The sequence below is a fragment of the Levilactobacillus brevis genome (assembly GCA_021383565.1).
GTDB classification, from domain to species: domain Bacteria; phylum Bacillota; class Bacilli; order Lactobacillales; family Lactobacillaceae; genus Levilactobacillus; species Levilactobacillus brevis_B.
Map to the genome: position 1 here is coordinate 57,672 of CP079699.1, position 922,746 is coordinate 980,417.

Annotated in this window: 814 protein-coding genes, 30 tRNA genes, 6 rRNA genes, 3 other RNA genes, 15 pseudogenes, 1 CRISPR repeat array, 1 riboswitch and 5 other annotated features (1 of these 875 cut by a window edge); of the genes and pseudogenes, 583 read left to right on the forward strand and 285 right to left on the reverse strand. The window is 51.4% G+C overall.

What is annotated here, in order from left to right; translation table 11 throughout:
• The 18 genes from trpS to KB236_00400 form a co-directional block, all read left to right on the forward strand.
• Positions 1–390 carry the 3' end of a tryptophan--tRNA ligase gene (gene trpS, locus KB236_00315; protein ID UIF29252.1) on the forward strand. Its footprint begins 630 nt before the window's first position, so only the last 390 of its 1,020 coding nucleotides appear in the window; the start codon falls outside the window, past its left edge; its stop codon occupies positions 388–390.
• A 20-nt stretch (positions 391–410) separates the two neighbouring features.
• Positions 411–1,331: a Ppx/GppA family phosphatase gene (locus KB236_00320; protein ID UIF29253.1), complete on the forward strand. Its 921-nt coding sequence runs from the start codon at positions 411–413 to the stop codon at positions 1,329–1,331.
• Positions 1,332–1,343: 12 nt separating this feature from the next.
• Positions 1,344–2,609: a hydroxymethylglutaryl-CoA reductase, degradative gene (locus KB236_00325; GenBank protein ID UIF29254.1), complete on the forward strand. Its 1,266-nt coding sequence runs from the start codon at positions 1,344–1,346 to the stop codon at positions 2,607–2,609.
• A 16-nt stretch (positions 2,610–2,625) separates the two neighbouring features.
• A complete protein-coding gene (locus KB236_00330) occupies positions 2,626–3,591 on the forward strand; it encodes an IpaB/EvcA family protein (protein ID UIF30246.1) in 966 nt (321 codons plus the stop codon).
• A 563-nt stretch (positions 3,592–4,154) separates the two neighbouring features.
• Entirely contained in the window at positions 4,155–4,853 is a 699-nt protein-coding gene (locus KB236_00335; protein ID UIF29255.1) for an NAD-dependent protein deacylase, read from the forward strand.
• A gap of 10 nt (positions 4,854–4,863) precedes the next feature.
• Positions 4,864–5,190, forward strand: a complete 327-nt coding sequence (locus KB236_00340; GenBank protein UIF29256.1) for a hypothetical protein — start codon at positions 4,864–4,866, stop codon at positions 5,188–5,190.
• A gap of 11 nt (positions 5,191–5,201) precedes the next feature.
• Positions 5,202–6,050 (forward strand): DUF72 domain-containing protein, encoded by an 849-nt coding sequence (locus KB236_00345; GenBank protein ID UIF29257.1) that lies wholly within the window; start codon positions 5,202–5,204, stop codon positions 6,048–6,050.
• Positions 6,051–6,200: 150 nt separating this feature from the next.
• A complete protein-coding gene (gene metG / locus KB236_00350; protein UIF29258.1) occupies positions 6,201–8,234 on the forward strand; it encodes a methionine--tRNA ligase in 2,034 nt (677 codons plus the stop codon).
• 739 nt (positions 8,235–8,973) lie between these two features.
• Positions 8,974–9,753, forward strand: a complete 780-nt coding sequence (locus KB236_00355) for a TatD family hydrolase (GenBank protein ID UIF29259.1) — start codon at positions 8,974–8,976, stop codon at positions 9,751–9,753.
• Positions 9,740–10,312 (forward strand): ribonuclease M5, encoded by a 573-nt coding sequence (rnmV, locus tag KB236_00360; protein UIF29260.1) that lies wholly within the window; start codon positions 9,740–9,742, stop codon positions 10,310–10,312. Before KB236_00355 ends, rnmV begins: the two co-directional genes overlap by 14 nt.
• A complete protein-coding gene (rsmA, locus tag KB236_00365; GenBank protein UIF29261.1) occupies positions 10,302–11,192 on the forward strand; it encodes a 16S rRNA (adenine(1518)-N(6)/adenine(1519)-N(6))-dimethyltransferase RsmA in 891 nt (296 codons plus the stop codon). The genes rnmV and rsmA overlap by 11 nt, the downstream gene beginning before the upstream one ends.
• 98 nt (positions 11,193–11,290) lie before the next feature.
• The gene (locus KB236_00370) at positions 11,291–11,527 is read left to right on the forward strand and encodes a Veg family protein (GenBank protein UIF29262.1); all 237 of its coding nucleotides are present in this window, start codon (positions 11,291–11,293) and stop codon (positions 11,525–11,527) included.
• Between the two features lie 212 nt (positions 11,528–11,739).
• A complete protein-coding gene (gene ispE, locus KB236_00375) occupies positions 11,740–12,594 on the forward strand; it encodes a 4-(cytidine 5'-diphospho)-2-C-methyl-D-erythritol kinase (protein ID UIF29263.1) in 855 nt (284 codons plus the stop codon).
• Between the two features lie 125 nt (positions 12,595–12,719).
• Entirely contained in the window at positions 12,720–13,289 is a 570-nt protein-coding gene (locus tag KB236_00380) for an ImmA/IrrE family metallo-endopeptidase (GenBank protein UIF29264.1), read from the forward strand.
• Positions 13,282–14,184 carry an FRG domain-containing protein gene (locus tag KB236_00385; protein ID UIF29265.1) on the forward strand — a complete coding sequence of 301 codons (903 nt, stop codon included), beginning with the start codon at positions 13,282–13,284 and terminating at the stop codon, positions 14,182–14,184. Before KB236_00380 ends, KB236_00385 begins: the two co-directional genes overlap by 8 nt.
• 57 nt (positions 14,185–14,241) lie before the next feature.
• Positions 14,242–14,466 (forward strand): hypothetical protein, encoded by a 225-nt coding sequence (locus KB236_00390; GenBank protein ID UIF29266.1) that lies wholly within the window; start codon positions 14,242–14,244, stop codon positions 14,464–14,466.
• A 13-nt stretch (positions 14,467–14,479) separates the two neighbouring features.
• The gene (locus KB236_00395; protein ID UIF30247.1) at positions 14,480–15,061 is read left to right on the forward strand and encodes a uracil-DNA glycosylase family protein; all 582 of its coding nucleotides are present in this window, start codon (positions 14,480–14,482) and stop codon (positions 15,059–15,061) included.
• Positions 15,062–15,200: 139 nt separating this feature from the next.
• Positions 15,201–15,404, forward strand: a complete 204-nt coding sequence (locus tag KB236_00400; GenBank protein UIF29267.1) for a hypothetical protein — start codon at positions 15,201–15,203, stop codon at positions 15,402–15,404.
• 104 nt (positions 15,405–15,508) lie between these two features.
• Here KB236_00400 and yicI read toward each other — a convergent pair whose 3' ends face one another.
• Positions 15,509–17,797: an alpha-xylosidase gene (yicI, locus tag KB236_00405; protein ID UIF29268.1), complete on the reverse strand. Its 2,289-nt coding sequence runs from the start codon at positions 17,795–17,797 to the stop codon at positions 15,509–15,511.
• A gap of 505 nt (positions 17,798–18,302) precedes the next feature.
• On the opposite strand from yicI, the gene KB236_00410 reads away from it, so the two are divergent.
• From KB236_00410 to KB236_00470, 13 genes are all read left to right on the forward strand, one after another.
• The gene (locus KB236_00410; protein UIF29269.1) at positions 18,303–19,706 is read left to right on the forward strand and encodes a glycoside-pentoside-hexuronide (GPH):cation symporter; all 1,404 of its coding nucleotides are present in this window, start codon (positions 18,303–18,305) and stop codon (positions 19,704–19,706) included.
• Positions 19,707–19,728: 22 nt separating this feature from the next.
• Positions 19,729–20,886, forward strand: coding sequence for an ROK family transcriptional regulator (locus KB236_00415; protein ID UIF29270.1), 1,158 nt, complete (start codon positions 19,729–19,731; stop codon positions 20,884–20,886).
• A 293-nt stretch (positions 20,887–21,179) separates the two neighbouring features.
• Entirely contained in the window at positions 21,180–22,655 is a 1,476-nt protein-coding gene (locus tag KB236_00420) for a 6-phospho-beta-glucosidase (GenBank protein UIF29271.1), read from the forward strand.
• The gene (locus tag KB236_00425) at positions 22,639–23,547 is read left to right on the forward strand and encodes an ROK family protein (GenBank protein UIF29272.1); all 909 of its coding nucleotides are present in this window, start codon (positions 22,639–22,641) and stop codon (positions 23,545–23,547) included. Before KB236_00420 ends, KB236_00425 begins: the two co-directional genes overlap by 17 nt.
• Positions 23,548–23,892: 345 nt before the next feature.
• Positions 23,893–24,828, forward strand: a complete 936-nt coding sequence (locus KB236_00430; GenBank protein UIF30248.1) for an alpha/beta hydrolase — start codon at positions 23,893–23,895, stop codon at positions 24,826–24,828.
• A 91-nt stretch (positions 24,829–24,919) separates the two neighbouring features.
• Positions 24,920–25,855 (forward strand): zinc ABC transporter substrate-binding protein, encoded by a 936-nt coding sequence (locus KB236_00435; protein ID UIF29273.1) that lies wholly within the window; start codon positions 24,920–24,922, stop codon positions 25,853–25,855.
• Complete coding sequence (locus KB236_00440; GenBank protein UIF29274.1) at positions 25,855–26,553, forward strand: ABC transporter ATP-binding protein; 699 nt, start codon at positions 25,855–25,857, stop codon at positions 26,551–26,553. Before KB236_00435 ends, KB236_00440 begins: the two co-directional genes overlap by 1 nt.
• On the forward strand, positions 26,546–27,343 hold the full coding sequence (locus KB236_00445; protein UIF29275.1) for a metal ABC transporter permease: 798 nt from the start codon (positions 26,546–26,548) through the stop codon (positions 27,341–27,343). Before KB236_00440 ends, KB236_00445 begins: the two co-directional genes overlap by 8 nt.
• 402 nt (positions 27,344–27,745) lie before the next feature.
• A complete protein-coding gene (gene purR / locus KB236_00450; GenBank protein ID UIF30249.1) occupies positions 27,746–28,585 on the forward strand; it encodes a pur operon repressor in 840 nt (279 codons plus the stop codon).
• A gap of 11 nt (positions 28,586–28,596) precedes the next feature.
• On the forward strand, positions 28,597–29,976 hold the full coding sequence (gene glmU / locus KB236_00455) for a bifunctional UDP-N-acetylglucosamine diphosphorylase/glucosamine-1-phosphate N-acetyltransferase GlmU (GenBank protein ID UIF29276.1): 1,380 nt from the start codon (positions 28,597–28,599) through the stop codon (positions 29,974–29,976).
• 83 nt (positions 29,977–30,059) lie between these two features.
• Positions 30,060–31,040, forward strand: coding sequence for a ribose-phosphate diphosphokinase (locus tag KB236_00460; protein UIF29277.1), 981 nt, complete (start codon positions 30,060–30,062; stop codon positions 31,038–31,040).
• Positions 31,041–31,212: 172 nt separating this feature from the next.
• Positions 31,213–31,563: a DUF3899 domain-containing protein gene (locus KB236_00465; protein UIF29278.1), complete on the forward strand. Its 351-nt coding sequence runs from the start codon at positions 31,213–31,215 to the stop codon at positions 31,561–31,563.
• 189 nt (positions 31,564–31,752) lie between these two features.
• Positions 31,753–32,010 (forward strand): hypothetical protein, encoded by a 258-nt coding sequence (locus KB236_00470; protein ID UIF29279.1) that lies wholly within the window; start codon positions 31,753–31,755, stop codon positions 32,008–32,010.
• 405 nt (positions 32,011–32,415) lie between these two features.
• Here the strand turns inward: KB236_00470 and yidA (KB236_00475) are convergent, their stop codons facing one another.
• The 4 genes from yidA (KB236_00475) to KB236_00490 form a co-directional block, all read right to left on the reverse strand.
• The gene (gene yidA / locus KB236_00475) at positions 32,416–33,225 is read right to left on the reverse strand and encodes a sugar-phosphatase (protein ID UIF29280.1); all 810 of its coding nucleotides are present in this window, start codon (positions 33,223–33,225) and stop codon (positions 32,416–32,418) included.
• A gap of 19 nt (positions 33,226–33,244) precedes the next feature.
• Complete coding sequence (yidA, locus tag KB236_00480) at positions 33,245–34,060, reverse strand: sugar-phosphatase (protein UIF29281.1); 816 nt, start codon at positions 34,058–34,060, stop codon at positions 33,245–33,247.
• Positions 34,061–35,434 carry an HD domain-containing protein gene (locus tag KB236_00485; GenBank protein UIF30250.1) on the reverse strand — a complete coding sequence of 458 codons (1,374 nt, stop codon included), beginning with the start codon at positions 35,432–35,434 and terminating at the stop codon, positions 34,061–34,063.
• Between the two features lie 82 nt (positions 35,435–35,516).
• Positions 35,517–36,350, reverse strand: a complete 834-nt coding sequence (locus KB236_00490; protein ID UIF29282.1) for a lipoate--protein ligase family protein — start codon at positions 36,348–36,350, stop codon at positions 35,517–35,519.
• Positions 36,351–36,984: 634 nt separating this feature from the next.
• On the opposite strand from KB236_00490, the gene KB236_00495 reads away from it, so the two are divergent.
• The 3 genes from KB236_00495 to KB236_00505 all read left to right on the forward strand — a co-directional run bounded on the left by KB236_00495 (position 36,985) and on the right by KB236_00505 (position 39,894).
• The gene (locus KB236_00495) at positions 36,985–37,425 is read left to right on the forward strand and encodes a DUF1934 domain-containing protein (GenBank protein ID UIF29283.1); all 441 of its coding nucleotides are present in this window, start codon (positions 36,985–36,987) and stop codon (positions 37,423–37,425) included.
• A gap of 44 nt (positions 37,426–37,469) precedes the next feature.
• Positions 37,470–38,126, forward strand: coding sequence for a DNA-directed RNA polymerase subunit delta (gene rpoE / locus KB236_00500; GenBank protein UIF29284.1), 657 nt, complete (start codon positions 37,470–37,472; stop codon positions 38,124–38,126).
• Positions 38,127–38,295: 169 nt separating this feature from the next.
• Complete coding sequence (locus KB236_00505) at positions 38,296–39,894, forward strand: CTP synthase (GenBank protein UIF29285.1); 1,599 nt, start codon at positions 38,296–38,298, stop codon at positions 39,892–39,894.
• Positions 39,895–40,834: 940 nt separating this feature from the next.
• Here KB236_00505 and KB236_00510 read toward each other — a convergent pair.
• Entirely contained in the window at positions 40,835–41,254 is a 420-nt protein-coding gene (locus tag KB236_00510) for a MarR family transcriptional regulator (protein UIF29286.1), read from the reverse strand.
• A 116-nt stretch (positions 41,255–41,370) separates the two neighbouring features.
• On the opposite strand from KB236_00510, the gene alsS reads away from it, so the two are divergent.
• A complete protein-coding gene (gene alsS / locus KB236_00515) occupies positions 41,371–43,047 on the forward strand; it encodes an acetolactate synthase AlsS (protein UIF29287.1) in 1,677 nt (558 codons plus the stop codon).
• Positions 43,048–43,060: 13 nt separating this feature from the next.
• On the forward strand, positions 43,061–43,768 hold the full coding sequence (gene budA / locus KB236_00520) for an acetolactate decarboxylase (GenBank protein ID UIF29288.1): 708 nt from the start codon (positions 43,061–43,063) through the stop codon (positions 43,766–43,768).
• A gap of 264 nt (positions 43,769–44,032) precedes the next feature.
• Here budA and KB236_00525 read toward each other — a convergent pair whose 3' ends face one another.
• Positions 44,033–46,366 (reverse strand): ABC transporter ATP-binding protein/permease, encoded by a 2,334-nt coding sequence (locus tag KB236_00525; GenBank protein ID UIF29289.1) that lies wholly within the window; start codon positions 46,364–46,366, stop codon positions 44,033–44,035.
• A 453-nt stretch (positions 46,367–46,819) separates the two neighbouring features.
• Here KB236_00525 and KB236_00530 point away from each other — a divergent pair, with 453 nt between their 5' ends.
• From KB236_00530 to KB236_00600, 15 genes are all read left to right on the forward strand, one after another.
• Positions 46,820–47,356, forward strand: a complete 537-nt coding sequence (locus tag KB236_00530; protein UIF29290.1) for a TetR/AcrR family transcriptional regulator — start codon at positions 46,820–46,822, stop codon at positions 47,354–47,356.
• Between the two features lie 124 nt (positions 47,357–47,480).
• Positions 47,481–48,770: a UDP-N-acetylglucosamine 1-carboxyvinyltransferase gene (locus KB236_00535; GenBank protein UIF29291.1), complete on the forward strand. Its 1,290-nt coding sequence runs from the start codon at positions 47,481–47,483 to the stop codon at positions 48,768–48,770.
• 100 nt (positions 48,771–48,870) lie between these two features.
• Positions 48,871–49,122: a type B 50S ribosomal protein L31 gene (locus KB236_00540; GenBank protein UIF29292.1), complete on the forward strand. Its 252-nt coding sequence runs from the start codon at positions 48,871–48,873 to the stop codon at positions 49,120–49,122.
• Between the two features lie 135 nt (positions 49,123–49,257).
• Positions 49,258–50,619, forward strand: coding sequence for an FAD-dependent oxidoreductase (locus KB236_00545; GenBank protein ID UIF29293.1), 1,362 nt, complete (start codon positions 49,258–49,260; stop codon positions 50,617–50,619).
• A 362-nt stretch (positions 50,620–50,981) separates the two neighbouring features.
• Entirely contained in the window at positions 50,982–52,370 is a 1,389-nt protein-coding gene (locus tag KB236_00550) for an FAD-dependent oxidoreductase (protein ID UIF29294.1), read from the forward strand.
• A gap of 355 nt (positions 52,371–52,725) precedes the next feature.
• The gene (locus KB236_00555) at positions 52,726–53,439 is read left to right on the forward strand and encodes a class A sortase (GenBank protein UIF29295.1); all 714 of its coding nucleotides are present in this window, start codon (positions 52,726–52,728) and stop codon (positions 53,437–53,439) included.
• A 542-nt stretch (positions 53,440–53,981) separates the two neighbouring features.
• Entirely contained in the window at positions 53,982–54,674 is a 693-nt protein-coding gene (locus KB236_00560) for a WxL domain-containing protein (GenBank protein UIF29296.1), read from the forward strand.
• Between the two features lie 154 nt (positions 54,675–54,828).
• Positions 54,829–55,860 carry a DUF916 and DUF3324 domain-containing protein gene (locus KB236_00565; GenBank protein UIF30251.1) on the forward strand — a complete coding sequence of 344 codons (1,032 nt, stop codon included), beginning with the start codon at positions 54,829–54,831 and terminating at the stop codon, positions 55,858–55,860.
• Between the two features lie 468 nt (positions 55,861–56,328).
• The gene (locus KB236_00570) at positions 56,329–58,710 is read left to right on the forward strand and encodes a hypothetical protein (protein UIF29297.1); all 2,382 of its coding nucleotides are present in this window, start codon (positions 56,329–56,331) and stop codon (positions 58,708–58,710) included.
• A 483-nt stretch (positions 58,711–59,193) separates the two neighbouring features.
• Complete coding sequence (locus KB236_00575; GenBank protein ID UIF29298.1) at positions 59,194–61,650, forward strand: hypothetical protein; 2,457 nt, start codon at positions 59,194–59,196, stop codon at positions 61,648–61,650.
• A 612-nt stretch (positions 61,651–62,262) separates the two neighbouring features.
• Positions 62,263–64,734: a hypothetical protein gene (locus KB236_00580; protein UIF29299.1), complete on the forward strand. Its 2,472-nt coding sequence runs from the start codon at positions 62,263–62,265 to the stop codon at positions 64,732–64,734.
• A 362-nt stretch (positions 64,735–65,096) separates the two neighbouring features.
• On the forward strand, positions 65,097–67,385 hold the full coding sequence (locus KB236_00585) for a hypothetical protein (GenBank protein ID UIF29300.1): 2,289 nt from the start codon (positions 65,097–65,099) through the stop codon (positions 67,383–67,385).
• 329 nt (positions 67,386–67,714) lie between these two features.
• On the forward strand, positions 67,715–70,018 hold the full coding sequence (locus KB236_00590) for a hypothetical protein (protein UIF29301.1): 2,304 nt from the start codon (positions 67,715–67,717) through the stop codon (positions 70,016–70,018).
• Between the two features lie 610 nt (positions 70,019–70,628).
• Positions 70,629–72,863: a hypothetical protein gene (locus KB236_00595; GenBank protein ID UIF29302.1), complete on the forward strand. Its 2,235-nt coding sequence runs from the start codon at positions 70,629–70,631 to the stop codon at positions 72,861–72,863.
• Positions 72,864–73,100: 237 nt separating this feature from the next.
• Positions 73,101–73,568: a hypothetical protein gene (locus KB236_00600; protein ID UIF29303.1), complete on the forward strand. Its 468-nt coding sequence runs from the start codon at positions 73,101–73,103 to the stop codon at positions 73,566–73,568.
• Between the two features lie 89 nt (positions 73,569–73,657).
• Here KB236_00600 and KB236_00605 read toward each other — a convergent pair whose 3' ends face one another.
• Complete coding sequence (locus KB236_00605; protein ID UIF29304.1) at positions 73,658–74,116, reverse strand: low molecular weight phosphotyrosine protein phosphatase; 459 nt, start codon at positions 74,114–74,116, stop codon at positions 73,658–73,660.
• A 103-nt stretch (positions 74,117–74,219) separates the two neighbouring features.
• Here KB236_00605 and KB236_00610 point away from each other — a divergent pair, with 103 nt between their 5' ends.
• The 11 genes from KB236_00610 to KB236_00660 all read left to right on the forward strand — a co-directional run bounded on the left by KB236_00610 (position 74,220) and on the right by KB236_00660 (position 84,583).
• On the forward strand, positions 74,220–74,798 hold the full coding sequence (locus KB236_00610) for a LemA family protein (protein ID UIF29305.1): 579 nt from the start codon (positions 74,220–74,222) through the stop codon (positions 74,796–74,798).
• An 8-nt stretch (positions 74,799–74,806) separates the two neighbouring features.
• Positions 74,807–75,700 (forward strand): zinc metalloprotease HtpX, encoded by an 894-nt coding sequence (gene htpX, locus KB236_00615; protein ID UIF29306.1) that lies wholly within the window; start codon positions 74,807–74,809, stop codon positions 75,698–75,700.
• A gap of 72 nt (positions 75,701–75,772) precedes the next feature.
• Complete coding sequence (locus KB236_00620; protein UIF29307.1) at positions 75,773–76,558, forward strand: hypothetical protein; 786 nt, start codon at positions 75,773–75,775, stop codon at positions 76,556–76,558.
• A 303-nt stretch (positions 76,559–76,861) separates the two neighbouring features.
• Positions 76,862–78,247, forward strand: a complete 1,386-nt coding sequence (locus KB236_00625; protein ID UIF29308.1) for a UDP-N-acetylmuramoyl-tripeptide--D-alanyl-D-alanine ligase — start codon at positions 76,862–76,864, stop codon at positions 78,245–78,247.
• Positions 78,237–78,428 (forward strand): hypothetical protein, encoded by a 192-nt coding sequence (locus KB236_00630; GenBank protein ID UIF29309.1) that lies wholly within the window; start codon positions 78,237–78,239, stop codon positions 78,426–78,428. Before KB236_00625 ends, KB236_00630 begins: the two co-directional genes overlap by 11 nt.
• Positions 78,400–80,004: a DEAD/DEAH box helicase gene (locus KB236_00635; GenBank protein ID UIF29310.1), complete on the forward strand. Its 1,605-nt coding sequence runs from the start codon at positions 78,400–78,402 to the stop codon at positions 80,002–80,004. The genes KB236_00630 and KB236_00635 overlap by 29 nt, the downstream gene beginning before the upstream one ends.
• Positions 80,005–80,470: 466 nt before the next feature.
• Positions 80,471–81,613, forward strand: coding sequence for a hypothetical protein (locus KB236_00640; protein UIF29311.1), 1,143 nt, complete (start codon positions 80,471–80,473; stop codon positions 81,611–81,613).
• Between the two features lie 736 nt (positions 81,614–82,349).
• Positions 82,350–82,712, forward strand: coding sequence for a holo-ACP synthase (acpS, locus tag KB236_00645; GenBank protein UIF29312.1), 363 nt, complete (start codon positions 82,350–82,352; stop codon positions 82,710–82,712).
• Complete coding sequence (gene alr / locus KB236_00650) at positions 82,712–83,836, forward strand: alanine racemase (protein UIF29313.1); 1,125 nt, start codon at positions 82,712–82,714, stop codon at positions 83,834–83,836. The genes acpS and alr overlap by 1 nt, the downstream gene beginning before the upstream one ends.
• 83 nt (positions 83,837–83,919) lie before the next feature.
• A complete protein-coding gene (locus tag KB236_00655; GenBank protein UIF29314.1) occupies positions 83,920–84,150 on the forward strand; it encodes a hypothetical protein in 231 nt (76 codons plus the stop codon).
• Positions 84,151–84,184: 34 nt separating this feature from the next.
• On the forward strand, positions 84,185–84,583 hold the full coding sequence (locus KB236_00660) for a type II toxin-antitoxin system PemK/MazF family toxin (GenBank protein ID UIF29315.1): 399 nt from the start codon (positions 84,185–84,187) through the stop codon (positions 84,581–84,583).
• 253 nt (positions 84,584–84,836) lie between these two features.
• Here the strand turns inward: KB236_00660 and cbpA are convergent, their stop codons facing one another.
• From cbpA to KB236_00675, 3 genes are all read right to left on the reverse strand, one after another.
• Positions 84,837–85,478, reverse strand: coding sequence for a cyclic di-AMP binding protein CbpA (cbpA, locus tag KB236_00665; protein ID UIF29316.1), 642 nt, complete (start codon positions 85,476–85,478; stop codon positions 84,837–84,839).
• A 189-nt stretch (positions 85,479–85,667) separates the two neighbouring features.
• Positions 85,668–87,056 (reverse strand): L,D-transpeptidase/peptidoglycan binding protein, encoded by a 1,389-nt coding sequence (locus KB236_00670; protein ID UIF29317.1) that lies wholly within the window; start codon positions 87,054–87,056, stop codon positions 85,668–85,670.
• 514 nt (positions 87,057–87,570) lie between these two features.
• On the reverse strand, positions 87,571–88,530 hold the full coding sequence (locus tag KB236_00675; GenBank protein UIF29318.1) for an L-lactate dehydrogenase: 960 nt from the start codon (positions 88,528–88,530) through the stop codon (positions 87,571–87,573).
• 477 nt (positions 88,531–89,007) lie between these two features.
• Between KB236_00675 and pth the strand changes: the two genes are divergently transcribed.
• The 28 genes from pth to KB236_00815 all read left to right on the forward strand — a co-directional run bounded on the left by pth (position 89,008) and on the right by KB236_00815 (position 116,842).
• Positions 89,008–89,565, forward strand: coding sequence for an aminoacyl-tRNA hydrolase (pth, locus tag KB236_00680; GenBank protein ID UIF29319.1), 558 nt, complete (start codon positions 89,008–89,010; stop codon positions 89,563–89,565).
• Positions 89,566–89,582: 17 nt separating this feature from the next.
• Entirely contained in the window at positions 89,583–93,116 is a 3,534-nt protein-coding gene (gene mfd, locus KB236_00685; protein ID UIF29320.1) for a transcription-repair coupling factor, read from the forward strand.
• A gap of 564 nt (positions 93,117–93,680) precedes the next feature.
• A complete protein-coding gene (locus tag KB236_00690) occupies positions 93,681–95,261 on the forward strand; it encodes a polysaccharide biosynthesis protein (GenBank protein UIF29321.1) in 1,581 nt (526 codons plus the stop codon).
• Between the two features lies 1 nt (position 95,262).
• Positions 95,263–95,535: an RNA-binding S4 domain-containing protein gene (locus tag KB236_00695; GenBank protein ID UIF29322.1), complete on the forward strand. Its 273-nt coding sequence runs from the start codon at positions 95,263–95,265 to the stop codon at positions 95,533–95,535.
• A gap of 120 nt (positions 95,536–95,655) precedes the next feature.
• A complete protein-coding gene (locus tag KB236_00700) occupies positions 95,656–96,066 on the forward strand; it encodes a septum formation initiator family protein (protein UIF29323.1) in 411 nt (136 codons plus the stop codon).
• 311 nt (positions 96,067–96,377) lie between these two features.
• Positions 96,378–96,917: an RNA-binding protein S1 gene (locus tag KB236_00705; GenBank protein ID UIF29324.1), complete on the forward strand. Its 540-nt coding sequence runs from the start codon at positions 96,378–96,380 to the stop codon at positions 96,915–96,917.
• Positions 96,918–97,017: 100 nt separating this feature from the next.
• Positions 97,018–98,385, forward strand: a complete 1,368-nt coding sequence (gene tilS / locus KB236_00710; GenBank protein UIF29325.1) for a tRNA lysidine(34) synthetase TilS — start codon at positions 97,018–97,020, stop codon at positions 98,383–98,385.
• 16 nt (positions 98,386–98,401) lie between these two features.
• The gene (gene hpt / locus KB236_00715; GenBank protein UIF29326.1) at positions 98,402–98,944 is read left to right on the forward strand and encodes a hypoxanthine phosphoribosyltransferase; all 543 of its coding nucleotides are present in this window, start codon (positions 98,402–98,404) and stop codon (positions 98,942–98,944) included.
• 108 nt (positions 98,945–99,052) lie between these two features.
• Positions 99,053–101,170: an ATP-dependent zinc metalloprotease FtsH gene (ftsH, locus tag KB236_00720; GenBank protein ID UIF29327.1), complete on the forward strand. Its 2,118-nt coding sequence runs from the start codon at positions 99,053–99,055 to the stop codon at positions 101,168–101,170.
• Between the two features lie 168 nt (positions 101,171–101,338).
• Positions 101,339–102,226: an Hsp33 family molecular chaperone HslO gene (gene hslO, locus KB236_00725; protein ID UIF29328.1), complete on the forward strand. Its 888-nt coding sequence runs from the start codon at positions 101,339–101,341 to the stop codon at positions 102,224–102,226.
• A 2-nt stretch (positions 102,227–102,228) separates the two neighbouring features.
• Complete coding sequence (dusB, locus tag KB236_00730) at positions 102,229–103,248, forward strand: tRNA dihydrouridine synthase DusB (protein ID UIF29329.1); 1,020 nt, start codon at positions 102,229–102,231, stop codon at positions 103,246–103,248.
• A gap of 521 nt (positions 103,249–103,769) precedes the next feature.
• A 16S ribosomal RNA gene (locus KB236_00735) occupies positions 103,770–105,334 on the forward strand.
• Between the two features lie 96 nt (positions 105,335–105,430).
• Positions 105,431–105,504: transfer RNA gene (locus KB236_00740), tRNA-Ile, on the forward strand.
• 22 nt (positions 105,505–105,526) lie between these two features.
• Positions 105,527–105,599 (forward strand) — tRNA-Ala (locus KB236_00745).
• A 169-nt stretch (positions 105,600–105,768) separates the two neighbouring features.
• Positions 105,769–108,687 (forward strand): 23S ribosomal RNA (locus KB236_00750).
• Between the two features lie 72 nt (positions 108,688–108,759).
• Positions 108,760–108,876, forward strand: a 5S ribosomal RNA gene (gene rrf, locus KB236_00755).
• Together the 16S, 23S and 5S rRNA genes with 4 tRNA genes alongside form the textbook arrangement of a ribosomal RNA operon.
• 6 nt (positions 108,877–108,882) lie before the next feature.
• Positions 108,883–108,955 (forward strand) — tRNA-Asn (locus tag KB236_00760).
• A 29-nt stretch (positions 108,956–108,984) separates the two neighbouring features.
• Positions 108,985–109,057, forward strand: a tRNA-Thr gene (locus KB236_00765).
• 605 nt (positions 109,058–109,662) lie between these two features.
• Positions 109,663–109,995: a cellobiose PTS IIC subunit gene (locus KB236_00770; GenBank protein ID UIF29330.1), complete on the forward strand. Its 333-nt coding sequence runs from the start codon at positions 109,663–109,665 to the stop codon at positions 109,993–109,995.
• Positions 109,996–110,004: 9 nt separating this feature from the next.
• A complete protein-coding gene (locus KB236_00775) occupies positions 110,005–110,298 on the forward strand; it encodes a PTS lactose/cellobiose transporter subunit IIA (GenBank protein ID UIF29331.1) in 294 nt (97 codons plus the stop codon).
• Positions 110,299–110,653: 355 nt separating this feature from the next.
• A complete protein-coding gene (locus KB236_00780) occupies positions 110,654–112,135 on the forward strand; it encodes a peptide MFS transporter (GenBank protein UIF29332.1) in 1,482 nt (493 codons plus the stop codon).
• A gap of 247 nt (positions 112,136–112,382) precedes the next feature.
• Positions 112,383–113,198, forward strand: a complete 816-nt coding sequence (locus KB236_00785) for a metallophosphoesterase (protein UIF29333.1) — start codon at positions 112,383–112,385, stop codon at positions 113,196–113,198.
• A gap of 83 nt (positions 113,199–113,281) precedes the next feature.
• Positions 113,282–113,364: transfer RNA gene (locus tag KB236_00790), tRNA-Tyr, on the forward strand.
• Between the two features lie 10 nt (positions 113,365–113,374).
• Positions 113,375–113,446, forward strand: a tRNA-Gln gene (locus KB236_00795).
• Positions 113,447–113,723: 277 nt separating this feature from the next.
• Positions 113,724–114,524, forward strand: coding sequence for a pyrroline-5-carboxylate reductase (proC, locus tag KB236_00800; GenBank protein ID UIF29334.1), 801 nt, complete (start codon positions 113,724–113,726; stop codon positions 114,522–114,524).
• Positions 114,525–114,722: 198 nt separating this feature from the next.
• Positions 114,723–115,865, forward strand: a complete 1,143-nt coding sequence (gene nagA / locus KB236_00805; protein ID UIF29335.1) for an N-acetylglucosamine-6-phosphate deacetylase — start codon at positions 114,723–114,725, stop codon at positions 115,863–115,865.
• Between the two features lie 36 nt (positions 115,866–115,901).
• Entirely contained in the window at positions 115,902–116,603 is a 702-nt protein-coding gene (locus KB236_00810) for a GntR family transcriptional regulator (GenBank protein UIF29336.1), read from the forward strand.
• Positions 116,604–116,662: 59 nt separating this feature from the next.
• Positions 116,663–116,842, forward strand: a complete 180-nt coding sequence (locus KB236_00815) for a hypothetical protein (GenBank protein UIF29337.1) — start codon at positions 116,663–116,665, stop codon at positions 116,840–116,842.
• Positions 116,843–117,265: 423 nt separating this feature from the next.
• On the opposite strand, the gene KB236_00820 is transcribed toward KB236_00815, so the two are convergent.
• Entirely contained in the window at positions 117,266–117,997 is a 732-nt protein-coding gene (locus tag KB236_00820; GenBank protein UIF29338.1) for a WecB/TagA/CpsF family glycosyltransferase, read from the reverse strand.
• 154 nt (positions 117,998–118,151) lie between these two features.
• Here KB236_00820 and KB236_00825 point away from each other — a divergent pair, with 154 nt between their 5' ends.
• The 10 genes from KB236_00825 to KB236_00870 all read left to right on the forward strand — a co-directional run bounded on the left by KB236_00825 (position 118,152) and on the right by KB236_00870 (position 128,277).
• Positions 118,152–119,618, forward strand: coding sequence for a nicotinate phosphoribosyltransferase (locus KB236_00825; protein UIF29339.1), 1,467 nt, complete (start codon positions 118,152–118,154; stop codon positions 119,616–119,618).
• Positions 119,619–119,711: 93 nt separating this feature from the next.
• Positions 119,712–120,542, forward strand: coding sequence for an ammonia-dependent NAD(+) synthetase (nadE, locus tag KB236_00830; protein UIF29340.1), 831 nt, complete (start codon positions 119,712–119,714; stop codon positions 120,540–120,542).
• Between the two features lie 10 nt (positions 120,543–120,552).
• Complete coding sequence (locus tag KB236_00835; GenBank protein ID UIF29341.1) at positions 120,553–120,987, forward strand: hypothetical protein; 435 nt, start codon at positions 120,553–120,555, stop codon at positions 120,985–120,987.
• A gap of 144 nt (positions 120,988–121,131) precedes the next feature.
• The gene (locus KB236_00840) at positions 121,132–123,327 is read left to right on the forward strand and encodes an RNA-binding transcriptional accessory protein (protein UIF29342.1); all 2,196 of its coding nucleotides are present in this window, start codon (positions 121,132–121,134) and stop codon (positions 123,325–123,327) included.
• Complete coding sequence (locus KB236_00845) at positions 123,320–123,799, forward strand: SprT family protein (GenBank protein ID UIF29343.1); 480 nt, start codon at positions 123,320–123,322, stop codon at positions 123,797–123,799. Before KB236_00840 ends, KB236_00845 begins: the two co-directional genes overlap by 8 nt.
• A 20-nt stretch (positions 123,800–123,819) precedes the next feature.
• Positions 123,820–124,701, forward strand: coding sequence for a homoserine kinase (thrB, locus tag KB236_00850; GenBank protein UIF29344.1), 882 nt, complete (start codon positions 123,820–123,822; stop codon positions 124,699–124,701).
• An 81-nt stretch (positions 124,702–124,782) separates the two neighbouring features.
• A tRNA-Leu gene (locus tag KB236_00855) sits at positions 124,783–124,867 on the forward strand.
• Positions 124,868–125,630: 763 nt separating this feature from the next.
• The gene (locus KB236_00860; protein UIF29345.1) at positions 125,631–127,067 is read left to right on the forward strand and encodes an MATE family efflux transporter; all 1,437 of its coding nucleotides are present in this window, start codon (positions 125,631–125,633) and stop codon (positions 127,065–127,067) included.
• 96 nt (positions 127,068–127,163) lie between these two features.
• Positions 127,164–127,775 (forward strand): HAD family hydrolase, encoded by a 612-nt coding sequence (locus KB236_00865; GenBank protein UIF29346.1) that lies wholly within the window; start codon positions 127,164–127,166, stop codon positions 127,773–127,775.
• Positions 127,776–127,863: 88 nt separating this feature from the next.
• Positions 127,864–128,277 carry a PTS sugar transporter subunit IIA gene (locus tag KB236_00870; GenBank protein UIF29347.1) on the forward strand — a complete coding sequence of 138 codons (414 nt, stop codon included), beginning with the start codon at positions 127,864–127,866 and terminating at the stop codon, positions 128,275–128,277.
• Between the two features lie 371 nt (positions 128,278–128,648).
• On the opposite strand, the gene KB236_00875 is transcribed toward KB236_00870, so the two are convergent.
• The 5 genes from KB236_00875 to KB236_00895 all read right to left on the reverse strand — a co-directional run bounded on the left by KB236_00875 (position 128,649) and on the right by KB236_00895 (position 134,419).
• Positions 128,649–129,779 (reverse strand): GGDEF domain-containing protein, encoded by a 1,131-nt coding sequence (locus KB236_00875; protein UIF29348.1) that lies wholly within the window; start codon positions 129,777–129,779, stop codon positions 128,649–128,651.
• 247 nt (positions 129,780–130,026) lie between these two features.
• A complete protein-coding gene (locus KB236_00880) occupies positions 130,027–131,157 on the reverse strand; it encodes a GGDEF domain-containing protein (GenBank protein UIF29349.1) in 1,131 nt (376 codons plus the stop codon).
• 149 nt (positions 131,158–131,306) lie between these two features.
• Positions 131,307–131,954 (reverse strand): EAL domain-containing protein, encoded by a 648-nt coding sequence (locus KB236_00885; protein ID UIF29350.1) that lies wholly within the window; start codon positions 131,952–131,954, stop codon positions 131,307–131,309.
• Between the two features lie 148 nt (positions 131,955–132,102).
• A complete protein-coding gene (locus tag KB236_00890; protein UIF29351.1) occupies positions 132,103–133,014 on the reverse strand; it encodes a zinc ABC transporter substrate-binding protein in 912 nt (303 codons plus the stop codon).
• A 238-nt stretch (positions 133,015–133,252) separates the two neighbouring features.
• Positions 133,253–134,419 carry an LCP family protein gene (locus KB236_00895; GenBank protein UIF29352.1) on the reverse strand — a complete coding sequence of 389 codons (1,167 nt, stop codon included), beginning with the start codon at positions 134,417–134,419 and terminating at the stop codon, positions 133,253–133,255.
• Between the two features lie 365 nt (positions 134,420–134,784).
• Here KB236_00895 and KB236_00900 point away from each other — a divergent pair, with 365 nt between their 5' ends.
• The gene (locus tag KB236_00900) at positions 134,785–135,732 is read left to right on the forward strand and encodes an AEC family transporter (GenBank protein UIF29353.1); all 948 of its coding nucleotides are present in this window, start codon (positions 134,785–134,787) and stop codon (positions 135,730–135,732) included.
• A 39-nt stretch (positions 135,733–135,771) separates the two neighbouring features.
• Positions 135,772–136,842: a DMT family transporter gene (locus KB236_00905; protein ID UIF29354.1), complete on the forward strand. Its 1,071-nt coding sequence runs from the start codon at positions 135,772–135,774 to the stop codon at positions 136,840–136,842.
• A 44-nt stretch (positions 136,843–136,886) separates the two neighbouring features.
• Here the strand turns inward: KB236_00905 and KB236_00910 are convergent, their stop codons facing one another.
• On the reverse strand, positions 136,887–137,582 hold the full coding sequence (locus tag KB236_00910; GenBank protein ID UIF29355.1) for a type 1 glutamine amidotransferase domain-containing protein: 696 nt from the start codon (positions 137,580–137,582) through the stop codon (positions 136,887–136,889).
• Complete coding sequence (locus KB236_00915; protein UIF29356.1) at positions 137,564–137,902, reverse strand: metalloregulator ArsR/SmtB family transcription factor; 339 nt, start codon at positions 137,900–137,902, stop codon at positions 137,564–137,566. The genes KB236_00910 and KB236_00915 overlap by 19 nt, the downstream gene beginning before the upstream one ends.
• 175 nt (positions 137,903–138,077) lie before the next feature.
• Here KB236_00915 and KB236_00920 point away from each other — a divergent pair, with 175 nt between their 5' ends.
• The 5 genes from KB236_00920 (at position 138,078) to KB236_00940 (ending at position 144,190) form a co-directional block, all read left to right on the forward strand.
• Complete coding sequence (locus KB236_00920; GenBank protein UIF29357.1) at positions 138,078–139,088, forward strand: NADP-dependent oxidoreductase; 1,011 nt, start codon at positions 138,078–138,080, stop codon at positions 139,086–139,088.
• 150 nt (positions 139,089–139,238) lie between these two features.
• The gene (locus tag KB236_00925) at positions 139,239–139,910 is read left to right on the forward strand and encodes a 2,3-diphosphoglycerate-dependent phosphoglycerate mutase (GenBank protein ID UIF29358.1); all 672 of its coding nucleotides are present in this window, start codon (positions 139,239–139,241) and stop codon (positions 139,908–139,910) included.
• 259 nt (positions 139,911–140,169) lie between these two features.
• Entirely contained in the window at positions 140,170–141,396 is a 1,227-nt protein-coding gene (locus KB236_00930; protein UIF29359.1) for a beta-lactamase family protein, read from the forward strand.
• 332 nt (positions 141,397–141,728) lie between these two features.
• The gene (locus tag KB236_00935) at positions 141,729–143,033 is read left to right on the forward strand and encodes a GntP family permease (protein UIF29360.1); all 1,305 of its coding nucleotides are present in this window, start codon (positions 141,729–141,731) and stop codon (positions 143,031–143,033) included.
• Between the two features lie 26 nt (positions 143,034–143,059).
• The gene (locus KB236_00940) at positions 143,060–144,190 is read left to right on the forward strand and encodes a glycerate kinase (protein ID UIF30252.1); all 1,131 of its coding nucleotides are present in this window, start codon (positions 143,060–143,062) and stop codon (positions 144,188–144,190) included.
• Positions 144,191–144,566: 376 nt separating this feature from the next.
• Here KB236_00940 and KB236_00945 read toward each other — a convergent pair whose 3' ends face one another.
• The 3 genes from KB236_00945 to KB236_00955 form a co-directional block, all read right to left on the reverse strand.
• Positions 144,567–145,901 carry a C1 family peptidase gene (locus KB236_00945; GenBank protein ID UIF29361.1) on the reverse strand — a complete coding sequence of 445 codons (1,335 nt, stop codon included), beginning with the start codon at positions 145,899–145,901 and terminating at the stop codon, positions 144,567–144,569.
• Between the two features lie 253 nt (positions 145,902–146,154).
• The gene (locus tag KB236_00950) at positions 146,155–146,961 is read right to left on the reverse strand and encodes an aldo/keto reductase (GenBank protein UIF29362.1); all 807 of its coding nucleotides are present in this window, start codon (positions 146,959–146,961) and stop codon (positions 146,155–146,157) included.
• An 820-nt stretch (positions 146,962–147,781) separates the two neighbouring features.
• Complete coding sequence (locus KB236_00955) at positions 147,782–148,957, reverse strand: NADH-dependent flavin oxidoreductase (GenBank protein UIF29363.1); 1,176 nt, start codon at positions 148,955–148,957, stop codon at positions 147,782–147,784.
• A gap of 139 nt (positions 148,958–149,096) precedes the next feature.
• Between KB236_00955 and KB236_00960 the strand changes: the two genes are divergently transcribed.
• Positions 149,097–149,651 (forward strand): TetR/AcrR family transcriptional regulator, encoded by a 555-nt coding sequence (locus KB236_00960; GenBank protein ID UIF29364.1) that lies wholly within the window; start codon positions 149,097–149,099, stop codon positions 149,649–149,651.
• A gap of 161 nt (positions 149,652–149,812) precedes the next feature.
• Here KB236_00960 and rpiA read toward each other — a convergent pair whose 3' ends face one another.
• A complete protein-coding gene (gene rpiA / locus KB236_00965; protein UIF29365.1) occupies positions 149,813–150,499 on the reverse strand; it encodes a ribose-5-phosphate isomerase RpiA in 687 nt (228 codons plus the stop codon).
• A 5-nt stretch (positions 150,500–150,504) separates the two neighbouring features.
• Positions 150,505–150,843, reverse strand: a complete 339-nt coding sequence (locus KB236_00970; protein UIF29366.1) for an acetyltransferase — start codon at positions 150,841–150,843, stop codon at positions 150,505–150,507.
• 269 nt (positions 150,844–151,112) lie between these two features.
• Here KB236_00970 and KB236_00975 point away from each other — a divergent pair, with 269 nt between their 5' ends.
• The 22 genes from KB236_00975 to mprF all read left to right on the forward strand — a co-directional run bounded on the left by KB236_00975 (position 151,113) and on the right by mprF (position 171,160).
• Complete coding sequence (locus KB236_00975) at positions 151,113–151,652, forward strand: dUTP diphosphatase (protein ID UIF29367.1); 540 nt, start codon at positions 151,113–151,115, stop codon at positions 151,650–151,652.
• A gap of 93 nt (positions 151,653–151,745) precedes the next feature.
• On the forward strand, positions 151,746–153,122 hold the full coding sequence (gene radA, locus KB236_00980) for a DNA repair protein RadA (protein ID UIF29368.1): 1,377 nt from the start codon (positions 151,746–151,748) through the stop codon (positions 153,120–153,122).
• A 137-nt stretch (positions 153,123–153,259) separates the two neighbouring features.
• Entirely contained in the window at positions 153,260–154,423 is a 1,164-nt protein-coding gene (locus KB236_00985; protein UIF29369.1) for a PIN/TRAM domain-containing protein, read from the forward strand.
• A 150-nt stretch (positions 154,424–154,573) separates the two neighbouring features.
• Positions 154,574–156,064, forward strand: a complete 1,491-nt coding sequence (gene gltX, locus KB236_00990) for a glutamate--tRNA ligase (protein UIF29370.1) — start codon at positions 154,574–154,576, stop codon at positions 156,062–156,064.
• Between the two features lie 295 nt (positions 156,065–156,359).
• Positions 156,360–157,772, forward strand: coding sequence for a cysteine--tRNA ligase (gene cysS / locus KB236_00995; protein UIF29371.1), 1,413 nt, complete (start codon positions 156,360–156,362; stop codon positions 157,770–157,772).
• Positions 157,754–158,191 (forward strand): Mini-ribonuclease 3, encoded by a 438-nt coding sequence (locus tag KB236_01000; GenBank protein ID UIF29372.1) that lies wholly within the window; start codon positions 157,754–157,756, stop codon positions 158,189–158,191. The genes cysS and KB236_01000 overlap by 19 nt, the downstream gene beginning before the upstream one ends.
• Positions 158,188–158,955, forward strand: a complete 768-nt coding sequence (rlmB, locus tag KB236_01005; GenBank protein ID UIF29373.1) for a 23S rRNA (guanosine(2251)-2'-O)-methyltransferase RlmB — start codon at positions 158,188–158,190, stop codon at positions 158,953–158,955. The genes KB236_01000 and rlmB overlap by 4 nt, the downstream gene beginning before the upstream one ends.
• Before the next feature lie 23 nt (positions 158,956–158,978).
• The gene (locus KB236_01010) at positions 158,979–159,533 is read left to right on the forward strand and encodes an NYN domain-containing protein (protein UIF29374.1); all 555 of its coding nucleotides are present in this window, start codon (positions 158,979–158,981) and stop codon (positions 159,531–159,533) included.
• Positions 159,534–159,757: 224 nt separating this feature from the next.
• The gene (locus KB236_01015) at positions 159,758–160,327 is read left to right on the forward strand and encodes a sigma-70 family RNA polymerase sigma factor (protein ID UIF29375.1); all 570 of its coding nucleotides are present in this window, start codon (positions 159,758–159,760) and stop codon (positions 160,325–160,327) included.
• A 74-nt stretch (positions 160,328–160,401) separates the two neighbouring features.
• Positions 160,402–160,551 carry a 50S ribosomal protein L33 gene (rpmG, locus tag KB236_01020; GenBank protein ID UIF29376.1) on the forward strand — a complete coding sequence of 50 codons (150 nt, stop codon included), beginning with the start codon at positions 160,402–160,404 and terminating at the stop codon, positions 160,549–160,551.
• 48 nt (positions 160,552–160,599) lie between these two features.
• Positions 160,600–160,776: a preprotein translocase subunit SecE gene (secE, locus tag KB236_01025; protein ID UIF29377.1), complete on the forward strand. Its 177-nt coding sequence runs from the start codon at positions 160,600–160,602 to the stop codon at positions 160,774–160,776.
• Between the two features lie 121 nt (positions 160,777–160,897).
• Positions 160,898–161,449, forward strand: a complete 552-nt coding sequence (gene nusG, locus KB236_01030; protein UIF29378.1) for a transcription termination/antitermination protein NusG — start codon at positions 160,898–160,900, stop codon at positions 161,447–161,449.
• Between the two features lie 150 nt (positions 161,450–161,599).
• Positions 161,600–162,025, forward strand: coding sequence for a 50S ribosomal protein L11 (rplK, locus tag KB236_01035; GenBank protein UIF29379.1), 426 nt, complete (start codon positions 161,600–161,602; stop codon positions 162,023–162,025).
• A gap of 98 nt (positions 162,026–162,123) precedes the next feature.
• A complete protein-coding gene (gene rplA / locus KB236_01040; protein UIF29380.1) occupies positions 162,124–162,822 on the forward strand; it encodes a 50S ribosomal protein L1 in 699 nt (232 codons plus the stop codon).
• Positions 162,823–162,894: 72 nt separating this feature from the next.
• Positions 162,895–163,019: a sequence feature (ribosomal protein L10 leader region), on the forward strand.
• Positions 163,020–163,043: 24 nt separating this feature from the next.
• Positions 163,044–163,550, forward strand: a complete 507-nt coding sequence (gene rplJ / locus KB236_01045; GenBank protein ID UIF29381.1) for a 50S ribosomal protein L10 — start codon at positions 163,044–163,046, stop codon at positions 163,548–163,550.
• A 57-nt stretch (positions 163,551–163,607) separates the two neighbouring features.
• The gene (gene rplL / locus KB236_01050) at positions 163,608–163,973 is read left to right on the forward strand and encodes a 50S ribosomal protein L7/L12 (protein ID UIF29382.1); all 366 of its coding nucleotides are present in this window, start codon (positions 163,608–163,610) and stop codon (positions 163,971–163,973) included.
• Between the two features lie 372 nt (positions 163,974–164,345).
• Positions 164,346–165,017: a hypothetical protein gene (locus KB236_01055; protein ID UIF29383.1), complete on the forward strand. Its 672-nt coding sequence runs from the start codon at positions 164,346–164,348 to the stop codon at positions 165,015–165,017.
• A gap of 326 nt (positions 165,018–165,343) precedes the next feature.
• Positions 165,344–165,934, forward strand: a complete 591-nt coding sequence (locus KB236_01060) for an NAD(P)H-dependent oxidoreductase (protein UIF29384.1) — start codon at positions 165,344–165,346, stop codon at positions 165,932–165,934.
• Positions 165,935–166,104: 170 nt separating this feature from the next.
• Entirely contained in the window at positions 166,105–166,800 is a 696-nt protein-coding gene (locus KB236_01065) for a response regulator transcription factor (GenBank protein UIF29385.1), read from the forward strand.
• Positions 166,801–166,804: 4 nt separating this feature from the next.
• The gene (locus KB236_01070; protein ID UIF29386.1) at positions 166,805–167,992 is read left to right on the forward strand and encodes a HAMP domain-containing histidine kinase; all 1,188 of its coding nucleotides are present in this window, start codon (positions 166,805–166,807) and stop codon (positions 167,990–167,992) included.
• Entirely contained in the window at positions 167,955–168,182 is a 228-nt protein-coding gene (locus tag KB236_01075; protein UIF29387.1) for a sensor histidine kinase, read from the forward strand. Before KB236_01070 ends, KB236_01075 begins: the two co-directional genes overlap by 38 nt.
• 368 nt (positions 168,183–168,550) lie before the next feature.
• The gene (mprF, locus tag KB236_01080; protein ID UIF29388.1) at positions 168,551–171,160 is read left to right on the forward strand and encodes a bifunctional lysylphosphatidylglycerol flippase/synthetase MprF; all 2,610 of its coding nucleotides are present in this window, start codon (positions 168,551–168,553) and stop codon (positions 171,158–171,160) included.
• Positions 171,161–171,352: 192 nt separating this feature from the next.
• Here mprF and KB236_01085 read toward each other — a convergent pair whose 3' ends face one another.
• The gene (locus KB236_01085) at positions 171,353–171,931 is read right to left on the reverse strand and encodes a TIGR00730 family Rossman fold protein (GenBank protein ID UIF29389.1); all 579 of its coding nucleotides are present in this window, start codon (positions 171,929–171,931) and stop codon (positions 171,353–171,355) included.
• A 247-nt stretch (positions 171,932–172,178) separates the two neighbouring features.
• Between KB236_01085 and KB236_01090 the strand changes: the two genes are divergently transcribed.
• Positions 172,179–173,081 (forward strand): 3-hydroxyacyl-CoA dehydrogenase, encoded by a 903-nt coding sequence (locus tag KB236_01090; GenBank protein ID UIF29390.1) that lies wholly within the window; start codon positions 172,179–172,181, stop codon positions 173,079–173,081.
• Between the two features lie 160 nt (positions 173,082–173,241).
• Positions 173,242–174,183: an aldo/keto reductase gene (locus tag KB236_01095; GenBank protein ID UIF29391.1), complete on the forward strand. Its 942-nt coding sequence runs from the start codon at positions 173,242–173,244 to the stop codon at positions 174,181–174,183.
• A gap of 183 nt (positions 174,184–174,366) precedes the next feature.
• Here the strand turns inward: KB236_01095 and nrdF are convergent, their stop codons facing one another.
• The 3 genes from nrdF to nrdH all read right to left on the reverse strand — a co-directional run bounded on the left by nrdF (position 174,367) and on the right by nrdH (position 178,121).
• On the reverse strand, positions 174,367–175,362 hold the full coding sequence (nrdF, locus tag KB236_01100) for a class 1b ribonucleoside-diphosphate reductase subunit beta (protein ID UIF29392.1): 996 nt from the start codon (positions 175,360–175,362) through the stop codon (positions 174,367–174,369).
• 242 nt (positions 175,363–175,604) lie between these two features.
• A complete protein-coding gene (nrdE, locus tag KB236_01105; GenBank protein UIF29393.1) occupies positions 175,605–177,770 on the reverse strand; it encodes a class 1b ribonucleoside-diphosphate reductase subunit alpha in 2,166 nt (721 codons plus the stop codon).
• Positions 177,771–177,893: 123 nt separating this feature from the next.
• Entirely contained in the window at positions 177,894–178,121 is a 228-nt protein-coding gene (gene nrdH, locus KB236_01110; GenBank protein UIF29394.1) for a glutaredoxin-like protein NrdH, read from the reverse strand.
• A gap of 199 nt (positions 178,122–178,320) precedes the next feature.
• Here nrdH and KB236_01115 point away from each other — a divergent pair.
• The 8 genes and pseudogenes from KB236_01115 (at position 178,321) to KB236_01150 (ending at position 183,490) form a co-directional block, all read left to right on the forward strand.
• Positions 178,321–178,923 (forward strand): annotated as a pseudogene (locus KB236_01115) (class I SAM-dependent methyltransferase).
• Between the two features lie 30 nt (positions 178,924–178,953).
• On the forward strand, positions 178,954–179,475 hold the full coding sequence (tadA, locus tag KB236_01120; protein UIF29395.1) for a tRNA adenosine(34) deaminase TadA: 522 nt from the start codon (positions 178,954–178,956) through the stop codon (positions 179,473–179,475).
• A 53-nt stretch (positions 179,476–179,528) separates the two neighbouring features.
• Positions 179,529–179,615: signal recognition particle sRNA small type (gene ffs, locus KB236_01125), an RNA gene on the forward strand.
• A gap of 119 nt (positions 179,616–179,734) precedes the next feature.
• On the forward strand, positions 179,735–180,013 hold the full coding sequence (locus tag KB236_01130) for a type II toxin-antitoxin system YafQ family toxin (GenBank protein UIF29396.1): 279 nt from the start codon (positions 179,735–179,737) through the stop codon (positions 180,011–180,013).
• A 492-nt stretch (positions 180,014–180,505) separates the two neighbouring features.
• On the forward strand, positions 180,506–182,269 hold the full coding sequence (dnaX, locus tag KB236_01135; protein UIF29397.1) for a DNA polymerase III subunit gamma/tau: 1,764 nt from the start codon (positions 180,506–180,508) through the stop codon (positions 182,267–182,269).
• A 20-nt stretch (positions 182,270–182,289) separates the two neighbouring features.
• Positions 182,290–182,607 (forward strand): YbaB/EbfC family nucleoid-associated protein, encoded by a 318-nt coding sequence (locus tag KB236_01140; protein ID UIF30253.1) that lies wholly within the window; start codon positions 182,290–182,292, stop codon positions 182,605–182,607.
• 20 nt (positions 182,608–182,627) lie between these two features.
• A complete protein-coding gene (gene recR / locus KB236_01145) occupies positions 182,628–183,227 on the forward strand; it encodes a recombination mediator RecR (GenBank protein ID UIF29398.1) in 600 nt (199 codons plus the stop codon).
• An 11-nt stretch (positions 183,228–183,238) separates the two neighbouring features.
• Positions 183,239–183,490, forward strand: coding sequence for a YaaL family protein (locus tag KB236_01150; GenBank protein UIF29399.1), 252 nt, complete (start codon positions 183,239–183,241; stop codon positions 183,488–183,490).
• A gap of 140 nt (positions 183,491–183,630) precedes the next feature.
• Here the strand turns inward: KB236_01150 and KB236_01155 are convergent, their stop codons facing one another.
• The 5 genes from KB236_01155 to KB236_01175 are packed head-to-tail and all read right to left on the reverse strand — an operon-like array spanning position 183,631 to position 191,500.
• Positions 183,631–185,490 (reverse strand): ABC transporter permease, encoded by a 1,860-nt coding sequence (locus tag KB236_01155; protein UIF29400.1) that lies wholly within the window; start codon positions 185,488–185,490, stop codon positions 183,631–183,633.
• A 22-nt stretch (positions 185,491–185,512) separates the two neighbouring features.
• Positions 185,513–187,354, reverse strand: a complete 1,842-nt coding sequence (locus KB236_01160) for an ABC transporter permease (protein UIF29401.1) — start codon at positions 187,352–187,354, stop codon at positions 185,513–185,515.
• A 14-nt stretch (positions 187,355–187,368) separates the two neighbouring features.
• Complete coding sequence (locus KB236_01165) at positions 187,369–189,354, reverse strand: glycosyltransferase (protein ID UIF29402.1); 1,986 nt, start codon at positions 189,352–189,354, stop codon at positions 187,369–187,371.
• A complete protein-coding gene (locus KB236_01170; protein UIF30254.1) occupies positions 189,347–190,375 on the reverse strand; it encodes a bifunctional glycosyltransferase family 2/GtrA family protein in 1,029 nt (342 codons plus the stop codon). Before KB236_01170 ends, KB236_01165 begins: the two co-directional genes overlap by 8 nt.
• A 48-nt stretch (positions 190,376–190,423) precedes the next feature.
• Entirely contained in the window at positions 190,424–191,500 is a 1,077-nt protein-coding gene (locus KB236_01175; GenBank protein UIF29403.1) for an IS30 family transposase, read from the reverse strand.
• 879 nt (positions 191,501–192,379) lie between these two features.
• Here KB236_01175 and tmk point away from each other — a divergent pair.
• The 9 genes from tmk (at position 192,380) to tsaD (ending at position 199,086) form a co-directional block, all read left to right on the forward strand.
• Entirely contained in the window at positions 192,380–193,024 is a 645-nt protein-coding gene (gene tmk, locus KB236_01180; protein ID UIF30255.1) for a dTMP kinase, read from the forward strand.
• A gap of 25 nt (positions 193,025–193,049) precedes the next feature.
• Complete coding sequence (locus KB236_01185) at positions 193,050–193,379, forward strand: cyclic-di-AMP receptor (GenBank protein UIF29404.1); 330 nt, start codon at positions 193,050–193,052, stop codon at positions 193,377–193,379.
• Between the two features lie 9 nt (positions 193,380–193,388).
• The gene (gene holB / locus KB236_01190; protein ID UIF29405.1) at positions 193,389–194,405 is read left to right on the forward strand and encodes a DNA polymerase III subunit delta'; all 1,017 of its coding nucleotides are present in this window, start codon (positions 193,389–193,391) and stop codon (positions 194,403–194,405) included.
• Between the two features lie 26 nt (positions 194,406–194,431).
• Complete coding sequence (locus tag KB236_01195) at positions 194,432–194,770, forward strand: DNA replication initiation control protein YabA (GenBank protein ID UIF29406.1); 339 nt, start codon at positions 194,432–194,434, stop codon at positions 194,768–194,770.
• A gap of 16 nt (positions 194,771–194,786) precedes the next feature.
• Positions 194,787–195,668 (forward strand): 16S rRNA (cytidine(1402)-2'-O)-methyltransferase, encoded by an 882-nt coding sequence (gene rsmI / locus KB236_01200; protein UIF29407.1) that lies wholly within the window; start codon positions 194,787–194,789, stop codon positions 195,666–195,668.
• Between the two features lie 5 nt (positions 195,669–195,673).
• A complete protein-coding gene (locus KB236_01205) occupies positions 195,674–196,417 on the forward strand; it encodes an acyl-ACP thioesterase (protein ID UIF29408.1) in 744 nt (247 codons plus the stop codon).
• A gap of 228 nt (positions 196,418–196,645) precedes the next feature.
• Positions 196,646–197,368, forward strand: coding sequence for a tRNA (adenosine(37)-N6)-threonylcarbamoyltransferase complex dimerization subunit type 1 TsaB (tsaB, locus tag KB236_01210; GenBank protein UIF29409.1), 723 nt, complete (start codon positions 196,646–196,648; stop codon positions 197,366–197,368).
• Positions 197,352–197,972 carry a ribosomal protein S18-alanine N-acetyltransferase gene (gene rimI / locus KB236_01215; protein ID UIF29410.1) on the forward strand — a complete coding sequence of 207 codons (621 nt, stop codon included), beginning with the start codon at positions 197,352–197,354 and terminating at the stop codon, positions 197,970–197,972. Before tsaB ends, rimI begins: the two co-directional genes overlap by 17 nt.
• A 70-nt stretch (positions 197,973–198,042) precedes the next feature.
• A complete protein-coding gene (tsaD, locus tag KB236_01220) occupies positions 198,043–199,086 on the forward strand; it encodes a tRNA (adenosine(37)-N6)-threonylcarbamoyltransferase complex transferase subunit TsaD (GenBank protein UIF29411.1) in 1,044 nt (347 codons plus the stop codon).
• Positions 199,087–199,328: 242 nt separating this feature from the next.
• Here tsaD and KB236_01225 read toward each other — a convergent pair whose 3' ends face one another.
• Positions 199,329–199,625 (reverse strand): Dabb family protein, encoded by a 297-nt coding sequence (locus tag KB236_01225; protein ID UIF29412.1) that lies wholly within the window; start codon positions 199,623–199,625, stop codon positions 199,329–199,331.
• Between the two features lie 160 nt (positions 199,626–199,785).
• On the opposite strand from KB236_01225, the gene KB236_01230 reads away from it, so the two are divergent.
• The 5 genes from KB236_01230 (at position 199,786) to KB236_01250 (ending at position 203,739) form a co-directional block, all read left to right on the forward strand.
• Positions 199,786–200,652 (forward strand): LysR family transcriptional regulator, encoded by an 867-nt coding sequence (locus KB236_01230; GenBank protein ID UIF29413.1) that lies wholly within the window; start codon positions 199,786–199,788, stop codon positions 200,650–200,652.
• 256 nt (positions 200,653–200,908) lie between these two features.
• Positions 200,909–201,262, forward strand: coding sequence for a hypothetical protein (locus KB236_01235; protein UIF29414.1), 354 nt, complete (start codon positions 200,909–200,911; stop codon positions 201,260–201,262).
• Positions 201,263–201,276: 14 nt separating this feature from the next.
• Complete coding sequence (locus KB236_01240; protein UIF29415.1) at positions 201,277–202,134, forward strand: aldo/keto reductase; 858 nt, start codon at positions 201,277–201,279, stop codon at positions 202,132–202,134.
• A 9-nt stretch (positions 202,135–202,143) separates the two neighbouring features.
• On the forward strand, positions 202,144–203,010 hold the full coding sequence (locus KB236_01245; protein ID UIF29416.1) for an aldo/keto reductase: 867 nt from the start codon (positions 202,144–202,146) through the stop codon (positions 203,008–203,010).
• 75 nt (positions 203,011–203,085) lie between these two features.
• Positions 203,086–203,739: a nitroreductase gene (locus tag KB236_01250; protein UIF29417.1), complete on the forward strand. Its 654-nt coding sequence runs from the start codon at positions 203,086–203,088 to the stop codon at positions 203,737–203,739.
• A gap of 668 nt (positions 203,740–204,407) precedes the next feature.
• Here the strand turns inward: KB236_01250 and KB236_01255 are convergent.
• Positions 204,408–206,360, reverse strand: coding sequence for an ABC-F family ATP-binding cassette domain-containing protein (locus KB236_01255; GenBank protein UIF29418.1), 1,953 nt, complete (start codon positions 206,358–206,360; stop codon positions 204,408–204,410).
• Between the two features lie 444 nt (positions 206,361–206,804).
• Between KB236_01255 and KB236_01260 the strand changes: the two genes are divergently transcribed.
• From KB236_01260 to KB236_01275, 4 genes are all read left to right on the forward strand, one after another.
• Positions 206,805–207,443 carry a redox-sensing transcriptional repressor Rex gene (locus KB236_01260; GenBank protein ID UIF29419.1) on the forward strand — a complete coding sequence of 213 codons (639 nt, stop codon included), beginning with the start codon at positions 206,805–206,807 and terminating at the stop codon, positions 207,441–207,443.
• Between the two features lie 271 nt (positions 207,444–207,714).
• Entirely contained in the window at positions 207,715–207,999 is a 285-nt protein-coding gene (gene groES / locus KB236_01265; protein ID UIF29420.1) for a co-chaperone GroES, read from the forward strand.
• 65 nt (positions 208,000–208,064) lie between these two features.
• Positions 208,065–209,690, forward strand: a complete 1,626-nt coding sequence (gene groL / locus KB236_01270; protein ID UIF29421.1) for a chaperonin GroEL — start codon at positions 208,065–208,067, stop codon at positions 209,688–209,690.
• A gap of 523 nt (positions 209,691–210,213) precedes the next feature.
• Positions 210,214–212,049 carry an APC family permease gene (locus KB236_01275; protein ID UIF29422.1) on the forward strand — a complete coding sequence of 612 codons (1,836 nt, stop codon included), beginning with the start codon at positions 210,214–210,216 and terminating at the stop codon, positions 212,047–212,049.
• 223 nt (positions 212,050–212,272) lie between these two features.
• Here the strand turns inward: KB236_01275 and lrgB (KB236_01280) are convergent, their stop codons facing one another.
• From lrgB (KB236_01280) to KB236_01295, 4 genes are all read right to left on the reverse strand, one after another.
• A complete protein-coding gene (lrgB, locus tag KB236_01280; GenBank protein ID UIF29423.1) occupies positions 212,273–213,079 on the reverse strand; it encodes an antiholin-like protein LrgB in 807 nt (268 codons plus the stop codon).
• Between the two features lie 24 nt (positions 213,080–213,103).
• Positions 213,104–213,484 (reverse strand): CidA/LrgA family protein, encoded by a 381-nt coding sequence (locus tag KB236_01285; protein ID UIF30256.1) that lies wholly within the window; start codon positions 213,482–213,484, stop codon positions 213,104–213,106.
• A gap of 397 nt (positions 213,485–213,881) precedes the next feature.
• On the reverse strand, positions 213,882–214,688 hold the full coding sequence (gene lrgB, locus KB236_01290; GenBank protein UIF29424.1) for an antiholin-like protein LrgB: 807 nt from the start codon (positions 214,686–214,688) through the stop codon (positions 213,882–213,884).
• A 47-nt stretch (positions 214,689–214,735) separates the two neighbouring features.
• Positions 214,736–215,176, reverse strand: coding sequence for a CidA/LrgA family protein (locus KB236_01295; GenBank protein UIF29425.1), 441 nt, complete (start codon positions 215,174–215,176; stop codon positions 214,736–214,738).
• Positions 215,177–215,577: 401 nt separating this feature from the next.
• On the opposite strand from KB236_01295, the gene KB236_01300 reads away from it, so the two are divergent.
• Complete coding sequence (locus tag KB236_01300; GenBank protein UIF29426.1) at positions 215,578–216,672, forward strand: undecaprenyl/decaprenyl-phosphate alpha-N-acetylglucosaminyl 1-phosphate transferase; 1,095 nt, start codon at positions 215,578–215,580, stop codon at positions 216,670–216,672.
• A gap of 598 nt (positions 216,673–217,270) precedes the next feature.
• On the opposite strand, the gene KB236_01305 is transcribed toward KB236_01300, so the two are convergent.
• The gene (locus tag KB236_01305; protein ID UIF29427.1) at positions 217,271–218,272 is read right to left on the reverse strand and encodes an alpha/beta hydrolase; all 1,002 of its coding nucleotides are present in this window, start codon (positions 218,270–218,272) and stop codon (positions 217,271–217,273) included.
• Positions 218,269–218,508, reverse strand: coding sequence for a hypothetical protein (locus tag KB236_01310; GenBank protein ID UIF29428.1), 240 nt, complete (start codon positions 218,506–218,508; stop codon positions 218,269–218,271). Before KB236_01310 ends, KB236_01305 begins: the two co-directional genes overlap by 4 nt.
• Before the next feature lie 122 nt (positions 218,509–218,630).
• On the opposite strand from KB236_01310, the gene KB236_01315 reads away from it, so the two are divergent.
• Positions 218,631–219,527 carry a LysR family transcriptional regulator gene (locus KB236_01315; protein UIF29429.1) on the forward strand — a complete coding sequence of 299 codons (897 nt, stop codon included), beginning with the start codon at positions 218,631–218,633 and terminating at the stop codon, positions 219,525–219,527.
• A 77-nt stretch (positions 219,528–219,604) separates the two neighbouring features.
• Here KB236_01315 and KB236_01320 read toward each other — a convergent pair whose 3' ends face one another.
• Complete coding sequence (locus KB236_01320) at positions 219,605–220,267, reverse strand: YigZ family protein (protein UIF29430.1); 663 nt, start codon at positions 220,265–220,267, stop codon at positions 219,605–219,607.
• 76 nt (positions 220,268–220,343) lie between these two features.
• On the opposite strand from KB236_01320, the gene KB236_01325 reads away from it, so the two are divergent.
• From KB236_01325 to KB236_01435, 23 genes are all read left to right on the forward strand, one after another.
• The gene (locus KB236_01325) at positions 220,344–221,666 is read left to right on the forward strand and encodes a DEAD/DEAH box helicase family protein (protein ID UIF29431.1); all 1,323 of its coding nucleotides are present in this window, start codon (positions 220,344–220,346) and stop codon (positions 221,664–221,666) included.
• Positions 221,663–222,340, forward strand: coding sequence for a ComF family protein (locus KB236_01330; GenBank protein UIF29432.1), 678 nt, complete (start codon positions 221,663–221,665; stop codon positions 222,338–222,340). The genes KB236_01325 and KB236_01330 overlap by 4 nt, the downstream gene beginning before the upstream one ends.
• Positions 222,341–222,478: 138 nt before the next feature.
• Positions 222,479–223,033 (forward strand): ribosome-associated translation inhibitor RaiA, encoded by a 555-nt coding sequence (gene raiA / locus KB236_01335; protein ID UIF29433.1) that lies wholly within the window; start codon positions 222,479–222,481, stop codon positions 223,031–223,033.
• Positions 223,034–223,909: 876 nt separating this feature from the next.
• Positions 223,910–226,273 (forward strand): preprotein translocase subunit SecA, encoded by a 2,364-nt coding sequence (gene secA, locus KB236_01340; protein UIF29434.1) that lies wholly within the window; start codon positions 223,910–223,912, stop codon positions 226,271–226,273.
• 604 nt (positions 226,274–226,877) lie between these two features.
• Positions 226,878–227,994 (forward strand): peptide chain release factor 2 gene (prfB, locus tag KB236_01345; protein UIF29435.1). Its coding sequence is split into 2 segments (ribosomal slippage): positions 226,878–226,949 and positions 226,951–227,994, totalling 1,116 coding nucleotides; the frame shifts between segments, so codons are not numbered across the junction.
• Positions 227,995–228,166: 172 nt separating this feature from the next.
• Complete coding sequence (locus KB236_01350) at positions 228,167–229,339, forward strand: serine protease (GenBank protein ID UIF29436.1); 1,173 nt, start codon at positions 228,167–228,169, stop codon at positions 229,337–229,339.
• Positions 229,340–229,342: 3 nt separating this feature from the next.
• Positions 229,343–230,050 carry a response regulator transcription factor gene (locus tag KB236_01355; GenBank protein UIF29437.1) on the forward strand — a complete coding sequence of 236 codons (708 nt, stop codon included), beginning with the start codon at positions 229,343–229,345 and terminating at the stop codon, positions 230,048–230,050.
• A complete protein-coding gene (locus KB236_01360; GenBank protein ID UIF30257.1) occupies positions 230,044–231,396 on the forward strand; it encodes a PAS domain-containing sensor histidine kinase in 1,353 nt (450 codons plus the stop codon). The genes KB236_01355 and KB236_01360 overlap by 7 nt, the downstream gene beginning before the upstream one ends.
• Before the next feature lie 465 nt (positions 231,397–231,861).
• Positions 231,862–232,746, forward strand: coding sequence for a phosphate ABC transporter substrate-binding protein (locus KB236_01365; protein ID UIF29438.1), 885 nt, complete (start codon positions 231,862–231,864; stop codon positions 232,744–232,746).
• Positions 232,746–233,675 (forward strand): phosphate ABC transporter permease subunit PstC, encoded by a 930-nt coding sequence (gene pstC / locus KB236_01370; GenBank protein UIF29439.1) that lies wholly within the window; start codon positions 232,746–232,748, stop codon positions 233,673–233,675. The genes KB236_01365 and pstC overlap by 1 nt, the downstream gene beginning before the upstream one ends.
• Positions 233,676–233,677: 2 nt before the next feature.
• Entirely contained in the window at positions 233,678–234,562 is an 885-nt protein-coding gene (pstA, locus tag KB236_01375) for a phosphate ABC transporter permease PstA (GenBank protein ID UIF29440.1), read from the forward strand.
• 13 nt (positions 234,563–234,575) lie between these two features.
• Positions 234,576–235,400 carry a phosphate ABC transporter ATP-binding protein PstB gene (pstB, locus tag KB236_01380; GenBank protein UIF29441.1) on the forward strand — a complete coding sequence of 275 codons (825 nt, stop codon included), beginning with the start codon at positions 234,576–234,578 and terminating at the stop codon, positions 235,398–235,400.
• A 17-nt stretch (positions 235,401–235,417) separates the two neighbouring features.
• Positions 235,418–236,176 carry a phosphate ABC transporter ATP-binding protein PstB gene (gene pstB / locus KB236_01385; protein ID UIF29442.1) on the forward strand — a complete coding sequence of 253 codons (759 nt, stop codon included), beginning with the start codon at positions 235,418–235,420 and terminating at the stop codon, positions 236,174–236,176.
• An 11-nt stretch (positions 236,177–236,187) separates the two neighbouring features.
• Positions 236,188–236,865, forward strand: a complete 678-nt coding sequence (gene phoU, locus KB236_01390) for a phosphate signaling complex protein PhoU (GenBank protein UIF29443.1) — start codon at positions 236,188–236,190, stop codon at positions 236,863–236,865.
• 154 nt (positions 236,866–237,019) lie between these two features.
• Positions 237,020–237,358, forward strand: coding sequence for a PspC domain-containing protein (locus KB236_01395; protein ID UIF29444.1), 339 nt, complete (start codon positions 237,020–237,022; stop codon positions 237,356–237,358).
• 1 nt (position 237,359) lies between these two features.
• Positions 237,360–237,731, forward strand: coding sequence for a phage holin family protein (locus KB236_01400; protein UIF29445.1), 372 nt, complete (start codon positions 237,360–237,362; stop codon positions 237,729–237,731).
• Between the two features lie 88 nt (positions 237,732–237,819).
• The gene (gene hprK, locus KB236_01405; GenBank protein ID UIF29446.1) at positions 237,820–238,755 is read left to right on the forward strand and encodes an HPr(Ser) kinase/phosphatase; all 936 of its coding nucleotides are present in this window, start codon (positions 237,820–237,822) and stop codon (positions 238,753–238,755) included.
• 5 nt (positions 238,756–238,760) lie between these two features.
• A complete protein-coding gene (lgt, locus tag KB236_01410; GenBank protein UIF29447.1) occupies positions 238,761–239,624 on the forward strand; it encodes a prolipoprotein diacylglyceryl transferase in 864 nt (287 codons plus the stop codon).
• Positions 239,625–239,639: 15 nt separating this feature from the next.
• Positions 239,640–240,653, forward strand: coding sequence for an NAD(P)H-dependent glycerol-3-phosphate dehydrogenase (locus KB236_01415; protein ID UIF29448.1), 1,014 nt, complete (start codon positions 239,640–239,642; stop codon positions 240,651–240,653).
• Between the two features lie 30 nt (positions 240,654–240,683).
• Entirely contained in the window at positions 240,684–241,589 is a 906-nt protein-coding gene (gene galU, locus KB236_01420; GenBank protein ID UIF29449.1) for a UTP--glucose-1-phosphate uridylyltransferase GalU, read from the forward strand.
• A 66-nt stretch (positions 241,590–241,655) separates the two neighbouring features.
• The gene (gene trxB / locus KB236_01425; GenBank protein ID UIF29450.1) at positions 241,656–242,597 is read left to right on the forward strand and encodes a thioredoxin-disulfide reductase; all 942 of its coding nucleotides are present in this window, start codon (positions 241,656–241,658) and stop codon (positions 242,595–242,597) included.
• 339 nt (positions 242,598–242,936) lie between these two features.
• Positions 242,937–243,575: an HD domain-containing protein gene (locus KB236_01430; GenBank protein ID UIF29451.1), complete on the forward strand. Its 639-nt coding sequence runs from the start codon at positions 242,937–242,939 to the stop codon at positions 243,573–243,575.
• 2 nt (positions 243,576–243,577) lie between these two features.
• Positions 243,578–244,099, forward strand: a complete 522-nt coding sequence (locus tag KB236_01435) for an acetyltransferase (protein UIF29452.1) — start codon at positions 243,578–243,580, stop codon at positions 244,097–244,099.
• A 102-nt stretch (positions 244,100–244,201) separates the two neighbouring features.
• On the opposite strand, the gene KB236_01440 is transcribed toward KB236_01435, so the two are convergent.
• Positions 244,202–244,977, reverse strand: a protein-coding gene (locus KB236_01440; GenBank protein ID UIF29453.1) for an IS5-like element ISLpl3 family transposase whose coding sequence is annotated in 2 segments (ribosomal slippage) — positions 244,202–244,653 and positions 244,653–244,977 — 777 coding nt in all. Because the reading frame shifts where the segments join, the coding sequence is not laid out codon by codon here.
• 178 nt (positions 244,978–245,155) lie between these two features.
• Between KB236_01440 and uvrB the strand changes: the two genes are divergently transcribed.
• The 6 genes from uvrB to whiA all read left to right on the forward strand — a co-directional run bounded on the left by uvrB (position 245,156) and on the right by whiA (position 254,245).
• Complete coding sequence (gene uvrB / locus KB236_01445; GenBank protein ID UIF29454.1) at positions 245,156–247,162, forward strand: excinuclease ABC subunit UvrB; 2,007 nt, start codon at positions 245,156–245,158, stop codon at positions 247,160–247,162.
• Positions 247,163–247,182: 20 nt separating this feature from the next.
• On the forward strand, positions 247,183–250,044 hold the full coding sequence (gene uvrA / locus KB236_01450) for an excinuclease ABC subunit UvrA (protein ID UIF29455.1): 2,862 nt from the start codon (positions 247,183–247,185) through the stop codon (positions 250,042–250,044).
• Positions 250,045–250,190: 146 nt separating this feature from the next.
• Entirely contained in the window at positions 250,191–250,733 is a 543-nt protein-coding gene (locus KB236_01455; GenBank protein UIF30258.1) for a DUF308 domain-containing protein, read from the forward strand.
• A 675-nt stretch (positions 250,734–251,408) separates the two neighbouring features.
• Entirely contained in the window at positions 251,409–252,293 is an 885-nt protein-coding gene (gene rapZ, locus KB236_01460) for an RNase adapter RapZ (GenBank protein ID UIF29456.1), read from the forward strand.
• On the forward strand, positions 252,290–253,303 hold the full coding sequence (locus KB236_01465) for a YvcK family protein (protein UIF29457.1): 1,014 nt from the start codon (positions 252,290–252,292) through the stop codon (positions 253,301–253,303). Before rapZ ends, KB236_01465 begins: the two co-directional genes overlap by 4 nt.
• Before the next feature lie 3 nt (positions 253,304–253,306).
• Positions 253,307–254,245 carry a DNA-binding protein WhiA gene (whiA, locus tag KB236_01470; protein ID UIF29458.1) on the forward strand — a complete coding sequence of 313 codons (939 nt, stop codon included), beginning with the start codon at positions 253,307–253,309 and terminating at the stop codon, positions 254,243–254,245.
• Between the two features lie 188 nt (positions 254,246–254,433).
• Here the strand turns inward: whiA and clpP are convergent, their stop codons facing one another.
• Complete coding sequence (gene clpP / locus KB236_01475) at positions 254,434–255,030, reverse strand: ATP-dependent Clp endopeptidase proteolytic subunit ClpP (GenBank protein UIF29459.1); 597 nt, start codon at positions 255,028–255,030, stop codon at positions 254,434–254,436.
• Between the two features lie 276 nt (positions 255,031–255,306).
• Between clpP and KB236_01480 the strand changes: the two genes are divergently transcribed.
• Together KB236_01480 and KB236_01485 are read left to right on the forward strand one after the other, a co-directional pair.
• Positions 255,307–255,756 (forward strand): LytTR family transcriptional regulator, encoded by a 450-nt coding sequence (locus KB236_01480; GenBank protein ID UIF29460.1) that lies wholly within the window; start codon positions 255,307–255,309, stop codon positions 255,754–255,756.
• A gap of 4 nt (positions 255,757–255,760) precedes the next feature.
• Positions 255,761–256,495 (forward strand): hypothetical protein, encoded by a 735-nt coding sequence (locus tag KB236_01485; GenBank protein UIF29461.1) that lies wholly within the window; start codon positions 255,761–255,763, stop codon positions 256,493–256,495.
• 164 nt (positions 256,496–256,659) lie between these two features.
• Here the strand turns inward: KB236_01485 and KB236_01490 are convergent.
• Positions 256,660–256,731 (reverse strand) — tRNA-Arg (locus KB236_01490).
• Between the two features lie 194 nt (positions 256,732–256,925).
• On the opposite strand from KB236_01490, the gene KB236_01495 reads away from it, so the two are divergent.
• Positions 256,926–257,534: an ECF transporter S component gene (locus KB236_01495; GenBank protein UIF29462.1), complete on the forward strand. Its 609-nt coding sequence runs from the start codon at positions 256,926–256,928 to the stop codon at positions 257,532–257,534.
• Between the two features lie 131 nt (positions 257,535–257,665).
• Here the strand turns inward: KB236_01495 and KB236_01500 are convergent.
• Positions 257,666–257,737: transfer RNA gene (locus tag KB236_01500), tRNA-Arg, on the reverse strand.
• 257 nt (positions 257,738–257,994) lie between these two features.
• Between KB236_01500 and KB236_01505 the strand changes: the two genes are divergently transcribed.
• The 13 genes from KB236_01505 to KB236_01565 all read left to right on the forward strand — a co-directional run bounded on the left by KB236_01505 (position 257,995) and on the right by KB236_01565 (position 275,190).
• Positions 257,995–259,023, forward strand: a complete 1,029-nt coding sequence (locus KB236_01505) for a sugar-binding domain-containing protein (GenBank protein ID UIF29463.1) — start codon at positions 257,995–257,997, stop codon at positions 259,021–259,023.
• A gap of 68 nt (positions 259,024–259,091) precedes the next feature.
• The gene (gap, locus tag KB236_01510; protein ID UIF29464.1) at positions 259,092–260,102 is read left to right on the forward strand and encodes a type I glyceraldehyde-3-phosphate dehydrogenase; all 1,011 of its coding nucleotides are present in this window, start codon (positions 259,092–259,094) and stop codon (positions 260,100–260,102) included.
• Between the two features lie 189 nt (positions 260,103–260,291).
• Entirely contained in the window at positions 260,292–261,494 is a 1,203-nt protein-coding gene (locus KB236_01515; protein ID UIF29465.1) for a phosphoglycerate kinase, read from the forward strand.
• A 143-nt stretch (positions 261,495–261,637) separates the two neighbouring features.
• Positions 261,638–262,396: a triose-phosphate isomerase gene (gene tpiA / locus KB236_01520; GenBank protein ID UIF29466.1), complete on the forward strand. Its 759-nt coding sequence runs from the start codon at positions 261,638–261,640 to the stop codon at positions 262,394–262,396.
• A 109-nt stretch (positions 262,397–262,505) separates the two neighbouring features.
• Entirely contained in the window at positions 262,506–263,825 is a 1,320-nt protein-coding gene (gene eno / locus KB236_01525; GenBank protein UIF29467.1) for a phosphopyruvate hydratase, read from the forward strand.
• A 121-nt stretch (positions 263,826–263,946) separates the two neighbouring features.
• The gene (locus KB236_01530; protein UIF29468.1) at positions 263,947–264,999 is read left to right on the forward strand and encodes a hypothetical protein; all 1,053 of its coding nucleotides are present in this window, start codon (positions 263,947–263,949) and stop codon (positions 264,997–264,999) included.
• Between the two features lie 149 nt (positions 265,000–265,148).
• On the forward strand, positions 265,149–266,705 hold the full coding sequence (locus KB236_01535) for a ClC family H(+)/Cl(-) exchange transporter (GenBank protein ID UIF29469.1): 1,557 nt from the start codon (positions 265,149–265,151) through the stop codon (positions 266,703–266,705).
• 96 nt (positions 266,706–266,801) lie between these two features.
• Positions 266,802–267,038: a preprotein translocase subunit SecG gene (gene secG, locus KB236_01540; GenBank protein UIF29470.1), complete on the forward strand. Its 237-nt coding sequence runs from the start codon at positions 266,802–266,804 to the stop codon at positions 267,036–267,038.
• A gap of 149 nt (positions 267,039–267,187) precedes the next feature.
• The gene (locus tag KB236_01545) at positions 267,188–267,931 is read left to right on the forward strand and encodes an alpha/beta fold hydrolase (GenBank protein ID UIF29471.1); all 744 of its coding nucleotides are present in this window, start codon (positions 267,188–267,190) and stop codon (positions 267,929–267,931) included.
• A 19-nt stretch (positions 267,932–267,950) separates the two neighbouring features.
• A complete protein-coding gene (gene rnr / locus KB236_01550; protein UIF29472.1) occupies positions 267,951–270,350 on the forward strand; it encodes a ribonuclease R in 2,400 nt (799 codons plus the stop codon).
• Between the two features lie 15 nt (positions 270,351–270,365).
• Positions 270,366–270,839 (forward strand): SsrA-binding protein SmpB, encoded by a 474-nt coding sequence (gene smpB, locus KB236_01555; GenBank protein ID UIF29473.1) that lies wholly within the window; start codon positions 270,366–270,368, stop codon positions 270,837–270,839.
• Positions 270,840–271,147: 308 nt separating this feature from the next.
• Entirely contained in the window at positions 271,148–272,956 is a 1,809-nt protein-coding gene (locus KB236_01560) for a MucBP domain-containing protein (GenBank protein ID UIF29474.1), read from the forward strand.
• A 494-nt stretch (positions 272,957–273,450) separates the two neighbouring features.
• A complete protein-coding gene (locus tag KB236_01565; GenBank protein ID UIF29475.1) occupies positions 273,451–275,190 on the forward strand; it encodes a BspA family leucine-rich repeat surface protein in 1,740 nt (579 codons plus the stop codon).
• 65 nt (positions 275,191–275,255) lie between these two features.
• Here KB236_01565 and KB236_01570 read toward each other — a convergent pair whose 3' ends face one another.
• Positions 275,256–275,837 (reverse strand): hypothetical protein, encoded by a 582-nt coding sequence (locus KB236_01570; GenBank protein UIF29476.1) that lies wholly within the window; start codon positions 275,835–275,837, stop codon positions 275,256–275,258.
• Positions 275,838–275,961: 124 nt separating this feature from the next.
• Between KB236_01570 and KB236_01575 the strand changes: the two genes are divergently transcribed.
• The 4 genes from KB236_01575 (at position 275,962) to KB236_01590 (ending at position 278,864) form a co-directional block, all read left to right on the forward strand.
• Positions 275,962–276,678, forward strand: coding sequence for a uracil-DNA glycosylase (locus KB236_01575; GenBank protein ID UIF29477.1), 717 nt, complete (start codon positions 275,962–275,964; stop codon positions 276,676–276,678).
• A 49-nt stretch (positions 276,679–276,727) separates the two neighbouring features.
• Positions 276,728–277,705 (forward strand): phosphate acetyltransferase, encoded by a 978-nt coding sequence (pta, locus tag KB236_01580; GenBank protein UIF29478.1) that lies wholly within the window; start codon positions 276,728–276,730, stop codon positions 277,703–277,705.
• A gap of 180 nt (positions 277,706–277,885) precedes the next feature.
• A complete protein-coding gene (tsaE, locus tag KB236_01585; GenBank protein ID UIF29479.1) occupies positions 277,886–278,362 on the forward strand; it encodes a tRNA (adenosine(37)-N6)-threonylcarbamoyltransferase complex ATPase subunit type 1 TsaE in 477 nt (158 codons plus the stop codon).
• Entirely contained in the window at positions 278,355–278,864 is a 510-nt protein-coding gene (locus KB236_01590; protein ID UIF29480.1) for a GNAT family N-acetyltransferase, read from the forward strand. The genes tsaE and KB236_01590 overlap by 8 nt, the downstream gene beginning before the upstream one ends.
• Before the next feature lie 533 nt (positions 278,865–279,397).
• Here KB236_01590 and KB236_01595 read toward each other — a convergent pair.
• From KB236_01595 to xth, 4 genes are all read right to left on the reverse strand, one after another.
• Positions 279,398–280,054 carry an HAD-IA family hydrolase gene (locus KB236_01595; GenBank protein ID UIF29481.1) on the reverse strand — a complete coding sequence of 219 codons (657 nt, stop codon included), beginning with the start codon at positions 280,052–280,054 and terminating at the stop codon, positions 279,398–279,400.
• Positions 280,047–280,826, reverse strand: a complete 780-nt coding sequence (locus KB236_01600; protein ID UIF29482.1) for a DeoR/GlpR family DNA-binding transcription regulator — start codon at positions 280,824–280,826, stop codon at positions 280,047–280,049. The genes KB236_01595 and KB236_01600 overlap by 8 nt, the downstream gene beginning before the upstream one ends.
• A 317-nt stretch (positions 280,827–281,143) precedes the next feature.
• Positions 281,144–281,680 carry a 3'-5' exonuclease gene (locus KB236_01605; protein UIF29483.1) on the reverse strand — a complete coding sequence of 179 codons (537 nt, stop codon included), beginning with the start codon at positions 281,678–281,680 and terminating at the stop codon, positions 281,144–281,146.
• A 26-nt stretch (positions 281,681–281,706) separates the two neighbouring features.
• Positions 281,707–282,471: an exodeoxyribonuclease III gene (gene xth / locus KB236_01610; protein ID UIF29484.1), complete on the reverse strand. Its 765-nt coding sequence runs from the start codon at positions 282,469–282,471 to the stop codon at positions 281,707–281,709.
• A gap of 322 nt (positions 282,472–282,793) precedes the next feature.
• Here xth and murB point away from each other — a divergent pair, with 322 nt between their 5' ends.
• Together murB and KB236_01620 are read left to right on the forward strand one after the other, a co-directional pair.
• Positions 282,794–283,705 carry a UDP-N-acetylmuramate dehydrogenase gene (gene murB / locus KB236_01615; protein UIF30259.1) on the forward strand — a complete coding sequence of 304 codons (912 nt, stop codon included), beginning with the start codon at positions 282,794–282,796 and terminating at the stop codon, positions 283,703–283,705.
• 17 nt (positions 283,706–283,722) lie between these two features.
• Positions 283,723–285,861, forward strand: coding sequence for a sodium:proton antiporter (locus KB236_01620; protein ID UIF29485.1), 2,139 nt, complete (start codon positions 283,723–283,725; stop codon positions 285,859–285,861).
• Between the two features lie 301 nt (positions 285,862–286,162).
• Here the strand turns inward: KB236_01620 and KB236_01625 are convergent, their stop codons facing one another.
• On the reverse strand, positions 286,163–286,828 hold the full coding sequence (locus KB236_01625) for a DUF1361 domain-containing protein (protein ID UIF29486.1): 666 nt from the start codon (positions 286,826–286,828) through the stop codon (positions 286,163–286,165).
• A 250-nt stretch (positions 286,829–287,078) separates the two neighbouring features.
• On the opposite strand from KB236_01625, the gene cdaA reads away from it, so the two are divergent.
• From cdaA to KB236_01705, 16 genes are all read left to right on the forward strand, one after another.
• Positions 287,079–287,921 carry a diadenylate cyclase CdaA gene (cdaA, locus tag KB236_01630; protein UIF30260.1) on the forward strand — a complete coding sequence of 281 codons (843 nt, stop codon included), beginning with the start codon at positions 287,079–287,081 and terminating at the stop codon, positions 287,919–287,921.
• On the forward strand, positions 287,921–288,889 hold the full coding sequence (locus KB236_01635) for a cell surface protein (GenBank protein UIF29487.1): 969 nt from the start codon (positions 287,921–287,923) through the stop codon (positions 288,887–288,889). Before cdaA ends, KB236_01635 begins: the two co-directional genes overlap by 1 nt.
• A gap of 32 nt (positions 288,890–288,921) precedes the next feature.
• Entirely contained in the window at positions 288,922–290,277 is a 1,356-nt protein-coding gene (gene glmM, locus KB236_01640) for a phosphoglucosamine mutase (GenBank protein ID UIF29488.1), read from the forward strand.
• Positions 290,278–290,564: 287 nt separating this feature from the next.
• Complete coding sequence (gene glmS, locus KB236_01645; GenBank protein ID UIF29489.1) at positions 290,565–292,382, forward strand: glutamine--fructose-6-phosphate transaminase (isomerizing); 1,818 nt, start codon at positions 290,565–290,567, stop codon at positions 292,380–292,382.
• Positions 292,383–292,953: 571 nt separating this feature from the next.
• Entirely contained in the window at positions 292,954–293,658 is a 705-nt protein-coding gene (locus KB236_01650; GenBank protein ID UIF30261.1) for a glucosamine-6-phosphate deaminase, read from the forward strand.
• 102 nt (positions 293,659–293,760) lie between these two features.
• Positions 293,761–295,185: a glucosaminidase domain-containing protein gene (locus tag KB236_01655; protein UIF29490.1), complete on the forward strand. Its 1,425-nt coding sequence runs from the start codon at positions 293,761–293,763 to the stop codon at positions 295,183–295,185.
• A gap of 253 nt (positions 295,186–295,438) precedes the next feature.
• Positions 295,439–296,524: an ABC transporter ATP-binding protein gene (locus KB236_01660; protein ID UIF29491.1), complete on the forward strand. Its 1,086-nt coding sequence runs from the start codon at positions 295,439–295,441 to the stop codon at positions 296,522–296,524.
• Positions 296,525–297,197: 673 nt separating this feature from the next.
• Complete coding sequence (locus tag KB236_01665) at positions 297,198–298,361, forward strand: Gfo/Idh/MocA family oxidoreductase (protein ID UIF29492.1); 1,164 nt, start codon at positions 297,198–297,200, stop codon at positions 298,359–298,361.
• On the forward strand, positions 298,351–298,779 hold the full coding sequence (locus KB236_01670; GenBank protein ID UIF29493.1) for a VOC family protein: 429 nt from the start codon (positions 298,351–298,353) through the stop codon (positions 298,777–298,779). Before KB236_01665 ends, KB236_01670 begins: the two co-directional genes overlap by 11 nt.
• Positions 298,780–299,210: 431 nt before the next feature.
• Complete coding sequence (locus KB236_01675) at positions 299,211–299,519, forward strand: hypothetical protein (GenBank protein ID UIF29494.1); 309 nt, start codon at positions 299,211–299,213, stop codon at positions 299,517–299,519.
• A gap of 329 nt (positions 299,520–299,848) precedes the next feature.
• Positions 299,849–300,571 (forward strand): NEAT domain-containing protein, encoded by a 723-nt coding sequence (locus KB236_01680; protein ID UIF29495.1) that lies wholly within the window; start codon positions 299,849–299,851, stop codon positions 300,569–300,571.
• Between the two features lie 220 nt (positions 300,572–300,791).
• Entirely contained in the window at positions 300,792–302,009 is a 1,218-nt protein-coding gene (locus KB236_01685) for an NEAT domain-containing protein (GenBank protein UIF29496.1), read from the forward strand.
• Positions 301,996–302,781, forward strand: coding sequence for an NEAT domain-containing protein (locus tag KB236_01690; protein ID UIF29497.1), 786 nt, complete (start codon positions 301,996–301,998; stop codon positions 302,779–302,781). Before KB236_01685 ends, KB236_01690 begins: the two co-directional genes overlap by 14 nt.
• A 12-nt stretch (positions 302,782–302,793) precedes the next feature.
• Positions 302,794–303,690 (forward strand): heme ABC transporter substrate-binding protein IsdE, encoded by an 897-nt coding sequence (gene isdE, locus KB236_01695; GenBank protein ID UIF29498.1) that lies wholly within the window; start codon positions 302,794–302,796, stop codon positions 303,688–303,690.
• Positions 303,687–304,658, forward strand: a complete 972-nt coding sequence (locus tag KB236_01700; protein UIF29499.1) for an iron ABC transporter permease — start codon at positions 303,687–303,689, stop codon at positions 304,656–304,658. The genes isdE and KB236_01700 overlap by 4 nt, the downstream gene beginning before the upstream one ends.
• A complete protein-coding gene (locus KB236_01705) occupies positions 304,639–305,406 on the forward strand; it encodes an ABC transporter ATP-binding protein (protein ID UIF29500.1) in 768 nt (255 codons plus the stop codon). The genes KB236_01700 and KB236_01705 overlap by 20 nt, the downstream gene beginning before the upstream one ends.
• A 333-nt stretch (positions 305,407–305,739) precedes the next feature.
• Here the strand turns inward: KB236_01705 and KB236_01710 are convergent, their stop codons facing one another.
• From KB236_01710 to KB236_01730, 5 genes are all read right to left on the reverse strand, one after another.
• On the reverse strand, positions 305,740–306,675 hold the full coding sequence (locus KB236_01710; GenBank protein ID UIF29501.1) for a Ppx/GppA family phosphatase: 936 nt from the start codon (positions 306,673–306,675) through the stop codon (positions 305,740–305,742).
• A complete protein-coding gene (locus tag KB236_01715; protein ID UIF29502.1) occupies positions 306,675–308,840 on the reverse strand; it encodes an RNA degradosome polyphosphate kinase in 2,166 nt (721 codons plus the stop codon). The genes KB236_01710 and KB236_01715 overlap by 1 nt, the downstream gene beginning before the upstream one ends.
• A complete protein-coding gene (locus KB236_01720; protein ID UIF29503.1) occupies positions 308,837–310,375 on the reverse strand; it encodes an HD domain-containing protein in 1,539 nt (512 codons plus the stop codon). Before KB236_01720 ends, KB236_01715 begins: the two co-directional genes overlap by 4 nt.
• A gap of 99 nt (positions 310,376–310,474) precedes the next feature.
• Positions 310,475–311,296, reverse strand: coding sequence for a LicD family protein (locus KB236_01725; GenBank protein ID UIF29504.1), 822 nt, complete (start codon positions 311,294–311,296; stop codon positions 310,475–310,477).
• A 99-nt stretch (positions 311,297–311,395) separates the two neighbouring features.
• Entirely contained in the window at positions 311,396–311,965 is a 570-nt protein-coding gene (locus KB236_01730) for a DUF5067 domain-containing protein (GenBank protein ID UIF29505.1), read from the reverse strand.
• A gap of 141 nt (positions 311,966–312,106) precedes the next feature.
• Between KB236_01730 and KB236_01735 the strand changes: the two genes are divergently transcribed.
• Positions 312,107–312,550 carry a MarR family transcriptional regulator gene (locus KB236_01735; GenBank protein ID UIF29506.1) on the forward strand — a complete coding sequence of 148 codons (444 nt, stop codon included), beginning with the start codon at positions 312,107–312,109 and terminating at the stop codon, positions 312,548–312,550.
• Between the two features lie 60 nt (positions 312,551–312,610).
• A complete protein-coding gene (locus KB236_01740) occupies positions 312,611–312,787 on the forward strand; it encodes a hypothetical protein (GenBank protein UIF29507.1) in 177 nt (58 codons plus the stop codon).
• Positions 312,788–312,848: 61 nt separating this feature from the next.
• On the opposite strand, the gene KB236_01745 is transcribed toward KB236_01740, so the two are convergent.
• Positions 312,849–313,292, reverse strand: coding sequence for an OsmC family protein (locus KB236_01745; GenBank protein UIF30262.1), 444 nt, complete (start codon positions 313,290–313,292; stop codon positions 312,849–312,851).
• Between the two features lie 396 nt (positions 313,293–313,688).
• Between KB236_01745 and KB236_01750 the strand changes: the two genes are divergently transcribed.
• Positions 313,689–313,868 (forward strand): hypothetical protein, encoded by a 180-nt coding sequence (locus KB236_01750; GenBank protein ID UIF29508.1) that lies wholly within the window; start codon positions 313,689–313,691, stop codon positions 313,866–313,868.
• 482 nt (positions 313,869–314,350) lie between these two features.
• Here the strand turns inward: KB236_01750 and KB236_01755 are convergent, their stop codons facing one another.
• Positions 314,351–314,722, reverse strand: coding sequence for a DUF1304 domain-containing protein (locus tag KB236_01755; GenBank protein UIF29509.1), 372 nt, complete (start codon positions 314,720–314,722; stop codon positions 314,351–314,353).
• Between the two features lie 215 nt (positions 314,723–314,937).
• Here KB236_01755 and KB236_01760 point away from each other — a divergent pair, with 215 nt between their 5' ends.
• The 3 genes from KB236_01760 (at position 314,938) to KB236_01770 (ending at position 318,740) form a co-directional block, all read left to right on the forward strand.
• Complete coding sequence (locus KB236_01760) at positions 314,938–315,432, forward strand: alcohol dehydrogenase (protein UIF29510.1); 495 nt, start codon at positions 314,938–314,940, stop codon at positions 315,430–315,432.
• A gap of 146 nt (positions 315,433–315,578) precedes the next feature.
• Entirely contained in the window at positions 315,579–316,967 is a 1,389-nt protein-coding gene (locus KB236_01765; GenBank protein ID UIF29511.1) for a class II fumarate hydratase, read from the forward strand.
• Positions 316,968–317,372: 405 nt separating this feature from the next.
• Positions 317,373–318,740 carry a M20/M25/M40 family metallo-hydrolase gene (locus KB236_01770; GenBank protein ID UIF29512.1) on the forward strand — a complete coding sequence of 456 codons (1,368 nt, stop codon included), beginning with the start codon at positions 317,373–317,375 and terminating at the stop codon, positions 318,738–318,740.
• Between the two features lie 82 nt (positions 318,741–318,822).
• Here the strand turns inward: KB236_01770 and KB236_01775 are convergent, their stop codons facing one another.
• Together KB236_01775 and ssrA are read right to left on the reverse strand one after the other, a co-directional pair.
• On the reverse strand, positions 318,823–319,365 hold the full coding sequence (locus KB236_01775; GenBank protein UIF30263.1) for a C40 family peptidase: 543 nt from the start codon (positions 319,363–319,365) through the stop codon (positions 318,823–318,825).
• Between the two features lie 654 nt (positions 319,366–320,019).
• Positions 320,020–320,390, reverse strand: a transfer-messenger RNA (tmRNA) gene (gene ssrA, locus KB236_01780).
• A 269-nt stretch (positions 320,391–320,659) separates the two neighbouring features.
• Between ssrA and KB236_01785 the strand changes: the two genes are divergently transcribed.
• The 6 genes from KB236_01785 (at position 320,660) to KB236_01810 (ending at position 329,929) form a co-directional block, all read left to right on the forward strand.
• Complete coding sequence (locus tag KB236_01785) at positions 320,660–321,394, forward strand: response regulator transcription factor (protein UIF29513.1); 735 nt, start codon at positions 320,660–320,662, stop codon at positions 321,392–321,394.
• Complete coding sequence (locus KB236_01790) at positions 321,391–322,857, forward strand: HAMP domain-containing histidine kinase (protein UIF29514.1); 1,467 nt, start codon at positions 321,391–321,393, stop codon at positions 322,855–322,857. The genes KB236_01785 and KB236_01790 overlap by 4 nt, the downstream gene beginning before the upstream one ends.
• 78 nt (positions 322,858–322,935) lie before the next feature.
• A complete protein-coding gene (locus KB236_01795) occupies positions 322,936–324,084 on the forward strand; it encodes a class I SAM-dependent methyltransferase (protein ID UIF29515.1) in 1,149 nt (382 codons plus the stop codon).
• Between the two features lie 185 nt (positions 324,085–324,269).
• Positions 324,270–325,136 (forward strand): GRP family sugar transporter, encoded by an 867-nt coding sequence (locus KB236_01800; GenBank protein UIF29516.1) that lies wholly within the window; start codon positions 324,270–324,272, stop codon positions 325,134–325,136.
• Between the two features lie 131 nt (positions 325,137–325,267).
• Positions 325,268–326,614, forward strand: a complete 1,347-nt coding sequence (locus KB236_01805) for a glucose-6-phosphate isomerase (GenBank protein UIF29517.1) — start codon at positions 325,268–325,270, stop codon at positions 326,612–326,614.
• 297 nt (positions 326,615–326,911) lie between these two features.
• Positions 326,912–329,929 carry a YfhO family protein gene (locus KB236_01810; protein UIF29518.1) on the forward strand — a complete coding sequence of 1,006 codons (3,018 nt, stop codon included), beginning with the start codon at positions 326,912–326,914 and terminating at the stop codon, positions 329,927–329,929.
• A gap of 413 nt (positions 329,930–330,342) precedes the next feature.
• Here the strand turns inward: KB236_01810 and KB236_01815 are convergent, their stop codons facing one another.
• The 3 genes from KB236_01815 to KB236_01825 form a co-directional block, all read right to left on the reverse strand.
• The gene (locus KB236_01815) at positions 330,343–330,600 is read right to left on the reverse strand and encodes a hypothetical protein (protein ID UIF29519.1); all 258 of its coding nucleotides are present in this window, start codon (positions 330,598–330,600) and stop codon (positions 330,343–330,345) included.
• Between the two features lie 216 nt (positions 330,601–330,816).
• Complete coding sequence (locus KB236_01820) at positions 330,817–331,893, reverse strand: IS30 family transposase (protein UIF29520.1); 1,077 nt, start codon at positions 331,891–331,893, stop codon at positions 330,817–330,819.
• Between the two features lie 320 nt (positions 331,894–332,213).
• Positions 332,214–332,287 (reverse strand) — tRNA-Glu (locus KB236_01825).
• A gap of 180 nt (positions 332,288–332,467) precedes the next feature.
• On the opposite strand from KB236_01825, the gene KB236_01830 reads away from it, so the two are divergent.
• Positions 332,468–332,540, forward strand: a tRNA-Gln gene (locus KB236_01830).
• 282 nt (positions 332,541–332,822) lie between these two features.
• Here KB236_01830 and KB236_01835 read toward each other — a convergent pair.
• Together KB236_01835 and KB236_01840 are read right to left on the reverse strand one after the other, a co-directional pair.
• Positions 332,823–333,980 (reverse strand): site-specific integrase, encoded by a 1,158-nt coding sequence (locus KB236_01835; GenBank protein ID UIF29521.1) that lies wholly within the window; start codon positions 333,978–333,980, stop codon positions 332,823–332,825.
• A gap of 63 nt (positions 333,981–334,043) precedes the next feature.
• On the reverse strand, positions 334,044–334,679 hold the full coding sequence (locus KB236_01840; protein UIF29522.1) for a helix-turn-helix domain-containing protein: 636 nt from the start codon (positions 334,677–334,679) through the stop codon (positions 334,044–334,046).
• A 138-nt stretch (positions 334,680–334,817) separates the two neighbouring features.
• Between KB236_01840 and KB236_01845 the strand changes: the two genes are divergently transcribed.
• The 5 genes from KB236_01845 to KB236_01865 all read left to right on the forward strand — a co-directional run bounded on the left by KB236_01845 (position 334,818) and on the right by KB236_01865 (position 337,306).
• A complete protein-coding gene (locus KB236_01845) occupies positions 334,818–335,000 on the forward strand; it encodes a helix-turn-helix domain-containing protein (protein UIF29523.1) in 183 nt (60 codons plus the stop codon).
• 109 nt (positions 335,001–335,109) lie between these two features.
• A complete protein-coding gene (locus tag KB236_01850) occupies positions 335,110–335,379 on the forward strand; it encodes a helix-turn-helix domain-containing protein (protein ID UIF29524.1) in 270 nt (89 codons plus the stop codon).
• Positions 335,380–335,545: 166 nt separating this feature from the next.
• A complete protein-coding gene (locus KB236_01855) occupies positions 335,546–336,232 on the forward strand; it encodes a Rha family transcriptional regulator (protein ID UIF29525.1) in 687 nt (228 codons plus the stop codon).
• 192 nt (positions 336,233–336,424) lie between these two features.
• On the forward strand, positions 336,425–336,730 hold the full coding sequence (locus KB236_01860) for a hypothetical protein (protein ID UIF29526.1): 306 nt from the start codon (positions 336,425–336,427) through the stop codon (positions 336,728–336,730).
• Positions 336,731–336,883: 153 nt separating this feature from the next.
• The gene (locus KB236_01865) at positions 336,884–337,306 is read left to right on the forward strand and encodes a hypothetical protein (GenBank protein ID UIF29527.1); all 423 of its coding nucleotides are present in this window, start codon (positions 336,884–336,886) and stop codon (positions 337,304–337,306) included.
• 2,269 nt (positions 337,307–339,575) lie between these two features.
• Here KB236_01865 and KB236_01870 read toward each other — a convergent pair.
• Both KB236_01870 and KB236_01875 read right to left on the reverse strand, forming a co-directional pair.
• Positions 339,576–341,378 carry an LPXTG cell wall anchor domain-containing protein gene (locus tag KB236_01870; protein ID UIF29528.1) on the reverse strand — a complete coding sequence of 601 codons (1,803 nt, stop codon included), beginning with the start codon at positions 341,376–341,378 and terminating at the stop codon, positions 339,576–339,578.
• A gap of 458 nt (positions 341,379–341,836) precedes the next feature.
• Positions 341,837–342,514: an EAL domain-containing protein gene (locus KB236_01875; GenBank protein ID UIF29529.1), complete on the reverse strand. Its 678-nt coding sequence runs from the start codon at positions 342,512–342,514 to the stop codon at positions 341,837–341,839.
• 528 nt (positions 342,515–343,042) lie between these two features.
• Here KB236_01875 and KB236_01880 point away from each other — a divergent pair.
• Together KB236_01880 and KB236_01885 are read left to right on the forward strand one after the other, a co-directional pair.
• Positions 343,043–343,915 (forward strand): GGDEF domain-containing protein, encoded by an 873-nt coding sequence (locus KB236_01880; GenBank protein ID UIF30264.1) that lies wholly within the window; start codon positions 343,043–343,045, stop codon positions 343,913–343,915.
• Between the two features lie 101 nt (positions 343,916–344,016).
• The gene (locus KB236_01885) at positions 344,017–344,223 is read left to right on the forward strand and encodes a hypothetical protein (protein UIF29530.1); all 207 of its coding nucleotides are present in this window, start codon (positions 344,017–344,019) and stop codon (positions 344,221–344,223) included.
• An 82-nt stretch (positions 344,224–344,305) separates the two neighbouring features.
• On the opposite strand, the gene KB236_01890 is transcribed toward KB236_01885, so the two are convergent.
• Positions 344,306–344,635 (reverse strand): hypothetical protein, encoded by a 330-nt coding sequence (locus tag KB236_01890; protein UIF29531.1) that lies wholly within the window; start codon positions 344,633–344,635, stop codon positions 344,306–344,308.
• A 190-nt stretch (positions 344,636–344,825) separates the two neighbouring features.
• Between KB236_01890 and KB236_01895 the strand changes: the two are divergent.
• From KB236_01895 to KB236_01905, 3 genes and pseudogenes are all read left to right on the forward strand, one after another.
• Positions 344,826–346,559, forward strand: a pseudogene (locus KB236_01895) (ABC transporter ATP-binding protein/permease).
• Positions 346,552–348,393, forward strand: a pseudogene (locus KB236_01900) (ABC transporter ATP-binding protein/permease). The pseudogenes KB236_01895 and KB236_01900 overlap by 8 nt, the downstream one beginning before the upstream one ends.
• A gap of 559 nt (positions 348,394–348,952) precedes the next feature.
• Positions 348,953–349,963, forward strand: coding sequence for a beta-lactamase family protein (locus KB236_01905; GenBank protein UIF29532.1), 1,011 nt, complete (start codon positions 348,953–348,955; stop codon positions 349,961–349,963).
• 224 nt (positions 349,964–350,187) lie between these two features.
• Here the strand turns inward: KB236_01905 and KB236_01910 are convergent, their stop codons facing one another.
• Both KB236_01910 and KB236_01915 read right to left on the reverse strand, forming a co-directional pair.
• A complete protein-coding gene (locus KB236_01910) occupies positions 350,188–350,892 on the reverse strand; it encodes a glutamine amidotransferase (GenBank protein ID UIF29533.1) in 705 nt (234 codons plus the stop codon).
• Positions 350,889–352,238: a Mur ligase family protein gene (locus tag KB236_01915; GenBank protein ID UIF29534.1), complete on the reverse strand. Its 1,350-nt coding sequence runs from the start codon at positions 352,236–352,238 to the stop codon at positions 350,889–350,891. The genes KB236_01910 and KB236_01915 overlap by 4 nt, the downstream gene beginning before the upstream one ends.
• Positions 352,239–352,442: 204 nt before the next feature.
• On the opposite strand from KB236_01915, the gene KB236_01920 reads away from it, so the two are divergent.
• From KB236_01920 to KB236_02045, 26 genes are all read left to right on the forward strand, one after another.
• Positions 352,443–353,027, forward strand: coding sequence for a thymidine kinase (locus KB236_01920; GenBank protein UIF29535.1), 585 nt, complete (start codon positions 352,443–352,445; stop codon positions 353,025–353,027).
• Between the two features lie 178 nt (positions 353,028–353,205).
• On the forward strand, positions 353,206–354,291 hold the full coding sequence (gene prfA, locus KB236_01925) for a peptide chain release factor 1 (GenBank protein UIF29536.1): 1,086 nt from the start codon (positions 353,206–353,208) through the stop codon (positions 354,289–354,291).
• A complete protein-coding gene (prmC, locus tag KB236_01930) occupies positions 354,284–355,126 on the forward strand; it encodes a peptide chain release factor N(5)-glutamine methyltransferase (protein ID UIF29537.1) in 843 nt (280 codons plus the stop codon). Before prfA ends, prmC begins: the two co-directional genes overlap by 8 nt.
• Before the next feature lie 29 nt (positions 355,127–355,155).
• Complete coding sequence (locus KB236_01935; GenBank protein UIF29538.1) at positions 355,156–356,172, forward strand: threonylcarbamoyl-AMP synthase; 1,017 nt, start codon at positions 355,156–355,158, stop codon at positions 356,170–356,172.
• 171 nt (positions 356,173–356,343) lie between these two features.
• Positions 356,344–357,618, forward strand: a complete 1,275-nt coding sequence (locus KB236_01940) for a serine hydroxymethyltransferase (protein UIF29539.1) — start codon at positions 356,344–356,346, stop codon at positions 357,616–357,618.
• A 93-nt stretch (positions 357,619–357,711) separates the two neighbouring features.
• Positions 357,712–358,347 carry a uracil phosphoribosyltransferase gene (gene upp, locus KB236_01945; GenBank protein ID UIF29540.1) on the forward strand — a complete coding sequence of 212 codons (636 nt, stop codon included), beginning with the start codon at positions 357,712–357,714 and terminating at the stop codon, positions 358,345–358,347.
• A gap of 430 nt (positions 358,348–358,777) precedes the next feature.
• Positions 358,778–359,497, forward strand: coding sequence for a F0F1 ATP synthase subunit A (atpB, locus tag KB236_01950; GenBank protein ID UIF29541.1), 720 nt, complete (start codon positions 358,778–358,780; stop codon positions 359,495–359,497).
• Positions 359,498–359,531: 34 nt separating this feature from the next.
• Positions 359,532–359,744 carry a F0F1 ATP synthase subunit C gene (gene atpE / locus KB236_01955; protein ID UIF29542.1) on the forward strand — a complete coding sequence of 71 codons (213 nt, stop codon included), beginning with the start codon at positions 359,532–359,534 and terminating at the stop codon, positions 359,742–359,744.
• A gap of 50 nt (positions 359,745–359,794) precedes the next feature.
• The gene (gene atpF / locus KB236_01960) at positions 359,795–360,310 is read left to right on the forward strand and encodes a F0F1 ATP synthase subunit B (GenBank protein UIF29543.1); all 516 of its coding nucleotides are present in this window, start codon (positions 359,795–359,797) and stop codon (positions 360,308–360,310) included.
• Positions 360,300–360,842: a F0F1 ATP synthase subunit delta gene (locus KB236_01965; GenBank protein ID UIF29544.1), complete on the forward strand. Its 543-nt coding sequence runs from the start codon at positions 360,300–360,302 to the stop codon at positions 360,840–360,842. The genes atpF and KB236_01965 overlap by 11 nt, the downstream gene beginning before the upstream one ends.
• Positions 360,843–360,872: 30 nt before the next feature.
• Positions 360,873–362,399 (forward strand): F0F1 ATP synthase subunit alpha, encoded by a 1,527-nt coding sequence (gene atpA / locus KB236_01970; GenBank protein UIF29545.1) that lies wholly within the window; start codon positions 360,873–360,875, stop codon positions 362,397–362,399.
• 30 nt (positions 362,400–362,429) lie between these two features.
• Complete coding sequence (locus KB236_01975; GenBank protein ID UIF29546.1) at positions 362,430–363,329, forward strand: F0F1 ATP synthase subunit gamma; 900 nt, start codon at positions 362,430–362,432, stop codon at positions 363,327–363,329.
• A 22-nt stretch (positions 363,330–363,351) separates the two neighbouring features.
• Positions 363,352–364,767, forward strand: a complete 1,416-nt coding sequence (gene atpD, locus KB236_01980; GenBank protein UIF29547.1) for a F0F1 ATP synthase subunit beta — start codon at positions 363,352–363,354, stop codon at positions 364,765–364,767.
• A 13-nt stretch (positions 364,768–364,780) separates the two neighbouring features.
• On the forward strand, positions 364,781–365,200 hold the full coding sequence (locus tag KB236_01985; protein ID UIF29548.1) for a F0F1 ATP synthase subunit epsilon: 420 nt from the start codon (positions 364,781–364,783) through the stop codon (positions 365,198–365,200).
• Positions 365,201–365,598: 398 nt separating this feature from the next.
• The gene (locus KB236_01990; protein UIF29549.1) at positions 365,599–365,826 is read left to right on the forward strand and encodes a DUF1146 family protein; all 228 of its coding nucleotides are present in this window, start codon (positions 365,599–365,601) and stop codon (positions 365,824–365,826) included.
• A gap of 31 nt (positions 365,827–365,857) precedes the next feature.
• On the forward strand, positions 365,858–367,165 hold the full coding sequence (murA, locus tag KB236_01995) for a UDP-N-acetylglucosamine 1-carboxyvinyltransferase (protein UIF29550.1): 1,308 nt from the start codon (positions 365,858–365,860) through the stop codon (positions 367,163–367,165).
• Between the two features lie 179 nt (positions 367,166–367,344).
• Entirely contained in the window at positions 367,345–368,349 is a 1,005-nt protein-coding gene (locus tag KB236_02000) for a rod shape-determining protein (GenBank protein ID UIF29551.1), read from the forward strand.
• Positions 368,350–368,373: 24 nt separating this feature from the next.
• Positions 368,374–368,667: a membrane protein insertion efficiency factor YidD gene (gene yidD, locus KB236_02005; protein ID UIF29552.1), complete on the forward strand. Its 294-nt coding sequence runs from the start codon at positions 368,374–368,376 to the stop codon at positions 368,665–368,667.
• Positions 368,668–368,679: 12 nt separating this feature from the next.
• Entirely contained in the window at positions 368,680–368,904 is a 225-nt protein-coding gene (locus tag KB236_02010; protein UIF29553.1) for a DUF2969 domain-containing protein, read from the forward strand.
• 95 nt (positions 368,905–368,999) lie between these two features.
• The gene (locus KB236_02015; GenBank protein UIF29554.1) at positions 369,000–370,205 is read left to right on the forward strand and encodes an FtsW/RodA/SpoVE family cell cycle protein; all 1,206 of its coding nucleotides are present in this window, start codon (positions 369,000–369,002) and stop codon (positions 370,203–370,205) included.
• A 17-nt stretch (positions 370,206–370,222) separates the two neighbouring features.
• Entirely contained in the window at positions 370,223–370,525 is a 303-nt protein-coding gene (locus KB236_02020; protein ID UIF29555.1) for a glycine cleavage system protein H, read from the forward strand.
• A gap of 143 nt (positions 370,526–370,668) precedes the next feature.
• Positions 370,669–371,520, forward strand: a complete 852-nt coding sequence (locus KB236_02025) for an SPFH domain-containing protein (protein UIF29556.1) — start codon at positions 370,669–370,671, stop codon at positions 371,518–371,520.
• A gap of 56 nt (positions 371,521–371,576) precedes the next feature.
• Positions 371,577–372,548 (forward strand): DUF2785 domain-containing protein, encoded by a 972-nt coding sequence (locus tag KB236_02030; GenBank protein ID UIF29557.1) that lies wholly within the window; start codon positions 371,577–371,579, stop codon positions 372,546–372,548.
• Positions 372,549–372,622: 74 nt separating this feature from the next.
• Positions 372,623–373,762 (forward strand): D-alanine--D-alanine ligase, encoded by a 1,140-nt coding sequence (locus KB236_02035; GenBank protein ID UIF29558.1) that lies wholly within the window; start codon positions 372,623–372,625, stop codon positions 373,760–373,762.
• Positions 373,763–373,852: 90 nt separating this feature from the next.
• Positions 373,853–375,472 carry a glycerophosphodiester phosphodiesterase gene (locus KB236_02040; GenBank protein UIF29559.1) on the forward strand — a complete coding sequence of 540 codons (1,620 nt, stop codon included), beginning with the start codon at positions 373,853–373,855 and terminating at the stop codon, positions 375,470–375,472.
• A gap of 355 nt (positions 375,473–375,827) precedes the next feature.
• Entirely contained in the window at positions 375,828–376,685 is an 858-nt protein-coding gene (locus KB236_02045; protein ID UIF29560.1) for a helix-turn-helix domain-containing protein, read from the forward strand.
• 112 nt (positions 376,686–376,797) lie between these two features.
• Here KB236_02045 and KB236_02050 read toward each other — a convergent pair whose 3' ends face one another.
• From KB236_02050 to KB236_02065, 4 genes are all read right to left on the reverse strand, one after another.
• Complete coding sequence (locus tag KB236_02050) at positions 376,798–377,277, reverse strand: universal stress protein (protein ID UIF29561.1); 480 nt, start codon at positions 377,275–377,277, stop codon at positions 376,798–376,800.
• Positions 377,278–377,373: 96 nt separating this feature from the next.
• Positions 377,374–377,661, reverse strand: a complete 288-nt coding sequence (locus KB236_02055) for a hypothetical protein (protein UIF29562.1) — start codon at positions 377,659–377,661, stop codon at positions 377,374–377,376.
• A gap of 397 nt (positions 377,662–378,058) precedes the next feature.
• Positions 378,059–379,333 carry a replication-associated recombination protein A gene (locus KB236_02060; protein ID UIF29563.1) on the reverse strand — a complete coding sequence of 425 codons (1,275 nt, stop codon included), beginning with the start codon at positions 379,331–379,333 and terminating at the stop codon, positions 378,059–378,061.
• An 18-nt stretch (positions 379,334–379,351) separates the two neighbouring features.
• Positions 379,352–379,807, reverse strand: a complete 456-nt coding sequence (locus KB236_02065) for a YueI family protein (protein UIF29564.1) — start codon at positions 379,805–379,807, stop codon at positions 379,352–379,354.
• Positions 379,808–379,883: 76 nt separating this feature from the next.
• On the opposite strand from KB236_02065, the gene KB236_02070 reads away from it, so the two are divergent.
• Positions 379,884–380,483: a DUF1054 domain-containing protein gene (locus tag KB236_02070; GenBank protein ID UIF29565.1), complete on the forward strand. Its 600-nt coding sequence runs from the start codon at positions 379,884–379,886 to the stop codon at positions 380,481–380,483.
• Positions 380,484–380,529: 46 nt separating this feature from the next.
• Entirely contained in the window at positions 380,530–381,576 is a 1,047-nt protein-coding gene (locus tag KB236_02075; GenBank protein UIF29566.1) for an AI-2E family transporter, read from the forward strand.
• Between the two features lie 57 nt (positions 381,577–381,633).
• Here KB236_02075 and KB236_02080 read toward each other — a convergent pair whose 3' ends face one another.
• The 4 genes from KB236_02080 to KB236_02095 all read right to left on the reverse strand — a co-directional run bounded on the left by KB236_02080 (position 381,634) and on the right by KB236_02095 (position 384,025).
• Positions 381,634–381,834, reverse strand: a complete 201-nt coding sequence (locus KB236_02080) for a hypothetical protein (protein ID UIF29567.1) — start codon at positions 381,832–381,834, stop codon at positions 381,634–381,636.
• A 161-nt stretch (positions 381,835–381,995) separates the two neighbouring features.
• A complete protein-coding gene (locus KB236_02085; protein ID UIF29568.1) occupies positions 381,996–382,589 on the reverse strand; it encodes a DUF3862 domain-containing protein in 594 nt (197 codons plus the stop codon).
• A gap of 161 nt (positions 382,590–382,750) precedes the next feature.
• A complete protein-coding gene (gene rpsD, locus KB236_02090) occupies positions 382,751–383,356 on the reverse strand; it encodes a 30S ribosomal protein S4 (GenBank protein UIF29569.1) in 606 nt (201 codons plus the stop codon).
• A gap of 198 nt (positions 383,357–383,554) precedes the next feature.
• On the reverse strand, positions 383,555–384,025 hold the full coding sequence (locus KB236_02095) for a GAF domain-containing protein (GenBank protein ID UIF29570.1): 471 nt from the start codon (positions 384,023–384,025) through the stop codon (positions 383,555–383,557).
• 187 nt (positions 384,026–384,212) lie between these two features.
• On the opposite strand from KB236_02095, the gene ezrA reads away from it, so the two are divergent.
• From ezrA to KB236_02305, 42 genes are all read left to right on the forward strand, one after another.
• Positions 384,213–385,946, forward strand: coding sequence for a septation ring formation regulator EzrA (gene ezrA, locus KB236_02100; GenBank protein UIF29571.1), 1,734 nt, complete (start codon positions 384,213–384,215; stop codon positions 385,944–385,946).
• Positions 385,947–386,154: 208 nt separating this feature from the next.
• Positions 386,155–387,300 (forward strand): cysteine desulfurase, encoded by a 1,146-nt coding sequence (locus tag KB236_02105; protein ID UIF29572.1) that lies wholly within the window; start codon positions 386,155–386,157, stop codon positions 387,298–387,300.
• Positions 387,301–387,329: 29 nt separating this feature from the next.
• On the forward strand, positions 387,330–388,547 hold the full coding sequence (thiI, locus tag KB236_02110; protein UIF29573.1) for a tRNA 4-thiouridine(8) synthase ThiI: 1,218 nt from the start codon (positions 387,330–387,332) through the stop codon (positions 388,545–388,547).
• Positions 388,548–388,703: 156 nt separating this feature from the next.
• Positions 388,704–389,219: a CRISPR direct-repeat array (repeat unit 28 nt; unit sequence GTATTCCCCACAGGTGTGGGGGTGATCC).
• A 114-nt stretch (positions 389,220–389,333) separates the two neighbouring features.
• Positions 389,334–389,843 (forward strand): peroxiredoxin, encoded by a 510-nt coding sequence (locus KB236_02115; GenBank protein UIF29574.1) that lies wholly within the window; start codon positions 389,334–389,336, stop codon positions 389,841–389,843.
• Between the two features lie 21 nt (positions 389,844–389,864).
• Positions 389,865–390,078: a binding site (T-box leader), on the forward strand.
• 69 nt (positions 390,079–390,147) lie between these two features.
• Positions 390,148–392,814, forward strand: coding sequence for a valine--tRNA ligase (locus tag KB236_02120; GenBank protein UIF29575.1), 2,667 nt, complete (start codon positions 390,148–390,150; stop codon positions 392,812–392,814).
• 353 nt (positions 392,815–393,167) lie between these two features.
• Positions 393,168–394,487 (forward strand): bifunctional folylpolyglutamate synthase/dihydrofolate synthase, encoded by a 1,320-nt coding sequence (locus KB236_02125; GenBank protein ID UIF29576.1) that lies wholly within the window; start codon positions 393,168–393,170, stop codon positions 394,485–394,487.
• A 44-nt stretch (positions 394,488–394,531) separates the two neighbouring features.
• The gene (locus tag KB236_02130) at positions 394,532–395,197 is read left to right on the forward strand and encodes a DNA repair protein (protein UIF29577.1); all 666 of its coding nucleotides are present in this window, start codon (positions 394,532–394,534) and stop codon (positions 395,195–395,197) included.
• A 152-nt stretch (positions 395,198–395,349) separates the two neighbouring features.
• Positions 395,350–396,354 carry a rod shape-determining protein gene (locus tag KB236_02135; protein ID UIF29578.1) on the forward strand — a complete coding sequence of 335 codons (1,005 nt, stop codon included), beginning with the start codon at positions 395,350–395,352 and terminating at the stop codon, positions 396,352–396,354.
• An 84-nt stretch (positions 396,355–396,438) separates the two neighbouring features.
• Positions 396,439–397,290 carry a rod shape-determining protein MreC gene (gene mreC, locus KB236_02140; GenBank protein ID UIF29579.1) on the forward strand — a complete coding sequence of 284 codons (852 nt, stop codon included), beginning with the start codon at positions 396,439–396,441 and terminating at the stop codon, positions 397,288–397,290.
• Positions 397,291–397,302: 12 nt separating this feature from the next.
• On the forward strand, positions 397,303–397,824 hold the full coding sequence (gene mreD, locus KB236_02145) for a rod shape-determining protein MreD (GenBank protein ID UIF29580.1): 522 nt from the start codon (positions 397,303–397,305) through the stop codon (positions 397,822–397,824).
• An 18-nt stretch (positions 397,825–397,842) separates the two neighbouring features.
• Positions 397,843–398,514, forward strand: coding sequence for a cell division inhibitor (locus tag KB236_02150; GenBank protein UIF29581.1), 672 nt, complete (start codon positions 397,843–397,845; stop codon positions 398,512–398,514).
• A 1-nt stretch (position 398,515) separates the two neighbouring features.
• Positions 398,516–399,322, forward strand: a complete 807-nt coding sequence (gene minD / locus KB236_02155; GenBank protein ID UIF29582.1) for a septum site-determining protein MinD — start codon at positions 398,516–398,518, stop codon at positions 399,320–399,322.
• 159 nt (positions 399,323–399,481) lie between these two features.
• Positions 399,482–399,709 (forward strand) — a binding site (T-box leader).
• A gap of 170 nt (positions 399,710–399,879) precedes the next feature.
• On the forward strand, positions 399,880–400,521 hold the full coding sequence (locus tag KB236_02160) for an amino acid ABC transporter permease (GenBank protein UIF29583.1): 642 nt from the start codon (positions 399,880–399,882) through the stop codon (positions 400,519–400,521).
• 18 nt (positions 400,522–400,539) lie between these two features.
• The gene (locus tag KB236_02165) at positions 400,540–401,175 is read left to right on the forward strand and encodes an amino acid ABC transporter ATP-binding protein (protein ID UIF29584.1); all 636 of its coding nucleotides are present in this window, start codon (positions 400,540–400,542) and stop codon (positions 401,173–401,175) included.
• A gap of 14 nt (positions 401,176–401,189) precedes the next feature.
• A complete protein-coding gene (locus KB236_02170; GenBank protein UIF29585.1) occupies positions 401,190–402,044 on the forward strand; it encodes an amino acid ABC transporter substrate-binding protein in 855 nt (284 codons plus the stop codon).
• Between the two features lie 388 nt (positions 402,045–402,432).
• Positions 402,433–403,713 (forward strand): insulinase family protein, encoded by a 1,281-nt coding sequence (locus tag KB236_02175; GenBank protein ID UIF29586.1) that lies wholly within the window; start codon positions 402,433–402,435, stop codon positions 403,711–403,713.
• Positions 403,688–404,992: an insulinase family protein gene (locus KB236_02180; GenBank protein UIF30265.1), complete on the forward strand. Its 1,305-nt coding sequence runs from the start codon at positions 403,688–403,690 to the stop codon at positions 404,990–404,992. The genes KB236_02175 and KB236_02180 overlap by 26 nt, the downstream gene beginning before the upstream one ends.
• Before the next feature lie 112 nt (positions 404,993–405,104).
• The gene (locus KB236_02185) at positions 405,105–406,037 is read left to right on the forward strand and encodes a DUF4115 domain-containing protein (GenBank protein ID UIF29587.1); all 933 of its coding nucleotides are present in this window, start codon (positions 405,105–405,107) and stop codon (positions 406,035–406,037) included.
• A 71-nt stretch (positions 406,038–406,108) separates the two neighbouring features.
• Positions 406,109–406,696, forward strand: a complete 588-nt coding sequence (gene pgsA / locus KB236_02190) for a CDP-diacylglycerol--glycerol-3-phosphate 3-phosphatidyltransferase (GenBank protein ID UIF29588.1) — start codon at positions 406,109–406,111, stop codon at positions 406,694–406,696.
• A 224-nt stretch (positions 406,697–406,920) separates the two neighbouring features.
• Positions 406,921–408,171, forward strand: a complete 1,251-nt coding sequence (locus KB236_02195) for a competence/damage-inducible protein A (protein UIF29589.1) — start codon at positions 406,921–406,923, stop codon at positions 408,169–408,171.
• A gap of 91 nt (positions 408,172–408,262) precedes the next feature.
• Entirely contained in the window at positions 408,263–409,378 is a 1,116-nt protein-coding gene (gene recA, locus KB236_02200) for a recombinase RecA (protein UIF29590.1), read from the forward strand.
• A gap of 254 nt (positions 409,379–409,632) precedes the next feature.
• On the forward strand, positions 409,633–411,192 hold the full coding sequence (gene rny / locus KB236_02205; protein ID UIF29591.1) for a ribonuclease Y: 1,560 nt from the start codon (positions 409,633–409,635) through the stop codon (positions 411,190–411,192).
• Between the two features lie 182 nt (positions 411,193–411,374).
• Complete coding sequence (locus tag KB236_02210; GenBank protein UIF29592.1) at positions 411,375–412,169, forward strand: TIGR00282 family metallophosphoesterase; 795 nt, start codon at positions 411,375–411,377, stop codon at positions 412,167–412,169.
• A gap of 28 nt (positions 412,170–412,197) precedes the next feature.
• Positions 412,198–414,891 (forward strand): DNA mismatch repair protein MutS, encoded by a 2,694-nt coding sequence (gene mutS / locus KB236_02215; GenBank protein UIF30266.1) that lies wholly within the window; start codon positions 412,198–412,200, stop codon positions 414,889–414,891.
• Between the two features lie 396 nt (positions 414,892–415,287).
• The gene (mutL, locus tag KB236_02220; protein ID UIF29593.1) at positions 415,288–417,300 is read left to right on the forward strand and encodes a DNA mismatch repair endonuclease MutL; all 2,013 of its coding nucleotides are present in this window, start codon (positions 415,288–415,290) and stop codon (positions 417,298–417,300) included.
• A 101-nt stretch (positions 417,301–417,401) separates the two neighbouring features.
• On the forward strand, positions 417,402–418,013 hold the full coding sequence (gene ruvA, locus KB236_02225) for a Holliday junction branch migration protein RuvA (protein ID UIF29594.1): 612 nt from the start codon (positions 417,402–417,404) through the stop codon (positions 418,011–418,013).
• A 42-nt stretch (positions 418,014–418,055) separates the two neighbouring features.
• Entirely contained in the window at positions 418,056–419,078 is a 1,023-nt protein-coding gene (gene ruvB / locus KB236_02230) for a Holliday junction branch migration DNA helicase RuvB (GenBank protein ID UIF29595.1), read from the forward strand.
• 15 nt (positions 419,079–419,093) lie between these two features.
• Positions 419,094–420,128, forward strand: a complete 1,035-nt coding sequence (gene queA / locus KB236_02235) for a tRNA preQ1(34) S-adenosylmethionine ribosyltransferase-isomerase QueA (GenBank protein ID UIF29596.1) — start codon at positions 419,094–419,096, stop codon at positions 420,126–420,128.
• Between the two features lie 14 nt (positions 420,129–420,142).
• Positions 420,143–421,285: a tRNA guanosine(34) transglycosylase Tgt gene (gene tgt / locus KB236_02240; GenBank protein ID UIF29597.1), complete on the forward strand. Its 1,143-nt coding sequence runs from the start codon at positions 420,143–420,145 to the stop codon at positions 421,283–421,285.
• A gap of 71 nt (positions 421,286–421,356) precedes the next feature.
• Positions 421,357–421,806, forward strand: a complete 450-nt coding sequence (gene yajC / locus KB236_02245) for a preprotein translocase subunit YajC (protein UIF29598.1) — start codon at positions 421,357–421,359, stop codon at positions 421,804–421,806.
• Between the two features lie 183 nt (positions 421,807–421,989).
• Complete coding sequence (gene dinB / locus KB236_02250; protein ID UIF29599.1) at positions 421,990–423,105, forward strand: DNA polymerase IV; 1,116 nt, start codon at positions 421,990–421,992, stop codon at positions 423,103–423,105.
• A 99-nt stretch (positions 423,106–423,204) separates the two neighbouring features.
• Positions 423,205–424,170, forward strand: a complete 966-nt coding sequence (locus KB236_02255) for a bifunctional oligoribonuclease/PAP phosphatase NrnA (protein UIF29600.1) — start codon at positions 423,205–423,207, stop codon at positions 424,168–424,170.
• Positions 424,167–425,525, forward strand: coding sequence for a DEAD/DEAH box helicase (locus KB236_02260; protein UIF29601.1), 1,359 nt, complete (start codon positions 424,167–424,169; stop codon positions 425,523–425,525). Before KB236_02255 ends, KB236_02260 begins: the two co-directional genes overlap by 4 nt.
• Before the next feature lie 354 nt (positions 425,526–425,879).
• The gene (gene alaS / locus KB236_02265; protein ID UIF29602.1) at positions 425,880–428,519 is read left to right on the forward strand and encodes an alanine--tRNA ligase; all 2,640 of its coding nucleotides are present in this window, start codon (positions 425,880–425,882) and stop codon (positions 428,517–428,519) included.
• Positions 428,520–428,713: 194 nt separating this feature from the next.
• Positions 428,714–428,986, forward strand: a complete 273-nt coding sequence (locus KB236_02270; GenBank protein UIF29603.1) for an IreB family regulatory phosphoprotein — start codon at positions 428,714–428,716, stop codon at positions 428,984–428,986.
• Positions 428,983–429,420 carry a Holliday junction resolvase RuvX gene (ruvX, locus tag KB236_02275; protein UIF29604.1) on the forward strand — a complete coding sequence of 146 codons (438 nt, stop codon included), beginning with the start codon at positions 428,983–428,985 and terminating at the stop codon, positions 429,418–429,420. The genes KB236_02270 and ruvX overlap by 4 nt, the downstream gene beginning before the upstream one ends.
• An 8-nt stretch (positions 429,421–429,428) precedes the next feature.
• Entirely contained in the window at positions 429,429–429,740 is a 312-nt protein-coding gene (locus KB236_02280) for a DUF1292 domain-containing protein (protein UIF29605.1), read from the forward strand.
• A gap of 202 nt (positions 429,741–429,942) precedes the next feature.
• Positions 429,943–430,209, forward strand: a complete 267-nt coding sequence (locus KB236_02285; GenBank protein UIF29606.1) for a cell division protein ZapA — start codon at positions 429,943–429,945, stop codon at positions 430,207–430,209.
• A 1-nt stretch (position 430,210) separates the two neighbouring features.
• Positions 430,211–430,741, forward strand: a complete 531-nt coding sequence (locus KB236_02290; protein ID UIF29607.1) for a CvpA family protein — start codon at positions 430,211–430,213, stop codon at positions 430,739–430,741.
• Between the two features lie 30 nt (positions 430,742–430,771).
• Positions 430,772–433,135, forward strand: a complete 2,364-nt coding sequence (locus KB236_02295; protein ID UIF29608.1) for an endonuclease MutS2 — start codon at positions 430,772–430,774, stop codon at positions 433,133–433,135.
• Between the two features lie 120 nt (positions 433,136–433,255).
• Positions 433,256–433,570, forward strand: coding sequence for a thioredoxin (gene trxA, locus KB236_02300; protein UIF29609.1), 315 nt, complete (start codon positions 433,256–433,258; stop codon positions 433,568–433,570).
• A 422-nt stretch (positions 433,571–433,992) separates the two neighbouring features.
• Positions 433,993–438,984, forward strand: a complete 4,992-nt coding sequence (locus tag KB236_02305) for a phosphodiester glycosidase family protein (GenBank protein ID UIF29610.1) — start codon at positions 433,993–433,995, stop codon at positions 438,982–438,984.
• Between the two features lie 189 nt (positions 438,985–439,173).
• Here the strand turns inward: KB236_02305 and KB236_02310 are convergent, their stop codons facing one another.
• Both KB236_02310 and KB236_02315 read right to left on the reverse strand, forming a co-directional pair.
• The gene (locus KB236_02310; protein ID UIF29611.1) at positions 439,174–439,692 is read right to left on the reverse strand and encodes a YslB family protein; all 519 of its coding nucleotides are present in this window, start codon (positions 439,690–439,692) and stop codon (positions 439,174–439,176) included.
• Between the two features lie 54 nt (positions 439,693–439,746).
• A complete protein-coding gene (locus tag KB236_02315; protein ID UIF29612.1) occupies positions 439,747–440,745 on the reverse strand; it encodes an IS30 family transposase in 999 nt (332 codons plus the stop codon).
• Between the two features lie 253 nt (positions 440,746–440,998).
• Here KB236_02315 and racE point away from each other — a divergent pair, with 253 nt between their 5' ends.
• From racE to KB236_02335, 4 genes are read left to right on the forward strand one after another with little or no spacing between them, the layout of a single operon-like run.
• Positions 440,999–441,832 carry a glutamate racemase gene (gene racE, locus KB236_02320; GenBank protein UIF29613.1) on the forward strand — a complete coding sequence of 278 codons (834 nt, stop codon included), beginning with the start codon at positions 440,999–441,001 and terminating at the stop codon, positions 441,830–441,832.
• A gap of 3 nt (positions 441,833–441,835) precedes the next feature.
• Positions 441,836–442,435 carry an XTP/dITP diphosphatase gene (locus KB236_02325; GenBank protein UIF29614.1) on the forward strand — a complete coding sequence of 200 codons (600 nt, stop codon included), beginning with the start codon at positions 441,836–441,838 and terminating at the stop codon, positions 442,433–442,435.
• 1 nt (position 442,436) lies between these two features.
• A complete protein-coding gene (locus KB236_02330) occupies positions 442,437–442,970 on the forward strand; it encodes a metallophosphoesterase (GenBank protein UIF29615.1) in 534 nt (177 codons plus the stop codon).
• Positions 442,971–442,978: 8 nt separating this feature from the next.
• Entirely contained in the window at positions 442,979–443,467 is a 489-nt protein-coding gene (locus tag KB236_02335) for a CBS domain-containing protein (GenBank protein ID UIF29616.1), read from the forward strand.
• 281 nt (positions 443,468–443,748) lie between these two features.
• Here KB236_02335 and KB236_02340 read toward each other — a convergent pair whose 3' ends face one another.
• Positions 443,749–444,621 carry a mechanosensitive ion channel family protein gene (locus KB236_02340; protein UIF29617.1) on the reverse strand — a complete coding sequence of 291 codons (873 nt, stop codon included), beginning with the start codon at positions 444,619–444,621 and terminating at the stop codon, positions 443,749–443,751.
• Between the two features lie 208 nt (positions 444,622–444,829).
• Here KB236_02340 and KB236_02345 point away from each other — a divergent pair, with 208 nt between their 5' ends.
• Complete coding sequence (locus tag KB236_02345; GenBank protein UIF29618.1) at positions 444,830–445,234, forward strand: DUF948 domain-containing protein; 405 nt, start codon at positions 444,830–444,832, stop codon at positions 445,232–445,234.
• Between the two features lie 22 nt (positions 445,235–445,256).
• On the forward strand, positions 445,257–445,649 hold the full coding sequence (locus tag KB236_02350; protein UIF29619.1) for a hypothetical protein: 393 nt from the start codon (positions 445,257–445,259) through the stop codon (positions 445,647–445,649).
• 149 nt (positions 445,650–445,798) lie between these two features.
• Here KB236_02350 and KB236_02355 read toward each other — a convergent pair whose 3' ends face one another.
• The gene (locus KB236_02355; protein UIF29620.1) at positions 445,799–446,698 is read right to left on the reverse strand and encodes a LysR family transcriptional regulator; all 900 of its coding nucleotides are present in this window, start codon (positions 446,696–446,698) and stop codon (positions 445,799–445,801) included.
• Between the two features lie 430 nt (positions 446,699–447,128).
• Positions 447,129–447,779 (reverse strand): histidine phosphatase family protein, encoded by a 651-nt coding sequence (locus KB236_02360; GenBank protein ID UIF29621.1) that lies wholly within the window; start codon positions 447,777–447,779, stop codon positions 447,129–447,131.
• Between the two features lie 171 nt (positions 447,780–447,950).
• On the opposite strand from KB236_02360, the gene KB236_02365 reads away from it, so the two are divergent.
• The 6 genes from KB236_02365 to ptsP are packed head-to-tail and all read left to right on the forward strand — an operon-like array spanning position 447,951 to position 452,942.
• Entirely contained in the window at positions 447,951–448,721 is a 771-nt protein-coding gene (locus KB236_02365) for a PTS sugar transporter subunit IIC (protein ID UIF29622.1), read from the forward strand.
• Positions 448,722–448,734: 13 nt separating this feature from the next.
• Entirely contained in the window at positions 448,735–449,640 is a 906-nt protein-coding gene (locus tag KB236_02370) for a PTS system mannose/fructose/sorbose family transporter subunit IID (GenBank protein ID UIF29623.1), read from the forward strand.
• An 18-nt stretch (positions 449,641–449,658) separates the two neighbouring features.
• Positions 449,659–450,075, forward strand: coding sequence for a PTS system fructose subfamily transporter subunit IIA (locus KB236_02375; protein UIF29624.1), 417 nt, complete (start codon positions 449,659–449,661; stop codon positions 450,073–450,075).
• 36 nt (positions 450,076–450,111) lie between these two features.
• The gene (locus KB236_02380) at positions 450,112–450,594 is read left to right on the forward strand and encodes a PTS sugar transporter subunit IIB (GenBank protein UIF29625.1); all 483 of its coding nucleotides are present in this window, start codon (positions 450,112–450,114) and stop codon (positions 450,592–450,594) included.
• A gap of 44 nt (positions 450,595–450,638) precedes the next feature.
• Positions 450,639–451,178 (forward strand): hypothetical protein, encoded by a 540-nt coding sequence (locus KB236_02385; protein UIF29626.1) that lies wholly within the window; start codon positions 450,639–450,641, stop codon positions 451,176–451,178.
• A gap of 33 nt (positions 451,179–451,211) precedes the next feature.
• On the forward strand, positions 451,212–452,942 hold the full coding sequence (gene ptsP / locus KB236_02390) for a phosphoenolpyruvate--protein phosphotransferase (GenBank protein ID UIF29627.1): 1,731 nt from the start codon (positions 451,212–451,214) through the stop codon (positions 452,940–452,942).
• A 131-nt stretch (positions 452,943–453,073) separates the two neighbouring features.
• Here ptsP and KB236_02395 read toward each other — a convergent pair whose 3' ends face one another.
• From KB236_02395 to KB236_02405, 3 genes are all read right to left on the reverse strand, one after another.
• Positions 453,074–453,922 carry an SPFH domain-containing protein gene (locus tag KB236_02395; GenBank protein UIF29628.1) on the reverse strand — a complete coding sequence of 283 codons (849 nt, stop codon included), beginning with the start codon at positions 453,920–453,922 and terminating at the stop codon, positions 453,074–453,076.
• Positions 453,923–453,934: 12 nt separating this feature from the next.
• On the reverse strand, positions 453,935–454,264 hold the full coding sequence (locus KB236_02400; GenBank protein ID UIF29629.1) for a toxin-antitoxin system HicB family antitoxin: 330 nt from the start codon (positions 454,262–454,264) through the stop codon (positions 453,935–453,937).
• A gap of 514 nt (positions 454,265–454,778) precedes the next feature.
• Positions 454,779–455,876, reverse strand: coding sequence for a Xaa-Pro peptidase family protein (locus KB236_02405; GenBank protein ID UIF29630.1), 1,098 nt, complete (start codon positions 455,874–455,876; stop codon positions 454,779–454,781).
• Positions 455,877–456,092: 216 nt separating this feature from the next.
• Here KB236_02405 and ccpA point away from each other — a divergent pair, with 216 nt between their 5' ends.
• The 3 genes from ccpA (at position 456,093) to KB236_02420 (ending at position 462,841) form a co-directional block, all read left to right on the forward strand.
• On the forward strand, positions 456,093–457,094 hold the full coding sequence (ccpA, locus tag KB236_02410; GenBank protein UIF29631.1) for a catabolite control protein A: 1,002 nt from the start codon (positions 456,093–456,095) through the stop codon (positions 457,092–457,094).
• Between the two features lie 220 nt (positions 457,095–457,314).
• Positions 457,315–458,151, forward strand: a complete 837-nt coding sequence (locus tag KB236_02415) for a hypothetical protein (protein UIF29632.1) — start codon at positions 457,315–457,317, stop codon at positions 458,149–458,151.
• Positions 458,152–458,560: 409 nt separating this feature from the next.
• Entirely contained in the window at positions 458,561–462,841 is a 4,281-nt protein-coding gene (locus KB236_02420) for a leucine-rich repeat protein (protein ID UIF29633.1), read from the forward strand.
• A gap of 241 nt (positions 462,842–463,082) precedes the next feature.
• On the opposite strand, the gene KB236_02425 is transcribed toward KB236_02420, so the two are convergent.
• Together KB236_02425 and KB236_02430 are read right to left on the reverse strand one after the other, a co-directional pair.
• Positions 463,083–463,811 carry an amino acid ABC transporter ATP-binding protein gene (locus KB236_02425; GenBank protein UIF30267.1) on the reverse strand — a complete coding sequence of 243 codons (729 nt, stop codon included), beginning with the start codon at positions 463,809–463,811 and terminating at the stop codon, positions 463,083–463,085.
• Between the two features lie 4 nt (positions 463,812–463,815).
• On the reverse strand, positions 463,816–465,291 hold the full coding sequence (locus tag KB236_02430) for an ABC transporter substrate-binding protein/permease (GenBank protein UIF29634.1): 1,476 nt from the start codon (positions 465,289–465,291) through the stop codon (positions 463,816–463,818).
• Positions 465,292–465,572: 281 nt separating this feature from the next.
• Between KB236_02430 and KB236_02435 the strand changes: the two genes are divergently transcribed.
• The 17 genes from KB236_02435 (at position 465,573) to KB236_02515 (ending at position 480,348) form a co-directional block, all read left to right on the forward strand.
• Positions 465,573–466,310, forward strand: coding sequence for a YebC/PmpR family DNA-binding transcriptional regulator (locus KB236_02435; GenBank protein UIF29635.1), 738 nt, complete (start codon positions 465,573–465,575; stop codon positions 466,308–466,310).
• Positions 466,311–466,498: 188 nt separating this feature from the next.
• Positions 466,499–467,446, forward strand: coding sequence for a 3-hydroxyacyl-CoA dehydrogenase family protein (locus tag KB236_02440; GenBank protein UIF29636.1), 948 nt, complete (start codon positions 466,499–466,501; stop codon positions 467,444–467,446).
• A gap of 158 nt (positions 467,447–467,604) precedes the next feature.
• Positions 467,605–468,570 (forward strand): Flp pilus assembly complex ATPase component TadA, encoded by a 966-nt coding sequence (gene tadA, locus KB236_02445; GenBank protein ID UIF29637.1) that lies wholly within the window; start codon positions 467,605–467,607, stop codon positions 468,568–468,570.
• Between the two features lie 7 nt (positions 468,571–468,577).
• A complete protein-coding gene (locus KB236_02450; protein UIF29638.1) occupies positions 468,578–469,561 on the forward strand; it encodes a type II secretion system F family protein in 984 nt (327 codons plus the stop codon).
• The gene (locus KB236_02455) at positions 469,558–469,857 is read left to right on the forward strand and encodes a prepilin-type N-terminal cleavage/methylation domain-containing protein (protein ID UIF29639.1); all 300 of its coding nucleotides are present in this window, start codon (positions 469,558–469,560) and stop codon (positions 469,855–469,857) included. Before KB236_02450 ends, KB236_02455 begins: the two co-directional genes overlap by 4 nt.
• A complete protein-coding gene (locus KB236_02460; protein ID UIF29640.1) occupies positions 469,835–470,320 on the forward strand; it encodes a type II secretion system GspH family protein in 486 nt (161 codons plus the stop codon). Before KB236_02455 ends, KB236_02460 begins: the two co-directional genes overlap by 23 nt.
• A complete protein-coding gene (locus KB236_02465) occupies positions 470,271–470,477 on the forward strand; it encodes a hypothetical protein (protein ID UIF29641.1) in 207 nt (68 codons plus the stop codon). The genes KB236_02460 and KB236_02465 overlap by 50 nt, the downstream gene beginning before the upstream one ends.
• Entirely contained in the window at positions 470,474–470,905 is a 432-nt protein-coding gene (locus KB236_02470) for a prepilin-type N-terminal cleavage/methylation domain-containing protein (GenBank protein ID UIF29642.1), read from the forward strand. The genes KB236_02465 and KB236_02470 overlap by 4 nt, the downstream gene beginning before the upstream one ends.
• A 289-nt stretch (positions 470,906–471,194) precedes the next feature.
• Positions 471,195–472,214, forward strand: coding sequence for a class I SAM-dependent methyltransferase (locus KB236_02475; GenBank protein UIF30268.1), 1,020 nt, complete (start codon positions 471,195–471,197; stop codon positions 472,212–472,214).
• 16 nt (positions 472,215–472,230) lie between these two features.
• A complete protein-coding gene (locus tag KB236_02480; GenBank protein ID UIF29643.1) occupies positions 472,231–473,421 on the forward strand; it encodes an acetate kinase in 1,191 nt (396 codons plus the stop codon).
• 203 nt (positions 473,422–473,624) lie between these two features.
• Complete coding sequence (locus tag KB236_02485) at positions 473,625–475,025, forward strand: amino acid permease (protein UIF29644.1); 1,401 nt, start codon at positions 473,625–473,627, stop codon at positions 475,023–475,025.
• Positions 475,026–475,196: 171 nt separating this feature from the next.
• Positions 475,197–476,045 (forward strand): aldo/keto reductase, encoded by an 849-nt coding sequence (locus tag KB236_02490; GenBank protein UIF29645.1) that lies wholly within the window; start codon positions 475,197–475,199, stop codon positions 476,043–476,045.
• 18 nt (positions 476,046–476,063) lie between these two features.
• Complete coding sequence (locus KB236_02495; GenBank protein UIF29646.1) at positions 476,064–476,672, forward strand: metallophosphoesterase family protein; 609 nt, start codon at positions 476,064–476,066, stop codon at positions 476,670–476,672.
• A gap of 130 nt (positions 476,673–476,802) precedes the next feature.
• On the forward strand, positions 476,803–478,191 hold the full coding sequence (locus KB236_02500) for a 5'-nucleotidase C-terminal domain-containing protein (protein ID UIF29647.1): 1,389 nt from the start codon (positions 476,803–476,805) through the stop codon (positions 478,189–478,191).
• A gap of 5 nt (positions 478,192–478,196) precedes the next feature.
• Positions 478,197–478,907, forward strand: coding sequence for a YutD family protein (locus tag KB236_02505; GenBank protein UIF29648.1), 711 nt, complete (start codon positions 478,197–478,199; stop codon positions 478,905–478,907).
• Between the two features lie 12 nt (positions 478,908–478,919).
• Positions 478,920–479,714: a TIGR01457 family HAD-type hydrolase gene (locus KB236_02510; protein ID UIF29649.1), complete on the forward strand. Its 795-nt coding sequence runs from the start codon at positions 478,920–478,922 to the stop codon at positions 479,712–479,714.
• Entirely contained in the window at positions 479,707–480,348 is a 642-nt protein-coding gene (locus tag KB236_02515; GenBank protein ID UIF29650.1) for a TIGR01906 family membrane protein, read from the forward strand. The genes KB236_02510 and KB236_02515 overlap by 8 nt, the downstream gene beginning before the upstream one ends.
• A 122-nt stretch (positions 480,349–480,470) precedes the next feature.
• Here the strand turns inward: KB236_02515 and KB236_02520 are convergent, their stop codons facing one another.
• Positions 480,471–481,142, reverse strand: coding sequence for a VTT domain-containing protein (locus tag KB236_02520; GenBank protein ID UIF29651.1), 672 nt, complete (start codon positions 481,140–481,142; stop codon positions 480,471–480,473).
• 98 nt (positions 481,143–481,240) lie between these two features.
• A complete protein-coding gene (locus KB236_02525) occupies positions 481,241–481,750 on the reverse strand; it encodes a phosphatidylglycerophosphatase A (protein ID UIF29652.1) in 510 nt (169 codons plus the stop codon).
• A gap of 132 nt (positions 481,751–481,882) precedes the next feature.
• Between KB236_02525 and KB236_02530 the strand changes: the two genes are divergently transcribed.
• The 24 genes from KB236_02530 to KB236_02645 all read left to right on the forward strand — a co-directional run bounded on the left by KB236_02530 (position 481,883) and on the right by KB236_02645 (position 491,383).
• Positions 481,883–482,470 (forward strand): peptidylprolyl isomerase, encoded by a 588-nt coding sequence (locus tag KB236_02530; GenBank protein ID UIF29653.1) that lies wholly within the window; start codon positions 481,883–481,885, stop codon positions 482,468–482,470.
• A 37-nt stretch (positions 482,471–482,507) separates the two neighbouring features.
• Complete coding sequence (locus KB236_02535; protein ID UIF29654.1) at positions 482,508–482,897, forward strand: S1 RNA-binding domain-containing protein; 390 nt, start codon at positions 482,508–482,510, stop codon at positions 482,895–482,897.
• Between the two features lie 457 nt (positions 482,898–483,354).
• Positions 483,355–484,920: ribosomal RNA gene (locus tag KB236_02540) — 16S ribosomal RNA — on the forward strand.
• A gap of 217 nt (positions 484,921–485,137) precedes the next feature.
• Positions 485,138–488,054, forward strand: a 23S ribosomal RNA gene (locus KB236_02545).
• A 72-nt stretch (positions 488,055–488,126) separates the two neighbouring features.
• Positions 488,127–488,243: ribosomal RNA gene (gene rrf / locus KB236_02550) — 5S ribosomal RNA — on the forward strand.
• 5 nt (positions 488,244–488,248) lie between these two features.
• Positions 488,249–488,321, forward strand: a tRNA-Val gene (locus KB236_02555).
• 3 nt (positions 488,322–488,324) lie between these two features.
• A tRNA-Lys gene (locus tag KB236_02560) sits at positions 488,325–488,397 on the forward strand.
• Between the two features lie 47 nt (positions 488,398–488,444).
• Positions 488,445–488,517 (forward strand) — tRNA-Thr (locus KB236_02565).
• 9 nt (positions 488,518–488,526) lie between these two features.
• Positions 488,527–488,598: transfer RNA gene (locus KB236_02570), tRNA-Gly, on the forward strand.
• A gap of 42 nt (positions 488,599–488,640) precedes the next feature.
• A tRNA-Arg gene (locus KB236_02575) sits at positions 488,641–488,714 on the forward strand.
• Between the two features lie 5 nt (positions 488,715–488,719).
• Positions 488,720–488,793, forward strand: a tRNA-Pro gene (locus tag KB236_02580).
• 28 nt (positions 488,794–488,821) lie between these two features.
• Positions 488,822–488,895: transfer RNA gene (locus KB236_02585), tRNA-Met, on the forward strand.
• Between the two features lie 14 nt (positions 488,896–488,909).
• Positions 488,910–488,983, forward strand: a tRNA-Ile gene (locus tag KB236_02590).
• A 30-nt stretch (positions 488,984–489,013) separates the two neighbouring features.
• Positions 489,014–489,103 (forward strand) — tRNA-Ser (locus KB236_02595).
• 17 nt (positions 489,104–489,120) lie between these two features.
• Positions 489,121–489,194, forward strand: a tRNA-Met gene (locus KB236_02600).
• Between the two features lie 3 nt (positions 489,195–489,197).
• Positions 489,198–489,272 (forward strand) — tRNA-Asp (locus KB236_02605).
• Between the two features lie 56 nt (positions 489,273–489,328).
• A tRNA-Phe gene (locus KB236_02610) sits at positions 489,329–489,401 on the forward strand.
• Between the two features lie 21 nt (positions 489,402–489,422).
• Positions 489,423–489,493, forward strand: a tRNA-Gly gene (locus tag KB236_02615).
• 6 nt (positions 489,494–489,499) lie between these two features.
• Positions 489,500–489,574 (forward strand) — tRNA-Ile (locus KB236_02620).
• 4 nt (positions 489,575–489,578) lie between these two features.
• Positions 489,579–489,666 (forward strand) — tRNA-Ser (locus tag KB236_02625).
• A 9-nt stretch (positions 489,667–489,675) separates the two neighbouring features.
• Positions 489,676–489,748: transfer RNA gene (locus KB236_02630), tRNA-Glu, on the forward strand.
• A gap of 22 nt (positions 489,749–489,770) precedes the next feature.
• Positions 489,771–489,844, forward strand: a tRNA-Met gene (locus KB236_02635).
• Between the two features lie 5 nt (positions 489,845–489,849).
• Positions 489,850–489,924: transfer RNA gene (locus KB236_02640), tRNA-Asp, on the forward strand.
• Positions 489,925–490,186: 262 nt separating this feature from the next.
• Positions 490,187–491,383 carry an ISL3 family transposase gene (locus KB236_02645; GenBank protein ID UIF29655.1) on the forward strand — a complete coding sequence of 399 codons (1,197 nt, stop codon included), beginning with the start codon at positions 490,187–490,189 and terminating at the stop codon, positions 491,381–491,383.
• Between the two features lie 149 nt (positions 491,384–491,532).
• On the opposite strand, the gene KB236_02650 is transcribed toward KB236_02645, so the two are convergent.
• Together KB236_02650 and KB236_02655 are read right to left on the reverse strand one after the other, a co-directional pair.
• Entirely contained in the window at positions 491,533–492,750 is a 1,218-nt protein-coding gene (locus KB236_02650; GenBank protein UIF29656.1) for a DUF2075 domain-containing protein, read from the reverse strand.
• 91 nt (positions 492,751–492,841) lie between these two features.
• The gene (locus KB236_02655; protein UIF29657.1) at positions 492,842–493,360 is read right to left on the reverse strand and encodes a monooxygenase; all 519 of its coding nucleotides are present in this window, start codon (positions 493,358–493,360) and stop codon (positions 492,842–492,844) included.
• Positions 493,361–493,482: 122 nt separating this feature from the next.
• Here KB236_02655 and KB236_02660 point away from each other — a divergent pair, with 122 nt between their 5' ends.
• From KB236_02660 to KB236_02675, 4 genes and pseudogenes are all read left to right on the forward strand, one after another.
• Positions 493,483–494,223, forward strand: a complete 741-nt coding sequence (locus KB236_02660) for an MBL fold metallo-hydrolase (GenBank protein ID UIF29658.1) — start codon at positions 493,483–493,485, stop codon at positions 494,221–494,223.
• Between the two features lie 202 nt (positions 494,224–494,425).
• Complete coding sequence (gene spxA / locus KB236_02665; GenBank protein UIF29659.1) at positions 494,426–494,833, forward strand: transcriptional regulator SpxA; 408 nt, start codon at positions 494,426–494,428, stop codon at positions 494,831–494,833.
• A gap of 146 nt (positions 494,834–494,979) precedes the next feature.
• A complete protein-coding gene (locus KB236_02670) occupies positions 494,980–495,705 on the forward strand; it encodes an adaptor protein MecA (protein ID UIF29660.1) in 726 nt (241 codons plus the stop codon).
• A 59-nt stretch (positions 495,706–495,764) separates the two neighbouring features.
• Positions 495,765–496,540, forward strand: a pseudogene (locus KB236_02675) (IS5 family transposase).
• 93 nt (positions 496,541–496,633) lie between these two features.
• Here KB236_02675 and KB236_02680 read toward each other — a convergent pair.
• Positions 496,634–497,527, reverse strand: a complete 894-nt coding sequence (locus KB236_02680; GenBank protein UIF30269.1) for an IS3 family transposase — start codon at positions 497,525–497,527, stop codon at positions 496,634–496,636.
• Positions 497,500–497,982, reverse strand: coding sequence for a helix-turn-helix domain-containing protein (locus KB236_02685; protein UIF29661.1), 483 nt, complete (start codon positions 497,980–497,982; stop codon positions 497,500–497,502). Before KB236_02685 ends, KB236_02680 begins: the two co-directional genes overlap by 28 nt.
• A 223-nt stretch (positions 497,983–498,205) precedes the next feature.
• Here KB236_02685 and KB236_02690 point away from each other — a divergent pair, with 223 nt between their 5' ends.
• From KB236_02690 to KB236_02700, 3 genes are read left to right on the forward strand one after another with little or no spacing between them, the layout of a single operon-like run.
• A complete protein-coding gene (locus KB236_02690) occupies positions 498,206–499,018 on the forward strand; it encodes an EAL domain-containing protein (protein UIF29662.1) in 813 nt (270 codons plus the stop codon).
• The gene (locus tag KB236_02695) at positions 499,011–499,514 is read left to right on the forward strand and encodes a hypothetical protein (protein ID UIF29663.1); all 504 of its coding nucleotides are present in this window, start codon (positions 499,011–499,013) and stop codon (positions 499,512–499,514) included. Before KB236_02690 ends, KB236_02695 begins: the two co-directional genes overlap by 8 nt.
• Positions 499,515–499,525: 11 nt before the next feature.
• On the forward strand, positions 499,526–500,848 hold the full coding sequence (locus tag KB236_02700; GenBank protein UIF29664.1) for a glycosyltransferase: 1,323 nt from the start codon (positions 499,526–499,528) through the stop codon (positions 500,846–500,848).
• A 432-nt stretch (positions 500,849–501,280) separates the two neighbouring features.
• Here the strand turns inward: KB236_02700 and KB236_02705 are convergent, their stop codons facing one another.
• Both KB236_02705 and KB236_02710 read right to left on the reverse strand, forming a co-directional pair.
• Positions 501,281–501,847 (reverse strand): methyltransferase domain-containing protein, encoded by a 567-nt coding sequence (locus KB236_02705; GenBank protein UIF29665.1) that lies wholly within the window; start codon positions 501,845–501,847, stop codon positions 501,281–501,283.
• The gene (locus KB236_02710) at positions 501,847–502,485 is read right to left on the reverse strand and encodes a phosphatase PAP2 family protein (GenBank protein UIF29666.1); all 639 of its coding nucleotides are present in this window, start codon (positions 502,483–502,485) and stop codon (positions 501,847–501,849) included. Before KB236_02710 ends, KB236_02705 begins: the two co-directional genes overlap by 1 nt.
• Before the next feature lie 944 nt (positions 502,486–503,429).
• On the opposite strand from KB236_02710, the gene leuS reads away from it, so the two are divergent.
• A complete protein-coding gene (leuS, locus tag KB236_02715; protein UIF29667.1) occupies positions 503,430–505,859 on the forward strand; it encodes a leucine--tRNA ligase in 2,430 nt (809 codons plus the stop codon).
• A gap of 375 nt (positions 505,860–506,234) precedes the next feature.
• Positions 506,235–507,431 (forward strand): ISL3 family transposase, encoded by a 1,197-nt coding sequence (locus tag KB236_02720; GenBank protein ID UIF29668.1) that lies wholly within the window; start codon positions 506,235–506,237, stop codon positions 507,429–507,431.
• A gap of 173 nt (positions 507,432–507,604) precedes the next feature.
• Here KB236_02720 and KB236_02725 read toward each other — a convergent pair whose 3' ends face one another.
• Entirely contained in the window at positions 507,605–508,369 is a 765-nt protein-coding gene (locus KB236_02725) for a flavodoxin family protein (GenBank protein UIF29669.1), read from the reverse strand.
• A 219-nt stretch (positions 508,370–508,588) separates the two neighbouring features.
• Positions 508,589–508,897, reverse strand: coding sequence for a hypothetical protein (locus KB236_02730; protein ID UIF29670.1), 309 nt, complete (start codon positions 508,895–508,897; stop codon positions 508,589–508,591).
• 224 nt (positions 508,898–509,121) lie between these two features.
• On the opposite strand from KB236_02730, the gene KB236_02735 reads away from it, so the two are divergent.
• The gene (locus KB236_02735; protein ID UIF29671.1) at positions 509,122–510,765 is read left to right on the forward strand and encodes a polysaccharide biosynthesis protein; all 1,644 of its coding nucleotides are present in this window, start codon (positions 509,122–509,124) and stop codon (positions 510,763–510,765) included.
• A 12-nt stretch (positions 510,766–510,777) separates the two neighbouring features.
• Complete coding sequence (locus KB236_02740) at positions 510,778–511,476, forward strand: 16S rRNA pseudouridylate synthase (protein ID UIF29672.1); 699 nt, start codon at positions 510,778–510,780, stop codon at positions 511,474–511,476.
• 415 nt (positions 511,477–511,891) lie between these two features.
• On the opposite strand, the gene KB236_02745 is transcribed toward KB236_02740, so the two are convergent.
• On the reverse strand, positions 511,892–512,722 hold the full coding sequence (locus KB236_02745) for an NAD(P)H-hydrate dehydratase (protein UIF29673.1): 831 nt from the start codon (positions 512,720–512,722) through the stop codon (positions 511,892–511,894).
• 149 nt (positions 512,723–512,871) lie between these two features.
• Here KB236_02745 and pepV point away from each other — a divergent pair, with 149 nt between their 5' ends.
• Complete coding sequence (gene pepV, locus KB236_02750; GenBank protein ID UIF29674.1) at positions 512,872–514,272, forward strand: dipeptidase PepV; 1,401 nt, start codon at positions 512,872–512,874, stop codon at positions 514,270–514,272.
• 34 nt (positions 514,273–514,306) lie between these two features.
• Positions 514,307–514,804 (forward strand): universal stress protein, encoded by a 498-nt coding sequence (locus KB236_02755; GenBank protein ID UIF29675.1) that lies wholly within the window; start codon positions 514,307–514,309, stop codon positions 514,802–514,804.
• A 616-nt stretch (positions 514,805–515,420) separates the two neighbouring features.
• Here KB236_02755 and KB236_02760 read toward each other — a convergent pair.
• A complete protein-coding gene (locus KB236_02760; GenBank protein ID UIF29676.1) occupies positions 515,421–515,612 on the reverse strand; it encodes a hypothetical protein in 192 nt (63 codons plus the stop codon).
• Positions 515,613–515,776: 164 nt separating this feature from the next.
• Positions 515,777–516,103 (reverse strand): hypothetical protein, encoded by a 327-nt coding sequence (locus KB236_02765; protein ID UIF29677.1) that lies wholly within the window; start codon positions 516,101–516,103, stop codon positions 515,777–515,779.
• Between the two features lie 358 nt (positions 516,104–516,461).
• Between KB236_02765 and KB236_02770 the strand changes: the two genes are divergently transcribed.
• From KB236_02770 to rplT, 18 genes are all read left to right on the forward strand, one after another.
• Complete coding sequence (locus tag KB236_02770; protein UIF29678.1) at positions 516,462–516,794, forward strand: thioredoxin family protein; 333 nt, start codon at positions 516,462–516,464, stop codon at positions 516,792–516,794.
• Between the two features lie 21 nt (positions 516,795–516,815).
• Entirely contained in the window at positions 516,816–517,454 is a 639-nt protein-coding gene (locus KB236_02775) for a DUF4479 and tRNA-binding domain-containing protein (GenBank protein ID UIF29679.1), read from the forward strand.
• A 344-nt stretch (positions 517,455–517,798) separates the two neighbouring features.
• Positions 517,799–520,762: a DNA translocase FtsK gene (locus tag KB236_02780; protein ID UIF29680.1), complete on the forward strand. Its 2,964-nt coding sequence runs from the start codon at positions 517,799–517,801 to the stop codon at positions 520,760–520,762.
• Positions 520,763–520,902: 140 nt separating this feature from the next.
• Positions 520,903–522,234 (forward strand): UDP-N-acetylmuramate--L-alanine ligase, encoded by a 1,332-nt coding sequence (gene murC, locus KB236_02785; protein UIF29681.1) that lies wholly within the window; start codon positions 520,903–520,905, stop codon positions 522,232–522,234.
• 843 nt (positions 522,235–523,077) lie between these two features.
• Entirely contained in the window at positions 523,078–523,743 is a 666-nt protein-coding gene (locus KB236_02790) for a Crp/Fnr family transcriptional regulator (GenBank protein UIF29682.1), read from the forward strand.
• Positions 523,744–523,745: 2 nt separating this feature from the next.
• Entirely contained in the window at positions 523,746–524,471 is a 726-nt protein-coding gene (locus KB236_02795; GenBank protein ID UIF29683.1) for a nucleoside phosphorylase, read from the forward strand.
• A 30-nt stretch (positions 524,472–524,501) separates the two neighbouring features.
• Positions 524,502–525,227 (forward strand): nicotinamide riboside transporter PnuC, encoded by a 726-nt coding sequence (pnuC, locus tag KB236_02800; GenBank protein UIF29684.1) that lies wholly within the window; start codon positions 524,502–524,504, stop codon positions 525,225–525,227.
• A gap of 199 nt (positions 525,228–525,426) precedes the next feature.
• Entirely contained in the window at positions 525,427–526,131 is a 705-nt protein-coding gene (locus KB236_02805; GenBank protein UIF29685.1) for a Bax inhibitor-1/YccA family protein, read from the forward strand.
• Positions 526,132–526,545: 414 nt separating this feature from the next.
• Positions 526,546–529,209, forward strand: coding sequence for a DNA polymerase I (gene polA, locus KB236_02810; GenBank protein UIF29686.1), 2,664 nt, complete (start codon positions 526,546–526,548; stop codon positions 529,207–529,209).
• A 36-nt stretch (positions 529,210–529,245) separates the two neighbouring features.
• Positions 529,246–530,106, forward strand: coding sequence for a bifunctional DNA-formamidopyrimidine glycosylase/DNA-(apurinic or apyrimidinic site) lyase (mutM, locus tag KB236_02815; GenBank protein UIF29687.1), 861 nt, complete (start codon positions 529,246–529,248; stop codon positions 530,104–530,106).
• Positions 530,099–530,725 (forward strand): dephospho-CoA kinase, encoded by a 627-nt coding sequence (gene coaE, locus KB236_02820; GenBank protein UIF29688.1) that lies wholly within the window; start codon positions 530,099–530,101, stop codon positions 530,723–530,725. The genes mutM and coaE overlap by 8 nt, the downstream gene beginning before the upstream one ends.
• Positions 530,726–530,815: 90 nt before the next feature.
• Positions 530,816–531,316: a transcriptional regulator NrdR gene (nrdR, locus tag KB236_02825; protein ID UIF30270.1), complete on the forward strand. Its 501-nt coding sequence runs from the start codon at positions 530,816–530,818 to the stop codon at positions 531,314–531,316.
• 3 nt (positions 531,317–531,319) lie between these two features.
• A complete protein-coding gene (locus KB236_02830; protein UIF29689.1) occupies positions 531,320–532,672 on the forward strand; it encodes a DnaD domain protein in 1,353 nt (450 codons plus the stop codon).
• A 3-nt stretch (positions 532,673–532,675) separates the two neighbouring features.
• Positions 532,676–533,602: a primosomal protein DnaI gene (dnaI, locus tag KB236_02835; protein ID UIF29690.1), complete on the forward strand. Its 927-nt coding sequence runs from the start codon at positions 532,676–532,678 to the stop codon at positions 533,600–533,602.
• Between the two features lie 366 nt (positions 533,603–533,968).
• Positions 533,969–535,909 (forward strand): threonine--tRNA ligase, encoded by a 1,941-nt coding sequence (gene thrS, locus KB236_02840; GenBank protein ID UIF29691.1) that lies wholly within the window; start codon positions 533,969–533,971, stop codon positions 535,907–535,909.
• Between the two features lie 212 nt (positions 535,910–536,121).
• Positions 536,122–536,262, forward strand: a sequence feature (ribosomal protein L20 leader region).
• Between the two features lie 57 nt (positions 536,263–536,319).
• On the forward strand, positions 536,320–536,820 hold the full coding sequence (infC, locus tag KB236_02845; GenBank protein ID UIF30271.1) for a translation initiation factor IF-3: 501 nt from the start codon (positions 536,320–536,322) through the stop codon (positions 536,818–536,820).
• Between the two features lie 53 nt (positions 536,821–536,873).
• Positions 536,874–537,068 (forward strand): 50S ribosomal protein L35, encoded by a 195-nt coding sequence (gene rpmI, locus KB236_02850; GenBank protein UIF29692.1) that lies wholly within the window; start codon positions 536,874–536,876, stop codon positions 537,066–537,068.
• A 70-nt stretch (positions 537,069–537,138) separates the two neighbouring features.
• Entirely contained in the window at positions 537,139–537,498 is a 360-nt protein-coding gene (gene rplT / locus KB236_02855) for a 50S ribosomal protein L20 (GenBank protein UIF29693.1), read from the forward strand.
• A 263-nt stretch (positions 537,499–537,761) separates the two neighbouring features.
• Here rplT and KB236_02860 read toward each other — a convergent pair whose 3' ends face one another.
• Positions 537,762–538,958, reverse strand: a complete 1,197-nt coding sequence (locus KB236_02860) for an ISL3 family transposase (protein ID UIF29694.1) — start codon at positions 538,956–538,958, stop codon at positions 537,762–537,764.
• Positions 538,959–539,616: 658 nt separating this feature from the next.
• Between KB236_02860 and KB236_02865 the strand changes: the two genes are divergently transcribed.
• From KB236_02865 to KB236_02925, 13 genes are all read left to right on the forward strand, one after another.
• Positions 539,617–540,159, forward strand: a complete 543-nt coding sequence (locus tag KB236_02865; protein UIF29695.1) for a YqeG family HAD IIIA-type phosphatase — start codon at positions 539,617–539,619, stop codon at positions 540,157–540,159.
• Complete coding sequence (gene yqeH, locus KB236_02870) at positions 540,140–541,282, forward strand: ribosome biogenesis GTPase YqeH (protein ID UIF29696.1); 1,143 nt, start codon at positions 540,140–540,142, stop codon at positions 541,280–541,282. The genes KB236_02865 and yqeH overlap by 20 nt, the downstream gene beginning before the upstream one ends.
• A 4-nt stretch (positions 541,283–541,286) precedes the next feature.
• Positions 541,287–541,610 (forward strand): ribosome assembly RNA-binding protein YhbY, encoded by a 324-nt coding sequence (gene yhbY / locus KB236_02875; protein UIF29697.1) that lies wholly within the window; start codon positions 541,287–541,289, stop codon positions 541,608–541,610.
• Positions 541,611–541,669: 59 nt separating this feature from the next.
• Complete coding sequence (locus KB236_02880; GenBank protein ID UIF30272.1) at positions 541,670–542,257, forward strand: nicotinate-nucleotide adenylyltransferase; 588 nt, start codon at positions 541,670–541,672, stop codon at positions 542,255–542,257.
• Positions 542,250–542,855: a bis(5'-nucleosyl)-tetraphosphatase (symmetrical) YqeK gene (gene yqeK, locus KB236_02885; protein ID UIF29698.1), complete on the forward strand. Its 606-nt coding sequence runs from the start codon at positions 542,250–542,252 to the stop codon at positions 542,853–542,855. The genes KB236_02880 and yqeK overlap by 8 nt, the downstream gene beginning before the upstream one ends.
• Before the next feature lie 42 nt (positions 542,856–542,897).
• Positions 542,898–543,260, forward strand: coding sequence for a ribosome silencing factor (gene rsfS / locus KB236_02890; GenBank protein ID UIF29699.1), 363 nt, complete (start codon positions 542,898–542,900; stop codon positions 543,258–543,260).
• Entirely contained in the window at positions 543,257–544,000 is a 744-nt protein-coding gene (locus KB236_02895) for a class I SAM-dependent methyltransferase (protein ID UIF29700.1), read from the forward strand. The genes rsfS and KB236_02895 overlap by 4 nt, the downstream gene beginning before the upstream one ends.
• A gap of 2 nt (positions 544,001–544,002) precedes the next feature.
• Positions 544,003–545,151, forward strand: a complete 1,149-nt coding sequence (locus tag KB236_02900; GenBank protein ID UIF29701.1) for a nucleotidyltransferase — start codon at positions 544,003–544,005, stop codon at positions 545,149–545,151.
• Between the two features lie 73 nt (positions 545,152–545,224).
• Positions 545,225–545,779: a DUF177 domain-containing protein gene (locus tag KB236_02905; protein UIF29702.1), complete on the forward strand. Its 555-nt coding sequence runs from the start codon at positions 545,225–545,227 to the stop codon at positions 545,777–545,779.
• 67 nt (positions 545,780–545,846) lie between these two features.
• Positions 545,847–546,035, forward strand: a complete 189-nt coding sequence (gene rpmF / locus KB236_02910) for a 50S ribosomal protein L32 (protein UIF29703.1) — start codon at positions 545,847–545,849, stop codon at positions 546,033–546,035.
• 139 nt (positions 546,036–546,174) lie between these two features.
• Positions 546,175–546,990: a Cof-type HAD-IIB family hydrolase gene (locus KB236_02915; GenBank protein ID UIF29704.1), complete on the forward strand. Its 816-nt coding sequence runs from the start codon at positions 546,175–546,177 to the stop codon at positions 546,988–546,990.
• Positions 546,991–546,993: 3 nt separating this feature from the next.
• Positions 546,994–547,632 (forward strand): HAD family hydrolase, encoded by a 639-nt coding sequence (locus KB236_02920; GenBank protein ID UIF29705.1) that lies wholly within the window; start codon positions 546,994–546,996, stop codon positions 547,630–547,632.
• Positions 547,633–547,912: 280 nt separating this feature from the next.
• Positions 547,913–548,563, forward strand: a complete 651-nt coding sequence (locus KB236_02925; protein ID UIF29706.1) for a matrixin family metalloprotease — start codon at positions 547,913–547,915, stop codon at positions 548,561–548,563.
• A gap of 88 nt (positions 548,564–548,651) precedes the next feature.
• Here the strand turns inward: KB236_02925 and KB236_02930 are convergent, their stop codons facing one another.
• Positions 548,652–550,007 (reverse strand): FAD-dependent oxidoreductase, encoded by a 1,356-nt coding sequence (locus KB236_02930; GenBank protein UIF29707.1) that lies wholly within the window; start codon positions 550,005–550,007, stop codon positions 548,652–548,654.
• 318 nt (positions 550,008–550,325) lie between these two features.
• On the opposite strand from KB236_02930, the gene KB236_02935 reads away from it, so the two are divergent.
• Entirely contained in the window at positions 550,326–551,456 is a 1,131-nt protein-coding gene (locus tag KB236_02935) for a GGDEF domain-containing protein (protein UIF29708.1), read from the forward strand.
• 67 nt (positions 551,457–551,523) lie between these two features.
• Here KB236_02935 and KB236_02940 read toward each other — a convergent pair whose 3' ends face one another.
• Entirely contained in the window at positions 551,524–551,868 is a 345-nt protein-coding gene (locus KB236_02940; protein UIF29709.1) for a hypothetical protein, read from the reverse strand.
• Between the two features lie 144 nt (positions 551,869–552,012).
• On the opposite strand from KB236_02940, the gene KB236_02945 reads away from it, so the two are divergent.
• On the forward strand, positions 552,013–554,472 hold the full coding sequence (locus KB236_02945; GenBank protein ID UIF29710.1) for a phosphoketolase family protein: 2,460 nt from the start codon (positions 552,013–552,015) through the stop codon (positions 554,470–554,472).
• Between the two features lie 356 nt (positions 554,473–554,828).
• Here the strand turns inward: KB236_02945 and adhP are convergent, their stop codons facing one another.
• Positions 554,829–555,845, reverse strand: coding sequence for an alcohol dehydrogenase AdhP (adhP, locus tag KB236_02950; GenBank protein ID UIF29711.1), 1,017 nt, complete (start codon positions 555,843–555,845; stop codon positions 554,829–554,831).
• Positions 555,846–556,261: 416 nt separating this feature from the next.
• Here adhP and KB236_02955 point away from each other — a divergent pair, with 416 nt between their 5' ends.
• The 3 genes from KB236_02955 (at position 556,262) to KB236_02965 (ending at position 559,167) form a co-directional block, all read left to right on the forward strand.
• Entirely contained in the window at positions 556,262–556,948 is a 687-nt protein-coding gene (locus KB236_02955) for a response regulator transcription factor (protein UIF29712.1), read from the forward strand.
• A complete protein-coding gene (locus KB236_02960; protein ID UIF29713.1) occupies positions 556,945–558,606 on the forward strand; it encodes a HAMP domain-containing histidine kinase in 1,662 nt (553 codons plus the stop codon). The genes KB236_02955 and KB236_02960 overlap by 4 nt, the downstream gene beginning before the upstream one ends.
• A 156-nt stretch (positions 558,607–558,762) precedes the next feature.
• Complete coding sequence (locus KB236_02965; protein ID UIF29714.1) at positions 558,763–559,167, forward strand: YxeA family protein; 405 nt, start codon at positions 558,763–558,765, stop codon at positions 559,165–559,167.
• A gap of 164 nt (positions 559,168–559,331) precedes the next feature.
• Here the strand turns inward: KB236_02965 and yidC are convergent, their stop codons facing one another.
• Positions 559,332–560,246: a membrane protein insertase YidC gene (gene yidC, locus KB236_02970; GenBank protein UIF29715.1), complete on the reverse strand. Its 915-nt coding sequence runs from the start codon at positions 560,244–560,246 to the stop codon at positions 559,332–559,334.
• Positions 560,247–560,357: 111 nt separating this feature from the next.
• Complete coding sequence (locus KB236_02975; protein ID UIF29716.1) at positions 560,358–560,633, reverse strand: acylphosphatase; 276 nt, start codon at positions 560,631–560,633, stop codon at positions 560,358–560,360.
• Between the two features lie 168 nt (positions 560,634–560,801).
• Between KB236_02975 and KB236_02980 the strand changes: the two genes are divergently transcribed.
• The 9 genes from KB236_02980 (at position 560,802) to KB236_03020 (ending at position 569,542) form a co-directional block, all read left to right on the forward strand.
• Positions 560,802–561,602 (forward strand): RNA methyltransferase, encoded by an 801-nt coding sequence (locus tag KB236_02980; GenBank protein UIF29717.1) that lies wholly within the window; start codon positions 560,802–560,804, stop codon positions 561,600–561,602.
• 128 nt (positions 561,603–561,730) lie between these two features.
• Positions 561,731–562,228, forward strand: a complete 498-nt coding sequence (locus tag KB236_02985) for an HD domain-containing protein (GenBank protein UIF29718.1) — start codon at positions 561,731–561,733, stop codon at positions 562,226–562,228.
• 36 nt (positions 562,229–562,264) lie between these two features.
• Positions 562,265–562,630: a helix-turn-helix transcriptional regulator gene (locus KB236_02990; GenBank protein ID UIF29719.1), complete on the forward strand. Its 366-nt coding sequence runs from the start codon at positions 562,265–562,267 to the stop codon at positions 562,628–562,630.
• 363 nt (positions 562,631–562,993) lie between these two features.
• Positions 562,994–564,040, forward strand: a complete 1,047-nt coding sequence (pheS, locus tag KB236_02995) for a phenylalanine--tRNA ligase subunit alpha (GenBank protein UIF29720.1) — start codon at positions 562,994–562,996, stop codon at positions 564,038–564,040.
• 9 nt (positions 564,041–564,049) lie between these two features.
• Positions 564,050–566,458, forward strand: a complete 2,409-nt coding sequence (gene pheT / locus KB236_03000) for a phenylalanine--tRNA ligase subunit beta (protein ID UIF29721.1) — start codon at positions 564,050–564,052, stop codon at positions 566,456–566,458.
• A gap of 208 nt (positions 566,459–566,666) precedes the next feature.
• A complete protein-coding gene (gene mltG, locus KB236_03005; protein ID UIF29722.1) occupies positions 566,667–567,800 on the forward strand; it encodes an endolytic transglycosylase MltG in 1,134 nt (377 codons plus the stop codon).
• Between the two features lie 12 nt (positions 567,801–567,812).
• A complete protein-coding gene (gene udk, locus KB236_03010) occupies positions 567,813–568,487 on the forward strand; it encodes a uridine kinase (protein UIF29723.1) in 675 nt (224 codons plus the stop codon).
• A gap of 106 nt (positions 568,488–568,593) precedes the next feature.
• Positions 568,594–569,070, forward strand: coding sequence for a transcription elongation factor GreA (gene greA / locus KB236_03015; GenBank protein UIF29724.1), 477 nt, complete (start codon positions 568,594–568,596; stop codon positions 569,068–569,070).
• Positions 569,071–569,230: 160 nt separating this feature from the next.
• Entirely contained in the window at positions 569,231–569,542 is a 312-nt protein-coding gene (locus KB236_03020) for an iron-sulfur cluster biosynthesis protein (protein UIF29725.1), read from the forward strand.
• Between the two features lie 676 nt (positions 569,543–570,218).
• On the opposite strand, the gene KB236_03025 is transcribed toward KB236_03020, so the two are convergent.
• Positions 570,219–572,849, reverse strand: a complete 2,631-nt coding sequence (locus tag KB236_03025) for a YfhO family protein (GenBank protein UIF29726.1) — start codon at positions 572,847–572,849, stop codon at positions 570,219–570,221.
• 165 nt (positions 572,850–573,014) lie between these two features.
• On the opposite strand from KB236_03025, the gene KB236_03030 reads away from it, so the two are divergent.
• The 7 genes from KB236_03030 (at position 573,015) to KB236_03060 (ending at position 578,694) form a co-directional block, all read left to right on the forward strand.
• Entirely contained in the window at positions 573,015–575,081 is a 2,067-nt protein-coding gene (locus KB236_03030; protein UIF29727.1) for a penicillin-binding protein 2, read from the forward strand.
• A 463-nt stretch (positions 575,082–575,544) separates the two neighbouring features.
• On the forward strand, positions 575,545–575,694 hold the full coding sequence (gene rpmG / locus KB236_03035) for a 50S ribosomal protein L33 (protein ID UIF29728.1): 150 nt from the start codon (positions 575,545–575,547) through the stop codon (positions 575,692–575,694).
• Between the two features lie 58 nt (positions 575,695–575,752).
• Entirely contained in the window at positions 575,753–576,304 is a 552-nt protein-coding gene (locus KB236_03040) for a 5-formyltetrahydrofolate cyclo-ligase (GenBank protein ID UIF29729.1), read from the forward strand.
• Between the two features lie 15 nt (positions 576,305–576,319).
• Entirely contained in the window at positions 576,320–577,000 is a 681-nt protein-coding gene (locus KB236_03045) for a rhomboid family intramembrane serine protease (GenBank protein ID UIF29730.1), read from the forward strand.
• Positions 577,001–577,042: 42 nt separating this feature from the next.
• Positions 577,043–577,273, forward strand: a complete 231-nt coding sequence (locus tag KB236_03050) for a YqgQ family protein (GenBank protein ID UIF29731.1) — start codon at positions 577,043–577,045, stop codon at positions 577,271–577,273.
• A 3-nt stretch (positions 577,274–577,276) separates the two neighbouring features.
• Entirely contained in the window at positions 577,277–578,248 is a 972-nt protein-coding gene (locus tag KB236_03055) for an ROK family glucokinase (GenBank protein ID UIF29732.1), read from the forward strand.
• 68 nt (positions 578,249–578,316) lie between these two features.
• On the forward strand, positions 578,317–578,694 hold the full coding sequence (locus KB236_03060; protein ID UIF30273.1) for a rhodanese-like domain-containing protein: 378 nt from the start codon (positions 578,317–578,319) through the stop codon (positions 578,692–578,694).
• 265 nt (positions 578,695–578,959) lie between these two features.
• Here the strand turns inward: KB236_03060 and KB236_03065 are convergent, their stop codons facing one another.
• A complete protein-coding gene (locus KB236_03065; protein ID UIF29733.1) occupies positions 578,960–579,136 on the reverse strand; it encodes a DUF3042 family protein in 177 nt (58 codons plus the stop codon).
• Positions 579,137–579,289: 153 nt separating this feature from the next.
• Here KB236_03065 and KB236_03070 point away from each other — a divergent pair, with 153 nt between their 5' ends.
• The 24 genes from KB236_03070 to KB236_03185 all read left to right on the forward strand — a co-directional run bounded on the left by KB236_03070 (position 579,290) and on the right by KB236_03185 (position 600,584).
• Positions 579,290–580,057, forward strand: coding sequence for a glycerophosphodiester phosphodiesterase (locus tag KB236_03070; protein ID UIF29734.1), 768 nt, complete (start codon positions 579,290–579,292; stop codon positions 580,055–580,057).
• On the forward strand, positions 580,042–580,959 hold the full coding sequence (miaA, locus tag KB236_03075; protein ID UIF29735.1) for a tRNA (adenosine(37)-N6)-dimethylallyltransferase MiaA: 918 nt from the start codon (positions 580,042–580,044) through the stop codon (positions 580,957–580,959). Before KB236_03070 ends, miaA begins: the two co-directional genes overlap by 16 nt.
• A 126-nt stretch (positions 580,960–581,085) precedes the next feature.
• The gene (locus KB236_03080) at positions 581,086–581,469 is read left to right on the forward strand and encodes a MerR family transcriptional regulator (GenBank protein ID UIF29736.1); all 384 of its coding nucleotides are present in this window, start codon (positions 581,086–581,088) and stop codon (positions 581,467–581,469) included.
• A gap of 44 nt (positions 581,470–581,513) precedes the next feature.
• Positions 581,514–582,854, forward strand: a complete 1,341-nt coding sequence (gene glnA / locus KB236_03085; protein UIF29737.1) for a type I glutamate--ammonia ligase — start codon at positions 581,514–581,516, stop codon at positions 582,852–582,854.
• Between the two features lie 566 nt (positions 582,855–583,420).
• Positions 583,421–584,299: an exonuclease SbcC gene (locus KB236_03090; protein UIF29738.1), complete on the forward strand. Its 879-nt coding sequence runs from the start codon at positions 583,421–583,423 to the stop codon at positions 584,297–584,299.
• Positions 584,292–585,233, forward strand: a complete 942-nt coding sequence (locus KB236_03095; protein ID UIF29739.1) for a hypothetical protein — start codon at positions 584,292–584,294, stop codon at positions 585,231–585,233. The genes KB236_03090 and KB236_03095 overlap by 8 nt, the downstream gene beginning before the upstream one ends.
• A 12-nt stretch (positions 585,234–585,245) precedes the next feature.
• Positions 585,246–585,788, forward strand: coding sequence for a dUTP diphosphatase (locus KB236_03100; GenBank protein ID UIF29740.1), 543 nt, complete (start codon positions 585,246–585,248; stop codon positions 585,786–585,788).
• A gap of 415 nt (positions 585,789–586,203) precedes the next feature.
• Entirely contained in the window at positions 586,204–586,737 is a 534-nt protein-coding gene (locus tag KB236_03105; GenBank protein ID UIF29741.1) for a TetR/AcrR family transcriptional regulator, read from the forward strand.
• An 85-nt stretch (positions 586,738–586,822) separates the two neighbouring features.
• Positions 586,823–586,902 (forward strand) — a sequence feature (ribosomal protein L21 leader region).
• A 20-nt stretch (positions 586,903–586,922) separates the two neighbouring features.
• Positions 586,923–587,231 carry a 50S ribosomal protein L21 gene (rplU, locus tag KB236_03110; GenBank protein ID UIF29742.1) on the forward strand — a complete coding sequence of 103 codons (309 nt, stop codon included), beginning with the start codon at positions 586,923–586,925 and terminating at the stop codon, positions 587,229–587,231.
• Between the two features lie 26 nt (positions 587,232–587,257).
• A complete protein-coding gene (locus tag KB236_03115; GenBank protein ID UIF29743.1) occupies positions 587,258–587,596 on the forward strand; it encodes a ribosomal-processing cysteine protease Prp in 339 nt (112 codons plus the stop codon).
• Positions 587,597–587,617: 21 nt separating this feature from the next.
• Entirely contained in the window at positions 587,618–587,914 is a 297-nt protein-coding gene (gene rpmA, locus KB236_03120) for a 50S ribosomal protein L27 (protein ID UIF30274.1), read from the forward strand.
• A gap of 277 nt (positions 587,915–588,191) precedes the next feature.
• Entirely contained in the window at positions 588,192–589,256 is a 1,065-nt protein-coding gene (locus tag KB236_03125) for a Xaa-Pro peptidase family protein (protein ID UIF29744.1), read from the forward strand.
• Between the two features lie 77 nt (positions 589,257–589,333).
• Positions 589,334–589,894, forward strand: coding sequence for an elongation factor P (efp, locus tag KB236_03130; protein UIF29745.1), 561 nt, complete (start codon positions 589,334–589,336; stop codon positions 589,892–589,894).
• A gap of 37 nt (positions 589,895–589,931) precedes the next feature.
• Complete coding sequence (locus tag KB236_03135) at positions 589,932–590,372, forward strand: Asp23/Gls24 family envelope stress response protein (GenBank protein UIF29746.1); 441 nt, start codon at positions 589,932–589,934, stop codon at positions 590,370–590,372.
• A complete protein-coding gene (gene nusB / locus KB236_03140) occupies positions 590,372–590,803 on the forward strand; it encodes a transcription antitermination factor NusB (GenBank protein UIF29747.1) in 432 nt (143 codons plus the stop codon). The genes KB236_03135 and nusB overlap by 1 nt, the downstream gene beginning before the upstream one ends.
• A gap of 378 nt (positions 590,804–591,181) precedes the next feature.
• A complete protein-coding gene (locus KB236_03145; GenBank protein ID UIF29748.1) occupies positions 591,182–592,033 on the forward strand; it encodes a bifunctional methylenetetrahydrofolate dehydrogenase/methenyltetrahydrofolate cyclohydrolase in 852 nt (283 codons plus the stop codon).
• A gap of 1 nt (position 592,034) precedes the next feature.
• Complete coding sequence (gene xseA, locus KB236_03150) at positions 592,035–593,387, forward strand: exodeoxyribonuclease VII large subunit (GenBank protein UIF29749.1); 1,353 nt, start codon at positions 592,035–592,037, stop codon at positions 593,385–593,387.
• Positions 593,380–593,628 carry an exodeoxyribonuclease VII small subunit gene (locus KB236_03155; GenBank protein ID UIF29750.1) on the forward strand — a complete coding sequence of 83 codons (249 nt, stop codon included), beginning with the start codon at positions 593,380–593,382 and terminating at the stop codon, positions 593,626–593,628. The genes xseA and KB236_03155 overlap by 8 nt, the downstream gene beginning before the upstream one ends.
• Entirely contained in the window at positions 593,618–594,523 is a 906-nt protein-coding gene (locus KB236_03160) for a polyprenyl synthetase family protein (GenBank protein UIF29751.1), read from the forward strand. The genes KB236_03155 and KB236_03160 overlap by 11 nt, the downstream gene beginning before the upstream one ends.
• A complete protein-coding gene (locus tag KB236_03165) occupies positions 594,520–595,335 on the forward strand; it encodes a TlyA family RNA methyltransferase (protein UIF29752.1) in 816 nt (271 codons plus the stop codon). The genes KB236_03160 and KB236_03165 overlap by 4 nt, the downstream gene beginning before the upstream one ends.
• 95 nt (positions 595,336–595,430) lie before the next feature.
• The gene (locus KB236_03170; protein UIF29753.1) at positions 595,431–595,886 is read left to right on the forward strand and encodes an ArgR family transcriptional regulator; all 456 of its coding nucleotides are present in this window, start codon (positions 595,431–595,433) and stop codon (positions 595,884–595,886) included.
• A 143-nt stretch (positions 595,887–596,029) separates the two neighbouring features.
• A complete protein-coding gene (gene recN, locus KB236_03175) occupies positions 596,030–597,751 on the forward strand; it encodes a DNA repair protein RecN (GenBank protein ID UIF29754.1) in 1,722 nt (573 codons plus the stop codon).
• Positions 597,752–597,896: 145 nt separating this feature from the next.
• Complete coding sequence (locus tag KB236_03180; GenBank protein ID UIF29755.1) at positions 597,897–599,927, forward strand: hypothetical protein; 2,031 nt, start codon at positions 597,897–597,899, stop codon at positions 599,925–599,927.
• A gap of 195 nt (positions 599,928–600,122) precedes the next feature.
• Positions 600,123–600,584, forward strand: a complete 462-nt coding sequence (locus KB236_03185; GenBank protein ID UIF30275.1) for a hypothetical protein — start codon at positions 600,123–600,125, stop codon at positions 600,582–600,584.
• 50 nt (positions 600,585–600,634) lie between these two features.
• On the opposite strand, the gene KB236_03190 is transcribed toward KB236_03185, so the two are convergent.
• Positions 600,635–600,964: a hypothetical protein gene (locus tag KB236_03190; protein ID UIF29756.1), complete on the reverse strand. Its 330-nt coding sequence runs from the start codon at positions 600,962–600,964 to the stop codon at positions 600,635–600,637.
• A 444-nt stretch (positions 600,965–601,408) separates the two neighbouring features.
• Here KB236_03190 and gmk point away from each other — a divergent pair, with 444 nt between their 5' ends.
• The 11 genes from gmk (at position 601,409) to KB236_03245 (ending at position 613,945) form a co-directional block, all read left to right on the forward strand.
• Positions 601,409–602,023, forward strand: coding sequence for a guanylate kinase (gene gmk, locus KB236_03195; protein ID UIF29757.1), 615 nt, complete (start codon positions 601,409–601,411; stop codon positions 602,021–602,023).
• A gap of 3 nt (positions 602,024–602,026) precedes the next feature.
• Positions 602,027–602,242 carry a DNA-directed RNA polymerase subunit omega gene (gene rpoZ / locus KB236_03200; GenBank protein ID UIF29758.1) on the forward strand — a complete coding sequence of 72 codons (216 nt, stop codon included), beginning with the start codon at positions 602,027–602,029 and terminating at the stop codon, positions 602,240–602,242.
• 108 nt (positions 602,243–602,350) lie between these two features.
• Entirely contained in the window at positions 602,351–603,562 is a 1,212-nt protein-coding gene (gene coaBC, locus KB236_03205) for a bifunctional phosphopantothenoylcysteine decarboxylase/phosphopantothenate--cysteine ligase CoaBC (protein UIF29759.1), read from the forward strand.
• A 27-nt stretch (positions 603,563–603,589) separates the two neighbouring features.
• Positions 603,590–606,007, forward strand: coding sequence for a primosomal protein N' (gene priA / locus KB236_03210; GenBank protein ID UIF29760.1), 2,418 nt, complete (start codon positions 603,590–603,592; stop codon positions 606,005–606,007).
• 491 nt (positions 606,008–606,498) lie between these two features.
• Positions 606,499–607,443, forward strand: a complete 945-nt coding sequence (gene fmt / locus KB236_03215; GenBank protein UIF29761.1) for a methionyl-tRNA formyltransferase — start codon at positions 606,499–606,501, stop codon at positions 607,441–607,443.
• Positions 607,443–608,786, forward strand: a complete 1,344-nt coding sequence (gene rsmB / locus KB236_03220) for a 16S rRNA (cytosine(967)-C(5))-methyltransferase RsmB (protein ID UIF29762.1) — start codon at positions 607,443–607,445, stop codon at positions 608,784–608,786. Before fmt ends, rsmB begins: the two co-directional genes overlap by 1 nt.
• A gap of 12 nt (positions 608,787–608,798) precedes the next feature.
• Entirely contained in the window at positions 608,799–609,542 is a 744-nt protein-coding gene (locus KB236_03225; GenBank protein ID UIF29763.1) for a Stp1/IreP family PP2C-type Ser/Thr phosphatase, read from the forward strand.
• The gene (pknB, locus tag KB236_03230; GenBank protein UIF29764.1) at positions 609,542–611,581 is read left to right on the forward strand and encodes a Stk1 family PASTA domain-containing Ser/Thr kinase; all 2,040 of its coding nucleotides are present in this window, start codon (positions 609,542–609,544) and stop codon (positions 611,579–611,581) included. The genes KB236_03225 and pknB overlap by 1 nt, the downstream gene beginning before the upstream one ends.
• Positions 611,582–611,705: 124 nt before the next feature.
• Positions 611,706–612,602 carry a ribosome small subunit-dependent GTPase A gene (gene rsgA, locus KB236_03235; protein UIF29765.1) on the forward strand — a complete coding sequence of 299 codons (897 nt, stop codon included), beginning with the start codon at positions 611,706–611,708 and terminating at the stop codon, positions 612,600–612,602.
• Positions 612,603–612,614: 12 nt separating this feature from the next.
• On the forward strand, positions 612,615–613,268 hold the full coding sequence (rpe, locus tag KB236_03240) for a ribulose-phosphate 3-epimerase (GenBank protein UIF29766.1): 654 nt from the start codon (positions 612,615–612,617) through the stop codon (positions 613,266–613,268).
• Positions 613,268–613,945 (forward strand): thiamine diphosphokinase, encoded by a 678-nt coding sequence (locus KB236_03245; GenBank protein ID UIF29767.1) that lies wholly within the window; start codon positions 613,268–613,270, stop codon positions 613,943–613,945. Before rpe ends, KB236_03245 begins: the two co-directional genes overlap by 1 nt.
• Before the next feature lie 331 nt (positions 613,946–614,276).
• On the opposite strand, the gene rpmB is transcribed toward KB236_03245, so the two are convergent.
• Positions 614,277–614,462 (reverse strand): 50S ribosomal protein L28, encoded by a 186-nt coding sequence (gene rpmB, locus KB236_03250; protein ID UIF29768.1) that lies wholly within the window; start codon positions 614,460–614,462, stop codon positions 614,277–614,279.
• A gap of 239 nt (positions 614,463–614,701) precedes the next feature.
• Here rpmB and KB236_03255 point away from each other — a divergent pair, with 239 nt between their 5' ends.
• The 8 genes from KB236_03255 to ftsY all read left to right on the forward strand — a co-directional run bounded on the left by KB236_03255 (position 614,702) and on the right by ftsY (position 626,428).
• Entirely contained in the window at positions 614,702–615,064 is a 363-nt protein-coding gene (locus KB236_03255) for an Asp23/Gls24 family envelope stress response protein (GenBank protein ID UIF29769.1), read from the forward strand.
• 32 nt (positions 615,065–615,096) lie between these two features.
• Positions 615,097–616,788, forward strand: coding sequence for a DAK2 domain-containing protein (locus KB236_03260; protein ID UIF29770.1), 1,692 nt, complete (start codon positions 615,097–615,099; stop codon positions 616,786–616,788).
• A 241-nt stretch (positions 616,789–617,029) separates the two neighbouring features.
• Positions 617,030–619,099, forward strand: a complete 2,070-nt coding sequence (gene recG / locus KB236_03265; protein UIF29771.1) for an ATP-dependent DNA helicase RecG — start codon at positions 617,030–617,032, stop codon at positions 619,097–619,099.
• A gap of 13 nt (positions 619,100–619,112) precedes the next feature.
• Positions 619,113–620,147, forward strand: a complete 1,035-nt coding sequence (gene plsX / locus KB236_03270; protein UIF29772.1) for a phosphate acyltransferase PlsX — start codon at positions 619,113–619,115, stop codon at positions 620,145–620,147.
• 179 nt (positions 620,148–620,326) lie between these two features.
• Complete coding sequence (gene acpP / locus KB236_03275) at positions 620,327–620,578, forward strand: acyl carrier protein (protein ID UIF29773.1); 252 nt, start codon at positions 620,327–620,329, stop codon at positions 620,576–620,578.
• A 121-nt stretch (positions 620,579–620,699) separates the two neighbouring features.
• Complete coding sequence (gene rnc, locus KB236_03280; GenBank protein UIF29774.1) at positions 620,700–621,395, forward strand: ribonuclease III; 696 nt, start codon at positions 620,700–620,702, stop codon at positions 621,393–621,395.
• A gap of 12 nt (positions 621,396–621,407) precedes the next feature.
• Positions 621,408–624,962 (forward strand): chromosome segregation protein SMC, encoded by a 3,555-nt coding sequence (gene smc / locus KB236_03285; GenBank protein ID UIF29775.1) that lies wholly within the window; start codon positions 621,408–621,410, stop codon positions 624,960–624,962.
• Positions 624,962–626,428, forward strand: coding sequence for a signal recognition particle-docking protein FtsY (ftsY, locus tag KB236_03290; protein UIF29776.1), 1,467 nt, complete (start codon positions 624,962–624,964; stop codon positions 626,426–626,428). The genes smc and ftsY overlap by 1 nt, the downstream gene beginning before the upstream one ends.
• Positions 626,429–626,919: 491 nt before the next feature.
• Here ftsY and KB236_03295 read toward each other — a convergent pair whose 3' ends face one another.
• Positions 626,920–628,116: an ISL3 family transposase gene (locus tag KB236_03295; GenBank protein ID UIF29777.1), complete on the reverse strand. Its 1,197-nt coding sequence runs from the start codon at positions 628,114–628,116 to the stop codon at positions 626,920–626,922.
• Between the two features lie 250 nt (positions 628,117–628,366).
• On the opposite strand from KB236_03295, the gene KB236_03300 reads away from it, so the two are divergent.
• The 13 genes from KB236_03300 to rplS all read left to right on the forward strand — a co-directional run bounded on the left by KB236_03300 (position 628,367) and on the right by rplS (position 641,400).
• Complete coding sequence (locus KB236_03300) at positions 628,367–629,365, forward strand: IS30 family transposase (GenBank protein ID UIF29778.1); 999 nt, start codon at positions 628,367–628,369, stop codon at positions 629,363–629,365.
• Between the two features lie 251 nt (positions 629,366–629,616).
• The gene (locus KB236_03305) at positions 629,617–629,958 is read left to right on the forward strand and encodes a putative DNA-binding protein (protein UIF29779.1); all 342 of its coding nucleotides are present in this window, start codon (positions 629,617–629,619) and stop codon (positions 629,956–629,958) included.
• A 19-nt stretch (positions 629,959–629,977) separates the two neighbouring features.
• The gene (gene ffh / locus KB236_03310; GenBank protein UIF29780.1) at positions 629,978–631,432 is read left to right on the forward strand and encodes a signal recognition particle protein; all 1,455 of its coding nucleotides are present in this window, start codon (positions 629,978–629,980) and stop codon (positions 631,430–631,432) included.
• A gap of 309 nt (positions 631,433–631,741) precedes the next feature.
• Entirely contained in the window at positions 631,742–634,390 is a 2,649-nt protein-coding gene (locus KB236_03315) for a cation-translocating P-type ATPase (GenBank protein UIF29781.1), read from the forward strand.
• 101 nt (positions 634,391–634,491) lie between these two features.
• Positions 634,492–635,673, forward strand: a complete 1,182-nt coding sequence (locus KB236_03320; protein UIF29782.1) for an ATP-binding protein — start codon at positions 634,492–634,494, stop codon at positions 635,671–635,673.
• Positions 635,674–635,676: 3 nt separating this feature from the next.
• Entirely contained in the window at positions 635,677–637,029 is a 1,353-nt protein-coding gene (locus tag KB236_03325) for a hypothetical protein (GenBank protein UIF29783.1), read from the forward strand.
• Positions 637,026–637,322, forward strand: a complete 297-nt coding sequence (locus KB236_03330; GenBank protein ID UIF29784.1) for a hypothetical protein — start codon at positions 637,026–637,028, stop codon at positions 637,320–637,322. Before KB236_03325 ends, KB236_03330 begins: the two co-directional genes overlap by 4 nt.
• 87 nt (positions 637,323–637,409) lie before the next feature.
• Positions 637,410–637,685 carry a 30S ribosomal protein S16 gene (rpsP, locus tag KB236_03335; protein UIF29785.1) on the forward strand — a complete coding sequence of 92 codons (276 nt, stop codon included), beginning with the start codon at positions 637,410–637,412 and terminating at the stop codon, positions 637,683–637,685.
• 9 nt (positions 637,686–637,694) lie between these two features.
• Entirely contained in the window at positions 637,695–637,955 is a 261-nt protein-coding gene (locus KB236_03340) for a KH domain-containing protein (protein ID UIF29786.1), read from the forward strand.
• A 141-nt stretch (positions 637,956–638,096) separates the two neighbouring features.
• The gene (locus tag KB236_03345) at positions 638,097–639,095 is read left to right on the forward strand and encodes an IS30 family transposase (GenBank protein UIF29787.1); all 999 of its coding nucleotides are present in this window, start codon (positions 638,097–638,099) and stop codon (positions 639,093–639,095) included.
• Positions 639,096–639,633: 538 nt separating this feature from the next.
• A complete protein-coding gene (rimM, locus tag KB236_03350) occupies positions 639,634–640,152 on the forward strand; it encodes a ribosome maturation factor RimM (protein UIF29788.1) in 519 nt (172 codons plus the stop codon).
• On the forward strand, positions 640,152–640,931 hold the full coding sequence (trmD, locus tag KB236_03355) for a tRNA (guanosine(37)-N1)-methyltransferase TrmD (GenBank protein UIF29789.1): 780 nt from the start codon (positions 640,152–640,154) through the stop codon (positions 640,929–640,931). Before rimM ends, trmD begins: the two co-directional genes overlap by 1 nt.
• Positions 640,932–641,043: 112 nt before the next feature.
• On the forward strand, positions 641,044–641,400 hold the full coding sequence (gene rplS, locus KB236_03360) for a 50S ribosomal protein L19 (protein UIF29790.1): 357 nt from the start codon (positions 641,044–641,046) through the stop codon (positions 641,398–641,400).
• A gap of 242 nt (positions 641,401–641,642) precedes the next feature.
• On the opposite strand, the gene KB236_03365 is transcribed toward rplS, so the two are convergent.
• The gene (locus KB236_03365) at positions 641,643–644,756 is read right to left on the reverse strand and encodes a YhgE/Pip family protein (protein UIF29791.1); all 3,114 of its coding nucleotides are present in this window, start codon (positions 644,754–644,756) and stop codon (positions 641,643–641,645) included.
• A gap of 450 nt (positions 644,757–645,206) precedes the next feature.
• On the opposite strand from KB236_03365, the gene KB236_03370 reads away from it, so the two are divergent.
• From KB236_03370 to KB236_03380, 3 genes are all read left to right on the forward strand, one after another.
• Positions 645,207–645,440, forward strand: a complete 234-nt coding sequence (locus KB236_03370) for an LPXTG cell wall anchor domain-containing protein (GenBank protein ID UIF29792.1) — start codon at positions 645,207–645,209, stop codon at positions 645,438–645,440.
• A gap of 580 nt (positions 645,441–646,020) precedes the next feature.
• Positions 646,021–646,314, forward strand: coding sequence for an LlsX family protein (locus tag KB236_03375; protein UIF29793.1), 294 nt, complete (start codon positions 646,021–646,023; stop codon positions 646,312–646,314).
• 12 nt (positions 646,315–646,326) lie between these two features.
• Entirely contained in the window at positions 646,327–648,321 is a 1,995-nt protein-coding gene (locus KB236_03380) for a KUP/HAK/KT family potassium transporter (GenBank protein UIF29794.1), read from the forward strand.
• A 169-nt stretch (positions 648,322–648,490) separates the two neighbouring features.
• Here the strand turns inward: KB236_03380 and KB236_03385 are convergent, their stop codons facing one another.
• The 4 genes from KB236_03385 to KB236_03400 all read right to left on the reverse strand — a co-directional run bounded on the left by KB236_03385 (position 648,491) and on the right by KB236_03400 (position 652,897).
• Positions 648,491–649,384 carry an IS3 family transposase gene (locus tag KB236_03385; protein UIF30276.1) on the reverse strand — a complete coding sequence of 298 codons (894 nt, stop codon included), beginning with the start codon at positions 649,382–649,384 and terminating at the stop codon, positions 648,491–648,493.
• The gene (locus KB236_03390) at positions 649,357–649,839 is read right to left on the reverse strand and encodes a helix-turn-helix domain-containing protein (protein ID UIF29795.1); all 483 of its coding nucleotides are present in this window, start codon (positions 649,837–649,839) and stop codon (positions 649,357–649,359) included. Before KB236_03390 ends, KB236_03385 begins: the two co-directional genes overlap by 28 nt.
• 71 nt (positions 649,840–649,910) lie before the next feature.
• A complete protein-coding gene (yjeM, locus tag KB236_03395; protein ID UIF29796.1) occupies positions 649,911–651,425 on the reverse strand; it encodes a glutamate/gamma-aminobutyrate family transporter YjeM in 1,515 nt (504 codons plus the stop codon).
• Between the two features lie 56 nt (positions 651,426–651,481).
• Positions 651,482–652,897: a C69 family dipeptidase gene (locus KB236_03400; protein UIF29797.1), complete on the reverse strand. Its 1,416-nt coding sequence runs from the start codon at positions 652,895–652,897 to the stop codon at positions 651,482–651,484.
• Between the two features lie 281 nt (positions 652,898–653,178).
• Here KB236_03400 and KB236_03405 point away from each other — a divergent pair, with 281 nt between their 5' ends.
• From KB236_03405 to KB236_03440, 8 genes are all read left to right on the forward strand, one after another.
• On the forward strand, positions 653,179–654,069 hold the full coding sequence (locus KB236_03405) for a YitT family protein (GenBank protein UIF30277.1): 891 nt from the start codon (positions 653,179–653,181) through the stop codon (positions 654,067–654,069).
• Between the two features lie 7 nt (positions 654,070–654,076).
• A complete protein-coding gene (locus tag KB236_03410) occupies positions 654,077–654,328 on the forward strand; it encodes a 4-oxalocrotonate tautomerase (protein ID UIF30278.1) in 252 nt (83 codons plus the stop codon).
• A gap of 176 nt (positions 654,329–654,504) precedes the next feature.
• Positions 654,505–656,004 carry a glycerol kinase GlpK gene (gene glpK, locus KB236_03415; GenBank protein ID UIF29798.1) on the forward strand — a complete coding sequence of 500 codons (1,500 nt, stop codon included), beginning with the start codon at positions 654,505–654,507 and terminating at the stop codon, positions 656,002–656,004.
• 71 nt (positions 656,005–656,075) lie between these two features.
• Positions 656,076–656,951, forward strand: coding sequence for an AraC family transcriptional regulator (locus KB236_03420; protein ID UIF29799.1), 876 nt, complete (start codon positions 656,076–656,078; stop codon positions 656,949–656,951).
• Positions 656,952–657,113: 162 nt separating this feature from the next.
• On the forward strand, positions 657,114–658,358 hold the full coding sequence (locus KB236_03425) for an MFS transporter (GenBank protein UIF29800.1): 1,245 nt from the start codon (positions 657,114–657,116) through the stop codon (positions 658,356–658,358).
• A 14-nt stretch (positions 658,359–658,372) separates the two neighbouring features.
• Positions 658,373–659,539 (forward strand): cellulase family glycosylhydrolase, encoded by a 1,167-nt coding sequence (locus KB236_03430; GenBank protein ID UIF29801.1) that lies wholly within the window; start codon positions 658,373–658,375, stop codon positions 659,537–659,539.
• Positions 659,540–659,556: 17 nt separating this feature from the next.
• Entirely contained in the window at positions 659,557–661,191 is a 1,635-nt protein-coding gene (locus tag KB236_03435) for a glycoside hydrolase family 43 protein (GenBank protein UIF29802.1), read from the forward strand.
• 344 nt (positions 661,192–661,535) lie between these two features.
• The gene (locus tag KB236_03440; GenBank protein UIF29803.1) at positions 661,536–662,684 is read left to right on the forward strand and encodes an ArgE/DapE family deacylase; all 1,149 of its coding nucleotides are present in this window, start codon (positions 661,536–661,538) and stop codon (positions 662,682–662,684) included.
• 244 nt (positions 662,685–662,928) lie between these two features.
• Here the strand turns inward: KB236_03440 and KB236_03445 are convergent, their stop codons facing one another.
• A complete protein-coding gene (locus KB236_03445) occupies positions 662,929–663,741 on the reverse strand; it encodes a Cof-type HAD-IIB family hydrolase (GenBank protein ID UIF29804.1) in 813 nt (270 codons plus the stop codon).
• A 198-nt stretch (positions 663,742–663,939) separates the two neighbouring features.
• On the opposite strand from KB236_03445, the gene KB236_03450 reads away from it, so the two are divergent.
• Positions 663,940–665,310, forward strand: coding sequence for an RsmF rRNA methyltransferase first C-terminal domain-containing protein (locus KB236_03450; GenBank protein UIF29805.1), 1,371 nt, complete (start codon positions 663,940–663,942; stop codon positions 665,308–665,310).
• 479 nt (positions 665,311–665,789) lie between these two features.
• Here the strand turns inward: KB236_03450 and fni are convergent, their stop codons facing one another.
• The 4 genes from fni to mvk form a co-directional block, all read right to left on the reverse strand.
• Entirely contained in the window at positions 665,790–666,830 is a 1,041-nt protein-coding gene (gene fni, locus KB236_03455) for a type 2 isopentenyl-diphosphate Delta-isomerase (GenBank protein ID UIF29806.1), read from the reverse strand.
• Positions 666,831–666,841: 11 nt separating this feature from the next.
• Positions 666,842–667,915, reverse strand: coding sequence for a phosphomevalonate kinase (locus KB236_03460; protein UIF29807.1), 1,074 nt, complete (start codon positions 667,913–667,915; stop codon positions 666,842–666,844).
• Positions 667,916–668,010: 95 nt separating this feature from the next.
• Positions 668,011–668,988 (reverse strand): diphosphomevalonate decarboxylase, encoded by a 978-nt coding sequence (gene mvaD, locus KB236_03465; protein UIF29808.1) that lies wholly within the window; start codon positions 668,986–668,988, stop codon positions 668,011–668,013.
• Positions 668,985–669,932: a mevalonate kinase gene (gene mvk / locus KB236_03470; protein ID UIF29809.1), complete on the reverse strand. Its 948-nt coding sequence runs from the start codon at positions 669,930–669,932 to the stop codon at positions 668,985–668,987. The genes mvaD and mvk overlap by 4 nt, the downstream gene beginning before the upstream one ends.
• A gap of 469 nt (positions 669,933–670,401) precedes the next feature.
• Between mvk and KB236_03475 the strand changes: the two genes are divergently transcribed.
• The 4 genes from KB236_03475 to KB236_03490 all read left to right on the forward strand — a co-directional run bounded on the left by KB236_03475 (position 670,402) and on the right by KB236_03490 (position 675,818).
• Positions 670,402–673,245 (forward strand): DEAD/DEAH box helicase, encoded by a 2,844-nt coding sequence (locus tag KB236_03475; GenBank protein UIF29810.1) that lies wholly within the window; start codon positions 670,402–670,404, stop codon positions 673,243–673,245.
• A gap of 49 nt (positions 673,246–673,294) precedes the next feature.
• Positions 673,295–673,798, forward strand: coding sequence for a DUF5590 domain-containing protein (locus KB236_03480; protein ID UIF30279.1), 504 nt, complete (start codon positions 673,295–673,297; stop codon positions 673,796–673,798).
• A gap of 17 nt (positions 673,799–673,815) precedes the next feature.
• The gene (locus KB236_03485; GenBank protein UIF29811.1) at positions 673,816–674,991 is read left to right on the forward strand and encodes a pyridoxal phosphate-dependent aminotransferase; all 1,176 of its coding nucleotides are present in this window, start codon (positions 673,816–673,818) and stop codon (positions 674,989–674,991) included.
• 128 nt (positions 674,992–675,119) lie between these two features.
• Complete coding sequence (locus KB236_03490) at positions 675,120–675,818, forward strand: DnaD domain protein (GenBank protein UIF29812.1); 699 nt, start codon at positions 675,120–675,122, stop codon at positions 675,816–675,818.
• A 144-nt stretch (positions 675,819–675,962) separates the two neighbouring features.
• Here KB236_03490 and KB236_03495 read toward each other — a convergent pair whose 3' ends face one another.
• Positions 675,963–678,293, reverse strand: coding sequence for a penicillin-binding protein (locus KB236_03495; GenBank protein UIF29813.1), 2,331 nt, complete (start codon positions 678,291–678,293; stop codon positions 675,963–675,965).
• 30 nt (positions 678,294–678,323) lie between these two features.
• Positions 678,324–678,932: a Holliday junction resolvase RecU gene (gene recU, locus KB236_03500; GenBank protein ID UIF29814.1), complete on the reverse strand. Its 609-nt coding sequence runs from the start codon at positions 678,930–678,932 to the stop codon at positions 678,324–678,326.
• Between the two features lie 463 nt (positions 678,933–679,395).
• On the opposite strand from recU, the gene KB236_03505 reads away from it, so the two are divergent.
• The 11 genes from KB236_03505 to KB236_03555 all read left to right on the forward strand — a co-directional run bounded on the left by KB236_03505 (position 679,396) and on the right by KB236_03555 (position 688,995).
• On the forward strand, positions 679,396–681,615 hold the full coding sequence (locus KB236_03505; protein ID UIF29815.1) for an alpha-galactosidase: 2,220 nt from the start codon (positions 679,396–679,398) through the stop codon (positions 681,613–681,615).
• Between the two features lie 75 nt (positions 681,616–681,690).
• Entirely contained in the window at positions 681,691–682,260 is a 570-nt protein-coding gene (locus tag KB236_03510; protein UIF29816.1) for a DUF1273 domain-containing protein, read from the forward strand.
• Between the two features lie 54 nt (positions 682,261–682,314).
• Entirely contained in the window at positions 682,315–682,668 is a 354-nt protein-coding gene (gpsB, locus tag KB236_03515; GenBank protein UIF29817.1) for a cell division regulator GpsB, read from the forward strand.
• 19 nt (positions 682,669–682,687) lie between these two features.
• An RNA gene (gene rnpB, locus KB236_03520) (RNase P RNA component class B) lies at positions 682,688–683,067 on the forward strand.
• A gap of 314 nt (positions 683,068–683,381) precedes the next feature.
• Positions 683,382–684,527: a class I SAM-dependent RNA methyltransferase gene (locus KB236_03525; protein ID UIF29818.1), complete on the forward strand. Its 1,146-nt coding sequence runs from the start codon at positions 683,382–683,384 to the stop codon at positions 684,525–684,527.
• Between the two features lie 6 nt (positions 684,528–684,533).
• Positions 684,534–684,914, forward strand: coding sequence for an HIT family protein (locus KB236_03530; protein UIF29819.1), 381 nt, complete (start codon positions 684,534–684,536; stop codon positions 684,912–684,914).
• 360 nt (positions 684,915–685,274) lie between these two features.
• Entirely contained in the window at positions 685,275–686,612 is a 1,338-nt protein-coding gene (locus tag KB236_03535; GenBank protein UIF29820.1) for an ammonium transporter, read from the forward strand.
• Positions 686,613–686,742: 130 nt separating this feature from the next.
• Positions 686,743–686,940 carry a hypothetical protein gene (locus tag KB236_03540; GenBank protein ID UIF29821.1) on the forward strand — a complete coding sequence of 66 codons (198 nt, stop codon included), beginning with the start codon at positions 686,743–686,745 and terminating at the stop codon, positions 686,938–686,940.
• Between the two features lie 98 nt (positions 686,941–687,038).
• On the forward strand, positions 687,039–688,121 hold the full coding sequence (locus KB236_03545) for an acyltransferase (GenBank protein UIF29822.1): 1,083 nt from the start codon (positions 687,039–687,041) through the stop codon (positions 688,119–688,121).
• A complete protein-coding gene (locus KB236_03550; protein ID UIF29823.1) occupies positions 688,118–688,582 on the forward strand; it encodes an NUDIX domain-containing protein in 465 nt (154 codons plus the stop codon). Before KB236_03545 ends, KB236_03550 begins: the two co-directional genes overlap by 4 nt.
• Positions 688,583–688,650: 68 nt before the next feature.
• Positions 688,651–688,995, forward strand: a complete 345-nt coding sequence (locus tag KB236_03555) for a hypothetical protein (GenBank protein UIF30280.1) — start codon at positions 688,651–688,653, stop codon at positions 688,993–688,995.
• Between the two features lie 41 nt (positions 688,996–689,036).
• Here the strand turns inward: KB236_03555 and KB236_03560 are convergent, their stop codons facing one another.
• Entirely contained in the window at positions 689,037–689,702 is a 666-nt protein-coding gene (locus KB236_03560) for a CPBP family intramembrane metalloprotease (protein ID UIF29824.1), read from the reverse strand.
• Between the two features lie 191 nt (positions 689,703–689,893).
• Here KB236_03560 and KB236_03565 point away from each other — a divergent pair, with 191 nt between their 5' ends.
• The 3 genes from KB236_03565 (at position 689,894) to KB236_03575 (ending at position 692,650) form a co-directional block, all read left to right on the forward strand.
• The gene (locus KB236_03565; protein UIF29825.1) at positions 689,894–690,418 is read left to right on the forward strand and encodes a TetR/AcrR family transcriptional regulator; helix-turn-helix transcriptional regulator; all 525 of its coding nucleotides are present in this window, start codon (positions 689,894–689,896) and stop codon (positions 690,416–690,418) included.
• A gap of 258 nt (positions 690,419–690,676) precedes the next feature.
• A complete protein-coding gene (locus KB236_03570) occupies positions 690,677–691,279 on the forward strand; it encodes a nitroreductase family protein (protein ID UIF29826.1) in 603 nt (200 codons plus the stop codon).
• A gap of 246 nt (positions 691,280–691,525) precedes the next feature.
• On the forward strand, positions 691,526–692,650 hold the full coding sequence (locus KB236_03575; GenBank protein ID UIF29827.1) for an FAD-binding oxidoreductase: 1,125 nt from the start codon (positions 691,526–691,528) through the stop codon (positions 692,648–692,650).
• On the opposite strand, the gene KB236_03580 is transcribed toward KB236_03575, so the two are convergent.
• Positions 692,626–693,033 (reverse strand): ribonuclease HI family protein, encoded by a 408-nt coding sequence (locus tag KB236_03580; protein UIF29828.1) that lies wholly within the window; start codon positions 693,031–693,033, stop codon positions 692,626–692,628. The genes KB236_03575 and KB236_03580 overlap by 25 nt on opposite strands.
• 38 nt (positions 693,034–693,071) lie before the next feature.
• Between KB236_03580 and KB236_03585 the strand changes: the two genes are divergently transcribed.
• From KB236_03585 to KB236_03615, 7 genes are all read left to right on the forward strand, one after another.
• Positions 693,072–693,488 carry an EbsA family protein gene (locus tag KB236_03585; protein UIF29829.1) on the forward strand — a complete coding sequence of 139 codons (417 nt, stop codon included), beginning with the start codon at positions 693,072–693,074 and terminating at the stop codon, positions 693,486–693,488.
• On the forward strand, positions 693,485–695,140 hold the full coding sequence (locus KB236_03590) for a formate--tetrahydrofolate ligase (GenBank protein UIF29830.1): 1,656 nt from the start codon (positions 693,485–693,487) through the stop codon (positions 695,138–695,140). The genes KB236_03585 and KB236_03590 overlap by 4 nt, the downstream gene beginning before the upstream one ends.
• A gap of 961 nt (positions 695,141–696,101) precedes the next feature.
• Positions 696,102–696,566: a signal peptidase II gene (lspA, locus tag KB236_03595; protein ID UIF29831.1), complete on the forward strand. Its 465-nt coding sequence runs from the start codon at positions 696,102–696,104 to the stop codon at positions 696,564–696,566.
• The gene (locus KB236_03600) at positions 696,566–697,489 is read left to right on the forward strand and encodes an RluA family pseudouridine synthase (protein UIF29832.1); all 924 of its coding nucleotides are present in this window, start codon (positions 696,566–696,568) and stop codon (positions 697,487–697,489) included. The genes lspA and KB236_03600 overlap by 1 nt, the downstream gene beginning before the upstream one ends.
• A gap of 135 nt (positions 697,490–697,624) precedes the next feature.
• Positions 697,625–698,158, forward strand: a complete 534-nt coding sequence (pyrR, locus tag KB236_03605) for a bifunctional pyr operon transcriptional regulator/uracil phosphoribosyltransferase PyrR (protein UIF29833.1) — start codon at positions 697,625–697,627, stop codon at positions 698,156–698,158.
• 24 nt (positions 698,159–698,182) lie between these two features.
• The gene (locus KB236_03610) at positions 698,183–699,259 is read left to right on the forward strand and encodes a carbamoyl phosphate synthase small subunit (GenBank protein UIF29834.1); all 1,077 of its coding nucleotides are present in this window, start codon (positions 698,183–698,185) and stop codon (positions 699,257–699,259) included.
• 3 nt (positions 699,260–699,262) lie between these two features.
• Positions 699,263–701,836 carry an ATP-grasp domain-containing protein gene (locus KB236_03615; GenBank protein ID UIF29835.1) on the forward strand — a complete coding sequence of 858 codons (2,574 nt, stop codon included), beginning with the start codon at positions 699,263–699,265 and terminating at the stop codon, positions 701,834–701,836.
• A gap of 106 nt (positions 701,837–701,942) precedes the next feature.
• On the opposite strand, the gene KB236_03620 is transcribed toward KB236_03615, so the two are convergent.
• A complete protein-coding gene (locus KB236_03620) occupies positions 701,943–703,652 on the reverse strand; it encodes an NFACT family protein (protein UIF29836.1) in 1,710 nt (569 codons plus the stop codon).
• Positions 703,653–703,929: 277 nt separating this feature from the next.
• Here KB236_03620 and KB236_03625 point away from each other — a divergent pair, with 277 nt between their 5' ends.
• The 6 genes from KB236_03625 to KB236_03650 all read left to right on the forward strand — a co-directional run bounded on the left by KB236_03625 (position 703,930) and on the right by KB236_03650 (position 709,421).
• A complete protein-coding gene (locus KB236_03625) occupies positions 703,930–704,361 on the forward strand; it encodes a MarR family winged helix-turn-helix transcriptional regulator (protein UIF29837.1) in 432 nt (143 codons plus the stop codon).
• A gap of 65 nt (positions 704,362–704,426) precedes the next feature.
• Complete coding sequence (locus tag KB236_03630; GenBank protein UIF29838.1) at positions 704,427–705,695, forward strand: ectonucleotide pyrophosphatase/phosphodiesterase; 1,269 nt, start codon at positions 704,427–704,429, stop codon at positions 705,693–705,695.
• Complete coding sequence (locus KB236_03635) at positions 705,682–706,929, forward strand: MFS transporter (GenBank protein ID UIF30281.1); 1,248 nt, start codon at positions 705,682–705,684, stop codon at positions 706,927–706,929. The genes KB236_03630 and KB236_03635 overlap by 14 nt, the downstream gene beginning before the upstream one ends.
• 189 nt (positions 706,930–707,118) lie before the next feature.
• Complete coding sequence (locus KB236_03640) at positions 707,119–707,985, forward strand: DegV family protein (protein ID UIF29839.1); 867 nt, start codon at positions 707,119–707,121, stop codon at positions 707,983–707,985.
• 173 nt (positions 707,986–708,158) lie between these two features.
• Complete coding sequence (locus KB236_03645; protein ID UIF29840.1) at positions 708,159–708,701, forward strand: folate family ECF transporter S component; 543 nt, start codon at positions 708,159–708,161, stop codon at positions 708,699–708,701.
• A 282-nt stretch (positions 708,702–708,983) separates the two neighbouring features.
• Complete coding sequence (locus tag KB236_03650) at positions 708,984–709,421, forward strand: GtrA family protein (GenBank protein ID UIF29841.1); 438 nt, start codon at positions 708,984–708,986, stop codon at positions 709,419–709,421.
• Between the two features lie 95 nt (positions 709,422–709,516).
• Here the strand turns inward: KB236_03650 and KB236_03655 are convergent.
• Positions 709,517–710,776, reverse strand: a pseudogene (locus KB236_03655) (ISL3 family transposase).
• Positions 710,777–711,138: 362 nt separating this feature from the next.
• Positions 711,139–711,540 (reverse strand): tautomerase family protein, encoded by a 402-nt coding sequence (locus tag KB236_03660; protein UIF29842.1) that lies wholly within the window; start codon positions 711,538–711,540, stop codon positions 711,139–711,141.
• Positions 711,541–711,659: 119 nt separating this feature from the next.
• Between KB236_03660 and KB236_03665 the strand changes: the two genes are divergently transcribed.
• Positions 711,660–712,403, forward strand: coding sequence for a LysR family transcriptional regulator (locus tag KB236_03665; protein ID UIF29843.1), 744 nt, complete (start codon positions 711,660–711,662; stop codon positions 712,401–712,403).
• A gap of 607 nt (positions 712,404–713,010) precedes the next feature.
• Here KB236_03665 and KB236_03670 read toward each other — a convergent pair.
• Positions 713,011–713,535 (reverse strand): acyl-CoA thioesterase, encoded by a 525-nt coding sequence (locus KB236_03670; GenBank protein ID UIF29844.1) that lies wholly within the window; start codon positions 713,533–713,535, stop codon positions 713,011–713,013.
• A gap of 175 nt (positions 713,536–713,710) precedes the next feature.
• On the opposite strand from KB236_03670, the pseudogene KB236_03675 reads away from it, so the two are divergent.
• Positions 713,711–714,803 (forward strand): annotated as a pseudogene (locus tag KB236_03675) (hypothetical protein).
• Between the two features lie 124 nt (positions 714,804–714,927).
• Here KB236_03675 and KB236_03680 read toward each other — a convergent pair.
• Positions 714,928–716,190 (reverse strand): annotated as a pseudogene (locus KB236_03680) (ISL3 family transposase).
• A 905-nt stretch (positions 716,191–717,095) separates the two neighbouring features.
• Positions 717,096–717,611, reverse strand: a complete 516-nt coding sequence (locus tag KB236_03685) for a VanZ family protein (protein ID UIF29845.1) — start codon at positions 717,609–717,611, stop codon at positions 717,096–717,098.
• Positions 717,612–717,986: 375 nt separating this feature from the next.
• Between KB236_03685 and KB236_03690 the strand changes: the two genes are divergently transcribed.
• A complete protein-coding gene (locus KB236_03690) occupies positions 717,987–718,901 on the forward strand; it encodes a prenyltransferase (GenBank protein ID UIF29846.1) in 915 nt (304 codons plus the stop codon).
• A gap of 199 nt (positions 718,902–719,100) precedes the next feature.
• Here KB236_03690 and KB236_03695 read toward each other — a convergent pair whose 3' ends face one another.
• The 6 genes and pseudogenes from KB236_03695 to KB236_03720 form a co-directional block, all read right to left on the reverse strand.
• On the reverse strand, positions 719,101–720,564 hold the full coding sequence (locus KB236_03695; protein ID UIF29847.1) for a WxL domain-containing protein: 1,464 nt from the start codon (positions 720,562–720,564) through the stop codon (positions 719,101–719,103).
• Positions 720,565–720,579: 15 nt separating this feature from the next.
• On the reverse strand, positions 720,580–721,698 hold the full coding sequence (locus KB236_03700) for a DUF916 and DUF3324 domain-containing protein (GenBank protein UIF29848.1): 1,119 nt from the start codon (positions 721,696–721,698) through the stop codon (positions 720,580–720,582).
• 41 nt (positions 721,699–721,739) lie between these two features.
• Positions 721,740–722,462: a WxL domain-containing protein gene (locus tag KB236_03705; GenBank protein UIF29849.1), complete on the reverse strand. Its 723-nt coding sequence runs from the start codon at positions 722,460–722,462 to the stop codon at positions 721,740–721,742.
• Positions 722,463–722,822: 360 nt separating this feature from the next.
• Positions 722,823–722,966: a hypothetical protein gene (locus KB236_03710; protein UIF29850.1), complete on the reverse strand. Its 144-nt coding sequence runs from the start codon at positions 722,964–722,966 to the stop codon at positions 722,823–722,825.
• A 32-nt stretch (positions 722,967–722,998) separates the two neighbouring features.
• Entirely contained in the window at positions 722,999–723,421 is a 423-nt protein-coding gene (locus KB236_03715) for an SRPBCC family protein (GenBank protein ID UIF29851.1), read from the reverse strand.
• 77 nt (positions 723,422–723,498) lie between these two features.
• Positions 723,499–724,276 (reverse strand): annotated as a pseudogene (locus KB236_03720) (XRE family transcriptional regulator).
• 282 nt (positions 724,277–724,558) lie between these two features.
• Between KB236_03720 and KB236_03725 the strand changes: the two are divergent.
• The 4 genes from KB236_03725 to KB236_03740 all read left to right on the forward strand — a co-directional run bounded on the left by KB236_03725 (position 724,559) and on the right by KB236_03740 (position 726,646).
• Entirely contained in the window at positions 724,559–725,209 is a 651-nt protein-coding gene (locus KB236_03725; GenBank protein UIF29852.1) for an endonuclease III, read from the forward strand.
• Between the two features lie 13 nt (positions 725,210–725,222).
• Entirely contained in the window at positions 725,223–726,026 is an 804-nt protein-coding gene (locus tag KB236_03730; GenBank protein ID UIF29853.1) for a metallophosphoesterase, read from the forward strand.
• A 75-nt stretch (positions 726,027–726,101) separates the two neighbouring features.
• Positions 726,102–726,260 carry an antitoxin MazE gene (locus KB236_03735; protein UIF29854.1) on the forward strand — a complete coding sequence of 53 codons (159 nt, stop codon included), beginning with the start codon at positions 726,102–726,104 and terminating at the stop codon, positions 726,258–726,260.
• Between the two features lie 59 nt (positions 726,261–726,319).
• Positions 726,320–726,646: a type II toxin-antitoxin system PemK/MazF family toxin gene (locus KB236_03740; protein UIF29855.1), complete on the forward strand. Its 327-nt coding sequence runs from the start codon at positions 726,320–726,322 to the stop codon at positions 726,644–726,646.
• Between the two features lie 119 nt (positions 726,647–726,765).
• On the opposite strand, the gene xerS is transcribed toward KB236_03740, so the two are convergent.
• The 10 genes and pseudogenes from xerS to parE form a co-directional block, all read right to left on the reverse strand.
• Positions 726,766–727,830: a tyrosine recombinase XerS gene (gene xerS / locus KB236_03745; protein UIF29856.1), complete on the reverse strand. Its 1,065-nt coding sequence runs from the start codon at positions 727,828–727,830 to the stop codon at positions 726,766–726,768.
• Positions 727,831–728,790: 960 nt separating this feature from the next.
• Positions 728,791–729,869, reverse strand: a pseudogene (locus KB236_03750) (IS30 family transposase).
• Positions 729,870–730,028: 159 nt separating this feature from the next.
• Positions 730,029–730,481 (reverse strand): NUDIX domain-containing protein, encoded by a 453-nt coding sequence (locus KB236_03755; protein ID UIF29857.1) that lies wholly within the window; start codon positions 730,479–730,481, stop codon positions 730,029–730,031.
• 47 nt (positions 730,482–730,528) lie between these two features.
• Entirely contained in the window at positions 730,529–731,044 is a 516-nt protein-coding gene (msrA, locus tag KB236_03760; protein ID UIF29858.1) for a peptide-methionine (S)-S-oxide reductase MsrA, read from the reverse strand.
• A 17-nt stretch (positions 731,045–731,061) separates the two neighbouring features.
• The gene (gene msrB / locus KB236_03765; protein UIF29859.1) at positions 731,062–731,508 is read right to left on the reverse strand and encodes a peptide-methionine (R)-S-oxide reductase MsrB; all 447 of its coding nucleotides are present in this window, start codon (positions 731,506–731,508) and stop codon (positions 731,062–731,064) included.
• A gap of 232 nt (positions 731,509–731,740) precedes the next feature.
• Positions 731,741–732,319 carry a matrixin family metalloprotease gene (locus KB236_03770; GenBank protein ID UIF29860.1) on the reverse strand — a complete coding sequence of 193 codons (579 nt, stop codon included), beginning with the start codon at positions 732,317–732,319 and terminating at the stop codon, positions 731,741–731,743.
• Positions 732,320–732,467: 148 nt separating this feature from the next.
• Positions 732,468–733,397: a manganese-dependent inorganic pyrophosphatase gene (locus tag KB236_03775; protein ID UIF29861.1), complete on the reverse strand. Its 930-nt coding sequence runs from the start codon at positions 733,395–733,397 to the stop codon at positions 732,468–732,470.
• A 34-nt stretch (positions 733,398–733,431) separates the two neighbouring features.
• A complete protein-coding gene (locus KB236_03780) occupies positions 733,432–734,391 on the reverse strand; it encodes a LysR family transcriptional regulator (protein UIF29862.1) in 960 nt (319 codons plus the stop codon).
• Positions 734,392–734,540: 149 nt separating this feature from the next.
• Positions 734,541–736,988, reverse strand: coding sequence for a DNA topoisomerase IV subunit A (parC, locus tag KB236_03785; GenBank protein UIF29863.1), 2,448 nt, complete (start codon positions 736,986–736,988; stop codon positions 734,541–734,543).
• A 23-nt stretch (positions 736,989–737,011) separates the two neighbouring features.
• Positions 737,012–738,988, reverse strand: a complete 1,977-nt coding sequence (gene parE, locus KB236_03790) for a DNA topoisomerase IV subunit B (protein UIF29864.1) — start codon at positions 738,986–738,988, stop codon at positions 737,012–737,014.
• Between the two features lie 274 nt (positions 738,989–739,262).
• Between parE and plsY the strand changes: the two genes are divergently transcribed.
• Positions 739,263–739,886: a glycerol-3-phosphate 1-O-acyltransferase PlsY gene (plsY, locus tag KB236_03795; GenBank protein ID UIF29865.1), complete on the forward strand. Its 624-nt coding sequence runs from the start codon at positions 739,263–739,265 to the stop codon at positions 739,884–739,886.
• 65 nt (positions 739,887–739,951) lie between these two features.
• Here plsY and KB236_03800 read toward each other — a convergent pair whose 3' ends face one another.
• The 4 genes from KB236_03800 to xerC all read right to left on the reverse strand — a co-directional run bounded on the left by KB236_03800 (position 739,952) and on the right by xerC (position 743,926).
• Positions 739,952–740,827, reverse strand: coding sequence for an aldose 1-epimerase family protein (locus tag KB236_03800; GenBank protein ID UIF29866.1), 876 nt, complete (start codon positions 740,825–740,827; stop codon positions 739,952–739,954).
• Positions 740,828–741,006: 179 nt separating this feature from the next.
• Positions 741,007–742,419 (reverse strand): ATP-dependent protease ATPase subunit HslU, encoded by a 1,413-nt coding sequence (gene hslU, locus KB236_03805; GenBank protein ID UIF29867.1) that lies wholly within the window; start codon positions 742,417–742,419, stop codon positions 741,007–741,009.
• A gap of 17 nt (positions 742,420–742,436) precedes the next feature.
• Positions 742,437–742,979, reverse strand: a complete 543-nt coding sequence (gene hslV, locus KB236_03810; GenBank protein UIF29868.1) for an HslU--HslV peptidase proteolytic subunit — start codon at positions 742,977–742,979, stop codon at positions 742,437–742,439.
• A gap of 14 nt (positions 742,980–742,993) precedes the next feature.
• Complete coding sequence (gene xerC / locus KB236_03815) at positions 742,994–743,926, reverse strand: tyrosine recombinase XerC (protein ID UIF29869.1); 933 nt, start codon at positions 743,924–743,926, stop codon at positions 742,994–742,996.
• A 392-nt stretch (positions 743,927–744,318) separates the two neighbouring features.
• Between xerC and KB236_03820 the strand changes: the two genes are divergently transcribed.
• Positions 744,319–745,515: an ISL3 family transposase gene (locus KB236_03820; GenBank protein ID UIF29870.1), complete on the forward strand. Its 1,197-nt coding sequence runs from the start codon at positions 744,319–744,321 to the stop codon at positions 745,513–745,515.
• A 133-nt stretch (positions 745,516–745,648) separates the two neighbouring features.
• Here the strand turns inward: KB236_03820 and topA are convergent, their stop codons facing one another.
• The 8 genes from topA to KB236_03860 all read right to left on the reverse strand — a co-directional run bounded on the left by topA (position 745,649) and on the right by KB236_03860 (position 753,496).
• A complete protein-coding gene (topA, locus tag KB236_03825; GenBank protein ID UIF29871.1) occupies positions 745,649–747,760 on the reverse strand; it encodes a type I DNA topoisomerase in 2,112 nt (703 codons plus the stop codon).
• Positions 747,761–747,892: 132 nt separating this feature from the next.
• Entirely contained in the window at positions 747,893–748,786 is an 894-nt protein-coding gene (gene dprA / locus KB236_03830) for a DNA-processing protein DprA (protein ID UIF29872.1), read from the reverse strand.
• A 39-nt stretch (positions 748,787–748,825) separates the two neighbouring features.
• Complete coding sequence (locus tag KB236_03835; protein ID UIF29873.1) at positions 748,826–749,602, reverse strand: ribonuclease HII; 777 nt, start codon at positions 749,600–749,602, stop codon at positions 748,826–748,828.
• A complete protein-coding gene (gene ylqF, locus KB236_03840; GenBank protein ID UIF29874.1) occupies positions 749,592–750,455 on the reverse strand; it encodes a ribosome biogenesis GTPase YlqF in 864 nt (287 codons plus the stop codon). The genes KB236_03835 and ylqF overlap by 11 nt, the downstream gene beginning before the upstream one ends.
• Before the next feature lie 322 nt (positions 750,456–750,777).
• Complete coding sequence (locus KB236_03845) at positions 750,778–750,999, reverse strand: YozE family protein (GenBank protein ID UIF29875.1); 222 nt, start codon at positions 750,997–750,999, stop codon at positions 750,778–750,780.
• A 15-nt stretch (positions 751,000–751,014) separates the two neighbouring features.
• Entirely contained in the window at positions 751,015–751,614 is a 600-nt protein-coding gene (locus KB236_03850; GenBank protein UIF29876.1) for a YpmS family protein, read from the reverse strand.
• A gap of 39 nt (positions 751,615–751,653) precedes the next feature.
• Positions 751,654–752,580 (reverse strand): SGNH/GDSL hydrolase family protein, encoded by a 927-nt coding sequence (locus tag KB236_03855; protein ID UIF29877.1) that lies wholly within the window; start codon positions 752,578–752,580, stop codon positions 751,654–751,656.
• 64 nt (positions 752,581–752,644) lie between these two features.
• A complete protein-coding gene (locus KB236_03860) occupies positions 752,645–753,496 on the reverse strand; it encodes a DegV family protein (protein ID UIF29878.1) in 852 nt (283 codons plus the stop codon).
• A gap of 167 nt (positions 753,497–753,663) precedes the next feature.
• Between KB236_03860 and KB236_03865 the strand changes: the two genes are divergently transcribed.
• The 3 genes from KB236_03865 (at position 753,664) to KB236_03875 (ending at position 756,118) form a co-directional block, all read left to right on the forward strand.
• A complete protein-coding gene (locus tag KB236_03865) occupies positions 753,664–754,305 on the forward strand; it encodes a hemolysin III family protein (protein ID UIF29879.1) in 642 nt (213 codons plus the stop codon).
• 245 nt (positions 754,306–754,550) lie between these two features.
• Positions 754,551–755,228, forward strand: coding sequence for a transposase (locus tag KB236_03870; protein ID UIF29880.1), 678 nt, complete (start codon positions 754,551–754,553; stop codon positions 755,226–755,228).
• Positions 755,225–756,118 (forward strand): IS3 family transposase, encoded by an 894-nt coding sequence (locus KB236_03875; GenBank protein ID UIF29881.1) that lies wholly within the window; start codon positions 755,225–755,227, stop codon positions 756,116–756,118. The genes KB236_03870 and KB236_03875 overlap by 4 nt, the downstream gene beginning before the upstream one ends.
• A 439-nt stretch (positions 756,119–756,557) precedes the next feature.
• Here KB236_03875 and KB236_03880 read toward each other — a convergent pair whose 3' ends face one another.
• From KB236_03880 to KB236_03895, 4 genes are read right to left on the reverse strand one after another with little or no spacing between them, the layout of a single operon-like run.
• A complete protein-coding gene (locus KB236_03880; protein UIF29882.1) occupies positions 756,558–757,049 on the reverse strand; it encodes a dihydrofolate reductase in 492 nt (163 codons plus the stop codon).
• Between the two features lie 19 nt (positions 757,050–757,068).
• Positions 757,069–758,019, reverse strand: a complete 951-nt coding sequence (locus tag KB236_03885; protein UIF29883.1) for a thymidylate synthase — start codon at positions 758,017–758,019, stop codon at positions 757,069–757,071.
• A 12-nt stretch (positions 758,020–758,031) separates the two neighbouring features.
• Positions 758,032–759,921 (reverse strand): ABC-F family ATP-binding cassette domain-containing protein, encoded by a 1,890-nt coding sequence (locus KB236_03890; GenBank protein UIF29884.1) that lies wholly within the window; start codon positions 759,919–759,921, stop codon positions 758,032–758,034.
• A 29-nt stretch (positions 759,922–759,950) separates the two neighbouring features.
• Positions 759,951–761,144 carry a CCA tRNA nucleotidyltransferase gene (locus KB236_03895; protein ID UIF29885.1) on the reverse strand — a complete coding sequence of 398 codons (1,194 nt, stop codon included), beginning with the start codon at positions 761,142–761,144 and terminating at the stop codon, positions 759,951–759,953.
• 198 nt (positions 761,145–761,342) lie between these two features.
• On the opposite strand from KB236_03895, the gene KB236_03900 reads away from it, so the two are divergent.
• Complete coding sequence (locus KB236_03900) at positions 761,343–762,236, forward strand: YitT family protein (protein ID UIF29886.1); 894 nt, start codon at positions 761,343–761,345, stop codon at positions 762,234–762,236.
• 125 nt (positions 762,237–762,361) lie between these two features.
• Here KB236_03900 and KB236_03905 read toward each other — a convergent pair whose 3' ends face one another.
• The 35 genes from KB236_03905 to KB236_04075 all read right to left on the reverse strand — a co-directional run bounded on the left by KB236_03905 (position 762,362) and on the right by KB236_04075 (position 806,159).
• A complete protein-coding gene (locus tag KB236_03905) occupies positions 762,362–763,624 on the reverse strand; it encodes a tetratricopeptide repeat protein (protein UIF29887.1) in 1,263 nt (420 codons plus the stop codon).
• Positions 763,625–763,838: 214 nt separating this feature from the next.
• A complete protein-coding gene (locus KB236_03910) occupies positions 763,839–764,114 on the reverse strand; it encodes an HU family DNA-binding protein (protein ID UIF29888.1) in 276 nt (91 codons plus the stop codon).
• A gap of 240 nt (positions 764,115–764,354) precedes the next feature.
• Positions 764,355–765,662, reverse strand: a complete 1,308-nt coding sequence (der, locus tag KB236_03915) for a ribosome biogenesis GTPase Der (protein ID UIF29889.1) — start codon at positions 765,660–765,662, stop codon at positions 764,355–764,357.
• Positions 765,663–765,890: 228 nt separating this feature from the next.
• Positions 765,891–767,195 (reverse strand): 30S ribosomal protein S1, encoded by a 1,305-nt coding sequence (gene rpsA / locus KB236_03920; GenBank protein ID UIF29890.1) that lies wholly within the window; start codon positions 767,193–767,195, stop codon positions 765,891–765,893.
• Between the two features lie 79 nt (positions 767,196–767,274).
• Positions 767,275–767,955 (reverse strand): (d)CMP kinase, encoded by a 681-nt coding sequence (gene cmk / locus KB236_03925; GenBank protein UIF29891.1) that lies wholly within the window; start codon positions 767,953–767,955, stop codon positions 767,275–767,277.
• Between the two features lie 33 nt (positions 767,956–767,988).
• Positions 767,989–768,621: a LysM peptidoglycan-binding domain-containing protein gene (locus KB236_03930; GenBank protein UIF30282.1), complete on the reverse strand. Its 633-nt coding sequence runs from the start codon at positions 768,619–768,621 to the stop codon at positions 767,989–767,991.
• A 71-nt stretch (positions 768,622–768,692) separates the two neighbouring features.
• Entirely contained in the window at positions 768,693–770,114 is a 1,422-nt protein-coding gene (locus KB236_03935) for a RecQ family ATP-dependent DNA helicase (protein UIF29892.1), read from the reverse strand.
• Positions 770,107–771,150, reverse strand: coding sequence for a helix-turn-helix domain-containing protein (locus tag KB236_03940; protein ID UIF29893.1), 1,044 nt, complete (start codon positions 771,148–771,150; stop codon positions 770,107–770,109). The genes KB236_03935 and KB236_03940 overlap by 8 nt, the downstream gene beginning before the upstream one ends.
• Before the next feature lie 101 nt (positions 771,151–771,251).
• On the reverse strand, positions 771,252–771,833 hold the full coding sequence (locus tag KB236_03945; GenBank protein ID UIF29894.1) for an ECF transporter S component: 582 nt from the start codon (positions 771,831–771,833) through the stop codon (positions 771,252–771,254).
• Between the two features lie 116 nt (positions 771,834–771,949).
• A riboswitch (FMN riboswitch) is annotated at positions 771,950–772,067 on the reverse strand.
• A gap of 60 nt (positions 772,068–772,127) precedes the next feature.
• Positions 772,128–772,850: an rRNA pseudouridine synthase gene (locus tag KB236_03950; GenBank protein UIF29895.1), complete on the reverse strand. Its 723-nt coding sequence runs from the start codon at positions 772,848–772,850 to the stop codon at positions 772,128–772,130.
• Positions 772,851–773,459 (reverse strand): SMC-Scp complex subunit ScpB, encoded by a 609-nt coding sequence (gene scpB / locus KB236_03955; GenBank protein ID UIF29896.1) that lies wholly within the window; start codon positions 773,457–773,459, stop codon positions 772,851–772,853.
• Entirely contained in the window at positions 773,437–774,225 is a 789-nt protein-coding gene (locus KB236_03960) for a segregation/condensation protein A (protein ID UIF29897.1), read from the reverse strand. The genes scpB and KB236_03960 overlap by 23 nt, the downstream gene beginning before the upstream one ends.
• Positions 774,179–774,574 (reverse strand): N-acetyltransferase, encoded by a 396-nt coding sequence (locus KB236_03965; GenBank protein ID UIF29898.1) that lies wholly within the window; start codon positions 774,572–774,574, stop codon positions 774,179–774,181. Before KB236_03965 ends, KB236_03960 begins: the two co-directional genes overlap by 47 nt.
• Before the next feature lie 54 nt (positions 774,575–774,628).
• Positions 774,629–775,525 (reverse strand): site-specific tyrosine recombinase XerD, encoded by an 897-nt coding sequence (gene xerD, locus KB236_03970; GenBank protein ID UIF29899.1) that lies wholly within the window; start codon positions 775,523–775,525, stop codon positions 774,629–774,631.
• Between the two features lie 11 nt (positions 775,526–775,536).
• Positions 775,537–776,418: a DNA-binding protein gene (locus KB236_03975; protein UIF29900.1), complete on the reverse strand. Its 882-nt coding sequence runs from the start codon at positions 776,416–776,418 to the stop codon at positions 775,537–775,539.
• 167 nt (positions 776,419–776,585) lie between these two features.
• Positions 776,586–778,343, reverse strand: a complete 1,758-nt coding sequence (gene pyk / locus KB236_03980; protein ID UIF29901.1) for a pyruvate kinase — start codon at positions 778,341–778,343, stop codon at positions 776,586–776,588.
• Between the two features lie 371 nt (positions 778,344–778,714).
• Complete coding sequence (locus KB236_03985; protein UIF29902.1) at positions 778,715–779,437, reverse strand: transaldolase; 723 nt, start codon at positions 779,435–779,437, stop codon at positions 778,715–778,717.
• A 96-nt stretch (positions 779,438–779,533) separates the two neighbouring features.
• Positions 779,534–782,878, reverse strand: a complete 3,345-nt coding sequence (dnaE, locus tag KB236_03990; protein UIF29903.1) for a DNA polymerase III subunit alpha — start codon at positions 782,876–782,878, stop codon at positions 779,534–779,536.
• Positions 782,879–783,073: 195 nt separating this feature from the next.
• Entirely contained in the window at positions 783,074–783,916 is an 843-nt protein-coding gene (locus tag KB236_03995; GenBank protein ID UIF30283.1) for an alpha/beta hydrolase, read from the reverse strand.
• Positions 783,917–784,294: 378 nt separating this feature from the next.
• Positions 784,295–786,916 (reverse strand): ATP-dependent chaperone ClpB, encoded by a 2,622-nt coding sequence (clpB, locus tag KB236_04000; GenBank protein ID UIF29904.1) that lies wholly within the window; start codon positions 786,914–786,916, stop codon positions 784,295–784,297.
• A gap of 187 nt (positions 786,917–787,103) precedes the next feature.
• Complete coding sequence (gene pepT / locus KB236_04005) at positions 787,104–788,345, reverse strand: peptidase T (protein ID UIF29905.1); 1,242 nt, start codon at positions 788,343–788,345, stop codon at positions 787,104–787,106.
• Positions 788,346–788,401: 56 nt separating this feature from the next.
• Positions 788,402–789,208, reverse strand: coding sequence for a Nif3-like dinuclear metal center hexameric protein (locus tag KB236_04010; protein UIF29906.1), 807 nt, complete (start codon positions 789,206–789,208; stop codon positions 788,402–788,404).
• On the reverse strand, positions 789,195–789,902 hold the full coding sequence (locus KB236_04015; GenBank protein ID UIF29907.1) for a tRNA (adenine(22)-N(1))-methyltransferase TrmK: 708 nt from the start codon (positions 789,900–789,902) through the stop codon (positions 789,195–789,197). The genes KB236_04010 and KB236_04015 overlap by 14 nt, the downstream gene beginning before the upstream one ends.
• Before the next feature lie 367 nt (positions 789,903–790,269).
• Positions 790,270–793,551: an MMPL family transporter gene (locus KB236_04020; GenBank protein UIF29908.1), complete on the reverse strand. Its 3,282-nt coding sequence runs from the start codon at positions 793,549–793,551 to the stop codon at positions 790,270–790,272.
• Positions 793,552–793,633: 82 nt separating this feature from the next.
• Positions 793,634–794,140: an Rrf2 family transcriptional regulator gene (locus tag KB236_04025; GenBank protein ID UIF29909.1), complete on the reverse strand. Its 507-nt coding sequence runs from the start codon at positions 794,138–794,140 to the stop codon at positions 793,634–793,636.
• 416 nt (positions 794,141–794,556) lie between these two features.
• On the reverse strand, positions 794,557–795,681 hold the full coding sequence (gene rpoD / locus KB236_04030; protein ID UIF29910.1) for an RNA polymerase sigma factor RpoD: 1,125 nt from the start codon (positions 795,679–795,681) through the stop codon (positions 794,557–794,559).
• A 16-nt stretch (positions 795,682–795,697) separates the two neighbouring features.
• Positions 795,698–797,545 (reverse strand): DNA primase, encoded by a 1,848-nt coding sequence (gene dnaG, locus KB236_04035; GenBank protein ID UIF29911.1) that lies wholly within the window; start codon positions 797,543–797,545, stop codon positions 795,698–795,700.
• Positions 797,546–797,927: 382 nt separating this feature from the next.
• Complete coding sequence (gene glyS, locus KB236_04040) at positions 797,928–800,003, reverse strand: glycine--tRNA ligase subunit beta (protein ID UIF29912.1); 2,076 nt, start codon at positions 800,001–800,003, stop codon at positions 797,928–797,930.
• Positions 800,003–800,926 (reverse strand): glycine--tRNA ligase subunit alpha, encoded by a 924-nt coding sequence (glyQ, locus tag KB236_04045; GenBank protein ID UIF29913.1) that lies wholly within the window; start codon positions 800,924–800,926, stop codon positions 800,003–800,005. The genes glyS and glyQ overlap by 1 nt, the downstream gene beginning before the upstream one ends.
• An 883-nt stretch (positions 800,927–801,809) precedes the next feature.
• On the reverse strand, positions 801,810–802,619 hold the full coding sequence (gene recO, locus KB236_04050) for a DNA repair protein RecO (GenBank protein UIF29914.1): 810 nt from the start codon (positions 802,617–802,619) through the stop codon (positions 801,810–801,812).
• A gap of 17 nt (positions 802,620–802,636) precedes the next feature.
• A complete protein-coding gene (gene era, locus KB236_04055) occupies positions 802,637–803,542 on the reverse strand; it encodes a GTPase Era (GenBank protein ID UIF29915.1) in 906 nt (301 codons plus the stop codon).
• 12 nt (positions 803,543–803,554) lie between these two features.
• The gene (locus KB236_04060) at positions 803,555–803,953 is read right to left on the reverse strand and encodes a diacylglycerol kinase family protein (GenBank protein ID UIF29916.1); all 399 of its coding nucleotides are present in this window, start codon (positions 803,951–803,953) and stop codon (positions 803,555–803,557) included.
• Entirely contained in the window at positions 803,931–804,419 is a 489-nt protein-coding gene (gene ybeY / locus KB236_04065; protein ID UIF29917.1) for an rRNA maturation RNase YbeY, read from the reverse strand. The genes KB236_04060 and ybeY overlap by 23 nt, the downstream gene beginning before the upstream one ends.
• Positions 804,419–805,405: a PhoH family protein gene (locus KB236_04070; GenBank protein UIF29918.1), complete on the reverse strand. Its 987-nt coding sequence runs from the start codon at positions 805,403–805,405 to the stop codon at positions 804,419–804,421. Before KB236_04070 ends, ybeY begins: the two co-directional genes overlap by 1 nt.
• A 307-nt stretch (positions 805,406–805,712) precedes the next feature.
• On the reverse strand, positions 805,713–806,159 hold the full coding sequence (locus KB236_04075; GenBank protein UIF29919.1) for a GatB/YqeY domain-containing protein: 447 nt from the start codon (positions 806,157–806,159) through the stop codon (positions 805,713–805,715).
• A 209-nt stretch (positions 806,160–806,368) separates the two neighbouring features.
• On the opposite strand from KB236_04075, the gene KB236_04080 reads away from it, so the two are divergent.
• From KB236_04080 to KB236_04090, 3 genes and pseudogenes are all read left to right on the forward strand, one after another.
• Positions 806,369–807,280 carry a zinc-binding alcohol dehydrogenase family protein gene (locus KB236_04080; protein ID UIF30284.1) on the forward strand — a complete coding sequence of 304 codons (912 nt, stop codon included), beginning with the start codon at positions 806,369–806,371 and terminating at the stop codon, positions 807,278–807,280.
• 39 nt (positions 807,281–807,319) lie between these two features.
• Positions 807,320–808,095, forward strand: a pseudogene (locus KB236_04085) (IS5 family transposase).
• Positions 808,068–808,238: pseudogene (locus KB236_04090) on the forward strand (oxidoreductase). The pseudogenes KB236_04085 and KB236_04090 overlap by 28 nt, the downstream one beginning before the upstream one ends.
• A gap of 79 nt (positions 808,239–808,317) precedes the next feature.
• On the opposite strand, the gene rpsU reads toward KB236_04090, so the two are convergent.
• A complete protein-coding gene (gene rpsU, locus KB236_04095) occupies positions 808,318–808,506 on the reverse strand; it encodes a 30S ribosomal protein S21 (protein ID UIF29920.1) in 189 nt (62 codons plus the stop codon).
• Positions 808,507–808,699: 193 nt separating this feature from the next.
• On the opposite strand from rpsU, the gene KB236_04100 reads away from it, so the two are divergent.
• On the forward strand, positions 808,700–809,527 hold the full coding sequence (locus KB236_04100) for a kinase/pyrophosphorylase (protein ID UIF29921.1): 828 nt from the start codon (positions 808,700–808,702) through the stop codon (positions 809,525–809,527).
• A 484-nt stretch (positions 809,528–810,011) separates the two neighbouring features.
• Here the strand turns inward: KB236_04100 and KB236_04105 are convergent, their stop codons facing one another.
• The 8 genes from KB236_04105 to hisS all read right to left on the reverse strand — a co-directional run bounded on the left by KB236_04105 (position 810,012) and on the right by hisS (position 819,325).
• Entirely contained in the window at positions 810,012–810,941 is a 930-nt protein-coding gene (locus tag KB236_04105) for a deoxyribonuclease IV (protein UIF29922.1), read from the reverse strand.
• A gap of 1 nt (position 810,942) precedes the next feature.
• Complete coding sequence (locus KB236_04110) at positions 810,943–812,163, reverse strand: CDP-glycerol glycerophosphotransferase family protein (protein UIF29923.1); 1,221 nt, start codon at positions 812,161–812,163, stop codon at positions 810,943–810,945.
• 19 nt (positions 812,164–812,182) lie between these two features.
• Positions 812,183–812,992 carry an ABC transporter permease gene (locus tag KB236_04115; protein UIF29924.1) on the reverse strand — a complete coding sequence of 270 codons (810 nt, stop codon included), beginning with the start codon at positions 812,990–812,992 and terminating at the stop codon, positions 812,183–812,185.
• 35 nt (positions 812,993–813,027) lie between these two features.
• Entirely contained in the window at positions 813,028–814,143 is a 1,116-nt protein-coding gene (locus KB236_04120; GenBank protein UIF30285.1) for a CDP-glycerol glycerophosphotransferase family protein, read from the reverse strand.
• A gap of 289 nt (positions 814,144–814,432) precedes the next feature.
• Positions 814,433–815,308 (reverse strand): YitT family protein, encoded by an 876-nt coding sequence (locus KB236_04125; protein ID UIF29925.1) that lies wholly within the window; start codon positions 815,306–815,308, stop codon positions 814,433–814,435.
• A 113-nt stretch (positions 815,309–815,421) separates the two neighbouring features.
• Entirely contained in the window at positions 815,422–815,952 is a 531-nt protein-coding gene (gene msrA, locus KB236_04130) for a peptide-methionine (S)-S-oxide reductase MsrA (GenBank protein ID UIF29926.1), read from the reverse strand.
• 262 nt (positions 815,953–816,214) lie between these two features.
• On the reverse strand, positions 816,215–818,005 hold the full coding sequence (aspS, locus tag KB236_04135) for an aspartate--tRNA ligase (GenBank protein UIF30286.1): 1,791 nt from the start codon (positions 818,003–818,005) through the stop codon (positions 816,215–816,217).
• Between the two features lie 24 nt (positions 818,006–818,029).
• Positions 818,030–819,325 carry a histidine--tRNA ligase gene (gene hisS / locus KB236_04140; protein ID UIF29927.1) on the reverse strand — a complete coding sequence of 432 codons (1,296 nt, stop codon included), beginning with the start codon at positions 819,323–819,325 and terminating at the stop codon, positions 818,030–818,032.
• 385 nt (positions 819,326–819,710) lie between these two features.
• On the opposite strand from hisS, the gene KB236_04145 reads away from it, so the two are divergent.
• Positions 819,711–820,562: an N-acetylmuramoyl-L-alanine amidase gene (locus tag KB236_04145; protein UIF29928.1), complete on the forward strand. Its 852-nt coding sequence runs from the start codon at positions 819,711–819,713 to the stop codon at positions 820,560–820,562.
• A gap of 22 nt (positions 820,563–820,584) precedes the next feature.
• Positions 820,585–821,427: a fructosamine kinase family protein gene (locus KB236_04150; GenBank protein ID UIF29929.1), complete on the forward strand. Its 843-nt coding sequence runs from the start codon at positions 820,585–820,587 to the stop codon at positions 821,425–821,427.
• A gap of 293 nt (positions 821,428–821,720) precedes the next feature.
• Here KB236_04150 and KB236_04155 read toward each other — a convergent pair whose 3' ends face one another.
• The 7 genes from KB236_04155 to KB236_04185 all read right to left on the reverse strand — a co-directional run bounded on the left by KB236_04155 (position 821,721) and on the right by KB236_04185 (position 827,723).
• Positions 821,721–822,365: an HAD-IA family hydrolase gene (locus KB236_04155; GenBank protein ID UIF29930.1), complete on the reverse strand. Its 645-nt coding sequence runs from the start codon at positions 822,363–822,365 to the stop codon at positions 821,721–821,723.
• Positions 822,366–822,419: 54 nt separating this feature from the next.
• Positions 822,420–822,866 (reverse strand): D-tyrosyl-tRNA(Tyr) deacylase, encoded by a 447-nt coding sequence (gene dtd / locus KB236_04160; protein ID UIF29931.1) that lies wholly within the window; start codon positions 822,864–822,866, stop codon positions 822,420–822,422.
• A 71-nt stretch (positions 822,867–822,937) separates the two neighbouring features.
• The gene (locus tag KB236_04165; GenBank protein ID UIF29932.1) at positions 822,938–825,172 is read right to left on the reverse strand and encodes a bifunctional (p)ppGpp synthetase/guanosine-3',5'-bis(diphosphate) 3'-pyrophosphohydrolase; all 2,235 of its coding nucleotides are present in this window, start codon (positions 825,170–825,172) and stop codon (positions 822,938–822,940) included.
• A gap of 28 nt (positions 825,173–825,200) precedes the next feature.
• Entirely contained in the window at positions 825,201–825,536 is a 336-nt protein-coding gene (locus tag KB236_04170) for a hypothetical protein (protein ID UIF29933.1), read from the reverse strand.
• 67 nt (positions 825,537–825,603) lie between these two features.
• Entirely contained in the window at positions 825,604–826,356 is a 753-nt protein-coding gene (locus tag KB236_04175; GenBank protein UIF29934.1) for a 16S rRNA (uracil(1498)-N(3))-methyltransferase, read from the reverse strand.
• 2 nt (positions 826,357–826,358) lie between these two features.
• Positions 826,359–827,309, reverse strand: coding sequence for a 50S ribosomal protein L11 methyltransferase (gene prmA, locus KB236_04180; GenBank protein ID UIF29935.1), 951 nt, complete (start codon positions 827,307–827,309; stop codon positions 826,359–826,361).
• 96 nt (positions 827,310–827,405) lie between these two features.
• Positions 827,406–827,723, reverse strand: coding sequence for a hypothetical protein (locus KB236_04185; protein UIF29936.1), 318 nt, complete (start codon positions 827,721–827,723; stop codon positions 827,406–827,408).
• A 351-nt stretch (positions 827,724–828,074) separates the two neighbouring features.
• Here KB236_04185 and mscL point away from each other — a divergent pair, with 351 nt between their 5' ends.
• The 4 genes from mscL (at position 828,075) to KB236_04205 (ending at position 830,667) form a co-directional block, all read left to right on the forward strand.
• A complete protein-coding gene (gene mscL, locus KB236_04190) occupies positions 828,075–828,452 on the forward strand; it encodes a large-conductance mechanosensitive channel protein MscL (GenBank protein UIF29937.1) in 378 nt (125 codons plus the stop codon).
• Positions 828,453–828,684: 232 nt separating this feature from the next.
• A complete protein-coding gene (locus tag KB236_04195) occupies positions 828,685–829,284 on the forward strand; it encodes a cell surface protein (protein UIF29938.1) in 600 nt (199 codons plus the stop codon).
• The gene (locus KB236_04200) at positions 829,284–830,153 is read left to right on the forward strand and encodes a DNA/RNA non-specific endonuclease (GenBank protein UIF29939.1); all 870 of its coding nucleotides are present in this window, start codon (positions 829,284–829,286) and stop codon (positions 830,151–830,153) included. The genes KB236_04195 and KB236_04200 overlap by 1 nt, the downstream gene beginning before the upstream one ends.
• Positions 830,154–830,304: 151 nt before the next feature.
• Positions 830,305–830,667 carry a hypothetical protein gene (locus tag KB236_04205; GenBank protein UIF29940.1) on the forward strand — a complete coding sequence of 121 codons (363 nt, stop codon included), beginning with the start codon at positions 830,305–830,307 and terminating at the stop codon, positions 830,665–830,667.
• Between the two features lie 29 nt (positions 830,668–830,696).
• On the opposite strand, the gene KB236_04210 is transcribed toward KB236_04205, so the two are convergent.
• Positions 830,697–830,963, reverse strand: coding sequence for a hypothetical protein (locus KB236_04210; GenBank protein ID UIF29941.1), 267 nt, complete (start codon positions 830,961–830,963; stop codon positions 830,697–830,699).
• Positions 830,964–831,098: 135 nt separating this feature from the next.
• Between KB236_04210 and KB236_04215 the strand changes: the two genes are divergently transcribed.
• Positions 831,099–831,296 (forward strand): hypothetical protein, encoded by a 198-nt coding sequence (locus KB236_04215; GenBank protein UIF29942.1) that lies wholly within the window; start codon positions 831,099–831,101, stop codon positions 831,294–831,296.
• Between the two features lie 50 nt (positions 831,297–831,346).
• Here the strand turns inward: KB236_04215 and KB236_04220 are convergent, their stop codons facing one another.
• Entirely contained in the window at positions 831,347–831,589 is a 243-nt protein-coding gene (locus KB236_04220) for a hypothetical protein (GenBank protein UIF29943.1), read from the reverse strand.
• A gap of 775 nt (positions 831,590–832,364) precedes the next feature.
• Between KB236_04220 and KB236_04225 the strand changes: the two genes are divergently transcribed.
• Positions 832,365–832,820: an SHOCT domain-containing protein gene (locus KB236_04225; GenBank protein ID UIF30287.1), complete on the forward strand. Its 456-nt coding sequence runs from the start codon at positions 832,365–832,367 to the stop codon at positions 832,818–832,820.
• A gap of 73 nt (positions 832,821–832,893) precedes the next feature.
• Positions 832,894–833,286, forward strand: a complete 393-nt coding sequence (locus tag KB236_04230) for a transporter (GenBank protein UIF29944.1) — start codon at positions 832,894–832,896, stop codon at positions 833,284–833,286.
• 72 nt (positions 833,287–833,358) lie between these two features.
• Here the strand turns inward: KB236_04230 and KB236_04235 are convergent, their stop codons facing one another.
• The 5 genes from KB236_04235 to KB236_04255 all read right to left on the reverse strand — a co-directional run bounded on the left by KB236_04235 (position 833,359) and on the right by KB236_04255 (position 839,419).
• Positions 833,359–835,410, reverse strand: coding sequence for a MucBP domain-containing protein (locus KB236_04235; GenBank protein ID UIF29945.1), 2,052 nt, complete (start codon positions 835,408–835,410; stop codon positions 833,359–833,361).
• A 705-nt stretch (positions 835,411–836,115) separates the two neighbouring features.
• Positions 836,116–836,577: a hypothetical protein gene (locus KB236_04240; protein UIF29946.1), complete on the reverse strand. Its 462-nt coding sequence runs from the start codon at positions 836,575–836,577 to the stop codon at positions 836,116–836,118.
• Positions 836,578–836,621: 44 nt separating this feature from the next.
• Entirely contained in the window at positions 836,622–837,449 is an 828-nt protein-coding gene (locus KB236_04245) for a metallophosphoesterase (GenBank protein ID UIF29947.1), read from the reverse strand.
• Between the two features lie 72 nt (positions 837,450–837,521).
• A complete protein-coding gene (locus KB236_04250) occupies positions 837,522–837,836 on the reverse strand; it encodes a hypothetical protein (protein ID UIF29948.1) in 315 nt (104 codons plus the stop codon).
• 254 nt (positions 837,837–838,090) lie between these two features.
• A complete protein-coding gene (locus KB236_04255; protein UIF29949.1) occupies positions 838,091–839,419 on the reverse strand; it encodes a hypothetical protein in 1,329 nt (442 codons plus the stop codon).
• Between the two features lie 772 nt (positions 839,420–840,191).
• Here KB236_04255 and KB236_04260 point away from each other — a divergent pair.
• The gene (locus KB236_04260) at positions 840,192–840,668 is read left to right on the forward strand and encodes a hypothetical protein (GenBank protein ID UIF29950.1); all 477 of its coding nucleotides are present in this window, start codon (positions 840,192–840,194) and stop codon (positions 840,666–840,668) included.
• An 802-nt stretch (positions 840,669–841,470) separates the two neighbouring features.
• On the opposite strand, the gene lepA is transcribed toward KB236_04260, so the two are convergent.
• From lepA to rpsB, 29 genes are all read right to left on the reverse strand, one after another.
• Complete coding sequence (gene lepA / locus KB236_04265; GenBank protein UIF29951.1) at positions 841,471–843,303, reverse strand: translation elongation factor 4; 1,833 nt, start codon at positions 843,301–843,303, stop codon at positions 841,471–841,473.
• Positions 843,304–843,442: 139 nt separating this feature from the next.
• Positions 843,443–844,732, reverse strand: a complete 1,290-nt coding sequence (gene dltD, locus KB236_04270; protein ID UIF29952.1) for a D-alanyl-lipoteichoic acid biosynthesis protein DltD — start codon at positions 844,730–844,732, stop codon at positions 843,443–843,445.
• A gap of 3 nt (positions 844,733–844,735) precedes the next feature.
• Positions 844,736–844,969: a D-alanine--poly(phosphoribitol) ligase subunit DltC gene (gene dltC, locus KB236_04275; GenBank protein UIF29953.1), complete on the reverse strand. Its 234-nt coding sequence runs from the start codon at positions 844,967–844,969 to the stop codon at positions 844,736–844,738.
• Between the two features lie 40 nt (positions 844,970–845,009).
• Entirely contained in the window at positions 845,010–846,215 is a 1,206-nt protein-coding gene (gene dltB / locus KB236_04280) for a D-alanyl-lipoteichoic acid biosynthesis protein DltB (protein UIF29954.1), read from the reverse strand.
• On the reverse strand, positions 846,215–847,744 hold the full coding sequence (gene dltA, locus KB236_04285) for a D-alanine--poly(phosphoribitol) ligase subunit DltA (protein ID UIF29955.1): 1,530 nt from the start codon (positions 847,742–847,744) through the stop codon (positions 846,215–846,217). Before dltA ends, dltB begins: the two co-directional genes overlap by 1 nt.
• Before the next feature lie 49 nt (positions 847,745–847,793).
• Positions 847,794–847,943, reverse strand: coding sequence for a teichoic acid D-Ala incorporation-associated protein DltX (locus KB236_04290; protein ID UIF29956.1), 150 nt, complete (start codon positions 847,941–847,943; stop codon positions 847,794–847,796).
• A gap of 298 nt (positions 847,944–848,241) precedes the next feature.
• Entirely contained in the window at positions 848,242–849,396 is a 1,155-nt protein-coding gene (gene dnaJ / locus KB236_04295) for a molecular chaperone DnaJ (protein UIF29957.1), read from the reverse strand.
• Positions 849,397–849,520: 124 nt separating this feature from the next.
• A complete protein-coding gene (dnaK, locus tag KB236_04300) occupies positions 849,521–851,401 on the reverse strand; it encodes a molecular chaperone DnaK (protein ID UIF29958.1) in 1,881 nt (626 codons plus the stop codon).
• Between the two features lie 34 nt (positions 851,402–851,435).
• Positions 851,436–852,023, reverse strand: coding sequence for a nucleotide exchange factor GrpE (gene grpE / locus KB236_04305; protein ID UIF29959.1), 588 nt, complete (start codon positions 852,021–852,023; stop codon positions 851,436–851,438).
• A 20-nt stretch (positions 852,024–852,043) separates the two neighbouring features.
• The gene (hrcA, locus tag KB236_04310; protein ID UIF29960.1) at positions 852,044–853,081 is read right to left on the reverse strand and encodes a heat-inducible transcriptional repressor HrcA; all 1,038 of its coding nucleotides are present in this window, start codon (positions 853,079–853,081) and stop codon (positions 852,044–852,046) included.
• Between the two features lie 308 nt (positions 853,082–853,389).
• The gene (gene ribF, locus KB236_04315) at positions 853,390–854,340 is read right to left on the reverse strand and encodes a riboflavin biosynthesis protein RibF (GenBank protein UIF29961.1); all 951 of its coding nucleotides are present in this window, start codon (positions 854,338–854,340) and stop codon (positions 853,390–853,392) included.
• A gap of 24 nt (positions 854,341–854,364) precedes the next feature.
• A complete protein-coding gene (truB, locus tag KB236_04320; protein UIF29962.1) occupies positions 854,365–855,273 on the reverse strand; it encodes a tRNA pseudouridine(55) synthase TruB in 909 nt (302 codons plus the stop codon).
• 382 nt (positions 855,274–855,655) lie between these two features.
• Entirely contained in the window at positions 855,656–856,006 is a 351-nt protein-coding gene (rbfA, locus tag KB236_04325) for a 30S ribosome-binding factor RbfA (GenBank protein ID UIF29963.1), read from the reverse strand.
• Between the two features lie 18 nt (positions 856,007–856,024).
• Positions 856,025–858,466 carry a translation initiation factor IF-2 gene (gene infB / locus KB236_04330; GenBank protein UIF29964.1) on the reverse strand — a complete coding sequence of 814 codons (2,442 nt, stop codon included), beginning with the start codon at positions 858,464–858,466 and terminating at the stop codon, positions 856,025–856,027.
• Between the two features lie 47 nt (positions 858,467–858,513).
• Positions 858,514–858,819: a ribosomal L7Ae/L30e/S12e/Gadd45 family protein gene (locus KB236_04335; protein UIF29965.1), complete on the reverse strand. Its 306-nt coding sequence runs from the start codon at positions 858,817–858,819 to the stop codon at positions 858,514–858,516.
• Entirely contained in the window at positions 858,812–859,108 is a 297-nt protein-coding gene (locus KB236_04340) for a YlxR family protein (protein UIF29966.1), read from the reverse strand. The genes KB236_04335 and KB236_04340 overlap by 8 nt, the downstream gene beginning before the upstream one ends.
• A gap of 26 nt (positions 859,109–859,134) precedes the next feature.
• The gene (gene nusA, locus KB236_04345) at positions 859,135–860,364 is read right to left on the reverse strand and encodes a transcription termination factor NusA (GenBank protein UIF29967.1); all 1,230 of its coding nucleotides are present in this window, start codon (positions 860,362–860,364) and stop codon (positions 859,135–859,137) included.
• Between the two features lie 23 nt (positions 860,365–860,387).
• Positions 860,388–860,861 (reverse strand): ribosome maturation factor RimP, encoded by a 474-nt coding sequence (gene rimP, locus KB236_04350; GenBank protein ID UIF29968.1) that lies wholly within the window; start codon positions 860,859–860,861, stop codon positions 860,388–860,390.
• A gap of 128 nt (positions 860,862–860,989) precedes the next feature.
• A complete protein-coding gene (locus KB236_04355; GenBank protein UIF29969.1) occupies positions 860,990–861,265 on the reverse strand; it encodes a hypothetical protein in 276 nt (91 codons plus the stop codon).
• 696 nt (positions 861,266–861,961) lie between these two features.
• The gene (locus KB236_04360; GenBank protein UIF29970.1) at positions 861,962–866,305 is read right to left on the reverse strand and encodes a PolC-type DNA polymerase III; all 4,344 of its coding nucleotides are present in this window, start codon (positions 866,303–866,305) and stop codon (positions 861,962–861,964) included.
• 196 nt (positions 866,306–866,501) lie between these two features.
• Positions 866,502–868,226, reverse strand: a complete 1,725-nt coding sequence (locus tag KB236_04365) for a proline--tRNA ligase (GenBank protein ID UIF29971.1) — start codon at positions 868,224–868,226, stop codon at positions 866,502–866,504.
• Between the two features lie 36 nt (positions 868,227–868,262).
• Positions 868,263–869,540, reverse strand: coding sequence for an RIP metalloprotease RseP (gene rseP, locus KB236_04370; GenBank protein UIF29972.1), 1,278 nt, complete (start codon positions 869,538–869,540; stop codon positions 868,263–868,265).
• A gap of 96 nt (positions 869,541–869,636) precedes the next feature.
• Positions 869,637–870,425 carry a phosphatidate cytidylyltransferase gene (locus tag KB236_04375; protein UIF29973.1) on the reverse strand — a complete coding sequence of 263 codons (789 nt, stop codon included), beginning with the start codon at positions 870,423–870,425 and terminating at the stop codon, positions 869,637–869,639.
• Positions 870,426–870,446: 21 nt separating this feature from the next.
• Complete coding sequence (locus tag KB236_04380; protein ID UIF29974.1) at positions 870,447–871,238, reverse strand: isoprenyl transferase; 792 nt, start codon at positions 871,236–871,238, stop codon at positions 870,447–870,449.
• A 177-nt stretch (positions 871,239–871,415) separates the two neighbouring features.
• Entirely contained in the window at positions 871,416–871,838 is a 423-nt protein-coding gene (locus KB236_04385) for a hypothetical protein (protein UIF29975.1), read from the reverse strand.
• 26 nt (positions 871,839–871,864) lie between these two features.
• Positions 871,865–872,428, reverse strand: coding sequence for a ribosome recycling factor (gene frr, locus KB236_04390; protein ID UIF30288.1), 564 nt, complete (start codon positions 872,426–872,428; stop codon positions 871,865–871,867).
• The gene (pyrH, locus tag KB236_04395; GenBank protein UIF29976.1) at positions 872,425–873,147 is read right to left on the reverse strand and encodes a UMP kinase; all 723 of its coding nucleotides are present in this window, start codon (positions 873,145–873,147) and stop codon (positions 872,425–872,427) included. Before pyrH ends, frr begins: the two co-directional genes overlap by 4 nt.
• 146 nt (positions 873,148–873,293) lie before the next feature.
• Positions 873,294–874,178 carry a translation elongation factor Ts gene (tsf, locus tag KB236_04400; protein UIF29977.1) on the reverse strand — a complete coding sequence of 295 codons (885 nt, stop codon included), beginning with the start codon at positions 874,176–874,178 and terminating at the stop codon, positions 873,294–873,296.
• A 148-nt stretch (positions 874,179–874,326) separates the two neighbouring features.
• A complete protein-coding gene (gene rpsB / locus KB236_04405; protein ID UIF29978.1) occupies positions 874,327–875,130 on the reverse strand; it encodes a 30S ribosomal protein S2 in 804 nt (267 codons plus the stop codon).
• Positions 875,131–875,519: 389 nt separating this feature from the next.
• Between rpsB and KB236_04410 the strand changes: the two genes are divergently transcribed.
• A complete protein-coding gene (locus KB236_04410) occupies positions 875,520–876,236 on the forward strand; it encodes an HAD family hydrolase (protein UIF29979.1) in 717 nt (238 codons plus the stop codon).
• A gap of 262 nt (positions 876,237–876,498) precedes the next feature.
• Here KB236_04410 and KB236_04415 read toward each other — a convergent pair whose 3' ends face one another.
• The 3 genes from KB236_04415 to KB236_04425 all read right to left on the reverse strand — a co-directional run bounded on the left by KB236_04415 (position 876,499) and on the right by KB236_04425 (position 878,601).
• Complete coding sequence (locus KB236_04415) at positions 876,499–877,494, reverse strand: D-2-hydroxyacid dehydrogenase (GenBank protein UIF29980.1); 996 nt, start codon at positions 877,492–877,494, stop codon at positions 876,499–876,501.
• Between the two features lie 89 nt (positions 877,495–877,583).
• Positions 877,584–877,859, reverse strand: coding sequence for a GIY-YIG nuclease family protein (locus tag KB236_04420; GenBank protein ID UIF29981.1), 276 nt, complete (start codon positions 877,857–877,859; stop codon positions 877,584–877,586).
• Positions 877,846–878,601, reverse strand: a complete 756-nt coding sequence (locus KB236_04425) for a tRNA1(Val) (adenine(37)-N6)-methyltransferase (protein UIF29982.1) — start codon at positions 878,599–878,601, stop codon at positions 877,846–877,848. The genes KB236_04420 and KB236_04425 overlap by 14 nt, the downstream gene beginning before the upstream one ends.
• Before the next feature lie 100 nt (positions 878,602–878,701).
• Between KB236_04425 and KB236_04430 the strand changes: the two genes are divergently transcribed.
• Positions 878,702–879,352, forward strand: coding sequence for a 1-acyl-sn-glycerol-3-phosphate acyltransferase (locus tag KB236_04430; GenBank protein ID UIF29983.1), 651 nt, complete (start codon positions 878,702–878,704; stop codon positions 879,350–879,352).
• A 295-nt stretch (positions 879,353–879,647) separates the two neighbouring features.
• On the opposite strand, the gene KB236_04435 is transcribed toward KB236_04430, so the two are convergent.
• The 4 genes from KB236_04435 to KB236_04450 form a co-directional block, all read right to left on the reverse strand.
• Entirely contained in the window at positions 879,648–881,441 is a 1,794-nt protein-coding gene (locus KB236_04435; protein UIF29984.1) for an ABC transporter ATP-binding protein/permease, read from the reverse strand.
• Complete coding sequence (locus tag KB236_04440) at positions 881,431–883,191, reverse strand: ATP-binding cassette domain-containing protein (protein ID UIF29985.1); 1,761 nt, start codon at positions 883,189–883,191, stop codon at positions 881,431–881,433. Before KB236_04440 ends, KB236_04435 begins: the two co-directional genes overlap by 11 nt.
• Positions 883,192–883,325: 134 nt before the next feature.
• The gene (locus KB236_04445) at positions 883,326–883,553 is read right to left on the reverse strand and encodes a YneF family protein (GenBank protein UIF29986.1); all 228 of its coding nucleotides are present in this window, start codon (positions 883,551–883,553) and stop codon (positions 883,326–883,328) included.
• Between the two features lie 98 nt (positions 883,554–883,651).
• A complete protein-coding gene (locus tag KB236_04450; GenBank protein ID UIF29987.1) occupies positions 883,652–883,903 on the reverse strand; it encodes a DUF896 domain-containing protein in 252 nt (83 codons plus the stop codon).
• A 245-nt stretch (positions 883,904–884,148) separates the two neighbouring features.
• Here KB236_04450 and lexA point away from each other — a divergent pair, with 245 nt between their 5' ends.
• Positions 884,149–884,778 carry a transcriptional repressor LexA gene (lexA, locus tag KB236_04455; protein ID UIF29988.1) on the forward strand — a complete coding sequence of 210 codons (630 nt, stop codon included), beginning with the start codon at positions 884,149–884,151 and terminating at the stop codon, positions 884,776–884,778.
• A gap of 61 nt (positions 884,779–884,839) precedes the next feature.
• On the opposite strand, the gene KB236_04460 is transcribed toward lexA, so the two are convergent.
• Positions 884,840–885,280 (reverse strand): nucleoside 2-deoxyribosyltransferase, encoded by a 441-nt coding sequence (locus KB236_04460; GenBank protein ID UIF29989.1) that lies wholly within the window; start codon positions 885,278–885,280, stop codon positions 884,840–884,842.
• Between the two features lie 224 nt (positions 885,281–885,504).
• Between KB236_04460 and KB236_04465 the strand changes: the two genes are divergently transcribed.
• Positions 885,505–886,092, forward strand: a complete 588-nt coding sequence (locus KB236_04465; GenBank protein ID UIF30289.1) for a hypothetical protein — start codon at positions 885,505–885,507, stop codon at positions 886,090–886,092.
• 76 nt (positions 886,093–886,168) lie between these two features.
• Here KB236_04465 and KB236_04470 read toward each other — a convergent pair whose 3' ends face one another.
• The gene (locus tag KB236_04470; protein UIF29990.1) at positions 886,169–887,338 is read right to left on the reverse strand and encodes a hydroxymethylglutaryl-CoA synthase; all 1,170 of its coding nucleotides are present in this window, start codon (positions 887,336–887,338) and stop codon (positions 886,169–886,171) included.
• Between the two features lie 311 nt (positions 887,339–887,649).
• Positions 887,650–888,531, reverse strand: a complete 882-nt coding sequence (locus tag KB236_04475; GenBank protein ID UIF29991.1) for a polyphosphate kinase 2 family protein — start codon at positions 888,529–888,531, stop codon at positions 887,650–887,652.
• A 164-nt stretch (positions 888,532–888,695) separates the two neighbouring features.
• On the opposite strand from KB236_04475, the gene KB236_04480 reads away from it, so the two are divergent.
• From KB236_04480 to ndk, 3 genes are all read left to right on the forward strand, one after another.
• Positions 888,696–889,358, forward strand: coding sequence for a histidine phosphatase family protein (locus KB236_04480; GenBank protein ID UIF29992.1), 663 nt, complete (start codon positions 888,696–888,698; stop codon positions 889,356–889,358).
• A gap of 20 nt (positions 889,359–889,378) precedes the next feature.
• Positions 889,379–889,564: a PspC domain-containing protein gene (locus tag KB236_04485; GenBank protein ID UIF29993.1), complete on the forward strand. Its 186-nt coding sequence runs from the start codon at positions 889,379–889,381 to the stop codon at positions 889,562–889,564.
• A 182-nt stretch (positions 889,565–889,746) separates the two neighbouring features.
• Entirely contained in the window at positions 889,747–890,223 is a 477-nt protein-coding gene (gene ndk, locus KB236_04490; protein ID UIF29994.1) for a nucleoside-diphosphate kinase, read from the forward strand.
• A gap of 75 nt (positions 890,224–890,298) precedes the next feature.
• On the opposite strand, the gene KB236_04495 is transcribed toward ndk, so the two are convergent.
• A complete protein-coding gene (locus tag KB236_04495; protein ID UIF29995.1) occupies positions 890,299–891,297 on the reverse strand; it encodes an IS30 family transposase in 999 nt (332 codons plus the stop codon).
• Between the two features lie 292 nt (positions 891,298–891,589).
• Between KB236_04495 and istB the strand changes: the two are divergent.
• Positions 891,590–892,347 (forward strand): annotated as a pseudogene (istB, locus tag KB236_04500) (IS21-like element helper ATPase IstB).
• 67 nt (positions 892,348–892,414) lie between these two features.
• Here the strand turns inward: istB and KB236_04505 are convergent.
• Positions 892,415–892,750 (reverse strand): hypothetical protein, encoded by a 336-nt coding sequence (locus tag KB236_04505; protein UIF29996.1) that lies wholly within the window; start codon positions 892,748–892,750, stop codon positions 892,415–892,417.
• A 145-nt stretch (positions 892,751–892,895) separates the two neighbouring features.
• Between KB236_04505 and KB236_04510 the strand changes: the two are divergent.
• Positions 892,896–893,885, forward strand: a pseudogene (locus KB236_04510) (IS30 family transposase).
• Between the two features lie 148 nt (positions 893,886–894,033).
• Here the strand turns inward: KB236_04510 and KB236_04515 are convergent.
• Positions 894,034–894,249 (reverse strand): hypothetical protein, encoded by a 216-nt coding sequence (locus KB236_04515; protein ID UIF29997.1) that lies wholly within the window; start codon positions 894,247–894,249, stop codon positions 894,034–894,036.
• Between the two features lie 228 nt (positions 894,250–894,477).
• Positions 894,478–895,107: a hypothetical protein gene (locus KB236_04520; protein ID UIF29998.1), complete on the reverse strand. Its 630-nt coding sequence runs from the start codon at positions 895,105–895,107 to the stop codon at positions 894,478–894,480.
• Positions 895,108–895,453: 346 nt separating this feature from the next.
• Between KB236_04520 and KB236_04525 the strand changes: the two are divergent.
• A pseudogene (locus KB236_04525) lies at positions 895,454–896,615 on the forward strand (site-specific integrase).
• A gap of 244 nt (positions 896,616–896,859) precedes the next feature.
• Here KB236_04525 and KB236_04530 read toward each other — a convergent pair.
• Together KB236_04530 and KB236_04535 are read right to left on the reverse strand one after the other, a co-directional pair.
• Positions 896,860–896,947, reverse strand: a tRNA-Ser gene (locus KB236_04530).
• A gap of 58 nt (positions 896,948–897,005) precedes the next feature.
• Positions 897,006–897,404: a TIR domain-containing protein gene (locus KB236_04535; GenBank protein UIF29999.1), complete on the reverse strand. Its 399-nt coding sequence runs from the start codon at positions 897,402–897,404 to the stop codon at positions 897,006–897,008.
• A 661-nt stretch (positions 897,405–898,065) separates the two neighbouring features.
• On the opposite strand from KB236_04535, the gene KB236_04540 reads away from it, so the two are divergent.
• Complete coding sequence (locus tag KB236_04540) at positions 898,066–898,515, forward strand: universal stress protein (GenBank protein ID UIF30000.1); 450 nt, start codon at positions 898,066–898,068, stop codon at positions 898,513–898,515.
• A gap of 240 nt (positions 898,516–898,755) precedes the next feature.
• The gene (locus tag KB236_04545; protein ID UIF30290.1) at positions 898,756–899,901 is read left to right on the forward strand and encodes an MFS transporter; all 1,146 of its coding nucleotides are present in this window, start codon (positions 898,756–898,758) and stop codon (positions 899,899–899,901) included.
• A 116-nt stretch (positions 899,902–900,017) separates the two neighbouring features.
• On the opposite strand, the gene KB236_04550 is transcribed toward KB236_04545, so the two are convergent.
• The 4 genes from KB236_04550 to rnz form a co-directional block, all read right to left on the reverse strand.
• Positions 900,018–900,536, reverse strand: coding sequence for an adenine phosphoribosyltransferase (locus tag KB236_04550; GenBank protein UIF30001.1), 519 nt, complete (start codon positions 900,534–900,536; stop codon positions 900,018–900,020).
• Positions 900,537–900,556: 20 nt separating this feature from the next.
• A complete protein-coding gene (recJ, locus tag KB236_04555) occupies positions 900,557–902,872 on the reverse strand; it encodes a single-stranded-DNA-specific exonuclease RecJ (GenBank protein ID UIF30002.1) in 2,316 nt (771 codons plus the stop codon).
• A 76-nt stretch (positions 902,873–902,948) separates the two neighbouring features.
• Entirely contained in the window at positions 902,949–903,347 is a 399-nt protein-coding gene (locus KB236_04560) for a DUF1049 domain-containing protein (protein UIF30003.1), read from the reverse strand.
• Between the two features lie 14 nt (positions 903,348–903,361).
• Positions 903,362–904,297 (reverse strand): ribonuclease Z, encoded by a 936-nt coding sequence (gene rnz / locus KB236_04565; GenBank protein ID UIF30004.1) that lies wholly within the window; start codon positions 904,295–904,297, stop codon positions 903,362–903,364.
• Positions 904,298–904,466: 169 nt separating this feature from the next.
• Here rnz and KB236_04570 point away from each other — a divergent pair, with 169 nt between their 5' ends.
• A complete protein-coding gene (locus KB236_04570) occupies positions 904,467–904,742 on the forward strand; it encodes a hypothetical protein (GenBank protein ID UIF30005.1) in 276 nt (91 codons plus the stop codon).
• 13 nt (positions 904,743–904,755) lie between these two features.
• Positions 904,756–905,508, forward strand: coding sequence for a hypothetical protein (locus KB236_04575; protein ID UIF30006.1), 753 nt, complete (start codon positions 904,756–904,758; stop codon positions 905,506–905,508).
• 161 nt (positions 905,509–905,669) lie between these two features.
• Here the strand turns inward: KB236_04575 and obgE are convergent, their stop codons facing one another.
• Positions 905,670–906,965, reverse strand: a complete 1,296-nt coding sequence (obgE, locus tag KB236_04580) for a GTPase ObgE (GenBank protein ID UIF30007.1) — start codon at positions 906,963–906,965, stop codon at positions 905,670–905,672.
• An 87-nt stretch (positions 906,966–907,052) separates the two neighbouring features.
• Complete coding sequence (uvrC, locus tag KB236_04585; GenBank protein UIF30008.1) at positions 907,053–908,870, reverse strand: excinuclease ABC subunit UvrC; 1,818 nt, start codon at positions 908,868–908,870, stop codon at positions 907,053–907,055.
• A gap of 209 nt (positions 908,871–909,079) precedes the next feature.
• Here uvrC and KB236_04590 point away from each other — a divergent pair, with 209 nt between their 5' ends.
• A complete protein-coding gene (locus tag KB236_04590) occupies positions 909,080–909,268 on the forward strand; it encodes a hypothetical protein (GenBank protein ID UIF30009.1) in 189 nt (62 codons plus the stop codon).
• An 84-nt stretch (positions 909,269–909,352) separates the two neighbouring features.
• Here the strand turns inward: KB236_04590 and KB236_04595 are convergent, their stop codons facing one another.
• The 8 genes from KB236_04595 to rpsO all read right to left on the reverse strand — a co-directional run bounded on the left by KB236_04595 (position 909,353) and on the right by rpsO (position 918,330).
• Positions 909,353–909,652: a nucleoside triphosphate pyrophosphohydrolase family protein gene (locus tag KB236_04595; GenBank protein UIF30010.1), complete on the reverse strand. Its 300-nt coding sequence runs from the start codon at positions 909,650–909,652 to the stop codon at positions 909,353–909,355.
• Between the two features lies 1 nt (position 909,653).
• Positions 909,654–910,247: a ribosome biogenesis GTP-binding protein YihA/YsxC gene (yihA, locus tag KB236_04600; GenBank protein ID UIF30011.1), complete on the reverse strand. Its 594-nt coding sequence runs from the start codon at positions 910,245–910,247 to the stop codon at positions 909,654–909,656.
• A 183-nt stretch (positions 910,248–910,430) separates the two neighbouring features.
• Positions 910,431–911,684, reverse strand: coding sequence for an ATP-dependent Clp protease ATP-binding subunit ClpX (clpX, locus tag KB236_04605; protein ID UIF30012.1), 1,254 nt, complete (start codon positions 911,682–911,684; stop codon positions 910,431–910,433).
• A 219-nt stretch (positions 911,685–911,903) separates the two neighbouring features.
• Complete coding sequence (gene tig / locus KB236_04610) at positions 911,904–913,214, reverse strand: trigger factor (protein ID UIF30013.1); 1,311 nt, start codon at positions 913,212–913,214, stop codon at positions 911,904–911,906.
• Between the two features lie 347 nt (positions 913,215–913,561).
• Complete coding sequence (gene tuf, locus KB236_04615) at positions 913,562–914,752, reverse strand: elongation factor Tu (GenBank protein ID UIF30014.1); 1,191 nt, start codon at positions 914,750–914,752, stop codon at positions 913,562–913,564.
• A gap of 180 nt (positions 914,753–914,932) precedes the next feature.
• On the reverse strand, positions 914,933–915,889 hold the full coding sequence (locus KB236_04620) for a hypothetical protein (GenBank protein ID UIF30015.1): 957 nt from the start codon (positions 915,887–915,889) through the stop codon (positions 914,933–914,935).
• Positions 915,890–915,969: 80 nt separating this feature from the next.
• Entirely contained in the window at positions 915,970–917,853 is a 1,884-nt protein-coding gene (locus KB236_04625) for a ribonuclease J (GenBank protein UIF30016.1), read from the reverse strand.
• Between the two features lie 207 nt (positions 917,854–918,060).
• Positions 918,061–918,330 carry a 30S ribosomal protein S15 gene (gene rpsO, locus KB236_04630; protein ID UIF30017.1) on the reverse strand — a complete coding sequence of 90 codons (270 nt, stop codon included), beginning with the start codon at positions 918,328–918,330 and terminating at the stop codon, positions 918,061–918,063.
• Between the two features lie 277 nt (positions 918,331–918,607).
• Here rpsO and rpsT point away from each other — a divergent pair, with 277 nt between their 5' ends.
• On the forward strand, positions 918,608–918,862 hold the full coding sequence (rpsT, locus tag KB236_04635) for a 30S ribosomal protein S20 (GenBank protein UIF30018.1): 255 nt from the start codon (positions 918,608–918,610) through the stop codon (positions 918,860–918,862).
• Positions 918,863–918,936: 74 nt separating this feature from the next.
• Here the strand turns inward: rpsT and holA are convergent, their stop codons facing one another.
• The 3 genes and pseudogenes from holA to KB236_04650 all read right to left on the reverse strand — a co-directional run bounded on the left by holA (position 918,937) and on the right by KB236_04650 (position 922,707).
• Positions 918,937–919,968, reverse strand: a complete 1,032-nt coding sequence (gene holA, locus KB236_04640) for a DNA polymerase III subunit delta (GenBank protein ID UIF30019.1) — start codon at positions 919,966–919,968, stop codon at positions 918,937–918,939.
• A gap of 3 nt (positions 919,969–919,971) precedes the next feature.
• A pseudogene (locus tag KB236_04645) lies at positions 919,972–922,129 on the reverse strand (DNA internalization-related competence protein ComEC/Rec2).
• A gap of 98 nt (positions 922,130–922,227) precedes the next feature.
• On the reverse strand, positions 922,228–922,707 hold the full coding sequence (locus tag KB236_04650; GenBank protein ID UIF30020.1) for a ComE operon protein 2: 480 nt from the start codon (positions 922,705–922,707) through the stop codon (positions 922,228–922,230).
• Positions 922,708–922,746 lie beyond the last annotated feature (39 nt).

Here is a 922,746-nt window from a genome sequence, read left to right on the forward strand (position 1 = left end):
ATCTACTTGGGCGACAGCGCCGATGCCATTCAGAAGAAAGTCATGTCGATGTACACCGACCCCGAACACATCCACATCGAAGATCCCGGCCACGTTGAAGGCAACACGGTCTTCACTTACTTGGATATCTTTGCGGACGATACGGCAAAAGTTGCCGATTTGAAAGCACAATACCAGCACGGTGGGCTCGGTGATGTTAAAATTAAGCGGTATTTAAACGACGTCCTGCAAGCCAAGCTACAACCAATCCGTGAACGCCGCGAACAATACGCTGCCAACGAAGATGCCGTCTACGATATCTTGAAGCAGGGTAGCGAAAAAGCCAATCAAGTGGCGGCTCAAACGTTACGTGAAGTCCGCCACGCTATCGGTATCGACTACTTCGGTTAGACTGAAACGGGGGAGAATCTATGCAAAACTTAGCCATTGTTGATCTCGGATCGAACTCGGTCCGCATGGCCGTCAACGAACTCCATGACGACGGCACTTACCGCGAAGTCAATCGCGTCAAGGTCGACAGCCGTCTGTCGGAGGGCATGGGTCCCGAGAAGATTCTCCAACCGAAGGCCATGGATCGCACCATCAGCGCGCTCAAGTCATTTCGTCCGTACTATGAGCAACTCCCGAATCTAGTGGTTCGCGGGATTGCCACGGCGGCGGTGCGGCAGGCCCGCAACCGCGACGAATTCTTGAAGCGTGTGGCGACGGCGACCGACATTAACCTGGAAGTCCTTTCCGGCGATCAGGAAGCCTATTACGACTACCTAGGGGCCGTGAATCGGCTGAAGGTCAAGGATTGTCTCCTGCTAGATACCGGTGGGGCGAGCTGTGAACTGGTTCACGTCAAGGATGGCCGCGATGCCAACCTGATTAGCGTGCCGTTTGGCGCCGTGAACCTGTCCGAACAGTTCAGATTGGACGATCGCGTTCGGGCGGTCGACCTCTTCTCCGCGCAGGTCTTCTTGCGCGAGCGGCTCCGCGATATTTGGTGGCTGAATGACGCTAAGCACCTGCCGCTGGTCTTGTTGGGTGGGGCGAACCGGACCCTGGCCCGCATGAATCGCCAGCAACAGAAAATCTTACACGTGGAAAATATCCACGGTTACCGGTTGACCACGGAACAAGTCATGAAGACCTTCGAGCGCCTGTTGCGGGTGCCGTTGGCCGAACGTAAACGAATCTCTGGTCTGGAATTAGACCGTGCCGATATTATTATTGGTGGGATGTTGCCATTGGTGACACTTTTACAGATGTTGGACGCCGATCGGGTGGTTTTCTCCGAGAGTGGCGTTCGTGAAGGCATTATTTCCGAATATCTCAGTCAACGCTAGGAGGAATGTCTAATGGCCCAAACACCATTTTACCGGCTACCTTATGAGGCCCGGCGCGACTTGGTGGCGCAACAGCGTCATCTGACGGTTCAGCAACTGGCCCAGATTGCGGCCAGACGCCGCGCGGGCGACGCCGATCTGATCGAAAATTACCTGACGACTTACGGTCTACCTGAGGGTGTGGCCGTCAATCTCCGGATAAACGGTCAGGCCGTGATGGTGCCCATGGTGACCGAAGAACCGTCCGTGATTGCCGCCGCCAGTAATGGTGGGCGACTGTTGACCAGTCACCAAGGCATCACGACCTCGGTTGAGCGCCGCGAAGTCATGGGACAGATTGTGTTGAGCCACGTGGCCGATCGCACCGGCGTCAAGGCGTGGCTCACGGCGCATCAAGACGAGTTATTGCGGGTGGCCAATGCGGTTCATCCGTCGTTACTGGGTCACGGAGGCGGCGTCCGCTCACTACGGATTCGCTGTATTCCCCCGTACTGGATGTCGTTGGACTTATTTGTCGACGTCGGCGAAGCCATGGGGGCCAATCTGGTCAACACGATTTGTGAGGCGGTCGCCAACTACCTGAAAGAACATCTGACGGTCAATGTCTTGATGAGTATCTTGAGTAACGCCGCGACGCATAGCCTGGCGACCGCGAAAGTCACGGTGCCCGTGGATCAGCTCGCCACAAAGACCATCGATGGTCTGACAGTAGCGCAGCGTGTCTGCGATGCCAGTGATTTTGCCCAACACGACCCCTACCGCGCGGTGACCCACAACAAGGGCATCATGAATGGCGTGGATGCCGTGGTACTGGCCATGGGCAACGATTGGCGGGCCGTAGAGAGCGGCGTCCACGCTTACGCGAGTCGAAATGGAAGCTATCAGAGCCTCAGTCGCTGGTGGCTAACGGATGACACCCTCCTTCATGGGGAGTTAACATTGCCACTAGCCTTGGGCTACGTTGGCGGGGCGACACGGGTCTTTCCGCTCGTCGTGATTAACCAACAGATTGCTCAGATTACCTCCGCGCGGACCCTAATGGGCGTGACCGTCGCCGTGGGCTTGGCCCAGAATCTGGCGGCCTTGCGCGCGCTAGTGACGGACGGTATTCAACACGGCCATATGCAATTACAACTCAAATCACTCGCCCTGTCTGTCGGGGCCACGCCGGGCGAGGTTCCGGCGGTGGTCGGCCGCCTCAGAGGCGAGACGCAACCAACGACGGCCCAGGCCAAAGCGGCTCTGATAGCCGTGCGTGAAGCAAATTTAAAGAAATAGGTGACAAACGAATATGTTGAAAGCAAAAGACGTGCAACTTAACGAGGCGGTCCAGGGACTCCTAAACCAGGTTAACGCCATTTATCCCGGTAAAGTCGAGGTGCAATTCATTGGTGAATTGCAGGCGGGCTACGTGCGGCATGATCAAGCCCAACAGATGCAGATGGGCAAGAACATTGCGATTCAAGTCGCCGATCTGACAGCCCCCAACTATACGGCTTCACATGAACTCTTACACTTACTGATGATTCTATCCGGTTTCCCACAGGTCTTTTTCTCACTGACCACGGGCCAACCCAAATTAGACGAACAACTCATGATTATGGGAACCGAACTCTACGATATCGTCAGCCACTTCGTCGTGGTGAGCGAACAGCAGAAACACGGCCTGATTACGCCGGAAATTAAAGATTTGTACCTCGCCGGGGTCAAGGCAACGATAAAGCCGGAACCGGATCCCGTTGATGATGAGATGACGTTGCGGACACTGACGTTACTGGACGCGCTGGTCTTCTTCGGACTGGACGACGCCAAGGTCATGGCCGACTTTGAACGCGACTATCCGATTAGTCTGGCAGCGGCGAAGAAGCTTTACGCGGTGATTACGGCTAAGCCCGTGGACTCACCGTTTACCTTGCGCCGCAACGTGGTGAAGTTGTTCAAGGCCTTTGACGAGCAGCTGGAAGCCTGGAACTTACCGGGTCTTCACAACACCGAGTTCACCACGTTAACCAGCGTGCTGTCGAAGCGGCAACTGGGCTTGAAGGTCAAGCAGATCTTTGAACTGTACCATTCCGATATGCACGAGAAGACCACGCAACGGCGGGCTTACGTCGGATTTAACCGTTCTGATGAACAGAATGCCTTCGTGTTGCCGTCACCGGCACCTAAGGATGATACGCCGGACTACTTCACCAAGATTTACGATCTCACGGTGAAGGAACTCTTCGACCAACTCAAGATGCCTTACATTCTGCGGTAATCGTAGCCAACGCTGACAATGTTGCTGACAGGCAACATTGTGTAGGAGTCCGCCTTACCGTTCGCAAAATCTAGGCTGGAACGCTGGGGAAGGCCGGTCCGAGCCAAAGAGCGGTCTCGGAACCTTGCTTTGAGCCGGAAAATCACCGTCTCAAAGTCACCCATTTACCAGCCAAGACCGCTGGTAAATGCCCCGGCTGAGCCTAGATTTTGCTTCATTCACGGCTACGGTAAGCGCCAATCGGCAACGATTGGTTTCAGCGTGTGGCGCGGATTATCCGACAGGTGAATGTCGTGTCAATCGGCGCCCTACCGTGAAAGCCACCACTATGCCGGAGATCGCCAGGAGTGGAGCCAGCTGTGTCGATGCAGTTAGCTGGCGTTCTTGGCCAGGTTACTGCATGGGGCGACTTGAGAGACTCACGGGTTTGGTGAGGCTCTCAAGCGAACCGGAAGCCCGCTCTGTGGCTGGAGGTGTCCCCCACAGCAGGCGGAACTTCTGGCAGGCGCAGGCGATGAGGCGGTCAATTTTGTGGTTAGAAGCTTTAAGAAAGGATGATGGGGATGGAAGCGCGCTTACAAGCGACTTTTGATCAAGCGAAACACATTGTATTCTTAACCGGAGCAGGGGTTTCAACGCCCTCCGGTATTCCGGACTATCGGTCGAAGAATGGGCTGTATACGGGCCATCGGAATGCCGAATACTACTTGAGTCACAGCTGTTTAGTTCAGGAACCGGAAGTCTTCTACGACTACGTGAAGCAAAACCTGTACTATCCGGATGCCCAACCCAACGTCATTCACGAGAAGCAGGCCGCGTTGACGCGGGAGGACCGAGCAACGGTCATTACTCAAAATATCGATAATTTGTACAACGTAGCCGACACCCGGCACCTGGTTGAATTTCACGGGAACCTCTACAACGTCTACTGCCAGGTCTGCGGTGCTAAGGCCGACTGGCACGACTATCTTAAATCCCCGTACCACGAAGCCGATGGCGGTTGGTTGCGGCCGGATGTTGTCCTTTACGATGAGGGCCTCAACACCACGAACGTCCAACGCGCGGTCGCGGCGATGAATCAGGCTGATTTAGTCGTGATTGTGGGGACGTCCATGCGGGTCTACCCGTTTGCCGGGCTCCTCGACTATCGTAACCAGCAGGCTAAGGTCGTCGTGGTCAATCAGGAAAAATTAAATCTGGGCTTCGATTATGACATGGTCCAGGCGGATGCCACTGAGTTCTTCACCGCACTGCGGGTCTGAGGGTGAAACGATGAATCATCAAGAAGTCATTGCGCAATTAAGAAAAGTCGTGCGCCGGTTACGTTGGCTGAACGTGCTTCAGCTCCTACCGGACACGCTGTTGGTCTACAGCATCATTCAACTGGCGTTTAGTGGTCAGCTGGTGACACTCTTTAATGCGACCTTTAATCGACGCGAGGCCATCTTGGTGACGGTCATGTTTGCTTTGATTGATATCTGCGTGACAGGGATTCGCTACAACGATCGCGTCGCCGGTAAACGGCTGATCAGTCAGCTGACCGGTCAATTGACGGCACCAGAAGTGAGTTTAATCAAACGGTTTGAGAATTTGAAGTAGGGAGTGACAGCATGATTACGATTGGGCTGACAACCTGGAAGGAGCATCCGGCGTTAATCGGCGGTGAGAACCGGCCGGTGACACTCAACGAGTACGCCGGAAGTCTACCGCTGGTTGAGCTGGATACGCCGTTCTACGGGATTCCGCGGCAGAGTACCGTGGCCAATTGGCAGGCGGCGGTTCCGGAAGGATTCCAGTATATCTTGAAGGCCAATCAGGTGATGACCCAACACGATCAGCGACAGGAACCAGCGACCACTACGGAACGGGTGACGGCCTTTGACCAGTTCAAGGTCGCCGTAGCCCCGCTAGTCGACCACCATCAGCTGCGCACCGTACTGTTTCAATTTCCGCCGTACTTCAATCGGACGACCGCTAACATCCAATACCTGCGGGACGTCCGCGTTCAAATGGGGCAGTTGCCGGTCGCCGTGGAATTTCGCAGTCCCAGCTGGTTCGACGACGCGGGGATGACGGCCGATGTCATGGCCTACCTCAACTCATTGCAGTTGACCAACGTGACGACCGATGAACCACATAACCTCAACAATGGTATTCCGCTGGTCGAGACGGTGACCACGCCGGAGTTGGCGGTGGTCCGGCTACACGGGCGCAATACTGAGGGCTGGTTTAACCAAGGAGCGAATTGGCGAAAGACGCGAACGCTGTATAAATACAGTGAGGACGAACTCCAAGCCATTGCGGCCCTGGTTCGGCGGCTCGCCGCGCAGGCCAAAGATGTGTGCGTCATCTTTAATAACAATTCCGGTAAGGACGCGGCGCCTAATGCGTTGCGGCTTCAGGCCATTTTAGGCTTGCACTGGGACAATCTGGCCCCACAACAACTTGACCTGTTTTAGCGACCGACAAAATTTACAATCGGCTGGCATGAAAATCCCCGGGAACCGCTATGGCTCAACCGGGGTTTATGCTATACTGGATTAGAATTTAAACTGAAAATTAACCTGAAAATAATGGATCAATTTAGAGCGAGGGAAGGCTTTTATTTTATGGCAGACAAACCAACTTTTTACATTACCACGCCGATCTACTACCCATCTGGGCGGTTACATATCGGTAATTCTTACACCACGATTGCGTGTGACGTAGTGGCTCGGTACAAGCGGCGCAACGGATACGACGTCTTTTTCCTAACCGGGACCGATGAACACGGCCTCAAGATTGAGGACAAGGCCAAGTCACAGGGACAATCACCACAAGAATACGTGGATGGCATGGCTGACGGCATCAAGCAACTCTGGAAGACGCTGGAAATCTCCAACGACAAGTTCATCCGGACGACCGACAAGGAACACGTGGCGGCCGTTCAGGAAGTCTTTGAACGCCTGTTAAAGCAGGGTGACATCTACTTGGGTGAATACGAAGGTTGGTACTCCGAAGACGACGAGGAATACTTCACCGAAACGCAGTTGGCCGAAGTCTACCATGACGACAACGGTAAGGTGATCGGGGGGAAGGCCCCATCCGGTCATGAAGTGTCCTTGGTTAAGGAACAGTCATACTTCTTCAAGATGAGTAAGTATGCCGACTGGCTGTTGGACTTCTACCACAGTCACCCGCACTTTATCCAACCAGAGTCTCGGATGACCGAAATGATTAATAACTTCATCAAGCCGGGCTTGGAAGACCTGGCCGTTTCGCGGACCACATTCACGTGGGGCGTGCCGGTCAAGAGCAATCCCAAGCACGTGGTTTACGTGTGGATTGATGCGCTGTTGAACTATATCACGGCTCTGGGCTACACCAGTGACGATGAAAGCTTGTTCAACAAGTTCTGGCCAGCTAACGTTCAAATGGTGGGGAAGGAAATTGTTCGTTTCCACTCCATTTACTGGCCAATCGTGTTACACGCGCTGGGCCTCGAAGCGCCGGATGAATTGTTTGCGCACGGCTGGTTACTGATGAAGGACGGCAAGATGTCCAAGTCCAAGGGGAACGTAATCTATCCCGAAACCTTGGTCGATCGTTACGGCCTCGATGCGCTACGGTACTACCTGATGCGCGCAATGCCTTATGGCAATGACGGGACGTTTACGCCCGAAGACTTCGTCGATCGTCTGAACTATGACCTGGCCAATGACCTAGGGAACCTGTTGAACCGGACCGTGGCCATGATCAACAAGTACGAGGACGGCAAGCTGCCTGAATTCAAGGCGGGCGTGACCGCATTTGACGCGGATCTCGAAGCCACCTCTGAAACGGTGATTGCCAACTACCGTGACTTGATGGATCAGATGCACTTTGCCGATGCCTTAGCTGAAATCTGGAAGTTAGTCTCCCGGACCAACAAGTACATCGACGAGACGGAACCGTGGCAATTGGCGAAGGATGACAGTAAGGCTACCGAGTTAGCTGCCGTCATGGCGCATTTGGCCGCTAGTCTCCGGGTCATTGCGACCTTAATCAGTCCAATCATGACCCACGCCCCAAAGGAAATCTTCGCACAATTGGGCTTGGACCCAGCTACCTTAGACATGGTGGACTTGAAGTTGGCTGATTTACCAGCCGGCGAACAGGTCGTGGCCAAAGGAACGCCAATCTTCCCTCGGATTGATGTGAAGGAAGAAGTCGATTTCATTCAAGGTCAGATGACCAAGTCGGAGAAGACCAAGGGCCGGGCCGCAATGGCTGCCAAGGCGGAAGCCCAACAGGCGGCTGCCCAGGAAGACGCCACCGAACTGACGTTAAACAAGCCAGAGATTCGGTTTGATAAATTTGAAAAGATTGAACTACGGGTTGCCGAAGTCAAGGCCGTCGATCACGTGGAAGGGGCCGACAAGCTCCTGAAGTTCCAGCTCGACGCCGGCGATCAAGGAAACCGGCAGATCCTCTCGGGGATTGCCCAATGGTATCCAGAACCACAAGCCCTCGTGGGTAAAAAGGTCGTCATCGTGGCGAACTTGAAGCCGCGGAAGATGCGTGGTCAGGTCAGCCAAGGGATGTTGCTGTCTGCAGAGCACGATGGCAAGGTCCAATTGATCACGGTTCCGAGTGAACTGGTCAATGGCTCTTCAGTTGAATAAGCGTTAGCGGAAACGTGGGCGGCGGGTCGATGAGACGCCAACCCACGTTTTCTTAACTTCTGACGTTTTGGCTATCGTTTCCACTTTGCCATTCACCCAATTTGACGCACTCACGGCGACATCGGCAAGGTCCAACGATATAAACGTTATCTTGTCCACAATCTGGGCCTATACGCGTGCTGCAACTGCCAGTGTTATCCACTTAAACACTTATCCACCGGTGAGTAAATGCGAGTTGGGTCGCTACGAATAGTGTCTAAGTGCATAAGTCAGTTGATAATTTACCGAATTGTGGATGAAATTGTTCATCAGGTCTGCGATAATGACGGTAGACGGTGGATTTGTTGATAATTAACGGCTAATTTGGGGATAACCGCGACGTTAGCTGTTGATAACGCGAGCACACGAAAGTTATTCACAGGTGGATAACTTTTGAAGCCTAGGTCCAGTCATTTCGTGGAAATGTGGATAACACAAGTTGTTCATTAACTTTTAGACTGGGAGATTGCATCGATGTGAGCCGTGAGGGAAGCAGAAATCGGCTCAGTCGGGGGAATTCTCTAAGTGGCTAAGTCCACTTAGAGAATTGGTGGCCTTAAAACTCGGTCTTTGAGGTTCAAGGGCAAGTCTGGAGACCGTACTTTGGCTCCAGGCGTCTACCCCCAACGTTCCAGCCGATTTCTACTTCCCGGCAAGGCGCCATATGAAAAAAGTTTTACAGAAATAAAGGAGGTTCGTGATGAAAATTTTTGATTCACACACCCATTTAAACAGCGAAGAATTTATTCAAGAGGTCCCGCGCTACCTCAAACAAGCCGCGGACTTAGATGTCGTCAAGATGGTCAACATCGGCTCCAACACACAGTTGAACGCCGACGCCATCAAGCTGGCGCATCAGTATCCTCAGCTCTATGCGGCGGTGGGATGGCATCCAGAAGATTCCAAGAACTACGATGCGGCGGCTGAAAAGCTCTTGGAGGAACAGCTAGCCGATGACCGTGTAGTGGCATTAGGTGAGATTGGTTTGGACTATCACTGGGACAGTTCGCCTCAGGATGTCCAACGCAAGGTGTTTGCCCGTCAGGTTGCGATTGCCAAGGAAGTCGGCAAGCCAGTGGCCATTCACAACCGCGACGCCTTCGAGGATACCTATCGAATTTTAAAAGAAGGCGGCATCGACCAGATTGGTGGCGTTATGCACAGCTTTAATGGCGATCCCGAATGGCTCAAGAAGTTTTTGGATCTTGGCATGCACATCTCTTATTCCGGAGTGGCCAGCTTCAAGAATGCCCACGAGGTCCACGATTCCGTCCGCGCCACGCCGTTGGACGTCATGATGGTTGAGACCGATGCGCCGTATTTGACGCCGGAACCGCACCGTGGCGAACAGAACGAACCGGGCTTTACCCGCTACACGGTCGAGGCCATTGCCAAGGAACGCGACACCACGCCGGAAGAGATTGCGGCGGCAACTTACCACAACACAGAGGAGTTTTATCACATCCATGAAGAAGATTAAAGAAGTCCTCGTGGTGGAGGGCAAAGACGATACCAAATCCATCAACCGGGCGGTCAACGCCGACACAATTGAAACGCGGGGGTCCGCGATCGATGAGGATACCCTCGCGTTGATTGAGAAATTAGCCGATCAGCGCGGCGTGATTATTTTCACCGACCCGGACTTTTCCGGCGAGAAGATTCGGAAGATTGTGGCCGAGGCTGTGCCAAACGCCAAGCACGCCTTTTTGCCTAAGGCGGAGGGACGTCCGGATAAGGCCGGTGGGTCGCTGGGCGTGGAACACGCCAGTCCGGCGGCGATTCGGGCCGCTCTGGATCACGTCTATACGGAAACGACGGCGGCACCAACCCTGATTACCCACGAGGACCTCATGGCGGCGGGGTTGATCGGTGGCGCGGGCGCCAAGGCCCGACGTGAACAGCTCGGCGAGATTCTCCAGATTGGTTACGTGAATGGTAAGCAATTGGAGAAGCGGCTACGAATGTTTAGCATTCAGCCGGCAGATTTTGCAGCGGCCGTCAAACAGATTCGGCAAAAGGAGGATTCCCATGAAGAATAGCGTACCTGAAATTGGATCACCAGCGCGGACCAAGGCCATCTTGACCCGCTACAAGTTAGTGGCGAAGAAGAGCCTGGGCCAGAATTTTCTGTCGGACCTCAATATTCTCAGAAATATTGTGGCCGCGGCCGACGTGACGGCCAACGATAATGTCATCGAGATTGGACCCGGGATTGGGGCCTTGACGGAACAGATTGCCAAGCGCGCACGTAAGGTCGTGGCCTTCGAAATCGACGAAAACCTGTTGCCGGTGTTGGAAGAAACCCTGATGGATTACGACAACGTCAAGGTCATTAATCAGGATATCCTGAAGGCTAATTTGCCGGCCGTCATCAAGGACGAGTTTGACGCGGGCCATCCCGTCAAGATTGTGGCCAACCTGCCGTATTACATCACCACGCCAATCCTGATGGGGGTCCTGCAGAGTGGCGTGAGCTTCGACAAGATTGTGGTCATGATGCAAAATGAAGTGGCCGATCGTTTGGTGGCCGAACCGGGTTCTAAGGCCTACGGATCGTTGTCCGTAGTCATGCAGTACCGGGCGCACGTGGAGGTGGCCTTCGAGGTGCCGCGCACGGCCTTTATTCCGCAACCCAACGTGGACTCCGCCATTATTCGATTGACACCGCGCGAGCCATTGCCGGTTAAACCGTACGAAGACCAAGCCCTCTTCAAGTTCGTTAAGGGTTGCTTCACCCATCGCCGGAAGACGTTGTGGAACAATCTTCAGGGGATGTTTGGGAAGCAGCCGGAAGTCCGTGAACGGATTGAAACGGTCTTAGATGACGTTGAAATCTCGCGACAACTACGCCCAGAGCGCTTAACCCTAATAAATTTTATCGAATTAACCAACGCTTTTCACAATGAAGGGCTTATGTAACCCTTTTCAATTGCGGATTCTTGCGGATTGCGGGTCGTTGTGGTATAATTTGCGTTTTTTGTGAAACCATGGTATCATGTTTCACAGAGGTGAAGTGCATGCCAACAAGTTTAGCGAACATTAAGAATAAACTGGACGATCGCATTGGCGAAAAGTTAATGGTGATCGCACAGGCCGGGCGTAAGAAGACGACAGAGCGGCATGGAATTCTTCGGGAAACCTATCCAGCTGTTTTCGTGGTAGATTTAGACCAGGACGAGAATTCGTTTGAACGGGTTTCATACAGCTATACCGACATTTTAACGAAAAACATCGAAGTTGACTTTGATGAATAAATAATTGGGCCAGTTAGGCCTTTTTATTTTGCCCAAAAATGGGTGAGGGAACTGAAATATAAGTCATTTTAAGGATTCCTGATCGCTGCTAGCATTTGATTTAGCACGTGTTTGGAGAACCCTTTTTATTTTAGCCGCAACCATAGTATAATAGGCTTAATCAGATTCACGAGAACGGTAGGCGGTGGCCTATCTGGAATTAAGGTGAGCTCATGCAACTGATTGAAAAGGCGCCTGCCAAGATAAACCTCGGGCTCGACACGCCGTACCACCACCAGGATGGCGCGGAGGAGTGGAACATGGTCATGACGTCCGTGGACTTGGCGGACTATGTCGAAATTCAAACATTAACCAAGCATAAACGCATTCGGGTAGCCTCGGACAGCGGCTTTTTACCGAACGATCAGCGTAATCTGGCCTATCAGGCGGCCCATTTACTCCAAACGAAATTCAACGTGGGTGAGGGCGTGAACATTCGGATTAAAAAGAATATTCCGGTGGCAGCCGGCCTCGGTGGGGGGTCGTCCGATGCCGCCGCGGTCTTGCGGGGACTGAATCAACTGTGGCAATTGGGCCTGAGCTGGCAAGAGTTGGCCGAGCTGGGCCTCCAGATTGATTCGGACGTCCCATACTGTGTGTATGGCCGGACGGCGCACGTCCGTGGTCGTGGCGAACGTATCACGCCGCTGTCAAAGCTCCCAGCGGCTTGGGTGGTGCTGGCCAAACCCAAGGTCAGCGTTTCCACGCCCAGCATTCTTCAGCAGATTCGCTACGATGACTTGGATCATCCGGATATCGATGCATTGTTGCGGGCCGTCCGCGACCAGGATATTGAAGAAATGTGTACCGTGATGGGGAACGTGCTGGAGCCCTTGACCGCGCACCGTTACCCGGAAATCACGCAGTTAAAACAACAGCTGATGAAGTTTGGCGCCGATGCCGCACAGATGAGTGGAACTGGACCGACCGTGTTCGGCCTGTGTAGCAAACAATCGCGGGCGCAGCGGGTATTTAACGGGATGAAGGGGTTCTGTCGTGAGGTGTATTTGGTGCGGCCACTGCCTTAAAGAATCAGTAGGACAGCAGTTTATTTGATGATTAGATTGCTGTCGTTTTAGTGTGGGGTATTTTATTTAGGCGTTTTCGTTCAGCTATGCTATATTTAAGCTCACAGGAAAGGAGCGACTGGAATATGACGAAATTTAAAGAGATTTATTCATCAGCTTTTATCGCGCAATTTGGTGATTATGCCAGTCAGTTTGGTGAATTGTCACTCCTTTCAGCCACGCCCTATGTTGACTTGGATCAGATTGCCAAAATACTTGGTCTTAAGATTGACTATGCGCAATTTGACGATGAGTTTTCCGGAAATTTTGATGAAGGGACGAATACCATCAAGATTAATCGAAATCATCCGCAGACACGGATTCGCTTTACAATTGCGCATGAGATTGGCCACGATGTCCTAGGCCATCATGGTATTTCGCTTCGTTCAAGTGATTTAGGTGCTTATCAAAGTGTTTTAGAGAAGAGCAATGAGATGGCGGCAAATAACTTTGCTGCTACACTCTTAATGCCCAGAGCGCTATTGATAAGACTGGTTAAGCGAGATATTAACCAGTTGGGTTTAGATGATATGGGCTTGACGCCACAGCAGGTCGCCAAGATCACCAAAGATGTGGCTGATGAATTAGCCGTATCTGAGGAGTCCATGACTTACCGCTTCCAGAATGTCAGATTATTTGTGGAGAAAAATGACTGAAGAAATTTATAGTGAAGTCCAGAAGCGGCTAGCAACGGTGAAATTATTTTCAGAAGCCAAAATTAAAATAGTGGTAAAGCCGCAGCTGAAACAGGAAGATGCGACTCATATTGAGCTATTTAATTTAGCGCAATATGGTGACTTTAGTCATTATCACATTGAGAGACTGGAATTTGAAAATTCAGCATCAGATAAACAATTTTCTCAAGTGAGAACTGTTGTTGCTGAGATCAATGAAATGTTAAGAACTGGAGATATTCAGAATTGGAATATCTTTTATTTGTATAAGGAACTAATTCAGAAGTTAGTAAATGACCGAAGTCAGGGTTATTTTAATTACTTTCGGGGTCAATTTGATGATTGGCCACTGATACCAAGCTTGTTTCGGAACAATACTAAGAAAAGTTTTATTGCGACCTATGATCGCATCTATAGTGATATTGCTAAAGAATATCCGGATGTTTTGAGTTATGTTGCATACAGTAAAGAACAAGCTGAAGCTCGAGCAGAGCAACTTGCCATGCTACAGCATTATGGCATGCGAACGAGTTTGTTAGATATTACCAAAAATCCGTTTATTGCTTTACAGTTCATGGTTTTGGGATATGCGGCTACTGACCATTGGCACGTTAATTCATTTGACATGTACGCCATTGATGAAGAGAAGCATGCTGAGGAAAATGTTTTTGTGGCGGTTGTCAAAAACGATCGTAATAAACGAATTAAAGCGCAAAGGGGCGCCTTCTTTGATTATGATTATTTGAACGATATCAAGGAAACCCAAATTCGATTGATTCCTCGGTTGAAGATTCGAATTGCTTTTGAAATAGCTGACGTGGACAACCTGCTAAAAGCTCAGCAAGAGGAATTTCGACATCTTTTACAGCTCTTGTAGCATCCTGATGAGCAACGAAATAGTCATAATCAGTCGTCTAAGGCGGGCACAGACACCTTGCTCACTAAGCAATTGGCCGGTAATATTAAAGATATTGATGAGCTCCGTGAAAAGAGTCCAGATTTGATGAAGACTAGGCTGAGTTTTCTGTTGAGTCGGGATATCAGTGATAAACTGAAGGAGTACTTTTATCTAGAGAAGAATCTCTTCCCGGATTTTGATAAGTACATTACGTATCTTCAGCAGAAGAACATTGAACCACGAGAAAAATTAAATCGGTAAGAGGCGAACGCAAATTAAAGCAGATGAAATCTTCCAAGCCATTCAAGCCGATCCTCAGAACCAAGACTTCACGCGACAGGGGATTCAGCCCCTATATCACGTGGCGCGGACGGCAGAGATTCTGTTAGTCAGTCAGGCCCCGAGTCGGCGAGCCCAGGCGTCGATGACCTTCTGGGACGATGCGAGCGGAAACCGGCTACGAGATTGGATGGGCGTGACCAAGGAACAGTTCTATCACTCGGGCAAAGTGGCCGTTTTGCCGTTGGACTTTTATTATCCGGGTAAGCACGCACACGGTGGGGATCTCCCGCCACGGCCGGGTTTTGCAGATAAATGGCACGAACCGCTCTTGGCCTTAATGCCGCAGATTAAGCTGACCTTGCTGATCGGCCAGTACGCCCAGAAATACTATCTGCCGCAACGGGAGAAGACGCTGACGGCAACGGTGGCCCACTATCGCGACTACCTGCCGACTTACTTTCCCCTGGTTCATCCGTCACCGCTAAACTATGGCTGGATGAACCGAAATCCATGGTTTGCAGCCGAGGTCGTGCCGGAACTTCAGGCGCGTGTTCAGCCGTTGATTCAATCATGAAAATTAACGCAATTTAACAAGAAAATTATAGCGCGCCAGGTCACGGAAACGTTGATCTGACGCGCTTTCATTTACAAATAAATTTGTAAGACGTTTGGCTGGTATTGTCCCATAAAATCCGGCATGATAGCTAGGTGAGGTGAAGCGTGTGAAGATTGAAAAGGGCCGAGTTAATCCGCAATTGGTTGCAGAGCTGCAGGGGGCACTAGGAACGCCGCTGACGCAGGCCGCGTTGATTCAACTGTTGTATGGGGAGTCGTCAGTTAGCGTGTCGAGCGCGAAAGACTTAGCCACTGAGCCGGGTCTCCAGCGAGAGCAGCACCCAAATGGGGGCTGCGAGTAGTCGAAGCTAGTCAAAAATTACGCAAAAAAATCCTCGCGCTACCAGCGACTCGCAGTTCGCTAGTGACACGAGGATTCTCAAACAAATTTAACTGAAATTCAGGATTACAGGTTGATGGTTACAGTGTCGCCAGATAAGGCAGCCTTCGTAACTTTACCGTTTTCGTGAACTAGGATCGTGTTGGAACCAGTCAAGCCGGTAGCACTAACCTTGAGTTCATTACCGTGGCGTTCAACCGTGACCTTGCCAGCGTCGTGACCCTTTTGGTCAACGACAGTCGTGCTGGTCGTTCCTTCATGCATATCGAAGAGGTGAATGTCCAAGTCTTTGGTGAAATCGTAATCGGCGTGAACGGCCTTTGGATTCCGCAAAAGAATGGTGTTGTCGCGAGCCAAGACTGGCAGGCTTAATTCGTCGTAGTTCAAGCTGAGCCACTTACCGTCTTTGATATCGTAGAATTCATTGTCGTCAATAATGCTGGTCCACTTGCCGGCTGGCAGGTAGAGGTTGACGTGACCTTCATGGTTGAAGACTGGGGCAACCAGTAATTGACTCCCAAACATGTATTGGTTATCCAACGTATGGGTAGACAGGTCGTCTTGGAATTCGAACCACATTGGCCGCATTACGGGGTTCCCGTAGGCCGTATCGTGAGCGGCTTGCGTGTACAGGTAAGGCATTAAGGACAACTTCAAGTTAACGAACTTCCGCGTGTTATCAACGGCTTCGTCATCGAAGTTCCATGGTACCCGGTAAACATTGCTACCATGGTAACGACTGTGGGAAGATAACAGGCCAAATTGCGTCCAGCGCTTGTACAGATCTGGCGTAGGCGTATCGGGACCATCTTCGAACCCACCAATATCGTGGCTCCAGAAGGCAAATCCAGAACTCAGGAAGGACAGCCCACCATGTAAGGTATCGGACATGTTCTTGAAGTTAGATAAGGCGTCACCACCCCAGTGTAATGGGTACTTCTGGGAACCAACCGTTGCGGAACGTGCAAAGACAACCGCTTCATCTTCACCCTTAACTTCTTGGATCGTCTCGAAGACGGCCTTGTTGTATTGCAGGGTGTAGTAGTTGTGTTCGCGCTTAGGATCAGAGCCATCGAAGAAGACAGCATCGTCAACTGGAATCCGTTCACCAAAGTCGGTCTTGAAGCAGTCAACACCCATGTCAAGCAGGGCCTTTAACTTACTCTTGTACCACTTGGTTGCTTCAGGGTTGGTGAAGTCAACGAAGGCGTTGCCGGCTTGCCAGAGGTCCCATTGCCAGATATTGCCATCTTCGCGTTTAACGAAGTAGCCCTTCTTCTTGCCTTCTTCAAACATCTTACCCTTTTGGGCGATGTATGGGTTCAACCAGACACAAACTTTGATGCCCCGGTCATGAATCTTCTTGATTAAGCCTTCTGGATCAGGGAATTCGTCGCGGTCCCATTCCATGTTGGACCATTCGAAGCCCTTTTGCCAGAAGCAGTCAAAGTGGAAGACATCCAATGGAATGTTGTGTTCCTTCATCCCATCGATAAACTTCAAGACAGTCTTTTCACTGTAATCAGTGGTAAAGGATGTCGTCAACCAGAGACCGAATGACCATGCTGGTGGTAATTGCATCTGACCGGTTAATTCAGTGTAACGGTGCAAGATTTCTTGTGGTGTTGGGCCGTAGATCACGTAGTATTGAAGAGATTGACCTTCAGTACTGAATTGAACCCGGTCAACGTTTTCTGAAGTGATTTCAAAGTCAACGGGTTGTGGTTGGTCAACGAAGACCCCGTAGCCAGCATCCGTTAAGTAGAATGGAATGTTCTTGTAAGATTGTTCGGAAGCAGTCCCACCATCTTGGTTATCGATGCGAACTTCTTGGCCGTTCTTAACAAAGTTCCCGAAGCGCTCACCTAAACCGTAAACCTTGTCTTCCACACCAACGGAGAGTTGTTCACGCATGTAGTCAATATTCGTTGACTTGTCGTGAATGACCCCTTGGGCCTTGTCCAGCGATTGAGTTAACAGGTGGTCGCCGTGTAAGAAGTCGAGTTGGAAAGCACTCTTAAATGGAATCCGGGCAGTCAAGTCACCTGACTTGTAGGTTAATTCTTTGTCACCAGTGGTGATGGCAACGTCAGGGTTTTGATTGTTGATTTCGTAGGAAGGGCCCTTAGTGTCCTGATCGAAGTGGGTCAGCTTGACACCGATGACACCTTCAATGGGAGAAGTCAGGTTAATCGTACTCATCCCAAGGTTAAGTTCATCGCCCCGTTCGTTAATGAACTTGAAGGGTGCGTAGAGCGTTAATTCTTTATCCGTCTTCTTATAGTCGAAGACTTCACGTGGTGATTCAATTTGGTATTGTGGTCGGTCTAGCCAGTAGCCATTCGTAAACTTCATGGATAAACACCTCTTGAATTTTTTAGGAAATTGAATTTCTTAATCGACAAACCCAGTGTACGTTGCCAAATCCGAAATGTCAACGCTTACATTACGCTAATTTTGCGTGCCTAACGAGCCACACGGCGCCACGTTGGGGGCGTTATACGGTGAACGGTCTCCAAAAATAATTTTTTAGCTGGCTAGTGTCTCACCGGCGCGTTCACTATCAGAAGTTAGCCGTTAGTTGTGAGTTATCGACAGCTAACTTAATTAAAAGGGCATAATCTTAATAGGTAACGATAAAATTCTCAAATTTAATAATTGACGCTGAAATCTTATCAGATCGGGCTTGCCGGCCAAACACCAGTGGGGTAAATGATTTGGCATAATGAAAATTATATTGACAACTGAAAGCGGTTACAGTATGCTATGCATTGAAAATTGAATTTCTTTGAACGTCGACGGTTTTGCCATTACTTTCAATCTTCATTATTCGATTCATAACTTATAGAGGTGGGTACTTATGAGTGAAAATGCTCCTAAAGTCGCCGTTACCACGAAGAACATGGTGCCATGGAATGAACGAATCGCTTATAGTTTTAGTGATTTCGCCTGCAACCTGTCCTTCCAAATGGTCGGGACGTACTTAATGATTTTCTACACTGATACTTTTGGTCTCAGTGCCGCAGCTGTTGGGACGTTGTTCCTGGTTGCCCGGATCGTGGATGCCTTTGATGGGCCATTCTGGGGAATCATGATTGACCATACACATACTAAGTGGGGGAAGAGTCGGCCGTACTGGTTATGGTTCTCCATTCCATTTGCCGTCTTCTGTGTCCTGGTCTTTACCACGCCAAGCATGAGCTTAACGTGGAAATTAGTTTGGGCGTACATAACCTATATTGGGGTTGATGTCCTTTACTCGGCCGTCAATATTCCGATTACTTCTATCTTGCCATCATTAACTAGCAATCCTCAAGAACGGGTTACGTTGTCTACGATTCGGCAATTCATGGGAACTGCCGGTGCCACCATCATTACTGGGATTACCTTAACGATGGTTGCCTTCTTCGGTCATGGTTCAACGACGAGTGCTCGTGGCTGGTTCATCTGGGCCTTGATTGTTGGGGTTATCGTTGTGATTATCTTCGGCTTTGTCTTCAAGTACACGACTGAACGGGTTCAAACCAAGAGCTCCCGGAAGTCTATTCCAATCAAAGATTCTCTGCGTGCCTTGAAGCGTAACTGGCCATGGGCCATCATCATCTTCATCAACTTTATCTACTGGATGGGGATGCAGACGCGTTCACAAGTTACGGTTTACTTCTTCAAGTACAACATGCACGATGCAACGTTAGCTTCATTTGTTCTGAGTTTACAAATCGTTGCCTTGGTTGCCGTGGTCTTAACACCATGGACCTCCAAGTTAATCGGTAAGCGGAACACCATGTTAGTTGGGATGATTCTTGCCGTTATTGGTCAATTGATGTTGAGCTTTGGTGCGAACAACTTGAGTGTCACGATGATCATTATCGCGACGATCGTTGGGTACTTAGGAACTGGTTACGTTTCTGGTTTGATCGCTGTTATGTTGGCCGATGCCGTTGACTATGGTGAATGGAAGAACGGTGTCCGTGCCGAAGGGATTGTTACCTCATTCTCCAGTTTCAGTGCCAAGTTAGGTATGGGTATTGGTGGTGTGATCACTGGTTGGATTTTATCTGCCACTGGTTACGTTGCCAACCAAACCCAAACTGCAGGCGCCCTGCATGGGATTGAATTGAACTACATTTGGGTGCCACTGTTAGGCTTCGCCCTTTCCGGAATTGCCCTGTTGTTCTACCACGTAGATGGTATTGAAGGCAAGATGCAAAGTGACTTAGCTGAAAAGCATGCCCGTGAAAATGCGGAAGATGATGACGACTAAAAAATCAAAGTGAGTGAACGGCATGATTATCAATAAGGATGTGATGCGCGATCACAATGAGCGTTCGGTACTCCAAGCCATTGTGAACCATGGGCCCATTTCGCGAAACGAAATTTCCAAGTTACTCGGCTTAAATAAGGTGACGGTGTCCGACATTGTTGGGCGGTTCATCGAACGTAAGCTGGTCTCCAGTCAGGGGGAGGCCGCTGCCAAGCCAGGCAGTGGTCGACGCGCAGAATTGGTGGCGTTTAACGCCACGTACGGCTACGTGATTAACTTCAGCATTTCCGGAGATGTTCTCCGCATGGTGGTGACCCAACTGGACGGCCGGGCCTTGGAACACAGCGAAAGTCCCTTGCATTGCCCCAACGTTGATGAGATTATTTCGAAAATGACGGATATGATCGAGCAGCTGCCGACCTTTGAAGTCGACAATGGCCTTCAAGCCATCTCGATCGCCATCTTCGGTAGTGTCTATCAGGGTGAAATCGTCACGTCACCGTTTGTCGATTTTGGCGACTTTGACCTTGTGGGCTACTTTAAGCAGCACTACCACGTGCCAGTCATCCTGGAAAATGAGGCCAACCTCTCTGCCGTCTTCGAGCAAGATTTCAGTAAGCAAGAGCTTCAGAGCATCGTGTCCGTCAGTATCCATGAGGGCATCGGTGCCGGAATTCTGGTGAACAAGCAACTCTACCGTGGCAATTACGGTCGGGCCGGCGAGATCGGTCAGATTGCGATTCAGCGGCCGGGTGAACGACGCCAGCGGTTGGCTAATCTCCCCAGTTTTGACAGTGAGTGGTCCGAGGCGGCCGTGTTGCGCAAGGCAGCCAAGCTTAAGGGTGTCAAGCACTACACGTTATCAGAGCTGGTGACGGCGATGAATCAGGATGATGCGGCTATTGCTGGGTTGTTGGAGGATTTCTGCTACTACCTGGCGATGGTGACCAGCGACTTGATTGCCGCTTACGATCCGCAGATGGTCTTCTTCAACTCACCGTTGATTGAACGATTGCCGGAAATCTTGAAAAACATCCAGATGAAGCTGAGCTATATGCCGCTGGTACCGCCGCTGGTAATGTCCAAGGACGCAAAGGATGCGACCTTACTGGGCGGTGCATCGCTGGCCATTCATCAGGTGTTGGATATGCCAAATACACGTTTGATTTTTCATCATTAGACTTCACGAAGGTACGGGACGTACGGCTACTATGGGCTGGGCGGGCCCGTACCTTTTCATTACCGCTACCTTGGCGTTAGCGGTAGAGACGGGGAAATTGGCCTACGATGACCAGCGGTTTCGCCTGCTGCGGGGATTACCTGCAGCTAAGGAGTAGGCTTCCGGTCCTTGCAAAGACCGCCAGTCTCACGCCCTGCCCACCGCGTTCCAGCTCATAGGCTGCGAACGGAAGGCGGCGGTCAAGGACCATTTAAGATGAAAGCAATAAAGAAAAATTTAAGGAGGACATTAAGTTGACCAAACAAAGTGTACCAGCAGGATTCTTATGGGGCGGCGCCGTCGCTGCCCACCAAGTGGAAGGGGCCTACAATGTAGGGGGCAAGGGCCTCAGTGTCGCCGACGTCATGACGGCGGCCGGCACCCACGATGAACGGAAGATCACGCCCGGCGTGCAGCCCGGTGAATTCTACCCCAATCATGAGGCCGTTGATTTCTATCACCGCTACCCCGAGGACGTGAAGTTATTTGCCGAAATGGGCTTTAAGAGCTTCCGAACCTCGATCGCCTGGTCGCGGATCTTTCCGCAGGGGGATGAACTGGAACCCAACGAAGAGGGGCTCAAATTCTACGACCGATTGTTCGATGAATGCCACAAGTATGGGATCGAACCGGTCGTGACGCTCTCGCACTTTGAGATGCCATATCACCTAGTCACCGAGTATGGAGGCTTCCGTAGCCGCAAGACGATTACTTTCTTTACGCGGTTCGCTCGGGCCGTCTTTACCCGCTACCAAGATAAGGTCAAGTACTGGCTGACCTTTAACGAAATCAACAATCAGACCAACTACGACCGTGAGTTCACGCTCTTCACCAACTCCGGGTTCCAGGTCAAGCCTGGCGAGGATGCCGAGGCCATTATGTACCAGGCCGCGCACTACGAGGTTGTCGCCAGCTCTCTGGCCGTTCAGATTGGACACAGTATCAATCCCGACTTCCAGATTGGCGCCATGGTGGCCTTTTCACCAGTTTACCCGGCAACGGATAAGCCACGAGATGTCTTCAAGGCCCAACGCGCGATGCAGGCCCGTTTCTGGTTCTCCGACGTTCAGGTGGAAGGGGTCTACCCTACCTGGCTGACACACTACTTCCAGGCCAAGCATTTCGACCTAGACATCACACCGGCAGACCTTGCCAACTTGAAGGCGGGCACCGTGGACTATCTAGGCTTCAGCTACTACATGTCCTTTGCCACCCAGGCTAGCGATCACGAGGATGACCAATTCTCCTACAACGAATCGCAAGACCTGGTCACCAACCAATTCGTACCGCAATCCGATTGGGGCTGGCAAGTTGACCCCGAAGGTTTACGGTACGCGCTGAACTGGATGAACGACCGCTACCATCTACCACTCTTCATCGTGGAAAATGGGATTGGCGCCATCGACCAGTTGACCGATGACCACCAGATTCACGACCAGTACCGGATTGGCTACCTGCGCGACCACATTGAACAAATGGAACTGGCCATCAACGAAGACGGCGTGGATGTCATGGGCTACACACCTTGGAGTGCCATCGACATCGTGTCGGCTAGCACCGGGCAACTCTCGAAGCGTTACGGCTTCATTTACGTCGACCGGAACGACGATGGCAGTGGCAGCCTCGCCCGTTACCGCAAGGATTCCTTCTACTGGTACCAACGCGTCATCGCCACGAACGGCGCAGATCTCGGTGAGACAGTGGGTGAAAAAGATGAAAGCAAAGCCTGAACCACTCTTAGTGATTGATATTGGCGGCACGACCGTTAAATACGGTGTCTGGATGCGGCAGCACTTGACGCGTAAGGACCGTTTCGCCACGCCGGATAACTGGCCGGATCTGTTGACGGCCATCGTCCGGGTCAAGACGGCGCTGAAGTTGCCGTTTGTTGGGGTTGCCGTTAGCCTTCCCGGAAGCGTGGATACGGCGGCTGGTAAGATTTCCGGCACCAGCGCCGTGGACTACCTGAATGGGTTCCCTATCGTCGATACGTTGCGCACGGCGTTGAAACTGCCGGTGAGCATCCAAAATGACGCCAACTGTGCCGCGCTGGCCGAGGCCTGGCAGGGTAACGCCAGTACGCTGCGTGACGTCGCACTCCTGGTGATTGGCACGGGGATCGGCGGGGCCGTCGTGATGGACGGCCAACTGGTCACTGGTCGGCAAAATTTTACCGGTGAATTCGGCTATCAGGTCATGAACGAACGCGGTGAGACCCTCAGTGAGCTGGGAAGTCCCGTGCACATGGCTAAACGCTATCAACAGTTGACAAATGGTCCGGCCGTCTCCGCTCGCGATGTCTATCAAGCGGCCGCTAACGGCGATCGCTTAGCTCAGCGGTGTATCGAAGACATGCTGAATTGGTTGAGTCGTGCGGCCTTTAACGTGTTCGTCGGTCTCAATCCCCAACGTCTGTTGATTGGCGGCGGGATCTCGGAGCGGCCGGGATTCGTCACGGATCTTCAGCGTCGAATTCAGCGGCTAATGCACCAGCACGGCGCACCATTGACCGCAGATGTTCAGCCCTGCAAATTTCACAACGATGCCAACCTGATTGGTGCCGTTTATCAATTTTATTTAGACAACCAGACCGTTCAACCGGCTCCCGTCACGATGTCGTGAATTGGGCGTGATTGGGTGGCAATTAAAACGCGTGTCAGGTCACCAAAAAGGCGATTTGGCGCGTTTTTCGGTATAACAAAATTTGTAAGGCGAGTGGCTGGTATTCGGGGATTAAATCCGGCATGATGGTGGGGTACCGAAAAAAGTTCACCGTTTCTAGTGCACCGTGAATTGACCAGAATGCCAGGGGTGTCGTCGAATTGACGGCAAAGGGTGGAAAACGCTCTCAAATTTGGCTAAAGTAGAGGTAAACTCCCGCTACTGTTCCTGTGCGGCGGGACTGGCGACGGCCGCTAATTGGGCGACCGCCGTGACCGAAATCAACTAGAAACGAGGTAATTGATGATGAAAACTTGGCAAAAAATCGTAGCTGGAACGACCGCCGTTGCCGCGGTCAGCGCGGTCAGCGTCTTGGGTGGTGCGGCCGTGGTCTATCAGGCCGCCACCAAATCGTTTAGCCGCAACCGCATCAAGACCAAACGACGAGCTATCGCCGAGAATACGGCGGCGGACAATGCCTGGTATCTACGCCACGATCCCGTGGAGTGGACCCAAACGAGTCTTGACGGGTTAATCCTGCGGGCGAGTCTGGTGCAAGCCGAGCATCCGAGCAAGCGGGTGGCCATCTTGGCCCATGGCCTGGGCCACGCCCGCGAGCAGATGATTCCCTATGCGCGGGTCTTTCATAGCTGGGGCTACCACGTCCTAATGCCGGACGCCCGGGCCCACGGTGAGAGTGAGGGGCACACGATTGGCTATGGGTGGCCCGACCGATTGGATTACACGGGCTGGATTAACCAGGTTATCGCCAAGTATGGGGATGACTGCGAGATCGTCTTGATGGGTATCTCCATGGGGGCCGCGACCGTCATGGCGACGGCCGGCGAGGACTTGCCGCACAACGTGAAAGCCGTGATTGCCGACTCCGGGTACGCCTCCGTCTTGGCCGAGGCGCGCTTCCGGATTCGCCATAAATACCATTTACCTACGTACCCGATTGTCCCCATCGCCGACCAGTATTCGCGCTTGGCCGAGGGCTACCGGCTGGCCGACGGGGACATTGCCGAGCAGTTGCGGCACACGCATTTACCGTTACTGCTGATTCAGGGTGCCAACGACCAGACGGTGCCAGTGGAGAACCTGGACGTGCTCTATCGCGCGGCGGCGGGGCCTAAGGAGAAGTATCGTGACCCGCAAGCGGCCCATATTGCGACCAGAGCAGCGGACCCCGCGAAGTATGATCAGTTAATGGCGGATTTCTTGAAAAAGTATGTGGATTAAGGAAGTCTAAAGGCTGGTTGACAAGTTTTCATTATCTGGTAACATATTAAATGGTAATCATTACTGTTTACATATTTGGCGGAGAAATGGGATGAGTCGATTGAAGCATGAGACACACAATTTTCGCTGGCGCGGGCTATGGGCCGTGCTGGCTATCTTAATGGTGGGAGTTGCCCTGAGTGGCTGTGGGGCGACGTCCACCACTAAGCGTGCCCCCAATCACATCCAGGTGGTCGCAACGCTGGGGTTCTATGGTGAAGCAGCGCAGGCTATTCTAGGCGACCGCGGACAGGTGACCACGGTCATCAATAGTCCCAGCATTGATGCCGAGAGTTATGAGCCGGACGTGAAGACGGCTAAGCTGGTCGCTAAGGCCGATGTCGTGATAGAGAATGGCCTGGGTTACGATAGCTGGATGGACCGTGTTGTCGCGGCTAACGATGACGCTCAGACGAAGAAGCTCACGATTGGCACGCTCATGGGGAAGAAGACGGGGGACAATCCGCATCTCTGGACCGATCCAACGACGATGGTCAAGGTCACGCGGCACCTCGTTACCCAATTCAGCAAGCTGGAACCCAAGCACGCCGCCGAATTTAAGCGACGGGGCGCGGCCTATGAACGCCAGCTCGCGGTCTTACCGCGGTTGGCCCAGAGATTGGCCCGACACAGCAACCACCAGCAGGTTGCGGTGAGCGAACCCGTCTTTGATTTTGCCTTAAAGGCGATGGGCTACCGGATCAGCGATAGCCATTTTGCCCAGTCGATTGAGGAAGATAGCGACCCGACACCGGCCGACATCACCGACTTGCAAGATCAGATTAAGCACCACCGAATCGCCTTTTTCGTGGAAAATACACAAAATACCAGTAAAAATGTGACGGCGATGGTCAATCTGGCGAAACGCCACAACATCCCCATCGTCAAGGTCACGGAGACCATGCCGGTGCATCAGAGCTACCGGACGTGGATGTTGAAGCAGTACCAGCAAGTCCAACGCATTCAAGCTAAGGAGGGACAGTCGTAATGGCCAGTGCACCCATTTTAAAATTAGAACATCTCGGGGTGACCTTTCCCAACCATCCCGTCTTTAGCGACCTCAACCTGACGATTCGCCAAGGTGAGGTCTGGAGTATTATTGGCAAGAACGGTGTGGGGAAGACTACGCTGATGCGGACTATCCTGCACCAGCTACGGCCCACCCACGGTAAGATTACCTACTTACCGAGCCAAAATGAGGTGACGATCGGCTACGTGCCGCAATTTCGAAACATTGACGCCGACTATCCATTAACCATCAAGGACTTCGTCGGGTTGAACCTGACCGGGTGGAAGCTACCCTGGCTGTCGGCCAAGGAGCGGGCCAAGGTGGCTAAAATTCTGGACCAGACGGGTTTACGCCAACTGGCCAAGCGACCGATCGGGCAGGCCTCCGGTGGGGAAAAGCAAAAGGCTTATCTGGCGCAAGCTTTGGTGGAAGCACCCAACCTGTTGATTTTAGATGAATCGACGGCCAGCTTGGACCCCGTGACCAAGACGGAGTTGCTGGACCTCGTTGCCGAGCTAAACCAGCGGCTTCATCTGACCGTGCTCTTTGTCACGCACGATATTCCGATGGCTCAGAAGTATACGCAACACTACTTGATGTTGACGCCTAGTGGCATCGAGCAGGGACCGATTGAGAAGTTGACGACTGAAAAGGTGTGGGAGGGCGAAAATGTTTAGTTATGAATTTATGCGCAACGCCTTCGCGGCTGGGACCATCATCGCCATTATCTGTGGGATCATGGGCGTCTTTGTCATCGCGCGGAACATGTCGTTTCTGACGCACACGTTGTCCGAGATTGGCTTCTCTGGGGCGGCCTTCGGGGTCTTCGCCGGTTGGGCCCCCTTAAACGGGATGTTGCTGTTTACGGTCGTCAGCTCGGTAATTGTCGGGCAGTTGTCGGCACGCTCCGAACGACGCGAGGCGGCCACCAGTGCCATTTCTGCGCTGTTTATTGGACTGGGAATTTTATTTCTGTCATTGGCCAATAAGAATGCCAGCTATGCCACCAGCATTTTATTCGGGAGTGTCATTGGGATTAGCGCCGGTGACGTCCGACAAATGTTGTGGTTGTCGCTGTTCGTCCTGATTGTGATCTTCGTGATCTATCGGTTCTTGAAGTTCGATTCGTTTGATCACACGGGGGCGCGGGTCAAGGGACTGTGGACCAACGTCCTGTCGATTACCTTCTTGGTCCTGCTGGCGCTAAGTGTCAGTGTGGCCGCTCAAATCGTGGGGTCCCTGTTGATTTTTATTCTATTGACCCTACCGGCGGCCACGGCGAAGTACTTCGCCCACACGGTCGGCGGCATGATGGTGCTAGCGATTGCCCTAGCTCTGATCGGGGTGTGGAGCGGCCTGGTCCTGAGCTACGTGACCAACTTCCCCGTGTCCTTCTTCATCGCGGCGATCGAGGCCATCTTCTACTTTATCGCATTGGGCTGGCAACGGCTTCAAACGGCAGAATAGGATGATAATCCCTCGAAATCTGACCGACTATAATGAATTAAATTAAAAGTGATGTGAGCTGTGGTCCAACAACGTTTGACGCTGTTGGGGTGCAGCTCTTTTGTCGGCTAACGGTGGTTATTAGTTGAGTCCGGCCGGTGAAAACTGTAGGCTGAGGATGAGCTGGCAGCTTGACGGTTGCTGGTGGGGTGGCGTTTGACCGCCTCCCGGTCGGTGAAACCTTGATGAAAAGCAGACCGCTTTCAACTGGTTTTCAGAACCAGATAAGCTTACGATTCACTTTCATTTTGGTAAAAACGGCAAAAAATTATTAATTCTAACCGAAATGTAACGAAAAACCCGAACATTTATGCTAAAATTGGGCTTACAATTAACTCTAAAGAAATTGTTGAGGTGAAGAGGTTGAAAGTCAGAAGAAGTGACCGGTTAGTCGATATGACCCGGTATTTATTAGAACGACCGCACCAACTGGTGTCGTTGACATTTTTTGCTGCGCGGTATGAGTCGGCCAAGTCTTCCATCAGTGAAGATTTGACGATTTTGAAACGGACCCTCCAAGCCCGTGGCACTGGCCTGCTGGAGACCGTGCCCGGGGCCGCTGGTGGTGCCCGTTTTATCCCTTACATTTTACGAGAAGAAGCCGAAAAGTTTGTCGATGAGATGATTACGGAATTGTCCGAAGCCGACCGGTATCTCCCCGGTGGCTATGTTTACATGTCCGATATTCTTGGGCGGCCGTCTGCTCTGCGTCAGATTGGGCGGATCTTAGCCACACAGTACCTGAACCAGTCGGTCGATGTCGTGGTGACGGTGGCAACGAAGGGGATTCCATTGGCCCAAAGTGTGGCCAACTACCTGAACGTGCCGTTTGTGATTGTCCGGCATGACTCACAGATTACGGAAGGCTCCACGGTGAGTGTGAACTACGTGTCCGGCTCGACCAAGCGTATCGAACGCATGGCCCTGTCTAAGCGCAGTGTGAAGCCTAATTCGCGGGTTCTGATTGTGGATGACTACATGAAGGGCGGCGGGACCGTGGGTGGTCTGCGTTCCCTCGTGGACGAATTCGATTCACAACTCGCCGGAGTCGCCGTCTTTGCCGAAGGTGATTTTGACGGTCAACGGACCGTTAGCAAGTACACGTCTTTACTGAAGATTCAGACGGCGGACGAACAGATCCGCGTGGCACCAGGCAATTACCTGACCCAGATCTTTGGTGACGACCAGAATTCATTAAATTAGGAGATATCGGAATGAGCACTAGAAATACGATTATCCTCGCAGCCGGTAAGGGTACGCGGATGAAGTCAAAGTTGTACAAGGTTCTGCATCAGGTTTGTGGCAAGGCCATGGTCGACCACGTGTTGACGCAGGTGGAAAAGACCAACATGGATCAAGTCGTAACGATCGTGGGTTACGGCGCCGATGACGTGAAGGCCACGCTGGGTGACCGGACGCAGTACGCCTTACAGGCCAAGCAATTGGGAACTGGGGATGCCGTCTTACAGGCGGAACCGATCTTAAAGGACGAAGACGGGACCACGCTGATTGTCAGTGGGGACACGCCACTATTCCAGGCCGAAACGTTTGAAGACCTATTCGCTTACCATGAAGCTAAGCACGCGGCCGCAACGATCTTAACGTCCGTGGCGCCTGATCCAACGGGTTACGGTCGGATTGTGCGTAATAACATTGGCATCGTGGAAAAGATTGTGGAACAAAAGGATGCCACTTCCGAAGAACAAGAAATTCACGAAATCAACACGGGCGTCTACGTTTTCGACAATAAGAAGCTGTTCGCCGCCCTTCATGAAACGTCTAACGACAATGCGCAGGGCGAATACTATTTGACCGACGTGATTGAAATCTTGAAGCACCAAGGAGACATCGTGGCCGCTTATAAGATGGCGGACTTCGATGAATCCATGGGGGTTAACGACCGAGTGGCCTTGGCCAACGCAACGAAGATTATGCGTCAACGGATTAACGAACAACACATGCGTGACGGGGTAACCTTGATTGACCCCGAGACCACGTACATCGACGCTGGCGTGAAGATTGGGGCCGACACGATCATCGAACCCGGCGTGCTCCTCAAGGGCGACACGGTGATTGGTGAGGACTGCTATATCGGCGCGCACTCCGAATTACGGAATGCCAAGTTGGCCGATCACGTCACGGTCACGTCCTCCTTACTGGAAGACTCCGACATGGCCAGTGGATCTAACATTGGCCCTAACAGCCATTTGCGTCCGGAATCCCACATTGGGCCTAAGGTACACCTGGGGAACTTTGTGGAAGTCAAGAAGGCAACGATTGGCGAAGGCACCAAGGTGGGCCATTTGACTTACGTTGGGAATGCCAAATTGGGCAAGCACATCAACGTGGGGTGTGGTGTGGTCTTTGTCAATTACGACGGCAAGCACAAGCACGAAACCACGGTGGGCGACGATGCCTTCATCGGCTCCAACTCGAACTTGGTTGCCCCATTGACGGTCGCCGATCACAGCTTCATCGCGGCCGGTTCGACGATTACCGATGCCGTCAACAAGTTTGACATGGCGATTGCCCGGCAACGGCAGACCAACAAACCCAATTATTACCAGAAACTCCCGTATCGCGGTGAAGATTAAGCTGAAGGTCTTGTGTTTCGAGACCCGATAGCATAAAATTATTGTAGTAAATTCTGGCAGATTATTTGCTATTGGAGGAAATTATGGCTACGCAATATTTTGACCCTAAACTAAAGATTTTTGCGTTAAACTCCAACAAACCGTTAGCCCAAAAGATTGCTAACGAAGTTGGTGTTGAATTAGGGAAAACTTCGGTGGACCGGTTCAGTGACGGCGAAATTCGCATTAACATCGAACAGAGTGTCCGGGGAAGCCACGTCTACGTGATCCAATCGACGTCGGCACCGGTTAACGACAACTTAATGGAACTGTTGATCATGATTGATGCCTTACGGCGCGCGAGTGCGGCTACCATCAACGTGGTCATTCCGTACTACGGTTACGCCCGGCAAGACCGGAAAGCCCGCTCCAGAGAACCCATTACGGCTAAATTGGTGGCCAACATGCTCCAAACAGCCGGCGTGACGCGGGTCTTGGCTTTGGACTTGCATGCGGCTCAGATTCAAGGGTTCTTCGACGTTCCCGTGGATCACTTGATGGGCGCACCACTTCTGGCCGATTATTTCCTGACAAACCACTTGGACGAAGATGCCGTCGTCGTTTCACCCGATCACGGTGGGGTGACGCGGGCACGGGCTCTGGCCGAATTCTTGAAGGCACCAATTGCCATCATTGATAAGCGGCGTCCCCGGGCTAACGTGGCCGAGATCATGAACATCATTGGTGATGTCAAAGGCAAACGTTGCATCATGATCGATGATATGATCGATACGGCGGGGACCATTACGTTGGGTTCCCAAGCCTTGATGGACGCTGGCGCGAAGGAAGTCTACGCTAGTTGTACGCATCCGGTGCTCTCAGGCCCTGCGATCGAACGGATCAAGAAGTCACCGATCAAGAAGTTGGTGGTGACGGATTCCATCCAATTAACAGCAGACAAGCAGATCGAAAAGATTCAACAAATTTCCGTCGGTCCCCTGATTGGTCAAGCCATCAAGCGGATCAACGAAAACCGGCCGGTCAGCCCATTGTTCAAGAATCGTTTCCGGAGTCACGAACAATAAAACAGACGAAAAACTTGAGCGGCGCTGAGCGTGGGCTCAAGTTTTTTCTATAATTTTTTTGATAAGTCAACCGTTAGAATTAGTCCACTCGACACATTTGGTGGTTGGGTAGCCGACCTCTAACAAAGGGTATCGGCTCTGGGCTGACGGTTGATTGAAGGGAGTTTACGGTATGAGAAGTTGGCAAAGATGGACGACCGGCTGGCTGGGCGGTGGCCTAGTCGTGGCCTTGGCCATGCGAATTCTGGGGCAACCGTTGATGGTGATTGGTAATCTACTGTTCATGGTCGGCCTAGCGCTGGTTATTTTTGGTTTAATTTGCGTCCTAGCGAAGGGGCATCTCTTCACGGGGTGGCGTCATCGGCGTAAGAAGGGACAAGATCCCTTGCCTGGGGAAAAGGTTGGCGTGCGCCACGTGGCCAGTGTAAAAAATTCCCCCATCGTCTTTAACGGTGGCGCCCGGTTTGGCTTAGCAGCGGGGGCTTGCTACATCGTGGTCGGGATTGTTTTGACCTTGTTCTAATGCGTTATGAACCGATTGGCCTGGTATGTCTTAGTTGAGGAGCCTTACGTTGACCATTGGTTTTTAAGTAGTGAAGCATCGCTAAATGGTTTGGCCCCCAAAGTTTACCAAGTCATCAGGTAGCCGCTCAAATGGTTTCTCGAAGCTGACACCGAGACTAAGGTGAAGGGTGAAGGGAAGTCAGGTCTGATGATGACAAAAAATATTGGCGTTTTAATTGGCGCTATGTTAATCGGTGGGGCCGTCTGGGCTGTGAGTGGGCATCACGCGGTAAGGTTAGTTGCGGCGGATAAAACGCCGGTGGCACGGCTCGCACCACGAGAAAGCAAACGCCCCACCGTAGAACCCGTCGGTCGACGCGGCGGGGGCACAACCAACGCGGAACACGAACCCATCGTGCCCAGCCATGACGCGAAGAACACGGCACCCACGGGGCAAGCCGATTGACCGCTTGCTGGTGGGAATCGGCTCTGAACTTTAGTGGCAAGCGTTAACTTTGATGAGTATGAAGACCTTTACTGTCTGATTTCAATTGGACGGCGAAGGCCTTTTTATCGTCCGAAGATGCAGGGATGACTAAGAACGTATAAAAATAGACGGCCGCAAGCGGACCGTCCAAGAAGTAATTAATTTGAATTTTCATGTATCAAAATGTGTCAATAACTGGAAATTACTAACGTGACGCTAACAATAGTGATGAAACCAGCGGCGTTGCAGTTGCAGCCCATGGCGTAACGACTCAAACAAGCCGCTGCGGTACAGGCACTATCTTAGCCGTGAGTGAGTCAAATTTCGCGAACGGTAAGGCGACCAGTCCAGCCCAATCCAATGCCGCCGTAACGGCTCGTTAGGTTAGTCCAAGGCGTACTTGCGAATGGCCGCCGCGACGCCATCTTCGGCGTTCGTCAGCGTCACCGCTTGGGCGGCGTCCTTGATTTCGTCAATGGCGTTCCCCATTGCGACGCCTAGACCAGCATATTGAATCATGGTCAGGTCATTGCCTTGATCGCCCAGGGCCATGACTTCATCGGCCGTGAAGCCCAGCTTCGTTGCCAATTCACCCAACGTATTTCCCTTGCTGGCCTTCTTGTTCATGACTTCGATGAAGAAGGGTGTGCTTTGAACCACATAGTAGCGGTCGCGAATCTCTTGGGGAATTTCACGGTTGACGCGGTTGATGGTGTCCGGATCGTCAACGAACATGGCCTTGGAAATGGTCAGGTCGCGGTCCATCTCGCCAACTTCGCGGTAACGAATTAGCATCCGCACGAGATTACTTTCGAAGATGGTGTAGCCGCTGATGTCCTTGTTGGCCGTGTAGATGTAGTCTGGCGTTTCAATCTGGAAGTGGATCTGTAGCTTCCGGGAAAGGGCTTCGAGGTCGATATAATCGTCGAAGCTCAGGGAGTGATTGGTCATCATCTTGCCGGAGACCGTCTGTGAAACGGAGCCGTTGTAGGTGATGGCGTACTGTTCGTCACCGCTGAGACCGAGTGCGTCGAGGTAGGGCTGCACACCAGTCAGGGGCCGGCCGGTGCAGAGCACCACTTTAATCCCTTTGGCTGAAGCGGCTTGGACCGCCTCAATCGTGGCTGGTGCCAGTTCGTTCTTTTCGTTCAGTAGGGTCCCGTCGATATCAATCGCAATCATCTTAATTGTCATGTTGTTGTCAATTCTCCTTTTATGCTAAGTCTGGGTTCAATGCGTATTTATAAATGGCCGCCGCCACGCCATCCGCTGCGTTGGTTAGGGTTGTCACGTCGGCGGCCGCCTTGACGCGGTCGTTAGCGTTTCCCATGGCAACCCCCAACCCAGCGGTGGTGATCATCGGTAAATCATTGTCTTGGTCGCCCAGCGCCATCACGTTGGCTAAGTTGTAGCCGAGATGTTGGGTGAGGTCACACAGGGCGTTTCCCTTGCTGGTTTGCGGGTTCATCACCTCGATGAAGTGGGGGTCGGTACGCACCACGTAGAAACGTTTAGCCAGCGCCGGGGGTAAAGTGAGCGCGTCAATCTTGGCCACCTCGTCGATGAAGACGGCGGTCGGCATTAACAGCTGCGGGTCCATCGCCGCGGCCTCGCGGAAGCGCAGGGGTAAGTGCACGAGCTGACTCTCCTTAACCGTATACGGGCTGATGTCGCGATCGGCCGTGTAGAGGTGGTGAGGCGTGACTACGTGGAAATGAACTTGAGCCTTACGGGCAAACGCTTCGAGATCGACATAGTCAGCGTAGCTTAGCGCGTGGCTAAGCAACACGCGCCCGGCGACCGTTTGGACCAACGAGCCGTTGTAGGTAATGGCAAATTGGTCATCGCCCTGAAGTCCCAGCGCGTCCAGATACGGTTGGACGCCGGATAGGGGCCGGCCGGTACACAGCACGACCTTGAGACCCGCGACGCTCGCGGCTTGAACGGCGGCAATGGTGGCCGTGGTCAGTTCGTTTTGTGGATTGAGCAGGGTGCCGTCGATGTCCACGGCAATCAGCTTGATGGTCATTTAATCAGATTCTTTCCGGTCAATCAGTTGGTGGTTCTGGATATAACTACCGAATTCATCGAAGACGGGTTGGAAGATTTCCGGCGCGTCGTTCCCCGGGTTCAACATTTCCTTGGGGAAGAAGAACCGCTGGTCGCCGGTAAACTTGCCCCGAATGGCATTGACCAAGTCGGAGACCGTCGAGAGTTCGCGCAGACTGCCATCCGGTTCCTGGAGTTCAATCTGTGTCAGGGGATGGGTGACTTTCGGGTCGTAGGCGTCGTCGTACGGCAGGTCATAGCTATTGTCCGTGGCCGTGTAGTAGTCAGTGTTGAAGCCGACCGATCCAATTAATTCGCGGAGGTGGGGCAACTGGTCCTTGGTCGTCGCGTCAAAGATGGCGCTCTTGAGCGGCTTACGGTCCAAGAAACGGTGATCCAGATCGGACAGAATTTCGTCCGGGGACTGCCGCCAGTGGGTAAAGTAGGTGGTCAGCACGCCATCATCGAGGTTGAGGTAGTCGTCGAGGTCGAATTGATGATTGAAGAAGGGCAGTAGGAGGTGGGGAATGAAGCTCTCATCACTCTTCCCCGCCTGGTACAGTTCGTTGGCTCGACCCAGCAGATGGTCCAAGATAACCTCCATGGCCCGCGATACCGGGTGGAAGTAGACCTGCTGGTACATTTGAAAGCGGCTGACGATGTAGTCTTCGACGGCGTGCATCCCGTTCATGGCAAAGGCGATGCCGTCCTTGTATGGTCGCATGACCCGTAGAATCCGCGTCAGGTCAAAGGTTCCGTACTCGGTTCCCGTGAAGTAGGCGTCGCGGAGCAGGTAATCCATTCGATCGGCATCGATTTGGCTGGAAATCATCTGGACCACTTGTGGATTCGGATAGGTCTTTTGAATGACACTGGCCACTTCTTGCGGAAAAGTTGGACTGACCCGCCGCAGAATTTGGTTGACTTCCGTCTTTGGCGAGGTCAGAATCTCGGCCGTAATGGCTTCGTGGTCGGTGTGGAAGATGTGCTCAAAGGTGTGGGAGTACGGACCGTGGCCGATGTCGTGGAGTAGCGCGGCACACAGTGCGGTCAAGCGCTCACGGTCGTCCCAACCGCCATCGCCCGGTGTTTGGGTGGGATAGTTCCGTTGGAAGTTATCGCAGATTTGCCGGGTCACCTCGTAGACGCCCAGCGAGTGGGTGAAGCGGGAATGTTCTGCCCCGTGAAAGACCAACGAGGCCGTGCCCAATTGCTTGATACGGCGTAAGCGCTGGAATTCTCGGGTGTTGATAAGGTCTAAGATGACTTGATGCTGAACATAGATATAATTGTGCACGGGATCCCGGAGAACTTTCTCACGGGGTAGTCGCGCGGTTGCATAGCTCACAGTGATTCCTCCTGACATCTTGAAATGATGAGGCATGTGATTCTGAACCAATTGATTCCGAGTTAATCAGCTTGAATAAAGTAATCTATTAATCGGTCGTGAGGCGTGGTTGGCGGCGGGTCATTTGGGCAGTGGCCCGTTCCAGACTCGTCGTGAAGCGTGGTTCCGCCATCATGGCGGCCAGTTTGGCTCGGCTGACGTTCAGGCCAACCGTGTCACAGGCCGTTAAAAAACGTTGCTCGGCGTCGGCTACGGTGAGTGGCTGGTCCAGCAAGGCCGCGGTCGTGGTCATGACGGCGGGATCAACGTCTGGAAAATGCCAGGCGTTGGCTTGGCCGTTGAGTCCGGCCCGGTAGAAGCTACGAATCAAATCACCGCGCATCCCTTGATCGCCGGTAACGCTCAGGTACAGCATGGTTACCAGTGCTTGGGTACTTCGGCGCTGGGCAATCCCAGCGATTTTAAGGCCGTTAACGCTTAGATCATAATCGCCCGGGCAGTAGGAACGCGTAATCTCGTAGTGTTCCAGGGCCAATTCGGGCCAGGCGGCGGCCACGAGCTGCGTCATCTGGGCGTAGGCCGTCTCGACGCTCAGTGGCGGGGTGGTCAGTGGGGAGAAGAGAGAAACGTTGAGGACGCCCCCGTCCGCCACCACGGCTAGTCCGCCGGAATTTCGGAGAACGTAGTCGTAGCCATAGCGCTGAACGGCTCTAATGGCCGCTGTCAGCGCGGGGAGCCGTTTATCCTTAAGTCCCATGATCACGGTCGGTTGCATCGTCCAGAAGTGCAGTATCGGCTGTTTAAGGTGTGGTACGAGGTCGAGCAGGGCATTGGTGTAGCCGAACGCGAGATTCTTCTGATCGGCCGGAATAGGTGTGGAGACGACCTGAATCCGGTCAGTGGGTAAGTCTAAGGGGCCCATCACCCCACCACCTTTCGTCAAGTTATTACGATGTCTCCATTATACTAGAAAACGAGGGTGGCGTCATGGTCTGGACCAATCTAACTTGCTCTTGGCTGAGGAAAAGCTAAAAATAAGCTGGATCCACTTACAAGATTAGGTGTTGTCAGCGACCTTGTCTGAACTAGCCGCCTTACCGTTCGCCAAATTTGGTCTGGATCGCGGTGGGGAGGACGGGCCAAGCCAAAGGGCGGTCTTGTCCCTCGCTTTGAGCCGGTAGACCGCGTCTCGAAGACGCCATTTTCCAAGCAACTCACTTGGAAAATCCCACGGCTGAGACCAAATTTGACTCACTCACGGCTATATGAGCTGGGCTCAACTAATATTGATAAGATTGCCGTCCCAGCGATGTAATCGCCCATTGGGTGGCTTCAACAGTTCGTAACCGGAATCTCTGACAGTTGCAGGTGGTCGATGACGATCAATTTAATAGATTTTAGTCTAATTAGCTGGAAATTAGGAGCTGCTTGGAACTTCCAATTTTTAAGTGACCATTTAAGATGATTTTCCCGCCCCACAAGAGCATAAAAAGTAGGCTTTCCGCGGCAAATGAACTATAATTAATCCAGACAATTCACGGAAAGGAAGTGTGCAGATGGATCAATTATCAGCGGGAGTGCCCGTGATGATTCACCTAGAGACCCATATCAAACAAAACGATGATGTTTCTGACTATCAATTGGATGTTGACGGTCAGCTCGTCCAGATGGGGGCTAACCTTTACTTACGGTACCTCGAACCCGACAACGATACCGGGGAGAAGACGCCGGTGACCATGAAGTTCACGCCGCAAGGGGAGGTTCACCTGACCCGTAACGCCGAGGCGGAACTGCGCCTACATTTTATTAGTGGCAAACGCGTGACGGCCCGGTACAACACCCCTTATGGCATCATGCCGATTGAAACCGTGACCCCATATCTGGAAACGAGTTTTAAGGAAAAACCCTTTAGTGGTAACGTTAAGATTGATTACTTACTGTATGCCGGTGAAGAATTGGTCGGGAACTACAAGATTAGATTGCAATTTACGGCATAAGCGAGTATCATATTTCGTAGACTGTGGAAAGGACGTGCACCAGTTTGGAATTAAAAGTCTTTGAGGGCCAGAATAAAAAGGAATTATCAATGATCGAAGTTGCGCACGCGATTTTGTCGCAACACGGCGATGTGATGGCATTTGCTGACTTAGCAAACGCCGTCCAAGCTTATTTAGGCGACAGCGATGCCGAAGTTCGTGACCGGCTGTCCCAATTCTATACGGATTTAAATGTCGATGGTAGTTTCATTTCTCTGGGTGATAACCTTTGGGGACTGCGAACTTGGTATCCGTTTGAATCCATCGATGAAGCAACGGTTCACGCCGAGGAAGATGAAGATCAACCAAAGCGTAAGAAGCGTAAGAAGGTTAACGCCTTCTTGGCCGACACGACCGATGACGATGACGTGATCGATTACGATGACGACGATCCAGAAGATGATGACACGACCGCTTACGCCGCCAATGACGACGATGACGATGACAGTGCCACTGGGTCAGGGCCAGATCTGGGTAAGTTACAGACCGGCTTAGGCATCGATGACGATGATGAAGAAGACGATACAGAAGACATCCCTGATGGTATCGAAGATCAGCTTTCTCAAATGGAAGCCCCAGATGATGATACCGACAATCTCGACTTTTCCGCCGATGACGACGAAGAAGACGATGATGAAGATGACGACAGCGATCAGAAATAAATTTTTAATGTTCGCTTGACCTTCAGCCAAAAAACAGGTACTATATTTTTTGGGCTCCTTGCTACTTGTAGCGAGGACAACTGGACGGTGAAGTAGCTCCCTATTCCGAATGAATAGGGAGCTTTTTTATAGTTTTAAATCCCTAAATAATCTTACAAGGAGTTTGCACATGACCAAATATATTTTTGTGACTGGCGGCGTGGTTTCATCACTAGGTAAGGGGATTGTTGCGGCATCCCTGGGACGGCTGCTTAAGAATCGCGGTCTCAACGTAACCATTCAGAAATTCGATCCGTACATCAACGTGGATCCCGGTACGATGAACCCTTATCAACACGGGGAAGTCTTCGTGACGGATGACGGGACCGAAACGGATTTGGACTTAGGTCATTACGAACGTTTCATCGATAACAATCTGAACAAGTACTCGAACGTGACGACTGGTAAGATTTATTCGGAAGTTTTGGAAAAAGAACGGCGGGGTGACTACCTGGGAGCAACTGTGCAAGTGATCCCACACATCACCGGCATGATTAAAGAAAAAATCATGCGCGCCGGAAAGACGCTGGGCGCCGACTTCGTGATTACCGAAATCGGGGGGACCGTTGGGGACATCGAATCACAACCGTTCCTGGAAGCCATTCGGCAGATGAAGTCCGAAGTGGGCGACGAAAACGTGGTCTACATTCATACGACGTTAGTGCCAACGCTACACGCGGCTCACGAAATGAAGACGAAGCCCACGCAACATTCCGTGCGGGAACTTCGGAGCATTGGGATTCAACCCAACATTTTAGTGGTCCGGACGGAAAATCACATTACCGATGAGATGCGGCAAAAGATTGCGTTGTTCTGTGACGTTCAACCTTCCGCGGTGATTGAATCCATGGATGTGCCAACGATTTACTCGATTCCATTGCGTTTACAAGAACAAGGCTTAGACCAAATCGTGCTGGATCACTTCAAGGTGGACGCACCCAAGGCCGATATGGCTAAGTGGTCGAAGATGGTGGATCACATGCAAAACCTGAAGCGGACCATCAAGATTGCCTTGGTTGGGAAGTACGTCGGCTTACACGACGCCTACATCTCCGTGGCGGAAGCCTTGCAACACGCCGGTTATCCGGTGGATGCCAAGATTGACCTCGACATGATCGACGCCGAGAAGATTACGGCGGACAACGTGGCGGATATGTTGGGTAGCGCCGACGGGATTATCGTGCCCGGGGGCTTCGGTGACCGTGGGATTGAAGGCATGATTACTGCCATCAAGTACGCGCGGGAACAAGACGTGCCGTTCCTCGGGATTTGCCTGGGGATGCAAGTGGCCAGCATCGAATTTGCCCGGGACATTCTGGGCTACAAGGACGCCAACTCAACGGAAATGGACCCAGAGACTAGCCACAAGATTATTGACTTGATGGCCGATCAGACGGACGTTCACGAAATGGGCGGGACCCAACGGCTAGGGTTGTACCCTTGCAAGCTGAAGCCGGGTAGTAAAGCGGCGGCGGCTTACGACAACCAAGAAATGGTGCAAGAACGCCACCGTCACCGTTACGAATTCAATAACCAATACCGCGCTGAAATGGCGGCTAAGGGTCTGGTCTTCTCCGGAACCTCACCAGACGATCACTTGGTAGAAGTGATTGAATTACCAAAGAAGAAGTTCTTCGTGGCATCCCAATACCACCCAGAGTTCCTCTCCCGGCCAAACCGTCCGGAAGGGTTGTTCCGCGACTTTATTAAGGCAGCAAGCGAAGCATAGAGTGTGGAAGCAGGCGATTAGCTAGCGAGCATTAACGTCAATCAGGTGAAAAGCCTGGGCTTGGCTTTTGGCCTGATTGGGGTTAAGCGCAACTGGCTGCCTGCTGGAACACGTTTCGGCTGTGTGAAATTGGTGCGGAAACTTCGAATCAAAGAAGCAGTTATTCCAGAAAAAGCCCGGGCTTGGCTTTTTGCTTAGCGGGGTTAAGCGCAACTGGCTGCCTGCTGGAACACGTTTCGGCTGTGTGGGGTTGGTGCGGAAACTTCGACGCTAACCAACCGGCCAGCTAGACCCCTTAGTGTGACAAGGGTAACGCCCAGTATAATAGTGGTAGTTGCGTGCTGACCGCCTTACCGTTCGCCAAATTTGGTCTGGATCGCGGTGGGAAGGACGGGCCAAGCCAAAGGGCGGTCTTGTCCCTCGCTTTGAGCCGGTAGCCCGCGTCTCAAAGACGCCATTTTCCAAGCGAACCGCTTGGAAAATCCAACGGCTGAGACCAAATTTGACTCACTCACGGCTACATGAGGCGTATCCAATAACTGACCGAACGTTGCCATGCCAGCGATGTCTCCGCACGTTCAGTGGCTTTCAATCATCGTAACCGGAGGCAGACGGAGATGGAGGTAGCCGTGACAGCGGTGTTAGCTGACGTCCCGAGTCAGCTTACAGCGCGGGACGTGTTTGGAGACTGGCGAATTTTGCTAGGCTTCAAACCGAGCCGGAGGACCGCTCCTCAGGCCGCAGGCGGTCCCCACAGCGCCGGAATCTCTGGCTGCCGCAGGTGGTGTTGATGACTCGTCTAATGGCGATGAACCCTGTCAACTGGGGATCGGGGCATGTTCGCAAACTTTCAACCTTCAGTCATACAGATCAAAATGGCACCACATTCCCGTTCATTCGGGAAATGTGGTGCCATTTTTTATCCATTTTTTCGCGTTACCTAAGGTTCAATAATGTTGGCTACGGCCGCCTCAATCGCCGGAATCAGCGGACTGTTGGCGTCAATGCCGGTCTGATCGAAGCGGTCCTGCCACCAGTTGCGGCGAATCGTCTGAACCTGGTTCACGACCGTTTCACCTGCAGGCGTTAACGTCAGGAGTTGTGTCTTGCCAGTGCCGGCCGTTTTGGTCAGGTAGCCGAGGCCCAGAATCTTATTGACCTCGCGGGTAGTCAGTCCCTTGTCAATCACCAAGGTTTTGGCGACTTGATTTTGGCTGACGGCGGGGTGTTCGTGCACGGTAAGCAGGACACAGGCGGCCGTGGGATTTAATCCCAGGGTAGCGAAGGCCTTGCGCGTGTCCTTATAATATTTTCGATGCAAGATGGAAATGTCTTGCGCCAAGTATCCTAGATCTTTCATGGCTCATTCAGTTCCTTTCCCCGAAATGTTCTGTGTTGACAAAACAACTTAAGGCAATTATGATAGATCTAAGTTGACTTGTCAACACAACTAAAAAATAAAAGGCGGGGTTCACGGTGAAAGATACGAAGACTGGTGCACAAGCACTGATTCAAAGCATGATTAATCAAGGCATTAAGTATGTTTTTGGTATTCCAGGAGCCAAGGTCGACCAATTGTTTGAGGGGATTCAGTATAGCAAGGATCCTCGGACGCCCAAGCTAATCATCACGCGTCACGAACAGAATGCGGCGCTGATTGCTTCCGGAATTGGCCGGATCACGGGGAAGCCTGGCGTGGTCGCCACCACGTCCGGCCCCGGTGTGTCCAATCTGACCACGAGTCTGATCACGGCAACAGCCGAAGGGGACCCCGTCGTTGCGTTGGGTGGTCAGGTGCCCCAAGACGATATTGGCCGGTTAACTCACCAGAGTATTCCCAGCAAGGAGCTCTTGAGTTCGGCCACGAAGTCTAGCGTGGAAGTTCAGAACGCCAACAGTCTTTCCGAAGCCTTTGCCAACGCCTATCAGACGGCCGTGGCACCCAAGGCCGGCGCAACCTTTATTTCCCTACCGCAAAACGTGTTAAATGGTACCGTCGACCGGCCGGAAATCAAGGCCGTGCCGAGCGTGGACCAGGGGGTGGCCGACGCCGCTACCGTCGACGCCATCGTGGAAAAGATTCAACACGCCAAGTTACCGGTCATCTTAGCCGGTATGCGGGCTTCCGCCAGCAATGTGACGAGTGCCATTCGTGAATTACTTCAGCACGCGGCGATTCCCGTGGTGGAAACGTTCCAAGGGGCCGGCGTGGTTTCACGCGACCTCGTCTCCAACTACTTCGGTCGGGTGGGCTTGTTCCGTAACCAGGTCGGCGATAACCTATTGAAGCAAAGCGATCTGGTCATCACGGTGGGATACGATCCCGTGGAGTACGAAGCGCGGATCTGGAACGCCGATCGGACGGGCGATGTGATTAGTCTGGATAGCGTGGTTCCCGAGATCACGACGGACTATCAACCCGAGATGGTGGTTCACGCCGATATCGCCAAGACGTTGCGGGCCATTGTGCAAAAACTTCCAGCCGACTGGGCGTTGGCTGAAGACGTGCAGGCCGAGCTCGACAAGTCGGGTAAGACGCTGTCCGACCAAGCCGAGGCACCGGTCGCTGACGATGAACATGGGATTCACCCGCTGGCCATCATCCAAGCTCTACAGAATAAAGTCAATGATGAGACCACTGTGACGGTCGACGTCGGTAGTTTCTACATCTGGATGGCCCGGTACTTCCGGAGCTACCAACCACGGCACTTGCTGTTCAGTAACGGGATGCAGACGTTAGGCGTGGCCTTTCCTTGGGCGATTGCCGCGGCTTTAGAACGGCCCGGTCAACCGATCGTTTCCGTTTCCGGTGATGGGGGCTTCCTCTTCTCCGGTCAGGAATTAGAAACGGCGGTCCGGTTGAAGCTCCCAATCGTACACTTAATCTGGGACGACGGCGCCTACGATATGGTTAAATTCCAAGAAATTGCCAAATATGGGCATGAGGCTGGCGTCAGCTTTGGTCCCGTGGACTACGTGAAGTACGCCGAAAGCTTTGGGGCAACTGGATTACGGGTCGATCACGCGGCTGATTTAGCCAGCACGTTAGACCAGGCCTTCCAGGCTGAAGGACCGGTCATCGTTCAAATTCCGGTTGACTATCGGGACAATTTAAAACTAAAATCATTATTGTTGAAAGATGTCTTAAGCTAAAGGGAGTAATGATATGAACGAATCAACCTTGTATCAACACGGGACCTTAGCGTTACTGGTGCCGGGACTACTGACCGGGACCTTAACCATGAAGGAATTGCTGGCACACGGCGATACCGGGATTGGTACCGGCGAAGGCTTGGACGGCGAGCTGATCATCTTAGACGGCAAGCCTTATCAGGTCAACAGTCGCGGCGAGGTCAATGTGGTTTCCGATGAATTTACGTTGCCATTTGCCAACAGTCACTTTGCGGCTTACCGGCCCTTGATGACCGTGGAAAATGCCACGCAAGAGGAATTACACGACCAAGTGTTGGGCCTGACTCACGATAATAATACGTTCTTCTCCATTTTGGTGAAGGGAACCTTTACGGACGTGAAGACCCGTGCCGTGGCGAAATCAGGACGGCCATTCAAGTCGTTGGCGGAAACGGCCAAGAACCAGAGCGTCTTCGATCGTAAGGAAGTAGCCGGCACACTGCTGGGCTACTACTCGCCACAACTCTTTGATGGCGCCGCAGTGGGGGGCTATCATGACCACTTTCTCGCGGACACCCACGATTTCGGTGGGCACCTGCTGGGATTCGGTACGGTCACGGGGGATGTTTTGGTTCAGACCTTCTCCACGCTGGAGCAGCATTTACCCGTGGACAATGCGGCTTACCGGGAACATGATTTCTCGAAGGACGATATCACGAGCGTCATTCATCAAGCCGAATAAAGCAACTTAGCATTAACTTAAAAGCACCTCGCCAATCAGAAATGAGTGGCGAGGTGCTTTCTTAGTCTGTTGATGATTTAAGCTTAGAGGCTTGACCGTAAATTCGGTAACACTAGGTTGCGTGCTGGCCACTTTACCGTTTGCCAAACTTGGTCTGAATCGCTGTGGGTAGGATCGGTAAAAGCCAAAGGGCGGTCTTGTCTCTCGTTTTGAGCCGTCAGCCCGCGACTTGGGAACCCTGACAGCCGCAGGCAACACGCGTCATTATTCCGAACGCAATGCCGTGGCCGCATCCTTCTTGGCGGCCATCCGGGCGGGGATGTGTCCCCCAATCATGGTCAGCACGGTGCTGATTACAATCAAGACAATCCCGTGGACCGGATTCAAGTGGGCCACGTTACTCAGGTCGGTTACATTCTTCAAGACCACGTTTATAGGGAAGGTCAGTAGCCAGGCGATGACAACCCCCAGGACCCCAGAACCAACGCCGAGGATAAAGGTTTCGGCGTCAAACACGCGGGTAATATCTTTCTTCCGCGCCCCCAAGGCCTTCAGAATTCCAATTTCCTTGGTCCGTTCGAGGACGGACGTGTAGGTGATGATGGCAATCATAATCATACTCGTGACCAGTGAAATCCCAGCGAAGGCCACCAGTACGTAGGTAATCGCGCTCATCAAGCCGCCGGTCAGGTCGGAAACGGTCCCGGCCATGTCGGTGTAGATGACCTTGTCCGCCTTGCTCTTGCCGTGGTTGTATTTGTCCAGGTACTTGAGCACCTTGTCCTTGTTCTTAAAGGTGTTCGGGTAGATGAGGATGCCAGATGGCGTGGTCGAGCCCCCAAGGTAGCTGACCAGACTGGTCTTGGTATCCTTGTTGACGGATTGGCCGGTCATGACGTTACTGTCGGCCTTCTTCTGAGCCTTGACAATGTCGGAATTCTTGTTGGCCTTGATGATGTTCTGGGTCAACTTATCGCTGTAAATAATTCCGGAAGACAATACGTTTTCAGAGGACTTGGACTTGACCCGTAAGATACCAGCAATCCGAATCGTGGTGTTGTTCTTATTGTTGTAGAGGCTGTTGGTCGCCTTGTTTGGCACGTAATTACCAGTCGGTAAGCTCTGGTAGTAGTCGTTGTTGTTGACGACCTTGAGCTTAGTCCCGACAATCTTGTTGTAGTTTAACTTCTGATTATCCTTGACGTCAAAGTTCAGATTCTTCAAGGCGTTGATGTTGGTCGAGTTATCGCGGTCGACCAGCAGAATCACGTCGTTGGCACTCTTCGGATAGCTTCCGGCCAGCACCTTGTAGTGTTTCTTCAGGAAGTTCGTCCCACCATCGCTAGCACTTGGGTAAACGGACCCGCCAACTCCGGTTGAGCTGGCCATGGCCGCGGACATGGCACTGCCACTGTTGGCACTACTGCTGTCCGTGTTGGAGAAGCTAACGGTCTTGGTCTTTCCATCGGTTTGCCGCAGGAGATTCATCCCCGTGGCGTAGGTGTAGGTGATATTCTTGCTTAAGCTATGGTTAATGTTTTTAACATATTTTAAGTAACCCTTGGTAATCTTATTCTGGTGGACGGATTTATCGGCGTCGCTGACCTTGGCCACGACCTTGTTGGACTTGGTGGTCTTCTTGTCATTCTGCGGCCCGGTGGTCGTCGAGTCCTGCGCCGTCTGCGAAATGGTAATCGGGAACTGCGCCAGCGTGTTGGCCTGCGTCTTGTTGATCTGGGTCTGGAACCCGTTGGACAGGGCCAGAACAATGGCGATCCCGATGATCCCGATACTGGAGGCGAAGGCCGTCAGCGCGGTCCGGCCCTTCTTGGTCCGAATGTTGTTAAAGGACAGCTTCAGCGCGGTCCAGAAGGTCATCTTGGTCTTCTTCAACTTGAACTGTGCGGCATCGGTATGGCCGTCGTAGGGGGCGGAGTCGTGTTGAATCTGACCGTCGGCGAACTCGATGATCCGGTCGGCGTATTCGTGGGCCAGGTCGGGGTTATGCGTCACCATGATGACCAGTCGTTCGGCCGACAGCTCCTTGATGAGCTTCATGATCTCTTCGCTGGTGGCGGTGTCGAGCGCCCCGGTTGGTTCATCACACAGGAGAATCTCCGGTTCATTGGCAATCGCCCGTGCGATGGCGACCCGCTGCAGTTGCCCACCGGATAATTGGTTGGGCTTCTTGTTGATGTGGTCGGTCAGGCCCACGCGGTCGAGAGCCTTGAGGGCCTTTTCCTTCTTCTCGGCGTTGGAGACACCACTCAGGGTCATTCCCATTTCCACGTTGTCGAGGATACTCAGGTGGCTGATAATGTTGTAGCTCTGGAAAATGAAGCCGACGGAATTATTCCGGTAGGCATCCCAGTCGGCGGCGGAGTAATCCTTGGTGGAGCGGCCTTCAATGGCCAGGTCACCGGAATCATAAATGTCTAAGCCCCCGATTCCGTTCAGCAGGGTCGTCTTCCCGGAGCCACTGGGCCCCAGGATAGCGACGAATTCTTGGGAACGGAACGCAACGGAAACGTCGTCGAGGGCCTTGGTTACGGAATCCCCCACGTAATAATACTTTTTGATATGTTTGAGTTCCAGCATTTAAAATAATCCTTCCATTTTTTGAATTCAGCTGTTGTTCACGGTGGATTTCTGATAAACTAGACATTAATGCAACACCGTGTCTTACATGATAAAAATAAATCAGTGGTTTGACAAGCGGCAATGTAAGCAGAACTGTTGTCAAAGCGACACTTTTATGAATACTGTTGTGGTCATGGTAAGTCAACCAGTCCCTGAACTGGGACAAGGTTAGTTAAGTCACGGAACTTACCGGCTGCGAGAGTTGTTGCGTGACGGTAGGGCCGGGTCGTTAGAAAATGTGGCTAATCAAACGGCAATGTCGTTTGGCCAAAGAGCGTAGCGGCTGATACTGATGGGTTTAACTTTACAGGAAGTTCAGTCAAAGCGCACGTAAAGTTGCTTATAATTTAATCTGTTAGGCGGGCCGGTGACAGGTGGCCGCTAGGGTTAAGTAGGCTAGGAGTGAAAGTTATGGTTGTTGTGAAAAACAATCGGCGCGCGCGGTACACGCAACGGGTCATTCAGGAGACCGTCCTCTCCCTATTAGAGAGTAAACCGATTAACGCCATTTCGGTAACCGAGGTTTGTGCGCAAGCCGACGTGAACCGAACCACGTTCTACCGGTACTATACGGACGTCTACGATTGCGTCGAAAGCATCGAGAAGGCCTTTGTCCGCTCGCTTCATCCCCTAGAGGGAGCGACGCCGAGTCAGGCGTTGGAGCATCTGCTGACGGCCTTCTATGAGGATAAGAAACTGAGTAATCTGGTCTTCGTGGAAGGCAAGACCCAGCTACTCGATCGCATGCAGACGTTGTTGGCCCGAACCAAACCGCACCGTCCGTTAATTGCGGATTATCAGGGCGTGTACATTGGTGCCGGCCTGCAGAATATTTTGAAAAAGTGGGTGAAGGACGGGATGCCCGAGACCCCGCATCAGTTGACGCAAATCATTATCGACACCATCTTAGCGCGGAACCTTGATGACCTCCGAGACGAGGTCTTGTAGTGGGCTAATATTACATTTTAGCCAGAATCCCGGGAAAGTATTGTCTTTTTGCCCGGCATTATTTATCATGGTATCTGACTGTATGGAATTAAATGGAAGATTATTAAGTGAGGATAGCTTCATAATGAAAAAAATGATAATTCACGGCGGCCGTCGTCTTTCTGGAGAAGTGACGATTGGTGGCGCCAAAAACAGCACAGTGGCTTTAATTCCGGCAGCAATTCTAGCTGATACCCCGGTCCGTTTTGATATGGTCCCGGATATCCTGGACGTGCACAATTTAATGTTAATTCTGAAATCAATGAACGTGCATTCGACGTTTGAAGACGGGGTCTTAACGATTGACCCGACCGAGATCGTGGAAGCACCGCTACCTAGTAAAGCAATCAAGAGTTTGCGGGCATCTTACTATTTTATGGGGTCCTTGTTGGGGCGGTTCCAACGGGCCACGCTGAGTTTCCCGGGTGGCGATAACATTGGTCCCCGGCCGATCGACCAGCACATCAAGGCTTTCGAGGCTTTGGGGGCGGCGGTAGAGGAACACGAGGGGACCGTACGGATTACGACGGGACCCGAGGGCTTACATGGCGCGCGGATCTTCTTAGATATGGTATCCGTGGGGGCCACGATCAACTCCATTCTGGCTGCGGTCAAGGCAGTTGGCACGACGGTGATCGAGAATGCAGCCAAAGAACCAGAAATCATTGATGTGGCCACGTTCCTGAACAACATGGGCGCCCACATCCGGGGAGCCGGGACCGATGTCATTCGGATCGAGGGTGTACCAACGTTGCGGGCGATGAACACCCACACGATTATCCCCGACCGGATTGAAGCCGGCACGTACTTATCCATGGCTGCGGCCGTGGGCGACGGGATTGTCATTAAGAACGTCATCCCGGAACATTTGGAAGCTTTCACGGCAAAGATGATTGAGATGGGTGTGCCGCTAGAGATTAGCGAGGACAGCATCTACGTGCCCCGCACGGAGAATCTCAAGCCGATTCGGATTAAAACGATGCCGTTCCCGGGCTTCGCGACGGACCTGCAGCAGCCATTAACGCCGCTACTGTTCCGCGCCAATGGGAGTAGCGTCGTCATCGACACCATCTACCCCAAGCGCATCATGCACATTGCCGAGTTGCGCAAGATGGGGGCCAACATTCGTTCAGAAGACGATATGATTGTGATCGATCCGAGTGACGATCTGATTGGAAGCCAAGTTCAGGCCGGTGAGATTCGGGCCGGTGCGGCCTTGGTCATCACCGGATTAATGGCGGCGGGCGACACTGAGATTCAGGGCGCCGACAATATCTTACGCGGCTATGACCGCATCGTTGACAAGTTGACGGCGCTTAACGCCGACGTGGAAATTGTGAGTAAGGAAAGTTTGGTAGAAAACGGCCAAGATTAATCATTGCTCACACTGTGTTTTCATGGTATAATTCAACGGTTGACGATTAAATCAATCTCTGGCTCAGTAAATGGACCAGGGCAAAGGAGCGTAATACATTATGAAGCAAGGAATTCATCCAGATTACCGCGAAGTTGTGTTCCAAGATTCAAGTACTGGTTTCCAGTTCTTATCTGGTTCAACGGCAACTTCTGACGAAACGGTTGAATGGGAAGATGGCAACACTTACCCATTAATCCGTGTCGAAATTTCTTCAGATTCACACCCATTCTACACGGGTAAGCAAAAGTTTACTCAAGCCGATGGTGCTGTGGACCGGTTCAACAAGAAATACGGTTTGGCAAACGACTAATTATAATAAATATGATTTGTCGCCGGTGGCAGTTTTTGACTGTTGCCGGTTTTTTTGTAGAGAAATCACGGCGAAATGGTGGACAAATAGCGGAAGCCCACAGCGTGTGGTTTTGAGAAAAGAAAGGAAACTGAGATGAAAGTTGTCATTGTTGGGAGTACACACGCGGGGACCCAGGCTGCGTTGAAGATTCTGCGGGATCATCCGGAGACGGCCGTCACCATTTACGAACGCCAACGCACGGTATCCTTCGTGTCGTCGGGGATTTCGCTCTTTCTGGACGGTCAGGTGAAACGGCTCGAGGACATGTTCTACACCTCGCCGGCTGAGCTGACGCGGTTGGGGGCAACGGTTAAGATGCAGCATAACGTGCTGCGAATTGACGCGGACAAACGGCAGGTGGCCGCCGTGGATATGACCACGGGTCAAGTTGTCATGGACGGGTACGACAAGCTCATCATGGCTACGGGGTCGACCGTTAACGTTCCGCCGATTCGCGGTATCGAGGGTGATCGGGTACTACTTTGCAAGGACTACGAACAGGCAAAGCGGATCTATCAGGTGGCTCAGGACCACCACCGCATCACGATTGTCGGTGGGGGCTATATCGGGACCGAGCTGGCCGAGAGCTATGCGCGGACGGGACACGCTGTTCGCTTAATCCAGTCGCAGGATCAGTTGCTGGATAACTATGTCGACGCGAATCTGTCGGCCGCCGTGGTGAACCTCTTGACCCAACAGGGGGTTGACGTGGTCCTGAATAGCCGGGTCACCGAATTCGAGGAGCAGGCCGAGACGCTGGTGATTAAGACGGCCACGGCCGCCTATCACGCGGATTTTGCCATTGTTTGTACCGGGTTCGTGCCCAATACGCGGCTGTTGCGCGGTCAGGTTGAGATGGACCGGCACGGAGCAATTCTGATTGACAACTATCTTCAGACCTCGGACCCGGATATCTTGGCCTGTGGGGATGCTAGTGTGGTGAACCTCAATCCCATTGGGCGGACGGCCTATGCGCCCTTGGCCAGCAGTGCGGTGCGTCAGGGAATTCTGGCAGGGACCAACGTGTTCGGCCGGATTCAACGGTATCTGGGTACGCAGGCGACCTCAGCCATCGAACTGTTTGGGCACACGCTGGCCTCCACGGGGCTGACCCTACGTCAGGCGCAAACGATCCAGCAGCCGGCCGCCAGTGTTACCTATCATGGGACTTGGCGCCCCACCTATATGGCAAGCACGGACGATCTGACGATCAACCTGGTCTACAGCCAAATCGACCGGCGTATTCTGGGCGCTCAGCTCTTTAGCAGACACGAGGTGGCGCAGTCGGCCAATGCCGTGTCGATCGCGATTCAGAACCGTAATACCATCGATGACCTGGCCTTCGTGGACATGCTCTTTAACCCCAACTTCGATGCGCCCTTTAACTATCTGAATCTGGTGGCGCAGTTGGCGGTGGCGCAGGAGGCCCAAGCTGACCAATCGTACCCCGGTTGACGATCGGCGATTAATCGCGGAATGATGGGAATTGTGGGGACTCTGATACGGTTATTTTTGGACGGTGCCCCGACTAATTTCAGATTTTATCCGCGCCGACTATCTTTTGCTTTGACAATTTCAGTTAATTGGTGGACAATACATTGTCAGAACTAAAACTTACGGCAATCCGTCGCTAAGGTGACAAAGGACGAGCAAACCTTGTGAAATCAGGGTTTGGCGATACAAATTATCCAACCATTGGACAACTTATTCAGCGGACGCGTGACACTGTGGGTTAGACGTGGCATTCGGGGCCGTTTGCGGGCGGCCGTTATCGCTGAAAAAGAGTAGATTCTGAAGACTACAAGGGGGAACCATTGATGAAGGTCATTATCGTCGGCAGTACACATGCGGGAACTAACGCCGCTATCCAAATTTTACGGGATCATCCGGAAACGGACGTGACGATCTATGAACGGCACACGAACGTTTCGTTCCTGTCGACCGGTATCTCACTATTTCTAGACGGCCAGGTGAAGCACCTCGAGGACATGTTCTATTCGTCACCAGAGGAGCTGACGCGCTTGGGCGCCAACGTTTTAACGCGCCATAACGTAATTAAGATTGACGCCGAGGCCAAGACGGTTGACGTGGTCGATATGGACTCGGGCGACCTGACGACGGACCACTACGACAAGTTAATCATGGCGACGGGCTCGACGGTCAACGTTCCCCCGATCTTCGGGATTGATGAGGACATGGTGCTCCTGTGTAAGAATTACGAACAGGCCAAGGCGGTCTACCAGGCGGCCAAGGACCACAACCGTATCGCTATCATCGGTGGGGGCTATATTGGGACGGAACTGGCCGAGAGTTACGCGCGGACCGGACACGATGTCTTGCTGATTCAGTCACAAGACATTCTGCTGGACCATTACGTTGATCAGAACCTGTCGGACAAGGTCGTCGATATCTTGCGCGAGCAGGGGGTGGAAGTGGTCTTGAATAACCGGGTGACGGCCTTTGCCCAGGATGAGCAGGGCTTAGCCATTGAAACGTTGAATGGCGTCTACCGGGCGGATGTCGCGATTGTCAGCACGGGCTTTGTGCCCAACACGTCGTTGTTACGGGGGCAGGTCAAAATGGACCGGCACGGTGCTATCATTATCAATGATTACATTGAATCATCGAATCCGGACATCTTCGCTTGTGGGGATGCCAGCGTGGTGAACTTTAATCCCACGGGGCAGCCGGCGTACACGCCACTGGCGACCAACGCCGTGCGGCAGGGGATGTTGGCCGGGATCAACGTCTTTGGCCACATCCAGCGGTACATGGGGACCCAAGCCACATCGGCTATCAAGATCTTTGGGCGGACGCTGGCCTCATCGGGGTTAACGTTGCGACACGCGCACTCCGCGGGACTGCATGCGGATAGTGTGACCTTCGAGAGCACGTGGCGGCCCACGTACATGCCGACCACGGACAAGCTGTTAATTAATCTGGTCTACGACCGTGACGATCGGCGCGTGTTGGGGGCGCAGCTCTTCAGTAAACACGAGGTGGCGCAGTCAGCCAATGCCGTGTCGCTGGCCATTCAGAACCGCAATACGATTGACGATCTGGCCTTCGTGGACATGCTGTTCAACCCGAACTTCAATGACACCTTTAATTTCTTGAATCTCGCAGCCCAGATGGCGGTGGCCCAAGAAGCCCGGCGCGGTAATAACCAGCCGCGAGTAACGGCTGGGATTACACCAGATAACTAAAGGCTGAAAGCTATAAAATAGCTAGGATCCGTAGTGTGACAAGGATAACACCTATCATAATATGATAGTCGCGTACTGACCGCCTTACCGTTCGCCAAATTTGGTCTGGGACGCTGTGGGCAGGACCGGGAAAAGCCAAAGGGCGGTCTTTTCCCTCGCTTTTAGCCGGATAACTAAATGATGATGGGGTGGTGAGTGGCCTGAAGCTGCTAGCCGCCCTTTTGGTTTACTAATCGGCAGAAATGGTTGGCGTTTAGACGAGAACTGACGGCGTTGGAAGGTCTGGCTTTGTTTTTGCCTGCAATTGGGGTAGAATTTCAATCAGAGAGTGTGTACGGGGGAGTGAACGTAAATTATGGCAGATCAACAATCCAAACAGCCTAAGCATCGTTGGCGGTGGTTTGGCACCACGATTTTCATCATTTTGGTGATTATTTCGCTGGCGCTAATCTTCAACGAGCAGATCAAAAATTGGCTGATTTCTTCCTATCAACCGCAGATCTCCAAAAAGTCCGTGCGGCAAAACGAAAAGAAGAAGGCGTCTTACGACTTCAGTAAGGTGAAGTCGCTGGACTTCTCGACGGTGGCCAACGCCCGCTGGAATACAGCGAATATCCACGTGGTCGGTGAGATTTACATGCCACAGTCGAAGATTCACTTGCCCATCGCTAAGGGGGTCAGCAATGAGGTGCTGGCGCTGACGGCGGGGACCATGCGTCCGGACCAGAAGATGGGGCAGGGAAACTACCCGTTGGCCGGGCATCACATGACCTCGCAGACCATTCTGTTTAGCCCGCTGTATTGGAAGACGCGGGTGGGGCAGAAGATCTACCTAACCAATGCCAAGCAGGTCTTTGTCTACACAGTCAGCGTCCGAAAATTCATTCCGGCAACGGACGTACAGGTGGTCGATCAGACCAAGCAGAAGCTGGTCACGCTGATTACCTGTGACGCGACCGGGGCCAACCGATTGATGATTCGGGGGAAATACGATAAGCAAATGGCCTATAAGGATGCGCCGATTTCGGTTCAAAAGGGCTTCCACAGTGGATTTAACAACAAAAATTAACGACATATCGACATTTTTTGCGAAAAAAGCAAAAAATGTTATTTTTTTTGAATTTTTTTGGTTTGTGAAGTTTTAAAAATTATTTTATGGGGTGAACCCCTAAAAGGGTTGGTAAATAAGGCGCTTTCAAAGTTGGTTTAACGAATTAACTAAAGCCGGGGTGAGCAAACACCCTATAAACGAATGAGCTGAAACCGGAAATTTTGGCCTAAAAATTGGAATGTAAACTAAAATGTCAAGCTGGACGTGAACTAATTTCGGGGCCAAAACACTGATTTAACGGCGTTTATGCTATCAGATAGGAAACCCTATAAACCTAATGGTAGGCTATTAAATGGTTTCTTAAAAAATATTCTCCCCACACATGATTAATTATGGACAAAAGCAAAAAAGCGTGCTATTATAACTTATGTAATCAGATGAGTTCATCAGATGATTCAACGAAGCGCCTCTACTTGGGGCAGAGTTGAAATAGAGACGTGGATTTGGATAAATAGTTTAGAAGAGTAAATGACTAAATAAAGTTGAGGGAGATAAATATCATGACTAAAAAAACTTTACAATTAATTGCGACGCTTGCACTTGCTGCTGGATTTGGTTTTACAACTGTTACTGCTAATGCGGCTGATACTAATGACAGTCAGACGACGAACGCTACTGTTGGTTTGACTGCTGGGACAACCGATCCTGATGGTCCTCATAATGGTGCCGTTCGGTTGGTTGCCGCCCCTGACCTCGTCTTCGGTGATAAGACGAAGGGTACGCCGATTACTGGTGCTACCCAAACTATCAAGGCCACTTCAATCACGACGAATGCTAATTCTTCTAATAATAGTGCTACTGATGCCAATAAGGTTACCATTGACCCTAGCGATGTGGCTGTTGTTGACCCCGGGACTGGCAATGGTTGGTCAGTGAGCGTTAAGGCTGACAACTTTGTTAAGGACGACGCTACTTCAACGAATCTGTTAGGTGCTACGATTAACTTTAAGGGTGCCGTTGCGACTAACAACACTAATGCTAGCGAGAATCCAGCAGTTGCTGCTACGCCTGCTGTCATTGCTGGCGGTGATTCAGCTACGATTCTCTCAGCTGCTAAGGGGAATGGTGTTGGGACTTGGATGAACCGGTTGACTAATGATACTGATTTGACTATCGCCGGTGGTAACGTTGCTGGGAACTACACGTCTAACTTGACTTGGACGATTGGCAACACGCCTGGTGTGACGGCTTAACTCAACCGAATAGAAACTTTAACAAGTAGCGAAATTACCTTAAATATTAAATTCAGAATGCGGTAGCGACAGCTACCGCATTCTTTGTTACAATGAAGAAAACGGTTTACAAAACATGATGGAGGCTGGGTTAATCATGAAACGTTGGTTGAGGATTTTAGTAACGTTAGGGACGTTGCTGGTGGCATTTGGTTGGATGCAACAGACCAAGACGGCAAAAGCTGAAAGCGTCGGTTATTCGGTCAGCACGATTACGCCGAAAAATCAGGATGATAAGAAGGTGACTTATTTCGCTTTGCGCGTGAAGCCAAATCAACAACAAAAGTTGACGATTGTGATTCACAATTCGAGCAAGTCGACAAAGAAATTTCAAGTGGGCGTCAATCAGGCGATGACCAATACGAATGGGGTCATTGATTATAGCCAAGCCAATCCCAAGCTGGATAGTTCCTTGAAAGTGGGGATTAAAGACGTCTTTGGCAAGAATAATACGCAAAAAGTCACGGTTAACGCGAAGAGTGCTAAGAAAGTTTCCCTGAGTTATAAGATGCCAGCTAAGAAAATCGATGGGATGATCTTAGGTGGGATTTACGTTAAGGAGCTTAAAGATAACAAGACGAGCAGTAAGAAGAATGGTGTAACGATCAGTAACGCCTTTGCCTACGTTGTAGGTGTGCGCCTGCGGGAGAGCGGCATTGATGTCGCCCCTGACATGCGGCTTCACACGGTAAAAGCCGGGCAGATTAGCGGTTTGAACCAGATCCAAGCCAACCTTCAAAACCCACGTCCGGGTCTGATGAAGGCCTTAAAGATTGAGTCGAAGGTTACCAAGCAGGGCAGTTCTAAGTCTGTTCTGACCCAGACCAAGGAAAACATGGCGATGGCGCCGAACACTAACTTCAATTACTCCATTCCATGGGGGGATACGCAATTGAAGGCTGGCGATTACACGTTAACCTTGGATGCTTACGCCAAGGGTGGCTATCACTGGCACTTCGTTAAGAACTTTACGATCACGCAAAAGGATATTAATTCCTTGAAGAACCGGATCAACACGCCACAGAAGAATTACTTCTGGTGGTTCGTTGCCGGTGGCGTTATCATTGTTCTGTTGTTAGCGATTATTATTTACCTGTTAATGAAGAACCGTAAAAAAGATGACGACGATACGGATACAACCGACTAAGCATAAATAAAGAGGTTTCGTTGGCGGAACGATTAACGTTCAGTCAATGAAACCTCTTTTTGTGTACATTTATATTTACCCGATCAGTTGGGAAAGTTTCTGACGGGTTATCAGTGAACAAATGCAGTCCAACGTTACATATATAATTATATGTAACGCAAATTGAAAAATGATCCTGATAAATATAATCCGGCAAACAAATCGATTCACCGGTGGTTGATTCAATAATGCTGTGTTATCAGTATCTTAAAGCAATCTTAAAATCGCACCGTCACACCACGATTTATCCAAACAGCTCACCCAGATGATGGTATACTGTATTTACTAGGATGACGAACAAACTAATAAAGCATAGCAGTTTTACTGGGATTAGTGGGATCATCCATGACTGAATGACTGGGTAATGAATAAACCTAAAGTTGAGGGAATGACAGGTTCGGCCGACTACCGAACGAGGGGGTTATGTTAATGACGATCAAACAAGGTGTATTGGGTATCGTGGCGTTGACCGTAGCCGGATTGAGTCTCTGGTCTCCCCGACCGGCCAGCGCAAATTCAACGGTTTTTAGTACCGGGACGGCGGCCTTGACGGGGGCACCACAGGGAGTGGACCTGCAGAGCGGCTTGGATTCAAATTATTTTACGATTGATAAAACGGTGGATACCGCGACCGGCGATAATGCGGCGTCCCTAGTCAAAGCTGGAAGTCCGGCGGGAACCGGGAACTCCGCCATTCAGATTTCTAAGGCGGGGGTGCAGAACAGTTGGGGCGCCATCTGGTCCACCGACCAGACGTTTGATTTAAGCAAGCCCGAGACGGCCTCCATGTGGATTTACGCCAGTGGTGAGGGTACCAGTAACGTGGGTGATGGCATGGCCTTTGTCCTGCAGAACGGGAACACGGACGCTTACTCCGGCCCCGGCCAGTCCATGGGCGTCTGGGGTGTTGCCAACGACCTGTTTTCCAACGTCAATCCGGCCAGTTCGGCTATTCAGAACAGTTGGGCGTTGGAGTTCGACACTTATCCCAACGACGATATCCCGAAGCGTGGGACCTATCTGGGCAGTATTATCGGTTGGACGACCAGCTCCTATGATTTCTTCAACAGTTCACCGTCTTCTTACGATGTCAACGGCCCGGGCGATTCGCCCAGTTCACAAAGTCAGATTACCGATACCCATATTGCGTCAAACTATCCGGGCGCTACCGATAGCTATACTGGGACTTCGGTTTATGGGAATGGTGCGAAGCTGGGTCCGTTTACCGGCCAAAAGATTGCGCATACAGACTTCTTCTACTACTACAACTTACAGCATGAGGGGCTCCTGGACGAGGGTCCTACCGGTGGTACCGGGAATATCTCCGATCATCGGTGGCACCACATCACGGTGTCCTACACGCCGCCAACAACTTCTGGCGGGGATGGGTCGATGACCTACACCTACAACGATAAGGACCCGGATACTGGGTTGCCGCAGAAGTCCACGGACTATGCGACAGTTCCGATTAATTTGAGCAAGTTCAACCTGTCCTCGGGGCAGACCAAGGTCCGTTGGGGCTTCACGGGTTCTACCGGGACTTACTCCGAGAACAATCTGGTGATTTTTGACCAGATTCCCGGTGAGGCTCAGACCACGGCGGCCGCGACCATGCAGACCAAGGACAATGCTGGTGATTACACCAATACGGTCAGCGATGGCGATGCTGTGCCCGGCGATAGTGAAGTCAAATTGACCTACACGCTGGAACGGACTGGCGGGGATGAGGACTGGAAGGCCGTCAATGGTGATCTCACCATCCCCGATGATATCGACATTACCTCGGGGTCAATTGACTATCCGGACAGCGACTATACCGATAGTAATGGCAACAAGGTCGATGTCTCCAAGATTGTGGCGCCAACCACTTCGGGCGCGGGACAGACGCTTGCCGTTCCGTTAGCGGATAGTGGCTTGACCCTGAGTGGCACCCAGAAGGCGACGGTTACGCTGTATGGCAAGGTCAAGGATGTTGGGAGCACCAGCGACGTGAGCGAGGCGGCCCAGACCAGCTACTTTGTCGGGAGTAACGCCACGTCTGCGGCCAAGACGCCGAGCTTTACGATCACCAAGAAAGTCAATCCGGCCCTGTCGATGGCGCTGGATGAAGACAATAGCACGTTAAAGGTCAATGCTGGGAGCACTCAGGATGCCACGGTGATCGGGGCGGCGGTGGCTTCGGATAGTACGGTTGCGAATAAAGATATTACGATTCATCCCACAATCAATGGTGTCGAGCAGGACGCTAAGAATCTGGATGACCTGACGACGGGGGTCAAGTATGGTTTTAAGTATCCCATCAGTAATGCCTTGCTGAAAGCGGGCGACAATACGGTTAGCTTCTACGCCACCGATACGGCGGGGGATAAATCCGCTACGGTGTCAACGACGGTGACGGCGGGCACGGTTGGCTTCGGCCATACCAGCGGTGACCTGGTGTTTGAACCGACGACGTTAACCGGAGGCAGTCAGATTGCGGCCCGGGAGAATAGCTGGAGCTTGGACGTGGATGACAGTCAGGTGAAGGACAGCGACTGGTCCGTGACGGCAAAGACGACGGGAATGACGAAGTCGGATGGGACGGCGTTAGATGGCGCTCTGATCTATACGAATGCAGCAGGCACGACGACGCTGAATAGTCGCGATTCGCCGATCATTGCCAGTGGCACGTCGGACGGCACGACTAGCACCACGAATATTGCCGCAAATTGGACCGATAGCACGGGAATCCGGCTAAAAGTCAATGGCGGAGCGACGGCTGGGTCCTACTCGGGAACCATCGACTGGTCGTTCGTGAATTCAGTTGAATAGAACATTAGGAAGCGCTAATCACTGATGGTTAGCGCTTTTTACTATGAATAACCCAATTGGAGTTGACGAAAAACATGTGAAACAATGCTCTAATACCTCCAATAGGTTTGATGTTACACATACTTTGTTTTGGGAATTTATATCATGTTTGACGAGGTACGCCCTAATTAACTAGTAAAGGACGAATCCTTCTTGTGAAAGAATAGTGTGTCCGGTTTGAAAGGAATTGCATCACCGCTTTTTAACTAGCAAGTGATGGAAAATTTGATTTACCATTCTAACCCGTTGATGGTATACTATATTTATTAGGACGGTTAAATGTTTCTATAAACATTCGTTGGATTCCCTTGCAATTTTAGTATTCACTAAATTTACAAAGGGGTTTGAAAAGATACTGAATTAAAAAGGGTCAAGTGATTTCGTTTTAATAAAGTTGAGGGTTTACACAGGTTCGGGAGAATTCCGAACGAGGGGGAAATTAAAATGTGGATACAGAAAGGATTACTAAAGCTGGCGGTGGTGAGTGCCGTGGCCGGACTAGGACTGTGGGGCAGTGCCGCTAATGCCAGTGCGAACTCAGCCGTGTTTTGGACAGGACAGGATGCGTTAGATGGTGCCCCCCAAGGGGTCGACTTGGGGAGTGGCACGGCTTCTGATTACTTCACGATTGATAATACGGTTGCGACCGCCAGTGGGACCAACTCGGCCAGTCTGGTAAAGGCCGGGAGCCCGGCCGGAACGGGAAACAGTGCCATTCAGATTTCCAAGGCCGGTGATAAACAAACCTGGGGATCGATCTGGTCAAAAAATCAGTCGTTCGATTTAAGTAAAAGTGAAACCGCTTCGATGTGGATTTACGCCAGTGGACAAAAGACAGGCGATGTTGGTGACGGGATGGCCTTTGTCTTGCAAAACGGTGGGACGGACGTGTACTCCGGCCCAGGGCAATCTATGGGAGTTTGGGGCGTGGCAGATTCCATGTTCACCCAAAAGGATCCATCTGCTTCGGCCATTAAAAATAGCTGGGCACTTGAGTTCGATACCTATCCTAATAAGACGATTCCGACGCAACCTACGTATGACTTGTTCGACGTGATACATGCGTTTCCGAAAGTTAGTTATACACTTAGTGGGAATCCAGTTTCATATGACATAAGTGGTAGTAGCGATCCGACCGATCAGACGCCGATTACTGACACTCATATTGCCTCTAATTATCCTGGGGAGAGTAGTACTTATTTCGGAACTAAGGTATTTGCCGATGGTCCCAAGTATATTGCCGGAACTTTGGAAAAAAATTGGCAAGGCAACTTCTATTATTATGGTATGCATCATGAGGGACTCCTAGATGAAGGTGCAACCGGTGGTGGTGGTAATCTGTCTGATCACCGTTGGCACCACATTACGGTGACGTACACGCCGCCAACCACTGCTGGTGGCAAGGGCTCCATGACGTATAAGTATAACGATAAGAACCCCGATACGGGGTTACCGCAAGATTCTACCGATTATGCGACGGTTCCAATTGACCTGAATAAGTTCAACCTATCCAGTGGACAATCCAAGGTTCGCTGGGGATTCACGGGGTCTACTGGTGACGCGACCGAAAACAATTTAGTCATTTTTGACCAGATTCCAGGTCAAGCCCAGACCGAAGCCACGGCGACGCTAAGCAGTAAGGATGCATCGAATCAAAGTAGTTCTTACCAAGAAGTAAAGTCTGGTGGCAGTGTTCCAGGTAATTCACCGATTAAGTTAACCTATACTTTTGGACGGACCGATGGTGATGAAGATTGGAAGGATGTTAATGCAAAATTGAATATTCCTAGTGGTTTAAATATTACTTCAGGAACTATCAGTTATCCGGATGCCAGTTATAAAGACAGTAACGATAATAAAGTCGATATTTCTAAGATTAAGACCTCTTCAAATTCGGCGCAAACTCTTGACGTGCCCTTAGCGAATGGCGGTCTGGATTTAAGCGGGACGCAGCACGCGACAATTACGTTGGAAGGAACGGCCAAAGATATTGCAACTGATGTAAGTAATTCATCGCAATCAGTTGAGACAAGTTACTTTACTGGCTCTAATGCGACGTCAACTGCTAAAACACCAGAGTTTACCATTACGCCAAAGGTTAATTCAAAATTGACAATGGGAATTGATCCGAATGCAGGAACACCAAAGGTTAATTTTGGTGGTAAAGAAAATGCCCATGTGTGGGGAACCGCAGTTGCATACACGAATACAGGGACGCCTGATCCGAGCAAGGCCTCAAGTATCATGCTTCATCCTTCGATTAATGGTGTTGCTCAAACGCCAGTGTTGCAGAGTAAAATTCCAATCACGGTTTCACCATATGTTGGGGCGACATTTTATTTCGATTATGAAATTGCCAACAGTAAATTACACGCCGGTAACAATACAGTTAGCTTTTATGCCTCGTATGGTTCAGGCGATGATGAAGTGACCTCAACTACTGTGAATACCACGGTCGTGGCGGGGACAGTTAGCTTTGGTCATACTAGTGGGAATATGACGTTTGAGCCAACTACTTTAACGGGGAAGAGTACGACAGTCAAACGAGCTTCCGATTGGCGCTTGGATGTTGACGATACGCAGACTAAGGATACACCATGGAAAGTGGTTGCACAGACGACGGGCATGTATCTAACAAAGACAGAGCAGACTGCGGTGCCTACCCCACTAGATGGCTCACTTATCTATAAGAAGGATAAGGATGCAGGGGAGATCACTTTGGATAATTCTGCAACCCCAGTAGCGAATGGAGCGGCCAGTGAAGACGATTCGTCCACAAATATTGCGCAGGATTGGCAGGATGACAGTGGTATCCTGTTGAAGGTCGATGGTAATGCCATACAGGGGGCTTATGAAGGAACCATTACGTGGTCATTTGTTAATGACGGTATCAGCTACTGATTTGATTGATTTGATGAAGAGTCATCCATTGATTTGGGTGGCTTTTTCTTTTTTGGGAAAAACAACCATCTATTGGTAAATGAAAATAAAATTAAGATGTTACATAAGCTGAATTTAGTCCCCAATGAAATCGTGTAAGTAAAAAAAGTTATCGCATGATACCTAAAACTTAATGGACAATAGGATGCCTGGTATAGCAATGGCGGTGACGGTTTAGCTTTTTGATGAAATCATTAATATTTACAGTGTTATTTTAAGCGATAGATGGTATACTGTATTTATAAACCTTATTAAATATTTACGATTAAAGACTAAGGAAGCTTAATTAAGTTACATAAACATTCACCCCCGGTGTTGGGACGGAATTCCTCAAAAAAATGAGGCGTTATCAAGATGGGCTATACATTGGATTGAGGCTGCTGCAATGGCTATAGGGCAGAAAATCGTGAGCTCTTGAGTAAGGGTAGAAAGTGACCTAGCTCGCGTTAATCATACGGTGCGAATTAAAGCGGATTTATTGCAGATGACTACTGCAAACTAAGTGATGGGTTGTATCAATTAAGTTGAGGTCGTTATTATAGTCCGGAAATTTCGAATGAGGAGGTTATTGAGGTGGGAACGAAGAAGGGAATAGTGAGGGTAGCCGCAATATTGGCCATGGCTGGACTAGGGCTGTGGTCTTTGGGGGAGACAACAGCGCATGCGGTTGGTGTTGATTCGACGGCATATGATGGTAATCCCAAATATACTAATTCCGCTGCTCTGGCGGCAGCACCACAGGGGGTTGACTTGACTTCAACGGATTATTCCAGTTATTTCACGATTAATGCAGGCATAAGTGGTACGTCTGTGAAGAACTCGGCAGTTGTAAAGGGACCAAATGATGGCGTTGGTAGTCCATCAAATAAGGGGAATTCGGTCATTCAGATTTCCTCATCCGGCACAAAAAATTCATGGGGATCGATTTGGTCATCTGACAAGGCGTTCGATTTAAGCAAACCAGAGACGGCTTCAATGTGGGTCTTTCTAAGTGGTCCAAAGTATGGCGATGTCGGTGATGGTATGGCCTTCGTACTACAAAACGATGGAATAGATGCCTTTTCTGGAACGACGACTACGGGCAAGACGGAAGATCTTCTTCCTAAGCCGACCACTGTGGATGTTCCTGGCGTCGGAGAAAGTATGGGTGTCTGGGGGATGGATCCCTCTGAATATACAAGTCATGATCTTGCGGGTTCGGCTATTCAGAACAGTTGGGCTTTGGAGTTTGATACACATGATAATTCGTATATTCCTCCTACTACGCCGCTGATTTCTATTACCCCCAATTGGGATTTAGATAGTAACTATAGTCCTTCTTCTTTCGATGCAGGCCAGTACTTCAATTCTTTTAACAAAGACGGTGATCCTACGGGAACTGCTGGAACGATAGGTGCTGATAATCACATTGCTTCAAATTATCCTGGGAGCAAGGCTACGTATACAACAAAGTCGGAACTTGGAATGAAAACAACGTGGAATCAGATGTCTTTACCAATTTGGGGTAGTTATTCAACGAGTTATTACTACTACAAAATGACTCATCTGGGCTATCTCGACGAAGGTAAGACCGGGGCCGACGATAGTATGACAAATTTCCGTTGGCATCACATTACGCTGAATTACACGCCACCAACTGATGAAGACGCTAATGGTGAAATGACGTATACATTTAATGATAAGGATCCGTCGACCGGGGCACCGCAGGCCTCATCGGAGTCAAGAACCGTTCCGATTAAGCTTAGTGAGTTTAATTTGACTAGCGATAAGAAAGTGCGCTGGGGATTTACCGGTTCAACTGGGGAAGCGACTGCTAACAATTTGGTGATCTTTGACCAAATCCCCGGGGAAGCCGAGTCTTCCGCAACTGCAACTTTGAGCCAAAAAGGTGATGATGGCAGTTACTCTACCGTGGATAGTAACACGGGGGCTTTAAGTGGCGGCACGCCGGTTAAATTGGAGTATGACTTCAAGCGCACGGGTGGACTTAAAGACTGGAAGGATATCAATGCCGAACTGTCCATTCCTAGCAGCATTTCATTAACCTCCGGGACCGTTACGACGCCTAGTGGCGATGGCGATGTTGACCTTTCCAAGCTAGATGGAACGAAGCTACCGGTGGCACTGGGATCCGATGGCAATGGACTAACGTTGAGCAGCGATCAGGGTGGAAAGATTACGCTGTACGGCACGATCAAGAACGCAGATGCTAGTGAAGCCAGCACAACGAGTTACTTCCAAGGAAGTAATGCGACTTCAGCCGCCAAGTTGACGAGCTTTTCGACTAAGAAGTCAGTCTTAAGCATGGACATTGATAAAGACAAGAGCACGCTTCAAGTAAACAGTGGTGGTGACGATGCGAAGATCATCGGGGTTGCGGTGCCTGACGCTGACTCGAAAATATCTGCGTCTGATATCACGATTCACCCTAGCTTATCAAATGGAGCGTCTCTGGATTCGTTTAAGCTGGATGATGAAAAGTACTTTAATCCTGATTATGGCAGTACCGGATTTACTTATCCCGTTGCTAATGACAAGTTAAGCAAGGGACCGAATACGATTAGCTTTTACGCAACTGATACGGCTGGGGATCGGTCACCAGTTGTCTCGACTGAGATCACGGCCGGGTTCATTCAGCTAGGCGCGGCCAGTGGAGACTTGTCTTATGGATCATCAGAGTTGACGGGGGGGAATCGCATCCTGAATCGGGATAATGACTGGAGTCTGTCCGTTGATAATTCATTGATTTCGGGAACTGATTGGGAACTTGATGCGCAGACGACCGGAATGTTTCGCGATGGGACACCCACGGAACCACGCCTTGATGGGTCATTGATCTATACGGATAGTCAGGGAACGACATCACAACTTAATTCGACGCCAGTAAAGATTGCTAGTGGTTCTTCGGATGGCACCACCAAGTCAACGAATATCGCGGAGAACTGGTCCGATGATACGGGGATTAGGTTGAAAGTTAACAGTGGTGCTACCGAAGGAAAATATTCTGGTATGATCCAGTGGACATTTAAGAATGCGCCGGAATAATGATTGTCGTAGTCTAGAATGATAACTAAATAAATGCTGAAGTCTTCTACTCAGTGGGTTGGTATCGGCCACCGTCAACATGACGGGAATGGTCGTGTGCTTCCCTGGGTAGGGGGCTTTTTATTATCCCCACCCCGGGACCGTACACGGACGTTTGAAAACTATATTAACGTTCAAAACGTTCTTGCAGTTAATAAACAACCTATGGTGCTACACTGGGGTTAATGATGGTAAGTGAGAATTGTGAATAACTCGCATTAAATTACGCAATTTAAAAATTAAGAATTATCCAGATGAGCTGTGGAACCCCCAGCCTAGAGCTCTGGGGTCAAGCTGGCTAAAATATAAAGGGAAGCTTAATTATGAAGTTGAGGAATCGAATCATACTAGGAATGGTGGCACTATTGTCGCTGGGAATTGGCTGGAATGCGTGCGTAGCTCAGGCCGATACTGCTGCAGAAAATGCGATGAAGTCGGCGCCACAAGGGATTAAAGTTGCGCCCTATTTTACAGTGCCATCAGGCATCGGCAAAGATGGGACGCAAAAAAATGTGGCGAGTGTGCTAGCTAATTCGGGGAATTCATCGCTGTACCCCATGGATGGCGTGCAGATTTCATCTCTTGATACCAACGGTGCTGGTGGGGCTATTTGGTCGAACGGAAAGACATTCGACCTTAATCAGAATCAACGGGCCTCGATGTGGATTTATATCAGTGGTAAAGATATTTCATACGCAAGCCAGATGGCTGACGGGATGGCTTTTGTTTTACAGGATGATCCCAATATGCAAAAGGATAACCAATCATTCGCGTTTTCTGCGCCTGGTGAGTCGCTGGGAGTTTGGGCAAAAGATACCGGAAGTAGCAAGAATGATATTAACAGCTCAGCCATTCAAAGTAGCTGGGCTCTGGAATTTGACACGCACATGAACGATGCAACACCCGATCCTGGATTGTTTTCGATGCCGACGACAGCGGATTATTTTGATGGTGGTAAAGGCTTTGGCTACAATCCTAGTTCAGGATCGTCTCCTGAAGAGAATGTGGCCGGTCAGCATATTGCTTCGGGGTATCCAGCGGACGCTGACACTTATACGCAACAGACAGCATCAAACGTTTTAAAAAAATATTATTATTATCAACAAATTCATTATGGTATCTTACGGGATAACACGCAGGACTTTATTGGTAACGGCGCATGGCACCATATCACCGTCGATTACACGGCGCCCACTAGCGATAGTAAGACTGGCTCGATGACTTATAAATTTGACGATAAAGATCCCAGCACGGGTAACCCTAAGTCTACGGAATACGTCGCGAAGGTTCCGGTGGACTTGGATAAGTTAGGCGCATCGCGAACAGATGGTAAAGTTTACTGGGGTTTCACGGGGTCCACGGGTAAGAAAATCGATGGCGAGAGCGAGACTGGGAGTGAGACGGCACTGGTCGTCTTTGAGCAGGTTCCCTCCCAGGTTGAAGGAACGGCTACCGCTACGATGACAGATACGACGACAAATAAGGCCGTGACTGATAGCGACAATACAATTAAAGCCAATGATGATGTTCAACTGACGTATCAAGCCAACTACGAGAGTGGTAATGTGATTTGGAAGAATGTTTTGGCTAAGTTACAGTTGCCGGCAGATGTGACCTTCAACCAGATTACGGTACACCGTAGCGATGGTTCTACTATTTTAGTGGATCCTTCAAGTATTAGTGCGAACACGTTGATAACGAGTATTGGTGATATGAAACAAAATGGGTATGCGGTATCGATTACGCTTGACGGGACTGCTAACAACGTTAAGCAACAGGTCACGGATACCACGAACGCGAGTGAATTCCTGGGTGATAATGGGATGGCAACGGCTACGCTCCCGTCGTTTAAGATTGAGCCGACAGACTTGGCGCTTAAGCTGGATAATGCCAGTAAGGACCAGACTGTTAACCTCGGCGCGGCAACGGACGCAACAATCACCGGTAATTTGAAGCTGAGTGATACGAGTTTGGCTAACAGTGCGTTGACGATTTACGGGGCCTTTGATAGTGGCAGTGCGACGAAGCAAACGGCTACTATTACCGGAACCGGAGACACCCGGGCGTTTAAGCTACAAGTCCCTAAGGCGCAATTAACAGCGACGCCGAACCCGCACACACTGGCCCTCTTTGTCAGCGATGGTAAGGGTGCCATGTCGGACCCAGCCACGGCGACCATCCATATGGGTCAGGTCACGCTGGGTGATACCGCCGCGCCCCTGACTTTTACACCGACATTTCTGAATGGTGTAAATCAGACGGTGGCACGGGATGGTGACTGGGCGTTGAATGTGAACGACAGTCTGAAATCAAATAGTACGTGGACATTGACGGCGAAAACCGCGGGGATGTTTAAGAATGGTGTGAATGCGCCCGGAAACGAATTGAATGGTCACTTGTTCTATAGACAGGCGCCAGATGCCGAGGAGCAGAAGCTGGGGGCAGCGGCCGTGCAGATCTCTAACGGAACGTCGGATGGAAAGACACGGACGACGAATGTTGCGGATGACTGGACGGCTGACACCGGGATTTTGCTGGATGTCGATGGTGGTGCCGTTCCGGGCGATTATTCCGGAGAAATTCAGTGGACGTTGACGGCGGCACCTGAATGATGGCAACGATTTGAAAAGTTAAAGGAAAGCGGCGTGGAACAAAAAGGCGGTTAGCTCTCAACTCTAAGCGAAGTCAGCTGCCTTTTGTCCACGAGATACAACGGGTCTGAGGCTTTTGTCTCAGGCCTTTTTGGTGTGGTAAAGGCGGGCATTGATGCTGGGCATGATAGTTACCCACAAAATAAGTTAATCAACGATTATAATTATGCTAGAAAATATCGTTACGGTGTTATACTTGTGTGTGAAATAGTTATCTGTGAATATATTTTGCCATTACTTGATTCTCGTCGATTGTTCGGATCGAGTAGTGGAGAAATGGGGGGTATCAGATGAATTTGGGAAAACGGATGATCGTATGGGCAGGTGTTGCCCTGATAGGTGGCTGCGGATGCGCTCAGATTGGTGGGGAATCGACAGCCAGGGCGGACGCCATTACTTCCGTACCACAAGGCCTCAAGGTGAGCCAGACCTTTTTGAACAAGCCGAGCACCTTAGGGAGTACTGGGGTGACCAACTCTGCGGCATACACTGAGGTTGCGCAAAGTAACCAGCGGCTACCCATGAGTGTGATTCAGATTTCGTCGTTGGGAAAACACAATGCGGGCGGTGCCGTGTGGTCGCAGACGCCCACATTTGACCTTTATAAAAATCAGAAATTTTCAATGTGGGTTTATGCCAGTGGCGATATTGCGGGTAGTCCTGGCGAAGGACTGGCTTTTGTCCTGCAAAACAATAACAACAATCAATTTTCGGGTACTGGTGAGTCATTAGGAGTCTGGGGAGCCGATCCCAAGTCAACGACCGGTGGACCTGACACGATTGCTGGCACGGCGATTCAGAAGAGTTGGGCGCTGGAATTTGATACGGAGGCCAATCAGATTGATCCAACAGAGAAATGGAATGCGAGTTCGGGGTTACTAACATCGTGGAATTTAGCGGATAATGAGCCCTCCGATTTTGATTCGGGTGAAGGTACTGGTTATGGTAATGGAGACGGTCACACGCCGAATGAGTCCGTTAAGGGGGAACACATTTCTTCGGGCTATCCAGGGGAGGCCTCCACGTACGAAGCGAATACTGGAGAAGGGAAAAACGGTATAGCACTTTTCCCTCGAGAATATTATTACTATACGCAAAACCACTTTGGCCTGATCCGAGACAGTACTGGGTCGTTGATTGCCGACCAAAATTGGCACCACATAACGCTGAATTACACGGCGCCTAGCAGTGGTAGTACCATTGGCACCATGATGTATAGTTATGATGATGTGAATCCCCAGACTGGCGCAACGGCATCGTCAAATAAGTATGTATCGGAATCGTTGGATACGAGTAAGTTGGGAACATCTAGCGCAAACGGTAAGGTCTATTGGGGAATTACTGGCTCGACGGGGCAAAGTTGGAATAGTGATTCGTCTAATGATGGCACCCAGAATAGTGATGTGGTCCTCGAACACATTCCGGGCGAAGCGGATGGTGCCGCAACGGCGCAGTTGACCGATGAGACTAGTGGTGCCGTGGTCAAATCCGGCGACAAGATTAACGGTGGTGATAAAGTTAAATTAACTTACACCGCTACACAAACGTCTAGTGGGGTGGACTGGAAAGATATCAATGCCCAGTTACACATTCCTCAAGGTATTAAAATCACTTCGGGAACGTTAAGCCCCCAAGACGGTGGTACCGCACAGGATCTGAATATGAGTGATCTCACGGGAACGGTGAGCGCCGGGCAAACGTTAAATAAAAATATCGGGACGCTGTCGGCACAGAATAAGACCGCTAAGATTACACTGACGGGATACGTACAGAATGACCGGGCCTATTCCACGACCGACACGACCAGTGATTTTGTGGGTGATGGCACCATGGCCAGTGCCACGATTGATCGATTTAGCACGGCGACAAGTCCGTTGTCACTGGAACTGGATCAAAGTGAGTACCATGTTAACCATGGCCAACCAATAGTCGTGACGGGGAAGATCAACGGTGGTACGGCAAACAGTAATCTTTTAGTTGCAATATCTTCGACAGTAGAGGGATCGCTTGTACAAAATAGTGAAGATCCAGTCACGCTTAGCGATAAAAATCCGGCTTCTGGTTTTAGAATAGTTGCGCCTAGATTATCTGCGCAACCCGCTGGAAATTATACGTTAAAAATATATGTTTTGGATCATGGTAACGACAATCAAACACGTACTTTGGATGTGCCAGTCGTCATCGGAACAGTTGGATTCGGCGATTCATCAGGAGATTTAGTGTATAACGCGGCCATTTCTGGGGGACCCCAGACTGTGCCGCGAGACGACGCTAATTGGAAATTTGACATTAATGACACAGAAGCTGCTGGCACACCTTGGAAGTTAACCGCTAGGGCTTCGGCGCTGATGTCGACCACGGTACCAGCGTTGAAGTTGGATGGTGAATTGGTCTACAGTAATGGTGTTGGAGAACCCGTATCGTTAGCAACGGACACGGTGATTACCGATCACCAGTCCGATGGCTCTGACCAACCGGTTAATATTGCGGATGGCTGGCAGTCGGACACCGGAATTCTACTGAAACTAAATGGCGGTGCCGCGGTGGGCGACTATAAAGGAACCGTCACTTGGGATTTATCGAATGTACCTTGAGTGTTAAGAAATGGTATGAGGGATGTGGCGAAAGTCACGTTCCTTTTTTTTGCGAAAAAAGGGCTTGGACTTGTAGCTGGACCGATTCAGGTAAAGTCGATATGGGGCGTGAAAATTTATATTGCGGGTCGGTAATTATGTGTTACGTGTTATTATTTTTGTGAGGATGGTATGCGTTGAATCGATAAATATGCATAGATTATAAGCAGTGGTCTTGAGCTTTTAAACGAGGAGACAGTTGCTAACACAAAACATTTAAACACGTGAGTAGACCATAGCAATCCTGTATTCATGGGATTTAATATTTGTGCAAGAAAAGCAAAAACGGGGGTTAACATTTCGAGTTGTATTTTACCTGTGAATCTAATATAATGAATTTTGTTAATAGGGGAATCAGTATAGGGGAGTCTGCATTTTTGCTTTCAATTGTTGTGTACTGATTAACGGTCATTCAATCAGGTTTTGTGCGAGCGTTCGATAGTTAAGTTAACGTTGACAAGATGGGGACCAGCGTCGTTGGGGAATGGCGTGAGATTGAATGATGAGTATTTCGGCCGCTGTTTTGACTAGATAGTGGCACGGTTTCGGTTTTTTAAGGAGCGGATAATCTTTGAAGTTTAAATCAATCATGCTATCTGTGATGGCCATTGGGTTAGGATTAGTAGTTTGGGGACGACAGGTTACGGCGAGGGCGGATTTGACGAGTGACTTGGCCAAGGCACCGCAGGGTGTACCAGTCGATAGTTATTTTAAATTTGGAACCATCAGTAATAATTCTGCTGTCTTGACCAAGACCGATTTTGGCGAAAACCAAGCTGTTCAGTTGACGGATGCCAAGCAACAACTGGGGATGATTTGGACCAGCGATGATGCCAGGATGAACTTGAATGTTGATCAGACGGCCTCCATGTGGATGTATTTTGGCGACCGGAATATGAGCTCCGGCGATGGGATGGCGTTTGTCATGCAAAATGATGACCGCAAAATCAGTGCGAGTACAGTGGATGCCAATGGTCACCCAGTTAGTGGTGAAACTCTGGGCGTATGGGGAACCGATCAGGATAAGACGATGGCGACTTCGGCTGAAGTGGCTAAGACGGGGATTCAAAATAGCTGGGCTCTGGAATTTGATACTTTTAAAAATGTCACGACCGGAAACTCGGCTTTGGGGCTCGGGAGTTCTTTCGACAGTGATCCCGCCGTGGTAAAAGGATATGCGCACATTGCATCTGGTTTTCCCGGTGACGCGGGGACGTATACGATGCACTCGGTCCCAATATCTACGACAACGAGGGTCCAGGATGGAACTGATTGGTTAGGTCTTCCCAAATATAAGGACGTCACAACGACCGATACGTACTATTATGCATCAATGAATCATGTACAACCCATCGTTGGCCCCAAGGCCAGTTGGCTTGTGAATGGTAATTGGTACCATGTGACGTTGAAATGGGACGCCACAGCCCAGACCATGACGTATATTTTCGACGATAAAGACCCGTCGACGGGGTTGGCTAAGGCCGATCCCGTCTCTAAAACCGTGGGTGTACCTAAGAGCAAGATTGACCCTCAAAATACGGGGGCTGTTCGTTGGGGCTTCACGGGGTCCACCGGGGGGAATTGGGAACCTAACGCTATCGTCTTCGAACAAGTACCGGGGATTGTCAATGCCACAGCCAACGCAACGCTAAAGGATGAGACGACGCAAAAGACCGTTACCAGTGGCGCGACGGTTGGTGCTGGACACAGCATGCGACTGACTTACAATTTGGCTTATACGGGTGGTAGTCAGAATTGGAAAGACATTCAGGCTAAGTTAAATTTGCCCAGTAACATTTCATTTTCTGATGGGACGATTGACTATGGTGATTCTAAATTAGGCAAGACGTACCTGACGGCTGACGATTTGAAGTCGGAAACGCCCACTTTGCCAATCTCGGAGATGTCTCAGGATAATCCGACGGCAACGATTACGCTAAATGGGACGGCTAAGGCGGGAAGCACGGCACTGACGCTGAATAAGTTTGTGGGCGCCAATGCGCTTACCGATGCGTCTGTTCCAGCGTTTACGGTTCAAGCCCCAACTAAGACGAGTGCTCTGAATTTTGAATTGACGGGTGATAGCGCCAAGGGGATCACCAGCATTTCGCCAGATGATCCGGTCTCAGTGACGGGGCAATTGCACTATGACGATAACAGCACGGTGGTGAATAAAACCACCACGCTCCATCCGGTGCTGAACGGCGAGTCCTTGCAGACACAACCGCTGAGCACCTCGGCAGCGGTGGGAGCGGTCACGTACGACGTGCCGACTGCTAAGTTGCTATCTGGTCAGGACAATACACTTCAGCTATATGCCGAGGATGGTGACGGCCGAATCTCCAGGAAGGTCACCTATACGATTACGGTTAAGTCCGGGTTGTTGGATCTATCCGTTCCGACCGGCGCAACCTTTAAAACGACGACGTTGGCGGGAAGAGAGCAACGGATTCAGCCCAGTTCGGACCTAAACGTTTCCGTCAGTGATACGCGTGGTGAAGGGAATAAATGGACATTATATGCAAAAGCGACACCGTTCGTTTCGCTTTTCAGAGAGACGTTGCCGGCAACGTTGATTTACAAGGACGGACAGAATGAAACTAACTTAACGGCTGGCTATGGTGAGATTATGTCGCGAACAACCACGAGTGATCGAGATGTTACGACGATTTCTAACGATTGGTCGGCCGATGAGGGCCTCCTTCTGGATGTTCAGGGCAATGCGATCGGTGGGACACAGAGCTCGCCATTACGCTACGGTGGTGTGATTACATGGAGCTTTACGAATGCGCCGGATACCAATTAAATCTCAGAACCAGCTGATTAAATTCGGCTGGTTTTTTTATCTTGGAATGAGTGTATCAAAAGCAGCGAAGAATAGCTAACGTTATCTGCTAAAGATTGGAAAGGAAATTAGCAATATAAATATTGTTATATCAACGATTATCGTAGCTTTTGGATGATAGACATGCTATACTTTTTGGAAATGATCAATGGTGTCGTTATTAAATGAGTTATACTATAAAAACCGTTATCAGGAATTATGGGTGAATCCATTGAAGATCGGAAGGAAGCAAATAGTGAAGACCATAATACTTATGTTAAGCCAAGTCGTTATCAGTTTGGGATTGTTCGCTTGGCACCGGATAGTAATTGGTCCATTAAGGTTCGCGATCAGTACGGAAAAGGCCAACATTGGGCGCTTCAAGCCAGCGCCACACCGTTCTCGCCTAAGTCCGGGCGACGACTCCGTGGGCACCTCACCTATGTCGATGCGACTGGAAGTGAGCGCCCGTTGACAGCGCAATCAGCCAGTGTGGCCGTGACCCTGGTCAATCACCAGATAACTTCGGATGACGAGGTGGTAGATATTGTCGCGGACTGGCAGGCGCCGACCAAGCAGCATCACCGAGGACGTGGATTGTTCCTCGATGTCTATGGTGATGCTGTTCAGGACGATTATGCGGGCGAAATTCAGTGGCTGTTGACGGATGCACCGTCGACAATTTAACCGGAGTGTGCTGCTTAACAAAAAACACGCCAGCCGTTGACCGCAACTTGGGCGGAAACAACAGACTGACGTGATGATTAACGCGTAGATTAGGCCAGTTTGTCCAGCCAGGCCGGTAGTGCGGCGGCCAGTTCTTGGTAGGTTAACTCAAACTTATGGGTGTACCACGGATCGTCGATAGCTTCACCCTCGCGACCCGGGAGAATATCGAGGCACAACTTGACCTTGGCCGCATCCGCCGCGTTGGGTGCCATGCGTTGTAGGTTAGCGACGTTGGCGTGATCCATGGTGATGATGATATCCGCCCAGTCGAAATCCGTAGCCGTGATGGGCCGGGACCGGTGCTGGCTGGCGTCTAAGCCGTGTGCACGCATTGCTTTGAGCGCGCCGGGGTGGGGATGATTACCTTCTTCTTCCGGGCTAGTTGCTACGGAAGCCACCTCGAAGTCGGCCGTCAGATGACGCTTCTCAAGTAGATCGTTAAAGATGGCCTCAGCCATTGGGGAACGACAGATGTTGCCTAAGCAAACAAAAAGCACATGTTGCATGGAGAACCTCCTAATTATTGGTAAAGTCAGGCGTACTTGTTGGAGTCTGGATTTACCTTTTGTTATGATGAGTGTACCAGAATTTTGAGAAGGAGTGATTGAAATGTCTTGGATTATTTTGATTGTCGTGTTAGCCATTTTAGTCTTATGGTACGTCAGCGCCTATAACGGCCTGATTAAGACCCGGACGTACGTCCAAGAATCGTGGAGTCAGATTGATGTGCAACTCAAGCGGCGGAACGATTTAATTCCTAACTTGGTTTCCACGACTAAGGGGTACGCTAACTATGAGCAGGGCACGTTGAAAAAGGTGGTCGAATTACGGAACCAATTGACGGCCATTCCCGCCGATGACCATCAGCAAACGATGGAAGTGTCCAACCAATTGTCGACCACACTGCGGTCGTTATTTGCTCTGTCCGAAAACTATCCGGACTTAAAGGCCAACACCCAGTTTAAAGAATTAATGGAAGAATTAACCAATACTGAAAATAAGATTGCCTATTCTCGGCAACTATACAACAGTTCCGTGGCCAGCTTAACGGTGAAGATTCAATCTTTCCCCAGCAATATTGTGGCCAAGATTCACCATTTCAAGGAAAACGAATACCTGCAAGTTCCTGAAGAAGAGAAGACGACTCCTAAAGTTAATTTTGATGATTTCAATCAATCCGATAAGTAGGCGATCACATGTTATATGACCAAATAGCCATGAACAAACGGCGGACGGGCTATGTCATGTTTGGCTTCGGCCTGTTAGTCTTGCTCATTGGTGCCGCGTTAGGTTACCTGTTCTGGAACAATTGGCAATCCGGGGCGGTGATTGCGCTCGTGGTCGCGGTGGTCTACATGCTGATTATGATTAGCCAGTCGACCAACGTGGTCATGAGCATGAACCATGCCCGAGAGATTACCGATGTGAGCCAAGCACCACAACTCTGGCACATGATTGAAGACATGGCGCTCGTGGGTAAGGTGCCCATGCCGCGAGTCTTCATCATTGACGATCCTAGTCCCAACGCTTTTGCGACGGGCAACAGTCCGGAAAAGTCAGCGGTGGCCGTGACCACCGGGATTTTGCAGCGGCTGAACCGTGAAGAGTTGGAGGGCGTCATTGGCCACGAGATTTCGCACGTACGTAATTACGATATTCGGCTGCAGACCATTGCCTTGGCATTATCCGCGGCAATCGGGATGTTGGTGAACTTTGCCAGCAACTGGTTGTGGTGGGGCGGTGGGCGCCGGCGTGATGATGACCGGGACTCGGCGGGCAATGCCATCGCCCTAGTGATTTCCATCGTGCTGATTATATTGGCACCGCTGGCGGCTAGCATTGCGCAAATGGCGTTGTCCCGCAACCGAGAGTACCTCGCCGACGCTTCAAGCGTAGAACTCACGCGGAATCCGCAGGGCCTCATCAACGCACTGCGTAAGATTGACGACAGTGAGCCGATGGAAGCCGCCGATCCCAACAGCTCGGCCTTGTACATTGGTGATCCGTTCAAGAATAAGCATCGGTTGGGCGACCTCTTTTCCACGCATCCGCCGATTGCTGATCGCATTGCGCGACTCGAAAAAATGTAAAATAAAGTAGCGGTTTTCGCACCCGTTTCGTAGTACAATTAACATTGAGACTAGGGGAAAGAGTGTAAGCATATGCGCGGAAATTTTGTGTATTTAAGTTTAGAACCCGTCACGAATATGATTTATTCGCTCGGGATATCACCAGCTGATTTTTTGAATGGTATTCCGGCGATACCCAATCAGCTTCTTTTACTGAACGCTGAGTCGGGGAGTGACGTGGAGATCAATCCCCACACGCGTTTGCAGACAGTTACGGGGCAGACCCAGATTCGCCGTTACCTGTTGGCTAAGCATGAACACGCGGTAAAGTGGTTGGATTACGCGCATGGGGATGATTTAGATTTTCTCCTGCCCGGTGAGATTGCCGAGTTGCTCTACTTAGCCCACATGGAAACGCACATTCGGACGCCGTTTTATGCCAAGTTGCAAAATGACTATGCTTATTTGACGCTACGTGATGGTTTCTTTAAGGTGTATTACCGGAACCTACCCGATTTTGATCACGTGTTAGAGGTGAGTATCAAACGCCACCTACGCGCGATGCACAACAACCGGTGGGTCTTTGCTCGACCGTTGGCGATTAGCGACGTGCCCCACGAGATCCTGATTCAGTTGACTCAGGGGCTCTTGGACGGCATGATTATTGCCTTTGATCAGCTGGTCGAACGTCACCGAATCTACGTGATTCCGGTACGCGCCATCACACATCCAGAGCGGCAAAATACCTGGTATTCCCAAGAGGAAGTTTATGCGGACTCACGGGAGGTTGCCAGCTTACGTTACGATCTGACGACGCGCGAGTGGGCCCTGAGTATCCACGACAACCAGGTGTTTAGCGACGTGAAGGACCTGATTTAAACGAGATAATGCTTTGACCATCGGCGGCTGCGGCTACCGGTGGTTTTGTTTTTCGACCGTTGGTTGGGTTGGGAACAACCGATTAGGAATTGGAAATTAGTCGAGAGAAAAAAGCGGATAACCACGCCGATTGGCGGTAGGGCCCGGTGATTTCTGGCTAGTTTTAACCAGCGACTCTGGAATTCATGGTATAATAAGCCTCAGTATTTCATTTCGACCTTAACTGGGAAGTTGACGACTTCTCAGAAAATAATTTGCGGCGGAGGGCGTTACGACCCACCCGTTTACATAGGAGTATAAAACATGAAGATGCAGCTTGCTGAAATTGCTCACGCTGTGGGAGCAATTAATGATTTCGAACAATGGAGTAGTGTCAGTGTCACGAGTGTGGCTTTTGATAGTCGGCACCTTCAACCGGGCGGACTCTTTATCCCGTTGACGGGTGAGCAGGATGGTCATCAGTTCATTCAGTCGGCCATCGATCATGGTGCCGTGGCGACGCTGTGGGCACGCGACTTGGCGACTGCTCCTGCCAACTTTCCTGTGATTCAGGTCGCCGATTCCTTGAAGGCCTTACAGACGTTGGCGCAATACTATTTGACGAAGATTAACCCCCGAGTCGTGGCTATCACGGGGAGTAATGGGAAGACGACCACCAAGGATATGATTGCCAGCATTCTGGCGACCCAGTTCAACGTGACCAAGACCCACGCCAACTTCAACAACGAGATTGGGGTCCCCATGACCGTGCTGTCGATGGAACCCAATACGGAAATGTTGGTCGTGGAAATGGGGATGGATCGACCGGGTCAACTCGACTTCTTGAGTAACCTGGTTGCACCGGACATTGCCGTCATCACCATGATTGGTGAGGCCCATATCAAATTCTTCGGCACGCGCGATAAGATTGCGGACGCCAAGATGGAGATTACCCACGGCCTTAGCGAAGACGGTATTCTGGTCTATAATGGGGACGAACCGCTGCTCCGCGACCGGACGGCTGACTTGAAGCTGCGGCAACACACCTTTGGTCAACAGGATAGCGACGAACTCTTCGCGACTAAGATTACAGGGAGTGCCACGGCGACAACCTTCACCACCAACCTTTGGCCCGACAAATCGTTTAGCATTCCAATGATTGGAACCTACAATGTTAATAACGCGTTGGCCGCATTGGCCGTGGCCAACGTCTATCGGATTCGGCCGGAGAATGCTCAGAAGGCACTGAGCACGGTTAATCTGACCGAGAACCGGGCTGAATGGGTCAAAGGGGCCGCTGGTGAGGATATCTTAAGCGACGTTTATAACTCTAATCCCACGGCCGTCAAGCAGGTCTTAGCGGCCTTCTCGCAGACGCCCGTTACGGGTAAACGATACGCGGTGCTGGGAGATATGCTCGAGCTGGGGCTGCAGGCGGATACGATGCATGCGGATCTGGCGGAAGCCATCGATCCGGCTAAGATTAGCCACGTCTACCTGGTCGGAAAGCACATGGTGGCGTTACAACAACGTTTGGCCACCGAGAAACCGAATTTGCCCGTGACCCATTTTGCCGCGGATGACCTGCCAGCGCTTACATCAGCCCTTCAGGAATCGCTCACGGCCGACGATCAGATTTTATTGAAGGGATCTCACGGGATTCATTTGGAGCAAGTATTGGCGGCACTACAGGATTCTAATGAAAATTAATGAAAAAGATAAGCAATTCTCGCGAGTCGTGGGAGTTGCTTATTTTGTTTCACCGTTGTATGATGGCTTAGTTGCTTATTTAGAGAAACAAACTTACCCCGCGTTAGCCAATCATTCATCGCCCCATGGAAAACGGATTTTTTCCAAGATTTATGAGGCACTGGCGCGATGCACCTATTAGGAGGAAATTATTTTTGAAGTTTAAAGAACTGGGTCTTTCTGAAGACCTACTGAAGGCTGTTACGACAGCAGGTTACGAAGAAGCGACCCCAATTCAAGCCGAGACAATCCCCATGGTTTTGGCGGGTCAAGATGTTATTGGACAAGCCCAAACCGGGACCGGGAAGACTGCGGCATTTGCCTTACCAATTCTTGAAAAGATTGATAAGAAGAACGAAAACGTTCAAGCGCTAGTTGTTTCCCCAACACGGGAACTGGCCATTCAAACCCAAGAAGAAATTTATAAATTAGGCCGTAACGAACGGGCCAACGTCCAAGTCGTTTACGGTGGTGCTGACATTCGTCGGCAAATTAAAGCCTTAAAGAACCATCCACAAGTTGTTGTGGGGACCCCTGGTCGTTTACTGGACCACATCCGGCGCCACACCTTGAAGTTGGATCATGTTCAGATGTTAGTCTTGGATGAAGCCGATGAGATGTTAAACATGGGCTTCCTGGACGACATTGAAGATATCATCAAGCAATTGCCAGAGAAGCGCCAAACCATGCTCTTCTCCGCAACGATGCCACCAGAAATCAAGCGCGTTGGGGTGCAGTTCATGCAAGACCCTAAGCACGTGAAGATTAAGGCTAAGGAATTAACGACCGACTTGATCGATCAATTCTACGTCCGTTCTCGTGACTTTGAAAAGTTCGATATCATGACGCGGTTCTTCGATGTTCAAGACCCTGACTTGACGATTGTCTTTACTCGGACGAAGCGTCGGGTTGACGAAATCGCTAGTGGTTTACAAGCCCGCGGCTACAACGCTGCTGGGATTCATGGGGACTTGACGCAAAAGCGCCGGACCCAGATCATGAACGAGTTCCGTCACGGTAAGCTGGATATCTTAGTCGCAACCGACGTGGCTGCCCGGGGGATTGACATCAATGATGTGACCCACGTGTACAACTACGATATTCCACAAGACCCAGATAGTTATGTTCACCGTGTCGGCCGGACTGGCCGTGCCGGGAAGCATGGGGTTTCCATGACGTTTGTAACGCCAAACGAAATGGACTACTTGCGTGAAATCGAAAAGCTGACGAAGGTGCGGATGCTTCCTTTGAAGCCGCCTTCGGATGAAGAAGCACTGGTTAGTCAATTGGGCGCAGCGAAGGAAACCATCGCTGACCTGGTTAACAAGACGGATACTGAAAAGTACGCCAAGACGGCTGAGAGCCTGTTGGCCCAATACGATGCTGAAGACTTGGTTGCCGCTCTGTTGAACGACTTGACCAAGGACAACAACAATCAAGTACCCGTTAAGATTACGCCAGAACGGCCATTACCTAAGCGTGGTGGCAAGCGTCACGGCGGTGGCGGCTACCATCATGGTGGCAATCGTCGCGGCGGCAACGGTGGCGGTGGCTACCGTCATCGTCAAGACCGGCGAGGCAACGACCGTCATGGAAGCCGCGGTCATGATTCACGTAATCATGACTCACGCAACCATGGTGGCGATCGGAACCATCGCAGCAATAGTGGTCGGCGTTCTGAAGGTGGCCGTGGGTTCACCATTCGGAAAAAAGACTAAATTAAAGATAATTGATTAGAAGGAAGCAACGCTCGGTTAGGCAGACCGGGGGTTGCTTTTTCTTTTGGGCAAATTTGAATCACCCTAGCGGACAACAATATAGTGTAGTGTATAAATGGCTTTAAACAGGCGGGTAAAGCGTTAAACCCAACCGTTCCTTTACGCTTTAACGGTGGGGCCTAACCGTCAGTGAAGGGACTGTGCTTTCCCGCCAATTCAAGCCACAATTGCTAAAAATTAAAAAAATAAGCGCCCATTTCAAAAAAACCAGACCGTCATCGGAGACCGTTCCGTTGGCGTTTTTGATGTGTTCACAAAACAAATTACTCCACAAATCAATTTGTGAGCATATATTTTCTGTTGCGTTATGTTTGTCGCTGTGCTATTATTCTCTTATCGAAACGATATGCAAAAACTTATTAAAAGAATTTTCCCTTTAGACAACCAACCACGGAGGTTATTGAATATGGCCAATTACTTTGACTTACATGCTGCTTCTGCGCTCGCCACTAAGCCGGGTCCGTTTGTGACGATGACCTTACCCGTTACAGGGGTGCCCGCCACCGACCGGACTCAATTCAATAGTTTGTTGAAACAGGGGAAACGGTTGTTGGAAGATGTCGCACCGAAACGCCATTGGGCCGCGTATGAAGAATTTTTTGCGCCGTACGAACACGGGCCACTCACCAACGGGAGTGCGCGGGGCCTGCTGATTATGGCGGGGGCCACGGACAGTTACCATTACTGGTTACACACGGCCGTGGCGCCCACGGTGACGGTGACTTATCAACCCAATGTCTTGCCGATTCTTCAATCCCGCGATACGACCAGCGACTATGATCTCCTGTTGTTGGACAGCCAGGGCTTCGAGTTTGCCCAGGTCCGAAACGGTCGGCCAGAGCTGGTAAACCTGCCAGTCGATGCACCGAATACGCTGGAGAAGGCGTTGGGCAGTGAGCTTCGTGATCGCGGGCGCTGGCAACGGTCCGCGGGCGACAGTACCCATTACAGTGGCACGGGGACACTGGACGCCAGCAAGGCGGCTGACCAACGGAATTATTTCATGGCGGTCGATGCCTACGTGAGTCAGCAGTTCTCCAACGTCAATCAGGTACCGCTGATTCTGGTCGCCGGAGCGAATAATCAGGGGAACTTTAGAAAGTTAGCCCAGAACGCCTATTTGGATGCCAACGTGCGGGTGGTTCAGAACCCTAACTTGGCGGCGGCTAATCAGACTCTAGTGGCGTTAATGGTCGGCGTGAACGACCAACGCCATGTCCAGGCCAACCAGATTCGTCAGGACGCCTATGATAAGATGCGGCAACAGAATCAAGTCGTTCAGGACCTGGGGGCACTGGCAACGGCCGCCGTGCAAGGACAGTTGAGTAAGCTTTGGATTCAAGACGACGCCTTTCAGTCCGGTCACCTAACAGAGAGTGGGGACGTGATGACGGCGACAGCCTTGAGCCGACAGAATAACTTGTACAATGACCTCGCGCTGTTAGTTTCGCAGCGTGGTGGGCAGGTCGAGGTGCTGCCAGCGAACGCCATGCCAACTCGCAGCCCCATTGCAGCCCAGCTACGGATCAGAGAGTCCGTGCAGCTGTAATCTTGTTTGGTGGAAAAGTCATGCAAACCAAAAGCCGGAGGAATCGCCAGTCGTGGTGGCCCTCCGGTTTTTGGTTTGGCTTTGCTCGCGTAATGTTTGGCGATGTACCAATGGCCGCCTTACCGTTCGCCACCGTCATGTCAATCCACTTCGCCTGCGGCTGCCAGGGATTCCGCCTGCTGTGGGGACCGGCACGAGCCGAAGGGCGGTCTCGTACCTCGGTTTGAAGCCGTAAATCACGTCTTCAAACACGTCCGGTGAAGTAAACTGGCTGAGAAACGCCAGCTAACTTCACCCTCACGGCTGGCTCCATCCCTGGCCACCTACGGCTACGCTGGTCTGGTGGTCGTTCGTTTGATCGTGATGAGACATCTATACCCGGGCAATCGATTGGAGAAGTTAGTTGTCAGTCAAATTGACGGCGCCAATGTAGCCGAGAGTGAGTCAAATTTGGGCTCAGCCGGGGCGTTCATGGCTGGTGGTTTACCAGTCATGAACGGGCGACTTGGAAACGCTGATTTTTGGCGGTTTCAAGCGAGGACCAAGACCGCACTATGGCTTGGTCCGTCCTTCCCCAGCGTTCCAGCCCAAATTTGGCGAACGGCAAGGCGGACAATGTCTCCCGACCAGAATAAATTGAGATTAGTTTATATTTTCCCAAACCGGATAAGTATTGGGGGTCAATTTGTCAGGGCTGTGCTAGAATATAACCTAGACATTATAGAGAGGTGACATCATGATCTACGGAACCGGCATTGATATTACCGATTTGGCGCGTGTTAAGGCGGTTGTGGAGAAGCAACCGCAATTTTTGCAACGGGTCTTAACTCCCGGCGAACTGGCTGATTACCAACAATTGCGGGGTGCCCGAGCGGTTGAATTTATCGCTGGACGGTGGTCCGCGAAGGAGTCGTACAGCAAGGCCATGGGAACGGGAATTGGTCGGACGGTTGGCTTTCAAGATATTGAGATTCGTGACAATGAAGTTGGCCAGCCCATCGTGTTACGCCAGCCATTCGCGGGCAAAGCGCACGTCTCCATTTCCCACACGGCCACCGTGGTCATGACTCAGGTTATCTTAGAAAGAGGGCAAGCGTAATGGTAGTTGGGGTACATCGCCCAACGCAACTGGTCATCGACCGGGCTGCGCTACGGCATAACATTCACGCAGAAGTAGAACGGTTGGATCAAGGTTGCGAATTATTCATGGTCGTTAAGGCTAATGGCTATGGTCACGGGGCCATCCAGGTTGCGCAGGCAGCCAAGGATGCTGGTGCAACCGGCTTTTGTGTGGCCATCTTGGATGAAGCGCTGGAATTGCGGGCAGCCGGCTTCAACGAGCCAATTCTGGTGTTGGGAGTGACATCACCCGCCGATGCGCCGTTGATGGCGGCGGAAGATATCTCCGCGACGGTGGCGGCAACGGACTGGTTAGTCGATGCGCAAGCCTACTTGGACCTGACTGCCGATCTGACAGCGCCCCTGCACGTCCACTTGGGGATTGATACCGGGATGGGCCGGATTGGGTTCCGAACGGCAGCCGACCTGAAGACGGCCGTTGACTTCTTGCAGGCCCATGCCACGACGTTAGACTTTGAGGGAATCTTTACGCATTTCGCGACGGCAGATAGCCCCGACGACCGGTACTTCAAGCAACAGGTGGCCAAATGGCATGCGCTGACCGACGCCTTGCCGCGGCCCCGTTACGTCCACGTCTCCAACTCGGCGACGAGTCTCTGGCATGCCGACTGCAACGACAACATGATTCGTTTCGGCGTGTCCGGCTATGGCCTGAATCCGTCTGGCACGGCGATTGACGCGCCATATCCGCTGGAACCGGCTATGAGCCTGACCAGCGAATTGGTCTTCAGCAAGCGAATTGCGGCCGGCGATGCGGTGGGTTACGGCGCTACCTACACGGCCACTCAGGACGAATGGGTCGGCACCGTACCGATTGGCTACGCTGATGGCTATGAACGTCGTTTACAGGGCTTCCATGTCCTGATCGATGGCCAGGCTTGCGAAATCATTGGTCGCGTCTGCATGGACCAACTCATGGTGCGTTTACCCCATGATTATTCGCGGGGCACGACGGTTACCCTAGTGGGCAAAAATCACGGCGCGGAAATTACGCTGCAGGATGTTGCCGATTACTGTCAAACCATCCACTATGAGATTGCCTGTGGCTTTACCAGCCGCTTGCCACGGCGGTATCTCAATTAATTCAGCGGGTTATAGTGTCCAGGGTTGCTTATTCGTGGTAAACTATATGAGTCGAGATGAATAAGCAATCTAGGAGGGAAATCATGATCCGCACACAGCAATTTAACCGACCAGCTTTACGGTTACACATTTCCAAACGCGTCCAGCGTCAGGCGTTGGTGCCGCTACGGTCAGCTGCAGCTGATAAACTTTCGTTAATTGCCGGGTATCAAGCGATGGCCCTTATTAACCAGGATATTGCCCGTATCTTTACACCGTGTGAAGAAGAAGCAGAACGGTGCTTGACCAAGTATCGTCGAACAAATCATAACTAACAAGAATTGAATAGCAGATAGGGGATGGCGGCCCATGGCCCGTGTTGAAGTCAAACGCGGTGATGTTTTCTTCGCCGACCTATCACCAGTCGTTGGTTCGGAACAGGGCGGCATGCGTCCCGTCTTAATTATCCAAAACAACGTGGGAAACCATTATAGTCCAACCGTAATTGTGGCGGCAATCACCGCCCGGATCGAGAAGCCGAAGATGCCGACACACGTCGGCATCTCGGCGGAACGAACCGGCATTGAGCGGGATTCCGTCATTTTGCTTGAACAGATCCGGACGATCGATAAACAACGGTTGAAGGATCAGGTCACCCACTTGGATGTTAAGACGATGGCGTTGGTTGACGCCGCGTTGGCAACTAGCGTGGGTTTGGTGGATAAGTCGAAGAAAAAGCGGAATCGAAGCAGCACCCGCACTACATAGAATCTTTAGTGACAGTTAAGTTCAGGACAATTTTGTTCTGGGCTTTTTTGGTTACCCGGCGAGATTAAAAAAAGGTTTGGGACAAAACTTCCCAAACCCTGGTGTTCCAATTTAGATAGCCGAAACGTGCGCCAAAAGGCAGCCGATTCCGCTTAAAACTAATAACCAAATAATCCAAGACTGGGATTATTCGCTTATCAGCCATGCTCACCGACTAATCGCCTTTTGCCCCACGCTCTTTCATCATTTTAGATTAGCTTTCGTGCCGTAAATCTTCAATCTCAGGAACGTGGAATTCCTTGCGTTCGAGGGCCTTGACGATGCGGTCCAACTTTTCTTCGTCGACTTCGGCGGGAAGGGTGAACATGGTCCGGTGAACCAATTCGCCTTCCTGAGCATCCAGGCTGATCACGCTGGCAATCGACGTGTACTTGGTGATAATCTTGGCCATGCCGGCTAAGTCACCGCGTTCACCGGCGGAAACCACCGTCACCACGTAACTGCCGATGTTAACGTTCCAAGACTGGGAGAGCATGTCCATCAACCGCGTATGCGTGAGAATTCCGTAGAAGGCGTTTTGGTCATCTAACACGGCGATGTAAGGTAAATCTTTAATGGAGAAGAAGACATTAAAGAAGGCGGCGTTGACCGAAATAAATTTCGTAGCGTTCTTCAGCAATGATGTCACCGGGAGCTGCATGTCGCCGCCCCGGGATTTATGGCGATAAATGTGCATCTTATAAATGTTTCCCCGGAAGATCTGTCCGGTTTCATCCAGGATCGGCACACACCGATAGCCCGAGTCTTCCAAGACTTTCAGGGCTTGTTCCAGGGTGACGTCCTCGCGAACCGTAACCAACCGCTCTTTCGGTTTCACTAGGGATTTTAGCAGCATAACAGTGACCTCCTAAAAATTAGAAACTTCTAATAATCTCCCTTAATAATACCATAGTTTCCGGCGAAATTGGTAGTGTTTTTTGGCGAAAGCCGCGTAAAGTTTTCGTAAAGGAGACGGACGGTGAAAGCGGTTAGCAAAAAATCACGATCCAGCCAAAAGGGGGTCGTGATTTTCTTTAGAAATTAATTAGAAGACAATGACGGGCGTCCCAACGCTGACGTTGGCATAAACAGAACCGACCTTGGAAGGTGGCGTGTTGATACAGCCGTGAGAGCCGTGTTTCTTATACCAGGTTCCCCCGTATTGTGGTTGCCAGGAAGAATCGTGAATTCCTACGCCGGTATCATCGATTGGCATCCAGTATTTTACCTTGGAGGCATAACTGGAGCCGTTGTCGTTTTGACCGCGTAACGTGGTGTTGCGTTGCTTACTCCAGATGACCCAGACACCGGTTGGGGTGTGGTGTGCCGTCGTCGGCAGGCCAGTGACAACATCCGTGGAGACCACGAGCTTGCCGTTCTTGTAGACCCACATGTGCTGGTTGACCTTATCGACTTCCACGTAGGACTTGCCGATATCGGTGCCGTTGCTGTGGTAGCCACTCCCTTGAATGGCTGGGGTGCGTGACATTCCCTTGCCAGCTAAGACCAGCTTGCTGAGGGCGGGGGTCTCGGACTTCACTTTGATACTCCAGCCGTACAGACCAGCCTTGACCTTGACCGTGCCACGCTTCGTTGACTTGAAGGTCCGGGTCTTGTTGATGGTCCCATATTTGTGACTGAGCTTGGTCAGATATTGCGTGATGGCTGACGTGTTGGTGGCCAATTTGCCATTCTTCATGGTTAACCAGCTTGCCAAGGTTTCGGCAGGGATGGTAATCTTGTGACCACTTAACTTGTAAACGTAACTTTCCTTGGTAATTGCGGTAGCCTTGGCTTTAGCTGCCTTAAAACTGGAACTCTTAACTGTGACCGCTGGCTTGATGTAGTCTTTTGATAGATTAACCGTACTTTTGCCGGTTTCAATGGCTGTTGTGATCGACGTCGCGACCTTGTCGGCAGCTAATTGGTTACCCGCTTGTTCCTTGGTCGTCACGTATTGCCCATCCTTATAGGTAAACGTGGCATCCTTGGCCGCTGTTCGGGTTTTATTGGCCTTAGTCGCGATGCTGGTGGCTAGGGTTTTAATGCTCTGCTGATTGGCATCGCTGGCGTTCAGTTTGATGCTGTCAGCCGTGGCCGTGGTCACGTGAGCGGGCCAGGACCAGACGTTTTGTTTGGCAATCAACTGTTTCAGCGCGGCTCTCGAGGTGACCTTGAGGTTGACCTTCTGGGTGTCGATGGTCGCGACCGTTTTACTGCCGTCTTGTAACGTCAGTTGTTGATTTTTCAGTGCAGCTTTAAGTTTCGTGGCTGCCTGATCGGCGGTACTTCCACCGACGTTTACCCCAGCAATTGCGGTATCCTTGAAGAAGACCTTAACTGAAGCGTAATGATAGGCTTGGCCCACGTAAATTGCACCGACCGCGACGATTGCGGTCACGATGCCAATGATGAAGCCTTTTTTCTTTTTCATGGGTTATGACCTCCTAAAAATAAGCCAGTGGCAGGAAAGTCGTTATCCTTAACGATCACGTACTAGCATAAACCTAGCTTACTTCAAACTACCTTAAATGACAATCTAGTTGCCTAGTTGGTAACGCTTACAAACTGAATTAATTTCTTGATGTTAATATTTAAGGTTGTGGGTGCCAATGGTTGGGGGATTAAATGGCCGGATCCTTGCTGGATACGAGCGAACGTTACTGGACTGGACCACTAAATCCCGGTGTGACCGCTTTTTATCGGAATAGTCGGTGGCTCTAAATGATGTGGCGGAAGGTAGCTTGTAAGGCAGTCAACCGGATAACTGACCAGTAACAAGGCTGACTGGGTGATGAAACCGGTTGCGCTAACGGCAGAATATGGTGGAAAATAAAAAATTTGCGAAGCAGAAAAAATTGGCGATCCGGTTAAATTTGACTGGTCAATTTGGATAACAAAAAATCGCCGCTCCCGTGGGAACGACGATTTCGTTTTAAAAAATTGAATTACTTGAGGGCAGCCAAACCGTCCTTGGTAACTTGCTTCAACGTTGCAGCTGACTTGGCCATCAAGTCCTTTTCCTTATCGGATAATGGGACTTCAACGACGCCGGCTAAACCGTTACCGTTGATGATAGCAGGCGTACCGATGAAGATGTCATCTAAGCCATATTCACCGTTCAAAGCAGCGCCGATAGGTAATACGGCGTTTTCGTCACGCAAGATAGCCTTGGTAATCCGCATCAAGCAGGTTGCGACACCGTAGAAAGTGGCACCCTTCTTGTTGATGATTTCGTAAGCCTTGTTCCGCGTGTCGTCTTCGATCTTAGCTAAGTCGTCGTCAGTCACGCCTTGTTCCTTGGCGATAGCCTTCAATGGCTTAGAACCGATCGTTGCTTCGTCGTATGCGGCGAATTCGGAGTCACCGTGTTCACCCATGATGTAGGCGTCCACGTTCCGTGGGTCAACGTTGAACTTCTTAGCCAAAGCCACACGTAAGCGGGCAGTGTCCAAAGAAGTCCCTGAACCGATAACCTTTTCCTTTGGGAAGCCTGAGAACTTCCAAGTAGCGTAAGTTAAGATGTCAACTGGGTTAGCAGCAACCACGAAGATACCATCGAAACCAGAATCAACAACGGGCTTAACGATTGAAGACAAGATCTTTAAGTTCTTGTTAACTAAGTCCAAACGCGTCTCGCCTGGCTTTTGTGGGGCACCAGCAGTGATCACAACGATATCAGCATCGCTGCAGTCAGAGTAGTCACCGGAGTAGACTTTCTTAGGTGCAGTGAAGACTTGAGCATCTTCAAGGTCTAAGGCGTCTCCAGCAGTTCTGTCTTTAATAACATCCACAATCACGAATTCTTCAGCTAAACCTTGGTTCATCATTGAGTAAGCGTATGAAGAGCCAACGGCCCCGTCACCAACGAGAACGACTTTTTGATGGTTTTTAGTAGTCAAATCCATTCATCTCCTAATAAATTTATGACATCAAGGTACGCAGAAATACCCACTGGTAAGTATAACATGTTAACTACGCGCCGACCACGACCGCGAGTGAAAATTTGTGAAAACAGCGCTTTCTTTTAGTGAAACGGTTCACCTAAGGGCGGAATCGGTGCAGTCGTAGGGGGATTATGCTATACTCAGGGGTGTTAATTTGAAATGATTTGTGAAATTAGAGCCAGCTGGACGGGGAGAACTGCTTCCGTTCAGCTATTTTGTCTCTCACCCACCTTGAGGGTCATCATCATTTGGCCGCACAATGATTGCTGATTGTACGGCGATTAAGTTTAAGTCTTTCATATATTGTGATATCTGGTCTTGTGACCATCGTTGGTGGCTTTTATGATGATTAAAAAACAGAGTGGTACTCGGCATTGTCCGGGTCCCGGTATTAAGTGGCTTTAAAATTGTAGAAATAAAAGGGAGAAATTAGTAAGTATGAAAATGATCGTTGGTTTAGGCAATATTGGTCCGCAGTACGATGGCACCCGGCACAACACGGGCTTCATGGTCGTCGATGAATTCGCCAAGCAGCATAACATTACGCTGACCACGCGGAAGATGGATGCCCGTTATGGCACGGGAATCGTCAACGGCGAAAAGGTCTTGGTTGTGAAGCCCACGACATTTATGAACGAATCCGGTCGGGCCGTGCATCCTCTGATGGACTACTTCAAGATTGACCTGGACGATATCTTTATTGTTCATGATGACATGGACTTGCCCGTGGGTCACATTCGTCTCCGCGACCACGGTTCCGCCGGCGGTCACAACGGGATTAAGAGCATCATTGCCCACGTGTCTAGCAAGGACTTCAAGCGTCTGCGCGTCGGTACCGGTCATCCCCAGAAGATGTCGGTCGTCGATTACGTCCTGACCAAGTTCACCGCTGACCAGCAGCCGCTCTTCAATCAATCCGCGGACAAGGCGGTAGCGGCATTGGACGATTGGCTCAGTGGGACGGCATTCACTCAGTTAATGAATAAGTACAACTAGGAAGAGGAAGTTATCTCGTGAATTTAGAAGCATTTATGACGCAGACGCCGGCGTACGCCACGATTCGCCAGACGTTGGGAATCGGGCAACGGCAACTGGTGACCGGGCTAAACGGTTCGGCCGAAACGTTGTTCATCGCCAGTCTGCTCCACGAACAACAACGTTCCATCGTTTACGTGACGGATACCCTGTATCACGCCGGGCAATTAGTGGATGATCTTGCCAACCTGCTGGATGAAGACGAGCTCTTTGAATTTCCAGTAGAGGAACTGTTAGCGGCCGAAGTTGCCACCAGTTCGCCCGAATATCGCTCCGCGCGAATCGATGCGTTGCGCGCCCTGCAGAGTGACCGGCCCGTCGTCATTGTGACGGCGCTGTCCGGCCTGCGACGGTTCTTGCCGGCGCCAGCGAACTTTGCGGCCGCGCGATTCAGCGTGAAGATTGGGGCGGACTTTGATCTGGAGAGCCTGCAACAGCGGTTATTTGGCATGGGCTATACCCACCAGAAGTTGGTGGCTGGTCCCGGTGATTTCGCTATTCGGGGGTCGATCGTGGACATCTATCCCTTGGCGGCGGACTATCCGGTACGGCTGGACTTCTTTGATACGGAAGTCGACTCGCTACGCTATTTTGACCCCGCCACGCAGCGAAGCATTGAAAATGTCGATGCGGTTGAAATCTTACCGGCCACCGACTTTATTTTGACGTCTGATGAACGGACGGCCGGGGCGGATGCCCTGACGGCTGAGCTGACAAAGCAGGTGGCCCAACTTGATGAGGACGCCGCGACGACGTTGACCAATCAGGTAAAGCCCCTGATCGACGGCCTGCGTAAGGGGTCCGTGGACCCGCAATTAATGGAATTTGCTGATTATTTATTCCCAGAACACCACCAGCTATTGGATTATTTGCCAGATGATGGCTTGGCGTTGTTCGGGGACTATTCGCGTTTACAAGACGGCGAACGGCAATTACTCGAAGACGAGGCCAACTGGGCGACCGATAAATTAACCCACCACCAAATCTTTGCACAACAGACCTTTGGTGGCGAATTGCGCCCAATCTTGAAGCAGGACCGCCACGCACAGATCATGTTGGCGTTGTTCCAGAAGGGGATGGGCAATCTCCGGTTCCAGGCGGTGACCAACATTGCCACCCGGGCCATGCAGCAGTTCTTCGGCCAACTACCGGTGATGAAGACCGAGATTGACCGGTGGCACAAACAAAAACAGACGATCGTCTTACTCGTGCAGGACGAGGAACGGTTAGCCAAGATTGAAGAAACCTTGGACGATTTCGAGATTCAGGCCGTTTTGACCAAGGAAGAAAACCTGCAGGGGGGACTGACTCAGCTGGTGCCGGAACGATTGCGCACCGGCTTCGAACTCCCCGAGGCCAATCTGGTGGTCATCACGGAAGCCGAGATGTTCCAGAAGGTGACCAAGAAGCGGCCACGGCGACAGACCATGGCCAACGCGGAACGGCTGAAGAGCTACACCGACCTGAAGCCCGGCGATTACGTCGTGCACGTTAACCACGGGATTGGGAAATTTATCGGGATGCAGACACTGACGGTGGATGGTGTTCATCAGGATTACATGACCATCGATTACCAAGACAACGCGCAACTCTTCATTCCGGTGACCCAGCTGAACTTGATTCAGAAGTACGTATCGTCCGAGGACAAGAAGCCCCGGATTAACAAGCTCGGCGGTTCCGAATGGGCGAAGACCAAGAGTAAGGTTGCCGCCAAGATTGAAGATATTGCCGATGAGTTGGTCGATTTGTACGCCAAGCGGGCGGCGGAGAAGGGCTTTGCCTTTCCGAAGGACGATAGCCTGCAGACGGACTTTGAGAACGACTTCCCGTATGCCGAGACGCCGGACCAACTCCGGACCATCGATGAAGTTAAGCATGATATGGAAAAGGCCCGGCCCATGGATCGCCTCCTCGTGGGGGATGTGGGTTACGGGAAGACCGAAGTGGCCTTGCGGGCAGCCTTTAAGGCGGTTGAAGCGGGCAAGCAAGTGGCCTTTCTGGTGCCAACCACGATTCTAGCGCAACAACACTACGACACCATGGTCAACCGGTTCGAGGGATATCCCGTGACGGTTGAGATGTTCTCACGGTTCCGCACGACCAAGCAGATTCACCAGTCCATCAAGGATCTGGAAACTGGGGACTTGGACATCGTGGTCGGCACGCACCGACTTTTGTCGCAAGACGTGAAGTTTAAGAACCTCGGTTTGGTGTTGGTCGATGAGGAGCAACGGTTTGGGGTTAAGCACAAGGAACGACTGAAGCAGTTAAAGGCAAACGTCGACGTACTGACATTAACAGCGACGCCCATTCCACGGACGTTGCACATGTCCATGTTAGGGGTGCGGGATCTGTCCGTGATTGAGACACCACCGGCCAACCGGTTCCCTATCCAAACCTACGTCATGGAACAGAATGCCGGGGCCATTCAGGATGGGATTCGGCGTGAAATGCAACGGGGCGGTCAGGTCTTCTACCTGCACAACCGGGTGGATGACATTGAGAAGACCGTCAGCCAGATTCAAGCGCTGGTACCCGAGGCACGGGTGGGCTACATTCACGGTAAGATGACCGAAGCCCAGCTGGAAGGGGTCCTCTTTGACTTCTTGCGGGGGGACTACGATGTGTTGGTCACCACGACCATCATTGAGACCGGGATTGATATTCCTAACGCCAACACGTTATTTGTGGAAAATGCCGACCGAATGGGCCTGTCGCAGCTGTACCAGTTGCGGGGGCGGATTGGTCGGAGTAACCGGGTCGCCTACGCCTACTTCACGTATAAGCCGAACAAGGTCTTAACGGAAGTCAGTGAGAAGCGGCTTGAAGCCATCAAGGACTTCACCGAGTTGGGGTCTGGCTTTAAGATTGCGATGCGGGATTTGTCCATTCGGGGCGCCGGTAACCTGTTAGGGAAGCAGCAACACGGCTTCATTAACTCCGTCGGATACGATCTCTACACGCAAATGTTAAGTGATGCGGTTGCCAAGAAGCGTGGTAAGAAGACCCAGCTCAAGACCGATACTACGGTCGAACTGGGTGTGGAAGCTTACCTGCCAAGTGACTACATCGAAGACGAACAACAGAAGATTGAAATGTACAAGCGGATTCGCCAATTGGAAAGTGACGATGAGGTCGATGAAATTAAGGCCGATCTGATTGACCGGTTTGGCGAGTATCCCGAGAGCGTCGCGCAACTGTTGACGATTGGTCAGTTGAAGTTAGCCGCCGATTTGGCTCTGGTGGACAAGATTCGCCGGGTCAACGGGGATGTCTTCGTCACCATTTCCAAGCAGGGGACGGACATTCTCGGTGGACAGGATGTCTTCAAGGCATTGTCTGCGACCAAGTTGAAGGCCACCGTGGCCATCAACGACGACCGCTTGCACGTCAAGTTGGTCTTACAGCCGAACATGACGGTGCAGGACTGGCTGCCTCAGGTGCAACAGTTCATGGCCGCCTTACGGGATATCGTCCTCGAGACGACTAAGCCCAAGACGGACGAGAAATAGGGGATGAAGCGGGGGCTGGCCGCCTTACCGGTTGCGCAATATGAGCTGAAACGCGGTGGGCAGGACGCCCGAGCCATAGAGCGGTCTCGGGACTCGCTTGCCCCCCCAAAAAAATTGGTGTTTCCAAGTCGCCATTATCTAATCGGCTAGTGCCGCTCAGATAATCCCACGGCTGAGCTCATATTGCGCTTCACTCTCGGCTACAATGGTCGATGTCATTCGTCTCGTCCTTGGGATTAGTGGTCGAGACAATGTGCCATGATGGTCGTTGACTTCGCCGGAGGGGGCCAGTAATGGAGTCAGCTGTGTCGACGGTGTTAGCTGGCGTTTCTTTAGCCAGGTTACAGCGTGGGACGACTTGGGAGACTTGCGGTTTGGGCAAGGCTCCTAAGCGAGGCGGAAGCCCGTTCTTTGGCTGGAGCCGGTCCCCACAGCAGGCGGAATTGCTGGCAACCGTAGGCAACTGGTGTACACTAGTTTGTCGCGAACGGTAGGCGGCCATTATCTTCAATCTAAAAGGCACAACACCACAAAATTTGTCAGCACCACTGAAGGAGGAAGTCGATGGGCAACCGCAATGTGAATACGACCTTGCAAGGCGCCCTGATTCTTTCGATTGCGGCGTTCATTGCCAAGTTGCTGAGCGCCGTCTACCGGGTGCCGTTTCAGAACATGGTCGGCAACACCGGATTCTACGTGTACCAACAGGTTTACCCGCTGTATGGTATTGGCATGACCTTTGCGCTGAGTGGCCTCCCCGTCTTCATTTCAAAATTAATTGCCGAGGCGCCCGACCTACCGAGCCAACAGCAGGTTGCCCGCCAAGTCTATCACTGGCTGTGGGGGTTGGCGGGACTAATCTTCATTGGCTTGATGCTGGGAGCGCCGGCCCTGGCGCGGGGGATGGGTGATCGGCATTTAACGCCGCTGATTCAAATGGTGGCATGGATGTTTCTGTTCATGCCGGCCCTGTCCGTCAGCCGTGGGTATCACCAAGGACGGTTTCAAATGTTGCCGACGGCGCGTTCCCAAGTGGTGGAACAGCTCGTCCGGGTCGTGGTGATTCTAGTTGCCGCGGGCTGGGCCACCAGTCACGACTGGTCGGTCTACCGGATGGGCACCTGGGCGTTGAGCGGCGGCGCCATTGCGGCGGTAGCGGCACTATTGGTGTTGCCCCGTTGGCGCCAGCGCGGTCAGACATCCACGGTTAAGGTGCCACACGTCGGTCGGCGCTTGCTGATCGAGGGCGGGACCCTTTGCCTGCTCACCGCGATGTTGGTACTCTTGCAGTTGGTCGATTCCTTTACGGTGAAAAATGGTCTGGTCGCTGGTGGCTTGGGGGATCTGGCCGCCAAGAGTCTCAAGGGGGTCTACGATCGCGCCCAACCACTGGTTCAACTGGGGCTGGTGGTCGCGGTGGCCTTCGCGACGTCTCTGCTACCGGCGTTAACAGCGGCGCAACAGGAGCGGCGCCCGGCGGCCTTTAAACGGCTGACGACCACGATGATGCGGATTGCCTTAATGGTGGCGGTGGCCGCGACGGCGGGGCTGATTGCCCTGATGCCGTGGATTAACCGGCTCCTCTTTGGCGATACACAGGGGTCCGGCATGCTCGGTGTTTACATGCTAAGCATTATTCTGGCGACGTTGATTCAAACGTATAACAGCGTGCTGCAGAGTCAAGACCAGTACCGGCTGACGGTGGTCGCGCTCGTGGCGGGCTTATTGGTCAAAATTCTCTTTAACCAGGCGGCCGTGCGGCATTTTGGCGCGACCGGGGCGAGCTGGCTGACGGTGCTCAGCCTGGGGGCCATGTTCCTGGTGCTGTGGTATGGGTCGGACAGGGCGCTGCGGACGGGCATCTGGACCAAACCGTACATGCGAATTCTAGTGGCCTGCACGATCCTGATGGTCTTTGGCGTGCAGGTGACCGTGGCCGGGCTAGAACAGTGGTGGCCGGCGCTAATGACCAGTCGACTTGCGATTGGCGGGGGCTTACTGGTGACGATTCCGGTGGGGGGTATCATTTTCATCGGCTTGGCCCTGCACTGGCAGTTATTGTCGGTTCGGGAGTGGTTGGCGATTCCCCACGGCGAGAGTGTGTTAAGATTATGGCAACAACTTAGTCAACACGGAGGAAAATAATATGCGATTAGATAAGTATTTAAAGGTATCACGGATTATCAAGCGGCGGTCAGTCGCCAAGGAAATTGCCGACAAGGGTCGGATTGCGATCAACGGCAAGGTGGCCAAGTCATCGAGTGACGTTGCCACGAATGATGAGTTGGTTATTAAGTTCGGTAACAAAACGTTAACAGTGAAAGTTAATGAATTGTTGGAGACGACCAAGAAGGACGATGCCGAACGGATGTACACCATCGTCAAGGAAGACTACGCCCAAGATTTTCGGCAGAATTAGTCAAAATCAGTCTTAAATGTGACGAATGTTTTACATTATGCTAAACGTGCTAGACGGGCAAATTGAAACTTGCTATACTCAAGTTAAACTATCTGGTGAAAACTGAGGAGTGAGTGGAAGATGGCTGACGTGAAGCCGAAACCGGCGAAAATTGAACGTTTAGAAAATGACTATACGCGACGTCTGGATCACCAACAGGCTAAGGCCCATCGGCATCAGTGGCTGGGCAAACGGCGGATGCGGCGGGCTACCCGCATTTTGGCGGTTTTTGCGGTCTTTGCCGTCGTGCTGGGCATTCAATTGGTGCGGACTAACGCCAGTCTCCATCACGTTCAGGGTGAAGTGACCACCAGTAAACAAAAGCTGGCGAGCACCAAGACCACGGACCACAAACTCCAATTACAGATTAAGCAGTTAAATAATAAGGACTATCTGGGGCGACTGATTCGGTCGAAGTACTACTATTCGAAGTCTGGAGAAACCATCTACAGCTTGCCGGGTGACCATGCGAGCGATGTAACCGTTAAATAGCCTAATGGAAAATCCGTCGGTTCGGCTGAACTGGCGGATTTTTTGCTAGGTTTGGGTCGTTAACTGAAGATTGAAAGTTTGCGAATACGCTTCAGTCCTCAGCTGGTAAGGCGGAAGTCAAAACTATTGTTGTGTGGGCGTTAACACGATGATGGATGGAAACCAGTAATCCGCTTAGAGGTTAATCTAGCGGGGTTTCTAACGGGTAAGGAAAATTGATTAATGGACTTTCTTTTTAACGTTTAGCGTGTGGAATCTTGGGAAATTGTGTTATACTGAAAGCACTTATTTTAAGGAGGAACTTCTTTTTTATGGCAATCGAGGTTGGAGCTAAAGTTTCCGGAAAGGTCTCCGGAATTACGAACTTTGGTGCATTTGTTGATTTAGGCGACCACAAGACCGGGTTGGTGCACATTAGTGAAATTTCTGACGGCTACGTTAAGGATATTCATGACGTTCTGTCTGTTGGTGACGAAGTAACGGTTAAGGTTTTGACCGTTGGTAATGATGGGAAGATTGGGCTGTCGATTCGCAAGGCGACAGATCATCCGGCTGGTGACCGGCCCCACCACAGTCACAATGAACACCGGGATCATGAGCAACACCGGGGTGGCAACAATGCCAGTCACGGTGGCGAAAGTCATGGGCACGGTCGGCGGTTTGAGAATAACGGCTCCCGGCCCCACCATAACTCAGCAAATGGTCGATTTGCGGGTCATCATTCGGCTCCCCATAAAGAAAATTTTGACGACATGATGTCAGGGTTCTTGAAGCAAAGTGAGGACCGTTTGGCAACGATTAAACGAAACACTGAAGGCAAGCGTGGCGGCCGTGGCGGTCGGCGCAGTTAGTCAGAGACTAACGGGCCATCAAAGATGAAGAGGACCGCACATGTTGCGGCCCTTTTTCATAACCGCTGAGGTCTTGCCGAGAAGAGAAGAGGGACGTGCGGTGTCACTGGAGACGGACTTTCAACAGAATTGCCAGCAACAGGGGTGGGCTGATCCTAAGCAACATGGACTCATTGCGGTTTCGACCGGAGTGGATTCGATGGTGCTGCTGAATCTGTTCACGCGGTTGCCCGCGGCGCAACGTCCACAGTTAACGGTGGTGTATGTTGATCACCAATTACGCGAGCAGAGCGTCGAGGAGACGGCTTTTTTGAAACGATGGTGTGCCGACCGACAACTCCCCCTCGTTACCGCGACGTGGCCGGTTGCCCAGCATCCCGTCCACGGCATTGAGGATGCCGCCCGGCAATTTCGCTACCGCTTCTTCGCCGAGCAACTCGAAGCCCAGCAGGCCGATTGGATTGCGACGGCCCATCAGGCGGATGAGCAGGCGGAAACGATTCTTTTTAAATTGCTCCGTGGGGGTCAATTGGATCAGCTGACTGGGATGGCCGCGAGTCGCCCATTTCACCGGGGCCGGTTGATCCGGCCACTGCTCCCATTTACCAAGCAGCAGTTACGGGCCTATGCGCGCGAACAGCGGATTCCGTGGTACGAGGATGCGACCAATCAGGAGCTGACGGCGAGCCGCAATCGGATTCGTTTGCAGCTACTCCCGGAACTCCGGCGAGAGAATCCGCAGGTTGACCGGCACCTGGTGGCCTATGCAGACCAGCTCCGCACAGTGCTACGGGTCACTGAACAGGTGGTGACGACGCAGCTCGCTCAGGTGATTCGCCAGCAACGACCGCTAGTCGTGGACAGTCAACGGTTCTTGGACCAATCGGCCGATTTACAAGACCTGTTGCTGGCCCGGTTAACCAAGACGGCCGCCCCCGAACTCACCACAGAGAGCGCGGTACTACGGGCTTGCCGGCGGTTGTTGGTTAACGTCCAACGGCCGACTGGCTGGGTCGATTTAGGCCATGGTTGGCGGTTTGTCAAAAATTATGACACGTTCACGTATCAACAATTCAAAAATTCCCGGCAAAATTCCGAGGAAGTTTTTAATTTTATGGTAGTATTAAACCAATGGCGAACGTTGGGAAACGGCTGGCAACTTGGCTGCTTCACGACGGATGCGACGACGCAGTTACCGGCAAATGAAGTCGTGACCCTAACTGATGATCAATTCCCGTTACGGGTGCGGTCATGGCGGGCAACGGATCGTTTGCGGTTAGCTAGTGGTCATCACCAGACTGTCCGCCGTGCCCTGATTAACGCAAAGGTTCCGCGAGAATTACGGGCGAAGGTTCCGGTTTTGGTGACGGCAACGGGTGAAGTCGTTGCGGCGTTGGGCGTCAAGTGGTCGGTCTTACCGGCGCGTTCGCACACAAAAAACTATCACATCAAATTACAGCATGAATAGGCGAAAGGGGAACAGCATGAATAACGATATTTTAAAGGTCCTGTACAGTGAGGAAGACATTGCCGCGGCGTGCAAACGGTTAGGTACGCAACTTTCAGAAGACTACCGTGATAAGACACCATTAATCATTTGTGTCCTAAAGGGTGCTATCCTGTTTATGACGGATGTTATTCGCGATATGGATATCTATGCGACGATTGACTTCATTGATGTCTCCAGCTACAACGGGGGGACAGCATCGTCCGGGACTATCCGATTATTAAAGGACTTGGACACGGACGTTGCTGGGCGCGACATTATTTTAGTTGAAGATATTATCGATACTGGCCGGACGTTGAAGTACCTTGAGGATCTGCTGAAGGATCGCAAGGCCAACTCAATTCGGGTCTGCACGCTGATGGACAAACCCAGTGGTCGGGTGGTTGAAGCTAAGGCCGATTACGTTGGGTTTAATGTCCCGAGTGAATTCGTGGTTGGTTACGGTTTGGACTACGAAGAAAAATATCGGAATCTCCCGTATGTTGGTGTTTTGAAGCCATCCGTTTATTCAGATAAATAATTAGTCAATGATAGTCAATTGTGATAACATCTTATTTAGTCAAAGGGGCATATGCTCTAAATTTCGTTCCTATGTGAAGGCTGGGAACTGTGAGTAAGGAGGCACGACATGAATAATCGACGAAATGGACTGTTCCGTAATAGTCTGTTTTACATTGTGATTTTCTTGTTGATCATTGGTGTGGTTTACCTATTCAATGGTAACGGCAACAGCTCACAAACCCAAGAAATCCAATCGAGTCAATTCGTTAAAGATTTGAACGCGAATAAGATCAAGAAATTCTCCATTCAACCTTCCGGGGGAGTTTACAAGATTACCGGGGAATATCGGAATGCGCAAAAGCGTACAACCAACACCGGCTTTAGTCTCGGCGGCTCACAGAGCACTGCTGTGACTAGTTTTAGCACTCAGGTCTTAACCAATAACTCGACGGTTTCTGAGATTGATAAAGTTGCCAAGGATCACAATGTCAAAATGAACACCAAGGCGGAAGAGTCGAGTGGCTTCTGGATTAATTTATTAGTCTACGTTGCGCCACTAGTTATTTTCTTCTTCTTCTTCTACATGATGATGGGTCAAGCCGGCCAAGGTGGCGGCAATGGCCGAGTCATGAACTTTGGGAAGAGTAAAGCCAAGCCGGCCGATAGCAAGGAGAACAAGGTTCGCTTTGCTGACGTCGCTGGTGAAGAGGAGGAAAAGCAAGAACTTGTCGAAGTGGTTGAGTTCTTGAAGAATCCGCGTAAGTTTGTTTCATTAGGTGCCCGGATTCCATCTGGTGTCTTGCTGGAGGGTCCTCCTGGTACTGGTAAAACGTTGCTGGCGAAGGCCGTTGCGGGTGAAGCGGCGGTACCATTCTTCTCGATTTCTGGTTCAGATTTCGTGGAAATGTTCGTCGGTGTCGGGGCTAGTCGTGTTCGGGATCTGTTTGAACAGGCCAAGAAGGCCGCACCATCCATCATCTTTATTGATGAAATTGATGCGGTTGGTCGTCAACGGGGTGCCGGTATGGGCGGTGGCCACGATGAACGTGAACAAACGTTGAACCAATTACTGGTTGAAATGGACGGGTTTACGGGGAGTGAAGGCGTCATTGTGATGGCCGCCACGAACCGTTCCGATGTGTTGGACCCCGCCTTACTGCGGCCAGGTCGGTTTGACCGGAAGATCTTAGTGGGTCAACCAGATGTTAAGGGTCGTGAAGCGATCTTGAAGGTTCACGCCAAGAACAAGCCTTTAGCCAACGATGTTGATTTGAAGGAAATTTCTAAGCAAACGCCTGGTTTCGTGGGTGCTGACTTGGAAAACCTCTTAAACGAAGCGGCCTTATTGGCGGCACGCCGGAACAAGACGCAGATCGATGCTTCTGATTTGGATGAAGCCGAAGATCGTGTTATCGCCGGGCCAGCTAAGAAAGACCGGGTCATCAGCCCTGAAGAACGGAAGACCGTGGCGTACCATGAAGCCGGTCATACCATCGTCGGGTTGGTCTTGAACGACGCGCGCGTGGTCCACAAGGTAACGATTGTACCGCGTGGTCGTGCCGGCGGGTATGCAATTATGCTACCACGTGAAGACCAGATGTTGATGTCTAAGAAGGATGCCATGGAACAGATTGCCGGGTTAATGGGTGGTCGGACGGCCGAAGAGTTAATCTTCCACTCCGAATCATCCGGTGCCTCCAATGACTTCGAGCAAGCAACTCAGATTGCCCGTTCTATGGTTACCCAGTATGGGATGAGTGACGCCTTGGGGACCGTTGCACTGGAAAGTGCTGGCGGCCAACCATTTGCTGGGGCTGGCTATCCAGGCCAACCAAGTTACTCAGAACATACGGCTAACTTAATTGATAGCGAAGTTCGCCGGATCATCGGGGAAGCGCACGATACTGCCCGGAAGATTCTGGAAGAACATAAAGCAGAACACAAGATTATTGCGGATGCCTTGCTGAAATACGAAACGCTGGACGAGAAGCAAATTCTCAGCTTGTTTAACACTGGGAAGATGCCGGAAAAGGACAGCAATGACGAATTTCCTAGCGAAAAGGCTGCGACTTTCGAAGAGTCTAAGCGTGAACTTGAACGCCGTGAAGCGGAACGCCAAGCTTCTACTGAAGCGAAGTTGGCTTCCAGTGCCTCAAGTGAAACGTCTTCTGAAGCGGAACCGGCTAGCTCAGCAGCTAGTTCGGCAGCGCCAGACGATCACGATGAGTCCGACCATTCCGAATAATTCAGTAACGATGTAAGGTCCGGGACGTTTGTCTCGGACCTTTTCGTGACTTATGACGCAGTATTTAGGAGAAATGGTCCCACAAAGGGGAGGCAGGTTCTTTGCAAATGCCGAACTTTCTGGTAATGTAAGGCAGGATAACTTGCAACGAAAGGACGTTTATATTTAATGGCAGATTATTTAGTAAAAAGTTTGATTGATGATGGTATGTTTCGGGCGTACGTAGTCGATGCTACGGAAACGGTGGCGGAAGCTCAGCAGCGCCACGACACTTGGAGTTCGGCTACGGCGGCTCTGGGACGGACGCTGATCGGAACGATGTTGCTGTCGACGTCTTTGCTGAAGGGCAAGGAAAAGCTGACGGTTAAGGTCGACGGTCACGGACCGGTCGGTGCAATTGTGGCCGATGGGAATGCTGATGGCACGGTGAAGGGGTATCTGATGTATCCTCACGTGAGCTTGCCACTGAACGAAAAACACAAGATTGACGTGAAGAAGGCCGTTGGAGTCCAAGGGATGATGACAGTGACCAAGGATCAGGGGCTGGGTCAACCCTATACGGGGCAGGTGCCGTTGGTCTCCGGTGAATTGGGTGAAGACTTTACCTACTATCTGGCTAAGTCAGAACAGATTCCTAGCGCGGTCGGTGTGTCCGTCTTTGTTCAACCGAACAATACGGTTAAGGTGGCCGGTGGTTTTATGATTCAGGTCATGCCTGGAGCCTCGGACGCCGCTATCTCCCGGTTAGAGCAACGAATTAAGGAAATGCCAATGGTCTCTGAATTGTTGTTGGACGGTCAGAAGCCCGAAGATATTCTGAAGCTGCTGTTCCCTGACGAGAAGGTTAAAATTCTTCAGAAGATGCCCGTTGGGTTTAAGTGTGATTGTTCCAAGGACCGGTTTGCCAAGTCACTGGCGGCTATTCAGCCTAAGGCGCTGCAAGAAATGATCGAGGAAGACCACGGTGCCGAAGCCGTTTGTCATTTCTGCGGTAACAAGTATCAGTTCTCCGAGGATGACTTGCGCCAGATTCTAGCGGAAGCCCAAGCGAAGTAGCGATGGACACGAGCTGGAAGATTGGCAACGTTGAGATTCCCAATCGGGTGGTGGTTGCGCCCATGGCGGGGGTCACCAACGTCGCGTTTCGCCGAATTTGTAAGGACTTCGGTGCGGGGTTGGTCGAGTGCGAGATGATCTCGGGTCAGGGAATTCACTATCATAATCAACGTACCCTGCAGATGATGGCGGTCGATGTGCGTGAACACCCCATGAGCATTCAGATCTTTGGTGGAACCGAGGAAACCTTAGTCCAGGCCGCCCAGTACGTGGACCAACAGACGCCAGCTGATATTATTGACATCAATATGGGCTGTCCGGTTAATAAAGTGGTGAACACGGATGCTGGGGCTAAATGGTTACTGGACCCAGACAAGGTGTATCACATGGTAGCGGCGGTTGTGGCGGCTGTCGATAAGCCGGTCACGGTCAAGATGCGGACGGGCTGGGACAGTCATCACGTCTTAGCCGTCGAGAATGCCCTGGCTGCGCAAGCGGCTGGGGCAGCGGCTTTGGCTATGCACGGCCGGACGCGCAAGCAGATGTATCAGGGGCAGGCTGACTGGGAGATGTTGCATCAGGTGGCCCAGCAACTGACCATTCCGTTTATGGGTAACGGGGATGTGCGGACGCCGGAGGATGCCAAACGCATGTTAGAAGAGGTTGGCGCCGATGCTGTCATGATTGGTCGTGCTGTCATGGGGAATCCATGGCTGTTGCGTCGAGTGAACCATTATCTGGAGACGGGGGAGTTATTACCAGAGCCGACCGTAGCTGAGAAGGTGGCGACGGCGAAGACATATTTGCATCGGCTCTGTCTCGCCAAGGGACCACAAGAGGGACCCATGGATTTTCGCAATCAGGCGGCTTACTACCTTAAAGGAATTCCGCACGCTGCCCGGACTAAGGTCGCGTTGACGGATGCCACAGAGGAAGCCACAATGTTGTCGATTTTGGATGATTTTGTGGCGAAGGTCGCAGCTCGTGACCGGCGAGTCCCAGTTAGACGATTTACAGATTAGGCGTAAAGACTTGATATTAGTGGCTTTTAAAAGCGTAAAGGGGAATCCAGAGAACGTTTCTGGATTCTTTTTTTATTTTATTGCGATTTTTACTTGACCAACCGGGGGATGATTGATAAGATATTACCTGTTGCTGTTTGAGACGGCCAATGCATAAATAACAAATTATTGAATAGTCATACAAATTTGAAATTAATGCTTGACGTGTTAAACCGCAACTGATAGAATAATTTATGTTGTCAAGACGCGTTTCAGGCGTCTTCCGAGATTTCTAGGATGTTGAATAAATATTCAAGAAGTTGAAAAAAGATGTTGACACGTTTTTAACAACATGATATGATGATTAAGTTGATTGCTTCGGTAATCACTTAGGTAGACCTTTGAAAACTGAACATTGTTTCGACAAACCAAATATGTGTAGGGCGGTTTGATATTTATATCAAACCCAAACAATATTTGCGAAGTCAATTCGCTTTTAAAAATGTAACAACAATCGATGAGCTATTCAAGCACATCATCTATAAGATGAGAGTTTGATCCTGGCTCAGGACGAACGCTGGCGGCATGCCTAATACATGCAAGTCGAACGAGCTTCCGTTGATTGACGTGCTTGCACTGATTTCAACAATGAAGCGAGTGGCGAACTGGTGAGTAACACGTGGGTAACTTGCCCAGAAGCAGGGGATAACACTTGGAAACAGGTGCTAATACCGTATAACAACAAAAACCGCATGGTTTTTGTTTGAAAGGTGGTTTCGGCTATCACTTCTGGATGGACCCGCGGCGTATTAGTTAGTTGGTGAGGTAAAGGCCCACCAAGACAATGATACGTAGCCGACCTGAGAGGGTAATCGGCCACATTGGGACTGAGACACGGCCCAAACTCCTACGGGAGGCAGCAGTAGGGAATCTTCCACAATGGACGAAAGTCTGATGGAGCAATGCCGCGTGAGTGAAGAAGGGTTTCGGCTCGTAAAACTCTGTTGTTAAAGAAGAACACTCCTGAGAGTAACTGTTCAGGAGTTGACGGTATTTAACCAGAAAGCCACGGCTAACTACGTGCCAGCAGCCGCGGTAATACGTAGGTGGCAAGCGTTGTCCGGATTTATTGGGCGTAAAGCGAGCGCAGGCGGTTTCTTAAGTCTGATGTGAAAGCCTTCGGCTTAACCGGAGAAGTGCATCGGAAACTGGGAGACTTGAGTGCAGAAGAGGACAGTGGAACTCCATGTGTAGCGGTGGAATGCGTAGATATATGGAAGAACACCAGTGGCGAAGGCGGCTGTCTAGTCTGTAACTGACGCTGAGGCTCGAAAGCATGGGTAGCAAACAGGATTAGATACCCTGGTAGTCCATGCCGTAAACGATGAGTGCTAGGTGTTGGAGGGTTTCCGCCCTTCAGTGCCGCAGCTAACGCATTAAGCACTCCGCCTGGGGAGTACGACCGCAAGGTTGAAACTCAAAGGAATTGACGGGGGCCCGCACAAGCGGTGGAGCATGTGGTTTAATTCGAAGCTACGCGAAGAACCTTACCAGGTCTTGACATCTTCTGCCAATCTTAGAGATAAGACGTTCCCTTCGGGGACAGAATGACAGGTGGTGCATGGTTGTCGTCAGCTCGTGTCGTGAGATGTTGGGTTAAGTCCCGCAACGAGCGCAACCCTTATTATCAGTTGCCAGCATTTAGTTGGGCACTCTGGTGAGACTGCCGGTGACAAACCGGAGGAAGGTGGGGATGACGTCAAATCATCATGCCCCTTATGACCTGGGCTACACACGTGCTACAATGGACGGTACAACGAGTCGCGAAGTCGTGAGGCCAAGCTAATCTCTTAAAGCCGTTCTCAGTTCGGATTGTAGGCTGCAACTCGCCTACATGAAGTTGGAATCGCTAGTAATCGCGGATCAGCATGCCGCGGTGAATACGTTCCCGGCCTTGTACACACCGCCCGTCACACCATGAGAGTTTGTAACACCCAAAGCCGGTGAGATAACCTTCGGGAGTCAGCCGTCTAAGGTGGGACAGATGATTAGGGTGAAGTCGTAACAAGGTAGCCGTAGGAGAACCTGCGGCTGGATCACCTCCTTTCTAAGGAATATACGGAGGCTACACATACTTTGTCGAAACAATGGTCAGTTTTGAGAGGTCTACTCTCATAATTATATGATTTTGCTAAATGATTTTGGGCGTATAGCTCAGCTGGTTTAGAGCGCACGCCTGATAAGCGTGAGGTCGATGGTTCGAGTCCATTTATGCCATTGACCGCAAGGTCATCATTTTGGGGAATTAGCTCAGATGGGAGAGCACCTGCTTTGCAAGCAGGGGGTCAGCGGTTCGATCCCGCTATTCTCCATTGGCACGTAAAGTGCCAAGGAATTTGTTCTTTGAAAACTAGATATTATCAATTATTTTCCTTTAATTATTAAGATAATTAAACCGAGAAACAACTGCGTATTTTTGAGTTTTTTAATTAGTTTATATCGCTAATACTCAATTAATCAGCGATTACGACGTAATCGTTAGGTTAAGTTATGAAGGGCGCATGGTGGATGCCTTGGTACTAGGAGCCGATGAAGGACGGGACTAACACCGATATGCTTCGGGGAGCTGTACGTAAGCTTTGATCCGGAGATTTCCGAATGGGGAAACCCAATTACTTTAATCAGTAATTACAACTCAGGGAATACATACTTGAGTTGAGGCAGACGTGGGGAACTGAAACATCTAAGTACCCACAGGAATAGAAAGAAAAATCGATTCCCTAAGTAGCGGCGAGCGAACGGGGAATAGCCCAAACCAAAGAGCTTGCTCTTTGGGGTTGTAGGACTGAACATTTGAGTTACCAAAGTCAATGATAATCGAAGAGTCTGGGAAGGCTCGGCACAGAGGGTGATACCCCCGTAGATGAAATCGTTGGCCCTCAGTTCAGTATCCTGAGTACGGCCACACACGTGAAACGTGGTCGGAATCCGGGAGGACCATCTCCCAAGGCTAAATACTCCCTAGTGACCGATAGTGAACCAGTACCGTGAGGGAAAGGTGAAAAGCACCGCGGAAGCGGAGTGAAATAGTTCCTGAAACCATGTGCCTACAATTAGTTAGAGCCCGTTAATGGGTGATAGCGTGCCTTTTGTAGAATGAACCGGCGAGTTACGTTAATTTGCAAGGTTAAGGTGGAAAGACCGGAGCCGTAGCGAAAGCGAGTCTGAAACGGGCGTTTCAGTAAATTGACGTAGACCCGAAACCAGGTGACCTATCCATGTCCAGGTTGAAGGTGCGGTAAAGCGCACTGGAGGACTGAACCCGTGTATGTTGAAAAATGCTGGGATGAGGTGTGGATAGCGGTGAAATTCCAAACGAACTTGGAGATAGCTGGTTCTCTCCGAAATAGCTTTAGGGTTAGCCTCGGAGTTAAGAATCGTGGAGGTAGAGCCACTGTTTGGACTAGGGGCCCGTCATGGGTTACTGAATTCAGATAAACTCCGAATGCCACAGATTTATATCCGGGAGTCAGACGATGAGTGATAAGATCCACCGTCGAAAGGGGAACAGCCCAGACCACCAATTAAGGTCCCTAAATACATGCTGAGTGGAAAAGGATGTGGAGTTGCATAGACAGCTAGGATGTTGGCTCAGAAGCAGCCACCATTTAAAGAGTGCGTAATAGCTCACTAGCCGAGTGATCCCGCGCCGAAAATATACCGGGGCTAAGCATGTTACCGAAATTGTGGATGCGACCAATAGGTCGCGTGATAGGAGAGCGTTCTAAGGGCAACGAAGCTAGACCGCAAGGACTAGTGGAGCGCTTAGAAGTGAGAATGCCGGTATGAGTAGCGAAAGATCAGTGAGAATCTGATCCACCGAATGACTAAGGTTTCCTGGGGAAGGCTCGTCCTCCCAGGGTTAGTCGGGACCTAAGCCGAGGCTGAGAAGCGTAGGCGATGGATAACAGGTTGATATTCCTGTACTAGTTAATCATGTTTGAACGATGGAGGGACGCAGGAGGCTATGGTGTGCACACGATTGGAAATGTGTGTTCAAGCGTCAAGTCTGGCGATGAGTTAAATGCTTATCGCTAAGGACAAGGCGTGACGAGGACCGAATTTTAGTAGGGAAGCGCCAGATGTCACACTGCCGAGAAAAGCTTCTAGTTAGTGATTAATTACCCGTACCGCAAACCGACACAGGTAGTCGAGGAGAGTATCCTAAGGTGAGCGAGTGAACTCTCGTTAAGGAACTCGGCAAAATGACCCCGTAACTTCGGGAGAAGGGGTGCTACACGCAAGTGTAGCCGCAGTGAAAAGGCCCAGGCGACTGTTTATCAAAAACACAGGTTTCTGCAAAATCGTAAGATGACGTATAGGGGCTGACGCCTGCCCGGTGCTGGAAGGTTAAGTGGATGAGTTAGCTTCGGCGAAGCCCAGAAATGAAGCCCCAGTAAACGGCGGCCGTAACTATAACGGTCCTAAGGTAGCGAAATTCCTTGTCGGGTAAGTTCCGACCCGCACGAAAGGCGTAACGATCTGGGCACTGTCTCAACGAGAGACTCGGTGAAATTATATTACCTGTGAAGATGCAGGTTACCCGCGACAGGACGGAAAGACCCCATGGAGCTTTACTGTAGCTTGATATTGGGTGTTGACACAGCTTGTACAGGATAGGTCGGAGCCGTAGAACTCGGAACGCTAGTTTCGAGTGAGGCGCTGGTGGGATACGACCCTCGCTGTGTGAACACTCTAACCCACACCACTAATCGTGGTGGGAGACAGTGTCAGGTGGGCAGTTTGACTGGGGCGGTCGCCTCCTAAAAAGTAACGGAGGCGCCCAAAGGTTCTCTCAGAATGGTTGGAAATCATTCGTCGAGTGTAAAGGCAGAAGAGAGCTTGACTGCGAGACAGACAGGTCGAGCAGGGACGAAAGTCGGGCTTAGTGATCCGGTGGTACCGTATGGAAGGGCCATCGCTCAACGGATAAAAGCTACCCTGGGGATAACAGGCTTATCTCCCCCAAGAGTCCACATCGACGGGGAGGTTTGGCACCTCGATGTCGGCTCATCGCATCCTGGGGCTGTAGTCGGTCCCAAGGGTTGGGCTGTTCGCCCATTAAAGCGGTACGCGAGCTGGGTTCAGAACGTCGTGAGACAGTTCGGTCCCTATCCGTCGCGGGCGTAGGAAATTTGAGAGGAGCTGTCCTTAGTACGAGAGGACCGGGATGGACATACCGCTGGTGTACCAGTTGTGCCGCCAGGCGCATCGCTGGGTAGCTATGTATGGATGAGATAAACGCTGAAAGCATCTAAGTGTGAAACTCGCCTCGAGATGAGATTTCCCATTCCTATATGGAAGTAAGACCCCTGAGAGATGATCAGGTAGATAGGCTGGAAGTAGCAGCGCCGTGAGGCGTGGAGCGGACCAGTACTAATCGGTCGAGGACTTAACCAAGTTGAAAACGTGGTTGTTTCCGCGGAAAGTAATTGATGATGTCTAGTTTTGAGGGAATAAGTTCTCTTATAGTGTGGTGGCGATAGCCTAAAGGATACACCCGTTCCCATGCCGAACACGGAAGTTAAGCTTTAGCACGCCGATAGTAGTTGGGGGATCGCCCCCTGCGAGGATAGGACGTTGCCACGCGATTATTCCGGCATAGCTCAGTTGGTAGAGCACCTGACTGTTAATCAGGTTGTCGACGGTTCGAGCCCGCCTGCCGGAGTCGGGTTAACCTGGTTAACCAGTTGATATGCCGGCTTAGCTCAGCTGGTAGAGCATCGGTATCGTAAACCGAGGGTCGGGGATTCGAATTCCTCAGCCGGCATCAGATAAGTTGTTAGTCTTCGGATTAACAACTTTTTTTGTGCAATCAAAACCAAACATCTCATTTTCATCACGTTAATTTTAGGGCGTTGAGAACATAAGGAGGACAGCCGCGCCCTGAGAGAGTAGCGTTTCGAATTCTAGAAAATGGCAGAGAATGCTGATTGGTCAGCGGCTAACGTCCTGACCTTATTTGACTCTTGAAATTTGTATGGTGATGGTATCCTGTGAGGGTACTCTTCCATGATGCTTGGGGTCGTAAGAGAGGCCCGCCATAACCTTAGTTACCGAATAGCCTTGTAACCTGCGAGACTAGTCTATTATGAGCACAGCAATGCAATGATGGTGGCGATAGGCTTAGTCAGCTAAAGATCCGTTTTCAAACTGAAACTGGTCGAATAGATGAGTTGAGTACACAATTGAAAACGGTTACACGATATTTTAAATTGGTATAGCCACACTAAAATAATTGGTATATATCAATGGATTGCTGCTATATCAACGGTTAAGCGGATAAAAAAATAAATGATTTTTTGAATTATCTATTGTGGTATACCTATTCTAGTGCTATCCTATAAGTATCAATTAAGCACAGGAGATGCCATCATGAAAAACGTATTGTTAGTATGTGGTCAAGGAATTTCAAGCCATTTGTTCTTGGGAGAAGCGAAACGGGCAGCTGAAACACAACGGGTACCGTTACACTTCACGGCAACGAGTTTAATGGAAGTTACGCCAGAATTATTAGCTGAACAGGACCTCGTGCTCTTGGCGCCACAAGTGGCCTACCAAGCCAAGATGCGGGTAAAGATTGGCGATCAAGTTCGGACCGCGCCAATCCCTAACGACATTTATGGTTGGCTGAATAGCCAAGCGCTGGTTAAGTACGCTTGCCACCAGTTGCATTTCGCACCAGCTGCCGTTGCAGTTGCTTACTAGGCAATCGCGATGCCCCCAACGATTGAGCAGTTAGCCATGCAGGTCTTGGTGCAGGCGGGGACTGCCAAAAGCAGTTTGTACCAAGCCATTGCGACCGCCAAGACGCAACATCAGTCGTTGGATTTAGCAACCTGTCGCGAACAACTCTTGGCGGCACACAAAGTCCAGACGCAAATGATGGCAAAAATGGCCGCTGAGGACCTTCCCGTTACGATCCTCATCAACCATGCAATGGATACTTTAATGGCCGTACAGAGTAATTATGAGCTAATTGAGGCATTGGGTCTCGATTGGTCGGCATAAATCAGTAAATTTGACGAGGTGTAGTCGTGGACTGCGCCTTTTTTATTTGGCCCGAAAAGTATAATCAACGTAACTTTATTCATTAAAATAATAATATTGAGTGATTGGTCGAAATGAATAAAAAATAAGAAGATTGCATGAGATAGCTAATAATTTCATCATTGTTTTTTGCCCGCAGGGGCGGGGATGGAGACGCTTTTATTTCAAAAACCGTTGCGTAACGGGCATTCATGAAGTATAATTACAACTATGTTTTATTAGAGGTCTATGAGACCCTGCCACAATCGCTTTTCTTGATTCGGATTGTGAAATATAAAAATATTCATTTTAACCAAGCAATGGAGGTATTATCGTTTTGAATAACAAACCAGAGTCGACCACCCAAGATCGAACCTTCTTCGGTCAGCCACGGGGGTTATCCACGCTGTTCTTCACTGAAATGTGGGAACGGTTCAGTTATTACGGGATGCGTGCCATCCTTATCTACTATATGTACTACTCGGTTACCAAGGGTGGTCTGGGGTTTGACCAAGCAACTGCTGCCTCAGTGATGTCCATCTATGGGTCCATGGTTTACCTGTCATCCGTCCTCGGGGGTTACCTGAGTGACCGGGTCTGGGGGAGTCGCCGGACCGTCTTCATCGGTGGGATTCTTATCATGTTCGGGCATATCGCCTTATCAGTCCCAGCTGGCCGGATTGCGCTGTTCATCTCAATTCTCTTAATTGTTCTGGGGACTGGGTTGTTGAAGCCAAACGTTTCCGAAATGGTTGGGGGCCTGTATGATGCCGGGGATACCCGTCGTGATTCTGGGTTTACCATCTTCGTCTTCGGGATTAACTTGGGTTCTCTGGTCGCACCATTGCTGGTCGGCTGGTTAGGGCTGAAGTATAACTTCCACTTAGGGTTCTCCTTGGCCGCTATCGGGATGTTCCTGGGCTTAGTTCAATACTGGTACGGTGGGAAGAAGTACTTGAGTAAAGACAGTCTTTACCCAACCGACCCTCTGGAACCCGGCGACATGAAGAAGTTGGGCGTTCGTTCAACTGTTGGTGTCGTAGCCTTTGCTTTAATTGTTTTATTGATGTTCCTCTTAGGTTCATTGAACTTAAACAACTTCGTGCTGTTACTATCGATCATCGCGATTGCAACGCCAGTCGTCTACTTCGTGATCTTCTTGACCAGTAAGAAAGTAACGACGACCGAACGGAAGCACGTTTGGGCTTACTTAGGGTTATTCATCGCCGCCGCAATCTTCTGGGCGATTGAAGAACAAGGTTCCTCTGTCTTGGCCTTATTCGCGGCTAACCAGACGAACAACAACTTCATGGGGATGCACATCCTACCATCTTGGTACCAGATGTTAAACCCACTGTTCATTCTGATTTACACGCCGTTCTTTGCGGCACTGTGGAACCGTTTAGGGAAGAACCAACCAAGTTCACCTGCTAAGTTCGCTACTGGGATGCTGTTTGCCGGGGCTTCTTACCTGATCATCGTGATTCCAGTCGTGATGTTTGGGTCTAGTGCCAAGGTTAGTCCACTGTGGTTAGTCGGAAGCTGGTCAATCGTTGAAATTGCCGAACTGCTGATTTCACCAATCGGACTGTCCGTGACGACCAAGCTGGCACCACGGGCCTTCCAGTCTCAGATGATGAGTATGTGGTTCTTGGCCGATGCTGCTGGGCAAGCCGTTAACGCCCAGATTGTTAAGCTGTACACGCCAGAAAACGAAGTGGCCTACTTCATGGGGGTTGCCATTGTGGCAATCGTCGCCGGGTTGATCATGTTCGTACTGGTTAAACCAATTAAGAATTTAATGGCCGGAATTAAATAGTCAATATTTACCGGCAAAAGTGCTACTCTAAGTGGAGTAGCACTTTTTGTTTTCTCTGTGCCGACGCTTCGTACGAGAGACTCATTGATTTTGCGAGGCTTTCAAGTGAGCTGATTGTCCTTCACAGCAGACAGACCCCCTGGCAGGCGTAGCCAACGGGTTGATTCAATCGATAAAGGGCGTTCATCATCCGGGCATGAACGTTAAGTGTTATGACTTAAAGCTAATTCAGAAGGGAGGGTCCAACATGGTTAAGGTCGCGTTAATCAGTGATCTACACTTCGATGTCAATCGGCAGGATGTCGACCAACTCCTGCCGCAACAGGCTGGCTACCTCATGCAACAGGGTGTGGGGGTCTACTTAATCGCGGGAGATATCACCAATCACTTCGACCAGTCGTTGGCTTACGTGGAACGCATGCAGCGATTAATCGCTCCGGCCAAGGTCCGTTTCATCGCGGGAAATCACGACATGTTACACGACGTGACGTATGCGGCCCTTGAGAGCCCCTTAGCGCCGACTTACCTGCATCGTGGCCAATTAGACGTGACCGGCACAAACTGGCGGATAATCGGCAATAATGGCTGGTATGACTACCAATTTGCGGATAACTTAGCCGGTCGGGACTTTTTACAGTGGAAACGGGCGTTTTGGGTCGACGGCACCATCGAACAACCGCAATCCGACCCCCAGCGCATGAACCAAGTCCTGGCAGCCACCGAGGAGCAGTTGGATCAGGCCCGTGCAGAAAGAAAACGGGTCTTGTTTATGACCCATTTCGTTCCACACCGTGAATACATCCGGTACACCACGGACGATCGTTTTTGGAATATGGCCAACGCCATGCTGGGAAGTCCGCGGATGGGGACCTTGCTGGACCGTTATCACGTAGAGACGGTGTTATTTGGCCACGTCCACCGACATTTCGCGCCGCGGCGCTTCGTGCAGACCACCTACTATGATCAAGCGGTGGGCTACCACAACAAACGGATTAACGAGTGGTCCCAGACCGACTATTTCACGGAGTGGCGGCAACGATTGCGGGTGCTCGAATTAAAATAAAAATATTTTGCAGAAAGTCCTTGACGATTTATGCAGAATTCTGTATGATAATAAACGTTGATTCGTTACGGCGATTCACTTTTGGTGGGGTAGCGAAGTCTGGCTAAACGCGGCGGACTGTAAATCCGCTCCTTCGGGTTCGGTGGTTCGAATCCACTCCCCACCATTTTTATTATTGGGCTATAGCCAAGTGGTAAGGCAACGGGTTTTGATCCCGTGATGCGCTGGTTCGAACCCAGCTAGCCCAACTTAAAAACCAGTCACTGTGTGTGGCTGGTTTTTTTATGCGCTTTTTTCAAGAACGCGACGGCCCCATCCGCAGTCTGGGTAGGGGTCATAATTGACAATTCCGATGAATTTCGCTAAAGTCGACTTAATAATTGCACCAGACCAATCTGTTCGGCGCGGACGTGATAAATTGGCTTATGCGTTGTTTGCCAGCGGCTGACGAACGGGGATACTCGGAACATGGGCATTAGACCGGCGCAGTATTGAATCAGATTGATCGTTAAGGAGGAAACTGAGATGAGAATTGGATTTATCGGGGTTGGTGGCATGGCACAGGCCATTATCGGTGGCTTGCTCAAGGCCAAGACCTTTGCCCCAGCCGAAATCACAGTACATAGTCAGCATGAAGCGCATTATTTACCTTATGCCCAGGCCCACGACTTAATGGCGGCCAACAGTAACGCGGCGGTCGTTCAGAACAGCGATCTCGTGGTCTTAGCGGTCACCCCGAACGTGGCACCGGCCGTGCTGACTGCGGTTACCCCGCAGCTCACGCCGGATAAGACGTTAATTTCGATTGTTGCCGGCTGGTCACTGGCCGATATGGCTGCCATCACTGGCGCCGCATTGCCGACATTACGGACACTACCTAACGTTAACGTCGAGGTGGGCGCAGGGATGACGGCCGTGGCGGCCAATGCAGCGTTGACGGGGGACCGACTGGCAGCGGCACTCCGTGTGTTCAAGACGATTGGGTCGACGACAGAGCTGGCCGAAGACCAATTTGGCGTCTTCAGCGCGCTAGCCGGGAGTTCGCCAGCCTACATCGACTTCTTCATCGACAGTTTGAGTCGTGCCGGCGTCAAATACGGTTTGACTAAAAAACAAGCCACGGAAATTGCCGCGCAGGCCACGCTGGGTTCCGCCAAGATGGTTCTGCAAAGTGACAAGATTCCATTTGAATTGATTGACCAAGTGGCTTCACCGGGCGGGAGTACCGTTGCAGGTCTTCTAGCCATGGAGGAAGCCGGGCTGATGACGGCCGTGGTTAAGGGAATCGACGCCACCATCAAGCGCGATGCGGGAGAAACGGACTAAGTCGTACGGTGTAAAATAAGCGGCGCAAGTCAGTTGCTTTTTTGGTCTATACCGATTACAATGAGACTATATCAATTGGCGAATGGTCCGTCGACGATGGGGCATTGGCCACGTTATGCGCGTTGCGACTTGGCTCAATGGGTGGCGCGGGTGTAGCGTAGAAATAATGGTTGTCGTCATATCATGAGGAGGAGACACATGAGTATTGTCTTGAAGCACGCTAAGATTTATACCGGGGATGCTGTCATTCCCGATGGGTACATTCGTTTCGACCAGCAGATTGAAGCGGTCGGCCCTGTTGCCGACTTTCGCCCGTTGCCCGCCGACGAGATTCACGTAGTCACGGGCCGGACAATTGTTCCGGGTTTTATCGATGTGCATAGCCACGGGGGTTATGGATATGATAGTATGGATGGGGACCCTGATCAGATTGACAAGATGGTTAATCTGATGGTTCACGAGGGGATTACCTCAATCTTTCCGACCACGATGACCCAGTCGAACGACGCCATCGACCATGCCATGCAGGGTATTGCCGAAGCGGCTAAACGCAATCCGGTTATTCAAGGTGTGCACCTGGAAGGGCCCTTCATTGCGGCAATCTACAAGGGGGCACAGCCGGAAAAGTACATCAAAGATCCCGACGTTTCCCTGCTGGATCGGTGGAATAAGCTCTCTGGCGGTCGGGTGAAATTAATTACGTACGCGCCAGAGGACCCGGGTTCGCAGGCGTTTGAGGCCTACTGCTTAGCCAACAAGATTGTGCCTTCCGTGGGGCATTCCAACGCCACACGGGAACAGTTGCTGGAGAGCCGGGCCACGCACGTGACGCATCTATACAATGCACAACGTGGTTTGCGGCACCGTGAACCGGGCGTTACCGGGCACGCTATGCTGGAAGACAATCTGTATTGTGAACTGATCTGTGATGGCTTCCACATTGTGCCGGACATGATTAAGCTGGCCTATGAGCAAAAGGGGCCGCACCGTTTGGAACTGGTTACGGATTCTATGCGTGCCAAGGGAATGCCTGAGGGCGTTAGTGAACTTGGTGGGCAGAAGGTAATCGTGAAAGACCGGCAAGCGCGGCTGGAGAGCGGTAATTTAGCTGGCTCCGTCTTGCGGTTTGACGAGGCCTTCAGAAACGTGATGGCCTTTACCGGCTGTGACCTGAACGACGCCGTGCAGATGAGTTCGGTGAACCAGGCCGAGGAGTTCAATTTGCCACAGAAGGGTAAGTTGGAACCAGGCCGTGACGCCGACCTTAACCTGTTCACGCGTGATTTACAGCTGGAAACGACCTACAGTCTAGGCCGGAAGTTCAGTCAGGAGTCAAAGTAAAAATTAAGTTGTATTTGTAGAAGGGACGTAGGTGCTGTGAGTTCACCGATTTATATTCAAATTCATAATGACATTAAACGGGCTATTGAGGCTGGTAAATGGGCGGTTGGCGATCGAATTCCGTCCGAACGAGAACTGTCTCGAGATTTTGATGTGAGTCGGATGACGCTCCGTCAGGCAATCCAGACCCTGGTTGATGAGGGGATTCTGGAACGGCAGGTCGGGTCCGGAACCTACGTGGCGAACCAAAAAGTTCAAGAAAAGATGTCCGGGGTCACGAGTTTTACCGATCTGATGTTGGCTCAGGGTAAGCAACCGGCCAGCAAGACCATTTCCTATCACGTGATGAGCCCGTCGTTAAGCGAGGCGGAAAAGCTGAAGTTGAGTGACGACGAGCAGGTCTTGCGGATGGAGCGGATTCGTTTCGGCGATGATGTGCCGATCTGTTTTGAGGTGGCCACGGTGCCGGAACATCTGGTGGATGGCCTCAGTAAGCAGGAGGTTACCAGCTCGCTGTACCGGGCGCTGGAAGACAAGAAGAATTTGAATCCAGGGAAAGCCCAACAGACGGTCTCCGCCATGTCGGCTTCCGAACGGATTTCCGAATTCTTGAATATCAAACGGGGCGACGCGATTCTGCGGCTCCGGCAGGTGACCTACCTGCAAGACGGGACACCGTTTGAATATGTGCGGACGCAGTACGTCGGCGAACGCTTTGAATTTTATCTTGAAAAGTAAATACGAGGGGGCTGGACAGTGGTTCGGCTCCCTTTTTGCAAAGAAAGGACGGATGGTAAATGAAGAAAGAAAAGCGGTTTGAAGTGGCGCCCGTCAAGGCGGGCAACGGGGTGTCGTTCGACGTGGTCACGGATACGCAGACGGGTGTGCAGTACGTGTTGACCTCCAACTACGTCGGCAGTAGCATGACGGTTCTGGTCGATAAGGACGGCAAGCCCCTGCTGAAGCCACAACTGTAAACAAAAAGACACCGTCCACGGGTGAACGATGCCTGACATTGGTTGTAAGGTTAAGCTACTAAATCTTGAAAGTTCGCGAACACGCTTTAGACCCTAGCTGGCAAAGTTTACCGCCATTAAGCTAGTCATCAACACCGCCTGCGGCTACCTCTGGTTACGCTGGTTGAAAGCCACTGAACATGCGGCGACATTGCTGGCGTGGTAACGTTCAGTTTAATTGAGTCCCTCTCATGTAGCCGTGAGTGAGTCAAATTTGGTCTCAGCCGTGGGATTTTCCAAGTGTTCCGCCTTGGGAAATGGCGTCTTTGAGACGTGAGTTTTCGGCTCAAAGCGAGGGACAAGACCACCCTTTGGCTTGGCCCGTCCTTCCCACAGCGATCCAGACCAAATTTGGCGAACGGTAAGGCGGCCAGCACTGTCTTGTTAACGCCGCTTAGCCTGTTGCCGCACCAGATGAAGATAGTGGGGGATGACCGCAATCCGTTTAAGCCGCTTGGGTTCCTTGACCGTGCGGTAGAACCACTCGAGATGGTGGTCTTGCCACCACTTGGGTGCGCGATCGACCGCTCCGGCTAGCACGTCGAAGCTACCGCCAACTCCCATCCAGAGGCCTTTGGTGGTCTGACGGTGTTGGGCGATGAAGGCCTCTTGTTTAGGAAAACCGAGGGCCGCGAAGACCATGTCGGGCTGGGTACGCTGAATGTCGGCGACCACTGCCGTATCGTCTTGGAAATACCCATCGTGCATGCCGGCAATGATCAGGCCGGGGTAGTCTTGGGGGAGTTTCTGCTTGAGCGTGGCGATGACGGCCGGTTTGGCGCCAACAAAGTATGCCGAGCGGTGCTGGTCACTGGCCCATTGAAGCAAGGCCGTCAGCGTATCGAAGCCCGTGATCCGTTCGGGGAGCGGCTGCTTGAGAATTTTAGCACCATCGAGAATGCCAATACCGTCCGGTGTGATGAAGTCGGCGGATTGTAGCAGTTGGTGGTAGTCGGGGTTGTGGTGGGCGTACATCACGATTTCCGGATTGGCCGTCACCACGAAGGTGTTTTGCTGCGTGAGAATCCGCTGTTGTAAAGTTTTTAAGAATTGCGCGGTGCTGGTCTTGATAAACGGGACACCAAGCACCGTGACTGTAGAAAATGACCGTTGCATGGGGGTCTCCTTTCGAGATGGTCATGCCACTGAATAAAGCCAGGCTGACCGTACTAAATAGTATGACGCTCTGTGTGTTTCATGCTAAAATGAATCTATTAGATTAAAATATGTACCAGTCCAGCTTGAAAACTAGCTAAGGGAGTAACGCACTATGACGAATTTGTATCCTGACGACAGTTTAACCCTGCACACGGATGCCTACCAGATTAATATGATTCAGACGTATTATCAACAAGGAATCGCCGACAGACACGCCGTTTTTGAAGTGTTTTTCCGTGACATGCCGTTTCACAACGGTTATGCCGTGTTTGCTGGTTTGGAGCACATCGTTAATTATATCCAAAATCTGCACTTTTCCCAAGCGGACATTGAATACTTACGAGAAGCTGAAGAATATCCGGAAGATTTTCTGGATTATCTCGCGAACTTTAAATTTAGAGGGTCGATCCGTTCCGCCGTTGAAGGTGAATTGGTGTACGCCCATGAACCAATTTTACAGGTGGAAGGTCCCCTGGCAGACTGCCAGTTAGTGGAGACCGCCATTCTAAATATTGTGAATTACCAAACGTTAATCGCCACCAAGGCGGCGCGGATTCGTTCCGTCGCGGGGGATGACGCGTTGATGGAGTTCGGTACCCGGCGTGCGCAGGAGTTTGACGCCGCCATCTGGGGGACCCGGGCCGCCTATATCGGTGGATTCGATGCCACTTCCAACGTGCGCGCCGGCAAGATTTTTGGCATCCCGATCAGTGGGACCCACGCGCATGCGCTGGTTCAGACGTATGGTAACGATTACGATGCCTTCATGGCTTACGCGCAGACGCATCACGACTGTGTCTTTCTGGTCGATACGTACGATACGCTCCGCAGTGGGATTCCTAACGCCATCAAGGTGGCGCAGGAGTTGGGCGACCGGATTAACTTCCAAGGGGTTCGGATTGATTCCGGTGATATGGCCTACCTGTCCAAACGGGTACGGCAAAAGCTGGACGAAGCGGGCTTCCCGAATGCCAAGATTTATGCGTCTAACGACCTGGACGAGAAGACTATCCAAAGCCTGAAGATGCAGGACGCCAAGATTGACGTCTGGGGGATTGGCACCAAGCTCATCACGGCCTTTGACCAACCCGCCTTAGGAGCCGTCTACAAGATGGTGGCCATCGGGGATGCCAACGGTAAGATGAAGGGCACGATTAAGTTGTCCAACAACGCCGAAAAGGTCACGACGCCGGGTAAGAAGCAGGTTTGGCGGATTACCAAACGGGCGGACGGTAAGACCGAGGGGGATTACGTGACGCTGGCGGATGAGGATCCGCGTAAGGAAGAGACGATCTTCATGTTCCATCCCAGCTTTACGTACATCAACAAGACGGTCGGCGACTTCAATGCCCGGCCGCTTCTCCAGTCGATCTTTGAGGACGGCCAGCTGGTCTACAAGCTACCGACGCTATCGGCCATCCGTGACCGCTGTCGAGGTGCCTTGGCCAATTTGTGGCCCGAATACAAACGGGATCTTAATCCCCAGAAGTATCCGGTCGACCTGTCTCAGGATTGCTGGGATCATAAGATGGCCATCATCAAGGATATTCACACTTACGTTCAAAAAATGCCCGAATAATCACGAGCACGTTGGGGGTTCGCCGCGTCGCTGTGGTCAGTTAGCACGTTGAGGTGGCGACCGCCGACCTAATTTTACGAGGGGGCAAGAAACATGCGAGCCATGCAAAAAGAAATTATTGCCGCGTTAAAGGTCCAACCCACCATTGACCCGGCCAAGGAAATTCGCCACAGCGTTGATTTCTTGAAGGCGTATCTCAAACGCTACACTTTCCTGAAGACACTGGTGTTGGGCATCTCTGGGGGGCAAGATTCTACGTTAGCTGGGATTCTCTGCGAGCAAGCCGTCACGGAGCTGCGGCAGGAAACCAATGACAGCGACTATCGGTTCATCGCGGTCCGGTTGCCTTACGGCGAACAAGCCGATGAAGATGACGCCATGATGGCAATCGATGTGATGGGGGCCGATGAGACGCAGACGGTTAACATCAAGCCGGCGGCCGACGCCATGGAAGCGGCCGTCAGCGCCAATCACGATGACGTCAGCGACTTCAACAAGGGAAACATTAAGGCCCGACAACGGATGATTGCCCAGTACGCAATTGCCGGAGCGCGGTCCGGCGCCGTGGTCGGTACCGACCATGCGGCCGAGGCGGTGACCGGTTTTTACACCAAATTTGGTGACGGGGCGGCCGATATTTGTCCCCTTTGGCGGCTTGATAAGCGCCAAGGAGCCGCGATGCTGGCTTACCTGGGCGCCCCAGAACACCTCTACAAGAAGGTGCCCACGGCCGATTTGGAAGACAATCGGCCTGCATTGCCCGATGAGGCGGCACTAGGTGTTCGCTATGAAGATATTGATAACTACTTGGAAGGTCGCGACGTTAGCGATGAGGCGGCCGAAAAGATTGAGAATTGGTACCGGAAGACCGCGCACAAGCGGCATTTACCGGTCAACATTTACGACACTTTCTGGAAAGATTAGGTGACAAACGATGCGTAAAAACAATATGAGTGGGTACATCAACGTTTTGAGTAAAGTCCTGCAGGGCACCGAAGACGAAGCCGGCGAAATGAACGGCGACTTCGAAAAGATGCGGGCAGCCATCGACCACGACACGGTCGGGGACCTGTCGCAGGCCGAACTACAAGCCGTCGTGGATAATTTCCAACGCGGAACGGACGGTTACGAAGACAAGTTAAATCAACTGGAACAGGCCAGTGCGCCCGTCCGGGTGTTGGGCAAGCACAAGTCATTGGTGGCGGCTTTCCGGACCTATACGGAAGCGTGCCAAGCCATGACCGATAGCATTGATGTTGAACACCAAAGCGTTGATGTAGCGGCGTTTGACCAGTCTGAAAAGACTCAGGAAAATGCGATGGAAAAGGTGACCGCGGCAACTCAGCGGATCATGACGAGTCCGATGTAAGTGATGAAGGATGTCACGCTCTTTTTGAGCGGCATCCTTTTTGCTTACGGGAACGGACAGATTTTACGGGAGCACTTCACACCCGGTCAGTCCGCGCAGTAGGCATGGTATAATGCAGGTATGAGATCATAACGGAGGGGTTGCATGGCAAGAGAGAATGAAGAACAGTTGCGTGACTTGGCCCGGCCAGTTCATCAGCAGCTGAGTCAGTACCGCGTTCAACAGATTGAAGCGGTCTTGACGTTAATGGATGAGGGCAATACGGTGCCGTTCATCGCCCGCTATCGGAAGGAACGCACCGGGTCGCTGGATGAAGTGGCGATTCGTGAGATTGAGGATGAAGCCACACGTTTGGCTAAGTTGAATAAGCGCCGCCAAGACGTGCTCAAGGCGATTACCGAGCAACAGGCGTTGACGCCGCAACTCAAACAAAAGTTGACCCAAGCCAGCACGCTACAGCAGGTGGAAGACCTGTACCTGCCGTATAAGAAGAAACGTCAGACCAAGGCTACGGTCGCCGTCCAGCACGGCTTAAAGCCGCTGGCACAGTGGCTGTTGACCTTTCCGCAGACGGATCTGGATGTCCGGGCCCGCGACTACATTAAGCCCGATCAAGACTTACCGGATTTGGCGGCCGTATGGGCGGGCGTCCATGAGATTCTAGCCGAAACGTTTAGCGAGCAGGCGGCCTTCCGGGAATGGATTCGCCACTACACTTGGCAACACGGTGAGTTGACCAGTAAGCTGAAACGCGGCGCGAAGGATCGGGACGAACAGCAGGTGTATGCGACCTACTACGACTTCAGTCAGCGGCTGAATCAGTTGCCACCTTACCGGGTGTTGGCGATTAACCGGGGGGAACGTGAAAAGGTTCTCTCGGTGGGAATTGCGATTGATCCGGCTTCGATTCTTCAGTACGGGCATTTCCGATTAGTCGGGCAACATCACGGTCCAGCCGTTGCGAAGATCAAGGACGCCTTCGCCGATGCTTACAAACGGTTCTTAGGTCCGGCCATCGAACGGGAATTACGCCGCCAATTGACCGAAAAGGCCGACGCCCACGCGATTCAGGTCTTCGGCAATAACTTGTACCATCTCTTGATGCAGGCGCCACTGAAGGGCAAGGTTGTGATGGGTTTTGACCCGGCTTACCGGACGGGCTGTAAATTGGCCATCATGGATGCCAACGGCCGGTTCCTGACGAAGCAGGTTATTTATCCCCATAAGCCGGCGAGTGCTAAGCAACGGGCTGCGGCTGGTCCGGCTTTCAAGGAGTTGTTGAACCAGTACCACGTGGAAATGATTGCGATTGGCAACGGGACGGCGAGCCGAGAATCCGAGGAGTTTGTCAGCAATATCCTAAAGACGCTGGATCATCCGGTCTATTACGTGATGGTCAACGAGGCAGGTGCGTCCGTTTATTCCGCGAGTGCCAACGCCCGGGCTGAATTTGCTGACCTCCACGTCGAGGAGCGGTCGGCCGTCAGCATTGGTCGACGGCTACAGGATCCGTTGGCCGAGTTGGTCAAGATTGATCCCAAGGCTGTGGGCGTGGGTCAGTACCAACACGATGTGCCTGAAAAGGCGTTGGATGAACAGTTGGACCGGGTCGTGGAGACGGCGGTTAATCAGGTCGGCGTCAACGTTAACACGGCGAGCCCGGAGCTACTAACCCATATCTCGGGACTGACGGCGACTACCGCCCAGAACATTGTGACCTACCGCAACACCAACGGCGCGTTTGCGAGTCGAAAAGACCTGCAGCAGGTGCCGCGCTTGGGCCCCAAGGCTTATCAGCAATCCGTGGGGTTCTTGCGGATTATCGGTGGGCAGGATGCGCTGGACAATACCGATATTCACCTGGAAAGCTATCCGGCGGCCCGGCAACTCTTACAAGGCTTGTCAGCCGACCAGAATGCGGTGGGGACCCCCAAGCTACAACAGGAACTAGCTCAGTTAAATCAAGCACAGTGGGCAGAAAAGTTGGGCGTAGGCCCGGCCACTCTGGCCGATATCGTGGCGGGACTCAGTAAGCCCGGACGCGATTTGCGGGATACCATGCCGGCGCCGCTTTTACGGCAGGACGTCTTAACCATGGCGGACCTGAAACCAGGCATGGAGCTCCAGGGAACCGTGCGTAACGTGGTCGACTTTGGGGCGTTCGTGGATATTGGCGTCAAGCAGGACGGCTTGGTCCACATTTCTCAGCTAGCCGATCACTACGTCAGCGATCCCAGTGCGGAGGTCACCATCGGGGATGTGGTCACCGTCTGGGTGCTGAGCGTCGATGAGAACCGGCAGCGCATCCAACTGACGATGCGGACTGATGGGCATGACTAATCAGGAACTTCAGCGACTGGTCGAGCGGATTTCGCTAGAAAGCTTTGGCCGACCGTTCCGCCATCGCGCCTGGTTCAATCCGCGGCTACGAACCACGGGTGGCCGCTATCAGTTGACGGACCACAGCATTGAGATTAACCCGCGAATGTTGACGGAGCACGATGAGGCCACGCTAGAGGGGATCATCAAACACGAGCTGTGTCACTACCACCTGCACATGGCGGGGCAGTCCGGCCAGCACCGGACGCGCGCCTTTCGGGAGTTGCTTCAGCAGGTTGGAGGACTACGGTTCGCCCCGGCCCCGAAGCAGACTCGGCCCAAGCCCCGGCGATGGCAACTGTACGTGTGTCAAAATTGTGGTCAAAAATACTACCGTGCGCGGCGAATCGACGTCACGAAGATGGTGTGTGGCCGTTGTCGCGGTCACTTAGTTTGGCAGAAGACCGTGATCGCCGTTCAGCGACCACGTTAAACTTAGGAGGTCAGTAAATTATGGGTAAAACAATTATTCGGGTACCAGCAACCTCGGCCAATTTGGGCCCCGGCATTGATTCGATTGGGGCGGCGTTACACCTTTATTTGACCGTCATCATTGAAGAAAAGACGGAGAAATGGCGGGTCAACCACGCCTTGGGAACCAGCATTCCCCGCGACGAAAACAATCTGATGGTGCAGACGGCGTTGAAGGTCAATCCTAAACTTCAGGCGCACCAGTTAACGGTGATGTCGGATATTCCGGTTTCCCGCGGACTGGGTAGTTCGACCAGCGCCGTGATTGCCGGGATCAAGATTGCCAATGAATTGGGCGAAATGGATCTGACGATTGCTGACCAGTTGAACTGGGCAGTTAAGCTAGGCGGCGAGTTGGATAACGTAGCACCGGCCTTGATGGGTCAGGCGGCCGTAGCCACGGTTAATGACGGGGTGGCCGATGCGATTAAGTTGCCATTGCCCGATTTGCAGGCGCTGGTCTTCATTCCGGGTCAGAAGTTGTTGGCGCAGAAGAGTCGCAAGGCGCTGCCTAAGCAGGTATCCTTTGAGATGGCCGTTCACGCCAGCAGTGTGGCTAACGTGCTCGTGGCCGCGCTCTTGAAGAAGGACTGGGAGTTGGCCACGAAGTTAATTGAAATGGATGAATTCCACGAACAGGCCCGCTCACAGCTGGTACCGGAACTCAATAAGATTCGCGAGGCGGCCCACGAACTGGGAATTGTCGGTACTTATCTCAGTGGCGCCGGGCCAACGGTCGTGACCTTTGGCACCTCCGCACAGTTGACTTTACTGCGGACGAAGCTCGCGGATGCTGATTTGCCGGGGAGTTTGCGCATTTTGGAACTCGATAAAGATGGGGCGACCGTCCTGACGGATGCATAATTTCAGATTTTTTTGAATTAACTTGCAAAAAAATATTGTCACTGCCCGAATCATTTGGTATACTATTTCTTGTGAGTTAATGCGGCCATGGCGGAATTGGCAGACGCGCAAGATTAAGGATCTTGTCCGGGTAATCCGGGTGGAAGTTCGAATCTTCTTGGCCGCATATTGAGTACGGATAAGCCGTGATAGGACGTGTAAAGCGTTGCTATCACGGCTTATCTGTTTTTTGAATCCTGATAGATAGTGATAGGCTGTGGGCAATTTCTATACCAAGAGTGAACCACGTTGTGCACAATTGATTTAAATAACATCGCCTATTTCCCGAACATTAGCCGCAACCCGGGTTGAAGTATCCTGACCGCGTCAAATACAAATGAAAGTCATGATGGGATGTCAAAACGTCCTATCACGACTTTTTGTTTGGCACTATCTTGGGACCTTAAGCGGATCTCTTCAACCGATATCGTGGAGAGGAGAATCGAAGCTTTTGGAAAGATATGTAGTCTTTCTGTCTTCACTTGGATAATGGGTCTATCTTTCAATGGGGTCGATACCAATCTTATGCTAGGCCTCATTCCAGTACCTATATTCAGTTATATAATCCCCAATAGCACCGGTCCCATTCGTGTCTTTGGGGATAAACGTGGTTGCAGTATTGTTTGCTTCAATCTTTGTTGGTTCATTTTCAAGTTAGGGGAAGAGAAGACTAACGACGACCGTTAAATGACAAACAGGTAACAATTTCGCTACGCAATCGTTTTCACCCAAAATAGGTCTTCAAAAAACCTTAAGAAGGGCGTAATATTGAAAATTAAATCGGGGTTTACGAAAGTTTCCAAGCAAAAAGGCTGACAAAGTTCTTACAAGGCGTTATAGTAGTAATCCTGTGTCAATAGACTGGCAAAATTTAAAAAGGAGGTCGGCGCATGAACGACTTAACTAAGGGCAATTCCCTCAAACTCATTTTCTTTTTCACAATTCCACTTTTGATTGGTAACTTATTTCAGCAATTATATAACGTTTCTGACACTGTGGTCGTGGGGCAAACCTTAGGGGTTAAGGCGCTGGCCGCAGTTGGGGCTACGGGTTCCATCAACTTTTTAATCATTGGATTCGCGCAAGGTCTAACGGCTGGTCTGGCGATTATCACGGCCACCCGTTATGGCGCACGAGACTACAAGGGTGTGCGGAAGTCCTTTGCCGCGAGCATCGTCATTTCTATCTTAATGACCATTGTTTTGACGACGTTGGCCCTGACTTTTGTCGATCCCATCCTTCATCTGATGCAGACTCCGGCGTCTATCTTTGAAAATGCCCGGATCTTCATTAGCACCATCTTTGCCGGGATCTTTGCGTCCATGGCGTTTAACTTACTGTCAAACATTATTCGAGCATTGGGGGATTCCCGGACGCCGTTGATCTTTCTGGTAATTGGGACGGTCGTTAACGTCGTCTTAGAATTACTGTTCATCTTGGTCTTCCACATGGGTGTGGCTGGTGCCGGTTGGGCAACGGTCATTTCACAAGTAATTGCCTCACTGCTCTGCGTGGTCTACATCATTCGGTCCATCCCGCTGTTGCACATTTCCAAAGAAGATTTCAAGATTGACTTCCGCGAATTGTGGGACCACTTCTCCACGGGGATGCCGATGGGCTTTCAACTGTCAATCATTGCCATTGGGACGATGGTCATGCAAGCAGCTCTGAACTCTTTGGGGACCGATTCCGTGGCCGCTTCAACGGCGGCTTCCAAGGTGGACCAATTGTGTTCGTTGCCGATGTCTTCCTTCGGCGTAACCATGGCAACCTTCGCCGCCCAGAACTTTGGCGCTGCCAAGTACGGCCGGATCATGGAGGGCGTCAAGAAGACTCTCTGGTTATCCGGGAGCTTTGCCGTCTTTGCCGGTGGCTTGGTGATCTTCTTTGGCAAGCCAATCGTGACGTTGATCATCGGGACGGCCGACGAAAACGTCATTCATCTGTCTCAAACGTACTTTAACATCATCGGGAGTAGCTACCTACTATTGAGTGTGCTCTTTATCATCCGGAACACGCTCCAAGGCCTGGGCCGGCGTGTTCTGCCAACCTTAGCTGGGGTGGGTGAACTCACCATGCGGGTCTTTGCGGCGCTCTTTATGGTCGGTGCCTTTGGTTATGCCGGGGCCGTTTCCGCTGAACCTTTAGCTTGGTTGGGTTCCTGTGCTATCTTGGTCCCTTCCTGGATTCGGGCCGTCAAGCAATTGCGGAATCTGCAACGTTCCGAAGATTTGGTTGAGGGAAAACCAACCGCTGAGGAAGTCGCACAACAGGCGGGTACGGAGGCGAACTTGACGCCAGCCGCACAACCAAAATTAGAGTCCTAACCTGAAGCGTGATACACTAGAGGTGGTCGTTATTTAACGGCTGCCTTTTTTATTTAAATCATTGGCTAACCGCTAATTAAGGAGTGCTTTACGGATATGAAGAGTTTTATTTTTGATATTGATGGCACCTTACTGGATACCGAGGCAATGTATATTAAATCGCTTCAGGCCATCCTGCACGAACGAGGGATGGATCGGCCCTACGCTGAGCTGGCGACGACGTTTGGCATTCCCAGCCGCGACGCGTTGATTCGGCTGAAGGTACCGGATGTTGAAGGCGTCTTGGCCTTGTGGGGGCCACGCACGCAGGACTATCGGGCGTCCGTGGCCGTTTATGCGGGTGTTAAGGATGCCCTGCGGCAATTACAGGCCGCGGGAGCCCAACTCGCCGTGATGACGTCTAAGCAGAAGTTTGAGTATCAGCGTGACGTCGTGGGCGAGGGCCTAGCCGAGTATTTCAGTCAACACGTGATAGCCGAGGACGTGGCGCACGGGAAGCCGGCACCAGACGGTATTTTGCTAGCGATGGCGCGGCTACACGCCGATCCCGCGACCACCATTTACGTGGGGGATACGGACTATGACGTTCGGGCATCGCGAGCGGCGCACGTTACCTTTGGTTTTGCTGGCTGGAACGGTAAGCAGCCGAACGGCTTTACACCGGATGTCACGTTTGACCAACCACAAGATATGCTAAAGTTGCTCTAAAGTGGTGGTGCGCGGCCAATTGTGCTATATTTGAGCCAAGTAGTTTTCAGTAAACCGCTACGGCGGTAAATCACAAAGGGGTGGCAGAATGCTTGCCATAATCGTCACAGGCCACGGTGAATTTGCCCGGGGTATCTTACAAAGTGCCGAGATGATCTTCGGTAAGGCGCAAAAGGTCGTGGCCGTCACACTGGCCGGCAATGAAAGCGTCGAAGATTTGGTTAACCATTATCAGGCTGCTATTCAACAGTTGCAACCCGTGTCAGAATTGTTATTTTTAGTTGATTTATGGGGCGGGTCGCCCTTCAATGCGGCCCGACAACTGGTCATGCAGCACCCGAAAAATTATGGGCTCGTGGCCGGGTTGAACTTACCCATGCTAATTGAGGCCTTGGCGATTCAAGACCAACCACTAGTACAAGCAATTCCACGTCTGGAACAAGCGGCGCAGGGGAGTGTCCGGCACTTCGATGCGACTCATGAAGCCAATGACGAGGATTAATTCAACAAATAAGTCAGTGAAGCGTGGTCGTTCAGCGGCGGCGCTTTTTGCGTAGGGGGATGTTTGACGAGAAAGCGGTCCGTCCAAGCGGGGAAAATGGTGGTATGTCGTGGCGGTTGCGATGCGGGCAGGAGACGACGAATAAGACGGCTGATGCAGGGTTGCAGTAGCGAGAAGACACGCATAGAATCACCCACCATTCTTTTTGATAGGTTTACTCTACCATAACCAATCGGATAGTTCACGTTATTAACGTTATAAAGATTTTTATAAATGGGCCCAGCTGAATTTGCAGACACCCGACTTATAGGCGACTGATGTCAGGTACCAAAAAAGCCGAGCAGTTCTAGCTCGGCTTGGTTTTGAATGGTTTAGTCAACGGTAACCTGGTCACGACCGTGGCGTTTCGAATAATACAGATTCTGGTCGGCACGTCGATAGATATCGAGCTGGTCCTCGTCAGTCGTCTGAAATTGCGTGACGCCGGCCGAGATGCTGATGTCAATGTCGTGGCCAGCGTGGTGAAAGTGAGTCGTCCGGACGGCTTGCGCGATGGCCGTCACGTGTTGCTCGGACTGCTGTATTGTAGCGTTGGTGAAGACGATAGTGAACTCCTCGCCGCCGGTCCGATAGAGCCGGGCCCCCGGGGCAAGGGTCTTCAAGTGATCGGCAATTAATTCGGCCGTGTGGCGCAGAACGTAATCTCCGGTCAAATGCCCATACGTGTCGTTGACGTGCTTGAAATGGTCAATATCAAAGAGCATCAGTGTCAACGGCTCGTGGTGCGTCTGGGCGCGCTCGAAGGCTAGGCCAAATTCATTCTTAAAGGCGTAGTAGTTATGCACGTGGGTCAACTCGTCGAAGTTCGTGGTATAGGTGAGTTGTGCGAGGGTGCTAGCGCCGGCTAGGATTGAATCGATGTAGACGAACATAACCGTCATGAAGAAGAAACTGAAGAGAATTTCCCAGGCGGCGGTCGTCAGGGGTAGGCTGAAGCGGAAGACCATGACGGCCCACATTGCGGTGGAAAATCCCAGGTTGACCAGCGTGTAGTCGGCGAAGTCCTGCCAGGGATTGTGCCGATGCTGGCGAATATAGCTCATCGCGTAGTACAAGCCGACGTAGATCGCCGTGAACACCCATGAGAGGGGGATGGCGAGGGTGCCATTGACCGCCATGAAGGCGACGATCGCGATGGCAATTTGCCAAAATTGAAATTTAAGTTTGATGAAGTAGCTCAAGAAGACCACGGCGAAGATCTGGAAGTTTACAAAGACCCAGCCATCCGGCGTGCCGTTGACCGCGGTCTGGGTGCCAATCATCAGGAGGGCCATATAAATGAGACCAAAGATTGCCTGCACCTGTTGTCCATTCACGTTGTCGTGACGTTTTTCGAGATATTTAATCAATCGGTTCGTGATGAACCAGTATAGGGTAAGCACGCCCAGTAGGAAGAAGACACTGGTTAAATCGGGCGTCACAAACCATTTTGACCAAGTCATGAGGCGTCATCCATTCTATAAGTTTGTCAGTCCCTCCATCATACCGCGCTTGCGGGCAATCGCCAATGTTTTTGTCAGCGTTTAGCCAAAATCGTGGTGCGTGGGGCCGTGGGCAATTTAAATAGCGGGGACTAAAAAAGTTTGGAAAAATTCCCAAACTTTTGTATTCAAGATTAAATAGTTGAAATGTGTACTGGCTAGTCGCCTGGTTGCCCATTTTTTTGATTTTAACTGGTCATCTGCCGTCCTAAGTAAACGTTACCCGATCGCGACCATGACGCTTGGAGAAGTACAGGTTCTGGTCGGCGCGCCGGTAGATATCCAACTGATCTTCGTCGCCGGTCTGAAGCTGAGTGACGCCCACGGAGATGCTGACGTTAATGGTCTTACCGGCGTGACGGAACTGACCGTCGCGGACGGCCTGGGCAATGGCGTTCACGTGCTCGCGGGCCTGTTCGGTCGTATAATTCGTGAAAATAATCGTGAACTCCTCACCACCGGTCCGGTAGAGGCGCAGGTCCGGCGAGATGGTCCCCAGTTGATTGGTGATAAGCTGGGCGACGTTGCGCAGAACATAGTCGCCAGCCAGATGACCATACGTGTCGTTGACGTGCTTGAAGTGGTCGATGTCAAAGAGCATCAGTGTCAGTGGTTCGCGGTGCTCCTGCGCGGTGGAGAAGGCGTGACCGAATTCATTCTTAAACGCATAGTAGTTGTGTACGTGGGTGAGTTCGTCAAAATTGGTCGTGTACGTCAGTTGGGCTAGCGTTGAGGCTCCCGCCAATAGAGAATCGACGTAGAAGTACATAATGGTGAGCAGAAAGAAGCAGAAGAGTAGCTCCCAGCCCACGAGACTGAGAGACAGGCTGTGCCGCACCATCGTAATTAGCCACAGAGCAGTTGAAAATGCCAGCGTGGTCACGGTATAGTCGGTGAAATCCCGACCGGGGCTGTGCCGGTGGCGTTTGACCAACTTGAGCGTAACATAGAAAAACATGTAGACGAACGCAAAGGCCCACGACAAGGGGACATCGAAGGATTGATCGAGCGTCATGAAGATCAGGACGGCGGCCCCCAGTTGCCATAACCGAATCTCCAGCATCAAGAAGTAGCTGACAAACACGATGGCGAAGATTTCAAAGTTCGTGAAGACCCAGCTATTGGCGGTCCCGCTGACGGCGGTTTGCGTCACAAAAAGCAGCGTAATCATGTAGATGAGGCCAACAATGGTCCGAACCTTATCCGCCGAGACGTGTTTTTCCCGATGTTCTAAGTATTGAATTATTTTATTGGTTATAAACCAATACAGGGTCAGAACGCCTAACAGAAAGAAAATGCTGGTGAAAGCCGGCGTCACAAACCATTGTGACCAGGTCATAGTTAGTCATCCATTCTTTAATTTTACGAATCAAATTGTACGTCACTTATATGTTAACGCATGGAACTTAATTGGACTACCCACCGTGCAAAATTTTATCAAAAAAACAGGTGTCGTTCTGTGCGTGATGCACAGGCAACACCTGTTCGTTAGACTAGACTGGGTTTTCCATATAAATAGCCTTGATGTAACGTGATACCGAACTGCTTGGCGAGCGCCTGATCCTTGGCGTCTTCCACACCTTCTAGAACCAACTGTAACCGATACTCAGTGGCAATCTTCGCCCAGAAGGCCAGTGCCGCAGGAATCTCTTCCGCACGCTTAGCCATCCGGTAATTTTGCATGGCGAACTTGATCTCGTCGACGAAGGGCAGTAGGTGTTGGATATTGGCGTACGTGTTGGAGCCAGTCCCCACGTCATCTAGGACCAACTTAATTCCGTATTGGTGCAGGGTGATACTGAAGAGCTGGACTTCCGGTAAAGTTGGGGCCTCGGTCAATTCAATGGTCAACGCTGCGGGATTCAGCCGCTTCTTCAGTGCCACGATGGTCCCTAACGTGAAGGGATCGCGAATCTGCTGATTGTTGAGGTTGAAGGCCAGGACTTGTTGGTTAGTTGCGGTATGCAGGGCCGCCGCCGTTTGTTCCAACAGGGTCGCTTGTTCTGCCACGGAAATATCCGTGAAGTGTTGCGGGAGCACCCACGTTTCGTTCTGTTGCTTGCGCAGGAGGACTTCGTAGCCAAATATTTTGTGATCATCTTGATTGATTTGAGGCTGGACAAAAAAGCGATACATTTGGGTCGACTCCTTTAGGTTCTCGATTTAATCGTTACCCCCATTTTAGTCCTTTTCACTAAAAGCACAACGCCATATACCGTTTAATGTTGCCAGTCATTTACATTTCGAGTAAAACGAGGCGTAGACTAGCGACCCTCTTGATAGATTACTTGGCTTGCTGTTGGATGGCGGCCAACTGGCGGTATTGGCTCTGCATCCAAGTGCGGTAGGTCTTCCCCTTGGGGAGTGTTTCGGTGACGGTTAAGACCGGCACTTGGTGTTGATGAGCCAGTTGGACCATCGTCTTGACAGTCCGATTGCTAGCCTGCCGATTATTGACCAGAAAGGCGATGCGTTTGGTCGTGATGTCGCGGCGCATCTGCTTAATGGCTTGGGGAGCCGGATCGGTGCCATTTTCAATGGCCAGCGCAAAGGCCGCGTTGTTTCGCCGGTAGCCCAGTGCCGTGAGGGCATAGTCGAAGACCGGCTCACTCACGTTCACGCGTTGATTGTGACTATGCTGTTTGAGGGACTTGAGTTGCTGCTGCAGCGGTGCCAGTTGGCGAATATAGGTGGCCGCATTGCGTTGGTAGATGGTTCGATAGCGCGGGGCCTTTTGGCCAAATTGTTTGGCCAGGTAGGTTGCCGTCTGGGCCATCGTTTCCGGATCGTACCAGACGTGCTCGTTGGCGCCGGCCCGTTTACCCAACACGTCTTCGCCGACGCGAATCTGCTGAATCTGGTGAGAACCGTTACTCTTGGCCAGCTTGGGCAGCCAGTGGTCGTAGCCGAGACCGTTGCTGAGGGTAAAATTGGCGTGGGACACAGCCGTAGCGTCCTGCGGGGTGGGCTCGAAATCGTGGGGGTCAACGCTAGGACTCTTAATGAGGGTGGTCACCGTCCCATGCTCGCCCAGAACGGCTCGTGCCACCTCGCCGTAGAAGTCCAGACTGGCGACCACGTGAATGGGCTTGGTCCGACTAGTCGCTGTAGACGAGGGGGACTTGCCACAGGCGGTTCCCAGTACTAGCAGGCTGATGACGACGATGCTTAAACTTAATTTGCGCAAAACAGACATTGATCAATTCTCTCCTCTAATATCTAAATAGTAATAATTACTGTTTAGATATTACAGAAATCAGTTGAGCTTGGCAAGGGGAAATTTTAAAAAGGGACGTGACGGGCTGCCCTTGGGAGCCAAAATTAAGATGATCTCGTCAGTTTCCCCGAGATTGCGGACAGCATAGCTGAAAATTTTGCGAAAAAAATACCATCACACCCAGTTACGTGTGATGGTAGTCGTGTTGTTTCGATGTTTAGTATCCGTAGTTACCGTTACCGGTGGACGACCCGTAACCGGAATTGGCTGTAGTGGTATAGCTCGTATCGGTTCCGTAGGTGGTCGTATCGTTTCCATAAGCCGTGGTGTCGGCGTCGGAAGTGAAGTTTTTGGTGTCAGACAACTCCAGCGTCTTACGAATGTGGTTGGAAACCTTCTTCAATTCGTCGTTGGTTGGGACTTGGTAGGAGAGACCATCAATCATGGCGTCCTGTCCCTGCAAGGTTTCGGACTTAATGTGGTGCGAGGCGTCCCCATACTTTGCCCGAATCTGCATGAGGTCGTCAAAGGTCAGGTCGGTCTTCAAGTTCCCCTTCAGGGAAGTCAGAATCTGTTGGTAACGCGTCAGCGACGTTAAGCCCGCCGCCTTGACGACTAACTTCTGGAGCACTTGCCGCTGGCGTTTCTGCCGACCGTAGTCGCCCAGTGGGTCTTCGTGTCGCATCCGGGAATAAGCCAGAGCTTGTTTCCCATTCAGATGGACCTTCTTACCCTTAGTGACATTAGCCGCACCATACTGGAAAGTCAGTGGTGGGGTGACGTCGACACCATTGACGGCATCGACCATCTTCTCCAAGCCGCCCATGTTGACGATGGCGTAGAAGTCGATCGGAATATCCAAGAGGTTCTCCACGGTCTTCACGGCCGTCTTGGGGCCGCCAATCGTGTAAGCGGCGTTAATCTTTTGAACAGAAGCGTTGACGCCAGAGCCGACCGTTACCCGGGTATCCCGAGGAATACTGGTCAGGTAAGCCGTTTCCTTGGTGGGATTAATCGTGGCCACCATCAGGGTATCTGTTCGTCCAACGTCGGAACGCCCCAGGGCACCAGTATCGGTCCCCATCAGCAGGATCGAGAAGGGCTTGTTCTTCTTCAAAACGGCCGAGACGTTACGACTCTTGGCCGCCTTAGATGATTCGTAGGTCTGACTGAACGTCTTCTTGGCGGAGTTCCAGGCCTGATAGCCGTACGCCAAGCCCCCGGTCAACATGATCAGTAGGGCGATGACGATCGTCCACATGACGGGACGATGGGGGTGGACCTGTGGTGTCTTAAAGTGTGTATTGCGATCAGCGCGGCGATCATAGACCTGTTCGAAATCCTCTGGTGACCGCTGGCGTCTACTTCCATTATCGTTTGGCATGTTAATTCCTCATCCTCATTAAAATCTTTAGATACACGTTGCTGGCGCTCCCGATAGTCAAGCGTGGAGTCGGCCAGCCCAACCAGATTCTAAATGTCCCCTGAAAATCTGGTTTGCGGACTCAATTAATTTATTAGACCACAAAAACGGCCATTCGTAAACGCTCGGTCAGGAGGAAAAGGGTGAAATCTGGTATAATCTGGAAGATAAAAATGATTTTCAGAAGCTTGTCAAGGTAGGATAAAACGTGGCACGTGGGCATTTGTAACCGGTTACCGAATCGATAAAAACCAGACGCGTGCTATAATGGGCCAAGTTAGTTAAGAATCGTTAATATTTTAGGTCGAATGGCGGGAGGGTGTCTTATGGCCGTCTTTGTTCGCAGTGTCTCCGGGGTGCTCATCATCCTGGTGATGATTGGTTTAGGTTATATTCTTTCCCGTCGCGGGTGGTTCGATGAGCAGTCCCGGCGGTTAATTGCCCGGCTGGTAACCCAGATTGCGTTACCAGCTTATATGATTAGTACGATCACCACCCAGTTTTCGGCCCAGACGTTGAAATCAACGTTGCCGGATCTGCGGTTTCCCATCGTGTCGATGCTCATCATGTTTGGGTTGTCCGTGATTGCTTTTCACGGCTTTAAGGTCCATCCGGAGCGCCGGGGCCTGTTTGAAGCGATGTTTGCCAATTCCAACACCGTCTTCGTGGGGCTACCCGTCAACGAGGCCTTATTTGGGCCGAAGAGCATGCCCTTCGTACTGGTCTATTACATGGCCAACACCACGTTCTTCTGGACGTTAGGGGCGTACTTGATTCAACGTGATGGTCAGGGAACGGCCAAATTCAACCTGGTCACGACGCTGAAAAAAATCTTTTCGCCACCCTTACTGGGCTTCATGCTCGGGGTCGCGCTGGTGTTGTTAGACATCCAGTTGCCGGCCTGGATCATGAAGGACTTCAGCTACGTGGGGGGACTAACCGTGCCGCTGTCGATGATCTTTATCGGAACAGCGATTGCCGGGGCCGGGGTGCAAAACATCCGGCTGAACCGGGACAGTCTGGGGATTCTCTTCGGCCGTTTCCTGGTGGCCCCAACGTTGATGGCCTGTCTAGTCATTCCGACGCCCATGCCATTATTAATGAAGCAAGTCTTTATCTTACAAGCGGCGATGCCCGTAATGACCAACGCACCGGTAGTGGCGAAGCTCTATCATGCGGATACGGATTACGCGGCCATCATGGTAACCGAAACGACCCTCCTAAGTTTAGTGGTGATTCCGATTTTGATGGTCATCGTCCAACAAATTCACTAGACACTATCGGTTTGATAATAGGGAGGAACTAGGTTCGTTTTGAGAAAAACGTTGTTGTATATCGCATTTTCAACTTTGATGTTTAGTTCGATGGAAATCGCCTTGAAGGCGGCTGGTGGGGCATTCAATCCCATCCAGCTTAACCTGATTCGGTTCTTCATCGGGGGACTGGTGTTACTGCCGATTGCCTTACGGGCATTGCGCAAGCAGCAACACCATTTGACGCGTTCCGACTGGGGCTTGTTCTTTCTGACAGGCTTCGTGTGCGTGATCGTCTCCATGACGTTGTATCAGTTAGCCATTTCCGTCGACCAGGCGTCGACGGTGGCCGTGCTGTTCAGCTGTAATCCAGTCTTCGCGCTGATCTTCTCTTACCTGATCTTACACGAGCGACTGGGACGGGCTAACTTGATTGCCGTAGTGATTTCCATTATCGGATTAATCATCATCGTGAACCCCGCACACCTGACCAACGCCGTGGGCTTGAGCCTCGCCATTGGGTCAGCGTTGACTTTCGGCCTGTACAGCATCGTTTCACGGTGGGGGTCCGTTCGTCACCACTTCAACGGCATTATCATGACCTGCTTTACGTTCTTCGCCGGGTCGTTTGAACTGCTACTCCTGATGCTAGTGAGCCACGTGCCCGCCGTTGCTGGGGGCATGCGGCAGGTGTCCTGGTTAAGCCAGTTCGCCGCGATGCCTATCTTGAAAAATGTCAGTCTGGAATACTTCTGGTTGCTGTTCTTCATCGGGGTCTGCGTGACCGGTGGTGGTTTTGCCTTCTACTTCTTGGCTATGGAACGCTCCGACGTCTCCACGGCGTCCCTGGTGTTCTTCATCAAGCCGGGGTTGGCGCCAATCTTAGCGGCCCTATTGATTCATGAACGCATCCTGACGAATACCATCGTCGGGATCGTGGTCATCCTGCTGGGGTCGGTCGTCACCTTTATGGGTAACCGGGTCAAGTCCCGCGAATCCCAGTTGGCCGATCAGGAAGCCACCGTTCCAGCCAGCGATTTCCAAGAAGCCACGCCACAGACGGCGGCTGCCAAGCTGCGTGCGCGTGCGGAAGCTCACGTGAAATCATCTTCAACGGAATCAACTGATTAAGTAAATGAATAAACATCCTCGCCGAAAAATAGACGAGGATGTTTTTATTTACCCAAATTTTGAACGAGAAGCCGGGCTACGGCCTTAGCCGAGAAGGGGTTTTGCCCGGTAATCAACCGGTCGTCCTGAACGGCGTATTCCTTGTACGCCCGCTTCTTCAGGAAGGTCGCACCGTGGGCTTCGGCCGCCGTCTGATTGAAGAAGGGAACGACAGAACGTTTACCCGCGAGGATTTCTTCAGCCTTGGTGAAGCCAGTCACTTGGTGGTTGGCGATTAAATAGTGGCCCGGGGTCGTCTGAATATTTAGCAGTCCCGCGATGCCGTGGCAAACCGAGGTGACGTAGCCGTCATTGGCGTAAATCGCTGCGGCAATGGCTTGAAGCGGCGCATTATCGGGAAAGTCCCACATGACACCATGTCCGCCGGCATAATAAATGGCGGCGTAGTCGGCGGGATTGACCTGCTGTGGACTTAACGAGTCAGTCAGGGCACGGTGCTGGAAGTCGGTGGATTCGTAGATGGCCATGGTTTCTTCGTCCGTATACTTCATGCTGCGGGGGTCGAGCGGGACAAAGCCCCCTTGGGGACTCACGTAGTCCACCTGATAGCCGGCTTGCTGAACGATGGCAGCAAATTCGGTGGCTTCACCGAGCCAGAGTCCGGTAGGGTCGAACGTCTCGCCATAGCGGGTGGTATTCGTCAAAACAATCAGAATCTTTTTTAAAGTTGTTGGTTGCATGTCATCGTCTCCGTTACGTGGTCTAAGAGGGTCTTGAGCTGGTCGATAGCTTTCGTTTGGTGCGTGAGATAGTAGAAATTTTTAGTGCCTTCACGCCGATAGTCGACGAGTTGAACACTTTTCAAAATTTTGAGATGGTGCGAGACAGCCGGTCGGGATAACCCAGTCACCCCAACAAGATCAGTGACTTGAAGGCCCCGATGAATCACCTTGGGATCAAGTAACGCTACGATAATGGCTTGACGCTTCTGATCGCCTAGGGCCACTAGAAAGTCGCTGGACTTGGTAAACTCGTGTTTTAGTTTGGTTAAATTGGACAATTTGTTCACCTGTTCGTTCGTTATTTTAAACCATTAAAACATTATTCAACTATTGTGTCAAGTCACTTATGTCGGTGGCTTTACCCAGATTTATTAGTTGACATTTTTAAACGGTCTCAGTAATATGAAACACAATCGTTTAAAAATACGAACCAAGAAAGCTGGGAATATAACCATGTCAGAAACAATGCAGGCCGCGGTGATTACCCGTTATGGGCAAGCGATGCCGCTGATGAAAACAGTGCCGGTTCCGTCTCTTCAGGCTACCGATGTTTTAGTTAAGATTAAGGCGGTGAGCCTCAATCCCATTGACCTCAAGACCATGGCGGGGGAGCTTAAATTCTTGTTGTCTTATCGAATGCCCCTGATTTTGGGGAGTGACTTTGCCGGCGAAGTCGTCGCCGTGGGCTCTCAGATCACCCCGTTTAAGGTGGGTGACGCGGTCTATGGCCGGCCACGCAAGAGTCGGATTGGCACGTTCGCTGAATACTTGGCGGTCGATGTGGCCGACATCGCCTTAAAGCCGCAAAGTCTTACGTTTAATGAGGCCGCAGCGCTCCCCCTAGTTGGTCTGACCAGTTATCAAGCGCTCCACGATATTTTGCATGTGAAGCCTGGTCAGAAGGTGCTCATTCAAGCTGGTGCGGGTGGCATTGGTACGATTGCGATTCAACTTGCGAAATATTTGGGCGCACAGGTGGCTACGACCACGAGTCCGCAAAATTTTGCGCTGGTCCGTTCGTTAGGGGCCGATCGGGTTATTGATTACCATACCGAGGATTTTACGACGGTTTTGACGGACTACGACGCGGTTTTTGATACGTTAGGTGGTCAGAGCTTGGCACAAGCCTTTTCGGTGGTCAAACGCGGCGGCCAAGTCGTGAGTATTTCCGGATTACCCAATGTCCGTTTTGCTAAGGCGTATGGTCTGCCGTTGTGGAAACAGGGGGTGTTAGGCGTCGCTAGTCACCGATTGACGCGATTGGAGAGACGGTCGGGTGTGGCCTACCGCTTCTTGTTCATGGCTCCCAGTGGCACAGAATTGGCGTTACTGACAACGTTGATTGCGGCTGGCCAATTACGCCCCGTAATTGACCGGACCTTCCCCTTCAGCGCGTTAAATCAAGCATTGACGTATTTTAAACAGGGACATGCCCGTGGAAAAATTATTGTGGAGATGGCGTAGGCGTGTGGACACTGGCGATCTCGTGTGATAGCCAGCCGTGGCTAGACGGGATAAACGAATCCGTGATTTCTTGCACAAATTAAGCGAAACCCTAGCGCCCCTATGTTATGATTGTCGTGGTGACTCATAGAGAGAAAGGGAGCGTGACAGATGGCAACGCTGGTTATTTTACGGCACGGTGAGAGTGTCGCCAACCGAGACAACATTTTTACGGGGTGGAATGACGTGCCGCTGACGGCGAAAGGCCGGCAACAGGCCCAGGCCGCAGGACAACTTGTGGCGCAGACGGGCTTGCAGTTCGGCGCGCTCCATACGTCCATGTTGCAGCGGGCGATTGTGACCTCGAACATTGTCTTAGAGGCGATCGATCAGCTGTATATCCCGGAGTATAAGTCTTGGCGGCTAAATGAACGCCACTATGGCGCCCTTCGTGGGAAGAATAAGGCCAAGGTTCGCGAGCAAGTCGGCGATCAGCAGATCAAGATCTGGCGGCGCAGCTTCAAGACGGTGCCACCATTGCTGGACCACATTACGCAGGACCGGCGTTATGATCGTTTCGGTCCGCACATTGAGCCGCTGGGAGAAAGTCTCGAGATGGCCTATCATCGCTTGATGCCGTACTGGGTTGACCAGATTGCCCCGCGGCTACTCGACGGGCACAATCAACTGGTCGTCGCTCATGGCAGTACGTTACGGGCTCTGATTAAATACTTGGACGGTGTGGCGGATGCCGACATCAGTCAGGTGGAAGTGGCCAACGGGGAACCCATTCAATACGACTTCGATGACCACCTCAACGTCCTGCAAAAATTAATATTATAATATTTAGTTAACAAAATACTAAGATAATTAGGTTGGCTCGCACAATTGAGAGAAATGATTGTGTTTGGCCAGCCTTTTCGTATAATCAGAAGAAAGGGACTTTCCCTTGATGGTGTGATCGGTGGCTGGTGATTAGTCACGATAGTTTAAGGGGGTGGGCCGTGGTGTGGCGACGCGGCTTAGCTACCCGGTTAATCAGCACGCCCACAGTTCACAGTTAAAGAGTAGGGAAGCCTAACTTTAAGGGGGATTGAGAATTGTGAATACACGTAATTTAGGTCATTGGGGTATCCTACTCGTCGTGGTTTTGGGGATTAGCGGCGTGGTTTTTGGGATGCATGAGCTAGATACTAAGGACCAGCAGACGGTGCGCACAACCAATAAGCTGCACGCCAAGCAGACACGACAAGAGATTGCCTACGACGCGTTGCAGAGCAACCAACTGCGCAGTAAGAAAAAGACCGTTTGGGACAAGCAGAATAAGGGGAAAAAGACACCCCAATTTACGGCGCGCTTTAACCGCCAACTGCGAGCCAAGAAGTTCGTGGGGACGGCCTTAGTCGTCAAGAACAACAAGGTGGTCTACCAGCGGTCGTTCGGGAAGGCCAATGCCAAGAAGCACAAGGCCAACCAAGCGACCTCGCAGTTTTTGATTAATTCCATTCAAAAATCAATGACGGGGATCTTGGTCATGCGTGCGGCTCAGGCGGGGCAACTGCATTTGACGGATAAGTTGAGCAAATACTATCCGCAAATCAAGGGAAGCAACAAGGTCACGCTTCGCCAGATGCTAAACATGGAAGCGGGGATTACCGGCGACTTGAATCCCGAGACCACGTTGACGGAACCCGCCGTCTACAAGTATGCGAGTCAGCAGGCCCGAATCAATCAGACCAAGATCAATCAATTTAACTACCAGCCCATCAGCTATACGCTCCTGGCAGGAATCCTGCGGAAAGTCACGCATGAATCGTACTACCAGCTGTTCTATGAACACTTGGTGACGCCGCTTAGCCTTAACCACACCAGCTTTGCACAGCTGAAACATTCGGGAACCACCGTTGGTTATAGTGGAACAGTGCCAGGTAACTATTCACAGCCGCACGTGCCATCCGCTAAGGATATGGCCGTGCAGATTGCCACGGGGAATGCGACCATGTCGGCCGGGGATGTCTTCCGGACGGAACGGGCCATCATTCGAGGAACGGTGTTGAAGAAGGCCAGTGGGGCCAACCGACTCCATCAGAGTACCAGTAGCACGGCGCATTATGCCGGGGGCCTCTACCACCTAGATCAGGTCGGCTACTACGGTCACGGGGTCGGCGATGACTACGAAGGCACCTTTGTGATGAGCCGCAACGGTAAGACGGGAGTGATTCTTCTGTCGAACAACTACTACAAGGGGGGCATGTACCCGACGTGGTCGACGGAAGACTTGGCCATCAGCACCTTCCGTAGCGTGAATGCTGTTAGCAAGTTGCGGTAACTGAAAATGAGATGTATCTTGAAGATCGCGCGCAGTCCGTGCGATCTTTTTTAATAGCTGTCGTTAATAATTGAGCAAAGTCGAAAACGATTACATGACCGATCAGTCCTAAAATATCATTCGACCGGTTATTGGACTAAACACTGATTTAACAACCTTTATAGCTAGTAAGCCGCACTAGTTTATGATCAGATCCGGAAATTTTCCTTCCATAATATTAACCGCCTGAAGGATAATTTCTGCTTTCCTTGTGAAATAAGTTGTTGTATAATTCTACGAGTTCGAAAAGTTCGTTATCTAATTCACTTAATTGCTTAAGGAGTGTGAAAATAGTGACTGTTTCTGTCAGTTGGATCGGGGCCTTGATTGGCTTGGCCCTCGCCATTATTTTGATTTTAAGAAAGTTAAATCCCGTGTACTCACTATTATTGGGAACCATTGTGGGCGCACTGATCGGGGGCGCTAATCTCACCCAGACCGTGAACATTGTGGTCACGGGTTCACAAAGTGTCATGGGAACCGTGGTTCGGGTCCTAGCCGCCGGGGTCTTTGCCGGGGTCATGATGGAATCTGGGGCGGCGAACGCCATCGCCCGGGGCATCGTGAACAAATTTGGTGAGAGTCTCGCCATCCTTTCGTTGGCCTTGGCCACCATGATTATCACGGCCGTAGGGGTCTTTATCCCAGTTGCCGTGTTGATTGTGGCCCCAATTGCGTTAGAGGTGGGGAGTCGTATGCAGATTTCCAAGCTGGCCTTGCTGGTTGCCTTGTCCGGTGGGGGTAAGGCGGGGAATATCATTTCCCCCAATCCCAATACCATCGCCGCGGCTCACGGCTTCCATCTGGAATTGAGCCAATTAATGGTGGCGGACTTCATTCCGGCCGTCTTTGGTTTATTGGCGACCGTTGTGATTGCGACGCTACTGCGGCACCACGGGACGTTAGCCACCATGGCCGATGTTCAGGCCAACCAGGCGCAGGGCGATGACCAGTCCGCAATGCCGTTGCCCTCTCTGGGGACGGCGATTGTAGCGCCGTTACTGGCCGTGATTCTCTTGCTCTTGAATCCGGTGGGGAGTGTGCTACACATCGGTTTGTTGGAAAAGTTCAACGTGGATGCTATGTACATCTTGCCACTGGCCGGACTCATTGGGATGCTGGCCATGCACCAAGGCAAGCAGGTCCTGGCCTACACCAAGGCGGGGATGGCCCGAATGACTGACGTGGTCTTGATTCTGATTGGGGCAGGGGCTATCGGTGGTTTGATTACCACCTCGACGTTGCCAGCCGTGATCGTCCATCTGATCAAGGTTTCCGGCATTTCCGGGACCTTCTTGGCACCAATCGCCGGGATCTTGATGGCCGCTGCCACGGCTTCTACCTCAACCGGGGTAATCTTGGCTACTGGGTCGTTTGGCAAAGCCATTCTGGCCTTTGGGACGGCGCCGTTAGCCGCTGCCGTCATGGTTCATACCGGGGCGACAGTGATTGACCACTTGCCACAAGGGAACTATTTCCATGTGACGGCCAACGCCATGAACATGACCTTGAAGGAACGGATGCAGTCGGTTCCTTACGAGACGGCCGTGGGGTTGACCATGACTATCGTCGGCGTCATGATGTTTACGCTGTTTTAACGGATTAGTGAAAGGATGACCAAATGATGAAAATTGTCATTGCACCGGATTCATTTAAGGGAAGTCTGACGGCTAAAGAGGCTGCAGACGCCATTCATACGGGATTGCAACGGGTCTTTCCCGATGCCGACTACGAGATTGTGCCCATGGCCGATGGCGGCGAGGGTACGGTCCAATCGTTGGTTGACGCCACCCAGGGGAGCTTTCGACACGCCGATGTGTTGAATCCCCTAGGCCAACCGGTTTCTGCCGAATATGGCTTGCTGGGTGACCACCAGACAGCCGTGATTGAAATGGCAGCGGCCAGCGGCATTCAGTTTGTGAACGAAGAAACGAAGAATCCGCTGGTAACCACGACTTACGGCACGGGCCAGTTAATGTTGGATGCCATGCACCACGGTGCCCGCGAGATTATCATTGGTATCGGTGGCAGTGCCACGACCGATGGTGGTCAGGGGATGGCGGAAGCCTTGGGCGTGAGGTTCTTAGACGCTCAGGGGCAACCAATTACCCGGGGCGGCGGTGGCTTGGCCGACTTGGCCACCATTGACATGAGCGGCCTTGATCCCCTGGTCAGCCAGACCAAGGTACGGATTGCGTCGGACGTCACGAATCCCCTAGTCGGTGATCAGGGCTCAGCCGCAGTCTTTGGCCCCCAGAAGGGCGCAACACCAGCGATGGTCTCTACCTTGGACGCCAATTTGGCCCACTATGCTGCGATTATCAAGGCAACGCTGGGCAAGGATCTGGCGGACTTCCCAGGTGCCGGAGCGGCCGGTGGTTTGGGTGCGGGGCTTCTGGCCTTTACCGAATCGCAGATGGAAAAGGGCGTGGAGATTGTGGTTCGTGAAACTCATCTCAAGGAACGGGCCGTGGGGGCCGACTACGCCTTTACGGGCGAAGGCGCCATTGATTTCCAGACGCAATATGGTAAGACGCCGATGGGAACGGCGCAGGCGGTTAAGGCCGCCAGTCCCCACGCCAAGGTGATCGGTGTGGCGGGAAATGTCGGAGCTGGTATCGACCAACTCTACGATCTCGGTATCGACGCCATTTTCGGTATTTTACCGGGAATCGTTGATTTACCCACGGCCATTGCGACCGGTAAGGAGAACTTAGCCCGGACGGCGGAAAATATTGCCCGGGTTATGAAGTAACTTAAAACGCGCGTGGAATCGATTATCTATCTGACAAGTGGTTCGACGATTTAACGTGAGAAAGCGGGTTGGGATGTTGATTCCGACCCGTTTTTTTTGCGTTTACTTAAGGCAAATGTCCAATCTAGCCAACGCAGGTAGATTCTTGCGGCGTTGCCAATTGAGAATGGTCCCCTTAAATGGGAACTTTGAGACGGTGTTTTTCCGGCTCAAAGCAAGGGTTGAGACCGCGCTGTGGCTCGGGCCGGCCTTCACAGCGTTCCAACCTAAATTTCGCGAACGGTAAGGCGGCTAGTATGAGTAGTGTCGCAGGATTGACGACTAACGACAAAAAAATTCCGAGGCCAATGCCCCGGAATTTTTATCTTTTTGCAGTTTAAGCTAAGGCACCCATTGGATCCCAAGGGGCCAAAACAGTTGGTTCTTCGGTTTCTTGAACCTTCTTTAAGTCGTCAGGCAGGAACTGCTTGTTCACAACAACTTGGTAGCAGTATTCATCCATCCAAGCGTCACTCATGACGAAGTACCCCTTCGTGCCGACCTTTTCACCCCAGGAGTTTTCAACCTTCCACTTGGTTGGTTGACCATCGACTAAGTCGACCCCGGTCAAGACCATGGCGTGGGTCATCATGCTTTCGCCGTAATCCAGGCGTTCAGCCTTGGTCGTGGAGAAGTCGATGTTGAAGAGGGCATCCTTGTCGTAGAACTTGGTGTCCATGATTCCCTTTTGACGTTCGGAAGATTGACCGACGTCACAACCGAACCAGACGGATTGTCCCGCCTGGAGTTGCTTGATGGCGAGGGCCTTGAAGTCCTTCATCGTCACGTTTAAATGCTTGACTTGGCGGCCATTGACCACGTTACCCAGCATTTCAACCGTGTAGGTGTGGTTGTAAGGCTTGTCAGCAGTTGGTGCGTTGATGATGGAGACGTAGTCGGACAGGTCCCAGTTGACGTACTTGTCGAAGAAGGACTTAGGCGTCAGGCCCTTGTCGATGTGGTAGTTCTTGTCGTCGTCGCGGTATTCGAAGTCAAATTCGCTGACGGGTTCGCCGAGGGAGAAGCTCAACAGGCGGTAAACTTCGCCTAACATCTTATCCTTGGCAGCGGCGATGTCATCGGCGCTGGCCTTGTCGGCAACCAATTTCCGTAAGGTAACGGCGTCTTTACGTAGCTTTAAGTTCAACGTGCTGTTGAGTTCGCTGGACTTGGAACTGTTGTAGGTTTCAGGCATCACAGACTTAGGCACAATCCCGTATTTTTCAATGATGGCACACAGCATGTCCCATTGCCCACCATCTTGTTGTGGGGTGGCCATTAAGAAGGCGACCTTCCGGCTAGAGGTTGGTTGGTCAGCGGTGGCCAAGACGTTTTCGTAGAAGTAGTTGGCTTTTTCGAATTTATCCCAGAAGTTGGTGTAGTTTTGAGATAATTCAAAGTCGCTTAAGTTGAAAAGGTCGGCTAAATGATGACGCATCGTGTTTAATGCGGCAAACATCCAGCAACGGCCACTTTGCTTTTGGTTGGCAACTTTCCCAGTGTCCAAATCAATGGAGAAAACGGGAGTCATGTCGGTTTCAGAAGCGTAATCGGCAGAAGTTGCTAAGATTCCTTGATGGCTTACGGCGCGTTCGATCACCTTTGCGGTGGGGTCGGCAGCTAAAGCTTGTTGGTAACGGGCGGTTTGGTCCGCCGTGATTTCTTTACTCAATGACGTCACTCTCCTAATCTTATTTCTCTCATTGTACCCCAATTTTCTCATTTTTTGTATAGGGAGTTGAAGGATTTCCCGTTCAGCGTGTAAGCGCCACAACCCTTGTTAGGCGGAGTACGATGGGGTAAAGCGGTTTGACAAAGCCGGTAAATAAAAAATTATGGATTGGCGATGGTTTTCACAGTAAAGCGGTATCACCAACCCAAGTAAAGTAAAAGGACTCCCCGTGGTGAGAAGTCCTTCCTGCGAGTTAATCGTAGTTTAAATGCTTATCTTGGTCGAGACCGTTGATTTCGGCAATCTCTTCTGCGGTCAGGTTAAAGCCGGAGATTTCAAAGTTTTCGCGAACTCGGGCTGGTTTCGAGGACTTCGGGAAGACCACGAAGCCGGTGTCGACTTGCCAACGCAAGACGATCTGTGCTGGTGACTTGCCGTACTTATCAGCCAGTTTGGTAATGACTGGGTCTTCGAGGATCAGGTGTCCGTGGCCAATTGGTGAATAGCCTTCATTAACTAAACCATTGTCTGTATCGAATTTGCCCAATTTGGCTTGTACCTTGTAAGGGTGACGTTCGATCTGGTTGACCATTGGCTTAACCTTGGCCATGGCAAAGACCTTTTCCAGTTGATCTTCAGAGAAGTTGGAGACCCCGATGGCCCGAACCTTCTTTTGTTGATACAAGGTTTCTAAGGCGCGCCAAGTATCCAACGTTAAGTCGAAGTCTTCTTCGTTTGGCCAGTGAATCAGATAGAGATCCAGGTAGTCCAGCTGTAAGTCCTTTAAGGTCTGGTCAAAGGCAGCTAAGGTCTTGTCGTAGCCTTGGTCGGCATTCCATACCTTAGACGTGATGAACAGGTCGGAACGATCGATGCCAGAAGCCTTGATGGCCGCTCCCACGGCGGGTTCATTGCCATAAATGTGCGCACAGTCAAGGTGCCGGTAACCGGCATCCAGCGCCGTCTTGATCGCTGCCGGGACGTCCTTGCTATCAATTAAGTAAGTTCCAAATCCCAACATAGGGATGGTAACGCCGTTGCTTAATTGTGTCGTTTCCATATCATTACCTCGCTCTTCAAAATTTTAAATTTACTACATAAGACCATGATACACTACTCGGCCGTGAGTTTCACGGCAACCGATTTGGTCGTTCACGACTGATCATGAGAAGGGGGTATCGGTGGGAGCTGTGAAGTCATCCATTTTTTAACTAAAGGTTGAAAGTTTGTGAACACGCTTCAGTCCCCAGCTGACGAGGCTTATCGCCATTAAACAAGTCATCAACACCACCCTGCGGCTGCCAGAGATTCCGGCGCTGTGGGGATCGCCTGCGGCCTGAGAAGCGGTCTTCCGGCTCGGTTTGAAGCCTGACAAAATTCGTCAGTCTCCAAACACGTCCCGCGCTGTAAGCTGACTCAGAACGTCAGCTAACACCGCTGTCACGGCTACCTCCATCTTTGACTGCCTCCGGTTACGATGAGTGAAAGCCACTAAACGTGCTGTGAAATCGCTGGCGTGACAACGTTTGGCCAGCTTAATTGAATACCCTTCACGTAGCCGTGAGTGAGTCAAATTTGGTCTCAGCCGTGGGATTTTCCAAGCGGTTCGCTTGGAAAATGGCGTCTTTGAGACGTGGGTTGCCGGCTCAAAGCGAGGGAAAAGACCGACCTTTGGCTGTTGCCGTCCTACCCATCGCGATCCAGACCAAATTTGGCGAACGGTAAGGCGACCAACACCCGACTAGCCTAATTATAATGGACAGTATTCTTATCATACTACGGATTCTAGCAGTTTTTTAACGAAAAAAGAGCTTGAGATAAAGTTTCTCAAGCTCTGGTGACCTTAATTTAGATGGTCGAAACGTATGCCCAATAGTGGCTTATTTTCTAAAGACTAAATCCTCAGCGTTGCCTTGCTTGGTCGTTGATAAGGCTGGGTCGAACCCGATGTGGGCACCACCGGCGTCCATCCCGGCTAAGAAGTCAAAGTAGGGAGAAGCGATACCGAGCTCATCTAGGTCGGCGAGCGGTAGCGTGTAACGAATGCTATCCTCGGCACCGGCCTCAACCTTTTGAACCCAGTGGGGCTCGCGAATGCTTTCACGGCCAATCGCCACGAAGTCAATGCCCGCATCCATAACCTTCTCGGCGTCGGCAGGGGTCGCAACGTTCCCCACGGAAATCAGTGGGGTCGCGGTCGTGGCGTCCTGAATCTGACCAATTAGTGGGGTCTTATCCGTCTTATTGTTGATGGATGGCCGCCAAACGTTCCCCATGGAAACGTGAAGGTAGTCTAAGCCTAAGGTATCGAGCTTAGCCACTAACTGGAGGGTATCGGCCAGGCGAATGCCGGGTTCCTCAATCTCTTCGGGTGAGAAACGGTAACCGACGATAAATGGCCGGTCGGCGTAATCCTTTACGGCCTGTTGCACTTCGGCAACGATGCGCAGAGGGAAGGTCATCCGTTTCTCCACGGAGCCGCCCCATTTGTCGGTTCGGCGGTTACTGTGTGGGGAGAAGAACTGCTGGATCAGGTAGGTGTTGGCACCGTGAATCTCCACGCCGTCAAATCCCGCCTGAATGGCCCGCCGCGTGGCTGAGCCAAAGTCCGTGATTGTTTGCTCAATTTCCGCGTCCGTCAACTCTTCCGGCGTTTCCATCCCGGGACGTGGTGCGGCAACCGCACTGGCCGAAACGGTCTTTTGCCCCCGTAGAATAGCGGAGTTGGACATCCGGCCGGCACTAAAGATTTGCAGAATGGCTTTGGTCCCGTTCTGCTGAATCGTGGTTGCCAACTTGGTCAGACCAGGGATGAAACGGTCATTGTCGACGGACAATTGGCCCTCGAACCCTTTGCCACGTGCGTTGACGTAGGCGACCGGGGTGATGAACAAGCCTACACCGCCCGTATGAATGGCTGCGTAGTGTAGCTCGTCACGAGAAACTTCACCGTTTTCCAGTGCCATGCACTCAGTCATTGGGGGTAAGACGACACGGTTCTTAACCGTCACACCGGACTTCAACGTTGCTGTTTGCAAAAATCGATAATCACTCATAGGAACCCTCCTAAAAAATTGATAATCACGCTACTTGTTAACCATACCAGAATCACTTATTATTAGTAACAGATAATTTGGTCGATTTGTTCAAATTTGAACAAAAAGTGGATTTTGTTTAGGACAGGAGGCGCCGCTCATGGATATTCGACATCAACTTTTGCACGCGGTCTACACGTTGGCCCAGCGCCAAGCCATCAAGGATATTACGGTAAATGATATTTTGGCAGAAGCGACCGTGAGTCGGGGGTCGTTTTATAAATATTTTGCGGATAAATACGATGCGATTAATAGCTACTACGAGGAGACTATGGCGCAAATCTTTAAGGACTGTCAGGCTTACACCTGGGCGGGGATTTTTACCAAGACGCTACGCTACTTTGAACAGCACCCCGCTTTCTTCGTGGCGGCCTTTACGGCAACCGGACAGAATTCATTTACGGTTTTCTTTCGGCAGCATCTTATTCAAAATTTCAGTGATATCATCACCACCTATGGCAACCACACGCTGACGACCGACGAGCACAAGGCCATTCGATTCTTCGTGGATGGTTTCGTTAGTTACACGCGGCAGTGGGCATTGACGGGGATGCGTCAGCCCGCTACCGAATTAGGAAATGATTTACACGTGTTCATGCCGGCCTGTCTGTGTGGAATTCCGCTGAAGGCGCCAGCGGTGGATGCTTACTCGTAGCTGGTTAAGCTTAGCCAGTCGGGTAACAGTGATTGGGCTTCACTCCCGCCTACACATGCGTTGTAGTCTCACTCATGTGGAAAGCTAACAAAAGGGTCGCGCGTCACTCACAATTCTAGCGAGTGACGCGCGACCCTGACTTCTTAATTAATCGGTTTAGGTTAGTCCCGTGCATTCAGGACTTCTGGACCGTCTTGACGACCCACGATGACCGTGTTGACCGTGTCCAAGAACAACCCGTGTTCCACGACACCCACGATGCCGTTCAACGTGTTGGCGAGTTCGTGGGGATGGTCGATGCGACCTAAGTGCAGGTCGATGATGTAGTTCTTTGAATCGGTCAGGACATGGCTCCCGTCTTCCTTCATCCGGAAGGTTGGGTGTAAGTCCATTTTGTCCAGTTTTTCTAAGACGTGGCTAGAGCCAAATGGAATAACTTCCAAGGGGAGTGGGAACTTGCCGAGGTGATGCACCATCTTGCTTTCATCCACAATCCACATGTTCTTGGTGGAGTTGATGGCAACGATCTTTTCCCAGAGGTGAGCAGCACCGCCACCCTTGATGCCTTGGAAGTTGTCGTCGATTTCGTCGGCACCGTCAATGGTTAAATCGAGGTGGTCGACTTCGTCCAGTTGCTTGATGGTGATGCCCAGTGATTCGGCTTGCTTAGCGGAACGGTCTGAGGTCGCGACCCCCACAATGTTTAGGCCTTCATCCTTGACGCGTTTGCCTAAAGCGTCGATCATGTAGCGAACGGTCGAGCCGGTCCCAATTCCTAAAATCATGCCATCTTTAACGTACTTAACGGCTTCCTGGCCAACAAGGGCTTTTAATGCGTTTTGATCCATCTTAACTACTCCTCTTCTGTGTGTTCTAGGTGTAAAGCAACTGGTCGAACGGCCGCCGCACCACTGACAGGTAGCTGGTGGGCCACTAGTAAATCGGTCGGGTGGGTGGTGAAATAACGCTTGGCGTACGGATCCAACACTTTTAGGTGGACATTGGCGGTGGTTGCCAGTTGGGTAAAACGCTTTATCAACTGCTCAGCTAGCTCAGCCGCGGGTTGGGCGGGCCGGACGAAAATCTGTTCCAAAACCCAGGTTGACGCGTCTAATGACAAGTAGTGTAGGCTTGCGAGGAGACGCTCATCAGCCGTGATGGCCAGCTCCCCTGGACGTTCCGTAATCGTCATGATTATTTGCTCCCTTCAGGACCAGTTTCACGTCTAATTTTGGTCTATCCGGGTGGTCTTGTCAACTAATTTTCGCTGGCGATTATTTTTACTGGCTTTCTGGGGGAAAGGTCGGTACCCTAGTAACAGGTTGGTTACGACTGACTGGCTATTGTAATCCCTGTCGGGGATGGTAGAATTGGCCTTTATGGTGGTTTGTCGGAGAAAGTGATGTCGACATTACCGCGCGTGATAAAATTAAACGCTATATATTGAAAAGGAGTGTCACGATGCATCGCGGATTTGAAGTGGTCAGTAAGTATGAAAATCAAAATATTAAGGTGCCTTACCGGACAACGCAGCAGGCGGCCGGTTATGACTTTGAGTGTGCCGAGGACTTTACGTTGCCTTCGATTTGGCGGCATGACTTGTTACACGCGTTTAAACAGCTCTGGCATCGTGAACCGTTGACCACCGAAGAATTGGTGGCCGGGCAACATAACCTCAAGCCTTGGCTGGTACCCACAGGCATCAAGGCTTATATGGAGCCGGGGGAAGTCCTCCTGCTCGCGAACCGTTCAAGTAATCCGCTGAAGCACAACCTGATCTTGCCTAACGGGGTCGGCGTGATTGACGCGGACTACTACAACAATGCCAAGAATGAGGGTGAAATCTTCGTTCAACTGGTCAACGTCGGGCTTAAGGACGTCGTGATTAAGAAGGGCCAACGGATTGCGCAAGGGATTTTCATGCCCTTTCTACTGGCCGATGGCGAACGAATTCCAAGCCAACAACGGACCGGTGGATTTGGCTCCTCGGATCGCAACTAAATCTTTACATTTCGACTGATAGACTAGTGGGGAATTACCCGCTAAATATGCTAAAATAAAAGTGCTGAAAACGAACGGATAAGGGGGATGAACGTGGCTAAAACGAAAACGAAATTTGTTTGTCAGAATTGTGATTATAGCTCGCCGCGTTACCTGGGTCGCTGCCCCAACTGTGGGGAATGGAATACCATGGTTGAAGAGGTCATCACGCCGGCCGCTGCCAAGCCCCAATCGACGCGGACCACGGTGACGGGGGAACACTCCAAGCCGCAGTTGATGAATGAAATCAAGCACACCACGGAGATGCGGGTGAAGACCCAGATGCACGAGCTCAACCGGGTTCTCGGTGGTGGAATCGTGCCGGGTTCACTCATCCTGATCGGTGGGGACCCCGGTATCGGGAAGTCCACACTGCTCTTACAGGTCTCTGGTCAGCTGAGTGCGACCGGCGGCAAGGTGCTCTACGTGTCCGGGGAAGAAAGTGCCTCGCAGATTAAGATGCGTGCCGACCGGTTAGTCGTGAACAGCGACCACCTTTACCTGTATCCGGAAACGGATATGGCCAGCATCCGGGCTAACATTGAAGAAATGCAACCGGACTACGTGGTGATCGACTCCGTTCAGACCATGCAGGCACCAGGCATCGAATCGGCCATTGGGTCCGTTTCACAGATTCGGGCGGTGACCGGGGAACTCATGCAGATCGCCAAGACCAATGGTATTACCATCTTCGTGGTGGGTCACGTGACCAAAGGTGGCGCGATCGCCGGGCCAAAGATTCTGGAGCACATGGTGGATACGGTGCTGTACTTTGAAGGGGACCTCCATCACACCTACCGGATTCTCCGCGCGGTTAAGAACCGTTTCGGCTCGACCAATGAGCTGGGGATCTTCGAAATGCGCGAGGGCGGCCTCTATGAAGTCGCGAACCCCTCTGAGATTTTCCTGGAGGAACGGCTAAAGGACGCCACGGGTTCGGCCATCGTGGTGTCGATGGAAGGAACCCGGCCGATTCTGGTCGAAGTACAAGCCCTGATTTCACCGTCAGTCTTCGGTAATGCCCAACGGACCTCGAGTGGCTTGGACCGCAACCGGGTCGCCTTGTTAATGGCCGTCTTAGAGAAACGGGCTAACCTGATGCTACAGAACCAAGATGCCTTTCTCAAGGCGGCTGGTGGCGTTAAGCTGGACGAACCCGCCATCGACTTGGCCATCGCCATGAGCATCGCGTCTAGCTATCGGGATACGGCCACGGAACCCAGTGACTGCTTCGTCGGTGAAGTTGGCTTGACCGGTGAGATTCGGCGAGTGAGTCGGATTGAGTCTCGGGTCGCCGAGGCTAAGAAGCTAGGTTTCAAGCGCATCTTCGTCCCGAAGAACAACATGCAGGGGTGGAAGGCGCCGGAAGGCATTCAGGTCGTGGGGGTATCGACCCTACGACAAGCCCTCAAGTTGGCGCTGGACGTTTAAACGAAGCGTCTCCTGAAGCTATGTAGCGGCGGCTGATGGAATTGGTTACCAGCCTGCCGGAACCACTGGCAGGCGCAGACAACTTAGATTTAGTTAATGTCTTAAAAAAATTGAGTTATGCGAAGGGAGGTGAACGTATGCGTAAGAAAACAGTTATTCTTGTGATATTTGCCATTTTGGGCGGTGTCATGGGGGTCGCTTATCTTTCCCGCTTCTGGCACGTCATCGGTGTGACCAGTCCGCTCGTCAACAATATCTTAGTCAACATTTTAATTGGTGCAACTATTTTCCTTATTTTAGGATTGCTGTTCGCCGGATTGATCTTGCGGGTGGTCGGTAAGTTGGAAGCCTACCTGAACCGGCAAAATCCGATGACGATTCTCTTTGGGAGTCTAGGGGCAATCATCAGTTTGGCCTTGGCCCTTCTGATTTCGTCGTTTCTCTTCCGCGTGCCGTCGTTTTTCATCAGTACGGTGATTCCCTGGGTCTTGATGTTGCTGTTTGGCTATCTGGGCTTTCGAATCGGGACACGGCTGAGTAAGATTCGGGTCGACGAATGGCGGAAGCTGTTCCAGTCTCGAAACAAGAAGGCCAGTGAAGAGGAATCCAGGAAGGTGTTGGATAAGCCGGCTGAACCGAACTTTCATCACTACAAGATTTTGGACACCAACATTTTAATTGATGGTCGAATCTATGATCTGGCGAAGACCGGTTTCCTGGAAGGCACATTACTAGTTCCGAATTTCGTGTTGTATGAGCTACAGTACATCGCGGATTCCAGCGATTCGATCAAACGGGTTCGGGGTCGCCGCGGCCTGGATATTTTGAACAAGCTACAAAACGAAAATATCATGCCGATTGAAATGTACGAGGGTGACTTCGAGGATATTCCGGAAGTCGACAGCAAGTTGATTCGGCTGGCCAAGGAAAATGGCGGCGTGATCGTCACCAACGATTACAATCTGAACAAGGTCATCCAGTTCCAAAATGTGCAGGTACTCAACATCAATTCTCTGGCTAACGCCTTGAAGCCGCGTGTGATTCCTGGCGAAAACCTCCACGTCATGGTGGTTAAGAACGGGACCGAACGGCAGCAGGGGGTGGCTTATCTGGACGATGGCACGATGGTCGTGGTCGAAGACGGCAAGTATTTCATCAACAAGCAGCTGGACGTCGTCGTCACGAGTGCCATTCAGACCGATGCCGGGCGGATGATCTTCGCCAAGCCGATCCATTCCAGCAAGAACATCGAAGAAGACGCGCACAAGAAGTCACCGAACAAGACGAAACGCTCACGGTAATCGGGCGAGTTTTCGCGAATTTTGGAGAGATTAGGGGTCACGCCTTTATTTTTCCGGATGAGCATTGTACACTAAGAACAATGTGTCATGTCACAGATGGCAGTGAACACCTAAATAACGCAATAAAATGGAGAAAGAGGCGCAAACGTTTTGGCTAAAAATTCAATTCGGGTTCGGTACGCACCGAGTCCTACCGGTCATTTGCACATTGGTAATGCCCGGACAGCGATTTTTAATTACTTATTTGCCCGGCACAACAAGGGTAAGTTCATCATCAGAATCGAAGATACCGATACTAAGCGGAACATCGCGGATGGTGAAAGAAGCCAACTAGAAAACCTGAAGTGGTTGGGTTTGGACTGGGATGAAGGTCCCGATGTCGGTGGCGATTACGGTCCTTACCGTCAATCAGAACGGCGTGATATTTACACGCCACTGATCCAACAATTACTGGATGAAGGCAAGGCTTACGAATCTTACCGGACGGAAGAAGAATTACAAGCCGACCGTGAGGCTCAAAAAGCGAACAACGAGATGCCGCACTATGAATACGAATATGCTGGGATGTCTGACGAAGAACGACAAGCTGCCATTGATGCCGCTAAGGCTAAGGGCTTGAAGCCAGTTATTCGTTTCCGCGTTCCTAAGGACAAGGTCTACGCCTGGGATGATATGGTTAAGGGCAACGTGTCCTTTAACTCCGATACCATCGGTGGGGACTTTGTTATTGCCAAGCGCGATGGCATGCCAACTTACAACTTTGCCGTAGTCGTGGATGACCACAAGATGGCGATCAGTCACGTCTTCCGTGGTGATGACCACGTGGCCAACACGCCTAAGCAATTGATGATCTATGAAGCCTTTGGCTGGGAAGCGCCTAAGTTCGGCCACATGAGCCTGATCATCAGTAAGGATACCGGTAAGAAGTTGTCCAAGCGTGACGAATCTGTTCTACAATTCATCGAACAGTACCGCGATTTGGGTTACCTGCCAGAAGCCATGTTCAACTTCATTCTGTTGTTGGGCTGGTCACCAGTGGGCGAAGACGAAATCTTTACGCGTAAGCAATTCATCAAGATGTACGATGAAACACGTTTGAGCAAGTCACCCGCTACCTTTGACGGCGACAAGCTGGAATGGATCAACAACCGCTACGTTAAGGATGCCGATGACAGCACCATCATGGACCTGGCCTTGAAGCAACTGATCAAGGCGGGCAACGTACCAGCTAACCCAGACACCAGCACCATCGAGTGGTCACGTCAATTGATCAACCTATACAAGCGGCAAATGAGCTACATGGCCCAGATCAATGATATGGCTTCCGTCTTCTTTGAAGAACCCGAACAAGTGACGGGCGATGCTTTGGAAGAAATCAGCAACGACACGGCACCGGTTGTCTTGAAGGCCTTCGCCGAAGAGATTGAAAAGCTCGACCTGTTTGATTCCGTTGAAATCTTCCACGTTATCAAGCGCGTTCAAGCCAAGACCGGGATCAAGGGTCGTCAATTATGGATGCCAATCCGAATTGCCGTGACCCACGAAATGCACGGTCCAGAATTACCTGAATCAATTGAATTAGTCGGTCGCAAGACGGCCTTACAACACATTCACCAAACCTTAGCGCAACTCGAAGGCTAACAATTTGGTAAAGAAGCCGGATGAGGGGCATTTCGCCACCCATTCGGCTTTTTGTGAACCGGCCCGGTATGCTACAATGGAGCTAACTCATTCGATGACCGGGAGAATAGCTTAGTGAGTTTGAAACCAAACTTCCTAGCTTCTTGCGCGCCGGCTTTAAAGCGCCGAGACGGGTGCCAGGAGCAGTCGGTTAGTCAGCCGTCATGTGCGCTGACTAATCGCCGTTTGGCCCATACGCCTTCCGATGTTCGAAACGACGAAAATTATAAATAAGTTACGCGAAAGGAGTCTCGCGATGCTCAAAGTATTTAATACCATGACCCGCCAGAAGGAAACGTTCGAACCAATCACTCCCGGAGTGGTCAACATGTACGTCTGTGGCCCCACTGTTTATAACTATATCCATATTGGGAATGCGCGGAGTGCCATTGCCTTCGATACGATCCGGCGGTACTTCGAATACCGAGGCTATCAAGTCAAGTATATTTCGAACTTTACCGATGTTGACGATAAGATGATTAAGCAAGCTAAAAAATTAGGGATTACCGTACCTGAATTGGGTGATCGGTTCATCAAGGCCTTCAAAGAAGATACGGCGGCTTTGAACATTGAGCCGGCCACGGCCAATCCCCGGGCGACGGAACACATTCCCGAAATCATTGCGTTCGTGCAGGACCTGATTGACAAGGGGTACGCCTACCCGGTGGACGGGGATGTCTATTACCGTGCCCATAAGTTCGCCCGTTACGGGGAGCTTTCCCACCAGAATTTGGATGAGTTGGAAGAGGGCGCCTCTCAGCACACCAACGACGAGGAGACCGCCCGGAAGGAAGATCCCGTGGACTTTGCGTTGTGGAAGGGTGCTAAGCCAGGGGAAATCTCCTGGCCATCGCCGTGGGGTGCCGGTCGGCCGGGCTGGCACATCGAATGCTCGGTCATGTCGACACACTATCTAGGGGATACCTTTGATATTCACGGTGGTGGTGAGGACCTGACCTTTCCGCACCATGAAAATGAAATCGCCCAGAGTGAAGCCAAGACGGGCAAGACGTTTGTCCACTACTGGCTCCACAACGGGTTCGTCACGGTCGGCGATGAGAATGAAAAGATGAGTAAGTCGCTGGGCAACTTCGTGACGGTACACGACATCTTAAAGACGGTCGATCCCCAGACGTTGCGGTTCTTTATGGCCACCACGCAGTACCGGCGGCCCATTCAATACAGCCAGCGCAACTTGGACACAGCGGCCCGCAACTTGGAGCGGCTCCAGACGGCGTACAACAACATGGGCTATCGCCTGAAAGATGCTGAAGACGGCAACGATCCGAAGGTGGAACAAGAAACCCGCCAGATTATTGCGGACTACAACGATGCCATGGATGATGATTTTAACGTCCAAAATGGGGTCGCCGAGGTCCATGATCTGGCCCGGTTGGGGAACGTTTACGCCGAACGGCCCGTGGTCTTTAGCGGGACGCTCAAGTTCATTCGCCAAACGCTGGCAGACTTGTTGAGCGTATTTGGCGTCAAGCTGGCCGAAGCCGCTACGCTGGATGATGACCGGATTCAAGCACTGATTGACGAACGGTTGGCTGCGCGGAAAAACCGGAACTTTGAACGTAGCGATGAAATTCGAGAACAATTGAAGAACCAAGGTATTATCTTGGAAGACACGCCCCAAGGGACGCGATGGAGAAAGGGAAATTAATGACTGAACACACAGAACAAGTCGATTTTCGACAACTAAACGGCGTGGCCTTAGCCTACATGGGCGATGCGGCCTACGAAGTAATTATTCGTCAACACCTGATTGCGGAGGGCTTAGCCAAGCCTAACCATTTACAAAAGAAGGCCACCCATTACGTCTCAGCCAAGGCGCAAGCCGCACTGATTGACTTGATGGAGACCGATGGCATCTTGAGTGACGAAGAGTGGACGATGTTTAAGCGCGGGCGTAATGCCAAGAGCTATACCCATGCGAAGAATACCGACGTGGTCACCTACCGGATTTCCACCGGGTTTGAGGCCTTGATGGGCTATCTGGCCCTCAGTGGTCGGCAGGATCGGGTCGATGAATTGGGTAAATGGTGCATTGAACAAGTGGAAGCGGGGCGGACTGAAAAATGAGACCAGAATCAGATAACGACGTAGCGAATGATTTCGTGATTGGCCGGCATCCAGCCGTTGCGGCACTGCGGAGTCAACAGACAATTAACAAGGTTTTCCTGCAGAGTGGCTTGAAGGCTGAGGCCATTGACGAGATTCGCCAATTGGCTAAGAAGCGGCACTTGGTGATCTCCGAGGTTCCTAAGCAAAAATTGGACCAGCTGACGGATCACCAGAACCACCAAGGGGTTGCGCTCGGCGTGGCCGCCTTTGAATACGCCAGCATCGACGACCTGTTCGCTAAGGCCGAAGCCGCCGGTGAAGCACCATTCTTCCTGATCCTAGACGGCGTCGAAGATCCCCACAACTTGGGGTCAATTCTGCGGACGGCTGATGCCAGTGGTGTTCATGGGGTGATTATCCCCAAACGCCGGGCAGTTGGCTTGACGTCGACAGTGGCCAAGACCTCAACCGGAGCGATTGAAACGGTGCCGGTCGCACGGGTTACCAATCTGGTCAATACGGTCCATGACTTAAAGGACCGCGGTATGTGGATCTTCGGTACCGATATGGAAGGAACCGACTACCGTGATTGGAATGCCAAGGGCGCCGTGGGCCTGATTATCGGCAACGAAGGCAAGGGCATTTCGCGCCTGCTGAAGGAAACCGTGGATGAAATGCTCACGATTCCAATGGTCGGGTCCGTCCAAAGCCTGAACGCCAGTGTGGCGGCCGGCCTCTTGATGTACCAAGGCTTTAGTTCACGGCATCCGGTCCAACACTGAAATGAAGGGATGAGCGCGGGAAGATGAAGGAAGATATTCTGATTGTCGACGCCTATAATATGATCGGCAACTGGCCCAAGCTCAACCGACTCAAGCTCAATGATCGGTTACCGGAGGCCAGAGACCTGCTACTGACCATGTTGGCGAATTATAAAAAATTACGAGATACCTCGATTACCGTCGTCTTTGATGCGATGTACGTCCCGGGAATCTCGAAGAGTTACAAGCAGTTTGATTTGGAGGTAGTCTGGACGAACCGCGACGAGACGGCCGATAGTTATATCGAACGCATTGCCAAGGAGCGCCAGACCCGTTTCACCCAGGTCACCGTGGCCACGAGTGACCAGGCCGAGCAGTGGACCATCTTCTCTGAAGGGGCCCTGCGGATTCCGGCGGGCGAACTGCTACGAGACATCGAACGGGCGCAGAACGAAGTGAAACAAACGGCCCGTGAGTTTGCGGACAAGGGGCTGGTCCGCAAGTCACCGTGGAATGACCAGCAACTCTTCAAATTGGAGAAGCTGCGCGACCAGATGATGGCCCGGCCAGAGCGGCGAGATAAGCCTAAACGCAAGTAATTAAATGAACCGATGAAGTCTGGGAGAACGTGCCCAGGCTTTTTTACTGTCGTGCGTTCAATGGTTTTCAACCATCGTAACCGGAATCTCTAGCAGCCGTGGGTGATGTTGATGACCAGCTCGCCAAATTATTTAGAAATGAAAGCGAATTTAAACGTTCGTTCGCTCGGCGGCCGGCGGAATTTTCCGTAGACTTGGGCATACACCTAAAGGAGGTTTTCCCATTGACCGAACAAACTGATGAACAATTACTTGCCCAGATTCGTGAGTCCCAAGACTCGCCGGCGCTACGGGTGTTATTCGAACGCTATCGGCCCGTCCTTTACAAGCTCCAGAGTCACTATTTTATTCCGGGGTATGACCGCGACGACTGGGATCAGGAAGCCTTGTTGGTCTTTTGCCGCGTGGTCCAGCGCTTCGAGGTGAGTCGGGGCAAGAGCTTTGGCGGTTTCTACCGCCAGGCACTGCGATTCCGGGTGTATGATCTGATTCGGCGGAGTCAAACCAAGAAACGCCTAGAGGGCCAGCGAGCGGTGTCACTGGAGGCCAACCGGACGTACGTGAGTGAGACGGTGGGCGATTCGCGGTGGCATTTAAGAGAAGCTTTAGAAGTTCAGGAGGCGGTTGCGACGCTGCCCAGACGACTGTCGCCAGTGGAACACGCGGTCTTTGGCGACCTCTTACGGGGGCATTCCTTGCAGCACATCAGCCACGGTCGGCAGTTGACGATGCCCCAAGTGACCGGTACGGTTCACCGCAGTCGCGTGAAGCTACGTGAACTCCTTGCTGAGTGATTGACTGATGGGGAAGACAATGGTAAACTACTCCAGTATGAGTTGAACATGATTTGATCAAAGGTGGTGGCAAGATGGCTCAAAGGAAAATTGCTCTGGCCTGTTCAGTATGCGGGTCGCGGAACTACACCATCACAGCAAGTGCGACCCGCACCAAGCGACTAGAGGTTATGAAGTTTTGTAAGCATTGCGGTAAGCACACGTTACACCGTGAAACCCGTTAATTAAAATCGTCACGACCAAACACTACAATTAATTTAGGAGGCAACACCATGCGTTTATTCCGTTTCTTTAAGGCGGTCGGACAGGAAATGAAACAAGTTTCTTGGCCTGGTCCTAAGCAAACGCGGCACGATACTGGTACCGTCATTGGCATCTCGATTCTCTTCGCAATCTTCTTTGCGGTCGTTGACTGGGTTGTCCAGTACGGCTTAAAGTTCATCGCCTAGGTGAATTGTCAGTGGTCAAACACGGCTAAATATGGTATATTAAGAGTCAACGGGAACTTCGTGTATTGCGAAGTTTTTTTATTTTGGACGAAAAAGTCAATCAGTAAAAGGAGTGCAACACATGGTTGAGTCAGCTGAAAAGCAATGGTACGTGCTTCACACGTACGCCGGTTACGAAAATAAGGTTATGGCAAACTTGGAATCTCGTGCCGAATCAATGGGGATGCAAGACAACATTTTCCGCGTTGTCGTGCCCGAAGAAGAGGAACACGAAGTCAAGAATGGTAAGGATAAGGTCACGATGGAAAAGACCTTCCCTGGCTATGTCTTGGTTGAAATGGTCATGAGTGACCAAGCTTGGTATATCGTGCGGAACACGCCTGGGGTAACCGGGTTCTTGGGTTCTCACGGGCAAGGGAGTAAGCCAACGCCTCTGCTGCCAGACGAAGTGGAACGGATCTTACGACGTGTCGGAATTTCTGCCCGGCACGCTGACCTGGACGTTGCGCCTGGCGATTCCGTAACTATTGTAGACGGTGCCTTCAGTGGGTTAGTCGGTAAGATTACGGAAGTCGACAATGAAAAGATGAAGTTGAAGGTTAACATCGACATGTTCGGTCGGGAAACCAGCACCGAACTTAACTTCGACCAAGTCGATCCCATCCTGGGCTAAACCGCTAATCGGCGATTTTCAGAAAAGAACTTGTTGCAGTTAGTAAAGTGTGGTATGATTCTCAGGTATGCGTGACGCATATTTTTCAAAGTGGGAGGGGCAAACTAACAGCCCCACTTACCACACACGGACTCAAGGAGGTATTGTCTCGTGGCTAAAAAAGTAGCTAATGTCGTTAAATTACAAATTCCTGCGGGTAAAGCAACCCCAGCTCCCCCAGTTGGACCAGCTTTAGGTCAAGCAGGTATCAACATCATGGGCTTCACTAAGGAATTCAACGCTCGTACCGCTGACCAAGCTGGTATGATCATTCCTGTTGTGATCAGTGTCTATGAAGATCGTTCCTTTGATTTCATCACCAAGACCCCTCCAGCAGCTGTACTGTTGAAGAAGGCTGCTGGTGTTGAAAGTGGTTCCGGCGAACCTAACACGAAGAAGGTTGCTACTGTAACCAAGGATCAAGTTAAGCAAATCGCTGAAACTAAAATGCAAGATCTAAACGCAGCTGACGTTGAAGCAGCTATGCGCATGATTGAAGGTACTGCCCGGAGCATGGGCTTCACGGTCGAAGGTTAAGCTCAGTTTTCGGATAGTCGGACACTTCACGAAAATGAAATGTGTCAAGTGGGAGGTTTATCCGTTACAACCACATTTGCAAGGAGGAATACACAAAAATGGCTCACAAACGAGGTAAAAAGTATCAAGACGCTGCCAAAATGGTCGAGGCTGACAAGGTCTACACTATGGGCGACGCCGTTGATTTAGTTAAGAAGATGGATTTCGCTAAGTTCGATGCAACGGTAGAAGTTGCTTTCAAGCTTAACGTTGATACGAAGCAAGCGGACCAACAACTCCGTGGCGCATTGGTATTACCAAATGGTACCGGTAAGGAAACCACGGTAATCGTATTCGCTAAGGGTGACCAAGCTAAGGCTGCAGAAGCAGCTGGTGCCGACGTCGTTGGTGAACAAGACTTAGTAGAACGTATCCAAGACGGCTGGTTAGACTTTGACGTTGCCATTGCAACGCCAGACATGATGGCCCAAGTTGGTCGTTTAGGTCGGGTCTTAGGTCCTAAGGGCTTAATGCCTAACCCTAAGACGGGTACGGTTACGATGAACGTCGAAAAGGCCGTTTCCGATGCTAAGAACGGGCAAGTTACTTACCGGACTGACCGGGATGGTAACGTTGCTGTTCCATTTGGTAAGGTTTCCTTTGATGCTGACAAGCTTGCCGGCAACTTGAAGACCATTGCTGAAACGATTGTTCGCATTCGTCCAGCCGCTGTACGTGGTACTTACGTACAACACGTTTCAATTTCTTCAACGTTCGGCCCTAGTGTCGACGTTGACTTGGCTTCCTTATTAGCCTAAGTTAAAACGTGAATTAAAAAAATCCCTAACAATGCATTGACAGCGATGTTGAAGTATTGTATGCTATTGAAGTTGTATTTAATAGATCTACCTAAGACTCAGGTGGCCGAATGGTCTTAATTTCCTGCCGAGGCAGAAGTTTACTTAAACTTTTGACTCCTTATGTCTTGGTGGCATAGGGATTTTTTTATCCCACCAAACTACTCCGGGAGGTGAACAATTTGAGTGAACAAGCTATTGCCATTAAAGCAAAAAAAGTTGATGAGGTTGTTGAAAAATTCAACAACGCCGTTAGCGCAATCGTCGTTGACTACCGTGGTTTAACTGTTGAAGAAGCAACTGACTTACGGAAGCAATTACGTGATGCTGGCGTTCAAATGAGCGTCATCAAGAACAAGATCTTGGTTCGGGCAGCTGAAAAGGCTGGCTACGAAGGTTTAAACGAACTCTTCGCTGGTCCTACTGCTGTGGCTTTCTCTAACGAGGATGCCATTGCCCCAGCTAAGGTTTTGAAGAAATTTGCAGATAGCGTTGATGACCTTGAAATCAAGGGTGGTTTCATCGAAGACAAGATCGTCTCCGTTGACGAAATCAACACTTACGCAAGCTTGCCTAGTCGTGAAGACTTGCTTTCTATGCTGGCTAATGTCTTACAAGCACCAGTACGGAACGTGGCCTACGCTGTTAAGGCGATTGCTGAAAAGGGTGACGAAGGCGACGCAGCCTAAGTCCCTGCTTCAGTTTGAAACATAAAAAATTAAACCCAATTATTGGAGGAAAATAACATGGCTTTTGATAAAGATGCTATCATCGCTTCTCTTAAAGAAGCATCAATTACTGACCTTAACGACTTAGTTAAGGGTATCGAAGACGAATTCGGCGTTTCTGCTGCTGCCCCAGTTGCTGCAGCCGGTGCTGCTGGTGGCGACGCTGCTGCCAAGGATTCATTCGACGTTGAATTAACTGAATCTGGTGACGCCAAGGTTAAGGCCATCAAGGCTGTCCGTGAAATCACTGGTTTAGGCTTGAAGGACGCTAAGGGTCTTGTTGACAACGTACCATCTGTCATCAAGGAAGGCCTTTCAGAAGACGAAGCCAACGAAATCAAGGAAAAGCTTGAAGCCGTTGGTGGTGTGGTTACGCTTAAGTAGTCACCTTCAACTTATAAAAACGAATCGCTGCCTTCGGGTGGCGATTTTTTTGTTTACCTCGAATTATTAATCCGAGTGCGACATTTAAAGTCTAAAATAGAGAGCTAGACTGATTAGTGGGTGAGCAGGATGCTGGCACCTAGATAACTTTCAGTTCGGCGATGTTTAAAACGTAGGTCTCGATGATGGTGCTTACTTTTCAATTTGAAGTTTGGATTAAACGAGCCGTTCATTTTCGTTTATTGAGAGTTTTATTTAACTACTTTCTAGATAGCCGAAAACCATTAAGATAGTCTTAACTTTAAATGGTATAATTAGTCCTATCTTCAAGTTACGGGGATACATATTTTCGGGGAAAAAGGGGATATAGTTATGCATAAGGTGATGCGCCAAGTTTGGTTCTGGGGTGGATTTTTCCTGGGACTATACGTACTCTTGGTAATTTCCAGCGTGCCGATGTTGGGGGTTATTCGGTGGTCAGGGGTCCACGGAATAGCCAATAACGTGGGGATTCGTGTTCTGGGTACGCTGATGTTAATGGTAATCAGTGCCTTAGTGGTCTGGTGGATTTACCGGTACCACACGGATCTGTGGCTGCGCCAGGTCATGACCAAGCAGCACGTGGGGTGGTCACTCGTGGCCGCAGCTCTCGGTGCTCTTGGGTTGATCGGCGTTGCCCTGACCGTGGGCCTGTCAACGAGCGCGGACCTGCCGCCATTGCTGCCAGGCGTCCTCGTCCGGCTGGTGGTGGGGGCGTTTACGGTCTTTATATTTTCCCTACTCTCCGTGTGGGTGTTGCAGGGCATGCTTCAGGAGCGGCTGAACCGCCTGCCGGATTTTCCCAAGTGGGCAGCCGTACTGTTGCCAGTGATCTGTGAGGTCTTGGTCGCGTGGGGGACACTTAGTGACAATCTCTCCTCGCTGATTGTCAGCGTCGTGGCGGCGGGGATCTACCAAGCCACGCGCGACTGGCAGTGTTCCTGGCTGGCTATGGCGATTCTAACTGCCGTCAGTCTGGGCCTCTCAGCGTTGGGTATGGGTTAAACGAAGACGGCTCAAATCGGATTTGGAGGCAAAATTTTCCAAACGCTTGTATTTCAAATTTAGATGGCTGAGACGTGCGTCAAAGGGCAGTCGGTGAGCCTTAATCCTCACCGGCTAATTGCCTTTTGGCGCATTCTCTTTTGGTGCCGAAACGGATATACGAAAAAAGTATGGGGCTGACGGGCGGGAGACAAAAGTCAATACGCCAGGTTTTAGAGGACTTTTACTTACTTTTAGTTATCAAATGATTGACCAATTCTTATTGTGTTTAGTTAACCCCCGTGGTAAGCTGGGCTTCGTCAATAACGCATTAGGAGGAAGCAATCATGTCTGTAAAAATTGGCGTCATTCTTGGTAGTACCCGAACCCAGTCACTGGGTGAAAAGCTCTTCAAGTATCTGCAGCAGTCCCTACCTACAGCCGATGTAGATGTAACGTGGATCGATCTGAAAGACTATCCACTACCGTTATATGACCACGCGGAAACGCCGCTGTCGGAGCCGATTCAGCACCTAGCGTCGGTGGAAAAACGGTGGCTGGAGGTTCTCGACCAACAGGATGGTTACGTCATCTTAAGTCCGGAATACGATCATGCCATCCCCGGTAGTCTAAAGAATGCCTTGGACTTTGTCGGACCGGAGACGGATCACAAGCCCGTCCAGATCGTTACGTACTCCAAGTATAGCGACGGTGGAATGCTGGCGGCCGCCTCGTTCGTTGAGATTTTACAAATGTTGAAGATGCTGGTGCTCCCCACGCCAGTCCTCTTGTGGAACGCTGAACCGAATTTTACAGCCGACGGGGAACTGGTCGCAACGGCGCCGAACAGCGAACACTTCGCGCAACGGTTGGCGGCGGCCTTCGCGGAGTTGGTGCACTACGCCACGGTAATGAAAGAGCATCCATTTAAAGCTTAATTCAGAGAAAGCTGACGTATGATGGCGTCGGCTTTTTTAGTGCCCGGCTGAATCTCTTGCAAAAGGGTGAAGTTTTTGGCGAAGGGATAGGCAGGAAAGGCAGACTGGGCGTAAACTAAGGCGTAATGAAGGGCGTCCGAACAGCGCTCATCCTTAGGGGAGGTTCTAGCATGAACGAGATGATTTTAGTGGTGGAGGACGACGCAGCATTGTTGGCCTCAGTCACCATGGAGCTACAGTTTGAAGGATACACGGTGCTCAATGCCCAGGATGGTCGCCAGGCCTTGGCTATTTATGAAAACAATCGCGGTCAGCTCGATTTGATTATTTTGGATTGGATGTTACCGGAGCTGGATGGCTTAGGCGTATTGCGGCGGATTCGGCGGAGCGACGATTTACCGGTGATTATGATGACGGCACGTGACTACGTGAGTGATAAGGTCACCGGGCTGGATATGGGCGCCGACGACTACATCACCAAACCATTTGACCTCGAAGAATTGTTGGCGCGGATTCGCGTCGTCTTACGTCATCGTCAGACACAGGCTACCACAGCCGAACAGTTTCGAGTCGGTCAGCTCATGGTGGACGCGCGGAGTCGGCAGGTGAGAAATGCCGGCGAGTTGATTCAACTGACGCAACGCGAATATGACTTACTACTCTGCCTGATGAAGAACGCTGGCCAAACGCTCTCACGCGATGACTTACTTGACCAGGTGTGGGGCGTGGACTTCGACGGTCAACCCAACATCGTTGACGTGTATATTCGCTATCTCCGGCATAAACTCAGTGCGGCTCACGTTGCCGATCTGATTCATACGGTTCGGGGCGTCGGGTACCTGTTGTCCGCGGAATATGTGGGGTGAGCGAATGCCTAAGAAGCCACAGACCACGGCCCGTGAGATTCGGACGCGGTTCATCGGTATGCTCGTTCTCGCCACGCTGGTGATGGGGACGGCCATCATTGGGGTGGTGGGCTACCAGCAAGTCCGTCAGACCCGCAATTCGGCGACGCGTCTGATGACGGGGCTGAGGCATTCCGTCATCGACAGGCAGCCAGATTGGCATTGGTGGCGTCGTTACAGTTCGATTAATACCATTGACACCTACGTCCGGGTGACCAATCGTGGCGAGACCACGAAGCATTACTATTCACCGTTTACGCGGGAATTTCTCTCGTACGATCGCTACCGCGTTCTCGGTACGCAGGCGTTGAACTATACGCCGGACTTTGGGTTTACCTACTATCGGCAGACTCAGTATCACGGGAACCATTTGGAAATCTGGCTCAATCTCACGCCAATCCTGGACACGCTGGTCTCGGTGATTCTGGTGGTGCTGGCGGTGATGGTCGCCACAATTCTTTTGGGCAGTGCCTACGTGCGGGTGATGGCCCGCAAGATTACCCAGCCATTGGCCAGTCTCAACACTGCGGCTCGGGTGCAGGCTGGACAACATGAAAAAAAGATCGCGCTTCCCGTTCCAGTCCAACCGGTGGAGGTTCACGAATTGGCGGCGAGCTTTAACGACCTCCTACAAACGGTCAACGATCACGCGGTGCAGGAGCGCCAGTTCACGGCCAACGCCGCCCATGAGCTGCGCACGCCCATCGCGGCCATTTTGACCCACGTTCAGCTACTGAAGCGTCGGGCCGCCGCGCACCCAGAGATTGTGCCGCAATCCATCGACTATATTGGGGAGGAGTCGGTTCGGATGAAACGATTGGTGGATAGCCTCTTAACCCTCTCACGTGCTGACCGTGCCGTTTTAACCCGCGCGCCGACCGACTTAAACGGCATCGCTCAAAACGTGGTGACACGGGAATCTGAGCTGATTTCTCAGCCGTTGAGAGTTCAGACGACGGCACCGGTTGTGGCGTATGTGGCCGGCGACAGCGTCGAGCAAATCTTAACGGCCCTCATCGACAATGCGGCAAAGTATTCACCAGCCACGGCGCCTATCACGGTGACCGTCCGCACCACAGCGGCCGGGCCACAGCTCGTGGTGGCCGACCAAGGGGGTGGGGATCAGCGCGGCACAAAAGACCCACGTCTTTGAGCGCTTCTACCGTGTCGATCCGGCGCGGAATCCCGAGGTGGCTGGTACGGGACTAGGATTGGCGATTGTGGCGCAACTGGTGCAGGTCAACCACGGCACCATCACGATTGCCGATAACCAGCCGCGGGGCAGTCAGTTCATCCTGACTTTTCCGCAGTCGCCAGTAAAATCTGAGAAACTCTCAGAATAAATTCTTTTTAACGTCGTTTTTTTCAGGGAATTCAACGACTATGATTAAGACATTCAGTTGCCAGTGGTTGTCAGGGACACCAGGTGAGGCTAACTGATAGGGGCTGATCGGCGGCGGTATCGTTGGAGGCAAATGGGATAAACCAGCGACGCCGTGGTGCGATCGATTAGAGGAATTGAGATGAGTGATGGTCAAGGGCCAAGGGAGAAATTGTAAACACAGTTAAGCAATTAAGGGGAATGAAGACCGTGCGTGGGGGCGCCGGTCTTTTTTAGTAAGTCAGCTGACTTAACGGCTCGTTGGCCCTCTACCTTGATTGTGTTTCGGCCGGGCCATTGCGATAATGGAGAACTACGGGGGGACTTATTATGGGGAAAAGACTATGGGTGAACATTCAAAAACACATGACCTTAATCAAGGGGCTCTTTATGTTTTCCGTCCTGCTCTTTATCATTCGCGAGGTCGGTCGAGTCGCCCACGAGATTAGTGGTCAGCAGGTGCGAACGGTGCTGGCGTCGATGAGTTGGGGAACGTTTGGGCTCCTGTTAATCGGTGGCTTTGTGGCGGTCTTGCCGATGTTAATCTACGATTTTACCATCGTCGAATTTCTACCGGGTAAATTTTCATTGGGCTACATTGTTCGCAGTGGCTGGGTGACCAATACCTTCACCAATCTCATGGGGATGGGGGGGCTGCTGGGCGCCAGTCTGCGCGCCAATTTTTACTCGCGGTCGGCCACCAAGAAGCAGGTGGTCTACGCCATCTCTAAGATTGCGCTGTTCCTGTTGGCCGGGCTATCGTTGTCCTGTTGGGTGGCGCTACTCCTACTCTTTGGCTTCAACATTGGTCAGCCGTATCAGGGTTACTGGATGTGGCTGCTAGGCGGCGGCCTGTACTTTCCCGGACTCTTTCTCTTCACCCGTTTCAATGACAGCGCGTTCTTCAAGGACCTAACTTGGACGCGTGAACTGCGGCTCATCGCGGGGTCTACGTTGGAATGGGGGAGCTGCGCATTGTTCTTTCTCCTGATTGGCTGGGCGCTGCGCCTGCCGTTAAATCTGGCCGCAGTCTTTCCGATGTTTGTCGTGGCCTCGGTTGCCGGCGTTGTCTCCATGATCCCGGGTGGTCTAGGTAGCTTTGACGTCTTCATGATTCTGGGCTTGGGGATGCTGGGGGTCAGCCGCGCTGATGCGGCCGGCTGGCTTCTCCTGTATCGGTTGTTCTACTACCTCTTCCCGTTTGGTGTGGGGGTCGGCCTCTTCTTCCACGATGCCGGGCGGCGGATTAATCAGTTCTTAAATGGTTTGCCGGTCGCGGCTCTGCGTCGGGGAGCCCACCTCTTCGTGACGACCTTCATGTACTTCTCCGGGGTTATGATGCTCCTGTACGCCACGATTCCTGACGTCGTGTTGACGAATCATCTGTACATTCGGCTGGTACCGTACATGTTTTACTTCCTCGATCAGGTCTCCAACATCATCGTGGCCTTCCTCTTGATTGGTCTGGCCCGGGGCATTGGCGCGCGGGTAAAACGGGCGTTTTGGCCGACACTGATCGTACTGGCAATTGCCATCGGCAACACGCTGTGGCGCGAAAACTTTCCGGGTGGCTTGGCGGTGCTTTTGGGGCTGGTCCTGGCCTGCTTGCTGTTTGCCCGGCCGGAACTCTACCGGGAAAGTTTTCACTACTCCTGGGGTGGCCTATTAATCGACGGCAGTATCTACGTCGGAACGTTTCTGCTCTATACGGTATTGGGTCTCGCCATGTTTCACGGCAACCATCGGCCATGGTTCCCGCAGAGCTGGTCGTTACCGTCGACGCAGGTCTGGCTCAATGGCTTGGGCGGCCTATTGGTGGCGCTGTTGATCTTATTAGGTATTTACCGTTACCTGGCCCGTTCTCGGCAGGCGTGGCTACACCAACCGTTCGATGCGGAACGGGTACGGGCCTTGATTCGCCAGTTTGGTGGCAACGAGGTCAGTCACCTCGCATTCTTGCGGGATAAGCGGCTGTACTTTTACCAAAAGGATGGCGTGGACCAACTGCTGATTTTATTTCAACAGCGCGCCGACAAGCTCCTGGTCATGGGCGAACCCATTGGAAATCAGGCAGAATTGGCCCCGGCCTTACAGCAGTTCATGCACGATGCCGATCGCGAGGGACTGCGGCCGGTCTTCTATGAAATCAGCGAGTCGTTGACGCTCCGGCTTCACGAGATGGGCTTTGACTTTATCAAGGTTGGCGAGGAGGGCCACGTGGATCTGACGACCTTCAGCCTCGCCGGTCGGGCCCACAAGGGAGAGCGCGCTCTGGTCAACAAGTTCCGGCGCGAGGGCTACACCTGTGAAATTCAACAGCCACCGCTGAGCGAGGAGACCTTCGCAGCGCTACAGACCATCTCACAGTCGTGGCTGGGTGATCAGACGGAGAAGGGCTTTTCTATGGGTTTCTTCGACCGAACGTACTTGGATGAGGCCCCGGTGGCCGTCATGAAAGACGCGGCCGGAAAGATCGTGGCCTTTGCCAATCTGATGCCGACCGGTGACCGTAAGATGACCTCGATTGACTTGATGCGGGAAAGTCACGACGCGCCCTCGGGCATCATGGATGGGCTATTCGTCTACCTCTTTGACCTGTGCCGCGAGCAGGGCTACACAGCGTTTAATCTGGGGATGGCCCCCCTGGCCAACGTGGGCGTCTCCAACTTCAGTTTCATCGAAGAACGTGCGGCTCATCTGATCTATCAGTACGGGTCCAGTGTCTACAGCTTCCAGGGATTGCGGGCGTACAAGGAGAAGTACGTGACCACTTGGCAGCCGAAATACTTGGCTTACCGGCGGCGGGCGTCGTTAATCTTCACCATGCTCCAGCTGATGTTAGTCATCAACCGGCCGGCCACGGGACCCAAGACGCGGTTGGTGCCCCGCTGGCTGGATCGTTGGCTGACCGACGAAATCAACTGGCAAAATCACCGGTAACTAAGTTGTTGGTAACAAAACGTGGGGCTGGCCTGTTCATTGGCGAAAGCCGGTCCCCACAGCAGGCGAAATTGCTGGCAGCCGCAGGCAACTGATTTTCACTAATTAAATGGAAGACGGATGCCTGACGCCATGTCGCTAAAAGCAAAGTAAAATAAAAAGAACGGGCTGGGGTGCCCGTTCTTGGAAGCATTAGTTGGTGTACTTGTAAGGAAGCTGGTGGTGGAAGTTTGCGAAGCCGGCGAAGATCTCGTCGATCGAAGCGGCGTCAATGAAGAGGTCCATATTTTCCTGGGGTGCAAAGCCTTGGTCACAGCACTTTTGCATCATGGCCACGAGTTCGTCGAAGTAGTGGTTGATGTTGAACAGCGCAATCGGCTTTTGGTGGACGTTGATCTGGCTCCACGACAACATGGTCGTGAATTCTTCAAACGTACCGAAGCCACCGGGTAAGACGATGAAAGCATCGGATTGCCGGAGCATTTCATCCTTTCGTTCATCCATGGTGCTGGTCTCTAGTAGCGTCGTGACGTTGGTTTCGGCCAGCCCCATTTCGCTTAAGAAGGTAGGGATAATCCCAATCACTTCACCGCCGGCATCCATGGTAGACTTGGCGATGGCGCCCATAAGGCCTTCCTTGCCACCCCCATACACGACGGGATGATGATTAGCGGCGAGGTATTGGCCCAGCGCATTGGTTTGCTTAAGAAAGTCTGGATCGTACCCGTGGTTGGAACCGCAGAAGACGCAGACGTTTTTAATTTTTGGCATAAGAACTGACCCCCTGAAATTTAGACAGTGCCGTGGCCGCGCGATTAGCGGAAAGGCCGCGGAACTTACAATCCATTATACCGCAAAATGGGGGGATTTCTGGGGGCAATTTAACCAGCCGCGGCGCACCGAACAGGGGTCTACTAGCAACAGTCATTGGGGAGTGGTGACCGAGCCGAGATATGGGGGTGGCTTGGTCCAAAATTTAGTTATTGTGGGGGATTTTGAGGAGAAAGGGTGAGGGGTCATGGCAATTGAAAAAGTAGTCATTGCTGGCGGCGGAACCATGGGGAGTCAGATTGCCTTTCAGATCGCGTTTAGTGGGCTAGAGGTGACGATTTATGATGTGAGTCCGGCGGCCAGTGCGACGGCGAAGCGACGGGTGGCCACCTGGGACCGGACGTATATGCAGGCCCGGCAGGCCACGCCGGCCATGATTAAGGCGACCAACGATCGGTTACACTACGCCACGGATTTGGAAACGGCTGTCGAGGGCGCGGACTTGGTGATTGAGACCGTTCCCGAGGTGGTGGCCGTGAAGAATGAATTTTACGCGTTATTGGCCAAGGTAGCGGCCAGCGAGACCATCTTCGCGACTAGTACGTCGACTCTGGTCCCCAGCCAATTTGCGGCAATTACGGGGCGCCCCGGGAAATTCCTAGCGCTACACTTTACCAATCACGTCTGGGTCAATCATTTGGCAGAGGTCATGGGCCATCCGGGCACGGACCCCGCCGTCTATCAAGAGGTAGTGGCCTTTGTTCGGCAGATTGGGCTCATTCCGATTCAGTTACAGAAGGAACATCCGGCCTATATCTTAAATGCGATGCTGGATTCCTTTTTGAGTACGGCACTGATGTTGTGGGTCGAGGGTGTTGCGGACTTTGAGACCATCGACCGCACCTGGATGATGGCGACGGGGGCAGTGCGCGGGCCCTTCGCCGTCTTGGACGAAATTGGACTTAAGACGGCCTACAAGTTAATGTTGGCCGCCAGTGCGGAACCCGGTCGCGAGGGCCTCGTGATGGTGGCTCACCGTATTAAGGTCGAGTTGATTGACCAGCATCGGTTGGGACAGGAGACGGGGCGGGGCTTCTACCAGTATCCCCATCCCGCGTATCAGCGCGAGGGCTTTCTTCAAGGTGAATAGGCGATCAGATGGCTAGTCCGGTGTGAAGTAGCCATTTTTAATGACCATTATTTTGGGGGACCATTTGGCTAACCCAGTTTGCTAACCCCGCCGCCTTCGTTGTTTTCCGCCTATCGTTCACGGTATGATGGGTATAGAAAACGAAAGGAGAGCTTAGTTTATGGTTATGAAACAACCTAAAATTGCCCTAGGAACTTGGGCATGGGGCGATAATGCGTCGAACAAGTATTTTGGGGATACGTTGTCCGCAGAGACTTTGAAGCCAGTCGTGACGGCCGGAATGGCCCACGGTTTTAACCTCTGGGACACCGCCTACGCGTACGGTGAGGGAACGTCGGAGAAGCTCGTGGGTGAGCTGTTATCGGCCTATCCACGGACAAGCTATCAGTTGTCCACAAAGTTTACGCCGCGGATGGCTGGCAGCGGGTCCCACGAAATGGCCGACATGCTGGCCGGGAGTCTGAAACGACTACGGACGGATTATGTGGATATTTATTGGATTCACAATCCGGATGACGTGGAGAAGTGGACACCGGAGTTGATACCACTGGTTAAGAGTGGTCAGGTCAAGCGCGTCGGCGTATCCAACCATAACTTGGCGCAGATTAAACGGGCCAACGAAATTTTGGGCACCGCAGGGATTCAAGTTTCGGCGGTACAGAATCATTTCAGCTTGCTCTACCGGTCGTCCGAGGAGGCGGGCATCATTGACTACTGCCATCAGCATCACATCGCGTTCTTTGCCTACATGGTGTTGGAGCAGGGCGCTCTGGCCGGACACTACGATGTTGACCATCCCCTGCCGGCGGGGAGTGAGCGGGCTAAGGTCTATAATGCGGTCCTGCCGCAGCTCACGCAGTTAACGGCGGTCATGCGGGCAATCGGGGCCAAGCAAAACGCGTCGATTGCCGAGGTCGCCACGGCCTACGCTCTCGCAAAGGGCACGACGCCCATCATTGGCGTGACCAAGGAAAAGTACATCGCCAGTGAGCTTCGGGCGGAAAGCGTCCAGCTTACGCCAGCGGAGATTACGCAATTGGAGACGCTAGCGGCGGCCACCCACGTGGATACCAAGGGGTTCTGGGAAGCACCGATGGCTTAGCGCGGCTTTCAAGCGAGCCGGAAGACCGCTCCTTGGCTGAAGGCGGTCCCCACAGCAGGCGGAACTTCTGGCAGGCGTAGGCAACTGGTTTGACTAATGTTGGCATTATAACGGAAAGAAAACCCGGCAGTCAGCCGCAATCCACTTCACGATTGCGGCTGACTGCCGGGTTTAAATTAGTCGTTATTTACTGGGGTCCTCGGGATCATCGGGTTCACCGATGTTGTAGTCGCTATCGTTCATGGCTTCCACGTTACCCAAGAGGTAGCCGTTACCGACTTGCGAGAAGAAGTCGTGGTTAGCCGTCGAGGTGGAGATACCGTTCATGACCACGGGGTTCACGTCTTCAGCCGTATCGGGGAAGAGGGGATCTTGGCCCAAGTTCATCAGTGCTTTGTTGGCGTTGTAGCGAATGAAGGTCAGGACTTGTTCCGTCCAACCAACTTGGTCGTACAGCGTGTGGGTGTATTTTTCCTCGTTAGCGTAAAGCTTGTAGAGAAAGTCGTACATCCAGTCCTTCATCTGTTGTTGTTCGTTGTCGGTCAGTTCCTTCATACCGAGCTGGAACTTGTAGCCGATGTAAGTACCGTGGACGGATTCGTCCCGCAGAATCAACTTAATGATTTCGGCCACGTTAGCCAACTTGTTGTGGCCCAGGTAGTACAGCGGCGTAAAGAAGCCGGAGTAGAACAAGAACGTTTCCAAGAAGACACTGGAGATTTTCTTCTTCAACGGGTGTTCGTCGTCATGGTAGAGGTCGAAGATCCGCTTGGTCTTGTTTTGTAGCAATTCTTCGGAGTCGCTCCATTGGAAGATTTCGTCGATTTCTTCTGGCGTATTCAACGTGGAGAAAATGGTGGAGTAGCTCTTGGCGTGAACGGATTCCATAAATTGGATGTTGTTCAGTACCGCCGTTTCGTGTGGGGTCCGGACGTCCTTACGCAGGGCGGCCATCCCATCTTGGGACTGTAGGGTGTCCAAGAGGGTCAGCCCCCCGAAGACGTGGCCCACGACCCATTGGTGGTCCGTATCCAGCGTCCGCCAGTCATCCAAGTCATTGGAGACGGGAATCCGCGTGTCCAGCCAGAATTGTTCCGTGAGTTTTTCCCAAGTTGCCTTGTCGATTTCGTCAGAAACCGCGTTCCAGTTAATCGCCTTGTAATCTTCAGTTCTTGCCATTGCAGCCACTCCTTTGTCTTTTGCCGAGGTTCCATCAGCGTGTTGGCCTAAGCTTACCACACTTTGACGCGGAACCTTTAGGCGAAGAGCGGGTGACCACGCGACACCGACTGGACAATGTCCTTGAAAGACGGCCGGTTGGGTGGTCCCCGCTCTAGTTATCATTTGGTTAAAATTAATGCTTTGATAGCATGCGGTTACCTGCCGCAAGCGATAGATCGGCCAGTACGGCCAATTCAGGGCTAGATAACACAGCTTTCACATTGGTTAGCGCCGACTTCATTGTTATCGTCGGTAAAGGTCCGCACGTAGTAGATCGACTTGATGCCCTTACGGTAAGCGTAGTTGCGTAGGATACTCAGATCCCGCGTGGTCATCTTATCGGTCCGGCCATTCTTCCATTCGTACAGGCCTTCAGGGATCGTGGAGCGCATGAACAGGGTAAGACTCATCCCTTGATCCACGTGCTTCTGGGCCGCCGCGTAGACGTCAATGACCCGCCGCATGTCGGTATCATAGGCCGACTTGTAGTATGGCATGGTGTCGTTGTCCAGGTAAGGCGCCGGGTAGTAAATCTTCCCAATCTTCTTTTCTTGCCGCTCCTCAATCCGGTTGATAATTGGGTGAAGACTGGCAGTGGTGTCGTTGATGTAGGAGATGGAGCCGTTGGGGGCCACGGCCATCCGGTTTTGATGGTACAGCCCATCTTGCATGACAGCTTGCTTGAGTTCAGCCCAGTCGTCAGGAGAAGGTAACCAGACGTTCTTGAAGAGGTCTTGGACCTTGGCCGCAGTTGGCCGCCAGTCGTGTTCCGTGTAGCGGTCGAAATAACTGCCATCGGCGTAGGTACTCTTCTCGAAGTTGTGGAACGTTTCGTGACGTTCCTTGGCAATCTCGTTGGAAGCCTTTAACGTCCAGTAGTTCAGCAACATGAAGTAGACGCTGGTGAAGCCGATGCTGTCCTTGGATCCGTACATCATGTGGTTCTTAGCAAAGTAGCTGTGGAGCCCCATGGCGCCTAGGCCAATCGTGTGGGCCAACTGGTTTCCCTTTTGGATAGATGGGACCACGTCGATGTCGGAGTGGTCCGTGACAAAGGTGAGGGCGCGGACCATCGTTTCGACGGAGTGGCCGAAGTCAGGAGACGTCATCAGGTTTACGATGTTGGTAGACCCTAGGTTGCAGGAAATATCGCTGCCCTTTTGAATGTATTCTTGCTTGTTGTTGACGGTGGAAGGCGTCTGAACCTGCATGATTTCGGAGCACAGGTTGCTCATGACGATACGGCCGTCGATCGGGCTTTCGCGGTTAGCCGTGTCGATATTGACGATATAGGGATAGCCGGATTCCTGTTGGAGCTTACCGATTTCGGTTTCCAGTTCGCGGGCCTTGAGCTTCTTCTTACGGATGTCGGGGTTGGCAACCATGTTGTCGTATTCCGTGGTGATGTCCACGTAGGCAAACGGCTTGCCGTAGATCCGTTCGACATCGTAGGGACTAAAGAGGTACATGTCGGCATCCTTTTCACAGAGTTCATAGAACTTGTCGGGTACCGTGACACCGAGGGACAGGGTCTTCAGCCGAATCTTTTCGTCGGCATTTTCCTTCTTGGCACTTAAAAAGGCGACGATGTCGGGATGGAAGACGCTGAGGTAGACCACGCCGGCCCCCTGCCGTTGTCCCAGTTGGTTGGAATAGGAGAAGCTGTCTTCGAGCAGCTTCATGACGGGAACCACGCCGGAAGCGGCGCCGTCGATGTGCTTGATGGGATCGCCGGCCCCTCGGAGATTGGAGAGGCTAATCCCCACGCCACCACCGATTCGTGACAGTTGAAGCGCAGAGTTAATCGTCCGGCCGATGGTGTTCATGTCATCGGTGGATTGGATTAAGAAGCACGAGACCAGTTCCCCGCGCCGGGCCCGCCCGGCATTTAAGAAGCTAGGCGTTGCCGGTTGGTAGCGTTGATGAATGATTTCATCGGCCAGGTCGTGGGCCAGTGTTTGATCACCGTCCCCGAAGTCCAGGGCGTTCATGGCCACGCGGTCGATAAAGTTTTCTAGGTAGTAGTCGTTGTCATCGGTCTTTAAGGCGTATTGGGCGTAGAACTTGTAGGCCGCCATGAAGGACTTGAAGTGGAAATTCTGAGCCTTTAAGTAGGCGTAGAGGTCTTCGATGAAGGCAAAGGGGTATTGGTCAATCACCTTTTGTTCGACATAGTTGCCGGCGATTAAGTAGTCGAACCGGTCGCGCAGGGAGTCAAAGGTCTTGGTGTTGGGAATGACATTTTCCTTTAAGAAGGCCTGTAAGGCTTCCTGATCCTTGTTCAACGGAATCTGCCCATCCACGGGGATGTTGATTTCGTTGTTCAGATCGTAGTACGTGACGTCGCCTAAATTCTTTAAACTCATACTCGTCATCTCTTCCTTCTCTTTTGATGGTGAACTATTTCAGGGTTAAGTTAATCGCTTTAAATAAAAATGGCGGCACCGTGCACCAGCACGGCGTCGCCAAGAGGGGTTGGACTTACTGAGTTAACCCGCAATCTTGGTCAATTGATCTGGCCGGAAACCGTAAAAGGCAGGAATTCCGGATGCTTCAATTACTGGAACGGCTTGGAAACCGTGTTCCTTGAGGTAAGTCACATATTCTGGATTTTGATTAATGTTCCGTTCTTCGAATTCCACGTTGTGTTCGCTGAGAAAACGCTTCGTCATCTTGCATTGCATGCAATTGTTCTTTGAGTATACTGTTACTTTCATTGTTGCCACATCCCTTAACTTTCGTTCTCAATGAGTTAAGTGTACACCAGATATGGAAAATAGCAATCAAAAAAAGCACCACATTTGGTAGTTGGTCAATACAATAACCACCAAATATAGTGCTTTGCGCTTTAAAATTATTTTTCCTGTTTTCCGTCAAAAATCTAGGGTAAAATAGACCTAAAAGGTGGCGGAGAATTTGACTAATCACTATTATACACAAAATCCAGATGTTTTACACGAAGAACACCATTGGCCGTTTACCCTCTTAGGTAACGAATTGTTGTTTACCACCGACAACGGGGTCTTCTCCAAGAACCGGGTGGACTACGGGTCACGGGCGTTACTCGACGCTTTTAACGCCGATAAGACGCCGGCTGGCCCTTGGTTGGACCTGGGGACGGGATACGGTCCCATCGGGCTGGCACTGGCTAAGAAGTGGCCAGAACGGCAGGTGACCATGGTCGACGTCAACGAGTTGGCGTTGGACTTGGCGCGGCAAAATGCCGTGGCCAATCAGATTGAAAACGTGGAAATCAAGACGTCAGATATTTACGAACACGTCACGCAGCGTTACGCCGCTATCCTAACGAACCCACCCGTTCGTGCCGGTAAGCAGGTGGTCACGGCCATGCTGACCGGAGCCAAGGATCATCTCCTACCCGGGGGCACGTTGACGGTCGTGCTCCAGAAGAAACAGGGGGCACCGTCGGCCGAGAAAAATATGTAAGCCACCTTCGGAAATTGTGACATTATCAAGAAGGACAAGGGCTATTATATCCTGGAAAGCACGTTACGTTAAGGACCAATTGATTAAGAAGGGAGGGGTTCGATGCGTGACACTTCCTATTCACCATTGCAGCGCCACTACATGGAAGAGGCACTGTTTGAGGCCGACCAAGCCGCGCTCATCGGCGAGGTGCCGATTGGGGCGGTCATCGTCCATGGCGGCCAGATCGTGGGACGAGGGCATAACTTAAGAGAACACGCCAACGACGCTACGCTTCACGCGGAGATCCGGGCAATCGAAGAAGCCTGTGCCACGCTGAAGAGCTGGCGACTGGAAGACTGTCAGCTTTACGTGACGATTGAACCCTGCCTGATGTGTAGTGGGGCCATTATCAACGCGCGTATTCCGGAGGTCTTCTACGGAGCCAGAGATCCCAAGGCCGGCGCCGTGGACAGCCTGTATCAGACGTTGACCGATACGCGGCTGAACCACACGGTGAGCGTGCACGAGGGCTTGATGGCCAAAGACGCTGGCGAACGAATGGTGGCCTTCTTCAAGGCCGCCCGTCAACGGCAGAAGGCGGCCAAGAAGGCGCGCAAAGCAAAAAAGGCCGCCCAAAATTAAGCAACGGCTAGACAGACCTTACGAATCATGATACACTAGTTATTGCCGTTAAGGCCTTGAAGCAAGGGCGGACTTACGAATTGTGTCAGGTCCGGAAGGAAGCAGCACTAAGTTTGCTTCGCTTTGTGCTTCAAGTTTATGAGCAATTAACCAACTCTCAGTCGTTGACTGGGAGTTTTTTCGTGCTGATTCCGATCTTTAAACAAGAGTGGGATAAAACGGCGATCAGCTGGCGAACCTTATCTAGAGAAGTCAGCCGATGATTAAACGTTCGCGTACTACAGTTCGTTTTGATCGTTCACTCAAAAAATTGAGTAAGAAACATGATGATTTAGCACGTCTAGATCTTGTAATCAAAACAATTTTAGCTGAAGAGCATGGAGTACTTGTTCGCCAATTTGATTGGCATATGTTGACTGGCAATCTTGCTGGTATCAACGAGATTCATCTCGACAAAAACTGGGTACTTCTATATCAAATCATCAATGATGAACTAACTTTGCTCTTACTCAATACGGGTAGTCACGTCATCTTATAATTGGGGATATCTAAGTAAATGCACGGACTATTGTTACGGCAATGGCCTTTTTTACACACATTGCGAAGTTTTTATATTGAAAATAGACATAAATGACGACGTAATATTTTTTAATTTTGGCATACGAATTTTAAAATAAAATTTCTGGAAGGTGGATAACTGACATTGCTTTATTTTTGGCCTATAGATGTTGCTGTACTGAAGCTTGGCGCTATCTGCTGAGTAGCCAGCTGTGATATGGACCAGTTGTTTTGCGGAAAGTTGACCATTATAACTCGAAGTGATTATGGTCCCTTAACCTGTGAACATCCACATCAATTTTAGCTGTGGGGAACTTCTTTTTTCTGAAACAGGCCGGTCAACTGACCGCGCGCCTGGGGAGATTAATTTCCCTTAAAATCGGCTGAACAATCCGTGACAGATGGTGGGGAAAAAGGCTATAATTATGAACAGCGAATTTAACAGAAATTATGGAAGAAAGGAACGGATTGCATGGCTTATCAAGCACTCTACCGGGTCTGGCGCCCGCAGCGTTTCGATGACATGATCGGGCAAGAAGTGATTACCCGAACGCTGAAGAATGCCATCACGACTAACCAAATCAGTCACGCGTATCTCTTTGCGGGGCCGCGGGGAACCGGGAAGACCTCGGCCGCCAAGATCTTTGCCAAGGCAATCAACTGCCATCATCAGGTTGACGGCGAACCTTGTAATGAATGCGAGACCTGTAAGGCGATTACGGCCGGTACACTCAATGACGTGATCGAAATCGATGCGGCTTCCAACAACGGGGTCGAGGAGATTCGCGATATTCGCGATAAGGTCAAGTATGCGCCCACAGTGGCCGACTACAAGGTCTACATCATTGATGAAGTCCACATGTTGTCGACGGGGGCCTTTAACGCCCTGTTGAAGACGCTGGAGGAACCACCGGCTAACGTCATCTTCATTCTTGCCACGACGGAACCGCACAAGATTCCCGCCACGATTATCTCGCGGACCCAGCGTTTTGATTTCAAACGCATTGCGGCCAATGACAGCTATGACCGGATGATCTACATTCTAAAGCAAAAGGGCGTGACCTACGACGATCAGGCCGTTAAGGTGATTGCCAAGGCCGCCGAGGGCGGGATGCGTGATGCCCTGAGTATTTTGGATCAGGCATTGTCCTTTGGGGATAATGAGATTACGTTAGATAACGCACTGTTGGTGACCGGGAGCGTGACGCACGAGCTATTAGCGACCTATATTTCACAGGTCCTGGCTGGTGACACCAAGGCCGCCTTGGCGAGCTTACAGTCCGTTCTAGAGGCGGGGAAGGACGCCGAGCGGTTCACCGAAGACATCATCGGCTATTCACGCGACCTCTTGCTCTACCAGCAGGCGCCGCAGATGGTGGAAGAAGCCGAGATGGGTAGTGTCAGCGCCGACTTTCAGGCGTTGGCTAAACAAACCCCGGCGCAGACCATGTATGCCATGATTAACGAACTCAACGCCATCCAGCAACAGATGCGCTTCACGACGCACCCCGATGTCTACTTGGAAATCTTAACCATCAAGTTGGCTGAGATTGGTCGGCAGAAGGGGGTAGCACCGGTGGCGACCGCGACGGCACCGGCTGCGGCGCCCAACGCTGAGGCTCCGGTACCGGCGCAAGCGGTGGATTCGACCGAGGTTAGCGAACTTCAGCATGAGATTGATCAGTTACGTTCGGCCGTGAAGCATTTGGAACAAGCCCCGGCGCAGACGGCCGCGGCACCGGCTAAGGCCAAGCCCCGGGTCACTAAATCTCCGGCGGCTAAGGAAGTTAATTTGGCTAAGATTTATCCGGTGCTGGGCGCAGCTACCCGGGAGAAGTTGAATCAACTTCAGGAGGTCTGGCCGGACCTGCTCAACAGCCTGACCGTGACCCAACGGGCAGTCATGAAGGTCTCTCAACCCGTGGCGGCCGCCAATTCTGGGGTGATTGTAGCCTTTGACTACTCATTCCTGTATCAGCGGGCGACCACGGATCACGAGCTGACCGACGCTTTAGAGAATGGACTCGATCGCATGATTGGTTCGGCGCTACCGGTGGTCTTCGTGCCCAAGGATGAGTGGCCGGTGATTCGGAAGAACTACCTGACCGCCCATAAGGATGAGTTGCAGGCTAATGGTGACAGCCCGGCGGAACCGGCCAAGCCGGCGCCAAATCCGGTGGTCACCAAGGCCGAAGAACTTTTTGGTAAAACGATCGTTGATGTTAAACAAGATTAAGAGACGGAAGGATGATTACGATGCGGAACATGGGAAATATGGGAAACATGATGAAACAAATGCGGCAGATGCAAAAGAAGATGGAAGAGGACCAAGCGAATCTAAACGCACAATCCTTTACCGGGACTTCACCAGATAGCATGGTTCAAGCTACTTTTACGGGCGACCGGAAGATGACTGACCTGACGATCAAGCCAGAAGCCATCGATCCCGACGACCCTGACATGCTGGCCGATCTGGTCTTAGCCGCCGTTAACGACGCGCTGACTAAGGTTGATCAGACCACGAAGCAAACGTTAGGCAAATACACCCAAGGTATGAACATCCCGGGGATGTAAGCAAGAAAGGACGTTGTGACATGCAGTACCCAGAACCCATTGCGCAGTTGATCGACAGCTACATGAAGCTGCCGGGCATCGGCCAAAAGTCAGCGACCCGGCTGGCATTTTTCACCATTGATATGGCAGACGACGATGTCACGGCGTTTTCCAAGGCCCTGGTCTCGGCCAAACGCGACCTGCACTACTGCTCCATCTGTGGCAATATCACCGAGAGCGACCCGTGCGCCATCTGTGCGGATAAGACCCGTGATCAGAGCCACGTGCTAGTTGTGGAGCAGGCCAAGGATATCATGGTGATGGAGAAGATGAAGGAATATCACGGCCTCTATCACGTTTTGCACGGGGTGATGTCGCCGATTGAGGGGAAGGGTCCCGAAGACTTGAACATTACGAGTCTGATCAATCGGCTCCAGCAGAACCCGGCGATGAAGGAAGTCATTATCGCGACCAACGCCACGCCGGAAGGGGAAGCCACGGCCATGTACCTCTCGCGGCTGATTAAGCCGGCTGGCATTAAGGTCACGCGGTTGGCCCACGGGTTGTCTGTCGGTAGTGATATTGAATATGCGGATGAGATGACCTTGTTCAAGGCTGTCGAAGGTCGAACGGAAATGTAGGAGGGGCAGAAATGTTTGGACGAAAGAAACGTCAATTTCCCCGGTTAAAGGCCGCCTACGATGAACAGCTCCTGCTGACCATCGACGCCGCCAAGGACCGCTGGGACCACGCTAAGCAGACGGAAGAAGCCATTGCGGATGCCGACAACGAAATGACGGCCAATACGGCCTTGGCCCGGCAAACCTATCTATTTCTCTACCGGGAAGCCCGGCGGCGACAGGTTAAGGGCAAGCATATTTCAGCGGCGGTATTTCGGGATTAAGACTATCTATAGAAAATCAAAAAGTCTCAACCTTGGCCATTAAGTAGGGCATAGGTTGAGACTTTTTAGACTGACTACGGCTATTTGGCGGTGGTCATTTTTTATTACCGGAGAATTTTTAAACTCACTTTGACGGGTCTTTAATTTAGTGTGGCCGTTGGAGATATCCGTGAAAGATGGTCGTTGTGGACCCGGTAAAGCCCAGTGTGGATAGTTTGATGATAGGCCTTCCTCATCCCCCGGGTAAAGGTTTTATCGCGTTTGGGTACGGCGACGTATTCGTATTGTTGCAGGTCTTTACGGAAAGTTGCGGGATGCTTGCTGAAGACGGCCTGACCCGTCGCATTATTAGTGAAAAAGTAATAATTTGCCAGATAACCTGCATAGTAGGTGGTCACTTCGACCTGACTGGGATCGACAATTAAAATCTTGGTATTGTTAAGTTTGGTCCACGGTCGAGCAATCTTGGTTAGCATGACGGGCACCGTGTGACGATTGTAGTTGTTGGTGAAGTTGGTCCCGTTGATCTCGGAATACATCATGATAATGGCAAAGAACATGACCAGAAAAGAGGCCAGTTGATAGCCGTTCTTCGTCCAGATGGATCTAAAATTACGAGGACTGCGTTCAGTGAAGTTCTGTTCATAAAAATTCTCGTCAATAACACGGACTAGGGTAATCGCACCAATGAATAAATTTAAAATGACCGTGGTAGACATGTAACGTTCGAACCCGTCCAGCGTGATGGCTTCATCGTACGGCATGGAGAGGACGTACATCCCCAACAGACTGAAGTAGTAGAGTAGTGAGACAAGGTCTAGCCAACCTAGCAGTTTGAGTAAAATGTTGGGACGATGACAGGCATACTTGAAGATGGCCCATCCCCCAATGAGTAAAAGGTTGAGGACAACAAAGCCTTGGGTGGAAAGTGAGCCGAAGTTGAAGATTTGCTTGATAAATTGGTGACCAATACTGAGAAAGCCGTGGAGACCATCGTGAGACAGCTGCTGTGAATAAGCCTGCGCATTGATTTCGTGCTTAGAGGCTGTGAAAGTCAGCTTGACGTGAACTTCCCAACAGATGAAGGGGAGTGCGCCGAGGAATAAAGTTCCCAGCCACGTTCCCAGAGTAGTCAATGCACGTTTGAACCAGTGTCCAGTCGTTGAACGCTGACTGAGCATGTAGAGGTAGTAGATTGCAATGATGGCGACGAAAAAGGCGGCCGAGTTCTTGACTAGTAGTAAGGTTCCACTGAATAATGCGACGTGTGCGGCCTGTACGCGGGGCTGTCGCTGATAGACAAATATGCCGACCAAAGCGGCCACGGTAAGGATGGCCAAAACGTAATCAACTAAGAGATTATTCAACCGAATATTGATGTTGAAGACGTAGGAGATGGCAATCGTCAGACACAATAACATCGAATTTAGCCCGCGCGTACGGTCACGGAGAGTGGCAAAGATAGAATAACTAGCGGCCCAAATCAGAGCAAATTGCGCGACCAGCATAGCCCCTGAGCTGAAGCCAACAAAGGTAACAAACTGCGTAATAAACAGGGCCGTTGCAGGGGGATACGAGGTGAACGAGATGATAGTGTCGCTTACGCCAGGTAGGTGTCCCGTGTAGGTCATGAATTTAACAATAGTGGCCCAGTGGGAGAAATTATCGTAATGGATCAGGGGACTGCGGAAGAGGACCAGGGCCATCACAAACCCCAAGAAGATCATCCACGCGTCAAAGAAATGTAGTCCCTCGTAATGAAAAGAGACCTTGCCCAAATAACCAAGAACAAGGCGGGCGATGAGGAGCACAACCCCCATGCTGGTGACGACCCAGATGCCCAGCTTGAGCCAGCCCAGCATTGCAAAAGCGTAGAGCAACATAATTTGAACCAGAATACCGGTAATCCACGTTAAATAAGGACTAACGTGAAGCCAACGCATGGTACTACTATAACCGATTAAAGAAAGTGCGAAGAAAATAAGGCCGATGAATGCCAAGAGGATACCTCCATGTGGTAAATTAATGAATCCGTTGTAGACCGTGGTTGGTTACTTTGAAGAAACCAGTCACAACGTGTTGGTGATAGACTTTCTCCGTGAGGACGGTGAAGGTTCGGTGGGTTTCGGGGATGGCGACGTAATCGAAGTGTTCAACGGCGGCTTTGAAGGCCTTGGGCGTCATCATAAAGTTTTCCTGCCCAACGGCTTGGTCGGTGAAAAAGTAGTAACGACCGACATAGCCCGCGTAATAGTCGTTCACGTCAACTGCTTCAGGATCGACGATGAGGACCTTCTTGTGGTTGAGATGATACCAAGGCTTGGCAATGCGACTCATCTGGAGGGGCAATGTATTGTGGTTCATCTTATTGGTGAAGTTAGTCCCGGTAATTTCAGAATACATCATGGTGATAGCGAAGAAACCCACGACCAAGGTCGAAACCTGATATACATTTTTGGTCGCGGCACTTCTAAAGGACTGCGTATTTCGTTTTTGAAAGTTCTGTTCGAACTGCAAGCGGTCCAGCACCCGGACCAGTGCAATAGCCCCGATAAATAAGTTGAGAATGACCATGCTGCCCATGTACCGTTCGAAACCATCTAGGACGATGGCTTCCGCGTAAGGCATTGACAGAATATACATTCCAAACAGACTACCATAATAAGCAATAAACACGATGTCCAGCAGTACCGCCATACCTAAAAGATTGTTGCGTTGGTGGGCTCGTATCCGGGCGTAGATCCAAACGGCAACTAGAACAACATTGATGAGGATAATGCCCTTGGTTGAGAGTGAATTTAGACTTAGAATTTGACTGATAAACTTATGCCCAATCTTCAATAGTTCTTGGTGACTTTCACCACTAAGTTGTTTGGTATAGGCTTGAGCACTGATTTGGTGTTTAGAGATCGTAAAGGTATGTTTGACGTGCCATTCCCACCAAAGAAAGGGGAGAATGCCCACACCAATGGTGATGGCAAAACGCAAGGGAACCGTAGCCAAGCGGCGATACCAATGATGATCATCACTGGTTATTAAGGTATAGAGAAAGTATCCGCCAATCATGACGACGAAGAAAGTCGCCGAGTTTTTGACCAGCATGAGAGCACCAATGAAAATCGCGGTGTGGGCGCAGAGCAACGTCGGTTTCTTTCGATAGGCAAAAATACCGACCAGGCCTGCAACAGCAATGATGGGCAAAACGTAGTCGACCAGCAGATTGTTCAACCGAATGGCAACGTTGAAGACGAACGAAATGGCTAACGTAAAACACAAGGCAAAACTCATCAGTGCGCGCGACCGATCACGTAAGCCGGCAAAGATAGCGTAACCGGCGGCCCAAATTAAGATAAATTGAGCGACCAACATTGTTCCATCACTAAAACCGGTCCAATGGACAAATTGCGTGATGTAGAGGGCTGTAGCAGGGGGATAAGAGGTAAAAGAAATCAACTTATCTGTTGCTCCGGGTAAGTGACCAGTAAAAGTCATGAATTTAACCATCACGGCCCAGTGAGAAAAGTTATCGTAGTGCACCAAGGGACTCTTCAGCAGGGTTTGAACCATGGCGATACCCAGACCAATCATCCAAAAGTCAAAGAGATGGATACCTTCGAACTTTAGACGGCCTTTGTGCCAAAAACTCAACAAAAACCACAGCACAAGTAAGGCAATTCCAAAGTAAGTCACGACCTCAATCCCTAGATTGAGTAGGTTCAGCATCGCAAACACGTAGAGCATAAGAATCTGCACTAACATGGCTGTAATCCAAGCGAGGTAGGGACTTACGCCCAAACGACGGAGGGTACCGTTATAGCCCAGTAATCCTAATAGATAAATCAAACATCCAATCCAAGCGCTCATGATAGCGGCTCCTTTTAGAATCGATTGAAGCGCCGACTTAGTTTTCGTTCGTAAGTTCGGGCTCGCACGATCAGATTCATATAAAGTTCATCGAATGGCGTCACCCAAGTATCCTGGACGCTGGGTAATGTTTTGTTGGCGCCATCGTAAATTAATTGGAGGTAGTGGTCACGGTTCTCGTCAGGGGCCACTTGAACCTGAACACTATAAACTGTGGTCTCGTCCCGATGACTAATGCGGGCGATTTTTCCGGTTAGTTTGACATCAAATTTGCCGTGTTTAATCGTTAGTTTGATGTCATCATCCTCCGTAATATCATCCACAGGACCATCAGTGGTTGTGAAGGCTACCCCACCTTCGGACACATCTTCCGTGAGCATGGGGTGCCATTTTCCGTCGTCACCTTGGACTCTACCGGGGACGCGGCGGATGAATCGCTCATTCTTCCGATAAACGGGACGGCCGAGTGAGATGAAGAGACACATACTTAAATTAATAAAGTGCATGAGTAGCCAGAAAGTAATGACACTACCGACTAAAATTTCGGAGCCGTATTTACCATAGTTGAACTTGATAATGGCGAACACAGTAATCGTCCACAGAATAAGGTAGGGAAGAATGTACAGCTTGTCTTTGAGCGAGTAGGTCACGTTCTTCGAGGTCACCTTAAACTTCTTAGCTTTAATACCGAGTGTCTCAAGAATAACGGGGATGAACAGGTAGGGTGCAAAGAAGGTTTCCTGGACTTCTCCCCACCGTTCATTTCGAATCTTCGCCTTGTCACCCATGCCAGAGGTATCTCCCATGACGTAGTGCAAGAGAAAATAACCAGGTGCCCAGACCACCATCAAAATCCAGAAATTGGCATTGACCACCTGAATCTTGAATAGGGCGTAAAGAATCGGGGCAATCATGTAGATCATCCGGCGGAAGAAGGCCCACCAGTAGAAGTAGGTGTTGATTAAAATGATACGGTTCATCAATGATAGGTGCGGGTTGATAAAGATATGCAAATTCCGACAGCTTTGCATAACACCGCGAGCCCAGCGTGTTCGTTGTTTGATGACCCCCTTCATATCGATAGGCGTCATCCCACTGGATTGCGGAATCTTAGTAGCCAGACTAATGTAACCGGCCATATTGAGCATGGTGCCCAGCTCGAAATCCTCCGTGATCGTATCGGTCGGAAATCCGCCAACTTCATCAACGGCCTTGCGTAGAAAGACGGCGTTGGACCCAGTGAACAGTGCCCGTTTATTACCACCGTTCAGGACGTTGATATCGCGAGAGAAAAAATCCTGTTCATTGGGAATGATTTTTTCGGAGAAGAGGTTGAATTGAAAAATATCCGCGTTGTAGAAGCTCTGTGGGGTTTGCACGAATCCCAGGGGCTCGGTATGGTCGGGATCGTCGATGAGCTGTTGGAAATTTTCGGTAAAGAGGGGTACCGTATTCCGTAAGAAGCCGGAAAAAGGAATCATATCCGTGTCAAAAATCACAAATAATGGAGAATGGAGTTGCGCCAAAGTATGATTGATATTTCCGGATTTGGCTTGTTTGTTGCCTTCCATACCGGAGTATCCGACGTGGTAGTGTTCCGCCAACGCTTTAACTTCCGGTCGATTGCCATCATCGGCAATGACCACGTGGACTTTACTTTTATCGGGATAGTCGATATAAGTGGCCGCGTTAACCGTTTTGCGAAGTAAGTCCACTTCCTCATTGTGAGTGACGATAATAATATCGACATCTGGCAGTGGCTGAGTCGTGCTATAGTCAGGCATCTCTAAGTTCCACTTTTTCTTGGTTGACAGCATACGAAAGAAAATCAGAATAAAGCCAGTCGTGTTCGACAGAATTTCGCTAATAACCAGTAAGAGGGCGAAAATCAGGACGAATATATTGGCGTGCCAGGGAATTGTAAAGAATATCCGCCACAATAAGTAGATGACGGATAGGAGGATTGCGAGAAAATAAAGCGCACGACGATGGTTAGACATGTTGAGGACCTTCTTTAAAGATAAAGTCACGTTGAATCTGATAGCTAATTGTAAAGAGGATAAAGTCAACAATTATCTTAGCTAATGTCGGCATAAACTGACTATTTGTGGCTGGTAGTAACGTTGTAAGCAAGTCGGTGAAGAACCCAGAAGCCAGCATTTGCGCGACAAATAAGCAACCGTACTTAATGAGAGTTTGGTGTCCCGCACGGTTGAAGACGACTTGATGATTAATTGAATAATTAACTATTGACGATAAGATTCGTGAGATGACAGTGGCGACGAGAATACTATTTAAAATATGGTTACCGATGAAAAAGAGGACAAGGTAAAATAAGCTAATGTCGACCAAAAATGAAATGAGTCCACTAGCTGCAAATTTTAAAAATCTGGAATAAATGGCAATTGAATCGCGCACGACCCGAAAATGCGAAGACGCATTGCCCTCTAAGTAGATCGTTGGAATCGGTTGCTCAACAATCTTAACGGCATATTTTTTTGCCTGAAGCAACATATCAAATTCAAATTCGAAGCGATCACCCGGGAAGTCAATGAGGGCAGTGGTGTAGGTGGTTGGAATGACACGTAGACCGGTCTGAGTGTCCGATATATTTTGCCGCGTTAAGATCCGAACCAGGCCGCTGGTTAAAAGATTGCCAAATTGACTGCGAAAGGGAATATCATTTGTGAAGTGTCGAACGCCAATGACTAGTCGCTTGGGATTCTGAGCGAACTTTTCTAGACAACTCTGTAGGGCGTCGACGGTATGTTGGCCGTCTGAATCCATCGTTGCCACACCATCAAGATTTGACAGATGGTGCTGGACGTAAGTGAAGGCCGTCTTCAACGCGGCCCCCTTACCACGGTTATGTAGATGGTGTAAAATAACCAGTTCAGGATACTGCTGACCTAACTGTTGGAAGATAGGTTGATGGGTAGTGTCACTGCCATCATCAACAATAATGATTTCTTCTATGATTGGATTTAATCGCAAATTGCAAGTGCAAGTTAGCCAGCGCAGGCGAAGACAGCTGGCGGAAAGGTTTCAGTGAGTTTCAATTGAAGAAAGCTAAGCAGTATGAGCCTTGCGAGCACGCTTGACTTCTCTTTCAAAAGCTTCGGCTGGTGTTTTGAACTTTAAAATTCGCCGAGGCAGGTTGTTCAGATGCGATTGAGCAATCTGAACTTGGCTTGGAGTGGCAATGTCGAGTGATTGCCCCTTGGGAAAATAGCGACGAAGCATCCGATTATGAACTTCATTAGTGCCTCGTTCTGAAGATGTGTACGGGTGGGCAAAATAAGTGTCAGCTATGCCATTCAGTGCAGTCTCTAAGGTCGTAAACTCAGTACCATTATCTGCCGTCACGGTCTTGATAATATCACCATATTGATTAACAATATTTCGCAATGCATACGATACTGAATCTGCGTCTTTACCCTCAATCAAGCAGACTATTTCAAAGCGTGTTTTACGCTCTGTGAAAGTCAACAAGACGCTCTGGCTACCATTACGCTCACCAACAACGGTATCAATTTCAAAATGTCCAAACTCATGACGGTTATTGACCTTCTTGGGGCGTTCATCAATACTTTTAGAACCGGCCAGCCGTTTAACTTTCGTTGTTTTATGATGAGCCATTCGGCGTCTTACTTTCTCCACAAGATCGATATTGCGGATCTCCAATAATTGTGCATCAATATAGTTGTACAGTGTCTTCGCACAAATCATCTTATGAGGTGAAAATAAACGGTGCTTTTTAGCATATCCTACCGTTGCGTCGGGTGACCAGTGCTCCGTGTGAAACTTGTCATCAAAGTAGGCTAGGAAGTCGGTGACTTGCTTAAACTTTAATGGACGTCTACTATTGGACCGGTTCTCCTCATAGCGAGCCTGAGCTGCTTCAGGACAATAAACCTTAAGGTAGTGCTTCTCTCCGTTAATCTTCTTAACCTGCTTAATAGTGCCACGAGAAAGCTCATTATTAATGGTTTGATGACTAACACCGATAATAGATGCAATCTGGCGTGCAGAATGGCCTTCGGAGTGTAGAGAAGCAATCATTCCACGTTCAATTTGAGTTAAGTGGTGACCCTTTTGACGATTTGTGGTAAGCTGTTGTTGCGTCAAGACGAAAACCTCTCTCATTGTTTAGTGTTGGAACTTCAATGATACCTGATTTTTCGTCTTGGTGTCTTTTTTTGACCATTTTTTGATCAATCAACATGGGTGGCTAACTTGATTATAAAATTCGCGGATTGGATTTAATGCTGACGATGTCGTGAGTTGATTGATTAGCGTCACCAACTTGTCGTCTGGATTGAGCGCTGGAATAATAACGCCGATGCTTAACATAATAGTTCCCCGTTTCTGGGTTCGAGCCAAGACTAACCCCTAGTAATTAATCTATTTTACTATTCATCGTAATACTATTTATTGGTGGACAATATATACGTGAACGCACATTATATCATTTATGCTGAGTGAGGTAAATGCTCAAAGCAACTGATGTAGATAAAGTAACTAAATCTGCCGGTAGGTGCTCGAACGCTTAAGACTACGCTACCGCACGGTTAAGATAGTGACCAAGTGGAAAAAATAGTGGCTTCAGTGTAGAAAAACACTTTATACATGTAGTGCATAATCCAATAGTAAGATTTAACTTGCCTGTTCGGGACTGTTAGGCCCAGGTTAAGGAGACTTAGTGGTGCTTTACAGATGGAAATGCCCGTTGTTACAGAACTGGACATCATGCAAAATGATTAAGTTAAATGTGTTTACTAACACTATATCTTCATTATAAGCTAAGAATCCGTGAACAACGAGCTGAATTTATTTTTGTAATAATTATGATGTTATATAAATGGTAAGAACAATTGTAATAGTGGATAAATTAATTACCTCATACCATATAAGCAGATGCGAACTATCATTTAGGCGTTGCGACCGCAAAATCAAGCGATGCAAATAGACATCAATTCTGAATTCAAGTACAATGTATGTATTCAATCAAAAATGGGGTCGAGTATGTTGTCAGGAACGTTTATTAGTTTTGAAGGACCCGATGGCGCCGGTAAGACCAGCGCTCTCGCGGCCATTACCGCTAAGATTCAGCCCGTATTGGGTGATCGGTTGACGATTACCCGGGAACCGGGGGGCAACCCGATTTCCGAGAGTATTCGGTCCATCATTTTGGACCGGGCGAATACGGCGATGGATTACCGCACCGAGGCCCTGTTGTACGCGGCGGCTCGGCGGCAACACCTGGCAGAAACGATTCTACCAGCACTGGCAGCCGATCAGTTGGTTCTGTGTGACCGGTACGTGGACAGCTCCATTGCGTATCAGGGTGCCGGCCGCCAGATTGGCGAGGCCGCCGTGGCCGAGATGAACACCTTCGCCACGGATGGCCTACTGCCCGAGCTGACGGTGTACTTCGACGTTCCCGCCGAGGTAGGGTTGCGGCGGATTCAAGCACACCGCCAGGCCGACCAAGTCGATCGCCTCGACGTTGAGCAGGAAGCCTTCCACGACCGGGTTCGGGCGGCCTACCTGCGCCTACAACAGGCCCATCCTGAACGGATCAAGTTAATCGATGCCACGCAAGCCCCCGAACAAGTGGTGGCCGAGGCGTTGGCACTCATCAAGCAAACAGCAAAGCGTTATTTTTAAATCGGCATTTGAGGGAGGAACAGCAATGAAATTACTAATCGCCATTGTCCAAGATAAGGACGCGAACCGCCTGAGCAATGAATTCATCGATCAGAACATTCGGGCCACGCGGTTGTCCACGACCGGTGGCTTCTTGAAGTCCGGGAACACCACGTTTATGATTGGGGTGGAAGAGGAACGTGTCGATGAGGTCTTGAATATGATTAAAGAGGCCAGTCACACGCGTCAACAGTTCATGACACCACCGGTTAACCTGGATGCCCAGTTGGACAACACGTCCTCTTATCCCGTCGAGGTGCAGGTCGGTGGGGCGACGGTCTTCGTCTTACCCGTCGATCAGTTCCATCAGTTTTAGGAGGCTCGCATGACCGAAGAATCTCTCGTGGCGATGACCCAGCGTTTGCAGCCGCAGTTGTTAAGCCATTTTATGACGCTGATTACCGAGAACCGACTGGCCCACGCCTACCTCTTCAATGGGGCGGACGGCACCGGGCGACAACAGTTGGCGCAGGTCATTGCCATGCGGTTATTTTGCCAAAATGTCACAGCGGATGGCCTGCCATGTGGACAGTGTTCCGAGTGTCGGCGGATCATGGCGGGTGACCATCCCGATGTGGTGACGGTGATTCCCGACGGTCAGCGCATCAAGGTTGATCAGGTCCGTTACCTAAAATCCGAGTTCACCAAGAGTGCCGTTGAAGGTAATCAGAAGATCTTCATCGTCGATCAGGTGGAACGGATGACTACCGGGGCGGCCAATAGTCTGCTGAAGTTCATCGAAGAACCGGTGGGCAATACGGTGGCCCTACTGTTGACGGCCAACAAGAATCTGATTCTGCCTACGATTCTCTCGCGGACCCAGATTGTCGATTTTCTCCGGGTTGCGCCCAGCGCCCTGGCCGATGCCTTGGCGACGGCCGGCATTGCGCCCAGTCAGCGCCACCTGTTGGCGACTCTGACGGAGAGTGTTCAGGCGGCTAAGGCGTTGACTGCCGAGGACTGGCTCAAGAACGCCCAGACCAGCGTTGGTCAATGGTTCACGGCGGCCTGCGCGGGTGATGAACGCGCCTTTGTTCGCGTCCAGACGGAATTATTACCGCTGGGCACGAATCGCGATTTGCAGGGGACACTCCTCGACATGGTGGTCCAAGTCTGGCACGATGTCTTACGCCAGCAAAACGCGACCGTTCCCACCGAACGACTGGCCTTTCCCCAAGTGGCTAAGGTCAGTGGTGAAATGGCGCGGCGCCTGAGCATTGAACAGTTGGTGGCCATCATGACGTTGACGTTGGAGACGCGGAGTCAGCTGGCCGGCAACATGAACTTTCAAGGCATCTTAGAAGCCTTGACCTTACAGATCCTATCGCAGATTTCGCGCTGATTAGTCAGCATTGGAGGGGTGGCAACTTGGAAAAACAAGAAGTATACGATCAATTTAAGCAGCTCGAGAGCCAATTACAAGAAGTGCTCGCCCAATTCACTGACTTACAAGGCGAGATGACCCAAGTCTTTGAGCAAAATGCCGAGTTAGAAATCGAAAATCAACATCTCCGCGATCTTCTCCGGGAGCTCCAACGGAACTTACCCGAGGACCCGGAGACGCCGCAGGGCTTGTCCAAGTCGCGGCAAATCTTGGAGAAATTATACGAAGAGGGCTTCCACGTTTGCCGTGAGTTTTACGGAACCCGGCGTAAACAGGACGAGGAATGCGCCTTTTGTCTAGAAGTTATCTATCGTGATCAGTAGGAGGTCCGCACCATACATGGAACGTCAACGTAGTTTTCAAGCCGCAGACAGCGGCCACTTATATCTGGTGCCCACGCCGATCGGCAACCTCGATGACATGACCTTTCGCGCCGTGAAGACGCTGAAGGCCGTCGATCTGATTGCCGCCGAAGACACGCGGAATACGCAAAAACTGTTAAATCATTTTGAAATTGAGACCAAACAAATCAGCTTTCATGAACACAACACGCAGGAGCGGATTCCCCAGTTGGTGGCTAAACTCCAGCAGGGTCTGCAGATCGCGCAGGTGAGTGACGCGGGGATGCCGTCCATTTCGGACCCCGGGCACGAGCTGGTCAACGCCTGTATCGCGGCCCACATTCCGGTGGTGCCGTTACCCGGAGCTAATGCGGGACTGACGGCGCTGATTGCGTCGGGACTAGTGCCGCAGCCATTTTATTTCTATGGTTTTTTAGACCGCAAGCCCAAGGATCAACGGGCGGAAATTGACGAATTGGCACAGCGGCCCGAGACCCTGATCTTTTATGAGGCCCCACATCGGTTGAAGAAGACCCTGAAGAATCTCGCCGATGGTATGGGGGCCGATCGTCCGGCCGTCCTATGTCGTGAACTGACCAAGCGCTATGAGGAATTTCTCCGCGGGAGCCTGAGTGACCTGGCCGAATGGGCCGCCACGGATACGGTGCGGGGGGAATTTGTCGTCCTAGTCGGTGGCAATCCACATCCCACGACCACCGCGACCACGGCTGTCGATCTGAGTGAACCCATTGAGACGCAAGTCGACCGGCTGATTGCGGCCGGCGACAAGCCCAATGCGGCCATCAAGGAAGTCGCCAATCTCCGCGGCTTGAAGAAACAAGATGTTTACCGAACTTACCACCATTTAGATGAGGAGTGACCCGCGTGGCCCAAAATGAATTTCGTGAACCGCACCGGGTCGTCTACTACGAAGCCGACGACACCGGCCATTTAACATTGGCGATGCTGATTAATCTGTTCGTGCTGGTGTCCGAGGACCAGAACGCCGCGCTAAAGCTGACGCCAGCGGACATCCACCGCCTGGGCGTAGGCTGGGTCGTTACCCAGTACCACTTACAAGTGGACCACTTGCCAAAGATTGGTGATACGGTGACGCTGAAGACGCGTGCGACGGCCTTTAACAAATACTTTGCCTACCGCGAGTATTGGTTATTAGACGCACAGGGCGAGCAGTTGGCCTATGGCGAAGGCATCTGGGTGACAATGAGTTATGCCACCCGTAAGATTGCGACGATTCCGGCCGCCATCATGGCGCCATACGGCACGGCACCGGTGAAACGCTTGCCGCGACTGCCCCGGCCAGATCGCCGCGATGAGACGGCCACCAGTTACGTGAAACCCTACACGGTGCGCTACTTCGATATCGATGAGAATGGCCACGTGAACAATGCCCACTATTTCGATTGGATGCTCGACACGTTGCCAGCCGATTGGCTACGGCAACATCAAGTTGTCGATGTCCGGATTCGTTTCGAAAATGAAGTCAAGTACGGCCATCAGGTGACGAGTGAGGTCACGCACAGCACGCCAACGACCACGCAACACGCGGTCAAGATTGGCACCACCACGGCGGTGCTCGCCACACTGACTTGGCAGGCTGTTGAATAGGGCGACGCGGCTAATCATGAAAAAGTGTTTATTTTTGACAAAGATAGGCAGAGAAGATGTTGTCGACCGGTCTTTGTGGTAATATAGGACACTGATATGAACAGTACACGAAGAAAAGTAAGTAACCGGGTACCGGGAAAAGCGGTGAGCCGCTAGCCAGCCGCCGCTTTTGCCATCTCCTGGTCTCGGCAGTGGTCACCATACACATGAAGGGGAACCCAAGCAAATATGAAGATTTTAGCAATTGACACATCGAATCGTCCGCTCAGTGTTGCCGTCTTGGATGACACAACGGTCTTGGCGGCCATTACGGTCACGGTTCATCAGAAACACGCGGAATATCTGTTGCCGGAGATTGAACGGCTCTTGGCAATGGCGGATTTAAAGCCCACCGATCTGGATCGGATCGTGGTGGCGGCCGGTCCCGGGTCCTACACGGGGATTCGGATTGCCGTGACGACCGCTAAGACGTTGGCCACCACGCTAAATATTGATTTAGTCGCGGTCTCCAGTTTGGCGACCTTGGCGGCGAACGTCCCAGTCGAGGGGGCCTTGGTTGCGCCGATGTTTGACGCGCGTAATCAAAACGTCTTTGCCGGCTTATACCGGATCAAGGGCGGCGTGCCCACCGTTGAGATTGCGGACGCGCATACCGACGTGACCAGCTTTCTGACGGCGGTCGGCGGTTACAGCGAGCCCGTGTGGTTCCTAGGGGATGCCGATCATTTCAGCGCGTTGATTGGAACCACGGTCTCGGCGGCCACACCGGCGATTAGTCCGTGGTTGAACCTGCCGCAAGTTGCGACGATTGGTTTGTTAGGTCAGAAGATGGCGCCTGTCAGTGATGTTGATCGGTTCGTGCCGAACTATTTGCGGTTGACGCAGGCCGAAGCCGAATGGCGGGCCAAGAACCCAGAAGAGGATACCGGATCGTATGTTGAAAAAATTTAAAAATTGGTATAAAAATGTATTTGGCAGTCGACGAGAAGTCGTCCGGGAAGAAACCATGGATGTAAAAAATCATCGGGTCGATGTGCGTGGCGTGACGTATTTTGTCGCCAAGGCCCTGTTCACCGATATCCCAGAAATGATTGAGATCGAACGGGCCGTCTATTCGGGGCAGGCCCCGTGGGATTCTACGGCGTTTGCCAACGAGTTGCGTCGTGAAAAGGATCGACTCTACTTGGTGATCCGCAAGAATGATAAGTTGTTGGCGTTTATCGGTAGCACCTTTGACGAGCGGAACCGGGACGCCCACATCACCAATATTGCGGTTTTGCCGGACTATCAGAATAAGGGACTCGGTCGCTTCTTGCTGGACATCATGATTCGTAAGGCACGCAAGCTGAATTATAAGACGGTCAGCTTGGAGGTTCGCGTCTCCAACAAGAACGCGCAGAAGCTCTATCGCAATCTGGAATTTGAGCAGACGGGGATCAAACGTGGCTACTACTTTGGTGACCACGAGGATGCCGCCGACATGGCATTGTTCTTGAATGAAAATGAGGACGAGGCCCAGGATGGCGTCGAACCAGAGACTCGAGAACAGAACTAAGCAGGGCAATGGCGGGCTGGCACTTGGCCACCCGCTTTTTGCGTGAGATGATCGGAAGGAATGAAGAGGAGTGAGTCCAACGGAAAAGCGAAATTTGATTTTAGCGTTTGAGTCGAGTTGTGATGAAACGAGTGTCGCCGTCATTGAGGATGGCCATAAGATTCTGTCGAACATTGTGGCGACGCAGATCAAGAGTCATCAACGGTTCGGTGGCGTGGTTCCCGAAGTGGCCAGTCGTCATCACATTGAAGAAGTGACGCTGTGCATCAAGGATGCGTTGGCCGAGGCCCAAGTGGGGTACGATGACTTGGATGCCGTGGCGGTCACATATGGTCCCGGTTTGGTCGGAGCACTCCTAATTGGGGTTACGGCGGCTAAAACGGTGGCCTTTGCCCACAACTTGCCGTTGATCCCGGTCAATCACATGGCTGGTCACATCTACGCGGCCCGTTACGTGGAACCCATTGAATTCCCAGCCTTAGCCTTATTGGTCTCCGGTGGGCACACGGAGTTAGTTTACATGCCAGCCGAGAATGAATTTGAAATTATTGGCGAGACCCGTGATGACGCCGCCGGTGAGGCCTACGATAAGGTCGGCCGAGTAATGGGCGTTAACTATCCTGCCGGTAAGACGGTTGATGAATGGGCCCACCAGGGGAAAGATACTTTTGACTTTCCACGGGCCATGGAGAAGGACGACAACTTTGACTTTAGCTTCAGCGGGTTGAAGAGTGCCTTCATCAACACCACCCACCACGCCGACCAGATTGGCGAGACCCTGAGCAAGCAAGATTTGGCGGCAAGCTTCCAGCAAGCCGTCGTTGATGTCTTGGCCGAAAAGACGCAGCGCGCGTTAGCCGACTATCCGGTTAAGCAGTTGATCTTAGCCGGTGGGGTAGCCGCTAACCAAGGACTGCGCGAACGGTTGGAACGCGACCTCAGTAGCAATCCCACCACGCACTTGGTCAAGGCCCCGCTGAAGTTGTGTGGCGATAACGCGGCCATGATCGGTGCCTTTGCTTATGTCGCCTTCAAGCACGGGGTGTTTGCCGATGCCACGTTGAATGCCGATCCGAGTCTAGAATTTGACTGGGCGGCGAATTCGGCGAAGTAAAGCGTGCCGATTTTAGTAGGCGCCCATCATGAATTAACACGAATTTTAGCTAAAATAAAAGATGGTTTCATCCAGTTGAGATGAGACCATCTTTTTTGGTAAATTCTTTAGTTGTGGTCACCTACCGGCATATTGTATTGGCGCTGGTAAGTTTTCTATTCCAGCCTGTCCAAGATGCCGGTGGCCAAGTTAGCGTAGCTGATAGAATGAGACTGCTTTGATAGATCAATGATTTTAACGATTTAATAACTGATTTGTGATAAGACGAAATTGTCGGTTCTAAAAACCTCGCCAGCTGTCGCACTAACCTTTTGGTGCGCATCACTGGCAATCAAGCGATCGAAACTAGCCTGGTCGGCGACGTCGATTACCATGCTGACGGTGTCGGCACTACCAGCCCAGCCCAACGAGCGGCCAACCGCCAGAGATTGAATTTCTGGAACCGTGTCTTTCATAGCTTTCATATTTTGAATGGCTTGTTCGACGTTGGCATCTGACACGCCAGGCTTAATCGTTGCAATAAAAATGTGTTTGATCATGATTGATTCCTCCAAGTTTAGGGTTAGTTGTTAAGCATTGCCATTAGTTTAAACGAAAAGCCATTAAGTTTAAAATGCTTAATTTCTTAGATTAGTTATTTGTATTTTGTATATCTATGCTAAAATATGGCTAAATAAACCATAAAGGACGTGAGGATAAATGGATATCCGGGTGCTCAATTACTTTTTAATTACGGCGCGTGAGGAAAATGTGACGCGGGCGGCGGCTTTGCTTCATATGACCCAACCGACCTTGTCGCGACAATTAAAGGGATTAGAGGCTGAGCTACAAGTCGACTTGTTTCGCCGGAGCAATCATAGTATTTATCTAACGCGGGAAGGCTTGCTCTTTCGCCGGCGGGCCCAGGATATGGTGAATATTCTAGAACGGGCGCGAGACGAGCTACAAGAAAAGCAGGAACTCGCGGGAACGATTGCCATTGGCTGTAGTGAACTTCATAGTATGGCGGAAGTCGCGAAATTAATTGATGCGTTTCAGGAGCAGCATCCCCAAGTCAAATTTAACTTGAGAAGCGGTAATAATGACGACATTAAAGGTTGGATTGAACAGGGTGTTTTAGACTTGGGGTTACTCATCGAACCGGTTGAGATTGGTAAATATGACTTTGTTCGTCTGGAGAGTCAAGAAGAGTGGGGAATCTTAGCGCATCAGGACTCAAAATTTGCGAGCTATGATGCCATTCGCCCGGGTGATCTGGTTGGGACTCGCGTCATCACGATTGCCGATCGGGTGGTTCAAAATGAACTCGTCAGCTGGTCGGGAGATTACGCAGTCAAGATGCGGAACAAGGCCCGTTATAATCTGCTTTATAGTGCGGCGATGCTGGCGCAACAAAATCACGGGGTCGTGATTTGTTTAAAGCTCAATCAGACCTTTGACCACTTAACCTTTGTGCCATTAGAGCCGGCACTAAAATTAGATTCGGTATTAGCCTGGCGAGGTCAGCAGCCACATTCGGCGGCAACAAAAGCATTTATTGAATTTGTCCGGCAAGAAAAAAACTAAAGGTGACGCGAAAGCGCCTGGGCGGTTTTATCCCAGGCGCTTCGACTATTTAAGAACAGACGTCAAGCGACCCGGGATAAGACATCCCAGGCCGCTTTTTAGATATTTAAAATACGTATTTCTAATCAGCCAAAATAGGCATTTAACATATCTAAAAAATCGCGATACACTACAGGCATCGATTAGCAAGGGCATCACCACTGATGGTTTTACTAAGTGAGAAAATTTTGAGCAATTGGTTGTTCAGGAGAAAGCGGTGAGATTAGTGAACCAAGATGATGTTCAGGCCAAGTATCATTTTCCCAGTCAACTTTTATCGGATTATGAGTCGTGGCGAGTGAAGCAGTTTGCAGGTCAGCTCACGCCGGCAACCTATACGTTGGCTGATATCGAAGCGTTGCGGCTGATGATCCGGCTACAACAAATTGGATTTTCTTCAAATGAAATTGAAGATTTTTTAGCACTTAATCTGCGGAAACAGGGGCCGCCTGTCAAGCTGATTGCGATACTAACCCAGCATCGGCAAGAACGGTTAGCCGCGATTCACCAATACGAGCGACAGATTGCTGGGATTGACTATTTAAGATTTCAACTGACCGAAAATCACTAAAGGAGATTATTAAAATGGAATTTACAACTTTAAACAATGGGATCAAAATGCCTAAGTTAGGCTTAGGCGTCTTTCGGGTAACGGATTTGGCCGAAGCCGAGGAGGCCGTTTATCAAGCCATTAAGTTGGGTTACCGGTTGATTGATACGGCTGCCGCGTATGGCAATGAACAGGCGGTTGGGCGTGCCATCAAGCGTAGTAGGGTTGACCGGTCGGAACTCTTCGTGACATCAAAGCTGTGGCTGACCGACAACTCCTATGAGGGGGCCCAACGAGGTCTTGAACGGTCTTTGACTAATTTAGGCTTGGATTACTTAGATTTGTATTTAATCCATCAACCGATAAGCGATTATTATGGTGCTTGGCGCTACCTGAGTGAAGCCTATCGTGCCGGCAAGGTTCGGGCCATTGGGGTCGACAATTTCACCCAACAAAAGCTGGTTGATCTCATTAATTTCACGGACGTTAAGCCAGCCGTGAACATGATTGAAGCCAACGTCTTTAACCAACGTGAGGCGGACCAACAAGCCATGATCGATTATGATGTTCAAATGGAAGCCTGGGCACCATTCTCTTCGGGCAATCATCAGGTATTTGAGCTACCAGAATTAAAGGAAATTGCGCAAGCTCACGGTAAATCGACGGCCCAAGTGATTCTTCGTTGGTTGATGCAACGCGACATCGTTGCCATTCCCAAGAGCGTCCACGTTAACCGGCTGAAGGAAAATCTGGCTATCTTTGATTTCGATTTACGCGATGATGAAATGGCTAAAATCGCGACATTGAATACGGGCAACGGGTTCAACATGCCAGAAGATGCCAAGGATTTTCAAGCCATGTTAGACATGTCAAAGCAATTTTCAGTAGAATAGGAGCAAATAATGATGGATATGACTTCAACTTATACGTTAAATAATGGTTACAAGGTCCCGGTAGTTGGCTTCGGTACGATTATTCCGGACGGCCACGAGACCGTGACAGCGGTTAAAAAGGCAATCAAAAATGGGTATCGGCTGATCGATACGGCTGAAATCTACGGCAATGAAGTGAGTGTGGGTCAGGGGATTCGTGAGGCAATGGCCGAAAACAACCTCAAACGAGAGGATATTCTGGTTAGCACGAAAGCCTGGCACAGTCATCGGGGCTATCAGCAGACGCTACAGGCCTTTAATGCGTCGTTGGACAAGTTAGGTTTGGACTATGTTGATATTTACCTCATTCACTGGCCGGCCAATGCCAAGTGGCATGACGATTGGCGCGAACTAAACGCTGATACTTGGCGTGCCTTGGAAGAGTTGTATCGTGCTGGTAAGATCAAAGCCATTGGCGTTTCTAACTTTTTGGCGCATCATCTGAAGGCATTGGTCGAGGATAGTGAGATTAAGCCTATGCTAAATCAAATCGAATATCATCCTGGCTTTGCCCAGACGGCAGCGGCTGAGTACGCCCAGTCCCAAGACATTCAGGTTGAAGCCTGGAGTCCCTTCGGTGGGCCGGACAGCAACGTCTTACAAGACGCGACGGTTAACCAGATCGCTCAAAAATATGGCAAGCAACCCTCACAAGTGATTTTACGGTGGCTGATCCAAAAGAACATTATCCCTTTGACCAAGTCGACCAGTGATGCGCATATGCAGGCTAACTTGGATGATTTCGATTTTGCGTTGACGTCGGCTGAGATGCAGGCCATCGACGAAGCCCCGTACAGTGGCGGATTCCAATTTGATCCGGACACGGCTAGATCATAAGGGTTCAGGCTGACAGAAACCAGGGTCACAGGGGTACAGTAGACCTAAGAAGGCTGGATGTTAGGAGATAATTAAATGGATGTCTATCAAGCTTTAAATGAACGTCACGCAACGCGGTGGTTTACAGATCAACAAATTCCCAAGGCCACGCTGGAGAAAATTATTTCTGCGGCAGAAGAGGTCCCATCTTGGGTGAATTCGCAGCCTTATCAGGTCCACGTGGTCACGGGTGAGACGCGGCAAAGCATTCGCCAAGAGCACCAACACCTGGGGGATGTCGGCGAACATGGTCATTCCGATTTACCCGTAATGGCGCGGTCGGCTTGGTCCGCACAAGCACAGGATAATATGCAGGCGTGGTCCGATGGCATTGCCCAGTCGGTTGGCCCCGATTGGCAGAAGATTATGGGGGATGCCGCGGGTAAACTCTATAATGCCCAGGCCATCGTCTACCTGACGTTACCTGAAGGCTACTCGGAGTGGTCCCTATACGACTTGGGGGCATTTGGCATGGCGCTGATGTTAGCGGCTAAAGATGCCGGCATTGATTCCATGCCCGCTTATCAGTTCGTCAGTTTTCCGGAGGAAGTTCGGCACAATATTCAGCTGGAAAATGGCGAGAAGCTCATCATGGGGATTGGCTTAGGGTATCGTGATGCGGAGGCGGCGGTTAATCGGATTACATCTACGCGATTACCGATCGATCAGATGACGACGTTTCATGACTAGCCGACTGAATGGCTCTTACACCAGTAAATAGAAGAAAACTGTCAGCCGATTTATTCGGACTGGCAGTTTTTTCTTTGAGCGAACGCTCTAATTATTTACCTTACCCCGTGAATGATGGATTCCACCAGAAATAGAGCAAATGTGAGGATTAAATAGGTGAGCCCTAGAACCTCAAGCAGAAAAACGGGTAGCGATTCGGGCAGGAAAACGAAGATGAGTTGGAGCGTTAGTACCGGCCCCGCCCAAGGACTAACCGTCTAAACCACTTGGAATAATTCTTAAATAGACCGTTTGTTTTCGCGAAACTATCCTGAAAATATTGATTAAATACCTTTTTCATTAAAAGACTTCTCCCCGTGTCACGCGTATTCTCGGCGTAATTCGAGTATCCGTGCTGAATTAAAATGCAAATGTTTCTCCCCTGAAATCATCTAGAATTATAGACTTTGTCGGTTGTTGAGACAAGGTTCTTGATGAAGGTTCGAGTAATCGCTGATTTTTGTGCAAGTCGGGGATTCGAATGAGCTAAAAAAATCAGTGCCGACCCTTAATCATTAAGGACCCGACACTGATTTTATGAATAAACGGGGTAACGCTTGTATTTTTATTTTAGAGAGTCGAAACGTGTGCCCAAAGACGGCCGGTTCCGCTTAAAACTCATCTCGGCCTTAATCCGCGAAATCTTCCAGTTCCAGACTCTTTTCGGTCCACGCGTCTTCCGTTTCGCTGAGTTGCGTGGTAACGGTGGTGAGCTGGTTCTGAAGGTCGGCCAGCTTGCCAGCATCGTTGAAGTTTTCTTCTTGGCTCATTTCGGTTTCCACGGCCGTTTTTTGTTTCTCTAACTCGCCCATTTTTTCTTCGAGAGCCGTGACTTGCCGGCTAAGCTTTCGTTTGGCCTTGGCCTGATCTTTTTGCGCTTGGTAGTCGACTTGCGTCTGCTTCGGGGCGACAACGGTGGGGTGGGCTTCCTCCGCTTCGGCGGCTTCCTTGGCCGCGTAGGCATCTTGTTCGGCCTTCTTGGAAACGTAGTAGTCGTAATTCCCCAGGTACCGCGTGGTGCCCTCGGGACTGAGCTCGACGACTTGTGTGGCAACTTGGTTGATGAAGTATCGGTCGTGGGAAACGAAGAGAATAGTCCCGTCGAATTCGTTGAGCGCGGTCTCCAAGACCTCTCGACTGTCGATGTCCAAGTGGTTCGTCGGTTCATCGAGCATGAGGAAGTTGTCGTGACGCATGGCAAGCTTGGTCAGCAGCAAGCGGGCTCGCTCGCCCCCGCTTAGGCTATGGACACTCTTGTCCACGTCGGCGCCGGTAAACAGAAAGCTACCCAGAATTGAGCGAATATCGCCCTCGGGCGTGGTGGGATGGTCGTCCCACAACTCGTGCAGGACGGATTTCTTGTCGTGCAGCGTGGCTTGATCCTGGTCGTAGTAGCCGGTATCTACGCCGGTTCCAAAGATAATCTGACCTTGAATGGCGGGAATCCGCCCCAAGATGGTCTTCAGTAGGGTGGATTTTCCAATCCCGTTGGGGCCGACAATGGCGACGGCTTGGTGCTTCTTGATGTCCAAATTGACCGGTGCGGCCAGTGCCTGTCCGTCATAACCCACGGCGCCGTTGACCACGTCGAGAACCACGTTACCACTCTGACGTTTAGGCCGGAAGCTGAAGCGCGCGGCCTTCTCGTCGCCTTCTGGTCGATCCATGCGGTCCATCTTTTCCAATTGTTTCCGCCGTGCCTGGGCCCGCTTGGTCGTGGATGCCCGGACGATGTTCTTGTTGACGAAGTCTTCCAGCTTACTGATCTCAGCCTGTTGCTTGTCGTATTCCTTCCAAGCCAACCGCAGGCGCTCAGCCTTATCCGCGATGTAGTGTGAGTAGTTGCCGGGATAATGGTCAAGTCCGCCGTGCGCCATATCGTAGACGTCGTTGACCACGTGATCGAGAAAGTACCGGTCATGGGAAACCACGAGGATGGCGCCGGGGTAACCTTGCAGGTAGCCTTCTAACCAGGTTAACGTCTCCACATCCAAGTGGTTGGTCGGCTCGTCCAAAATTAACAGGTCTGGTCGTTCCAAGAGGAGCTTGGCCAGGGCCAGTTGGGTGCGTTGACCACCAGATAACTCGTTAATCGGTTTATCGTAGTAGTCTTCACCAAATTCGAAACCGTGCAGGACGCCACGAATCTCGGCCTGATAGCCGTAACCGTTTTGGTCGCTGAAGTCTTGTTGCAATTGGTCATAGTTTGCGCTGATCTGATCAAACTGTTCCTGATCGGCGATAACGGCGGGATCACTCATCTGTTGTTCGAGCTCGTGCATGCGTTTTTCCATGGCGATGAGCTTGGCAAAGACGCTAAGCATCTCGTTCCAAACGGTCTTGGTCGAGGACAGACCGGCATTCTGGGCTTGATAGCCCATGGTCAGTCCACGTTTGGTGGTAATCTGACCGACGTCCGGCGACGTTTCGCCAGCGATCATTTTTAATAGGGTAGATTTCCCGGCACCGTTACGGCCGACAAGGGCCACGCGACCGTGCTCGGGTACATCCATACTGACATTTTCGAAGAGGACACTGGCGCCAAAACGCCGCGTGACCTGTTGAACTTGTAAAAGAATCACAGTGAGCCAACCTCCTTTGTTGGGGTTTCATTTTTAGTAAGATAGTTTAAGTGTTGAAAATCAGGTTAAAATTGGCCATACTGATACGATGGTGTTCGTAGCTCTGGTGGATTTTGCGACCAGCGACGATTACCACGGAAGCCCAGTGGCAGATGGTGAAGCAGCGTTACAAACTCGTCAGTAGGTGGCACAGTTAGTAGGGTTCACGAGAACGGCGCTGAACCGGTCATCCCACGGAACACGTCTAAGCACTATTTTAGCATATTCTATAGAGAGACCGAAATAAGCAAATAAATTGTGAAAAAAACTTGCAAATTCTTTCACAAGATGAACGGTTATGCTATAATCTATAAGAAAGTTGATTTCACAATCCAGACAATTATTTAAATATTAGGCTATCGCTTGTGAATGGTAGCCCGTTTCTTTGATTAGGAGGTCTCGTTTTTGACAGAACAAAAAATCCCTCGGGCGACAGCCAAACGTTTGCCCATCTACTATCGCTATCTCAATATTTTGCTAGACGCTGATAAGACCCGAGTGTCTTCGACTGAATTGTCCGAAGCCGTTAAGGTCGATTCCGCAACAATTCGTCGAGACTTTTCGTATTTCGGTGCGCTCGGTAAGCGGGGATACGGTTATGACGTTGAAAGTTTAATCAAGTTCTTTAAGAAGATTTTGAATCAGGACCGCCTTACCAGTGTTGCCCTGATTGGGGTAGGAAATTTAGGCCATGCGCTGTTGAACTTTAATTTCCACCAGGACAGTAACGTCCGGATCAGTGCCGCCTTTGACGTGAAGCAAGAGATTGCCAACACGATTCAAAGCGGGGTGCCAATCTATCCGATGACGGATCTGCGGACCCAACTGGAAGAACAGCAGATTGAAGTGGCCATCTTGACGGTTCCCTCGCAAGTGGCCCAAGAGGTCACCGATGAAGCCGTATCTGGCGGGGTCAAAGGGATCTTGAACTTCACACCGCTACGTATCACGGTGCCCAAGGGTGTCCGGGTTCAAAATGTGGATTTGACCAACGAGCTACAAACGTTGATTTATTTCCTGGAACACTACAATAATTTAAGCTAACGACTGAATCGTAATCCTGCGGGGTTGCGATTTTTTTGACCAAAAGTTTGGGGTAGCCCTGGGATGAGCCGGCCGCCGTATCATTCGTCCCAGATGAGTTGAAAAGCTTGGAACCCTAGGCGTCACGGGCCAGCGCGGTGGTTACCCGGAATTTGTTTGTCAAATTCCTTGATTTTTATAGGGAAAAACCATATATTAGATATTGTTGATTAGCACTTATGTTAGTCAAGTGCTAATAGTGCTAAAAAGTAAGTTTATTGGAGGGATTCAAGTGTTAAAACCATTAGGAGACCGCGTCATTTTGGATCAACCAGAAGAAGAAGAAACCACGGTTGGCGGCATTGTGCTCGCAAGTAACGCTCAAGAAAAGCCACAAACGGCAAATGTTGTTGCTGTCGGTGATGGCCGTGTGTTAGACAATGGCGAAAAGGTAGCCCCAACTGTTAAGGTTGGCGACAAGGTATTGTTTGATAAGTACGCTGGTACTGAAGTAAAGTACCAAGACGCCACTTACCTTGTTTTACACGAAAAGGATTTAGTCGCCGTTATCGACTAATCTTTTCCCACTTAAGAAGACTATCCAAATAATTCAAAAATTTTAGTATGAGGTGAATGAATAAAATGGCTAAAGAATTGAAATTTTCTGAAGACGCCCGCAGCAAGATGCTTGCCGGGGTTGATAAGTTAGCTGATACGGTAAAGACTACCCTTGGACCTAAAGGCCGCAACGTGGTTTTGGAACAAAGCTACGGTAACCCAACCATCACTAACGATGGGGTAACGATCGCCAAGTCCATCGAACTTGAAGATCACTTCGAAAACATGGGGGCTAAGTTAGTCTCCGAAGTTGCTTCCAAGACCAACGATATCGCTGGTGATGGGACCACCACGGCCACTGTTTTGACGCAAGCCATCGTTAACGAAGGCATGAAGAACGTCACGGCCGGTGCCAACCCTGTCGGCATTCGTCGCGGGATCGAAAAGGCTACGAAGGCCGCCGTTGATGGTTTACACAAGATGTCACATGACGTGAAGACCAAGGACGACATTGCCCAAATCGCTTCTATTTCATCAGCTAGCCAGGAAACTGGTAAGTTAATCGCTGACGCCATGGAAAAGGTTGGTAACGATGGGGTTATCACCATTGAAGAATCCCGTGGTGTTGATACTAGCTTGGACGTCGTTGAAGGGATGCAATTCGATCGTGGCTACATGTCACAATACATGGTTACCGACAACGATAAGATGGAAGCCAACTTGGACAACCCTTACATCTTGATTACCGACAAGAAGATTGCCAACATTCAAGACATCTTGCCATTGTTGCAATCTGTTGTTGAACAAAGCCGTTCACTGCTGATCATTGCTGATGACATTACCGGTGAAGCTTTACCTACGTTGGTTCTGAACAAGATGCGTGGGACCTTCAACGTGGTTGCTGTTAAGGCACCTGGCTTTGGTGACCGTCGGAAGGCAACCTTGCAAGATATCGCTGTTCTGACTGGTGGGACGGTCATCACTGATGACTTAGGTCTCAACTTGAAGGACACGACCATCGATCAATTAGGCCAAGCACAAAAGGTTAACGTTACTAAGGACAACACCACTGTGGTTGAAGGTGCTGGTGCTAAGGATCAAATCGCTAACCGGGTTGCTGAAATCAAGGGCCAAATCGAAGAAACGACTTCTGACTTCGACCGTGACAAGTTGAAGGAACGTCTGGCTAAGTTAGCCGGCGGGGTTGCCGTTGTTCGGGTTGGTGCCGCAACCGAAACTGAATTGAAAGAACGTAAGTACCGCATTGAAGATGCCTTAAACGCAACGCGTGCCGCTGTTGAAGAAGGCTTCGTTGCTGGTGGTGGGACTGCTTTGATCAACGTGATCAAGGACGTTGCCGCTGTCAAGGCTGAAGGCGACGAACAGACCGGGGTTAACATTGTGCTCCGTGCCCTGGAAGAACCTGTACGCCAAATCGCTGAAAATGCTGGTGTTGAAGGTTCCGTTGTCGTTGAACACCTCAAGGGTGAAAAGGAAGGCATCGGTTACAACGCTGCCGACGACCAATACGAAGACATGGTTAAGGCCGGGATTACCGACCCAACCAAGGTTACCCGTTCTGCTCTGCAAAACGCTGCCTCTGTTTCCGCATTGTTGTTGACGACTGAAGCCGTTGTGGCCGACAAGCCAGAAGACAACCCAGCTCCTGCAGCACCTGCTAACCCAGCAGGCATGGGCGGTATGATGTAAAAATTTAACCCACTAGTTCGCTAGTGCGTTGAGCGAAAGGGCCAATCGGATTTTCCGGTTGGTCCTTTTTCTATATGGTTATTAAGCGTGATAGGGACGTGTCTCGGGCGTTATTACCGGTGCCCCGTAGTGAGTTGTCCGAGCAGAAACAAGCGGGAAAGATTGGGAAAACAGGCACTCTACGCAGTGTCACTGGTGGGCTTGGGTAGGCATCCATTTAGAACGGGAGGAACCCTGGTCAGCGGTTTGAACAGTGAACAAGAAATCCCATAAAATTTCACAATCCCATGAATAGCAGGTAAAACGCTTTCTTTTGCCGTAGGTCAACCTTGGGGAATTGACGGTCACTGCGGGATACCACACCATTTGCGGTTTTCTTAGTTGCTATGCTGAACAAGAGTGGTATTGTGGAGTTAGTTGTAGTAGAATTACGTTTGCGTTTGAATTTGGAACGAATTAATTAAGACTTTTTAGGCGGGTGCAAGCCCGTTTTCATTATTTATGGGATAAGGAGTAAGTAGTCATGTGGCGTTATTTAAAGCGGGTTTTGATTGGAAAACCCCTAAAGACCATGGATGAAGGCGGTCAGGCACTGACGAAGTTTAAGGCATTGGCCTTACTGTCATCTGACGCATTGTCCTCCGTGGCTTATGGTACTGAGCAAATTACGACAGTTCTGATTACCTTATCCGCGGCAGCTTTGATGTATCAATTGTGGGTTGCGGCGCTGGTCTTAGTCCTGTTGTTTGCGATCACGCTTTCTTACCAACAGATTATCCATGCCTATCCGACCGGTGGTGGCGCCTACGTGGTTGCCAGTACCAACTGGGGGCAGTCGGCCGGCTTAGTTGCCGGGGGATCGCTGCTGGTTGATTATATGCTGACCGTGGCGGTTTCCACGACATCTGGGACCGAGGCGATTACCTCGGCCATACCGGCACTCTCACCTTATTCGGTGTTGGTTTCGGTATTGATTGTGATTGGAATCATGCTGTTGAATTTACGGGGGATGCGCGAATCCGCGGCATTCCTCACCGGTCCGGTTTATTTCTTCATTCTGATGATTGTCGTTATGATCGGGGTGGGCTTCTATAACATTGTGACCGGGAACATTACCTACCACGCTTCGGCACGGCTAGGCGGTTCCGTCTCCGGCATGACACTGTTGCTGTTCTTCCGGGCGTTCTCGTCTGGGTCTTCTTCCCTAACCGGGGTGGAAGCTATCAGTAATGCCGTGCCAAACTTTAAGAAGCCCAAGAGCCACAATGCATCGGCGACGTTGGCAATTATGGCGACCATCTTGGCCATCTTCTTCGGGGGCATCACGTTCCTTAGTTACTACATGGGGATTCGGCCCGAAGCCAGCCAAACGGTGCTCTCGCAAATTGGGGTCGGCGTTTTTGGTCACGGGGTTATCTACTATTTGTTACAACTGTCAACGGCTTTGATCTTAGCCGTTGCCGCCAACACCGGGTTCTCGGCCTTTCCAATTCTGGCCTACAACCTGGCGAAGGATAAGTTCTTACCTCACGCGTACCTGGACCGGGGGGATCGGTTGGGCTACTCCAACGGGATTATTTCCCTGGCGGTTGGCGCGATTGTCCTCATCTTCATCTTCCACGGGCAAACGACGCTGTTGATTCCACTGTATGCGGTCGGGGTTTTCGTACCGTTTACCTTGTCACAATCTGGCATGATTATTCACTGGTTCCGTACGCGAGAAGGGTTCTGGCAGGGGAAGGCCTTTATCAACTTGATTGGAGCGCTGATTTCGGTGGTCCTGGTCATCTTCCTCTTGTTCCTGCACTTCGCCAACGTTTGGCCATACCTGATCATCATGCCCCTGCTGCTGTTGCTGTTCTACCGCATTCACCAACATTACAAGAAGGTTGCTCGGCAACTGCGGGTGGCAGCCAAGACCAAGGCTGATATGCACGAATACGATGGGGCAACGGTCATTGTGTTGGTCAGCAACATCACTCGGGTGACGGCCGGGGCCATCAACTATGCGCGGTCCATTGGGGATTACGTCATCGCGATGCACGTGTCCTTCGACGAGAATCCGGAGAAGGAACACAAGACGGCTCAGGAATTCAAAGAAGAATTCCCGGACATCCGTTTCGTGGATATTCACTCGTCTTACCGGTCGATTGCGACGCCAACGTTGCGGTTCTGTGATGTCATTGCCAAACGGGCGGCTGAACGAAACTTTACCACCACGGTATTGGTTCCACAGTTTGTGCCGCGGCATCCTTGGCAAAACGTCCTGCATAACCAGACGGCGTTACGCTTACGGACGACCTTGAACTCACGAGAAAACATTATTGTCTCGACTTATAACTATCACTTGAAAGAGTAGTACCGAAAGGCCCGCAAAACCAATTTGGTTTTGCGGGCCTTTTACATAGGTTAAAAGTAGAATTAACGCATTAGGTTCTGTAACAACAGTGTTCTTTCCGCTAAAATTTGTGAAACCAGAGGTCGGTGCCTGCTATGAAGGCCACCGCCAGCCCTAGTAATCTCTGGCGGAGTGATGCTTACAATAACACCGGCGTTTGGCGAGCGGCAGGGCAGCGACCAAGCTACCGCAATCCCACCAGCGAGGCGAATGGGGGCACGAGGAGGTCGACCACAATGGAGATGATGACCACCGCAATCGAGGCCATGGACCCTTGAATGGAGCCCAGTTGAACGGCCTTGGCCGAGCCAACGGTGTGTCCAGCCGTCCCCAACCCTAATCCGGCACCAATCGGGTCTTTGTCAATCCGGAAGAATTTAACCAGCCAGTCGCCCAGCGCGTAAATGATGACGGAGTTGAGGATGCAGGCCGTCGCCGTGACCGCACCGACCCCGCCAATGGCATTGGAGATGGGCATGGCGATGGCCGTAGTCGCCGCCTGAGGGAGCATGGAGGCAATTCCCACCGTGTCGAGGCCAATGAGCTTAGCCGCCTCGTAGATCACCAGCAGTGAGATGCTGAGGCCAATGATGAGGGACAAAATGATTTCTAGCCAAAAGCGTTTGACAATGTCGTTCCGGCGATAAAGCGGTACGGCAAAGGCAATGGTGGCGGGATTTAAGAACCAGAAGATGATGTCGCCCCCGGGCTTGTAGGCCGATCGGTAGAAGGTCTCCGTTGAGGTGCCGAAGGTCTTGGCTAGTAGAAACAGGACCAGGATACCGAGAACCATACCGACAAAGAGCGGTTGGAAGAGGAAGAAGCCCTTACTGATCTTGAAGAGCCACTGACCAATTAAGTAGACGACCAGCGATAAGAAGATACCAAAGATGGCATTACCAGCGGTGGAGCCGTCGGCGTTGAGTCCGAGACCGTCGCCGAGCCATTTGCCCCACAACGCTAAATTGGGGTTTTCCGCTAAAATTAACATGTTATAACCTTCTTCGTTTAGGCGCTAAAGTGTCGACTCTTGCTTCACCGCACAACTACGGTGAAACAGGTGTTGCCGAAGCCAGATTAGTCCAACGGCGGTGTAGCTGACCAGCACCAGCATGACGATGGTGGCAATCAATACGACGGCCGTGATCTGCAAGCCCTGAGCCTTTAAAATATCCAGGCTGGCTGCAAGCTGAACGCCGGCAGGAACAAAGAGAAAAGCAATCAGGCTGATCATGAAATCAGCGAATTTTTCAACTTGACGTAATTTTAAAATATGGGTGGCCAGTAGAGTGTAGAGAATCACAATCCCGATGACTGGCGTAGGGACGGGGAGCGAGGCGGGGAACAGAGGAGAGATCAGACTTGCCACAAAGAGAATTGCAGCGAAGATACTCATCTGGACCAGAATTGGTGCCGGTTGTTCCTCGGTCGTCTCAGTCGTTGAATGCTGTTGAGCCAAGATAAAATCTCCTTTCAAACGCAAAGCTAGGTACTGCGATGCGAGAGAGTTCACAAAGGAAACCTTGGCAGAGGCAGAATGAAACTCACTGTGAAACCGCTCTCAATCGCTCACCATTATTATATGGGATTCGAGCGGCGTGCACAAGTTCGAACTGCGCTGTGACGCGGTTTATAGGGCCACTTGTGCAGTGATCTGGTCCTGCAAGTGACCGAGTGAGGTTTCAAAAAGCTTTTCAGGACGACTATTTTTTCACAAGCGCGGAATTTTTCTTCAAAAGGGGGCCACGATTGGCAGAAACGACCAAAACTAAAATTATTTTTGTTGAATGTGGCTACTTGAGCCCCATGAATGCGGCGAATGGCGGAACGACGATGTCAACCACGATGGAAATAATGACGACCGCGATGGACGCCATGGACCCTTGAATGGATCCCAGTTGCAGGGCTTTGGCAGAACCCACTGTGTGACCAGCCGTTCCTAAGCCGAGTCCGGCGCCGATGGGGTCGTTGTTGATCCGGAAGAATTTAACCAGCCAGTCGCCCAGCGCGTAAATAATGACGGCGTTGAGGATGCAGGCCATGGCGGTAACCGCGGCATTGCCCCCAATCGCGGTGGCAATTGGCATGGCGATCGCCGTGGTTGCGGCTTGTGGTAGCATAGAGGCGATGCCAATGTCGTTGAGTCCGAGGAGCTTGGCTGCGCCGTAAATGAAGAACAATGACGCAATCAAACCAATAATTAAAGACAAAACGATTTCGAGCCAGAACCGCTTGACGACATCATTTCGTCGGTACAGCGGGATAGCAAAGGCAATCGTGGCGGGGTTTAAGAACCAGAAGATGATGTCCCCACCGGGTTTGTAAGCGGACTTATAGAAGGTTGCGGTCGTGGTGCCGAAGAACTTCGCCATGAGGAAGAGGATAAAAATCCCCAATACCATGCCGACGAAGAGGGGTTGGAAGAGGAAGAACCCCTTGCCAATCTTAAAGAGCCATTGGCCGATTAAATAAACTGATAAGGAAAGAAAAATTCCAAAGACGGCATTGCCTGCGGGTGCGCCGGCGGCATTAGTGCCGAGTGCGTCGCCTAACCACTTACCCCAGACAGCCATGTGTGGCGCGGTTGTCAAAATTATCATGAACACTCATCTCTCTTATGCGTTTAAACCGATGACGGAACAACCAATTATGACTTAATATCAACGCTGCGGTGGAAGATGTGCTTCCGAATCCAAATCATGCCGGCGGTAGTATAGGCCACGACGACCAACATGACAATCGTTGCGATTAGGACCACACCCACAATCTGTAGGCCTTGGGTCTTGAGAATGTCCAGGCTGGCGGCCAGTTGAATCCCAGACGGAACGAACAGAAAGGCAATTAGGCTGATCATAAAATCACCAAATTTTTCAACATTCCGGAGCTTGACGATGTGTGTTGCTAGTAGGACGTAGAGTATAATGAGCCCGATAACCGGCGTGGGAACAGGAAAAGATGGCGGGAAGAGGGGCGAAATCAGACTGGAGACAAACAAAATTGCGGCGAAGATCGCCATTTGCACAATGATTGGCGAGGGCTTCTCCTCAGTCTGCTCTGTCGTTTGGGGAACTTTATCTTGGCTAGCCATAGAAAAATCTCCTTTCGATGAAACACCAAATCTAAGTGACCATCAACTCAATTTCACAAGGAAATTAGGCGCCTATTATGAATAAATTAATATGGGCTTAAAATCTCCTGAACTAACCTCATTATATTGGGGCCCTTCTAATTACACAAGCTTAATCTCCGCCATTTCGGTAATTACGGTATATTTATTAACTAATATTGTGACGAATAAAGTAGGCATTTGTTTTCATCAGTTTTTCGCTGAACTAACTAAGTGTTGAATGGAAGATATGAGTTTGTGAAAAATGGTCAGACCAATTGAAAACCTTAACTTTTCTGAACATTCTTAAAATGGCGGTTGTGTTTAAATTGGGAGATTTGTATAATTAGCAAAAGATATGTAGAAAAGAAAGAGGACACTTTATGAGATTTGAGATTATTGTTAGCTTATTTGCTACCATGATTATCTCCGCAGTCCTAACGCCGTTTGTACGCCGCTTCGCGTTTCAAATTGGTGCGGTGGATAAACCGAATCAGCGACGGGTCAATAAGATTCCAATGCCAACGTTGGGTGGCCTGGCGATTTTTATTGCGTTTACTTTTTCAACCATGTTCCTCTTGCGTGACCAGATGCCAACGCAACAGTTGTGGGGCCTGTTCGGCGGTGAATGTATCATTATCGCCGGGGGCATGATTGATGACGTTTTTGAATTAAAGCCACGGCAAAAGGTCATGTTTCAATTGGCCGCAGCCCTGGAAGTTTACTTCGTGGCGGGCGTCCGGATGCGTTACCTGACGTTACCGTTTGTGGGCGTCTGGCACTTTGGCTGGTTGGCCTTGCCGATTACGCTGTTGTGGATTGTGGCCATCGTTAACGCCATCAACCTGATCGATGGGCTGGATGGTCTGGCAACGGGGGTCTCAATCATTGCATTGACGACCACCGGGATTACGGGGTTGTTCTTCTTAAACGTCGCCAACACTTGGGTGGCCATCATGATCTTTGCGTTGGTGGCCGCGATGGTCGGCTTCTTGCCGTATAACTTCTTCCCGGCGCGCATTTATTTGGGAGACACCGGGGCTCAGTTCATTGGATTCATGATTGCCTGTTTCTCGCTGTACGGGTTGAAGAATGTCACGTTTATCTCCGTGATCATCCCCGTGATTATCCTCGGGGTACCCATCACGGATACGGTCTACGCCATGATTCGGCGGATCTTGAATAAGCAACCCATCTCACACGCGGACAAGCACCACTTACACCATCGCTTGATGCAACTGGGCTTGACCCACCGGCAGACGGTACTCGTGATTTACGGGATTGCGCTGATTTTTTCCTTTATTTCACTGCTGTATCCATTGTCCACGATTTGGGGGTCCGTCCTCCTGACGATTGCCATTCTGATTGGTTTGGAACTGTTCGTCGAGGCCATTGGCTTGGTGGGCTCGGATCGCCAGCCACTGTTGCACTGGATTAAGCGTATTGTGAAGCAGTTGACGTCTAAAAATTCAGATTAGTTTTGAGTGACCTCTGTGTCAGGGGCGGTCAAACGATTAAGGGCCGCGTGCTCACCTCATTCGCAGGTGGGGACGCGGCCTTTGCTTATATCTTCCGCAGCTTGGTTGGGAGCTGGACGCCTTGCCGTTCGCGGAATCTAGGCTGGATCGCTGGGGAAGGACGGTCCAAGCCATAGGGCGGTCTCGGACCTTGCTTTGAGCCGGGAACCCGTCGTCTCAAAGTCACCGATTTTGTGGCAAAACTCACCACGAAATCCCCCGGCTGAGCCTAGATTCCGCTTCACTCTCGGCTACGATGGTCAACGGTCAACAAAAATGAGCTCAAGGCCGATACCAGTTGCTTCAGCAGTTGAGTAGTGGGTCGACCCCCGAACTTTAAAAATCCCAATCATTTTCAGTGACAATGCTTGATAACGACGAGACTTGCACTGCTATTATTGTTGTAGCAACGATTAACTATTGTTCATGGCAGGTATTCTGTGTAGCCGTGAGTGAGTCAAATTTGGCGAACGGCAAGGCGACTAGCTCTGCAGTTTACAGCAAAAAAGCCCGGTCGATTGTAAATAGGCAATCGGCCGGGCCTTTCGTAAGACGTGATTTAGTTCAGATATTGGTTAAAGAAGGTAGCCAACTTGTCAAATGGAATCAGATCACGGTTGACGCCACCGTCATACAGGTCGGTATGCACGGCGCCAGGAATCGTCATGAATTCCTTGTTGTCGGTGTACTTGGAGTTGGTCGTCATCTTCTTGTATTCATCCTTACTAAAGTAGTAGGAGTGCGCCTTGTCCCCGTGGACCATCAGAACAGCACTGCGAATTTCGTTGGTGTACTGGTTGATTGGCTGGTTGACGAAGAACATTGTCCCCGTGACGTTCCACCCCTCATTGGAGTTGACGGAACGGGCATGGTAACCGCGATCAGTCTTGTAGTAAGCATTGTAATCGCGGATGAATTGGGGCGCATCGGCGGGGACGGGATCGACCACGCCCCCGGCCCGCTTGTAAGCCCCGCTTTGGTAATCGGCCGTCCGTTGCTGATTGAGGCTGACCTTCAGTTGATGCCGGTCTTCTTCGTTATCGTTGTCATCGAAGTAGCCGTTGGCGTTGACCCGGCTCATGTTGTACATGGTCATGGTTGCGGTGGCCTTCACCCGAGTGTCGAGCGAAGCGGCGTTTAAGGCCATACCGCCCATCCCACAGATACCAATCATCCCTAGTTTGTCGGGATCGACGTTGGGTTGTGTGGCGAGAAAATCAATGGCGGCCTGGAAGTCTTCGGTGTTAATGTCAGGAGAGGCCATGAACCGGGCTTGACCACCACTTTCACCCGTAAATGAGGGGTCAAAGGCAATCGTCAAGAAGCCGCGTTCGGCCATCGTTTGGGCGTAGATACCGGAAGATTGTTCCTTGACGGCACCAAAGGGTCCACTGACCGCGATGGCAGGCAGTTTGCCGGTGGCGTTCTTAGGGGTGTACATGTCGGCGGCTAAGGTAATGCCGTAGCGGTTGTGGAAGGTGACCTTTTGGTGGTCAACTTGGTCACTCTTGGGAAAAGTCTTGTCCCAGTCGGTAGTAAGCGTTAATTTTTCGTTTGTCATTTATCTGACTCCCTTTTCTTTAGTTGGCAGGCAAGAAAGTCCAAACAGTCAATTTGTGATTCGGTCTGGCGCAGTTCTTGTAGGAGATGCTGACGATGTTGCTGTAAGAGTAACTGTGAGTGGGGATGATCACCGGCGTTGAAACTGACTAAAAACTTTTGCGTCAGGCGCGCGTCACATCCTGCATCGGCAAGGTTCTGTTGAATAAGTCCTAATTTGTCATTTACATTAACCATGGCTTGTCCTTCCTTTGCTGTGAGTACAGTTTACCTGCAACCACCAATTATGTATAATACTTAATGAAGATAACTGGTTATTCTGATTAGTTATAACTGCTGATGATTGGAGAGGTGATCACATGGAAATTCGGGTACTCCGTTACTTTGTGGAAGTCGCTAGGCAGTCCAGTATTACGCGAGCTGCCGAGGCCTTACACGTCTCTCAGCCTACGCTATCCAAGCAACTCAAGGATTTGGAAAATGAACTGGGGAAGAAGTTATTTCAACGCAGTAATTACGGGATTACGCTGACTGATGCCGGGATTCTCATGCGTAAGCGGGCGGAAGATATTCTGTCCATGGTCGATAAGACCAGCGCGGAATTTCAGACGATGACGGACCTTACCGGCGGTGACGTTTACATTGGGTGTGCCGAGTCGCAACTCATTGGGCAGTTGACCACGACCATCAAGGAGTTTCGGCACCAGTATCCCGGCCTACGATTTCATTTAATGAGTGGGGAGACCAAGACGGTGACGGAGAAATTGGACCAGGGACTAGTCGACTTCGCGATTATCGTGGAGCCGCCGGACTTGGAGCACTACACGTATCTGGAGGTTCCGGGAGAAGATACCTGGGGGCTGGTGATGCGCCGCGATGATCCGTTGGCCCAAAAACAGACGATTACGGTGGCCGATTTAGCGGATCAGGCTATCATTTGTTCGGAACAGTCAATTCACACCGATATTCCACGGTGGGCTGGCGACCAGACGGCCGATCTGAATTGGATAGGGACAACCAATCTTTTCTTTAATGGATCGGTCTGTGTCCGCAACGGCTTGGGTGTCTTGCTGACATTCAAGGGGCTCTGCGATACCAGCGCCACGAGTGACCTGACCTTTCGTCCGCTGGCCCCACAGCTGACTACGAAGATGTACGTGATTTGGAAGAAATATCAGGTGTTTACGCCGATTGCTGAACGTTTCATCAAGCAACTTCAGACGGATTTCTCCACGGAGACGACTGTTCACAAGTAGGCAATAATAAAGTTGTCAAAAGGCACCAATCTGAAAAAATCAGGTTGGTGCCTTTCATGGTGATGAGCAACTCTAGTTTAGGCGTCCGTGCGGTGGCTAGCGTTGATTTCGACCGGAACCTCGTTGTAAATGACGTCGCCAGTCTTCATGGTCAGCCGGTCACTGAGAAGATTCGTGATAGCCGTGCGGATGGTGTCCACGGCTGTCAGGTCGACGGCAATCGTCACGGTGACTTGTTCGGTGTAGGTCGTGTCACGGACGATAATCTTTTCCTCAGTGAGGTAGTGCGTGAGCCGATCAAAGTTGGGGTAATCCACGGTAATAGCGATCTCTTGCTGGCGAACGCGTTTGACCACGCCCACGGCTTCGATAGCGGTGGAGGTGGCATTGCTATAGGCCCGGATTAGGCCACCGGCCCCCAGCTTAATGCCGCCAAAATAACGGGTGACCACAGCGATAACGTTGTGGAGTTGGTTACGCTGGAGCACCGTAAGAATGGGGACGCCGGCCGTTCCCGAGGGCTCGCCGTTATCGCTCTCTCGTTGAATCTCGTCGTGTTCCCCGAGAACGTACGCCCAGCAGTGATGGGTCGCCTTAGCTTCCCGGTCACTCACCGCGGCAAGGAAGGCCTTGGCTTCGTCTTCGGTAGTTACGCGGGCGATGTCGGTGATGAAGCGTGATTTTTTAATTTCGATGGCGTGTTGGCCGGTCGCTTGAATGGTTAAATAGTCGGTTTCCATAAAAAACACCTTTCTCGAAAATTTTCAGCCACTTTTTACGGAGTTAGTCTCAGTACCACGAGAGGGGCAAAACGTGATGAATGAGTTGTCAGAATTCTTTGGTCGGCGCTTGCCGGCTCAACCAGGAAACGCCCAGTTGGGCCCCGGTGAGCTGGCTATCCAACGGGAGAGTCAGCGTTACCGGTGCCAGCGTTGTCGTCAGTGGATTGCCACCACGGATCGGCTACCCAACGGCGATTGGTACTGCCGGCACTGTTTACAAATGGGCCGGTTGACCTCACAGACTAAATTATACACTATTCCGGAGCCTAACCGGTTCGTAATCCCGACGACACCGGTGCTGACCTGGACCGGGACGCTCAGTGACGACCAGCAACGCGCGGCCCAGGCGGTTTGCAGGTTGGTCCAGCAACAACAGAATCAGTTGCTATGGGCGGTCACCGGTGCCGGTAAGACCGAGATTGTTTATCCGGCGTTGGCGTGGGCCTTGGCACAGGGCTGGCGAGTGGCCTGGGTCTCGCCGCGGGTTGACGTCTGCTTGGAGTTGGCACCGCGGATTCGCCAGGCCTTTCAGACGACCAGTCAATGTCTCTTGTATGGCGAGCAGTCGGTGCCCTATACGTATAGTCAGTTGACGGTCTGTACGACCCACCAATTGTTACGGTTCGAGCGGGCTTTCGATTGGATTATCGTGGACGAAGTGGATGCCTTTCCCTTAGCGACCAGTCCGTTGCTGCAGACGGCCATCACGCGTGCCGAGAAAGTTTCCGGTCGCCACCTTTATTTAACAGCGACACCCGGTGAATCCTTACAGCGTCAGATTAGACGGCACGAGGTTGCGACAACGTACTTACCGTTGCGCTATCACGGTTTCTTACTGCCACGGCTACAAGTGAGATTGGCATGGCGGTGGCGGACTCTTCTGGAGAAGTCCCGGTTGCCGGCGGCGTTGGTACGACAATTACTGGCCTATCAGCAGGTGGGGCAACGTTTTCTGCTGTTCGTTCCGCACGTGCGTGATCTAGACGCCGTGATGGCCGCATTGATACATGCCAAAATTAAAGGCGGGGTCAGCGTACACGCAACCGATGAGCAGCGTACGGACAAGGTGCAAGCGCTGCGCGAACGTCGGGTGGCCTTTCTCGTGACCACTACGATTTTAGAGCGTGGCGTGACCTTTCCTAACATTGCCGTGGTCATCTTAGGCGGAGACGATGCCATCTTTTCCACGGCAGCCCTGGTACAGATTGCCGGTCGGGCAGGGCGGCACGCGGACTTTCCCCGTGGTGAAGTCACCTGCTACGTCCAGAGTCAGACACGGGTGGTGCGTCGCGCCCAGCGTATGATTGATCAACTGAATCGGCAGGGGAAGCGCCGGGGCGGGCGGTGGCCAGCATGACCCGCTGTGTCTGGTGTCAACAGCGCTTCCAACCCAGCGTCGCGCTACGGGATCTTTTGAGCTGGCGACCGTTGCCAGTACCGCCACTTTGCCCACGTTGTCAGGACCGATTCGTCCCCATTACGGCCCAGCATTGTCCGGACTGCGGCCGCCAACAGGAGCAGGCCGTTCGCTGCCACGACTGTGAACGCTGGGGGATGGAAAGCCTACAGAATCGAGCACTCTTTCGCTATGATGTGGGGATGAAGGCCTACATGCAACAGTATAAATTTCAGGGGGATTACGCGTTGCGTAAGGCCCTTCAGGCGCCACTCCAGCGGGCACTGGCTCAGCAGGATTATGATATTTTAGTCCCCATTCCTATCGATCAACAGACGTGGCTGACGCGAGGCTTCAATCAGGTCACGGGGTGGCTGCGGGGCCAACCTTATCACCAAGCACTGGTGGTGAAGGCCACGCACAAGGCTCAGCCGCAATCGGCCAAGACCCGGGCCCAACGGTTGCTCACACCACAGCCATTTCAACTGGATCCACGAGTGGCGCCAATCCTAGTTAATCAACGGGTTTTGCTATTAGATGACGTCTACACCACGGGGCGGACTTTGCGGCACGCCGCCGCGCAAATTTATTTGGGTGGCGCGAAAGCGGTTACTAGCCTGACTTTAGCGCGTTGAGGCCGATTAAATTTCGTGAGAATAATTGTTTCTGGTAGGGCTTTCTATTATAATAATAGTAAGCAAAGCATATTAGAAGAGTGGTCCTTCTAATGCTGAGCAAACCGAGTTTATCTTGGTTGAAGGGAGAGAAGTTTTATGCTCACATTTAATATTCGTGGTGAAAACATCGAAGTTACTGACGCAATACGGGATTACGTTGAAAAGCGTATCAGCAAGTTGGAGAAATATTTCGACAACAAAGTTGAGGCAATTGCGCATGTCAACCTGAAGGTCTACCAAAACAAGACGGCGAAGGTTGAAGTAACAATCCCACTCCCATACTTGACATTACGGGCAGAGGAAACTTCTCCGGACTTATATGCAAGTGTTGATTTGGTTACCGATAAGCTGGAACGGCAAATTCGCAAGTTCAAGACCAAAGTTAACCGTAAGTCCCGGGAGAAGGGCTACAAGAATCTCGACTTCGCACCGGAAGCTACGGAACCAGATCCAGCTGAAAGTAAGGAGTTAGAGGTTGTTCGGACCAAGCGCGTTTCGCTGAAGCCAATGGATAATGAAGAGGCTGTTCTGCAAATGGACATGTTAGGCCACGACTTCTTTATCTACGAAGATGCTGAAACGAACGGCATTAGCATTGTGTACCGTCGTAACGACGGCCGCTATGGTTTGATCGAAGCCGACGACCAATAAACCAATAATGTTAACAACTAACGAAGCACTGCCTAGCGCGGTGCTTTTTTAGTGCTCAGTTAAAGCGGTGAAGTCTTTCGATGAGCGGAGAGGACGGCGAGAGTAGCAGGGAGAGTTGGTGGCGTAACGGGTAGCCGCTGTAACCGGAAGCCAGTGTTTGTTTGCTCACCCTACCAAGCTGTACAGCGTCAGCGCCTCGTCTTTGCAGGGATGCCACGCGGTTCATAGAATAGAAGGTAACCCGGTCATTTAGGTGTCGAACTGGCCGATTGGTATTTCGGTTTTTGCCGGTGTGGCGCAATAGTTGAGGGGGCTCATCCATTCGGCTGATTGTCATGGGATTGTTAAGCAACTGTTAAGCAAAAAGACAATACTTTCACCGATGAATCTGGTAAAATTAATAAGATTACTCCTGGACTTCCGGGCAGTTCCCACAGTATCAGTGGTGGGTTGGCGGGAGGTTCGACTTGATATAGGTGAAACAATAACTGACGGTGGGGGAATTTTAACTAAGGATAATGCGAAAGAAAGCGGTTTTACGGCATTTACATGATTAGAAAAGTTTCATCTTAGCCGGGTTAGTGTTAAAATGTAGATTGATTTATTGTCAAAATAAATGATTTAAATCCTATCCCTCGCGCGATGCAGATACCTTGATTGATGCGAGGAATATTCTTGTAATGGGGTTTGTGATTTTATCAATTACTCAAATGTCCGCGCCGCAACCTGCGGACAGTAACGATCCGGGTTATTGGGATGGTGATCCACCCCGGATAAATTGCGAACACGGCGTTTGGTGTCGTGGTTGCGAGCTTCTAATGCAAGTTAGAAGTGGTTGACGACGACTTATTAAAATGTACTGAAGGGAATTCTCACATGGCAAATATTTTAAAACGATGGGTCGAAAGTGATCGACGGACTTTACGACGCCTCAGTAAATTAGCGGATCAAGTCGGCGCTTACGCTGATGAATACGCAAAGCTTTCGGATGAAGATCTGCAAGCAAAAACGCCTGAATTGAAGCAACGCTATCAGGATGGCGAAACTTTGGACGACTTACTGCCTGAGGCTTTTGCTGCTGTCCGTGAAGGCGCTAAGCGGGTCCTTGGCCTTTACCCATTCCACGTGCAAATTATGGGAGGAATTGTGCTTCATGAAGGTAACATTGCCGAAATGAAGACCGGTGAAGGGAAGACCTTGACCGCCACAATGCCCGTTTACCTGAACGCCTTAGCCGGCGAAGGGGTTCACGTGGTTACGGTTAACGAATACTTATCCGCACGTGATGCCACTGAAATGGGTGAGTTGTACAACTGGATGGGCTTGACCGTCGGGTTAAACTCCGCCGAAAAGTCACCAGAAGAGAAGCGTGAAGCCTACAAGGCTGATATCACGTACTCGACCAACGGGGAAATCGGGTTCGATTACCTGCGGGATAACATGGTGGTATACAAAGAAGATATGGTCCAACGGCCATTGAACTTTGCGATTGTCGATGAAGTTGACTCCATCTTAATTGATGAAGCGCGGACCCCATTGATTATTTCTGGTCAGTCTGAAGGGACGAGTGCGCTCTATCAACGGGTGGACCGGTTCGCAAAGACGTTGCACGAAAAGGAAGACTTTAAGATCGACCTTGAATCTAAGACGGTGGCGCTGACCGACGTCGGGATTGAAAAGGCTGAAAAATACTTCAACTTAAAGAACTTATACGACACGGACAACACCGCGTTAACCCACCATATGGACCAGGCCTTACGGGCTAACTTCATCATGTTGCGGGATAAAGACTACGTGGTTCAAGATGGTGAAGTCTTGATCGTTGATTCCTTTACTGGACGGGTGATGGAAGGTCGTCGGTACTCCGATGGTCTGCACCAAGCCATCGAAGCCAAGGAAGGCGTTGAGATTCAAGAAGAAACTAAGACTATGGCCAACATCACGTACCAAAACTTATTCCGGATGTACAAGAAACTTGCCGGGATGACTGGGACGGCCAAGACCGAAGTTGAAGAATTCCGGGAAATCTACAACATGGACGTTATCTCCGTGCCAACCAACAAACCGGTGGTCCGGGTCGATGAACCTGACCTGTTGTACCCAACCTTGGAATCCAAGTTCGATGCCGTGGTTAAAGAAATTAAGATGTTACACGCAAAGGGTCAACCGATGTTAATCGGGACCGTGGCCGTTGAAACGTCCGAATATATTTCACAACGGTTGGACCAAGAAAACATTCCGCACGTGGTCTTGAACGCTAAGAACCATGCCAAGGAAGCTGACATTATTCAAAATGCCGGCCAACGGGGCGCGGTAACGATTGCGACCAACATGGCCGGGCGGGGGACCGATATTAAATTGGGACCCGGCGTGGTTGAAATTGGTGGTTTAGCCGTTATCGGGACTGAACGACACGAGTCACGGCGGATTGATAACCAGCTTCGTGGACGTTCCGGTCGGCAAGGTGACCCTGGTATGACCCAGTTCTACCTGTCTTTGGAAGATGACTTGATGCGCCGGTTCGGTTCCGAACGGGTCAAGAGCTTCCTGGAACGGATGAACGTGGATGGTGAGGACGCCGTTATTCGGAGTCGGATGATCACCAAGCAAGTTGAATCCGCGCAGAAACGGGTTGAAGGGAACAACTACGACTCCCGGAAGAACGTGCTGCAATATGATGATGTTATGCGGCAACAGCGTGACGTGATCTATGGCGAACGGAACCAAGTGATCAACCAGGATAAGTCCCTCAAGTGGGTCTTAATGCCGATGATCAAGCGGACCGTCGACCGGGTGGTTAACTTGCATACGCAAGGTGACCAATCCGATTGGGACCTAGATACGTTACTGGACTTCGGGATTTCCGCAATGGTTTCACCAGACAAGATTAGCCTAAGCGATCTGCAAGGCAAGTCGGCTGATGAAATCAAGGCCTTCTTCATGGGCTTAGCCGAAGATGTCTACCAAGAAAAGCAGAAGCAACTCTACGATCCAGCACAGATGTTGGAATTCGAAAAGGTTGTGCTGTTACGTTGTGTGGACTCTCACTGGACCGACCACATCGACACCATGGACCAATTGCGTCAATCAATTGGACTACGGGGTTATGGTCAGTTGAACCCATTAGTTGAATATCAACAAGAAGGATTCCGGATGTTCGGTGAAATGATCTCTGACATCGATTACGATGCCACTCGTCTATTCATGAAGTCAGAAATTCGACAAAATATTACCCGTTAGTGCGGGAGATGACGAGGCGGGAAGCAATTCCGGCCTCGTTTTGTCTAAACGTGACTTGTTTGTCCGCTTGCCTGCCGCCTTGCCGTTCGCAAAATATGCGCTGGAACGCGGTGGGGAGGACGGTCAAAGCCTGAGGAGCGGTCTTTGACCTCGCTTGGAACCGCCAAGATCGCGTTTCCAAGTCGCCATTTTCTAAGCAACCCGCTTAGAAAATCCCACGGCTGAGCGCATATTTTGCTTCACTCTCGGCTAGAGTGCTGTGTGGGCATCAGAGCTTCGATCAGATGGCTGGTTTGCTCCAACGCGAAGACGACAATAACGCGACTATCATTGCCGGAGGAGGTCAGTAATGGAGCCAGCCGTGACGACGGTGTTAGCTGGCGTTTCTTCAGCCAGGTTACACCGTGGGGCGACTTGGGAGACTTGCGTGTTTTGCAAGGCTTCTAAGCGAGGTGGAAGCCCGCTCTTTGGCTGGAACCGTTCCCCACAGCAGGCGGAATTGCTGACAGCCGCAGGCACGGATGTGGACTTGTTGAATTAAGAAGTGTAGCTATCTTTTGGAAAACCCAAAATCAAAATCTAATTAAAAAAGGAGCCAACCACGATGGAATTAAGCGATGCAAAACGTGACATTGCCACCATGAAGGAACAACTTGCCGGCTTTAGGGGGTCACTTTGACTTTGATGCCCTGAGTGAGAGCATCAGTGTCAATGAAGGCCAGATGGCCCAACCGGGATTCTGGGACAATGCGCAGTCAGCCCAAAAGCTGATTGACGAAACCAATGAAATGAAGAAAAAGGTCGAGGAATTCAAGAAACTCAGCGACCAGATTGATGATTTGGAAGTCGCCGTATCTCTGCTACAAGAAGAACCAGACCCCGACATGCAAGCCGAGTTCGAGCAGAACTTCAAGACCGCCCAGGCGGCGCTACATCAGTACAGCCTGAACCAATTATTGAATCAGAAGTATGACAAAAACAATGCCATCCTCGAAATTCATCCGGGGGCGGGGGGCACGGAATCCCAAGACTGGGGTGAAATGCTCATGCGGATGTACACGCGTTGGGCAGAACAACACGACTTCAAGGTCACGGTCTTGGATTATCAACCCGGCGAAGTCGCCGGTCTGAGCAGTGCTACGTTGCTAATTGCCGGGCACAACGCCTACGGTTATTTACGCTCCGAGAAGGGTGTTCACCGACTGGTGCGGATTTCACCGTTTGATTCGGCCGGACGGCGGCACACCTCGTTTGCCTCGGTTGACGTCTTGCCAGAGCTGGATGACACCGTGGATATTGAAATCAATCCGGCCGATTTGAAGGTCGATGTGTACCGGGCTTCCGGGGCTGGGGGTCAACATGTCAACAAGACCTCCTCGGCCGTGCGAATCACGCATATTCCGACCGGGATCGTCACGCAGAGTCAGGCGCAACGGTCACAGCTACAGAACCGGCAAACGGCCCTGGGCATGTTGCGGGCGAAGTTGTATGAACGCGAAGAAGAGAAGAAGGCCAAGGAAAAGGCGGCCATCGAGGGTGAGCAGATGGATATTGGTTGGGGATCACAGATTCGCTCCTACGTCTTCCATCCCTACACCATGGTGAAGGATCACCGGACGGACTACGAGACCGGCAACGGGCAGGCCGTCATGGACGGTGACCTAGACCCCTTCATCGATGCGTACTTGCAATGGCAATTGAGCCAGAAAAATCCAGACTAACGATTCATGAGGGGCCACGAACGTCGTTTCTTTCGGCGGCCTCGGATCGGTGGTTAACGGTGAGATAGTCGTAAGCGAAAATCATTGGGCGGGTAACACGAATGTCGTGCGACCCGCTTTTCTTTCATGCTATACTGGGGTCAGTTATTTTTTCAAGAAAGGTGTCGATGACATGCGGATAGTTATTGCGTGTGGCAGTTACCTCCTCCAACTGATGGTTTGGGTGGCGGTACTGCGGTTGTGGGTGACGAGTCGCTCACGGATTAAGCACGAACGGCAAAATTTTGGGAGTGCCGTTTACAGCGATCATTTTGAATTGCGTCATTTCTTAACTCAGGGGCTGGTGTTGGGGGCCGCCCTATCGGTAGTGAACGTGCTGGTTGGGTTCAGCCTGCCACTGCTGTGGGTTGTGATTTATGAACTCCTGGCGGTGGTGACTCTGATTGTTCTACCGACCACCGTCTTACCCCTAACGTTAATTGTGGTGAGCACGCTCATCACGATTGGCGCCAGCACCTTGGGGGGACCTTACATAGCCGAGCTTCCCAGCTTGGCACCGACCGGTCTGAAATGGGGGCTGAACGCTGTGCCGGTCCAGAATTACCTGTGGCTGGCGGCCTTCTTCTTCCTGATTTTAGGGCACTGGTTGTCACGGTATGGCGGTCGCTTCACGGCCCCTCGAATCTACGCGAAGCAACGGGGCAAGCGCATCGCTGGCTATCCTTGGCGAGAATTCTTAGTCTTGCCAATGGTCACACTGGTTCCCGGCGACTGGTTTGCCAGTCATTGGGCCTTTTGGCCGTTGCTGACGATTCACGGCCAGACCTTTGCCGTACTGGTTGTGCCGTTACTTGTGGGACTACGGTTTACCGTTTTCCGGCAGGTGCCCCGAGTCGTCTATCAAGGCATTGCCAAAAAGTTGGTATGGTTGGCTCTGGCGGCGCTGGTTTTCTTCGGTTGGACCATCTACCGGCCCCAAGATGTGGCCATTACCCTCGTCTTATTGTTAGTTGGTTACGCCATCATCCTATGGCGGGCTAAACGTTATGACGCACAGCAACAGTTCTGGTATTCTCAAGTTGATGACGGGGTACGGGTTTTAGCCATCCGGCCACGGACACCGGCAGTAAAGCTTGATTTGGCTGCTGGCGATATTATCTTGGAATGTAACCACCAACCAATCGACAGTGAAACATCCTTTTACGAAGCGCTCTTAATCAATCCCACGTATTGCCACTTGAAGGTGCGCAACATGGCGGGGGAATTGAAGGTGACCGAGACGGCGATTTATGCCGGCGCGCCACATGAAATCGGGATTGTTTTATTTAGAGATCAGGAGGGATAACCCATGAGTAGAGTCCTAGTCGTCGATGACGAACCAGCAATCGTGACCCTCTTGCAGTACAACTTGGAACAGGCAGACTATCAGGTTGTGACTGCAATTGACGGGGAGCAAGCGTTGAATTTGGCACTGCATGAGAAGTTTGATGTGATTTTATTGGATTTGATGCTACCAAAGTTAGATGGTGTTGAAGTGACCAAACGGTTGCGGCAAGAAAAAATCAGCACACCCATCATCATGATTACGGCTAAGACCAGTGAGTTTGATACCGTCTTTGGCCTAGAACTCGGCGCGGATGATTACATCACCAAGCCATTTAGTCCCCGTGAAGTGATTGCGCGCATGAAGGCTGTGATGCGGCGGTACCACGGGGATGAACCGGAAGAAAAGCCAGCGACACCAGCGGCTAATCTGCTACACGTCGCGGATTTGACGATTGACCAGGATAAGTTCCAGGTCAAACGCGGCGACCAGACGATCGAGTTAACCCCCAAGGAATTCGAACTCCTCTTGTTCTTTGCTAAACGGCCGGGTAAGGTGTGGAGCCGTGAACAGTTACTCGAAGGCGTGTGGGGCTTTGACTACAGTGGTCAGACCAGAATGGTCGATATCCACGTGTCCCATTTGCGCGAAAAGATTGAAATTGATCCCAAGCACCCCAAGCTCCTTAAGACCGTTCGCGGCTTTGGGTATACGTTTGAGGCCCAATCATGAAACGCCTACTCGTGGTGTGGCTAACGGTGGGCGTAGCCAATACGCTATTGGTCTGGTTGGTACGGCCGTCACAGCTCGGGATTGCGGTCTTCATCAGCTGGTCGGTGGCCCTCATCGAGACGGCGGGGGTGAGTGTGCTCTTACGATGGGGCGACCAACGGATTGGTATTCTCACCAAGAAGGTCGAAGGGATTCGTCACGCCAAGACACCAGCCCACGTGCTCTTGTCGCCGCATGATCCCTTCTACCAGTTGGCCCTCCAGATTAATTATTTGCAGACGCACCAACGGAAAGTCCAGCGTCAAATGGCCGGACAGAATCAGGAATTTGCGACGCTACTGGATTATCTTCCCATTGGGGTCATGGTGATCGACCGGTATCGAAAAGTTGAACTGGCCAATCCGGCGATGGAGCAGTTCTTACAGCAACAGATTTCACCGCGACGGCATCCATTTACGCAGGACGTCCGGCAGTTCGAGCTGGCCAGCCTCATCAACACGGCGTTAAGCGAATCAACCACCCAGCATCGGGTCCTAAAGTTACCAGGGACACCGCATGAACGGACGGTCGATGCTCAGGCCATTTATACGGAAACGTCTCAGGATTATTTCCAAGTCTTGGTCTTGCTGTATGACGTAACGGAGGTCTACGCGGTTGAGCAGATGCAGGTGGACTTCGTGTCCAATGCTTCGCATGAACTGAAGACACCGGTGACGGCCATCTCGGGTTTTGCCAAGACGCTCTTGGCCGGCGCTAAGGATGATCCCGAGAAGCTGACGGAATTCTTGAAAATCATCGACGAGCAGAGTGAACGGCTCGTGGAGCTCATCAACGATGTGTTGACGATTTCTCATCTGAAATCTGGTAACGCGGTCGAATTGGCGGAAGTGCCGGTGGGCCAACAGATTGGGATGCAGGTCTCCCTGTTGCAACCATTGGCGGCGGTCAATCAGGTTACCTTGATTAATGAGGTACCGACCGATCTAGTCGCGGCCACGGACCAGCACAAATTTGATCAAATCTTGAAGAACGTCTTGGGTAACGCCATCAAATACAATCGGCCCAACGGCACAGTCACGTTGACAGCGGCGGTGACTGGTAAGACGTGGTCACTACGGATTGCGGATACCGGCGTGGGCATTTCTGCGCAGGATCAACTGCGCGTCTTCGAACGCTTCTATCGAGCGGAAGTCTCTCATTCCAATCAACGGGTGAGCGGTAGTGGCTTGGGCCTCGCCATTGTTCGCGAGTTGGTCGAGTCACTCAACGGTAAGATTGATTTGCAAAGCAAGCTGGACGAAGGGACCACGGTCACTCTGACTTTCCCGGTGAATGCGCCGAGTTAGGGTCGGCAGTGTCCGCCCTCCACAGCAGTTGGTTCGGTCCGTAGCGCAGTTGGCTCAAATTTTTTCATTAATTGAATCGTGCAAGACTGGCGGAATTTGCCCTTAATTGAGGCGGGTTCCGCCATTTTGATGTCGTCATTTAAAATTTGAAACGGTGATCGTGGTTAAACGGATGGCACTGGTCACGTTTGGTCGTATGCGTTGCGATTTGATGGGGATATCAAGGACAGTCACCGTCCTAACTGCCCCCCACAGCAGACGGAACCTCTGGCGGGCGCAGGCAAAGCCCCATATCCATCGTGCCACGATTAACCTGTAGACCGAGTGATTTCGGGAAAAAGTTATCAATACCGGGCAACATTTACATAACCTTTACAATACGCCTACACGACATTTACATTGGTTCGGTATACTTATTTTTGAAAAGGTCGCGCAGTAGCGTGCGGCCGATAGGAGGTTAGCGGTATGTCGAAGAAACGCTGGTGGCAAGGATTGGGTCTACTACTTGTGGTGGGCCTGGGTCTCTTTGCCTATCAAACGCGTGAAGTCAGTCACGCGGGCGAATCCATTACGGCAGTTGGGTCAACGGCCTTGCAACCCTTGGTGGAAGCGGCTGGTGAACAATATACGGGCGAACATCTGGGAACGTTCATTAACGTTCAGGGTGGCGGGACCGGGACGGGGCTGAGCCAGATTCAGGAAGGCGCCGTTCAAATAGGTAATTCAGATCTCTTTGCCGGTGAGCAGAAGGGGATCAAAGCCCAGCAACTGGTGGACCATCGCGTCGCCGTGGTGGGCATTACACCGATTGTGAATAAAAAGGCGGGGGTCGACCACCTGACGACCGCACAACTCATTCAAGTCTTTACGGGTAAGGTGACGAACTGGCGCGAAGTGGGCGGCCGCAATGTCCCAATCGTATTGGTGAACCGGGCACAAGGGAGTGGGACGCGGGCCACATTTGAGCAATTTGGCTTAGCCGGTCACCAGTCCAAGACTGCTCAGGAGCAGGATTCTTCGGGGATGGTGCGCCAGATTGTGGCGACGACCCCCGGTGCGATTAGCTACGTGGCTTTTTCCTACGTGGATAAGACCGTGCAGGCCCTTACGTTAAATCACGTGGCGCCCACGGAAGCCAACGTGGTGACGAATCAGTGGAAGATCTGGTCGTACGAACATTTATATACGAAAGGCCAACCAACTGGCTTAACCAAGAACTTCATCCATTATGTGCAATCACCAGCAGTGCAGAAGACGCTGGTCCGACAACTCGGCTATCTGTCACCTGATCAGATGCAGGTTAACCGGGACGTCAACGGTCAAATTACGAAATTGGAGGGCGCAAAGTGATGAAAACCACAGAACAACTGGAACAACAGCTGAAGCGTCATTCCAAGGCCGCCAAGCTAGAAATTTGGGGCAAGGTGGTTAGCTTCTCCGCGCTCCTGCTGATTGTGGCCGTCGTGGTGGCTATCATTGGGTTCGTGGCCTCCAAGGGACTCGCGACATTCTTTAGCAACCACGTGAGTCTCTGGGATTTCTTGTCCGGCAAGAGTTGGAATCCAGGCGTTACGGATGCCCACGGTAAGCCGGAAGTCGGCGCCCTGCCGATGATCGTTGGCTCGTTTCTGATTACGATCCTGTCGGCCATCGTGGCGACGCCGTTTGCGATTGGGACGGCAGTCTTCATGAATGAGATTTCGCCTAATAAGGGGGCGAAGATTCTCCAACCGGTGACGGAACTGCTGGTGGGGATTCCCTCCGTGGTTTACGGCTTCATTGGGCTATCCGTGGTCGTTCCCGTGACCCGGACCATCTTTGGCGGCAGTGGTTTCGGGATTCTCTCCGGAACCTGCGTACTCTTCGTCATGATTCTTCCTACGGTGACGTCGATGAGCGTGGATGCCTTGCGGTCGGTGCCCCGGTACTACCGGGAAGCCTCACTGGCCCTCGGCGCCACGCAATGGCAGACCATCTACAAAGTGGTCTTGCGCGCCGCTACGCCGGGCATGATGACGGCGGTGGTCTTCGGGATGGCGCGGGCCTTCGGTGAAGCGTTGGCCGTGCAAATGGTGATTGGGAACGCCGCGTTGATGCCAGGAAGTCTGGTTGATCCGGCCTCCACTCTGACCTCCGTGTTGACGACGGGGATCGGGAACACCGTCATGGGGTCGCTACAAAACAATGCGTTGTGGTCCTTAGCCTTAGTCCTGCTCCTCATGTCCTTAGTCTTTAACCTGATCATTCGTTTGATTGGTCGAAAGGGGCGTCTCCAATAGTGATGAATCCAAAAACACAAAATAAAGTAGCGATTGGAACGTTGTACGGCGTTGCTGGGTTGGTTGTCTTGATTTTAATGGCGCTTCTCGGCTATATTCTGGTCAGCGGCCTCCCCCAACTGAGTTGGCACTTCTTGACGGCACCAGCCAAGGCCTTCTTAAAGGGTGGTGGGGTCGGTATCCAACTGTACAATTCGTTTTATCTTTTGATTCTAGCAATGCTGATTTCGTTTCCGATTGCGTTGGGCGCCGCCATTTACCTTTACGAATACGCGAAGGATAACTGGGTGACCACTACGATCCGGACGGCGATTGAAATCCTGAGTTCGTTACCTTCCGTGGTGGTGGGATTGTTCGGCTTCCTGTTCTTCGTGGTTAAGCTGAACCTGGGCTTCTCGATTCTCTCTGGGGCCTTTGCCCTGACGTTCTTCAATCTCCCGTTATTGACGCGGAGCATTGAAGATTCGCTGCGAACGATTGACACCACGCAACGCGAGGGGGGCTTGGCACTGGGGTTATCGCGTTGGGAAACGGTCACACGGGTCATCTTACCGGCCGCAGTTCCCAGCATCCTGACCGGGGTGATCTTGAGTGCCGGGCGGGTCTTCGGTGAAGCCGCCGCCTTAATCTACACGGCGGGACAAAGCGCACCGGCGTTGGACTTTACCGACTGGAATCCCTTCAATATTTCCAGCCCACTGAATCCGATGCGGCCCGCCGAAACGTTGGCGGTGCACATCTGGAAGATTAATTCGGAAGGGATTATGCCGGATGCCAAGGCCATCTCGTCGGGGTCCTCAGCCGTCTTGGTGCTCGCCATTCTGTTGTTTAACTTTGCCGCGCGTTACTTAGGTAAGCGGCTGTACAAGCGGTTAACGTCCGCGTAAAGGAGGGTCGCCCATGTTTTTAAGTAATGATGTTACCCAGAACACGGAGATGCTGGACCGGCACGTGGTTCAACCAACCGATCCGCAGCATCCGACAATTCTATCCACCGAGGACTTGCACGTCTATTATGGTAAGAAGGAAGCCATTTCCGAGGGTGATCTGCGGTTCGCCAGCAACCAGATCACCGCGTTAATCGGGCCGTCTGGTTCCGGTAAATCGACCTTTCTGCGTTCTTTGAACCGGATGAACGACCGGATCGCCACGGTGACTGGTAAGATCATGTATCGCGGCGTGGATATCAATCAACCCGACATCGACGTCTACGAGATGCGGCGCCGGGTGGGGATGGTCTTTCAGCGACCGAATCCATTTGCCAAATCCATCTACGACAACATCGCCTTCGCACTGCGACTACGGGGCGTGACCGATAAGCACGCGTTAGATGAAATCGTAGAAACTTCCCTCAAGCAGGCCGCCCTCTGGAATCAGGTTAAAGATGATCTGAACAAGAGTGCGCTAGCGCTGTCGGGGGGGCAGGCACAACGCCTGTGTATTGCCAGAGCCATCGCGGTCAAGCCGGATATCCTGTTGTTGGATGAGCCGGCCAGTGCGTTGGATCCGGTGTCGACCAGTCAGTTAGAAGACACTTTGTTGGAGCTTAAGCAGCACTACAGCATTATTATCGTGACCCACAACATGCAACAAGCCGGGCGGATTAGCGAGTATACGGCATTTTTTAACCAGGGGCGCGTATTGGAATACGATACGACGAGCCATATCTTCACCAATCCGCAGGTGCAGGTCACGAGTGATTACGTTTCGGGGAACTTCGGTTAACGAGGAGGAGAATAAGAATGAGTAAGGAAATTTTAACCACGCAGGATCTTCATTTATATTACGGAGACAAGGAGGCCTTGAAGGGGATTAACCTCAACTTTGAGTCCAAGGGGATTACGGCCTTGATCGGCCCATCCGGGTGTGGGAAGTCCACGTATTTGCGGACCTTGAACCGGATGAATGACTTGATTCCCAACGTCACGATTACGGGAACCATTAAGTTTAAAGGTCAAGACCTGTACGCGCCGAGTGCCGATACCGTACAGATTCGAAAGGAAATTGGGATGGTGTTCCAGCAACCCAATCCGTTCCCATTTTCCATCTACGATAACGTGATCTACGGTTTGCGTATCGCCGGGGAAAAGGATAAGGAAAAGCTGGACGCCGTGGTTGAGAAGTCCTTACGCCAAGCGGCCGTTTGGGACGAAGTGAAGGATCATTTACATGAAAGTGCCTTGGCCTTATCTGGTGGGCAACAGCAACGGGTCTGCATCGCGCGGGTCCTCGCCGTTTCGCCAGAAATTATCCTGTTGGATGAACCGACGAGTGCCTTGGATCCCGTTTCCAGCAGTCAAATTGAAACAACCCTCTTGAATTTACGTCACGATTATACGATTATTACAGTAACCCACAATCTCCAACAGGCGTCACGAATCGCGGATCGGACCGCGTTCTTCATGAACGGTGAGTTGGTGGAAGTGGACCAAACTAAGAATATTTTCATGAATCCCGCTGAAAAGCAGACGGAAGATTATATTAGCGGTCGATTCGGTTAAGGAGGCAAGTTATGCGTAGATTGTTTGATGACGAGTTGGCGGAACTGGACGCAGACTTTACGGAAATGGGCATGTTGGTCAGCGAGGTTGTGCAGCAGGCGGTGGATGCCTTTATGGATCGCGATGCCGTGGCAGCCCAGAAGCTGATCGACCACGACCACGAGATCAACCAACGTGAAATCTCTCTGGAGCAGAAAACCTTTGAGATGATCGCCTTGTATCAACCCGTAACGACGGACCTGCGTGAAATTGTGACGATCTTAAAGGCCGTTTCCGAGTTGGAGCGAGCCGCGGATCATGCCCGTAACGTGGCGCATTCCGCCATTAAGTTCGGCAGCAAGCAGAAGATTGCGGTACTTGAGCAGTTGATTGGTGAGATGGGGCAGATTACCACGCGAATGATTCGCGAAGTGTTGGCGGCCTACGTGAACAAGGACGACCATGCCGCCCGTGAATTGGCGGAGGTTGACCGCAAGCTTGATCAACTGAATCATCAGATTCGTGCCGACAGTTATCAGCAGATGCGACTGGACCCGGCGTTTGAGACCGGGGCGTCAATCTACCTAAACGTTGCGCAAGACCTCAGCCGAATTGGGGATTACGTGACTAACGTGTGCGAATGGATTGTTTACCTGAAGTCCGGACAGATTGTGGAATTGAACCCGGCCAATTCGGATAGTCCCAACTAAAATTCCCGCGTTAGGGGCGACACGTGTTTCGTTGAAAAGCTTAACCTATCTTGAAGATTTACCGGAACGGTCACTGGAAACTTGCTTTCAGTGGCCGCTTTCGTTATTCTTGCCATAAAAGGAATTTAGGTTTAAAGAAAAGGAGTGTCCGCCGATGGCAGCAAAAAAGCGCTTTGTTCGTTCTCGTACCAACCGGTTAGTGGGTGGTGTCCTGGGCGGAATCGCTGACTATTTTAATTGGAATGCTAATCTATTACGGGTGATTTACGTGCTGATCACGGTCGCCATGCCGTTTGCTCATGGGATTTTGGGCTTGGCCGTTTACGTGATTCTTTACACGTTCATGCCCCTCGAGGAACGCGCAGAGGGCAGTGGCCCCAATCTGCGGGATTTATTCCGTGGCGCCAGTCCGACCCCCAAGGATAGTGGACGCAAGGTCATTCATGATGTGACGGAACAGGACGTCAAGGATTCGCACAAGGACGGTGATTAGTATGCGCTTTTGGACCAGAATTCTAGTCAATGCCGTGATTTTCTTGGCATTGGCTGGTTTTTTTCAAAGCTCGATGGCCGGCAGTCTGCAGAACGCCTTCTACGTATCGGGTGTGGGCATCGCGTTACTGGCAAGCTTCGTTCTCGCCCTGCTAAATGCGGTCGTCAAGCCGATTCTATTCGTGTTATCGCTACCGATTACCGTGCTGACGCTGGGGCTCTTTAGCGTCGTGATCAACGCGATCATGTTGGAATTAACCGCGTGGTTCGTGGGGAGCAACTTCGCCTTCGCTTCGTTTTGGATTACCATGATGGTGGCGGTAATCATGTCCATCTTCAATGCCATCATCAGTGATCATTTCGCCCGGAATTAAGTTACCCGATACGAATGAATTTGGTAGGAGTAACCCCGGTAAAGTGCTAAAATTAAAGTAGTTCACTATGCAATAAGGAGGAACTCCTATGCCAGAGAGTGTTACAGTGGCTGATCTTGTGAAGGCGAACCGGCTAGATGTCTATTCCGGTGAGGATCACTTGGATCGGCTGATTACAACCAGTGATATTTCACGTCCCGGTCTGGAATTAACCGGGTACTTTAACTATTATCCAGCTAAACGAATTCAACTATTAGGGATTACGGAAACGTCCTTTGCTAAAGGGATGACTCACGAGAAGATTCTCGACGTCATGCGGAAAATGTGTCAACCGGAGACCCCGGCGTTCGTGATTTCTACCCAGCTGGATCCCCCCGAGGAATTGAAACAATCCGCCGAAGAGGCCGAGATTCCAATCCTGGGGACCAAGTTGACGACGTCTCGGGTCTTGAGTAACATGACCAACTTCCTCGAAGGTAAGTTGGCCGAACGTCAGTCTGTGCACGGCGTCTTGGTTGATATCTACGGGGTCGGGGTCATGATTACCGGAGATTCCGGTGTTGGTAAAAGTGAAACCGCTTTGGAGCTGGTCAAGCGGGGCCACCGGTTGATTGCCGATGACCGGGTTGAGGTTTATCAACAGGATGAACAGACCCTGGTCGGGGCCGCGCCAGCCATCCTGAGTCACTTGCTGGAAATTCGGGGGATTGGGATCATCGATGTCATGAACCTGTTTGGTGCGGGTGCCGTGCGGTCCGAGACCGATATTGACCTGATTGTCCACTTGCAGGCTTGGAAGGACGACAACCATTTCGACCGATTGGGGAACAACAGCGAGTCACAGAAGTTCTTCGATGTGGTCGTACCAAAGATTACGATTCCCGTCAGAACTGGGCGGAACCTGGCCATTATCGTTGAAGCCGCGGCCATGAACTTCCGGGCACGGTCAATGGGCTACGATGCCACCAAGGTCTTCGACGAGAACTTGAACCGATTAATCAAACAAAACTCACAAAACAAATAGGGGAGATGGGCGTTATTTTTTCACCAATCATGGCGGCGCTTAATCCCATCGCCATTCATCTAGGGCCCATCGCAGTCCACTGGTACGGCGTTATCATCGCCACCGGTGTGGTCATTGCCGTAATTCTGGCAGTGCGCGAGGGTCGTCGTCGGGGGATTAATCCCGATGACATTTATGATATGATTTTATGGGCGTTACCCGCGGCATTGATTGCGGCGCGGACGTATTACGTGGTTTTTCAGTGGCCGTATTATGCCAAACACCCCGGCGAGATCATTGCCATTTGGGACGGCGGTATCGCCATCTATGGCTCATTGATTGGGGCCGGCTTGGTCGTCTTCTTTTTCTGTCGTTCGCGGTTCATTCCCGTCTGGCTTATGTTGGACGTAGCCGCGCCGACCGTGATTCTAGGTCAAGCCATCGGCCGGTGGGGCAACTTTATGAATCAAGAAGCCTTTGGCCGGATTACCAGCCTGGCGTTCTTGCAGGGCCTGCATTTGCCCGACTTTGTCATTAATCAGATGTTGATTAACGGCGCTTATCGGCAACCGACCTTCCTGTACGAATCAACCTGGGACCTCTTAGGGTTCGTCGTGCTGATGAGTCTGCGGCACACGCCGGGGCTCTTTAAGCAGGGCGAGGTGTTCCTCAGTTATGTTTTGTGGTATGCCTTCGGTCGGTTCTTTATCGAGGGGATGCGAACGGACAGCCTGATGTTGTTCGGTGGCCTGCGGGTATCACAGCTCTTGTCCGTGGTACTGGTCGTCGGGGCGTTGATCATCTGGATCTATCGGCGTCGGCAGCAGGTTCAGCCGGCCGCTTATCTGGATGGCAATCCGTTTCGCGAACAATCTAAACTTTCTAAATAAGGAGAATCCATTACTATGTCAGAGAAAATTGCAGTACTTGGTGCCGGTTCATGGGGGTCAATCTTAGCGAGTGTCTTGGATGAAAACGGGCATGATGTCCGATTATGGTCGTACAATCCGAAACAAGTTGAGGAATTAAACACGGATCACACGAATTCACACTATATCAAGGATTTTAAGTTTTCTCCCTCGTTAGTAGCTTACTCCGACTTAGCGAGTGCCCTAGATGGCGTGCAAACAATTCTGTTTGTCGTCCCAACTAAGGCCGTGCGCTCCGTTGCTGGTCAAGTGGCCACGATCTTGCAGAAGACCGGGAACCGGCCGGCTCTGATCCACGCCAGCAAGGGGATCGAGCAGAAGACCTACAAGCGCATCTCTCAGGTCTTGGCCGAGGAGATTCCGGCCGACAACCGGCAATCCATCACGGTTTTGTCCGGCCCCAGTCACGCCGAGGACGTTGCTCGGCATGACCTGACGCTGGTGACGGCGGCTAGTGAAAGTTTAGATGCCGCAAAGCATACACAAAAGCTGTTCATGACCAATTACTTCCGGGTTTACACCAACCCCGATGTGATTGGCGTTGAAATTGGTGCAGCCTTGAAGAACATTATCGCGTTGGGTGCCGGGGCCTTACATGGCCTGGGCTACGGCGACAATGCCAAGGCAGCGTTGATGACGCGGGGCCTGGCCGAAATTTCACGGCTGGGAACCTCGTTTGGTGCCGATCCGATGACCTTTATCGGGTTATCCGGTGTCGGTGATATTATTGTGACGGCCACGAGTTCCAATTCACGGAACTGGCGCGCCGGCGATGAGTTAGGTCGTGGCGAAGCCCTAGATGACGTGATCAACCATATGGGGATGGTGATCGAAGGGGTTGCTACGACGAAGGCTGCTTACGAATTATCGAAGCAACGTGGCGTGTCCATGCCGATTACCGAAGCCATTTATCAAGTACTGTATGAAGGCAAGGACATTCGCACGGCTATTTCAGAATTAATGCAACGCGAAGGTCGTTCAGAATTTTAGTTTAGTGGGGATACAGGAGGATATAGAATTATGAGAAAAGTTAGAAAAGCCGTCATTCCAGCCGCAGGTCTTGGGACCAGATTCTTACCTGCAACCAAAGCCTTAGCCAAGGAAATGTTGCCTATCGTGGATAAGCCAACGATTCAATTTATCGTTGAGGAAGCCCGTAAGTCCGGGATCGAAGACATCGTGATTGTCGATGGAAAATCCAAACGCTCGATCGAAGACCATTTCGACTCCAATCCCGAATTGGAAGCCAACCTGCGTGCTAAGCACAAGGATGAAATGTTGCGGCAGGTTCAGGAAACGACGGGCATGAATCTCTACTTCATTCGCCAGCCGTATCCACGTGGCTTGGGTGACGCTGTTTTAACTGCCAAGGCCTTTATCGGGGACGAACCGTTCGTTGTGATGTTAGGGGACGACATGACCGATAGCAAGGAACCTCTTACTAAGCAATTGATCGACCGGTACAACCAGACCGGTGCCTCGACGCTGGCCGTCATGCGGGTACCGCACGAGGATACCGCCAAGTATGGGGTCATTAACCCCTCTGAAGAGACGGCACCGGGTCTGTACAATGTGACGAACTTTGTGGAAAAGCCCCAACCAGATGAAGCGCCGAGTGATTTGGCCATCATCGGGCGGTACCTCTTCACCCCAGAAATCTTTGAAGCCCTGGAGAACACGCCAGTCGGTTTAGGAAACGAACTCCAGTTAACGGACGCCATCGATAACTTAAACAAGACGCAACGGGTCTTCGCCCACGAGTACAAAGGCAAGCGTTACGATGTCGGCAACAAGTTTGGCTGGATTCAAACGAACATTGAATATGGTCTGCAACACCCTGAAACCAAGGATGCTTTGCGCAAGTACATCAAGGAAATGGGTGCGAAGTTGAGTGCCGAAGATGAAAAGGCCCCCAAGTCAAAATAGGTGACAAACTTCCTTTTTGATAGTAAAGTACACTAAAGGCTTAGAGCAGAAGGGAGCGTTAAAGAATTGAAAAACTATGATGTCATTGTAATTGGTGCAGGACCCGGTGGGATGACCGGTGCCCTCTACGCTTCACGGGCAAACCTTTCCGTCCTGATGTTGGACCGCGGAATCTATGGTGGTCAAATGAACAACACGGCGGCTATTGAAAACTATCCGGGGTTCAAGTCAGTTCTTGGACCAGACTTGGCTAAGGACATGTACGACGGTTCTACTCAATTTGGGGCGGAATTTGCCTATGGTAACGTGGAAGGCATCGAAGACCACGGTGATCACAAGGTGGTCAAGACCGACGATGGTGATTACAGCGCCGGAGCTGTCTTAATTGCCTCAGGTTCCGAATACAAGAAGCTGGGTGTGCCTGGCGAAAATGAATTTGGTGGTCGCGGGGTCTCCTACTGCGCGGTCTGCGACGGTGCGTTCTTTAAGAACCTCGACGTCGTTGTCGTAGGTGGTGGCGATTCAGCCGTTGAAGAAAGCCTCTACCTGGCAGGGATTACGTCCAAGGTGACGGTTGTGGTTCGACGTGACCAACTGCGGGCCCAAAAGATTTTACAGGATCGGGCCTTTGCCAACGATAAGATTGAATTTGTTTGGAACACGAACGTCACCGAAGTTGTCGGTGACGATATGAAAGTAACGGGCGTCAAGACGAAGAACAATCAAACTGGCGAAACCGGCGAGATTGCGGCCAGTGGGGTCTTCATTTACGTGGGGAACCTGCCAATGACCGACGCCTTCACGAGCCTGGGGATCACGGACGACAAGGGCTGGATCAAGACCGATGACCGGATGGCCACCGCAGTTCCAGGTATCTTTGCCATTGGTGATGTTCGGCAAAAGACCTTGCGGCAGATTACGACTGCTGTAGGGGACGGTGGGATTGCCGGCCAAGAAGCCTTCAGTTATCTGGAAGCTTTGAAGTCTAAGGCGGCTTCTGCCAAATAAGGTGTCACCGAGCGGGAACGACCTCACGGGGTGTTTCCGCTTTTTGTCAAATCACGGGCCAGTGTCCGGCTGGCTCGTACATAACCGTCGTTTGTTCGCCTTACCGTTCGCCAAAATAGTTTGATCTGCAATTTGGATAAGGCTGGGTGCCTGCGGCCGACAGAAATTCCGCCTGCTGTGGGGGCCGCTGGTAGCTCCAAAATTGGCTTTCGGATCGCTTGGAATCCTGACTGACAACAACCGTCAGTCGCTGGTGCGGGCAGGAGGCAGTGCATAACGGCAAGGCGGCCAGCTGATGTTCTGGCACCCATTTAAATTAAAATAGAGGAGTGGTTCTACATGGGGATGAATCAATTTTTACAAAGTTTAAGCGATCTGGAAACGATCGACCGGGCGCCCGGTTACTTTAAATTTGAGCAACATTCCGTGGCAGCACATTCGTTTAAGGTTGCCGAGGTGGCGCAGTTCTTAGGGGATGTCGAGGAGAATGCCGGCCATCAAGTAAATTGGCGGTTGCTCTACGAAAAATCATTAAATCATGACTACACGGAGCGGTTTATCGGCGATATCAAGACGCCCGTTAAGTACGCGACGCCCCAGTTACGTCAAATGTTGGCCGATGTCGAATCTTCATTGACGGCTAACTTCATTAAGAACGAAATTCCCGAACAATTTCAGGCGGCTTATACCCGGCGTCTGGGCGAGGGAAAGGACGATACGCTGGAAGGGCAGATTCTGTCGGTCGCTGATAAGGTGGATTTGCTGTATGAATCCTTTGGTGAGATTCAGAAGGGCAATCCGGAACCAGTCTTTACCGAGATTTATCGCGAGAGTCTAACCACGATTTTGAAATTCAAACGGATGGCCTGCGTGCAGTATTTCTTGGCGGAGGTCTTGCCAGAGATGTTGGCCGCCGATTTTAGCGACCGGCAGAAGCTCGCGACCTTAACGGATAAATTGTTGAAACAAGGAGACTAAGTATGAAATTAGCTGAAGTTTGGAATCAAATGTTACCCGGCGCCACGGTACGGCCGTTGACTCACGCCGACGATGATTTAATCTATGCTTTTCAAGCAGCGCATCCCGCTTACTTTAATCACTTTCAAGACCATCCCGTCACCCGAAACGAGGCCATTCAGGACGTGACGGACGTGCCGATGAACGCCATGCCCGATCAGAAGGCCTATCTGGGTATCTTTCAGGGTGACCAACTGGTGGTGCTGGTGGACTTGATTATCGACTACCCGCTACCGAGCCTGGTTTGGCTGGGGATGTGGATGACCGACGACCAGTTAGCCACCGAGCAAGCTGCCGACTATTACCGTAGTTTAGTGGCGACATTACGGGCCGCTGGGGCGGTTCAACTCCAACTCAGTGTCTTCATGGGTGACCGGGAAATGAAGCGGTTCTGGGAAGGCCAGCAGCTGCAGGCTATTCAAACAACCACGGTGGTTCGTGGCGACCGGACGGCTAACGTGACCATCTATCAGGATAAGTTCTGAGCATAAGGCCTGAGACTGGCGAAAGTATGTTCGGTATGGTAAAATATTTGAGCACGATGGGAAGCAGATTGTTTCCCATTTTTTCTAGGGTCCGTCTGAAAACTACTTAAGTAAGATGCAAATTGAGGCAATGTAGACCGTAGCCAGATAAACATGAGCGAGCTTATCATAACGCGTTGCAATCCTACGAAAGTTCTTCAACTGATTAAAGAAGTTCTCAATCAAATGGCGCTCACAATAAACGTGGTAATCACAGGTCCACTTGTCTTTGGTATTTTCCTTTGGCGGAATGGTATAGACGCCTGCTTTATCTTCAATATACTGGCGAAGTTTCGCGGTGCCATAGGCTTTGTCCGCGATAATATTTGATTGAGAAATATCGAAGCCTTCCAGCAACTCACTGGCAACTTGGCTATCATGTACTTGACCACCTGTTAGGCGAAAACCCAAGGGATTCCCTAATCCGTCAACGAGTGCGTGAATCTTGGTCGTTCGGCCACCTCGACTTAGTCCAATAGCTTGATTTTCGACCATACATTCGGCGTTTTTTTTGCCCCAGTGGCCTTTTGATGCGCTCGAACGATCGTTGAATCTAAGCTCAAGTTTTCCATGTCGGGATCGTCAATCAATTCGAGAAAAACCTGTTCGAACAAGCCTGAACTTACCCAGGCTCGGAAGCGACTATACACCGTTTTCCAAGAGCCATAGCGTTCAGGTAGATCACGCCAAGGAGCCCCGCTGCGCATGAGCCAGAGGATAGCGTTGAGGGCGGTACGGTTGTCTAGGCTTGATGGACGGCCAGTCCGGTATGGCGGGAAGTATCCTTTGATTCGGTCCCACTGAGCATCTTCCAGTTCGTATCGTTTAGGTGTTGTCATCGGAATGCCTCGATTCGTTTTTCCTCAGATTGTACCTGAATTTTAAGTTTTCAGACAGTCCCTAGTGAACGAAGAAGTTTTAAATGCAAGTCGGACCAGCGTTGACGCGACGTATCGCGGACGACTGAAAATGGTCGTCAGGCTGGTTTAAAAAAGAATTTGGTAGGGAGGTTATGCCATGATCGATCGACAGTCGGATCGGAAGTTTGATTTGGTTTCGAATTATCAACCCACGGGGGATCAACCGGAAGCCATTGCACAATTGACCAAGGGACTCAATGAACACGAGAAGGCGCAGATTCTGTTGGGGGCGACTGGGACCGGGAAGACTTTTACGATTTCTAACGTGATTAAAAACGTGAATAAGCCAACATTGGTCCTGTCTCATAACAAGACGTTGGCGGGGCAACTTTACGGTGAGTTTAAGGAGTTTTTCCCGAACAATGCGGTAGAATATTTTGTCAGTTACTATGATTATTATCAACCCGAAGCGTACGTGCCGTCGAGTGACACGTACATTGAAAAGGATTCCTCAATTAACGATGAGATTGATAAGCTACGGCACTCGGCGACGAGTTCGTTGCTGGAACGAAACGATGTGATCGTCGTGGCCTCCGTGTCCTCAATCTTTGGGTTAGGGGACCCTACCGAATATAAGAACCACGTGGTGTCGCTACGGGTCGGTCAGGAGATCGAACGGGATGCGTTGCTTCGTAAATTAGTCAATATTCAATTTGAACGCAACGACTACGACTTTCAGCGGGGCCGCTTCCGGGTACACGGGGATGTCGTGGAAATTTTCCCCGCGTCACGGGATGACCGGGCACTGCGGGTCGAGTTCTTTGGCGACGAGATCGACCGTATCCGGGAAGTGGATTCACTGACCGGTGAAATTGTCGGCGATCGTGAGCACGTCGCAATCTTCCCCGCTACCCACTTTATGACTAACGATGACATCATGGCCAAGGCCACGGCGGGCATCGAAGGCGAGATGAAGGACCGGGTTGCCGAGCTGGAAGGCCAGAGTAAGCTGCTGGAGGCTCAACGGCTCAAGCAACGGACGACCTATGACTTGGAAATGATGCGTGAAATGGGCTACACGAGTGGGATCGAAAACTACTCGCGGTGGATGGACGGTCGTAAGGCCGGTGAACCACCATACACGCTGTTGGACTTCTTCCCGAAGGATTTCCTGTTGGTTGTCGATGAATCTCACGTGACGATGCCGCAAGTTCGCGGGATGTATAACGGGGACCAAGCGCGGAAGCAGCAGCTGGTGGATTATGGTTTCCGGCTGCCTAGTGCGCTGGACAACCGCCCCCTGAAGCTCTCCGAATTCGAACAACACGTCAACCAAGTGATTTACATGTCGGCGACGCCCGGACCCTACGAACAAGAACAAACCAAGCACGTGGTCCAACAGATTATTCGGCCAACCGGGTTACTTGATCCTACGATTGAAGTTCGGCCAATCATGGGCCAGATGGATGATCTGGTCGGTGAGATTAACCAACGGGTTGAGGCCAACGAGCGGACATTTGTGACCACGCTGACCAAAAAGATGGCGGAAGATTTGACCGACTATCTGAAGGATCTCGGGATCAAGGTGGCCTATCTGCATTCGGATATCAAGACGCTGGAACGGACGCAAATCATGCGGGACCTCCGTTTGGGCAAGTACGATGTCTTAGTCGGCATTAACCTATTGCGGGAAGGAATCGATATTCCGGAAGTCTCACTGGTAGCGATTTTGGATGCTGACAAGGAAGGCTTCCTGCGTAACGAACGGTCCTTGATTCAGACGATTGGTCGGGCTGCCCGGAACTCGCACGGGTCCGTGGTGATGTATGCTGATTCCGTGACGGAGTCCATGCAGGCGGCGATTGATGAGACGGCCCGCCGGCGGAAGGTTCAGATGGCCTATAACAAGGAACATGGCATCACGCCAAAGACGATTATTAAGCCGATCCGCGACCTGATTGCCGTGACCAAGAAGAACGATCACGAGGGCGAAAAGGACGATTTCGTTTCGAATGATTTCGAAGATATGTCCAAGGACGATCAGCGGAAGTTAATCTCGCGGTTGGAAGATGAGATGCGGGCAGCCGCTAAGAAGCTGGACTTCGAGCAGGCGGCTTCACTGCGGGATACTGTCATGGATATGAAGACCGAAATCGGTGATTAGGTCAGTGAGGAGAAGATGAATTGTTAAACGATAAAATCGTGATTCACGGCGCAAGAGCGCATAACTTAAAGGATATCGACGTCACTATTCCCAAGAATAAGTTGGTTGTCATCAGTGGCCTCTCCGGTTCCGGGAAGAGTTCGTTAGCGTTTGATACCCTCTATGCGGAAGGCCAACGCCGTTACGTAGAAAGTCTATCGTCCTACGCCCGGCAGTTTTTGGGGCAAATGGACAAGCCGGACGTGGACTCGATTGACGGGTTAAGCCCGGCCATTTCGATCGACCAGAAGACGACCTCCAAGAACCCCCGGTCAACGGTCGGTACGGTGACCGAGATTAACGACTATCTTCGACTGCTGTGGGCCAGAGTGGGCACGCCGATCTGTCCTAACGATGGTACGAAGATTACCAGTCAGAGTGTGGAACAGATGGTCGATCAGGTGCTTGACCTGCCGGAGCGGACGAAGTTACAGGTGTTGTCACCGATCGTTCGGGCTAAGAAGGGCCAACACAAGAAGGTCTTTGACAAGATCCGGCGCGAAGGTTTCGTCCGCGTGCGGGTAGACGGGGACATCATGGATATTGACGATGTGCCGGAATTAAATAAGAATCAAAACCACGACATCGCGATTGTGATTGATCGGATTGTGGTCAAGAGTGGGATTCGGTCCCGGTTGTTCGATTCCTTTGAGGCGGCCCTGCGGTTGAGTGGGGGTTATGCGATTGCCGACTTAATCGACGGCGAACCCATGATCTTCTCGGAACATTACGCGTGCCCCGTCTGTGGGTTTACCGTGGGCGAACTGGAACCCCGGCTCTTCTCCTTCAACGCGCCATTTGGGGCTTGCCCGGACTGTGATGGTCTCGGTGTGAAGTTGGAAGTCGACTTAGATCTGGTCGTTCCCGATAAGACCAAGACGCTGCGTGAGGGGGCCTTGGCGCCCTGGAACCCGATCAGTTCGCAATACTACCCAGCCCTCTTGGAACAGGCTGCGGCAGCCTTTAACGTGGATATGGACGTGCCCTTTAAGGACTTGCCTAAGGCGGACCGCGACCTCGTGCTCTACGGGTCGCAGGGCAAGGAATTTCATTTCCACTATGAAAATGACTTTGGTGGTGTCCGTGACGTGGACGTTGCCTTTGAAGGGGTTGTCCCCAACGTTAATCGTCGTTACAAGGAGACCAACAGTGACTTCACCCGTGACGTGATGCGTAAGTACATGGCCGAATTGACCTGCCAGACGTGTCACGGCTACCGGTTGAACCGGCAGGCCTTGAGTGTTCAGGTGAACCATCAACACATCGGAGCGGTCTCTGATCTGCCCGTCGACAAGGAATTGGCTTTTTTCAAGGACCTGAAATTCGGCGAACAGAACCAAGTCATTGCCCAGCCGATTTTAAAGGAAATCCGTGACCGGTTGACGTTCTTACGGAACGTGGGTCTGGATTATCTGACGCTGAGTCGTTCGGCTCGGACGTTGTCCGGTGGGGAAGCGCAACGGATTCGGTTGGCCACGCAGATTGGCTCGAACCTGTCCGGGGTCCTATACATCTTGGATGAACCTTCAATTGGGTTGCACCAACGGGATAACGACCGGTTAATCGCGTCACTGAAGCAGATGCGGGATCTAGGGAATACGTTAATCGTGGTCGAACACGATGAGGATACCATGCGTGCCGCGGATTACATCGTGGATATTGGTCCCGGGGCCGGTGAGAACGGGGGCCACGTGATGGCTGCTGGCACGCCTAAGCAGGTGATGCGTTCCCGGAAATCCTTGACTGGCCAATACCTATCCGGCAAACGTTACATTCCGGTACCTTTGAAGCGGCGACCGGGGAATGGCAAGTCCATTCGCGTGACCGGTGCGGCCGAGAATAATTTGAAGGATATCACGGTAGATTTTCCATTAGGGGAATTCGTCGTGGTAACCGGGGTTTCCGGCTCTGGCAAGTCGACGCTGGTGAACACCATTTTGAAGCGAGCCTTGGCGCAGAAGCTGAATCGGAACTCGGAAAAACCCGGGAAATACAAGAGCATTGCCGGCGTCAAGAACATCGAACGTTTAGTCGACATCGATCAGAGTCCAATCGGACGGACGCCTCGGAGCAACCCGGCAACCTATACTGGCGTGTTTGACGACGTTCGGACACTGTTTGCCCAGACGAACGACGCTAAGATGCGGGGTTACCAGAAGGGCCGCTTTAGCTTCAACACCAAGGGAGGTCGTTGTGAGGCCTGCCACGGTGACGGGATTTTGAAGATTGAGATGAACTTTCTGCCCGACGTCTACGTTCCTTGTGAGGTCTGCCACGGCACGCGGTACAACTCCGAGACGCTGGAAGTCGAATACAAAGGAAAGAATATTGCCGACGTCTTGGACATGACGGTCAGCGAAGCCCTGAAGTTCTTTGAAGCCATTCCTAAGATTACGCGGAAGCTTCAGACCATTCAGGACGTGGGACTGGGCTACGTGAAGTTGGGGCAGCCCGCCACGACCCTGTCCGGTGGGGAAGCCCAGCGGATGAAGTTGGCCTCCGAGTTGCACAAGCAACAGAACGGGAAAAACTTCTACATCTTGGATGAACCCACAACTGGCCTCCACACCGATGATATCAAGCGCCTGTTGACGGTACTTCACCGGCTGGTTGATAAGGGCAACACGGTGTTGGTTATCGAACACAATTTAGATGTCATTAAGACGGCCGATCATTTGATTGACCTAGGTCCTGAAGGCGGGGAGGCCGGCGGAAACGTCGTCGCTACCGGTACGCCGGAAGAATTGGCCGAGGTCAAGAATAGCTATACTGGCCAGTACCTGAAGCCCGTCTTGGAACGGGATAAGGCACGCACGGAAGCAGACGCTGAATCGGCGTCATAAAAATGTAAACTGGGACGAGGAAGCTTGCTAATTAGCGGTTTCCCCGTCCCTTTTTGTTAGGTGAACTTGTTTACCTCAGTAAAAACCAGTACAATGGTTGAAAACCGGTCGCCACTTGACCGGAGTTGTGAGGAGATATGCAGACGATGTTTAATATGAATCGAACACGGTGGGGCTTTGACTGGAGTGAATTTATTCTCGGTATCTTATTCTTAGTTGCCGCGTACGGTCTATTCCGCTCACCCAAGATTGGCTTAACTGGTTTAGCGATTATTTTTGCCATTATGGCGCTATTAAGTGGATTTACCACGATTGCGGGTTACCGCAAGTTGCATGAAGCAACGGGCCTGCGAGCTAACTTTGCGTTGGTTTTAGGGATTTTAGATATTCTGATTGCTGTGGTCTTCTTCTTCGACATGAACAGTGCCATCGTAACGTTAGGGTATCTGTTTGCCATCTGGTTTATCGTTGATTCCCTGGAACGTTTACTGGTTGCTAGCCACTTGCGGAGCTTCGGTGGTTTTTACTTCTGGCTCTCGATTGTCTTTGACGTGCTGGCGCTGGTTGTGGGGATCATGTTGTTCGTGCACCCCGTGGTCGCGGCCCTGTCATTGAACGGCTTGATTGCCATCTTCTTCACCATCTTCGGGGTCAACGCCATCTGGATTTCCATCGCTCGTAGTCGGTAATGGTTATTATTGCCTGCGGCTGCCAGCAATTCCGCCTGCTGTGGGGACCGGTAAAAGCCTGGCGAAGCGGTCTTTTACCTCGACTTGGAGCCGAAGACCACGTCTCCAAGTGCGTCCAGTGAAGTAACCTGGCCAAAAACGCCAGCTAACTTCACACCCACGGCTGGCTCCATTACTGGCCTCCTCCGGCGTGTTCAGTCCGCATCATGCGTTTATGGTATCCGGTATCAATCACGTTGGCGAGGGCTATTCAGCCACCTTTGATTGACACTCACCACCGTAGCCGTGAGTGAAGCGCAGGATGAGCTCAGCCGTGGGATTTTCCGAGTGTCTTTCTCGGAAAATGGCGACTTGGAAACGCTGATTTGGGGCGGTTCCAAGCGAGTTTCGAGACCGCTCTTTGGCTCGGAACGCCCTCCCCACCGCGTTCCAGCTCATCCTGTGCGAACGGTAAGGCGACCAGGCCGACGTTAGGTTGCTGGCAGCCGTAGGCAATGTTGTTGGCCTAGATAACTAAACATCAATAGCGCTAGCTCCGACCGCATGGTGGGGCTGGCGTTTTTACTTGGGGATAAAAACTAACGGATTTGAGGAATTTAAGGGAATTGTTAGGAAAAGACACGCCCGGTGTGTTATACTGCTTAAAGACGTTTTTAAAGAAGCTGGAGGAGAGCCATGACAAATGAAATCCATTTAGTCATCATAACTGGGATGAGTGGTGCCGGGAAGACCGTCGCCATGCAGAGTTTTGAAGATCTGGGGTATTTCTGTATTGATAATATGCCACCTTCGCTACTACCCAAGTTTTGGGATTTAGTCCGTGAGTCTGGCAAACTGTCGAAGATTGCTCTGGTCATTGATTTACGGTCTCGGGCCTTTTACGATGAAATCGTCAATATGCTGAATAACGTGGCGGTTCACGGCACGATGAATGCTCAGGTCTTATTCCTGGACGCATCCGATGAGGAGCTGGTCTCGCGCTATAAGGAGACCCGGCGTTCCCATCCACTCGCTAGAAACGGCCGGGTGATGGAAGGCATTCAGCGCGAACGGCGGTTGTTGGCCCCGATTCGGCAGGCCGCTCAGTTGGTGATTGACACCACCTCGCTGAGCCCGCGAAAGTTGCGAGAAGAGATTTTTCACAACTACGAGACCGAGTCCGCCCAGGTTTTTCACATCGAAGTCATGTCGTTTGGATTTAAATACGGGCTGCCGATTGACGCCGATATCGTCATGGACGTGCGGTTCCTGCCCAATCCGTACTATATTCCGGCTTTACGGAATCAGACGGGGAAGGATCAGGAAGTCTACGATTACGTCATGGCCCAGCCCCAAACCGAAGAATTTTACGAACAATTTATCAAGCTCCTCACGACCATCGTGCCGGGCTATAAAAAAGAAGGTAAGGCAAATCTTACCATCGCGATTGGCTGTACGGGCGGGCAACACCGCTCCGTAGCCTTGGCGACGCGCATCGGTCAAGCACTAGGCAATACCTACCCAGTCCACGTGACCCATCGCGATATTGAGAAGCGAAAGGAGTCCGCTAACCGCTCATGAGAGATCCATTGCGTACCCGCCGGCCCAAGATTGTGGTCATTGGTGGGGGGACTGGTTTACCGGTCATCTTAAGCAACCTCCGCGACCGTGATGTCGATATCACGGCTGTAGTGACAGTTGCCGATGACGGCGGTTCTTCAGGGATTATTCGCCACTACGTTAACGTGGTGCCGCCTGGAGATATCCGTAACGTCATGGTGGCCCTGGCCGAAGTCCCATCTATTTATAAAGACCTGTTTCAATACCGATTCGAAACGACGGATGATTTCTTTGCTGGCCACGCCATTGGAAACCTAATCATTGCCGCCCTGTCGGAAATGAAGGGCGGTATTTTTGATGCTGTCCAGGAACTTTCCCAACTTATGCGGGTGAACGGTCACATTTATCCGGCCGCGAATGAGCCGTTGGAGCTGCACGCGCAGTTTGCCGATGGCAGTACGCTTAGTGGGGAATCCGAGATTACGGCGGCCCACAAGCTGATTAAACGGGTGTGGGTCGAGACCAGCAATCATCATGACCAGCCGCATGCGGTTCAGCAGGTGATTGATGCGATCATGGATGCCGACCAGATTGTTCTGGGTCCGGGGAGTCTATTTACCAGTATCTTGCCGAACTTGATGATCGATAGCGTGGGGCAAGCCGTCAAGGATAGTCCCGCCGAGGTCGTCTACATCTGCAATATCATGACGCAGAAGGGCGAGACGGAGAACTTTAGTGATGCCGATCACGTTCACGTCCTCAACCAACATTTGAACGAAAACTTTATTGATACGGTCCTGGTCAATTCACGAACGGTACCGGACCAATACATTGATTACCAGCGCTGGGACGAAATGTCGCAGCCAGTGCGTCACGATTTCCAGGGACTCCGCGATCAGGGGTGCCGGGTAATCTCGACGGATTTTCTCGAACTACGCGATAACGGGGCCTTTCATAACGGGCAAGAAGTGGTGAATGAACTGCTGAACCTGATTGGGCAACCCCGCTACCGCATGAAACGGAGGCTTTAACGAATGTCATATGCCAGTGAAGTGAAGAAAGAATTAACGACCCTTGAAGTTCATCGGGACAATGCCAAAGCCGAGCTGGTAGCGTTGATTCGGATGAACGGCGCTCTGGGATTAGCGAACCACCACTTCGTTCTGAACGTTCAGACGGAGAACCCAGCGATTGCCCGGCGGATGTACCAATTACTCAAGCAGTTCTATGATTTGGAAAGTGAACTGTTAGTCCGGCGCAAGATGAAGCTGAAGAAGAATAACTTATACATCGTGCGGGTGAAGACCGGCGTGACGGAAGTCCTGTCCGACCTGGGGATTTTTGACGGCATGCAGTTGCTTGAATCTGTCCCGGCGGAGATTTTAAATTCCGACATGTCCGTTCGTTCATACTTACGGGGGGCCTTTCTCGCCGGTGGGTCCGTGAACAATCCGGAAACTAGCCGGTACCACCTCGAGATTTACTCTCTATATGAAGAACACAATCAAATGATTGCGGAGATGATGAACCGTTACAATCTGAACGCGCGGACCATCGTGCGGCGGAGTGGCTACATCACCTACCTCAAGAGTGCCGAGGAGATTGCGGATTTTCTGTCATTGATTGGGGCCACGACGTCCATGCTGAAGTTCGAAGACATTCGGATTATGCGAGACATGCGGAACTCAGTCAATCGGCTGGTCAACTGCGAGAACGCCAACCTGGATAAGGTGGCCAACGCCTCCACGCGGCAGATTGACAACATTCAATTTATCGATGCGACGGTTGGCTTGGGCCAGTTGCCGATTAAGCTACGCGAAGTTGCCGAGACCCGGTTGGCGCACAAAGAAGTTAGCCTGAAAGAACTGGGCGATCTCGTGCCGGGTGGGCCTATTTCCAAGTCGGGGATTAATCACCGGCTACGGAAGATTAACGACTACGCTAAGCAGTTGCGTGAACAGGCTTCTGCTTAAAGTTTTAAATATAACGAGACCTCGAGCTGAATGGCTGGAGGTCTTTTTGGACTGGTTTGAGCTCGCTAGAGATAGTGTCCTTGAACGAGAGGCCTGGACGACCTTTATCGACCTACACCAGCGATTCCATAAAAAAAGCCACCCAACGCTCACAGTCGTTGGGTGGTTTCGTTTAAATTGAACGCAAATTACTTAGTTTGTTCGCTACTGTTGGTCATGATGTGGTCGATTAACCCGTAATCGACGGCTTCTTGAGCACTCAAGTAGTTATCCCGTTCAGTGTCTTGGTTCAGACGTTCAACGGGTTGACCGGAATTGTCGGCTAAAATCTTGTTGATTAATTCACGCGTCTTCAAGATTTCACGCGCTGCAATTTCGATTTCGGTTTGTTGTCCTTGGGCACCACCGGATGGTTGGTGAATCATCACTTGGGCGTGAGGCAAAGCAAACCGCTTGCCCTTGGTCCCGGATGAAGCCAGGACGCTGGCCATGGAAGCTGCCATCCCTAAGGTGATCGTTTGCACGTCAGATTGGATGAAGTTCATGGTATCGTAGATGGCTAAGCCGGAAGAAACCACACCACCGGGTGAGTTGATGTAAAGTGAAATGTCCTTGGTGGAGTCTTGGGCATCCAAGAAGAGCAATTGTGCAATGATGGCGTTGGCCATGTCATCTTCGATTGGGCCGGATAACATGATGATCCGGTCTTTTAATAGTCGTGAATAGATATCATAGGCCCGTTCGCCACGGGATGATTGTTCAATAACTGTAGGTACTAAATTCATGACAAGATAGCCTCCCTTATTTATTTAACGTAGAAATGGCTAGCGATTGCTAACATGTTGCTAGTGTACCGCTATGGTCAGAGTAGGTCAAACAATATGACTTCGATAATTTTGACAACCATTTGACTAGAACTATCATACCAGAAATTGGCTAAACGTCACGTATTCTATCACTTCGGGCGACCGGTTACGCCAAAAAATTGACCACTTACGGGGGAGCTATTTATTTTTGGCCAGCCATATGGTTAACTTAAAAAGACGAAAGGGGGGAGCGATTTGAAAATTCACGTTGCGGTCGATCAACAGCTTACTGAGCCGGAAGTAACCATACGGGTGCCGGCGCAGACGCCACTCGTCGATCAGCTGGTGGCGGCTGTCGAAGATGTTGCGGCGGGTGACCGCCAATTGACCTTTAGCTGGCATGGCGAGAGCTACCGCGTTAAGCTTGCCGATATCTTGTTTTTCGAAGCCAGCGATCACCAGGTGGCGGTGCATACGGCGACGGCCCGATACACGACCAGTCAGCGGCTGTATGAGTTGGCGGCTAGCCTCCCGCCACAGTTCATGCGGGTTTCCAAGTCGGCCATCCTCAATCGAACGCAGGTCTGCTCACTGGAACACGCGGTGACGGGCAACCTGGTTAAATTTCAAAATTCACACAAGCAACTCTACGTGTCCCGGCGCTACTATCAGGCCTTGAAGCGGGCATTAGAGGAAAAGGGGTAAAATTATGCGTAAACGAGCAAATTGGTTCTGGGGCGTCTTCTTGGTTCTAGGTGCCGTGGTATTGGTGACGAGTCAACTGGGAATCTTTAGTTACCACGTGGGACTTTGGCCGCTCTTACTCGCGGTCTTTCTGGTGGCCGCCTTTGTCGAGAGCCTGATGCATCTGGCCGTCTGGGGGATGGTGTTCTCACTGGCCTTTCTGGCGATTATCTTTGCCCGACCGTTGGGAATTACGGCGTTAGTTCCCTGGACGATTCTGATTGCGGCGGTCTTACTGTCGCTAGGGCTGTCACTCATCATCCGGCCCAAACGTTGGTATCACTATGACTGGCGGGCACAGGGAAACTGGTCACACCATCATCACCGTGACTGGTCAGCGGATGCCGACGACGTGGAAACTCTGGATGACCCAGACATCGCAGTGAACGTGAGCATGAGCAACAGCATTCGCTTTCTCCAATCCGCTGATTTTCGCCGCGCGGACGTCCGTGTCTCGATGGGGAATGCAAAATTATACTTTGACGATGTGACGTTGAGCGATCAGGGGGCAACCATCACGGTGGATGTCCATCTTGGCGGTGTACAACTGTACGTGCCGACGTCCTGGAACGTACAGGTCGATGTCGACGCTGACCTTGGCAGTGTCGAGACGACCGGTGAACCGGATGATTCTGACGGACCATTGGTGATTATCACGGGCCGCGTACCGCTGGGAGGTTTGGGAATCATTTATGTTTAAGTGCCAGTCGCTGCTTTTTAGCGCAGGTTTCGGCTGTCTAGAATTGGTACACAAGCATTTGGAGATAATCAGTAGGCGTGCGGGCAGTAGCGGCTGGCACGCCTTTTTGGGCTAGAAAAAAGGTCCCATCCACGAGGGATGAGACCAAGCCGCTTTGGTAGTAATGCGCCCGGAGGGAATCGAACCCCCATTTCAAGAACCGGAATCTTACGTGCGATCCATTACACTACGGGCGCATAGTGATTAACAACACCTTAACCACTATAACTGATTTTGGATAAAAATACAAGCACGATTCTGCCAAAAAAAGACAATTAAATTGCGGGGACGTTCTCGTCTCGGACTAGCGGTGAGAAATTACCATCAGATAGCCACGATGAGAAGAATCATGCTATAATATCGGCATTAACTTTTCAGTGGAGGATAGCGAATGACGCGACATAAAACTTTTCGCCTCGTCGTGGATGCATTGTTGATGGCGATTGTCTTACTACAAAATATTCTACCTTTTCTGGGGTATATTCCGTTAGGACCGTTCAGTATGACGCTGATTGGGTTGACGGTCATCGTGGCCGGGACGGCGCTGGGGCCCAAGGATGGCCTGCTCATCGGGGGCTTCTGGGGGCTGATTACGTTCGTTCGAGCCTTCACTTGGCCATCGAGTCCGGTAGCGCCTCTGGTCTTCACCAATCCATTGGTGTCGGTCGTGCCACGGCTCTTGATGGGGCTGGGCGCCGGTCTGGTTTATTTGTGGGGACGCAATCGGCAATGGTCGATGCGCCGATCGATGCGCTGGGCCGCGGCCGTGGCGGCGTTGATTAACACGCTGTTGGTGCTAGGCTTGGTCTATTTCTTCTATCAAACACCGGCCGTGGCAACGGCCTTTGGCGCCAAGGGGAATCAAACGTTGGGCTATGTCCTGATGCTTTCCCTGGTGACTAACGCCGTCCCCGAATTGATCCTGGATGTGGTAGTGGCCCCGTTGATTGCGGCGCCACTGCGCAAACGGTGGGATAAGATTAATCATGTGGTCCGGTGAGCGGATAAGATTGTCGGTTAAATTTAAATCAAATTCAAAGCGTGAGTTGACAAGGACTCACGCTTTTTTATGTTGACCACGGTTCCAAAACATCAAAAAAGCCGCAACCATCACTGGTTACGGCTAACTGATGCGCCCGGAGGGAATCGAACCCCCATTTCAAGAACCGGAATCTTACGTGCGATCCATTACACTACGGGCGCAAAACGCTTTGCTCTTTTTGAGCACCTAACTACTATAACTGAACCTGAATATAAATTCAAGGGGTCGTTTAAATATTTTTTTGTTTCCTCAGCATAGCCTCCCAAATCTTCGGGAGTGTTGGCTTGCAAAGTCGTGGTTGGGGGCTTATACTAACAATCGTGAAGGTTAGCAATTGGTTGGCCTGAATTTTTTTGAGTAAGGTGGGCGTTAGGTGACCCTAGCTGGTCGCTAACCGTCCCACTAGGAGGTAAGTCGGATGCGTGAAGATTGGCAATGGGTTGAAGCCATCATGCCTCAAATGGTGACGAAATTAACCAGCCGGTTCCGCGTCCTACAAGGCATTGCGAACACGCAACCGGTGGGGCGGCGAACTTTAGCCACCCATCTGGATTGTTCCGAACGCACGATTCGAACGGCCACTGACGCTTTGGCCGAGTTGGGTTTTGTCCAAATGTCGGTCAAGGGGATGCAGATCACGCCAGCTGGGCAACGGCTATTGCGGGGGTTGGCCCCGGTAATGAATGACTTGTCTGGTTGGCAGGAACGTGAACAACGGTTGGCGGCTAAGCTACACATTGCCCACTGTACGATTGTGCCCGGTGACAGTACTGCGCCGACGGGATCGTTGCTGGCAATGGCCCAGGCGGCCCAGCAGGTCTTAACGGATCAACTGCCGGTCGGGAAGAGTACCATTGCCGTGATGGGTGGTCATACGTTGGCAACCGTGGCATCCGTGTTGACGCCGGCCTTGTCGATTAATCGGCAGTTATTATTTGTGCCGGCACGTGGCGGTGTGGGTGAATCGCCCGCCATCCAAGCCAATGCGGTGAGTGCCCAGATGGCCCAACAAACCAACGGCCAATTTCGCTCCTTGTTTATCCCCGAGCAATTAAATACGGCGACCTATAAGCCGCTGTTTGCGGAGCCCGCAATTCATGAGGTGCTCCAGCTGATTGCCCAAAGTAACGTCGTGATTCACGGCATTGGCCAGGCCTTTGTGATGGCCAAACGCCGAAAGATTTCGCCCCACGTGATCGCCGATTTAACGGCGGCACATGCCGTGGGAGAGGCCTTTGGCTATTTCTTTGATGCCGAGGGCCATGTGGTCAGCAAGTTTCCACGAATTGGCGTAGAAATTTCTGATTTAGCCGCTAAAGAATTAGTCGTCGCCGTTGCCGGCGGCGCCGAGAAGGGGGCTGCAATTGCGGCCTACATGCATTTAGCGCCAGCTTCGACTTGGTTAATAACTGACGAAGGAGCTGCTGACTTTGTTTTAAAAAAGTGATACACTTAACACGTACTGCTTTTTAAAAAATTATTCTTTATTTGCTTCCTGAAGGAGGAAATCACAGTATGACTGTAAAGATTGGTATTAATGGTTTCGGACGTATCGGCCGTTTGGCTTTCAAGCGGATTCACGAACTCCACTCAAGTGACATCGAAGTTGTTGCCATCAACGATTTGACGACACCTTCAATGTTAGCTTACTTGTTGAAGTATGACTCAACGCATGGCCGTTTCCCTGGTGAAGTTTCATCAACGGACAAGGGTATCGTGGTTGACGGTAAGGAATACCCTGTATACGCTGAACCAAAGGCTCAAAACATTCCTTGGGTTAAGAACGACGGTGTTGACTTCGTCCTCGAATGTACCGGTTTCTACACTTCCGAAGAAAAGTCTCAAGCACATATCGATGCTGGTGTTAAGCGGGTATTGATCTCCGCTCCAGCCGGTGCCGTTACGACTGTTGTTCCTGGCGTTAACTTGGACGTCTTGAGCAAGGACGATGTGATCGTTTCTGCTGGTTCTTGCACGACCAACTGCTTGGCCCCAATGGCATACTTCTTAAACGAAGAATTTGGCATCAAGGCTGGGACGATGACGACTATCCACGCCTTCACTTCTACTCAAATGATCTTGGATGGCCCTCGTGGCAAGAAGATGCGTAACAACCGTACCGCAAGCATCAACACCATTCCTCACTCAACTGGTGCTGCTAAGGCTATCGGTTTAGTTATCCCTGACTTGAAGGGTAAGTTACAAGGCCATGCACAACGTGTTGGTGTTGTTGACGGTTCCTTGACTGAATTAGTAACTGTTCTGGACAAGAAGGTTACTGCTGACGAAGTCAACGAAGCAATCAAGAAGCACACTGAAGGTAACGATGCCTTTGGTTACAACGCTGATGAAATTGTTTCTACTGATATCATCGATGACGACCATGGTTCTGTTTACGACCCAACGCAAACGGAAGTTACCACTGCCGGTGACACCCAATTAGTTAAGACTGTTGCTTGGTACGACAACGAATGGGGCTTCACTTGCAACATGGTTCGGACCTTATTGCACTTCGCTACGCTCTAATCAGCTAGCCGCGCAAGTCGGTTAAATTTAAACAGTTAATGAGTTAAACGCGGCGGAGGAGGGCATTCTCCGACGCGTTTTTCATTAGTTATGAAAATTAACACAAGTCCTTTGAAATCTGAAGGTAAGTGCTGTATATTGTGAAAGTAATCTTTTATTTTGATAAGCAATCAAGGAGGGTTTTCTAAATTGGCTAAATTAACAGTTTCTGATTTAGACTTAAAGGGCAAAAAAGTCCTGATGCGGGTCGACTTCAACGTCCCGATCAAAGACGGTGTGATCGGTAACGATAACCGTATCGTCGCTGCATTACCAACGATCAAATACGTAAGTGAACATGGTGGTAAGGCCATCCTGTTATCTCACTTGGGTCGGATCAAGAAGGAAGAAGACAAGCCAGGTTTGTCCATGCGTCCAGTCGCAGAACGCCTGTCAAACTTGTTAAACAAGCCAGTTACCTTCGTCCCAACGACGGAAGGTAAACAACTCGAAGATGCTATTGATGGTCTGAGCGACGGCGATGTTTTAGTTATGGAAAACACCCGTTACGAAGATGTTAAGAATGGCGAAAACGTCAAGCGCGAATCCGGTAACGACCCTGAATTGGGTAAGTACTGGGCTTCATTGGGTGACGTCTTCGTTAACGATGCATTCGGTACGGCTCACCGTTCCCACGCCTCTAACGTTGGGATTGCGTCCAACATGGGCCAAACCGCTGCCGGTTTCTTGATGGAAAAGGAAATCAAGTTTATCGGTGGTGCCGTGGATAACCCAGAACACCCATTCGTTGCCATCTTGGGTGGTGCCAAGGTTTCCGACAAGATCGGTGTGATCGACAACTTGCTGGCTAAGGCCGACAAGATTCTTATCGGTGGTGGGATGACTTACACGTTCTACGCCGCTAAGGGCATGAAGATTGGGAACTCTTTGGTTGAAAAGGACAAGATTGATTTAGCCAAGGAAATCTTAGACAAGGCTGGCGACAAGCTGGTTCTGCCTACGGATTCCGTTGTTGCTGAAAAGTTCGATAACGATGCCGCCCACAAGACGGTTGACGGTGATATTCCTGATGGCTACATGGCCTTGGATATCGGACCAAAGTCTGTTGCTGAATTCGAAGATGTTTTGAAGTCAGCTAAGACGGTTGTTTGGAACGGCCCAATGGGTGTCTTCGAAATGAGTAATTATGCAGAAGGTACCTTGGAAATCGGTAAGTTCTTAGGGACTTTGACCGAAGCCAAGACCATCGTTGGTGGTGGGGATTCCACTGCTGCCGTTCAACAACTCGGTGTTGCTGACAAGTTGTCCCACATTTCTACTGGTGGTGGCGCTTCTCTGGAATACCTTGAAGGTAAGACGTTACCAGGAATTGCCGCAATTTCTGATAAGTAAATTTTTAAAGAGCTGTGGTGCCAGTCATCATGGCTTTTTATTATGATGCGCTCTGATTGTGAAGACACTTCACTGGCTAATTGACGGTGAGTTCGGTAAGATGATGAGCGTAGTCAATTTATTTTGAGAAAGGGTGGATTAGGTTGCGGATACCCCTGATTGCAGGTAACTGGAAAATGAATAAGTCGGTTGCGGAAGCCCGCAGTTTTATTGAAGCTGTTCAGGGTAAGTTGCCGGCTGCTGACACCGTGGAAACGGCGATTGCGGCCCCAGCACTGTTCTTACAAACGATGCTGGACGCTAATCACGACCAGGTCTTACGAATTGCCGCGGAGACGTGTTACTACGAAGACGAAGGCGCCTATACGGGTGAAACTAGCCCTAAGGCCCTCCACGAGATGGGCATTCCCTACACCATCGTGGGTCACTCCGAACGGCGCCGGTACTTTAACGAAACGGATGATGTCATCAACCGTAAAGTGCTCGCCGTTTTGCGCAACGGAATGACGCCCATCGTGTGTTGCGATGAGACGATGGGACGGCGGGAGTCCGGTGAGAAGATTCATTGGGTGGTTAACCAAGTCTCTGCTGCCCTGAAAGGGGTTAGTTTAGAGGATGCCGCCAAGATTGTGATTGCCTATGAACCCAGTTGGGCGATTGGCAGTGGCACCTCGGCGTCGTCCGACCAAGCGGAAGAGGGCTGTTACCTGATTCGCCAGACGTTGGCCGACATCTATTCGGATGAGGTGGCCAACGGCGTCCGGGTCTTATATGGTGGGAGTGTTAAACCCGACAATATCGCTGGGTTAATGCGACGAGACAACGTTGATGGCGTGTTAGCCGGGGGTTCTAGCCTCGATGAACAGTCATTTATTCAGCTCGCAAACTACCAAAATTTGTAAAACGGTCAAAATGTGATTGAAAGTTCAAAGTTAAACTTATAGAATGATACATGGGATGGTTGTCTAGTTCCCGTGAAGCCAAACTTTCATAAGGAGAGAATACAAAAAAATGTCTATTATTTCTGATATTTACGCACGCGAAGTCTTAGATTCTCGTGGTAACCCAACTGTTGAAGTTGAACTCTACACCGAAGCCGGTGCTATGGGCCGGGGGATCGTTCCTTCTGGTGCCTCAACTGGTGAACACGAAGCCGTTGAACTTCGTGATGGCGACAAGAGTCGTTTCATGGGTAAGGGTGTTACTAAGGCCGTTGACAACGTTAACAACCTGATTGCCAAGGAAATCGTTGGCTACGATGTTACCGACCAACGCGCTATCGACCAAGCCATGATCGACTTGGATGGTACGCCAAACAAGGGTAAGTTAGGGGCCAACGCCATCTTAGGTGTTTCCTTAGCTGCTGCCCGTGCTGCTGCTGACGAATTAGGCCAACCTTTGTACAACTACTTAGGCGGGTTCAATGGTCACGTTTTACCTACGCCAATGATGAACGTTATCAACGGTGGGAAGCATGCCAACAACAAGGTTGACTTCCAAGAATTCATGATCATGCCTGTTGGTGCTAAGAGTGTCAAGGAAGCTATCCGGATGGGTTCCGAAACGTTCCACAACTTGAAGAACTTGTTGAACGAAAAGGGTTACTCTACTGCCGTTGGTGACGAAGGTGGTTTTGCACCTGACTTGAAGAACAACGAAGAACCATTCGAAATCTTAGTTGAAGCGATCAAGAACGCCGGTTACGTACCTGGTAAGGACGTTGCGATTGCCTTTGACTGTGCTTCATCAGAATTCTACAATGCTGACACCAAGAAGTACGAACTTAAGGGTGACGGTAAGGAATACACTGCTGAAGAATTCGTTACCTTACTTGAAGGTATCGTTGACAAGTACCCAGTTGTTTCCATCGAAGATCCTTTGGATGAAAACGAATGGGAAGACTGGCAAATGGCTACGAAGCGCTTAGGCAAGAAGGTCCAAATCGTGGGTGACGACTTGTTCGTTACGAACACGGACTACTTGGCTAAGGGGATCAAGATGGGTGTTGGTAACTCTATCTTAATCAAGCTGAACCAAATCGGGACTTTGACTGAAACTGTTGAAGCCGTTGAAATGGCTAAGCAAGCTGGCTACACGGCCGTTATCTCTCACCGTTCTGGTGAAACTGAAGACACGACTATCGCCGACTTAGTTGTTGCCCTGAACGCTGGTCAAATCAAGACTGGTTCTATGAGCCGTGGCGAACGGATCGCTAAGTACAACCAATTAATGCGGATCGAAGACCAATTAGGTAAGACTTCCGAATACAAGGGGATTCACTCCTTCTACAACTTGGACGAAGACGCACGTCTGGCCATCGTTAACAAGTAATTCAAAAGTTTAAATCAGAAAGTGGTTATCACTCACTACGGTGGGGGATGACCACTTTTTTTGCTATCTCCCAAATATTTACCGACTTTTCACGGAGTTAAGGGGTATAAGGGGGAATTTGATGATGAAGATGAAGTGGCAACAAGGCGTGATGTTGAGTTTATTTGCCGGTGGTTTCTGGATTGGTAGCGGTGGCGTTGTTGGGCTGGCGGATGATAGCGGCAAGCCGTACGCGCTACAAGTTAATTACATGATTCGCGGAAAGGACGAGGGGATGGTCGAAGTCGATCGGCTTTACAAGACCGAAGTCCTGCAGGTCAAACCAGGCGACCCGATCTCGGGGAAGCCGGAGTTGGCCGCCTATCTTTCGAGTATGCGGCCGAGCATGACCGCCCCAGAATCGGCGGATAGACCCATGGTATGGACCTATACGGGCTCCCGGAAGATCGCGAATGTTAAGCTTAAATACGTTGACTCGCAAACAAAAGTGACGGTCGCCAGTCGAATGATTGCGGGGAACGTGACGGTCGGCGGTAGACTGAACATTGCGGCGCCAGCGGGCTATCGCCTGATGAATCCGAGCGATGTGACACGTATCGTTAAAGCGCGTAGTGAGACGTGGGAGGTGTTAATCACGCCGAAGACGGCGTCGGTGGGGACCGCACCGTCTAATGAAGCGGAGAAGCCGGGGCCACAACCAGCTGAGAAGCCCCATCAACCCGGGAATTCCAGTCAAAGTGAAAAGCCCGACCAAAGTGAGAAGCCAACCTCACCAACTCCCACCGAGCGGCCGCAACGACCGGGGACGGGGAGTCCGCTACCGATTCAGCCAGCTCCGATCCCTACGCCCCAGCCGTCCTTTCCCGTGGGTAGCCCGGGACTAGCCATCCTGCCAGTGGTCAATGCCCTTGATGAGCGACCGGTGACTGCCGAATCGCAGCCGCATGTGAGCACGCCACCGGTAGGGAATACTACCACCAATCTCGATCACGTCTCAGAACTCACTGAGCAGCCCGTCGCGGCCATTGACGATGAGTCACCATCAACTAGGCCGACTGGGGCAACCAAGCCGGCTAAGGCGAAAAGAACGGCTGATTCGCCGCAATTTAAGGCTGGTGGTCGACGCTGGTTGGTGCAGCCCACGCAGACTTCATCACGGCGAAAATTACCGTAAACGAACGAACAAACGACAAAGGGGAGTCTGTGGGGGTTGGTAGCGCTAGCAGGAATTGGGGCCAGTCGTTTTTGGCGTTTTCGCGACTAATCACGGGTAAATCTGTGATAGACTAGTTGCTGGACGATAAAAGACGGAGGAATCAGCACATGCAGAAGAAACAACACATTCAACCAGACTTAACGCGACTCAACGCCATTTTCTTTGGGGCCCTCGTGGGGCTATTTGCGGGGATTGTGGTGAGCGTTTTTCGCCTGTTGATTGAGCATATGCTGATTTTTGTTCAAGGTCTCTATGGCTGGTTGGGGCAGCATCCCTGGTGGCTGATTCCCTGGGCCATGCTGCTGGTCATCATTGCATTAGTAGTTGGTCATTGGGTCAAGCAGACGCCGATGATTAAGGGATCAGGGATTCCTCAGGTCGAAGGACAGTTGGCTGGTGAGCTGGACTATGCTTGGTGGTCCGTGCTGTGGAAGAAATTTGTCAGTGGCGTCTTGGGGATTGGTTCCGGGCTCTTTCTCGGGCGGGAAGGACCATCCATTCAGTTGGGCGGGACTGTCGCCCAAGGCCTGGCCTATCGCTTGGGCTTTAAGGGGACACAGCGCCGACTGGTGATTGCCGGGGGTGCGGCCGCGGGGCTTTCTGCGGCGTTTAACGCGCCAATTGCGTCTACCCTATTTATTCTAGAAGAGGTCTATCACAGTTTCTCAACCTTGGTCTGGCTAACGGCCTTGACCAGCGCGGTCGTGGCCAATTTCGTTTCCAACGGGATCTTTGGCTTAACGCCCGTGTTACATATTAATTATCACCAGGCGCTTCCCCTGAAATACTACGGGTTGTTGTTAATCCTGGGTATCGGTCTCGGCGTGCTAGGCTATGGTTATCAGTGGGTGACATTGCGAGTGGGTAGCTGGTATGCCAAGCTCAAATGGTTGCCGAGTCATCTCGATGGGATTATTCCCTTTCTCGCGGTGATTCCCATCGGTCTCATGTGGCCGTTGGCGCTGGGCGGTGGCAACCAAATGATCGTGACGTTTGCTAAGGAAACGCCACTACTATTGCCACTCATTGGCTACTTTATCCTGCGTTTTTGTTTCTCGACAGTGAGCTACGGTTCCGGGCTACCCGGGGGAATCTTCCTGCCCATTCTGACGCTCGGGGCGTTACTTGGCGCAATTGGCGCGCGGGTCTTCGTCCTGCTGGGCTGGTTACCGGCCATGTTCGTCGCTAATTTTATTATTTATGCGATGGCCGGTTACTTTGCTGGGATTTCCAAGGCACCGTTCACGGCGATCTTACTGATTACGGAAATGGTTGGAACACTTCATCACCTGATGCCCTTGGCTGTGGTCGCCATCGTCGCCTACATCACGGTCGATCTGTTGGGTGGTGCCCCAATCTACGAGGCCATGCTCCAACAGCTGGTGAAGCCAGCCGAGACGAACCGGGATGGTGTGGCCGACCGGGTAGAATACGCGGTCGGAGAGAACTCCGGCTTCGATAGTCAACAAGTTCGGGACCTGACGTGGCCCGATGGGTCGTTGTTGGTTGCGGTTCGACGCGGTGAACGCGAGGTTATTCCCAATGGGGATACCATCATTAAATCTGGCGACACCTTAATTATTTTCACCTACCGTCACAACCGGGCCTATGTCCGACAACGGCTGACGCAGCTGGATCATTCGCCCCATCGTTTACTGGATTAAGTGAGCGCGGGACTGGTAAAACCGGCCGGACTATGATAAATTAGGAAGAGTATAGTTAGACCTATTAGACCTATTCGATAGGTAGGAGGCAAATTTGTGTATAATTTTTTAATGACCTGTATTTTAATTGTCAGTGTTTTAATCATTATTGCGGTAATGATGCAACCTGCTAAGACCAACGATGCTTTGTCCGCCTTATCTGGTGGTGCCGATGACTTATTCGCTAAGTCTAAGCCACGAGGGTTTGAAGCCTTCATGCAAAAGGTCACCGTCGTCTTGGGGGAAATCTTCTTTGGATTGGCATTGGCTTTAGTTTTTCTATCTTCACACTAGAGATTTGAGCCTCCTGTTTGTGTTCGCTACAGGGGGCTTTTTTACAGCTAGTGGTGGGTTGAGAACCAGCCCGAGGATTTCCTCGAATCGTGCGCAGGCACGAAGTTCACGAAGACTATCTCAGCAATAGCGGAAAGTGGTGGTTTTACATGATTCGAAAACCAACCCAGCTCTTCTTTGAGCAGGGGCCTCACGCAGTTATTCTGCTGCACGCCTATTCGGGTAGTTCTAACGATATGCGCTTGCTAGCGCGCCGGCTAGAGAGCGAAAATTACACGGTGCTTGCCCCGATCTTTACGGGACACGCCACGGGCGACCCCGCGGATATTTTACGAGAGGGATCGCCGCGAAAATGGTGGCAGGACACGCGCGATGCCATTGCGGCGCTACGTCGCAGGGGGTACCAGCAGATTGCCATCTTCGGGTTATCCCTGGGCGGTTTGTTTGCGACCCGCGCGTTGCAGACCGATCCGCAGTTGGCAGGTGGTGGAACGATTGCGTCACCCGTGGTCTTTCGCGGGCAGACGCATGTTCCGGAGGCATTCATTCAGATGGCGCGCGCGGCCTACCAGCAGCAAAAGCTGGATGGCCCCGATATTGCCAACCGGATGGCCTGGATTCAGGAACATTTGCCGGCCCAGTTGACCGCCATTCAGGCATTTACGGATACAACGGCGACCCACCTCGATCAGGTGAAACAGCCGGTCTTCATCGCCCAAGGGGATGCGGACCAGATGATTGATCCACGGTCGGGTAAGTGGTTGGCCGAGGCTTATCCGAGCCAACAGACTGATTTTCACGAATATGCCGGAGCCGGCCACGTCTTAACGGTCAACTCGGCACACCACGCCTTAGAGGCGGATATATTGACGTATTTACACACAATCTTTTAAAAATAACGAGGAATCGATAGTGCAAGATAATTTAAAGAGTGATTTAACAGCGTTCTTCCGGGCACACTCGGACCAGAACTACACAGTAGAAGATATTTCAGATGCACTGCACTACCACGGCTCAGCGGCTTTCAAGCTGATCGTGCAGGAGTTAGCGCAACTGGAACGGGACGGCTTAGTTCAAGTGACTGAACACGGCCATTTTCAGCTCGATCCAAGCCAACGGACATTGACCGGGATTTTCCACGGCAATGACAAGGGCTTTGGGTTCGTGGCTTACGACGAGAATAAGGTTGAACCGGATGCCTACATTGCACCCAACAATACGTTGCGGGCATTGAACGGTGATACGGTTAAGATCGAAATCGTCCGGGCCGGCGACCCGCGGAGCGGTAAAGGTCCCGAGGGTAAAGTCACGGAAATTGTGGAACACCACTACGAACAAGTCGTGGGTGAGTTCATGCAGACCGACGATGACGCCGGCTACTTGGGCCAAGTCCGTCTGACCGACAAGAAGGTCATGAAGTATAAGTTCTACGTGACCAACGTGGGGTTGAACCCAACGCCGGGTGAAGTGGTGACGGCTGAAATTACGGAATACCCTAACGATGTGCATCCTGATGCCATGGTGGGGATTGCCAAGCAAGTCATCGGTAGCGTGGACGATCCGGGGATTGATATCTTACAGATTGTTTACCAACACAACATTCCTTCCGAGTTCCCTGAAGAGGTCATGCAGGCCGCCGATGAGATTCCGGATCACGTGCTCCCCGAAGAAATGAAGGGCCGCGAAGACATCACGGACCAAGACTTGGTCACCATTGATGGCGAGTCCTCTAAAGACTTGGATGATGCCGTTACGGTTTGGAAATTAGACAACGGGAACTACCATTTAGGGGTTCACATTGCCGATGTTTCGCACTACGTCCAGGAAGATTCAATTCTGGATAAGGAAGCTTACAAGCGGGGAACCAGTGTTTACCTGACCGACCGCGTGATTCCAATGTTGCCACGGCGTCTGTCCAACGGGATTTGCTCGTTAAACGAGGGCGAATTGCGGTTGTGCATGAGCTGTGACATGGAAATTGATCCCGATGGTCACGTCGTCAAGCACCGGATTCATCCGTCCGTAATGCGGTCGAAGGCCCGAATGACTTACACGGCCGTTAACCAAATCTTGGAAGCTCACGATCCCGTAACCATGGATCGGTACAAGGCCCTCGTGCCAATGTTTGAACAAATGGGTGACTTACACCGGATCTTGGTTAAGCAACGGAAGCGTCGTGGAGCCATTGACTTTGATGATCGCGAAGCCGAAATCATCGTGGATGACAAGGGTCACGCCATCGATGTTAAGTTGCGGACGCGGGGCATGGCTGAGCGGATGATCGAATCCTTCATGTTGGCGGCCAACGAAACGGTTGCGGAACACTACTTCCGCGCCAAGGTGCCATTCCTGTACCGGGTTCACGAAACGCCAGATGGTGATCGTGTCCGGAGCTTCTTCGAATTCTTGACGGCCTTCGGGATTAACGTCAAGGGTGATCCTAACCACTTGCGGCCAAAGATGCTACAAGGTATCTTAAAGCAGGTTGCTGGTAAGCCGGAAGAAGCCATGGTTTCCGTGATGATGTTGCGGAGTCTAAAGCAGGCGCGGTATGCCGATCAATCCCTGGGTCACTTTGGCTTGGGTGCCGAGTTCTACACTCACTTTACGTCGCCAATTCGGCGGTATCCTGATACCATGGTTCACCGGATGATTCATTATTACGAAGACCACGGGATCAACGACGCCAGCAAGGAAAAGTTTGCCCCAATCTTGGAAGAGATCGGTGTGCACACGTCTGAAGCTGAACGGCGGGCGATTGATGCCGAACGGGATACCAACGACATGAAGATGGCCGAATACATGGCCGACCATGTTGGTGAAGAGTTCGACGCCGTGGTTAGCTCCGTCATGAAGTTTGGGATGTTCGTAGAGCTACCAAACACCATTGAAGGGCTGATTCACATCAGTCGGATGCAGGATGACTACTATGAATACGTCGAAAAGTACCTGGCCTTAGTGGGTCGGAATACGCGGCGGACGTACAAGATTGGCCAGAAGATTCGGGTCAAGGTCATTCATGTTGACAAGGAACAAAGCGAAATTGATTTTGAATTGTTGAACCCAGAGGATGCCCCAGTTAGCGATCTGCTACCAAAGAGAGAGCACCGTTCACGCGGTGGTCGCAATGGGAATTTCCACGGTCGCAACAATAATAACAATCATAGTGGTAACGGCAACCAACACGGTGGTAACCGAAATGGCAATCATCGTAATGGGAACCAACGGTCGACCAACCAACACGGCAATGGCAACCATCGTAATGCGAACAATGGGGGTCAACACCGTAATTCACAGGGTGGCCGACACTAAGCGAGGTGACAGCACTTGGCTAAGAAAAAGTCTAAAAAAACGCCGGATAACGTGCTCGCCCAGAACCGTAAGGCCCGTCACGATTACTTTGTGACGGAAACGGTCGAGGCGGGACTCGTGCTGACTGGAACCGAGATTAAATCGATTCGAGAACGGCGGATTAATTTACAAGATGGATTTGCGCAGATTCGCAATAGCGAAGCGTGGTTGATGAACGTCCATATCAATGAGTACGTTCAGGGAAACCGGTTCAACCACGATCCGTTGCGGAATCGCAAACTGTTATTGCACAAGAAACAAATTCACCGGCTCGGGCTAGCAGCCCAGGATAAGGGGGTCACCCTGATTCCGCTCAAGGTTTATCTGAAGCATGGTTTTGCCAAGGTACTCATTGGGGTTGCTCACGGGAAACGGGAATTTGATAAACGTGAAACCATCAAGCGGCGTGAACAAGACCGGCAAATTGCCCGGGTCATGAAGCGTTACTAGGTTTGAGGAGCCATCTGAACGGCTAGCCCGTTTGGATGGCTCTTTTTTTTACGGCATTTATACCACATTGTATAAATGAAATAATCTAAGAAGTGGTTTTCGATGAATGGCTATAAGACTTGATACTAAGTCAACCTGGACAATGATCGATCAAGAAAAAAAGCTGAATTTACCAATCGGACAAAATTTAACCAGTGTAACAAAAAAGTCTATCTTTATATCGTCACATGTGTTATCTTTTAATTATAATAATATTTATAGAGAACAAAGATTGACTAGGGCAACATAAGCTGAGGGGGCAGATGAAAATGACGAAAAAAGTAAGCGCTTTATTATTTGGCGCGGTCTTGGCCGTGGGCACTGGGATTGTGACAACTTGGGGGAATCCACTACCGACACCGGCGTATGCAGCGACAACGACGGTGACGACGGCCAGTCAGCGAGATGGCCAGGTAGCTGCCGGTGAGTATGGGACGGTGAACTGGTATTTAACGGCAAATGGTGAACTTCACTTGGGCGCCGGGACCTTGGGCGAGGAGAACGGTCTAAAGGTTCAAGTCGGCCGACTGGCCACACAGATTGCCAGAGCAGAGGGCGCCACGACGCTCGAGGCGTCTAACGTCCAGCCGTTTGCGGATCAGGTCACAAAGGTAGTCCTGGATGGGACGGTTGTTGCGCCGGCCGATGCCAATAGTTTATTCAGCCAACTGCGGCACGTGACGACGTATGAACATCTTGATCGCCTGGATACCAGTCACGTCACCAACATGCAGAGTATGTTTCACGTTCCTGGGGGGGATGGCGAGACGACAACTATTGACGTCTCCCATTTTGACACGAGTCACGTGACCGACATGAGCTTTATGTTTTATGGCCAGAAATCGGTCGAAAAGCTTGACGTATCGGGCTTCAATACAGATCAGGTGACGACCATGGTGAGCGCATTCTACGGCACGCAGAATCTTAATGAAGTGAATTTTGCTCAGGGAACGTTTAAGAGCCTTAAAGGGGCAAGTTTTGCGTTTGCAGGGAGTGCTGTCCAGATTGTTAAACTGCCACGTTTTGCGCCGCCAGCAGGTTGGGGTGGCGGGTATATGTTTAGTAGCGCAACAATCATCAATGAACTGACGCTGGGTCCAGACACTCGTTTTGATAAGGCGGATGGTTCGGGTGGAGCGACTGGCTTAAATACACCGCGGCAGAATATGCCCGATGTCTTCACGGGCCTTTGGCAAGCTGTGGGTAAGGGCACCGTGGGCGATCCGCTGGGCGATGAGTATGCGACGGGGAAAGAAATCACGGACCTGTACAATGGGACGTCAAATCCAAGCGCCGTGGAAACCTACGTTTGGCAGCCGGTTGTACGGACAACCGAGCCGACCACGCCACCAGTGACACCGCCAACAACGGTCCCAGAAACCGCGGCGCCCGTCACCGTGCAGTATCTGGATGCGCAGGGTCAACGTTTAGCAGATGATGTGACCTTGACGGGGGAACTCGGTGCTAGCTACACGGCCCAACCGTTGACCTTTACCGGTTACAAACTAGCGAAGACCACTGGGACGACTACCGGAAGTTTTACCAATCAGCCCCAGACCGTGACCTTCCACTACGTCTCGAGTCTGGTCTCCGGCGGGGATGCGGCAACGGTTGCGCCAATCAACGCCGTGGTCTATGCCACAAAGAAGATTGGCCTGTACCGGACTAAGAACTTCTCCAACCAATCGCGTGTTCAGTGGTATACCAAGACGAAACGGGTTGACCGGCCGATGTTTGTGGTGACGGGCTTCGCGACCTCTAAGAACGGAAACCTCCGCTATAAGGTCCGCGACGTTAACCATCATTCTGAGACGGTGGGCAAGACCGGCTATATTACAGCCAAAAAGAGTTACGTGACGTCCGTCTACTATGCAACTAAACAGTCAAAGATTAAGGTGATTAATGCCCAGGGAATCAACGCTTATCGCCAAAAATCATTGAAAACAAAGCAAGTGCACTACCGGAAAGGCCAGACACTTAAAGTTCGAAAGATTGTGAAGTATCATAAGACCACGCGCTTCCAGTTAACCAACGGGCAGTACGTGACCGCTAACAAGAAATTAGTCATGGCGGAATAGATCTCAAAGGGCTTCGGAATCCCATTTCGAGGCCTTTTTGCTGGCAAATTTTGAAAACTGCGTGGGTTGGTCTTAACCTTTACGGCTGATTGATTAAAGATGCTATCAATGGCTACAATCGGTGAAGGAAACAGGCGACTTGTACCTGGCGAGATTCGGTGACCATCATCTCGTTATGATTTTTTCCTGACCACGCGATTTATTTTAAACTACGGCCGAGACGTGACCAGCAGTAAAAAGTTAGCGATTGCACAATAACATGCAGTTTATTGGAAAGTCGGTCGGTTTATGCCGGGATTGTCTGGAGTTAAGGCTGGGTAAGAATAGGCAAGATGTGGACTAATTTCACAAGTCAAAACTTACGAGTGATAATCGTTTGGTAAGCTGACGAACCGTGTTATCATGTGATTGGTAAGATAGTTGAAACAATAAATGATTCACCAGACACTTATGGAAACATTCCGCTTCCCACCAACGAGAGAGGAGGAGCAACCATGAAGAAGGTCCGGGTTTTATTAGCGATTGTTTTAGGCTTGAGCGTGTTTCAACCAGTGGTTACGGTGAGGACTCCCGATCTGGCGCCGACCGCACAGGCCGCCGTTGTCCGGGCCGTACCCACCAGTGGGCGTTATGGTGATGTCGACTGGAACTTAACCGCAGATGGCACGCTTCACTTAGGTGCCGGCAGATTAGGAGAACCAGAAAGTTTAGTGGCCAATGCTGGACAACTTTCCACGCAAATTGTGTTGGCGCAAGGTGGTATTCACAGCCTGACCACCACGCAGGCTGCGGCTGATCAGGTCACGCGCGTCGTGTTGGATGGCACCGTGACGGCCCCTAAGAACGCAACAGGGCTGTTTCGGCAACTACGCAACGTTACTGATTATCAGAATTTAGCGCGACTCGAGACGGCGCAGACGACCACGATGAGCGGCATGTTTATGGTCAATGGGTTTGATGCTCAGATTACGACGCTAGACGTCAGCCACTTCGATACCGCTCAAGTGGCCGACATGAACTTTATGTTTTATGGCTTGCCAGCGTTACAGCAGTTGGATTTGTGGCAGTTCGACACGTCGCGGGTGACCACCATGATGTCGATGTTTAACGGGACGACGGCGTTACGGGCGGTCGACTTCGCTAACGGGACGTTCGAGCGGTTGCGGAGTGGTATGTATGCCTTCTCTGGCTCCGGGGTCACGCGCGTGGCACTGCCTAAGTTTACACCGGGGACCGATTTTTACGGGAGCGCCTTGTTTTATGGGGCAAAGCACCTCGCACAGCTAACGCTAGGCCCACAGTCCCGCTTCAGGGGTGCCACTAATTTAAATACGCCGGTTGCCGGTGATCAGTATACTGGGGACTGGCAGGCGGTGGACACCGGGACGGTCCAGAATCCGCTGGGTGAACGGTTTGCAAGTGGGGCTGACCTTATCAGTCTCTACGATGGTTCTGACCGGCCCAGTTCGGTTGAAACCTACGTCTGGGAACCGGTCGACCGCGTCATTGAGCCGCAGATTGTTCCGCCAGTCGAGGCCGCGGCGCCCGTCACGGTCCAATATCGAGACGAACAAGCCCAGTCATTAGCTGCTGATCGGCTTCTGACGGGCCGGCTCGGGGAATCGTACACCGCCGAACCGCTGGATTTTGACGGCTATCACCTCACCAAGACGGTGGGGGCCGTGACCGGAACCTTTTCACCGACGGCTCAGACCGTGACCTTTCATTATGCGCCGGACGTGGTGACCGGTGGGGATGGCGATCACGTCGCGCCAATCAATGCCGTGGTCTATGCCACGAAGAAGGTCGGTCTGTATCGCACCAAGAACTTCTCCGATCAGTCGCGCCGGTTTTACTATGCGAAACGAACGCGGACCCAACGACCGATGTTCGTGGTGACCGGCTACGCGACCTCGAAGAATGGCCATCGGCGGTATCGGGTCAGAGATGTCAACCACCAGAGTAAAACGGCCGGTAAGACGGGCTACGTGACGGCCAAATCGGCGTACGTGACGAACGTTTACTACGCCAAACGACCGGTCAAGGTTAAGGTGATTAGCCGCCAAGGGGCCAACGGGTATCGGCGGGTGGCCTTGACGGGCAAGGTCCATCATTACCGAAAGGGCCAGGTCCTGAAGGTTAAGAAGCTGGTGACCTATCGTAAGACGACCCGATTAGTCTTGACGAACGGCCAGTATGTCACGGCCAACAAAAAATTAGTAATCGCAGAATAGACACAGAAATTTAGCATAAAAAAAACGGCCAGGATTTTACGCTGGCCGCTTTTAGTGTGTTTTGTTTAATTTTTACCACCGTCATGTGGCATCTTAGACCGGTCGATGATGGGGGTGACACCACCTGATGGCAGGGCATGCGGCGCCCATGCCGATCGAACCGGCAACGCCGACCCCTGAGATTTCTTACCCCACCGGTCGAGAATCGACGCTAGGCAGATCACGAGGGCCTCGTGATCGGGCTGATCAACGGTTAGTGCGATGGTTCCCCCACCGGATTGGCTGACGCGATCGATGCTAGCGATGCGTTCGCGGCCGTGAGTAATGCTGAAGTGGCCGCTCGTGATATTGCCCATGATGACCCAGTTGAGTCCCCGGACGAAGAGAACTTCGCGAATGACGCCGAACGTCTTGCTGACATGGCCGACGACCTGTCGATGGTAGAGTAGGCGGAACTTAGGCAACAGGCCCAACGTCTCTTGTTTGACCTCGGCCTCCAGAGCGCCGTCAATGGTGTAGACGGAGAGGACATCGGCACGCAACCCCCACTTTCCCACGAGGAGGTAACGTGAGTCGTTGTCGGCGTCACGAATAACTGTGGTAGCTTTAGCCGACAGGGCGGCCTGATTGAGATACAGTTTACGCATGGGAAACCTCCTTTGAAAAATGGTGATAGCCTAGTTAACCTCATTCTAACATGTTTTGCGGTTCACGTTCGACAATATCATTTGCGGCTGGGTTATGATAGAATAAAAGCGTGAGGTGTTGGGAATGAAACCGTTTATTCATAATGATTGGTGGCCAGTGTTGGCGCCCGAATTTGAGCAACCGTATTATCAACAATTACGGCAGTTCTTAGTTTCGGAGTATCAACACTATCAGATTTTTCCGGATATGTACCATATTTTTACGGCGTTCGAATGGACCCCGTTTAGCCAGGTCAAAGTGGTCATCTTGGGGCAAGACCCATACCACAATCCCGGTCAGGCACACGGCTGTAGTTTCTCGGTCTTACCGGGGACGCCGCTACCGCCGTCATTACAGAATATCTATAAGGAGTTGCAAGACGACCTGGGCATTAAGCCGGTGAGTCACGGTTATCTGGAGAAGTGGGCCAAACAAGGCGTGCTGCTCTTGAACTCCGTGCTGACGGTGCGCTACGGCAAAGCCTTCTCCCATCAGGGACACGGCTGGGAACGGTTGACCGATGCGGCGATTTCTAAATTGTCCGAACGGCCCGAACCCGTCGTCTTCATCCTCTGGGGTGGGGCTGCGCGCTCGAAGATTAAGTTGATCGATACCAAGACCAATATTGTCTTACAGGCGCCGCATCCCAGTCCACTGTCGGCTTACCGGGGTTTCTTCGGCTCCAAACCGTTTTCTAAGACCAACATCGCATTGACATCATTGGGTGAGACACCCATCGATTGGCAGTTGCCGGAACACGTGACTGTTGACGATGGGCCCAACACCACAACCAACCAATAAGCATAGGCACAGAATTGATTCGTGGGATATTTTATGGAGGTCATCATCTATGGAACTTTTTGATAGTCTTAAACAAAAGATCAACGGACAACATAAAACCATTGTATTTCCGGAAGGCGCCGACGTGCGGGTTCTTGGAGCTGCCAGCCGGTTAGCTGCCGATGGGCTGATTCACGCCGTGGTTCTGGGAACTCAGAGCGAAATTCAAAAGACGGCGATCAACAACGCCATCGACTTGGAGCCCTTAACCATCCTCGATCCAGCAACGATTCCAGCCGACCAACACCAAGCCATGTTAGATGCCTTGGTAGAACGGCGAAAGGGGAAGAACACCCCGGAACAAGCCGCTAAGATGCTGGAAGATCCCAACTACATCGGTACCATGATGGTGTACATGGGTCAAGCCGATGGAATGGTTTCTGGGGCCATTCACGCGACCGGAGATACCGTTCGACCAGCCTTACAAATCATCAAGACCAAGCCAGGCGTTCGCCGGATCAGTGGGGCCTTCATCATGCAAAAGGGTGAAGAGCGTTACGTCTTTGCGGACTGTGCCATCAACATTGAGTTGGATGCGGCCGGAATGGCGGAAGTTGCCGTTGAAAGTGCCCACACGGCTAAGGTCTTTGACATCGATCCGAAGGTGGCCCTGTTGAGCTTCTCTACTAAGGGTTCTGCCAAGGGCGACATGGTGACGAAGGTGCAAGAAGCCACCAAGATTGCCCACGAAACGGCCCCGGATTTGGCCGTAGATGGCGAATTACAATTCGATGCGGCCTTTGTCGCTAGTGTTGCCGCCCAAAAGGCCCCGGATTCCAAGGTTGCCGGTCAGGCCAACGTCTTCGTCTTCCCAGAATTACAATCCGGGAACATCGGTTACAAGATTGCCCAACGCTTCGGTGGCTTTGAAGCCATTGGACCGATTCTGCAAGGCTTAAACAAGCCCGTTTCCGACCTTTCACGGGGGTGCAACGAGGAAGATGTTTACAAGGTAGCCATTATTACGGCGGCCCAAGCAGTGGAATAAGGCCAACGAGGTTGCATTCACTTTGAACCGTAGCTAAATCAATTTAACGAATAAATATTCAAAACAAGAACTATTAAGTACCCGGATTGCTATTTTTCAGCAGTCCGGGTATTATTTGTGTTGGTGAGTTTTCACGACAATTAAGCAACTTTGAAATCAAGAAAAAAGGGGAAAGAGACAATGTATGAAGTCACGGTCACAAGTCCCGAAGCCACGATGGCACTGGGTCAACGGTTAGCTCCGAATCTTCAGCCGCGAGATGTTATTTTACTCGATGGTGATCTGGGAGCGGGCAAGACCACGTTTACAAAGGGATTGGCGCTCGGACTGGGTATCACTCGCAACGTGAAGAGCCCCACCTTTACCATTATCCGGGAGTATCAGGGTGGTCGGCTTCCCCTCTACCACATGGATGTGTACCGTCTGGAGGAGGGCGGCGGAGATGAGCTGGGCCTCGATGAATATTTCAATGGGGATGGCGTCAACGTCGTCGAATGGTCCAAGTTTATTGCCGACGAGCTACCGGAGAATTATTTGCGGATTGTGTTTAAACGCGACGATGCGGCCGGTGAGAATCAACGAACGTTGCGGTTCGAACCCCAAGGCGCGCATTTTGAAAAATTAGTGCAACAACTGGAGGACAGTTCCCATGAGTGATGAAGTAGCCATTCGCCTGCCGAATGCGGCTGATGCCCAGGCTTTACTGGCATTGTTAGAGCGTTTACAACAAGAGAGTGATACTTTTAGTCTGGCCGATGCCGACGATCCCATTAGCGCGGCTCAAGAAGCCGACCAATTGGAACAGATCAAGGACAGTCCGAAACACCTCCTACTGGTTGCCAGTCTGGGCCAACAGTTATTGGGTGTGCTGTCCATTTCGCCAACGCCTCAAGGTAATGTGGGCGAGCTTGGCATTGCGGTCGAGAAGAAGTACTGGCACTTGGGCATCGGTACGGCGCTGGTCGATGAGGCGCTGTACTGGGCGGACACGGCTAGCCAGCTACAGGCCGTGGGCTTGATTGTCCAGACTCGTAATGTGCCGGCCATGAAGCTCTACCAGAAGATGGGCTTCGTGCGGACGTCCACGCCACCGGAGACAGTGACCGATGATGATGGCGAACACGTCAAGGCCGTTGAAATGGTTTATCAGTTAAATTAGGTCGAACAAAACCGGCAGAGTTACTCGCAATCAGCGAGTTCTCTGCCGGCTTTTTTGATGATTACCTGAAGATTGAAAGCTAGAAAACAGCTAGAATCCTTAGTGTGACAAGGATAACGCCCACTATAGTAGGGGAATCGCGTGCTGGCCGCCTTACCGTTCGCCAAATTTGGTCTGGATCGCTGTGGGTAGGACGGCAAAAGCCAAAGGGCGGTCTTTTCCCTCGCTTTGAGCCGGAAGCCCGCGTCTCAAAGACGCCATTTTCCAAGTAGAGCCACTTGGAAAGTCCCACGGCTGAGACCAAATTTGACTCACTCACGGCTACCTGAAGTGTGCTCAATTAACCTGGCCGAACGTTGTCACCCCAGCGATTTCACCGCATGTTCAGTGACTTCCACCCAGCGTAACCGGAGGCAGCCGCAGTGGTGTTGATGACTCGTTTAATGGCGGTAAAACTTGCCAGCCGGGGACTGGACGTATTTGTAAACTTTGAACCTTCAGTCTTAACCTTTGTGCTCTTTATAAGCGCTTCCTTACAACTCGCGATAACTCTGAATCACTCGCGTTACGGTAATTGTCGAATCCACGGCTGGGCTACTTTCTGCTGGATCAACCACTTGAACTGTGGCGGCTACACCAGCACGGTTAGCAGCCAGCAATCCTGATGGTGAGTCTTCAAAGATCGCAGCGGTAGCGGCTTGACCACCAACCTGCTTAATTGCCGTCAAAAACATGTCTGGCGCTGGCTTCCCCGGTAACTGACCATCATTGACCACTACACAATCTCGCTCAAACCACCTTGCCAACCCCAACTGTTCAAAGAAAAAGTCAACGTTGTCAGTTTCGGATGCGGTCGCAATATTAACTTGATGATTAGCGGCAATACAGCGATTCAAAAAGTCGCTAAGTCCAGGAACCAGTCGAAATTTATCTGGTCGCGCCAAACAGATTTGGCGGTACAAGGACTCTTTTTCAGTTGACAACTGTATAATTTCTGCTGCATTCAACGGAGCGGGGGCAAAATAATTAAATGTATGCTGATTGTTGCGTCCAGCAACGTGTGCTTGAAATTCAGCCTCCGTTAGCTGATGGTGAAAGGCCTGTTTCAAAACCTGTTGCCAAGCTTGTTTCTGAAGTTCAGCGTCAAAAATCATAGTGCCATTGAAATCAAAGATATCTGTCTTAATCATGGTCAATCTCCTCCGTTGTCATTTTGATGATTACCCGTGATGCTTGGAGTGCTGTCATAAGTCCTGGCGGAACCGGTCCATCCGTAATCAGATAATCAATTTGGTTCAAGCGTAGCGCCCGATAATTATGTGCCACACCTAACCGCGTGTGATCAACCACCAGAGCCAATTCTTGTGATTGATCCCGTAACTGCTGTTTAAAGGCGACATCTTCTTGATAAGCATAGAAAATACCAGCGGATGTCACACCAGCCGCACTCAAAAAAGTAAGCTCAAAGGTAAAGCCAAACAGATCATGTAACGCTGCCGTATCCATCGTGCCGCGCCGTTCCGGTAAATATTGCCCACCCAACACCCGCGTACGAGCCGATGTTTTTCGCAATAATTGGTCCGCGATGTCTAAGGAGTTCGTCACCGCTAAGACTTTAGAGGTCACCGTTAAAGCTGCTGGAATCAGACTAATTGTCGTTGAAATATCAAAAAATAAGCGTTGTTGCGTTGTCACCAACTTCGCCGCTGCAAGCCCTAATTGACGTTTCACATCCGGTAAGTCTCTTTGGCGGGTCAGAAAGTCATCGATTCGGTTAAAACTATTGGGTAAACTGATTCCACCGTAGTTCCGAGTCACCTCATCATTAGCTGTTAACTTCACAATATCACGTCGAGCTGTATCACGTGACGTTCCTGTGAGGGCCATTATCTCCCGTAACGTCAAGGAATGGTGACGCATCAACTCCGTTAGAATTCGATTTAAGCGTTCTGCCTGGTGCATGGTTTGCCCCCCTGAATTAAGTGTAAATAAGTGTCTGTATTATACATACTTATAGTAGCTTATTTCTTAGCAGATGGCAAATCGTTGTTAACGCCCATTAATTGGGCCCTGATTTATCCAATACTAAATGATTAGTCCGGCTAAAAGCACTAGCGCTGAGCCGAGTGAATATTTGCTGGTATGGAGTTGGTATGCCTCTTGTTGTGTAAAAAAGGTGTCAATGGATTTCTCCATCAACACCAAATATCATAGAATCTGTAAGCACGCGTCGCTATTCAGGCAATGTCCCACACAGTAACGCGTTTTAAGGTTGTGGGTTAAGCATTAATCGTGACGAAGTTTTTAAGCGGCTGAGTGCCGAAGTGATTGGCTTCGTACAGCAGGATGTTGGCGCAGGCCAAGCTATCATCCAGCGCGTTGTGATGGTGGTGCAGGTCAATCCCCAGTTCGTCACAAACCGTGTTGAGTTTGTGGTTGGGAAATTCTGGGAAGAACTTCCGGCTGGTCTTGACCGTGTCAAGGGTCAAGTAACGCGCGGTTGGTAGGTTGTAGTGTTCCAGCGTACTCCGCAAGACCCCGTTATCGAAGGGGGCATTGTGGGCAATGACGAGACGGTCGCGCTGAAAGAAGGGAGCGACGTGCTCCCAGACTTCCGGAAAGGCCGGCGCATTGGCTACGTCGCGTTCATGAATCCCGTGAATTTGGACGTTGCGCCAGAAGAAGTCGGTGTCTGGCTTAATCAATGAATAGAATTCGTCCACGACCTGACTGTTGCGCACGATGGTTAAGGCTAGTGAGCAAGCGCTATAGCGTTTACCGCTAGCCGTTTCAAAGTCCATAGCGACAAAATTCAAAAGTACATCTTCCCTTCAAAATTGGTTTAGACGGTTAAACCGTCCACGTCGAGCTCGACCGGACAGTGGTCGGACCCCATGACTTGGTCTAGTATTTTAGCGTCTTTCAAGTGATCTTGCAAGCGTTGACTGGTGATGAAATAGTCGATGCGCCAGCCGGCGTTGTTGTCGCGAGCGTGGAACCGGTAGCTCCACCAGGAGTAGCGTTCGGTGGCGTCGGGATTGAAGTAGCGGAAGGTGTCCGTATAACCGGCGGCGAGTAGGGCGGTAAATTTCGCCCGTTCATCGTCGGTAAACCCAGCGTTCTTATGATTGGTCTTGGGATTCTTTAGGTCGATTTCCGTGTGGGCTACGTTGAGATCGCCGCAGAAGATCACGGGCTTCTTGGCGTTCAGATGCTGAACGAAGTCGAGGAAAGCCGTCTCCCAGCCCATCCGAAAGTCCAGGCGTTTTAGCCCGCTTCCGGAGTTCGGCGTGTAGCAGGTTAGGATGTAAAAGTCGGGGTATTCAAGGGTAATCGTGCGGCCCTCGTGGTCGAAGTCGGGCGCATTAATCCCATAGATGACGTTAAGCGGCTTGTGCTTGGTAAAGAGGGCCGTTCCGGAATAACCCTTGCGTTCGGCGTAGTTCCAGTACTGGTAGTAGCCCGGCAGGTCGAGGTCAATCTGGCCCTCCTGGAGCTTGGTTTCCTGAACACCAAAAAAGTCGGCATCCAGCTCCTTAAAAGTCTCGACAAATCCCTTTTTAACGATGGCTCGTAAGCCATTGACATTCCACGAAATAAATTTCATGACGCACCTCCAACTGTTACTTTTCAGTATACCAGAACTTTTAAGCGAGGGGGTGGGCGTTCACCTGGCGTAGCAACACCCGTCGAATCTGATTTTTCTGGGCGAAGCTAAGCGTAAACAATCGCTTACGACCGGTCAGTCTGACGATCCGGCGGGGGAAGACCAAAGTTAGACGACGGAATTCAAAATTTAATCCCGAATTCGTGCGCGTGGCGTGCGGTCGTAGGGGGTTCCATGGTAAAATAGGCCTATGACTGTTGTTCGATGAAGCCCACTGTTGGTCGAAACGAGCACAAACTTTTGGAGAAACGAAGGGAATTTGATAATGATGGAAGAGATTACGGCAGCATTTCCAGCAATCGAAATTTTGCGAAATGAACCCTTGGCGCATTATACGCATACGCTGACGGGGGGACCAGCTGATTATCTGGCTTTTCCGACCAATGTGCAGGAGACCAAGTCACTCTTGGCCTACGCCAATCAGGAAAAACTCCCCGTCACGGTTGTCGGTAATGCCAGTAACCTGATTGTTCGGGACGGTGGCATTCGGGGATTGGTCATGATTCTGACGAAGATGAACACGATTACCACGACGGGGAACACGGTGACCGCCGAGGCTGGAGCTGCCATGATCAAGACCACGCAGGTAGCACAGTCTCACGCGTTAAGCGGCGTTGAATTTGCTGCGGGAATCCCAGGGAGTGTCGGGGGCGCCGTCTTCATGAACGCCGGTGCTTACGGTGGTGAAATCAGCGAGGTAGTGACCGCCGCTGAAGTCTTGACGACGACCGGCGAGATTCGCACCTTAAACGCTGAGGAGCTCGACTTTGGCTACCGGCATAGTTCCATTCAGGACTACCACGACATCATTCTCTCGGCGACCTTCACGTTGAAGCCCGGCGATGGTCAGGCAATTCAGGCGCAGATGGATGATCTAAATGCACGCCGGGCGGCCAAACAACCGCTCGACCTGCCATCCTGTGGGAGTGTCTTCAAGCGGCCCACTGGCCACTACACGGGTCAATTGATTCAGGAGGCCGGACTCCAAGGCTTCCAGCTGGGCGGGGCCCAAGTCTCCACCAAGCACGCCGGGTTCATTGTCAACATTGACCACGCTACGGCGACGGATTACTTAAACTTGATTCATCATATCCAGGATGTGATTTGGCGCGAAGACCAAGTTCATCTTGAGACGGAAGTTCGGATTATTGGCGAAGAGCCAACTCAAAAATAAAAAAGGGGGAACCCTATGTGCCTATAGTTGAAGCAGTGATTCTGTTAATTGTCCTGGTCCTTTTGTCCAATATTATCAGTCACTACCTCACGTTTATTCCAGTTAGTCTGATTCAAATTGCGTTGGGCCTGGTGGTCGCGCTGGTGTGGCAATTCGAGGTGCCACTCGAGACTGACTGGTTTTTACTCTTGTTTATCGCACCCTTACTGTATAATGATGGTCGCCGTTTCCCCAAGCGAGAACTCTGGCGGTTGCGCGGCCCCATCTTCGGGAATGCCATCTGGTTGGTCTTTTTGACCACGTTACTCGGGGGCTTTCTGATCTACGAATTAATTCCCAAGATGCCGCTGACCGTGGCCTTCGCGTTAGCGGCGATCCTGTCGCCAACCGACCCGGTGGCCGTGCAGTCAATCTCTAAGCAGGTCAAATTGCCGGCGAGCCTGATGCATTTGGTCAGTGGTGAAAGCCTGATTAATGATGCCAGTGGGCTGATTGCCTTTAAGTACGCCATTGCGGCAACCGTCACCGGTGCTTTCTCCGTGGGGACGGCCGTGGGTGACTTTATCTACATCAGTATTGTGGGTTTCTTGTCCGGTCTGATCTTCATGACGGCAATTCAGCTGTTGATGGATATCCTGCGACGGCAGGGAATTGACGACGTGATTTTCAACACGGTGTTGCAGATTGCCACGCCGTTTGTGATTTACTTGGTTACCGAAGAGATTACCCATGCGTCGGGCGTGATTGCCGTCGTGACTGCCGGTGTTCTGTTCCACGCCCGGGAGAGCCGAATCGTTGAAGATTCCCCAGAATTAAAACTCGTGACCGAAAAGGTTTGGGATATTATTATCTATTCATTGAATGGGATTGTGTTTGTCATTCTGGGAATCGAGTTGCCCGTGGCCACGTCACAAGTGATCAAGGGTGGCCAGTTCAATACCTGGCAAGCGCTCTTCTTTGCCTTCATGGCCTGGGTGGTTCTGGTCGTGATTCGGACGCTGTGGACGTACGGTTACATTCTGTTCCAGCGGCTGACACGTAACCACAGCGATGAACGTCCGAGCTTCCGGACGGCCGTGTTATCTGGTCTATCTGGGGTTCGGGGGGCCGTTACCATGGCCGGGGTACTCTCCGTGCCGACGGTCATTGCCAGCGGTGCTAGTTTTCCGGCGCGGTCGTTGATGTTGTTCGTCGCCTCGGGTGTGATCATTATCAGTTTAGTCGCGGCGACCATCATGTTGCCGTTGATTTCAACGGATAAGCAACCCTTGCAGACGCGAGCCAGCGCCAGCGACGACATTGCCAATGATATTAATCTGGACGACGAGGACGAGGAAGAATTTCCCGAGGAACCCGTGCGGCAGATCAGTGAAGAAGAGGCGCGGGCCTACATCATGCGCCTCGCAATTTCCAAGATTGAAGAGCTCCGGCGGCCAAATAATCAGCGGGCCGCGTACGATCTGATCTTGGACTATCAGTTCATCATTCGGCGGCTCGAGATGAGCTACCGGGCCGATACCGTCATGCAGAAGGTCTTGGATGACGAGATTAAATTGCGGCAGGTCGCCATCGACGGTGAACGGGCCACGCTTAAGGAGTTGCGCCAGGGTGAAAAGATTACCCAGACCAGCTACGTCGGGGCCCTGCGCCGAATTGAAAATCTGGAAGGCCGGCTGACCCAAGTGTCCGGTCACACCATGCCGGGCGTGATTAACTACTGGCGCCGATTCTTCAAGCATCTGTGGCGGGACGCGGCCTACTGGTTACACTCCGAGGATACGGACCGCTTGCATGCGGAAAATAACCTGATTGAACGGGAGACGGCCAAAGCGGCGATCAAGGCGTTGTCCGAGTATTTATCGCGAACGGATATCGACGAGACGCAGTTTGATAACCAGGCCGTTTACCACCTGATTGTCCAGTACCGGAACCGAATCGAACGGGCCAAGGCCGCCACGGCGCCGCATCACAACGATGACTACCAGCACCAGATTAATAAGTTGCGGGTCCGAGCGTTAGGGGCCGAACGAACTGGGATTCAGTCGTTGCTCGAGGCGGGGAATATTACCTGGATTAAGGCTACCCACCTGCGGCAATATGTCAACTATGCGGAAAATGTCTTAGTCATGTCGTTGTCGGATGAAGAGGGCGACTAGTGCGGATGTTATTTCTGTAAAGTGAGCTATTAAATTCAACAATAAAGGCTGCGTTTCACCGATGCTCTGTGCACGGCGGAACGCAGCCTTTGGTGTAAGCTAGGGATAATGGTGACTGCCGCCTTACCGTTCGCCAAATTTGGCCTGGAGCGCGGTGAGCAGGGACGGACCAAGCCGCAGGTGGTATCGGATTACTTGTTTAATGGCAATAAGCCTTGTCAGCTGGAGACTAGAGCGTATTCGCAGTCGGTTTTCAAATCAAAAAGGACGCCAACCCGCAAAAGGTCGTCGTCCATGATGTTTAATCGGGTAATTCGTCTTGCCCGCTGTTATGCATAATTAAGTAGAGAATCCAGTAGCAGAAGAGCTGGATGAAGGTGAGTAGGCCCACGAAGATCCACATGTTGCTGGTCCACATGTCCATGATTGGCCGAATAAATTGTTCGGGGTTAATGAAGAGGTAGACCGTGTGAATCCGGAGAAACCGACCGATGTAGAGTCCTACCGAGGTTAGGAAGGTCAGTAGCAGAACCGTTACGATACGAACGATCTGGTTGCCCTTGGCCACGCGGGTACTGATAATCTGACTGACGTAATTTAGACTCCAGAAGCCCAGAAGCGTACAGCTCGTGGCGCTGATAATCATGTAGGTGAAGTAGATCCACAGGTGCGGCGTCACCCGTAGCAGTCCGCTTAAGGCGTACGGTTGGAGCAACGACAGGTGGAAAAGGTCGGTCAGTAGATAGGGTGCGTTGGGGTAGAATAGCAACCAGAGAAGCACCAGCGGCCAGAAGAACCATGCGCTCTTGGGGCGGTGCCGCCCCAAATGAAAGCTGAGTTCAATCGGGATGTAGCCCAGAAACGTGTTCAACACGAGAAACGAGAAGGGATCCTTGGCACGGAAATACAGAAAGATCAGCCAGGCCACAAAGAATATTCGAATTTCCCACCGGGCCCGCCGATTCATTAGCCATCACAATCCTTTCATCAGTCTCTGTCTTTATTTTACAGCCTTTAGGCCAAAAACAAACAGAATATGACTTCTAGTTTACCAGAATTTTTTTGAGAAAAGGTTGATTTGCGTGGAGCTTAACGTTTCTGTAAATTTTACCGGTGTCCGGCGGGATTTGCGCGGTATTCTGAGGATTCGGGGCGAAATGTCAGCGACCCCGTGCTATAATTAAATCTGAATTCAATTTGGAGGGAAAGTCATGAACCTGGATTGGGGCAATCTCCTTACAATAGGAAATCTAGTCAACCTACTCGACATTTTGGTCGTCTGGTTTGTCATTTATGAATTGATCGTGATGTTACGGGGAACCAAAGCCATTCAGCTTTTCCGGGGCGTCATCTTGATTCTGCTGGTGAAGTTCGTCAGTGCTTACCTGGGGCTGAACACGGTATCGTGGTTGGTCGATCAGGTCATCAACTGGGGGGTTATCGCCATTATTATCATCTTCCAGCCCGAGATTCGACGGGGACTGGAACATCTGGGCCGTGGCTCATTGTTCGTGCGGATTCGGCACGAGAATGAGGCAGCGAACCACATGATTGAGGGCCTGGACAAGGCGATTCAGTACATGTCCAAACGGCGTATCGGGGCGCTGATGACCATTCAGCGCGATACCGGCTTGGAAGACTACATTGAGACCGGGATCGATCTGGATGCGGAGTTAACCGGCGAACTGTTAATTAACATCTTTATCCCCAACACACCGCTGCATGACGGGGCGGTCATCATCCGCGACAATCGGATCGCGGTTGCCGCGGCCTATTTGCCGCTGTCCGAGAGCAACCTGATTCCTAAAGAATTAGGGACGCGTCACCGGGCCGCCGTGGGGATCTCCGAAGTCACGGACGCCTTAACGATCGTGATTTCTGAAGAGACCGGCGAAGTCTCGATTACCAAGAACAACGAGTTGCTACGGGGACTCACCCAGGCAGACTACCTGAAGTTCTTGCGCGATGAATTAGTAAATGAAGAAGCTGCCAACAATGGCAACGTCTTAGTCAAGGCGTTAGATTGGTTCGATCAACGCTTTAGAGGGGGGCGGCGCTAATGAAAAACGAGCGTTATACGACGTGGTTATACCGCATCCTCGCGTTAATTTTAGCAATTCTCTTGTTCTTCTACGTCAATAGTACCAAGTCGTCAACCAACTCGCAGTCGACCAGTTCGACCAACAACACCTCGTTGACGGCGACTAAGACCATGAAGGTGTCGGTCCCTTTACAACTCAACGTCAACAGCAATAAGTACTTCGTGACAGGGTACCCGCAGAAGGTCAAGGTGACCTTGCGTGGGCCGCTGGCGTTGGTCACCACGACCGCCAATACCCAGAATTTTAAGGTCTACGCCGCGCTGAGTGATCTCGGTGTCGGCAAACACCGGGTGACCCTGCACCAAGAAGGGTTGAACCACGAGATTGAATCCAGCATTTCGCCGGCCAAGATCACGGTGGATATTGAACCGCGGAAGACGGTTTCATATCCCGTTAAAGTTCGGTATAATAGTCAAAACATCGCCGCGGGATACTCTGCCGGCAAGGCCACTTCCGATGTGACTCGGGTCAAGGCGACCGGGGCCGCCAACGAGATTTCGCGGATTAAGCAAGTGGTTGCTCAGCTAACGGTGCCACAGAATAGCAAGAAGACGGTGAATAGCCAAGCCGTGATTGAAGCGTTGGATAGCAGTGGCAACACGGTCAATGTGATTCTGACGCCGTCGACGACCACGGCCAACCTGCCGATTACCTCCGATGGGGAGAGTAAGCGGGTCGGGTTAGACCTAAACGCGAAGAACGGCTCGTCCGGAACGACCTATAAACTAACCAGTAACGTATCCAAGGTGACCGCCTATGGTAGTGCGTCTCAGCTCAAAGATCTCGATAATGTGGCTGTGGACGTCGATGTGAGCGACGTCAAGAACAATACCACCAAGACGGTGACCCTCGATACCAGTGATAACAACGTTACTGCCTTTGATCCCTCAACCATTAAGGTGACGATTAAGGCAACAGCAAATTAACGAAAATTGTTTGAGAAATGAGGAAGATTACGATGAAGTATTTTGGAACTGACGGCGTCCGGGGCGTTGCGAACCAAGAATTAACCCCAGAATTAGCCTTTAAGGTTGGCCGATTTGGCGGCTACGTTTTGACGCAACATGCAGACAGTGAGAACAAGCACCCGCAAGTTCTCGTGGCCCGTGATACACGGATTTCTGGTCAATTACTGGAAAATGCCTTGGTGGCGGGACTCCTATCCGTCGGAATTGAAGTGCTCCGTCTAGGCGTCATCTCCACGCCGGCCGTGGCCTACTTGGTTCGCACGCAAGGTGCGGCCGCCGGCGTCATGATTACGGCGTCCCACAATCCGGTAGAATACAATGGAATCAAGTACTTCGGAAACGACGGCTACAAGCTTTCTGATGAAATGGAAGAAGAAATTGAAGCCCTGTTGGATGCCGAGAAAGATACGTTACCTCGTCCAGCCACGGACGGCTTGGGGACGGTCGAAGACTACTCCGAAGGAAGCCAAAAGTACATTCAGTTCTTGGAACAAACCATTGCGGATGACCTGGAAGGCCTCCACATTGCGGTTGATTCCGCTAATGGGGCCACGAGTGGCTTAGTTTCCCGGCTTTATGCGGATCTGAATCTTGATTTTGATACGATTGCGACCACGCCCAATGGCCTGAACATTAACGACCAAGTGGGGTCGACGCATCCCGAACAGCTGCAAAAGTTTGTGGTTGAGAAGGGCGCCCAAATTGGGTTGGCCTTTGACGGCGACGGCGACCGGTGCATTGCCGTGGATGAGAATGGTCAGATCGTCGATGGCGATAAGATCATGTACATCTGTGGGAAGTACATGGCGGAACACGGCCGGTTGAAGAAGGATACGATTGTGACGACGGTCATGAGTAACTTGGGCATGTACAAGGCCATGGCCGCCCACGACCTGAAGTCCGTGAAGACCAAGGTTGGGGACCGTTACGTGGTTGAAGAAATGCGTAAATCGGGCTACAACCTGGGTGGCGAACAGTCTGGTCACGTGGTCTTCTTAGACTTCAACACGACCGGGGATGGCCTCTTGACCAGCCTACAACTGCTTCACATCCTGAAGGTGACTGGCAAGAAGTTGTCCGAATTGGCTGCCGACGTGACGACCTACCCGCAAAAGCTGGTCAACATCAAGGTAGCGGACAAGCAGGCTGCCCAAGAGAATCCGAAGGTCCAAGCCGCTATTGCCATCGTTGAAAAGGAAATGGCTGGCGACGGGCGCGTGTTGGTTCGCCCTTCAGGGACTGAACCATTACTCCGGGTGATGGCCGAAGCCCCAACCGAGGAATCCGTGGCCGCCTATGTAGAACGGATTGCGGCAGTGGTTCGCGCCGAAGTCGGCATTGACTAAGGGTTAACGGTATTTAAACGAAATGGAAATGGACATGAAAGAGGGCACCCTGCCACGTTGGCTGGGCGCTTTTTTCATGAAAAATCATTATAAATATTATGATAGACCAGTTCGGGATTTTTTGATTGACAACCCCTGGTAAACGCTGTAGAGTAAAGACATTCAGAAATGTTTTTCAAAACGTTTCAGTCTATACCAATTTTAAAGAAAACAGATACATTTCTAATTTAATTTAACGACCCTCCCGGTAGTCGCTGGGACTGGCGTCGAGAAAAGGAAGAAAACTTATGTGTGGAATTGTTGGTGTTACTGGTAATGACAATGCCGTTAAAATCTTACTAAACGGACTTGAAAAGCTCGAATACCGGGGCTACGATTCAGCCGGAATCTACGTGAACGATCAGAAGGGTCAGGACTACTTGGTGAAGACCAAGGGCCGGATCTCTGAGTTACGGTCTAAGGTGACACCCGATGTTCACGGGTCAACTGGGATTGGCCACACGCGTTGGGCCACCCATGGGGTTGTGAGTGTGGATAACGCCCACCCACATTTCTCTAACGATGACCGGTTCTACCTGGTCCACAACGGTGTGATTGATAACTTCCAAGAACTCAAGGCTAAGTACCTGAGCGATGTGCCTTTTAAGAGTCAAACGGATACCGAAGTTGTCGTTCAATTGATCGACAAGTTCGCGGTTGAAGAAAACTTGGATGCCAAGGCGGCCTTCCTGAAGACGTTAAGCCTGCTCAAGGGTTCATCCTACGCCTTCTTAATGATGGACCGTGAACAACCGGATACCTTATTCGTTGCCAAGAACAAGAGTCCACTGTTGATCGGGGTTGCTGATGGGTTCAATGTAGTCTGCTCCGATGCTTTAGCAATGTTGAAGGAAACCCACGATTTCTTGGAACTGATGGATGGGGAAGTCGTGACCATCACGCCTGACAAAGTGGCTATTCAAGATGCTGCCGGGAATCCTGTTGAACGGAAGCCATTCCACGTTGACATGAACGCGGACGAAGCCGACAAGGGGACTTACCCATTCTACATGTTGAAGGAAGTCGACGAACAACCAAATGTTATGCGCAAGTTGGCTCAGACTTACCTGTCAGAACATGGTGTTCCACAGATTGATCAAAAGTTGTTGGACGCTATGGAAGCAGCCGACCGCCTGTACATCGTCGGTGCCGGGACCAGTTACCACGCCGGGTTAGTCGGCAAGCGGCTCTTTGAAAAGCTCGCCCACATCCCAACGGAAGTCCACGTTTCCTCCGAGTTCGCCTACGAACAACCGATGTTGTCCGAGAAGCCGTTCTTTATCTTCTTGACCCAGTCCGGCGAAACGGCCGATAGTCGCGAGGTGTTGGTCAACGTCAATGACGCCGGTTACCCAAGCCTGACCATCACCAACGTGCAGAACTCCACGTTGTCTCGTGAAGCAACCTACACGTTGTTACTCCATGCCGGTCCGGAAATCGCCGTGGCTTCAACCAAGGCGTACACGGCGCAAATCGCGCTGGAAGCCATCTTGGCTAAGGCGTTGGGCGAAGCCACTGGTCAGATTGTGGCCCAAGACTTCAATATTCGCCAACAGTTAGGTCTGGTCGCCACCGGGATGCAAGCCATCGTTGATGAAAAGGATAAATTGGAAAAGATTGCCAACGACTATCTGATGAAGTCCAACCGGGCCTTCTACATTGGCCGGGGGATTGACCACGCGGTTTCTCTGGAAGCTGCCTTGAAGTTGAAGGAAATCTCCTACGTCCAAGCTGAAGGGTTTGCCTCTGGTGAATTGAAGCACGGGACGATTGCGCTGATCGAAAAGGATACGCCAGTGATTGGCTTTATCACCCAGGCCAAGACGGCTGGTTTGACACGGAGCAACCTGCAAGAGACCATGGCCCGAGGCGCCAAGACCCTGACCATCGTACGTGAAGGCTTAGCCATTGACGGCGACGATCTGATCTTGCCAGACGTTGACGAAATGTTAATGCCATTGTTGAGCGTGGTTCCAGCGCAATTGCTGGCTTACTACACCAGCTTGAACAAGGGCTTGGACGTGGATAAGCCACGGAACTTGGCCAAGAGTGTTACGGTTGAATAGATCCGAACAATAAGTGAATTAAACGAAACCGTCCAATTGCTGGGCGGTTTTTTGTTTTGTCTGACCGCCTTATCCGCTAACAGAAGGTGAAACCATTAAGTTGGTCGTCCTACCCACCGCGTTTCCGACCAGATTTGGCGAACGGTAAGGCGGCAGATAAGCATTTCCCTTGCGTCTGGAACGCTTTCGTTGTATAGTACATTCATGAAAACTTTGAAAAAGTGAGGTGAACGACATGAAGTATACGAAACGAGTCGATGCTCATAAAAACCAAAAACAGCGGGATGCAACCTTTGAGAAATTCAAGAAGCAGCAGAACGCATTAAGCGCCAACCGGCGGGGTGTTCGTCGGAAATAGGGTGGTCACTGTTAAGCGCAGTGAGCATCCTTTTTTGTTAGATGGCTGGACGACTTGGTGGGTAATTTACGCAACTGGTGGGATAGTTTCAGGCGAATTTTCAAAAAATATTAAAAAGCTGAGCTGTTTACTTGAAAAATTGGTATAGATCATTTATAATTGGGCTATACCATTAGGAGAGGGAGACTGAATGAAATGAAGCAATTAACCAACATGAACGTTCAAATCGTCAGTGACAAACAAGCCGGGGGTCAAGCCGGGTTTAAGATTTTCCAACAAGCCTTAGCCAACGGTGCCAAGGTTCTGGGGCTGGCCACGGGGAGCACGCCCGTCACAATCTACGAACAACTTGTGGCGAGTGACCTGGACTTTAGCCAGCTCACGTCCGTCAACTTGGATGAATACGTGGGGCTTTCGGCCGCTCATCCGCAAAGTTACCATTACTTCATGCAACAACATTTATTTAACCAAAAGCCCTTCGCTAAGTCCTACGTACCAGATGGGTCCAACCTGGATGCCGCAGCGGCGACACGCGAATATGACCAGATTATTGCGGACAATCCGATTGATTTACAGTTGCTGGGCTTGGGCCAAAACGGGCACATTGGGTTCAATGAACCAGGGACCGATCCCCAATCGACGACCCACAAGGTGACGCTGACAACTTCGACGATTGAAGCCAATGCACGGTTCTTTGACGATGAAAATGATGTACCGCGTTACGCCTATTCCATGGGCATTGGGTCCATCCTGCAGGCCAAAGAGATTTTGATCGTGGCGTATGGTGCAGCCAAGGCGGCGGCTGTTGCGGCCATGATTCAAGGCCCGGTTACGCCAGACGTCCCAGCCAGTTATTTGCAGACTCATCCGAACGTTCACGTCATCTTGGACGAAGCGGCCGCTAGTCAGTTGGATTAACGAACGTCGACCAGCCACGAATTCTTATCAATTTTCCTTTAAGCCCTTCGCCAAATTATGGTATTCTTAACTTGGAAGCGATTTTAAGGGGGAAATGGTAAGATGAAGCGAACGAAGAAATGGCTGCTCGCGGCACTCGTTGTGGGTGTCGGCCTGGGCAGTATTGGGGGCGTAGGTCATGCGGCGACCACGGATCCTGATGGGTTTATCACCCAATTGAAGAGTCCGGTCGTGTCGGTGGCCAATCAGTACAAGCTCTATCCGTCCGTCATGATGGCGCAGGCGGCCTTAGAGAGTGGCTGGGGGACCAGCACGCTCACCACACAGGCGAACAATTACTTTGGCATTAAGGGTAGCTATAACGGGCAGTCTGTTTCGATGAAGACTGCCGAGTATAATTCGGACGGGCAGTTGTACTATACGACGGCCAACTTTCGGAAATACCCGAGTGCCAAGGCTTCCATGACCGACAACGCGCAACTATTGCGGAATGGGACGGCGTACAATCCAACCATTTATAGCGGTGCTTGGCGCGAGAATGCGGCCACCTACAGTGCGGCGGCCAATTCGCTGACTGGCGTATATGCCACGTCACCGACCTATGGCACGACACTGATTTCATTAATTAAACAATATAATTTAAATACACTCCTGGACGGTGACAGTTCGGGTAGCGCTGCGGATTCGGGCTCCTCTTCGAGTACGACGTCGAAGCCAACGGTAACGTACGCAACGGCCAAGTACTATGGGGCCACGGGAACGCAGACAGGACGGTTGAGTGCCAAGCATACCAGTTATGTGCTGTACAATCACGTGAAGAACACGCGGGCTAACATTACCAAGACCTCGTGGAAGAAGCTCAGCGATTATACGGGACAACCGGTGTACCTCGATATGCGCGCGGTGAAGACCGATCCGAAGTCGGGGAAGAAGACGACCTGGTACCGGATTCGTTTCTCTAGCAAGACCACAGCGAAGAAGTACTGGTTGTACACAGCCGGGGTCACCATGCCGACGGTGAAATACACGAGCGGCACGGCTACCGTCAAGGTCAATAGTAACCTGAAGGGAAACTATTACAATCACGTCTTCAATTCCCCATACTTAGCGAAGTCACAAGGTTCACTTAAGAAATTAACGGCCAAGACCTATACGGCGGATAATCAAGCGGTAAAGACACAGGACGGCTACAAGACCACCTGGTACCGTATCAAAGTTGGGTCTAAGAAGTATTGGATTGCCTCAACGGAAGCTGCGGCTAGTCCTCAGTATGATTACGTGGTATACACGGCGGCTAGCGGGACGAAGAAGTTAGGCAGCAAATTCAACAAGTATCACGTCTACAACCACGTCAAGAAGACCCACTTTGACCAGAAAACGTTGAAGTGGCCGAGTGGGAGTAAGAAGGGGACGAAGGTTACCGTTGATTTGAAGGGCACCAAGACGGCGTACAAGACAACTTGGTATCGGATTCAATTTAGCGGGAACAAGACCAAGTACTGGGTCGACGCCCGGGCTTTGCAGTAAATGAATGCGCGTGAAACTGGCGGCTTGTTGGCGTACGTTTCGACCATCTAGATTTGATACACGAGAGTTTGGGAAGTTATCTCAAACTCTTTTATTTACCCGGAATTACGGCTGGTGGACTAAGAAATCTCTAAGGCCAACGAGAAATTACCCACTAGCCGCCGTTTTTTGGTATAATACACAAGACTGAGCTCGTGGATTCTGAACGAGCCTTACTAGAAAACGTTAATAACTGAGTTAGGAAGTTTAATTCATGGATAATTCATATAAAATTAAGGTCCAAAATGTCACGAAGGAATATGACCTGTACAAGAGTCAATCCGAAAAGCTACGGTCATTCTTTTCCCTGAGTAACACCAAGGTGCCGCATTTCTGGTCACTGATGGGGATTTCACTGGAGGTTAAGTCCGGTGAGACGTTAGGATTGATCGGGGTCAACGGTTCCGGTAAATCAACGTTGTCCAACATTATCTCGGGAATCATTCCCCAAACGACGGGGATTGTTGACGTTCGCGGTGATACCTCCATCATTGCGATTGGTGCTGGACTGCGGGGCAACCTGACCGGCTTGGAAAATATCCGGTTGAAAGCGCTGATGCAGGGACTGACCAATCCAGAGATTGATGCGTTGATGGACGACATCGTGGGTTTTGCCGACATTGGTGATTTCCTCTATCAGCCCGTTAAGAGCTACTCATCAGGGATGAAGTCACGGTTGGGCTTTTCCATCGCCGTTCACGTCAATCCAGACATTCTGATCATCGATGAAGCCCTGTCTGTTGGGGATGATACGTTCTACCAGAAATGTGTGGACAAGATCGCCGAATTCAAGGATGAAGGCAAGACCATCGTCTTCGTCAGTCACTCCTTGAAGCAGATTGAAATTCTGTGTGACCGTGTGGCATGGATTCACTACGGAACGCTGAAGGAACTGGGGGCCACCAAGGAAGTCGTCAAGCACTACCGCGAATTCACCAAGTGGTTCAAGGGTCAAACGAAGAAGGAAAAGAAGCATTTCCAACGTCAAATGAAGGAAAACCAAAAGGCCTTCGACATTGACGCCTACCAGAAGCAGGTCACGGAAGAACGCCAGGCGGCGGAACCCAATGCCACCAACATGGCGGCGCAAGTTAAGAAGGACTTCTATGGTTCGGTCATCAGTGAAAAGATGGGCTGGGGCACACGATTACTCACGTTTGCTGTGGCGATTGTCTTCGTGTTGACGTGTCTGACTAACATTTCGGGGCATTCAGTGGGGGATGTGATTCAACACCCTAGCAACTTAATTCACCCGGAAACGGTGTTACACGATACTAATGAAACGCAGAGCGTTAAATAAAAATTAAAAAACTATGATAAAATGGATAGATTTTTATCATTTTTCATGGTATCTTTAACTTACCATTTATTTACCCCTTTATTTAATTTCCCAATGAATTGAATAGAGGTTTATCTCTCATTTGGTGAAGACTAAATGGCGACGCCACCGGAGACGGTGGTGTTTTTTGTATAAGAGCGTGAAGCAAGCCGTTTAGATTCTGAGCATTAGGGAAATAAGGAGCTTCTGTTCGGCTATGCCGGGCAGGAGTTCCTTATTTGTCTAAGCGGAAGAATCTGGCTTGCGAAACGCGTTTCAGAGGCTGCCAGTCTCCGAAGTTTAATGGCGAGAGCAAGACCAAAGCTCCAAACCCAAATCATCAGCAACGGCCAACCGAGCTGGTGCTTATCGGGGTTAAGCGGAGGGGGCTGCCCGAGGGAACGCGTTTCAGAGGCCGCCAGTTTTCGAAGACTAATGGCGAGAACAAACCTAACGCCTCAAACCAATGTGGCTATGCCGGGCAGGAGTGCCTTCTCAAAACCGCATAAAAAATTATCCAGCCAGTCACTTCACCCCATTTCGGTGAATTTGGCCGGCTTTTTTTGGCGGAGAGGGTTGGTCAATTTTTGAAAACGGGTTATCATTTTAATTGTAATCGGTTACATTTCTAAAAAAACAAACGAGGTGGGATTTTATGGAGATTAACCCGATCAACGTAGCGGTCGTTGGCTGTGGGGTTATCAGTGATATTTACCTCCAGTTACTGCAGAATAAATTCACCATTACCCAGGTAGTAGCCTGCAACGACCGTAACCCCGAGAAGATGCGGGCAACGGCGGCGAAGTATCACATTAAGGCGATGAGTTATGCCAGCATTTTGGCAGACCCGGCGATCGACCTGATTGTGAATCTGACGACGCCCAAGGCTCACTATGAAATTATCAAGCAAGCACTCACGCACGGTAAGCACGTGTTCTCCGAGAAAATGATGGCCGTTGAGTTGGCGGAAGGCCAGGAGTTATGTAGCCTAGCGCAGGCCCATAATCTACGGCTGGGGGTGGCTCCCGATACATTTCTGGGTGGCGGCATTCAGACGGCCCGCTACATCGTGGATCACAGTTTAATTGGTGATCCGCTTTCAGTGGTGGTGTCGCTGAACCGGAATTTTCGGGTGTATGCCGACATCTTTCCCCATATGAATCAGCGAGGTGGAACGTTGCCGTTTGACACGGGCTGTTACTACCTGACGGCGTTGGCCAGCATCTTGGGGCCAGCCAAACAGGTGAGTGCCTTCGGTCGGCGTTACCAGCCGACGCGCGTGGGGCAACGCACTGATAAGCCGTGGTTTGGCGAAGAGACGACGGTGGCGGCTGACAACATCCTGACGGCGATCGTAGCCTATGAAAACGGGGTTTTAGCCACGGTCCATTTCAATTCGGAGAATATTTTAAATGAAGACCCGCAGATGACGCTGTTCGGCTCTGCCGGGACGTTGAAGATGGGGGACCCCAACAACTTCGGCTCCCCCAACTACCTGGTCAAGCAACGCAACGAACCGGTCAAGTTTCCCTTTACCCACGGCTTCTTGGAGAATTCGCGAGGGATCGGGGTCGCCGACATGGCGTGGGCGATTCGGCAGAACCGTCCTCATCGTGCCAGCATGGAGATGGCCTACCACGTCTTTGAGCTGATTCACGGGATGTATCGTAGCGCCGATACGGGTACCATCTATCACTTGCAGTCAACGTTTACGCGCCCCCAACCATTACCGAGTGGCTATTTGGATAATGGTTTCTGGGGACCGACCGAGGAGAGTGCCTTGGCCGTCGAGAAAGGACGATTGAACAATGGAGATTAAGCAGTTAGCACACGCATCATTTAAGGTATCCGATATGGCTGCCGCAGTGGATTTTTATTGCAATGGCTTGGGGTTCACCGATAAATTCGATCTGCCGGACGAGCAGGGACGGCCGTGGATTAAATACTTAGAGATTCGGCCGGGGCAGTTCTTGGAATTGTTCTATGACCACGACGACTCACCCAAGGCCACGCACGGCTACGATCTTAATGGTTACCTGCACTTGAGTCTGGAGGTGCCCGATATCGAGGCCACGAAGCGCGAACTTCAGGCGAAGGGACTGCCGGTCAATAGCGCGGTCAAATTCGGCCCGGATCAGTCTTATCAACTCTGGTCGGCCGATCCGGATGGTAACCAGATTGAGTTCATGCAATATACCCCCGATTCCTTTCAGTTGCACGGCCGTCCCGAAGATTAGGGAGCGATTGGCTAACTAAATGGGCAAAGTTTGGGGCGGAAGATGGGGTTAGCGAAACCGTTTTCTAAAAGTTAAAAATAATTGTTAAATAATTTCTGGCTTTTGTAAACGTTGTGTAAATGCTGCTATAGCGGGCTTCAGCTTATTCAGGGGCCGCGTCGTGAGGGGGAATAATCATCAAAATAGCTAATTATTTTACGAAAAGCATTGACAGCGCTTACAAAGAACGGTATATTATAACTCGTAAGGTATTAATAATTACCTTCTAATCAATTCTCTTTCTCTCTTATGCCGACCACTACCATTCCCTGGTAGTGGTTTTGTTTTTGTCTAAAACCTTGTATAATTAGGAGCGGTGTTGGTGGTTGGCGGAGGCATGAGCTGATTGTCCCCGCCAATGCCGGTAGACTGGAAGTGAAAGGTGAGAATTGATGAAAAGTCATGAAACGTTTACCCTAATCGAAGAGATTACCCGGTTAGATGGGAGCAAGTACATGGAAATCAGTGATATGGTCCAAAATGGGCGGGCCGAACTGGCCGTCGAGCGTGGGCTGATCAAGCAGGTGCGGATTCTACAGTTGAACATTGCCCACACTCCGCACGTTCAAGCCTACGAAGACTACGTGAATGAAAATTATGAAATGCCCGCCGAAGACTTCAAGACTTTTCAGGAATGGGAAAAGCCAGCGGACATGCAAAAAGAAGTGGCCGCCATTCTCCATGAAAATCATATTGGTTAAGCCAAGCCGTCGTTTGTCCGGAAAGTTAAGTTGCCGGTCAAACGTTTTTTTATGGCGTTCCTTTCATTTATCGAACGATAATTGAAAGCACCAGTGCTTTTAATACGGTCTGCTAGGACACGAGGCCCTAAGTCTCCTGGCTATCAGCTAGCGAAGTGTAGTGCTTGTTTCCCGAAAAGAGCCACGTTGTTTCAACTCGTTAATCGCCCGATAAGCCTGCTGCAACGGGCTTCTTGGAGTCTTTATGTTGGAGCTGAATCGTGAAACATGCTACTATGTAATCGGATTCATTAATAAGTAAGTTTTACATATTTTGGGAGGGACTCATTGTGAAAAAGTCTTTGACAGTGTTGAGTGCGTTATTAATGTTGACAAGTGTTGGTGCGGGGATTCCAGCCGTTCAGTTGGGAAGCACACCGACCGCCCAAGCGGCCAAGTTGAATGCGGCTAAGTTGGCTAATGGGAAGTATAGCGTGAAGTACGCGATCTACAAGACCGGGACCACCAAACCTTCTGAAGCAGCCGGTTACTTTAACACTAAGGCAGCGGTGTCCGTAAAGAATAAGAAGGCCACCGTGACGTTGACGGTGACTAAGGCGGGTAATCAGTACATCAAGGCGATGACGCTGGATGGCAAGACGGCGACCGTTACCAAGAAGGCTACGGGGAATACTTACAAATTCAGTAACGTTAACCTGAAGACCAATCATACGCTGGGCTTTTCATTGACGGTGCCGATGAATGGTAAGGAAGTCACCATGAAGCAGGCAGCGACCCTGAAGTTCAAGACCAGCACGTTGGCGGCAACCACCAAGGTTAAGTTGAGCACCAAGAAGGTTAAGCCTAAGGCCAAGAAGGTCACTGGGACCACGACCAAGGGGGCTAAGGTCACCGTTAAACATGGGAGCACAACTTTAGGCAAGACCACGACCAAGAAGAAGGCCTACACGGTTAAGCTGAAGAAGGCCGTTAAGAAGAGCTGGAAGCTTAAGGTGACAGCTACCAAGGCCGGGTACAAGACTGTAACCAAGACCATTACTGTGGCCAAATAAGGACAATTAGCGTGGATAGTGTGTGGAGGCCGGGACGATACAGTTCCGGCCTCTTCACTTCTTCAGGCGTTCGGCTAATCTGGCTTATCGAATGATTAATCAATACTTAGGGGATTTAGGGTGATAAGTTTGTTGGCGTCAGTAGCGTTTGGTAAAATGAAAGCGGGTACAACTATCGTTTAACTGGACGATGGATTAAATGAATTGGGGTGAGTGTGCCATGCGAAAATGGCAATGGTGTTTACATATAGTGAGTGTTCTGGCACTGGCCTGGCTAGCCGTCTTCTGTTTCGGTGGAACGCAACGTGCGGCTGCGGCGACCACGTTAGACGACGGTCTTTACGTCGTACCAGCGAAGATTATCAAAGCGGATAGTTCGGCGACTTCTACGGCCAACCAGTTCTTCGGTGATCAGGCAGCTGTTCGGGTGAAAGACAATCAGGCGACTGTTTTGTTGATTAGTAATGGGGCACAATATATCAAGTCGATGACCATTGATGGTCAATCTGCTAAATTGGTGAAGACGGTCGATGGTCAAGCCATTTATCAGGCAGTGCTGCCGAAATTAACCAGCCCATTGCCGGCAACCTTTAGTCTGACGACGCCAGTGGGCAAGATGCAGGAGTCCGCGCGACTGACGCTGGCATGGGCTAAGGCAGAGAAGGACGGTACCAGTACGGCGACGGCTGATCTCATCAGTCAGGCGACTAAGCTCGCGACGGCGGCTGCCAGTTCCGCCAGCAGTGCGGTGAGTGTGCCGAAAGCCACGAAGACCACAACGTCATCGACGACCAAGAGCACGGCCGCTAAGACGGTGAAGACGACGCCGACCACACAGTATTGGAAGTATCAAGTGCTGAAGGGGGATGCGATGACGCCTTCGGATGCCAACCAATACTACACGCATACGGCCAAGGTGACGCCGACTACGACTGGGTATCGGGTCACGTTGACGGTGAGTTACGCCAAATCGTTGAAGCTCGGCGCTAAGGCCGTGGTGCCCAAGACCATCGATGGGGCCGCTGTACCTGCCAGTCACGTGACGTACGGCCAGACCAGCAAGAACTATACGATGACGTACTGGTTTACGATTCAACAGACCAGTGAGTTAACGGCTAAGCTGATTCCGGGACAGATTCACGTCACGGTGCCGATGATGAACATCAGCGAAACGTTCCCGATTCGCTTCCGGTTTGCGGCCAGTGGATCGACCACGGCAGCAACGGCCGCGGCGGTAGCGGCCCTGCCGAAGACGACCAATAAGCAGACGGCCGCCGATCAGGGCAACCGGGAATCGACCGCCACGCCGCAAGCGGCGAAACGGACCTTGCCCGCAACCGGTGAAACAGCGACTCACGGTACCGCTTGGGGCCTGCTGGGGCTGGTTGTTAGCGGTGGTATTTTAGTCGGGGAGGCGAAGCGACATGCACAGGATTAAGCAGTGGGGGCTTGCGCTCGCACTGTTCCTGGGACTCCTTAGCCTGGGAACCATTGCGGCCCATGCCCAGAGCATCGACTACGCCGCCTTAAAATACGGGACGCACCAGACGTCGATGGCCAGCGGTTACTTCGTTCACCCGGCGACCGTGCGCGTCCAAAATCACGCGTACGTGGTCACGATGGACTTGAAGACGGCCAAGAAGCTGACGAGCTGGCCGGTGAAGGTTCTGGCTGTGGATGGTCGGGCGCCGGAGAACGTGCGCAAGGTGAAGGATAGTGCGGGCAATTCGCACGTGTACTATAGTTTTACCACGACCAATCTGAAACGTAATATTAACGCGCGATTGGCGATTGACGTACCAGACGTATACAAGGCCAAGCATAAGATTACCTTTCGCTTTAAGACCGGTAATTTACCCGCACTGAACGCGGCGTCCCGGTCCACGCAGACCACGACAGCAAAAACGACCACGCAGAAGCCGGTGACGGCAACGGAGAAGCCAGCGCGGCAGTCCGCCGCCAGTTCATCATCGGCTAGCCAACGGGCGGCTAGTTCGGCAACCGCCCAGTCCAAGGCCACCCGTTCGTCTGCGAGTCAAGCCACTAGCAGTCGTCAAGCCACGTCTTCGTCCACGCAACCGACCGAATCGGCTAAGGTAGCCGATCAAGTGCCACACCAGAAGACCCATTGGGGTGGCCTGATTGGTGGCATTGTTGCCATCGTCGTTCTGGTCGGTGGCGGTAGTTGGTGGTATTTCGGCAGACATTAGGAGGTCTGGCAGATGCGGAATCCAAGAAAAATTGGGCTGTGGTCGTTGGCCGTTTTGCTCGTCATTGGCATCATCGGTGGCGGCCTGGCGTGGCAACATCACCAGCAAAGACAGCGACAGCCGCGGATCGTGGCGACGACCTATGCGGTGGTCCAGATTGCGGATAGGCTCAACCTGCCGCTAGTCGGCATTCCAACGACGGCCAATGAAATTCCCCAACGGTACCGCGATGTAATCAAGGTGGGGAGCCCGATGAATCCGAGTGTGGAGAAGATTACGGCGCTCAAGCCCACGGCGGTCTACTCGGTAACGACACTGAGCGATCAGTTTGGCAAAGCCTTTAAGGCTCAGCACGTGACGCCACACTTTTTGAATCTGACCAGTGTTGCCCATTTGGAAACGACACTGACGCAACTGGGCAAACGGTATGATCGGCGGTCCGCGGCGGCCAAACAGGTACGTAAGATTCAAGCCGCGAAACAAACGGCGCGTAAACGGGCACAGAAACGACCGGCGCCTCGGGTCTTGGTCATCATGGGGCTTCCGGGTGCCAGCTACATGGTCGCCACCAATCGTTCCTACGTTGGTGACTTGGTGCGGTTAGCTGGCGGTCAAAACGTCTTTACCAGCAAGACCCAGGAGTACATGCAGCCAAATGACGAAGCTATTCAAAAGGCCAATCCCCAGGTCATCTTGCGTCTGGAACATGCGATGCCGAAGATGGTGACGAGCCAATTCAATCAGGAATTCAAGGATAATCACATGTGGGCCACGACGGACGCCGTGAAGCATCACCGAGTCTATGATTTACAGGAACCCGTTTTCGATGCGACAGCGAACATGCGGGTCACCACGGCCCTAGATCAGGTCAGTCACTGGCTCTATCCGGCAAAGGGGGTTGGCGCATGACCAAACACGCAGGCTGGTGGTATGGCGGCGTGCTCGTCCTGCTGATTCTGACGATGGGCGTTGCCGTGATGGCTGGGACCACCTGGATTGGCCCGCAACGGCTCTTGGCGGCTCTCGGTCAATCCAATAGTCGTGACTTCGTTACCGTCTTCAATCTGCGCCTGCCACGGATCATCAGTAGTCTGATCTGTGGGGGGAGTTTGGCGGTCGCCGGAGCGTTGTTTCAGGCCGTCTTCCGCAATCCGATTGCCGATCCCAGCATCCTGGGGATTAGTTCCGCGGCGGATTTCTTCAAATTAGGTGGCGCACTACTTCTGCCGTGGTTGCCCGGCCGCAACTGGCTATTGGGCCTGATCGGGGGACTCGTGGCGCTATGGATTCTGACCCGGGGTAAGGCGTTACGCGATCCGTATCGTCTCATTATCATTGGGGTGGCACTGGATGCCACGTTCGTCGGGCTAGCACGATTGGCTAGCAGTGGGCAGACGACGCAGGTGATGGCCAGCACGTTTAACGCGGTCACTTGGGCCGACACGCTGGGCCTTCTGGTTCTGGGCCTCTGTGGGCTACTGGTGGCACTGTTACTGGCGCCCTGGGCCAATTACCTGAAGCTGGCGGATACGGCCCTACAGACCATTGGGGTGCCCGTCAGCATGATTCGGTGGAGCTTGCTGTTGCTCGGGACTTATCTGGCGGTCAGTGTCACGGCCATCGTTGGGGCAATTCCGTTCGTGGGTATTGTGATTCCTAATTTGGCCCGACGTTGCGTCGGCCACGATTACCAGACACTCTTGCCATTTTCAATGCTGGCCGGTGCGTGGTTGATGTTGGCGGCCGATACCTTGGGCCGCACCGTCATTGTGCCGAGTGAGATCTCGGCGGCCACCATGATGGCCGTGATTGGCGGACCGTTTGTCATCATTCTCTTACAACGGGGGCGAGGTTTTCATGGAATTACAACAGGTTAGTTACCAGTACCCCGCGCAAACGGCTGGTGTCACGGCACTGACGGGCAACTTTCCGGCTGGTCGGGTAACGACGATCATCGGGCCCAACGGTGCGGGCAAGTCCACGGTGCTCAAGCTGCTGTCGCGACAACTGACGGCACAGCGGGGCACCATCTTGCTGGACCAGCAACCGTTAACGCAATATGCGTCCAAACAACTGGCGCAACGGATTGCAGTGGTCAGTCAACGGCACGAACTGTATGATGACATGACGGTTGCCGCGGTGGTTAAGATGGGGCGATTGCCGTATCATGGGTTGTTGGCCACGGTGCTGGACGATGAGGTGGCAACGTATTTGGCCCAGACCCAGCTGACGGATTTAGCCGCCGAACACCTGCAGAATTTATCCGGTGGGCAGCAGCAACGCGTGTGGTTAGCCATGGCCTTGGCGCAGGAGCCCCAAGTCCTGTTGCTCGATGAACCGACGACGTATTTAGACGTACACTATCAACAGGCGTTGATGGTCCAACTACGCCAATTGGCGGCGACCGGGCTGACCGTGATTCAGGTGCTCCATGACATCAATCAGGCCTTTGCGGTCAGTGATTGGCTGTGGCTCCTACAGGCCGGACGACTGGTGGCTACGGGGACGCCCGCGCAGCTGCGTGACGCAGATCTGTTGGCGCGGACATTTCAGACGCCGATTGAGATTGTGGATGTGCCGCGGTTGGGACCGTATATTGTGCAGGTGCCGGAAGCGGCCGAGTGAGCGCAAAAAATAGCCGCTACTTATACCAATGTAAAAATGGCTGATTTTGTTGCACGTTTCAGCCGGTCTTAAGTAAATGTTAGAGATTGACCGTCTGAAGATTAGGGACAATACAAATAGCCCGTAAAACCGAGGAAGTGGTTTTACGGGCTATTTTAGTGTGTGGGCTTGGAGGCTTTCGAGGCATACGACCCAATTTTCTCTAGCTGAAACATGCGGAACCAGACAACTCCCTGCGCTTAACCCCAATAAGCTAAAAATCCAAACCCGGGATTTTCACCTTATTGACGTTGATGCTCAGGATCTAAGCGCCTGATTCCGCACTCTTTTTCCTTACTCTACCTCATTCTTAATCTCGTTGATTCGTTTAAACAAAATCCCATCCCGCAACCCTGCGTTGGAGAAGGTGATCTGTTGTGAATCCAATAGCCGCATCAGCAGTGTGACCGGGATTAGACCGCCAATGATGATGTCGGCCCGGTCCTTGGATAAGCCGGGGACCTTCTTACGGCCGGCGAGATCCAAGCCTAACAGTTGAATCAGCGTGGCGTAGACGTCTTCAGCCGAAAGCTTGTAGCCGTGGACATCCTCGAAGTTGAGGAAGTTCTTTTTACGCCGGTTAATCTTGGCCAGCGTCCGGTTGGCGCCGCCCAAGCCGATAATCGGTAGGTTCGTCGCCTCGCGCAGCCACCACACGTCGTTAAAGACGTTGTTGACGAAGGTCATCGCGGCGAACAGGGAATCCGCCTTGACCACGTCACTTTCCAGATAGCTCTGTGACAGGGTCACCGAGCCCAATGGAATCGAGACGACTTGTTTCATTTGCCGGTTCTGAACCAGAATCAGTTCGGATGAGGCGCCGCCGGTATCGACCAGCAGGCCGTTTACGACGGGTAAGGTGTTAATTACCCCGAGATAGTCATAGCGCGCCTCCGTGGCACCAGAGATGACGTTGAAGGACAGGCCAATCTTATCCTTGACTTGTTTCAAAAATTGCTTTTGGTTGCTAGCCTGACGGACGGCCGCCGTAGCGACGGCTTGAATGTCAGGTTTATCCAGTTGACTATAAATCTTTTTAAATTCACCGAGTGCGGTGAGGGTTCGAGCGATCGATTCCGGTTGGAGAACTTGTTCTTCACCCATGTTTTCCGATAGCCGGACGTAGCGTTTTACTTGTTCGATGGTCTTGTGGTTGCCAGCACCATCGATTTCACTGATGGTCATACGCACTGAGTTTGAACCTAAGTCGATAACGACTAAGTTTTCCATTACTGAGGACTCCGATCAATGGGGGATTTTGGTTGATTCTTAGGACTAAGCATTGGTTTGAATTGTCGTGGTGCGTTGGCCGCCTTCAAGTGGTCCTCGTCGCCACGATGGCTTTTGTTCAAGGCCTCTTGCATGAAGACGGATTGAGCGTTCAACGGATCCAAGCCGCGTCGATCGACCCGAGTAAAGGTCCGATCGGCGAGAAGCACCCGTGTCTTGACGTTATCATGCCAGAGCGTGGCGAAAATGTCAAAGACCCGTTGCCGCAAGTTTGCCTGCAGAATTGGGAAGAGCAGTTCCACCCGTCGATTCAGATTCCGCGTCATGAGGTCGGCGCTGGATAGGTAGATCAGGGGGTCGCCGTTGTTGGCGAAGCCGTAGATCCGACTGTGTTCCAGGTAACGGCCCACGATGGAGTGTACTTCGATATTTTCACTAATCTCGGGGATGCCCACGTTGAGGCAGCAGATACCCCGGACCAACAACTTGATGTGCACGCCGGCATGGGAGGCCTCATAGAGCTTGGCGATCATGTCGGAATCGGACAGGGAGTTCATCTTCATCTCGATCCACGCCGGTTGACCGGCCTTGGCGTTGGTGATTTCCTGGTCAATCTTGCTGACGATGAATTCGCGAATACCGTCCGGTGACATGTGTAGTTGATGGAAGTAGGGTGGTTCCGAGTAGCCTGACAACATGTTAAAGATGTTGGAGGCGTCAATCCCCATGTCCGTGTTGGTGGTCATTAAGCCCAGGTCGGTGTAGAAGTGGGCCGTGACGTCGTTGTAGTTCCCGGTTCCCATGTGCATGTAACGCCGAATGCCGTCGGGTTCCCGCCGGACAATCAGGGTCAACTTACAGTGGGTCTTCAGGCCAATCAGTCCATAGATAACGTGACAGCCCATCTTTTCTAGCTGTTGGGCCCAGTGCACGTTGTTTTCCTCATCGAACCGCGCCTTGACTTCTACCAGTACCGTGACCTGCTTACCGTTTTGGGCAGCGGAGCCAAGGTACTTGATGATTGGTGAGTTCGCGGAGACCCGGTACAACGTCATCTTGATGGCCAACACTTCATCGTCGTAGGCCGCTTGCCGGATGAGTTCGGTGACGGCCGAGAAGGAGTCGAACGGGTGATGAACCAGAACGTCATTGTGCCGAATCGTCTTGAAAATGTCGTCGTCAGCCGTAACGCCCGGCGTTTGTGCCGGTGTAAATGGCGGATAGAGTTGGTCGTCGTGATTGCTGATTTGCTTGGTCCATTTGCTCAGGAAGGTCAGGTCGATGGGGCCACCAATACTGTAAACGGCGTAGTCGGCAATCTTGATCGAGTGTGCCAGACGCTTCTCCAGTGAATCGGAAATGCCGGCTTCGACTTCCATCCGGACGGCCCCCCCGTGTTCTCGGCGTTTCAGTTGTTGTTCCACTTCCTTCAACAGGTCGGAGGTGTCCTCTTCGGCCACGTCCAAGTCCATGTCCCGGATGACCCGGTAGTTCGCGGCTTCCTTGACTTCGTAACCGATGAACAGGTTACCGATGAAGGCCTTGATGATGTCTTCCAACAGGATAAAGTCATTCTCGGCCCCCGGTAACCGTACCGTCCGCGGGAAGATGTCCGGCACTTGCACGGTGGCAAAACGTTTGTCCTTCTTATTGCCGTCCTTGAAGAGCCGCAGGGCGATGTTCAGGGTGTTATTCCCGATAAATGGAAATGGCCGTGAGCTGTCAACCGCCATGGGCGTCAGGGCCGGTGAAATTTCGTCATTGAAATACTTCTGAATGAACCGGAATTGTTGTGAAGACAGCTCCTTAACTAACTTGAGGTGAACGTTCAGATTGGCTAACAGGGGAATCAACATACGATTTAAAGTGGAATACTGCTTGACCACCTGATCGTGTGCCTTGGCGTTAACCGCCAGGAGTTGATCCTCGGCCGTCATACCCGAAGCGTCGGGCTTAGGATAGTTGACGGCAGCCAGCTTGGATAGCGAGGCCACCCGCACCATGAAGAACTCGTCCACGTTACTTTGAGTGATGCCGAGGAACCGCACGCGCTCTAACAAAGGATTGGCCTTATCGCGGGCCTCTTCCAGGACGCGGTCGTTGAAGTCTAACCAGCTTAATTCCCGGTTGGTATAGTACTTAGGGTTCTTATAATCCACTGTCATTTGTGTAACCTCCTTTGTTTAAACACGGGTTGCAGGCCGAAGACGTCCGTGAAGAACTGAGCCTTGTAGTTAAATGCCCAACGAATCAACGATAAGTCGTCATCGCTAAAGGCGGTGATGATGACCTTGTTGGTGCGGACGGAAACGGAAATCCGTTGAATCGTCTGCTGGTGAGCGTCATCGAGGGCGTCGGCGAGACGGAGAATGGCGGCTAACTTGGCGACCGTCAACCGTTTCTCGGCCGTTAGTTGCTGGAAATGCGTGATGTCCTCGGCCGGCGTGCGGGTACTGTGGTAGCGCGACACGGCCGCAATGATTTGCGTTTCTTCGGCGGACAACCCCAGCATCTCGGATTGTTTCAGCACGTAGTCCGAATGGAGATAGTGTTCATGCGTATCAATGAAGCCACCGATGTCGTGGACGATCGCGGCGATCTGAAGTAATAAGCGGTCGCGCGGCGTCAAACGGTGGAGCGTCTTCAGCTGATCAAATAGGTGGAGCGCAAAGTGCCGGACCAGTTCCATGTGATGTGGCTCGACGCGAAACCGGCGAGCCAAGTCATCGGCAGAGGCCAGAATCTGGTTTTCAAAGTGATACTTGTGGTTACCGGCCGCAATCTCTTCGTTGGTGGTTAACCCGTCCAAGACGTTGAGGTTGACCAGATAGAGCTTGTCGGCGTGAACCACGGTGAGCAGTTTCTGAATCAAGAGCACTTCGGGCAACACCAGCTCAACGTTTTCTTCCGTCAAATGCAGCCGTTCCATGAGGTACTGGTCGGACGCGCCAATGACTTCCCGGCTGAACTCGTTGAATTGCTTCAACGGTAATGTGTAACTCACTGCATCCTTAGGAATGAAGTAATTGTTAAGTGGTGCGGCGCCAATCAGAATCACCTGGTTACTGGTCGTTTGGAGTTGTTCAGGCAGGAAACGGTAGAAGTCATCGACCTTACTGTTAATGTAGTCGTCCAGTACGTCGACTGGATTCGGGGCCGTGGCCCGCAGACTCTGTAACACTTCCTTAATCCGTACGGGCCCCAGCTTCATGTTGTGTGACGCCACCAGATTATCGTGGGCGAAGAACGAGAGCGTGGCACTCCCCGAGTTCAGGCCGATAATGGCCGCGTGTTTTTTTACGAGCCGGTGGTAGTCGGCAAACTTCAAGGCGATGGCTTCGTTACGGACGAAGGACTCTTCCCCCAAGGAGAGCCATTTGATGCTCAGACCGGTACGCACGAAGATTTGGTCACGAATGAACTCCGCGTTGGGTGCCGTGGACAAGGCCTGTGACCCCCAGACTTGGTAGTTCGTCACGCCATAATCTTTGATTACTTGCAGAAATCCACGCAAGGCTTCGGCCGCCTCGGCGACGGTTTCAAAATCAATTTCTTCATGGTTGTAAATATTTTCCCCAATGGCGACGGTCGATTTGACCCGCTCGGTCTGAGCGCCGGTTTTTAGGTTCACGATTGATAGTTCCATACTGGAAACATTAATGAGCATTGCGCCAAAATAATTATCAGCCATAAACGTCATCTACTTTCTATAAAATATTTCGTTAGCGGTGCAATCAAACAATTGGTATTGCGAGGGACTAGTGGCTGATAATCAACCAATTACTGGTTAAAATCCACGTCATTCCGTAAAGACCTGGTTGTCCATGATGACTTTGTCCAAATGCTTTTCGGTACGTTGATTCTTCGGGGGCAGGGTCATGTAGTCCCCGTACATCCCCGTCAGAATGCTAGCATACATTCTAGGCACCTGAACCGTCAGATGCTCGAACGGCATCGGCGTTAAGTCGGAAACCTCCGCAACGGTAAAAACTTCTTTGTTATAGGCGTATTGCGACGCGAGATTCTTGACCTGCAGCAAGCTGGTATCCGCCTGATAGGTAGTCATCAACGCTTGTCGCTCGGCCTTTAATGCCTTGACATCGCCTAGTTGTTCGGCGGACAAGGGACTCTGTAATTTCCGCAGTGGATTGTCGACCAAGTGATAGCGGAGTTGGAAGAGAATCCGCGTGTTGAGCAATTGAAACTTAGTCATCTGTTCACGCTGGAGACTGGTATCCAACGGAATGCGGTCGAGGGGAAAGATATCAATGAAGATACCCTTCCGTGCGGCATTCACGTTGTTTTTCTCTTCAATGTAAGTATTCCGGTCGAGTAGCTTGGCGTAGCTCAGACCATAATTTTCATCGCTAGCCGGTGTCTGCAGGAAGTAGTGGGTGTTGGCCAGGTAGGCGGGGGCTGCCGCTAATAAGCGATCATAGTCCGCACGCAACAGGCCAACGTCCACGTCGTCATCCCAGGGAATAAATCCTTGATGACGAATCGTACCTAGAAGGGAGCCCCCCATCATCAAGTAGGGCAGATGAAGATCGGTACATAGGGTGATGAACTGTTCAAGATTGCCCAGTTCCACCTGGTGAATACGGTCGATTAAACGCGTCATAGAAGGTTCCTTTCCAATCATAAATTTTGAGCTAAAGGGTGACACAATCACGCCAATCGGTACCGGTGTCGGCTGCTTGTGTCGTCACGGGACCGACGATTAGGTTAAGTCATAGTGACTGGTGTGGACGACCTGTCCGTGTGTATCCTTGAACGTGACCGTCACCGGATCGGTATTCTTGGGTTCAAAGGTGGCCAGACCATTTACCGACTTCCCAGCCTTCACGGGCATGACGGTGTGGTTTAACAGGTTGTTGTCCTTGGTCTGACTAGTGGTGAAGGCCAGGTTACCCGTAGTCAGCGACTTGCCATTTTGCGTGGCGCTGACGGCACTTTCCCACAGGTCGCTTGGTACAATGGACTTACTTTGCTGGTTAGTTACGGTATAATAGATAACGAATAAATTGCGGTTCGCGGTCGCACTCCCCGTGACCTCGGTGCCAGTGAGTTTGTAAGTCACGTGGTCAATCGTGAACTGCTGATTGGCAAACGTGGCCGTCTTAGCTTGAGACAAGCTGCTACTCGACTGGCTCGAACGGCTAACCTTTTTGGTGGCCTGCGACGCATGATGGCTACTGCTAGCCGGTTGGGCCTTCTGGTTCGAAGCACCACAGCCGGTTAGCAACAACAGCAGGCCTAAAACGGTTCCAATTTTTAGTGATTGATGCATAGTTTCCCCTCCAAATGCTACCCTTTTATTTTAGCATAGGTTGGTCCAGACCACCTGCTAATTTGAATGAAAAAAACTGGTATTTGCTGGGCTTAAATGCTAATATAAAAATCGTATTTTGAGAAATGTAGGTGGGTAATTATGGCTGAACAGGAGCAGTCTTTATTGGACGCTTTTATTGACGTCTACATGAGTTCACTCAAGTATTTGGATGAATTTGTTTCGGAACCAGCAAGAGCGTTTCATCTGTCGTTCGAACAATATCTGATCTTAAGAGAGATTACGCGCAATCAGAACGTGACGTTGATGGATATTGCCAGTAAACGGCAGGTCACGCGCAGTGCGATTTCGCGGCAGATTAAGGTGTTATTGAAGCAAGGCTACTTGCGGCAACAACCGGATGAAAATGACCGGCGGCGGTTGTACTTAATCGCAACCGATGCGGGGACTCACGCGGAACGGGTGATTCGCCAACGCATCAACCAACGCTTTCAAGGGTGGGTTGATGTCTATGGCAATGACCGGGCCCACGAAATTTTGAAATTCATTCAAGACTTTAGTCAGGTTACCCGCATGAAGAAGTAGTGCAATGGCTACTGAGAGCCCCTGCCTTTCGTTGTGGGGGATAAAAGGAGATTGAAGTCAATGAGCAAAAAGCGCATGAGTGACGAAGAGGCCAAGCGCTGGCGCAAGATTGTCTTCATGGATGATGACCACACTGACAAGCGGTCGCCGCGATCCACGCGATCTTACGTTTATGGTGAAGGTACCGAACACAAGACCTGGTGGCATCGACTAAAGGGACGGTTGAACCGGCGCTAATTGAATTAAAGGAAGGACCACACTACCGCACGTCACGTCGGGGAGTGTGGTCCTTTTGAGTTTAACGTGTGATTGCTGGCGCAGGCGAAAAGTCCGTCACTTGTTGGACAGTAACGTTGGCGCTACCGCCGAGAAGTTTCGCGACGGGGCAACGCCGTTCAGCCAAATCAATCATGGCAGCTGCTGTGTCGTGATCGACGCCAGGGACCTTCACTTCGGCGGTCAAATAAAATTGAAAGCCATGGGTGTCCCGTGCCATTTCAACAATCGTGTGGACTTGCGAGGTGTGGGGAAGGCCCCGGCGTTCCTCGATGGCTTCCAGCGTGGCATTGAGACAAGTGCTCAACGCCAGGCCAATGAACTGTTCCGGATTAGCGCCGGGCTGGTCATTGAGCGGATGACTGGTTAAAACATCTAAGCCACCGGATACGTACGAGTGACTTTCCAGACCGCCATCGTTGGCGGCAACGGTTCGGTAGAGTGGTGGAAATTTTTCGCGGTTAATCGCCACGAGTAGCACCTTCTTTCATGAGATTGACTAACTTAAGATTACGCCGTTTTTAGGGAAAAGACAATTGAAATGCAGTGGTTTGGAAGGGCTTTCTAAAGAGGTAAACCACTGACCGTTAATATATTAAAATGTTCCACAAAGATAAGAACTGACGGGGCGACAACCGGTTGCACAAGAAAACTATACCAATTTTAGAAAATGGCGCATAGGGATTGACCGTTAACCCCCGGTTAGTTTGGTGAAACCCCTAATTAACGGGGACTGTTAAAGGGGCGATGTTATGTAAAAGTTTTGTAATAAATTGGAATTAGGGGTAGACCGATTGCACAGAAATGCTATAATGGGAACAACAGGTAGTAGAACACTGGCACAAGATTTGGGGGATGCCATATGTTAACAGAAGAACTGTTGGATGAACGTAGGAAGTTTCAGATGATGACGTGGCGGGCACAGAAACACGGCGCGCAAGTGATCGAGCAGGATGTGATGCAACAATTCACGGCGACAATCGCACAACAAGAGGCAATTGTGGCAGCGGCTAATCGGCGAGAGACGGTGCCAGTTAGTTAGTACACCGGGGATATCGTGGCTAAATTGAGGCAAAAATAACGGTTTAGGCGTGGGCCTATGCTACGCTATGCGCAATAGATTGGGGGCAACATAATGAAGCATCCAGCAATGTATTATGTCTACTATACGTTAGGATGGTTATTTGTTGGCGTAATGGCGGACGTTATCTTTCATCTGATTCGGTTGTGGTTAATCACCAGTCATTTCTGAATAAGCTAAAAAGCGATCTGCCATGGGGGCGACCGCTTTTTCTTTCACTAAATTATGGGGCTTGGGGGTGACTGGCCATAAAAAAAGCTAGTTACGAATGGACGCAACCAGCAGAATAGAAGTATGTGTACGGCTTCAACGGTGTTAATAATGGCTAAATGTCTAATTAACTCCTCCAACGATTGAAGACCCGCGGCAGGCTCTCACCTGAATATGTAAATTCATTATAACCTGCCAACTAACTTCTGTAAACCATATTTTTAAAGATTCGGTTAAACTAATAAAACTAGTAAAACGAGTAACGTCACGAGTGACGGCATTCCTTGCAGCCAAAAAATTTCCTTTTTCGCGGTGAGACTGCCAAAAATGGCCACGATGACGATGAAAATCAATAGAATGGCGGTGGCAATCAGACTGGCGCGACCGGTCAACACCCATTGCAGGGCAATCAGGCTAACACCCAACATTCCGTTGTAGATGCCTTGATTGGCCAGTGCCGTCTTGGCTTCCGGCTGTTGAACGAAGCGCAGTGACATCCCAAAGGCCTTGGCCTGAGTTGCGTCACTGCCCCAGATTTCGAGGCCCATAATGGCCAGATGTTCGAGGGCGACCAGATAGATAAGTATATTTAGAATGATTTGCATTAGTAATTCCTTCTTTCTAAGCGGACAAGGTGGTAAACTAATAGTGTCCAGGGGTCATCGGTTAAACATAAATTTGTTGAGACTTTAAGCTAATTTTTAGTTTGGCGTGTAGAATAATAATTAAGCAATATGTGCCAGGGGAGCTCATCTGTTTTGGAGTGGCATGAATCGTGATGTATCAACCTTTATGGCAAATTTGAATGGAGGAATTATTTATGAGACTCCTAGACTTAAGCGGCCAACAATTCGGCAGACTGACGGTTATTCGGCGAGACGGCACGGCCAAGAACGGTAACGCGACTTGGTTGTGTAAATGCAGTTGTGGTAATTTAGTGACGGTCGATAGTTATCGGCTCCGTCACGGCATTACGGTCAGCTGTGGGTGCTACCGCCGCGACATCAGTAAGGCCCGGCTGACGAAGGATCCCCGGACGCGTAAACAAATTGGGAACGCCACGAATTTACCGTTAGTCAATGGTTCTAACGTTGCAGCCCTGACCAAGATTAGCTCCCGCAATATTTCCGGGGTTATCGGTGTTAGCTTCGATAAGCGCTCGGGCAAGTGGGCGGCACGTCTATTCTACCATGGTCGTTACGTTTTGAATCAAAATTTTAGCGACTTTAACGATGCGGTCGCGGCTCGGCGTCAAGCGGAGCAACAGTTAAACCAACGAGAGAATTTTAAAGTTGAAGAATCCGCTGAAGGCTAATCAGCGAATTTACCAGTAAGCATAGAAGCCAAGCAGCCGGTCCAACTAGGGGCCGGCTTTTTTGGCCTTCGGGGTGAGAATGATTGACGGCGTACGGCTAAATTGGGTATGCTGGTGCTAGTTGAGAAGACGAGAGGAAGATTAACATGGAATATCGTGAAGAAGCGGATACCTTGGGGACAGTGCGGGTACCGGCGACGGCTCTGTGGGGTGCGCAAACGGAACGGAGTCGGCATAATTTTACGACGGGGCCGCTCATGCCACTGCCGCTGATTCGGGCACTATTACAAATTAAGCGGGCCGCCGCAACCGCCAATCGGGATCTGGGAGAATTGCGTGAGGAGAAGGCCGAGTTGATTAGCCGTGCGGCTACAGACCTGTTGGCCTTGCCGGATGATCAGTTGCGTCCGGATTTCCCGTTGCACGTTTACCAGACGGGATCGGGGACGCAGACCAATATGAATGTTAATGAGGTTATCGCCCACCAGACGGCCAAGTACGACCCAACCAATGGCGTGCTGCCCAACGATGATGTCAATCATGGTCAGAGCTCTAACGATGTCTTTCCCACGGCCATGGCCATTACGGCGCGGGTGGCGGTGCGCCAACTGGAGGATGCCGTGCAACATCTGATGGACGAACTGGCAGTCAAGCAGGCGGCCTATCAGGATGTGGTCAAGATTGGTCGGACCCATTTACAGGATGCGACGCCCTTGACGTTTGGCCAGGAGGTCAGTGGTTGGGTTAGCATGCTGGACCATGATTGGGATTACTTAAAGTCCCTGGACGATTCGCTGTTAGAGCTACCGATCGGCGGGACGGCCGTGGGCACGGGGCTTAACGCCGCCCCGGGCTTCGCCTCGTTGGTGGCTGAGCAGCTCAGTCAGGCCTACAACCAACCGTTTACGGCCAAGACCAATAAGTTCTTCGGATTGGCGGCGCATTCCGGACTCAACGTGGTGCACGGTGGTCTGAAGACACTGGCCAGCGATCTGTTGAAGATTGCCAATGACGTACGGTTCCTAGCCAGTGGTCCCCGGGCTGGTTATCACGAACTGAACATTCCGGCCAACGAACCGGGGTCGTCGATCATGCCCGGCAAGGTCAACCCGACCCAGGCGGAGGCACTAACGATGGCTGCTACCCGGGTGATGGGCAATGATGTGACGATTACAGTGGCGGCCTCGCAGGGGAATTTTGAAATGAACGTCTATAAGCCGGTGATTATTGAAACTTTTCTGGAATCGGCGACGTTGTTGACGGGGACAGTAACTGGATTTGCGGACAAGCTCGTGCATGGTTTGACGGTCAACACGCAACGGATGGCGGACTTGGTCGACCAATCGCTCATGACCGTTACCGCGTTGTCGCCGTATATTGGCTACCACGCGAGTGCCGAGATTGCCCAGTTGGCGGAGCGTGAGGGGTTAACCTTACGTGCAGCGGCCGTCAAGTCCGGTAAGGTTACGGCCGATCAGTTTGACCAGTGGGTGGACCCCTTGGCGATGACCGGGGTTAAACAACCGCGGAATTAGCGGGTCTGGTCGCCTTGTCGTTCGCGAAATCTGTTGTTCATCACGACTCGTTCAAACCGTCGTTTCGCTGGTGGTTATCGTTTTGCTGGGAATCACTATTTTCCAGCCACGTTTTCGGTCAACGACCAAATCTGGCGAACGTCAAGGTGGCCAGCTGCGGTGATAGTGAAAGCGAACAGTTTATAACTGTTAAGCAATAGCTCAATAGCCATAGTCATCAAAAAATACATGATGACTGCGGTTTTTGCGTGCACTGAGCTGCGAACAGGAATTAGATGGCAAAATGATTAAATTAGCTTGACTTTTCTCTAATTAAATATTAATGTTAACCACAATCGTATAACCCAAATACTAGAGCGACAAGCTTTTTAGTGGGTGATGCGTAAATTTAAGGAGCGAATGTCTATGCCAGAAGAAACTACCGATACGCTACAAACCGCGATCGATCAGGCCTTACAAGCCGATCGGCCCCGATTAGCGAAGTATTTAAGTATTGAAACGGTTGCGGCCAAACACCTCGGGATTGCCGAAACGGTCAGTGTGATTGAACAAGCCTTTCAAGATTTGGGTGCGGTGGTGACGGTCTGGCGGGACATTCCAGGAAGCAATCCCTTTGTCTTTGCGACGTTACCCGCGGGTCCCAACGGAAATGCGGATAAAACCTTGTTGTTCTACAACCATTACGACGTCCAGCCGGCAGAACCTCTGGAAGAGTGGGACAGTGAACCCTTCCAGCTCACGGAAAAGGACGGTCGGTACGTGGCCCGGGGAGTGTCGGACGATAAGGGTGAGCTGATGGTTCGGTTGTCTGCGGTCAAGGCGTTGCAGCAGACTGGCGGCTTGCCATGTAATCTGAAGTTCGTTGTGGAAGGCGAGGAGGAGATTGGGAGTCCCCACATCCAGCCGATGACCGAGAAGCATGCCGCGGATCTAGCGGCCGATGCCATTATTTGGGAAACGGGCGGCAAGGATGCCGATGAGAATTTTCAGGTGACCTGTGGGGTCAAGGGGATCGTCAGCTTCAATGTGACGACGAAATCGGCCGAGAGTGACCTGCACTCCTCACTGGCAACCTTCGTGGACAATGCTGTATGGCGGCTGGTCCAGGGTCTCGCGACACTGCGAGGACCGAAAGGCGAAGTGCTGGTGGACGGTCTAAATGATGGCGTAAAACCCTTGACACCGACGGAGCAGGCGGCGATCGATGCGCTGCCCTTTAACGAAGCGGCGACGCGGCAAAACTTTGGTTTGAAATTACCGTTGCTTTCGGATAAGCCCGCCGAAGCGCTCGTGAACCGGCCATCCATTACGATTAACGGCATCTCCGGGGGCTATGAGGGGGATGGCCTGAAGACCGTCTTACCAAAGGAAGCCCGCGCCCAGCTAGATTGCCGACTGGTTCCCGGTCAGGATCCGCGTCACGTGGCCGAACTGGTTCAGCAACAGTTGGACCGCAATGGCTTTGCCGATCTGCACGTGAGCTACAATCAGGGGGAGCCGGCCTTTCGTTCCGATCTGACGGATGACTTCGTTCGAACGGCGGTGGCTACGGCCCATGAGGTCTATGGCGACGCAGTGAAATTGGTGCCGAACGCCGGTGGCAGTGGGCCCCAAGCCCCATTTGCTCAGGCGGTGGGTGCCCCCATCGTGTCGGTTGGCTCGACGTGGGCCGGTTCCGGGGCCCATGCGCCGAATGAAAACGTCCGGGTCAAGGATTATGCGCAGGCCACGCGGTACACGGCGCGGGTTTTACAGAACTTTGGCCAAAACTAACAATTAATCACTAAAAAAACTCGCGTTATCAGTTTGCCGGAGACGGTCGAAACGGATAACGCGAGTTTGCTATAAGTTGGATTTAGTTAACCACGATGTAGTAGCTAGCTGGCCAGTAAGTTTGGCTGAAGACGCCAATCCCATCGGATTCGTTTTGGGCGGCAACGTACTTGCCATTCCCCAGGGAAATCCCGTCATGGTAAGGCGCGCTGTCGGAACCCCAGAAGAGGATAGCGCCAGCGGGGGCGTTGACCACGTCATAGTGGTGGGTGCCCAGATTGGTTTGTTGGTAAGTCGTCCGGGCGCTCAGGCCAAAGGCGTATTGAACCAAGCCGGAGCAGTCAAAGCCACTGAGAGAACTGCCACCGTAAACGTAAGGAACGCCACTGTTCGCAACCGCAAGGGCCTTAGCGACGGCGCTGTTGGAACTCGCGGCCGTTGTGTTGGTCGTCGTTGAAGTAGCCGTATTGGTGGCGGTTGTTTGGCCAGTCGTGTTGGTGTGTTGGTAACTGGTGTTTTGCGCAGCAGCCGAACCAGTCGAGCTGGTGTTGGTCGTTGTCGTGGTTGCTGGTGCTTGGCTGACCTGCGTGGTTTGAGCGGTGTTGGCGCCGCTAGTCGTGGTCATGTGAGCCGAAGCCGTCGTGGTGACGGTAAAGAGTAGTGCAGCGGCACCCAGAGTCGTCAATAAAACTTTAGTTGTTGTGGTATTGATAAATGTCACTCGCAATCTTCTAAGTATTTGGTAGCCAATTAGCTGACTACAAAATTAAGTATAACGAAGAAAAATTGCGGGGGCGTATCAGTCAAGTGACAAACGAATGCCGGTTAGATGACAGGATATGTCAGCTAAGACAAACGATTGGGCGGATAACTAGCTGATAGGTTTAGTTGCTCGGCAGGTGAAATACAACTGTGGTAACTGGCCGCCTGACCGTTCGTCAAGTCTGGGCTGGAACGCTGGGAAGGACGTTTCAAGCAAAAATGTGGTCTCGGAACGTGCTTGAAACCGCCGAGGATCGACTTTTCCAAGTCGCCCATTCCGAACTGATAGATCATCAGTTCAAAATGCCCCGGCTGAGTCCGGATTTAACTCACTTACGGTGCCACAGTTAGCGACCATCGATTTTGGTCCAACCACGCAACGGGACTGTCGGTCGCACCAATTATCCCACTACTCTAAGCCGCAGGCGACATTTTGGACGAACGGCAAGGCGGCCAGGTTCCACTGGTGATTTTAGCCAAAATAAAAACCCGTTAGTCGCGCAACTAACGGGTTCATCGATGGAGGCGGCGGGGATCGAACCCGCGTCCTAGCATATTGCCAACTTAACGTCTACACGCATAGGCAGACTACTTAAAGTTTCACTGAACAACTTGCCGCCTGTCAGGGCCCACATGCTCAGCTAACCTGATTTTTCTCTTCTACCGTACTTCAGGTGGGAGTCGTTAGCGTAAGTCCGTTAAATTTAGGACCCAGATCTAGACCACGGACAAGCCTAGGAGGATCTACGTTAAGCGCCTATTAAGCAGCTAAAGCGTAAGAATTGTTATTATTTTTTGCAGTTATAATAAACTGGACCTTTTAACGTAGATGCCGCTACGGCGCGCAGTCAAGCTTCAACCTATACCAGTCGAATCCAGAACGCCCCCATAAATTGATACTCATCTAGTTTAACATACCAGTGGGGGAGTGCAAACGATTTTGCCTAATCGCGGCTAATTTAAGGAAAAAATCGCCAAGTCAGTATAGTATAATGGGGAGGTAAGTAACCAGATGGCACAGGCTCGCCGGGAAAAGTTACAGAAACTTCATGGTTCCATCATGGGGATTTCTGATTGACCGAGTAGTTTTAGGACACTATGACTCACAAACTTTTTGCCGGCTCCGCATCCGTTAAGCCTAACCTTGGGAGGTAGCAATGAAGTTATTAATGATTGAAGATAACCATTCAGTTTCACAAATGATGTCGATGTTTTTTAAGAAGGAACAGTGGGACGCAGAATTTGCGTACGACGGTAATGAAGCCGTTGAAATGTTTAAGGCCGCACCCAATGATTGGGACATGGTGACGCTCGACCTCAACCTGCCCGGTATGGACGGGATGCAGGTGAGCGCCGAGATTCGTAAGCTGTCGCCAACCGTGCCGATTATCATGTTAACAGCCAGAGATTCCGAGAGCGATCAGGTTTTGGGACTGGAAATGGGCGCGGATGATTACGTTACCAAGCCCTTCAGTCCAATTACGTTGATTGCCCGGATTAAGGCGTTGCATCGGCGGGCCGAGCTCGGGCCGATTTCAAAGGGTTCCGAGACGGTACCGCTAGACGATACCGAGTCATTCGACGTGGTGACGGAGAACTTTAAGCTGAATACCAAGACGCGCGAGGCGTACTTGAACGGCCAGCAGATTCACGACCTGACACCGAAGGAATTCGATCTACTGAAGACGTTGGCGCAGAAGCCCCGGCAGGTCTTCTCCCGAGAACAGCTCCTGCAGCTGGTCTGGGACTACGAATACTACGGGGATGAACGGACCGTGGATGCCCACATCAAAAAACTCCGACAAAAAATTGAAAAGGTTGGCCCGCAGATTATTCAAACGGTCTGGGGCGTGGGTTATAAATTCGACGATAGTGGAGCAGATCAGCAATGAAGCTAATGTACCAACAGATGTTGGGGTTCTTTGCGGCGATTATGATTATCCTGATTATCATGGGCGTTTCCTACTCCCAGATGACCCGGCACATGGTCTACAGCAATACCTGGAATTCGCTTGAAAAGTATTCCAACAGTTTAATTGAACAGTCTTTACGTATCAGTTCACAAGACGCGCACACGGTTAATTTTGATACAACCTCGCTGGAGAGTAGCGAACAGTTGCTGCAAAACCAGGCGATTAGTACCACGATCTACAGTGCCAGCAACAAGGTCGTCTTTCCGGCCAGTGTGTATCAGCAGTCGATTAAGGCGTCTGACTGGAAGAAACTCAAGAATAATCAAATTATTCACAAAGTGGTCGATCGGCGGGTACGGAACAAGAACGGCCGGGTCAGTCCAGCCATGACAGAAGTGATGAAGCCGTACTTTTACAATAACCGCTTGGTCGCCGTGGTTGTGATGGGGGCGTTTGTCTCCGATATCAATACCAGTGTGAACCAGATTAATCGTAATTTGATTCGGGCGTTGCTGGTTTCCATCGTGGTGGCGATCGTCGCCAGCTATATTTTGGCCCGATATTACACGTCGCGAATTAACCGGCTGCGAAAGGCAACAAATCAAGTGGCTAAAGGGAATTACGATGTTGAGATGACCAGTAAGAATCGCGATGAAATTGATGATCTGATCAATGATTTCAACGGGATGGCCCATTCGTTAAAGGACTCACAAGAAGAGATTCAGCGACAGGAACAGCGCCGGCGCGAATTCATGGCGAATGCGTCCCACGAGATGCGTACGCCACTGACCACCATCAATGGATTGCTGGAGGGACTGGCTTACGACGCCATTCCTGAAGAAAGTAAGGAGGAGAGTATCGACCTGATGCGTAGTGAAACCAGTCGGCTAATTCGCTTGGTCAACGAGAACTTAGACTACGAAAAGATCCGTTCAAACCAGATTTCGCTCAACCTTCACGAATTCAATGCCGTGGATGCACTCCATAATATAGTAGAACAATTAAAACAAAAGGCCGATGATAGCGGGGATACTCTCGAGTTACAGGCGCCGAAAGAAATTCCGGTATACGCCGATTACGACCGGTTTGTTCAGATTATGTTTAACATTGCACAAAATGCCATTCAGTTTACCCAGCATGGAACCATTACGCTGTCCGCCCAACGCGGCTACGAGGAAACTATCGTCAAGGTGGCTGATACCGGGATGGGGATGACGGAGGAACAGCTTCAGAATATCTGGGAACGCTACTACAAGGCCGATCCGTCCCGTAAGAACACCAAGTACGGAGAGTCTGGACTGGGCTTGTCGATCGTTCACCAGCTGGTTCAGCTCCATCATGGTAAAATTAGTGTGACCAGCAAGGAAAACGTCGGCACGACCTTCACCGTTATTTTCCCCGATCAGCATCAGACCAATTCGGAACGCGCGAAGATGGATTAATGCTGAACAAAGCAAACCGATTGCTGTGTTTATCGCGCTACCGTGATACAATGAGGGGAACCATTAAGGAGGAAACTATTGAAACGTGTACAAATTACCGGGAAGTCCGTTCGTAAATTTGAGGACGGCTATCCCATCGTATCTTTAACTGACTTAGAAAATGCCCAAGACTTCGACAATGGCGCTTGGGTGCAACTCGAAAATCATGGCCATTTTGTGGCCACAGCTTACTTTGCCAAGCAGCACCGGGGTGTGGGCTTCGTCATGAGTCTGCGGGAAAACGAAAGCATTGACGAACGCTTCTTTACCAGTAAGTTCCGTGCGGCGGTGGCTAAGCGGGCAGCTTTTGCTGACAGTCCAGCCTACCGGTTATTTAACGGAACCGGCGATGGCCTGGGCGGCTTGGTCGTTGACGTCTTCAACGGACAATACGTTTTCCGTTGGCAGAACAGCGCCATCAAGCAACAAGCTAAGTTGATTTACGCTGGTTTTGAACGGATCGTGGGCAAGGGCCAGACGATTCTGGCCGAAGTGCCGGGTCAAGAGCACTTACAACTGGTCAGCGGGCAATTAGAAGATCAGCCGTCAGCCGTATTGGAAAATGGGGTCACGTATCCCGTGGACTTAACGGTCAGCCGACAACTATTGGCCTTGGAATTCCGTGACATTCGGGCGTGGGCCAAGGCAACCAGCCAGCAGCGGCGGATTCTGAACTTGTTCAGCGCCGAAACGGGTCTGGTAACGGCCGCAATGCTCGGTGGGGCGATTGAAGCGGTCACCGTTGACCCGACTAATCGGGCCACGACGGCTGTTCAGGCGCAGTTGGCAGCGAACAACTTTGACCAAGCGGCCGTGGAAATGCGGACGATGGACGTGGCCAACTATCTGGATTATGCGGTCAAGCATGACCTCACCTTTGATACGATCTTCATCAATCCACCGGCCTTTATCCGCGGCAAGAAGCGGGCGTTCACCCTGGAACAAGACTTACAGGACCTGATTGAACAAGCGCTGAAGCTGGCCAAGGCGGGCACGCAGGTGGTTGTGACGACCACAACGCCGACCTACAGTATGAAGCGTCTGCGGGAGACAATTAGTGACGCGGCGCAAAATTATACCGGTCATGTAACTGTTTCCAACACGTACCTTTCACCGAACGACTTCTTGACGAATCGGGCCGACCGTCATAGCGAGGCGTTAAAGGGCGTTCAGCTGACTGTCGATTAATTGAAAACATCTTGAAAAGAATTGCAAACAATCCCAACCGGTAAGATAGACCACTTACCGATTGGGGTTTTTGTTAAGCATTTATAGTTTACATTTAGAATCGAAAACAGTAGACTTACTATTGCTAAATAAAAAACGCTTTCAAGAAAAATGACAAGAATTGAAACGAGAGTTGAGGTTTACAAATGGGTATTTTACTAGCTTTAATCCCCACTGTGTGTTGGGGAAGTATCGGGTTAATCAGTGGGAAACTAGGTGGAACATCCTACCAACAAACGTTGGGGATGACTGCCGGTGCCGTCTTGTTTGGTCTGTTTTCAGTCTTTTATTTCCATACGGCAATTTCGGGGATGGCGATGGTTGTTGGGATCGCGTCGGGACTTTGCTGGTCCGTGGGGCAGTTTGAACAATTCCAATCCATGAAGTTTATTGGTATCTCCCGGACGGTGCCCATTTCGACCGGTCTCCAGTTAGTGGGGACGGCGTTAGCTGGGGTCCTGTTATTCCATGAATGGAAAACGACGCGGATGGTGACCATGGGGACCATCGCCGTAATCGTATTGATTGCAGGGGCGGCGCTGACGTCGCTCCGTGATTCTCGTGCCCAGACGTCGGGAACGAGTCAACCGATGCAAGCCGGTAAAGGGGCCACTGCTATTATTATTTCCACGATCGGGTACGTGTTGTACACGGTCATCGTCAATGCTTCCGGTTTACCTTCTAAGACGGTCATCTTTCCGCAATCGCTGGGGATGATTCTGGGCGCCACGATTTTCGTGCTGTTCTCCCGGCAAAAGGTCATGCACAAGGCGACGGCCAAGAACATTATGACCGGGATCGTCTGGGGCATTGGGAACTTCTTCATGTTCATGGCCATCCCATCAATTGGTCTAGCCATCAGTTACTCGTTGGCCCAATGTGGGATTGTGATTTCAACCTTTGGGAGCATCTGGCTCTTGGGTGAAAAGAAGACTGGTCGCGAAATGGTCTACATCACGATTGGTTCCTTATTGGTCGTCGTTGGTGGGGTAACCCTCGGTTTGATGAAATAGGTTACATTTGGTTGGTAACGAAGGTTATCGACCTTTTTCTTTACAAAGAAATTTGGACTATACCATTTACAACGCGGCAGTTTGCGTTATAATGGACTAGTCAATAACAATAAAAGTGAGGTTTTCTTAATATGGCACATATCGCCTTTGATCTTTCGAAACTTGAACCATTTGTTCATGACAACGAATTAGGAGAAATGCAAGCAATGGTGACGGCGGCGGACACTGAGTTACGCCAAGGAACCGGTGCGGGTAGCGACTTCCGTGATTGGTTAACGTTACCTAAGGATTACGACAAGGAAGAATTTGCCCGGATTAAGGCTGCAGCGAAGAAGATTCAATCCGACTCCGCTGTGCTGGTCGTTATCGGTATCGGGGGCTCTTACTTGGGTGCCAAGATGGCCGTTGATTTCTTGAACGATACGTTCTTCAACTATTTGCCAGCCGACAAGCGGAACGCCCCACAAGTCTTCTTTGCTGGGAACTCCGTGAGTGCCGACTACGTCCACGACCTGATTAACCTGATTGGCGATCGGGACTTCTCCGTTAACGTGATTTCGAAGTCTGGGACCACGACGGAACCATCCATTGCCTTCCGGATCTTCAAAGACATGTTGATCAAGAAGTATGGTGAAGCTGGTGCCAAGGAACGGATTTACGCGACGACTGATAAGAAGCGCGGTGCCTTGAAGACCGAAGCCAATGCTGCTGGTTACGAATCCTTCGTGATTCCTGATGGTGTTGGTGGCCGTTACTCCGTCCTGAGTGCCGTTGGCTTATTGCCAATCGCAGCTTCAGGTGCCAACATTGATGAGTTAATGCAAGGGGCTGCGGACGCACAAGACGCCTACACGAACCCTGATTTAACCAAGAACGAAGCTTACCAATACGCCGCCTTACGGAATATTTTGTACCGCAAGGGCTACACGACCGAATTGCTGGAAAACTACGAACCACGCCTGCAATACTTAGCAGAATGGTGGAAGCAGTTGACCGGTGAATCCGAAGGTAAGGATCAAAAGGGGATTTACCCATCTTCCGCCAACTTCAGTACCGACCTGCACTCCTTGGGTCAGTACATCCAAGAAGGGCAACGGAACCTGATGGAAACCGTTGTGATGATCGACAAGCCACGGACCGACGTTGATGTCCCAACGGCTGACGATGATCTGGACGGCTTAGGCTACTTGCAAGGCAAGAACATGGGCTTTGTGAACCAAAAGGCCTTTGAAGGGGTTGTCTTGGCTCATACCGATGGTGGTGTGCCTAATATGAGCGTTCATATCCCAGATACGACGCCATACACGTTGGGTTACCTAATCTACTTCTTTGAAGTGGCTATTGGGATCTCCGGTTACCTGAACGGGATTAACCCATTCAACCAACCTGGTGTTGAGGCCTACAAGACCAACATGTTTGCTCTTTTAGGCAAGCCCGGGTTTGAAAAGTTAGGCAAGGAACTAAACGCCCGGCTTTAATTTAACGAATAAGTTAGGGAAGCACTCAGTTCACCGTGAACGGGGTGCTTTTTATTTGGCGTAGGGGCTGACTCTGGGGGAATAGAGAACAGTGGCCGTCAATTAATTGTTAACCGGTTAAACATAGAAACGGCTATCACTGGGAATGTTACAGCAAGTGAAGATTTTGTTACAGTTTGGGATTACCCCTTGTGATGTATAAAATCCCCCCGTATAGTTGTAAGAGGGAATATCGGAATTTTTATGAACAGTTGCAATCGGAGCAACAGGGACTTTGAATAAGGGGAGAGAATTTTAGTGAAGGCTTCAAAGAAGAATTATTGGCTTTATACGCTAATCTTTGCCGGATTAGTGGTTTGTCTCTACGGCATTTTTATCCTGACGGGTAAGTCGTTCATCTGGGAAGGGGACGGCTTGGCACAGCATTATCCCGTACTGGAAAAGTTTTATACCTGGTTACATGCAGGGAGTTTATCAGGGTGGTCATGGAATCTTGGCTTAGGCGCGGATAAAATGACGACCTTCTCTTACTATGTCTTGGGGGACCCTTTCAGTTATCTGATCTGGTTCTTCCCGAAGCACAGTATTGAGATGGGCTACAACCTGTTGATTCTACTGCGACTATACGTGAGTGGTTTGGCATTCATGCTGTTTGCTCGGCAACGTCACTTTAAGCCCGGCAGTCAGATGATGGGGACGTTGACGTACACCTTTACCGGGTATTCACTGTACGTTAGCATTCGGCACCCATTTTTCTTGTTACCCATGATCTTGTTCCCACTGTTAGCTTACGGGATTGATCACATCTATCAGGGAAAAACGTGGGTCCCGCTGGCCGTCTTCACGGGGCTGGCCCTGGTCAGCAACTTTTATTTTGCATACATTCTGGCAATTGGGAGTCTGGTCTACGCCGTTTTGCGGTACTTCAATGTCCGGGACACGATCGCCCAAAAAGGCTGGCCTCTAATCATTAAATTGGTGGGTGCCGGATTGGCCGGTTTCTTGCTGTCCGGGATCATCTTTATTCCATCATTAATTGGGGTTTTGACGTCGACGCGGGCCACGGGAAACTTTGCCAACGGTTACTTTATTTATCCATTTAGCTATTATTTGCGGTTGCCGAATGCGCTGGGGACGACGGGGAATCCCATGCGCTTCTGGGCCAATCTGGGCTTAGCTGGGCTGACTTTCTTGAGCCTGATGTACGTGGTGCGGCATGCGCGCCGGTACCTCTGGTTTGATATCGGGTTGTTAATCTTGGTCATCGGCTCGTTACTACCCGAGGTTGCTGCCATCATGAACGGGGGCACCACGCCGTCGCAACGATGGCTATTACTGGGTTGCTTGGCCTTTAGTCTGGCGGTCATGTACTTTATTGATGCCTTGCCGCGAATCGATCGGAGCGACCTTTCGGCGATGATCGTCGGCACGTTATTTTTGCTGGTCCTGGTTTGGGCCGCCAACGGGTTTATCTTTAGCAATGATCCGCACGATTTTGTTATCTATGGGTTACTCCTGCTCACGTTAGGAGCGATCGTGGTGGGTCACTTCTATCAGTGGTCGCGTCACCGGGTTATCTGGACGTTGCTGGGACTCTTGTGTTTAAACATTGTGGCCAACGGTTACGGGTACTTCAGCCCTAACGCTGGGGGTGCCAGCAATCAATTGCTGACACGCGGTGTTGCTAGCAAGTTCCAGCGTAATTTCTACGATGGGGCCGAGAGCTACGTGAAGCAGCAACCCGGTTTTAAGCGCAGTACGATTAGCAAGTATTATTACTATAGTAATGAAGCGAAAACCAATATGGGGATGAATTTAGGTGCCCATGACATCATGTCGTATTTCTCAATTCAAGATGGATCGGTGGGCGACTTCAGCGAAGAATTGGCCAACTCACAATTCAAGATGAATAAACCCATCAATCAGGCGGACAATCGAACCACGATGAGTAATCTGCTCGGTGTTAACTACATTTTCGCCCGGAGTAATCAGCTCAAGACACAGGGTTTTCCGTACGGCTATACACCCGTGAAAAAGAACGGACACGTGTTGACCTATAAGGATCGACCCGTCCATGACCTGGGGAATAACTATGATACGGTCATTTTGAAGTCAAAATACGCGTTGCCACTGGCTTATTTGCAGACTAAGCAGCTGAGTCAGAGACAGTTCAAGCAGCTGAACGGGAGTGATAAGGAACAAGCCCTGACGTATGGTGCGTTGACCGCCAAACAAGCCAAGGGTGTTCCGACGACGACCTACCACAGTCAGAGTAAGACGCTGGGGTATCAAACGCAGGCAGATAACAGCACGGTGCTGGATAATTTGAAACAGGTCATGAAGTTCCGGCAACAAGGAAATCAGATGGACCCCGACAAGATTACCACCACCAAGTCATCATTGATACAGACCAACCAAGACCGGTCCGTTAACATTACGGATGACAAGGCACGGTTGGAACGGCTGACTGGGCAAAATCGGACTGCGTTGCAGCAAAATAACCGGGCAAACCGGACGGCGCTGCATAAGATGATTAGTGACAATCAGAACCAACCGGTCACGTATCGTCTGCATCTCAAGCAACCTAAGCAAAATAAGGGAACGGAGATGTATCTGGAACTCGATGGTATTCAGGCTGAACGGTTCTCAGTCAACGATAAGTATCAAGCCGCGAAGACAACCAAGGCCTTCAGTAACCAGGCGTTCACGGGGATTACGCGGATTAATCAGTTGCGTTCGTCAATCTGGAATCAAAGTGACGGGGCTTACTCGGTTACAGCGACGACGGCTAACAACGTCACGAGCTTTAATCAACTTGGCCAGTCAAACCTGTCGGACTACCAGGAGAAGCATCACGTGCTCCTGAATTTAGGGTATTCGGACAAGGCACGGCACAATATTAAGTTAACGTTTAAGGGCGTCAAGAATCTGTCGTTTAAATCGGCTAAGGTCATTGCGGTGCCATTTGGCAGCCAATATGATCAACGGATGTCACAGCTCCAGAAGCAAGGCTTGCAGGGCTTAGACGTCAAAAATAACCGGGTGACGGGAACGTCACGGTCGACGCAAGCCAGTGTGCTGACAACGTCGATTCCGTATAACACGGGTTGGCAGCTGAAGGTGGACGGCAAGCAACAGCCGATCACCAAGGTTAACGTTGGATTCGTGGGTGCTCGGCTTTCGGCGGGAACCCATAAGATTGAACTCACCTATCGGACGCCAGGACAACGCCTCGGCATGGGGTTAACCCTACTGGGCGCTCTGGTATTGCTCGTCACCGGTGGCTACCACTTCTGGTGGCGTCGACGGCGGTAAGTCTAGAAAAAGAGCATCTCTCGACGCGTCGGGGGATGCTCAATGAGAAGGTACTTCGTGTAAAAGCGGGGTGCCTTTTTAGTTGTAATTAAAGAAATCCCAGATCAATGTGGCGGTCAAGACCACAATAAAGGCCAGTTCAGCGAAGAAATAGTGGTGGGGTGGTGTCTGCCGGCGGCCCATCATTGGCCAAGGCTCCGGTTAAGCCGTAAAGTAACGTGGCAGCAGAGGTGAGACGGTGTGTAACGACCCATTTCTAGCGAGTCCTCCTTGAAAGGAAAGGTTTAACGGTACAGACCAATCTTAAAGGAAGCACCCGTGTTTGGCAAGAAGTTTATCTATTTAATTATTTATAATGTTATAATTAAAATTATTTAAACCGATTAAAGCTGGAGAGAACGCTGTGGGGCGGCCTAGGAGGCGGTCTGTGTTGTTTGGGCAATGATAGTGAATCTTTCAATGACGTACTGGTGCCGAGCGTTGTAATGGCCATATAGGGCGACCTGCGAGTTGCGGGTCGCCTGGTCAAGGAAATTCAGGCCATGCTGATGAACGAGGCAGTTTAGTTGTGTGCCGTCGGTTGTTGTCAGCTTGACGAAGAGTAGCAGGGGCGCTAGCTTTAAGACTTTAGGCGTGGTTGTAATTTTGCCGTTTACGGCGAATTTAGTCATGATAATCACCTCATAAGCATTATACGAACAAACGTTCGATAAAGCAACTCGTTGATCTTGCTAATTTTCTAGATTTATTGAAAGTTTAAACCGTATGGTAAAGTCATTTTAGCTGAGTTAAAATCCAACAAAATTTCGCAAATTGCAAGTGCAAGTTAGCCAGCGCAGGCGAAGACAGCTGGCGGAAAGGTTTCAGTGAGTTTCAATTGAAGAAAGCTAAGCAGTATGAGCCTTGCGAGCACGCTTGACTTCTCTTTCAAAAGCTTCGGCTGGTGTTTTGAACTTTAAAATTCGCCGAGGCAGGTTGTTCAGATGCGATTGAGCAATCTGAACTTGGCTTGGAGTGGCAATGTCGAGTGATTGCCCCTTGGGAAAATAGCGACGAAGCATCCGATTATGAACTTCATTAGTGCCTCGTTCTGAAGATGTGTACGGGTGGGCAAAATAAGTGTCAGCTATGCCATTCAGTGCAGTCTCTAAGGTCGTAAACTCAGTACCATTATCTGCCGTCACGGTCTTGATAATATCACCATATTGATTAACAATATTTCGCAATGCATACGATACTGAATCTGCGTCTTTACCCTCAATCAAGCAGACTATTTCAAAGCGTGTTTTACGCTCTGTGAAAGTCAACAAGACGCTCTGGCTACCATTACGCTCACCAACAACGGTATCAATTTCAAAATGTCCAAACTCATGACGGTTATTGACCTTCTTGGGGCGTTCATCAATACTTTTAGAACCGGCCAGCCGTTTAACTTTCGTTGTTTTATGATGAGCCATTCGGCGTCTTACTTTCTCCACAAGATCGATATTGCGGATCTCCAATAATTGTGCATCAATATAGTTGTACAGTGTCTTCGCACAAATCATCTTATGAGGTGAAAATAAACGGTGCTTTTTAGCATATCCTACCGTTGCGTCGGGTGACCAGTGCTCCGTGTGAAACTTGTCATCAAAGTAGGCTAGGAAGTCGGTGACTTGCTTAAACTTTAATGGACGTCTACTATTGGACCGGTTCTCCTCATAGCGAGCCTGAGCTGCTTCAGGACAATAAACCTTAAGGTAGTGCTTCTCTCCGTTAATCTTCTTAACCTGCTTAATAGTGCCACGAGAAAGCTCATTATTAATGGTTTGATGACTAACACCGATAATAGATGCAATCTGGCGTGCAGAATGGCCTTCGGAGTGTAGAGAAGCAATCATTCCACGTTCAATTTGAGTTAAGTGGTGACCCTTTTGACGATTTGTGGTAAGCTGTTGTTGCGTCAAGACGAAAACCTCTCTCATTGTTTAGTGTTGGAACTTCAATGATACCTGATTTTTCGTCTTGGTGTCTTTTTTTGACCATTTTTTGATCAATCAACATGGGTGGCTAACTTGATTATAAAATTCGCGTCCAACAAAATTTTTGATATAAATGGTAATTTCAATTACCGATTTTGAAAGACCAGTTTGAAATTTTTCGCAAGTTTTGCCGAAGCACGGCTTTGCGAAGAACTTGCGAAGCTGAAGTCATAAATGATGATTTTTTGTACAAAAAATCACCCAACAAATGCTGATATAACAGCGCTTGTTGGGTGACTCACACGTCGATAATTCTTTAATTATCACCCGCACGGGGCTCGAACCCGTAACTCCGCCTTGAGAGGGCGACGTCTTAAACCAGTTTGACCAGCGGGCAATGTCATTAACTAGGCAATTACTAATGTACGCTACTTGCCAAAAATTGTCAATTGTTGTTTGCATAAAATTACACGAAATTGGGAATTCATACAGTTTACTGAACTTTTTCGTGAAAATGAGTTGACACTAATATCCAAACAAGTTACTATTAAATAGTTGTTTCGGCAACGAGCCTTATTGGGTATTCGCCAAATTGGTAAGGCAGCGGACTCTGAATCCGTAATTTACTGGTTCGAGCCCAGTATACCCAATTTTACATTTACATTAGTCGTTATAGGAGCTGACAAAGCCCGCTATAACGGCTTTTCTTTTACTTTCGCTTGTGATTAGCAACTGACATTTAACAGCAAAAGACATTCAATAGACATTCAAAAAGACATTCACGGCCTCATCCCCTCAGCGAATCAATTGCCCTTCTGCTACCTGCACCGGCCCATGGCAAGGCAGTAACCGGGGACGTGTCCCCAGAGGCCGCCTATATCACAGGGCCTGGCAGGGGATGAACAAAACCCGCTTTCATAGATCTAGGATTTTTAGAAATTCAAATAGTTTGCCAACTTACTAGTTGCCTCGTTCTTTTCCTTATCCGTCACGGCAGTGTAAATATCTAGGGTCGTCTTGTAACTTGAGTGCCCCAGTTGGTCTTGCACTGACTTGATAGACGCCCCTGCTTCAAATGCCAGGGTTGCATAGGTGTGGCGGAAGGCATGAACGGTAACGTGCTTCAAATCATATTTCCCAAGTGTATGCTCCAACCACTTTCTAGGTTTCGTAGGCTGGCACATCTCGTTGTTTTCGTTGGCAAAGACAAGGTTGCTCCCTTGATTCGCGTTGAACCCGTATTGCAGTAGCCGTTGTTGTTGCTCTAGCTTCCACTGCTGTAAGATACGGCACGTTTTAGGGTCAATGTAGACGGTTCGGTTACTGCGGGCCGTCTTAGGTGATTGGACGAGCAACCGGGCGTTATCGCCCCGTGATTGCGTCTTAGATACAGTCACCGTGCCCTTCTTAAAGTCAATATCAGACCACAGCAGGCAGAGCATTTCAGACTTGCGCATACCACTGAACGCCGCCAAGCGGAAAAACACGTTGGCCTGCGGGTCGTTGGTGTCATCATTCAAGCATTCAAAAAAGTGTTCAAGTTCGGTCCGGTCAAAATAGTTTTCCAGGTTCTTGCGGGAACGATTATCTTTGTTAACGGGGATGATGACCCGTTTAGCCGGGTTCTCCTTGATGACTTTCATGTTAATGGCAAAGTCCAAAACGCTTGATACGTAGTTTAGCAGGGTATGGTACTTAACTAGTCCTGCGGCAAACCAGTCGTTAATGGCATTCTGGCAGACTGCAATACTAATCTGCTTAACACGGAACTCACCAAAAACCGGTAGAATGTGAAGCCGAAACATCCGCTTAGTGGTTGCCCAAGTGCTTTCCTTAACCGTGTTCTGATACTGCGTAAACCAGAGGTCGTAAATATCTTTGAATGTAGAATAGTTCTGCTTGCTAGGAACCCCGTTAGTGTCAGCGTCAATCTGTAGACGTGAGATGATTAGTTGGGCTTCTTTTTTTGTTCGCAATCCACGTTTGGTTGTGTAACGTTTCTTGCCCGTGAGTGGGTCTACACCCAAGTAGACTTGAATTTTATAACACGTGTTTCCTTTTCTATCCTGATACTTCTTGATACTAGCCATAATGCTACCTCCATAACGTACCACGGCAGGGCAATGGTTATGTAAAGGTATCACATCCTAGATCTAGGATTCTAAGAGGTCAACAAGGTAATTGAATTGTTCTTTCAGTTCGGCAATGGCTTGTCGTTGTGCCTCACTGCTCCCTGCAATGGCAGGGTTAACATTCATCCCCAGTAAAGTGACAAGGGTCTGAATGCCAGAGGTCAAGCCGGCGGTGTCTGCTTTATCTGCATTCTGCACTAGCTTGATGGTTGTTTTAATGGTTCTTAGTGCCGGTGTCCCCAGTTCTGCTAGGTTGGCCGTTGCTACTAATTTTTGAATATCAACAACTATTTGTGCTTTTTCAGCACTGGCTATTTCATTTAGCGCACCGCCTGTGATACCCTCAGCCACCTTATCCGATTCATCCCCAGACAGGTCTTTACCGGATTGCCACTTCTCAATGGCTTTCATGATTGCGGTATCGTTTTGCGGCTCACCGTTTAGTAGGTAATCCACAGAAACGTTGCTTAGTTCTGCTATGGATTGCATACGCTTGTTGCTAGGCAGATTGATACCTCTTTCCCAGCGTGAAACGATACTAGCAGACGCCGGTGGGTCAATCAGACTACCGAACGCCGCTAGGTCGATACCCCGTGACAATCTAAGAGACTTGATACGGGTGCCGACTTGCTTGCGTTGTTCTTCCTTTTCAGTCATCTATAACACCTCCCTGCATGTATATTACCACATTATTGCACCTTATTACTTAAAGTGTTGCATTTTAGTGTAATCCGTTGTATGATAATGACGTTATATGAACTTACTAACTGTTTTTTTATAAGGAGATGACGTTTTATGAACTTAGTTGATGGCTCACGCTACTTTTCAATGAAGCAGGCTTGCACCTACCTGGGAATTAAATCCACTAGGACGTTGAACAAGTACATCAGCAACGGGTTACCAGTCATTAGCATTGCAGGGTCTAAACGGATTGACAAGTTGGACGCTGATAAATTCATGGCCGCTCACAAGCATTAGTGGTTGATAGCTGAAATTTACGTAAATGCCTAGCCAAGCTAACCATCATAAGTAACTATACAGTTACATCCTCAGTAGTGGGGATGAACCACTTAGGAGGTATGGCATTATGGAAATTCCAGTTGAACTATCAGAAACCGCATTGAATCAGATTGGTGCAGTCATGCAGGAAATGGCACTGAAAGCATTTAAGGACGCAGGCACGAAACAATCGTTCGGCCCTTATATGACAAAACAGGAAGCCGCCAAGTATCTGCACGTTTCATCTCAGACCCTCAACGCATTCATTGCGGAAGGGTTAGAGGTGACGACCATTGGAAACATTACCCGAATCAGTAAAGAATCTGCGAACAAGTTTATGGAAGCACACACAATCTAAAGCCACGGCAGGGCAATGGTTATGCAAAGGTATCACATCCTAGATCTAGGATTCTAAGCACCTAGGTTAATGATTCAAAATCAACAAAATATTAGAGCATTGGAGTTTTGCACGGCAGTCGTGCTGAACTATTGAACCACCACAGAAAGCAATTGGAGGTATGGCAATGAACAATCTAGTTTTCTGCACCAACGTTAGTGTCACGGCAAGTACGTATACCACCAGTGACGCAATTGCAAAGTACGCTGGGATTACACGTAAATCAGTTAATGAACTAATCAGACGGTACAAAAAGGACTTGAAGGACTTTGGATTACTTCCATCTGAAAAGGAAGTATTAGTTGGCCGCGGTCAACCCCGAAAAGTCTGGCACTTAAATAGAAATCAGGCAACGCTACTGATTACTTACCTAGATAACACCCCACAAGTTCGCGAGTTTAAGAAAAGTCTGGTCTGGCAGTTCGACGCAATGCAACAGGAACTGCTAGAACGTCGAGTTAGCTACCAGGCCGCCAAGCCGGTATCTAAGAGCCTAGGCGAAAGCATTAAGAGCAGTGCCGCATTCGATGGCAACCCGTTCGCTTACAGCAATCTGAACGGGCTAGTGTATCGCCAAGCACTGGGGATGACCGCCAAGCAATTGCGGGACACCCGGCACATCCCCCAGAGCAGAGCAATCACACAGTACCTCACTGTTAAAGAGACTGCGGCAGTTGCCAAGGTTAAGCGGCAGATAGCCATGCTGTTAGATATGGGGTTGGATTACAGCCGCATTAAAGCGGTTCTAGGCAACCAGGGTATCGTTTATAATGCCACCCTGAATGTACCAGCACCGGCGGCAACGACCGGCTAACATCCTAGATCTAGGATTCATCCCCGTTGGTGGTTCCCTGCTACCGGGATAGGATGACAAGGTTGCCCTTGATTCTGACAAGCTCATTTCAATTCTAAGCGTTTCTGGGGATGACTGGCATAGTTTGCTAGGCAATCCCATTAAACGACCACAGAGGGGAAACGAGCTTGTCAGGTATGGCAACCGTCTAAAATGTATCGCAAAGAATCGCGGCAAAGGTTCCAGGCAAAGACGTGGCAAAGCACCACAGCAAAGAAAGGACAAAATATTATGACAATCACCCAATTACTAAGCACCCTGAATGAGGATACCAACTTACACGCACGTATGGATAACGACACCCTGTACCTTGAGGGGCAAAAGTTCTTGACCGTTGACACCAGCGCAATTATTTTCTGGCAACATACCTCAACCATCCTGCACCCTGCTGGCTTGCTGGCAGTAGCAAAGTATGCCGCTCAATTTTCTACGGATTCTAATTCTGCTACTTTATTGTAGGTTTCCGGTGATTAAAGGGGGCCGCCCGGGTTGACGCCGGGTGTCCGTATATCAATGCCATCAGCTTATAAAAATTTTCAGTTTCAAAATAGTTTTAGTTAGGGGGGGTAAACTATAGTAGTTGCTCCCCTATAGCTTTGAGGAGGACTTTTCATGATGAAAATTGAGACGTTTCACTTCCTAGAAAACATCCTGCGGGACTACCCCCGGTCTAACCGAATCATTGCAGATTATGAGGAGTCGCTACGCTCACCTTACCGGGATGGTAGGGATGAGAATGTTGGCGGTGGCCGTATGCAAAACAACCGGGATGACAGAGTGGAAAACATGGCTATCAGTATTGCCACCGATAGGACGTTGCGGAACCTGCACTTGTATCAGGAAACAGTATCTAGGGTGCTAGGCAGAAGTGACCCGGATACCCGTGCCATTATTGACCTACTGTATTTCCACCCTGCTAACCAGGTCAATATATCTGGGGTTGCTATGAGAATGCACATGGGACGCACGGCAGTTAGCCGTAGACGTGCAGCATTTTTTAAGATGTTGGCCCGTGAGTTGGGGTACCTGTATTGAAGTAGTGCAGTAGCGCGTTGACAGGCGCATTCTGCGGCATTTAAAACTGAACCGGTGGGTAGTTGCCCACTAGATTAACGTGTGAGGCGTCCTGATAATGCAGGAACGTCTTTTTATTTTACATTCCTAGATCTAGGGCCGTTCCTGATTCATCCCCACAGCAGAGCAGTGAGTTGGCGCCTACCTGCAACGGCCCACAGCAAGGCAGTAACCGGGGACACGTCCCCAGAGGCCGCCTATATCACAGGGCCTAGCAGGGGGATGAGACCTTGCAGTGCTTTGTTCTAAAAAAGACCCCCCATAAAGAGTAACTTAGGTTCCAAGTTCCAACACTGGTTCTTACTTAATTACTAAAATTGGAACCACCTTTATCCTTACTCTTCCAAGGGATTTACCTATCTTGGTTCCGTAGTTCCACTTTTTAAGAGAAAGTTATTACAAGGATAATAAGGCTTACTGCGTCACTATAAAAAGATAATCTGCTAAAAAGTTGGAACTTGGAACCTAAGCAATTAAATCTGTTGAGGCTGTAAGGATTAGACTGGTTCCAAACCATAAGGCTAAACAGAACTCATTTCGGGAACTGCAATATCACAATCACAGAAAGGACTTGCAAAATTGAGACTCAAAACGTTACATCCCCACATCTCAGCAGAAAGCTACCACCCTGCACCACAGTTCTGTAATCCCCATTCTGTACCATACTGCATTCTGGCAAGCTCATTTCAATTCTAAGAGCCTCTGGGGGATGGCTGGCATACTTGTCCACAAACGTGCCTAGACGCTCACAGAGGCTAAAAGAGCTGACAATTAGTGGCAGTGCATTCAAAATGCCATCCTCCCAGCAGGGTAATGGATAACACCCCGACACATCCCACTGACTCCCTGCGGTCTGCTACCTGCACCGGCCCATGGCAAGGCAGTAACCGGGGACACGTCCCCAGAGGCCGCCTATATCACAGGGCCTAGCAGGGGATGAGACCCTGCAGTGCTTTACTGTAAAGAAAGTACCCCGAAAAGAGAAATGATTAAAAGGTTGGAACGGGCTTAAATACTACTCCCACAGGGGATTGATGAGTTTTAGCACAGTGTTCCAACTCTGGTTCCATCTTATCAGCAAAGGTTGGAACACCTTTAAACCTTACTCCCTCAAGGGGTTTACCCCTACTTGTTCCAAGTTCCAACTTAAATAGTAATTATTATATATACGGGAGCAAGGGTTGTTATATATCTCTGCAAAAAAGAAAAGTGCTAGAAAGTTGGAACGTTGGAACAAACATAGTCTAACCCCTTGGGGCTGTACGCGTTAGGCCCGTTCCAACCTTGACGATTAGTCAGAACCTATTCTGGAACCTGGAACATCACAATCACAGAAAGGACTTGCAAAATTGAGACTCAAAACGTTGTTAAATCACTACGCCGCCAAGGACGTTCCCGGCACATCCCCGACAACCGGGAAAGATACGCCAACCATCCTGCAACCCTAGATCTAGGATTCTGCACCAGTGTCAGCAGTTGATGGCCGTTGGGCACCGTTAGTAGCTCCCTGCAACGGGCAACTACAAGGCCACACCGGGGAACGTGTTCCCAGAGACCGCCTATATCACAGCCCCAGACCGGGGATGATTAACGCAAAACCTTGTTATCCCCACTGTGGGTGCTATACTCATATTGAATGTGAAGGGGTGCCATACCTCTATTGGGCTGATAACATACCTTTTTAGCTTCCCTGTGGCCGGGGGAGCTTTTTTGGTACATGAGGGCAAATAAAAAGCTGCTAACTTTTCAGCTAACAGCACATTGCCCCACCGTGACTTAATTCTAAATTTCTGATTCTAGTAAAAGACATTCAAAAAGACATTCAAAATATAAAGCTATGCCTACAAACGTTGTTTCTTCAACGTTTTCAAGGGGGTTGGTTATTTCCAGTATACCCAATCGATACAAATCGTTAGTCGCCAGCAAAGCTCATGAAGCTTGGTATGGCGGCTTTTCTTTTGCTTTCAATCACTATTGAGATCTGTGATAATCGACTGAAAGGTGTCAAATGACAGCCAACTACGGAGCCAATTACGGAGCCAGTTTTGGCCAGTGGGCTGGATCGTAGATACTTAGTGCATGGCTTTGAAGACGGCTTCTTTAGCCAATAAATTTTAAGTTGACCGCTATTTTCCCGCAAAAGACAGCCATTTAGTCAGTCACAGCGCAAAAAAAGTGATCCGACCGTAGTCGTGACCACTTTTTTCGATAATCAGCAAATTAGCGTACGTTACTGACGACGTTCACGGTACCAGAAGCCTAGCGTCAAGACTAACAGGATCACACCGATTATTGTCAGAATCAGGTTGCTGGTGTGGTACTCGCCCGTTTGTGGTAGGGTAGCGCCAGATGTGGCCTGATGACTCGGCGCTGTGGTGGTGCTAGCTCCTGAGCCGGCATTAGACGTTGCGGCGTTGCCAGCGCCAGCGGCATTAGTTGCTGGTTGGCTCGTCCCGTTTGTCTGACCGGTCATATGACCGCTGGCACCGCCATTCGTGACGTTACTGGTGGTTTGACCAGCGCCTGGCTTGTGCGTCGCTGCCGGCTGACTTGGCTTATTCGGCTTCGTTGGCTTCGGTGGTTTAACCGAAGGCGTCGTGGTTCCGGGGTTTTCAGGATGCGTTGGTATCGTCGTTCCTGGATTCTCGGGATTTGTCGGCGTTGTTGGGGGTGTCGTCCCTGGATGTTCCGGATTCTCAGGGTTTTCTGGATTTTCGGGATTCTCAGGATTCGTCGTTGGTGGCGTTGTGGTTCCTGGGTTCTCAGGATTCTCAGGATTCGTGACTGGTGGTGTCGTCGTTCCTGGATTTTCCGGGCCAGTCCCGCCACCGGTTAACGCCGTGTCCGTAGCAGACACGGCGACCGCGGCGGTTGAGTCGGCCGTAATTTCAAATGAAATCGGGGCTGGATTCAACGCATAGCCTTCAGGTGCCTTGGTTTCCACGAATTGGTAGTGACCAGCGGCCAGATTTTCCACGGTGAGGGCACCTTGGTCATCGGTCGTCAGACCAGTCTGCAGGATTTGACCATTGGCGTCACGTAACTCGTAAACGGCACCAGCCAAGGCTTTGCCGGTGGCCGCATCGGTTTTGGTTAAAATAACCTTGCCGACTTGCTCGTCCGCCGTGTTACCGCCGCCGTTACCGCTACCGGTACCGCCCCAAGCGATGCTGGACCCCACGTTTTGGCCATTCAACGTGGCATTATTCTTCCACAGGCCACTAGTTCCGGAAATCTCCGGCTTAGTGTGGTAGGTCATGTTGACGGCGGTAGTGACATCGTCGAAGGTGAAGATGATGGTGTTATTGCTGGCATCAACCGTGGGCGTAATGGTATTGCCATCACTCACAAAACTCCCATTGGTATCGTACTTCCCAGTCTGAGCATACACACTTCCTGGAATGTAGGATTGGCCAGGACCGAGGTTGTCGGTGACGACCGTTTGTCCTAAATGCGTGCTGTTGGGGTTGAAGGCAATATTCCAAGTTAATCGCGATGGCGAACCGTCTGGATTGTGGCCGGAAACCCAGCCAATCTTGTTAATTCCCCAATCGAGGCCAACGTTGGCATTTTCCTGCGTCCCCTTGACGTAGAACTGCAGGTGACCGCCACGGTTGGTTGCGGTACTCGACAGGACATCGTTAAACGTGATGGTCCCGGTCGTGGCACCTTCCTCGATGGAAAACATCCCAATCTTCTGACCATTATCATCGTAAAGTGGGAAGCTTAAATCCTTACGACCAACCGCACTCTGTGGCAGGTTGACGGTGGCCGTGTCGCCATCCTGGATGGTGACGCCATCTGGAATCCCCCATTGATAGAGCAATTCGTAATTATCCCACTTGCTGAGCTCACTCCCGTTAGGAATTGTTTTGCCGTTGGAATCCGTGATCGTCGCGTTGTTTTCGCCTAGGCCGGAGACTTCAATATTTCTGGCGTGAGCAGTGACTCCGCCAGCGCCAAAGCCTCCGATCAGACAAACTAAAACGGCGATGAGGATACCCAAGACGACATGACTCTTTTTTCTTGGCATCTTAATCCTCCTCCAATCGATACTTGTCAGCGGTCCACCGGCTGACGAATTGTCAACTGGCGTAACTGCTGGTCACAGGAATACCCGCCGAACAGGTACTTCTTCCACTGCTCGTATCTACTATAGTGACATTTACGATCGAAGGGGTATTTGTGAGAATAAAAGTCGTGGGTTGGAAAGGGGACGGCTGTTAACTCGCCCTTAACCGCGTTTTCCGATTGCTTTCACGGCTAAAGTGTCGCCACTCGCCACGGGGCACAGCCTTTTAAGTCGCCGGTTATCCAAGGGGTAAGGGCGTTGGTGGTTTAATGCTGGTCCCCGTTAATCAATGCGCTGTCACGTCCTTACGACGAGGGCGGCTATGTCGAAACGACGCGCAGACAGTAACGGTGGCGGCAGAAAAAAACGAGCACCAGACGAAAACGTCTGACACTCGTTGATTGTTCTAGTTATGCTGATTAGAAGTGATCGCCATCTAGTTTAAAGAGGTGAGGCTTGCCGTAGAACCAACCCTGACACAGGTCGATCTCAAGGCTATCGGCCATATCGGCTTCCTCCTGGTTCTCGACACCTTCCAGAATTAAACGCAACTTATATTGGTCGGCAATGCCCTTCCAGAACTTGAGGTTTTCCGGAATCTCGGCTTCGCGACCCTCTTGGCGAAAGTTTTGCATCGCAAATTTAATTTCGCTGGCGTAGGGGAGAATGGGCTTGAGGTGCGCGTATGTATTCAGTCCCGTCCCAATATCGTCTAGACTCAGTTGAATGCCGTGCTCGTCGAAGAAATGAACCTGATCAATAATCTGCTGATTCGTCACGTGTTCGTCGGTGACTTCCTCGGTGACCTCTAAGACCAAGTTGACTGGGTAAATCTGTTTCTGTGCATCGAGAATGGCCTGCGCAATGGTACAGTCGATGAACTGTCCCTGATTAACGTTAAACGAAACGGAGCCAATCTTCAGCATTAACTTTTTCGCCGTCCGGGCAATCAAGTCAGCTTGAACGTCAATGGGGATGGACTCAAAATCTTGGGGGAGGACCCATTTGTCGTCAACGCGTTGGCGAATTAGCATCTCGTAGCCGATGAGCGAATTATTTAAAACATCGAGTTGTGGCTGCAAAAAATAACGATACATAAATTTCCAGAGCCTCCTTTGCTAGGTTGTCTGCTACCATCATACTTTATTTTGCGGAATTAAAATAGGTTTTTCAACAAAACCGTGGCAATCAGCGTTATTGATGTAACAAGTTAACCAATTAGAGTAATAAAGTGCTATAGTATTGTCAGCAGGATTGGATTATAGTTATAACAATGGATTAATTGTGCTGACAAGTATATTTGTCAATATTAAGAAATAATGCAGCTTGCTTCCCAGCGTGGGAAAACTACTGAAAACAAGGAGATTGATCAGATGACTTGGTCAGTTTGGTTGGTACCACCGATGATAACCAGTATCTTTTTCGTTTTAGGTGTGATTACCCTTTATTGGTCAATCTTTAATTGGGCGACTTCTAAGGCTGAATCGCAGAATAAGCCGGTAAATGTGAAACGCGTTCAGACGATAGTTGGGCTGGTTTGTGCAGTGACTTCTGTGTTTGCGCTACAATTAATCGTGCGCGATAGTCATTTATCGTGGACGTTCACCAACTTTCAATTGTTACTTTTGATTTTTGTGGCTTATTTTCTACAGGTACGGATTCCCTATTGGGCCGTGTTCCTGGCGGGCATTGCCTTCATGTTGATGAACGGCAACATTGACCAGCCGCTGTCGTGGGTCTATACGTTCCTGTTTGTCTTCTTCTACGTGTTCTCGTACGTGCAAAGCACCCACCTCTGGCGTGCGCCGTTTACCCGTTACGCCATCGTGGCAGTGGTCTTCGCGTTGCCGTTGTGGTATCTCGTGAAGTTGCGGTTCCATCTGCCGTGGTCCACGTATTTCGATGAGATGATTAATTACTTGATTCTGGTCGTTCTGATGTATGGTTACTTCAAGATTCAGGACAAAGACCGGCGCATCAAGGACCGGCTCTTTCAGTCGGCCAACTGGGATGCGTTGACCAAGGTCCAGAACTTCGCGGCGTACGATCGGGCAATTGGCTATGAGTTCCGCCAAAGCGCGGCTCACGACCGGGATTTGTCGATGATCATGTTCGACATCGATCATTTCAAACACGTCAACGATACCTACGGCCATCTTGCCGGAGACGAAGTGCTCAAGCAGGTATCCCGGACGGTGGCGAGCACCCTCAAGGCCGTTGATCCCAAGATTGTGCTGTACCGTACGGGGGGCGAAGAGTTCAACATCATCTTCCCCAATTACACGGTGGATCGGACCGAACAAGTGGCACAGAAAGTCTTTGACGCAGTGAAGGACTTGACGATCGCTTACAACGATGTGGAGATTAAGGTCACGATTTCTGTGGGGGTATCCGCTTTGAGCTTGAAGGACAGCAACCCCTTGGATTTCTACAAGCGGGTCGACGCCAATCTTTATCGGTCGAAACAAAATGGCCGGCAACAGATTACGGTTGGGTAAATTTTATTTAAGCTAAGCGCTAATTCGTGAAAATCACGCGATTATCGTGTAAAATGGTCTTCTAGTCAGGGGTTAGCCGCTGACGGATTGGAGCGATCACCGTGATCTTACTATTACTTCTGTTATTGTTACTGTTTCCACTGTTACGCTTAACGTTCGGCTTGGCAGGCTGGCTGTTGGGAATCGTGGGAACGGTCATTATCGGGGCCATCGTTCTCGTCGCTTTCGCCGCACTGTTCCGGTTCTTTATCGTCGCGGTACTGGTGATTGGCGGCGGACTGTGGGCCTCGCATGCGCTGTTCAGTTAGTGTGGTGGCCGAAAGGTTAAACCGTGATTGAATGTGAAAAATAAAAAGCTTCGGCCTAGGCCGGAGCTTTTTTGACGGTTCGCTATTCAAATGACATTTCTACGAGGTAGGTGTGTTCACTCTTGACGTAACCGGTTGTAATCCAAACTTCCTGATAGTCTAGCTTGGAGCTGTTGGTTCGTGCGAAGAAATCTTCCAGCAGGTCGCCATTCTTGGCTAGGAAATCATCGCCCATGCGGTTCACCAGTAGGTTGTTCTCCGGGAAGTAAATATCGGCGTTGGCCACTGGTACCGTGTCGGGCACCCCAACGGTCACGACATTACTGTTCGGCTGGGGGATGAATTTAACTTTGTCTTGGTGTCGGTGAATATAAGATAGAACGTTATAGATTGAATCAGAGTTGCTCGCCACAGTTGTCTTGCTCCCTTCGGTGTCTATATTGTAACAAATATTTTTGCGTTTACCAGTAGTTCGCGAAGAGATAATCCGTTATTGCAAACGAATTTCAGGCGAGTATAATTGCCACAGGCGAGTATAATTGCTACATATGTAGTTTATACAGTTTTCAGAGAGAAAAAAGAAGAAAGAAGGCCAAAATTCAATGATGCGACTTGCCCGAAAACACTTGGACTGGTGGGCAGTAGTCCTTGCTGTGGGCTTTATGATCATTCAAGTTATTTGTGATCTTTCGTTGCCAACGCTAACTTCCGATATTATTGATAAGGGGATTGCGCAAAACGACATTGGCTACATCTAGCAAACTGGTGGGAAGATGCTCCTGCTGAGTTTTATTGGGGTGCTGGGTTCTGCGGGGAACGTTTACTACGCCGCGACCCAATCCCAGAAGATGGGTCAACGGATTCGTTCGTCAATTTTCAAGAAGGTTACGTTCTCCTCAACCGAAGAATTTGAAACGGTGGGGAACGCGTCACTGATTACCCGGACGACCAACGATGTGGTGCAGATTCAAAACGTCATGGTGCAGATGCTGCGGATGATGTTGATGGCGCCAATCATGTTGATCGGTGCGGGGGTTCTGACCTATATCAAGAGCCCCAAGTTAACGCTGGTCTTTCTGGTGGCTTTACCGGTACTTGCCATTTTTACCGGAGCCATCATGTATTTTGCTGTGCCCTTATTCAAGAGCTTGCAGAAGAAGATTGACCGGATTAACCTGACCTTCCGTGAAGGCTTGACGGGCGTGCGGGTCATTCGGGCGTTTAATCAAGATCAGTTTGAACAAGACCGCTTCGAAGGCGCTAACCAAGACTACACCCAAACGGGGATTAAGGTCTTCATGATTGTTTCACTGATGTTCCCCGTGATTACGCTGATTATCAGTGGGACTAACATCGGTATCGTGTGGTATGGTGGGCAATTAATTGCCAGCCAATCCATGGCCGTCGGGAACTTAGTGGCGTTCATGACTTATGCGACGCAGATTCTGATTAGCTTTATGATGGTTTCGATGATCTTCGTCTTCGTTCCCCGGGCCCAAGCTTCGGCGGCTCGGATCAATGAGGTCATGGACTTGAAGTCCAAGATTAACGATGCCGATCAGCCAGTCAGCCTAAACGATAACGCGGCCAGCTTGACGTTTGACCACGTGAACTTCCGGTACACTGGGGCCGAAGAATTGGCCTTGGCGGACGTGAACTTCAGTGCGACCGCCGGCCAGACCGTGGCGATTATTGGGGGAACTGGTTCTGGGAAATCCACACTGGTCAACCTGATTCCACGGCTATTTGACCCAGAGAGTGGTCAGATTCGGCTAAATGGTACGGCCTTAACGGCGCTTAGCCAACACGATTTACACCAGGCGATTTCGATCACCCAGCAAAAGGCGGTCCTGTTCTCCGGAACCATCAAGAGCAACATGGCTTACGGGATGCCGGACGCTACGGATGACCAGATTTGGCACGCCTTAGATGTCGCTCAAGCCAGTGACTTTGTGAAAGAAGAGGGTGGCTTAGACGCCGTGGTCGAACAAGACGGGGATAACTTCTCCGGTGGACAACGACAACGACTGGTGATCGCCCGGACAATTCTGAAGCGCGCCAGTGTCTATATCTTTGATGATTCCTTCTCCGCGCTGGACTTCAAGACGGATTCCTTACTGCGGCAACAATTGCGGCAGGATGAGCAGGTCCAAAATGGGGTAACGGTCATCGTTGCTCAACGGGTCTCGACCGTGGCCGATGCCGATCTCATCTTAGTTATTGATGGTGGTCAGATCGTGGGTCAAGGAACGCATGAAGAATTAAAGGCTAACAATAAGACGTATCAAGAAATTCTGGACTCACAACTCCGAAAGGGGGACGTCGTCGATGCGTAATGGACGCGGATCTATAACTAAACAGCGGCCACAAAGTTTCTGGGGCACGACGATTCGGCTCTTCCGTTACATGGGCCGTTGGATTCCAGGCATTGTGATTGTGTTAATCTTTGCCGCAATTGCGGTTATCTTGCAAATTAAGACGCCTAAGATTTTAGGGAAAGCCACGACGGAACTGTTCAAGGGTGTGATGAAGGGGCAGGCTGAGTTAAAGGCCGGGATTCCCATGCACAGCCTTCCCGTGGACTTCAGTAAGATTGGTCAAATTCTACTGGTCGTGGGTGTAATGTACGCTGCGGCGGCAATCTTCAACGTGATTCAACAGGTCATTATGAACTGGATTGCGCAGAAGGTGGTCTACCAGCTTCGGCGAGACCTCAAACAAAAGATGCAACACCTTCCCATCAGTTACTACGATACCCATAGCAATGGGGACCTGATGTCGCGGATGGCCAACGATATGGATAACATTGGTGGGACGTTACAATAAACGCTCTCGCAGATGGTAACCAGTGTGCTGACCTTCTTCGGGGTGCTTTACATGATGCTCACGATCAGTGGGTGGCTAACGTTAGTTGCGTTACTCTCTGTGCCTCTGAGCTTGGTCGTGGTCATGATCGTGGCGCCTAAGTCACAGCGGTTCTTTGCGAGCCAACAGAAGAACTTGGGACTGCTCAACGACACGGTTGAAGAAACGTATGCTGGCCATACTGTGGTCAAGACGTTTAACCGTGAACAGGCGACCCAGGAACAATTCGAGCAACACAACAAGAAGTACTACCAGTCGGCTTGGAAGGCCCAGTTTGTTTCCAGCCTGATCTTCCCATTGATGAACTTCGTGAAGAACTTGGACTACTTGGCTGTTGCCGTGATTGGTGGGATTCAGGTTGCCAATGGACAGGTTAGCTTGGGGAACGTGCAAGCCTTCTTGCAATATACCAACCAGTTCTCACAACCCATCACGCAGATGGCTAACTTGACCAATACCATTCAGGCGACAATTGCGTCCGCCGAACGGGTCTTCGCGGTCTTGGACGAAAAGGAAATGGACGAATCCGCCGATGCAGCCTTGCCTGCACAGACGGCCGACGCGGGCAACGTGATTGAATTTGACAACGTGGCCTTCCAGTACGATCCTGAAAATCCACTGATTGAAGACTTCAATCTGAAGGTTAAGCCGGGTGAAATGGTCGCGATCGTCGGGCCAACTGGTGCCGGGAAGACGACCATTATCAACTTGTTGGAACGCTTCTACGATGTGGGTTCCGGCCAAATCAAGTATCGCGGTGAGACGACGACCAAGGTCTCCCGTTCAGAATTGCGAAAACACTTCGCGATGGTTCTGCAGGACACGTGGTTGTTCACCGGGTCCATCTTCGATAATATTCGGTACGGCCGGGAGAATGCCACCGATGAGGAAGTTTACGCGGCAGCCAAGGCGGCGCACGCGGACACCTTCATCCGGCAGTTACCGGACGGTTATGACACCGTCTTGAACGAAGCGGCCTCGAACATTTCGCAAGGGCAACGGCAACTGTTGACGATTGCCCGGGCCTTCGTGGCTGATCCGGACGTGCTCATCTTGGATGAAGCCACGAGTTCCGTGGATACGCGGACCGAAATGCTCATCCAGCAGGCCATGGAACGCTTGCTGGCGGGTCGGACCAGCTTCGTGGTGGCGCACCGACTATCCACGATTCAAAACGCGGAAAACATTGTGGTCATGAATCACGGTCACATCGTTGAAACGGGGAATCACGACAGCCTGTTGGCGGCCGATGGCTTTTACGCCGACCTGTACAACAGTCAGTTTGCGGGCAATAACCTCGCTTAACGGTTAACTTAAAATGATAAGCAATGAGGCCCTGGACGCAACTGTCCGGGGCCTTTTTGGGATGACCAGCAACCTTGGATAGCGCTGATCGCCTTACCGTTCGCCAAATCTAGGCTGGAACGTTGGGGAGAGGATCGGTCCAAGCCTGAGGAGCGGTCTTGGCCCTCGCTTGAAACCGCCAAAGACCAGCGTTTTCAAGGCGCCCATGCGGGGCTGATGAACCATCAGCCCCGCATGCCCCGACTGAGCCTAGATTTGGCTCACTCACGGCTTATATGCCTGCTAGCCGCAGGAGGCCGGGAATGGAGCCAGCTGTGCGTGTGAAGTTAGCTGTCTGAGTCAGGTTACTTCACTGGACGACCTTGGAGACGTGAATTTTCGGCTTCAAGGTGAGGAGAAAGACCGCACTGTGGCTTTCTCCGCTCCCCACAGCAGGCGTAATTTCTGGCAGCCGAAGGCGGATGACATCATCTATTGATGCCGAAACTTTGGCAATCCAGTAGTCAGCCACCCGGATTCCGGGGTAGAATGGGATGGAGAGAAAGTTGAGGCGGTAGAAATGACGTATCCACAAACGAAAGCGGCGTTACGGCGCCTAATCACCGATGGCATTGTGCCCGGCGTGAGCTATGCCTTTATCGACCAGGATCGGGTGGAGACCGGCGAGATGGGGCAAGCAGCGTTGGTGCCTCACTCGGAGGCCTTACGACCGGGGATGGTGTATGACGTGGCCTCACTGACCAAGGTCGTGGGAACCCTAAGCGTTACCCTCCAGCTGTTGGCACAGGGGCGGTTGCGCCTGACTGATTCGCTCAGCGATTGGCTTCCTGACTGGCAGGACCGGCGCGTGACGGTTCGTCATTTGCTGACCCATACCTCGGGGATTGTGGGTTATATTCCCAATCGTAATCAGTTGGCTGCCCCGGATTTGGCGGCAGCCTTGCTCAAACTCCACGTGGGGCCGACGTTTAACCGTAAAATGGTCTACGCCGACGTCAATTACATCTTCATGGGGTGGATTGTGGAGCGGATTCTGGGCGAACCCATCCAGATGGCCGTCCAGAAGCGCGTACTGACGCCGTTGGGCATGAGTCACAGCACCTTTACACCGCAGAACCCGCTGGATTGCGTACCCACGGCCGTGACCCGTGAGCGCGGGCTGATTCGCGGCGCGGTGCACGATCCCAAGGGCTACGTGCTCCAACGGCGCTGTGGTTCGGCCGGCCTCTTCAGTACGGCGCGGGACCTCGCCACGTTCTGTCAGGCCTACCTGTATCCCGAAAAGGTGGCGGGGATCTTGCCGCCAACTTGGGTGAACCGCTTGACGGTGGATTGGACGCTTGGTAGGCGAGCCAATCGGTCACTGGGTTGGGCACTGACCGCTTCACAGTGGCCGGTTAGCCACCGAGTCATCTGGCATTCCGGGTTCACGGGCACTTACTTGGTGATTGATCAGGCGGCTAAGCAAGCCATGGTGTTCCTGTCGAATCGGGTCCACCCGGTCGCCCCGAACCTGCCGTATCTGGACCAGCGCAACGCCGTGATTGGTACGTACTTGGCTGAGAAATAACCTGAGAAGCGGTTTGCCGGTTCGGTTTGAAGCCTGGCAGAATTCGCCAATCTCCAAACACGTCCCGCGCTGTAAGTTGATCCAGAACGTCCGCTATTATACTGGGCGTTATCCTTGTCACACTAAGAGTTCTAGCTGTTTTCTAGCCTTCAACCTTCAGTTAGTAAGTAAAAAAGCTGGCTTGAACCGCCTCAAAAGAGGGATTCAAGCCAGCTTTAATGGTTTTAGAACGTTGCCGGAATCGGCAGAGCTTCCTGTTGACTGAAATCGTCGTTCGGAAACTTGCGCTTCAAAGCGGCGACCAGCAAATGCTTGGCGATTTCGCCGTTACGGGTCAGAATCGGGCCGTGGAAGTAGGAGCAGTAGACGTTCTTGTAGATGGCGCCTTCCGTCCCGTCTTCACCGTTATTGCCCTTGCCGCTGACCACGTTGCCCAGCGGCCGTTCATCCTTGCCTAGATAGGTCAACCCTTGATGGTTTTCGAAGCCGTGGTAGGTTTCACCGGTCTCTTGGTTCTTGATCACGATGTCGCCGATGAACCGATTGTGGTCCTGGGCCAACGTGTAGTGGTCTAGCGCACCGATCCCAGGTAGCTTTTCGCCATCGGCCCCAATATAGTAGTGACCGAGGAGTTGGAAGCCGCCACAGATAGCCAGAAGGGGCCCACCGGATTCGATGAACTTAGTGAGTTCGGCCTTCTTAGTCTGAATATCCTGAGAAACAATGGTCTGTTCAAAGTCTTGACCACCGCCGAAGAAAGCGAGGTCGTAATCGGCCGCTTGGAAATCTTCCTCCAGGCTGACAATCTTAACGTTTAAGTGCACATCCATTTGTTTGGCATAGTGGTTCAGCGCGAGAATGTTACCAACATCTCCGTACGTGTTCATCAGGTTACCGTAGAGGTGTGCCACGTTTAATTCGTAAGTCATACGCCCAATCCCTCCTTGATGTAGCCCTTAGTGGCTAGGATTTTTCGCATCTGGAGCATCGCGGTGTAGGTGGCCAGCACGTAGACCCGTTCGGTAGGGACCTTCTTGATCTCCGCGACGACTTTTTCCAAATCGGGTTCCACGATGTGGCGGTCGTCCGGAATACCAGCGACCTTGAGCCGGAAGGTGATGTCCTTGTAGCGCTCGCCCCCGGTGATCACCGTCGGAATGTCCCGTTTGGCCAGCTGCTCGAAGTCACCGTCCCAGATCCAACTGGTGTCGATTCCGTCGGCGTAGTTGGCATTTAGCAGGCCAACCAGTGAGAACTTCTGCTTATCGGTGCCGATCATATGGAGCACTTGGTCCAGTCCCACGGGATTCTTGACCAGAATAATCGTGACCTGCTTACCGTCCACGTCGATGACCTCTTGGCGGCCAAAGACCTGCTGATTGCCGGTAAAGGCACGCGCAATCTGGGCGGGCGCTACACCCATGAAACGACCCACCGCATACGCGGCCAGTGCATTGTAGATGTTGTAGGTCCCCCCAACACCGATCTTAAAGTCGTGACCATCCACCGCAAATTCGGAGGAGGTCGGCGTTTGCTCGCCTAACTTGGTTAAACGGTAGGTGAGTTCTGGCCGTTCGAAGCCACAGTTCGGGCAGAAGTACTTGCCTTGGTTGCTGTAGGTCAGGGAATGGTAGTGGAGAATATGCTCACAGACGGGACACAGCACGCCATCCGTGTTGGGTTTAGCCTTCAAGTCCTGATCGGGCTGGTCATCAAAACCGTAATATTCGATGGGGTTCGGCAGTTCCTTGGAGTGGAAGATGGGTGAATCTCCATTGGCGATGATCGTGGCGTTTGGCGCTAGGGCCACCCCGTCGAGAATCTTCTGGTAAGTCGTATAGATTTCGCCGTAGCGGTCCATCTGATCCCGGAAGATGTTGGTGAAGACGAAGGCCTTGGGTTCGATGTATTGGGTGACCTTGATCACGTTGGCCTCGTCGACCTCGAGGACGGCTAAGGGCCGCCCCGTCTTAGGATGCTTAGCATTCAGAAAGGTCGTCACGATCCCTTGTTCCATGTTGGAACCGGTGGGATTGGTTAGAATTGCCGGGTATTTTTGATGGAGAACGGAGACCGTGAGTGCGGTGGTCAGCGTCTTGCCGTTGGTCCCGGTAATGACGATGACATCGTATTTCGCGCCCAGCGTCCGTAAAATGTTGGGGTCCAGCTTCAGCGTAATCTTCCCGGGCAGAGAACTGCCCCCGTGAAGAAACGTGTGGAGAAACCAGTAAGAGGATTTCCCCGCGAAGGTGGCAAAGCCGCTTCTTAATGACATGGATATTTCGCTCCTTAATCGCGACAAATTTTTTAATGTCGGGTTCCTTAATATTCAAGCCTTAATTTTAGCATTTTTTCAACGTTTAGGGGAGAACTATGCCCTAACTTTGACAAAATCCCAAGAACTTTGGCGGCGTCACGGTCGAATTTTCCTAGGGAATCAGCTATAATAGATGGAAACTGTCAAAAAGGTGGGAATAACGTGGCGCAGCTATTTTTTCGGTACGGTGCAATGAATAGTGGGAAGACCATTGAAATCTTGAAGGTCGCCCATAACTATGAGGAACAACACAAGCGGGTCATTATCATGACGAGTGGGCTGGATACCCGCGACGAGGTGGGATACATTGCCAGTCGCATTGGGTTGAAGCGCGAGGCACACCCCATCTTCGAAAAGACCAACCTGTACGACGAAATTAAGCGGATTGACGCGCACGCCAACTGTGTCTTAATTGACGAGGCGCAGTTCTTGAAGAAAGACCACGTGCTCCAGTTGGCCAAGGTTGTGGACGATCTGAAGATTCCCGTGATGACCTTTGGGTTGAAGAATGATTTTAAGAATGAATTGTTCGAAGGATCCAAGTACCTGTTACTCTATGCGGATAAGATTGAGGAAATGAAGACCATCTGCTGGTTCTGCACCAAGAAGGCCATCATGAATCTACGGTTCCACGATGGCCGGCCGGTGTACGAGGGCGAGCAGGTTCAGATCGGCGGTAACGAGGCCTACTATCCCGTTTGCCGGCGCCACTATTTCAATCCCCCATTGGATCAGATTGGGAAATAACCGGATCGCGACCCGGTATTTTACAAAAAGAGCTGGCACTTGCCGTCAGATATGGTAAGCTGGCTTAGCGAGAGCGGATGTCGTATGTAGCGGCGCAAGCGCAATACGACTTTTTGTGACGCTCTGAATCACCCTAGACGAGATATAGACGATGTAAAAACGAAACGAGGTTAATCGAATGGACGAAATGTTTGATAAGCTCCAAGCCGTAGCCGATCGCTACGATGAGCTGAATGAATTGATCAGTGACCCAGAAGTCATTGCGGATACGCAACGCTTCATGGCGCTCTCCAAAGAAGAAGGGGAGCTACGCGAAACGGTCGACAAGTACCACCAGTATCAAGACGTGACCCAACAGATTAAGGATGACGACGAGATGCTCCGTGAAAAGCTCGACGATGACATGGATGCCATGGTCAAGGACGAGCTGAAGGATTTAAACGAGCAAAAAGAAAAGCTGGAAGAAGACATCAAGGTCTTACTGTTGCCGAAGGACCCCAACGATGACAAGAACATCATCATGGAAATTCACGGCGCGGCCGGTGGGGATGAAGCCAGCTTATTTGCGGCCGATCTCTTTAGCATGTACTCCAAGTACGCCGAACGCCAAGGCTGGAAGACGGAAATTGTCGACGAGAATGCCACCGAAGTCGGGGGCTTTAAAGAAATCGTCATGATGATTACCGGTGACAAGGTCTACTCCAAGCTGAAGTATGAAAACGGCGCGCACCGGGTTCAACGGGTGCCCGTTACCGAATCAGCCGGTCGGGTGCACACGAGTACCGCAACCGTTGGGGTGATGCCGGAAGAAGAGGACGTGGACATTGATATCGATCCCAAAGACATCCGGACCGACGTTTACCGTTCCTCTGGTGCCGGTGGCCAACACATCAACAAGACCTCTTCTGCCGTGCGGATGACCCACTTGCCAACCGGGATCGTCGTGGCCATGCAAGACGAACGGTCACAACAACAAAACCGGGCCAAGGCCATGCAGATTCTGCGGGCGCGGGTCTACGATTACTACAAGCAACAAGAAGAAAGTGCCTACAATGCCGAACGGAAGTCGGCCGTGGGAACCGGGGATCGTTCCGAACGGATTCGGACCTATAACTACCCTCAAAACCGGGTAACCGATCACCGGATTGGGTTAACGTTGAACAAGCTAGACCGCGTGATGAACGGGGAACTCGACGATATTATCGACGCCCTCATCTTGTCCGATCAGGCCGCTAAGCTTGAAGACTTGAAGAACAATGGCTAAGTCATTGACCTATTTGGCAGCGCTGCGGCAGGGTCAGGCCCAGTTGACGGCGGCCAATCAGGACCCCAGTGCGGCGCAATACCTGCTGACGGAAGCCCACGGTTGGACGTTTACCCAATTGGTCTTGCACTATCGCGAGACGTTACCAGTGGCCGAGATCCAGGCCTTTCAGCATCAACTGGACCGGGTGGCCGCGGGTGAACCGGCGCAGTACGTTTTAGGTCGGGCTAATTTCTATGGTCGCGACTTCCGCGTGACGCCTGACACCCTCATTCCCCGTCAGGAAACGGAGGAATTGGTGGGGTGGATCTTGGCGGCAACCACGCCATCGCCGATACGCGTCCTTGACGTGGGAACGGGTAGTGGCGCCATTGCGGTGACGCTAAAGGCCGAACGCCCGGATTGGACGGTCACCGCCAGCGACATTTCGGCGGCCGCTATTGCCGTCGCGCGAACGAATGCTCAGCGGTTAGCCGCGCCCGTTGATTGGGTGACGGGGGATTTATTTGCGCCGGTCACCGGCCAGCGATTCGACGTGATCGTGTCGAATCCGCCCTACATCGATCGGGCGGAGACGGCGGTCATGGACGCGTCTGTCAAGCGTTATGAGCCGGAACAGGCCTTGTACGCGGCGCACCACGGTCTGGCCTTCTACCAGCGATTTGCCAGTGAATTGGCGGCCTACCTGTTGCCAGGCGGCCAATTTTTTGCCGAAATTGGTTACCAACAGGGCGCTACGGTCAGGGCAATCTTCGAGACGGCCTTACCGGCAGCCACGGTGACGATTCGCGCGGACATTAACGGTCACGATCGCATGGTCCACGTACAACTCTAGTTTTTTGGCGATGGGAGAGAAGAGACTTTATGGAAACAAAAATTTTTCAACCAAATCAAATTAACGAGGCGGCAGCGGCCATTCAAGCCGGTCAACTCGTGGCATTCCCCACGGAGACCGTCTATGGCTTGGGCGCGGATGCTACCAATGAGGCGGCGGTCAAACAGGTTTACTTGGCCAAAGGCCGTCCCAGCGACAACCCACTGATTGTTCACGTGACGGGCGAGGACACGGTTAAGCAGTACGCTCAGCCGTTGTCGCCTAAGGCCGAAGCGTTGATTAAAGCGTTCTGGCCGGGCCCGTTGACTCTCATTTTTAAGTTACAACCCGGTAAGCTATCCAAGGCGGTTACTGGCGGCTTGGAGACGGCGGCCTTTCGCAACCCCGCTAACCAAGTCACACTGGATCTGATCAAAGCAGCCGGCGTACCACTGGTAGGACCATCCGCGAACACGTCCGGTAAGCCCAGTCCAACGCTGGCCAAGCACGTCTACCACGATCTCAACGGCAAGATTGCCGGGATTCTAGACGATGGGCCCACTAAGGTGGGGGTGGAGTCGACGGTGCTTGATATGTCGACGCCGGTCCCGACCATCTTACGGCCGGGCGGTGTGACCGAGGAACAGCTGGCGGCCGTGATTGGCACGGTGCAATCCAACCATCACAAGGTGGGTAAGGGCGAGATTCCTAAGGCCCCCGGGATGAAGTACAAGCACTACGCCCCCGACGCGCAGGTCACGATTGTGGACGATGAAGCCGACTGGCCCGCAGCGCTTGCTTGGGCAGCTCAGCAGGCTGGAACCATCGGCGTCATGGCCTTGGACCGAACGTTGGCTAACGAGACGTTACCGGCCAACACCGAGGCCTTTTCGTTGGGCGCCGATATGGCCAGTGCCAGTCACCGCTTATTTGCGGGACTCCGACACTACGATCTGGAATCACCGGTTACTGGGATTTTGGCCCAAGGCTTTGCGCCCGAAGGCTTAGGTGCGGCCTACATGAACCGGTTGAACAAGTCGGCCGGGCAACAACATTTTACGAAATAAGATGAATTTTAAGCGGAGCGTGGGTGCGTTCGGTCGGAGAGATCGGGGCAGTCGCGCTTTTTGCGTGGTCGCGCTTGCCAGCCGTCACCCGTAGCTGCTTCCCACGGTGCCGGTCGTTATAAAAATATAAATAGGCCAAACTTCTCCCGTAAACTAGCGAAATTTGGTAAAATGGTGACAACTATAGTTCAGGAGGGATCGCCAGTGAATTTTAAAGAACAAGATCCAGCGTTATGGGACGCTATTGCTCACGAGGAGCAGCGGCAAGAGGATACCATTGAACTCATTGCCTCGGAAAACATCGTGAGTCACGCGGTACGCACCGCCCAGGGCTCTGTGTTGACGAACAAGTATGCCGAGGGCTATCCAGGCAAACGGTATTACGGGGGCACCCAGTACATCGACGTGGTGGAGCAACTCGCCATTGACCGTGCTAAGAAGCTGTTTAACGCCGAGTATGCCAATGTCCAGCCTCACTCCGGGTCACAAGCTAATCAGGCCGTCTATGCGGCATTTTTGAAGCCTGGGGACACTATCTTGGGGATGGGTCTGGACGCCGGGGGACATTTAACCCACGGCGCCAAGGTCAACTTCTCTGGTAAGTTGTATGAGGCCTACAGCTACGGCTTGAATCCCAATACGGAACTCCTGGACTACGACATGATTCGTGACTTGGCGTTAAAAGTGAAGCCGCAGATGATCGTGGCCGGGGCCTCCGCTTACTCGCGGACGATTGATTGGCAGGCCTTCCGGGCGATTGCCGATGAGGTTGGCGCCTATCTGATGGTCGACATGGCCCACATCGCCGGACTCGTCGCGGCGGGACTACATCCGAGCCCCGTAGGCATTGCCGACGTGGTCACGACCACGACGCACAAGACGTTGCGAGGGCCGCGGGGCGGGTTGATCCTATCCCAAGCTGAAAATGCCAAGCGGATCAATTCGGCCGTCTTCCCTGGGACGCAGGGGGGACCACTGGAGCACGTGATTGCAGGGAAAGCGGCGGCCTTTTTCGAAGATCTTCAACCGGCCTTCACCGATTATGCTCGGCAGATCATCACGAACGCGGCGGCGATGGCCGATGAATTCAAGCAATTGCCAACGGTGCGGGTAGTTTCGGGCGGCACGGACAATCACCTGATGACCCTGGACCTATCGGCGACCGACCTAAACGGTAAGCAGGCACAAGAATTGCTGGATAGTGTGATGATTACCACCAACAAGGAAGCCATCCCTAACGAGACCCTCAGTCCATTCAAGACATCGGGGATTCGGTTGGGCACGCCGGCCATCACGACGCGAGGCTTTACGGCTGATGAGTGTCGCGAAGTAGCTGATTTAATCGTCAAGACGGTCCTAAATCCCAACGATGACGCTGTTTTGGCATCGGTCAAATACCGGGTGCACGCCTTGACGCAGGCACATCCTTTAACGGCTTTGCCATAATTTTACTGAAAAAACGTTTTCATTCAAAATTAATCCGTTCTGGTAGCGTAGTTAATGGTACAATTGTAAGAAATCATAAAGGAGCGTTTATTCATGGGGAAGTTTCAAGTACTCGACCACCCGTTGATTCAACACAAGTTAACTATTATTCGGAATAAGAACTGCGGTACCCGCAGTTTCCGCGAGGTAGTCAACGAAATCTCGACTCTGATGGCATACGAAGTGTCACGCGATATGCCATTGCAGGACAAGGTTATTGAGACGCCAGTGGCCAAGATGACCGCCAAAGAACTGGCCGGTAAGAAAGTGGCGATTGTGCCCATCTTACGGGCTGGTATCGGTATGGTCGATGGGATCTTAGAGTTGATCCCCGCTGCAAAGGTCGGTCACATTGGGATGTACCGTGACGAAGAGACCCTGCAGCCCCATGAATACTTTGTTAAGATGCCTTCCGATATCGATCAACGCCAGATCTTCATCGTTGATCCGATGTTGGCGACTGGTGGCTCTGCCATCATGGCGATTGATGCCTTAGTCAAGCGGGGTGCGAGCGAAAAGAACATGAAGTTCGTGTGCCTGGTATCTGCACCGGAAGGGGTCAAAGCCTTACGGGAAGCTCATCCGGATGTCGATATTTACGCGGCAGCTTTGGATGATCACTTGAACGAAGATGGCTACATCGTACCTGGTTTGGGCGATGCTGGTGATCGTTTGTTTGGGACGAAGTAAACTTTAAAGAGATTCAGCTTAGGGCTGAGTCTCTTATTTATTTTCCGAAATGGGGGTGGTGCCCCGTTTGCACCGGATTTTCTCGAATTTATGCGGCCGTTTATCGTGGATCTTGGCTTAACCGGACCTATTTACAGAAAATCTCCTTGACAAGTGGCAATTCTTCTGGGGCTACTTGCGCGCGCAAACAGGATGTGAAAACGGTTACGAACCTTTTCAGCACTAAGCTTATCCAAGTTGTGAATAATGTTTAGACTGTAAAAAATTGTTTTGTTTTTTAGCTGAATTGGTGGTATCATTTCCAGTGTATTTGAATGGAGCGCTCGCTTCGTTCACTATTCCGCATTTCTCGGAAGAAAGCTTGATGAAAACGTTAGGCGAAGCCTTCGAGAAACCGCGTCCATATAGTGTTGAAAAGAGGTGATATTCGGTGAATGATGGTCCAGTTTCGACCTTCCAATTTCTGGGATTGACGTTTAGCACGGCAAACATTGTATCTGCATCTGTTGTGTTTGTCCTTGTTGTTGCCCTGGTATTCTTCACTTCCAGACATTTGGCCATGAAGCCAACCAAGGGGCAAAACTTCTTGGAATGGCTGATTGATTTTACCAACGGAATTTTGAAGGGGTCCATTCCAACCAAGGAAATTGGTGGGTTTGGATTGTACGGTTTCACTTTATTTATCTTCCTGTTCCTGTCGAACGAATTGGGATTATTTCTCAATATCGCGATGCCGAACGGTGCCACCATCGTCCGGAGTCCTACGTCCGATCCAATCACGACGTTGACTTTTTCATTGATGACGTTGATGCTTGCGCAGTTTGCAGGGATAAATAAATTGGGTTACAAGACCCATTTTGAGAACTACTTGAAGCCTTTCAAGGTCTGGATAATTATCAGTATCTTTGAAGAGTTCACAAACTTCTTAACGTTGGGTCTACGTATCTTCGGGGTTATCTTCTCTGGTGAAATGCTACTGGGGATAATCTGGAAGCTCGCAGCGTCACATGGCATCGCAACGATGATAGTCGCTGTACCACTCGAAATGGCTTGGCAAGGATTCTCTGCATTCTTGGGAGCAATTCAGGCCTTCGTCTTCGTTACGTTGTCATCAGTTTACATTTCTCAAAAGCTTGAAGTTGAGGAATAAAGTCTTTATATAATTTAAGGAGGAAACAAAGATTATGGGAGCTATTGCAGCTGGTATCGCTATGGCCGGAGCCGCTATTGGTGGTGGTGTAGGTGACGGTCTTATTATCGCCAAAATGCTAGAAGGTATGGCCCGTCAACCTGAACTTTCAGGTCAATTACGGACGAACATGTTTATCGGTGTTGGGCTTGTTGAAGCTATGCCTATCATTGCCTTCGTTGTTGCTTTGATGGTTATGAACAAGTAGTTTTAGACACGATGACGTTTATATCTGATAGTAGAAGGAGGTGTCAATAGATGCTCTCACATTTAGTGGTTGGCGCAGGGCTTTACTTCGGTGATTCAATTTTCTATGTTACCTGTTTCTTACTGTTACTGTGGATCGTTAAGGTGCTGGCTTGGAAGCCAGTAACTAAGATGATGCAGGACCGGGCCGACAAGATCAGCAATGATATCGACTCCGCTGAAAGCTCACGGAATGAAGCGGCTGACTTAGTTCAGAAGCGGCAAACCGCGTTAGCTAATTCACGATCCGAAGCACAAACGATTGTTAACGATGCGAAGACTAACGGTCAACAACAACGTGAACAAATCGTGACTCAAGCTCAAACAGATGCACAGACGTTGAAGCAAAATGCCCAAAAGGACATTGAGCAAGAACGCCAAGATGCCCTGGTCAATGCCCGCAATGACGTGGCGGACCTATCTATTGAGATTGCTTCCAAGATCATTCAACGAGAATTGAAAGCTGACGATCAAAAGGCATTAATTGATTCTTATATCGAAGGGTTGGGGAAGCAACATGAGTCTTAATAGGGCAACTGTAGCGAAACGCTACGCAAAAGCATTATTTGAACTGTTGTCCGAAAAAGACCAACTGGAGTCAGGCTTCACAGAGCTCAAAGAACTTCGAAGTATCTTCCAGGACAACCCGCAATTGAGCACTTTGCTCTCAGACGCTAGCCTGCAGGTTGCTGAACGTGAAGCTTTAGTGCAACCGTTACTGAAAGACGCATCGCCATATATCAAGAACTTTGTTCAAATGGTATATGACTATGGCCGGATGGACAACGTGGTTGATATCGTTGACCAATTCCAAGCCATGTATGATGAGGCTAACCATACGGTTTACGCTGAAGTAACCACGGCAGTGCCTTTGACTGACGACCAGAAGACGCAGATCGAGACGTCTTACGCCAAGCGCGTAGGGGCCGACAAGGTTATTTTGTCGAGTCATGTCGATCCTTCTGTGATTGGTGGGGTCATCGTTAAAGCCGCTGACACGGTTCTTGATGGTAGCTTAAGAACAAAAATCAATCGTTTACGGCAGCAACTGCTAGCATAACGAATTCGGTAATAAAGAGGTGAAACTTTCATGAGCATTAAAGCTGAGGAAATCAGTGCTCTAATTAAACAACAATTAGAAAGCTACAAGGATGAAATCTCAGTTGAAGAAACTGGTACGGTTACTTACGTTGGTGACGGTGTTGCTCGGGCCCACGGCTTGAACAACGCTTTGCAAGGTGAGTTGCTGTTGTTTGATAACGGGGTTTATGGGATGGTCCAAAACCTCGAATCCAGTGACGTTGGTATCGTTGTCTTGGGTGATTTTACTGGAATCACTGAAGGCGACTCTGTCAAGCGGACTGGACGGATCATGGAAGTTCCCGTTGGCGATCAATTAATCGGTCGGGTTGTAAACCCATTGGGCCGGCCAATTGACGGTAAAGGGGACATTTCCACGGACAAGACGCGGCCAATCGAACACAAAGCACCGGGTGTTATGGAACGGCAAGGGGTTAACGAACCTCTGCAAACCGGGATTAAAGCCATCGATGCCTTGGTTCCAATTGGACGTGGTCAGCGTGAATTGATCATCGGTGACCGGAAGACTGGGAAGTCCTCTATTGCCATCGACACGATCATTAACCAAAAAGACCAAAACATGATCTGTATCTACGTTGCGATTGGTCAGAAGGCTTCTACGGTGCGTGCACAAGTTTCAACGCTGGAAAAATTCGGCGCTATGGACTACACGATTGTCGTTACCGCTAGTCCTTCCGAACCAGCTCCAATGTTATACATCGCGCCATATGCCGGTGCTGCCATGGGTGAAGAGTTCATGCACAACGGCAAGCACGTTTTGATTGTTTATGATGATTTAACCAAGCAAGCCGATGCTTACCGTGAACTTTCTCTGATTTTACGGCGGGCACCAGGTCGTGAAGCATATCCTGGTGATATCTTCTACACCCACTCTCGTTTGCTGGAACGGGCTGCTAAGTTAAGTGATGAACTCGGTGGGGGTTCCATGACGGCGTTGCCTGTCATTGAAACCAAGGCTGGGGACGTTTCTGCTTACATCCCAACCAACGTTATTTCTATCACCGATGGTCAAATCTTCCTGAACAGTGATTCATTCTATTCTGGTATTCGGCCAGCTATGGATGCCGGGACGTCTGTTTCCCGGGTTGGTGGTGACGCCCAGATCAAAGCCATGAAGAAGGTTGCCGGGACGTTGCGGTTGGACTTATCTGCCTACCGTGAACTGGAATCCTTCGCCCAATTCGGTTCTGATTTGGATGCCGCAACCAAGGCTCGACTAGACCGTGGTGCGCGGACCGTGGAAGTCTTGAAGCAAGGCTTACATGAATCCGTTCCGGTTGCCAAGGAAGTTATTATCTTGTTTGCGTTGACTCATGGTCACTTGGACAAACTCGAAATTGGCGACGTTTTACGTTACCAAAACGAATTGTTCGACTACATGGACGCCAGCCATCAAGACATCGAAGACATCATTACCAAGACTGGGAACTTGCCTGAAGGCGACGCCCTGGAAAAGGCTGTGGCTGAATTCGATGATACTTTCCAACCAACTGCTAAGGCCGACACGGCTAATTAAGATTACTTGAAGGAAGGATGGTGAGAAATAATGGCTGAATCAATTCATGACGTTCAACGTCGGATTAATTCCACGAAAGCAACCCGTCAAATTACGGCGGCAATGCACATGGTTTCGACCGCGAAGTTAAATAAGATTCAGAAACACGCAGTCGGCTACCAAGACTATGTTTCGAAAGTTAAGGCTGTCGTTATGCATCTTTCACAGTCTCATCTGTTAGATAATTCCTCAAGTAGCCTACAGTCGAACCGTCCAGTAAAGAAAACCGCATATTTAGTGATCACCTCCGATCGTGGAATGGTGGGAAGCTATAACAGTAGCGTGCTCCGCGAAGCCAATACGTTCATCAAAGAACGGACACCCAATCCTGACGACTACATGGTGTTAGCCGTTGGGGGTACCGGTGCCGACTTCTACCGGAACCGCGGAATCAACGTGGCTTATGAATACCGTGGGGTCAGCGACGTTCCTGAGTTTAACGAAGCTCGGGAGATCGTTAAGACCGTTACCACGATGTTTGACAACGAAGTGTTTGATGAACTCTTCGTTTGTTACAACCACTTTGTGAACCGGATTTCGTCCCGTTTTCGGGCTGAAAAAATGTTACCAGTCGACAAGGAAACCTTGTCCTCTGATGCGGCAAACGATACGCAAGCAGCACCGTTAACGGCTGAATACGACACGGAACCTTCTGAAGAAGAAGTGTTACAAGTCGTTCTGCCACAATACGCAGAGAGCCTGGTATACGGCGCTATCTTGGACGCGAAGACTTCCGAACACGCATCAAGTTCAAACGCGATGCAATCAGCCACTGATAATGCGGATGATTTGATTGATACGTTGCAACTGCACTATAATCGTGCACGGCAAGCAGCGATTACCACTGAAATCACCGAAATTACTGGTGGTCAGGAAGCCTTAAATAATTAATGACGGGAGGAATTAACGAATAATGAGTGCTGGTAAAATTGTTCAAGTTATCGGACCTGTTGTTGACGTTGAATTCCCACTGAATGATGAATTACCTGACATCAACACCGCCCTTAACATCAAAAAAGATGATGGTAGTATCCTTGTAACCGAAGTTGCCTTGGAATTAGGTGACGGGGTTATGCGGACGATTGCCATGGACGGTACCGATGGTCTTCGCCGGGGCATGGAAGTCGAAAACACAAAGGCTTCGATTTCTGTTCCTGTTGGTGATGACACGCTTGGTCGGGTGTTCAACGTTTTGGGGAACCCAATTGACGGCGGTGCCGAGTTTGGACCAGACGCAGAACGGATGCCAATTCACCGTGATGCACCGAAATATGACGAATTAAACCCTACGACTGAAATCCTGGAAACGGGTATCAAGGTTATTGACTTGCTCGAACCTTACGTTCGTGGTGGGAAGATTGGGTTGTTCGGTGGTGCCGGTGTTGGTAAGACCGTTTTAATTCAAGAATTAATTCATAACATTGCGCAAGGCCATAACGGGATTTCCGTCTTCACCGGTGTTGGTGAACGGACTCGTGAAGGTAACGATATGTACTGGGAAATGAAAGGCTCCGGAGTTCTGAAGCAAACGGCCATGGTTTATGGTCAGATGAACGAACCTCCTGGTGCCCGGATGCGGGTTGCCCTGACTGGTTTGACGATTGCGGAATACTTCCGTGATGTTAAGGGCCAAGATGTGCTGCTCTTCATCGATAACATCTTCCGGTTCACGCAAGCCGGTTCTGAAGTTTCTGCCCTGTTGGGTCGGATTCCTTCAGCCGTTGGTTACCAACCAACGTTGGCTACTGAAATGGGTCAGTTACAGGAACGGATTACGTCAACGAAGAAGGGGTCAATCACCTCGATCCAAGCCGTTTACGTGCCTGCCGATGACTATACCGACCCTGCTCCAGCCACGACTTTCGCCCACTTGGATGCCACGACTAACTTGGAACGTGCTTTGACGCAACAAGGGATTTATCCAGCCGTGGACCCATTGGCTTCAACGTCAACTGCCTTGGCCCCTGAAATCATCGGTCAAGAACACTACGACGTTGCCACGGAAGTTCAACACGTCTTGCAACGGTACCACGAATTGCAAGATATCATCTCTATCTTGGGGATGGATGAACTTTCCGAAGAAGAACAAACGATTGTTAACCGTGCTCGGCGGATTCAATTCTTCCTGTCACAACCATTCTCCGTGGCTTCACAGTTTACGGGTATGGATGGGAAGTACGTGAAGTTGTCCGATACCATCCGGAGTTTCAAGGAAATCTTAGCTGGTAAGTACGATGACCTACCAGAAGATGCTTTCCGGAACTGTGGAGCTATCGAAGATGCCGTCGAAAAGGCTAAGCAAATGAACGCTGCCGTTGCCAACAACTAGGGAGGGATTCTAATTGGCTGATAATCAATCAGTATTATCCGTTAGTATCGTAACCCCAGATGGCCGGGTCTATGACCACGATGGTGATCTCTTGGTCATTAAGACTAAGCTGGGTCAACTCGGGATTATGCCCAATCACGTACCCGTCATTTCTTCTCTAGAAGTGGATGAGGTCCGGATCAAACATGATGGTGAAGAAGATGAAGTTGCCGTTAACGGTGGTTTCCTCGAATTCTCCGATAATGTGGCCACTATTGTTGCCGACAGTGCGGAACGTCAAGACGATATTGACGTCGGTCGTGCCGAAAGTGCTCGGGATCGTGCTCAGGCGGCCATTAAAAAGGCCCAAGATGAACATGACGCTGACACCTTGGCGCGGGCAGAAGTCGCTTTGCGGCGGGCCATCAACCGAATTAACGTCGCCAACCATTAAGCACAATAACTGCATTTTAAGAAAGACCATTCTCACTAACGGGAATGGTCTTTTTTCGTTATGGGGAAACTGGTCTTCCTAGGCAATCTAGGCGCCGGAGGGGATTAATCGGTTTTAGAACGATTGGTCTATCTCGCAGCGCGAGAAAGTTCGCGTTTGACGATGACTGAGTCAGTGGGAGAACCATTGATGATGGGGCTGTCAACCGTTTACTCTGTACTTTTGGAAGACTAGTGCCATTGTTGCGGGTAATCTTTTGAATATCTTATAGTTTGTTCAGTTATAATTGTTAATAAAGCCAAATGTAATATTACAAACGGCGAATTCGGCGGAATTTCAAGGACAAGGACGAAAAATTATGCTATAGTTGGTGAGAATGTTTAGAAAGGATTGAGTTAATGAAACTTATTGGGTTGCAGGGAATTTTAACGATTATTAGTCATTTAACGTTCATCGCCCTCGCGTTCTGGGCGATTTCAGCGTTGCACATCGAACGGCTAATGTCGGTGTACCCACGTCAAGCACGGGTTGTAATCGTCATGTTATCGGTTGCAATAGGGTACGGCTGCAGCTCGTTCTTTCTAGACTTCATCAATAATGTTCGTAATCTGGGCTATTTACTATAGGCAAGCCCGAAAATTCTTTTGGAGGTATCCCATGGAAAAAATTATTGTTCATGGTGGGAACCGCTTAACTGGTGAGGTAAATATCGAAGGGGCAAAGAATGCGGTTTTGCCAATTCTGGCAGCCTCAATTCTGGGCCAAGATGGACTCACCCACTTAGCAAATGTTCCAGTTTTGTCTGATGTTTATACGATGAATAAGGTTCTTCGATTCCTGAACTTGCGGGTTGATTTTAACGAAAAACAACGTGAGATCACGATCGATGCGACCCACCAAGTTTCTAGTGAAGCACCATTTGAATACGTTTCCAAGATGCGCGCGTCTATCGTTGTGATGGGGCCACTGTTGGCACGCTTGGGCCATGCCCGCGTGGCGTTGCCTGGTGGTTGTGCGATTGGAACGCGACCAATTGACCTGCATTTGAAGGGCCTCGAAGCCTTGGGCGCCCGGATTGAACAACACGATGGCTACATTGAAGCCTTTGCCGATCAGCTGAAGGGAAGTCACATCTACTTAGATTTCCCAAGTGTTGGTGCGACGCAAAATATCATGATGGCCGCCTGCCTGGCGCAGGGGACGACCGTGATTGATAATGTTGCCCGTGAACCTGAAATCGTGGACCTCGCTAATGTCTTGAATAAGATGGGGGCTCATGTACGGGGTGCCGGGACGGAAACGTTGCGGATCGATGGCGTTGAAAAAATGCACGGGACCGAACACAATGTGGTTCAGGACCGGATCGAAGCGGGGACCTTTATGGTTGCTGCGGCGCTGACGCAAGGCAATGTCCTCATCAAGGATGGCATTGTTGAACATAACAAGCCCCTCATTTCCAAATTACAAGAAATGGGTGTGCGCGTGACTGAAGAGCCCGGGGGTATTCGGGTCATTGGACCAGAAAAGTTACGGCCAACGGATGTTAAGACGCTCCCGTATCCAGGCTTTCCAACGGATATGCAGCCGCAGATGACCATCTTGCAGTTGGCTGCTGAGGGAACTAGTACCATGACGGAGACCGTGTTTGAGAATCGCTTCATGCATCTGGAAGAGTTACGGCGGATGAATGCACAATTCCAAATCAATGGCCGGACGGTTGTGATGCACGGGCCAACCGACTTCAACGGGGCTGAAGTGGCCGCTACGGACTTACGAGCCGCTGCTGCGTTAGTGCTGGCAGGTTTGGTTGCCGACGGGTACACGCAGGTGACTAACCTGAAGTACTTGGACCGAGGCTACTACGACTTCCACAAGAAGTTGACGGCCTTAGGTGCCGAAGTTAAACGGGTTGATTTCCCAGAAGACGATACGGTGGTCTTAAAGAACGCGCACGTTAAAAATTAGAACTTATTTTGGGTGGCACTTGTGGCCACCTTTTTATTTATCGCGGAAACGGTCGGGCTGGGAATGTTAACAATTGCTTTAGTTCCCCGGCATCCGCGAGAAAGCATTTAGAGTTAGTGAAGATTATGGTATAATGAAATGTTGAAAATTGGCATTAAAAATCAGGAGGACGCATAAGTATGGCGAAAGACATTGGAATTGATTTGGGGACCGCGAACGTTTTAATCTACGTGGTCGGCAAGGGTATCGTATTAAATGAACCATCAGTGGTCGCAATCGACACGAAGACTGATAAGGTATTAGCGGTGGGCTCCGAAGCTTACCGGATGGTTGGTCGGACCCCCGGCAACATCCGCGCAATTCGTCCCCTGAAGGATGGCGTCATTTCTGATTTCGATATTACCGAAGCCATGCTCTCCTATTTCATTAATAAATTAAGTGTTAAGGGCTTCTTATCCAAGCCCAACATCATGATCTGTGCGCCAACGAATATCACCGAGATTGAACGTAAGGCCATCATTCAGGCGGCTGAAAAATCTGGTGGGGCCAAGGTTTACCTGGAATACGAACCCAAGGTCGCCGCTCTGGGTGCCGGCATGGACATCTTCAAGCCGAGTGGTAACATGGTTATTGACATGGGTGGTGGGACCAGTGATATTGCCATTCTGTCGTTGGGTGACATCGTGGCTAGCCGCTCCATTCGGGTGGCCGGTGACCGGATGAACACGGAAATCGTGAACTATCTGAAGCATCACCACAACCTGATCATTGGGGAACGGACCGCCGAAACCATCAAGATTAAGATTGGGACGGCCTATCCAGAACCCGGTAACGAAGACAAGACGATGGAAGTACGGGGCCGAGATTCCGTGAGTGGGATGCCAACCGAAACGACCATTACGGCCGCTGAAGTTGAGTTGGCCATCCATGATTCCGTGGAACAAATCGTCTCCGCTGCCATGGCCGTCTTGGAAACGACGCCACCTGAACTGGCTGCGGACATCATTGACCGTGGCATCATGTTGACCGGTGGTGGAGCGCTCCTAGACGGGATTGACAAGCTCTTCTCCGAACGCTTGATGGTGCCGGTCATCATTTCTGAAGACCCACTGGATAACGTGGCCAAGGGTGCTGGCGTCCTACTGGAACACATGGATACGAAGACGGCTAAGGAAAACAACTAGGCGTTAAAAGAGGAGGAACCAACGATGAAGTGGTTACTGACGAAATTGGTACGGGGTTATCAGCGCTTCATTTCACCGTTGTTTCCACCAACCTGTCGGTATTATCCGACTTGTTCGACTTACATGCTTCAGGCGTTAGCCAAGCATGGTGCCATTAAAGGTGGCCTGATGGGGCTGGCGCGTATCTTGCGTTGCCATCCTTTCGTCCGCGGTGGCGTGGACCCGGTACCGGAGCACTTTACGCTTCGCCGTAATTTCGCGGCCGAACAGGCTTACCGCAAGGAAATGGGCCTTGATAAAAATTCCCCCACTAAATAAAGGAGAGTTGTCATGAGTAAACGAGAAAAATCTGTCCAAGTGACGGTCGACGAACAAAAGTTGCCGGACGGCACGACCATGTCCATCTTAAAGATTGGGCAAGACACGATCGGCACAGTTAAACCAAATGAAGATCGGTTTGAAGCGCAACTGAACGATGGTGACGTTTATCGCGTTAAGACCGTTGACGAGGGCGTTGAGCTGCTCTTGCGGGACTACCACCTTCATCGCGGATAATAAATTTTAGTAAAATTGGCCGCAGTGGATCGTTAAAGTTCACTGCGGCCTTTATACTTAAGACAAATCTTAGTTTGAATTAAGGAGCAATCATTGTGGCAAAGAATGCGACAGAACAACGGACCGATGCGGATTCCCGGATTGACTGGGGAATTATCTTCTGCGTTTTGATGTTGGCCTTGATCGGGCTGGCATCCATCTACGTAGCCGCGACCCATGATAGTAGCGCCACGAGTGTCACGTCTGCCGTGGTCTCTCAGCTGGTGTGGTATGTCATTGGGACGGTCGCGATTATTATTATCATGCAGTTTGACTCCGAACAGTTGTGGAAAGTGGCCCCGTTACTCTACGGGTTGGGGCTCTTCCTGTTGGCCGCGGTTTTGATTTTTTACAGTCGCGCGTACTATGCGAATACGGGGGCGCGGAGTTGGTTTGCCATTGGTGGACTGACGTTCCAGCCATCCGAAGTCATGAAGCCGGCCTTCATCTTGATGCTGGCTCGGGTGGTGACGGAGCACAATAGCTTGAATCCCATTCACACCATGCGTACGGACTGGGCGTTGATTGGCAAGTTGATTCTGTGGACGGTGCCTGTCGCCGTCTTACTGAAGTTGCAAAATGACTTTGGGACCATGCTGGTGTTCTTCGCCATCGTGGGGGGGGTCCTGCTGGTCTCGGGAATTACCTGGAAGATCATTGCCCCGGCGTTTGCGATCGTGGGCGGGGTCGGCGGCACTGCGCTGGCGTTGGTTACCACCGATGCTGGGCGAAAGATTCTGGAGAAGATTGGCTTTCAGGCCTATCAATTCTCCCGGGTCGACACCTGGCTCCATCCCTCACAGGATACTTCAAACAGCGGGTATCAGCTATGGCAGAGTATGAAGGCGATTGGCTCCGGCGGTATCTTTGGGACCGGCTTCAACGTCTCTCACGTCTACGTGCCCGTGCGGGAGTCCGATATGATTTTCTCTGTGATTGGGGAGAACTTCGGATTTATCGGTGGGTGTGTCTTAATCTTCCTGTACTTCCTGTTGATCTATCAAATGATTCGGGTGACGTTTGACACGAAGAACGTCTTTTACGCCTACATCTCAACTGGGGTTATCATGATGATTCTCTTCCACGTATTCGAAAACGTCGGAATGAGCATCGGGTTGCTCCCACTGACTGGTATTCCATTGCCGTTTGTTAGTCAAGGGGGGTCAGCCCTGATTGGGAATCTGATTGGGATTGGTTTAATCATGTCAATGCGGTATCATTATAAGAGTTACATGTTTAGTCGTAACGACGCATTTAAATAAAGAGGAGACTAGATAATATGGCTGAAATGGTAAAGTATTTTTGGACAAAAGCAGTAGATGACGGTACGCGTATCGGTTTGACGACTGAGGGCCAAGACGAATTAGGGACAATTAAATTCGCCAAATTACCAGCAGTTGGGGACACCGTTAAGAAGGGCGACAACCTGTTGAGCGTTGAAGCTGACAAGGCGGTTTCCGATATTCCTAGCCCAGTTTCTGGGAAGGTCACCGCAGTTAACCCGGCCTTGACCGATGACTTCGCTGCGTTAAACGGTGCGGACACGGACGCTGCTTGGTTCGTGGACATTCAAGAAGCTTAATGAACGAGTACCGGTGCTGACCCTTGCGGCTGGCACCGGTTTTTTTAGTCTTCCAGTGAATGGACGGTCGCAACCGGTTTCTTAGGCCTTTACGCGGGAGTCGGGTATAATGGAGGTAGTAATTCGGAAATGGAGTGAGTCACATGAACGAAAAGAATGTGTTTCACATCAACGGCTACTTGGGTTTGTTGATTGTCTTGGCCTTATTTATTGTCGGTGGCTGGATGGCCTTTGAGGGCATCATGCTACCACTGGCGGTGATCATCATTATTCTGGCGGCGTTGGCGGCTAGCAGTTTGACCATCATTAGCCCCAACCAGTCCAAGGTCCTAACATTCTTTGGACGCTATATTGGGACGATTCGTGAGGCAGGGCTGTATCTGACCGTCCCACTGACCAACAAGTCGACGGTCTCGCTACGGGTACGGAACTTCAACAGCGCCATTTTGAAAGTTAACGACCTGCAAGGGAACCCCGTGGAGATTGCCGCGGTGATCGTCTTTAAAGTGGTCGATACCAGCAAGGCGTTGTTCTCGGTGGAAGATTATGAGCAATTCGTGGAAATTCAAAGCGAATCGGCCATTCGGCACGTGGCCTCGGAATACGCCTACGATAACTTTGGCGATGGTGAGGCACTGACCCTGCGGAGCAATCCGACAGAGGTCTCCAATCACTTGACGGAGGAGCTGCAGGAACGGTTGGATGTCGCGGGGGTAAAGATCATTGAAACTCGCCTGACGCACTTGGCCTACGCGACTGAGATTGCGTCAGCGATGCTACAACGGCAACAATCGCAAGCTATTCTGTCCGCACGGAAGATCATCGTGGAAGGGGCCGTCTCGATTACCGAGGGTGCCATCACGCGGCTAGCTAACGAAACGGACCTGGAACTCAGCGACAATCAAAAATTACAGTTAATCAACAACATGATGGTTTCCATCATCAACGAGCGGGGCTCCCAACCGGTGATCAATACCGGGAAGGTCGAGTCCTAATGAGTCAACAGGCACGGTAGACCGCAGACGAGCGGAAAATTATTGGAGGGTCACGTATGGATGAACAGATCGGGGAGTTGCAGCGACAGCTGGCGGCCTTAAATCAAGAATTAAAGAGTGGGACGGTGTTTCAGTCTCTGGGGCCACGGTTGGGCCAGCTGATGGACGGCATTCACCGGCATCGGCGAACGCCCGTTACGCTACCCGATGATCAGGACGGGATCACCGAATACCTGATGGAACTGCGTGATGAGCTCAACCAGAACCATTCCCTGTATCTGCCCCTGCAGGACCTCGATTTTTTACTGAGTCACCTGGCCTCGCCCGATCCAGACATTCGGTACAACGGGGTGAATTTCACCATTTATGACGCGCTACAGCAGAATGCGCTGGACGCCAACGAACAAGTCACGCTGATTAACTTTCTCAGCCGAGACGCCACGTTATTTGCCCACATTCTGGAGCCAACCAACGCCGCGGTCTTTGGCCGGGCCAGTTCGGCGTCGATGTTAGCTGTTGCGTTGCATTTTGCGGTCGAAAACGAGCTCCAGAGGAAGTTGGACTACCAGCATCTGGTGAATCAGGTAGCCACCTACATTTGCCTGGAGACGGATACGCGGGGCTTTGTGAACCAACAGGGCTGGGCCCACGCGTACGCGGCCATTATTGACCTGCTGGTGGTGTTGTCCGAGACGGATGACCTACCGCGAGCCGACAAGCTCTTCTTACTGTTGACGCTGATTGAACGGTTGAAGCGGCTAACCACGCCGCTGATTTATGGGGAAAATGACCGGATGGCCGCGTACTTTGTCACGCTGACCAATCGCCATTCGCTCTATGAGGCGACGCTCCTCAACGCCCTCAAGCAGTGGCGGCAGACGGTAGCACGGCACCGACGGCCGGATAATCTGGCGGGATGGAATCAGTTCTTCAACCGTAAGCGGCTGTCAGACGCCTTACGCCTGCGCAAGGATGCCAGTCCCCAGCTCAAAAAATATTTAAACTCAACTATCGATTTTTTAGGCTGAAAAGATATTCAATTTTTTAGAGAAATGGTATACTGAAGGCTAACCGAAATATATACGATAGGATGAGTGACAAAATGGATACAAAAGCAAAATTACACGTAGGTCTATTATTCGGTGGTAATTCTTCGGAACATGATGTTTCTAAGCGTTCAGCCCACAACATTTATGATGCCATGGACAAGACGCGTTACGACGTCAGTTTATTCTTATTGACGCGTGACGGCTTTGTTCTGAGCGATGCCGCTTCTCGGCGCGTGTTCGACGGTGAAGACGAGGCAGCGGTGGCTGCTGAAGAACAAGCCCAAGTAGACGCTACGAACCCATTGGCACCCATTTGGAATTTATCCCAAGCAAAGGATATTGATGTTTTCTTCCCAATCATTCATGGTAACTTGGGTGAAGACGGTACGATCCAGGGGCTTTTCCGCTTACTGAAAAAGCCTTTCGTGGGGAGTGGCGTCTTGGCATCAGCGACGGCCTTTGATAAGGATATGACGAAGCAGGTTCTGACGACCCATGGCATTCGGAACACGAAGTACGTGGTCATCACGCCGGAAAACCGTGACGAGTACGATTACGCCACGGTTCAAGAAAAGTTGGGGACTAACGTCTTCATCAAGCCTGCCAACCAAGGCTCTTCAGTCGGCATTCACAAAGCTGGTAACGAACAAGAATTTAACGACGGTATCGCGGATGCCTTCCGTTATGACTTCAAGATACTAGTGGAAGAAACGATTGCCGGACCAGAGGAAGTCGAAATTTCCATTTTGGGGAACGAACACCCGCAAGCGTCCAAATTGGGGGCCATCCGGGTGCCAGAATCCGATGTGTTCTACGACTACAACAATAAGTTCGTCGATGCCAGTGGCGTGACCTTCGAAGTCCCGGTTGAACTACCAGCCGAACTGACGACGGAAATCACGACGATGGGATTACGGACTTACGCCGCATTAGGTTTGAAGGGGATGGCTCGGATCGATTATCTGGTCTCCCAAGATGGCGTCCCGTACGTTGGCGAGGTCAACACGTTACCAGGGTTCACCAACATTAGCTTGTACCCACAACTGTGGCAAGCGTCCGGGATTAGCTATGCCGACTTAATCGACCGGTTGATTGACTTGGCACGTGACGAATTTAAGTATCAAAATGAATTGGCTTACGACTTCATTCCGTTAGATGATAACTCGGCGGCTTCAACTTACAAGCCGAAGTAACACGGATAGTTTTAGGAATCGAGGCTGTGACGGAAGTCATGGTCTCTTTTTTATTTTCACGAGTCGTTGAACTGGGAGGTTAGAACGCACATGAGGGGACAAACTTTTGGACACCGTTTAAGACGAAGCTGGCGACAGGGTCTCGGTGCCCCGGGGCTCTTGCTGGGTTGGGAAGTGCTTGCCGGCTTATTTGCTGCCGTGCGCTGGCTGAGTGGGCGTCCCGGTTGGTCGGTGGCGCTAGTCGTCACCAGCCTTGCCTTACTGATGATGGCGGCCGGGCAACTCATGCAGGTGGCCCGACTGTACGGTCAGCCGACGTCCCCGGATTGGGTGACCAGCTGGCGGCTCGTGTGGCACCACAAGTGGGCGTGGTTAGCCGTCGTCCTCATCGTGGGACTTCTGGCGCTACCGTTAGGGCTATGGGGCTTGAGCAGTCGGGTCTTGGTTCGGGTACCGTTGGCGGCCAGTGTCGTGAACTTTGTCTCACTCCATCGCCGACCGGTCGTCGTGACCGCCGGCATCCTATACGTATTGCTGGCGGGATACCTGTTGTTATGGGGCCCGCGGCACTTCCATCGGTTGACACCTAGGATCGACCATCCCGGCTCAATAGGACAGATGCTAAGTGGCCTGCTCATTTGTGGTGGATTGACGGTGCTCTGGCGCGGCCTGGGTGTCGGCCTGGTCTGGCTAAATCAACAGTATGACCGCCATGGTAGCCTACTGGGGACGCGGTGGGTGTTGACCATTTCCCTAGTCATTGTCCTGTTGACCTTCGTTTTCGTCAGCATTCTGGGCGCCTTGACGCTGGTGTGGAGTTGGTATGGTCAGCCCGACTTATCCGGACGCAATCATGGTCGGCAGTCGCGACGCGGGTCACTGATTGGCGGCGGTCTGTGTCTCTTACTCTTGGGTACGGTCGTGCAGCAGACGCTGACGCAAGCGCCACAATTTTCACGGACCACGACCATCAGTCATCGGGGCGTGGATCACGCGCGGGGCGTGCAGAATACCATTGGGGCCTTGAAGCAAGTGACCGGCGAGCACCCGAGTTACGTGGAAATGGATTTGCACGAGACCAAGGACCACCAGTGGGTCGTGCTCCACGACGAGAATTTAGCGGCGTTAGCGGGCCGCAACGTCACGCCTCACCAGTTGACGTCGCGGCAGCTAACTGGGCTGACACTCCACGAGAACGGGCAATCCGCGCGCTTGGCGGGGTGGCCTGCGTATCTGGCGACCGCTGAACGTTTACACCAGCCGTTGATGGTTGAACTCAAGACCACGCCGCAGGATTCGGCGGGGATGGTCAGGCGATTCGCGCACCAGTATGGTCAACGGTTGCTGCGCGATCACGCCATCGTCCATTCCCTGGACTATCGGGTCGTCGCACAACTCAGACGGGAGATGCCTCGGCTGAAAGTGGGCTATATTCTGCCGTTTAATTGGGTCTCACCGCAGTCGGTACCGGCGGACTTCTACTCGTTTCAACAGATTTCGGCGAGTCAGCAGTTCATTCTCGCTGCGCATCAGATGGGGGTCGCGGCGTATATTTGGACGCCGGATGTTCAGGATAAAATGGCCCGGATGTGGGCGCTGGGGGCAGACGGTCAGATTACCAATGAGTTGCAGCGTTTGCAAGCCGTCACGCAGCAGGCCCCGCAACGTGCACAGTGGGCAGTTCTTCAGAATTTTATTTTCAGCTATTAATGGGTTCGACAGGAACTCAATTGTCGGTTAATAGACGCATATTCTAAACTATAAAAGAGTTAATATACGGTCGATGGGCGGCCGAATATTAATCCTTTTATATCTAAATGATAAAATGGTATAGACAGATTAAAGTTCCTTAATAAAATCGCATAATGCTTGTAATTCCCGGCAAATCACTTATCATGGTAAATAAGATAAAGCGGCCGCAGTATGGCCAGTCATTACCAGGGGATGAAGATTAACGCCTGCTATTGTTTGCGGTCGGGGATTAGGTGTTAAGAACATTTTGAGTAATGTTCGGATTTATCAAGTTGACTGCTACCTAACGTTACGAATCGTAGGGAGAGATAAGATGCGTTTATTAGGGAATAAAGTTAAACAATACCGGAAACAGAAGAATTTATCACAGCAAGAATTGGCCGATGGTATCTGTACGCAAGCGACCGTTAGCCTAATGGAAAAGAAGAACAAGGTGCCTAGCATCAAGATTATTTTACAGATTTGCCGCCGGCTGAATATTTCCCTGGACGATGTGTTGTCCGGGTTAGGTAGCGGGTTGGATGAACAGTTTAACTGTATTTCCACGGCCGTCCGGCGAGAGGACTATGCCTTAGCTAGCGAACTGTTGGGGAAGATGAACATGACCAATGTGCAAAACGGTTTTGACCGTGAACGGTATCACTACTATCGCGGATTCATTGAGCTGGGTGCACGGCAGCGGCCGGATGAAGCCATTTTTCATTTTAATTTATTATTACACCGGTCTTATCGGATGCCGTGGGACCTCTACGCTATCGTGGGTAACGTGGGGATGGCGGCGGCTTATTTGGAACGGCAGGAACTGGACAAGACCCGCTATTACTTGAATGCGGCCAGCAACTACTTAGATGACTTTGAGTGGCACGACGAGGAAAGTTTCCAACGGATGATCTGGGCCCGCTACCGGATTTCTAAGCTTTATTTAGCGTTGGAACAACCTCAATTGGCGGTTGAGAACGTCGAAGCGGCCCTGCGCGCGGTGAAGTATCAGACTTCACTGTACTTAATTGACGTGCTATACGAAGTTAAAGGACAGGCCGAACAAGCCTTGCTCGCGACAGCGGCGGCCAAGCGGAGTCTAGTAATTGCCAGAACGTTAGCGTTGGTGACGCACAACGTGGCCTTGCAGGAACGTCTGATTCCCCAAATTGGCCCGATGTTAACGGAGTAAAGGAAAGCCTGAGGGTGACCTCGGGCTTTTCGCGTCTTATCGTGAATTGGAGATCAAAAAAGTACCGCCACTGGCAATCCAGTAGCGGTACTTGGTTTCAAACAGGTCATGGTTATCTTTCAGGATGAGTATTCTTAGCGGGCCGGTTATTTTGGTCGGTCCGAACCACCAGAACGTCGCAAACCGCGGTCCGCGTGACGTATTCAGTGACTGAGCCAATCAGTAACCGTTCCACCGCATTAAGTCCGGTGGCCCCGATCATGATCAAGTCAGTATCATTGTCCCGGGGAACGTCGCGGGCAATGATGGTCTTAGGCGCACCGTATTCGATCGCGTAGTCGATGCTCTCTAAGCCATCGGCCTTGGCATCAGCCACGTATTTGTCCAGCGTCTTTTTTGCCGTTTCCGTCACTTGCTCAACCATGCTGGTATCGAAGCTGGAAATATTTTGGAAAGCCCGCGTATCAACAACGTGAACGAGATGTAAATCAGCATCGTTACGCTTAGCAACAGCGACCGCTTTCTTAAAGGCTAATTCAGCCTCGTATGAACCGTCAACTGGAACTAAAATGTGCTTGTATTGTTGTAACATATTGTTCACCTCTCATTACTTTATACTCTTATCATACGTTATTTGCCGCCAAATAAAAAGCAATATGGTGAAAAAAGGTGGAAAACTTGGAAACGGTTACCGCTTTGGAAACCAATGCAAAAGCAACAGTTGAAACGCCATAATGGCAACCACCCCAGCAAGTAAAGTGAGCGAAATAAAGATGGTGTTGTTCATGATGGTGGCGACGGCGGCGAGCACACCGATAATCATCAAAATAACGCCACAGATGATGAGAACGTGGCTGAGCACGCTGGATTCTTCCGGATGAAAGACCAGGAAGGGCCGTTGGCGATGACTGAAGGCAAACCAGCCGATACCAAAGGAAAGTAGGGTGTAGCAAATCATGAGAATCGTGATGACCATGAGGGGCCTCCTTGTAAGTTATCAATTGAATGAATTTGAGTCTGACGACCACGTCACTTCGGCAAGAAACTCAGGCAAAGTGGCGTATGCCAATCTATTTAGAATAGCACACTGACGCCAAAAGAAAAGGACCATTCAATGGAATGGCCCTCAAAGCACGAATGCTTTTGATGATCTAAGTGGTGCCGTTAATTGTCTAGTCATGTTGACCCGCGATGACAAATGCAGGGGGGAGAGCGTGGCAGAGTGTCTGACTTCCAAGTGAAAAGGCATGTCATCTTCTCTGCCCTTAGGCAATCCCGTTTAATAATTACTTGTTCGGCAACTTGTAGTGAGACAACGCGTACACCTTAGAACCACTTGTATAGTAGCATATTCTCCACGAAAATTCAATTCGTTACTTTCGGCTAGCCTGCCGCAATCGCTCGTATTGCGCGGCCAGCTGGCTCTCGAACCGCCCATTTGTTTTCGGGTGATAATATTGGGCATTGCGAAGAGTGTCTGGAAGATACTGTTGTTTGACCCAGTCGTTAGGAAAATTGTGTGGGTACTGGTAGTCCGTGCCGTGGCCTAATTTCTTAGCACCGGCGTAGTGGGCGTCTTTCAGATGATCGGGAACGGCGCCATTGTGGCCATTCAGCACGTCGGCTAGGGCGTCGTCCATGGCGGTGATACCAGAGTTAGACTTCGGTGACAGGCAAAGTTCGATGACTGCGTCGGCCAAGGGAATACGCCCCTCCGGTAACCCCAGTTGCTGAGCGGCAGTGACCGCTTGAACCGTGCGGGCCGCCGCGGGTAAATTGGCCATGCCGATGTCTTCATAGGCAATGACCATCAGTCGGCGACAGATTGACGGCAAGTCTCCCGCCGCGACCAGTTGCGCCAGATAGTGGAGGGCAGCGTCGGTGTCGCTCCCCCGGATGGACTTTTGGAAGGCGGAGATGACGTCGTAATGGGCGTCACCGTTTTTATCTCCCACGAGAGCACGTCGTTGGAAACAGGCCTCCGCCACCGCCAGGGTAATGTGAATCCGACCATCTTCGGCCGGTGGGGTGGACTGGGCAGCTAATTCTAGGCCATTCAGCGCGCTGCGAAGATCGCCGTTGGTGGCGCCGGCCATGAAGTGAAAAGCGTCATCGTCAACATCAAGGGGGAGGTCGCCCAAGCCCCGTTCCTTGTCAGTCATGGCACGGTGTAATGCCGTCTCGATGTCGGCTAACGACAGCGGGTGCACCTCGAAAATTTGAGTTCGGCTTCGAATGGCCGGATTGATATTGATATACGGATTCTCGGTCGTGGCACCGATCAGGATGATCCGGCCACTCTCCAGGTGAGGCAGGAGAAAGTCCTGCTTGGTCTTGTCCAGCCGGTGAATTTCATCCAGCAGGAGAATGACCGTGCCGCTCATTTTAGCTTCGGCCGCGACAACCTGCAGATCCTTCTTCGAATCGGTGGCAGCGTTGAGCTTTCGAAAGGCGTACTTGGTTGAACCAGCGATGGCACTGGCGATGCTGGTCTTTCCGGTACCCGGTGGTCCATAGAGAATCATTGAAGATAGTAATTTTGCAGCGACCATCCGCGCAATAATCTTGCCCGGACCGACCAAGTCTTGTTGGCCAACTACGTCTTCTAAACGTTGCGGTCGCATGCGATAAGCGAGTGGTTGTGCCAAAAAATAGAGCTCCTTTCGTTATTTACCCAGGAGCTTGTCCAGTAACGTTTTCTTTTGATCTGGTTCGGCCGAGGTGGTCGACGGCTTCGGGTACTTTTTGGTTAAGTCAACGGGATTTTCATTGATGGCGTGGTCGCTGGCGACGATTAATCCGTAGTCGTCTTCGGCCATGCCGTAGAAAATATCGTTGCGAATCGTGAATTTTAGATTATGCTGACTGGCGAGCTTCAGGTAGGGGGCCAGGTCAGCTTGGTCGATGTGGCCGTTTAAAATGACTTGGTAGTTGGGATGCGCCGTGATTTCCGTCACGAAAGCGTCCACGTTGTTGCGGTCGGTGACCTCAGCGATAGTCATGGCTAGCGACACGCGTTCCCGAAAAGTTCCGAGGTAGCGGCGTTGCTCATCCGGATTGACCTTGGGAACTCCAAAGGTAGAATTTTGTAAATGTTTATCCATTTGACTCTTTTCAGCCATGTCGAATCCCTCTTTTCAATATAGTGCTGTTAGTATAACATGGAATGGAAGCAACTTTCAGGAAGGGGGACCCGTGATGTATCAAGATCAAGATTTTCACGTTTTTGATGATCCGACGTTGCCGGGACGGCTGGCTAAGATTCGGGCGTACATTGACCCGAAGTTTACGGCCACGGTGGCTGATTTAGCACCGACCTTTGCACGGCTGAGCATGCCCATCTACGACCACATTTCACAGCATCGGCGGCGCTCGAAGAATCCGCCGCCGGATACCTGGGTGGCGTTCAGCACGTCCAAGCGGGGGTACAAGATGTTGCCGCACATTGAGATTGGTTTTTGGGATGACCGCTTCTTCATCTGGTTGGCGGTCCTGCAGGAGGCTAAGGAGCGGCAAACACTGCTGAGTAGCTTGAAGGCAGATCGTGTACTCCAATTGCCAGCGGACTTCGAATGTGGCGGTGACCACACGGATAAAGACTGCGGGGTGCCGTTGACTCGGGAGAATTATCAGGCCTTGATGGCCACCCAAACGCAGCGACATGCGGAATGGCAGATTGGCCGTAACTTTTTGCGCGGTGACGCGTTCTTTACACTATCGGCGGCGGACCAAGCGAAAGTGATTCAAGAATACGTGGCGGCATTGTTGCCGATTTATGACCAGCTGATTCGGCTATAGTGGAGGATCAGCGGATGAGACGGAGCCGACCACAAGGGGGATTTTTGTGATAGACATACTGAAGCGTTGGTGGCAGAACCCGCTGACGATGTATTACTTAGCGTTATTGTTGTTGATTATCCTGGTGTGGCGAGCACACGCCTTTTTATCTTTGGCGTTGTTCACCATTATTTTCATCTATCTAGGGGATGCCGCCATCATGGGGCTGGAGCATCACCTACATCTGCACCATCTCTGGTCCACGCTACTGGTGTACGTGCTGTTTCTGGGTGTGCTGGTCGCGGCCTTTGGGCAGATCATCCCGCCACTGGTATCGGAGGCGTCGAACCTGCCGCACACGCTGGACACCTTGGTGCAGACCTATCCACAGTTGGAGAGCCAACTGACAAAATTAGTGAAGAACCTGACGCAGAACGCCACGGTCATCAGCAATGGCAAGGCCATGCTGTCGAGCGGGATGGTCAAGCTGTCTCGCTTTAGTTCCGGCGTGGAAACGATTCTGTTGGCGTTTTTCTTTAGTTTTATTTTTAACCTGACCAAGAACCAGCTCAAGCATTTCGTGCATGCGTTTACCAAGAGCCGGTTTGCCGGGCTGTTTGTGCCCATGGGAACCTTAATCTTAAAGTTCGTCCATATCTTCGGGACGGTCATCGAAACCCAGTTGATTATCTGTACGATTAACACGATTCTGATGGTGCTGGGACTGTGGCTGCTGAAGATGCCGAGCCTGCTGATCTTAGGGATTATGGTCTTCTTCTTGGGCTTAATTCCGGTCGCCGGCGTGTTGATCTCCATGATTCCACTAATGATCATTGCCTTTGTCACGGGCGGGGTGATCCGGGTGATTGAGGTAATTGTCCTGGTGGTCCTGATTCACATGTTTGAATCCTACTTCCTACATCCGCGGTTGATGGCCAACGCCACCAATCTGCCGATCTTCGTCACCTTCATCACATTGATTGTAAGTGAACGGCTCTTCGGGGCGTGGGGGTTAATCGTTGGGGTGCCACTGGTGGCCTTCTTCCTGGACGTGTTCGATGTGCAACTGAAGCCCAAGCCGGTGACGTCCGAGACGCCGGTTGATAAATCGTAAGCAAAAAATCACGCTTTCCCTGAATAAGGGAGAACGTGATTTTTAAATTACCCGGTATTAGTGCATGACTAACTTGGCCACTAGAAAGATGACGAGTAGGCCGACGTAATACAGCAGAGTTTTCGTGGTCACTTGGGGCGTCTTGCTGTGGCGGTCACGGAGCCAGAGGACGAAGACGACCAACAGAGCAATGACGGCCAGTCCGAGTAAGATGTTGAGGACGAGTGATAAACTCATGACGAGATTTAAGACAGGCATATGAATAGCCTCCAATATGTAAATTTCTGCGACTTTTAGCGCCAATCAACAGGGACGATGAACATCTAGTCTAACTGTATCGGAAACGCGTGATAGAATCAAGGCACAGGGAGGAGAAACCAGCCACGCCGGACAGTGCGTCTAATTGGCTTACTCTAGTGTTAGCTGGATTGCCCCAAGTCGGTCTTGGTCTTGTTCATGAGCCTATCGTTCATAAAGGTAAACGAAATACTTTTCGTCCCATTCGTGTACGTCAGCACCTGGGAGCTTACGGACGCAGCCTCAGAAACAATTTCACCGGCGGGCGTGCCGAGTTGCTTCTTGACGGTCTTAAAGTCTGCGCCGGTTTGGATGGATTTGTACTGGGCATCCGTGACCTTTTTGGCCCGAGCCGCATCTACGTAACCCTTGCCGACAGCCACGCCGTCAATGAATTGAACGTTAACCGAAGCACCCTTCAATGAGCTGCCAACGTTTGTCCACGAGTACTGGGTGGCTTTCTTCTTAGCGCCCGAAATTTCGGTGTCAGTTTTCACTGATGGCTTGCCGAACACGTTCTTCACCGATTTTTCGGTTGAACCGTGGCCACCAATCTTAATGGCGTTGTACTGAGCCAGCGAGACCGTCTTTTGCATGGACTTTTTGCTGGAAGACACGGACTTGTCGGCCGTTGAGTGGCCAGACGATCCGTTAGAACATGCGGCGAGGGAGAGACTGGTAAGTAACGTGAAACCAATAATTAAAGCGCGTTTCATGATCGGTTCCTCCTCAAGGGAATCTGTATTTTAGCATGGTGATGACTAACTTTACTTTATAGAAAAGCCACACCGGAAGCAACCAGGTTCCGGAAAAATGTCAAAGAAAAAAGCCTCGCCAGATAGCGAGACTTTCTTCCAAACCGGATAAGACGTTAATCTTAACGGTTGTAGTATTCAACGATAAGTGAATCGTCGAGTTCTGCATCTAATTCTTCACGTTGAGGGAAGCGGGTAAGAGAACCTTCCAGCTTGTCAGCGTCGAATTGGACGTATTGTGGACGACCAACAACGGCTTCAACAGCGCCCTTGATGATAGCCATGTCCTTAGACTTTTCACGAACGGAGATAACTTGGCCAACTTCGACTTCGTATGAAGGGATGTCAACACGCTTGCCATCAACCGTGATGTGACCATGGTTAACCAATTGACGAGCTTGACGACGAGTCGTTGCCAAACCTAAACGGTAAACCATGTTGTCCAGACGACGTTCGAGTAAGATCATGAAGTTAGTACCATGGGTACCTTCCTTGATCTTGCCGGCACGCTTGAACAAGTTGTAGAATTGACGTTCAGTCATGCCGTAAGTGAACCGGAGCTTTTGCTTTTCACGCAATTGCGTACCGTATTCAGATAACTTTTGACGACGACCTTGACCATGATCACCAGGTGCGTAAGGACGACGGTTTAATTCTTTACCAGTGCCGGAAAGGGATACCCCTAAACGACGGGAAATACGCCAGCTTGGGCCAGTGTAACGAGACATAGATAGTTCCTCCAATAAAATATTATTTGGAGTAAAATAAGCTGTTTATAAGTTTAGTATTCGTGCAGGTTGCTTTGCAGGTTTCACCGTGTACAGCCGCAGGTTACTTCCTGAACCAATGTAACGGCAACAATCTGTTGACGAGCTTACCACTTATCGCTGCATTATTTTACACAAACACCAGTATAACCAGAAACGCTAGGCTTTGTCAATGTGTTTTAACAAAACGTGGGCGAAATCCTCTAAGACGGTCTGGTCTTCGGTTGTGAAGCGGCCCTTAATCGGGGAGTCGATATCCATGACGCCCAGCTTGGTGCCGTCACTTAGAGTCAGGGGGACCACGATTTCCGCGTTGCTGGCGGAATCGCAGGCGATGTGACCGGCAAAGGCGTGAACGTCGGGAATCAGCTGCGTCGTCTGAGTCTTTAGGCCGGTTCCACAGACGCCGCTCCCATTTTCAATGTGGACACAGGCCACGTTGCCTTGGAAGGGGCCAAGGATTAAGTCGTCTGTTTTCGGTTGATACATGTAGAAGCCTGCCCAGTTGACATCCGTCAGCGTCTGCTTGAGCAGGGCGGATGCGTTGGCTAGGTTTGCCACAAGGTTCGTTTCCCCATGTAAGAGGGCGTCAAGTTGTTCGGTAATTAAAGAATTGACACGGTCACTCATGAAAAGGCCTCCATTATTTATAAATTAATTACTGGATAATCGCCAGAAAGGTGAAGAGAATCCTGAAAACGTAGTGAAGCCAGTACGTCACTTATGCTATAATCAAGATTAGATTAAATTATAAAGTGAACCGAGTGATTTTACAACTCGTTTAAACGTTGAAATGTGGATGAAGGATGGGGTCAATATGATTGTGCTAATAGGAATCGTCATACTTGCGATCGTTGCGTACGTTGGCTTGCTGTTGTACCAACAACGGATTCGCCGGCAAGTCGCGACGCTAACCACAAAGAAAGAAGCGATGGAAGCCATTCCGTTAAAGGACGAGCTTCGGCTGGTGGGACAGCTCAGTCTGACCGGTCAGTCGCTCGAAGACTATGAGAATCTTCAAGCGGACTTTTCCGAAATCACCGAGAACCGTTTTACCCGGATCGATGACCAATTGGCCCAGCTCCTTAGTGATTCGCGGGGCGTCAATTTAATTCAACTGCAGCAGAATTTAAAAAAGGCGACGACGCTAATTGACCAAACGGACGAGCTGATTAAATCCGTTCAAGAGCAGTTGACCCATCTACAAGAAGTCGATAAGCAACATCGTCAAGCGGTGAAAGACCTGGAGCAGAAGTATCAAGACCTCCGGAAGACGCTACTGGCCAAGAATTTTGCGTTTGGCCCCAGTATTGATGGCTTAGAGGAACAGTTGAGCCAGTTGGAAGATAATTTTGACACCTTCTCCCAGTTGACTCAGGAAGGGGACCATCAACGGGCGGCCGATGTCTTGGACCAACTGCACGATGACACCGCCGTGTTGGAAGACTTAATCAAAGCCATTCCACCATTGTACAAGGACTTGACCGTGGTCTTCCCTGATCAGGTTAAGGAATTAAGAAGTGGCTACCAGCAGCTGTCAGCCGAGAAGTATCAGTTCGGCGATCAGAATCTGCCAGAGTTGATTAGTACGATTGAGGACCATATCAGTACCAACCTCGACACGTTAGGGGACTTACGCCCGGATGACGCCAAGATTGTCAACGAACGGATTGCTAAGCAGATCGACAACGTTTATGACCTGATGCAAACGGAAATTGACGCTAAGTCGCCGGTCGAAGCGAACCTAGACGGCGTAGCCAAGTTTATCGCCCACGCCCAGAACCAAAGCCACGCGTTGATGACCGAACTGGACCGGCTCAGTCAAAACTACACGTTGGACCATCACGAGATCGAAACGGCCCGGGAACTCAACGAACAGTTGCGGGGCATCGATGGCATTTACCAACGGGACGTGCAGGATCTGACCGGTAAGACGGCGACGTACTCGCGCGTGCTGGAACACCAAAAGCAACAGCAAAAGGACCTCGAGCAGATCGAGCAACAACAAGCTGATATTTTGAAGAGTGTTGCCGGCCTCGCCGACGAGGAACGGCAAGCTCGCGATACGTTACAACAGTTCGACTTCAATCTACATAGCTTGCGCCGGCAAGTGGAGAATCTCAACCTGCCTGGCATTCCGCAAAATTATTTAGATTACTTCTTTGTTGTCCGGGATGAAGTGGCACAGCTAGCCACCGACATGGATCAACCGCAGATCGATATGGAACGCATCACCAAGCAACTGTTGATTATTCAGACGGACTTGGATACGTTGCAGGAGAAGACGGATGACTTGATCGACAGCGCCGAATTGGCTGAACAACTCTTGCAGTACGCCAACCGTTATCAAACCAGTCACGAGAACGTGGCCGCTGCTAGCAAGGAAGCCGCCGACTTGTTCGAGAACAAGCACCAATATGCGCAGGCCTTAGAGACCATTGCGACGGTGCTCGACGAGGTCGAACCCGGTTCTTACAAGCGTTTAGAAGATGCTTATTATCAAAGTAAGGGCAAGACGAAGCCTAAGCGTGACACGGACGATACCAAATAAACACTTCAGTCATGGTAATGGGAGTTCCCGTTGCGATGACTTTTTTCATGTCTAATTCGGGCCTAACCATTGTGGCAGGCCCATTAGTTACGGCGAGGTTGACCGCCTTTTCCAAGCAGGGGGCTTGTGGGAACGAACGATTGTGTTTATAATGAGAAAGAATTTCTATCGGAGTCGAACCAATAGAAAAGAGATAAGAGGGTTCAGTATGATTTATTTTGATAACAGTGCGACCACCAAGGCAGCGCCCGAAGTGGTCGATACTTATGCCAAAGTCAGTGCGAATTACTGGGGGAATCCCTCGAGTTTGCATAAATTTGGCGAGCAGGCGTTCAACCTGTTAGAGCAATCCCGGCAACAGATTGCCGATCTGGTCGGAGCCAAACTGAGTGAGATCCTTTTCACCAGCGGCGGTACCGAGGGCGACAACTGGGCCATTAAGGGAACGGCGATGGCCAAGCGGGAATTTGGCAACCACCTGATTACGACCGAAGTGGAACATCCCGCGGTTCACAATTCCATGGAACAGTTGAAGCAAGAAGGCTTCGAGGTCACCTACCTTCCCGTCGATGAACACGGGCGGGTTTCCGCCGAGGACTTGCGTGCGGCCATCAAGCCGTCCACTATTCTGGTCTCGACGATGGCGGTCAACAATGAAATCGGCGCGGTTCAGCCGCTCGATGAAATTGCGGCTGTCATGCGTGACTTCCCCCGGATTCACTGGCACATTGATGCCGTGCAGGGGATTGGTAAGGGCTTGGCCGATAAGATCTTCAACGACCGGGTGGACTTCGTGACCTTCTCCGGCCACAAGTTCCACGCCCCACGTGGTATCGGCTTCATGTACAAACGTCAGGGTCGCAAGATTGCACCGTTAATGGCCGGTGGCGGTCAGGAACGAAATTTACGTTCCGGGACCGAAAACCTGCCCGCCATTGCAGCCATGGCCAAGGCGTTACGCCTACTTCTGACCGATGAAGCGGCCAAGGTTAAACACCAACGTGAGATTCGCTTAGCCATCCTGCATCACGTGGAAACTTTTCCGAACGTTACGATTTTCTCCAAGGATTTACCGTACTTCGCACCGCACATCCTGTGCTTTGCCATCGCCGGTGTCCGGGGTGAGACCATTGTGCACGCCTTCGAGGAACACGACATCTTCATTTCCACGACCAGCGCTTGCTCGTCGAAGAAGCATGTTGAATCCAGCACGTTGCAGGCCATGAAGGTCGATGATGGCATTGCCACCAGTGCCGTGCGGATTTCGTTGGATGAACACAACACCATGGCGGAAGCCGAGAAGTTCAATCAGGTCTTCGATGAACTGTACACGCAATTTGCTAAATTAAATTAAAACATTAAGTATACGAAAGGGGTCGCGCAATGGAATACAGCGAAATTATGGTCCGTTACGGCGAGCTGTCGACGAAGGGGAAAAACAAGAAAGACTTCATCAAGCAGCTTGGCCAAAACGTGCGCAAGGCACTCGGTTCCTTTGACGGTATCGAGGTCAAAGCGCAACATGACCGTTTGCACGTCACCTTAAACGGCGCGGATTCTGACGCCGTTATGCACCGTCTGAAGGGCGTTTTCGGGATCGAAAACTTCTCGCCTTCGGTCAAGGTTGCTAAGGATATCGATGCAATCAAGGAAACGGCCGTGACTATGGTCAAGGAAGCCTTTAAACCGGGCATGACCTTCAAGATCAACACGCGTCGGCAAGACAAAGAGTTCAAGTACGATACGTATCAAATGAACGAAATTCTCGGTAGCACGATTCTGGAAAACGTTCCCGGATTGACCGTTCAAATGAAGCATCCCGACCTGGAGTTACGGGTCGAAGTACGGATGAACGGGGTTTTCCTATCCGGCGAAACCATCCAAGGGGCCGGCGGATTGCCCGTGGGTACCGGGGGTAAGGCCGTCATGATGCTTTCTGGTGGGATTGACTCGCCAGTTGCGTCGTACTACGCGTTACGCCGAGGCGTCAAGATTGACATGATTCATTTCTACAGTCCGCCATACACGTCGGAGCAGGCTTTGGCCAAGGCCAAGGAATTGACGGCACGCTTAGCGGGATACTCGGGTGGCATTCAGTTCATTCAAGTGCCCTTTGCTAAGATTCAGGAAACCATCAAGGAAAAGGTACCTGAAGGCTATCTGATGACGGTGCAACGACGGCTGATGCTACGGCTGACGGCGGCGATTGCCGAGATGCGTCACGCCAAGGGAATTTTCAACGGCGAGTCGCTGGGCCAAGTGGCTTCGCAGACGCTGGAGAGTATGGCGGCCATCAACGATGTGACGTCCATGCCAATCTTGCGGCCGCTGCTGTCCATGGATAAGACTGAGATTATCAAGGTTGCCGAGGACATCGACACCTATGACCTGTCCATCTTGCCATATGAAGACTGCTGTACCATCTTCACGCCACCGGCACCCAAGACGCATCCGAGTCTGGAAAAGTCGCGGAAGTACGAAGGGTACATCGACGTGGAAGGTTTGATGAAGGAAGCCCTAGACGGTATCGTCATTTCTGACATCCGCCCTGGTGATAACTACCTGAACAAAAACGAAGATGTTTTTGCTGAATTACTGTAAATAAAGATGAGGTCCAGGTGGGATAACTGCCTGGGCTTTTTGGCGTGGCTTATTGATTGAGAATCGAGAGCAGATAGGGTATGCTGATGAAGACAAACTAACTAAAACTCGGGTGTTGGCGAAAATGAAATGCCGGTCTGACGGGATTTGTTTAGTGTATTCCCCACAGGTGTGGGGGTGATCCCTGGGCCGGAGCGACTTTTACTCGAAAAAACGGGTATTCCCCACAGGTGTGGGGGTGATCCCATTTCGGTCGAAATATAGGCTCGCCTGTGAATGTATTCCCCACAGGTGTGGGGGTGATCCTGCATGTGTTCGCCGTTTTTCCGCTTGGTGAACGTATTCCCCACAGGTGTGGGGGTGATCCCACTTTATCTGGTCTCGTATTCAACTGTGAGTCGTATTCCCCACAGGTGTGGGGGTGATCCCAAGAGGACAGCTTCAATGACTTGTTTAATACCGTATTCCCCACAGGTGTGGGGGTGATCCCATTTGTTCTTAACTGGTTTAGAGAAAGACCTTGTATTCCCCACAGGTGTGGGGGTGATCCCGGGAAAATTCTGACGATTGATCGCGCTGCCAAGTATTCCCCACAGGTGTGGGGGTGATCCTGTGAGTCTTGTAGTCGCGTTCGGACGATCTACGTATTCCCCACAAGCGTAGGGGCGAAACACCAGAGTTTTTCACGAATTTATGGCAAAACACTTGTCATTGCCCCCGGAGTTGCGCGATAATTGAAGCAACTAATCGGTGAGAACCGATAAACAACTGAAGGGGTTGATCTGCGTGGAAGTCACACGACTCGGCGATACATTCTCTTTATCTGGTACGTTGCCAGAAGTAGGAGATCAGTTACCAAAGTTTAAGGTATTCGATCAGGAAAACAAGAAGGTAAAAACGGCCAATTTGATCGGTAAGGTTACCTTGATCAGTGTCGTTCCGGATCTGGATACACCATTATGCACGATTCAAACGCGAAAGTTCACCCAGCAGGCGGATCATTATCCAGACGCACGTTTTGCGACGATTTCGAACAACTCAATCGCTGAACAAACTGGTTGGTGTGCCGCTCAGGGCGTTGAGAACATCGATTTGTTGTCAGACGAAGAATTGTCGTTTGGCTACGAGATGGGCTTGTACGTTCCGAACTTAGGTAACTTGGCACGGTCGATTTGGATCATTGATGACACGGGTAAGATCGTTTATCGGCAAATTGTGACGGAACAGTCCGATGAGCCCAACTACCTGGAAGCCATCGATGCGCTGGAAAAACTCGTCCCACGTGTTGACCTTTAGCCTAAAGTTGCGTAAACTGTGAAAGTAGCATTGAGCAAGTCAGTAGCGTGGACCCGTCTGTCAGAGAGAACCGGAAGTGCTGGAAACCGGTGAGACGCCCGCGTGAACGTAGCTTGTGAGCTGTCGGGCTGAACTGATAGTAAGCCCGAACCGGAGCACTCTCCGTTAACAAAGAAGTTAAGTGGGGCATGAACGCCCAATTTAGGTGGTACCGCGAAGACTCTTCGTCCTAATTTTTTAGGATGAGGAGTCTTTTTTCGTCCCACTTGTTCGCTTCCCCCAGTCAAGAAAGGAATTGATTTACATGGCAGATAAGCAATTTGATATGCCGACCAAGTATGATCCGACCGCCGTTGAAGCGGGTCGTTATCAGACTTGGCTCGATGAAGATGTTTTCAGACCCAGTGGTGACAAGAAGGCCACCCCGTACTCCATCGTTTTACCGCCACCCAATGTTACCGGTAAGTTGCACTTAGGCCATGCCTGGGATACGACGCTGCAAGACATGATTATTCGGCAGAAACGGATGCAGGGATTCGATACGCTCTGGGTTCCCGGGATGGACCACGCTGGGATCGCCACGCAGGCCAAGGTAGAAGCCCGGTTGCGTGAACAGGGGATTACCCGTTATGATCTCGGTCGTGAGAAGTTCATCGACAAGGTTTGGGAATGGAAGGACGAATACGCCGCAACCATTCACAAGCAGTGGGCGAAGATGGGCTTGTCCATGGACTATTCCCGTGAACGGTTCACGCTAGACGATGGGTTATCCGACGCGGTCAAGAAGGTCTTCGTTTCCCTCTACAAGAAGGGCCTGATCTACCGGGGTGAATACATCATCAACTGGGATCCGCAAGCGCGGACAGCCCTTTCCGATATCGAAGTCATTCACAAGGACGACAAGGGGGCCTTCTACCACGTGAAGTACCCATTTGCCAACCCAGAGGATACCTTCAACGGTAAGCACTACATCGAAATTGCGACGACGCGTCCCGAAACCATGATGGGGGATACCGCCGTGGCCGTGAACCCCGATGACGACCGGTACAAGGACTTAGTCGGTAAGAAGGTCATCTTGCCACTCGCCAACCGCGAAATTCCGATCATTGCCGACCAATACGTCGACATCAACTTCGGAACTGGGATGGTTAAGATTACGCCGGCCCATGACCCGAACGACTTCTTAGTCGGTAACCGGCACAACTTGGAACGGATCAACACCATGAACGAAGACGCTTCGATGAACGATCGTGCGGGCAAGTACGCTGGCATGGACCGGTTCGACGCACGAAAAGCCATGGTCGCGGACTTAGACGATCAAGGCTTGCTCCTCAAGGTTGACCCAATCGTCCATTCCGTCGGGCATTCCGAACGGACCGGGGTTCAGGTCGAAGCCCGGCTGTCCACCCAATGGTTCGTCAAGATGAAGCCACTCGCTGAAGCCGCCATTAAGAACCAACAGGGCGACAACGCGGTCGACTTTGTTCCCGAACGTTTCGAACATACTTTTACGCAATGGATGGAAAACGTCCACGACTGGGTCATTTCACGGCAACTCTGGTGGGGTCACCGGATTCCAGCCTGGTACAACAAGAAGACCGGCGAAGTCTACGTTAACGAAGAAGCCCCTAAGGACATCGAAAACTGGAAACAGGATCCGGATGTCTTGGACACCTGGTTCTCCAGTGCCCTGTGGCCCTTCTCCACGATGGGCTGGCCAAACGAAGACAGTGCCGACTTCAAGCGCTACTTCCCAACCGATACGTTAGTTACGGGTTACGACATCATCTTCTTCTGGGTTTCCCGGATGATCTTCCAAAGCCTCGAATTCACCGGCAAGCGGCCGTTTAAACACGTGCTCTTACACGGATTGATTCGGGCCGAAGACGGTCGCAAGATGAGTAAGTCTCTGGGCAACGGGATCGATCCGATGGACGTCATCGACAAGTACGGGGCCGACGCGTTGCGGTGGTTCTTGTCCACGGGTTCAACGGCCGGCCAAGACGTGCGGTTCAGTTACGACAAGATGGACGCGGCCTGGAACTTCATCAACAAGATCTGGAACGCCAGCCGGTTCGTTATCATGAACCTTAGCGCAACCACCAAGCCAGTGGTTCCCGCCGCTGACAAGTGGGATCTGACCGACAAGTGGATTTTGAGTCGGTTGAACGACACGGTCAAGCATGTGACGGAAATGTTCGATAAGTTCGAGTTTGGTGAAGCCGGTCGAGCCCTGTACAACTTCATCTGGAACGACTTCTGTGACTGGTATATCGAAATGAGTAAGGAAGTCTTGACGGGCGATGACGAGGCGGCCAAGGCCACCAAGCAAGACCTGTTGGCTTACGTCTTGGATCAAACCTTACGTTTACTCCAACCTATCATGCCATTCGTTACCGAGGCCATTTGGCAAGAAATGCCCCATGACGGGCAATCTCTGGTTACGGCGACGTACCCAGTTGACCATCCAGAATTCGACAACGCTGCGGCAGAGAGCGATATGACCAGTTTGATCGACCTGATCAAGGCCGTGCGGAATATTCGTGCCGAAGCCAACGCGCCAATGTCCACGCCGATTGATTTGCAAATCAAGACCAGCGATGCGAACTTACAACGGGTCTTTGAGACCAACCGGGACTACATCGACCGGTTCGTTCACCCGAAGGACTTCGAAATCGGCGCCGATGTCACCGCCCCTAAGTTGGCTATGACGTCCGTGATTACCGGAGCAGAGGTTTCCGTTCCACTGGCCGAGTTGGTGGACTTAAACGATGAGGCCGCCCGCCTGGACAAGGAAGTTGCCAAGTACACGGCGGAAGTGCAACGGGCCGTCAAGAAGCTAGGCAACGAACGCTTCGTGGCCAATGCACCGGAAGACGTGGTTAACGCCGAACGCGAAAAGCAGACGGATAACCAAAAGAAATTGGAAGCTACGCAACAACGTTTAGCAGACATTAAAGCCCAACTTTAGGCTTGGTGTCCGTTAGAGGACAATTAAGCCTCGGTTGGCTAACCGAGACACACGATCATCATTCCCGAAACGGGGATGGTGATTTTTTTATCCCCCTACTCACTACTAATGTAAAAACTGGTGCTGTGGTTGCGCACAAACTTAAAGCCTTAACCTTTCTTAAACAATGGGGCCGAGCAATGAGGCCAAGTAAATGGCGTTAAAGCGTCATGTATCGCGGTTTTCGGCCCGTCCGTTGGCATGACCAACGACGGTTAAACGGTAATTTGGGGGAGAAGTCGCTGAAACTTTCGCCGTTTTCGAGAAAATCTGCTACACTAAGAGGCAGTGACTTATGCGGGAGGTTGTAAATTTTGGTAGAAACGTACGCCGAAGCCCTGCAATTCATCCACGGCCGAGACCGGTTTAAGAAGAAGCCGACACTGGACCGGATGCGGCAGTTCATGCACATCTTGGGTGATCCGCAGGCACAGTTGAAGATGATTCATGTCGCGGGGACCAACGGCAAGGGGTCGACCGTCGCTTTTCTCCGGGACTTATTCATGGCCGAGGGACAGACGGTCGGGACATTTACCTCGCCATTCATCACGCGGTTCAATGAGCGCATCAGCACCGATGGCCAGCCGATTAGCGATACCGATCTGGTCGCCATGGTTAATCGGATTCAGCCGGTCGTGGCTCAATTGGACCGCGAGCTTGCCGAAGAGGGGCCCACGGAATTTGAGATTGATACGGCCCTGATGTTCTGCTACTTCGCCAGCCATCCCGTCGACATCGTGATTGTCGAGGTCGGTCTGGGCGGCTTGTATGATTCGACCAACATCATCACCCCAGCCGTATCGGTGATTACGACCATTGGCATGGACCACATGAAGATTCTGGGCGATACCATTCCTAAGATTGCCACGCAAAAGGCGGGGATCATCAAACCGGCGGTGCCGGTTGTCTGCGGTCGCCTCACGCCCGATGCCTTGGCGGTGATGGATCGAACCGCGGCCGACCAACACACGGATGTCCGGGCGTTGGGTCGCGACTTTAACGTTCAGAATCAACCCGAACCGGGGTGGGGCGAGCGCTTTGCCTACACCTGGGGCGATCATCGTTGGTGTCACCTAGAGATTGACCTATTGGGCCAGTATCAGATTGATAATGCGGCGACCGCGCTCACGGCCTTCATCACGTATCATCAGGTCCGACAACTCCCTGTCGACATCGCCGAGATTCGTGCCGGCTTAAAACACACGGCGTGGCCCGGTCGGTTTGAACGGTTAACAGCCGAACCGATCATCGCCATTGATGGGGCACACAATGAGCCGGCCATGGTGGAGCTGGCACAATTATTGCGGCAACATTTTGCGCAGCACGACATTTACATTATCCTCGCGGTGTTGGCAGACAAGCAATACGATCAGATGTTCCGCACGCTCCTCAAGGTCCAAAATGTCCACATCATCGTGACCCAATTTCAGGGGCCGGGTAAACGGGCCGCGGCAACCCCACAGGCCTTGGAAGACGCAGTGTCCTCGCACAAGCGGATGACCATGGCTGCGGATTGGCCCAGTGCGTTGAAGCAGGCATTGACCAACGTTTCAGCGGACGATCTGGTCTTGTTGACGGGCTCTCTGTACTTTATTTCGGAAGTCCGGCAATATTTTAAAGATTCTGACGAATAAAGTGCGTTCCTTTGCGGAGTTAGTCTGTAAGGGAGCTGAGAAGAATGCAACGACAACGGGTGACCAGTACCAATGAACGTGAGCTAGTACGCCGAGTAGTCCGGCAGTTGGGATTAGCGCCGACTGCCGAAGTCGACCGCTTCTTTCGGTATTTTCAATGCGTCGCTAACCTGCGCTATGCCAGCCAACGCCAGTGTCAGCGCTACGTGGGCGGTAACGGTGCGCGGCGAACGTTATTGACGGCGATCGAGTTGGGACGGTGGGTGCAGCGTGCGCCCCGGCCCATCTACGGTGAGGTCTCGGCTAGTAGCCAGATTGGTGAGAGCCTGATGGACGATCTGCGGTACGCCCCGCAAGAGCGACTGGAAGTTCTGGCACTGGATGCCAAACACCGGGTGATTGACCGGCAAACGGTGTTCGTGGGCACGTTAGATAGTTGTCCTGTCCATCCCCGTGAGATCTTTAGGGTAGCGGTTATGACCGGCGCGGCGGCGATTGTGGTGGCACACAACCATCCCAGCGGCCTGGCCGAACCCTCGGAAAACGATCTGCAGTTCATGCGGCGCCTGGCGCGGTGTGGACAGCTCATGGGAATTCCCGTGCTCGATGGGTTTGTCATCGGCCTACGTACCTACTTTAGTCTGCGTGAGGCCGGGATTCTCCCACTCAAACAGGGGGCAAATAAGTCAGAAGGTTTAAAATCTGATTAAAATCGGTTTTACCTATTTCTTTCTCGTTAAAAGTTCGGTATTCTTGACATTGACGACGTGTTCTCACGTAGATAGGTATGTTATAATACGTCTATCAATGAATAAGACAAAAAACTATAAATATTTTGTTGACCATGAAGGGATGAAACACAGTGTTCGGATTAGGAACGAAAAATATTGGAATCGATCTTGGTACCGCCAATACAATTGTGTACGTTGACGGTAAAGGAATCGTTCTACGCGAACCTTCTGTTGTTGCCAAGAACACAAAGTCTGGGGAAATTGTGTCCGTTGGTGAAGACGCGCGCGCAATGATTGGCCGGACGCCGGCAAGTATCGTTGCCATTCGGCCCATGAAAGACGGGGTTATCGCGGATTACGATACGACCGTTGCGATGATGAAATACTTCATCGAAAAGACGGTAGGTAAGTCCAGCGGTAAGCCTTACGTGATGGTTTGTGTGCCAAGCGGTGTAACGGAAGTTGAAAAGCGGGCGGTTATTGACGCGACCCGCGTTGCTGGTGCTCGTGACGCTTACGTCATTGAAGAACCATTTGCTGCAGCCATTGGTGCTGGTTTGCCCGTCATGGACCCAACCGGTAGCATGGTCGTCGACATGGGTGGTGGAACGACCGATGTGGCAACGATCTCTCTTGGGGGTATCGTTTCCAGTCGTTCTATCCGGGTTGCTGGTGATAAGTTGGATGACGCGATTGCGACGTATGTGCGGTCGAACTTCAACCTGTTGATCGGTGAACGGACCGCTGAAAAGCTGAAGATGGACATTGGCTCCGCTTCGGTCGAAGACGCCGACAAGATTGAGGGCGCCACGATTCGAGGCCGTGATTTGGTTTCTGGCTTACCTAAGGCAGTGGAAGTCTCCGCTGTTGACGTGGCCAAGGCCATCCAAGAACCCGTCCAAGACGTGATTACGGCAATTAAAGAAACCTTAGAAGAAACGTCACCAGAAATCGCCGCTGACGTGATTGATCACGGCATCGTGTTGACTGGTGGGGGTGCTTTACTGAAGAACCTATCGGAAGTCATTGCCGATGCAACCAAAGTCCCAGTTTCCATCGCCAACGATCCTCTGGATTGTGTGGCAGCTGGTACCGGTGAATCATTAAAGAGTATCGATGTCATGAAGAAAAAATAGGGACTAGCGGGAAGGCAGCTTCCCGCTTCTTTATTGTGACGCCAGTGACGAACCGGTGACTGGCGAACAAGATGGAGGTCAAACATGCAGAAATTTTCTTTCAATCGGCGACTCGTGATCATTATTGTCTGCTTGATTGTTAGCTTTGCTTTGATGACGGTGTCCGTAGCTATTCGTAACAAGAAGTCCACGCCACCGCTGATTCAGCAATTCGGTAATGATATTGTAGGACTCGCTGATCGCGTTGTTGCCTTGCCCGCCAATGGGTTACGCGGCTCGGTCAGTTCGATCTCAGAATTGTTGAATACGTATCAAGAAAACCAACAGCTGAAAAAGCAGGTGAGTGAACTCGCCCAGACCAAGGTCCGTGACCAAACGCTGGCTAAGGAAAATAAACAACTCAAACAAGAGATTAAGTTGAACGGGTCATTGACGGACTACACGGCGATCACCGCCGCAGTGATTACGCGGACGCCTTCTTCTTGGCAGAACCAAGTGGTGATCAACAAGGGATCGTCGGCTGGCGTGGTTAAGAACATGCCGGTAATGTCTGGTTCTGGTCTCGTTGGGCGGGTCTCCGAAGTCAATAAGACGAATTCTAAAGTCGAATTGATCACGGATAACAATGATTCCGCCAACCGATTCGCTGTCTCTATCACCACGAAGTCCGGCAAAACGGTCAACGGGGTGCTGAGCGGATACAAGTCCGATACGGGCCAAATCACCATGAATAATTTGACGACCAAGTCGAAGATTAGTAAGGGCGACAAGGTTGTGACTAGCGGACTGGGTGGCGTGACGCCGAAGGGCTTGTATGTCGGTACCGTAGCCAAGTCCGTCGGTGACGACTATGGCTTGTCGACGAAGTTATACATCACGCCGGCAACGGATTTAAGCGACCTGAACATTGTGACGGTTGCGGTTACGAAACAATAAGGGGGCTAAGGCGTGTATCGATTATCAAAAATGCGTTTTGGTTTCCCAATCGGCCTGTTTCTGATGCTCTTTATAGATGGCAGCATCAGTCAAGTCTTCAGTGCCCATCTGTTTAACACGCCGTCCGTCATGATCAGTCACTTAGTGGTGCTCTGGTTGGTATGTGGCGTGCTATTCGAAGAGAACATGCCGATGCCACTGGTGAAGTGGGCCATAGCGGCGGGGCTCGTCTTTGATCTCTATTACACGGGGATCTTTGGGGTTTATATCTTCGTCTTTCCGCTGGTGGTCTACGTCACCCGAGTAATGGTTAAATACATCAGTCCCAACTTTTTGAGTGGACTGTTAATCTACTTTATTGATATCACCATTGTAGAAGCGCTGAGCTTTGTGGCTAGCCGGGTCGTCCACATGACGGCCATGTCTGGTAGCGCGTTTCTGGTAAATACATTGGCTCCAACCTTGGCTTTGAATCTCGCCATGTTTGTGGTCTTATATTTTCCGATTCGCGGGGTGTATAATTGGTTAAAATAGGTGAAGGGAACGAACGCTATGCAAGCTGCCGTATTACGGGGAACGCAAAACGGCTATGATTTGGTGCTCAAACAATCGGCGAGCATGGACCAAATCCTAGCTGACTTGAGAGCATTATTGGAAAATTTAAATGTAGATCCACAGGCCATGGAGACGGCGAAAGTGTCGCTGGATGTCCTGACCGAGGATCGAATTTTAACGGCCGATGAAAAATCACAGATCGAACAACTGGTAGGCAACTACCCGCGTTTTGAAATCCATAAAATTGCGGCCAACGTCATGACCATTGCGGACGCCATTCAGCTTCGTGAACGCGAGAACGTTCATCTACTGAGTAAGGTCATTCGTAACGGGCAAGACGTGACCATGCAAGGGGATGTCCTATTTTTGGGAACCATTCACGAGGGTGGCAAGCTCTGCACCACCGGGAATATTTTCTCAATGGGCGACGTGAACGGCATCTTGCAGGCGGGGTATCCCGACGATGAATCCAAACTGATTATGGGGAATCTTGCGACCGCGCAACAGGTCAGAATTGCCGAACAGTTTGACATTATCGAATCCGACCAACTGGCCGATTCTAGCCAAACCATTGCTTACGTAAACGACCTCCACGTGTTGTCGTATGGTAAGCGTAGCGCATTAAAGAAGATCAACCCGAAGTTGTATAACCGGATTGGAGGAATTTAGAATGGGAAAAGCAATTGTGATCACCTCTGGTAAAGGTGGTGTGGGTAAGACCACGACCAGTGCCAACATTGGGACGGCGTTAGCCTTGATGGGCAAACGGGTGTGCTTGATGGATTTGGATATTGGACTGCGGAACTTGGACGTTGTTCTGGGATTGGACAACCGAATCATCTACGATATCGTGGACGTGGCGAGCGGCCGGGCAAAGTTGCCCCAGGCACTGGTCAAGGACAAGCGCTTCGATGATAAGCTGTACCTGTTACCCGCAGCACAGAACACGGACAAGACGGCCTTACAACCCGATCAGGTCAAAGCGATCGTGGATGAGTTGAAGCCGGAATACGACTACGTGCTGATTGATTGCCCAGCTGGTATCGAGCAAGGCTTCATGAACGCCGTTGCCGGGGCGGATGCCGCCATTGTGGTGACGACACCAGAAATTTCGGCTGTCCGGGATGCCGATCGGGTCGTTGGCCTGTTGGAACAACACCCCTTGACGGAAGCGCCTCGCCTGCTGATTAACCGGATTCGTCGGAACATGATGCAGGACGGTTCCATGATGGATATCGATGAGATTACCCACCATCTGGGGATTGAACTGTTAGGGATTATCGTTGACGATGATGCCGTCATTTCAACCTCTAATCAAGGGGAACCCATCGTGATGGATGCCGATAATGCGGCTTCTCAAGGCTATCGGAACGTCGCCCGGCGGCTTGAAGGCGAGACGGTGCCACTGATGAAGCTGGAAGATCAAGAGCCAGATGGTTTTTGGCACAAGGTCAGCAGCTGGTTCCATCGCGGCTAGTCTAGTCGTCCTGACCGGTCGCCTTGCCGTTCGCGAAATCTAGGCTGGAACGCTGGGAAAGGCCGGCAGTTTTGCCGACCGATCAAGTGAAATTTCAGAAAAATTTGGCAATAAGCCTTGACGTTTGTGAAAATTAAAAGTAGTATGTTGTCAATGAAACGAAAAACGTCGAACAGAAGAGTAGGTTGTGCAAGTTCCGACAGAAAGCCCGGTTGATGGAAACGGGTGGTCTTGTGCGTCCGAAACACATCTGTGAGTTGGTCGTCTGAATCTAGTAGGATGATCCGGGATAGCCCGTTATAGCTGGAGTTGCTTGCAACTCACCGAGGTTGAGTCAGCGATGGCTTGGCAAACTAGAGGTGGAACCACGATGTGATCGTCCTCTTAGACCCTAACTGGGTCTAAGAGGACGTTTTTATTTTCATGGGGTGCAAGGAACTCCGTAAGTCGGTGTGGCGTGAGCCCATCGAATACATGAGGTGGCACCGCGTGATTACGCCCTCTTGAGAGAAATCTCAGGAGGGCGTTTTTTTAGCTGAAGAAGGAGGAGAATTGTTATGCACTATGTTAGTCAGATTTTACCATCACTGATTTCCGGGACTGGAATGACGTTATCCATATTCTTTTGGACCCTAATCATTTCCGTTCCGCTGGGAATCTTAGTGGGACTGGGCATGATTACCCGATTCAAACCGTTGACCTGGTTGATTAACATCTACGTTTGGTTGATGCGAGGAACCCCACTGCTTTTGCAATTAATTTTCGTTTTTTATGGGTTACCCATCATCGGCATTGTCTTCAACCGGTATGATGCCGCGCTCTTCGCCTTCATCCTGAACTACACGGCGTACTTCGCGGAAATCTTCCGTGGGGGTCTGCAAGCCATTCCCGTGGGCCAATATGAAAGTGCGCGGGTGCTACGGCTGACCAAGTGGCAGACGCTTCGTAAGATTGTGATTCCCCAAGTTGTCAAGATTGTGTTGCCATCCATTGGTAATGAAGTCATCAACTTGGTTAAGGATTCCTCGTTGGTCTACGTCATCGGCTTAGGTGACCTGCTACGGGCAGGGAACGTCGCGATGGCTAGAGACGTGACGTTAGTGCCAATGTTGTTGGTCGGCGTGATTTACTTACTGTTGACGGCCGTTTGCACGTTGGTCCTGAAGCGGTTGGAAAAGCACTACAGTTACTGGCGCTAGAGAAAGGATGGTTGACACATGTTAGAACTTAAAGGAATTACGAAAAAATTTGATGGTAAAACCATCTTGGACGGCGTTAATTTAACGGTTAATGACGGGCAAATCTTAACCATCGTGGGGCCTTCCGGGGCCGGTAAAACTACCTTATTGCGGTGCATCAGTGGCTTGGAAATGGTTGACAGTGGTAAATTCTTGTTGGATGGGCAGGACTTTGACCCCGCCACCAACCGGGATAACGATGCCGTAATCGGCGTTGTCTTCCAAGACTTCCAGTTATTCCCGAACCTCACCGTTTTACAAAATGTGGTGTTGGCGCCGACAATGGTCTTGAAGAAACCGAAGGCGGATGCCGAAAAAGAAGCCCGCACGCTACTCGAACGGTTGAACTTAGGCGGCAAGGCCGACCTGTTCCCTTACGAACTTTCCGGAGGTCAGAAACAACGGGTCGCCATCGTCCGGGCGCTGGCCATGCACCCGAAGTTACTGTGCTACGACGAACCCACTTCGGCCTTGGACCCCGACCTACGTAAAGAAGTGGAAGAGATTATTTTAAAGCTTAAGCGCGAGGGCATGACCCAAATCGTGGTTACCCACGACATGCCATTCGCCGAGTCAATTGCCGATCAGATGTTACGGGTTGAACCAAAAGAGTAGGGAGGCGCCACGTCATGAAATTTAAAAAATTACGATTGGTTGCGCTGGCGCTGCTCGTGGTCGGGTTGACGGTCACCTTGGTTGGCTGTGGCACGAACGTCACGCAACGAGCGAACACGCAGGATACGTGGTCCACAATTCAGCAAAAAAAGAAGGTGGTCGTTGGTCTAGATGATAGCTTCGTCCCCATGGGCTTTCGCGAAAAGAGTGGGAAGCTAGTCGGTTACGACATCGACCTGGCTCGCGCCGTCTTCAAGCAATATGGCATCAAGGTGGACTTTCAGACCATCGACTGGGGGATGAACGTGACGGAGCTTCACAACGGCACGATTGATCTCATCTGGAACGGCTTCTCCATCACGCCACAACGGTCCAAGCAGGTGGCTTTCTCGGATACCTACCTGAATAACGATCAGGTGCTGGTTACCCTGAAGAAGAATCATATTACCTCGTACAAGGATATGACGGGGAAGGTATTGGGGGCCCAGACCGGGTCTTCTGGAGCCAACGATATTGAGACGTATCCTAAGCTACTCAAGGATCGCATCAAGAATCACGAGGCCGTGACCTACGACTCCTTCACCAACGCCTTCATTGACCTGAATGTGGGGCGCATCAAGGGGCTACTGATCGACAGTACCTACGCTAACTACTACATCAAACACCAGACCCACCCCGGAGACTATCGGGTAACGGTTGGCAGCTTCCCCAAGGAAAAATTCGCCGTGGGGATGCGCAAGGGTGATGTGACCATGCGACGAAAGATTAACGCCGGGTTGAAGAAACTCGCCGCCGATGGTCAGTTACAGAAAATTAATGAGAAATGGTTCGGTAGCAACGTGGATACGCCGTTACTGAAGTCAAAATAACTGATGAAGCTCGTGGCTACGGTCGCGAGTTTTTTGGTGCCGTGAATTGCGGTAGCGGTTAATAAGAGACTGGCCGTGGGTTATCTGTGGCAGACCGATTCCAATCGTTCGTTGGCAAAAAAATAGTGGCGACTTGAAAACGTCGATTTGTGGCGGTTCCAAGCGAGGGAAAAGGCCGCTTCTCCGTCCTGCCCGCTGCGATTCAACTCTTCTTTGGTGAATGGCAGGGAGGCCAATTTGCGCAACGCGGTGGTGTCCGTTCCAATCGTTTAATCTTAGAATGCTCGGTTGATCACCCACATTTCTCCGCGGTCGTCGCTTGTATTTAGGGCGCGGTTCCTTTAGAATTAAACACCGATTAGTATTTTGCTAGAGGAGGCAATTGCGCGTGCACTTTCGCATAAAAGACGGGGTAACCTTGGACTTGTTGCCCACAAAACAATTTAAAACCATTGGGATCAAGGTGGATTTCGTGGCGCCACTTCAGGCCACGGCAATCACTGCCCGTGCGCTATTGGCTCAGGTCCTAGAGACCAGTACGGCGGCCTATCCAACGCAGACGGCGCTGGCACGTGAACTCTCACGCCTGTACGGGGCCAGCTTCGGCATTAGCGTCCTGAAGTTGGGTACCAAACACGTGATTCGACTGACGTGCTCGCTCGTGGATGAGCAGTACCTCGACAATTTCGGGGCACAGCAACCCTTGTTTGAGCAAGGGATGGCGTTACTAAAGGAAGTTTTATTTGCGCCCTTATTGCCAAATGGCAATTTCGACCCGGCGACCTTTACCCAACAACGGCAGAACCTGCTGACGGCCATTAAGTCGTTGGACGATGACAAACAATATTTGGCCAACCGGCGGCTCCAGGAGCTACTCTTCACGGGCCAGCCCACGCAGGCGATGAGTGCGTTGGGTGATGTTCACGTCCTCAATGGGTTGTCGGCGACCGATGTTCTGGGAACTTACCATGACATGTTGGCCAATGATGCTGTGCACGTTGCGGTGGTCGGCGATGTGGATGAAGATCGTGCTCAGGCGGCGATGGCCGATTGGCCGTTGGCGGACCGGACGATTACCGACACAACGCCGTATTATCGGTGGCCATTGCGCGATCACGTTCAGGTTGGCGATGACGAAGCACCCGTGGTCCAGGCTAAATTGAATTTGGCCTACCAGTTTCCGATTTACCGCGATGACGATGACTTCATGGCGGCAGTGGTCTTTAACGCGGCCTTTGGCGGCACGCCACTTTCCTTACTGTTCACCAACGTACGGGAAAAGGCCAGTTTGGCTTACTATGCCAGCAGCGGCTACAATCCATTTACCGGGACGTTGAGCGTGCAGACGGGGATTCAAGCGGAGAATCAACAACGCGTCGAGGACATCATTGCCGAACAGTTGGCGGCGGTCCAGCGCGGTGAGTTGTCCGAACAGCTCTTGGCGGAAGTTAAAGCGAGCCTGCTGAATGCCCGTCTGGCAGCCTTGGATAGTCCGCAACGACGGTTGACTGGCTTGTTGAATACACAATTAACGCATTTACACGAGCCCTTGGCGGCTTGGCAAGAAAAGTTAGCGGCAATCACCGTTGCTGACGTCACCCGCGTGGCGCAACGGGTCACGCTACAAGCAACGTATTGTTTACATGGAGGTGTGCAGGGTGCTGAGTAAGAAGAAATACGACCGGTTAGGCGAAACGGTTTACCAGGCCACACTGACCAATGGCCTGAAGGTACTCATGGTGCCCAAGGCCGGTTTTCACAAGACCTTCGCCATCATGACCACCAACTACGGGGCCATGGACAATGAGTTTGTTCCCCGTGGTCAACACACGGCCGTGCGCTTTCCGGATGGAATTGCGCATTTCCTCGAACACAAGCTGTTTGAGAAGAAAGACCACGACGCCTTTGACCTGTTCGGCAAGTATGGCGCGAGTGCGAATGCCTTTACCGGGTTTACGCAGACCAGTTACTTGTTTGCGACGACTAGTCATTTGAAGGAAAACCTGGAGATTCTCTTGGATTTCGTTCAGGACCCATACTTCACGGCGGCGACGGTCAATAAAGAAAAGGGCATCATCGGCCAGGAAATTCAGATGTACGACGATGATCCGGGGTGGCAGAGCTACTTTGGCATGATTGGCCATCTGTATCCTAAGGAACCGCTACACATTGATATTGCCGGGACGGTGGACTCCATCGACCGGATTACGGCGGATGACCTGTACGCGGCATACAACACCTTCTATCATCCCAGCAACATGAACCTCGTGGTGGTGGGGCAGTTGGATCCAGAGGAAACATTACGCTGGATTACGGCCAATCAGGACAGCAAGACATTTGCACCGAATGAACCGATTACCCGGGTGCCGTCCCCGCAGGCCCAACCCGATGATATTGTGGCTGAGACCACACGTCAGCTTACGGTTTCGCGGCCCAAGGTCAGCATTGGCCTACGGGGCTTTGATACGGTCTCAGCTGGTCGGGCTGGCTTGCGGTACAGTGTCGCCGTATCGTTGATGTTTGACCTGTTGTTTAACGACACCAGCGATAACTATCTGCGGTTGTACGATGCTAACGTGATTGACGATAGCTTTGGATATGATTTCCAAGTTCAACGTGGGGCACACTTTGCCCAGTTAGCCGGGGACACCGATCACCCTGAACAATTTGCGCAGGAGCTGTCGGCCATCTTGGCGGATGCGCGGGCCCAACTGGCAGCAGCCAAGCCTCAGTTTGAGCTCGTGAAACGTGAAGCGGTCGGCCGGATTGTGGGCGCCATCAACTCGGTAGAGGGCATCGCCAACCAATATGACGGCCCATTGTTTGATGAGGCGACTATTTTCGATGAATTAACTATTTTGGAGCAATTAAGTTTCGACGAGTTACTGACTGCTGCGCGGGACTTTTTGGCCCAAAGTCGGCAAACGGTCTACACGATTTTGCCCTAAATGGAGATTAAGAAACCGTTAAATCATGAATTCTGGGGCCTGTCGCTGAAAATGACGGGGTGCCTATGCTATACTGCTAGTAGAGAAATTTTGAACAGGTGGAGAATTAAAAATGAGTGAAAACAAAATAACATTGGGGAAAACACTGCGCGATGCCCGGATTGCTAAGGGCTTCACGTTGGACGACCTGCAACAGACGACCAAGATTCAGAAGCGTTACCTCATTGCGATTGAGGATCAAAACTTTGATGAATTGCCGGGCGACTTTTACGTCCGGGCCTTTATTAAGCAGTACGCCGACATGGTTGATCTGGATGGAGCAGAACTGTTAAAACAATTTGACAGCGCCTTGCCAAGCACCCAGACGCAGGAGTACGTGGATAAGGTCAACGAGAACAATCCGGAAACGCGTTCGCAACAGCGGAAGGTCGATGACCGCTACGTTAAGTTGCGGCGGACGATTCCCGTGATTGGTATTGTCATTGTTGTGCTGGCCGTGCTGATCGGTATCTGGGTAGCGGCTTCCCGCAATGGGAGTAACACCAAGCAGGATAACGTGGACAGCAGTTCGGTGAGCGTATCCGGTAGCTCGAACAAGTCGTCTAGCAGTTCATCCAAGTCAAGTAGCACGTCATCGAAGTCTTCTTCCAAGAAGAAGACGGCCAGCTTCAAACAACTGAGCACGACGACTTCTGGTTCAACTTGGGAAATGAAGAATGCGTCGTCTAAGCCAAAGGTTGCCCTGTCTGCGAACAGCAGTGCCTGGGTGGCTGTTACGGTTAACGGTGCGACGAGTTGGCAGGGAACCTTGTCTTCATCCACGTCCCACACGATGACCATTCCAAGTTCGGCAACGAGCGTCACCTTTAAGTTCGGTAATGCACCGGAGACGAAGGTTAAGGTTGACGGCAAGACGTTTGACTTCACTTCTGCGACGGCCACGAGTGCCGCCTCAAGTAGCAGTACCTCTGACACCACGACGACTACGAGTTCAAGCACCACGACAACGAGTCAGGTTCAGACGGTCACGTTGGAATTTAAATAACGTAGAAGCGGGTCGGTCCGTGGCGACCGGCGCGCTTTTTTCGTGAGGTATGTTTTAAGGAGGAAAAGTTCGTGAATGTTCCAAATCGCTTAACCATTGTTCGAATTATCTTGATTCCGATTTTCTTATTACTGCTCGTCGTTCCCTTGAATTGGGGGAACGTGGTGTGGCTAGGAACCACGATTCCCGTCACTCAGGTGATTGGCGCAATCGTCTTCGCGGCGGCGTCGATTACCGACTTCTTGGACGGGCAGATTGCGCGGCGGCAACACCTCGTGACCAACTTCGGTAAATTTGCCGATCCGTTGGCCGATAAGATGATTGTCATGACGGCCTTCATCTTGTTGGTTGACATGGGGGCCGTGCCCGCCTGGGGGGTAGCCATCATCGTTTGCCGGGAGTTGGCTGTGACCGGACTCCGGTTGATTGTCGTTGAGACCGGGGGCCGCGTATTGGCCGCTGCTTGGCCCGGTAAGATTAAAACGACCACGCAAATGGTTGGGATTATTCTCTTACTCTTAAATAACATTGGTTTTGGGACGATTCACGTGCCAATGGCCCTGATCTTCTTCTACATTTGCCTGTTCTTCACGATCTACTCGGGAATCGATTACTTCGTTCAAAATCGGCAAGTCTTTGCGGATTCTTCCGCCGAATAGTGTGATTGATAACCCCCGTTCCTTTGGTGACGGGGGTTATCGTGTCCTCTGTGCGCGAAAACACAATCGAATGGCCAGCGTTGTGAGGCGTTCGGTGGTATGCTGGAGATTGTAACTGACGATTGAACGGTAAACCATGCCGTAATTTTTGAAAAAATAACGATTTTAACAAATAAATCGCGGCTTTTTGCGGAGTTAGTCAAGGAGCCTTCAGGAGGGGTAACATGCAAGCAGAAATTATTGCGGTCGGAACGGAAATCTTGCTGGGACAGGTGGTCGATACGAATTCGGCCTACATTGCCCAGGGGCTCGCGGATGCGGGGATTGAAGTGTACTATCACTCGCTGGTCGGCGATAACGCCGATCGGCTGACAGCGGTGGTGAATCAGGCCCGTTCGCGGAGTGACTTGGTGGTTATCAGCGGGGGCCTCGGACCCACTAAGGACGATCTGACGAAGCAAACGGTCGCACAACTGCTGGGCGTCAAACTGGTTGAGGATCAACCGGCCATGGCAAAGATTCAACAGCACTTTGCGACGACGGGGCAGAAATTAACGCCTAATAACCGATTGCAGGCACTTTACCTCGCTGGCAGTGAACGGCTCCAGAATACAACTGGGATGGCTGTAGGGTCCTTTTATCGCGATCCACATGGGGCAGACTTGATGCTACTGCCCGGGCCACCCAGCGAATTGGAACCCATGTTTGAAAACGAAGCGTTGCCCCGGCTCAAGGCGGCCTACCGGCGACAAGAATTCTTGGTCTCTCGGGTGTTGCGCTTCTTTGGTATCGGGGAAGCGGAGCTGGTGACCCAGTTGGCCGACCTGATTGATCAGCAGACCAATCCGACCATTGCGCCCTATGCCAAGGTTAACGAGGTAACGTTGCGGTTGACGGCGACGGCCCAGTCGACGGCGGCCGGCAACCAGCTACTCGATCAGATGACGGCGACGATTCAAGACCGGGTAGGGGATTACCTTTACGGTTTTGGCGACGACAATAGTTTGGCCCAAGTGGTGGTCAAGACGCTGATTGACCGGCAGTTGACGATTACGGCGGCTGAGAGTCTGACGGCCGGTAAGTTTCAAAGTACGCTGGGAGATGTTCCCGGCGTCTCGGCGGTCTTTCCCGGCGGCTTTGTGACTTATGCTAGCACGGCCAAGCACGACTTGTTGGGGGTCCCCCAGAACGTGATCGCCACGGACGGCGTGGTGAGTGCGGCCACGGCCAAAGAAATGGCGGAGCGGTCGCGACAGAAATTGGCCACGGATTTTGCGGTCAGCTTCACGGGGGTCGCTGGTCCCGATGCGTTGGAGGGTCAACCTGCAGGTACCGTCTGGTTAGGCTTAGCGCAACGTGGTCAGACACCACAAGCCAAGTTGCTTCATCTGACAGGTAACCGGGCCAAGGTTAGAGAACGGGCGGTTATGCAGGCGTTGGACTGGCTCCGGCGTGTGTTAGCGGCACAAAAATAAAAGGGGAACTTTTGTTCTCTTTTTGCTTGCTTTTTGACGAATAAATCGGTATAGTGTTATTTGAAATGTAACGCACCTAAGGAGGATTTGGATGGCTGACGAACGACAAGCGGCGCTAGATAAAGCGCTGAAGAAAATTGAAAAAGACTTTGGTAAGGGTTCCATCATGCGGTTAGGTGACAACACCAATATGCAGGTGGAGACCGTGCCCTCTGGCTCGTTGGCCCTTGATGTGGCTTTAGGGGTCGGTGGCTATCCCCGTGGACGAATCGTCGAAATTTATGGTCCTGAATCTTCAGGGAAGACCACGGTTGCCCTGCACGCGGTGGCTGAAGTCCAGAAGCGTGGCGGTACAGCAGCCTATATTGATGCTGAAAACGCCCTGGACCCCGCCTATGCTACGGCATTAGGGGTCGACATTGACAGCCTGTTACTGTCGCAACCAGATACGGGTGAACAGGGACTGGAAATTGCCGATGCATTGATCTCTAGTGGTGCCGTTGACATTGTGGTCGTCGATTCCGTGGCGGCCTTGGTGCCACGTGCCGAAATCGAAGGCGAAATGGGTGACGCCCACGTGGGGTTACAAGCTCGGATGATGTCACAAGCACTGCGGAAATTGTCTGGGTCGATTAATAAGACCAAGACCATTGCTCTGTTTATTAACCAAATTCGGGAAAAAGTTGGGGTTATGTTTGGGAACCCCGAGACGACGCCTGGTGGTCGGGCCCTGAAGTTCTATGCCACGGTGCGACTAGAAGTTCGCCGGGCAGAACAGATCAAGGACGGTACCGACGTGATTGGGAACCGGACGCGGATCAAAGTCGTGAAGAACAAGGTGGCTTCACCCTTTAAGCGGGCCGAAGTTGACATCATGTACGGTCAAGGAATTTCCCAGACCGGGGAACTCTTGGACATGGCGGTCGAAAAGGATATCGTAGACAAGAGCGGTTCCTGGTACTCTTACGGCGAAGACCGAATTGGTCAAGGTCGCGAGAATGCCAAGCAGTATTTGGCTGATCATCCGGACATGATGGCTGAAGTCAATACTCGCGTGCGGACGGCTTATGGCGTCAACGTGGATGGCGATGATGCCCCGGCACCTAAGAAGGCCGATGCTAAGGATGACACCAAGACCAAAAAAGAGGGCAAGAAGCCCGCAACGCAACAAAGTGAATTAATTCCGAACAAGCCGCAAGGCAAGTAGGAACGAGGCTTGAAGTCGCTGACTTCAAGCCTTTTTCGATTCACCTCAGAGCAGTACGAGTTGAGGAACGGTCGCGAACGACCAGATTACTGACGATCGGTTCCACCTGGGATGAATTTGCCGGCAGTTTCCGTGGAGTTTAGTTGACAGCGTTGATGGCAACCATTAAAATTGAAGTTGCGTCAGTTATCATATCAACATCTTGAAAAGTCTGATTTTAAATTAGTCATTTTTGATGATGCGGAGGTGGAATCATGAGTGTTCCAATTATAATCCTCGCAATCATCGCTATCGTTGTTGGTGTCGTGGGCGGTTATTATTATCGTAAATCGGTCTACGAACGCAAGCTAGATGCTGCCAAGTTCACCGCGCAAGGTGTCTTGGCCGAAGCCAAAAAACAAGCTGAGACTGCTACCAAAGAGGCGCTATTAGAGGCCAAAGAGGACAGCCACAAGTATCGGGCGGAAGTCGAACAAGAGCTGAAAGAACGACGTGCCGAAGTTCAGAAGCAAGAGGACCGCTTGATTCAACGAGAAGAAACGCTTGACCGGAAAGACAATGCTCTGGAAAAACGGGAAAATTCGTTGAATCGCCGAGACAAGAAGCTTAGTGGTGAAGAACAGAATTTAGCCAAAAAGCAACAACAAGCAGACTCACTGATTGAAAAACGGCAGGATGCAGTGGAAGCTGTAGCCGCCTTATCCCAGGACGATGCACGGGACCTGATTATTTCAGAAGCCAAATCGGCTCTAGCAGGTGAACGGGCAAAAATGATCAAGGAAAGCGAAGAGTCAGCGCGCAAGACGGCCGAGGCTAACGCTAAGGACCTGATTGTGTCAGCGATTCAGCGCAGTGCTGCCGACATGGTGACCGAAACCACAATTTCTGTGGTCACGTTGCCGAACGACGACATGAAAGGGCGAATCATCGGTCGTGAAGGCCGGAATATTCGCACGCTGGAAACGTTGACCGGGATTGATTTAATTATCGATGATACCCCGGAAGCTGTCGTTTTGAGTGGCTTCGACCCATTACGGCGAGAAGTGGCTAAGATTGCCTTAGAGAAGTTGATCCAAGACGGCCGAATTCATCCGGCGCGGATCGAGGAAATGGTGGCCAAAGCCAAGAAAGAACTGGACGAACACGTCCGGGAGCTTGGCGAGCAAACGACCTTTGACCTCGGGATTCATTCGATGCATCCCGAATTGGTTAAGCTGGTTGGCCGCTTGAATTTCCGTATTTCTCATGGGCAAAATGCTTTAGCCCACTCAATTGAGGTTGCCAAGATCACTGGGGTCTTAGCCGCTGAACTCGGTGAGGATGTTACGTTAGCAAAACGTGCAGGATTATTACATGATATTGGCCGCGCCGCGGAACATGAGGACGATAGCTCTTACATTACGACTGGGATGGAACTTGCGAAGAAGTATCGTGAGAGTTCAGTCGTTGTTAACGCTATTGCCGCTCAAGCGGATGAAACGGCGCCGCAGTCTGTGATTGCGGAACTGGTCGGGACCGCTGATTTGATTTCAGCCACTCGGCCGGGCGCACGCTCTGATTCTCTTGAAAGTTACATCCACCGCTTAGATAAGTTAGAAACGATTGCCAACGCCTTTGACGGGGTTGACCACAGTTTCGCCATCCAAGCTGGACGTGAAGTGAGAGTCATCGTGCGGCCAGAGAAGATTTCCGATACGGATGCCGTTGTCTTGGCACGAGACATTAAGAAGCAGATTGAGGGCGACTTGGATTATCCAGGTCACGTCAAAGTTTCCGTCATCCGGGAAGTCCGGTCAGTTGAATATGCGAAATAAGTCAGAGAAGCTAGGCCAAGTTGGTCCTAGCTTTTTTACGTCATTTCGGCCTAATCCATGGTAAAATAGACCGTATGTAAATTTAGGACCGATTGTGCTGGAATTGCGCGCAATCAGTAAAAAATAATCGGCAACTGCCGGTCAATGAGGGCCCATGTGGGGTCACAGATAGGGGAACGAAGATGCGTATTCTTTTTGTTGGTGACGTGGTTGGAAATATTGGTGTCGACATGATTCACGAGTATCTACCGCAACTCAAGCGCGACTTGAAACCACAGGTCACCATCGTCAACGGGGAAAATTCGACGCCCGTTGGACGGGGCATTAGCCAAAATATCTACAAACAACTCCTGAAGGATGGCGCGGACGTGGTTACCATGGGAAATCATACCTGGGACAACGCCGAGCTCTATGATTTCATCGGGAGTGCCAACCGCCTCGTCCGTCCGGCCAACTTTCCCGGCGATACACCAGGTCAGGGCTGGACGAAGGTGAAGGTCAACCAGCAGGTCTTGGCCGTGGTCAACTTGCAAGGCCGGGTCTTCATGAATCCAATGGACGATCCCTTTGCGTTGATGCAGGACCTACTGCCGGAACTCGATACTGACTTTGTCTTCGTGGACTTCCACGCCGAGACGACCAGCGAGAAGCGGGCCTTTGCTATGCGTTACGACGGCCAATTATCCGCGGTCGTTGGGACCCACACCCACGTTCAGACCAGCGATGCCCAGGTGCTCAAGCACGGGACGGCCTTTCTGACTGAAGCCGGGATGACCGGGCCCGCCGACAGTGTGTTGGGGATGCAGGCCGATAGTGTGATTGAACGTTTCGAGAATCAACGGCCCACCCGTTATACCGTTCAGGAGAAGGGGGCTGGCTTGCTTTCTGGTTGTGTGATCGACCTCAACGATAAGACCGGGCATGCCTCACGCATTCACCCCATCTTAATCAGCCCGCAACACCCGTATCAAAGTTAATTTTTTTGTGAAGTGAAAGGATGAACCAATTTCCATGACGAAGACGACGCCCATGATGGCCCAATATCAAAAAATTAAAGATCAGTACCCGGATGCCTTCCTGTTCTATCGGCTCGGGGACTTCTATGAAATGTTCAACGAGGACGCCGTCAAGGGTTCCCAGTTGCTGGAACTCACGTTGACCACGCGGAGTCATAGCGCCAAGAATCCTATTCCCATGTGCGGGGTGCCCCACAAGGCGGTCCAAAACTATATCGACATTTTGGTCGATCAGGGCTACAAGGTCGCCATTTGTGAACAGATGGAGGACCCCAAGCTGGCGAAGGGGATGGTCAAGCGCGAAGTCATTCAACTGGTGACGCCCGGGACCCAGACGGATACCGGGGCGGCCGGTGCCAAACGCAACAACTACTTAACGGCACTCACCATGACCGATGCCACCCACTACGGTTTGGCCTACACCGATTTATCCACGGGTGAGTTAAAGGCCGCCGAATTGGCTACGGTGGATACGGTGGTCAATGAACTCATGAGCCTGCAGACCAAAGAAGTCGTGGTGGATGCCACGATTGATGCTGACCTACAGGCCCGGTGTAAGCAGTTGGGCATGCTAATTTCGTCACAGCCAGATATTCAGGCCAGTTCCGAACTGAGTTACGTGGAACAGGACCTGACCAGCGACCTGTTGAAGCAGGCGGTGGGCGTGTTGGTTACCTACGTGACGGTGACCCAGAAGCGCAGTCTGGCCCATTTACAACGCGCCGTGGCTTACCAACCAACGGCCTTCTTGAAGATGGATCACGCGTCCCAGTCGAACTTGGAAATCACGCAAAACTTACGGACTAAGAAAAAATCCGGTACGCTACTCTGGCTATTGGACGAGACCAAGACGGCCATGGGGGGGCGGCTACTGAAGCAGTGGTTGGATCGGCCCCTGATTGACCGGGCGCAGATTGAAGCGCGTCAGGCCAAAGTCGGTGTCTTGCTCGACCATTACTTCGAACGGAGTAACCTGCAGGCCGAACTGGTCAAGGTGTATGACCTGGAGCGGTTGGCCGGTCGCGTGGCGTTCGGTAGCGTCAACGGGCGGGACCTGATTCAGCTACAGACCTCGTTGGAACAGGTGCCCCAGATTGCCCACACGATTGAAGATCTCGGCGAAAAGGTGTTTGACGCCACGCTACGGAACCTCGATCCCGTTGAGGACGTTGCGACGGCCATTCGCGATGCCATCGTCCCCGAACCGCCATTGTCAGTGACGGACGGTGGGGTCATTCGTGATGGCTACAGCGATCAGCTCGATGAATACCGCGATGCCATGCGCAACGGTAAGCAGTGGTTGGCCGAGATGGAGGCCCACGAGCGTGAGGTTACCGGTATCAATAACCTGAAGATTGGCTATAACCACGTCTTTGGCTATTACATTGAGGTAACCAAGGTGAACCTCGACAAGTTGCCGGCCGATCGGTACGAGCGCAAGCAGACGCTGGCCAACGCCGAACGTTTCTCCATGCCGGAACTAAAGGAAAAGGAACGGTTGATTCTGGAGGCGGAGGAGAAGTCCACGGCCCTCGAATACAAGCTGTTCGTGGATCTGCGTGAACAGGTCAAGACGGCCATCACGCGGCTCCAGAAGTTGGCGGCCATCATTGCCAGCTTGGACGTGCTACAGAGCTTTGCCGTGGTCAGTGAGGACTATCATTTCGTCAAGCCCACGTTGATTGCAGGTCACGATTTAGAGATTAAACAGGGCCGCCACCCGGTCGTCGAGAAAGTCTTGGGCCGCCAAACCTACGTGCCCAACGACGTGTCCATGGATGAGCAGACCAACATTCTGCTCATCACTGGGCCCAACATGTCCGGGAAGAGTACCTACATGCGCCAACTGGCCTTGACCGTCATCATGGCGCAGATGGGGTGTTTCGTTCCCGCTGAATCGGCACAGATGCCGGTCTTTGACCAGATCTTTACGCGAATTGGTGCGGCTGATGACCTGATTTCCGGCCAGAGTACGTTCATGGTCGAGATGCAGGAGGCCAACCGGGCATTGAGCCATGCGACGGCCAATAGCCTCATTCTCTTCGATGAGATTGGACGGGGAACGGCCACTTACGATGGGATGGCGTTGGCGCAGGCGATTATCGAATTCGTTCACGATAAGGTTCACGCTAAGACGCTGTTCTCCACCCACTATCACGAGTTGACGGCCCTGGAGAATTCTCTCAAGGCCTTACGCAACGTGCACGTGGGCGCTGTGGAGCAGGATGGCGACCTGGTCTTCTTGCATCAGATGCAACCTGGTCCGGCCGACAAGTCCTACGGGATTCACGTGGCGAAATTAGCCGGGATGCCGACGCCGTTGCTCAAGCGGGCCGAGGTCATCTTGACGGACTTGGAAGACGAGGCGGCGGCCAAACCCGCCGTCGCGGTACCGAGCCAAACCGATGCGACCGCCACGCAACCAGCGGCCGTTACGGAACCTGTTGGTGAACCGGCGCCCGCTGCAGAGGCGGCACCGAAGACGGCGACGCCAACGCCGGAAGAACCTGCTACGGTCGATGAGGTGGCGGATCAACAGCTTTCCCTATTCAGCGATGAACCAGAGTTGAATCCCGCCCAAGCCAAGGTCATTGACCAGCTCAGTCACCTGAATCTCATGGGGATGACGCCCATGGACGTGATGAGCCAGGTCTACAAGTGGCAACAGAAACTGTCGAAATAACCGACAATGATTGTTCGGTTGTGGTGAGTTGTCCGCCTTGCCGCTCGCGGAATCTAGGCTACATGAGAGACAACCACTTAGGATTGCGGCCGTTTCGACGGTATTGTCGTTGAAGGTTTTTTGAAGCGATCGTCGTTGGCAATTCAACTATGTAACCGTTAGTGAAGCAAGATATCAGCTCAGCCGTGGGATTTTCTAAGTGCTCTACTTAGAAAATGGCGACTTGGAAATGCTGGTTTTTGCGGTTCCAAGCGAGTCTCGAGACCGCTTCTTGGCTCGGGGCGTCCTTCCCACCGCGATCCGGCTCATATCTTGCGAACGGCTAGGTGGCCAGCTTGCTACAACGCTGTCAGAAAATCGTTGAGAAAATGAGTCACAAGAAAGGAAGGGCCGTACATGCCTAAAATTCATGAATTGGCGTCGGTGTTGGCCGACCAGATTGCTGCGGGTGAAGTGGTAGAACGGCCCGCATCCGTGGTCAAGGAGCTCGTCGAAAACGCCGTCGATGCTCATAGTAAACAAATTGATATCACCGTCGAAGAGGCTGGCTTGCAACGGATCACTGTGGTTGACGACGGTGATGGCATTGCCGATGAAGATACCGAGATGGCCTTCAAACGACACGCCACCAGTAAAATTACCGATCGTAAGGACCTCTTTCGGATTAAGTCCCTGGGGTTCCGGGGCGAAGCGTTGCCGAGCATTGCGTCCGTCGCGGATGTGACGCTGACCACCTCTACCGGGGGCGTGGGCACCTTGATTCACAACGTTGGCGGCATCATTAAGGAACACACTGCCGCCGCGGCACGCAAGGGGACGACGGTCACGGTCAAGGACTTATTTGGCAATGTCCCGGCCCGATTGAAATACCTGAAGTCGCCAGCAACCGAGCTTGCACGAATCACAGATATCGTGAACCGACTGGCGCTGAGCTATCCCGATGTCGCCTTTTCACTGGTGCACAACGGCCGAGAGCTCACGCGTACGGCCGGTCGGGGCGATCTCCAGCAGGTGATTGCCGGGATCTACGGCGTGCAGAGCGCCCGGAAGATGGTGGCCATCAACGGCGCCAATCCGGACTTCAAGGTGACCGGTTACGTGAGCCTACCGGAACTGACGCGGGCCAGCCGGCAGTATATTTCACTGCTATTAAACGGTCGGTACATCCACAACTTCCAGCTGAGTAAGGCGTTGATCGCCGGCTACGGTTCGAAGCTAATGGTGGGGCGGTATCCGCTGGCCGTCTTGGACATCCACATGGATCCACTTCTGGTCGATGTGAACGTGCACCCCACGAAGCAGGAGGTCCGCATCAGCCAGGAACCCGAGCTGACGCAGCTGATTCAGGAGACGGTCTTTAAACGCCTGTCGACGGAAAATTTGATTCCGGATGTATTCAACGAATTGCCGAAGCAAAAGACGCCGGAACCGGCGACCGATCAGCTGACGATGGCGTTAAACGATGCCTCCACGAAGTATCAAATGTCCACCCCATCGACGCCAACGGCAGCTACTCAACCGGTTGCCGTACCGCAGCCCAAGGCCCCCGTAGCTGGCCCTCAACCGCTACAGACGCCGGAAGAAGTACCGGTGGAACCCGTGGTGGTTCATCAGCGAACGGACTTTAAGTTGCCAGCGGTTCAGGCGTTTGATGCGAAGTACCAAACGGAACAGCCGGCGGCGCCACTCGGTGGGGCCACCGAATCGGCGGCAGATCAGCCAATTCAGGCAGCGACTATGTCGACCACTGCACAACCGCAGGCAACTCAGTTGACCCAAGCCCAGCCGCAACAGCGATTCCCCGAGTTACGGTACCTGGGGCAGGTGCACGGGACTTATCTGTTGGCCGAGGCCGATGATGGCTTGTATTTAATCGACCAACACGCCGCCCAGGAACGGGTCAACTACGAGTTCTACCGCCAGGCCATCGGCGAGGTGAGTGACGACGAGCAGAAGTTGTTGGTGCCAATCGTCCTGGATTACCCGACGACCGACGTCTTGGAACTCAGCAATCACATTGATACGCTGGGAAGCGTCGGCGTTCATCTGGAAACCTTTGGACCGAACAGCTTCATCGTGCACGAACACCCGACGTGGTTCAAGGCCGGTCAGGAGACCGATACCATCAAGGAAATGGTGGATTGGGTCTTAAAGGACGGCAAGATTTCGGTGGCCGCCTTCCGGGAGAAGACCGCCATCATGATGAGTTGTAAACGGGCCATTAAGGCCAACCACCATCTGGACGATCAACAGGCCCGGGCCTTGCTCAAGAAGCTGGCCACGGCGGAGAATCCCTTTAACTGCCCACACGGCCGCCCAGTCTTGGTTCATCTGACGGATCAGGACCTGGAGAAGTTGTTCAAACGCATTCAGGACCCGCATCACAGCGGGGATGATTGGGGCGAATAGTCTAGGACCAATCAGTCACACGATTTCACTGCAGATCCGTGGCGAGTATGGTACAATTTAAAAAGCAAACATACGTTTTCTTAAAGGAGAGTAAACCGGTCATGTATGAATACCTTCATGGCGTCATCGCCGCGGTCTATCCCGACCATGTGGTACTTGACGTCAACGGGGTGGGGTATCTGGTCAACACGGCCAATCCCTACCGTTATCAAGTGGCACCCGATGGACAGGCGGTCACCATCTACGTCTACCAAGCCGTCAGCGACACGGCCCAGACCCTCTATGGGTTTCAGGACTTTGCAGAAAAACAATTATTTTTAAAACTGATTAACGTTAACGGCATTGGGCCGAAGAGTGCGTTGGCTATTTTGGCCAACCCCGACCATCAGGGCCTCATGCAGGCCATTCGTACCAATGACGTCAGCTTCTTGACCAAGTTTCCCGGCGTGGGGAAGAAGACGGCCGGTCAGATTGTCTTGGACCTTCAGGGCAAGCTGGACGACCTCGAACCCGCCGATGATGGCGCCCTCTTTACGCCCGAAGTTGCCACGACAGGCGGCGATAATCCGCAGCTAGACGATGCGATTGCCGCGCTGACGGCCCTGGGTTATCGTGAGACGGCGGTCAAGAAGGTTACGCCAAAGCTCAAGCAATTTGCCGGGGAGTCGACCAACGATTACCTCAGCGAGGGACTGCGGTTATTGACCAAATAGGGCGAACCACACCCTGTGATGACTACGAAAGGAGGCTGAATGATGGCTGAAAACGATCGTCTCGTTTCTCCAGAACCGGAGAATGATAACGAAGATTCCATTGAAAAATCATTACGGCCGCAAACGCTGGCGGAGTACATCGGGCAGGACCCGATTAAACACGAACTCAGCGTCTATATCCAAGCGGCTAAGCAACGCGAAGAATCCTTGGATCACGTGTTGCTCTACGGACCACCGGGTTTGGGGAAGACGACGCTGGCCATGGTGATTGCCAACGAAATGGCCGTCCACATTCGGACCACCAGCGGCCCGGCCATTGAAAAACCGGGCGATCTGGTGGCGTTACTCAACGAGCTACAGCCCGGTGATATCCTATTTATTGATGAAATTCACCGGTTGCCTAAGATTGTGGAGGAAATGCTGTACTCCGCCATGGAAGACTTTTACATCGACATCGTGGTTGGACAAGGGCCCACCGCCCATCCCGTGCATTTCCCATTGCCACCATTCACGCTGATCGGTGCCACCACGCGAGCCGGCTTGTTGTCGGCCCCGTTGCGGGATCGGTTCGGGATCGTCGAGCACATGGCGTATTACCAAACGGCCGATCTGCAAGAGATTGTGGAACGGTCCGCCGATATCTTTAATACCACGATTGCCACGGAGGGCGCCCATGAGGTGGCCTTACGTTCGCGAGGGACGCCGCGGATTGCTAACCGTTTGCTCAAACGAATTCGGGACTTCGCGGAGGTCTCACCAGACCATTCAACCATTGACCGGGCCATCGTGGATCATGCGTTGACGCTGTTACGGGTGGATTCGGCGGGATTAGATCCGACCGATATCAAGTTACTCCGCACCATGATTGACTTTTATGACGGCGGTCCGGTCGGCTTGAACACGCTGGCCGCCAACATCGGTGAGGAGACCGAGACGGTTGCGGCGATGTACGAACCGTATTTGTTACAACGTGGTTATTTGAAACGAACGGCGCGCGGGCGGGTCGTGACCCCCGCGGGATACGCCCACTTGGGCTTGCCACTGCCACATCAGGATAATGCGTAAAGGAGCTGAATCACCATGGGATACACCTTAGATGATTTTGATTACGATTTACCGCACGAACTCATTGCTCAGACGCCGATTAAACAACGAGACACCTCACGTTTGCTGGTCCTGGACCACACGGCGCATACGCTGGAAGACAAGCATTTCTACGATATCGTGGATGAACTTCACGCCGGGGATGCCGTGGTCATGAATGATTCGCGGGTCATGCCGGCGCGGCTCTACGGGATTCGCGAGGAGACTGGTGGCCACGTAGAGGTGTTGTTACTGCACAACGTCGAAGGTGATGTGTGGGAGACGCTGATGAAGCCGGCTAAGCGGCTACACGTCGGCACCGTCGTCAGTTTTGGCGATGGTCAACTTACGGCGACCATCACCGAAGAACGCGATGAAGGCATTCGCTTGATTGAATTTCACTACACGGGCATCTTTATGGAAATTCTGGAGCGGTTGGGTGAGATGCCGCTGCCGCCCTATATCAAGGCGAAACTCGACGACCCCGACCGGTATCAGACGGTCTACGCCAAAGAGAATGGGTCGGCCGCGGCCCCCACGGCGGGGTTGCACTGGACGCAGGCGCTTTTGGATAAGGTCGCCGCGAAGGGGGTCAAGCTGGTGTACGTCACGCTTCACGTGGGGCTGGGAACGTTCCGCCCCGTGGAAGAGGCCAACATCGAAGACCACAAGATGCACAGTGAATTCTACCGGTTGGACGCCGCGGCCGCACAGACCTTAAATGACGTGCGGGCTCACGGTGGCCGAATCATCGCGACCGGAACCACGTCGATTCGGACGCTGGAAACGATCGGCAGTAAATTTCACGGTGAGATCAAGCCCGATTCCGGTTGGACCGACATCTTCATCAAGCCGGGCTACCAGTGGCAAGTGGTCGACGCCTTTATCACCAATTTTCACCTGCCCAAGTCGACGTTGGTCATGTTGGTGGCGGCCTTTACCGGTCGTGACCAGATTCTGAACGCCTATCAGCACGCCATTCAGGAGCGCTACCGCTTCTTTAGCTTTGGCGATGCCATGTTTATCAAGTAAACGGAGGATGATCCATGGAACCCGCGATTAAGTATCGCCTGTTAAAAACTGAAAAACACACGGGGGCCCGTTTGGGGGAATTGATTACACCCCACGGGACCTTCAAGACGCCGATGTTCATGCCGGTGGGCACGCAAGCCACCGTGAAGAACATTAGTCCCGATGAGCTCGATGAGATGGGCTCTCAGGTGATTCTAGCCAACACTTATCATCTGTGGCTACAACCTGGGCCCGACCTGATCGAAGAGGCCGGGGGACTACACAAGTTCATGAACTGGAATAAGGGAATTCTGACCGACTCCGGGGGCTTTCAGGTGTGGTCGTTATCGAAACACCGTAAGCTCACCGAGGAGGGGGTTCATTTTAGAAATGAAGTGAACGGCGATCGCCTATTTCTGTCGCCCGAGAAGGCCATTGGCATCGAAAATAAGTTGGGCCCAGATATCATGATGAGTCTCGACGAATGCCCACCGTTCTTCGAAAGTTACGAATACGTCAAACAATCGGTGGAACGGACCAGTCGTTGGGCGGAACGGGGCTTGAAGGCGCACGCGCACCCCGACTATCAAGGCTTGTTCGGTATTGTCCAAGGGGCCGGTTACGAGGACTTACGGCGGCAATCGGCTAAGGATTTGGTCAGTCTCGACTTTCCAGGGTATTCTATCGGTGGCTTGTCCGTCGGGGAGTCCAAGGAAGAGATGAACCGGGTATTGGCCTTTACCACGCCACTCTTACCGGAGAACAAACCGCGTTATCTGATGGGGGTCGGCACCGCCGATTCGTTGATTGATGGCGTGATTCGCGGCGTGGATATGTTCGACTGTGTTCTGCCGACGCGGATTGGTCGGAAGGGAACGTGCATGACCAGTCGCGGCCGGTTGGTGGTTAAGAATGCCGCGTACGCCCACGACTTTGGTCCGTTGGATCCCGAGTGTGACTGCTACGTTTGCCGGAATTACAGCCGTGCTTATCTGCGCCACCTGTTCAAGGCGGACGAATATTTTGGTCAGCGACTTGCCAGCTACCACAACCTGTACTTCCTACACAATCTGATGAAGCGGGTGCGGCAGGCCATTTGGGATGATAATTTACTGGAATTACGCGAGTCCGTGTTTGAAAAGTACGGTTACAATGCCGAACATCCCAAGAACTTTTAGAAATAATTGGACGGAATCCCTTGGTTCTGGTAGAGTAGTTCAGTAGAGACGATACGAAGGAGTGAACGAACGTGTTTGGAAATTTAGTAATTGCAGCCGGCGGGGCGGGTCAGTACTCGACGATCTTTATCTTAGTGATCTTCTTAGCCCTGATGTACTTCTTGATGTTGCGGCCACAACAAAAGCAACAAAAGAAGCACCGTGATATGATGAGTGAGTTAAAGAAGGGTGACCACGTGGTAACGATTGGTCGCTTACACGGTGTCATTGATGAAATCAATCAAACCGATAAGACGGTCACTTTAGACTGTGACGGGATCTACTTGGTCTTTGATCTGCGGGCGATTTCTTCAGTAACGGCGCAAGCACCAGCTGCTGTCACGGCACCAGCCGCCGCAGCAACGAGTGAAGCCACTAGCGAAGCCCAACCTGCTGAAAGTGCCGCTGATGATTCAGCTGACACGGCCAACAGTGCTGCCGCTGATAGCGATAGCGCTGCTAAGGATGACGCAGCCAAATAAGGATTAACGTGACTCACTGGCAACGGGGTTGTCGGCGAGTTAGAGGACTGACTCACTTGGGGTCGGTCTTTTTTTGTCTCAGGTAGATTTGGTTGAGAACAAACGTCTGTTCGATTATAATTTAAATAGATGGAGACAGAAAGTTTTCGTAAGACAAGATGTGGTTAGACGGGAGGTGGTCCGATGCAACCGGCAGCGAAATTCACACAACGTAAGATTATTCATGTCGATATGGATGCCTTCTATGCGTCCATCGAGGAGCGTGACCATCCGGAATTCAAGGGCCACCCCCTGATCGTGGCACAGGACCCCCGGAAGACGGGCGGTCGGGGTGTCGTGACCACGGCCAACTACATTGCCCGTCAGACCGGTGTGCACTCGGCGATGAATGCTAACGAGGCGCTGAAACTCTGTCCCAACGCGATCTTTAAGACGCCCGACTTTCCCCGTTATCGACAGGTATCCGATCAGATCCACGCGATTTTTCACGAATACACCGACAAGATTGAGACAGTTGCCTTTGATGAAGCCTACCTGGATGTCACGGAGAATAAACATCATCTTCATTCGGCGGTGCAGGTGGCTCACGCCATTCAAGCGGAGATTTTTGACCAGACACATCTGACCTGTTCCACGGGCATTTCCTACAGTAAGTTTCTCGCCAAGGAGGCCTCGGACTTTCGCAAGCCGGTGGGCGTCTGTGTGATTCTTCCGGAGGACGCGCATGACTTTTTGATGGCGTTGCCTATCGAACGGTTCCGTGGGGTGGGTAAGAAGACGGTGCCCAAGATGCACGAACTAGGGATTTTAAACGGTGCCGACCTGTATCAACGGAGCCAGTTAGCCTTGATTCATGACTTTGGAAAGTTCGGCTACGTCCTCTACCAGCGGGTGCGGGGCATCGACGAACGGCCGGTGGAATATCAACGCGAGCGCAAGTCAATTGGTAAGGAGCGCACGTATGGGCCACCGCTGACCACGACCGGTGAGGTGGAGAGTCAACTGCAACGGCTGGCCGAGATGGTCGCCGAAACGGTACGGCGGAAGCAACGTCACGGCAAGACGCTGGTGCTCAAGCTACGGGATAGTCACTTTAACACGATTACCAAACGGGTCACGCAGGCCGACTTCATCGCCAACGACGCCACGACCTACTATGAAATGGCGTTGGATATTTATCACAGTGTGGCCCGCGACGATGAGCAGGTCCGCCTGCTGGGGATTACGCTGACGGGCTTGGCACCGCAAACATTCGAGGAGCTGAAGTTGCCGCTCTTTGATGGCGATCGGCCCCGCTGAAAGACTTCCTTTGAAATTACCCCGTAAAACTTGTATACTGAAACGCGGTATCAACGCAATTGCGCTGGAAAATCGGAAAGAAAATGGGTGAGCACCACGATGATTATCGAAAATGAAATCTTAGCAGAAATTAAAAAATATCAAACAATTATTATTCACCGCCATCAGCGGCCAGATCCCGACTGTATCGGGGCTCAGTTGGCATTACGGGCCATCTTACGGACCAGCTTCCCGGACAAGACCGTTTACGCGGTCGGCAAGCATTACCCGGGTTTTGACTGGATGGGACAAGCCGATCAAGACGTTACCGACGACGCCTACAAGGACGCCTTAGTTATCGTTGTCGATACGGCTAACCAGCCGCGGGTCGATGACGAGCGCTGGACAACGGGGAAGGCCGTCGTCAAGATCGACCACCATCCCAATGAGGATGCCTTTGGTGACCTGCAATGGGTCTTGGATCAGGCGTCCAGTACGTCAGAGATGTTGTACGATTGGTTCGCCGCTAACGAGGCCGAGCTGACCATGCCCGCCGATGCGGCCCGGTTGCTGTATGCTGGGATTGTCGGCGATACAGGCCGATTCATGTACCCGGCGACGTCGGCCAACACCATGGCCGTGGCCGGTAAATTAATGGCCTATGACTTCTCAGCCAGTGCCGTCAATCAGGCCGAGGACGAGGTGTCTCCAGCCGTGGCCAAGTTGTCCGCCTACGTTTACCAGAACTTGGAGATCTTACCGAGTGGGGCGGCCTACCTTAAGTTGAGTGACGAGGTCGTCGAACCCTTTGGCTTAGGTGAAGGGGATTCGACGTCCGCCATTGTTCCACTACCCGGAAAGATTACGTCCGTTGTGGCGTGGGCCATCTTTGTGGAGTCCAAAGACCATACGTACCGCATTCGCTTGCGGTCGAAGGGGCCGTCGATTAACGGTTTAGCCAAGAATCATGGTGGCGGCGGTCACGCCCTTGCCAGTGGCGCCGGGGCTAAGGATCAGGCCGAGATTGATCAAGTCGTCCACGAACTCGATGAGTTGGTGGCGCAATATAAAGGAGAAAATGAATGACCGAAAACTTTAAAGGATTCAACCTACAGCCGTATTTACTGACGGCGTTACAAAAGATTGGGTTCACCAAGCCTACCGCTGTGCAGGCAAAATTAATTCCGACCATTGCGGCCGGTAAGGATGTCGTGGGTCAATCCCAAACGGGGAGTGGTAAGACGCATACCTTTTTACTGCCGATCTTCAATCAGCTGACGTCCGAAAATCAGGTGCAAGCCGTGATTACGACGCCTAGCCGGGAGTTGGCCTACCAGATTCACACGGCCGCTGAACAGCTGGCCGCCGAAGCGCCATTTGAGATTCGGATTGGAAACTACGTCGGCGGGACCGATAAGCAGCGGCAAGTCAACAAGCTACGGCACTACCAGCCACAACTGGTCATTGGGACCCCGGGCCGGGTGCTGGATCTGATTCAGTCGCAGGCCTTAGACGTGCACACCACCCGGCAGTTTGTCGTGGATGAAGCGGATATGACCCTGGACCTAGGCTTCTTGGACCAAGTCGACAAGATTGCCGGTCGGATGCCGAAGAATCTCCAGATGATGGTGTTCTCCGCGACGATTCCACAACGACTCGATCCGTTCTTACGGAAGTACATGAACCACCCCGTCATTGAGGAAATTCCAACGACAACGGTGATCTCGCCAACCATCGATAACTGGTTGATTTCCACCAAGGGGCAGAACCGCAATCAACTGATTTTACAGCTGATTACGATGGGAGAACCTTATCTGGTGCTGATCTTCGCCAACACCAAGACGCGGGTCGAACAGATTAACGACTTCTTAAAGGCCCAAGGGTTAAAGGTCGCCATGATTCACGGGGGTATCAAACCGCGTGAACGGAAGCGGGTCATGCGTGAAGTGAAGAACCTGCAGTATCAATTCGTGGTGGCAACTGATTTGGCCGCCCGGGGAATTGATATCGAAGGGGTTTCCCACGTGATTAACGATGACATTCCAGAAGACCTGGATTTCTTCGTGCACCGGGTTGGCCGGACGGGGCGTCAGGGGATGCCAGGAACGGCGATTACCCTGTACTCACCGGACGAAGAAGCCAAGATTTCCGAGATCGAAGCCATGGGCATCAAGTTCCAGCCTAAGCGCATCAGTAACGGCGAGATTGTTGATTCCTACGATCGGAACCGCCGGACCAAGCGGAATAAGAGTACGGAAAAGCTTGATCCTTCACTGATCGGTTACGTGATGAAGAAGAAAAAGAAGATCAAGCCCGGCTATAAGCACCAAATTAAGCAAGAAATTCACCGGCGTAAGGATCAAGAAAAGCGGGTGGCTGCCCGTCAAAGCGCGCGCAACGAGCGGAAACGGCGGAAACGCGAGTCAGATCGTTACCAATAAACCGCAAGTTCTGGGCGATAGCACAGGGATCTTCAGGGACCGGCTGGCTATTTGTTTAGATTTTCAGTTAATTGGGAACCCTGATTGACAAGGCGGCAGTCGCCACCTATAATTTCTAGTGGACAATTAAATAATCTGTTTGAGGATATACCCTGACTTGGCGATTTTCAGAAACGTTTTGGTTGCTGTGAAAAACGATTCGCCGACTCAGTGGTGCTCCCTCAGTGTCATCGCGACTCAGCGTTATGAGTTTAAGAGGTAAACGATTAAAACATCGTTGCAAGTAAAGTGGTACCGCGCTTCGGCGTCTTTACGGGCAACGGTGTTTTTTATACTTTTTTGGAGGTATTAGAGATGAAAGAGCTAAGTAGTAGTCAGATTCGCCAGATGTATCTGGACTTCTTCAAGTCCAAGGGTCACACCATCGAACCCAGTGCATCACTGGTTCCCAAGGATGACCCATCGTTACTGTGGATCAACTCTGGGGTGGCCACAATGAAGAAATATTTCTCTGGCCAAGTAGTGCCGGAGAATCCCCGGTTGACCAGTTCACAGAAGAGTATTCGGACTAACGATATTGAAAACGTAGGGAAGACGGCCCGGCACCACACGTTATTTGAAATGCTGGGGAACTTCTCCGTGGGCGATTACTTCAAGAAAGAAGCCATCACCTGGGCTTGGGAACTCCTGACGTCACCCGACTGGTTCGGCTGGGATCCCGATAAGCTCTACATGACGGTCTACCCTAAGGATACCGACGCTAAGAAGGACTGGGAAGCCGCTGGTGTCGCCCCCGACCACATTATTGCCGTGGAAGACAACTTCTGGGATATCGGTGAAGGCCCCTCTGGTCCCGACTCCGAAATCTTCTATGACCGGGGCGAATCCTTCAACAACTTAGCGGATGACGATCCCGAAAACTACCCGGGGGGGGAAAACGAACGCTATCTGGAAGTCTGGAACATTGTGTTCTCCCAATTCAACCATGAACCAGATGGCACCTACAAGCCATTACCCCGGAAGAACATTGATACGGGGATGGGTCTGGAACGGGTCGTATCCATCTTCCAAAATGCCAAGACCAACTTTGAAACCGACTTATTCTTACCAATCATCGAAAAGACCGCTGAACTGAGTGACGGCAAGAAGTACGGCGCCAACCACGAAGACGATGTGTCCTTTAAGGTGATTGCCGACCACGCGCGGGCGATTACGTTTGCCATCGGTGACGGCGCTCTGCCTGGTAACGAAGGCCGAGGGTACGTTATCCGGCGGCTCATCCGGCGGGCCATCGTCAACGGCCAGAAGCTGGGCATCAACGGGGCCTTCCTGGACCAATTAGTCCCAGTCGTGGGTAAGATTATGCAATCCTACTACCCAGACGTGCTCAAGCAAAGCGACTACATCGCTAAGGTCGTCCGTTCCGAAGAAGACCGGTTTGGTGAAACGCTGGACGGTGGGTTGAACCTCCTGAACAGCTTGATCGCCGACCTGAAGAAGCAGGGTGGTCGTCAGATTGCCGGGGCCGATGCCTTCAAGCTCTATGATACGTATGGTTTCCCGGTTGAACTGACCGAGGAATACGCTGACGATCAAGGCATTACGGTCGATGAAGAAGGTTTCAAAGCCGAAATGCAGAAACAAAAGGATCGCGCCCGCAATGCCCGGGGCAAGCAAAAAGCCATGGGCTTACAACATGATCTGTTGATTAACGTGAAGACGCCGAGCCAATACGTGGGTTACACGCAGCTCGAGACGCAGAGTAAGCTGACCGAATTGGTCGTCGATGACCAATTAGCCGATGAAGCTGTGGATGGAACGGTCGAGGCCATGTTTGACACCACGCCATTCTACGCTGAGATGGGGGGCCAAGTCGCCGATAAGGGTGATATCTACGACCTCGACGGCAATGTAGTGGCGCACGTGGCCGATGTGCAACACGCGCCAAACGGGCAGAACCTACACACATTGACGGTGGTTGCGCCATTGAAGAAGGGCACGACCTACAGTTTAAAGGTTGACCGGAAGTTCCACAGCAAGGTGGAGAAAAACCATACCGCTACCCACTTGTTGGATAAGGCGTTACGTGAAGTCTTTGGCGAACACACCCAACAGGCCGGTTCACTGGTTGAGGGTGACTACCTGCGCTTTGACTTTACCCACTTTGGGCAAGTCGATCCCGCTGATTTAGCCAAGGCCGAAGCCATCGTTAACGAGAAGATCTTCGCTGAACTCCCCGTCACGACGGTGGAAACGGATATCGAATCCGCCAAGAAGATGGGCGCCATTGCGTTATTCAGTGAGAAGTACGGCAAGGTCGTCCGCGTCGTCAGTGCCGGTGATTTCGTCACGGAATTCTGTGGCGGAAATCACGTCAAGAACACCAATGAAATTGGGTTGTTCAAGATTACCTCGGAATCCGGGGTTGGCGCCGGGGTTCGGCGGATTGAAGCCGTAACGTCCGCAGCCGCTTACCGGTACCTGCAAGGCCGCAGTGAAATCTTGGACGCCGTAGCTGGCGATTTAAAGGTCACTCAGGACGCCGAAGTTGAACAAAAGGTGACGAGCCTGCAAGCTCAGGTTAAGAGCTTAGAACAGAAACAAGCAGCCTTAGAAGGCAAACTTGCCAGCCAGGAAGCCAGTGCGGTCTTTGACCAGGTCACTGAAGCCGGCAATTACAAGCTGATCAGCGGGACGGTTCAAGTCTCCAAGATGGATCAACTGCGGGCTCTAGCTGATACTTGGCGGGACCAAGCGCTTTCCGATGTGCTGGTCTTGGGTGCCGAGGTGAACGGTAAGGCCAACCTGATTGTGGCGGTCAGCGCTGACAAGCAGAAGCAAGTCAAGGCTGGTGACCTCATCAAGGCCATCGCGCCAAAGATTAACGGTGGCGGCGGCGGCCGGCCAAACTTGGCCCAAGCCGGTGGGAAGAACCCAGCGGCATTGCCTGACGCTATGACCGCAGCCGTGGATTGGTTGAAGGCCCAAGACTAGTCTGTCGAGCAGCCAGGCAAATTAGCTTATGTCAATAATTAAACGTGTATAATAAAGAGGGAGCAGTCCGGTAGGGGCGGCTCCCTTGGTCATGCCAGTATTACGAATAGATTACATTAGGTATCGGTCGTTGTAGTTTGGCAAATTATCGAGTAAAATTGAGGCTAAGTGAGGAAGCGCGGGGGTGTTTTATAGTGAGTTCATTAGACAAAACGATGTATTTCGACTTTGACGCTAACCAGCCAAAGGACGTCCATGATACACTGGTAACGGTTTATCAAGCACTAGAAGAAAAGGGTTATAACCCAATTAATCAGATTGTCGGCTACCTACTATCAGGCGATCCTGCCTACATTCCGCGAATCAATGATGCGCGGAATCTGATTCGCAAGCATGAGCGCGACGAGATCATTGAAGAATTGGTACGCGTTTACTTGAACCAGAATGGACCGGTGAAGCCTTCATGAAATTAATGGGGTTAGATGTTGGTTCACGTACGGTAGGGATTGCCATTAGCGATGCGCTGGGCTGGACGGCTCAGGGGGTCGAAATCATTCCTATTGACGAGGAGTCCGAGGTTTTTGGGTTGGATCGTGTGGCCGAACTGGTCAGTGAACACGAGGTCGGCGGCTTTGTGGTCGGCTTACCTAAGAATATGAACAATTCGTTAGGCCCACGGGCCGCGGCTTCTAAACGGTACGGCGAGATGTTGACGGAACGGTTCCATTTACCCGTTGACTTCGAAGACGAGCGGTTGACAACCGTAGAGGCAGAGCGTATGTTAGTGGAACAGGCTGATACGTCACGCCGCAAACGGAAAAAAGTAATTGATAAATTAGCAGCCGGGTTAATTCTGCAGAACTATTTAGATCGGCAGGGTAAATTAACCCGAGAAAAGTGAGGTTTCCCATGAACGACGACCAAGAACAAATCACATTAGTTGATGAAAATGGCAACGAAGAGTTATACGATGTCTTATTTACCTTTGAATCTGACGATTTTGGTAAGTCATACATTTTGATTTACCCAGCCGGCAAGAGCGAGGACGAAGAAGTTGATATCCAAGCCTACGCTTTACCAGCTGACGATGATCCAGCTAACCCATCTGGTGGCGATTTACAATTGATCGAATCCGATGAAGAATGGGATATGGTTGAATCCGTATTAAACACCTTCTTAGCAGATGGGACGATCGATCCTAACGCTGGTAAGCAAGGTTAGTCATTGAGAAGATGAAAGGGCGGAGGACTTCCGCTCTTTTTTGTTTACAGCAGAATTGCCCCACTGTGGGACGTAAAAGGTGCAACGTGATGGGAAAGCATGGTAAAATAAAGTATTGTGCATTGTGGCCATTTTAATGAATGCGCTTGGCGTGGGTAGCCCGCCATGCGCGACCGCAATGCAAGAGCAGGGGGAATGAGAAATGACGGAACAGACACATCGCTTCAAGGCCGTTATCGCTGGCAAAACCTATACGATCGTAGGCCAGACCTCCGATGAACACATGCGTGCGGTCACGGAAGTGCTCAATCAACAATTTACGCAGTTAAAGCAATTGTCACCCGACTTATCGAAGGAAGATGCCGCCATTCTGATGGCCTTTAACGCGATCTCCGATCAGTTGAAACTGGCCGCGGCTAACGATGCCGTACAGTCCACGACGACAGACACGCCGGAAACGGGGGAATAGTTTGCTGTTAAGTTTAATTATTCTGATTATCCTGATCTTTGGGTTTCGGCGGGGCTATCGCCGGGGACTAGTGCTCCAGGTGCTCAACACGATTGGTTATATTGTGGTGTGGGTCGCGGCGCGTTTTCTGGCCAAGCCGTTGGCGACCGGAATTGGTCAGTTCATCGGCAATTTGTCGCTGAACAGCTCGGCCAGTGCGGTGACGGCCGCCCAGAGTAGCAGTTTTTTTCTCAATGGACTGGCATTCTCGGCCATCTTAACAGTGGGCTTCTTCATCGTTCACCGAATCGCATACGGCGTGAACAAAGTGACCTGGTTACCCGTGATTCACCAGGTCAACTCGCTGGCCGGGGGGCTGATCAACCTGGTCATTCGTTACGTCGTGATTTTTTTAATCTTAAATTTAATGATCCTGTTGCCCGTCAAAGGCTTTCAGGACAGCTATCAAGCATCACCAGTGGCCCAGTGGATCGTGAAGCAAACGCCGGTCCTATCGAAACAGGTCTATCACTGGTGGCTAACCGAACATTAATTCTGACGACTCGTTAGAGAGGAGCGTCCTATGAATCAGAAAACTTTAAAAATTATGGAATATGACCGCATTAAGCAAGCCTTACGCGGTTATTTAGTCTCGGCGGCGGGACAGCACGAACTGAATCAGCTGCAGCCGACTGCCGACGTCAAGCAACTCCAGATTTGGCTCGATGAAACCAAGGATGGCGCGGATATTTACCGCTTAGAAAATGGAATTCCGTTGCCTAAATTGGACGATATCCGGCCGCATTTACACCGGCTCGCCATGGAGGCGGCGCTGAACGGGCTAGAATTGGCCCAAATTAGTCGGGTCTTATGGACGACTGGCTCCGTGGTCAAGTTCTTCCGCGACCTGGCAGATAAGGAAATTGACTTGCGTCGGTTGGATCGGGTGGTCAAGGAACTGGTGACCTTGCCCGACGTGACGCGGCGGCTACGGACCTCGCTGGAGGGCGACGGCCACATTACTGATGAGGCTTCACCAGCCTTGCGGCAGATTCGCCAACACATCACCCAGACTGAGGCAGCCATTCGTAGTGCTATGGACCAGTACACGCGGGGGAAAGACGCCAAATACCTTAGCGAAACGATCGTGACGATTCGAGACGACCGCTACGTGATCCCGGTACGGGCCGAGTACAAGCAACGCTTCGGCGGTATTGTCCATGACCAGAGTGCCAGTGGGCAGACGCTGTTCATCGAACCACAGGCCGTGGTGGGCTTAAACAACCGTTTACGGCAAAATCAGATTGACGAGCGTCACGAGGAACAGCGTATCTTGGCCGAACTGACGGTGTTACTGGAACCCTATCAGGATGAAATCTTGCGTAACGCCGAACTCTTGGGCCACTTTGACTTCGTGAATGCCAAGGCACGCTACGCGCATCAGATTAAGGCCAGCGAACCGAAGCTGTCGCTGGACAATCAGGTAAACCTGCGGCAAGCACGGCACCCGTTGATTGACCAGCAGAAGGTGGTCGCTAACGACATCACCATTGGTCGCGATTACAAGGCCATCATCGTCACCGGGCCGAACACCGGTGGGAAGACGATTACCCTAAAGACGTTGGCTCTGGTCCAACTCATGGGGCAATCTGGACTATTTATTCCCGCCAACGAGAACAGCGTGATTGGCGTCTTTGATGATATTTTTGCCGACATCGGTGATGAACAGTCCATCGAGCAGAGTCTGAGTACCTTCTCGGGGCACATGGAAAATATCGTGGCGATTCTGAAACAGGCCGACGATCGCAGCTTGATCGTGGTCGATGAACTGGGCGCTGGGACCGACCCGCAAGAAGGGGCCGCCCTGGCGATCGCCATTCTGGATGAGATTGGGACGCTGGGCAGCTACGTCATGGCGTCCACCCACTATCCGGAACTGAAGGCGTACGGCTACAACCGGCCGGACACCATCAATGCCAGCATGGAATTTAACGGCGAGACCCTACAGCCGACGTATCACCTGTTGATTGGGATTCCGGGACGGAGTAACGCCTTGGACATTGCCTCACGGTTGGGGATGCCCTCGCAGGTGATCGATGCCGCCCGGGGTCTGACCGATCAGGATAGCCAGGACTTAAATGCCATGATTAGTGACCTGACGGAGCAGAAGCGCCATGCCGATCGCGACGCTGCGGAATTGCAGACGCAGTTGAAGGATGCCAATGAGCTGCACGATCAGTTACAGAAGCAATTTGAACAGTACCAGAAACAAAAGGATCAGCTGATGGCCGATGCCAAGCGTGACGCCAATCGTCTGGTCGATGAGTCGCGTAAACGGGCCAACCAGATCATTTCAGATCTGCGTAAGAAGCAGCTGGCGGCCGGGCACAGCGTGGTCAAGGAAGACGAGCTGATCGCCGCGCAGGGGGCCTTAAACGCCCTGCAACAGGACAATAAGCTGAAGAAGAACCGGGTGCTACGACGTGAGAAGACCAAGCACGACTTCCATAAGGGAGATAGTGTGCTGGTCAAGTCTTACGGTCAGACCGGGGTCTTGATGCAGCAGTTGGATGATGCCCACTGGGAAGTGCAGTTGGGAATCTTGAAGATGAAGATTGCCAATAACGACTTGGAAAAGGCCAAGGATCCGGCGAAGAGCAAGAAGCAGCCACGGGCATCGATTCGGCGGTCCGGGTCGAGCGGCATGTCGCCAACCTTGGATCTGCGGGGACACCGCTACGAAGAGGCCATGGCCGAAGTGGATCGCTACATCGATTCCGCGCTGTTGGCCGGCTACCCGTCTGTGACGATTATTCACGGAAAGGGAACCGGGGCGCTGCGTAAAGGAGTCACCAACTACCTGAAACGGAACAATCGGATCAAGAGTTTTGGTTTCTCACCCGCCAATGCCGGGGGCGATGGGTCGACGGTTGTCCGGTTTAAGTAAACCGGTAATTAGATTGTAAGCAATTTAGTTGTGATTTCAAAAAAGTCTGGTAGACTAAATAGTGAAGCAACAAGCATGCTGCTGGTAGTTAAATTACGACTTTGATAGGGAGGCAATACAATGGTTACGGAAACAACGGACAAAACCTTTGAACAAGATACTGCTAAGGGCGTTACCCTGACTGACTTTTGGGCAACGTGGTGTGGGCCTTGTCGGATGCAATCACCAGTGGTTGAACAATTGGCTGAGGAAATGGACAGCGTTACCTTTAACAAGATGGACGTTGACGCCAATCCCAACACGCCCCAATCCTTCGGCATCATGAGCATTCCTACCTTGCTGGTTAAGAAGGACGGCCAAGTGGTCGACTCCATCGTGGGTTACCACTCCAAGGATCAATTGAAGAAGATTTTAGACCAATACGTTGAGGCTTAACTCGAATTTAAATCATTTCGGGTTGGTTTGGTGGACGACTAGTGTTCACTAATCCTAAGTTAATTGGTTTTGTATTGGCAAGATATCACGAGAGACACGTTGCAAAGTTGTAACGTGTTTTTTGTTTACGATGAATATGTAATACGGCATAAAATTCTTGACGCTAGTACTTAGATTTATCGCCACGACCACGACCATTTGAAAAATAAATTTATGAATGCAGTTACTGTAAGCGCTGTGATATAGGCATATTTATAAATACGTAAAGGTTGTGTAGACATCGTGTACAGGGTTGGTGTAGTTGCCCAAATCGAATGAAAGTTCAGGTAAACTTTGCAATGTGCTATTTTACTTTTCTGAAAACAGATCGTCAAAATGGCTAATGATTAATTGCAAAGAATCTGGAAAGGAATTTGAGATTGATGACTACCCGAAGAAGACAATTACGAGCGACACTCGCAACGGCGCTGGTACTGATGCCATTATTAACGCCTGTGGCGCATGCGCAAACTAGTATGACCCATCAGGTTCTAGCCAGCCAATTAGCCGCGAAAGCTAAGACGGGGGCTAAAGAAACTAAAGCTGTGAATGTGGCCCAGAGTACCATTGAGCATACTGAAAATCAGCTGGCTTCAGGAATCGATGAAAAGAAAGTGACTTACAAAAATACCATTGGCGATCGAACGGTGATGAACACCGTTTCGGTTGACTTGAAGAATAAGACAACGGGATTGTATGCTGGAACACTGGACGATGAGAAAGGCTTTGGCCTGCAAACGGTTCGCGATGAAGCAAATGCTGCGATTAAGCATGGCCATCAAGTTGTTGCCGGACTCAATGCGGATTTCTTTAACATGGGAAGTGGCGAGCCATCTGGAAATGTGGTGAAAGATGGTGTCGAAATTCATGCAGCAAAGGCCGATAGTGGTGAAGCCTTCTTTGGAGTTAAGAAGAATGGCGACCCAATAATTGGTGATCAGGGGCAGTATGATGCAGTGAAGGGCGATTTGAGCCAAGCACTAGGTGGTTTAGGTATCCTCGTGAAGCAAGGTGTTGTTCAAACGGATATTCATCAATATGGTGATGATTTTGCTGCGCGTAGTGCTGTGGGAATCCGTAAAGATGGCACAGTTTTCTTTGTCACCGTTGATGGCAAACAGTCACCTTACTCGAATGGGATGACCACGGCAGAACTAGCAGAAACGATGAAAGATCAGGGAGCCGTTGATGCACTGAATCTTGATGGTGGTGGTTCAACAACCTATCTCTCGCGAACGCCCGGTGATGAGGGACTGAGCTTAAAAAATAAGCCCTCTGATGGTAAGGAACGTAAGGTGTCTAATAGTTGGTTAATTACAACGACTGAGAAATCTGACCATAGCTTTGATCGGGCACAAGTATCGCCTAAGGATAGTGTGTATACACCAAAATCAACGATCAATTTTAGTGCTAAAGGTGTCGATAAAGCTGGCTACAACGCAGAATTGCCCGCTAATGTCAGTTGGTCGTTAGAAGATAATCAACTGGGTGAGATTGATGCTAAGACTGGAACCTTTAAGTCGAACGGTAAGAGCGGCGATGTGACGGCTAAGCTGATCCACGAGGGTAAAGTGGTGGGGAAGGCAATGGTGACGATTGCAATGCCAGATTCGCTTACCTTTTTAAATAAAAAGATAAGTTTAAAGACGAGCTCGGTTTCCTCGTTAGGAATGACGGCCCGGTATAAGGGTCGCGATGTTACACTGAAAGAACACGATATTGAGTGGAAAGTACCTGCAGAATTGGGGACGGTTGATGCTCAAGGGCAGCTACATACAGCTAGCAAGCATGCCAAGGGGACGATTACAGCAACCATTGCCGGTACGAATACTTCGGAATCCATAGATGTTGAAATTGGCCAGTTACCGGTTGTACTGTATGATTTTGAAAAAGGATTGGATGATTGGAAAGTTAGTGATTCTGGTCGGGGAGAGCAAAATAGCCTAGGCCTCGCAAGTCCAGAGAATGGCCAAGTTCGTTTTGGGGACCATGCCATGGAAGTTAAATTTGATTTTACAACTGGTCAAAAGGGAACAACTCTAGGTGCTTATGCAGGGCCAGAGACTAAAAAGGAAATTCCGGGGGCTCCAACTGCTATTGGAATGTGGGTCTATGCAACGCCAGAGTCTCAAGGTTATTGGTTGAGAAGCCAGATTTATGATGGCAAAGGGACGCCTAAACCGCTTAATTTTACAGATCAAAAGACGGGAATTGACTGGACCGGTTGGAAGTATGTGGAGGCACAAATTCCGAAAGATTATCAAGGACCATATGCAACTTTTCCTAAACAGGTTGTTCGAGTGATGGCATTGAAATCGGGACAAGAAGGTGGTTCGCCACAAACTAAAGGAAGTATTTTTGTCGATAATATTCGCGCAGTTTATGGGGCCAACGTCGATGACCTGAAGAGTCCTATTGTTGATAGCATTTCTGTTGATGGGAAAACACTCACGAATAATGCACCGACAATTACCACCAAAGTTCACGACGATCAAAGTGATCCAAACATGTCTGGTATTGATTGGGAAAGAAACAAGATTTATGTTGATGGTCAGGATCTGACGAATGACAGTAGCAAGTATACCTTCGATCCGGATGGTACCTTTACGTTAAAGGGTTATCAATACGCTAACGGAACTCATCATGTGAAGGTGGTCGTTTATGATAAGTTCGGCAATCGAACGGATAAGGAGGCCTACTTTGATATTCAGGCAAATAACCAGACGGGAATTCGTTTGGAGCTTCAAAATAAGTCAGTAAAGCTGGGAAGTACGGCCGAATTTAATTTGGTCGCTGAGAAATTAACTAATATCAAATCGGGTGAGTTCACGATTAATATTGGTAAAGGCTTCCCAGTTAAGAAGGTTGATTTTGCCAAGGATTCTAAGGACAATACCTATGATTATGATAAAAACACTGGCATCTTAAAGCTACACATTAAGGACAATGGTGGAGTAAGTACGAAGGCCGCGGCAAACGTGCTGGCCCATGTTGTCGTGGATGTTCCCAATGGAACTGAAGCGGACGCCAAACTTAATTTGCAATTAACCCGAGGGACGGCTGAATTTGCGAATGTCGAGAACGCTGATATGCTCAGTTCATTTGCGTCTAAGCCTATGAACATCAAGGTTGAAGCCGATTATCGAGTGAAGTTGGGGCAGATGATCGTTACGAAGCCGGGTGAGTTAACGGTGACGGATGATCAGAATAAGCCAGTCAGTGACGCGGTCATTACGATGAAAAGGGGGACCAGTGAGACAGTTGAAGTGGGTAAGACTGATTCCCAAGGACATCTTCAGAGTGACAAATTAACGGCCGCTTCCGGGAAATTTATACTGTTTGTCAAGAAAGGGACTAGCAGTAACTTCCCGACGCATGCACAGGCCTTTGATGCCGCCAAATCTGATACACCATCAAACTTGTTAGCGGGATCAACGCAAGACCCGATGACGCAAAAGACGATTACTTGGTTTACAAATCCAATTGCGGGTAAACAAGCAGCGATTATGCAGGTGGCACCGACTAAAGACTACAAGGATAAGAAAGATGCGGCTTTCACGGATTATAAGGGTGAACAGAAAACTTTCACCTATGTTAGTGATAGCAAGGCCATTCGTGTTAATAGTGTGACGGCCAAGGGCTTGAAGCCGGGCACTGAATATACTTATCGTGTTGGAAACGGCGAGAAGTGGTCAGAAACCCGACAATTCAAGACGTTGACGGATAGTAAAAATCTGACGTTTAATATCTTTGGCGATACGCAAGTCGGTAAAACGTCAGAGCTAGATGACTTTAACAAGATTATTGAGCGGTTGGAAACACAGGAGCATCGGCCTGACTTTGCTCTACATGTTGGTGATTTCAATGACGATCAAGCTGTCTTTAACGAAGCCGATATCACCTCACAGATGTTTGATAATCATCCAATTTACGACTCTTTAGATATGATTCACGTTCTAGGAAATCATGAATACATGGGGGATGATGGTAGCAAGGCAACGGCAATGTTAGGAACACCCAGCCATAATGGCGCACCGGTTAACCGGAAGGGAACTTTCTCGGTGGACTATGGTAATATGCACATTGCTTCGCTGGGATGGACTAACAATGCTGATGAAATGAAGCAGGAATTGGATTGGTTACGTAAGGATATGCGCTCTTCTAATAAGACTTGGAAGATTGTTGCAACTCATCAACCGCCTTATAACAAAAACCCTGCCGATTCAGAGTCAACGATGTTCCACAAGATGTTGCCACCAGTTTGTGATGAGTTAGGTATCGATGTCGTCTTCAGTGGACATGATCACTCTTATGGTCGAACACGTAAACTCTTTAATTACAAGGAGAGCCAAACTAAGGGAACAACCTACTTGGCTGCAGGACACACGGGTGATAAGACCTATGATATTTTGCCTAATGAACCCGATGCTTGGAAGTACCTACAAAAGGATAAGCATCAAAAGGTTTACTTGACGGCAGAAGTTCACGATAAGCAGATGAAGATTATTACGCGAGATCCAGACGGTAAAGAGATTGACTCCGTTGAATTAACCGCGAATAAGTATGATCAAGCTGGGCCTAGTGGAAATTACGGTCAAGGTGGAAGCACTGGAGTCACTCAGCCTGATGCTAACACTGGAAGTCAAACTGAAGACAACCATTCAACCAGCTCAAGTGAGAACAAACCAACGACACCAGCAAAGCCGCATAAGCAATCACTTCCGGCGATGGTTACTGCTGTGAAAGGAATGGTTCTCTACCGTAAGCCAGATTTCTCCAAGTCTAACCAGATTCTGGGTTATCGTCATCAACCACAGATGCACCAGCCACAGTTCAAAGTTTTAGGAACGGCTAAGTCTAAGGCGGGTCGTCTGCGTTATCATGTTCGAGATGTGAATAAGAAGTCTAAGAGTTATGGTAAAACTGGTTATATCACAGCTAATGCTAAGTATGTTCAACCAGCCGAATACAGTAAGGCTGCTAAGACGATTACTGTAATCAATACGCACGGGTTGAGTGCTTACGGCAATGGTAAGCTAACCGGTAAGGCCAAGCACCATTATCGTCAAGGGCAGGTTCTCAAGGTGAAACGAATCGTTCACCAAAATGGTCATTACAGCTTCCAGCTGACTAATAAGCAGTATGTGTCAGCCAATAAGCAAAGTGTTCAAACAGGGAAACACATGGTTCCTAAGCGGGTTACGGTAAAGCATGGTATCAACCTTTATCGTGACGTTAACTTCAAACATAAACGTCACCATATCGCCGCGAAAACTGTGCTTAAAATTGAGGGTTGGGATTATTCAAATAATGGTATTCGCCACTATAAGGTTTCCGGAGGATACATTACGGCCAGCCGCACGTTTGTGAAGTAGATCAGTTAGAATAGATTGCTGAAGAGTCATTACATTAGTAGTGACTCTTTTGGCATTGCTGGGTAGTGGGTCCTCAATTCTACCTAAAAACGACTGCTACGGAAAATCCGCGGCAGTCGTTTTGTCTAACTGAGTTATTAAATTAAGCTGTCATACGTCGGCCAACCACGCCTAGTTCGCGGTCGAGACCTATTTGGCAGAATCAGTGGGCGTTTCAGCTGGCTTGACCAGGTCAAGGGGCTGAGGAGCATCGTATTCGGGGATGATGTCGTCGGGGTCCGTATAGACAGCAAAGGTAACGGCACGATCCTTGAGCTTCCGGCTGGTATCCACCAACTCCGCTTCGGTAACGACACCGAGTTGCTGGGCCATCATTTCGGCGAGAAAGCCGGCTTCCAAGGTGAAATCGGTTGGGCCTTCGACCTTGAGCCGCAGACGCACGGGATCACCGCTAAGCTGCCACTGAGTCATCTGGGCCGTCTGCTTCTCCAGTGTCAGCGTCCCAAAGCCAACCTGGTTGAAGAAGATCGCGGCATCGGTGGGGTTACCAATGGGGAAGCGCCGGGCGAGCGACTTGCCGGCCCAATAGCCAATGTCTCCCTTGTCCTCACCGAGTAATTCTGGAATGAGGGCGTCACGAAGGATCATTTGGGGCAGATACGGGGCCCCCGCAGCATCGTTCATGACGGTCTGGTATAAGTTTTTCAAAATAGTTGGCTCCTTTATCCGAATTATAGTCTCTTTTTATTATACGACGAATTGTCAAGTCAAGCGCAACTTTATTCCAAAGAAAATTTCTGATGGACTCTTCCAGCCTAAGACCTTACGTGGTCGGTTATTTAATGTTTCAATGAACTGACAGATATCTTGGTCAGTGAGTTGATCTAAAGCAGTTCCTTTTGGGAAATACTCACGAATAAGACCATTTGTATTCTCGTTAGTTCCCCGTTGCTGTGGTGCGTGTGGATCTGGAAAATAGACCGGAATACCTAGCTCTTGACTAATTTCACGATATCTTGCGAATTCAGTCCCACGATCCGGCGTAAGCGTACGAACTCGTTTGGGCGTCACAGTATGCAATAAGTCAATCATAGCTTGTGTAACGTTCTTGGCGTTTACTTTGGAAACTCGTTGAGATAGTAAGTAACGTGATTTACGGTCCACCAACGTAACTAAAGCTGAACGTCCAGTCTTACCTCGAACGGTGTCACCTTCCCAATGGCCAAACCAGCTCCGGTTATCACACGACACTGGCCGCTCATGGACTGAAGGAACATCATTAAACCGCCCCCGTCGTTCATTGATTGTTCCTTTGACCTTGCGAGTTTTGCCACGATGGCGGAGTTTACGGGCAAAACCACGAGCGCCACGACTCTTACGTTTAATTCCCAAATTATCACGTTCAATTCCGCGATAAATGGTGTTGTAACTAATTCGCCATCCACTATTTTCGTGAAGTAAACGCCCTGAGATTTGTTCGGGAGACCATTGGTATTGAACGATGCAGCGAAGGACAAAATCTCGTAATTTCAGGTCAGTTAGGAGTCTAGGACGGCGGCTCTTCAGTCGGCGCCTTTGGTAGCTCTCTTGTGCTTTGACAGCTGAGTATGCATCACGACCGCCATTGCGTGTAACTTCACGTGATACAGTGGCTTTAGAACAGCCAATTTTCTCCGCAATAACTTGATAGCTATCGTTTAAAGTGACGCCTAACAGTATGCATTCTCGGTCTTTTAAGGTAAGATGTTTGTACGAACTCATAGCCTAAAATCTCCTTTAAATGATTGTTGTGGTGACTTCATTTTACAGGACTCAGGCTATGAGTTCCTTTTTTATCTTCTTACTTGTTGCACTTCAATTGTAAATTCGTCACCCTAAAAAATTGACGACATTGGATTCACCGGAAATTTAAGGCTTTTTTTATCAGCGGTCGGGATTTTCTGGCAAGAAACTTGAATCCGCTTCATAAAAAGGCGATAATATAGTTTCAAGTAATCGAGAGGAGCGTTGATTCATGCAAAACAGTCCAATTGGGTTAATGGATTCAGGAGTCGGCGGCTTAACGGTATTAAAAGAGGTTCAGCGGTTACTGCCTACCGAAAAGACAGTTTTTCTGGGGGATCAGGCGCGGTTGCCTTATGGACCCCGTGACGCGACGGAGGTCACGGGATTTACGCGGCAGATTGCGGCGTTCTTACGGCAACAGGCCGATATTAAAATGTTGATTATCGCCTGCAACACGGCGACGGCAGCGGCCTTAACGACCATGCAACAAGAACTAACGATTCCGGTTGTGGGCGTGATTGCCCCCGGCGCACGGTCAGCCGTGCAGGCCACGCAGAATCACCGGATTGGGGTGATTGCCACCACCGGGACGATTAAGAGCGATCAGTATCGGCAAACCATCTTGGCCAAAGACCCAAATAATCAGGTCTTTAGTCTCGCGTGTCAGAATTTTGTGGATTTAGTTGAGGCCAACGATTTGACGTCGGATCACGCACAGGCGGTTGTCCGGGCCGGGTTAGCCCCGCTGCTGGATAAGGGAATTGATACGTTGGTCATGGGGTGCACGCATTTCCCATTATTACGACCACTGATTCAGACGGTCATGGGGACCAACGTCACGTTGGTCGATCCCGGAACAGCCACGGCCAAGATGGCAACCTCGCTCTTGGATTATTGGAACCTCGCTAATCCGAGCGGTGTCCGTCATCCGCAGGGCGTCTATTATACGACGGGCGATGTTGACCGTTTTGATAAATTAGCCGATAATTGGTTAGAGGAGACACCAGTTCGAGCGCAACATCTCCCCATTGCAGCGTTGACCCAAGCCACGGAGGTTGAATAATAAATGGAAAACACAATTGTCATCGCCACGAAGAATGCCGGCAAGGCGCGCGAGTTTCGTGCAATCTTTGAGCCGAAGGGCTTGATCGTTAAGACACTCGCCGATTTTCCGAACCTGAAGCAGGTGGCGGAGACCGGCAAGACTTTTACCGAGAACGCTACACTCAAGGCCACAGCGGTCGCGCAGGAGACCCAACTCCCGGTGTTAGCGGATGATTCTGGCCTAATGGTCGATGCCCTGAACGGTGAACCGGGCATCTATTCGGCCCGGTACGCGGGAGACCATGACGACGCGAAGAATAATGCGAAGTTACTGGCAAATCTGGCAGGCGTCCCGGCGGCTAAGCGTGGGGCGGCCTTTCACACCTCACTGGTCCTGATTAAGCCCGATGGCAAGAAACTCGTGGCGACCGGTGAAGTTCGTGGCGAAATCCTGGCGGCACCACGGGGGCACGATGGCTTCGGATACGACCCGTTGTTCTACGTACCGGCCGAGGGTCAGACGTTTGCCGAGATGGGCTTGGCGACGAAGAACCAACACAGTCATAGGGCGAAAGCTACGGCAGCTATGTTACCGCAGTTTGACGCCTGGTGGGAGGCCTAACATGAGTCGATGGTTAGTCATCAGCGATAATCACGGTGACCGTGAAATTCTACAGCGATTGCGGCAACAGCTTAAGCCGGATGTCATTTTTCACTGCGGTGATTCCGAGATGGCCGCGGACGATCCGTGGTTCAACGGCGTATACGCGGTGCAAGGCAATATGGATTTTGCATCGACGTTGCCTCAGGTGCTGACGCCGTGCGTTGACGGCTGTCAGGTTCTGCTGACTCACGGCCATCACGACCGCGTGAACTGGGATTTGACCCAGCTGAAATTGCGGGCAGATGCCGCGCAGGCCGAGGCTGTCTTTTACGGGCACACGCATCAACTCACCGCAGAAGTGGTGGGCGGGCACCTGTTCGTCAATCCCGGTAGTATTAGTCAGCCGCGGGGCGAGTTCCAGCGGTTAGGCGGTACCTGCGCCGTGATTACGGTGACAGCCGATCAGTGGGGTGTCCAGTACGTGACGCGGGACGGGCAGCCCGTGCCGGAGTTAGAGTTCACATTTGCCCGCTCAGAGACGCAGAAAGGATGAACTAAGGCATGATTGATCCAGCCGTTGAGCAGATGTTACTTAAAGATCCCAAGAGTTACGTGATTTCGGCGGACGTGGTGGCCAACGTGACGGCAACCAATACTTTGGAACACGCCTTTATGGTCCTCTCGAAGGTCGGCTACAGCCGAATTCCGGTTTTAACGCCGGATGACCGGCTGCAGGGGATGATTTCGCTGGCTGCCATTTCGGAATACTTGTTGCACGTGCCCGGAGCCGCGGTGGAACAGCTGAGCCGCTATACCGTGGCGGATGCCATGCTGCCGGTGAACCGGTGGGTGAATGATCCGACCAAGTTAGAGACGATTTTAAATTACTTAGTGGACGAGCCGTTTATTCCGCTGGTGGATGACCAAAAAGTTTTCCAGGGAATCATCACGCGGCGAGAATTGTTGAAGCGGATTAATTTTCTGGCCCACAATCTCCACAAATACTATGATGTCACGGCCAAGGAGCCGGTGGCTGACCACGAACAGTGATGGTCGCAACGGTCTGGTCTTGGCCTAAAAACAGCGTCTGAATCCCTTTAAGTTGGGATTCAGACGCTGTTTTCTTATGCCAGATGATGACTTGTGTATCCGCGGAGCTGGTCGCCTGTCAGAGGTTGGCTAAACCAACGCCCGCGACTGCCAGCAATTCCGCCTGCTGTGGGGACCGGTTCCAGCCGAAGGGCGGGCTTTCACCTCGCTTGGAAGCTTTGCAAAGTACACAAATCTCCCAAGTCGTCCCACCCAATAACTCGGCAAATAGCGCGCAACCCCTATTTCGCCGTCGGCATCGTGGCGTGGGTCGGCAGTTGGATGCCCGCCTGCCGGATCGCCTTGAGGTAGGCCGTCAGGAAGGTCGCTTGCAGGGTGAATTGGTTGCCACTCTTGCAGGTCAGCCCGACTTGGAAGACCAACTCGTTGGGCGGTAGCGTCACGACCCCAGTAATCATCGGTTCGCCAATCACGCTGGGGTGTTGCGGCAACAACTTTTCGTTGACGCTTTGGATAATTTCGGGCAATTTTTCTACCGGCGTGGTCGGGGCGATGGGGATGTTAATCAGTGCGTGCATGTTGTTACGCGACCGATTAGAGACAATCGTGATGTTCCGGTTGGGGATGAAATTTAATGTCCCGTCCGCACTGGTGACCTGCGTGGTGCGCAGGCCGATCGACGTCACGGTACCCTCAATGGTGCCAATCTGAACAACATCGCCGACATCGAGTTGTTGTTCCAGCAGGATTGAGATCCCGGTGACCAGGTCACTGACGAAGCCCTGTGCACCGAGTCCTAAGGCTAAACTAAAGATTCCGGCACCGGCAATCAGGGTTCCCACTGGCACGCCCAATGTTGAGAGAATGGCATAAATCCAGAAGAATAGGATGGTGTAGTGAAAGAGGTTCATGGTGAGCATGCTAATTGTCTGTAGCCGGTTACTGGGCCCAGATTTGGGGACCAGATACCGTTTGAAACTGCGCCGTAAAATAAATTTTCCCACCACATTGATGGCAAAGAATAAGACCGTCAAGAAGAGGAGGGAGAGAAAACGACTTGTAATTAAATGACCAAACTTCTCCCAGTCGAAAGAACTGACATAGTTCTGAAACCACTTGGAAGAAGTGGCCGTGGTGGCAACTAAATCCGTCAAGAAACGCGTCTCCTTTAAGAACTAGAATGGCGGTCTACCAGTAATTGGGCGCCGTAATTCTAGTGAGTTTACTGTCTAGTTTAGCAGATTTTTCAATGGTCGCCCAGCTTTAGGCGAGAAAAGCCACCGAGATTTGGGGTTTTAATTGCACCGAACCCCTGAGAATGCTATTCTATTGGTAAGTAACTGAGTACAAGGAGGGGTTGTCATGACCGGTGGACAAGTAGCGGGCCTGATCGCAGCGATTGCGTTTTTGATTCTGGTCCTCTTCATTGGTATGTTCTTAGTCAAGATGAATAAAACGTTGGGTGAAGTGAATAAGTCGGTGAAGACGATGACGTCTGATTTAGATGTGATTAGTCATCAGGCTGAAAATATCATGGCCAACGCAAATGAGTTATTGGAGGACGTCAACCAGAAAGTCGCTACCATCGATCCAGTCTTCCAGGCTGCTGCGGATTTGGGTGAAAGCGTCTCCGATTTGAATACGGCCACCCGTAATCTGACGGATCGGGTCACCGATACGGCGAAACAGACGGCCAAGACGTCGCTAGCCGCTAAGGTTGGCAAGACGGCCTTTGATCTCTACAGAAATCACAAGAATAAGGACTAATCACGGAAAGGGAGTCATAAATATGGCAAAACACAAGTTATTAGCAGGATTATTGGTTGGTGGGGCCGCATTCGCAGCCTATCACGCCCTGGACTTGGAACAACGTGAAGCATTGAAGGATGCCGCCCGGGACCGTTACAATGCGTTCAAGGATCGTGCCGTTGATTATGCCTTCTATGCTGCGGACGCCGCCGATGATTTCAAGGAAGCGCTGAACGATAAGTTAGAAGCCAAGAGTGACGCGCCGGCTTGGAAGACGGTGCCCGATGACGTCAACGATGAACCGGCCGATGATATCGTCCTCAGCAGTGACCAAGTGGCCGATTTACCCGATGAGAAGTCCGCAGATGACAGTGATGCCGCTGAAGACAGCTCGGATAGTGATGACACCACCAGTGATAGTGAAACTAAATAGTTTAGACAACGACGATGCTGATGGCGTGGTCGTTTTTTTTACCAAAATAGCGGCGCACCCGGTATCTAAGAGTGCGCCGCTAGTCGTATTTGTAATGTTCAGGCAGAAAACTAGGTTCTCACGGGGACTTGTGGTAAGGTGGGCCCATCTTAGAGGAAGTCGTCGTCTTGTTGCTGAAGTTTAAAGAGCTCCGACTGTAACTTGACCGCCAGCTTCTTAGCTTCCGGGGCGTTGATGCGTTGCGGTCGGTTGACCGCAACCAAGGGTAACACGGGTGGTTTTTCCAACAAATGAAGCACGCGCAACGGCTGACCGTGTTTGAGAAAGAAGCGGGCCATGGATTCGGGAATCAACGCCCAGTTGCGGTCGTTGACTAAGTATTGCGGCACGGGAAGGCTGGCGTCCAACCGCACGAAAGGGGGAATCTTGTCCTCCCAGCACAGCATGTGCCACTTCCGATAGCTATCGTTGTAGGGAATCATGATCTCATCGTAGCGTGATAGCATGGTCGTGCCGACAAAGTCCGGGTAGGCGCTGGTCGGTTTGGTCACCAGGACGAGGCGCTCCTGACCAATCTTACGGGTCTCAATCTTATGACGGGTGGACTCGACGAAGGAAAAGCCGATGTCGGCCAGATCGTTATCAATCAGGTCGTAAATATTCAAGTCGTCAGTGGTTTGAATGTTAAATCGTAACAGCGAGTCATCGATCAACGTGGTGGGTGCAATCTCGGAAAGAATAGCCGTATTAATATCCAGGGAAGTAGCCACGTTCAAGACGTGGTAGTCGCCCATCTCCTTGAGGCTATCGACTTGGTCATTAAGCTGAATCCATTGTCGGGCAATTGGTACAAGGCGTTCACCATAGCGCGTCAAAGAGATCGTATTATTCCCCTTGACCCGGTTGATGAGCTTAACACCCAGCAAGCTTTCCATCCGATGTAACCGGTTACTTACGGCGGCTTGCGTAATATAGAGAGAATCTGCAGCCTGAGAGATCTGCCGGTACTCTACAATTTTTAAAAAGGTCTGCAAAAGCTCTGAGTTCATGTGTCTATCTCCATTTTTTTACTGGGAATCTGAACGTTACAGGTTCAACAATATTGCCTTGTTTCCAACTGGTGAGGGTTAAAGCTATGAATTGGTACTGCAACGGTCAGAAATTCTGGTGCTATTGCGACTGTGGTCATTGGTTCTGACCTATCTCCGGAAAACACTGAGTATGTTGCTACATCGTTGAAATAGCAACGTTCATTCAAGGTAGTTGGTGACATCTGTCGTAGCCGTGAGTGAGTCAAATTTGGTCTCAGCCGTGGGATTTTTCAAGTGATTTGCTTGAAAAATGGCGACTTTGAGACGTGGGTTACCGGCTCAAAGCGAGGGAAAAGACAGCTCTTTGGCTTTTCCCGTCCTGCCCACCGCGTTCCAGATCAAATTTGGCGAACGGTAAGGCGACAAGTGATGCCACAGATACAACTTATTACCCGATAGTCTGATTATAGCGAACCAAGTTAATGGTGTCATTGGTTTCCTTGACGATGGAAATGCTCCCATTGCCCGGGAAGTTGCCGACGATGTCGATACCCTGGGAATCCGCCAGCGTCCGAATGAAAGTGCCGTGCGTGATCAGAAGGACGGTCGCCTGGTCGGGGCAGACGTCGTGGAGGACCTCGAAGCCGTGATGCCAGCGGGCAATTACTTGGTCATACGTCTCGGCCATCTTGGCGGGATCGGCGTCGTGCATCATTTGCCGAGTCTTGGGAAAGCCGAAGTGGCTGATGAGGTCTTCTTGGCCGCCGTAACCGCTGGCCTGGGCGACTTCACGCCAGGTAGCCGGGGCATTTAAACCTTCATAATAACCGAAGAAGACTTCGCGGAAGGTTTTGTTCGGCGTAATAATCTGTGGTTGCGTGGCCAACTGCGACAAGATGAGGTCGCGCGTCTGGATGGCGCGGTCGAGATCGGACGAACAGACGTAGTCGAAAGGAATGTCACGTAGGTGTTGGCCCGTGGTCAGGGCTTGTTGCCGGCCCTTGGCAGTTAACTCGGAATCCACCCAGCCCTGCATCCGATCGAAAGAGTTCAGTAAGGTTTCGCCATGGCGAACAACGTAAATCGTGATTTCGGTCATGCTATTTTACCCCCAATATGGTTTGGCTCCATTGTATTCGAAAAAAAGCACATATTCAAGGTTGTAATGAAACCGATTTCATTTATAATGGAGACAGATGTTTTTACCGGATCGGTAAGAATGATTATCTCTTGTAGCCATTATATCTTTTATTTTAGGGAGGCATTTATAATGCATGTGACGTTATCTATCTGGCAGGCGTTGCTCATTGCACTTTGGGTCGCTTTGGTAGAATCACGAATCTTAGGTTTCTCAACCCTGACGATGCGGTTTAGTCCGTTGATGACGGGGATGATGGTTGGTTTTATCATGGGTGATATTAAACAAGCAATGATTGTAACCGCTGCCATCCAATTAGTTTACATGGGATTCGTTGCACCAGGCGGGGCCTTACCCGCCGAACCATGTATCGCGACGGCGATTGCGGTGCCCGTTGCGTTGCTTGGCCATATGAGTCCTCAAGGGGCCATTGCCATTGCGGTGCCCGTGGGATTACTCGGAAGCTACCTCTATCAATTCAGATTCTTCCTCAACACCTTCGCGTTGAAGCCAATGGATAAATACGCGCGAGAAGGGAACGCACGGGGATTAGGATTCGCCATTATGGGGATTCCAACCTTGATTTCCTTTGCGTTGTTTATTCCACTGATGTTTATCGCTCTGTACTTTGGAGCACCAGTTATTTCTGGATTAGTCGCCAACATCGAACACGGGACGTTAATTCACGTGCTGAACAGTGTCGGTGGTGGTTTGGCCGCCTTAGGGATCGCCGTGATCATGCAAGTTATTGGGAAGAAACAACTCTTACCATTCTTCTTCCTGGCTTACTTCATGAGTGTGGCTTTTGCCAAGCTGGACATCAGCATGACGATCTACGCCATCTTTGGGGCCATCTTCGCCATCCTTTACGTGACGTTTACGTCTAAAAAATCAACCAATTAAGGAGGTCAAATCAATGAGTGAAGAAGTAGCTGCAACAAACGCCGACGTCCAAGCACCGGAGGACGCCCAGACCGAAGATCATCGGATTCCCCAACCCGATAAGATTACCAATAAAGACTTAATGAAATCTTGGTTCGGTTGGTGGTGGGCCAACGAAGTCCCTCATACCTTTGACCGGATGCTGGCCCCAGCCTTTTGTTTCGGGCTGATTCCAACCCTGAAAAAGTTATACAAAGACAAAGCCGAGCTGGCGAAAGCCTTTCAACGGCACCTGTTATTCTTCAACACCCAAGCCACTTGGGGTGGGGGCACCTTAACGGGGGTAACCATCTCTTTGGAAGAAGCACGGGCCAAGGCCTTAGCTAACGGTGAGGAACCAATCTCAGAAGACATGATCAACAACACCAAGGTTGGGCTGATGGGCCCGCTGGCTGGTATTGGGGATTCCATTGACTCCGGGACCGTACAATACATCTTCATCGCCATCTTCCTGCCGTTCGCGCAGAAGGGGAACTTCATGGGGGCTTTGCTACCATTCCTCTGCTTCGCCATTGCCACCTTTACTTATGGTTATTACTTCACGAAGATGGGGTATTCCTTGGGACGGGCAGCCGCCAAGGAAATCATGACCGGTGGCCGGATGGCCGGAATTATCGACGGCTTAGGGGTCCTCGGGCTTTATATGATGGGGATCTTGGCCGGACAGTACATTAAGATTCAGAGTTACCTGAAGTTTACGATTAGTAAAAAGACCTTCGATGTTCAAGATATCTTGAACACGATCTTGCCGGGAATTCTGCCACTGTTCGCCGTTTTGATGCTGTACTGGTACTTCCAGAAACAAGGCCTCAAGATTACGCGTGGTCTGGTTTACTTAACCATTGCGCTGGTCGTATTGAGTATCTTCTACATCATCTAAAAGGAGGAAGTCAGGATTATGAAACGTGCATTCTTAGTGATTACCCACGGTGACATGGGGGTTGAAACGGTTAAAAGTATGGAATTGTTGATGGGACCCCAGGAAAATGTGAAGGCGTTAGGCCTCCATCCCGGTGAATCGGTTGATGATTTGCGGACAAAAGTTTATGATATTTTACAAGCCAACGAAGCCGATTACGATGAAACTGTCTTACTAGTCGACTTACTAGGTGGGAGTCCATCTAACGTGTCCCTGTCAACCTTGGCCAAGTATCACGACATGAAGATCGTGACGGGGCTGAGCTTGCCTTTACTCGTCAACATTCTGAATTTCTCTGATGCAGAAGAAGATACAGACAAATTGATTAAAGATTCCATCGGGGTTGCAACCGAGGGCATGAAGTTAATCGACAAGAATTTCTTACACCAATCATAGATAGTCAAGCGCATTTAAAATTGGAGGATAAATATTATGGGACAAATTAATTTAGCACGGGTCGACGATCGTTTAATTCACGGCCAAGTCATGACCAAGTGGACCAAAGGTTTCGGTACCAACTCAGTTTACGTGGTGGATAACGCCACGGCTGCCGATGACTTTATGAAGGACATCTACGTCAGCACCAACTCTACCGGTGGTCTGAGCATCAAGGTGTACAGCGCCACGGAAGTTGCGGAAGAATGGAAGAAGAACCAATTCGGCGACGACAAAGTTGTGATCGTTTTCAAGTATATCAAGGAAGTTAAAGAAGCCTTGGATGCCGGCTTGGAACTGAAAGAACTCAACGTTGGTGGGGTCTCCAAGAAGGCCAACACCAAGTTCGTTATCCCAACGGTTGCTATTGGGGATGCCGAAAAGGAATTGTTGAAGGAATTCCACGACCAAGGGTTGGAAATTTACTTCCAGACGGTGCCAGACTCCAAGCGAGTAGAATACGACTCAGCAATCAAGTAACGCTTGGTGGCGAGTTAGTTCACAAATGATTTGAGGAATTGATAATGAAAGATGCATACGAAGTTTATCCCAGTCGGTTACGAATCTATATGACCACGATTGTCTTTGTCCTGTTTGGTCTCGCCATCTGTGGGGTCGCCTTCACGGGCACCTGGCTCATCATGAAGATTGTGGCGGTGGCCTTTGGCTTGCTCTTCTTCTACGCGGCCTTTGAGACGGCGAAGAAGGGGCTGGGCAAACGACCGGACTACGTTTTCGACGACCGAGGGATTACGGACAACACGCAGAATCCAACCGTGGTGGTCCCGTGGGCGGACATCTTAAAGATTGAGATGACCCCAAATAACGCGGTCATGCAGATTGGAATTCTGGCCCGTAAGACGGTCGTCAGCCAAGATGAGAAGAGCGTGGCCTTAGCTCGCAACCTCGTCAGTAATGGCAATATGGCCTTCTATTCAATCATGATCGACGGTTTTAAGTTTCGGCAGAAGCAATTTCTCAATATCTTTGAAGAACTTCAACGCCAAGGAGTGAAGCACAATCCCAGCATTCTAGTAAACAAGGTGCTGGAGAAGAAGCGCTGATGACGGACTGAATTACTCGAGGAGAAATGACGTATGTCGACGAAAATTACAGGAATTGCGGCGAGCGATGGGATTGGCATCGCGAAAGCCTACACGTTAGTTGACCCAGATTTAAGTTTCGAAAAAAAGACGGTGACGGACCCGCAAGCCGAGATTGATCGGTTGGCGGCGGCCCGCCAAGTTACCGTTTCAGAATTAGAAGAAATCAAGGCCAAGGCCCTCGAAAACCTTGGACCCAAGGAAGCCGAGGTCTTCGATGCCCATCTGGCCATGGTAAACGATCCCGAATTCATTCAGAAGGCTGAAGACGAGATTAAGCAGCAGGCCTGCAACGCCGAAGCTGCCCAGCAAGATGTTGCCAATAACTTTGCGGCGACGCTTGAGGGAATGGCCGATAATGCCTACATGCAGGAGCGGGCGGCGGACGTCCGGGACGTGACGAAGCGGGTGCTCAGCCACTTGTTGAACCGTCCGTTACCTGATCTGGCACTGGTCGATTCGCCCATCGTCGTGGTCTCTCACGACCTGACGCCGTCGGACACGGCTCAGCTGGATCGCCGGTATGTGAAGGGAATCTTGGTTGACTTGGGTGGCCGAACCAGCCACTCGGCAATCATGTCTCGGACGTTGGAGATTCCCGCGGTAGTTGGGACGGAGAAAGCCACGGCCACGATTCAGGAAGGCCAAACGGTCATCTTGGATGGGCTACACGGCGTGGCTCTGGTTGATCCCAGTGAGGCCGAACTCGCGGATTACCGCAAGCAAGCGGCCGACTTTGCCGAACAAAAGGCGTTGTGGGAAAAATTAAAGGACCAACCAACTGTTTCCAAGGATGGTCAGTCCTTCATGCTGGCCGCCAACATTGGGACGCCGGCCGATTTGCCGGCTGTCCTGAAGTCGGGAGCCGAAGGAATTGGGTTGTTCCGCTCCGAGTTCCTCTACATGGATAGCGATCAGTTGCCATCCGAAGAGACCCAGTTTGAGGCTTACAAGGCGGCTGTTTCTCAAATGAACGGCAAGCCCGTGGTCATTCGGACGATGGATATCGGGGGCGATAAGGATCTGCCGTACATGCAGTTGCCAAAGGAAATGAACCCGTTCTTGGGTTACCGGGCAATCCGGATTTCGCTGAAGCGCCAGGACATTTTTCGGACGCAACTCCGGGCGTTGATTCGGGCCTCGGCGTTTGGCGACTTGGGGATTATGTTCCCGATGATTGCCACGCTGGAGGAATTACGACAGGCCAAGACAATCTTCAATGAAGAGAAGACCAAGCTGGTGGAAGCCGGTGTTCAGGTGGGCGAGAAGATTAAGCTGGGGATGATGATTGAAATTCCTAACGCGGCCATCTTCGCCGATCACTTTGCCAAGGAAGTTGATTTCTTTAGCATCGGCACCAACGACCTGATTCAATACACGTTCGCGGCCGACCGGGGAAATGAGCGTGTCTCCTACCTCTATCAACCTTATCATCCAAGTCTCTTAGGCCTGATTAACCACGTGATTAAGGTGGCGCACCGTCACAACACGAGTGTTGCCATGTGTGGTGAAATGGCGGGGGACCAGACGGCGGTACCGTTATTGATGGGGATGGGTCTCGACGAATTCTCGATGAGTGCCACCTCTGTTCTGAAGACTCGGAATCTGATGAAGCACCTCGATGCCTCTACACTGACCGATTTGGCCGAAGCCGCCATTAACGACTGTGAGACCAGCGATCAAGTGAAGGCGTTGGTGGAGAAGTTGAAGACGGAACAAGTTTAATGTAAAAATTAGGGAAAGTCCGGGACCCGTGTTGTCCTGGATTTTTCGCGAGCAAGACAAAATAGGCATCCCCGACGCAGCGAAACCGTGCGTCGGGGATACCTATTTTAATTGCTGTTCAAATTAATTTGTTAATTCTTCGCCTTCGGTAGCGGTGTCTCCGGTGTCTTCAATCCAGACCGCAAAGCCGCGCCAATTGCGGGAATCTGACCTAAATCGGCGATGCCGTCCTTGGGGACCACGACCACGTTGGCCGGGGATTTGGCGAGGTCACTGAAAGCCGAAATCGACTGGTTTTCGAAGAATTCGGGCGTGGCCTTCTCCAGACTGGAGTTAACCGTGTCGATCCGGTATTTTTCGGCATCGGCGCGGGTCTTGGTCGCCGTGGCCTGGGCGGTGGCCGTAGCCATCAACGCGTCGTTCTTGGCCTTAGTGGTGAGCTCAATCGACTTGGCTTCCCCCTCGGCCTTGGCAATGGCGGCGACCCGTTCCCGGTCGGCGGTCAGTTGCTTGTCCATGGCGGATTGGATCGCCGCTGATGGGGTGAGCTCGTCGATGTTGGTCCGGTCCACGTTGATGCCGTAAGTGTCGGTCAGGTCGCCGATGGCGGAGGCCAACTCCTGATTAATCTTGGCGGTAGACCCGAGCGCTTGGTTGAGGTCCATGCGGCCAATGATATCACGCAGGTGACCCCGTACCAGCTGGGCCATGGATTCGACGGAGTCGGTGTTCTCGTACTGGAACTTCACGGAGTTGGTGACGTGATAATTCAACGTTAGGCTGGCCGAGACGTCGGCATTATCCTTGGTAATGACCGAGTAGTTCGGTAGGGCGAGTGGCGTCATCGCCAACTCCACCGTGCGAATTTTCTGGATACCGGGCAGGTAAAAGTGAATGCCCGGCGCCACACTACGCTTATATTTCCCCAGCGTTTCCACTAGACCCTCGTTATTTTGACGCACAATTCTTATGCCAAACATGATGACTCCTCCTCAGATTTTCTTAAACGTCAAAATGTTCCCGTTACTTTCGATGATAGTATACTCTGCGTCGGCAACCGGGGCTTCCCGCGGCTCCAAAAGATACCGATAGTAAATGCCGGCGACTAACGCGAGCCCCGTCTTGACATTCAAGGCGTTACCGGGAACGGTACGCCCCACCAACTGGCGCGTTTCCCAATTCCCCGGTGTCGCGGTTTTCGATAAAATATTGACAATGTACGCGTTGATGCTTCGCCCATCGGCCGTGGCCGCCTGCGAAAGCTTCTCAAAGAGGCTTTCGTCCATGCGTAGCAAGAAACGTTTTTGTTTTTCCTTCGCCATAATGTGGCCTCCTCGCACTCCTCCCCCGAGATGATAGCTCAATAATATCATGATGATATCACTTTAGCAATTTAAATGGGTGTGGAATGGACTAGAAGTAGTGATATGCTAAAATTAGAGGGGATTCAGCAACCGCAACAGTTCTAGCCGTGCCGTTTCTGAACGTGGTGAAGCAAACAAACAGAGCCGCCAATTTCCAATAATTAGGAAATTGGCGGCTCTGTGTGCTATTCGGTTAAGACTAGCCGTTGGTTCTGACCAACTCATCGACCGCATGTACGGTAGACGTGAGCATATGACGAGCAGATGCTCAAAAGCCGGAGGAGGCCAGTAATGGAGCCAGCTGTGACAACCCAGTTAGTCGGCGTTATTTGCCGGGTTACTGGGTGGGACGACTTGGGAGACTTGCGGGTCGTACAAGGCTTTCGAGCGAGGCGGAAGCCCGTTCTTTGGCTGAAGCCGGTCCCCATAGCAGGCGGAATTGCTGGCAGCCGCAGGCGATAAGCACAATGTCTTAACCCACGTAAGTTAATTCCTTAGGTGTGTGAGTGAATGGCAGGCTGCCATCGGCCGTGACGTGGACACAGTCTTCGATCCGGACGCCAGCAACTCCCGGAATGTAAATACCGGGTTCGATGGAGAAGCACATGCCAGGTTCTAAGACCAGGTCATTACCTTCCATAATAGACGGGAATTCATGATCACTCATGCCCATCCCGTGGCCGAGACGGTGAATGAAGTATTCGCCATAGCCGGCCTTGGTGATGATGTCGCGCGCAATCTTGTCGAGCTCAGCGGCGGTTAAGCCGGGTTTCACAGCGGCTTGCGCGGTCAGTTGCGCTTCCAGACAAACGTCGTAGATTTCCTTCTGCTTAGCCGTTGGCGTACCTAAGGCAACCGTCCGGGAAGCGTCGGAAATGTAGCCATCATAAACCGTTCCGAGGTCAAATAAGACCAGTTCATTGTTGGCAAACTTGGTATCGTTCGTGGCGCCGTGGGGTTCTGCGGCGTGAGCGCCGGCTTGAACCAGACTGCCGAAGGACATTTCCATAATGCCTTCCTTCATCAGAGCGTACTGTAATTCGGCCACGGCAGATTGTTCCGTCTTGCCGGCCTTGACCGCGGCAAAACCGTGTTCAAAGGCGAAGTCGTCCCATTTGCCGGCGATTTCGAGTTTCTTGATTTCTTCTTCAGACTTGATTAACCGCATGTGTTCGATAAAACTGGTAATATCCAAGTCGAAGCGGGGACTGGTGAATTGTGCGGCCAGAGCTTCCATCCGGGCGACTTGAAGCTGGCCCTTTTCCAAAGCGATGTGTTCCGGGTTCACGTGGCGTTGCTTCACTTGGTCGGCAATCATGGCCCATGGGTTCTCATGGTCCAGGTAACCGATAACGGGGAACTTCCAGCCAGTTGACTTGATGACTTCGACTTCCAAGGCCGGTGCAAAGATGAATGGGTCTTGGTCCGGGAAGACAACGAGGGCAAGGACCCGTTCGATCGGGTCACTTCCAAAACCAGTGAGGTATTGAATGGTCTTGGGATTGCTTAAGTAGGTCATGCTGGCGTGATGTTCCGCCGTCCATTGCTGAATTTGTTCGAGTTTCGTCATGAAATCACCCCTTCAATTAATGTCATAAGTATACCATCAATTGCGCTATTTATTCGGGAATATGGGGGTTCTGCCTTGAAAATTCTGTGAAAATAAGGTATTCTTTGATGTGAAAGCGTTTTCACTCTTGCACCCATGAAAACATTTCTGTATACTGGTCAAGTTGCTTGAAAACGAATGAAAACAAATCAAAACAAGAAAGAAAGGGCTCTCGCTATGGAAAAACAAACAGTTACGATTTATGATGTGGCGCGCGAGGCGGCGGTCTCAATGGCCACCGTTTCTCGGGTTGTTAATGGCAATCCCAACGTCAAACCAGCTACACGAAAGAAAGTTTTGGAGGTTATCGATCGTCTTGATTACCGGCCCAATGCTGTTGCACGGGGCTTAGCAAGTAAGAAGACCACGACCATCGGGGTGATCATTCCCGATGTGACGAACGCTTATTTCTCGTCATTAGCACGGGGGATTGATGATATTGCCATGATGTATAAGTACAACATCATCCTGACCAACTCCGATGAAAACGGCGGCAAGGAAGTTCAAGTGTTGAACACGTTAATGGCCAAACAAGTCGATGGAATTATCTTCATGGGGAACCAAGTCACCGACGAATTGCGGGAAGAATTCCGTCGTTCCAAGGCACCAATCGTTCTGGCTGGTTCCGTGGACGCTGAGAAGACACAACCGAGCGTAAACATCGACTACGTTGCCGCTGTGGCGGAGGCCGTAAAGAACCTGATCGACCACGGTAACCAGAAGATTGCCTTTGTTTCGGGCTCCATGGACCAAGCCATCAACCACGACTACCGGTTGAAAGGCTACAAGAAGGCCTTGAAAGACGCCGGAATTGCTTACGATGATAAGCTGGTCTTTGAAACGGATTACACTTACAAAGCCGGCCAATCATTGGAACCAGCTCTGAGCGCCGCTGGGGCCACTGCGGCCTTTGTCGGTGACGACGAATTGGCTGCTGGGGTGATGAACGGGTTGACCGACGCCGGCGTTGCTGTTCCCGATGATTTCGAAGTCATCACGAGTAACGACACTAAGCTGACCGAGTTGGTACGGCCTAAGATGAGCTCAATCACCCAACCACTGTACGATATTGGTGCCGTGGCTATGCGGTTGTTGACGAAATTGATGAATAATGAAACCGTTGATGAAAACACGGTCATCTTACCTTACGGCTTGATGAAGCGCAGCTCAACGAAGTAGTGCTTTGACAAAAGAGCCTGAAAGAAAACTTTCGGGCTCTTTTCGTGTCTCTGAAGGGAAGCCCGTTAAAATTAAGCCGAGCTTAACGTTTAGCCAGGCGGGATGTGCTACAATAATAGGCAATTGTGTGCAGAGGATTTGTGTGCCGGCGTTAATCACTAAGTGTGAATGACGAAGATAAAGTTAAAACTTAAATTTAGACGAATTGGAGGTGGTGTCGGTGAACGAAAATAGTCGTATGGCGCGTTATCATTCAGCGGAACGGGAAGAAGCACCGCAAAGGCCGGAAGACAACGCACCACAGACCTATCAACGCCGACCCGCGTTAGCCCGCTGGGTGGCCGTCTTGGTCTTACTGTTCACGGTCACCATTGGCCTGAAGATTACGGTCTTCAATGCGAACTACACGGCTGGGGTGGTCTCACGGTCGAGTGTTGGCCAAAAGGTCATTAATCAACTCAACAACGAGTTGGAGAGTCTAGGTGTGAGCGGGAGTCCCGTGACGTCGGGCATCGCCCAGCCTTACTTGGCGCAAGGCATCGCTCAGCTGTATGGTGAAACGGATACGGCAACGGTTGATTCGACGGAGCTGGCGACGGCCATTAGTACGCAGGCCCAAACCATGGGCGTCACTGCCACCACGGCAATGACGACAGCAATTGCCAAGCAGGCGCAAAAGGTAGCCAAGGCGACCTTTGCCACGCCAGCCATGACGCAGGCGGCGGTGAAGATTCAGAAGGCCAAGACACTTGATTTTTGGCTACTGATCGCCACCGGGTTGTTGGCCATTGTCACGGTTTTCTATGCGTTTAGCGTGCGGCACGTCATGGCTAGTCTTGGGCCGGGAATGGCGTTGGGCGGTGTGTTAACGGGAATTGTTGGTGCAGCGGGGTATTACCTCTTGCCAACGCTGATTCCCACGGCTAGTGCCACGGTGACGCGGCTGGTGACGACCGTTGGCCGCAGCGGTATCGAAGTTATCATTTTTGCCGGCGTGGTCGAGATTGTCTTGGGTCTACTCGTGATGCTGGGCCACCGGACGTTTAGGAAAGATTAGGCGTTAAAACGAAGTCGGCTAAAAATTAAAGTTAAATTTTCGGAGTTTGGGAGAGCAGTGCCCAAACTCTTTTTTTGCGACCAAAGTAAAGTGATTGAACTGCGACAGGGCCTGTTGGATTGGTTAGCAGCAACGATCATTAAAATAATCAATTAATTTCTCGATTATTGATTGACCTATATTGGGTATAAGTTATAAAATAAAAGAAATTATTTTAATCTGTAAATGAAAAAAGAGATTTAAAAGTAGCCATTTAATAAGGTTGAGGGACTAACTTGGTGTCATAAATAAGAATTAGTTGCACAATTAAAAAGGGCTATTAAACTTATCCTAAGAGTAAGGGTTCGTCACCCAAATTGCGAGGTGGCGGCCAGGTTGGCTAGCCTGGTTTTTGAGAGGAGCAATCACCATGGAAGTGAAAGAACATTACAAGATGTACAAGGATGGCAAACGGTGGGTTTTTGCCGCAATCACGGTCGCTGCGATTGGTTTGGGGACCGCAGTGGGCCAGGATGCTGTGGCCCATGCCGATACGACGACAGCGACTGCCGAAACGGCGCAGAACAGTGAAAAAAGTGCTACGCCCGCGCAATCGGTGACTTTAACCGGTAATCCGGTAAGTGATCAGTCAACGACGGACGGTTCGTCAACAACGAGTGGCACCACTGGTTCGCAGATCGGCGAGAAATCGACCGATGGGACTGACGGTACGGGCTCAACAGACGACACGACGCCTACTGGAGACACATCAGGTGTTGCCACCGGGAATTCAGAGTCCGACGGTTCGAGTGACGGTGGTTCTGTGACCGATGGTGCGGTATCGGAAGCCCCAGTTACGGGCAATCAGACTTCAGATGCTGGTGAAGACGCGAACACTACTGAAAATGGTAGCGGTAACACGGCGGAAAAAGCAGGCGCAGGCTCGCTGACTGATTCGGCGGACCCGGCAGGCGCATCGTCCAACGATAATGATGTGGTCGCAAATGACAAAACGGACGGCTCGGGCACTATAGCAGCCGGCACCGACGGAACAGACCAATCCACGGGGAAGCCAGCGGTAGCTCCCGCAGCTAAGGCCTTTCGCGCGTTGTCCGCTGCGGTACCCCCGGTGATGGATGCCAGCATTTTAACGTATGAAGTGAATGAGGATGGGTCGGTCACAATCACGGGGGCCACCCAGGATGTTGGGGAGACGTTGGTTATTCCGTCGACGATTACGGATAATGCCGGGAACGTGCTCAATGTCACGGGGATCGGCCAGGGGTTTAACTCCGTTTACGGCAATACTCAGAACTTGCAGACCTTGATTATTGAAAATGGGATTACGTCGATTGCCGATAATGCCTTTTCTTACTTGAACAAGCTAAAGACAGTGGACCTCAGTCAGAACAAGACCCTCACGAGTATTGGGTCGCAGGCGTTTGTCGCCGATGGGCTGACGAGCTTGGTCTTGCCGGATAGCGTGACGACGATTGGCGATCAGGCCTTTGCCTCCAACCCGCTGACCAGCGTGACCTTTTCACGGAATTTGCAGACGCTGGGTGCCAGTGCTTTCATCTACGATCCCTTGACGGCCATCGATCTGGGCAATAGTACCGGACTGACCGCAATTAATGATTTGACATTCTTTGGGTCGCAAGCAAGCTCGTTGATTCTTCCTCCCAACCTGACGACGATTGGCAGTCAGGCCTTTGCCTCTAACGCCAATCTAACGAGTGTCACCATTCCGGCGAGCGTCACCAGCATTGAGGCCCAAGCCTTTCTGCAAAATAGTCATCTGGCGACGCTGACCTTCGCGCCGGGCAGTCAGCTACAGTCGATTGGCGATGAGGCGTTCACCTACGATGGCTTGACGAGCGTGAGCCTACCCGCTAGCCTGGTGAGCATTGGGGACAGTGCCTTTGCAGCTAACAGTGCACTGACCGAATTGAATTTTGCTGCCGATGGTCAACTCGCCGTTATCGGCGCGCACGCCTTTGAAAATGATAACGGCTTGACGACGTTGATGTTACCCGCTAGCCTGACGACACTCGGAGACTTTGCATTTAGCACGATTCATGGGTTAACCAGTGTGACCTTTGCCAACGGCTCACAACCGCTGACGATGGGCAATAGTGCCTTCATCTACGATACGGCGTTGACCAGTGTGACGTTGCCCGCAAATCTCGCGTCGATTGGGTCGCAGGCCTTCCTGTCGGCCACCAGCCTATCTGAAATAACGTTTCCGGCAGGTTTGAGGAGCATTGGGGACAACGTCTTTACCTACGATCAGGCCTTGACGACGATTGACCTGACGGGGGCTACCAGCTTGACGAGCATTGGTAACGGGGCCTTTGAATACAGTGGGTTGACGGGTAACTTGACGCTGCCAACCAACCTGACAACGATTGGTGACCTCGCCTTTGCGGCCAACAACTTAACGGGTGTCGTTCTCAACGACAACTTGCAAAGTATCGGCACTAGTGCCTTTATTTACAACGCGTTGAAGGGGTCGGTGCTGTTGCCGGCGACCTTGACGACGGTAGGCGATACGGCCTTTTATGGCAATCAACTGACCACGGTTAACGTTCCGGCCACCGTTTCGCAGATTGGCAACAACGTCTTCAGCTATAATCGGATTAATCATCTCACGACCAGCAATGCGACCACGAATCTGGCCCTCAATCAGAATGCCTATTACTTCGCGGACCAGCCCACCGTTTCATTGGCGGACCTCTTCAACGTATCCCTGGGCGGCGTGACGCTTACACCGCAAAATGTGAGTGGCTTGTCGGATGGGGTGACGCTCAACAGCGACGGTACCTTCACCGTACCTGCGGGGGTCGACCAATTTACCTTTAACTGGTCCGTGCCAACTGCAGCGACCACTTACACGGGGCAGTATCAGGTGGTTCTGAACAATCCGGATATTAAGGTCTTTAACTCCACCATCTTCTACGGCGATAGCTGGACGCCAGCCGATAATCTGGTGAGTGCGGTGAAGCCGGATGGTTCGGAAGCCACGATTGCCGATCTCACGGTCACGGTGACTAACGTGGCCACTGGAAAGCCCGTTGCGACAAATGCAGTCACCAGTCAGGCCGGGACGTATCGGGTGACCTACAGTTATGGTGCGAACTCGGCCGTGGCCCTGGTCACGGTGGCGAAACGAACGGCGACCTATACCATTAAGGGAAGTTCGACCGTCACATACAACGGACAAACGCCAACGCTTGATTTGAGTCAGTACAGCGCCAACCTGAGTATTGCCTTGCCATATACGTTAAAGGACGGCGATCTCACGTTGGCTTACACGGACGCTAATGGGAAGCAGGTCCTCATGACGGCGGACAATGCGAGTCAATTCGTCAATGCCGGAACCTACGAGGTGGTTGTGAACCCCGCAGCCTGGGAGCGATTGAATGCGGAGACACCAGCCTTGGCCAACTTTGATTGGTCGGGTTCTGGCTCAGTGGCCACTTTGACCATTGCGCCAGCAGCTGTGACCGTCACAGTGCCCGATCAGACCATGTACTACGGGGAGCAGGCACCGACACCGTCGTTAACGATTGTCGATCAAGATGGCAATCCTGTGACGGGAACGGGCCTCACGGTAACCCGTGACGCCGGCAATACAGTTGGCACTTACGCTTACCATCTTTCCCAATTAGGCGCTAATTACACGTTGGCCGGCGATTCGACGATTGGGTCGTTGACAATCCAAAAACAACCACTGAATATTGTTGTCGGCAGTCAAACGGTGGCCGCGGGTCAACCGGACCCAGCGGTGGACCTCCAAGTGACAGATCGTCTGGGTAATCCGGTCGCAAACCTAGGACTGGTGGTTACGCGTGAACCCGGGACGGTTGCGGGCACCTACGCCTACCTCTTGGACGACAGTCAGCTGAATGCCAACTACGAAGTCGGCAGCGCGACGGTGGGGGCGTTAACCATCACGGCCGTTCCGGAAACGTTAGCTGGTAGCGACTATACGATGACCGTGGGCGATGCGACGCCGACTGCGGCTGACTTCAAGGCGACTGCCACGGACAGTAACGGCCAACTCGTCGATAGTGGTCAGATTCAGCTCGACTTCGGGACGGCAGATCTCACACAACCCGGTAAATACCTGGTAACGTTACGCTATGGGGATGCACCGGCAGTGACGGTGACGCTGACCGTCGTGGCCAAGACCACGGGTGGTGGTAACGGCGATGGCGGTAATACTGGTGGGGGCACGGACCCTGTTGATCCAACCGATCCGACTGACCCAACCGATCCGACTGACCCAACTGATCCAGTTGACCCAACCGACCCTGTTGATCCGTCTCAACCAACGGACCCAGATTCTGGCAATCATCATGAAGTGATCAGTGATGGCGGTGTAGGGGCGAAGGTCAAGCCGGGGATTGATGTCACAGTTTCTGACGCGAGTCAACTCCCTCGGCAGTTGGTGACGCGTGGTGCGGGAGCCCGTATTCAAGCGGCAGGACAATCGCAGACGCCACGGGCAACCACTGTTCCAGTCACGGCCGACCACGGTCAATTGAATCGGCAGGATCAGGCAGCAGTAATTACGAAGACGACGAAAGAGAAAGCTGCCACAACTCTGCCGCAGACCAACGAGGCCGCGACATCCGGCTGGTCCATTCTGGGCCTGATTCTGGGCGGGTTAGGACTTTTGGGCTACCGGAAGCGGCGGCATAATTAATTGGATATAAAATGAACTGATTTAAAAAAGAGGCGCGGACGCTGGTCCAGGCCTCTTTTTGACGGTTGCGTCAGATTGTGCGCCGTTAGTTATGGCGCCATAATCAAACCACGTCGGTGTTAAAGATTCGCTAAAATCTGTTTAAAGTCCGCAACCAAAATCGGAAAAAATACATTGGTAAGAGTAGGGGGTAAAAAGGGAGGGCCGCTCAGTGTTGAGCGGCCCTCCTCAGAAGACGTGATTACATTAAAATTTTAGACAAGAAGTCCTGAGCCCGTGGTGTTTGGGGATTGTTGAAGAACTCATCGGGCGTATTGTTTTCTTGAATGTAGCCGTCGGCCATGAACCAGACGCGATCGGCTACAGACTTGGCGAAGCCCATTTCATGGGTAACAACGACCATCGTCATCCCTTGTTGCGCTAGGTCTTGCATAACATTGAGTACTTCGCCGACCATTTCGGGGTCCAGCGCAGAGGTCGGTTCGTCGAATAGCATCACCTTGGGATCCATGGCGAGTGCCCGAGCAATGGCCACCCGTTGTGCCTGACCACCGGAGAGGCTGGTAGGGAAGGCGTCGGCGTGATCGTCCAGGTTGACTTGTTGGAGTAGCTCGTGGGCGCGTTTCGTGGCGTCGGCATCACTGATTCCCTTGACCTTCATGGGAGCCAGCTTGATGTTTTCCAGAACGGTCATGTTCGGGAAGAGGTTGAAGTTCTGGAAGACCATCCCCATCTGTTCCCGCAACGTGTTAACTTTCTTGGTATCCAGCGTGGTTAAATTTTGACCGTCGAAGTCAACTTCGCCACTCGTTGGTGTTTCGAGGAGGTTTAGGCACCGCAAGAAGGTACTCTTCCCACCACCAGAAGGGCCGATGACCACGATCACTTGGCCCGGGTTAACCTGTTCTGAAATGTTCTTTAAGACTTGGTTGTCGCCAAAGTTCTTGGCGAGGTTTTTAACCTCAATAATGGGTTTAGTCATGTTGCATCTTCCTTTCGAAGTGGTTTAAGATCCGTGAGGCGGTGAAGGTCATGATGAAGTATAGGACCATGATGACCGCGATAGGGGCCACCCCTCTGTAAGTGTCGGACCGGACAATGTTGCTTTGGAAGATCAGTTCGGAGACTCCAATAATGGAGACGATGGAACTATCCTTAATTAATGTGATAAATTCGTTCCCCAATGACGGCCAGATGTTCTTCAAGGCTTGGGGGAGTACCACGTAGCGCATGGTGTAACCACTGGTCATCCCCAGGCTCCGTGCGGCCTCGGTCTGTCCCTTGTCGACGGAGTTAATCCCACCCCGGATATACTCGGCGATGTAAGCCCCGGAGTTCAGGGAGATGGCAATAATCCCGGAAGTTAATGCTGGCAGGTTGACGATTAAACCGAGTCCGAAGTAGACGAACATGACTTGGACCATCATAGGCGTGCCCCGGATGAATTCGACGTAAGCGGTCGCGACCCACCGTAAGGCCGTAGCGAAGACGCCACCTTGAGCCATCCGTGCCAGGGACAATAAGACCCCGAGGATGAAACCGAAGAAGACGGAGCAGACCGTAATGATTAAGGTGTATTCAATCCCCTTTAAGAAGGCCTTCCAGTAGTGGAGCATGCTGGTGTTGACCGTGTTGGTCTTTAAGTATTTCCCAGCAGCGGGCAGGTAGTTCTTGTTAACCAGGTTTTGCTTTCTGATCTGGTTGACGGACTTGTTGGCTGCGGCAACCAGAGAAGTGGACCCCTTGGCGAAGGCCACGGAGGCACTGGTGTCGGAAGCACTTAAGTCAAAGTGACTGGGAATCATAGCGAGTTCTTTGTTGTTGGCCACATAGGCTTGGGCGGATGGCTTTTCCATCGCCACCCCTTGGAGCTTGTGACTTTGTAACCCCAAGATCAAATCGGAAACGGACGTCATTCCTTTGACGGTCGTCCCGCTAGTTTGCTTCTTGGATTCGTTGTACATGGTAGAACCGGTTTGGGCCCCAATGGTTTTGCCCACGAAGGAATCCTTATCCTTATAAATACCCTTGTCACTCTTGTTGATAACGATGCTGTACCCACCTTGGTAGTAGGTGTGGGTGAAATCGACGTTCTTCCGCCGAGCGGGGGTCGGGTTCATCCCGGAAATGACCATGTCGACCTTCCCCGTTTGGAGGGCAACTAATAGGGAATCAAAGGACATGGACTTGACCACGAGCTTGACGCCCATATCTTTGGCGATCTTCTTCCCCACGGCAACATCCATCCCGACGACTTGACTCTTGCCGTGAACAGTTGCTTGGAATTCGTAAGGCGGATAGTCAGGCGATGTCCCCATGACCAGTGTCCCTTTCTTCTGAACTTTAGCCAGTGAGTTATCGGTGGCGGCTTGAGCGGTAGTTGTGGTGGTCGTCCAACCGGCAACCAGCGCCATCACTAATGCGATGGCCATAATTAGTTTATTTTTCATAATGGCTTGCTCCTCTATCTGTGATGATAACATTGAGTATAGCCGGTCTCGTGTATTTATACAAGTTTTATTTTGATAAATTTGTTTTTATACATAAATTATTCAAACGAAATTCGCTTACATCCCTGGTTTAAAGGGAAAACGTCAAATATTTATACATTTTGATTGAATAAGTGGTTTTTGGACGCTTAGCAATTGATTGAATGGGGAGTAAGTGCTAACATGTATAGTGTCTGTTTTAGACGGATATATCAATAAAATTTTAGAAAAGAGGAGTTACGATGTCAGGACATTCTAAATGGCATAACATCCAGGGCCGGAAAAATGCTCAGGATGCAAAGCGTGGAAAAATCTTCCAAAAAATCTCACGTGATTTGTACCAAGCTGCAAAAGCAGGTGGTCCTGATCCCGACGGTAACCCTCAACTTCGTTTGGAAATGGACAAGGCGCGGGCAGCTAACATGCCTAAGGAAAACATCAAGCGGGCTTTAGACAAGGCCTCTGGTGTTGGCGGCGCTAAGTTCGAAGAAATTACCTACGAAGGTTACGGTCCAGCAGGGACAGCGATCATGGTTGCTGCTTTGACGGATAACAAGAACCGGACGGCTGCGGCTGTTCGTTCTGCCTTCACGCACCATGGCGGCTCACTTGGTGCAGCGGGTTCCGTTTCATACATGTTCGACCGGAAGGGTTACATTGTAATCCTGCGTGATGGCTTGGATACGGATGAAGATACGATGTTGATGGATGCTTTAGACGCCGGGGCGGACGACATGGAAACCACGGATGAAGAATTCAAGATCTATACGGATCCTTCGAGTGAAATTGCAGTACGTGACGCTTTACAAGATAAGGGCTACAAGCTGGACACCGCTGAAGTTCGGATGTTCCCTCAAAACACAACTGAAGTGCCAGAAGCCAAGGCTTCCCAGTACCAAGGTTTGATTGACGAACTGGAAAACAACGACGATGTTTCCGATATTTACGAAGCAGCAGTCTTACCTGAAAACGTTGAATAAGCGTTTTTAAACCCAATAATATGAGTCGATGAACCCGCTATCAGGCATTGTCTGGTGGCGGGTTTTTGTATAGAGATAATGATTTGGAGTGTGAGAGCTGACAACGGTATTTTTTACGAATCATTGGTAAACTAAGACCATAGAGAACACGAGAATCGGTTAGCAGGAGAAATTGGGAGGCGTCTCAAATGAACCTAAATGCCATCAAGACCATCACCAATCTGGGGGCCGGCACCATGGGCCACGCTACGGCCCTGCAGTTTGCCTTGAACGGTTACGCCGTGCGTTTGTTAGATACCAGTGACACCGCGCTACAACAAGGAATGGCGGCCATTAAGCGTGACTTGGCAACCTTTCAGCAGGCCAACTTACTGCACGAAACGCCAGCGACCGTCCTCAACCGAATAACGCCGACAACGGACGATGCGGTCGCCCTTTCTGGGACTGATTTTGTGATTGAATCAATTATCGAAGATTTGACGGTGAAGCAGCAGGTTTGGCAGCGGGTCGAATCACAAGTGTCCGACACGACGATTCTAGCAACCAACACCTCTGGACTCAGTCCGACCGCCATTCAGTCTGTGCTGGTTAAACCCGAGCGATTTGTCGTGGCTCATTTCTGGAATCCAGCCCAGCTGATGCCGCTGGTCGAAGTTGTCCCCGGCAAGCAAACCGCGCCGGCCACGGTGACCCTCACCGTCGACTTGATGAACCAGATTGGCAAGCATGCGGTGGGTCTTGAACAAGAATCGCCGGGATTCGTGGGCAATCGCATTCAACTGGCTGTGTTGCGAGAGGCCTTACACATCGTGGACGCGGGGATTGCGACCCCCGAAGCTGTCGATGAGATTATCAAATACAGCCTGGGTCGACGCTGGAGTCTCGTGGGGCCGATTGCCAGTGCCGATCTCGGGGGCCTTGACGTTTTTGACAACATCAGTAAGTATCTTTATGCCGATCTGAGTGCGATCCAGGGAGAAGATCCTGCACTGGCGAAGAAAGTGGCCGATCACGCCTTGGGGTTAAAGACTGGCCATGGGTTCTACGACTGGGTCGGCGACGCTGGGAAAGAAATGGTCACACAACGCGACCGGGAGTTATTGAATCTGTTGAAGCAGGACCAAGTAGATCAGTGATCATGTGTGAGCCGAGGACGAAAATGTTCTCGGCTTTTTTACTACTATGGACCGACCCTGCTTCTAGCCGGATGATGGTTATCGAAAAAAGTTAGTGTAACGGAAAATATTGCCGCCCCTTTTGCGGAGTTAAGTGAAAAGGGCAGGAGATGACACGTGTGATTAAGGATTTTATTCGCGAATTATTGGCCGCGGCCATCAGTCGGCAGACCAGTGATATTTATATTTTACCGCAAGCAACGGGCTATCAGATTCGGTTACGCCAGCTAGGGGCGGTGACGCAGTGGCGTCAGATTACGCAAATGTTGGGGACCCAAGTGATTACTTATTTTAAATTCCAAGCTAACATGGCGGTTAGCGAGAATCGCCGTCCTCAGGTGGGGGCGCTGACTTGGCCGGGAGATCCCGCGGTTGAGTTGCGCTTTTCAACGGTGGGAGATTACGCTGGTCGCGAGTCGTTAGTGATACGGGTGATCTACCCGTATCACACGCAGCAAATGGCCTATTTGGACGCCAGCCAACCCACCCAGTTGGCGCAACTAGCCGAACGCCGGGGCTTGATGCTATTTGCGGGGCCCACGGGTTCGGGCAAGACCACGACCATGTACACCATTGCCAGCCAGTTGGCGGCGACGGCCACCGTCTTGACGATTGAAGACCCGGTGGAAATTAAATCGGCACACTTCATTCAGCTTCAGGTCAACGCGGCGGCGGGGATGAGCTACGAAGCGCTACTCAAAGTCGGTTTGCGTCACCGTCCCGATGTTTTTATCATTGGTGAAATTCGTGATCCTCTTACCGCCCAAGCGGCGGTTCGCGCCGCCCTCAGTGGGCATCTCGTTTTGAGCACGGTTCATGCTCAGACCGCCAGTGGGTGCGTTTCACGGTTAGTCGAGCTGGGGGTGCCGTTGCCTCAGCTTCGGCAAGTGCTTACGGCGAGTTGCTATCAGCGACTGATTCCACGCGTTCAGCAGGCGCCCGCAGTTTTGTTGGATATTTTGGTCGACGAGGCGCTTTGGCAATTACAACGGACAACCACGGAAAGGTGGTGGCATACCCTTGAACAAGCCCAACGGCAGCAAGTTATTTCGGTTGAAACGGCACAACGGTTCCGGGTCGGCTAGGTGGTCGTTGACGCAGCAACATCAATTTTGTCAGTTGTTGGCCGACCAGTTGGCGGGGGGCTTTTCACTTCGTCAGGCATTGCGTTTTAGCCAGATGGCCGGTAGCGGACTGCCACGCAGCCTTGCCGTCATTGAAGAGCAGTTGGAGAGTGGCCAGGACTTTGTCGGTTGTCTGGCCCCTTATTTGCAGGCCAACGTCTACTTTCAGCTACAAGTCACCGCCACCCATGGAGATCTAGCTATGGCCTTACAACGCGCCGCGACACTATTGAATCTCATGGCTACCCAACGTAAGCGACTCGGCCAGCTATTACTCTATCCGTTGGGCTTATTGGCGGGGATGGTAGGGCTGTTGATTACGCTAAAATTCGGCGTGCTACCGCAATTACAGCAGGAAATTGTGGCCCATACGACAACAGCAACGACGATTGGTCAACTTTATCTAAAAGTTGGTGGAGGACTGTTGGTCGTGGCCGGGGGCTACTTGGTTTGGCGCTGGTGGCGGCAACAACCGCGGTTAAGGCTCGTTAGCTGGACGTTACGCTGGCCCATCATCGGCCGAATCTTGCGTGCCTATTACGCCTACTACCTGACGGCAAATTTGAGTCAGTTATTGGCCAGTGGCTTGAGCGTCAAGCAAATGATTACCGTGCTTCGGCAACTTCCCGAGAAGGCATTGCTCCACCAGCTAGCCGGGACCTTGGCTCGGCAGCTGCAGGCCGGAAAGTCACCGCTGGGTTGGCTACAACGGCAACCCTTTATTCCTGACCAACTGGTGATCTTACTTCAGAAGGGCCGGACGCACGCGCAGTTAACACGGGAGCTAGAAGCCTATAGTCAGCTTCGTTACCGTGAATTGGTGCGGCTAACCGAGCAAGGCCTAGCGTTAGTCCAGCCCGTTTTGTTAGCGGTGGTGGCATTGTTGATTGTGGGCGCCTATCTCAGTTTGCTTTTACCCATGTACGCCAACTTACAGGGGGTCTATCAATGAAGCAACGACACGGCTTCACCCTCGTTGAAATGACCATTGTGCTCTTCATTATTTCCCTATTGGTCTTGATTATTCTTCCTAACCTAAACGGTCAGCGCCACCGCGCTCGGGGCATCCACCAGCACGCCATGGAGACGGTGGTTCAGGGACAGGTGACGGCCTACTTGGATGATCACCAGACCGCCGAACACGTGACCTATGAGGCGTTAGAGAAGGGACAGTATTTGACGCCACAGCAGGTTGCTCAGGCGAAACGAGAGGGGATCAAAATCCATGACGAACGTCCGGAAAGTTAGCCGGTGCGGCGGCTTTACGTTGTATGAAACGCTAGTGGTGTTAGCCATTGTTGCCGGTCTGGGGACGTTGGTCGGGTTTCAGGCCGTCGCCCAGCGTCGTGCGGCCGCGGAACGCGCCTTTTGGCCGGCTTGGCAACAGCTATGGACGGCGGGCCGTCAGGTAGCTTTGGCCCGTCACGAGACAGTCGGTATTTTTGTGGACCGCCACACGGGCCGGGTGACTCTCGCACAGGGACAACCACGCCGAGTCTTTCGTCAGTTGACCCCGCCGCCCGGTTTGCGCTGGGTGGATGGTAAGACGGCATGGAGCATCTCGCCACAGGGGAATTCGGCGGCCTTTACCATGGAGTGGTATAGCACGACCCACCGCGTCTGGTGGTATCAGACCTTTCAGTTAGGAGGTGCCCTCATTTATGTGGAAGCAACGAAGACCCGGCGTCCGTCACGGCTGGCTCCTGCCTGATGCGTTGTTGGCACTCGGTATTGTGGCGTTGACGATTCTCCTGGCACAGCAGGCATTAGTCGTCACCCAGCATCGTGAGCAGATTCAGACGGCAAAGCTTCGGCAGGTGCGTGCCCGTCACGACCATGCACTATTAAAATGGGCAGCGGTGCAATGACGAAGCGGCGAGGCTTTACGCTAGTTGAAGCATTGATGGCCTTGATCATTGCCTCGGGGATGTTTGTGTTAGCGAGTGGGGTTGACCGGCAAATTTTGCGACCGCTTCGCCACGATCCGATTGCGTGGTATCAAGCCGTGCGGGTACTCGAACAGCCCGGCCGCTACCGAGCGGTCAGTCTTGACCGACGGCAACTAAATCTCGTCGACTTACAGCAGGGCGGCAAGCAAGTTGCCGTGTGGGTCGATACGAAACACGTCTTGCGCCTCACCAACTCGCAGCATCAAGGATACTACCCGCTCTTACGGCACGTTGAGGCCGTTCAGTGGCGGCCGACCCCGTATCCCGGCTTGGTACAATTACGACTTAAACAGGAGCGATTGCCTTGGCAGACCACCATTCTCGATTTACGCGGCACGGCTTTTTGACGTTGTGGGCGTTGTTCTTTTTGGCTGGCGTCAGCCTTATTTTATTAGTTGTGCTGGCCGGCCAATCGGCGCGCCAACAGTCGACCCTTGAACTGATTAAAGCGTATAATCGTTCGACTTCACAAATAGAACGGGCGATTAAGGGGTCCCAGCATCCCCATAAACGGGCCCCCAGAACGGTAAAACCCGGAGATTCACCGGAAAGATTGCTTGAATAACACCCGAAAAATCGGTAGTATAGATAACGGAAACGTAGAGTCATGTAAATTTCACAAGGAGGCGAAGCGTACTGTCACAAGAACAGACTGAAGCGCTCTTCAAGGTTTTGGACGAATCGACCACGACCTTGCAGACGGCGCTAAGCACATCTTACTTGGACGCCTTTATTGAGACCGGAGATAATCTGCTCAATGGACAGGTTCAGGTGGAAGATGGTCAGCCCGACGAGGAGACCGCAGCGGCATTAACCAAGCTGTACGCCCAAGTCGACTGGCAAAGTGACGATGCCGAAACGGTTCGCCGGGCGATTCAATTGGCCATGCTCAAAGCGATTCGTGTGGATGAAATTCAAGCCAATCACCAACTCACGCCGGATACGATTGCCTACATTATGGGTTATCTGGTTACCCGGTTGGAGAAGGGCAAGTCTGAGCTGACCGTGACCGATTTGACGGTCGGCACCGGGAACCTGTTGACTGCGGTGCTCTCGCAACTGAAGGCAGTCGTCGAGGGTAAGATCAAGGCTTATGGGGTGGACAACGATGATACCATGTTGGCCATCGCCCAGACGTCGAGTGATCTCCAACGGTTACCGATTGAACTCATTCACCAGGATGCGTTGGAGCAGTTGTTGGTTCCCGCAAGTGATTTGATCGTTGCGGACCTGCCAATCGGGTATTATCCGATTGATGACAACGCCGCCAATTATCAAACCCGCGCGGCAGAAGGCCACTCATTCGTGCATCACTTGTTGTTGGAGCAAGCGCTCAATCAGCTAAAACCAGGGGGCGTTGGCGTCTTCCTGGTACCTTCTCAACTCTTTCAAACGGAAGAGGCGAAGGGCCTGTTAAAGTGGTTAGCTGGTAACGCTTACCTTCAAGGGTTGTTGAACCTTCCAAGTGAGCTCTTTATGAATGTTAACGCCCAGAAGGCCATTCTGATTCTTCAGAAGCCGGGCGCTGGCGCAAAGCAGGTTGAACAAGTAATGTTGGGCGAGTTCCCATCATTTAAAGAACAATCAGCATTTCAAAAGTTTGTTGCGGAAATCGTCCAATGGGAAGAACAAAACCTGCTGACGGACCGCTCATAAAAGGAGAAATTACCAAATGGGAAAATCATTAGCAATTAACGCCGGAAGTTCTACGTTAAAGTTCAAGTTATTCCAAATGCCAGAAGAAAAGGTTATCGCTGAAGGCGCCATTGACCGGATTGGTCTGGGCAACTCTTTAGTCGAAATCAAGTATGGCGATGGCGAAAAGTACAAGACGCATGAAGATGTGAACGATCACAAGGAAGCCATCCAATTAATGTTGGACCAATTGACTGAATTGAAGATCATCACGGACTTCAACGAAATTACGGGGATTGGTCACCGGGTCGTTGCCGGTGGTGAAGAGTTCAAGGACTCCGCCGTGATTGATGACGATGTTTTACAAAAGATCAAGGACTTGGCCGAATATGCACCATTGCACAACCCGGCCGCAGCTATGGGGATCGAAGCCTTCAAGAAGATCTTGCCTAACGTCTTGAGTGTGGCGGTCTTCGATACGTCCTTCCACACGACCATGCCAGAAGTCAACTACATGTATGCGATCCCTTACGAATACTACGAAAAGTATGGGGCCCGGAAGTATGGAGCCCACGGGACTAGTCACCGTTACGTTGCGCATCGGGCCGCTGCCATGTTAGGCAAACCCTTGGAAGACTTGAAGCTGATCACGCTCCATATTGGTGCCGGTGGGTCGATCACCGCTATCAAGGACGGTAAGTCATACGATACGTCTATGGGCTTCACGCCACTGGCCGGGATCGAAATGGCGACCCGTTCTGGGGATATTGATGCGTCCTTAGTAGCTTACTTGATGGAAAAGCTAAACATCGACAAGCCAAGCGACATGATCAACATCTTGAACAAGAAGTCTGGTCTGGTCGGTGTTTCCGGGGTCTCCGCAGATATGCGTGAACTGGAAGCCGTTCAAGACAAGAACCACCGTGCCAAGTTGGCTCGGGACATGTTCATTAACCGGATTGTTCGTTACGTTGGGGCCTACCTGGCTGAATTGGGCGGTGCGGATGCGATTGTCTTCACGGCCGGTGTTGGTGAAAATGACATCATGATCCGTCAAGAAGTTGCCGACAAGTTGAACTACTTCGGCATCGCCGTTGACCCAGAAAAGAACGATATTCGTGGGGTTGAACGCGACTTAAGTGCCGCCGGTTCTAAGATCAAGACGCTCTTGATTCCAACCGACGAAGAGTTAATGATTGTTCGGGATATCGAACGGTTACGTAAATAAATGCTCAGGAAGCATCCCTTCACTTGTTGGAGGGATGCTTTATTCATCCTAAGGTGAATAATTATCACGTAAATGGTTTTAAGTTGAGAGATACTCTTTTATGCCGGGCTTTCACGCTGTTTAGTTAGTCAAACTAACCAGCGCTGGTACTGGCATCGTCCATTAAGATGTGTATAATATATTTCAACAAAGGGGCGATTAAGATGAAAGAAAGTCAATCGAATAACAACCAGGAATTTTCGCGGGGATTGCAGAGCCGCCACGTCCAACTGATTGCTCTTGGGGGAACAATCGGGACTGGCCTCTTCTTAGGTGCCGGTCAATCCATTCATCTTGCCGGGCCATCCATTATCTTGGCCTACTTGGTGACCGGAATCATGTGCTTCCTGCTGATGCGTGCGCTCGGGGAACTCTTACTGTCTGACCTCGGCGTCCACTCTTACATTGATTTTATTAAGCGATACTTGGGTGAAAATATGAGCTTCGTGGCCGGCTGGACCTACTGGATCTGCTGGATCACCATCGCCATGGCCGAGGTCACGGCGGCCGGGCAATACATGCAGTTCTGGTTCCCACATTTACCGGCGTGGGTCACGGCCTTGACGCTATTAGCTATCTTATTAGCCTTGAACTCCGTCACGGTCAGCGCCTTTGGCGAAACGGAATTTTGGTTTGCCATCATTAAGATTGTCGCAATTGTGGCGCTGATTCTAGCCGGCGCTTACATGGTGGCCGTTCACTTTCCAACGCCGGCCGGTCATGCCAGCGTGACGAACCTGGCCAGCGGTGGATTCTTCGCCAACGGGGCCAAGGGCTTCTTCCTGTCCTTCCAGATGGTACTCTTTAGTTTCGTCGGGATTGAAATGGTGGGGATGACCGCTTCCGAGACGGCCAATCCCAAGAAGGTCTTGCCTAAGGCGATTAACGAGATTCCTATTCGGATTATTCTCTTCTACCTGGGCTCGTTGTTAGCCTTGATGTGCATCTACCCGTGGCAAGTCGTGTCACCAACCAGCAGTCCTTTCGTTCAGGTCTTCAAGAACGTTGGAATTCAGTCGGCGGCGGCCGTGATTAACTTCGTGGTCTTGACAGCGGCGGCTTCGGCCTGCAACAGTTCGCTGTTTACGACCGGGCGGATGCTCTTTTCCCTGACGTATGGGGGTGAGGGGCGGTTCGCCAAGCACATGGGCACCTTGTCACGGGCTCAGGTGCCGACGCGGGCGTTGCGGTTCTCCACGGTAATTATCGCCGTGTCGGTCTTTCTGAACTTCATCATTCCGGGCCACGTCTTCGCCTTTGTCTCCAGTATCGCCACGACCTGCTTCCTCTTCATCTGGAGTGCCATCGTGGTGGCGCATATCAAGTACAAGCGGCAGCAGACGGCCTTGGAACGCCAGAACGGTGAATTTAAGATGCCATTCTTCCCACTGAGTGACTACTTCATTCTGGCTTTTCTCGGCATGGTCGCCATCGTTTTACTCTTCCGGGTGGACACACTGATCGCGTTAATTGGGTCGGTCATTTGGCTAGTTGGCCTGAGTCTGGGTAAGCGACTCCGCGATCGTCAGACGGCGCGGGTGATGGATTCGGATTCAGATAAATAGAAGTTTTGAGAGGCTGTGGCAGCGATTGTCACGGCCTCTTTTGTCCGACTTTTTCGTGAGAACCGAACCAGCGAAAATAGCTGTGAAGTGCTAGGATGGAAGTAGTTGTTATTTGCGGCGTTCGTGACCAGTTAATGCGGTCGCGGATAAAAAATCAAATGGGGTGTTGAGATGCAACAAATTAAAATTGCGGGGCGGACGGTCCCGGCGATCGGAATTGGGACGTGGCACATGGGTGATCGGCCCGCACAGCGCGAGACCGAGATTGCGGCGATCCAAGCCGGGATTGCCGCCGGTGCCCGCGTGATTGATACGGCCGAGATGTATGGTTCTGGCCGAGCGGAAACATTGGTTGGGGAGGCCCTACAACCCTATCAACGTCAGGATCTCTTTTTGATTTCCAAGGTGCTACCGGAGAACGCGTCTCGGCAACGTATGGAGGCGAGTCTGGACGCTAGTCTCCAACGGCTACGGACCGATTACCTCGACCTATACCTCTATCATTGGCGGGGGAGTGTGCCCTTAGCCGAGACGGTGGCCGAACTCCAACGCCTGCAACAGACCGGTAAGATTCGGGCATGGGGTGTATCCAACTTTGATATCGCCGATCTAAAGGAGCTGTGGCAGTTACCCGGTGGTGATCAGGCGGCGGCCAACGAGGACCTCTATCATCTTGGCAGTCGGGGATTGGACTACGCGGTGCTGCCGTGGCAACGGGAGCATCAGTTACCTCTGATTGCCTACTCACCGATTGCTCAGGGGGATTCCTGGGGGCAGCAACTCACGACCAACGCCACGGTCAAGGATATCGCGGTAACCCATCAGGCCAGTGTCTATCAAGTTCTGCTAGCTTGGGTCATTCGGCAACCCCAAGTGCTGGCCATTCCGCAGACGAGTTCGGTGGCCCACATGGAACAGAACTTAGCCGCTGGCGATTTGAAATTATCTCCGGCCGAGCTGGCCGCCCTAGATCGCCAATTTCCACGGCCGACTCACAAGGAACGTCTCGATATTATTTAGCCATAAAGGAGTAACGCTATGCAATATTTCACGTCAGATACGCATTTCTTCCATAAAGATTTACTGGGGATGAATGACTTCGCGCCACGGCCATTTGCCAATGTTGAAGAGATGAATCAGACCATCATCGATAACTGGAATGCACGGGTGGCCCCGACGGATACCGTCTATCACCTGGGCGACATTGCCCTGTACTTCACGCGGCCGGCCGTGAAGTCCGATGAGGCTGTGGCCGCTGTGCTCTCACAGTTAAATGGCCATCTGGAACTCATTAAGGGCAATCACGATAGCCGCGCACTCTTCAAGTATTTGGCGGCCCACAATCCGGTGGATCACGGTCAGGAGAAGTATACCTTTCACGACGTTGGCGCGTTGATTAAGTACGACCACCGGCAGTACTACATGACCCACTATCCCATGATGCTGGGTATTGTGAAACAGATTATTAATCTCCACGGGCACATTCACCACTACGCCGTGCCGGTCAAGGAGAATATTAACGTGGGTGTGGACACGCCGGAGACCCGTTATCTCAAGGAGCCGGTTCCGTTCGGTACGCCATTTTCGACCAGTGAAATCGAAGAGATGGTCGCAGGCAAGGCCAAAGAGTTCCGCGATAAGCAGTAGTGTTTGACTGAATGTGGGAAATGGCGGCTGTTCGTCGCGTCGGGAATTCGCAGAAGCGTCTGTATCGTGCTTGACCGGGAGCCCTTGATGCCGTAGGATTAAACACAGTGTTAAGAGGAGTTAAGAGACTATGGAACAGTTGACCATTCTGCATACCAATGACCTGCATTCACACTTTGAGAATTGGCCGCGTATTCGGCGGTATCTGGCCGCCGCTAAGGCAAGTGCCCAGGCTGCCGGACATACCGTGTATACCTTTGATCTCGGGGACAACATGGATCGTGTCCACCCAGTGACGGAGGCCACGAACGGTCAGAAAAACGTGGAATTGATGAATCAGATTGGCTATGACGCGGTGACCATTGGGAATAACGAGGGCCTGAGTTACATGCGGGCCCAGTTGGATCACCTCTACGACTACGCCAATTTCCCGGTGGTGTTGGGGAACCTGTTAACGGCAGATACCCATGAGCAGCCGAAATGGGCGGTCGATCACCGGATGCTCACGACTAAGGCTGGCACCCGCGTTCTGGTCTTAGGGTTGACGGCCCCGTACCAGCTCACGTATCCGTTGGCGGGATGGTTGCCCATCGGTGTCGATCAGGCGTTGAAGAGCTTATTGAAGACTTATGCTGAAGACTTCGATGTCTGTGTGCTGCTTTCCCATCTAGGGGTGGACGTCGACCGGCAGATTGCCAAGCGCTATCCACAAGTCAACGTGATTATTGGGAGCCACACGCACCATTTGTTTGTTAACGGGGAACAGGATAATCACAGCCTGCTAGCCGCCGCTGGTAAATTCGGGCGGTACGTGGGTAAAATTGAGGTTAGTGTGGACGGACAACACCACGTAAAGGCCGCTACGGCTAGTGTCGTGGAGACGGCCACGCTACCCGAAGAACCCGGGGATGCCGCTGAAATTCAGGGGCTTCACGACCTGGGGACGGATATTTTGTCCGAACAGCGCGTGGCTGATTTACCCGTGTCCATGGAGGCCGATCTGACCGGCCAACCAAGGCTGGTCCGTGAGGGGCTTCACGCCATCGCGGAGTATGCCGGTACCCAGGCGGCAATTTTAAACGCTGGGCTATTCTTGGAGGACTTACCCCGTGGGGTGGTCAATCAGAATCAGCTTCATGAAATCTTGCCGCACAACATGCACGTGATGACGGTGACGTTGCGTGGCTATGATTTGTGGCGACTCATTCAAGAATTCGAATTGGCGCGATTGTTTCTGCGACATTTCCATCAAAAGGGTATGGGCTTTCGCGGCAAAATCTTCGGTGAGATCAATTACCTGGGGATTGCCTACGACCAGCGGACCCACGCGGTCACGTGGCGGGGCGAGCCGCTCTCACCCAATCGGCAGTATAAGATTGCGGTGCTGGACCATTACCTGTTTATTCCGTTCTTCCCGACGATTTCGATCGTGGGCAAGAACCACATTTTATATCAGGACCTATTACGGGAGGTGTTCGCCCAATATCTCGGTGAACATTATCCCTTAAACCAAGACTAGAGAGGATGACGACGGTGGATCGCAAAGATTTAGAGGCACTGGTTGCCGAACAACGAGAGAGCCGTGAACCGGCGGCGGAGGTCGTTCGGGTGGATGAAACCCACCTGACCATCAACGGTCACCCCTATGAGGTGGTAGCTAACGAGCGCGATGGCTTTGACTTTACCGAGTTTTCCCGCCGATTTAGCACCATTTTAAGTAAATTTGACTACATTGTCGGGGATTGGGGCTTTGAACAACTGCGGTTGAAGGGCTTTTACGCCGAAGACCGTGCTGGGGCCAAGCAGAACCAGATCGATGCGGTGCAGGACTACCTCTATGAATCCTGTAACTTTGGCTGTGCCTACTTTATCCTGCACAACTTGGACGTTAAGGCGGCTCCTAAGCCCCGGCGGAGTCGATCGCGGCGGCGTAACGGCAATAAGTCAACGCAGCAGAATCAGACGACGAAGTCCCAGAACCAATCGCAGAATCAGCCGAAACACCAAAACACTGAAAAGACGGCCACCGCTGGTAGTAAGTCCGCTACGGGTAACGGTGGTCATCGGCGGCGATCACGGCATTCGCGTCACCGCAATAACAATACGGCACATCCATACAAAGAAGAACGCCGGACGACTACGCAACCTAAGCAGGAAGCGGGGAAGACCGTGACCGTGGCAACAGGTGGTCAAGGCCGGCGTCACTTTACGATTCGGCAGAAAAAAGAGAATTAGGGAGAAGTTGCAATGAAAAATTATCAGGCCTATTTAATCGACTTGGACGGCACGGTTTATGCGGGTAGCAAGCGTTACCCGAAGGCCAAGGCCTTTGTGGAACGGATTCAGGCGGCCCACATCCCCTTTAAATTTGTCACGAACAATACTACAAAGTTACCCGTGGATGTGGTCGCCAATTTAGCGGACAACCATGACATTCACGTTACCACGGATAACGTCTACACGGCGGGATTGGCGACGGCAGATTTCTTGGATCAGCGGGCGGGCAAGACCGGTAAGCGCACGGTGTACGTTGTGGGCGAGATCGGCTTGAATCAGGCGTTAGCGGCCAAGGGGTTCACGGTTGATGAAGACCATCCAGAATACGTCGTTGTAGGACTTGATAGCGATGTGACCTATGAAAAATTTGCCAAAGCCATTTTGGCGATTCGTAGCGGGTCGACCTTTATTGGCACCAATTCGGATTCCAACATTCCTAAGGCCCGGGGGTTGATGCCGGGAGCCGGGGCACTGGTTGACCTGGTCCGGTACGCGACGCAGACGGACCCGATCTTCGTGGGCAAGCCGGAACCGATTATTTTACAGAATTCCCTAGAAATGATGGGGATTGCGCCGGATCAGGCACTGATGGTTGGCGACAACTATCAGACGGATATCCTGGCTGGGATTCGAGCGGGCGTGGATACGTTGTTGACGTATACCGGCGTTTCGACGCCAGAGCAGGTCGCGCAGCAGTCGGTTCAACCGACGTATACGGTGCCGGACCTCGCCCATTGGGACATCGAGGTGGGGCCGATTGACTAGGTGGCAACGTGGCGTGGGATTAACCGCGCTCATTTTAGCTCTGCTGACGCTCAGTATCTTTTTGACCATCAACGCGGTGTGGCTGTATCGGTTGGATATTCACTGGCTGAACATCAGTCGGACGGTGCAGATGGCCCCCGGTAAGCTGATGCACAATTACTATCAAATGCTAGGTTATCTGGAATTACCTTGGGTGACCGACCTGAAGATGAGTGACTTTCCCACGTCTTTTACGGGGATGATTCACTTCCACGATGTGAAGAACTTATTTTTACTGAATAATATCGTGCTGGTGGTTAGTCTCTACCCGGCGATCTGGTATTTCCGACGGCTGAAACACTTGAAGGAACGTTGGCGGCTTATCCGGCCTATGCAGGTTGCCACGGTGGTTCCGCTGGTTTTGGCGGCCATAATGGCGGTGGATTTCAATGACTTCTTTATCGACTTTCATAAGCTATTATTTCGGAATAATGACTGGTTATTTGATCCGAGTCTGGACCCCATCATCACGGCGTTACCGGATACTTTTTTCCTGCACTGCTTCATCATGGCTTTCGTCCTATTTGAGGCAGGCCTAGTCTGGCTCTACTGGTTGGGGCGTCGGTCCTTTAAGCACGCAGGGGAGACGGATTAAATTGAATAAATTGAAAAATCGCAACCGACAAGGAGAACCTTGGGGTTGTGATTTTTTGATGGGCATGATGCCTAAGAAAAAATGGTACCGACAGTGATGTCGGTACCATTTTATGGATAAAGCTAATCGTCTTCCGGAATCCGGCGCGGTGCTGGATGGGAAGGGCGGCGTCCGCGTAACCAACCAACGATGGCTGGGATCAGGGAAATCACGATGATGCCCAGAACCACTGCTGAAAAGTGTTCCTTAACGAACGGAATGTTACCGAAGAAGTAGCCGCCACCACAGCAGATGAAGACCCACGTCATGGCCGCACTCACGTTATATTTGAGAAAGCGACGGTAGGGGAACTGCGAACCGGCCGCAGTAAACGGCACGAACGTCCGAATGATCGGCATGAACCGACCTAAGAAGATGGCTAATGGTCCGTGCTTCTTGAAGAACTGTTCAGATTGGGCGAGTTTGTCCTTGTTGATCAGCTTGCCAAACCATGAATGGTTGGACAGTGCCGCACCAGCACGACCGCCAAGATAGAAGTTGAGCGAATCACCAGCGAGGGCCGCCAGTAAGAAGATGGCGACGAACAGCCAAATATTCAGGCCGTACGCTGGATTAGCGGCCAGGGCCGCCGCGGCGAAGAGCAGTGAATCCCCTGGTAAGAAGGGCAGGATCACGGCACCAGTTTCCACAAAGATGATGGCAAACAAAATGAGGTAGGTGGACCCACCAAAGGTATTGACGATATTTACCAAGTGATCGTCGATGTGGAGAACGAAATCAATTAAATAGGCCATTTAGGTGCTCCTTAGTTGTTATTTGATAATACCCACATTGTAGAAGTTTTTCATCTCAATGTCAGCAGGTCCAGCGAAGCTTAACGAAATTGTGATAATTATTTGAACGGCGTATCTTGTTCGTTGGCATCGTCATGAGCCAGTCGGGCGGCGCCGGCAGCGGCAATTGCGCCGACCAGATCGTCCAAGAAGGTGTGTATAATCCCCGGTTCGTGGGCGTTTAGCTTGGCCAGAATTCCTGGCTTGGTTCGGTCAATGTAGCCATAGTTGGTAAAGCCAATGGAGCCGTAAAGGTCGACGATGGAGAGTGCCATGGTCTCGTCGACACCATAGAGACCTTCGTCACGTTCGACAATTGTTTGTAGGGGTTCCATGAGGGCGTGGTGTTCGGCGGCGATGTCCAACTGAATGCCCGTGATCACGGCGTTTTGGACTTCACGCTTGTTCAACACAGTTTGGACGCTATGCAGGGCAATCTCTGGGGTTAAGTCCTTAATGAAGTCTTTTTGGAGATAAACGACCAGGTCGGCGATGTCGGTCAGTTCGACCCCACGTTCGTGAAGAAGGTCAATTGTCCGCTGACCGTAAGCAGTAGATGGTTTAATCATAGTAGATGTAACTCCCTTTCTCTATTTAATGAGGTAGGTCTAGTATACACCAGTGACTTCAGTTGCATTTTTCCCCTTTGGCGGTGATAATAGACAATTAGATAATGTTTTGAAAGAATATGGAGGATAATTATGACAAAGTTTCCACAAATTGATTTGGCTAACGCCAGGGGTCCACAAGTAACGATTGAAACGTCCATGGGGACCATTCAGCTGCAACTCTTCCCCGAACAAGCACCAAAGACAGTTGAAAACTTTGTGACGCACGCCAAGGCTGGTTACTATGATGGGATGACTTTCCACCGGGTAATTCCTAACTTTATGATTCAAGGTGGCGACCCAACCGGTACGGGGATGGGCGGTGAAAGTATCTGGGGTCAGCCTTTTGAAGACGAATTTTCACCCGAACTATACAACCTACGTGGGGCCTTATCCATGGCTAACGCGGGTCCTAATACGAATGGTAGTCAGTTCTTCATTGTTCAAGATAAGGACATGACCGATCAGATGCAGAGCCAAATGAAAGACGCCGGCTTCCCTGGGGAAATCGTTGAGGCTTATCAGGGCGGTGGGACACCATGGCTGGACTTCCGGCACACGGTCTTTGGCCAGGTGACCGATGGCATGGACGTTGTGGATGCTATCGCTGCCGTGAAGACGGATGCTAGTGACCAACCAACGACGCCAGTAACGATGGATAAAGTAACCGTTCAGGAATAAAGCATGATGGACCCAGTATGCAGAGGGAGGCGAGACGATGACATTTAAGATTGGACAGAAAGTGACGGGGCGGATTACGGGGATTCAACCGTATGGGGCCTTTGTGAGTCTTGGCGGTCACCGTCAAGGCTTGATTCACATCTCGGAATGCCACTGTGGTTATGTCAAAGACATTCACGATTATTTGAAGGTCAACCAAGAGGTCAACGTCGTGGTGCTCGACATCGATGAGTTTACCGGGAAGATTAGTTTATCGTTGCGGTGCTTGGAACACGTTGATTTTGGCCCGGAACCAGACGAGCATCAACACCGGCACTACTGGACGAATCATCGGATTAACATTGGCTTCAAGCCGATAGGTGACCGTTTGGCAGGCTGGAAAACTGAAGCCTTACGTCATTTAAACCAAGAGAAGACATCCTCATAATGAGGGTGTTTTTATTTTTTGAAAAAAGACTTGACCAATGGGTGGATGATTGATAAGATATTACCTGTTGCTGTTTGAGACGGTCAATGCATAAATAACAAATTATTGAATAGTCATACAAATTTGAAATTAATGCTTGACGTGTTAAACCGCAACTGATAGAATGATTTATGTTGTCAAGGCGCGTTTCAGGCGTCTTCCGATATTTCTAAGATGTTGAATAAATATTCAAGAAGTTGAAAAAAGATGTTGACACGTTTTTAACAACATGATATGATGATTAAGTTGATTGCTTCGGTAATCACTTAGGTAGACCTTTGAAAACTGAACATTGTTTCGACAAACCAAATATGTGTAGGGCGGTTTGATATTTATATCAAACCCAAACAATATTTGCAAAGTCAATTCGCTTTTAAAAAATGTAACAACAATCGATGAGCTATTCAAGCATCATCTATAAGATGAGAGTTTGATCCTGGCTCAGGACGAACGCTGGCGGCATGCCTAATACATGCAAGTCGAATGAGCTTCCGTTGATTGACGTGCTTGCACTGATTTCAACATTGAAGTGAGTGGCGAACTGGTGAGTAACACGTGGGTAACTTGCCCAGAAGCAGGGGATAACACTTGGAAACAGGTGCTAATACCGTATAACAACAAAAACCGCATGGTTTTTGTTTGAAAGGTGGTTTCGGCTATCACTTCTGGATGGACCCGCGGCGTATTAGTTAGTTGGTGAGGTAAAGGCCCACCAAGACAATGATACGTAGCCGACCTGAGAGGGTAATCGGCCACATTGGGACTGAGACACGGCCCAAACTCCTACGGGAGGCAGCAGTAGGGAATCTTCCACAATGGACGAAAGTCTGATGGAGCAATGCCGCGTGAGTGAAGAAGGGTTTCGGCTCGTAAAACTCTGTTGTTAAAGAAGAACACTCTTGAGAGTAACTGTTCAGGAGTTGACGGTATTTAACCAGAAAGCCACGGCTAACTACGTGCCAGCAGCCGCGGTAATACGTAGGTGGCAAGCGTTGTCCGGATTTATTGGGCGTAAAGCGAGCGCAGGCGGTTTCTTAAGTCTGATGTGAAAGCCTTCGGCTTAACCGGAGAAGTGCATCGGAAACTGGGAGACTTGAGTGCAGAAGAGGACAGTGGAACTCCATGTGTAGCGGTGGAATGCGTAGATATATGGAAGAACACCAGTGGCGAAGGCGGCTGTCTAGTCTGTAACTGACGCTGAGGCTCGAAAGCATGGGTAGCAAACAGGATTAGATACCCTGGTAGTCCATGCCGTAAACGATGAGTGCTAGGTGTTGGAGGGTTTCCGCCCTTCAGTGCCGCAGCTAACGCATTAAGCACTCCGCCTGGGGAGTACGACCGCAAGGTTGAAACTCAAAGGAATTGACGGGGGCCCGCACAAGCGGTGGAGCATGTGGTTTAATTCGAAGCTACGCGAAGAACCTTACCAGGTCTTGACATCTTCTGCCAATCTTAGAGATAAGACGTTCCCTTCGGGGACAGAATGACAGGTGGTGCATGGTTGTCGTCAGCTCGTGTCGTGAGATGTTGGGTTAAGTCCCGCAACGAGCGCAACCCTTATTATCAGTTGCCAGCATTCAGTTGGGCACTCTGGTGAGACTGCCGGTGATAAACCGGAGGAAGGTGGGGATGACGTCAAATCATCATGCCCCTTATGACCTGGGCTACACACGTGCTACAATGGACGGTACAACGAGTCGCGAAGTCGTGAGGCCAAGCTAATCTCTTAAAGCCGTTCTCAGTTCGGATTGTAGGCTGCAACTCGCCTACATGAAGTTGGAATCGCTAGTAATCGCGGATCAGCATGCCGCGGTGAATACGTTCCCGGGCCTTGTACACACCGCCCGTCACACCATGAGAGTTTGTAACACCCAAAGCCGGTGAGATAACCTTCGGGAGTCAGCCGTCTAAGGTGGGACAGATGATTAGGGTGAAGTCGTAACAAGGTAGCCGTAGGAGAACCTGCGGCTGGATCACCTCCTTTCTAAGGAATATACGGAGGCTACACATACTTTGTCGAAACAATGGTCAGTTTTGAGGGGCTTACCTCTCAAACTTGTTCTTTGAAAACTAGATATTATCAATTATTTTCCTTTAATTATTAAGATAATTAAACCGAGAAACAACTGCGTATTTTTGAGTTTTTTAATTAGTTTATATCGCTAATACTCAATTAATCAGCGATTACGACGTAATCGTTAGGTTAAGTTATGAAGGGCGCATGGTGGATGCCTTGGTACTAGGAGCCGATGAAGGACGGGACTAACACCGATATGCTTCGGGAGCTGTACGTAAGCTTTGATCCGGAGATTTCCGAATGGGGAAACCCAATTACTTTAATCAGTAATTACAACTCAGGGAATACATACTTGAGTTGAGGCAGACGTGGGGAACTGAAACATCTAAGTACCCACAGGAATAGAAAGAAAAATCGATTCCCTAAGTAGCGGCGAGCGAACGGGGAATAGCCCAAACCAAAGAGCTTGCTCTTTGGGGTTGTAGGACTGAACATTTGAGTTACCAAAGTCAATGATAATCGAAGAGTCTGGGAAGGCTCGGCACAGAGGGTGATACCCCCGTAGATGAAATCGTTGACCCTCAGTTCAGTATCCTGAGTACGGCCACACACGTGAAACGTGGTCGGAATCCGGGAGGACCATCTCCCAAGGCTAAATACTCCCTAGTGACCGATAGTGAACCAGTACCGTGAGGGAAAGGTGAAAAGCACCGCGGAAGCGGAGTGAAATAGTTCCTGAAACCATGTGCCTACAATTAGTTAGAGCCCGTTAATGGGTGATAGCGTGCCTTTTGTAGAATGAACCGGCGAGTTACGTTAATTTGCAAGGTTAAGGTGGAAAGACCGGAGCCGTAGCGAAAGCGAGTCTGAAACGGGCGTTTCAGTAAATTGACGTAGACCCGAAACCAGGTGACCTATCCATGTCCAGGTTGAAGGTGCGGTAAAGCGCACTGGAGGACCGAACCCGTGTATGTTGAAAAATGCTGGGATGAGGTGTGGATAGCGGTGAAATTCCAAACGAACTTGGAGATAGCTGGTTCTCTCCGAAATAGCTTTAGGGTTAGCCTCGGAGTTAAGAATCGTGGAGGTAGAGCCACTGTTTGGGCTAGGGGCCCGTCATGGGTTACTGAATTCAGATAAACTCCGAATGCCACAGATTTATATCCGGGAGTCAGACGATGAGTGATAAGATCCACCGTCGAAAGGGGAACAGCCCAGACCACCAATTAAGGTCCCTAAATACATGCTGAGTGGAAAAGGATGTGGAGTTGCATAGACAGCTAGGATGTTGGCTCAGAAGCAGCCACCATTTAAAGAGTGCGTAATAGCTCACTAGCCGAGTGATCCCGCGCCGAAAATATACCGGGGCTAAGCATGTTACCGAAATTGTGGATGCGACCAATAGGTCGCGTGATAGGAGAGCGTTCTAAGGGCAACGAAGCTAGACCGCAAGGACTAGTGGAGCGCTTAGAAGTGAGAATGCCGGTATGAGTAGCGAAAGATCAGTGAGAATCTGATCCACCGAATGACTAAGGTTTCCTGGGGAAGGCTCGTCCTCCCAGGGTTAGTCGGGACCTAAGCCGAGGCTGAGAAGCGTAGGCGATGGATAACAGGTTGATATTCCTGTACTAGTTAATCATGTTTGAACGATGGAGGGACGCAGGAGGCTATGGTGTGCACACGATTGGAAATGTGTGTTCAAGCGTCAAGTCTGGCGATGAGTTAAATGCTTATCGCTAAGGACAAGGCGTGACGAGGACCGAATTTTAGTAGGGAAGCGCCAGATGTCACACTGCCGAGAAAAGCTTCTAGTTAGTGATTAATTACCCGTACCGCAAACCGACACAGGTAGTCGAGGAGAGTATCCTAAGGTGAGCGAGTGAACTCTCGTTAAGGAACTCGGCAAAATGACCCCGTAACTTCGGGAGAAGGGGTGCTACACGCAAGTGTAGCCGCAGTGAAAAGGCCCAGGCGACTGTTTATCAAAAACACAGGTTTCTGCAAAATCGTAAGATGACGTATAGGGGCTGACGCCTGCCCGGTGCTGGAAGGTTAAGTGGATGAGTTAGCTTCGGCGAAGCCCAGAAATGAAGCCCCAGTAAACGGCGGCCGTAACTATAACGGTCCTAAGGTAGCGAAATTCCTTGTCGGGTAAGTTCCGACCCGCACGAAAGGCGTAACGATCTGGGCACTGTCTCAACGAGAGACTCGGTGAAATTATATTACCTGTGAAGATGCAGGTTACCCGCGACAGGACGGAAAGACCCCATGGAGCTTTACTGTAGCTTGATATTGGGTGTTGACACAGCTTGTACAGGATAGGTCGGAGCCGTAGAACTCGGAACGCTAGTTTCGAGTGAGGCGCTGGTGGGATACGACCCTCGCTGTGTGAACACTCTAACCCACACCACTAATCGTGGTGGGAGACAGTGTCAGGTGGGCAGTTTGACTGGGGCGGTCGCCTCCTAAAAAGTAACGGAGGCGCCCAAAGGTTCTCTCAGAATGGTTGGAAATCATTCGTCGAGTGTAAAGGCAGAAGAGAGCTTGACTGCGAGACAGACAGGTCGAGCAGGGACGAAAGTCGGGCTTAGTGATCCGGTGGTACCGTATGGAAGGGCCATCGCTCAACGGATAAAAGCTACCCTGGGGATAACAGGCTTATCTCCCCAAGAGTCCACATCGACGGGGAGGTTTGGCACCTCGATGTCGGCTCATCGCATCCTGGGGCTGTAGTCGGTCCCAAGGGTTGGGCTGTTCGCCCATTAAAGCGGTACGCGAGCTGGGTTCAGAACGTCGTGAGACAGTTCGGTCCCTATCCGTCGCGGGCGTAGGAAATTTGAGAGGAGCTGTCCTTAGTACGAGAGGACCGGGATGGACATACCGCTGGTGTACCAGTTGTGCCGCCAGGCGCATCGCTGGGTAGTTATGTATGGATGAGATAAACGCTGAAAGCATCTAAGTGTGAAACTCGCCTCGAGATGAGATTTCCCATTCCTATATGGAAGTAAGACCCCTGAGAGATGATCAGGTAGATAGGCTGGAAGTAGCAGCGCCGTGAGGCGTGGAGCGGACCAGTACTAATCGGTCGAGGACTTAACCAAGTTGAAAACGTGGTTGTTTCCGTTGGAAAGTAATTGATGATGTCTAGTTTTGAGAGAATAAGCTCTCAGTAGTGTGGTGGCGATAGCCTAAAGGATACACCCGTTCCCATGCCGAACACGGAAGTTAAGCTTTAGCACGCCGATAGTAGTTGGGGGATCGCCCCCTGCGAGGATAGGACGTTGCCACGCGATTTGGAGGATTAGCTCAGTTGGGAGAGCGTCTGCCTTACAAGCAGAGGGTCACAGGTTCGAGCCCTGTATCCTCCATTTGAGCCGTTAGCTCAGTTGGTAGAGCATCTGACTTTTAATCAGAGGGTCGACAGTTCGAGACTGTCACGGCTCATTCACCTTCGGGTGTTGAGTAATTTGATACAGAATGATACTGACTATGCCGACTTAGCTCAGTTGGTAGAGCACCTGTCTTGTAAACAGGGGGTCGGAAGTTCGAATCTTCTAGTCGGCATTTGATTTTGCGGAAGTAGTTCAGTGGTAGAACATCACCTTGCCATGGTGGGGGTCGCGGGTTCGAATCCCGTCTTCCGCTTAATACCGAGAGGTATTAGGCTTCAAACTTAATTAGCGTTTTGCACCCATAGCGCAACTGGATAGAGTGTCTGACTACGAATCAGAAGGTTGTAGGTTCGACTCCTACTGGGTGCATTTAACGGGAAGTAGCTCAGCTTGGTAGAGCACCTGGTTTGGGACCAGGGGGTCGCAGGTTCGAATCCTGTCTTCCCGATTAAATAAAATATATTTATTTAACATTTCGCGGTGTAGCTCAGCTGGCTAGAGCGTTCGGTTCATACCCGAGAGGTCGAGGGTTCGATCCCCCCCGCCGCGATTTGGACTTGGACTGGACCTTTAGCTCAGTTGGTTAGAGCAAACGGCTCATAACCGTTCGGTCGTAGGTTCGAGTCCTACAAGGTCCATTACCAGAAGGACTATTGTACTTGTTTTATGGAGGATTACCCAAGTCTGGCTGAAGGGAACGGTCTTGAAAACCGTCAGGTGAGTAAAATCACGCGAGAGTTCGAATCTCTCATCCTCCTTTGTTCCTTAATATTATCGCGGGATGGAGCAGTCTGGTAGCTCGTCGGGCTCATAACCCGAAGGTCGCAGGTTCAAACCCTGCTCCCGCAATTTGGTCCGTTGGTCTAGTTGGTTTAGGACGCCTGCCTGTCACGCAGGAGATCACGAGTTCGAGTCTCGTACGGACCGTTGTTACATTCTTCAGTAGGGTGTAGCAACCATAACAACATTCTAAATGGCAAAATGGCTCGGTAGCTCAGTCGGTAGAGCAATGGATTGAAGCTCCATGTGTCGGCGGTTCGATTCCGTCCCGCGCCATTAAGTATATCTCATAATAATGCGGGTATAGTTTAGTGGTAAAACCACAGCCTTCCAAGCTGTTGTCGCGAGTTCGATTCTCGTTACCCGCTTTATATGGGCCTATAGCTCAGCTGGTTTAGAGCGCACGCCTGATAAGCGTGAGGTCGATGGTTCGAGTCCATTTAGGCCCATTATGGAGAAGTACTCAAGTGGCTGAAGAGGTGCCCCTGCTAAGGGTATAGGTCGCGGAAGCGGCGCGAGAGTTCGAATCTCTCCTTCTCCGTTTAGTTATGACCCGTTGGTCAAGTGGTTTAAGACACCGCCCTTTCACGGCGGTAACATGGGTTCGAATCCCGTACGGGTCATTGTTTCACAATTTAATATTATCGCGGGATGGAGCAGTCTGGTAGCTCGTCGGGCTCATAACCCGAAGGTCGTAGGTTCAAACCCTACTCCCGCAATATTTGGTCCGTTGGTCTAGTTGGTTTAGGACGCCTGCCTGTCACGCAGGAGATCACGAGTTCGAGTCTCGTACGGACCGTCCGTTAAGTCTTCCTTGTTGGGGAAGGCTTTTTTGGTGGTTATAAAATATCTGTTGTTGGTAATCAACTTAATTGGTTACTGGCAGCGGATATTTTTGTATACTGTATAGAGTAAAAATGGGTACAAAAAAGGGATATAGTCGCAGATCTATGTCCATCCACTACCACATTTCAAGAGAAAGAAAGTGACTATATCCTATGTCCAATGATACTAAAATTATTCTGGGGATAAAAGACCCTAATATCAAAAAACTGAAAATAATGAATCCCTTAGAAGTAAAGGGACCACTCAAGGTACAGGCACTTTTAGACTACCGTCCAAAAGCTTGTCCTAAATGTGGCGTTTTGAACCAGAAGAGCATTATCAAATACGGTTGGCGTTGGACCACGGTTAAACTCCCACAAGCCGTTGAACGAGACGTTAAACTTCACCTTAAAAAACGTAATTTCAAGTGTAAGCAATGCCATCAATACTTTCTGGCAGAAACGTCGTTGGTTCAGCGAAACCACACCATCTCTAACGTCAGCCGGATCTCGTGTTTAGTAAAGCTCAGTGAGACGGTTTCAATGCGGCATATCGCAAACGAATTAAACATTTCGAGTACGAGTGTTTTACGAATCATGCGTAGCTACCAACCGGATATTAAGACAAATTACAGCTGGTTGCCAGCAGTTATTAATATGGATGAAGTCAAGTCTACCAAAGATGCCAAAGGTGCAATGAGCTTTGTCTTTATGGACGGTATGCGAAACGAATTTATCGATATCCTTGAATCACGAACCCTGTATGATCTCGAAAAATACTTCAATCGATATACTAAGGCTGCGCGAGAAGGCGTGAAAATCATTGTGACAGATATGAATTACACGTATCCGCAATTGACAGAAACCGTTTTTCCAAACGCGATTGTGGTAACCGATAGGTTCCACATCGTGAGTTCTATAATGCGTGGTTTCAATCGTGTGAGAGTTCGTATAATGAAGTCCTATGCCAATTCAAATATCAAACATAAGATCTTAAAACGATACTGGAAACTACTCTTAAAACCTAACGAAAAGCTGAACTTCAACGTCTATCATAATTTCACTCATCTCTCAGGAATTAATACTGAGAATAGTACGGTCGATTACATTCTCAGCTTCAATGATGAATTACGCCAAGCGTATGAGCTTTTACAGACCGTTCGGCGAGCCGTCAAGTATCGTCACACGTCCAAACTAGTAACCATTCTAGACAAGAAGAATGATTACTCCGAAGAGCTTGAAACACCGTTAAATACGTTGAGAGAACACCAAGAATCTGTGTACAATGCGCTAAAATACAATTATTCTAATGGACCAATGGAAGGTATCAATAATAAAATCAAAGTAATCAAGCGAGTCAGCTACGGATTCGGTTGTTTTAGTAGCTTTAGATTAAGGATTCATCTAGTATTCGGAATTAAAAAGGCTGCCTAATCATAATACGATTAGGCAACCTCAGACAGCCGATTACCAACAACAGTTGACAAAGAGCCTTTTTGGTCTGCACTGCGAGAATGTGGCGCGACTGCCCAGTCAAAAACGGCCGGCATGGTAAGAGGACCATACCGACCGCTTTTAGCGAATCAGGCTGTTCGTTGCTGAAGATAGTGACGCAGGCGGTCATCGTGGGCGTAGAGGTATAGGCCTCGGACGCCGCGTTTCATCAGCACATTGATGGAATTAAGAATCAGCTGTTGCTTAACCTGCTTCAATGTTGCGGGATCAGTCAGATCAGCGCGCTTCTTAAAGGCTTCGACGTCGGTGTAGCGGTCGAGGTGGATGGCCAACTGATTGTGTTCATCAAGGCCCACCGGGGGACCCAGAATAATGCCAACGTAATTCAGGTCGAAGCCCTGGCAGGTGTAAATGGAGCCCACCTCATTGATCGTTTCCGGCAACTCTGCCCAGGGCGTACTGGTATAGTTGTACTGATCCCACGGTAGGTGGAAATTACCCTCCGTGACGTAGTGTTTCCCGCCATCTAAGGTCGACGGATAGCCAGAGGTCGCCACCACCCGGGACAAACCGACCTCTTGATTGCGGCGCACCACGGCTTGCCGCATCTGCTCGGCGTCATCGAAGACACGCAGATCGTAGTTAGTGCCCGCATCGGCAGGTAGCGGATGGAGTCGTTGGTGCGTGAAGTCATTAATCCACCGCACCAGGTCGTCGCTGGCGTGCATGCGAAATTGGTGGGTCAGCCGGTAGGTGTCATAGGGATAGGGGGCGATGAGCTTTTCCAGCCGTGCCTCCGTCCAGAAACTCTTCATGCGTAGCACCTGCGTTTCATCGAAAACGACGATGATAACCTTGGCCGCGGCCATGAGAGAGCCTAGCTGATTCTCACCATAAAAATTATTGTAGTGATCGGCCTGCGACAGGAGCAGGTGGGCCTCGTCAATTACCAAGACGTCTGGGTGTGCCTGACCTTTGGCGATACGGTTGATTAGCGAGGTGGGCCGCTGAAAGTCCTTCTTCAACAAATGGGGGTGCGCACCGGCAATCTCTCGGTAGACCTTGAGAATCTCAGGGTGATTGACCAGAAAGTAATTTTCTGTCTGGGCCAAGGCTCCCGTACGTTGCGTCCGGGCCGCCACCTGGAGTTGGTTGAAGAGATGGGCGAGCACCACGCTTTTGCCAGTCCCGGCATCACCGTAGAGGGTGAAGAGGGCCGGTCCCGCCGTTGTTAAATGGTGAGTGGTAAAGTCCAGAATACGCTGAACCAACGCTGCTTGTTCGGCAGTTAGCGGCAAGTCCGGAGAAATCTTATGGGTCGCCGCGTTCTGTGTGGGGTTAAGCAAACCATCGCCTACTTTCTAAAATTGAAGAATACGCCCATTGTAACGCAAAACGCGGCCAAATGAAAAACCCTCCATCGCTGAAGGGCTAGCGTTAATCTTCTGTTGAGTGGTGCGCTTGCTTTTTAGCCGGCGCCAACTGATAGGTCGCCGCGTGAAAGTTATTGAGTTGCGTGGCATACTTGGTAAACGGCGAGAAGCGATTGGAACGACGCCAAATCATGAAGGCATCGCTGGTGTCCCAGATGGTCATCAGGATGTATTCACCGCTATTCTTGAGCTTAGACAAGACGAACATGGCGGTCATCCCGGCTGGTAGTGGTTCGGCTGCAATCTTATTGACCTCGCCCTCGAAGACCTTGGCGCTTTCGACATCGAGCGTGAAATAGTTGAAGCTAAAGAAGCCGTGCCAATCGGGTTGCCCGTGTGCAATCTTAACCTGGTAATCCAGATGGCTTGTGAAGACGCTATCCTGTCCCGAAATATCTAGCAATTGTAAGTCCTTGGCGCCACCAGTGGCAGCTAACAGAACAAACTGGCGATCAGGGTTCTGTTTCACAATTTTATCGAGTAAATCTCGGCTACCAAACGTTAATGATAATTGATGAAGCATGACGATCCCTCCTGACTGGTTTCACTTCTATTATAAAGGGTTTTCTAGGGAAATGCGAAACGTTTACACTCCGCCGGCCACGCGCTACACTAACAGTAGACTAAATTTGAGAGGATGATTCGATGCAATTGACTGTATTGGGCTGTTACGGGGGCTACCCGCATAACGGCATTGGCACGAGTAGCTATTTAATTACCAGTGGGGACTACCACCTGCTGTTGGACTGCGGAAGTGGGGCGCTGCTGGCTTTGGAAAAGCAACTCAGCCCGCTACAATTAAATGCGGTGCTCTTGACCCACTACCACCACGACCATACCGCCGATCTCGGGGTCTTGCAGTATGAATGGCAGTTAGCACAGGGAGAAAAAGCGGAACCGATCTTGCCCATCTACGGCCATACGGCGGATCCGCTGAACTTTGGTAGCTTGACGTGGCCCAATTCGACGGTGGGTCGGGCCTATAATCCAGCGGAGACCCTACAGCTAGGACCACTCACCGTGACTTTCCTGCCGACTCACCATCCCGTTCCCGCCTATGCTCCACGGATCACGGAGACGGCAACCGGCAAGACGCTGGCCTTTACGGCAGATACGGCGGCCTTTGATGGGCTAACCGACTGGGCGCGTGATGCCGATGTTTTACTGGCGGATACCAACTTTTATGCGGACCATCAGGGAACGGCCTGGCATCTTACCTCGACGCAATCCGGAACGTTGGCCAAGCAGGCGGGGGTTCACCAACTGTTGCTGACCCATCTGCCACAGACGGGGAGTTTGGCGCAGCTGGAAGCCGAGGCTCAGGCGGCCGCCGGTAAGTCGATTCCAGTACAAGTGGTTAAGCCACAATCTATTTATAAAATCTAATGCATTTAATTCGCAAAATATTAATTGCTCGTAACCGGATTATAGACTAATACATTACCTATCGTCACCGTTTCCACAATTAATATACGTTTGGACAGGTGCTGTTTATAACTTGACTTTCAAAAAAGTCTTTTCTTTTCGCCGGAATGCTGTATAATGGGTTTATTAAATCATTTATACCACGCAAAGGGAGGAAAAGATTATGACAGTCACGCTCTACACATCACCCAGTTGTACGTCCTGCCGCAAGGCTCGGATTTGGTTCGAAGAACATGGCATCGCGTATCGTGAACAGAATATCTTCTCCGAGCCCTTAACGATTAACCAGATTAAGACAATTTTACGGTTAACGGAGGACGGTACCGAGGAGATCATCTCGAAGCGCTCACGTGTCTACCAGAATTTGACGGTTGATCTTGATGATTTACCACTACGCAAATTATATGAATTAATTCGCCAAAATCCAGGCATTTTACGTCGACCAATTATGGTTGACGATCGCCGTCTGCAAGTCGGGTTCAATGAGGAGGAAATTCGGCGGTTCTTGCCGCGGAAAGTCCGGGAATTGGAACTGCAACGGGCACAACGGTTGGTTAATGGTAACGAATAAGCTTAATTAGTTGCATCTAACTGGATTTGTGAGAGAATATTACTTGCAGTCCGGTTTTTTTGTTATGATTACTTTACAAGTAAAATAAAATGGCTAGAATGAGAAACAAGGACAATACCCAACCCACGAGAAAGGGGTGTTATTCAATGGAAATGGAACGAATCAATGAAAATACGATTCGGGTGGTTATTGGCAACGATGATCTGAGCGAGCGCGGTATCACCGTTTTGGATCTATTGGGCAACCACAAACAAATCGAAGGCTTCTTCTATAGCATTTTAGAGGAGGTTGATGTTGACCACCAATTTCAAGATAACGACGCGGTCACCTTCCAGGTGCTGCCAAATCGCAATGGTCTTGAGTTATTTATCAGTAAAAATGCAGATGAGGACAGTGCTACGGACGTGAACATCACGGATGCTAGCGTTGATAGCAGTCACCCCGATCAAGTGTCGGACCAGATTAAGGCCCACTTGTTGGAAAAAGATGGGCAAAAGGATTACTTCTCAAATTACAAGTCAACGACAACCAGCGATTCAAATGATATTGAGGATTACCTCAACGATGAGGGCCAACCGACCACAACGCGGGTGATTCGCTTGCATTCGTTTGAAGACATGATTAGCCTAGCTCGGGTATTGCGGCTGGAAAATGCGGCCTCAAACCTGTACCAATACAAGGGCGTTTACTATTTGGAATTAATTTTCTTCGTCAACGAATCTTCCCGTGAATCCATTAAGGATGAATTGTCCGTGGCGTACGAGTACGGCGACAGCACCAAGGTTGCCCCGGACGTCTTGGCGGAACACGGCAAGTTAATTATGGAACACAGTGCATTAGAGCTGACGCGGTTTCACTTTTTGAGTGACTAGGGTCTGTTCCTAAACATTGATTTCTGGTATACTCCATCAAAAACGGATTGGAGTACATCATGACTATACCAAAGCGCTATGAACTAACTGACGAACAGTGGAACCGCATTGAACCAATGTTTCCAGCCTATCGTACCGGTCGACCAGCCACCATTGATAACCGAACGGCTTTCAATGGTATTCTCTGGCTGATGCGAAGCGGAGCGGCATGGCGTGACGTTCCCGAGCGCTACGGTCACTGGAAGGCAATTTACAGCCGATTTCAACGTTGGTCAAATTCCGGTCTGTTTCTAAAAATGTTTGAAGAACTTTCTCAAGATCCAGACATGGAGAACATCAGCTTAGATTCAACCAGTATTCGGGTTCATCAAAAAGCTACCGGTGCTAAAAAAACGCAGTCAATGCAGAGTTCAACCAATTCATAGGACGAAGCCGAGGTGGCCTTACCACCAAGGTTCATGCGTTAGTAGATGGACTGGGCAACCCACTAAAATTCTTGCTTTCAGGTGGTCAGGTACACGATAGTATTGCGGCACCTGAACTACTTGAAACTGTTGATTTGACTAACGTAAACGTGATTGCGGATAAAGCATATGGTGCCGAAAAGCTAAGAGACCAAATTACATCAGCCCATGGGACCTATACCATTCCGCCAAAAGAGAATGCCAAAGATCCTTGGGACTGTGATTATTTCACCTACTGTGAACGTCACCTGATTGAAGACTTTTTTAATCAAATGAAGAACTTTAGACGCTTCGCAACACGCTACGATAAGCTAGCTACCAGCTTCTTGTCCACCATATACATCTGCGCCATCATGATTCTATTGAAATAGTTTGAGAACAGGCCCTAATACCGTCGATAATCGGTTAAAAGCGAGCCTCCCACTGGGAGACTTGAAGTGAACCCCATAAATTGGAGTGAATTTCTAAGCTACTAATTGGCTGGCATGTTCCCGGTATTTTACCGGGGACATGCCGGCCAATTTTGTTTTTATCCGGTGGTAATTGTAATAATCTACGTATTCGGTTATTGCTGCCGCAAGCTCTTGATAACTGCTATAACTGTGATTATGAACAGTCCCTACCTTGAGAATGTGGAAAATACTCTCTGCTACGGCGTTATCAAGGCATGTGGCCTTGCGGCTCATGCTTTGAAAGACTCGAGCTTCTTTGAGAATACTGATATATCGACAGTTCTGGTACTGGAATCCTTGATCCGAGTGAATAGTCATTCGATAAGGCACTTTGGGTCTTCTTACTATAAGGCGTTCTAAGGGATCAGTGACGAATTTAACTGTTGGATGCTGACTAATTGCCCACTCAAGAATTTCTCCGTTATAAAGATCAATGTAGGCAGTGAAGTATGCACGTTCATTGACGGTCTGATGACCCCAACGCACTTCGGTGACATCAGTCACGATTTTTTGAAAAGGGCGATTGGTCTTAAAGTTGCGGTTTAGACGGTTTCTAGCGATTTTACCGACAGTACCTTTATACGAGTTGTACTTCTTTGTTTGCCGTTTAAAGGCAGTGCACAATAAATTATTTTCGCGCATGATTCTCAAAACCGCCTTATGATTGACCAGTATGCCTTTATTCCTAAGTGCTAAGGTTACAGTGCGATAACCATAGTCTGGATTGTTTTGTCGAATCTTTTTGACCTCTTCAACTAACGTTGAAGAGGTGTTTTGATACTTACGATGACAAGCATCATGATAGCTACTGCTCGACATCTTGGCCGCTTTCAATACCACAACTAATTTGACGTTGAATTTACACCTTAGCTCAGTGATTAGCTGGGCTTTTTCTTGGTTTGAGATTTTTTCTGTGCTAAGGCTTCGAGTTTTTCCAAGTAGGCTACCCGAATGCGTAAAATTTCATTCTCTTCTTGAAGTTGTTTGAGTGTTTTAGAATCCTTTGATTTGTCTGTCACTTTTAAAGACCGTCCTTTGAATGGCTTCAAACGTCCTTCAATCAGCTTTCGCTCCCAATCCCATATTGTAACTGGGTTCTTTAGGCGGAAGTGGCTTGCTGTAGCTGGATATGAGGCATGATGAGTCTGTCGCCATTTGATGACTTTAATTTTAAAGGAATAGTCGTAAAAAGTCTTCTCTGAATGGTTCTCCAAGCCCGGAATACCAAACAATTTAAAATTGGCTAACCATTGATAAATGGTCGCGGAGCCTTTGATCCCATACTCTTGCATTAATTTTTGTGGCGATTTTCCTTGAAGATATTTAGTTAAGACTTGTTGTTTTATTTTAGCTGAAAACATAGTAAAACCCCTCGAGTTGGATTTACTCCAATTCGAGGGGTTCACTTCAACTCGCTTTTTTCGAAATCGGTGCTGGGCGACGCCTAAGGGGCTGGTCCCCCCTAGAAATTTCAGTAAAACCTGCTATAATAGTTTATCGGACAAATCAACTATCTGATGAATTATCTGGATAATTTTTGGGCAATAATCTGGGGGCCGTGGTGCCTCGACGAGGAGGTGGCCCATGAGTCTCGCGCAGTTAGAAAGCGTCTTATTATGGGCGTCGGCGGCGATGGCCGTCATCGTCGTGCTGACGATTGTGATTTATTACTGGTATTCGCGTAAGAGCCGCAATAACTATTTGGAAAATCACGAGATTGAGTTACGTTATTTTATTCAAAAACAGGTGGATTTTCGTGGCGCAACTACCGGCTATGAGTGTCTTTTGCGGCAACACAATTGGGATGATTCGTGGACGCTACCGCAGAAGCTGGATTCGTTGCCTTTGCAGCGCGTGATTTTTCTACTAACGGATACCTTCAAATCCTTACCGGAAGAACCCATCACGTTGTCGATTAATCTGGAATTTGACCAGATTACGAGCCCGGACTTTCGGTACTTTGTCCGTTGGGCACTGTCACGGATTGCACCGATGAAGTTGGCCGTGGAGTATACGGTCGGTCCTGACCAACCCCGCCACAAGCGGGGCGTCTTTCGGCGACGAATCCGGGAGGCCCGAACCTATGGCATGCAATTTGGTATTGATAACGTCGGGTCCTCGCTGAATAATTTAAAAAATATTGAATGGATTTTACCCGAAGTGGATTCGTTGAAGTGTTCCATGCGGAGCTTTCGGAAGACGGACCCCAACGAGTGGCTGGACCTGAACCTCCAGTTTTGGAACCGGTTGTTCCAGCAGAACCACATTGAGTTGATTCTGATGGGGATTGAGAATGAGGCGGATCAACAATTGGCGGACCAGTTGAAGATTAAGACGCGGCAGGGGTATCTCTTCTCCCGGCCAGTGAATCAGCACGAAGGGAGTCGTCATGGCTAAGAAGAATCGCCAACAACTGTATACCGATGCTTACTTTGAGAAGGGACACTGGGGGTTAAAGATTCGCCAGACGCTGGTGGGCCTTCTGGGGTGGGTCTGCGTCTTTGTCCCCATCGTGATTACCGTGTTGTCCTTTTGGGCGTCGTACAATCCCCGCATCATTCACCTGTGGTCTTACAATGAAGGGATTTTTGAAATTAAATTCATTGGGATTATCCTACTATTTTGTTTTGTTTTGGTCTCGTTATTTGCGGTGGGGATGACGATCATTCAGAACCGCAAGCGCGATCGGGTCGTTGAGCAGTGGCCGACGTTCAATCCCATTAATCAGCGGAAACGCGAGGATCAATTAGGAAAGTTCATGGACCAACGCTTCGGCGATCAGAAATTCCGCGAGAACGTCCGCCATTACCAGGTCAAGCCGGAACAGAACTTGGATACGGATCAGATTCACCAGCTCTATGAGCAACATGACCTCGATGATTTGGACGAATAGGGAGGCAACTCGTGACCAATATTTTTATCGATAGTCTCTTGCGGGCGACCGTGGGGAAGACCGTCTTCAACATTTTTCTGCTGATTCTGTGCCTCTATCCCGTGGTGGGGTCGTTCTTCTGGTTCGCCGGCGCCCTGTCCTATCGCTTCCTCAAGACCAATAAGCGTGACGATGCGGCCCGCTACATTCCTGTGGAATACCAGCCAATGGTGACCATCATGATTCCGGCCCATAACGAAGAGGTCATGATTGAGGAGACCATCACTTATTTATTTGAAGAATTGAACTATGACAACTATGAGGTGCTGGTCATGAACGATGGGTCGACCGACCGGACAGGAGAAATTATCACCCGGCTACAGGCGAAGTACCCACGCTTACGGACGGTCGAAATCCTTAAGAATAAGGGGAAGGCCCACGCCTTTAATATCGGGATGTACTTTGCCAAGGGTGACTACATTCTCAGTAACGACGCCGATACGATTCCCGAGCCCGATGCCTTACTGAAATATATGAATTTTTTCATGCGGGACCGCGACATGAATACTTCGGCGGTGACGGCCAACATGGACGTACAGAACCGCTCGACCCTATTGGGAAAGTCTCAAACGGTCGAATTTACCAGTATTGTCGGGGTGATTAAGCGCAGTCAAACTGCGGTGAATGACTCGATGTACGCCTATAGCGGCGCCAACACGCTGTACAAAAAGGAATTTCTCATCGATGTTGGTGGCTTTCGCCAGAATCGCGCCACCGAAGACATTAGTATCGCCTGGGATCACCAGATGCTGGGGGCAGTGCCGCGGTTTGCGCCCAATATTATCTTCCACATGAACGTGCCGGAAACCATTCGCGACCTCTACCACCAGCGGAAACGTTGGGCGCAAGGCGGCACGGAAGTCTGGTTGACCAATATCAAGAAGTTTCTCCGGCATCCGGTAGAACACCGTTACCAGTGGTCAATGTTTGTGGATTCCACGTTGTCCATCATCTGGTCGTTTTTCTTCACGATCACGTCGATTGCTTTTGTCGGCCTCATGCTGTATTTTCTCTTCACCGGTGACTATGAGCGCGTTATTCACGGGATCGTGATTTCCTTTATCTTTGTGACGTTTGAGATGTTTGCGGGCTTCATGCAACTGCTGGCGGCGCTTTTACTGGACCATCACGGGGCCAAGCTAAAATACCTCTTCTTCGCGCCGCTATACATGCTGTTCTACTGGATGGTTAATCCCATTACGGTGGTGATGACCTTTATCCCGGCGCTCAAGACGATTCTGGGATTCGGTTCTGGCACGTGGGTCAGCCCCAAGCGGCAGTCGATGAAGAAGTAACTAAGAGAAATAGGAACGGCTACCCGTTAAATTAAATCGGATGCTAAAGGTTGAAAACTAGAAAGCAGCTAGAACCCTTAGTGTGACAAGGATAACGCCCACTATAATAGGGTAGTCGCGTGCTGGCCGCCTTACCGTTCGCCAAATTTGGTCTGGATCGCGGTAGGCAGGATCGTGAAAAGCCTGAGGAACGGTCTTTTCCCTCGCTTTGAGCCGATAATTCACGTCTCAAAGACGCCATTTTCCAAGCAGAACCACTTGGAAAATCCCACAGCTGAGACCAAATTTGACTCACTCATGGCTATATGAGGCGTATTCGCAAACTTTCAACTTTCAGTAGGATACAAGAAGGGCCTGGGATGTTTTCCCAGGCCCTTCGTCATGTTCATTTGGTTAGCGGTTAAAAGGACAAGGTTCCTTTAGTCTGATTCGCTAACGGCGTTCAATAGCCAGGAGGAATGGCGGATGATGAATCTGATTAATGAAGCCGTAGCGTAAGACCTGGTAGGTTTTCTGCGGTAATTGCTGACAGAAGTCGACCACGGCCTCCCGTTCCGTTTGCCCACCGGGATGACCCGAGTACACGACTAAGATAATGCGGCCACCTCGCCGTAAGTGGGCCAATAGGGCCTTAACAGCGGTCAGCGTCGTGTTGGGCCGCGTAATCAGGGACTTGTCACCACCGGGCAAATAGCCCAGGTTGAAGATGGCCCCGCTAATGGACGTGTCAGCGGTCAAAAATTCGCCGACGTGTTCATGGCCGGTTGCGTGGAGCTCGACCTGCGCGGCCAGTCCCGTCAAAGCGAGCTGCGTCTGGGTCTCTTTGAGAGCGGCCGCTTGAATATCAAAGCCAATGACGTGACCGGTTCTGCCGACCTGATTGGCCAGAAAAAGGGTGTCGTGGCCGTTGCCGACCGTGGCATCGACCACCGTATCTCCGGTCCCCACACAGTCACTGAGTAAGGTATGACTATAGGTTAAAGCATTGGGTAAATTCACTATAATTCATCTCCATAACGGGTTAAATACCATTGCGTGACGGTTAGCAGGACAAAGCCTAATGACCAGCCGGCGACCACGTCACTGGGGTAGTGGACCCCGACGTAGACCCGTGACAGGCCAATGACGACGATCCACAGACTCAGCAGGCCAACCAGTAGCCAACGCCAGTAACGGTGTTGACGTAGCGTCCAGCCTAGAAGAACGATGAGGGTGCCCCACAGGAGCATGGCCGTAATCGAGTGGCCACTGGGAAAGCTGTACGAGCTGGCCGCAACGAGACGGTCGACGGTGGGGCGATCGCGGCGGACGACGTGTTTGATGAGGCTGTTGCCCACGCCGGCCCAGATCAGGACGTTCCAGCCGAGAAAGAGGGCGCCGCGGTATCGGCGTGCCACGACCAAGCCGGCCATGACGATTAACGTGATCCAGGTCACGGGTTGGGGATTGCCGGAGTTGGTCACGGCGATAATGGTGGACGTCGTGGCGTGTGAGAGCGGATGGCGAACCAGACCGATGACGAATTGGTCGAAGCCGTTTAGCCAGCTTTGCTGGTAGACGACGCCAATCAGGTCCAGTAGAAAAATGATACCGGCGGCCATGGTGAACCGCCAGCGTAATTTAGAAATGGGTGGCAAGGGTGTTGCCTCCTTTTGAGAAGTTAAGGTTAGGCCGTTATCGGCAGTCAAAGCGACCAACGAGCGGCGCCAGTCGTTAAATTGAAGCACTTCCATTAGTATAGCACATCGTTGGGGTCGTTAGGTTTTAGAGTGGGAGTATGGCTGAGTGATTGCCGATACGACGATTACCGAGGACAGCTTGTTTGCAAGAGTACGCCAAATTTGTGGCTCTCCAGGAGCATTTTGCTCGGACCAGGCAAGTGGGAGTTGCCAATTAAGTGGAGGCAGTGAGTGGTGGGGTGCAACTTCTAATAAATCATAGATAAGTGGGAAAATTAATTCAAAGCTCGTAGCTTGCTAGTGCAATGGGTTAAGTCAGTGCTGAAGATAAACGTCATTGTAGCCGTGAGTGAAGCGAAATCTGGGCTCAGCCGGGGCATTTACCAGCGGTTTTGGCTGGTAAATGGGTGTCTTTGAGACGGTGGTTTTCCGGCTCAAAGCAAGGACCGAGACCGTCCTTTGGCTCGGTCCGGCCTTCCCAGCGTTCCAGCCCAGATTTAGCGAACGGCAAGGCGACCGGTATCCACAAGCCTATCAATGCAAGCCCGGATCTTCTAACCATTAGTTCCGAAGAATCCCCGTAGCCCCTTGCTTTTCTGAAAGGGGTTTGCTAAGATTAAAGCAATTTGATTCTTCAAGACGTTGACGAGAAGTAGTAGTCTTAGTGAGTATTTAGAAAGCGGATGGTCGCTGCAAATCCGTTACCCCAGAGACGAACTTATCTCCGAGTCATTTCTGCCGCAAGGTGGGCGTTTGGCGACGTTATCAGCCGGAATGAGCCTCGAATTGGTTTCGAGGAAATGTAGGTGGTACCGCGCTTAGACGCCCTGCAGGAGCCCATTTTTGGGTTGCTGGGGGCTTTTTTTGTGGCACGACGTTAATTGAGAAAGGGAGCGAAGTTTTTGGCTTACAAACACGAGATAATTGAACACAAGTGGCAACACTACTGGCGCGTTAACGACACGTTTAAGACCAGTGACAGCCAGAGCAAGCCTAAATATTACGTATTGGATATGTTCCCCTACCCGTCAGGTCAAGGCCTGCACGTGGGACATCCAGAAGGGTACACGGCAACCGATATTATGGCCCGCTTAAAGCGGATGCAGGGGTTCAACGTCTTACATCCAATGGGGTGGGACGCCTTCGGTTTACCAGCCGAGCAGTATGCTTTAAAGACCGGGCACAACCCTAAGGATTTCACGGCCCACAACATCAAGAACTTCAAGCGACAGATTCGTTCGCTGGGCTTCTCCTATGACTGGAGTCGCGAAGTCAACACGACCGACGAATCCTTCTACAAGTGGACACAATGGATTTTCGAACAACTCTACAAGAAGGGGCTGGCCTACGAAGACAAGATTATGGTCAACTGGGCACCCGACTTCATGGGCGGAACTGTTGTGGCCAATGAAGAAGTCGTGGATGGCAAGACGGAGCGGGGCGGTTACCCCGTCTACCGCGTGCCAATGCGTCAGTGGGTCCTGAAGATTACAGCCTACGCCGATCGGTTAATCGACGACCTGGACGACCTCGACTGGCCCGACAGCATTAAGGAAATGCAACGAAACTGGATTGGCCGTTCCGAAGGCGCCAGCGTCTTCTTCCCAGTGGCTGGGCAGGAAGATACCAAAGTCGAAGTCTACACGACGCGTCCCGATACGTTGTTTGGGGCCACTTACATGGTCTTAGCACCAGAACACGCCTTGGTCGACCAGATTACGACGCCGGAACAGGCCGCCGCAGTCAAGGCCTACAAGGAAGCAATCGAAAGCAAGTCCGACTTGGAACGGACCGATTTAAACAAGGACAAGACCGGGGTCTTCACTGGGGCTTACGGCATTAACCCACTGAGCGGCAAGAAGCTGCCAATCTGGATTGGGGATTACGTCCTTGCTTCGTACGGGACTGGGGCCATCATGGCTGTACCGGCGCACGACGACCGGGACAACGAATTTGCTCGGAAATTCAATCTGCCAATTACCCAAGTGATTGCGGGAGATGATGATACCGATGTTCAAAAGGCCGCTTACACCGGCGATGGTGAACACATCAACTCCGACTTCATGAATGGCATGGATAAGCAGACGGCCATCAAGGCAGCCATCGACTGGCTAGAAGACCACAAGGCCGGCCATAAGCAGGTTAATTTCCGGTTGCGTGACTGGATCTTCTCTCGTCAACGCTACTGGGGTGAACCCATTCCAGTTATTCACTGGGAAGATGGCGAAACGACGCTGGTTCCCGAAGACGAATTACCATTGAAGCTACCGGCAGCTAAGCAACTCGAACCTTCCGGAACGGGTGAAAGTCCACTGGCGAACCTGGATGACTGGGTGAACGTCGTGGATGAAAATGGGCGTAAAGGAAAGCGGGAAACCAACACCATGCCACAGTGGGCGGGGAGTTCGTGGTACTTCTTGCGTTATGTTGATCCGCACAATGACCAAGCCATTGCCGACCCCGACAAGTTGAAATACTGGATGCCGGTTGACCTTTACATCGGTGGAGCGGAACACGCCGTCTTGCATTTGCTCTACGCACGGTTCTGGCATAAGTTCCTCTACGATCTGGGCGTTGTGCCGACCAAGGAACCCTTCCAGAAGCTGGTTAACCAGGGGATGATCCTGGGGACCAACCACGAAAAGATGTCCAAGTCCAAGGGCAACGTCATCAATCCCGACGAAATTGTCGAGAAAGATGGGGCCGATACCCTGCGGTTGTACGAAATGTTCATGGGACCATTGGAAGCTTCCAAGCCTTGGAGCACGGAAGGTATCAACGGTTCTCGTCGCTGGTTAGACCGGGTATGGCGGTTATTGATCGATGACAACAACCACCTGCGTGATCGGGTCACGATGATTAACGATGGTAAGTTAGACAAGATCTACAACCAGACTGTAAAAACGGTGAGCGAAGACATGGAAGCCATGCGCTTCAACGTGGCGATCTCGCAATTGATGGTCTTCGTCAACGAAGCCTACAAGGCGGACAGCTTGCCATTGCTGTACATGGAAGGCTTTGTCAAGATGATCTCGCCAATCGTGCCGCACATTGCCGAAGAACTCTGGTCACTGATGGGCCACGACGAAACGATTGCTTACGAAAAATGGCCAACGTATGACCCGAAGCAATTGGTCGAAGACGTGGTTGAAATGGTGGTCCAAGTTAACGGTAAGGTCCGGGCCCACTTGAAGGTTGCTAAGGACGCTGCCAAGGACGATATCGAAGCCCAAGCTTTGGCCGATGACACGGTGAAGACCCATACTGATGGCAAGACGATTCGCAAGGTAATCGTCGTACCAGGTAAGCTGGTCAACATTGTTGCTAACTAAATTTAAGTAAAAGGTGGTTGAAAACCACTAAATACGCGGCGGCATCGTTGGCGTGGTCACGTTCGGTCAAGATACCTATCATGTAGCCGTGAGTAAGTTAAAACAAAGTGTCAGTCACTTTCCTAATTGGGAGGTGGCTGACACTTTTTAGGGTTCTAAAATATCTGTTGTTGGTAATCAACTTAATTGGTTACTGGCAGCGGATATTTTTGTATACTGTATAGAGTAAAAATGGGTACAAAAAAGGGATATAGTCGCAGATCTATGTCCATCCACTACCACATTTCAAGAGAAAGAAAGTGACTATATCCTATGTCCAATGATACTAAAATTATTCTGGGGATAAAAGACCCTAATATCAAAAAACTGAAAATAATGAATCCCTTAGAAGTAAAGGGACCACTCAAGGTACAGGCACTTTTAGACTACCGTCCAAAAGCTTGTCCTAAATGTGGCGTTTTGAACCAGAAGAGCATTATCAAATACGGTTGGCGTTGGACCACGGTTAAACTCCCACAAGCCGTTGAACGAGACGTTAAACTTCACCTTAAAAAACGTAATTTCAAGTGTAAGCAATGCCATCAATACTTTCTGGCAGAAACGTCGTTGGTTCAGCGAAACCACACCATCTCTAACGTCAGCCGGATCTCGTGTTTAGTAAAGCTCAGTGAGACGGTTTCAATGCGGCATATCGCAAACGAATTAAACATTTCGAGTACGAGTGTTTTACGAATCATGCGTAGCTACCAACCGGATATTAAGACAAATTACAGCTGGTTGCCAGCAGTTATTAATATGGATGAAGTCAAGTCTACCAAAGATGCCAAAGGTGCAATGAGCTTTGTCTTTATGGACGGTATGCGAAACGAATTTATCGATATCCTTGAATCACGAACCCTGTATGATCTCGAAAAATACTTCAATCGATATACTAAGGCTGCGCGAGAAGGCGTGAAAATCATTGTGACAGATATGAATTACACGTATCCGCAATTGACAGAAACCGTTTTTCCAAACGCGATTGTGGTAACCGATAGGTTCCACATCGTGAGTTCTATAATGCGTGGTTTCAATCGTGTGAGAGTTCGTATAATGAAGTCCTATGCCAATTCAAATATCAAACATAAGATCTTAAAACGATACTGGAAACTACTCTTAAAACCTAACGAAAAGCTGAACTTCAACGTCTATCATAATTTCACTCATCTCTCAGGAATTAATACTGAGAATAGTACGGTCGATTACATTCTCAGCTTCAATGATGAATTACGCCAAGCGTATGAGCTTTTACAGACCGTTCGGCGAGCCGTCAAGTATCGTCACACGTCCAAACTAGTAACCATTCTAGACAAGAAGAATGATTACTCCGAAGAGCTTGAAACACCGTTAAATACGTTGAGAGAACACCAAGAATCTGTGTACAATGCGCTAAAATACAATTATTCTAATGGACCAATGGAAGGTATCAATAATAAAATCAAAGTAATCAAGCGAGTCAGCTACGGATTCGGTTGTTTTAGTAGCTTTAGATTAAGGATTCATCTAGTATTCGGAATTAAAAAGGCTGCCTAATCATAATACGATTAGGCAACCTCAGACAGCCGATTACCAACAACAGTTGACAAAGAGCCCTTTTTAGTTGGGTATGATGTTGGCACGGGAGATAATGAACAGGAGTCGTCAATTGGATTTGGGCTAAGTGCGACTTAAGCGCACGCTAGACCAAAAGGCATTTGAGCTAAAGCCTACCGACGCCGGTGCCGCACGAACGTGAAGAAGTGTAGGATGCTGGCTAACAAGACGTAGAAAATCACCACAAACGTGGCGTAGGTCAGCCAGAACTTCCCGGCCGCAAAGACGCCGAACCACCACGCCTGTAAGCCCATGGTGATTAGAGCCATGACAGCAATCATGAAGAAGAGCAGTATGTAACGTTTCAAGGTATTATCATCCTTTCGTGGTCGGTTGGCAATCTTCTGGGAGAGTCGGTGGCACTCGGTCAGTTTACTTTCCCGTGGTGCGTGGGTACCCCAGGTGCCCGTGCCGACGAACTCGCCAACTTTGATCAGGCCGGCGCCGGTCAATACGCGGTCGATCGTGACGAAGGTCTGGTCGGTGATGCCGGTGAAGAAGTTTTCCGTAGAACTGATGAAGCAGGTGGTCATACTGAGATAGTGCTTGTTCTTATATTTTCCGGGCAGAGTATCGGCCTGTGCCGTCATCCGCACGAGACGGAACCGCATGCAGTCAAAGAACTGCTTCATCACACCGGACATGCCGCCCCAGTACGTCGGTGCGCAGACAATCCAGAAGTCGCTGGCGGCCATCTTGGCCTCAATCTCATCGAGCGCCGGACAGGACTTTTCCTTGGTATCCGGATAAATCTCGTAATCGCGCAGGAAGACCGTCTCGACTTCCGCGGAATCGGGCAAGCCATCGAGGACGGCCTGCAGGTAACCTGCGGTAATGCCGTGCCGCTCGTGGCTACCTAATAATGCTAAGTAACGCAAAGTAATCGCCTCACTTTAAATCTTTTACGGTCAGTGGGTTGGTCACGCAACCAATGACTATGTAACCAGTATACCGCATGCGTCCTTAAAATTAAGAATTTTGTTTGGGGGATTGACCATTTAATCATCACGGTTGTCTTTGCACGCCGGACACGATTGCCCGGATAAACCAAAAAGCCCTCGCGGACCAACCGGTCGACGAGGGTGCACAAGCTGTAATTATTGCAGTAATTCTGTCAGGATAGCGAAGAAACGTTGACGAACAATATCGTCTTCGCCAGCCTTCGAGAACTGGTAGTTGAGCAAATGACGGTCAAATTCGTGGAAGAAAACGTCAGCCATCGTTTGATAATCGCTATCATTGGTCTGGTCGATCCGCTTAAAACTACGCCAGGTTGCATAAATTAACTGTGCGTCCGGTACCTGCGCTAACTCTGGAAAATGTTGCCGAATGCTTTTGGTCATCCGCACAACCTGTTTCGCTCTTTCCGGGGACATCTGCATCTCCGGAGTTGCCGTTTGCGTCATAATGGCATTCCTCCTTGAATAATCTGTTTCTTGACTATCTCCAGCATACCACTGTTCGGGGCATCCGGTAAGCAAAGGGCTGACTCGGCCACCAAGATTTCTAAATCTTTACCGAAACCTGATATTTGTACGTTTGAAGCTATGGTATAATGTTAGTTTGATTAGCTGGCTGTTTTCGCCAGCTTAGGTGACGTTGAATTTAAAAAGTGAAAGTAGGGTGTCAAATGTCGGCAAGGTCTGATCATACAGGAAATCAAACCGTGAGTGCACAGGATCAAATGGTCGCGGGCTCCGCATGGATGACGGCCGGGAGTATTTTTTCTCGGATTCTCGGGGCAATCTATATTGTGCCGTGGAGCATCTGGTTCGGCTCATTCTTCCTGCAAGCCAATGCGCTATACGGGAAGGGCTATAACATCTATAGTTTCTTCTTGATTGCGGCGATTGCAGGGGTGCCGTCTGCCATTGCCAAGCAGGTGGCCCACTATAACGCGTTGAATGAATACGGCATCAGTGTGCGGTTGTACAAGCGAGGACTGGTCATTGCCGTTCTCACGGGAGTCAGCATTGCCCTGCTACTATTCTTGGGCGCACCGTTATTTACCGGTGGCGATAAGCACCTGATTCCTGTGTTGCACTCGTTGGCGTGGGCCATCCTCATCATTCCCACGATGAGCCTGACACGGGGATACTTCCAAGGCTTCCAACAGATGGCCCCCTCGGCTATATCTCAGTTTGCCGAACAGCTTGCCCGGGTGGCCTACATGCTACTAACGGCCTTTATCATCATGGACGTGATGAAGGGCGACTGGGTAGCCGCCGTGTCGCAATCCACATTGGCCGCTGCGGTCGGAGCCCTGTGTGGCCTGATTGTCTTGGGCGTCTACTACTGGCGCCGGCGGGATTACTTCCGTGGCTTGGTCGCGGGCAGTAACGAAGAACTCGTGGTGCCGGCTAAGCAACTCTACAAAGAAATTATCGCGCAGGCCGTGCCGTTTATCATCTTAGGGGCCGGGATTACCATCTTCCAGTTGATTGACCAGTACACCTTTGCCCCCATCATGCACCTGGCCGGTCACTACTCGGACGTCTACCTGAACGACTTGTTCGCGCTGTTTGGCGTGAATGCCAACAAATTAATTATGATTACCATTTCCCTCTCCTCGGCACTGGCCGTTACCGTCGTGCCGTTGTTATCGGAGGCTTACACCCGTGGCAATAAGCGGGAAATTTCCGGCCAGTTGACCAATGCTTTCTTGATGTTTGAATTCGTCATGTTGCCAGCTGCGTTGGGAATGGCGGCCGTAGCGCGTCCGTTGAACATTGTGTTCTACGGGCAAACGCAGGAGGCCTTGGGATCGTCAATTCTGGCGTTTTCCTCGTATCTGTCCATCCTGCTGGGACTGTACACGGTGGTTGCCGCACTCATGCAAGGAATCTCGCAAAATCGGCGGGCTGTCCACTACTTTGCGGTCGGTACCGTGGTGAAGTTTATCGTTCAGTGGCCACTGGTCTACTTCCTGGGCGCTTTCGGTCCCTTGGTGGCGACCGGAATTGGTCTACTGGTAACCTGTTACCTGATTATTCATTCGCTGGACGTGCAGTTTGGGATTAATTACGCCACGATTGCTAAGAAGACCAACGGCATCCTGTTGGCTTCTCTGGGGACGTTTGCGATTGCCCGGGTTGTCGTGATGCTGGGCAGTCTGCTCGGTAGCAATGGCCGGGTGATTAGCTTCACCGTGACGGCGATTGCGGCCGTTCTGGGGGGCTATTTCTACGTTTATCTGATGTTAAAGAGTCGCCTAGCCGATGCGATCATTGGGGATCGCGTGGCCGGCTTACGGCGGCGGTTGCACATTCGTTAGGAGGCAATTGCGATGAATATTGAACGTTATTTAAACGATCATCGGCAGGGCACGCCGCGACAGATCTTGCGTTTATTGCGGCAGGGCCGGGTTACCGTCAATGACGCACCCATCGATTCGCCTCTGGCAACGGTGGCGAAGGCCGACCAAGTCCGTGTGGATGGGATGACCGTCACGGGGCGGCAACCGCAGTATCTGTTGTTCAATAAGCCGATTGGATTTCAGCTGAGTATGGACCCGACCAGTGCCCACAGTCTGGGCAGTTTACTTAATGCGTTGGATCAGGTGCGACCGCTAAAGGCGTTGGCCGATCTTCCTAAAGAAGCAACCGGATTAGTGATTGCCAGCGACGATGACCATTTTCTGGCCGACGTCGAGGCTCAGGAGTGGGTCAGCACCTTACGCTGTCAGCTCAGCGGGAGTGTGACCCAGTTGCCGAGTCTGGAAAGCGACCTCACGTTTGAATGGGTTCACGTGGTGCCGGATGATGTGCATCAGCTGACTCACGTGACGGTGCGGACGCGTGACCTCACGGCGGCACTGACGATTCTGCTGGATCTGAAACACTTGAATGGCCCGGTCAGTCGCGTAGCGTATGGCCCACTGCAGTTGCCGGTCGATCTGTCCGTGGCATCCTATCGGGGGCTATTTCCCATCGAAATTGATGACTTGAACGGACCGCTAGACACGGACCTTGAACCACACGATTGACGAACCGCCTTACCGTTCGCCAAATTTGGTCTGGAACGCGGTGGGCAGGACGGGAAAAGCCAAAGGGCAGTCTTTTTCCTCGCTTTGAGCCGATGACCCACGGCTGAGACCAAGTTTGACTCACTCACGGCTAAACGAGGTGTATCCGTTAAACGGGCTGAACGTTGCCACGTCAGCGATGTCACCGCGTATCCAGTGGTTTTCAGCCGCAAGCGGCCATTTAATGGCGGTAAACCCTGCTAGCTGGGGACTGGAACGTATTCGCAAGCTCTCAACCTTCAGGTAGTAAGATAAATGAAAATGGACGACAGCCAAATAGACTGTTGTCCATTTTTTATCAGATTCGGCTGGCTTTTGACGCATGTTTCAGCTGTTAACGTGGCAGGCGACGCGGTGTCGTCTACATTCACGATACTTAGACTAATGCCTCGTGGGTCTTCATGAAGTGGGGCAGTTCATCAATAATCTGGTGAGGCAAGACCACGTACTGCCGCTGAGCGAGTTCCTCGGCAATGGCACTGTGACTATAGACCGCGGCAAGCACAGCGTCGGTGCGATCCGCAAACTGGGCGACGAAACCGCCGACCATACCGGCCAAGGTGTCCCCCATGCCGCCGGTTGCCTGGGCGGGGGTTCCCAGCGGATTTTCGTAGACGGCCGTGGGCGTGTAGATCTGCGTACGGTGGGACTTGACGATGACCGTGGCGTTTAGCTGCTGCACCGCGGGTTGATTACGGGCTACCGTTTGGTCGGCAATGGCGATGCCACTGAGGCGCTGCCATTCCATCTGATGGGGGGTAAAGATCAGGTGGGCGTCTGGGAGTGGGAGCCGGTGTTGGGCGATCAGGGTGATGGCGGAACCGTCGATAACGATCGTCTGGGTGGGCTTAAGGATGTCGAAAACGGTGTTGAGGGCCTGCAAACCGGCCGCATCAGTGCCCAATCCCGGGCCAATCACGACCACATCGGCTGAAGTGGTCAAAGATTTGATTTGCTCATGATCGTTCATGTCCGCGAACATGGCTTCGGGTAGGCGGGCGTGCAAACTGGTTTGATTGCTGGCGTCGGTAATAGTGGTAACCAGCCCAGCACCGGCGTATACGGCGGCCGCACTCGCCATGAGAATGGCACCACCGAAGTTGCGGTTGCCTCCGATGAGAGTGACCCGGCCGTAAGTCCCCTTATAGCTGTCAGCGGGGCGCTGGCGGATGGTTTTGGTGAGAATGGATTGCGAGAGCGTTTCCATGTGAATTCCTCCTCAAAATTGATTTCGCTTTCAGTATAGCATTTTAGTGGTGGAAAACGGCTTACAATTCGGCTACGTTATGCTAGAATTAAAATTAAGTATACTTTGGACAGTGTTGTGGTCCGAAAAAATTATAAGGAGGTCCAATCATGGCAATTGATTGGCAACAGTTATCTGAACAGTACCGCGAGGACTATGTCGCTGACCTGACGATGTTAGTCGGCATCGACAGTGCCCGCGATGATTCCAAGGCAACCGCAGACTATCCCCTCGGACCCGGTCCGGCCAAAGCCTTAATCGCATTCTTAGGATTAGCTGAACGCGACGGCTTCACGGTCAAGAACCTCGATAATTTAGTGGGTTACGTGGAATATGGTGAGGGTGATGAGACGCTGGCCATTCTGGGTCACGCCGACACCATGCCCGGTGGTAAGGGCTGGCACACCGATCCCTTCACGCTAACCAAAAAGGATGGCAACCTGTATGGTCGGGGAACGTCTGACGATAAGGGACCAGCACTAGCTGCCTACTACGGCTTAAAGATGATGAAGGATCAAGGCATCAAGCCAACCAAGAAGATTCGCTTCATCATTGGGACTGACGAAGAAAGCGATTGGACGGGGATGCACCACTACCTCGACTTAGAACCTGCACCAACCTTGGGCTTCTCACCCGATGCCGAATTCCCGTTAATCAACGGTGAAAAAGGTAATGTGACCTTTGAAAGCCACTTTGGTGGGGCCAACGGTGGCACGGCGACGTTGCATGAATTCGATGCTGGTCTGCGGGAAAACATGGTGCCGCGGGATGCCGAAGCGACGGTAACCACCGCCGATGCCGATCAGATGATGGCCGACTTCACGACTTTTGTGGATCAAGCACCGGTCACTGGGACGGTTGAACAGGCTGCGGATGGGTTGCATTTCCAAGTCATCGGTAAGGCCGCGCACGGGATGGAACCCAAGAACGGAATTAACGCCGGGACGTATCTGGCTACCTTCTTGACGAGCTACGACTTTGGTGGGGACGCCGAGGACTTCCTGTCATTCTTAGCGGACGCCTTACACGACGATTCACGGGCGCATAAACTAGGCTTGAACTTTAACGATTCAGTTATGGGCGACCTCACCATGAACGTGGGGATTATGACCTTTACCGCCGATAAGGGTGGTCTGGTCAATACCAACTTCCGCTACCCAACGGGGATTGGTGCCGCCGAAATCTTAGTTGGCCTGCAGAAAGCGACTGAGATGATGAATGTGGAAATCAAGCAGGGTCGCGAAATGGTTCCACATTACGTGGACCCAAGTGATCCCATCGTCACGACGCTGATGGACGTTTACCGGGAACAAACCGGTGATACGACCGCTCAGCCGGAAGTCGTGGGTGGTGGCACTTACGGTCGGTTAATGAAGCGTGGCGTGGCCTTTGGGGCATTGTTCCCCGGCACGGCCGACACCATGCATCAAGCCGACGAATTTCAACCAGAAGATGATTTAATTAAGGCGATGTCCATTTATGGGCAGGCGACCTATGAGTTAACGAAATAGGGTTGCGAGAAGCACCCACAAGGGAGTGGTAAAGATGTCCGAACGCTACGAGCGAATTCTAGTGGGGGTGGACGGTTCCCGGCAAGCTAAACGCGCGGTGGAAAAAGCCATTGCGGTTGCTGTCAGAAACGAAGCTGATTTGATCATTGTCACCATCATGACGGGTGGCGATTATGTGGGAATCGGCAACAATACCAAGGTCGGTTTCGGCTTTGTTGATCAAGAGGTTATGGATGAGGCCCGCCAACGTTCGGAACAGACCGTCGACGCATACCGGAAACAAGCGGAGGAAGCTGGCGTTAAGCACGTTGAGACGTCCGTATTTTACGGGCACCCCAACATCGACTTGGCCAAGACCTTACCGCAAGAGTACGGGGCCGATCTGATCATGATTGGGGCGATTGGCTCCAACGTGGTCGAACGGATGTTGATGGGGTCGACTGCGAGCGCGGTGGTGGCCAATGCCGTGACCGACGTGCTGATTGTGCGCACCGACCTGCAGAATCATTCCACCAAGTTTAAACACATTTAGGTTTTGTTCAGAAAAGGGTCGTCCGATTGCGGGCGGCCTTTTTGAGTGGGCTACTTATTACCTAAAGGTTGAAAGCTGGGAAACAGCTAGAATCCTTAGTGTGACAAGGATAACGCCCACTATAATAGGGTAGTGGTGTGCTGGCCGCCTTACTGTTCGCCAAATTTAGTCTGGATCACGGTGGGAAGGATCGGACCAAGCCAAAGGGCGGTCTTGTCCCTCGCTTTGAGCCGTCAGCCCGCGTCTCAAAGACGCCATTTTCCAAGCAAAACACTTGGAAAATCCCACGGCTGAGACCAAATTTGACGCACTCACGGCTAAACGAGGTGTGTCGGTTAAACTGGCTGAACGTTGCCACACCAGCGATGTTGCCGCGTATCCAGTGGTCTTCAGCCATCGTAACCGGAGGTAGCCAGAGGTGGAGGTAGCCGTGACAGCGCCGGAATCTCTGGCAGCCGCAGGTGGTGTTGATGACTAATTTAATTGCGGTAAACCTTGCCAGCTGGGGACTGGGGCGTGTTTGCAAACTTTCAACCTTCAGTTATTACTAATGTAATTTAGGCTGATTTTGTTGCATATCTATCGGTGGCTTAAGTCTTTCTTAGAGTTTGGGGCTTCATCGTCCAGAATGGTCGGGCCGAAGAAGAGCGATGCTGAGGGCGTTCAAGCCAACCGTGAAGAGTAGCGCGCTAAGTGTGAGACCCAATAACGAGCGCGTAGAAGAATTGAGCCAAAATAAACTCAGACTGGTGACACCTAGCCAAAAATGATAGTCTCTGAAGAATTGCTTGTTGATGGTCCATTTCATTGTCGTCAACTCCTTGGAATCGTCAGCTACTGAGTGCTAAGCGGTCTCAGCACCGAGTATAGGCAAACGACGCGAAAGGAGAATACAAAAGTCCTCGGAAAGTTAAGTCAAAAAAACGGCCGCATCGTTAAACGATGGACCGCAGAGTTGACGCAAGGTAAATTTTAAAGACGGTGAATATCGAGGACGCTACCAGTATTGGCATCGGCAACAAATTGGTATTGAACCAATTTATCATCCTCGTAGCGGGTGATGCCGCCGTAGTAGACGCGGGACTTCACCGCGAACTTCTGGAAAGGTACCGCATGTTTTTCAATCCAGGCGCCTTCGATGGGAGATTCTTGGCGGAACTGATGCTTGACCCGTTCCAAAATATTGTCGGGGTTCAGGCGTGAGCCGCCACCAAAGAAGCGCGTGATGAATATGCCCATGAGGCCCCCGAGTACACCGGTAAGGCTCAGTTGATAAAGTTGTCCATTTCTAGCAGTCATCCTACCGCCTCCTTAGCAGTTGTTTTTGTAAGACGTGTAAACGTTCTATCTGCCCCTAGTATAACAATGTTTGCTGGGAAGTTCCCGTAAAAAGGCAGAAAAGTTGGGAAAACTTTGAATGGCCAGATTGGACCGTTTAAAAACCTTGGGCGCCGCGATCAGTCGCTTGAAATTGGTCTAGATAAAAATGGGGGTCGGAGTGGGTTGGGAAAGTTCGGTCACTTCTCTTTTCGAGCGAAGATCGTTGCATTTTCGCCATTTCCGGTAATCAGGAGCTAAAGTTTTGTAATCCCTCGGCCACATTGCTATAATGATGTTTGTGTATTTTTTAAAACTTAAATAAAGGAGTGCTTACCTCATGGAACAATTACCCAAAATGTCAGCTGCTGAACTGAAAGACGTCGTTAAAGACGGCAAGACCATGTTATTCTTCTCCGCTACTTGGTGCCCGGATTGCGCCTTCATTAAACCAGCCATGCCCGACATCGAAGCTGAATATCCTGATTTTAAGTTTATCGCGGTCGACCGTGACGAAAACATTGACCTGGCTGTCGAATTGAACGTCTTCGGCATCCCGAGCTTCATTGCCTACTCAGACGGTGAAGAAATTGGTCGGTTAGTGAACAAAGACCGTAAGACTAAGGCTGAAGTTGAAGAATTTATCAATTCATTGGCAACTAACGCCGATTAAAACCGTTGGAAAGGATCCCACATGTTAATTGCTAGTTACAATCCCCAAGAATTAGGGGACACTTTGATTGTTATCGTTGCGCAAGATACGGCCCAACAGGCGCACACCGTTCGCGATGGTATCGCTCGAATTTACGATACCGAAACGGAAAAGACACTCGGCTACAACTTCTTGGCGATCTCCAAGATTTTGCCCAACATCAGTGGCAATGGCCAAGTGATGTTGACCGCTGATGATGTTGCCGCCTTAAACGCCGCTTTGGAAGAAGCCGGGTTCAACGGTGAACTGGAGGCCCAAACGGAATCCAAGTTTATCGTGGGTTACGTCAAGTCAGCCACGCCACATCCTGATTCCGACCATTTGTTGGTCACGGAAACGGTCGTTGATAAGGACCAGTCCTTACAGATCGTCAGTGGTTCACCGAACATGCAGACCGATATCAAGGTCGTGGTTGCTAAGGTTGGTGCCATGATGCCGAATGGTCTGATTATCTGGCCTGGTGCTTTACGGGGTGTTGAAAGTGACGGGATGATCTGCTCTGGTCGCGAGTTGGGCTTAGCCAACGCGCCGCAAAAGCCAGGTGCCCTAATCTTACCGGATGACTATGAAGTTGGCGAACCGTTTGATTTTGAACGCGGTCAAACCATCTTTACGGCCTAAGAATTTGCTTAAGAAATATGACGAAAGCGGGTTTGCCCTTGTCGGCAACCCGCTTTTTTGTGTACAATAGGGGAGATTGACTTTAACCACTCTTAGCGAATTGGTTAGTCGTACTAATCACAGTGACCCGGTCCCGTCAACATGACGGAGAGTCCGCGCGGTCACGCTACCTGTAGGCCTAAAGCAATCTGACATGAATTGAAAAATCATCCAAACTAGCCACAGTGGGCTAGCCTTAAATAGGATTAGGGAATGAGTTAACCAGTCGCGTCTTTTAGCGGCGTCTCCTCCCATAGCGTTGAAATTCGGCAGGTGCGGTGTGCACCCGTCAAGGAGGAAGAAACATGGAGCACTATGATGGACCAGCCTTTTTCCGGAAATTTGCGGTAAAGCCGAGCCCCGAACAATTAGAAGATACCACGGCCGAACGGGCCCAACGTTCCGTTAAACAGCGGCGGGAACGCAACGACCGGTTACGGCTACGTGAACAGCGGGAGACCCAGCGCCAGCAACGCCAACAGACACCGTCCCGGCCAGCGGAACGTCCACAATCGGCGGCGTCCGTTACAGCTAAGCCCGCCGATACGCAGCCGGCACCGAGCAGTTCCGCCGAAAACTATCGGCCATTTCAGGTTACGCCAATTCCAAAGCAACTGCACTGGTCACGCCCAACCTCGGAATCGCGCCGCCGATATCGCCGATTAATTGCCAGTCTGAAGAAAACCGATCAAAGTTTTCTTCTTTTTGGTGCGGCCGATGAAATCGAAGAACCGACCACGCCAACGGTGGCCAGTTCGGCCAGTCAGCCGGCCCAGTCATCGTCTGCGCCAGCCCAACCGACCCCGATGCCTGAAGCGACAAGTGTCCCGTCAGCAACATCAGCTACGGCGACGGAAGCTTCTCAACCAGATCCAGCTGATAAAGCTACGCCGGTCGAACCAGCGGCTACTGCCAGTTCAGTCGCGGCGACCGTCGAAGAAACAACGGCTTCAACGACCGCGTCATCTGCAGTCAGTGCTTCTGCTGAGGCGCCGGCTAAGGTTGAAGCGATGGCTAGTTCTGAAGCTCAGTCAACACCGGAGTCGACGCAATCGGCACCCGCTACGTCTGGTTCTGTAGCGGCCCCAACGGAAGTCTTCTACCCACAGTCCGCGGCTTCAGCCGAAGCCAATGCACCGCAATCTGTGGCGCCGCAACCCGAATCGACGATCGGTGGGGCAGGGGATTATTTGCCCGTGGGAACGGTTAAATCAGCGGTCCATTCGGCAGCAACTTCAACGGCTACTGACAGCGCTGCACCGGTCAGCTCAGTCGCCGCAAGCTCTGCGACGGCGCCAAGTCGTGTTGCTGTTACCGAATCATCGGCTGCGGCAGCGTCATCCGCGTCAGCCACCAGTCCGGTCAGTTCAGCGGCCGTTGTGCGCTCAACGGCTCATTTGGTTGTGAGCTCGGCTGCTGGTACGCCGGCTAGCGTTGCGTCTGCCAGCCATCAGCCAGCGGTTACGGCCGATTCGTCCGCACGACGGGTGTCGACATCGGTTGCCGATTTGAAGCCCCAGTCGGCGCCTGACACGGCAACTTTTGCGGCCGCGTCTAGCAGCGTAACCGCCTCGTCTGCGACATCCACGGCCGCCCAACGGCCAGCCGAAGTGAATCAATTGCTGGACCGTGTGCAGGCCGATCAACCTGCGTCGTCAGCTACTGCGTCCGTAAAACCCAAAGCCAAACCGGCTCGCGGTCTGGGACATTCTCTTGGGGATATCATGCAAGAAGAGGGTAACGACCAGCGGAATCTGGCCCTATTTGACCGGCCAAGCACGCCGGCAGTTGCGGCCGAAGAAGCCGAGGAGCAGCCTGCCCGCGGGTATCATTTCCCAGACGTTAGCTTACTCCCTAAGCCAGTAGTGCCCGACGAGGAAGCCTTAGACGAATGGATCGAACACCAAGCCGAGGTGCTGGACGAAACGTTGAGTGCCTTTCACGTGGACGCCCACGTCACCGACTGGACGGTGGGTCCAACCGTGACACAGTTCCAGATTAGTTTGGCGCTCGGCGTCAAGGTCAATAAGATTACGAATTTAAATGATGATCTGAAGTTGGCCTTAGCTGCCAAGGATATTCGAATCGAGGCCCCAATTCCCGGGAAGACCACGGTCGGTATTGAAATTCCGAACGTGAAGTCCCGACCGGTCATGCTCTCCGAAATTTTGAACTCACCAGCCTTTAAGAAGAGTGAATCACCGTTGACGGTGGCACTCGGAGTCGATTTATTTGGGCAGCCGCAAGTCACTGATCTGCGGAAGATGCCGCACGGTTTAATCGCCGGGGCCACGGGTTCCGGAAAGAGTGTGTTCATCAACTCCTTGCTGCTATCAATTCTGTACAAGGCAACGCCGGCCCAGGTCAAGCTCTTGTTGATTGACCCCAAGGCCGTTGAAATGGCGCCGTATGATGGGTTGCCACATCTCTTGTCGCCCGTCATCTCCGATCCGAAGGCGGCCGCAGCGGCCCTTAAATGGGTGGTTACCGAGATGGACCAACGCTACGAGAAGTTGGCCGCGGCGGGGGTTCGGAACATCGAGCAATTCAACGATCGTGCCGATGCCAATGACGAGCCGTCTTTGAAGATGCCTTACATCGTGATTATTATCGACGAGCTGGCCGATCTGATGATGATGGCCGCTAGCGAAGTTCAAGACTATATCGTCCGGATTACGCAAAAGGCGCGGGCCGCCGGCATTCATTTGCTGGTCGCCACCCAACGGCCTAGCGTGGACATTGTGACCGGGACCATCAAGAACAACATTCCAACGCGGATCGCCTTCATGGTGTCCAGCCAGATTGACTCACGGACCATTCTGGATACGGCGGGTGCCGAAAGCCTGCTGGGTCGCGGGGACATGTTGTATCTGGGCAATGGGGCCAGTCAGCCGATGCGGCTGCAAGGGGCCTTCGTTGAATCCGAAGTCGATGCCATCACTGACTTTGTGCGGACGCAGGGTAAACCGCATTACGCGTTTGAACCCAAGGGACTCCTACAACGGGAGACCGCCGAGGAGAACCAAGACGAACTGTTACCGAAGGTTCTCGACTACATCGCTCAGGAAAAGACGGTGTCAACGTCTAAGCTACAGCGAGTCTTCTCGATTGGCTACAACCGTGCCGCTAACCTGATTGATGACCTGGAACAGCGCCACTACGTCTCCCCACAACACGGCTCCAAGCCACGCGAGGTTTATCTGACGCCGGACGATTTAGGAAAGAACTTACCGGAGCCGCACGATAAAGATGCACCTTCTTCATTGTAAAGTGAATAGACCTCACCTCGTTTTAAACGCACTCTGGCTTTTAAGGGGTGGGGGGATATGCTAGAATGGAAAAAGAGTCACTCGTATGGTTAATGGCGTCCTGTGGCCGAACCGCAAAGAGTAGAAAAGAGGATCATTTAATGGATAACGCAACGGTTTATCATTTTGTTGGAATTAAAGGATCAGGGATGAGTGCCCTTGCCCTGATTTTACATGATAAGGGATTCAAGGTTCAGGGTTCAGATATTACCCAGTACACGTTCACCCAGCGTGGCCTGGAAAAGGCGGGCATCAAAGTCATGGACTTTGACGAAGCCAACATTCACGAAGGGTTGACGGTGATTGCCGGTAACTCCTTCACGGATGATCATCCGGAAATCAAGAAGGCCCGCGCCATGGGGCTCCCCGTTTACCGTTACCATGAATTTTTAGGTCATTTGATTGAAGGCTATACCAGCATCGGGATTGCCGGTGCGCACGGGAAGACCAGCACTACTGGTCTGTTGTCTCACGTCCTGAGTGGCGTGGCCCCAACATCTTATCTGATCGGTGATGGGACCGGTAAAGGTACGCCGAATGCCCGGTTCTTCGTTTACGAAGCCGATGAATACCGGCGGCACTTCCTGGCAACCAAGCCCGATTATGCCATCATGACCAATATTGACTTCGACCATCCCGATTACTACACGGGGATCGACGATGTTTACAGCGCCTTCGAGACTTGGGCTAACCAAGTGAAGAAGGGGATCTTCGCCTGGGGTGACGATCCGGAGCTACGGAAATTAAAGACGGACGTGCCGGTCTACTACTACGGGACCAACGACCGCGACGATTTCCAAGCCAAGAACATCAAGCGTTCGACGACTGGCTCAACCTTTGACGTGTACCATGGCGGCAAGAACCTCGGCAACTTCGAGATTCATCTGTACGGGGAACACAACGTGCTGAACAGTCTGGCCGTGATTGCCGTTTCCTACTTCGAAAAGGTCAGCATGGATGAAATCAAGCGTGAATTGGCCGACTTCAAGGGCGTTAAGCGTCGGTTCACTGAACGGAAATTAGCCGACATGACCATCATCGATGACTATGCGCACCATCCATCCGAAATCAAGGCTACCCTGGACGCCGCACGGCAGAAGTACCCGGATAAGGAGATCATCGCGGTCTTCCAGCCCCACACTTTCAGCCGGACAATTGCCCTGATGGATGACTTCGCCAAGAGCCTTAATTTGGCAGATAAGGTCTTCTTGACCAACATCTTTAGCTCCGCACGGGAAACGCAAGGCGCCGTCTCCAGTAAGGACTTGGCCGCTAAGATTGCCAAGGGTGGCGAGATTCTGACGGTCGACAACATGTCGCCACTCCTGGACTTCCACGATGCCGTGGTTGTCTTCATGGGAGCCGGGGACGTTCAGAAGTATGAACGGTCCTACGAAGAATTACTGAGTCATTTATCATTGAAGAATAACTAAAGTTAAATACGTGTGTCCACTGGCGCTGGCTGGTGGGCATTTTTTAGATTAGCGGCCAAAGGTTGAAAGTTTGCGAATACGCTCCAGCCTCCAGCTGGCAAGGTTAACCGCCATTAAACGAGTTAACACCACCTGCGGCTGCCAGAGATTCCGGCGCTGTGGGGACCGCCTGTGGCCTGAGAAGCGGTCCTCCGGCTCGGTTTGAAGCCTAGCAAAATTCGCCAGTCTCCAAACACGTCTCGCGCTGTAAGCTGACTCAGAACGTCAGCTAATACCGCTGTCACGGCTACCTCCATCTCTGGCTGCCTCCGGTTACGGAAGATGAAAGCCACCAAATAGATAATTACATCGCTGAAGTAGCGATGCTCGACCGGTTTAATTGGATACGCCTCACGTAGCCGTGAGTGAGGCAAATTTGGCCTCAGCCGTGGGATTTTCCAAGGGTTCTGCTTGGAAAATGGCGTCTTTGAGACGCGGGCTGACGGCTCAAAGCGAGGAACAAGACCGTTCTTTGGCTTGTCCCGTCCTGCCCACCGCGATCCAGGCCAAATTTGGCGAACGGTAAGGCGGTCAGCCCTAGCTAGTCGTGACAGCGAAGGCAGGTTATAATCGCAGCAGTTCCGGGTACGACGTTGCCTGTTAACTTTAGTTGACGGGCGCTAAAAATCTGCTATAAATAGATATGAATCCGGTTTCGCCGTTTAGGCGAGTTGTCGAGGACAAGTGTCCCGAAAAAAGTTAAAAAGCCGATAATTTTCACGTGAAAGCGGATACATTTAGAGACTCCCGTCATTGGGATCTTCGCTGAATTTTGCTAATCTTATTACATAAGGAGTTGTTGACGTGACGATGGAGGATTTGTCACTACTAATGGACCAACAACCGGTCTTACAGCAAGTGTTGCGGACGTGTCCGCTACATATCGTGCGGGCGTTTCAGATTGAACGCTATGCGGTCGGTACTTTTCAGTTTTTACAAGGTTCGCAATATGACAATACTTATATTGTGGCCGAAGGAAAGGTTAAGATTTACTTAACGTCAGCCGGTGGCAAGGCCGTAGTGTTGGATATTTACGAGCCGGGCGCGTTTGTCGGGGAACAAGAAGCCTTACTGGACAAGCCTTACAGTGCGTCGGTGGTTAACTTGACGCCGGTGACCGTGCTGAAGATTTCCAATGTTCTGTTCAAAACTTGGTTGACGGAAGATCACCATTTTTCCCAGGAACTAGTCTATAATTTGGCTAACCAGATTTACACGCTAACCAATCGTACGGAACGCTACAGTCTGCACTCGGCACTGGACCAGACGATTTCCTATCTCATCTGGGCGACGCGGCGTAAACAGGTGGTGACGCGGGCTAACCTGCTAAACGAGATTGATACGTCAAGCCGTAATCTCAATCGAATTCTCAAGCAACTCCGCGACTTAGACGTCATTGCAATCGACAAGTCGGCCATTCGCGTGACGGACTTGCCGCAATTGTTGACCATTTTAAGAAATGAGGGATAGACATGACGGAACCAGAACCACATACACAGTTGTTACCGACGATTAATACGGATAGCGCCATCATTATGGGGGACCCGGCGCGCGTTGACCGGAGTCGTCAATACTTAGAAGATGTCGAGGACTGGGCATTTAACCGCGAGTACAAGTCCATTCTGGGGACGTATCAGGGTAAACGCGTGCTGGTGATGTCCACCGGGATCGGGGCGCCATCCGCCGGCATCGCCGTGGAGGAACTCAACAACGTTGGAGTTAAGAAGGTCATTCGCGTGGGCTCGGCCGGGGCGATGCAACCGGGGATTGCATTGGGTAAGTTGATTATCGGCGAAGGGGTGGTCAGAGATGACGGCCTGACTGGCAAATACGTGCCGAACATTTATCCCGCCGTACCGGCCTTTCGGTTGCTGGCGTTGGCCCACTACTATGCGCCGGAAGCCTATTACGGTATCATTCGCTCGCATGACGGTTTCTACATGGATGACAACGCCAAGAACGAGGCCTTTTGGTCGGACAAGGGGATCTTGGGCGCCGATATGGAGTCCGGGGCCTTGATGGTCATCGGTCGTCAACGGGGAATGGAAACGCTGTCGATCTTGAATAATGTGGTGCTCTATGAAGGTGACCTCGCGGCGGGCGTTAGCGATCTATCCAATGGGGATGATCTGATGGCCCAAGGCGAAGCGGATTCCATCAAGTTAGCGTTAAACATTTTGAGTGATCAGTCACTTTAAAACCAACGAATAGTCAAAGGGGAGTTTACGATGGACAATGTTAAACAACACAACTGGTGGTACAACCAGCTCTTTACCAACTGGAAGAAGTTTGAAGTCATCTACGTGACAATTTTGATTCTGCTGCAACTGGTGGTCTACATGATCGTACCCGATAGTTTCATCGGGATGGTCTCCGGGGTTGGCGGGGTGCTGTGCCTGGTCTATGGTATGAAGGGCCGAAAAATTTCGTTTATCTTTGGTCTGGTGCAGTGCCTGGCGATGACGTACGTTGCTTGGATTAGCCACGCCTATGGGTCATTTGCGATGGATATTATTTATGTTATTTCACAACCCATCGGCTGGTACATGTGGGGCCATGACGAGGCCACCCATTCGTTCAAGCGGAATACGCGGCGGTGGATTTTCATCGGTGCGTTCGTAGCCTGGGCCATCGGTTGGGTGGTCTTAGCCGCTTTAAACGGTCAACTGCCGTACTTCGATTCCGTGAACTTCGTGGTCAGCATCATCGCCCAACTGCTCTACATCCTGAAGTACAAGGAAAATTGGTCGCTGTGGATCGTGGTCAACATCGCCAACGTCTTGTACTGGAGCATCCTGACCGTGCAGATTCTGATTGGGGCGACAAGCATTGGGACGCTAGGGGCCAACCTGTCTCAAGTTGCCTTACAAGCTGCCTTACTCTTCAACTCAATCTATGCCAACAAGGTTTGGGCAAGCGGTGAAGCCGACAATGAAGGTGGCGCCGGTAAATAATTGCCCGCAATAGAAACTTAATAATTCGGATTTTGCAGGGGAGCGACGCGGGTCGCTCCCCTTTTTGCTGGGCTTGTCCGCGACAGATTACTTGTATTTGGTCAGAGATTTGATAGAATATACTCTAATAAACCCAGAAGTTGTGCCGTAATTGGACGGTACTCAGCTGGGAAAGTTTGGACAAAAAAGGAGCGTTTCAATGAACAACTATGAACAGCAACCCCGTCAAACGATTAATACCGAGGTCGGCCTGAATGGTTTCATGACTAAGATGTTTGGGTGGATGGGCTTGTCTGTGCTGGTATCTGCTGTGACGGCTTTTGTTATGGCAACCCAGTTCAGCGGGACCTTACAAAACCTCAGTGGTGGATCGATGATTCTGCCCCTCATCGTGTGGTTTGTTTTACCCTTCGTGATTAGCGGACAATCGATGAAACGTCCAACGGTTGCCTTTGTTGGCTTGATGGTCTACGCGGTGGTGACCGGGGCCGTCTTCTCAATCTACACGTTGATTTATAGTCAGACTTCGATTGCGGCCGCTTTTGTTTCTAGTGCCGCCGTCTTCCTGACGATGGCAACGATTGGGGTCACGACCAAGAAAGACTTGACGCGAATCGGGACGCAAGCTTCAGCTGCCTTAATCGGGTTGATTGTGGCCATGGTGATTAACATCTTCCTGCAGAGCTCACTGATTGCCATGATCTTCTCCTTCATCGCCGTGATTATCTTCGCCGCCCTGACGGCTTGGGATACGCAACGGATGAAGAAGATGTACCTCAAGTATGGTGACCAAGTGTCCAGCACGGGACTGGCCATCAACGGGGCCTTACAACTATACTTGGATTTCGTTAACTTATTCTTACAACTCTTACAAATCTTCGGATTATTTGGCGGTAGAGACTAATCGTCAGGTTACTGAAAGGATCAAGCGAGGTATCGGCAAAGGCTGGTACTTCGCTTTTTGTATCTAACAGCTAAACCGTGTGGCCAGTGAAGAAACTGGCTATCAGTGAAGTTGCGAGGCTGGCATGAAAATTGCTTAGGTCATTCGATTCAGCTTGGGTAGACGATGAATGCCTAATTTGTGGGATTATGTATAATACAATCAGGAAAGACGGCTATCGAATTGAAATCGTTTCGAATCGAATGACATTTTGCCCAGCAGACACGGGCAACTGGGGAGCGGCAAGGCGTGGCAAGCTAGTTTGAGGAAAATCAACGTAAAGTCGGTTTTCATTTCGGATTTGCGCCCATCTTTGGTAAAATGTAAGCAGAATACGCGAGTGGCCGCTGATAAGCCACTCGGGAGGAGCGAATTATGGCGGACAAACGATTATTATTGATCGACGGCAACAGTGTGACCTTCAAGGCCTTTTACGCGTTATACACGTCGTTAGGGCGTTTCACCAACAGTGAGGGACTGCACACCAACGCCATTTATGGGTTCAACACGATGTTGGAGACCATGCTGAAGAACGTGGACCCGACGCATGCCCTAGTGGCGTTTGATGCGGGTAAGGTCACGTTCCGGACAAAAATGTATGACAATTATAAGGGCGGCCGGGCCAAGACCGCACCAGAACTTTCGGAACAGTTTCCCTACGTCAAGGAACTTTTGGCCGCACGGGGTATTCAGACTTACGAGCTCCCTAATTATGAAGCCGACGACATTATCGGGACGCTGGCTAAGCAGGCGGAGGCCGCAGGTTTTACCACGACCATCGTGACGGGAGATCGCGACCTCACACAATTGGCCAATGATCATACCACGGTGGCGATTTCCAAGAAGGGCGTCAGCGAGATTGAGCGTTACACTCCGGCCTACGTCAAGGAAAAGATGGGCGTGACGCCCGAACAGATCATTGATATCAAGGGCCTTCAGGGCGATAATTCCGACAACTATCCCGGGGTTACCGGTGTAGGCCCCAAGCGCGCCGTCGACCTGGTCGGCAAGTACGGCAGCATCGAGGGCATCTATGACCATATTGACGACATTACTGCCAAGAAGCTCAAGGAGCACCTGGTGGCCGACCACGACCAGGCCTTATTGGCCAAGAAGCTGGCAACTATCAATCGTGAGGCCCCGGTCGAAAAAAAGGTGGCTGACCTGGTCTATGCCGGGCCGAACCGCGATGACTTGATTGCCTTTTATCAACGCATGAACTTCCGGACGTTTTTGAGCAAGATGGACTTCGAGGGGGAGACACCGACCGCGACTCCAGGGCTCAAGGACATCGACTACACAGTCTTGACGGCCGAAAACGTTGCGGCCTTGCCTGACTTTACCGCCGACGGGTGTGAATTTTACCTAGAGATGCCGGAGGAGAACTATCATACGTCTGACTTTGCCGGTTTTGCCATTGGGGATGATGACCAGTGGTGGGTCAGCCGCGATGTCAGCCTCTTACAGCAGGAACCGTTAAAGACCATTCTAACGTCGTCTGACGTGGCCAAACAAGTCTTTGACGCCAAGCGGACGTACGTGGGCTTAAATCGCTTAGGTCTCACCTTAGCTGGTGTAGATTGCGACCTTCTGTTGTGCTCTTACCTGTTGAACACCTACGACAACAGTAACGATCTGGGACGAGTCGCCATGGAACACGGTTACGAACAGGTTGCGACTGACGAAGACGTCTATGGCAAGGGGGCCAAGCGCGCCATTCCCGAGGATGACGAGGTCTTCTTCAAACATTTGGCCCGCAAGACGCGTGCCATTGAACAGCTGCGGCCAAAACTCTTCGAGGGCTTAGACGAAAACGAACAGACCAAATTGTATCGTGAGATTGAACTGCCCATGAGCTTCGTTCTCGCCCGGATGGAAATTGCCGGGATTACCGTGGACGCCAGCGAACTGGAGGCCATGGGAAGCAAGTTTACCGAGCAATTAGCCGAGATTGAACAGACCATCTACCAAGAGGCTGGTGAAGAATTTAATATCGGCTCCCCCAAGCAGTTGGGGCACATTCTGTTCGAGAAGATGGGCTTGCCCGTCATCAAGAAGACCAAGACCGGATATTCAACTGCGGTTGGCGTGCTGGAGAAATTGGCCGCCGATGCGCCGATTGCCGAAAACATTCTGCGTTACCGTAAGATTGCCAAGATTCAGTCGACCTACGTGGAGGGCCTACTCAAGGTGATTCACCCCGAGGATCAGAAGGTCCACACCCGCTATCTTCAAACGTTGACGCAGACGGGCCGACTGTCCTCGGTCGATCCGAACCTGCAAAATATCCCGGTTAGAACCGAAGAGGGCCGCGCCATTCGCAAGGCTTTTGTGCCCCGTCATCAGGGGTGGCAGATCTTCTCGTCTGATTATTCGCAGATTGAACTGCGGGTGCTGGCCCACATGAGCCACGATGCCAACATGCAGGAGGCCTTTAGGGAGGGCGAGGATATCCATGCGGCCACGGCCCGGAGAATCTTTAAGATGGCGCCGGATGCCGAGGTCACGCCGAACATTCGGCGGCAGGCCAAGGCGGTGAACTTCGGGATTGTCTACGGGATCAGTGATTTTGGTTTGTCCCAAAACATTGGCATCACGCGAAAGCAAGCGAAGAACTTCATCGACACCTACTTCGAAGAGTACCCCGGCGTCAAGGCCTACACGGAACGTATGGTGCAACAAGCGCATGAACTGGGATACGTCGAGACCATCGCGCACCGCCGGCGGTATTTGCCAGATATTAACTCGCGAAACTTCAACCAACGGTCGTTTGCCGAACGGACGGCGATGAACACGCCGATTCAAGGGAGTGCCGCCGATATCATCAAGATTGCGATGATTCGAATGGAAGACGCGTTGAAGGACCTACAGGCCACGATGCTCCTACAGGTCCACGATGAACTGATCTTCGAGGCCCCGGCCGAGGAGATCGAGACGTTGGCCAAGCTCGTGCCCAGCGTCATGGATTCCGCCATTGACTTGGAGATTCCACTGAAGGTTGAAAGTCATTATGGACCAACTTGGTACGACGCCAAGTAGTCGCAAAACAAGTAGTCGCAAAAGGAGAGAGAACGTATGCCAGAATTACCAGAGGTTGAAACGGTACGACGCGGCTTAGAAAGCCTCGTCGGTGGGGCGACGATCGACCACGTCGCGGTATTTTATCCGAAGATGGTTCGACCGGATGCTGAGATCTTTACGGCCGACCTGATTGACCGCAAGATTGAACGGATTGACCGGCGCGGGAAGTACCTGCTCTTCCGGTTCAGCGGCAACCTCACGCTGGTCTCTCACCTGCGCATGGAAGGCAAGTACGACGTCCAGCCGGCGGGGAGTCCGGTGCCGAAACACACGCACGTCATCTTTTACCTGAAGGATCACCGGGATTTGCGGTACAACGATACCCGGAAATTTGGCCGCATGCGCCTGGTTGAGACCGGGACGGAAGACACCGAATTGCCATCGCTGGGTAAATTAGGCCCGGAGCCCACCGAGGCAACCCTAACGCTGGCTTACATGCAACGAATCTTTGGCAAGTCCCACAAGGTGGTTAAGCCCTTCTTGCTGGACCAGTCCCGGATTGCTGGTCTGGGCAACATCTACGTGGATGAGGTCCTGTGGTTGTCAAAGATTAATCCGCTGACGCCAGTGGATACCCTAACGACGGCCCAGCTGGCCACGTTGCGGAAGAACATTATTCAAGAGATAGCCCGCGCCATCCAGGGCCACGGAACGACCGTGCACTCCTTCTCCACGGCTTTTGGTGAGACGGGGAATTTTCAGAACAGTCTGCACGTCTACGGTCATGAGGGGGAACCCTGTGAGCGCTGTGGAACCGAGATTGTTAAGATCAAGGTCGCTCAGCGTGGAACCCACTTCTGTCCGCACTGTCAGCCGTATCCCAGCAAGGCGGCGGAAGAGGCTGCCCATGACTGAGGTGTGGGGCCTAACCGGCGGCATCGCCACGGGTAAGTCGACAGTCAGTGCCTGGCTGAAACAAGCCGGGTTAACCATCATTGACGCGGACGTTATTGCCCGTGAGGTGGTGGCTCCAGGCACGGCGGGACTCCGACAGGTCCTAGCGACCTTTGGCTCCGCGTATCAGTTGACGGATGGGGGCTTAGATCGTCACAAGTTGGGGCAACTGGTCTTTGGCAAACCGGCCGAATTACGCCGGTTAGAGGCCATTACCACCCCGCTGATTCAAGCCGAGATTAACCGCCAGTTGGCCGTGTACCGTGAGCAACAAGTTCCAGCGATTATGATTGATGCACCGACGTTTTATGAGGTGGGCTACCTGATTCATCTGGTGGACCACGTGATGGTGGTCGCAACCACGCCGATGATTCAACGGCGACGCTTGATGGCCCGCGACGGCCTGTCTGAAGCGGCCGCTCAGGCGCGGATAGACCAGCAGTGGCCGATTGCCAAGAAGGTTGCCTTGGCGGATATCGTCATTGATAATGCGGGAACGATTGCCGAAACGCGCCAACAAGTGGTAAAATGGCTTGACACCACTCATTTGGGCGAATCATCAGCGATCGTTGACAATTGATCTGAATGTTTGTGGGGAAACTGACCCCGTGATGGTGGCCAGTCGATGAAGCGAGATAAACGTAACCAATGAAAAAATGAGGTGACCAAAATGCAGTGTCCGCACTGTCATCATAATGGATCGCGGGTCGTCGATAGTCGACCGACCGACGATGGGCGCGTCATCCGCCGGCGCCGTGAGTGTGAGAGCTGTGGCTTTCGGTTCACGACGTTTGAGCGGGTTGAAGTGACACCGCTGTTGGTAATTAAGAAGAACGGGACGCGTGAGGAATTCAATCGTGAAAAGATTTTACGTGGAATCATCCGTTCGGCGGAGAAACGTCCGGTGGGGATGGACGTCATGACCAAGATTGTCGATGACGTCGAAAACAAAATCCGTGCGCTGGGAGTCAACGAGATTTCCAGTCAGTTGATCGGGGAGTATGTGATGAACCGATTGGTCGATGTGGATGAGATTGCCTATATTCGATTTGCCAGTGTTTACCGGCAATTCAAGGATACCGGCGTCTTCTTTAACGAATTAAAAGACATGATGGATAAGGATAAGGCGAAGGCCAAGGACCGGAACCATCGGCAAAGCGAGGCGAAATAGGGCATGGAGGATTCCTGGCACCAATTGCAGCCGAAGACTGGTTTCATGGTTCGGTTGGTGGATCGCTTGACCGATCAGAGTTGGCAGACCCTAACGCAGCTCTATCAGCCGATTATTGGACCGAGTGCCACGGGGCTCTTTTCGGCCCTTTTTTGGCTACCCGAGCGGGAAAGTTACCATCGCCACGCCATTTTGCTAGCGGAGCTTGGCTTGGATTTAGCCCATCTCTACGCGGCCCGGTTGCGGTTAGAGGCCACGGGACTCTTAACAACACGGGTGAAGACCGAGGGTGACCTGTCGAGCTTCGTGTATGAGCTCCACGCACCGCTGACGCCACAGGCCTTCTTCAAAGACGACCTGTTAAGCGTACAGTTACTGGGCGTGGTCGGTGAAGACCTTTACCAAGCACTGGTCAAGACGAATACGCCAGCGGTCCGGTCTGGTGAACACGAACAAAATATCACCAAGAACTTTCTGGACGTTTTCCATGTCGATGGGGATGAACTGCGGGATATTCCGGCGGTGATTACCAGTAATCGCGATGTCCAGTCGACGCCCAGTGGTCCCAATTTATCGGCGGACCAAGTGCAGTTTGATTTCAAGTTACTGGGCGAGCTACTGGAACGGTCTTTCGTAGACACACGGGCGGTCAGTAAGTATCGCCAGCTGTTGTTGACCGAGCACGCGACTTACGGCTTAGACGAACCGACCATGGCTCGCTATATCGGTGAAGCCACCGATTTAGCAACTAATATCTTCAATCCGGAGCAGTTCAAGCGGATCGTGGCTCAGGCCTTCGGGTTACAACACCGACAAGCGCCGAGTGCGGCGGCTACTGCGCCAACTTCGACCGACGTTAAGGGGGCATCTAGTGCCGAACAGGCCTTGATTAAGGTGGCGGCTCATACGGCACCGGCGGCCTTTCTCCAGGGGATCAAACAGAACACGGGGGGCTTCGTCACGGACGGTGAGCAGCGGATCGTCCGCGATCTGGTCAGTCGTCAACTGTTTCCCGAGTCTGTGTTGAACCTGATGATTTACCACGTATTGGTTGATGAAGACCGACCGACGTTGAATAAAAACTTACTGGATACGATTGCTAACGATTGGAGCAAGGCAAAGATTAACACACCCCAGTTGGCCATTCAGAAGATTCGGGAGCGGCAACAGGCGGCGGCCAAACCACGGCGATCGCGTCGTCAGCCCACGGTCAAGGAGACCCTGCCGGATTGGGCGAAGAAGCCGAGTGGCGCCACTCAAGCAACCAGCAAGGCTAAGCTCTCAACGGATCAACAAAAACAATTACAACAACGGATTGCGCGTTTAGAAGAACGGAGCAAAGGGAAGGAGGACTAGCAGATGGAAGATTTAAGTAAGACCATGCAACAACTGATGAATCAGCGGCATCTCAATGACAATTATCGCCAATTGATGGCGAAGGTCTACGACGATCCGACCGTGACGAAGTTCTATCAGGACCATCAAGCCGAGCTTGCGGACGATGTCATGACCCGTTCGGCGGCCAAATTGTATGAGTTTGTCTCGGAGCGTGAGAAGCTAGCGAAGGGTGGTAGCACGTTTGCGACGGGCTATGAACCCCAACTGATCGTGTCCAATCACCTGATCGACGTGGCCTACGTTCCCACGGCGGATACACTCGAGAAGCAGGCCCAGCAACAGTTACGTCAGCGGGTGAAGTCCGTCGCGATGCCGAAGAATATTCGCGACGCCTCACTGGCGCATTTTGACCAGGATGAGGATCGTGCTGAGGCTCTGATGGCGGCTTTGGACTTTATTGACGCCTACGAGGCTAATCCTAAGCGCCGTCACCAGGCCCTGTATCTGGCTGGGAGTTTTGGCGTAGGCAAGACCTATCTTCTAGCCGCCGTCGCTAATCAGTTGGCAACGGATGGCTTCTCCACCACGTTGGTTCACTTCCCCAGCTTTGCGGTGGAAATGAAGAACGCTATCGCCCAAAACGGCGTGGCGGAGAAGCTCGATGCCTTGAAAAAAGCACCGATCCTGATGATCGACGATATTGGCGCCAATGCCATGTCGGCCTGGGTCAGAGACGACGTGTTAGGGGTCATCTTGGAATACCGAATGCAGGAGGAATTACCGACATTCTTTAGTTCCAACTTCTCTATGGCACAGTTAGAAAAGGAACACCTGCGGATTTCGACGCGAGGGGATGACGAACCGTTGAAGGCCCAGCGGCTGATGCAACGGATTCGCTTCTTGGCTCGTGAGATTACCATGGTAGGGGTCAACCGGCGGCCACAGTAGTCCGGTGAGTGGCCAAACTTTCCGGTGAATTTTTGGCCGTCAGTGCTTGACAATAATTAGTCGCAAGTGTTTAATAGTCAATGAAACCACATGAGCTATGACGAAAGACATGGTGTTGGCGGAGACGTTCACAGGAAGAGTTGGCCTTGCTTGGAAGCCAACTTAGCGCCCGCAGGCATTACCACTTTTCTAGCTGTCGGGAGGAAATTTCCGGCCGGTTCGTTCCGTTATCGACGATTAGAGTTCACGGGAGTAGTCTCGTGAAAAATATCGGGTGGAACCACGTTAATGACGTCCCCAGTGTCTTCTTTGGCACTGGGGATTTTTCGTTGTTTGGCCCAAAATCAATAAGGGAGATTGAAAATTATGGCAAGTATTTCACTTAAATTTCCAGATGGCAACATTAAAGAATTCGCTGCTGGCACCACGCCAGAAGATGTTGCCAAGTCAATTTCAATTAGCTTAGGCAAGAAGGCCGTTGCAGCCAAGCTGGACGGCGAATTGATCGACAACCTGACGCCCATCGCCCATGACGGTAGCATTGAAATCGTCACGAAGAGCGATGCCGACGGCTTAACTGTTCTGCGGAACACGACCGCTGCGCTGGTACGGATTGCCTTGAAGAAGGAATTCCCAGCCATTCGTTTGGGCGAAGTGAGCGCTGACGAAGATGGCTTCTACGTGGATACCGACAAGGACGACCAACAAGTCAGTGTTGACGAATTGGATGCCATTGCGGTTATCGTCGAAAAGCTGGTGGGCGACAAGCTCGACATCGAACGGACGACGGTCAGCAAGGACGATGCCTTAGCCAAGGCCAAGGACGATCCTTACACGACGGCGTTAATCAAGGCCGTTGACGGCGACCAAGTCAACTTCTTAAAGGTTGGCGACCACGAAATCCTGAGTGATGGCGCACAGTTGGCCAACACGGGTGACGTGAAGAAGTTCAAGTTACTTTCTGTTGCCGGTGCTTACTGGCAAGGTAAGTCCTCAAACCCAATGCTACAACGGATTTACGGGACGGCCTTCTATAAGCAAGCCGACTTGGATGCCGACTTAGCTAAGCGCCAAGAAGCCCGTGAACGTGATCACCGGGTTATTGGGAACCAATTGGACCTGTTCTTCGTTGATCCTAAGGTCGGTGCCGGGTTACCTTACTGGATGCCAAATGGGGCAACCATTCGTCGGACGATCGAACGTTACATCATCGACAAGGAAGTCGCTAACGGTTATCAACACGTTTACACGCCAGTTCTGGCCAACTTGGATCTGTACAAGCAGTCCGGTCACTGGGCCCACTACCGTGAAGACATGTTCCCACCTATGGACATGGGTGATGGCGAACAACTTGAATTACGGCCAATGAACTGCCCAAGCCACATTCAAATTTACAACCACCACATCCGTTCTTACCGCGAATTACCATTGCGGATTGCTGAATTAGGGATGATGCACCGTTACGAAAAGTCCGGTGCCCTGAGTGGTCTGCAACGGGTTCGTGAAATGACCTTGAACGATGGCCACACGTTCGTTGCCCCAGAACAAATTCAAGATGAATTCAAGAGTATCCTGGACTTGATGGTCAAGGTTTACCGCGACTTCGATATTAAGGATTACACGTTCCGTCTGAGCTACCGTGACCCTAAGAACACGGAAAAGTACTTCGATGACGATGAAATGTGGAACAACGCACAAACGATGTTGAAAGGTGCCATGGATGACTTGGGCTTACCTTACGTTGAAGCCGAAGGGGAAGCTGCTTTCTACGGTCCTAAGCTGGATGTCCAAACTAAGACGGCCCTTGGGAATGAAGAAACGTTGTCTACTATTCAATTAGACTTCATGTTGCCAGAACGTTTCGACTTACACTACGTCGGTGCCGATGGTGAAGAACACCGCCCAGTTATGATTCACCGTGGCTTGGTTTCAACGATGGAACGGTTCACCGCTTACCTGACTGAAATCTACAAGGGGGCCTTCCCAACTTGGTTGGCACCTAAGCAAGTCACGATCATCCCAGTTTCCGAAGAGAAGCATGGGGCCTACGCTGACAAGTTAGCTGCCGAATTAAAGGCCGCTGACGTTCGAGTCAACGTTGACAAGCGTGGTGAAAAGATGGGTTACCTGATCCGGGACGCCCAAACACACAAGATTCCATACACGTTGGTTGTGGGTGAAGACGAAATGGCTAATGGTACTGTCTCTGTCCGGAAGTATGGGGAAGAAGACAGTAATTCCATGAGCAGTGACGCCTTCGTCAAGGAAATCTTGGCTGACATCGCTTCATACAGTCGCGAAGACTAGGACTTTGATGCTTCTGGCGAACAACCAGAGAATAGAAGAGAATTGATGCAAAGGTGGTCGGGGTCATGCCTCGGCCCTTTTGCTGTCTCGGAGCTGGTTGAAGTCAGGTACGTGTGTCAGTTGGGCCTGTTCGTTGTTTGACAGTCACAAATATATTACTGACGAAACACTGTTGACATGTTCTGAACTAGCTGGTATGATGGTTAAGTTGAGAAATTAAGCAGAGGCTTCCGCTTCTCGCCTTGTGGCTAACGCTGCTAGGCTGGATATGCACGTTAATCCGATTGTTTTGATTGGATTTCTTGCGGGAGCCGTTTGATTATCATCAAAGGTTCCCGCATTTTTTGTGGGTGAGATTCTGCAGTTCTCGGAGATTATTTTGGAGGTGGATTACCATAGCAAACGACACGATTGTCAACGAGGGAATTCGAGCACGTGAAGTACGGCTTATCGCTGGTGACGGCGAGCAATTGGGCATTAAGACCAAGCGCGAAGCTTTACAGATCGCCGAAGACGCAAACCTCGATTTAGTTTTGGTTGCACCGAAAGCTAAGCCACCAGTAGCCCGCATCATGGACTACGGGAAGTACCGGTTCGAGTTGCAAAAGAAGCAACGTGAAGCGCGTAAAAAGCAAAAAGTGGTCAGTGTCAAGGAAGTTCGCTTGAGTCCTACCATTGATACCAACGACTTTAACACCAAGCTGAAGAACGCTAAGAAGTTCTTGGCTAAGGGTGAAAAAGTTCGGGTTTCAATCCGGTTTAAGGGTCGGGCAATTACCCATAAAGACATTGGTCGCGAAGTGTTAAATCGTATGGCAGCTGAAACGGCGGATGTCGCAACGGTTGTACAACGGCCTAAGATGGACGGTCGGAGCATGTTCTTAATGCTTTCGCCCATCGCAGAGAAATAGTGTGAATTGATTGGGTAGCTTTAGCTGCCGATTTAAGGAGGAAATTACGTATTATGCCAAAGATGAAGACTAACCGCGCCGCAGCTAAGCGTTTCAAAGTAACTGCTAAGGGCGGTATCAAGAGTGCCAATGCTTACACCTCTCACCGTTTCCACGGTAAGACCAAGAAGCAACGCCGGAACCTTCGTGGTACCCGGATGATGAACGAAACGACTCTTAAGACTTACCGTTCATTATTACAAAAGTAAGCGAGTCGTAGATTTTTCGGGTCGACGAAATGTCGACATAATGTTTGAATTGATTTAGGAGGAAAAGATTATGCCACGAGTTAAAGGCGGTACTGTTACACGCGCACGTCGCAAGAAGGTTTTAAAGTTAGCTAAGGGTTACCGTGGTTCAAAGCACCGTTTATTTAAGGTTGCTAAGGACCAAGTCATGAAGGGTCGTCAATACGCCTTCCGTGACCGGAAAGCTACTAAGCGTAATTTCCGTAAGCTTTGGATTGCCCGGATCAACGCCGCAGCCCGGATGAACGGTCTGAGCTACAGCAAGTTGATGCACGGTTTGAAGTTAGCCAACATCGATGTTAACCGTAAGATGTTAGCTGATCTGGCAGTTAACGATGCTGCTGCATTCACTGCTTTAGCAGAACAAGCTAAGGCTGCATTGGCTGCTTAATTCAGTTAATGAGAAAGGGACTTCGCGGATAGCGGGGTCCTTTTTTATTAGAGTGCAAAGGCGGGCGTTTAGGTCCTGAGCATTAGGGAGCTAAGGGGCTTCTGTTCGGCTTCGCCGGGCAGGCGTCACTTAGGTTTCTAAGCACAGGGACCTGCCCAACCGCGCACGTTTCAGAGGCCGCAAGCTTGTGAAGTGGAAACTTTAGGCTCTTTGTCAACTGTTGTTGGTAATCGGCTGTCTGAGGTTGCCTAATCGTATTATGATTAGGCAGCCTTTTTAATTCCGAATACTAGATGAATCCTTAATCTAAAGCTACTAAAACAACCGAATCCGTAGCTGACTCGCTTGATTACTTTGATTTTATTATTGATACCTTCCATTGGTCCATTAGAATAATTGTATTTTAGCGCATTGTACACAGATTCTTGGTGTTCTCTCAACGTATTTAACGGTGTTTCAAGCTCTTCGGAGTAATCATTCTTCTTGTCTAGAATGGTTACTAGTTTGGACGTGTGACGATACTTGACGGCTCGCCGGACGGTCTGTAAAAGCTCATACGCTTGGCGTAATTCATCATTGAAGCTGAGAATGTAATCGACCGTACTATTCTCAGTATTAATTCCTGAGAGATGAGTGAAATTATGATAGACGTTGAAGTTCAGCTTTTCATTAGGTTTTAAGAGTAGTTTCCAGTATCGTTTTAAGATCTTATGTTTGATATTTGAATTGGCATAGGACTTCATTATACGAACTCTCACACGATTGAAACCACGCATTATAGAACTCACGATGTGGAACCTATCGGTTACCACAATCGCGTTTGGAAAAACGGTTTCTGTCAATTGCGGATACGTGTAATTCATATCTGTCACAATGATTTTCACGCCTTCTCGCGCAGCCTTAGTATATCGATTGAAGTATTTTTCGAGATCATACAGGGTTCGTGATTCAAGGATATCGATAAATTCGTTTCGCATACCGTCCATAAAGACAAAGCTCATTGCACCTTTGGCATCTTTGGTAGACTTGACTTCATCCATATTAATAACTGCTGGCAACCAGCTGTAATTTGTCTTAATATCCGGTTGGTAGCTACGCATGATTCGTAAAACACTCGTACTCGAAATGTTTAATTCGTTTGCGATATGTCGCATTGAAACCGTCTCACTGAGCTTTACTAAACACGAGATCCGGCTGACGTTAGAGATGGTGTGGTTTCGCTGAACTAACGACGTTTCTGCCAGAAAGTATTGATGGCATTGCTTACACTTGAAATTACGTTTTTTAAGGTGAAGTTTAACGTCTCGTTCAACGGCTTGTGGGAGTTTAACCGTGGTCCAACGCCAACCGTATTTGATAATGCTCTTCTGGTTCAAAACGCCACATTTAGTACAAGCTTTTGGACGGTAGTCTAAAAGTGCCTGTACCTTGAGTGGTCCCTTTACTTCTAAGGGATTCATTATTTTCAGTTTTTTGATATTAGGGTCTTTTATCCCCAGAATAATTTTAGTATCATTGGACATAGGATATAGTCACTTTCTTTCTCTTGAAATGTGGTAGTGGATGGACATAGATCTGCGACTATATCCCTTTTTTGTACCCATTTTTACTCTATACAGTATACAAAAATATCCGCTGCCAGTAACCAATTAAGTTGATTACCAACAACAGATATTTTAGAACCAAACTTTAAGTGTGTCTTCTTGAAACTAGAAAAAGCAATAGTAATTGACTAGGAACCGGGCCGGTGCTTAATGGGGTTAAGCGCAGGGACCTGCCTTGCCGAACACGTTTCAGAAGCTGCAAGTTTCCGAAGTAGAAAACTTTGAGTGTGGCCACCTGAAATTGGCCAGAGCCACTGTATGTGGTGTAGCCGGGCAGGCGTCGCTTCGATTTCTAAGCGCAGGGACCTGCCCGACTACACAAATTTTCAAGTGGCTGTTAAATGATTAAACGCGACGCTGTCGGTACGCCAGCGCCCAGGCAGTCCGGTTCTTACCGATTGCCGAGAGAAACGGATTTCCAGTCGTTACGAGTGGTAAAATTCGCGAAAATTGCGTATAATGAAAAGCTAGACAGCCGGTAACGGCAAACGGACGAAGGGGGGCAGTCACCCGCATGGTTTCCGCATTCAAACCAACGTGGATGGTTACAAATATATACGATTTGACACCGGATCAGTTGAGAGCTCACGGCATTAAGGCTGTGATGACCGATCTGGATAACACCTTAATTGCTTGGAATAATCCCGATGGCACACCTGAATTACGGCATTGGCTAACGATGTTAGAAATGGCCGGTATCCAGGTCATTGTGGTGTCCAACAATAGCCGCGCGCGGGTCGACCGAGCCGTCGCACCTTTTAATCTGCCTTACGTTCATCGGGCCCTTAAGCCACTGACTTGGGGGATTCGGCGGGCGTTACGGCGGTGGCATTTGCGCCGTGAGGAAGCCATCATGGTGGGTGACCAACTCATGACGGACGTGCTTTCGGCACATCGAAGTGGTGTGCGCAGTGTCTTGGTGAAGCCGATTTTGAAGTCGGACGCCTGGATTACGAAGGGCAATCGCTTATTAGAAAAAGTCGTCATGTGGCGTTTGCGGCATGCGTACCCAGAATTAACTTGGCAGGAGGATCTTAATGAACGAAAAACACACTGAACCCGTTTTAGTTGACGGTGAGGCTCTGCACTGTATTGGGTGTGGGGCAGAGATTCAAACAACGGACAAGACAGCGCCGGGGTATACGCCTCAGTCGGCCTTGGATAAGGGCATGGAAAAGGAAGAAGTTTATTGTCAACGGTGCTTCCGTTTGCGGCATTACAATGAAATTGTGCCGGTCGGCCTGACCGACGATGACTTTCTGAACTTGTTGACCCAGATTCAAGATGCCAACGCGCTGATTGTTTACGTTGTCGACATCTTTGATTTCAACGGTAGTGTGATTCCGGGACTCCACCGGTTTGTGGGTGAGAACCCTATCTTACTGGTCGGTAACAAGGAAGACCTGTTACCAAGTTCTCTGAAGCGTAGCAAGCTGAAGGATTGGATTCGCCAACGGGCTAACGAGCAGGGGTTGCGCCCAATTGACGTGACACTCCTGAGTGCCAAGACGAATCAGTCAGTGGATCAATTACTGACGATGATCGACAAGTACCGGGGGGATCGCGACGTTTACGTGGTTGGGGTGACCAACGTTGGGAAGTCCACGCTGATTAACCAAATTATTCGGCAGAATACCGGGGTCAAGGACCTGATCACCACGTCGCGCTTCCCGGGAACCACGCTGGACAAGATTGAACTACCACTGGATGATGACCACGTGCTGGTCGACACCCCAGGGATTATTCAGAACCAGCAGATGGCTCACTTCTTGTATGGTAAGGATCTCAAGATCGTGGCCCCACAAAAGCAGATCAAGCCCAAGACTTACCAGCTGAACGATCAACAGACGTTGTTCTTCGGCGGGGTTGCCCGGTTTGATTACACTAAGGGACCCAAGAGTGGCTTCATCGCTTACTTTGAAAATAATCTTTACATTCACCGCACCAAACTGGAGAATGCGGACGACTTCTATGACCGGCAATTGGGTCAGTTGTTGACGCCGCCACAACCGGAAAACAAGGATGATTTTCCACCGTTGGTTGCGCATGAATTTAAAACCACTGTTAAGAGCGACCTGGTCTTTGAAGGCCTAGGTTGGATTACGGTTCCAGCTGGCGTGAACGTGACCGGCTGGGCACCTGCAGGCGTCGGCGTATTGGTCCGGCGCGCAATGATTTAGATAAATGGAGGAAAACAACGTGTTACGAGGGAAACAAAAGAGATACTTACGTGCTCACGCACACGCCATGCACCCCTTATTTTCCGTGGGGAAGAATGGATTGACGCAGGCTTGGTTGGATCAATTGACCGGAGCCTTGGAGAAACGCGAATTAATCAAGATCAATCTCCAACAGAGTGCGGAAGCTTCGGTTGATGAGACCAAGGACTTTATCGAACAAGGAACGGATATTCAAGTCGTTCAAACAATTGGTCGCGTGTTGGTCCTTTACCGGCCCGCAACGGATGAAGAAAATCAGAGAATTTCATCAGTCGTTGAAAATATGTAGGAGGTCTGGCAGTCGTGGTAAAAATCTCAGAGCAAACGAGTACGCAGGTGGCAACGCAGATGCAGGCCACCGCTAAGAAGCGCCGAATTGGGATTCTTGGTGGGACCTTTAATCCGCCACACTTGGGTCACTTGGTCATTGCCGATCAAGTTGCGACACAGTTGGGACTTGATCAGGTGTTATTTATGCCCGATGCCGAACCACCGCATGTCGATCGCAAGCTCGCCATTCCAGCCGCCGATCGGGTGGCCATGGTGCAAGCGGCGATTAAGGATAACCCCTTATTTAAGCTGGAATTGACGGAAGTGCAACGGGGTGGCAAGAGCTATACCTACGACACGATGGTCCAATTGACCCGCGAACATCCCGAAAACCAGTATTATTTCATTATTGGTGGGGATATGGTGGCTTATTTGCCAAAATGGTACCGGATTGACGAGCTCGTCAAGTTGGTCCAGTTTGTGGGCGTCTGCCGGCAAGGGTTTACCCGGGAATCACCGTATCCCGTGCTGTGGGTGGACGTGCCTAACATTGGGATTAGTTCAACCATGATTCGTGATCAGATTCGTCGTGGGCAATCGGTCCGCTATCTGGTGCCAACCATGGTGGATCTCTATATAAAGGAGCATCTGTTATACCGTGACTGAGTTAACGTACCATGCTAATATCTTTCCCGGCACCCGTCAGGAATTAATCGATCAGATCGCACAACAACTGCGTCCTAAACGGTTCCATCACGTGTTACGCGTGGAGCAGACGGCCCTAGAGCTGGCTGCCGCCAATCACGTAGATGCCGAACGGGCCAGCATTGCCGGGTTAATTCACGACTACGCCAAGCAACGACCGGATGACGATTTCATTGCCGCCATCAAGGCGTACCGACTCGATCCCGATCTGTTGAATTACGGCAATGCCATTTGGCATGGGGTCGTGGGCGCCGAGTTGATCAAGCGCGAGCTACACATTTATGATGAAGACGTCTTGAATGCGGTTCGCCACCATACGACCGGCGCTGTCTACATGACGCCGCTGGAACAGATCGTGTATATGGCCGACTACATTGAACCAGCTCGAGATTTTCCGGGTGTCGATGAGGCACGGAAAATCACGGCCAAAGACCTAGGGGCCGGGGTTGCTTTTCAGGCGCAGCATACGTTGCAGTATTTGGTCGAAAACGGGTTGCCCGTTTATCCCAAGTCGCTGGAAACGTACAATGCCTGGGTTCCCCGTTACCACGCTAAATAAACAACATGAAATGAAGATCCAAAAATCGAGAGGAGCACTTGCATGGATAGCAAAGAAGTCTTAGAAATCGCAGTCAAGGCTGCGGAAAGTAAGCGGGCTGAAGATATGACCGCTTTAGATATGCGGAAGGTTAGCCTGATGGCCGACTACTTCCTGATTGTGGACGCCAACTCCAGCCGGCAGATTCAAGCCATTGTTGACGAGGTTGAAGATCAGGTCAGCGCCAAGGGTGTGACCATCAAGGATGTTGAAGGCAAGAACAGTGCCAACTGGATTCTGATCGACCTTGGCGACGTGATTGTTCACGTGTTCCAAAAGGAACAACGGAGTCACTACAACTTAGAGAAGTTGTGGTCTGACGCGCCAGAAGTTGATTTGACACAGTGGGTAGAGGCTGAAGCATGATCTATCAGTCTTTTGCCGAGCTTTACGACGAATTGTTTGATCCAGCCATGTACGACCAGTGGCTGGATTTTGTCGCCCAACGTGTCGCACCGACTGATGGTGAACTCCTGGACCTGGCCTGCGGGAGTGGGCGTTTAGGCGTCCTACTGGCGCAGAAGGGCTACCAGGTCAGTGGCTTGGACCTCTCTGAGGAGATGTTAGCGCTCGCTGCCAAACACGCTGAGGAGGCCGAGGTGACGATGCCACTGATGGCCGGTGACATGCTGGACCTAACCATGATTGGCGATTATCAGACCATTACGTGTTTTGCCGATTCTTTCTGTTATTTACCGGACTTGGCGGCTGTGACCGCGGCCTTTCGACAGGTGCACGACCATCTGACGGTGGGCGGCAAGTTTCTCTTTGACGTGATTACGCCGCACCAAACGGATGACGTTTATCCGGGGTACATGTATAATTACGTCGATGACACGCGGGCCTTTATCTGGACCAGTTATGGCATCGAAGACGAACCGCATGCGGCAGAACATGACCTGACGTTCTTCACTCAAAATGAAGAGACCGGCGATTATCACAAGGTGACGGAGCTACACCACGAACGGACCTACGAGCTCGCGGATTATCAGGCGGCCTTAAAGTCGGCAGGTTTGACGTTACAACGCGTCAGCGCAGACTTCGGTGAGGCGGAAGTCACACCGGAGACAACACGTTGGTTCTTTGAGGTTACGCGGGAGGCATAGACATGGCGCTACAGGCGGTAGGCATCATTGCGGAGTACAATCCGTTTCACAACGGGCATGCGTATCAGGTCGCTCAGGCGAAGCAAATCACCGGTGCTGATGTCGTCGTGGCGGTGATGAGTGGTAATTGGGTACAACGTGGTGAGCCGGCCCTCATGGACAAATGGCAACGCGCACAGGCAGCCATTGCTGGGGGCGTGGATCTCGTGGTGGAACTCCCCACGGCCATGGCCGTCCAGCCGGCCCACTTATTTGCGGCGGGCGGCGTGGCCCTAGTGGCTGCGTTGAAGTGTCGGTGGTTGGCCTTTGGCAGTGAACATCCCGAGATGGATGTCGACCGCTTGATGGCCAACTTACCTCAGGACCCGGCGACATTTAGGCGGTTCGACCAGACCTACGCTTCGTTGTTTCAAGGCTATTTGCGCGACCAGACGGGGATTACGCTGAATGCGGCCAATGACATTCTGGGCTTCTTCTATGCGTTGGCCAATCGTCGCCAAGGGAATCCGCTAGAACTTCTGGCACTGGCACGCAAAGGGAGTCAGCACAATGACGCGACGATTGCGGCGGCCAGTCCATTCGCCAGTGCCACCGCGGTACGAACGGCGGCGTTAGCGGCGAACTGGGCGGCTGTGCAGCCGGTCGTTCCTGAGACGACGTTGCGCCAACTTCGGGCCGCACAATTGACCAGTTGGACCGACTTTTGGCCGTACCTGCGCTATCAGTTGGTGAGTGGCGACGTGGCCGATCTGCGCCAGATGTATCAGATTACGGAGGGCGTGGAGTATCGCCTGAAGCGGGCGGCATTGACCAGTGCCACGTTTGCTGAGTTCATGCACGCCGTAAAGACCAAGCGCTACACCTATACGCGTCTCCAGCGGCAGTCGGCCTATCTTTTGGGGCAGATGAAGCCTGCAGAAATGCAGGTTACGCCACGCTACTTGCGGGTCTTGGGCTATTCACCGGCCGGTCAGCGTTACCTGCATCAGATTAAGAAGCAGGTTGACTTGCCACTGGTGAGTCGGGCCGACCGCGATTGGCAGAAGGGCCCCGGGGCTCTCGATGATCGACTGGGGGCGCTACGCACGCTGATTACGGGAATTCCGCAGGATTATGGACGGATTCCCGTAAAAATAACGCTTTCAGAGTGACTATCAAGGAAATTACCTTGACATCACATTTTTGGACAGGTATAATTTATCACGTTGCATTGGAGGGATTGCGATGAAATGGTCGTTGACCGAACTGCGAAAGAACCACCGTAATGATCCGTTGATGTTTGATGAAACCTTGAATTTAAAGGCGGATCTGATGGAACGTTATGGTAACGAGGTCTTAGATATTGGTCCCGTCCACGCTAAGGGGCTTGCCTCAGTTGTGGGGGGCGGCGATGTCGTCATCGTTGCCCAGGTAACGGCGGATTTAAAGGTCCCGTCGAGCCGGTCTTTAGCACCGGTGGATTTCCCCGTTAATTTCAAAATGACGGAATTTTATGTTTCTGATCCAACTGCTGTCCAACGGTTTGAGAAGACCGATGTGGTGATGGTGGTGACCGATGACCAGATTGATTTAGACAAGGCCGTCGGCGATAACATTATTTTACAGATTCCGATGCACATTCTTTCTAACGCCGAGCAACAAGGCGAAGCGATGCCAACCGGTCAAGACTGGGAGGTCGTTTCCGAAGAGAACCTTGAAGCGGTCGAGAAAGAAAATCAACCAGTTGATCCACGTCTTGCAAAGTTAAAGGATTTCTTCCCTGATCAGGATGATCAATAATCTCCTTTGTAAGCCTTAAAAATTTTTTCACTAGTGGATATAATTTTATTTGAAGGAGGTGTTTTCTTTGGCTGTACCAGCACGGAAAACGTCTAAGACGAAAAAAGCTATGCGTCGTGGTCACATCAAGTTAACGACGCCTAATTTAACTCCTTGCCCAAACTGTGGTGAATTACGTAAGTCACACATGGTTTGCCCAAGTTGCGGTTTCTACGATGGCCGTCAGGTCGTTGCGGTTAAGAACGCAAACAACTAATTAAATTTAGTCGAAAGAAACTCCCATGAAGTCCGCGGCTTCTGGGAGTTTTTTTGTGGCGCGGCCGAGGTGCCCTTTGTGCAAGCCCGGTGAAAAAAGGTATAATGACGACATTAACGAAAAGTTGAGGAGTGAAATTTTGGCAATTAAATTAATCGCGACCGACTTAAACGGCACGCTGCTACACGATGATCAGACGTTCAATCAATCCCTGTTCAAGGAGACACTACAGGCCTTGAAGCAACGGGGGATTCAACTGGTCCTGTCTTCCGGGAATCAGTTCACCCACTTGGAGAAGCTCTTTCATGAGGTGATGGCCGATAATCTGGCGATTGTTGCCGAGAATGGGGCCTCAATCTATTTAAAGGGCCAACAGGTCTTCGACGGCAGTCTCAGCGCCCAGCAGGTTAACCACTTCGTGACGGTGGACCGGCAACAGGATTTCCTCAAATCAGCCTACGTGATCTTGGTTGGTCAACACGGTTCATATACTGAGACCGGTGCGCCCCAAGTCCTGATTGATGCGGCGGAAAAATTCTATGACAATCTCAAACAGGTGGCCGATCTACGGACAGTAGACGACCGAATCAAGAAGATCAGCGTGTCCACGGCACCCGGTCAGGGCGGACAATTAGTGGCCGATCTGAATACCTACTTTGATGGGCAACTCCGAGCGCACGACAGCGGCTATGGCGTCGTGGACGTGGTTGCGGCGAACGTGGGCAAGTTACCGGCTGTTCAGTGGTTGGCCGAACGCTGGCACGTGGCTGCCGACGAGATCATGGCCTTTGGGGATGGCGCCAATGATGTGCCGCTGCTTCAGTTCGCCCAGCACAGTTGGGCCATGGCCAATGCGCCTGTTGAGGTCCAACGTGCGGCGACACAGGTGACGAGCGTGGACAACGAACACGACGGCGTGTTAACGACGATTCAGTCGGCGTTAATGGTGATTTAGACCATGGATAATTTCTTCTTTGACTTTGACAACACACTTGTGGATTCCAGTGAGGCCGCCGTCCGCGCCACGCAGCAGGCCTACGCGCTTCAAGGATTGACGGTGCCCACTCGTGCGGCTATCGTGGGCTACATGGGTGTTCCGATCGAAGTGTCTTTCGCTAAAATGGCTGCGGAAACGTTGACGGATTCAGATCTGGAGGTCTTGTTTACGGTCTTTCGCCAGCAGTACCAACTCGCAGAACGAACCGGAATGACGCCGTTTGCCGGGATGACAGCTACACTGGCAACGTTGCGGGAACGTGGTAAACGTCTCTTTGTGGTGTCGAGTAAGCACTCCGAGCCGTTGCGTCGGAATTTGGCGCAGGCGGGATTTACCGGGACCTTTGTGGCCGTGTGTGGTTCGGATATGGTGGCGAACTATAAACCAGCTCCGGATGGCGTTTTGAACCTATTAGACCGGTTCGGCCTCGATCCACAAGTATCCGTGATGATTGGCGATGCCAAGTACGATATTCAGATGGGTCAGCGTGCCGGCGCGGCAACGGCCGGGGCCTTGTGGGGCGCCGCCGATCCGGCAGCTTTGCGGGCTGAACATCCGACGGCGCTTTTAGCGACGCCGACTGAATTGCTTAACCTATAATTATTTTGGGCTTTGGGGTAAATGACTCTGGACGTCCTTTTTTGTTAGCTAAGAAACATCAATCCAAATTTTTAGCAAACTCTCACCGTAGCGTTAGAACGCCCGTCAAGACTGGTGTTACGCGGACTAGTGTTAAAATATAATGATGTTTATAAGGTGGCACGCAAAAATAATCACAATGCCGGTTATTTTTGCGCCGCTGATAAACTTTAGCTGGGATTTGTCTTATAAGACGGCTAAACTAGTAATCATCGAGTGATTTAGGGGGAAACGCGAGGTCATGTGGAAGCGGCGTTTATTATTGGCGATTATGGTCATGGGGATACTGGGAATCGTCCGTTTGGGAGAATCGCAGAACTGGAATTTTACGCAAGTGCGGGTCAACCGGGTGATGCGCCAGTTGGAGACGAGGTTACCGGGAAGTCAGCAACAGGCGGCAACGCCGGTGGAGAAGATCGCTGCGGAACATCCGTTGCAGCCTATTTACTATTATCATTTTGCGCCGAGTGTGCCGGTTAACGTCCGGCCGATATTTGAAGAGGCTGTGACCGTGTACAATCGGACGGGTGTCGTCAAATTAGTGGCGGGCCACCCGCGGCAGAAACAGAATGGCGTCACTTTTTTTACCTATCATCGTGGGCCGAGTGCCGAGCAGCCGAACTTTTTAGAGTTGGGGGAAGGGGGCCCGGAGATTCGGCGCTACGTGGGTCTCGGAAGCTATACCATCAACCGGGCACGAGCCGGTCTGAACCTGGAGCATCCTGAAGCGGGGATTCGGGCGTCGGTAGCGGTCCATGAGCTCGGTCATGCGGTGGGCTTGGACCACAGTAAGAGTCGGCTATCCGTCATGTATCCGTACGATCAAGGACATCTCCACCTATCACCGGCAGACTTGAAGACGTTAAAGGTACTGTACGCACAGCGAAGCTAGGTGGGCGATGGGCGACAATTTTATAACGATCAAAAAGGCGGCTCGATTTCGCAAGGAAACCGAACCGCCTAGTTGGTGTCGGTTAAATTTAAGAACGCTGGTAACCGTGTTCCTGAGCCACGGCCATTTGACCGGCTAAGTTCAGGTAATTGAATGGTTGGCTAAAGTTGGGCGAGAAGAGCATGTCCACCAGTGCCAGCTGGTCAATGGTCGCGTGGTTCTGCATTAATGTGGAGACGGTATTGGCCGCCTGTGAGATGTCGTGGGCACTGTAGAGCTGAGCCCCCAAGATTTGCCGGTTGTTACGATTGTAGATCAGTTCAATCGTGACCTGATAGGCATTGGGCATAAAGTCCGGCCGGTAACTGCCCTGATAGCAGACGCTCGCCACGTTAAACCGAGCGGCTTTGGCGGCGCGGGTGGTCATGCCGACGCAGGCCACCGTATGGTCAAAGACCAACATGGCCGTGGAAGATTGCGTGCCGATGGTGCGGACACGCCGTTCAAATGCGTTTATGCCGGCCAGAGCGCCCTGACGGACAGCGTGAGAAGCGAGCGGGGAATACCCCGTGGACTGCGTGGGATTGTAATGGATGGTGGCATTATCGCCGGCCGCGAGAATATCGGGGTCCGATGTCTGCATGTAGTCATCCTTTACGATAGCGCCATTCTTAGCGCGTCTAACCTGACCAGCCACGAGCTCGGTCTGTGGGAGCATCCCGGCACTGACGGCTGCCATGTCGACGACGAATTTGCCCTGCGTCGTAGTGATGGCTAAGGCCCCATCGGGCGTATTGGCGAAGCGTGTGGCCCGGGTCCCCGTCAGGACGCGGACACCGTGATCGGTGAGTAGTTGTTTGACGGATTCGGCCAGTTTGGGTTCCAGATAGCCATCTAGGAGTTGTTGTGGTTTCTGGATAAGCGTGACCTCATGACCCGTGCGCGCGTATCCTTCAGCGAGTTCAACGCCGATGTACCCGCCGCCAATGATGGCGACTCGGCGAAAGTCCGCGGCCGCCGCGCAGAGATCCCGTGCCTGGTCAAAGGTTTTACACAGACGCACCTTGGGATTCTCGATGCCCGTGATGGCGGGGATAGCCGTGATCGACCCCGTCGCCATGATTAATTTATCATAGTGGTCGGTTGACTTGGTCTTCGTCAGCAGGTCCTGCGCGACCAGTGTGTGGGCCTGTGCGTCGATGGAAAGGACGTCGGTCTGAGTCTTCATGGTCACCCCTTGTTTAATAAAGTCTTCCGGTTCCGCATAGAAGGTATCGGCTAAGGACCGAACCGTTCCTTCAATGCGTAGATACGTTGCACAAGAGAGATACGAAATGTTTTTTTGCCGTTCGTAGACGGTAATCTCAGCATTTGGATAATTCGTTAAGACCTGCTTAACGGCGGCGATTCCGGCATGGGTACTCCCAACAATAATAACTTTCATAAATTGATCTTCCCTTTTACTGTTTAACAGATTAATGTATAATTTATGTTATAAGTTTCCCGGCGAAACTATCTATATCATGATAAATTATACTTACTTTTTGTAAAAATAACAATGGGACAACCTAGGGCCGCTGGCTAGATAAACCGATGAAACCGGTGCGCTTAGCTGGTTTTGCAAAGTGGTCCGCATTCGGTAAACTATTAAGTAAAGGGTTCATGGATGGTCGATAGGTGACAGGGGCATTGGTCACCCGGGTTAAGACCGCCAAGTTGGTGGGAACGTTAGGCTTTAATTTAAGCAAAGAAGGGTTTCAGCATGACATGGTCGCAGTGGCAGGTACCACCATTTATCTCGAGTATTTTCTTTATCCTGGGTGTTTTTACCCTATATTGGGTGACCTTTAGTTGGCTCGATATGTGGGTGCATCGCCGACACATTGATATTGCCGACGACGTCATTAATGCCTGGTATGGCGTGATCTACGTGTTGGTGTTTATCTTCTGCATGCAGATCCCGGTGATTGGGAAGCCGATCTCCTGGGAATTTATGAACTTTCAATTGATTGCCATTATTTTCTGCGCGTACTTCTTAAATATTCACGTCTCACTCTACTTATTTCCACCGATTGTACTGGTCTATATGGTGTTCAACGAATCCCTGCGCTATTGGGAGTCGTGGGGGTATGCCGTGACTCTAGTTGTTTTCTTCATGGCGATGAACTGGATTCGGGTCCGCTACCATGATCAGCGTCGTGCCTGGATGATTTACATGGCCGTGGGGGCCCCGTTCGGTGGCGTACTGTGGTTGTGGATGAAATTCAAGTTCGCGCTGAGCTGGACCACCTTTCAACAAGAATGGCTCTACCTGATTATCTTCGAGCTGTTGCTCTACGCGTACGTCAATATGCTGACGCATGATGGCGAATTGAAGTCCCGCTTGGAGCGGCTGGCGAGCCACGATACTTTGACACACGCGCGAAACTTCTCGTCGTACACGGATACCGTGAAGTTTCTGTTCAAGCAGAGTACGCGAACGGGGGAACCACTGTCGATGATCATGTTCGATATCGACCACTTTAAACACGTCAATGATACCTATGGGCATTCGGCGGGGGATGCCGTTCTACGGGAGGTTGCGGAGACGGCTCAAGAGGTGTTGACCCACAAGGATTCGAAGCTGAAATTATATCGGACCGGGGGCGAGGAGTTTAACATTTTACTGCCGGGCTACGACTTGGATCAGACCAGTCGGATTGCGACGGCGGTCTTCGAGGCGGTGAAACAGCTGACGGTTCATACACGCGGGCAGGCCATTCAGGTGACGCTTTCGCTAGGGGTCTCGGCGATGCTTACCGCGGACAAGACGCCCATGGATTTCTACAACCGGGTCGATCAGAACCTCTATCATTCTAAAAAACATGGCCGGAAGCAAATTACGGTCGGCTAATCAGAATCGGTCAGGTCCCTTAGCGGACGGGCCGATTTTTTATTAACCGTTTAATAATTAGCCAAAATTAAAAGAGTTTGCCAAAAGCGAAGCATAACAGTAGGGAAATTACCTTTCCTTTGGTAGACTGGTCAATGGAAAGGCGTTCCGGCCCCTCGTCCGGTCGGTTAATGTCGGTACCCGAATGGAGATGACGATTTTTTAAGAAAATTTGCAGAACGCTTTTTTTCGCGAAAATCTTTCCAGAAATGAGTTTTTGGCAACGCACTGTGAAAAAACCAAAGAACTTGTCAAACGGCGTGGCGCGGCGATCATAAAACCGCGGAGCCACAGCGTTTTCTGTTCGATTCAGGCTTATGAAATGGCTAAATTCACAGTGAATCTTCACCAGATTTTTAATGGTGTAAATCATTATTTTGCGAATTGGACCGTATCAATTTACAAAAAGGTTGACTTTTTGAGTAAATTTAGTATGATGAAGAAGTACAAAATTAACCTCTAATGATTTACGTTAATTGTTTAGAAGGATGTTATTCAACGAAGGAGTGTAAAATTCATGGCAGTAGATTACGATTCCAAGTCATACTTGGAAAAGGTTGACGCCTGGTGGCGTGCTACAACGTATCTTTCCGGTGGTATGATCTTCCTGAAGGACAACCCATTGTTCTCGGTAACGAACACACCAATCAAAAAAGAAGACGTTAAGGTTAAGCCTATCGGACACTGGGGTACGATCTCAGGACAAACGTTCCTGTACGCCCATGCCAACCGTTTGATCAACAAGTACGGCTTGAACATGTTCTATATCGGTGGTCCCGGTCATGGTGGCCAAGTTATGGTAACGAACGCGTACTTAGACGGTACCTACACTGAAGATTACCCTGAAATTACGCAGGATCTTGAAGGTATGGCTCGTCTGTACAAGCGGTTCTCATTCCCAGGTGGGATTGGTTCCCACATGACTGCGCAAACGCCTGGTTCACTCCACGAAGGTGGGGAACTTGGTTACTCTCTCTCCCATGCAACTGGTGCCGTTTTAGACAACCCAGACCAAATTGCATTTACTGTAGTTGGTGATGGTGAAGTTGAAACTGGTCCTGCTATGACTGCATGGAACTCCATCAAGTTCTTGAACCCTAAGAACGATGGTGCCGTATTACCTATCCTTGACGTAAACGGCTTTAAGATTTCCAACCCAACGATCTTCTCTCGGATGAGCGATGACAAGATCGCGAAGTTCTTCGAAGGTTTGGGCTGGTCACCTCGCTTCCTCGAAAACGACGATATCCATGATTACATGACTTACCACGAAAAGGCGGCTAAGTTATTTGACCAAGCTATCGCTGACATCAAGCAAATTCAAAAAGACGCCCGTGAAAACGGCCGGTACGAAGACGGTGAAATCGCCGCTTGGCCAGTTGTTATCGCACGTTTGCCAAAGGGTTGGGGCGGTCCTCAAAAGAACCCAGCCGGCGAACCAATTGAAAACTCATTCCGTGCTCACCAAGTTCCGCTTGGCTTGAGCCAAAACAACTTTGATGAATTACCAGAATTCGAAGCTTGGATGAACTCATACAAGCCAGCCGAATTATTCAACACTGATGGTTCATTGAAGGCAGAAGTCGCTGACTTTGCCCCTAAGGGTGACAAGCGGATGGCTGCCAACCCAGTTGCTAACGGTGGTCGTGCACGCGGCGAAAAGCCAGCTATGCTTGACTTACCTAACTGGAAGGACTTCGCTAACGACATCAACGAAGATAACCGTGGGACCCAATTACCAGATGGTAACCGGAACATGGATATGAACGTTCTGTCAACCTTCTTTGCTGGCGTTGCCACGAAGAACCCATCATCATTCCGGATCTTCGGACCTGATGAAACGATGTCTAACCGTCTCTGGGAAATGTTCAAGATTACCAACCGTCAATGGATGAGTAAGGTCAAGGAACCAAATGACCAATACGAAGCTCCTGAAGGTCGTATCTTGGATGCCCAATTATCAGAACACCAAGCTGAAGGTTGGCTTGAAGGTTACACCTTAACTGGTCGTACCGGTGTGTTCACGTCTTACGAATCATTCTTGCGGGTTGTCGACTCAATGACGACGCAACACTTCAAGTGGATCCGTCAGGCGGCTGCAGAACCATGGCGTAATGATTACCCATCATTGAACCTGGTTTCTACTTCTACTGTATTCCAACAAGACCATAACGGTTACACCCACCAAGATCCAGGTATGTTAACCCACTTGTCTGAAAAGAAGTCTGACTTTATCCGTCAGTACCTTCCAGCCGATGGGAACACGCTCTTGGCCGTATTCAACCGTGCCTTCAACGACCGTCAAAAGTTGAATCATATCGTTGCTTCTAAGCAACCTCGTCAACAATGGTTCTCCATCGACGAAGCTGAAGAATTGGCTACTAAGGGTCTTAAGACTATCGATTGGGCTTCCACTGTTGCTGAAGGTGAAGATGCTGATATCGTCTTTGCTTCTGCCGGTGTTGAACCAACCATCGAAACTCTGGCTGCTCTTAGCCTGATCAACGACGCCTTCCCAGCCGTTAAGATGCGTTACGTTAACGTTGTTGAATTGGAACGTCTTCAAAAGAAGAACGGCCCTCTGAACGACGAACGTGCATTGAGCGATGCTGAATTCACGTCACTCTTCGGCGAATCTGGTACGCCAGTTCTGTTTGGCTTCCACGGTTACGAAGACTTGATCGAATCCTTCTTCTACGAACGTCAACACTTAGGCTTGCACGTTCATGGTTACCGTGAAGACGGTGATATCACGACTGCTTACGACATGCGTGTATACTCCGAATTAGACCGGTTCCACCAAGCCAAGGATGCTGCGAACACCTTAGTTGCTAAGGGTGTTATTGACGAAGCTGCCGCAAAGGCCTTCGACAAGAAGATGGATGACATCTTAGCTAAGCACTTCAAGGTTACGCGTGACGAAGGTCATGATATTGAAGAATTTACGAAGTGGGCATGGAGTCCATTGAAGAAGTAATTTCTTCTCACTAAATTTTTCAGAGAGGGTCAACTCCGATGGGGGTTGATCCTCTTTTTTTGGTAGGAGCCGATAAAAATGGCCCTAGAAATCAGAAGATTTCTAGGGCCATTTGCGAATCGCAGATCTAAGGGGTGAAGGGTCGCGAACACGTTCCGATCCTCAGCTGGCAAGGGTCGACATTAAATGAGTCAGCAACATCACCTGCGTTTGAGACCGTCTGTGGTCTGAGAGGGGGCGCCTTTTATACAGGGGGCTCAGTCTTCGAACAAGCAATTGATGTCACCCCACAACAAAACCCCACGCTTACACGGCAGCGTGGGGTTCTTTGGAAGTATTGAAGTTTTTGAAATGAATTACTTGGTGAAGTCGACAACCATCCGGCCAACAATCTTGTTAGCTTTCATTTCGTCGATGATATCGTTCACTTCGTCAAGACGACGGGTTTGAACGATAGGGTGAACCTTGCCTTCAGCACCGAATTGGAAGGTTTCAGCTAAGTCTTGACGGGTACCAACTAAGGAACCACGAACTGAGATACCATCCAGAACAGTCTTGGCAATGTTTAATTCCATATCACCTTGAGGTAAGGCAACGGCAACTAATTTGCCATCTGGCTTCAAAGCGTTAACGGATTGCGTGAAGGCATCCTTGGTAACGGCCGTAACTTGGGCGTTATCCACACCGCCGACCTTCTTTTGGATTTGTTCAGCAACGTCACCGTCATGACGGTTGATTAAGATTTCAGCACCGTCTTTCTTAGCAGCGGCTAACTTGTCAGGGTTACCATCAACGGCAATAACGTGGGCACCGAAGACGTTGTGGGCGTATTGGATAGCCAAGTTACCTAAACCACCGGCACCGACAACTTCAACCCATTGGCCAGGCTTCGTTTCACCGGTCTTCAGGGCCTTGTACATGGTAACACCGGCACAAGTCAGGGAAGTTGCTTCGATTGGGTCCAAGCCTTCTGGCACCTTAACGGCGTAGTTGGCGTCAACGATACATTCTTCAGCCATCGCACCATCAACAGTGAAGCCAGAGTTCTTAACGTTCCGGCAAAGCGTTTCGCGGCCGGTCAAGCAGTATTCACAGTGGCCACAGCCCTTGAAGAACCAAGCGATAGAAACCCGGTCACCAATCTTTAAGTTGTCAACGTCATCGGCAACTTGGATAACCCGACCAACACCTTCATGGCCGATAATCCGACCAGGTTGCTTACCGAAATCACCGGCAGCAACGTGTAAATCGGTGTGACAGAGACCACAGTATTCCATCTTAACTAAGGCTTCACCATGGGTAATGGGACGTAAAGTAACATCTTTAATGTCAACGTAACCGTCAACTGAATCGCGAATAACAGCAGCTTTCATTTTAAAAGACCCCTTTTCTTTTTTCTACAATGCCTAGTATACTAAAAACTCACCTAATTTCAAGTGAAAATGTGAACAAAAACGAAAAACTTAATATGTGATTCGTTGTTCAAAGCCGACAATGAACGCTTTCTTGGATTATTAAGTAAACGGTCAAATGTGAAAGAAAAAATTTAAAGGGTTTTCAAAAGCAAGACTGATCATTGTATGCAACCGGTTGTCACACACGGCGGCTTTGAAAATGACCGGTAGATAATCGTAAAAAATAGATAAATGTGAAGCGACTGGTGGTTTTCGCATACAATTATGAGAAACTATGATAAAATTAAATGTTGAAATGAATAACGGACGTCCGCTACCGGTATGGTTTTGGTTGGCAGTGGACGCATTTAATTAGTCAGAGGAGTTAAAGCGCAATGAGTCGAATTTTAATTATTGAAGATGAAAAAAATCTTGCCCGCTTCGTCGAGCTTGAATTGAAGCATGAAGGTTACGAGACTAACGTGCAGTTCAACGGTCGGACGGGGCTGGAAGCAGCGCTATCCCAAGACTTCGACGTTATTTTACTGGACCTTATGTTGCCAGAACTTAACGGGATTGAAGTGGCCCGTCGTGTTCGGGAAGTCAAGAGTACGCCGATTATCATGATGACGGCCCGTGACTCCGTGATCGACCGGGTTTCGGGGTTAGACCATGGGGCTGACGACTACATCGTGAAGCCATTTGCGATTGAAGAATTATTGGCACGGGTACGGGCCTTGCTGCGGCGGATTCACTTGGAAGGCGAACAGAAGAATACCAAACAAACGACCGTTAAATTTAAAGATCTCACCATTGAAAAGGAAAATCGGATCGTCCGCCGGGGCGATGAAGTCATCAACCTGACTAAGCGGGAATACGAATTACTCCTGGCCTTGATGGAAAACATCAACGTGGTCTTGGCCCGGGATGTTCTATTAACCAAGGTTTGGGGTTACGAATCCGAAGTGGAAACTAACGTGGTCGATGTCTACGTGCGTTACCTACGGAACAAAATTGATGTGGCCGGCCAGAAGAGTTATATTCAGACGGTACGGGGCACGGGGTACGTGATGCGTTCGTGAAATCAATCAACATTGAAGACCACGCGTCGCCAGAAGAAACACCCCAAAAGAAGCGGGGCTTTCGTTTCTCTTTAAAGTGGGAGTGGACGCTTTCCACGGCTTTCGGAGTGCTGGTTATCTTTGCGGCCATCGTGTTTTTAATTTTTAGTAGCTTTATGACGGTTCTGATGCGTCAGGAGAAGACCCACGTCGCGGATTCACTGAACGTCGTGGTGGAGCGCCTGAGCAATCAGAGTGCCGCGTTGACGGATAGTCAGGTTGATCAGTTGTTACGTCCGCGCAACGTCTTGGCCGATGAAACCAGTGGTTCTGACCAGGGGGCGCCGTACAACAACGCCGTGGTGACGACCCTGGCTCGCGATAGTCAAACGGTGACGGTCTACAATCCGCAGGGGCGGGCACTGTTCTCTACGGGCGACACCACTGCGAAATTTAAGGCGGTGGGCAAGCAACATATCGTCGTTTCCACGCTTAATGAGCGCAAGCATCTGGTTGGCCGAATGCCAATCCACAGTAAGGAAAATGATCGGCTTCTGGGCTACGTCCAAGTGACCGATAATCTGAAGGATTACCGCGCCACGCAGGTTAAGCTGTTTCAGGTCGCCATTGTGCTCGGACTCATCGCTGGGTTGGCGGTGGCTATCCTCAGTTATATTCTGGCTTCGTTTCTCTTACGACCGGTTGAATCGATTCGAGAGACCATTCACGCCGTCCGCGACGATCCCCAGACGGATAAACGGGTGCCGGAGATTCGCCATACCGATGAGCTGAGTGATCTGGGTAATCTCTTCAACGGGATGCTGGATACGACACAGGGCTACATGGACCAGCAGCAACAGTTCGTGGAAGATGTCTCCCATGAACTCCGGACGCCGGTAGCCATCATTCAGGGGCACATGGAGATGTTGGATCGCTGGGGGAAGGATGACCCCGAGGTGCTCGATGAATCCATTAAGGCCTCGCTACAAGAGACCAAGCGGATGAAGAGCCTGGTTCAAGAAATGCTGGACCTGCAGCGGGCCGAACAGATCGAGGTCAACTATACCAATGAGGTGACCAACGTCAGTGAAGTGGTCCAACAGGTCTATGACAATTTCAAGATGATTCATCCTGACTTCGTATTTATTCTGGACGATGATGTCCACCGGCCGGTTCAGGTACAGATTTACCGGAACCACTTGGAGCAGATTCTGATTATCCTGCTAGACAATGCGGTGAAATACACGCAGACTCGAAAGGAAATTCACCTGAGCTTCGAGAGCGACTCTAGGAACATCGAGGTGGCCGTTCAAGACTTCGGTGAGGGAATCTCCCAAGAGAACCGCGACCGGGTCTTTAACCGCTTCTATCGCGTGGATAAAGCCCGTTCGCGGACCAAGGGTGGTAATGGCCTGGGCTTGGCAATCGCTAAACGGCTGATTGAGGCTTATCATGGCAAGATTACCATCGAAAGTGCGGTGGGTTACGGATCAGTCTTCCGAATTTCTCTCCCAATCTTGTCGGATGAGGCTGCACGGGTTCTGAATGAAAAGAAGGAGCGCGCACAGGCCGAGGCCAACGATACCGGGATTCCGGGGATTAAGTCGGCACTGCTAGAGGATTCACCTGATCAGACGAAATCTGATCAAGATGATTCTGCTACGGATTCGAAATCTTAATAATTTAACGCGTACCTCCGTGGAACGATAACCGTTCCGTGGGGGTATTTTTGTGCACTATTTTATTTTGATGGTTGACAGGTTAAGGGGGATCCGGTATTCTAAGATAACTAGTTAGTTACTCTAGTAACTAACTGATATGGGGAGGATATTAAAATGAAATTTTTACTGAAATTTGGCTTGCTTTGTGGTGGCTTACTTGTTTTGATAGTTGCCGGTGCGGTGATTACCCCCAACCTGACGAAGAATCATGGGTCGGAACTGGCATTGGCCATTGATAATGTGAACCCAGCGGTCAAGACGGAGGACGTTTATGCCGAGACGACGGTAAAGCCTATCCGCCACTACATCGGTGGGGGTGGTGAGCACGAGTACGTCTACGAGATGCAGACCTATAATCAACGTGGGGAGGCTCGTAAACTCCACTTCGAGTCGCAGTGGATACTGAAACCTCATCACTACCTGAAGATCACCACGAAGGGACAAAACGTGGAGACCTGGGAGGCCGTTGACAAAGCCGACGTACCGAGTGGGGTTCGGCAGAATTTGATGATGTCGTAGGCCTTGCTAGGGATGATCATTGTTAGTTACAAGGATGCTGATTGCTATGGCCAATAAGTGGTGTAGCAAGGACTTGGGGTCGTGGCTAACCGAGTCCGTTGCATACAAAAAGTGCTCCCAGTCTTCGTGATTGGGAGCACTTTTACTAGTCATTCAATAGGTCATTAATGATGTCGTTGTTGCTTACCGGCATTCCGGTTACGATTCTTCTTTTGTTGCGTGGCACTGGCCTGGGCCTTGGCCGCTGGTGTGGCGGGTTTAGACACCACTGGTTCAACGACGGGGGCTGGCCGGTCCTTCATCTTTTCCTTAATTTCCCGCCGAATCTTAGGACGGTAGAAGTTGATGATGAGCGTCTGAACACAGGCGAACAGACCACCGACGAAGAAGTACAGCCCCAAACCGGCTGGTGAACTCAACGTGAAGAAGAGAATCATTATTGGGGAGAGGAGCAACGTAATGCGCATCTGTTTCTTCTGGTCTTCCGGCATGCCCAACATGGAGAGATAGGCTTGGAGCAGGTAGGAGAGGAAGGACAGAATGGCGAGAATCCAGCTAGATTTCCCTAACGGAATCGTCAGGAAGACGGCACTGGACAGTTCCGGTGAGTAGCGAATAGCCGCATACAGGGCGGCAAAGATTGGCATCTGGATCAGCAATGGTAAGCAACCAATCCCACCAGTCATACTGATACCGTTTTCCTTGTACATTGCCATCATGGCTTGGCCAGCAGCGGATTGTTCTTCCGGCGTCTTGGCTTCCTTTTGCCGTTTTTGCAGGGCGGCCATCTGTGGGCGCACCATCGAAATCTTTTCTTGTTGAACGGTGGCGCTCCGCATCTGCTTGACCATGATTGGGAGTAAGACCATCCGGACGATCACCGTCAGGACGATAATGGCCCAGCCGTAACTGTTGCCGAAGATCTGGGCGAGCCAGTCCATGACGTGTTGTCCGGGAACGGCCAAGTAGTCGTAGACGAAGCCGTACGGTTTACCGTTCTTGGTCTGCACACAGCCACTCAAGACGAGGGCCATGGCCGCTAAAGCACCGGTCACCGTGACTTTCTTGGAGATTTTCATATTAATTTTGAACCCCTTTGTATTTAAAACGTAGAGCGCGCACGCCCCCAAACGACGAAAACGCCGCTAACATCAAACATATTACTTGATTTGGTGGTGATTTTCAAATGATTATCTAGTGATTATACGAAAATCAACAAATCGTTGCGTCCGGGCCGCCGTAACCTGAAGATCGCGAACCACGACCCAGGGCGTCACGCCTTGTTTAATTTGCCGAGCAAAGTCAGCCAACTGCTGCTCAGTACCACTGGCGACGATGGCGACTTGGCCGGTTGGCAGGTTTTGCACGGTCCCGGTGACCCCGAGTTGGTGGGCCAATTGGGCCGTAGACCAGCGAAAACCCACGCCCTGAACCTGTCCCGTGACTAAGAGATGCTGCGTGATCACAAAAAGTTCCCCCTTATGCTGGAAAATTTAGATTAATCATAACGCGAAGTGCCGCGGCTGCCTAGTGATATGGTAAAATTAACCGTACGACTTTTGCTGACGGCCGTTTGGTCGTCAGGTGGCGTCGAAAAAACGTAAATCTACTATATATAATGACAGTATCAACGAATGCGTGTACATCAAGTGGAGGGCTTTAACGTGAGAGAAAAAATAACGTCGGGTCAAAATAAACGTGTCAAGCAGTGGCGGGCCTTAACCTCAAAGAAGGGGCGAAAGGCGACGCAATCCTATCTGCTGGAGGGCTGGCATCTGGTGCAGGAAGCCTTAAAAGCACAGGTTCCCCTCACCGCCATTATTGGGACGGCTGAGCAACTGGCCGCCCACGCCGCGACTTTTCCGGCCGATGTCGATGTCTTCGAACTGACGGATAGCATCGCCAAGACCTTGGGCGATACCAGCACGCCGCAGGGCATCTTCGCGACGGCTCCCATGCCGGACGATACTGGTGTCGATCCAACCACGGCCACGGGGAGCTGGTTATTTCTGGATCAGGTACAAGATCCCGGTAACATTGGGACCATGGTCCGGACGGCCGATGCGGCTGGCCTAACCGGGGTTGTCTTGGGTCAGGGGAGTGCGAGTCGCTTCCTGCCCAAAGTGTTGCGGTCCATGCAGGGGAGTCAATTTCACATTCAATTGGTGGAAGGCGACCTGCACGACTGGATTACGGCATTTACCCAACGGCAATTGCCAGTCTATGGGACTAACTTGGATCCTCAGGCCAAGGATTACCGCGACGTTGCAGCCATGAAAGCCGGCGCTATTGTGATGGGGAATGAAGGGAACGGGATGGCCCCGGACCTTCAACAACTGACAACACAAAATCTTTACATTCCCATTAAGGGACAAGCAGAATCGCTCAACGTTGCTGTTGCAGCGGGGATTGTGATGTTCCGGCTAGTAGGCTGAACGTTAAGAAACGGTAAATCAGCCCGACTTTCAGGACATTTTCATTGCTTTTTCTTTAAAAGGAAGTATGATATAGGGTAATTGAGAAAGACTAAAAATCATAATTCTAAATGAAAAGGAAGCATTCTATGACCAAACTTACTTGGCGTGATGACCCCGAGTACCTCGCTTTAGTTTCTGATTTGTTGGAAAAGGAGCCGGTTCAACGCCTGGCGAATTACACCCAGCATCACCATTCTACCCGTTTGGAACACTCTATTTCAGTGTCCTATAACAGTTATTTAATTGCAAAGAAACTTGGCTTGAATACCCGGGCCACCGCACGGGGTGGTTTGTTACACGATCTATTCTATTATGATTGGCGCACGACGAAGTTCAACTTAGGCTCGCATGCCTTCATTCATCCACGAGTAGCGCTCCGAAACGCTGAAAAGCTGACCGATCTGAGCCCTATGGAAAAGGATATTATTTTGAAGCACATGTGGGGGGCCACGCTGGCAACGCCTAAATATCGGGAAAGTGCCATTGTGTCTCTGGTTGACGATTACGAAGCAATCCATGAATTCTTTGGACCAACGCGTAAACACGTTCAAGCCTGGGTTGAAAAGCTTACGCCTAACGCCTAGTTTCAGTCGAAACTTAGATGGGAGGCCAGAATTACCATGCAAATGATGTCATCAGAGAAGACAGAGGAAACCGTTGATTTTTCGCTCTGTCCACGATTCGAACAGACCTTCTCATTCTTGGGAAAGAAGTGGAATGGTCTCATCATTGACGTGCTCCTGCATGAGGGGCCCCAACGATTTAGAGATCTTGCCCGCAAGGTTCCGCGTTGTAGTGACCGGGTCTTGGTCGAACGACTGAAGGAACTAGAAGTCAACGGCGTCATCGTTCGCCGAACTTTCCCAGATAATTCGTTGATTGAATACGAATTAACGACGAAGGGTGAAGAGTTCAAGGATGTCATGGCCGCGGTTCATGCGTGGTCGGACAAGTGGTCATGCCCCACTGAGGCGGACCAGAAGTAGTTGACAGTCGGTGAAAAGTCGGCTAGTCTATAACATGTAATAATTTAAAAACGATGATAGAAAAGCAGTAGCCGGTGCAATTTGTCAGGAAGAGTTTGCCAAGACTGGAAGCAAACTTCAAATTACTGGGTGAATTCAGTTCTTGAGTTGTAATCGGGAGTCGTGGTCACACGATGAATGATTTTCCGGTGAGTGACCGTTATCACTTCTGAGTGTGGTTGGTGCCTGCGGGGACCGACTGAATCAGGGTGGTACCGCGAAGCTTCGTCCCTAGTTATGGGGACGGAGCCTTTTTTTGTGGCCTGAGCGGCGACAAGGGTACCCAGTGGAAGTAGAAAAAGTAGAGAAAATGGAGGATGACGTATGTCGTTAAAGGATAAACTCAGCGAATTGCGGCAACGCGGTTTAGCAGATATCAAGAAATCTTCAGACTTAAAAGACGTTAATCAAGTGCGCGTCCAGTTGTTAGGGAAGAAGGGGCCCATCACCGAAGTTTTACGCGGGATGCGGGACCTCGATGCCGAAGAACGGCCTAAGGTTGGTGCTTTTGCCAACGAGATCCGTGACGATCTGACCAATGCCTTGGCGCAGCGTAAGGAAGAACTCGAACAGGCCGTCTTGAACGCCCAATTAGCCAAGGAAACGTTGGACGTCACTCTGCCCGGGACGCCGGTGGCCAAGGGTGAACCGCACGTGATCCAACAGATTGTGGATCAGATTGAAGACCTCTTCTTGGGCATGGGCTACCAAGTTCTGAGTGGTCCCGAAGTCGAAGAAGATAAGTACAACTTTGAAATGATGAACTTGCCAAAGAATCACCCAGCCCGGGACATGCAGGATACGTTCTACATTACCAAGGAAATTCTGATGCGGACCCAAACCTCACCGATGCAGGCACGGACACTGGAAAAGCACGACTTCAGCCAAGGTCCCTTGAAGATGATTTCCCCCGGTGTCGTTTACCGGCGGGATACCGATGATCCGACCCACTCCCACCAATTCCATCAGGTGGAAGGATTGGTCATCGACAAGCACATCACCATGGCCGACTTAAAGGGGACGCTGCAGGTGCTGGCATACGAATTGTTCGGTGACAAATTCGATGTGCGGTTACGCCCCAGCTACTTCCCATTCACCGAACCTTCAGTCGAAGCCGATATTACCTGCTTTAACTGTGGCGGTAAGGGCTGCAAGGTCTGCAAGAACACCGGCTGGATCGAAGTGTTGGGTGCCGGAATGGTTCACCCGAACGTCTTGAAGATGGCCGGCGTTGATCCCGACGTTTACGGTGGTTTTGCCTTTGGGGTTGGTCCCGATCGCTTTGCCATGTTGAAGTATGGTGTCGATGATATCCGGAACTTCTACTTAAATGATGTTCGGTTCCTCACCCAATTTACAAAGAAAGGATAATCGCCAACCATGAAGATTTCATACAATTGGATTAAAGAATATTTAGACTTAAACGTAAAACCCGCTGACCTGGCGGAAAAAATCGAACGGACTTCCGTGGAAGTCGATGGCGTTACCACGCCAAGCGACGGCCTCAAGAAGATCGTGGTTGGTCACGTCCTTTCCATGGTCGCTCATCCGGACTCCGATCATCTTCACATCTGCCAAGTTGATGTGGGTGAAGACGATCCCTTACAGATCGTGTGTGGTGCACCGAACGTGGCGGCCGGTCAAAACGTCATCGTGGCCTTACCAGGTTCCCGGATCGCAGACAACGTCAAGATTAAGAAGTCCAAGATGCGCGGGGTCCCTTCTGCCGGGATGATCTGTGCGCTTCAAGAAATTGGTTTTAGCGAAGATGTTGTGCCGAAGAAGTATGTCGATGGCATCTACGTCTTACCCGCTGATGCCAAGCCGGGCGATGCGGTTTACGACTATTTAGGCATGAACGACAGCCTGATTGACTTGGACGTGACGCCCAACCGGGGAGACATGTTAAGCCTCTACGGGACGCTGCATGACCTGGCCGCAATTTATGACCAACCCGTTAAGTTAGATCATCCTGATGTTAAGGAAGCGGGTGCCGATATTCAGGACCAATTGGCCGTGCACGTGGATGACCAACTCTCCCCACAATACCGGATGCGGTTAGTCAAAAACGTCAAGCTGGCCCCAAGTCCAATGTGGCTTCAGATTCGCTTGTGGAACGCCGGTTTACGCCCAATCAACAACGTGGTAGATATTACCAACTACATCATGTTGAAGTACGGTCAACCATTACACGCCTTTGACTATGACAAGTTTGCCGGCGAAGACGTTTACGTCCGGACGGCCAAGGCGGGCGAGAAGCTGACGACCTTGGACGAAAATGACCATGATCTCGATGAAAATGACATCGTGATCGCCGACGAAAAGGCGCCAATCGCCTTAGCCGGCGTTATGGGTGGTCTGAGCACGTCCATTCAGGACGGCACAACTACGGTTGCTATCGAATCTGCTGTCTTTGAACACGACCACATCCGTAAGGCGGCTCAACGACACAACCTGCATACGGACGCTTCCCAACGCTTCGAACGAGGCGTTAACCAGGCCGGTGTTCAGGAGGCCTTGGATGCAGCGGCCCAAATGATGAATGAATTGGCCGCTGGTGAGGTCCAAACTGGCACGGTAGTGGGCAGTGACCATATCCCCGAACCCGCCGTGATCGACATCACGTTGACCCACGTCAATGCGATTCTCGGGACGGATTTGACCATGGACCAAGTCTCCCACATCTTGGAGAGCCTGGGCTTCACGGTCGCAGTGAGCGGCGATACGTTAACGGTCACGGTGGCCGTTCGGCGTAATGACATTCACATTCCAGCTGATCTATTGGAAGAAATTGCCCGGATCTACGGTTATGACCAACTTCCAGCCACGTTGCCAACCGGTCGGATGACCATGGGGACGTTGACCGACAAGCAACGTCTGATGCGTGCTACGCGGCATTCACTGGAAGGGTTGGGCTTGAACCAGGCCATCTCTTACGCGTTGACGACCGAGGCCAAGGCGCAGATGTTCATGATGAAGGCTAGCGAACCGACGCACTTGGCTTGGCCAATGACGGTGGATCACGCTGTCTTACGGATGAACGTGATCTCTGGTTTGTTGGACGACATTGCCTACAACTCCGCACGGAAGGTCAAGGACGTGGCACTCTACGAACAGGGCCGGGTCTTCTACCGTGAGGATGGCAACGAACGACCAAGCGAAGAGGAACATATCGCCGGTGCCATTACCGGAACACTGATGCCTGAAGCTTGGAATCAACCAGCTAAGGCGGTCGATTTCTATCAAATGAAGGGGATCGTCGCGGCCTACTTGAAGGACATGGCGGTTAATGGTGAGGTTACCTACGTGCCAAACGCCGACATGCCGGAAATGCATCCGGGTCGGACTGCAGACGTCTTGGTTCACGGTCACCGGATTGGCTTCTTGGGTCAAATTCACCCGTTGATTGCTAAGCAGTTCAAGATTGCGGCCACATACGTCTTTGAACTGAACTTGCAGGCCATCATTGACATGCCCAAGCAAGAGAACCAATACGACGTGATCTCTCGTTACCCAGCCATCACGCGGGATATTGCGATGCTGGTAGATGACGATATCACGAACGACCAAGTGGTCGCGCTAATCGAACGACGTGGCGGGGCATTCTTACAATCCGTCAAGCTGTTTGACGTTTACGACGGCGTGAAGGTACCGAAGGGCAAGAAGTCCTTGGCCTACACGTTGACTTACCAAGATAAACATGAAACGTTGGTTGACGATGCCGTCACCCAGGCGTTTGACAAGGTTTCTAAGCGTCTGGAAGACGACTTAGGCGCCCAGATTCGTTAATAATAAGTGAAGAGACGCGCTTGATTTCTTAATTGGAAATCGAACGCGTCTTTGCTAAAGCGGTGATTTACGGCCAGCGGTGCTCCTCGACGCGTGGGGGTCAATCGTTGATTTATTACAATTTTGCCAAAGTAGCGCTTTCAGGTTTCCGTGCTCCGGGAATTTCTGTATAATAGAGAAGACTATGGCATAGAACGGAGGAAATAAGTTGGATAATGGCAATACGCCCACACCGTCAAGGCAGGATTCGGGCAAAAAACGATCGTTTGGCCGACGCATCATGATTGGTGTTGTGAGTCTGCTGGTTTTGCTAGCGGTGGTGATCGGAATCTTCGGGTATCATTACTTCCAGACGGCACTCAAGCCGATGAATACGAAGGATAACAACGTGGTTCAAGTCCACGTGCCACTCGGGGCAACGTCCAATAAGATCGGACAGATCTTGCAGGATCAGAAAGTTGTGAAGAGCGGGATGGTCTTCAACTATTACGTGAAATCAAATAAGTTCACGAATTTTCAGGCGGGGTATTACCAGTTAAAGCCGTCCATGACACTGAAGCAGATTGCCAAGCAACTGCAGAAGGGTGGGTCGGCGGAACCGATCCAAAGTACGGCCGGAAAGTTGTTGGTCCGTGAGGGCGAGACGGTCGATCAGTTAGCCGCCGAGATTCCCATCCAGACGGACTTTACCAAGACTGAATTCCTCAACTTGATGAAAGATCAGACTTTCTTTGACCAATTAGCTAAGAAGTATCCGCAACTCCTCAGTTCGGCGAAGGACGCCAAGCACGTTCGGTATCGATTAGAGGGTTACTTGGCCCCAGCCACGTATCAAGCGGGGAAGAAGATGACCCTGAAAGATATCGTGACGCAGATGGTGGCCAAGACCAACCAGAACTTGCAGAATAGCTACAGTACCATCAAGAAGCAGAAGCGTAGCGTGCAAGAGGTCATGACGTTAGCGTCCCTGGTTGAACGTGAAGGGGTATCGCAAACGGACCGGGATAAGATTGCCGGGGTCTTCTTGAACCGTATTGATGCGGGGATGGCACTGCAATCCGACATTTCCGTCCAGTACGCGTTGAAGACGAACAAGAAGACGCTGACCTACAAGGATCTGAAGGTTAAGTCGCCGTACAACTTGTACGTTCACACGGGGTACGGTCCTGGACCATTTGATAACCCGAGTGTCTCGTCCGTTAATGCGGTCTTACACCCGAAGGATCAGAAGAAGGGGTATTACTACTTCATCGCGAACACCAAGACGGGGAAGGTTTACTTCTCCCAGACTTACGCACAGCATCAAGATAAGACCAGTTCATTAGCAAGTGATAATAAGTAAAGGATGGCGACAATGTTGGCAGACAAAAAGCGACCGATTATTATTGGGGTTACCGGGGGTTCCGGGAGCGGTAAAACAACGGTTAGTCGGGCAATTTTTAATCAATTGATTGGACATTCCATCATGATTTTGCAACAAGATTCGTACTACAACGACCAGTCGGACATGACCATGGAAGAACGGGCAGCCGTGAACTATGACCATCCGTTGGCCTTCGATACGGATTTGCTGATCTCACAACTCAAGCAGTTGTTGGACCGTAAGCCCATTGAAAAGCCGGTCTACGATTACACGCTTTCCACGCGGAGTAACAAGACCATTCACCAGGAACCACGGGACGTCATCATCTTGGAAGGTATTTTGATTTTGGATGACGAACGCTTGCGGAATCTGATGGATATCAAGGTTTTCGTTGATACGGACGATGATATTCGGATTATTCGGCGGATCGAACGGGACATGAATGAGCGGGGACGTTCGCTAGAATCCATCATTCAGCAGTACCTCGCGACCGTTAAGCCAACGTACCATCAATTCGTGGAACCAACCAAGCGTTACGCGGATCTGATTGTACCCGAAGGTGGCGAGAATCAGGTTGCCATTGACCTGCTCGTTACGAAGATTCGGGCGATTCTTGAAGCCAGTGGTAATGAACAAGTTTTTGACAATCCAGATACAACCATATAGAATAGGACGGGTTAGCTGGTAAACCGGCTAACCTTTTCTACAAATTAAAAATTTAAGTTAGCGTGCGCGTTAACATTTAAAAAAATAACTTAAAGGGGTGGCCAGTGTGGCACAAGATAAAATGTATCCAATGACTGAAGAAGGTAAGGAAAAGCTCGAAAAGGAGCTGGAAGACTTAAAGATGGTGCAACGGCCAAAAGTAATCGACCGCATCAAGATTGCCCGTTCTTACGGGGACTTATCCGAAAACTCAGAATACGAATCAGCTAAGGACGAACAGAGTATGCTGGAAACGCGGATTAGCACCGTTGAACGGATGCTCCAATACGCCCAAATCATTGACAACGATGGGACCGACAAGGATGAAATCACGGTCGGTAAGAAGGTCACCTTCAAGGAATTACCCGATGAAGAACCCGAAGAATACACCATCGTGGGGGCTGCTGAAGCCGATCCAATGTCCGGTAAGATTTCCAATGATTCGCCAATTGCGAAGGGCCTGTTAGGTCACCGTAAGGGTGAAGAAGTCACCTTTGATACGCCGGGTGGCGACATGTCCGTCAAAGTTTTGGACGTGGAATAAGTTCATAATGATTCGGCGGAAAGCCTGGGCAGTTTTGCCGAGGCTTTTTTTGCAGTAATGAGCCAATGTGTCAGAAACTTGCCAAAAACAACCCTTGCATGTTATAAAGGAGGAGAACATGAAAACGGATTCATAGTCTGCCTAAGAGGAGTCTTGGATAATGAAAATTACGGTGACGGATGCAGCAAGTAAATGGTTTCGAGAAGAAATGGGAATGACCGGTCGTGGCATTCGCTTCTTCGGTAAGGTCTATGGTAAGACCCCAGTGCATGAAGGGTTTTCGCTGGGGATGACGCCGGATGACCATCCTCGAGATCCTGTTGTAACGGAGACCAAGGATGATGTGACCTACTACATTACTGAAGGGGATCAATGGTTCTTCGTGGGTTACGACCTGACCATTGATTACGATCCCAAGACGGATGGGCCGACCTATATTTACGAGGATAACGGTGAATTGGATCAGAAGTAGTTTAGATTAGCGCAAAACCAGTTGCCTGGCGGCGGATGTTTTGGCTATCTGGATTTGAAATGCAGGAGTTTGGGAAGTTTTGGCCAGACTCTTTTTTCTTGGTCGATTTGTCACGGGGCTTTTGCTTGTGTTTGGCGGCCGTTTCCGGTAGGATATGAGGCACAGCTAGGCACCTTCAACGTAAAGACGTTTACGCCAAACAAGCGGTCCACCAATTATCTGGCGGACCGCTTGTTTTCATTTCATTCATTGAGGTTGATGGCTGTGCGCAGCGGGTTCTTCGGATCAAGCATCTCTTGACAATTTGCCGTTGACTGGTCGCCTTGCCGTTCGCGAAATCTAGGCTGGAACGCTGGGGTAGGCCGGTCCGAGCCATAGAGCGGTCTCGGACCTTGCTTTGAGCCGAAAAGCCCTCGTCTCAAAGTCACCAATTTATCAGCAAGAATCGCTGATAAATTCCCCGGCTGAGCCTAGATTTCGCTTCACTCACGGCTACGTTGACGATTGTCCACTGTGATTGATTAAGTGCAGTCCACCAATTACTAGTGGGGGCCCCGTCTTAAACTTCAGTGAAAATTACAATCGTGGCAGAGTTCGCCAGGCGTGCAGCCGACCGTTTACCTATTGGTAGGCGGAACGCCTGACTGGCGCGAACGGTAAGGCGATTGGCATGATACTAGCGACGCCGGTGAACCAACCACCAGCCGCCCGTCAGGATAACGAGGGTTAAGCCACTAATGAGTAGGCCGAGGTTCAGTAGCGGTGGCCAGTAGGACAGGGTCACCGTGTTCTTCCCCTGCGGTAATTTCACCGCGGTAAACATGCCGACCGTCTTATAGGTCTTGGCGGGCTTGCCATTGACCGTTGCGTGCCAACCTTGGGAGTACGGAATCGACGTGTTCAAGACCTCATTGGCCTTGGTCGTCGTGATCGTCCCCCTGAAGTAACGGCTGGAATGTTTGGTGAGATGCCAAGGTTGCGTCTTGAGCTGGGTGACCGCCGACTTGAACAGGTTGGCATTCAGCCGGTATAATGTGAAGTTTTCCAGCCACAGGGAGCCCTTCTTCAAGGTAATTGTCAGCTTGATGGTCTTGCCCTTAGCGTGGTCGGCCGCGCTGACGAGAATGGTGTTGCGGTACGTCTTGTATTGATTCAGCGTCTTGCCATTGAGGACGAAGGTGGCATTATCCGGATTAACGGTTGAGCCAAACGTCAGGTAGTACGGATCGTTAGTCGTCGGCTTCATGGTCAACGTGATACTTCCCGGCTTCAATAGATTCTTCTTCTGAAGCATGGCGCCGGTAATCTTAGTCTGTTGATTAATGTTAGCAAAGGTCACCTGATCGAAGTTCTCCGCAACGTAGAGCTGTCGGTCGGCCGAGTTACCGGTCAGTGCTGACAACCAGTTGGCCTGGTACTGGGCCGGATCGGCCGTCTTGTTCTTCAACGACAAGATCTGGGCATTGGCCGCATAGCCCAATGGGAGGGCGTAGGGGTTCTTGTAGGTCGTGGCCCAGTGGTCGGCGCCGATCTTGGTGTAATCGGCCACATCGGCCTTGTTAGACGTTGCTGGTAGCATGCTGGAACCACTCAGTGCGCCGGTAAGTTCTTTTTGTTGGAAATAGTATTTCATATTCAACAGAGAATCTGTCACCAGAGTTCCGTTGCTGTAGGCCACAAAACCATCACCATCGGGGTTCCCCGTGTTGCCGTAAAAAGCGGGAACAGCTTTGGGGAGGACGGAGGAAAAGACACCACCACCGTTGAATCCGGTCTGGAAGGCATCCCCCTTGGTCCGCATGAAGGTCTTTCCCATCCGATAGAAGCTCTGATCCTTCTTCTGAACGCGATTAACCAGTCGCTGTAACTCATTGGTGTAGTTGCCATACTCGCTCTGAGAGACGTAGCTAATGTTGTTTAACGAGGTGAAGGCGTTGGCGGCAACTTCGGTGACCCCGATGACGAAGAACATCAGCGGGTAGATCCAGTAATTCTTGATGGGAAGCGTCGTCAGAATCAGCGCCATCACCACGAAGAACAGCCCCAGTAAGACCTGATTTAGCTGGAGAAACTTAAAGTGTTTCAGATTCAGTGCGACGTAGGCCGCCCCGGCCGCCACGATTACCGTGGCAAGCGCGATGGCCAGCCAGCCGGGTTCAAAGTCATCGGTTAACGCCTGGGCTGCCAACCAGATCAGCCAGAAGCTGACGATAAAGGAGAATCGGTACGGGTACCAGACGGGGAATTGACCCGCGTGCCACAGAAGATCCAACGGTTGAACACATAGCGAGAGTGCCAGAAAGACGGTGATTATGGCCGCCGTAATCCGGGTACGGCGCGCAATCTGCCGGCTGCCAAAGTAAAATAAGGCCCCGAGGAGCGCGATCGCCCCGATGAAGAGGTTGGCCGTGCCATCCGGCATTTGGTCGAAGTTAAAGGCGCCTAAGAAGAACTTGGCCAGCATCTTGGGTGGGAAGAATTCGAATTTCCACTTAAATGACGTGACCGTGTACTGGGCCTTGCTCTGAGCCAGCGACCACCAAGTCGGCAGTAAGACCACCGCCGAAAGTAATCCGGCGGTGATGGAGGTCCAGGCAAAGCGGCCAGCCTGCTTCAACGTGCTACGGAAGTCGGTGTACCGATCGACGGCCAGAAAGATAAAGGTCAAAATCATGAATAAGCAAATCATGTAGGCCATGTAGTAGTTGACGATCAGTGAAATGGTTAGCCAAATCACGTAGGTTCGCCATTTACCGGTGGTCATCACGAGGTATAGGCCATAGAAGACCAGCGGCAACAGGTAGGCCGCGTCCAACCACATGATATTCAGCTGGTTGGCAATCGACCATCCCATCAAGGCGTAAGCCGTGGCGAAGGTGATCGCCTTGAGGCCAGTCTGTTGCGTCGTCTTTGAGAGGAGCCAGGCGAAGGTCAACCCGGCCAGTCCGTATTTGATGACGGTCAGGAGGAAGACACCGGTCGTCAGTGAGGCGCCGGGGCACAGCAGTAGAATCCAGTTCAGAGGACTCAGGAGATAGTAAGCCCAGGTGCCCAACATTTCGCCGCCCAAACCATTGGCGAAGGAATAGAAGATACTGCTGGGGTCGTGAAGCAGGGCCCGCCGCATGTAAGCAAAGAAGTCGATATATTGTTGCCCTAAATCGACCGTTAACAGGCTACTCGACCCAAACGGTGCCATTTGACGGTAAATGAAATAGGCCGTCATGAGAATAAAAGGGGTTAAAAAAGCCCCGAGTAGGGTAAGTTGGCGTGGCGAGAGGCGCCAACGTCGGTTTCGAACTTGCAAGTAAGCCACCTCAATCTTTAGAAATTATAAAAGTTAACTTGGAGCCTGTACATTTTGCTTTCTGGTCTCTAGAATAGCATAGAAACATTAAATTTCGGTAGCGGGATAGTTGTCTCAAGCGAAGTTTGGTAAAATAGTAGCTGTACAATAAGGAGCAGAGCTGTTGTGAAGAATTTTTATAATCGAGTTAGCAACCGTAATCGGCGGTCTGGCGGCCCACAAAAGTCGCAGATTCCGTTTCGGTTAAACTTCCTATTCATTATCGTTGCCCTGTTATTTGCGGCGCTGATTGGTCAGTTGGCGTATTTGCAAGTGATTTACGGGTCAAAATTTAAGGCGGAGGTCAATTCGACCGATACCACCATTGAGACAACCAACGTTCAACGGGGGATGGTCTATGATTCCACCGGGAAAGTCTTAGTGGGAAACAAGGCCCATCAGGCGATCTCCTACACCAAGGGAGTCAACGTGTTGTCGACCAGCATGTACGACATTGCCAACAAGCTTGGCCAGTATTTGACGGTCTCAACCAGTAGCCTCACGCCCCGGCAGTCAATCGATTACTATTTGACCGATACGAAACGGTTGAAGGCGGTTGAAAGCAAGCTCTCCGGGACCAAGGGATTGTCGACGACGGCGCTCTACAACAAGGCCTTGAGTTATTTAGAGAACGATTCTTCCTTTAAACTAACTAAGACCCAACAGAATGCCGCCGCTATCTTTGCTAAGATGAGTGGGGCTTACGCGTTGTCCACCACCTACATCAAGGATTCCGGTGTCTCCAGCACTGAAATTGCTGAGATTGGTGAACATTTATCCGAGATGCCTGGGGTTCAAGTGGGGACGAGTTGGTCACGGGATTACCCGAACGGTAAGTCGATGAACTCCATCATTGGGACCGTTTCGTCCGAAAAGACCGGGTTACCGAGTGATCGGGTCAACGAACTGCTAGCCCAAGGTTATTCGCGAAACGACAGTGTGGGGCAATCTTACCTGGAACAAGAGTATGAATCCGTGCTGCGCGGAACCAAGGCCGAAAAGCAGGTCGAAGTGGCCGGGAATAACACCGTCACGAAGGAAGTTAAGAAGTATGGTGGTCAGAAGGGTGATAACCTGCAATTGACCATCAATTCTAAGTTCCAGAGTCAGCTGCAAAGCCTGGTTAAATCGGCCGAGTCTGGCGCCGGCGGAAACTCCACCGGGACCTACGCCGTGGTGATGAACCCGAATACAGGGGGCGTCATCGGAATGGCCGGGGTTGATCGGAATCCGTCCACAGGTAAGATTACCGATAATGCGCTGGGCACCATCAACAGCGATATCGTGATGGGGTCCGTGGTCAAGGGTGCCATGGTATCCGGTGCCTTGATGGACGGCGTGATCTCGCCTACCAACAGTACCCTGACCGATATGCCGATTACCGTTGGTGGGGTCAAGAAGGCGTCCTGGTTCAACAAGTCCGGGGGCCAAAACATCGCGGTCAATGCCGCGGGGGCCCTTGAAGTCTCGTCTAACTCCTACATGATGCAGTTGGCGATGAAGGAAGCCGGATTTAAATACTCATCCGGTGCTGCGTTGACCATGAGTACCAAGGCGTTTGACATCGAACGTGGGTACTTCAAGCAGTTCGGTCTGGGCGTGAAGACTGGGATCGATTTGCCGGGTGAAAGCTCGGGTTTGGAAGGGTCGAGTTCATTTGCCCACATTGGGAATGCCTTGGACTTGTCCTTCGGGAACTACGATGCCTACACCGTCATGCAGGTGGCCCAGTACATGTCGACGATTGCCAACGGCGGTACGCGGATCGCACCACACGTGGTACAGTCTATTCGTGGTACGACGTCGTCTGGGAAACTAGGCGCAGTCAAGTCGACGGTGGAACCGAAAGTGTTGAACACCATCGACATGACGACGGCACAGAAGAACCTGGTCAAGGAAGGGCTCTACGATGTGGTTCATGGGAGCAATACCTACAAGACCGGGGGCGCCATGTCCTCAATCACGCCGAAGATCTCGGCCAAGACTGGGACGGCCCAGACGTATTACAAGGGTAACGAAACGGTTACGCTAAGTCTGGCTTCCTACGCACCATCGACGCATCCACAAGTGGTTGTGGCTTTGGCCATGCCAAACTTGGGGGTTGACGCCGAAAGTAACAACATGACATTGGCTAAGAAAATTTACGCCGCCTACTGGAAGACGGTGCAGTCAACCTCAACTATTAATGAATAAGTACCGTTAAGCAACGTCAACGAGCCCATGGGCTGGTGGGCGTTGCTTTTTTTAGCAGAAATAAATTTAGTGTGGCTGAGAAAATGGCGTCTTTGAGATGCGGGCTGACGGCTCAAAGCGAGGAACAAGATCGCCCTTTAGCTAGTCCCGTCCTGCCCATCGCGATCCAGACCAAATTTGGGGAATGGTAAGGCGGCCAGTCCGCGACTAGCCGATTATCATGGATGGTATCCTTTTCATACTAAGGGTTTTAGCTGGTTTCTAGCTTTTAACCTTTGGAACGTTGAATTTCTCCGAATGTTTTGATAGGCTAAAACCCTAGCAGTAGCCGTTAATTTAGCTGTTAAGTATTTTTCCTTAACATATTTGGATTTATAGCTGGTAATTGTCCCGAATTAATGGTAATATATTACGAGTTAAGGCTCATGCCTGTAATTCTGAACAAGTTGGGAGGTTACCCACAATGCGTGTACACATCACTTTAGAATGTACTGAATGTCACGAACGCAACTACTTATCCAGCAAGAACCGGCGTAATAACCCGGACCGGGTTGAATTTAAGAAGTACTGCCCGCGTGAACGGAAAGTAACTTTGCATCGCGAAACTAAGTAAGGGTACGGGCGAGAGTCCGACCCTTTTTTTATATCTGAAAGAATCAAGGGGGTAAATGATGCCAAGCAAAGCAGAGATTCGGCAACAAACGATTCAGGCACTGACTCAAATGTCCGTGCTAGACCGGCGGCGAGCGGCCGATAGTCTTTACCAGCAATTGTGGGCGTCGGCCACCTATCAACAGGCAACGACTATTGCGACCACGATTAGCGGGGGCTTCGAGTTAGCTACGCGTCCAATTATTGAGCGCGCGCAGGCCGATGGCAAGACCGTCGCGGTGCCACAGACTTTGCCGCACCGACAGATGGCCTTTCACATGATGGATGAGACGACGACCCTCTCCCGGACGAAATTCGGGCTGATGGAGCCGCAAGACAATCGCGTGATTGATCCGGCTGACTTCGACCTGCTGATCGTGCCCGGACTGGTCTTTGCGACGACTGGTGAACGGGTGGGCTTCGGTGGCGGTTATTATGATCGTTATTTACCCAAGACGACCGGCACCAAGGTGGCCTTGGCATTGCCGGCGCAACAGATAGACCGGCCGACCTGGCCCGTTGATTCTTTTGACGTATTATTGGACGCGGTACTAGCCGCTAAATTAGAATAGAGAGGAAGCGGCAGCGTGGCGCAAGTTAAGTATCGACTGAGCCGACTGAATCAATATCCCTTTATGACCGTGGGCCTAATCGTCATCATGGTGCTGGTCTACGGGGCAATGACCCTTGACGGGGGGAGTACCAACGTCAATGTCTTGATTACCTTCGGGGCCAAGCTCAACGCCTTGATCCAACAGGGTGAGTGGTGGCGGTTGTTCACCCCGATCTTCCTGCACATTGGCTTTACGCACATCCTCATGAACATGATTACCCTGTATTTTGTGGGGATTCAGATTGAGGCGGCGTTTGGGCACACCCGATTTTTGGCCCTGTTTTTGGTGGCTGGCATCGGCGGGAACGTCGCGAGTTTTTGTTTCTCGAATAGTTTATCAGCTGGGGCCAGCACGGCCATCTTCGGCCTGTTTGGGGCGTTCATGATGCTGGGTGAATCCTTCTGGCAAAATCCCGTGATTCGCCAGCTCACGCAGACCTTCCTGGCCTTCGTGGTGATGAACATTTTGTTCGATTTATTCGCGCCGGGGATTGATTTAGCGGGGCACATTGGTGGACTGGTTGCCGGGTTTTTGGTAGCGTATTCACTGGGAGTTCCTCGAATTGGTAAGGTTAGTTCAGTTAAACGAGTTGTAGCAACAGTTGCTTTAATCGTTGGATTGGTATGGTTGTATCTGCACGGTATGGCGCAGTAGAAGCGAAAATGTCTCGTGCAATTTCACGGAGGTTGTGGCACAATGAAAACGTTATATGATGTTCAGCAGCTACTTAAAAAATTTGGTATTTATGTCTACGTGGGCAAGCGTCTTTGGGACATCGAAGTCATGGCATTGGAATTGGATCACCTCCATCAAGCACGGGTGGTCGATGACAAGACCTTTGTCGCGGCCAAGGTGGTTCTCACACATGAACACCGCATTGAAGTACAACATGCAAAAGATCAACACCAATCCATTGGAGGGATTTAGAGTATGGCACGGAATTTAATTGGAATCGACTTAGGCGGGACCACGACAAAGATGGCGTTTCTCTCCACTGCCGGCGAAATTCTCGCAAAGTGGAGCATCCCGACTGACATCTCAGATGAGGGGAGCCACATTGTTCCTAACATCATCGAATCGATCAACCAACACATTAGCAATTCAGTCTTTAGCAAGAATGACTTTATCGGTATCGGCATGGGGACGCCGGGCTCTGTAGATATTGACAATGGGACCGTGATTGGCGCCTTCAACTTAAATTGGAAGAAGCGACAACAGGTTCGCGATCAGATCCAAGCCGGCATTGGCCTGCAGTTCATCTTGGATAATGATGCCAACGTGGCTTCACTGGGTGAATACTGGAAGGGTGCCGGTGAGAAGGATGCCGATGTCGTCTTCGTTACCCTGGGTACGGGTGTCGGCGGTGGGGTCATCGCTGGCGGTCACTTACTCCACGGGATTAACGGTGGCGCCGGTGAACTCGGTCACGTGACGGTTCAGCCTAACGGTTACCTGTGTACTTGTGGAAAACGTGGTTGCTTAGAGCAATACGCTTCCGCAACCGGGGTGGTCCACGTGGCTGCTGACATGGCTAAGGACTTCATGGGCACGTCACGGTTGAAGGAAATGGAAGACAATCAGGAAAGTGTCACGTCCAAGATGGTCTTCTATTTAGCCGACAACGGGGACATCTTGGCCAACCAAGTGGTCGATCGCGTGACCTTCTACTTAGGCTTAGCCTTGGCTAACGTGGCCAACATCTTGAATCCAGCCAACATCATCATCGGTGGTGGCGTTTCAAATGCCGGCAACACGCTGTTACAACCAACGACACGGTACTTCCAGGAAAATGCCTTTCCAGCGGTTCGGGATTCAACCAAACTGCGGTTGGCACAACTTGGTAATGACGCCGGGGTCATCGGGGCCGCTTCATTAGCATTGCGGTTCCAAAAAACAAACTAAAGATTTAGAGGATTAGGAAGGAAGATTTCGTTTTGGTTATTGGTGCAATCTCAGGATGGACGGTCTACATGATTGTCCTAATCATTCTTATTGCCGTGTGGGGCGGCTGGCAGTTGACCACGATTATCCGGCGCAACCGGGTAGCAAAGTTGATCGACGCCGAAACATTTGAAGCTGGTATTCGGACGGCTCAAGTCGTCGACGTACGCGAAAAGAAGGACTTTGACGCGGGACACATTTTGGGGGCGCGTAATTTTCCTTATTCCACTTTCAAGGCTTATCACAACCAATTGCGTAAGGATCTCCCGGTCTACTTATACGACCAAGGGAAGACCATGAGCACGCGGGCAGCCATTATGTTGGGTAAAGATGGATTCAAGCAGATCTTTATCCTGAAGAGTGGCTACGTGCGTTGGGAAGGTAAGACGAAGAAGACGAAGTATTAAAAAATGAGGACGCTCGGCATTGGCCGGGGGTCCTTCTTTTGTGGGGAATTTTAGGTGACATCGCACTAGCTAGTGGGGCGCTAATTGGGTCCGCTAACACAAGATTATTAATTTAATTAACCACATTGACTATATACGATGGGGCAATCATCATTTATACTTAGCTGTAGGAGAGATTCACACAAGTCAGGGGCGTGGGATGTCTCATGATGATCCGGCGCCGAAAATAAAAAGGAACCCGGAGAATTCCAGATTCCTGAGGGGCTTAACCATGGTGAGCAGAGTGACTCTTCCGGTTGGCCCGTTTCCGGTTTTCTTCAAACCGGGCTTCTTGATCTTCAATTGGCTGAACGACTTTTTTTCTGAAAGAGAAGACGGCTCCAGCCACAGCACTAGCAGTTGCGACAACGCCAAAGAGGAATCCCTTTGTGAAATGTTTCATCGTATCGACTCCCATCATGTTTAATTAATTGGTTATCCGCTTCCATTATGCTGGTTTTTGTCAGAAATAGCCAGTGATTAGCAGATTCCCGGCGAAAAAATTGAGTGTTTTGTGGTACGCTAGATTTTGAAGATAGTGAGGGGAGTGGGAACTATGTTTACGCGACAAACGACGCAGATAATTGCCCATCGTGGCAGTAAGGGTACCCGACCAGAGAATACGCTAGTGGCCTTTCAGACGGCCCTGGATGATGGGGCTGATGGGATTGAGACGGATGTCCAACTGTCACGCGACCGGCAGATGATCATTATGCACGATGAGCAGGTGGACCGCACGACTAACGGCACCGGACTGGTCCGTGACCACACACTGGCCCAGCTCAAGGCGTTGGACGCGGGCATTCATTTCGATCCGGCCTATGCGGCCACCCGGATTCCAACCTTGGATGAGGTGATTGGTTTGCTACAACGTAACCATTTCACGGGAATCTTCAACCTCGAATTAAAAACCAACAAGTTCCCGTATCCCGGCCTCGAACAGCAACTGGCCGCGTACTTTACCCAGCACCCCGTGGGGTTTCGGCTAGTCTTCTCTAGCTTTCGGGCACAATCGCTGGTGACGTTGCGCCGCCTCTATCCGCAAGCGGAGTACGCCAAGCTCTTTCAGACGGCGAGTCGGCAGGCCAAAAAGATGGAGCGGTTGCATCAGGTTGCAGACCTTCATCCCGATATTCGCTGGGTGAAAGCTCACCGCTTCTGGTTACCGCACATGCAGTTGCGGCCCTGGACGGTAAATTCTACTGCGGACATGACCTACTGCTTCAAACATCATTTTGCGGGGATGATTACCGATTATCCGGCCCGGGCGGTTCGTCTGCGGCAGCAAATACAAGGAGAATCTGATTCATGGAAAAAGTCTTAGCAATCGTGGGGCCGACCGCCGTGGGCAAGACCGCGCTGGCCATCACCCTGGCCCAAAAATTTAACGGTGAAATTATCTCGGGGGACTCCATGCAAGTTTACCGACACCTAGACATCGGGACGGCCAAGGCCACCCCAGAAGAGCAGGCCCAGGCCACGCACCACTTAATTGACGTGCGCGACGTTGACCAGCAGTTTACGGTCGCCCAGTTCGTGGCGGCGGCCCAACGGTTAATTCCGGCGATTATTGCGCGCGGGCATTTACCAATCATTGCCGGGGGGACGGGCTTTTACCTCCAGGCGTTGTTCGACGGCCTCAAGTTAGGCGCCGACGCCCCCGGCGATCCCGCCATTCGGGATAAATTTAGAGCCATCGCAGCGGACAAAGGGGCCGACTACCTGTGGCATCAGCTCAACGACCAGGACCCCCAGGCGGCGGCGAAGATTCCGACCACCAATGTACGGCGAACGGTACGGGCCCTCGAAGTGATTGCGGTCACAGGCAAGCCATTCTCCCACCAAGAAGACGATGGCCCCCAGTACGATGACTGTTACGTGGCACTCAACACCGACCGTAGCCTACTCTACGACCGAATCAATCAACGGGTCGATCAGATGGTGCAGGCGGGATTGTTGGCTGAGGTGAAGTGGCTGGCCGCTCAGGGTGGTCGTGACTTGCCGGCGGCCACGGGAATTGGCTACCGCGAGTTGTTGCCGGTTCTGGATACGCCGGCCAAGCTTCCGGCGGCCATCGAAACGGTCAAACAGGATTCACGACACTACGCTAAACGGCAGTTAACCTGGTTCCGTAACCAAACGACGGCCACGTGGTATGATTTGGTCCAGCACCCGGAACAGCTCACAATCATTGAAAAACGGGTCGCGGCGTGGCTGCAATCCTAATTTGGTATAGAAAATTAACTAAGGTTTCGTTAAAAGTCAGCCCTCATGTCATAAAATCTAACATAAGTTCTTGACTCCCTGCCTAGGGGTGGTATGATAGCGTCATAGTTAAAGGGGGCCAATCGCATGAAGGAGAAAGAGTTACGACGGTCAATGGCTGTACTGCCAATGGGAACCGTGATGAAGTTGACGAGCTTGACGGCCCGGCAGATTCGCTACTACGAGTCTCAAGGCCTGATTTCTCCGGAACGGAGCGACGGGAACCGGCGCCTCTATTCGCTGAATGATATTGACCGGTTACTTGAGATCCGGGATTATTTAGCGGACGGCGTGAACGTAGCGGGGATCAAAGCCATTTATGATCAGCAACAAGCTGCGGCTCAGGCTAAACGTGAAGCGCATGAGCAACCGTTGACCGATGCGGATGTTCGTCGAATCTTGCAGGATGAGTTCATTCGGCAAGCCGGCCTGGGACATCCGGACCCGGGGCTGCAGCAGCGACCCCTTTAACCGACGCATTTGGTAGATACAAAAACTGACAGGGAGCGATTTTAATGGCAAAACGGGATTATTCCAAAGATGATATTCGCCAGATGGCAAAGGACGAAAACGTTAAGTTTCTACGGCTAATGTTTACCGATTTATTCGGCACAATCAAGAACGTCGAGGTACCCATCAGCCAATTAGGCAAGTTGCTAGACAACAAGTTAATGTTTGACGGCTCCTCCATTGATGGCTTCGTGCGGATCGAAGAAAGTGACATGTACCTGTACCCTGACCTATCAACTTGGATGATTTTCCCTTGGAGTACGGAACGGGGCAAGATTGCGCGGGTGATCTGTGAAGTTTACACCACAGACGGTAAGCCATTTGAAGGCGACCCACGGAACAACCTGATCCGGGTCTTAAGCGATATGCGCAAGGCCGGCTTCACTGATTTCAACATTGGACCAGAACCCGAATTCTTCCTGTTCAAGATGGATGAAAATGGCAAGCCAACGACGGAACTCAACGATAAGGGGAGCTACTTCGATATGGCGCCAATGGACTTGGGCGAAAATTGTCGGCGTGAAATCGTCTTAACCCTGGAAGAAATGGGCTTTGACGTCGAAGCGGCCCACCACGAAGTCGCTCCTGGTCAGCACGAAATTGACTTTAAGTATGCGGACGCCTTGACTGCGGCCGATAACATTCAAACATTTAAGCTGGTCGTGAAGACAATTGCCCGGAAATATGGCCTCTATGCGACCTTCATGCCAAAACCTCTGGCCGGAATCAACGGCTCGGGGATGCATCTGAACATGTCCTTATTCCATGACAAGGGCAATGCCTTCTACGATGAAAAGGGGAACATGCAACTGTCTGAAGATGCCTTCCACTTCTTGGGTGGCCTGTTGAAGCATGCGCGGAGCTTTACCGCCATCTGCAACCCAATCGTCAACAGTTACAAGCGTCTGGTTCCCGGTTACGAAGCGCCAGTCTACGTTGCTTGGTCCGGGTCTAACCGGTCCCCATTAATTCGGGTACCTAACTCTCGAGGATTATCAACGCGGTTGGAACTACGGAGCGTGGACCCAGCGGCGAACCCATATCTGGCCATTGCGGCCGTACTGGAAGCCGGTTTGGATGGATTACGGAATCAATTGGCCCCACGCGAGGCGATTGACCGGAATATCTACCGGATGGATGCCGAGGAACGACAAGAAAATCACATTACCAACTTGCCTGATACCCTGCACAATGCCTTGAAGGACCTGGCCGCCGATGAGGTCATCCGCAATGCCATGGGGCACCACCTGTTCCAAAGCTTCATGGAAGCCAAGACCTTGGAATACAATTCTTACCGGACGCAAGTTTCCCAGTGGGAACGCGATCAGTACCTGGAATTGTACTAAACTGAAGGTTGAAAGCTATAAAATAGTTAGAATCCGTGGTATGACAAGGATACCATCCATGATAATATCCTAGTCGCATACCGGCCGCCTTACCGTTCGCCAAATTTGGTCTGGATCGCGGTGGGCAGGACGGGAAAAGCCAAAGGGCGGTCCCCACAGCGCCGGAATCTCTGGCAGTCGCAGATGGTGTTGATGGCTAGTTTAATGGCGATAGGCCCTGTCAGCTGGGAATCGGGGAGTATTCACAAACTTTCAATCTTTAGTGCTAAATCTAACGCATAAATCGACACGGCCATTGCGGTCGTGTGCGGTTGAAAAGAGAAGTCGTCGACAGCTACAAGCTGTGGGCGGCTTCTTTGTTTGCCGAACGTGGCCGACGGCTGCCAGTGACCCCCGATTGTCCGTTAGTTGGTTCGGAAGCTGACAAGCCGTTTTTTTTAAAAATTTCATTGTTTTCCGGCAAATTTTGGGGAAACTGCTTTATTCTCCGGCGTTTTTTGGTAACATGAACGTATAACCAAATGTTTTCAGCACAGGCTGGGGAACATGAGAATGAGGGATAATCCATGGAAAATCAAGAACAGCAAGCCAATGCGGCCGATGCCCTGACGCAGGTAATCGCCAACAAACTCGATTACTTAAGTACGATGCAGGCAGCGGTTCAGCATGGTGATGACCGAAAAATCTACGAACTTCTTGATCAAGTTCGCTATTACCAAGAAGTAAAGAAGACGCGGGCAGACCGCTCTGTGAACCATTTAGCAGAATTGGTCGACAACATTCATCCCCAAATTAGCCATTATTTGAGCGATAAATTAATCGATTATTTAGGACACATCTATCCCTTCTTCTACTACGAAGAATTTACCACGGGGATGTTCCACATCTACTTTGGTAACTGGTGGGACCGGCGCTTGTTCGGTGACCTAGACGTCATCAACGTTCAGTTCGAGTTCGACAAGACCGAATACCAGAAGTTGCGGGATTCATTTGCACTGGAAAGCCAGAGCCAACGCCTCAATACCTCTAAGATTGAGTCCATTTCCGCCGAGAGTGAAAAGCTTCAGGAATTGGTCAACGCCCAACCGAAGCGGGATAACCAGAAGACCCAACTGCGTGAACAACTGAAAGAAAACAGTGGTAAGAGCAGTATGCCTTGGGAATCCGGCAAGGTGAAGACTGAACGTCAGGAGATTATCGACCAATTGACGGAGTTAGCGGACCAGGACGAAAAGGCCCTGAACGCCCACAAGTTGATTAAGGAAAATGACGATAAAATTTTGGTATTGTCCAAGGAAGATACCATCTTAAATTACGAAAAGCAGAGCATTCGCGACGCCTTCGATGACTTTGAACATTTCGAAGCACACAATGCTAGCCTATATGCCGACTACTTGAACAGCCTTTTAGGCAAAAGCGAGGGTGAGGTGACCGTCGATGATTAACGAAAACGATCCGTCTACGCTAACCACCAGTGGCCGTCTGTTGAACTACAACGAAGCCATTAAGGACGGCCTACAAACGGGGCTGACCTTTACCAAGCTGATGGACCAACTGATCCGAACGACCGACCCCAACGAATTGGTGGCCGCGGCGACCCAGTTGGCCGACTTTAAGCTTGATTCCGACTACGTGACGTTCCCGCACCAGTACAGCAACGCCGACTACTACCTACTCTTTATGTCGCGGATGTTGGAACTACACGATCAGGGCAGTCAGGTTATCGTCCAATCGCGGGACCATCGCGAGGAATTGACGCAGCAATTGACGACGCTGGGCGACCGGGGGTCTTTTAACTTCCGCGTGGAATCGTCTGAAAATGGCGGTGTGTTCTACCGCGAACGGGCCACGGGACAATCACTATTCTACCTGAACCTGGAACGGAAGATGATGCGCTTCAACAGTCATGCGTTGACGCAGTTATTTATCATTGATCTGCACGACACGGTACCTGCAGAAACGGTGAAGACCTCCGTTCAGGTACTGATCGACTTTGCCCGTTACCTGAAGGAAGATTACGGGTACTCCGTGGACTTCAACATCTTGGATGCAGCGAACCGGCAGAATTACGCGGTACGGGCGGCGGATCTACCGGCTGGTATCGTGGATCGGCTGTTCGTGACGGCGGCCAAGAACGACTACATGCTGACCAACGGCGTGAATGGCAACGGTGCCGAGATTGCGTTGGACAAGGGGATTGTCGTCGATATTTTCAACAATCAGTTAGAGGGTCAACCGGAATGGGTCCTGACCGTTCACGACGATGAACAGAAGATTTCCTGGTTCGATGTGCTCTTGAAATACCCGTTTATGCGGGATTGGTACTTAGAAAACCTGACGGATCTGGAAGTCAAGTCAGATCCACTCATCTTCGGATAGGAGGCTTAGTCGGTGTTAGAGTTAGCAAAATTAGTGCAGCAGTCCATTGCGTTGGACGAGCAGATTACCCGGGACAGAGACATCGAGTTGCCGCGCAAGGTGCAGATTGAAAATGCCTACGTGGCGCTGGATGTTGAGTTGGCCGAAACGGCGAATACGTCCGAGTGGTTCAAGGTGTGGAAGACGCACCGCGGTAAGGCCGATGAGGGCCAGACACCACGACAGACCCTGCTGACGGAATATACAGATGCCATGGACTTCTTCTTCTTGGTGGCTGCGAAGAAGACCTGGACGCATCTGATTATGATCACCGAAGAAGACTTGACGGGTTTAGAGAAGAGTCGGCCCGCTAAGGATTTGGACCAACAATACTTAATTTTAAAACGCATGTTGTTTAACAGTCATTTCGACCATCGGCAAGAGGACTTTCGCCACGCTTGGCGGCTCTTCTTGAAGTGGGGATTCGTCGATCTGGGCTTCAAACAAGATGAGATTCAAGCCGCCTATGAGGCCAAACGCCAGGTCAACCTGGATCGTCAGGCCAATGATTATTAGTATTTACAACTAAAAGGGGTCGTCTTCTACGTCGGCCCTTTTCGCATATCAAGATGCCGGCATCAGTTTATAGTCGGTTGCCAGCAGTGATTCGGTTAAGTAACTCGGTGGATTTTGCTGGTATTTTCACGATGAGACTGGTAAAATTCAAGGACTTGTCCAAGTCGTCAACCAGACGTTGGCTGATCTGACGATAATGTCGACCGCCGTAAAAAGTATTAGCCGTAAACAATCATTTGCACAATGATTATCGGCAAAGTCCAACAACTTGATAAAAATAATAATCCTTAAACTTTGTCTCAAGAGGGAGGAGACTACCATTAGTCATATCGATCCACGGGTCATTCGCACCAATGAACGACTCCGCCAAGCGCTCAGCACGTTACTTGAGGACCACCCACTAAAGGAAGTTTCCGTGCAGTCTTTGACCAAGACGGCACAGATTACACGGGGAACTTTTTATTTACACTACAAAGACAAGGCTGACTTTCTGCTACAAACGGAGAAGCAGCTCATCACGGAATGGTTTGAATACGCCGAGATGGTCACGACGATTACCGACCCCGCATCCGCAGGAGATGTGATTCGCGTGGTCGGGTTTGACGTGAACGCTGGCTTACAGTTCGCTGACCGGCACCACCAGATTCTAACCACGTTGTTTGACCCCCAATTTCCGCAGTTCCGACGACTTTTCTTGGACACGTTGATGGGAAAACTCTTTCAATTCGGTCTGCGTTTTGAGGGGGACCAGCAGAACTTCCATCTAACGGAAAATGAAATTCCGGCCAGCTATCTGGCGTCCGCCTTCATGGGGATGGTCATGCAGTGGCTGGCTGATGACCGGCGTTTTGGCTACGAGCATCTAGGCCGCACCTTTGCCAAGCTGTTGCCTAGCCCCCAGGCGTCCCGACTGAGTCAGTGGTTTCTCACGGCCAGTCCGAAAGGGTAAATCGGCTATTTTCAGCGGGATTGAAAATAAAGCTTGACGTGAGATAGCCCATCAAGTATAATTTTCATGTTGTATTTGTGGACTTCCACAGCTGCAACCGCTCGGGACGAGTCATTAAGTTTTCCGCTTGCGGAGCACTTGTTTTCGGCGAGTCTAAGTCTTAAATTATAAGGAGGTGCACACACATGTACGCAATTATCGTAACTGGCGGCAAGCAGTACAAGGTCGAAGCAGGCCAAGCTGTTTACGTCGAAAAGTTGAACGTTGAAGCTGGTGAAAAGGTTACTTTTGACCAAGTTGTCTTTGTCGGCGGCGACACGCCTAAGATCGGGACGCCAACTGTTGCAGGTGCAACCGTTACTGGAACTGTTGAAAAGCAGGGTCTGGAAAAGAAGGTTGTTACTTTCAAGTACAAGGCCAAGAAGGGCCAACATACGAAGAAGGGTCACCGTCAACCATACACCAAGGTTGTCGTTGATGCTATCAACGCTTAAGCCTAAAGATTAGAGAGGCGATCTCGATGATTCACGCGACGTTCCATCACGGAGCCAACCGAATCGATTCATTCCAAATCACTGGCCACGCTGACTCAGGTGAGTATGGTCAAGACATCGTTTGTGCCGCAGTCTCGGTGCTTGCGATCACGACGGTCAATAGCCTGCAACGAATCGCTGAGATTCCGGTGCAGGTTGACAATCGCGATCAGGAAGGTGGCTTTCTGGAAGTCCACCTCCCACCAAAGCTGGAAGCAACGGCTGAACTTAAGGGACAAACGCTCCTCCAGAGTTTTGAGGATGGGTTAAGAGATGTCGCCACAAATTACGCGGATTTTGTTAAATTCGCAGAGACCAAAGATTAATTTGCGGAGGTGAAACTTATGCTGATGAACATGAACTTACAATTCTTCTCTCACCATAAAGGTGGTGGGTCTACTGCTAACGGTCGTGACTCTGCTGGTCGTCGTCTTGGGACGAAGGCTGCTGATGGCTCTACTGTTACCGGTGGTTCTATCCTTTACCGTCAACGTGGGACGCACATCTACCCTGGCTTAAACGTAGGCCGCGGTGGTGACGATACGTTGTTTGCTAAGGTTGCTGGCGTCGTTAAATTCGAACGTCTGGGCCGTGACAAGCGCCAAGTATCCGTATACCCAGTTGCAGAAGAAGCAGCTAAATAACACGAGGTTTTCCTCGTAACGACTGAAGAGCTTGAGGCGAGACCAATTCGCTTTGAGCTCTTCTTTCTTCTCTCTAAGTGTCTGGATCATAGCTGATGAAGCTGGCCGACTGGCCGGTTACATAACTTTAATCGTGACGCGATGAAGATAAGGCGGCCGGTCTGCTGGAACGGTTCTCGCATTTGGGGGCAGTTTTCAGCGGCAACGGCCAGAAATAAACAGGTTATGATTTTCGCAACAATCAATTCATCTCTATCATGGCAAAGGAGTTGGGTGTATGGCGACTAGAATCGAACGTTTACAAGCACAATTTGACCGACTGAGTATTGACAGTTTTCTGGTATCCAGTGCCAGCAATCAACAGTATCTAGCGGGTGCTAGTGTTGAGGGCGGCGATGGCTACCTGCTGGTGACGGCCAAAGATGCCGTGTTTATCACGGATGCGCGTTACCAGACGGAATTGAAGACGACCATTCCGGCGATGCCGCTGGCAATCACCCGAGATTATCTGCAAGCCGCTAACGACCATTTACAGGCCGTGGGAGCCACCGTCTTGGGTATTGAGGATAGTTTATCCTTAAACGAATATCAGTGGTTAGACGAGCATCTGTGGACGGACATCGTGCCGTTGGCCGGAGTGGTCGACAATTTGCGGCAGGTCAAGGAACCGGCCGAGATTGCCGCGATTCGGCGGGCCACGGCGCTCACCAGTAAAGGGGTGACGGCACTCTTCGATCAACTCCACGTGGGAATGACCGAACGTCAAGCTGCGCAGTGGCTAGAACACTGGATGGCTGACCATGGGGCGACTGGAACCAGTTTTGAGACCATCGTGGCCAGTGGGACGCGTTCGGCTTGGCCGCATGGTTCGGCCAGCGACAAACCGTTGGCTAACCATGAGATGGTGACCGTCGACTGTGGGTTTTACGTAGACGGTTATACGTCTGATGTGACCCGGACGGTAGCGTTAGGCGATCCCGGTGAGCAGTTGAAAGCCGCGTATCAGGCTGTGCAAACGACGCAAGAGAAGATTATGGCCGCCGTCAAACCCGGCATCACGGGTGGCGAACTGGACCGGATTGGGCGTGATTACCTGACTGAACAGGGATTGGGTGACGCCTTTATTCACGGTACCGGTCACGGTATCGGCTTAGATATCCATGAAGGGCCGAACATCGGTCGCGGCTGGCCAGACGTCATGCAAGCCAACGAAGTGATCACGGTGGAACCCGGGGTCTACTTCGCGGGTAAGGGTGGCCTCCGAATTGAGGATGATTTGTTAGTCACCCCAACCGGCCACGAAACGCTGACGACGGCGCCGCGGAATTTAATTATTCTGTAAGTCGCGCGCCCATCTTGCTTTTTATGGGTAAGAATTGATATTATAAAGAGGACATATTTTAGGAGGCTGAACACATTATGGCAATTTCTACTGCTGATTTTAAAAACGGTTTAACTATTGAAGTCGATCACGCAATCTGGCGGATTATTGAATTCCAACACGTTAAGCCAGGTAAGGGTGGCGCTTTCGTTCGTTCAAAGCTGAAGAACTTACGGACGGGTGCCGTTCAAGAAAAGACTTTCCGTGCCGGTGCTAAGATGGAACGGGCGGATATCCAAACGCGTTCGATGCAATACCTGTACGAAGATGCCGACAACCGGGTCTTCATGGACACCGACAACTTCGAACAAATCGAAGTGCCTGACGAACAAATCAAGGATCAACTCCCATATTTGCAAGAAAACATGAACGTTGACCTGGTTCAATTCGGTAACGAAGTCTTGGGTATCGAAGTACCAAACACCGTCGTCTTAGAAGTTACGGCAACGGAACCTGGTATCAAGGGGAACACCGCTTCTGGTGGTTCAAAGCCAGCAACGATGAACACCGGCTTAGTCGTTCAAGTGCCATTCTTCGTTAACGAAGGCGACAAGCTCTCCATTAACACGACGGACGGAACCTACATTTCTCGTGCCTAAGTTTTCAAACGTTTAAACAGTAAGGGAGGGTCAACGAATGGCAGAAGATACTAATATCATTTTAGAATCAAAGGAACCCGCACTGGGTAAGATCGAAGTGGCGCCACAAGTCCTCGAAATCATCGTCGGCATTGCGGCTAGCCAAACTGAAGGCGTTGCGCGGATGCGTGGTTCATTGGCAAACAGCGTCACGGAGCTTTTGGGTCGCAAGGAACAACACGGTAAGGGCGTTAAGCTCGTGTTTGACGGCGACGAATTAGCGGTTGATGTTTACGTTTACTTGAATTACGGGGTAGCGGTTCCCAAGGTTGCCTTGGCCATTCAGGATAGCGTGAAGCAACAATTGTTGTTCATGACCGACCTCGATTTACGTGAAGTAAACGTTCACGTGGAAGGCGTCATTCCCGAAAAGACGGCGCAACAGGTAGATCCTGATAACCTGTTTAACCAGACCGATGAAGGAGACAGTGACCAATAGTGACACTTACACGACATCAGATTCGGGAACGCGCATTTCAAATGCTGTTTGCATTGAATGCCAATCCTGAAGCCGATCAGGACGCGTTGTACCAACGTGTCTTGACCGATGACCCGAACCAAACCGTTCCCGTGCCCGCTTATCTGACAACGTTAGTTCAGGGTGTCTTGGCTAACCAAGCCGAACTGGACGCGCAGATCGACCAGTACCTAAGTACCGGTTGGCAATTAAAGCGAATCGCTAAGACCGACCTGGTCATTATGCGGATAGCTTTCTTTGAAGTCGAACACGTGGAAGAAGTGCCGAATCGTGTGGCGGTCAACGAAGCCTTGGAATTAGCCAAGAACTTCAGTGACGACCGTTCTCGACGGTTTATTAACGGTGTGCTGGCCCATACATTGGCCGGCGACTCCGCGGACTCACAAGCTTAAATTCAGGACCGACTGCCGATGAGGTGGCCGGTCTTTTATTTACGGGTTTTGTGGGGATGAATGGCTCTTGGATAGTTAGCGAGGGAACGTGATTCGTTTTTTAGCGGGTCTGAAAACAGCAATTAAGTATTGCTACGGTGCAATGACTAGTTGGGAAGGGTGAAGACCCAAGGCGAGGAAAAGAGCGGGGTTTTGGCCTCTTTCCGTCCTGCCCACGGCGTTCTCGCCCAAACTTGGCGAACGGTAAGGCGGCTAGTTTTGAACGTTAAACCCCGGGTAAATATAGTTTTCGTTATGGGAACGGATACCTTGCCCGTTTTCAGAAGAGGTATGCTAAAATGGAAAGTAACTTGAATTTTATGGGGAGGACGAGTCTCAATGGCAATCATCATTGACGGTAAACAGATCGCAAAGGACCTCAACGCGCAGACCCAGCAACGGGTTGCGGCGTTGGCACAACAGGGGGGTGTTCCCGGCCTCGCCGTGATTATCGTGGGCGACGACCCCGCCAGTGCCATTTACGTGCGGAATAAGCACCGTAAGGCCGTTAAATTGGGGATTAAGTCCGTGGTGCGGGAACTTCCGGCCACGATTAGCCAGGCAGAACTCCTCGCCATCGTTGGACAGTATAATCAAGATGACAGCATTCACGGCATTCTGGTTCAATCGCCTTTACCCGTAGGCCTGGACGAACAGGCCGTGGTGGCGGCGATCGACCCGGCTAAGGATGTGGATGGCTTCCATCCCTTGAATGTGGGGCGACTATTCGCTAACTTGCCGGGACACTACCCGGTGTCGTGCACCCCTCGGGGCATCATGACCATGCTGGGGATTCTGAATGAGCATCTCCGTGGTAAGCAGGCCGTGGTCGTCGGGCGCAGTATGATCGTGGGTCGGCCGATGGCAGCAATGTTGCTGAATGCCGATATGACGGTGACGGTGGCTCACGTGCACACCAAGCACCTGAGTGAGTTGACGCGCACGGCCGATGTGTTGGTGGTTGCGACGGGCGTGACGCACCTGATTAAGGGGCCGGATATCAAGCGCGGCGCCATCGTCATTGATGTGGGGATGGACCGTGATGAAAACGGTAAGCTGACGGGCGACGTGGACTTTGACGCCGCCGTCGACCGGGCTGGGGCCATCACGCCGGTTCCCGGTGGGGTGGGTCCTATGACCATTGCCACGTTAATGCAGCAAACGGTAGACTTATGTGAGTGGAGTGAGTAACTTGGCAGCAACTGATTACTTAACGGTTACGGCGCTGACCCAGTATTTGAAGCGCAAGTTTGATGTTGACCCGTACCTGGGAAAGGTGTATCTGACGGGGGAAATCTCCAACTTTCGGTTGCGTCCCCACGCCCACCAATACTTTAGTCTCAAGGATGACCACGCGAAGATCAGTGCGATTATGTTCCGGTCGGCCTTTGAGAAGTTAAAGTTCACGCCGGAAACGGGAATGAAGGTGCTGGTCACCGGGCGAATCTCGCTGTATGAACCCACGGGCCAGTACCAGATCTACGTAGAGCGCATGGAGCCAGACGGCATCGGCCAGCTCTATCAGGCGTATGAACAGTTAAAGAAGAAGCTGGCCGACGAAGGCTTATTCTCGGCGCCTAAGCGGCCATTACCCCGGTTTCCCAAACGGATTGCCGTGATTACCAGTCCCAGTGGCGCCGTCATTCGAGACATTATCACGACGACCCGGCGCCGGTACCCCATCGCCCAGATTGTCCTGTATCCCGCGGTGGTTCAGGGGGACGGTGCGGCCCCGGACTTGGTACGCCAGCTAGAACGTGTCAACGCGGCGGGCACCTATGACACGCTTATTATTGGTCGTGGTGGGGGCTCGATCGAAGACCTCTGGCCCTTTAACGAGGAGAGCGTCGCCCGAGCCATCGCAGCCAGCCGGATTCCGATTATTTCGTCGGTTGGTCACGAAACGGACACGACGATTGCCGATCTGGTAGCGGACGTGCGCGCAGCCACCCCGACGGCAGCGGCCGAACTGGCCGTGCCGGTCTTGACGGATGAAGTTTTAAAATTACAACAGCAACGCACGCGGCTTTTTAACGCAATGACCAACCGCATCAATTTCCAACAAGAACGGTTGAACAAGTTAATGGCGGCCTATGTCTTTCGGCAGCCCCAGCGCTTGTATGAGACCTACGTGCAACGACTCGACCACGCCCAACAAGGGTTGGCCCGCAACATGCAGCAACAGGTTCGCCAACGGCAACAGCGCTATCAGTTGGCACGGCAGGGTTTACAGAGTCGCAACCCGTTGGCCCGCGTTCAACGTGACCAGACGACGGTCGATCAGTTGACGGCCCGGCTGAATGCGGAGGCGAAGCGCTATCTGGCGGATCGCCAAGAACGGGTCGGCAAGTTGATGAGTGGTCTGGACTATTTGAGTCCACTGAAGATTATGAGCCGTGGCTACAGCTACGTGACGCAAGACGACCACGTGGTGCGGCAGACGGCCGATTTGAAGACCGGCTCCGCGATGATTCATTTGAGCGATGGGACGGCCACCGCAGAGATTACCAACATTCAACCAGCATCGGAGGATCAACATGAGTGAAGAACAAAAACCAACTTTTGAAGAGAATTTAACCACTTTGGAAAATATTGTTGCTCAACTTGAACAGGGGGATATTCCATTGGAACAGGCCCTGTCACAGTTCCAAAAGGGTGTCGCCTTGAGCAAGGAGCTTCAGGGAACGTTGCAAGGCGCCGAGAAGACGCTGGCGACGATGATGAATGATAATGATCAGGAACAGGCTTTTGAGACGCCACAAGGGGGCACGGGTGATGCCGATTGAAACACGGCTAACAGAATTTGAGACGACGTGGGTCCCACAGCTCAATGCACCATTAAACGCAGCCATTGCGCAAGATACTGGTGATGACCGCTTGGCCGAAGCCATGGCGTACTCCGTGATGGCAGGGGGCAAACGACTGCGGCCGCTACTGACCGTCGCCACGCTTCAGGCGCTGGGTCGGCCCTTCGATGCGCGGCGGCATTGGCGTCCCGTGATGGCCTTGGAGTTGCTTCACACATATTCGCTGATCCACGACGATTTACCCGCCATGGACAATGACGATTTGCGTCGGGGCGAACCCACCAACCACGTCAAATTTGGCGCGGGGATGGCGACGTTGGCCGGCGACGGCCTGTTGACGCTGGCCTTTCAGTGGCTGACGGCGACGGATCTCCCCGCCACGACGCAAGCGCAACTCGTTCAGGCGTTGGCCGTGGCGGCCGGTCCTCACGGTATGGTGGCCGGTCAGGCGAAGGACATTCAGTCCGAACACGTCGACCTCCCCCTTGCGCGTTTACGGGTTTTACACCGCGAAAAGACGGGGGCGCTGCTACATTACGCCGTGCAGGCGGGCTTAATTATGGGTGACGCGCCCCGAGATCAGTGGGACCCGTACTTGGATTTCGCCGACGCCTTTGGGCTGGCCTTTCAGATTTACGACGACATCTTGGACGTGGTGGGTACGGCCGCCGAGCTCGGTAAGGCCACGCAGAAGGATGCCGGTGAGGCGAAGAATACCTATCCCGGTAAGTTGGGCCTGCAGGGCGCCAATCAGGCGTTGATTGCGACCATCCAGACGGGAAAACAGGCATTGGCTCAGTTACCGGCCGGCGACGGTCGTGACCTGCTAGCGGCGTTCTTCAGTTATTTTGATACGAAACGGGTGAAACCATGAAAAAGAAACGCGTTGCGGATTTGTTAGTTGAACAGGGACTCTTTACGTCGCTGGATGAAGCCAAGCGGGCAGTCATGGCCGGCGAGATTCTGGGCACCAACGAGGAACGTCTTGATAAGCCGGGCTCGATGATTCCTGCCGATACGGAGCTTCACTTAAAGGGCCATCCTCTGCCGTACGTGTCTCGTGGTGGCTTTAAACTGGCTAAGGCACTCGAGGTCTTTCACATCGACGTGACCGACCGGGTGGTATTAGACATTGGTTCGTCGACCGGTGGCTTTACCGACGTCATGCTCCAGCACGGCGCCAAGTTGAGTTACGCCTTGGATGTCGGCAGTAATCAACTGGTGTGGAAGTTGCGGCAAGATCCGCGGGTCGTGGTCATGGAACACACGAATTTCCGGTACAGTAAGTTAGCCGACTTTACCAGGGGCCAACCGACGTTTAGTTCGATTGACGTGTCCTTTATTTCCTTGAAAATGATCCTGCCACCGCTTAAGGCGATTATCGCCGAGGGCGGGGACGTGGTGGCCCTGATTAAACCCCAGTTTGAAGCAGATCGTGAGGATGTGGGCCGGCACGGAATCGTCCGGGAACGGTCGGTTCACGAGGCCGTGGTTCAAGGCATCATCGACTTTGCGGTCGCGACTGGATTCAGCGTTTTGGGCCTAGATTTCTCACCCATTAAGGGTGGTGAAGGAAATATTGAATTTCTCGTTCACTTACGCGCAGTTGATAAACATGCAGTTTGTGCAAGTTCAGTTTCCGTCGATCAGACGATTGATGCCGCCTATAAGAGGCTAAATCACTAGTTTATGAGAAAATTATGAGAATTTGCTTTCCAAATACTTAGGTCTGGTATATGATAAGATTATGCATTTTTTATCAGAGAAAGAGGGGGCCAAGTATGAAGAAGCAAGAACGCCAGCAATTACTCAAACGTCTCTTGACGTCACGCGAGATTGAACGTCAGGAAGATTTTGTCCATCTCCTAGAAGCGGATGGCATTCACGTCACCCAAGCGACAATTTCACGGGACATCAAAGAGATGCAGCTGGTGAAGTTGCCGGCCGAATCGGGGGGCTACCGTTACAGCCTGCCGGTTCAAAAGAAGATTGACACCCAGAAGAAATTACAGCGCACGCTTCAAAACGCCTACGTGTCCTTTGCCGTTCAGGGGGAGTTTACGATCCTGAAGGTCTTGCCGGGCAATGGGCCAGTAATTGCGTCGCTATTGGACCAGATGCGCTATGAGTTTGTGTTTGGGACGGTTGGCGACGATAGTTCCGTGTTGACCGTTTGTGTTTCCCACAAGGGTGCTTTACAATTAGAAGAGACGATTGACCGCATGATTGCGGACTAGAACCGACCACGACTGACCGACCAGCGCAGCGCTGACGAAGCAGCTGTGGTCGTTTTGCGCTAGTTCTGCGAGAGATATTCAGGATAAGCGTATAAAGATAACGAAAACGAATAAATTTGCTTCATTTTTGGGAGGCCAGAACGTTGTTACAGGAGCTGTCTATTAAAAATTTTGCCATTATTGACCAGTTGGACGTTGCGTTTAAAAATGGCATGACGGTCTTGACCGGGGAAACCGGGGCCGGGAAGTCCATCATTATCGACGCCGTGGGATTGCTGGCGGGAGGCCGGGGCTCGGCTAACTTTGTGCGGACCGGCACCGACAAGGCGATTATTCAGGGAAGCTTTGTCTTTCCGACCGGTGGGACGACCTACCGGGTGCTCGACGATCTGGGGATTGACCACGACGATGGTAGCGTGATTCTTCAGCGCGAGATTCACGCCAATGGCCGCAACACCTGTCGGGTCAATGGCATGCTGGTCAATACGAGCACGCTGAAGCGGATTGGCGAGACGGCGGTAGATATTCACGGCCAAAACGAGCATCAAGAGCTGATGCAACCCGAAAAACATCTGGGGATGCTCGACGAATTCGCCGGCAGTCAGGTGGCTAAGCTATCGGCGACCTATACGCAAAAGTATGCGGCCTATACGCAATTGAAGGCGACACTGGAAAGTCGGCGGGCCAATGAAAAGGAATGGGCCCAACACCTTGATATGCTGAAGTTTCAGGTCGACGAGATTGAGACGGCCCAGTTGCGCGCCGGTGAGGAAGACGAACTGGTGGCGGAACGGGATCGTTTGGATAATTTTCAAAAGATTAACGATGCCCTGCAACGGACGCAAGTCATTCTGACCGGTGAGGAGACCAGTGCCGGTGCAAACGATCAGATTGGTAGTGCCATGCAGGCCATGCAGGCGATTGCCGATTTTGACCCAGCCTTTAAGCAGATTGCCGCTAGTTTGGAAACGGCCTACTATGCCTTAAGTGATGCCGTGGGTGACGTGTCTTCCCAGCTCGATCTGCTCGAGTGGGACGAGGGCCGGCTGGACGAGATTGAACGCCGGCTGGATGTGATCAACCAGTTGAAGCGTAAGTATGGTGACTCCGAAGAACAGGTCTTAAGCTACTACGACAAGATTGCCGCGGAGTTGAAGCAGATGCAGGCGACCGATGAGACGGCGGATGACCTGGAAGAACGGGTGACCCACCAAGAATCGGATTTGTTGAAGCTGGCGGAGAAGCTCAGCAAGGCCCGGCAGCAGGCGGCTAAACGGCTGGAAAAGGCGATTCACGGGGAACTGGCTGACTTGTACATGGACAAGACCGTTTTTGCGGTGCATTTTACCCGGTCAAAGTCACAGGCCTTGATGAGTACGGGGCTCGATCACGTGGAGTTCTACCTACGAACCAATCCCGGTGAGGCCATGCGTCCGTTGGCCAAGATTGCCTCTGGTGGGGAATTGTCTCGTATTATGTTGGCCCTAAAGACCATCTTTTCCGAGTCACAGGGGATTACCTCGATTATCTTTGACGAGGTGGACACTGGGGTCAGCGGTCGAGTGGCGCAGGCCATTGCTGAAAAGATTAGCGGGATTGCGCAGGCCTCGCAGGTGCTGTGCATTACCCATCTGCCGCAAGTGGCGGCGATGGCCGATCATCACTACTTCATTGCGAAGCGAGTGGTGGCCGATCGGACCGAAACGTCATTGACCCGTTTGGACGAAAACAGCCGAGTGGATGAACTCGCACGGATGTCGGCCGGCACTCAGGTCACCAAACTGGCGTTGGAACACGCGCACGAGCTACTAAAATTAGCCAATGAAGCCAAGGTGGCTCATGCTTCTAGCCCAAATAAAGCGTAATTTAACAAGGCGATTATCACGTGATTGGTAATCGTCTTTAATATTGCCAACAAATTAGTTTAGTGGACATATAAATTCACCCTTAAATTAACCCAATAGTTAGACTATAATTAAGTCAATCAGCAAATACGGTGTAGGGGTGAATATGATGTGGAAAAAGTTGAGCTTCTGGATTCTGGGCCTCATGCTAGGGCTGTTGGTCCTGATGAGTGGGGGCTGGTTGACGGCGCGAGCGGCGGATTTAACGTCTCAAGCTTCTGGAGTTGAGACGCCGAGTACAATTACGGAAGATGGTGTGACGGATTCTATTGATGCCAACGCGGATTTGATGAGCGGCCAAGGTTACGTTCTAACGTATGATTGGGGAATTAATGATGGTCAGGCGATTCACGCCGGTGATACGGTAACAGTGACGCTACCGAAGACGGCTAGTTATTCCAATTTCTTGTCGACACCCATCGACGTTCAACTTCAGGGGAGTGATAAGCCTGCTGGGAGCATGTTACCTAACCCGGACAATTCGCAGCAATTAATCATAACGTTTAATGATAACTTGGCCAATACCAACACCGGTCGTACGGGAACCATTCAGATTCACGTGCAAGGAACTAAAGCGGATGGTTCGGGATCGGGTGGCGGTTCCAGTGTTGACTTGATCAGAAAGAATGGGTGGCCACTTAAGTATGACTATGATGAACATGGTTATCCAACGCATATTGCTTGGCAGATTACGTTGAATCCCGATAATAAAAATTTGGGTGATGTTACCTTGACCGATCAGATTGGGCCACATATGACTTTTCATCAGGCGCAACAGGAGACCGATCCCTATAAGATAACGACTAACCCTATCTTACCTGCGGCTGACTTTAGTGCCACCGATTCCGGATCGACCCTCGTCATGAAATTAAAAAACGTGACGAAAAAGGTGGATATTTTCTACTATGCGGATATCGATCCCCAGTACTTCATGACCCATCAACAAGGGAATTTCAGTAATGCAGTTGGCCTAGTCAGTACTTCTGGTGGCGGAGATGCCACGACCGACCCAGGGACTCCCGATGGTGTTCCGGCAACTCAAAACATTGTTAAAAACTATAGTTGGGGTGCCAGTGCGACTATCGATGGCTGGTACCTGGGTGGTTTTGAATTAACGAAATCGGCTGCTGACCAGACGGCAACTAAACTGGCCGGTGCGACTTACACGTTACAAAAGAAAAACAGCGAGGGCAGCTATTCAGATTATCAAACGGGTCTCATTACGGATGGCCAAGGAGTCTTAAGGGACGTTAGTTTGGAAGCTGGAGAGTACCAGTTGACCGAAACTTCTGCTCCAGACGGTTATTTGCGTGGAACTAGTTCCATTCAATTTACAGTCTCGGCCAAGGACACGCCAACGGTTCACAACCTAACCCAGAGTGACCAGCCCAACGGCGCCACGCTGACCAAGACCAATGCCAAGACAAAAGCAGCTGTCCCGGATGCGACCTATCGCTTGGTTAAGGGAACTGCGGGCGGTCCAGATGATACGGCGGTGGTGAAAGACAATCTCGTTACCGATAACAAGGGACAAGTGACCGTTAGCAAGCTCGCACCGGGAACGTATTATTTTGAGGAAACTCATGCACCTAGTGGTTACCAGCCGAATTCGGAGCCGGTTAAGGTCACCATTACCAATGAGGATACTAGCGTTCAAACGGTCAGTCAGAGTGATCAGCCAACCGAAAATAGTAGCAGTAGTAATAACAGTAGTAGCGGTAGTGAAACCCCGTCTTCTTCATCTTCATCCGATGCCAGTTCCAGTGCACCAACAGCGGATAATTCAAAGACCCCGTCGTCTTCTACCACTGACGACACGCAATCTGGAACTGAGCCAGACACCAGTAGTACTAAGACGACTAGTTCCAGTTCGACCTCCACGAAGACCCAGCATCAGGTTGTGGCTAACGTGGGGACGAGTTCTAGCTCGTCAACGTTACCTTATCGTCATGGGGCAGCGGCCGCCGATAATGGAGCAAGCCAGTCTCAACGGTCGTCGAAGCCAGACACCGGCGTACAACGGCTGTTACCTAAGACGAATGGTCAACGTAGCCTAATTGCCATGCTGATTGGTTTCCTAATCTTAGGTTTGAGCGTTGCCGGTTGGCGGTGGCATGAGTCACGGTCAACCCGATAATGGTTAAAATGAACGGACAGCATGCCTTGCCGCATGGTGCCCGTTTTTTGGACAAAGTAGTTAACAAGTTAACTGAACAAATCAAGCCCATCACAGGGCCGCTTTAGCCGCCGTTCGGGTGGGCGTTTTACTGGGGAGCAACGATGAATCAGCCTATAATTGATGTTAACAAATAACCATTTGGGGGATGCCATTATGAAGGTTGGATTGTTTGTCGGGTTAGCCGTCGTTTCGTTAGGACTTTCGCTCGGTGTCAGCAACGCACAACCACAGCCGATTCGCGCCGTGGCAACGGTGAAGACCACGCCGAAGGCCATTCGTGGTAGTTGGTTCCAGTATCAGGATTTGCAGTATCGGGTGAAAGTTACCAAGTCGGCTTTCATCTTCGGTGGGGGCTACTATGCCCATCAAAAGTGGCATCCCGTGGACCAACACACCTATCGTATTAGTCGAAATGTTAAGGCTGGCACGTGTACCTGGGGTAAACGGGCCGACGCCCAGGGTTATCAAACCATCAAGGTCAAGAATGGAAAGTTCTTGGTTAAAGTCAAAGCTGGGATTTTAACGGTTAAGCAGTACCAGCACGGCCAAGACGTCAACGGCTACCCGCTGTATTTCCATCAGGTCAAGCACCCAGCTACTGTTTTCTCTAAGTAAAAAACGTCCCCTGGAATAGCGATTGGGCAATTTCAGGGGACGTTTTGTGGTTAATGTGCACGTTGAATAGAGCGTAAGCGTTCGGGAGTCACAATAGTGGTGAGCGACCGGCTCTGTTTTAAGATGAGGTGACCAGCGGTGTCTGCCTTCAAATGACCAACGACCGTTGCGGGGGCAACGTCCACGGCGGCCTTGAACTGAAGTTGCACCAAGTAGTGCCGCTCAAGGGCCTGCTGAATAAAGTAGGTTAATTGAAAATCGGGCATTTGGGGGTAAACAACTTGACCATTAATGACGGGAAGCTCGCTAAAAAGTTCTTTATACGCCGTTACTACCCGATCAGACAGGGCAGTTGTACCATTCGTAATTAAGTTTTGCATGCTGATCACCTCGAACGTTTGTTTGTATTTTTATTATACGAACACGTGTTTGATATTGCAAGCCTTTTTTGTGATTTGGCCGAATTATCTAGGCCTTGATTCGTGGAAAAACTGTCATACCGCGGATGTCGGGCGCTTCCGTTGCACGCTGGTTCGGAAAATGGTGGGGTGGTTCCGAGTGGGAAAAGGTGCGCCGTCCCGAATGGCTGTTCTCCCTGAGGTGTAACCTATCTGTGGCGCAAACAGGCCACCGGCGCGGCTATAACCGGGGCGTTTCGAATTTTTTTCCCGTTTTCAGCGTTAAAGGCAGTATTTCATCCTAAATAGTGGTAATATAGTAACCTATAGATTATAGCTGAAGCCAACGATGATTGGTTTTAAACGACACGGTACCTTAGGGTGACGGTGTCATAATTAAATTTTTAGTGAAGGGATTTTTAAACGATGGCTAAACGTGGAATGCTCATTGTGCTTTCAGGCCCATCCGGCGTCGGTAAAGGAACGGTGCGTAAGGCGCTGTTTGACACCGGCGAGACCGACTTTTCTTACTCCATTTCGATGACGACGCGGAAACCGCGTGAGGGCGAAGTCAACGGTGTTGATTACTACTTCGTCTCCAAGGAAGAATTCGAGGAGAATATTCGGACCGGACAGATGCTGGAATACGCCAAGTATGTTGACAACTACTATGGCACCCCGTTAAAATATGTTAATGAGACCTTGGATCAAGGCAAGGATGTTTTCTTGGAAATTGAGGTCAATGGTGCCATGCAGGTTCGGGCAAATTGTCCGGATGCAGTCTTTGTTTTCCTGACACCACCTGATTTGATGGAATTGAAGCACCGCTTGATTGGTCGGGGCACTGACGCCATGGACGTTATTAACAAACGAATCAAGAAGGCCGTCGGTGAAATTCAGATGATGCGCAACTATGATTACGCCGTGGTCAACGACGAAGTTAGCAAGGCGGTTGACCGGATTCAGATGATTATTCGCAGTGAACGGTTACGGGTAACCCGGGTGATGCCGGATTACGAACAAATGATTGGAGACGAATAAATAATGCTACTTTATCCCTCAGTTGATGATTTATTAGCACAAGTGGATTCACGGTATTCTTTGATTATGCTGGCTAGCAAGCGGGCACATGAATTAGATGCTGGTGCCAAGCCACTGTTGACCGACTACAAGTCCCCAAAGACGATTGGTCGCGCCCTCGAAGAAATTGCAGCCGGCGCTTTAATGATCGATCCGGACGAAAAAGATTTGAACGCCTAACACGGGTATTTCAGAAAAGACCAGGTTGCCGTTGGGTAATCTGGCTTTTTTTATCAACACTTGATTGGTGAAATCGTCAATCAGGGTAATTGTGAACGGAGGGACAGTATGTTTGAAGGAAAACACGTGACGTTAACCATTAGCGGGAGTGTTGCGGCCTACAAGGCAGCCACGTTAGCGCGGGCCTTACAGCGCGCGGGCGCAACGGTTCGAGTGGTGTTAACTCCTGCAGCTGCACGGTTTGTGACGCCAGCCACTTTTGCGGCGTTGACCAAGCAGCCAGTGCTGACTGATGATACCTGGTGGCGGGAGGACGGTCAGATTGCACACGTCGAGCTTGCCGATTGGACGGATCTAGCGCTAGCGGCACCGGCGTCTGCCAACCTCATGGCCCAGTTTGCCAATGGTCTAGCCGATGATGTGGCGAGTGCAACCTGGCTGGCCACCACGGCGCCTAAGGTTGTGGTACCGGCCATGAACAGCCACATGTGGCAGGCCGCGGCTACCCAGCGGAATCGCCAGCAATTACTCGCCGATGGGACCACGGTGCTCCAACCGGCCACTGGGGCGTTGGCTGAAGGCTATACCGGCACGGGACGGTTCTTAGAACCCGCCGAGATTGTGCGGCAGTTGGGTCAGTTCCCCTTGTTTGCGCCCCAGACCTTACGGGGGAAGTCGGTGATTGTGACCGCCGGGGGCACCCGAGAACGGCTCGATCCCGTGCGCTTCCTGACCAACGATTCCTCCGGTAAAATGGGGTACGCGGTGGCTGCCGCGGCCCAGGCGGCTGGGGCGACGGTGACCCTGATCACGGCACCAACTCGCCTGACGCCGCCCGTGGGGGTCAAGGTTGTTCCCATTCAGAGCACGCGCGACCTGGCTAGCGCTGTTTTGACCCAGTTTCCGCACGCGGATGCGCTGGTCATGGCTGCCGCCGTCGCTGATTTTCAACCGCTGACGACCGCCGATCAAAAGATCAAGAAGACCAAAGACAATGACGAATTAATTCTTAAACTCAAGAAGACACCGGATATTCTGGCCGAAGTGGCGAAGATCAAGCGTCCCGACCAAGTGACGGTGGGCTTTGCCGCTGAAACACAAAATTTGTTGGCTAACGCGCAGCACAAGCTCGCCAGCAAGTCGCTAGACCTGCTGGCTGCCAACGACGTTTCTCGCACGGATATCGGCTTTAATAGCGATGAGAATCAGGTGACCTTTATTCAGGCCAACGGGGTTAGCGACCAGACGCCCAAGACTAGCAAACGGCAGATTGCCACGGCATTGGTCGAGCGACTTGCAGATATTTTAAAGACGAAATAATTTTAGGAACGAAATGAGGTGACCGCAATGGCCCAGATTGGCCAAATTCTAGTGGACGTGCCGACGATGCAGACTAATGATCCTTATTCTTACGCGATTCCTACTGAACTGGAACACCAAGTTCAGGTGGGGATGCGCGTGATTGTCCCGTTTGGCCGTGGGCATCGCTTGGTCTCCGGCGTGGTCGTGGGACTGAGTGACGTGACCAGCTTTGATGGTCAGCTCAAGCCTATTCAGACCGTACTGGATCTCGCACCGGTCTTGAACGCCGAGCTGCGTCAGTTGGCCGATTGGCTGGCGAAGACCACCTATGCCTTTCGGATCACCTGCATCCAAACCATGCTCCCAAACCTCTTGAAGACGCAACCCAAGCGGCAGATCCAACCCACCACCACGTTGACGGCGGCCGAAATGGCCACGTATTTTCCCGACGGTGCACCGCGCGACTTTGACGCGGCGAAGCTAGACGACACCACGGTGGCGGGACTCCTGAGGCTTCAACGGGCCGGTAAGGTGGAGGTCGTCTACGAAGTGAAGAACAAGGCCGCCGCGAAGACCACGACGGGAGTTACCCCAGCGCTGACGCCGGCAAAATTACGCGAGATTGCTGGCGAAGTGAGCAAGCGCGCACCGAAACAGGCGCAGCTCCTGACTTACTTGGCTCAAATGACGCCGGATGACGTCGTGGCCCAAGCCACCGTTAGCAAGCGTGCTGGCGTGTCACCAGCCGTGATGGCGACGGCGGCCGACAAGGGCTGGCTGACGAAGTCTCAGTTGGAGGTCTATCGCGACCCCTTCCACCAACCCGTCAAGCCCACCCAGCCGCTTCAGCTAAATGCTGAACAGCAGGTCGCTGTGCAGGCCATTACCCGCGCGATTGACGATCAGCAGACCCAGAACTTTCTGGTCGAAGGGGTGACTGGAAGCGGCAAGACCGAGGTTTACCTGCAAAGCATTGCCCAAGCCCTTCAACAGGGGCGAACGGCCCTAATGCTGGTGCCCGAAATTGCTCTGACACCGCAGATGGTGAACCGGGTCAAGGCTCGATTTGGACAGCGCGTGGCCGTACTCCACAGTGGTCTGTCGAAAGGCGAACAGTACGATGAGTGGCGGCGAATCGACCGTGGCGAGGCGACGGTAGTCGTCGGGGCACGGTCAGCGGTATTTGCCCCCGTCGAGAACCTAGGCATCATCATTATGGATGAGGAACACGAGAGTAGCTATAAGCAGGATGAAAATCCGCGGTACCACGCCCGCGACGTCGCGCTGTGGCGAGGAAAGTATCACCACTGTCCGGTAGTCCTCGGGAGTGCCACACCATCACTGGAGACGCGGGCACGAGCGGCCAAGGGGCTCTACACGCGACTGGTCCTATCGAAGCGGGCTAAGGCGCAACCCATGCCGACCGTGCACATCGTGGACATGCGTGAACAATTGAAGCAGCAAGGAGACAGCGATTTTTCCGCGCCATTGATGGCCGCGATTCAGGAACGTTTGGACCGGCACGAGCAGATCGTGCTGATGTTGAACCGCCGGGGCTATTCGTCGTTTGTGATGTGTCGGGACTGCGGGTTTGTGTTGAAATGCCCGAATTGCGATATTTCGCTGACCTTGCACATGGACACCCACAGCATGAAATGCCACTACTGCGGGCATGAAGAAGCCATTCCCCACGTTTGCCCGAACTGTCACAGCAAGAAGATTCGTTACTACGGGACCGGGACGCAGAAGGTTCAACAGGCGTTGGAGAAGCTCCTGCCCACCGCCAAGATTTTGCGGATGGACGTGGATTCCACGCGGCGCAAGGGTGCTCACGAGCGAATCCTCCGACAATTTGGCGAACACAAGGCAGATATTCTCCTGGGCACGCAGATGATTGCCAAGGGCCTAGATTTTCCCAACGTCACGTTGGTGGGGGTGTTAAATGCCGACACGGCGCTGGGATTGCCAGACTTTCGGGCTAGCGAACGGACCTTCCAGCTGTTGACGCAGGTCAGCGGTCGTGCGGGGCGTGCAACCAAGCCCGGAGAGGTTTACATTCAGACGTTTAACCCCGACCACTATGCCATTCAGTTGGCTCAACGTCAGGACTACGAGCGCTTCTTCGTGACGGAAATGCACATGCGCCATCAGGGAAATTACCCGCCGTATTATTTTGCGGTCCAGCTGACGGCAAGTCACGAGGAGGAGGCCGTGGCGGCTAAGGCCATGTACCAGATCGTAGCGGCCTTAAAGCAAGGATTGAGTTCACATGCAATTATCCTCGGACCGACACCCAAGGCGATTGCCCGGGTAAAGCGCAAGTACTACTACCAAGTCGTGATTAAATACAAGCAGGAGCCACAATTACGGCCGGTGCTGGAACAGATCCGGCAGGCGGCCCAAGTGCCAGCACGCCACGGCTTATCGGTCACGATTGACTCGGAACCGATGAATTTCATGTAAGGACAGCTGTTTTGTGGTCGACCAGCCAGCAGATTTCGAAAAAATCAAGTGAAATTGGCGAAGACGATAGGGATTGGGCGCCCAATCTGCTATGATTAGGATGTGTCCGGTTTTTTTAGGTCTCTGGCGTTTATGCTGATTGGATGAATATCGACTGAGACACTATATTTATGATGAGGTGTCGACGGGCATTGACGGTAAAAGACAATCGTAGCCGTGAGTGAGTCAAATCTGGGCTCAGCCGGGGGCATGATGTCTGGTGGGTTACCAGACATCATGCGGCGACTTGGAAACGCCGATTCTTGGCGGTTTCAAGCGAGGTGCGAGACCGCTCCTTGGCTCGCACCGGTCCTTCCCCGCGTTCCAGCCCAGATTTGGCGAACGGTAAGGCGGGCAGACCCCTGGTACTGCCGGCGGAATCCCTGGCAACCGGAGACAGAGCGACTTAATAACAAAATCAAGAAGATAAAACCAAGAAAGTATGGTGTACGATGACTTCAGTAATTTTTATGGGCACGCCCGAATTTTCGGCGCCCATTCTGAGCAGTTTAATTGAAAAGGGCTACGACGTTTTAGCCGTTGTGACCCAGCCCGATCGGCGGGTTGGCCGCAAGCACGTCTTGACCGCGTCACCCGTTAAGCAGGTGGCGGTGGCGCACGACATCGAGGTGCTTCAACCCCAAAAGATTTCCGGAAGTGACGAGATGGTTCGGGCCATTGAGTTGGCGCCCGATCTGATCGTGACGGCGGCGTTCGGCCAATTCTTACCAACCAAGCTCTTGAAGGCGGCCAAGGTGGCTGCCGTGAACGTTCACGCGTCGCTACTGCCTAAGTACCGTGGCGGTGCCCCCGTGCACTACGCCATCATGAATGGGGATAAGGAGACCGGCGTATCCATCATGTTCATGGAAAAGAAGATGGATGCCGGTGCCGTGTTGGCACAACGCGCCATTCCGATTACCGAACAAGACGACGTGGGTTCCATGTTTGATAAGCTTAGCCTGGTAGGCCGGGACTTGTTGCTGGAGACGTTGCCTAAATTGCTGGCTGGTGAGATTACGCCGGTACCGCAGGATGAGTCAAAAGTCACCTTCTCACCGACCATCAAGTCCGATGAAGAACGGATTGACTTGAACCTAAGTGCCCATCTGATTGACTGCAAGGTTCGCGCATTACGGCCAGCCCCCATCGCCCACATTTACCTCAACGGCGTGCGGACCAAGCTCTGGGACGTGACCGTCTTGGATCAGACGACTGACTTGCAGCCGGGGGCGCTGGTCAGTCACGACAAGCACCACCTGGCCATTGCGACCGGGGAACACGGCGTCTTGGCCTTAAACGAGATTCAACCGGCCGGTAAGCCGAAATTGAGCATTACCGACTTTCTGAACGGAACGAGCGACGCACTGACAATAGGCGAACAGGTGGCTGAATAATGACAAAGAATACAACACCCCGGGCATTAGCGGTTGAAGCATTAACGCGCGTGGCCAATGGGGCTTACTCAAATTTACAGTTGGAACAGACCTTAGAGAGTCACAACTTAAGCGACGTTGACCGGCGTTTCGTGACCAACTTGGTGTACGGCACCATCCAACATCAATTAACCTTGGAATACTATCTGGATGGGTTCATCAAGCCCAATCAAAAGGTCTTGCCGTGGGTCAAGATGACGCTGTTAGTCGCCCTGTACCAAGAACTTTACTTGGACCGGGTTCCCAAGCGCGCTATCTTTAACGAAGCCATTCAATTGGCCAAGGATCGTGGTCACGAAGGGATTCGCCGCTTCGTGACCGGCGTCTTACACGCCATCGATCGCCAAGGCCTACCCGATATCAGCCAGATTAAAGACCCCGTTCAACGGCTGAGTCTGCAATACTCCGTTCCGGAATGGCTGGTCGTGGCGATTCAAAAGCAAGTTGGCGAGGACAAGGCCGTCAGCATTTTAGCGACCATTAACCAACCTGCAGCGCAGTCCGTGCGGGTTAATACGGCGGTGGCGACGGTCGAAGAGGTTGAACAATCTCTCACCGACCAAGGCTACACGGTGACGCCGAGTGAGGTGGCCGGCAACGCCTTTCGCTTGGATGACAAGGCGGCCAATCAGAGCAACGTCTTCGAGACCGGTGAATTGACGATTCAAGACGAGAGTGCCATGCTTCCCGTCGAAGCCCTGCAAGTTCGGCCCGGTGACCAGGTCTTAGATGCCTGTGCCGCACCAGGGGGCAAGACCACCCAGATTGCGGCGTTGCTCGACGCCCATTCCGGTGGGAAAGTCACGGCGCTTGACCTGCATCCTAAGAAGGTTAACTTGATTGAAAAGAACGCGGAACGGTTGCATGTGGCCGATCGCGTGGACGCCGTGGCCTTAGATGCCCGGAAGATTAATGACCAATTTCCCAAGAAGCAGTTCGACCGTATCTTGGTGGACGCCCCGTGTTCTGGGCTAGGTCTGATTCGGCGGAAACCGGAGATTCGTTATGAAAAGACGCCCCAAGACATTCAACAGCTCCAGCGGGTTCAGCTGGGAATTTTGGATGCCGTGAGTGAGAAGCTAAAGCCAAATGGCATTCTGGTCTACAGCACCTGCACCATCTTGGATACGGAAAACGCCGATGTGGCAGCCAAGTTCTTGGCGGACCATCCGGACTTCGAATCCATGCGCGTGGAGACGCAGCTGAAGGTCAAGGATGACCGGAGCACGGACACGTTGGCCATCTATCCGGACGACTTTGATTCGGACGGCTTCTTCGTGAGTGCGTTTCGTAAGAAAAAATAGGGGTGACGGGCAATGAAAGTGGCATACCGAACGTCGATTGGCAAGCAACGCGCGGACAATGAAGACTACGTGGATGTTTTCACAAATCAAGCGGGGCAACACCTCGCGATTATCGCCGATGGGATTGGTGGTCATCAGGGGGGAGACGTGGCCAGCGCCATGGCGGTTTCCCACCTCGGTCATGAGTTCGAACAGACGAAGCTGACCACGCCGAGTGCGGCCCGGACTTGGATTACCGGTGAAATTACGGCGGAGAACCAGTCGATCATTGACAAGTCAAATGAATTTGCCGACCTCAACGGGATGGGGACGACCCTAGTGGCTGCACTCTACTTTACCGAAGAGGTAGTTATTGCCAGTATCGGGGACTCGCGGGCCTACCTCCTGCGTGACCGTCAATTTCGACAGCTGACCGAGGATCATTCGCTGGTCAACGAGCTGGTTAAGCGCGGCGAGATCAGTAAGCAGGCCGCGCGCCATCACCCGCAAAAAAACGTGATTATTCGCTCATTAGGCATTTCCACGGACGCCCGCTTTGACCTGAACACCTATCCACTGGTGCCGGAGGATCAACTGCTACTGTGCACCGATGGCCTGACCAACATGGTGACCGATGCCGAGATTCAGCAGGTGCTCCTCAGTGACCACACGCCCGCCGAGAAGTGCGATCGGCTGATTGAGATGGCTAACGCTGCCGGTGGACTGGATAACATTACGGTCCTGATCATCGCCAATGACGATGGGGAGGTGAGCTGATGCGCACGGGTTACACGTTAAATGGCCGTTACCGCATCATCCGTTCCTTGGGTGAAGGGGGCATGGCCAACGTTTACTTGGCACATGACTTGATCCTGGACCGTGACGTGTCCGTCAAGCTACTCCGGTTGGATCTCCGTGATGATCCGGCAACGGTGCGGCGCTTCCAGCGAGAGGCACTCGCCGCCACGGAATTAGTCAACGACAACATTGTCCAGGTCTACGATGTCGGTGAGGAAAATGGCATGCAGTACCTGGTCATGGAATACGTCGAGGGGACCGACCTCAAGGCGTTTATCAAGCAACATTTCCCGATTCCCTACCAAGAAGTCATTCAGATCATGGCGCAGATCTTAAACGCCGTGAAGACGGCCCATGAACATAACATTATTCACCGCGACCTTAAGCCCCAGAACATCTTGATCGACGAGCATCAGGTCGCCAAGATTACCGACTTCGGGATTGCGGTGGCCCTGTCCGAACATAGTCTGACTCAGACCAATACTGTGTTGGGATCGGTACATTATCTCTCGCCGGAACAGGCACGCGGGGGGATGGCGACCAAGCAGTCCGACATCTACTCGTTGGGGATTATTCTCTACGAGATGCTGACCGGCACCGTGCCCTTTGAGGGCGAAACGGCCGTGTCCATTGCCTTGAAACACTTCCAATCGGAGATTCCTTCCGTGCGGGACATCGACCCCCGGATTCCGCAGGCACTGGAGAATGTGGTCTTGAAGGCCACGTCCAAGCGTCCGGCCGACCGGTACACCGATGTCGGGAGTATGGCGGAGGATCTCAAGACCTCGCTGTCCCCGAAACGGGCGGGTGAGGTCCGCTTTACCCCCGCGGAGAACGACGACGGGGAGACCAAGGTCTTGCCGGCCAGTGCGCTCAGCACGACGCCGGTGCCACACGCCATCGCACAGGCAACGGGAGAGTCGACCACGGCGTCTGCTAAGGCCGACCCGAAGACTGCTGATCAGACGACTACGGGTAAGAAGAAACGAAAGAAGTACCGTCATCCGCGCCGCCGCAAGTTTTTAATTGCCGGCGGGATCATCCTCTTATTGATTCTGGGGATTTTCATCGGAATGGCGCTCTTCAGACCGCAGATGACCAATGTTCCTGATGTGATTGGGAATAAGGAAGACGCCGCGCGTAGTGCTCTGGTGTCGGCGAAGCTGAAGACAGGAACGGTGCACAAGACCTCGAGTGATAAGGTCAAATTGAACCGGGTGGTGCGGACAGAACCGCGCCCGGGAACCCAGCTCAAGCAAGAAACGGCGGTCGATCTGTGGATCAGCACCGGGCCGAAACGCTATAAGTTGGCGAACTACCAGGGTGATTCGTACGCCAGTACCGCTGCCAAACTTGAGGCGCTAGGCTTCAACGTTCATCGTGAGTCGGTTCATTCAACCAGTGTGGCTGCTGGAAAGATCATGCAGCAGAGCGTGGCCGCCGGTAGCAACGTGGTCCCCAGTAAGACCGACCTGACCTTCACGGTATCGACCGGGTCAGAGACGGTGACCTTGGCCGATCTGAGCAATAAGACCAAGAGTCAGGCGCAAAGCTACGCCACGAGTCACAACCTCAACTTGGCCTTCCAGTACGCCTATTCTAGCGACGTTGCCAAGGGTCGGGTGATCCGGCAGTCGCCGGGTGAAGGCGCCGTCGTTCAGGAGGGTGACGAGATTACGCTAACCATGTCTCGCGGTGATCAGAGCGACAGTAGCTCCAGCGTGGATGAGTTCAGTGTGAACGTCAAGATTCCGTTTGACAGTGGCTCGACCGATGACGATAGCGACGACGATGACAGTGACAGTAGCTCGTCGTCCAGCAGTAGTGATAGCAACCTGGTTCAGATTTATTTGCGTGATCAGGACCACGCGTTAAGCTCGATTTACAAACAAATGACGATTACTGCGGACACGACCGTGACGCTACCGTTTACGGTGGCTTCGGGCAAGTCTGGGGCTTACAAGGTCGTTCGTGATGGCCACGTCATTGCTTCGGATAATCACGTCACGAAAAATTAAGGAAAAAACCTGCATTTATAGCTCAGTTCTTTTATAATGATAGAGGACTGAGTTTTTTGATGGGTTTGGGATGAAGCGTCTCATGCTCATGGATTGTTGAGAACCAGGAAGAAGGTGGTGCTGCATGTCAGAGGGACAAATTCGCCAATCGTTGAGCGGTTTTTATGACGTTTTCAGCGATGGTGAGCTGTATCGTACGCGGGCCCGGGGAAACTTTCGTAAACGGCGAATTACGCCGCTTGTCGGCGACCGGGTGCGTTTCGAGAGCTCAACCCCTAAAGAGGGGTACATTCTAGAAATCTTACCACGGGATAACGCGTTGACCCGACCGCCCGTGGCGAACGTCGATCAGGGCGTGGTCGTGACGGCGGTAGCGTCGCCCGAATTTTCCACGAACTTGTTGGATCGGCAGTTAGTGGCCTTAGAGGTCAGCCACATCGCCCCAGTGATCTACTTCACCAAGACCGACTTAATCTCGGATGACCGTTATCGGGAATTCGAGACGTTGGCGGCGGGGTATCGTGAGATCGGTTACGACGTATGTTTGACGCGCGAACCCTTTGCGGCCAGTGGCCTTGACGAACTACGCGACTTGTTAGCGAACAAGGTGACGGTCATCATGGGGCAGACCGGGGCCGGGAAGTCCACGTTACTCAACCACATCTCACCCGAGCTAACGCTGGCGACTGGTGAAATCTCGACGGCGCTGAATCGGGGGAAACATACCACCCGGAAGGTTAGCCTGATGCCCGTTGCGGACGGCCTCGTTGCTGATACGCCGGGCTTCTCGTCCTACGACACCTTGACGATTGACTACCGCGAGCTGGGACAGTATTTCCCCGAGTTCGCGCTGGCTTCGCGAGACTGCCGGTTCAGAGGGTGTGTACACGTCAACGAGCCCGGTTGTGCGGTCAAGGACGGCATTGCCGCTGGAAAATTCATGCAGAGTCGTTACGATAACTACCTGCTCTTACTTACGTTGTTAAAGAATCAAAAACCTGTTTACAATAAAAAGAAATGAGGAAGAAAATTTATGATTAAAGTAGCGCCATCAATTTTAAGTGCGGATTACGTCAATTTACAACCAGACATCGAAAAGGTCGACAAGGGCGGTGCCGAAGTCTTACACATCGACATCATGGACGGTAACTTCGTGCCAGCATTGTCTTACGGTCCCGGTTGGGTCAAGGCAATTCGCCCAATCACCAAGATGGTCTTGGACGTGCACATGATGGTCCAAAACCCAGAACGTTACGTGGATGACTTTGCCAAGGCCGGCGCCGACATCATCGGGGTTCACGTCGAAGCCACGCCACACATTCACCGGGCCTTACAGATGATTCAAAACGCTGGCGTGACGCCAGAAGTTGTTATCAACCCAGGGACGCCGGTCTCAGCCATCGAACCTGTCTTAGACATGGTTGGCCAAGTGTTGGTTATGACGGTTAACCCTGGTTTTGGTGGTCAGAAGTTCTTACACAGTACCGTCGAAAAGATTGCGCAACTCGACGCCATCAAGAAGGCCAAGGGCTACGACTTTGATATCGAAGTTGATGGTGGAGTTAACGACAAGACGGTCGTTGACTGTGCCAACGCGGGGGCAACGGTTGCCGTCGCTGGGTCGTATGTTTTCAACGCCGATGACCCGGTTGCCCGCATCAACGCCTTGAAGGCCGCAACGAAATAATGCCACGGGGCGGAACGTTCAATCTCCTCGTGGGTGGGCCCAAGGCTGAATGGCCGGACGACCTGCGTTCACGGAAAATTGACGGCTCCTGGATTGGCGTTGATCGGGGGACGTTACGGTTAATCGATCACAATATTCAGCCGGTGGCAGCGATCGGGGACTTTGATTCTCTCCAGCCAGTTGAACTGCAACGGGTGCGACGTAATGTCAAAGATATCCGCCAGTCGCAGCCGGAGAAGGACTTCACCGATACGCAGATGGCGGTGTCGGTCGCGTTAAACGACTACGGGGCCGAACACGTCGACATTTACGGCGCCACGGGCGGTCGGTTGGACCATTTCTTGGCGAATCTCTTTATCGTGCTCCAGCCGGAGTTTAAACGGTATGCCAACCGGATTCGCTTGATTGATAAGCAAAATACAATTTCGTTTTATCTGCCGGGCCACTATCACGTGACCAAGGAGCCGGATAAAAATTATCTGGCGTTTATTCCGCTCACGTCCATCGACCACTTGAGTCTGACTAATGAAAAATACCAACTCCACAACGAGCCAATTCCGTACCCCATTTCCCTCGCCAGCAACGAATTTGTCGGGAATACCGGCGAATTTCAGTTCGATACAGGCTTGCTGTGCGTGATTCAGAGTTGCGATACCTATGAGGCTCGTCACGAATAACGTGATGATGCCATAAAAGCTGATAAAAAATCGTCCTTCACTGGAATTTTCCGGTGAGGGACGATTTTTTTGAGACATGGGCGTGTAACCGCCGATTACTTTGAAGGCTTTAGTGCTGGTTATATTTTTGCCAAGGGAGTGGTCAAGGCCTATCGTCATTAAACGAGTTATTCACCTGCGGCTGCCAGAGATGCTGGTTGAAAACCATTGAACGCGCAGCGACATCGCTGGCGTGGCCACGTTCGGCCAACCCGAAGACGAGCACGAAAAAAGCGAGGGGCACAGGTGGACCTGCACTCCTCGCTTTTTTCGTTTAACCGTGTCCGTTTAACTAGACGCGGGTTACCTTACCTGATTTCAAAGTCCGAGCAGAAACCCAAACCTTCTTCGGCTTACCGTCCACTAAGATGCGAACCTTTTGTAAGTTCGGCTTCCAAGCGCGACGACTTGAATTCAAAGCGTGAGAACGCTTGTTACCGAAGCGCGTCCGCTTGCCGTTGATAAAATCCTTTGCCATGGCGTAAACCCTCCTTTGTTGATTCATTCATTACTTTTTTTTAAAAGCAGTGCTTTTTGCTCACCTGACTAATTTACCATACTCTTTTGCGGAACGCAACGTTTTCTTTCAAGGAAATCTACTTGACACCTATTTCCCCTTAGAACGTGGTTTTCGGTCTTCCCATTTCTATTTTTGGCGTGGTTGTGGTAAGATTAATTTCTGTTAAGATTGTATATCCAGATAAGGAGGCTATTTCCATGGCCGTAAAGATTAAGACTCAGTACGGAACAATTGATATTACAAATGAAGTGATTGCGACCGTAGTTGGGGGTGCCGCGACTGATAATTATGGTGTCGTGGGCATGGCAAGCAAAAATCAGATTCGTGATAATGTAAATGATATCTTACGGCGGGAGAATTATGCCCGCGGGGTGGTTGTCCGTCAGGAAGAAAATGGCGTGGCCATCGATGTCTATGTGATTGTGAGCTACGGAACCAAGATTTCCGAAGTCTCACGTAACGTTCAATCTAAAGTCAAATATAACCTGGAAACGATGTTAGGCGTAACGGCTAATTCCGTTAACGTCATTGTTCAAGGGGTGCGGGTGTTGGCTGATTAGCCAGACGTACTGAAATCAAGGAGGATACTTAGTTGAAAGTAACAGAAATTACTAATCTTGAGTTTGGTAAGATGGTCCAAGCCGCCTCGCAAAAGCTAAACCAGAATGCCGATTTTATTAATTCATTGAATGTTTTCCCCGTTCCTGATGGGGATACGGGAACCAACATGAGCCTGTCCCTGCAGAGTGGGGCCAAGTACGAACGCGACGCCGATACCGACGCCGTGGGAGCCTTGGCAACAGCACTGGCTAAGGGATTACTGATGGGTGCGCGGGGAAATTCCGGCGTGATCCTGTCACAAATCTTCCGGGGCTTCTCCCGGAAGTTGGCCGATAAGCAAACCTTAACGGCCCAAGACTTGGCCGACGGGTTCGCTGCCGGTGCAGAAACGGCTTATAAGGCCGTTATGAAGCCTACCGAGGGAACTATCCTCACGGTGGTTCGCGAGGGCGCTCAGGCCGGTTTAAACACCGCCAAGAAGTCCGACGATATTTTAGCCGTGATGGATGCCGTCTACGAAGCCGCCAAGGCCGCTCTGGCAACGACGCCCGATCTCTTGCCTGTCTTGAAGCAGGTGGGGGTCGTTGATTCCGGTGGTCAAGGGTTGACGTTTGTACTTGAAGCCTTTAACGATTCACTCAATGGGCGGGTCGCTGAAGAGGGCGACTACAAGCCCGACGATGCCGAAATGGACGAAATGATTGACGCTGCTCACCACCAGAGTGTGCAAGGGAAACTCGATCCTGACAGCATCAAGTACGGTTACTGTACGGAAATCATGGTCCGGATTGGTCGCGGGAAGCAAGTGCAACACGACTTCGATTACGACACCTTCTACAAGTATCTGGCGGGGTTAGGTGACTCCTTGCTGGTCGTCAACGACGAAGAGATTGTGAAGGTCCACGTCCACACCGAGCACCCAGGCAAGGTCATTGCTTGGGGTCAAGAATTTGGTGATCTGGCTAAGGTTAAGGTCGACAACATGCGGATGCAGCAAGAAACCATCATGGAACATGATGAAGAAACTGCTGAAGCGGCGGCTCCGGTTGCTGAAGAAGAAGCACCAGCCGATACGGCCATCATTGCGATTGCCGCCGGTGATGGTTTAGCCACGCTCTTCAAGAGTCTGGGCGTCACGCACGTGGTCAACGGTGGTCAAACCATGAATCCAAGTACACAGGATATCGTGGACGCCATCAATGACAGCAAGGCCAAACGTGCCATTGTGTTGCCTAACAACAAGAATATCTTCTTAGCCGCCGAACAGGCAGCCAAGGTAGCGGATATTCCGGCCGTGATCGTCCACTCCAAGACGGTTTCACAAGGGATGACGGCCATGTTGGGCTACAACCCAGACGCCGAATTGGCGGATAACCAGTCTGCGATGGAAGAAAACTTGACGGCCGTGAAGAGTGGGCAAGTGACCCATGCTATTCGCGATACCGAACTGGATGGTTTTGACATCAAGGAAGGCAACTTCATGGGTATCGTTGACGGGACGATCAAGGTCACCGATGCCGATCTGCTGAAGACGGCGGTCGCCACGGTTAAGGCCATGCTGGATGATGACAGTGAGATTGTCACGATTATTTACGGTGCCGATACGACGGAAGACGTTGCGGATCAACTGCAATCAGCCGTTGAGGACTTAGATGATGAATTAGAGACGGAAGTTCACAGTGGGGGCCAACCGGTCTACCCATTCCTGATTTCTGTGGAATAATCGCTCGATACGAAAGGGGTCCAGGACAGTTGTCCCGGTCCTCTTTCGTGTTATGACGGCGTATTTGCCCGATGTTCGGCCTAGTCGGATAGGCGGGAAAGTCGTAAAATGAATGTAAATAGCGTTGAACGATGAAGTGTAGGTGTCAATTGGTTTAGCGCACTTCGTTAGTGGCTAAATCTTATATTTTTGACGGGGTTAGTCGTTTGTCGTCAAAAGATGATTTTATTTTTAGAGAACAATGGTAACCAAGAAAAATGATGGGAGGGGTGTTAACGTGGTCAGTTTAAATGATTCGGTCAGCGCATTAGCCGGCGTCGGGCCTAAGCGGGCTCAGGCGTTGAAGTCGTTGGATATTGAAAACGTCAATGACTTACTGACATATTTTCCTTTTCGCTACGAAGACTTGCAGGCCAAGGACCCCGCCGAACTGACCGATCAGGCGAAGGTCACGCTGAAAGGTACCGTGGCCGCCGCTCCCGTCATTTCACGGTTCGGTCGGCGGAAGACGCGTCTGAACTTTCGCCTGTTATTAGACGAACACACCATTATTCCGGTGACCTTTTTCAACCAGCCCTGGCTGAAAGACAAGCTGGAAGTGGGCAATGAGTTGGCCGTGTACGGCCGCTTCGATGCTAAGCGTCAGAGCCTGGCTGGGATGAAGATTATTGCCAGTGCCGATGGCGGGATGGGATCGATCTATCCGGCGAATAAGGAAGTGCGGCAGGGAACGATTCAGAAGTTGGTGGAGAGCGCCTACGCCACCTACGCGCCGGTCATTGTTGATCTGATTCCTGAGCCGTTGCGGGTGCAGTACCGGCTGTTACACCGGCGGCAAATGATTCATGACATGCACTTCCCGGATGGGGATGCCGCCGCACAGGCCGCACGCCGGACCGCCAAGTTTGAGGAATTTTATCTGTTTGAGACGCGCCTCCAGATAGTGAAGCAACAGGATCACACGCTTCACGGTCAGGCGCTGACGTATGATTTAACTAAGCTCAAGGCCTTCATCTCGGCGTTGCCCTATGAATTGACGACCGCGCAGAAACGCGTGGTCAACGAGATTTGTTTTGATTTAAAACGTCCCGTGCACATGAATCGGCTGCTTCAGGGGGACGTGGGGAGTGGCAAGACCGTGGTGGCGGCGATTGCCATGTACGCCGCCATTACGGCCGGGGCCCAAGCGGCATTGATGGCCCCCACGGAAATTTTGGCGGAGCAGCACGCCAATAACCTGGCGAAGTTGTTCGCCGACTTTCCGGTGAACGTCGCATTGCTGACCGGGGCCACTAAACCAGCGGCTCGCAAGACGCTGCTGCCGCAGATTGCCAACGGGACGGTAAACTTGATCGTCGGGACGCACGCGTTGATTCAGCCCGAAGTGACGTATCACCATCTCGGGTTAGCCGTCGTCGATGAGCAACACCGGTTCGGCGTGAACCAGCGGCAGGCCTTGCGTGAGAAGGGTCAGCAACCCGACGTACTGGCCATGACGGCGACTCCCATTCCCCGGACGCTGGCCATTACGGCCTACGGGGAGATGGACGTGTCGGTGATTAACGAGCTGCCGGCCGGTCGGCAACCGATTAAGACGTCGTGGATCCGCAGTAATCAGGTGGACGCCACGTTGCGGCAGGTTAAAGCCGAGTTGAGCAGTGGCTCGCAGGCCTACGTGGTGACGCCGTTGATCGAAGAGTCGGAGGCCGTCGACATGAAGAATGCCGAGGCCATCTATGCCCGCTTCAAAGAGGAGTTTGAGCCCACGTACAAGGTCGGCCTGCTCCACGGGCGGATGAAAAATGACGAGAAGAATGCGGTCATGGACGCCTTTAAGGCCAATGAATTTCAAGTGCTGGTGGCGACCACGGTAATTGAAGTGGGGGTCGACGTGCCCAACGCTACGGTCATGTTGATCTACGATGCCGATCACTTTGGCTTGGCCCAACTACATCAGTTGCGTGGCCGGGTTGGTCGGGGGAAGAAGGCCTCGGCCTGCATCTTGATTGCCGATCCTAAGAATGAATTGGCTGTGGAACGCATGACGACCATGACCAGTACGAACGATGGGTTTGTTTTATCGCAAAAGGATTTGGAATTACGGGGTCCGGGTGATATTCTGGGTAAAAAGCAGTCCGGGGTGCCCGACTTTAAGGTCGGTGATCCCGTGGCCGACCTGAACATCTTGAGTGTTGCGCAGCAGGCCGCTAAGGAAACGGTGGCATCTGCCGATTGGGCGGACAAAGACGCCAATCTGGCGTTAGCCGCTTTTCTCAGCACGACGGCCCATCAGAATACAACCATGGATTAAAAGGAGACGAATTATGAAAATTGCCGTTGACGCAATGGGTGGCGACTACGCCCCCGCCGAGATTATCAAAGGGGTTGAGCAAGCCCGCGACGCCTACTCAGACGTTGAGTTTTTGGTGTATGGCCAGGAGGAACAGGTTAAGCCGCTGATTCAAGACGACACGCGAATCACGCTGATGCCAGCCGCCGAAGTCATCACAATGGAGGATGAACCGGTACGGGCCATTCGCCGCAAGAAGCAATCAAGCATTGTCCTGGCCGCAACGGCCGTGAAGGAAGGGGCCGCGGATGCCTTCTTCTCCGCCGGAAATTCCGGTGCTGTTCTGGCCGCGGGCCTGCTGATTGTGGGGCGGATCAAGGGGATTGACCGACCGGGGCTGACCACGACGCTGCCCGTACTACGCAAGCCGGACCAATCCAGCTTTGTTATGCTGGACGTGGGGGCAAATGCCGATACAAAGCCATTTAACGTGGTCCAGTACGCCGTGATGGGGCAATACTATGCGCAGTCGATCATGCACGTGAAGCAACCGCGGATTGGCCTCTTGAACAACGGGACCGAGGCTGACAAGGGAGACATGGCTCACCAGGCCATCTATCAGGCGTTGGCCAGCATTGACAGCCTGAACTTCATCGGTAACGTGGAATCGCGAGAACTGTTGAACGGTGCGGCGGACGTCGTGGTGACCGATGGCTTTACCGGTAATGCGACGCTCAAGGCTATTGAAGGTACCGCATTGTCCATGCTCAAGCTGATTAAGGGCGAGATCATGAGCGGCGGCCTGGGCGGCAAGATCGGCGCCGGACTATTGAAGCCGGTCTTCAAGAACGTCCAGAGTGCCATGGACTATTCCCAATATGGCGGGGCGGTCTTGTTGGGCCTCAAGGCGCCGGTTGTGAAGACGCACGGCTCCAGCAAGGCACCAACCGTTAAGAATACGATTGGTCAAATCCGTGAGCTGGTCGAAACCAAGAGTGCCGACCAACTCGTCACGTATTTCGCGGACCACACCGACGAGATGGCGGCGCTGAAGGAATCTTTGAAGTAGGCTGTGGGTTGAGTTTGCTGACAAATGCGGCAGACAGAATCCCTGACAGCCGCAGGCAAAGTGGCCAGGTGGAACGAAGGTCATACGGGAAACGACTAAAGGTGCAATATTAATTTGCTAGACAAGGTCTGCCAAAACGGTTAGACTACTTATTGAATACTGTGAGCGAGGGATTAGATATGACAAGAGCAGAAATTTTTAACAAGATTGCAGACATTATTGCCGATCGCTTTGAAACTGATCGGGATCAGATCAACGAGCAGTTGAACTTCAAGAAGGACTTGGACGCCGATTCGATCGACTTCGTGGAATTTGTCTTGGAATTGGAAGACACTTTTAACGCGGAGATTTCCGATGAGGATGCCGAGAAATTGACGACCATTGGTGAAGTGGTTGACTACATCGTCGCCCACCAAGCTGAAGCAAAATAAGTACTGAGCGAGTCCGGGCCGCACCTCTTTGTCCCGGGCTTTTTCAATCAAATGGGAAATGGATGACCGGCTAAATGATTTAGCCGGCCATAAAAGCAAATAGAAATGAGGGAATTAGCGCGTGATTGTTGGATTAAATCAAGAATTAAAAGATAAGTTCAATATTCATTTTAAAGATCAATCTCTATTAGATGAAGCGTTTACGCAGGCTTCCTACGTCAACGAACACCCTAATCAGGGACTTAAATTCTATGAACGGATTGAGTTCTTAGGGGATGCCGTGATGCAGTTGGTGGTTTCCAACTATATTTTCCGGCGGTATCCGAACATGCCCCAAGGTCGTTTGACGCGGCTACGGGCGGCGATGGTCAATGAACAGAGCTTTGCTAGTTTTGCGCGTGAGTGTCACTTTGACCAATATATTCGGTTGGGTCGGGGTGAAGAGAAGGCGCAAGCCCGGCAACGTGACTCCCTGTTGTGTGATATTTTCGAATCCTTTATCGGGGCACTGTACATGGACCAAGGCTTGGATCAGGTTGTGACGTTTGTGACCGCGGTGGTCTTTCCTAAGCTAGACGAGGGCCGGTTCGATGAATTCTTCGATCATAAGACCGAGCTACAGGAGTTGGTTCAGAAGAATGGGTCGGTCGATATTGACTACCGTCTGCTGGACGAAGAGGGTCCCGACAACGACCGGGCCTTCGAGGTTGCGGTCTACGTGGACAATCAGAAATTGGGTGAGGGTCACGGCCACTCGAAGAAGCATGCCGAACAGAATGCGGCGCGCCACGCCCTGGATAATTTGAAGACAGAGTAAGGATGACTAACGATGCGGTTGAAGACATTAGAAATTAGCGGGTTCAAATCCTTTGCAGATAAAACCCGAATTGACTTTTTGCCGGGAATGACCGGCATCGTCGGCCCCAACGGTAGTGGCAAGAGTAATATCTCCGAAGCCGTCCGTTGGGTTTTGGGGGAACAATCCGCGAAGAGTTTACGGGGCAGTAAGATGCCCGACGTTATCTTTGCGGGGTCGGCGGATCGGCATCCGCTGAACAGAGCGGCCGTGTCGATTACGCTAGACAATAGCGATCACTATCTAAAGAGTGACTATACGGAACTAACCATTAGTCGGATTCTCTACCGGTCCGGCGACAGTGAGTACCAACTGAATGGTCAAAATTGCCGGCTGCGTGACATCACGGAACTGTTGATGGATTCGGGGATGGGGCAGGACTCCTTCTCGATCATTTCGCAGGGCCGAGTGGAGGCCATCTTCAACAGCAAGCCGGAAGACCGCCGAAACATCATTGAAGAGGTTGCGGGGGTTTATAAATACCGGAAGCACAAGGAAAAGGCGCAGCGAGAACTCGAAGAAACGATGACCTACCTGCACCGGGTGGAAGACATCATTGCGGAGTTGGAAGGTCGACTGGAGCCGCTTGAGGAACAGAGTAGCCTGGCGGAAGACTATCTGGACCAGCAGAAGAAGTACGCACTGTTAGAAAAGACCCAGTTGGTCCGGCAGTTGCATACGGAGCTGGCACAGAAAGGGACGGCCGATGAGGCGGTCACCGAGAAACAACAGCAGGTGGCCGATCACCAGTCCGCCGAACGCAAACAAACGGCGGCCGTACAAGCGTTGAAGCAACAACAAGCCGACCTGCTCACCCAAAAGGATGACTTGCAGGCCAAGCTTGTGGCGGCCACGCAACAGGTTGAACAGTGTCAGGGTCAGGTGAACTTGTCTGGTGAGCAGCAACGCCATCAAGACGAGCAACGGCAGGCGGCGGCCGAACAGGTCAAGCAACTCACGGCGAATGCCGAGCGTAGCCGCCAGCAGTTGGCCACCACGGAACAGGCCTTACACGATTTGACGGCGCAACTGAAGACCGCTAAGCAGGAGATTCAGACGTTGGTCAAGGCCACCGCCCCCCAGACGCTGACCGATCTGCGCGCGAAGTTAGAAGAGCTGCGGACGACCTATTTCGATCAGAAACAAGCGGTCGCCAACTGGCGTAACCAACGCCAGTATATCCAGCAGAATCAGGAACGGTTATTGCAACAGGGCGAACGGGTTGCCCGGCGGATCGCCGATTTACGCGCGGCCGAGCAACAGGCACGAGCTAAGGTTGAAACGGCGACCCAGGCGGCGACCAGTCATAAGACGGCGCTCAATGAGGCCGAACAGGCGCTGGATCAGGAAGCCGGACGCTACCAGCACCAGCAACAGACCTACCGTCAGCTTCAACACAACTGGCAGGCGGCACTCGAAGTCTACCAACGCGCGCAGACCAAGGCGGCCAGTCAACAGGCGTCTTCGGCCGAGTACGGTGGATTTTATCAGGGTGTCCGGGCAATTTTGAAACAACGCCAACGGTTCACTGGCCTGTTAGGCGCCGTGTCGGAGCTTCTCGACGTACCGGAGCGTTACACGGTGGCCGTGGAATACGCCTTGGGAGGCCAGCTCCAGCAGGTGGTGGTCGACAATGAGACTACGGCCAAACAAGCCGTGAGTTATTTGCGTCAACAACGGGCCGGACGCGCCACCTTTCTGCCGTTAACGGCCATTCGGGGGCGGCAGATTGATCACGCCACGCGCCAGCAGGTCACCCAGCTAACGGGTTTTCTCGGTATCGGGAGTGACCTAGTCAAGATTGATGCGCGTGCGCAGAGTATCCTAGGCCATCTGTTGGGGACCACCATTTTTGCGGCAGACTTAGACACTGCAGTGGCCATCAGTCAGCAGATTCATCACCGCTACCGGGTCGTGAGCCTGGCGGGGGATGTCGTGAGTGCCAGTGGCGCGATTACCGGTGGTCAAAACCGGCAGACCCACAGCAGTGTGCTCCGGCAGCAACAGGAATTGCAACAGCTCCAGGCGTCAATCGCCAAGATGAAGCCGCAACTCCAGGCACAGGAAGCCAAGATTAAGGCCGCTCGTGAAGACCTGGTCGCCAGTGAGCAGCGAAGCCAGACGCTCCAAGTCAAGATCAATCAGCTCCAGCCGCAGTGTCGGCAATTGGACGATGCCTTGGCGAGCGCACAGACGACGCTGGCTCAAGCCAGTCGGCAGGTGCAGGCAGCCCAGTTAGACATTGACCAGGCGAAGAATGCCGGGGATGACCAACAAGATGCCCATCTCGCCGAGCAGATTTTGACCGGCGAGAAGCAGATTACGACGACTGAGACGCAGGTTCAGACCGTACAGAAGCAGATTGAAACGGTCACGGCCGAACAGGCAACCAAGCAGAAACAATTAACTGAAAAGCAAGCTTGGCAGGCCGCTGCGAAGGAACGCCAGCAACAGCAACGGACGGCTTGTACCGATTTACGCCAACAGGTTGAATCTGCTCAGAACCAGATCACGCAACTAAACACCCAACTACAACAGCTGGCGCAGCGTGAGGCGCTGACTCCGGCGGCCGCTAAGCAGCAGTTGGCTCAGGCCCAGACCGATCGTCAACAGATTGAAGCCCAGCTCAAGGCCGCTGATGGGCAGTTGACCACGGTTAACGACCAGCTCGAAACGGCCGAGACCGCCAATCAACGTACCAGTGGCTTGCTGCAATTGGCCAACGATGACTTGCAGAAGGCCCAGGTACAGCAGACCCGGTTGGCCGCGTTGATCGACCAACAGCAGAATCAGTTGTCCGAGAAGTATCAGCTGAGTCTGGCGGGGGCCGAGCAGGAAGTTAGTGACTTGCCGGATAACGAGCTTGCCGTCCAACTGAAATTGCTCAAGAAGGGCCTCGACGAGATCGGGACGGTCAACGTGAATGCGATTGCCGAATACCGTGAGGTGCGGGAACGCTACGATTTTCTGACCAAACAACGTGACGATCTCCTGACGGCGCGCGATCAGTTGACGGCGACCATGGACGAACTCGACGGTCAGGTCAAGCGGCGCTTCAAACAAAGCTTCGATCAGATTGCCGCTAAGTTCGCCGCCACCTTTCAACAGATGTTTGGCGGGGGAAAGGCCGAGCTGGTCCTCACCGATCCGCACGACCTTCTGACCACCGGTATCGACATCATGGCACAGCCACCAGGCAAGAAGTTCCAGAACATGGGGCTCCTCTCCGGGGGCGAACGGGCGTTGACCGCAATTACGCTATTATTTGCTATTTTACAAGTTCAACCCGTGCCATTCTGTATTTTGGACGAAGTGGAGGCGGCCCTTGATCCGGCCAACGTGACCCGCTTCGCCCGTTATATTCACCAATTCCAAGATCAGACTCAGTTCATCGTGATTACCCACCGTCAAGAAACGATGGTGCAGGCCGATATTTTATACGGGGTAACCATGCAAGAGTCCGGCGTTTCCAAGATGGTCGCCGTGGATCTGGATCACGAAACCACTACGGAAGGGAAGCAATCCTAATGGGATTATTTGATATTTTTCGGCGCCGGGCGAAGAAAGAACCCGCCAGCGAAGCGCCAGAATCAGTTGCTAGTAGCGCGGCACCGGCAGCCACAAGTGCCGCCGCTGCAGAAAGTACGGCCTCGGTAGCACCAAGTAGCGCCAGTGAAGCGACTAGTCACGCGGCGGAAACGGCGACGCCAGAGTCTACCGCAACTTCGACCGAGAGCAGTGCCGCTGCGCCATCAACACCAGCTAGTGCGGCACCGTCATCAGTGGCCGTTGCGGAACAGTCCGCAGCGGTGTCGATGACGACCGACTCCAGTGCGGCCGTTGAACCGGCGACAACGCCAACTAGCGAGGCGTCAGTGGCCTCGGTAGCACCAGCACAATCGAGCACCGCGTCAACCGCCAGTGAAGCGTCTGGCGCAACGACTGAATCGGAGGTAGCCGGGGCATCGTCTGCCGCGACGCCTGTCGAATCGGCACCAGCGACGACGCCGGCCGACCAGAACGTCGAAAATGACCAGCCCGTCAGTGATGAACAGCTCTACGATAAAGGGTTAGAGAAGACTCGGCACACCTTTGGCGAACGGTTGAACGCCTTATTGGCGAACTTCCGGCACGTGGATGAGAGCTTCTTCGATGATTTGGAAGAAACGCTGATTGGCGCCGATGTCGGGTTCGACATGGCCGTTAAGCTCAGCGACGAATTGCGTGACGAAGTGAAGCTACAGAACGCCAAGAAGTCCGCGGATGTCCAAAACGTCGTGGTCGAGAAGTTGGTTGAAATCTATGACGCGGCCGGTAACGACGAGAGTACCGCGTTGAACATGGCTAAGGAAGGCCCAACCGTCATCCTCTTTGTCGGGGTCAACGGTGTCGGTAAGACCACGACTATTGGTAAGATGGCCAACCGGTATCACCAGGCGGGCAAGAAGGTTCTCTTGGCCGCGGCCGATACGTTTAGAGCCGGTGCCACGGAACAACTGGACGTCTGGGCCAAGCGCGCGGACGTCGATATCGTGACGGGCAAGCCGCAATCGGATCCCGCCGCTGTGGTCTTTGACGCCGTGCAGAAGGCTAAACGCGAAGACTACGATATTCTCTTTGTTGATACGGCTGGTCGGCTGCAGAACAAGGTAAACTTGATGAACGAGTTGGCCAAAATGAAGCGGATCATTACGCGTGAAATCCCGACGGCACCGCACGAAGTCCTTTTGGTGCTGGATGCCACGACTGGGCAAAACGCGTTGACGCAGGCCAAGTTGTTCAAGGAATCCACGGACGTGACGGGCATCGTATTAACCAAGCTCGACGGCACGGCCCGTGGGGGAATTGTTTTGGCCATTCGTAATGAACTGCATGTTCCCGTGAAGTTCATCGGCCTGGGCGAACAGATTTCAGACCTGCGACCGTTTGATCCTAACGAGTTCGTTTACGGCTTGTTTAAGGGGCTAATCGACGTCAAGGCGTTGGAAAAATAACGAGATTAATTGAAGGCTGGGTCGTCTTGATCGTTCGCGGTGACGACGACCTGGCCTTTTTAGTGGGATCGATTGTCAGCAAGGTTATGGGCGGTGGCGTAACCGATTAGGGGAAGATGATGGAACTGTATCACTTATGTCATGGCAGCCTTAAGGGATTTGACAAGTCGTTCCATTCTTCAAACGGTAATGCGCGGCTTAATTAGCTGATGATCGTCAGTGTAGCCGTGAGTGAGTCAAATTTGGTCTCAGCCGTGGGATTGTCCCAAGTGTTCTGCTTGGGAAAATGGCGACTTTGAGACGTGGCTTTTTCCGTCCTTCCCACCGCGTTCCAGACCAAATTTGGCGAACGGCAAGGCGAGCCACATCGAATCTAGCCGCTAACCAAGTTTGACCACGAAGTCATTTCCGATACTGGAAATGACTTTTTTGGGCTCTTTGTCAACTGTTGTTGGTAATCGGCTGTCTGAGGTTGCCTAATCGTATTATGATTAGGCAGCCTTTTTAATTCCGAATACTAGATGAATCCTTAATCTAAAGCTACTAAAACAACCGAATCCGTAGCTGACTCGCTTGATTACTTTGATTTTATTATTGATACCTTCCATTGGTCCATTAGAATAATTGTATTTTAGCGCATTGTACACAGATTCTTGGTGTTCTCTCAACGTATTTAACGGTGTTTCAAGCTCTTCGGAGTAATCATTCTTCTTGTCTAGAATGGTTACTAGTTTGGACGTGTGACGATACTTGACGGCTCGCCGAACGGTCTGTAAAAGCTCATACGCTTGGCGTAATTCATCATTGAAGCTGAGAATGTAATCGACCGTACTATTCTCAGTATTAATTCCTGAGAGATGAGTGAAATTATGATAGACGTTGAAGTTCAGCTTTTCATTAGGTTTTAAGAGTAGTTTCCAGTATCGTTTTAAGATCTTATGTTTGATATTTGAATTGGCATAGGACTTCATTATACGAACTCTCACACGATTGAAACCACGCATTATAGAACTCACGATGTGGAACCTATCGGTTACCACAATCGCGTTTGGAAAAACGGTTTCTGTCAATTGCGGATACGTGTAATTCATATCTGTCACAATGATTTTCACGCCTTCTCGCGCAGCCTTAGTATATCGATTGAAGTATTTTTCGAGATCATACAGGGTTCGTGATTCAAGGATATCGATAAATTCGTTTCGCATACCGTCCATAAAGACAAAGCTCATTGCACCTTTGGCATCTTTGGTAGACTTGACTTCATCCATATTAATAACTGCTGGCAACCAGCTGTAATTTGTCTTAATATCCGGTTGGTAGCTACGCATGATTCGTAAAACACTCGTACTCGAAATGTTTAATTCGTTTGCGATATGTCGCATTGAAACCGTCTCACTGAGCTTTACTAAACACGAGATCCGGCTGACGTTAGAGATGGTGTGGTTTCGCTGAACTAACGACGTTTCTGCCAGAAAGTATTGATGGCATTGCTTACACTTGAAATTACGTTTTTTAAGGTGAAGTTTAACGTCTCGTTCAACGGCTTGTGGGAGTTTAACCGTGGTCCAACGCCAACCGTATTTGATAATGCTCTTCTGGTTCAAAACGCCACATTTAGTACAAGCTTTTGGACGGTAGTCTAAAAGTGCCTGTACCTTGAGTGGTCCCTTTACTTCTAAGGGATTCATTATTTTCAGTTTTTTGATATTAGGGTCTTTTATCCCCAGAATAATTTTAGTATCATTGGACATAGGATATAGTCACTTTCTTTCTCTTGAAATGTGGTAGTGGATGGACATAGATCTGCGACTATATCCCTTTTTTGTACGACGAATTTACAATTGAAGTGCAACAAGTAAGAAGATAAAAAAGGAACTCATAGCCTGAGTCCTGTAAAATGAAGTCACCACAACAATCATTTAAAGGAGATTTTAGGCTATGAGTTCGTACAAACATCTTACCTTAAAAGACCGAGAATGCATACTGTTAGGCGTCACTTTAAACGATAGCTATCAAGTTATTGCGGAGAAAATTGGCTGTTCTAAAGCCACTGTATCACGTGAAGTTACACGCAATGGCGGTCGTGATGCATACTCAGCTGTCAAAGCACAAGAGAGCTACCAAAGGCGCCGACTGAAGAGCCGCCGTCCTAGACTCCTAACTGACCTGAAATTACGAGATTTTGTCCTTCGCTGCATCGTTCAATACCAATGGTCTCCCGAACAAATCTCAGGGCGTTTACTTCACGAAAATAGTGGATGGCGAATTAGTTACAACACCATTTATCGCGGAATTGAACGTGATAATTTGGGAATTAAACGTAAGAGTCGTGGCGCTCGTGGTTTTGCCCGTAAACTCCGCCATCGTGGCAAAACTCGCAAGGTCAAAGGAACAATCAATGAACGACGGGGGCGGTTTAATGATGTTCCTTCAGTCCATGAGCGGCCAGTGTCGTGTGATAACCGGAGCTGGTTTGGCCATTGGGAAGGTGACACCGTTCGAGGTAAGACTGGACGTTCAGCTTTAGTTACGTTGGTGGACCGTAAATCACGTTACTTACTATCTCAACGAGTTTCCAAAGTAAACGCCAAGAACGTTACACAAGCTATGATTGACTTATTGCATACTGTGACGCCCAAACGAGTTCGTACGCTTACGCCGGATCGTGGGACTGAATTCGCAAGATATCGTGAAATTAGTCAAGAGCTAGGTATTCCGGTCTATTTTCCAGATCCACACGCACCACAGCAACGGGGAACTAACGAGAATACAAATGGTCTTATTCGTGAGTATTTCCCAAAAGGAACTGATTTAGATCAACTCACTGACCAAGATATTTGTCAGTTCATTGAAACATTAAATAACCGACCACGTAAGGTCTTAGGCTGGAAGAGTCCATCAGAAATTTTCTTTGGAATAAAGTTGCGCTTGACTTGACAATTCGTCACCCATTTTTACTCTATACAGTATACAAAAATATCCGCTGCCAGTAACCAATTAAGTTGATTACCAACAACAGATATTTTAGAACCCTTTTTTGCCAGTTTCGGGGCGAACATCGCGAAAAAAATTGACGAAACCGCTAAAAATCGGTACTCTAGTAGAGTGTTTAAGTCCGTTTGTTTACGGTTAAGGGTGACTGAATCGTAAGTGAAACGGCGCTGGGTGACTAACTGGGAGGGCCAAGCATGGAAATTGAAAAAAATTATCGAATTAATTCCTTATTTGCGTTCTACCAGCCATTGCTGACCGCAAAACAAAATAATTATATGCAGCTGTACTACGGCGATGACTATTCTCTGGGCGAGATTGCCGAGGAATTCAATGTGAGTCGGCAGGCGGTTTACGACAATCTACGGCGGACCGAAAAGATTCTGGAGGATTATGAGGGTAAGCTTCATCTCTATCAGGAATTTACGGCGCGCAACCAACAGGCTGATGAAATTCAGTCGTACGTGGCGGATCACTATCCCCACGATGCGACGCTCAACCGGTTAGTCGCGGGACTTGAAAATCTAGAAGAACAATGAAAGTTAGGTGGCAAGACGAATGGCGTTTGAAGGATTAACAGAACGGCTACAAAACGCAATGCGTAAACTCAGAGGAAAGGGGAAAGTTTCCGAGAGTGATTTGCGCGAGACGATGCGTGAGATTCGCTTGGCGTTACTGGAAGCCGACGTTAACTTCACGGTTGTTAAGGACTTTGTCAAACAGGTCCGTGACCGGGCAATGGGTGCCGATGTGCTGGAAGGGTTAAATCCCGCGCAACAAATCGTGAAGATCGTTGACGAAGAATTGACGAAAACAATGGGGGAAGAAGCCGTTCCCCTGAACAAGTCTGAGAAGATTCCGACAATCATTATGATGGTCGGACTTCAAGGGGCCGGGAAGACCACGACTGCCGGTAAGTTAGCTCGGAAGTTGAAGGAAGACGAAAATGCGCGGCCACTGATGATTGCCGGCGATATCTACCGGCCAGCCGCCATCGAGCAGTTGGTACAGGTCGCTCAGGGAATTGACGTGCCGGTCTTCCAATTGGGCACCGACGTGGATCCGGTCGAAATTGTTCGTCAAGGGTTGGCGCAGGCCGCCGAGAACCACAACGACTACGTCATCATTGATACGGCCGGTCGTTTACAGATCGATGAACAGTTGATGGACGAATTGGCCAAGATTAAGGCCCTGGCGCAGCCGGATGAAATCCTCCTGACGGTCGATGCCATGACTGGGCAAAACGCCGTGGCCACCGCCGAAGGTTTCAACGACAAGCTCGACGTCACTGGGGTTGTCCTGACCAAGTTGGACGGCGATACCCGTGGTGGGGCCGCACTGTCGATTCGAGCCGTCACCGGTAAGCCAATCAAGTTTATTGGCCAAGGTGAAAAGATGACCGACCTGGACGTCTTCCATCCCGACCGGATGGCGTCCCGGATTCTGGGGATGGGGGACATGTTATCCCTGATTGAAAAGACCCAGAAGGAATACGACGAGAAGCAAGCTCAAGAATTAACGGAAAAGATTCAGGAAAATTCGTTTGACTTTAACGACTTCCTGGACCAAATTGCCCAGATTCAAAAGATGGGCCCCATGGATGAAATCATGAAGATGATTCCGGGAATGGCCAATAATCCGGCCATGAAGAATGCCCAGATGGACCCCAAGGATATGGAACACCTGAAGGCCGTGGTCTACTCGATGACGCCGCAGGAACGGACCAATCCCGACCTGTTGAATCCATCGCGGCGGCGACGGATTGCCGCTGGTTCCGGTCGGCCCATTCACGAGGTGAACCGCATGATTAAGCAGTTCAACCAGATGAAGAAAATGATGAACCAAGTGTCGAAGGGCAACATGTCCGGCATGGAACAGCTGATGGGCAACACGGGCATGGGCGGTGGCGCCGGCATGGGCCGCATGCAGAAGATGGCCATGAACCGGATGTCTCGTCAGATGAAGAAAAACAAGCGTAAACGCCTCAAGAGTAAGAAGAAGCGGCGTAAGTAGGTCGTTTCGAGACTGGTGCTGGTACAGCCTGGTCATGAAACGCGTGATGTAAAAAGGTAGACGCCGGGCGATTAATCCGGTATACTACCCCTAAAGCAATTCATAAGGGAGTAACTAGCAGGAATCTCTGCGGCAATATCGTCAGCAAGAAGCCAATCCGGTATTGTCTTAAATAGTGAGACTTATGTGTGTTCACAATTTTTTGTGTGCATGCGTAGGCCTCATTTTTTTAACCAGTCATCATGGGCATTAACCATGGGGACGCGTTAACTAAAATGAGGTCACGCACACCATAGGAGGAAATGGAAAATGGCCAAGATCCCAATTTACCAACAACCTGTATCCACTATTTACCAGGCCCTACAGACGGATGATCACGGGCTGAGTGCCGCTACCGTGCAAGAACGATTGGCCCGAGACGGCAAGAACGCGTTGAATCAGCAGAAGACCACGTCACTGCTCCAGAAGTTCATCGCGCAATTCAAAGATTTCATGATTATTGTCCTGCTGGTGGCGGCTCTGATCGCCGGCCTGACCGGGGAAGTTGTCGACGCCATCATCATCCTGATTGTGGTCGTCTTAAACGCCATCTTCGGGGTCTTCCAGGAGGCTAAGGCCGAGGAAGCCATCAACGCGCTAAAGGAAATGTCGGCACCCAACGCCACGGTTCGGCGGGACAACGTGGTCACGACCGTCAAGAGTGACGAGCTGGTGGTTGGTGATATCGTGTTGCTGGAAGCCGGGGACATTATCCCCGCCGATCTGCGGTTGACCGAGGTTGGTTCGCTTAAAGTCGAGGAGTCGGCGTTAACCGGGGAGTCCGTCCCGGTTGAGAAGCGTGATGACCGCCTGACGGCTAGCGACCTGGCCATCGGAGATCGGTCGAACATGGCGTTCATGAATAGCAACGTCACCTATGGCCGGGCCACCGGAGTCGTCGTTGCCACGGGTATGCAGACCGAGGTGGGCCGCATCGCCGGGATGATCGAAGACGCCGACGAGACGACCACGCCGTTGCAGGCTAACCTGACGCAACTCGGGAAGTCGTTGACCATTCTCATTCTGATCATTGCCGCCATCGTGTTTGTCATGGGGATGTGGCGTCAGGCCGAAAGCCTGATTGACATGCTGCTGACGGCGATTTCCCTGGCCGTGGCCGCCATCCCCGAGGGCTTGCCCGCCATCGTGACCATTACGCTGGCGTTGGGGACCCAACGGATGGCCAAGCGCCACGCCATCGTCCGGAAGTTGCCGGCGGTGGAAACGCTTGGGAGCACCGATATCATTGCGTCCGACAAGACCGGGACGTTGACCCAAAACAAGATGACGGTAGAGAAGGTTTACCAAGACTTACGGTTGACCGATGCGCACACGGTGGACTTTGCGCGAGATAACCGGTTGGCGCAGACTATGATTTTGAGTAACGACACCAAGATGACCGACGAGGGTTTGGCGGGGGACCCAACGGAAACGGCGTTGGTCCAATACCAACTGGACCGGCACTACCCGGTCGAGGACGTCCTGGGGACATTGCCACGGGTGGCCGAGATTCCCTTTGATTCCGAACGGAAATTAATGTCCACGATTCATCCGCTAGCCGCCGATCACTTTCTGGTTGCGGTCAAGGGGGCGCCGGATGAACTGCTGAAACGGGTCACACACTTAGCGCGGGATGGCCAAGTGGTCCCCCTGACCGATACTGATCGACAGACCATCTTGACTACGAACCATGAAATGGCGACCCAAGCACTCCGGGTGCTGGCCTTTGCCTATCGGATTGTCGACGCGGTGCCGAACGATCTGACCAGCGAACGGGTGGAAAATGAGCTGGTCTTCGCCGGCATGGTGGGGATGATTGACCCCGAACGGCCAGAGGTTGAGCAGGCCGTAGCCGATGCCAAGGCGGCCGGCATTCGACCGCTAATGATTACCGGGGACCATAAGGATACGGCCGCCGCCATTGCGACGCGGCTAGGCATCATGGAAAAAGACGATACCGCCGCGGTCGTGACCGGGGCCGAACTCGACGAGATGGACGACGCCACTTTTGCCAAACGAGTGAAGGATTTTGCCGTCTACGCGCGAGTGGCGCCGGAACACAAGGTCCGTATCGTCAACGCTTGGCAACAGCACGGTAAGGTCGTTGCCATGACTGGTGACGGGGTCAACGATGCGCCCGCATTGAAGGCCGCCGACATCGGGATTGGGATGGGCATCACCGGGACCGAGGTTTCCAAGGGGGCCAGTGATATGGTGCTGGCTGACGATAACTTCTCCACGATTGTGGTTGCGGTCGAAGAGGGACGGAAGGTCTTTGCGAACATTCAAAAGGCCATCCAGTACCTATTGTCCGCCAACCTGGGGGAAGTTTTGACGCTCTTCATGATGACCATCCTGGGCTGGCAGATCTTGGCACCGGTGCACATCTTGTGGATTAACCTAGTGACCGATACGCTGCCGGCGATTGCCTTGGGGATTGAACCGATGGAGCGCAACATTATGAAGCAGCCGCCACGGGGGCGTAAATCGAACTTCTTCTCGGGCGGGGTTTTCGGAGGAATTCTCTACCAGGGTCTGCTCGAAGGGGGCATCACGCTGTTCGTCTACTGGATGGCCATCACGTACCCCGTTCACCAGGCGGCCAACCTGGCCCACGCCGACGCCTTGACCATGGCCTTCGCCACGTTGGGACTGATTCAACTCTTCCATGCGTTTAACTCTAAGTCGATTCACGGGTCGATCTTTACGGTCGGTCTGTTCCGGAATAAGTTCTTCAACTGGGCGATCGTGATTGCCTTTGCCCTGTTGGCCATGACTATTCTGGTACCGGGCTTAAACAGCATGTTCCACGTGGCCGCCCTGAGCCTGTTCCAGTGGAGTATTGTCCTTGGCGCCTCATTGATGATGATTGTGATTGTAGAAATCGTTAAGTTCTTCCAGCGACGCGTGGTAAAATAAGCGTAATAGCTGGTTGACTGACCGAATTTAAAAATGGGGGTCGTTTACCTGAGCGACCGCCGTTTTTATTTATCAGACGATCATAGATTGGAGTGAAGGTCGTGGCATTGACGTATCAAGCCTGTTTACAGGCAACGAATGTAATTCTAGCGAGTGGTAGCGTACCGACCATCGTGGGGGAAGCCGGAATTGGGAAGTCGGCGCTGGTCGCCGATCTGGCGCGTCAACGCGGAGCAAAGCTGTTCACCACGGTGGTTAGTTTAGTAGAAAAGGGGGATCTGGTGATTCCCGTGCCACCACTGACTAGCGACTCCTTCGTCCAGACGGCCAAATACGGGTCATTGGCCGATGTACAGTTCGGCTACTCCCACACGTTGGTTGCGATGATTCGCTACGCCGAGGCCCATCCGAACCAGGAAATTATCTGGTTTCTGGATGAATTCAACCGCGGAACACAGGCGGTGCAGAGCGAACTGATGAATCTGGTCTTACAGCGGCAAATTAACACGTTGACGTTGCCAGAGCAGGTGCATTTAGTTCTGGCGGAAAATCCGGACGCTACCATGACCGGCTTCGAGCAGAGCCACTACGGCGTGACACCGGGAGATGCCGCGATTGCCGACCGGACAACTCGGCTGGTGCTGACGGCGGATGCGGATACGTGGCTGCAGTGGGCGACACAGTCGGTGGATGGCACGCCGCGGATTACGCCGCTGGTCACGGACTATTTGGCGGAGAATCCCGCTGATTTACACGTGGTTGCGACGAATACCGCCACGGCGGACGATGACTTGCAACCCACCCCGCGGGCCTGGGTGCGCGTCTCGCAGGCACTGCGGGAATTAGACCGGCAACAGCTCTTCGGTCAAACGGCGGTCATGACGGCAATTATGCAGGGAAATTTGGGTATGACGGTCGGGACGGCGTTTGCCGGGTACGTCCAGGAACAGCGTCCGGGGCTAACCGTTGAACAGGCCTATCAAGAGGCCACGGCTCCGGCGACTTTTAAGACCCTTGCGCCGGCCCAGCAACAGCAGATTTTACGCTTGTGTCTAGACGCTCAGGCAAACTGGCCGTTGACCACGGGAAGCTACGCGCAGCGGTTCAGTGAGCTGTTGGCGGGATGTCCCGCCGATGGTCAGTTTGCGATCGCCCAGGCGATGGCCGATACGCCCCAGTTGTTTGAACAACTCGCGGCGGTGACGGCTACGGCGCCGGGGGTGGCTCAACTGTACCAGCAACTCACGGCCATTGGCCAGCGTGGAAGTCAGATCGAGGTGTAGGGGATGACGAGTTTAACGCAGGATCTAAAACGCATTGCCACGGCAGCCCCGGCACAACAGGCGGTGACAACCCAGCGGGCCTACCAAAATGCCGTGATGTATCTTTTACAGACCGATCCCTTCTACGGCCGGGTGCTTAGCCAACTGGCCGTAGAAATCGGCACGGACCGCTCGCCGTTGAGCTTGCGGCCCACGGCAACGGACTGGCGACTCCGGTTGACGCCGCAAGCCATTAGTCAACAACAGTGGACGGGGGCTCAGTGGCTAGCCATGTTGCGGCATACGGTCTTACATCTGTTGTGGCAGCACCCGCAGCGCTACGCCACAGCACTCAAGACGCCGGCTCAGGCCGGACTGGTACGCTGGGCGACCGATGCGGCCGTCAACGACTATCTGACGGATCTTCCGGCTACGGCGATTACCAGTCAAAAGCTCCAGCAGTTAATCGGACAGCCGGTTTTACGCCAACAGGATTCGGCCGTGTATTTCCGCCAATTACGCGCGTGGCAAGCCCGCCACAAGCAGGCGGCTAAGGATCTTCCGGTTGGTGGCCCGGCCAATCCGGGGGCTGCGGTGGCCCGGCGCCGGGGGGACTCGGGTACTGAGCCCAGTGCCCTAGACGGCCATACGGCGTGGCAGCAGGCCGATGCGACCGCGGCGGCTAATCGAGAGCGGTGGCGCAAGCAGCTCTTCCAGCGAACGGCCGATTCCCTGACGGCTAAGCAACGCGGGACCTTACCGGGGACCATGCAGGCCGCACTGACGCCGACGATTGCGGAACACCCCTTGGATTGGCGTCAGTTGCTCAAGCGCGGTCTGGGCCAGGTACCAGCGGGGCGACAGCCGGCATTTGGTCGTTTTAATCGACGTCAACCCGCGCGCATGGAATTGCCGGGACAGATTGTGCAGACCTGGCAAGAAATTTCTGTGTTCGTGGACGAGTCGGGTTCGATGGGCAACCGGGAGATTAGCTACCTCCTCGGGCAATTGGCCACGTTATTGGTCGTTTATCCCGCGCAGGTGACTGTTTATCCGTTTGATACGGTCGTGGACCCTAAACGGCGCTTTAGTCTCCAGCGGCGGCCCCAGCACCTGATACGCACGGGTGGTGGAGGTACCCGGTTTCAAGCCGTCTTCGATGCGCTCCCACGGTTGTTACGGGGGGCCACCGGACAGCTGGTGCTCATCTTGACGGACGGTTACGGCGAACAACGGGTCCAACCGACGTTACCGGTCCCCGTGATCTGGCTACTGACCAGTCCAGAGACGGCCTTTTCGGTGAAACACGCACCGGGAACGGTCGTGAGCCTAGCGACCGATCCGCAATGGCGGGCGATAAGGAGGCAAGAGTCATGACACAACAATTAACGGCCGACGAGCTTAGGGCGCTGATTAAACAAACGGCGGCTTATCGTAATGCCCAAGCCATTCTGGCCAACGAGTGGGGGAGCCGGGCGATGGAAAATCCGCTGTTTCAGGCACCAATCACCGTAGCCGACCTGCGTTTTGCTCAGGATTTGCAGGAAGCGGGGGTCAGTAAGGTTAAATTAGACTTCACCGATTACGGGGCCGTTCAACGCTGGATTGCCGCGAATCAGCAGTTTTTAACTGCGGATGATCGGGCCTGGTTACAGCGTCCTTTTGAATAATTTCGAGGTGTAAAGAAAAAACCCTTTACATCATATCCAGAAACTGGTATATTATTACACGTTGAAAGAAATACAGGAGGTGTCTACATGTCAGTTAAGATTCGTTTAAAGCGGATGGGCTCTAAGAAGCGTCCATTCTACCGGATTGTGGTTGCCGACTCACGGAGTCCTCGTGATGGCCGTTTCATCGAACAAGTCGGAACGTACAATCCAGTTACCCAACCTGCTTCAATTACGTTGAAGGAAGAATCTATCATGAACTGGTTGAACAACGGTGCTCAACCTTCAGATACGGTTAAGACTTTACTCTCCAACGCTGGTATCATGAAGCAATACCACGAAGCTAAATACACTAAAAAGTAGTGATTAGCCATGACCGATTTTAAGGCATTAATTCTAGCAATTGTTAGCCCACTCGTGGAACATCCCGAAGCGTTGGTGATTACACCAGCGGAGACGGACCGGTTCTATGAATATCGGTTAACCGTTCATCCGGACGATATCGGGCGGGTGATCGGTAAACAAGGCCGCGTGGCGCAGGCGATTCGTACGATCGTCTACAGCGTTCGCGTTCAAGGCAATAAACGGGTACGACTCATCATTGATGACCGCCCGACAAAGACTCTCGAGTGAGGCGGCAACGTTTCCTCGAGTTTTTTTGTACGACGAATTTACAATTGAAGTGCAACAAGTAAGAAGATAAAAAAGGAACTCATAGCCTGAGTCCTGTAAAATGAAGTCACCACAACAATCATTTAAAGGAGATTTTAGGCTATGAGTTCGTACAAACATCTTACCTTAAAAGACCGAGAATGCATACTGTTAGGCGTCACTTTAAACGATAGCTATCAAGTTATTGCGGAGAAAATTGGCTGTTCTAAAGCCACTGTATCACGTGAAGTTACACGCAATGGCGGTCGTGATGCATACTCAGCTGTCAAAGCACAAGAGAGCTACCAAAGGCGCCGACTGAAGAGCCGCCGTCCTAGACTCCTAACTGACCTGAAATTACGAGATTTTGTCCTTCGCTGCATCGTTCAATACCAATGGTCTCCCGAACAAATCTCAGGGCGTTTACTTCACGAAAATAGTGGATGGCGAATTAGTTACAACACCATTTATCGCGGAATTGAACGTGATAATTTGGGAATTAAACGTAAGAGTCGTGGCGCTCGTGGTTTTGCCCGTAAACTCCGCCATCGTGGCAAAACTCGCAAGGTCAAAGGAACAATCAATGAACGACGGGGGCGGTTTAATGATGTTCCTTCAGTCCATGAGCGGCCAGTGTCGTGTGATAACCGGAGCTGGTTTGGCCATTGGGAAGGTGACACCGTTCGAGGTAAGACTGGACGTTCAGCTTTAGTTACGTTGGTGGACCGTAAATCACGTTACTTACTATCTCAACGAGTTTCCAAAGTAAACGCCAAGAACGTTACACAAGCTATGATTGACTTATTGCATACTGTGACGCCCAAACGAGTTCGTACGCTTACGCCGGATCGTGGGACTGAATTCGCAAGATATCGTGAAGTTAGTCAAGAGCTAGGTATTCCGGTCTATTTTCCAGATCCACACGCACCACAGCAACGGGGAACTAACGAGAATACAAATGGTCTTATTCGTGAGTATTTCCCAAAAGGAACTGATTTAGATCAACTCACTGACCAAGATATTTGTCAGTTCATTGAAACATTAAATAACCGACCACGTAAGGTCTTAGGCTGGAAGAGTCCATCAGAAATTTTCTTTGGAATAAAGTTGCGCTTGACTTGACAATTCGTCACCAATAAAATGGTTTCTTTCCGTTGCCGCCTTGCCGTTCGCAAAATATGAGCTGGAACGCGGTGGGGACGCGTCGAGCCTGAGGAGCGGTCTTGACGCTCGCTTGGAACCACCAAAGTCCGGTGTTTCCAAGTCGCCATTCTCTAAGAAAAACACTTAGAAAATCCCACGGCTGAGTAGTGGATATCCATTCTATTGAATGCGCCTCACACGAGTGACTGTAAGCGTGGTGGGACTGACCACCTCGCCGGAGGAGGCCAGTAATGGAGCCAGCCGTGACAACGGTGTTAGCTGGCGTTCTTGGCCAGCTTAGACCGTGGGACGACTTGGGAGACTTACGGGGTGTGTAAGGCTTCCAAGCGAGGCGGAAGCCCGTTCTTTGGCTGAATCCGGTCCCCACAGCAGGCGGAATTGCTGGCTGCCGCAGGCCACGTTGTGGGTAAGGCGGATGTACAACTACAGTTGCCAGAACAACACACCATTTAAATGAAGTAAACAAAAAAAGTTAAAGAACAAGGAGGCCAGTCAGATGGCATATTACACAGTCGGGACCATCGTCAACACGCACGGCATCAAAGGGGAAGTTCGCGTGGTCGCCATCACCGATTTTCCAGAGAGTCGGTTTGCGGTCGGTTCCACGCTCTACGCCTTTCAAAAGGGACAGAGCCAGCCGGTTAAGCTCACGGTCGCTTCCGAACGGCCCCATAAGAACTTCTATCTATTGAGTTTTGCGGGTAAGCCGTCGATTAACGATGTGGAAATCTATAAGCAGAGCACGCTGAAGGTCACCGATGACCAGTTGAAAGACGACCAACTCCAACCCGGTGAATATTACTATCATCAGATTGTCGGCTTGGACGTCGTGACCGAAGACGGCGAGAAGCTGGGAACGATTAAAGAAATCTTGTCGCCGGGCGCCAACGACGTGTGGGTCGTCGACCGGCCGGGTAAGGACGACTTGCTCTTGCCCAAGATTGACCAAGTCGTCAAAAACGTTGATCTGGACCAGCACCAGGTCACGGTAGAATTGATGGAGGGACTCGAGTAATGCGAATCGATGTATTAAGTTTATTTCCCGATATGTTTTCCGGCCCGATGCACGACTCCATCGTGGGTAAAGCCATTGAAAATGGCCATCTGACCATGCCTGTCACGAACTTTCGGGACTATTCGACCAACAAGCACGGCAACGTGGATGACTATCCATTCGGTGGCGGCGCGGGGATGTTGCTACAACCCCAACCGATCTTCGATGCCGTGAAGGCTACGCAAGAACAGGCCGCGGCCGAGGGGTTACCCAAGGGACGCGTTATCCTAATGGACCCTGCTGGCGTGACCTTTAATCAGCACGTGGCCGAAGAGTTTGCCCACGAGGAACATTTAACCTTCCTGTGTGGCCACTACGAGGGCTATGACGAGCGGATTCGCTCACTCGTGACGGATGAGGTCTCCTTAGGGGATTTCGTCCTGACGGGGGGCGAATTGGCCTCGATGGTCATGATTGATGCTACGGTGCGCCTCTTACCCGGCGTGCTGGGCAACGAAGAATCTGCGCCCGGAGATTCCTTTTCTTCCGGTCTGCTGGAATACCCGCAATACACGCGACCAGCCGATTTCCGCGGCATGAAGGTGCCGGATGTCCTCATCAGCGGTAATCACGGCAAGATTGATGAATGGCGGCAAAAAGAAGCCCTACGGCGGACCTACACGCGTCGGCCGGACCTCATCGACCATAGTAAGCTGACCAAGGAACAGAAACATTTACTGGCGGACGTTCGGATTGAAGAGGAAGAGCGTCAGGCCGCTGAACAGGAGTCAAGAAAATAACCTTTACAGGCATTTCGAGATATGATACACTTACTTTTGGCTGTTTAGCCACAAAAACAACATTCCGCTGTCGAAACTGAGAATGAGTGTTGGCGAAAGGATAGAATTAATTATGCGCCAAAATACTTTAATTGCTAAGATCAACCAAGAACAATTACGGGACGATGTTCCAGACTTCCGTGCCGGAGACACTGTTCGGGTTCACGCCCGGATCGTCGAAGGTACCCGCGAACGGATCCAGTTGTTCGAAGGTGTCGTAATCAAGCGTAAGGGTGCTGGCATCCAAGCAACTTACACGGTACGTAAGATGAGTAACGGTGTCGGTGTGGAACGGATCTTCCCATTACACTCCCCACGTGTTGCTAAGATTGACGTTATTCGTCAAGGTCGTGTACGTCGTGCTAAGCTGTACTACCTCCGTGAACTTAACGGTAAGGCAGCGCGGATCCCAGAACGCCGTCGCAACTAGTTACAGATCAAAGACCAATCACTTCGGTGGTTGGTCTTTTTCTGTGACAAAATTTGTATCGGATTGTATTCATAAAGGCACAGTCGTTGCTGTGAAACGCCTAAAGTAAAAACAGAGTTGAAGATTTAAGCCAGTGTCATAAAGTTTAAAAGGCAAGACAAAGCAGACCAACCAGTGAGGTTATCACCGATTGGTCTGCTTTTCTTTACTATAGGCGTTAGGAATGCGAATCCCTTTAAAGATTAGTCTCGCGAGTCATCGATTGCCGTTGCATGGGGCCGCATGAGCTTGAACCCAATCAGCGCGCCGCCAATCAGAATGATGACGACGGCGGCGGTAATCCCCATGGTCAGAACCGCGGAGCTAATGCCGGTCCCACTGAGGGCTTGCGTCAGTCCTAGGTTGGCGTACGTGACTGGTAGGAACTTCGCCAGCGGGGCGTAGAGCGTCTTCACGGTTTGAACCGGGAAGATGCCGTTGGCGACGCAGAGCTGTAAGAAGAACAGGACACCGATGACCAGAACGGCCAGACGACCGATGAAGAACCGCAGCACGAGTTCAACGACAAGGACGGCTAGGGCGAAGAGTCCGGTTAAGGCCATGAAGGTAAACGGTTGGGCCGCATGGAGCATGATGGCCATGCCGGCACTGGTAATCAGGGACTGTAACAGGACCCAGCCCGTTAAGTTGGCCAATTGCCGTGGCGTGTGTAGCTGTTTACGATAATCGAACCAGACGACTAAGCCGGTCAGCCCCAGGAAGGTTAAGAGCGAAACCACAAATGGTGCGATGGCGTGGCCGAAGTTTGGCACGTAACTGAAACGCTCATGAGCCAAGGTAGAGGCCGAGGCAAACATATTGGCCGTTTGGGTCGTCAATGGTGTGGCCTTCACCTGCTTGGCGCCGCCTTGTAAGGCCGTGGCTAGTTTACCGTTGCCTCGTTGGAGCTGTTGGGTGCCCGCCATTAGCTTAGGGGTGTTGGCGGCTAACTTCTGCGAACCAGTCGATAGTTGGTTGACGCCAGCGACTAGTTGGGGAGCCTGCTGATTCAGGGATTGGAGCCCACCACTGAGTTGCGTGCCGCCGTTGGCCAACTTTGAAACACCGGCAGTCAAAGCCGGAACTTGACCGTTGAGCTGGCTCAAGCCGTTAGACAATTGGTGGGTTCCCGTGGTCAGCCGGCCAGCGCCAGCGACCAACTGGCCCATGCCACCGGTTAAGGCGGGGAGCTGACCGTTTAAAAGGTCCAATCCGTTGGTAAGCGTGAGTGACCCATTGAGGAGTTGTGTCACGCCACCAGTTAGGGCCGGTAACTCACCTTTGAATTTAGCGGTTCCACTCGCCAGTTGTTGGGAGCCGCTGACCAGTGCCGGACCGTTGGTGGCGAGTTGCTGACTGCCGGCAAGCAATTGCTGCACGCCAGTGGTGAAAGCTGGAACCTTTTGATTGACCTGTGTTAAACCGCCGGCCAATGTTTGGGTGCCGCTAACGAGGGTGCCGTACTGCTTGACGAGGGCGTCGTCATTGGTGTTAACGGCACTATTGAGTTGGTTTAGTGCTTGATTTTGCTGGGTCATCGCGCCCGTGATATTGGTGAAGAGCGTCTTGAGTTGCTGGGCGTCTTGCATGACCTGTAGCAGAGCGGTCGAAGGCGTCGTCTTGTCGGTTGGGGCCAAAGCCGCTACCTCACGTTTTAACGTGTCGACTGTCTTTGACGTGGTTGACGTACTTGGCGTGGCCGTGGCACTCGCTTGGGCGAGCTCATTGGCGGCCGCCGTGACGGCTGACTTGGCAGCGGTCGTGTTCGAACGCGTTGTGGTGGTTGGCTGACTTTGACCGGCATTCGCTAAGGCTGAGGTCATGGCAGTCTTCTGCGCCGCGGTCATCTTCGTTTCCTTGGCCACAGTGGCAACCTTGGCGTCGATTTCGGCTTGGGTCATCCCGGTCGAGTGCGAGGCTGCTTGGGGCTGATCCAACTGGGCGACCGCCGTTTTTAATTTTGTCGCCGCCTGTGAGACCTTGGGGGTACTGGTCGAGGTTGCGGTGTCTTGCAGCTGGGTCAGCGTGGCTTGGACGGCCTGCACTTTGGCGGACGATGCGCTACCATTGGTGAGCGTGCCGGCTAAAGTCGCTAAATCCGTTTGAAGTTTCTGCTGTAACCAATCGCCTTGGGTTTGCAGGGTGGCGGTCCCGCTAGCGGCTTGGTCCTTTAAGCTAGTCATGGCGGTTCCCAACCGGTTGACACCGGCCTGTCCCGCGGCCACTTGACTGGCTAATGATGAGGAACCATCGCTTAACTTAGAGACGGCATCGGCTAGCGTTTGACCATTCGTGTCCAGCTGTTGTAAGCCCGTGTGGACCTGATAGACGCCGTTGACGTATTTGGTCGTGCTCGTGGCCAGCACTTGACTGCCATCGGCCAGTTGGACCACGCCGGAGGCCAGGGTACCCGTCTGGCGATTGAGCTTTTTCAGTCCGGCCGTGACCTGCGCGGAACCGTTATTTAACCGGTTAACGCCACTGGTCAGGGGAGATGTCTTGGTGGTCAGTTGCTGCAGACCGCCGGCTAACGTTGAAGAACCGGTTGAAACTTGGTTAGCCCCGGCGGATAGCTGGGCAACCCCGCTGGCTAACGGTTGGGTTTGGGCCTGCAGGGTCCGCAGCCCGGTCGACAACTGATCGGCGCCCGCGGACAGGCGGTGAACCCCTGTTGGCAATTGCTGAACTTTCGTGGTCAGTTGAAGTAAGCCGTTGTTAATTTTGTTGACGCCGGTCGTGTAGGTATTCATCCCGTCTGCCAGCGTGACGGTTCCATCCTTGAGTTGCGTGGCCCCGTGGGCGGCCGTTTGAAAACCGCGTCCGCTGGCTTTGATCTGGTCAAACATACTCAGTGCGTAGGCCTTGGTCACGGCCCGTTTGACGGCGGAATTTAATTCCGCGGCGCCCGATTGGCTGATAATCTCACCGATATAGTTCAACGAGTCGTTGGTTTTGTAGGCGAGGCGCATCTTTTGGGGATGACGAGAGGTCACGGTCGTGGCGCGCTGTGAGAAGTTAGCGGGGATGGTAACGACGGTATAATACCGATTGTGACGCATGCCCGTGGCGGCCTCCTTGGCGGAAAGGAACTTCCACCCCAACTTGTGATTATGCTTGAGTTGATGCACAACCTGTTGGCCCACCGCCAGGCGTTTGCCTTGGTAGGTAACCGGGCGATCCTCATTCACGACGGCTACCGGTAACTGACCGGTCTGGCCGAACGGGTCCCATAGCGAATGGATGACCAGTCCGGCACAAACCACGGGCAGGACCAATCCGGCGGCTAGGGCACCACCAGTTAACAACTTATGTTTCATTCTCCACACTCCTCAATAATGACTTAAAATGTATATGGCATGTCACATTATAATGCAAGACCTATCACTAATCTGCGTTCACCTCAATAAATTAGTATATGGCATGTTGCATTTATACTAAAAAATTGACTGAAAATTCAGCCATATTTTGGAGTCTACTCGTCTAGGATTTAGATTGCAAGGCTTAGCTTTTTGATGAAAGCCCATTCAAGCCTGAATTAGTTGGGTATCTGGCCAGATGTTTTTTTTCAGTGGAGAGCGGGAAATGGGGGGGAAATCATGAAAAAAACGTCTATTTTGATTAAAATTTTGATGATTTTAGTCTTACTAACGATGACGAAGGTGATTATAGTTTTGTATATTTGGGATGAGGCGATGATTATTATTCAGAGGAAACTGTGCAATAAGACTGAACGATCAGGCTTCACTTTAGCGTAAACGTTTACCCCAATGCCATTCTTTACCCGACAAACTGCTAATGAGTTGAATAGTCGTTATTCACAGCCGTCAGCAATTTCCAATGCAGGGCACGCACGTAATCTTGCAGAAACCAAACGTACGCACATTCAGCAGGAAAAGAAGTTACCGCAAACGGGACAAAAGAATGAGAACTTCCTGATTTATTTAGGAGAAGTACTGTTGGCATTATTGGCTGTACCATTTGTCTTCCGTCGTCGGCACTAGTGAATGATGTAAGGTGACAGTCGTCATTAGACTAGAAATGCCTTAGTGTCTGGCCAACCGATGTTGAAGAAAATTTGAGAGGTTCAATCCGTTTATGAATTGGGCCTCTTTTTTGAACGATAATTACACGCGTTGTATTTTGTTGTCGACATTCGCTACCAATCTTATTTTGGCTCCATTTGCAGCGACCTATGCGGGTTCCCGAGGTATCAGTACCAAGTTTCACCGAAATAAGCCTTGACGAATCAGACTTTATCGTGTATAGTTACTTCTTAGAGTTTAAGAGATGCTAATAAAGAGATTCAGAGAAATTGTTTAGCAAGCCGGAGTTTCTTAGATTTGAAAGTCGCTCGCCCATTCGTAGGAATGGCGGGCGATTTTTTTTGTGCCTCTACTTATTACTAATGTATTTTTTACTCATTTTGTTGCAGGTTTTGACCCAATAAAATAAAAAATCGTTTTATCCCATCACTCGTTCAGCCATCAATTAATTTGGTTAGATACTTCCTTAAGCCAGTCTCCCAGATTGGTTTTCACCGGGGACTTCAGTATGATGGACGGGAAAGAGGGGGAATGTGACATGTCCAAGACAGCGGTGCGACTCACAATTGAAGTGGTTGGTGGCTTGATTGTTTCGGCAGGCTTGCTGTCGTTGATTATCTCGAGCACTTACGCCTACGTTCATGCGTCCGGCGTGACCCACTACACCTTAAATCTATTGGGGATGCCCTTCTTCCACATCAGGCACGTCGCCGGGCACTTTAGCGGACAGACGGATGCCATGGGCATGGGTGTGGTTTGGCTAGTGGCGACGGTGGGCATCTTGGTCTTAGGCGAGTTGCGCCACCGGTTAGTCACCCATCGGTGGTTGTAGGGGGGCGATGCGATGCGGTTAACGACACAAAAACTCACTGGGGTGGGGATGCTGATTACGCTGGGCATCGTTTACGGCGATATTGGCACCTCGCCCCTTTACGTCATGAATGCGATTATCGATCAGGCGGGCCGGCACGAGTTGGCCACGATGACCCCCGTCATGCTGGGGAGTATTTCACTGATTTTTTGGACATTAATGTTGATTACCACGGTGAAATACATTCTGTTGGCGATGCGCGCCGATAACCGGCATGAAGGCGGCATTTTCGCCCTGTATGCGTTGGTTCGCAATCATGCCAAATGGCTGATCTTTCCGGCGCTAATTGGCGGGGCGGCTTTATTGGCCGACGGGACGTTGACGCCCGCGGTGACCGTGACCTCGGCGGTTGAGGGCTTGAAGAACCAGACGTTTGGGGCATTTCATTTCGGTGACGCGCAGGGCTGGGTCTTGCTGGTAGTCACGGGGATTCTAGTCGGTCTCTTTCTGGTCCAGCGGTTGGGAACCCAGCTCATCGGCTGGTCGTTTGGGCCCCTCATGTTGATTTGGTTTAGCTTCATCGGCTTGGTGGGTCTGTACAATTTGGCGGCCTATCCGGCGATTCTTCGGGCTCTGTCGCCGACGTACGCGCTGGCTTTTCTGGTGAGCCCCGAGAATCGGCAAGGCATCTTCATCTTGGGAAGTATCTTTCTGGCCACAACCGGTGCGGAGGCCCTGTATTCGGATATGGGGCAGGTCGGCAAACGCAACATCTACGGGACCTGGCCGTTTGTCTATCTGATGTTGATGCTCAGCTATCTGGGCCAGGGAGCGTGGATGATTCGCCACGCCGATGCGCCGGGCGTCAATCGGTTGGTCAACCCTTTCTACGCGATGGTGCCGGCCAACTGGCGGCTGTTTGCGATTGGCATTGCAACCGTGGCGGCAATTATTGCGTCACAGGCCCTGATTACCGGGTCCTATACGCTGGTGCATGAAGCCATGGGCCTCAAGCTCTTGCCGCGATTGCGTATCAAGTTTCCGGGCAATGAAATTAGCCAGCTCTACATTTCAACGGTTAATTGGCTCCTGTGTGGCGTCACGTTGAGCATCGTCTGGTTCTTCCGGACCTCGAGTAACATGGAGGCCGCCTATGGTCTGGCGATTACGATTACCATGCTGATGACGACGCTGCTGTTGCACGCGTTTCTGCGGCAACGGGGACATCGGCTGGTGGCGACGGTCTTCGTGAGCGCGTTTGGCCTGCTGGAAAGTCTCTTCTTACTGGCGAGTCTGGCCAAATTCGTCCACGGCGGGTACGTGACGCTATGTTTGACGCTGGTCATTCTCACCGTCATGGTGTTCTGGTATTACGGCAATCAGCGACGCAGTGCCCATGTGGAGGAGTCCGAACGCGTCTCGCTATTGGATTTTCTACCGCAGTTAACGGCGTTGAGTCGTGACGATCAGGTGCCGCTGTTTGCGACGAATCTGGTTTACGTGGGTCGGGTGACGCCGGATCATGAGATTAAACGAGCGGTGGTCTACTCGATTCTGGACCAACAGCCGAAGCGGGCGACGGTCTACTGGTTTGTGACGGTCAACGAGGCCGATACGCCGTATGAATGCAGTTATACCGTGGAAACGTTAGGAACGGATAACGTGATGGACGTGCAGCTGTACCTGGGCTTTAAGAAGCCCCAGCGCTTAAATGTCTACCTCCGTCAGATTGTCAATGACTTGTTGGCAACGGGGGTCTTGCCGGATCAGACACCGCGCTATTCGAGCGAGCCAAGGCGGCAGGTCGGTAACTTTAAATTTGTCATCCTCAATCAACAATTTCAGGATTTGGGTGCCCAAGATGATTTGCCGGCGGGGGATCGATTGCTGATTGGCGGTCGGCTCCTGCTGCAGCGGGTCAGCCTGTCACCTCAGCACTGGTACGGCTTGGAATTTAGCGACGTTGTCGAGGAGCGGGTGCCCTTATTTATTGGACATGCGCCGGATCGGACGTTGCGGCGACGGTAAGGCGGCCAGTACGCGACTAACATATTATAGTGGATGGCGTCCTTGTCACACTACGGATTCTAGCTGTTTTATAGCTTTCAACCTTTAGGCTTGAATCAAATTTAGCCGAAAAAAAAGTTCCCAGACATAATGCCTGAGTGAAGTGAACCCCATAAATTGGAGTGAATTTCTAAGCTACTAATTGGCTGGCATGTTCCCGGTATTTTACCGGGGACATGCCGGCCAATTTTGTTTTTATCCGGTGGTAATTGTAATAATCTACGTATTCGGTTATTGCTGCCGCAAGCTCTTGATAACTGCTATAACTGTGATTATGAACAGTCCCTACCTTGAGAATGTGGAAAATACTCTCTGCTACGGCGTTATCAAGGCATGTGGCCTTGCGGCTCATGCTTTGAAAGACTCGAGCTTCTTTGAGAATACTGATATATCGACAGTTCTGGTACTGGAATCCTTGATCCGAGTGAATAGTCATTCGATAAGGCACTTTGGGTCTTCTTACTATAAGGCGTTCTAAGGGATCAGTGACGAATTTAACTGTTGGATGCTGACTAATTGCCCACTCAAGAATTTCTCCGTTATAAAGATCAATGTAGGCAGTGAAGTATGCACGTTCATTGACGGTCTGATGACCCCAACGCACTTCGGTGACATCAGTCACGATTTTTTGAAAAGGGCGATTGGTCTTAAAGTTGCGGTTTAGACGGTTTCTAGCGATTTTACCGACAGTACCTTTATACGAGTTGTACTTCTTTGTTTGCCGTTTAAAGGCAGTGCACAATAAATTATTTTCGCGCATGATTCTCAAAACCGCCTTATGATTGACCAGTATGCCTTTATTCCTAAGTGCTAAGGTTACAGTGCGATAACCATAGTCTGGATTGTTTTGTCGAATCTTTTTGACCTCTTCAACTAACGTTGAAGAGGTGTTTTGATACTTACGATGACAAGCATCATGATAGCTACTGCTCGACATCTTGGCCGCTTTCAATACCACAACTAATTTGACGTTGAATTTACACCTTAGCTCAGTGATTAGCTGGGCTTTTTCTTGGTTTGAGATTTTTTCTGTGCTAAGGCTTCGAGTTTTTCCAAGTAGGCTACCCGAATGCGTAAAATTTCATTCTCTTCTTGAAGTTGTTTGAGTGTTTTAGAATCCTTTGATTTGTCTGTCACTTTTAAAGACCGTCCTTTGAATGGCTTCAAACGTCCTTCAATCAGCTTTCGCTCCCAATCCCATATTGTAACTGGGTTCTTTAGGCGGAAGTGGCTTGCTGTAGCTGGATATGAGGCATGATGAGTCTGTCGCCATTTGATGACTTTAATTTTAAAGGAATAGTCGTAAAAAGTCTTCTCTGAATGGTTCTCCAAGCCCGGAATACCAAACAATTTAAAATTGGCTAACCATTGATAAATGGTCGCGGAGCCTTTGATCCCATACTCTTGCATTAATTTTTGTGGCGATTTTCCTTGAAGATATTTAGTTAAGACTTGTTGTTTTATTTTAGCTGAAAACATAGTAAAACCCCTCGAGTTGGATTTACTCCAATTCGAGGGGTTCACTTCAGAGAACTTTTTTAAAATCATGATTAATCTTCGTCGTTCGCCGTGGCATTCTCCTTAGCCGACCGCTTCTCAGCGTTACGGTAGAAGATCCAAGCGACGGCTCCGAAGAAGATGGGGCCGATAATCGTCCAGAAGGCGGTCTTGTAATCGGCGTCCAGGATTGGTTGGAGGCAGGTAAAGACGATGCCGGCAATCAGAACCAAGAGCACGATACCCACGATGATATTCGTGAAGACCTTGTTCTTGTAGACCACGAATGGCCGTTCCAAGTCCGTCCGTTTCTTGAAGAAGGGGAAGGCCCCAATCAAGAAGAGGTACGGTGCCGACGTGGACACGTTGGCCATGTTAGTTAAGATTTGGTAGAATTCCTTGGCAGCGGAGCCCCCGAAGGAAACAAAGAAGATGAAGACGGCAACGACGGTGGCTTGAATCCACATGGAGTAAGCCGGCACGCCAGCCTTGTTGAGGCGCGTCATCTTCTTCGGCCATAATTTTGGTGAAGATCCTAAGATAAAGGATTTCAGTGGCGAGTAGACCAGCACGAAGAAGGACCCCAGGTAAGCCATGAACATACTCAACCCGGTTAACCGCGCTAAGACGTCCCCAATCAACACGGAAGTCCCGTGAGAGAGGTTTAGGGCGTGTCCCATGACCAGCCCCAAGTTATTCATCAGTACATAAGTAATGTTCCCCAAGTTAACGGAACCACTACCGAGGACGTCATGCCAGTTGGCACTGATCCCCCAAAGGAAGATGGACAGGGAGTAGGCGATGGTGATGGTAATCGTGGAAATGATCAGCCCCTTAGGAAAGGTTTTTTCCGGTTTATCCATACTATCGGTGATCCCGCCCATGGATTCCATGCCGGCGTAAGCAAAGACGGCATAAATCACGAACGACAGCAGGGCCATCGGGGACTGGAATTGCGGGTTCGGTGAGGCGATGAAGCTGTGTAAGCCGTTGACTGGTTCGGCGAGTTGACCGCCGTTTAAGAACCAGATCAGGATGCTGGCGATGAAGAACAGGATGGTCAGACCCATTACGAAGATTCCACCCAATGAGGAAATCTTGGCGATGGAGCTGACACCGCGAGTAGCGAAGAAGGTGACCGCTAAGATCCACACGATCCCGAGAATCCCGATGGTTTGCGTGGAACTCAAGCCTAGAATTCCCCAGGTCTGCGTCTGGTCGCTCCCGGAAATCAGGGTTGATAGTGGAATCCAGACCTTTGTGGACGTGGACAGCATCCAGATGATCCATGAGGACAGCCAGATGAAGGTTCCGATAAAGGCCATCTTTTCACCGATGGATTCGGCTAGCCAGGAGTAGATTCCCCCCTTGGCCTCCTTAAAGGTGGACCCGTATTCTGCCAGCATCAACGCGCTAGGCAGAAAGAAGAATAAAGCGGCGAGGACGTACCAGATGATACTGGCGTAGCCCATTTGGTCGTAGGCCACGGTCCCGTTGGCGAAACCGTAGATGGCCGAAAAAATCATTAAGATCAGACTGAAGAGTCCAATCTTCTTTTGCTTTTCCATTAGATTAATATCTCCCATATTTAGTGCGGACTAGTGATGGCTAGTGCCGACTCTGTTTATAAATTCAAATCTTGGTGATAGTTGAGCGGGCCCAGGTCAGTTGCTTGGGTGATCAGGGTGGCCGCGAGCTCACGGTAACGTCGAATTCCCAATGCGGCGTTATCGTTGGCTTGTTGTGTCAAATAATGGCTGAGTTCGAGACCGCTGAGCTGTTGCCCCACGGCATCGGTCTGTTGAACGGATTGTTTAAACGCGATCCGTAAGTCCTTTTGCACCGCGCTAACGGTCGGCCAGGCTTCGTGATAGTGGGCGTCGAGCAAGACGCTGACTAGCTTGTAGACCCAATAGGCGGATTGCGGATCGTAGGTGGCTTCGCCTAAACGGTAGGCGGCCGGTGTACTGTCGATACCGGCGTAGAACGGCACGTAGACGCTCTGCGCACCGACACCCATGGCTAACCACTGAATGCCGGCCAGAGCTGGGTCCATGTCGGGCCGGAGCTGAAGGACGTGTGATTCCTGCGTCTTGGCCAGACTGACGGGCCGGAACCGTTTGCGCTGTTCCGCAGTGCCGGAGCCCACCGGATCGTAGGGCGTTTCTTCAAAATGACTACTGAGATAGCCCTGCGCGTCGTCAATGCTCAATAAATGATCGGCGTATTGAATAAATGGCAAGTCGAACGATTGTGGGTCTTGCGCAATCTCGGGATTAAACCGCCGTTGACCGTACCAGACCCGTGGGGTGTTATAGTACAGGTCGGATTGGTCCTGCGTTCCGAAGATATCGCGCCAGCTGAAGCGGTGACGCGACGGGTTCAGGTGGTTGTCGGCGACAAATTCACGCAGGTGACGCGCAAACATAAAGTTTTCGCTATCCTGAAAATCCACGTCCTGAATGGCCATCTGATTGGCCACGACAGCGTAACCGTTGTCTGGAATGCGCTGGGCGACCCAATAGTGGCCGGCCCCCGTTTCCAGGTACCAGGCTTCGTGTTGATCGGCAAATAAAATGCCGTTGGATTCGCTGGTCCCGTAGTGTTCGACGAGTTGGCCTAAGCGAGCGACACCGGCTCTAGCGGTCTTGACGTAAGGCAGAACCACGGTCACCATGGCCTCCTCACCAATCCCATCCTTAACCAGGGGATCGGCGCCTAAGACGCGTTCGTTAGAGTAGGTACTCTCGGTGGCACTCATCGCCACGCCGTACGCATTGATGCCGTCTTCCTCGAACAAGCCGTATTTATCGGTCCATTCGGGGGTGGCGGTATACTTGGCGGCCGTCAGGGGCAAGGGCATGGTGAAGCCGTTGTCCGTGCTGACGAACTGCTGCGGGATGGCTGCGGTACGAGCGGGATGGACGACGAAATGCTTGGGCCAAGCGGCCTTGGCGTCTTCATTCCGGCCAATCATAACCGAACCATCCGTCGTGGCTTGGGCACCGATTAAAATACTGGTGCAAGCGGAATAATTCATGGGAGCACTCCTTTCTGCATATTGAATAAAATTCACGTTACTTATTCTATCATTTTTGGGGCTAAACGGGGCTAGTTTCGAAGATTTTTTTAATTATTTTACATAAATTTCTCATCACAATAAATATTTATACAATTTTATGATTACGAATGCACTGCGGATCGCAATCGTTCAGGGCCGAAAAAGCTGTCAGACTGGCTGTGGTTGGACTGGCTAAGTCGCAGGAGTTGTGGTTAAATAGTGAAAACGACTGACGACGGAAAGGTGTGGGCAGAGGCATGATGGTAGAAAATAAGCGACGTGAAGTGGGGAAACACCTCTTAATTTTAGTGGGTTCGGCCATAATTACGGCGGTTGCATTAAATGAATTCTTAGTTCCCGGTAAGATTTTCAGTGCGGGGATCAACGGGATTTCTCAGATTATCGCGACCCTGTTGGCGGCCGGTGGCATTCATCTGAGCACCGGATGGTTTATCCTCCTCTTTAACATCCCCATTGGTCTGCTGGGCTGGTTCAAGGTGGGCCGTGGGTTTACCATCTATTCGATCATGGTGGCGATTCTGACTTCGATTCTGGCGATTGTGGTGCCGGTCAACAATATCTCCAATAACGCGCTGCTGGCGGCGTTATTCGGGGGCATTCTAACCGGTGTGGGTGTGGCTTATCCCTTAAAGAATGGTTTTTCGACTGGGGGGATGGACATCGTCGCCGTGGTGTTGGAGAAGACCACGGGGCGGACGATTGGCACGCTCATGATGATGATTAACTTTGGTATCGTGATTGTGGCGGGGTTCCTGTTTGGCTGGGAGAGTGCGCTATACACAATTATTTCCATTTATGCAATGTCGCGAGTGGTCGACAGTATTCACACGCGGCATCAAAAGCTGACCGCCTTTATCGTGACGGCCCAGCAGGACGTGGTGATTGCGGAGCTGAATAAGACGCTTATCCGGGGAATTACGGTGATTCCTTCCTTTGGGGCCTACACCCGCCAATCAAGTACGGTTCTGATGACAGTTATTTCGCGGTATGAACTTTATGCATTGGAGCACGCGGTCAAGGAAGTCGATCCCAGCGCCTTTGTCAACCTGGTGAACACGGTCGATATTGAGGGGAACTTCTATAATGAGACGGAACAGTTGAAGTTGCGCGAGGAGACGGGGAAAAAGTAGGCCAGTAATTGCCATTGCGCGTGGTTACCGGTATAATAGCCATATCCATAAAGAGAAGGGAACGAAAAAAATGCCAATTGTTAACATTGATTTGATTGCCGGTCGTTCACAAGACCAGCTCAAGGCCTTGGTCCAAGACGTAACGACGGCGGTCACCAAGAATACTGGTGCCCCAGCCGAACACGTCCACGTGATTCTGCGTGAAATGCAGCCTAACCGTTACGGCGTGGCCGGCGTTTTGAAGAGCGACGAAAAGTAATCAGAATTTCCAAAATCTTATAAACCGCCACCAAACCCGATACAGTCGCCTTGGTGGCGGTTTCATTTGCAAAAACGTTTGGCGCGGCGGACACTTTTCGGTATACTAGAGACAAGTGCGACATCACGGTGGATTTAGGCCGTTGCTAACAACGAATGAATGGAGAGTCTAAGACAATGAATGATCAACAATACATGATGGCAATTGACGAAGGGACGACGAGTACCCGGGCTATTTTATTCGACCGGCACGGCCAAATTGCTGGACAGGCACAGCGGGAATTTCATCAATACTTTCCGCAACCGGGTTGGGTCGAACACGATGCCAACGAAATCTGGAACGCGGTTCAGTCCGTTATTTCCGATGCCCTGATTGATTCCGACGTGCAACCGTACAAGGTCCGGGGGATCGGGATCACCAACCAGCGGGAAACCACGATCGTGTGGGACAAGAAGACGGGCGAACCGATCTACCACGCCGTCGTTTGGCAATCCAAGCAGACCAGCGACCTGGCCGATCAGTTGAAGGCCGACGGGTACACCGAGGCCATTCACGACAAGACCGGTCTGGTGATTGATTCCTACTTCTCAGCCACCAAGATTCGCTGGATCTTAGACCACGTTGATGGGGCTCAGGAGCGTGCTGAACGTGGTGAACTCCTCTTCGGGACCATTGATACCTGGATTCTTTGGAAGCTCACGGGTGGCCGGGTTCATGCGACCGACTACACCAACGCCAGCCGGACTATGTTATATAACATTCATGACCTGGTCTGGGACGATGACATCTTGAACTGGTTAAACATTCCGGCCGCAATGCTACCGGAAGTCCGGTCATCCTCCGAAATCTACGGTTACACCGCGGGTTACACGTTCTCCGGGGTACAAGTGCCGATCGCCGGGATTGCCGGAGACCAGCAGGCGGCCTTGTTTGGTCAAACGGCCTTTGACAAAGGGATGGTCAAGAATACGTACGGCACCGGGGCCTTCATCGTGATGAATACGGGTGAGGAACCGACGCTTTCCCACAATGGTCTGTTGACGACGATTGCATACGGTCTGAACAATAAGGTCACGTACGCGCTGGAAGGCTCAATCTTCGTGGCGGGGTCCGCCGTGCAGTGGCTCCGTGATGGGATGCGGTTCTTCGAGCATGCCGGAGATTCCGAGAAGATGGCGGTTGACGCCAAGACGACCGGGAACGTTTACGTCGTGCCGGCCTTTACCGGTCTGGGTGCGCCGTACTGGAACCAGGAAACGCGGGGGGCCGTCTTTGGCCTAACTCGCGGGACCACGCGTGAGCAATTTGTGCGGGCCACGGTGGAAGCCATTGCGTATCAGACGCGCGATGTCGTGGACACCATGACCAACGAGACCGGACTGGATATTCAGTCGCTGAGTGTCGATGGTGGGGCGGCCAACAATAACTTCTTGATGCAGTTCCAGGCCGATATCTTGGATACGCCGATCAAACGGGCGGCCATCAACGAAACGACGGCGCTGGGTGCGGCTTACCTGGCCGGCTTGGCGGTTGGCTTCTGGCCGAACATGGACGCCATTCGGAAGATGCACGCCTTGCGCGACGAATTTACGCCGCAGATGGCGGCCGACAAGCGCGAGAAGTGCTACAAGGGTTGGCAAGCGGCCATTAAAGCCACGCAAGCCTTTGAAGATTAGACAAAATTATTGATGATGAATGACCATTGGCCGGAGCGGTCGGTGGTCGTTTTTGTTAGGGGGCTGGTGTTTTGGCAATAGATTATTTACCGGTAATTAATACGCATTTCACGTTATTTGGCGGACACTTGGAAACAGTGCCAGCCGATTGGCAGTGGCCAGCGGAAGAACATCCGGCTTTTGAGCTGATGTATGTCCTTGAGGGGCGTCAGCGTACAATTACGGAGACTGGTGAACTCGTGTTAAAGGCTGGCGAGATGACGATTATCCCAATTGAAACGCGGCATACCAATGCGGCATTGGACCACCGAACGATGACCTACTTTTGTATGCACTTTAACCTTGATGATCCAGCACTTCGATACCTTTTAATCCGAGAGTATGCTGGTCGGATAATCCAACCGCAAGATGCCTTGTATGACCAATTACGGCGGCAAACTGAACAATTGATTGCGATGATTGGTCCAGACTATAATCTAGCGGATCAGCTGGATTTACAAGTTGGAGTCATCGATATTATTATGACGTTGGTAAAGGACTTGAAAGCTGCAGGAAAATTCACACCACAAGCGGCTGATGTTGATCAGTTTATGCTGTGCCATCAGTTGGCTAGTGATCTTAAGGCACAGCTAGATTATCAAGTTTATCATGCGGCAGTACCTCAACAACCCTCGATAACTAAAATTATTGCCAGTCACAACATCTCTCAAAGCTATGCTCTAAAACTTTTTCAAAAATATTATCATGAATCACCGCAACAATATTTAATTCAGCTCAAATTGGCAACGTCGAAGGAGTTGTTGAGCCAACCACGAGCTCGAGTCAATGTGGTTTCAGCTAAGCTGGCTTATACGGCACCCAGCCACTTCACCAGAGAATTCAAGAAACATTTCGGCCAGACACCACGAGATTATATACAAGGATTAAAAGAGAATCATACGAATTAGGGATAGTTCTATACGAATTATCCTCTTTTTTATAGCGTGAATTCAGATAGAATAGTTCTTGTAAGCGCTTTATAAACCCTTGACGAAGGATTTTGTTGATTTTAGGTAGGCTATCGGAAAGATTTACTGTTTTTCGTCAGAATGATTAAGGAGTGTTTTTTAATGGCTGATGTTGTCATGAATCCAACTCAAGAAAAAAAGAAGATGCCTAAGCGTTTAGCCTGGGGACTATTGATTGGTTGTGTTAGCTGGATGGGACCGTATTCAGGGATGAACGGGACCTTGTTGCCAGCAAAGATTGGAATGTTAGATCCCATCAATAAGGTTAAGTTGGTGGCGACCTTTGCCGCAATCGCTATGATTGTCGCAATGTTTGCGAACTTAATTGAAGGCGCTTTATCTGACAGAACCCGCTCGCGGTTTGGTAAGCGAAAGCCTTGGATTATTGGGGGAACAATTGGTAGCGTAATTATGTTTTTCGTTTTATCCTGGTCACCAACTATTCCTATTCTATTGGTTACTTGGACATTGTACCAGTTAACACTAAATGCGATAGTTGCGCCCATGGTTGCAATTATTGCCGACGCTATTGATCCAAAGTTTCGTGGAACGGTTTCATCATTTTATGGTATCGGTATGTCGATTGGGGCTTATGGTTCTGGCGTTGTTGCCTCACAATTTCTAGGTAAAGTTAATATTGGAATCTGGGTTTTTGCACTGGTTCAGGTAGTTTTGACCATAATTTCGATGTTTTTGATTAAGGAGCCTTCAAGTGCCGACGAACCTAAAGTTCCACTCAAAGGTAAGGAGTTACTGGCTTCATTTGCGTTCCCACTTCAAAATGCGCGTGATTTCTATTTAGCTTTGTTAGGTAAGTTCTTGATGATGGTGGGTTCCTATATGATTGCGGGTTATCAATTATACATTTTGACCGATTATATGCGTTTGAATCAATCAACAACATCCAGAATGGTGGCCATTATCTCTGTCATCTTAATGACCACGGCGATTGTCTTCGGTGCGGTTTCAGGCCCATTCGCAGATAAAATTGGTCGGCTAAAGATGCCTGTAGCATTGGCAACCTTAATGATTGCAATTGCCGGAATCTTTCCGTTTTTTGATGCCGCACCATGGACAATGTTAGTCTATGCTGTGCTATCTGGTATCGGAAATGGTGCCTACTTGGCCGTGGACCAAGCATTGAACATTGCAGTATTACCTAATCCTAATACTGCGGCGAAGGACTTAGGCGTCATGAATTTATCGGCCACTCTTGGCCAGATTATGGGCCCCGTTACGGCCGGTGCTGTCATCTCAATGGCAGGTTATCGAATGATATTTCCAGTCATGGCCGTCATCTGTATTATCGGTTGTGTCATGATTATGTGTATTAAAAAAGTTAAATAGGAGGAGAGAAAAGAATGACTAAAATTAAGGGTGTTAACTTGGGTGGCTGGCTCGTTCTTGAAAAGTGGATGTCTCCTCATTTGTTTGATGGGGTATCCAGTGATGATGAGTATTATTTGGCTAAGGACTTGCCAACTCGCGAGTACGAAACACGAATTAACATGCATCGTGCTGAATTTATTACCGAAGCGGACTTCATTAACATTGCCAGTCGGGGATTCAATGCCGTTAGAATTCCAGTTCCTTACTTTATCTTTGGTGATCGTGCCCCTTTCATTGGCTGTGTTGAAGAGCTTGACCGTGCATTCTCCTGGGCAGAAGCATACGGATTGAAGATTCTAATTGATTTGCATACAGTTCCAGGTAGTCAGAACGGTTTTGATAACGGGGGGATTTCTGGTGTATGTACTTGGGCACAACAGCCTCACGAGGTAGACTTCGCGTTAAGTGTTCTTCAACGATTAGCGCAACGCTATGGACATCGTTCCGGTCTACTTGGTATTGAAGTGCTTAACGAGCCAGCAACGGCAGGGATGTTTAAGTCAATGTCAACGCGTTATCAGCCAAGAGAACCAGAGTTGGCTAAAAATAATGCACCCATTACGCTGGATTTTCTGTATGACTTTTACATGAAAGCCTACAATATTTTAAGAAAAGATTTACCTGTCGATAAGGCTATCTATTTTCATGATGGTTTTGAGTTTGATGCTTGGCATGACTTTTTCGCCAACCATTCCTTTGAAAATGTTGTGTTAGATACGCATCAATACCTGATGATGGCTGAGTTATCCGGAACACCACAGACAGTTGATAATTACGTTAAAGTGATGCAGGACTTCGGCCAGAAGATTGCGGTCGTTGCTAAAGAAGTTCCGGTTGTGACAGGGGAGTTTTCACTATTTAATTCATACACCGCTGGTATTGATACCAAGGGTGGCATTAATCCAACTCAAGAAGAAATGAAAGGTCAAGTCAATCATTTAAACAAGGACGTTCTGATCCAAGCCTACCAAAAGTTATGGCGTGCTCAGATAGGTGCTTGGAACAATGGGAGTGGTTACTTCTTTTGGACTTACAGGTTAAATATTGACACGATTAACGAGCCGGCTTGGTATGGCTGGGATTCCTGGAGTGCCAGTCGTGCCTTGGATCAGCACTGGATTGATCCTAAAGATTTATAAAAGGAGCCACTTTAAACATGACTGAAATCAAGAATCCAATTTTGCCTGGCTTTACGCCAGATCCATCGATTTTGCGTGTCGATGAAGATTATTACATTGCAACGTCAACGTTTCACTGGAATCCTGGCATTCAAATCTTTCATTCTAAAGATTTAGCTAATTGGGAGCTCATTGCGCATCCATTGGCTGACGTTCCCGAAGTGGACCTTCGCGGCACTATGACGCCTGGGGGGATTTGGGCACCCGATCTTTCCTACGATGCGCAGACTAAACTTTTTTGGATGACCTATAGTAAGATGAACAATCAGGACGGTCGGATGTTTGACGCTGATAACTATACTATGTCTGCAACGAGTATTATGGGACCATGGAGCAAGCCAATCTACTTGAATTCTATCGGGTTTGATCCATCGCTATTCCATGATGACGATGGGCGTAAGTGGGTAGTCACCTTAGAGTGGGAAACTCGCCTAGGCTACCAACATCCTGGTGCAATTGTTTTGGAGGAATTTGATCCTAAACAGCAAAAACTGATTGGCGATCCTGTGCGGATCACGCGGGGTGGCACCGACCGTGGGGCGCAGGAGGCCCCACATTTGTATAAGCATGGAGACTATTACTACTTGATGACAGCTGAAGGCGGTACTGGCTATGGTCATGCAGTTGTCCTCCAACGATCCAAGCAGATTGCAGGTCCATATGAGTCAGATCCTAAGAATCCAATTGTTACTTCAACGCCGTATTACTATTATCGTCGAAATGATCCGGATGCCAGTCGTCCAGACTTGTATAACCCAGATGCACCGTTACAAAAGGCCGGACACGGGTCACTCGTGTCGACACAGACTGGCGAATGGTACATTGCACATTTATCGGCCCGGCCATTGCCAGGTCTACACTCTATTCTTGGTCGTGAAACGTCAATTCAGAAGATGGTTTGGACGGCCGATGGCTGGTTACGAATGGCTGATGGCAGTAATTTAGCCAAGGCGACGACGCCAGGAATGAGCGGCATTGAACTTGACCATGAGCAACGCCTCTTTAATTTGGTCGATGATTTTGGGCAACCACAGCTAGATCCACATTGGCTAACGCCGTACAGTCGGCCAACCAAGGACTGGATTAATTTGAACAATCAAGGCCTACGTATGCGAGGACGGCAGTCGTTCTTTTCTCGGATGGACGTGTCGTTGATGGCTACTGCCGTGACGAGTTTTCATGAGACAGCTACAACTAGTGTGAAATTTAAGCCAATTCATTTCTCGCAATCTGCGGGACTGGTGTTGTATTATGACAACCACAACTGGTTGTTTGAACGGTTGAGCTATGATGAAATTAATGATCAAACGGTTTTGGATGTCGTTCAAGCTAAAAACGGTGAGAGAACTGAGCTGGAACCCGTAAAGATTCCAGTTGCTAGTTCTGCTGCTGAACTACGAGTAACAACCAATGATGATCAGGCCCAGTTTACCTGGCGTGAGAATGTCAATGCTAAATGGGCACCGGTTGGTCAGCCCGTGGATATCAGTTATCTATCTGATGAAGATATTGACGGGTTTACTGGTCTCATGGTGGGAATCGGTACCTGGGATGCGTATCGACGAGAATCATATGCTGATTTCAGTTGGTTTATGACGGAAAACCAAGGGTAATTCGATGCCATTTCAAAGGATTGTATTTCCTTTGAAATGGCTTTTTGTATATAACATTTAATCGAAATTCAGAAAAAAATATGTTTAGAAGTGGAACAGTCAGGGCAATTGGCTAGAGCTGGTGGCATATTCTGCGAAAATGAATTGTTCAAATCCTATAGAATCAGCTTATTGCAGTACACAACCATATTTTTTCAAAAAGTATGCCACAAAATCTCCTCATTTTACATTAGTAAGAGTATCAGCATAAATAACCGGTCAATCCACACTACTGCACAGAAAGTAAATCCATGTGTTTACAGATTACTTGCGTTACAATTTAGGTAATTAAGGAGGAATCAGCGATGGCAGTGTTTACGGATAAACAGAAATTACAGATTCTTGAGGATCTCGTCGCAATTCAGTCGGTCAATGATCACGAGACGCAGGTGGCTACCTACCTGCAGCAAGTGTTGGCGGATCACGACATTCACGCGCAGTTACGCCCATTAAGTGAATCGCGGGCCAATCTAGTGGCCGAGATTGGAAGCGGACACCCCGTACTGGGTGTTTCTGGTCACATGGACGTCGTATCTCCCGGCGACCCGGCGGCTTGGCAGAGCGATCCGTTTAAGCTGACGGCCCGCGGTGGGAAACTCTACGGTCGGGGAATTACCGACATGAAGGCGGGGCTGGCCGCACTCGTCATCGCCATGATTGAACTGCATGCGGCCGGCAAGCCCACGCATGGCACCATTCGACTGATGGCGACCGTGGGCGAAGAAGTCGGTGAGACCGGGTCCGCGGCCTTCTATGAGGATGGCGCGATGACCGATGTCGATGCGTTACTGATTGGCGAACCGACCGGCTACCGCATCTTCTCTGCGCACAAGGGGTCGATGGACGTGAAGTTAACCTCACAGGGGAAGGCAGCGCATAGTTCAATGCCCGAACTGGGTCAAAACGCCATCGATCCGCTGCTATCACTACTGAGTCAGGCCAATGAAGCCTTTCGCAAGACCGATCGGGTTAACGCCGCATTGGGCGCACTAACCTTTAACACGACGGTCTTTAATGGGGGCAATCAGGTCAACTCGATTCCGGCAACGGCGACGGCGGAAATGAACATTCGAACGATTCCTGAATTCGACAACGCGACCGTTACGCAGGTCCTTCAGCAGTTGGTCACTCAGGTCAATGAACAGGGTGGCCACGTCACGATGGATATTTACATGTCGCAGTCGCCAGTCGAGGAGCCCAAGGACAACGACTTGAGTAATCTGGCCGCGGCAATCGGTGCCGGCTATGCGGGCGAACCAATTCCTAAGTTGGCTTTGCCAGCCGTGACGGACGCATCGAATCTCCTGAAGGGTAAGGGACACAACTATCCGTTCATCGTCTTTGGTCCCGGTAACGAGACGGCTCACCAGGTCGATGAGTACGTGGATCAGCAGATGTATTTGGACTTTACGACACTCTATCAGAAGTTGATAACGGCATACTTGGCGGAATAATGGCGACTGGTTCTCGGCTGGCTAGAGGCGTGGTTATTAGTGGTTATTACTGCTTAGTTGTACTTGCTGACATTTGGGGTTTTCCAAATGGTGTCCGTTCTTCTCACCACGCCCCGGACCAAATTTGGCGAACAGTAAGGTGCATAGATGGTATTCTAAGGAGACAGTCTCTGTCAGTAATGCATACAAAAAATCAGCACCGAGCAATCGAAATCATTGCTTGACGCTGATTTTTTAGAACAATTTATTCGGCCAATTTTAAATAATTCTGTAGGTAAACGGCCAAACCATCGTGGTCGTTGTCCAGCGTGGTCATGTCGTTAGCGAGTTGTTTGATTGGTGTCGTGGCATTTTGCATGGCCACCCCCCAACCCGCGTAGTCGATCATGGCGGCATCGTTGTGTTCGTCGCCAAAGGCAATGATGTTCTGGCGTTCCACGTGGTAGTGGTGAGCCAGAACTTCCACCCCAGTGGCCTTCTGCACACCCTTTACGCCGAGTTCGACCACGGCGTTGGGACCGCCCCACGGTGCCGCGTCGATCACATCACTAAAGTTGTGTCGCAGATAGCTTAATAGGTGCTCCTGATGATTGCGATCGACGGCGACCGTCAGACTAGTGGGGTTTTCGCGCAGCGTCTTCTGGTTCAGAATCTCATTGGACTGAAGCACCGTGGGGAAGAAGCCGACCTCCACCGGGTGTTGTCGAACGGCCAGAAAAAGATTCTTCCCCTCGGCCGCAATCATATTGATGCCGAGTTCCTCGCGGTGGGCGAGCAGGTCAAAGGCAATCTCCTTGTTAAAGGTATACTGGTATTCCCCCTGCCACTGCTGGTGGGGGATATGGCCCAGACTTCCATTAAAGTTAATCATGGGACCATCCAGATTGAGTTCATCGTAAAAGTTTGCCGAGATGCGGTTCGGCCGGCCCGTTACAATACTGACGATGTGACCGGCTTCGCGGGCCTGAGTTAAAACGGCCTTCGTCTTAGCCGAAATCTTGGCGTCCGCATTTAAAGTGGTGCCATCCAAGTCGATGGCAATGAGTTTTCGTTCCAACAGAGAACACCTCGCAATTTTGAAATAAAGTAACCCTTTCAATTTAACATAGTTTCTGGTTAGTTGCACCCATTTCACCCAGCGGCGGGGTAGTGCTCGACCCGAGAAACGGGTATAATAGGCAAAGTGAAAGCAACTAAATGGGATTATGTATATAGCAATCATGCTAATTGTAACTTACAAAATGGAGGCATAACGGTGAATTTACCTGAAGACTTTATCACGAAATATCAGCGATTACTGGGGGACGAGGCGGCTGATTTTTTGTCCAGCTTTGACGCGCCGAGTCTCAGTGGCTATCGGGTCAATCCGACCCACCATCATTTGGCGGCCGAACTGACGGCAACACCGGCTGTTTCGTATGAGCCACTGGGCCACTTCGGCACGGTTGGTGGGCGGACGTTGGCGCACCAGAGCGGCGCCGTCTACAGTCAAGAACCCAGCGCCATGTTTGTCGGCGCCACGGCCGCCCCACAACCCGGCGATAAGGTACTCGACCTCTGTGCGGCCCCCGGGGGCAAGACCACGCATTTGGCCAGTTATCTCCACGGCACCGGGCTACTGGTGACCAACGAGATTAATCGCAAACGGGTTAAGGTGCTGGCGGAAAACGTCGAACGCTTTGGGGTGAAGTCGGCGGTCATCTTAAATGAATCGCCGGATCGCCTCAGCCCGGTCTTCCCGGATTATTTTGACAAGGTCTTGGTCGACGCGCCGTGTTCTGGCGAGGGGATGTTCCGTAAGGACCCCGACGCCATGTCGTACTGGTCCCTGGATTACGTTCAGGAGTGTGCCACGCGTCAACGCGAGATCATGACGGAAGCCTTGAAGATGGTCAAGCCGGGCGGTCAACTCATCTATTCAACCTGCACCTTTGCCCCCGAGGAAGACGAACAGATGATGGCGTGGGTACTCGAGAACTTCCCCGAATTCCATCTGGTGCCGATCCAAAAGGTCGGAGGTGTCGTGGATGCCCGACCAGACTGGGCCAACGGCAATCCTGAATTGAAGAAGGCGGCGCGCCTGTTCCCTCATCTGATGAACGGCGAGGGCCACTTTGTTGCTAAGTTGGAACGCGACGGGGGCGAGGCTTCCGCCATTCACGGGCAAGCCAAGCTAGGTACGCCGTTGACTGGTGACCAGCGTAAGTTGTGGCAGGCCTTTGCGCAACAAGTTCTGGGCACCACGGACGTTGCGCAACTGGTCACCGTGAAGGATCAACTCTTCGCCGTGCCCGCCGACCTACCGAACCTGAAGAAATGCCACGTGTTCCGGCCGGGGTTACATCTGGGAACCTTCAAGAAGAACCGGTTTGAACCGGCCTATGCCTTGGCTCTGGCCAGTGACCCCCAGACGGTCAAGCAGACCCTGACCATCACGCGTAACCAGTGGCGGGCGTGGGTTCATGGCGAGACCTTCACGTTGGAGACGGCACCGCAGAAAGGCTGGTATCTGCTTACCTGTGCGGACCAACCCGTGGGCTTTGGTAAGGTGGTAGGCACCACGGTAAAGAATTTCTTCCCCAAGGGCCTACGCTTCACGGTCTACGATACGGATACCATCATTTAACTGATCGCGTACTGGCCGCCTTACCGTTCGCCAAATTTGGTCTGGAACGCGGTGGGCAGGACGGGCCAAGCCTGAGAAACGGTCTTTTCCCTCGCTTTGAGCCGAAAGCCCGCGTCTCAAAGACGCCAGTTTCCAAGCAGAACACTTGGAAACTCCCACGGCTGAGACCGAATTTAACTCACTCACGGCTACATGAGGTGTCTAAGCTAGCCGAACGTGGTCACTCCAGCGATGTCATCGCACGTTCAGTAGTTTTCAACCATCGTAACCGGAATCTCTGGCAGCCGCAGATGGTGTTGATAACTAGGTTAATGGCGGTAAGTTTTGTCAGCTGGGGATTGGAGCATGCTTGCGAACTTTCAATCTTTAGTCATTTAATACATCATCAAAAAGACTCCCCGGTGGGCGACCATACTGATGTTTACAATCAGCGTGATCGTCACCGGGGAGTTTTAGCTTTTTGTGGGGGGCAAAAAGCGTTATTTCGTTAAGTCGCGTTGTCGGCAATAATTTTCTAATTCGGGTGATAATAGGAGCTGTTTTTCGCGGAGTGCCGCCAAATTGCGGGTACCAAGTAACGTCATAATCGTTTTCAGACCGGTTTGCCAATCCAAGAGCATCTGGATTGTCGTGGCCTCGTCCGTCTTGATGAGGCTATGCAGAATCCGGCCGGCACTGCCGACGACGGTTGCCCCTAAGGCCAAGGCTTTGGCCGCATCGAGAGGCTGGCGAACGCCACCGGTCGCAATGGCGGTGAGCTCTGGAACCTGCCGCGCTTCGAACAGCGATTCAACGGTCGACTGACCCCAGCCAGCCAGGTAGTCGAGTTCCTTTTCCGGGCGGCGGAAGTTTTCAATTTGGGCAAAATTCGTGCCGCCACGGCCACCGAGGTCCACGTATTGCACGCCCACGCTGGCCAACTGGGTCAACGTTTCGTGAGCCATGCCAAAACCGACTTCCTTAACGATTACCGGGACGTCGAGGGCGGCCACAATTTCTCCAATCTCGTCCAGCCAGTGGAAGGCGCGGTCCCCCTCGGGCATCACCAGTTCCTGAGCGGCGTTGATGTGAATCTCCAGAGCGTCGGCGGCCAACATCTCAACCGCCGCGCGGGCCTGAGCCACGGAATGACCGGCACCGACGTTAGCAAAAACGAGACCGTCCGGATTATTTTCCCGGAGAACGGTGAAGGTGGGCGCCGCACTGGCGTCTTTTAACGCAATGCTCTGCGATCCACTGGCCACGGGCATCCCCGTGGCCGCCGCAATCCGCCCGAGCATGGCGTTAACCTTGCCCGTTCGTGGACTGCCGCCGGTCATGGCTTCAATCATTAACGGCACTGGTAGCGTCAGCGGTCCTAGTTGCGTGTGAAGGTCCACATCGGCATAGGCCATCTCAGGGAGACCTTGGTGAATGAAACGCAGCTGGTCAAATTGACTCGTTGCGGTGGGTTGATAGAATTTTTCAGCCAGCGAAAGGTGTTCATCCTTCCGGTGGGCGTGCCGTGAGAGTTCTGCCATAGCGGTCTCCTTTATTCAATCACGTGATGGACGTTTAATTTGAGAGGTTCGATGCCCCGATGTTCCCATTCTTTGAGTAGGCTGGCGAGATCCTTCGCCGCGTTGATAATCACGATCCCGCAGTCACCGCCACCGGCACCGGAAGACTTGGCGGCGCCCCCGATATGCACGGCGATGTCGCACATGGTCTTGAGCAGCTTGGTTTCGATGGTGACGTGGCTCAGGTTGGCAAGTTGGTTCAGCAACTGTCGGTTAATGCCGATCTCGGTCTGGATGGCGGTGAGATCTTGGGTGTGGAAGCCCTCAATCATGCGTTGCAGGCAGGCCTTACTTTCTCTTAGGAAGGCGTGGTAATCTTCGCGCCGGGTTGCCTTGAACAGGGCCACCTTGTCCACCAAATGTGACGTGGAGGCGGGGGTCCCGGTCCAGCCAATCATGAGGCGCAGAGATTCCGGTGGCGTCAGCAGTTCGATTTGTAGACCGGGCCAGTCCATTTGGAGCAGGTCGGTCAGGCTAATCTCACGGCGAGCGGAGGCTAACCAATCACGGTCAAACGCTTGGTAGGCGATCCAGCCCCCGTAAACGGATGCGGCGATGTCCCCCAGAGAACCGTTGCCTTGAACGTCCAAGTGGGCGATAGCGGCCAGCTTGAAGAGCCGGTCCTTAGGCATTTCGATGTCGTAGAATTGGCACAGGGCCTTGACGGTCGCCACGGTAACGGCGGCTGAAGAACCTAGGCCGTACTTCTTGCCATCGGCACTGTCCAGATCACTGTTGACGTTCAAGTGATAGATGGCTAGAGGCTTGCCCAGCGATTGGGCGTACTGTTCGGTCAATCGAATGGCCGATAAGATGTAGTGAAAGGGATTATCCCGATTGTCAAAAACGAGCTCGCTTCCCTGGCGTTGCCAGTAAAGAGAGTTCTCTTGGTATTGTTTGGAGGCGATTCGGCCGTAGTCATGGCTCGGCGTGATGGTCACGGTGACGAACTGGTTCAAGGCAACGATAATTGCCGGATAGCCCGGTTCAACCACGGCGTATTCGCCAGCAATGTAGAGTTTTCCGGGTGCTTGCGCGGAAATCAAAAAATCAGGTCCCTTCTGTAACAGTTAATAGGTTTATATGGTGCTAGAATTAGTCGTTTTATACGGATAAAACTGGAAGAAACAGCCAGTGCCAGTCAATCCAGAAATTGAATGCCCGGTCCCGGGTGGGCAACGATGACGTTGTCCGCGCCAAACTGCTGGGCGAAGCGGTCTTGAATGACCGGCACGTCGGCAGCCTGGCAAAAGACCTTCAGGTTAGGACCGGCGTCCAAGGTGTAGTAGCAGGCCACGCCGCTATCACGCAGGGCTTTGACCGTTTGCATGGCCGCCAGGGTGTCACCGTTGAAGTAGCTATAGGGTGGCCAGGCACTCAGCGTGAGCGCGTGCATGCGCATGGCGTTGGATTCCAGCGTCTCGCCCACGGTCGTAAAGTCCTGGGCAAGAATCGCCGGCTTGATGGCGGCCAGATCATCGGCCACAATCTGCTTCCAGGCGGGGTAGAACGGCGACGTGTTGACGCTGTTCTGCATGCCTTGACGCGAGCTGACCTTCTTACGCTTGGGGTCCAAAACCAATGCAATCACGGCGATGGGCCAGTCGACATTTTCCTGAAACGGGACGCCGTACGAACTGAGGTCGTCGTGTCCCGCGTGCCATTCGACGAAGCCGCCGAAGATCGACCGTGTTGCCGACCCCGAACCGCGACGGGCCAAGCGTGACAGGGCCGTGCGATCGAGGGTTAAACCAGCCGCACGACTGGCCGCACCGGCTAACGCCGCAAAAGCGGAGGCCGAGGACGCCAATCCCGCCGCGGTCGGCACGTGATTCACGGACGTTACTCGCGCAAAAGAGGTGCGCGACGACTGCTGGCGCACCAGGTTTAAGAAGCTATGTACTTTACTGACCTGTTTCACGGTGAGATGCTTGCCGTTGACGGTGACCTCATCGGTGGTCAGGCCGGTGTCGAATTCGACCGTGGTGTCCGTGTAAAACTGGTCCAAGGTGAGGGACAGGCTGCCCGTTTGGGGGATGATCAGGTCGGTATCGGCCTTGCCCCAATATTTAACGAGCGCAATGTTGGTGTGTGCTCTTGCGGTTACCGCTGCGTTCATTGGTGTTCCTCCTCTAGGTTAAAGGCTTCGATCCACGTTGCCGTGGCACCGGCCGTGATGAGACTGGCTTGTACGCGTTGAGTCGTGGTTTTATCCGGACATAGGGCAATCAGACAGCCGCCCATCCCGCCACCGGTTAATTTGGCGCCAAGCGCGCCGTTGGTCGTGGCAACGTGAATCAACCGGTCCAGTTCGGGCGAGCTGACACCCAATCCGTGTAATTGCGTCTGGGCCTCACTGATGATGGCACCCAATCGGTTGAGATCGGGCTTGGCCAGGGCGCTGCGGGCGGCCGTACTCAACTGACCGAGGGTGTGAATCTCCTGCTCCGTTTCGGTCGGCATCGTCGTCTTGCGCCGTGCGACTGCGGCCACGGCCTTTCCCGTCTGGCCCTTGATGCCGCTATCGGCGATGACCAGATAACCCTGTAAGGCAAAGGGAATCTGGGTGGTCTCCTGATGCGGAACGAACCAAATGGGGACGTCGGAACTGACGGTGGCGGCGTCGATGCCGCTGGGGTTGCCATGCGTAATCTTTTCGGCAATTTCGGCAGTAGCGAGCAGTAAGTCGCGGTTCAATGGCCGGTCAAAAAAAGCGTACATCGCCCGGGTGATTGCCACGGCGACCGCCGCCGAAGAGCCCATTCCCCGTTCGGCGGGGAGGGCGCTGGTGATGGCCATGTCAAACGGAACATCGTGGCCATCGAAACGGGTGAGCAACGTGTCAATCAACTTGGCCACGCCCGCCAGGTTCTGACCCAGTTGGTCGATGGGACCGTCAAAATACCGACTGCTGAGGTGCTGGCCTTCGCTGGTCGCCGTCATAACGACGTTGGTGGTGACCGACGGCAAAGGTAAGGCGATTGCTGGCTGACCGTACACCACGCTGTGATCACCAATCAGTATGATTTTGGCATTACTTTGTCCGCTTACCGTTTTACCCAAGGTTGCTCGCTCACTTTCTTCGTTAAATTTCCTACCAGAATATCATACTCTACTGATTCTCATTGCGCTAGTTTTGCTAACTAAAATTCGTGATTCTCCTAAAAATTAACCCTTTCTATAGAAAGTTTGGCGGAAAAACCGGTTTTTCCCCAGAAAGACGTCGCGGAACAACCACGGATAGGGCTTACCAAATAAGGGGTAAACGAGTGGCCAGTCGCGCAGTTGTTGGTGTCGGAGATTCACCGTCCGTTTAGCTAAAAACTGAACAATCATCAGCCAAATGATGGGGGTACCCAGGGGTCAGTCGCTCAGTCAACAGACTGGCCGATTTCAGTGGTGAAACGGCGTAAGTTCCCTGGGGTCAATTCACGGCCAAGGTCCAAGAGCTTTGGTGGTAGCGCCGGCCGCCTAAGTGGTGTATCATAGTGCCAGTTATTAACGCAATCGTGCAGAAATTGGTGAGCAAATTATGGATAAAGACACGGTTTACGCGGTGGTCGATATTGAAACTACCGGGACCAGTGTGACAGATGGCGACCGCATTATCCAGATCGGGTGCGTCTTCGTCCAGCACAACAAAATTATTAATCACTTCGAAACCGATGTGAATCCGCTACGAGAGATTCCCGCTGGTATTTCGCGGTTAACCGGTATTACAAATAAACGGGTCCGGCACGCGCCGCTCTTTGATGACGTGGCAGCGACCTTGTACAGTCAGTTGAGCAACACAGTTTTTGTGGCGCACAACGTCAATTTTGATTTACCCTTTATCAACGCGGAGTTTGCCCGGGTGGGGTATCCGGAACTGACCATCGAGGGCCTCGATACGGTGTCGTTAAGCCAGATCCTCTTACCCACGGCCGCGAGCTTCCGGCTACGCGATCTGAGTAGTCTCTTTAACATTGAACACGACAGTCCCCATTCGGCGGATAGTGACGCGAGCGCCACGGCGGAGCTCTTCATCTTTCTCTTCCGGCGACTGCGAGCCTTACCGCTGGTGACACTGCAACAGATGATCGACTTGCATCCAGAACTACCGCTCCAAACGGCGGCCCTTTTTGACGTGGCCTTGCGACTCAACACGGCCAAGCCGCGCAAACTGCCGGATTATTTGTACGTGAAGAACGGACTGGCTCTGCGCCGGACACCAGCATTGGCCGCAACGACGCTGGCCGAACCCTCAAAGTATCCCAAGACGAAGAAACAAAAGCAAAAGCTGATGCCGGACAACTTGGAATGGCGGCCGGAACAGGCCAAGATGATGAATTATATTTATAACAACTACGCGGCCAGTGATCAGCATCCCGTGAAACAGATGATCGTGGAGGCGCCGACCGGGATTGGGAAGAGTCTGGGGTACCTGTTGCCGATGGCGTATCTGAATCAACAGGGGCGTGCCGTGGTGATTAGCACCGCGACGACGCTGTTACAGGAACAGCTCCTAGACCAAACGTTGCCGCTGTTGAATCAGATCGTGCCATTTCAGATTAATGCGATTCTGGTCAAGGGCAGTCGCCACTACCTGGATTTGCAAAAATTTGCGGCCACGTTAAAGGTCGCCGAAAGTTCTAAGCAAACGCAGTTACTGAAACTCCGGCTCCTGGTGTGGCTGACCATGACCACGACCGGGGACCTGGATGAACTGCATCTGGCAACCTACCGTGCCCCGTACTTCCAAGAGGTGGTTCACGACGGGACGACGCAGACCGATAATCCCTTCTATGACGATGACTTCTTGCGCCGTCGAGACCAACGCATGGCCCAAGCCCAGGTGATTATTGTCAATCACGCCTATCTGAGTGAGCACGCCCAAGATCTGGGTGAGCGCCTGAATCGGCCGTACCTCGTCATTGATGAGGCGCAGCACTTGGCCGAAAGTACCCTCCGGCAACGGCGGACGCAGGTGAAGTTTGCCCAGTTGACCAACGCTTTACATCACGTGCAGCGCGACATCAACCGTGAGATTGGGCCGAGTCTCTTGGCACTCTTCGTGGGTGACACCCAGGCCACCAACACCTTACACCGGATGGTCCGACTCAGCGAAGAACTTGAAACGACGCTGAATCAGATCGTCAATCAATTATTCTTGGCCTTCTTAGCACGGCAGCGGGGAAATAACCAGAATCAGACGATTGAAAAATTAATTCCCACCGAGGCACTCGATGCGCTACGGCCCCAAACGGATCCACTCGTGGCGACCATGGTCGATGACACGACGGCATTATTGGCGGAATTGGGGGCCCTGCGACAGAGCTTCGATCGTCAGCAGGCTCGCTTCTCGGCGTCCGAGCAGCACCTTTTTGCCCAAGTCGACACGCGGATTCATCAGTTTGACGACGACGTCTCGCAGTTACAAGATATCTTCGCTCAGGTGACCAAGACCCATACGGCTAGCCTGTTCTGGGTCACGATTAACCACGTGGGTGACCGCAACAGTCTACAGTTTGCCAGTGGCTTATTGGCCACGGAGGGCTTCTTGCGCCGGCAAATCTACACGCATTTCCAGCCGGTCCTATTGACGGGGGCCACGCTCTTCTCCTCCGGCCGCTCGCAGTATGTCCTGGACCAGTTCGACCTGGACCGCAATGACACGGTGACCCACCGGATGCGCTCGAGCTTCGACTACGCCCAGCAATCCCGGTTGTTCATCGCGGATTCCGGTCCGGAGTTGAACCGGGTGACGCCGAGCGACTACGTGGTGTACTTGACCGCCGCGATTACGCAGATTGCTGGGGCCGTCGATAAACAGACGTTGATTCTCTTTAATTCATTGAGCGTCATCGAACAGGTCTATCAGCAGTTGGTGACTCAGCCGGAATTTGCCCAGCGTGAGATCTTTGCGCAGGGAATTAGCGGCAGTCGTGAACGGATTGCCAAACGCTTTGCGACCAGTCACGGCGCCATCTTACTGGGCGCCGCGAGCTTCTGGGAGGGCATTGATCTGCCAGCCGAACAGCTGGAACTACTGATCGTGACCCGGCTGCCGTTTGATTCGCCGGATCGGGTCTTCGTCAAGGCCGACTACGCCCGTTTGGAGGCCGCCGGAAAGAATCCGTTCTACAACGCGGCGCTACCGGCGGCGACCTTGAAGCTTCGTCAGGGTGTGGGTCGCCTGATTCGGACGCCCACGGATCACGGGGCGATTGTGATCCTAGATCAGCGGCTGATTGAACGCCACTACGGTCAAAGTATTCTCCGCGCTTTGCCAGCTGACTTACCACGAACGACTGGCGACGTGACGGCGATTTCCCAAGGTTTAGTTAATTTTTTCGAAAAAAGCCCGGCCAAACCCCAGACACCACCGGAAGTTTGATATAATTGGGAAAGATTGAATTCTGACAAGGGAGTACGATGGGAAATTGATGAGACAACAATATCAACGGCGCCAGCGACCGCACCACTGGGTATTACTCAGTGTCTTGGTCGTCATCTTGGTGCTGTTGCTGAGCGCGGGCTACGTGATCAACAAGGCCACGAAGCCCCTCAGCCAAGACCAAACGCGGGCCGAGTCGGTCGCTAAAAAGTCTGGCCATCTGACCAGCACCAGCGGGTTCTACTGGACCAATCTCGATACGACCTACTACACGGTTGCGGGAAAGAACAAGGCCAAGCAGGCCGTCTACGCCATCGTGCCGAAGTCAGGGACTAACGTTACGGTGCTGAAACAAAGCGACGGTCTTTCCCGCAATGCGGCGCTACAGAAGGTGTGGCAACACAACCCCAAGAAGGTACTTTCCGCGGCCCTCAGCCTATTCAACGGCAAGCCAGCCTGGCAGATTAGTTACTTGAACAAGAGTGGTAAGCTCTGCTACCTGACGTATCAGTACAGTAACGGTAAAGTCTTACAACAAATCTCCAACATTTAATTCAGGAGGCGGATCATATGCAAGTGTCAAAACGGGCACAGGGGGTCAGTCCCTCAGCAACGTTAGCGACCGGTCAGCGGGCACAAGCGTTGCAAGCCCAAGGCGTTGACGTCATCAACTTAAGCGTTGGTCAACCGGATTACGCCACACCGCAGTCAATTAAGGATGCGGCGGTGGCGGCCATTCAGGCTGATCAGGTCAATGGGTATACGGCGACCGAGGGCGTCTTACCCCTACGACAGGCAATTGCGGCCAATTTGGCGACCCTACACCACGTGCACGTTGATCCGCAGCGGGTGGTCGTGACCACCGGGGCCAAGATGGCGCTCTACGCGTTATTTCAGGTCCTCTTAAATCCCGGGGATGACGTCTTACTGCCGGCGCCGTACTGGGTGAGCTACAGCGAACAAGTAAAGCTGGCGGGTGGGCGACCGATTGAGGTGGCCCCAACCGCATCGCTGAAGGTCACGCCCGATCAGCTTGCCGGTGCGCTGACGCCGGCGACCAAGGCCATTGTGTTGAATTCACCGCAGAACCCTAGTGGGACGACCTATACGCGTGCCGAGTTGCAGGCGATTGGCGATTTTGCGGTGGCTCACGACTTGGCCATCGTCGCAGATGAAATTTACGGTGAACTCCTCTATGATGATGACCAACCGGCGCCGTCGATGCTGGGAATTTCACCAGCCATTGACGACCACACGGTGCTGATCAATGGGGTGTCGAAGACCTATGCCATGACGGGGTGGCGGATCGGTTATGCCGTCGCTAACGCAGAGATTACGGCCGCCTTAAAGACGGTACTGTCGCATATGACGGGGAATCCGGCGGCTGTGAGTCAGGCGGCTGCGACGGCCGCGCTGACCGGCAGTCAGGACTCGGTAGCTGAGATGAAGGCGGGCTTCAAGCACCGCCGGGATGTCATTTATCCGCAGTTGGCGGCCTTACCGGGCTTTGAGCTGACTAAGCCGGCCGGTGCCTTCTACTTCTTTCCGGACGTGACGGCCGCGATGGCGTTGAAGCATGTGACCACTACGGCGGCATTTGTGGACCGCATACTCAATGAGGCCCACGTGGCCACGGTCACCGGTGAAGCATTCGGGCTGCCCGGCCACATTCGGTTGAGTTACGCCACGGATCTGGGCACGCTACAGGCCGCCGTGGATCGGCTCCACGCCTTCATGACTGCTTAAGCCACACAACGTTTACTTTTTGAAATGTTAGACTAAAAACGATCGGACTGCCCGTGGGCGTTCGGTCGTTTCTTGCCACTGATGACGTTTAAGCGTTCGGTCAGTGGAAAAACAGGGGGATTTTGAGAATGGAAGATTTCACACAGCGTTATATTCAGGCCGGGCAGACCAGTATCGCCAATTACCTGCTGGACCATTTCCGCGAGGTGGGGATGACCACCGACCAGTTATTGGTCTTCTTGCAGTTGCGGCGCTACATGGATCGCGGCCAGAAGATGCCCGCGGCCGAAGACATTGCCGACCATCTCGGTTGGGATAAGCAGCGGGTCTATCAGATTTTACACGAGCTCATCGCCAATAAATTGATGACGATTACCAGCGTTCCGGACGGTCAGGGGCAGAAGCAAGACGCCTATGACTTCAGATTGCTGATGGAGAAGCTCAGCCAATTGGCCGTCCAGACGACCAAAAAGGAAGTTCAGACGACGGCCACGACCGATCGGGCCACCGTTTTCAACCAGATTGAAACGGAATTCGGTCGGCCGCTCTCGCCACTAGAGATGGAGAGCATCAATCAGTGGCTAGACAACGACCACTACCGGCCCGAGTTGATTCAGCTGGCCCTAAAGGAGGCGGTCCTCAGCCAGGCCTACAGTCTGAAATACATGGACCGCATCCTGCTGAACTGGGAGAAGAAGAATCTCAAGACGGCCGCTCAGGTGCAGCGGGAAAAGGAACGCCAGAATCCTCGTCCGAGTGCGAACCCAACGGCCACGCCGGGTAATGACATCCCAGACGTCCCAATTTTTAAGCTGACGGATAACTAGCGAGATTTAAGACTATCTCTTTAATTGTAAGTGTCGGGCGTGAATGGCTGGCGAACGGCAAGGCGGCCAGTACGCCACCATATACAAAAAGCAAGCGGTGCACGACCTGTTGGGCCATGCATCGCTTGCTTTTTTGCGATTAATTTAATCATCGTCATCCTTATTCTGCGTGTCGGCAGCGGAAGAGGTGTTGGTAGAACTAGAATTCGTCGTATCATTGTCGTCGTTTCCATTGTTTCCACCAGTGGTCTGCTCCGTGCTGGAGGATTCTTTGCTGGCGCTGGATTGACTAGTCGTGGACGACTCCGTCCGGTAACTGCTACTGGAGTTCGTCGTGACCTGACCGTTACTACTATAGGCCGAGGAGCTCGTGGTATTGGTTGAGCCATACTGACTGGTTGACGTGGTATCGGAGACCGTGCCCGGATGACCGGTTACGTAATACTCGGTCTTTCCATTTTGGCTGGTTTCGGTTACCGTACTTGGTTTCGTCCAGTCGGTGTTGGTACTCTTGGTTGCCAGATAGCTCATCGTATACTTGTAAATCTCTTGGGCGATGGTCGTCTGCGTCTCACTGACGTAGTGGCCCGTCTGGAACTGCTTGTCGTAACCCGTCCATACGGAGACCGAGTAGTTCTTGGTGTAGCCGGTGAACCAGGAATCCATGGTGGCACCGTCTGGCACTTTATCCGCGTAGTCATCAGGGTAGGAGTCCGTCCCGGTCTTTCCGGCTTGGTACAGTCCGGAAATGGCAGCGGAACGACCGGACCCATTCTCGTTGGTCATGACATCTTTCATCATGTCGGTCAACATGAAGGCGGTCGCGGCACTCATGGCCTTTTTCCCAACAGAAGCGTAGTTGTGCGCCTTGCCGTCTTGGGTAACGACCTTGGAGACCAGGTAAGGCTTGTAGTAGGTCCCGCCGTTCGCGAAGGCGGCGTAGGCCGCGGCCTCCTGTTCGGTCGAGATGTACAGTCCGATCCCGTTTTGCAGGGTCAACGTCTTATCAAAGGACATGCCCAAACCGTTCAGGAACGTGGTGGCTTTCTTGATGCCGACGTTCTGCAGGGTCCGAATGGCCGGAATGTTCCGGGATTCGTAGAGGGCCTTACGCATGGTAATGGTTCCTTGGTACTTGCGATCCCAATCGTAGAGGCTCTTGGTCGTCCCCGGGTAGGTAAACGCCGTATCCTTAACGGGTTCGTAGGTCGGGTAGTTCAGGTACTCAATGGCTGGCCCGTAATCCATCAAAGGCTTAGCCGTCGAGGCACTGGACCGGTCAGTCTGGACGGCCCGGTTCAGGCCGAACGTGACGTTACCGGTCTTCCGGCCACCGATCATGGCGACAACCTTCCCGTTGTTCGGATCGACGATGGTTGACCCGACTTGGAACTTGCTAGACGGGAAGCTCACGTAGCTACTGCCGTTAACAATGTTGTAAAGTTTCTTCTGGGCGCCCATGTCGAGGTTGGTGTAGACCTTCAGGCCACCGGTAGTGGTGTTGTATCCCTTGGTCTTCAGTTCGGCATAGACCTGCTTCAGGTAGGCGTCAATTACCTTGGTGGTCTTGGCACTGGCCGTGGCCGTCGACTTATGCGTCGTGGCGAGACCGGCCTTGATGCTGGTGGCCTTGGCCTGGGCTGCCTGAGCGGTGGTGATGACGTTATTCTTAGCCATGGCGTCCAGGACGAGATCCCGCCGTTTCTTGGCTAGATCCGGGTAGGTCGTCGGGTCATAGTTCGTTGGGGATTGCGGCATCCCGGCCAGCATGGCCAGTTGGGCTAAGTCTAAGTTTTTAAGATTTGTCCCATAATAGTATTGCGCCGCGGTCTGCATCCCGTAGACCCCGTTACCCATGTAAACCTTGTTGATGTAGTACTCGAGGATCTGGTCCTTGGAGTAGTTGTGGTCGACCTTCAAGGCTAACCAGGCTTCCTGGGCCTTACGCTTAAGCGTCCGGTCCGAGGCAGCGGTCGAGAAGACCGATAGCTTGACCAATTGCTGAGTTAGGGTACTCCCCCCTTGCATCCCCAGAGAGGAGCCGGTGACGTTGGCTAAGGCCGCACCGACGATCCGGATGGGGTCAACCCCATTGTTCTTGTAGAATCGGCGATCTTCGGTTGAAACAACGGCCTTCTTCAGGGCGTCGGGGATGTTCTTGGTTTTGACGTAGCTACGGTTCTGCGCACCCAGTCGGGAAATCACGGTCCCGTTGGCATCGTAGACCCGCGTCGAGGCGTCACTGGAGAGGGCCGACTGGGAAATCTTCGGTGCACTCTGCGCGTAGAAAAAGAACAGGCCGGCCCCAAACAGGATTCCGAGAACCCCGATGGCCACGATCACGAAGAGCACGCGACGGAAGGTCCGCCAACCGTTGTGTGGTCGCTGGGGGCCGCCGGACTTGCCGGTCGGTCTGACATTGCGTTCGGCATTGCGACTCATCCGGGTCTCTCTGCTTGAATTGTTACTAGACATGGTAATCTCCTTTGCGTTTAAACGTGTCAGCTACCGCTTTAGTAGTTGGTCCACGGCGTTAAGATAGGGTACCGGCAGTTGGAGCTGTGCGGTAATCTTGAAGCCTTTAGTGGCGATCTCGGTGTAGGGAATGGACTTACGCCCACCAGTCGCCTGATCGTCCCAGAAGGTAAATAAATCAGTCGCGGGGTACAGGTAGGTCTCTTGGCGGCTAACGAATTTGATAATGGCAAAACAGATACCGCCTTGAACCGTGCAGGCCCGCATGTGATCGATCTGATGTTGATGGAAGTTCTTGAGTGGAAACGACGCCTGATTCTTGGTTTCTTTGGCGTCGAAATCCAGATAGTGTCCTTGGTAGACACCGTTGTAATCGGTCGTCGACGCAGTGCTGAAGTAAGCTTCCTTGATGACGGCGGCACTACGCTTCGGATAGTCGACCTTGACGATCCGAATGGGGGTCGGCTTCTTGTGAACGACCGCCAGACCGTGTGTTTGATAATAGGTGTTGCTTTGGTTCAGTTCCTCTTCCAGCGTCATACCCCGTTTACCATAGTTGGTGTAGTGGCTGGCAAACTTGGGCCCCGTAGAATTCGCTGGCGCTTGGTAGGCATGCCCATTGGGATACCGAATAGTCATTGACTCCTCACTCCTTGTTGAAAGCTGGCTTTCATTTGTGGCCCAGTTATTGATATTATACCAAGCTGACCCAGAAATAAAAACTCCCAAACAAATTCTAAAGAAATGTTTTCTTTTTTAAAATAACTTTTCAGCTGCGGTCGTTCGTCCAATCACGGCTGGAGAGACTAGAAGGTTAGGTCGTCCACCTTGTGGGGGGTGATGACGCGTTTAATGGCGATAAGTCCTGCCACCTGGGGACTGGGGCGTGTTCGCAAACTTTCAACCTTAACCGCCCACTTTAAGACGAAACGCTGAGTTGGTAAAGTTAGCGTCCCAGCGTATTTAGTCGCGGATCTACGGTGGCTGGCTCACTGCTTTGGATACCGCAACTGTTGAAAAATACGTTTCAGCCGAGGTGTCAGCGCTTACAAACTGTGCTACGATAATTTTAAGGATCATTCATCATGAAGGGAGAACACCTATGCCAATCTTAGTCAACACACATCATTTTCACCTGCAGACGGACCACACCAGCTACATTTTTCACGTGATGGAAAATGGGGCGTTGGGTCAGCTATACTACGGCCCACGACTGCATGACCAACCAGACTTTCCCGAGCTGACGGTTCGCGAGGAGCACAGTGACATGCCCGCTTGGCGGCTGGATCACCCCGATTTCCAACCGGAAACGTTGAAGCAGGAGTTTGCCGGCTTGGGTAAGGGGGATTACCGGGACCCAGCCTTTCAAATTACCGGGCCGGATGGCAGTCGCATCAGCGAATTTCGCTATCGGGATGCGCAAGTTTTACCGGGAAAACAACGGCTACCGGATTTGCCGTCCACGTTTGACGATTGTGATGACGGTGCGCAGACGTTGGTGGTGACCTTAGAGGATGTCGTCACCAATCTGACGTTGACACTGAGTTATGCGGTCTTTCCCCACCAAGACGTCATTGTTCGTAGCGCGAAATTCACCAATCATGGGCGGGCCACGGTCATAGTCGATCGGGCGCTGAGCCTACAGCTGGACTTGCCGGACGCCAACTACGATCTGCTACAGTTCTCTGGAAGTTGGGCACGGGAACGCCACCTGATTCGTCAGCCGCTGCGCAGCGGCATTCAGAGCGTGGGCAGTCTGCGCGGGGCTTCTAGCCATCAGCAGAATCCCTTCATCATCCTAGCTCGGCCCGAGACCAACGAGGATCAGGGGGGAGCCATGGGGGTTAACCTGGTGTATTCTGGAAATTTCTTGGATCAGGTAGAAGTCGATGCCTTCGATACGACGCGACTCCTAGCCGGCATTAATCCGACAGAATTTGGCTGGCAACTCGCTCCCAACCAAAGTTTTCAGACGCCGGAAGCCGTGTTGAGTTACACCAATCAAGGGTTGAATCAACTAAGCCAGCAACTGGGGACGTTCTATCAACACCATCTGGTCAATCCCCGGTTTGCGCAGCAGGCGCGGCCCGTGCTGATCAATAACTGGGAGGGCACGTACTTCGACTTTGATGAAGAAAAGCTATTGGCGATTGCCCGGGAAGCACAGCGACTCGGTATCGAAATGTTTGTCTTGGACGATGGCTGGTTCGGTCATCGAGATGACGATACGACTTCACTGGGAGACTGGGACGTTTATGCGGCCAAACTACCGCACGGGATTGCCCATCTGGCCGACCAGATTCACGGCTTGGGGTTGCAGTTTGGGCTGTGGTTCGAGCCGGAAATGATTTCACTCGACAGTGACCTATACCGCACGCATCCTGATTGGACGGTCAGCGCGCCCCACCGGGAGATGACTCCGGGACGAAACCAATTCGTTCTCGATATGGCGAATCCAGTAGTGGTGGATTACTTATATGGAAAGATTAGTCGTTTAATTGAAGCGGCACAGCTGGACTACATCAAGTGGGACATGAACCGCAATATCACGGAATCCTTCAGCCCAACCTTACCGGCCGATCGACAGGTGGAATTCGCCCACCGGTACATGCTAGGGGTCTATCAGCTGTATGCACGGCTGACAACGGCCTATCCTGACGTGTTATTTGAATCCTGTGCGTCCGGTGGTGGCCGGTTCGACCTGGGGATGATGGCCTATGCGCCGCAAGCCTGGACCAGCGATGACACCGATGCCGTGGAGCGCCTACGTATCCAGTTCGGGACGTCTTACGGCTACCCATTAGCCATGATGGGGGCCCACGTGTCCGCGGTTCCCAACGATCAGACGGGACGCATCACGCCACTGGCGACACGAGCGGCGGTGGCCTACTTCGGTGACTTGGGTTACGAGCTTGACGTGACGCAATGTTCAGATAGCGAAAAAGCCGCGATTAAGGCCCAGATAGCCTTCTACAAGGCCCACCGTGACCTGTTCCAGCAGGGGACGTTCTACCGGTTGGACAGTCCCTTTACGGGGTCTAAAAACGTGGGCAGCTGGCAAGTTGTGAGTGCCGACGGACGCCGGTCGATTGCGGCCCGTTATCAAATCCTAAATCGGCCCAATCCCGGCTACAATCGGTTGTATCTGCAGGGACTGCAAGCCGATCAGCGCTACCGAGTTGCCGGGGATGACCACATTTACTTTGGCGATGAGCTGATGCACGCGGGTCTCTTCGTGCCACACCTGTTGGCGACGACCCAGGGCGTAGAATCTTCCGCTGATTTCAGTGCGCGGGTCTTCGTGATTGATGCGGTCGACTGACGACGCAATTGACTTGCCGTGACCCTAAAATTTCGCTACACTAGACTGGTAGCGTGTTAATAAGGGGGTAATGCGGTGAGTCGTCTGTGGTTAACGGGTTATCGAAGCTATGAATTGGGCGTCTTTGGTAATCAAGATCCCAAGTTGTTGGTGATTAAGGATACGTTGCGTAAATTACTCATTAATAAGGTGGAAGTTGGAACCGATTGGCTGATTACGGGTGGTCAACTGGGCGTCGAGCAGTGGGCCGCCGAGGTGGGCCTGAAGCTCAAACGGGATTATCCGGAGCTCAAGATTGCTATGATGACGCCGTTTGCCGAATTTGGCAACAACTGGAACGAGGGCAATCAGGCGCAGTATGCAACGCTGGCCAGCCAGGTGGACTTTCACCAGTCGGTTAGTGCACAACCCTATCATGGCCCCCAACAGTTAAGAAACTATCAAGAATTTATGCTGACCCATACGGATGAGGCAGTCATGGTATATGATTTAGAAGTCGAAGGCAAACCTAAGTATGATTACCGCGCCGTGACGCAGTTTCAGGAGCAGCATACTTATCCCTTAACACTTATCGATATGGATTGGTTGCAAGAAAGTGCCAACGAATATCAAGAAAATTTAAATAATGGTTCCCAAATCGAATGAAAACTGGTATTATATTAATTGCCGGTTTGATAAGACAACGAGGTGTAAAAATCAATGGAAAACGTTAATTTCACTCCCAAGGAAATTTTGCAAAAGCAATTTCGACAAAAGATGCGCGGTTACGATCCAGACGATGTTGATAGTTTCTTAGACAACGTCATCAAGGACTACGACACCTTTGTTAAGGAAAATCAACGGCTTCAAGAAGAAAACGAACGGTTGTTAGCGAAGGTCGACGAACTCACGAAGCAAGTGCAAGTGGGTGGCGGTCAACGCCAAGCATCGACGACTAGCCAACCGGTTTCAAGTGCCACGAATATGGACATTTTGAAACGGCTCTCCAATCTGGAACGGCACGTTTTCGGCTCACAATTAGATAATGATCCAAACGAGTCACATCGTTTGTAGAATTATAAAGACTGGTGTAAATCCTGAGTAATCGCGGTCGGCTTTTGTCGGCTGAGGAAAGTCCATGCTCGCACAGACTGCGATGTCTGTAGTGTTCGTGCTCGGTGAAAAAATAAGCCGGGGGACGTTAGCAATAACGTTACGGCGGGAAAAAACGGCTACGGCTTCGGCTATGCCCGAGTATCCCTGAAAAGTGCCACAGTGACGATACGTCTAGGGAAATCTAGGCGGTGGAACGCGGTAAACCCCTCGAGCGGGCAACCCAAACTTTTGGTAGGGGCGCTTCACATATGGAAATGAACGAAATGTGGGGGGAGAGGAAACTCTCGAGATAGATGATTACTGCCAGTCAGCCGTTTGCCTGAAACGGTTGGGTGGTACAAAACATGGCTTACAGGGATTTACACCATGTCAGGTGGGTGGGAGCTTGCTCCCACCCTTTTTTTAGACATTTTAAAGGGGTTAATCCCAAGACCACCGTGTTTGGTGGTAAACTGGTCGCAGATGGAGAGTGGGACAAGAGGCGAATAGTCGGTGAGCATTAAGATAGATCACCGAATAATCCCAGGCTTGGATCAGTCTTAAGCGAAACCACCTGCCCTTTGGCGTACGTTTTGGCTATTTAAATTGGCGACACCAGAGTTTGGGCAGTTCTGTCCCAACTCGTCAGGCGTTCAGAATCGTGGAATCAACAGTGATATGAGGAGGATGTTATGAAGAAATTTCATTTATACGCCGCAACGGCTAGCGGCATTGAAGCGTTGGCTGGTCGGGAATTACGTGATTTGGGTTACGAGACGCAGGTTGAAAACGGCCGGGTCCGGTTTGACGGGACGGTCGAGGATATCTTGCGGACAAATCTGTGGTTGCGGACGGCCGATCGGGTGCGGATCATCGTGGCCGAGTTTGACGCGGTGACCTTCGATGAGCTGTTTGAAGCCACCAAGGCGGTCGCCTGGGACGAGTTATTGCCGATGGATGCGGCCTTCCCCGTTGAAGGGCGGTCTAAGAAGTCGCAGTTACATAGTGTGCCGGACGCACAGGCCATCGTGAAGAAGGCCGTGGCCACCAAGCTGGCGGCCGTCTATCACCGGCGGACGCGGATGCCGGAAACGGGCGCAACTTATCCGTTGGAAGTCATGATCGATAAGGATCACGTCATGCTGACACTAGATACCACCGGTCCCAGCCTCTTCAAGCGGGGCTACCGGGTTGGCAAGGGGGGCGCGCCGATTAAGGAAAACATGGCGGCGGCCCTGATTGCACTGACCAGCTGGCACAAGGACATGCCGTTCTGGGATCCCGTCTGCGGGTCCGGGACGATTCCGATCGAAGCCGCATTGATCGGGCGGAACCTCGCCCCCGGCTTTAACCGCGACTTCACCTGCGAAAGTTGGGAATGGGTGCCACAAGAGTTGAGCGATAAGGTCCGGGACGAGGCCGATGCCAAGGCGGACTATGACACGCCGCTCCAAATTTTTGGGACCGATATCGACGAGAACATGGTTGCGATTGCCAAGAAGAACGCCGAGGAAGCTGGCTTGTCTCAGGACGTCACGTTCCGCCAATTGGCCGTACAGGATTTTCAAACGGATCTGAAGCACGGGGTCATCGTCGCCAACCCACCTTACGGGGAACGGTTGAGCGATCAGGCCAGCGTGCGGGAACTCTACAAGCAGATGGGCCAGGTCTTTAAGCCGTACACCGATTGGTCCAAGTACATCTTGACGGCTGACTTGGAATTCGAACACTTCTACGGTCAAAAGGCCACGAAGACCCGGAAACTTTACAACGGGGCGCTGCGGACGGATTACTTCCAGTTCTGGGCGCAACGGCAACCACGACAACACAAGGGGTAATGTTTGGTGATTAAAGCGGATTGTATCTTTTGTCAAAAATCTGAGATCGTCCTCGAAAATGACTTGGCCAAGGCTTTCTGGGATATCCATCCGGTCCGGAAGGGTCATCTGTTAATTGTGCCCAAGCAGCACTATGCCACGTATTTCGATGTGCCGGTAGCGACTAAGCAGGCACTCGATGAGTTGATGATGGCTGGAAAACACTTGCTCGATGAGCGCTACCAACCGGCCGGCTATAACATTGGCATCAATGTTAATCCGGCCGGCGGGCAAACCGTCATGCACGCGCACATCCATCTCATTCCCCGGTATACGGGGGATGTAAAGGACCCGCGGGGCGGTATTCGCAAGATGATTCCCCACGCGGTCAAAAACTGGCGCCGGTAAAACGTCGTGGCTTAGTTTGGCTTTAGCTGGTCGCCTTACTGTTCGCATCAGCTAGGCTGGAACGCTGAGACTTAAAAGTAAATGGTAAAAAATAAAAGGTGGTCAGCGACAACTGACCACCCAGCAGGTCAGTCACCGCGGTTACGCGGGGCTGGCTTTTTTGTTTTTTTTTCAAAAAGCATGTAAGGAAAGATAACATAGTAATCCGGCTTAGCCGGGTCCATGCTAGACCAAATCGTTTATGGGGCGGTGTTAGTAAGTCAAAACGGCAAACAATAGGCTATTCTAACCCCCAAAGTAGACGTGGACCATTTTCAATGTTAGAATTTGTGACATTAAGAGATAAAGAGGGCGTCGCAGATGAATCTTGCTAACACCGCATTTGTTTTAGTTGCTAGTATCCTGGTCTTGTTTATGACTCCGGGGTTGGCCTTTTTCTACGGGGGGCTGGTGTCCGAGAAGAACGTTGTCAACACCATGCTATCGGTCTTTATCATGACCGGCGTGGCCATTCTATTGTGGATCTTTCTGGGTTACAGCATGGCCTTTTCCGGAAACATCGCGGGGATCGTGGGGAACCTACACCACGTCTTCATGGCGGGAGTCAACCTCGCGAGTCTCACGGCGAGCCACATTCCAGTGGGGTCTTACTCCCTGTTTCAAATGATGTTTGCCATCATTACGCCAGCGCTGTTCGTTGGCGCGGTCGTTGGTCGGATTCGGTTCAAGTTTTTACTGGTCTTTCTGATTGTTTGGTCCATCTTCATCTACTACCCGATGGTGCACTTGGTTTGGAGTCCGCTCGGCTGGCTGGCTAAGCTGGGGGTTTTGGACTTCGCGGGTGGCACGGTCGTCCACATCAATGCCGGGGTAACGGCTCTGGTTTTATCCGCTTGGTTAGGACCACGGTTGACGGGTAATCGCGACAATCCCCACTACAACTTGCCTTGGGTCTTGCTGGGGACGGCCATCTTATGGATTGGCTGGTACGGTTTCAATGCCGGCAGTGCCTTAGCCGTTAACGGTGTGGCGATGCAGGCGGCGATTACCAGTACCGTGGCCACGGCCATGGCGATGGTGACCTGGATGTTTCTGGATATCTGGACCGCGGGGAAACCCACGCTGGTCGGCGTCTGCACGGGAACCTTGTGTGGTCTCGTGGCGATTACACCGGCCGCCGGTTATGTGACGGTCATGGGCTCCGTCGCCATTGGTCTCGTCGCGACGTGTACCAGCTACGCGTTCATTCACTTGCTGAAGCCGCGGTTGGGGGTAGACGATGCGCTGGATGCCTTCGGTTGTCATGGTGTCAGTGGGATTGTTGGGAGTATCCTCACGGGAATCTTCGCGACCAAGGCCGTTAACCCGACCATTACGGAAAATGGGTTGGCGTACGGTGGCGGCTGGCACCTCTTTGGCATTCAACTGCTGGCCACGGCCTTCACGATTGCCTTTGTGGCGGTCGTGGGCTGCGTCCTCGTCGTGGTTCTACGGCGTTTCATGCCAATGCGGGTCACGGCCGGTGAAGAGGAATTAGGCTTGGATCAAGGCGAACACGGCGAACAAGCCGATTACGCCGTGGGCTTGAGCGAACGGTTGATGGATGAACAACCGGACCAGGAGCGGTACGCCTCGGAATTCCGTGGGCAACTCCAACATCTGGACCATCCGCTCCCTAACCATGGCAATAGCCACTGAGTGCGGGCGTTCGCAAAAGTTAGTGACTTTATTAAGCTTGGTCAAAGTCGTTGTCGTCCACCAGAGAACCTGCTAAACTATGGATGTGGTTAGGGGCCACGTAGATTTGAATAGCTTAGGGGGGAGCAATATGAAAAAAGACACGATTGCTTTGACGGTATTAGTGATCTTGGCAGTGGGCTTCTTGAGTCTGGTGCTGGTCTTAATGAAGTCACCGATGTGGATCGCCTTTCCAGCCATCTTTGGCGGATTGGGTCTGGTCTGCTACGGGATTGATGACTTGATTGTAAAATTTAAAAATCGCGGTCACGAAGAACGCGAAGCATAATGATTTTTAAAAAGAGGCTGGCAGGCCTCTTTTTTTTGCGCCTTTACAGCGTCGGACGACCCTTGCTAAAATGGAAACTGTAAAGGCGATGACTGTACGTGAAAACAAAAGAATTGAATCGAGTGGCCGATGGCGGCGATTATCTCAAAATCGTTGCCTGTACGGCGGTCATGCTCCAATCCGTCCTGGGCCTCGCCTGGGACTTGCCCCGGGTGGTGGCGCTGCGACCGCTGCTGTCGGGCGTGTATCTGGCCGTGAAATTTACGGCACCCGCCTTTATCTGCGGTATCTTACTCACAACGATGCGGACGACGGCCGAGCGACAACCACGGTACGGTCACTACTTGAAGCAGCAGTGGTCGGCCTTGTTTTTACCGACCATCTGCTGGACAGCGGCCTACCTGTTGATTTTTCCGGGCTTGCAGCAGCACCACCCGTATCGAAATTGGTTGCAATTCGGCTGGCAATTTGTCAACGGCAATGCCGCACCCCATCTGTGGTATAACACAATGATGCTGCAAATGATCCTGCTGATGCCCATGTTTTGGGCGATTCGGCGGCGGTTGCGTGGCAGACGTGCCGCCTGGGGGATTCTCAGTGTGACCACGGTGGGCTACCTGCTGTGGATGGGCTGGTATAGTCTGGCAGTTTACCCCACAGCGCGGCTTGCCGGCTGGTATCTCCTAGACCGGGTGTTTCTGGGTTTTATACCGTACGCGATTCTCGGCATTTTGGTGTGGTACGGATGGCCGGTCATTCAGCGATATTTGCGTCGGTGGTGGTTGGTGGGCCTGCTCTTAGCCGTGGTGGCCTTACTGAGTCAATGGCGAGTCCTACTCGCGTGGCAGCTACCGATTGATCTAGGCCACACCAGCTACTATTTACCGGCGACGGTCGTCTATGATCTGGCCGTGATTGGCTTGGTTTTGGCGCTGGCCGGTAGTCAACAGACTCGACAGGCTCGTTCGCTACCAGTGATTCATCGATTAGCGGGTTATGCCTATCCGTCTTACCTGGCCAACGTGTTTTGGCTACAGGTGATCTGGCGGCTGGGCGGTGCAACACTGACCGGAATACACCCTGTACTGGGGATTATCACGTGCTATCTAGTCACGTGGATCTGGTCGTTTAGCTTTACGGCCGGGCTGACAGCCGTCTTAAATAGGAGGAAAAAACGATGACAAGAGCGCAACCGGTAGAATTGGTCACGATGATTATGGTGACGGACCCCGCGACCGGCCGGGTCCTAGTGGAAGACAAAGTGAATGTACCCTGGAAGGCGGGACACAGTTTCCCCGGTGGTCACGTCGAAGTGGGCGAGAGTTGTGCGACCGCGGCGATACGGGAGGTCTTCGAGGAAACGGGGCTGACGTTAGCCAACGTCGACTTTTGCGGCACCTGCGAGTGGTTCGCAACCGATCGTCAGCAGCGGAAACTGGGCTTGCTCTACCGGAGCGACCAGTTTACGGGGACCATCAAGCCGAGCGCCGAGGGCCCCATCTACTGGCTTGATCCGAGCGAGCTGACCGTTGACAATAGTGCGGAGAGCTTGTTGACCCTGCTCAAAGTCTTTCGGCACGAGACGACCGCGGTGGTGAGCGATGAATGGAATGGTCCGCTGCGGCCCGATCAGGCTGAATAATGGAGCTGATTTGAAAAAAGTTGTCAGGTGATTATACTGGAATTAGACTTAAGAGGGAAGCGATGAACGTGAAAGCAATTAAGGAAACACAACGCTGGTACGGGTATTTCTTCATGGGCCTGAGTGTCCTGGCTCTACTGGTCACCCTGATCATGGGGGTTGCGCCGTATCAACGCGCGCTGTTACTGACAACGGCCCTGACGTTACTGGTCTATGGCCTTACCTACGAAGCCAAGATCACCCGTAACTGGTGGCGGAGCCTGTTGGCCGTTAGTGGCGTTGTCTTCGTGTTAGACGTGGGCATCACGCTAGCGACGTCGGCTAGTCTTTTGACGCCATTACTGAGTTTCTTGTTGCCACTGATCTTCCTGGCTATTTTGCTAGGGTATCTTCGCCGCGATATTATTCGTTAAGTTAAAAAACGCGCTGCTAAAAATTTAGCGGCGCGTTTTTTTTAGCCAAATAGCGTAACCAGAATATCCCATGTCATGTGGACGATGATGCCGGGCCATAATGAGCGGCTCTTGGCGTACAGCCACCCGAAGAGGGCACCAAGTGCGGCAACGGTAACGAGGTTGCCAATCCAAGTGGCTGGGCTCATCGCCGGAACAGTGGTGAGGTAACGGGGGATATGGAGGCAGGCGAAGGCCAGTGCTTGAATGGTATTGGCCCGTGTGAGGCTGAACTTTTTTAGTAAAACATTGAAGAAATATCCCCGGAAGAGGAATTCCTCGGCGACTCCGACGACGAGGAAGTAGCGTCCCCAGTACTCGGGTGTAAAGCTGGGACTGATGCGCAGGCCGTGGTGGATCAGCGCAAATTCGGCTAACAGGTAAACGACAATCACGGCCCAGATGACGTAGCCGGCCGTGAAGTGCCAGTTGGGCCGCCACTGCTCGCGAGGACTGATGGCCAGCTCCTCGGGATGGGCACGGTGTAAGAACCAGAGGGCACCGCCAACCCAGATGATGAGCTTGACGGCATCGAGGGCTAGTTCTTCCGACCACCCAGTGAGATGATGTTCGATGGGGGAATTGAGCGTTAGTTGGACAAGCAACCAGATAACCCAAAAGATCAGGACTTGTAGCGTGAAACGACGGGTGGAAATAGTTCGTGACATAGACGGCACTCTTTTCTAAAGTAAAGTTTATCCCTATTATAAAACTCTTGTCGGAGAGTGAATGTAAAACTTCTGTAAGGATTCAACGAGATTAATTGATGTTACTACTGTTTACATATCAAGTTAACAGTGATAACATATAAATGTAATCAGCAGTAACATCGAATGTGGACGTGGAAAGGAAGATTATCATGACAGAACGCCCCTATCATCGTCAAAATTTAGCCGCAGCCATCGCGCAACAGGCCCGTCAACAATTAGAAGAGCACGGCGCAGATCAGCTGTCCCTACGGCAAATCGCCCGTTTTCTCGCCGTGACCCCAGCGGCTGTCTATCGGCATTACCCCGACAAGGCGGCCTTGCTGAATCAACTACGAGGGGATATTCAGGACGAACTTACGGCAGCGCTGCGCACCGGCGTCTTGGACTCGGCCGACACGACGGCCATGCTACGGCAGACGGTGACCAATCTCTTAGATTATGCGACGGCTCATCCCCAAGCGATTGCCTTCATCCTGGCGGCACCGTTACCAGTGCCCCAGAGCCTGCAGACGGTCGTAACCTTGTTGGTGGCACAACGGCAATTAACGGTAGCGGTGGCGCAGATCGTCCCGGCACTGTGGACCTTCCTACTGGGGGTACTGCTACAAGCACCTGCCTCAAAAATGGATGCCAAATGGGTAACCGACCAGTTGATGAAGTTACTGGCGGCGTGAGTGGCTGGAAATAGATGTGATTTTAGTAAAATAAAATGTGCTGAGTAAAAATTTAGTTAAATGCTTTACCATGGCTTTTAGTAATTGAAAAAAGCGGTCAAGTAGCGCTTGGATCTTGCGCTGATTAGTCACTAATCAGTGGATAAGTCAAGTCTGAATTTGAAAAAATACTTTACTTCCTAAAAGTAAGTGATAAACTAATAAGCAACGTTACCAGTCAACCCGTCAATGATAATCAATGAAATGAGGCTGTTTAACATGAAAACAGAATTTCTTAAACTCGCCAAGCAACGTCGTAGTATCTATGCCCTAGGGCGTAACGTGTCCTTCTCGCAGGATGAATTGGTCGATCTGATCAAGGACAACATTAAGCAGGGGCCGTCTTCCTTCAACAACCAGACGACGCGGGCCATCATCTTATTCGGGGATTCCCACGAAAAGCTCTGGAACATCGTTGCCGCTGCCTTGCGTAAGGTCGTTAAAGACGACGGTGCTTTTGCCAAGACCCAAGCCAAGATTAACGGGTTCAAGGCGGCCTTTGGGACGGTCCTGTTCTTCACCGAGACCAAGACGGTGAAGGAATTCGAGGAAAACTTCCCATTATATGCGGACAACTTCCAAGACTGGTCCGAACAGTCCCAAGGAAATGCCCAGTACGCGGTCTGGACCTCGTTGGCTGAAAATGGCCTGGGGGCGAACCTCCAACACTACAACCCACTGATCGATGACGCCGTTCGCGAGGCCTTTGATGTGCCAGCTAGCTGGCGGTTACGGGCCGAAATGGACTTCGGCTCCATCGAAGCGCCAGCCGGTGACAAGGACTACCTGGATGATAGCGAACGGTTCCGGGTGTTCAAGTAGGCTGTGAAGTTTTAAAACGAGTTAGTGAAAAAGCTCAGCGTTAGGCGAATTGCCCACGCTGAGTTTTTTTAGTACTTTTGGTGTATTCGCGCCGTAACCCATTAATACCTCAGCACGACGACTTACCTGAAGTTAGGCCGCATTGGTGAAAAATACGTGTGCCACGGATTAACTAAGCGTTATCCCCAGCAAGGTATGCTAAAATGAAAGCTAGTTAAAACTGTTTTGATTAGGAGGTCAAGTTGCATGCAAAAGAGAATTGCCATTATCGGTGGCGGGATCGTTGGAGCCACTGCAGCTTATTATTTGAGTAAATTACCAGGTAGTGAGAAGGTCAAGGTCACCCTGTTTGACGACGGTGTGGGCCAGGCTTCCAAGGCCGCCGCGGGGATTATTTCACCGTGGCTCTCCAAGCGACGGAACCAGCAATGGTACCGGCTCGCCAAGGCCGGGGCCGACCTCTATCCCGAATTGATTCACGATGCCCGTCTCGGCACGGCGGTCTATCAGCAGACCGGAACCATCGTGACGCGTGAAGATGAGGCCGATTTGGAGACCTTATTTGCCTTGGCCCAGGATCGCCGTAAGACAGCTGCTACGATGGGGGATGTCCGGACGTTAACCGCGCAGGAGGTTCAAGACCAAGTGCCCCTGTTGACGGCGCCACAGCCCGGGGTCTTGATTACCGGGGGTGCACGTGTCGATGGCGCCGCATTGGTTAACGGCTTGCTTGATCTGGCCAGTCAACGCAACCTCAAGGTCAGTCATGAGCGCGTGAAGCTCAATGCTCAGGGTCAAGTTTTGACGTCGCTGGGTGCCCGGCAATTCGATCGGGTCATCATCGCGGCTGGGGCCTGGCTCAAGGAACTCATCGCGCCGCTCGGTGTTGTGGCGGATGTGCGACCACAGAAGGGGCAACTCATCGAACTAGCGGTCAAAGATTACCCCCTGCAAGAACACATGCCGGTCGTCATGCCGGAGGGTGAACGCGACTTTGTGCCGTTTGGTCACGGTAAATTAATCGTGGGGGCTACCCATGAAAATGACGGCAAGTTCGATCTTAGCGTCAATCCCGAGGTGACGGCTGACCTGTTGGCGAGTGCGCAACGATTGGTCAAAGACGTCACGGCCGATAGCCTGACCGGTGTTCGAGTGGGGACGCGTGCCTATACCGACGACTTCGCCCCATTCTTCGGTCTGGTTCCGGAGCACGAAGACTTTCTCGTGGCTTCCGGACTAGGCTCATCCGGCTTAACTACCGGGCCTCAAATCGGAAAGTTCTTGGCCGGCTCCGCACTGTACGGGGGAACCCCCGACTGGAGTCAATACGAGAAGCCCTTGACCACCTATTTGGCGTCTTCGGCCGAATGAAGCGCCTGATTGGCCAGCGTGTGGGCGCCTTGGTTCTGCTTTTCGGGCACCCATTGCGTGAGCACCAATTGAAAGGGTGCCTGAGCGGCCAGTAGCGCGTCAACCGCAGATTGGTAATGTTTTGCATAATGTTTGCTTAAACTATCGTTGACAATCTGGCTATCGGTATAAAATAGAACGGTCGTCGTGGCACAGTCGGCGCCAACCAATTTGGCTAATTCGAGAAATCCCAACCGGGCAATCTCGAACTCGGCCGCGTGATTATTGGTGGCGGTGAGCACGTGCTTGAGCTGGGTCTGTTCGTGATCGTGAACGATCAGGATGCCCCCGGCGCTGAGCCCGCTTTGTGGCTGTGTGGCGGCATCGGTATATAAGGAAAACAAAGAATCACTCCAATCTTTTGCGTGAGGTGTATGAAGTTATGATAACCCAAGAACGACGATTTTTGTATCAACCGAATCCCGTCAGCAGCATTATTTGCTGGAGCTGGACGCTGATGGTCCTGATGGTCGGGGCCATCTTCTGGCTGGAAGTCACCCACTTTAATTGGTGGACGCTGGGCTTCTTCGCGGTCTTTGCCGTGCTGTGCTGGGGAGAGGTTCACTACCGCAACATCACCATGGCTAACGGTGTCTTGACGGTCAGCACCGTGCTGAACCATCGGCACTTGGTGATTCCGCTGGCCCACGTCAGCAGTGTTCACGTGTCACGGTATCGCATGGGGATCGTTGCCCAGGGAAAGATTTATCAATTTTTGTTGCCACGGAACTCGGCGATTGAACTGGCCGGGTTGATTCAGGCTGCCAAACCAAACGTGGCAAAGGAGGAACTGCATTGAGCGATATTGAAATTTCACAGGCGACGCCGCTGGAGCCCATCGAAAAGATTGCGGCGAAGGTCGGATTAACCCCCGATCAGATTGAACCTTACGGCCACACTAAGGCCAAGATTAACCTGCCGCTGGCCGGACATCATGAGTCGGGAAAATTAGTGCTGGTCACGTCGATCAACCCGACGCCGGCCGGTGAAGGCAAGTCTACGGTCGTGGTCGGTCTGGGGGATGCCATGAACCGTGCCGGACACAAGACGGTGCTGGCCTTGCGAGAACCCTCGATGGGACCCGTCATGGGACTCAAGGGTGGCGCAACCGGTGGTGGCTACGCGCAAGTTGTTCCCATGGAAGACATTAATTTACACTTTACCGGGGACTTCCACGCGCTGACCGAGGCCCACGATACCTTAGCGGCGCTGATTGACAATCACATTCAGCAGGGCAATGAATTGCGGCTCGACCCGCGGCGCATTGTGTGGAAGCGCGTGCTGGACATCAACGACCGGGAACTGCGGCAGACGGTCATCGGCTTGGGTGGCCGAACGTCCGGTGTGCCGCGGCAGGACGGTTTTGACATCACGGTGGCCAGTGAATTAATGGCCGTGTTGTGCCTGAGTGAGGATCTCGCCGACCTGAAGCGCCGGGTCAATCGCATTTTGATTGGCTACAACGTTGATAAGGAACCCGTTACGGTGGGTGACTTGAAGGTGGGCGGCGCGATTACGTTGCTCCTGAAGGACGCTATTAAGCCGAACCTGGTCCAAACGTTGGAACACAACCCCGCCATCATTCACGGCGGTCCTTTTGCCAACATCGCCCACGGGTGTAATTCCGTGCTGGCGACGCAAACGGCGCTACAATTGGGCGACTTTGCCGTGACCGAAGCTGGCTTCGGGGCCGATCTCGGTGGCGAAAAGTTCATGGACATTAAGACACCGGTACTGGGCAAGACGCCGGACGCCGTGGTCATTGTCGCTACGGTGCGCGCCCTCAAGTATAACGGTGGTGTGAAACGCGCTGATCTGGAACAAGAAGACGTGTCCGCCTTACGGGCCGGCAGTGCGAACCTGAAACGCCACATTGCCAGCATGCAGCAGTACGGCGTGCCCGTGGTCGTGGCCATCAACCGCTTCACGAGCGATACCGATGCCGAGATTGCGGCGTTGACGGCCGAGATTACGGCGTTAAACGTTCCCGTTGCCACCACGACCGTCTGGGCCGATGGCGGTGCGGGGGCCATGGACCTGGCCGAAAAGGTCGTAGCTGCGACCCAACGGACGAGTCACTTCAAGCGCCTCGTGCCGGAACACGCGGATCTATTGACGCAAATGACGGCGATTACTCAGAAGATTTACGGTGGGGCCAAGGTTGAATTGTCGACCAAGGCGGCCCGGCAACTGAAGACCTTCGCCAAGCAGGGTTGGGATAAACTGCCCGTCTGCATGGCTAAGACCCAGTATTCGTTGACCGATGATGCGCATCAGTTGGGGGCTCCCACGGACTTTACGATTCACGTCCGCGAGTTTGCACCACGGTTGGGGGCCGGCTTCGTCGTAGCCCTGACCGGGAACGTCTTGACCATGCCCGGCCTGCCGAAGCATCCGGCGGCCCTAGACATGGACATCGATGCCGATGGCAAAATCACGGGACTGTTCTAGGTGAAGCTTAGGTGTTGACAGCTACTGATAGCAAAGTTTGAGGAGACCGGGAGTTAAGGCGGTCTCCTTTTTTGTTACCGGTCGTAGCTGAGGATTGAAAGCTAGAAAACGGCTAGAATCAGTCGTGTGACAAGGATAATAGCCATTATGATAGGGTAATCTCGTGCTGGTCGCCTTACCGTTCGCCAAATTTGGTCTGGAACGCGGTGGGTAGGGACGGGACAAGCCAAAGCGCGGTCTTGTCCCTCGCTTTGAGCCGAAAGCCCGCGTCTCAAAGACGCCGGTTTCCAAGAGGAACACTTGGAAACCCCCACGGCTGAGACCAAATTTAGCTCACTCACGGCTACATGTGAGGTAGCCAATTATGCCGGTCGAACGTGGCCACGCCAGCGATGCCACCGCGTGTTTAGTGGTTTTCAGCCATCGTAACCGGAGACAGCCAGAGATGGAGGTAGCCGTGACAGCGGTGTTAGCTGGCGTCTTAGGTCAGCTTACAGCGCGGGACGTGTTTGGAGCCTGGCGAATTTTGCCAGGCTTCAAACCGAGCCGGAGGACCGCTTCTCAGGCCGCAGGCGGTCCCCACAGCACCGGAATCTCTGGCAGCCGCAGGTGGTGTCAATGACTCGTTTAATGGCGATAAGCTTTGTTAGCTGAACGCAAGTCCCTCTACTAACTACTAATGTTTTTTTCGGCCAATTTGTTGCAGTCGGGAGCCAATAAAAAATCATTTTCGTTTTCAGGGCGAATTGGTTCAGTCACTGATCAATGGACGGAATCCTTATTTCGTGGGGCTTTATCGCCGGTAGCCACGCCTAATCCGTCGGGGGATGACCGTTGTGCCCCGTGATAACTAAGCGGTTAGGTCGGGTTCTCGAACTTTTATTTCGTCCAAACCGTCAAACGCCCGGTTTTTCTGGTATAATTTTCAACAACGACTTATAGGAAAGGTGTTCCAGAAGTTATGCTGATAGCTGATACCATCTTAATCATTTGTCTGGTCGGGATTGACCAGTGGATCAAATACGCCGTGGTGGCCAACATCCCCCTCGGCGGTGAACAGAGCTTTATCCCCGGATTGGTGTCGCTGACCCATCTGCGTAATAACGGGGCCGCCTGGAGCATCCTGCAGGGCCAAATGTGGTTCTTCGCCATCATCGCGGTGGTGGCCCTAGGCATCATGGGAGTCTTCTTCTGGCGGTACCGGAATCAAGGGGAACACTGGCCGGAAGAATTGGGCTTAGCGCTCATGATGGCCGGCACCATCGGGAACTTTATCGATCGTCTGACGCAAGGTTACGTGGTTGATATGTTCCAACTGGACTTTATTAATTTTCCGATTTTTAACTTTGCCGACAGTTGTTTAACGGTCGGTGTGATATTTATTGCGATCGGGGTCTTTCTCGCCGATCGTCGGGAGGCACAGTAATGCAGATAGAAGATTTTACCGTTCAGAAGACGGCACGCTTAGACAAGCTGGTCGCCGAAACGGTCCCTACCATTTCGCGGTCACAGGCCAAGGGGGCCATCGAGGCCGGTCAGATTACGATCGACGGCCAAGTGGCCAAACCCAAGGATAAGCCGGCCGTGGGCGCTCAGATTCATATTGAGTTGCCCGACCCGCAGCCGATTGACCTGACGCCGGAGAACATTCCCTTAGACATCGTCTACGAGGACGATGACGTCATCGTGGTGAACAAGCCTCAGGGGATGGTCGTCCATCCCGCACCGGGCCATCCCAACCATACGCTGGTGAATGCCCTGTTGTACCACAGCCCGCTGTCGAGCATTAACGGGACGTTGCGGCCCGGAATTGTTCACCGAATCGATAAGGACACCTCGGGCCTCCTGATGGTCGCCAAGAACGACCACGCCCACCAGAGCTTGTCGGCCCAGTTGCAGGCCAAGACCAACCTCCGCGAATACGTGGCGATCGTCCACGGCAATTTTAAGGAAGAAGAGGGCGTGATTCGCGCGCCACTTGGTCGGTCGCCCAAGGACCGCAAGAAGCAGGCGGTCGTGGCCGATGGTCGGCCGGCCGTCACCCATTTCCGGGTGTTGGAGCGCTATGGCACCTATACCCTGATTGCCTGCCGGTTAGAGACCGGGCGGACCCACCAGATTCGGGTGCACATGGCCTACATCAATCATCCGGTCGCCGGTGACCCCTTATACGGGCCCAAGAAGACGCTCAAGGGTGAGGGCCAGTTTTTACACGCCCGCGAGTTGGGCTTTGTTCAGCCCACGACGGGGAAGCAATTGGACTTCACGGCGCCGGTTCCCGCGCATTTTATGGCGGTTGTGAAGAAACTACGCCGTGAGGCCGGATTACCAGTTGACAAAGCAATTTAGGTTTTTTATGCTAAACGTACGAGATAAGCGGGTTTGCCGGTAGCTAGACGGGCGGGTTTCTTCACCAGATTTTGCCGAAGAAACCGGCCCGTTTCCTGCACATGAACGCCGTGAAACTTTAAGGAGGAATTTAAGATGGCAAAGGTAGTTGTGGACGCAATGGCAATGCAACGGGCCCTGACCCGGATCACATATGAAATTATCGAAAGAAACAAGGGCGTGGATGACCTGGTTATTCTAGGTATCAAGACACGCGGCGTGTATTTGGCACGTCGAATTGCCAGCCGCTTACAACAACTCGAAAACGTGACGGTTCCCGTGGGGGATCTGGACATTACGTCTTACAGAGACGACATCGAACACGATGCCGACCGCGATCCCAAGGTGTCCGCTGCCAACATTAACTTTTCGGTTGCCGGCAAGAAGGTTATTTTAGTCGATGACGTCCTCTACACGGGACGCACCATTCGCGCGGCCATGAGTGCCGTGATGGATCTGGGACGGCCCAAGTCCATCAATCTCGCCGTCTTGGTCGATCGGGGCCACCGTGAGTTGCCGATTCGCGCGGACTTTGTGGGTAAGAATATCCCCAGTTCCCAACGCGAACGGATCAAGGTCTCCGTCAGTGAGATTGACGACCGAGACGCCGTAGAAATCCAACAGGCATAGACTTGATAAAGGGGCCGATTTAGCATGGCAAAACGCTATTTGATTTTAGAAGACGGCTCGGCCTACGCCGGTGAGGGATTTGGTGCTGGCGCCACTACGAGCGGAGAAGTCATTTCCAACTTAAATCTTTTAGGCTATCAGGAAACGATTACCGATCAAATTTATCACAACCAAATCATTATCTTTGCCCAACCGGCCATTGGCAATGTGGGGATTAACCACGATAGTTATGAATCCATTCTGCCAACGGCCAAGGGGATGGTGGTGCGCGACGTCACCAACATCTCGACCAATCGTTTGTCGCGGCTGTCGCTGGACGAGTTTCTCCAGCAGCACAACATCCCCGGTATCAGTGGGATCGACACGCGGCACTTGGTTCGCAAATTGCGCAAGATGGCGGGACCGGTCAAGGGGAGTATCGTGGATGTCGCAGACGCTCACGCCTTTGACCAGTTGAATGCCACGGTGCTGACGAATCGCCAGGTCGATCAGGTCGCCACGCCCAAGCCGTATCCCAACCCGGATACCGGGAAGAACGTGGTGGTGATTGACTTTGGTCTGAAGCACGGGATCTTACGGCAATTGTCGGAGCGCCGGTGTAACGTCACGGTCCTGCCGTGGACGGCTAGCGCCCAGGATGTCTTGAACCTCGACCCGGACGGCGTTTTATTGTCGACGGGACCGGGCTCGCCGCTCGATTTAGGCGAGGACGTTCTAGAGATGATTCGCACGGTTCAAGCGGAGATTCCGCTGTTTGCGATTGGCCTAGGACACGAATTGTTTGCCCTGGCCAATGGGGCACAACTGGAGGCCTTGCCGGTGGAGTATCACGGCAGTAGCCATCCCATTCGCCGGATCATCACCAACGATATCATTTACGCGACGCAGGGTCAGGGGTACGCGGTGATCGCTAAGTCGATTGACCGGGACCGCCTGATTACGACCTACGTGGACCTGATCAACGGGACCGTTCAGGGATTGCGCCACCGGGACTACCCGGCATTTTCCGTGCAGTTCTTTGCGGACGGTGCCCCAGGTCCTCACGAGAGTCGCGACCTATTCGATGAATTCATGGAAGCTATGACAGCACGGGAGGGATAAGGCTTGCAGAACTTGGATGACTTACAAAAAGTTTTGATCATTGGGAGTGGTCCGACGGAGATTGGCCACGAGACCGAGCTGGACAGCGCCACGGTACAGATCATCACGAACTTTAAAAAACACGGGGTGCGGACGCTCGTGATTGACAACAATCCCTTCTCCGTGGCCTTAGAAGAGATTCAACCCACCAATATGTACATTCAGGCGGTCACCACCGCCAACGTCCGACACATCATTGAGCGGGACCAGCCAGACGCCATTCTGCCAACACTTGGTGGATTACTGGGCGTGCGGATTACCCAAGAGTTAATTGAAAGCGGCGACATTGGCCGGTTTGGCATTACTATTCTGGGGATGCCCGCGACCACGGTGCGCCAGATTAATAATCCAGCGGCCCTGAACAGTACACTTAAAGAGATTCACGAACCGGTGATTGAGGCCAAGGTCGTCGCGACGGAAGACGAAGCATTGGGGCTGGTCGAATCGATTGGTTTTCCGCTGATCGTCAAGCCGGTAGCCCCACGGCTGGATACGAACCGCACGATTTGTGAAAATGTGGACGACATGTTGGACGCGTTGGGACAGGGCTTCTCCCAGTCGCGATTTGACCAGTGCACGTTGGAACGTAGTGTCGTGGGGTATAAGGAAATCGAGATGATTGCGGTCCGCGACGTGGCGGATACCCGGATTCTGATTGCCGGCCTCGAGAACGTCGATCCAATTGGGATTCATTCCGGGGATTCCATCGTCGTGACGCCCCCACAGACCCTCAACGATCGGGAGTATCAGGACCTACGGGATGCTACTTTTCGGGTGGCCACTGAGCTGGACGTAGTCGGGGTCATTCACATTCACTTTGCCCTTAATCCCGATAACCAACACTTCTACGTGACCAAGATTGCGCCGTACTTCACGCGTGGCGTGGCCCTGGCTGCCCGGACCACCGGGTATCCGCTGGCCTTCGTGGTCGGCGGTTTACTGCTGGGGCAGCGACTGGTCGACATCAAGTTGCCGAGTCGCTTTATCAAGCAGACGGCCATCATGGAGCCCAGTATTGACCACGTGAGCGTGCGGATTCCCATCTGGCCCTTCCAGGAGATTCCGGATGCCGACCAGCATTTGGACACGGTCATGAAGGCCGTGGGGTCGACCATCGGCATTGGCCGGTCGGTCGAAGAGGCCATGTTAAAGTCGGTCCGGAGCTCGCAGTTCTCGCCCCGAGACGTCCTACCCAGTGTCAGCAATCTCACCGATGGGGAAATGATTAGCCAGCTGATTCACCCACTGGCCAACCGCATTCTCGTCTTGATTGAAGCCCTGCGGCGGGGATACGATCCCGACGAACTGAGCGAATTGACCAAGATTGATAATTTCTACTTCGTTAAGCTCCAGCATCTGTTGAAGATTGAAAAACGCATCAAGGAAAATCCCTTGGACGTGGAGACGTTGCGGGTTGCCCGGTACTACGGTTTCGGGGACGGCATGATTGCCCGCATCTGGCAGACGGATACGGCCGCCATTCGACAATTGTCGGCCGAGGCGGCCATTCAGCCGACCTACAAGATGATTGAACCCACGGCCGGGGAATTCGATGAACACGCCAGCGGTTATTACAGCACCTTCGAGTACGAGAACGAAAGCGAACCCCTGGGCGACCGGACGGCGTTAGTTCTGGGCCGCGGAGGCAACCAACTGGGGCCGAACACGGCGGCGGAGTATTTCACCACCGAGATGCTCAAGCAGTTAAAACGTGCCGGTTTCCACACCATCCTGATGAACACCAATCCGAACGCAATTGGCATAGCACCGGAGTTCACGGATAAACAGTATGTGGACCCCATTCAACTGGGTGACGTGCTCAACGTGATTAAGGTGGAGCACCCGGACATCGTGATCGTGCCAGGGAATCGTCATTATTTAACGCGGGAGCTAAGCAAGCTGAATCTGAACTTGCACGTCTTGCCACCGGACCAAGAGATCGGCCAACCCCAACCCAAGCGTGCGACCATCGGCGTCAGCCTATTCGTGCACGAACAACATAAGATTGCGGTGGGGGTCATGGACATGATTGCCCCGGGGATGAATCAAGACATCGCCCAGGTCACGGCCTTTCGGATGCCCGCGGAACTTCCGAAGGCCGATCGGTTGCGCCTGGTCGAACAGGCCAAGCAGGCCGTTAGCGAGCATCAACTGACGGGGATGGTCCAGATTCTCTTTGCCCCGAAGACCACGACCGGTAAGCAGCTGGAAGTGGTCGGTGTACGGCCAACCCGGTTGACCGAGATGGCCTTCTTAAGCAAGGTCACCGGCATCAACTGGGTGCGCATGCTGACGCGGCAACACATCGGGACCTTGGATGATGCCGAGCTAAGTGCGGTCAAGATTGACTTGAATAGCCAGCGGGTAGCATTGATGAACGCGGTCTTCCCGTTCCGCCAACTCCACGTCCTGAACCGACCGGGGACCACGGATCAGGAAATGGGCGCCACGATTGCCTTTGGATCGAGTGAGGCGTTGACTCTCAGCAATCTGAGTGATACCGAACAGCTGGATAAGATTATCAACCGGACGATTTAGTCGGTTGGCGGCTTAATTTAAAATTGTATCTAACAAAAAGCATCTCCTCAATGTGAAATGAGGGGATGCTTTTTAGTTTAGCCATTAGTTGTAACTAGCAATTAAGCTAGTTATCGGCCATTTTTTCGACCAGCGCGCTTTCCGGCGTCACGTAAACCGTGCGTTGGCCAGTGAAAATAACGTAGCCAGGCTTGGCGCCGTTGGGCTTGTGCAGCCGTTTAACGGGCAGGTAGTCCACGGGCACGTTGCTGGACTCACGGCCCTTGGAGAAGTAGGCGGCCAGGTTGGCGGCCTCCAGAATCGTGGCCTCGCTGGGATGGTCGGCGTGAATGATCACGTGTGATCCCGGCATGTCCTTGACGTGGAGCCAAATATCGGTGCGCTTGGCGGTGTGGAGACTCAACTGGTCATTTTGCAGGTTGTTCTTCCCCACGGAAATCTTGGTGCCATCGCTAGCGGTGAACCGATCGGGCTTGCTGACCTTTTGCCGACGTTGCTTCTTATTCTTTTTCTGATGGTCGTGATCACGGAGGTAACCGCCTTGTTGGAGTTCGAGTCGAATGTCGACCAGGTCCTTAGGCGCAGCCAGTTCGATCTGGGCCATGATGTTGGTGAAGTAATCGACGTCGGCCTGCGTGATCTTCAACTGCTCGTTCACGTAGGTGACGGCGTTCTTGGCCTTTTGGTACCACTTGAAGTACTTCTGTGCGTTTTGATTCGGTGAAAGCTGGTTACTGAGCTGGATCTTAAGTGGTTTATTCTCGTCGTAGAAGTTCGGCAGAGACACCGACGTTTGCCCGCGTTCCACCTGATTCAGGTAGGTCGTCAAGATTTCACCCTTGATACGGTACTCGTCGGCGTTCTCCGTCTCGGCGAGGGTCCGCTGGAGCTTCTTGAGCTTGTTGCGGTTCTTCTTCAGTTCATTACGCACGACGCGAATCAGGACGCTTCCTTGCTGCTGAACACGGTCGCGTTCGGCCTTGTCCTGGTAGTAGGTGTCGAGCAGTTCGCTAAGCGTGGCTGCGGCCTGCTGCTGGCCATCGGTCGGGTAAGGAAAGGCGGTAAAGCTGGTCTTGCCCTTAGGAGAGATGGTCAGCGTGGGTTGGGGATCATCGAAGCCAGCGAAAAATTCCGTGAAGTGTTTTGGCGCATCGCCGGGTTCGTGAAGGGCACTGGCCAGGGCCGCCGCGGTGTCCTTGCCGAGACCCTGGTACTGGTGCTGAAGCGTCTGGGCCAGCACTTCACGGTTAGGGAAGTCGCGTAACGTCTGCGTGAGGTCCGCCTGGGGTCCGGCAAAGGGATCGGCGAGGTCCTGCTTCGGTGGATTGATGTACTGGGCACCCGGGAGTAAGAGCCGATACCGGTTCTGATCGGAACCGACGTGCTTGATGGCGTCTAGAATTTTCTGACTGGCGCTGTCCACTAGAATGACGTTACTGTGGCGTGCCATGATTTCAATAATCAAGAGGAGCTCTTGTTGGTCCCCCAGTTCGTTGCGGGAGGTAAAGTGGAGGTGAACGACCCGGTCGTTAGCGACCTGGGTGATTCCCTTGAGAATGGCGCCTTGGAGGTATTTCCGCAGAATCATGGTAAAGTTGGTGGGAACGGGCGGATTGACGTAAGGAATCTGCGTCACTTGAATCCGCGCGTAGGTCGGGTTGGCCGATAGGAGAATTGGATAATTATGGCTGTTGGCCCGAATCGTCAGGACGACTTCATTGTCGTAGGGCTGGTTAATCTTGCTAACCCGGCCAGTCGTTAGATGACGACTGAGTTCCTGAACCATTGCATGGGTAAAGGATCCGTCAAATGACATAAAAACAACACCTTTCTAACACATTATTTTTTATAAGAAGACGCGATCATGTTCAGTGCTAGCGTGGGGACCCGAACACCTCATGGTTGGGGATCCGGCAACACGCAGCTGATTTCACCGTTAAAAACGACACAACTTAAAGTATACCGGCCCAGTGGCGGAAGTGCAAAGAAGTTTCCTTGGAATCGGAGGAATTCGGGCGTAAAACTTGTCATCAAATTGACTTGTGATTAGCAACCAAATCGTTGTACAATACAACCAAAAGGAGTGAGGGCAAATGAAATCCAGTTTAGCGGCGTTAATGGCCATCAATAAAGTACAACAAACGTTGCTGCAACGGATGACCAAGCAACATCATCTGACCGTATCCGAGTGGCAGCTACTCGACCATATCGGGGGCGGTGAGAACACCCAAGAAATTCTTGCCCAGAAAACCAAGTTGGACACCTCGACACTGAGTCGCCAACTCAAGGGCCTCGTGGCCAAAGAAATGGTGACCAAGAAAGCAATTGGGCGGGATAAACGTCAGTTAGTCTATACAATAACTGATAATGGCACGGAAACGGCCGCAACGATCAATTCGGCTTTTGAGGCGTTATCCGATGATGTCTTTGAACACTGGTCAACCGATGAACGCAATTTATTACAGATATTATTGAACCGGCTCGATAAAAGTATGGACCGGCAACGCACCGTTAAGGAACCATAAGGGCGTTTAAGCATAAGGAGTGAGTCATTATTCAGCAGAGATTAGTCGTCATTTCGTTAGATGCAATGGGTAGTCGTGACCTGGATGAACACTTAGAAGAGCTGCCGAACTTGCGGCGGTTAGTGGTCACGGGGACCCGAGTGCGTCGCGTACGGGGCATTTATCCCACGCTCACGTACCCATCCCACACCACGATCATCACCGGACAGTATCCGGCGGTTCATGGGATTGTCAACAACACGAAGTTACAACCACAGCGCCAGTCACCCGATTGGTATTGGTACCAGCGCGACGTTAAGGTGCCAACGCTCTATGATTTGGTGCGGCAACAACACCAGAAGACAGCGGCGTTCCTGTGGCCCGTCACGGCTGGGAGTAAGATTACCTATAATTTAGCGGAGATCTTTCCCAATCGGATCTGGACCAATCAAGTATTGGTCTCATTAAAGGCTAGCAGTCCGGCCTTTCTCTTACGGATGAATCAAAAGTATGGGCATCTGCGGCGCGGCATTCAACAGCCAGAGCTCGATGACTTCATTACGGCCTGCGCGGTAGACACCATTGTCCACAAGAAGCCGACGCTGACGCTGATTCATCTGGTCGACATGGACAGCATGCGGCACCGTTACGGGGTTCGGTCCCCGGAGGCCATGGCGGCCCTGAAGCGCCTAGACGCGCGGGTCGGTAAGCTCATTGACGCGACCATTGCGGCCGGTACCTTTGCGGCGACCAACTTTGCCGTTTTGGGCGACCACTATCAGATTAACGTGGACCACATGATTCATTTGAACCAGGCCTTTGCTAAACGTGGCTGGTTAACGGCCACGGAACAGGGCACGGTCAAACACGACTGGCACGTCTGGGCCAAGTCTTGCGACGGCAGTACCTACGTTTATACGCGTAATTTTGCGGATACCAAGAACTTGGAACGCTTGTTGACGGAGACACCGGGCGTGGCCAAGGTCATCTCGGGTGCGGCTGCGGCCAAGCGCGGCGCCGATCCGCACTGTCAATTCATGGTCGAGGCCCAGGCCGGGTATTACTTTACCGACGAGACCCAGCGTCCAGCTGTCGTTGAAGCGGTCGATCCCAACAGTCTGGGGCAACCGGACCGCTATCACGGGGTCCACGGCTACGATCCAGACAAGCCCGATTACTTTACCACGCTGGTGCTGAATGGTCCGGCCATTAAGCCCAACGAAACGATTGCCGAGGCGCGACTGATTGATGAGGCGCCGACCTTTGCCAAGTTATTGAATGTTCAGTTTCCAGAGGCTCTTCCTGGACATGCCCTGACGGCAGCGTTTAAGGAGGGTTATGATGAAGCTAAATAAGGAACAGTGGAGTTGGGTCTTCTATGATTGGGCCAATTCCGGTTACGGCATCATTGTCACCACGGCGGTGCTCCCCATTTACTTCAAGGGCGTGGCCCAGAGTAGTGGAGTCACGGCGGCCAACGCCACGGCCTACTGGGGGTATGCCAATAGTTTTGGGACGTTACTCGTTGCGCTTCTGGCACCATTTCTCGGGGCACTGGCGGATTATCAGGGGTATAAGAAACGCCTGCTGACGGGGTTTGCCAGCCTGGGGATGGTCATGACGCTGGGGTTAGCGCTTCTGCCGTCCTCACAGTGGCAGTGGCTGCTATTTATTTATATTCTATCGATTCTCGGCTATTCAGGTGGGAACCTGTTCTATGATAGTTTTCTGACCGACGTCAGTGACGACCGGCAGATGGATCGGCTCTCGAGTGTCGGGTACGGCTTCGGCTACCTGGGGGGTGTGATTGCCTTTGTCCTCTTCATGGTCTTGCAATTCACGCACGGCTTTGGTCAGCTCTCCAGTCTGGGCGTCGCGCGGTGGGGCTTTGCCCTAGCCGCGGTCTGGTGGATCGTGTTCTACGTTCCCTTCCAGCGTAATGTTCATCAGCGCCACGCCTTGGACAAGACACAGGCCCCGCTACGGCAGAGCTGGCACCGGGTCTGGCAAACGATTCGCCATCTGCGGCAACACAAATACTTAGCTTGGTTTTTAATTGCCTACTTCTGTTACATTGACGGGGTCGACACCATCTTTACCATGGCCACCTCGATCGGGTTGGACATTGGGATTAACAGTACCACATTGATTATGGTGCTACTGGTGGTTCAACTGGTGGCCTTTCCGTTCTCCATCTTCTACGGGTGGTTGGCGGGCAAGACTAGCACGCGAACGGGGATTCTAATCGCCATCGTGGTCTACCTGCTAATCTGTCTGGATGCCCTGAACCTAAAGACGACCACCGATTTCTGGATTCTGGCCGTGCTGGTCGGGACCAGCCAAGGAGGGATTCAGGCGTTGTCTCGGTCCTACTTCGGGCGGTTAGTCCCCAAGGAACGGTCGAGTGAGTTCTTCGGTTTTTACAACATTTTAGGGAAATTTTCCGCCGTGCTCGGGCCAATTCTGGTCGGCGTGGTTACGCAAATGACCGGACAATCGCGGATTGGCGCGGCTTCATTGTCGATTCTGTTTGTCATTGGGTTAATTATTTTCCTAACAATTCCCCGAGCAGCCGTGGACAAATCCTAGTCGTGTTGCGTGATTTATGGTATTCTAGTTTCTGAAACTTAATTTGTGTCTGGATGGCAGACGTTTTTTAGAAGTTAGAGGCGTTGTGCGCACGGACCAGTCTGGACGTGTGCGGGACGTGGTGGGGATGCTCGCCACTAGCCTCAGTCACGCAGTAAATAAAAGATAATTAAAAGTGGGGGTATAAACATGAAGATTGCTGTGGTCACCGATAGTACCAGCTATTTGTCCGCAGAAGAGGTCGAGCGGTATCAAATTCACGTTGTACCAATTCCGGTGATCATTGATGGTCGCTCCTATGATGAAGATGTTGATATTACCACGAGCGAATTTTACGAACGGTTACGCAACTCTAAGTCCTTTCCCAGCACGTCACAGCCACCCTTGGGCGAGATGATCAATCTTTACGATCATTTGGCCGAAGAGGGCTATGACGCGGTGATTAGTATTCATCTGGCTAGCACGATCTCGGGTTTTGTCAACCAGCTAAAGGCGTTAGCGCCGACGATTGAAAACATCAAGGTGATTCCTTACGATTCGCAGATCACCGTTAAATTAATGGGGTATCTGGCCATTGAAGCGTCACGGATGGCGGCGAAGGGTGCCGATCCCGATGAGATTATTGCTCGGTTAGACGACTTGCGGTCGACGATTGGGGAGTATTTCGTGGTCGATGACTTACAAAACTTGGTACGGGGCGGTCGATTGTCCAACGCTTCCGGATTCATCGGCAGCGTCTTACGCATTAAGCCATTATTGACATTCGACGATGAGACCCATGAAATTGTGGCCTTTGAAAAGGTGCGGTCACGTAAGAAGGCGCTAGCCCGGGTGGAAGACCTCTTTGTTGAGGCCCAAGCCAAGGTGGACTATCCGCTACGTGCGCTGGTCATCGACGCCAACGATCCCGAGGGTGGTCAGACCTGGGCCAATAAGATTGCAACCCAGTATCCCGAGATTCCGGTGGAACGGTCCTACTTTGGGCCGGTTATCGGGACACACTTGGGAGAAAAGGCCTTGGCTTTGGCCTGGCTAAAAGATTTTGATCGCGCGTAACGCGTGCATCTCCAATCGGGTTATGGTAAGCTAGTTGCTGTAATTAAAATTTACGGAGTAGGAAATAAAGCGTCAAGTGCCAGTGGAACGCAATGTGAACGCCGGACGAAGGGCAATTGGCCCGCGATTTTATTTCCGCATTGGCCGCAGCGATGTGGCAACTCCCTTAGGAGATGTCTGAATTGAAGATGACGGTAGATTCTCGGCTGCCTAAGCTGAGTACGTTGAGTTTGGTCACCATGGGCCTGTTGATGGCGTTACAATTGGTGATCAAGAGTTTTTCGGTGGGACCAGCCTTCCTGAAGTTTAGCTTCACGTTCCTGGTCGCCGCGTTGATTGCCCGGTTGTTTGGTCCCTGGTGGGGGATGATGACGGCCGCGGTCGTTGACGTGATTGGGACTCTGATGTCGGGTGGTCCGTTCTTTCTGGGATTCACGTTGTCGGCGGTACTCGGCTCACTGATTTACGCCTTGTTCCTGTATCGGCAGCCGGCGAGTTGGTCGCGGTTGATCATCGCTCAGGTGATCATCTCAGTGGTGGTTAACGCGCTGCTGAACACGTTGTGGGTGGCGATCATGTACAAGACCCCATTCTGGGGATTGTTGCCGATACGGCTCTTAAAACAGGGAATTATGACCCCGATTCAGGTGGTCTTACTCTATCTGCTCTTCAAGAGTCACGTTGTTGCCCTGATTCAGCAACGGTTAAAACTTTAAATTAAAAGCAAGCACCATTTCGGCGGTAGCGTCGGGGTGGTGCTTTTCCTTGGGGTCAATTAGGCGAGATTAAATAAATTACTTTAACTTGTGACATTCACCAAACACCCTCGACCGCCACAACGACCAACCAACAACTTAAACATCAACTCGTCACTAGGGAGAGTTTGTTTACTACCTGAACCCTTAACTTTTTCTATTGAATCGGGGATTTTGCTTGTGTCCCGTTGAAATTTCAGTTATAACAAGAATTGACGAGGTGCCATTTCGGGGAGGATTTCTATGAAACAGCTACTACAGCTTTATGATAAATACAAGAGTGTCATTGCCTACCTGTTCTTCGGGGGATTGACGACGTTAGTTAACCTGGTCGTGTTCTTTGTGACCGCTAGCATGTGGCACTGGAACTACCAAATTGGGACGGCCGTGGCGTGGTTCGTGTCGGTGCTGTTCGCCTATCTGACCAACCGGGTGTGGGTCTTCCATTCCCATTTCACGACGTTTGGCGCTCTGGGCCGCGAGATTGTGACGTTCTTCTCGGTACGGGCCGTCACATTGATTATGGATGAAGGCATCATGTGGATTGGGGTCTCGTTATTATCGCAAAACGAGATGTTGACCAAATTGGTTGACCAGGTTGTCGTGGTTCTGGCCAATTACTTCTTCAGTAAATGGTTCGTCTTTCGCAAGACTAAAGCCGCTTCGTCAATGAATGACTAAAGCTTAATTGGAATTGTTCGCAGTTCTTGAAAATGATGAAATAAAAATGGCTCTTTGTCAACCGGTGTTGATGGGGAGAATTTGAGAGGTTCAATTCACTTACGAATTGGGCCTCTTTTTTGGACCCGGATATTAAATTCAATCTGTATTCTATAGTGGAAGTTGGTCCAGTTGCGGTAGCCGTAAGCGGTGCGTTTGATCTGTTTAATTTTACGGTTCACACCCTCAATTGGACCGTTGGAGAGTGAACAGGTTGTCATGTTCTTGATGAATTGCTTTTTATGAATAAAGGTTTTGATGGTTGTTAGAAGTTGAGGACTAACGTTCTAGACTTCTCCTAAGGCCTTAATAAAAGCTGTATAGTCACGGTTACGAATAGCTTCTACGAGGCCATGGGCTGAGAAGTAAGTACGTGTGAGAACTTCACTTAGGCTTAGACCTTTCGAAACAAGTTGTTCTTGTGTGTAATGGTCTTTGAGGTGCGAAAACCACTGGGTTTTACTCTTCTCAAGGTCCTCGCTCATCAGATATAGCCGCCAGTAATACTTGAAAATACGGTACTCAGGGGTATCTTTGGGGAAGCGTTTCATCACCTGTACGCGAGTCTGGTTCAATGACCTTAAAGTCATCTGAACCAAGTGAAAATTATCGGCGATGATGATAGCGTTTGGGAAGATGGCATGAATGATTGATTGGTATTGAGAGTTGAAGTCCATGACGATTTGGGTGACCATTTCCCGGTTCTTCAAGTCATAGTGATTCAAGAAAAATTCTTTGATTTCTTTGTTCTTTCGTCCTGGTAAAATAGCGACGAGATCATGTTTTTGAGCGTCAATGGCGATAAAGCTCATTTGATTACCTGTAGATCGAAATTCATCAATGCATAGGGAGACTGGTAGACCATTGTAGGCAGGTTGAGTCTGCTTACCCAATGCAGCTAACTGGCGGCTTACAGTGTTGGTTGAGACGTTATATTGCGAGGCAATGCTAGCCATTGTCCGATCTTCGGTTAGACTTCTGGTAATGCCATGTAGGACGTTCCGCGAAATCTGATGTTGGCCTTCTACGACGGTGGTTTGTGCCATCTGAGTATGACCGCAGTGTTTACAGAGAAAGCGTTGTTTCCGTAAGATTAATAGGGCCGTCCGTTCGCTAATATTGGGAATCCTAATATTGACGGTCTTAAAGCCATTCTTAACGACTTCATGTTTGCCACATCGTGGGCAAACGCTAAGGGTGTATGAAAGGTCCGCGTAAATGCGCAGAGCATCGCGTGACTCATCTAGGACCCTAAAGTTCTTAACATTTTGGTCTTTAATTTGTAGAAGATTTCTTGTAAACTGTTCTTGGGACATGTTGTCATTCTCACTTTCAATTGGTTTTAGTCGACTATTTTGCTGTGGGGCAGTGTGTCCCTTTTATTATACAAAAAATGATGTCGACAGATTTCTCTATCAACACCAAATATCATAGAACCGCTGGCGATGATGATCAAGAAGCAGTGATCCTCAAACAAATTATCGACACCTACGTGACAAGAAACAGTGATTTATGGCGAGTCGCCGAATGGCTTAATACGGATTACAGCACAAGCAAATTTAAGCAAATCGAGATGACACTACGAAATCAAATACTCGATCAGACCAAGTAACGCAAATATGCCTAACTCAACCTCACTGTTGAATTAGGCATATTTTTGTACAAACCATGCTTCTATCTAGTCAGCGTCACCCGTCACGTAACGATACTCTTGTGTCTTCCCGCCATAACCCCAACTCTCGGAAGCGACATCTTGTAATACAACATAGCTGGTCGTCGCGACTTTAGGGAACAGCTTAACCATTTCTTCAAATGTTGCTTTCACGAATGCGGCCTTATCATCTCTGGAGTTAGTTGCTTCCGTAATCTTGATCTCGACAAAGAAGCTCGTTTCGCCAATCTCACATAGTGCGTGACCACCGATAAACCAATCTTCGGGCTTTGTAAAATGAACATCGACTGCTGCGGCGCTGGCATTCTTGCCAAGCTTCTCAACGGCTAGCTTCGTTAACATCGTAGCCACCTGCTGTGAAGTGACGTCTTGCGTAGCACTGGCGATTCGAACGCGTAAATATGGCATCTGACAATTCCTCCTGTCTAACTTAGTTGCTTACGGGGTTAGTATATCGAGAATCTCACGTAGCGCCTATTATCAGATTGTGATATGGTAATCATAAAAAGTGATAGGTGGCTATGTCCATGCAACTACAAGACTTAGAGATCTACGTGAACCTCTACCAACAACGCTCAATCAACGGCGTCGCACGACTGATGGGTTTTGCCCAATCAAACATCACCGCGAGGCTCAAAGCTATCGAGAAAGAATTTGGTGTCGCGTTGTTTACACGCAGTTATCAAGGACTCACACCGACGAATAGCGGTGCGCTGTTCTATGATTATGCCCAGTCAGTCTTGAATGCGACTGACGCGGTTAGAACGCGCATGATTGCAACCAAGGTACAGAAGCAGCACATCATCATGTCCGAGCTACTCTTTCCGCTGTTGACAGCCCAACAGGAGCGTTATTCGCTGACCGATAATACCTTCGAGCTTCTAAGCTCCACAGACATGCTTGAAATCTCGGATACGAGGGCGAACCTAGTTGTCACCTATGCCAACTTTAAAAATCCGGCGTATCAGGAAATTGCCCGGAACTACTTGAACGCAGCCTTCCTGATCGACGCAAACAATGACAGCCGAACGCTGCCACTGCTGGTAAATAGTGACCATCATTGTCCATTCCGAATGAGAACGCTGCGGTACGCTCACCACGATCTGGCTAGGGTCGAAGAAATCAATTCTTGGGACAGTATCATTAGCCTGGTAAAAAACGGGAAAGGTGTTGCCCTTTTACCTGAATATCTGATTGAAAGCGAAGGACTGAAACACGCTGACCACCAGCGGCGATTCCGAGTTCCCTATGCAACCTATCGACTGATATAAGCTAGATTTACCTAATCGTCTTACGACGTACTTGCCTCATCGGGGTGGCCCGCCGGGTTCGTCATCAGCGGCAGAATAGTAATCACGGAAATATAGCGTACAGTATCAAATGGCAGACACAACGTCCATTGCGATAGTGCGTTGCTTTTAACCGGATTTATCTACCGGCACAGTGACAGTCATGCTACCTTGTGCCACCGAAATTAGCTGAAATGATGGATTAACCGGGAATCCACATTATATTTCCGGTTGCTACAAGCCGCGTCGTATCAAGGATCTACCCGGTGTTCGGACATGATTTTTTTACTTTACTACCCCCCTGTTAGATACTGGGGGTATTTGGCGGCCGGCTGACGCCGGCCGCCGTTTGCTCGCGCTTGCGCCTTTCGTGCTGCACGGCGCGCGCGGCAAACGCGGGGACACAAATAGCGATTGCCGTGGCTGTCGGTAATCGCTTGGTTAGTTTTCTTGGATGATTTGCTGGCACAGAGCTGGCACACTCCATAGCAAATTCAGTGTTTTTAGGTCTTCTCTGTTGGTACAATAATACCGTTAAATCGCAATTCTTGTGTCAATCACAGGATAGGGTTGTTTTCACGTGAAACAATTACATCGGCCACGGTGAGGAGACCGTAACGTGGGCATTTAACCCGCGTTGCTCCACCCGGCGCTCCTTGCGTTGGGCCGTTCGTTTGGCATAGCCGGCACAGATGTAGCGCTGCTCGGCGGTGACGGGCACCATATCAGGCAATGGGTCGCTGGCCGTGGGGTCTTCGATCACGTAGGTAATGAAGCAGGTGTAGCCGACAAAGCGCTCGCCGGTCGTGAGGTTCTCGCCAATGATTTTGACGAAGACCTCCAGTGACCGCGTCCCCGTACCGGTCACGTAGGCTTCTAAGAACATGGAGTCGTCCAAGTGAAACGGCCGCAGAAAGCTGACGTGGTCGAAGGAAGCCGTCACCACGGTCTTGTGGGTCAAACGAACGGCCACCACGTAGGCACTGTCGTCGACCAGCGAGAGAATCTTACCACCAAAGACCGAGTCATGTTCGTTTAAGTCTGGCTGAAACACCCGGTGGCTGGTCACGATAAGCGTGGCATTGCAGGAAACGGGCGCTAGTTGATTTGTCAAAAAGGTCACCTCATTCATTTTTTCTGATCCCATTCTAACAGAGTCCCTGAAAAAACGGCGACATAAATAGTAAGTTACGGGTTTATTAATTTTTCGCAATATCTGAGTAAAATGCTGCGGTCAACGCGACGAGCTTTGCTATACTGTGGGTAAATTAGCAAGTAGGGGTGTTAGCATGATCTATCATGGCGAACCGTTGGACTTGATGCCAACGCTAGATTTGGCGGAAACGTATCCGTTACTCGAGTGTACACTGAGTTTGACGCACCCCATTGACGTGGCTCGGTTGAAGACCGCGATTGCCACGACACAAACGGTGGTCCCACAGGTGTTGGGTCGCTACAATTTACGTTGGAATCGATTTTAAGTCGAGGCCAACGCTTTGGACCAGGTCATCGAAGAGTTTACAGCCGCCCACGACCCAGGTCGCGCGGCGTTAGACGTCTTGGCCGGTTCCCAACTCAAGATTCAAGTTCTCCACCATCCCGACTACGACGCCTTGCGCTTGTCGATGAGTCGGCTATTGACGGATGGTGAGGGGTTCAAACACTACCTGTACCTGCTCGCCGCGGCCTATGATGGCCAGGACTTGGCGAACTTTACCAATGAGCGGAGCGTGCGCAAAATCTTGGCCCACCTCCGCCATCCCCATCGGGCGTTGCCCACGTTGAATGGCAATTCCGATGAGACCTTCCCGCGTTTACAAGGGGATGTCCACCACCACCGCGGCGAGGCCACGATTCCGCGGGTCGTCAGTCGCCGCTTACGCCAGCGGACCCAAGCGGAAAACGTGACCATGAACGCCGTGCTGTTGTCGGCCTACGCGTTGGCGCTGTTTGCCTTGACCGGTGAAAGTCGATTAATCATCCCGTATCAAGTGGATCTGCGGTTGCACGGGCCGGTCGTAGCCACCAACGTGGTCCAGGTCGCCAATCTGACTAGCGAGATGCCGATTCCCATCACTGTCCAGGCCGGTGACCAACTGGCCGACGTGGTCCAGCGGACGCAAGCGACCATTAGTCAGTTGCGCGATGAACTGGCCTATTTGCCACCACTAGTCGAGCTCAACCGAATGAGTCGCGCGTTGCCACCGCAGTTGGTACGGCGCCTACCGGACGATGCCGCATTTCCAGCTGACCGTTAGCGTGTACCACGACGCGTGGACGCTGGCCTTTCGCATGTTGGGGTCAGAACCCGACTACCAGCTGGGCATTAAGATTTTGAAAAACGTCGTCGCCCAGCTGACGCAGTGGGGCCGCGGCCGTTAACGCCACGGCTTAGTGTTGGGTGATGCTGGTAACGCGTCACCTAACACCACGCAATGTTGTAAAGACAGACAAACAAAGGCTCTTTGTCAACGGCTGTTGATGAATAGCTTTATGAGAAATCAATTCACTTACGAATTGGTTTCTTTTTTTCGACTTTGATTGTAAATTCAATTCGAATCCTTGTGTAAAAATGCGACCAGTTCCGATAACCATATGCGGTCCGTTTTATTTGCTTGATCTTGCGATTAACGCCCTCTACTGGGCCATTCGAGTGTTTACTTGCCATCATATTTTTGATAAGTGTTAAATGCTTGCGGTAAGTTTTAATGGTTTCTTCAAGTTGAGGACTGACTGTTCCCGGATTGTTTAAAAACTTGATGAATCGGCCATAGTCTCGTTGACGTAAGGCATCTACAAGACCATGGGCAATAAAATAAGTGTGTTGGAAAACTGGATCAATTTCTAATCCCTTAGTAACGAATCGTTCCTGAGTGAACCAATCTTTTAAATGCGCAAACCATTGTGGTTTGCGTTTTTCTAAGTCATGGTATGACTTTAAAAACAATCGCCAGTTAGGCTTTAAAATGCGATATTCACTCGTATCCTTAGCGAAGCGATGCATTAATTGGACCCGAGTTTGATTAAGTGCATTTAGGCCCATCTAAACTAAATGAAAGTTATCGGCGACAATTTTAGCATTGGGAAACAGTTCATGAATGACGGATTGATATTGAGCATTAAAGTCCATAACGACTTCTTTAACGCGGTTACGTTCTTGTTTTGAGTAGTTTCCAGTGAAATGTTTCTTAATACTTTTATTGAGGCGATCTGGTAAGACAGAAACCAAGCGATGTGATTGACCATCAACTGCGATGAAACTCATTTGGACCCCAGTTGACCGAAATTCATCAAAACAAAGGACGGTTGGTAAGGTTGTTAAAGCAGTCTTAGTTTGGATTGCCAGTTTTTCAATAATTCGATTGACCGCCACAGGTGAAATATTCAATTCCTCTGCGATATCAGTGATACTGCGGTCTTTATTTAAGCGAAGAATAATCATCCTATTTGTATCTTCGGAAATTTGACAGTGCGGTTTAACCAGTGTCGTTTGAGCGCTAAAAGTATGCATACAGGTTTTACAACGGTAACGCTGTTTAGCCAGTCTTAGGATGACTGGACGTTCCTTAACGGGAGGAATATGAACGTTGATTAGATTAGTACCAAAACGGACTACTGGCGCTTGACCACAAAGTGGGCAAGTACCCAATGGATAGGTCAATTTAGCATAGATAAGCTGCTTTTCGGGATCTGAGTTATCAATATGAGTACACGTGATATTTGGGTCTTGGATTTGTAGGATATTTTCGATAGAATGTTCTTGGGACATAATTCTCACTTGCCTTTACTTTTACTTTGGTCGGTACTGGTGGTGCATTTGAGGATGTGTCCTTTTATTTTACAAAAAAATTGGCGTCGATGGAATGCCATCAACACCAAATATTGTAGAGCCATAAAAATCACGCTATCTCTCGGGAGGGCGTGATTTTTTGTGCGCTTATTTTGATAACTAAAGGTTGAAAGGTCGCGAACGCGCTCTAGACCCCAGCTGGTAAGGGTTGTCACCATTAAACTAGACATCAATACCACCTACGGCTACCAGAGATTCCGGCGCTGTGGGGACCGCCTGCGGCCTGAGAAGCGGTCCTCCGGCTCGGTTTGAAGCCTGACAAGAATCGCAGTCTCCAAACACGTCCCGCGCTGTAAGCTAACTCAGAACGTCAGCTAACACCGCTGTCACGGCTACCTCCATCTCTGGCTGTCTCCGGTTACGATGGTTGAAAACCACTAAACGCGCGGGACATCGCTGGTGTGACCGTGTTTGGCCAGTTTAATTGGGTACACCTCAGGAAGCCGTGAGTGAGCTAAATTTGGTCTCAGCCGTGGGATTTTCCAAGTGTCCTACTTGGAAAATGGCGTCTTTGAGACGCGGGCTGACGGCTCAAAGCGAGGAAAAAGACCGTTCTTTGGCTTTTCCCGTCCTGCCCACCGCGATCCAGACCAAATTTGGCGAACGGTAAGGCGGCCAGCACGCGACTAGCATATTATAATGGGTGGTATCCTTGTCACACTAAGGATTTTAGCTGTTTTTTAACTTGCAACCTTTAGTTGATAATTCAGGTGGGAAATGCTTTCGTGATTAATCCGATTTTTCGGTAGTTTTTAGCCAAATCCTGCAACAAAATCGCCGTAAATTACATTAGTAATAAGTAGGGCGGTTGGTTACAGCGAAGCTCAAGCCACGGCGCGCTGCTGGCGTTGTTGCCGATGGTGACCGCGAAGACGATAAAAGACGGCTACGGCGGCACCACCGATGAGGATTCCCAGTGCGTTAGCCAGCACATCGTTGATATCACTGCTACGGTTAATCAGCCAATGTTGCGAAAGGATGTACTGCATGGTTTCAATACTACTGCCGGCGAAGAGGCCGAACAGGCCAACCCCCAACAGGGGAAGTTTGGGCGCTAGCCATTTTAAAAGTAGACCCAATGGCAGAGTTAGTAGAATATTTTCTGCGAAGCCGAGATTAAAGAGGTCGAGTTGCGTGAGGTTCACGCGGCCAAAACCGGCAGGCATGACGTAGATGCTGATACCAGAAATTGAAATCGGTGTAAAGAGAATTGCGCCTAATCCGGTTAGATAGGCTAGAGTGAGCAGGGCGAACCACCGGTGTTTACGCATGGTGGTGACAATCAACAGGCCACTTAAGCAGGCCATAAGGAAGATAATTAATAGGGGTTCCCAGCGCATCGAATCACCTCCGTGAGATGCGAAGTACTTAAACGGTCGTTCAACATGCTTCTAGACTAACGCATAATTGGGCAACTAGGGAGATTCTGGCCTGGGTTTTAAGGTTTCTTTGGGGCTTTAGCAAATTCATAAGGTCTTCGCCCAAGAAAGGTCACATTTTCAACGCGTTGCCGAGATTAAAGGGCGACAAGCTATCACTGACGTGTTTGACCAGTCTACCAGGAGGGAAAGCATAGCGATTTCGCGACAAAGCCTGTCGTTGAGCATTTTAGAAACATCGTATCGCCGTATAAATAAATTTGTAAGACGGCCGCTTTGGTGAACGTGATTGAATCTGCTAAAGTTAAAGACAGAGATTAAACGAGGGGGAATTCGATGCAACGATGGTTAACGTGGCCGGTATTCTATGAACTAACGGAGATTTACACGGCGCCCTTAAATATCATGTGGTTCGTGTTGGGCGTTGCAATCGCCCAGTTTCATTTGGGCGTGGTGAATTGGGGCAATGTTGGATTGTGTCTCGTCACGGTCTTTATCTTCGATCTGGCCGTCAATGTCTCAGACAACTATTATGATTACCGTCATGCGCATGATCGGATAGATTACGCGCAGAAGACCAATCCAGTGGGACGTCTACAGTTGCCGGTGGCCGGTGTTGGCTACCTCGCCATTAGTCTGTACACCGTAGCGCTTTTGCCGGGAATCTGGTTGGTCTGGCGAACCGGCTGGTTGGTTCTTCTACTGGGCGCATTGGGGTACGCCATTGGCATCTTCTACACGGCGGGTCCTCGGCCGATTAATGCCACGCCATTCTGTGAAACGGTGGTGGCACTGTCGATTGCCTTTCTGATTCAGTTGACCTGCGTGGTGGTCTCAACGTACGGTCAACGCCCATTGACTTGGCAGACGGTGGGGATTACCTTCTTGTTGTGTTTGCCGCTCACGCTGATCTTCTTTACGCTCCAGTTGGCTAATAACACGGCGGACCGGGAAGAAGATATTCGCAACCGACGCTATACGTTGGCTTATTACTTGGGCCAGGCCGGCGCCGTTAAATTAATTCAAGCCTTACTGATTATTGGCAGTCTATGGCCCCTGGTCAATGTGGTCTTACGGATTGCGCCCTGGAGCACCGGTTACGTGGCCCTCCTGTTGCCAGCAATGTGGTGGGGTATGCGGCCCTTCTTTAAGGTGCAGGACAAGCAGAAAACTTTTATGACCACGGTCAAGAGTGCGTCGCTCTTCTTCATCGCATACCCGGTGCTTTTTGTAGCGGGTGCTTGGTTTTAGACCGGTGAAGTGGCCAGACAGCGTCGGAATCTCTGGCAGCCGCTGGTGTGATTTTGATAACTCATTTAATGGCGATAAGTCTTACCAGCTGGGGCTGGAGCGTGTTTGCAAGCTCTCAACTTTTCGTTTAAAAATAGTCAAAAAAAACGATCGTGCAAGCTGAGGTCAACTTACGCGATCGTTTTAAATCCTATGTTGATTAACTAGGTGCTACTGACAGTGTCCAAGTGACGGTGCTCTGGTAGTCGCCAGCCGTTATCTCGGGGTCGGCAGCAAACGTCAATTGGCTATCGGTAACGTCGAAGTCCTGACCATCGTAGTCGCTGGACGTGTAGATCTTGGTTGCGGTGTTGGTAGCTGGAATGTTCTGATCCAGCCGTGATGTTGGGTCAGAGAGGTCAAGAATCACGGCGCTAAGCTGGCCATTGTCGCCATCACTGAGCGTGAAGGGCGCTAAGCTAGCGGTCAAGGTCCAGTCGCCACCGGTTTCTCGACTATCCATAACAGACAATTCACCGTTGTTATTGCCGTCGTAGTTACTGCCGCTGGTGACTTCATCCAAGTTCTCCAGCGTGGTATCGCTACGAATGACCGAGGCGACATCGGTGCTACCGAAGTTGAAGTTAGGAACCGCCGTCAGGGCTAACAGACCACTCTTGTTGACGGTCAGGAGTGCCGCGTTGGTATTGACCGATTTGGTACTCCCGTTAACCGTGTAGTTCAACGTGGCGTAGTACGACGTGCCGTTGTCACCACCGACAGTGGTTTTGCTGACGGTGTAACTGGTCGAAGTCGAATTCAGCGCGGTGGTTGTGCCATCGTCGACCTTGTACCAGTTCGCAACGGTCATCCCCTCGGGCAGATTCTTCAGGGTGAACGTGGCGTCACTACCTTCGTTGACGGTAACGTTTTGCAAGGCGCCGACGACAATCTTAGTGGAATCGCTGTGACCATTACTCGTCCCGGTGATGGTGACGGTGCCATGATCATCAGCCGTTCCGTCGAGATTACTGGAGGCGCTGGTTGCGGTGACATCCCCGTAGGCGTCCACCGAGGCTAACCCGGGATTACTGCTGGTCCACGTGATGGGGTCAGTCGCGGTATCTGGGGTTAACGTTGCATGAACGGTAGTTTCCTCACCATTATACAGGGCGTTACTGTCGGCAGAGACCTGAATATCCGTAGTCGGAACCCGGTCAGGCGTCACGGTAACCGTGGCGATTCGCGACCATTCGTTGTAGAAGAGGCCAATCCCGGTGAAGTCATATTCACATTGAAACATGAGCGGCGTGGCCTTGGTTACTTCCGGGGCGGTAAAGGTATACGTTGTGCTATTGGTGCCGACCGTCTGGTAGGTACTGCCACCATCGGTAGACTCCCACCAGACGTACTTCCGACTACCGAGGGGGTTGGTAGCCGCTTCCAGAATGTTCCGCGTCCCTTTGGCAGACAGCGTCACACTGTGGCCGGCAACGACATTTGAATCAATAGGTTGTTGCGTAAAACCACCCGCAAGGTTAATGCCTAAGATCGACGTCGGAGGCGATGTTGGTGTTTGCGGGGCCGTACTGGCCGCTTGTGCCGTCGGGCTGACAGCTAGCCAGCCTACTAGCACGGCGACCCCAACGAGTAATCCCCGTAAGATTCGTTCCCAATTTCGCATAATGAATTCCCCCTGTTACGACTTCGAATGAGATTGTGCCTCGTCTGTCGGCTTAGTCAGCGTTACGGTATCGTTCAACTCCGATTCCGGCGTGTCCTCGTCGCGTGAACGGCGCTTGCCTAACCAGTAAGCCAAGCCGATCAACAACAAGACCAGCAGGAGTGCTAAGAGTAACCAGATCCACCAGTTATTCGGCGTCTTATCCGAGTGAATTAACGCATTGTGAGTTTCGGAAGCCTTGGACGTCAATGTAAATGGACGACTAAAGTTCCAGACTCGTTTGTCACTGGTGATGTGTAACTTCAACGTATATTGACCAGCGGCAATTCGGGACTTTCCCAGGCCAACGGGGAGATTGAACCAACTATTTGGCGCCATTGACCCGTTCTTCCACGACTGTGTTAAGACTTGCTTACCTGTGTGGGTACGCAGGATACGTGCCTGAATCTGCATGTTGCCGAAGAGGGCTGGTGTGAGATTACGCAACTTAGCCAAGACTTTGGGTTGGCCATTTTGCGTTTTAACCGCAACATCGGCTAGCTTGAGATTGATCGGCAGTATCTGGTTGGGTTGACACCACAAGGACACCGCGGTGACCTCCGCGTAACGATTCTGCAGGGTAAAGTTACTGTTAGAGGATGACGGACTGGCGTTAGGGTCAGTGACGAAGAGTCCACCGAGCACTTGCCCCGTGAAGCCACCCGCGGGAATCCGCGTCGTAAACGTGACCGTTTTACCTTGATGAGCCGCCAGATGCAACGTTACAGGGCCCGACGTCATGTCAGTAAACGTGGTCTGAGCGGACGGATCCGTGCGATTCGAAGGAACATAAACGGCGTGTCCGGTATCCGCAGTTGTCGCGTTCACCGGAATGACTTTGAGCGTCCGTGCCGACTTGGTTGGGTTTTCGACGGCCAGTTTGAGAACCTGTGTACCACCGGGTTGGACCTTTAGATCAAAGTAATCGGCTTTAGCCGATACCTGATTCTTGGGGAGCAACGGAATGGACGCAAAGTTCGTGCTTCCAGGCTGATCGGACTGAGCGGCCTTCGCCGTAATCGGCGAACCACCTCCCAGTAAACTGACGAGAGCCAGAAACGCAACGAGCCACCACTTAAACCTGTTCAAATTCATTGTCAGCACCACCTTTAGTCAATCATCTAGTCATCAAAAAGTTATGAAGCAGGCGTTGCGGTCGGCGCATCTTGTAATGCCCAGTAGAGCGTCGCATCATAAGTCCCGGCAGAAATCGTGTTTTGTTTACCAATAGTCAGATTAGTCTGAGCATTGGTAGTGGCACTGTTACTGCCTTCACCGGACTTAGCAGCGGCTGTCCACAACGTAGAAGGACTCGTGATCCAGCCATTCGTGACCGTCCCTTGAGTGAGGGCGACGCTGGTTGGTGCGGCAGTAGCCGTGTTATCCATGGCCTCTGGCGTAAAGTCCAGAGCTAACGTTGCGCTATCAACGGTTGACGTTCCAGAAGTGAAGGGACCCATCCCAACGGTTAATGACCAGCCGGCATGATCACCACGATAGTCCGTAACGTTCAAAGCACCGGTGTTATTCCCATCATAGCCGGTCCCACCAGTAGTGGAGCCAGTCGCGATTGGCAACTTAGCACCGTCCGTGGCAACGTCCTTAACAGTCGTGCTCCCCAGGAAAACGTTAGGTACCGCATTCAACGTTAACATCCCTGGTGTCACTGAGAATTCGGCGTTAGACATCGCCTCGGCGTTACTGGTACCATCAGCGACATATCCCGTAGAAACCGTCGTTAAGTTACTGGTCGCGGTCCCAGGACCAGCCGCCTTAACCACTAGTGGGGATAAGCCCAATACTAAAGCAACAACAGCAAGACTACTGCCGGCACGATTAATAAACTTCTTGATCCGCATAATAATTCCTCCAATCTAATTGTGCCACGCTAAGATTGGCTAACTGGATGTCGTAAGCTCCACGCGGTTAGCCTTGAACAACATTTTTAGTTGCTTGCTTAAGTGACCATTTCCCTCTCTGCAACTCTATAGTAGCAGGGTCCACTAAGTAGTCATGACCAATTAGCTTGTTTTGCGATGTCTGTATACTAACCGCTAATAGTGAGATGTTGATTTTGACATTGATGGCTAATCGTCACCACTAGCGATGTGGGGCATTTGTTGTGCGGGGAAGCTAATCACACTGCGTCCTATACGACAAAAGCGGCCCTGACTTGCCGTCACGGTCGCTTCATCTGGAATGAAATTTAGGTTAGTCGCTCACCGATTATGCCGATAAATCCAGTAGAGACCACCCAGTAGAAGGCCGACTAATAGGGCCCGAATTCCCCAGCCAATCAGCCAGAGAATCGTGACTAGGGTGAGAATGTGATCCCAGTTAGTTGCGAGCGTGACGACTAGCAATGGTCGGACTTCCTTTCTATGATCGTCTCATCTTAATCCGCGGGTGTGAATGCCGCCGCAATGGTGACTAAACGCTGGAGGTTCCGGGCGAAGGCCTGTTTGGCAATGGGCGCCAATAGGCCGAGGGGCACGTGGCGTTTAATTGCTTCTTCCACTTGGAGAATCTCCGTCAGCGTGGTCTGATCTGCTCCCTGATGTAGCGTAAAGCGGAGGTGGTAGGCGAGTTGGCCTTCGCTACTCTGGTAGATCACCTGGTCGGCCGTCGTCGTGAGGGTGACCCGTTCGTGGACGTTGAGGGCCGGCGGACGGCGGGTGATGAGGAAGTCGGCATTGTCCGGCGTTACCCGGGTAATTGCGGGATTCCACAAAGGTAGTTTCTCCGGTTGGGTCAGGACGGTGCGTAACCGATCGGCAGAGATAGAAGCAGTGATGGTGTTTTGAAAAAGTGTGTTCATGAAAAAAGGCCTCCTTAATTTGGATGGCCTTACTGTACCTGATTATCGCGGACGGTGATAATCAGGATTCTGATAATTTAAAATTTTTCCGGAACGGCCTCGTGAAAAAGAGTAGAGAGAAAGTGCTGCTTCTGCCGGGCCTCAGCCGCTTCATTCTCCCGACCGGCCTGTTCCGCAATCTCGGCGATCAGCCGGTAACAGTTTGCCAGCATGTAAGGGGAATTATGGTCAGTAATGAACCGAATGCCGGTCAGTAACCGGTCGGTGGCGCGTGCGGGATCTTGCGACCAGTAGGCGGTCAGCGCCGCTAAGTAAAAGAGGATGTTTTGATTTTCTTCGTAGGGCACCTGATCAAGTTGGGTCAGGGCCTGTTCCGTGAGTTGTTGGGCGCTACGGGTTAAGTGTCGCTTGGCCTTAACCGTGGCCAGCGAAGCGAGTGCCAGCCGCGTGAGGGTCGTGAGTTGCCGGGACGGGGCCATATCGGCAGCAAACTGCAGGTTTTGTTGGGCAACGCTGATGTCGGTCTCACTATGCAGCTGCGCCACCCCGAGGTAATAGTAGTAGGCCTGGGTTTGCGCATCCGTGGTGACGGCGGCTAGCGTTGTGGGGGCCAGAAGAAAATCGCGCAGCTCTTGGTAGCGGTGCTGGTTACAGAGGGTTTGCAGGTGGGCGTTTAACGCGTCATCCCCACTGATGGCAAAGTCATTGGCGAGGCTAATCTCGGCTAGGGAGATGTCTAACCGGCGACACAGGGCCACGAGTAACTTGGCATTGGGCGCAGATGCCGGTCGCTACTGTAGCTCGGGACAGGCCTTGACGTTTGCGAACCTGCTTGAGTGTGGTGCCAAGTGACATGACATTGTCCTCCTAAACGAATTAGGTTGGCTTAAATGTACCGATTCGTGACGGAGATTACCAGTGATTTGCCCCCGAACCATCAAATTCCGACGATGGTTACCCGACAGATACGACCGCCTGCCATTTTCGGTCGCGTTAGGTCTTCGCTTGATGGTGGGGGCCAGATTGCGGCGGTAATCAGGGCCCTTTTCGATGACGACGTGAAAGAATCTTGGATTTGGCTCCCACCTGGACCGCAAAGTCGGGTAGTATAGAGGTAAAAGAAAGTGGGGGTGTACCATGTTAAAAGATGATCAGATTGTTTGGGCGATTCATCAGATGGAAGCGGAGATGGGGCCGGTGGGGCCGTCGTTGGATTCGCGGACACCATTTCAATACTTAATCTCGGTGATTCTGAGCGCGCAGGCGACGGATGTTTCCGTCAATAAGGTGACGCCGGTGCTGTTTGCGAAGTATCCCAACCCGCAAGACTTAATGGATGCGGATGTGACCGACGTGGAGGGAATCATCAAGAGTGTCGGCCTCTTTCACAATAAGGCCCGTAATATCATTAAGACGGCCCGGATCGTCCACGAGGAGCTCAACGACGTCGTGCCGACCGACCGTAAAGGCATCATGGCCTTGCCGGGTGCCGGGCGGAAGACAGCTAACGTGGTGTTGAGCGACGTCTTTGCCCAGCCGACGTTTGCGGTGGATACCCACGTTTCCGCCATTTCCAAGCGGTTGCACTTCGTCGATCAGACCGCATCCCCACTGCAGGTGGAAAAAAAGATTGTCAGTGTGTTAAAGCCGGCAGAACTCCATCAAGCGCACCACACGATGATTGAATTTGGTCGAAAATACTCGATGAAGCTGACGCCGGAGAAGGAAGTTTGCCAACTAATCAAGGATTGTGACCGGCTGAATGAAGAGAACGAAGGATTAGCGTAAAGGAAGCGTGCGCATGACGTATACATTTATTGGGGATATTCACTCGGCAGCGGATGATTTGGACGTACTCCTCCACGCCAGCGACCTGCAGAACAGTCGCCTCATCTTTCTCGGCGATTATGCGGATGGTCTGGCATTTCGAACAGGAACGGATCAGCCGAGTCCCATCGCGCCGCTGGCCGCGTTAGAGCTGATTATGGAGCGCGTTAACCACCACGGGGACGTTGCGCTTCTCGGCAATCACGATGATTTTTGGGTTCAGACGGCCCGCGGTGATGATCTGAGTTATCAGATTTGGCGGTTAAATGGTGGGGCGAAAACTTGGCGTAAGTTGGGGATTCGCTCCAGTAATCCAGCTGTCGTGGCGACGGCACTCAATGCGGAGCCGTTACGGCGCTACACGGAATTTTTAGCGCATCTGCCACTGACTTGGGAGCGGCCACACCTGTTGGCGGTGCATGCCGGCTTGAATTGGGATTATCCGCTCGCTCAGCAGGTGCGTGACGATCTGATGTGGATTCGTGATGACTATTACTTTGACCACCATCACAAGTGGCATCGCAACCTGACGAATAAGGTGATTGTGACCGGCCACACGCCAGTTCAGGCGCTAACGACGACGGGCTACGGCTTCGTGAAGATGCAGGCGGATGTGCAAGACACGCCGCGCTACCTGATTGATGCGGGTAGCCGATCGGGCGCGGCTAACGGTGGCATCTTTGCCCTGACGTTGACCGAGACCGGCGAAGTGGTTGCCATGAATTGGGTGATTGAAGGACAGCTCTATGACGGTACCGCGCCGCATTTGCTGGGATAAACGAAAACGACAAGCACATGGTCAACTTAGTTATACGGGCTTTAGGTTGAAGATAATGATTAGGAGTGGTGGAATATGGAAACGACTATTCGAAAGATTGGTAATTCAGTGGGCGCAATTATTCCTAGTGAACTTAACGCTGAGGCTGGAGACAAGTACAAGATTGTCAAGATAGATGATACCTTTGTACTGACACCATTGCGGAATCACTTATTCGCTAAGGAAGCTGACTGAGTTGGCTTTCGGGATAGTATTTCTAAAGAAGATCGAGAGTGGGACGCGGGTCAGAACTAATGTATATTCCAGCGCAGGGGGATTGGGTCTATATTAATTTTGATCCATCGATCGGGCCTGAAATTCGAAAACGGCGGCCGGGTTTAGTTGTCAGTAAAAATGCATTTAATAAGTTAACTGGCTTCTGTTTGATTTGTCCAATTACCAGTACTCATCGGGCATTTGGCACCTACGTTACCATCGCAAATCCCCGTGAAATTTTGGAAGAAGTAGTGACACATCAGCTTAGATCAGTGGATTTCGAACGTAGAAATTTAGACTTCATCGAACGCTGTGACCCGGTGACGTGGGCTAAAGTCATTGCGACAATGGATCAGTTTATTTAGGTCACTCGTGAAGCCTGGATTTTAGACAATAAATAGTCAATGGGGATCGCAAGGCAAAGTAATTGTATAAATGAAAAGCTCTCAAGGATGGAATGCCTTGGGAGCTTTTACACTAATTATTACATTTTTTCCAAGCCCTGCCGCTGTTCCTCATCAATGATGTGCGTGTACAGTCCCGTGGCGCTGGTCGAGTTCTGGCCGAGCTGGGTGGCCACGAGTTGCTCGTTCTTGGTGGCCAGGTAGAGTTTGGACGCCAGGGTATGTCGGAGCTTATGGGGCGTTATCCGGACCTTAAAGGCCGCCGAGTACTTGGCCACCATCTTTTCCATGGAATTGGCCTGTAGCCGTGAAGCCTGACCACGATAACTGCTGAGAAATAGGGCGCGGTCGCTACTGAGCGCGTGGTAAGTAGCTTCGCGATGGTCGACGTAGTCCTGAATGTATGGCAGCGTCCACGGGGCAATTGGGACGGTGTCACGCTGACCACCCTTACGAATCACGCCAATTGTCCCGGTCTTGAGATTCAGATGCCGCAGGTCGGCGTTGGCCGCTTCAGAGACCCGCAAACCACTACCGAGTAGCAAGGCGTTGATCGCCAGGTCCCGGCGTTTATCGCGATGGAAGTAACGTTTCTTAGCCGGCGACAGGAGTGCCTCGTACTTCTGATCAATGAAGTCCAGATACTCGTGATCGGTGTTGCCCAGCATCAACTTGGTCTTGAGATTGGCTGCGCGCGTGGCGTAGGTCTCGCTGGTGCGGACCAGAGCGATCTTATGCATGACGTTGCGGTCGAAGTAGGCTTCACCGTTGTCGTCTTCGGTATCTTCAGTTAGGTATTTGAAGAGCGAGGAGAGGGCGTTGAGCGACCGATTGATTGTGGGGTGCGTGCGACTACCAGGAGCGCCCGTTAATTTGGTCTGGTTCAGTAGGGCCGACTTATACAACTCCACGGTTTCTTTCTTTAACGTTGCTAGGACCTGAATGTCAATATCGGCAGGGCGCGTAGCGGGGGTCAAGCCTTCGCTGATTAGCCAATTGAAGAAGCGGCGAAACTCCGTCAGGTATTGGTATAGGGTGGCCGGTGACAAGGGAATCGTGGCCTTGGCCTGATAGTATTCTTGGACGTACCAGGGCGCAATGGCCAATTCTTCGTCGATTAATTTTAAGTAGTGCTGCTTTTCCATAGAAGTGGCCTCCAAACGTATGTTCTCATCAACTATGATACCGGGGAAACGAAAAATTAGCAAGTCCCCCGCCTAAATTTTAGATACTATTATCTTTAAAATATTTGTTTTAATGAAAATAGTTGCTTAAATGATTTGCCTAGAGGTCTAGCTACTTAAATACTGACAGGCCATTTGACCGTTATTAGGTAGTGGAAACACTGGTCTAGCGGCGTTTAACGTTATCTTCTTTAGATTCATCGTATCGATTGGCTACTGGTAGCAAACGCCGGTACAGCAATGTTTATAGCGTATCTAAACCTGAACTTGAAATCCGCGTTGCAAGGCCCAATCTGCGCCATTTTTTAGTTACGAGCCTCATCTGAATTACTTAGGATGGTCCAATCGCGTGAGCAACTTCTAAGCAGCACCGCTAGCTACTGTGCACACGAGCCCACGCCAAATAAAGTAATGATCGGTCCCATCAAGCAGTCGATTTGCTAGCAGCTAAAATAGCAACGGTTACCGGTTAGCCACTGAGTAACCAGTCCTAAACGGTCATTTTAGACGTTGATTCTAAGCACACGTTCAGCGATTAGATGGAGACCTGACCACGAGATTAACGTAGAATGCGCCTCAAAATTAAGCTAAATTCATCTAATCTTGTGTATGGCGACGGTAACTGGCGAAGCGGTGAGCTCACTAGTTGCTGCGCCGAGAACGCCTGACAAAAAATCTCGCTGCAACTCTTAGATGGTCATCGTCGTTTTACTTTCAACGAATCAGGCAGTCGACGAAGTTAGCGTCTGCTGACCAAACGTCGCGAATAAATGTTGCAACAAGTCAAAGCGGAATGGGGGCACCACCAAATACGGGAAGAAAGTTATTTCATTCTCTACTTTACATAATATATATTATCGAAAGTAGAGTTTAAACCAAAAAAATTAGGTCTAAACGCCAATCACAACTTTTCCCCAATTGTCAAATCAAGTGCAACACAGGACAGTAAGGCGTAAGCATAACCGGATGCATGTTCTTGAAGACCTGTGTTTTGAAGACCTGGGCGGCGCTAGCATAGCCCAGGGATTTACGTAAGCGATGGTTAAGTGCGTTTTGAATGGCTTGGATCGTTGGTAGATCAAAGTTCTTGAGAGAGATGCCCTTCGGAATGTACTCACGGATGAGACCGTTGAGATTCTCATTAGACCCTCGTTCAGAGGGCGTATAAGGATGAGCGAAGTAAACTTTGGTTCCTTGGACCTGATCTAGCTCGGCAAATTCACTGCCATTGTCAAATGTGATTGACTGGAAGTTCTTAGGACCATAGGCCGTAATGACCCCTTGAAGTGCCTGGCGGCAAGTGTCAGCGTGGTAGTCAGGAATCTTAACGATGATTTCAAAACGACTGACACGCTCGGTTAATGTCATCAGTGCGGGCTCGCTAGCAACCCGCTTGCCCTTAACTAGGTCTCCTTCCCAGTCACCCACCAAGATGCGTTGGTCGACGATAGCTTGTCGCTCATCGATTGAGCTACCCAATATCTTCTTATTCTTTCGGGAGCGAGTTCGACGAGTGCTCTTTACTCGGCGACGAAGCTTGACTGGTAAATCAGCGTTACAGAGGTCGAGATAACCTAAATCAATGTACCGATAAACCGTGGGGTCGATGGACACGGCTTGTCCGGATAAAGTTGATGGAATCGGTGGACGAAGCTATCGACACTATCGACTCTAATCTTGGTTTTGAGTGCTTGGACTAACAGCTTGAAGAAGAGCCAGCAACGCTTTAGTAAACCCTTAGAATGGCATTTAAGGCGGTCTTTTTCATAGACAGCCTGTCCTGCTTCAGCAAAATATTGATAGTATGGCAGATAGTCGGAGTTAAGCTGGCGAACCGTGCCACGCTTGATTTCGCGTGAGATAGTACTGGGATTTCGATGAAGATTACGAGCAATTTGGCGAACAGATTGGTGGTCCTTCAAGAACGCTTCAATTTGGCCACGCTCTTCGGCAGAGAGTTGTTGGTAAGTAATGGTAGTGGTATGATTTGACTGGGTCATGGAGATACCTCTTTCTTTTTGGTTTGGTCGCTTAAAAGTATAGGTCTCCATGGCCTATTTGTTTACCCTTAATGTCTTAAGGGGTGTTGCACTTCAATTTTAAATCGGGCAATCACAACTTTTCAGTCACTGGTACGCTAGACCTAATTTCTGTAAAATTTAGTCGCTAACTGTTATTCGTTGCAACTGTGTTAAAATTTGCCGCGTGATTGGCGTCAGCTGTTCTGGCAACGCATTTAACGAAAAATATTTAGCCACACTGGTTTCCGTTTGATCGGCGCGTAAGTTGCCAGTCGCCGTGAGCTGATATACGACGGTCACGGAATCAATCTGGTCGCCGTTGGGATATGTGTACTGCATACCCGTACCGCTGACCACCGTCAGCAATTTTGGTTGCTGGCCGATCAATCCCGTTTCCTCATGGAGCTCACGACTGGCGGTCGTCGCAAGATCTTCCGCAAGTTCCTTGGAACCGGCCGGCAAGCCCCAGAGCTGGTTATCCGTGCGCTTAACCAATAAGAGTTGCTGCGCCGTAATCACCACGGCTGCCGCACCAACCACAATCAACGGTTGTGATCCAATCTTTTGCCGTAACTCTAAAACGTAGCCCATACTGCGTCACCATCCTTTATGGTTAATTGTAACGCACGATAAGACAGTTAGGCTTGCCAATTTCTTTGAATGAAGTCCTGCCGACCGCCCATTTCCTCAACCTGGTAGCGAAATGGATTCTTACGGTAAAAGTCTTGATGTTCCTCTTCGGCGGGATAGAATGGCTGGGCGTCCGCAATCGTAGTGACGATCGGCGCGTCAAACTGGCCACTAGCCGCGAGTTTAGTCTTCGATGCCGTTGCAATCTGCCGCTGTTCCGGACTATTCACGTAAATGACCGGCCGGTAGCTGTCACCACGATCCTGAAATTGGCCGCTGGCATCGGTTGGATCGGTTTGCCGCCAGTAGATCTCAACGAGCTGAGCATAGCTAATGATGGCCGGGTCAAAGGTAATCTTCACGGCCTCGGTGTGGCCCGTCGTATGACTAGCGACTTCGGCGTACGTGGGATTGACGGTGTGCCCACCGGTGTAACCGGAAACCACCGATTCGATGCCCGGTTGCGTGTCGAACGGCTGAACCATGCACCAGAAACACCCGCCGGCAAAAATTGCTGTCTCCATTTTACGAAGTCCCCCTTTTATTTCTGTTCAGGAAAGAGCTGTCCAAAGTCATGGTAGCCCTGTGCTTCTAACTCGTTGGCCGGAATAAACTTCAGTGCGGCCGAGTTAATGCAGTAGCGTAAGCCCCCCGCTTCTTTCGGGCCATCGTTAAAGACGTGACCCAGATGGGAATGGGCGTCCGAACTCCGGACTTCTTGACGCACCATACCAAACGAATGGTCCGTGTTCTCCTTAACATTAGCGGCATCGATTGGCTTGGTGAAGGACGGCCACCCACAACCCGCGTCGTATTTATCTGTTGAACTGAAGAGTGGTTGACCACTCACCACGTCCACGTAAATACCGGGTTCATAGAAGGCATCGTACTTACCGGTAAAGGCCGGTTCCGTCGCGGCCTTCTGGGTAACTGCGTATTCTTCGGCGGTGAGTCGCGCCTTTAAATCTGCTGAATCTTCTTGTTTCATTCGAATTCCTCCAATCGATTGCACACAATCTTTAACACTCTCTAGTTTAAGACTCTTACGCCAAAAGGCAACTAATTTGCCTAACTGACTCAGTACATGAAGGTCTCAGCCTTTGACCGGACCAGTCACGTACCGCCTCAACTTGACGGTTACCAACTGTTTTGGTCACTCATTCAAAAAGCGCCGACCCACACTGGATCGACGCTTGTCTTCTATTGAGCTGATTAGCTGGCTAGCTGGCTTGCCCAGCTGGTGTTTGGTAACGCGCCTTGACCCCGTTAATGTCGACCTGTTGAATGCCGACCGAACGGTTCTCGTAGTACATCACGCTATGCTTGGATGGGTTGTGAGCGAGACCCATAGCATGTCCTAATTCATGTTCTGCCACGTGTAAATCGTATGAGCGAGAGTAGCCGTAGCTGTGGAGCAAGGATGGGTTGAGTTCGGAACTAATCTTGACGAAATAATCCCGGCGTGCCCAATACTCCGTTAACCCGACGTCTTTACCCAATTGCTTCGCCTGACTAGCCGAAGCCGTCGACAGCTTAATCTGCGCCGACTTGGCGGGGGCTAACTTAAAGTCAAAGGCCCCGGTCTTGTTCCAGGCTTTGACCGCTGATCGCCAAATCCGTTGATAGTAAGCGGACTTGGTCGTGATCGCGTAAGTGGCGTGATCCTGTGCAAATCTTTCAGGTCCAAACGGTGTAGTGGCGGCTGCCAATGCCACGGCACCACCAACTTGGCTGACAAAAAGACCGATCGCAATCAGCGCAATTACGATTCTTCGATACCAAGCATTTCTTCTTGTCATGCAAATTCCCTCTCTCTTATCAGAGGAAAATGCCTGACGGCTACCATCGACCCGTATTATATCCGGAGCGCAAAAAAGTTGCGATAAAAACGCCCCGCGAAGTTAAGGTTTCTTCGCGGAGCGTCAAAATTATTGTAAATTAACCGAATTAAGCGTTAAAAGCGTCAGTCAATGGTGGCACAACTTGCTTCTTCCGGGAAACGACACCAGGCAGGCTTGCGCGGTTAGCGGCCAGCTTCGTGTTAAAGGCCTTTTCGACCACGTCCTTAGGTTCGCCGGCAACGATCATTTCAGAGTCGCTGTTTAAGACGTTGGTTGCCAAGGTAATGAACAGATCGTAACCGTCAGCGGCGATTTCGGCGTTCATTTCCTTTTCCAACCCGGCTTGCCGAGAGATCACGTCATCTAGGTCAACCGTGTTGATTTGGCCAATCCGGACACTGTGACCACTCATGTCGAAGGACTTAGCGTCGCCGTCGATCAATTCCTTGTCGCTCTTAGCGGCCAAGTTCGTGCCGGCCTTCAGCATGGCAATGCCGTAGCTTTGAACGTCAATATCGGCGATTTCGGCCAAGGCCCGTACGGCTTCGCGGTCCTTATCGGTCGTGGTTGGGGACTTCAGCAACAACGTATCGGAAATGATAGCGGATAACATCAAGCCCGCTAACTTAGCTGGGATTTCAATCTTAGCTTCGTCAAACATTTCCGTCAGGACGGTGCTGACACAGCCCACTGGTTCGGCCCGGTAGTACAGCGGTGAATCCGTGTGGAAGTTCGCAATCCGGTGATGGTCCACCACGAAAGTGACCTGCACCTTGTCGAGGTCACTAACACTTTGTTGGGCTTCGTTGTGGTCCACCAACATGACTTGGTCAACTTCGTTTGAAGCCGTCTTGATGACCCGAGGAGCGGGTTCGTCAAAGTGGTTCAACACGTAGTTGGTTTCCATGTTGGGTTCACCCAAGGCAACGGCTTCAACGTCGTAGCCCTTTTGGGTTTGGAGGTAGGCAAAGGCCTTAGCTGCCACGATGGCATCCGTATCAGGATTTTGGTGACCGAAAATTAACGCTTTACTCATGAGTAAAAAACTCCTTTAATCAATAATTTTAAGTTTATTTGTTACGCAATTGTTTGAGGCGCGAGATGTAATCGTCGGTGTGGAGATAGTGATCAAACTGCGCAAGGAAGTGACTGATTCGCGGAATCTCCGCCTTGCCCTTGCGGAAAACAAAGGCTAAATCAAAGCGAATATTGGGCTCGAAGTGGGCCGTCCACGTTTGGGGCAAGTCGTCTTGACCCACCATAAACGAGTTCGGTAACGCCGTCGATGCTCCCGTTTGCATGGAGAAATGCAGGAGCTGTGTCGGTGTCGTGAAGTTAGCGACGCCCTTAGGAAAATCAGCCAATTGGTTTTTGTAGGCCTCGTGAATGGTCTGGTTCAGATAGTACCCGTCCGGATACATCGCCCACACGTTTTCCGTGGTGTCCTTGAACTTGATCCGGTGTTTCTTGGCCAGTTTTTCATCGTGGTGAATGAACAACAGGTCGTCCGAGATAATCTTCTTGGACTCGTACGGTTTCCAATTCTTAATAGAATCATCCGGGAGATACATGATGGCCAAGTCAATCTTGTTGTTTTCCAACCGTTCCCAAATTTCTTTCCGCGTGAGCATGTGGAAGGAAATCTTGAGTTCTGGGTTGTTTTGGTAGGACAAGATGGCGAAGTCCTCAAAGACCGCGTCCTCCATCGAGGCCAACAGCCCAATGTTAATTTCACCCTGGGTGGCACTCGTGGACTGCTGAATCTCATCGGTTGCCTGATTCAAAATCGCATAAATTTTATGCGTGGCGTCCAACATGGTGTAGCCCGCGTCCGATAAGCGCAGTTTCTTCCCCACTGAGTAGAAGAGCGGTGCCCCCACCGTTCGTTCTAGCTTCTTGATCTGTTGGGTCAAAGCTGGTTGAGTGATTCCCAAAATTTGAGCAGCTTGCGTGTAATTCATGGTTTCTGCAAGCTGCAGGAAATATGTCAGGGTTTTTGAAGAAAAAATACTTTCTTGTTTCGTCTTCATCCGCAATTTACTCCTTATGACTGGCGTGACGAACCGTCTAGCCGACATGACGTCAGCCTAATAGTAACTATTAATCTCTATAATAGGCTGTTTTGAATGAAAGCGCAACGATTACCGCTCGCAAATCCGCTCGCCGATCACCGACTAATCTAGTCGAGAACCAGTTCGGTTGGTTTGACGCGCAGGGAGACCGGTGTGCCTTCCACGTCCGTATCGACGACAAACGAGCCGTTGGAGTAACGTCCACTCAGCGGGTGTTCCGTTGGCAAGACGTCGTGCGTCCGTTCGCGGCTGGTCATGATTTCCAGCGGCGGATTGCCGGCCGGAATAGTCATGAAGTCAACGACGCGGTGCGGATCACGTTTTAATTCACGCAGGACCAGCACGCCCCGTCGAGCCCGACTGGTAACGGAAAGTTCCTTCATCGCCAAGCGCTTGAAGCCCCCACGCTGGGTAATCATGGCAATGGTATCGGTGTCGGTGACCAGTGCGAGGTTGACCACCTCGTCATCGTCGCGCAGATCCATCGACCGCACCCCAGTCGTCCGGGCACCGTTGACGGAGACCTCATCGACCGGATAGCGTAGCGCGTACCCGTTCTTAGAAATCAGCAGGATGCCTTGGTCAACGGGTTCGGTCAGGTAGGCCACGTGAACGACGCGGGCATCGTCATGCTTGAGCTTTTCGTAGACGGCTGCCCGGCTCTTGTACGTCCGACCAGGTGTCAGATCGCTAAAGGCGGTCTGCTTGACGTAGCCATCACTGGTGGCGATCAGGAAGCGACCCGGTTCCTTCAACGACTTAAAGGCAAAGGTCGCGACGATTTCTTCATCGCTGGCTAAGCCAATCGTTTGGGAAATGTGTTCCCCGGTTTCCTTCCACTTCACATCACTGATCTCATGGACTGGCCGGTAAATCAGATTCCCCTTGCTGGTAAACATCATCAGGTGGTCAAGGGTGCTGAGTTTCTCCATGAAGATGGGATAATCCTCGTCTTTCAAACCGTTGTCTTCGGGATCGGAGGCCGTGTACGACCGGACGCCAGAACGCTTCAGATATCCGTCATGACTGACCAGTACCACGACTTCTTCGTCGGCAACCGTGACCGTCGTCTTGATCTTCAAGTCCTCGATTTGGTCCTGAATCTCGGTTCGCCGCGGGTTCCGGTAAGTCTTGGCAACTTCCTTGAGTTCTTTGCGGAGAACCGCATTTAACGTCTTGGGTTCGGCCAAAATCTTGTGGTCCTGTTCGATGGCCGCCGACAGCTTGTCGGATTCGGCCTGCAACTGAGTCACATCGGTATTGGTCAACCGGTAGAGCTGCAGGGCCACGATGGCGTCTGCTTGCTTTTCCGAGAAGTCATAATCTTTGACCAGGTTGTCGCGGGCATCGCGGCGATCTTTACTGGCGCGAATGGTGGCAATCACTTGGTCCAAGATGGACAGTGCCTTGATTAACCCAACGACGATGTGTTGTCGGTCCAAGGCCTTCTGTAGCTCGTACTTGGTCCGTTTGGTAATGACGTCTCGTTGATGTTCAAGGTAGGCCGTCAAAATGGTCTTCAAGCCCACGTGTTCGGGACGCATGTGATTGATGGCGACCATGTTGAAGTTATAAGTAATCTGTAGTTCGGTATTCTTAAACAGGTAGTTCAAGACTCCCTGAGCATCGGCATCGCGTTTCAATTCGATGGCGATCCGCAGGCCGTCTCTATCCGTTTCGTCTCGGACTTCGGCGAGGCCTTCAACCTTCTTGTTCAGACGAATTTCGTCAATCTTCTTGACCAGTTGGGCCTTGTTGACTTCATAGGGAATCTCGGTCACGATAATCTGGCTCTTGCTGCCCCGGAGCGGCTCGATGGCCGTCTTCGAACGGACGACTACCCGACCACGGCCCGTCTCGTAGGCCTTAACGATGCCGTCTTTTCCTTGAATGATGCCGCCCGTTGGAAAGTCAGGCCCCTGAACAAAGGACATCAGTTCTTCCAAGGTAGCCTTGGGATGGCTGAGCAGGTAGACCAGCGCGTCCACGACCTCGCCCAAGTTGTGTGGCGGAATCTCCGTGGCGTAACCGGCGGAGATCCCGGTGGACCCGTTGACTAAGAGGTTGGGAAAACGCGCTGGTAAAACGGTGGGTTCGTACTCGGTGTCATCGAAGTTCAGAACCATTTCAACCGTGTCCTTGTCGATGTCTCGTAGCATTTCCCCCGCAAGCTTACTGAGTCGGGCTTCCGTGTACCGCATGGCGGCCGCCGGATCACCGTCCATTGACCCGTTGTTCCCGTGCATCTCGACTAAGGGTTCGCGAACCTTCCAGTCCTGACTCATCCGGGTTAAGGCCTCGTAAATGGAGCTGTCACCGTGGGGGTGAAAGTTCCCCATGACGTTACCGACGGACTTCGCCGACTTGCGGAAGCCCTTGTCGTAGGTGTTGCCGTCCTTGTTCATGGCAAATAAAATCCGGCGCTGAACGGGTTTGAGCCCGTCGCGAATATCGGGCAGGGCCCGCTCCTGGATGATGGACTTGGAATACCGGCCGAACCGGTCGCCCATGACTTCTTCCAGAGTTAATTCTTGAATATTTTGTCCTTCACTCACGAAATATGTGCTCCTTTCACCGGTTAGTTATCCGTTGGTTCTGCCGGTTCCGAAGCTTCCAGCAGACTGGTGTTATCGTCTTCCAGTGTGAATTGGACATTGTTTTCAATCCACTTCCGGCGCGGTTCGACCTTATCACCCATGAGTGTGGTGACCCGACGTTCGGCCAAAGCGGCATCATCGATTTGAACCCGAATCAGCGTTCGCTTGTCAGGGTCCATGGTGGTATCCCACAGCTGTTCGGCGTCCATTTCACCCAACCCCTTGAACCGTTGGAGATTGTAGCCGTGTTTGGCAATCTTCTTGGTCTTCTGGTCGAGTTCGTCGTTGGTCCAGGCGTATTCGATGGTCGACTTCTTGCCGGTCGTCTTGATCCGGTACAACGGTGGCAGGGCGATGTAGACGCGCCCGGCATCAATCATTGGCCGCATGTACTTGTAGAAGAAGGTGAGCAACAGAATCTGGATGTGCGCACCATCATCATCGGCATCGGTCATGATAATAATCTTATCGTAGTTGGCATCTTCAATGTTAAACTCGGCGCCAACCCCCGCACCAATGGTGTAGATCATGGTGCTGATTTCTTCGTTCTTCATAATATCGGGCAGCTTGGCCTTCTCGGTGTTCAAGACCTTCCCCCGTAACGGCAGGATGGCTTGAAACTTCCGGTTACGGCCTTGCTTAGCGGACCCGCCGGCGGAATCCCCTTCGACCAGGAACAGTTCGTTCTTCGCCGAATTCTTGGATTGCGCGGGAGTCAATTTACCGGACAATAGACGCTCGTGCTTCTTGTGGCGCTTACCATTACGGCTCTCATCGCGGGCCTTGCGCGCAGCTTCACGGGCTTGACGGGCCTGAGTCGACTTGCGAATCAACATCTTCCCGAAGTCCCCGTTTTCCATGAGGTAGTAACCAAGTTGTTCGCTGATAATACTATCCACGGTGGCCCGAGCTTCTGGCGTCCCCAACTTTTCCTTGGTCTGGCCTTCGAATTGCAGCAGGTTTTCCGGAATCCGTAAGGAAATCACGGCAGATAAGCCTTCTCGCACGTCGGTCCCTTCCAGATTCTTATCGCGATCCTTCAGCAGACCCACCTTACGGGCATATTCATTGAAGGCCTTGGTCCAGCCACTCCGCATGCCGACCTCGTGGGTCCCACCGTCCTTGGTGCGTACGTTGTTGACGAAGGAAAGCAGGTTTTCCGTGTATCCGTCGTTGTATTGGGCGGCCACTTCGACCTCGATGCCATCCTTCTTGCCGTCAAAGTACATGACGTCACCGAGGGTATCCTTGTCTTCGTTCAGATAACTCACAAATTCCTTGATACCGTCTTCAAAATGGTACTCTTCGGCCTTCTCCTGACCCTCGCGTTCGTCAGTCAGCGTAATCTTGACGCCTTTCAACAGGAAGGCGGATTCACGCAGGCGTTCCGACAACGTGCCAAAGTTGTAGACGGTCGTGGTGAAGATTTGACTGTCCGGTTTGAAGGTGATCGTGGTCCCGTTATGAGCCCGCGTCTTGCCCTTCTTTTCCAGCGTGCCCTGGGGATGGCCCCCCTTGGCAAATTTTTCTTGATAACGCACGCCATCGCGGACGATGGTGACGGTCAAAGAACTCGACAGTGCGTTGACCACGGAGGCCCCCACACCGTGCAGCCCACCGGAAGTCTTGTAGCCGCCTTGGCCAAATTTACCCCCGGCGTGTAGCACCGTCAAAATGACTTCGGGTGTCGGTAGCCCAGAAGCGTGCATACCCACTGGCATACCCCGGCCGTGGTCGACGACCGTAATACTGTTGTCCTGGTGGATGGTAACGTTGATTTCCTTACCGTACCCGGCCAGTGCTTCATCAACGGCATTATCGACAATTTCATAGACCAGGTGGTGAAGCCCCCGGCCGTCAGTGGAGCCGATATACATCCCAGGACGTTTACGGACAGCTTCCAATCCCTCCAAGACTTGAATAGAGGAATCGTCATATTTAGGTTGTGCTTTCGCCATGCGTAAGTCCCCTTTACTTTTACTAGTTTCGAATTAACTTTACGATACCCTTTAGTTTACCGCAATGCGAACATATGTTCAAATGAATCGTTTAAATCGCATGGGGCGGGTTTTCAGTAACCACATTATCATACCACAGGAAACCAAAAACTGACCAGTTTCCTGATATAATTGGCGGAACGGCTAAAACATGCTAAAATATAGAGCAGCTTATTAGTGGCGGCCGTCACGTCTTCAGTGATGGCCGCCGGGAGAAAGAGCGGAGGAATGACGTGTGAAATTAATTGGGTTACTCATTGTGGCCTACCTCCTCGGGGCTATTCCAAATGGCGTCTGGGTGGGGAAGACCTTCTTCCATACCGACATTCGGCAATCCGGCTCCGGGAATATTGGGACGACCAATACCTACCGGGTGCTGGGGCCATATGCCGGGACGGTCGTAATGGTCCTCGATATTGCCAAGGGAACCGTGGCAACCTTACTGCCAACCTGGGGTCACGTGACCACGGTGTTGGGCACGGCGACCCCCCTACTGTTCGGCTTGTTTGCCGTACTGGGGCATACCGTATCGGTCTTTGACCACTTCAAGGGTGGCAAGGCCGTCGCCACGTCGGCGGGGATGCTGCTGGCCTACAATCCTATTATGTTTGTGATTGCGGCTGGGCTGTGGGTCAGCCTGATCTACTGGACCAGCATGGTTAGTTTGGCCAGCATGATTGCCTTCTCGCTGATTACGGTGATTTCACTGGGCTTTCACGACTGGTACCTGACCGGGATTGCGTTGGTTCTGACGATCTTCGTCTTTTACCGCCATCGGACCAACATCAAGCGGATCAAGAATGGAACGGAATCCCTGGTGCCGTTCGGTCACGGCTATCAAAAGCGTCAAGCTAAATAAGGACACGGAAGGCTCTCAACGACATTTGTCGCTGGGAGCCCTTTTTAATGGCGTGCGTCTCGATTCTAGAAATACGTGATGGCGTAGGCCGCCTTAAACGTGTCCTGACCGGCCAGCGTCTGGATGGCCACCTTGCTGGTCAGGTCACCCGTTGCCTGAACGTCATCGGCCAGTCCCCACCACGGTTCCAAGCAGACGAACGGTGCCTGCTTAGGGTACGGTGACCAGATGCCGAGGTACGGTGCCGCCACCGTCAAAGCGATGCCGTGGTCGTCGGCCGGTGTGCTTAGCATGACCGTGGTCTCGTGGCTGTCGAGCGTCAATACCTGCGCGTCGTGGTCGAATAGGTCGTGCTGTAAGGCCAGTGGCTGTGTCAGATCCAGTGGCACACTGTGGGTCGTATCGCTATACGGTCCCACCAGCGGGACGCGTTGATAGGTCTTCTTAGGTGAAACGGTGACGTGGTAGTCGGTAAAGTCGGCCGGTGCCCCACCAAACGGTACATTGAATCCGGGATGGGCCCCAAACGAAAAGACCATGGGTGCGGTCGTCGGATTGGTCACGGTCGCACTGACCTTGAGCTGATGGTCAACCAACTCGTAGGACAGCGTCAAGATAAAGTCCTGCGGGTACAGGGCCTTGGTCTGGTCGTCGGCCGCCAGTTCGAAGCTCGCCTGAGTCGTCGTCTGGTCAATCACGGTAAACGTTCGGTCACGAGCAAAGCCGTGTTGCGTCAGATGATAGGTTTGCCCGTTTAGCCGGTACTGGTTGTCCTGCAGCCGACCGACGATGGGAAAGAGAATCGGTGCGTGCCGTCCCCAGTAGGCCTTATCGGCTTGCCACATATATTCCAGACCACTCTCGTTATCCTTGACGCTGGTTAATTCCGCGCCCAACGGGTTAATCTGGACCGTCAGATAATCATTCTTCAACGTAATCATCACAAAAATCCTCCCACTTTAAACCTGCGATTGTTCGGTTGGTACGGTTACCACCGGAAATGTTGCCAACCGTGACTGCCGGACACCTGTCGCCAGTTGCTTCGGTTATTGTCTTATCATTCATCATACCGTATTCGCCACAAAAGGGCCAAGACAACCGTCCTGACCCTCACATCTGTTTATAGGATGTACCGGGATAAGTCCTTGTTCTGGACGATATCGCCGATCTTATCGTTGACGTAACTTTCGGTAATCGTGACATCGCCGGTCCCCATGTCAGGCCCCTCGTAGAGCAGGTCTTCCAGGAGCTTTTCTAGGACGGTTTGTAACCGCCGTGCCCCGATGTTTTGGTTCTCGTGGTTCAGTTCGAAGGCCAGTTCGGCAATCCGTTCAATTGCTTCCATGGTAAACGTCACTTTAACGTTGTCGGTGCCAATCAGTGCGATGTATTGCTTGATTAAGGCATTGTTGGGTTCCGTCAGGATTCGCACGAAGTCTTGCTTGCTAAGGTCGTTTAATTCCACCCGGATTGGGAACCGGCCTTGCAGTTCGGCAATGAGGTCGCTTGGCTTGGATTCGGCAAAGGCCCCCGCCGCGATGAACAGAATGTGGTCGGTATCAATCGTCCCGTACTTGGTCTTGACCTGCGTCCCTTCAACAATTGGCAGGATGTCGCGTTGAACCCCTTCACGGGAAACGTCGCCGCTATTTTGGCCGCTACCTTTGGTGATCTTGTCGATTTCATCGAGGAAGATAATCCCGGTGTTTTCGGCCCGCTTGATGGCGTCGTGGTTGATGTCGGCATTGTTGACCAGCTTTTCAGATTCTTCGCTGACCAGGATTTCCCGAGCTTCGGCTACCGTGACGGTCCGCTTAATCCGCTTCTTCGGCATGATGGCGCCCAACGTATCGTTGAGATCGATCCCCATCTGGCCCAGCATATTGTTGTCCGTGGCGTTGGCCTGTTGCGGGTCGTCCATCTCAATTTCAACGGTGTGGTTCTCCAGTAACCCTTGGTTGAGTTGCTCCGTCAAGGATAACCGTTCGTTACGAATCTCGTCGGTGACTTCTTCCTGTTCGTTCGGTGCGCTTGGCATCTGGCCGTTTTGCATCTGGGAGAACATGTTCATCATGTTGGCGAAGTCGTTGTTGTTCTTGTTTTCCTTTTTCTTAGCCGGTGCCAGTAACTTGACCAGGCGCTTGTTGGCCGCTTGGGTGGCGTCGGTCCGAACGTTCTTAAATTGGTCCTGCTTCTCCATGGCAACGGAGACTTCAACTAAGTCGCGGACCATGGATTCTACGTCCCGGCCGACGTAACCAACTTCGGTAAACTTGCTGGCTTCGACCTTGGTGAAAGGCGCGTGAACAATCTTAGCTAACCGGCGGGCAATTTCCGTCTTCCCGACCCCGGTTGGTCCAATCATCAGCATGTTTTTCGGGGAGATTTCCTCCTGCATGCTAGCGTCCAGTTGCATCCGCCGGTAACGGTTCCGTAAGGCAATGGCGATGGCCTTCTTAGCTTCATCCTGGCCAATGACGTATTGGTCCAGTAAGCCGACAATCTCTTTAGGTGTTTTATTAATGGCGTCCACTGTACAGTCCTCCAGTACTAAAGTTCTTCAGAAATAACGTTTTCGTTGGTAAAGATATCGATACCACCGGCAATATGAATGGCGCTCTCGGCAATTTCCTTGGCGCTCATGTCCTTGGCGTGGTGGTGTAAGGCCGTGGCAGCGGCTAAGGCAAAGTTACCACCGGAACCGATGGCGAGAATATCGTCGTCGGGCGCGATGACTTCACCGGAACCAGAAACCAATAGCATTTCGTCCTTGTCCATGACGATCAATAGGGCTTCTAGCTTCTGTAAGGCTTGGTCGGAACGCCACTGCTTGGCTAATTCGACGGCGGCTCGTTGCAGATTCCCACTGTATTCGTTGAGTTGTCCTTCGAATTTTTCTTCAAGGTTAAAGGCGTCGGCAACACTGCCGGCAAAACCCACGACGACTTGGTTGTTGTAGATCCGCCGAATCTTGTGGGCGGTCCCCTTCATGATAACTTTTTCGCCCATCGTGACCTGTCCGTCACCGGCCATTGCGTTGTGACCGTTGTGCCGAACCGCACAGATGGTCGTTGCTTCAAATTTTACTGGCATAGTTGAACCTCTCCTTATGATTGTGTCGTGTGATTCTGATCTTCAGTTGCCCGCGGGAAGAACTGGCGATAGTCGCGTTGCAGGTGTTCTCGCGTGACGTGTGTATAAATTTGCGTGGTCGACAGGCTACTGTGGCCCAGTAGCTCCTGGACCGACCGTAAGTCTGCCCCGTTGTTCAAGAGATGCGTGGCAAACGTGTGCCGGAGCATGTGGGGATGAATCTCGCTGGTGAGGCTACTGCGTTTGATGATCTGGTTCAGCAAGTAGGTCACGCCAGCTGGGGTCAGTTGACCACCGTGGGCGTTGATGAAGGCGAAGTCGTGGTGCTGCTGATAACGCGTCATCAGTGGCGTTCGTGCCGTTGTGAAATAGGTGGCTAGGGCGTCGCTGGCGTAGTGGCCAAACGGCACGTAGCGCTCCTTATTGCCCTTCCCGTGAATCAACATGATCCGGTTGTCAAAGTCAATGTCATGCAGGGTGAGGTTGACGCACTCGCTGACCCGAATGCCCGTACCGTAGAGCACCTCGAGCACCGCCGAATCCCGGGTCGCCAACTGCTGGTTGGGATTGCCCGCGGCGGCCGTAAACAGTGCGGTCATTTCCCGCTCGTAGAAGAATCGTGGCAAATGACTCTGATGGTGCTTGAGCTGAACGTAGGCGAATGGGTCGTCCGTGGCCAGCCCGTTACTCATCAAGAAACTGTAGAATGACCGCAGCGTTGAGAGCTTCCGCGCGATACTGGTTCGCGCGTAGTGATGGTCATAAAGGTTACTGAGATAGACCTCCACGTCTAGCTGGTCAATCTGCGTCCAGGGCTTCTCCCCGCCGTTGTCGCGTAGGAACTGGCTGAATTCGGCCAGGTCTTCTTGATAGGCTTTGACGGTTTCGGGTGAGTATTGCCGCTCCCCCTGCAGATACGTCATAAATTGTTCGACTGCTGAAGCCACGGCGGTCACCTCCTGTACGTGTTAATGCTAGCAAACGCGGTCTAAAAACTCAACTAACTCATCAAAAATGTGTTCGGGTGGGACTACCTGTCGAAATGAGCCGGCATAGACCGTGTTGGGGGCAAGAACGATTCTGAACGTCAATGCTCACCACTCGAATCGTATTTAGGTTCTAAAATATCTGTTGTTGGTAATCAACTTAATTGGTTACTGGCAGCGGATATTTTTGTATACTGTATAGAGTAAAAATGGGTACAAAAAAGGGATATAGTCGCAGATCTATGTCCATCCACTACCACATTTCAAGAGAAAGAAAGTGACTATATCCTATGTCCAATGATACTAAAATTATTCTGGGGATAAAAGACCCTAATATCAAAAAACTGAAAATAATGAATCCCTTAGAAGTAAAGGGACCACTCAAGGTACAGGCACTTTTAGACTACCGTCCAAAAGCTTGTCCTAAATGTGGCGTTTTGAACCAGAAGAGCATTATCAAATACGGTTGGCGTTGGACCACGGTTAAACTCCCACAAGCCGTTGAACGAGACGTTAAACTTCACCTTGAAAAACGTAATTTCAAGTGTAAGCAATGCCATCAATACTTTCTGGCAGAAACGTCGTTGGTTCAGCGAAACCACACCATCTCTAACGTCAGCCGGATCTCGTGTTTAGTAAAGCTCAGTGAGACGGTTTCAATGCGGCATATCGCAAACGAATTAAACATTTCGAGTACGAGTGTTTTACGAATCATGCGTAGCTACCAACCGGATATTAAGACAAATTACAGCTGGTTGCCAGCAGTTATTAATATGGATGAAGTCAAGTCTACCAAAGATGCCAAAGGTGCAATGAGCTTTGTCTTTATGGACGGTATGCGAAACGAATTTATCGATATCCTTGAATCACGAACCCTGTATGATCTCGAAAAATACTTCAATCGATATACTAAGGCTGCGCGAGAAGGCGTGAAAATCATTGTGACAGATATGAATTACACGTATCCGCAATTGACAGAAACCGTTTTTCCAAACGCGATTGTGGTAACCGATAGGTTCCACATCGTGAGTTCTATAATGCGTGGTTTCAATCGTGTGAGAGTTCGTATAATGAAGTCCTATGCCAATTCAAATATCAAACATAAGATCTTAAAACGATACTGGAAACTACTCTTAAAACCTAATGAAAAGCTGAACTTCAACGCCTATCATAATTTCACTCATCTCTCAGGAATTAATACTGAGAATAGTACGGTCGATTACATTCTCAGCTTCAATGATGAATTACGCCAAGCGTATGAGCTTTTACAGACCGTTCGGCGAGCCGTCAAGTATCGTCACACGTCCAAACTAGTAACCATTCTAGACAAGAAGAATGATTACTCCGAAGAGCTTGAAACACCGTTAAATACGTTGAGAGAACACCAAGAATCTGTGTACAATGCGCTAAAATACAATTATTCTAATGGACCAATGGAAGGTATCAATAATAAAATCAAAGTAATCAAGCGAGTCAGCTACGGATTCGGTTGTTTTAGTAGCTTTAGATTAAGGATTCATCTAGTATTCGGAATTAAAAAGGCTGCCTAATCATAATACGATTAGGCAACCTCAGACAGCCGATTACCAACAACAGTTGACAAAGAGCCCGTATTTACCACGCGTCTTGGTCCCAAAAAGAGCCCGAAATCCAAGGATCTCAGGCTCCATCACGATTAATTTTTTATTTCTGCGGGGCTTCTTCGTAGTCGCCATTTGGACAAACGATCTGAACGCCGCCGCGAATCTTCTTGGCCACCAGGTAGTGACCATCCTTTGGACAATCACGACCGACTGGCTTGTCCCATGACACGAAGTCACAGTCCGGATAACGGGAACACCCGTAGAAAATCCGATTCTTCTTGGACTTCCGTTCGATAACCTGACCCTTATGGCAAACGGGGCAAGTTACGCCGATTTCCTTCACGATTGGTTTCGTGTTCCGGCAATCAGGGAAGCGTGAGCAGGCGTAGAACTTACCGTAACGGCCCATCTTGATGACCATTGGGGCACCGCAGATGTCACAGTCAAAGCCCGCAGGTTCATCTCGAATTTGAATCTTTTCGATGGCGTCTTCGGCGTGAGCCACTTCGGTAGAGAATGGCTTGTAGAAGTTATCGATGACCTTGACCCAATCCTGCTTACCCTCTTCTACGCCGTCCAATTCGCCTTCAAGGTCGGCCGTGAAGCCAACGTCGACGATATCGGGGAAGTAGTCCTTGATGATCTTGTCGACGATCTCCCCTAGTTCGGTGGGTTCGAAGCGCCGGCCGACCAACTTGACGTAGTAACGCCGTTGAATCGTGTCTAGCGTTGGCGCGTAGGTGGATGGCCGCCCCACACCATTTTCTTCCAGCGCCTTAATCAGGTTGGCTTCGGAATACCGTGCAGGCGGCTGCGTGAAGTGTTGGGCCGGATCGGTCTTGGCCAACTTAACTTGGTCGCCAATCTCAAGGTCGGGTAAGAGATTATCCTTTTCCTTTCCGTCCTTGTAAATCTTCAGGAATCCTTCGAACTTCATCTTCGATCCGTTAGCTCGGAACGTCACGCCATTTTGTTCCAACGTCACGGCCATGGTATCCATGACGGCATTGGTCATTTGGCTCGCGACGAAGCGGTTCCAAATGAGCTGGTAGAGCCGGAACTGATCCTTGTTTAACCGTTCTTTCAGGCTGGCCGGTGTCCGGAAGACCGAGGTTGGTCGGATGGCTTCGTGGGCATCCTGCGCGCCTTCTGGCAACTTACCCTTGATGGGTTTGGTGGCGGCGTATTCAGCACCGTATTTCTCGTGAATAAAGGTGGAGGCCTCATGCTTGGCGATGCTAGAAATCCGGGTGGAGTCGGTCCGCATATAGGTAATGAGCCCCTGCGTGCCTTCCTTGCCCAAGTTAATTCCTTCATACAGCTGTTGGGCGGCCATCATGGTCTTCCGAGTCCGGAAGTTCAGCTTACGGTTGGCGTCCTGTTGCATGGAACTCGTGGTAAATGGCGGTTGCGGCGAGCGCTTTCGTTCCTTACGTACCACGTTGGTGATGTCAAAGTCACCCTGCTTATCGAGTTTGGCCAAGACATCTTGCACGGCAGCGTTATCCTTTAGACCCGCCTTCTTGCCGTTAAGGCCGTAGAAGTTGGCACCAAACGTATGACGAGACTTCTTGAAGTCGGCGTCGATCGTCCAGTACTCTTCGGGCTGGAACGCCTTAATTTCGTTTTCCCGTTGAAGGATCAAAGACAGCGCGATCGATTGTACCCGACCGGCACTCAGACCCTTCTTAACCTTCTTCCACAGCAGTGGCGAGATGGAATACCCGACTAACCGATCTAAGATCCGCCGTGCTTGTTGGGCGTTGACCAGATTCATGTCGATGGACCGCGGTGTCTTAAAGGCTTCCTTGACCGCGTCCTTGGTAATTTCGTTAAACGTTACCCGGTTCTTGTCGTTCACGTCCAAATTGAGGATGTGGGCCAGGTGCCAGGCAATCGATTCCCCCTCACGGTCGGGGTCAGATGCCAGGTAGACGGCCTTGGCCTTTTTAGCCTCGGATCGCAAACCCTTGATGACATCGCCCTTACCACGAATGGAAATGTAGTGTGGATCGTAGTTGTTATCGAAGTCGATCCCCATCGAACTCTTAGGTAAATCTCTGACGTGGCCGAGACTAGGCACAACCTTGTAGGTGTGGCCTAAATATTTTTCAATCGTCTTGGCTTTAGCCGGTGATTCCACGATAACTAATTTTTTTTGCGGTTTCCGCCGCTTTTTCGTACTAGCTTTCGCTTTTGTCTTAGTCGGCAAATCACATTACTCCCTCGGTGGGTAGACCGCAAAGACCCGTTACGCGCGAGCCCTCACGTCTACGTACTTGTTTTTACGACGAACGCGTTGTTCGTTAATTTTTCACTATAATCCCACTCATCGTATTTCAAGTTAGGGTAACTTGTCAACTAAAAGTTCTTCCATTATATGTTCAGAATTCAAGATTGGTTTCGCCCCAGCGAGAATTAATTCATTGGTTCCTACCGAATTTTTCCCGTCGATCGTTCCGGGTACGGCCAGGACATTGCGATTTTCCTGCAGGGCAATATTGGCCGTAATCAGGCTCCCAGAGCGGTGAGCGGCCTCAATGACCAGAACACTCTGCGCTAAGCCGGCAATAATACGGTTACGCTCCGGAAAATGGTGACGAGCTCCCGGCGTCCCCCACGGATACTCCGATAAAATTAATTGTTGGTGCGCTAAAGTTTTCATTAAATCTCGGTTTGCCGCCGGGTAGCAGGTATCCAAGCCGGTACCAATCACGGCAATCGTGGTGCCGCGGTGAGCCAGCGCCACCTGATGGGTCAGCGTATCCACGCCTTGCGCCAGGCCGGAAACTAGACACACCCGCTGCTCAACGATGGTTGGTAACAGTAAGCGCATGGCCCGTAACGCGTAGTCCGTGGGATGTCGCGAGCCAACGACGGCCAGCTGTGGAGCCTTTAGTCGGCGTAAATCGCCTAAGAAATACAGTGCTAGCGGTGGCGCGTAGGTCTCACGAAGTTGTTCAGGATAGGCTGCGTCAGCAATCGTGAGGCACCCGCTGTGGGTCAAATTTTCCGTCACGGTATCGTTGGTTTCGCGACTGAACAGGTCGAGCTGTAAGGCGGCCGTTACCGTGTCGTTTAGCCCCAGATCATCCGCCAGTTGGGTGACCACGGTTGAATCCACGATCTGAATCTCGGGATGAATCAATAGCCAGCGCCAGCACGCATTGGCCGTGCGTTGGCCGACGCCCCGCACCAAGTTTATCCGCATGAAAAAATCACGAAGTGTCAGTTGCATCACAACAACCTCCTAGTCTCTTTAAGACTAACTCCGTGATTAAGCGTTGATTATTTTTTGAACGGGCGAAAAAGTTTTACGGTGAATGGGCGTGACGCCACGATCGGCTAAGCCAGCTAGGTGTTCGGCCGTGCCGTAGCCCGCGTTATGCTTGAAGCCATACCCCGGGTAGAGCCGGTCGTAGGTGTCCATCAGGTGGTCCCGATAGACCTTGGCTACGATACTGGCAGCGGCTACGCTGGCGCTCTTGGCATCGCCCTTGATTAGCCGAGTCTGCGGGAGGTCGACGGGAATCTGCATGGCATCCACAATCAGGTGTTGTGGGGCCACACCAAGACCGAGAACGGCCCGCTGCATGGCGACCCGCGTTGCCTGGTAAATATTAATCTGGTCAATCAGATCACTACTACCGATACCCACACTGACGGCCGTTGCTTGTGCCAGGATCAGGGGGTAAAGTCGTTCACGTTCCTTGGGGGTGAGCTGTTTAGAGTCGTTGACCAATGGAATATCGAAATTCTCGGGGAGAATCACCGCACTGGTCACCACCGGTCCGGCAAGTGGTCCCCGCCCGACTTCGTCAATCCCAGCGACCAGCTTACCAGCCGCCCAGAGATCACGTTCGTAGTGGAGACGCTCCTGGAAGGCCCGCTCAGCGGCTATCTGCTTGTCTAAGCGCCGTTTAATCTGCTTCAGGAGCTGCTGGGCTCCTTTCCGCGAATCGGCCGCTAACGCAACGAGACGCGGGTCAGCAGGGTCAGTCACATCACTCAGATCTTGCTTCAAACTGGCGAGGCTCGGTTGCTTACTGCTCACGGGAATCACCAGCCAATGGTTCCCGGTCCAGTGTAAAGCCGCCTAACTTCTTCCGCCGGGCATCCAGAATCAAGCGTTCACTGGCCCGTTCGTAGTCGTCGCGCATACCAACTTTTTCGGTAATTTTTAGCAACAGATCGACGTCGCTCAGGTCGAGGTCGGCTTCACTGAGGTGATACCGTTCCAGTAATGCCGGTGCGTGGTATTGCCGGAAGAAACTTAGCGCGTATAGGGCCACGTCGTCCTTGGCGTAGAGTTTTTCCTTGATGGCACCGGTCAGGGCCAATTTTTGCGCCGTCACTTGGTCCTTGAACTTCGGCCAGAGAATCCCGGGGGTATCCAGCAGTTCTAGATGATTACTGGACCGTAACCACTGCTGTCCCTTGGTAACACCGGGGGTATCTCCGACCTGTGCGGCCTTGCGTTTGACCAGGTGATTTAGCAACGTGGATTTCCCGACGTTGGGCACGCCGACCGTCATGGCACGCATTGGCCGTTCCTTCAAGCCCTTGGCCTGTTCGGCGGCGAGCTTGTCAGCCAGAATGCCCAGCGCAATCTTGGTAATCTGCTTAGGGGTAACATTGGCCCGTGAGTCGATGGCGATGGCCGCCTGCTGCTGATCACGGTAATAATTGAGCCAAGCCGCCGTTTGCTGCGGATCAGCCAGGTCCTTCTTGGTTAAAATAACTAAATGCGGCTTGTGTTGCGCAATCCGCGCGACCTCGGGGTTACGTGAGGACGCGGGAATCCGCGCGTCGACCAGTTCGAAGACGATATCGACCAGGTGGATATTTTCTTCCATCTGTCGAATGGCCTTCGCCATATGGCCGGGGAACCAATTTATGGTGCTCATAGTGCTCTCTCCTTTGATATGTCAACGTTTATAGCTTGCTTAAAAGTTTAAGATAGTTAGAATTTGCCGCTGATTTACCAAATGTCACAGACAATCTGGACGGCAAGTTGGGGCTAAGTTAGAAAAATTGCCCAATCAACGCCCTTCATTTTACCATTTCTACGGACGTTTAGGGCGGTATTGCCAGACTTAACGTGTGCAGAGACAGTAAAAGAGTTTGGGGTAAAATCCCCCAAACTCTTGTGTCCCAATTTAGATAGCCAAAATATGTGCCAAAGAGCAGCTGATTTCGCTTCCTCTTGGCACACTTCATTGACTTGAATTAGGCTAACGCGGCCAAGTACATCTGCCAAGCATCGTCAAAGATGGTCATGGATGGCAAGTACGCCGCGTTTTCTTCAAGGTACTTGGATAACGGATCGAATTCTGTCTCCTGTTTGGGGAAGGAACTGTCCAGAAAAGCATTGTTAGCAAAGCTGGCCACGGGATCGTAACTCTCGGGATTGCGTTGAGTCATAAGAAACTGGTAAAACGTCTTGGGCATGATGAGCCTCCTTCGTTAATCCGGAATCCGGGCTTGGAAGACGAACTTACCAGCACCGGACATATCAATCTTTTTGGCCGCGTATGACAACTTTTTACCGTTGCCGATCGCGGTTAAGTGCAGGGTGGCCGTCTTCTTGTGACTATCCATCGATACCCAGTTTGGGAGTGGATAGTTCTTGGCCACGTAGCTCATGACGAAGCTGACCGGCACGGGTAACGACCCGACCGACAACTTTTCCGCCTTCAACTGCACGTCTCCCGAGGATAACACGGTTGGCTTCAGGAGTAAAACAAAATTCACGTTGGCGCCTAAGACCTTAGTCGAGCCCGTCAAGATGGCATGGTCGCTAACCTGAAAACTATACTTGATGGACTGGCCCTTTAAGGACTTGTTGACGTAGTAATCCGCCAACGCATTGACCTGCTTTTTATTCAAAGTGACGTCAATATTAGTCGTTTCTGTCGCTGGCTTGGCCGTCGAAGCGACCTTGGTGGTGCCGGTCGCCTTGATGCCGACGGTGATGAGCGCAATGACCAGTAACGCGACGAGGGTCAGAAACCCCCACTTCCACCAATTTTGCTGTTTAACTTTGGGTGCTGAATGACGTTGCATAATGGCTGAACTCCTCCTTATTTCTCAACTCACACTGATCTACCGTAGGAGCCACTGCTGATGGGCCTGCATTTCCTTGAAGACGTAACGCGTCATGAGCCGGTAGCCCTTGGCATTCGGATGGAAATGATCAGCGGGTGACAGGTAGTTATTCAACTCGTCGCTGGCATCGCTGGCTAGAATGGTCGCTTGGAAGGTCTGTGTGGAAATCTTCCCGTTGTTAATGTCTTGGGAACTGCGCTTTAACTTGGCCTGCTGCGTGGCCGACTTGAATTGACCAACCGAGAGCGCCCGGTTGATGTCGACCCAGTGGAGATTGCGGTATTGACTGGCCGTCTTCTTCGTGGCGACGTTCCAGTCATCGACGGCATTAGTCACCTGATCGATGTTGGCAAAGTAAACGTAGACCGGATTGTAAATGGAATAGAGAAAGATCGGCGCCTTGGGGTTATATTGCCGCACGGTGTTTAACAGGTGCGTCAGCTTCTTCTGGTAGACCGTCTCCGCACTATCCAATTGCGTATTGAGTTGCGACTGTTGGCTAATCATGACGTTTTTAGTCAGCGTCTGCAGGAGGTCATTCCCCCCCACCGTCATCACAATGGCTTGCGACTTCTTGACCTGTTGTTGCATCGTTTTACTCTCGACCAAGCGTTTCTCAATCTGGTCGCTGCGGTCGCCGGACTTGCCGTAGTTGTGCATGATGACCTTCACTTTATCACGGCGGTGAATCATCGTCTTCAATCGCCCAGTATAGCCGCCCTTTTTCTGTTGGTCACCGACGCCCTGCGTCAGTGAGTCCCCCAGGGCCACGACGCGGACGACTTGGCGCCGATTAACGGCGGGATGCGGGCCGCTCAGAGTTGTCCGGGCCCCGGGATGCCAGTACGTCAGCACGGCCAGCGTCACGAGCACCACGAGGAGAATCACCCCGATAATTTTACTGAATCCTTTCACATTCTTCATCAAAAATCCCCCCTCGGGATAAAGAAAAAGCGGTGGCCACGCCACCCCTTTTTCAAGTCACGATTTATTTAGTTGGGTCGGTGTAATACATCAACGCGAAGGCCCCAGGACCCCCATGGGTGGCAATGATGGGCACCGTTTCGCGAACCAAGACGTCCTTATTCGGTAAAATCTCGTGCAAATGGCTCTGAATCTTATCGACGGATTCAAAGGCCTCAACGTGAGAAATCCCGATGGCTTTGATGTCTGGCGTTTGCTTAATCTGTTCGTAAACCTTGTCAAAGTAACGGTCGATGGTCTTCATGCCCCGGCCCTTGGCCCTGATCTTCAGCTCGCCACCGGTAACTTGCAAGACAATCTTGATGTTTAACAGTGACGTCAGCATGCCGGCAGCCCGGCTTAGACGGCCACCCTTCAAGATGTTCTCGAGGGTGACAATCCCCATGAACAGCTTGGTGTGGTCCCGAACGGCCACGGCCCGGTCGAGAATCGCCTGTTTATCGGCGCCCTCCGCAGCTAATTTCGCCGCTTCGACGACTTGAAAGGCCAGTGCTTGGTCGGTATATTGGCTATCGACGACCGTGACGTCCGTCTTGGACAGCTTAGCCGCTTGTTCGGCGGTGTGCACCGTCCCACTAATGGCAGCCAGCATATTAAAGCAGATCACGCTGCTACCGTCCTCACCGAGTTTGTCGAACGTTTCCACGAACTTGCCCAAAGGTGGTTGGCTCGTCTTAGGTAGGACCTTCGAGGCCTTCATTTTTTCAATGAACTCTTTATTGGTGATGGATTCCCGTTCAACGTAAATGGTGTCATCGATCATGACCGTCAACGGGATAATGGTAATATTGTAATCCTGGATTTGCTGATCGGTTAAACCGGCAGACGAATCCGTAACAATTTTGATTTTAGCCATGGGTATCCCACTCTTTCTGACCAGAGATTTTGGTTTATGCTACAATATGCGTAATGAAACATACGGTAATAGTATAGCAGAATTGTTGAAATTTTTCAGTAATTCTGCGAACTCACCGTGCTGATTACCCTAATTTATCGGTAATCATCCACAAAGGAGGAATTTGTTTGGTAAAAGAACGGAGTCGCACCTACCAGATTGTCAATGAGGTGTTGAATGCCGTGACGCATGGGATCGGGGCCGCGCTAAGCATTGCCGGGCTGGTCATCTTGATTCTACAGGCCCACGGTGAGGGTGGCGCCTTACGGATGACAACTTTTCTAGTCTACGGCATTATTTTGGTGCTCTTCTACTTAGCGTCAACGCTCTTCCATGGCTTGTACTTTACCCGTGCCAGCCACGTCTTTCAAATATTTGATCACTGTGCCATTTATTTGTTGATTGCCGGAACTTATACGCCGTTCAGTTTGTTAGTCGTCGGTGGCAAACTCGGCTGGTGGATGTTTGGTATCATCTGGGCCATGGCCGTAGCCGGCATCGTGTATAAGGCCATCTGGCTGGGCAAACTACAGACCCTGTCGACGGTCATTTACGTGATCATGGGCTGGATGTGTCTGATGGGGATTGGACCACTGTACCGTGGATTGGGTCCAATTGGCTTCACCCTGTTGTTCTTTGGCGGCGTGGCCTTCACGCTGGGCGCCGTCATTTACAGCTTCAAGGGTGTGCCGTTTGGCCACGTCATCTGGCACCTCTTCGTCATGCTGGGGACGGCGCTGATGTACTTCTCGATTCTATTTTACGCTTAATAGGACTGGCCCTCTTACTTCCCATCAACATTGATTGATATTGAGTCTGAAGGTTGAAGGCTAGAAATAGCAAAAACCCTTAGTGTGACAAGGATAACGCCCGCTATAATAGGGTAGTCGGGTTTTGACCGCCTTACCGTTCGCCAAATTTGGTCTGGATCGCGGTGGGAAGGATGTTATGATCCCTTTGGGGTTGTCAAATGAAATAATATAATTCATCTGACAATCAACGGAGGGAATATGACATGTCGAAGATCAAGTATAGTGCCGTGGAGAAGCTGGAGTTGATTAATGAGTTTGAAGCATCAGGTCAAACTAATATTGGCTTTGCCAGAGAACATGGTTTGGCAGACAAGGAGGCGGTCATTCGGTGGCGGGCGTTGTACAAACGAGATGGCTTTGATGGGCTTAAAGAATCTAAAGGTTGTCGCAGATACAGTGAGGTCTTTAAGCTAAGAGTCGTGTATGCTTTTTTGAACGGCGAAGGTTCACAACGAGAAGTAGCAATGAAGTATGGTTTGCGCTCAGCTACGCAGGTAAATTACTGGGTTTCCAGGTATAATAGGGACAAAACTGTGACGGCAACCCCGTCTAGAAAGCAGGTCCCAACGATGAGCCGAAAAACTACTCTGGCAGAGCGTATTGAAGTGGTTGAGTACATTACCAAGCAGAACCACTCATATAACGAAGCAGCTGAACATTACAGCGTCTCCTACCAACAAGCCCGTTCGTGGGTGCTTAGAGCTAAGAAAGGTGGTTACAACGCCTTAGAGGATCGACGCGGACACCGTAAGCCACAACGAGAATTAACCGACTTAGATAAGGCCAATTTGCGGATTAAGCAACTAGAAGGTCAAGTCGCCGACATGGAATTACTGAAAGAATTCGTAAAAAAATTTCAAGAAATTCAGCACAAGGGGTGAATCAGCAACATCGACTGGCATATCAGGCAATCAGTGAGGTCAGTCAAGGAAAGCGAGGCGCCATTAAGACATTATTGACGCATATCGGAGTTAGTCGGCAAGCTTATAACAAGTCTTTTCATCGGCAAGAAACGCCGTGGGAGACTCAAGAGCGGCTTCTAGAAAAGCGAATCACTTATTGGTTCAATCAACATCATCAAGCAATCGGAGCTGGCAAGATCTTGTCCAATCTACAGCATGATGAACAGGTGACGTTTAAGGTAACAATCAAGCGTGTTAAACGAATTATGCGTAACTTGAATATCAAGTGTCAGATTCGGGTTAAGAAGCGCCAACGTATCAAGGAACAGGAACAATACATTCAGGACAATGTTTTGAATCGTAACTTTAAAGTCGCCGGTCCCAACCAGGTTTGGCTTGCGGATTCGACTGAGTTGTCTTACGGACCAAAGGGTCAATTCAAAATCCGACTGAGTGGTGTTTTAGATCTATGCGGCCGGAGACTGATCGCCTCATTTTTGAGCACTACAGAAACAGCTGTGGCAGAGATCCAGGTTTTTAAACAGGCTTTTGAACAGGCTGGCGATGTACACCCACTGATCCATACGGACCGTGGAGCTGCTTACACCGCTAAAGCTTTCAATAACTTTCTGTCAGAACATAAAGTGATGCGCAGTATGTCCCGACCAGGAACACCTTACGACAACGCGCCAATGGAGCGTTGGTGGAATGAATTTAAAGCGCATTGGATGGAACGTCATCCAATGCCAAAAACGTATCGAGAGTTTGTGGAGCTGGTAAACGAAGGCATCCACTACTTTAATTACTTGGATCGTTCCCCAGAAAGAAACGGCCTCACCCCAGTAGAATACTGGAATGAAGCCGCTTAGAGTAAATATCCATTTTATATTATTTCGAATGACAACTTGACAGGGACTAGTACAGGACGGGCCAAGCCGAAGAGCGGTCTTGTCCCTCGCTTTAAGCCGATAATTCACGTCTCAAAGACGCCATTTTCCAAGCAGACCCCTTGGAAAATCCCACGGCTGAGACCAAATTTGACTCACTCACGGCTACATGAAGGATATCCAATTAAGCCGGCCGAACGTTGCCACGCCAACGATGTCACTGCAAATTCAGTGGCTTTCATCCATCGTAACTGAAGGCAACCAGAGATGGAGGTAGCCGTGACAGCGGTGTAAGCTGACGTCTTTGGGTCAGCTTACAGCGCGGGACGTGTTTGCAAACTTTCAACCTTCAGTAATGAGTCTAAAACTACCGCCAATCATCAAAATTTCGATGATTGGCGGTAGTTTTTTCAATCACGTTTTAACGCCGTTGATACTGTTCAAAATGGTAGTCGTAAGGGTTCTGCCCATTGCGAATTCCCGGTTGGGTCGCAATCAACTGGAATTTCTCGTAATCAATCGCCGGCATCCAAGTATCCCCGGTGAAGTTGGCGTCAATCACCGTGCGATACAGGAAGTCCACGTCGTCTTGTAGACCAACGAAGAGCTGAGCGCCACCAACCACGAAGAGCTTCTCGTCCTGATGTGCGGCAGCGTATTGCCGCACAGCGTCCAAGCTATTGAGAACGATGACGTTATCGGGAAAGTCGGCCGCGTCTTGGTGGGTCACCACGATATTTTGCCGATTCGGCAACGGCCGCTTGAACGATCGATACGTCCGGGCCCCCGCAATCACCGTATTGCCAGTCGTCATTGTCTTAAAGAAGTGCATATCGGCTGGGAGATGCCATGGTAATTGACCGTTTTCGCCAATCACACCGTTGTGCCCTTCCGCCCAAAGAAATATTAACACGGTAATCCCTCCAATTCAGTTAAACCGCAACAGGCGCCTTGATGGCGGGCGCTGGGTCGTAACCTGTGACTTTGATGTCGGTCATGTTATAGTCAAAGATGCTCGATTTATCTGGATTCAGCCACAATTTCGGCGCGTCGTTTGGCGTCCGGGCCAGCTGGGTCTTCACTTGTTCAATGTGGTTACTGTAGATGTGAGCGTCGCCGAGCGTATGCACGAAGTCACCGACCTCCAGGCCCACTTCTTTAGCAATCAGCGACGTTAACAGGGCGTAGCTGGCAATGTTAAACGGTACACCGAGGAAGATGTCACCGCTCCGTTGATAAAGCTGACAACTGAGCTTCCCGTCGTTGACGTAGAACTGGAAGAGTGTGTGGCATGGTGGTAGCGCCATGGACGGTACATCGGCGGGATTCCAGGCGGAAACAATCATCCGCCGTGAATCCGGATGCGTTCGGAGTGTGTCAATCACATTGGCAATTTGGTCAATCGTCTCGCCGTTTTTCCCTTGCCAAGCCCGCCACTGACTACCGTAGACCAAGCCTAGGTCGCCGTAGTGGTCGCCAAAGGATTGATCGTTTAGAATTCGCTCGTCAAAGGCCTTCTTCTCGGCTTGATACTGCTGATTGAAGTCGGCGTCTACCAAGGAGCGACGGCCAAAGTCGGTCATATCGGGGCCGTGATAGTCTGGACTCTCGATGAATCGCTGAAAGGCCCACTCGTCCCAGATGTGATTGTGGTGTTGTAGCAAAAAGCGAATATTCGTGTCTCCCCGTAGGAACCACAATAGCTCCGACTTAATCAGACCAAAGGGGACTTTCTTCGTGGTTAATAATGGGAAGCCCTCTTGGAGATTAAAGCGCATTTGATAGCCAAATAAACTCAACGTTCCCGTCCCGGTCCGGTCAGATTTCTGATGACCTTCCGTTAAAACCTTTCGGGCTAAATCCAAGTAAGCGTCTTCTAACATTCAGGTCGTCTCCTATTCAGCGTATTCGCTGAGATATTCCCAGCGCGTCATTTTTTCATCGAGTTGCTTATCCAGGTCATCCAATTGGGCCTGTAAGTCGGCCAGCTTGTCGTAGTTAGCCCCGTTGGCGTTCATTGCGTCTTGGACCTGCGACTTCTGGTCTTCCAGGCCGTCAATGACGCCTTCGATGCCCTCCCATTCCTTCTGTTCGGCATAGGTCAGTTTGACCTTCTTCTTGGGCTTAGCGGGTTCACTTGCGGCCGGCTTCGTTGCCTTTTCCTTGGCTGGCTTAGCCTTGCTCTGCTTCTGTGCGGCGGCTAAATAAGCACTGAAACGACCGGAGTACCGTTCGATTTTTCCGTCGCCATCGAAAATCAACAGGCGATCGGCGACCTTATCCAGGAAGTACCGGTCATGGGAAACCGTAATGACGGTGCCGGCAAATTGGGAAATGTAGTCTTCCAGAACGGTCAGCGTACTAATGTCCAAGTCGTTGGTTGGTTCGTCCAGCAGCAAGACGTTTGGCTGTTCCATCAGTAGCTTCAACAGGTAGAGCCGCCGCTTCTCCCCACCGGAGAGCTTGCGAATCAGCGTCCCGTGCATGAACCGTGGGAACAGGAATTGTTCGAGCAACTCGGTAACACTGACGGAGTTGCCGGCCTTGTCAGTCACGTTCTGACCGACTTCAGACAGGTAGTTAATCATCCGTTTGTCGTCGGGAATTGGTTCGATCTGCTGGGTGTAGTAGGCCATCTTCACGGTTTCCCCGATGGTAACGATACCGGAATCCAAAGGTAACCGCTGGGCAATCACGTTGAGCAGGCTGGATTTACCGGCCCCATTCTCACCGCTAATCCCGATGCGCTCGCCGCCTTGAATCAGATCGCTAAAGTCCTTGAGAATGGTGTGTCCGCCTAGTGAAAGGTTGGCGTCCTTAAGCTCAATCACCTTCTTACCCAAGCGTTGTTGGCCCAGCGAGATGGACACGTTACTTTGAACCTGCCGCGTGCCAACGTTGCTGGCCAGATCGTTGAACCGGTTAATCCGGGCCTGTTGTTTGGTGGAACGGGCTTTGGCCCCGGCCTTCATCCAAGCCAATTCCTTCTTGTAGAGTTGTTGTTGCTTCTGATCGGCCTCAGCCTCCTGGGTGACACGTTCGGCTTTTTCCTGAACGTAGGCTTGGTAGTTTCCCGGATACTGGTAGAGCTTCCCGAAGTCGAGTTCCCAAATCTGATTGGCCACTTGGTCCAAGAAGTACCGGTCATGGGTAACGACGAGTAGGGCTCCCTTGTAAGACGCCAAGTATTGCTGTAACCACGCGATGGAATCAAAATCCAAGTGGTTGGTCGGTTCGTCCAGCAAAAGTAGATCAGGCGATTGAATCAGCACTTGGGCCAACCCGACCCGCTTGATTTGCCCCCCAGACATCGTCTTGATTGATTGGGACAGATCCGTAATCTTCAGCTGGGTCAAGATGGTTTTGACATCGCTCTCGGCCGTCCAGGCTTCCTCTTCGTTCATCTGGGCTTCGGCGTCCAGATAACGTTGCTGAGCCTTGGCGTCTTCCGGATGCGCGCCGTAAGTCGCCAGAGCGGCTTCGTACCGTCGAATCGTCGCAAAGACCGGCTGATCGCCGGAGAAAACGGCGTCCATGACCGTCAAATTTTCGTCCAAATCCGGCTTCTGCGTCAGATAACCAATGGTATAGTCCTTGGGCGTTGACAGCTCACCGGATTGTTCGTTGCTAACACCAGCCAGCGTATCCAATAAGGATGTCTTCCCACTGCCGTTAACTCCAATTAAACCAATTCGGTCGTGTTCGTTAATAATAAAGTTTAAATTATCAAATAGTGTTTTTTCACCGTAAGTTCGGTGTAAATTTTCTGCGCGTAAAGTTTGCATAGTCTCTTCACTCTCTTAATTTAAGATTCTTAAGCCGTTGCTCGGGCCACCAAGGCCGCGCGATCGTTGACCACGACACCGGTGACGACTTGATATTCCAGATCACCTAAGATCGCACCCAGTTGCGGTCCGGGTTGAATCCCCGCCTGCATGAGGTCTCTTCCCGTGACGGCGAGTTCCTTCTTGTGCTGAATCGGTAGAGCCGCTAGCCGCTGTGTCAGGGTTGCCTGTCGGTCAGGAGCGCCGAGAATCACTGCGACCTCGTTGGCCGGCGCAATCAGGTCTTGACCGCACTGATAGAGCTGCCAAGCATTCAGGTCACCCTGAAGGAGCAGTTCGGCGGTTCGACTAGCCACTTGGACGGCCGCTGCGGTCTGGTTGGCCGTCTTCCAGTGCTTCATAAATGGCGTAACCGCGGTCGTCTTTAGACCAAACGCCGTGACCAGTAATGTCCACGCCGCGACTTCTGTAGTGACCCCGTGTGTGAGCCGGTTAGCCAGTAGCTGTAAGGCTTGCTTGTGAGCCGCGAAGTCGGGACAATACTGCCACAGCCCCGTTTCCAGCATATCCGTCAACCCGCGTTGTGGCGTCTTGCCCGTCAGAAGCTTGAGGAGTTCCACCTGTGTGCGTTCGACGGCAATCTTGTCCAGCAGTTGAGCATGATCGGTAATGGCAGCCAATGTATCGGGAACGATGGTGAAGTCGAGTTGACTGGCAAATCGAACGGCACGCATCATCCGCAGTGCGTCCTCGTGGAATCGTTCCTGCGCGTCGCCCACGGCCCGAATCTGCTTATTTTGCATATCGGTCAACCCATCAAACAGGTCGATGACCTCACCGTTTTCCCGCATCGCCAGCGCGTTGATAGTGAAGTCACGGCGTTTCAAATCCTCGGCCAGCGACCGAACGAATGTGACGTGGTCCGGCCGTCGAAAATCGGTATAGGTGGATTCCGACCGAAACGTTGTCGTCTCGTAGCCCGTACCGTGATCGAGAATCATAACGGTTCCGTGTTCAATCCCGGTATCTACCGTTCGTTTAAACAGGCCCTTAATCTCATCGGGATAGGCGCTCGTCGCGATATCAACGTCGTGAATTGCCTTGCCAAGGATGGTATCCCGCACGCTGCCGCCGACAAAGTACGCCTCATAACCGGCCTGCTCAATGGTCTGAAGGACCGGCCGGGCGAGCTCAAATTCTTGTGGTAAGTGTTCCAACTTCATGGTTTATGTCACCTTTCGCCGGCTATAATAGCCAAATGTCCGCACGATTTTTCATCGTGAACCTCTATATGCCAGTCTAACAGATTCAACCGGATAATTGAATTCAAAGTGCCCTCACTCCGGCAGTTTCTCGCCTGCTAACGCTTGCACTGTGCTATGATGGAAAAGTAAAATTTATTTTGGTTAGGAGGAAACGTCATGTCTCAAGCAAAGGACGAATCCATCCGGCTGATTGACCTGTTAATGATTGGGATTGGGTGTGCGACCATGGCTTTTAGTCTGGTCTTCTTTAATATTGCCAATCACCTAGCGGACGGTGGTATCTCGGGGATTACCCTGATTATCCGGGCCCTCTTCCATCTTGATCCGGCCTATTCAACCATTTTGATTAACGCCCCCTTGCTCTTAATCGGGTATCGCTTCTTGGGGCGACAGTCCCTGATCTATACGATTTATGGGACGGCCATGTTGGCCCTGTTCCTGTGGATCTGGCAACGGGTGCCCTTTGCCATCGATCTCCACAAGGATCTGCTGCTAGCCTCGTTGGCGGCCGGCCTGACCGGGGGCTTAGGGTCCGGGTTACTCTACCGGTACGGTGGGACGACTGGGGGAACCGACATTGTGGCCCGCATCATGGAACGGTTCTATGGTGTACCGATGGGGCAAACCTTGCTGTGGCTAGACGTGGTCATTCTCTTGATCTCCCTGGTCTACATCGATATTCCCCACATGGCCTACACGTTAATCTACTCCTACGTCTTCGCCCGACTGGTGAATTTCACCCAGGAAGGCGCATACGCGGCGCGGGGAATCATCGTGGTCTCGGATCACTATCAAGAGATTACGGATAGTATCATGGATGAGCTTCAGCGCGGGGTTAGCCTGATTAACGGTGAAGGTGGCTTCTCCCACCAGCCCCGGCAAATGATTTACGTGGTCGTGGCGCCTAGCGAGCTACACCGTCTTCATCAGATTATTTCGCGACATGATCCCAGAGCCTTTGTCTCGGTGATTAATGTCAACGAGGCGCTGGGGGAAGGTTTTTCGTTTGCGCGACCGAAGAAGAGCTTTTTCAGCAAGTTTAAGCCCTAGTTCGGGGTTGGCAACCGCGGTTTTTGCGGTTGCTTTTTTTGTGAGGCATAAGTTAAAGTAATTATTGTGTGCTAACTTCATTAAAAAAGAATGATTCCCACGAACCATTCTTTCAGCATTACTGCTTAAAACTCTTGGTAGCCTTCCAGCATCAACGCCATTTCTTCATCGTCCGGCACGACCTTCAAGTACGCCGTTAACAACTTAACCACTTGATCGGTCGCCCCTTCTTCACGGTAGAAGTAGATGGCTGGCTTCAGGAAGTCGGGCTGATCCATGAAGAATGGTGCGGCGGCATCGTAGTATTTCCGTGCGGCCGCAAAGTCCTCTTGGTGCGCGGCCGTGACTGCCAGGTTCCAGTACAGCTGCGGATCGGCGTCCTCGGCCTTCACGTACGGTTTAGCCAGCGCCGTGTTCTCGTCCCAACGTTCCTGCTTGACGTAGAGATTACTCAACTGAATCACGGCGGCAATGTCGTCGCTATCGAGTTCGTGGCCCTTCTTCAGATACTTCTCGGCCAAGGCCTCGTCGTCAAGCTTAGTGGCGACGTGCGCGGCTTGAAGCCAGAGCTTCTCATTGTATTGATCCACGCCTAGCCCTTCCTGCAGCGCCGTTAACGCCTCAGGCAGGCGATTCTCCTGCTCTAACGCCTGACCCAGGTACGGGTACAGTGAGGTGTAGTGCGCATCGCTGTCCTTCAGCTCATTGAAGAGCTTAATGGCCTCGGTCCGTTCCTTGAGTTGTAGATAGGTAAAGGCCGTCTCAAACTTCACGTCGGGCGTCATATCGCCCGTGTGAATCTGTTTCAGATAGCCAATCGCTTGTTCGAAGCGACCGGCGTTGGCGTAGGCCACACCGAGCCGTTCCACCAGATTAACCCTGGAGAGTTCCGTAGTACCGGCCGTAATCAGGTCTAAATACAGCGGAATGGCCTTTCTGAACTCACGCATGGTGAAGTACAGCTCCGCCAAGGCAAACGTGATGACGGGCTCGTCAGGGGCTAATTTCTTCGCCGTCAATAACTTCTGTTCACTGACTTCGAAGAGTTCTTGGGTCTGGTAGAGATCCGCCGCCACCATCAAGGCTTCAACGTAAGCCGGGGAGTCCGGACTGACCTGATTCAGGTAGTCCAAGGCCTCATCGTTCTTGTCTTCATCGATCGCGATGTCCGCCAGGTTCGTCCGTAACTCGTCTTCGTCCGGATACTTCTTCAGGAGCTTCTCGTAGATTCGGCGTGACTGATTCAGGAATCCTAACGAATAGAGCTCCTCGCCCAGGCTAAACAGCGTGTCATCATCGTCGTGACGCAACGCCAGGGCATACTGCTTCTTAAAGTCCTCGAGTTGCCCTTTTTCCAACTCATCAAGTGCTGTTTGTGCGTAACTCATAACCCGCCTCCATTAGTCTCGTTTTACCATGTTACCGGACAGTTCGCCCGCTCAATCTTCAAATCATCAGTCGTAAAAAGCAACATTTACCATTATACGCAATCCGATCAAACATGGAAACTATCAGCACTCGGCCCCGCAAAAATTAGGCGAATAAAAAACCAGTTCGACAGTCGCCGACCTGGCCCTTTACCTATTAAATAATTAATTGTAATTACTTAACAGCATCCTTTAAAGCTTTACCTGGCTTGAATGCAGGTACTTTGCTTGCTGGGATTTGGATTTCTTGTCCAGTTTGTGGGTTACGGCCCTTACGAGCTGCACGTTCACGTACTTCAAAGTTACCAAAGCCGATCAATTGAACCTTTTCGCCTTTTGCTAACGTTGCTTGGACAGAATCGAATACTGCATCGACTGCAGCAGTTGCGTCCTTTTTAGTTAAACCAGTTGCAGTTGCAACGTCGCTAACCAATTGTGCTTTGTTTGCCATGTTTGAATTCACCTCCTGCAATGAAGATTAGATGAATGCCATCTAGTAATCATTTTTGAGTGGTCCAAAAATGATGAAACAAATACGGTCAACCGCATCATTTCTTAATCAAAGATAGCACAGGAAGCCTTATATGACAAGGGATAACGCCATTTTTTAGCAATTATCCCGGAATTTTACGAATTTTGGTCGAAAATCGGTCAAAATCGGCCTTAGAGTAGGTCTAACGCCACTTTTTTCCTACTTCCGCGCCCGTTCGATCAGGTGGATCGGTGTACCCTCGAAATCGAAGTGTTCTCGGATCTGATTTTCCAAGAATCGCTCGTAGGAGAAGTGCATCATCTTCGGGTCGTTGACGAAGACCACGAAGGTTGGTGGGGCCACAGCAACCTGGGTCGCGTAGTACACCCGTAGCCGCTTACCGTTGTCAGACGGTGTCGGGTTCAGGGCGATGGCATCCATGACCACGTCGTTCAATGTGGCAGACTGGACCCGCTTGTTATGGTTCTCGGAGACCCGCTTGATCATGGCTGGTAACTGTTCCAGGCGTTGCCCCGTCTTGGCCGAAACAAAGATGATCGGCGCGTAACTCAGGTATTGGAACTCCAAGCGAATCAGGTTCTGGAAGTCCGTCAGCGTGTGGTTGTCCTTCTTCAGGGTATCCCACTTGTTGACCAGGATAATAATCCCACGGCCCGCCTCGTGGGCGTAACCGGCAACTCGTTTATCCTGCTCCCGAATGCCTTCTTCGGCGTTCATGACCATCAAGACGACGTCGGAATTGTCAATGGCCCGCATGGCCCGCATCACACTGTATTTCTCAGTGTTTTCGTAGACCTTGACCCGCTTACGAATCCCGGCAGTGTCGACCATGGTAAACTTGGTGTCATCGGCCGTAAACTTAGTATCGATGGCGTCTCGCGTGGTACCGGCAACGTCGGAAACAATCACCCGGTCTTCACCAAGAATGGCATTCACCAACGAAGATTTGCCGACGTTCGGCCGGCCAATTAGGCTAAAGCGAATCGAATCATCCTTTGGAGCACCGGTATCGTCTGGAAATTCCTTGACGACGGCATCTAACAGATCTCCTAAGCCTAACCCGTGGGCCCCAGAAACGGGGTACGGGTCGCCCAAGCCCAGTGAGTAGAAGTCATAGATGGATTCCCGAACTTCGGGGTTATCCGCCTTATTGACCGCCAATAAGACTGGCTTATTGGCCCGATACAAGATCTTCGCGACATTCTCGTCGGCGTCGGTCACCCCTTCAGGTGCGCTGGTGATAAAGACAATCACGTCGGCTTCTTCAATGGCGATCTCCGCCTGTTGGGTAATTTGCGTGATGAACGGTTCATCACTGAGGTCAATTCCCCCAGTATCAATCATTCGAAATTCGGTTCCTAGCCATTCAGCCCGCGTGTAAATGCGATCACGCGTAACCCCCGGCGTATCTTCAACGATTGAGATTCGTTCACCGGCGATCCGGTTGAACAGGGTCGATTTCCCGACATTGGGACGACCCACGATAGCGACTACTGGATAAGCCACGACAAATCCCTCCTTTTTTTAAATCATTCATTTAATCTTTCAGTTGGCCGCTGAATGCGGCCCTAGTGGCCGTGCCACCAACAAGTATCTTAGTCTACACGACAATGGCTGGTCTGTCAAAGCCCGCCACCTCGGGCCAGCATCACTTATAGGCCGTGGTTTGACAACAAAAGGGTTTGGTGCGAAACCAACAAAGTTCCGCGCCAAACCCTTCTTCAACCAAACATGTTAGTTGTTTTCGTTGTCTTCCATATCCTTCTTCAGGCTATCACCAATCAGATCGCCTAAAGAGAATCCAGTGCTTTCTTCTGGGGCGTTAGCCGTTGAAGTTTCAGCAGAGTTCCGGTTGTTACGACGACGGTTGTTGTTACCACCGTTGTTGTTCCGGCTCCGGTTGTTGTTGCTGTGGTTTTCGGAAGCTTCGTCACCAGATTGTGGCTTTTCTTCCAAAGCCTTGATGGACAGTGCCAAACGGTGATCGTTTGGACGAACATCTAAGACCTTAACCTTGATTTCTTGACCAACCTTCAGCACGTCAGCAGGCGTTGCGATGTGTTGGTGAGAAATTTGAGAAATGTGAACCAAGCCTTCAACGCCAGGGAACACTTCAACGAAGGCCCCAAAGCTCGTCAAACGCTTAACAGTACCATCTAAGACGCTACCTTGTGGGGCTTTGTCTTCGATACCATCCCAAGGTTCTGGCAAGGTTTGCTTGATGGAAAGGGAAATCCGGTCACGGTCTGGATCAACAGATAAGACCTTAACCTTAACTTCTTGGCCCACCTTCAAGACATCGCTAGGCTTTTCAACCCGTTCAAAGGCGATTTCTGAGACGTGAACTAATCCATCAACGCCACCAAGGTCAACGAATGCACCGAAGTTGGTCAAACGTGCAACCTTACCTTCGACAATGTCGCCAGCGGTCAACTTAGCCATGATTTCAGCCTTTTGAGCTGCCCGTTCCTTCTCAACGATTGCACGGTGAGATAAGATCAGACGGTTTTCGCTGGGTTCGATTTCGACAATCTTGAATTCCAGAGTTTGACCCTTGAATTGAGATAAGTCTTCAACGAAGTGGTCAGATACCATGGATGCAGGAACGAATCCACGCACACCGGCATCAACAACTAAACCACCCTTAACCACTTGGGTAACAGGGGCAGTCAACGTGTGACCTGCTTCGAATTCCTTTTGGATGTCGTCCCAAACCTTACGGGCTTCCAAACGACGTTGTGACAGTAAGTAACTGCCGCCTTCCTTGTCAGTACCAATACGAGAAATTACGACGAGGTCTAAAACGTCCCCGACTTTAATTACAGAATTAATATCATCAACTGGCTTCGTGGAAAGTTCCTTCTTTGGAACAACCCCTTCAATCCCAGTGTCCGCAATACCGACGATTGCTTGTTGGTCGTCATCGATCGTTAAGACTTCACCCTTAACGACGTCACCGACTTTAACGTTATCGATGCTGTTTAAAGCATCCAATAGTTCGTTATTTTCATTGTTTTGACTCGTGCCATTTTCACTCATGCGAATTTTTCCTCCTTGCGACAACTCTAAATACCATTTTAGCTGATTATGCTGCTAAAAGCTAGTAAAATGCCCATTTCTATAGGGATTCTTTTTCTTGGATAATTTCAGCGATCCGATCGGCCACTTCTTGGATGGACATTGACGTCGTATCCAGCCGAATAGCGTCCGCCGCCTGGGTCAGTGGCGAGATCTTCCGGGTGGAGTCTTTTCGATCCCGTTCTTCAATCTCGTGCTTCAGCGTCGCCAGTGGCGTCTCAATTCCCTTGGCGGCGTTATCCTTTAACCGGCGTTGGGCCCGTTCGTCCACACTAGCGACCAAGAAAATCTTGACCTCGGCGTGCGGCAAAACGGTCGAGCCAATATCGCGTCCATCCATGACGATTCCCCCGGCCTCGGCAATCTGCCGCTGCCGTTCCGTCAGTTCTGCACGCACGGCAGACTGCGCAGAAATCTGGGACACCGCGTTGGTCACGTCGGGCTGACGAATGGCCAGGGTCACCTCGGTATCATCCACGAACACCTTTTGAACGGGTGTCCCCGGTTCGAACCGAATCGTAATCTGATCCAATAATTGTTTCACGGCTGCTTCGTCAGCCAACGCAACGCCTGCTTGAAGCACCTTCCAGGTAATTGCCCGATACATCGCACCCGTATCACAATATATGTAGTGAAACCGCTGGGCAACAATCTTAGAGACCGTACTCTTGCCGGCTGAAGCTGGGCCGTCAATGGCGACCTGCAAACCTTGTTTTTCCATGCAAACCAAACTCCCTATTTAATTAATTAACCGTTACTTAACTCGTAACTTCTGTCCAGGATGTAATGAAGCCCCTGAAGAAAGCCCGTTGAGTTGAAGCAACTTATCGACCGAAATACCTGCGTTGGTCGCAACCCGATAGACACCTTGCCCAGATTCAACCGTTGCGTATTTCTGGCCGGCAGTCGAACTCGAACTAGTTGTCGACGTGCTACTGGTGCTACTGCTAGTTGCAGCGGAACTGCTGTGATGCGTGGTAGCCGAAGAACTGCTAGTCGTCTTTGCCGAACTAGCAGTTGTGGTCGCCGTCGTTGATTTTTTGCTACTTGCCGAAGAAGTGGTCTTCTTCGATGATGCTTGACTTGATGATTTATGCGAACTCTTGGCCTTCTTAGAAGACGAGCTGGACGAACTAGCCGCGACCTTCTCCGTATTTTGTGGCCGATTGACCGCACTTTGCCGGGCCAGGCCGTAGACCAACGAGGCCGCCGCAATCACAATGATGATTGCCACCAAAATAACAGTGACCATGGTGTTGCTATGATTTTGTCGCCGCATTTTCGTTCGTGACAGGTTACCCTGATCGTCGCGATCATCGGCAAACGAAGAATCCCATGGATGAGATTCTTGTTCCTTCGACGTTTGATCGTCACGCTTTTGACTCATCATCTAACCTCCCTGAAAAACTTTCAACCGTAATTGTACCATACCAGCACCCTGAATTCTCTAAATTCTTCTTAAAATAACCGCCGTAACCGGGCAACCCAATCTCCCCTTGGAGCAACGGGGGCTGCCTTGGCCGGAGCCAGTAGGCCCAACTCGGCTAAATCAAGGGGCATCCCCGCCGGTGCACAGCAGTGGTCATCGTGTTCGGGACTCTGCTCATCAAAGGCGGCTAGCCAGTTGTGCCGCAAGCAGTGCGGTTCACGGACGTAGGCGAGCATCTGGGCCAGCGCCCGGTTACGCTCTCGCTCACGGCGACTGAATAGCTGAATCACCGCCGCTTCACTGATCCCGTGTCGCCGATAGAAAGCCAACAGCGCAATCGCCGCATCGTCTTCGCTAAAGGCCTGGGGGCGCGCATAGTACCGGTGAATGGTATCGGCTTCCGGACGGTTGGCCTGACCGAGCATTAAGGGGAGCTGCTCATCCCCACTGGCATACAGTAGAATAGCGATACTCGGCAGGCCGTCACGCCCCGCCCGACCAATCTCTTGCGCGTAGCTTTCGAAGTCGGCGGGCAGATGGTAGTGGATAACGTAACGCACGTCGTTCTTGTCGATTCCCATGCCAAACGCGCTGGTCGCACAGATGACATCCAACTGGCCTGCCATGAACTGCTGCTGAATCTTGAAGCGATCCTCGGTATTTAGCCCAGCATGGTACGCCGCCACCCGCATCCCCGTTTGTTGCTGCAAACTTAGTGCCGTATCGGTGGCCTGCTGCTTACTGGAAAAGTAAATCACCCCCGGACCTTGGAGCTGCCCGACCAGCGCCGTCAACCGTTCCTGCTTGGCCGGCTCGTTAGCCACCTGTTCCACATCGAGGTAAATGTTGGGCCGGTCGACAGATTCCGCCACAATCTGCGGCTGACTTCGTAACTGCTTCGCAATCTCCTGTCTGGTCGTACGCCCGGCCGTCGCCGTCAACATCAGCGTTAACGGCTGATTCAACTGGGTACGAATGGCCCCCAACAGCAAGTACTCCGGGCGAAAGTCCGGTCCCCACTGCACGATACAGTGGGCCTCGTCGATCACTAATAGACTCAATCGTAACTGCTTAATCTGAGCGAGCATTTGTGGCTGGGCCAGCATTTCCGGCGACATGAAGAGAAACTGGTAATCGCCCAAATGGCGCTGAATCTCCTGCCGTTCCGCATAGCTGGTCAGCGAATTAATGGCCGCCGCGCGCCGAAAACCCGCCATATGCATGCGATTCACCTGATCATTCATTAACGACAGTAACGGTGAAATAATCAATACACACCCCGGATGGCGGTACCCGTACAGCTGATAAATGAGCGTCTTTCCCGCGCCCGTCGGTAAGACCGCCAACGTATCTTGACCATTCTCCAGCGCCGTTAGCGCCGCCTGCTGTCCCGTGCGGAATTCATGAAAGCCGAAGACCTTCTCCAGACTCGTGGTTAAGGGTTCAAGCATCTACTTCACCTCGTTTATCGGACCAAATGGCATATAGCCGAAAATAAAAGAACGCATAACGCGCCTGCAATGCCTCGGGTAGGGCCGTATATTGCCAGTCATCAATGGGGCCCGTCAACACCGCCGCCAAGTCCTGACGAATCGCTGGCGTAAGAATCCCATCATAAGGAAACTGCTGGAGGGGCAGGAGAATCGCCGCCTCTAACAGGTGCTCACGAGCCGTACTGGTCTTAATCCCCCTGGCCGCCGCAATCTGTTCGAGACTTCGCCCCTGACCAACCGCCGCTAACGTCTGCTGCGCACTGCGCGTCACCGGCGACTGCCACAAGGGTTGGAGAAGACTGGTCAACGGTTGGGCAGTGTCCCGGGCAGCCAGTGCCACCTGCATCAGACCATCGAGCTGCATCAACAGAATCTCCCAGGGGGGGCACTGCCGCTCCTGAGCCAACTGATCAGCCGTTTGCCCGGGCTGCTGATAGCCGGTAAATAACGTCACAACCACCTCGGCGACCGGAGCTGGCAACTGCGCAAGGCTACTTTTGAGTGACGTGAACATTTGTTCGGCCAGGTCTGGTTGCTTCACCCGATAAAACCAGCGTCGGACGGCTTGCCGCGTCTCTAATGTCGTGGTTAAGGGATAGTACCGCTTGGTCGAATGGGCGTACTGACTGACCACCTGCACGGCCAGTAGGAGGCGTTCACGTGCCGCCATCAAGTTTAGCTGGTCCCAAGTGGCCGCCGTCTGGGGGTGATAGTAAGTCGCATCGCGTTGGGCCGTTACCCCAGCTGGTGTCAACCGCACCTGGTCCGGCGTCTCTCCCGTGGTCACGAGTCCTCGCTGCTGTAGCGTCTGGGCCGGGGCATCGAGGGCTCCGCGGGGGAGTTTCTTTGCCAAGCCCACCAGGTACAGGAGGCGATAGCGTTCCCCCCAGTAGAGCGTCGACACGGTCTTTTTCTCCCGTAGGAGGTTCTCAATCACCCGTAACCGGCGAAATTGCCGACCGTCGAGTAACACGAGTAGATCTACCGCTTCCATGGTCATCCCCCTTTCGTTTTGAGTCTGCACCTAGTTTACCATACGAAAAGGGCTGGCAGACCGCCAGCCCTTGCATTTATCAGAATTCGTTATTCATCACCTTATGATAGCGTGTGCTTCTTCAACCAGGGGGCCATCCGCCGATTCAGCAGGATGAACAAGACGCCCAGCACAATTCCCTTGATTAGGTTAAAGGGAATCACCCCAAACAGAATCAGCTGATTAACCGGTAAGCCCAGAGACATCCCCCACACCTTTAGATACAGGGGCGTGATGATCCCCCAATTGGCTAGCGATAGGACCACCGTCAGGCTCAGCGTCCCGACGAGTACCGCGACCACCTGACGTTTGAGGGTCCCCTCGTGTCGGTGCAAGACTGCAGCGATGGGCAAAACGAGTGCGAGGTCGGCGATAAAGGCCGTCAGTACCCCGATAAAGTTCACGATATCCAGCCCCGTGGTGACGAAGTACAGCAGTTCCTTCACCGCTGCCACCGTAATGGCCCCCGCCGGACCGAAGACGCCCAGCCCGACCAGTACCACCAGATCACTAAGGTCGAGCTTCATATACGGGACGATCGGGATGATCGGAACCGAGATAAACATCAACACATAGGAAACGCCGGCAAACAACGCCATCTCGACCATCGCGCGAACGCTAAACCCCTTTTGACTACTTTCCATGACACCAATTCCTCCTTGCGGCCATCCCAGTGACGCGACCCCACGAAAAAAGGCCTCGCCACAGAAGAGCAAGACCTTGGAGTTTACGTCAAAATTAAGCTACGCAAAAAGCAACGTCTCATCTTCTGCATACCAGACTATACTGTCGGTTCCGGAGTTACACCGAATCAACCGCTCACGCGGGTCGCGGACTTTACCGCCGGTCGGGAATTACACCCTGCCCTGAAGATGAACCATATATTTTTAGTACACCCTTAATGTACTAAACGAACCAACGCCTGTCAACCATTTGACTTAGGCCAGACCAGTTAGCCGCCGAAGTTCCTTAACTTCCTCGGGCTTCAGGTGACGCGATTCACCCGGTTGCAGGCCCTTCAACGTCAGGAAGCCGTACTCTTCACGCTTCAATTTCTCCACGGGATACCCCACGGCCGCCAACATCTTCTTGACCTGGTGGTTCTTTCCTTCGTGAATCGTCAGTGAGACAATCGCAATCTTTTTCTTATCGTCGCTACTGAGCAACTTGAACTTTGCTGGCGCGTACTTGACGTCGTCGACCGTGATCCCCTGGCGAAGCTGGCGCATGGCGTCGTTGGTCGGAATCCCCGTGACCCGAGCGACGTAGGTCTTCTCCACGCCATACTTCGGGTGTGTCAGCCGGTTGGCCAGTTCCCCGTCGTTGGTTAAGAGGAGGAGGCCCGAGGTGTCATAGTCCAAGCGCCCGACCGGATAAATCCGTTGTTCCACGTCCTCGATGAGATCCACGACCGTCTGACGGCCCTTATCATCATTAGCCGTCGAGACGACCCCGCGCGGCTTGTACAGTAACATGTAGACGGGCGCTTCACTGGTGATGGGCACCCCGTCAACGAGAATCTTATCGTGGACACCGACCTTGGTTCCGAGCTCCGTGACCACGCTACCGTTGACCTTCACACGACCGCTCATAATTAACTTTTCTGATTGCCGCCGTGAAGCCACGCCATCGTGGGCTAACACTTTTTGTAGTCGTTCCATCTATGCTTCATCTCCTGTTTCTCCTGATTGGTTCAGTTGCTGGTTAAAGGCTTGTAAGAACAAGTCGCCCCCGTCGCCATCGCTCTGTTCGCTCGGATTGGCGGCCGCGGGTAATGGGGGTAAATCCGTCAATTGTTTTAGACCAAAGTAATCTAAGAAGTACGCCGTGGTCCGATAGACCTTAGGCCGACCGGGCTCGTCCAAGCGACCCGCATCCTCGACCAAGCGTCGCAACACGAGCTTTTGGACCGTCGAGGCACTCTGCACCCCTCGAATCTCATCGACCTCGATGCGCGTGATCGGCTGCCGATAGGCGATAATCGCCAATACCTCGAGAGACGCCGGCGATAGGCTCGTACTCAGCGGGTTCTCGAAGTACTGCTTAATCACGTCGCCCACCGCCTCCTTGGTCACCAGACGATAGGTAGTGTCGTTGACCATTAATTCCAAGGCTGAGTCCGGATCACCCGCATACTTCTGGGCCAACCGTTCCAACGACGCCAGAATCGCGGGACGTAGTAGCCCGGTGGCCGCGGCCAGATCCGCCACCGTGATGCCCTCGTCGCCACTCACGAATAATAAACTTTCAATCTGTGCTAGAGGTGACATCTGTGCTGTACCGTCCTTTCAATCGTAAGAAATTCACCTGTAACGGCACCAGCCGACTCACCTGTTTTAACGCGACCTGCCGTTGGCGAGCCAACTCAAGGACCGCTAGAAAAGTCGTCACAATCTCGGCTAAAACCGGGGTCTGGCCAATCAGCTGTTCGAAGCTAAGGGGCCCGTGACTGTGCTCGAGCCGAGTGAGCACTGTGGTCATCTGGTCCTTAATGGTGTAGTGGGCCTGTTGAATGCTCTGAGTGACCGGCTTAGCCACCATGGCCCGATGCACGAGCTTGGCTAGTGCTGCCTGTAAATCCGCCGTCTCAATCCCTGGTGCCACCGTCAAGGCCACCGAATCCGGCACGGCCATGGCTGGTCGCGTAAAGTGTTGCTGCCGTTCCTGGGCGCGGACCTTTAAGACCTGTGCCGCCTGCTTATAGCGTTGGTACTCCAGTAATTGATTGACCAAGTCTTCTCGCGGATCGCCCAAGTCATCATCGTCGCTAGGCTCCAGCGTCTGAGGCTTAGGCAACAACAATTTTGCCTTAATGGCCATCAAATTAGCCGCCATCACGAAGTATTCCCCGGCGATGTCGAGCCGCAGCGTCTGCATCTGATGCAGGTAGTCCAGGTATTGACTGGTAATGGTGGCAATGCGGATATCGTAAATATCCATTTCGTTTGTTTTGATCAAGTGAAGCAATAAATCAAGCGGGCCTTCAAAGTCACTGACCTGAATCAGTGGCTGGCCGCTTGCTGTGGCTTTGTCCATGGTGATACTCCCATTTCGCAATAATCTTAGCCGTGGAGAGGGTCCCCATCAGCCGTTTGGTCGGTAAAGTCTTGGCGAGTTGATCCAACAACTGCCACGTATTTTCCGTTAAATCCTTATCCGGCATGAGTGTCACCAGCTGGACGATCAGGTAATCGCCCTGAACCTGCGTCCCGACCGCTCCGGCGAAGTCATCGTGATCGTCCTTCCACAGATACAGGGTACGCTCATCGCTACTCTGATACCAGGCCAGTTCCCGTTGCAGGCGATCCCAGTCCTTAAAACTCGGCATCAGGCTCAACAGGCCCATGGCAATCTTTTGATAATCACTCCGATATTTCAGTAACATACGCTGCCTCCGTTAAATCGTCTTCATACTCTACCACACTTGCCCCCGCTCTGGCTAGGCCCGCGGGTGGTACCGGTCATAGACCGTGGCCAAGCGTTTCTTCGAGATATGCGTATAAATCTGCGTGGTCGTAATGTCCGCGTGACCCAATAACTCCTGGACTACCCGCAGATCCGCGCCGTTTTCCAAAATGTGTGTGGCAAAGGAGTGCCGCAGTGTATGGGGCGTGACATCCTTTTGAATATCGGCCAACGCCACATAGTGCTTAATCTTTTGCCAAATGGCCTGGCGTGACAACCCACCGCCGTGGGCATTTAAAAACAAATAGGGACTGGTCCGCTGCTTGAGTAGCAGTGGCCGGCTGTGGGCCAAGTATCGTTGAATCCAGTCCGTCGCCACGTCCCCAATAGGAATGATCCGCTCCTTGTCACCCTTACCGAGCGTTTGGATCAGCCCCATCTCCAGGTGAAGGTCCACCAACTTGAGGTGCACCAGTTCACTGACCCGCAGGCCGGTGGCATACATGACCTCCAGAATGGCGCGATCGCGCAGACCGTATTTCGTACGCGTATCCGGTGCGGCCAACAGGCGATCCACCTCAGCCACCGTCATGACGGCGGGTAAATGTTCCGCGTGCTTGGGGGCCGCAATATTGGCCATCGGGTTAACCGTCAATTGGTGGGTCTGCACCAGATACCGATAGAACTTTCGCAGGGCCGAGACCGCGTGGATCACGGAATTACGCGACTTGCCACTCGCCGTCAAAGCACTCAAGTAGTTCATCACGGCCAGTCGATCGACACGCAAGAAGCTGGTCACTTGGTGTTCAGTCAAATACGCCGCAAAGTTGTGTAACTCCTGCGTATAACTCGTCACCGAATTCTTGGCAAGCCCCTGTTCCACGGTTAAATAGTGGGCAAAGTCCACCGTCTGATCAGCCAATGCCGTCATCCGTGTCCCCCCTAGTCCGTCTGTTCTTCCTCGGCGGAAACCAACCAGAGCTGACCATCGTGTTGGGTAATCTTACGGACTTTTAGTAGATGCCCGATTGCCCGTTTGAACTGACCCTTGCTAATGCCGAAGTAGGCCTTGATGGCCGCTGGGGCACTCTTATCGCTAAAGTCCAGATGACCGTCTTCGCTGTGTTCCAGTGCGGCCAGTAACATGGCGGCATCGTCGTCGATGGCCTCGTACGTCCGGGGACGCAACGACAGGTTCAACGTCCCATCGTCGTGAACACCAATGACCCGAGCATGGAGTTCTTCTCCCAAACGTGGTTCCGTTTCCCGTTCAGATGGGTGAATGAAGCCTAACTCATAGTGGTCGGTCATGACCCGTGTTCCCACCAATTTCAACTGATAGGCCCGGGCCACCACGTTGGAGTTCTGCATGATCTTCTTAGCTGGTTGCGCAATCGCCGCGTAAATGTCACCGTCGGCCAGCACACCCCAGAGCCGGTGCTTACTGTCCTCACGCAAGGCAATCAGTAACCGGTCGCCCTGTTGGGGCCAGAGCTCCATCATGTCGGGTAGGTCATCCAAAGACACCACGATGTCCTTGTTGGGGAGTCCAATATCCACAAAGACCCCCAGCGTCCGTTGCGTCCGGACCACTGTCCCAAACCCGTAGTGGTCGACTTGAACCTGTGGCGCGTCCCGTGTAATCTGCATGTCATGATCTTCATTTTCGTAGGCAAAACCCTTGAAGTTAGAGCCCAACTTTAGTGGTTTCTTGATTTCTGATTTATCCAGCCGAAAGGTCGTCCCCGCGACTTGGACGTAATAATCATTTTCGTTTTCATCGGTTACTTTTCCCGCGATGATGCGGCCTAATAGTTCTTCCATAATCTCCTCAATTCTACTGGTTACCCAGTCAACCGTACAAAGTGTCTAACCCTCATTTTACACGGAAACCGACCAACTAGCGAGCTTTAATCTGACAAATTTATTTATGCCAAACGAAAACGGACCCCCGACAGAGGGTCCGTTTTCAATAACAGGTTTATCTCAAATTAAAGCGCGTTGGAAGCACCGTGGTAAACGATACCGCGACGTGAGTCAACAGTGATCAATTCACCATCGGAGATCTTTTCGCTGGCACCAGTAGCACCAACGATAACAGGAATCCCCATGGAGATACCAACAACGGCTGCGTGAGAAGTCAACCCACCGTTTTCAACGATTACGGCGCTAGACTTTTCGATAGCTGGCAAGTAGTCCTTGTCGGTGTTCTTGGCAATCAAGATACCACCTTCAACAACCTTAGCGTTAGCATCGGCAGCGGAGTTTGCGATAACGGCCTTGCCGATTACCGTGTCATCACCGACACCTTGGCCTTGAACTAACTTTGAACCGATCAATTGGATCTTCATCAAGTTAGTCGTGCCGCGTTCGCCAACTGGCACACCGGCAGTGATTAAGATCAAGTCGCCTTCCTTGGCCAAACCAGTTTCAACGGCCTTGGCAGCAGCTAAATCAAACATAGCGTCCGTGTTAGCTGGCTTTTCGGTAACGATTGGGTAGACACCCCAGTTAACCATCAAACCACGACGGGTCCGGTCGTCAAAGGTAACGGCTAAGATATCAGCATTTGGCCGGTACTTAGAAATCATCTTGGCAGTGTAGCCGGATTCCGTAGCTGCAACGATAGTCTTAACGCCTAATTCGTTAGCAACCCGGGCAACGGAAGCACCGATAGATTCCGTAACGTCACCGTTATCGAAGTCTAAGTTGTCACGGCCAAATTCTGCCAAAGCATTTTCAGCCTTGATATCGATCCGGTTCATGGTAGCAACGGATTCTACAGGGTATTCACCGTTAGCACTTTCACCAGAAAGCATGGTTGCGTCGGTACCATCAAAGACGGCGTTGGCAACGTCAGAAGCTTCGGCACGCGTAGGACGTGGGTTTTCTTGCATGGAGTCCAACATTTGGGTAGCGGTGATAACTGGCTTGCCTAAGATGTTGCACTTCTTGATCAAAGCTTTTTGTACCAAAGGCACGTTTTCCGTTGGAATTTCAACACCCATGTCACCACGAGCGACCATCAAACCATCGGAAACCTTGATGATGTCATCAAAGTTGTTGATACCTTCTTGAGATTCGATCTTAGGGAAGATTTGAACGTGTTCCATGTGCTTTTCTTCGAGGAGTTCACGGATGTCCATGACATCTTGTGGCTTCCGAACGAATGAAGCAGCGATGAAGTTGATTTCGTGGTCCAAACCAAAACGAATATCATCGGAGTCCTTTTCAGTGATCCCTGGTAAGTTGATGGAAACGCCGGGAGCGTTAACACCCTTACGGGAACCCAAGACACCATCGTTTTGAACCTTAACAACTAATTCCTTAGTTGCATCGTCTTTGGTTTCAACGACAGTATCTAATAAACCATCATCGAATAAGACGTGGCTGCCTTCGTGGACGTCATCGTATAAGCCAGGGTAGGTAACAGCAATCTTTTCCTTGGTACCTTCGAGTGATGCATCCATGGAGATCCGGAATACGTCGCCGGTATGGAAGTCAAGCTTGCCACCCTTTTCAACAGTCGTCCGAATTTCGGCACCCTTAGTATCTAACATGATACCAACGGTCTTACCAGTAATCTTTTCAGCCTTGTGGACCTTTTCCAAACGGTCTAAATGTTCTTCATGGTCACCGTGTGAAAAGTTGAACCGGAAGATGTTGGCGCCAGATTCGATTAACTTAACAATCGTATCAACGTCAGTACTTGCAGGACCAAGGGTACTTACGATCTTGGTTTTCTTCATTAGAAAAATCTCTCCTTTAGAATTGGCCGAAACGGTCACCAATCTCGTTAAAAATTGGCATGCCAAAAGTTTCGGCTCAAATTTGATTCCAAAATTATTCTATCACTTTTGAAAATTTATGTCTGCTATGTTTATCGATTTTTCGCCACTTTGTACACAATTTCTCAAAGTAAGCGTTTTCCCTTACCGCTCGGGGTTGAAAACCCATGAAAAGCTGCTCGTTTTATAACCTGGTAGTTATTATAAAAATAATTTGGTGATTCACCGCTGGACAAATTTTACGGCTGTTATCTAAAAAAATTACCACCCCGCGTCTGGTGCCACGGGACGGTAACTTTCAGAAGGATGTTTCACGGTGAGTGTGTTCCTCACTAGGCTTGGGCCGGTACCGGAATGGTGAAGCCCAAGTCGGCAATGTCTTGGTCGAACGTCTTCACGGTGTCCACCGATACTTGGAAGGCATCCTTACCGAACTTGTCGAGCTTGTTCAAGATCTTGGGCGGCACCGTGATGATGTCACAACCGGTCTCGTCGGCCTGAACCACGTTGATCGATTCTCGGGTGCTGGCCCACAGGAGTTCCACGTTAGCCTTGCCGTGGCACAGCTCCGCCGACTGCTTCATCAGCGGTAAGGGGTCAACGCCGGTATCGGCGACCCGACCGGCAAAGACGGAAACGATTCCGCCCGTCTTGGCATTCAGGGCATCAACCGCTAATTTAACCTCGGTCAACGTGGTAATTGCCGTCACGTTCACCCGAACACCGGCGGCCGACAATGCACTGATAACCGCCGTATTGTCATCCCCGTTGGCCCGGATAATCGGCACCTTCACGGCCACGTGTTGACCTAAACCGGCCAAAACCTTGGCTTCGGCCAGCATACGTTCCGGCGTGTTGCCAAAGACTTCAAAACTGATCGATTGGTCCGGGAACGTCGCGACGGCTTCCTTAGCGAAGGCCAGGTAATCCGTAATCCCGGCAGCCTTCATCAGGCTGGGGTTGGTCGTAAATCCTTCGACCAGTCCCTTGGCAGCGACGGCCTTCATATCCTCGAGTTGGGCCCCATCGGAATAAACTTTTACGTTCAATTTCATTAAAAAATACCTCCAAAGTCATCTTATCTCGTTCATTGGTATATATAATACAGAACTTGATACGAATAGTCTAGAGGTATTTTTAGTTAAATTGGTCTATCCATTTTTATACACGATATTGCCGACCCCCATCAGGCGCTCCAGCGGTCCCTTTAACTGCGGATCCGCCGGAAGCCACTGGGTCTTAGGCAGGAGGCGTTTCTGATCGGTTTGTGGTTGGTACATAATCACCGGCACGGTCCCGTTATGACTGCGTAAAAGTTGGGCCAACTGCTGGGCCACCGGGCGTTGATCGTGTTCGGCATCCACCCGAATAAACCACCGCTGGCCCGACTGCGCCGTTGCGGTCGTCGGTTGTAAATTCTCTGCCAAATCCAATCGATCCGCAACAATCTGCAGTCCCCGTTGCTGCTCCACCTTACCACGGACCACGATCACTTGATCCGTCTTGAGCCACTCACTGGCCAAGCGGTACTGGTTCGGAAAAACGGTGATGCTGACATCGGCGGTCTCATCGCTCCCAGTCACGAAGGCCATGGGCTCGCCGCGCTTGGTCCGAATCGTTCGAATCCGCGTGACGTACACCACCACAGTCACCCGGGCATTAACCGCCAGATCACTGATGGTCACGGCGTGCAGGCGCTGGGCCAGCTGTTGAAATTGGGCAACGGGATGACCCGACAGGTAGGCGCCGAGGACGGCCTCCTCCTGCGTCAACTTGGTCATCAGGTCGAAGTCTGGCTTACGAGTTACCTTAGGCGCTAGCGCCGCAAACAATTCCACGTTATCGCCGGACAGCTCCACACTGCTCAAAAATTCTGGCAGAGCCGCGATCAACTCGGCACGGTTATAGCCGAAATGATCGAAGGCCCCGGCGTAGACCAGCGCATTTAGCAGGTCGGCCTTACGGTATTTGCTATCAATGCGTTGCAGGAACTGGTGCAGGTCACGATACGGGCCATGCTCATGGCGGTCCGCCAGGAGTTCACGAAGAAAGTCGCGGCGAACCCCCTTGATCGAGCTCAATCCGAAGATGATTGCCCCATCGCGGAGGTTGAAGTAGGCCGAGGACCGATTGATGTCGGGCGGTAAGATGGTCACCCCGTGGCGTTTGGCCTCGGTCAGGTACAGCTTGGTCTTAACCGGCACGTTAATCACCGAGTTCAGCAAAGCCGCGTAGAACGGTCCTGGGTAATGGGCCTTGAGGTACGCCAGCTGGAAGGCCAGCTTGCTATAGGCCACGGCATGCGAGCGGTTGAATCCATAGTTCGCAAAACGATCCATGTAGGCAAAGACCTGTTGGGCCGTCTCGGCCGCGTACCCCAGCTGCTGGGCCCCGCTGACAAACTTCTTCTGCATGGCGTCCATGGTCTGCTTCTTCTTTTTACTCATGGCCCGCCGCAACAGATCGGCCTCGCCGAGTGTGAAGCCCCCCATGGCGCTGGCTACCTGCATAACCTGTTCCTGATAGACCAGAACACCATAGGTTGGCCCCAGAATAGGCTTCAACGCATCGGCCGCGTACGTGATTGGCGCCTGACCGTCCTTGCGTTTAATAAAGGTATCAATATTTTCCATGGGTCCCGGACGGTACAGGGCGTTGACCGCTGCGACCAGTTCGAAACTATCTGGTCGCAGCTGACGGAGCACGCGCTTGATGCCGGCCGATTCAAATTGAAAGACCCCATTCGTCTCGCCCTGAGCAAAGAGCTTCAGGGTCGCGCCGTCATTCAGGTCGATCCCGTTGATGTCCAGCGACTGTCCGGTTTGTTTCTTAACCAAGGCCAAGGCGTTAGCCAAGATACTCAGATTCCGCAGGCCCAGAAAATCCATCTTCAGTAGTCCCACCGCTTCAACGGTGTCTTTGGGATACTGCGTCATAAGAAGCGACCCCGCCCCTGGCTGTAAGGGCACTAGATCGGTTAAGTTTCCTTGGCTCAACACGATTCCGGCCGCGTGCGTCGAATAATTTCGCGGGAGCCCCTCGAGCTTGCTGGCCGTCTCATACAGCAACTTGTTTACCGTGCTATCGGCGACGAGATTCCGTAGCTTCTGGGACTGCTGGTAAGCTTCAGCCAGCGTGATGTGCAGCTGGTTGGGAATCGCCGCACTCCAATCGCTCATCTGGTAGGGCGCCATCCCCAGGACCCGGCCGACGTCGCGTAACGCCGCCTTGGCCGCCAACGTCCCAAAGGTAATGATCTGGGCGACCCGGGCGTGACCGTACTTGTCGTGGACGTATTCCAGCACCTGCTCACGCTTGTCGTCCGGAATATCTAAATCGATATCGGGCATCTGAGCCCGCTCCTCGTTCAAGAACCGTTCAAATAAGAGATTGTACGCCAACGGATCAACCTCCGTGATGGCCAGAACGTAGGCCACCAGTGAACCGGCGGCCGAGCCCCGGCCCGGTCCCGTCTGAATGTGGGCGCGGTGCGCGAAGTTCATCACGTCCCAGACAATCAGGAAGTAGTCGTCAAACCCCATCCGGTGAATGACCCCTAATTCGCGTTCTAAGCGCTGCTGATAGGGTTGACTGTCCACGATACCATTGGCCGTTAACCGTTGCTGGAGCCCTGTTACACATAGCTGGTGGAGGTACGCCTGGGACCCCTGCTGATTGGGCGTGGGAAATTGCGGCAGTTGGGGCTGTTGAAATTTTAGGGTCACATCGCAAGCCGCGGCTACCGTTTCAGTAGTCGTCACGGCCGCCGTTAAGCCAGCGTTAGCGAAACGTTCTGCCTGTTCCGCAGCCGGCCGCAACCAGTGCGTACCCAGCGTCTTCTGAGCGGCAGGGAGGTCGTCAATCACCGCCCCGGCATCGATCGCCCGTAGCACGGTCACGGCAAAGTGGTCCTCGCGGTTGAGGTATTCAACCGGGGCGATACCCACCAGTGGCACCTGCGTGGCGACTTGAAGCTGTTGCAATTGCTGCCGCGTCGTTTCCGGCAGGTCGGGACTGATGCCCACGGCCACCCGTTGCGGCAACCACTGCTGGAGTTGTTGCACCACCCGTGTGGCCGCAACGGCGTCTTCAATCGCGAGCAACTGATGAATCTCGCTATCCAGCGGGGCAATCACGTTTAGATGGGTCAAGTTTGCCGTTTGCTGGCGCAGATCGACGGGCTCTCCCGCCACCTGATAGGTCGTGGACAACTGCATGAGCTGTTGATAGCCAGTAAAATCGCGCGCCAAAAAGATGAGGTCGGTCGGTTGAGTCGCATCCCCCATTGCCTGAACCGTCAGCGTTAGTCCCAAGATGGGCTTAATTCCCGCCGCTTGACAGGCGTTATAGAAGGCCACCACACCGTACATGACGTTCTTATCTGTCAGGGCCAGTGCGGTGTACCCGCGATCCTTAGCCGTCTGTACCAGCTCGGGTATCCGATTGGTACTCTGCAACAGGCTATAGGTGCTCATGACCTGTAATGGGACAAACATCCTGTCCCCTCCTTTCGTGATGATTAATTATCGCTATTATACCAGAAAATTGGGTAAAAACCGCGTTGGCGAACAACTGTTTGCTTGGCAATTTTCACGGCTCCCAGTAAGCTGACTTCTAGGGGGCACCTGACTGCTAACTCTAGCCTAGTTGTGGGCGGTGCTAATCGTGACACTATCCCTGCTTAACCCGGCTCACCGCCCCCATAGAAATTGAATCAGCACGCGATCGACCTGCGGATTCTCATGTAGCTTACTGTGGCGTGCCAATTTACCGGTGAATTTATGCACCCGATACGACTTGGCCCGCGGCGTGACCAAGTACTTGAGGGCCAAGCTGGAGACGTTGGGTACGGTACCGTCCGTGTGATGGCCGATGTCGCCATACAGGTTGAGCACCCGAACTTGGTCCTTCGGCAGCACACGTCGTAACCGCGTCATGTCTCGGTAGGTGGCGTTCATGTGATTGGGTTTACCCGCCGCGTTGAGCTTCAGGTCGGCCGGCTGTTTGATGGCCGCGGGCACATCGCGGAAATTTAGTCCCGCAAAGTGGCCGGCAATGTCGACTTGCTTACGTAGTTTGGGTAGCTGCCGATGGCCACCATTTGCCAAAGAATAGTAGACCAGCGAAATATTCCCGAGAGAATGGCCAACCATATTGATTGACTTCACGTGATACTGCGCTTGTAAGGCGCGAACCACGTGCGTTGCCCACACCCCGTGCTGCCGGTAATTAAGTTGCCGGTTATCCGCGTAATTAACTTCCACAATGGGGTTGACGGCTCCCGGCTTAATTCGTCCTACCAAGCGAACTTGCCCGTGACGATCGACCATGGCACGAATAATGGTGTTGGTGACCCCAGCCTTCTTCGCCGCTTGGGCCATGTGGGTCTCGGCCCGGTAGCTACTCCCACCGCCGTGAAAAAATAGTGTGGGGGTCGGCGACTGAACGTACTTGTCGGTGGCCAACCGGTGCGCACAACCACTCAGTAATCCCGTAATGACCAACACCCCAATTAAAATAAAACTTGATTTCAACCGCATTTTTCATCCTCCTCTGTCGACGCTGACTTGATAATACCAGCTTAGAGTAGGTTGAAGGCAAGTAAAACCGTTGGCGATGTCTCAAATGCGGTTGCTCATATCGTCGTAACGCTGGCCACTAGAAAAACTGCCTGCCAAAATTTAGGCAGACAGTCGTTGTTAATCAGATAAATTTTACGATCAGCGGATGCTTGGTGACAAGTGAGCTTTATGCACGCGTCACGACTAAATTTTCACGCTCATGACACCCTTCCAGCTCTCTTCACATCTGGTCTCAAACCGCAACTGGCGCTTTCTTACAATTCTTTATGTCAGCAGTGGTTCAACTTTCACCTCAACATTTTTATAAAATCCATCATCAGCCCGACGACTTTAATCCTCCGGCGTCTGAACCGTCTTCACCTGTAGCGCGTGTGTGAAGATTAACTGGTCATCGGCCACGTCGATCGTGATCAGACTGTTAACGGGGATGTCACCGGCAATCAGTTGCCGCGCCAGAGGCGTTTCCACGTGGGTCGTAATGAATCGTTGCAGCGGTCGCGCACCATAAGCCGGCAGGTACCCCTTCTGAGCAATCCAAGCTTGAGCGGCCGGTGTAATCGTCAGGTCAAGCTGTTGCTCGTGGAGGCGTTTGGCCAGATGCCCCACCAGTTTCACCACAATCTGCTGAACGTCGGCTAACGTCAGGGGCGTAAACATGATGGTCTCGTCGATCCGGTTCAAGAATTCCGGCCGGAAGTGGGCTTGCAGGAGCTTTGCCACCTGTTCTTGCGCGCTCGGCGCGATGTGACCCTGATCGTCCGTCCCCTGTAAGAGCAGTTCCGAGCCCAAGTTAGACGTCATGATGAGGATCGTATTCTTGAAGTCCACGGTCCGTCCCTGACTATCCGTCAGCCGGCCATCGTCTAAGACCTGCAAGAGGAGGTTAAAGACGTCCGGATGAGCCTTCTCCACTTCATCGAAGAGCACGATGGTGTACGGATTACGCCGTACGGCTTCGGTCAGCTGACCGCCTTCCTCGTAGCCCACGTAGCCGGGTGCCGCCCCGACTAACCGCGAAACGGATTCCTTTTCCATGTACTCACTCATATCGATCCGTACCATGTGGTCCTCGCTATCAAACAGATTCTCGGCCAAAGCCTTAGCCAACTCGGTCTTCCCGACCCCGGTCGGCCCCAGAAACAGGAAGGACCCCAATGGCTTCGTCGGATCTTGCAGGCCCGCTCTGGACCGGAGGACGGCATCGGCCACGGCTGAAACGGCCTGGTCTTGGCCAACCACGCGATCGTGCAGACGATCCGCCAGCTTCAGTAGCTTTTCGCGTTCGCCCTGAACCAACTTGGTCACCGGAATCCCGGTCATGCGGCTCACAACGTTGGCAATTTCATTTTCCGTAACGGATTCGGAGACCAACCAGTCCTGTTGCTGATCTTGCTTTTCCAAATCAGCGAGTTCCCGTTCCAACCGGGGGATGGTCCCATGCTGAAGCTCGGCGGCCTTGTTCAGATCGTACTGGGATTCGGCATTCTCCAGGTCGCGCTTGGCCCGATCCAACTCGGTCTTCTTGGCCCCGACACTCTTGATAGCCGTCTTTTCTTGGTTCCACCGGGCACTCAGCTTATCGACCTTTTCCTTGGTATTGGCGAGTTCCTTGGTCAGTTCCTTGAGGCGGGCCTGCGAAGCCTCGTCCGTTTCCTGCTTCAAAGCTGTCTGTTCCACCTGCATCCGCATCATTTGTCGCCGGGCCTGATCCAGTTCGGTCGGCGCGGAGTTCATTTCCACCCGAATCGACGCCGAGGCCTCATCGACGAGATCAATGGCCTTATCTGGTAGGAAACGGTCGGTCAAATAACGGTCGGACAGTTTGGCCGCCGCAATCAGAGCGTTGTCGTGAATCTTAACGCCGTGGTGGATTTCAAAGCGTTCGCGTAAGCCCCGTAGAATCGTCACGGTGTCCTCGACGCTCGGCTCATTGACGACCACCCGTTGGAAGCGCCGGGCTAGGGCCTTGTCCTGTTCCAAATACTTGCGGTACTCGTCCAATGTGGTGGCCCCAATCAAGTGGAGTTCGCCTCTGGCCAACATTGGTTTCAGGAGATTCCCGGCGTCCATGCTACCTTCACTCTTGCCGGCACCGACAATGTTGTGAATTTCATCAATGAACATGATAATCTGCCCATTACTCTTGGTGACTTCCTTCAGGACGGCCTTGAGTCGTTCCTCGAATTCCCCGCGGTACTTGGCCCCGGCGATGAGTGACCCCATGTCTAAGGAGAAGATGGTCTTATTCTTTAAATTATCGGGAACATCCCCGCGGACGATACGTTGGGCCAGGCCTTCCACAATGGCGGTCTTCCCAACCCCAGCTTCCCCGATCAGCACGGGGTTGTTCTTGGTCTTTCGCGAGAGAATCCGAATAACGGAGAGAATCTCCTCGTCCCGACCAATGATCGGATCAATCTTGCCACTGCGCATGGCCTTTACCAGGTCGATGCCGTACTTTTCGAGGGCCTTGTACTGGTCCTCCTGATTCTTTGACGTGACCCGTTCGCCACTGCGCAACTTTTCGACGGCATTACGCACCATCTGTTCCGTGATGCCCTGCTGCTTCAAGTAGTCCGTGAGGCTTTCCCCCGACAGCTGCATCAGCGCAATCATCACCGTGTCGATGGCTAAGAAGTCATCGTGGTACTTATCCTTGATGGCGTCGGCCTTCTGGAGCAGATCCGTCAGGTTGCGGGAAAATTCTTGCCCATACTGTACACCGCTACCGGAGACCGTACTGATACTGTCCAATTCCCGGTCGAGTTCCCCGTCCATGGCCGTGATGTCCACGCCGGCATCGGCCAGAATCTCACGCCCCAGTTCACCCGGTTGAATCAGGTATTTAAAGAGGTGGGCGACCGTCACGGCCTGATGTTTGCGGGTCATGGCAATCCGTTGCGCCTCGCCTAACGCTGCCGTTAGGGCTTCCGTCATATTTTCTGGATTCATCGTGAGTCCTCCTTGATTAATTATTTATTTGTTAGCATGCTTTCTTCATCACAACAGCGACCCCGTGTCATCCAAAATTCAAGGGTCAAAAAAGAGGCAACCCTTAGGTTAACCTCCATTTTTCATTCATATTCTAACTGATTTTAGCCAAAATTCAAAATAATTTGACCAATTTTGACTAATTAATTTAAGCCTGTTGTTCGGCGAGTTCCGCAATCTTAATCACAACGTCGGTTGCCTGTTCCATGGTTTGTTCGGAAACGTATTCGAACCGACCGTGCATGTTTTCCCCACCGGCAAACAAGTTCGGCGTTGGCAGGCCGAGGTAGGAAATCTTGGAACCGTCAGTCCCCCCACGAACTGGGAAGATCAGGGGCTTGATGTTCAAGTCTTCGAGGGCTTCCTTGGCCAAGTCGACGACCGTCATGTCCTTTTCGATGACTTCACGCATGTTGTAGTACTGGTCCTTGATGGTGACCTTGACGCGATCGCTACCGTAGTCCTTGTTCAATTGATCGGCCACGCCTTGGAAGAGCTTCTTGCGGTCTTCAAAGATTTGGCGGTCGTGATCCCGGATGATGTAGCTCAGATGAGCGCTGTCCACGGTCCCGTTCATGCTGTACAGGTGGAAGAAGCCTTCGCGCCCTTCGGTATGTTCTGGGCGATCATGCGCTGGCAAAGCCGCGTGGAAGTCCATGGCCACTTGCGAGGCATTGACCATGACATCCTTGGCTTCAGCCGGGTGCACGTTGGTCCCGGTGATTTCGACCTGTGCGTCGGCGGCGTTAAAGGTTTCGTATTCCAATTGACCCAGTGGACCCCCATCGACCGTGTAGGCGATATCGGCGCCGAAGTCCTTGACGTCGAAATGGTCAGCGCCGGTCCCGATTTCTTCATCGGGTCCCAAGCCAATTTCAATTTCACCGTGCTTGATTTCGGGATGCGCCAGCAAGTATTCGGCAGCGGCCATGATTTCGGCCACCCCAGACTTGTCGTCGGCCCCCAACAAGGTACGCCCATCCGTGGTAATTAGGGTGTGGCCCTTGTAGTTCTTCAGGTTCGGGAAGACGGCTGGATCCAGCGTATACTTGCCGGCGTCGTCGAGCTTGATGACGGACTTGCCATCGTAGTTTTCCACGAACTGTGGGTTGATGTTTTCACTGTTAAAGTCGGCCGTATCAAAGTGAGAGATGAACCCAATCTTCTTGACCTTTTTATCGGTGTTGGCTGGTAAGGTGGCGTAGACGTAGGCACATTGTGAATTAATATGTACGTTGGTCAAGCCGATTTCCTTCAAATCTTGCACCAAGCCTTCGGCGAACTTGGTCAGCTCAGGGGTGGACGGAATCGTCCCAGAGTTAGGGTTAGAACGCGTATTGATCTTGACGTACTTCAAGAACCGGGGAATCAGGTTTTCATACTTTGCCAAAATAAATCACTCCTCAATTGAATTAACTTACATTTTCAGTGTACCCGTTTTCACGGCTAAATAAAAGTGAACGGGTCGGTATTTAATTGCGAGGCTACCACGGTGATGGGCCAGTTGTTTTCGGTCGCCCACTGGGTAAAGAGCGCTTGCAGATGCGGCTTACAAATGCTTTCGATGTGGTGACCGGGATCGACCACGTTCAAGCCCGCCGCAATCATGTCGTGGCCGGGATGATAGGAAATATCCCCGGTCACGTAGACGTCGGCGCCCTTTGCTAACGCCGTCTGGTAGAACGGCCCTCCGCTACCACCGAGAACGGCTACTCGCCGCACCGGCGCATCCGGCGTGTGACTAATGAGACGTAGACCAGAGACGTTGAAGATGCGCTTGCAGTCCTCGGCAAATTGGCGCACCGTGGTCGGCTGAGCCAACGTCCCAATCCGCCCCATCGTGATCTCAGGTGTGGCCGTGACCCCATTGCTGGGTACCAGGCCCGCGACATCGTGAAGGCCGAGTGCCGCCGCCAACCAATCATTCATGCCATTGGGGGCACTGTCCAGATTGGTATGGGCGCCGTAGACCGTGATGTGATGCTGGAGTAAGGTCGCGTACATCTTATTCTGCGGTACAGCCAGGTCCAGGTTCTTAGCGGGATGAAACATCATGGGATGGTGGGCAAAGATAAAGTCGGCCCCGATCGCAATGGCCTCGTCCACAACTTCGGGCCGGACATCTAGGGTCACCATGACCTTGTGCACCTCGGCATCCAGATCGCCCAACTGCAGGCCCACCGGATCGCCGGGTTCCGCCCACGTCTTCGGAGCAAACTGTTCAAATCGATCGACTAACTCACGCACCAACACGTTGCAAGACCTCCTCAATCTCTTTGATTTCCGTTTCTAACGCCGCGACTTTCTCCGCCGGTACGGCCTTAGCCGACTTCACCTGTGCCAAGACCTGCTGGGTGCGGGCCAATTCACGCTGCCATTTGGCGATAAAGATGGCGTTGTGTTCGGCCAACAGATACGGGCCAAAACGAAGTTGTTCCGCCGTATATTGTTCGGGTTGGGCGGCTTTATCGGCCACCAGAATCTCGTAGTCGTGGCCGTCCTCCGTCACAATCTGTTCGGTCACCAGCTGGAAGCCGTGAGTCATCAAGAATTGACGCACGTTGCGTTCCCCCACGTTAGGTTGAAGGACCAACCGTTTGACGCCCGCTAACCGCCGGAAGTCCTGCGTCAGGATCTGGGCAATCAGTGTGCCCCCCATCCCGGCGATTACCACCGTGTCAATGTGGTCGCTGGCCTTGATCGCCTGTAGGCCATTGGCCAGGCGCGCCGTAATCCGGTCGCTGAGGCCCTCTCTTTCAATTTCATGTTGCGCATTTTCAAATGGGCCCTTGACGACCTCGCCGGCCACGCCGCCGACAATCTTGCCGCGCTTTGCCAGGTTGACCGGCAAATACGCGTGATCGGTGCCAATGTCCGCCAAACGGCTACCCGCGGGGACGTATTCGGCAACGGTGGCTAACCGAACCGATAAATGGTCTGCATCCATTCACACATCTTCCTTTCCAATTTTTTCATTAGTCTAAGTATAAGCTAGTCCGCGCTGCTTGAATAGCGGGAAATGATCCGCGACTCAAAATTAGTGGCTTTCGGCAATGTGGTGACCGTCTTACCGGTGACCAGTGGCATCAGTCTCACCTCAAAATCTTTCACTCGTCATCCCAGATAGTTTCAGCGTGCTGGCACCGTCGACCAGGACTAGAATCGTATTTTCAAATTCACAAACTCAAAATAATTCCCCAAATCGTGCAACAAAATTGCCAAAATTTACATTAGTAATAAATAGAGGGTACCGAAAAAGTCCGCTCCACCAGCAGGCAGAACGGACTTTCTCTTCATATCAGAACTAATGTTGATTAACGGTTACGACGCGTCGACTTTTCTTCGCGTTCTTCGTCCGCTTCGTTCTGGGCCCGTGCCATCTTAGAGTATGGATACGGGTAGGTAATCTTCATGACGGCTGGCATCACGATTGGTAGCAGGATGACTAACAGGATAATCCCAATAATCACGGCTAACGCAATCTGAATCAGCGTCATAACCCCGGAAGGAATCAGTGCGGCGAACGTCCCACTCAGGATAACCCCGGCGGACAATACGACCGTCCCAATAACCGTAGCGGCGCGCAGCATCTTTTCGCTGGTAGCGCCCGGTTCGTGGAGAAATTCTCGGTACTTCCGCATCAGGAAGATCGAGTAGTCCACCCCTAGCGAAATCAGCATGACGAACGTGAAGAACGGCGTGTTCCACGTCAGCATGTCCGTACCCAACAGCGGATCGACCAACCAGTGCACGATGGTCAAGGCGCCGGAGTAAGCGACGACCAAGATCCCTTCGATCACAATTGGTTGAACCAGCGAGCGGGTCACAATCATCAACGCGATGAAGATCCCGGCTAACATGATGATGACCGTCCGCGTAAAGTCACTGGAGGCCATATCGTTGATGTCGTTGGTCTGTGACGTGTTGCCGCCAAAGGCCACTTCGGCATTCTTCAGGCTGGTCCCGGCCAGTGCCCCGTTAACGACCTTTTCCAACTTCGGCAAACGCGCCATCGCGGCCGCCGAGCTGGGATCATCGTTTAAGACGACGGTCAGCTTGGTAATCTTACGATCGGGTGACATGTAGGTCGTCAGTGCCGGCTTAAACGAACTGCCATGCAACTGTTTGCTTGGAATGTAGAACGTTTCGGAAGCTGCCGACTTTTGCAGGCCCTTTAGGTAGCTGTTGGCCGTCCCGACCCCGGTAGAGACTTGCGTCAATCCGGTCGTGGCCGACGTTAAGCCCTTGCGCAAGGCCGTTAGCTGCTTACTCATTGCGGCCATTTTTTCGGCCATGGTCTGGTTCCCCGCAGCGACTTGGTTCGCACCGGAGACCAGCGTCGGCATCTTACCGTTAATAGTAAACATGGCACCGGACAGCTGGCTCGTGGCACTCGCCAATTGACTGGATTGGGCACTCGCCGTCTGTAAGGCGGTTGCCGCACCCGGCAAGACCACATTCGACTTCTGGGCCAAGGTCGCCACGGCACTCTGGAGTTGACTAGTGGACCCTTGGAGTGCTTGGAGTTGACTGGCTACGGTCTGATCGGCCGCACCAATCGCTGAGGCGTCACTGCCGATTTGTTTCAGCGACGTGCTTAACGTGGATTGCAAGGCACTTTGCGCCGCGCTCTGCTTCTGCAGGATGCCGGCCAAAACCGTCTTCTGAGCGGCCGACAACGGTACCCCTTGTTGACTAAAGGCTGCGGCCACCGTGCTGGCACTCATGCTTGGCAGGTTCTGGGTGGCACTCTGCACCTTCGCCAGCTGCGAGGCGATGTCTTGCGTACTGTTCTTGATGGTCGTTAGCGACGCGGTCACGCCGCTAGTGCTAGTAGAACTATTCGACACCTGTGCGTTCAACTGCTGAATGGCCGCGTTCAGTTGCGGCAGTGCCGTTTCCAATTGGGCTAGCTGGGCCGCTTGTTTACCCCCAGAGGCGGAAGAAACCTGACTGTTCAGCGAGTTCACGCCAGTAGAGACTTGGGAAATGGCACTCTGCAGCTGTTGCGTCCCGGTGCTGACTTGCTTAGCGCCGGTCGCCAGTTTGTTGGCATCCTTGACGGCCCCACTGACGTTTTGCTTGCTCAGGGAGCTGTTAGCCGACTTTAAGCCCTTGTTGACCGTATTAACCCCTTTTTGAGCCTTGGCCAATCCGGTCGTCACGGTGCTCATTTGATTCCGGACGTACAGCTTCTTGATGGCCTTCCCACCCGGTTGGGTCACGGAAGCCACCGTCTTAACGCCCTCGGATTGTTGAAGCTGTTTGGTTAACCGGTCCACAATCAGTAGCGTCTTTTCATTATCCATCTTGTGTTTACTTTGAATATAAATGGTCGTTGGTTCAGCCGTCCCCTTGGAGAAGTGTTGCTGAACGACCTTGAATCCTTGCTTAGCCGGCACATTGTCGCCAATTTCGACTAAGTTATCGTAGTCCAGCGTCCCGTGAGACGTCAGGGCCAGTGGGATAAAGACAATCCCGGTCACGATCAGCGTGATGACCGGCCGAATCATGGCGTGCTTGGCCATGCCGTGCCAGAGACGACTATCGCCTTCACCCTGGAACTTTTTGATCGGCCAGAACATGTAGGGACCACAGATGGCCATGAAGAATGGGTTCAACGTCAGGAGAACGGCCAATAAGACCACGACGCCCACGGCAATGCCGACCGCTGAACGGTACAGTGAGAAGTTAGCAAAACCCAGCACACTCATCCCAATGAGGACGGATAAGCCGGAATACAGAACCGTTCGGCCACCGACCTTAGTCGCTTCCTTGGTTGCCGTGTACCTGTCTTTGCCGCTCGCCAGTCGCTCACGGAACTCGTTATACAGGAGGATGTTGTAGTCCGTCCCAATCCCGAAGAGCACGATGACGATGAAGACTTCCGTAAAGTTAGAGAACGGGAAGTTGAAGCGGTTGACCAAGTTGGCCACCACGGAAATCGAGGTGATGACGGACACCGCCACCGTCAGTAATGAGAATAACGGCGTAATCGGTGAACGGAAGACCAACCAGAGCACTAAGAAGATGAAGATAGCGGCAATGATTTCGGTCTTTTGGACCCCGGCCTGCGTGGCGTCGGAGAAGTCTTGGTTCAAGACATCCGCCCCGGTCACATAAGTCTTGACGCCGCTGGTCTTGGCCAACTTGGTAATCTGATCTCGAATCTTCGTCACCGAATGGCTAGAAGACTTATGGACGTTTAGCTGAAGTAACTGGGTACTCTTGTCCTTGGAGATCAGTTGGGAAGCGGCCGTAGAACTGTCGCTAGCCGCGGTCACCGAGCGAATCTCATACTGGTCTTCGTGATTCTTGATACGGGTAATGGTGCGATCAATCTGGTCATTCTGCGAGCTGGTCAGCTTCGCATTACCATTACTAAAGACCACCACAACCGCCGTGGTGCCCCGTTGCGAGCGGCCCCACTTGTCTTGCATGGTCGTTGCTCGGGTACTTTGGTAGCTACTGGGAACGGTAATCTGTCCCTTGTCCGCCACCAATTTACTCATGTTGGGAATCGTAACGATAGCCAGGATCACAATCACTAGCCAACCAATCACGTTCCAGATGTAATGCTTATTCATCCAACGCACAGTGAAACCTCCTTGACAATTTTGTTTTTTTTCGAATGGACCATTCAGACTTGCACTGGCCGCATCCGCTCTATTCTGTTGGTTAACGCGTCAACCACTTGGTCCAATCCAGTTGGAGGCATTGGTCTCCCGTGGTCGGCAACACGTCGCCAATCGATAATGTTGCCAGTTCCTGTCGGAATCGATCTTCGGCCTGAGCGAAGACGCTCAAGACGTTAGCGACCGGTCGCGTATCTTTGAAATCTTTCAAGTGGTACGTTTCCATGAAAGCATCCTTGTGTTCCAGGCCAAAAACCTTGGAAACCACCCCTGTGCTGTGCACAAAGGCCGTGGTGCCCTCGATGGCGTTGAAAACATCCAATAGGGTGATTTTCACGGGATCCTTAGTCAACACGATGCCACCATCGCGCCCGGAGACGGTCTTCACGATCCCGCCAGCGGCTAATTTTTGAACAATTTTCTTTAAATAACTCGTCGAAATATCCAAACGCTCTGCCACTAATCGACTATGTAGCGGAACTTTTCGGTCCTGAATGCCGAGCAAAGCCACGATGCACAGGGCCTGTTCTAAACTGGGTTTTGCCCTCACGATAGGTCTCCTTTCCCTTGCCTCTCTTAATTTTTAAACGAGATACATTATATCCCCTTTAGAGATTTTTTCAAGACTTTTGACGCAATAAATCAACCCATTGGCAATATATTTTTAGTGTAAACGGTTTCAAATTACCGTTATCACTATACTATAAATGACGAATGACAAAAACTATATTGACTCGGCCATTTCAACTTTCGCTCCCCCCAACATCCTACTAAGGCCACTTGGCACCAACTCGCCGGGCATGGATTTAATTTCTCAGGTTTTGCGGCTATATTTTCAATTACTTTCATAAAGTTATGTCAAAATGTAAATCAATAATTTATAAACGACCAACCCACAAAAAAAGGTCCTCAGCCACTGCCATTACCTGACAGTGGTCGAGGACCTTTCCATAAAGTGTTCTTTAATTATTCCAAGAAATCCTTCAACTGCTTACTCCGTGATGGGTGGCGCAGCTTCCGTAAGGCCTTGGCTTCGATCTGACGAATCCGTTCACGGGTTACCCCAAAGACCTTCCCGACTTCTTCCAAAGTCCGGGTCCGACCATCGTCCAAACCAAACCGCAACCGCAGCACGTTTTCTTCCCGGTCAGTCAGCGTGTCCAAGACACTTTCCAACTGTTCCTTCAGTAATTCGTAAGCGGCATGGTCGGCAGGACTCGTGGCGTCTTGGTCTTCGATGAAGTCACCCAAGTGAGAATCGTCCTCTTCACCAATTGGCGTTTCCAACGAAACAGGTTCTTGGGCAATCTTCAAGATTTCGCGAACCTTTTCCGTTGGCATGTCCATTTCGGCCCCAATTTCTTCGGGCGTTGGTTCCCGCCCTAAGTCTTGGAGCAGTTGGCGTTGAATCCGAATTAACTTGTTGATGGTTTCGACCATGTGCACGGGAATCCGAATGGTCCGTGCTTGGTCCGCAATCGCCCGCGTAATCGCCTGACGAATCCACCAAGTTGCGTACGTAGAGAACTTGAACCCCTTCCGGTAGTCGAACTTCTCGACGGCCTTCATCAGCCCCATGTTCCCTTCTTGGATCAGGTCTAGGAATTGCATCCCCCGACCCACGTAACGCTTGGCAATGGAAACCACCAACCGCAAGTTGGCTTCAGCCAGCTCTTGCTTGGCTTCTTCTTCGCCGTTTTCAATCCGTAAGGCTAAGGCGACTTCTTCATCGGCGGTTAACAGGTTAACCCGACCAATTTCCTTCAGGTACATCCGCACAGGGTCATTGATCTTAACCCCGGTGGTCGTGCCGGCGTCCTTTAATTCCTTCTTCGAAACGGCCTTTTGGGCTTTAACGGCCCGTGGGTCTGGCTCACCCTTAGCATCAACCACACTGATCCCAGCATCGGAAATCGTTTCAAGCAACTTATCCATCTGCTTAGCATCCAGCGTGTAAGGTGTTGCGACCTTGTCAGCCAGGTCATCGTAGGTGATGCTCCCAGCCTTTTTCGTATTCTTAATTAAAGCGCGCACCGTTTTGTTGTATGCCTTTTGATCAAACATTGGCTGATCCGTGGTCTTTTTTGCCATTAAAATACCCCCTAGATTAAACTTGCTTGTTCGCCTGCCGCTGGCGTTCCAATTGAACGATCTCAACGACGAGTTGCCGCTGGCGGTCGGCATCGCCTAGCCGTGAAGCCTCCGTCAGCTGATTCTTCTTCTGACGCAATTGCTCCTCGACCGGCGCTTCATCCATAATGACCGCTAAATAGTCATCGATCTCCCGCGGGGTTGCCGCCGCGGACATCGTTGTTGTGGTCTCCAAATCAATCACCAGCTGTTGCAGGCGGTCTTCTTGAATGAAGTCCGTAAACTGCGCGGTCTGATACACTTGATGGGTTTGAAAATAACCTTGGGCCAAGGTGTAAATAATCTGATAATCGTCGTGCACAAAGCTGAAATCGGCAATGCCGGTCAGCTTAGCCCACACATTGCGATCGTGCAAGCACCGATAGAGCAGGCTACGTTCCGCGCGCTCTAAGCGCGTTAACGGCCGTCGCTGTTGATACACGGTAACTGGTGACTCGTTGGCCGGTGCGGGCGGCGGTGTCGTGGGTCGTTGACGCTCTTGCTGGGCAGCGGAATCCCGCTGAACCTGCTTGAGTTGCGCCGTTAGCGCCGCCTTGTCAATCTGAAATTCGCTGGCGAGTTGGCCGAGATACATATCCAACTCAACGGGTTCGTTGACCTGCGCTAATAGCGGTAAGACTTGATTGACGTAGGCCAACCGCTCGCTATCCGTGTCCAGCGCCCGGTTACGACGCAAGAAGCGTAGTTGAAACCGTAAGGGCGGTTCCTTGGCCGATTCCAACATTTGCCGAAACACCTCGTCACCGTGAGCCTTGCGATACTCATCGGGGTCTTGCCCCTCGGGAAGCTGAATCACGTTGAGCTGCAGGTGACTGTGCGCCCCCAACAATCGCAGGGCACGGTCAATCGCCCGCTGACCGGGTTCATCACCATCATAACAGACATTGAGTTTATCCGTCGTCCGCTCGATCGCATAAATTTGCTCGGTCGTCAGGCTAGTTCCCATGGACGCAATACCATTCTTAACGCCCGCCTGGGTCGCCGAGATGACATCCATGTACCCCTCGAATAGCGTCACCTCACCGGCTTGCCGAATCGCTGGCCGAGCCAGGTCAAAGTTAAACAACAGCTTACTTTTATTAAATAATGTGGTTTCAGGGCTGTTTAAATACTTTGGCTGGTCATCAGCCTTGTGCAGAAGCCGCCCGGAAAAGGCCGCCACGTGCCCGCTAGCGTTGCGTAACGGAAACATTACCCGTTCGGTGAATCGATCGCGGAGATTGCCCTGCGCGTCTTCGATGAACAGACCCGACTGCCGTAAGAGTTGGTAGTCACTCTGCCGCTGTTCAAAGAACGGTTTTAACAAGCGCTGCCCCGGCGCGAAGCCCAACTGATAGGTCTCGATGGTCTCATCAGTTAGCCCCCGGTCGTGGAGATAATCCAACGCCGGCTGCCCCATCTCGGTATTCACCAGGATGTGGTGGTACAGCTTGGCCGCCTGTTCGTGCAGATCCAGAAGCTGGCCCGTCTTCGAGTCAACCGCTGGTCCCGCCGCGTCCTGCCGGTACTCGCTGTCCAGATCGACGTGGCTAAAGTCTGCCACCTTAACGACCGCTTCGGGAAACGTCACGTGCTCCAGCTCCATCAGGAACTTGAAGACGTTGCCGCCCCGTCCACAGCTAAAACAATGGAAGATCTGCTTATCTTCCGAAACGGAAAACGAGGGCGTCCGCTCCTCATGAAACGGACAGAGACCAAATAAATTTTTACCGGATTTCTTCAGTTGCACGTACTGGCCGACAACGTCCGCAATGTTTGTGGCCGTCCGAACCGTCTCAATCACGTCTTCGGGTATCTTCGCCAACCAATCACTCCCTTACGTGTTCCCGTTTGCCCACCATAGCCTTGAAAAGTCGCACCCCGGAAACCCGAAAAGTGCGACTTTTTAATTAGAATTCGTGCGCAAAAATACACTATACATGATACCACCTATGGGGGCATTGTCAACTTTTAAGGTTTAAGCTAATACCTTGTCTATTATAGCAAATTTACACGACTTTAGGGTAATCGCCGCTTGTTTGCTGGTTGACGCCCGAATGACGGGCATTTTGGCAGAAGCCATCGTTGATTCACCGACTCTGCGGCCTAAAATTCTCAGCAAGGCCGGTCCTATTGCCCGCAGTCATGGCCGTAAACAAAAAGCCAGCCCCATTCAGAGCTGACTTCTTGTTTGTGATTGACTCGCGTTATTTCACGATTAATTGGTCCAAGTCACCCAGCCCCAATGCGAGGTTGGCTAACTTGCTGAGTTCGGTCAGACGGTTGTTCCGGACGGCATCGTCCTTGGCCATGACCATCGTGGCTTCGAAGTAGGCCGCGATCGTTGGTTGGATGCCAGCCAGCGCCGTGTACAGGTCGTTTAAGCCCTTGTCAGCAGCGGTGGCAACCTTGGCAATGCCTTGGTCTAATGCGCCTTCACTGTCATTTTCAAACAGTTGGGCATCGACCGTCGCCGTTGCCAATTCGGCCGGCGCCTTCTGGGCCAACCGAATAACCCGCGTCAGGGATTCGATGACGGCCTTGAAGTTGGCGTCGTCAGCGTGACTCGCCAAGATATCGGCAGCGGTGAAGATCCGCAGAACATCGCTGCTGGTCCCGTTGGTCACGGCGTCGATGATATCGTGACGTTGCTTAGCGGAACGCAAGATCTTCCGGATCCGGTCCTTGATGAAGTCAACGACGGCTTGAATCTGACTGGCTTGGTCCAGATCAGGTGCCACGTTAGCGGTCGTCTCGGCAGCGATAAAGTCGCTAGCCAATTCGGCAACCGGTAACGTCCAGTTCTGATCCTTGACAATCCGCACGATCCCCGTGGCCTGACGCCGCAAAGCGTAAGGGTCATTGGACCCGCTAGGAATCATCCCGGCGGCGAAGAATGTTAAGATACTGTCGAACTTGTCGGCCAGGGCCAAAACGGCGCCGGGAACGGATTCAGGCAACGCCCCATCGGCAGAGATGGGTTCGTAATGTTCGCGAATGGCTTGCGCAACGGCTGGATCTTCGCCGTTGAGTAAGGCGTACTTTTCACCCATGACCCCTTGCAGTTCGGCAAACTCACCGACCATGCCGGTAACCAGGTCGAACTTGTAGATTTCACTGGCCCGAACGGCGGCCTTGGTCTGGGCATCGTTGAGATTCAGGTGCTTAGCCAAGACGTTGACGATGGCCGTGACTCGGTTCATCTTTTCTGCCATGGTACTAATCTTGTCGTGGAAGCTAACTGACTTGAGTCGGTCGACGTAATCGGCGATCGTCTTCTTCTGGTCTTCCGTGTAGAAGAACATAGCGTCTTCTAATCGGGCAGTCAGCACCTTTTCGTTTCCGGCCACCACGTTTTGCAGATCGTGGTCGGTGCCGTTCCGCACGGAGATGAAGACTGGCAATAACTTGCCGCTGGCATCCCGGGCGTAGAAGAAACGTTGGTGATCACGCATAGAGGTAATCAACACTTCATCGGGAATCGTCAGGTACTTCTCGTCGAAGCTCCCGGCAAAGGCAGTTGGCCATTCAACCAAGTTGTTGACTTCTTCCAACAGGCCGGCATCGACATCGACCGTCCAGTCGTTATCGGCGGCCAATTGATCGATTTGTTTCTTGATTAAGGCCTTACGCTTGTCTGCATCGGCAATCACGTATTGACTGGTGAGGTTTTCCTCGTAGTCCGCGGCCGTCGCCAACTCAATTTCTTTCCCCAAGAACCGGTGACCACGCGTGGTCCGGCCGGTCTTGACGTCCAGAATCGTGAACGGAATGACTTGATCGTCTAACAAGGCAACCAACCAGCGAATTGGTCGGATGTATTGGAAATGGTGGGTGCCCCACTTCATCATGGTCGGGAAGGTCATGGCCATGATGATGTCGCGCAATCCGGCTAAGACCGTAGCGACGGGTTCACCAGCGATGAACTTGTCGACGTAAACGTATTCTGTCCCCTTAATTTCTTTAAAGGTGATATCGTCGGGGGTTAGACCTTGCCCACGCGTAAACCCAATAGCGGCCTTAGTCCAGTTGCCATCGGCGTCTTGGGCAATCTTCTTTGCCGGACCTTTAACGGATTCGCTAATGTCTTCTTGCTTGTCAGCCAAACCACTGATTAAGAGGGCTAACCGGCGTGGCGTAGAGAACGGCTTGATTTCCGCATAGTCCACGCGTTGTTCCTTCAGGTAATCCGCCGTGCGCTTGACCAGTTGCTTAATCGCTGGCGTCACCACGTGGGCGGGCATTTCTTCCAAACCAATTTCCAGTAAAAATGTGTGTGCCATTATTTGGCCTCCTCATCAGCTAATAATTGTTCACGGAGTTTCTCGTCTTTGACCAACGGGAACCCACGCTTCTTCCGTTCGGCAACGAAGGCCCGAGCCACGGACCGCGCCATGTTCCGGATGCGTGAGAGGTAGCCGGCCCGTTCGGTAACGGAGACGGCGCCACGAGCGTCCAGCAGGTTAAAGGTGTGACTGCACTTTAAGATGTAGTCGTAGGCCGGGTGAACCAAGCCGTTCGCAATCTGCTTCTTGGCTTCGGCTTCGTATTCGTCGAAGTGCCGCAGCAACATGTCCTGATCGCTTTCTTCAAAGCTATACTTGGAGTGTTCGTATTCGGGTTCCTTGAAGATATCGCCGTACTTGACGCCATCGGCCCATTCCAGATCGAAGACGGAGTTGACGTCTTGCACGTAGGAAGCCAAACGTTCCAACCCGTAAGTCACTTCAGAGGTGACGGGATCAACTTCCATCCCCCCAACGACTTGGAAGTAGGTGAACTGGGTGATTTCCATCCCATCTAGCCAAACTTCCCAACCAACACCGGCACAACCCATGGATGGGTTCTCCCAGTTATCTTCCACGAACCGAATATCATGTTCCAACGGGTCGATGCCCAATTCCCGTAGACTGTTCAGGTAAAGTTCCTGAATGTTGTCGGGTGATGGCTTCATAATGACTTGGAATTGGTGGTGTTGGTACAACCGGTTAGGGTTCTCCCCGTAACGACCATCGGCTGGCCGGCGGGAAGGTTCAACGTAAGCGGCGTTCCAAGGTTCTGGACCAATTGCCCGTAAGAACGTGTAGGGACTCATGGTACCGGCCCCTTTTTCAGTATCGTAAGCTTGCATCAGCATACAGCCTTGTGCAGACCAATACTGTTGTAACTTTAAAATGATTGCTTGCATGGACAGTTTTTCTGTCATGGGTGCAGTTCCTCCTTGTATGGTTGCCAGGCGACAAAGTGCCAGCTGGTTGACCGATTAAAACAAATAAGCGCGCAAAAAAATCCCTACGAGAATTCACCGAGGCAAATTCACGTAGGGACGAATTTTTATTTTCGCGGTTCCACCCTACTTCTAGTCAGCGACTAGCAGCTTACTTGGAAACGACTCCGAATGTGCCAACTCACACCGCCCTGGATTCGGCTTTCACTCTCCCGAACTCGCTAAACCAGTGACACCGTGACTCTCATTCATCATAATCGACTTATTTAACTGTGTTTTATGATAGCTGTCTGGGGCGGGGTTGTCAATGGGATTTAGACAGATTAACAGCGGAGCGTGCTAACGAACTGACTGATTACTCCATATAATCATATCGATTTTCTTACGTTGGCCACATTTTCAAGAAAACTTACGGCCTCTTTGCTGGCACTATTTTACCGGTACTTACTAGCAACAACCAGTATAGAACTCGTAAGCCCACACGTCTCTGGACTTGGCCATCGAACAGTCGGTTCAGCGTAGCAGCCAGACCCGGATTACCGGAATACGTTGCGGTTGCCTTTGTGAAGGGAATGCAGAGCACATCATCAGAATGCTGCGCCTCCTTCCTGAGCTCTATAGATATTTGTTCAAGTGGTCCAAACGCACGTTCGATCGTTGCGACGGCCTTGTTCAAGTCCACATTTCCGTACATATCATCACCTCCATGGCCTTTATTATAACTCCACTCGAAAAAAATCGCAAATTTTACTGTCCTAAATGCGCATATAGCCCTAAAATGTAATCATCCAGCTTGATGGTATCTAGAAAGCATCAAAAAGGACGACAGCCCGCGCCATCGTCCTTCCATACTTTCATTCACTTAAGCTTGCGACTCAGGTCCCGACTCGCCCGGTGGCATCGTCATCCGCGCCGACCAAGACTGCATCTGATCCAAGAACCGCTTGCTCTTAGGGTGCACGCCAATCTGGCTATCGTAGATTTCATCCATCAATTGCCGGAGGGCGTGTTCCGTCTGCGGTTTCACGTTGATGGTGTGGAGCTTATCCAAGTCCAACACCGAGAACTGCCGCAGATAGTAGATTGTCCGCTGATTCAAGTGTAACCGCCGCGGGTCTAGCTGCCAGTGCTGCTGACACAACAGCCCCCCATAGCTTTCCGAGTAATCAAACGGCAGATCGTTTCGGCCACAGACCGCGCACCCCTGCAACTGCGGGGCCACCCCAAAGGCAGGCATCAACTGAATCTCCATGATATTGGTCACGATAGCGGCGTTGACCCCGTCATCGATTAATGTCAGGGCACGCTGCACGCGATGATACCAGTCCGGCAGCGGTTGGCTGTCTGGAAAGGCCACGTCAACTAGACTCATAATGTAGGTTGCATAAGCGTTCTTAAAGATATCGGCACTGATATTTTGAAACTGACTGGTCTCACGTGCCGTTCGAATATAGGACAACCCGTCATCGGCAATGTCGCCGACGTAGCTCCCAACCGTAAACGGCAGAATATCCGCCACCATCTTGAAGCCCTTTTTCTTGGCGCCCCGCACCAAAAACATTTTCTTGCCGAACTCCGCCGTTAAGAATTTAATCAAGAAGTCGCGCTCGGCATAGTCCCGCCGAAACAAGAGGATGCCGTGAAAATCCGTCACGTTACGTGCCACCGTCATCCCCGCTTTCTTTCAGTCTAAAGATCGTCCTTGCGATAGCCGTAGCTCTTCAACAAGGTAGCTTTGTCGCGCCAGTTCGGTTGAACCTTGACCCACAGCTGGAGGTAAACTTTACTGCCCAGCAAGTGTTCAATATCGCGACGGGCCATGGTTCCAATCTTCTTAAGCATACTGCCACCCTTACCAATCATGATGCCCTTTTGGGTGGGTCGTTCAACAATAATCGTGGCCTCGATATGGACATGGTCCTCGTCCTTTTGTTTCATACTTTCGATTTCAACCGCCACGGAATGAGGCACTTCCTCACGCGTCAGCATGAAGATCTTTTCCCGAATTAGTTCGCTAACCACGAAACGTTCGGGGTGGTCGGTCACTTGATCTTCGGGATAGTACTGCGGACCATGCGGCATTTCATCGACCAGGGCCGTCAAGAACTCATCGACGTTATTACCCTCCAACGCAGAGATTGGGTAGACCGCCTTCCACGGTAGTGCCGTCTTGTATTGATCCATGACGGATAGCAGGTCGTCGGGATGAATCTGATCAATCTTATTGATTAACAGATAGACAGGGGCCTTGATGCCCTTCAACCGGTCGATGATAAAGTTATCCCCGGCCCCCCGCTTCTCAGCGGCATTGATCATGAACAGTACGGCATCGACTTCGTTTAGCGCCGACATCGCCGATTGCACCATGTAGTCGCCCAGCTTACTCTTGGGCTTGTGGACCCCCGGCGTATCGATAAAGACAATCTGTGCTTCATCGGTGGTGTAGATCCCCTGAATCTTATTCCGCGTGGTCTGCGCCGTATCCGACATGATGGCAATCTTCTGGCCAATCACCCGGTTCAAAAACGTTGATTTTCCCACATTGGGCCGGCCAACGATGGCCACAAAACCTGATTTATAATTTGGATTATCCATATTTTCCTCCACTTAGAACCAGCGACTTAACGCCGGTAGCATGACTAACGCACCCACGATGACCGCGAAGATGGCGGCCAGAAGCACACCTCCCGCCGCCACGTCCTTGGCCCGTTTGGCAAGATCATGATAGGTCGTCCCCACCACAAGGTCAACCACGGCCTCGACAATCGTATTGAGCGTCTCGGCAATCAACACCAAAAAGATGGCCAGCACCAGCCACAACCATTCATTGAGCGTTAACCGTAGAATGACCCCTACAATCACCGCCAGTGTCCCGACGGCCAGGTGTTTTCTAAAGTTCCGTTCGTAGTGAAAGAGTGCTCGTAGGCCATCCCACGCGTGACCCAACGACTGCACAAAGGCCCGGTTTTTGCCGGTCTGTTTTTTATCGCTTGAGGCCATAAGCATCTAAGATGTCGGCTTGCAGTTTGAACATGACCTTCTCGTCTTCTGGCTTCATGTGGTCATAGCCGTTCAAGTGCAAGAAGCCGTGGACCACGAGAAAACCCAATTCCCGTTCGTAGGAATGGCCCAGGTACTCCGCCTGTTCTTCCACCTTATCCATGGAAACGAAGATGTCGCCAATATTTTCTGGAATCTCGGCAGCCATCTCTTCGTCCATGACGAGGGGGAAATCATCGTCGGCCGTCTCGTCATCTTCGATCGCAAAGCTGATGACATCGGTGGCCCGGTCAACGCCACGGTATTGCTTGTTAATCTGATGAATATCTTCGTTGTTCATCAGGGTCACGGACATTTCGGTATTCTCGGCTAGTTCTAAATACTTGCCGGCATACTCCAAAACGTCTTTAATCATGTCCACGTGCTTGGCTGGAACGCCATCTTTAGTCTTATCGTAAATCTCTAAATCCATTATTTATTAGCTCCATTTGGTTTAGTATCGTTGGCTTCGTAAGCATTGATGATGCTGGCCACAACGGGGTTCCGCACGACATCATCGGCGTTAAAGGTCACAAAATTAATGTGGGCCACATTCTGCAAGATGTGTTGGGCCTGAATCAGCCCGGACTTGGCATTGTGTGGCAAATCGATCTGCGAGATGTCCCCGTTGACGATCATCTTGGAGCCGAAGCCCAGCCGCGTCAGGAACATCTTCATCTGCATATTGGTCGTGTTCTGCGCTTCATCCAAGATGACAAAGGCCGATTCCAGCGTCCGCCCCCGCATGTAGGCCAGCGGCGCAATTTCGATGACGCCCCGATCCATCAAGCGGGTGGTATGTTCCGCCCCTAAAATAGCGTACAAGGCATCATAGATGGGCCGCAGGTACGGGTCAACCTTTTCCTTTAAGTCACCGGGTAAGAAACCGAGACTCTCGCCGGCTTCCACGGCTGGCCGCGTAATGATTAACTTCTCGACATCCCCGTGCTTGAGCGCGGCGACGGCCATGACGACCGCCAGAAAAGTCTTCCCGGTCCCGGCCGGTCCAATCCCAAAGGTAATGTCATTGTGCTTGATCGCGTCGATATACTGCCGCTGACCAAAGTTTTTGACCCGCACAGCACGCCCCTTAGCGTCCTTAATTAACGTTTCCGTATAGAAGTCCTTGAAGTACGTCAGGGTGCCCTTACCCGCCATCTTCATGGCACTGATGACATCGGCACTGTTGAGCTTGATGCCCTTGGCCAAAAGATCACTCATGTTTCGTAAAATAGCCAACGTTTGGTCGACTGCATCCGCAGCGCCGGAAACTTTGATTGAATTACCAAAGGGCTTAATGGTGACTTGTAAGCCCTCTTCCAGGATGGTGACAAACTGGTCCTGGGCACCCAGTAAAGCAACCTCATCTTCGGGCCGCGCCAAGATATATTCTTTTTCAATCGCTGTATTTTCAGTCAAATACGGTGGCTCCTTTGTGTTTAAATTAGTCGCTAAGCGGAGATAAGGCGCTGATACAGCAGCCTCAACTATGTTCTGTCTGGTAATTAAGCCGACAGTCTCCCCCTTAGCGAGTATCAATAGTCAAATTTTAGCATACTGCCGGGGATTGTAAAAGGATTCGGCGCGAAATCCGGGCAATTAAGGTAATCGGCCGGTTTTCGCCACTAAATACGCCGCCAAATCCATGGCGTTTCCCGCTTAACCAGTCGACGTGCCGTTTAAAAAACGGGAAACTGGCGAATCCGCCGCGTTTCCCGTCCACTCTCTACTTGTTCAATTGGGCCTTAACCGTCTTGTTGACGATAGCACCGTCGGCCTTGCCCTTAACTTGGGGCATCACGACACCCATAACCTTACCGAAGTCACCCATACCGCTAGCGGAAACCTTGGCGATGCTGTCCGCCACGATCTTAGCGATTTCGTCTTCGCTCAGTTGCTTAGGCGCATACTTTTCGACGATGGCGATTTCCGCCTTGACGCCTTCGACCAAGTCGTCACGGTTGCCCTTGGCGAATTCTGCCATGGATTCCTTGCGTTGCTTCAATTCACGCGATACAATTGTCAATTCTTCGTCGGCAGTTAAATCGTGGCCCTGCTTGACCTTTTCGTTGGTCAGCGCGGTCTTCATCATCCGGATAACGTTCAGGGAAAGCTTGTCATGGGCCTTCATGGCCGTCTTTAAATCAGTGTTGAGTTGGGTTTCTAAACTCATTTCATTTCCTCCTAAAAAACATGGTTATTTATTAGTCTACACCTAATTGAAAGAAACGTCAGCTGAAGTTGCCCGTTTATCGCCAACACTGGGTAGATGTTCTGGTAAAAAATAAGGGTCCGTGACCTAAACATTGTCTTTCCCGGCAGAATGCGCTAATCTAGCAGTAATTCAACCAGTTATGGAAGGAGAGCTTTACCATGCCAGACATGCGTGCCATTGGTTTTACCAAGAATCTACCCATTGAGAATGAAAACAGTTTATTGACCTTCTTCGAACCTCGGCCGACACCGACCGGCCACGACCTGCTCGTAAGCGTCGCGGCCACTTCAGTGAATCCCGTCGATACTAGTGTTCGGCGCGGAACGGTCGGCACTCTAGCGACACCCAAGGTTATCGGTTGGGACGCCTACGGGACAGTAACGGCCGTGGGCGCTGACGTCAGCCTCTTTCGTCCCGGTGATCAGGTCTTCTACGCCGGATCGTTTAAACGCCCGGGAGCGGACAGCGAATACCAGCTGGTCGACGAACGCATCGTGGGGCACGCCCCTACCACGCTTAGTCCGGCCGAGATTGCCGCAATGCCGTTGACCGCACTGACCGCCTGGGAGGCCCTCTTCGAGCAGCTTCCCATCTCCCTTACGGACACGGCAGCCAATCGTGGCAAGACCATCCTGATTATCAATGGTGCCGGGGGCGTAGGGTCCACAGCGACCCAGCTCGCCCACCTCGCCGGGTTAACCGTCATCGCCACGGCGTCGCGACCCGAGACGATTGCCTGGACCAAGGCTCACGGCGCGGATGTGGTCGCCAATCATCGTCAAAATCTGGTCGACGAGGTTCACGCGCTGGGCTACCCAACCGTGGACTATATCCTCGAGTTAAGCAATCTCAATCAGCATTGGGATGAAATCGTCGCCTTGATTAAGCCCAGCGGCCACATCGTCTCCATCACGGGCAACGACCACCCAATTGATTTGCGAGCGCTTAAACAAAAACGCGCGACCTTTGCCTGGGAGTGGATGTACACCAAGTCCTTCTTCGAGACGCCCGATATGATTAGCCAACACGAAATTCTTGAGAATGTCCGGGAACTACTAGGGTCTGTTCCTAAACATTGATTTCTGGTATACTCCATCAAAAACGGATTGGAGTACATCATGACTATACCAAAGCGCTATGAACTAACTGACGAACAGTGGAACCGCATTGAACCAATGTTTCCAGCCTATCGTACCGGTCGACCAGCCACCATTGATAACCGAACGGCTTTCAATGGTATTCTCTGGCTGATGCGAAGCGGAGCGGCATGGCGTGACGTTCCCGAGCGCTACGGTCACTGGAAGGCAATTTACAGCCGATTTCAACGTTGGTCAAATTCCGGTCTGTTTCTAAAAATGTTTGAAGAACTTTCTCAAGATCCAGACATGGAGAACATCAGCTTAGATTCAACCAGTATTCGGGTTCATCAAAAAGCTACCGGTGCTAAAAAAACGCAGTCAATGCAGAGTTCAACCAATTCATAGGACGAAGCCGAGGTGGCCTTACCACCAAGGTTCATGCGTTAGTAGATGGACTGGGCAACCCACTAAAATTCTTGCTTTCAGGTGGTCAGGTACACGATAGTATTGCGGCACCTGAACTACTTGAAACTGTTGATTTGACTAACGTAAACGTGATTGCGGATAAAGCATATGGTGCCGAAAAGCTAAGAGACCAAATTACATCAGCCCATGGGACCTATACCATTCCGCCAAAAGAGAATGCCAAAGATCCTTGGGACTGTGATTATTTCACCTACTGTGAACGTCACCTGATTGAAGACTTTTTTAATCAAATGAAGAACTTTAGACGCTTCGCAACACGCTACGATAAGCTAGCTACCAGCTTCTTGTCCACCATATACATCTGCGCCATCATGATTCTATTGAAATAGTTTGAGAACAGGCCCTAGACAACGGTCAACTAAAGTCCACAATGACCAAGACCTTCTCGCCGATTAACGCCGCCAATCTGCGGGCCGCTCACACACTGGTCGAGGCGAACCGGATGATTGGGAAGGTTGTTTTAACGAATTAACCGAATTTACAACAAACAGATACAAAAAACCGCCGACCCATTCAGGTCAGCGGCTTTTGTGTTAAATTGCAAAAAGAGCTTAGTAACGCTTCTTCTTGGCTTTACGCTTACGCGCAGCTTCTGATTTTAACTTTTTCTTCACACTTGGTTTTTCGTAAAATTCACGTTTACGGTATTCTTGTAAAGTACCGCTACGGGAAACCGTACGTTTGAAGCGCCGAAGAGCGTCGTCAAAAGACTCGTTTTTGCGAACGACTGTCTTTGCCATATAAAATTCCCTCCCTCCGAGCACAAGTAATAACGCCGGTTAGCTTTTGACCACCGGCGTAACGGTTCTTAACTATTATACATAATCATCCAAACGGCGTCAACAACGCAAGTAAAGAAAATTTGAACCGTTTTATCAGCGGGGGTAAACTAAGGGTAATTACTCATAAAATATGTCAGAGGAGTTGCTCGCTATGCCGCAGATTACGATCTTTATTATTTCCGATTCTTCCGGGGAAACCGCGTTAACCGTGGCCCAGACCGCCGTTTCGCAGTTTCCGACCGTGCAAGCCAGCTATCAACGTTTCCCCTTTATTCAAACGGACTCAATTCTCGATGGTATTCTAAACTTAGCGAAAAAACAACGCGCGATGATCTTCCATACGTTGGTTAACGCCACGCTGAGCAAAAAAGTTCGCGAGTTTGCGACCGCTAACCAGCTACAACAGTTCGACTGCATCCAACCCGCCATGGGCGTCATGCAGCGGGCCACGGGGCTCACCCCCAAGGGCGTCCCCGGACTGGTCCATAACTTAAATGATACCTACTTCGATCGGATTGCCGCCATGGAATTCGCCGTGACCTACGACGATGGCAAGGACCCGACCGGTTTATTGAAGGCGGACATCGTGATTCTCGGCGTGTCTCGGACCTCCAAGACCCCGCTCTCGCTCTTTCTAGCCAATCGGAATCTCCGGGTCGCTAACCTTCCTCTGGGCCCCACCACGCAGCTTCCCGATGAGTTGTGGCAAGTCGACCCCAAGCGAATCTTTGGTCTCACCAACAAGCCCGAAGCGCTCCGCAAGATTCGGCAGGAACGGATGATTTCTTACGGTCTCCCCGCCGATAGCGCTTACTCCGATACCCAAAAGATCAGTGAGGAGCTGGACTATGCGCAGAAGATTTACAAGAAGATTGGCTGTCTGGTGATTGACGTCTCCAACAAGTCGATTGAAGAAACGGCTACGCTAATCATGGAAAGCGTCGATTACGACTTGATTCCCCATTCTCTGACGGATTAAGCCCGATACGGGGCGTTAAAAAATTGAATTTAAAAATCAGGAACCCCGTCACGGGATTCCTGATTTTTTTATTAGCCTAAAGGTTGAAAGTTTGCGAGCACGCTCCAGTCCCCAGCTGACAAGATCTATCGCTATTAAACTAATCGGTGAAATCGCTGGCGTGGCAACGCTTGGCCAGCTTAATTGGATACGCCTCATGTAGCCGTGAGTGAGTCAAATTTGGTCTCAGCCGTGGGATTTTCCAAGTGTTCTACCTTGGAAAATGGCGTCTTTGAGACGCGGGTTGACGGCTCAAAGCGAGGGAAAAGACCGCTCCTCAGGCTTTTCCCGATCCTTCCCACAGCGATCCAGACCAAATTTGGCGAACGGTAAGGCGGCCAGTACGCGACTAGCATATTATAGTGGATGGTGTCCTTGTCACACTACGGATTCTAGCTGTTTTATAGCTTTCAACCTTTAGTTATTAGCGTATTTATCGGTTCTGCTAGCGGTCCAAATAGGCATCCACTGGGTTGTCCGCCAAGACATCGGCTTCCAAATTCGGGTTGAACCGTTGGTGTTTGAGCATGGCCACCTCGTAGCCGTGCGGGTTAACCCCATGCTTGCGGTCAGGCCCAATCACCGGCGTCTCCATGATCTTCGGCACCGTGGTGAGTTGGGGATGATGGGCCACGTAATTCAACACGTCAAAGCCCAGCGTTCCCAGCCCAATGTTGGTGTGCCGGTCCTTGTGACTGCCCTGCGGATTCTTCGAATCATTCAGGTGAACGACCTTGAGCTTGTCCACCCCAATCACGTGGTCAAATTCATTCAGTACGCCGTCGAAGTCCGTGCCAATGGCGTAACCGGCATCACTGGTATGACAGGTATCGAAGCAGACCGATAGCCGGTCGTTGGCCGCGGTTGCCGACATGATGGCCGCCAACTCCTCAAAGGTCCGTCCGACCTCAGTGCCCTTACCGGCCATCGTCTCCAGTGCAATCTGCACGGGTTCATCGGCCGCCGCCAAGATTTCGTCGAGACCCTTGGCAATCTGGGCAATGGCGGCATCCACCCCGGCGCCCACGTGTGCGCCGGGGTGGAGCACAATCTGCGTAGCGCCCAAGGCCGCGGCGCGTTTTACTTCGGCCGTTAAAAACTCAACGGCAAAGGCGTAGTTCTGCGGCTTCATGGTATTACCCAGATTCACCACGTACGGCGCGTGAATGACCACCGCTCGTTGATCGTGGTCGGCCATAAACTGCCGGCCAGCCGGAATGTTAAGCTCGTCAATCGGCTTACGACGGGTATTTTGCGGCGCACCCGTATAAATCATGAAGACATTTTCACCATACTGGGCCGCCTCTTTTGCCGATCCCAGCAGCATTTCCTTACCCTTCATGCTGACGTGTGAACCTATCAAGAATTCTGCCATGCTACTCATCCTTTCCGCTGATAATCAAGCGGGCCACGCGTTGACTCGCCGTACCGTCTTCCCAAGAACAGAACTTCTGGTAAAATGCCGCCTGTTGCTGGCGATAGGCGGGAAAGCCCCCCTGCCGTTGCCATTCATCCAATTGCTGATAGAAGGCCGTGGCGGTGGTGACCAGCGGCCCCGGAATTTCTTTTTGATAGTCGAAATAAAAGCCGCGCAATTGATCCCGGTAGTGTGCTAAATCGTAAGCAAAGAACAACTGCGGCCGTTTGAGATTGGCGAAATCAAACATCACCGAAGAGTAGTCGGTGATCAACAGGTCACTCACCAGGTATAGCTCAGCGATATCCGTATCGGCCAAAACCGTCACCCGGTCCTCGTAGCCGCGGATGTCCACAGCGTCCTTGACCAGATAGTGCGGCCGAATAATCAGGTGGGTGCCGACCGGGACGTGCTGGAAGAACTCGCCCAAGTCAAAGGGTAGATCAAACCGATAGACGCCGGGTCGAACCGCCATGTCGTCTCGCCAGGTCGGCGCGTAGGTCACGACGGGCCCGGTTACCTGACCCAACAACCGTTGGCGTAATGCGTCAATCCGTTCGGGCCGATCGTCCGTGTATAGGACGTCATTGCGGGGGTAACCAATCGTCAGGAAGTGCCCCCGGTAGCCAAAGGCTCGTTTGAAAATATCACGAGAATACTGGTTCGGGGCAATCAGATAGTCCCAACGTGAAGAAGCCGTCACGAATTGTTGGTGGTAATCGGCCGTACTGGTCCCGGGAATCGCAACGTGCTCGATATCGGCACCTAACTTCTTCAGCGGCGTGCCGTGCCAGGTCTGGATGGTACGCGTTCGCCGGTTAGGCCGCCACCAGTTTGGTAGCCGAGAATTGAGAACCCAGTACTGCGCTCTGGCCATCAGCCAGACCCACTTGGGCGTGAACCGCTTCACCAAGCGAATCTCCGGATACCGTGCCTTTAGAGCCGCATACGTTCGCGGTTTGACACTAAAGTAGGCCGTCTCCCGGTAGCGCGGGTCCGCCGCCACTAACGCGCGGTAGATAGCCGCCGGGTTATCGTTGACGTCCTTTCCGTTAAAACTTTCAAACATCACTAGTCGCCGTTTGATGGGTAAACAAATAAGCCCATCGTTCAACACGATGAGCCCATAGCGAGCAACTAGCTTCAATGACTGCGTGATTTTGCGTAAACCGTTCGCCATTTGAGGTTGCTCCTTTCAATTAGATTAAATCAACAAAGCGTGACCGGAACTTGTAGTGCAAGTGAGAACCCACCAGCAGTAAGAAGAACACGAACAGCCAGAATTCTAACGTCAACATCGGCTTGTCCCAGAACCAGCCAGTTCCCAGGAAGGATTCCCGGAAGCCCGCCACGATGTAGTAGTACGGGTTCAATTCGAGTAAGTGAATGAACGGTGTTGGGAACGACGGCGTCACGAAATTAAACAGCACCCCGGACACGTAGAATAACATCCGCATCACGGATTGTAAGAGAATGTGGTAGTCTCGCACCAGCACACTGATACAGGAGTTGAAGATCCCGAGAGCCACTAACAGGCAAATCATCGCAAAGAAGTAGTAGATCCACTGGAACCAAGCGACCTTCGGGTAAACCCCGTTCAACAAGCCGATGAAGATGGTGAAAACCATCATGGTCCAGAAGGAACTCAGATTGCTGACGATCTTAATCGTCGGCAATGCGGAGACAGGAAACTTCATCTTCGCTACCATGTTGACCCGTTGGTAGATACTCTTGGAGCCATCCAACGTGGCCCGGTTCATGAAGAACCACGGTGAGATCCCGATGACCATCCAAGGCAGGTAGCCCACCCCACTAATCGGTTGGCCGTGCTTCAGACCGACACCGAAGACGAGCCAGTAGATCCCAATTTGAATCAAGGGATATAAGTACTCCCACATTAAACCTAAGTAATGACTCTGATAACTTGCTTGATCCTCGTAGCGCGAAATCCGAAAAATAATTCCGACACTCGAGATTTGTTCTTTGAATAAGGTCATGACCTCTTTCAAGGCACTGCACTCCTTTAAATTTTAATCGCTGATGCTTACTTCGCGAGTAGCGCCGCATAGCGGGCCACAACGCGTTGGGTTGCCGCACCATCGTTGGCGGAATTCCACCGTTGGTTAAACTGCGTCAGATCGGTCGGCGCATCGGCCTGAATGGCCGCCGCCAACTGGGCCGTCGTCTTAATGATTGGCCCCGGCAACCAGTCCTCCAGATCCGGCTGAACTCCCGGATCACGCCGGTAGTCGTCCAGATCGAACAGGAAGAACAAGAGGCTGTGCGCATTGGGCACCAGACTGTAGTCAAACGCCACGGAGGAATAGTCCGTAATGACCGTCTCCGCCACGTTCAACAGGTCGGTGGTGCTGAGTGACTCGGTCACGACGACCTGCTGGCCCAGCTGCGCCTGAAGCGTCTGAGCACCGTCTTTCAAGGCTGGATGCACCTTGACCACGACTTTAGCGGTCGGATCGGCCGTTAACGCCGCTGCCAGACCGGTCGGCGGAGTGAAGGTCACGCCCTCACGATAGGTCGGCGCGTACAGAATCACCCGGTGACCGATCAATTCGGGCGCCGCTTCGGCTACCGCCTCACGCGAGAGCCGCTGCCATTCGGGATCACGATACCGGTCCGAGCGAGGATACCCTAGCACCTGCATGCGGTCCACTGGCACCCGATAACTCCGCGCAAAGACTTCCGCCATGGCCGGTGACCCGACGACGTATTCATCAAAGTGGTCATATACCGCCTGGAACCGTCGCTGGTCACTAGCCGAGCGCTGCGCCGTGGTGGGATCGTCCCACCCGAAGCGCTTAATGGCCCCCGCCGCATGCCAGACCTGCACGATCCGCATGCGCCGCGGATGCCGCAAGCCACCCAAAAACGCATAATAGTTGTCGCAGAACAGCACCCGAGCCTGCATAATCACCGGAATCCCCGTGAAGACAAACTCAAGATTGTCGCGAAATGGCCGCACATCAATTCCGGACCGCGCTAAACGTTGCGCCGCCCGTTCCTGTTGCGGTCGGTAAAACACGACTAACGGTTGTTCAACCGGTGACGCTTGAGCCAACGCGCGAATAAACGCCAGATTGTCTCCAAAACTCATCAGGTAGACAAAGCGGTGTTGACCGCGCCAACCACTCACTCCCGACATCAGCCGGATTAACCATAAATAAATATCTTTCACGCTATCACCAATATCACTTATTTTCGCTGTCCATAACACCGAGAATTATACCACATCTCCGTCACGAACCTAGAGAAATTTAATAACCTTTAAGAAATGACCGGAAATTTCGCTGTCCTTGGACTGATTTCGACCGTTTAGAAAAAAATTCTCCAAATCATGCAACAAAATGGCCCGATTTTACATTAGTAATAAGTAGAGGGACCATTTCGCCCAAACAAATACAGCGATGGGGTCACCCTCACCGCTGCACGTCTTACCATTTCGGCTCATAGAAGTGTCCCAATACCTTAATCGTATCCGAGATGCTCACGAATGCGTGCGGATCGGATTCTTCCATGGCAACTTCCAGTTCATCCATTTCATAACGCGTAATCACCGTAAACAGAATCGTCTTCTCATCGTGGCGATAGGCACCTTCAGCGCCGTGGACGATGGTAATCCCGCGCCGCATGTGGTTCTGAATGCTATCAATCACCGTCTTGGGCCGGTCGGTAATGACCATGACCTGCATCCGTTGTTGGCGGGTAAACGTCATGTCGATGACCTTGGCGTTCACGAACAGACCCAACGCGGAATACAGGGCATACGGCCAGCCGTAGACGAAGCCGGCACTAATAACAATCAGGCTGTTAAAGGCAATGTTGATGGTCCCCATGCTACGGCCGGTCTTCCGCCGCAACACGATGCCAATGATATCCAGTCCCCCAGTGGAGATGCCGTTTTTCAGGGCAAAACCGGTCCCGAAACCGTTGACCGCGCCCCCAAAGATTGCACAGATAATGGGATCACTGGTCAGATGGACGGGTTGAATGACCCGAATCATGACGGACGCGAACAGGACACAGATAAACGTAAAAACGGTAAAAGACTTGCCAATTTGCTTCCAGGCCAAGACAAACATCGGAATGTTAATCAGAAATAACCCCAGGGCTGTTGTGATGTGAAATGCACCCAGTCCCGCCGTTAAACTGTTAACCAACTGCGCCAACCCGGTCACACCGGAGGAATAAATATGCCCCGGCGTCCAGAAAAAGTTCACCGCAATCGACACCAAGACGCCGTAAAAGAACGCTACGGAGAATTTCGCCGTATAGGTATGCCGTTTCAACAACTGCTGCACATCATCCATGATTTAAACCCCAACCTCGCTTACTTTCTTTTGCCGTATTTCATACTATGCTCGGCTTAGTATAGCATTTATCCCGGTTGACGGCCACGGCAATGCGTATCTTTTAGCGACTTCTAATGATTCTGCCAGTGCTGGTCGATGAAGGCAGCACGTCCCCCGGCCTCTTCTTCCTCGAATCGAGCCGACTGCTTCTTATAGAATTGCTGATGACGTTCCTCGGCCACGAAGAAGGGCTGAACCACCTGAATCCGCGTCACAATCGGCTTGTCGAACTGTTCGCGAGCCTGCAATGCCGCCTTGGAAGCCGCCGCAGTGGCCGCCTGCGCCGCACTATTGACGAAGATGACGGGCCGATAGTTGGACCCGCGATCCTGAAATTGGCCGGCATCATCGGTCGGATCGGTTTGTTGCCAATATAACGTAACTAACTGGTCATACGTCACCACACTAGGATCGAACCAGATTTTAACCGCTTCGGTGTGTCCCGTCGTCTGACTTTTGACCTGTTCGTAGGTCGGATCAGTGACGGTCCCGCCGGTGTACCCGGACAGCACCTTCACGATGCCAGGAAAGGTGTCAAAGGGCTTAACCATGCACCAAAAACACCCACCGGCAAATGTTGCTGTTTCAATTTGTTGACTCATATCAATCACTCCATTTTCTAATATTTCCATTGAACGCCTTTTAGCAGATAACGTCAAGGAACCTACTGGTAACTATTAGGATTTATGATAAAAACTGAAGGTTGAAAGCTAGAAAGCAGCTAGAATCTGTAGTATGACAAGGATACCGTCCATGATAATAGGCTAGTCGCATACTGGCCGCCTTACCGTTGACTGGCAACGTATTTGTGGGTAATCAAAAAACGCCGACTGCAGCTACAGTCGACGTTTAATGAGACGCATCTTAATCTTGGTCGGTTTCTTCTTTTTTGGCAATCAAGAGGTCTAGGTCAAGCAATTGCTTGTCCGCCACCGTACTTGGCGCCTCGGTCATTGGTTCCGTGGCCTTCGAGTTCTTTGGGAAGGCAATCACGTCACGAATGTTGTCGCGCTTAGCCAACAAGCGGGCAAAACGATCCAACCCGATGGCCAGACCACCATGAGGCGGGAACCCGTAGTCTAAGGCTTTCAGGAGGAAGCCAAATTGCTTTTCGGCCCGTTCCGGCGTAAAGCCTAAGGCCTTCAACATCTTCATCTGTAACTCGCGGGTGTGAATCCGGATAGAGCCCCCACCGAGTTCCAGACCGTTGAGGATGATGTCGTAACTTTGTGCGTAGGCCTTGTGTGGGTCTTCGCCGTCGTTTAAGTAGTGGGCGTCCCCTTCGGCCGGCATCGTGAATGGATGATGCGCTGGGACCCAGCGTTCCAAGTCAACATCGTAGTCGAACAGTGGCCAGTTGACGATCCAGAGGAAGGCCCACTTGTTCTCGTCGATCATGTCTTGTTCCTTGGCAATGGCTACCCGCAGGTAACCCAACGTTTGGGCAACGACCCGCTTGGAGTCAGCGGCAAATAACAATAGGTCGCCACTCTTGGCACCGGTAGCGGCCGTAATCTGGTCGAACCAGTCGCCTTCCTTGAAGAACTTGGCGATTGGGCCGCTGAAGCCATCATCGGTGACCTTCATCCAGGCTAAGCCCTTGGCCCCGAAACGTTCGATGTACTGACCATACTTGTCGATGTCCTTACGGCTGTACTTATCGGCTCCACCAGGAACGGCGATAGCCTTGACTTGACCACCGTTGGCAACGGCGCCGGAGAAGACCTTGAAGTCGGTGTTGGCCATGATAGTCGACAGGTCCTTTAATTCCATGCCGAAGCGGACATCCGGTTGGTCAGTCCCAAAGCGCGCCATGGAATCGTCCCAGTCCATCCGTTCGAATGGTAACTTCACGTCAACGTTCAAGGTATCCTTCATGACCTTGGCAATCAGACCTTCAGTCAGGTCTTGGATTTCTTCGGCCGTCAGGAAGGACGTTTCCAAGTCGATCTGCGTGAATTCAGGTTGCCGGTCGCCCCGCAAGTCTTCGTCACGGAAGCAACGAGCGATTTGGTAGTACCGATCGAAGCCAGAACCCATCAACAATTGCTTGAACAGTTGTGGGGATTGTGGCAAGGCGTAGAAATGGCCGGGGTAGATCCGTGAAGGAACCAAGTAATCCCGGGCCCCTTCAGGCGTGGACTTGGTCAAGTCCGGCGTTTCGATGTCGATGAAGCCGTTCTTATCGAAGTAGCTGTGCACGGATTGGACGATCCGGTTACGCAGCATCAAGGATTTTTGCATTTCTGGCCGGCGTAGGTCCAGGTACCGGTATTGAAGCCGCAGGTCATCGGAAGCGTTGACGCCATCCTTGATTTCAAACGGCAATTCCTTGGACTTGTTCAACAGGTTGATGCCGGTAACCCGTACTTCAACCTTCCCAGTACGCATGTCTGGGTTGATTTCCTTAGGTGCCCGAGCAACGACTTTACCTTGAACTTCAATGACGTATTCGCTCCGTAATTGGTCGGCAACGGCCAAGGCGTCTTCGCCGTATTCTTCACTGAAGACCAATTGAACGATACCTTCACGATCGCGAAGATCAATGAAAATTAAGCTCCCGAGGTCCCGGCGCTTTTGCACCCAGCCTTTTAACACAACGGTTTGGTCGAGGTACTGTTCATCGACTAAGCCGGCATACGTGGTACGTTTCAAATTCTTTTCCATGCTTATCCCCTCTTATTTTGCCGCAAACTTAGTGTTCACAACGTTTTGGAAATCTTGGTAGACGTCAGCTAAAGGTACGCTAACTTCTTCGCCGGATTCCATGGATTTTAAATTAGCCGTTTGGTTGGCTAACTCTTGGTCACCAATAGTTAAGGTGTACTTGGCTGCTAACCGGTTGGCCGTCTTGAATTGGGCCTTCGGTTTGCGGGCCAGATAGTCGCGATCGGCGGTCAAACCGGCGTGCCGAATGGCCTGAACCAGCTTGAGCGTCTCTAACGACGTATCATCGCCGATCCCCACGACGTAAACGTCCAGCGGGTGATCGTTTGGAATCGCAACCTTTTCGGCCTGCATCAGTAAGACCAGGCGTTCAACACCGAGGCCAAACCCAACACCGGGCATTTCCGGACCGCCAAGTTCCTTGACCAAGCCGTTGTACCGGCCACCGGCCAAGACGGTCGTGTAACCTTCACCTAAGGCTGGTGAGTCAGCCATGATTTCAAAGATGGTATGGTTGTAGTAGTCCAAGCCCCGCACCATCGTGGCATCGACGTCGTAGGCAATGCCCAACGCATCGAGGCTCGCCTTCACCCGGTCAAAGTGTGCCGTGGCATCCGGCGTCAGGAAGTCCAGGATGGATGGCGCATCGGCCACGATTTCTTGGTCGTGCTTATCCTTACTGTCCAAGACTCGCAATGGATTCTTGTGCAACCGGACCTTGGAGTCATCGCTCAACTCGTCAAAGTGTGGTTCCAGAAAGTCGATCAGTGCTTGGCGGTAATTGTCGCGGGTTTCCTTGTCACCCAGGGTGTTTAAGGCCAACCGCAAGTGGGTCAACCCCAACTTACTCAGCAGATTCATCCCCAGCGCAATGACTTCCACGTCCAATTCCGGCGCGTCACTCCCGAAGGCTTCGACCCCGATTTGGTGGAATTGCCGTTGCCGACCGGACTGTGGCCGTTCGTAACGGAACATGGGGCCCATGTAGTAGACCTTGTAAGGCTTGTTGGTTTCTGGTCCGTAAAGCTTGTTTTCGACGAAGGCCCGAACCACACCGGCCGTCCCCTCAGGACGTAGGGATAAATGCCGATCCCCCTTGTCCTTGAAGTCGTACATTTCTTTGGTCACGATATCCGAGGTATCCCCGGAAGTCCGTGAGAAGACTTCGAAGTTTTCGAACATTGGTGTCCGGATCTCTTCGAAGCGATAGTTAGCAAACAACTGGCGCGCGGTGGCTTCAACGAATTGCCAGGTCTGTGACTCGCCTGGTAAGATGTCGGCCGTTCCCTTTGGTCGTTGATAACGCATGAGCATTCTCCCTTTCTACGCCCGCAACGAACCTTCGTGGATGGATTCCTCAGAGCATAAAAAACGCCCCTGTCAATTGACAAGGGCGCAGGTATGCACGGTACCACCTTTTTAAAGTTCTCTGCAGGATAACGTTGCAAACGAATGACGCAAGCGCCATTAGCCTCAGAAGTGTCTTCAGGGTCACACCACTAACCGCTCCCAGCAACGCGGTCTCTCTTCAAGCAGGCTTTTCCTTACTATTCTTCCTCATAGGCAATCTATTTTATTCTTCCTAAGCTTACTGAACCTGTTGTGAAAAGTCAAGGCGTCGCTCATAAATCTTAAAGGTGTTGAAAACCTTTCGTGGTATAATTGACTCTAATTTGATGAAGGAGTATTCAGCATGCATTTTAAACCACGCAACTGGCCGGGTATCGTGACCGCGCTAGTGATTCTCTTGATTGCCGGGGGGCTGTTAATCAGCTTTACCCGCAATAATTCCGTCACCGCCACCGTTAGCAATCTCAATCTCCGTAACGGTCCCGGCCTTACCTATAAAGTCACGCACAAGGTCAAGCCGAACAGTCGCCTGACCATCCTGGGCGAAAAGAGCAACTGGTACCACGTTCGCGATAGCCAGAACCATTTCGGCTGGGTCGCCAGTTGGTTGGTTGATCATCCGGGTAGCCTCAAAAAAGTCACCAGTCTGTCGGAAGCCACGGTCGTCTTGGACCCCGGCCACGGTGGAAGTGATTCTGGTGCCCTGTCGATTGACCAGAAACATGACGAGAAGACCTACACGCTCGCCATGGCTAAGCAAGTCGCCAAGCAGTTACGGGCCCGGGGCACCCACGTCATCATGACCCGCGACAGCGACAAGACGGTCAGCCTCGCTGATCGGCCGGCCCTCGCCAATACGAACCAGGCCAGCGCCTTTATCAGCTTTCACTTTGACTCTTCGCCGACGAACAACCTGGCTTCCGGCACTACGACCTACTACTATCACCGAGGGACTTCCTACCGGTTGGCCGAAGACATCAACGATGAAATGAGCGGCCTTGGCCTGACCAATCGCGGCATCAAATACGGAAACTTCGAAGTCATTCGGGACAACAGTCGGCCCGCACTTCTCTTGGAGATGGGCTATATTAATACGAAAAAAGATTTCAAATCCATTAGCAGTCCGCAATACCAAAAGCAGGTGGCCACCCGAGTCGTTAAGGGTCTGAGCGCCTACTTCAGTTCACAATCCTAATCTATAGAAAGAAGATCTTGACATGCAACTCACATCGGCCTGGCTTAACCAATTGCCGTTACCCACCATTACATCAGCTCATTCCGTCTCCGGTGGTGATATCAATGAAGCCTTCCGGTTGGAAACCGCCGAAGGCCCCTATTTCCTACTCGTCCAGCCCGGTCAACCGGCAAGCTTCTACGCACACGAGGTGGCGGGCTTGCAGGCCCTCGGCCAAGCCGTCAACGTCCCCGAAGTCATTGCGACCGGCGAGATCGACCACGACGCTTACCTGGTCCTGGAATTTCTAGAGATTGGCGATGGTAGCCAGTATGACCTGGGCCAAGCTGTCGCCCGCGTTCACCGTCTCACGGCCCATCAATTTGGTTTCGATCAGAGTAATCTAGTCGCCAAGCTACCCAAAAATAATACGTGGCAAAGCGACTGGACGACCTTCTATCTCAAGCAACGACTCGACCCACTGGTGGCCCGCGCACAAAAACATGGGCTGTGGAGTCCCACCCGTCAGGCCGCTTACGACCGGGTGCGGCAAGCCATTATCGACGAGAATCAGGGTCGGCAGATTCAACCATCCTTGCTCCACGGTGATCTCTGGGCCGGCAACTACCTGTTCACCACCGATGGGACCCCAACCCTGATCGACCCGGACGTCTTGTACGGTGACCGGGAATTCGATCTCGCCATGACAACAATCTTTGGCGGCTTTTCCGCCGACTTTTATCGTGGCTATCAGGATGCCTATCCCCTGACCGCCGGCTACACGGAACGACTACCACACTACCAACTCTATTACCTGCTCGCCCACCTCAATTTATTTGGAGAGACTTACGGCGAGGCGGTCGACCAGACGTTGGCTCGAGGGTAATTGAAGGCTATCCAGTCCGACGAATAAAGCTATATTCTTCCGAACTTTTACACTTTATGGCGACTTAATGTCGCTAAAATAGCCAGCATTCCATTGAGAATGCTGGCTATTTTTAAGCTCTTTTATTTTCATTATACAAAAAGCGTCTTAACGCAAAAATGCACATAGCAATATCAAGTTTTCAAAGACTTGTTATTCATTTGCTAATAGCCAGTCTTTTCGAGTCATGCAAAGCTTTTTTCACGACAATCATCTGCATATAACAAAAAGCCTGATGGCAACCTAAACACACTCTATTCAGCCGCTAACCAATCCTGCAAATCGGCCAAACGGGTCACCCGAACTTCCGGCTGACTCTCATCAACAATCAAATGTTCGGGATCAAACAGCGCACCGGCCATTCCAGCTCGGTGCCCCGCCGCCACATCCAGGTTCCGGTCACCAATCATGATGGCTGTAGCCTTGTCCACATCGTATTGCTGGCAAAGGGCCAACAGACTGGTGGGATCGGGCTTACGTGGGTAGTCATCGTCCTTGGTGACGTACCCACTGAAGAATTGATCTAGGTTCAACGCCGCTAACCGGTCCAGGGCCCGACGATTTCGATGGGTTAACAGAAAGTTTCGCCCACCCGCGGCGGTCACCGCGGCCAAGAGTTCAGCCGCGCCAGCGAAGGCCGTCGCTTCTGGCAACAGCGGTGCGGCGAGTTGCTCGTAAATTTTGGTCAACCGTTCCCGGTCAACCTGATACTCCGCCGTAAATCGTTGATAGGCCCGACCCAGGCTGTGCTGGCGCATGGTCCGATAGATATCCTCCTGATCAATCTCAAAGTCGTTGACGCCACAAGCTACCAACGCTTCCCCAAAGGCCTGAACCATCCCCGGATAGGTGTTGACCAGCGTCCCGTCGAAATCCCAAAAAAGTTGCTGATAACACATCGTGTTTCCTCCTAAAAAACGAGCTCGGCTGTTGCCACCGAACCCGTCGCTGTTTTATTTATGATCCGTATCAAACCAAATCGTGACCGGACCGTCGTTGACCAGTGCCACCTGCATGTCGGCGCCGAAGACCCCCGTCGCCACGGGAATCCCGGTAGCCGCCAACTTGGCATTCAGTTCCTCATACAATTTTTGGGCGTGTGCCGGTTCGCCAGCCGCAGTAAAACTGGGGCGGTTGCCCTTTTTGGTACTAGCATATAACGTGAATTGCGAAACGGACAGGATACTCCCGTCAACATCGGCCAGGCTCAAATTCATCTTGCCCGCCGCATCCTCGAACACCCGCAACTTACTAATCTTATGAACCAGATAATCGACCTCTTCACTGGTGTCGCTGTCCTGAGCACCCACCAGCAGACAGAACCCCTGCTGAATGGCACCGTGAACCTCGCCGTCAATGGTAACGGAGGCTTGACTAACCTTTTGCAATAATACCCGCATGACACAACCCGCCTTTCTTAATTTCAACGTGAAAAAAGGGCGCTGAATCGCCCTCTTTTCACACCTGTTGTTTAGTGGAACGCCCGCTTAACCACGTAGACGTCCGGAATGTTCTTAATGCTATCAATGATTCGTTGTAGTTCAAATTGATTTCTCGTGCCCAGACTGACCGAGATGATGGCCATTCGGTTGTGATCGACCTTGCCATTGATCGAGGTCAGGAACTTCGTATTGTTGTTAATCGTCCGCAGTACGTCGTTTAACATCCCGTTACGATTGTAGCCCTGCACCTCAATATCGGCATTGTAATTGGTCTTATCGCCGGCCATATTGCCCCAGCGAACCGCCACGATCCGCTCACCATTCTCTTCGGCGTGCTTGACGTTTGGGCAATCCTTGCGATGAACGGAAACCCCACGACCCTTGGTGATGTAGCCAACGATATCATCGCCGGGCACCGGTGAACAACAGTGGCTCAGCCGAATCAACAGGTTGTCGACACCTTCGATGACCACGCCATCGGATTCTTTGCCCTTATTGCGATCCTTACGATCATTGTCGTTATCATTCTTAATGGTCTGGTGTTCTTCCAGCAGCTCGCGTTCTTCTTGACGCTGCCGTTCATTCTCTTCGGCCTGCCGTACACCTTCCGTGAGACGATTGGCCACGCCACGAGGCTGAATATCACCAAATCCGATCGCGGCCAGTAAGTCATCGGCGTGCTGGTAGTGCATCTTGGCGGTGACCTTCTCCAAGTTTTCCTTTTTCATCAAGGCCTTGGGGTCGTAGCCCAACTCGCGAATCGTTCGTTCCACGGCGTCTTGGCCGGCCACAATGTTTTGCTTGCGATCGGTCTGGCGGAAGAACTGTTTGATCTTGTTGCGGGCCCGCCGCGTGGAAACCAGCTTTAACCAGTCCCGACTCGGGCCAGCCGAACTGGAAGACGTACGAATGTCGACGATGTCCCCGTTCTTAATCTCGTAGTTCAGCGGCACAATCTTGCCGTTAATGGTGGCACCGGTGGTATGGTGACCAACCTCCGTGTGGATGGCATAGGCCATATCCAACGGTCCGGCGCCCTTCGGCAACTCGAGTACGTCGCCCTTCGGTGTGAAGGCGTAGACGTGGTCGCCAAAGAGCTCGCCCTTGACACTATCCATGAAGTCGGAGGCGTCGTCGGTGTCTTCCTGCAATTCAATGATGTGCTTGAAGATGTTGAGTTTGTCGCCGGTATTGGTCTCTTGAACCTTATCTTTGACGCCTTCTTTGTAGGCCCAGTGCGCCGCAACCCCGTATTCGGCGACGGCGTGCATTTCCTTGGTTCGAATCTGGACTTCCAACGGCCGCCCCTCGGGTCCAATCACCGTCGTATGCAGGGATTGGTACATGTTGGCCTTAGGCATCGCGATGTAGTCCTTAAACCGGCCAGGCATGGGCTTCCACTGAGAGTGGATCGCCCCGAGAACGGCGTAGCAGTACTTAATGGTATCGACAATCACTCGGATGGCAAGCAGGTCATAGATCTGGCTAAATTGCTTGTGCTGATCCTTCATCTTCCGGTAAACCGAGTAGATGTGCTTCGGCCGGCCGTAAATTTCCGAGTCCAAGTTCAAGTCCTTGATGGAATTTTGAATGACCTTAATGGCCCCGGCAATGTACTGCTCCCGCTGATCACGCCGAGAATTCATCAGGTGAACGATCCGGTAATACTGTTGGGGGTTCAGGTAACGCAGGGAAATATCCTCGAGTTCCCACTTGATGGTGCTAATCCCCAACCGGTCGGCCAGCGGCGCGTAGATTTCCAGCGTTTCGTTGGCAATTCGGCGTTGCTTGTCGGGCCGCAAATGTTGCAGCGTCCGCATGTTGTGTAGTCGATCGGCCAATTTAACGATCATGACCCGAATGTCCTTGGACATGGCCAACAACAATTTACGGTGATTTTCCGCCAACTGTTCCCGGTTGGATTTGTACTTAATCTTCCCCAGTTTCGTAACGCCGTCCACAATCAAAGCCACGTCGTCGCCGAAAAGTTCCCGGACATCACTGAGCGACACCCCGGTATCCTCCACAATATCGTGCAGGAAACCCGCGGAAACCGTTTCTGGGTCCATATTGAGGTCCGCCAGAATTCCAGCCACTTGGATGGGATGCATGATGTAGGGTTCACCAGATTGACGATGCTGGTCCTTGTGGGCAACCGTCGCGAAATGACAGGCTTTAACCACCATTTCAACGTGTTGCGCATTCATATATTTACCGACTCTGGCAATTACTTCTTCAGCCGTCCAGACACGTTCTTTGGTCATATTGGACGCCACCACCCTTAGTTATAAATTATGATTCGACAGTCTTTTTCGTTTGGGTTAACCCGTAGCTGAGATACGACAAGCACAGGTAAACCACAGCAAAGTAATACGTATATTGCGGTAGAAATAGATAGGCGCCGAGTAGATAGACGACCGGCCAAATCAGTAGCCACCAGCCCGGCTGAGTCCGCCGATAAATGGCGCGGCCTAACCCAATCGCTAAACACCCATTGATCACGGCGAGTAATCCGCCGAACCGGAGAACGGGATCCAAACCGATCCACGCCACCAGTGCGGGAACCACGATTCCCATGACCAGACTCACAAGCCAATACCGCCAACCAATTCTCTTCAAAAATGCCATCACCAGTTCACCCAGCTCTCTTATAATTGGAACTATTTTAGCATGTTTTCACGGAGATTTCACCCAATCATCTCGGTTGTTGCAGTTCCAAGACCAGAGACAGCGCAGAAAGGAGATAGAGTGGCGCCGTTTCCGTCCGTAAAATCCGTGGTCCGAGGCCCACCAGCGTGGTTTGTGCGGCCTGCGCAGCGGCCACTTCGGCGGGGCTAATTCCACCTTCTGGTCCGAAGATGGTCAGCACGCGTTGGCCGGGTTCCAGAGCCTGTAACTGCTGATTTAAGGCACTCTGTTCGCCCTGCTTGGCCGATTCTTCATACGCCATCAAACGCACGTCCACGGGCTCCTGTAAGACGGCCGTGAGGTTTGGTGCGTAGCTCACCGTTGGCTGGCGGAGGCGGTGGGACTGTTCGGCCGCCCCGTCCGCAATCTTCGTGAGCCGCTTGAGTTTCTTTTCAACCTTGTTGCCCTGCCATTTGGCCACGGACCAGTCGCCCCCGAAGAAGATAATCTGGTCAACGCCGAGTTCCGTCGCCTTCTGGGTGATCCACTCCGCCTTCTCCTGCTTAGGCAAGCCACAAGCGATGAGGGCGTGCACGGGGAGTTCAACCTTAGGCGTGGGCACGGCCGTCAAGGTTACCGTCGCCTGATCGGCGGTAACCTGAGTCAACTGGCCGTGGAACAAGTGGGCCGTGTCATCGACAAACTCCGCGGTTGCGCCCACCTCGGCCCGCAAGACGGTGACCCAGTGGTGGTAAATGACGGGAGACAACGCGACCTGATCCCCGTCGTGATGGGGTGCTGCTAGGAAGTATCGTTGCATCTCTATTCATCCTCCGTTGGTTTGTGCGCGATGACACCGCGCCAATCCTTCATTTGCAAGATGTTATCGATGATGAACCCTTGCTTGCGTTGGGCGGCCACGACCTCATCCAATTTATCAGCGATGATGCCGGACGTCAGGAAATACCCACCGGTGGTCAGGTTCTCCCAGGCTTGGGGAATCAGTGGCAAGATGATTTCGGTCAAAATGTTGGCCACGACCAAGTTGACCGGTTGGTGAATCCCCTTTAGCAAGTCATTGGGTTTCGCCACCACGTCTTGGGCCACGGGGTTCAGATCCAAGTTGGTCTTGGCGGAACGCACGGCAACCTCATCGAGATCAAAAGCCCTGATAGCCTTGACGCCCATGTACTTGGCGGCGATGCTGAGAACACCAGAACCGGTACCGACATCATACATGGATTCGCCACCGCGAACGACCATTTCCAACGCCGTCAGGGACAGCCGCGTGGTCGGATGGGTGCCAGTTCCAAAGGCCATCCCAGGGTCGAGCCGAATGACGTTTTCACCGGGTTGGACGGGCTGATAGTTCTCCCAGCTGGGGGTCACCGTCAAATAACGGGTTACCCGGACCGGATGATAATATTTCTGCCAAGCAGTCGCCCAACTCTCGTCATCGACGGCCTTGGTCGTGACGGTACCGGGTTGGGGATCGAGACCGAACTGACTGAGTTCGCTGACCCGCTGTTTAATCGTGGGCAAGATTTCTGGAACAAAGACGGTTTCGGGATAGTACGCGGTAATCAGCGCCCCCGTCGTCCGGTGGGGAATCGTCTTCAAGTCCACGATTTCGCCGAACTTCCCGGCCTTTAGATTGGCGTAATCCGCGGCGTCGTCGATCTTGACGCCACTAGCACCGGCTTCCTGTAAGATGTTGCTGACCGCTTCCACGGCCTCGTTGGTGGTTAAGACACTCACTTCGGTCCATTCCATGACTGATTTCCTCCTTATTATGTAAAAAGAGCTGGAGACAACAATCTTGTCACCAGCTCACCGCTAAACATTTAAGAAATTGACGAAGACGGCCGCCTAGACCTTCTCGGTTTTGGACGGGTGGTCAGCGTTTTTTTGCTTTCGCTGGGCAAGACGTGTTTCCAGATAATCCAACATGTCCGCCTCATTTTGGAATACGCGGGGATGCTTCTGTTTGTGCAGGCGCAAATCAATCTCGTTAATTCGCTGACGCCCGGTCCACGTATGCCCATAACGAATGATTACCCGGTTATTGAGCGAATCTTTTCCGAATTTAAAGACGTAGACGCTCTCTGGCGCCATCAACGGCCGAATATAGGACTTCTCATAACGATAGTTGTTCTGCCGCAAAAACTCTTTGGTTCGACTCAGCATGGTAATCACCTCCTAATTCATGACAATCTACTCGGTTCACAAACATTTTAAGGCCACTTCGGTTGTCTAACCCACTTTAAAATGTATCAATAATTGATAATAGTTGATTTTACACCAGATTGCAAGCAAAAAGTCCACGCGTCACAACATTTGTGGCTCTTGATTTCAGCCCGATGGTCACTATTTTGTAAACACTTACATTATACCATACTGTCCGCACGGTTTCCGCAAAAATACGGCATCCCCAACCAGAAATTGACGCCTCCAGCATTTTGGTTGCATTTTATAAACAAATCGTTAAGAATAGAAGGTAAAACAAAGCGGCTGGTGGCCGTGAGGAGGAAAACTATCGTGCTAAAAGAGTTTAAGGAATTTATCGCCCGCGGCAACGTCATGGACCTGGCCGTTGGGGTCATCGTTGGGGCGGCGTTCACCGCCATCGTCAATTCTCTGGTGGAAAATCTGATCAACCCGTTACTGGGGATTTTCATTGGAAACATTGATTTTTCCAATCTGGTCTTTACCGTGGGACAAGCGCACTTCCGTTACGGGGCATTTATCAACGCTATCATTAACTTCCTGATTATCGCCTTCGTGGTCTTCCTACTGGTTAAGTTCTTGAATAAGTTGACGCCCAAACCCACCGAGAAGGAAGCAGAACCAGAGCCGAGCACTGAGGAGAAATACCTGCAAGAGATTGTGGAATTATTAAAGAAAGATGCTAAGTAACTCAACCAGTATTTTACTAGGGGCCGTGAGCGATCGCGACCCCTTTTGTCTGTCCGCCACTATCCGCATACGTCACAAGGCACCATAAATTCGTGGTCGCCGGTAAATTTAATCAATTGCTAAAATTTTTTCTTGAAATCCCCCACACCGCCCCATAAAATAAAAATCAGGGATTATCGGCTAAAGCCGCAATCCTCGCTATTATTTTCTACATATTAAGGAGCGACAACGTATGATGATTTTTATTTGGCTGCTGATCTGTGCCGCTGGCGGCTATTGGGCGTATACCCACCATCGCAAGTGGCTGGTGGCCCTGAGTGCCGTGCTCTTCGTCTTCGGCGGAATTGGCGCATTGGGCGCGAGTCAGCCAACCGAAAAGACCAAGACGGTGAAGGTTGGGACGGCCCGTTTGGCCAAGGCCCAGAGCGAGTCACGACAACTCGCGGCCTCGGCTAGCCGACAGGATAAGGCCTTGGCTCTCGTGTCGAGTCAAGTCGATGAATCGGAATCGGTGAGCGAATCAAAGGCCGATAGTGCAAGCGAAGCCGTGGCTAGTTCTAAAGCAACCGCTAAATCCGAATCAAAAGCGGCCGCCAAAACCGCTAGCGAACAAGCTAGTGCGGCCAGTCATCAGGCCACCCAGACCAGTCGAGCCAGCCACAAGCAAGGCGATCTCGATACCAACAAAGCACAAAAGATTGTGGGTAACCGCAATTCCAAGATTTACCACACTCCCGATCAGGCCGGCTACCACATGAATAGTAGTAATGCGGTTTATTTCCAGACGGAAGCCCAAGCCAAGGCGGCGGGTTATAGAAAGGCGCTGCGCTAATGAAAAAAATACTTACACTGACTGCCAGCCTAATCGCGCTATTTAGCATTGGCCTGAGTGGTTGCGGCCAACAAAAATCAACGGCCAAGTCCGCGAGTTCCAGTACGAAGGTCATCTATGACCATGGTCCCCAGAAGCGGGCCAGTCGCCTAGAAAAGGCCAATGCCAGCGAAAAGGCCCGGCTGGATCAACGACAAGCCAAGTTAAATCGAAAACAAGCCAGCCTCAAGGCGGCGAAAAAAGCCACTCCCCAGACACCGGCTCAACACCCCACGACTACACGGTCGTCCGGCGTCAATCTGGCCAATCTAACCTACAGTGGCCAGCAAGAGATTACCGTTAACCAGAACAAGCCGGGCTTTAGTCAGGCGCAGCTCTCGACAAAGCACGGGGCCTGGGCAACTTATGCCAATCTGGATAGCCTAAACCGGGTCACCGGTGCCTCGGCCTTGCTCAATCAGTCCCTAATGCCAACCGCCCAACGTGAGGCACTGACGGTTGACCCGACCGGTTGGCATAATAAGCGAACTAGCCACGGTTGGCTATACAACCGCAGTCATTTGATCGGCTACCAATTCACTGGCCAGAATAACAATCCCAAGAATCTGATGACCGGGACCCGGACGCTGAACAACCCCAGCATGCTCCACAATGAAATGGACGTCGCCACCTACCTGAAATCCAGCAAGAACCATTACGTACGTTATGCCGTGACCCCTGTCTTTAAAGGCAATGAACTGGTCGCTCGGGGCGTGCAGATGCGGGCCCAGTCGGTGGGGTCTAACGCCGTTCACTTCAACGTGTACATTTTCAATATCGAACCTGGTTATACCATTGATTATGCGACTGGGTATAGTCACGCTAGTTAATGACTTCACCAACGGGTACGATTAATTTGCAAGTTAGCTTACCTTTCTCGGATAAAATGCTATACTATTCGAGAGATACGATAACGTTAAGAAAATGGTGGGCAGACCGAAATCGTGGTAAAAATTTAGGAATCGTCAAGAGGATGAGCATATGAGAAATGAGAAGTTAGAGTTGACTAAAACCGATTGGCAACGCGCTCAGACAGCCGTTTTCAATGAATACGATCGGTTCGTGAAGCAACTCCATGTTGAGGGTGTGGACTATACGATTCTGCAGGCCCGACGCATTGTCATTTATCAAGATTTGATTGAGGAATGGAAGCACAACCTGCCAACATTGATGACGGACCTGGAGGATAATACGCAGGCCCTCACCGTCTTTGATGACCTTGCTCAAGATGGCCAGAGTCATCTGCTCACGCGTTGTGCAAAGAAGATGGAGGCTTGGCCGGACTACATCCCGTCGCAACTCACGATTTGGCTGGAGTTGGCTGAGGATGCAGAACGAGAGTAACCCAAACAAAACGCGTAAGACCAGTGGCCCTACGCGTTTTGTTGCTGAACGGGTGCCTCACTCGTCCAGGTGATGAGGTCGAGGCAAGCCAATCGGTTCAGGTAGTGGGTTAATTCGCTAGCCGTTAAGCCGAGCTTGTCCTGAATTGTCGTGACCGTTACGACTTCTTGGGGCGTCACCGCAATCCCCAGTAACGTCTCGATTAGTGATAGTTCAACGGGGTCTAACTGGTCGATGACGCGGTTCAAGCGCTGGCTAAAGAGCCGGATACCACCTTTGAAATTAAATACCATCATTTTCATCCCCCAAATAAGACAAGATTTTTAATTGGTTCTACCCCAGCCTATCACGACGGCTACTAGTTGGAGTTGTTAACGACCGCCAAAGATAGCACGCTTGACCAACTAACCACGCACATTAGGAGGTGCCCTATGGATACACTCGTCACAACGATTTTAGCAAAGGTCGCCAAGCTTCCCGCCAAACGCACGTTAATGTACGACGTCGAGGGTTTCGACGAAGGACAGGTCGAGACGCTGCAAGCCAAACTGGCGGCGCAGACCGATCTGCACGTGGAAGTCACCGGTACTCGGCGGCATCCAGTGCTTGAGATTCACCAACAAAGTTAAACGCGAAACGAGCCTGGAAGACGTGATCCTCCAAGCTCGTTTTTTGATGTTCACACTGGTTTACCGTAGTCGAGTAACTGTAGGTGCTCAAATTTCGTGAGTCGCTGTTCAATCTCAGCCGCCGACAGTTGAATCTCGCCGGCTGGAATCACGTGGTCGTTGGTCCACGACAACTGGGTAATCTGATCTAGCAAGTGAATATCCTCATCATCCAATTGATCAATCACGACGGCCAATTGATTAATGAACCCCTTGGTCCCACCGTGAAAGCTAAACGCTAATCCCCTAATCATGATGCACGCCCCCTATATTCATAAAAAAAGACCTTTATTTATTGGCTAGATTACCATTAACGGCGTTATCTTCGTTGGAATTTAGCTTGTCATGATAAGCCAGTTTATAAACAGTCAGCGGCTATAATTGATTTATATTCATTTTGGTAACCGCTAAATTCGGAATTCAACCGATTGTCTTCAGAATATTCAGGATATTTATGCAAATATTGCTTTTAATTATTAAGATCGCGTAGTATTCTTATACTTGTCGCGTTTTTTGGCGGCGATTGCCCCCTAGAACTCGATAACGGTGTTCTTTACATTGGACAGACCAACTGCAATATCAATGATTTATGATAATACCTATTTGAAGCCAACGATTCAATTGCATCAATCAGCTTAACGGTCTTTCTGTTTGGTGACGACGGCTCTGGTTCGATTCCGGAGGTAGTCCTAGGATTAAGCTCACCTTTTCAGTCCCAACGACTTGTGCCATAATACTGATAAAGTCGCTAAATTTGGGGAGGTTGTGCTGATGCATGAAAAAATCGGATGTTGGGGTTGGCTGGGCATTTTGCTGGCTCTTGGTTTAGTCTACGACTATTGGTACATCATCATCCCCCTCGTCATTATTGTCTACGGTATCTACCTGTGGCGGGAAAAGCGGGCAACCAAGGATGAAGCGGTAGCCACGGACAGTGCCGCCAATTCCACTGAGTCTTTGCCGGAAGTCCCCACTATTGTTGAGGAGCAGAAGCCAACGGTCAAAGATCTATTTGACGAAACCAAGACCATGAGCACCATGACGCTCAGACTGGATGAAGAAAACAAATTCTATGATTTTCAGGACGATCATCTGAATCTTAATGTTCTGTTGACGGCCTATCAGGATAATCCGGGTCAGGCTCGCCAAGATATTCAAGACTTTGTTGATAGCCTGTGTGAACTGAGTCAAGTCGTTTACGAAAAAACTGGCGATCTGGACTATTCATTTCGTCAATACATTGGCCAACCCGACTTCGATCTCTTACTGGTTCAGGTCAAGAACGGTCAAGTGGAATACTTCTTACTGGACGACCCGCAATTTCTGCAGTTGGCCAATGGTGACCCGGATCAGCCGCTACTAGAAGTCACCCCCATGGATGATGATCTGGCCACACAGCTCCGCCAACTCAAGGCTTTGTTTGACGAAGGCGTCATCACACGAGCGGAATTTGAAGCTAAAAAGAAACAATTATTGGGGATTTAATTGGTACATGATCCGTCCAAAAAAACTGATGACGTTAAAAGCTGAGGCATCATTTTAGAGGAGGAGTTTTGGTATGACACGTTTAAAGCTTAATACCTGGACTGGGGTTTTGGATATTGTGAACTGTGTCCTGTTCGTCCTGTCTTGGTTTGTGATTTTTGGTGCCGCATTCAGCGACGCCAGCAATGGTGGAAACAGCACGGATTCGGCCGCAACATTTTTCTACGCGATGGCTTGGATTGGGGTCGTTGTGAACATCGTGCCGCTGGTACAATCCCGCAAGCACGGTATCTCACTGGTCGGTTCGGTTCTGGGGATTATTGGTAGTGCGCTGTTTGGCTTTACCGCGGCACTGGCTTTCCCAGCCATGGTTGTTCTGATTGTCGCCGCCGTCTTCATCATGTTACAACACCCTAGTAAAAACGTCGTGAGTCAAAACGATAACTCACAATCACCCACGAACTAGTGATTAATTGAATAAGGCTTACCTGATCATTTCGGATTAGGTAAGCCTTTTTTTCACAACGAAATTTGTAACTTATGACCGGTAACGCCGAAAAACAATAGCTCCCAGAGAACTGAGTGCCAACACGATCAGGCCCCAAATCGTTATCCGATCTTTTTGTTCATTGGTCTGTGGAAGTGTGACTGGAGTCGCTTTACGGGCAGTTTTAGGCACGGCCTTTGCTGGAATGAGACGCTTTGCGGAAATCAAGGGTTGAACGGAAGCCTTCACCACTATCCCCTGAATCGTCGCACCGGCACTGCCAGCCACCACGCTTGCCTCATTCAACATGTCTGGGACAGAAGATGCCGCTGGCGTTGGCTCGGTTGGTTCCGCTGGTTTTGTTGGCGCTGGTTCTGATGGCGTTGGTTCTGATGGTGCAATCGGTTCCGGCGCTTGTGGTGCGGGCGCGACCGGTACGACGGGTGTCTCGGGATCGGGGCCGCCGTTATTACCGCCACCGTGCCCACTATCATCTACCGTGTAAATGTAGACGACGGTTTGCGGTTTGGCTGTGTATTGGCCGGTCGCGTTATGATCCTTAACTTCCTTGAACGTATACCCTTTGATTTTTAGCGGACTGGTCGTGTAGGCTTCCCCGATGTAGCCATCATTTAAGACCCGATCCTCGGCGAGTGCCTTTCCCGCTTCGTCTTGGTAATGGACGGTCACGGTGGCGGCTTTGTCGGATAGGATGTAGGGTTGGACAACGCTAAGGTAGGCATATTGGCCAACACGGTACTGACCTACTAAAAAATATGCATCTTTTTGGTAAATTACATGAGTTGGCTCAATTATACTCGGTAGTTTATTTCCTGACTCTTGCTCTTGAATATTTGTAAAATTCAAGCCTCCATCTCCATCTTTGGTCACACCTGGAATATTATTCTCTCCTTTCGGAAGATATATCAAAGGATACCATCGAGCATACAGCTCCCCATTAGCATCTATCCAGACTGGTTCTCCTACAGCGAGAGTGGGAGCTAATATAATCTTTTTCCCGTCAGAAGAATAGTAATTGCCAACTATGTGTCCCGTTAGTTTCTGACGATCGACATAAATAGGGGGTAATTTAACAAATTGATTACCGTTAGCTTCTGGAATAAGTTTTGGAAGGTTTGCTACCGGCCGGAAATCCCCAATATAATTCATGTTCGCATCAAAGTGTGTCAAATTTGTTAGGTTCGATAACACCGAGATATCACTCACTTGATTGTTTTGAATATCCAATGATGTTAATTTTGTTAAATTAGCCAGTGGTGAAATATCTCGAACATCGCCCTGACAATGAGAAACACCATGACTATCAGTATTCGTACCAGTATTAAGAATAATACCCGTTAGATTTTTTGCATACTCAAGCCCTTTTAACGAATACTCGGTTTTACCATCAATATAGGTGTTGTTATTGTTAAATTGCTTGAGCAACAGCATATCATCCTGAGAAATATCCGCAACACTTTGCCAATGTTTACCACTACCCAAGGCATTTAGATTTTTTAAAATCGCCTGCTGTAATCTTTTGTTAGGCATCCATTGGTCAATGGTTTCAGTATCGGTTCGTGTGGTCGGCACCAGTTCCTTTTCCGCCGCTGCCGACTCAGGTCCAATACTCCTAGCGATTGCCGTATCATCTGAGTCACGATCATCTTTAGGGAAACTCAAACTACTCGAGTGCTCGTCAACAGAATTATTACCCTCTAACTCACCTTGATTTTCGCTGACAGCCGTCACCAACTTGTTCGAAGATACTGGCGCCTTACTTGCGGACTCGCCCGCAACTTGATTAGCGTTAGTATCAAGGGAATCGTCATTATTAATATCACTATTGTCGGCATTATCAGCGCTGCCTTTAGGTATTGATGAATCCATTTCATCTGATCTGCTATCCACTTTCGATTGCTTCTCACCATTTGGCACAACACCTGATTGTCGCACACTATTCTCGACCGGAACAGTGTCTGCCCGCACCGTCTGCCCATTTACGCCAATTAACGTCAAGGCTATTACAGCCGCACTCGTTAAAACCTCACACTTAGTAAATCGCCGCTTTTCTCTCACTAGCATTGCATTCACTTCTCCCAATAGCAATAATTCACGAAAATATCTCTAAAATCATAATCATACAGAGCATAGCATGAGCCAGCAAACTAGGCAACACTATAAACAACATTATATAATCGCTGAGTCTCTAATAACCACGGGATTTAGACAGCCTTTCTCCCCTAATCTTTTCTCGCATCATCAAGATAAAAATACTAGGCATACACGATACAAATAAGAATTTATATCTATATTTAAATAATTAGGGACCCATCCGCAATAGCTCCATGCCGGGTAAAATAAAAACGCCCTTGGAGGACGTTTTAGAATTCTGACACTTCCAATTTTATTCATAATATTTCCGGACTCGGACCAGTCAACATTTTCGTAGTGCGGGTCCACGGCTTCATCGTCATACACTTATCCTAGACTGTTGGGCTTACCATCGCATTGACCACGACCGCCTCATATCCCCAGGCAGCCGACTTAATCTTTCGAAACCAACGTAAGGTCTCCTTGGATAAGAAGTTTACGACTAATATGAACGGCTCCTAATTGTCTAAACGCTGACGGACCAAGCAAATACGCCGTTCCGAGACAACATAGGGCTCCAAACCGGCCTGATGATAAAGCCAGTCTTCCGTCCCTGGGAGGTCAGTGATGGCATAAATTCTTTTTGAACTATCTGTTAGCAGCTCGCCTGAATACACCATCAACTGATCAGTTTTCCTTCGCTCATCTTAAGTATTACTTTTTCAACTGCAAAGCATCTTCCCGATCAAGCTCCGCGTACCGCCGTTTAACAGCGGCAAGAAATTCGAGCTCTTGTTCAGAATAGAAGCTCTTAAATTCATCAACGCTAAACCCTGCCGGATCATCGGCCAAAAAGTTCAGGACCTCAGCAAACGAATGAGCATGTTCTTGATGGTGGTCTTTACGCGAGCGACTATTCCAAAAGGGAAAATACAGCCCGCTCTCGGAGAATTCACTCATGACCCAAATAATATCCCCTATCTCCGGTCCATGACTTCCGAAACTGCCCGTTGAATCTTCTTGACGCCATTTCTGTTGAAACGGTGTATCCACCACCCATAATTCATCCCGTAAATGCTTCTTGGCAACGTTGACCGGTCGCATAACACCCTCATACTTGCGCTCAAACCTGCGTTCAGCGTGATCAGCCCACAAACGACGAATAAATTTAAACATGAGCCCCATCTCCAATATCTAATAGCTGTCTGCTCACAATACGATTATTTATCTTCAAACGCTTCAATCAACCGACCACTGTCAGCATCAAATACCGCAATATTTCCAATCTTCCCGGCAGGACCACTGTGGTTGCCGCCATCAACAAAGTAACGCGGTTGCTCACCCGCATATTGAATCGTCAGAACGCCACTGGGACTTACCGTCCGATTACGCAACGTTGCCTGCGACTTGGGAGCATCGTAAATCCCAGTAATCAGGGAAGTCGGTGTATGACCACTGATAATGGCATAATCTAACGGGTTATGCGCATAGTTCGGGTAGATGGGGCCGTACCAATAGGGTTCTCGTAGCCAATATTTCTCATGCCGCGGGGTATCAGCTATTGGATCGGCAAGCGTAAGGTCTAACCCTGCATGCACAAAGAGTAAGTTTCCAATTGCCAACGTTAGCGGCAAAGCTCCCATCCACGCGATCAGTTCTGCATAGGATTGCTTAACAATCTGAAAGACATCGTCAATATCCTCAGCCGTTTCCCCCGTGGCTAAGGCCGCTTCAGCAATGACATCTTCTCCCGTACCATCTAACCAAAATTCATTCTTTCCCGTTAAGCTCTCCCAGGCGGCGGCATCGTGATTCCCCTGGATAGCGAAGACGTGCGTGGGGTCCGCGCGCTGCATCTCAAAAATTTTTTTCGCTGTAGCAAATCCAGTATGGTGGTGTAAGGAATCTTGATAGTCTCCGAGAAAGACCACCGAAGCTCGGGGATAGCGCGCCCAAATTTTAGCTAATTTTGGAAAGACCAGCATTTGTCCATGCAGATCTGAGAGAACAATGACCTCGCGAATATTAATCACCCCCTTTCGAATCAAAAATAACCTGACGTTCCGACTTGTAGCGAACGACAAGCCCAGCAATCGGATTGCCAGCGCCGTACCAATACTTCACGCGTAGCCAAAGCAGCGAATTGTTCGGGGTATCCGGTCTAACCCCGCATGAACGAAGCAGATCTTGCCCGCAACAGAATTTACCGGTAGTGCCCGCATCCAGGCAATTAGGTCGACCTGCTGTTCTAAGACCAGCTGTCGGTCACGCGTGAGACTTTGGGCTCCGCCTAACACCTTAACTGCCGCCACTAAGGTATTAGTGCCACCGAAGCCAAGCCAAGAGTCCCACTGAATATGGCTAAGGAAGTCCAGTGCCGCCTGAACATGATTTTCCATTAACACCACGGTATGCGTTGGAATGGCTGCCTGCATCGCGATACTTGGTCTGAACCTCTGCCAGTCGTTAATTTCCCGTGTAAATCCCCGAGAGCTATATAAATCGCCACTGAGCCTCTCCGCCTCACGCAGATACTTCAATCTCAATTGTTGCTACCTTTGCTAACATCAAGGATAGCATTTTCCAGTACATAACTCAACAGTAATGTTAATTTAGACAAATAAACGTTATAAGTAACAGCTAGGCTCCACAATTTTTCTTCGAAACCCTACTGTCCATCCAATCCAACTCAAACATCGGTTGGAAAAGTAAGCCGTGCACAAATGGCCGCATGATCCAATCGCTTAGGCTTTAACCACCGGTACGCCAGTGATTCAATTTCTATCCGCGGCGAAATGGTAATATGGTCATCGGCAATCTTCGTTTCAATACCGTTTTTACCCTTGTGAATGAAACTTCCGCCACTCACTGGGGTCTGCAGCAACAAACCATATTTACCTAGTAGTTCACGCTGGACCAACTCACTTGCTGGTTCTTGGTCTAGGCCGGAATAATCTTCGTCCACAATGATCCGCGCATGATTATGGTCGCCAAGTAGGAGCACGATATCAGCCTCGCCCTCACGCTTTAACCGCTGAATCATCTTTTCAAGATGGGGTAACGCATCCACGGACATATTCTGATATCCCGCCGCACTGAGATCTTGACGCTCGCGATGTGCCTGATAGCTCTCGTCAGACAATGCCGGATGAAGTCTAATTGAAGCAATCCCCAATTTGACACCCGAGTACAGTGGCAATACCGTTGCCAAGTAATCACAACCTGAGGGTTCCGCTGGATAGTAGCAGGGAAGCTTCTCCCGTAGCGAAATGAGTCTAGGACCAAACGCTAACAGACATTCATTGTCATGGTTGGTAGCAGGACGCGGATCTGTCATGACTCGGTAGTTGGCCGCCTCAAGCTGCTTCACGAAGTCAGGGAAATCGGCGGTCTTGTACAGTTCATTAAACGCAAGTAAATCCGGTGCTTCTTCCAATTCATCCAAGGCTGGCAGGACATCTTCTTTGAGTGAGGCATTGAGGTTAGTCTTTCCCGCTTTGCCATTCAAGTTTAGACTCAATACCTGATAAGTCGGCGACGCCATTTCCTTTAAAAGATTGTCGGTCAAAATTTGTGGTACAAACAGGGTTTGCGTCGTTTCGTACTGCTTGTTGAGAACCGCTATGAGGGCAGCTCGCTCGTCACTGGTAGAGATGTAAGGGGCAAATGCCGTGTGACATAAGTTAGATAACACCCGAAATAATCTATTTAGACGTTTCGTCGCCACGCGGATAAATCGCGTATTCTTTGCACTAATCGGCTCCTGAGTAAACTCAAACTTGGTCATTAAATCATCTTGAGTTGGATTAGGTTGTTCTGAGTCAAAACATTGCTCGATTACTTTCAAGCTGTGCTGCCAGGCCGCAAACATTTCCTGCTCATTTTGCCGTGTAAATTCGTACGTTTGCGGTCTATACGCCAAGGCCTGAAGCAGTTCATTAATGTCAGCCAACTGGCGAAAGCGCCGGCTAACCACTCGAATAAAACGAAAATGTTGATCAATTTTAGCTTCTCTCATGATTCGATTCTCCTTAAAAATATCCATTCACTTATCATTAAACAATTAACAATGATACGGGGCAATCACTAATATATTGGCTGCCTTTTCTGCCCAAAACCATCGTTTGCTCCTTACCCCCTTTTTCTTATTTATAAAAGGTGATGTTAACTTCCTTATTGTTCTCCCTCACTTGAATCAGTTTTAAATTGATCATCTCTTAGAAAGTTATGCTCCAAAAAATCAAAAGCGAACTTCTTCCCTCCTCTCGATAAATCAAGCATAACATATTACATAATTATATGATACTACCTTTTGCATAAAATTGAATATGCTGATTTCTAATCGCCTTATTGAATAGTAAGCGCCAGAGTTAAAAGACATAGAAAAAATGCTAAGCTTAAAGGCATAAAAGTTATCTGACAGGATGCTCTTATGCCTCTATTACTTTACATGTGGCAGTGAAGACCGGCCATGGTTTTTTTGGAGGGCTTTGAGACCGCATGTAAAAATGGCCACTTCAAGAAGCGCTTGAATCTCTACAGCTTTTGACATATACTCACACGCCATTCACAAGATTGAATAGCAAAGTTGTCGATATATTATTTGAAAAAATGATGAACCTGAAGCCTAATCCACCACTCTCTTCGCCTCATCCTACCATTTCAACTTTTCGTCGGATACAGGTTCGACCAATTGTTTTACCGTAAGACCATTTAAAATCGGAAGCTCGACAACCGAACGTTGACCGGCCGCCAAACCATCTTTACAATAGTCTTTATGGAGGTGTCATATGGAATCACGAAACCAGAAGTTCCGGCGTTTAGGCGCAAGTAGAATGACCCGAATCTTTCAGGTGATGAACCTTATTGCCAACCTGAGTGCCCCACAATATGTTTATACCATTGATGACATTACGGAGTTGTTCACCACCTATCGAGAACTAGGCAAGGCCTCTCAGGAATATTTTCAAGAGACTGGCCCTACCCGTTACAACGAAATGCCCGATAGCTTCGTTTTTAAAAATCAGTCAACAACTAAGCCAGAATCACGCGCAGCTCACGAACGTTTCCGCCGCTTAGCCGAAAAAAGGATGAGCCGCGTCGTTCACACCCTACGCTTACTGACAAATCTCTCGGACCGATCAAATTACACCTACTCTACCGAAGAAGTGACTGAATTATTTGTAGCCTTCAAGAAAAAAGGGCAAGCAGTGGAAGCGCTGTTTGCCCCCTTGGAGACTGAATTTAATTTTAAAAACAAAGAGTGATTATTTCTCAAGTTTACTCAACTAAATTTAAAATTAACGTCTACATCAACGAGGTGTGTTTTTTGTGTCTCAGTATATATGACAAAAATGCTATTATTTTCTTTCTATTTACTTAAATGTGTGTTACTTTAAGGCTTGGAGATGTTAAAAATGAAAATGAATCCCAAACCTTTGCTAGATCTAATTTTGCCGCACATCGGGAGCTCTATTCCCGCCAACATAGTACATCAGGTATTTATCCAGAAGCTCCTACAACAGTTCCCCAGCTACAGTCACAAGAAATTAGCTCGAATTGCATCCGGAAGCATTGGTGGCGCGTCAGCCCATAAAACGATCATGTTCCATCCTGAGTTTCAGCCTAATGGTTCTAATAAGGAATGCGTTATCGTAAGAGTCAAATAGCTTATAAGAATAGGATGACAAGTCCTCACTTTTCAGGACTTGTCATTTTTATTTAAACATAATCACTATAATTCATAGAAAATACATCTAACCATGCAAATAATTCACATAAAATTTAATCCTAAATTCTGCTGAAGTCCATCGTAAAATTTCCACTTGATTAAATCTAAAACCGTACGGCTTCTGGGTAAAAAAACGAAATACACTCTATCTACCGAATTTAGGTTGACTTCAAGATTAGAGTAAAGAAAAGGAACCCAATTCGAAAATGAATTTGAGTTCCCAATATCTCCTCATCAGCATCGGTTGACAAAGAATCTTTTTAAGGCTTGTCGATATGTCGACAAATGGTAGGCAAATGGGCGGCAACCGTAAAGGCAGTTACCCACAACCCGCGTCGTTATTTAGTTTCATCCTCATCAGTCTTCAAAACTGCCATGAATGCTTCTTGCGGGATATCTACCTTCCCAACGGCCTTCATGCGTTTCTTTCCGACCTTCTGTTTCTCCAACAGTTTCATCCGCCGGGTACGGTCACCACCGTAGAGCTTGGCGGTCACGTCCTTCCGGTAGGCCTTGATCGTGGTTCTGGCAATGATCTTGGCACCGATTGCGGCTTGAACTGGGATTTCAAAGTTTTGGCGTGGGATAATGCCCTTCAACCGCGAGGCAATCTCTCGACCCCGTTGTGCGGCGAACGTCCGATGCGCGATGAAGCTCAGTGCATCGACCTTATCTCCATTCAACAGGATATCGATCTTGACCAGATCAGCCTCTTGGTAGCCACTACGCTCGTAGTCCAATGACGCGTAACCGCGGGTACTGGACTTCAATTTATCGAAGAAGTCGAAAATAATTTCCGACAGCGGCATATTATAGATAATATTCACGCGGTAATCGTCCAGATACTCCATCGTCAGGAATTGGCCCCGCCGGTGTTGGCACAGCTCCATGACCGCGCCCACATAGTCGTTTGGCGCCATGATGGTCGCCTTCACAATGGGTTCTTCAATCCGCTTGATGGCGGAAGCTTCCGGCATCTCGGCTGGGTTCTCCACCGTCTTCATCGTCCCGTCCGTCAAGTACGCGTGGTACGTTACGGATGGCGCCGTGGTAATCAAGTCCAGATTGAATTCACGTTCTAGCCGTTCCTGAATGACATCCATGTGGAGCATCCCCAGGAACCCACACCGGAACCCAAAGCCCAACGCCTGCGACGCTTCTGGTTCAAATTCCAACGCGGCATCGTTTAACTTGAGTTTCTCCAGGGCTTCACGCAAGTCATTCAACTTGGCATTATCCGTAGGGTACAGCCCGGCGTAGACCATCGGGTTCATTTCCCGGTAGCCCGGCAGCGCCTTCTCCGCGGGCATCTCAGCGTTGGTGACTGTATCACCCACTCGGGTATCCGCGATATCTTTGATGCTGGCCGTAATGTAGCCCACGTCGCCGGCAATCAGGTAATCACGCGCGATCGGCTTTGGCGAGTTCACGCCGACCTCGGTCACTTCGTATTCACTCCCACTGTTCATCAGGAGAATCTTATCACCGGGTTGAACGGTACCCTCAAAGAGCCGCACGCTCATGACCACACCACGATAATCATCGTAAACGGAATCGAAGACCAGCGCTTTCAACGGCGCGTCCAAATTACCAGTCGGTGCCGGCACCTTGTGGACGATCTGTTCCAGCAACTCCGGAATCCCCACGCCCTGCTTGGCACTCGCCAGAACGGCATCGGAAGCATCCAGACCAATCACGTCTTCAATCTCTTGCTTGACCTTATCCGGGTCAGCCGCGGGCAAATCAATCTTATTGACAACCGGCACAATTTCCAAGTCGTCGTCTAGCGCCAAGTAAACGTTGGCCAAGGTCTGCGCCTCAACCCCCTGAGCGGCATCAACGACCAGCACCGCACCCTCACAGGCCGCCAGACTCCGTGAGACCTCATAGGAGAAGTCCACGTGCCCCGGTGTATCAATCAGGTGGAATTCATAGTCGTGGCCGTCCTTGGCGTGATACGTCAGTTCAACGGCGTTTAACTTAATCGTGATACCCCGTTCGCGTTCAAGTTCCATGCTATCCAACACTTGATCTTGCATATCGCGCTTGGAGATGGTATCCGTGAGCTCCAAGATTCGGTCCGCAATCGTTGATTTCCCGTGGTCGATATGGGCCACGATGGAAAAGTTACGGATGTATTTTTGATGGTTTTTTAATTTCTCAAGATCCATGTTGATTTCCTACTTTCTTAAACACCATGTCCAGACAATTATACCAACCATCAGCAGTAATCACAAACTAAAAGCTGAGCGTAACGGCGAAAAACCTCGTGGACACAAAAGGCCCGAGCTTTCACTCGGACCCTCTACATTATTTCGTCTCATTTTCATACTGCTGCAGCTGGTTAGGCCCCAACTGTTGCCATTGCTGGCTATAGAACTTGTCATTAATCTGGTAGTGCGGTTGGGCCTGCTTCTGCGTTAAGAAGGGATCCACCCGCCGATCAATGGCTAACCAACCCCGCCAGCCGGGATGAATCGTGTCGGTCATAAAGTACGGCACGTTCCCCTTGTCTGACAAATCGATAATGTTGTTAAAGCCCTGCGACTGCAGTTGATAGTGAATCTTCTGGTCGAATTGCTTCAGCATCGTAGCCGATAAGCCGGTGTACTTTTGCCAACGCTGGTTAATTGGCGGAATGATGAAGATGACGTTCGTATTCAGCCGGGCAAATTGATCCAAGACCAACTGGAAGTCTCCATATTCCGGTGACTTGAGGTAGGACAAGTTCTTCTGGAACCCTTTCAGATTCCCCGACTTGATTTCCTGCTTCAATCCCTGATTATAGAACTTATCGCTAATCTGGAAACGGTTATTGCCCGTTGCCTGTTTCCCTAACTGACCACCGAGTCGATCCAGCGCCGAATAGGAGTAATGAGTGGGTAACTTCTTGGCTTGCCGGTTCACTCGACTCAAGTTCTGCGATGGTAAATTAATGCCGGAGAAGAACTGGTCTTCTTGCGTCAACATGTTCTTCCGCGTTTGTAGATAGAACCGTTGATAGTCCGTCAATGATTTACCGGCCGCCACCCGTTGTAATGCCGCGTAGATGAAATGGTCAGATTTGGCCGCGGGCATCTGGAGGAGTCGTTTAGCCGCATACTGATCAATCGCATCGTGCCGATAATGGGTTAACCATTCCGTCGTCTGCAATTGTGAGTAGTAGAAGCCAAATGCGTCCTTACGCGTCCCATTCTTCACAAACCACTGTGGTGAAACGAAGAAGACCGCCTTCTTATTGCGCAATTCGCCTTGGATGTTTTGCATCACGAAGAATTGCGTCAACGATTGGGTTCCCCGCGCACCAAGTAGGAATGGTCGATAGTCCCGGTGATACTTCTGAGCCAGGACGGACGGATGCATGGGATCGATTCGTGACCATTCCGATGAACCGAAGAATGGCACGTAACCGTTACTCAGCGCCGCTTCCTTAATGTGCTTACCGCGCAAAACGTTGGGTGACAGTGACACCGCTGCCTGCCGTTCTCGGGTGGCACTAATGTGTTTAAACCCGAAAGTGACCGGCGAAGCGAGCACCGCAAAAACGAGAATAGACGCGAGAATTAACGGACCAAAGATCCGTAGTAATCGCTTTGCCATTGGCTAGGCCAGGCTTTCCACTTTCGCAATGATTTTGTTGGGCGTGTCCCACTCTGACCGCTCAAATTCAGAAACCGGCACGTTAACGCCCAGTTCACTTTGCAGCGACAGCAATAATTGCACGGAAGCCATGGAGTCCATGATGCCACTGTCGAACAGGTTCTCATCCATTGCGCCACTAACATCGCTACCCGTTAAGTCGTTTAAAATATTTAAAACCGTTTCTTTGATATCCATTATTATTTCCCCCTCGATGAAATAAATCCCTTTAAATTAGTTAAAACCAAATTTTATCCAAAATCCCCGAAAAGATTAGGAAGCTAAAGCAGACCAGATTCCCCGTCAAGAAGATAGCGAAGATCTGCGTGAAATGATTGTGTGGCACACTCTGCCGGTGCTTCTTCTTGTACCGTAGCCACGTGTCATTGATGACCAACGCGACCCCGTGGAAGAGCCCGTACGTAATGTAGTACCACGTCACCCCGTGCCAGAATCCCATGACCAACATGTTAATGATGTAGGTCACATTCGCCGTCGTCGTTGGCTTCTTGAAGACCTTATGCTTCATGAACCAGAAGACCAGGCGCATGTAGATAAAGTCACGGAACCAAAACGACAGGGTAATGTGCCAACGATTCCAGAAATCCTTGATGTTCGGTGACCGCCACGGTTGTTTGAAGTTCATCGGCGTCCCGATCCCCATAATGTATGAGGTCCCGACCGCAAACAAACTGTAACCCGCAAAGTCAAAGAACAAGTCGGCACTGTAGCAGTACATGTAACCCACTAGTGGCCAGGAAATGTCGAGGAATCCCCCGCGTGAATGCATGGCCATGAGTTGCAATTTCGGCATCAGAATCGTCCCGAAGTAGTAAGCCAGGATAAACTTGTATAGGAAGCCGACAAACAGGTAACGAATCCCCTTTTGTAGCATCCCCAAGTACTTCTCCCGGTCGGGCACCGACCGATAATCCGCCTCAAACCGGCGATAACGGTCGATCGGCCCGGAGGAGATGGTGGGGAAGAACAGCATGAACTGTAGGAACGTCATCACGTTGTAGTTCTTAATTGCACCATCCCGCGTTTCCATGATCGTCTGGACGGCTCTAAAGGTCAGGTAACTGACCCCCAAGAACCCAATCAGCGAGGCCTGGCCATTTTCCACGGCCGGGGTCACTTTGACGATCGTTAGCGGTGCGATAGCTAGAAGCACCATCAGGTAAAAGAACGGCCCCGAATTGTGATTCTTCCGGTAAACGGCATACCCCCAGGTTAAGCCCACCTCGTACAAAATGTAAATTATCAAGGCCACCCCTTGGGTCCATTTGGCACCGCCAAAGGTTAAGACCAGAAAGAAGATTGAAATTAACGTTTCGTAGAGGCGTGACCGTTTGCCGTACAGAAGACCAATCATCAGTGGCAGTAACGCCACCCCCAACAAGGCGAAATACGTTGGGTTGCCGTACGGTTCAAATGTCAACATTATTGATTGACCTCAGCAATAATTGATTTGATATCGACCTTGCCGTTGGGGGTCATCGGTAGGCTGTCCTTGTACACAAAGCGTTGTGGAATCATGTATTCCATCATATCGCCGCCCTGTAAATTATCCTTGATCGCCTTGGTAAGGTCTAATTCACTGGCAAAGTCGTGTTCGCTTGGGACCACCCAAGCAATCAGTTGGCTGACCTTGTGGTTCCGGTCATATCGTGGCACCGCTACCCCCACTTGAATGTGGTCTTCTTGGGACAGGTAATGGTTCACCTCTTCCAACTCGATCCGGTAACCGTGCAGCTTAATCTGAAAATCGGTCCGGCCGCGGTACATAATCAAGCCATTAGCCAGCTTGACACCTAAGTCACCGGAGCGGTAAACCCGCCGCCCGTCGACCGTTACGAACGCCTTGGCCGTCTTTTCAGGGTTGTTCAGGTAGCCCTTGGACATCGACGGTCCACTGATGAGAATCTCACCCTCAGTACCATCGGGAACCGGCTTCAGCTGGTCGTCCACCACGCTGATCTCGGTATCTCCCTTGACGTAGCCAATCGGCAACCGCGGGTAATCTGCCAAGATCTCAGCGGTAATCTCAACCTGCGTCACGGCAACCGTAGTTTCGGTTGGCCCATACGTGTTGAAGATGCGTGCGTCTGGGAACCGTTGATGCAACCCCTGCGCCGTGGCGTGCGTTAATTCTTCGCCACAGAAGAGGAACCGGCTGAGTCTTGGATAATGTTTGGCATCAAAAGTGGGCTCCAACAAGCAAATGTCCATAAATGACGGCGTTGAGACCCAGACATCCAGGTTCATCTGCGGCAATGTCTCGAAGAGTTGTTTGAAATTATCCGTGACCGTCTTAGGTAAGGCCACCAGCGTCCCGCCACTCGCTAACGTCGGCCCCCAGTCCATCACCGATAGATCGAATGAATACGGTGCCTGAGAGAGTGTTCGTGGATACGTCGGCAGTACGAAGTCCGCGCTGAGCATCCAATTGACGTAGCTTAATAGATTCTTGTGTGAAATCTGCACACCCTTCGGCTTTCCAGTCGTCCCAGACGTGAAGATAATATAGTAGTTGTCATCCCCACTAACGGCGTGATCCACCTGATAATCCACCAGCGGGCCATTGAAGATTGCCTGTAAGTCAGCGGGTGTAACCACCGGTGTGTCGCCTAACGTCGTGGGTAGCGCGCTGACCGCAATAGCTGCGGCCGGCTGCGCAATCTCATTAATTGTCGTAATCCGTTCCAACGGTGAATGCGTATCAATGGGTACGTAGGCATGGCCGCTCTTCACAATCCCCAAGAACGTTGCCATCATATCAAAGGTTTGACCCCCATACACCAGAATCGGCGCATGTGCTGGTAATTGCATGGCATCCAAGTGGGCGGCCAAAGCATCCGAGCGTTGTTTTAAGTCACCGTACGTGTTCGTGTGCCCGAGATCATCATACGCAATGCGGTCTGGTTCGCGCGTGGCAAACTGATCGATCGCCGTGATCATGTTTTCTATCATTCTATATCCCCCCCAAAGAATTGTGGTTATTGGTTAGTTGACCCCGCAACTAGAACTCGTTGTAAATAAATGTCGAGTTGTTCAAACCACTATAACCGTACAAATAAACCAAAACCATCAAAATCACAAAGTAGAATAACGTCCACCCAATAAAGGCCACTACTGGCTGATGCCAGATCGCCAGCCACTTTGCTCTCATGAAATTCACCCCCAAGTTTGCTGGTTGATTCGTCCCCCAAACCAGCTTCCGTTCACAACCACGCACCGTGTCATTTCCCCGACGAATCCACGATACGTGGTGAGGAGTTCCGCAAAAAAACTGCGCTCCTTATGTTTTGAGAGTATCATTGCCAAAACCGGATTGCAATTAACCTTACTCAACCTTAAGGCTTTCTTTTTCTTTCATAATTTTTATTATAGATTTTGTCATCAAAAAAGACTGCCGAAATCTTCAGCAGCCTTGATAGATTAGCGTTGCGAGCACTTCGCCTCGCAAACTAATTTTCGTTGAATTTATCACGCATTTTGTTAAATAAGTTACCTTTGCCCGTGCCCGTTACGGACTCACCACTGGCCTTTGCAAAGTCACGGAGCGCATCACGCTGTCCTTTGTTCAGGTTCTTTGGCGTCATGACCTTCACCGTCACGTGCTCATCACCATTGCCGTTACCCCGCAAGCGTGGCGCACCCTTGCCGCGTAAACGGAAGGTCGTGCCGCCTTGCGTTCCGGCAGGCACCTTGAGCTTGACGTCGCCGTGCACGGTCTTGACCGTCACGTCGTCACCCAGAGAAGCCTGGACGAACGAGATCGGTTGGTCAAAGTAAATTTCCGTGCCATCACGCCGGAAGTCCTTGCTAGGTGTGACTTGGAAGATGATGAAGAGGTCGCCGTAGCCGCCGCCATTTTGACCCGCTTCACCTTGGCCTTGAAGCCGCATTTGTTGACCATCATCGACCCCAGCTGGAATCTTGACTTCAACTTCGTGCTGTTCTTCTTCGTGACCAGAGCCACCACAAGTTGGGCACTTTTCCTTAATTTCTTGGCCCGTCCCGTGGCAGACTGGACATGGTTGTTGACTCCGCATCCGGCCCAGTGGCGTGTTGGTCTCAGTCGTTACGTAACCCGAGCCACCACATTGGTGACAGGTAACGGGTGACGTACCCGGCTTAGCACCGTTCCCGCCACAGGTATGACACTGGGCTTCCCGCGTGTACTTGATCTTGGTCTTCTTCCCAAAGATGGCCTCTTCAAACTTGAGGGTCATCTGGTACTGCAGATCACGGCCTGGACGGGGTGCGTTAGGATTACGCTGCGCGCCACCTCCACCAAAGAACTGGTTGAAGATGTCGTCGAAGCCACCGCCGCCACCAAAACCGCCGAAGCCGCCACCGGCACCAGCACTACCGCCGCCAAAGCCACCAAAGCCTTGGGGACCATCGGCAGAACCATATTGGTCGTAATTGGCCCGTTTATCCTTATCACCTAAGACGTCGTAAGCATCCTGAACTTCCTTGAACTTGTCCGCCGCATCCGGGGCCTTGTTCAAATCTGGATGATACTTCTTTGATAATTTCCGGTAGGCCTTCTTAATTTCTTCTTGGCTGGCATCCTTGGAGACACCTAATACGCCATATAAGTCCGATTGCGCCATCGTTTTCCTCCCAATCCGTTCCGAAATTTTTCGCTACTAGTAAGAATAGCATACTCGAAACAAAAAGCCAAAGCCCCACGGACTCTGACTTTTTGCCTAACGACTTGCTACGCGGTAATGACGATTACTTCTTATCCTTATCGTCGTCATCGTGGACTTCATGGAAGTCACCGTCAACGGTGTCCCCATCCTTGCCGTCAGTCTTGGCACCATCGGCACCGGCCGCTTGGCCAGCAGCGCCGTTAGCGTCGCCGCCTTGGGCTTGTTGTGCTTGTTGGTATAACTTGACAGACAGGTCTTGGATAATCTTGGTCAAATCATCCTTCTTAGTCTTCATGTCGTCCAAATTGTTAGCTTCTTGGGCCTTCTTTAAGGCGTCACGTGCATCTTCAGCCTTCTTGATTTCATCATCAGAGACCTTACCCTTAACGTCTTTCAACGTCTTGTCGGTCTGGAAGAGTAATTGGTCGACTTCGTTCTTGGTGTCGACTTCTTCCTTACGCTTCTTGTCGGCAGCTTCGTTTTCCTTAGCTTCCTTCATCATCTTATCGATTTCTTCATCAGACAAGCCACCGGAACTCTTGATGGTAATCTTTTGTTCCTTGTTCGTGCCCATATCCTTAGCGGAAACGTTAACGATCCCGTTCTTATCGATATCGAACGTAACTTGGATTTGAGGAACCCCACGAGGAGCGGCTGGAATGTCAGCGAGTTGGAAGTTACCCAACGTCTTGTTGTCCGCAGCCATTGGCCGTTCACCTTGTAAGACGTGGATATCAACGGCTGGTTGGTTATCCGCAGCGGTTGAGAAGACTTGGGACTTGCTGGTAGGAATCGTCGTGTTCCGGTCGATTAACTTCGTGAACACACCACCCATGGTTTCAATCCCTAAGGACAATGGGGTAACATCCAGCAAGACAACGTCCTTCACATCACCGGTGATGACCCCACCTTGAACGGCGGCACCTAAGGCAACGGCTTCGTCAGGGTTGATGGAGTGGTTGGATTCCTTACCCGTCCACTTTTCAACGGCTTCTTGAACGGCTGGAATCCGAGTAGACCCACCGTTTAAGATGACAACATCAATGTCACCAGCCTTTAAATCAGCATCCTTCAACGCATTTTCAACGGGGATCCGGGTCTTTTCAACCAGATCAGCGGTCAATTCATTGAACTTAGCCCGTGACAATGACTTTTCCAAGTGCAGTGGGCCGTTTTCCCCAGCGGAAATAAATGGCAAGCTGATTTGGGCTTCCGTCACACCGGAAAGGTCCTTCTTAGCCTTTTCAGCGGCATCCTTTAACCGTTGTAAGGCCATCTTGTCCTTGGATAAATCGACACCGTTTTCTTGCTTGAAGTCGGCAATCAACCAGTCCATGATCTTCTTATCGAAGTCATCCCCACCTAAATGAGTATCACCATTGGTTGACAGAACGTCAAAGACGCCATCACCTAAGTCCAAGACAGAAACATCAAAGGTCCCACCACCAAGGTCGTAAACCATGATCTTTTCGTCTTTGTCTTGCTTGTCCAAACCATAAGCCAAAGCAGCGGCCGTTGGTTCGTTGATGATCCGTTCAACGTTTAAGCCGGCAATCTTACCAGCATCCTTCGTTGCTTGACGTTGCGCATCGTTAAAGTAGGCTGGTACCGTGATAACGGCCTTTTCAACCGTGTCACCGATGTAGTCTTCAGCAAATGACTTCAGGTGTTGCAAAATCATTGCGGAGATTTGTTGTGGCGTGTAGTCCTTACCATCAACCGTAACCTTGTAGCCGGCTTCACCCATGTGACTCTTGATGGATGAAATGGTGTTCGGGTTGGTGATGGCTTGCCGCTTGGCAACTTCACCGACTTGCGTTTCACCATCTTTAAAAGCGACAACAGATGGCGTCGTCCGCGCGCCTTCTTTGTTTGCAATAATCTTCGGGGTACTACCTTCAAGAACGGCAACGGCTGAGTTGGTCGTCCCTAAGTCAATTCCGATAATTTTGTTACTTGCCATCAAAAATTCCCTCTTTATTAGTTTTTTGTTTGATTTATTGTGCAACGACAACCATTGCTGGCCGGAGGACCCGATCCTTCAGCTGATACCCCTTCTGAAGCACCTTGACCACCGTTTCAGCGGTCTGGCCCTCTTCAGCAGGAACTGATTGAACGGCTTGATGCAGCGTTGGGTCGAAAGTCTTCCCAATGGCTTCAATCTCCGTGACGTGGTTACGCTTCAAGGCGTCTTCCAAATGATCATAGGTCATCTGAACGCCCTTCTTCAGCTGCTTGCCCGTCTCGTCCGCTGCTTCAACTGCCAGCGCCCGTTCCAAGTTGTCAATGACGGGGAGCACATCCTTCGCCAATTGCTGGCCGTCGTACTTAATAAGTGTGGCTTGTTCCTTTTGGAAACGCGCCTGCATGTTTTGGACTTCCGCCTCGGCACGCAGATACTTATCTTCAAAGTCGCTGGCCTTGCTCTTGAGTGCCTCGACTTCGGCAGCAGTCGCAACCTTCTTGGCAAATTTAGGCTTCTTTGGTGCTGCTTCTTTGGCCGATTCAGTCGTTGAATCTGGCTTGGTAGTGGCGGCCTTTGCCGCAGTTTGGTCATCGGTAGACGCTTGTTGCTTGTCAGCCACGATAAAAACCCTCCCTTTCTTTACTCGTCATAAAACCGGTAATAATCTAATAGTTTCTTCGCGAGCTCTTCACGAAAAGCCCCAACAATTCCGAGCATCCGAGAATATGGCATCCGCGTGGGACCTAGGATGGCGATCATCCCTTGGCCGTGTTGGTCAACGTCATAGGTCGCCGTGATGAGGCTGAAGTTACGGAGCGCATCGTTGGTCATTTCATTCCCGATCCGCACCGAAATCTTATCACTGGGTTGCCCCAAAACACTGGCAATATCATCGGTCTTATCGATCAATGAATACAGTGATTTCAGTGAATCCACATCACTATCCTGCGAGAAGTTCAGGAGGTTGAGTCGCCCACCAACGTAGAACCGCTCTTGCGCGGCCCGCGTCAACACATCGCCGAAGATATCCAAGAATCCCTGAGGACTCTGTAAATAGTTGGCAATCTGAGCGGGAATTTCAGCCTGCAACTTCTTCAAGACTTCCGGTAAAGTCAAGCCCACGAGTTGATCGTTAATCAAGCGGACCACCGCTTCAAGCTGCTCACCGTCGACATCGCCGGCCACATCGAAGGTCTGGTTCTCAACGTCACCACTATCGGTCACGAGAATCGCCATAATCTGTCGTTTGCCCAGGGGCACCAAACGGAACCCGCTGAGACGACTGTCCTTCAACTCCGGCTTCAAGGTGAACGCCGTGTAACTCGTCAGGTTAGACAGGATCGTCGCCGATTGCGAGATAATCTCGTCAATCTTATGAAAGTCCCCACCTAAAGAGGACTGAATCACATCGATATCGTTGGGCCGCAATGGATCGGGCTTCACGAGATGATCAACATAGTACCGGTAGCCTTCCACCGATGGAATACGGCCGGATGAGGAATGGGTCTTCTTAATCAAGCCCTGTTCCTCCAAGGCGGCCATCTCGTTACGAATTGTCGCTGAGCTTACGTGGATGGGTAACTGCTTGGCTAATGCCTTCGACCCCACCGGAACACCGGTATTGGTGAAATCTCGGACAACGGCTCGCAGAATCATCATTTGTCTTTCTGAAAGCATCACAATCACCCCTTTTTTAGCACTCAAACTAATCAAGTGCTAAGACACATATATAATGTAGCAAAACCGGGATTTGAAGTCAAGAAATCTGGTAGAAAAATTAGCAATCTCTGCAATTAAGTGCTAATTGGCAAAATTGTAACCGATTTAGCGGTTTCTCGGGCTTCTCAATGGGTGATCTACTTAACCAATCCCCAGCATACCAAATATTTTAAGACTTGCAATTATCTTCCCAAACCCGGCGCTGTTCTCCTCAATAACGCCAAAAAGCCTGACACTCACTGCCAGGCTTCTTGCACTTATCAAACTTAATCGGCCGCAACCTGCGAGAAATACGCGCGGGTCGCCACCTCATCTTTTTTCAATTGTGTCACTAACTCTTCCGCGGAAGCGAACTTCACTTGCCCACGTAAACGGTGATGCCACTCAACTTCCACGTTTTCCCCGTAGAGGTTCCCCTGATAATCCAGCAGGTTCATCTCGACGGTAATCGGCCGGTTGTCGCCGAACGTATCGTTACGTCCGACCGAAATCATACCGGGATACCAGATGGCGCCGACCTTCAGACGCGCCGTGTACACGCCAATGCCCGGAATCCATTCATTCTCCGGCGTCAAGACGTTGGCCGTAGGAAAACCAATTGTACGGCCCCGCGCCTCGCCGTGAACCACCACGCCGGTCGACCGGTAAAGATAGCCTAGTAAGGCATTCGCCGTGTCCACGTCTCCGGTCTTCATGGCCTTCCGAATCCGCGTGGAGCTAATCTTCTCTTGATCGCTGGCTTCCTTAGCCACGGTCTCCACGTCAAATCGACCCTGCGCATACACCGGTAGCCGGTCCATCGTGGCAACGTCCTTCTTGCCGTAAGTGTGGTCAAATCCGGCCACAGCGGTTACCGTGTGGAAAGCCACAAGATAGTTGTCGACAAATTCTTGGGGCGTTTGCGCCGAGAAGTCACCGGTATAGCTCACCAGAAAGACGCGATCCACGCCCAACCGGTCTAATTGCTGGAGCTTACGGTCCGGCGTACTCAGATACTTGCGGTCATCGCCCTCTAAGGGTCGGTAGACCAGCGCTGGGTGATGATCGTAGGTCAATACCGCGAGCTTCACGTGCTTGGCCGTAGCGAGCGTCTTAGCCCGTCTGATGACCGCTTGATGCCCCCGGTGCACACCGTCGAAGAATCCCATGGCCAAAACGACCGGGTCATCGGGAATCTGTCGGGCATCTAGGGGGTGATGTATTCGAATAACTTCCATGACAAGACGCCTCTTTCTCAAATCTTAATTCACCGCGAACATCTTCAGCGGCTTATACTGCTTTTTTTCGGGGAGATACTGGTACAGGCACTTCGTCTGGTCCCGATAGGTCAGGGCCACCACCGGCGCCGTACTGCCGACCTGGTCCTCATCCAAGAAGACCCCATTTTTTACCAGGCCCCACAGCCGATCGGACAATGCGACGTGTGGATAGTCCCGCAAGGCGTAGTCAATCGGCCGCAAGATAGCGGACAGGTCTTCATTGGCCATGGCTACAGCCACCTGTTCGAGGGTCACCGTTTGGTCCAAATCAAAGCCGCCGCTCTTCAGCCGCGTCAATGAGGCCATCACGGCAGGAACACCCAGTTGCCGACCAAGGTCAACCGCTAACGTCCGCACGTAGGTTCCCTTGGAGCAGGCGATCTCAAACGCAATCGTCTGGGTTCCCTGCTCGGCATCGAACTGGCCATCATCGACCAGATCAAAGGACGTCACGGTAATGGTCCGCGTCGGCCGCTCAACGGTCTCACCGGCCCGCGCGTACTCGTAGAGCTTCCGGCCGTTCACCTTGACTGCCGAGTACATCGGCGGCGTCTGCTGAATCGTCCCGGTAAGCGCTGCGGCCGCTTGAAGCAGTGTAGCGCGATCAAACGGGGTTGTCAAAGGCTGACGGTCAATCACGTCGCCGTCCAAATCCTCCGTGGTCGTGGCAAGACCGAGCGTGACGGTTCCCTTGTAAACTTTCCCCGAAGCCATCAGGTAAGGCACCACCTTGGTCGCACTCCCGATACAGATGGGTAAGACCCCATCAACACTGGGGTCCAGCGTGCCACTATGGCCGACCTTTTTGGTATGCAGAATGTGCCGTAGCTTGGCCACACAGTCGAAGCTGGTGAGGCCTCGTTCCTTATAAAGGGGAATAATCCCATCCATGTCCTGTTTCCTCCATTCCTGAATCCTAAATTACTTTAGTCTAAACTGACCCGCTTTATTGTTCGCCGCAACGTCACATACGGCTGGCTACATTTCTGGCCTCCTCCGGTTATGATAAGAGCTAATACTATAGTGAATAGATACATTAATCCCAAACGTTATCGTCTCACGCCTCGGTTTGGACAAGCTAACCAGAAGTATGTTAGCCGTGAGTGAGCCAAAAATAGGATCAACCGGGGCACTTCTCAGGCTCGCTCCGGTCTTCCCCCAGCCTTCCAGCCCAGTTTTGATGAACGGTAAGGCGAGTTCCCCGTCACCGATAGAACCTAAAAAGAGGCGCTGATCCGTTTGGACCAACGCCTCCATCTCGTTCACACCAGAATTACTCCCGGTGGTGGAGATCGTTTAGCAGTTCATCGATCCGGCTACCATAACGCACCGATTGGTCTTGCTCAAAGGTTAACTCGGGCGTCTTGTAGATGCTCAAGCGTGACCCTAATTCAGAGCGAATCAGTCCCGTAGCTTTCTTCAGCCCTTGCTGTGTCTTTTCCACAGAAGAAGCCTTGTCCGATAAAATACTGTAATAAATCGTTGCCTGCTGCAAGTCACCTGTGACTTCCACGCCGGTAACGGTGACGCCCTCGACCCGGGGATCGCGGACACGTTTTAGGAGAATATCCGTAACTTCCCGTTGGATTTCTTGTTCCAACCGGCCAACTCGATATTGTGCCATGACGTTTGCCTCCGATTTTTATTTAACGGGAACTTCCTTCATCACGTAGGCTTCGATTACGTCGTCTACCTTGATGTCGTTGTAGTTCTCGATAGTTAATCCTAATTCGTAACCCATCTTAACTTGCTTGACGTCGTCCTTGAAACGCTTCAGACTACCCAGCTTACCTTCGTAGATAACCACGCCATCCCGAATCAAGCGGACATCGGCATCAGCCGTAATGTAGCCTTCGGTAACCATCCCACCGACAATCGTGCCGACCTTAGAAGCGTGGAAGATATCCTTAACTTCAACTTGGCCCGTCACTTGTTCTTCGTAGGTTGGTTCCAGCATCCCCTTCATCGCCGTTTCGATTTCATCGATGGCGTTGTAGATGACGTTGTGCAGACGAATGTCCACCTTGTCACTATCGGCTTGTGCCCGGGCCTGTGGTGTTGGCCGGACGTTAAACCCAATGATGATGGCATCGGAAGCTTCGGCTAAGGTCACATCACTTTCGTTAATGGCCCCAACAGCGGAGTGAATGATGTTGACCCGAACACCGGAAACATCAATCTTCTTCAGGCTGCCTGCCAAGGCTTCAACGGAACCTTGAACGTCGGCCTTGATAATGACGTCAACTTCCTTCATTTCGCCTTCCTTAAGGGAATCGAAGAGGTTGTCCAGCGTCACGTGGCTGGTGTTCTTCCGTTCTTGAACCAAGGCTTCCTTGGCCCGTTCTTCACCGGCAGCTCGGGCCGTCTTTTCGTCGTCAAAGACCACGAACCGGTCCCCGGCTTCTGGCACGTCGTTCAACCCGGTGATTTCCACTGGCGTTGATGGCTTAGCATCCTTGATCCGGCGACCACGTTCGTTGGTCATCGTCCGAACCTTACCAAAGGTATTGCCGACCACGATAGGATCCCCAACGTGTAGCGTCCCTTGTTGAACCAACAGCGTCGCGACTGAACCGCGACCTTGATCCAACCGAGCTTCGATGACGGAACCGGCCCCATTTTGTTCTGGGTTAGCCTTTAATTCCAGCACTTCGGCTTGGAGCAGAATCATGTCGAGTAATTCATCGATGTTCTTGCCAAACTTCGCAGAAATTTCAACGAAGATGGTATCGCCACCCCAGTCTTCTGGAATCAATTCATATTCCGTCAACTGTTCCATGACGTGGTTCGGGTTAGCACCCGGCTTGTCAATCTTGTTAACGGCCACGATGATTGGGGTTCCAGCGGCCTTGGCATGGTGAATGGCTTCGATAGTCTGTGGCATCACGCCATCATCAGCGGCCACAACTAAGACCGTGATGTCGGTGATTTCAGCACCACGCGCCCGCATTTCGGTAAAGGCCGCGTGTCCTGGCGTATCCAAGAACGTGATGGACTTGTCGTTGTAGTGGACTTGGTAGGCCCCAATAGCCTGCGTGATCCCCCCGGCTTCACCCTCGGTAATGTGCGAGTGACGCAGATGATCCAGCAACGTCGTCTTCCCATGGTCAACGTGACCCATGATGGTAACCACGGGTGCCCGTGGTGCCAGATGGTCCGTGTTTTCCATTTCGGCGTCGAAGAACTTGTCGATATCCGAGACGTCCACTTGAACCTTTTCTTGGGCCTTGATACCGTAGTCGTCCGCCAAGATTTCAATCGTATCCTTATCCAGAGATTGGTTTTGGTTAACCATAACCCCCAGCATAAAGAGCTTCTTAACGATTTCGGCTGAAGAACGGTGTAAGATCTTGGCCAAGTCTTGGGCGTTCATGCCGTCTGTATAGACTAATACATCAGGTAAGGCCTTGTTCTTCCGTTCTGGAGCACCCTTGTGTTGATGGGTGTCTTTGATCCGTTGATTCTTCTTGTAGCGATTATTGTTATTGTTACGACGGCGATTGTTGCGATTGTTCCGGTTATTCCGGCCCCCACGACTATTGCTACCGCGCCGGCCGTTACTATTATTTGTATTATTATTCAAGCTTCCACCAAATCTGCCGGTCCCGGAATTATGTTGCGTACTGTGTTGCTTTCCGGACTGGCCATTATTATTTTTATTGTTAGTACTGGTGCTGTGTTGTTGATTGCGATTACCGCCGTTACTGGTAGTATTAGCCGACCGTTGCGCCGTCTGATGATTGCCATTCCCCGTGTTCCGGTTGCCCCCGTTATTGGCGTGGGCGTTACCAGCAGACCGATTACCACTGTTTTGCGTCGTGGTCTTATGACTGGTCTTCGGGTGATCGCTCTTTTGACTGGCTGGTCGTGCCGCTTGCATAGCCGGCTGCTTCGCGGGTTTGGCCTGACTGGTCTTTCCAGCCGGCCGGTTGCGAAATGCTTCGCGGAGCTGACGTTCTTCGTTCTCGCCGAGCGTTGACATGTGGTTTTTCACCGGAAAGCCCTTTGCTTCGGCTTTCGCAATGATCTGTTTACTGGAGACATTAATTTCTTTGGCGAGTTCATAAATTCGCTTTTTCCCCATATCTTCACACTCCTTTGTATTCTGCCGATCACGAGAACGTCAGGCGGCTACTTAGCAAGTAATTGTTGTAACTTCCGGACGAAACCCGGATCGGTGATTGCGATGACAGTGCGCGCCGACCCAATGGCCGTGCTCAACTGGTCCTTCGTAAAGTCCTCGTTTAACTGGACGTCATAGCTCGTGGTCTTATCGCGAAATTGTTTCTGACTGGTCTTACCCGCATCGTTAGCGAGTAACACCAATTTAGCGGAACCATCGCGGACCGCAGCCATGACGAAGGATTCGCCGGTGACCAGCTTACCTGCTCGCCGAACTAATCCTAAAAGTTGTAAAGCGCGCTCGAAATTAGTCATTGTCGAATAATTCCCGCCGTGCTTGTTGGTGATCCACGTAAGCAATTAAGTCATCGTAGAACGAATCGTCAATCTTCACGCCAAAGACGTGATCGAAAGTCCGTTCCTTCTTGGCACGCTTAGCAATGTCCACATCCAAAGCGATGTAGGCACCACGGCCGGATTGCTTACCGGTAGGATCGACACTAACTTCTTGGTCCTGGTTACGCACAACCCGAACCAATTGCTTCTTTGGTGCCATTTCCCCAGTGACAATATCCTTACGCATGGGGATCTTCCGTTGTTTCATGGGACCAAACCTCCTTAGATGTGGCCTTATTCAGCTGATGAATCGTCAGCCGAGGCGTCACTTGTTTCGTCAACATCAGCTGGTGCGTCCGTTGCGGCATCATCAGTCGTTGCTTCAGCTGCAGTCGACGTATCGGTCGATTCCTCAACCGGCGACTCTGCTGGAACATCCTCGTCAGACGCTGGTTGTTCCTCAGCAGCCTGGTCAGCTTCCATTATAGCAGAAGCTTCGGATTCTGATTTGATATCAATCTTGTAACCGGTCAATTTAGCGGCTAAACGGGCATTTTGTCCCCGTTTCCCAATGGCCAGTGACAGTTGATAGTCCGGCACGATGACTTGGCAAGCCCGTTCGTTGTTCGGATCGAAGATGACGTCCAAAACTTCGGCGGGGTTCAGGGCGTTGGCGATGAACTTCGCTTCGTCATCCGTCCATTCCACGATATCCATGTTCTCGCCACCGAGTTCGTTAACGATGGTCTGAACCCGTTGTCCCCGAGGCCCAACACTGGTCCCCACGGGGTCGATGTCAGGGTTGTTGGAGCGAACCGCAACCTTAGCCCGGTCACCGGCTTCACGTGCGATGGCCATGATTTCAACGGTCCCGTCAAAGATTTCAGGCACTTCTTGTTCGAACAAGCGCTTCAACAAATCAGCGTGAGTCCGACTCACGAAGACTTGCGGACCCTTCGTGGCATTTTCCACGCGGGTAACGTAGACCTTAATCTTATCATGAATCCGGTACGTTTCGTTAGGCATTTGGTCTTGACGGCCCATGACGGCCTCGACCTTGCCTAGGCTCACGTAAACAAACCGGGAATCCTGGCGTTCAACTTCACCAGTGATGATTTCATTTTCATACTGGCTGTATTGATCGTAAATGATGTTCCGTTCTGCTTCGCGCACCCGCTGTAAGATGACCTGTTTAGCCGTCTGAGCAGCGATCCGTCCAAAGTTCTTGGGGGTCACTTCAAACTTGATGTCATCGCCGATTTCGTAACCCTTACTGATGGCTAAGGCGTCGTCTAAGCTGACTTCCAAGCGTGAATCGTAGACTTGGTCAACGACCTTCTTCACGGCAAAAACGTGGATGTCGCCCTTCTTTTGGTCGAATTGAACTTCAACGTTTTGGGCCTGGTCGTAGTTCCGCTTGTAAGCAGACACTAAGGCTGCCTCCAAGGCGTCAATAACGACCGATTTCTGGATACCCTTCTCCGTCTCCAGGACGTCAAGGGCACCTAATAATTCTTTACTCATGTTGTGTTTCGCTCCTTATTTAGTTAGAACTTGATGGCTAACCGGGCTTGGGCAATCGCATCGCGTGGAATAGTCAACGTCTTGATGCGACCCTTTAAATTAACGGTTAAGTCCAAGGAATCGTCACGTAGCTCTTCCAACGTGCCTTCATAAACCTTGCTTTGACCAATCTTTTGGTAGAGAGAGACGTGGATGTAATCACCCACGGCCCGCTCGAAATCTTCCGGCTTCTTCAACGGGCGTTCGGCACCGGGTGAAGAAACCTCGAGAAAGTAGGCTTGGGGAATGGGGTCCGGATCGATCGCGTCTAACTTCTCAGACAGCTCATCACTCACCATCGCACATTCTTCAATGTTAATGCCTCCGGGCTTATCAATGTAGACCCGTAAGTACCAGCTCTTACCTTCCTTGACAAATTCAACGTCAACTAATTCAAACTGATGGTGCGCCACAATTGGCTGGGCCAGGTCCGTCACGGTCTCGACGACTGTACTCAAAGAATTCCGCCTCCTACATTTTTTCCATTAAAAAGAGTGAGCATGGACTGCTCACTCATTTAAAAAACGAGTTTAACTACATGGCCTACTTTACTACAGTTCACGTGGGATTGCAACCATTGTGCCGGCTACTGTTCACAAGTGAACAGTAGTAAAATAAATCCCGCAATCGTAATGAATTCAAAAACCAATAGATTTAAACGATTCAAGGCCATTTCTTTTAAGCTAATCGCCTTGATGACCGTCAGAATAAACGCAATCAGGAAGTAGCCGATCACGACCGCTAGGAAGGGCGCGGCCGCAACAGTTGCCACCAAACCACATAACACATAACCTAAACCAATCAAACAATAGCCTGCCAGGAAAAGCCAACCGTCTGGTAACCGTGCAAACCGCTGGAGCATGGTGAACACCCGCTTTCGTTAGAGTTTAGTACTGAGTCCTAGGTTCTTTGGTTCCTCACCATTATTGTACCATAATTCAGTGGTTTTGTAAGCGCTTACCGTGCGATTAATCCCGATAACTGCGGGTTCAACTGCAATCCCTACTGGCCGTAACTGTTGCCCCCATGTTTCAACACCAAGGTCAGCTAACCAACCGAAAAAAGCGCATTAGCCCAGCATTTAAGCTGTACCAATGCGCTTTCTAAATAGGCATAACTAAAGGTCTTAGGCTTGCAATATCTGCTGCCTTACCGTTCGCCAAATTTGGTCTGGAACGCGGTGGGCAGGACGGGAAAAGCCCAAGTGCTGTCTTTTCCCTCGCTTTGAGCCGAAAGCCACGTCTCAAAGTCGCCATTTTACCAAGCAACCCACTTGGTAAAATCCCACGGCTGAGACCAAATTTGACTCACTCACGGCTGGATAGACGTGACCAACTAAATCGGATAGTCATGGCCACCCGTTGCAACCCAATGCACGCCTAGCTGTTGACCACGTATCAGCTTATGCCATGAACCAAGTTTCAGATGACGCAGCCAACACGACCGGAGCCGAGAGTGAAGCCCAATATGAGCTCAGCCGTGGGATTATCTGAGTGGCGTCAACCAATTAGATAATGGCGACACAGCTGCCTCACCAACTCAAGTTTAAAAAAATACGTTACATCATGTCGTCGAACAAGCTTAACTGGTTCTCGTCTGGCAAGCCATCGAGCACGCCGTTTTCCGTCATGAAATCAATCAACGTCTTGGAGACCTTCCCCCGTTTGGCAAGATCTTCCTTAGAGATGAATGGCCGGTCGTTACGTGCCGCCACAATCTGCTTGGCCACGTTCAGCCCCAGTCCGGGAGCCGCCTTGAATGGGGCAATCAACGTATTACCGTCGATAATCCAGTCGGCCGCATCGGACTTCTCTAGGTCAATCATCTTGAAGTTGTAGCCCCGTTCCAGCATTTCATTGGCTAGTTCGAGCACCGTCAACAGGTTCTTGTCCTTAGTCGATGCGTCCATCCCCTGATCATTGATTGCCTTCATCGCGGCCTTTACTGCCGTCTTCCCCTGAGCCATGGCGACAACATCGAAGTCATCGGCCCGCACGGAGAAGTAAGCGGCGTAGTAAATAATCGGGAAGTAGACCTTGAAGTAAGCCACCCGCAACGCCATCAGCACGTAGGCCGCGGCATGGGCCCGCGGGAACATGTACTTGATCTTCAAGCAAGAATCAATGTACCAGTCCGGGCAATCCGTTTGTTTCATCTTTTCTTGCCATTCGTCGGGAATCCCCCGGCCCTTCCGCACGTGTTCCATCACCTGGAAGGACGTTTCGGAATCCAGTCCGAAGTTAATCAAGTCGGTCATGATGTTATCCCGGCAACCAATCACGTTAGCGATGGTGGCGGTGCCCGCCTTGATTAACTCTTCAGCGTTTCCTAACCACACGTCGGTCCCGTGAGACAGACCGGAAATCTGAAGCAGCTGCGAGTAGTTCTTCGGATGGGTCTCCTCAAGCATCCCCCGGACAAAGCGCGTCCCAAATTCGGGCACGCCCAGCGTCCCCGTCTTGGATTGAATCTGTTCCGGCGTGACACCCAAGGAATCCGTTCCGGAGAACAGTGCCATGACGCCCGGATCGTCCATCGGAATCGTCTGCGGATCGACCCCGGACAAATCTTGCAGCGTCCGAATCATGGTCGGGTCATCATGTCCCAGAATATCAATTTTTAAAATATTATCGTGAATCGAATGGAAATCAAAGTGGGTCGTTTGCCAAGCGGCATTCTGGTCGTCGGCCGGGTACTGAATCGGCGTAAAGTCGTAAATATCCATATAGTCCGGCACAACGATGATCCCCGCGGGATGTTGCCCGGTGGTCCGTTTGACTCCGGTTGCGCCCTTGGCCAGACGATCAATCTCCGCGCCTCTAAAGGTCTGTTCCGTGTCACGCTCATAGGCTTTCACGTACCCATAAGCCGTCTTGTCGGCCACGGTCCCGATCGTTCCGGCCCGGTACACGTTCTTCTCACCGAACAAGACCTTCGTGTAGTTGTGGGCAATCGGTTGGTAGTCCCCGGAGAAGTTCAAATCAATATCGGGGACCTTGTTCCCCTTAAACCCTAGGAACGTTTCGAACGGAATGTTATGACCGTCGCCAATCATCAAAGTTCCACACTTGGGGCAGTTTTTCTCAGGTAAATCATAACCCGAGCTATACTCACCCTTGGTATAGAAGTGCGAATACTGACAGTTGGGGCAGCGATAGTGTGGCGGCAACGGATTCACTTCGGTAATCCCGGTGAACGTTGCGACCACACTGGAGCCGACAGACCCCCGCGACCCAACCAAGTACCCGTCCTTATTGGACTTGGCTACCAGCCGTTGGGCGATTAAATAAATCACGGAGAACCCGTTTCCAATGATCGACTTCAGCTCCCGGTCAACCCGGTGCTGAACCAATTCCGGCAACGGATCGCCATACCAGGCGTGGGCCGTATCCATGGTCCGCTGCCGAATTTCATCCTCGGCACCCGCCATCCGTGGCGTATACAGCTTGTCTTTCAACGGGTGAACCTCATCCACCTCGTTGGCAATCTTCTGTGTATTGGTGACCACGATTTCCTTGGCCGTGTCCTCACCCAGATAGGCAAAGTCAGCAAGCATCTCGTTTGTCGTCAGGAAATGTGCATCGGGCAATTCTTGCCGGTTCAAGGGGTTTGCGCCCCCCTGCGAGTGAATCAGAATCTTACGGTAAATGTAGTCCTCTGGGTTCAGGTAGTGCACGTCTCCGGTGGCGACCACTGGTTTGTTCAGGTCGTGGCCCAGTTGAACCATGTTTCCCACAATTTCTTCCAAATTGGCTTCATCGGCAATCAGACCCGAATCAATCAGTGGTTGGTAGGCCGCCTTGGGCTGAACTTCCAGGTAATCGTAGTACTTGGCCTTCGCCGCGGCCTCGACCTGTCCCTTTTGCATCATCGCGGTGAAGACTTCGCCGGACGAGCAGGCCGACCCGACGATAATCCCCTCGCGGTAATGGTCCAACACGCTACGTGGCACCCGGGGTACCCGGTAGAAGTAGTCCACGTTCGACGCCGAAACCAGCTTAAACATGTTCTTCAAACCGGCCTGCGTCTTGGCAATCAGGATGGCATGGCTCGGCCGCGCGTGTTTATACGCGTCGTTATCGGTCATGTGGTCGTTGAGTTGGTCGTGATACTGAATATCGTAGCGGTCTTCGGCGTCCTTCAAGAACAGATAGTTCAGGTGCCCCGTGGACTCGGCATCGTAAACAGCCCGGTGATGGTGCTCCAGACTGACATGGAAACGTTTAGCCAGCGTATTCAGGCGGTAGCTCTTCAGCGTCGGATACAGGAACCGGGCCAACGTCAGCGTATCGATGATGGGATTGCTGATTTCCGGCATGTTGTGTCGCTTATAGCCGGTGTTCATGAACCCCACGTCGAAAGTCACGTTATGACCAACGATAATGGCATCGCCACAGAACTCGCGGAAGAGCTTGAAGACCTCTTCTTCGGACTTGGACCCGGCCACCATGTCATCGGTAATACTGGTCAGATTCGTGGTCTGTTCGGACAGGGGGAAACCGGGATCGATGAATTCCTCGAACTGGTCCACCACGTTCTTATGCTCCATCTTGACCGCGGACAATTCAATAACCTTGTCATAAATGGCGGATAGCCCCGTCGTTTCCACGTCAAAGACCACATAGGTAGCGCCGTCTAGCGGCACGTGGGCACTGTTATACCCAATCGGGACGCCATCATCCACCAGATTGGCTTCCACCCCGTAGAGCATCTTAACTCCAGCCTTAGCTCCCGCATTGAAAGCAGCGGGAAAGCCTTGTACGTCGGCGTGATCGGTAATGGCCAATGCGGGCATCCCCCATTTTTTAGCCTGACTGACATAATCGCCAATCGGATTGGTGGCATCCATCTGACTCATCGTGGTGTGCAGGTGCAATTCCACCCGCTTCTGATCGGCCGGGGCCGTGTCTTGACGGCTGGCATGCTTGACTTCGTTGATATCGTAGGCGTTCAGCGCCAGATCACGCATGAAGCTGTCTTCCTGGACGCTCCCGCGAACCTTGACCCAACTGCCCTCTTCAACACCGGCAAATTGGGCTTCGTCTTCGGCCCCCCGCGAGAACTTCTTCACGACAATCGAGGATGTGTAGTCGGTAATCTTGATGGTCAGAAGTTGGCGACCCGACCGCAATTTGCGGACTTCCTTGTCGAAAATGTACCCTTCAACAATGACGGACCGTTCCTCTTGGGTAATATCGACCATTCGCATCGTCGGCTGATCGCCCTTAATGGCCTTCCCAATCTGGGTCGGGCCACTAGCGGCCTGCACGTCACCGTTGCTCTGACTCGCCCGCTTCTGGTTAGCCTTCTCAATCGCCGCCGCGGCCTGTTGGGCCAACTGGGCATCGGTCTTTTCCTGCCGCGCCTTGAACTCGTCGATCTTAGCCTGCGACTTGGATTCGTCCACCATCACGTGGATGTTGAACTTAGGGAAGCCCGCCTGCCGGTAGGTATCCTCAATGGGACCCAGTGCTTGATTGGCTAAAAAGTTCTTCACAACTTCATTCTGCGCGTACAGCAACACCCGCCCGTCCGGGTCCATTTGTGGGACCTGGGATTGGCAGAGTTCCTGAACTAAATTACTGGTGAGGCCGCTGTTCTTGACGACCCATTCCCAGTAATCCCCCAGCAAACGATCGGTTAACTCGGGCTGCTCAACTTCGATGGAAGCCCCGACCGTCGCAATCTCCCGAAAGGCAATTTGCAGGTGGTTATGAAATTCCACAAAGGCCGTAAACGGCAAGATACTGGGTAATTTTAAATAAAAATGCCAGCGCCGTGACTGTTCGTGAACGGTCAACCGGTCAATGGTGGCCGTCTGGAAATACGGCTGATCCGCCGCCCCAGACAAATCTAGTTGTTGTAATAATTTTTCAAATAATGCATGGCGATCTTCGTCCACAAGCGAACTCCTTTCACGCTGTCTGAATCTATTTCAATTGTCTAAATGGTTTTAAGCTAGCTAAACCTAATTTTTGAGGCTACTAGTAGCCCTAGTTCGCCAAATCTGGCGAACGGTAAGGCGGCCAGCACAGACTATGATGGCTGAAAAGCTAAAAGACTAAAAAGACCAGCCGCTAGCTGGTCTTTTCGGTAAGCTAGTCGATGTCTTTAAAGAGAATTTCCACAGTGCTTGCGACTTCATCCTTAATAACTTCGACCGTTTCACCAGTCTTTCTGATCTTAATTTCAACGATACCCTCGCCGGCCTTCTTGCCGATGGTAATCCGAACTGGAATTCCCATCAGGTCGGAATCGGCAAACTTAACACCGGGACGTTCCTTCCGGTCATCGGTCAAGACCCGATAGCCTTTGGCCGTCAACTGTTCTTCCAGTTCATCAGTCAAGTTGGCTTGGTCTTCCTTCTTCAGGTTGACTGGAACCAAGTGAATGTCAAATGGCGCGATGTTTCGTGGCCAAACCAGACCGTTTTCATCAGCTTGTTGTTCCGCAATCGCGGATAACAACCGACTGACCCCGATCCCATATGACCCCATGACAACGGGCTTCTGCCGGCCGCCTTCGTCCAGTACCGTGGCGCCTAATGCGTCGGAGTACCGCGTCCCCAGCTTAAAGATGTGTCCAATTTCAATTCCCTTGGTGAACTTCAGGACACCGGCGCCATCTGGTGACAAGTCACCGGGCTGCACTTCACGGAAGTCTGCGTAGTCGTCCACTCTGAAGTCGCGACCCGCGTTGGCGTTGACGTAATGGTAACCGTCCTCATCGGCACCCACGGTCACGTTGACCATGTCACCCACGTATTGGTCGGCCAGAATCTTAACGTCTTCGCCCACACCAACGGGACCTAGGGAACCAAAGTTGGCCCCCAAGAATTCCTTGGCTTGGTCCGGCGTCGCAGGATCTAAGAAGTCGGCGTTCAGGTAGTTCTTCAGCTTGGTCTCGTTGACGGCGTGGTCGCCGCGAACCAAGACCATGACAGGTTGATCATCGGCGTCCACGTACTTAGCCACGTACAGCATGCTCTTGACCAACGTTGACGGCTTAACGTCCAGGAACTCGGCGACTTCATCAATCGTCTTGGCTCCTGGTGTCGCAACCTTTTGCAGTTCCTCGGGTTGCGCGTGCGACTTCTTACTGATGAAGAGGCTGCGGGCCATTTCCAAGTTAGCGGCATAATCAGAAGAGTCGGAGTAAACAATCGTGTCTTCACCCACTGGCGCAATGGCGGAGAACTCCTTGGAATCCTTACCACCCATGGCACCACCGTCACCTACGATGGCCCGGTAGTTTAAGCCCACCCGATCAAAGATGTTCTCGTAGGCGTGTTCCATCTGGCTGTAAATGCGATCCAGGTCTTCATCGTTGATCGTGAAGGAATAGCCATCCTCCATGATGAACTCGCGGCCCCGGAGTAAACCGTAGCGTGGACGGTCTTCGTCACGGTACTTGGGTTGGATTTGGTACATCACCAACGGCAACCGCTTGTAGGACTTGATGGCATCACGCACCAACATCGTGAAGGTTTCTTCATGCGTGGGGCCCAGGATAAAGTCGCTATCGTGACGGTTCTTCAGCTTAAATAAGTTGGGGCCGTACGTCTCGTAACGTCCGGATTCTTCCCACAATGAGGCGGGTAAGATCGCTGGCATCAGGGTTTCCACGGCGTCAATCTTCGCCATTTCTTCCCGAATGATCTTTTCGATATTTTCCAGCACCCGGTAAGCCAGGGGCAAGTAAGCGTAAACCCCGGCAGTCACTTGGCGAATGTAGCCCGCCCGCAACATCATTTGGTGGCTCAAGGCCTCCGCGTCATTGGGTACTTCCTTAAGCGTCGGAATGAGTAATTTCGATTGTTTCATAGTCAAATATTCCCTTCTCGTTACATCCCTATTTTACTAGTGAATAAAGTAGCGTTCGATGTCGTTCCAAGTAACCAGTAACATCAAGATTACCAGAAAGCCGACACCCACCAGCGTAATCCCCGCTTCCACGTTCTCAGAAAGGGGCTTACGCCGAATCGCCTCAATAAAGTTCAATAATATTTTACCACCATCTAAGGCTGGAATTGGTAGTAAATTGACAATTGCCAAGTTAATTGAGAGAAAGGCCAGGAAGTTCAAAACACCGACCAGGCCAAACTGCGTCGCTTGGGAGGTCGTGGCAAAGATGGCCACTGGTCCCCCCAGGTCGTTTAGACTAAAGTGCCCGGATACCATGCTCCATAGGGCGCCAAACAACGCCTTGGTCATCGTCCAGGTCTGGGTGAAGCCGGACGCTAGAATCGGCCCAATCTGCTTATTCTGGGCCTGAGTAATACCGATCATCCCGACCGTCTTACCGTTGGACTTCTCACCCTTTGGCGTCAGAGTCAACGTTTTTTGCGTCTTGCCCCGTTGAATCACAACCTTGGTCGCCTTATTGGCCCGTGGTTGAATGGCGGTGCTTAAGGCCGTCCAGTCCTTGGTCTGCTTACCATTGACCGATAAGATCTTATCGTTGGTCTGAATCCCGGCCTTCTTGGCCACGGAGACCGGAGAGCTGGCGACTTGCACCTGATTGGTTCCCATCGCCACGCCACCCTGAACGAATGACATCAGCATAAAGGTCACAATGGCCAGAATGATATTGTTCATGGGACCAGCAAAGTTGGTCATCAACCGCCGGCCTAACGATGCCGACTGGAACTGCACATCCTTGGGCGCAATCTGAAGCTCGGTGCCATCCGTTTCAATGATGGTGGCATCGTGGGCGACCGGATAGCGTTTCACCTCGGACTCATCGCCGTTCTCGTAGCCCTCAATCCAGAGTTCATCCTCCAGATCGGACCCGGTAATTTCGACCGGAATCCCGTTAAACAACGTGGACTTCTTGCTGGCGTTAATGCGCTCAACCTGATCATTTTTTCCCAGATACAGGCTAACTGGCGTCCCGGGCTGAATTTCATCTTCATCATCTTCGGCACCGGCCATACGCACGTAGCCCCCAACGGGTAATAGCCGAACGGTATAGGTGGTGCCATCCTTCCCCCGCCGATAAAACAGCTTGGGGCCCATGCCAATGGAAAATTCTCGAACCAGAATCCCGCCGCGCTTGGCAAAGTAAAAATGACCAAACTCGTGGACAATGACCAGAATCCCAAAGACGATAATAAACGTAATAATCGTGGTAATCACAGCTGTCGTCCCTTCTACTGTTCGTCTTAATTTTCATTTTTCACTGCTACCTAGCATACTCTAACCACCCTAGATGGCGCAAGCGAACAGCAGGCGTTAAATTAACCCGAACAAATGAATGACGGGGAGAACCAACAGTAAACTATCAAACCGGTCGAGGATACCACCATGGCCGGGCAAAATCTTACCGGAATCCTTGACGCCATAGTAGCGTTTCAAGGCGGATTCGACCAAGTCCCCGAACTGACCCACGATAGAGAAGATCAGGGTCAAGATAATCATGACAATCAGGCTGTAATGGCCGATTGGGAAGAAGTACCAGAAGACACTCCCAACAATCGTAGCCACCAGCGAACCGCCGATTGAACCTTCCCAGGTCTTGTTGGGACTGATGTGTGGCGCCAACTTGTGCTTACCCAGCTTTCGGCCGATCATGTAGGCCCCAGAGTCCGTGGTCCAGACGATAAATAGCGCGTATAACAGGGCCACCAAGCTCACTGCCCGTGCGGCAATAAAGAAGTGGAATCCAATCCCAATGTAGAGCATGCTCAGGGTAATCATCCCGGCATCATCAAAGGAAAAACGATTCTTGGAAACCACCGTCCGTAGCAGTAATAAGAGGACAAACAGGTAGACGATGTACCACGGGTCTAAGAAGTGAGGTAAATCCACCCACCACCCCTGTGGCGCGATCACCAAGAGAATCCCGATTCCGGAAATAATGGCTTCCGGACTCACTAACAATTTCTTCCGCATAATTAAGACTTCTGATAAGGCCACTAACCCTAAAGCAAAGGCGGCAATGTCGATCCAAATGTGCCCCGCAATGATGATGGGGATAAAGATAATTAAGGCGACAACCGCCGTGATAACCCGTTGTTTCATGTTATAAATTCCTCGATTTCCTTATTTTTGATCAGCAGTTGGCGTCAGCCCGCCAAAGCGCCGGTGACGTTGCTGATACGTATAAATTGCCTGTTCTAGCGTGGTTTGGTCAAAGTCCGGCCAATGTTCCTGCATGAACACAAACTCACTGTAGGCGACCTGCCAGAGCATGAAATTCGATAGCCGTTCCTCACCACTCGTGCGAATCAGCAGGTCGGGGTCGGCCAAGTCGGCTAAGTCCCCGGTCATCAGCTGCTGGCCGATGGTCTCTGCCGTAATCTCGTCGGCCGTGAGCTGCCCTGTGCGCACCTGTTCGGCCAGTCGCTGCGTGGCCGTCACAATCTCGGCACGCCCTCCGTAGTTCAGCGCAAAGTTCAGCACCATACCGGTACAATCGGCCGTATCGGCAATCGCATCACGAACCGCCTTTTGCGTTGCTGCCGGCAGTTGATCCGTGTAGCCCATGACCTTGACGCGAATATTATTCTTGACGAGGTCGGGGACGAAGGTCCCAAAGAAATCGACCGGCAACTTCATCAGGTAGTTCACCTCGGTCGAGGGCCGCTTCCAGTTCTCGGTCGAAAAGGCATAGAGCGTTAACACCTTAACGCCCAAATGGCTAGCCGCCTTGGCCACCGTCTTCACGGTATTCATCCCCTGCTTGTGGCCAGCAATCCGTGGCAAATGCCGTTGCTGCGCCCAGCGCCCATTGCCATCCATGATAATCGCAATATGGGCGGGAATATTCTGCTCATCTAATTGGCGCTCCGTGACCTCGCCAGTGGCTTGATCCTTATTTAAAAATGAAAACACTGCGCACCTCCGTTGGTTCTTCATCCTGTACAATCTTTCAACGATCGTCTGACCGATACGTTCGTGACCGCTGCGAGTCACTCGTCAGTTGATCTCTACAACCTCTCATCATAACAAAAAAAAGGCCGGGAAACTATCCCGACCCCCAAATTGAGCAAATTCTTTAAGTTTACGCGACTACTGGATCAAGCGCCATTCGCCACGCTTGGCGTCTACCAACGTGCCAAAGTAGCTTAATAAGTTGTTGGCATCATCGGCACTGACTTGGCCTAAGAGGTTGAGGCCTTCACCCGTTGGCAATGGATCTGAAAGATCGGTAATTTCGTTGCCATTTTCAATCGTTGCCTTGGAGAACGCAACGATCCAGTCGTCCCCAATTAATTGGGTGACCACGAAGAACAGGTTGAAGTCATCGCTGACGAAGGCTGGTTGGGCGTAAACGCCGTCTTGAATCTGTTCCAGTTCAGCCCCGTTGTAGTTCAACACGGAGAGGTTTTCCGCGTTAACCGGGTTGTTCAACCGAAAGACCATCTTACCGAATTCTTCGGTACCCGGGGTGATTTCAACGTTATCTTGGTTATTTTGGTTATCTTCTGCCATTTTAAAGCGCTCCTTACTCAGTTGGATTAGTCGGTTAAGACTTCTTTTTCCTTATCTGCCGCAATGGCATCAACGCCCTTGATGGCCTTGTCCGTAACCTTCTGAACTTGGTCTTCCAAGTTGTGAAGATCATCGTCGGTGTAGTCGCCATTCTTATGGCCCTTCTTGACGCTATCCATCGCGTCACGACGGACGTTCCGCACGGCAACCTTGCCTTGTTCAGCCGTAGCCTTAACCTGCTTAGCGATCTCCTTACGCCGTTCCTCGGTCAGTTGTGGAATCACTAACCGGATGGCCGTCCCGTCGTTGGCTGGCGTGATCCCCACGTCAGATTCCAAGATACCCTTTTCGATATCTTCGAGGGCAGACTTGTCATAAGGCGTTACCATTAAGACCCGTGGTTCTGGAATGGTGATGGAGGCCACTTGGTTCAGCGGCGTCTGGGCACCATAGTATTCCACCATGACCCGGTTCAAAATACTTGCGTTGGCCCGGCCGGCACGAATTGTTCCCAATTCACGCTTTAAGGCGTCTTCGGCCTTTTTCATCCGACTCTGTGCATCTGTAATAATTTGATCTGCCATATCTATTTACCCCTAACTGTGGTCCCGATATTTTCGCCTTCAACCACCTTGCGAATGTTGCCACTCTTGTTGAGATTGAACACGACAAACGGGATATCATTATCCATCGAAAGTGAACTAGCCGTGGTATCCATCACGTGCAGGTCCTTGTTGATAATATCCAACTGCGTCAACTGGTCAAACTTAACGGCATCCGGATCCTTGTTTGGATCGGCTGAGTAAATCCCGTCGACCCCGTTCTTAGCCATTAAGATAGCATCCGCGTTGATTTCTGCCGCCCGTAAAGCAGCGGTCGTATCCGTGGAGAAGTACGGACTACCCGTACCCCCCGCGAAGATAACGACGCGTTCCTTTTCCAGGTGGCGGATGGCCTTCCGCCGAATATACGGTTCGGCAATCTGCCGCATCTCAATAGAAGTCTGAACCCGCGTTGGGACCCCAATTGACTCTAAGTTGTCTTGCAAGGCTAACGCGTTCATGATGGTGGCTAACATCCCGATATAATCGGCCTGTGCCCGTTCCATGCCCATTTGCTCGCCAGACACGCCACGCCACATGTTACCGCCACCAACCACAATAGCGATCTGAATGCCCAACTTATAGACACTCTTAACCTCTTCCGCTACGGTTTTAATCACCGGCGGATTAATCCCAAAACCCTTGTCGCCGGCCAAAGCCTCGCCACTCAGCTTGAGCATAATCCGTTTATACTTTACGTCCGCCATTGTGTTTCCTCCTATTGTATTCTGACAATAATTCTATCATATTCCCGGGACTAGTGATAGTCACGGCGCATGAATTACCGCATTTCGTTTAAAAACTCTAACAAAAAAGCGTAGTTTCCCACCGGAATCTACGCTTTTTACTGAAATTAGCCGTTAATTTGGTCGTTAACTTCCTTGGCCAGGTCACTCTTTGGCTTTTCGATACCTTCGCCAACTTCGTAACGGACAAAGTTAACTAACTTGCCACCCTTGCTGGCAACGAATTGGCCAACAGTTTGGTCGCCATCCTTAACGAATGGTTGGTCAGCTAAGCTGATTTCGGATAAGAACTTGTGCAAACGGCCTTCGACCATCTTTTCAACGATCTTTTCAGGCTTGCCTTCGTTCAAAGCTTCTTGCTTCAAGACTTCACGTTCGTGAGCCAAACGATCAGCTGGAATGTCGTCCTTAGAAACGAATTCTGGGTTGATTGCGGCAACGTGCATGGCAACGTCCTTAGCAGTGGCTTCATCAGCACCGTCTAAGACAACAACGGCAGCGATTTGGCCACCTTGGTGTAAGTAGGCACCAAAGACTTGGTTGTCGGTCTTCTTAACCACGGCGAAACGACGTAATTGAACGTTTTCGCTGGTAACTTGCGTCGTCTTAACAATGGCTTCGTTGATGGTTTCGCCATCGGCCGTCTTCAAGGCTAAAGCCGCATCCAGGTCAGCTGGTTGTTGGTCGGCAATCGTGTTGGCTACCGTGTCAACTAAGGCGTTAAACGTGTCGTTAGTCGCCACGAAGTCAGTTTCGGAGTTCACTTCGATGATGGCTGCCGTGTTGCCCGCAACCTTCACACGTGCTAAACCGTTAGCAGCAACGTTGCCGCTCTTCTTCTTGGCCTTGGCAATACCCTTTTCACGCAGGAAATCGATGGCCTTGTCCGTGTCACCATCAGAAGCAACAAGGGCCTTCTTAGCATCCATCATCCCAACTTGGGTTTTGTCCCGTAATTCTTTAACTTGTGCCGCAGTGATTTTGCTTGCCATGTGTAATGGCCTCCTTTTATTAATGCATCTATTTCCGCAAAAAAGACTGACTCAATCTCAGGCCATTATCGGTCCTAAACATTAAGCCAGCCTAAGGTGCTTTAAATCTTATATTTGGAAAGTGTCAGAACTGACACCTTGCATTTAATTACTTGTTGTCGCCTTCAACGGCGTTAACGATGTCTTCCATCGAGTTGTCAGAAGCAGGCTTGTCGCCCTTCTTGTCAGCTGACTTCTTGCCTTCGAAAGTCTTTTCGTCAACTTGGTCTTCACCCTGACGGCCTTCAACGATAGCGTCAGCCATCTTAGAAGTGATCAAACGAACGGCACGGATAGCGTCATCGTTAGATGGGATAACCACGTCAATTTCGTCTGGGTCAGTGTTCGTATCAACCATAGCAACGATCGGAATGTTCAACTTTTGTGCTTCGTGAACAGCGATTTGTTCCTTGCGAGGGTCAACGATGAACATAACGTCAGGCAACTTAGGCATATCTTCGATACCGCCTAAGAACCGTTCCAACTTGTCTTGAGACTTCTTAAGTAAGGAAACTTCCTTCTTAGGAAGAACATCAAAAGTCCCGTCAGTTGCCATCTTCTTCAGATCTTTAAGACGCTTGATCCGCGTTTGGATGGTTTCCCAGTTGGTCAAAGTCCCACCTAACCAACGGTGGTTAACGTAGAATTGACCAGCACGGGTAGCTTCTTCTTCGATAGAATCTTGTGCTTGCTTCTTAGTCCCAACAAACAGAACAACGGCGCCCTTAGCAGCTTCGTCCTTCATGTAGTTGTAAGCAGCGTCAATCAACTTCACCGTCTTTTGCAAGTCGATGATGTAGATACCGTTACGTTCCGTAAAGATGTATTGCTTCATCTTTGGGTTCCAACGACGGGTTTGGTGACCAAAGTGGACACCGGCTTCGAGCAGTTGTTTCATTGAAATAACAGCCATGATAAAATGCCTCCAAATAGTTTTTGATTTCCTCCCCCACGCTCAATTGACCCGAGAACTCGCAAGCGAGCACCCCTCAGACCATCACGCGAGGTGTGAATTGGCGCATACGCACCGAAAGTTATTATACAAAACTACGGGCGCTAACACAAGGAAAACTTGGGAAAAGTTGTGATTTCAGGGGGATTCAACGAAAGCTGTCGCGGTGAACTTACGGCGATCATCGGCCAACGTGCCGTCCTTCGCCGAACGATACCAGCCACCAACCCCCGTCTCATGGGATTTTGTAACTTAATCTTGCATGCTTAACCACCCCAACCATCAAACTCACGTTGCTTTTATTTCTAGTTATGGTAAACTGCTTAGGCATAACTGAGGAGGAAACGAATATGATTAAAGCGGTCGTCTTCGATGTCGATGACACGCTCTACGATCAAAAAGCGCCCTTCGAGGCCGCGCTTGCGCCGATTTTAAATTTACCGCAAGATTTTGATCTTAATTTGACCTTCCAGACTTACCGTCAGCAAAGCGCCGAGGCCTACGCCCAAGTAGCTAGTGGACAGTGGTCGCACCAGGAAATGGCCGTTAAGCGGCTCAACACCGCGCTTTTAGCTCAACACCTGCCCACCGTGGATACCGGTTCAGCGTTAGACTTTCAACGTGCCTACACCACCGGCCTGCGTCAAATCAAGTTATTTCCCGGACTGGAGACAGCCCTGGATCAACTTAGCGAGCAGTACCAGTTGGGAATTATCACAAATGGCAAGACGGACTCTCAGCTGGCCAAAGTCATGCAACTCCAGATGCACCGATGGATGACTAGGGAAGCCATCGTCACCTCGGAGGAAGCTGGACTGGCCAAGCCGGATCCTAAAATCTTCACGTTGATGAACCGTAAACTTAACTTGCGGGCGAGTGAAGTCGCTTACGTCGGTGATAATTACACCATGGATGTCAAGGCCGCCAAACAGGCCGGCTGGCATGCCTTTTGGTTCAACCACCGCAACTTAGAAATTCCTGATCGCCAGTGGATTCCCGATCAAACCGTGACGGATTCCTTCGAGCTTCAGGACTTATTGCTGGCCCTCACTGTGGCCTGCTCATAAGCTTATTCTTTTCAGATAAAGGGGGGGTCGCGCAAATTGCGCGGCCCCTCCTTTTTGCTTCAATTTAATTTGGCACCGTTGTCCGGTACATGACCGGCAACGCAACACCTACCTGATGGCCTCACGTTGACGCAAGGTTCACAATGCTCGCGATTTTCGCTAGCATTGTCGCCAGCTTCTCACAAGGAAACATCCCCACACTAGGCGAATCGTCGGCGCGGTAACCCGTGAACCGCATTCATTTACTTAACGAAATCCCCCGCTAAAAGGCAACCTCATTCTCGGCCTTGCCTGTTTCAATCAATTGTTTGTTGTTATTCAAAGCGAATTGCACCATGTTCTTGACAGCCGTCCGGGTGTAGAACGCGATGTGGGGACTGACCAAAACATTCTCCCGCTTCATCAGGTTCTTCAACCGTTCGTCCGGAATAGCGTCAAAACTGCCAAAGTCGGCGTTAAAGATACCCACTTCGTCTTCGTAAACGTCCAAGGCAGCCCCAGCTACCTTGCCGCTATCGAGGGCCCGAATCAAGGCATCCGTATCAATCAGTGCCCCCCGGGCTGGGTTCAAAATCCAGACGCCATCCTTCATCTTGCCAAAGCTCTCATCGTTGAGCATGTGGGCGTTATCCTTTGTCGCTGGCGCATGCAGTGAAATCACGTCGGCTTGTGCGTACAGTTCATCCAACGTATCCACGTAGATGCCCTGCTTCTCCAACTCCGGATTGTGGAAGACATCGTAGGCAATGACCTTTGCGCCAAAGCCTTGGTAAATCTTCATTGCGGCCCGACCAATCCGACCAGTGGCCACAACCCCCACCGTCATCGAGTTAAGCTCATCGGCGATGTCTGGGGCCCAGCGCAAGTCTCCTTGGGCCTGCTTGCGGTCAAAGGTTGGTGTCCGGCGCAGTAACCGCATTAGTTGGGTCACGGTAAATTCGGCAATGGCTTCTGGGGAGTAAGCAGGCACATTGGTGACCTTGAAGCCGTTACGTTTAACCGCATCCGCATCAACGTTATCAACCCCGACATTTCGTAAGGATAAGTTCGTCACCCCATTGGCGGCCAACTTGTCGAGTACGGCCGCCGTATACGGCTTTTGTTGGTAAACCACTGTACCATCGTAACCTTTAGCGAGATCAACCGTTGAATCGTCCAACAATTCGCTAACGGCCTTCACGTCGATCCCTTGATCCCGGGACCATTCTTCTAAGTAAGGGCGTTCATCGTCACGGATACCATAAGCAATAATTTTCACAATAAGTTCCTCCTTCACTTGTCTGAAAAACATCATTTACTACCCGCCATCAGTTTACCATAATCCCCGTTATTTCAGGGGGAAAACGCCTATTTTTCTAGGGAAACCCCCTGTGACTTTAAAAACTGAATTTTCTTCTTTCGCGTCTGGTGTTTAAACGCCCATTCCGCGTGTAGGGCGTCATGTTTACTCGTGAATTCTTGACTAAAGAGCACCTTCAACGGGCGGTGAACCTTTGTGTATTTAGCCCCCTTACCGGCTAGGTGGGTGGCAAACCGTTTGGCAACATCCGTGGTGAACCCGCCATACAGCGACTGGTCCGCACACAGGAGCACGTAGAAATAATAAGTCTTAGTCTGTGCCATAGAGTAACGCCTTCACTTCTGGAGTATAGTTTCCCTGTTGATCGTACACCGTCAACGGGGCCAATAAACGCAGTCCCCCGGGCTTTCCGTCCTTAATGGCCTCGACGAGAACCATGTTGGCCTCCTTGCCCGGCTTGGGATGGACCAATCGAATGCGTTTGGGCGCCAAGCGATGCGTCGCCATCAGATCGAGCAGTTGTAAGAGACGGTCCGGCCGGTGAACGAAGTAGGCCTTGCCGTTCATCTTGAGTAGGCCGCTAGTCGTCGCCACCACGGTTGCCAGGTCCGTGGTAATCTCATGACGCGCAATCGCCAAGTATTGATTGGGATTCTTCTGACTAGCCGGCAAGTCCTCGAAGTATGGCGGATTACAGGTCACCACGTCTACCGAGTCCTTGGGGATCCACTGGTTCACCTGTGCCAGGTCCCCCTCGTACACGGTCATCCGGTCATCCAACTGATTCAATGCCACGCTTCGACACGCCATGTCGGCCAGCCGTGGCTGGATCTCAACCTCGGCAATTTTACCGCGGGTCTGATGACTCATGAACAATCCCACGGCCCCGTTGCCGGCGCATAGGTCGACGGTCTGGCTGGTCTGGCGTGGCGGTAGCTTCGCAAAGGCCGCCAGTAGCACGGCGTCTAGGGAAAAGGCGAAGACCTCGGGGCTTTGGATAATTTGAATATCTTGACTGTAAAGCTGGTCAATTCGTTCGCCCGGCTTTAATTCTGGGGTCGTCACACGCCCCACCTTCTTTCATTTTTCGTTAAGATTACTTGCAACCCCCGCCGTTTTTTTGCATACTAGATGCATTAGATTCACTGCGAGAGGAGCACAACCTATGTTTTATTCGTTTCTGCGGAACGTTATCCGCGTTATCCTATTTATCGTAAACGGGAAGGCCAAATACCTCAACCGTGAAAAATTACCCGATGGACCGTATGTTCTGGTTGGCCCACACCGGACTTGGTTTGACCCCGTCTACTTTGCGTTGGCGGCCAGTCCCCGTAAGTTCAGTTTTATGGCCAAGGAAGAGCTGTTCCAAAACTCCATTTTCCGATGGCTACTCTACCATGTCAATGGTTTTTCGGTAAATCGTGACCATCCGGGCCCTTCCGCCATTAAAACCCCCGTCCGGATTCTACGGAAAGGTGAGCTTTCTTTGATCATGTTTCCGTCCGGTTCCCGGCACTCCCAGGAACTCAAGGGAGGCGCGGCCGTCATCGCTAAGATGGCCAAGGTGCCGCTGGTCCCCGCCGTCTATCAGGGCCCGTTGACCTTCAAACGGTTGTTCTCCAGAAAGCGCGTCACGGTGGCCTTCGGCGATCCCATCACCATCGACCGTAAATTAAAGTTGGACGAAGCCGGTCAGGCCGATATCGAGCAACAGATGCAGGCCGCCTTCAACGCCCTAGATAAGCAGATTAACCCCAACTTCGAATACGTCGATGTCACCGGGGAAAAAGAACACGAAAAAGAAAAACATGACTAAAACACAAAGACCGTTTCACCTATCGCCAATTGATAAGTGAAACGGTCTTTGTGTTTGTCAGGCGTTTGGCCCCAAATTTTTCCAACGCTGGTATTCCCAATTTAGATAGCCGGAATGGATGCCAGCAGGTCGCCAGTTCCACTTAAAACTGATGACCCAACCAGCCAAAATCAGGAATGATTCGACCAGTGCTCTTAGTCCCACTCTCCAACTTTTAAAACTTTTTGGGCAAAACGTGCAACAAATCATGGTGAAAAAACATTAGTAGTAAGTAGAGGACCAATTTCCTCAAACGTTACTCCGCCGCGTGCGCCGCATTTTGCAGCTGAATCATGTCGTAGTAGTAGCCTTGCTTTCGCATCAGCTCGTCGTTGGTCCCGCGTTCCACGATCTTGCCGTGGTTCAATACCAGAATCAGGTCGGCATTTTGAATCGTCGACAACCGGTGGGCAATCGCAATCGTCGTCCGGTTTTCCTGAATTCGGGACAGGCCGGTCTGAATCATCGTTTCCGTCTCAGTGTCCACGTTAGCCGTGGCTTCGTCTAAGATCAGAATCTTCGGATCGGTCACCACCGTTCGGGCGAAGGTAATCAGCTGACGTTGGCCCGCCGAGTATTCCGTCCCCCGTTCGAGCACGGGCGTCGCGTAACCCTGTGGCAACTGATCGATGAAGTCATCGGCCTGCACAAAGTGGGCCGCCTGGTGCACCTGAGTATCGGAAATGTCGGTGTTAAACATCCGAATGTTGGTCTGAATGTCACCGTAGAAGAGCTGTGGTTCCTGGAGCACCAGCCCCATCTTAGACCGCAACTCCTCGGCCGGATAGTCGCGAATATCCCGATTGTCGATGAGCACTTCACCGGATTGGAACTCGTAGAAGCGCATCAACACGTTAATGGTCGAGGTCTTCCCGGACCCCGTTTGCCCGACTAAGGCCACGGTTTGACCAGGTTCGGCGACGAAGGACACGTCCTTTAGCACGGGATGTTCCTGATCGTAGGCAAAGGTCACGTGGCGAAATTCAACCTTACCGCGCGTAATCTTGGCGTCGGCCACCGGATGCTGCGCCGGTGCCAGCGTCTGGTCATCGACCACCCGCAGCACCCGCGAGCCCGCAACCATCCCATTTTGAAAGTCGCTCAGACTATCCATCATGTTACTCATGGGACTGTAGAAGTTGTTCAGGTAGGTGATGAATGCGTAGATTACCCCGGCAGCCACGACCTCGTGAAGGCCACGCATCCCGAAGATACTCAGAACAATCACGGTGCCCAACGCGTAGAACAGGTTGATGATCGGGCTCAGCAACAGTGAGTTGGTCCGAATCATGGCCTTACGCGTATCGTAGTAGGCTTGATTGGTCGTCTCAAAGTTGGCGGCCGTTCGGCGCTCCTGCCGGAATTCTTGAATCACGCTAATCCCGGTAATGGCCTCGGCCAGCTTCGTATTCAGTTCACTAAGCCGTTCACGCATCCGCCGGTAGACCTTGGAACTGTAGCGCTGGTAGTACCAGATTGTGACACCCAGAAATGGCACCAGTACCAGCGTCCACAGCGCCACCGTCACGTCGGTGAAGATCATCGCCAGAAACGATGAAATCACTGCGAAGATGGCCAGAATCAGCGTATTCAGCAGTGCCCAGAAGTTGGAAAATGTCATGGTATCGTTCATCAACCGCGATAGGATGGAGCCGCCCGGCGTTTGGTCGAAGTACCGCATCCCCTTGCCGTGCAACTGGCTAAAGAGTTGCCGGCGGACATTTTCCAACATGTATTCGGCGCCCATCGTACTGGTATAGTTCTGCCAGAATTGCATCAGCGCCCGCATGACCATGCCGAAGAAGTAGAGCCCAGCGAACAGCCACATGATGACGATGGTGGCGTTGCCGGCCCGTAGATAACGGTCCATGTACGTCTGCAACAGCCAAGGCAGGAAAACGTTGACACCGCTAATCAGTGCCGACAGGATGATTGAGCCGATGAAGAACCATTTGTACGGCGCCGCAAAGCGCAATAGGCGCTTGATGACCGTCCACTGTTCCTTGGTCGTCATGCTATGCGCCCAAGCCGATTCATGTTTATCCGTCATCACGAACGCCTCCCTTCACTTGCGTCTCGAGTTGTTGCTGATCGAACATGCGTTGATACCACCCGTGAGCGGCCATCAACTGGGCGTGGGTGCCCCGTTCGACGACACGACCATCGTCGAGTACGAGGATCTCATCAGCCCCCATGACCGAACTCAACCGGTGCGCCGAAATAATCGTCGTCTTGTTGGCCCGTTCGGCTTTCAAATTAGCTAAAATTTCGGCCTCCGTTTCGGCATCCACGGCGGACAAGGCGTCGTCTAGGATGAGCAGCTCCGGATTAATCAGGAGTGCCCGGGCAATCGCCATTCGCTGACGTTGACCCCCGGATAGTGAAATCCCTTCCTCGCCCACTTGGGTGTCGTACCCGTCTGGTAATTGGGCAATCTGCCCGGACAGGTCACTCTTCGTCGCCGCAGCTTCCACTTCGGCCTGGGTGGCATCGGGCTTGGCAAAACGGATGTTTTCGAAGATGTTTGAAGAGAACAGGAAACTTTCCTGCGGTACGTAGCCAATAGCCGGTAAGTAGCTGTCCAGCGCGTAGTCCTTGATGGGATGCCCGCCAAAGCGAATCTCGCCATCATAGGCGTCAAACTCGCGCAAAATTAGTTTCATAATCGTCGACTTCCCGGCACCGACCCGGCCGACAATTCCCAGCGTCTTCCCCGCTTGAAGGTCAAAGTCAATCTGCTGTAGACTGGCACCGGCGTCGTCCGGATAGTCAAACCGCTTGACGTGATAGCTCAACGTCCCGGTCGGCCGGACTTTCAGGCCGTTGACGCGGTCGATGATGTGGGTCTTTTGATTCAATAACTCCATGACCCGATCGTAACTGGCATTGCCCCGTTCCATGGTGTTAAAGAGCATCCCCACGGCAAACATCGGCCAGACCATCATCGCTAGGTAGCTGATGAAGGACACCAGATTCCCGATCGTAATGACGTTATGGGTGACAAAGAGGCCACCCAACACAATCGTGGCTACGTAGGACAGAGAAATCACCAAGGTAATGGCAGGATCAAACAGGGAATCCAACCGGTTCACGCGCCGGTTAATCTTGATGGTCCGATCCACCTGCTGGTCAAAGTCCGCGACATCGTCATCTTCTTGTCCCAGCGCCTTAATCACCTTGATTCCACTGATGCTCTCCTGCGCCTTGTTATTGAGACGGGAGAAGGCAGCCTGTGAGGCGCCGAACGCCCGGTGAATCCGTTGACCTAAGAACCAAGAGATGACGGCCAGAAACGGAAAGGGAATGATCGCAATAATCGTCAGTCGCCAGTCAATCAGCGTCATCATGGCGATCAGCGTGGTGCCCCCCGTGATAATCGCATCGGCAAACTGGAGAATGCCACCACCGGCAACCCGTTGCACGGCTTCGAGATCGTTGGTCGCGTGTGCCATGAGGTCCCCGGTCCGATAGTGTTGATAGAATTCCCGATCCATCAGCATGAAGTGGTTGAATAACCGGTTCCGGAGCAATTGTTCCAGATGGGCCGCCCCACCCCAGATGGCATTTCGCCAAAGATAACGGGTGGCGTACTGCCCCAGTGCGGCGAGGGTGACAAAGCCCAGGTCGATGAGGAGTACCCGCCCCGTCATGGTCTGCCCGTGAATGCCGTCGACCATGTTCCCGATGATCCGCGGCGGAATAATAGCGATGATGGCCGTCAGAAGTAGGCCAATCACGCCGACTAGATACGTCCGCCATTCTAGGCGAAAATACCAAGCCAGTTTACGAAAAATACTCACGAACGTCCCCTCCTTAAATTAAAATATGATTAAATTGTAACAGACTTTCCAATTTTACAGAAGTTACGGAAAAATGCAAACAAAAAAAACTCGCCTCCAGGAAAACCGGAAACGAGTCGTCAGTAAAACCAGACCTATTTTTTGTTGTGTGCGTTCTGTTGCATCGCGTTCATCATTTGATGTAACTTCCGTTGTGATGGTTTTTGTCCCATTTGCAACATCATCGCACGCAGTTGGTCTTCGTTAATTGGCGGATTGTCTTTCAGGTAGTTTTCCATGTACTTACGGGCACCGAAGAAGCCCCCAGCAGCACAGCCAAGGCCGACAACGATGACAATAATGATCCAGATCCAAGTTGACAAGGTATTCCCCTCCTTTTTGCAGTCATTCATTTTACAATTTTACACAAACTTAACGCAAAATAAAAGAGCGAATCCGGTAAAAAGACCCGCTCGCTTAATTAATTGTCGCGTAAACCCTTTTTGCGTTGAATATTGCGGACCTTTTCTGGCGTAACTTCCTTACCATTTTTGTCGTAAACCTGCATCATTTCGACCTGACTCTTGAAGCTGGCCCGAAATAACTTCAGGTATTTTTGCCGCAACGTTGCCCGTTCGGCCGTTTCCTCAGCGGTTAAGCCTTCATCCGTCTTGGCCTTGTGCGCCAATTCATTGATCCGTACTAATAAGGTGTCCATCGTTTCTTCAGCCATGAACAGCCCTCCTTTATTGTATTTTTTATGGTTGTGCGTCATCCCGGACACGATTACCCCCGGACAACGTCCACACGATTTCCAATTGAACGCCGGGTTACCCCCAGCATTTCAAGACGTCCCCTATCATATCAGGGTTATTTTCAGATTTCAACTCATTTACCCGAACATCTGTTTGAAAACGCCGAGAACGTATGCTACACTGTGATTAAACTATACTACGAATGACGAACGAGGTGGCAAAAATGAGTAAAGCTTCTGAAAGTAAACAGCTAGCCGTCCTACGCTTCATTTGGGAACGGGTAAATGAAAAAGGGTATCCGCCGACCGTCCGTGAAATTGGCGAAGCCGTCTCCCTGTCCTCGACCTCTACGGTGCACGGCCACATCGCCCGCCTGGAGAAGAAGGGCCTGTTGACCAAGGATCCCACGAAGCCGCGGGCCTTGGAAGTCACACCGGCCGGCTTGGAAGAACTGGGTGTCCACGAGCAACAGACGCGCATCCCCGTGCTAGGAACCGTGACCGCCGGCGAACCTATTCTGGCCGTTCAGGAAGCAACCGACTACTTTCCGGTTCCCCCAGAATTTGAACGCGACGACGATCAACTCTTCATGTTAACGATTCGCGGCGAGAGTATGATCAACATCGGTATTTTAAATGGTGACCAAGTCATCGTCCGGCGTCAACAAAACGCCGATAACGGTGATATTGTGATCGCCATGACTGAGGAAAATGAAGCGACCTGCAAGCGATTCTTCAAGGAAGCCGACCATTTCCGGTTGCAACCCGAAAACGATACCATGGCGCCGATTATTCTCAATAACGTTAGCATCTTAGGTAAGGTTGTCGGCCTGTTCCGCGACGACGTTCACTAATCATCATAAATGACAAAACAGCTGTCACACCGCGAGGCCTGACAGCTGTTTTTTATACGTTTTAGATCACCTTACCGTGATAGTGACTCTCCGGTAACGTCGCAAAGTCGTAGGCGGCCAAGGCCTCCGCTTCACGAACGTAGGCGTGTAGCCCTTCGGCAATCATCAGATTCAGCGTGGTGTCCTTCTCGTGTAACACCACCACGGGCTTCTTGCTGTGGAAGGCGTACCCAATCTCAAAGGCCGTTCCCGAATCCACCTGATCGTCCACGAAGTCCACCATCCCCACGACAACATCGGCCTGGTCAATCTGGGTGACGTCCATCTGGAACGTTTGGGTGGCCCATTCCGGCGTCCCCATGGTTAGCCCCGGGATCTCACTCTTACGGGGGCTAAAGAAGCTGTCGACACGGGGGTTAGCGGCTAAGGCTTGTTCCACCCGTTCAATCCGCGAAATCTGTTCATCGTCAAAGAAGGGTCCTGCTAAATAAACTTTGGTCACACTAATCTCCTCATTTCTCTCGAATGTAGCTCCTATTATACCGGAAACGTTAACTTTTAGCGACAACATTTTAATTAACATTCGGTTATAAAACGGTAAGCCCAGTCATTTTCATTAATTTATTAATATTATTCGAGTTTGACCGTCCGGTTGCGCGCCCTTTCACGAGACAATTGTTTCATGCTATACTGAAGCTAATTGACATTGGGGGGATCGGTAACATGATGATTTTGGGCTTTGCCATCATGGGTGGCTTAATTACAATAATCGCGGGATTTTCGTTGATAACGGCCATTCAGAATGGGAGTTCCAAAGTGGGCGTCAGTATTCTGTTGGTCGTGGCATTGTTGGGGACGGTATTTGCCATTTGGAAACTCCCCTATTGGTCGCACCAAACAACCGCTCCGGCCACGCACACGGCCAAGCAACAATCTCAGATTAGTTCGCAGTCCGGTCAGGTCTTCTCGGCAAGCTCGAGTGGTGTGACCCAGGCAGACAACGAGAAGAGCGTGCAGCAGCAGTTAGCCAAAGCACTCACTAAGCTGGGCACCGTCACCTTTGACCGTGCTAACAAGACCTACACGCTGACCGTGACGAACAGCGACCTTAAGCAGACGATCCAGGCGCTCACCAAGAAACCAAGTCTGGCCAAGCAAGCCAAGTGGCCGCGCTTCGTGGAAAACTTTACCAAGACCAGTGGCTCGCTGGCCAAGTCGCTGGGCAAAGGCTACCGTCTGGAAGTTCGTGTGGGTCACCAAGACCCGGTGCTGGTCTTCAAGGATGGTTACGTGGTTAAGAATCAATTCGAATAAAGATTAAAAATAAGGTGTCCGCTAAGCCTCAGACCGGTTAGTCTAAGGTTTAGCGGACACCTTTTAATTTCAACGCCTAACGGTGGCGGTACTGCCGTTGTTGGTTTTGCCGGCCAGCAAGATAGTAATCGGCCGTCTCTTCGCCCACGGCCAGTTGCGTATCACGCGCATCGTTACTGAGCTGACTACGGTAAATGGCCTCGTACTCGGTCACACTCACCCGCCGACGTTGGGCCAACAGCTGGGTCAATGCCACGTCGTCAAAGCCTTGGCGGAAGTCGGGCTGGATCAGGCCACTGAAGAACTCGCCCTCGGCCCCGGACCCGTAACTAAAGAAGCCAACGCGATTGCCAGGGGCCAGCTGACCGTGCCGCAATAGTGACAAGAAGCTAAGATACAACGACCCCGTGTAAAGATTTCCAACATTACGGTTGTCTTCCTGACTGGCTTCGAACGCCGCCTTGAGCGTGGCCTGCTGATCCGGTTGGGCCTCGGGTAAGATTTGCCGCAAGCCCTTCCACCCCATCTTTGTAAATGGCAAGTGAAAGGCCAAGGCATCAAAGTCGGCAATTGTCCGTTGCGTCTGCTGCTGGTAGTCCGTCCATACCGTTTTGAAGAAATCGAGATAAACATTCGTCGAATATTTACCATCGACCAAGGCTTCCGTGCGGTACGTTGGCCGCCAAAAATCCATCACGTCCTCGGTGTGGTAGGCACTCACGGGCTCTAAAGCTAAAATCTGGGGGTTGGCCGTCACCAGCACGGCAACCGCCCCGCCGCCCTGCGTCACCTCGCCGGCCGTTCGCAGGCCATAGCGTGCCACGTCGGCGCCGATGACCAAGACCTTAGCCGTGGGATGGACACGAACGTAGTCGGCCGCCAATTGGAGACCAGCCGTGGCCCCGTAGCAAGCCTGTTTGAGCTCGATGGCTCGCGCTTGGCTGGGTAACTCCAGAAGATGGGCCAGATACACCGCCGTGGCCTTCGAGTTATCGATACCCGATTCCGTCCCGAACAGTACCATGGCGATGTCATCCTTGAGCTCGGGCGTCAAAATCTGACTGGCAGCATTGGCGGCCATCGTCACGACATCCTGGGTCGGTGGAATCACGGCCTGCTGCGACTGTCCAATGCCAATCAAATATTTATTTGGATCTTCGCCCCGGGCAGTGGCCAGTTCGGCCATGTCCAAGTATAGTCCTGGCGTGTAAAAACCAATTTTATCAATACCGACACTGATGCTCATGCGTTGTGACCTCCTGAATTTTCGGTCCTGCCAGTTTGTGGCCAAGCTAACGATATGCTGGTCGCTTTTAACTGACGGTACCCCTTCTGAATTGAACTAACTTTAATTGTACAACACAAGTTGCCCCCACAGCTAGCCGATGACGAGGCCTAACGAACTCTTAATATTCTGTAAAAGAAAAATGGCCCGGGCCAATCCACCGATAATTCGGGTAAATTAGCCGCAAGAGCCATTAATTGTATCTAGCAATCAAGTGACACATTGTCTCGTCAGTGTTGCCATTCATATACTTTTTGCATGCTACAACTGTGTTATAATTTATGATCTTTCAACTGTTGCAGGACGGCCCGCAATTTTTGCTTGGTCTCGGCACTGACCTTGGGATATTCGGGGTGTAACACTTGCAATCGGTCGATCAAAATATTGGAGACAATCAGCCGAGCCACGCCCTTGTCGTCGGCCGGGATCAGATACCACGGACTCTTCTTGGTGGCCGTGTTCTCTAACATTCGCGTATAAGCGGTTTGGTAATCATCCCAAAAGGCCCGCTCCTGCATGTCGCTGGGGGCAAACTTCCAGTTCTTGCTGGGAACTTCAATTCGCCGTTCGAAGCGGTGGGTCTGTTCATCCTTGGACAGGTGCAAGAAGAACTTGATAACCTCGAAGCCCTGGTGACGTAAGTATTTTTCGTAATTTCTCAAATCATGGTAGCGGTGGTCCCAGAACTTATCGTCCACATCGCTCACCGAATCAATCCCCGGCAAGTTCTGTGTGGTCAACATCTCGGGATGTACGTGACTAATCAAGACATCCTCGTACTGCGACCGGTTGAAGATACGAATCTCCCCTCTGGGTGGCAATGCCTGATTAATCCGCCACAAAAAGTCGTGATCTAACTGTAGATGGGTCGGTTGCTTAAAACTGACCACACTGGTTCCCGAGGGATTCAAGCCGCTGAAGACGTGGCGAATCAGCCCGTCCTTACCAGCGGTATCCATCCCTTGGAGGATCACAATGATTCCGTGTTTCTTCTGCGAATATAACCGGGATTGCAGGTCGCTTAGCGTGGCCACGTTGTCGGCTAAGGCACTGTTAATGACGGCTTGATTGGGCCCCTTCTCAACACGTGTCGCCAGTTGGGCGAGTTCCAGGGGGTGTTCTCCAGCATAACGATAACTACTCTCAGTAGTCATACGCACCATCTCCTCATTAACTTTTACCTTAGCATGCTTAGACGTGGGATACCAGCGAACGCTTGGACTTTTTTGAAATAAACGGCAAAATCTTCGCGTTCCCCTGATAACCTTGATATACTTAGCATGTAAACACTTACTTGATCAATGGAGGCCTCGATAAAATGAAAAAGATTACGGCATACTTTGTTCGTCACGGTCAGACCATGTTAAACCACTACAATAAGGTGCAGGGGTGGATTGATTCACCACTCACCGAAAAGGGTCGCGCAGACGCCAAGCGCGCGGGTCAACAACTCAGTAACATCCCCTTTGTTGCCGCCTATAGTAGCGATTCCGGTCGGGCCATTGAGACGGCGCACATCGCCCTCAAAGAGAATCCGGACAACATGAACATCGTGACCTATCAGTACCCAGAGTTCCGTGAACAGTGTCATGGCTACTTCGAAGGCAACGACTTGAACCAAATGTGGCAGTTCGTCGGGGCCCAAGTTGGGCTGACCTCCGAATCCAAGGTGCTGGGCACCTACGGCTTGGAGAAGGCCCGCGACCTGATTCACCAGGCCGACCTGTATGGTGAAGCCGAGAGTAATGACATGTTCTGGGAACGACTCGACCGGGGCTTTGACAAGCTACGGGCCAACTCCAAGGATGGCGACCAAGTGTTGGTGGTCTCCCACGGAATGACGATTCGCTCCATCATTGATCGTTACGCGCCCGAATTGGACGAAGGCGTGGCCACCATCAACGGTAGTATTACCAAGTTGGAAATTACGGATGACGATATTCACGTTGACTTCTTCAACCGTATTGATTTCCAATCCTAAGCATGTAGGAGGTGCTTCACATGAAAAGTATCCATCGTTCACGTTATGACCGCGTCTTTGCCGGTGTCATTGGCGGTATCGCCGATCACTTCGACTGGAACGCCAACATCGCACGCGTTATCTTCGTATTGTTAGCCATCACCCCCATGTTTCCAGGACTCATTGCCTACCTGATTCTCTGGATGATTATGGGTGATCCCGAATAACTGGTTAAAGTCCGAGACCAACTCGGACTTTTTTCATACGCCAAAATAAAATAATGAAAACGCTAACAAAATATTCATAATTTGATTGACGTTGCGGAAAGGTTAGTCTACAATTTGAATTAACAACTTAGTTATACCCGCTATAACTTGGACGCTTTAAAAACTCAAGGAGGTTCTCTACCATGGCAAATTCAGAAAAAACTTTAGTATTAGTTAAACCGGATGGTGTTGCGGAAGGACATATCGGTGAAATTATTTCACGGCTTGAAAGTAAGCGCTACCAAATCACTGCCCTCAAGGTTTTGAATGCGACAACCGACCAATTAAAACGGCACTACAGGGAGCAGGTCGACAAGCCCTACTTCAATGAGATTCAGACTTATATGCAAGAAGGTCCCCTGGTCGCCATCATTGTGACGGGAACCGACGTGGTGAAAGCGGTTCATAACTTAGCAGGTAAGACCCGCCCTAACGACGCCCAACCCGGGACCATTCGGGGCGACTACGCGCACGAATACCCCGATGGCATTCTACGAAACATCGTTCATACGGCGGATAGCCGCGAGAACGCCCACCATGAAATTGCGATCTGGTTCCCAGAACTGGCGGTTGCGGCTCATCAAAAGGTGGCTGGCAAGGAAAAAGTTGGCGCCAAATAATTAAGATGAATTGACACCGGGGGGGCGCATATGTTGCGACCCCCTTTGCGTTTCGTTTTTTTGAATGACGAATTGTCAAGTCAAGCGCAACTTTATTCCAAAGAAAATTTCTGATGGACTCTTCCAGCCTAAGACCTTACGTGGTCGGTTATTTAATGTTTCAATGAACTGACAAATATCTTGGTCAGTGAGTTGATCTAAATCAGTTCCTTTTGGGAAATACTCACGAATAAGACCATTTGTATTCTCGTTAGTTCCCCGTTGCTGTGGTGCGTGTGGATCTGGAAAATAGACCGGAATACCTAGCTCTTGACTAACTTCACGATATCTTGCGAATTCAGTCCCACGATCCGGCGTAAGCGTACGAACTCGTTTGGGCGTCACAGTATGCAATAAGTCAATCATAGCTTGTGTAACGTTCTTGGCGTTTACTTTGGAAACTCGTTGAGATAGTAAGTAACGTGATTTACGGTCCACCAACGTAACTAAAGCTGAACGTCCAGTCTTACCTCGAACGGTGTCACCTTCCCAATGGCCAAACCAGCTCCGGTTATCACACGACACTGGCCGCTCATGGACTGAAGGAACATCATTAAACCGCCCCCGTCGTTCATTGATTGTTCCTTTGACCTTGCGAGTTTTGCCACGATGGCGGAGTTTACGGGCAAAACCACGAGCGCCACGACTCTTACGTTTAATTCCCAAATTATCACGTTCAATTCCGCGATAAATGGTGTTGTAACTAATTCGCCATCCACTATTTTCGTGAAGTAAACGCCCTGAGATTTGTTCGGGAGACCATTGGTATTGAACGATGCAGCGAAGGACAAAATCTCGTAATTTCAGGTCAGTTAGGAGTCTAGGACGGCGGCTCTTCAGTCGGCGCCTTTGGTAGCTCTCTTGTGCTTTGACAGCTGAGTATGCATCACGACCGCCATTGCGTGTAACTTCACGTGATACAGTGGCTTTAGAACAGCCAATTTTCTCCGCAATAACTTGATAGCTATCGTTTAAAGTGACGCCTAACAGTATGCATTCTCGGTCTTTTAAGGTAAGATGTTTGTACGAACTCATAGCCTAAAATCTCCTTTAAATGATTGTTGTGGTGACTTCATTTTACAGGACTCAGGCTATGAGTTCCTTTTTTATCTTCTTACTTGTTGCACTTCAATTGTAAATTCGTCATAAAATAAAAATCCCTCCAAACGACCGTAAGTACCTAATAACTGACCGTATTAAATTATAGTAACTAAAGGTTGAAAGTTAAAAAAACAGCAAAAGCCCGGCACGCCGGGATTTTACTGTACAAGAATAGACATGGATCGCTCCACGAGTACAATTGATTCTATGATATTTGGTGTTGAGAATGAACAGCAAATTCCAAGAATTAATGAGCAATTCAGAGGCGCTGGGCCTTAAGAAGATGAATGCCTGCCTACCTGAATTTATTGATCAGATCAACGAACAACAACTTTCCTTCACAGGGTCCATGCTTCAGCTCACTAACGTGGAGCTGGAATGACAAGAGCATTGACAAGTGAAGCGGATAGTCGAACGAGCAAGATTTCCGCAAGAGAAATCGCTAAGAGCTTTTGACTTTTCTTTTCAACCCAGTATTAAGCAGCAACAAGTCATGGGTTTTAGTGATCTGGCCTTCATGGAGAAGCAAGAGGATCTGATATTCATAGGTAGTCCGGGCGTCGGCAGGACGCACTTGGCCGTAGGTATTGGTATGGCCGCTTGTCAGCAAGGCAAAAGGACGCTCTTTACTGTCATGAATTACCCTTGCGCCTCCAATCAGCGTACGAGAAGGGCACATTAGACCGTTGTATCAGTCGTTACGCACGATATGATTTACTAATAATCGACGAAATTGGATACTTGCCAATGGAGCATGATGAGGCAAATCTTCTCTTTCAATTGATCAACACCCGATATGAGCGGTCTTCGACCATTATTACCAGCAACAGTGAGTTATCAGCATGGGTTGAAATCTTCAAAAGTCCTACAGTCACGGCCGCGATTTTAGATCGTTTAGTGCATTATGCCCATATCATTAAAATAACCGGGAAATCATTCCGCCTTAAAGCTACAAACCGACCACCAAAAGCCTACGTTTCTTAACCGCCATTTCTCTACAATTTTGAGCCGCTATTGACAACTATTTCTTTTTACCTCTGACTTGAATCAATTATTTGTACAAGTTCATGGTGTGATGATGCGCCGTAATGCGGACATGGTGCTTGCTGATAAAATGATAGGTGCCAGTTGAGATTGTCTTTCCTGCTTCCCTGTCATACCCCTTAAACTTGTAAAAGTGTGCTTTCACTTTTTTATACTTGAGATGGGTCAAATACGGATCATTGTCGTTTTGAATAAACACCTTCTTAGAAATATGTAGCGTATCATACATTGCGCCTTTAGGATACTTAGCCTTATCATCCCAAGTTCCTCGAGCAATCTTGGGTGCTCCTTTATGCCACGAAGCAGCTTGCCCCGAGATACCTGAATTAACAATAGGTGTCAATAAAAGAACGCTTGTAACTACTAACAATATGTTTTGCCCGATTTAAAATTGAAGTGCAACACCCCTTAAGACATTAAGGGTAAACAAATAGGCCATGGAGACCTATACTTTTAAGCGACCAAACCAAAAAGAAAGAGGTATCTCCATGACCCAGTCAAATCATACCACTACCATTACTTACCAACAACTCTCTGCCGAAGAGCGTGGCCAAATTGAAGCGTTCTTGAAGGACCACCAATCTGTTCGCCAAATTGCTCGTAATCTTCATCGAAATCCCAGTACTATCTCACGCGAAATCAAGCGTGGCACGGTTCGCCAGCTTAACTCCGACTATCTGCCATACTATCAATATTTTGCTGAAGCAGGACAGGCTGTCTATGAAAAAGACCGCCTTAAATGCCATTCTAAGGGTTTACTAAAGCGTTGCTGGCTCTTCTTCAAGCTGTTAGTCCAAGCACTCAAAACCAAGATTAGAGTCGATAGTGTCGATAGCTTCGTCCACCGATTCCATCAACTTTATCCGGACAAGCCGTGTCCATCGACCCCCACGGTTTATCGGTACATTGATTTAGGTTATCTCGACCTCTGTAACGCTGATTTACCAGTCAAGCTTCGTCGCCGAGTAAAGAGCACTCGTCGAACTCGCTCCCGAAAGAATAAGAAGATATTGGGTAGCTCAATCGATGAGCGACAAGCTATCGTCGACCAACGCATCTTGGTGGGTGACTGGGAAGGAGACCTAGTTAAGGGCAAGCGGGTTGCTAGCGAGCCCGCACTGATGACATTAACCGAGCGTGTCAGTCGTTTTGAAATCATCGTTAAGATTCCTGACTACCACGCTGACACTTGCCGCCAGGCACTTCAAGGGGTCATTACGGCCTATGGTCCTAAGAACTTCCAGTCAATCACATTTGACAATGGCAGTGAATTTGCCGAGCTAGATCAGGTCCAAGGAACCAAAGTTTACTTCGCTCATCCTTATACGCCCTCTGAACGAGGGTCTAATGAGAATCTCAACGGTCTCATCCGTGAGTACATTCCGAAGGGCATCTCTCTCAAGAACTTTGATCTACCAACGATCCAAGCCATTCAAAACGCACTTAACCATCGCTTACGTAAATCCCTGGGCTATGCTAGCGCCGCCCAGGTCTTCAAAACACAGGTCTTCAAGAACATGCATCCGGTTATGCTTACGCCTTACTGTCCTGTGTTGCACTTGATTTGACAATTGGGGAACAATATGTTTTTCATAATAGACTCCCTCAATCATTATTTTAACATGCTTAATTATACCTTGATTTTTCTAAATCAACAACTGTCTTAGTTGGTAAATTACCCGGGTTAAGAAGCTGTGTGCCGTCATACTGAAACTTAGTTGAGAACTTCATAAAATCAGGAATCCAACGATCCAACAAGAAAGTTTGGGTGTAGCCCTCAGTTCCTGTAGTCTTAAAATCCGTGACATAACCGTCACTGTCATACTTAATTGGAACAAACATAATTCATCACTCCTTATTATTTTATTAAAGCCTTCACCGCATTAATTGCAACCACGTAGTTGTTCCTGTGTGACTAATGTTTCTGTATTTGGAATAGTCCAACCGCTCCAAGCCGCCGGACTTCCTGAGTAAATATTAATTCGTTCACGCTTGAAAATGTCATGAAATTCAACGAATTTTGCACCCGTGCTAATGGACTGAATTTTAAAGTATCCCCAGTTATTTCCGTTATAATCCGTTAAAGCTGATGAAATTCTTAGGTAATGTGCCTTGAATATAATAGATTCCATCCCTCAAGCTTAGAATATCAACGGCGGCTGTAAAATTCTTTTCGAAGTAAGTACTTTGCGGAATTAGCCGCCAAGGCCCCCAACCAGAACCGACCCAAAGGGTTCTATGTGCCGTTTCACCAGTTTGACGATGTGCAGTTTGTGTGATCACATTGGCTCCCACGGCTTGAACAGTCCAACTAGTATAAGTGTCACCATTAAAAGGCCCATTCTTAATAGCTGTGTCCGAACTGTAAGTACCAGGGATAAGCTCATTGCTCATGTCAGCCCCGTTATGAGTGACACCTTTAATAAGCGGATTTACTTGTGCCACATCAACCTTATCTTTTGGGCTTGGCGTCCATGGCAATAGCATACTTTCCTGCTTGATTTGCGCCTCAGTGAAATAAACTGCCGATGATTTGCCATCAGCCGACCCGTTATGGTCGATCCGAAATGCTCCCGCAACAACATTGTCCGACACCATGAATGCACCTGAACGGCTATCCAACCACTTGTATGACAAGTTAATGCCTGCTTCTAACAATATTGGTACAACCGTTCCATTTGATGTAAGACCAATGAGCATACCAGAAATTAACGTTTAGGAACAGACCCTAGCTGCGCGAATTTCAAAAAGAGTCATTTCTCCAATTACAAAGGTAGCGTTGGCATAATAAACCGCTAATGTTGCATGAAATATAGATGGAAAATAGAGTATTGCTGTTGTACCAGCGTTTCTAGCTATATGCATTTAATCGAGAAAACAAAAAAGCGCATCCCCGCCTCCACCAAGATAACGGGATGCGCAACACATAAGCTCCAAGGGATAAGTACACCCTTTTTACATATCTAATTTTAACTGAAAGGAAGTGATGCTACAAGTTTCTCTGATAAATTTTACCCGGCTAGGTGAATTTAAGGAGGAAATCATAATGGCAAGTATTAAAAAACGAAACGGCAAATGGTCAGTTCGTGTGAGTTATTATGAAGAGTTTGGCAAAAGAACTTCGAAAAACAAAGGTGGCTTCACGCTCAAGAAGGACGCCGAAAAATGGGCTAACCAGCTTGAACAACAGAAATTCAACAAATCTATTGGTGAGATGAACAACAACCTCACCTTTTACGATTACTATGCCAATTGGCTTGAAACGTACAAACTTCATAAGTTAGCTCCTGTCACAGTCCAAGAATACCGCTACACGCTACACCAAGTTAAGGATTGGCTAGGTGATACCAAGCTTTCTGATATGACTCGGCCATGTTATCAAAAGTTTCTCAATGATTTCACTCATGGTAACGATGAACAACGTACCAAGCGTAAGCTAACCGGTGATGCGCCCTATCACAGCAAAGCCTCAGTTGAGAAGTTACACGGTCATATTCACGCTGCTGTAATTGATGCTGCCGCCGATGGCCTTATCAGATCGGACTTCTGCCTTCACGCAGAGCTAGGCGGCCACCAGGGGAAAGATGCGCAACTAAAGTATCTAGATGCTGACGACATGGAAAAACTAGCTAATGAGGTCAATCGCAACGTTCAGCTAACATCTACATCAAAATCAATGATCTATACCGGGTTAATGACAGGAATGCATGTGGCGAAAGTATCTGCCCTTACATGGCCTGACATTGATTGGAAAACTAAGACCATTAGCGTGAACAAGTCGTGGGACTACGTTTACGACCAGAAATTCAAACGGACAAAGACTGAATCCAGCATTCGTACGATCACAGTCACAAACGAATTACTGAATCACTTAAAACAGTTGCATGCCCTTCAGATAGCTTCGAGTTTAGATAACCCCGATCATATGGTCTTCTTAAACAATCGCGGTCGGATTCCTACCCCGGTGCCTGTGACTTACTGCTTAAAAATATCATGAGTCTTCAGGTATCAAACGTATCAGTTTTCACGGCCTACGTCATACTCACGCTAGCTACTTGCTTTATTGTGGCGTGAAAATGGCGTATATATCCAAGCGCCTTGGCCATAAAAATAGTTCCATCACCCGAAATGTTTATGCCCACTTAATGCAGGAGGACCAGCAGCAGGAAGAAACACGCACACTTACTGCCCTAGAGAATATTAACTAGAAAGTGTGCATTGGTGCATTCCTCTAATCGACTGGTACCAAAGGGTTTCTAGGCGATTTTAAGTCCAAAATGGTGCACCTTTTATTTCAGTAAAAACACTGATTCTGATGCTATTCACGTAAAAGTGCACCAGAAAGTGCACCAAACTATCGTTTCACACCGTTCTGAGGCGTTTTTAGCAAAATAAAAACCCCTTCAAATCAACGTTTGAAGAGGTTTAGAGAAGATTAACGCTATTCATTTAAGGAGAGTACAGGATTTGAACCTGCGCGCCGGTATTAGCCGGTTCGCCGGATTTCGAGTCCGGTGCATTACCACTCTGCCAACTCTCCAAGTCACCACTTAATATATTTTACCAATAATGACCATAAATGCAAGCGTCTTTTTGATTTAAAATGTGGTTTGAGCCAGTATTTCTGGGTCGAACGGATCAATCCAGGCGGGGTCCGCCGCGTGGAGCTCTAGCGGGGAGATATTGGCGCTGTCCAATTTGGCCGCCAAAACTTGCTTGTCCTCCTGACGGACCGTGGCAATTTCCCAATCGGTCCACTCCGATTGCCAGGTCTCACGACTAATAATCACTAAAATACGGTGGGATCGTTTAATCTCTTTACGGAGGTGCCGCTTGATTCTAGCGGCGCGGACCCCAGCAAACTTTTCGGGCAAATGTTGCTCATGGAAACTGATGGTCGGAAACTCCCAGTGTTTCTCAGCCCATTCTAGGAGTTGAACTTGAAACGAATGGGCTAACGGATCGGCTGATTGATAGCTGATAAATAGATCACTCATCGGTCAAACTCCCTTTCTGATTAGTCACAGTGTAGTCCTTCAACAAGACAAAACGATGACAAATATATTTATTTCTTATGAACACTATATAACAAGACTAATTCATAGATCAATCTGTTCATAACCCGGTGGCCCAAATTCCCTATTCAGTATAGGTGATAACCCAGATATAGGGGACTCATACAACTGCTAAACGGCTAATTAGTAAACCTGAGCCGATTAATTAATTTGTGAAATAAAACGGTGGCTGACCTATTTAGCCTGTAACCGCGCAGTAGTCATTCGCTTGTTAGGGGCTTGCGTAAATTTACTGCGCCTTTATACTAAAAGACAAGGACTATTTGTAGAAAGGATTCACGCTCATGTTAAAACTCATCGCCCTCATCCTCGTCGTCATTGCTCTGGGCATCGCCCTCTACAGTTATTTAATTGCCAAAAAGAATCAATAATCCACTAACCTATGGGCGTTTAAAACGACTTCACCATGAAGTCGTTTTATTTTTTAGCATTTTACTTGCCAAACGATCTCTTTTCGGTTATAGTATAATCATTAACTAATCTAGTTTATTAGTTAATTGAAAAGGGATTGTGTCTTTAACCAATCTTCAGTGACGTTCTATTTTGTCTGCTGCCCCCGCCAAATATAAAGGAGGTAACACCCATGTACCAACGTTTACTCGTCCCCATCGATGGTTCTAGCAACGCCAACGAGGCGCTCAAGACCGCTATCGACCTTGCCAAGGATTGGCACGCCAAGCTGGTCTTACTGAATGCCATTGACATCACCCAGTTCTCTCCGCAAGGGCTCGGTGGTGGCTACGCGGCAGTCATTAAGGGTATGCGCGAAGCCAGTGAAGAGATTCTCCAAAAATCTAAGGCGGCCGTGGAAGACGCTGGGCTTGAAGCCGCACTCATTGTTCGTGAAGGATCCCCCAAGCAGATTATCGTGGAAACTGCCAATGCGTCAGACGCCGCCATCGACCTCGTTATCATGGGTAAGACTGGAACGAACGCCTTCTCCCGGCTCATCGTTGGGTCTACCACGAACTACGTTGTCCAGCACGCGGCACCAAACGTCGTTGTTGTAAACGACCTACCCGCAGACGCCTAAAGTCCTGTATCAGCCTTAAGTTGTCAACTAAAACTTTCAGAGAGGTCCTCCCCTCTCTGTTTTTTTGTGCGCCCTTCAATTTTTCCTTTCAGAAAACAAGCCACAAATTGCACGCTTTTTCATGAAAAGTCGTGAAGTCCCTTTTTTCAGTTTCCACGTCGGGCTATAATGGGAACATGAACTTTTTCTAGGAGGCTACATATCTTGAAACAAACACACTCACGGTGGTTCTTAATCGGCATGATGCTTATCGCGGCCAACCTCCGCTTACCCATCACCATCATTCCACCGCTCCTGCCCAGTATCGAACGGGCTCTCAACCTCCCCAGCTCGATGGCCGGCTTAATCACTTCGATTCCCTTGATTACGTTTGCTATCTTCTCACCGATCATCGTAAAACTAGCGCAGCGTTGGGGAAACGAACGGACCGTCTTCGTCCTCTTTCTTCTGCTGATTGGCGGCACCTACCTGCGGATCATCCCCACGCTAGCCGCACTACTCTTCGGGACCTTCCTCGTGGGGATCGGTATCGACAGCGGCAACGTCCTGGTGCCGGCCTTAATCAAGGAACACATGCCCTACAAAATTCGTCTGGGAACCAGCCTCTACACGCTGTCCATGCTGCTCGTGGGGGCCATCGGGACGGCGATCTCCGGGATTCTGATCTCACGGACCAGCCTCGCCGTTACGCAGGCCTACCTTGGCATCATCAGTATCATTGCCATCCTGGCCTGGCTACCCAATGTCCGGACGAAACGCCAACCCCCACTGACCGCCGAGCAACGGTCTCACATCCCACACTATCAAAGCGTCTGGCACCAACCTCTGGGCTGGCTCATCACCCTCTTCTTCGGGCTCCAGTCCCTGGTTTACTACGCCATCATCACCTGGTTACCGTCAATTCTAGCGGTCCACGGCGTTTCCACCCTGACGTCCAGTAACCTTTTGACCCTCCTTCAAATCAGTGGGCTACCATTGTCCTTCATGGTGCCGCTCCTCTTTAACAAGCGCCACGGGGTGACCCTGCTACTGAGCATCATGACTCTAGGCTACGTTGTCGCCCCCTTAACCTGGCTGATCGACACGCAATCCGTGCCGTTCCTGACGGTTGTCTGTCTGGTTACCGGGCTGGGGTCCGGGGTCGCCTTCAACTTAGCCATCATGTTCTTTACGGAAAAGACGACCAACCCCTACCAAACGGCCGCTATTTCTGGCATGGCCCAATCGGCCGGTTACTTACTCGCCGCTGTTGGTCCGATTCTCTTCGGTTACCTCCAACAATTCAGTCACTCCTGGGTCCCCGTCATCTGGCTACTGGCATTTTTCGCCGCGGCGTTAACCATCACCGGTTTCATCGTGCACCATCGCGGGATGATTGCCAATTAATTCGGAAACCAGTATGACCTGTGCTCACCCCAAAAATGTCTACCTGTTTACTAAATGAGGTCCTAAAAAAGACGCGCTCAACCCAATTCGGTTGAACGCGTCTTATTTCGTTTAACTTAGTACGTCATTAAACTGAAGACATCGTAGCCCTTCAGCTTGTCACGACCATGCAAGTCCTTCAATTCAATCAGGAAGGCCGTCCCGACCACAATGCCGCCGAGGTCTTCGACCAATTGAATCGTCGCGCCAATGGTCCCACCGGTTGCCAATAAGTCATCGGTGACCAGTACCTTTTGGCCGGGCTTGATGGCATCCTTGTGCAGGTACAGGGCTGAGGTCCCATACTCCAAATCGTAGGATGCCTTGACCGTTGGCCGCGGCAATTTCCCTTGCTTACGAGCGGGCGCGAAGCCAATGTTCATCTGGTAAGCCACGGGGCAACCCACGATGAATCCGCGGGCCTCGGGGCCAACGACCATTTCGACACCCTTATCCTTAGCGTAAGCGACGATCTCGTCGGTTGCGGCGTGAAAGGCGTCACCGTCCGCCATTAATGGAGAGATGTCCCGGAACATGATGCCCTTTTCTGGGTAATCCGGAACGGAAGCAATATATTTCGTAAAATCAGTTGCCATAATTAAGTAGCTCCTTTATTTTATATCAATGGGGCGAGGCGCTTCGTTAACGCCGCAGTCGAGCAGGCCAGCAGGTCCGTCTCCGTCTGCATCTGTTGTTGCCGAAGCTGATAACTCGGGGCAGTCGTAAGATCCTTGTGCGCCGGATGTACCACACCATCCATCAACCCGTGGTCGATCGTGATGAATCCACATTCGAAGAAGACCTGGATCATGAAGATTAACTGGGTTCGCGGAATCTGCAAGAAAGTTGCCAGTTGCGCCAGTTGGTGCCCCACATCTACTTGTCGATGCGTTGCAACGAACTTAAATAGTTTAGCATATTGCGCGCGAGTTGGCATCCCTAATTGCGAAAGACTTTCTTTCTTATACAGATATGTCGTCACTTTTGCCGGTTGGAGCTGACGTAAGACGGTCTCCAAGTCCGCCGTCGCATCGGGACAATCGACGATAAACACGGCCGAACCCGCGGGTAACTGCGTCACGGCACTACCATCATAGAGCAGTGGTGTCGCTGTTTCTGGCAGTTGGTTAGCTAACTGGCGGAACACGTTTTGATGGAAGAATACGTAGGTCCCGGCCGTCTGAAACATTGCCTGATGAAGCCGCGTCGTGCGTTGGTCCTGGATGGGATTATCGGTTAACTTTAAATCCTTCACCATCAGTTGCAACGAGTGGCGACCCTGCCAGACATTATCTTCAATGGCCCCCAGCACCGCAGCATCGGTCGGTGACGCCGTTAAGGCATCGACGTAGCGTCCCGCGCCAAATTGAATGGCGTTGAGCTTATGATTGGCTTCCTGCAGCTGAAACTTCAGGTGCGACCCATCCTTTCCAATCGCCTTAATCTGGGTCAACGTTGCCGCTTCAAAGGCAAAGAGTGGTTGACTGTTGTCCGTCCCAAACGGCGCCAGCTTGGTTAATTCCTGATACAGCGTGGGGGTCACTGCGGCCACATCCAGCGTTGCGGCGACGGGAACCTCGGTCGGCCCACTCTCCGCCAAGTGCTGGTTGGCAGCCTCCTGATCCAAGGCATCGGCTAAGGCGCCTAGTTTCTCGCTAGGCACCGTTAGTCCCACGGCCATGTGATGGCCACCAAAGGCCGTCATCAGGTCTCTGTGGGGGTCTAAGGCCGCAAACAGGTTAAATGCGTCCACACTTCGTCCCGACCCCTTGGCCCGGCCATCCGCGTTAACGTTTAGGACCAATGCAGGTTTCCCCGTGTTCTCGACGACCTTGCTGGCCACGATTCCCAGGACGCCCTCGTGCCAATCATGGCCACTGATAATCAGCGCCGCCCGATCGCGGTGATCGGCATCCTCGGCTTGGGCCAAGGCTGATTGACTAATCTGTTGGACCAATTCTTGGCGTTGGCGATTCTGGCTCTCCGTCTGCTGAGCCAACGTTTTGGCGACGGCAAAGTCCGGCGTCGTCAACAACTCTACGGCTGGGGCCGCGTCCTTGAGCCGGCCCAACGCATTCAATCGGGGCGCAATTCCGAAGCCAATCGACTGTTCCGTCAATTCTTCCGGTTTGATTCCCGCACCCGTCATCAGTGCCTGAAGGCCCGGTCGTTCGTCCTGTTTCAAGAGCTGGAGGCCAAAGTAAACCAAGACCCGGTTCTCATCGACGAGGGGCACCAAATCCGCTACCGTGCCAATCGCCGCTAGGTCCAGCATATCCTGCGGAATCTCTTCACGCAGCGCCTGGGCCACCTTGAAGGCCACCCCGGCACCCGACAAGCCACCAAAGGGATATTCGGCCCCCGGATAACGCGGGTGAATAATCGCATAGGCTGCGGGTAAGTCTGCCGGCAGTTCATGGTGATCGGTCACCACCACGTCGACCCCCGCTTCATTGGCCGCCGCAATGGCTTCGTTGCCGGCCACTCCGTTATCTACCGTGACAAAGAGCTGGGTTCCGGCAGCAATTAGCTTTTTAAATGCCGCCACGTTGGGCCCGTAGCCGTCGGTAAACCGGTTGGGGATGTAGTAGTTAACCTTGGCCCCCATCTCATTGAGGGTTTCGTATAGGATGGACGTGCTGGTCACGCCATCGGCATCGTAGTCCCCGTAGATCGTAATCTGCTGGTCGCTACCAATCGCCTCTTCAATCCGCGCCACACCCTTTTGCATATCGTGCAACAGATTGGGATCGTGCAGTTGTTCCGGTCCGGGATTCAGAAAGTCATGGGCGGCGGCTGGCGTCTGATACCCACGATTCCAGAGAATCTGGGCCACAATTGGTGAGATTTCTTCCTCGCGTGCCAGCTGCTGGGCCTCGGTCGACGGCTGATCAACGTTCTTGATGTTCCATTGGTATTGTGCGGCAATCACCAGCAAATCATCCTTTCTAAACGGGAGAAGAGCGGTGTCACTGGCACCGCCCTTCTCTATCGATTCTGTTCGTTTCCTAGTCGGTCTGTGTAGCGGCCAACTTGGCTTTTAATTCGGCATTTTCTTTTTCTAGAACTTGTAACTGTTGCGCCTGTTGCCCGGTGACCTGCTTACTCCGTGAGTTTTGCAGACGTTTGGTCAATCGGTCCCGTTCCTGCTCCAGACTGGCGATCTGTTCCTGGCTGGTCTGCTCCAGCTCCTTGTACGCCCGGTTGTGCTGGAAGACGGTGATCGTCGAGAACAGGATCATCAGGACCGCCCCAATTAAGATGGACACTAGCAAAATCAGAATCAGCGGCCAGTGAACCGTTGTGAAACCAAAGGAAACCGGGACACTTTCCACGTTTAAAATCGCAAAGATAGCCACGATAATGACCAGTAAAATCGTTAAGACGATGCGCCACTGATTCTTCATTGCTTGATAGCCTCCTATTTAATCTTCTGAAACGGGACGTTAACCTCATCGAAGTCCTTGACGACCCGCGTGTTCTTAAAGACCTCACGCGCTTGGTGCTGAAGTTCTAACGCCAATTTCCCCGTGTAACGCGCGGAAATATGGTTCAGCAGCAGGAGCTTGACGTTGGTTCGTTTGGCCAACTCCGCCGCTTGAATATTGGTTGAATGGTAGTAGGAACGCGCCAACTTACTTTCACCCTTGGCAAAGGTGCTCTCGTGAACCAAAACATCGGCGTCTTGCGTCAAACGCGCGGCATTTGGCGTCTGCCGGGTATCACCCAGAAAGGCGACGATACGGCCCGGCTGACTCGGTCCCAAGAAGTCCTTACCGTTAACGGTCCGACCATCCGGCAACGTAACCGTCTTACCGGCCTTCAGTTCACCGTAGACGGGACCCGATGGAATCTGAGCCTCCCGGAGCTTATCGACCATCAATTCACCGGGATGATCCTTCTCCACAACCCGATAACCAAAGCATTCGATGCGGTGGTCCAAGTGTTGCGCGTAGACCCGAAACTTGTTGTCTTCGAAGATCATGCCGTCTGCCGATAGCTCACGGTAGTGGATTCGGTACGATAACTTGGTCTCTGAGACGCGCAGACTAACCTCTACGAAGTCGCGAATGCCCTTGGGTCCATAGATGGTCAGGGGTTCGTTACCGCCCTGAAACGAGCGGCTACTGAGCAATCCCGGCAAGCCGAAGATGTGGTCTCCGTGCAGGTGGGTAATAAAAATCTTGTCGATCTTTCGCGGCTTTAACGTGGTCCGCAAAATTTGATGCTGGGTGGCTTCACCCACGTCGAACAGCCACACTGAATTACGCTCATCAAGTAAGCGCAACGCCGTACTGGTCACATTTCGAAACTTTCCGGGTGACCCGGCGCCCGTCCCTAAAAATTGAATTTCCATATTTTTTTCGTTCCTATTCTATAATTAAAGTCCGTCCACTATTTTAGGGGATTTTAGCCGAAATCGCAACTCTCAAAACTGCTGTCACCTGACAAATGGGATTAACACTAGGGTTCTCCCCCTAAATTCGGTATAATTAAGCTAAGCTTGTGATTGGGGGAATCTTAGCATGCGGCTCATTGACTTTAACCTCTCGACCATCGACCTGCACCCCGCTTTGCGCCTGTATTGGGAGCATGACGGCCAGCAGACGCCGGTGGTTGACCTACAAACCCAGCACCACCAGTTACGCCTGATAACCGGCGCGGGACGACCGCTGACCCTAGATCAATTACGCACCCGTAGTCAACAGGTCGACCAGCAAGCTAGCTTGTTCGTGGCGCAAGACCCACCCCAGCGGCTTTATGGTTACCGACTCGTGCCCCATCAAATTTTGTTCGGTTGAAAGGAGTTTCATCATGCGTTACATCAAGGCATCCTTACTTATTGGCGTGGGTCTCCTGACCCTGGGCTTGGCCGGCTGCCAGTCCAATGGTCATCAGAGTACCGCCAGCTTTAAGAACAGTAGTAGTCAGTCTAGTAGCTACAGCGCCAAGGAACCCGACGCAGCCGTCACGGCGTCCTCGTCCTCACACAAAGAAGAATCGCAGAACTACCGGCCCAAGGCCAAACAAACCCGGAGTCGCCACTACGTCAAATCAGGTAACCTCAAAAAAGCAGGTCAGTATACCTTTGACAAGGTCGGCACCCAACTCACCCTAGACCAGGTCAGCCACCCGAAGACGACCGTTAAATCCGGGCAACTCACCTATAAGGTGACGGCGGTGCGGCTCATCAAGAACACGGCCAAGACCGCCGCGGCCAAACGCATGGCGGCCCAGGCCCTGAATCTGGCGCAGCTCAAGAGTCCGTATTATACGCTTCAAGTTAAGTTTACCATTTATAACCACGGAAAGCAGGCCCTCACCACCGATGGTATTCGCGCCATCCAACTCAGTGGCAAGCATCAGCTCAACGCGGCCAACCAACTCAGCGACGCCAGCGCGGGCAAGACGATTCCCGCCAACGGCAAGCTCGCCACCTTTGCGACCGGTCTCGCCGGCGAGAAGACCAAGCCGACGATGAAGACCGTCAAGATCAAATTCGCGGGCGCCTTCGCCGACAAGAAACAAGTGGTCAAACCAACGCGGTGGCTCAAGCTCACGCTATAAGCCGCCCGATCAAGCCAAAATTAAACCGTGATCCCGTCAAAATAAATTGCGGGATCACGGTTTTTGCTTGTTTATGACTTGCACATGGTATCTAAACGCCTATGATTACAGCCCATGACTAGCCGTTGCAAACGGCAAGGCGACCAGCGCAATCACACAGTTTAAGCCATGTATTCGAAGGTGAAGTCGTCAATCTTAACCAGGTCGCCATTCTTAGCGCCGTGGTCACGCAGACTACTGTCGACGCCCATCCCCCGCATTTGCCGCGTAAACCGCAGTAAACTTTCATCATGGTTGATGTCCGTCATCCGGAAGAGCTTCAACAGCTTGTCGCCGGTCAGGACCCAAGTCCCATCGGCATCCTGAGTCACTTCGAAGTCGGGTTCTGGCTTGAAGTCGTACTCGGCCTTCTCGACCACTTCTTCTTGCTTGACTGGGAACTTCGGCGTTGCGGCCAAGATATCCGCTGTCCGTTGCAGGAGGGGTGTTAACCCATCGTGCGTTAAGGCAGACACGGCGTAGACTTCGGGCGCTGCGGCCAATAGCTTGTCTTGTTTCAGATCTTCCTTGAACTTCGCCAGGTTATCGGTGGAATCTGGCATATCCATCTTATTGGCGACCACAATCTGCGGCCGTTTCAGAATATCCGGATCGTACATCTTGAGTTCTTCGTTAATCTTTTCAAAGTCCTCGTAAGGATCGCGACCTTCCAGGCCACTCATGTCGATCAGATGCAGGATAACCCGCGTCCGCTCAACGTGCCGGAGGAACTGGAACCCCAGTCCCACACCGTTAGCGGCGCCTTCGATCAGTCCTGGTAGATCGGCCATCACAAAGTCACGGCCGTCCGGTAAGCGCACCATCCCCAGGTTAGGCACTAACGTGGTGAAATGGTACTCGGCGATCTTCGGCTTGGCACTCGTCACCGTGGAGAGTAACGTTGATTTCCCAACGGACGGGAAACCAACCAACCCGACATCGGCCAGCACCTTTAATTCCAGACGAATCTCAAACTCTTGACCGGGTTCTCCATTTTCGGCAATTTCAGGTGCCGGGTTCTTCGGGGACGCAAAGTGAATGTTCCCCCGACCACCACGGCCACCCTTGGCCACAATGGCGGAATCGTCACTGGCCACGAGGTCGGCAATCACGGCCCCGGTCTCGTCGTTATAAATCGTGGTCCCTTGAGGCACACTGATAATGGTGTCCTCGGCACCGCGACCGGTCATCGACTTGATCGCCCCGTTGCCACCACTCTTGGCCTTGAACTTCCGTTGGTACCGAAAGTCCATCAACGTCCGCAAGCCTTCGTCAACGGCGAACACGATGTTCCCACCGCGACCACCGTCACCACCGGCTGGCCCACCGTTCGGCACAAATTTTTCCCGGCGGAAGGCAACCATCCCGTCGCCACCCTTACCGGCCTTGACACTAATTTTAACTTGATCTACAAACATAATTTTATTCCTCGTTTTCTAAGCCAGCCCGTGCTGCCTTCTTCGTAAGTATCCTGCTAGCCAGTATACCGGCAAACGGCCGCCACGTCAAAGTTTGGTTGGCGTCCGCGGATTTTTAATCTCCGCCGTCTCGGCTTGTAAGGTCAACCGAATCGTCTGGGCCACCGTTTCACTAATCCCCAGATCGCGTAAATCATCCACGCTGGCCTCGCCAATCTTCTTCATGGAACCGAATTTTCGTAACAATTTATTCCGCGTCTTCGGCCCCACCCCGGGAATCCGGTCGAGACGTGAACTCAGGGAATGCTTGCTGTGAACCTGCCGGTGGAAGGTGATCGCGAACCGGTGCACCTCGTCTTGAATCCGCTGTACCAGGTAGAAGCCTTGACTCTTGGGGTCTAAATGCACGTGGTGGTCGTCGGGACCAAACAACAGGTCGGCCGTCTTATGGTGGTCGTTTTTGACCATTCCGGCAACCGGAATATGGAGGTCGAATTCATCGGCCAACACTTCCTTTACGGCATTCATCTGAATGTCGCCCCCATCCATCAAGATGAGGTCCGGCATCTGAGCGTGTTCCTTGAGTAGCCGTCCGTACCGCCGCCGAATGACCTCTAACGTGCTGGCCGTTTCGTCGGCGTGATCCACCGTCCGTAATTTATACTTCCGGTACAACTTCTTATTGGGTTGACCGTCAACGAAGACCACCATTGCGGAGACCAGATCAGCCCCCTGAATGTGGGAGTGGTCAAACGCTTCAATCTTATGCCCCGGCGCAATGCCCAACGCATCGGTAATTTCCTTCATGGCCCCGGTCGTCTTGCCCTCATCGAGCTCCAGCAGCCGAAACTTCTCTTCTAAGACCAGTCGGGCGTTCTTCCCGGCCATGTCTAGCAAATCACGTTTGGTGCCCCGCTGCGGCGTTCTCACGGGCACGTGGAGGATCGCTTCGATCGTCTCCCCGTCGATGCTGGCGGGCACGAGAATCTCACGCGGCAAGACTGTATTCTTGCGTTGATAGAACTGCACGATGAAGCTGGCCAACTCTTCTTCGGCCGTGCTGACGATGGGGAAGAGCCGCTTCTCCCGCTTCATCAACCGCGCCTGCCGGATGAAGAAGACCTGAATTGACAGCCAGCCCTTGTCCAGATAGAAGTTGAAGATGTCTCGTGGCGTACTGTCGTTGGAGATAATCTTCTGTTTCTCCACCGTGGCTTCGATGTAGCGAATCTGGTCGCGCAAATCGGCGGCCCGCTCGTAGGCCATATCGGCGGCAGCGGCCGTCATGCGTTCGGACAATTCCTTCTCGGCGTGACCCACGTTACCGTTTAGAAACGACTTAATCTTCTTGATCTGCTCATCGTATTCGGCCTCCGGCACCTCTTTGAAGCAGGCACCCAGGCACTGGCCCATGTGGTAATACAGGCACGGTCGGCCCTGATAACCGGTACACCGCCGGAGCGGATAAACCTTCTGTAAGAAGTGAATGGTCTCCTCGGCCGCATAAACGTTGGGATACGGGCCAAAGTAGTAAGCGCCATCCTTCTTCACGTCATTGACCAGCAACAGCTGCGGATCGCGTTCATTTGTAATCTTGATGTAGGGGTAACCGGTGCCACGTTTCAGCTTGATATTGAAGTACGGCTGATGCTTTTGAATCAGCGTGATTTCAAGGAGAAAGGCCTCCTTATCCGTCGACGTGATGATGGTCTCGAAGTCCACAATCTCGCTGACCAACTGAGCCGTCTTCCCGGTGTGGCTACTCTTAAAGTAGGAGCGCACCCGGTTCTTCAGGTTCTTAGCCTTCCCCACGTAAATAATCTGGCTGTTGATATTCTTCATCAGATAACAGCCGGGAAGGCCCGGCAATAACGCCAGTTTATGTTCCAAATATTCCGATGCCAAGGGCCTAACCTCCCGTTCATTTCTCGAATTAGCTAATAAAGTATAAGCCGAATATCTGTTTGGTGCAAGCAATTTACCCCGGTCGCCCGGCTTTCACGAACCTTCAAAAAAGCACAAATTTTATTCGGTTTTTGCCAAGCTTCACGCTGATAAATGACAAAGCCGCCTAATTCTGCTATGATACTGCTAAAGACAAGGAGGTGGCTTGAATGGCTCTCAAAGTAAAACGCCAGGATGACCTTGACTCCATGTTCGGTAAATTTGCTGAGATGGACCCGACGGACGTGAAGCGCGACAAGTTTCTGAAGCGTGCCGATGCCCACAAGGATAACAAGCGTGCAAAAGGCTTGATCAAATCTGATAAATCAAAACACGAACAGGATCACAGTCAGGACTAACGTCATTAAACGAAAGGACTCACGGTAATTAACCGTGGGTCCTTTTTGCTGACCAGCTTCTCAGCTCGTGGTCACCGAATGCGCCTACCGTTCCGGTTGGAAACCGTGCGGGTACCGTTCGTTCAAGCGTTTAATGTTATCTTGAGCCACCTCGTCAAAATCAATGTCGGCCCACTGGGCAATCTGGCTAAGGTACCAGAGGACATCGCCCATTTCCTTCACGATGGCCTCATGATCCATGTCCTGACCGTGAAAAGTATAGTTCTTGACCAGATCCACGACCTGACCCGACTCCCCTGCAAGGCCCAGTGCACAGTTCGTTAAGACCTGTTCGTTGCCGTAGAGCGTCCGGTTCGCAGCTTTTTGATAATCATTAAATTCCATATTATTTCCCCCCAAAGGCTTGTTGTTCAATCCAGTTCCAGACGGCATCCTTACCGATCTTTTTGGGTGCTGAGAACATAATAATGTTGTCCGTATTCGGCAGATCCATCGACTTCTTGATCTGACTAACGGCTTGGTTCCACTTGCCCCGCGCAATCTTATCGCTCTTCGTCGCGACAATCAGCGTTGGCAGGTTAAAGTAGGCCAGGTATTGATACATCTGAACATCGTCTTCGGTCGGCGCATGCCGTGCGTCCACCAGGGAGACGACCCCCTTGAGTTGGTCGCGTTGGGTCAGATAGGTCTCGATCATCTGCCCCCACTTCTCGCGCTCCGTCTTGGAAACCTTGGCGTAACCATAGCCAGGGACATCGACGAAGTACAGCTGGTCCTCAACATTGTAAAAGTTCAGGGTCTGCGTCTTGCCGGGTTGGCTAGACGTCCGCGCATACGACCGCCGATTGATTAACACGTTGGTCAGCGAGGACTTCCCCACATTCGACCGGCCAACTAACGCAATTTCTGGATACCCCGTCGTTGGGTACTGTGCGGGGTCAACCGCACTCATGACTAATTCTACGTGATTGACTTCCATTGGTTAATGCCATCCTCTCCAAATATCTTTCATCATTTTAACACAGAACGTCAGCTGACTGGGGACTTTCTCGCGGGTTCATTTGGCGATAAAGCGGTTAACGCCCGGCACGGCCCACCTTTTGCCACCCATAAAAAAAGCGACCAACCTGTAGGCCAGTCGCAACACCACATAGTGTGGCAATTACGAAGCTTTTTGATCCTTTAAGATAACTTCTGGTTCCGCATGATCGGTCACAGTCTTCGCGGTAATCACAACCTTCGCCACGTCGTCACGACTTGGCAGGTCGAACATGATATCGCGCATGACGTCTTCAATGATCGACCGTAATCCCCGGGCACCCGTGTTCCGCGCAATGGCTAACTTAGCCATTTCTCGTAAGGCGGCTGGCTGGAATTCCAGTTGAACGTCATCGAGCGACAGTAACTTCTCGTATTGCTTAACCAGGGCGTTCTTCGGTTCCGTTAAGATCCGGACCAGATCGTTTTCATCCAGTTTCTCGAGGGCCGTCAAGATTGGCAACCGACCGATAAATTCTGGAATCAACCCGAACTGGAGCAAGTCTTCTGGAATCACGTGTTGCATCAAGCTATCGCCGGAAGCCAACACGTTTTGTTCCTTGGTGTCGGCACCAAAGCCGATCGTCTGGTCACCCAGACGCCGCTTCACAATGCCGTCAATGCCATCAAAGGCCCCACCAACGATGAACAAGATGTTCGTGGTGTCGATTTGAATGAACTCTTGTTGGGGATGCTTACGGCCACCCTGAGGCGGCACGTTGGCAATCGTCCCTTCCAAGATCTTCAAGAGCGCTTGTTGGACCCCTTCACCGGAAACATCTCGCGTAATGGAGACGTTCTCGGACTTCTTCGCGATCTTATCGATTTCATCGATGTAGATAATCCCTTTTTCGGCGCGATCAACATCGTAATCGGCGTTTTGTAAGAGCTTCAGTAAGATGTTTTCGACATCTTCACCCACATAACCAGCTTCAGTCAAGGTCGTGGCATCGGCAATGGCGAATGGCACGTTGAGAATCTTCGCCAGGCTTTGCGCGAGGTAAGTCTTCCCTGAACCAGTCGGTCCGATAACGGCGATATTACTCTTTTGTAATTCAGGACCATCATCGTCGGCTTGAGCCATTTCATTAACCCGCTTGTAGTGATTATAAACGGCCACGGATAACGTCCGCTTAGCTTCGTTCTGGCCAATGACATATTGGTCGAGCGTGTTGACGATTTCAGCAGGCGTTGGCACTTCCAAGGTTTCTTGTGCGCTGTCTTGGCTGAACTCTTCATCAATAATCTCTTTACAGAGGTCAATACATTCATTACAGATGTAAACACCTGGGCCAGCGACGATCTTCTTCACTTGATCTTGGGATTTCCCACAAAAAGAACACGTGACCGGGCCATTTGTTTCGGTGTTTTCAAACAATAAACTTCACCCTTTCTCTCCAGGCTTAAGCCTAACTCATTAAAAGACGCATTTTGGTCAGTAAACCTGTCGAACTAACCAGGTTTTCCCTATCAATCGTGTACTATACCACAGATAAGCGCACGAGAGAATCAATTTGCCTCGCACGGTCAAGCCCGGCGTTAAATAAAAACCGGGACAACAGCGACTGTCGTCCCGGTCAAGCACGCAGATAAGGAACTAGTCCTTGTCTTCAGCGTCCTTCTTCTTGTCTTGCTTTGCAGAATCAGCAATCAAGTCAACGGCGCTCTTGATCGCAATGTCATGCTTCAACATGTCATCGGAAAGGGCACTGCGAACAGCACTTTCTTCCATACCATATTGACCAGCTAAGTCCTTCACTTCAGCAGCAACTTCGTCTTCTGAAGGTTCGATCTTTTCAGCAGCCACAACAGCTTCGAGAACCAGGTTCGTCTTAACCCGCTTTTCGGCACCGTCAGTGAATTGCTTACGCAAGTCGTCTTCGGTCGTCCCAGTCAATTGGAAGTACATCTTTGGTTCGATACCTTGTTGTTGCATGTTAGCCAGGTATTGGTCCATTTGACGGTTGATGTCATCCTTCAGCATAGCTTCTGGGATGTCGGCGATTTCGGCGTTATCAACGGCTTCGCTGATAGCTTCGTCTTCAATGGCATCGTGGGCAGCTTGGGTCTTTTGTTCCTTCAGCTTGTCCTTCGTCTTGGCTTGTAATTCTTCTAAGCTGTCAACTTCTTCGTCAACGTCCTTAGCGAATTCATCGTCCAATTCTGGTAATTGCTTTTCCTTAACTTCGTGGATGGTAACCTTGAAAGTGGCTTCCTTGTCACGTAAGTCTTCGGCTTGGTAATCCTTAGGGAAAGTAACCTTAACGTCAACGTCATCGCCGGCCTTGTGACCAACTAATTGGTCTTCGAAGCCAGGGATGAAGGAGTTAGAGCCTAATTCCAAGGAGTAGTTGTCAGCCTTGCCACCGTCGAATTGCTTACCATCAACGTAACCGTCGAAGTCAATCACAACCGTGTCGCCCTTAGCAGCGGCTTCGTCTTCCTTAAGCACTAATTCAGCTTGTTGTTGACGTTGCTTTTCTAATTCGGCGTCGATGTCCTTTTGGTAAACCCGCGTGTTTTGCTTCGTTACGCTAAGACCCTTGTAGTCGCCCAGCTTAACGTCTGGCTTAACCGTCACAACGGCCTTCAGAACCCAAGCCTTACCCTTGTCCATGGATTCAACATCCACTTGTGGTTGGTCGACTGGTTCGATACCAGCTTCCTTGATAGCTTGTTCGTAAGCGTCTGGTAAGACGATGTTTAAAGCATCTTGGTATAAGGCTTCTTCACCATACATTTGGTCGAAGATTTGACGAGGTACCCGACCCTTACGGAAACCAGGTACAGCCAGGTTTTTCTTGGTGCGCTTGAAGGCCTTGTCCAGACCATCCTTGATCATATCAGGAGCAATTTCAAAGGTTAATTCGCCTTGATTAGAGTCCTTTTTTTCCCATTTTGCAGCCATTATTTTCCCTCCGAAATGAAAGATATTACTATTTACAATTCTATCAATTGCATACTGTATAAGTGTACCTTATGCTTTCCGAATTGTAAAATGATTTTTGTCTAAATGCCGTGAATGACGCGGCTTTCCTTAAAGTTTTCCGAGAAATTCCCGCAAAAGTAAAGCGCTACCGCTCATTTCGCCGATATTCGGGACGACCCGGCGTGACCAATCCGTTAACCACCGAGTCATTGTGGCCGTTCACGGATCAGTCAGTCAAGCACCCTCATGATTAAGGTACGAAAAAAGGACCGAAAAGTTAACCTTTTCAGTCCTTCATTCTAGGTACGCTAATTAAATCACTTTAATTAGTCGTCGATTTCCGTAACGGTACCGGCACCAACAGTGTGGCCACCTTCACGAACAGTAAACTTAGTACCCTTTTCAATGGCAGCTGGTTGGATCAGTTCAACAGTGAACGTCACGTTGTCACCAGGCATAACCATTTCAACGCCATCTGGCAATTCGATAACACCAGTGATATCAGTGGTGTGGAAGTAGAATTGTGGACGGTAGTTGGAGAAGAATGGCGTATGACGGCCACCTTCTTCTTTGCTCAAGATGTAGACTTCACCCTTGAACTTTTCGTGCGTTTGGATCGAGCCTGGTTGAGCCAGAACTTGTCCACGAACAACTTGGTCACGGTTGATCCCACGAAGTAAGGCACCAACGTTATCCCCGGCTTCACCAAGGTCCAACGTCTTACGGAACATTTCAAGACCAGTAACGGTCGTCTTCAATACGTCGTCATGTAAACCAACGATTTCAACTTCGTCACCGACTTTAACAGTCCCACGGTCGATACGACCAGAAGCAACAGTCCCACGACCAGTGATCGTGAAGACATCTTCAACAGGCATTAAGAATGGCTTGTCGTTTTCACGTTCTGGCGTTGGGATGTAGTCATCAACGATGTCCATCAAGTGAAGGATAACCTTAGTTTGTTCTTCGTCGCCTTCAAGAGCCTTCAAAGCGGAACCACGAACAACAGGAATATCGTCACCAGGGTAATCGTATTCAGACAACAGTTCACGAACTTCCATTTCAACTAAGTCGACCAATTCGTCGTCATCAACTAAGTCGGTCTTGTTTAAGAAGACAACGATGTAGTTAACACCAACTTGGCGAGCAAGCAAAATGTGTTCACGCGTTTGTGGCATAGGGCCATCAGTAGCGGCAACAACCAAGATAGCACCGTCCATTTGGGCAGCACCAGTGATCATGTTCTTGATGTAGTCAGCATGTCCTGGGGCATCGATATGCGCATAGTGACGCTTTTCAGTTTCGTATTCAACGTGGGCAGTGTTGATCGTGATACCACGTTCACGTTCTTCTGGAGCAGCATCGATATCAGCGTAATCTTCGGCCTTTGCTAAACCTTTGTCAGCAAGTACCTTAGTGATTGCAGCAGTTAACGTCGTTTTCCCATGGTCAATATGGCCAATAGTACCAATATTTGCATGGGGTTTAGTTCTTTCATAATGTTCTTTTTCAGCCATTAATGAAACCCTCCTGTATTTTATCGCAAGGATGATCGCATTTCTGACGAAAATTAATCACCCTTTGCGTAAAATTATACTACTTCTTTTCAGAAAGGGAAAGCTGGAACCCTCCCAAAAAAGAATCCTTGACCAGTATATATGCTGTAGAATTATTTGTAAACTAAAATCTTGCCGAATTTACGGTTTTTCATGATTTTTATCGTCAATTGAACCGAATAAAGCCGTCATGTAGCGATTTAAGCGGTGTTGCCACACATTAATTTCTTCTAATTCTGCGTCACTGGCCTGATCTGTCACCGATTGTTGTGCCGCGATTTGAATCCAGGCGACCGGATTCTTAATGATTTTGTCAATAAACGGGTACAACATCATCAATTGTAACGTAATTGTTTGGGAAATGTTAGCCATAAGCATCGGATCTTGCTGGGCAACGTGTTCATGTAAATACTGTTGAATCTGCTGTGCGGCTCGACTGGCCCCCACCGGCTGTAATTGACTGGTGTCCACCGCGTACAGCTGGTCGTCTAGCCAGTGCACCTGCACCGTCTGGGTTGTCCGCAATCGGAGTAATTCCTCGAGTAAGGTCGCCCGCATTAAAGGATGTAAGAACGGATCGACCAGTAGATACTGAACCCCCTGCATGAAGGCTTTCAGCGGCAGCTGACGGGCTCGTGCCAGCCGTTGCTGCTGTTCACCAAAGGAGACGTCTCCCAAATGGTAAAACTGCTTAGCGAGCACCCGCTGCGTCTCGGCTAAGGTCTGCTGCGATGTGACCTCAGCCGCCGCGATTTGTGCGATGCCGGCGTCACGCCAGGTTTTCGCCGCGGGAAGCTCACAGAACTCCCGGGCGAAGATGAACTGCTGATTTTTAAGCGCCACGTCTAGCCGCAACTGAAAGGCCGCGGGCGAAACCAGATAAACGGCGTCCTGTTCCGCGGCATATTGCTCGGCGGCCAGATATTTTTCATCGTGATAGAGACTCGCCACTAAATAACGGTTGAATTCGGCCGTTTGCTGGTCGGTATAGAGCCGTTCAAACCAATCGGTAGCCGTGGACCACTCTCCCGCTGAAAACGCCTGGTGGGCCTTCTCAATGGCTTGTTCTCTGGCCGCTGGACTCGAAAATTCTCCCATAACATGCACCCCTCACTCACAAATTTTGTGGAATCAAAACGGACCGATGCCTGACAAGGTTTCGGTCCGTCTGTATTTAACTAATCTTTTTTATCGGTGACTGCCGCTGGCTTCTTCGCCCGTGGCCGCCGTTTCCGGTTGCGCCGGGGCTTGGTTTGACCTTCCTTGGCCGCCGTGGCGGGTGCCTTGGCCTTACCACGGTTCGACTTGGCTTTGGCCTTAGCAGGTGCCTTGGTCTCCTTGGTCGACTTGGTCTGGCCCTTATTCCCCGCCTTTTCCTTACCGCTGGAACGTCGGTGATGTTGGTTGACTTCCATAATTACAGGCAGGATGACCGGTCGCCGGTGAGTCTGTTCGAACAGGTAGTGACTCAGGTGTTCCCGGACATCTTGCTTCAAGTGGCCCCAATCGAACTCCTTGTTATCTAAGTTGTTCTGAACCGCCTTGCGGATAATCTGGCCACTCTCCTGCATCAAGTCCTTGTTGGCCTTGACGTAAACGAAACCACGGGAGGTAATCTTAGGCTCCGCCACAATCTGCTTTTTCTTTCGATCAATCGTGACCACGGCGATGAAAATCCCATCGTCGGCCAAGACCTTCCGATCTCGCAGGACGATGTTTCCGATATCTCCGACCCCGATCCCATCGATCATAGTGTCACTGACATCGATACCTTCGCCCAGTCCCATGGTGCCCTTGGCGTAGGTCAGCACATCACCCTTGGCCAGAATGAAGATGTGGTCGGCTGGCATGCCCAGTTCCATCGCAGCATTGGCGTGCGCATTCAGTAAGCGATATTCCCCCTGAATGGGCACGAGGTATTTCGGCTTCAACAGGTTCATCATCAACTGTAAATCACGCTTGTAGGCGTGACCCGATGAATTCATCTCGTCAGAAATCGCCTTGACTTCACCACCGGCGCGGTAAACCATGTCCCGCGTCTGAGCAACCGTCGTGTCCATGGCGTGTGATGGCGTGGTCGTAATGTAGACCAGGTCACCGGCTTGAATGTTGAGCGTCTTCTCCTGCTTGTTGGCCATCCGTTGAATGGACTTGATTGGTTCGCCCATCTTTCCCGTCTGTAAAATGACCGTTTCGGCTGGTTCCAAGCCGTCCAATTGTTCCGGCGTCACCAGTAAGTCGTCGCTAAAGGACAACTTTCCCAGCTTCATGGCCGTATTGACGATCTTTTCCAAGTCTTGGCCGGTCAAGCAAACCTTCCGGCCCGTCTTTTCGGCGGCATCGAAGACCTGTTGAATCCGTAAAATGTTCGAGGCCACACAGGCCACAACGACTCGACCGTCCCGATAGTTGAACGTTTCTTCAATTGACTCAGCAATCGTCTGCTCGGAGGCGTTCATGTTCGGGTTCTCGGCGTTGGCTGAATCACTCAGTAAAGCTAAAACGCCGGCTTGACCAATCGCTCCCAGCCGGGCGTAATCCGTCTGGTACCCGGGCTTAGCCGTTTGATCGAACTTGAAGTCCCCGGTGTAGACAATCTGGCCTTCATCGGTCTTTAAGTCGATCCCCAAAGACTCGGGAATCGAGTGCGTCGTGGAGAAGAAGGAAACGACCACGTCGCCGAAGTCAATCTCCGTCTTTTCATCAACCACGTGAAAATCATCGTAGTTCTTGACCTTAGGCTCGTCGGCGACGTTCAGCTTGGCTAACGCAATCGTCATTTCGGACCCGAAGACCGGCACGTTGAATTCGCTCAAGAAGTAAGGCAGAGCGCCAATCGCATCGGCATGGCCGTGGGTCAGAAAGACCGCCACAATCCGATCCTTATTCTCGCGAAGGTAACTCCAATCTGGAATCACCACATCAATCCCCAAGAGTTCGTTTTCAGGGTACTTCAACCCACAATCTAAAATATAAATACTACCATTAACATCAACGGCGTACATGTTCTTCCCGTTCTCGCGGACACCGCCGAACGGCACAATCTTTATCTTCGCACTCATAAGTTCACCTCAAGTATCTTTACTAGTTTTAAGTTAATCACTGATCACAACCGACCAGTCTTTTGTTATAGGTTTCGCGACCTAGATTCGTCCATGATTAAACTTTCTCCAGTCTACCATACTTTGGGCAATTACTGAACTATGAAGGTACACCACGCAAAAAAAGTCCATCTCCTGGATAGGAAATGGACTCGCAGGTGCGGCGAATTAACGACGCAAGCCTAAGCTCTTGATTAATTCACGGTAACGTTGAACGTCAGTCTTCCGTAAGTAAGCCAAAAGGTTACGACGGTGACCGATCTTCTTCATCAAACCACGTTGGGAATGGAAATCCTTACGGTGATTTTGCATGTGCACGTTGATTTCGTTGATATCAGCGGTCAAAACAGCAACTTGGACTTCAGTAGAACCCGTGTCGCCTTCGTGACGTGCGTATTGCTTGATGATTTCGTTCTTCTTTTCTGGACTAATAGCCATGGTAAATGTACCACCCTTCATATAATTGCCCTAAACTGAGTAAGTCGACGGTGGTGGTCGAGCCAACTAAGTTAAGGGTTTGTGCTTTTGCACAGTTACCTATCATACTGAACTCCAGGGAAAATAGCAAGTTTTTTCTGCGTATTTACCTATCAAGTAAATTTGCTTTACATTTATCGCGGGAAAGTATTGCATTCGGTCGGTGGGTTCTGTATAATTACATACGTTGAAATTAAGATTTCCGGTACAGGAATTCTCATTCGGAGGTGAAATTTTCATGCCAATTATCAAATCAGCAATCGAACGTGCCAAGACCAACGTTAAGGCCAACGAACGTAACTCAGCACAATTAAGCACGATGCGGACTGCCGTTAAGCGTTTTGAACAAGCTAAGACGGCCGGTGCCGACAACGCGGAAGAATTATACCGTTTAGCTAGTGCTGCTGTTGACCGCGCCGCTTCCAAGGGCTTGATCAAGAAGAACAAGGCTTCCCGTGACAAGTCACGGATGGCTGCACGTTTAGCTAAGTAATCAATTAATCAATCAGATTAGATGATGCAATTCAGGGGGTCGACCATCACGGTCGACCCCCTTTTTTGTGCAGTCTAGGCGGTTTGACCACCGGCGAACTGCGTCATAAATAATGAAAATAACATTTCTGGTTCCATGGACGTGGACTTCATCTGCTTTTCTACCCGAAACAGTCCCAAGTATGCCTGATTCAAGTCGGTCAAGCGAAAACGCCGTTGTGACTGCAGGGCCAACTTGATTCGGTACGGATGCACCTTCAGTAGACTAGCCAGCTTACCTTGACTGTAGCCCTGCTTGGCCAAAACCTTGGTCTGAATTAGCAAACGGAACTGCCCCTGTAAAATTGCGTTGATTTTCAACGGTTCTTCCTTGGCCAATAATAGCTCCCGGTACAACGTAACCGCCTTCGCCGTATCCTTGGCAAGCACCTGGTTCACCAGATCAAAGACGTTTTGCGTCAGCGTCTGAGCGACCAGTCCGGTCACCGCATCCGGCTGAATGGTCTTTTGCGGGTAAGCAAAGAGTTCCAACTTCAGCAGTTCTGCCATCATCAAGGTCAGGTCCGCATCCGTTCGTTGAATCAACGCGTTCAGTGCGGCCGGCGCCATGGTGTAGCCCTCGCGCTTGAGGTGCGCCGTCACAAACTGGCGGACATCGCGCTCGGAGAAGTTGCCAATGTCGATGGTTGTTGCAACCTTCTTTAGCTGTTTAGAGACCTTCTTCCGGCCGTCCAGCTTCTCGTACGGTGCGAAGAAGACCAGCACCGTACTCTCCATTGGTGCACCCAGATAAGTCTGCAGGCTCCCAATATCGTGATCAACCTTCTGCTTCTTGGTTTCACCCGTCAAGAATTGTGGATTGTCGATGCAGACCACCCGGCGTTCGCCAAAGAACGGGGCCGCCATGGCATCATCCAGCGCAACGGCCAAGGGCACCGTGTCCATATCATAACTGGCGTAATTCATGGTCTGCTCCTCTTCAGGAACAGTCGCCTTAAAGGCCGCCTTGAGCCGACGTTGAAGGTAATCCGCCTGCCCCATAATCAAATAGACTGGGTCGAGTTGTCCACCCGTGGCTAAAGTTTTTAAAAGTTCGTTAATCGTCACGCTTTATTCCCCTTTTAATTTAGTCTGCCAGCGCCCGTGGTTGCCCGTATAGACGTAACGAATCATCCCACTGGTTTGCGTACTGACCGTCGGCACCTGAGCGGCCTGTAGCGTCGCTAGGGTCTCCGCGTGCGGATGACCGTAACGGTTCTGATGACCGGCCGAGATCACTGCCCAGCGCGGTCGCAACTGTTGAATGAAGGCCGGTGCACTGGCTGTCTTACTCCCGTGATGTCCTAATTTTAACACGTCCGTTCGGAGCTGTGGGTGGTCGGCCAAGATTTTCTGTTCACCGGCCTGATCGAGATCGCCCATGAACAGAAAGTTCAGCCCACCGAAGTCCCCCTGCAACGCCAATGAATTGGCGTTTTCGGCTGGCGCCGCCTCATAGGGATGGCGCACTGTGAGTGGCACCGCGCTTCCAATCCGAATGGGCTGGACCACCGTGGGCCACCGACTCTGGCGAATTAAATGCTGCCACTGCGGTTCTTGTTCCATCCCCGCCGGCACCAGGAGCCGCTTAACCCGCAGTTCCTTGAGAAACGCCGGAAGATCGCCGATGTGATCGGCATCGTGATGCGTCAGATACAGGTCGTCCACATGGTCAATGCCACGGCTACGAAGGTAATTAATGTTGGTGTACGTGGCCCCGTAGCTATGCGGCGTGGCTGGTACCCATTTCGGCTGGGGAAAGGCCAAGCGACCCCCGGTATCGATCAATGAAATCCGACGATTAAACGGCGTTCGCAGTAGGATACTATCGCCCTGTCCCACATCAAAATAGGCCACCTCCCCGTGTAACGGGGCATGAATCAAGCCATACATCACGCCATAACTGGCCAACAGGCCCCACAACCACCGCCGACGCTGCGCTGGTGGTCGACTAAGCAGCCACCAGCTAGCGGCCAGCCACAGCCAGCAGACCCACCACCAAGGCTTGCCAAAGCTGACATTACCGGGGGAGCTCGGCTAGCCCAGCCAAAACACCGTCCAAACTGCCCAATATCTGGGCACTCCAACGACTGAGCGTGGGCCACCAGGAGAAGCCGACCACGCCAACTAGCGTGAGGGGAAACATGATCAGCGGAAACAACGGCACCAGGATCACGTTGGCCAGAATTGTCAGCGTATGCCACTGAAAAATGCCGTTGAGTAAGCTCGGTAGGCCCAGTAAGGTCAGGCCAATTTGCCGCCACCAGCCCGACTCGCGGGCCAGCAAAACCAGCCCCAGTGAAAGCCCGTAACTCAACTGACTCCCCAGCTCAAAGAGTAAGCCGGGATTCACGACCAGCCCGACCATCAGTGCGCCGGCCCAGGCATCTAGGCCGGTGACCTTGAGTCGAAGTTTATGGCCGCCGAGCTGAATGCCCCGCATCAAACACGCACGCAGGACGCCACTACCACCGCCAGCCAGGATCACGTAGCCCGGTAAGCCCAGTAACAGTCCCCACTCCCAGTGTTCGCGTTGCAGACGTAAGTGCACACACAACCATTCAATGGCGGTGAGTAGCAGTGCCACGTGTAAGCCCGAGATGGAGAAGAGGTGCAGCAACCCCAGCGTTTTCATCCCCTGAAGCTCCTGGGTCGCCTCCACCGCCCGACTCCCGGGTAATAACCCTAAGGCATAGACCCGCAAGGCCCCCGGCAAACGCTCACAGTAACGAATGAGCCGAACCCGCCACCCGTGCCACCAATCGCCAAACCAAGTCAGCGGCGTGGTTGGCGCCACAGACTGGCGATCGCGGTGACTCACCTTGATGGTCTTGGTGATGCCCCGGTGCGCCCAATAATCGGCGGCGTCATACTGATTAAAATTGGTCGCCGGCAGAATCCCGCTCTGCTGGCCGGTGAGCTGCCAGACTTGCGGTCGGCGGAGTTGCTGCAACTGATGTAAGTCGACCGCGGACTCGGCCCAACCATGAATCAGCACGGGTTCCCCGGTCGCTTGATTCCTCGCCACCAAGGCATAGCTCGCCCCATGAAAGGTCAACGCGTCGGGTCGAAAGCGCACGGCTAAGGTCGCGGTCGTCGCGTGAAACGGTGAGATTTGTTGCTGGGCTATCCGGTAATGTTGCCATCCCAAATAACCACCAAGCACCAGTAACATACCCAACGTTACCAGCAAAGTCTGGCGCTGGCGTAGGGCCACAACGCGACTCAACGCAAGTAGCAACAGTAAACTTCCCGCCACCGGATGGCCGCCCAAGCTCACACTCAAGGCGGCCAACGGTAACGCCACGAATAACCAGTGATTGGTCACTAATCGCGTTTAGGTTGGTCGAAGGACAGCTGAGTCAGCAATTGTGGGTCGACTTGAACTTGGTTTAATTCCACGTGTTTCAGCGCAATCAGCTTCTGCGCGTAGGGATCGTTGTGGTAATTTCGCATGTAGGTAATCTTCCGAATCCCCGCCTGCAGCAACATCTTGGTGCATTGCAAACACGGGAAATCCGTGACGTAAATCTCTGCGCCATCCGTGGCCTCGCCAAACTTCGCACACTGTAGAATGGCATTCATCTCGGCATGAATTGTTCGCACGCAATGACCGTCCACGAGGTAGCAACCCTCGTCTAGGCAGTGGTCATCTCCCGACACCGAGCCGTTGTATCCGGCAGCAATAATCCGTTTATCCCGAACCAACGTCGCCCCGACCGAAAGCCGGTTACACGTGCTTCGTGTCGAAATCACCAACGCTTGAAGCATAAAATATTGATCCCAAGGAATTCGTTCTCGTTGCATCGTCAAGTCCCCATTTCTTCTTTTCTGCGTCCGGCCAGT

Excerpts from the sequence above, each read along its gene's own strand:
- KB236_01635 (UIF29487.1), top strand. The coding sequence starts at position 287,921 with ATGAAAAACGAGCGTTATACGACGTGGTTATACCGCATCCTCGCGTTA.
- KB236_02955 (UIF29712.1), top strand. The coding sequence starts at position 556,262 with ATGAGTCGAATTTTAATTATTGAAGATGAAAAAAATCTTGCCCGCTTC.
- KB236_02065 (UIF29564.1), bottom strand. The coding sequence starts at position 379,807 with ATGGCTGAAAAGAGTCAAATGGATAAACATTTACAAAATTCTACCTTT.
- KB236_02260 (UIF29601.1), top strand. The coding sequence starts at position 424,167 with ATGACCGAAAACTTTAAAGGATTCAACCTACAGCCGTATTTACTGACG.
- KB236_01415 (UIF29448.1), top strand. The coding sequence starts at position 239,640 with ATGTCAGAGAAAATTGCAGTACTTGGTGCCGGTTCATGGGGGTCAATC.
- KB236_01705 (UIF29500.1), top strand. The coding sequence starts at position 304,639 with ATGGAATTACAACAGGTTAGTTACCAGTACCCCGCGCAAACGGCTGGT.
- KB236_02070 (UIF29565.1), top strand. The coding sequence starts at position 379,884 with ATGTATCAAGATCAAGATTTTCACGTTTTTGATGATCCGACGTTGCCG.
- KB236_04125 (UIF29925.1), bottom strand. The coding sequence starts at position 815,308 with ATGGATGATGTGCAGCAGTTGTTGAAACGGCATACCTATACGGCGAAA.
- tadA (UIF29395.1), top strand. The coding sequence starts at position 178,954 with ATGCGTGACACTTCCTATTCACCATTGCAGCGCCACTACATGGAAGAG.
- KB236_03620 (UIF29836.1), bottom strand. The coding sequence starts at position 703,652 with ATGTCATTTGACGGATCCTTTACCCATGCAATGGTTCAGGAACTCAGT.
- KB236_03315 (UIF29781.1), top strand. The coding sequence starts at position 631,742 with ATGGCCAAGATCCCAATTTACCAACAACCTGTATCCACTATTTACCAG.
- KB236_00385 (UIF29265.1), top strand. The coding sequence starts at position 13,282 with ATGACTGAAGAAATTTATAGTGAAGTCCAGAAGCGGCTAGCAACGGTG.
- rny (UIF29591.1), top strand. The coding sequence starts at position 409,633 with ATGAGTGTTCCAATTATAATCCTCGCAATCATCGCTATCGTTGTTGGT.
- KB236_04195 (UIF29938.1), top strand. The coding sequence starts at position 828,685 with ATGATGATTTTTATTTGGCTGCTGATCTGTGCCGCTGGCGGCTATTGG.
- KB236_04595 (UIF30010.1), bottom strand. The coding sequence starts at position 909,652 with ATGGAATTTAATGATTATCAAAAAGCTGCGAACCGGACGCTCTACGGC.
- KB236_00570 (UIF29297.1), top strand. The coding sequence starts at position 56,329 with ATGACGATCAAACAAGGTGTATTGGGTATCGTGGCGTTGACCGTAGCC.
- lspA (UIF29831.1), top strand. The coding sequence starts at position 696,102 with ATGCTGATAGCTGATACCATCTTAATCATTTGTCTGGTCGGGATTGAC.
- KB236_00655 (UIF29314.1), top strand. The coding sequence starts at position 83,920 with ATGATCCGCACACAGCAATTTAACCGACCAGCTTTACGGTTACACATT.
- KB236_03570 (UIF29826.1), top strand. The coding sequence starts at position 690,677 with ATGAAAACAGAATTTCTTAAACTCGCCAAGCAACGTCGTAGTATCTAT.
- KB236_02120 (UIF29575.1), top strand. The coding sequence starts at position 390,148 with ATGGCAGATAAGCAATTTGATATGCCGACCAAGTATGATCCGACCGCC.
- KB236_04200 (UIF29939.1), top strand. The coding sequence starts at position 829,284 with ATGAAAAAAATACTTACACTGACTGCCAGCCTAATCGCGCTATTTAGC.
- KB236_03700 (UIF29848.1), bottom strand. The coding sequence starts at position 721,698 with ATGAATTTGAACAGGTTTAAGTGGTGGCTCGTTGCGTTTCTGGCTCTC.
- KB236_00985 (UIF29369.1), top strand. The coding sequence starts at position 153,260 with ATGCGTAAGAAAACAGTTATTCTTGTGATATTTGCCATTTTGGGCGGT.
- KB236_04430 (UIF29983.1), top strand. The coding sequence starts at position 878,702 with ATGTTTTATTCGTTTCTGCGGAACGTTATCCGCGTTATCCTATTTATC.
- plsX (UIF29772.1), top strand. The coding sequence starts at position 619,113 with ATGAAAATTGCCGTTGACGCAATGGGTGGCGACTACGCCCCCGCCGAG.
- phoU (UIF29443.1), top strand. The coding sequence starts at position 236,188 with ATGCGTAGATTGTTTGATGACGAGTTGGCGGAACTGGACGCAGACTTT.
- KB236_02195 (UIF29589.1), top strand. The coding sequence starts at position 406,921 with ATGCAAGCAGAAATTATTGCGGTCGGAACGGAAATCTTGCTGGGACAG.
- KB236_02255 (UIF29600.1), top strand. The coding sequence starts at position 423,205 with ATGATTATCGAAAATGAAATCTTAGCAGAAATTAAAAAATATCAAACA.
- KB236_01250 (UIF29417.1), top strand. The coding sequence starts at position 203,086 with ATGGATGTCTATCAAGCTTTAAATGAACGTCACGCAACGCGGTGGTTT.
- KB236_04260 (UIF29950.1), top strand. The coding sequence starts at position 840,192 with ATGGAATCACGAAACCAGAAGTTCCGGCGTTTAGGCGCAAGTAGAATG.
- lexA (UIF29988.1), top strand. The coding sequence starts at position 884,149 with ATGAGTAAAGCTTCTGAAAGTAAACAGCTAGCCGTCCTACGCTTCATT.
- rplT (UIF29693.1), top strand. The coding sequence starts at position 537,139 with ATGCCACGAGTTAAAGGCGGTACTGTTACACGCGCACGTCGCAAGAAG.
- rplS (UIF29790.1), top strand. The coding sequence starts at position 641,044 with ATGCGCCAAAATACTTTAATTGCTAAGATCAACCAAGAACAATTACGG.
- KB236_02780 (UIF29680.1), top strand. The coding sequence starts at position 517,799 with ATGGAGCACTATGATGGACCAGCCTTTTTCCGGAAATTTGCGGTAAAG.
- KB236_03340 (UIF29786.1), top strand. The coding sequence starts at position 637,695 with ATGACCGATTTTAAGGCATTAATTCTAGCAATTGTTAGCCCACTCGTG.
- KB236_03145 (UIF29748.1), top strand. The coding sequence starts at position 591,182 with ATGGCAATCATCATTGACGGTAAACAGATCGCAAAGGACCTCAACGCG.
- KB236_02325 (UIF29614.1), top strand. The coding sequence starts at position 441,836 with ATGGAAAACACAATTGTCATCGCCACGAAGAATGCCGGCAAGGCGCGC.
- KB236_03115 (UIF29743.1), top strand. The coding sequence starts at position 587,258 with ATGATTCACGCGACGTTCCATCACGGAGCCAACCGAATCGATTCATTC.
- KB236_00495 (UIF29283.1), top strand. The coding sequence starts at position 36,985 with ATGGATCAATTATCAGCGGGAGTGCCCGTGATGATTCACCTAGAGACC.
- rpmI (UIF29692.1), top strand. The coding sequence starts at position 536,874 with ATGCCAAAGATGAAGACTAACCGCGCCGCAGCTAAGCGTTTCAAAGTA.
- KB236_00695 (UIF29322.1), top strand. The coding sequence starts at position 95,263 with ATGCGATTAGATAAGTATTTAAAGGTATCACGGATTATCAAGCGGCGG.
- KB236_04435 (UIF29984.1), bottom strand. The coding sequence starts at position 881,441 with ATGACGGATAAACATGAATCGGCTTGGGCGCATAGCATGACGACCAAG.
- KB236_02210 (UIF29592.1), top strand. The coding sequence starts at position 411,375 with ATGCGTATTCTTTTTGTTGGTGACGTGGTTGGAAATATTGGTGTCGAC.
- KB236_02470 (UIF29642.1), top strand. The coding sequence starts at position 470,474 with ATGACGAAGCGGCGAGGCTTTACGCTAGTTGAAGCATTGATGGCCTTG.
- KB236_03190 (UIF29756.1), bottom strand. The coding sequence starts at position 600,964 with ATGCAAAACTTAATTACGAATGGTACAACTGCCCTGTCTGATCGGGTA.
- rpoD (UIF29910.1), bottom strand. The coding sequence starts at position 795,681 with ATGGCAAAAAAGACCACGGATCAGCCAATGTTTGATCAAAAGGCATAC.
- prmA (UIF29935.1), bottom strand. The coding sequence starts at position 827,309 with ATGGAATGGACCGAAGTGAGTGTCTTAACCACCAACGAGGCCGTGGAA.
- KB236_02285 (UIF29606.1), top strand. The coding sequence starts at position 429,943 with ATGACGGAACAGACACATCGCTTCAAGGCCGTTATCGCTGGCAAAACC.
- pyk (UIF29901.1), bottom strand. The coding sequence starts at position 778,343 with ATGAAGAAAACCAAGATCGTAAGTACCCTTGGTCCTGCAAGTACTGAC.
- KB236_00890 (UIF29351.1), bottom strand. The coding sequence starts at position 133,014 with ATGTCTGTTTTGCGCAAATTAAGTTTAAGCATCGTCGTCATCAGCCTG.
- KB236_02350 (UIF29619.1), top strand. The coding sequence starts at position 445,257 with ATGGCAAAACACAAGTTATTAGCAGGATTATTGGTTGGTGGGGCCGCA.
- KB236_00555 (UIF29295.1), top strand. The coding sequence starts at position 52,726 with ATGGCAGATCAACAATCCAAACAGCCTAAGCATCGTTGGCGGTGGTTT.
- KB236_03565 (UIF29825.1), top strand. The coding sequence starts at position 689,894 with ATGACAGAACGCCCCTATCATCGTCAAAATTTAGCCGCAGCCATCGCG.
- KB236_01730 (UIF29505.1), bottom strand. The coding sequence starts at position 311,965 with ATGCATCAATCACTAAAAATTGGAACCGTTTTAGGCCTGCTGTTGTTG.
- KB236_02860 (UIF29694.1), bottom strand. The coding sequence starts at position 538,958 with ATGAATCCCTTAGAAGTAAAGGGACCACTCAAGGTACAGGCACTTTTA.
- yidC (UIF29715.1), bottom strand. The coding sequence starts at position 560,246 with ATGAAAATCTCCAAGAAAGTCACGGTGACCGGTGCTTTAGCGGCCATG.
- KB236_02925 (UIF29706.1), top strand. The coding sequence starts at position 547,913 with ATGTGGAAGCGGCGTTTATTATTGGCGATTATGGTCATGGGGATACTG.
- rimI (UIF29410.1), top strand. The coding sequence starts at position 197,352 with ATGTTGAAAAAATTTAAAAATTGGTATAAAAATGTATTTGGCAGTCGA.
- KB236_04120 (UIF30285.1), bottom strand. The coding sequence starts at position 814,143 with ATGTCGGGAGTGAGTGGTTGGCGCGGTCAACACCGCTTTGTCTACCTG.
- KB236_02685 (UIF29661.1), bottom strand. The coding sequence starts at position 497,982 with ATGTTTTCAGCTAAAATAAAACAACAAGTCTTAACTAAATATCTTCAA.
- KB236_02735 (UIF29671.1), top strand. The coding sequence starts at position 509,122 with ATGTCGGCAAGGTCTGATCATACAGGAAATCAAACCGTGAGTGCACAG.
- rsgA (UIF29765.1), top strand. The coding sequence starts at position 611,706 with ATGTCAGAGGGACAAATTCGCCAATCGTTGAGCGGTTTTTATGACGTT.
- KB236_00825 (UIF29339.1), top strand. The coding sequence starts at position 118,152 with ATGACGAATTTGTATCCTGACGACAGTTTAACCCTGCACACGGATGCC.
- KB236_00460 (UIF29277.1), top strand. The coding sequence starts at position 30,060 with ATGGCTACGCAATATTTTGACCCTAAACTAAAGATTTTTGCGTTAAAC.
- KB236_03180 (UIF29755.1), top strand. The coding sequence starts at position 597,897 with ATGATGTGGAAAAAGTTGAGCTTCTGGATTCTGGGCCTCATGCTAGGG.
- KB236_03705 (UIF29849.1), bottom strand. The coding sequence starts at position 722,462 with ATGCGGATCAAGAAGTTTATTAATCGTGCCGGCAGTAGTCTTGCTGTT.
- KB236_01650 (UIF30261.1), top strand. The coding sequence starts at position 292,954 with ATGAACGTTCAAATCGTCAGTGACAAACAAGCCGGGGGTCAAGCCGGG.
- KB236_03860 (UIF29878.1), bottom strand. The coding sequence starts at position 753,496 with ATGGCTAAAATCAAAATTGTTACGGATTCGTCTGCCGGTTTAACCGAT.
- rpsD (UIF29569.1), bottom strand. The coding sequence starts at position 383,356 with ATGTCTCGTTACACTGGCCCAAGCTGGCGTATTTCCCGTCGTTTAGGG.
- KB236_04215 (UIF29942.1), top strand. The coding sequence starts at position 831,099 with ATGGATACACTCGTCACAACGATTTTAGCAAAGGTCGCCAAGCTTCCC.
- KB236_02435 (UIF29635.1), top strand. The coding sequence starts at position 465,573 with ATGTCAGGACATTCTAAATGGCATAACATCCAGGGCCGGAAAAATGCT.
- rnz (UIF30004.1), bottom strand. The coding sequence starts at position 904,297 with ATGGAAATTCAATTTTTAGGGACGGGCGCCGGGTCACCCGGAAAGTTT.
- KB236_02905 (UIF29702.1), top strand. The coding sequence starts at position 545,225 with ATGAAATGGTCGTTGACCGAACTGCGAAAGAACCACCGTAATGATCCG.
- KB236_03945 (UIF29894.1), bottom strand. The coding sequence starts at position 771,833 with ATGGAAAGTAGTCAAAAGGGGTTTAGCGTTCGCGCGATGGTCGAGATG.
- KB236_02745 (UIF29673.1), bottom strand. The coding sequence starts at position 512,722 with ATGGAAACGCTCTCGCAATCCATTCTCACCAAAACCATCCGCCAGCGC.
- KB236_04075 (UIF29919.1), bottom strand. The coding sequence starts at position 806,159 with ATGAGTTTAGAAACCCAACTCAACACTGATTTAAAGACGGCCATGAAG.
- KB236_00635 (UIF29310.1), top strand. The coding sequence starts at position 78,400 with ATGAGGCACTGGCGCGATGCACCTATTAGGAGGAAATTATTTTTGAAG.
- dusB (UIF29329.1), top strand. The coding sequence starts at position 102,229 with ATGGACACGAGCTGGAAGATTGGCAACGTTGAGATTCCCAATCGGGTG.
- recU (UIF29814.1), bottom strand. The coding sequence starts at position 678,932 with ATGACTATTCGGTATCCCAATGGGCATGCCTACCAAGCGCCAGCGAAT.
- KB236_04015 (UIF29907.1), bottom strand. The coding sequence starts at position 789,902 with ATGGATGCAGACCATTTATCGGTTCGGTTAGCCACCGTTGCCGAATAC.
- KB236_02880 (UIF30272.1), top strand. The coding sequence starts at position 541,670 with ATGCAGGCCACCGCTAAGAAGCGCCGAATTGGGATTCTTGGTGGGACC.
- KB236_01820 (UIF29520.1), bottom strand. The coding sequence starts at position 331,893 with ATGAGAGAGGTTTTCGTCTTGACGCAACAACAGCTTACCACAAATCGT.
- KB236_04145 (UIF29928.1), top strand. The coding sequence starts at position 819,711 with ATGCATTTTAAACCACGCAACTGGCCGGGTATCGTGACCGCGCTAGTG.
- KB236_00540 (UIF29292.1), top strand. The coding sequence starts at position 48,871 with ATGAAGCAAGGAATTCATCCAGATTACCGCGAAGTTGTGTTCCAAGAT.
- KB236_01800 (UIF29516.1), top strand. The coding sequence starts at position 324,270 with ATGGGTATTTTACTAGCTTTAATCCCCACTGTGTGTTGGGGAAGTATC.
- KB236_03475 (UIF29810.1), top strand. The coding sequence starts at position 670,402 with ATGGATAAAGACACGGTTTACGCGGTGGTCGATATTGAAACTACCGGG.
- KB236_01275 (UIF29422.1), top strand. The coding sequence starts at position 210,214 with ATGTGGCGTTATTTAAAGCGGGTTTTGATTGGAAAACCCCTAAAGACC.
- KB236_03020 (UIF29725.1), top strand. The coding sequence starts at position 569,231 with ATGAAAATTACGGTGACGGATGCAGCAAGTAAATGGTTTCGAGAAGAA.
- KB236_03600 (UIF29832.1), top strand. The coding sequence starts at position 696,566 with ATGCAGATAGAAGATTTTACCGTTCAGAAGACGGCACGCTTAGACAAG.
- KB236_02980 (UIF29717.1), top strand. The coding sequence starts at position 560,802 with ATGCGTGTACATCAAGTGGAGGGCTTTAACGTGAGAGAAAAAATAACG.
- ccpA (UIF29631.1), top strand. The coding sequence starts at position 456,093 with ATGGAAAAACAAACAGTTACGATTTATGATGTGGCGCGCGAGGCGGCG.
- KB236_02945 (UIF29710.1), top strand. The coding sequence starts at position 552,013 with ATGGCAGTAGATTACGATTCCAAGTCATACTTGGAAAAGGTTGACGCC.
- KB236_01870 (UIF29528.1), bottom strand. The coding sequence starts at position 341,378 with ATGCCAAGAAAAAAGAGTCATGTCGTCTTGGGTATCCTCATCGCCGTT.
- KB236_02000 (UIF29551.1), top strand. The coding sequence starts at position 367,345 with ATGGCGAAAGACATTGGAATTGATTTGGGGACCGCGAACGTTTTAATC.
- budA (UIF29288.1), top strand. The coding sequence starts at position 43,061 with ATGAACGAATCAACCTTGTATCAACACGGGACCTTAGCGTTACTGGTG.
- adhP (UIF29711.1), bottom strand. The coding sequence starts at position 555,845 with ATGAAAGCTGCTGTTATTCGCGATTCAGTTGACGGTTACGTTGACATT.
- nrdE (UIF29393.1), bottom strand. The coding sequence starts at position 177,770 with ATGAGTTTAAAGAATTTAGGCGACGTCACGTACTACGATCTGAACAAC.
- ybeY (UIF29917.1), bottom strand. The coding sequence starts at position 804,419 with ATGGATTTAGAGATTTACGATAAGACTAAAGATGGCGTTCCAGCCAAG.
- KB236_02365 (UIF29622.1), top strand. The coding sequence starts at position 447,951 with ATGCATGTGACGTTATCTATCTGGCAGGCGTTGCTCATTGCACTTTGG.
- era (UIF29915.1), bottom strand. The coding sequence starts at position 803,542 with ATGGATAATCCAAATTATAAATCAGGTTTTGTGGCCATCGTTGGCCGG.
- KB236_04150 (UIF29929.1), top strand. The coding sequence starts at position 820,585 with ATGCAACTCACATCGGCCTGGCTTAACCAATTGCCGTTACCCACCATT.
- mvaD (UIF29808.1), bottom strand. The coding sequence starts at position 668,988 with ATGAACGCAGCGGTAACCGCAAGAGCACACACCAACATTGCGCTCGTT.
- nusA (UIF29967.1), bottom strand. The coding sequence starts at position 860,364 with ATGAGTAAAGAATTATTAGGTGCCCTTGACGTCCTGGAGACGGAGAAG.
- KB236_02485 (UIF29644.1), top strand. The coding sequence starts at position 473,625 with ATGAAAGAAAGTCAATCGAATAACAACCAGGAATTTTCGCGGGGATTG.
- KB236_01570 (UIF29476.1), bottom strand. The coding sequence starts at position 275,837 with ATGCGTAAACTGTATCTCAATCAGGCCGCCCTGTCGGCTAAAGCTACC.
- holB (UIF29405.1), top strand. The coding sequence starts at position 193,389 with ATGACCGAAGAATCTCTCGTGGCGATGACCCAGCGTTTGCAGCCGCAG.
- KB236_02530 (UIF29653.1), top strand. The coding sequence starts at position 481,883 with ATGACAAAGTTTCCACAAATTGATTTGGCTAACGCCAGGGGTCCACAA.
- KB236_03625 (UIF29837.1), top strand. The coding sequence starts at position 703,930 with ATGAAATCCAGTTTAGCGGCGTTAATGGCCATCAATAAAGTACAACAA.
- KB236_04480 (UIF29992.1), top strand. The coding sequence starts at position 888,696 with ATGAAAAAGATTACGGCATACTTTGTTCGTCACGGTCAGACCATGTTA.
- ruvX (UIF29604.1), top strand. The coding sequence starts at position 428,983 with ATGAAATTAATGGGGTTAGATGTTGGTTCACGTACGGTAGGGATTGCC.
- KB236_03070 (UIF29734.1), top strand. The coding sequence starts at position 579,290 with ATGTTTACGCGACAAACGACGCAGATAATTGCCCATCGTGGCAGTAAG.
- rpmB (UIF29768.1), bottom strand. The coding sequence starts at position 614,462 with ATGGCAAAGGATTTTATCAACGGCAAGCGGACGCGCTTCGGTAACAAG.
- KB236_02895 (UIF29700.1), top strand. The coding sequence starts at position 543,257 with ATGATCTATCAGTCTTTTGCCGAGCTTTACGACGAATTGTTTGATCCA.
- KB236_00955 (UIF29363.1), bottom strand. The coding sequence starts at position 148,957 with ATGAGTGATTATCGATTTTTGCAAACAGCAACGTTGAAGTCCGGTGTG.
- KB236_00430 (UIF30248.1), top strand. The coding sequence starts at position 23,893 with ATGAAAACTTGGCAAAAAATCGTAGCTGGAACGACCGCCGTTGCCGCG.
- KB236_02830 (UIF29689.1), top strand. The coding sequence starts at position 531,320 with ATGGAGGATTCCTGGCACCAATTGCAGCCGAAGACTGGTTTCATGGTT.
- KB236_00410 (UIF29269.1), top strand. The coding sequence starts at position 18,303 with ATGAGTGAAAATGCTCCTAAAGTCGCCGTTACCACGAAGAACATGGTG.
- ispE (UIF29263.1), top strand. The coding sequence starts at position 11,740 with ATGCAACTGATTGAAAAGGCGCCTGCCAAGATAAACCTCGGGCTCGAC.
- dinB (UIF29599.1), top strand. The coding sequence starts at position 421,990 with ATGCAACCGGCAGCGAAATTCACACAACGTAAGATTATTCATGTCGAT.
- KB236_02670 (UIF29660.1), top strand. The coding sequence starts at position 494,980 with ATGGAAATGGAACGAATCAATGAAAATACGATTCGGGTGGTTATTGGC.
- KB236_03820 (UIF29870.1), top strand. The coding sequence starts at position 744,319 with ATGAATCCCTTAGAAGTAAAGGGACCACTCAAGGTACAGGCACTTTTA.
- KB236_02645 (UIF29655.1), top strand. The coding sequence starts at position 490,187 with ATGAATCCCTTAGAAGTAAAGGGACCACTCAAGGTACAGGCACTTTTA.
- KB236_02010 (UIF29553.1), top strand. The coding sequence starts at position 368,680 with ATGAGTAAACGAGAAAAATCTGTCCAAGTGACGGTCGACGAACAAAAG.
- murC (UIF29681.1), top strand. The coding sequence starts at position 520,903 with ATGGATAACGCAACGGTTTATCATTTTGTTGGAATTAAAGGATCAGGG.
- KB236_00340 (UIF29256.1), top strand. The coding sequence starts at position 4,864 with ATGAATCATCAAGAAGTCATTGCGCAATTAAGAAAAGTCGTGCGCCGG.
- KB236_03850 (UIF29876.1), bottom strand. The coding sequence starts at position 751,614 with ATGCAACGTCATTCAGCACCCAAAGTTAAACAGCAAAATTGGTGGAAG.
- KB236_04080 (UIF30284.1), top strand. The coding sequence starts at position 806,369 with ATGCGTGCCATTGGTTTTACCAAGAATCTACCCATTGAGAATGAAAAC.
- KB236_00320 (UIF29253.1), top strand. The coding sequence starts at position 411 with ATGCAAAACTTAGCCATTGTTGATCTCGGATCGAACTCGGTCCGCATG.
- eno (UIF29467.1), top strand. The coding sequence starts at position 262,506 with ATGTCTATTATTTCTGATATTTACGCACGCGAAGTCTTAGATTCTCGT.
- KB236_03665 (UIF29843.1), top strand. The coding sequence starts at position 711,660 with ATGCAACTACAAGACTTAGAGATCTACGTGAACCTCTACCAACAACGC.
- coaE (UIF29688.1), top strand. The coding sequence starts at position 530,099 with ATGACTGAGGTGTGGGGCCTAACCGGCGGCATCGCCACGGGTAAGTCG.
- hrcA (UIF29960.1), bottom strand. The coding sequence starts at position 853,081 with ATGCTTTCAGAAAGACAAATGATGATTCTGCGAGCCGTTGTCCGAGAT.
- KB236_02865 (UIF29695.1), top strand. The coding sequence starts at position 539,617 with ATGGTTTCCGCATTCAAACCAACGTGGATGGTTACAAATATATACGAT.
- KB236_01485 (UIF29461.1), top strand. The coding sequence starts at position 255,761 with ATGCGTAAACGAGCAAATTGGTTCTGGGGCGTCTTCTTGGTTCTAGGT.
- KB236_04465 (UIF30289.1), top strand. The coding sequence starts at position 885,505 with ATGATTTTGGGCTTTGCCATCATGGGTGGCTTAATTACAATAATCGCG.
- KB236_01395 (UIF29444.1), top strand. The coding sequence starts at position 237,020 with ATGGCAGCAAAAAAGCGCTTTGTTCGTTCTCGTACCAACCGGTTAGTG.
- alr (UIF29313.1), top strand. The coding sequence starts at position 82,712 with ATGGTAGTTGGGGTACATCGCCCAACGCAACTGGTCATCGACCGGGCT.
- KB236_00885 (UIF29350.1), bottom strand. The coding sequence starts at position 131,954 with ATGTATCGCTTTTTTGTCCAGCCTCAAATCAATCAAGATGATCACAAA.
- rpsO (UIF30017.1), bottom strand. The coding sequence starts at position 918,330 with ATGGCTATTAGTCCAGAAAAGAAGAACGAAATCATCAAGCAATACGCA.
- alaS (UIF29602.1), top strand. The coding sequence starts at position 425,880 with ATGAAAGAGCTAAGTAGTAGTCAGATTCGCCAGATGTATCTGGACTTC.
- KB236_03690 (UIF29846.1), top strand. The coding sequence starts at position 717,987 with ATGCAACGATGGTTAACGTGGCCGGTATTCTATGAACTAACGGAGATT.
- KB236_04185 (UIF29936.1), bottom strand. The coding sequence starts at position 827,723 with ATGCTGAGTCGAACCAAAGAGTTTTTGCGGCAGAACAACTATCGTTAT.
- KB236_02420 (UIF29633.1), top strand. The coding sequence starts at position 458,561 with ATGGAAGTGAAAGAACATTACAAGATGTACAAGGATGGCAAACGGTGG.
- KB236_02165 (UIF29584.1), top strand. The coding sequence starts at position 400,540 with ATGTTAGAACTTAAAGGAATTACGAAAAAATTTGATGGTAAAACCATC.
- KB236_04170 (UIF29933.1), bottom strand. The coding sequence starts at position 825,536 with ATGGCATTTTTGAAGAGAATTGGTTGGCGGTATTGGCTTGTGAGTCTG.
- KB236_01965 (UIF29544.1), top strand. The coding sequence starts at position 360,300 with ATGAGTCTTAATAGGGCAACTGTAGCGAAACGCTACGCAAAAGCATTA.
- dltA (UIF29955.1), bottom strand. The coding sequence starts at position 847,744 with ATGATAGAAAACATGATCACGGCGATCGATCAGTTTGCCACGCGCGAA.
- lepA (UIF29951.1), bottom strand. The coding sequence starts at position 843,303 with ATGGATCTTGAGAAATTAAAAAACCATCAAAAATACATCCGTAACTTT.
- KB236_00920 (UIF29357.1), top strand. The coding sequence starts at position 138,078 with ATGTCAGAAACAATGCAGGCCGCGGTGATTACCCGTTATGGGCAAGCG.
- KB236_02510 (UIF29649.1), top strand. The coding sequence starts at position 478,920 with ATGAAAAATTATCAGGCCTATTTAATCGACTTGGACGGCACGGTTTAT.
- KB236_00530 (UIF29290.1), top strand. The coding sequence starts at position 46,820 with ATGGTTGTTGTGAAAAACAATCGGCGCGCGCGGTACACGCAACGGGTC.
- KB236_02040 (UIF29559.1), top strand. The coding sequence starts at position 373,853 with ATGAGGGGACAAACTTTTGGACACCGTTTAAGACGAAGCTGGCGACAG.
- KB236_02185 (UIF29587.1), top strand. The coding sequence starts at position 405,105 with ATGAGTGAAAACAAAATAACATTGGGGAAAACACTGCGCGATGCCCGG.
- glnA (UIF29737.1), top strand. The coding sequence starts at position 581,514 with ATGGCAAAACGGGATTATTCCAAAGATGATATTCGCCAGATGGCAAAG.
- KB236_01430 (UIF29451.1), top strand. The coding sequence starts at position 242,937 with ATGGGGATGAATCAATTTTTACAAAGTTTAAGCGATCTGGAAACGATC.
- ribF (UIF29961.1), bottom strand. The coding sequence starts at position 854,340 with ATGGAAGTTATTCGAATACATCACCCCCTAGATGCCCGACAGATTCCC.
- KB236_04250 (UIF29948.1), bottom strand. The coding sequence starts at position 837,836 with ATGCAGGCAGCCATTCCAACGCATACCGTGGTGTTAATGGAAAATCAT.
- rpsB (UIF29978.1), bottom strand. The coding sequence starts at position 875,130 with ATGGCTGTTATTTCAATGAAACAACTGCTCGAAGCCGGTGTCCACTTT.
- yqeH (UIF29696.1), top strand. The coding sequence starts at position 540,140 with ATGAACGAAAAACACACTGAACCCGTTTTAGTTGACGGTGAGGCTCTG.
- KB236_03440 (UIF29803.1), top strand. The coding sequence starts at position 661,536 with ATGGCAGTGTTTACGGATAAACAGAAATTACAGATTCTTGAGGATCTC.
- KB236_03775 (UIF29861.1), bottom strand. The coding sequence starts at position 733,397 with ATGAGTAAAGCGTTAATTTTCGGTCACCAAAATCCTGATACGGATGCC.
- KB236_00510 (UIF29286.1), bottom strand. The coding sequence starts at position 41,254 with ATGAAAGATCTAGGATACTTGGCGCAAGACATTTCCATCTTGCATCGA.
- KB236_00860 (UIF29345.1), top strand. The coding sequence starts at position 125,631 with ATGAACGACTTAACTAAGGGCAATTCCCTCAAACTCATTTTCTTTTTC.
- KB236_01625 (UIF29486.1), bottom strand. The coding sequence starts at position 286,828 with ATGAATCGGCGGGCCCGGTGGGAAATTCGAATATTCTTTGTGGCCTGG.
- pstA (UIF29440.1), top strand. The coding sequence starts at position 233,678 with ATGAATCCAAAAACACAAAATAAAGTAGCGATTGGAACGTTGTACGGC.
- KB236_01575 (UIF29477.1), top strand. The coding sequence starts at position 275,962 with ATGAAACCGTTTATTCATAATGATTGGTGGCCAGTGTTGGCGCCCGAA.
- pstB (UIF29441.1), top strand. The coding sequence starts at position 234,576 with ATGTTTTTAAGTAATGATGTTACCCAGAACACGGAGATGCTGGACCGG.
- KB236_04420 (UIF29981.1), bottom strand. The coding sequence starts at position 877,859 with ATGGCACAGACTAAGACTTATTATTTCTACGTGCTCCTGTGTGCGGAC.
- miaA (UIF29735.1), top strand. The coding sequence starts at position 580,042 with ATGGAAAAAGTCTTAGCAATCGTGGGGCCGACCGCCGTGGGCAAGACC.
- KB236_01495 (UIF29462.1), top strand. The coding sequence starts at position 256,926 with ATGACGCGACATAAAACTTTTCGCCTCGTCGTGGATGCATTGTTGATG.
- tmk (UIF30255.1), top strand. The coding sequence starts at position 192,380 with ATGTTGTCAGGAACGTTTATTAGTTTTGAAGGACCCGATGGCGCCGGT.
- thrS (UIF29691.1), top strand. The coding sequence starts at position 533,969 with ATGGCAAGTATTTCACTTAAATTTCCAGATGGCAACATTAAAGAATTC.
- KB236_04175 (UIF29934.1), bottom strand. The coding sequence starts at position 826,356 with ATGCAACGATACTTCCTAGCAGCACCCCATCACGACGGGGATCAGGTC.
- gap (UIF29464.1), top strand. The coding sequence starts at position 259,092 with ATGACTGTAAAGATTGGTATTAATGGTTTCGGACGTATCGGCCGTTTG.
- KB236_03960 (UIF29897.1), bottom strand. The coding sequence starts at position 774,225 with ATGGACAAAGCCACAGCAAGCGGCCAGCCACTGATTCAGGTCAGTGAC.
- KB236_00380 (UIF29264.1), top strand. The coding sequence starts at position 12,720 with ATGACGAAATTTAAAGAGATTTATTCATCAGCTTTTATCGCGCAATTT.
- KB236_03950 (UIF29895.1), bottom strand. The coding sequence starts at position 772,850 with ATGGAACGACTACAAAAAGTGTTAGCCCACGATGGCGTGGCTTCACGG.
- atpF (UIF29543.1), top strand. The coding sequence starts at position 359,795 with ATGCTCTCACATTTAGTGGTTGGCGCAGGGCTTTACTTCGGTGATTCA.
- KB236_02920 (UIF29705.1), top strand. The coding sequence starts at position 546,994 with ATGGATAATTTCTTCTTTGACTTTGACAACACACTTGTGGATTCCAGT.
- KB236_02370 (UIF29623.1), top strand. The coding sequence starts at position 448,735 with ATGAGTGAAGAAGTAGCTGCAACAAACGCCGACGTCCAAGCACCGGAG.
- KB236_00820 (UIF29338.1), bottom strand. The coding sequence starts at position 117,997 with ATGCAACGGTCATTTTCTACAGTCACGGTGCTTGGTGTCCCGTTTATC.
- KB236_01655 (UIF29490.1), top strand. The coding sequence starts at position 293,761 with ATGAAGCGAACGAAGAAATGGCTGCTCGCGGCACTCGTTGTGGGTGTC.
- KB236_02740 (UIF29672.1), top strand. The coding sequence starts at position 510,778 with ATGAATATTGAACGTTATTTAAACGATCATCGGCAGGGCACGCCGCGA.
- acpP (UIF29773.1), top strand. The coding sequence starts at position 620,327 with ATGACAAGAGCAGAAATTTTTAACAAGATTGCAGACATTATTGCCGAT.
- KB236_04485 (UIF29993.1), top strand. The coding sequence starts at position 889,379 with ATGAAAAGTATCCATCGTTCACGTTATGACCGCGTCTTTGCCGGTGTC.
- KB236_01595 (UIF29481.1), bottom strand. The coding sequence starts at position 280,054 with ATGATTAAGACAGATATCTTTGATTTCAATGGCACTATGATTTTTGAC.
- KB236_01065 (UIF29385.1), top strand. The coding sequence starts at position 166,105 with ATGAACGAGATGATTTTAGTGGTGGAGGACGACGCAGCATTGTTGGCC.
- KB236_01545 (UIF29471.1), top strand. The coding sequence starts at position 267,188 with ATGATTCGAAAACCAACCCAGCTCTTCTTTGAGCAGGGGCCTCACGCA.
- racE (UIF29613.1), top strand. The coding sequence starts at position 440,999 with ATGCAAAACAGTCCAATTGGGTTAATGGATTCAGGAGTCGGCGGCTTA.
- spxA (UIF29659.1), top strand. The coding sequence starts at position 494,426 with ATGACAGTCACGCTCTACACATCACCCAGTTGTACGTCCTGCCGCAAG.
- KB236_00625 (UIF29308.1), top strand. The coding sequence starts at position 76,862 with ATGAAGATGCAGCTTGCTGAAATTGCTCACGCTGTGGGAGCAATTAAT.
- KB236_01090 (UIF29390.1), top strand. The coding sequence starts at position 172,179 with ATGGCAATTGAAAAAGTAGTCATTGCTGGCGGCGGAACCATGGGGAGT.
- KB236_03635 (UIF30281.1), top strand. The coding sequence starts at position 705,682 with ATGAAGCTAAATAAGGAACAGTGGAGTTGGGTCTTCTATGATTGGGCC.
- KB236_02160 (UIF29583.1), top strand. The coding sequence starts at position 399,880 with ATGCACTATGTTAGTCAGATTTTACCATCACTGATTTCCGGGACTGGA.
- KB236_04340 (UIF29966.1), bottom strand. The coding sequence starts at position 859,108 with ATGAAACAACGGAAGATCCCCATGCGTAAGGATATTGTCACTGGGGAA.
- hpt (UIF29326.1), top strand. The coding sequence starts at position 98,402 with ATGAATAACGATATTTTAAAGGTCCTGTACAGTGAGGAAGACATTGCC.
- KB236_04375 (UIF29973.1), bottom strand. The coding sequence starts at position 870,425 with ATGAAACAACGGGTTATCACGGCGGTTGTCGCCTTAATTATCTTTATC.
- dnaX (UIF29397.1), top strand. The coding sequence starts at position 180,506 with ATGGCTTATCAAGCACTCTACCGGGTCTGGCGCCCGCAGCGTTTCGAT.
- KB236_00975 (UIF29367.1), top strand. The coding sequence starts at position 151,113 with ATGCATCGCGGATTTGAAGTGGTCAGTAAGTATGAAAATCAAAATATT.
- KB236_00950 (UIF29362.1), bottom strand. The coding sequence starts at position 146,961 with ATGGAAACGACACAATTAAGCAACGGCGTTACCATCCCTATGTTGGGA.
- hslV (UIF29868.1), bottom strand. The coding sequence starts at position 742,979 with ATGCCAGTAAAATTTGAAGCAACGACCATCTGTGCGGTTCGGCACAAC.
- rpsP (UIF29785.1), top strand. The coding sequence starts at position 637,410 with ATGTCAGTTAAGATTCGTTTAAAGCGGATGGGCTCTAAGAAGCGTCCA.
- whiA (UIF29458.1), top strand. The coding sequence starts at position 253,307 with ATGTCATATGCCAGTGAAGTGAAGAAAGAATTAACGACCCTTGAAGTT.
- KB236_01130 (UIF29396.1), top strand. The coding sequence starts at position 179,735 with ATGATTAAACGTTCGCGTACTACAGTTCGTTTTGATCGTTCACTCAAA.
- clpP (UIF29459.1), bottom strand. The coding sequence starts at position 255,030 with ATGAATTTAGTACCTACAGTTATTGAACAATCATCCCGTGGCGAACGG.
- rplU (UIF29742.1), top strand. The coding sequence starts at position 586,923 with ATGTACGCAATTATCGTAACTGGCGGCAAGCAGTACAAGGTCGAAGCA.
- KB236_03170 (UIF29753.1), top strand. The coding sequence starts at position 595,431 with ATGAAGAAGCAAGAACGCCAGCAATTACTCAAACGTCTCTTGACGTCA.
- yidA (UIF29281.1), bottom strand. The coding sequence starts at position 34,060 with ATGACCATCAAGCTGATTGCCGTGGACATCGACGGCACCCTGCTCAAT.
- KB236_00600 (UIF29303.1), top strand. The coding sequence starts at position 73,101 with ATGGGTGAATCCATTGAAGATCGGAAGGAAGCAAATAGTGAAGACCAT.
- KB236_02345 (UIF29618.1), top strand. The coding sequence starts at position 444,830 with ATGACCGGTGGACAAGTAGCGGGCCTGATCGCAGCGATTGCGTTTTTG.
- KB236_00670 (UIF29317.1), bottom strand. The coding sequence starts at position 87,056 with ATGAAAAAGAAAAAAGGCTTCATCATTGGCATCGTGACCGCAATCGTC.
- KB236_00775 (UIF29331.1), top strand. The coding sequence starts at position 110,005 with ATGCCCCCAACGATTGAGCAGTTAGCCATGCAGGTCTTGGTGCAGGCG.
- KB236_03550 (UIF29823.1), top strand. The coding sequence starts at position 688,118 with ATGACAAGAGCGCAACCGGTAGAATTGGTCACGATGATTATGGTGACG.
- yjeM (UIF29796.1), bottom strand. The coding sequence starts at position 651,425 with ATGGAAAAGCAAAAGAAGATTGGACTCTTCAGTCTGATCTTAATGATT.
- KB236_00840 (UIF29342.1), top strand. The coding sequence starts at position 121,132 with ATGGCAAGAGAGAATGAAGAACAGTTGCGTGACTTGGCCCGGCCAGTT.
- KB236_01760 (UIF29510.1), top strand. The coding sequence starts at position 314,938 with ATGAGACTCCTAGACTTAAGCGGCCAACAATTCGGCAGACTGACGGTT.
- KB236_03125 (UIF29744.1), top strand. The coding sequence starts at position 588,192 with ATGGCGACTAGAATCGAACGTTTACAAGCACAATTTGACCGACTGAGT.
- pstB (UIF29442.1), top strand. The coding sequence starts at position 235,418 with ATGAGTAAGGAAATTTTAACCACGCAGGATCTTCATTTATATTACGGA.
- KB236_04540 (UIF30000.1), top strand. The coding sequence starts at position 898,066 with ATGTACCAACGTTTACTCGTCCCCATCGATGGTTCTAGCAACGCCAAC.
- KB236_00910 (UIF29355.1), bottom strand. The coding sequence starts at position 137,582 with ATGCAACCAACAACTTTAAAAAAGATTCTGATTGTTTTGACGAATACC.
- udk (UIF29723.1), top strand. The coding sequence starts at position 567,813 with ATGTTGGCAGACAAAAAGCGACCGATTATTATTGGGGTTACCGGGGGT.
- KB236_00550 (UIF29294.1), top strand. The coding sequence starts at position 50,982 with ATGAAGGTCATTATCGTCGGCAGTACACATGCGGGAACTAACGCCGCT.
- KB236_02730 (UIF29670.1), bottom strand. The coding sequence starts at position 508,897 with ATGACGCAAACGGCAACTCCGGAGATGCAGATGTCCCCGGAAAGAGCG.
- rimM (UIF29788.1), top strand. The coding sequence starts at position 639,634 with ATGGCATATTACACAGTCGGGACCATCGTCAACACGCACGGCATCAAA.
- KB236_00345 (UIF29257.1), top strand. The coding sequence starts at position 5,202 with ATGATTACGATTGGGCTGACAACCTGGAAGGAGCATCCGGCGTTAATC.
- KB236_01300 (UIF29426.1), top strand. The coding sequence starts at position 215,578 with ATGAGATTTGAGATTATTGTTAGCTTATTTGCTACCATGATTATCTCC.
- rsmA (UIF29261.1), top strand. The coding sequence starts at position 10,302 with ATGAAGAATAGCGTACCTGAAATTGGATCACCAGCGCGGACCAAGGCC.
- recO (UIF29914.1), bottom strand. The coding sequence starts at position 802,619 with ATGACGGTGGCACGTAACGTGACGGATTTTCACGGCATCCTCTTGTTT.
- KB236_02055 (UIF29562.1), bottom strand. The coding sequence starts at position 377,661 with ATGGTCATCACGATTCTCATGATTTGCTACACCCTACTTTCCTTTGGT.
- KB236_03645 (UIF29840.1), top strand. The coding sequence starts at position 708,159 with ATGTCTGAATTGAAGATGACGGTAGATTCTCGGCTGCCTAAGCTGAGT.
- KB236_01185 (UIF29404.1), top strand. The coding sequence starts at position 193,050 with ATGAAATTACTAATCGCCATTGTCCAAGATAAGGACGCGAACCGCCTG.
- mreC (UIF29579.1), top strand. The coding sequence starts at position 396,439 with ATGCAGAAATTTTCTTTCAATCGGCGACTCGTGATCATTATTGTCTGC.
- rsmI (UIF29407.1), top strand. The coding sequence starts at position 194,787 with ATGGAACGTCAACGTAGTTTTCAAGCCGCAGACAGCGGCCACTTATAT.
- ftsY (UIF29776.1), top strand. The coding sequence starts at position 624,962 with ATGGGATTATTTGATATTTTTCGGCGCCGGGCGAAGAAAGAACCCGCC.
- raiA (UIF29433.1), top strand. The coding sequence starts at position 222,479 with ATGCTCACATTTAATATTCGTGGTGAAAACATCGAAGTTACTGACGCA.
- KB236_00605 (UIF29304.1), bottom strand. The coding sequence starts at position 74,116 with ATGCAACATGTGCTTTTTGTTTGCTTAGGCAACATCTGTCGTTCCCCA.
- KB236_03305 (UIF29779.1), top strand. The coding sequence starts at position 629,617 with ATGGAAATTGAAAAAAATTATCGAATTAATTCCTTATTTGCGTTCTAC.
- KB236_00610 (UIF29305.1), top strand. The coding sequence starts at position 74,220 with ATGTCTTGGATTATTTTGATTGTCGTGTTAGCCATTTTAGTCTTATGG.
- KB236_00815 (UIF29337.1), top strand. The coding sequence starts at position 116,663 with ATGAAGAAAGAAAAGCGGTTTGAAGTGGCGCCCGTCAAGGCGGGCAAC.
- rplA (UIF29380.1), top strand. The coding sequence starts at position 162,124 with ATGGCTCACAAACGAGGTAAAAAGTATCAAGACGCTGCCAAAATGGTC.
- KB236_01230 (UIF29413.1), top strand. The coding sequence starts at position 199,786 with ATGGATATCCGGGTGCTCAATTACTTTTTAATTACGGCGCGTGAGGAA.
- KB236_01055 (UIF29383.1), top strand. The coding sequence starts at position 164,346 with ATGCATAAGGTGATGCGCCAAGTTTGGTTCTGGGGTGGATTTTTCCTG.
- KB236_02720 (UIF29668.1), top strand. The coding sequence starts at position 506,235 with ATGAATCCCTTAGAAGTAAAGGGACCACTCAAGGTACAGGCACTTTTA.
- KB236_00925 (UIF29358.1), top strand. The coding sequence starts at position 139,239 with ATGGCAACGCTGGTTATTTTACGGCACGGTGAGAGTGTCGCCAACCGA.
- KB236_02755 (UIF29675.1), top strand. The coding sequence starts at position 514,307 with ATGTCCGAACGCTACGAGCGAATTCTAGTGGGGGTGGACGGTTCCCGG.
- KB236_02765 (UIF29677.1), bottom strand. The coding sequence starts at position 516,103 with ATGACTGCTAGAAATGGACAACTTTATCAACTGAGCCTTACCGGTGTA.
- KB236_01590 (UIF29480.1), top strand. The coding sequence starts at position 278,355 with ATGAGTGATGAAGTAGCCATTCGCCTGCCGAATGCGGCTGATGCCCAG.
- KB236_02280 (UIF29605.1), top strand. The coding sequence starts at position 429,429 with ATGAACGACGACCAAGAACAAATCACATTAGTTGATGAAAATGGCAAC.
- ffh (UIF29780.1), top strand. The coding sequence starts at position 629,978 with ATGGCGTTTGAAGGATTAACAGAACGGCTACAAAACGCAATGCGTAAA.
- KB236_02400 (UIF29629.1), bottom strand. The coding sequence starts at position 454,264 with ATGGCGAAGGAAAAACAAAAACGTTTCTTGCTACGCATGGACGAAAGC.
- KB236_02170 (UIF29585.1), top strand. The coding sequence starts at position 401,190 with ATGAAATTTAAAAAATTACGATTGGTTGCGCTGGCGCTGCTCGTGGTC.
- KB236_03185 (UIF30275.1), top strand. The coding sequence starts at position 600,123 with ATGAAGGTTGGATTGTTTGTCGGGTTAGCCGTCGTTTCGTTAGGACTT.
- coaBC (UIF29759.1), top strand. The coding sequence starts at position 602,351 with ATGTTTGAAGGAAAACACGTGACGTTAACCATTAGCGGGAGTGTTGCG.
- KB236_02315 (UIF29612.1), bottom strand. The coding sequence starts at position 440,745 with ATGAGTTCGTACAAACATCTTACCTTAAAAGACCGAGAATGCATACTG.
- KB236_02525 (UIF29652.1), bottom strand. The coding sequence starts at position 481,750 with ATGATTAAACCATCTACTGCTTACGGTCAGCGGACAATTGACCTTCTT.
- KB236_00575 (UIF29298.1), top strand. The coding sequence starts at position 59,194 with ATGTGGATACAGAAAGGATTACTAAAGCTGGCGGTGGTGAGTGCCGTG.
- KB236_02460 (UIF29640.1), top strand. The coding sequence starts at position 469,835 with ATGACGAACGTCCGGAAAGTTAGCCGGTGCGGCGGCTTTACGTTGTAT.
- KB236_03155 (UIF29750.1), top strand. The coding sequence starts at position 593,380 with ATGAGTGAAGAACAAAAACCAACTTTTGAAGAGAATTTAACCACTTTG.
- pyrH (UIF29976.1), bottom strand. The coding sequence starts at position 873,147 with ATGGCGGACGTAAAGTATAAACGGATTATGCTCAAGCTGAGTGGCGAG.
- KB236_00875 (UIF29348.1), bottom strand. The coding sequence starts at position 129,779 with ATGACTTGGTCAAAATGGTTTGTGACGCCCGATTTAACCAGTGTCTTC.
- glyQ (UIF29913.1), bottom strand. The coding sequence starts at position 800,926 with ATGACAGAAAAACTGTCCATGCAAGCAATCATTTTAAAGTTACAACAG.
- KB236_02395 (UIF29628.1), bottom strand. The coding sequence starts at position 453,922 with ATGTTTGGCATAAGAATTGTGCGTCAAAATAACGAGGGTCTAGTGGAA.
- KB236_02465 (UIF29641.1), top strand. The coding sequence starts at position 470,271 with ATGTGGAAGCAACGAAGACCCGGCGTCCGTCACGGCTGGCTCCTGCCT.
- KB236_03365 (UIF29791.1), bottom strand. The coding sequence starts at position 644,756 with ATGAAACATAAGTTGTTAACTGGTGGTGCCCTAGCCGCCGGATTGGTC.
- KB236_00370 (UIF29262.1), top strand. The coding sequence starts at position 11,291 with ATGCCAACAAGTTTAGCGAACATTAAGAATAAACTGGACGATCGCATT.
- KB236_02180 (UIF30265.1), top strand. The coding sequence starts at position 403,688 with ATGGAGGTGTGCAGGGTGCTGAGTAAGAAGAAATACGACCGGTTAGGC.
- KB236_01850 (UIF29524.1), top strand. The coding sequence starts at position 335,110 with ATGGAAATTCCAGTTGAACTATCAGAAACCGCATTGAATCAGATTGGT.
- KB236_02805 (UIF29685.1), top strand. The coding sequence starts at position 525,427 with ATGAACAACTATGAACAGCAACCCCGTCAAACGATTAATACCGAGGTC.
- KB236_03325 (UIF29783.1), top strand. The coding sequence starts at position 635,677 with ATGACGAGTTTAACGCAGGATCTAAAACGCATTGCCACGGCAGCCCCG.
- KB236_00590 (UIF29301.1), top strand. The coding sequence starts at position 67,715 with ATGAATTTGGGAAAACGGATGATCGTATGGGCAGGTGTTGCCCTGATA.
- KB236_04590 (UIF30009.1), top strand. The coding sequence starts at position 909,080 with ATGGCTCTCAAAGTAAAACGCCAGGATGACCTTGACTCCATGTTCGGT.
- KB236_03540 (UIF29821.1), top strand. The coding sequence starts at position 686,743 with ATGAAAAAAGACACGATTGCTTTGACGGTATTAGTGATCTTGGCAGTG.
- KB236_02965 (UIF29714.1), top strand. The coding sequence starts at position 558,763 with ATGAAATTTTTACTGAAATTTGGCTTGCTTTGTGGTGGCTTACTTGTT.
- KB236_04625 (UIF30016.1), bottom strand. The coding sequence starts at position 917,853 with ATGAGTGCGAAGATAAAGATTGTGCCGTTCGGCGGTGTCCGCGAGAAC.
- yidD (UIF29552.1), top strand. The coding sequence starts at position 368,374 with ATGAAGTGGTTACTGACGAAATTGGTACGGGGTTATCAGCGCTTCATT.
- KB236_02335 (UIF29616.1), top strand. The coding sequence starts at position 442,979 with ATGATTGATCCAGCCGTTGAGCAGATGTTACTTAAAGATCCCAAGAGT.
- rpsA (UIF29890.1), bottom strand. The coding sequence starts at position 767,195 with ATGAGTGAAAATGGCACGAGTCAAAACAATGAAAATAACGAACTATTG.
- KB236_03330 (UIF29784.1), top strand. The coding sequence starts at position 637,026 with ATGACACAACAATTAACGGCCGACGAGCTTAGGGCGCTGATTAAACAA.
- dnaJ (UIF29957.1), bottom strand. The coding sequence starts at position 849,396 with ATGGCGCAATCGGACTTATATGGCGTATTAGGTGTCTCCAAGGATGCC.
- KB236_04225 (UIF30287.1), top strand. The coding sequence starts at position 832,365 with ATGAGCACCATGACGCTCAGACTGGATGAAGAAAACAAATTCTATGAT.
- KB236_04545 (UIF30290.1), top strand. The coding sequence starts at position 898,756 with ATGATGCTTATCGCGGCCAACCTCCGCTTACCCATCACCATCATTCCA.
- KB236_04165 (UIF29932.1), bottom strand. The coding sequence starts at position 825,172 with ATGACCAAAGAACGTGTCTGGACGGCTGAAGAAGTAATTGCCAGAGTC.
- KB236_01565 (UIF29475.1), top strand. The coding sequence starts at position 273,451 with ATGAAGAAGGTCCGGGTTTTATTAGCGATTGTTTTAGGCTTGAGCGTG.
- KB236_02655 (UIF29657.1), bottom strand. The coding sequence starts at position 493,360 with ATGCTTCATCAATTATCATTAACGTTTGGTAGCCGAGATTTACTCGAT.
- KB236_00630 (UIF29309.1), top strand. The coding sequence starts at position 78,237 with ATGAAAATTAATGAAAAAGATAAGCAATTCTCGCGAGTCGTGGGAGTT.
- KB236_02405 (UIF29630.1), bottom strand. The coding sequence starts at position 455,876 with ATGACGAAACTCGAACAAATTCAGCAATGGACGGCGGAACATCACGCC.
- KB236_03040 (UIF29729.1), top strand. The coding sequence starts at position 575,753 with ATGCCAAGCAAAGCAGAGATTCGGCAACAAACGATTCAGGCACTGACT.
- msrB (UIF29859.1), bottom strand. The coding sequence starts at position 731,508 with ATGAAACAAGAAGATTCAGCAGATTTAAAGGCGCGACTCACCGCCGAA.
- KB236_00900 (UIF29353.1), top strand. The coding sequence starts at position 134,785 with ATGGCCGTCTTTGTTCGCAGTGTCTCCGGGGTGCTCATCATCCTGGTG.
- KB236_03855 (UIF29877.1), bottom strand. The coding sequence starts at position 752,580 with ATGAAGAATGTGAAAGGATTCAGTAAAATTATCGGGGTGATTCTCCTC.
- KB236_00425 (UIF29272.1), top strand. The coding sequence starts at position 22,639 with ATGAAAGCAAAGCCTGAACCACTCTTAGTGATTGATATTGGCGGCACG.
- fni (UIF29806.1), bottom strand. The coding sequence starts at position 666,830 with ATGGCAGAACTCTCACGGCACGCCCACCGGAAGGATGAACACCTTTCG.
- recR (UIF29398.1), top strand. The coding sequence starts at position 182,628 with ATGCAGTACCCAGAACCCATTGCGCAGTTGATCGACAGCTACATGAAG.
- KB236_01735 (UIF29506.1), top strand. The coding sequence starts at position 312,107 with ATGGCTGAACAGGAGCAGTCTTTATTGGACGCTTTTATTGACGTCTAC.
- scpB (UIF29896.1), bottom strand. The coding sequence starts at position 773,459 with ATGTCACCTCTAGCACAGATTGAAAGTTTATTATTCGTGAGTGGCGAC.
- groL (UIF29421.1), top strand. The coding sequence starts at position 208,065 with ATGGCTAAAGAATTGAAATTTTCTGAAGACGCCCGCAGCAAGATGCTT.
- KB236_03370 (UIF29792.1), top strand. The coding sequence starts at position 645,207 with ATGCCATTCTTTACCCGACAAACTGCTAATGAGTTGAATAGTCGTTAT.
- KB236_03910 (UIF29888.1), bottom strand. The coding sequence starts at position 764,114 with ATGGCAAACAAAGCACAATTGGTTAGCGACGTTGCAACTGCAACTGGT.
- KB236_02495 (UIF29646.1), top strand. The coding sequence starts at position 476,064 with ATGCAATATTTCACGTCAGATACGCATTTCTTCCATAAAGATTTACTG.
- KB236_01755 (UIF29509.1), bottom strand. The coding sequence starts at position 314,722 with ATGCAAATCATTCTAAATATACTTATCTATCTGGTCGCCCTCGAACAT.
- KB236_03055 (UIF29732.1), top strand. The coding sequence starts at position 577,277 with ATGGCACGGAATTTAATTGGAATCGACTTAGGCGGGACCACGACAAAG.
- KB236_03245 (UIF29767.1), top strand. The coding sequence starts at position 613,268 with ATGCCACGGGGCGGAACGTTCAATCTCCTCGTGGGTGGGCCCAAGGCT.
- KB236_01330 (UIF29432.1), top strand. The coding sequence starts at position 221,663 with ATGACCCGCTGTGTCTGGTGTCAACAGCGCTTCCAACCCAGCGTCGCG.
- glmS (UIF29489.1), top strand. The coding sequence starts at position 290,565 with ATGTGTGGAATTGTTGGTGTTACTGGTAATGACAATGCCGTTAAAATC.
- truB (UIF29962.1), bottom strand. The coding sequence starts at position 855,273 with ATGGATGGGATTATTCCCCTTTATAAGGAACGAGGCCTCACCAGCTTC.
- cbpA (UIF29316.1), bottom strand. The coding sequence starts at position 85,478 with ATGCTGCTAAAATCCCTAGTGAAACCGAAAGAGCGGTTGGTTACGGTT.
- KB236_01245 (UIF29416.1), top strand. The coding sequence starts at position 202,144 with ATGATGGATATGACTTCAACTTATACGTTAAATAATGGTTACAAGGTC.
- KB236_01815 (UIF29519.1), bottom strand. The coding sequence starts at position 330,600 with ATGACTAAATTCGCCGTAAACGGCAAAATTACAACCACGCCTAAAGTC.
- ptsP (UIF29627.1), top strand. The coding sequence starts at position 451,212 with ATGTCGACGAAAATTACAGGAATTGCGGCGAGCGATGGGATTGGCATC.
- KB236_02775 (UIF29679.1), top strand. The coding sequence starts at position 516,816 with ATGTTAATTGCTAGTTACAATCCCCAAGAATTAGGGGACACTTTGATT.
- KB236_02900 (UIF29701.1), top strand. The coding sequence starts at position 544,003 with ATGGCGCTACAGGCGGTAGGCATCATTGCGGAGTACAATCCGTTTCAC.
- KB236_01400 (UIF29445.1), top strand. The coding sequence starts at position 237,360 with ATGCGCTTTTGGACCAGAATTCTAGTCAATGCCGTGATTTTCTTGGCA.
- KB236_03390 (UIF29795.1), bottom strand. The coding sequence starts at position 649,839 with ATGTTTTCAGCTAAAATAAAACAACAAGTCTTAACTAAATATCTTCAA.
- KB236_02535 (UIF29654.1), top strand. The coding sequence starts at position 482,508 with ATGACATTTAAGATTGGACAGAAAGTGACGGGGCGGATTACGGGGATT.
- KB236_02085 (UIF29568.1), bottom strand. The coding sequence starts at position 382,589 with ATGAAACGCGCTTTAATTATTGGTTTCACGTTACTTACCAGTCTCTCC.
- KB236_01085 (UIF29389.1), bottom strand. The coding sequence starts at position 171,931 with ATGCCAAAAATTAAAAACGTCTGCGTCTTCTGCGGTTCCAACCACGGG.
- KB236_03065 (UIF29733.1), bottom strand. The coding sequence starts at position 579,136 with ATGAAACATTTCACAAAGGGATTCCTCTTTGGCGTTGTCGCAACTGCT.
- KB236_01060 (UIF29384.1), top strand. The coding sequence starts at position 165,344 with ATGTCTGTAAAAATTGGCGTCATTCTTGGTAGTACCCGAACCCAGTCA.
- KB236_02490 (UIF29645.1), top strand. The coding sequence starts at position 475,197 with ATGCAACAAATTAAAATTGCGGGGCGGACGGTCCCGGCGATCGGAATT.
- KB236_00465 (UIF29278.1), top strand. The coding sequence starts at position 31,213 with ATGAGAAGTTGGCAAAGATGGACGACCGGCTGGCTGGGCGGTGGCCTA.
- KB236_01160 (UIF29401.1), bottom strand. The coding sequence starts at position 187,354 with ATGAGCGCTTGGATTGGATGTTTGATTTATCTATTAGGATTACTGGGC.
- KB236_04105 (UIF29922.1), bottom strand. The coding sequence starts at position 810,941 with ATGGCAGAATTCTTGATAGGTTCACACGTCAGCATGAAGGGTAAGGAA.
- thrB (UIF29344.1), top strand. The coding sequence starts at position 123,820 with ATGGGTAAAACAATTATTCGGGTACCAGCAACCTCGGCCAATTTGGGC.
- hisS (UIF29927.1), bottom strand. The coding sequence starts at position 819,325 with ATGCGTTATCAACGACCAAAGGGAACGGCCGACATCTTACCAGGCGAG.
- KB236_01790 (UIF29514.1), top strand. The coding sequence starts at position 321,391 with ATGAAGCTAATGTACCAACAGATGTTGGGGTTCTTTGCGGCGATTATG.
- KB236_00690 (UIF29321.1), top strand. The coding sequence starts at position 93,681 with ATGGGCAACCGCAATGTGAATACGACCTTGCAAGGCGCCCTGATTCTT.
- KB236_01910 (UIF29533.1), bottom strand. The coding sequence starts at position 350,892 with ATGACTTACGAATTAAACGTGGCACACCTCTACGGTAACCTGATGAAC.
- KB236_00470 (UIF29279.1), top strand. The coding sequence starts at position 31,753 with ATGATGACAAAAAATATTGGCGTTTTAATTGGCGCTATGTTAATCGGT.
- KB236_01165 (UIF29402.1), bottom strand. The coding sequence starts at position 189,354 with ATGTCTAACCATCGTCGTGCGCTTTATTTTCTCGCAATCCTCCTATCC.
- priA (UIF29760.1), top strand. The coding sequence starts at position 603,590 with ATGGCCCAGATTGGCCAAATTCTAGTGGACGTGCCGACGATGCAGACT.
- KB236_00700 (UIF29323.1), top strand. The coding sequence starts at position 95,656 with ATGGCTGACGTGAAGCCGAAACCGGCGAAAATTGAACGTTTAGAAAAT.
- KB236_01010 (UIF29374.1), top strand. The coding sequence starts at position 158,979 with ATGAAGGAAGATATTCTGATTGTCGACGCCTATAATATGATCGGCAAC.
- KB236_00505 (UIF29285.1), top strand. The coding sequence starts at position 38,296 with ATGACCAAATATATTTTTGTGACTGGCGGCGTGGTTTCATCACTAGGT.
- KB236_04155 (UIF29930.1), bottom strand. The coding sequence starts at position 822,365 with ATGTGTTATCAGCAACTTTTTTGGGATTTCGACGGGACGCTGGTCAAC.
- KB236_01710 (UIF29501.1), bottom strand. The coding sequence starts at position 306,675 with ATGGAAAACTTAGTCGTTATCGACTTAGGTTCAAACTCAGTGCGTATG.
- KB236_02355 (UIF29620.1), bottom strand. The coding sequence starts at position 446,698 with ATGAACTCAGAGCTTTTGCAGACCTTTTTAAAAATTGTAGAGTACCGG.
- KB236_02480 (UIF29643.1), top strand. The coding sequence starts at position 472,231 with ATGGGAAAATCATTAGCAATTAACGCCGGAAGTTCTACGTTAAAGTTC.
- KB236_04240 (UIF29946.1), bottom strand. The coding sequence starts at position 836,577 with ATGTTTAAATTTATTCGTCGTTTGTGGGCTGATCACGCTGAACGCAGG.
- KB236_00440 (UIF29274.1), top strand. The coding sequence starts at position 25,855 with ATGGCCAGTGCACCCATTTTAAAATTAGAACATCTCGGGGTGACCTTT.
- KB236_01560 (UIF29474.1), top strand. The coding sequence starts at position 271,148 with ATGACGAAAAAAGTAAGCGCTTTATTATTTGGCGCGGTCTTGGCCGTG.
- KB236_00415 (UIF29270.1), top strand. The coding sequence starts at position 19,729 with ATGATTATCAATAAGGATGTGATGCGCGATCACAATGAGCGTTCGGTA.
- rpsT (UIF30018.1), top strand. The coding sequence starts at position 918,608 with ATGCCAATTATCAAATCAGCAATCGAACGTGCCAAGACCAACGTTAAG.
- rapZ (UIF29456.1), top strand. The coding sequence starts at position 251,409 with ATGACAAATGAAATCCATTTAGTCATCATAACTGGGATGAGTGGTGCC.
- KB236_02080 (UIF29567.1), bottom strand. The coding sequence starts at position 381,834 with ATGCCTGTCTTAAATCTCGTCATGAGTTTATCACTCGTCCTCAACATC.
- nrdR (UIF30270.1), top strand. The coding sequence starts at position 530,816 with ATGCAGTGTCCGCACTGTCATCATAATGGATCGCGGGTCGTCGATAGT.
- KB236_01140 (UIF30253.1), top strand. The coding sequence starts at position 182,290 with ATGCGGAACATGGGAAATATGGGAAACATGATGAAACAAATGCGGCAG.
- KB236_00585 (UIF29300.1), top strand. The coding sequence starts at position 65,097 with ATGAAGTTGAGGAATCGAATCATACTAGGAATGGTGGCACTATTGTCG.
- rpmG (UIF29376.1), top strand. The coding sequence starts at position 160,402 with ATGGCTCAAAGGAAAATTGCTCTGGCCTGTTCAGTATGCGGGTCGCGG.
- KB236_04335 (UIF29965.1), bottom strand. The coding sequence starts at position 858,819 with ATGACTAATTTCGAGCGCGCTTTACAACTTTTAGGATTAGTTCGGCGA.
- pyrR (UIF29833.1), top strand. The coding sequence starts at position 697,625 with ATGGCAAAGGTAGTTGTGGACGCAATGGCAATGCAACGGGCCCTGACC.
- KB236_04210 (UIF29941.1), bottom strand. The coding sequence starts at position 830,963 with ATGATGGTATTTAATTTCAAAGGTGGTATCCGGCTCTTTAGCCAGCGC.
- KB236_03975 (UIF29900.1), bottom strand. The coding sequence starts at position 776,418 with ATGGAAGAACTATTAGGCCGCATCATCGCGGGAAAAGTAACCGATGAA.
- KB236_01905 (UIF29532.1), top strand. The coding sequence starts at position 348,953 with ATGACGTATCCACAAACGAAAGCGGCGTTACGGCGCCTAATCACCGAT.
- KB236_02385 (UIF29626.1), top strand. The coding sequence starts at position 450,639 with ATGAAAGATGCATACGAAGTTTATCCCAGTCGGTTACGAATCTATATG.
- msrA (UIF29926.1), bottom strand. The coding sequence starts at position 815,952 with ATGAGTCAACAAATTGAAACAGCAACATTTGCCGGTGGGTGTTTTTGG.
- KB236_03780 (UIF29862.1), bottom strand. The coding sequence starts at position 734,391 with ATGAAGACGAAACAAGAAAGTATTTTTTCTTCAAAAACCCTGACATAT.
- KB236_01770 (UIF29512.1), top strand. The coding sequence starts at position 317,373 with ATGCCAGAAGAAACTACCGATACGCTACAAACCGCGATCGATCAGGCC.
- KB236_03535 (UIF29820.1), top strand. The coding sequence starts at position 685,275 with ATGAATCTTGCTAACACCGCATTTGTTTTAGTTGCTAGTATCCTGGTC.
- KB236_01805 (UIF29517.1), top strand. The coding sequence starts at position 325,268 with ATGGCACATATCGCCTTTGATCTTTCGAAACTTGAACCATTTGTTCAT.
- KB236_01665 (UIF29492.1), top strand. The coding sequence starts at position 297,198 with ATGGAGATTAACCCGATCAACGTAGCGGTCGTTGGCTGTGGGGTTATC.
- pstC (UIF29439.1), top strand. The coding sequence starts at position 232,746 with ATGAAAACCACAGAACAACTGGAACAACAGCTGAAGCGTCATTCCAAG.
- nrdH (UIF29394.1), bottom strand. The coding sequence starts at position 178,121 with ATGAAAGTAACAGTATACTCAAAGAACAATTGCATGCAATGCAAGATG.
- xerS (UIF29856.1), bottom strand. The coding sequence starts at position 727,830 with ATGGAAAAGCAGCACTACTTAAAATTAATCGACGAAGAATTGGCCATT.
- minD (UIF29582.1), top strand. The coding sequence starts at position 398,516 with ATGGGAAAAGCAATTGTGATCACCTCTGGTAAAGGTGGTGTGGGTAAG.
- KB236_01095 (UIF29391.1), top strand. The coding sequence starts at position 173,242 with ATGGTTATGAAACAACCTAAAATTGCCCTAGGAACTTGGGCATGGGGC.
- KB236_02455 (UIF29639.1), top strand. The coding sequence starts at position 469,558 with ATGAAGCAACGACACGGCTTCACCCTCGTTGAAATGACCATTGTGCTC.
- KB236_04515 (UIF29997.1), bottom strand. The coding sequence starts at position 894,249 with ATGTTTGTTCCAATTAAGTATGACAGTGACGGTTATGTCACGGATTTT.
- KB236_03165 (UIF29752.1), top strand. The coding sequence starts at position 594,520 with ATGAAAAAGAAACGCGTTGCGGATTTGTTAGTTGAACAGGGACTCTTT.
- KB236_00355 (UIF29259.1), top strand. The coding sequence starts at position 8,974 with ATGAAAATTTTTGATTCACACACCCATTTAAACAGCGAAGAATTTATT.
- KB236_02035 (UIF29558.1), top strand. The coding sequence starts at position 372,623 with ATGGATACAAAAGCAAAATTACACGTAGGTCTATTATTCGGTGGTAAT.
- KB236_04560 (UIF30003.1), bottom strand. The coding sequence starts at position 903,347 with ATGAAGAATCAGTGGCGCATCGTCTTAACGATTTTACTGGTCATTATC.
- KB236_00785 (UIF29333.1), top strand. The coding sequence starts at position 112,383 with ATGGTTAAGGTCGCGTTAATCAGTGATCTACACTTCGATGTCAATCGG.
- rplL (UIF29382.1), top strand. The coding sequence starts at position 163,608 with ATGGCTTTTGATAAAGATGCTATCATCGCTTCTCTTAAAGAAGCATCA.
- KB236_01860 (UIF29526.1), top strand. The coding sequence starts at position 336,425 with ATGTATCGCAAAGAATCGCGGCAAAGGTTCCAGGCAAAGACGTGGCAA.
- glpK (UIF29798.1), top strand. The coding sequence starts at position 654,505 with ATGAATGATCAACAATACATGATGGCAATTGACGAAGGGACGACGAGT.
- KB236_00870 (UIF29347.1), top strand. The coding sequence starts at position 127,864 with ATGCTTGCCATAATCGTCACAGGCCACGGTGAATTTGCCCGGGGTATC.
- hslO (UIF29328.1), top strand. The coding sequence starts at position 101,339 with ATGGCAGATTATTTAGTAAAAAGTTTGATTGATGATGGTATGTTTCGG.
- dltD (UIF29952.1), bottom strand. The coding sequence starts at position 844,732 with ATGGCAAAGCGATTACTACGGATCTTTGGTCCGTTAATTCTCGCGTCT.
- KB236_04255 (UIF29949.1), bottom strand. The coding sequence starts at position 839,419 with ATGAGAGAAGCTAAAATTGATCAACATTTTCGTTTTATTCGAGTGGTT.
- lrgB (UIF29423.1), bottom strand. The coding sequence starts at position 213,079 with ATGTTAATTTTAGCGGAAAACCCCAATTTAGCGTTGTGGGGCAAATGG.
- xerD (UIF29899.1), bottom strand. The coding sequence starts at position 775,525 with ATGACGGCATTGGCTGATCAGACGGTGGACTTTGCCCACTATTTAACC.
- KB236_03940 (UIF29893.1), bottom strand. The coding sequence starts at position 771,150 with ATGGAAGCGGTAGATCTACTCGTGTTACTCGACGGTCGGCAATTTCGC.
- dltC (UIF29953.1), bottom strand. The coding sequence starts at position 844,969 with ATGGATATCAAAGAAACGGTTTTAAATATTTTAAACGACTTAACGGGT.
- KB236_01175 (UIF29403.1), bottom strand. The coding sequence starts at position 191,500 with ATGAGAGAGGTTTTCGTCTTGACGCAACAACAGCTTACCACAAATCGT.
- gmk (UIF29757.1), top strand. The coding sequence starts at position 601,409 with ATGGCTAAACGTGGAATGCTCATTGTGCTTTCAGGCCCATCCGGCGTC.
- KB236_00545 (UIF29293.1), top strand. The coding sequence starts at position 49,258 with ATGAAAGTTGTCATTGTTGGGAGTACACACGCGGGGACCCAGGCTGCG.
- KB236_03685 (UIF29845.1), bottom strand. The coding sequence starts at position 717,611 with ATGCGCTGGGAACCCCTATTAATTATCTTCCTTATGGCCTGCTTAAGT.
- KB236_02105 (UIF29572.1), top strand. The coding sequence starts at position 386,155 with ATGATTTATTTTGATAACAGTGCGACCACCAAGGCAGCGCCCGAAGTG.
- KB236_01670 (UIF29493.1), top strand. The coding sequence starts at position 298,351 with ATGGAGATTAAGCAGTTAGCACACGCATCATTTAAGGTATCCGATATG.
- rpe (UIF29766.1), top strand. The coding sequence starts at position 612,615 with ATGATTAAAGTAGCGCCATCAATTTTAAGTGCGGATTACGTCAATTTA.
- KB236_04230 (UIF29944.1), top strand. The coding sequence starts at position 832,894 with ATGACACGTTTAAAGCTTAATACCTGGACTGGGGTTTTGGATATTGTG.
- trxA (UIF29609.1), top strand. The coding sequence starts at position 433,256 with ATGGTTACGGAAACAACGGACAAAACCTTTGAACAAGATACTGCTAAG.
- KB236_03900 (UIF29886.1), top strand. The coding sequence starts at position 761,343 with ATGTCTCAAGCAAAGGACGAATCCATCCGGCTGATTGACCTGTTAATG.
- KB236_01690 (UIF29497.1), top strand. The coding sequence starts at position 301,996 with ATGCACAGGATTAAGCAGTGGGGGCTTGCGCTCGCACTGTTCCTGGGA.
- KB236_01750 (UIF29508.1), top strand. The coding sequence starts at position 313,689 with ATGTTAACAGAAGAACTGTTGGATGAACGTAGGAAGTTTCAGATGATG.
- KB236_02050 (UIF29561.1), bottom strand. The coding sequence starts at position 377,277 with ATGTTACAACAATACAAGCACATTTTAGTTCCAGTTGACGGTTCATAC.
- KB236_02375 (UIF29624.1), top strand. The coding sequence starts at position 449,659 with ATGAAACGTGCATTCTTAGTGATTACCCACGGTGACATGGGGGTTGAA.
- murA (UIF29550.1), top strand. The coding sequence starts at position 365,858 with ATGGAAAAAATTATTGTTCATGGTGGGAACCGCTTAACTGGTGAGGTA.
- KB236_04575 (UIF30006.1), top strand. The coding sequence starts at position 904,756 with ATGCGTTACATCAAGGCATCCTTACTTATTGGCGTGGGTCTCCTGACC.
- KB236_03490 (UIF29812.1), top strand. The coding sequence starts at position 675,120 with ATGGAAGATTTCACACAGCGTTATATTCAGGCCGGGCAGACCAGTATC.
- KB236_00770 (UIF29330.1), top strand. The coding sequence starts at position 109,663 with ATGAAAAACGTATTGTTAGTATGTGGTCAAGGAATTTCAAGCCATTTG.
- KB236_04470 (UIF29990.1), bottom strand. The coding sequence starts at position 887,338 with ATGAGCATCAGTGTCGGTATTGATAAAATTGGTTTTTACACGCCAGGA.
- mprF (UIF29388.1), top strand. The coding sequence starts at position 168,551 with ATGGGGAAAAGACTATGGGTGAACATTCAAAAACACATGACCTTAATC.
- KB236_01505 (UIF29463.1), top strand. The coding sequence starts at position 257,995 with ATGCGTGAAGATTGGCAATGGGTTGAAGCCATCATGCCTCAAATGGTG.
- KB236_00940 (UIF30252.1), top strand. The coding sequence starts at position 143,060 with ATGAAAATTGTCATTGCACCGGATTCATTTAAGGGAAGTCTGACGGCT.
- KB236_04475 (UIF29991.1), bottom strand. The coding sequence starts at position 888,531 with ATGACTACTGAGAGTAGTTATCGTTATGCTGGAGAACACCCCCTGGAA.
- KB236_01700 (UIF29499.1), top strand. The coding sequence starts at position 303,687 with ATGACCAAACACGCAGGCTGGTGGTATGGCGGCGTGCTCGTCCTGCTG.
- KB236_03090 (UIF29738.1), top strand. The coding sequence starts at position 583,421 with ATGGAAAATCAAGAACAGCAAGCCAATGCGGCCGATGCCCTGACGCAG.
- queA (UIF29596.1), top strand. The coding sequence starts at position 419,094 with ATGGGATACACCTTAGATGATTTTGATTACGATTTACCGCACGAACTC.
- proC (UIF29334.1), top strand. The coding sequence starts at position 113,724 with ATGAGAATTGGATTTATCGGGGTTGGTGGCATGGCACAGGCCATTATC.
- KB236_01990 (UIF29549.1), top strand. The coding sequence starts at position 365,599 with ATGAAACTTATTGGGTTGCAGGGAATTTTAACGATTATTAGTCATTTA.
- KB236_03345 (UIF29787.1), top strand. The coding sequence starts at position 638,097 with ATGAGTTCGTACAAACATCTTACCTTAAAAGACCGAGAATGCATACTG.
- KB236_02030 (UIF29557.1), top strand. The coding sequence starts at position 371,577 with ATGGATGAACAGATCGGGGAGTTGCAGCGACAGCTGGCGGCCTTAAAT.
- KB236_03425 (UIF29800.1), top strand. The coding sequence starts at position 657,114 with ATGGCTGATGTTGTCATGAATCCAACTCAAGAAAAAAAGAAGATGCCT.
- dnaE (UIF29903.1), bottom strand. The coding sequence starts at position 782,878 with ATGTTTGTCCCATTACAGGTCATGAGCACCTATAGCCTGTTGCAGAGT.
- KB236_03575 (UIF29827.1), top strand. The coding sequence starts at position 691,526 with ATGCAAAAGAGAATTGCCATTATCGGTGGCGGGATCGTTGGAGCCACT.
- pnuC (UIF29684.1), top strand. The coding sequence starts at position 524,502 with ATGGACAATGTTAAACAACACAACTGGTGGTACAACCAGCTCTTTACC.
- KB236_03895 (UIF29885.1), bottom strand. The coding sequence starts at position 761,144 with ATGAAGTTGGAACACTTACCACAAGAATTTGAGCTCGCCCGGCCGGTC.
- KB236_03225 (UIF29763.1), top strand. The coding sequence starts at position 608,799 with ATGAAAGTGGCATACCGAACGTCGATTGGCAAGCAACGCGCGGACAAT.
- KB236_04650 (UIF30020.1), bottom strand. The coding sequence starts at position 922,707 with ATGCAACGAGAACGAATTCCTTGGGATCAATATTTTATGCTTCAAGCG.
- KB236_02935 (UIF29708.1), top strand. The coding sequence starts at position 550,326 with ATGACATGGTCGCAGTGGCAGGTACCACCATTTATCTCGAGTATTTTC.
- KB236_02760 (UIF29676.1), bottom strand. The coding sequence starts at position 515,612 with ATGAAATGGACCATCAACAAGCAATTCTTCAGAGACTATCATTTTTGG.
- yicI (UIF29268.1), bottom strand. The coding sequence starts at position 17,797 with ATGAAGTTTACGAATGGCTACTGGCTAGACCGACCACAATACCAAATT.
- KB236_03740 (UIF29855.1), top strand. The coding sequence starts at position 726,320 with ATGTATATTCCAGCGCAGGGGGATTGGGTCTATATTAATTTTGATCCA.
- rlmB (UIF29373.1), top strand. The coding sequence starts at position 158,188 with ATGAGACCAGAATCAGATAACGACGTAGCGAATGATTTCGTGATTGGC.
- KB236_02770 (UIF29678.1), top strand. The coding sequence starts at position 516,462 with ATGGAACAATTACCCAAAATGTCAGCTGCTGAACTGAAAGACGTCGTT.
- glyS (UIF29912.1), bottom strand. The coding sequence starts at position 800,003 with ATGGCACACACATTTTTACTGGAAATTGGTTTGGAAGAAATGCCCGCC.
- KB236_01225 (UIF29412.1), bottom strand. The coding sequence starts at position 199,625 with ATGATCAAACACATTTTTATTGCAACGATTAAGCCTGGCGTGTCAGAT.
- nrdF (UIF29392.1), bottom strand. The coding sequence starts at position 175,362 with ATGGCAAGAACTGAAGATTACAAGGCGATTAACTGGAACGCGGTTTCT.
- KB236_02020 (UIF29555.1), top strand. The coding sequence starts at position 370,223 with ATGGCTGAAATGGTAAAGTATTTTTGGACAAAAGCAGTAGATGACGGT.
- galU (UIF29449.1), top strand. The coding sequence starts at position 240,684 with ATGAGAAAAGTTAGAAAAGCCGTCATTCCAGCCGCAGGTCTTGGGACC.
- tig (UIF30013.1), bottom strand. The coding sequence starts at position 913,214 with ATGGCTGCAAAATGGGAAAAAAAGGACTCTAATCAAGGCGAATTAACC.
- KB236_03885 (UIF29883.1), bottom strand. The coding sequence starts at position 758,019 with ATGTTAGAAGACGCTTACTTGGATTTAGCCCGAAAGGTTTTAACGGAA.
- smc (UIF29775.1), top strand. The coding sequence starts at position 621,408 with ATGCGGTTGAAGACATTAGAAATTAGCGGGTTCAAATCCTTTGCAGAT.
- efp (UIF29745.1), top strand. The coding sequence starts at position 589,334 with ATGGCAATTTCTACTGCTGATTTTAAAAACGGTTTAACTATTGAAGTC.
- uvrB (UIF29454.1), top strand. The coding sequence starts at position 245,156 with ATGATCGATCGACAGTCGGATCGGAAGTTTGATTTGGTTTCGAATTAT.
- KB236_01070 (UIF29386.1), top strand. The coding sequence starts at position 166,805 with ATGCCTAAGAAGCCACAGACCACGGCCCGTGAGATTCGGACGCGGTTC.
- rpsU (UIF29920.1), bottom strand. The coding sequence starts at position 808,506 with ATGGCAAAGACAGTCGTTCGCAAAAACGAGTCTTTTGACGACGCTCTT.
- KB236_02930 (UIF29707.1), bottom strand. The coding sequence starts at position 550,007 with ATGAAAGTTATTATTGTTGGGAGTACCCATGCCGGAATCGCCGCCGTT.
- rsfS (UIF29699.1), top strand. The coding sequence starts at position 542,898 with ATGGATAGCAAAGAAGTCTTAGAAATCGCAGTCAAGGCTGCGGAAAGT.
- KB236_00845 (UIF29343.1), top strand. The coding sequence starts at position 123,320 with ATGACTAATCAGGAACTTCAGCGACTGGTCGAGCGGATTTCGCTAGAA.
- mutL (UIF29593.1), top strand. The coding sequence starts at position 415,288 with ATGCCTAAAATTCATGAATTGGCGTCGGTGTTGGCCGACCAGATTGCT.
- KB236_03435 (UIF29802.1), top strand. The coding sequence starts at position 659,557 with ATGACTGAAATCAAGAATCCAATTTTGCCTGGCTTTACGCCAGATCCA.
- ndk (UIF29994.1), top strand. The coding sequence starts at position 889,747 with ATGGCAAATTCAGAAAAAACTTTAGTATTAGTTAAACCGGATGGTGTT.
- KB236_01875 (UIF29529.1), bottom strand. The coding sequence starts at position 342,514 with ATGTATCGTTATTTTTTGCAGCCACAACTCGATGTTTTAAATAATTCG.
- msrA (UIF29858.1), bottom strand. The coding sequence starts at position 731,044 with ATGGAGACAGCAATTTTTGCCGGCGGGTGTTTCTGGTGCATGGTTCAG.
- KB236_02360 (UIF29621.1), bottom strand. The coding sequence starts at position 447,779 with ATGACCGAAATCACGATTTACGTTGTTCGCCATGGCGAAACCTTACTG.
- recG (UIF29771.1), top strand. The coding sequence starts at position 617,030 with ATGGTAACCAAGAAAAATGATGGGAGGGGTGTTAACGTGGTCAGTTTA.
- KB236_01320 (UIF29430.1), bottom strand. The coding sequence starts at position 220,267 with ATGGAAACCGACTATTTAACCATTCAAGCGACCGGCCAACACGCCATC.
- mutM (UIF29687.1), top strand. The coding sequence starts at position 529,246 with ATGCCAGAATTACCAGAGGTTGAAACGGTACGACGCGGCTTAGAAAGC.
- KB236_03800 (UIF29866.1), bottom strand. The coding sequence starts at position 740,827 with ATGATTACGTTGAAGAATGATTATCTGACGGTCCAGATTAACCCGTTG.
- KB236_01455 (UIF30258.1), top strand. The coding sequence starts at position 250,191 with ATGTTTAATATGAATCGAACACGGTGGGGCTTTGACTGGAGTGAATTT.
- KB236_04220 (UIF29943.1), bottom strand. The coding sequence starts at position 831,589 with ATGATTAGGGGATTAGCGTTTAGCTTTCACGGTGGGACCAAGGGGTTC.
- metG (UIF29258.1), top strand. The coding sequence starts at position 6,201 with ATGGCAGACAAACCAACTTTTTACATTACCACGCCGATCTACTACCCA.
- KB236_03400 (UIF29797.1), bottom strand. The coding sequence starts at position 652,897 with ATGAATTATTCCGCTTGCACCAGTATTTTAATCGGTGCCCAAGCCACG.
- KB236_00835 (UIF29341.1), top strand. The coding sequence starts at position 120,553 with ATGCGTAAAAACAATATGAGTGGGTACATCAACGTTTTGAGTAAAGTC.
- KB236_01310 (UIF29428.1), bottom strand. The coding sequence starts at position 218,508 with ATGGTTAATGTAAATGACAAATTAGGACTTATTCAACAGAACCTTGCC.
- hprK (UIF29446.1), top strand. The coding sequence starts at position 237,820 with ATGCCAGAGAGTGTTACAGTGGCTGATCTTGTGAAGGCGAACCGGCTA.
- KB236_03770 (UIF29860.1), bottom strand. The coding sequence starts at position 732,319 with ATGACAAGAAGAAATGCTTGGTATCGAAGAATCGTAATTGCGCTGATT.
- KB236_02095 (UIF29570.1), bottom strand. The coding sequence starts at position 384,025 with ATGAGTGACCGTGTCAATTCTTTAATTACCGAACAACTTGACGCCCTC.
- KB236_03905 (UIF29887.1), bottom strand. The coding sequence starts at position 763,624 with ATGAGTTACGCACAAACAGCACTTGATGAGTTGGAAAAAGGGCAACTC.
- tsf (UIF29977.1), bottom strand. The coding sequence starts at position 874,178 with ATGGCAAGCAAAATCACTGCGGCACAAGTTAAAGAATTACGGGACAAA.
- KB236_00970 (UIF29366.1), bottom strand. The coding sequence starts at position 150,843 with ATGACGATTACGGAACGTCCAGGGGAGCTGGCCATCACGGCTGATGAG.
- KB236_04620 (UIF30015.1), bottom strand. The coding sequence starts at position 915,889 with ATGGGAGAATTTTCGAGTCCAGCGGCCAGAGAACAAGCCATTGAGAAG.
- rbfA (UIF29963.1), bottom strand. The coding sequence starts at position 856,006 with ATGGCACAATATCGAGTTGGCCGGTTGGAACAAGAAATCCAACGGGAA.
- KB236_03505 (UIF29815.1), top strand. The coding sequence starts at position 679,396 with ATGCCAATCTTAGTCAACACACATCATTTTCACCTGCAGACGGACCAC.
- KB236_01840 (UIF29522.1), bottom strand. The coding sequence starts at position 334,679 with ATGACTGAAAAGGAAGAACAACGCAAGCAAGTCGGCACCCGTATCAAG.
- KB236_04100 (UIF29921.1), top strand. The coding sequence starts at position 808,700 with ATGCCGCAGATTACGATCTTTATTATTTCCGATTCTTCCGGGGAAACC.
- KB236_03755 (UIF29857.1), bottom strand. The coding sequence starts at position 730,481 with ATGGGCTACGTTTTAGAGTTACGGCAAAAGATTGGATCACAACCGTTG.
- KB236_04495 (UIF29995.1), bottom strand. The coding sequence starts at position 891,297 with ATGAGTTCGTACAAACATCTTACCTTAAAAGACCGAGAATGCATACTG.
- lrgB (UIF29424.1), bottom strand. The coding sequence starts at position 214,688 with ATGATAATTTTGACAACCGCGCCACACATGGCTGTCTGGGGTAAGTGG.
- glmU (UIF29276.1), top strand. The coding sequence starts at position 28,597 with ATGAGCACTAGAAATACGATTATCCTCGCAGCCGGTAAGGGTACGCGG.
- KB236_01935 (UIF29538.1), top strand. The coding sequence starts at position 355,156 with ATGGAAACAAAAATTTTTCAACCAAATCAAATTAACGAGGCGGCAGCG.
- pepV (UIF29674.1), top strand. The coding sequence starts at position 512,872 with ATGGCAATTGATTGGCAACAGTTATCTGAACAGTACCGCGAGGACTAT.
- KB236_03485 (UIF29811.1), top strand. The coding sequence starts at position 673,816 with ATGCAAGTGTCAAAACGGGCACAGGGGGTCAGTCCCTCAGCAACGTTA.
- nadE (UIF29340.1), top strand. The coding sequence starts at position 119,712 with ATGCGAGCCATGCAAAAAGAAATTATTGCCGCGTTAAAGGTCCAACCC.
- KB236_04550 (UIF30001.1), bottom strand. The coding sequence starts at position 900,536 with ATGGCAACTGATTTTACGAAATATATTGCTTCCGTTCCGGATTACCCA.
- tsaE (UIF29479.1), top strand. The coding sequence starts at position 277,886 with ATGTATGAAGTCACGGTCACAAGTCCCGAAGCCACGATGGCACTGGGT.
- KB236_03890 (UIF29884.1), bottom strand. The coding sequence starts at position 759,921 with ATGCAAACTTTACGCGCAGAAAATTTACACCGAACTTACGGTGAAAAA.
- KB236_03930 (UIF30282.1), bottom strand. The coding sequence starts at position 768,621 with ATGAGTCAAAAGCGTGACGATCAAACGTCGAAGGAACAAGAATCTCAT.
- KB236_00620 (UIF29307.1), top strand. The coding sequence starts at position 75,773 with ATGCGCGGAAATTTTGTGTATTTAAGTTTAGAACCCGTCACGAATATG.
- KB236_03870 (UIF29880.1), top strand. The coding sequence starts at position 754,551 with ATGTCGAAGATCAAGTATAGTGCCGTGGAGAAGCTGGAGTTGATTAAT.
- KB236_04110 (UIF29923.1), bottom strand. The coding sequence starts at position 812,163 with ATGGCGAACGGTTTACGCAAAATCACGCAGTCATTGAAGCTAGTTGCT.
- KB236_04535 (UIF29999.1), bottom strand. The coding sequence starts at position 897,404 with ATGAGTGATCTATTTATCAGCTATCAATCAGCCGATCCGTTAGCCCAT.
- KB236_03650 (UIF29841.1), top strand. The coding sequence starts at position 708,984 with ATGAAACAGCTACTACAGCTTTATGATAAATACAAGAGTGTCATTGCC.
- KB236_03640 (UIF29839.1), top strand. The coding sequence starts at position 707,119 with ATGAAGATTGCTGTGGTCACCGATAGTACCAGCTATTTGTCCGCAGAA.
- KB236_03095 (UIF29739.1), top strand. The coding sequence starts at position 584,292 with ATGATTAACGAAAACGATCCGTCTACGCTAACCACCAGTGGCCGTCTG.
- KB236_00880 (UIF29349.1), bottom strand. The coding sequence starts at position 131,157 with ATGACCTGGTCACAATGGTTTGTGACGCCGGCTTTCACCAGCATTTTC.
- KB236_01365 (UIF29438.1), top strand. The coding sequence starts at position 231,862 with ATGTCGAAGAAACGCTGGTGGCAAGGATTGGGTCTACTACTTGTGGTG.
- KB236_01785 (UIF29513.1), top strand. The coding sequence starts at position 320,660 with ATGAAGTTATTAATGATTGAAGATAACCATTCAGTTTCACAAATGATG.
- xth (UIF29484.1), bottom strand. The coding sequence starts at position 282,471 with ATGAAATTTATTTCGTGGAATGTCAATGGCTTACGAGCCATCGTTAAA.
- htpX (UIF29306.1), top strand. The coding sequence starts at position 74,807 with ATGTTATATGACCAAATAGCCATGAACAAACGGCGGACGGGCTATGTC.
- KB236_01295 (UIF29425.1), bottom strand. The coding sequence starts at position 215,176 with ATGGCTAGCCAAGATAAAGTTCCCCAAACGACAGAGCAGACTGAGGAG.
- KB236_01855 (UIF29525.1), top strand. The coding sequence starts at position 335,546 with ATGAACAATCTAGTTTTCTGCACCAACGTTAGTGTCACGGCAAGTACG.
- KB236_01975 (UIF29546.1), top strand. The coding sequence starts at position 362,430 with ATGGCTGAATCAATTCATGACGTTCAACGTCGGATTAATTCCACGAAA.
- KB236_03730 (UIF29853.1), top strand. The coding sequence starts at position 725,223 with ATGACGTATACATTTATTGGGGATATTCACTCGGCAGCGGATGATTTG.
- dtd (UIF29931.1), bottom strand. The coding sequence starts at position 822,866 with ATGCGGGTATTATTGCAAAAGGTTAGTCAAGCCTCCGTTACCATTGAC.
- KB236_02430 (UIF29634.1), bottom strand. The coding sequence starts at position 465,291 with ATGAAAAATAAACTAATTATGGCCATCGCATTAGTGATGGCGCTGGTT.
- yihA (UIF30011.1), bottom strand. The coding sequence starts at position 910,247 with ATGGAAGTCAATCACGTAGAATTAGTCATGAGTGCGGTTGACCCCGCA.
- KB236_01865 (UIF29527.1), top strand. The coding sequence starts at position 336,884 with ATGATGAAAATTGAGACGTTTCACTTCCTAGAAAACATCCTGCGGGAC.
- atpA (UIF29545.1), top strand. The coding sequence starts at position 360,873 with ATGAGCATTAAAGCTGAGGAAATCAGTGCTCTAATTAAACAACAATTA.
- yhbY (UIF29697.1), top strand. The coding sequence starts at position 541,287 with ATGGAGGAAAACAACGTGTTACGAGGGAAACAAAAGAGATACTTACGT.
- KB236_03050 (UIF29731.1), top strand. The coding sequence starts at position 577,043 with ATGAAAACGTTATATGATGTTCAGCAGCTACTTAAAAAATTTGGTATT.
- glmM (UIF29488.1), top strand. The coding sequence starts at position 288,922 with ATGAAGTATTTTGGAACTGACGGCGTCCGGGGCGTTGCGAACCAAGAA.
- KB236_04355 (UIF29969.1), bottom strand. The coding sequence starts at position 861,265 with ATGCTCCAGCGGTTTGCACGGTTACCAGACGGTTGGCTTTTCCTGGCA.
- pheS (UIF29720.1), top strand. The coding sequence starts at position 562,994 with ATGTCGTTAAAGGATAAACTCAGCGAATTGCGGCAACGCGGTTTAGCA.
- ezrA (UIF29571.1), top strand. The coding sequence starts at position 384,213 with ATGATTGTGCTAATAGGAATCGTCATACTTGCGATCGTTGCGTACGTT.
- KB236_03060 (UIF30273.1), top strand. The coding sequence starts at position 578,317 with ATGATTGTCCTAATCATTCTTATTGCCGTGTGGGGCGGCTGGCAGTTG.
- KB236_03255 (UIF29769.1), top strand. The coding sequence starts at position 614,702 with ATGGCCGTAAAGATTAAGACTCAGTACGGAACAATTGATATTACAAAT.
- KB236_00335 (UIF29255.1), top strand. The coding sequence starts at position 4,155 with ATGGAAGCGCGCTTACAAGCGACTTTTGATCAAGCGAAACACATTGTA.
- KB236_03965 (UIF29898.1), bottom strand. The coding sequence starts at position 774,574 with ATGTTACTGAAATATCGGAGTGATTATCAAAAGATTGCCATGGGCCTG.
- KB236_01315 (UIF29429.1), top strand. The coding sequence starts at position 218,631 with ATGGAAATTCGGGTACTCCGTTACTTTGTGGAAGTCGCTAGGCAGTCC.
- KB236_02660 (UIF29658.1), top strand. The coding sequence starts at position 493,483 with ATGCAATTGACTGTATTGGGCTGTTACGGGGGCTACCCGCATAACGGC.
- KB236_03695 (UIF29847.1), bottom strand. The coding sequence starts at position 720,564 with ATGCGAAATTGGGAACGAATCTTACGGGGATTACTCGTTGGGGTCGCC.
- KB236_01305 (UIF29427.1), bottom strand. The coding sequence starts at position 218,272 with ATGACAAACGAAAAATTAACGCTTACTACCGACTGGGACAAGACTTTT.
- KB236_01715 (UIF29502.1), bottom strand. The coding sequence starts at position 308,840 with ATGACAGTGGATTATAAGAACCCTAAGTACTATACCAACCGGGAATTA.
- dnaK (UIF29958.1), bottom strand. The coding sequence starts at position 851,401 with ATGGCAAGTAACAAAATTATCGGAATTGACTTAGGGACGACCAACTCA.
- KB236_04385 (UIF29975.1), bottom strand. The coding sequence starts at position 871,838 with ATGGCAGAAGATAACCAAAATAACCAAGATAACGTTGAAATCACCCCG.
- dprA (UIF29872.1), bottom strand. The coding sequence starts at position 748,786 with ATGCAACTGACACTTCGTGATTTTTTCATGCGGATAAACTTGGTGCGG.
- trmD (UIF29789.1), top strand. The coding sequence starts at position 640,152 with ATGCGAATCGATGTATTAAGTTTATTTCCCGATATGTTTTCCGGCCCG.
- KB236_02940 (UIF29709.1), bottom strand. The coding sequence starts at position 551,868 with ATGATTTACACCATTAAAAATCTGGTGAAGATTCACTGTGAATTTAGC.
- KB236_04520 (UIF29998.1), bottom strand. The coding sequence starts at position 895,107 with ATGCTCATTGGTCTTACATCAAATGGAACGGTTGTACCAATATTGTTA.
- KB236_03660 (UIF29842.1), bottom strand. The coding sequence starts at position 711,540 with ATGCCATATTTACGCGTTCGAATCGCCAGTGCTACGCAAGACGTCACT.
- cmk (UIF29891.1), bottom strand. The coding sequence starts at position 767,955 with ATGGAAAAACAAGGTTTGCAGGTCGCCATTGACGGCCCAGCTTCAGCC.
- KB236_02305 (UIF29610.1), top strand. The coding sequence starts at position 433,993 with ATGACTACCCGAAGAAGACAATTACGAGCGACACTCGCAACGGCGCTG.
- parE (UIF29864.1), bottom strand. The coding sequence starts at position 738,988 with ATGGCGAAAGCACAACCTAAATATGACGATTCCTCTATTCAAGTCTTG.
- clpB (UIF29904.1), bottom strand. The coding sequence starts at position 786,916 with ATGAATCCAGAAAATATGACGGAAGCCCTAACGGCAGCGTTAGGCGAG.
- KB236_04570 (UIF30005.1), top strand. The coding sequence starts at position 904,467 with ATGCGGCTCATTGACTTTAACCTCTCGACCATCGACCTGCACCCCGCT.
- KB236_03375 (UIF29793.1), top strand. The coding sequence starts at position 646,021 with ATGTCCAAGACAGCGGTGCGACTCACAATTGAAGTGGTTGGTGGCTTG.
- KB236_01660 (UIF29491.1), top strand. The coding sequence starts at position 295,439 with ATGGATAATTCATATAAAATTAAGGTCCAAAATGTCACGAAGGAATAT.
- KB236_04060 (UIF29916.1), bottom strand. The coding sequence starts at position 803,953 with ATGCTTATGGCCTCAAGCGATAAAAAACAGACCGGCAAAAACCGGGCC.
- atpE (UIF29542.1), top strand. The coding sequence starts at position 359,532 with ATGGGAGCTATTGCAGCTGGTATCGCTATGGCCGGAGCCGCTATTGGT.
- rnmV (UIF29260.1), top strand. The coding sequence starts at position 9,740 with ATGAAGAAGATTAAAGAAGTCCTCGTGGTGGAGGGCAAAGACGATACC.
- KB236_03630 (UIF29838.1), top strand. The coding sequence starts at position 704,427 with ATGGGTAGTCGTGACCTGGATGAACACTTAGAAGAGCTGCCGAACTTG.
- secA (UIF29434.1), top strand. The coding sequence starts at position 223,910 with ATGGCAAATATTTTAAAACGATGGGTCGAAAGTGATCGACGGACTTTA.
- KB236_00865 (UIF29346.1), top strand. The coding sequence starts at position 127,164 with ATGAAGAGTTTTATTTTTGATATTGATGGCACCTTACTGGATACCGAG.
- KB236_02130 (UIF29577.1), top strand. The coding sequence starts at position 394,532 with ATGCAACGACAACGGGTGACCAGTACCAATGAACGTGAGCTAGTACGC.
- atpD (UIF29547.1), top strand. The coding sequence starts at position 363,352 with ATGAGTGCTGGTAAAATTGTTCAAGTTATCGGACCTGTTGTTGACGTT.
- KB236_00490 (UIF29282.1), bottom strand. The coding sequence starts at position 36,350 with ATGGGCCCCTTAGACTTACCCACTGACCGGATTCAGGTCGTCTCCACA.
- isdE (UIF29498.1), top strand. The coding sequence starts at position 302,794 with ATGCGGAATCCAAGAAAAATTGGGCTGTGGTCGTTGGCCGTTTTGCTC.
- prfA (UIF29536.1), top strand. The coding sequence starts at position 353,206 with ATGGACGAAATGTTTGATAAGCTCCAAGCCGTAGCCGATCGCTACGAT.
- tgt (UIF29597.1), top strand. The coding sequence starts at position 420,143 with ATGGAACCCGCGATTAAGTATCGCCTGTTAAAAACTGAAAAACACACG.
- rsmB (UIF29762.1), top strand. The coding sequence starts at position 607,443 with ATGACAAAGAATACAACACCCCGGGCATTAGCGGTTGAAGCATTAACG.
- fmt (UIF29761.1), top strand. The coding sequence starts at position 606,499 with ATGACTTCAGTAATTTTTATGGGCACGCCCGAATTTTCGGCGCCCATT.
- KB236_03480 (UIF30279.1), top strand. The coding sequence starts at position 673,295 with ATGAGACAACAATATCAACGGCGCCAGCGACCGCACCACTGGGTATTA.
- KB236_03080 (UIF29736.1), top strand. The coding sequence starts at position 581,086 with ATGAAGGAGAAAGAGTTACGACGGTCAATGGCTGTACTGCCAATGGGA.
- KB236_00640 (UIF29311.1), top strand. The coding sequence starts at position 80,471 with ATGGCCAATTACTTTGACTTACATGCTGCTTCTGCGCTCGCCACTAAG.
- KB236_04410 (UIF29979.1), top strand. The coding sequence starts at position 875,520 with ATGATTAAAGCGGTCGTCTTCGATGTCGATGACACGCTCTACGATCAA.
- infB (UIF29964.1), bottom strand. The coding sequence starts at position 858,466 with ATGGGGAAAAAGCGAATTTATGAACTCGCCAAAGAAATTAATGTCTCC.
- KB236_01600 (UIF29482.1), bottom strand. The coding sequence starts at position 280,826 with ATGCACCAGGCAGAACGCTTAAATCGAATTCTAACGGAGTTGATGCGT.
- cysS (UIF29371.1), top strand. The coding sequence starts at position 156,360 with ATGCTCAAAGTATTTAATACCATGACCCGCCAGAAGGAAACGTTCGAA.
- polA (UIF29686.1), top strand. The coding sequence starts at position 526,546 with ATGGCGGACAAACGATTATTATTGATCGACGGCAACAGTGTGACCTTC.
- lgt (UIF29447.1), top strand. The coding sequence starts at position 238,761 with ATGGGCGTTATTTTTTCACCAATCATGGCGGCGCTTAATCCCATCGCC.
- KB236_00435 (UIF29273.1), top strand. The coding sequence starts at position 24,920 with ATGAGTCGATTGAAGCATGAGACACACAATTTTCGCTGGCGCGGGCTA.
- KB236_02795 (UIF29683.1), top strand. The coding sequence starts at position 523,746 with ATGACGGAACCAGAACCACATACACAGTTGTTACCGACGATTAATACG.
- thiI (UIF29573.1), top strand. The coding sequence starts at position 387,330 with ATGGAATACAGCGAAATTATGGTCCGTTACGGCGAGCTGTCGACGAAG.
- KB236_01765 (UIF29511.1), top strand. The coding sequence starts at position 315,579 with ATGGAATATCGTGAAGAAGCGGATACCTTGGGGACAGTGCGGGTACCG.
- KB236_03845 (UIF29875.1), bottom strand. The coding sequence starts at position 750,999 with ATGCCCAAGACGTTTTACCAGTTTCTTATGACTCAACGCAATCCCGAG.
- KB236_02690 (UIF29662.1), top strand. The coding sequence starts at position 498,206 with ATGAGTCTCGCGCAGTTAGAAAGCGTCTTATTATGGGCGTCGGCGGCG.
- KB236_03525 (UIF29818.1), top strand. The coding sequence starts at position 683,382 with ATGAAGAAATTTCATTTATACGCCGCAACGGCTAGCGGCATTGAAGCG.
- KB236_00705 (UIF29324.1), top strand. The coding sequence starts at position 96,378 with ATGGCAATCGAGGTTGGAGCTAAAGTTTCCGGAAAGGTCTCCGGAATT.
- KB236_04365 (UIF29971.1), bottom strand. The coding sequence starts at position 868,226 with ATGAAACAATCGAAATTACTCATTCCGACGCTTAAGGAAGTACCCAAT.
- gpsB (UIF29817.1), top strand. The coding sequence starts at position 682,315 with ATGGAAAACGTTAATTTCACTCCCAAGGAAATTTTGCAAAAGCAATTT.
- secE (UIF29377.1), top strand. The coding sequence starts at position 160,600 with ATGCGTTTATTCCGTTTCTTTAAGGCGGTCGGACAGGAAATGAAACAA.
- pth (UIF29319.1), top strand. The coding sequence starts at position 89,008 with ATGAAAATGATCGTTGGTTTAGGCAATATTGGTCCGCAGTACGATGGC.
- KB236_02330 (UIF29615.1), top strand. The coding sequence starts at position 442,437 with ATGAGTCGATGGTTAGTCATCAGCGATAATCACGGTGACCGTGAAATT.
- KB236_01240 (UIF29415.1), top strand. The coding sequence starts at position 201,277 with ATGGAATTTACAACTTTAAACAATGGGATCAAAATGCCTAAGTTAGGC.
- KB236_01000 (UIF29372.1), top strand. The coding sequence starts at position 157,754 with ATGGAGAAAGGGAAATTAATGACTGAACACACAGAACAAGTCGATTTT.
- KB236_01535 (UIF29469.1), top strand. The coding sequence starts at position 265,149 with ATGCAGAAGAAACAACACATTCAACCAGACTTAACGCGACTCAACGCC.
- KB236_03735 (UIF29854.1), top strand. The coding sequence starts at position 726,102 with ATGGAAACGACTATTCGAAAGATTGGTAATTCAGTGGGCGCAATTATT.
- dnaI (UIF29690.1), top strand. The coding sequence starts at position 532,676 with ATGGAAGATTTAAGTAAGACCATGCAACAACTGATGAATCAGCGGCAT.
- KB236_02025 (UIF29556.1), top strand. The coding sequence starts at position 370,669 with ATGAACGAAAAGAATGTGTTTCACATCAACGGCTACTTGGGTTTGTTG.
- KB236_00525 (UIF29289.1), bottom strand. The coding sequence starts at position 46,366 with ATGCTGGAACTCAAACATATCAAAAAGTATTATTACGTGGGGGATTCC.
- KB236_01940 (UIF29539.1), top strand. The coding sequence starts at position 356,344 with ATGGTGACAACTATAGTTCAGGAGGGATCGCCAGTGAATTTTAAAGAA.
- ruvA (UIF29594.1), top strand. The coding sequence starts at position 417,402 with ATGTATGAATACCTTCATGGCGTCATCGCCGCGGTCTATCCCGACCAT.
- KB236_00560 (UIF29296.1), top strand. The coding sequence starts at position 53,982 with ATGACTAAAAAAACTTTACAATTAATTGCGACGCTTGCACTTGCTGCT.
- KB236_01355 (UIF29437.1), top strand. The coding sequence starts at position 229,343 with ATGAGTAGAGTCCTAGTCGTCGATGACGAACCAGCAATCGTGACCCTC.
- KB236_00675 (UIF29318.1), bottom strand. The coding sequence starts at position 88,530 with ATGGATTTGACTACTAAAAACCATCAAAAAGTCGTTCTCGTTGGTGAC.
- KB236_00445 (UIF29275.1), top strand. The coding sequence starts at position 26,546 with ATGTTTAGTTATGAATTTATGCGCAACGCCTTCGCGGCTGGGACCATC.
- KB236_01150 (UIF29399.1), top strand. The coding sequence starts at position 183,239 with ATGTTTGGACGAAAGAAACGTCAATTTCCCCGGTTAAAGGCCGCCTAC.
- dltB (UIF29954.1), bottom strand. The coding sequence starts at position 846,215 with ATGTTGACATTTGAACCGTACGGCAACCCAACGTATTTCGCCTTGTTG.
- KB236_01720 (UIF29503.1), bottom strand. The coding sequence starts at position 310,375 with ATGACGTTTATGGCTGATAATTATTTTGGCGCAATGCTCATTAATGTT.
- KB236_03300 (UIF29778.1), top strand. The coding sequence starts at position 628,367 with ATGAGTTCGTACAAACATCTTACCTTAAAAGACCGAGAATGCATACTG.
- KB236_02985 (UIF29718.1), top strand. The coding sequence starts at position 561,731 with ATGACCAAACTTACTTGGCGTGATGACCCCGAGTACCTCGCTTTAGTT.
- KB236_04290 (UIF29956.1), bottom strand. The coding sequence starts at position 847,943 with ATGAGAGCAAAGTGGCTGGCGATCTGGCATCAGCCAGTAGTGGCCTTT.
- KB236_02505 (UIF29648.1), top strand. The coding sequence starts at position 478,197 with ATGACGACGGTGGATCGCAAAGATTTAGAGGCACTGGTTGCCGAACAA.
- KB236_03725 (UIF29852.1), top strand. The coding sequence starts at position 724,559 with ATGTTAAAAGATGATCAGATTGTTTGGGCGATTCATCAGATGGAAGCG.
- KB236_03405 (UIF30277.1), top strand. The coding sequence starts at position 653,179 with ATGGTAGAAAATAAGCGACGTGAAGTGGGGAAACACCTCTTAATTTTA.
- pheT (UIF29721.1), top strand. The coding sequence starts at position 564,050 with ATGAAGATTTCATACAATTGGATTAAAGAATATTTAGACTTAAACGTA.
- KB236_01285 (UIF30256.1), bottom strand. The coding sequence starts at position 213,484 with ATGAGTATCTTCGCTGCAATTCTCTTTGTGGCAAGTCTGATCTCTCCT.
- rpoZ (UIF29758.1), top strand. The coding sequence starts at position 602,027 with ATGCTACTTTATCCCTCAGTTGATGATTTATTAGCACAAGTGGATTCA.
- KB236_04205 (UIF29940.1), top strand. The coding sequence starts at position 830,305 with ATGAGAAATGAGAAGTTAGAGTTGACTAAAACCGATTGGCAACGCGCT.
- KB236_01915 (UIF29534.1), bottom strand. The coding sequence starts at position 352,238 with ATGTCATTAAGAAGCGGCTTTGCCACCTTCGCGGGGAAATCCTCTTAC.
- KB236_03585 (UIF29829.1), top strand. The coding sequence starts at position 693,072 with ATGATAACCCAAGAACGACGATTTTTGTATCAACCGAATCCCGTCAGC.
- KB236_03715 (UIF29851.1), bottom strand. The coding sequence starts at position 723,421 with ATGAACACACTTTTTCAAAACACCATCACTGCTTCTATCTCTGCCGAT.
- KB236_01530 (UIF29468.1), top strand. The coding sequence starts at position 263,947 with ATGATGAAGATGAAGTGGCAACAAGGCGTGATGTTGAGTTTATTTGCC.
- KB236_02520 (UIF29651.1), bottom strand. The coding sequence starts at position 481,142 with ATGGCCTATTTAATTGATTTCGTTCTCCACATCGACGATCACTTGGTA.
- KB236_03160 (UIF29751.1), top strand. The coding sequence starts at position 593,618 with ATGCCGATTGAAACACGGCTAACAGAATTTGAGACGACGTGGGTCCCA.
- KB236_00325 (UIF29254.1), top strand. The coding sequence starts at position 1,344 with ATGGCCCAAACACCATTTTACCGGCTACCTTATGAGGCCCGGCGCGAC.
- KB236_03935 (UIF29892.1), bottom strand. The coding sequence starts at position 770,114 with ATGCTTGAACCCTTAACCACGAGTCTGGAGAAGGTCTTCGGCTTTCAT.
- tuf (UIF30014.1), bottom strand. The coding sequence starts at position 914,752 with ATGGCTGAAAAAGAACATTATGAAAGAACTAAACCCCATGCAAATATT.
- obgE (UIF30007.1), bottom strand. The coding sequence starts at position 906,965 with ATGTTTGTAGATCAAGTTAAAATTAGTGTCAAGGCCGGTAAGGGTGGC.
- rpiA (UIF29365.1), bottom strand. The coding sequence starts at position 150,499 with ATGGATCAAAACGCATTAAAAGCCCTTGTTGGCCAGGAAGCCGTTAAG.
- KB236_01835 (UIF29521.1), bottom strand. The coding sequence starts at position 333,980 with ATGGCTAGTATCAAGAAGTATCAGGATAGAAAAGGAAACACGTGTTAT.
- KB236_02695 (UIF29663.1), top strand. The coding sequence starts at position 499,011 with ATGGCTAAGAAGAATCGCCAACAACTGTATACCGATGCTTACTTTGAG.
- tsaB (UIF29409.1), top strand. The coding sequence starts at position 196,646 with ATGAAGATTTTAGCAATTGACACATCGAATCGTCCGCTCAGTGTTGCC.
- KB236_03985 (UIF29902.1), bottom strand. The coding sequence starts at position 779,437 with ATGAAATTGAACGTAAAAGTTTATTCCGATGGGGCCCAACTCGAGGAT.
- acpS (UIF29312.1), top strand. The coding sequence starts at position 82,350 with ATGATCTACGGAACCGGCATTGATATTACCGATTTGGCGCGTGTTAAG.
- KB236_02150 (UIF29581.1), top strand. The coding sequence starts at position 397,843 with ATGCAAGCTGCCGTATTACGGGGAACGCAAAACGGCTATGATTTGGTG.
- KB236_03380 (UIF29794.1), top strand. The coding sequence starts at position 646,327 with ATGCGGTTAACGACACAAAAACTCACTGGGGTGGGGATGCTGATTACG.
- KB236_03135 (UIF29746.1), top strand. The coding sequence starts at position 589,932 with ATGGCAGAAGATACTAATATCATTTTAGAATCAAAGGAACCCGCACTG.
- rpmG (UIF29728.1), top strand. The coding sequence starts at position 575,545 with ATGCGTGTACACATCACTTTAGAATGTACTGAATGTCACGAACGCAAC.
- pknB (UIF29764.1), top strand. The coding sequence starts at position 609,542 with ATGCGCACGGGTTACACGTTAAATGGCCGTTACCGCATCATCCGTTCC.
- ftsH (UIF29327.1), top strand. The coding sequence starts at position 99,053 with ATGAATAATCGACGAAATGGACTGTTCCGTAATAGTCTGTTTTACATT.
- nusG (UIF29378.1), top strand. The coding sequence starts at position 160,898 with ATGGTTGAGTCAGCTGAAAAGCAATGGTACGTGCTTCACACGTACGCC.
- KB236_00895 (UIF29352.1), bottom strand. The coding sequence starts at position 134,419 with ATGCCAAACGATAATGGAAGTAGACGCCAGCGGTCACCAGAGGATTTC.
- KB236_03560 (UIF29824.1), bottom strand. The coding sequence starts at position 689,702 with ATGTCACGAACTATTTCCACCCGTCGTTTCACGCTACAAGTCCTGATC.
- KB236_00535 (UIF29291.1), top strand. The coding sequence starts at position 47,481 with ATGAAAAAAATGATAATTCACGGCGGCCGTCGTCTTTCTGGAGAAGTG.
- ylqF (UIF29874.1), bottom strand. The coding sequence starts at position 750,455 with ATGAGCACCATAAATTGGTTCCCCGGCCATATGGCGAAGGCCATTCGA.
- upp (UIF29540.1), top strand. The coding sequence starts at position 357,712 with ATGGGGAAGTTTCAAGTACTCGACCACCCGTTGATTCAACACAAGTTA.
- pta (UIF29478.1), top strand. The coding sequence starts at position 276,728 with ATGGAACTTTTTGATAGTCTTAAACAAAAGATCAACGGACAACATAAA.
- KB236_01325 (UIF29431.1), top strand. The coding sequence starts at position 220,344 with ATGAATGAGTTGTCAGAATTCTTTGGTCGGCGCTTGCCGGCTCAACCA.
- KB236_01685 (UIF29496.1), top strand. The coding sequence starts at position 300,792 with ATGCGAAAATGGCAATGGTGTTTACATATAGTGAGTGTTCTGGCACTG.
- KB236_01435 (UIF29452.1), top strand. The coding sequence starts at position 243,578 with ATGAAATTAGCTGAAGTTTGGAATCAAATGTTACCCGGCGCCACGGTA.
- ruvB (UIF29595.1), top strand. The coding sequence starts at position 418,056 with ATGGCTGAAAACGATCGTCTCGTTTCTCCAGAACCGGAGAATGATAAC.
- KB236_01845 (UIF29523.1), top strand. The coding sequence starts at position 334,818 with ATGAACTTAGTTGATGGCTCACGCTACTTTTCAATGAAGCAGGCTTGC.
- KB236_00660 (UIF29315.1), top strand. The coding sequence starts at position 84,185 with ATGGCCCGTGTTGAAGTCAAACGCGGTGATGTTTTCTTCGCCGACCTA.
- KB236_01675 (UIF29494.1), top strand. The coding sequence starts at position 299,211 with ATGAAAAGTCATGAAACGTTTACCCTAATCGAAGAGATTACCCGGTTA.
- nagA (UIF29335.1), top strand. The coding sequence starts at position 114,723 with ATGAGTATTGTCTTGAAGCACGCTAAGATTTATACCGGGGATGCTGTC.
- KB236_00960 (UIF29364.1), top strand. The coding sequence starts at position 149,097 with ATGGATATTCGACATCAACTTTTGCACGCGGTCTACACGTTGGCCCAG.
- KB236_02380 (UIF29625.1), top strand. The coding sequence starts at position 450,112 with ATGGGACAAATTAATTTAGCACGGGTCGACGATCGTTTAATTCACGGC.
- KB236_01465 (UIF29457.1), top strand. The coding sequence starts at position 252,290 with ATGAGAGATCCATTGCGTACCCGCCGGCCCAAGATTGTGGTCATTGGT.
- KB236_03495 (UIF29813.1), bottom strand. The coding sequence starts at position 678,293 with ATGTCTAGTAACAATTCAAGCAGAGAGACCCGGATGAGTCGCAATGCC.
- KB236_01725 (UIF29504.1), bottom strand. The coding sequence starts at position 311,296 with ATGACGCGTTTAATCGACCGTATTCACCAGGTGGAACTGGGCAATCTT.
- KB236_02500 (UIF29647.1), top strand. The coding sequence starts at position 476,803 with ATGGAACAGTTGACCATTCTGCATACCAATGACCTGCATTCACACTTT.
- KB236_03430 (UIF29801.1), top strand. The coding sequence starts at position 658,373 with ATGACTAAAATTAAGGGTGTTAACTTGGGTGGCTGGCTCGTTCTTGAA.
- recA (UIF29590.1), top strand. The coding sequence starts at position 408,263 with ATGGCTGACGAACGACAAGCGGCGCTAGATAAAGCGCTGAAGAAAATT.
- KB236_01740 (UIF29507.1), top strand. The coding sequence starts at position 312,611 with ATGAGCAAAAAGCGCATGAGTGACGAAGAGGCCAAGCGCTGGCGCAAG.
- KB236_03295 (UIF29777.1), bottom strand. The coding sequence starts at position 628,116 with ATGAATCCCTTAGAAGTAAAGGGACCACTCAAGGTACAGGCACTTTTA.
- KB236_04450 (UIF29987.1), bottom strand. The coding sequence starts at position 883,903 with ATGGCTGAAGAAACGATGGACACCTTATTAGTACGGATCAATGAATTG.
- prmC (UIF29537.1), top strand. The coding sequence starts at position 354,284 with ATGGCTAAGTCATTGACCTATTTGGCAGCGCTGCGGCAGGGTCAGGCC.
- KB236_02295 (UIF29608.1), top strand. The coding sequence starts at position 430,772 with ATGAATCAGAAAACTTTAAAAATTATGGAATATGACCGCATTAAGCAA.
- KB236_02990 (UIF29719.1), top strand. The coding sequence starts at position 562,265 with ATGCAAATGATGTCATCAGAGAAGACAGAGGAAACCGTTGATTTTTCG.
- KB236_01350 (UIF29436.1), top strand. The coding sequence starts at position 228,167 with ATGCGGATAGTTATTGCGTGTGGCAGTTACCTCCTCCAACTGATGGTT.
- KB236_03610 (UIF29834.1), top strand. The coding sequence starts at position 698,183 with ATGGCAAAACGCTATTTGATTTTAGAAGACGGCTCGGCCTACGCCGGT.
- KB236_01775 (UIF30263.1), bottom strand. The coding sequence starts at position 319,365 with ATGACCACGACTAGCGGCGCCAACACCGCTCAAACCACGCAGGTCAGC.
- KB236_02440 (UIF29636.1), top strand. The coding sequence starts at position 466,499 with ATGAACCTAAATGCCATCAAGACCATCACCAATCTGGGGGCCGGCACC.
- yidA (UIF29280.1), bottom strand. The coding sequence starts at position 33,225 with ATGACAATTAAGATGATTGCGATTGATATCGACGGGACCCTACTGAAC.
- KB236_02045 (UIF29560.1), top strand. The coding sequence starts at position 375,828 with ATGCGTTTATTAGGGAATAAAGTTAAACAATACCGGAAACAGAAGAAT.